This window comes from Pseudomonas sp. Pc102 (assembly GCF_018408275.1).
Classification (GTDB): domain Bacteria; phylum Pseudomonadota; class Gammaproteobacteria; order Pseudomonadales; family Pseudomonadaceae; genus Metapseudomonas; species Metapseudomonas tohonis.
The window spans coordinates 3,656,877-4,564,347 of the sequence record NZ_AP021905.1; the positions used below are offsets into that span (position 1 = coordinate 3,656,877).

The following is a 907,471-nucleotide window of genomic DNA, read 5'->3' on the forward strand; positions in this document are numbered from 1 at the left end:
TGAACACGCGGGACATACCCAATATCAAGGCCATCGGCTTTTCCATCTACACGCTCGAATTCCCCGGCAAGGCCCGCCCCTCACGCTCCAGCGAGGCCATCCAGGACTGGCTGACCGACTGCGGCATCGAGGTCACCGATGTGCGCCTGCTACGCCGCTCCGCAGGCCCCGGCCCGGAAGCGCCCTACAGCCAGCTGCTGCCGGGGCGCGACGGCACCTGAGCCAGCCCGCCCCGAGAGGCCGGGCAGCCGCACCCTTGCGGGAGCCCGCACACCCATCGCGCGCTCCCTTCCTGACCCGGATCAGCCTGCCGCGCGAAGGCGCTCGAAGCCGCGCGCCAGGTCGTTCTTCAGGTCGTCCATGTCCTCCAGGCCGACCTGCAGCCTCAGGGCGAAACCTTCCGCCTGCCAGTGCGTCGCGGTGCGGTAGGTGCGGCAATCGAAGGGGATCACCAGGCTCTCGTAGCCGCCCCAGGAGAAGCCCATGCTGAAGATCGACAGGTTGTCGAGCATCGCCGCCAGGCCGTCGCGGCTGTAGCCGGGGGCCAGCACGATGGAGAACAGCCCGGACGATCCCTTGAAATCACGCTTCCAGTGGGCGTGGCCCGGGCAGCTCTCGAAGGCCGGGTGCAGCACGCGGGAGACCTCGGGGCGCTCGCTCAGCCAGCGGGCCAGCTCCAGGCCGCGCCGCTCCGCCTCCTTGAGCCGCAGGAACAGCGTGCGCATGCCACGCAGCGCCTGCACGCAGTCCTCCGCACCGGGCAGCATCGACATGGCGTCGTAGGTGGCGCGCAACGCCGGCCAGCAGGCCTGGTTGGCCGTCACCAGGCCGAGCAGGATGTCGGAGTGGCCGCCCAGGTACTTGGTGCCGGCCTCCACGGTCAGGTCGATGCCGTGGTCGTGGCCACGGAAGAAGATCGGCGTGGCCCAGGTGTTGTCGAGGATGGTCTTCACGCCGTGACGGCGGGCGATTTCGACCATCGCCGGGATGTCCTGCACCTCGAAGGTCTGCGAACCCGGCGCCTCGAGGAACAGGGTGCTGGTGTCCGGCCCGATCAGGCGCTCGATGTCGGCGCCGATCATCGGGTCGTAGTAGGTGGTGGTCACGCCGTAGCGGGCCAGCATCTGGTTGCAGAAGTTGCGCGTCGGCCGGTAGACGCTGTCGGGCACCAGGATGTGGTCGCCCGCCTTGGTGGTGCTGAACAGCGCCAGGGCCACGGCGCCCAGGCCCGAGGACGACAGCACGGTGCCCTCGGCGCCGGTCAGCTGGGTCCAGGCGTCCTCCAGGTGGGCGATGGTCGGCGACCCCGCCGTGCCGTAGGAGAAGCGACTGCGCCGGGCCTCGATGTCGTCCAGCGTCTTGTAGATGATGGTCGAGCCCTTGTAGAGCGGCGCGTTGACGAAGCCGAACTGCTCCGCCGGGTCGCGGCCGAGCATGGTCAGCTGGGTGCTGATGTCGAATTTCGAAATATCGTCTTTGTTCATTGCGAGGCGGGCCAGGATCGTCGAAGCAGCCGATGCTACCTGAAGCCTGCCCGTGGTTCACGAAGGCGTCCCAACACCGACCGGCCTGGTAGCGCTAGGTTTGGCCGCTGCTCCAACCTCCTCGCCAGCCTCTTCATCGCCGTGCGCATCAGGCTCGGCGCGCAACGGCTCCCGTAGGGTGGCGTAGAGCGAAGCGAAACCCACGGGGCGGGGCGTTACAGGGCGTCATGAAGGCTCTGTCTGCGTTAAGTATTGCTAGAAGATTTCGAGCCCAGCTGCTTACTGAGCTCTGCTGATAGTTTTTGTTTCGCCCCCCCGGGCGAGTCTCTTTTGGCAGTCGCCCCAAAAGAAACCAAAAGGGCTTGCCCCATCATCCGGCCCGACTGCGTCGGGTGCCCTCACTCCGTCGTCGCTCTGGGGGCCGGCGCGAAGGGCCATCCATGGCCAGTCGCGCCTCTCGTGGCATCCATGCCACTCGTCCCCCGGCGCAACGACTGCGTTCGGCCTCCTGGAGGGGCGTTGGCGGCTGCTCCAACTTGCCCGCTCGAATCCTCACATTGACGTGCGCCCCCCAGCGTGCACGTGGCGGCCGCTTTCGTAGGATGGCGTAGAGCGAAGCGAAACCCATGCGGCACAGGTAACAGAAACCCTCGGACGCCCGGAAGGACCGTGCTTGAGCGCTTGCTTTGAATCCACAACAGCTGACGCAGACAGAGCCAATGAAAACGTCACAGGTCCGACATGAAACCGTCATCCAACCCCACGAAGATGGCCCTGCATCCAACGGCAGATGGATGCATGCAGAATGCTTCTGATTGGCAGGCCCGCCTGGGCATGGACCGACCTCTTGCAGGTCGGTTTTTTTTGCCTGGAACATCCTTCACCGCCAGCCAGGAGCGCTGCAACCTCAGCGCAACATTCCTCCCCTAGGCTGCGCACAGTTTTCCCCGAGGCCGAACCCGTGACACGCGTTGCAAGAGATCTGCGCAAGAACCTGGAAAGAGTCGCCATCCACAACGAGGACGCCGCCATCGCCGTGATGCGCGCCGCCGACCGAATCGGCGACGAGTCCCTGCGCCAGCAACTGTTCATCGTCATCCAGCGCATGAACCAGGACGCCCTGGACCTGCGCGCCATGCGCGACGCCGTCTGACGCGCGCCTGGCCGCCCCGACGGCTCAGGCCTCGCCGAGGCAGGCGATGGCCCGCAGCACGTCCCTGAACGCCTCGATCTGCTGTTCGCTGAAGCGCGAGAACACCCGTTCCTGCTGCTGCTCGGCGATCTCCCAGAGGGTTTCCGCCTGGTCCATGCCCACCGGGGTCAGGCTGCACCCGCTGGGATCGCCGCAGAGCATGCCCTTGCGGGTCAGCGTGTCCACCGCCGCCTCGATCTCCCGCGTCGGCATCGCCACCAGTTGCTGCAGCGCGGACATGTCCAGGCTGGCGTCCTTCTCCAGCACCATCAGCATGCGCGCCTCGCTGGTGCGCAGGCCGGTGGCGAGCTGCCGCGGCTGGTAGTCCTCCTGGTAGCTGCGCACCGCCTGGGTCATCAGGTAGTAGAGGTTGTGGCTGAGGCGCCCCTGGAAGGCGGTACGGGTGGCCGCCTCGTTCTTCTTCAGCAGGCGCGGATGGGGCAGCACCGCCGAATAGGCACCCTGGTGATAGAGCAGCGGCGCGCGACCGAAATCGTCGAAGGCGACGACCTTGCCGATCAGGATCCAGTGATCACCGCCGTCCAGCTCCTGATACTTCTCGCACTGAAAGCGCGCGGCGCACTCCTCCAGCAGCGGCACACCACCGGCCCCCTCCTCCACGCGCAGCCCGGCGAAGCGGTCCTCGCTGGGGCGGGCGAACTGGTTGGAAATGTCGATCTGGTCGGCGGCCAGCACGTTCACCGCGAAGTGCCCGGCGCGGGAAAACACCTCGTGGCTGGTGGCGCGCTTGTCGATGCTCCAGAGCACCAGCGGCGGGTCCAGCGACACCGAGTTGAAGCTGTTGGCGGTCATGCCCACGCGGCGCCCGTCGGCGGCGGCGGTCATGACGGTCACTCCGGTGGCGAAATTGCCCAGGGCACGGCGGAAGGCACGCGGGTCGAAGCCCGCTTCATTGTTCTGTTGGGTCATGGCGAATCCTCGCAACCGGGCAACGCCCGGCTGGCAGGTGGACGATCGGGGTGGAGGCGGAGCCGGTCAGACCATGCTCGGGTCGGGTTCGAGGCCCATCAGTTCGCGACCGAGGATCTGCGCGCACACGTCGTAGTCGGTGTAGGCGTGGGCGCCGGTCATGTGAGCGTCGCGGAACAGGCGCTGCATCTCGTTGGACTCGAACCAGGCGGTGCCGCCGGCGGCCTCGAACAGGCGGTCCACCGCCTGGATGCACATCTTCACCGCGTAGGCCTGGTTGGTGCGCCAGAAGGCCAGGGTCTGGCGGTCCGGGTACTGATGGCGCTCACCGTGCTCGGCGTGCTCCTGCCAGGTCTTCTCCAGGAAGGCACGGGCAGCGGCGACCTGGTGGGTGGACTCGGCCAGGCGCATCAGCGCCGGGGTGGCGGTGCCGACGCTGACGCCGGTGTAGGCGCGTACGCGGTTCTTGGTCTTCTCGGCGAAGGCCACCAGCATGCGCTCGGCGACGCCCAGGCTGATGGCCGCGAAGCCGCTGGCGAAGTACGGGCGATAGGGGGCGTAGAAGATCTTGCTGTCCGGGTACAGGCCGAAGCCGGCGGAGCGGCCTTCCATCATGTCCTTGGCCGCTTCGATACGGTGGTCGGGGATGAACACATCCTTGAGGATCAGGGTCTTGGTGCCACTGCTGCGCATGCCGGCGACGAACCAGTCGTCACGGATCTCGTAGTCGGCGCGGGGCACCACGCCGAAGCAGTAGACCGGCGGTTCGCCCTCGCCCGCCGGACGGCGGAAGCCGACGATGGCCCATTCGGCATGGTCGCAACCGCTGCTCCAGCCCAGCTCGCCGTTGAGGATGATGCCGCCCTCGACGTTCTCCGCCTTGCCGAACGGCGCGATGCTGCTGCTCGCGGTGGCGTCCGGGTTCTCGCCCCAGATCTCGTCCTGCAGGCGCTTGGAGAACATCGCCAGCTGGTGGCTGTGGGTGCACAGCAGGCTGAAGGCCCAGGCAGTGCCCCCGCAGGCGCCGGCCAGGGCGACCACGCAGTCGGCGAATTCCGGCAGGGAGACCTCCAGGCCGCCATAGGCCTTGGGCTGGAGGGCCCGGTGCATGCCGATGCCCTTGAGCAGGGCGATGTTCTCGGCGGGCACCATGCGCTCCTGCTCCGCGCGGGCGGCGTTGGCAGCGATGGCGGGCAGGATGGCACGGAGGTCGGCGAGCAGAGGATTTGGCTTTTTCATGCGGGATACCCAGTCTATTTATTGTTAGTCGCCACCGTTCGGGAGAAGCCCTGGCGCCCCTTGGTGAAAGGGCCCATGGCGGTGGCCTGGGGGTCATTATGAAGAGGTGGTGCCGGGCTAAAAATGCACGTTCCGGATACTCGATTGCACTTTTCATGGCCAATCGCCGGTTTCCGGCAACAGCGTCGCCCACGAACGCTTAATGTATTAACGATCCATCTTTTGCTTTAGCATTCACCGCCCAGAATCCAGCCCCCAAGCCCAGCCCGAACGCCCTCGATGATCCAGCTGCCCAACGCCCTGCGTGCCCTGCGCCATCGCAACTTCCGCCTCTATTTCACCGGTCATTGCATTTCCACCCTAGGCACCTGGATCCAGCAGGTGGCACTGGCCTGGCTGGTCTATCGCCTCACCGGCTCCGCCGCGCTGCTCGGCGTCACCACCTGCGCCGCCCTGCTGCCGCAGTTGCTGGTCGGTCCCTTCGCCGGTGCCTGGATCGACCGCCACGACAAGCGCCGCCTGCTGATCGTCGTCGAAGGCCTGCTCGGCCTGCAGGCCCTGAGCCTGGCGGCGCTCACCGCGAGCGGGATGATCGGCCCGACCCTGCTGGTGGCCATGGCCGCCCTGCTCGGCGTGCTCAACGCGGTGGACACGCCGCTGCGCCAGTCGCTGCTCAGCCAGTTCGTCGACGACCGTGCGGACCTGCCCAATGCCCTGGCCCTGAACGCCATGCTCTTCACCCTCTCGCGCTTCATCGGCCCGCCGCTGGCCGGGCTGCTGCTCGGCTTCGTCAGCGAGGCGGTGTGCTTCGCCCTCAACGCCGTGTCCTACCTCGCGTTGATGACCGGGCTGCTGTGGGTGCGCATGGCGCCGACGCCAAGGGCGGCGGGCTCGTTCCGCAACGTCTTCGGCGAGGGGCTGGAATACGCACGACGCGACCCGAAGATCCGCCTGATGATCCTCAGCGTGCTGGCCCTGAACCTCACCGCGTCGAGCTACGTGGTGCTGCTGCCGGTGTTCGCCAAGGACATCTTCGGCGGCGACGCCACCACCCTCGGCTGGCTCTGGGGCGCGGCCGGGGCCGGCTCGCTGCTGTCGAGCATAGTGCTCGCCAGCCACGCCGGCGGCAACGCCCTGTCGCGGCTGATCCTGCTCTCCTCCGCCGCCTGCGGGCTGGCCATGCTGGTCTTCGCCTGGAGCAGCCACCTGCCGCTGTCGCTGGCGGCCATGGCGGTGCTCGGCTTCGGCATCTCCTGCAGCAACGTCGGCACCAACATCATCCTGCAGAGCAGCGCCCCGGAAGCCTTGCGCGGCCGTGTCGTGGCGCTCTACACCTCCACCCGATTCGGCTTCGATGCCCTGGGCGGCCTCGCTGCCGGCCTGCTCGCCTCGCACCTCGGCGCCCCGCCGGTACTGGCCCTGGGGGGCACGCTGCTGCTCGGCTACTGCCTGTGGCTGGCCCGCCACTCGAGCAGGATCCCAACGTAGCCGGCTGGCTCAGCGCCGGGCGAAGGTCGCTGCAACCAGGCAACAGGCTCCACAGCCGCCCATCACCAGTGCCATCGGCAGCGGCGTACCGTCGTAGAAGCTGCCCACCAGCGCGCTGGCCGCCGTGCCCAGGCCAAACTGGGTGGCTACCGCCAATCCCGCCGCCGCACCGGCGCGCTGGGGGAACTCGGCGAGCAGCGACGCCAGGCAGTTGGCCCCGAGCATGCCGGTGACGCTGACATAGAGCACCACGCACGCCACGATCGCAGGCAAGCCGCCCCACCCCGCCCCCACCAGCAGCACCAGGGCAAGCCCCGCCGTCGCCGCCACCAGCGCGCCGAGGAAGAGCAACCGGCGCGGCCCCAGCCGCCCCACTAGCCGCGCATTGAGCGTGGTGACGAGGATGATGCCGGCGATGTTCAGCCCGAACAGCCAGCCGTAGCCCTGGGGCGAGACGCCGAAGTGGCCGATGTAGACGAAGGGCGAGGCCGTGATGAAGGCGAACATGCCGGCGAAGCAGCTGCCCATGCAGAAGATGTAGCCCAGCGCCCGTGGCCGCAGCGCAAGGTGCCCATAGGCGATGAAGGCCGCAGCCAGGGAATGGCTGCGCGCCTGCGGCGGGTGGGTCTCGGGAATCTTCAGCGCCACCGCCGCCAGGCACAGCCCGGCGAAGCCCATCAGCAGCAGGAACAGCGAACGCCAGCCGGCGAGCAGCATCAGGTAGCCGCCCAGCAGCGGCGCCACCAGGGTGGCGAACATGGTCACCAGGTGCATCAGCGACAGCACCCGCGCCGCATCGCTCACAGGGAACAGATCACGCACGATGGCCCGCGCCAGCACCGAAGCCGCAGCGCCACCCAGGGCCTGCAGCAGGCGCCAGGCCAGCAGGTGCTCGACCTCGCCCGCCAGCGCGCAGCCCAGGCTGGCCACCAGGTAGAGAGCGATGCCGCCCAGCAGCAGGCGCCGCCGGCCGAAACGGTCCGACAGCGGCCCATAGGCCAGCATCCCGAGGCACAGCCCGGCGAGGAACACGCCGATGGTCATCTGCACCCGCGCCTCCGGCGCCCCCAGGTCATGGGCGATCAGCGGCAGGCTGGGCAGGTACATGTCGATGGACAGCGGCCCGAAGGCCACCAGGGCGGCGAGCAGCAGGATCAGGCGCTTGGGGTTGGCGGTCATGGGGTTCCTGGGTGTCGTTCGGGTGGGTGAGGCGCCGGGCTGTTCAGTGGGTCCCCGCGTTCGCGGGGATGACAGGGTCGGGTACGGACGCTTTGCATGACCGTCACCCTCGCGAACGCGAGGGCCCACTCAGGAAGCCAGGTCGATCAGAGGCTCAGCAGCCACAGGCTCAGGCCCGGGAAGGCCACCAGCAGGACGATGCGCGCCAGGTCCGAGCAGAGGAACGGCACGATGCCCCTGGCGGTCTCGCCGTAGGGCACGTCGCCGGCGGCACGCTGGACGATGAACAGGTTCATGCCCAGGGGCGGATGGATCAGGCCGATCTCCACCACCATCAGCGCGAGGATGCCGAACCAGATGGACTTGTCGGACTCGCTCAGGCCGAAGAAATCCAGGCCCATGATCATCGGGTAGAAGATCGGGATGGTCAGCAGGATCATCGCCAGCGAATCCATCACGCAGCCCAGTGCCAGGTACAGGCCGAGGATGATCACCAGCACCAGCATCGGAGCCAGGCCGCTGCCGATCACCCAGGCCGCCAGCTCGCCCGGCATCTGGGTCAGCGCCAGGCCGGAGTTGAGCAGGTCCGCGCCCAGCAGCACGAGGAAGATCATCGCCGAGGTTTCCGCCGTGCCCAGCAGGCTGGCGCGCATGCCCTTCCAGCGCATGCCGCCCTGGGTGACGGCGAGGATGCCGCAGGCCGCCGCGCCGATGGAGGCCGCCTCGGTGGGGTTGGCCCAGCCGCCGTAGATGCCGACGATCACCACCAGGAACACGCCGATCACCGGCAGCACGTTGACCAGCGCGCGGCCGCGCTCGGCCAGCGATGCCCTGGGCGAGACGGTGGCCTGGGACTCGTCCCGCGCCACCATGATCCGCAGCACCAGCACGTAGCCGATGATGGCGATCACCCCCGGCACCACGGCGGCGACGAAGAGCTTGGCGATGGATTCCTGGGTCAGCACCGCATAGATGATCAGCGGCACCGACGGCGGGATGAGGATGCCCAGGGTGCCGCCGGCCGCCACGGTCGCGGTGGCCAGGCGCCCGGAATAGTTGTGCCGGCGCAGCTCGGGCAGCGCCACGTGGCTCATGGTCGCCGCGGTGGCCAGGGAGGAGCCGCAGATGGCGCCGAAGCCCGCACAGGCGCCGATGGCGGACATGCCCATGCCGCCCTTCCAGTGGCCGATGAAGGCCGAGGCGCAGCGGAAGATCGAGCGCGACAGGCCGCCGTGGGTGGCGAACTGGCCCATCATCACGAACAGCGGGATCACCGCCAGGTCGTAGTTGGACAGGCGCGAATAGGCCAGGTCGTTGAGGGTGAACAGCAGGCTCGACAGGTCGCCGTCGTTGACCGCCCAGAAGCACGCCGCGCCGCCGACCAGCATGGTCAGGCCGATGTGAACCCGCAGCAGCAACAGGGTCATGGTGATCGCCAGTGCGATCAGCCCCAGGGCCAGGCCGCTCATGCCTCACCTCCCGCACCGCCCAGCACCCGCGCCACCCGGGCCAGGGCACAGAGCCCCAGGAGCACCAGGCTCGGCACGATCAGCGCCAGCGGAATCCACAACGGGATCGACAGCAGCGTGGTGACGTCGCCGAACTCGCGGTTGTCGAGCATCTGCAGGCTGGTGCGCCAGGCCAGCAGCCAGGCCACCGCGCAGCACAGCAGGTGGGCGAAGGCGTCCAGCACCCGGCGTACCCCGGCGGGCAGCCAGTTGGTCAGCGCGTCCACGCGGATGTGCGTGCCGCGCAGCTCGCACAGCGGCAGGAAGGCGGCGATGGCCACCGCAGCCCCCACCTCCACCAGTTCCATGTCGCCACGGATGGGCGTGGAGAACAGCTTGCGGCCGACGATGGAGACCACCGACATGCAGACCAGGGCCAGGATGATGCCGCCGCCCGCCAGGGCGAAACCATGAGTGACGCGCAGCAGGGCCCGGCGTACCAGGCCCCCCTGATCGCGCGCGTCGAGATCGAAATGCAGCGATTCCTTCATGGCCTCAGTGCCCCGAGCCGGCCAGGGTGCGCACGGCTTCCACCAGCGCCTTGCCGTCCAGCCCCTTGGCATCCGCCTCGTCGATCCAGCCCTGCACCGCGCCCTCGGATGCCTTGCGCATCTCGCCGTAGGCGGCGTCGTCCAGCACCACCAGGCCGTCGGCCGGCGTCGCGTCGTGGGCCTTGGCGGTGGCCGCATCCCAGGCGGTGGCGAAACGCTCGGACAGCGCCTTGCCGCTGTTGCGCTCGATGATCGCCTGCAGGTCCGCCGGCAGGCTGTCGAAGCGGCGCTGGTTCATCAGCATGGTCAGCACCGTGTAGCCGAAGGCCGGTTGCCCGGCGGGCACGTCGCTGTGGAACTGGGTCACCTCGTCGAGCTTGGTCGCCGGCACCACTTCCCAGGCGGCGAGCGCGCCATCCACCACGCCCTTGGAGATGGCCTCGGTCATCTGTGCCGGCGGCATGCTCACCGGGGTCGCGCCCAGGCTCTCCACGGTCTTCGCCGCCGTACGGCTGGAGGCGCGCAGCTTGAGCCCGGCCAGGTCGGCCAGGGTGCGCACCGGCTTGCCCCGGGCGTGCAGGCTCATGCCGCCGTCACCGTGCACCACCAGCACCTTGTAGCCCTTGAAGTCGTCCCGGGCGTAGTGCTCGTAGAAGTCCCAGATGATCGCGTTGCCGGCCTTGCCGCCCATGGGCAGGACGAAGGGCAGCTCCAGCGCCTCGACCCGGGGGAACTTGCCGGCGGAATAGGCCGGCGCGGTCCAGACGATGTCCGCCACGCCGTTGCGCGCCATGTCCGCGAGCTTCGCCGGGGTGCCACCCAGCTGCATCGACGGGTAGAGCTGGCACTTCAGGCGGTCGCCCGACTCCTGGCGCAGTTGCTCGCACCAGGGCTCGATGATGTTGAGCTGGGCGTTGGAGGTGGATGGCAGGAAGTGGGCGACCTTGAGGGTGATGGTCTCGGCCTGGGCCGAACCGGCGCCGAGCAGCGCCGCGCACAGCGCGGGAATTGCGAGGGATTTCATGGCGATAGCTCCGTCTTGTTGTTGTAGCCAGTCACGTCGGCGCTGGCGGCTGGGAAGCGAATACCGTTAATACATTAATTTTTATCGCTTGCCTGTCAACAGAAAGAAGCGACCCTGGCGGGTATACGAAAGGCTAAAGTGATTTATCAGGAATATTAAATCCCTATTTTTCAGATATTTATAGAATATTTTAGATGTAGATTATCAAGTCTCTCTCTCGAAACGCCTTTCAAGGCATATTGTTAATATTTTAATTAATGACTAGATTGCGCGGGCCGACGCCACGGCTAGAGCGAGGCGTTCGGCCCCGACAGACCTTTCCTAGAGACAAGAACAATGACCAGGAAAATACGCACGACCCACGCCCTCACCTGCCTGCTGGCGACCCTCGCCGGCAGCGCCCACGCAGACCTCGTCAAGGACAGCAAGGCCAGCATCGAGGCTCGCAACATGTACATGAACCGCGACTTCCGCCAGGGCGGAGCGCCCCAGGCCAAGGCCGAGGAATGGGCCCAGGGCTTCACCGCGCGCTTCGAGTCCGGCTTCACCGAAGGCACCATCGGCGTCGGCCTCGACGCCATCGGCCAGGTGGCGATCAAGCTCGACTCCAGCCGCGACCGTCGCGGCACCGGCCTGCTGGCCTACGGCGCCCAGAGCCTGGAGCCCGAGGACAACTACAGCGAGCTGGGCCTGACCGCCAAGCTGCGCGCCTCCAGGAGCGTGCTGCGCATCGGCACCCTGCAGCCGCAGTTGCCGGTGGCGGCCTACAACGACGTGCGCCTGCTCTCCTCCACCTACGCCGGCGGCCTGCTCACCTCGCAGGAATTCGACGGCCTGACGCTCAACCTGGGGCGGCTGGAGAAGATCAACCTGCGGGATTCGTCGAGCAACGACGAGATGAACTACGGCGGCGTGGAAAGCGCGCACCTGGACCTGCTCGGCGGCAGCTACGCGCTCAGCCCGGCGCTGACGCTGAGCTACTACCACGCACAGATGCAGGACATCTATCGCCAGCACTACCTCGGCCTGGTGCACAACGCCACCCTCGGCGAGGGCATCACCCTGAAGACCGACCTGCGCTACTTCGACACGGGCGAGGACGGCGAGCACCGCTATCGCAGCGCCGCGCGGGTTGACGGCGGGCGCATCGACAACCGCTTCTTCAACGGCATGGTCACCCTCGGCATGGGCGCCCACAAGTTCGGCCTCGGCTACCAGAACCTCTCCGGCGACGGTGATTTCGCCTACCCGGGGCTGGACCCCTACTCGGTGAACCTGGTGACCTTCAACGTCTTCACCAAGGCCGAGACCGATGCCTGGCAGGCGCGCTACGACTTCGACTTCGTCGCCCTCGGCGTACCCGGCCTGAGCTTCATGACCCGCTACGTCAGCGGCAGGAACGTGCAGACCGCCACGGTGCAGGACGGCCGCGAGTGGGAGCGTGACACCGACCTCGTCTACACCTTCCAGGACGGATCGCTGAAGGGCCTCAACATCCGCCTGCGCAACGCCACCTTCCGCTCCGGCGACGGCCTGCGCACCGACGTCGACGAGAACCGCCTGATCATCGGCTACACCCTGCCGCTGTTCTGATTGTCGCGTGCGGTAAGCGGAGTCGCTGGCGAGCGATCCACCAGGAGAGCTTCGCGAGCAGAGCTCGCTCCTACAAACCCATGCCCGGTGCACGCTCCCTCCCGTGGGAGCGGATTCATCCGCGAAGCGATGTGCAAGGACTCCCCGGACTGAAGTCCGGGCTACGGTGCCCCTTGGACCCTGTAGCCTGGGCTTCAGCCCGGGAACGGAGCTGGCACGAACCTACCCCCCGTTACGCGCCCGGTACTCGCCGGGCGTGATGCCGGCATGGCGGGAGAAGAAGCGGCTGAAGTAGGCCGGGTCCTTGAAGCCCAGCTGGTAGCAGATCTCGTTCACCGAGCCGCCGGTGAACAGCAGCAGCCGGCGCGCCTCCTGCATCAGGCGCTCATGCACCAGGCGCTTGGAGGGCAGGCCCGCGACCCGGCGGCAGATGTCGTTGAGGCGCGCCTCGGTGACGCCGATCTGCCGCGCATAGTCGGCCAGCGACCAATGCTGCGGGTAGTGCTCCTCGATCAGCGCGTTGAAGCGGTGGAAGAACTGCAGGTCGTCCCGCCGCGCCGGCTGCGCCTTGAGCGAACGGGTGGAGAGGCGCAGCAGGCTGATGAAGATCAGCCGGGTCAGCGCCTCCAGACTTTCCGCGCGGCCGGAGTGCTGGCTGCGGAACTCATCGCCAAGGTAGTCGAACAGCTGGTCGAGGCGCCGCACCTCGGCGGCAAAGCTCTCGTCCAGCTCGTCGAAGGCCACGCAGACGGCACCGATCTGCGGCCCGGCGGCCAGGCCGCGCCCGGCATCCAGCAGCGGCCACACCAGTTGCTGGCGCACGGTCAGCACATGGCCGTCGGCGTCCGCCTCGGTGACGAAGGAATGGGGGATGGTCGGCGGGGTGAGGAAGAACAGCGGCCCCTGGCGGTGGTACTGCTGCTCGTCGAGGTAGACGCGCACCGAGCCGCTCTTCACGTAGTGCACCTGGAAGAAGCGGTCGTGACGGTGCACCGGCATGTTGCGGCCGAAGAAGTCGGCCAGCCGGCCCAGTTGCTCGTAGTGCACGTCGGCATCGGCGTAGCGCTGGTCGTAGACCTGGCCGATGTCGATATTGGGAATCGGGGAAGACGCCATGGTCCGCAGCCTCACCCGATCGCCATCAAGGTTTTATCTGCTTGAGCTCGTTCAGCAGCCCCAGCAGTTGCTGCAGCTTCTCTTCGCCGAACTGTTCCTGGATGCGCTGGTAGTTGCTCTCCATGCCGTCGCTCATGGACACGAAGCACTGCTGCCCCTGCTCGGTCAGGCCTACGTAGACGCGGCGCTGGTCCTGGGGGGACTTCCAGCGCCGGACGATGCCGTCGCGCTCCATGCGCACCAGCACGCCGGTCATGCTCGGCTTGAGGATGCAGGCCTGGTGCGCCAGCTGGTGGCTCTCCATCTCGCCGTTCTGCCGCAGGATGCGGATCACCCGCCATTGCTGCTCGGTCAGCCCGTGCTGGTTGAGCAGTGGGCGGAAGAACCCCATCGCCGCCTCGCGTGCCTGCAGGAGGGTCAGGGTCAGGGAAGGTCTGGGCGTTGCCATGTGTGCTCCGGATGAACGCGATGGCGGATTTAAGCAACAACCGGCGCCACGAAGCAAACCCCCGCGCGCCTTGTCACGCCCGGTCAAGGCCTTGGCAGGAATGGACAATCCGCGGGCTGCGGCGGGGTTTCTAATGGGCTCGTCGATCACATCGTCCTTTGGTAGGGCTTGATCATCGTTAATATATTAATTATAAAGTTAGCATGTTAACGAAATGACTTCGGGCGCCGCTCCTACACCGTCATGAGCGCGCCCTCTTTTCTTCCGGGGATGACCCCGTAGCTTCAGGAGTGAACCCATGCGTCGCGCAACCAGCGAAGCCGCTACCGGTACCCTGTTCGGCGTCGCGCTGAACTACAGGGGCCTGCTCGAAAGCCGCCTGGCCGAGTTCGACCAACCGCCTTACCAGAAGCCGCCGGTCAAGCCGGTGCTCTTCATCAAGACCCCGAACACCCGCAACCACGACGGCGGCGCCGTGCCCTTCCCGGCCGGCGAGCGCCTGCAGCCGGGCCCGGCCCTGGGCGTGGTGATCGGCCGCGACGCCAGCCGCGTCGGCGCCGAGGACGCCCTGGCCCACGTGGCCGGCTACGTCATCGTCAACGAGTTCAGCCTGCCGGAAACGAGCTACTACCGCCCGGCGGTGAAAGCCAAGTGCCGCGACGGCTTCTGCGCCCTCTCCGATGAGCTGGTGCCGGTCGAGGGCATCGGCAACCCGCACGCCCTGGGCATCCGCCTGCGGGTGAACGGCGAGCTGCGCCAGGAGAACATCACCGCCAACCTGGTGCGCAGCATCCCCCAGCTGATCGCCGAGATCAGCGAGTTCATGACCCTGCACGAAGGCGACGTGCTGATCACCGGCACCCCGGAAGGCCGTGTCGACGTGCAGCCCGGCGATGAGGTGGTGGTGGAGATCGACGGCCTCGGCCGCCTCGCCAACACCGTGGTTGCGGAATAAGGAGTCCCTGATGAAACACGCACGCATCCGATACCAGGGCGACATCCACGCCGTGACCGTCGAAGACGGCAACGCCGTCCGCCTCGCCGATGGCCGCCTGCTGGCCGAAGACCAGGTCGAGTGGCTGCCCCCGGCCACCGGCAGCATGTTCGCCCTCGGCCTGAACTACGCCGACCACGCCGCCGAACTGGCCTTCAAGGCGCCCACCGAGCCGCTGGCCTTCATCAAGTCCCCCGGCACCTACACCGGCCACAACCAGGTGACCTGGCGCCCGGACAACGTCGCCTACATGCACTACGAGTGCGAACTGGTGGCGGTGATCGGCAAGCCCGCGCGCAACGTCAAGCGCGAGGACGCCCTGCAGTACCTGGCCGGCTACACCGTCTGCAACGACTACGCCATCCGCGACTTCCTCGAGAACTACTACCGCCCCAACCTGCGGGTGAAGAACCGCGACTGCACCACCCCGGTCGGCCCCTGGATCGTCGACGCCGCCGACGTGCCGGACCCGTCGAAGCTCAGGCTGCGCACCTGGATCAACGGCGAGCTGAAGCAGGAAGGCACCACCGCCGACATGATCTTCGACATCCCCTACCTGATCGAATACTTCTCCAGCTTCATGACCCTGCAGCCGGGCGACATGATCGCCACCGGCACGCCGGAGGGCCTGGCCGACGTGGTGCCGGGCGATGAAGTGGTGGTGGAAGTGGAAGGCGTCGGCCGCCTGGTCAACCGAATCGTCAGCGAAGCCCAGTTCTTCGCCCGCAAACAAGAGGCATGAGCAGCATGATCAAGCACTGGATCAACGGCCAGGAAGTCGAAAGCAAAGAGACCTTCGTCAACTACAACCCGGCCACCATGGACGCCATCGGTGAAGTCGCCAGCGGCGGCGCCGAGGAGATCGCCGCGGCCGTCGCCGCCGCCAAGGACGCCTTCCCCAAGTGGGCCAACACCCCGGCCAAGGAGCGCGCCAGGCTGATGCGCAAGCTGGGTGAGCTGATCGATGCGAACGTGCCCAAGCTGGCCGAGCTGGAGACCCTGGACACCGGCCTGCCAATCCACCAGACGAAGAACGTGCTGATCCCCCGCGCCTCGCACAACTTCGAGTTCTTCGCCGAGGTCTGCACCCGCATGGACGGCCACAGCTACCCGGTGGACGACCAGATGCTCAACTACACCCTCTACCAGCCGGTGGGCGTGTGCGGCCTGGTCTCCCCGTGGAACGTGCCGTTCATGACCGCCACCTGGAAGACCGCACCCTGCCTGGCCCTGGGCAACACCGCCGTGCTGAAGATGAGCGAACTGTCGCCGCTGACCGCCAACGAACTGGGTCGCCTGGCGCTGGAAGCCGGCATCCCCAAGGGCGTGCTCAACGTGGTGCAGGGTTACGGCGCCACCGCCGGCGACGCCCTGGTCCGCCACCCGGACGTGCGCGCCATCTCCTTCACCGGCGGCACCGCCACCGGCCGCAAGATCATGCAGACCGCCGGCCTGAAGAAGTACTCCATGGAGCTGGGCGGCAAGTCCCCGGTGCTGATCTTCGATGACGCCGACCTCGACCGCGCCCTCGACGCCGCGCTGTTCACCATCTTCTCGCTCAACGGCGAGCGCTGCACCGCCGGCAGCCGCATCTTCATCCAGGAGACCGTCTACGACCGCTTCGTCGCCGAGTTCGCCGCCCGCGCCAAGCGCCTGATCGTCGGCGACCCGCAGGACCCGAAGACCCAGGTCGGCTCGATGATCACCCAGGCCCACTACGACAAGGTCACCGGCTACATCCGCATCGGCATCGAGGAAGGCGCCACCCTGCTGGCCGGCGGCCTGGAGCGCCCGGCCAACCTGCCCGCGCACCTGTCCAGGGGCCAGTTCATCCAGCCCACCGTCTTCGCCGACGTGGACAACCGCATGCGCATCGCCCAGGAAGAGATCTTCGGCCCGGTGGTGTGCCTGATGACGTTCAAGGACGAGGCCGAGGCCCTGCGCCTGGCCAACGACACCGAATACGGCCTGGCCTCCTACATCTGGACCCAGGACATCGGCAAGGCCCACCGCCTGGCCCGTGGCATCGAAGCCGGCATGGTGTTCATCAACAGCCAGAACGTGCGCGACCTGCGCCAGCCGTTCGGCGGTGTGAAGGGCTCCGGCACCGGCCGCGAAGGCGGCCAGTACAGCTTCGAAGTGTTCGCCGAGATCAAGAACGTGTGCATTTCCATGGGGAGCCACCACATTCCCCGCTGGGGGCTGTGAGGCGCCGCGCCCCTTCTCGCCTTCGAGGAAGGGGCGCAGGATAACGATTACCGAGCGTGCACCGACAATCACAATGAACCCTGAAGGCCCGGCGGCGGGCCTTCCACTCGGAGTAACGACCATGGGCAAACTCGCTCTGGCTGCCAAGATCACCCACGTACCCTCCATGTACATCAGCGAGCTCGAAGGCCCGCGCAAGGGCTTCCGCAAGGCGGCCATCGACGGCCATATCGAGATCGGCCGGCGCTGCCGCGAGCTGGGCGTGGACACCCTGGTGGTGTTCGACACCCACTGGCTGGTCAACGCCAACTACCACATCAACTGCGGCAAGCAGTTCCAGGGGCTGTACACCAGCAACGAGCTGCCGCACTTCATCGCCAACATGGAGTACGCCTTCCCCGGCAACCCCGAGCTGGGCCACCTGCTGGCGGCGGAATGCAACCGCCTCGGCGTGGAGACCATGGCCCACGACGCCACCACCCTGGCGCCCGAGTACGGCACCCTGGTGCCCATGCGCTACATGAACACCGACCAGCACTTCAAGGTGATCTCGGTCTCCGCCCTGTGCACCTCCCACTACCTCAACGACAGCGCCCGCCTCGGCTGGGCCATGCGCAAGGCCGTGGAAGAGCACTACGACGGCACCGTGGCCTTCCTCGCCAGCGGCTCGCTCTCCCACCGTTTCGCCCAGAACGGCCAGGCCCCGGAATTCGCCACGAAAATCTGGAGCCCCTTCCTCGAGACCCTCGACCAGCGCGTGATCCAGATGTGGGAAGCCGGCGAGTGGGAGGAGTTCTGCGGCATGCTCCCCGAGTACGCGGCCAAGGGCCACGGCGAAGGCTTCATGCACGACACCGCCATGCTGCTCGGCGCCCTGGGCTGGTCGAAGTACGACGGCCACGCCGAAGTCATCACCCCCTACTTCGCCGCCTCCGGCACCGGCCAGCTCAACGCCGTGTTCCCGGTCACGCCGCAGGACGGCTCGACCATCCCGCAAGCGCAAGCCTCCAACCCGGCCGGCGTCGCCTCCGCCAGCCGCCTTTAGCCCCCGTGGCGGCTGGCCCCGGCCCGCCGCCACGTACCCGAACGCCACGCCAGCCGGTGGCGGATGCGCAGCCGCCATCCGCACCAGAGGAGGTCCGCATGCCCCACTTCATCGCCGAATACACCCACAACATCGAAGCCGAGGCCGACCTGCCCGGCCTGTTCGAGAAGGTCCACGCCTGCCTGGGTGCCTCCGGGGTCTTCCCCCTCGGCGGCATCCGCAGCCGTGCCGTGCGCCTGGACACCTGGCGCATGGCCGACGGCCAGCACGACTACGCCTTCGTCCACATGACCCTCAAGGTGGGCGCCGGCCGCGACCTGGCCACCCGCCGCCAGGTGGCCGATGCGCTGTTCGAGGTGATCAGCGGCCACTTCGCCGCGCTCCAGGCCCGGCGCCTGCTGGCCCTCTCCTTCGAGATGACCGAGCTGGACGCCGAGCTCAACTACAAGCTCAACAACGTGCACGCCTTCCTCAAGGGCCAGGCCGGCTGACCCCCGGCCCACCGTCGGCGCGGGGTGGCAACGCCCCGCGCCGCGCACCACGACGCGACTCCCGACAAGAAGTACAAGACCATGAGCACCGCCCACACCGCCTGCCCCACCGGCGCTGACCACGCCACCCGCGACACCACCCACCGCACCGTCACCTGGCGGCTCATGCCGCTGCTGCTGGTGTGCTACCTGTTCGCCCACCTGGACCGCATCAACATCGGCTTCGCCAAGATGCAGATGAGCGCCGACCTGCAGTTCAGCGACACCGTCTACGGCTTCGGCGCCGGCCTGTTCTTCATCGCCTACGCCCTGTTCGGCGTGCCCAGCAACCTGGCCCTCGACCGCGTCGGCCCGCGCCGCTGGATCGCCACCCTGATGGTGGTCTGGGGCGTGCTCTCCACCAGCATGTTCCTGGTGCAGGGCGCCACCGGCTTCTACGTCCTGCGCTTTTTGCTGGGGGTCGCCGAGGCCGGCTTCTTCCCCGGCATCCTCGTCTACCTCAACCGCTGGTACCCGGCCCGCCGCCGCGCGCAGATCACCGCCCTGTTCGCCATCGCCGTGCCCATGGCCGGGGTCATCGGCGGGCCGCTGTCCGGCGCCATCCTCGAAGGCTTCCACGACGCCCTCGGCCTGCGCGGCTGGCAGTGGATGTTCCTCCTCGAAGGCGCCCCCGTGGTGCTGCTCGGCCTGCTGGTCTGGGCGCGCCTGCCGGAGCGCTTCGATGACGTCGCCTGGCTCGACGACGCCCAGAAGCGCCAGCTGCGCGAAGACATGGCCCAGGAGGAACAGCGCAAGCCGATCACCTCCTTCGCAGGCATCCTGCGCGACCGCCACGTCTGGCTGCTGGTGGCCATCTACTTCGCCGTGATGCTCGCGGTGAACACCCTGGCCTTCTGGATGCCCACCCTGATCCACGGCGCCGGCGTCGCCCGCGACAGCCAGGTCGGCCTGCTCAGCGCCGTGCCCTACCTCGCCGGGGTGTTCTTCATGCTCGCCTGCGGCCGCTCGTCGGACCGCCACCGCGAACGCCGCTGGCACCTCAGCGTGCCGCTGCTGATGTGCGCCGTGGGCATCGCCAGCAGCGGCCTCGCGCCCACCAGCGCGATCCCCGTGCTGGCCGGCCTGATCATCGCCGGCATGGGCGCCAGCGCCGCCCTGCCGATGTTCTGGCAGCTGCCGCCGGCCTTCCTCTCCGACAAGGCCCAGGCCGCCGGCATCGGCCTCATCAGCTCCTTCGGCAGCATCGCCTCGTTCCTCGCGCCCTACCTCATCGGCTGGATGCGCGACACCACCCAGAGCGCCAGCCTCGCGCTGTTCGTCCTGGCCTTCTTCATCGCCCTCGGCGCCGGACTGGTGCTGCGCACCCCGGCTGCCCTGGTCAACCCACGCTAAGAGAGACTCCACCATGCTCGACGCCACCCTGATCCAGCAGGCCGCCGCCCGACTCGACGCCGCCGAACGCTCGCGGCAGCAGATCCGCCAGTTCTCCCTGGACCACCCCGGCATCACCATCGAAGACGCCTACGCCATCCAGCGCGCCTGGGTGGCGCAGAAGATCAGCGACGGGCGCAAGCTGGTGGGCCATAAGATCGGCCTCACCTCCCGCGCCATGCAGGTGTCCTCCAACATCACCGAGCCGGACTACGGCGCGCTACTGGATGACATGTTCTTCGACGAAGGCACCGACATCCCCTTCGAGCGCTTCATCGTCCCCCGCGTGGAAGTGGAGCTGGCCTTCGTCCTCGGCAAGCCGCTGCGCGGGCCGAACGTCACCCTGTTCGACGTGCTCGACGCCACCGAGTGGGTCATCCCCGCCCTGGAGATCATCGACGCCCGCATCCAGCAGGTGGACCCGGAGACCCAGGCCACCCGCAAGGTCTTCGACACCATCTCCGACAACGCCGCCAACGCCGGCGTGGTGATGGGCGGACGCGCCGTGCGCCCCACCGAGATCGACCTGCGCCGCGTGCCCGCCGTGCTCTACCGCAACGGCGTGATCGAGGAATCCGGCGTCTCCGCCGCCGTGCTCAACCACCCGGCCAAGGGCGTCGCCTGGCTGGCCAACAAGCTGGCGCCGTACGACGTCACCCTGCAAGCCGGGCAGATCATCCTCGGCGGCTCCTTCACCCGCCCGGTGGCCGCCCGCCCCGGCGACACCTTCCATGTCGACTATGACCAGCTGGGCTCGATCGCCTGTCGGTTTGTCTGAAATCCAGCGGCAAGCTACAAGCGGCAAGTCGGTGCTCAACCTCTTGCGGCTTGCAGCTTGAAACTTGTAGCTCTCCGAAGGAGCCTCCCATGCCCCTCATCAACACCTTCAAACACCGCCTCCAGTCCGGTGACGCCCAGGTCGGCCTGTGGCTCGGCCTGGCCGACCCGTACTGCGCGGAGCTGGCCGCCAACGCCGGCTTCGACTGGCTGCTGATCGACGGCGAGCACGCCCCCAACGACCTGCGCAGCCTGCTCGGCCAGTTGCAGGCCGTGGCGCCCTACCCTGCCCAGCCGATCATCCGCCCGCCCATCGGCGACCCGGTGCTGATCAAGCAACTGCTCGACATCGGCGTGCAGACCCTGCTGGTGCCCATGGTGGACTCCGCCGCCCAGGCCGCCGAACTGGTGCGTGCCATGCGCTACCCGCCGTTCGGCATCCGGGGCGTCGGCAGCGCCCTGGCCCGTGCCTCGCGCTGGAACAGCATCCCCGGCTACCTGGACAAGGCCGACGAACAGATGTGCCTGCTGGTGCAGATCGAGAACCTCGACGGCCTGGCCAACCTCGACGCCATCGCCGCCGTGGAGGGCGTGGACGGCGTGTTCATCGGCCCGGCCGACCTCTCCGCCGCCATGGGCCATCGCGGCAACCCCGGCCACCCCGAGGTGCAGGCCGCCATCGAGGACGCCATCGCCCGCGTCCGCCGCGCCGGCAAGGCCGTCGGCATCCTCAGCGCCGACGAGGCCCTGGCCCGCCGCTACCTGGAGCTGGGCTGCAGCTTCGTCGCCGTCGGCGTCGACACCAGTCTGCTGATGAAGGCCCTGCAAGGCCTCGCCGGCCGCTTCAAGGGCACGCCCGCGCCGACGTCCAGCGCCGGCAGCGTGTACTGAACCCCACCTCATCCAAACCTCTTCTGCCCACCCGGCCCTGCTCACAGCGCCGGGCACGGGTGGGAACCGTCCTGAACAAGGCAGACCGATGAAACTCAACGACCTCAACCTGCTGCGCGAACAGGCCTACGTGAACGGCCAATGGATCGAAGCCGACGACGAAGGCCGCTTCGCCGTGACCAACCCCGCCAACGGCGAGCTGATCGCCGAAGTCGCCTCCCTCGGCCGGGTGGAAACCGCCCGCGCCATCGACGCCGCCCAGGCCGCCCTGCCCGCCTGGCGCGCCCGCACCGCCAAGGAGCGCAGCACGATCCTGCGTCGCTGGTACGAGCTGATCATGGCCAACCAGGAGGACCTGGCCCGCCTGCTCAGCTGGGAACAGGGCAAGCCCCTGGCCGAGAGCCGGGGCGAGATCGCCTACGGCGCCAGCTTCATCGAGTGGTTCGCCGAGGAAGCCAAGCGCGTCTACGGCGACGTCATCCCCCACGACAAACCCGGCCGCCGCCTGGTGGTGATCAAGCAGGCCATCGGCGTCGTCGCTGCTATCACCCCGTGGAACTTCCCCAACGCCATGATCACCCGCAAGGTCGGCCCGGCCCTGGCCGCCGGCTGCACCGTGGTGCTCAAGCCCGCCTCGGAGACGCCGCTGTCCGCCCTCGCCCTGGCCGCGCTCGGCGAGCGCGCCGGGATTCCCGCCGGGGTGCTGAACATCGTCCCCGGCACCCGCTCGCGGGAGATCGGCGCCGAACTGACCGGCAACCCACTGGTGCAGAAGCTCTCCTTCACCGGTTCCACCGGCATCGGCAAGCTGCTGATGGCCCAGTGCGCCGAGACCATCAAGAAGGTCAGTCTGGAACTGGGCGGCAACGCGCCCTTCATCGTCTTCGACGACGCCGACCTCGACGCCGCCGTGCAGGGCGCCCTCGGCTCCAAGTTCCGCAACACCGGGCAGACCTGCGTGTGCACCAACCGCCTGCTGGTGCAGCGCGGCGTCTACGACGAATTCGCCCGGCGCCTGGTGGCGGCGGTCAACGCCCTCAAGGTGGCCCCGGCCGACGACGACGGCGCCCAGCAGGGTCCGCTGATCAACACCAAGGCCGTGGCCAAGGTGGAGGAACACATCGCCGACGCCATCGCCAAGGGCGCCCGCGTCCTGGCCGGCGGCAAGCCCCACGCCCTGGGCGGCAACTTCTTCGAGCCCACCGTGCTCGGCGAGGTGACCCCGGAGATGCGGGTGGCCCGCGACGAGACCTTCGGCCCGCTGGCACCGATCTTCCGCTTCGACACCGAGGAGCAGGCCATCGCCATGGCCAACGACACCGAATTCGGCCTCGCCTCCTACCTCTACACCCGCGACCTCGGCCGCGCCTGGCGGGTCAGCGAAGCCCTCGAATACGGCATGGTCGGCGTCAACGAAGGCCTCATCTCCACCGAAGTCGCCCCCTTCGGCGGCATCAAGCAATCCGGCCTCGGCCGCGAAGGCTCCAAGTACGGCATCGACGACTACATCGAGCAGAAGTACATGTGCCTGGGCATCGGCTGATGCCGCCGTAGGTTGGCGCCAAGCGCAGCGCGGCCCAACGAGCAAGCCCAGGCCCCGCTGCACCACCCTGTGGGAGCGAATTCATTCGCGATGCTCTTCGCGGTTGAAACCGCTCCCACACCTCACCCACCCTCGGCCTGGCTGTAGGGGCGAATTCATTCGCCCAGCGGCGCCAAGCGCAGCACGGCCCAACGATGCAAGGCCAAGCCCCGCTGCACCACCCCGTGGGAGCGAATTCATTCGCGAGGCTCTTCGCGGTTGAAACCGCTCCCACAGATCAGTCCCAGCGGGCGACGAGTCGTGTAGGGGCGACTTCAGTCGCCAAGCGGTGCGCAACCCCGCCATGGGGCAAGAGATGCGAGGAGCCTCAGGGCCTGATGCCCTTCAGCTCCTGCAGCAGGCCCAGCAGCTCGTGCAGCTTCTCTTCACCCAGCTGCTGCTGGATGGACTGGTAGCCGCGCTCCATCTCCTGGCTCATGGACTGGAAGCAGGCCTCGCCCTGCTCGGTGAGGGCGAGGAGGATGCGGCGCTGGTCCTCGGCGACCTTGCGTCGGCGGACCATGCCGTCGCGCTCCAGGCGGGCGAGCACGCCGCTCATGCTGGGCTTGAGGATGCAGGCCAGGCGCGCCAGCTTGTGGCTTTCCATCTCGCCCTGCTGGCGGAGGATGCGGATCACCCGCCACTGCTGCTCGGTGAGGTCGTGGCGGTTGAGCTGGGGGCGGAAGAAGCGCATGGCCGCTTCGCGGGCCTGCAACAGGGTGAGGGTCAGGGAGGCGCGGGTATCGGGCATGGGTCGGGCAACGCTTGAAAATTAGTTCACAGTTTAACGAATCGAGCGCTACGCGTCATGGCGCGCGGCTCGCCTTGACCTTCGCCCAGAAGGCATCCAGCGCCGCCTTCTGCTCCACGGAAAGCCGTTCCAGCACATAGAGGCGCCGACGCTCGTCGCTCTTGAGCACCTGCATCGGCCGCTCCCTGGCCAGTTCCGCCAACTCCGGGCTGTCGGCCGCCAGCGGCGAGTAGAACTGGCTGGCGCGGGCATCGGCCAGGGCGTTGCGCGGCTCCAGCAGGTAGTCGATGAAGCGGTAGGCGAGGTCCGGCCGCTCGGCGTTGGACGGTATCGCCAGGCTGTCGATGAAGACCATCGCGCCCTCGTCGGGAATGCGGTAGCTGAGCGCCGGGTTGCGCGCGGAGGCAGTCAGCGCGTGGCCGATCCAGGCCATGGCCACGCACAGGCGGCCGTCGGCGAGGGCGTCGATATAGGCGTCGTTGTCCAGGTGGCGCACGGTGCGGGCGATGCCCAGCAGCGGCTGCAGGTTGCGCTCGATCTGCCGCGCGCCGTACAGCGACAGGCTGCGGCCCCGGTAGTTGAACCACAGCGAGGCGGTTTCCTCCGGGGCATCCAGCAGGCCCACGCCGCAAGCGGCCAGGCGCGAGGCCTGGCGCTCGTCGAACAGCAGGCTCCAGCTGTTGGGCAAGGGCCCGCCATAGGCGGCCTCGGCGAGGCCCGGGTTGACCACCAGCCCCACCGAGCCCCAGAGATAGGGCACCGCATAGCGGTTGGCCGAATCGATGCCGGCGAGCATCGCCAGCAGGCCGCTGTCGACGCTGCGGTAGTGGCTCAGCCGACCCGTATCCAGCGCTGCCAGCTGGCCTGCGCGGATCAGCCGCGACAGCTGGAAATGCGAAGGCACGACGATATCCAGGGGCTGCCCACGCCCCAGGGCGGCGTCCAGCTCCTCGGCTGCGGTCATGGTCTGGTACTCGACGCGGATGCCCGTCTGCTTCTGGAAGTCGGCCAGCACCTGTGGCTCGATGTAGTTCTTCCAGTTAAGGACCCGCAACACGTCCTCGGCCCGGGCTTCCAGGGCCAGCAACAGCATCACCAGACAGGCCAGCAGTCTCATCGCGCAACTCCTTGCAGGAAAGGGGGCCGGCAGCGCCGGATCGCCCATTAGGAGCGAGGTGAGAAGCCCGCGTCATGTTCCAGCCTGCCAGCCTCTTGCTTGCCCGTGCCGGATTGGCCTGCGCGTGACGGAGGCCACGCAATGGCGGCGGAAATATCGCCGTACAGGCCATTGCGGGCATTCATTAACCTGTTCATGATCGAGCGGGAATTCATCCCGCAAGGTGCCCCCATGAATGCCCTGCTACGCCAGCAGCCCCACCTCGGCCTCCGCCTCGCCATGCAGGCGCTTTCGGTCGCCCTGGCCGAGGCCGAACGCCACGGCGCCCGGGTCAGCATCGCAGTGGTCGACGCCGCCGGCCTGCCGATCCACAGCGCGCACATGGACGGCGCACCCGGCCCCAGCCGCGCGATTGCCCTGAACAAGGCCGTCACCGCCGCAGGCTTCGGGATCGCCACCAGCGCCTGGCAGGAGCGCCTGGAACACTGCTCCGCCGCCGTACGCCAGGGCCTGCCGCTGCAACCGGGGCTGGCCCTGTTCGGCGGCGGCGAACGCTTCCGCCACCAGGGCCAGGTGATCGGCGCCATCGGCATCTCCGGCGCTTCCGAGCAGCTCGACAGCCTCTGCGCCCGTGCCGCCGTGGAGCGCGTCGCAGAGCTGCTGGAGCCCGATGGCGGCGGCACCTGTCAGCCGTGATCAAGGTCGCGGGCAGTCAGGGACAAGACGCAAGGGCACCTCACGCCCCCTAATAGCGTCCAGCAGAACGCATTCCACTCACCGTTTCAGGCTGCAGTCATGATCAATATCGAGACACCCACCTACTACACGGCCACCAAGAAGTACGACCTCTCCTTCCCCTCCCTGGAAGCGGACCTGGAAGCGGATGTCGTCGTGATCGGCGGAGGGTTCTCCGGGATCAACACCGCGCTGGAACTGGCGGAGAAAGGCATCACCAACATCGTGGTGCTGGAGGCGCGCTACCTGGGCTTCGGCGGCACCGGGCGCAACGGCGGGCAGATCATGGCCGGCATCGGCCACGACCTGGAGAAGATCCGCAACGACGTGGGCGAGGACGGCCTGCGGCAGATCTTCGAGATCAGCGACCTGGGCGCCGACATCATCAAGGGCCGCATCGCCAAGTACGGCATCGACGCCGACTTCTGCCACGGCTACGGCTACATGGGCTTCAACGCCCGCCAGGAAAAGACCCTGCGCGCCTGGGAGAAGGAGTTCAAATCCCTCGGCTCGCCCCACGAGATCCGCTTCCTCGGCGGCTCCGAGGTCAAGCAGATCATCGGCTCCGACGCCTACAGCAGCGCCCTGCTGCACATGGGCGGCGGCCACGTGCACTCGCTCAACCTGCTGCTGGGCGAGGCCAAGGCCCTGGCCAGCCATGGCGTGAAGATCTTCGAATACAGCCCGGCGCTGGAGGTGAGCTACGGCGAGCGCATCACCGTGCGCACCGGCAAGGGCTCGGTCAAGGCCAGCAAGCTGCTCTGGGCCTGCGACAGCTTCCTCAACAAGCTGGAGCCCGAGCTGCACAAGACCACCATCAACACCTACGCCTTCCAGCTGATGACCGAGCCGCTGTCCGACGAGTTGATCCAGCGCATCAGCCCGATCCGCGGGGCCTACAGCGACATCCGCCCGGTCATCGACTACTACCGCGTGACCAACGAGAACCGCCTGCTGTTCGGCGCGGCCACCCCGTTCGTCGAGCACATCCCGGGCGACCTGAAGGCCTGGAACCGCAACCTGATGCTGAAGATCTTCCCCTACCTCAAGGACGTGAAGATCGACCTCGCCTGGGGTGGCCCCATGGCCTGCAGCGCCAACCTGTTCCCGCAGATCGGCACCCTGCCCGGCCGCCCCAACGCCTTCTTCGTGCAGGGCTACTCCGGCTTCGGCGTCACCCCCAGCCACATCATCTGCAAGGTGCTGGCCGAGGGCATGAGCGAAGGTTCGGCGCGCTACGACCTGATCAGCTCGGTGCGACGCATCGAGGTGGTCGGCAAGGACCATATCCGCCCGCTGCTGCTGACCGCCGGCAAGACCTGGCACCAGGTGTCCGGCTACTGGAACGGCCGCCGCTGACAGTGATCGACGCGGCTGCGCGTCGGCGGTACGGCGTTGGGATCGGCCCTGGAATGCTCATTCACAGATGTGAACTCCGCTTCCGCAGCCGCTCCCGCCTTGTACCGCTCTAGCTCGCTCGCGCCGGAAGCGGTGCAGCGGAAAAGCACATACCGTCATTCCCGCGAACGCGGGAACCCACTGAACAACCATCACTCGCAGGAGAACTGCCATGTCCCTCACCCCCATCAAGACCGGTATCACCCTCGCGGAACTGGATGCCTGGGGCACCGTCGCCGACCTGGGCTCGGAAATCCTCGAAGGCGAGGTCAAGGCCTTCGGCAAGATGACCGCCGGCGCCCCCACCGATCCGGTCAGCGCCGCCTACTTCGGCACCACCGGCGGCAAGTTCCGCATGGTCTATCCCTTCAACGAGCAGGCCACCGTGGTCAGCGGCGAGGTGATCCTCACCGACGAATCCACAGGCCAGACCACCCGCTTCAAGGCCGGCGACAGCTGGTATGTCGCCAAGGGCACCCCGGTGCTCTGGGAAGTGCCCGGCCAGAGCTTCGTCAAGCACTACTACGCCGTGGCCTGACCTTCCAGGCGCCTGCCCTGCGGGGCAGGCATCCGGCACTGGCACCCCCGGCGGCGATGGGCTGCAATACCCTCACCGCCCACGCGAGGGAATCCCCATGACGCCCACATCCGCCCCCGCCGAATTCGCCCGGCACTGCCTGCACACCTTCACCCACTTCGTGCCCGCCTCCCTCGGCGCCTTCTACCTGATCGACGACCAGTTGCAGGCCCGCGATTTCCAGCTGCTGGGCATGCACCCGCACATGCACGATGCCTACCTCGGCCACTACCGCCATGTCGATCCGCTGCAACCGCAACGCTGCCTGGCCACCGGCCTGCCGGTGATCCCGCTGAGCGCGGGCCAGGCGCGCCAGGACGAGGCCGGCAACCGCGAATACCAGAGTTTCCTGCGCGATCACCAGGTCATCGATGTGGTGGAGGTGATCGCCCAGGTCGACGCGCGCCCCGTGGCCGGGCTCTCCCTGCTGCGCTGCAGCGGCATGCAGGCGTTCAGCGACGGCGAGCTCGCCAGCCTGGACGCCCTCCAGGCGCTGATGCAGGCCGGCGCCCGCCACCTGGCTCCAGCAGCGCCGCTGCGCCTGGACGGCCTGACCCCGCGCGAACGGGAGATCGCCCTGCTGCTGCGCGAGGGCATCAGCAACAAGCAGCTCGCCCGCCACCTGGGCGTCGGCCTGCCGACTGTGAAGACCCACCTGCTCAACCTGTTCCGCAAGGTCGGCGCCAGCAGCCGCACCGAACTGGTGGCGATGCTGTTCCTCTGAAGCGTGACTCAGCGCGCCGGGTGCTGCGCCCGCGCATCGGGCGCGACGCCCGTCGGCAGCTCGCCCAGCTCGGTGCCCAGCAGGTGGTTGACGAAGAGGTGGAACAGCTCCGACTGGCTGGAGATGCCGAGCTTGCTGTAGAGGTGCTTGCGGTGGTTCTTCACCGTGCCCTCGGCGATCTCCAGGTGCAGCGAGATGGACAGGCTCGAATGCCCCCGCAGGATCAGCCCGACTATGGCCTGCTCGCGTGCGGTGAGACGGTCGGTGGCGAAGCCGGAGAAGGCCGCGGCCAGGTGCTCGGCGATGCTGCGCGCCGGCCGCGCGCCCATCGATGCCACCGCCACCCTGGCGTAATGGCGCTGCAGGAAGGCCTCCAGCGCCGGCTGGCACAGGCGCAGGGCGGCGATCTCCTCCCCGCGAACACCGGCGAGCCGTTGCAGCGCATCAGCGAGTAGGCAGCATAGGTGCCTCCCGGCAGCGGCGAGAGGAAGACGATCTCCTCGGCCAGGCTGCCCGAGGCCAGCGAGATGCACGGGTGCACATCCGGCGAGTTGAAGTATTCCCCTTCGAAGAAGGCGTCCGGCGCCAGCTCCCTCATGCGGTAGAGCCCGGCGGGCCGGCCATGGGCGCAGGCAGTGTAGACCGGGTCCAGCAGGTAGGTGCCGTTGACGTAGCGCTGCATCGCGCCGGGCTCGGGGATGCCATGCAGGTTGTCGTGCAGCAGCGCGGGGCTGCCGCCCGCCGGGTAGAGGAAGATGCAGCTCTGGTCGAAAGGTGCCAGGGCCTGCAACGCCGCGTCGACGCGGGGTGGGAAGGCCGGCGTCTCGAGGTCGGCGACCAGCGCGGGGAGGTGCGTATGCCAGGTTTCCAGGGCCTGCCAGCCCTGGGAATGGGAGAGTCCTGCGGGGTGCGCCATGCCTTCACCTTCTTGTCGTCGGCCGCCCCGCCCGGGTGCACGGAATGCTTGCGGGGCTGCGTTTCAGGGGTGTTTTCGAAGAAGCATTTTGCTTGCCACAACGGCCATCGCGCCAGGCCTTTCTGTTGCCTTGCAGAGCGAGCGTAGGGGCCACAGGCATCCCCCACCATCGCGTAAGTCTGCGTCAGAAAGGGCGTGTGAAAAGCGCCTTTCCCATTCATAACGTCAACGCCTAATCAAATGCGCTTGACGTTATGGATGACGCGTTTCAGCGGTGTGCCGACCAAGTCGCGGCGCCTGCTCAAGCATCGTGGAATGACGCTCGATCCGTTGGTTGTCCTGATGGATCGCCCGGCGGCTATCTGCTGCAGCAGCGCAACCCGCTGCCACAGCACGGGCGGGCTGAAGCCGGGCTGCGAGGCAGCCTCACTTAACCTCCAGCACCTTGCGCTCCAGCTCCGGGTCGGCCTCGATCTCGGCGTTGGTGAAGGGCAGCTTCTGCCATTGCTGGCGGGCGAAGAGTTCGGTCTGGTCGCTGTGGTGCGGCGAGCCGGCTTCGCTGGATTGGGAGAAGGCCAGCAGCCCGCGCGCCTGGGGCCCGTTGTCGTCGAAGGTCACCAGCTGCAGGTAGCTGGTGCCGCTGACCACTTCCAGGTGGTCGCCCTGCAACTCGCTCTGCATGGCGTTGTAGACGCCGAAGTGGCCGTCGCCGCCGGGTACGCCGATGGCGCCCGCGCGCTGGATGTCGCCCCAGCGGGCCTCTTCGGGGATACCGGCCCTGGCCACTTCCTCGCCAGCCGCGACCAGCGCCTGGATCACCTCGCCTCGCGCCGCCGGGTTCAGCCCGCGCGGGGTGACGGTCGGGCGCTGCGGATCGAAGGGCTCGCGCCAGCCATTGCCGATCCCGGCGAAGGCCTGCATGAAGTGCTGGAAATGCAGGAAGCCGATACCACTTTCGAGGTTGGCCTTGCCATCCCAGGCCGCCAGCGCCTTGCAGGGTGCGGCCAGCCCGGCGTTGCCCGCCTCGGCCTTGCACAACGCCAGCAGTTCGGGCAGCAGGCCGGTGGCCAGCCCCACTTCATTGTCGGTGACCAGCGCCTGGAGGACGTCGGCGCCGAGCAGTGCGTCGCCCTGCAGGCGGCCCAGGGCGAAGCGCGCACGCGGCGACAGCTCGCGGCCTTCACGGCTGACCAGCGGCGAGTAGCCGGCGAGCGGGCTGGCGGGGTTGCTCAGCCAGGCGCTGTCGTTGGAGTTCTGCACGAAGTCCTCGCGCTGCAGCACCGGCAGCTGCGCCGCCGGGGTGATGCCGGGCTGGGCGGCGCCGGCATCGGGGGTCCACTCGCAGGCACTGCGGTTGCCCTGCAAGGCGGGCAGGCCTTCGGCGGCCAGCTGCGGGATCACGCATTCGGCCAGTTGCCCGGGCAGCAGGTGCGGCACCACGGACTGGTTCATGTAGAGCGCCTTGCCGCTGGCGTCGGCGGCCAGGGTGTTGACCCAGGGGATGCCCTGGATCTTCGTCACCGCGGCGCGCAGAGCGTCGAGGTCACGGGCCTGGTTGATCGCGTACCACTGCTGCAGCACGCGGGTGTTGCCAAGGTTGGCGTCCTTCAGCGCCCAGGCTTCGCCGGCGGTCCACTCCAGCTTGCCCGGCCAGTCGAGCAACGGGCCGAAGCGCGATTCGTAGAGGTCGTGGCTGCGCACCGAGAGGGTGCCGTCGGCATTGCGCACCTGCACCTGCAGGCGGGTCTTGTTCAGCGTCTCGGTGCGGCCGTCGACGCGGTAACGGGTCGGGTCGCCGGGGTCGAGTTCCAGGCGGTAGAGGGTGAAGTGCGCGGAGGTGTCGACGGTGTGGGTCCAGGCCAGCTGCCGGCCGAAGCCGATGTTGACCACCGGCAGGCCGGGCAGCGCCGCCCCCATCACGTCGAGCTTGCCGGGAATGGTCAGGTGCAGCTGCCAGAAGCGCAGCGCGCCGCTCCAGGGAAAGTGCGGGTTGGCCAGCAGCATGCCGCGTCCGTTGGCACTGCGCTTGCCGCCCACGGCCACGGCATTGCTGCCACGCTCCAGGCGGAAACCCTCGGTGCGTGCGGCAGTGTAGCCGGCGTCCAGCCGCGCCTGGCGCACACCGGGCGGGGCAGCACCGATCAGCGCCTCGGCGAACTGCCCGGCGCCGCCTTCCACCAGTAGGCGCCGGGTCAGGCGCAGCAGGTCGTCGGCATCGATGGGGCGCAGCCAGCCCTCGCCCAGGCAAGGGGTGGTGCGTGCATCGGCTTCCTGCAGGTAGTGGTTGAAGCCGGCGGCGTAGCCGTCCAGCAGCTGGGCCACCTCACGCGTCTGCGCCTGGCGGAAGGCGGCGACGGAGGCCGGCTGGTTGAGCCAGGCGAAGAAGAAGTCGGACGGCAGGTTGTCGAGGTGGGCAGAGGACTGGCCCTGCTCGCCGAACCAGCGGGAGCGCTCGCCCCGGGCGGTGACGATCTCCTCGGCCAGCAGGCAGGCGTTGTCGCGGGCATAGGCGTAGCCGATGCCATAGCCGAGGCCGCGTTCGTCCGCCGCCTGGATGTGCGGGACGCCGTGGGCGGTCCAGCGGATGAGGGTGTCTCGCGGCGTGGCGGCCGGAGCAGCGGCCAGAACGGAAAAGGCCGGGCACAGCAACAACGCTGCGACACCGGCGGCAAGGCTGCGCATGGGCATCGGAAGTACTCGCAAGGGATGGGGAAGCGCGCCGGCGGGGCCGGCGCGGGCGAAGCGGTCAGCTGGCGGCGGCGAGGGCCTGCTGGAGGCCGCGCTCGACACGGGCGCCCGGCTCGATGTGGGCGTAGAGCGAGGCGGCGATCTCGTCGGCGCGGATCGGCAGCACCGACAGCAGGGTGTCGCTGAGCCCGTGGCTGGCCTGGCAGAAGCCCTGCATGTAGACGGCCGCCTGGCAACGCTCGTCGGTGCGGATGCGGTAGTCGCGGCCCACTTCGAAGTCGCCCATCCACTGCGCCAGGGGCTCCAGCAGGTGGCGATGGGCCTGGCGCTCGTAGCCGGTGGCGAGCACCACGGCGTCGTAGCGCTGCACGCTCTGCTCGCCGCTGGCGTTGTTGCGCAGCACCAGCTCGATGCCGTCGGCGCCGGCATTGGCGCGCTCCACGGTGCTGAGGATGTGGAAGGCGTGGCGGCGGATGCCGGAGACCTTCTGGCGGTAGAAGATGCCGTAGATGCGCTCGATCAGGTCGATGTCCACCACCGAGTAGTTGGTGTTGTGGTACTCGCGGATGAAGCGCTCACGCTCGGCACCGGTCTGGTTGAAGATCAGGTCGGTGAACTCGGGGGAGAACACTTCGTTGACGAAGGGGCTGTCGTCCGCAGGCTTGAGCGCCGAGCCGCGCAGGATCATGTCCACCTGCACCGAGGGGTAGCTGTCGTTGAGGTCGATGAAGGCCTCGGCCGCGCTCTGCCCGCCGCCGATGATGGCGATGCGCATGGGCTTGCCGCCGACGCAGGGCTGCCTGGCGATGCGCTCCAGGTACTGCGAGTGGTGGAAAACCCGGGCATCGTCCTTGAGATGGCGGAAGGCCTGGGGAATGCGCGCGGTCCCCCGGCGCTGACCACCACCGAACGCGTGGCGCGGACATGGGTCTCGCCGCCGGCATCGCGGGAGATCACCCGCAGCGCCTCGACGCGCTGGCCCTCCAGCACCGGCTCGATGGCCAGCACCTCCTCGCCGTAGCGGCTCTGCTCCTGGAACTGCCCGGCCACCCAGCGCAGGTAGTCGTTGAACTCCATGCGGCACGGGTAGAAGGTGCCGAGGTTGATGAAGTCCACCAGGCGGCCGTGCTGGTGCAGGTAGTTGACGAAGGAATAGGGGCTGGTGGGGTTGCGCAGGGACACCAGGTCCTTGAGGAAGGAAATCTGCAGCTCGCTCTGGGTCACCAGGGTGTTGCCGTGCCAGCGGTAGTCGGCCTGCTTGTCGAGGAACAGCGCATCCAGCGCACCCTGGTGGCGGGCACGCTCCTGCAGGGCGATGGCCAGGGCCAGGTTGGAGGGGCCGAAGCCGATGCCGATCAGGTCGTGGAGGGCGGTGTTCAGGGGCTGAGTCATGTCCAGTGTCCTCTGGAGGCGCCCCGGCGAGGGCGGCAGTCATTCGATGACGGCCCCACTGGCCGCCTGTTGACTAGGAACGAGGACAGGGAAATGAAATTTAGCCGGCGTGTCGACCGGCGTCAGGCGGACTCCCACTCGCGCATGCGCAGGCGACAGTGCTTCATGGCGTTGACGATGTGCTTCTCCACCAGCGACCGGGAGATTCCCAGGCGCGCGGCGATCTCGTCATGGGAAAGGCCCTCCAGCCTGCGCAGCAGGAAGGCGTCGCGGCACAACGCCGGCAACTCGTCGAGGGCGCGCTGCAGCAGGCCCAGCCGCTGCACCTGGGCCAGCAAGCGCAAGGGCGAAGGCGAGCGGTGCCGCGAGTCCTCTTCCTCGTCCAGCACCTCCAGCGGTTCGTTGCGCCGCACGGCGTTGCGGCGGTGTTCGTCGACCACCAGGTTCAGCGCCGTTCGGTAGAGAAACGCCCGTGGGGATTCGATCCGCTCTTGACTCGCGCGCTCCATCACCCGCAAATACGCGTCATGCGCCACATCCGCGGCCGCCTGCCGATCCCCGAGCCTGGCGCTGAGGAAACGCACCAGCTCCCGATAGTAGATTTCCAATTCGCTCCCCCGGCGCCGGCCGCAAGCGGCGCTTACACTTGAGCTGGATCAAACCTCACCCACAGGGTGATGCTGGCAGTCTGAAATTATTAAATTTATAATAATTCTCATCAAGATTCATATCTCAGTGCGCCGCGTCAACGTGTGAAGCAACCACTCGAATTCAGGCAGAACCGGTAATCCTGATGAACAACGCCTCCTCCAAACCCCAAGGCGACTCGCTGGTCGAAGTCGCCGCCCACTGGTGCATGCGCCTGCACGCGGAGGATTGCACGGACGAGGAGCGTGCCCAGTTCCAGGCCTGGATCGAAGCGGACCCGGCCCACGCCCTCGAATACGCCGAGATGCTGGAGATCTGGGACCTCAGCGAACACCTGCCGCCGACCCAGCCGTCCCCCCGCCTGCACGTACCCCGCCAGCTTCCCAAACCGCCGCCGAGCCTCGCCCAGTTGCCGCCCCGCCAGCGCCCGCGCGGCCTCCTGCGTCGCCATGCGCGCGCCCTGGCGCTGGCCCTGGTCGCCCTGCCGCTCGCCGGCTACAGCGGCTGGATCGCCGGCTGGCTGCCCGACAGCTACCAGCGCTTCGAAGCCGAGAACAGCATCCGCCGCATCACCCTGCCCGACGGCAGCGACGTGGAGCTGAACCTCGCCACGCGCCTGAGCTACGCCAACTTCATCGACCAGCGCCGCGTCAGCCTCGACAGCGGCGAAGCCTACTTCCACGTCAGCCACGACAGCGCCCACCCGTTCGTGGTGCAGGCCGGCCAGGGCTCGATCACCGTCACCGGCACCCGCTTCAACGTCTGGAAGTACCAGGACAACGTCGTGGTCACCGTCACCGAGGGCTCGGTCAAGGTGCGCAGCGAGCAGCGCGGCAACGACAGCAACCTCAGCCCCGGCATGCAAGCCAGCTTCGGTCCGGGCGACATGAAGCCGGCGGTCGGCGCCGTGGACACGCAGAAGGCCCTGGCCTGGCGCGACGGCAAGCTGATCCTCGACGACCTGACCCTCGCCGAGGCCGTGCCGCTGATCAACCGCTACCTCGACGCCCCGCTGGTACTGGGTGACCAGGCCAGTGCCGACCAGCGCATCGGCGGCATCTACAGCACCCGCGACATCCGCAGCCTGGTCAGCGCCCTGCCCCAGGTCCTGCCCGTCAGCCTCGCCCAGCAGGCCGATGGCAGCACCCTGATCAGCAACCGCAAGATGCGCCTGTGAAGCCGGGCGCCATGCCCGGAACGCCCCATCCGGTAAATTTGTCTCTGTCTGCGTTAAGTGTTGCTAGAAGGTTTCGAGCCCAGCTGATTGTCGAGCTTTGCTGATGTTTCTGGTTTCGCCCCCCGGCGAGTCTCTTTTTTCAATCGCCAAAAAAGAAACCAAAAACGCTTGCCGGTATGACTCACCCACATAGGTGACAAATCGGTTCAACCACATGGGTAACAGTTTTTAACCTGGCGGGGTTCCCTCAGGAGGGTGCCCCATGCCTTGGCGAGAGCTGAAACCTATGGACGAAAAAGTACTGTTCATTGCTGATTACCTCAGGCAGGTGAGCAGCTTTACTGGGCTTTGCGAGCACTTCGGCATTAGCCGCAAGACGGGTTACAAGTGGGTCGAGCGCTACAGACAAGCCGGGATGCAAGGGCTTGCCGAGCAGAGCCGGCAACGGCACCACCAGGAGCGAATTCCCTACGTCATCCGTCAGTACATCCTCGACTTACGTCGCCGCTCGACAGTTGAGCTAGGGCCCAAGAAGATCCAAGCACTGGTCGAAAGGCGATACCCGGGCCAGAGCCCCTCCAGAACCACGATCTACATGATCCTCAAGCAAGAGGGGCTCGTTACTCCACGCCGAGTCCGCCGCCGGGTACCGAGCTATCCAAAACCGCTGAAGACGACCCATGAGCCCAATGAGCTCTGGAGCGCGGATTACAAAGGCCAGTTTCTGACCCAGGACGGTAAGTGGTGCTACCCCCTGACGGTTATGGATCACGCCAGCCGATACCTCCTTGCCTGTGAAGGAATGGCAGGGACACGACTGGAGGAGACCAAGGCAGTCTTTGAGCGGCTGTTTCGTTGTCATGGGCTGCCGCTGCGACTGCGGACCGACAACGGAACACCGTTTGCCAGTACGGGCAGAACTGGTTTGACTCAGCTGTCGATCTGGTGGTTACGTCTGGGCATCATTCCGGAGCGCATTGCCCCAGGGCGGCCTGAGCAAAATGGGCGGCATGAGCGCATGCACCGGACCTTGAAACGAGCAGTCACCCAGCCTGTGGCGGCGCACATGGCAGAGCAACAACAGCGCTTCGATGAGTTCATTCAGGACTACAACCAGCAGAGACCTCATGAGGCCCTGAAGCAGCAGACACCCAGCCAGTGCTATCAGGAGTCGCCACGTGCTTATCCAGAACAGTTGCCGGAGCTGACGTATCCGGGCCATGTCGAAGTCTATCGGGCAGATTGCAACGGCATCCTCAATCGAAGGGGATTACGTATCTACGTAGGGCACCTCCTCAAGCACGAACAGATTGGATTGGAGCAGATTGGTGAAGAACTCTGGGCTGTGCATTTCGGCCCAGTTGTAATTGGCCGTCTGGATGAGCGAGAACAGCAGGAGGGTTATCTATCCTTGAAAGTGTCACCCATGTGACTGAACTCATTTGTTACCCATGTGGTTGATCCATACATGCCCCATCATCCGGCCCGACTGCGTCGGGTGCCCTCACTCCGTCGTCGCTCTGGGGGCCGGCGCGATGGGCCATCCATGGCCTGGCGCGCCTCTCGCGGCATCCATGCCGCTCGTCCCCCGACGCAACGACTGCGTTCGGCCTCCTGAAGGGGCGTTTCCGCTGCTCCAATGTCTTCGCCGGAATCTTCATCGATGTGCGCATCACGCTTTGGGGGCGGAGTGGTTTACGTAGGGTGGCGTAGAGCGAAGCGAAACCCACGCGGTGGGCGTGACAGGGAGTCATAAATGCTCAGAAAGCACCGGACTTGAGCCTTCGCACCAAGCTCACAACAGCTAACGCAGACAGAGCCGTAAATTTCCCCGCGCCGTGATCGTTCATCTGGCAGCGCCCCTTCGCCGTCGCAGTGTGCCGGCCAGGGCCCCTCCAGAGCCGGACACCCCATGAGCGCCCCACGACTTCCACGCCGCCTGATCCTCGCCCCGCTGCTGCTCGCCCCCCTCCTCGCGCTCGCCGCCTGGAAGGCCATGCCCGACGCCGTCCATGAAGGCGACACCGTGACCGTCGCCGTCGGCACCATCGAAAGCAGCGTCAGCGCCCTCGGCACCCTGCAGCCACGCCGCTACGTCGATGTCGGCGCCCAGGCCTCCGGGCAGATCCGCAAGCTGCACGTGGAGCCCGGCGACAGCGTCGAGGAAGGCCAGCTGCTGGTGGAGATCGACCCCTCCACCCAGCAGGCGCGGGTCGATGCCGGGCGCTCCTCCATCGACACCCTCGCGGCGCAGCGGGAAGAACAGCAGGCCCAGCACGCGCTGGCCCGCCAGCAGTACGCCCGCCAGCAGAAACTCGCCGCCAGCGGCGCCACCCGCGACGAGGACCTGCAGGTCGCCCACGCCCAGGTGCGCACCACCCGGGCGCGCATCGCCATGATCGAGGCACAGATCCGCCAGGCCCAGGCGACCCTGCGCAGCGACGAGGCCGAGCTCGGCTACACGCGCATCTACGCCCCCATCTCCGGCACCGTGGTAGCGGTCGACGCCCGTGTCGGCCAGACCCTCAACGCCCAGCAGCAGACTCCCCTGATCCTGCGTATCGCCAAGCTCTCGCCGATGACCGTCTGGGCCCAGGTCTCGGAAGCCGACATCGGCCGCGTGCGGCCCGGCATGCCCGCCTGGTTCACCACCCTCAGCGGCGAAGGCCGGCGCTGGGAAGCCCGCGTGCGCCAGGTGCTGCCGCTGCCGCCGCGCCCGCTCGACCAGCTCAGCCAGGGCGGTGGCAGCCCCACCGGCAGCGGCGGCCGCGTGGTGCTCTACACCGTGCTGCTGGACGTGGACAACCAGGACAACGCCCTGATGACCGAGATGACCGCCCAGGTCCACTTCGTCTCCGAGCGCGTAGAGAACGCCCTGGCCGTGCCCATCGCCGCGCTGCTGGACGACGACAGGGTGCGGGTGGTCGGCGCCCGGGGCGCCATCGAGGAGCGCCAGGTGCGCACCGGCGTGCGCGACCGCATGCAGGTCCAGGTGCTGTCCGGGCTCAGCGAGGGCGAACGCCTGCTGATCGGCGAACCCGGCGACGCCCGATGAAGGCCCTGCACGAACCCGCCCTGCTGGAACTGATCGACGTCCGCAAGCGCTACGGCGGCAACGGCACGCCGGAAGTCGAGGTGCTGCGCGGCGTCTCCCTGCGCATCGAGGCCGGCGAATTCGTCGCGATAGTCGGCGCCTCCGGCTCCGGCAAGTCGACCCTGATGAACATCCTCGGCTGCCTCGACCGCCCCAGCTCCGGCACCTACCGCTTCGCCGGCCGCGACGTCGCCGCGCTGGACGGCGACGAGCTGGCCTGGCTGCGCCGCGAGGCCTTCGGCTTCGTCTTCCAGGGCTACCACCTGATCCCCTCCGCCTCGGCCCGCGAGAACGTCGAGATGCCGGCCATCTATGCCGGCACCCCCGCACCCGAGCGCAGCGCCCGCGCCGCCGAACTGCTGCGCCGCCTGGGCCTGGAGAGCCGCGCCGGCAACCGCCCGCACCAGCTCTCCGGCGGGCAGCAGCAACGCGTCTCCATCGCCCGCGCGCTGATGAACGGCGGCCACGTGATCCTCGCCGACGAACCCACAGGCGCCCTCGACAGCCAGAGCGGCATCGAGGTGATGAAGCTGCTCGAGGAGCTGTCCGCCCAGGGCCACGCGGTGATCCTCATCACCCACGACCGCGAAGTCGCCGCCCGCGCCCAGCGCATCATCGAAGTGCGCGACGGCCATGTCCTCAGTGACAGCGCCGACGCCCGGACGCCCGGCGCCAACGCCGGCTCACTGCCGGCCAGCCGCCTGCGCGAACGCCTCGAAGAGCGCCGCGAACTGCCCCCCGGCGCCTGGCGGGGCGAACTGCTCGAAGCCCTGCGCGCCGCCTGGCGGGTGATGTGGGTGAACCGCTTCCGCACCGCCCTGACCCTGCTCGGCATCGTCATCGGCGTCGCCTCGGTGGTGGTCATGCTGGCCATCGGCGAAGGCAGCAAGCGCCAGGTCATGGCGCAGATGGGCGCCTTCGGCTCCAACATCATCTACCTCTCCGGCTACTCGCCGAACCCGCGCGTGCCCGAGGGCGTGGTCAGCCTCGCCGACATCGCCGCGCTGTCCGGGCTGCCCCAGGTCGAGCGGATCATGCCGGTCACCGGCGGCTACACCCTGGTGCGTCGCGGCAACCTCGACTTCCAGGCCTACACCCGTGGCAACGGCGTCGACTTCCCCAGCATCCTCAACTGGCCCGTCGTCGAAGGCGCCTTCTTCGACCAGGCCGACGAGGACAGCGCCGCCACCGTGGCGGTGATCGGCCAGAAGGTACGCGACAAGCTATTCGCCGGACGCGACCCCATCGGCCAGCACATCCTCATCGAGAACGTGCCCTTCCAGGTGATCGGCACCCTGGCGGCCAAGGGCGCCAGCTCCGGCGACGAGGACGCCGACTCGCAGATCGTCGTGCCCTACTCCACCGCCAGCATCCGCCTGTTCGGCAAGCCCGAGCCGGACTTCGTCGTGGTCGCCGCCGCCGACGCCGGGCGCGTGCAACAGGCCGAGGCCGCCATCGACCGCCTGCTGCTGCGCCTGCACCGCGGCATCCGCGACTTCGAGCTGACCAACAACGCCGCACTGATCCAGGCCGAGGCCAGCACGCGCAACAGCCTGTCGCTGATGCTCGGCGCCATCGCCGCCATCTCCCTGCTGGTGGGCGGCATCGGCGTCATGAACATCATGCTCATGACGGTGCGCGAGCGGACCCGTGAAATCGGCATCCGCATGGCCACCGGCGCCCGCCAGCGCGACATCCTCCGCCAGTTCCTCACCGAAGCCACGCTGCTCTCGGTCACCGGCGGCATCACCGGCATCGCCATCGCCCTGCTGGTGGGCGGCGCCCTGTTGCTGGCCGATGTCGCCATCGCCTTCTCCCTCACCGCCATGCTCGGCGCCTTCGCCTGCGCCCTGGCCACCGGCGTCGCCTTCGGCTTCATGCCGGCACGCAAGGCCGCGCGGCTCGATCCGGTAACCGCACTGACCAGCCCATGACCGCACTCGCCCCCCGCACCCTGCTGCCCCTGTGCCTGGCGCTCGGCGCCTGCACCGGCGCCGATACCACACCGACGGCGGCGATCACGCCGCCTCCCCACTGGCAGTCCCCTGCCCGCCAGGGCGCCGCGCAGATCAGCGCCGACTGGTGGCACGCCTTCGGCAGCCCTGAACTCAGCCGGCTGATCCAGCAGGCCCGCCAAGGCAGCTTCGACCTCGCCGCCGGCCGCGCACGGATACGCCAGGCCAGCGCCGCCGCCGTGATCGCCGGCGCCCCGCTGCTGCCGGACGTGAAGGCCGAGCTGAGCGGCAGCTACCAGCAACTGCTGGGTGACGAAGGCTTCAGCGCCCTGGATGCCGAGCGCGACAAGCCGCGTTTCGACACCTATGCCGCCGGCCTCAGCGCCAGCTACGAGCTGGATTTCTGGGGCGGCAGGCGCGCCGCCCGCGACAGCGCCCTGCACAGCCTGGAGGCCAGCCGCTTCGACCAGGCGACCCTGGAGCTGACCCTGCTCGCCGGCGTCGCCAGCAGCTACCTGCAGGTGCTGGCCCTGGGCGAACAGCTGCGCATCGCCGAAGGCAACCTCGACAACGCCCGCCAGGTGCTGCAACTGGTGGAGGCACGCCAGGCCGCCGGCGCCGCCACGCGCCTGGAACTGGCCCAGCAGCGCAGCCTGGTGGCCGGCCGCGAACGCGCCCTGGAACGCCTGCGCCAACAGGGCGGCGAAGCCCGTGTCGCCCTGGCCACGCTGCTCGGCCAACCGGTGCAGGCACTGGACCTGAAGGGCGGGAAACTGGCCGGCATCCAGTGGCCCGGCATCGGCGCCGGCGTGCCCAGCGAACTGCTCGGCCGTCGCCCCGACATCGCCGCCGCCGAAGCACGCCTGGCCGCCGCCGACGCCGACGTGCGCGTCGCCCGCGCCGCGATGCTGCCGAGCCTGACCCTGAGCGCCAGCCTCGGCACCGGCTCCGAGCAGTTCTCCGACATCCTGCGCAACCCTTACTACGGCGTCGCCGCCGGCCTCGCCGCGCCCATCTTCAACGCCGGCCGCCTCGACGCCGGCCATCGCCAGCGCCAGGCCCGCGAGGAGGAGCTGCTGGCCACCTACCGCGCCGCCATAGTCGCGGCCTTCGGCGACGTGGAGCGCGCCCTGCTGGCCATCGACGGCCTCGACCGCCAGCGCCAGTGGCAAGCCGAAGAACTCGCCCAGGCCCAGCGCGCCTTCGACCTGGCGGAAAACCGCTACCGCGCCGGCGCCGAGACCCTGCTCACCGTGCTGGAGACCCAGCGCAGCCTCTACCAGGCCGAAGACGACGCCGTACAACTGCACCTCGCCCGCCTGCAAGCCGCCGTCGGCCTGTACAAGGCCCTGGGCGGCGGCTGGACGCCGGACACCCGCCTGCAAGCCGACCGCTCCCCGGGCTGAAGCCCGAGCTACCCGATACGCACCAGGCAATACCTGCTCGCGAAAAAATGCCGTGCCATGCTCGGCTCCGCCCGGTGGAGGTAAAAAGCGACCTCCACCCTACGCACCGGGTACGCCCTGCCCGTGGGAACGAATTCATTTGTGACCGGCATTCAGGCACGCGCGCAGGCCGATTCCCGGGCTCCCCGATACGCACCGCCGCGAAGCATTCGTAGGATGGGTAGAGCTCCGCGAAACCCATCGATCCGGGGCCTCATACAAAACGCCGCGCCACGCCCGACACCGCACGGTGGAGGTAAAAAGCGACCTCCACCCTACGCACCGGGGTACGCCCTGCCCGTAGGGGCGAATTCATTCGCCCAGCTTGATCACACCTTGCCCGGCAGCTTCAGGTTGCGCGCATACCAGGGCCGGCGCGGGGTCCGGCGCAGCAGGTCGCCGATGTCTTCCTCGCCGCTGAAGGCGATGCGCAGGGCCAGTTTCATGGCTTCGACCTCCAGCTCCCCGGCACCGCCGCCGGCATCGGCGATGCCGCCGCAACCGTGGGTGCTGGGCCCGAGCCAGGGGTCGGCCACCTCCACCCAGCGCCCCGGCGCGAACCAGGGCACGCCGTTGACTTCGCGACGCTGCACCTCGCCGGGGTGGGCGCGCTCGTGGGCGCGGAACCAGTCCTCGATGCGGTCGTCGATCCAGCCGTGGAAGCGCCAGAACACCGGGTTGACGTGGGACGAGAAGGGGTCGCCCAGGTAGTCGTTCTCATCGCGGAACCAGCGCGCGGCATAGTCGGAGGGCTCGCGATCGCCCACCACCGGCATGCCGTTGGACGGGTCGCGGGTCACGGTCGCCCAGCGCATGTGCAGCCAGTCGTGGATGTTCAGCTCCACTTCCGAACCGAACTGCGCCAGGGTCAGGCGACTCAGGTAGTCCGGGTCCTGGTACTGCGACTCCCAGACCTGGAAGTTGCCGAAGAAGGTCTCGGCCGCCTTGATGCCGTGCAGCCACTGGCTCAGTTCCTCGTCGTCGGCGGCCACCCAGGCCGGGGGCACCGAGTCGCCGTCCCGGTTCTCCTGGTAGCGGATGAACCCCAGGCGGTCATGCTCGACATAGGGCGAGGGCAGCGGCAGGCGCGTCCAGTTCGGCAGGTCGGGCTGCAGGGCGCGGGCCTGGCCGAGCATGTGCCGGTGCATGAAGAAGAAATCCTCGCCCGAGCCGTTGAGGTGCTTGCGCCGCCCCCGTGCGCCGCGCTCGGCATCGCGCGGGCCGGGTTGCCAGCCGGCACCGCGCAGCGCATCGCGCCTGGCGTCGTCGAGGCGGTGCCACTTGTCCCGCGTGGCGTGCCAGAGCTGGTGGAACAGCCGGTGCCCGGGCGAGACCAGCCAGGCCAGCAGCGCCGGCGCCAGCGGGGTGACCCGCTGCGCCTCGGGGAAGGCTCGCTTGATGGCGACGAAGCGGCTGTCCGGCTCGGGCATATCCAGCGGCCGGTCGAGGCGGCGGATGCGGCCGCTGAGAGTGCCCGCACCGGCGTCCCCCCACCCGCCCCATACCTCGTCGAGGATCGCCTCCAGCTCGTGGCTGGGCGCCGATTCGCCGGCCGGCACCAGGCGCCAGCGCACCGTGCGCGCGTCCGCCGTGGCCAGTTCGCCCAGCACCCGGTAACGCGGCTCGCCACGGCCACGCAGGCGCGCGCCCATATCGATGAAGCCGCGCAGGGAACGGCCACCGGGGCCGACGTCCAGCAGCATCTCGACGCCCTGCAACGGCAGGTCGTCCAGGCCGATGTCCATGCCGCTGAAACGCATGTCCCAGATACCGCGCAGCGTGTCGGCGATGCGCACGCCCTCGCCGGCCGCGACCTCGACGCTGGCCTCGCCGGGCGTCTCCACCTGGCCCGGCTCCAGCGTGTCGTCGTGGTCCACCGGCTGGCGCGCGTACCACACCGCAGGCGCTGCCGCCCCGACCACCGCCAGCCCCGCCATGAACCCACGCCTGGAAAACCTCATCGTCACACCCGCATCCGTGTCAGCCACGCCTATCCAGCTAGAACGAGAGGCCCTGATACAAATTTACCGCCGCCGGGACGCTAAATTTCCCACCGCCACCCTCGTTCCTCCGTGACAGGCGAACCCCGCAGCGGCGGGCGTCGCACACGCATCGACCCTGGCAATCAACGGGATGGCAATGAACACGACCCGCTCCAGCAAGGCCCCCTACCTAGCCGCCCTGGCACTCCTCCTCGCCCTCGTCGCTGTGGCGGCCTGGTACGTCCTCGCGTACCGCCAGGCCGAGGGCTACCCGAAGGAGGTGGTCAAGCACGCCGCCGAGCTGCAGGACCGCATCCTCTCCTTCGACAGCCACATCACCGTGCCCACCGACTTCGGCACCGAAGGCAAGGAGGCCGACCGGGACGGCGACGGCCAGTTCGACCTGGTCAAGGCCGGGCGCGGGCGCCTCTCCGGTGCGGCGCTGACCATCTTCGGCTGGCCGGAGATCTGGAACGGCCCCAACGCGCCCCATCGCCCCACCGCCGCCTTCGTCGACGAGGCGCGCCACCAGCAGGAGCTGCGCTACAGGATCATCAGCGGCATGGTGCGCGACTTCCCCAACCAGGTCGGCATCGCCTACACCCCGGCCGATTTCCGCCGCCTGCACGGCGAAGGCAAGTTCGCCATCTTCATCAGCATGCTCAACGCCTATCCCCTGGGCGACGACCTCGGCGCCCTGGACACCTGGGCCGCGCGCGGCATGCGCATGTTCGGCTTCAGCTACGTGGGCAACAACGCCTGGGCCGACTCCTCGCGCCCGCTGCCCTTCTTCAACGACAGCGTCGACGCCCTCGGCGGCCTCTCGCCCCTGGGCGAGCAGGCGGTGGCACGGCTGAACGACCTGGGCGTGGTGATCGACGTGTCGCAGATGTCCACCCTGGCCCTGGAAGACGTCGCCCGCCTCAGCCGCGCGCCCATCGTCGCCTCGCACTCGGCGCCGCGCGCGCTGGTGGACATCCCGCGCAACCTCAGCGACCCGGAAATGCAGCGGATCAAGGCAAGCGGCGGGGTGATCCAGGTGGTGGGCTTCCCCGCCTACCTCAAGCCGCTGAGCCAGCCCACCCTGGACAAGCTCAACGCCCTGCGTGCGCGCTTCGGCCTGCAACCGCTCGACGGCCTGGCCAACGCCCTGATGCCGGGCGACCCGATCATCGCCATCTGGCCGGAGCAGCGCTTCGGCGAGTACGCCAGCGCGCTCTACGCCATCCTCGAGGAAGAGCCCCGCGCCAGCGTCAAGGAACTGGTGGACGCCATCGACTACACCGTGCGCAAGGTCGGCATCGACCATGTCGGCATCGCCAGCGACTTCAACGACGGCGGCGGCGTCGAGGGCTGGATGAACGTCGGCGAGTCGCGCAACCTCACCGCCGAGCTGATCCTGCGCGGCTACTCCGACGCCGATATCGCCAAGCTCTGGGGCGGCAACTTCCTCCGCGTCTGGGAGGAGGTGCAGCGCCGTGCCAAACCGGCCGCCGCCAGCGCCGCACAACCGCAAGCGGAGCGTGGCTGATGAGCGACCGTCGCACCTTCCTCAAGCACGCCGGCCTCATCGCCGCCGCCCTGCCCCTGGGCTCCGCCCTCGCCGGCGACGCCCGGGCCGCCACCCCGCCGGCCAGCCCCGCCCGGGACAAGTGGCAAGCCCTGCGCCAGCAGTTCGACCTGGACCCGGACTACCTGCACTTCTGCTCCTTCCTGCTCGCCTCCCACCCCCGCGTGGTGCGCGAGGCCATCGCCCACTTCCGTGCCCGGCTGGATGCCAACCCCGGCGAGGTGCTGGACTGGGACCGCGAGGAGCTCTGGGGCTACGAGAACGACGTGCGCGCCTGGGCCGGCCGCTACTTCGGCGTGCGCCCCGGCCAGGTCGCCTTAACCGGCAGCACCACCGACGGCCTGGCGATGGTCTATGGCGGCCTGCAGGTGGCGCCGGGCAAGGAGATCCTGGTCAGCGCCCACGAGCACTACTCCACCAACGCGCGCCTGGACTACCGCGAGCAGCTGATGGGCACCCGGGTGCGCCGCGTCGCGTTGTTCAAGGACCCGCACCTCGCCTCGGTGGACGAGATGCTCGGCAACGTCCGCCAGGCCATCCGCCCCGAGACCCGCGTGCTGGGCATGACCTGGGTGCAGTCCGGCAGCGGCGTGAAGCTGCCGGCCCGCGAGGTCGGCCAGCTGGTGAAGGAGATCAACCAGGGCCGCGACGAGGCGGACCGCCTCCTCTACGTGGTGGACGGCGTCCATGGCTTCGGCGTCGAGGACCTGGACTTCGCCGACTTCAACTGCGACTACTTCATCGCCGGCACCCACAAGTGGCTGTTCGGCCCCCGTGGCACAGGCGTGATCGTCGCCCGCGAGGAGACGCCGCAGCCCCATCTGGTGCCCAGCATCCCCACCTTCACCAAGGGCGAGACCTTCGGCACCCTGATGACCCCCGGCGGCTACCACGCCTTCGACCACCGCCTGGCAGTGGGCAAGGCCTTCGAGCTGCACCTGCAACTGGGCAAGGCCGACGTCCAGGCGCGCATCCACCAGCTCAACGACTACCTCAAGGCGCGCCTGGCCGAGCACGCCAGGGTGCAGCTGGTCACGCCGCGCAGCCGCGAGCTGTCCTCGGGCTTCACCTTCTTCCGCGTCGAGGGCCGCGACTGCGACGCCGTCGCCCGCTACCTGCTGGAGCGCAAGGTGATCAGCGACGCCGTGGACCGCGACGTCGGCCCCGTGGTGCGCCTGGCGCCCAGCCTGCTCAACGACGAAGCCGAGATCGACCGGGTGCTGGAGATCCTCGCCCCGCAGCTCGCCTGACCCTTTCGCCATTCGAGAGAACCGCCATGCACGCACTCAAGCCCCTGGCCCTGGTGGCCACCCTGCTCGCCACCACCCCCGCCATCGCTGCCAGGGCGAACGAACCCGGCACCCCGTTCAAGGACTGCAAGGACTGCCCCGAGATGGTCGTGCTGCCCGCCGGCAGCTTCACCATGGGCACGCCCGAGAACGAGCTCGGCCGCCAGCCCGACGAGGGCCCGCTGCACACCGTGACCTTCGCCAGGCCCTTCGCCATCAGCCGGTTCCAGGTGCTGGCCAGGGAGCTGCAGGCCTGGCAGCGCGAGGCCAAGGTCACCCTCCCCGATGGCGACGACCGCCCCGGCCGCCTGTGCAGCAACGGCAAGCCCAGCTACCCGCAGGGCCCCGAGCAACCCGCCGTGTGCATCAGCTACGACGAGGTGAAGGCCTATGTCGCCTGGCTGTCGAAGAAGACCGGCAAGCACTACCGCATGCTCAGCGAGGCCGAACGCGAGTACGCCGCCCGCGCCGGCAGCGAGGGCCCGTTCCCCTTCCCCCTCGACGAAGGCAAGGACTACAGCATCGCCCGGCACGCCAACACCTACGGCGCCGCCGACGGCTACAACTACACCTCCCCGGCGGGCAGCTTCCCGGCCAACGCCTTCGGCGTCCACGACATGCATGGCAACGTCTACGAATGGGTGGCCGACTGCCAGAACGACGACTACCAGGGCGCCCCCGTCGACGGCAGCCCGTGGCTGGCCGGCAACTGCGCATCCCGCATGATCCGCGGCAATGACTACTCCGAGGCGCCGATCTTCTCCCGCTCCGGCAACCGCAACGACCGCGACCCCGCCACCCGTGGCGACTGGCTGGGCTTTCGCGTCGCCCGCGAGCTCTGAGCCCGCCGCGCCGCCGCGCTAAATCCACCCCGCGACGACTCGTCTTCTCTCTACACAGCCCCAGGTTCACCGCCAGGGGCTGCCTCCCCATGCGGTGAACGAGGCCGATTCCATGACTTCATCCCCACGCAGCGCCACCCGAGAACTCCTGAGCCTGATCAAGCCCTACCGCTCGACCCTGTTCGTCTCGATCCTGTGCGGCATCCTCGGCGGCCTGAGCGTCACGGCGCTGCTGGCCACGGTCAACCAGGGCCTGCACAGCGAGGCCGGCATCGACCGCCAGGTCGTGCTGGCCTTCGTCGGCCTGTGCGCCGTCGCCCTGATGGCCAGCATCGCCGCCGACATCGGCAGCAACTCGGTGGGCCAGCGGGTCATCGCGCTGCTGCGCAAGGACCTGGGGGCCAAGGTGCTCGCCGCGCCGATCGAGCAGATCGAGCGCTATCGCACCCACCGGCTCATCCCGGTGCTGACCCACGACGTCGACACCATCAGCGACTTCGCCTTCGCCTTCGCCCCCCTGGCCATCTCCATGACCGTGGTGCTCGGCTGCCTGGGCTACCTGGCCACGCTGTCGCTGCCCATCTTCGCGCTCACGCTGCTGGCCATCGGCATCGGCTCGGCCGTGCAGTTCGTCGCGCAGAGCAAGGGCCTGCGGGGCTTCCACGCCGCCCGCGACGCCGAGGACAACCTGCAGAAGCACTACCAGGCGATCTCCGAGGGCGCCAAGGAACTGCGCATCCACCGCCCGCGCCGCCAGCGCATGCTCAAGGACAACATCCAGGGCACCGCCGACTTCATCTGCCAGACCCATATCCGCGCGATCAACATCTTCGTCATCGCCAAGAGCTTCGGCTCGATGCTGTTCTTCGTGGTGATCGGCCTGGCCCTGGCCATGCAGTCGATCTGGCCGAGCGCCAACCCGGAGGTGATGAGCGGGTTCGTCCTCGTCCTGCTCTACATGAAGGGGCCGCTGGAGAACCTGATCGGCAACCTGCCCATCGTCGGCCGCGCGCAAATCGCCTTCCGCCGCATCGCCGACCTGGCCGAGCGCTTCTCCTCGCCGGAGCCGCACCTGCTGCTGGACACGCCGCCCCGGCCCGCCCCCGCGCTGCACCGCCTGGAGCTGCGCAACGTGCAGTACGCCTTCCCGGCGGTGGACGGCAACGCCCCGTTCACGCTCGGCCCGATCGACCTGGATGTCGAGGCCGGCGAGATCCTCTTCATCGTCGGCGAGAACGGCTGCGGCAAGACCACCCTGATCAAGCTGCTGCTGGGCCTGTACAGCCCGCAGCAGGGCGAGATCCGGGTCGACGGCCAGGCCATCGACGCCAAGGGCCTGGACGAATACCGGCAGCTGTTCACCACGGTGTTCGCCGACTACTTCCTGTTCGAGGACGTGCTCGCGTCCGACCGGGCCATCCCCCAGGACGCCACCCAGTACCTGGAGCGCCTGGAGATCGCCCACAAGGTCAGCGTCAAGGATGGACGCTTCACCACCACCGACCTGTCCACCGGGCAACGCAAGCGCCTGGCGCTGGTCAACGCTTGGCTCGATGAGCGCCCGGTGCTGGTGTTCGACGAATGGGCCGCCGACCAGGACCCGACCTTCCGGCGCATCTTCTACACCGAGCTGCTGCCGGACCTGAAGCGCATGGGCAAGACGATCGTGGTGATCTCCCACGACGACCGCTATTTCGACATCGCCGACCAGCTGATCCGCCTGCAGACCGGCAGGATCACCCGCGACACCCCCGCCCTCGCCTGACCCCTTCGCGGCGGGCGCCCCGGCGTGCCCGCCCAGCTTCCCCGCCACCTCCGGCAAAGCGCCCCAGGCGCCTAAATCCCACTCGCCAGCCTTCGTCTTCATGACAACGTTTGTTTTCAGCCGACGGCCACGAGATCGACAATGAAGCAACTCCCCTCCCTGCCCGATGACGACCTGCTGGCCCTGCTGCTCGCCGACGAGGGCGAACCGAGCGACGCCATCCGCCGCCTTCCCGACCCGGGCCCCCGCCCGCTTTCATTCGCGCAGCAACGCCTCTGGCTGGCGCAGCAGATCGATCCCCAGGGCTCGGCCTACAACCTGCCGCGCGCCTTCACCATCCGTGGCCCGTTGCAGGCGGACCTGCTGGAGATCGCCATCGGCAAGGTCGTCGACCGACACGACATCCTGCGCAGCCGTTTCGAGGCCGCCGATGGCACGCCCAGGCAGTGCGTGGACGCCTCCGCCACCGTGCCCCTGGAGGTCCACGACCTTTCGACGCTGGCCGCAGCGGAGCGCGCAGAGCGGCTCGCCCGGCACATCCGGCGGGAGGCCGCGACACCCTTCGATCTCGCCCGGGCGCCGCTGCTGCGCTGCACGCTGCTGCGCATGGGCCGCGATGAGCACACTCTGCTGCTGACTCTGCACCACATCGTCTCGGATGCCTGGTCCAACCCCATCCTCATGCAGGACCTGACAAGGGGCTACCTGCAGGCGGCGAACGGCGACGACCGCCCGTTGCCGCGCCCCGCCATCCAGTACGCCGACTACGCCCACTGGCAGCGCGAGGTCTACCCGGGCAGCGCCGCCTTCGAGAACGCCCACCACTACTGGCGCACCTACCTGGGCGCGGACGTCCCGCCGCTCGCCCTGCCCCTCGACCGGGCGCCGCAACCCACCGCCCCGGCGACGGCCAGGCAGCTCGCGCACGACCTGCCGGGCGACCTGGTGCAGCGCCTCGGCGCACGCTGCCAGGCGCTTGGCGTGGCGCCCTTCGTCATGCTGCTGGGTGCCTGGCAGCTGCTGCTGGCGCACTACAGCGGCCAACGCGAATTCACCGTCGGCGTGCCCAACGCCGGGCGCAACCGCGCCGAAACCCAGGAGCTGGTGGGCTGCTTCGTCAACACCCAGGTCTACAAGGCCCGCATCGACGGCGCGCAGACCGGCCTGGCATTCCTCCAGGGGTTGCGCCAGCAGTCGCTGGCCGCCATGGAGCATGCCGACTACCCCATCGAATACCTGCTCGAACACCTCGACCTGCAGCGCAGCGCCGAGGGCAACCCGCTGTTCCAGACGCTCTTCAACTGGCGGGTCGCCGACGCGGGCACCGTCGCGCCGGCCATCGCCGGCCTGTCCATCGAGCCCCTGGAAGCGGGCGAGCAGGACGCCAAGTTCGACCTCTCGCTGGACGTCGAATCCTCGCCCCACGGCCTGCGCGCGACCCTGGAATACCGCGCCTGCGCATTCGACGAGGACACCGTGGCCCGCATCGCCCGCCACTGGCAGCACCTGCTGCAGGGGCTGGTGGAGCACCCCGAGCGGCCCCTCGGTGAGCTCGCCACCCACCCCGAGCAGGAACGCCAGGCACGCCTGGCGCAGAGCCGTGGCCCGGTCGTGGCGCCGGCCCTGCAACCCATCCACCTGGCCATCGCCGCCCAGGCAAGGGCGACCCCCGAGGCCCCGGCGGTGCGGTTCGAACAGCGCACCCTGAGCTACGCCGAACTGGAGCGCCAGGCCAACCGCCTGGCGCATCGCCTGCTGGCCGAGGGCGTGGGCCCGGACGTGCGAGTCGGCATCGCCCTGCCCCGCTGCCCGGAGCTGGTCATCGCCCTGCTCGCCGTGCTCAAGGCCGGCGGCGCCTACGTGCCGCTGGACCCCGGCTACCCGCGCGAGCGACTGGCGTACATGATCGAAGACAGCGCCATCGCCGTGCTGCTCACCCAGGCCGCGCTGGCAGGGCAGCTGCCCGTCCCCGATGCGCTGCCGACCCTGGAACTGGATGCGGCCCGGCCGATCTGGAGCGAGGGCCCGGCGCACGCTGTCGACGCTGCCGCCCACCCCGAACAGCTCGCCTACATGATCTACACCTCCGGCTCCACCGGCCGTCCCAAGGGCGTGCAGGTGCGCCATGGCGCGCTGAGCAACCACATGCAGTGGATGCAGGGCGCGATCCCCCTGTGCGCCGAGGACCGGGTGCTGCAGAAGACCGCCATCAGCTTCGATGCCTCGGTCTGGGAGTTCTGGCTGCCGCTGATGAGCGGCGCGCAACTGGTGCTGGGCTCCTCCGCACTGGCCGAGGACCTGTCGCTGCTGTGGCGGGAAGTCGCCGAACACCGCATCACCCACCTGCAGATGGCCCCCTCGCTGATGCGCGGCCTGCTGCCCCACGGCCAGGCCGGGCAACTGGATTCCCTGCGCCTGCTGGCACTCGGCGGCGAGGCCCTGGACAACGCGCTGCTGCTCCAGATCGGCCAGCACTGGGCCGGCCCGCTGGTGAACCTCTACGGCCCCACCGAAAGCACCATCGATGCCTGCTTCCAGCGCTTCGACCTCGCCGAGGCGCCCGGCGAGGCGATGCCGCCGATCGGCCGCGCCATCGACAACCTCGCCTGCTACGTCCTCGACGAGCACCTGCAGCCCTGCCCCATCGGCGTCAGCGGCGAGCTGTACATCGGTGGCGCCGGGCTCGCCCGGGGCTACCACGGCCAGCCCGCGCTGACCGCCGAGCGCTTCGTCGCCGACCCGTTCTCGGACGGTGGCCGCCTCTACCGCACCGGCGACCTGGCCCGCTATCGCCAGGACGGCCGCCTCGAATGCCTGGGGCGCACCGACCACCAGGTCAAGATCAGGGGCCTGCGCATCGAACTGGGCGAGATCGAAGCCGCCATCGCCCAGCTGCCCCTGGTTCACCAGGCCGCCGTGCTCGCCGTGGACATGACCGCCGGCCGCCAGCTGGTGGCCTACTGGAGCCCCCGCGAAGCCGCCCGGGGCGACGAGCAGGCGCTGCGTACGGAGCTGATGCAGGCCCTGGCACAACGGCTTCCCGAGCACATGGTGCCGGCGCACTGGGTGATGCTCGACCGCCTGCCGCTGACCGCCAACGGCAAGCTCGACCGCGCCGCGCTGCCCCACCCCGATGCCAGCGCCACCCAGCGCCCCTGGCAGGCGCCGCAGAACGAGCTGGAGCGGCGCATCGCGGCGATCTGGCAGGAGGTGCTCAAACGCGAGCGCATCGGCATCGACGAGAACTTCTTCGAGCTGGGCGGCGACTCCATCCTGTCGATCCAGGTCGTCAGCCGCGCCCGGCAGGACGGCCTGCGCTTCACCCCCAGGGACCTCTTCAACAACCAGACCATCCGTGGCCTGGCCACCGTCGCCCAGGTGCTGGAGCACGACGCGCCCGTGGCGGACCAGGGCCCGGTGACCGGTGCGGCACCGCTGCTGCCCGTGCAGCACGCCTTCTTCGAGCGTGAACTGCCCCAGCGCCACCACTGGAACCAGTCGGTGCTGCTGCGACCGGCCCAGCCCCTGCAGCCCGACCTGCTGACCCGCGCCCTGCACGCGCTGGTCAGCCACCACGACGCCCTGCGCATGGCCTTCCACCAGCGGGCCGATGGCTGGCACGCCGAGTACCGGGGCCTCCACGACGACCCGGAACTGCTCTGGCAGCGCCGCCTGGAGCGACTGGCGGACCTGGAGCCCCTCGCGCAGCAGGCCCAGCGCAGCCTGGACCTGGCCAAGGGCCCGCTGCTGCGGGCGCTGCTGGTGGACTGCGCCGACGAAGGCCAGCGCCTGCTGGTGGTGATCCACCACCTGGTGGTCGACGGCGTCTCCTGGCGCATCCTGCTGGACGACCTGCAGACGGCCTACCGCCAGCTCCAGGCCGGCGAGCCCCTGCAACTGCCGGCCAAGACCAGCGCCTTCAGGCAATGGGGCGAGCGGCTCCAGGCCTACGCGGCCACCCGGGCCGGGCATGCGCTGCACTGGGCCGAGGAGCCCGCGTGCGGCGACGCGCTGCCGGGCGCCCGGGCCGATGCCAGCCTCTCGTCCCGGCACGCCGAGACGGTCGACATCTGCCTCGACCCGGAGCGTACGGCGAAGCTGCTCAACAGCGCCCCCGCCGCCTACCGGACGCGGATCAACGACCTGCTGCTCACCGCCCTCGCCCGGGCCCTGTGCCGCTGGACCGGCGCCCCGTCGGCCCTGGTGGAGCTGGAAGGCCATGGCCGCGAAGACCTGTTCGACGAGCTCGACCTGACCCGCACCGTGGGCTGGTTCACCAGCCTGTACCCGGTACGCCTGGCCCCGCAGGGGGACATCGGCGCCTCGATCAAGGCGATCAAGGAACAGCTGCGCACGGTCCGCGACAACGGCATCGCCTTCGGGGCACTGCGCTACCTGGGTGATGAGGAAACCCGCCGGCGCCTGGCGGCGCTGCCCACTCCGCGCGTCACCTTCAACTACCTGGGCCAGTTCGACGGCAGCTTCGACGACGCCTCGGGCGCGTTCCTGGCCCCCTGCGCGGGCCCGAGCGGCGACGAGCGCGACGCCGCCGCGCCCCTGGGCAACTGGCTGACCATCAACGGCCAGGTGTACGACGGCCGCCTCGGCCTCAGCTGGACCTTCAGCCGCGAGATGTTCGACCGCGACGCCATCGCCGCCGTGGCCAACGACTGCCTGGCCGAGATCGAGCAGTTGGTGGAACACTGCTGCACCGGCCGCGCCCTGGGCGTGACGCCCTCGGACTTCCCCCTGGCCAGGCTCGACCAGGCGCAGCTGGACGCCCTGCCAGTCGCCGCCGAGGACATCGAGGACATCTTCCCGCTGTCGCCCATGCAGGAAGGCCTGCTGGTGCACACGCTGCTCGAACGGCATTCCGGCATCTACTTCATGCAGGAGTGCTACGTCATCCGCGAGGCACTCGACTATGCCGAGTTCCGCTCCGCCTGGCGCCAGGTGATCCAGCGCCACGAGGCGGTGCGCGCCTCCTTCGTGTGGAACACCGGTGGCGAGCTGCTGCAGGTGATCCGTCGCGCCCCCGAGGTCGATGTCGCGCTGCTGGACCTCAGCCTGCTGCCCGCCGACGAAGCCAAGGCCCGTATCGAGGCCATGCTCGAAGCGGAGCGCAAGGCCGGCTTCGACCTGGCCGATGCGCCGCCGATCCGCTTCCACCTCTTCCGCCTGCCCGACCAGACCCACCTGTTCGTCATGAGCAACCACCACATCCTGCTCGATGCCTGGTGCCGCTCGTTGCTGATGGCCGACTTCTTCGAGATCTACCGCGCACGCCTGGAGGGCCGCCAGGAACACCTGGAGACGCCCTACCGCTTCCGCCACTTCATCGAATGGCTGCAACGGCAGGCGCCCGAAGCCGCCGAGGCGTTCTGGCGCCAGCAGCTCGAAGGGTTCGAGCAGCCCACCGCCCTGCCGATGGACAGGCCGCCGGTAGGCGAGCAGGCGGCACCGTCCGCCATCGACGACAACTACACCTGGCTGGAGCTCGACGAGAGCCGCCTGCTGCAGGAGCGCGCCACCCAGTACCGCCTGACCCTGAACACCTTCGTCCAGGCGGCCTGGGCCCTCACCCTGCATCACCATTCGCGGGCCCGGGACCTGGTCTTCGGCGTGACCGTATCCGGCCGCCCGGCGCACATCCCGGAGATGCAGCGCACCGTGGGGCTGTTCATCAACAGCGTGCCCCTGCGCGTCGGCATTCCCGAACCGCACCTGGGCACCGGCGTGCTCGAATGGCTGCAGGGCATACTCGCGACCAACGTCGCGATGCGCGAGTACGACTACCTGCCGCTGGTGAAGATCCAGGCGTGCAGCGAGCTGCAACCGGGCCTCTCGCTGTTCGACACCCTGTTCGTGTACGAGAACGCGCCGCTCGACGATTCGGTCGGCGAGGACGCCAGGAACCTCGGCGTGGCCGCCGAGTCCTCGCGCACCCACACCAACTACCCGATCACCGCCGTCATCTACCCCGGCGAGCAGATGGGCCTGCACCTGTCCTACGACACGCGCTACTTCGACCGCGCGACCATGGACGCGATGCTCGCGCGCTTCCGCGGCTTCCTGGTCGCCCTCGCCCATGGGCTGGAAGGCCCGGTCGAGCCGTTGCTGGACGCCGGGGCGGACGACCCCGAGCAGGTCCTGCGCCATAACCGGACCCAGGTCGGGCACGACCTGTCGACCGGCTACGTGGCGCAGTTCGAGGCCCGCGTCGACCGCCACCCCGAGCGGATCGCCGCCTCCTGCGAGGCCCGCAGCTGGACCTACCGCGAGCTGGACGGCCACGCCAACCGCCTCGGCAACCGCCTCGTCGAGGCCGCGGTGGTGCCCGACCAGGCCGTGGCCCTGCTGGCGGACCGCGACCTCGAACTGCTCGGCATGATGATCGGCACCTTCAAGGCCGGGGCCGGCTACCTGCCCCTGGACCCCAGCCACCCGGACGAGCGCCTGAGCGACATCCTGCAACGCAGCCGCGCACCGGCGCTGGTCTGCACGGCGGCCCATCGCCAGCGCGCCCTGGCACTGATCGCCGGCGCCCAGCGGGAGATCGAGCTGATCGTCTGGGAGTCGTTGCCGCACGGCCCGCACCGCGAGGCGCGGCCCGGCATCCCGACCGGGCCGCGCCACCTGGCCTACGTGATCTTCACCTCCGGCTCCACCGGCCAGCCCAAGGGCGTGATGGTGGAGCAGGCCGGCATGCTCAACAACCAGTTGAGCAAGGTGCCCTACCTCGGGCTGGACGAGCACGACGTCATCGCCCAGACCGCCTCCCAGGCCTTCGACATCTCCGTCTGGCAGTTCCTCACCGCACCGCTGTATGGCGCCCAGGTACGGATCTTCCCCGACGCCGTCTCGCGCCACCCCGCCGCGCTGCTGGAGCAGACGCGTGCGCACCGCATCTCCGTGCTGGAGATCGTCCCGGCCCTGATCCAGGCGATGTTGGAGGAGCCGCCCCAGCCCCTGCCCGGGCTGCGCTGGCTGCTGCCCACCGGCGAGGCCCTGCCGGCGGAGACGGCCGCCGCCTGGCTGCGCCGCTACCCGGGCATCCCCATGGTCAACGCCTATGGCCCCGCCGAGTGCTCGGATGACGTGGCGTTCTGCACGCTGACCCCGGCCTCCGCCCAGCGCCCCGTCGTGCCCATCGGCCACCCCACCGACAACAACCGCCTGTACCTCCTGGACGACTACCTCGCCCTGGTTCCGGACGGCGCCACCGGCGAGATCGGCGTGGCCGGCGTCGGCGTCGGCCGCGGCTACTGCGCCGACCCGGTGCGCACCGCCCTGCAGTTCGTGCCCAACCCCTTCGCCCTGGTGCCCGGCGAACGCCTGTACCGCACCGGCGACCTGGCGCGCCGGCGCACGGACGACCACGCCCTCGAATACATCGGCCGTGTCGACCACCAGGTGAAGATCCACGGTTTCCGCATCGAGCCCGGCGAGATCGAGGCCCGCATCGCCCAGTACCCTGGCATCCGGGAAGCCGCCGTACTGGTCTGCGACAGCGGCCGGGGCAAGCAGCTGGTGGCCTTCCTCACCCTGCACGAAGGCGCCGAGGCGCTGGCCGAGGACCTCGAGCGGCTGCGCGCCTTCCTCAAGAGCCAGCTGCCCGCCTACATGGTGCCGCCGCTGTTCCAGGTGCTGGAACAGATGCCGCGCAACGCCAACGGCAAGCTCGACCGCAAGGTGCTGGCGACCCTGGAGCTGCGCACCGCCGCGCAGCTGCACCGCCCGCCGGAAGGCGCCCTGCAGGAAGGTGTCGCCGCCATCTGGCGCGCCGTGCTGGGCATCGAGCAGGTCGGCCAGGACGACAACTTCTTCGCCCTGGGCGGCAACTCGCTGCTGGCGACCCAGGTGATCTCGCGGGTCCATCTGGAGCTGAAGATCGAGGCGCCGCTGGCCAGCCTGTTCGAAAGCGCGACCTTCGAGGATTTCGCCGGCCGGCTCGCCGCCCACCAGACCCCCACCACCGATTCTGACCTGAGTGATCTGTTCGATCTGCTCGATGTGCTGGAGACGCACTGATGCAAAGCCACTCCCTGTCCGCCCTGGTCGAACGCTTCATCAAGCTCCCCGCCGAGCCGCGCAAGACGCTGTACCGGCAGATGAGCGACAAGGGCATCAGCCTGTCGCGCCTGCCCATCCCGGTCACCCGGGGCCAGTTCGAGCACCTGCCGCTGTCCTTCGCCCAGGAGCGCCAGTGGTTCCTCTGGGAGCTGGACCCCACCAGCACGGCCTACAACATGCCCCTGGCCCTGCGCCTGCGCGGCCCGCTGGACCGCGCCGCCCTGCAGCATGCGTTCGACGGCCTGGTGGCACGCCACGAGAGCCTGCGCACCCGCTTCTACGAGCACGACGCCCGCCGCTACCAGCGCGTCGAGGCAGCGGCGCCGCTGGCCATCGTCGACGAGACGCTGCCGCCGGGAACCGACCTGCACAGGCACCTGGAAGCGCTGATCGACGAGCCGTTCGACCTGCTCGCCGGTGACCTGCTGCGGGTGCGCCTGATCCCGCTCGGCGAGCAGGAACACATCCTGCTGCTGGTGCAGCACCACATCATCTCCGACGCCTGGTCCATGCAGGTGATGGCCCAGGAACTGGTGCAGCTCTACAGCGCCCGCCAGGCCGGCCAGCCGGACGCCCTGGAGCCGCTGCCCATCCAGTACGGCGACTACGCGCTCTGGCAGCGGCACTGGATGGAAGCCGGCGAACGCGACCGCCAGCTGGGCTGGTGGAAGGCCCAGCTGGGCGCCCACCACCCCGTGCTGGAACTGCCCACCGACCGCCCCCGCCCAGCCGTGCAGGGTAGCGGCGGTGCCAGCCTGGACGTACCGCTGCCCGCTGCGCTGGCGCGCCGCCTGCACGCGCTGGCCCAGCAGGAAAACGCCACGCCCTTCATGCTCCTGCTGGCCTCCTTCCAGGCCCTGCTGCACCGCTACAGCGGCCAGCAGGAAATCCGCGTCGGCGTGCCCGTGGCCAACCGCCAGCGCGCGGAAGTCCAGCGGCTGATCGGCTTCTTCGTCAACACCCAGGTGCTCAATGCGCGCTTCGAGGAGAACCCCGGCTTCCGGGCCCTCCTGCAACAGGTGCGGCAGCTGGCCCTGGGCGCGCAGACCCACCAGGACCTGCCCTTCGAGCAACTGGTGGAAGCCCTGCAACCCGAGCGCAGCCTCAGCCACACGCCGCTGTTCCAGGTGATGTACAACCACCTGCAGGCGGAGCGCGGCATGCCAGCCCAGGGCTCCGCCGCGCTGCAGGTCGAGCCGGTGCCGCGCGAGGTGCGCAGCGCCCAGTTCGACCTCAGCCTCACCACCTTCGAATCGACGGAGGGCCTCACCGCCACGCTGGTGTACGCCACCGACCTGTTCGAGGCGGCCACCATCGAGCGCATGGCCGGCCATTGGCTGGGCCTGCTGGAAGCCATGGTCACCCGGCCCGATGCGCCCATCGCCGAGCTGCCGCTGCTCTCGCCCGCCGAGCGCGAAACCCAGCTGCACGGCTGGAACGCCACGGCCACCGAGTACCCACTGAGCACGCCGGTGCACCAACTGATCGAAGCCCAGGTGCAGCGCACCCCGGACGCCCCGGCCCTGGCCTTCGGCGCTGAAACGCTCAGCTACGCCGCACTCAACCGCCGCGCCAACCGCCTGGCCCATGCGCTGATCGCCCGTGGCGTAGGGCCGGACAGCCTGGTGGGCATTGCCGTCGAGCGTTCGATAGAAATGGTCGTGGGCCTGCTGGCGATTCTCAAAGCCGGCGGCGCCTATGTGCCGCTGGACCCGGAATACCCGGCCGAGCGCCTGGCCTACATGCTCGACGACAGCGGCGTGAAGCTGCTGCTGAGCCAGTCGCACCTGGAGCTACCGCTGGCCGAAGGTGTGCAGCGCATCGATCTGGACATTGAGTCGCTGGCTGATTTCCCGGAAGCCAATCCGGGTGTCGTGCTGGATGCCGAAAACCTCGCCTATGTGATCTACACCTCCGGCTCCACCGGCAAGCCCAAGGGCGCCGGCAACCGTCATTCGGCGCTGACCAACCGCCTGTGCTGGATGCAACAGGCCTATGGCCTGGATGACCGCGACAGCGTGCTGCAAAAGACCCCGTTCAGCTTCGACGTGTCGGTCTGGGAATTCTTCTGGCCGCTGATGACGGGCGCCCGTCTGGTCGTTGCCGCTCCGGGCGATCACCGTGATCCGGCCAGGCTGGTGGCGCTGATCGAGCGCGAAAACATCACCACGCTGCACTTCGTCCCTTCCATGCTCCAGGCCTTCCTGCTGGACCCTCAGGTGGAGCGCTGTGTCAGCCTCAAGCGCATCGTCTGCAGCGGTGAAGCCCTGCCGGTGGATGCTCAACAGCAGGTGTTTGCGCGCCTGCCGCAAGCCGGGCTCTACAACCTCTACGGCCCCACCGAGGCGGCCATCGACGTCACCCACTGGACCTGCGTCGACGAAGGCAAGGATGCGGTGCCCATCGGCCAGCCCATCGCCAACCTGGGCTGCTACATCCTCGATGCCAACCTTGAGCCGGTCCCCATCGGAGTGCTGGGTGAGCTGTATCTGGCAGGTGCCGGCCTGGCTCGTGGTTATCACCGTCGCCCGGCTCTGACCGCCGAACGCTTCGTCGCCAATCCCTTCGTGGCCGGCGAGCGCATGTACCGCACCGGTGACCTGGCGCGCTATCGCCAGGACGGCGTGATCGAGTACGCCGGGCGTATCGACCACCAGGTGAAGATCCGTGGCCTGCGCATCGAGCTGGGCGAGATCGAAGCGCGGCTGATGGAGCTGGATGAGGTCCGGGAAGCCGTGGTGCTGGCCGTCGACCAGCGACTGGTGGGTTATGTGGTGCCCGCTCAACGCGATCTGGACACCGAACAGCTGGCCAGCCAGCTGCGCCAGGGGCTGCCGGACTACATGATCCCGGCCCAGTGGGTGCTGCTGGAGGCCATGCCCCTCAGCCCCAACGGCAAGCTGGAGCGCAAGGCGCTGCCGCAGCCGGATGCCGTGCAGTCGCGCAAGGAATACGTGGAGCCGCAAGCCGGCCTGGAACGCCAGCTGGCGGATATCTGGCAGGCCCTGCTCGGGGTCGAGCGGGTTGGCCGCCACGACGGCTTCTTCGAGCTGGGTGGGCATTCGCTGCTGGCCACCCAGGTGGTGTCGCGCGTACGCCAGCAACTGCAACGGGAGGTGTCGCTGCGCACGCTGTTCGAGCACCCGCAGCTGAGCGATTTCGCCCGGGCCATCGAGCGACCGCTGGCCCAGGCCGAGCCGCCGCTGCTGCCGGTTTCCCGCGAGCAGCCGCTGCCGTTGTCCTATGCCCAGGAGCGCCAGTGGTTCCTCTGGCAACTGGAGCCGGAAAGCGCCGCCTATCACATCCCTTCGGCGCTGCGCCTGAAGGGCGAGCTGGATATCGCCGCCCTGGAGCGGGCGTTCAGCGACCTGATCGCACGGCATGAATCGTTGCGCACGCACTTCGGCCAGCAACAGGACACCACCGTCCAGATCATCGCAGCGCCCTACCCGCTTTCCATCGACCTGGATCACCTGGCAGCCACGGCCACCGCCGAGAGCTGGCTGCAAGCGGAGATCAGCCGTCCGTTCGACCTGCGCCGGGGGCCCCTGCTGCGTGCCCGCCTGCTGCGCCTGGACGAGCGCGACCACATCCTGGCGGTCACCCTGCACCACATCGTCGCCGATGGCTGGTCCATGCAACTGATGGTCGAGGAGCTGGTCCGGCTCTACCACGGCCATGCGCAAGGGCTCGCCACCAGCTTGCCGGCGCTGCCGATCCAGTACGCCGACTACGCCGCCTGGCAACGCCAGTGGATGGACGCCGGCGAACGTGACCGGCAACTGGCCTACTGGACGGCGCAGCTCGGTGGCGAACAACCGGTGCTCGAACTGCCGCTGGACCACCCGCGCCCGGCCGTCAGCCGCCACCTGGGGGCGCGCCTGCACTTCGAGATCCCCGCGGAACTCACCGCCCGCCTCAAGCAACTGGCCCGCCAGCACGACATGACCCTGTTCACCCTGCTGCTGGCCTCCTTCCAGGCCCTGCTGCACCGCTACAGCGGCCAGGCGGACATTCGCATCGGCGTGCCCATCGCCAACCGCAACCGCCTGGAAACCGAGGGCCTGATCGGCTTCTTCGTCAACACCCTGGTGCTGCGCGCCGAACTCGACGGCCAGATGCCGCTGCCGGCCCTGCTGAAGCAGGCCAGGCAGGCCCTGCTCGCCGCCCAGGCGCACCAGGACCTGCCCTTCGAGCAGCTGGTGACCGCCCTCTCGCCCGAGCGCAGCCTGGCCCACAGCCCGCTGTTCCAGGTGATGTACAACCACCAGACCGCCAGCGGCAGCGAGCGCGCCCTGCCCGTGATCGCCGACCTCGAAGTCGACGCCATGGGCTGGAGCCACCACACCGCCCAGTTCGACCTGACCCTGGACACCTTCGAGCGCCAGGGCGACGACGGCACCCTGCAGGCGATCCTCACCTACGCCACCGACCTGTTCGAAGCGGCCACCGTAGAGCGCATGGCCTATCACTGGCGCAACCTGCTCGGCGCCATGGTCGCCAGCCCCAACCAGCGCCTGGCCGAGCTGCCGATGCTGTCCAGCGCCGAACAACAGGCCAACCTGCTGGCCTGGAACCCCGCGCCCACGCGCTTCCCGGTGGAGTCCTGCCTGCACTCGCTGTTCGAACAGCGCGCCGCCGAGGCGCCCGACTCCATCGCCCTCAGCTTCGAAGGCCAGACCCTGGCCTATGGCGAACTCAACCGCCGCGCCAACCGAATAGCCCATCGCCTGATCGCCGAAGGCGTGCGACCGGACACCCTGGTCGGTCTGGCCGCCGGGCGGGGCCTGGAGGTGATCGTCGGCCTGCTGGCGATCCTCAAGGCGGGCGGTGCGTACGTGCCGCTGGACCCGGCCTACCCGGAAGATCGCCTCGCCTACCTGATCGAAGACAGTGGCTTGCAACTGCTCCTGGCTGAAGACAGTGCCCGCGAGCGTCTGGCCATTCCCGCACAGGTCCGCGTACTGCCCCTGGAAGCCGATAGCGGTGAAGGCCGTGACGACAACCCCAACGTGGCCCTCAGCCCCGCCAACCTGGCCTATGTGATCTACACCTCCGGCTCCACCGGCCAGCCCAAGGGCGCTCTGCTCAGCCACGCCAACGCCCTGCGTCTGTTCACCGCCACCGACGCCTGGTTCGGCTTCGGCCCGCAGGATGTCTGGAGCCTGTTCCACTCTTTCGCTTTCGACTTCTCGGTGTGGGAGATCTTCGGCGCGCTGCTGTACGGCGGTCGCCTGGTGATCGTGCCGCAGTGGGTGACCCGCTCGCCCGATGAGTTCCACGGCTTGCTCTGCCGCGAAGGCGTCACCGTGCTCAACCAGACGCCGTCGGCCTTCAAGGCGCTGATGGGCGTGGCTTGCTCTGCCGGCAGCCAAGCCAACGCACTGCGCTATGTGGTGTTCGGTGGCGAAGCGCTGGAAGTGAAGGGCCTGGCGCCCTGGTTCGAGCGTTTCGGCGATACCCAGCCGCGCCTGGTGAATATGTACGGCATCACCGAAACCACGGTTCACGTGACTTGGCGTCCGCTGTCGAAGGCCGACCTGCACCAGGCCGCCAGCAGCCCCATTGGCGAGGCCATCCCCGACCTGACCTGGTACCTGCTCGATGGCGCCCTCAACCCCGTCGCCCAGGGCTGTACCGGCGAGCTGTATGTCGGCGGCCCGGGCCTGGCCCGTGGTTACCTCAAGCGTCCGGCATTGAGCGCCACACGCTTCGTGCCCAACCCCTTCTCCAAGGACGGCGAGCGGCTGTACCGCACCGGCGACCTGGCGCGCTACCGCAGTGATGGCGTGATCGAGTACATCGGCCGCCTGGACCAGCAGGTGAAGATCCGTGGCTTCCGCATCGAGCTGGGCGAGATCGAAGCGCAGCTGCTGGCGCACGCATCGATCCGCGAAGCGGCGGTGCTGGCCCAGGACGGCAATGGCGGCCCGCAGCTGGTGGCCTACCTGGTGCCTGGCGGCGACTTCGAAGAGGCCAGCCTGCGCGAGGCCCTGAAAGCCCACCTGCGCGAACACCTGCCGGACTACATGGTGCCGGCGCACCTGCTGTTCCTCGACCACCTGCCGCTGACCACCAACGGCAAGCTCGACCGCAAGGCGCTGCCGGCGCTGGATGCCAGCGTGGTGCAGGCCGCCTACGTGGCGCCGCGCAACGACCTCGAACGGGGTATCGCCGACATCTGGCAGGACATCCTCAAGGTCGCGCGCATCGGCGTGACCGACAACTTCTTCGAGCTGGGCGGGGATTCGATCATCTCCATCCAGGTGGTGAGCCGGGCGCGCCAGGCGGGCATCCTGTTCACCCCGAAGGACCTGTTCCTGCACCAGAGCGTGCAGGAGCTGGCCGCCGTCGCGCGCCTCGGCGAAGCCCAGGTCATCGACCAGGGGCCGGTGACCGGGCCGCTCGCCCTGCTGCCCATCCAGCAGACCTTCTTCGACACCGAAATCCCCCAGCGCCAGCACTGGAACCAGGCCGTCCTGTTGCGCCCGACTGCCCGGTTGCAACCGGTGCTGCTGGAACGGGCACTGGCGGCCCTGCTGGTCCACCACGACGCCTTGCGCCAACGCTTCGCCCAGCACAACGGTGCCTGGCAGGCCCAGGTGCTCGCACCCGACGCCCTGCGCCCGGTGCTCTGGCACCGCCAGTTGCCCACGGTTGCTGAGCTCCCGGCCCTCGCCGACCAGGCCCAGCGCAGCCTCGCCCTGGAATCGGCCGAGCTGGTCCGTGCCGTGCTGGTCGACCTGGCCGACGGCAGCCAGCGCCTGCTGCTGGCCATCCACCACCTGGCGGTGGACGGGGTTTCCTGGCGCATCCTCTTCGAGGACCTGCAAAGCCTCTACCGCCAGCTCGACGCCGGACACACACCGACGCTGCCCGCCAAGACCAGCTCCACCCAGGCCTGGGCCGAGCGCCTGCACGGCTATGCCGCGAGCACCGCCGGCCGCGCCGCCCTGCCCTACTGGCTGGCACAACTGGCCGACGCCCCGGTCGACCTGCCTTGCGACAACCCCCACGGCAGCCTGTGCAACAGCCAGGCCAGGACCCTCAGCAGCCACCTCGACCAGGCCGCCACCCGGCGCCTGCTGCATATCGCCCCGGCGGCCTACCGCACCCAGATCAACGACCTGCTGCTGACCGCCCTCGCCCGCGTCGTCGCCCGCTGGAGCGGCCACCCGGACGTGCTCGTGCAACTGGAAGGCCACGGCCGCGAGGACCTGTTCGACGACATCGACCTCACCCGCACCGTGGGCTGGTTCACCAGCCTGTTCCCGGTGAAGCTGAGCGTTGGCGACGACCTCGCCGGCTCGATCAAGGGCGTCAAGGAAACCCTGCGCGCCCTGCCCGACAAGGGCCTGTCGTTCGGTGCCCTGCGCCACCTGGGCGAGGCCGACACCCGCCAGCGCCTGGCCGCCCTGCCGACGCCGCGCATCACCTTCAACTACCTGGGCCAGTTCGATAACAGCTTCGACGATGCCGAAGGCGCGCTCTTCGTGCCGGCGCCGGAAGGCAGCGGCCAGGAACAGAGCGAGGAGGCCCCGCTGGGCAACTGGCTGACCCTCAATGGGCAGATCTATGGCGGCGAGCTGAACATCGGCTGGACCTTCAGCCAGGACATGTACGACGAGGCCACCATCGCGCGCCTGGCCGAGGCTTACAGCCGCGAGCTGCACGCGCTGATCGAGCATTGCTGCACCGCCGGCAGCCGGGGCGCGACGCCGTCGGACTTCCCCCTGGCCGGGCTGACCCAGGCGCAGCTCGACAGGCTGCCGCTGGACCTGGCGGCGATCGAGGACATCTACCCGCTGTCGCCCATGCAGCAAGGCATGCTGTTCCACACCCTGGAGGCCTCGGAAGCGGCCTACTACATCAACCAGATGGCGGTGGACGTCGACGGCCTGGATGCCGAGCGCTTCATCGCGGCCTGGGACGCGGTGATCGCCCGCCACGAGGTCCTGCGCACCGGATTCTGCAGCGAGAGCCACCTGGCCCAGCCCCTGCAGGTGGTCTACCGCAGCGCCCGCCTGCCGGCGACGCTGCTGGACTGGAGCCAGCGCGAGGTGACGCCCGAGGCCCTGCCGGCCCTGGCCGAGGACGAGGCCGCACGCGGCTTCGACCTGCTGCAAGCGCCGCTGATGCGCCTGACCCTGGTCACCCTGGGGAACGGCCGCGCGCACCTGGTGTGGACCAGCCACCACATCCTCATGGACGGCTGGAGCAACTCGCGCCTGCTGGGTGAAGTGCTGGAAACCTACAACGGCCTGGAGCCCGCGCCGCGCCGTGGCCGCTACCGCGACTACATCGCCTGGCTGCAGGCCCAGCCCGGCGAACCCCTGGAAGCCTTCTGGCGGCAGAAGCTGCAAGCCCTCGAAGGACCGACCCTGCTCGCCGACCACCTGGCGCCGCGCCCCGACGCCAATGGCGTCGGCCACCAGGCGCTGTACCTGCACTGGGACCGCGACGCCACGCAGCACCTGCGCGAGCAGGCCCAGCGCTTGCGCGTCACCCCCAACACCCTGATCCAGGCCGCCTGGCTGTTGCTGCTGCAGCGCTGCACGGGGCAGGCCACCGTCTGCTTCGGTGCCACCGTGGCCGGCCGCCCCACCAGCCTGCCCGGCGCCGACGAGATGCTCGGCCTGTTCATCAACACCCTGCCGATCATCCAGACGCCGCGCCCCGAGCACTCGGTGCGCCAGTGGCTGGAACAGCTGCAGGGCTACAACGTCGAGGTGCGCGAGCGCGAACACACCCCGCTGGCGGAGCTGCAACGCTGGTCCGGCCAGGGTGGCCAGGCGCTGTTCGACAGCATCATCGTGTTCGAGAACTACCCGGTGGACGAACGCCTGCAGGAGGCGGAGCAGGAGCACCTGCGCTTCGGCAAGGTCAACGGGCGCGACGTGACCAACTTCGCCATGGACCTGGCGGTGCACCTCGAAGACACCTTCAGCATCGAGTTCCTCTACCTGCGCAACGCCTTCACCGAAGAGGCCGTGCAGCTGATCCGCAGCAGCTTCGAAACCCTGCTGCGGGCGCTGCTGGCGCAGCCGGACGCGCGCATCGGCAGCCTGCCGATGCTGCCCCCGGCGGAGCTGGCGCTGCTCGAGGAGCAGAACCACTTCCTGCCCTCGCAGGCCCAGCCGCTGCTGGCGGAGCAGATCCGTCGGCACGCCCTGGTGCAGCCCGAGGCGATCGCCGCGGTGTGCGCCGGGCACAGCCTGAGCTACGCCGAGCTGGAGCAGCGCGCCACCCACCTGGCCGCCGAACTGAACCAGCGGGGCATCGGCCCGGAGAGCATCGTCGGCGTCGCCCTGGAACGCTCGGTGGACACCCTGGTGGCCTTCTACGCGGTGATGAAGACCGGCGCGGCCTACGTCCCGCTGGACATCGAGCACCCCGCCGAGCGCCTGCGCTGGGTGGTGGAGGACTCCGCCATGCGCCTGCTGATCAGCAGGCGCCCGCTGTGCGAGCGCTTCGACGGCTTCTGGGCAACGCCGCTGCTGCTGCTCGACGAGCCGCTGCCCGCACGTGCCGCCGACGAGCTGCCGGTGCACGCCGAAGGGGGCCACCTGGCCTACCTGATCTACACCTCCGGCTCCACCGGCAAGCCCAAGGGCGTGGCGGTGGCCCACGAGGCCATCCGCATGCACTGCCAGGCCATCGGCGAGCTGTACGAGATGACGGCGCAGACCCGCGAGCTGCTGTTCATGTCCTTCGCCTTCGACGGTGCCCAGGAGCGCTGGCTGACCACCCTGTCCCACGGGGGTTGCCTGGTGATCCGCGACAACCGCCTGTGGACCGCCGAGGAAACCTGGCAGGCCCTGCACGAACAGCGCATCGACATCGCCTGCTTCCCGCCCGCCTACCTGCAGCAACTGGCCGAATATGCCCAGGCCCGGGAGCAGTCGCCGCCGCCGGTGCGGGTCTACTGCTTCGGCGGCGACGCGGTGGCCGAGGCCAACTTCGAGCGGGTCAAGCGCGCGCTGAAGCCGGTCACCCTGACCAATGGCTACGGCCCCACCGAGACGGTGGTCACGCCGATGCTGTGGAAGACCGCCGCCAGCGGCACCTGCGGCGCCCGCTACGCGCCCATCGGCTCGCGGGTCGGCCAGCGCAGCCTCTACGTGCTGGACGGCCACCTCAACCCGGTACCCCGTGGCGTCGCCGGCGAGCTCTACATCGGTGGCGAAGGCCTCGCACGCGGCTATCACCAGCGCCCGGGGCTCACCGCCGAACGCTTCGTCGCCGACCCCTTCTCCATCGGCGGCCGCCTGTACCGCACCGGTGACTGGGTGCGCCAGCGCGCCGATGGCGTCATCGACTACCTCGGCCGCCTGGACAACCAGATCAAGATCCGTGGCTTCCGCATCGAGCCGGGCGAGATCGAGGCGCGCCTGCGGGCCCTGCCCGGCATCCAGGACGCCGTGGTGGTCGCCCGCGAGGTCAACGGCAGCCAGCAACTGATCGGCTACGTGTCCGGCGCCGCCGACCTGCAGGGCGACAGCCTGCGCGCGGCGCTGCAGGGCGAGCTGCCGGAGTACATGGTGCCTGTGCACATCGCCGTGCTGCCGGCCCTGCCGCTCAACGCCAACGGCAAGGTCGACCGCAACGCGCTGCCGGCGCCCGACCTCGGGCTGCGCACCTTCGTCGCACCGCGCAACGACACGGAACGCGCCCTGGCGGACATCTGGCAGGAGGTGCTGGAGATCGAGCGGGTCGGGGTCACCGACAACTTCTTCGAACTCGGTGGCGACTCGCTGCGCATCCTCAAGGTGCTGTCGAAGCTGCGCGCCCGCCCGGAACTCGGGCTGACCCTGAAGCTGCGCGACATGATCGGCAAGCCCACCATCGCCGAGCTGTCCGGCTACGACGAGCAGGTACGCGAACCCGATCCGCTGCTGGCGCTCAACACGCCCGGCCAGGCCGGCGCGGCGCTGTTCTGCCTGCACGCGGGCTTCGGCACGGTGTTCGACTACGAGCCCCTGGCCCGACGGCTCGAAGGGCGCTGCAGCGTCCATGGCATCCAGTGCCGCATGCTGCTGGACCGGGACTGGCAGGACCACTCCCTGGAGGCCATGGCCATCGACTACACCCGCTTCATCCGCCGGCAGCAGCCCGAGGGGCCGTACCGCCTGCTGGGCTGGTCGCTGGGCGGCGCGCTGGCGTTGCTGGTGGCCCAGGAGCTGGAGCGCCAGGGGCAGGAGGTCGAGCAGGTCGGTTTGGTGGACTGCTTCACCCCGGTCGGGTCGCACGAGGACGACGGCGAAGGCTGGGAGCGCGAGCTGAGCGCCTTCCTCGCCACCCTGCTGGGCGTGCCCGCTGATGCGCTGCCGCGCACGCCGCTGCCCCCGGGCAGCGATTCGCAGGCGGTGCGCCGCTGGATCACCGAGGCCCTGGAGGCTGCCGGCGCCCATGTCGCCCGCTCGGCCATCACGGCGGACGAGCTGGCCCAGACCTTCCTCGCGGCGATGAAGCTCAAGCACCTCTCGCTGGCCTGGCGGCACGTGCCCCGCATCGCGGCGCCGACGGCCTGCTGGTGGGCGACGCAGGGCCGGCCCGCCGGCGAGCAGCGCCTGTTGCAGGGTCACTTCCCCGCTGCCGGCTCGCACCAGGCCGTGGCCGCGGGGCACTACGACATCCTGCGCCACCCGGCCCTGCTCGACGACCTCCTCGAATGGGTGCTGGACAGCGAGCCGGTCGCAGGCTGACACCCGGCCCCCGGCCTGCCGGGGGCCCCTTTTTCCATCCGTACCGACGATAAGGAACACCTATGTCCCTGGACCCGAATCTCGAAGCCTTCCTGGAGCTGGCCGAGCTGGGACGCTTGAGCGGCAAGAGCCGCCCGATGCACGAGCTCAGCGTCGAGCAGGCGCGACGGGAGTTCTCCACGACCTCGCACGTCCTCGACCCCGACCCGCCGGGCTCGGTGGCGGTGACGCCGCTGGGCATCCCCGCCCGCGACGGCGCGGAGCTGGAGGCTCGCCTCTACCGGGCGGAACACCGGCAGGGCGAAGCGCTGCCGACCATTCTCTACTTCCACGGTGGCGGCTACGTGGTGGGCGACCTGGACTCGCACGACCCGGTGTGCCGCCGCCTGGCCGCCAGCGGGCGCTTCGCGGTGCTGGCCCCGGCCTACCGGCGCGCCCCCGAGGCACCCTTCCCGACCGCCGTCGATGACGCCAGCGACTGCGCCAACTGGCTGGTCGGGCACGCCCGGGAACTGGGCCTCGCCCAGCGCTTCGCCGTGGCCGGCGACAGCGTGGGCGCCACCCTGGCCACCGTCCTCGCCGCCGAAGCGGTGATCGCGCCGGAACGGCAGCACCTGAAGCCCTTCGCCCAGCTGCTGTTCTACCCGGTCACCGACATCAGCCGGCAACGGGAATCCCACCGCCGCTACGCCGAGGGCTACCTGCTGGAAAGCCTGACCCTGGAATGGTTCTACCAGCACTACTGCACCGCCGGGCAACGCCTGGACTGGCGCGCCTCGCCGCTGCTCGGGCCAGCCACCGCACCGCTGGCGCCGACCTACCTGTCGCTGGCCGAGTACGACCCGCTGGTGGACGAAGGCCACGCCTATGCCGACCACCTGCGCCAGGGCGGCACCGAGGTGACCCTGTCCCTGGAACGCGGCTTCACCCACGACTTCCTGCGCATGTCCGGCATCACCGACGAGGTGGCCTCGATCTACCGCAACGCGGAGCAATGGCTGCTCGCGCGCTGACCCGCTCGCCGGATCGTCACCGGCACCCCCTCCGTGCCACCCCGGGCTGAAGCCCGGGCTACGGTGCTGACATGGGCTCTTGTAGGGTGTGCCGCGCGGTGTTCCAGGCAAGGCAGTGGACGCCTGGAACGCCCACCGCATGGGTTTCGCTTCGCTCTACACCATCCTACAAAAGCACGTCCGTAGCCCGGACTTCAGTCCGGGCTGCGCAATTGCGCGCGCGGCGCCCCCTCCGTGCATCGGGGGGTGGAAATCGCCGCGCCGCAAGGCCGCGATCCCCCGCCATGAGCACCGACGCCCGAGGCGACATACGGGCCAAGCGCCGCTCCGTTTTGCCTGCTAGCGTCCTTGTTGCACATACGTGCCAAGGAGGCCGGCATGCTCGACTACGTCGCGCTGGGGATGCTCATTTTCGTGGGTATCGTGCTGTTCTACGGTGTCATCGCGATTCACGACATCCCCTACGAAATCGCGGTACACCGCAAGCATCCACAACAGGATGCCATCCATGTCGCAGGCTGGATCAGCCTGTTCACCCTCCACGCCATCTGGCCGTTCCTGTGGATCTGGGCAACGCTTTATCGCGAAGACCGCGGCTGGGGCTTCGCCACCACGAAAGCGGCGCCCATCGATGACAGGCGCCTACAGGAGCTGGAACATGAACTGGGCGAACTGAAGCTGCGCCTCGCAGCACTGGAAACGCCTCCTGCTCCGACACCCGACACACTCGTGGAACTGCCACGGCAGGAAGGCTGAGCCATGGACCTGTTGCTCATCCTCACCTACGCCGCGATCTGCGTGGCGATTTTCAAGCTGTTCCGTATCCCGCTGAACAAGTGGACCGTGCCGACGGCGGTGCTGGGCGGCATCGTCCTCATCGGTGCGCTGATCTTCCTGATGAACTACAACCACCCTTACTCCGAAGTCTCGCGCAGCTATTTCGTCAGCACCCCGATCGTGCCCGCCGTGAGCGGCCAGGTGATCGAGGTGCCGGTGCAGGGCAACCGCATCCTGGAGAAGGGCGACGTGCTGTTCCGCATCGACCCGACGCCCTTCGAGAACCGGGTCAGGTCGCTCAAGGCGCAGCTCGTCTCGGCCAAGGCCGACCAGTTCCGCGCCAGCGAACTGGCACGGCGCAACGTCGGCAACCTGCGCGACGTCGACACCACCCGGGCGCGCGTGGACGACCTGCAGGCCCAGCTCAACATCGCCCAGTTCGAACTGGACAACACCACCGTGCGCGCGCCGAGCAAGGGCTACGTCACCCAGGTGTCGCTTCGCCCGGGCATCTATGCGGTGAAGATGCCGCTGCGCCCGGCCATGGTCTTCGTCCCCCTGGAGGACCACGCCTACATAGCCTGGATGCGGCAGAACAGCCAGCTGCGCCTGAGCCTGGGCGACGAGGCGGAAATCGCCTTCGACGGCATCCCCGGCGAGGTGTTCGCAGCGCGCGTGAAGATGGTCATGCCGGTGATCGCCGAAGGCCAGGTGCAGCCCAGCGGCAACCTGATCGGCTTCACCGGCTCGCCCCCGGCGGGCCGCGTGCCGGTGGTGCTGGAGGTGACCGACCCCGACTTCGAGCAGTACCGCAGCCTGATGCCGGGGGGCGCCTACGGGCAGGCGGCGCTGTACTCCGAGCATTTCCACCACGTCGCCATCATGCGCAAGATCCTCCTGCGCATGGCCGCGTGGATGAACTACATCTTCCCCTTCCACTGATGGAGCACGGGACATGGCCAGGAAGAAACAGCAGGCTGCCGAGAAGCTGGAGCGCAAGGTCTACGAGAAGGAACTGAAGCGCCTGCACATCGAGCTGGTCAAGCTGCAGCAGTGGGTGGTGGCCAAGGGGCTGAAGGTCTGCGTGATCTTCGAGGGCCGTGATGGCGCCGGCAAGGGCGGCACCATCAAGGCGATCACCGAGCGGGTCAGCCCACGGGTGTTCCGCGTGGTGGCGCTGCCGGCACCCTCCGAGCGCGAGAAGACCCAGATGTACGGCCAGCGCTACCTGCACCACATGCCCGCGGCCGGTGAAGTGGTGATCTTCGACCGCAGCTGGTACAACCGCGCCGGCGTCGAGCGGGTCATGGGCTTCTGCACCGAGGAGCAGGCCGTCAAGTTCCTCTCCGTGGTGCCGCTGTTCGAGAGGATGATCGTCGAGTCCGGCATCCTCCTCATCAAGTACTGGCTGGAAGTCAGCGCCGAGGAGCAGCAACAGCGCCTGGAGGAGCGCATCCACGATGGCCGCAAGATCTGGAAGCTCTCGCCCATGGACATCAAGTCCTTCCGCCGCTGGGACGACTACACCCGCGCCCGCGACGAGATGTTCGCCGCCACCGACTCCTCCTGGGCGCCCTGGTACATGGCGCGCTCCGAAGACAAGCGGCGCGTGCGCCTGAACATCATCAGCCACCTGCTGGCGCAAGTGCCCTACCAGGACATCACCAGGGAGCAGAAGGTCGAGCTGCCCAAGCGCGGCAAGATCGGCCGCTACAAGCCCGTGCCCTACCCCTTCCGCATGGTGGACGAGCGCTTCTGATCCAGGGCGGGCCGGGGTCATTAATGAGCGGGACGTGCGCCATGAAAAGCGCCGCGCCTTCTTGTAGGAGCGAATTCAGTCGCGAAATGCCCTGCATGCAGTTGGACGGCGCTCCACCCGCCCTTCGCAGCCCGGCACGGCACCGCTGGTGGAGGTAAGAAGCGACCTCCACCCTACGCAGCGGCCATGCCCAACGGCCGCACGGCGCTTCGTGTAGGGGTGACTTCAGTCGCCAAGGGCAACGCAGTTGCCCCAGCCCCAACGAATTGGTCGCCACACGCCGCACGTGGTACCTCGGCTGCCATGCCGTAGCGGAGGGATGCGGTTTTCGGCGGAGCACCGTCGACCTCAACGCAACCAGGCGATCGATGCGATTGCACTCTTCACACGACTTCCTGAAACAGTATTAGCGTAGAGTTCACCCCCCCACTGCGCATTCAGCCCCGTATGGACAATCGGCTATCCGTGCACATCGCCTTGCCTGAAGCCAATGCCACGCAACCGAAGCACGGGCGGCGCGCGTGCGCGGCCGGGGCTGCACGAACCGTTCCCGATGACGATCACCTGCTGACAGCTGCCTGCACGTTCGCTCGGCTGCTGGCACCTGCAAAAAACGAGAGCGCCAATGGATGAGACCACCCTGCCACCGGCAGTACAGGATCTACCCCGCACCGAGCCCGTCAGCCTGCTCCAGGCCTTCCTGTTCTGGCTCAAGCTCGGTTTCATCAGCTTCGGTGGCCCCGCCGGGCAGATTTCGATCATGCACCAGGAGCTGGTGGAGCGCCGGCGGTGGATCTCCGAGGGCCGCTTCCTGCATGCCTTGAACTACTGCATGGTGCTGCCCGGCCCGGAAGCCCAGCAGTTGGCGACCTACATCGGCTGGCTGATGCACCGCACCTGGGGCGGTGTGATCGCGGGGTCGCTCTTCGTGCTGCCCTCGCTGTTCATCCTGATCGCGCTCTCGTGGGTCTACATCGCCTTCGGCGACGTTCCGGTGGTGGCCGGGCTGTTCTACGGGATCAAGCCCGCCGTCACCGCGATCGTGGTCCAGGCCGCTCACCGCATCGGCTCCCGCGCACTGAAGAACAACTGGCTGTGGGCGATAGCAGCCGCCTCGTTCGTGGCGATATTCGCCCTCAGCCTGCCGTTCCCGCTGATCGTGCTGGGGGCCGCCGTCATCGGCTACTTCGGTGGGCGCCTCGCCCCGGGGATCTTCAGCGTCGGCGGTGGCCACGGAGCGGCCCGGCAGTCCAGCGGGCCGGCGCTGATCGATGACGACACCCCCACGCCGCAGCATGCGCGCTTCCGCTGGTCACGCCTGGCCTCGCTGGCGGCGACAGGTGCGGCGCTGTGGGTGTTGCCCATGGGGCTGCTGACTGCGCTGTTCGGCTGGGACGGCACGCTGACGCAAATGGGCTGGTTCTTCACCAAGGCGGCGCTGCTGACCTTTGGCGGCGCCTATGCCGTGCTGCCCTATGTCTACCAGGGCGCGGTCGGCCATTACGGCTGGCTCACCCCCACGCAGATGATCGATGGCCTGGCCCTGGGTGAAACGACGCCAGGCCCCCTGATAATGGTGGTGGCGTTCGTCGGCTTCGTGGGGGGCTACGTGCAGCAGGTGTTCGGCGCCGAGCATGCCTTCCTCGCCGGTGCGGTCGCCGCCAGCCTGGTCACCTGGTTCACCTTCCTGCCCTCCTTCCTGTTCATTCTCGCGGGTGGGCCCCTGGTGGAATCGACTCACAACGAGCTGAAGTTCACGGCGCCCCTCACGGCCATCACGGCCGCCGTGGTCGGGGTGATCCTCAACCTGGCGCTGTTCTTCGGTTATCACGTGCTGTGGCCGCAGGGTTTCGCGGGGCATTTCGACTGGCCCTCGGCGCTGATCGCGCTGGCCGCCGCCGTCGCCCTGTTCCATTTCAAGCGCGGCGTCATCCAGGTGCTGCTGGCCTGTGCGCTGGTCGGATTGACGGTGTATCTGCTGCAAGGATCGCCAGCATCGGCCGCCTGACCGGCCCTGGCAGAGGCGAGGCGTAATCATGCGCATCCCGTGCCGCCGGGGCCGCACCGGTACGGTTTCGCCGCGCAATCCCTGCAACTTTCCGCCCCGCGCCGGTCTGTTGTTCATCCGTTACCGCATGGCGCCCCGGGCTGTCTTGCGCAGACTCCCCAGCATTTTCTCCGCGCTCACATAAACTGAAATGGCCTGGGCCGCGCCGTGCCGCGTGGCTCTCCAGCAGTGAGGACTTGATGACAGACGTAAACCCGCGCACGGACAGGCCATCACCCAACCGCTCCAGCGTGGCGTTGACGCGGGCGTCTCTCTTGAAGTTCTTCGGGCTGCTCACCAGCGCCTTCCTGCTCGCTGCCTATCTGCTCATCTACCTGGCGCATGACCTGGACAAGACCGAGGAGATAGAGAGCGCGTTCTACACCGAGAAGGCCATTCAATCGCTGGAGAAGTCGCTGCGTTCGACACTCCGGGACTACGCGTTCTGGGGGGATGCCTATCGCAACCTGCACCAGCAGGTGAACTCCGAATGGGCTTATGCCCGGCAGAACCTGGGGCCGACCCTGTACGACGACTTCGGGCTGCAAGGGGTGTTCGTCGTGGATGGCGCCGGTCACACCCTGTACTCCGTGATCAATGGCCGGCTGCAACACACGGACGCCTCGCTTTGGTTCAAGCGCTCCCTGGAGCCGCTCCTCGACCAGGCCCGCCTTGGAGCGGAGTCGGAAACCCCCGTCACGGCATTCGTGGATATCGACGGGCAGCCTGCCGTGGTCGCGGCGGCAGCCATCACGCCGGGATCGGACCCGTCCATACGGCCGGATACCGGGCCGTCCTCGGTATTGATCTTCGTCCGCATCCTGGACCCGGCGTCCCTGGAGCAACTGGGCAAGGAATACGGCGTCGAGGGGCTGCGCCGAGCGACTCCCGCTGACCTCAACGACAAGACGATTCTCGCCCTGGGCGAACAGGGGGCTGCCAGCAGCCTCCACTGGGAACCGGAAAAACCCGGCCGGCGCCTGCTGGCGCTGGGCTTCCCGCTGCTGGGCGTCATCGCGTTGCTGGTGTGCCTGATGGCCTGGGCGTTGTTGCGCCGGACCACGGTCGGCGCCATGGCGCTGGATGCGAGCTATGCCTCCCTGCAGCGCAGCCAGGACGCCCTGGCGATTAGCGAGGCGCGCTTTCGCGACATCGTGGAAACCAGCTCCGACTGGGTATGGGAAATCGACGGCCAGGGGCGCTTCACCTTCCTTTCCGAGCGCTTCGAGGCGGTCACCGGGCTGGACCGGGATGCCTGGATCGGCCAACCGATCGACGAGCTGCTGTCTCCCGAGAGCGGCACCCTGTCCCAGTGGCTGAGCCGCACCGGCCTCCCTGCCGACAACAGCATCCTCTGCCGCTTCATCGGCTGCGGCGGCCAGGAGCGGGTCACCCGCATTTCGGCACGAGCCATCGATGACCGGGGCTTTCGCGGCACCGCGACCGATGTGACCGGGGAGATCGAAGCGCGGCGCAGAATCGAGTTCCTGTCCCGCCATGACGCGCTCACGGGGCTCGCCAACCGTGCGCGGCTCAGGGAGTTCCTCGACGGCAAGCTGAAAGCCAGGCCGACGCGCGAGCAGCCGCTGGTGCTGCTTTTCGTCGGGCTGGACCGCTTCAAGTCGGTCAACGACCTGCTCGGCCACGCGGCGGGGGACCAGGTGCTCAACGAGATTTCGGATCGCCTGGCCGACTGCGTCCGGCACAAGGACCTGGTCGCCAGGATCGGGGGCGACGAATTCGTCCTGCTGCTCTCGCATATCGGTTCGCAGGCCAACGTCGAAGCCCTGTGCCAGCGCGTGCTCGACTCCATCAAGCGGCCCATCAGCATCAACCAGCAGCCCACCTACGTGAGCGCCAGCATCGGCATCGCCATGGCGCCCAACGATGCGGCCGAGGCCAGCGAGCTGCTGCGCTATGCGGACATCGCCCTGTACGAAGCCAAGGCGGCGGGCCGTGGCACCTGGCGGTTCTACTCGGGCGAGATGAACGCCAGGATCATCGAGCGCCGGCGCCTGGAAACCGACCTGCGCAACGCCATCACGCAGGGAGAGCTGAGGCTGCACTTCCAACCGCGCTACCGCCTCGCCGACGGGCAGATGAAGGGGGCGGAGGCTCTGGTCCGCTGGCAGCACCCCGAGCTCGGGCTGGTCCCGCCGAGCACCTTCATCCCCATTGCGGAGCAGACCGGGCTGATCATCGCCTTGAGTGACTGGGTGATCGCCACCGCCTGCCACCAGGCAGCGCAATGGCCGGCCCACCTGTTCCTGTCACTGAACCTCTCGCCCCTCGAATTCAAGGGCGACGGCCTCGCCGAACGGATCGGCAAGGCGCTCGCCGACTCGGGCATCGGCCCCTCCCGGCTCGAACTGGAAATCACCGAAAGCGTCATGCTCGACGATGCCGGAGGAGCGCTGGAGCTGATGCACAGGCTCAAGGGACTCGGCGTGCGCCTGGCGATGGACGACTTCGGAACGGGGTATTCGTCCCTGAGCTACCTGCGCAGCTTCCCCTTCGATGGCCTGAAGATCGACCGGAGCTTCCTCAACCGCACGCACGTCAGCGAGGAGGACAAGGCGATCATCCGGGCGATCGTGGAGCTGGGGCACGCCTTGTCGCTGACCGTGACCGCGGAGGGGATCGAGACCGCCGAGCATCTCGACATGCTCAAGGCGATGTCATGCGAGGAAGGCCAGGGCTATTTCCTCAGCAGGCCGCTGGACATCGATGGTTTCAATGCGTTGCTGGGCAAGGCGACCGCGAAGGAGTGAGCAACCCACGCTGCCTCTGGGAGGCGATCACCTGCGCACACGCCTCGGCCGGCTGAACATCCGCGCGCCCATCAGCTCGCGCACGAACAGCCCGAACAGCTCCGCCTGGGTGCCGATCTCCAGCTTGTCGTAGAGGTTGCGCCGGTGGACCTTCACCGTGCCCCGGGTGATGCGCAGCTGCTGGGCGATCTCGCTGCTGGAATAGCCCTGCAACAGCAGCTGCACCACCTTGCACTCGCGCGGCGTCAGCAGCTCCCGTGCAAACAGGCTGAACACCTCGCGCACATGGTCGCTGGGCTGCAGCGCATCCACCGGCGGCTGGCCCCGCGCCTCACAGGCTAGGCGCACCACCTCCTGCACCACCGGCGCCGCGATGCCCAGGAGCTCCAGCTCCTCCTCGCTGAACACCGCCCCGCCCTGCCCGCGCATCAACGACAACACCGCGCGGCAACCCGGCGCCGGCGTGGTGAAGAAGCCCAGCTCCTCGCTCAATGCCAGGCGGTGGTAGTAGAGCTGGAAGTAGTGGTTGTCCCGAAAGCTCCCCGGCGCCAGCGTGCGCATGCTGTAGAGGCCATCCGGCCGCTCGAAGGTGCAGGCGAGGAAGAACGGATCGAACAGGTACGCGCCGCCCCGGTAGTCGTCGATGAAGGTGGCCTGCAGCTCGGCGGGCAAGGTGTGGAACAGCGGCAAGGGCGCATCGCTGCCTTCGAAGAGGAACAGCGAGACGTGATCGACCGGGGCGGTGCGCTGCAGCCAGTCGGTCAGCGCCTGCAGCTGGGGTTGGCCCGGGGGTTGGGTGAGGATGGTGGTGATGTCCTGGGTCCATGTTTTCAGGTCGCTGTGCATTCCCGGCAGTCCTTTCTTCAAGACGTAATGGGTCATAAATACCGTGGCCCTATAGACATCCTAGCCAGCAGATTCTCGCCATGGCAAGAATCTCCGCAGATCACGATAAAGAAGGCAGTCTCCTGCGACTGGGCGAAGCCGTGCGCACTCGCAGGAAGACGCTCAACCTCTCACAAGAAGCGCTCGCCGATGCCGCCGGCATCGACCGCTCGCACATGGGCAAGATCGAACGTGGCGAACGCAACGTTACATTCCTGAACATCGTCCGAATCGCCGGTGCGATGGACTGCAATCCTTCCGACCTGCTCGTCGAGGCGGGTCTCTGAACAAGGCTGTACAGCAGGCATGGAACTCAAGCTCGCACTTGGGCAAGCCATCAGGAACCTGAGGGTCAGCAAGAAGCTTTCACAGGAAACGATAGGCGCTAGCCAGGCCTACATCAGCGATCTGGAGCGCGGTATCAAGAGCCCCTCGGTGATCAAGCTGGTTGAGTTTGCCGAGAACATGGGCGTGCATCCGCTGACGATCCTCGCCAAGAGCCATCTGCTGGCAAATCCCGAGCTGAGCATTGAAGAGTTGCTTGAGCGAGTGCGCAGGGAGCTTGAGGAAGGATGAAAGCCCGCCCCTGGCGAGCCTGGCAGCGATAAGGATCGTTATGCGGCACAGCCCCGAATCCACCCCACCACGCCGACAGCCCACGCACCGACTTGCCCATCGCCTGAAAATCCCGATCGCAGCGCTGCTGCTTCTCACCGCCCTTCCCGCCCTGTGCGGCCCGGAGCCCTCCTTCACCGGGCACTGGTACCTGGACCTGCGCACAGCGGAACAGAAAGAAGCAAAGGCCGAATGCGGCGGCACAGGCTTCGACCTGGTCCAACAGGGCAACGCCATAACCGGCACCCACTACTTCGCCACGGTCGACTGCGGTCGGGTCAATGAAGGTGGGGAAGTCAAAGGCGTGGCTGCGGGACCGGAAGCCATTCTTCATGTCACCAGCGGCAGGAATGGAGCGGTCACAAGAGGCAGGGCCGCCCTTAAAGACAGAGTCGTTTTCACTGCCCTGAACCTCCTCTTATGGCCGACTGTGGCCGACGAGCAGCAACAGTCGCCCCACAGCAATCAGTGGCATCTTTGAACGGCCAGCCCTTGCCATCAAAGCAGGTAGCCCGCTATCCCAGATCCAGCGATCAGACCTGGGCCATCCCGCCGTCGACAAAGAGCTCGATGCCGTTGATGAAACTCGCCGACTCGGAGGCGAGGAAGGCCACCGCCTTGCCGATCTCCCCGGGCTCGCCCAACCGGCCCAGCGGTACCTGGCTGGCCAGGGCATCGAACAGGCCTTGGCGCGCTTCATCGGGCACCAGTTCGCCAAGGCCGGGAGTACGGACCGGGCCGGGGCTGACGACGTTGACTCTGATGCCGCGGTCCTTCAGGTCCAGCGCCCAGGAGCGGGCGAAGTTGCGGACGGCGGCCTTGCTGGCGCTGTACACACTGAAATTGGCGGTGCCCTGGATCGAGGTGGTGGATGAGGTCAGGATCACCGACGCACCATCAGTCAGCAGCGGTAGCGCCTTCTGCACGGTAAATAGGACGCCGCGCACATTCGTGCCGAAGATGCGATCGAAGTGTTCCTCGGTGATGGCGCCCAACGGCAGCATGTCTCCGCCGCCGGCATTGGCGAAGAGGATGTCCAGTCGGCCAGCGGTTCTGGCGATCTGCGCATAGACCGCGTCCAGGTCGTCGAGCACCGAGGCGTCGGCGCGGATCGCCGTGGCGGACGGGCCGATGGCCTCGACAGCTGCGTCCAGTTCGGCCTGGCGGCGCCCGGTGATGAACACCCGTGCGCCTTGTGAGGCGAGTTCCTGTGCGGCGCCGAGGCCGATGCCGCTGCTGCCTCCGGTAACCAGGGCTACTTTTCCGGTAAATGGCTTGTTCATGGTTATCTCCGATCAAGGGTCGATTTCAGGTCTGGATGCACTGCCTCTGGCCCGCTACCGGCGCGGTATTCAGGCGAGGCATGGCGCTACTCTAGAGATCGTCGATTGATGGAAAAAGCGGATGCAATGGAATGACTATCCATAGCCATGGATAATCCATGCACCCCCATCGAGGATTTTTCATGGACCAGCTCCAGGCCATCCGTGCCTTTGCCCGCGTGGTAGAAGCCGGCAACTTCACCCGTGCCGCCGACTCGCTGAACATGCCCAACGCCACCCTGAGCAAACTGGTGCAGGAACTGGAAGCGCACCTGGGCGTGCGCCTGCTGCAGCGCACCACGCGGCGTGTCACGGTGACACCGGAGGGCCAGGATTACTACGGCAAGGCCACCCGTGTATTGCGAGACCTGGAAGACATCGACTCCTCCTTCAACATCGCCCGCAGCAAGCCACGTGGCCACCTTCGCATCGACGTCGGAGGCTCCACCGCACGGGACGTATTGGTGCCGCTGCTGCCTGACTTTCTGGCGCGCTATCCGGATATCCGCATCGACCTTGGAGTGTCCGATCGTTCGGTCGACCTGATTGGCGACAATGTCGACTGCGTGATCCGCGGCGGTGCGCTGGATTCCTCGTCGCTGGTGGCGCGCGGCCTTGGCCAGGCGACCATGGTCACCTGCGCTTCACCCGAGTACCTCCGCCATAACGGTGTCCCTGCCTACCCGGAGGAACTGCGCAATGGCCACCGGCTGGTGAGCTATTTGTCACCACAGAATGGTCGGGCGGTGCCCTTGCGCTTCGAACGCGACGGGGAACGTCACGAGCTGACACTCGAACACCGTATCGGCATCAACGAAAGCAACGCACACCTGGCCGCTTGCGTGACGGGCCTCGGCATCATTCAGACCTTCACCTACGCAGCGGGCGCCGCCCTTCGCGATGGCTCTCTGGTGGAGATTCTCGAAGACTGGCGCCCTGCCCCCTATCCATTCCACGTGGCGTACCCACAGAACCGCTACGTTACCCACCGTCTCCGGGTGTTCATCGATTGGCTCGTGGAGCGCATTCCGGAAAAGATCGCTGGCTGAGCGACTGAAAGTGTTCACCGCCCCATTGCTCCCGGCCGGCTGCAGCCCTTACCGGGCGGTGGTTGCCAGTCCGCTATCGGCCGATGCCTGCTTTCCACAGGCGCCCGCTACCGCTGCTCGCTCGAAATCGAACCTCACGCAACCTGAAGCGATGACTGCTGGCTGCGCTGCCAGCGCTTGGGGGAGATGCCGGTCAGCTTGCGAAATGTCCGGGTGAAATGGGACTGGTCGGAGAATCCGCACTCGAAGGCGACTTCGCACATGGACATCGAGCCTCCGGCGATCAGGAGCTGGGCACGTTCGATACGTGACTTGAGCGTCCACTCCTGCGGCGACATGCCGGTGGTTTTCTTGAAGGCGCGGGAAAAATGACTTCTGGACATGGAGCATTGCGAGGCGACTTCGGCGATGGACAGCTTGTCCTGGCACGTGGACGCCAGGATCCGCTTGGCCTTGCGCTCCTGCCAGGGCGCCAGCGCGACCCTGTCCCGACTGTCCGCCACGTGATCCTCGTAGCGGACGACCAGGTGCTGGCAAAGACGCATGCCCAGTTGGTGCAGGGACTGGGGTTCAGGCCGCGCACTGTCTTGCAGCGCTGCCTGGAACGCCATGGCGAGTTGGTAGGTTTCCTGATCGAGCACGGCCATGTTCATGCTATCTCCTGGTAACGCGCGCAGCCGTGCCCACCACCGAGAGGGTATCGGCTTGCGTCTGAATCATTCGGTTGGAAGGGTCGCCCCCGAGAACCGGGGGCGCCCAGGCTTAGAGGGGAGCGGCAACCGGGGCCAGGGTCGGACCGTGCGCAACGCGCTCAGGCGCCTTGTGGACCATGGTGTAGGCGTAGTCGACGCCCATGCCGTATGCGCCGGAGTGTTCCTTGACCAGGTTCATGACGGCGTCGTAGGTGTCGCGATTCTTCCAGTCGCGCTGCCATTCCAGCAGCACCTGCTGCCAGGTCATGGGCACCACGCCAGCCTGGATCATGCGCTGCATGGCGTAGTCGTGGGCTTCCTTAGTGGTGCCGCCGGAAGCGTCGGCGACCATGTAGATCTCGTAGTCGGCATCGTGCATGGCCGAGAGTGCGAAGGTGGTGTTGCACACCTCGGTCCAGAGGCCGGCGACGATGATTTTCTTGCGCCCGTTCTTCTTCAAGGCATCACGGACCTTCTGGTCGTCCCAGGAATTCATCGAGGTGCGCTCGAGCAGCGGCGCATCGGGAAACACCGCGAGCAGCTCGGGGTAGGTATGGCCGGAGAAGCTCTCGGTCTCCACCGTGGTGATGGTGGTGGGGACGTCGAAGATCTTCGCAGCCTTGGCCAGGGCCACCGTGTTGTTCTTCAGGGTTTGCCGGTCGATGCTCTGGACACCGAAGGCCATCTGGGGCTGGTGGTCGATGAAGATCAGTTGGCTGTTCTGGGGCGTCAGGACTTCGGTTTTCGGATTGTTCATTGTCGTTACCTGTCGATGGTGTGGAGGGTCTTGGTGAGGTTTTCGGCGGCTGCATTGGCGTCGTGATCACCTGGGGATCCAGGAGGCTTTCGGAGCGGCTGCGGCCTGAACACGAATCCAAGTTAGCCGATCGACCGGCACTTCGCTTGTGCATTTTTGCGCTTTTGCTGGCGCAAAAATGCGCCATCGAGTGCGCGTTGGCGCTGCTAGCATCCGCCCTCCACCCACCGAACCGACGCAATCCAGGCGTCCGATCCGAGCAAGGAGAATGCAATGGCAGCTTCACGACCCGATGGCCAGAAAACCGCGTACTGGGGTGTCCCCTGGGAAGAGGGATATGGCTACCCCCAGGCGCGGCAGGTGGGGAACGAGGTCTATGTATCCGGCCAGTTCAACCACGATGAAGACGGCAACCTGGTTGCCCCTGCACCGCTGGATAGCAAGGGCAAGCCCCGTGATTTCTCCGCGATGGGAGAACAGATGCGCACTGCCTATGCCAACATCGCCAAGCTGCTCGCCCTCTATGGCGCCACGCTTGAGGACGTAGTCGAAGAGACGCTGTACGTACTGGACATGGACGCGGCATTCGCCGTGGTGGGCAGTGTTCGCAAGGCTGCCTATGGCACCGAACGCCCGCAGTGCGCGAGCAATATCATTGGCGTGTCCCGGTTGGCGCAGCGCCCGCAACTGGTCGAAATCGCTTGCAAGGCCGTTATCGGCGCGCAGGCCGATCAAGCGAGATAACCGACCGGAACTACTCTGCCGGGTGAGCGAGTTGCCCCTCGATGAGGGGCTTCTGGTTCGCCACTGCGGCGGCGCAGAAGGTCATGAACGCCTTGACTCGCCAGGACTTCCGGATGTCCTGGTGGGTGAGCAGCCAGAGTTCGTCATTGAGCTCGGGCACCACGGGGCCGACGCGCCTCAACCCCGGCGTGATATCGCCCAGCATGCAGGGCAGGAACCCCAGGCCGAGCCCCGCCGCGATCGCCGCACTCGCTGCGGCGACGGAGTCGGTGCGGTAGGAGATGCAGTGCGCATCCACTCGGTTGTCGACGTAGCTGGTGGCCTTCAGGCCGCTAAGGCCACCGGAATACGACACCCATGACTGGCCTTCGGCGAAAAGCGCAGGGGCAGGCGCGTTTCTGAGGGTGCCGTACGGTGCCCAGGCGATCGTCGCGAGTTTGCGCCCCACCAGGCTTTCCGAGGGTTTCTTGGTCGCTCTCACTGCGATGTCCGACTCGTCCCGGGCCAGGCTCAGCGTTTGGTTACCCACTAGGACCTCGATCGTTATCCCTTCGTTGACCGCCCTGAAGTCCGCAATGATCGGGGTGAGGAAGTACAGGAGCAACGAGTCGCTGGTGGTGATCCGCAGCTTGCCCAGGAGCCCGTGCTCCGCGCGTGATATGCGCCGGGCGACGCTGACGATATCGAGCTCGACGCGTTCGGCCAGGGCTCGCAATTCGGCACCTTCCGTGGTGAGCATGTAACCCGAGCGGCGGTGATCGAACAGAGCAATCCCCAGTGTTTTCTCGAGCTGGGCCACCCGGCGTGAGACGGTGGATACGTTGATCCCGAGCTTCTTGGCGGTGACGGCGCGATTGCCGCATTCGCTGAGCGTCTTGATGATCCGAAGATCGTCCCACGAAAGCTGGTTTACAGCTTCGCTCAGGTCCCATTTGGCACTGCCCTGCGTACCCTGCCCCGATGAAACGCCTCTAGGTGATTTCACGCCAAACCTTCCAGATCTCGTGTGCGCGCATCATACGAAAAGGGTTATGGGAGAACCATCGTGAGGCTGCCGCGGTACCGCTGGCCGTCATAAGCGCCCTCTGCCCTAAACCGTTGCATCGAGGTCCCCCTGTTCGGTTCACGCCTTCGCGCTGAATGGCAGGCCTACGAGCATCGCGTCCAGGACATCGACCAGAGCCAGACACTTAACCAGGTGCTCCGAAATGCAGTACCTGACCATCCACAGGTATCAACAGCCGATGGGCAACACCGGCAGCGATCGCCGCACGCGTCAGCTCCCGGCGCGTAACGGGGCAATGGTTGATCGCTTCCAGATGGTTCGCGATGACAGTCCCCCTGCCAAGACGCGTGAAGTCGAGCACATCGTCCAGCCCCATGATGATGTCGCCACCCACGTCGAAGCGCGCCCCACCGGCAGGCACCACGCTCACCTGCGGCTGATGCCGCTGCACGAAGTCACGTACGCCAGGGGTCAGAATCGTATCGCCTGCCAGGTAAAGGCTGGGCTCGCCGGGCAGCTCAATCAGATAGCCGACGCCGTGCTCCATCAACCGTCCAACCAGGCCCTCACCATGCGTGCAGCGCACCGTGCGGATCACGCCTTCCAGGAAGGGCTTTGGCTCCTCATGGCCATCCGGCAGGGGCTGCACGTTCAAGCCCACCCTTGCCAGGTAGGCCGCATCATGCAATGTGCATATGACCGGGACCTGCCGCTCTCTCAACCAACGCGAGCCGGCCCTGTCCAGGTGATCGAAATGGCCCTTCTGGCAATGGGTGATCAGGCAATGAGTCACCGATTCCAGAACCTCCGAAGTCCCCTCCGGCAAATCGACAATCGGGTTCCTCTGCCGCCCCGCGAAAACGCGCAGGGAAGGCAGCGCGCCCTTAGGTGCCAGCATGGGATCGACCAGGACACGATAGTCGCCCAGTTCGAGAATGATCGTAGCGTTACGGATCTGTCTGATTTTCATCACGAACCCTCCTCAAGGTGTGGGCTCATGGTGCCGGGCTCATGCATCGCCCATAATGGCGGAACCTGACATAAACGATTCATTATCCGCCATGACCACTTTGCGAATCGGCCTCCTGCTCTTCCCCGGCTGTATGCCCGCTGGGCTTCTGGCCTTCGCCGACATGCTGCACGCCGCCAACCGGAGGATAGGACACGCGCTCTTCGAAACGCACTTGGTTGCCGAGCGAAGCGGACCGGTCGATTGCGCCCACGGCCTGCAGTTGACGGCCAGCTACGGTGTGTCAGAAATGGCACTGGACGCGGTCCTGATTCCTGGTTTCTGGGCGGAGTCGCCACAGCAGGTCGAGTCCAGCCTGGAGGGCAATGCCTCGCTGCTGGCTGGTCTGGCGAGACTTGGCAAGCGGTGCCGAGTTTGGAGCTACTGCACCGGAGTCTGCCTGGCGGCCGCCAGTGGACGCCTGGACGGGCAACCCGCCACGGCGACTTGGTGGCTGGCAGATGCGTTGCTGCAGCGCTACCCCAGGGTGCGGTGGCAGTACGAGCAGAACTGCGTCTTCACAGAACACACGGGTACCGCCAGTGGAGTCAACGGCTACTTGCCCCTGGCCCAGGCGCTGATCGAGCGACATGTCAATGCAACAGCCTTCGAGGACCTCAATCGGCTGATGGTGCTGCCGCGTCCAACCCGATCTCACGGTGCCTTCAAGACCCTGAGCCTCATCGAACAACCCAGCCAGCTGCTGCGCAGGCTGCATGCACTGGTGCAGGAGATGCCTGCCGAACGGATCACCATCCAGGCCCTGGCGCATGAGTTGGGAATGAGCGAGCGAACCCTGGCGCGCAAGGTCAGTGATGAAACAGGCACCGCAGTGGCCAGCCAAGCGCGCCGCATTAAGTTGAGCCAGGTAAGCGAGCGCCTGACACTGACCTCTGCCCTACTCAAGACCATCAGTGGCGAACTCGGCTTCAGCAGCGATTCGAATCTTCGAAGAATGTCCAAGGAGCTGACTGGCTTGACCCCAGCGCAATACCGGCAACGATTCGGTCGCGTCTAGCGCAGCAGGCGTCCAGGATGCGGCCCCCTAGCCTCGGGGTGCTCGTGAGGGTTGATGGTGCTCCGCATGGGTGACCCAATGGCAGCGGCCCCAAGACATCGGGCACGCCCCATGACCTGCCCCTATGGCAGCTCAACGCCTCAGAGATTCCCCGGAACCAGGAGCCCCTTGCATCGATACGCCCCGATATCGATGCCGAAGGCCCCGCTGCTATGCACTTCCCGCACTCGACAGGTCCTGCCGACAGCGACATCGGCGAGGTCCAGTATTCTTTCCTTGCACGGTTCTTTCTCAGCGTTGCGGACGATCAGAACCCTTGGCTTGAGCTTGTTGCCTGCGGCGCAGCCGATGATGATGCCAACCTCCCCGGTGCTTAGCTCGGCGATCTCCCCCGGGGGGTAGATGCCGACCATGCGTATGAAACACCCGACAATCGCTTCATCGAAGTGGCTGTTGGCCGCCTCGAGCAGGATGCGCAGTGTTTCCAGGCTGGATTTGCCCTTGCTGTAGACACGATCACTGTTGATGGCGTCGTAGCTGTCGGCCACCGCGACGATCTTGGCGAAGTAGGGAATCCTGGCGGCATCCAGTCCACGCGGGTAGCCTTTTCCGTCAATCCGCTCATGGTGCGAGTAGGCGACATCAACGGTCGCAGGGGTGATCTGCTGATTGCTCATCAGGAGCTTCCGTCCTTCGGACGCATGGCTCTGCATGATCCGCAGCTCTTCGGCAGTCAGCGCCCCGGGCTTGTTGAGTATTTCGTTCGGCACCTTCAACTTGCCCACGTCATGGAGCATGCCGCAAACACCGATCTGCTCCAGCTGGTAGGCCGGCATACCAAGTTCACGCCCCAATGCGATCGACAGGATGGAAACTCTCAGCGAATGCTCGGCCGTGTAATCGTCGCTGTTCTTGATACGCGCCAGCCACAGCATCGCTGCAGGATTTCGCAGAATACTTTCTACGCATTCCTTGATCACAGCCTTGACTGCGACGACATCCAACTCCGCCCCCAATTTCACTGCATTGAGGATACGTAACGACTCCTCACGCGCCGCATCCCAAACGGGCGACGCGCGCTCCAGTTCCTGGGAAAAGTCGACCTTGCCGATGGTGGGCAAGAGGGGAGTTGCAAGGTTCTCCGCGAGCTGCACATGTACACCCAGCGAACGCCGGGCGTCGACCCATACGTAATCGCAAACCTCCTGCAACAAGCGGATTTCCTGTTGCTGACGGATTCGAAACCCTTGAAATAGAAAATTGGTATCCGTCCAGGGGCGATCCAGCTCCGTCACATACATGCCAATAGCCAGCTGTGCGGCTTCGACTTTTATGCGGTCGTTCGTCGCGCTATCAGCCATGAGGGGCACTCCAAAGACTGCAATGAGCAATATCAATTAGCCATCAAACATGCCGCTCAGAGCCAATTATTTTTGGCTATGGCGCGACTTCACCAGATAAGTGTCAGCGAGGGGCACGGGACTTCATCGAGCCGAAAAAGCCCGAGACCCACGCAGAGGCACAGCAGGGAGCAGATGCTGGCGGCCAGCCAGGGCAGGCCATCCAGGACCGGATGCGAACCAGCAGCGGACCATGGCCAACCTGGACGACGCTAAGCGACGGGTAGCTTATGGGCCCACTGCAGCCACTCACAGGTTCCTCCGGCACTCATCGGCCCCCGACTGCCCGGGCTGCCTCCACGGCGCGAATTTCATCGCAGGCCTCACCCTTGATGGCCCTCGGACGATATTCTGCAAAGAATAGTCCTCCGCCCCTCAACCGCTGCATCGAGGTCCCCATGTTCGGTTCACACCTTCGCAATGAATTGCAGGCCTACAAGAATCGCTTCCAGAACATCGACCAGAAACTGGCGGCGATACGCAGCAGCATGGCGATGATCGATTTCACACCGGCCGGCGAGATCCTGGACGCGAACCAGGCGTTCCTGAACGTGGTGGGTTATCGCCTCGAGGAGGTGGTAGGCCAGCACCACCGGCTGTTCTGCCCCGCGAGCCTGGCGAACAGCCCGGAGTACCGGCAGTTCTGGAGCCGACTCTCGAAGGGCGAGAGCTTCAGCGACCGTTTCATGCGGCTGACCAAGGATGGCCGCGAGATCTGGCTCGAAGCCACCTATATGCCCGTCCACAACGGCGAGGGCCAGGTAGTGAGCGTCATCAAGATTGCAGCCGATATCACCCGGCAGATCCAGGCGGAGAACAAGCAGACCAGCATGCTCACCGCCCTCGACCGTTCGATGGCCGTGATCGAGTTCAACCTGAACGGGGAAGTGCTGGAAGCAAACGAAAACTTCCTGGCCACCATGGGTTATCGATCGGAAGAAATCCGTGGCAAGCACCACCGCATGTTTTGCGAGCCTGCCGAGGTCAACAGCGATGATTACCGCCGTTTCTGGCAGCGCTTGAATCAAGGCGAATACATCCACGAAGTCTTCAAGCGCGTCGCCAAGAATGGCCGTGTCGTATGGCTCAGAGCCACCTATAACCCGCTCTATGATGCGGCCGGCAAACTCTATGGGGTCGTCAAGTTCGCCAGCGACATCACCGCGCAGGTCGAGCGCCGGAACGCCGAGTCGGCCGCAGCGCAATTGGCCTATGAGATCGCCCAGAAAACCGACGGGAGCTCGGTGAAGGGCGCGGCCACGGTGGATGAGACCAGGCAGGTCGTTCGCGGCATTTCCGAGGAACTGGACCGGGTCTCCGAGCAGATCGGCGCACTCAACACCCAATCGGAGCGCATCGGCAGCATCGTCCAGGTCATCAGGGGCATCGCCGACCAGACCAACCTGCTCGCCCTCAATGCTGCGATCGAGGCTGCACGGGCAGGTGAACTCGGGCGAGGCTTTGCGGTGGTGGCGGACGAGGTTCGCAACCTGGCGTCGCGGACCAGCCAGGCGACCCTGGAAATCAACGAGGTCGTGCAGCTGAACCAGAACCTGACCCAGAGCGTCGTGGCGAGCATGCTGGGCAGCCAGGAAAAAGTGAGGAAAGGTGTCGCCCTCGCAGGAGAGGCCGGAGAGGTCATGCTGGAGATCCGCGCAGAGGCGCAACGGGTGGTGAGCGCGGTCGGCCAGCTACGAGAAACGGTTCAGAACTAGACCTGAGGCCCTGGCCCCGGACGACCGTCAGCTTGCGCTCGGCAGCGCCCCTCCTCCACCCAGATGCGCCCTCCCCCCGCAACTGCCCGCGCACGCAGCCCACGCCCTCATTTCACGTCGTGCGCCCTCGGCCCGCCGAACATCTCGTCGAGGATATTGAGGTTGAACTGGCGCTGCAGCGTGACGGCGTAGAACCGTTCGGCGATGTCGGGGACTTCGGCGTACAGCTCCAGCGCGCCGCTGCGCAGTTCGTCCTGCACCACCACGGCAGGCAGCAACGCGATATCGCCGGAGTCCCGCGCCAGCAGGCGCAGCATGGCCATGTCGTCGACCTCCGCGCAGATGTCCGGCTGCACGCCGTGGCTGTTGCAGTAGACCTCGAACTGGCTGCGCACATCGCTGCTGCGGCCGGGCACGATCAGGCGGGCCTGCTGCAGGTCGCGGCGCAGGTCGAAGGGGTGGGCATCCTCGCGCGGCGGGCCGATCAGGCATACGGCCTGGCGATCGAGCAGGCGGCACTGCCAGGTGCGCTGGCTATCGGCGCTGACCGCCTTGTTGGTCAGCACCACATCCAGCTTGTGCAGGGCCAGGCGCTCCAGCAGCTCATCCACGCTGCCTGACTCCAGCGTGATGCGCAGGCCTTCACGGCCGAGGAAGGGGCGCAGCAGGTTCTCCTGGAAGTTCCTCGACAAGGTGGCGACAGCGCCGATGCGCAGCGTCTGGCTGGCCTGCCGGGTGTTCTGCAGGGTGGTCTGCAGTTCGCTGCCGAGGGCGAAGATGGTGTCGGCATAGTCCAGCACCAGCTGCCCCGCCTCGGTGAGCCGCAGGCTGCGGCCGGAGCGAATGAACAGGACATGGCCGAGCTGGTCCTCCAGCACGCGGATCTGCGTGGACAGGGCTGATTGCGATACGTGCAGCGCGTCTGCGGCCCGGGTCAGGTTGCCTTCCTTGGCCACGGCCCAGAAGTAATGCAGGTGATGGAAATTCAGTCGGCGCATTTTTCGTTCTTCCAAAGTGAACGATCAGTTCTTATCAATCTATTTTTAATAGTTCAAGCACTCTCCGACACTGGCGCCATCCAGTGTTCGCGGAGCGTGCGCCATGCCCACCCTGTCTCTTTCCCTGGCCCAGCTGTTGCCCTGGGTCTACGCCCTGGCCCTGCTGCCGGCGGCCTGCATCGGCTCGCCACGCCGGCTCTGGTGGCCGGCCCGCACCGCCGGCTACCTGGGGCTGGCCGTCGTCGCTGCCGCCTGGCTGCAGGCCGCCCTGGACGGGCAGGACAACGACCGGCTCGGTCTTGCGATGGCCGGCCTGGTCGCCCTGCTGGCCATGGTGATCACCGACTACTCGCACCGCTACCTGGATGGCGAGCCGGGGCAGCGCCGTTATGTGCTGGCCTTGCTCGGCACCCTGGCCGCCGTGGCGACGGTGGTGACCAGCGCTGACCTGTTCCTGCTGGTCGGCGCCTGGATCCTGTCCAGCCTGTGCCTGCACCCCTTGCTCACCTTCTACCGCGACCGCCCCCAGGCCGTCGTGGTGGCCCACAAGAAATTCCTCGCCAGCCGGCTGGCCGATGTCTGCCTGCTGCTGGCCACGGTGCTGCTGGTGCGTGCGAGTGGTGACAGCCAGATCGCCGCCATCCTGGAAGTGGTCGACGCACGCCTGCAGGCCAGCGGCCAGCTCGGCTGGGATCTGCACCTCGCAGCCCTGCTGCTGGCCCTGGCGGTGATTCTCAAGTCCGCCCAGCTGCCGGTCCACGGCTGGCTGATCCAGGTGATGGAGGCGCCGACACCGGTCTCGGCGTTGCTGCATGCCGGGCTGGTCAACCTGGGGGGATTCCTGCTGCTGCGCTTCGCCCCGCTGCTGTCCGCTGCCACTCCGGCGCAAAGCCTCCTGGTGCTGGTCGGCGGTCTCACGGCGGTGATCGCCGCCCTGGTGATGATGACTCGCATCAGCATCAAGGTCCGCCTGGCCTGGTCGACCTGTGCGCAGATGGGGCTGATGCTCCTGGAATGCGGCCTTGGCCTGTACGAACTGGCCCTGGTGCACCTGCTGGCCCACTCGCTGTACAAGGCCCATGCCTTCCTGGCTGCCGGCGAGACCGTGGCCCAGGCCCGCCACCAGGCGCTGCACCCACAGGCGCCCGCGCCCGGGTTGGGCAGCCTGGTGCTCGCCCTGCTGCTGGCGGGCGCGGCGCTGGCCCTGCTGCACAGACTCTGGACGTGGGCGTTGCCCGGCTACGCGCTGCCGCTGGTGGCCCTGACGCTCCTGGCAATCGGCCTGGCGCCCTGGTGCCTGCGCCGAGGCCAGCTGGCATATGGATCGGCTATGTTCGCCCTGCTGCTGGGCGCGTACCTGGCCTGGCACCAGGCGGCCGGATGGATCCTCCACCAGCAGCTCGCCGAAGCGCCGGTGCCGCTGAGCGGGCTGGCCGTGCTGCTGTTCCTCGGCCTCTATCTACTGCAGGCCGTGATTCTCGCCCACCCCCACGGCGCCCTGGCGCGACGCCTCTACCCCCTGGCCTTCGCCGGCTTCTACCTGGACGAGCACTTCACCCGCCTGACCTTCCGCCTGTGGCCCGTGCGTCCGCCGCAGCACGCTCTTTCACCCCACGGAGACCGCCCATGACCGCGCTCGAACCCATCACCGGCCTCGAGCCGGACGCCCTGCACGAGGTCGCTCGCCAGGCCTGCAACCGGATCGCGCCAACCTGGCCACTGGATCGGATGATCGCCGTCAGCCCGCTATGGGAACGCCGCGACCAGGACTGGCAGACCGTCGCCAGGCAGCTCTGGCAGCGCGCCGGCATCCGCTTGACCCTTGGCGCCGCCGACTATCGCCAGGCGTGGCGGGACGGGGGGATCGCCACGCGCCATCTGCACCAGGCACTGGCCGAGCACGGCGCGGCGGGAACGACCGCACAGCTGCTGCAGGCACTGGACGCTGCCGAGGAGCCCAGTCCGGGATTGCCGCTTCTGGAGGACCTGACCGAGCCGGGCATCCCGCTGCCCGGCTGGCCCGTGCTGATCACCCAGCAGATCGGTCAATGCTGCGCCGCCTGGTTCGACCACGAGCAGGCGGACTGGCGTCCAGGCGAGGGCACCGGGCTCTACCAGGCCTGGCGCAGCAGCATGCTGGCAGATAAGGGCTTGAGCGTGCTAAGCGCGTGTCGCGACCTGCACCAGCGCATCGTCGAGCTGCCGGAACACCCCCAGGCAGCCCTGGAGATGGCGGTGCGGCGGCTCGGCTTGACGCCGGACGACTGGGCACCCTGGTTCGACTGCCTGCTGCTGCGTTCCCTGGGGTGGGCGTCCTGGTGCGCCTACCGCCGCTGGCAGGCCAATCTGCGGGGCGAAGACGACCAGACGATGCTCGAGCTGCTCGCCATCCGGGCGGCCTGGGAGTCGCTGGTGGATGACCGTCGGCGTGACGGTGACAGCCGCTGGCAGCGTTGGCGTTCGGCCTGGCAGGAGCACCTGCTGCAGCCGTCGTCGGCCACCTGGCAGGCGCTGCAGGTGTGGCAGCGGGCCGACGAGCTGGCGTGGCAGGAGCGACTGCAGCAGACACTGTGCCGCGCCACACCCGCCGAACGGCCGCAGCAATCGCTGGCCAAGCTGTTCTTCTGCATCGACGTACGCTCCGAACCGCTGCGACGCGCGCTCGAACACACCTGCCCGGAGCTGGAAACCGGCGGCTTCGCCGGCTTCTTCGGACTGCCGATCGCCTACACCCCGCTGGGTACCCAGGCCACGCGCCCGCAACTGCCAGGCCTGCTCGCCCCACAGCTGCAGGTCAGTGACGGCAGTGGCGACGCCATCCGGGACCGGCAACTGGCGCGGAAGCGCCGGGGTCGCCTGGCGCGCCAGGGACACTGGCGCCTGTTCGAGCGGCTGCCGGCATCAACCTTCACGCTGGTCGAGAGCCTGGGCCTGGGCTACGCCGGCGCGCTGCTGGGCCGGACCTACGGCCTGGCCGGCGGCGCAGCCCAGCCGGAGCGCAGCGCCTGGCGCCGCGTCGAATGGCAATGCCTGGAGCCACGCTTGCTGGAGGTGACGCTGCAACAGAAGGTCGAGCTGGCCGAGCGCATCCTCAAGGCCCTGGGCCTCGACGGTCCCGTGCCGCCGCTGCTGGTGCTGCTCGGCCACGGCAGCCAGAGCGCCAACAACCCCCAGGCGGCCGGGCTCGACTGCGGCGCATGCTGCGGCCAGAGCGGCGAGATCAACGCGCGCCTGCTGGCCACCCTGCTCAACGACACCGAGGTCCGGGAGGGCCTGCGCGAGCGCGGGCTCGACCTGCCGGCGCACTGCCATGTCCAGGCCGGTCTGCACAACACCACGACCGATGAGGTGCAGGTGTTCGGGGTCGAGACGCTTGCGCAGGCCCTGCAGCCCAGCTGGCTGCGCCTGCGCGCGGCGCTGGACAGCGCCGCCATGGAAGTACGCCGGCAACGGGCCATGAAACTGGGGCTGGCCCCGTTGCGCGAGCAGCCTGGCAAGCTGCTCGGACGGCTGCGCCGGCGCGCCCGCGACTGGGCGCAGACCCGCCCCGAGTGGGGCCTGGCCGGCAATGCCGCGTTCATCGCCGCACCCCGTTCGCGCACCCGTGGCGTGGACCTGCAGGGCCGCGCCTTCCTGCACGACTATGACTGGCGGCGGGACGAGGACGGCCGGATGCTGGAGCTGATCATGACCGCGCCCATGGTGGTGGCGCACTGGATCAACCTGCAGTACTTCACCTCGACCACCGACAACCTGCGACTGGGTAGCGGCAACAAGCTGCTGCACAACGTGGTCGGCGGGCAGATCGGCGTATTCGAGGGCAACGGCGGCGACCTGCGCATCGGCCTGGCCCGCCAGTCGCTGCACGATGGCCAGCGATGGATGCATCGTCCGCTGCGCCTGCACGTGGTGATCGAGGCGCCGCAGGGCATGATCGACCGGGTCATCGCGAACCATGCAGTGGTGCGCGACCTGGTGCAGCACGGCTGGCTGCACCTGCTGCGCATCGATGGCCAGCCCGCGTGCCTGGAGCGACGTACATCCGCAGGCTGGCAGGCGCTACCGATGGACTGAGCGACCCGCCACAGCCGCCGCCCGAACCTTCAGGCGGCGGCTGTGGCGATCGATCTAGTTCTCGGCATCCCGCGGAAAGACAGCCTGTGCCAGCCGTGCGATTACGGGCCGGGCGAAGAGGTAGCCTTGCATGAGCTCGATGCCGAGAGTGAGCAGCGCATCGCACTCCTCGCGCGTTTCGATGCCCTCGGCCACGACCACGATGTTCAGGCGTTTGGCGACCAACACGATGCCTTCGACTATCGCGGCCCTCACCGGGTCCCGGTCGATATTCCGGGTGAGCGCCATATCGATCTTCAGCACCTGCGGCTGGAACATCGCCAGTAGGTTCAACCCGGAGTAACCCGAGCCGAAATCGTCTATGGATGTGGTGAAGCCGCGGCGCTCATACTCCTCGAAAATCGACTTCAGGTGCAGCGGGTCGTCGACACGCTCACCTTCGGTCACTTCGAACATCAACCGCTCCGGCGGGAACTCGAACAGCCTGGCCGCCTCCAGGGTGGCTCGGATGCAGGTCTCGGCCCGGTACACGGCCTTTGGCAGGAAATTGATGCTGAGCTTGCAGTCCGGAATGCCCAGCAGCCCCAGCGCCGTCGCCCTCTCGATGGCCTTGACCCGGCAGGCCTGGTCAAAGCGGTACCGGTTGGCATCATCGACCCGGTCCAGGATGCTTGCCGCAGACTCGCCGTTCACGCCGCGAACCAGGGCTTCGTATGCGAAGGGCTTGCGGGTTCTGACGTTGACGATCGGCTGGAACGCCATCGTGAAGTCGAACCCCAGCCCTTCCAGATTCCGGCACTCTGCGCAGCCGATCGATTCGAATCGCGCGATATCCTGGGGCATGACTGATCCTCGAAATTTTCAACGAACGCCAAGTGCAACCGTAGCGCCTCGACAGATTGATAGAGCTGCATGGACGTTAGCAGTACGCCCAATGCGTATTTTGGAAAGTGCCCGATAGCGTCATGCTGCGCAGGCACATCCAGGATCGCAGCCAGTTCCGACACATCGGTGCCCCCGGAACGAGAGCATATTATTTCACCCCCTTCAAACCCCCGCATCTTGGCGATTGCATTGGCTTGCGACAGGCACCTGCCGGCCATCGAGGGTGTCGATGGAGCCTATCCTGCATCGACCCGTTTCGTTGACCGCAACGCTTCGAGCACGAGAGCGAAAGCAGGCGAAGGCTGCCTGCGGCTGGGATAGTAGAGGTGATAGCCGGAGAAGGGCTCGCACCAATCCTCCAGCACACGAATCAGCCGGCCCTCTTCAAGGTGCGGGGCGAACTCGTCTTCGGGTAGATAGGCGATTCCCAGGCCGCCGACGGCTGCATCCGCGATATGGGTAGTGGTATTGAACACCAGTTGCCCTTCGACCCTCACCCTCAGCTTCTTACCTTTGCGCTCGAACTCCCAGGCATCCACACCGCCATAGGTTGGAAAGCGGATATCGATGCAGCGATGGGCAGCCAGATCATTGGGGTGTGTGGGGATGGGGTGCTGGGCGAAATAGCGGGGGGCCGCCACTGCTGCCATGCGCAGCTCGCCACCGATGGGCACCGCGATCATGTCCTGAGCCACCGTCCCGCTGAAGCGCACGCCAGCATCCAAACGCTCGGCCACGATGTCACGGAAGCCGTAGTTGATATCGAATTCGAGCCTGATATCGGGATAGGACTCCAGGACGGGTATCAGCTTGGGCAGCAAGGTCGTCTTGATGATGTTGTCGCCACAGGTGATACGCACCGTGCCCGCCGGTTTGTCGCGCAGCTCGGTCAGGGCATCCAGCTCGGCCTCGATTTCATCGAAGCGGTGGCCGATAGCCTCCATCAACCGTTCACCAGCAGCCGTCAGCGAAACACTGCGGGTGGTGCGGGTGAGCAGGCGAATCTGCAACCGCGCCTCTAGCCCTGACACCACCTGACTGACGGCCGACTGGGTGACCCCCAGGTGCGCGGCTGCACGAGTGAAGCTGCCTTCGCGAGCCACTGTCACGAATGCCTGGAGGTCGTTGAAATTATGCCGAGGCATGTGCCCACCCTCTGATTAAGTAGCAGAGGTTATAGCGGCTTTAAGCATTCATAAGCTAATCAACGCCTATCTCTTTCACGACAATGCCGCTTGCCCCCCTTTCGCCTTCTCCTGCGAGCGGGGTCAGGCAATCGCCAGATCCCGCTGGGCGATTGATCTTCAATCCGTGAAGAGGACGCCCCATGAACAGACTTCTTGCAGCCCTGGGCCTTCTGCTCGGCTCATTCACAGCCTTAGGAGCCGACATGTCCAACGGTGCAGACAATTTCTACCAGAGCGACAAGGTGACCCATGAGAAGGTCAGGTTCAACAACCAGTACCAGATGGCGGTGGCAGGCAACCTGTTCATTCCCAAGCGCCTGGGTAAGTCCGCACGCAGCCCGGCTATCGTCGTGGGCCATCCGATGGGCGCGGTTAAGGAGCAGAGTTCCAACCTCTATGCGCAGAAACTGGCGGAGCAAGGCTTCGTTACCCTGGCGCTGGACCTGTCGTTCTGGGGCGAGAGCGAGGGCAGCCCGCGCAACGCCGTGCTCCCCGACCTGTACGCGGAAGGCTTCAGTGCGGCTGTGGATTATCTCGGCACCCAGGCGTTCGTGGATCGGCAGCGCATCGGTGTACTGGGCATCTGTGGCAGTGGTAGCTTCGTGATCAGTGCCGCCAAGATCGACCCGCGCATGAAGGCAATTGCAACGGTCAGCATGTACGACATGGGGGCGGCCAACCGCAACGGCCTCAAGCATTCGCAAACCCTGGAGCAGCGCAAGCAGGCAATCGCCGCAGCAGCCGAGCAGCGCTACCTGGAGTTCACCGGCGGCCAGACTCGGTACACCAGCGGCACCGTGCATGAGCTGGGGGACGATACCCACCCGGTCCAGCGTGAGTTCTTCGACTTCTACCGCACTGCACGAGGCGAGTTCACTCCGGCGGGCTCCAGTCCGGGGCTGACCACCCACCCGACGCTGACCAGCAGTATCAAGTTCATGAACTTCTATCCGTTCTCGGATATCGAGACGATTTCCCCGCGCCCGATGCTCTTTATCGCCGGCGAGAATGCTCACTCGCGCGAGTTCAGTGAAGAGGCCTTCCGCCTGGCGGGCCAACCCAAGGAGCTTTTCATCGTCCCCAACACCGGGCACGTCGACCTGTATGACCGAGTGAACCTGATTCCTTTCGACAAGCTCACCCGGTTCTTCCAGAGCGCCCTGAACTGATCGACCAGGCAGACACCATGATGAGCCAACCTACCGACCAGCCATGTGCCATCACCGCCGGCCAGCCGTCGTCCCGCTCCGGTCACTGGGGTGGGGTCCTGGCGATGACGCTCTGCGTCTTTGCTCTGATCGCCTCGGAGTTCATGCCCATCAGTCTGCTGACGCCACTGGCAACGGACCTCCATGTCAGCGAGGGCGCTGCGGGACAGGGAATAGCGATCTCCGGTGCGTTCGCCGTACTGACCAGCCTTTCGATCACCTGGCTGGCAGGCAGCATCGATCGCAAGGCGCCTCTGCTCGTCCTCACGGGCCTGATGGCGATCTCCGGCGCCGTGGTAGCGCTCGCGCCGAGCTTCACCCTCTATATGGTGGGTCGGGCGTTGCTCGGTGTGGTCATCGGTGACATCTGGTCGATGTCGGCGGCCACGGCCATGCGCCTGGTACCCGATGATCAGGTGCCCGAGGCGCTGGCCATGTTCAACGGTGGTAACGCCTTGGCAACGGTTATCGCGGCGCCGCTGGGCAGCTACCTGGACTCGGTAGTCGGTTGGCGGGGGACGTTCTTCTGCCTGGTGCCTTTGGCTGTCATCGCACTGGCCTGGCAGTGGCTCGCCCTGCCGAGCATGAAGGCCCCGGTGCGAAAGAGCCCTGCACCCAGTACTTTCGGGCTGCTCGGCACTCGCCCGGTGGCGTTCGGCATGGCGGCTTGCGGTGCCTTCTTCATGGGGCAGTTCGCTCTGTTCACCTACCTTCGCCCCTTCCTCGAAACGGTGACCCTGGTCGATGCCACAACCCTGTCATTGATCCTGCTGGTTATCGGTGCAGCCGGCTTGAGTGGAACCCTGTTGATCGGCGCACTGCTGAAAAAGGGCCTGTACCGCACCCTGATCACAATTGCAGTGTTGATGGCCATGATTGCCCTCGCGCTGATCCCTGTCGGCCGCTGGGTCGTTCCAGTGGGCATATTGCTGGGGCTGTGGGGGCTGATGGCCACGGCGGCACCTGTCGGCTGGTGGAACTGGATTGCCCAAGCGATGCCCAATGATGCCGAGGCAGGTGGTGGGCTGATGGTGGCAGTGGTGCAGTTGGCGATTGCCTCGGGCTCGGCCCTGGGCGGCTGGTTGTTCGACCGCAGCGGCTACCAGAGCACCATCACTGCAAGTGCAGCCATTCTGTTGCTTGGTGCGGCCCTCGCCGTTCTGGCCATGCGTGCGCAGCGGGGTCGGCCCGGTCGATGTGGGCGTCCTCAGGATGAATGAGCCCAGCCAGCTCCTCTGCCTTCCGGGCATCCGGCCATGCCTGCTGTTCTTGCTGAGTGGATGCGCATTCGCGGAGACAACTCTGAAGGAGGACCGTATGTGGATGACCGTTGGCGAACAGCGCTTCGCTATCACCCTGGTGGGCGATAGCGAGACCTCACGGGCACTCGAGCAGCTATTGCCACTTAGCCTGGACATGAGCGAACTCAATGCAAACGAGAAATACGCGAGCCTGCCGAGGCGGCTGCCAGTCCGCGCAGTAAGGCCCGGCACGATCCGCGCTGGCGATCTGATGCTGTACGGCGCGGATACGCTGGTGATTTTCTACCGGACGTTCGAGTCGACCTACTCCTACACCCGAGTTGGCCATGTCGATTGCCCCGAGTCGCTAGCCGAAGCGCTAGGTCGAGGTGATGTGACAATTCGCCTCTCGGTGGAGTAGGAGAAGCACGGAGCCTGATCGGTGAGCGTCCGCTTATGGCCGATTGCTGCCGGGGACGAGGGGCGGCAACCAGCCACTAGCCCTCCCCTGCAAACAGCGTCAGGCCATCCCTTCGCCAACGGCCAGACAGGCAATCTCCATCGTTCACCGTGGCACATAGACTCATGGAAGATTCCGCTCAGGAGGTTTCCATGAAAACGTCATCGCCCACCCCCTCGTCACTGTCGTCCGATTTAGCCCACGACGATCATTTGCGCTTCCATCGCCCCCACGATCACCTCACCCCGACCTTCGGCAGCGACCGGTTCGCCTTGAAGGCCGAAGCCTTCGCCCGCTTCTTCGGCACGCCACTGTTCCTGGGAGCGCAGACCCTGATCGTGATGACCTGGATCGGTACCAACGTAGCCGGTCTTTTTGATTTCGACACCTATCCGTTCATCCTGCTCAACCTGGCGTTCAGCCTCCAGGCGGCCTATGCGGCACCCCTGATCCTGCTGGCTCAGACCCGCCAGGCCGCGCGCGACAAGGCCAACGCGGAAGCGGACGCCAGGCACCGCGAAGCACTGGCTATCGCCAATGAGCGTCGGCAGGCCATTGCCGCACACAACAGTGCGCAACTCCTGGAGCTGCTGCAGCAGAACACGCAACTTACAGGGCTCACCAAAGTACTGACCGAGCGTATCGAGGCACTGACCGTCGAAGTGCACGCGCACCTGCTCAAGCCAGGCTAGGCCGCGCCGCGCCTAATCGATCGGACCCGTCACGCTGTTCATGTCGGTAGCGGGCATTACGGGCCTATAGTAGGCCTCTTGGCGAGGGGACCCCACTCCAAGGGGGCTACATGTCCGAAGCACCCATACCGCAACAGAACAATTTGCTGGCTGCACTCTCCGGTGACGTTCAGCAACGCCTGTTCAGCAATCTCGAGCGTGTGGCCCTGCCGCTCGGCAAGGTGCTCTACGAGTCTGGCGATACCATGCGCCATGTCTACTTCCCCACCGACTCGATCATCTCGTTGCTCTACGTGATGGAAAGCGGCGCCTCGGCGGAAATATCGGTGGTCGGCAACGAGGGGCTGGTCGGCATTGCTCTGTTCATGGGCGGAGAGAGCACGCCCAGCCGCGCCATTGTGCAGAGCGGCGGCCACGCGTATCGGCTCAGCGGGCAGCTAGTCAAGGATGAATTCAACCGCCATGGCGAGTTACTGGTGCTGGTGTTGCGTTATACCCAGGCGCTGATCACCCAAATGTCACAAACCGCCGTGTGCAACCGCCATCACTCGATCGACCAGCAACTCTGCCGCTGGCTGCTGTTATCGCTGGATCGCCTGCCAGGCAACCAGCTGACCATGACCCAGGAACTGATCGCCAACATGCTCGGCGTACGCCGCGAAGGGGTCACCGAAGCGGCCGGCAAGCTGCAGCGTCAAGGGGTGATCGAGTACAGCCGCGGGCATATCACCGTGCTCGACCGGAAAAAGCTCGAACAGTTGAGCTGTGAATGCTATGCGGTGGTGAAGAAGGAAACCGATCGCTTGCTGCCCTACCCTCCGATACACCAGGGCCACTGACCCCAAACGCGTAAATCTCTCCAGCGTGTCGTAGCGAACAGAGCGCCGGCACTGCGTCGAGCAGACTAGGCCGACGGGTCTGCCAAGCACCCTTCCCGCGCCCCCCCAGGCTTGATCCGTGCTGCAGGACATTTCCATGTCAGCCGCCACCACGCCACCTATCGTCAATCTGCTGCTCGACGACCTGACACGCAAGGAACGCAATCGCCTGAGCGCGAATTGTGAAACCGTGAAACTGGCATTCGGCACCATTCTCTGTGAACCCGAACAAGCCTTCCGGTACCTGTATTTCCCGCTCGACAGCTTCATTTCCATGGTCACGACCCTGGGCCAACATCGGCCCTTGGAGTTGGGCCTGATTGGCAACGAAGGCATGCTCGGCGCCACGATTGCCCTAGGCGTCGATGTCGCGCCCAGCCGTGCCGTGGTTCAGGGCAGCGGCAGCGCCCTGCGCATCAGGGTCTCGCACTTCCGCCAGGTATTGCGTGAGTGCCCGGGCCTGGTGCACATCCTCAAACGCTACCTCTATGTGATGCTCACGCAACTGACCCAGAACGCCGCCTGTGGCCACTTCCATGAAGTGGAGCCCCGTCTAGCACGGTGGTTACTGATGACCCATGACCGAGCACACTCGGATCGCTTCTACCTGACCCACAGCTACCTGGCCGATATGCTCGGGGTCAGGCGTAGCGGCGTCACCGTCGCCGCCGGTGCGCTGCAGTTGCGTCAGTTGATCCACTACAGCCGAGGGCAAATCACCATTGTTGATCGTGGCGGACTGGAAACTGCTGCCTGCGAGTGCTATGAAGCCCTTCGCGCGGGTTATGCCCGTCTACTGAAGGCCCCACCCTTACCCTGACCCGGCTGGTTCCTCGCAAGCACCTGGCACCAGGTACGGCTGGATCTTCAACATCGCGGCCAACTGGTTACCCAGCAGACCGGGACTGAATAGGTGGCCCTGCCCTTCATGGCACTGCCCACCGAGCAGGAAGGCCAGCTGGGCCTGGTTTTCCACCCCTTCGGCGACCACCTGGTAGTGAAGCTTGGCCCCCAAGGCAATCACCGCGTCGACGATGATGCCATTCCCTGAGCCGGCACTGATCGCATGCACAAAGGATTGATCAATCTTCAGCACATCGATGGGGAACCTCAGCAGGTAGCTGAGGCTGGAGTAGCCCGTACCGAAATCATCGACGGCCAGTTGCACACCGATGGCCTTGAGCTGATTGAGGATCTCGATACTGGCCTCGGCATCGTGCATCAGCACGCTTTCGGTAATTTCCAGTTGCAGGCAACGCGGTGGAAGCCCGGTATCGGCGAGTGCAGCGCGTACCCCGACAACGAAGTCAGCATGGCGAAACTCCGGTGAACTGATATTCACGGCTATCGAATCCAGCCCCAAGCCTTGCTGCCGCCACCGTAGTGCCTGGGAGCAGGCCTCGCGCAACACCCAGCGCCCCAAAGGCAAAATCAACCCGCACTCCTCGGCTACCGGCACGAAACGCTCTGGCAATGTGATACCCCATTGTGGGTGCTGCCAGCGCAAGAGCACCTCACAACCGGTGATGACACCGCTCTTCAGATTGACTTTCGGCTGGTAGTGGAGAACGAACTCCTGCCGCTCCAGAGCCTGCCACAGGCTGCTTTCTATGACCTGCCGCTGCACCGCGCGCACATTCATCTCGTGTTTGAAAAACTGGTAGTTGTTCCGCCCAACCGCCTTGGCGTGATACATCGCCGTATCCGCATTCTTCAGCAGTACCGGTGCGCTGTCGGCATCGGTGGGATACACGCTGATACCGATGCTGCAGGTCACGTGAAGTTCGTGCTGATCGACGATGTAGGGCATCGCCAGGGATGCGATGATTTTCTGCGCGGTGACGCTGGCATCCTGCATATCGCGGCCCTCCGCCAGCAGCACCACGAATTCGTCGCCACCATTGCGACTCACCGTGTCGGAGCTACGCACGCAAGCCGACAAGCGCCGTGCCACGGCCTGTAGCAACTGGTCGCCGACGGCATGACCGAGGGAGTCGTTGATGCACTTGAAGTGATCCAGGTCGAGAAACATCAGTGCGATGGCTTTGCCGCTGCGCTCCGCCAGGCTGATGGCCTGGGCTATGCGGTCGTCAAGCAGCACGCGATTGGGCAGATGGGTAAGGAAATCGTGCTGGGCCAGGTACGCCATGCGCATGGCCATGGCCCGTGACTCGGATACATCATGGAACACCACCACGACTCCAGTGATCTGGCCTCCACGGTCGACAATCGGCGCGGCGGAGTCCTCGATCGCCACATTGCTGCCGTCGCGGCGTACCAAGACGGTGCCCGCGGTCATCCCCATCGACTGGTTCTGCTGCAGCACCAGACCAACCGGATTGACCGCCACCGCGGCCGTTTCGCCGTCGATCAGCGGCATGACCTGGTCGATGGGCTGGCCACGGGCTTCATCTCGCTGCCAGCCGGTCATGTGTTCCGCCGCGAGATTCAGGTAGTCGACGTTGCCCTGCAGGTCGGTGCCTATCACTGCATCGCTGATCGAATTGAGGGTGATCTCGGCACGGGCACGCTCCAGGCCCAGATGCGCCTCCAATGCCCTGCACTGGATGATATGGCGCAGCGATTGGGCCACGAGATAGCTGGCGAGAGCCCCCTTCAACAGATAACCCTGGGCGCCGCACTCCTGTGCCTGCAAGGCCAGCGCCTCGTCCTCCGGCTGGCACAGGGTGATGATCGGCACCCAAGGAGCCACTGCGAACAGCCGCCTGAAAGTATCGATCCCCTGGCTGTCGGGTAGCGACAGCTCAAGCAGCACCGCATCGATGCCGCCACCTTGCATGCGCATCAGGGCGGCCGCCAGGGATCCGACCGGCTCACTGTCGAAAGGGCCACCCGGGGCCTCGCCGAGCATACTCTGCAGGCCGCTGCAGTCGTCGGCATCAGCGGTGACAATCAGTATTCGATGGGTCATCGCATCACCTGACGTGCACGAGGCACAACCCGTTTCAGTACTGAGCGTTGGATGTGGTGCGGATGATCACTTCCACCCGAGGGTCCGTCTGCCGGGCGCAAGCCGAGTCATTGCCGGCCACAGGTGACGCCTCCCCCTTGCCGGAGGCGCCCAACCGGCTGGCGGAGATAGCCTGCCCTTGCAGGTAGGACATCACCGAATCGGCCCTGCGCTGCGACGATCTCAGATTGGCCGACGTGCTTCCGACATCGCCGTCATGCCCTTCGATCAGCACATCGCGATCGGGGTGCGGCTGGAGAAACATCGCCAGCTTATCCGGTTTTTTGGCTGTATCAGTCCTGAGCTCGGAGCGGCCATTGGAGAACAGCAGGTCGCCAAGGGTCATCACCAGGCCAGGCTCGGTCTGCTTGGCATTCAGCTCATCGAGCTGCTGTTGCAACTGGAAGCTCTCACGTTGCACCTGAGCCGTGGCGATTTCCGCACTCAACACCACCACGCTACGGGCTTTCTGCTTGATCGGATTCATGCTGTGTTCCTCATGGGCAACATCGCTGCACTCGGCCTGGGCGACCTTGCGGGAAGTTTGTCGATGCCGCACTGCTCTACCGGCCTACGCATCCTGGTCCAGGAGTGAACCAGGGTGCGGGCAGCTCAGGGTTCAGAAACTGAGCCCCCTGGGCTGTTCACGTTGGCTGCCGGCCACTCCTGCGTGCAGTTCGGTGACGGGCAGACATTCCTCCATATGGCCCTCTCCGCGGGCCGTGCAACAGGAGGTCCGGCGGGTGTGCAGCAGCAGCACATTGTGCTGCTGCGCCAAGGCGTAGTTTTTCCAGACCTGGGTTTGCTGGCTAGCCTGCTCCATGCCCCGTGACAGGCTCAGTGCGATCACCAGATTGCACACCACCAGCATCGCCAAGGCGGTGCCGGATATGAGTAGCAACGAGCGGGAGAAGGATTTCATCTGGGCTCTCCAACTGAAATGAACGCAGTGGCGGTGCTCTGCACCCTGTAGAAACGCGGCGATAAAACTCAGCTCATCCAGCCGCGACTACAGCTTGCAGGCAGCCTGGCGCATGCCAGCGTTTGCAAGAGGAACTCATCCACCTGCTGGTCGGCCAACGCCTGAAGCGGGCCAGACAGGCGCTGGGCCTGGACTGGTCACGCAGCCGCCCGTTCGCCGTCAGCAGGCGGCACCGTTGTTGTGCTTCCAGAGCCCAGGGCATACGACCGGCCTCGAGAAGCTCATGCCTTGCCCGGCTGATCGGAGCCTTCGTCACTGAGCACGGCGCCCAGCGGACCGCCCTGCATGGGCCACCCGGGCGGCTTGCCAACCCCAGGTTGCACGCAGGTTGGCTGTTCATGGGGCGCGCCAGGCCGCGGCAGACGCTTGGAGCGAGTATCCGTGTGGTTGACGGCAGTAACCGGAGCAACGGGTTCGACAGGCGTGTTCATACGCACCTCCAGTGCACCCCATTCCGCGTAAATAGCGTGGTTCGGGAGAACGACAATGGCAGCTGCCCTGCAGCCTGTCCGTACGCTGCCGCGCATAAGCGATGAGATTCGCCGGAACGGTAACCAGCGTTCGCTGGCGCACAGACAGAGAAACCGTTGTCGCCCAGGGTAGGCACTCATCGCGTCAGCCGGCATCGCCAATCGGGCGGTCGGCCTTGCGCAACAGCCATACCCGGACAGGAGCCCACCATGCCCAACCCGACCTCCAAGGCGGAAAGCGCCATCAATGGCCAAGGAAGCGGAGCATCCGCGATAGCCAGAGCTGGGAACGTCGTCTCGTCATCGGCGATTTCTCGCGAATTCCATAACTTCCTCGGCGACATCGAGGAGCTGATCAAGGAAACCAGCTCGCTGACCGGCGACGAACTGGCCCAGGCCAAAATCAAACTCGATGCCCGGGTAGCCGCCGCCAGGAAATCCGCCGAGGAAATGGGCGAAAGCATCGCCGTGCGCGCCCGGCAAACCGCCAGTGTGACCAACGACTATGTCCACGGGCATCCCTGGAAGGTGCTCGGTGCCGCCACTGCGGTTGCCTTCCTGTTCGGACTCCTCATATCCCGACGCTAGTCCGCCCTGGATGACGCACACGCCCCCGCACGACCCGCCGCACGACGCAGGGGCATCCGCTACTGAAAAACCGCACGGAACCCGCCGACCTCGACCAGCCCGCCCTCCCTCGCCCGCTGCGTTCGGCGGGCCGGGCACAGGCCACTTGGGCGCAACAAAGGACCGTCTGCCCCGGGTACCGCTGATCACACCGCCCGGCTCTGCTGGCTGGGTCTGGCGGGGCGCTGGCGTCGAGCTCAGCCCCTCCTGCCGCATCCCGACGCTCCCACCCCTTCCGCATATCCACGGCCCGCCCTGCTCCGCTCGCCCGGCGCCGTCTGCGTGCCCGGCCCAAGGATGGCGTGGCCATGCGCACCCTGCTCCGACATCCAGCCGCGGCCACGCCCGTTCCATTGCCTGGGACCGCTCTAGTGCTCGTCGTGTCAGATTCGCCCGAGCACCAGCAAGATGACGATGACCAGCACGACCAGCCCCAACCCGCCACTGGGGAAATAACCCCAGTTGCGGCTGTGTGGCCATGCGGGAATGGCGCCGATCAGCAACAGGATCAGTACGATCAGCAAGATGGTGCCTAAGCTCATGATATTCCCCTTCGAACCTGCCCTGGATCTGTGATGCAGTGGCGCTGCTGCCGTGCCACGCAGCATCGGGCGAAGGCTGATCGGCGGCGCGCCATGTCTAGAAACCACGGTTGTGCGCCACTATCGTCTCGCCTGGCCTTGGCATCGCGAGATGCAGGGCGATGTCCTCTAGCTTGAATGGATGGGTGGGTTTAGCAGGCGCTGAATCGGTGCGCTACATGCCAGCAGCATGGGCGCAACCGCTACCGCTCATCTGTACGCCGTCGCACACAGGGCGCCTTGTTTCACCGCCCCACCACCCCAGCTCCCAGGAAACCGGACCTCCTCATGCACAGGCTCAAAGAGACCGCACGCTGGAGCGTGAAACGTCGCCATCGACGGTGCCCGGTCGCAAAGCAGCGTCACGCCATGGCGGTCGATGCACGGCAGGTGCGGAAGCTGCCCCGCTCATCCAGAACCATCGCGTGCTGCTGGATAGGCGGCAGTCACGGGTGCCCATCGGCCCGTTGCCGCCCCAAACCTACCCGCAGATACCCGGGCTCGTCGACGTCCGGCGCATGGTTGATCGCGAACGGCCAGGCATGGGACCAGGGCTGATCATGGCCAGGTCCGGGAAGAAGGTATTGATCGGTGCACCACTCTTGCAGCAACCCGACGTTGGCTTGGCCACGCTCGATCGACAGCGGCCCGTGTGGCGCCTCCGGGGCTGCACGCAGAGGGTCGTGAATCCGGGGCACCAAGGAGCGGCAGGACGCTGCATCCCGCCAGTGGGGCCCGGCAGAGCAGCGCGAGCAACAGCAGCAGCTGTCGACCAACAGGAGGGGACATGAAAACCCCTCCGGAAAAGGGAGGGGTAGGGAGTTAGAATCGGCCGGGCAATGGACAGCCAGCGACTGGCAGGAGCCTCACCGCAATGCGCCCTGATGGATCGCCACGCCGACGGCTCCGCCGGCGACGTGAAGATCCTGCAGCGGTCAGCGCTGGGTCAGAACACCAGTTCCTTGGCCTGCACGCTCTTGACCCCTCGAACGTTCTGCGCCAACTCGATGGCCAGGTCATGCTCGGCGCCGTTGTTGACCTTGCCACTGAGGCTGACCACCCCCTTGTTGGTGGTCACATCGATGGCCGTACCGGGCACATTGCTGGAGTAGAGCAGGGTCGACTTGACCTTGGTGGTGATCCAACTGTCGGAGATATCGGCGCTGGCCTCATCGCTCATGCTCTTGCCGCTTTCGGCAAGGGTGGGCTTGGAGGCACTGACCTTGATCTGGTTGTCCACGGCGGCCACGCCATGGGTATTCATCGCGATGCGCCCTGCCAGGTCACGCTCGGCAGCGCTATGAGCCGTGCCACGCAGCGTTACACGACCGTACTTGGTATCCACATGGGTGGACATGCCATCGGTGCTCTTGCCCCATATGAGTTTCGACTTGATCGTCGCGGTGATGCTGGCGTCATCGATGGCATCGCCAAAGCTGCGTTCGCTGCCCTGCTTGACCGGCTGGTAATCGGCATTGACGACGATCTGGTTGTCGACCGCGGTGATCCCTTTGACGCCCAAGGCGATCTCCTTGGCCAGGTCCTTGTTGACATCTTCGGCGACGATGCCGGTCAGGGTGGCCTTGCCATTGTCCACCGAGACCTTGAGGTCATTGGCACGCAGGTAGGGGCTCAGCGCGTAAGTGGTCCATATCTGGGTTTCCTGGCGGGCATCGGTGACATCCTGCTCGGCCGTAGCGGCAAAGACTCCAGCGCTAACGGTGGTGAGTGCGAGAGCGAAGACACGAGCGAGGTATAGGGTACAGGGTTGTTTGTTCATGGCATTTCTCCACTCGGGAAAAGACGTGATGCCTCAGAGGACAGTCAAGGGACCGTTCCCGATGAGGCCCGCAGCTGACCGCCTCGCTTCGGCGAAGCGGCGCCACGCTCGACATCAGCTTTTGCATTTCTTGATGAAGTCCTTGACCTGCTTGTCGGCCTCGCCACGCGTGATGGCGTATCGTTCCTGAACCAGCCCGGCAAGCTTTTCCTCACGACCTTCGGACTTGAGCAACTCGTCCTCGGTCAGTTTTCCCCAGGCGATCTTGGCGGCGCCGACCTGCTGCTTCCATTTGCCCTTGAGCTCGTCTGCGTTAGGAAGACTCATGATTTTTTCGGCCCCTGGCTCATCAAGTCATCGTCACCCCTGGCGGCACGCAGCTGAGGCTTGGCAGCACCCTTGGCAGGTTTCTGCGCGGCCTGGCGGACATCCTTGGCATGCCCCCCTGCGCCATCCTCCCTGGTGTCCGGGTTGGGTTTATGATCCGACTGGCTACTTCTACCACCGGGCTGCTGTTCACCCGTCTTGGTAGGGCTGCGGGGGTGACGCGGTTCGCTAGGCTTGCTCATGGTGACCTCTGTGAAATTCCCGTAACCCGCGGTATTGCGGGGTTCCAGGCAGAGGACAATGGCAGCCACGGCACGCCCCGTCGGTGCGCTAGCGAGCTTAGAGACGGCGACGATCACTCGGTGAGTGTCAGCAGAATGTCGGCATACCGGGTGCAGTTCAGGCCGAGTGCCTAATCCTGCTTACGATCACGGCTACCCAGATCGTGGCGGGCCGGATGCATTCCGAGCAGCACCCAGGGCAAGGCGCCCTGCGCAACCGCCTGCATCACCATCGATGCAGCACGGGTAACGCGATGGGCCCGCGCATCGGTAAGGAAGTGACCCGGCTCCTGGAAGCGCAAGCCGAAAGACGATGCCAGCACGGCGTGTCGCACCACAGGCACGCTGTGCAGGGCGTCGTGCCGACCTCGATCAACTCGGCAGGTTGATGCAGGTGTCGGGGATTGAACGCGTGATGAACCATCATCGCGGGCAACGCCGATCGCCGGATCTCGATCACCGCTACATCGACTTCCCCTCGGCGGCCCCTGCCCTGGCGCCAGAGGCTCAGGCCATTGCGGTACAAGGGGATGGAAATGGCGCTGGACGCCGCCACATTGCCTGCACAGCCTTCTTTGGTCGCTCGCCCCGGGGACGCCCTCACCCGACGGGAACCTGCTCCGAGGTGAATACGGCACCAAGGTGCGAGGCAGGTATCCAGCCCGGTTGGCTGGTCAGGCTGCCAACTGCCGGTTTGAGCGAGAAAACGTGGGCCGTCGAGGGCGATCAGCCAGTCGACGGCACTCGCATATCGGGGCGTATTTCAAGCGATGACGGGGTTCGCTCCGGCCTACGCCGTCGGCACCGTACCGCCATCGATCACGAACTCGGTGCCCGTGATCGACGCCGAACGTGGCGACGCCAGAAAGGCAATCAGCTCGGCCACCTCGACGGGCTTGGCCGGACGGCCCAGGGGGATGCCGCCCAATGAATCCATGATCAGTTGCTTGCCGCCTTCATAGTCGGTGCCGGCTTCCTGCGCCAGCCGTTCGGCCATTGCCACCGATGCCTCAGTCTCGACCCAGCCGGGCGACACCCGAACCACTCGCACGCCCTTGGGCGACACCTCCTTGGACAGGCTCTTGCTGTAGGTGGATAGCGCTGCCTTGGCCGCTGCATACGCCGTGGTGGCCTCGGGTAGCGGCAGACGGTTCTGGATGGACGTGACGTGGATGATCACGCCGGCATTGCGCTGCAGCATGTCCGGCAGCAACGCGCGGTCCAGCCGCACGGCCGGAAACAGATTCAGGTCCAGTTCGTTCCGCCACTCGTCCTCGCCCAACACGGCAAATCCGCCGACGGGAGCGGAGGAGCCGCCGAGCACATGGACGATGACATCGACGCCGCCCAGGCGCTCCCGGGTGGCCGCCACCAACGCGTCACACCCTTGTGTGGTCGTCAGGTCCGCCGCGAAAAACACTTCTCGTGGCGTGTCCTCCGCAGCCTGCCGCGCCGAAGTCAGCACCTTGGCGCCCTCCTCCAGCAGCAGTCTTACGACGGCGCTGCCTACGCCTTTGGTGCCGCCGGTGACCAGGATTCGTTTGCCGCTCAGGTCAAGGTTCATGGCCTGTGTCCTCTCGTTTGGAAGGTGGATGGAACGAGAGCCATCTTGCTGCGCCCTGGATTGTTTGCTCAACTGGGACAACGATTAACGAGTCATCCCATATTTCTGGACAATCATATGTCGGACCCCCGCATCGGCCTCCACGAACTGGAAGCGGTCATGGCCGTGGCACGCCGGGCATCGTTCCGCCAGGCGGCGGTCGATCTCGATATCTCGACCACCGCGCTCAGCCACACCATCGCCAAGCTGGAAGCGAGCCTGGAAACGCGGCTTTTCAACCGCACCACGCGCAGCGTGTCGCTGACCGAGGCCGGCGAGATGTTCCTCGAACAGGTGGGGCCGGCCTTGCAGGATGTGCGTTCGGGGCTGGACGCGGTGCGTTCGCACAACGCCGGGCCGGCGGGCGTGCTGCGCATCAACGCATTCGCCAGCGCCGCCCGCGCGGTGCTGCTGCCACTGGTGCTGGAGTTCTTGCAGCGCCATCCCCAGGTGCATGTCGATCTGGTGACGGAGGAGCGCCTGGTCGACATCGTTGCCGACGGGTTCGACCTCGGCGTGCGAGCGGCAAGCCTGGTGCCCAGCGACATGATCGTGATCCCCCTGGGCCAGCCGCAACGCTACGCCGTGGTGGGCACCCCCGCCTACCTTGCCGCGCACGGCCGGCCACTCAACCCGACGGACCTGGTCCGGCATGCCTGCTTGCGCATCCGTTTACCCAACGGGGCGATCTTCCCCTGGCAGTTCGAGCGCGATGGCGAAGTCATCCGCCTGGATGTGCACGGCCCGCTCACCCTGGACGAGCCCGGCGTGGCGAAGGCAGCGGTGCAGGCCGGCATCGTGCTCGGCTTCTTCATGGAGCAGGACGTCAGGGAGGAAATCGAATCGGGCCAGTTCGAACAGGTGCTGCACGCCTGGACGCCACCGCGCGACAAGTTGTGCCTGTACTACGCCAACAGGCGCAATCCGTCGGCGGCACTCAAGGCCTTCATCGCCCTGGCCCGCGCCGCCGTCTAGTCCAAGGCGGCCTTCAGGCGATCAACCCCAGCGTCAGCCCTTTCAGCGTCGCCGCCGCCCGGGTGGAGCATCCCAGCTTGCGGAAGATGCTTTCCATGTGCGTGCGCACGGTACTCGGGCTGATGGCCAGGTTGCGCGCCACCTCCTTGTTGCTGGCGCCCTGGCTGATCTCGAGAAGAATCCGGCATTCACGCGGAGTCAGCAGCGCGCCTCTAGGCTGGGTGAAAGTGCGTTCGCCACGGGCGGCGGCGATCACGGCATCGCAGACTTCCTCATCGAACAGGCCACGGCGGGCATCCTGCTTGAGCAGCCCGGCGGCATCGGCCTCGCCGTGCGCGGCGCGCCAGGGCCTGGTACCGCGCAATGCCACCCACGCGACGGCAGTGGCCAGCAGGCGGTTCTCGACGCACAGCGCTTCCGCCCGTGCCCCCCGGTAGTATCCGCTGCCGTCGAGGCGTTCGTAGGCATGGGCAGCGATCTCGCCCGGCGTGTTCAGTTCGCGGATGGACCGGGTCGCCTTTTGCGTCCAGTACGGCACCAGGTGCACACGCTCGGCAGCGCCGTAGGGCAACGGCCCGGTGGTATTCCAGACGTGGTTGGAAACGGCCGCTCGGCCCAGGCCATGGATAAGCGCGGCCTTGCCGATCTCCGCCCGCCCGGGCTCGGCCACCCCCCACAAGCGGGCGGCCTCCGTGGCGACATGCGCCACCTGCCGCGAATGCCCTGCCAGCCACGGCAGCTTGAGATCGATCACGTCGCCCACCAGGCTCAGGCACACGGGGCGTTCGCTGTCGGCATCACCCGGCTCATCGGCCGCGCCGTCCAGCCCGGCCAACCATTGCCTGGCATCCTTCACCAGCAACGTTGCGAGGTCGGCGGGGTAGCGTCGATCGGCCTGCTCGCCGATCCACGTCAGCGCCGCCTCCACGCCGTGGGCGCGGCTGAGAATATCCAGGTCCCCGGCGAGCACCACCAGGTAGGCCGCCTCCGGGATGTGTTCGTGGGTCAGCCCCATCGGCCTGCCGCTGCCATCGAAGGTTTCGAAGACCCGGCTCAGCGCGGTCTGCACGGCGGCGCCCAGCTCCAGCGTTCTGGCGATTTCGCTGGCCACTTCGCAATGCACCACGGCGAGCGGTGCCGCCTTGTGCACGGCGTTCATGTCGTCGGCGTTCAGCGTGCCGTCCAGCATCGCGCGGCGGCCGTCCACATCGTCACCCAGAAGGTGGGCAAACCCGTCGGCGTTGGCCGTGCAGCCCGACCAGCGCAGCAAGGCCACCTGCTCGACCACCTTCACCTGCCCGGGGTCGGCCCGCCTCGCCTGCGCCAGCTGCCCGGCCAGTCGCGCCACGCGCAGGGAGTGCCCAAGCGGCTGGCCCATGCTGAGGTCACCGACCTGGGCGATGGCCGCCAGTGCTGCGTTCAGGGAAACCTCGTATCGCGGCGCGCTATCCATGAAAAACTCCCCGGCTCGGATAAATGACCGATATCGGCCTTGCAGGCCCATCAGCAAACTGAAGCTCCCTACACAGGAGCCACCCCCATGAAAACAATCAACACTCGCATCGCCACCCTCGCCCTCGCCATGGCCACCACCCTGGGTACGAGCATCAGCCACGCCGAGAGTACCCCGCCTTCGGTGGTGATCGTACACGGCGCCTTCGCCGACGGTTCGGACTGGGCCAAGGTGGTTCCGCTGCTACAGGCCAAGGGCATCGCGGTGACGGTCGTGCAAAACCCCCTCACCTCCCTGGCCGATGACGTCGCCGCCACTCAACGCGCACTGCGCAACCAGCCGGGCAAGGTGGTACTGGTCGGCCATTCGTGGGGCGGTACCGTGATCAGCGAAGCGGGTGACCAGAACAATGTCGGGGCACTGGTGTACGTGGCCGCGTTCGCACCCGACGCCGGGCAGATCAGCGGCGAACAGGGCAAGGGCGCACCGACCCCGCCCGGCATCAGCCAGATCAAGCCCGATGCCAACGGCTTTCTCTACCTGACGCCGGAGGGCATGGCCAAGGACTTCGCCCAGGACCTGCCGGCTGAGCAGACGGCCGTGATGACCGCGACACAAGGGCCGATTCGCGCTTCCGCATTCGAGGAAAAGACCACGGTCGCGGCCTGGAAGACCAAGCCCTCCTGGTACGTACTGGCCAGCGAAGACCGCATGATCCACCCCGATGTACAGCGCTCGTCCGCCAAGCGCATCGGCGCCCGGCTGACCGAGCTGCACAGCAGCCATGTGCCGCAACAGTCGCAACCGGCCGATGTCGCCGCGGTCATTCTCAAGGCGGTGGACAGCGTCGCCAGCCAGTGATCGGCGCCGCCGGAACCTGGGCGCCAATACGGGCGAAGGGGGCCTATCGGGCTGCGGGAACGCAGCCCGGTTACCCGACCCGAATGCCTGGACACGGGGCCACCCCACTAGAATTCGGCGATGTAGAACGGCGCCTCCCCCATGTACGCGTTCAGGTCGATGCGCCCCCGCTCATTCCTGGCTTGGCGCCACATCGTGCCGAGCGGCTCGAGCAATGGCCCGGCGTCCAGCAGCTGCCGAATCTCGGCACAGTAGGCAGCACGCTCGGCGTCGACGCCTGACTCCGGATACCGCGCCACCAGAACCAGGAAGCAGTTCAAGTAGAACTGAATCGACTCCTGCTCCCGGATTTCGCCCATATGGGCTTCGTCCATGCTCATGAACCAGCGCGAACCCAAGTAGTTATAGAGGCTGTAGGTGTTGCTAGGCAGGGTGCCATCCAGCCATTTGCAACGGTCGTAGTAATAGATATGGCCGAAGTGGAAGCGAGGATCGAATAGTTTCTTGCCGTCGTAATGCAGGTGTTCAGTGCCGGGTGTTTGCCCGCTGAGGAAGTGATAGAGCTTCTTCTCAAGGCCGCCCATGAACCCCAGCGGCGGAACGACATCGGAACCGGCAAAGGGCTCGCTACCGTCGAAGTGGCTGGCCCCGGCCTTCTGGACCAGGATCTGATACGAGTCGGCAAGACTCCTCGCGATGATATGCCCGCCCAGATTGCCCCTGCTGGCTTCAGCCCAGGACTCGCCATCACCGGTCGGCTCGATGCTTACGTCGGTTCTCCAGGCGCTGGGGCCCGCGAGAAAGCGCTCGGTAATCCTCAACCATCCTTCAAGGCTTTGATCCTGAGCCAGCCAAAGGCGGTAGACCAGGGGCATCGGATCCTCTTCATAGGGGCGCAAGACCGGCTCTTTGCCCTTCATGAAATAGGCTTCGAAGGTTTTCAGAGGAACTCGGCACTGGGCGTACTGCAGGCGAAATTTTATGTCGGCCCAGGCGGCCTTGCGCTCTTCGAGTTGTTGGCGTTTCAGATCGTCCATGAAGGGTCCTTCGGGATTCGGTGGGATGAGCGGCGCGACGTAGTGTCGTGGGGCGCTTGATGCAAAGCAACCGGCGCCAGCGTCTACGCGAAATGGAATTTCCGAAGGGCAGTCGCTGCGAGGCTTTTCAGGGGCACCTCCTTGCCAAACCCATGCCCTTCACAGAACTCGAAGCGTCCTCGGCTCTTTCTGCAACGCGTCCCTGAACGGCGCTCCCGAGGCAGTGGGACCTCTTCGCGCTGTCGCAATCGAGCAGCCGAACAGGCATTGCACGAGAGCCCCCTGGGCGGCTCTCGTGCCGGAGGATCAGTTGGGAAGCATGTCCACCAGGAGTCGCAGGTAGGACGTCATGGTCTGGCCACCCAGGGTGCCCTTGTAGCCCTGGCTGTCGAACTGGGTGCTCTTGACCAGGTTGACGCGGTAGCGTGGGCTGGTTTCATAGGTGCGCCCCAGCGTGCTGGTCGAACGGCTGTTGAAGAGATCGGCGCTGACGGTGACGAACTCGCGCGGCTTGCGCCGGCCGTTGGCGCCACTGTTGTTGGGGCTGCTGAAGATGTCGCCGGTGGCCGTCATCGCGCTGCTGTACTGCTCGCGACCGCGCAGGCTGGTCTTGCCGCTGGCGATCACGTACTGGCCTGTCTGCGGGCGGTACTTGTCGCCGCTGGTCAGGTAGCTGGCCAGCACATCGTACAGGGCCCAGCTGCTGCCACCGCCGAGTTCGGCATTGCGCAGGTCGAAGACGAATACGCCCCCGGTCCCGATGACCTCCATCTCCACCTGGCCGAGGCTGGCGTTGTTCTGCACCAGCAGGCCGGTGTTCTCGTCGACGCCGAAGGCGAAGGGTACGCCGGTGTAGTCGGCCAGGCGCACGATGCGGCCCTGGCGGCCACGTTCGCTGAAATGGGTATCGAGCAGGCCGTAGTCGAAGAAGCCGAAGCCGCCGTCCGGGTCATAGGAGAGGTCATCGCCGGACGGGGTCGTATAGGGGCCGTAGCGCAGCGCTTCATAGCTCTCCCCGCCCGTGACCATCGGGCCGTCGACCATGATCGCCGTGCCGGCACTGGTGCCGGCCAGCACGGCACCGGCGGCATAGCGGCTGCGGATGGCCGCCAGTGCCGGCGAATCACCGCGACTGGCCGTCTGCAGGGTCTGGACCAGGCGCGACTGGTCGCCACCGCCGAAGAAGAAGCCGGTCATGCCGTTGATCTGGCTGATCACGGTCGGGTTGGCGTTGTTGGCGATAGTGTCCAGGTCGATGGGAATCCACTCCGCCTTCACGGCGCCATAGCTCTTCAGCAGATTGGCGTAGTAGAGGCCGTTCGCCTTGGCGTTGGCGGCATTCGCCGTCCCGGCATCCGGGTCCTGGCTTTCCGGGATGGAGGCGGCGGTGATGACGCCGATCCTGGCCTGGCCACTGCCGCCGGCCAGCTGGATGAAGCGTTGGTAGATGGCGCTGTTGTCGTCCTTGAGGCCTCCGCCGACCAGCAGCAGCGCGCCGGCCGCATGACCCAGCCCTGGAACCAGCGCGACCAGCAGGACGACGTGGCGACACAATTTACTCAGTCTCATCTTCAGTTCTCCGTGGCTGCAGTCAGCTGCAGCGTCGTTGTGGATGTTGTGCAACGGGTACTGCGAAAACGGCGGATCGATGGGCGCAGAAGCCTGGGAAGCGCGGGTGCCCGAGGCCGCATGCGGGCCCGACCGCAGGCAGGGCATTCCCATGAGCGACGCCCCGTGGAAAAAAAGGCGCCGGGCAGGCGCCCCAAGGCCAAAGGAGCAATCGAGCGGACCTTGCAATCGAAGCGGCCGGCATCCGTGCCCGAGGGACGGCGGCCTGCGCCCTGGAAACGGCCCGTGCGCGGGCCACAGCGTCAGAGGATGCTCAGCGGGTAGTCGACGATCACGCGGAACTCATGCAGATCCCCCTCGCCCTGGTCCTCGTTGGCGTAGTGGAAGGCCTGGCGCAGGCGCACCGAAAGATCCTTGGCCGGCCCGTCCTGGACGACGTACTTGATGTCGATGTCGGTCTCGCTGTGCTCGCCGTCCTCGCCGTAGAAGCCGGCGTAGCCGCCGTTCGCATCCGCATCGGTGCCGTCGATGTCGGTGCCCTTGACGTAGGTGACCTTGGTGGTCAGGCCGGGCACGCCGAGGCCGGCCCAGTCGTAGCCGTAGCCGATGCGCCAGGACCGCTCGTTGGGCGCGTTGAAATCGGAGAACTGCATGGAGTTGGAGAGGAAGATCGAATCGCCTCCCACATAGTCGAACGGGGTGTCGCCGTCGACGCGCTGGTAGGCCAGCAGGATGGAGTGCGAACCCAGCGCGTAGGTGGCCGCCAGGCTGTACGTGGTGTTGCTGATGTCGCCCTGCAGGGCATCGCCCGTATCGCCGGTGCGGTACAGGTTGAAATCGACGTTCAGGCTCTGCCCTTCGCTGAGGCCCAGGGTGTAGTTGAGGTTGCCGTAGTACTGGTTCCAGGTGTCTTCGAAGCGCGAGGCATACAGCCCCACGGACAGGTCATCGCTGACGGCGTAGGAGCCGCCGGCGAAGTCGATGGTCTTGCCGACCTCACCACTGCCGTAGTTGAGGTACAGCGCTTCGTCGCTGTTGGTCGAGTTGCGGTTGTTGTAGGCGGTGAAGTGACCGGCCTCCAGGGCCAGGCCCTCGATCTCGCCGCTGGCGATATGGAAACCCGTCGCGGTTTCCGGCAGCAGGCGGCTGTGCGCCGTGGCGAACACCGGCGCCTCGGTGCGCATCTGGCCGTATTTGAGGGTCGTCTTGGAGATCCGCAGCTTCGCCGCCCCGCCGGCCTCGCCGTACTCATCCTGCGCGCGCCCCTCGTCGCTGATCGGCAGCAGGCCCGTGCCGGCCCGACCACGGCCGCTGTCGAGCTTGATCCCCAGGTAGCCATAGGCATCGACCCCGAAGCCGACGGGGCCCTGGGTGAAGCCCGAGGCGAACTCGGCCATCACGCCATGGGCCCACTCCTCGCGGTAGCTCTGGCTACCGGGCTGGTTCTTGAAATCGCGGTTGAAGTAGTAGTTGCGATTGAGCAGCTTCAGCGCGCTGTCGTCGACGAAGCCCTTGGACTCGGCCTGGCCGGCAACGGCCAGCTGACTCCCGGCCGCAGCGACCGCCAGTGCGAGACAACTCAGTTTCACGAGGTTCATGCCTTACTCCGTTCTGGGTGTTGTTGGGGTGGCTGGGCCCTCGGGCCCTTTCTGGTTTTGCCCGGTCAGGCGAAGAGCTCCGCCGTCAGCACGTCCGGGCGCCGGCCCTGGCTGATCACCGCCTCCAGGCACAGGGTCGACTCGCCATCGGGCCAGCAGACGAAGTAACCCGCGGCCTTCCTCGGGCTCTTCAGCTTGAATTTCCACTCGCGTTCGGAGAGCTCGCCGACATCCCGCAGGCGTTGCTGCAGCTCGATCACCGCGAAGAAACCGTCACGGGTCTCGACACGCTCCAGCACGCGGGCCCCGGCGTCGTGGAGGACCTGGTCGGCGATCTCGTGGTCGTGCAGCAGCTTGTCCAGGGCGAAGAGCTCCAGGCTGTTCAATTGCATCGGTGCCTCTCGTTTGGGGTTTCGCGGGCAAAGGCTGCCCGTCCGCCCCGTCACGACGGGGCGAAGCAGGTTTCGGAACAGGGGGGTCAGGAGGGTGTGGCGAGCCCTATCAGGCGGGCCAGGGTGCGGGCAGCCTCTTCGCGGCTGACCGTCGCCTGCGGGCGGAACCGGCCGGACTCGGCGGCCATCCAGCCCTCGCCCACCAGCAGCTCGGCAGCCTCGGCGACGGCAGGATCGACTCCGCCCAGGTCCTTCAGCGGCGAGCGGCTTCGCAGGCGGGTCCCGGCGAAGCCCTCGACCAGCGCCTTGCAGGCCAGGGCCCACTCCGCGCGGGTCACCTCGCGTTCGCCCTCGAAGCGTTCCCCGGCCGGCAACCAGCCGTTGGACACCACCACCTCGATCTGCTCGCGAAGCGGATGGTTGCGCTTGACGTCGGCGAGCGTCGGCAGCCTGTCCGGGACGGGCTCGGCGGCCAGCGTCATCTGCAAGGCGTTGGCCAGCTCGAAGCGGGTCAGCGCGCGCTTGGGTTCGAAGTGATTCGTCGCATCGCTGGTCATCAGGCCGCGGAAGCTCACCGCGCGTACCGCATCCGGCCAACGGCTGGTGACGGCATCCTGCGGGCTGCTGCGCGCCGGGTCGCCGAGGAAGGCATCCACCGGGGCGATGTCCAGGCGCACGTTCTGCACCGTGTAGCGGGTCAGCGAATCCTGGAAGCCGCTGTGGGCCAGGAAGCCCGGGGCCTCGCTGAACTCGAAGCGATAGCCGTAGTGGTAGCCGTTGGCCGGGTTGTAGCGGGTCATCAACCCCACCTGGCGGGTGGCGGTGTTGTCGGCCAGGCCGTAGAGCACCGCTCGCGACATGGCGGAAACCGCGGAAAGGTCCGTGATCAGCTGGTTGCCCACCAGGTATTCGTTGCCCGCCACTATGGCTTCCTGGCCCTCGGCCGGCTGCACCTTGCCGGTCGCCAGGTCGTAGCGGTCGCCGTTGCCGAGCATGGCCAGCCGCACGTTCTGCAAGCGCGTGCCGTACAGGCCGAACTCCTTGCGCGCCTGGCTGGCGTCCATCACCGTGAGGTAGCCCTCGCCCAGCACCTGCAACTCGCCGCCGGGCTGCACCCAGATGGCGGTATTGGTATCCAGGCCGAACCCCCTGGCCGGCTGCTGGCCGACCAGGTAGCTGGCCATGCGCGCGGCGCGCCCGGTGCTGGTCTCTTCGATGCGGTCGAAGTGCTGGTCGATGATGCCGGCCTTGAACAGCCCTGCTCCCTTGAGCAGCGCGGTGCCGCGCTGGTCGGCCCTGGCTGCCACGCCGAAATCCAGCGTGTCCATGACCACACCGTAGGCGGTCGGCATGGTGCTGCCGAGAATGCTCGCCCCGGCGCTGGTGCCGGCCACCACGCCGCCCTTGTCGAACACGCCACGCACCGCCTTGAGCGTCAGCGACTCGCTGCCATCGGCGTTGTACAGCGCACGGGCGATACGCGCCTGATCACCACCGACGAACCAGACGGCGCTGGCTTCGCCCAGGGGCTCGAGCACCGCCGGGTCGTTCATGGTCCTCTGGTAGTTCTGCTTGTCGATACCCACGATGGTGACGCGTTCGGCCGGTACCCCGAGCGCCTGCAACTCGGCCTGGAAGCGTTTGCTGGAGCCCAGGCTGCCGCTGGCCGTGGGCATGATCGCTATGCGTGCCCGCTCGACACCGCCGGCCAGCTCGATGAGCTTCTGGTAAACCGCGGTGTTGCTGGCACGCAACATGCCGCCTACCGCCAGCAGGTGGCCTTCGGCACGGGTCGGCGCGCAATGGCCGGCGAGGATCAGGGCGGCAAGCAGCACGCCCGGCTTGGTCAGCATTCTCATTTCTTGTTGCTCTTCTGAGGATAGGTGCGGACCTTTCGGATGAATCAAACAAATTCACCGAAAGCAATTTGTGAAATGTTTTATATCAACAAATAGCCCGCCACAACCCCTCTCATCGCTCTCGATTCCGTCCAAAAGGCCAGCCTTAATGGCAGTAAAGCCCCTGGAAAGCGCCTTTCAGGGAAATTGCGCTGATGAAATTATTTTTTTCATCAAAATCACACATTGACACGGATAATTCTTCTAATTAGCTTTGCTGACACAAAACGTGTCACGCCTCGCAAGCACCACGCAGCGAGCTGGGCCACCTCGCCGAGGGGCGCCAGGTCCACCCCAGCCAGGGCCGGGCTCCGGCGCTCGTCGCACGCGAAGCCTCAATCCCGCCGCACTGGCGGGCCCCAACCATCCGCAACTGGAGTCATAAGATGAACAAGATCGCTCTGCTCGGCGCCCTGGCGCTCTCCGCCTGCGCAACCCTGGCGAACGCCCAGGACACCCTGCGCATCGGTATCGAGGCCGCCTACCCGCCTTTCGCCTTCAAGACACCGGACGGCCAGATCAGCGGATTCGACTACGACATCGGCAATGCCCTGTGTGCCGAAATGCAGGTCAAGTGCGAGTGGGTCGAGCAGGCCTTCGACGGCCTCATCCCTTCGCTCAAGGTGCGCAAGGTCGACGCCGTGCTGTCCTCCATGTCGATCACCCCGGACCGCCTGAAGGCCGTGGACTTCACCAAAAAGTACTACCACACCCCCGGCAAGCTGGTGATGAAGGCGGGCACCGAGGTCAAGGACCCGCTGGTGGACCTGAAGGGCAAGCGGGTCGGCGTGCAGCGCGCGTCGACCTACGATCGCTATGCGAGCGACAAATTCGCGGACGCGGGCATCGAAGTGGTGCGCTACGGCTCGCAGAACGAAGCCTTCCTCGACCTGGCCTCCGGTCGCATCGATGCCTCCCTGGCCGACGTGGTGAACATCGGCGAGGGCTTCCTCAAGACGCCGGAAGGCAAGGATTTCGCCCTGGTTGGCCCCGACTTCAACGATCCCAAGTATTTCGGCAACGGTGCCGGCATCGCCGTGCGCAAGGGCGATAAGGCCACGGCCGAGAAGTTCAGCAACGCCATCGCCGCCCTCCGCGAGAACGGCAAGTACAAAGAGGTCCAGGACAAGTACTTCGCCTACGACATCTACGGCCAGTAAGAGCCGGCTCCGCAGGGGTGTCCGGCACGACCGGGTGCCCCTTTTTTCTGCCCAGCCATCAGGTTTCCTATGCATCGGATCGAGCATTCACTTCCCTGGAGCACACCCGGAACGGAGCGCCGCCTGACCCTCTTCGCGTTCGGCCAGGGCCCGCGCAAGGCGTACATCCAGGCGGCGCTGCATGCCGACGAACTGCCCGGCATGCGGGTCGCGGCGGAGCTGCGCTGGCGCCTTGCCGAACTCGAAGAGGCCGGGCGACTGCTGGGCCGCGTGGAGCTGGTCCCCGTGGCCAACCCGATCGGGCTGGCCCAGGTCATACAGGGCACCCACCAGGGGCGCTTCGACTTCGCCAGCGGGCGCAACTTCAACCGCGACTTCCCCGACCTGGCTTCGCTCGTCATCCCCACCATCGAGCGGCACCTCGGCCAGGACGCCGACCACAATGCCCGGCTGCTGCGTGAAGCCATGGTCGATGCGCTCGTGCAGCTTCCACCGCCCGCGTCCCCCCTGGAGGGCCTGCAGCGCCTGCTGCTTCGCCACGCCTGCACGGCCGACCTGGTGCTCGACCTGCACTGCGACTTCGAGTCGGTGCTCCTGCTGTACGCCCTACCCCAGGTGTGGCCCGCGCTGCGCGGCCTGGCGGCGCACCTGCGCGCCCGGGTCGCGCTGCTAGCAGAAGACTCCGGCGGTTTCTCGTTCGACGAAGCGTGCGCCGGCCCCTGGCTGAAACTGGCGGCCGCCCTTCCCGGACACCCGATTCCCCAGGCGTGCGTTGCCGCGACACTGGAGCTGGGCGGCATGGCCGATACCGAGCCTGATCGCGCCAGGCACAGCGCCGAGGCCATCCTGGCCTTCCTGGCCCGGGAGGGCTTCATCGAGGGTGAATGGCCCGACGAGCCCGAGCTGGACTGCCCCGCCCTGCCCTTCGCCGGTGCCGAATACGCCTATGCCCCGCACACCGGCGTCGTCAGCTACCTGCAACCGCTGGGAGCACGGGTATCCCCGGGTGACCCGCTGTTCGAAGTCATCGACCCCCTTTCCGGCCAGCGAAGCGTGGTACGGGCGAGCACCACCGGCATCCTCTACGCGCGGGAACGCCTGCGCTTCGCCCAGCCCGGGCTCTGGCTGGCCAAGGTGGCCGGCTCGTCCCCCATCCGCAGCGGCCGCCTGCTGAGCGACTAGGGCTGCCTGGGATCCGCCGCCATCGGATACACTCGCCCACCCGCCCTCCAGACCGAATTCAGCGACCGCCATGACTCCAGCTCCGAACGATCTGACTGTCTACACCTCGCCGATGATGCGAAAACTGGCATCGGCCTCGCCGGACCTGCAGCCGTCGCTGCGCAAGGTGGCGGACTTCATCCTTCGCCACCCGCTCAAGGCGGCGACGCTGACCATCGAGGAGCTGGCGCAGGAAACCTCGACCTCGGCGGCGGCAGTCAATCGCCTGGCCCGCGCACTCAAGCTGCCCGGCTTCACCGCCCTGAAGGCCGCCCTGGTGAGCACGCTGCAGGACCTGGTTTCCCCCGTGGACAAGTTGCGCAACGAGCTGGCACAGCGCCCGGACGGCGCCTTCGGCCTGCATGAGCAGATCCAGGTCGCCAGCGGCAACCTGGGATCGGCGGCGAGCAGCAACAGCCCCAGCACCTTCGAGGCCTTCGTCGACTGCCTGACCCAGGCCCGTCGCATCTACATCCTCGGGTTCGGCAACAGCGCCTACATGGCCGGCCTGGCTGCGGCGAACCTGATGCCCTATTGCGCCGACGCGGTGGCCATCAGCATGGAAGGCGGCAACGAAAATGCGGCCTACCGCCTCGCGGCGATCACCGAGCACGACGTGCTGCTGGCCATCTCGCTGCCGCGCTATTCGCTGGACACCATCCACCTCGCGCGCTTCGCCAACGAGCGAGGAGCGCGGGTACTGGCCATCACCGACTCACCGGCCTCCCCCCTGGTACGACTGGCCGAGCAGGTGCTCTTCGCGCCCGCCGATCACCCGGTGCTGATCAGCTCCAACACCGTGGTGCTGGCCCTGATCGAAAGCCTCGTCGCCGCCGTCATGACCCGCAACAAGGAGGCGGTGAAACTCGCCGCCGAGCTCACCGAGAGCGTGCTGTCCTACCTGCACGTGCAGGCCGAGCAACCCCGCCCGCGCAGAGCCATCCGCAAGCGCAAGGAGTGATCGCGGCGCCCCGCGACCGGACGGCCATCGCAGGGTTCATCTGGCGCTCCCCATGGAACCGGGGTTTCCAATACATATGGATTTCCGTATATTCGAAAATCCATATGTAACAGGAAGCCGCCGTGCTCACCCCGCCCGAGCTGTTCAAGTGCCTGGCCGACGAAACCCGTGCGCGCGCCACATTGCTGATCGTCGAGCACGGAGAGCTGTGCGTCTGCGAGCTGATGTGCGCGCTGGAGGAAAGCCAGCCCAAGGTATCCCGTCACCTGGCCCTGCTGCGTAGCGCCGGCCTGCTGCTCGACCGCCGCCAGGGGCAATGGGTCTATTACCGGCTCAACCCGGAGCTGCCGACCTGGGCCGCCGAGGTACTCGAGACCACCCTGAAAGCCAATGCCGACTGGCTGGGCACCAACACCGCCCGCCTTTGCGACATGGATGGACGCCCTGTCCGCACCTGCTGCTGACCCCCGCCTGGAAGAGCCCGCCATGCTGATTGCCGCTGCCGTTTTCCTTCTCACCCTGGTCCTGGTCATCTGGCAACCCAGGGGCCTTGGCGTTGGCTGGAGCGCTGCGCTGGGCGCCCTCCTCGCGTTCGTCGTCGGGGCTGTGTCGCTGCAGGACATTCCCACCGTCTGGGCCATCGTCTGGAACGCCACCGCGACCTTCATCGCGGTCATCATCATCAGCCTGTTGCTCGACGAGGCCGGGTTCTTCGAGTGGGCCGCGCTGCACGTGGCCCGCCGGGCGGGAGGCAGCGGCCACCGCCTGTTCGCTTTCTGCGTATTGCTGGGCGCCGCCGTATCCGCGCTGTTCGCCAACGACGGGGCCGCGCTGATCCTCACCCCCATCGTCATATCGATGCTGCTGGCGCTGCGCTTCTCCGCCGCGACGACGCTGGCCTTCGTCATGGCGGCCGGGTTCATCGCCGATACCGCCAGCCTCCCACTGGTGGTGTCGAACCTGGTGAACATCGTCTCGGCGGACTACTTCGACCTGGGCTTCGCCGAGTACGCCTCGGTGATGGTGCCGGTCAACCTGGTCAGCGTCGCGGCGACACTGCTGGTCCTCTACCTGTTTTACCGCCGAGACATCCCGGAACGCTTCGCCACCGAGGCCCTGCGGGCACCCGTCGAGGCGATCCGCGACCGTCCGACCTTCCTCGTCGGCTGGTGGGTGCTGCTGTTGCTGCTGGTCGGCCTATTCGCCCTGGAGCCACTGGGCATCCCCATCAGCGTGGTAGCGGCCATCTGCGCGGCCATCCTCTTCGCCGTGGCGGCCAGGGGACATGTCATTTCCACGCGCCGGGTGCTGCGGGAAGCCCCCTGGCAGGTCGTGGTCTTCTCGCTGGGCATGTACCTGGTGGTCTACGGCCTGAAGAATGCCGGCCTGACCGACGCCCTCACCCAGGCCCTGAACCGCCTCGCCGAGCAGGGCCCATGGGCCGCGGCCCTGGGTACCGGGCTGCTGTCGGCGGCCCTGTCATCGGTCATGAACAACATGCCCAGCGTGCTGATCGGCGCCCTCTCCATCCAGGCCAGCGAAGCCAGCGGCATCGTGCGCGAAGCGATGATCTACGCGAACGTCATCGGCTGCGACCTGGGCCCGAAGATCACCCCCATCGGCAGCCTGGCCACCCTGCTCTGGCTGCACGTACTGGAGCGCAAGGGCATCCGCATCACCTGGGGGTACTACTTCAAGGTCGGCATCCTGCTGACCTTGCCGGTCCTGTTGATCACTCTCTCGGCCCTGGCACTGCGCCTGGCCATCTGACCGAACGGAGCACAGCATGCGAGTCCTCTTCATGTGCACGGCCAACAGCTGCCGCAGCATCCTTTCCGAAGCCCTGTTCAACCACCTGGCGCCCGAGGGTTTCGAAGCCGTCAGCGCCGGGAGCTTTCCCAAGGGCCAGGTGCTGCCACGCAGCCTCACGACCCTCCAGCAGGCCGGCATCGCCATCGACGGGCTGAGCAGCAAGGGCAACGATGCCTTCGAGAACGATCCGCCAGACATCGTCATCACCGTCTGCGACAAGGCGGCGGGTGAAGCCTGCCCGGTGTACTTCGGCCCGGCGCTGAAAACCCATTGGGGCCTGGAAGACCCCTCCGAGGTTCAAGGTGACGAAGAGCATGTGGAGGCGGCCTTCCACGCCACGCTGGCACGCATCGACGTGCGCTGCCGCGCCTTCTTCGCCTTGCCCTTCGGGCAACTGGGGCGCGAGGCGCTCAAGCGTGAACTGGACAGGATCGGCACCCTGTAAGCGAGCGCGAACGATGACAGACCCCCTACCGAATCTCGATCCGACCCTGTTCGACGCAACACCCGCAGCCCATGAAGCCAGCCAGCACAAGCCGCGCATCCTGCTGCTCTATGGCTCGACGAGGGAACGCTCCTTCAGCCGCCTGCTGACGGAAGAAGCGGCGCGACTGCTGGAACACTTCGGCGCGGAGACCCGCCTGTTCAATCCCTCCGGCCTGCCGCTACCGGACGATGCGCCGGTGGAGCACCCCAAGGTCCAGGAGCTGCGTGACCTGATCCTCTGGTCGGAGGGCCAGGTCTGGTGTTCGCCTGAGCGTCACGGCGCGGTATCGGCCGTGTTCAAGGCCCAGATCGACTGGGTTCCCCTGGCCCTGGGTGCCATTCGCCCCACACAGGGCAAGACGCTGGCGGTGATGCAGGTCTGCGGCGGCTCGCAGTCGTTCAATGCCGTCAACCAGCTGCGTATCCTGGGTCGCTGGATGCGCATGTTCACCATCCCCAACCAGTCCTCGGTGCCGAAGGCCTACATGGAGTTCGACGACGCAGGCCGCATGAAACCCTCCGCCTACTACGATCGGGTCGTCGATGTGATGGAGGAGCTGGTGCGGTTCACGCGGCTGCTGAGGGATCACCCCGAACTGGTGGATCGCTATTCGGAGCGCAAGGAGGCCGCACAAGCGCTATCCGAACGGGTCAACCTGGGTTCGATCTGATTCCGCTGCCGGCGGCTCGAACCACTCCACCCCCTCCATCCGGATCCCCCGCAGGCCCGCCGTCTGCAGATGCGACGCACGCAGCGCTTCGGCGTAGTAGGCGATGAGGATGGAGCGGCGGCGCGTGCCGAGCAGGTTCAGGCTGCCCGCATGCACCAGGTCGACATCGAACGCGAGGACGTCACCCGCCGAACCGGAAAGCTGCACGGCGCGGGACTCGTCGCTGAAGTCGAACGGCGGCTCGCCCGGCGCCGGCCGGTGGCTGGCGGGCACGATGCGGGTGGCGCCGTTGCCGGGGCCATAGTCGTCGAGGAAGACCAGGGCGTTGGCGATGTCGCCCGGGCGGTACGTTGAGAGGTCACGGTGCAACTGCTGGTGGCCGCCGCCCGCCAGCGGCTCACGGCCTTCCGCCTGGGCGAGGAAGAAGCGCTCGCCGATCAGCTCGCCCACCACCGCGAGCAGCGAGGGCAGGCGGCACACCGCCCGCACCCTCGGATCATGATCCAGCAGCGAGTGGCGCCAGTCCCTGCCACGCGGCACGGGCCACTGGTCCGAGGGCTTCACGCCGGCATCGAAGGTGGCGCGCAGCTCTTCCAGCCACTGGGCGGGGACCGCCTGGCGCAGCAGTGCATAGCCGTCGCGATGGAGTTGTTCCGGGTTGCTCATGGTGCTGTCGATTTCCTTATCGTGGGTCCATCCTGCAGCCCTGTGATCAGGCGCCCTGGGCGCGCGGGCGCAACTTGACGAAGACCAGCTCGGGGTCGCCTTCGTCCAGGTTGTCGATATGGCCGCTGGGAACGAAGCCCTGCCTGGCGAGCAGGCCGCGCATCGGCGCGTTGGAGCTGTTGGTGGAGGTGAACAGCTTGGCGCCGGTGCCCTGCCCCTCCAGCACGCCGATCAGGGCGGTGGCGATGCCGCGACGCCGCGCCGACTCCCTCACCACCAGCAGCGGGATGAAGTCCTGCTCGAAGAAGGCGTCGTTGATCACCCCGTAGCCGAGCAGCGCCGATGCATCGTCCGCCTCGGTAGCGACCCAGCACTGGCCGGCGGCCACGGCGCTGGCGATGAAGTGCCTGCGGCCCTGTTGCAGACGGGCGATGGGGTCCAGCGCGCAGAGGGCGTCGATGTCCCCATCCCGGGCAGGTCGTATGTGCGGTTGGGTAGCCATGTGTCGGGCGGGTACCGTGGTTGCGGAGCCGCCAGTGTAAGCGCCGGCTCGCTCTGTTCGCAGCAGTTGAATTCGTTTCTCCAGCAATGCCTGCCGTCATCACCTCGGCGCCGGTCTTCTTCGGACCATGTCAAACCGCACAGGGGGCCGGCGCGCAGCCGATTCCCCGGTCCACAACGCCGCACGCGTCTATGTTCGCTACCGAACAGACGGCACGGACGCCGTCCGATAGGCTCGTCAACCTTCAAAATTGCCCTCGGGCAACACGCCGCTTCATCGAGCCGTCTACCCAGGCTCACCGCCAACACCCCCGCCTGCGCTCGAGAGGCGGGCGTGTCGTGCAAGGGACCCATATGGACAGCATTCGTACCCGCGCCTGGCTGGCGCGCCTGCATTTTCGCTACGCACAGTGGCGTACCTCACGACGCAAATTCGAGTATGAGCCCATCCTGCGCGCGGAACTGTTCAACAGCGAGCAGATGGCCGCATACGGAGCCTGGCTGGCCCAGCACCATCATGTGGGCCGGCATCCGGTGCGCGATACGCTGCTGGCACGCCTGGCGCAGAATGAAACCACCCTGGCCAGCAGCTGCCTGGCCCTCAACAGCGCGCCCGGGCCCAACCATCACGTCACACCGGCAGCGGAATGGCTGCTGGACAACTTCTACCTGGTCGAGGAACACATCCGCACCGCCAAGAGCCATCTGCCGCGTGGCTATAGTCGTGAGCTGCCACGCCTGGACAGCGGCCCTTCGGCGGGCCTGCCCAGGGTCTACGACATCGCACTGGAAACCATTTCCCACGGGGATGGCAGGGTAGACGGCGAAAGCTTGAGCCGCTTTGTCGCGGCCTACCAGAGCGTCACGCCCCTGACCCTGGGTGAGCTGTGGGCGATTCCCATAATGTTGCGCCTGGCGCTGATCGAGAACCTGCGGCGCGTCGCGTCGCGGGTCATGGTCAACTGGGACGAACACAACCTGGCCAACGACTGGGCCGATCGCCTTATCGAGACCGCCGAGCGGGACGCCAAGAGCGTGGTGCTGACAGTCGCTGACATGGCGCGCTCCGCGCCTCCGCTCACTGCGTCCTTCGTCGCCGAACTGACACGACGCCTGCAGGGGCAGAGCGCGGCGCTGGTCCTGCCCATGACCTGGTTCGAGCAGGCACTCGCCGAAAAAGGCCTAAGCATCGAGCGCCTGGTGCGTCTCGACGCCCAGCAACAGGCAGCCGAGCAGGTCTCCATCGGCAACAGCATCGGCAGCCTGCGCCTGCTCTCGGCAACCGATTGGCGCGAATTCGTCGAAAACCTGAGCCAGGTCGAACAGGTGCTGCGCGCCGATCCGGCAGGCATCTACCCGCTCATGGACTTCGCCAGCCGAGATCGGTATCGACACGAGGTCGAGCGCCTGGCCAGGAACTGCGCCCGCAGCGAAGAGCAAGTCGCCGAGGCGGCTCGCCTGCTCAGCGTCGCCAACCCGGAAGCGGCCCCGGCAGGGCACGTGGGCTACTACCTGATCGACCATGGCCTCACGGAGCTGGAACGCAGCATCGGGGCGCGCATCCCCATGACTCAGCGCTGGCGGCGACTGCTGCGAAGCGCTCCCCTGGCGTTCTTCCTGACACCCGCCCTGCTGCTCACGCTGGCGCTTGCCTGGCCATTCATCGAGGCCTCGCGGCGCGACGGCACCCCTGTCTACCTGCTGATACCACTCGCCATCGGCGCGCTGCTGATGACCAGTCGACTGGCCATCGGCCTGGTGAACTGGCTGGTGACCCTGACCGTGGTACCCACTCCCTTGCCGCGCCTGGATTTCAGCAAGGGCATTCCAATGGATGCCTGCACCCTGGTTGCAGTCCCTACGCTGATCGCCAACGCCGACGACGTCGAGGAACTGGCCGAAAGCCTGGAAGTCCGCTATCTCGCGAACCGGGACAACAACCTGTACTTCGCGCTGCTCACCGACTTCCTGGACGCCCCAAGCGAGGTGACAGACGCGGATGCAGGCCTGCTGAGCCTGGCGCGTCGGCAGATCGAAGCACTCAACGCGAAGTACCCGGACAGCGAGGGAGATCGCTTCTTCCTCCTGCATCGGCCACGGCAGTGGAACCCGGCCGAGCGGACCTGGATGGGGTACGAGCGAAAGCGCGGCAAGCTCGCCGAACTCAATGCGCTGCTCCGCGAGCGCGGTCGGGAGCGCTTCGCGCTGATCGTAGGCGACATCGATGCGCTGCCTCCGATCCGCTATGTGATCACCCTGGATACCGATACCCAGTTGCCACGCGACGTCGCCCGCCAGCTCGTCGGCGCCATGGAGCATCCGCTCAACCGCGCGACCTTCGACCCGAGCCTGGGGCCGGTCGGCGGCGGCTACGCCATTCTCCAGCCCCGCATCGGCATCAGCCTGCCGAGCACGGCAAGATCCGCCTTTGCCCGCCTGTTCGGCAGCGATGCCGGCGTGGACCCCTATACGCGGGTCGTGTCGGACGTCTACCAGGACCTGTTCCGGCAGGGCTCCTTCATCGGCAAAGGCATCTACTCCATCGATGCGTTCGAGCAGGCCCTGGAAGGCTGCTTCCCGGAGAACCGCATCCTCAGCCACGACCTGATCGAAGGCTGCTACGCACGCTCAGGCCTGCTCAGCGACGTGCAGCTCTACGAAGAGCACCCCGCCCGCTACAGCGCCGACGTCAAGCGCCGACACCGCTGGATCCGCGGTGATTGGCAACTGCTGCCCTGGCTACTGCCCTGGACGCCCCGCCCCGATGGCGGCGCCGAACGCAACCGACTGAGTGCCCTCGCACGCTGGAAGATCCTCGACAACCTGCGGCGCAGCCTGGAGCCAGCGGCGTTGCTGGGCATGCTCGCCTGGGGCTGGCTGATGTCCTCACAGCCCTACCTCTGGACCTCCGCGCTGGTACTGGTGGTGCTCGTCCAACCGCTGCTGAACACGCTCCTGGAACTGCTGCGCAAGGCGCCCGAGATTCCGCTTCGCGAGCATGTGTCGGCAGCCCTTCGATCCTCCGGCATGCACTTCACCCGCGCGCTACTGAACCTGGCGTGGCTGCCCCACGAGGTGTTCTACAGTCTCGACGCGATCATCCGGACCCTGTGGCGCATGGCGGTCAGCAGGAGAAGCCTGCTGCAGTGGAATTCCTCCAGGGAGGTGGAGCGCACCACCGGCAACGACATCCTCGGCCTGTATCGCAGCCTGTGGATCGCGCCACTGCTGGCGCTGTCACTGCTGGCTCTGCTGCTGCCCGACCCCGACGTGCTGGCACTGGCCAGCCCTTTCCTGGCGACCTGGCTGGCCAGCCCCGCCCTGGCCTGGTGGCTCAGCCGCCCCGCGGCGATCGCCCATTTCTCCTGCTCCACCGACGACCTGCGCTTCCTGCATGTACTGGCACGCAAGACCTGGGCCTTCTTCGAACAATACGTCGGCCCGGAGGACAACTGGCTGCCACCGGACAACATCCAGGAGCAGCCACGTGCCGCCATCGCTCATCGGACCTCGCCCACCAACATGGGCATGGCGCTGCTATCCCACCTGGCCGCCCATGACTTCGGCTACCTGAGCGGTGGCCGCCTGCTGGACCGCCTGGAACGGATGCTCGCCAGCATGGCCGGCCTGGAGCGACATCGCCGCCACTTCTACAACTGGTACGACACCCGTACCCTCCAGCCCCTGCCCCCGCGCTACGTTTCCAGCGTCGACAGCGGCAACCTTGCCGGCGTGCTGCTGACCCTTTGCCCCGGCCTCATGGCACTGGCCGACGAGCGACTGCTGGATAGGCGCGTGGCCGCTGGCCTGATGGACGGCATCGACGCGGTGCGGGACGTGCTGCTCGCAACCGACCTCGACGCCCGGGAACTGGCCGACCTGCGCGCAGAAGCCGAGGCGATGAGCATGGAGAGCGAGCCTGCGGACATTCCCCGGATGATCGGACTGCTGCAGAGAACGGCGGACACCACCCGCCTCCTGTCGCCCGGGGACACTACGGACGCAGCATTCTGGCTCGACCAACTGTATGGCCAGTGCATGGACCTGCAGCTGGAGCTGCAACGCTTCCAGCTGCCGGAGCCCCTTCAGGCGGGCCACGCGGAACAGGCCACCTGGCGCCAGATGGCACAGCTGGATACCCGCCTCTGGGCCCCCGAACACCAGGACAGGGTGCAGGCGGTACGTGAGCTCGCCGCCGTGCGCGTGCAGGCGCTGGAGCGGCTGGTACAAATGGCGGTCACGCTGGCGGACATGGATTTCACCTTCCTCTACGACACCCGCCGAGACCTTTTCGTGATCGGCTACAACGTCGATGAGCGGCGACTCGACGCTGCCTTCTACGACCTGCTCGCTTCGGAGATGCGCCTGACCAACTTCGTGGTCATCGCCCAGGGCCAGTTGCCCCAGGAGGGTTGGTTCACCCTCGGCCGGCTGCTGACCAGCAATGGCGGAGTGCCGGTGCTTCTGTCCTGGTCCGGGTCTATGTTCGAGTACCTGATGCCGCTGCTGGTGATGCCCGGCTACGAAGGCACGCTGCTCGACCAGACGTGCCGCGCGGCGGTGGCCAGGCAGATCGAGCACGGCAACCAGAACGGCATTCCCTGGGGGGTTTCCGAATCGGGCTACAACACCCTAGACGCACAGTTCAACTACCAATACCGCGCCTTCGGCGTACCGGGGCTTGGTCTCAAGCGCGGCCTCGGCGCGGACAGGGTGGTGGCGCCCTACGCCAGCGTCCTGGCCCTGATGGTTGCCCCCGAAGCCGCCTGCAGAAATCTCCAGCGTCTCGCATCGCTGGGTCTCGCGGGCCGCTTCGGCCTCTATGAGGCGGTGGACTTCACGGAAGCGCGCCTGCCCCGTGGGCAGTCCTCTGCCATCGTCCGCTCCTTCATGGCCCACCATCAGGGCATGAGCCTGCTGGCACTCACCTGCCTGCTGCTGGACCGCCCGATGCAACGTCGTTTCGAATCCGTACCACAGTTCCAGGCCACCCTGCTCCTGCTGCAGGAACGTGTCCCCAAGACCGCGGCCCAGTACATCCACGCCACCAACGCGCCGGCCGACGAAGCCACGCGCCTCAACGACACCAAGCTGCGCGTCTACACCGATCCAGGCCGCAAGCGCCCCGCCGTGCAGTTGCTCTCCAATGGCCGCTACCACGTGATGCTGAGCAATGCCGGCGGCGGCTACAGCAGACGCCGGGATCTGGCGATCACCCGCTGGCAGGAAGACTTCACCCGTGATGGCCACGGCATGTTCTGCTACCTGAGGGACGTCGCCAGTGGCGCCTACTGGTCGGCCGCGCACCAGCCGACCCTGCGTCGCCCCGAATTCCATGAGGCCATCTTCACCGACGCCCGAGCCGAATTCCGCATTCGCGAATGCGACTTCGACAGCCACATGGAGATCGTCGTATCCCCGGAGGACGACATCGAACTGAGGCGCCTGCATCTCACCAACCGGGGCCGTACGCGGCGGAGCCTGGAGCTGACCAGCTATGCCGAAGTGGTGCTGGCTTCCGCCCTGAGCGACGCGATGCACCCGGCTTTCAGCAACCTCTTCGTGCAGACCGAGTTGCTGCGCCCGCTCCAGGCCATCGTCTGCACCCGCCGGCCCCGCGCCAGCGACGAGGCAGTGCCCTGGATGTGTCACCTCCTTGCGGCGCACGGCGTGGACATCGACAGCATCTCCTACGAGACGGACCGTGCCCGCTTCATCGGCAGGGGGCGCACCGTGGTCGCTCCAGCTGCACTGGCCGAAGGCATGGACCAGCTCTCCGGTACTGCCGGCCCGGTACTGGACCCCATCGTGGCCATCCGCTGCCGGATCACCCTGGACCCCAACCAGACTGCCACCATCGATCTCGCGACCGGTATCGCGGACAGCCGCGAAGACTGCCTGCACCTGATCGAGAAATACCGCGACCGCCATCTGGCCGACCGCGTCTTCGACCTCGCCTGGACCCACAGCCAGGTGCTGCTGCGCCAGCTCAACGCGACGATGGCAGATGCCCGCCTGTTCGAGCAGATGGCAGCCGGCATCCTCTATGCCAACGCCGCGCAGCGCACCGACCAGGCGACACTGATGGCCAACCGGCGCAACCAGTCAGGTCTATGGGGCCAGGGCATATCCGGCGACCTGCCCATCGTTCTGGTGCAGATCGCCGCTCCCGCCAGCATCGAACTGGTCAGGCAGATGGTGCAGGCCCATACCTACTGGCGGCAGAAGGGCCTGGAGGTGGACCTCGTGATCTGGAACGAGGACCTGGCCGGCTATCGCCAGCATCTTCAGGACCTGATCATGGGACTGGTCACCTCAGGCAGCGAAGCCAATCTGGTGGACCGCCCCGGCGGCATCTTCGTGCGCCCCGCGCAACAGCTTTCGGGCGAGGACCGAACCCTGATCCTCGCGGTGGCCCGCCTGGTGATCAACGACAGCAAGGGTAGCCTCGCCGAGCAGGTCCAGAGGCGCCGGGCCGAGCCTTCGCTGGGCCGATTCGAACCCTCCGTCGCGCCCCCACAGCCACGTGCGCTGCCGCAAGACCCGCCCCGCCCCCTGCAGCGGATGCTGACCAACGCCTATGGCGGCTTCAGTGCCGACGGCTGCGAGTACATCATCGAGGTGCAACGCGATCACCCCACCCCGGCGCCCTGGGTCAATGTGCTGGCCAACCCGCAGCTCGGCAGCGTCGTCTCCGAAAGCGGCAGCGCCTACACCTGGGGCGAGAACGCCCATGAGTACCGACTCACGCCCTGGCACAACGACCCGGTCAGCGACCCTAGCGGCGAGGCCCTCTACCTGCGCGACGAAGACAGCGGTCACTACTGGTCGCCCACGCCCCTGCCCTGCCCGGGTCGCGGTACGTATCGCATCCGCCATGGCTTCGGCTACAGCGTCTTCGAGCACGAGGAGAACGGAATCCATACCGAGCTATGGGTCTACGTGGCCCTGGAGGCGCCCATCAAGTTCTCCCGGCTCAGGGTGCGCAACAGCTCCGGCCGCCCCCGCCGGCTGAGCATCACCAGCTACGTGGAGTGGGTGCTCGGCGACCTGCGCAGCAGATCGGCCATGCACCTGGTCACCGAGGCCGACCCCTTCAGCGGTGCGCTGCTCGCGCGCAACGCCTACTCGATCGACTTTTCCAGCCGAGTGGCATTCCTCGATGCCGATACGGAGAACCCGGGATTCACCGGCGACCGCACCGAGTTCATCGGACGCAACGGCAACCTGGCATCTCCGGCCGCAATGGAGCGCGCACGCCTGTCCGGTCGCACCGGCGCGGGCATGGACCCTTGCGGCGCGCTCCAGGTACCGCTGGTGCTGGCCGAGGGTGAAAGCCGCGAAATCGTCTTTCGTCTGGGTTTCGAGAACGACGCCAAGGCCGCCAACCTTCTACTGCTCAAGCACCGAGGCACACTGGCCGCCATCAGCGAACTGGACAAGGTGCGCAAGCACTGGCGCGACACCCTGGGTGCCATCCGCATCGAGACACCCGACCCATCCATCGACTTCATGGCCAACGGCTGGCTGATGTACCAGGTCATCGCCAGCCGCTTCCTGGCGCGCAGCGGCTATTACCAGTCCGGCGGCGCCATCGGCTTCCGCGACCAGTTGCAGGACTGCATGGCGATGATCCATGCCGACCCTGTCTCCGTGCGCCGCCACCTGCTGCTCTGCGCCGCGCACCAGTTTCCCGAGGGCGACGTACAGCACTGGTGGCACCCCCCGCGGAACAGGGGCGTGCGCACGGGTTGTTCGGACGATTTCCTCTGGCTGCCGCTGGCCACGAGCCGCTACGTCCAGGTCACCGGGGACAGCGGCGTTCTGCATGAGAAGGTCGGCTATATCGATGGCCGTCGGCTCAACGCGGGCGAGGAGTCCTACTATGACCTGCCGGGCCACTCGCCTCTGGAGGAAAGCCTGTACCAGCACTGCGTGCGTGCCATCGAGAACAGCCTGCCGCGCGGTGAACGCGGTCTACCACTGATGGGTTGCGGTGACTGGAACGACGGCATGAACCGGGTGGGCGAACAGGGACGGGGAGAAAGCGTCTGGCTGGGCTTCTTCGGCCACGAGGTCCTGCTGCGATTTGCCGAGATGGCCCGACTGCTAGGCGACACCGCGTTCGCCCAGCGTTGCACCGAGCAGGCGCAACGGCTGGGCGCCAGCCTGGAAGAACACGGCTGGGACGGGGACTGGTATCGACGCGCCTACTTCGACGATGGCCAGGCGTTGGGGTCGTTCCGCAACGAAGAGTGCCGGATCGACTCCATCGCCCAGAGCTGGGCGGTATTGTCCGGCGTCGCGTCGGACGACCGCGCACGCCGCGCCATGGCCGCGCTGGATGAGCATCTGGTTCGCCGCGAAATCGGCGTCGTGCTGCTGCTGGACCCGCCCTTCGACCGCAGCTCGCTGGACCCAGGCTACATCAAGGGCTACGTGCCAGGTGTCAGGGAGAACGGCGGCCAGTACTCCCACGCCGCAGTCTGGGCAAGCATGGCGTTCGCCCGACTCGGCGACCGCGATCGGGCCTGGGAACTGCTGCACATGATCAACCCCGCCGGCCAACACGGTACGACGCGGATCGAAACCTACAAGGTGGAACCCTACGTGATGGCGGCGGACGTCTACGGCGCCGCGCCCCATGCAGGCCGTGGCGGCTGGAGCTGGTACACGGGTTCGGCCGGGTGGATGTACCGCTTGATCATCGAATCCTTGCTGGGCCTGCAGCGCAGTGGCACCAGGATGCGCGTCCAGCCGCTGCTGCCTGCGCATTGGCCGGGCTACACCCTGCACTACCGATTCGGAGAAACGCGCTATCGGATCGAGGTCCGCCCCGCCGTCAGCGGTGGCGGCTCGCTGAGCCTGAACGGACAGGTACAGGCCGACGCGACCCTGGAATTGCAGGACGACGGCGGGGAGCACCAGGTCCTGGTGCTGTACCACGCGCCCTCTACAAGCCTGGAGAGGGCCTGACGGGGCGCGCTCAGGGTGCGGGGGGCCCACGAAGGGCGCGGCGCCAGGCGCGGGCTGGGGATGCGGGGCGACTGCCGGCGGATCGCTTGGATCAGGGAAGGAATAGCGCTCGGAGCGCGAATAGATGGGCCGCTGCGGAGCCCGCCCCGTCGTGTTCTCAGGACGTGAGCAGTTGATATGGAGCGTGCTGTCGCTGTGGCATGACGTCTTCATGGTGCCCTCGAAGGCAGCCCGGCTCTGCTGGAATGTGACGCACCGGGACCTTGAGCTTAGCGAGACCCGCATGCGGCTTCGGTGCGTTGGCACGCTTAACGGGCAACCGGGTAGCGCAGACAGGCACTATCGAAATCTTCCAGGACACGGGAAGCGTGGATCAGGTCCATACCGGACGCGTACAACGTCGCATGGCGGCGCTGCCCCAGGCACGGGGCCAGCAGGTGAATGACGGTCGGGGTGTCCTCCGGGGCGTGCTCGCGCCGTATCAACCGGATCACATTGCCGCTTTCCCGGGCAATGACGAAGTAGAAGGAAGCCGCGTGCCCTGCCCCCCTCCGGCCGCTCATGGCTGTGGCCCCTGGTGTAGCGGCTCGCCGGCGGGCCCAGGGATATCCTTCTCGTCGGCTTCCAGGCTACGCCTGAGCAACAACTGCCCTGCGGTGACCTGAAGCGGGAAGCGCCTTGCCACAGGCTTGCCGGGCCGACGGACCAGATTTGGATCGGAATGTCTGTTCATCTCTACCTCACAAGGCTTCGCAGGTGCGACGCTCCTGGCGAGCATCGCAGATGCTGCCGCCGGCCTCGGTGCGTCAGGGCGCTTAGGGCCGATATAAGTGCTCCAACGCACCGACACCCCCGGGCGAAGTCTGCAATCGTACGGACGACCCTCAACCCAGACCCGAGAAGCACCATGACCGTTTCGATTGCAAGTGCCACGCCCCCACCGGGCCACATACCCGAAACCGCGCACGAACGAGCGATGCGTGAACGACGGACCCGCGAGCTAGAGCAGTTCCTGATCGCCGTCGACGCCATCATCAGAAAACGCAGCGAGCTTTCCCCGGAAGAACGCAGCAGCGCTGCGAGTGATCTGCAAGCCCGTTACGAAGCGGCACGCAACGCCATGGATGCGTTGCAGGCATCACTCGCCCGCCGCGCCATCCGTAGCCTGCAGCCGGAAGCCTGCCAGACGACCGGTGCCGAGCTCCTGAAGGCCTGCAGGCTGGAACGACGCTACGAGTAGAGTCCCACGCCCACGGTAATCACCTGCCTCGCGTCATCCGGATCGTTTCCCAGTCCAAATGAACGCTCCGCCACCACGGAGGACGGAGGGACTCATGCACAAGCCAGAGGAAGACCGCATGGACGCGCTCGAACCGAGCCCCGACGATCCGCCGGAACGGCGCAAATCGACACAGGACAAACGCCTGCTCCTTGAAGCACTGCGCGCCGAAATCGCCCTCTACGACAGGCAGCTGTCCTTGCCCCTGGACACTCCCGGCAAGCCCGACAGGCGCTAGCGTGTCGCCCCCTCATCGAGGCCTTGCCATGAAAGGTTTCTTGCTAAGGCGCAGCGGCATGCCGCTGTAAGTCGGCAACTCGCCGGACCAGTGGCCATCCCTAGCCAGCCAGAGCTCGCCCCCTTCCCTGAGCTTGAGTTCCAGCTGGATCTGCATGACCAGCGCGTGAAGCTGGTCAGGATCGGTCATTGCACCGGCGGCAACCACTCTCAGGCAGCGATTGCCCTCCCGCTCCAGGCACACCACCAGGCTACCGCCCGGTCGTGCGCTCAGGGTCACGCTGTAGTCGGGAAAAAGTCTGGCGATATAAGTAGTGAGAGGTTTCATGGTGGCCCCTGGGAGCGCCGGATCGGTCAGCTGTCCTGCAGGCTGCACGAGCCAGAACCTGGCGTCTGTACGGCAGCGCACCCAGGGAGAGCGGCAAGACTCCGTACGCAGAGCCACAGGAGGAGTAGTCTGAAGCGTCCGGGACCTTCACTTCCCCAAGGCGACCATCATGACGCTTTCACCCGAACCACAGCGCAACCACCTCCTGTCCGCATTGCCGGACGACGCGCGCAAGCGCCTGCAGCCCTACCTCGAGCTCGTCGAGTTCCCGCTGGGCAAGGTGCTCTACGAATCCGGCGGTGCCATGCGCCACGTGTATTTTCCCATCGACGCCATCGTTTCCCTGCTCTACGTCATGGAGAACGGCGCGTCGGCGGAAATCTCGGTGGTGGGCAACGAAGGAATGATCGGTATCGCGGTGTTCATGGGCGGCGAAAGCACGCCCAGCCGCGCCATCGTGCAGAGCGCAGGCTACGCCTATCGGTTACCGGGGCAGCGCTTGAAGGACGAGTTCAACCGCCATGGAGAGATGCTGCAATTGATGCTGCGCTACACCCAGGCGCTGATCACCCAGATGGCGCAGACCGCCGTCTGCAACCGCCACCACTCCATCGACCAGCAGTTGTGCCGCTGGCTGCTGCTGTCGCTGGACCGGCTGTCGGGGAACTCGCTGAACATGACCCAGGAACTGATCGCCAATATGCTCGGGGTCCGTCGTGAAGGCGTTACCGATGCCGCTGGAAATCTGCAACGCCAGGGCGTGATCGAGTACAGCCGGGGCCACATCCGGGTGCTGGACAGGGCCAGGCTCGAAGCATTGAGCTGCGAATGCTACGCGGTGGTGCGCAAAGAGACCGAGCGCCTCCTGCCCTACCTGCCGTCCCAGGCCACTGCCTGAACGGCAGTGATCCAGTCTCGCCCCCACCGCCTACCGGAGCCCCGGCTCGATCAGCAATGTGAGGCCCGTAACATCGATAGAGAGGGGGCGCAGGTTAATCTGCGCCATGCACAACCCGAGCGGTGCAACGCCCCGCTTTCCAGGCACCGCAGAACCGAACAGGGACGAAATGAGATTCTCCGATGAAGTCGCAGCCGCCTTTCCGGCCGCCAATCCGCTGCCCAGCCTGTTGCGCCAGGCCATCGAACTGATGGAAGCGCACGGCTGCGTCCGCACGCTCCCAAGCGGGGCCCGCTACATTACCCTGCACCCCGAGCCCGAGTTCAGCGACATCTCCACCACCTCCATCCACGTACCGGACCCAACCGACACCCGCGCCTGGACCAACAGCGAAGCCCCCGCGGTGAACGAGCGGCTGGTGATCTTCCTCAGGACCGGCGGTGACGGCTCCTGGGCGGGCCTCTGGCTGGACGACGCAGGCCAGCAGCGCGTCGTCCACCTGGGCTCGGGCTCCGGCTCGGTGATGCTCTGCGTGCTGACGCAGACCATCGAAGACCTGCTGCGCTTGCTCGCCATCGGCTACGACGAACTCTGCTGGCCGGAGCAGTTCGGTGTGACACCCCGGCAGATCAAGGACGCCGACTACGAAGACGCCGACTACCCGCCGCCCCCACGCCTGTTCCGCGAGCATGTCGAGCGCACGCTCGGGCTGAGCATCCCGCCGCGCGCGAAGGAAATCATCCACAGCACCGCGAGCATGGACGACGATGAGTCGAGCGATCCTTTCTGGAACTGGCTGAAGCGGGTTCGAGGGGATTGATGGTACCGGGCGCGCCGCTCTGATCCGCTCAGCGCGGCACACCCGCTTTGGGCTCTTGGAGGAGCGTTACCAGCCACCGCACACTCCGGATGTAGGGTGTGTTGCGCGCACCTGGGCTCACCGAAAGCACCGAGCGGAGGTGCGCACGGCACACCCCATGGCACGAGCCCTCGAGTACAGGACGACCGCTGAAACGCCCTGTCGATGGAGGCGCAGAAAGATGGCACGGCAGAAATCGCCCACGCGCCGCTGAGCTGCGAACACCATCTCGCTATCGTCACCCGAGTCTTTCTGCGGGATGGCCGATCAATCCGGGAACCAGGCCGGAGCGAATTTCAAAGTCCCGCCCTCCCCGACCTGGCCCGCCAACGCGGGCCAGGCCTCCCCCTCAGAAGGTCAACGATCCCAGCCCCATGCCCGGATCACTGAAGCCCGCGCGGCCGTCTTCCATGCGCCCGCTGAAGCGGCGCAGGAAGCCTTCCACGCCTTGCGCGCGGACGCTGAAGTCGTACCAGTTGCCGCTGCTGCGCAGCGAGAAGCGCACTTCCCTGCGCTGGCCCGGCGGGACGGTGAGGGTCTGGCTTTCGCCCCGGTAGTAGACGTTGTCCTTGAGGGTCAGCTTCAGCGGCTGGCGGCCACGGTTGATCAGTTGCACCTGCAGCCTGCCGAGCGTGGGCTGGTAGTCGACGCGCACTTCCGGCAGCGGCGCCTTTCGGTCCGAGGCGTCGCGCCGCAGGTTGCCGCGGAATACCCGCAGGAAGCCGTTCGGGCCGTGCACTTCCAGGTGGTAGTCGCCGCTGGCGTCGCCCGGGAAGCTGTCATGCAGGCGTCGGTGCGCGCCCACCGTGTAGCGCTTCGGCGCGCTGACGCTGTCCAGCAGGTTGAACACCTGGAACACCGCACCGGCCTTGCCGGTGTTGGCGAAGGTCAGGCTCAGCGCCGCCTCGCCACTGCGGTAGCGCGCGTGCACGCCCAGTTCATAGGGCAGCGCCCGGGCACGGCGGATGCCCATCTCCTGCACGGGCATGGCGGCCACCGCCGGCGGCCTGGGTTTCGGCAGCTTGATCTGGCTGGCGACGATGGCGTCGGCCTGGCTGGTGTCCGGCAGCCCCGGGAACGACCCGTTGGGATGGGCGAAGTCGAAGGCCGAGGTCAGGTCGCCACACACGGCGCGGCGCCAGGGGCTGATGTTGGGCTCCATGACGCCGAAGCGCTGTTCGAGCAGGCGAATCACCGAGGTGTGGTCGAACACCTGGGAGTTGACCCAGCCGCCCTTGCTCCACGGCGAGATCACGTACATGGGCACGCGGGGGCCGAGGCCGTAGGGCTGGTTGCGGTAGCGGGTGTCGCCCAGGGTGTGCCATTCGAGGGTAGCGTCGGCGGTGGTCTTGCCGTGCAGCGTGCCGTCGGCGTTCAGGCTCGGCGCGGCAGGGGGTGCCATGTGGTCGAAGAAGCCGTCGTTCTCGTCGAACATCACCAGCAGCGCGGTCTTGCTCCACACCTCGGGGTTGGCGGTCAGCGCATCCAGCACCCAGGCGGTGTACTCGGCGCCCCAGATCGGGCTCGACGGGCCGGGGTGCTCGGAGTACTTGGCCGGCGCCACGATCCAGGACACCTGCGGCAGCGTATTGGCCAGCACGTCGCGCTTCAGCGCGTCCAGCTTCCAGGTGCTCAGGCCATTGACGATCAGCGGCGAGTCCGGCCCGGCCGCGCGGTACTGGCGGAAGCCGATCAGCGGGTTGTCGGAGAAGTTGTCCGCCATGTCCTGGTACACGCGCCAGCTGATGCCGGCGGCCTGCAGCCGTTCCGGATAGGTGGTCCAGGTGTAGCCCTCTTCCACCGGGCCTTCGCTGTCGTGGTCGTTGGTGGTCACCGGGCCGCCGTGCTGGCCGAGCGGGTCGTTGGTGCCGGTCCAGAGGAACAGGCGGTTGGGGTTGGTGCCGCCCTGGAACGAGCAGTGGTACGCATCGCAGATGGTGAAGGCATTGGCCAGGGCGAACTGGAAGGCGATGTCCTGCTCCTTGTAGTAGCCCAGGGAGCGCTCGGTCTTGGCCGGCAGCCACTTGTCCATGCGCCCCCCGTTCCAGGCCTGCTGGGCGTCGGGCCAGGTGTGCGGGGTGCCATCCACGCGCTGGGCGCTGGTGGTACGGGTGTCGAAGTGGTACGGCAGGATCTCGCCCTTGCTGCCCTTCTGGTGCCATACGCGCTGGCCGTCGGGCAGCGGGATCGCCATGCGGTCGCCGAAGCCGCGCACGCCCTTGAGCGTGCCGAAGTAATGATCGAACGAACGGTTCTCCTGCATCAGGATCACCACGTGCTCGATGTCCTTGAGGTTGCCGTGGCGGCGGTGCGCGGGGATCGCCAGCGCCGCCTGGATGCTGGCCGGCAGCATGCTGCTGGCGACGGTGGCACCCACCGTGCCGGCCGCCAGGCGGATGAAGCTTCTTCTGCTTTTCGAAATCATCGGGGAACTCACCAGGTCGTATGAGTGGCAAAAGGCTGCTGAGCGCTTCCATGACGCTGGCAGCGAGATGTTCGAACACAGGCGACGCTAGTAATGGAAAAAGACGCTTTGGTTTCAACACGCCTTGCAACAGCGATTCATGCCAACCCGATCACGTTTACAGGCCATGTTTTTGGTCTAGGCCAGCTTTCGCTTGACAGGTTCGGCCGATTGGAAAAGCCCAGGATAGAGCGGTTCCTGACATCGCCGTGCCAGTACGCAGCGCCGATTCCGAGTGGTACAGACCAACCTCGGAAAAGCGCATGACAGCCGCTCGGTGTGGCGGCGGTTGCAGGGTGGATGACGCGCCGCCCATCCATCATCGGAGCGCCACCCGGCACAGAGGGGTGGAGGTAAAAAGCGACCTCCACCCTACGCAAGAACCAGCCTCGCGCATCACATGGCACCGTTGGGCCCCGGGTGCACCGTGCAACGCAAAACGGGACGCATGGCGTCCCGTTGGTTGGCTGCGCGCCTGGGCTCAGGCCAGTTCGCGGCGCAGTTGCCGTGCCGCCGCCACCATGTTGACCAGGGCCGCTTCGGTCTCCGGCCAGGCGCGGGTCTTGAGGCCGCAGTCCGGGTTGACCCAGAGCCGCTCGACCGGCACGCGCCGGGCGGCCTTGCGCAGCAGCTTGATGATTTCGTCCGTGGTGGGCACGCGCGGCGAGTGGATGTCGTAGACGCCCGGGCCGATCTCGTTCGGGTAAGCGAATGCCTCGAAGGCCTCCAGCAGTTCCATGTCCGAGCGCGAGGTCTCGATGGTGATCACGTCCGCGTCCATGGCGGCGATGGATTCGATCACGTCGTTGAACTCGCTGTAACACATGTGGGTGTGGATCTGCGTCTCGTCGCGCACGCCGCTGGCGGTGAGGCGGAAGGCCTCGGTCGCCCAGTCCAGGTAGGGCTGCCACTGCGCCTTGCGCAGCGGCAAGCCCTCGCGGAAAGCGGCTTCGTCGATCTGCACCACCTTGATGCCGGCGGCCTCCAGGTCGACCACCTCGTCGCGGATCGCCAGGGCCAGTTGGCGGGCCTGCACCTCGCGGCTCACGTCCTCGCGGGGGAAGGACCACATCAGCATGGTCACCGGGCCGGTCAGCATGCCCTTCATGACCTTCTGCGTCAGGCCCTGGGCGTAGCGGATCCACTCCACGGTCATGGGCTTCGGACGGCTGAGGTCACCGACTATCACCGCCGGCTTCACGCAGCGGGAACCGTAGCTCTGCACCCAGCCGAAGCGGGTGAAGGCGTAGCCGTCCAGCTGCTCGGCGAAGTACTCGACCATGTCGTTGCGCTCGGCCTCGCCGTGCACCAGCACGTCCAGCCCCAGCTTCTCCTGTACGTCTACCGCATGGCGGATCTCACTGTGCATGGCCTCCGTGTACTCGGCCAGCGACAGCTTGCCCTGCTTGTACGACTGGCGTGCCAGGCGGATAGCGGAGGTCTGCGGGAAGGAGCCGATGGTGGTGGTCGGGAACGCCGGCAGATCCAGCAGCGTGCGCTGCTGGGCGATGCGCTTGGCGAAGCGCGAGGCACGCCGGGCGTCTTCCGGACGCAGGGCGGCGACGCGGGCCTGTACGGCGGGCTTGTGGATACGCGGCGAGGCGGCGCGGCTGGCCTGCACGGTACGGCTGGCTTCGCGGGCGGCGAGCACCTCGGGGTCTTCCGGCTCATCCAGGGCACGGGCCAGCACGGCCACTTCGGCGCATTTCTGCACGGCGAAGGCCAGCCAGCTCTTCAGCTCGGCATCCAGCTTGTCCTCACGCTCCAGGTCCACCGGGCTGTGCAGCAGCGAGCAGGACGGCGCGACCCAGAGACGATCGCCCAGGCGCTCGTGGGCATGCTGCAGCACCTCCAGGGCCTTCTCCAGGTCGCAGCGCCAGACGTTGCGGCCGTTGACCACGCCCAGGGAGAGGATCTTGTACGCCGGCAGGCGGTCGAGGATGGTCGGGTACTGCTCGGGAGCACGCACCAGGTCGATGTGCAGGCCATCCACCGGCAGGCCGGCAGCCAGGCCGAGGTTGTCTTCCAGGCCGCCGAAATAGGTGGCGACCAGCTTTTTCAGCGGCTCGCGCTGCAGCAGGTTGTAGACGCGCTCGAAGGCGTTCTTCCAATCCTGGGGCAGGTCCAGCACCAGGATCGGCTCGTCGATCTGCACCCACTCCACGCCCTTGGCGGCAAGGCGCTGGAAGATCTGGCCGTACAGCGGCAGCAGGCGCTCGACCAGCTCCAGCTTGTCGAAATCACCGCCCTTGGCCTTGCCCAGCCACAGGTAGCTCAGCGGGCCGATCACCACGGGCTTGACCTCGTGGCCCAGCGCCCTGGCTTCGTCCACTTCCTCGAACAGCTGCTCCCAGCTCAGCTCGAACTGCTGGTCGGCGGTGAACTCGGGGACCAGGTAGTGGTAGTTGGTGTCGAACCACTTGGTCATCTCCTGCGCATGGGCGCCGCCGCAGCAGCTGTCGCTGTGGCCGGTCGCCACGGACCCACGCGCCATGGCGAACAGGGTCTGCAGGGTGGGCTTGGCGTTGCCGTGACGGAAACGCTCGGGGATGACGCCGAAGGTCAGCGAGTGGGTCAGCACCTGGTCATACCAGGCGAAGTCGCCCACCGGTAGCAGTGCGATGCCGGCGTCCTTCTGCAGCTGCCAGTGCGCCGCGCGCAGCTCGCGGCCAACGGCGCGCAGGCCGGCCTCATCCAGTTCGCCCTTCCAGAAGGCTTCCTGGGCTTTCTTCAGCTCGCGGTCACGACCGATCCGTGGGAAGCCAAGCGTGTGTGCCAAGGCCATGGGTGTTCCTCCATCGAAAATGTATGGGGAATTCTCGGCGCCCGGCCGACATGAGACAAACTCAATTAATTCTTCATCAACACAAGTTTCTCTCATGTTTGCGCGTATCGGAAAACCCTGCTCACCCAGGGAAACGAATGTGCGGGGCGTCGCAATGCCGGGCCGGCGCTGCATCGCCGTCCCTCGCAACGCGGTATGTTCGGGCCAGCCCAGACGGCACGGGAATGGAGAGGAAACCATGAAGGAACTGGAAAGCTGCCCACGGTGCTCGGCACTCTTCCCGGCGCGCAAGGCGCTGGTTTCCAGCGGTGTGGGCGTCAGCCAGAACGCATTCGCCTCGCGGATGCAGGTGCGCTGCCCCGAGTGCTGGCACATCTTCACGGCACGCACGCTGCGCCTGTTCGGGTTCCTGCCACCCAAGGGCCTGCGCTGGGTGGTGCTGGGCCTGCTGGTGGCGTGCGTGGTGCTGGCGAAGGTATTGCCTCGCTGAACGTTCAGCGATTGACGCGTTGGATCATCCGATTGGCGTGGTCGGTCATGTCGCCTCCCCTGTCCTTGGGCACACTCGGGGTCACGGATTCTCGCCTAGGCTGAATCACCCGACCCCGCAGGAGAGCACGATGTCCAGAGGCGCCCCCATTCCCCGCAACCCCGAGAACGACTACACCCGCGAGCAGGCCACGCTGCGTCGTGACTTCATCAAGGAGCAGACCGGCGCCGCGCTGGACACGGTCGGCCAGTACGCCATCGACCCGGCCGTCACCCGCGGCAATATCGAGAACTTCATCGGCGTGGTGCAGATGCCCCTGGGGCTGGCCGGCCCGCTGCGCATAGAAGGCGAGCACGCGCGCGGCGATTTCTACATCCCCATGGCCACCACCGAAGGCACGCTGCTGGCCAGCTACAGCCGGGGCATGCGCGCCATCAGTGCCTCCGGCGGGGTGAAGACCACGGTGGTCAAGCACTCCATGCAGCGGGCCCCGGTGTTCTTCTTCGAGGATGCGCTGCAGGCCCGCGAGTTCGGCGTCTGGCTGGTGCGCGAGTTCGAGGCGATCAAGGCGGCGAGCGAAACCACCACCCGCAGCGGCAAGCTGTTCGAGATCGAGCAGTACCCGGTGGCCAACATGCTCTACACCCGCTTCTGCTACACCACGGGCGATGCCGCCGGGCAGAACATGACCAGCAAGGCCACCTACGCGGCCTGCGAATGGATCAAGGCCAACCACCCGTTGCAGCCGCGCTACATCCTTTCCGGCGCCATCGACACCGACAAGAAGCACTCGGCCATGAACATGATCCAGACCCGCGGCAAGCGGGTGATCGCCGAGTTCACCCTCAAGCGCGAGGTGGCCCACGAGCTGCTGCGCGTCGACCCCGCCAACCTCTACCGCTACCGGCAGATCGCCGCCGTGGGCGCCTTCCAGGCCGGCTCCGCGTACAGCGGCGCGCACTCGGCCAACGGGCTGGCGGCGATGTACATCGCCACCGGGCAGGATGCGGCCAACGTGGCCGAATCCCATGGCGGCATCACCTACGGGCAACTGCTGGAGAACGGCGACTACTACTGGTCGGTGACCCTGCCCGCCGTGATCTGCGCCACCCATGGCGGCGGCACCAACCTGCCGACCCAGCGGGAATGCCTGGAGCTGCTGGGCTGCCATGGCGCAGGCAAGGCGGACAAGCTGGCGGAGATCATCGCGGCCGTGGTGCTGGCGGGGGACGTATCCCTGACCTCGGCGATCCTGGCCGGCGACTGGGTCAGCAGTCACGAGGCGCTGGGGCGCAACCGCTGAAGATGCAGGCCCGGCGGACCGGCCGGGCCCGTCTCTGCCACGGGCTCAGGGATAGGCCCGCTCGAAGGCGCCGAGATCGCAGTTGACCACACCGTCGCCATTGCCATCACGCTGCCGGTCGAGGCCACGCTGGTCATGGCTGGCGCAGTTGCCGACACCGGCGTCGATGGCGGCGCTGTTGCGCCTCAGCGGGTGCACCAGGGCGCCGTTGTTGTCCTGCAGCGGGAACAGGTGGCGGGTGAAGGTCGTCTCGTCGGCGATATAGGTTTGCGCGACGCAGTTGCCGCCGTCCGTACCAAGCAGCAGGCCACGCACCCGCAAGTCCACGGCGCCCGGCTGGTTGCGGCAGTTGCGTGCGTCCTCGAACTCGCTGGAGCGGTTGCCGGCGATCAGGCTGTTGCGCAGCAGCACATCGCCCCGGTTGGTCAGCCCCCAGCCGTCGTTGCCGGCGATGGTGACGTGGACCAGCTCGGCGCGTGACTGCGCGGACAGCTCCGTGAGCCAGGGGTGGCCATTCTCGAAGGCGCCACGCTCGATGCTGCGGTTGCCGGAGAGGGTGCTGTTGGCCAGGCGCATCCACCCGGCGTTGGCGATGGCCGAACCAAAGCCGCTGCGCAGCACCTGGTTGCCCTGGAAGCTGGTGCGGGCGATGTCCGCCGTGCCCTGGTTGTAGAGCGCGCCGCCCATGCCCATCTCGCTGTAGTCCGATGCCCAGTTGGCGCTGAACAGGCTGTCGCGCACGGTGATCGCGCCCTCGTTGTAGAGTGCTCCGCCCAGGCCCGCGCCCTGGGCCTCCTCGCCCGCGTTGCGGTTGTCGCGGAAGGTCGTGCGCTGCACCTCGAGCACGCCGAAGTTGGCGATGGCCCCGCCGTTGCCGGCCAGCGCAGCGGGATAGGGCATGTAGACGGCGACGCGGTTGCCGACCAGCTCCACCTGGTACAGGTGCAACTGGCCACGGTTGAGCACGGCGCCCCCGTCGTAGATCTGGCGGCCGCCGGTGAGGGTCAGCCCGCGCAACTGCACCTGCGCGCCGGCGTGCACATGGAACAGCCGGTCCAGGCCCTGCCCGTCGAGGCGGGTCACGCCCACGCCCTTGCCGATCAGGCTCACCCGGCCATGGACATCGAAGTCGCCGATGGCGTTGGCATCTTCCTCCACCGGCCAGTTCAGGCCCGGGTCGGGGTTGGCCTTCTGCAACAGGTAGTTGCCGGCCTCCAGGCGGATGACGCTCTCCCCCGGCGCGGCGTTGGCGGCCGAGACGGCCTCGCGCAGCGAGCAGTGGGCGGGCGTGCACTGGCCATCGTCCTCGTCGGCGAAGGTGCTGACCCGCAGGTCCAGCGCATCGGCGACCAGGGGCGAGGCCAGGGAAAAGGTGAGCAGCAGGGTTCGGTGGCAATGGCCTGGCATGGGAAATTCCTCGTTCAGGAATCAGCGCTCGACAGCCCGGCTGAGGCCAACATCACTGTGGATTCAGGAGTACTGCGGTGGGTGCCGCTAGCAACAGACCTGCCGAACCCACGGAAGATTCCTGAAGACTGTCCCGCGCCCGCCGAACGCCCTGCTCAATGCGCCTGCAATCGCTCCAGCAGGTTCTGCAGCTCCGCCTCCGCCGCCTTGAGGGAGGCGTCCATGGCGATCTCCCAGGGGCGGCGCAAGGGTTCGAGGTCGCGCTCGGCGTCGACCTTCAGGCACCACTGGAAGTGGTCGTGCCAATCTCCCAGGGCGCCTTGCACGGCCTTGAGAGAGGCCGCGGCCTTGGGCGAAATCGGCGACAGGCTCGGGTAGGCCTCGTGGGCGTAGCGCATCCGCTTGATGAGGATGCGCAGTGCGTGGCGGTCGTAGGCAGGGTCCTGCAGGGCGGCGACCAGCAGGTCGCGCTGCTTCTTCAGGCGCTTGCGGATGAAGTCGCGCAGGGCCCGCAACTCACCCGCCCGCTGGGCATCGCGGAACGACTCCGGCCAGTCGTCCAGGCAGGCCATCAACCGGCGCATAGTGGGGCTGTCCTCGACCATCCGGTAGCCCTGCTCCAGGCGCTGGCGACGTGGTTGCGCCAGGTCGGGCAGCCCCTGTCGCTGCAGCTCGATGATCATCACCTCCAGATCGCGGATCGGCGTGGTCAGCCGCCCCACTTCGGCTGCCGCGGCGTCCAGCTCGCGCACCGAATCCAGGTTGCGGATGGGCCGCAGCAGGCTGCGCAGCCGTCGCAGGCCGATGCGCATGTCATGCAGCGCCTCGTCATCCGTGCGACAGAGCAGGCGCACGCAGCTGTGGTGGATCCCCAGTTCTATTCGAAGCACTTGCTCAACGATCGAGTCGACGAAGGACATCGGGCACTCCAGGGTGAGTCGTCAGTGGCCGGGCGTGGAGCCGGGCCTAGCATAAGAGCGCTGGTGCTGCGCCAGGAACATGGGATCGTCACGGCATTTTTCATCCCGGCGCAGGCATGCTGCGCCCCCTGCATGACGGTCATGCCTTCACGTGCAATATCCTGGCACCGAGCAGCACCAGCGGCAGGTGCCCCAGCGGCTCATCGCGGCTTTTCTTCCCGCTGGACATCCGGGCCCATCACCGGTTCGATGCCCCAGTCGCCCTGCTCGTGCCAAAGCTCCCCGAAGGTCTCGACGGGGTGCATGGTGCGGTCGGCGCCATTGCCGCACGCCAGGTCGCTCGCCGCGCAGTAGCGGTCACACCCCCAGCAGATGCGCTCGGGGTGCCTGGGATTCACGGGAAAGGGCTTGGCCATGTGGACGCTCGGGCCTGGTCTGGGGATGCCTCACGTTACCGCGCACGCACCGCAGCGCCTTGATCGCGATCAACGTCCCCATCAAGCGAAAACAGGCAGCCCGAACAACCGCTCGAGGCAGGACCGCTGCGCAGGGTGGAGGTCGCTTTTCACCTCCACCAGCGGTGCCGCCTCGGGCTCCGAAGGGTGGACGGATGGAGCGTCGTCCACCCGTCCCACTCGCGACGATGCCCGCGCAAATCAGGCAGGCTGCGAGCGCCTCAGCGCGCAAGCATCCTCTGCAACCCCAGCGCCACCAGGGCCGCGCCGGCGCTGCCGTTGATGCCCCGCTCCATACGCAGGTAGGACGCACGCAAGGCTGCAGAACCGAACACCTGGGCAAGCCCGATGTGCCAGCCGAGCGACAGCGCGCCGATGAGCAGGACGGTGACCGGGTAGAACCAGAGCGGCGCGGCAACCGGGAAGATGGCCGCGAAAGCGCTGGTCCAGAAGGCCGCGCCCTTGGGGTTGGTCACGCAGGTGAAGAGGCCCGTGCGAAAGGCCGCCACACCCGAGCCGTCAGGTTCGGGCTGCCGTACGCTCACCCGCCGCTGCGAAGGCCGGATGGCCGACCACAGCAGGCGGCCGCCGTACCAGACCAGGTAGGCCGCGCCCAGCAGGCGCACGCCGGACTCCAGCCAGGGATGTCGCGACAGCAGCGTCGCCACTCCGGCGACGGACACCACCACCCAGAACACCGAGCCGGTGGCGATGCCATAGGCGACATGGCGAGCATCGCGGTGGCGCTGGCTCAGGGCCATCTGGCTGAGGATGAAGAAGTTCGGCCCGGGGCTGGCGAGCACCGCCAGGTAGATGCCGCTGATCAGCAACAGGGAATAGGCGTAGGTCATGGTCTGGCAGGGCTTCTGGGGGACAGGGCGTGCTCGAACACTACCAACGGCCCCCTCGGCCCGATAGATACAGACGGGCATGATTTGCGGGATACAGGGCCAGGTGGCCGCGTACAAACGGCGCCACCCGCGATCAGCCCGCCGCGTGCCGGTCGAGGAAGCACTCGAAGCCCTTCTTCCACACCTTGAAGCGCACCCGGATGCCCTCGTGCAGCCAATGCAGCGTGTAGACGTTGGGGTGATCGTCCCGGTAGGTCGCCGCCACATCGAGCCTGTTCAGGTGCTTGCGAGCGGCTTCGAGGTCGAGTTCCGCATCGCCCACGGTGTAGATCTCGAACGCCTCGCGGCTGCCGTCCGAGAGCGATACGTAGTGACCGAAGCCGTCGAAGGAATAGGCGTCGATGCCCTTGAGCAGCGCGAACAGCTCCGTCAGCTCCACATCCAGCAACGAGGTGGCGCTCAACCGTTGCACGAAGGCATCCGGCTTGCCCTCCAGATCCTGCAGGTAGCGGCTGACGAGCGGCGCGAACGGCCCCTCCATGAAAGCCTTGTTGCGACCACTGAACCTGACCTTGCGGGCCTTGGTCGGGGCGATGCTGCCGAGCTGGATCTTGCTCGGCCGGCGGGCGAAGGCCACCGTCTCGCCCTCGTACTCGCCCAGCTCGAAGGTGGCGGAGAAGGTGCAGGTCTTCTCGTGATCGTCGGCGGTCATCGCCGTCAGCCCGGACGCGCCCTTGTAGAGGAACAGGCGCCCGTCCTCGGCCTGCATGCGCATCACGCAGAATCGCTCGAACAGCGATTCCTTCCACTCGTGGCCGAGCAGCGTGGCCTTCACAGTCACCCGCCCCTCGGGCAGGAACAGCTCGGCGCCCGCCTTCAGGGGCGGCTTGGGCATGAGCGCGGCACTGGCCTCGAAAGCCTTCTGCGACACCTTCTTCGGCCCGATGAAGTAATGCCTCTGGCCGCCTTCGTCACGCGACTCGCTCAGCACCGTGCGGGTCGCGCCGAGGTGGACCAGGCCCGGGACCAGCCAGAGCGGCGGGTCGATGCGCCCGGCGTAGCCCGCCACGACCAGCGTCGAATCCTCGCGCCCAAGGCGTTCGATATCGATGCCCTGCTGCGGATCGTGGTCGCCGACGGGCGCCAGCGCAGCAAGGCTGGCGGCCAGCTCGTGGCCATGGGCTTCGGCGGCGTGACTGATGGCTTCAAGCACTTGTTGTGCCTGTGCCTCATCGCTGAACTGCACGCGCAGGTTGATGGTGGTTTCGGACATGAACGGCACTGCCTCCTTGCGACCCCGGGCGGAAGTTGCCCGCGAAGGCACCTACGATAGCGCCTCGCCCTATCGCCCGGCTCGCCCGCACTGGCACATTGCCAACCCCAGCACAGAAAACCCGGCCAACCCCACCACCCGCCGGTCCTTCAGGCCACCGCCTTCTCCGCCCGCCTCTCCTCCTCCAGCTCACGCACCAGCGGCAGCACGTGCTGGCCGAAATACTCCACCTCCTCCTGGAAGTGCAGGAAGCCGGAGAGGATCAGGTCCACGCCCACCGACTTGAGCGCGACGATGCGTTCGGCGATCTGCCGGGGCGTACCGATAAGGTTGGTCTTGAAGCCGTCGTTGTACTGCACCAGGTCCTCGAAGCTGGACTTGGCCCAGTTGCCCTCGCGCTCGGGGCTGGCGGCGCCGGCGTTCTTCACCTCCGCACCGAAGGCGTTGACCGCCTCGGGGTTGGCCTTGTCGATGATTTCCTGCAACACCGCGCGTGCTTCTTCCTCGGTGTCGCGGGCGATGATGAAGGCGTTCACGCCGACCTTCACCGAGTGCCCGTTGGCCGCGGCCTTGGCGCGGATGTCGTCGACCTGGGCCTTGATGCCCTCGACGCTGTTGCCATTGGTGAAGTACCAGTCCGACACGCGCGAGGCCATGTCGCGGGCGGCTCGCGAGCTGCCGCCCTGGAATATCTCCGGGTGCGGTTGCTGCAGGGGCTTGGGCTTGAGGCTGTAGTTGCGGAAACGGTAGAAGTCGCCGTTGAAGGTGAAGTCGTCCTGGGTCCAGATGCCCTTCAGGGCGCGGATGAACTCCTCCGAGCGGCGGTAGCGCTCGTCGTGGTCCAGCCAGGGCTCGCCGATGGCGTGGAACTCGCCACGGAACCAGCCCGACACCACGTTGATGGCGATGCGGCCGCCGGTGAGGTGGTCGATGGTAGCCAGCTGCTTGGCCGCCAGCACGGGGTTCCAGGGGCCGGGCAGGATGGCGGCGATCACCTTGAGCCGCTCGGTGGCGGCCAGCAATGCGTGGCTGATGGCCACCGACTCGTGCTGGAACTCGGCGCCATAGCCGGCGGTGAAGCGGATCTGCGACAGGGCGTAGTCGAAGCCCGAGCGCTCGGCGATCTGCGCCAGCTTGCGGTTGTAGTCCACGTCCCAGCTGGTGCGCTGCTCGATGTTGCTGACCACCAGGCCGCCACTGACGTTGGGCACCCAGTAGGCGAAGCGGATCGGTTGTTGGCTCATCTCGGTGACTCCTCGGGTCCAGGGATTCAGGCGGCGTGCGCCGCGGCGCCGCGGAAGAAGGCGACGACGGGGTCCAGCGCGCGCTCGATGCGTTCGAGCTGGGCAGGGTCGGCGAGGCGGTGTTCGGTGAAGGCATCGACCGTGGCGTAGAGGCCGTAGGGCAAGGTGTGTGCCTGGAAGAAGGCGAACAGCGGGCGCAGCTGGTGGTCGATCACCAGGGCGTGGCGCTCGCCGCCGCCGGTGGCGGCCAGCAGCACCGGAACGCCCTTTAGCGCCTGGTAGTCCACGAGGTCGAAGAGGTGCTTGAACAGGCCGGTGTAGGAGGCGCGATAGACCGGGCTGCCGGCGATGATCAGGTCGGCCGTCTCGATGGCCTGCAGGTGCGGCAGCAGCGCCGGCGAGGCGGTGTCGCGCTCCAGCGAACCGGCGAGGGAACCCGCCAGGTCGGCGATGCGGACCCAGTGCAGCTCGACGTCCAGGCGCGCCTGCAAGCGCTCCGCCAGCGCCTCCAGCAGCCCATGGGTGCGCGATGGATTGCGCAGGCTGCCCGACACCACCACCACTTTTATCGTCCGACTCATTCCGACCTCTCGCCACGGCGAAGTGCATGTACACAGGTCAGAGCAGCAGTCGTGCCAACACGGAAATCACACGGAGATCAATCAGATAGGAAAAAACACCAACAGCTGCGCTGTTGGGTGGCTGGCAGGGATGCTGAACAGCTGTTGCACGGGCAACAGTTGTCGAGCGGCAAAGAAGTATCCCGAGCGTAGGGTCGAGGTCACTTTTACCTCCACCAGCGGGGCCACGCCGGACTCCGCATGGTGGACGGATGAAGCGTCGTCCACCCTTGTATCTCGACTAAATACCTCCACAGGGGTAATAGTCCCCGACTGATCATCGGGGGAGGGGCTGGAAGTCGTGTCCACCCTTAGGCCTCGAGCCTGCAACGTAGATAGTGCTCCGCCCCTCCACACTCACTCGAAAAATCCGAACGGTATCCAGAGCCTCGAGCTCGCATCTACAAGGTTGGGTCGGGTGCAGTGATGATCGCGTCTGAACGGATCGGAAGGAGTACTCATGCCCAGCGTCATCGGCCTCGACATCGCCAAACACACCTTTGACCTCGCCACCCTGCAGCCCAACGGCAAGTACCGCACCAAGGCCAAGCTGGCCAACGACAAAGCGGGTTTCGCCGTCTTGCGCGACTGGCTGAACAAGCACAGCGAACCCGGTGCCTGGGTCGTGATGGAGGCCACCGGCATCTACCATGAAGCCCTGGCCGAATGGCTGTTGGAGCACGGCTATCGGGTCTGTGTCCTCAACCCGGCGCAGATCGCCCACTACGCCCGTAGCCAGTTGCAGCGGGTGAAGACCGACAAGGTCGACGCCAAGCTGATTGCCGAATACGGCGAGCGCCATCAGGACAGTCTGCGTCCCTGGCAACCCGAGCCCCGTGCCGTGCGGCGCTTGAAAGCCCTGGTACGGCGCCTGGAGGACCTGCGCGAAATCGAGCAGATGGAGCGCAACCGCCTGGAAGTGGCCGATGCCAGCGTCCAGGCCTCGATCCAGTCGGTGCTGGAACATGTCGGGCAGGAGATCGAAGAGACCCTCAAGGCGATCGACGACCACATCGACAACGACCCGGATCTGCGCGGCAAGCGCGACCTGCTGACCAGCATCGACGGGATCGCCGACAAGACCGCTGCCCTGCTCCTGGCGGAGCTGGGCGACCCACTGCGCTTCGCCAACAGCCGCGCCGTCACCGCCTTTGCCGGGCTCAATCCGCGGCTGCAGGAATCCGGGAACCACCGGGGACAAACGCGCATCTCCAAGACGGGCTCATCGCGCCTGCGGGCCGGCCTGTTCATGCCCGCGATCAGCGCCCTGACGTACAACGAGGCGATCAGGGCCCTGAGCGAACGGTTGAGGGCGAAGGGCAAGACCGGCAAGCAGATCGTCTGCGCAGCGATGCGCAAGCTGCTGAGCATCGCCTACGGCGTCTTGAAATCAGGCCGGCCATTTGACGCAAAACTGGCCCTTGCTCACTAGGAATCAAGACGGTATCTACCCGTCACCATCCGCACCGGCGCATCCGGAGGCGTAGGGTGGAGGTCGTTTTTCACCTCCACCAGCGGGGCCGCTCCGGGCCGTGAATGGTGGGTGGACGGTCATGCCGTGGGGCCGGCGTCTTCCACGCGACGATGCACCCAGCGGTACAGCGCCGGCAGCACCAGCAGGGTCAGCGCGGTGGACGAGAGGATGCCGCCGATCACCACCGTCGCCAGCGGGCGCTGCACCTCGGCACCGGTTCCGGTGGCCAGGGCCATGGGCACGAAGCCGAGGGAAGCCACCAGCGCGGTCATCAGTACCGGGCGCAGGCGCGTCAGCGCCCCTTCGATCACGGCGTCGTGCAGCGAGCGGCCTTCCTCGCGCAGGCTGCGGATGAAGGCGATCATCACCAGCCCGTTGAGCACCGCCACGCCGGACAGGGCGATGAAACCGACCCCCGCCGAGATCGACAGCGGGATGTCGCGCAGCCACAGCGCCAGCACGCCGCCAGTGAGCGCGAAGGGAATCCCGGTGAACACCAGCAGCCCGTCACGCAGGTTGTTGAACATCATGAACAGCAGGGCGAAGACCAGCAGCAGCGCCACCGGCACCACGATCTGCAAGCGCCTGGCCGCCGACTGCAGCTGCTCGAACTGGCCGCCCCAGGTGGTCCAGTAGCCGGCGGGCACCTTCACGTCCCGAGCCAGGCGCTCGGTGGCCTCCGCCACGAAGGAGCCGATATCGCGCCCTCGCACGTTGGCGCTGACCACCACCAGGCGCTTGCCGTTCTCGCGGCTGACCTGGTTGGGGCCGAGCACCAGTTCGAGGCGGGCGACGTCGGCCAGGGTGATGAAGGCGATGCGCTCCGAGGCGCCGCCCGGCAGTGGCGGCACGGGTATGAGCAGGCGCGAGAGCCCGTCGATATCGGTTCGCAACGAATCGGAAAGGCGCACCACCATGTCGAAGCGGCGGTCGCCCTCGAACACTGTCCCCGCCCGCTGGCCGCCCACCGCCACGGCGATGGTGTCCTGCACATCGCCAACGTTGAGGCCGTAGCGCGCGGCCTTGTCACGGTCGATGTCGATGGTCAGCACCGGCAGGCCCGAGGTCTGCTCCACCTTGACCTCGGAGGCGCCGTCGACGCCTTCCAGGGCCTCGGCTATCTCGCCGGCGGTGCGGTTGAGCACCGCCATGTCGTCGCCGAACACCTTCACCGCCACGTCGCTGCGCACCCCGGAGATCAGCTCGTTGAAGCGCAGCTGGATGGGCTGCGACAGCTCGTAGGCACTGCCCGGCACGGCCGCGCTGATGCGCTGCAGGTCGGCGATGAGCGCCTCGCGGCTCTTGCCCGGGTAGGGCCATTGCTCCTTCGGCTTGAGCATCACGTAGGCGTCGGAGATGTTCGGCGGCATCGGGTCGGAGGCGATCTCAGCCGTGCCGGTGCGGGCGAATACCCGCTCGACCTCCGGCATCTGCTCGACCAGCGCCTTCTCCAGGCGCGCCTGCATGTCCACCGACTGCGTCAGGCTGGTGCCCGGCACCCGCAGCGCCTGCAGGGCAAAGTCGCCCTCGCTGAGGCTGGGCACGAACTCGCTGCCCATGCGAGCAGCCAACAGGCCGGACATCAGCACCAGCACCAGGGCGCAGCCGAACACCAGCGCGCGATGACCCATGACCCAGCCCAGCACCGGCTCGTAACCCCGGCGCGCCAGGCGCATGACGAGGTTCTCCTCCTCCCTGACCTTGCCGGTGACGAACAGCGCGATGGCCGCCGGCACGAAGGTCACCGAGAGAATCATCGCCCCCAGCAGGGCGGTGACCACGGTAAAAGCCATGGGGTGGAACATTTTCCCCTCCACCCCGGTGAGGGCGAAGATCGGCAGGTACACGACCATGATGATCAGTTGCCCGAAGATCAGCGCCCGACGCGCCTCCCTGGACGCGGCGAACACCTCGTGCAGGCGTTCGGAGCGGGTGAGCATGCGCCCATGGTGCTGCTGGGCATGGGCCAGGCGGCGGATGGCGTTCTCGACGATCACCACGGCGCCGTCGACGATGATGCCGAAGTCCAGCGCGCCCAGGCTCATGAGGTTGGCACTGACCTTGTTGGTGAACATGCCGGTGAAGGTGAACAGCATCGACAGCGGGATCACCATCGCGGTGATCAGCGCCGCGCGGATGTTGCCGAGGAACAGGAAGAGGATGGTCACCACCAGGATGGCGCCCTCGATGAGGTTCTTCTTCACCGTGGCGATGGCCTTGTCCACCAGCTGGGTGCGGTCGTACACCGGCACCGCGACCACGCCCTCGGGGAGGGAGCGGTTGATCTCCTCCAGGCGCGCCGCCACTGCGCGGGCCACGCCGCGGCTGTTCTCGCCGATGAGCATGAACACGGTGCCCAGCACCACCTCGCGGCCGTTCTCGGTGGCCGCGCCGGTGCGCAGCTCGCGCCCGATGCCCACCTCGGCGACATGGCTGATGCGGATGGGCGTGCCGTCGACGTTGGCGATGACGATGTTGGCGATGTCGCGGGCATCGCCCACCTGCCCCGGCGCACGCACCAGCAACTGCTCGCCGTTGCGCTCGATGAAGCCGGCGCCGACGTTGGCGTTGTTGCGCTCCATGGCGGTGATCAGGTCCACCAGGGTCAGCCCATAGGCGGCCAGGCGCTTGGGGTCGGGCGCCACCTGGAACTCCTTGGCGTAGCCGCCGATGGTATTGATCTCCGCCACGCCGGGCACGTTGCGCAGCTGCGGCTTGATGATCCAGTCCTGGATCACCCGCAGGTCCGTCGGCGTGTAGGCCGTGCCGTCTTCCTTCAGCGCGCCGGCCTCGGCCTCCACCGTCCACAGGAAGATCTCGCCGAGGCCGGTGGAGATCGGCCCCATAACCGCTTCGGCGCCCTCGGGCAACTGCTCACGCGCCACCTGCAGGCGCTCGTTGACCAGTTGCCGGGCGAAGTACAGGTCGGTGCCGTCCGCGAAGATCACGGTGACCTGGGAAAAGCCCGAACGGGACAGCGAACGGGTCTGCTTCAGGTGCGGCAGGCCGGCCATGGCCGTCTCGATGGGAAAGGTGATGCGCTGCTCGGTCTCCAGCGGCGAGAAACCGGCGGCGCCAGTGTTGATCTGCACCTGCACGTTGGTGATGTCGGGCACCGCGTCTATGGGTAGTTTCTGGTAGCTGGCGACGCCGAGGCCGGCCATCGCCAGGACCATCAGCAGCACGATGATGCGCTGCTCGATGGCGAACTGGATGATGCGTTCGAACATGTCGTGGTCTCGTCGTGGTGGTCAGTGGGCGTGGTCGGCGGAGCCCTTGCCGAGCTCGGACTTGAGGATGAAGCTGCCCTCGGCGGCCACCGCGATACCGGCGGCCAGGCCCTGCGTCACCTCGACGACGCCGTCGCTGCTGGCGCCGAGGGTCACGGGTTGCGGGACGAAGCCTTCGTCGACCCGCACGAACACGGTGGGTTTGTCCTCGACGCTCTGCACCGCCTGCTGCGGGACGGTGACGGCCGCCTGGCGCGACTCGGTGGCCAGCTCCACGGTGACGAACAGCCCCGGTCGCCAGGCGCCCTCGGGGTTCTTCAACACGGCGCGCGCCGTGGCGGTGCGGGTCTGCTCGCCCAGCAGGTTGCCGATGTAGGAGACCTGGCCGAGCACCTCGCTGCCGAGCTCCGGCGAGATGACCTTCACCGCGCGTCCCACCCGCGCGTCCTTCAGGTCGCCAGCGGACAGGCTGAAGGTGGCCCACACCTGGGTGAGGTCCGACAGGGTGAAGGCGTTGCTCGCCTCGCTCACCACCTCGCCGGGCACCAGGTGCTTCTCCACCACCGTGCCGTCGAAATGTGCGCGCAGCTCATAGCGATTGCCCCGCGCCTGGCGTCCCGCCCCGCCCAGCGCCTCCAGCTTCTGCCGCGCGTTGCCCAGGGCGATCTCCGCCTCCTGCAGCGCCTGGCGCGCCTGGAGGAAATCCTGCTCGGCGGAGATGCCCTCCTTCCACAATTGCCGCTCGCGCTGGAGGGTAGTGCGGGCAAGCTCTTCGCGACGCTCGGCCGCCGCCAGTTCGCTGCGCTGCTCGGAGACCTGCGAACTGGCTATCACCGCCAGCAACTGGCCCTTCTTCACACGCTCGCCGAGGCTCACCGCCACGCGCTCAACCACCCCCGAGATGCGCGGCACCACGTGAGCGGTGCGGTCCTCGTCGAAGCGGATCTCGCCCGGCAGCTTGACCCGGTTTTCCAGGCTCCGCGCCTGCGCCGTGGCCAGGCGGATGCCGGCGGCCGCGACCTGCTCATCGCCCAGCTCCAGCACCCCCTCCTCCCTGGCATAGTCGACACGGGTCGTGCGGCCGTCGTGGCGGACCTGCAACGTAGCGGCGAAGTGATGCGGCTCGGCGATGCCCGAAGAGCTGACGAAGGCGCCGTCACGCGGGGTGAACATCAGGGTGTCTACCTCCCCCGACACCCGCCGCACCTCCAGGCTGGCCTGGATTCGCGAGTCGGCAGCGATGGGCCGTCCGGCTCGGGACAGGTAGAGGGACATCGGCACGCTGCCGTCCGCGCTTTCCGGCGCCACCAGTTCGACGTCGAGGTCGTCCAGGCTGAACAGCTGGCCGCCATTGGGGCCGCGCAGGGAGGGCCTCGACTCCGCGCGCCCCTCCTCGCCATGCCTTTCTCCTGCGTGGCCGACAGGCGCGTTGCCGGGCTCCTCGGCCTCGCTGCCGGGCATGAAGACGACTGCGCCGGCAGACACACCGATACCTGTGGCGAAGGCGATCGCCAGGGCCAATTTCCTGCTCATGGATACTCCCGAAATGAAGGGCTGGTGCCCGCGCTCAGCGGTACGGGCAAGGGATTGGTTGGGGGCGTGGGCGATCAGGTGCCCGGGCGGTCGATGCGCGAGACATCCCCGTAGATTCGTTCCAGGCTCACCCAGGCTGCGGTCGCCGACGCCAGTGCCTGCACGTAGCCGCTGCGTGCCTGGATCAGCGTGCGTTGCGCGTCGAGCACATCGAGGAAGGCGAACTTGCCCATCTCGAAGCCGCGCGCAGTGCTGTCCACCGCGCGGCTGGCCGCGGGCAGGAGGGCGCTCTGGAAGGCCTCGACCTCGGCGCTGGCGGCCTGCCACTGGCCCAGCGCCTGCTGCACCGCGCCACGCAGGCGCAGTTCGGCGGCGTTGCGCTGGTCACGCGCCTGGTCGGCCCGGCGCGCGGCCGCCAGTACATTGCCCTGATTGCGGTCGAACAGCGGGATGGGCATCGACAGCCCCACCACGTTCACCCGCTCGCGATCCTCCGCGCTGTACTGGCTGCCCAGGCTGATGTTCAGGTCGGGTATGCGCCGGCGCTTCTCCAGGCTGAAGGCGGCGTCCTGCTGATCGATCAACCGCTGCGCCAGACGCAGTTCGGCGCTGCCCGGCAGCGCGCCCATCAGGCCGGAGGCGTCCGGCATGCGCGGGAGCTCGGCGGCGTCCCCCACTGGCTTCAAGGCTGCGCTCGCATCGCCGCCAAGGGCCACCTGCAGTTGCACCTGGGCGCTGGCGCGCTCCTGGGTGGCACGGCGCAGTTCGAGGCCGACTTCGGCGAGTTGCACCTGGGCGCGGGTCAGTTCGATGGGCGACACCTTGCCAGCCCGCACCCGCCCCTCGGCGATGACCACGCCACGCTTGGCCAGGGCCTGCGATTGCTCGGCCAGAGAAACCCGCATATCCGCCTGCAAGGCGCCATAGAAGGCCTGGATGACCTCGGCGCGGAGTTCGTTGCGCGCGCGCTCGACTTCGACACCGGCGGCGTCGATGCCCCGCTCGGCCAGCGCGGTCCGGGCGCCGCGCTTGCCGCCTAGCTCGATGGGCTGGCTGATCTGCACGGTGGTGGTGCGAGTGTCACTGCGCGTGTCTTCCATCTCCCATGAGAGTTCCGGGTTGGGCAGCAGCGACGCCTGCTCGCGCTCGCCCCGGGCGATGTCGACCGACCACCCGGCGGCTGCCAGCGCAGGGTTGTTCGCCCGCGCCCGCTCCAATGCCTCGGCCAGGGTCAGCGCAGGGGGCGAGGCCAGCGCCTCCCCCAGGGAAAGGCCCAGTGTGATGACGAGAACCGTTGCGGATCGCCGGAGTCCGGCCAGTGGTTGATCGATGAATGACACGAGTCGCTCCCGCTAGTACGACATGAAATGACGCCAGCCTCATTCACCAGGAAATGAAGTCCGGACCGGCAATGAGCGGGAAATCTAGTGGGCCACCCTTATCGTCAAGGTGACTGCAGAATTACAAATATGTAATCAACGCACGCTTAGCGGTATACCTGAATTAACATGCCGCCGGCCCCAATAAGTAACCTTGAACTCGACAAGGTTCGTAACAAATGAAGTTGAAACTTTCCGAGCATCGCAGCCTGAAGATCCAGCGCAACTCCCTCGGCACCGCGACAGCTTGTCGCACCCATGCCGGCCGCACCAGGCGGGCATTGACCCTGTAGCCGCTACAGGCTTTAACCTCCGCGAAAAATTAATCGAGCCGGCGCATCGCCAGGCATCGGACTTCATACAAGCCACGTGCTTGAAACTATTCAATGCCTAACTTCCAGGTAACTTGACCATGCGAATCCTGATTATCGAGGACGAGCCGAAAACAGCCGAATATCTTCATCAGGGACTCAGTGAAAGTGGCTATGTAACGGATAAGGCCGCCACCGGTATCGATGGCCTGCACCTGGTCCGGCAACATGCCTACGACCTGGTGATACTGGATGTGAACCTGCCCGAAATCGACGGCTGGGGCGTGCTGGAAAACATCCGCCGCACCAGCAGCACCCGCGTCATGATGCTCACTGCCCGGGGCCGCCTGGCGGACAAGGTCCGGGGCCTCGACCTGGGCGCCGACGACTACCTGGTCAAGCCATTCGAGTTCCCCGAGCTGCTGGCCCGGGTCCGCTCGCTACTGCGCAGGGCGGAGCAGGTGCCGATCCCGGACACCCTCAGGGTTTCCGACCTGGAGCTGGACCCCGGCCGGCACCGCGCCTTCCGTGGCGATCAGCGCATCGACCTGACCACCAAGGAGTTCGCCCTTTTGCACCTGCTGATGCGCCGCTCGGGCGAGGTGCTGTCGCGCACACAGATCATCTCGCTGGTCTGGGACATGAACTTCGACTGCGACACCAATGTGGTGGAGGTGTCGATCCGCCGCCTGCGGGCGAAGATCGACGACCCCTTCGACAACAAGCTGATCCACACCCTGCGCGGCGTCGGCTATGTGCTCGAGGAGCGCCCATGAAGCCCGCCAGCCTGTCGCTGCGCCTGGGCATCTCGGTGGCGATCATGGGAGCCGCGCTGGTGATCCTGCTGGCGGCGCTGGCCTATTTCGCGCTGCTCCACGAACTGTCGTCCCTCGCCCGCGAGGGCCTGCGGGACAAGCTCCAGCAGATCGAGCATCGCCTCGACGAAGACGCCATCACCCCCACCGACCTGCTCGGCAAGCCCCACGGCCTGCTCGACCTGGTGCTCGGCCACGACAACCTGCAACTGGCCATCTACCAGGCCGGTAGCAACGGCCGCCTGCTGCTGGATATCAGCAGCCGCGCCCGGCCCATCGGCCCGCTGGACGCGATGCCGGAGCGCATCAGCTACCACGAGAGCCGCGACGACTTCGGCCACGACACCCTGACCGCAGCCACCCGGCTGCGCCTGGAAGACGGCACGCCGGCCATCGTCCAGCTGACCATGGACCGCACCGCCGACGCGGTGCTGCTCACCGCCTACCTGCGCTCGACACTCTATGCCCTGCCCTTGCTGCTGCTGGTGATCGGCATGGGCGCCTGGTGGATCGTCCAGCGCGGGCTGCGGCCGCTGCAGCAGTTCCGCAAGGTCGCCTCGCTGGTCTCGACCCAGGACCTTACCCACCGCATCCCCGTCGAGCGGCTGCCCCAGGAGCTGGCTGACCTCGCCCAGGGCATCAACTTCATGCTGCACCGCCTCGACGGCGGCGTGCAGCAGCTCTCGCAGTTCTCCGACGACCTCGCCCACGAGCTGCGCTCGCCCATCACCAACCTGATGGCCCGGGCCCAGGTGACCCTCTCGCGGGAGCGGCCGCCGGAGGAATACAAGGAGGTGCTGGAGTGCTGTACCGAGGAGCTCACCCGGGTCACGCGCATCGTCACCGACATGCTGTTCCTGGCCAACGTCAGCCACCCTGCCGCGCTGGTGCCCTTCGAGACCATCCACCTGGAGGACGAGGCGCGGCGCGTGGCCGACCTGTTCGCCCACACGGCGGAAGAGCGGCGCGTCGAGATCGTCGTGGCCGGCAGCGGCACCACAGCCGGCGATCGGCTGATGATCCAGCGCGCGATATCCAACCTGCTGTCAAACGCCATCCGCCACAGCCCGGCGGGCAGCCAGGTCTCGGTGGTCATCGAGCGGCACCCGGACAAGGTCTCGCTGGCGGTGGGCAACCCCGGCATCGGCATCCCCGCCCAGCACCTGCCGCACCTCTTCGAACGCTTCTACCGGGTGGACACCGGCCGCTCCCGCGCGGAAGGCGGCACCGGCCTCGGCCTGGCCATCGTGCGCTCGATCATGAGCCTGCACCACGGCAGCGTCGAAGCCAGCAGCCTGCCCGGCAGCTTCACATTGTTCCGCTTGGTGTTTCCCGCCTGAATCGATGGGCGCTCGAGGCCCGGCCCAACACTCCGCCGTTGGGCCTCTGCGCTCGGCACCAACCTGCGGCACAAGGTTTGTAGGATGGGTCGGACGGCGTTCCGCGAGCGGAGCGAAACCCATGCTGCCCGGTGCCACACCGCAACCCCGCATGGTGGAGGTAAAGAGCGACCTCCACCCTACACCCGGCCCATCTCCGTGCCCGCAATCCAGCACGGCACCGTAGGAGCGAGCTCTGCTCGCGAAGCTGTGGCTGGTGGCATCTGTGGGAGCGAATTCATTCGCGATGGAATACCCGGCCACTGGTAGCCATGTGCCGGCGGTGGGTCTTTCGCGGCTGGTGCCGCTCCCACAAGTAACATTCGGAGCGAGGCCGGACATCGCTGCGTTGGGCCTCGCTGCGCTCGGCGCCAACCTGCGGCGCCGCGCCAACAAAAGTCCCGTGCATAAAAAAGGCGCCCATCGGGGCGCCCAAGGATTCACCTCTTCCAAAGGAGCATCACTGCTTCAAAGGTGAATTGAGTGGAAGTATGCGAAAGCGAAAATGACGGGACCGTGGTCGGCGAATTACAAATCCGTCATCTTCGCCAAGACCGCTACAGCACGCTGAGCGGGTATTCGACGATGAGGCGGAACTCGTCCAGGTCCGACTCGAACTGGGTGGCGCGGGTGTTGGCCTGGCGGATGCGGAAGGACATGTCCTTGAGCGAGCCGCTCTGCACCACGTACTTCGCCTCGATATCACGCTCCCAGCGCTTCTGGTCAGTGAGCGGGTCACCGTTGGCGTCGCGGCGCATGTACACCGCGTTGGCGTTGGAATAATCGGCGTCGGTGCCCTTGCCGTAGCGGGTCATGAACGACAGCCCGGGGATGCCGTAGGCGGCCATGTCGAGGTCGTAGCGCACCATCCACGAACGCTCCTTCGGGGAGTTGAAGTCCGAGTACTGGATGGAGTTGTCGAGGTAGATGGAGTCCGACTGGCGCAGGTAGTCGAAGTCGTCGTTGCCGTTGTTGCGCTGGTGGGTCAGCGCGACGGTGTGGGCACCGAAACGCACGCCGACCTTGCCGCTCCAGATGGTGTTGTCGAACTCGCCGAGCTGCTTGCTGCCCTCGTCCACCGCCTTGTAGAGGTTCAAGCCGCCGATCAGCGCGAGCTCGTCGCTGAGCGGGTAGCTCAGCGAGGTGCCGACGTAGTACTGGTCCCAGACATCCTTGAGGCGGGCGCTGTAGGCGCTGAGGCTGACGTGGTCGTTGAGCACGTAGTCGCCGCCGAAGTAGCCGACCCAGGGCGAATCCACGCTACCGGCGTAGAAGGTGGCGAAGTTGTCGCGCATGTTGCTGGAGACCGGCTGGCTCATCGAATGCAGCCGGCCGCCCTGCAGGGTCAGGCCGTCGATGCTGGTGTTGGCGAGGGTGAAGCCACGGAAGGATTCCGGCAGCAGGCGCGAATCGCCGTACTGCACCACCGGCGTGACGGGGAAGACGTCACCCACCCTGACCACGGTGTCGAAGGCCTGGACCTTGGCCGCCCCGCCCACCTTGGTGTACTCGTCCCGCGCGTCACCGGCGCTGTCCACGGGCAGCACGTCGAAGGAGCTGCGCGCTCCGTTGCGGCCGCCACCGGTGTCCAGCTTCAGGCCGAGCATGGCGAAGGCGTCCACGCCGAAACCGACGGTGCCCCGGGTGAAACCGGACTCGAACCTGCCGATCACCGCGTGGGCCCAGGTTTCGGAGTAGCCCGCACCGCCGGCGCCATCCTCGCCGTTGCGGTTGTCGCGGTTGAAGTAGAAGTTGCGGTTGAGGACGCTGAGGCTGCTGCCCTCGATGAAGCCTTCCTTCTGCTCCTCGGCATGAGCGAGCGGGCTGACCCCGAGAACGGCGGAAACGACGGCAAGCGACAGCTTGGCTTTTCTGTTCATCTATTGCTCCTGGCCAATGGCAGTTCTTATTGATCTGGGCGGGCGCCTGGAATTGTTCGAATGAATGCGACCGCGCCATATCGTCACCGCCGGGAGCTAACGCCAGGATGATCGGAACATTACAATTCTGAAAGGCCGAGCCCCGCGCAGCCCTTCAAGACCGGGGCCTGCGCCGGGTGCCGCGAAGATTGCAGCAATGTAATTCGCGGCTCATGCCCCTGTTAGTTTCACCTCCGTAGCATCAGGCCCACTTCGCATCGCAACGCTCCCTCAACAGACATGCGAACCCAAAGAGGCCTGCCCATGAAGAAGACCCACTACGCACTCATCGCCCTGCTGGCATTCGGCAGCGCGCCCGCCTTCGCCAAGGGCGACGGGTACGACCGCTCCTACCAGTTCAACCAGAAGGTCCGCGAGGACCAGCAACGCCTCTGGGGCAAGAAGAACCCCGAGGTGGCGGACGCCGGCCAGCAACCGGCCAAGCGCAGCGAGCCGCCGGCAAGCGCCGACGAGAAGAAACGCAACGGCGGCTGATCCCTCTGCCCACAAAAAAGCGCCCCTCGGGGCACTTTTTCGTGGCGTGGCGGCCCTGCTCAGAAGCGCGAACCGGGCCGGCGCTTCGACAGCTCCTGGACCATCGCACTGGCGATCACCGCCGTGGGCAGCAGGGTCTGCGGGGCGCCGGGGCCCCTCAATCGATAGCCGCGAACCTCGGTGGAGCCGTCCTGCCGCACCGCGACCCACTGCACCACGCTGAACTCGCCCTTGGTGAAAACCGTTGCCCCTGAGTGTTCCATCATGCGTTCCGTTGCTGAAATCAGAACGGTCGAGCCTAGCCCCTGGAGCCCGCAGCGCAAGTCGGCGGTGATGGAACACCGGGTCGATGACGCTTGACCCTGGAGTCGCTACAGCCTTCATCCTCAGGCCCGAACACACCCCGAGGAACGATGATGGACCGTCTGGAAAAACGCATTCCCCCCGTGCTGGCCACCCTGGTCTGCGCCCTGCTCATGGCCCTGCTGGCGTACCTGCTGCCCCCGGTGGAGATTGCCTGGGCCTGGAGGCTCGGGGCCGCGCTGGCGTTGGCGGCGCTGGGCGCGGGCGTGTGCCTGGCCGGGGTGGCGTCCTTCCGGCGGGCCCATACCACGGTCAACCCACTGGTGCCGGAGCAGGCCTCGTCGCTGGTGCAGGCCGGCATCTACCGCCACACGCGCAACCCCATGTACCTGGGTTTAGCCACCCTGCTCGTCGCCTGGGCGGCACTGCTGGGCGCACCGCTGGCCCTGCTCGCGGTGGCGGGGTTCGTGCTGTACCTCGACCGTTTCCAGATCGTCCCCGAGGAACGGGCGCTGGCCGGGCTGTTCGGCGCCGACTACACCCGCTACCGGGAGCGGGTGCGGCGCTGGGTCTGAGCGGGGCTCAGGCCTTTTTCGTCGAAGGCAGGAGGATGGTGAGAATGCCAAGCAGCGGCAGGAAGGAGCAGAGAAGGAACACGTGCTCGATGCCGTGGATGTCCGCCAGGTGCCCCAGCAGCGCCCCGCCGATACCGCCGAAGCCGAACATCAGGCCGAAGAACACGCCGGCGATCATGCCCACGTTGCCGGGCACCAGCTCCTGGGCGAAGACCACGATGGCGGAGAAGGCCGAGGCGAGGATGAAGCCGATGACCATGCTCAGCACGCCGGTCCAGAACAGGTCGACGTGGGGCAGCGCCAGGGTGAAGGGCGCGACGCCGAGGATGGAGAACCAGATCACCTTCTTGCGCCCGATGCGGTCGCCGATGGGGCCACCGAAGAAGGTGCCGGCGGCGACGGAGCCGAGGAACAGGAAGAGGTAGACCTGCGAGGTGGCCACCGACAGGTCGAATTTCTCGATCAGGTAGAAGGTGAAGTAGCTGGTGAGGCTGGCCATGTAGAAGTACTTGGAGAACACCAGCAGCGCCAGGATCACCAGGGCGAAGGTCACCCGGCGCCTGGACAGGCCGTGGGTCGCGGCGCCGCCCTGCTTGAGGCGGAACAGGTTCAGGTGGTTGCGGTACCAGCGGCTGAGGCCGTAGAGCACCAGGATGGCGAAGGTGGCGAACAGCCCGAACCAGGCCACGTGGCCCTGCCCGTAGGGGATGACGATGGCCGCCGCGAGCAGCGGGCCGAACGCACTGCCGGCGTTGCCGCCGACCTGGAAGGTGGACTGCGCCAGGCCGTAGCGCCCGCCCGACGCCAGCCGGGCGATGCGCGAGGCTTCCGGGTGGAAGGTGGACGAGCCGATGCCCACCAGCGCCGAGGCCATGAGGATGGCCGGGAAGGAGCCGACGAAGGCCAGCAGCAGGATGCCCACCAGGGTGCACAGCGAGCCGGCCGGCAGCAGCCAGGGCTTGGGGTGGCGGTCGGTGTAGTAGCCGACCCAGGGCTGCAGCAGCGAGGCGGTGAGCTGGAAGGTCAGGGTGATCAGGCCGACCTGGGTGAAGCTCAGGCCGTAGTTGGCCTTGAGCATCGGGTAGATCGACGGCAGCACCGCCTGGATCAGGTCGTTGATCAGGTGGGCCAGCGCACAGGCACCGATCACGCGCATGACCAGCGGGCTGGCCGGGTTCGCCGCCGGAGTCGCGGCCAGGGGAGAAGCGGTGGTGCTGACGGACATGGTGGAACTTCCAGGCAGGAGCAGCGCACACCTCGGGCTGGACGACCGTGGCACGACGCTGCCGGAATTCAGGATCGGGCGCCATCCTATGCCGCGCCACCCTGGCTGTCTCACGCAATCCGGCCAACCACCATCGCAAAAGAGACATCCTGCGCCGCCACCCGGCTGCCGCTTTCGTAGGGTGGCGTAGAGCGCGGCGAAACCCACCGCCCGGCCGCTCGGCTCAGCAGCGCCAGTCCCCTTCCCCGCATTGCGCGCCAGCCTCCCGCCTCGGCAGGTCCAGCGGGAACAGCAGTTGCGACAGCAGGAAGCCGGCCTCGGTCTCCACGCACGCGGGCGTGCCGAGGCGGGATTGGGCGTCACGGTCGGGGGTGTCGTTCCAGCGGGGGATGCCGCTGGCCCAGGGGTTTTGCTGGATGGTCATGATGGCGAGCCTCCTCACAGGTCAAGCACCAGGGGTTGGGTGCCCTCTTCGCCCGCCGCCGGGACGGCGCAGCAGATCAGCACCATGTCGGCCTCGGGCATTTCCGCCGGCGGGTTGGGGTAATGCACCTCGCCGCTGATGCGGCGCGTGCGGCAGGTGCCGCAGGAGCCGCCCCGGCAGCTGAACTCGGGGGTCAGGCCGCGGCTTTCCGCCAGCTCCAGCAGGCTGCCGCTCTCCGGTGTCCAGCGCGCTTCCTTGGCCGAATGGGTGAAGTACACCGGCACCGGGCTCGTGGCCGCCGGTGGCTGGTCCCGCGCGGGCGCCTGCCCGTCGACCTGGCGCCGCAACGTCGAGGGGCCGAAGGCCTCGGCGTGGATACGCGAATCGGCGATGTTCAGCCCGCGCAGGCCGTCGTAGATCGACTGGGTGAAGGCCGCCGGCCCGCACAGGTAGAAGTCGTAGTCGTCGAACGGCAGGCTGGCCTGGATATGCGCCAGGTCGAGGCGGCCGTTCAGTTCGAAGTCATGCCCCAGCCGTGCCTCGGCTTCCGGGGCGCTCAGGGCGCGCACCCAGCGCAGCAGGCCACCCGATCGGCTCGACAGCGCCTGCAGTTCGGCCTGGAACGGCAGGTCGCGCAGCGCCCGCGCGCCCTGGAACAGATGGATGCGCCGGCCTTGCCGCTGCCGTTGGTTGAGCGCCACCAGCTCGCGGGCCATGGAGACCATCGGGGTGATGCCCACGCCCGCGCCGATCAGCACGACGGGGCGCTGGCTGTCGGTCTTCAGGGTGAAGCCGCCCAGGGGAGGGCGGGCTTCCAGCACATCGCCGACCCGCACCTGCTCGTGCAGGTGCCGCGAGCCCTTGCCCTGGGCCTTGACACTGATGCGCAGCTGACCGTCGCTCGGCGCGCTGGAGACGCTGTAGGTGCGCACCAGGGCTTCGCCATCGGCGGTGAGCAAGCGCAGGGGAATGTGCTGGCCGGGGGCGAAGTTCACCTCGCCACCCTCCTCGGGTGCCAGCACCAGCGAGCGGATGTCGCGGCTTTCCTGCTGCTGGCTCAGCACGCGCCAGCGCTGCCACTGGCGCCGCCGCTCGGTCTCGCGCAGGCGCTCGTCCGCCTCGGCCCAGGTGCCGGTGAGCAGGCTGGTGGGCGCGTATTCGTCGAAGTCCCAGCGCAGCGACACCGCGCTGGGGCGGAACACCACCTGCTCGATATCGAGGGTCCAGATGCGCTCGGCACCTTCGAAGGCGGCGATCAGCGGGCTGTCGAGGATCACCTCGGCACGGCCCTGTACCTGCAGCACGTTGCCCTGCTCGAAGTCGACGAACAGCAGGCCGGCGCGCGGGTTGCTCAGCAGGTTGCCCAGGGTGTTGAAGTGCAGGTTGCCGGCGTAGTCGGGATGGTCAGGCGGTTGCCTTCCACCCGCACGAAGCCTGCGCGCCCGCCACGGTGGGAGACGTCCACGGAGCGGCCGCCGCCCTCGTGGTCGACGTAGCTGGCGACGAAAAAGGTGTCGGCGGCGCGGATCATCGCGCGGGTGCGCTCGTCCAGCTCGGCGGCGTCCTCGCGGACCGTGCCGCGCGGCTCGGGGGAGCTGCTCCATTCCCGTCGCTGGATGTACTGCGGGCAGTTGCCGAAGGAGTGCTCGACCTGCACTACCAACTGCTGTGCCGAGGCCCGGTCGATCGCGCCATTGAGGCGGTTGCGACGCCGCGTGTGCAGTTCGATGCCGAGCAGGCCGAGGGCGGCGCCGGCACCGAGGCCTGGGGTGGCCGGGTCCAGCGGGTCCAGCGGGCGGGCGGCCAGGTCGAAGACCAGGTGCCTGGGGTCGGGCGAGGTGACGAAGCCTTCGGGGCCCTCGATCAGGGTCGCCCAGGGGCGGCCGTCGCCATCCACCGCACCGGCGATCAGGAAGGGCAGTTGATGGAAGAAGGCACGGTGCTGGTCGGGCATGTGGTCGCGGATGACTTTCTGCCCGTGGGCTTCCATCCGCTCGGCCACGCCGACCGTTTCCTGCAGTTGCCGTTCACCGGCATGCCAGGGCGAGGGGCGCTGGCTGGGAGTCTGTTCCATGGTCTGCCCTCCGGAAAGGGGCTGCCGGGGCTCGGCAGCCCGGGGTGGCTCAGGCGGCGTTGAGGCCGGCGGCGGTACGCTGCATGGGCACGAAGCCCGGCAGCGCCTCGATGCGGGCCAGCCACGCACGCACGTTGGGATAGGCCTCCAGCGACACGTTGCCCTCCGGCGCATGGGCGATGTAGCTGTAGTTGGCTACGTCGGCGATGGTCGGCGTGTCGCCGGCAAGGAAGAGGGAGGCGTCCAGCTCGCCTTCCATCACCGCCAGCAGCACATGGGCCCGGTGGATCACTTCCTCGGCATTGAAGGAGGCGCCGAAGACGGTGATCAGGCGCGCGGCGGCAGGACCGTAGGCGACCTGCCCGGCGGCCACCGACAGCCAGCGCTGGATGCGCGCGGCGGCGACGGCTTCCTCGGCCAGCCAGCGCCCCTCGCCGTAGCGCTTGGCCAGGTAGACGAGGATGGCGTTGGAGTCGTTGACCACGGTGCCGGCGTCATCGATCACCGGCACCTGGCCGAAGGCGTTGAGGGCAAGGAAGTCGGGCTGCTTGTGCGCGCCCTTGGCCAGGTCGACGAAGACCAGCTCGGTGGGCAGTTGCAGCAGCGAGAGCATGAGTTCGACGCGATGGGCATGGCCGGACAGCGGGTGGCGGTACAGCTTGATGGCGGGACGAGACATGACGGTGGCTCCTTATCGGTTCGGGGTGGTTCACCGTGAACCGCCCGGCTGGGCGTTCGCGACGATGGAGCCATGTTGAGCCCTTGCAGCGATGAGCAGAATCACCACGGATGACAATCCACTCTTTCAGTTTATGAAATTGATTGGATCTTGATGCGGGGGCGTGTGCCACACGCGGCTCCGCCCGGTGGAGGTAAAAAGCGACCTCCACCCTACACAGGGCTCATGCCCGCGCGCTGGCTCGGCCTGCTTTCTGTAGGGGCGACTTCAGTCGCCAAGCGGCGCGCAGCACCGCCCCGTCCGGTAGGAGCGAATTCATTCGCGATGGGGCGACCGATTCACCCCTCGAACGCGGGATGGGCTCGCAGCCGTGGCACGGCGAAGTCGAGGAAGCTGCGCACCCGCGCGGCGGCGCGGCGGCCTTCGCGGTAGACCAGGTGCACCGGCAGCGGCGCGGCGGCGAAGGGCTCCAGCACGGTTTCCAGCTGGCCGGCCTGCAGTTCCTGGTACACCTCGTGGCTCAGGCAACGGGTCAGCCCCAGCCCGGCGACGGCGGCGCGGATGGCGGCCTGCGGGGTGCTGCAGAGCAGCCGTGGCGTGACGTTCACCGCGCCGTCGGCGAAGCGCCACTCGCCGGCATGGCCGGTGGAGGTGGCGACTATGGTCGGCAGCCCGGGCAGCGCCTCGGGGCGGTCCGGCCGGCCGTGGCGCGCCAGGTAGCCGGGCGCCGCACAGACGAGGGGGCGGACCCGCCCCAGCGGCACGGCGAACCCCGAGGAGTCCGGCAGCGGGCCGGTCACCAGGGCGATGTCGATCCCCTCCTCCAGCAACCGTGGCAGCCCCTCGCAGGCCCGGATGTCCAGGGTCATCCCGGGGAAGGCGTTCAGGTAGTCGAGGGCGATGGGGGTGAACACCTGGTGCGCCATCAGCAGCGGCATCGCCAGGTGCAGTGCACCAACCGGCTCGGCGTGCAGGCCGGTGACGGAGCGCTCCGCCTCCTCCACCCGCCCGAGGATGCGCTCGCAGCTTTCGGCGAAGCGCTCGCCCTCCGGGCTCAGGCGGGCCCCGCGCGGGCCGCGCAGCAGCATGGCGCTGCCCAGCCGCGCCTCCAGGGCGGCGAGGGTGCGCATCACGGTGGCCTGGGACAGTTGCAGGCGGCGCGCGCCCCCCGCCAGGCTGCCCGCGCGGGCCACGGCCAGGAAGACCTGCATCTCGCGGTGGCGGCTCATCGCGCGACCGGCGCCCCCGCCGCGCGCAAGGCGGCATCGGCGCGGAAGCGCGTGGCGCAGTGGTCGACGAAGGTACGCACCTTGGCCGACTCGCGCCGGCCCCCCTGCTGGATGATGTACACCGGCAGCGCGGGCATGGCGAAGGCGTCGAGCACCGTCTCCAGTTCGCCCTTGGCAATGGCCTCGGCCACCTGGTACGACAGCACGCGGGTGAAGCCCCAGCCCAGGCGCGCGGCCTTGATCGCCGCCTGGTTGGAGCTGACCAGCAGGCGTGGCGTCGGCGTGAACCCGAACGGGCCGTCCGGCCCCATGAACTGCCAGTGGGTGAGCAGCCCGCTGGCGGACGACATGACCACCTGGGCGTTCTCCAGGTCCTCGGGGCGGCTCGGCCTGCCGATGCGGTCGAGCAGTGACGGCGCGGCGCAGACCACCGGGCGTATCTGCCCGACCTGCAGCGCCAGGTGCTCGCCTTCGCGGAGCGAGCCGATGCGCACTGCGACGTCCACGCCCTCCTCGACCATGTTCACCACGCGGTCGACCAGCAGGGCGTTGATTTCCACCTCCGGGTACAGGTCGAGGTATTCGGCGATCAGCGGGATGAGGAACAGCTCGCCGAACATCACCGGCGCCGTCACCGTCAGCCGCCCACGCGGGCGCACGTTGCTGCCGGCGGCCAGCTCCTCGGCCTCCTCCAATTCCAGCAGGATGCGCCGGCAGTCCTCCACATAGCGCCGCCCCGCCTCGGTGAGGCGCAGGCTGCGCGTGCTGCGCGCCAGCAGCAGGGTGCCGAGGCGTACCTCCAGCGCAGCGATGGCGCGCGTCACGCTGGGCGGCGAGAGGCCCATCAGCTTCGCGCCACCGGCGAAGCTCTCCGCCTCGGTCACCGCCAGCAGCACCTTCATTTCCTGGAACCTGTCCACCCTCACCGCCTGGCATCGCGCCCCTTTCCGAGAGGCCGACAGCTTAGCGCCCAGGCCGGGGCGAAGACGAGAGACGGTGCACCTCACCTTCTTGTGGGAGCGAATTCATTCGCGATTGGGCATCCGGCCAGTCGCAGCCCTGTGCCGGCGATGAGTCTTTCGCGGCTGAAGCCGCTCCCACAGGGGGTGTGTAGCGCGGCCAGGCGGTGCCCTACGAATCCCAATCCGAGGCACAAGCCGTAGGAGCGAGCTCTGCTCGCGAAGCTGTGGCTGGAGTCTGTGGGAGCGAATTCATTCGCGATGAAGCATCCGGCCATGCGCAGCCCGGTGCCGGCGGTGGGTCCTTCGCGGCTGAAGCCGCTCCCACGGGGGGTGTAGGTTGGGCTGAGGGACGAAGCCCAACCTCGCGTGGCCAGGCACCGTGCCTATGCCGGCCGTGCATGCACCCGGCCGCTGCTTTACCATGCCGCGCCGAACTGCCATCGAGGCCCCCATGAGCACGCCCACCTTCCGCAACGCCACCCTCTCCGACACCGACCGCTGCTACCAGATCGAGATCTCCGCCTATGAAGGCGACGAGGCCGCCACGCGGGAGAAGATCGCGACGCGCATCGGGCAGTACCCCGAGGGCTTCCTGATCCTGGAGCTGGACGGCGCAGTGGTCGGCTTCATCAACAGTGGCTGTGCCCACGAGGTGGTGATGTCCGACGAGGCGTTCAAGGAGCTGGTGGGCCACGACGCCGAGGCGCCGAACGTGGTGATCATGTCGGTGGTGATCGACCCGGCGTATCAAGGCAAGGGCCTGTCGTCGCTGCTGATGCGCACCTTCGTGCAACGCATGCGCGAGAAGGGCAAGGCGACCATCCACCTGATGTGCAAGGAGCGCCATGTCGAGTTGTACCGGCGCATGGGCTACCGCTATGTGCAGCCTTCCTCGTCCGACCACGGCGGTATGGCCTGGCACGAGATGGTGATGGACCTTCGCGTGGCGCCGTGACCGTTCGCGAGGCCTGCCCGCTGCGTCGCGGCGCTGACGCTCAAGGAGATCAGGCCGAGTGATCGCCCGGCCTCGGAATGGCCGGGCGCGTCATCAGCGGGTCAGCTCGTAGGCGCACATGTTGACCGTCGAGGCCAGGTTCAGCGATTCGATGGCACCGCTGCCGGGGATGGTGAAGGGCCGGGCGTCGAGTGCGGTGAGTTGCTCACGCGGCACACCGCGCGCCTCGTTACCGAACAGGTAGCAGTCGAAGGCCTTGAAGGCGGCGGACTGCACCGGCTCGCCGTGCATGTCCAGGCAGGCGATGCGCTCGAAGCGGCTTCCGAGGGACTCCAGCTCCACATCCAGCTCCATGGGCGCATGGAAGATGGCGCCCATGCTGGCGCGTACGACCTTGGGGTTGTACGGGTCGACACTGCCGGGGCTGAGCAGGCAGCGGAAGCCACCGAACCACGCCAGGGTGCGCAGGATGGTGCCGAGGTTGCCCGGGTCCTGGATCTCGTGCAGGTAGATGGCGCGCTCGCCGGCGACCGGCGCCGGCGCGGACGCAGCCGGCATCGGCACCAGCGCGATGATGCCCTGGGGCGTCTTGGTATCGGCCACCTGCGCCATCTGCCGGTCGCTGATCAGGTGGGTCTCGAACGGGCTCTGCCAGTGCTCGTAGGCGGCGGTCACGTACAGCTGGCTGCGCAGCAGCTGCGGGTTGTGCTCGGCGGCCTTCTGCAATTCCAGCAGCAGGTGCTCGCCCTCCACCAGGAAGTGACCGAACTCGGCCCGGTACTTCTTCTGGTGGAGCTTCTTGATGTCGTCGAGTTTCATCGATACGGCGCTCAGTGGCTGTGTGCGGACAGCAGCGACCTGGCCAGCGCCTCGGCCACCTTGATGCCGTCCACCCCCGCCGAGAGGATGCCGCCCGCATAGCCGGCGCCTTCACCGGCCGGGTACAGGCCCTTGAGGTTGAGGCTCTGCAGGGTCTCGTTGTCACGGGTGATGCGCACCGGGGACGAGGTGCGGGTCTCGATGCCGGTGAGCACCGCGTCGGCACGGTCGAAGCCACGGATCTGCTTGCCGAACGCCGGCAGCGCCTCGCGGATGGCCTCGATGGCGTAGTCCGGCAGCGAAGGCGCGAGATCGCCCAGGCGCACGCCGGGCTTGTAGGAAGGCTCCACCTCGCCGAACTCGGTGGAGGGCACGCCACGGATGAAGTCGCCCACCAACTGGCCGGGGGCGCAGTAGTCGCTGCCGCCCAGCTCGTAGGCACGGGATTCCAGGCGCTCCTGGAACTCCACGCCGGCCAGCGGGCCGCCGGGGAAATCCTGCTCCGGGTTGATGCCGACGACGATGCCCGAGTTGGCGTTGCGCTCGTTGCGCGAGTACTGGCTCATGCCGTTGGTGACCACGCGCCCCACCTCGGAGGTGGCCGCCACCACGGTGCCGCCCGGGCACATGCAGAAGCTGTAGACGGCGCGGCCGTTCCTGGCGTGGTGCACCACCTTGTAGTCGGCAGCGCCCAGCTCCGGGTGGCCGGCGTACTTGCCCAGGCGCGCCTCGTCGATCAGGCCCTGGGGGTGCTCGATGCGGAAGCCGATGGCGAAGGGCTTGGCCTCCAGGAACACGCCCTGGCGGTGCAGCATGCGGAAGGTGTCGCGGGAGCTGTGGCCCAGCGCCAGGACCACATGGCGGCTGTGCAGGGTCTCGCCATTGGCCAGTACCACGCCTTCGAGCTGGCCGTCGTCGATCAGCAGGTCGGTCACCTTGCTTTCGAAGCGCACCTCGCCGCCCAGGGCGATGATCTCCTCGCGCATGGTGGCGACCACGCCGGTGAGGCGGAAGGTGCCGATGTGCGGCTTGCTCACGTACATGATCTCTTCCGGCGCGCCGGCGCGGACGAACTCGTGCATCACCTTGCGGGCGTAGAACTTCGGGTCCTTGATCTGGCTGTAGAGCTTGCCGTCGGAGAACAGGCCGGCCCCACCCTCGCCGAACTGCACGTTGGACTCGGGGGTGAGGACCTTCTTGCGCCACAGTGCCCAGGTGTCCTTGGTGCGGCTGCGCACGTCCTTGCCGCGCTCCAGCACGATGGGCCTGAAGCCCATCTGCGCGAGCAGCAGCGCCGCGAACAGCCCGCAGGGGCCGAACCCCACCACCAGCGGACGCTCGGCCAGCCCGGCCGGTGCCTGGGCGACCGGGTAGTAGCGGGTGTCCGGGGCCGGGCGGATGTTGTGGTCGTCGGCGAAGCGCGCCAGGATCGCCGCCTCGTCGCGTGCCTCCAGGTCGATGATGTAGATGAACAGGATGACGCTGTTCTTCTTGCGGGCATCGTAGCTGCGCTTGAAGACGGTGAAGCCCAGCAGGTCGGCGTCGCCGATACCCAGGCGCTTGACGATGGCCTTGCGCAGTTCATCGGGGGAGTGGTCGAGGGGCAGGGACAGTTCGTTGATGCGAATCATGGCGGTAATCCTGGCCGGTCAACCCGGCAAAGGAAGCAACAGGGGAAGGGGTAAGGCGCGAATTGTACCCGCCGCCCCCGCCCCTGTCAGTGGTGGCCTGACGGTCGCGCAGCCGGGCACGGCACCCTCCCCGTCCGGCGAATTTAACCTGTGCGTCATTCTCGGCTTATAATCGCCGCCGCTTCGCACCCATGGCCTCCCCCTGCACCGCCCATGGGTTCGCTCCTCACCTTGATTTTCCGTGGTTGGCTCTAACATGAAACGATCCAAAAGCAGCCGCCGCTGGCTGGATGAACACGTCAACGACCCCTACGTGAAACGGGCCCAGAAGGATGGCTTGCGCTCGCGCTCCAGCTACAAGCTGATCGAGCTGAACGAGAAGGACAAGCTGATCCGCCCCGGCATGCTGGTCATGGACCTGGGCTCCGCCCCGGGCGGCTGGTCGCAGGTGGCCGGCAAGCTGGTGGGCGATACCGGGCGCGTCCTGGCCACCGACATCCTGCCGATGGACGGCCTGGACAACGTCGACTTCATCCAGGGCGACTTCACCGATGACGGCGTGTTCCAGCAGCTCCTCGACAAGCTCGACGGCCGCAAGCCCGACCTGATCGTCTCCGACATCGCCCCCAACATCAGTGGCGTCGCCGCCGCCGACCAGGCGTCCTCGATGTACCTGGTCGAACTCACCCTCGACATGGTCCGCCAGGTGCTCAAGCCCAACGGCAACTATGTGGTCAAGGTCTTCCAGGGCGAGGGCTCCGACGAGTTCCTCAAGGACGTGCGCACCTCGTTCGAAAAGGTCTTCATCCGCAAACCGGAAGCCTCGCGCCCGCGCTCGCGGGAGGTCTACCTGGTGGGCAAGGGCTTCAAGGGCTGAGCCCGCCTCTGCCCCCCTCGACGTTCGGCCAGCGCCCGGCCGGGCGTCACTGAGCGGCGGCAGGACGCGGATCGCAGCGCCCCACACCGCGCGCCCTCGCCAGGTCCCAGCCTGTAGAATCGCCGCCCCTTTCAAGATGAGTGGACCATGCGCATCACCAACGGACGCAGCGCGACGGCCTGCGGGCTGGCGGCGATCCTCCTGTGGAGCACCGCCTCCGGCCTGATCCGCAGTGTCAGCGGCTTCTTCGGCCCCATCGGCGGCGCCGCGCTGATCTACACCCTGGGCGCCCTCCTCCTGGTCGCCCTCCTCGGCCGCCCGCGCCTGCGCGCGGGTTCGCGTTTCTACCTGGTCACCGGCTCGGCGCTGTTCGTCGCCTACGAAGTCTGCCTGTCGCTCGCCCTCGGTTTCGCCACAGATGGCACCCAGGCCATCCAGCTCGGCGTGGTCAACTACCTGTGGCCGAGCCTCACCGTGCTGCTGGCCATCCTGATGAACCGCCAGCCGGCCCGCTGGCTGGTCCTGCCCGGCACGGCCATCGCGCTGTTCGGCATCCTCTGGGTGGTCAGCACCGACGGCCTGTCGTTGCCCAGCATCATCGCCAACGTGCAATCCAACCCGCTGAGCTACAGCCTCGCGGCGACCTGCGCCATCACCTTCGCGCTCTACTGCAACGTCACCCGGCGCTATGCCCGGGGCGAGAACCACGTGGCGTTCTTCTTCATCCTCACGGCGGTGGTGCTCTGGGTGAAATTCGCCTTCGTCAGCGAGCCGCTGCCCGCCTTCACCCTGCGCGGCACCCTCGAACTGCTCGCCGCCGGCATCGCCATGGCCGGCGGCTACGCCCTGTGGAACATCGGCATCCTGCGCGGCAACCTCACCCTCCTGGCCACCGTCTCCTACTTCGCCCCGGTGCTCTCTTCCGCCTTCGCCGCGGCCTGGCTCGGTGCCAGCCTGACGCTGCAGTTCTGGCAGGGCGCGGTGCTGGTCACCGCCGGCTCGCTGGTCTGCTGGCAGGCGACGCGGGCGCGCAGCAGCGCGGGCTGATCGCGCTTCCAGTGGCAGATGGTTCGGCCCTAAGATGGCGCTCCACAACGCGCCAGGAGGCCACGATGAGCACCCAGGGAAAAGACCGCAAGATCGACAACATCGAGTTCAACGTCAGCGACATCGCTCGCAGCAAGGCCTTCTACGGCGAGGCCTTCGGCTGGAGCTTCACCGACTACGGCCCCACCTACACCGAGTTCAGCGACGGTCGCCTCACCGGCGGCTTCACCACGGGCGAGGCGGTGCGCCCGGGCGGCCCGCTGGTGATCCTCTACGCCGACGACCTGGCACAGGCCCAGGCCAGGCTGGAGGCAGCCGGCGCCCGCATCAGCCGCGAGGTGTTCGCCTTCCCCGGCGGGCGCCGCTTCCACTTCATCGACCCGGACGGCTACGAGCTGGCGGTGTGGTCCGCCGCTTGAGCAGGGCGCCCGGGCCGATCACCGTGCGGCCGATCGAAACCGGAGAATGGCTTGCGCCCCGTCGGCGAGCCCGAGCCGCTGCATGACGACACCGCGCTGCTGGCCCAGCCCAGGGAACGGGAGCTCCCCGGCCTGGCGGGCCGAGCGCCAGGCCCAATGGAGGCTCACTTCGCCTTGAGCTTCAGGTAGCTCTGGTGCATGTCCTTCGCCCAGCCATCGATCACACCCGTGACATCCGCCGGCTTGAGCACCTGGGCGCTGTTCTCCAGCGGCGTGCCGGTGCCCTTGCGCACCACCTGGGCGATCACCTTGTTGCTGCCGCCGTCGAGGAACTGCGCCTCGGTGGCCAGCTCGGTCTCCTGGTCGCGGATGCCGCTGGCGGTGCTCACCGCCGCCGCCACCAGCGCCACGGGAACGATCTCGTAGGGCTTGAGCCCCTCGGTCTTGCTGCTCACCCCGGTGATCGCCGCACGCACGACGATGACGCCGGGCCCGGGCTTGGCGGCCAGCGACAGGCTGTTGCCGATTTCGCGCTTGAGCGCCATGTCGTAGTAGCGGGTGATGCCGTCCAGGGTGCTCTGCGGGATTTTCTCGGTGGCCTGGGGTCGCGGGTAGAACTGGGTGGGCTCGACGTAGACGGCGGTGTAGCGGCCGATGTCCACCTTGGGATCGATCCAGCGCATCACCTCCGCGCCGGAGGGCGTGGTCGCCTTCTGCAGGCTGCCGTAACTGGAGAGGAACCCGGAATACTCATCCGGCTGGGTAACCGTACTCGAGCAGCCGACCAGCGCGGTGGAAAGCGCCAGCGCCACGCCCAACGCCAATGCATGTTTCATCGAAGACTCCTTGTCCGAGCAAGTGTGGGAAGGCAGGAAGCGTCGGCGACGCCCTCACGTCATCGCCGCACGGGTACGCCACCGAAGGTCTCGCACGGATGTGAGGAGTCGGCCCCGGCGTCTCGCGCCGCCCCGCTCGAGCGCGAGCCCGAACGAAACGGCGGATGCTGGATTGACGCTAGCAGACTCCCGCCAACTGCCAAGGCGGAGGAGCGCCGCGCAACGATTGCGTAAGGTTCGCCAGCGCCCCGTAAAGCCTGCGTAACGACGCGAGACAGGGCCGCGGCTTGCTGCTTAATTGAGGCGCACCACCTCTCAAGCGGGCCCGTGAAGATGTCTTCGGTTCAAGCCAGTCTCAGCAGCATCCCCCCCGACTCCATCCAGGCCGTCGGCCTCGCGCAGGGCCTCCTGCCGCGTCGCAACGGCGGCCAGGTGCTGATCATCGTCGAGCGCAAGGAGGACTGGTCCTCCTACATCCCCAGCGAGGAGATGCTCACCGCGCGGGAGTACCTCGAGCAGTCGCGGGGCGGCGAGCTCGACAAGAAGGTCCAGGTCATCAACCTGTGCCGCCACTACAAGTACCTCGGCCATGGCTACTACTGCTCGCTGCTGGCCGAGGCGCGCGGGCACAAGGTCATTCCCTCGGTGCGTACCATCAGCGAGCTGGCGCGCAAGTCGCTCTACGGCCTGGCCCTGGACGACCTGGAGAAATCCCTGGAGGTCGCCCTCGCCCAGCACCCCTGCGCCAACACCGAAGGCTTCACCCTCAGCCTGTACTTCGGCCGCACCGACTTCGAACCGCTGCAGGAGATCGCCCGCCAGCTGTTCGAGGCCTTCCCCTGCCCCATCCTGCTGGTGGACTTCCGCAAGGGCGAGACCTGGCGCATCGCCGGCCTGCGCACGGGCTCCCTGCACAAGCTGCGCGAGGACCAGGAAGACCTCTTCGCCAGCGCCCTCGACGGCTTCAACCGCAAGGTCTGGCGCCTGCCGCGCTCACGCCAGGTGGCGCGCTACGACCTGGCCATCCTGCACAACCCGGACGAGCCGCTGCCGCCGTCCAACGCCCAGGCCCTGGAGAACTTCGTGCGGGTCGGCAAGCGCCTGGGCATCGAGGTCGACCTGATCGAGAAGAAGGACTATTCGCGCCTGGCCGAGTACGACGCACTGCTGATCCGCGAGACCACCAGCGTCGACGACCACACCTACCGCTTCGCCAAGAAGGCCGAGAGCGAGGGGCTGATCGTGATGGACGACCCGGCCTCGATCCTGCGCTGCACCAACAAGGTCTTCCTCACCGACCTCTTGCGCAGCCACGGCCTGAGCATGCCGGCCACGGAGATCCTCTACCGCGACAACCCCCAGGAGCTGGAGAAGGTCGGCGAGCGCCTGGGCTTCCCGCTGGTGCTGAAGATCCCCGACGGCTGCTTCTCGCGCGGGGTGATCAAGGTGGAGAACCTGCAGCAGCTGCGCGAGGCCAGCGCCGGGCTGTTCGAGCACTCGGTGCTGCTGCTCGCCCAGGAATTCCTCTTCACCGAATACGACTGGCGCATCGGCATCCTCAACCGCCGGCCGATCTTCGCCTGCCAGTACTTCATGTCCAAGGGGCACTGGCAGATCGTCAACCACAAGGCCCAGGGCGCCGAGGTCATCGGCGAGTGCCGCACCCTGCCGGTGGAGCGGGCACCGAAGGCGGTCGTGGAGCTGGCGCTCAAGACCGCCAACCTGATCGGCGACGGGCTCTATGGCGTCGACCTCAAGGAGGTGGACGGCAACGTCAAGGTCATCGAGGTGAACGACAACCCCAACCTCGACGCCGGCATCGAGGACGCCCACCTGCAGGACACCCTCTACAGCCTGGTGCTGGAGGACTTCGTCCGCCGCCTCGAACAAAAGCGCCGCGGCGGCGCCAACTGAAGGAGCACCGGCCCATGCGCCAGAGCTACAGGCTGATCGACGGCACCCTGCGCCCCTGCATGGACGAGGCGGCGCCGCTGCAACTGTGCATCGCCCCGGAGGCCGAGGAACTGGAATGGCTGCGCCAGCGCTACGGCCTCGATGCCCACGCCCTGGCCAGTGCCCTGGACCCGGACGAAGTCGCCCGCGTCGAGTTCCGCACGGGCTCGCTGTTCCTCATCTGGAAGCGCCCGGAGAACTACTCGGGCGACGAGCGCTTCGCCTTCGAGGTGTCCTCCTTCGGCATGCTGCTGGACGAGCGCCAGCTGGTGCTGATCTCCCACGCCGATTCGCTGCTCGAAGGCCTCGCCGGGCGCCACGACCTGCAGCAGCCGCTGGATGTGCTGCTGGCCATCCTGCTGGGCAACATCCACCACTACGAGGGCCACCTCAAGGTCATCAAGCTGGTCGCCCGCGAGCTGCAGCAGCGCTTCAACCAGAGCCTGCACAACCGCCACCTGCTGCAGATGTTCGGCCTCAGCGAGAGCCTGGTGTATTACCTCAACGCCATCCACGGCAACGGCGCGGTGCTGGCCCGCCTGCGCGGCCAGGGCGAGCGCCTGGGGTTCGCCCCGGCGAGCCTGGAGCTGCTCGACGACCTGATCATCGAGAACGAGCAGTGCATCAAGCAGGCGGAGATCTACTCCTCGGTGCTCGCCGGCCTGATGGAGGCGCGCGGCAACCTGATGAACAACACCATGAACGAGATGCTGCGCAAGCTCACCCTGATCAACGTGGTGTTCCTGCCGCTGAACCTGATCGCCGGCATCGGCGGCATGTCCGAGTTCAGCATGATGACCGCCGCCGTCCCCTGGTGGGTCGCCTACCCGCTGTTCGTCCTCGCCCTCGCCGTGCTGGCGGGCCTCATGCTGCTGGCCCTGCGCCGGCTGGTGGCCGCCCGCGCATCGCCTCCGGCCAGCTGACGCAACGACCACCCCACTCGCAACAGCCGCCGGGCATCCCGCCCGCTGGCCTCACTCATCCAAAGGAAGCCCCATGGAACCCCTGCACATCGCCCTCAGCGTCCTGGTCGCCATCGTCGCCCTGAGCATCGCCATCAACTACGTGGACAGCCGCATGAAGCCCGGCGACCTGGCGCGACAGGCACGCGACAAGGCGTCGCGACGGACACCCCGCCGCTGAGCCCCTCGCGCCGGGCGCAACCGTGCCCGGCCCCTTGCCTGAGCCAGGAAGCGCCATGAACTTCAGCTTTCGCGATGCCCGCCCCGACGACCTCGACGCCTTGCTCCACCTGGAGAACCAGTGCTTCGAACTCGATCGCCTGTCGCCGCGCAGCTTCCAGTGGATGATCAGCCGCGCCCACGCCAGCCTGGCGGTGGCCGAGGCCGCAGGCCAGGTCATGGGCTACGCGCTGCTGCTGTTCCACCGCGGCACCTCGCTGGCGCGCCTCTACTCCATCGCCATCGCCCCCGGCGCCCGTGGCCACGGGCTCGGCAAGGCACTGCTGGCGGAGGCGGAGCGCCGCGCCCGCGACCACGACTGCGCCTACCTGCGCCTGGAGGTGCGCCCGGACAACCACCCCGCCATCGGCCTCTACGAGCGGTTCGGCTATCGCCGCTTCGCCTGCATCGACGACTACTACGAGGACCACGCCCAGGCGCTGCGCTACGAGAAACGCATCGTCCAGCGCCCGCTCGACGCCGCGCGGGCGGTGCCCTACTACCAGCAGAGCACCGAGTTCACCTGCGGCCCCGCCTGCTTGTTGATGGCCATGGCCGGCCTGCAACCGGGCCGCCCGCTCACGCGGCGCGAGGAAGTGCAGCTGTGGCGCGAGGCGACCACGGTATTCATGACCTCCGGCCATGGCGGCTGCAGCCCCCAGGGGCTGGCCCTGGCCGCCTGGCGCCGCGGCTTTCGCGTGCGCCTGCAGGTCAGTGTCGAAGGCCCCTTGTTCCTCAGCGGCGTGCGCAGCGAAGGCAAGCGCGAGGTCATGCGCCTGGTGCACGAGGCCTTCTGCGACGAGCTGCGCGAAAGCGACGTGGAGCAGGTGCCCGCCAGCCGCCAGGGCCTGCCCGCGCAGCTCGCCGAAGGCGGCCTGCCGCTGGTGCTGATCAGCAGCTACCAGCTGACCCGCACCAAGGCTCCGCACTGGGTGCTGGTCACCGGCTGCGACGAGGACTTCGTCTACCTCCACGACCCGGACATCGACCACAGCCGCCACCGCCAGGCGCTGGACTGCCAGCACATGCCGGTCAGCCATGCGCGCTTCCAGCGCATGCGCCTGTTCGGCGGCAACAAGCTGCGTGCGTCCGTCGTCCTCTACCCGCCCGGCGACCCTCACGCCGCCAGGCGCAGCGACAGTTCCACGTCCTCGGCGAAGGGCACGGAGAGGTAGCCGCTGCCCGCCTCGCGCACCCGCGCCAGGTACTCGGGGCTGTGGTCGGCGTTGTCGGCGATCACCAGCGCGCCTGGGCGCAGGCGGCTTTCCACGAGGGCGAGGATCTCCGGGTAGAGCGCCTTGGCACCGTCGAGCAACAGCAGGTCGATGGATTCGGGCAGGTCCTGGGCCAGGGTGCGCAGCGCATCGCCCACGCGGAACTCCACCAGGTCCTCCAGCCCGCCGGCGGCGAGGTTGCCTCGGGCCCGCGCCACCTTGGTGGGCTCGAACTCGCTGGTGATCAGCCGGCCGCCGCCGTTGTCGCGCAGCGCGGCGGCCAGGTGCAGCGTGGAGATGCCGAAGGAGGTGCCGAACTCGACGATGGTCCGCGCACCGCTGCTGCGCGCCAGCATGTACAGCAGGCGGCCGGTCTCGCGGGAGACGGGCAGCGCCACGTCCTTGAGGCGGCCGTAGAACTCGCGGTATTCGGTCTTGCTCTGCATCAGCCGCGCCACTTCGCCCTCGGCGAGGTCGGAAAGGCTCGGCCCCAATGCCTGCCAGGCCGTGTCGGCCTCGGCGAACAGGCGGTCCAGCAAGGCGGTGAGAGCGGGTTGGGTCAGGGTGTTCATGCAAGGTCTCCAGGCGTCGTTGAGCGCATCGTTGGCGCCGGAATAGAATGCGATCAATCCATCACATTTCACTATTCGCATTGCCAGGCCCCGCCATGACCGAACGCCAGAACCCGCGTATTTCCTCGCGCAAGCAACCCCAGCAGGCCCGCTCCAACGAGCTGGTCGCCACCATCCTGCAGGCCGCTGTTCAGGTTCTGGCCAAGGAAGGCGCCCAGCGCTTCACCACCGCCCGGGTGGCCGAGCGAGCCGGCGTCAGCGTCGGCTCGCTGTACCAGTACTTCCCCAACAAGGCGGCCATCCTGTTCCGCCTGCAGAGCGACGAGTGGCGCCAGACCAGCGAGCTGCTGCGCCGCATCCTCGAAGACCTCGCCACCCCGCCGCTGCAACGCCTGCGCACCCTGGTCCACGCCTTCCTCCACTCCGAATGCGAGGAGGCCGACATGCGCATCGCCCTCGACGACGCCGCCCCCCTCTACCGCGACGCCCCCGAGGCACGGGAAGCCAAGGCCGCGGCCGGGCGCATCTTCGAAACCTTCATGGAAGAGGTCCTGCCCCACGCCTCCGAAGCCGCCCGCACCCTGGCCAGCGAGCTGATCACCACCACCCTAGGCACCGTGGGCAAGCAATTCTCCGAACGCCCGCGCACGAAGGAGGAGATCGAACGCTACGCCGACGCCATGGCCGACATGTTCGGCGCCTACCTGGAAGCGGCCGCTGCGCGGGGATAGAGGGAGCGGAACACCGCAGTGCAGGGCCGGACATCGCCGCGTTGGGCCTCGCCGCGCTCGGTGGGCTGAAGCCCACCCTACGAAAGCGCCGTGCCACCGCGCGGGCATGACCACCTGTAGGGTGGATGGCGCTCTTTTCATCCACCAATCGAGGTCGGATCGGGGCACATCGTCAGGTCCCAAGCCCCGCATCATTGGGTTTCGCGGCGCACCGTAGGTCGGGTGCAACCCGGCAATGTCGTGTATCCCGGGCGTTCATCGCGAATGAATTCGCTCCCACAGGGTGGCGGCGGATGAGCGGAGTCGGCCGGGGCACGCGTTTATGCCTGACGCGCCGCATCGATGGGTTTCCCGGGGCTCTACCCATCCTACGGGGATGTCGGCCCCATCGCGGCGGATGAACATGACCGGTGCGTAGGATGGATGGCGCTCTTTTCATCCACCAGGCGGGGTAGGTCCTGCACATCCGAATTAACCAATGAGCACCGGACGGTGGGCTGAAGTCCACTCTGCAAGAGCCGGACAGGCAACTTACGGCCGCCAACTGCCGCGCGCAGACATGCATCCGAAGTTGCCACTCTCGATGCGTTACTTGCTCAAATAACGTTGCCCCGACAACAACTTCCAGAGCGCCTATTCCATATCGATATGGCCTGCATCGTACTGTTGTATTGGTGGCGCAAGAGTTCGCTTGGATAGCATCGGCGCACTTTTCCTGCCGATGAGAACAATAAGGTGAATTTAGGAAAGATCATCAGCCGCAGCGCGCTGTACTGGCCCGACCACGAAGCGCTGATCGACAGCCGGCAACGCGTCACCTTCGCCCAGCTCGAACGCCGCACCAACCGCCTGGCCTCCGGCCTCCTGGCCCTCGGCCTGGCCGAGGGTGCGCACGTGGCGATCCTCGCGCTCAACCGCGTGGAGCTGGTGGAGGCCGAGGTGGCCTTCTACAAGGCCGGCATGGTCAAGGTGCCGATCAACGCCCGTCTCTCCCTGGACGAGATCATCCAGGTGCTCGACGACTCCCACAGCCAGGCGGTGATCGCCGACGAGCGCTTCGCCGCCGCGCTGCATGCCCGCCGTGGCGAGCTGCCGCGCCTGCGCCTGATCGTCTCGCTGGACGACGCCGCCGGCGACGCCGGCTACGCCAGCGTGCTGGAACGCGGCAGCGAGACCCCGGTGCACTGCGACCCGGCCGACGACGCCCTGGCGGTGCTGCACTACACCTCCGGCAGCTCCGGCGTGCTCAAGGCCGCGATGCTCTCCTTCGGCAACCGCAAGGCGCTGATCCGCAAGAGCATCGCCAGCCCCACCCGCCGCGCCGCGCCGGGCGACGTGATGGCCCACGTCGGCCCCATCACCCATGCCAGCGGCATGCAGATCATGCCGCTGCTGGCGGTGGGCGCCTGCAACCTGCTGCTGGAGCGCTACGACGACCAGTTGCTGCTGGAGACCATCCAGCGCGAGCGGGTGACACGCCTGTTCCTGGTGCCGGCGATGATCAACCGCCTGGTCAACGTCCCCGGCGTCGAGCGCTTCGACCTCTCCAGCCTGCGCCTGGTGATGTACGGCGCCGCGCCCATGGCTCCGGCCCTGGTCAAGCGCGCCATCGCCCTGTTCGGGCCGATCCTCGCCCAGGGCTACGGCGCCGGCGAGACCTGCTCGCTGGTCACGGTGCTGACCGAGCGCGACCACCTGATCGAGGGCGACGACCACAGCCGCCTGGCCTCCTGCGGGCGCTGCTACTTCGAGACCGACCTGCGCGTGGTCAACGAGGACTTCGAGGACGTGCGCCCCGGCGAGATCGGCGAAATCGTGGTCAAGGGCCCGGACATCATGCAGGGCTACTGGCAGGCGCCGGAGCTCACCGCCGAGGTGATGCGCGACGGCTACTACCTCACCGGCGATCTGGCCAGGGTGGATGAGCGCGGCTACGTCTTCATCGTCGACCGCAAGAAGGAAATGATCATTTCCGGCGGCTTCAACATCTACCCCACCGAAGTGGAGCAGGTGCTCTACACCCTGCCCCAGGTGTTCGAGGCGGCGGTGGTCGGCGTGCCCGACGAGCAATGGGGCGAGGCGGTGCGCGCGGTCATCGTGCTCAAGCCCGGCGAGAGCCTCAGCGCCGAGCAGGTCATCGAGCACTGCGGACGCTCCCTGGCCGGCTTCAAGAAGCCGCGCGCGGTGGACTTCGTCCGGGAACTGCCGAAGAACCCCAACGGCAAGGTCGTGCGCCGCCTGATCCGCGAAGCGTACTGGCAGAACAGCGAACGACGGATCTGACGGGAGACACGCACATGATCGAACCAAGCGAAAAGGCCGCGCGCATCATCGCCGGCATCCAGGCCTTCGTCCGTGACGAGCTGGCCCCGCTCGCCGAGCGCGAAGGCATCCTCTGGGGCGAGCCGGTGCCCCGGCCGCTGCTGCGCGACATCTGGCGCCGCTCCTGCGAACTGGGCTTCTACAACGTGATGCTGCCCGAAGCCCTGGGCGGTGCCGGGCTCAACGTCGCCGAGCTGTGCGCGGTGAAGGAAGCGGCGGTGCTCACCGGCTCGCCCCTGGCCCCGCACGTGCTGGGCGAGCTCTCCGGGCCGCCGCGCATCGGCCACCTGTTCCGCGTGGCCAGCGAGCACCAGGTCGAGGCCTTCCTGCGCCCGGTCTGCCGCGCCGAGAAGGCGGTGTGCTTCGCCCTCACCGAGGCCGAGGCCGGCTCCGACGCCACCGCCATCACCACCGAGGCGCGCCTGGAGGGCGATCACTACGTGCTGCGCGGCGCCAAGCGCTACATCTCCGGTGCCTCCTATGCCGACCTCGCCGTGCTACTCGCCGTCACCGGCCCCGGTCGCGGCCCGCAGGGCATCTCGGCGTTCTTCGTCGACCTCGCCGCGCCCGGTGTGCGCGTGGACTGCGACTATTCGGTGATGTCCGGCGGCGGCGCCCATGGCGACATCGTCCTGGAGGACGTGCGCGTGCCGGTGGCCAACCGCATCGGCGGCGAAGGCGAAGGCTTCAAGCTGGCCATGGGGCGCATCACCCTCAACCGCCTGCTGCATTGCCCCACCATGCTCGGCATGGCCGGCCTGGCCTTGCAGCTGTCGCTGGACCACGCCCGCACCCGCAAGCAGTTCGGCCAGCCCATCGCCATGTTCCAGGCGGTCAACCACATGCTCGCCGACATGGCCACCGAGCTCTATGCCGCGCGGGCCATGATGTACGCCACGGCGGCCAACAACGATGCCGGCGGCGACATCAAGGTGCAGGCGCCGATGTGCAAGCTGTACGCGTCGGAGACCGCCTTCCGCATCATCGACAAGGCCGTGCAGGTGCATGGCGGCGCGGGGCTGATCAAGGGGCATCCCGTCGAGTGGCTGTTCCGAGCGAGCCGTATGATGCGCATCCTCACCGGCACCAGCGAGATCCAGCGCAACACCATCGCCAAGGGCATCCTGATGCCGGGCTGAGCCCCGACGCGCACTCCCGGGGGCGCGCCGGCCACGAATCCGGCCGCCCCCGTGGGCTGCGCCCTTGCGCGTTTTCCGCCCTGCACGGCCCCGGGCCGTCGCAGCCCCGTCCGCCAGGGAAGCCGGACGGGCTTCCAGAACAAGAACAACGAGAGTCCCCATGACCCGAGAAGACACTGCCTTCCGCCCCGGCCCCGCCTGGACGATCGCCTTCCTGCTGGCCTTCATGATGCTGGTCAACTTCCTCGACAAGGTCGTCATCGGCCTGGTCGCCGTGCCCATGACCGAGGAACTGGGCCTGTCGCCCACCGAGTTCGGCCTGATCGGCGGCGCCCTGCACTGGCTGTTCGCCGCTTCCGCCGTGGTCGGCGGCTTCCTCGCGAACCGCCGCCCGACCCGCACCCTGCTCCTTGGCATGGGCCTGTTCTGGGCCCTGATCCAGCTGCCCATGCTGCTGGCCAGCTCGCTGTGGATGATCGTCGCCTGCCGCGTGCTGCTCGGCATCGGCGAGGGCCCCGCGTCCCCCGTGGCCACCCACGCGCTGTACAAATGGTTCCCCGATGATCGCCGCAGCCTACCGGTGGCCCTGCTGCACTCCGGCAGCGCCATGGGCCTCCTGGTGGCCGGCGCGATGATCCCCTGGGTCAGCCTGCACTACGGCTGGCGCACCAACTTCGCCGTGCTCGCCGTGATCGGCCTGGTGTGGTGCGGGCTGTGGCTGCTGCTGGGCCGCGAGGGCACGATCGATTCCCTGCGCCGCGGCCAGCTGGCGACGCCCGACGCCCACCGCCTGCCCTACCGCCGCCTGCTCGGCGACCCCAGCGTGCTGGGCAACTACCTCTGCCATTTCGCCGCCAACTGGTCGCTGGCCCTGACCCTGACCTGGGTGCCCAGCTACCTGCAGGTCGGCCTGGGCATGGACCCGCTGCGCACCGGGCACATGTTCGTGCTCTTCGTGGTGGTCACCACCCCGCTCAGCCTGTTCATGGCCTGGGTCTCCCAGCGCCTGCTGCGCCGCGGCCTGCCCTCGCGCCTGGCGCGTGGCGCCTTCGTCTCGCTCTGCCTGATCGCCGGCGGGCTGTTCTCCGCCTCGCTGATGCTGGAGCTGCCGGTCGCGGTGCGCATCGTCAACCTGACCCTCAGCGGCGGCCTGGCCCTGGTGATGTATTCGGTGGGGCCGGCGATGCTCGCCGAGTTTACTCCGGCCAGCCAGCGCGGCGGCATCCTCGCCATCGGCAACGCCGTGGCCTCGCTGGCGGGCCTCTCGGCGCCGGTGGTCACCGGCCTGCTGGTGAGCGGCGCCGGTGCCGCCCATCCGCAGGGCTACGCCCAGGGCTTCCTGGTCTGTGGCGCGGTGCTGGTGGTGGCGGGCCTGGTCGGCCTGGTGACCATGAACCCGCAGCGCTCGCGGGAGCGCCTGGCTCAGGAAGAGACGTCGGCCGCCTGCTCGCGGGCCTGATCGCCCTCGGCGCCGCGCTCGATCAGGGCGCCGCGCCAACGCCCGCTGTTCACCGCCTCCACCAGCAGCGATCGCACCAGGTCACGCATGCAGGAGGCCGCGAAGGACAGCGGCCGGTGCACCGAATGGGCGATGGACACGGTGCGGGTGATGCGCGGCTCGACGATCAGCCGCGCGGTGGTCGGCTGGAACAGCTCCAGCAGCGGCGGCCAGTTGCTGATGGTCGCCGCCAGCCCGCTGCGCACCAGGCTGGCGATGCCCGGCGTCGACTGTTGCTCGTAGGCCACGTTCAGCACCACCCCCGCCTCCATCGCCGCCTGCTCGATGCGCCGCCGCAGGTGCAGCGCACGCGGCGCCATCACCAGGCGCGTGGCGCCCGCCTCGGCGAGGCTGATGGGCGTCTCCTCCCCCTCGCCGTGCCCGACCCAGTAGAGGTCCTCGACGAAGATCGGCTCGGCGGCCACATGCTGCAGTTCCTCGGCATTGGGCAGCACGCCGAAATCCACCTTGCCCAGTTCGATGGCCTGGCCGCCCTCGCGGGTCAGCCCGTCGCACACCGTCAGGGCGATGCTGGGGAATTTCTCCGCCGCCCGGGAGATGATCTCCGGCAGCAGCAGCGCCGAGGCCGTCGCCGGGATGGAGATGGACACATGGCCCTTGGGATCGCCCCGCGTGGAGGTCAGTTCGTCCTTCACCGAATCCAGCTTCTGCACCACCGAACGCGCCACCTCGTAGAGCTGGCGCCCCGCGTCGGTGAGCGCCACGCCGTCGTGCTGGCGCTCCAGCAACTGCAGTTCCAGTTCGCTTTCCAGCAGGCCGATCTGGCGGCTCAGCGCCGGCTGGGCGATGTAGGCCCGGCGTGCGGCAGCGGAGAAGCTCCCGGCTTCGGCGATGGCGATCAGGTAGCGCAGCTGTTTGAGGGTCATGCGGTTCTCACTGGGTATGCCGAAGCGTTATGGCAACTATCCGAAGACACTATTTGTGGGCCTTTTCGAGGGCACCTAGTATCGCCGAAACACTAAAACGAAGGGAGTAGCCAACGCACTTGAATACCCGCGCATAACAATAAGAACCGTTGTTTCGACCCCTCTTCAAGTTCGAACAGCCCCACCGCCGAATATGATCGGTTCGTTATAGACGGGCCGGGGTCCTTATTGCCTGAACAACTTCGGAACTTATTGTCCCTGCGCGTGAAACCGACTGTTCACTCGACAACAAAGAGGATAATGAGTGATGAGATCCACGTTGCACGGCATCATCAAACCGCCTTACCTGCTGACCCTCCTGAGTTGCATGATCGGCAACGCCATGGCCGTCGATTTCCAGTTCGGCGACCTCGAAGGCCAGCTCGATTCCTCGCTGTCCATCGGCACCAGCCTCTCCACCGCCAACCCCGACCCGAAACAGCTGCAGAGCGCCACCGGCGATGACGGCCGGCGCAACTTCCGTTCCGGCGATGCCTTCTCCGGCATCTTCAAGGGCAGCCACGACCTGGAGCTGCGCCACGGCGACGCCGGCCTCTTCCTGCGCGGCAGCTACTGGTACGACACCGTGCTGCGCGACCAGGACCAGCGCTTCAAGAACGTCGAGGACGACAACCGCAAGCGCTCGGCGAAGACCGCCGGCGCCGAGCTGCTCGACGCCTTCCTCTACTACAACTACGCCATCGCCGAGCAGCCGGGTTCCGCACGGCTCGGCAAGCAGGTGGTGAACTGGGGCGAGAGCACCTTCATCCAGGGCGGCCTGAACGTGATCAACCCCTTCAACCTCTCGGCGCTGCGCCGTCCGGGTTCCGAGGTGAAGGAAGGCCTGGTGCCGGTGAACATGTTCTACGTCTCGCAGAACCTCACCGATTCCCTCTCCGGCGACTTCTTCTACCAGCTCGACTGGGAACAGACCCAGCTGGACAACTGCGGCACCTTCTTCTCCAGCAACGACTTCCTCGCCGACGGCTGCAACGGCCTCGACGTCGGCGCCAACCTCACCGGCAACGCGTCGGCGGTGGCCGGCCTGACGCCCTTCGGCGTGAACCTCACCGGGGAAGGCATCCGCATCCCCCGGGCCCAGGACCAGGACGCCCGCAACAGCGGCCAGTGGGGCCTGTCCCTGCGCTGGTTCGCCGCCGCCCTGGACACCGAGTTCGGCGCCTACCTCGCCAACTACCACAGCCGCCTGCCCTACATGGGCACCGTCAGCAGCGCCTACTTCACCAACACCGCCTTCGCGCCGCAGCTGTGCGCCAACCTCGGCGTGCCGCTGGCCAACTGCGCGGCCTTCCTCGCCGGCAATACCGGGCAGACGCTGGCCGGCGCGCTGCGCATGGGCACCTCGCACTACACCGCGCAATACCCGGAGGACATCCGCCTCTACGGCCTGTCGTTCTCCACCAACCTGGCCACCGGCACCGCGCTGCAGGGCGAGATCAGCTACCGGCCGAACATGCCGATCCAGCTCAACGGCACCGACATCATCCAGTCGCTGCTCAACAACGCCTCGCGCTCGCCACTGATCGCCGACGGCACCCGCGCGGCGCAGAACGGCGTGCTGTTCGACGGCTACCGGCGCAAGGAAGTGACCCAGGCCCAGGTCACCGCCACCCACTCCTTCGCCCAGGTAATGGGGGCGGACCAGCTGGTGCTGGTGGGCGAAGCCGGCGCTACCTGGGTCGGCGGCCTGGAAGGCACCTACGGCCCGCGCTACGGCCGCAGCGGCACCTTCGGCAGCGGCGTGCTGGCCAACAACGCCGTGTGCCTGTCGACCTCGCGCACGCCACAGCACTGCAACGACAAGGGCTTCCTCACGCGCTTCTCGTGGGGCTACCGGATGCGCGCGGCGCTGAGCTACCCCAACGCGGTGGCCGGCATCGACCTGCGCCCCAACCTGTCCTGGCAGCACGACGTGGACGGCAACGGCCCCGGCGAGGGCTCGGCCTTCAGCGAAGGTTCCAAGGCCATCAGCGTCGGCCTCGATGCCTCGCTGAACAACACCTACAACGCCAGCCTGGCGTACACCGACTACATCGACGGCGACTACGGCACACGCGGCGACCGCGACTACGTGTCCATCAGCGTCGGTGTCAACTTCTAAGCGGAGTCCAGCATGAAACCCACCCACTGCCTGACCCATGGCGGCGCCCTGCTCTGCGCCTTCCTCCTGGCCGGCCACACCGGCGCCGCCGTCACGGCCGAAGAAGCGGCCCGCCTGCAGGGCGAGCTCACCCCCATCGGCGCCGAACGCGGCGCCAGCGCCGACGGCCGCATCCCCGCGTGGGACGGCGCCACCGTCAACCCGCCGCTGGCGAGCAACGGCACGCCCAGCGACCCCTACGCCGGCGAGAAGCCGCTGTTCACCATCGATGCCGGCAACTACACCCAGTACCAGGACCAGCTCAGCCCCGGGCAGATCGCCCTGCTCAAGCATTTCCCCGAGAGCTTCCGCCTGCCGGTCTACCCCACCCACCGCTCGGTGCCGGTGAGCGATGCCGTGCGCGACGCCGCCGCGCGCAACGCCACCCACGCGCACCTGGTGAACAACGGCAACGGCATCGAGGATTTCGCCGGCGTGATCGCCTTCCCCCTCCCCAAGGACGGCCTGGAGGTCCTGTGGAACCACATCACGCGCAACCGCAACCGCAGCTTCAGCGTCGTCTCCGACAGCGCCGCCCCCCAGAAGGACGGTGCCTACACGGTGATGACCACCCAGCAGTACTTCACCCGGCGTGACGCGATCACGGGCCTCGCGCCGGACCAGGCGCGCAACATCCTCTACTACTACAGCCACAAGCTCACCGCGCCCTCGCGCATGGTCGGCGAGGTGGTGCTGGTGCACGAGACCCTCGACCAGGTGGCCGAGCCGCGCCTGTCCTGGGTCTACAGCGCCGGCCAGCGCCGCGTGCGCCGCGCGCCGAGCATCGCCTACGACACCGCCGGCCCCACCACCGCCGGCCTGCGCACCGCCGACAGCCGCGACATGTTCAACGGCGCGCCGGACCGCTACGACTGGAAGCTGGTGGGCAAGAAGACCCTCTACGTGCCGTACAACGCCTACCGCCTGGCCTCGCCCGAGGTGCCCTACGACACGCTGATCCGGCCGGGGCACGTCAACCCGGACGCCACCCGCTACGAACTGCACCGCGTGTGGGAGGTGGTCGCCACCCTCAAGCCGGGCCAGCGCCACATCTACAGCAAGCGCCACTACTTCATCGACGAGGACACCTGGGCCATCCTCGAGGCCGACCACTACGACAGCCGTGGCGAGCTGTGGCGGGTCGGCGAGGCCCACGGTTTCTACCACCCCAGCGGGCAGTCGGTGGTGGCCGCGATGGAGGTGACCTACGACCTCAACAACGGCCGCTACCTCGCCTCGGGGCTGACCGGCGAACAGCGCAAGCCGTTCGACTTCAGCTACCAGGCCAGCGCCTCCGACTACTCGCCGGGCGCGTTGCGCAGCAAGGGCCTGCGCTGATCCCACCCACGCCGCCGGCCCCCGGGCGCGGCGGCTCCACCGTGCAGGCCACCATGAACGAACCACGCTCCCGCCAGCCCCTGTCGCACGCACTACTGGGCGGCGACGAACCCGACCCGCGCTTCACCCTCGCCAACGAGCGCACCTTTCTCGCCTGGGTCCGCACCGCCCTCGCCCTGCTGGGCGGCGGCATCGCCGTGGAGACCTTCGCCGGGCACGCCTTCGAGCCCCGCCTGCGCCTGGTCATCACCCTCGGCCTGCTGTCGCTGAGCCTCCTCGTCAGCCTGGGCGCCTGCCTGCGCTGGCTGGCGGTGGAGCGCGCCCTGCGTCATCGCCGCGCCCTGCCCCTGCCGGCCCTGGTGCCGGCGCTGGCACTCGGCTGCTGCGTGGCGGCGCTGATCCTGGCCGGGCTGTTCTGGCCGCGCTGGCATGCGTGAAACCCAGGCCGAACGCACCGAACTCGCCTGGCGCCGCACCCAGCTCTCGCTGCTGGTGATCGCCTGCCTGGCCCTGCGCGGCGCAGAACCGACGCTGGCCCTGCTCGCCCTCGGCAGCGCCACCGCCCTCTGGCTCGGCCAGCGCCCGCGCTACCGCCACGGCCTCGCCATGCTCCGCGACGAACGCGGCCAACCCCGCACCACCGCCGTGTTCGGCACCGGCCTGGCGATGGTGGCGATGACGCTGCTGGCGATGGTGAAGGCCGCGATCACGGGCTGACCCGCATCCCCAGGCTGAAGCCCGGGCTACGCAGGCGGATGCGATGGCCAGTAACCGGACCGCGGAGCGTGCACCTGGAGCTCGCCGGAAGCAGCGTGCGGTGGTCTCGAGAACGGCGCTTTCAAGGCCATTCTGGATGCCTGGAACGCCCACCGCATGGGTTTCGCTTCGCTCTACGCCATCCTACGAAAGCCGCCAGCCCCAGCGTTCACCCGGTGGTGATGCGCACATCAACGTGAAGTATTGAGCATCGATGTTGGGGCGGCCGCCAGACGCCCCTTCAGGAGGCCGAGCGCAATCGTCGTTTCAGGGGTTGAGCGACATGGATGTCGCGAAAGGCGTACCGGGCCATGGATGGCCTGTTACGCCGGGCCCCTGAAACGATGATGGAGCGAGGGAACCCGACGTAGTCGGGCCGGATGCAGGGGCGGGCGCTTTTGGTTACTTTTCTGTGGTTCGGCATCCCGACGCTTGAGAAAAGTGACTCGCCCGGGGGGGGGGGGCGAAACAGAAACCATCAGCAAAACTCGCTAATCGGCTTGGCCATAAACCTTCCAGCAACACTTAGCGCAGACGACACCAAAGAATTCACTCCTGCGTGTTTCCCCAATGCGCAAACACCCTGCCCACCGGCCCGGCGGGCAGGGCGCGCGGTTCAGGGGGTGACGAGGTTGAACTGCGGGTTGGGCTCGTCCAGCCCGCCGAGCAGCCGCAGCAGCTTGATCCGTCCCTGGTCGATCTCGATGCCGCCGATCATCGACTCCTTGAGGAAGCCCGTCTCCTTGAGGGCGATGCGGTCGAGCAGCGCCTTGGTCATGCTCAGGCTGACGTCCGGCTTGGCGTGGCGCGCGCCGTTGCGGTGGGTGAGCACGCCGTTGCGCAGGGTCAGGGCGTAGTCCTCGCCCAGGTCGCTGAAGCGCCAGTTGATCAGCAGGTCCTCGTCGGCCGCCTTCATCGCGTCGATGCGCACCGCCAGGTAGTCGAAGAACAGGCTCGGGGTCAGCGCACGGATCATGTCCGGCGCGCTGTTGCGCGCCTTGGCCCGGGCCACGCCCTGGCGCAGTTCCAGCGCGCCGCTGAGGTAGACATTGCGCCAGGTGGCGTTCTCGCTCTGGTAGCCGAGCTGTTCCAGGGTGTCGGCCTGCAGCTCGCGCGCCGCCTGGTTGTCCGGTTCGGCGAAGACCAGGTGGTTGAGCAGTTGCGCCGCCCAGCGGTAGTCGCCGCCTTCGACCGCCTTGCGGGCGAAGGCCAGCACCGCGTCAGGGCCGCCCATGGCCTCGACGTAGCGCTTGCCCGCCTCTTCCGGCGGCAGCGGGTCGAGGTTGGCCGGGTTGCCGTCGTAGAAGCCCATGTAGCGCTGGTACACGGCGCGCACGTTGTGGCTGAGGGAGCCGTAGTAGTCGCGGCTGTACCACTTGCCGGCCAGGCGCGGCGGCAGGGTGGCGAGCTTTGCGGCGATCTCGGTGGGCGTCAGCCCCTGGTTGATCAGGCGCAGCGTCTGGCTGTCGAGGAAGGCGTACATGTCGCGCTGGTCGGCCAGGTACTCGCGGATGCGCGCGCCGCCCCAGGTCGGCCAGTGGTGCTGGGCGAACAGCACCTCGGCCTTGTCGCCGTAGCGCACCAGGGCATCGTCCAGGTACTGCGCCCAGACCTTGGCGTCGCGCACCAGGGCGCCGCGCAGGGTCAGCACGTTGTGCTGGGTGTGGGTGGCGTTCTCGGCCATGCACAGGGTCTTGAACTGCGGGAAGTACAGGTTCATCTCGGCCGGCGCCTCGGTGCCGGGGGTGAGCTGGAATTCGATCTCCACGCCGTCGACGGTGCGGGTCTCCAGCGCCTGGCCGATGACCTCGCTGGGGGCGATCAGGGTCACCGTGGCGTTGCTCGGCGTGCCCTTGCCCAGGCCCGCGTCCACCTGGCCCCGCTCGCCACGTGGCAGCAGCGAGCCGTACATGTACTGCGCCCGGCGCATCATCGCCGGGCCGGCCAGCACGTTCTCGCTGACCGCGTGCTCGAAGAAGCCGTCCGGGGCGATCACCCGCACCTTGCCGGCCTTCACGTCGGCCTCGTCTATCACCCCGCGCACGCCGCCGAAGTGGTCGACGTGAGCGTGGCTGTAGATCACCGCCACCACCGGCTTGCGCGGGCGGTGCCTGTAGTACAGCTCCAGGCCGGCGCGGGCGGTCTCGGCGCTGATCAGCGGGTCGATGAGGATCAGCCCGCTGTCGCCCTCGATGACGGTCATGTTCGACAGGTCCATCCCCCGCACCTGGTAGATGCGCTCGCCGACCTGGAACAGCCCGGCGATGTTGTTCAGCTGGGCGATGCGCCACAGGCTGGGGTTGACGCTGGCCGGCGCGGCGTTGCCATCGAGGAAGTCGTAGGCCTGGCGGTTCCAAACCTCGCGGCCCTCGGCGTTGGCGATGACGCCCTCGAAGGGCTCCAGCAGGCCGCGCCGGGCGTCGTCGAAATCGGCGGTGTCGGAGAACGGCAGGCGCTGCAGCCAGGCCTGGTTCAGCTCGGCGGTGATGGCCGTGGCGGGCTTGCCGGGGGCGACGGAGTCGGCGTGCACGGTGCCGCAGGACAGGAGCGCCAGGGCGATGGCGCTGAGACGGGAAATGGGCATGAAGGGGCTCTTTCTGGTCTTGTTGGAATGAGCGACCGCAACGGACGCCGCCCGACTGTAGGGAGCACGGCGCGCGCCGACCAATACCAGAGGCGCATGCCCCCCATGCCGCACCGCGATGGCCCGCAATGCACGACGCCTCCCGAAGGAGGCGCCGTGGTCAGGCCCTGGCGGATCAGCGCAGGTCGAAGCGGTCGAGGTTCATCACCTTGGTCCAGGCCGCGACGAAGTCCCTGACGAACTTGTCCCCGGCATCGGCGCTGGCATACACCTCGGCGATGGCGCGCAGCTGCGCGTGGGAGCCGAACACCAGGTCGACGCGGGTGCCGGTCCACTTCAGCTCGCCGGTCTTGCGGTCGCGCCCCTCGTAGCTGTTAGCCGAGGCCGGCTTCCACTCCACGCTCATGTCCAGCAGGTGGGTGAAGAAGTCGTTGGTCAGGGTTTCCGGCCGCTGGGTGAACACGCCGTGCCGGCTCTGCCCGGCGTTGGCGCCGAGCACGCGCAGGCCACCGACCAGCACGGTCATCTCCGGCGCGGTGAGGGTCAGCAGTTGCGCCTTGTCCACCAGCAGCTCCTCGGCGGAAACGCTGTAGCGCCCCTTGAGGTAGTTGCGGAAGCCATCGGCGATGGGCTCGAGGAAGCCGAAGGACTCGACGTCGGTCTGCTCCTGGGAGGCGTCCATGCGCCCCGGCGCGAACGGCACGGTGATGCTGTGCCCGGCGTTCTTTGCCGCCAGCTCGACGCCGGCGCCACCGGCCAGGACGATCAGGTCGGCCAGGGAGATCTTCTTGCCACCGGCCTGGGCGGCGTTGAACTCCGCCTGGATACTTTCGAGGACGGCCAGCACGTTCTTCAACTGCTCCGGCTGGTTGGCTTCCCACGAGCGCTGAGGCTCCAGGCGCAGGCGCCCGCCGTTGGCGCCGCCACGCTTGTCCGAACCGCGGAAGGAGGACGCGGCGGCCCAGGCGGTGGACACCAGTTGCGACACCGAGAGCCCCGAGCCGAGCACCTTGGCCTTGAGCGCGGCGACGTCGGCATCGTCCACCAGCGGGTGGTCGACGGCCGGGATCGGGTCCTGCCACAGCAGTTCCTCGGCGGGCAGCTCCGGGCCCAGGTAGCGGGCCATGGGGCCCATGTCGCGGTGGATCAGCTTGTACCAGGCGCGGGCGAAGGCATCGGCGAGCTGGTCCGGGTTGGCCAGGAAGCGCCGCGAGATCTGCTCGTAGGCCGGGTCGAAGCGCAACGCCAGGTCGGAGGTGAGCATCGAGGGCGCGCGGCGCTTGGCCGGGTCGTGGGCGTCGGGGATCTTGCCGTCGCCGGCGCCCCCCTTGGGCCGCCACTGGTGAGCACCGGCCGGGCTCCTGGTCAGCTCCCACTCGTAGCCGAAGAGGTTCTCCAGGTACTCGTTGCTCCAGCGCGTGGGCGTCGAGGTCCAGGTCACCTCCAGGCCGCTGGTGATGGTGTCGCCGCCCTTGCCGCTGCCGAAGGCGTTCCTCCAGCCCAGGCCCTGCTCCTCCAGGCCGGCCGCTTCGGGCTCGGGCCCGACGTTGTCGGCCGGGCCGGCGCCGTGGGTCTTGCCGAAGGCGTGGCCGCCGGCGATCAGCGCCACGGTCTCCTCGTCGTTCATCGCCATGCGGCCGAAGGTCTCGCGGATGTCCCGCGCAGAGGCCACCGGGTCCGGGTTGCCTTCGGGGCCTTCCGGGTTCACGTAGATCAGGCCCATCTGCACGGCGGCCAGGGGGTTCTCCAGGTTGCGCTGGCCCTGGGCGGTGCGGCTCTCTTCCTGGCCGTGCTTCCCGGGCTCGGCCACCAGGGTGCCGTCACCCGGCTCCTGCACCGCCTTGGTGTTGCCGTAGCGCTCGTCACCGCCCAGCCAGACGGTCTCGGTGCCCCAGTAGACGTCCTCGTCCGGCTCCCACACATCGGGGCGGCCACCGGAGAAGCCGAAGGTCTTGAAGCCCATGGACTCCAGCGCGACGTTGCCGGTGAGCACGATCAGGTCGGCCCAGGACAGGTTGCGCCCGTACTTCTGCTTGATCGGCCAGATGAGCCGGCGCGCCTTGTCCAGGCTGACGTTGTCCGGCCAGCTGTTGAGCGGGGCGAAGCGTTGCTGGCCGGTGCCCGCGCCGCCACGGCCATCACCGGTGCGGTAGGTGCCGGCGCTGTGCCAGGCCATGCGCACGAACAGCGGGCCGTAGTGGCCGAAGTCGGCGGGCCACCAGTCCTGGGAATCGGTCATCAGCGCGTGCAGGTCGCGCTTCACCGCCTGGAAGTCGAGGCTCTTGAAGGCCTTGGCGTAGTCGAAGTCCGGGTCCATCGGATCGGACAGGGAGGAATGCTGGTGGAGGATCTTCAGGTTCAGTTGCTTCGGCCACCAGTCACGGTTGCTGGTGCCGCCGCCAGCGGCATGGTTGAACGGGCATTTCGATTCGGTCGACATCTGGATCCACCTCGGGTCGCGTGTGCCCCTCTGCCCGGAGGGGTCGGAACGGGCGCGCCGGCCACCGCCTGCGGAGCGGCGGTCGACGGGTCGCCACGGCTCCACGGATGCACGGCACAGCGATGTTCCAACAGCGGGCAGCAGGGCTCTGTTGTTATCCCTTCATCAGGTTTGGCGCGGGACCGAGCCCAACGCTAGAGCAAGACTAGACCTCCATTGGAGGAGGTCTAATAGAGGCAGCGTTGGGGGTCGATAGTCTGGCTCTTTCAGCCGTCCCGCCCGTGAAGTCGGGCCTTGGGCCGGGCGCCGACGAACGGCCACCGGCATGCCGATGGTGGGCCGTCCCGGTGCCGGCAAATTGTACCGTTGTGCGGTTTTTCGCGACGCGCCCTTCAGGCCGCCCCGCTGCCCGCCCGTTGCGTGAGTCGCCCCCCCGCGCGCGCCTTCAGGGCCAGCGACAGATCCAGGAGCAGCGCCAGGACGATGGCGCCCAGGGCGACGGCGAACAGCGCCGGGTACTGGCCGCCGCTCGCCGAGAACAGCATCGAATAGCCATAGCCGGCCAGTGCCTGGAAGGTGGCGAAGGACACCGTCGCGCGGCTCCAGGTGGCGGTCTGCCGAGGGTGGTCGGCCACCAGCTGGTGCACCCGCGCCAGGGCCAGCGGCACGATGCCCGGCGGGAAGGAGCCGATCAGCAGCGCCGCCCCTGCCAGCACGCGCAGATCGCCGGACTCCAGCAGCACGCCGAGGGCGACGGCCTGCACCGCCAGCACCAGGCGGATGGCCCTGCGCGCGCCCAGGTGGTCGGCGAGGAAGCCGTACACCACCGGGCCGAGCGTCGCACCCAGGCCGTACAGCGTCCACAGCAGCGCCCCGGCGTGGTGGCCGGCCCCCAGGCTGCGGCTCACGTAGTCCACCAGGAACATCATCGGCGCCACCAGGCCGACCGCCATCAGCGCGTACTGCGCGAACAGCAGGTGGACACCGCCTGCGCCACCGGGTGCGGGCGACGGCGCCGCGTCGGCCAGGTGCACCCCCTCGCGCGGCCAGGCCCACCAGCTGGACAGCGTCAGCAACGCCGCCACCGCGCCGAGCCCGACCCAGGCCTGGCGCAGGCCGGAGGACAGCAGCAGCGGCACCAGGGTCCCGGAGCCGGCGATGCCCAGGCCCAGGCCGAGAAAGATCGCGCCCCCCGCCAGGCCCCGGCGCTGCGGCGGCACCCGCGGCAGGATGGTGCTGGCGGCCAGCACCATGATCACGCCACCGGAAATGCCGGAGAACAGCCGCCAGGCGAAGAACCAGCCCAGTGACAAGGGCACCGCGCAGGCGAAGAACGACAGGGTCACCAGCAGCATCATCGCGCGCAGCACGGCAGGGCTGGAGAAGCGCCGGGCCAGCGGCCGGCCGGCCAGGGCACCGACCAGATAGCCCGCGAGGTTCGCCGCGCCGAGGTAGAACACCGCCGAGGCGGAGAACCAGTGCGCCTCGATCAGCGAAGGCACCAGCGGTGTGTAGGCGAAGCGGGCGAGCCCGATGCCCACCAGGCTGGCGCACATGCCCGCCCAGATGGGCAACCAGGGCGAGCGGCGGGAGGATGCGTGAGACGGGGCGGAATCCATGATGACCTCTCAGGTGACGGAGTCGCGATGAGAGGAGGATAAGCGCGTGGAAAGATGAAATAATGCAGCGTTTTTAAACCGCTGCAATGCATTTTTGCATCACACAGGAGCCCCGGATGAACTGGGACGACGCCCGCATATTCCTCGCCCTGTGCCGCGAACAGACGTTGCGCGGCGCCGCCCGCGCGCTGGTGGTCGACCAGGCCACCGTCGGCCGCCGGCTCGCCTCGCTGGAACAGTCCCTGGGCGCCACGCTGTTCCTGCGCACCTCCGCAGGCTACGCCCTGACCGCCGCCGGTGAGGTGGCGATGGCCGCCGCCCTGGACATGGAAGCCTCGGCCGCCGACCTGCAGCGGCGCATCCTCGGCATGGACGACCGCCTGGCCGGCGTGGTGCGGGTCACCACCACCGAGTCCTTCGCCGCCGACTTCATCATTCCGGCCATGGCGCGCATGCGCCTGGAGCACCCGAACATCGAAGTGCAGCTGCAGGCCTCGACGCAGATGCTCAACCTGACCAAGCGCGAAGCGGACATCGCCGTGCGCAACCAGAAGCCGGACAACCCCGACCTGGTGGTGCGCCGGGTGGCACGCTGGAGCGCGGGCCTGTTCGCCACGGCGGGCTACCTGCAGGCACGCGGCACCCCCGAGCCGGGAGCGGCCTTCGCCGGCCACGACCTGGTGCTCTACCAGCCCTACCTGGACAGCGGCAAGGACGTGACCCTGGCGTCCGAGCCCATCAGCCACGGCCGCATCGCCATCACCTGCACCTCGGGCCTGATGGTGCGCCATGCCGTCGCCAGCGGCCTGGGGCTGGGCGAGATTCCCCTGCCGCTCGGCGCGCGCGATGGGTTGGTGCGGGTGTGGGAAGAGCGCGAGATCCGTCCCTACGACGTCTGGCTGGTGACGCACAAGGACGTGCGCCACACCGCGCGGGTGCGGGTGGTGATCGACGCCATCGCCGAGGCCTTCGCCACGGTGACGGCCTGAAGCCCAGAGGGCCGGCCACCCTTGCGGGCGGCCGGCGCCAGGGTCACTGCGCGAGGAACGCCAGCAGGTCCTCGTTCAACTGCTGCGCGTGGGTCACGGCGAAGCCATGGGGGGCGCCTGCGTAGACCTTGAGCACCGCGCCGGGGATCGACTCCGCCGCCAGTTTGCCGGTGGCCTCCAGCGGCACGATCTGGTCGTCGTCGCCGTGGATCACCAGGGTCGGCACGTCGACCTTGGCCAGGTCGCCGCGGAAGTCGGTGCCGGCGAAGGCGGTCACGCAATCGAGGGTGCCCTTGAGCGAGGCCAGCAGGGCGATGTTCAGGGTCTGGGTGAGCACGCCCTGGGAAACCTGCTGGCCGTGGTTGATGCCGTAGAACGGCGCGGCGAAGTCGGCGATGAACTGCGCGCGGTCCTTCAACAGGCCGTCCTTGATGCCGTCGAACACGGCCCGCTCGACACCCAGCGGATGGTCGGCGGTCTTGCCGAAGATCGGCGTCACCGCGCCCAGCAGCGCCAGCCTGGCGACCCGCCCGGTGCCGTGGCGGCCGATGTAGCGGCTGACGTCGCCGCCGCCCATGGAGAAGCCCACCAGGGTCACCTCGTGCAGGTCCAGGTGCTCGATCAGCTGGGCGATGTCGTCGGCGAAGGTGTCGTAGTCGTAGCCGTTCCACGGCTGGCTCGAACGACCGAAGCCACGGCGGTCGAAGGCGATGGTGCGGTAGCCGCGGCTGCTCAGGTACTGCATCTGGTATTCCCACATGTCGGCATCCAGCGGCCAACCGTGGCTGAACAGCACGGGCTTGCCGCTGCCCCAGTCCTTGTAATAGATCTCGGTGCCGTCACGGGTCACGAACGTTGTCATGCAAACCTCCAGTTGAGCGTGGGTTGGAATCGTCATCGATGGGTGTCGACGAGCCGCGCGCAGCCGTCGAGGCCACCACTATCCACCGCCATCGGACAGCGGGATTGCACGCTTGTGCTGCACTCGCCACGCCCCTGAGAAGCTGCCTTCCGGGCAGGCACCAACGGCGCTGCAACGCGCATTTCAGCGCGCAGTACAGCTCAGCACACCGGTGCAATATCGGCACCGGCGGCTTTGCCATAGTGGTTCGAGCTTCGCCGGTGTCCGCCGGCGATCATCGCCGTATCGCCATCCACGAGGAGACCTCCATGGCCACCGCTTCCGCCGTTCCGGGCAAGACCCTGCTCAACCCGCTGGACCACACCCTGATCCTCATCGACCACCAGTCGCAGATGTCCTTCGCCACCAAATCCATCGACGCGGTGACCCTGCGCAACAACGCCGCCCTGGTGTCCAAGGCCGCCCGGGAATTCGGCGTCGCCACCCTCCTCACCACCGTTGCCGAGAAGAGCTTCTCCGGCCCGATCTTCGACGAGATCAAATCCGTGTTCCCCGAGCACGAGGTGATCGACCGCACCACCATGAACACCTGGGAAGACCCGCGCATCGCCGTGGAAGTGAACCGCCTGGGCAAGGACAAGATCGTCCTCGCCGGCCTCTGGACCTCCGTCTGCATCGTCGGCCCGGCCCTCTCCGCGCTGGACCAGGGCTTCGAGGTCTACGTCATCGCCGACGCCTGCGGCGACGTCTCCGACGAAGCCCACGAGATGGCCCTGCAACGCATGATCCAGCTCGGCGCCCGCCCCATGACCTCGCTGCAGTACCTGCTCGAACTGCAACGCGACTGGGCCCGTGGCGAAACCTACGACCAGACCGTGAAGACCTCCATCGAACACGGCGGCGCCTACGGCCTCGGCCTGATCTACGCCAAGACCATGTTCAACGCCTCCGAAGGCCACTGACGCCCCCGGGGGGCGGCGCTGCCGCTCCCCGCCTCCGCCACGGAGGACACCAGGTGACATACCCCCACGAACCCTCACCGGCCTCCTGCTGCTGGCCGGCAGCCCCGTGCACGCCGACACCACGCCGCCGACGGGTCGCTGCTGGCACGCAACTACCGGCCGGACAACGAATTCCGCTCCACCTCGCCCTCCGGACAGGCCTACCGCCGCGAATGGGCACAGTGTGTGGTCGCCAGCTGGAGTCGTCCCTCACCGCCCCGCAACGCGGCGCCTACAACCTCTTCGAACCCGCCATCTGCCTCGCCCACGTCACCCAGCGCGCCAACGACGCCCAGGGCGGCGCCGACACCGACCGCCTCTACCTGATCATCGAATACACGCTGGGCGGCAGGTTCTGAACCGCAGCACACGAATCACCGCCACGAAGCCGCCGTGCCAGCTCATGGCCACGCCCGCTGTTGAGGATGAAGGGCGCTTTTTCCTCCACCAGCGGGGCTCGACATGACTCCGAACGGTGGACCGATGGAGCGTGGTCCACCCCCACATCCCGGGTCGCTACGGGGTGGCCGGTGGAGGCGCATCGCGATTGAATTCGCTCCTGCGGGGCAAGCCACTCAGCACTCCTGTACAAGGAGCCGCCCCGACACCTGTGATTGACTGCTCCATGGCCGCCCGAGCCGGGCCGGCCGGTCACACGAACCACACGCACAGGCATGAGCATGATCCGTCTAGGCAACGCATGGGTGTCGCTGGAGCGGCGCGAGGCCTTCCACGAGGATGCCCCGGTCCGCCTCGGCAGCCGCGCATTCGATGTCCTCGAGGCGCTGCTGGCGGCGCCCAACCGATTGGTCACCAAGGACGAGTTGATCCGCACCATCTGGCCGGACACCGTGGTCGAGGAGAACAACCTGCAAGTGCACGTCTCCACCCTGCGCAAGGTCCTGGGGCTGGACCGCCAGATGCTCGAGACCATCCCCGGGCGGGGCTACCGCCTGAACCTGGCGCAGATCACCCGCATACCGGTGGGCACCGAAGCCAACAGCGCCGATGCCTACGAGCGCGGCAGCGACCTGCCGCCGGTCCAGGTCCATGTAGTGGACGACGAACCCGCCGTGCGCGCGGCCCTGGTACGCCAGCTTCGTTCCGCCGGCATCAGCGCCGTCGGCCATGAGTCGGCCGAAGCCTTCCTCGGCCACTGCGACTTCGCCCTGCCGGGCTGCCTGCTGCTGGATGTGCGCCTGAGCCAGGGCAGTGGTTTCGACCTGCAGGCCGAGCTGATCCGTCGCGAGGCGCCGCTGCCCATCGTCTTCATGACCGGCTTCGGCACCATCGACATGTCGGTGCGGGCGATCAAGGCCGGCGCGGAGGGCTTCCTGACCAAGCCCTTCGATGAACGGCAGTTGCTCTGCAACGTGCACGAGGCGATGCGCCAGGCGGCCGCGCGGCACGCCGAAAGCCGTCGCCTGGCCGCCGTGCGCCAGCGCTACGCGGAGCTGACGCCCCGCGAGCAGGAGGTGTTCCTGCTGCTCCTGGAAGGGTGCATGAACAAGCAGATCGCGGTGCGACTGGGGCTTCAGGAAGTGACGGTCAAGGTGCACAAAAAGCACATCATGACAAAACTGGGCACACGCACGCTGGTGGACCTGCTGCTGGTGGGTAAGATGCTCGGCAGGCTTCCCGAGCCGCATCAACGCAGCGATCCGCAGGCTTGAAAGGGCCCGCTGACATGCTGTCGGTGGCCACCCCTTCCTCCCACCGTCCAAGGCCCAGCATGCGCGTCGTGTGTGTGATCGACGACGACCCTTCAGTCCGCAAGGGCGTCGCCAACCTCCTCAAATCCGAGGGTTACAGTCCGGTCTGCTTCCAGTCCGGCGAGAGCTTCCTCGCCTCCCCTTGGAAGGAGCAGGCCGACTGCGTGCTGCTCGACCTGTGCATGCCGGGCCTGCAGGGCCAGGACGTGCAGCGCAGCCTCAACGCCCGGGGCAGCAGGGTGCCGGTGATCTGCATGTCGGCCCGCGCCAGCGAACAGGCCATCAGCCTCGCGCGACAACAGGGCGCAGTGGGTTTCATCGCCAAGCCCTTCACCGCCGAGGTGCTCCTGGCGGCCATCGGCGATGCGCTGCAGGGGCGCCCGTGACGCCGCCACCGCGCGCCGCCATCGTCCGCCAGGGCAGAGCCGACGACCTGCTTGCCTTCGACGAGGAGCGGGTGGCCGGGGCGCGCTGGGAGCGTATCGACGAGCACGATTGCCTGACCCGCTGGCGCCTGCATGACGCCACCTCGCAGCGGCGCTGGCTGCTGGTCGGCGCCGGCCCTTCCGCCTGCGCCAGGGAGCAGGCCCGGCTGGACCGCGAATACGCCATGGCGCCCTGCCTGGACGCCGCCTGGGCCGTGCCGCCGCTGGCCCTGCTGACGACGCCGCGCGGCCCGGCGCTGCTGCTCGACGACCAGGACGGCCGCCCGCTGTCCGGCCTGATCATGGGGGCGCTCTCGGTGGAGCGCTTCCTGCGCCTGGCGGTCGCCGCCACCAGTGCCCTGGCCCAGGCGCACCGGCGCGGGCTCGTGCACCGCGACATCCGCCCGGAGAACCTCATCCTCGGCAGCAACGGTGAAATCCGCCTCACCGGCTTCGCCTTCGCCGTACTGGGCGAAGGCTGCCCGGACGCCACCCTGCACAGCGCCGACAGCGGCCTCGCCTACCTCGCCCCGGAGCAGGCCGGCCGCACCGACGCCCCCGCGTCCCAACGCAGCGACCTCTATGCCCTGGGCGTGACCTTCTACCGGTTGCTCACCGGCCACCTGCCCTTCAATGCCAGCGACCCCATGCAGTGGCTGCACCTGCACGTCGCCGTCCCCGCTCCCGCCATCGCCCGCTGGCGACCCGGGCTGCCCGCCGCCCTGGAAGACCTGGTGGCCTGGCTGCTGCACAAGCAACCGGAGAAACGCCCCGAATCGGCCCTGGCGCTGGAAGCCGAGCTGCGCCGCTTCCTCAACGAATGGCGCGAGCTGGGCAGCATCGGCCGCTCCGACGCACAGCGCGACAGCTCTCCCGGCCGCCGCCCGGGCACGCCCCTGGTGGGCCGCGAGTTTGAACTGGAGGCCCTGCGCGAAGCCGTGCAGCGCCTGCAGCGAGGCTGTGGCGGCGCGCTGCTGATCGAGGGCGAGCCCGGCATCGGCAAGACCACCCTGGTGCGCCACCTGTGGCGCAACCTGCCGGCTGACACCCTGCTGTTCGCCAACGGCAAGTGCGAGCAGGCCCGGCACAACCTGCCCTACGCGGTGCTCGCCTCGGCGCTGTCCTCGCTGTTCGCCCGACTGGTGGGCGAGTCACCGCAAGACGCTAAGCGCTGGGGCCAGCGCCTGCGCGATGCGGTGGGTGAGCAAGGCGACCTGGTCGCCCGCGTCGTGCCGGAGCTGGAATGGCTGACCGGCCCCCTCGGCAGTGCCGGCGCGCCACCGGTGAGCGAGGCGCGGCGTCACCTGCACGGCACCCTCCATCGCCTGCTGGGACTCATCGCCCGAGCCGAACACCCGCTGATCCTGTTCCTCGACGACGTGCAGTGGATCGACCAGGAGAGCCTGTCCTTCCTCGAAGAACTCGGTCCCACGCTTTTCAACCACCTGCTGCTGATCGCCGCCTACCGCGACGAGGCGCTCGGCGAAGGCTCCCGGCTGCCGGCCTTCGTCGAGCGTTGCCGCGCCCTCGGCGGCCGTACCCTGGAGATGCGCCTGCGCCCCCTGGCGGCCAACGAGATCGCCACCCTGCTCTCCAGCGAGCTGGACCTGCACCCCGCCGAGCGATCGTTGCTGGCCGGGCGTCTCAGTCAGCGCGGCAACGGCAACCCGCTATTCGTGGCACAGACCATCGCCGTGTTGCGCGAAAGCAGCGAACGGCCCGAAGCGCTGCCGGCGCTGTTCGACGATGTCGCCGCGATGATGCGCTCGCGCCTGGAGCGCCTGCCCGAACGCACCCGTCGCGCCCTCGGCCGCCTGGCGCTGCTCGGCAACCACACACCCCTGGCGGAACTGGCGCTGGTCAGCGGCACCGACGTGCCGCAGCTGCTCAACCTGCTGCGCCCGGCGTTCAAGGCAGGACTGGTGGGCGAATACCAGGACGGCCTCGCCTTCACCCACGACGCGGTCTGGGAGTCCGCCCGCGCGCAACTGCCCGAAGCCACCCGCCAGGCGATGCACCTGGCGTTCGCCCAGGCACTGCTCGATGCCCTGCCCGCCGACGCCCTGCCCGAGGCCGTGTTCCGCGTCGCCACCCAGGTGCTGGCCACCAGCGGCGAGACCCTGGACGCCTCCCGCCGCCTGGACTTCATCGAACTGCTGATGCACGCCGCTCGGCTGGCCAAGGCCTCCGCCGCCGCCTCCACCGCCCTCGCCTACCTGCATCACGCGGCGGCGCTGCTGCAGATGCAGGTGCCGCACCACGAATCCCTCGGCCGCGCCGTTGAGCTGCTCTATGCCCAGTGCCTGATCCTCAGCGCCGACTACCCGGCGGCGGAAACCTTCATCGGTGCACTGCTGGCCAGGACCGACAGCCATGCCGAGCGCTGCGAGCTGCACAAGCTCAAGTGCGAGATCAGCTCCCTGCGCGGCGACTACGCCGGCGCCGTGCTCACCGCCATCGACGGCCTCGCCTCCCTCGGCTTCGAGCTGCCCCGGGACCCCGGCGACGAGGAGACCGAGCAGGCCTGGCGACGCGTGGAGCGCGCATTGGCGGCGCACTCGCCGGAGGCCCTCGACCGCCTGCCCATAGTGCGCGCCCCCCAGCTGCTGGCAACCCTGGAACTGCTTGCCAGCATCGTCATTCCCGGCTCGTTCATCCACCCCAACCTGATGCTGCTGAGCACCTGCCGCGTGCTCGAACTCTGCCTGCAGCACGGCATGAGCGCCGCAGCGGTGCACGCCCTGGCCTGGCTCGGCGTGAGCATCGCCCAGCGCTACGAAGCCTACCGCGAAGGCTTCGAATTCACCGCCCTGGCTCGACGCCTGGCCGACCAGGAATGTTATGGCTCCGCGCGCATCTCGGCGCTGGTGGCCCTGGACCAGGTCAGCGCCTGGACCCGGCCCCTGCCCTTCGCCCTGGAATGCGCCGAGACCGCCTACCGCCGGAGCCTGGCCCAGGGCACCCCGAGCTTCGCCTGCTACGCCAACACCCACGTGGTGTCCGACCTGCTGGTGCTGGGCGCCCCCATCGAGCGCATGCTGCGGCAGATCGACTCCGGCCTGGAGCTGGCACGCAACCTGGAATTCGTCGACGCGCAGAACATCCTCTACACCCAGGCCCTGTACATCCGTCGCCTGGCCGGCGAGGTGGGTACGCCCATACCCATCCCCGCACCGCAGGCCATCGCCGAGCGCGTCGCCCAGAGCAGCATGGCGCCGCTGCATTTCTGGTGGCAGCTGTTCGAAGGCCTGTTCCACTTCCTCGAAGGCGCTTTCGAGCGGGCCGCCGGCCACCTGGACCAGGCATGGTCGCTGACCTGGGCGGCGCCGGTGCACATCCACCAGATCGACCTCGCGCTGTTCACCGTACTCAACCGCGCCGCGCTGCAGACACGTAGCGGCGTGGCCCAGGACTTCGAGCACCCCCTGGGCCGCCTGCGCCTGTGGGCCGGCAGCAACCCGCGCTATTTCGCCGACCGCCTGGCCCTGGCCGAAGCCGAGGTGTTGCGCATAGAGGGTCACGACATGGCCGCGCTGCAGCACTACGAAGACGCCATCGCCAAGGCCACCCAGTGCGGTGCCATCCATATCCGTGGCCTCGCCCACGAGCTTGAGGCTCGCCACCTCGCCGCCCTCGGCCTGGAGTTCGGCGCCCAGACCCACCTGCGCCTGGCGCGCGATGCCTGGCGCCGCTGGGGTGCGAAGAAGCTCGCCGACCAATTGGAGGCGCAACATGCCTTCCTCCGCGAGCAACCCGCCGCACCGCCGCAGGGCGTCGCGCTGCAGGCCATGCAGCATCTGGACATGGTCGCCATCACCCGCGCCTGCCAGGCGCTGTCGCGGGAGATCGAGCCGGACGCGCTGATCAAGACACTGCTGGCCAACACCGCCATGCACGCAGGCGCCACTTACACCGCCCTGCTGCTGGCCGATGACGGGGTGCTGAGGGTCGAGGCCAGCGGCCTGGCCGATGCCGGTGGCATCGACATACGCCTGCGGGCCAACCCCACCGCCACCGAAGCCGCGCCCCTGAGCCTGGTGGCCCACGTGATGCGCAATCACGAATCGCTGGTGCTCGACGGCACCGAGGCGCTGCGCCGCTTCGAGGACGACCCCTACCTGCTGCGCCTGGAATCCGCCTCGGTGGCCTGCGTGCCGCTGCTCAAGCAGAACGAGACCATCGGCGTGCTCTACCTCGAGAACACCCTGACGCCAGGCGCATTCGAACCGGCGCGGGTTGGCGTGCTGGAACTGCTCGCGGCGCAGGCGGCCATCTCCCTGAGCAATGCACGCCTGTACACCGACCTGCTGGCGGAAAACCGCAGGCGACGCCTCGGCGAGGACACCCTGCGCCGCACCCAGGCGCTGATGGCCATCGGTCAGGCGGTGAGCCGCTACAGCACCTTCGTCTGGCGTCCCGCCGAGGAGTGCTCGCCCTGGACGCGGCACCTGGTGGCGGAGCTGGGGCTGGCGCTGCCAGGCACCGGCGACCCGATGCACGACCCGAGCCTGCTGGTGCACCCTGACGACCGCCTGCGCTTCCATGCCACCCTCGCCGCCGCCGTCGCGCAGCACGAGGCCTTCCGCCTGGAGTTCCGCACCGTCGAGCTGGACGGCGGCCCGCGTTACCTGGAGCTGGCCGGCGAGCCCGACGACGGCGCCGAGACCTTCATCGGCGTCATTTCCGACATCACCGAGCGGCGCCGCACCGAGACCGACCTGCGAACCGCGCGCAGCGAACTGGAGCGCACCGCCCAAGCCACCGTGCTCGGCGAACTGGCCGCCTCCATCGCCCACGAGATCAACCAGCCGCTGGCCTCGATCCTGTCCAACGCCGGTGCCAGCATCCGCTGGCTGGAGCGCGCGCAACCGCAGATCGACGACGCCCTGGAAGGCATCCGCGACATCCTCGCCGAGGGCCAGCGCGCAGCGGGCATCGTCACCGCCATGCGCGCCCTCGCCCGCCAGGCACCGCCCGCTCGCGCCCCCGTGCGGGTGGACGAGGTGATCCGCTCCGTGCTCGCCATCACCCAGGCGGACATCCACGACAAGCACGTCAGCGTGACCCTGGCGCTGGCCCGCGACGCCTGCGCCCAAGGGGACGCGGTGCAGCTGCAGCAGGTCATGCACAACCTGATCACCAATGCCGTGGAAGCCATGCAGGCCCTGCCACCCGGCGAGCGGCGGCTGACCATCGCCTCGCAGGCGGTGGGCGGGGACATACTGGTGACGGTGGAGGACACCGGCCCCGGCATCGCCACCGAAGACCAGGCACGGGTCTTCCAGGCCTTCTACAGCACCAAGGCGAGCGGAATGGGCATGGGCCTGGCGATCTGCTCCTCCATCGTCGCCGCCCACGGCGGGACGCTGCGCGCCACCCAGGGGCGCCATGGAGAGAGCCTGTTCTTCTTCATCCTGCCCGCGCTCGGCCAGGCTGAAGAGCGCATTCAGGACGTTTAAGGCTCCCCAAAGGACTCGACGGCAGCGAAGCGGCACTCTGGTGCCACCTTGCACAGGAGAGACGCCATGACCGACCTCGCCGCACCGGTCGCCACCCTCGACCACCGGACCTACGAACTGCTGCTGTCGCTCAAGGACAGCCTCCAGGCACCCGAACCGGCAAGCGGGCAATCCGTGCAACAGGCCAGCCTGCAACTCTGCGAACACCTGCTGCAGCGCTACCGCGCGCCCCGGCCGGCCCGCTGCGAACGCGTCGCCCTGGCCCCCTGGCAGGAGCGCAAGGCCAAGGAGATCATGGCCGGCAGCCTGTCCTCGCGGCTGTTCATCGCCGAGGTGGCCGAGCAGTGCGCACTGTCGCGCAGCCACTTCTCCCGCGCGTTCAAGAAGGCCACCGGGCTGTCGCCCCAGGAATGGTCGCTGCACTACCGCATCCGCCGCGCCAAGGAACTGCTGCTGAACCCGGGCATGCCCATCTCGCGGATCAGCCAGGAATGCGGCTTCTCCGACCAGTCGCATTTCTGCCGCGTGTTCAACAAGCTCGAAGGCACCACCCCGAACAAGTGGCGGCGCTTCCACATGCCCGACATCCAGGCCGCCAGCGCCTGAGCCTTACCCCAAGGGGTAATACCTGAAGGGGTAGACCACCGTTACCGCTGGCTCGATCGCAGGAGCGGGTTCATTGGCCCTGTCTGCGTCAAGTGTTGCCAGGAGGTTTTGGCCAAGCCGATTGCCGAACCTTGCCGATGGTTTCTGTTTCGCCCCCGCTTCATCAACGCTCCAGGGGCCCGGCGGGGTGCTGCCCACTCGACGGGCCATCCCTGGCCCGGCAGCGCTCTCGCGTCTTCGCCGGAATCGTCATCGATGTGCGCATCACGCCCGGTGCGCAGTGGCTTTCGTAGGGTGGCGTAGAGCGAAGCGAAACCCACGCGGTGGGCGTGACAGGGAGCCATGAATGCCCAGGCTTGTGTCTTCGCACGAGCTCGCAACAGCCAACGCAGACGGAGCCAGTTCATTCGCGATGGAGCTTCCGGTCATTCGCAGCCGGCGCCGGCGAGAGGCCTTTCGCGGCTGAAGCCGCTCCTACGGGGGAGCTCCCGGCAGTCCCTGGCCCATTACCCGCGACCGCGCTGCCTGTACCCCGCCGGCGATTCGCCCAGGTGCTGGCGGAACACGCGGCTGAAGGACGCCTGGCTGGGGTAGCCGACTTCCAGGGCGATGGCGCCGATGCTCATCGCCGTGCCTTGCAGCAATTGCTGCGCGCGCTCCAGGCGCAGGCGCGTCACCAGGCTGGCAGGCGGGGTGCCGGCGAGCTGGGTGAAGGCGCGCATGAAGCTGGAGCGCGACATGTTCGCCTCGGCCGCCAGTGCCTCCACCGGCCAGTCGCGCGAGAGATCCGCCAGCAGCGCCAGCGCCGCCTTGCCCAGGCGCCGGTCGCGCAGCAGGGCGAAGATGCCCGGCAGGTCCTGGCGCTCACGCAGGTAGGCGCGCATCACCAGGGTGAAGAGGATCACCGAGAGCCCGTCGACCATCGCCTGGTTGGCCACCTCTTCGCCCTCGGCCTCCAGCCGCATCAGTTCCACCACCGCAGCCAGGCGGCCCTCCGAGGTGGCGCCGGCCTGCACCACCAGCACATCGGGCAAGGCCTCCAGCAGGGTCGCGCGCGGGTTGTAGTGGATGCGCCCGCAGAGCATCTCGAAGCCCTCCCCGCCCTCGCCGATGCGCAAGAGCGGAACGCGCCCGGGCTCTTCGTGCGGGGGCGTCGGGGTGGGCAGGCGGCCCGGCTGGCCGGCCTGCAACAGGTGGGAATCGCTGCGCGGCAGCAGCAGGATCTCCCCCGCGCGCAGGCGTAGGGGCGGCTGGCCGGCGAGCTCAAGGCGGCACTCGCCGCGCAGCAGGATGTGGTAGCTGGCCTGGCCGGCCGGCAGGCGCGGATGGTCCAGGGACCAATTGCCGTGCAGCTGGCAGCGCAGATCCAGCACGCCACGGAGGTTGGCCAGGTCGATCAGGTGGTCGAATGCGTGCATCGGGACGTTTCGGCAAAGGGATGGGCAGGAATGCAAAACGCCGGGAACGCGCCGGCGGGACACTCTCCTCACCGGCCGATGACCGGCCCCGTGCAAAGCTAGGAGAAGCCATCATGCTGTTCAACTGGTCCGACTACGTTCCCGCCGTGAAGAAAGCCTTCGGCAAGCTCGGCAAGTCCCACCCGAAGATGCTCGCCGCCTACCAGGCCCTGGGCGCCGCCGCCAGCGACGGCGACGCGCTCGACGCCAAGACCCGCGAACTGATCGCCATGGCCGTGGCCATCACCACCCGCTGCGACGGCTGCATCGGCGTGCATGCCGAAGCCGCGCGCAAGGCCGGCGCCACCGAGGCCGAACTGGCCCAGGCCCTGGCCACCGCCATCTCGCTGAACGCCGGCGCGGCCTACATCTACTCGCTGCGCGCCCTGGAGGCCTTCGAGCAGACGGCCTGAGGCCCGGCGCCTTACCCGCGCTAGAGCAGCACGCCCTTCACCGGCTGCGCCGGCTCGGGCGCGGGTTCGCCCAGCAGCTCCAGCACCGTGATCTCGATGTTGCGGCACATGGCGTTCAGCGGCAGGTCGTTGGGCTGGGTGTCGAAGGGGTCGGAAATCTGGTCGCCGAGGGCATCCAGGCCGAAGAAGGTGTACGCCAGCACGCAGACCGCGAAGGGCGTGAACCAGCCGATGGCGTCCACCAGGCAGAACGGCAGCAGGAAGCAGTACACGTGGACGATGCGGTGCAGCATGAGGATGTAGGGATAGGGGATGGGCGTGTTCTTGATGCGCTCGCATCCGCCCAGCACGTACGACAAGCGGGTCAGTTGCTCGTCGAGAGACGCCTGGACCCTCTCGCCCGCCCCCGCCTCGCGGCTCGCCGCCATCACGCGCTGGCCGATCAGCCCCAGCAGCGCGCTGGGCACGTTGCCCTTGCCCGCCAGCTGCGCGCGGGCCGGCGCGTCCAGCAGGCGCTGCACGTCGGCGCCATCGCCCGCGCCACGCAGGTGATCGCGCAACGCATGGCTGAAGGCGGCCAGCGCATCCACCAGCCGGCGGCGCTCGGCTGGCGGCATCGCCGGGGTCAGGCTCAGCAGTTGCCGGGTCAGGTTGCGGGTGACGATCAGCAGCTCGCCCCACAACGTGCGTGCCTCCCAGAAGCGCTGGTAGGCCACGGTGTTCCTGAAGCCGAGGAAGATCGCCAGCGTCAGCCCCCAGAGGGTGAAGGGCGTGGCCGTGAGGATCACCTTGTAGTGATAGAGCGTGCCGTGGGTGGCCACCACCACCGAGCTGATCAGCACGGTGAACAGCACCTTGCGCCAGATGGCCGGGATGATCGACCCCTTGAGGGAGAACAGCAGGACCGGGATCGAAGGATTCTGGGGACGGGTGATCATCGGCTAGGCTCGGCAGGCAGGACGGGGATGGGAGCAACTATAGAGCCTGGCGACCCCGTTTGGCCTGCGCCCCACAGCAAATACCAGCCCGCTCGCAACCCTGTGCCGGCGGCGGGTCCTTCGCAGCTGAAGCCGCTCCCACAAGGAGAGCCTCTGCGGTTGGGCCCAATATCGCTGCGTTGGGCCTCGCTGCGCTCGGCACCAACCTACGACGCCGTGCCCAACTCGAACCAGGGCGCCAACCGGTGTGGTGGATGACGCTCCTTTCATCCACCAAGCGACCTTGCAGCACACACGCATGCCTGCCTCAGAAGTCGTACCGCGCCGTCATCCCCAGCGTCCTCGGGGTGCCGAGCACGCCGGTGTAGGCGCCGTTCGGCGAGTTCCACAGGGTGGTGTAGTAGGTCTTGTCGAAGGCGTTCTTCAGCCACAGCGACACGTCCCACTGGCCGTCCCCGAGGTCGCCGCGCACGCCGGTGGCGAGGTTGACCAGGGCGTAGCTGGGCAACTGGGCGTAGCGCGAGTCGTCGATGGTGCCCACCGCGTGGGAGCGGAAGGCGTAGCTGGCGTTGAGGTACGGGCGCACCGTCTCCAGCTGCCATTCGTAGGTGCCGTTGCCGTTGAAGATCCACTTCGAGGCGCCGACCACGTTGTGCCCGCTGAGGTCGCACGAGGCCGGTGCGCCGGGGCGCAGGGCCACTTCCGCCGGGCAGGGGGCGTCCTCGTAGGCGAGGTAGCGCACGTCGTTGTACGAGCCGTTGGCGTTCAGGGTCAGCCCGCGAATGGGGCGCAGGGTCGCCTCGAACTCCGCGCCCCGGCTGCGCACGCTGCCGGCGTTGGTGAGGTAGCTGGTGAGGTTGACGTCGTCGTAGGCGTTGGCCTGATAGCCGTGGACCACCGTCCAGAACAGGTTCGCGTTGAGCTGCAGGCGGTTGTCCAGCAGCGTGCTCTTGATGCCCAGCTCGGCATCATTGGCGCGCTCGGTGCCGATCAGCAGCGAGTCCGCCCCCGCCACCGGGGCGCTGGCCACGCTGAGGTTCACCCCGCCGGACTTCTCGCCATGGGACAGCGAGGCATAGCCCAGCACCCGGTCGTCGAAGCGGTAGGCCAGGCTGAGCAGCGCCGAGGGGCTGAAGCTGTACTGCGCCAGGTCGCCCGAGTCGTAGGCGCCGACCCGCGCATTGCGTACCGAGGCCGCCGCACCGCTCACGGCGGCGCCGCCTACGGGGGCATTGCGCCCGACCCGCGCCTGCTTCTCCTCGTAGGTGCCGCGCACCCCGGCGGTGAAATCGAGGCGCTCGGTGAGGTGCCAGGTGCCCTGGGCGAACAGCGCGAAGCTGTCGGTGTCGATCCGGCCCTTGCCGATGCTGGTGACGTCGTTGAGCGCGCCGGCCGGCGTGCCGTTCCAGGTGTCGGCCAGGGGACCGTAGTACGTGAACACCTCGTTGCGCATTTCCTGGCGGAAGTAATAGGCGCCGAGCACGTAGTCGAAGGCGCCGCCGGTGGGCGATGCCAGGCGCAGTTCCTGGGAGTACTGCTTATCGCGGGCGGACTGGCCGACGTTGTCCATCACCCGCACATTCAGCTCATCGTCGTTGCGCGGGGTGAAGTCCCACCAGCGGTAGGCGCTGATGGAGGTCAGGGTGAAGTCGTTGGGCAGGGTCCAGTTGGCCTCCAGCGAAGTGCCGCCCTGGAACACCTTCACGCTCTGGTCCGCGTCCAGGTTGACGTGGCGCCCGCGCACCAGGCTCGCGCCCACGGCGGCGGCGCGCTGCTCGTAGCGGTTGACGCCGTTGATGGTCGGCCCGGTGCTGAACAGCGAGCGCGTCCCGGCGCTGGAATCCTCTTCGTTGTAGTCGGCGATCCAGCGCAGGTTGAAGGCCTCGTTCGGCTCGAACAGCAATTGCCCACGGAAGCCCTGGCGGGTGCCGCCGCCCAGGGTGTGGCCATCGTGCTCGTTCTCCACGTAGCCGTTCTCGCGGGTGCGGTAGGCCGACAGGCGCCCGGCCAGGGTCTCGCTCAGGGGGCCGGAGAAACTGCCCTGGTTCTGCACGTAGCCGTCCTCGCCGATGGAGCTGGAGACGCTGCCCTCGGCGGTGAAGCTCGGCTTGCGGGTGCCGATGTTGAGCACGCCGGCGGTGGTGTTCTTGCCGAACAGCGTGCCCTGCGGGCCGCGCAGCAATTCCAGCTGCTCGATGTCCAGCAGGTCGAATACCGCCATCCCCGGGCGCCCCAGGTAGACGTTGTCCAGGTAGATGCCGGCGCTGCCTTCCAGGCCATCGCTGGCCGGGTTGTTGCCCAGGCCACGGATGGACAGGCTCGACTGCCGCGCATGCATGAAGGCGACATTGAGGCTGGGCATCGCCTGCTGCAGGTCCTGCACGCGGTACAGGCGCTGCTCTTCCAGGGTCTGTGCCGAAAGCACGGTCATCGGTGTCGGCACCGACTGCGCCTCTTCGGTGCGGCGGCGGGCGTTGACCGTCACCGCTTGCAGGGTGGTGTCACCGGCCGTGGCGCCGGGTGTGCGCCCGGCCGCCGAGGCATGGCCCGGCGCGCAGGCCAGGGCGACGAGGGTGGGAACCAGCATCCGCAGGGCGGACGCGCAGGGGGGCCGGTTGAAGGGCGTGGTCATCATGGACTCCGGTCATGAGTGGACCCTCGCTGCGCGTGGTCTGCGTAAGCGTGATCGGGTGGTGGTCGTGGGTGGATGGGTGAAGCCGCGCGGTCAGCCGCGCAGCCAGGGGATGTCCCGCGCCGGGTAGCGGTGCGCGCGGAAGATGGCGTTGTTCTCGCCCGGCAGGTAGGCCCGCGAGGCGGCGTCCGGGTAGGCGGCAAAATGCGGGTTGATGTACTCCCACACCACGGCGCCCTCGCGGGTGACCTCGAACAGCCGGCCGAAGTTGGCCTCGGTGATCAGCGTGTTGCCGTTCTCCAGGCGCTGGGCACCGCCCATGAAGGGGGTGAAGAAGGCGTAGCCGGGGGTGTCGGCGTACTGCCATTCGATGCGCTGGGCGATGGGGTCGACCTCGATCACCCGCGAATGGGGCATGGAGATGTGCGGGCGCGAGATGCCGTTGTCGAACACCAGCACGCGGCCGTCCTCCAGCTCACTGGGGCAATGCTGCTGGGCGACGATGTCGTGGCCCAGGCGCCAGAGCACGCGGCCGCTGGCCCGCTCCACGGCGATCACCGAGGAGACGCTGCGCAGGCTGAGGATCACCTTGCCGTCGCGCCCAGGGCTCACCGCGTTGGTCATCGGCCAGTGGTAGCGCTCGAAGCAGTCGTGCAGCGGGTAGTCCTCCGGCGCCAGGTGCTCCCAGCTGCGCCATTCCCAGAGGGTGGCACCGGTGCGGTCGACCTCCTTGACCACGTCGCCATAGATCACCCCGCCCGGCGCCTCGCTGCCGGGGATGCCGCCCTGCACGCGCGCGGCGATGGGCTTGGGCAAGGGCTCGGCGGTGGTGTAGAGCAGGTTGCCGTTGGCCAGCCACTGGGCGTCGTGGTGGTGGGCGAGATCGGTGTGCTGCCAGACCACCTCGCCCTCCGGGGTCACCTCGGAGAAGGCGCCGCCGTGCCACACCGACCAGCCCGGGAACAGCTCGGGCGAGTCCGGGTGGTTGCCGTTGTAGCCGAGGTTGCCGTTGGCCAGCAGCACCGCATCGCGGCCGGGGCGCTGCGGCAGTTGCCAGCGGTGCACCTCGTTGCCGTCGATGTCGATGAGGAAGACCTTGCCGCCGGCGGTCTGCGGGGCGAACAGGGTATAGCCGCCGGCGGAGCGCTCGTGGTCGACGGCGATCAGGCCGGTGGCGTGGCGGCGCAGGGTGGTGGAATCGAGTGGGGGCATGGGGTTTCTCCGGGTGAGCGCCGCCCTGCCGGCGGGTGCGGCATGGCGGTCGGGCTGGGGGGTCAGTGGGCGCTGGGGAGCAGGCGGTTGTAACGGTCGTCGAAGGCCTCGCCCACCTGCAGCGGCCGGGGGATCAGCCGCGCCTCGGCGAAGGCGTCGGCCAGGCGCTGCTGCAGGGCGCTGACGCGGCCGTCCAGGGGCACGTAGCGCAGGCTCTGCTGCTGCAGCATCTCCTGCACCAGGGGCAGCGGCAGGCGGGTGACGCCGGCCAGGTGCTCCGCCCAGGGGCCGGGGTTGGCGGTGGCCCAGGCCTGGGCGCGGGCCAGGCGCTGGACGAAGTCGCCCAGCAGGTCGGCCTTCAGCGGGTCGTTCAGGGCGGCCAGGCTGGCGACGGTGAAGTTGAGGCCGGTCTCGGGCCAGGGGCTGCCATCCACAAGGCGCCGCGCGCCCCGTGAGGTGGCCTGGCCGACGAAGGGGTACCACACCGCCCAGGCGTCGAGGCGGCCGCTGGCGAAGGCGTTCTGAGCATCCACGGGGCTGGCGTAGAGCACCTGTATATCACCGATCTTCAGCCCCGCGCCGGCCAGCGCGGCCAGCAGCAGGTAGTGGCCGCTGGAGCCCTTGGCCACGGCGACGCGCTTGCCCTTGAGCTCGGCGACGCTGTGCAGGGGCGAATCCGCCGGTGCCAGCAGCGCGTTGTTGTTCTGCGCGCCTTCGGCGGCGGCGATGATGCGCACGTCGAAGCCACCGGCCTGGGCGAACACCGGCGGCGCGTTGCCCACCACGCCCACGTCCACGGCGGCGGCGTTGAGCGCCTCCATCAGCGCCGGCCCGGCGGTGAAGGGGTGCCAGTCGAGGCGGTACGGCAAGTCGCGGTCCTCACCCGCCGCCGCCAGCAGCGCCTGGACCAGGCCGCTCTGGTCGCCCACCTCCAGCTCGGCGCCGGCCAGCTCGGTGGCGGGCCGGGCCGCCAGGGGCGACGGCTCGGCGTGGGCCGGCCCGGCGCACAGCAGGGCGAGCAGTGGCAGGTGCTTGGCAGCGGAAAGGAATCGGCGCATCGTCGCGGGTCTCTGAATCAAGGCTGGCCCCAGTATGTCGACGCCCCGCGCTCGCCTCCATGTCAAACACCCCACCTTTTCTGCCATCGCGGCGCCCCGCTCCGTGCTGGTCCTGGCCTTCCCCGGCGCCCTGCTGCTGAATGCCGCCGGGCCCCTGGAGGTGTTCGCCGCCGCGCCCCGCGTGCTCGGTGGCGAGCTGGCCGAGCACCCGCCCTACCGCGTGGTGCTGGCCTCCCCCGAGGGCGGCGAAATCGAGACCATTTCCGGCATCCAGGTGTGCACCCGCTCGCTGGAGCAGGTGGCGCGCGAGGTGCCGGACATCGACACGCTGATCGTCATCGGCGGGCCGGGCGTGTCGCGGCTGGAGACCGATGCCGACGCCATCGCCTGGCTGCGTCGCCATGCCCCCAGCGCCCGCCGCCTGTGCTCGGTGGGCACAGGCGCCTTCGCCCTGGCCGCTGCAGGCCTGCTGGACGGGCGCCGCGTGGTGACCCACTGGAAGTTCGCCGAGGACCTGCAACAGGGCTACCCGGCGCTGCGCGTGGAACGCGACGCGCTGTACCTGCACGACGACAACCTGTGGACCTGCGGCGGCGCCTCGGCGGGCATCGACCTCGGCCTCGCCCTGCTGGAGCAGGACCTCGGCCCCCACGCCGCCCTGGCGCTGGCGCGCTACTTCACCCTGTTCATCCACCGTTCGGCCGAGCAGCCGCAGCTCAGCGCCTCGCTGAAGGCGCAGAGCGACGCCCTGCGCAGCGACCGTGACCTGCGCCTGGTGCGCCTGCACGCCTGGATGGCGGAGAACCTCGACGCCGATTTGCGCGTCGAGCGCCTGGCCGAACGCGTCGGCATGAGTCCGCGCCACTTCGCCCGTGCCTATGCCGCCGCCACCGGCGGCACCCCGGCCCAGGCCGTGGAGACACTGCGCCTGGAAGCCGCCTGCCGGCTGCTGGAAACCAGCGCCGAGCCCATCAAGCGCATCGCCGAGACCACCGGCTTCGGCAACGAGGAACGCATGCGCCGCAGCTTCCAGCGCCAGCTCGGCACCAGCCCCCTCGCCTACCGCGCCCAGGCCCGCGCCCCGCAACAGACCGACAGCCTCCCCGCCCAGGGCCAGACCGGCTACCGCCATGACAACCGCCTCGCCATCGCCCTGGAGCAGCTGGCGCAATAGGGGCCGGCGGCAAGTCTTTCGCGGCTGAAGCCGCTCCCACACGTAGGATGGGTAGAGCCGTGCGAAACCCATGCTGCACCGCCGCGCAGAGCTGACCCTGCGTAGATACCGTCTTGATTCCTAGTGAGCAAGGGCCAGTTTTGCGTCAAATGGCCGGCCTGATTTCAAGACGCCGTAGGCGATGCTCAGCAGCTTGCGCATCGCTGCGCAGACGATCTGCTTGCCGGTCTTGCCCTTCGCCCTCAACCGTTCGCTCAGGGCCCTGATCGCCTCGTTGTACGTCAGGGCGCTGATCGCGGGCATGAACAGGCCGGCCCGCAGGCGCGATGAGCCCGTCTTGGAGATGCGCGTTTGTCCCCGGTGGTTCCCGGATTCCTGCAGCCGCGGATTGAGCCCGGCAAAGGCAGTGACGGCGCGGCTGTTGGCGAAGCGCAGTGGGTCGCCCAGCTCCGCCAGGAGCAGGGCAGCGGTCTTGTCGGCGATCCCGTCGATGCTGGTCAGCAGGTCGCGCTTGCCGCGCAGATCCGGGTCGTTGTCGATGTGGTCGTCGATCGCCTTGAGGGTCTCTTCGATCTCCTGCCCGACATGTTCCAGCACCGACTGGATCGAGGCCTGGACGCTGGCATCGGCCACTTCCAGGCGGTTGCGCTCCATCTGCTCGATTTCGCGCAGGTCCTCCAGGCGCCGTACCAGGGCTTTCAAGCGCCGCACGGCACGGGGCTCGGGTTGCCAGGGACGCAGACTGTCCTGATGGCGCTCGCCGTATTCGGCGATCAGCTTGGCGTCGACCTTGTCGGTCTTCACCCGCTGCAACTGGCTACGGGCGTAGTGGGCGATCTGCGCCGGGTTGAGGACACAGACCCGATAGCCGTGCTCCAACAGCCATTCGGCCAGGGCTTCATGGTAGATGCCGGTGGCCTCCATCACGACCCAGGCACCGGGTTCGCTGTGTTTGTTCAGCCAGTCGCGCAAGACGGCGAAACCCGCTTTGTCGTTGGCCAGCTTGGCCTTGGTGCGGTACTTGCCGTTGGGCTGCAGGGTGGCGAGGTCAAAGGTGTGTTTGGCGATGTCGAGGCCGATGACGCTGGGCATGAGTACTCCTTCCGATCCGTTCAGACGCGATCATCACTGCACCCGACCCAACCTTGTAGATGCGAGCTCGAGGCTCTGGATACCGTTCGGATTTTTCGAGTGAGTGTGGAGGGGCGGAGCACTATCTACGTTGCAGGCTCGCGGCCTAAGGGTGGACACGACTTCCAGCCCCTCCCCGATGATCAGTCGGGGACTATTACCCCTGTGGAGGTATTTAGTCGAGATACAAGGGTGGATGACGCTCTTTTCATCCACCAGCGGGGTGGCCGGCGAGCACCCGCAGTGCCTCGGGGAACACCGTGGGAGGGCAGCCCTGCGGGCTGCTTGGCGACTGAAGTCGCCCCTACAGTCGCCCCGGCAGTCGCCGTACGATCGCCCCTACGCGGCACGTGGCGGTATCAGCGATACCGTTATGCGAAAACGATCTATCAATCTAATTTTTACATCCTTCAGGGAATTAAGGCGGCGCTCTATAGTGCGGGTCCCAGCCCTCCCCGCACGTCCGGAAGCGTGCTCGCACAAGGATTCCTGCATGTCCCCTCGCCTGTTGTTCCCCGCCCTCCTCCTGGCCCTGGCGGGATGCGCGGCGACGCCGCCCGCGTCGGTCCACACCACCAACCCCACCAGCTCCACCCTGCAGGGCGACGCCTCGCGGCCGGCGCAGGCGCATTGGCTGCGCACCGAGCTGTACTTCTCCGTGGGCCCGCTGGAGGGTGGCCCGGGCAGCGTCAGCCCGGCGCGCTGGCGCGAGTTCATCGACCAGGAGGTGACGGCGCGCTTCCCCGACGGCTTCACCGCCTATGACGCCTACGGCCAGTGGCGCGACAAGGGAGCCGCGCAACCCGAGCGCCTGAGCACCAAGGTCATCGTCATCCTCCACGAGGACACCCCGCGCCACGACGCCAATATCGAAGCCATCCGCCTGGCCTGGAAACGCATCACCGGCGACCTCTCGGTGCTGCGCCTGTCGCAACCGGCGGACGTGTCGTTCTGATGGCCGACTACCGGGAAACCCTCTACGAGGGCTACGGCCAGCAGCTGCGCATCGATGAGCTGCTGCATGAAGGCCATACCGACCAGCAGCACCTGGTGATCTTCCGCAACGCCCGCTTCGGCCGCGTCATGGCCCTGGACGGCGTGGTACAGACCACCGAGGCCGACGAATTCATCTACCACGAGACGCTGGCCCACGTGCCGATCCTCGCCCACGGCGCGGTACGCCGGGTGCTGGTGATCGGCGTCGGGGACGGCGGCATCCTGCGCGAGATCGTGCGCCATGCCGGCATCGAGGAAATCGTCGCGGTGGAGATCGACGCCGAGGTGATCGCGCTGTGCCGCGAGCACCTGCCGCAGCATTCGGCCGGCGCGCTGGACGACCCGCGCCTGCGCCTGGTGATCGGCGACGGTCTGGATTTCGTCGCCACCACCGAGGAGCGCTTCGATGTGATCATCAGCGACTCCACCGACCCGGGCGGCCCCGCCAGCAGCCTGTTCGGCGCCGACTTCTACCGCAACTGCCAGCGCTGCCTGAACGCCGACGGCGTGCTCGCCACCCAGAACGGCGTGCCCTTCCTGCAGCCGGACGAGCTGAGCGGCACCGCGCGCCACCTGGCGGCCACCTTCGCCGACTGGGGCTTCTTCCTCGCGGCGGTGCCCACCTACATCGGCGGCGCCATGAGCTTCGGCTGGGCCAGCAACAGCCACCGCGCCCGCGCCACCGACCTCGCCACCCTGCAGCAACGCTTCGCTGCCAGCGGCCTGCGCACCCGCTACTACAACGCCGAGGTGCACCAGGCCGCATTCGCCCTGCCGCAGTACATGCGCGAGTTGATCGAAGGGTGAATTTCCCCGCGCAGGCGCCAGGCCGGACGTAGGGTGGACCGCGCTTCATCGGTCCACCGTTCGTGCTCGCCGGTCACTCCGCCTGGTGGATGAAAAGAGCGTCATCCACCCTACGCAAGCCCATCATTCGTGCTCTGCCTTCAGGGCGCCAGCTGGCGGTTCTTCACGCGGTCGTCGGTCCAGTCGGGGTCGCTGGCGGTGACGGGGCTGGAGACCTTGAGCACCGCCATGCCATGCCGGGCGAGGAATACTGCGCCGATCTCGGCCAGGGCCTCGCGGTTGGCGGCGTTGTCGGCGTGGATCAGCAAGAGGATGCGCGAGGGCAGCTTCTCCGGCTTGCCGCTCGGCCCGCGCCACTGGCCGTTGACGTCGTACCAGCTGAGGCCGTCGGGGAAGCGCGGCGTCACCTCCTCGGCGAGGAAGCGCTCCCACGCTGCAGGCTCGATGGCGCCGAAGTAGAGCTCGGTGCGCAGCATGGCGTGCTCCCGTGGGTGGCCATCGCCGGCCAGCGGGCTGCGGCTTGCCAGCAGCAGTGCGGCACCGGCCAAGGATGCCACCAGGACCACCACCACCAGCCCGCGTAGCAATTTCCAGACAGTCATGAGAGCACCTCGCCTTCGCCGGTCGCCGAACCGCCGCGCCAGGCCAGCAGCCCCTGCAACAGCGCGCCCAGGGCGAGCACGGCGACGCCGACGAAGGCGCCGTAGCCGACATAGGCCAGGCTCGACCAGAGCATGTACAGGCACAGGGCGAAGAACAGCAGCGGCAGCAGCGGATAGAGCGGCACCCGCACCGGCCTCGGCACCTCGGGGTGGCGACGGCGGAGGATGATCAGCGCCAGGCTGCTGAGGGCCATGAACAGCCAGTAGACCGGGGTCATGTATTCCACCATGGCGTTGAAGCCGCTCTCGGCGAAGCTGCCGAAGGCCACCAGCAGCAGCGCCACGCCGCCTTCGGCGAGCAGTGCACGGCGCGGCACGCCGTGGCTGTCGTCCCAGTGGCCGAGGCGGTGCAGCGAGGGCACGTCGCGGGCAGCGGCGTAGGTGGTGCGGGCACCGACCATCAGCGTGGAGTTGATGCTGGCCACGGCGGAAACGCCCACCACCAGCAGGATCACGCCGACACCCGGTGCACCGAAGGCGCGGCCCAGCAGCTCCACCGCCGGTGCGCCGCTGGCCGCCAGGCCATCGAACCCCAGGCCCTGGATGAAGGCCCAGTTCAGCGCCAGGTAGATGCCCAGCAGGAGCAGCAGCGCGCCGAGCATGGCGATGAAGAGCCCGCGCCGGCCGTCACGGATCTCCGCCGACAGCGTGGCCGCGTCGCTCCAGCCACCGAAGGCGAGGAAGACGAAGATCATCGCCGCCGAGAAGCCCGCCACCCCGCCGCTTTCCGACGGCAGCGGATTGCTCGGCGGCGGCACTGCGACGCCCTGCCAGGCCAGCCAGGCGCCGCCCGAGACAATGGTCAGGAAGCCCAGGGTGAGCAGGCTCACCAGCAGCGTCTGGGTGAGGAAGCCGACCCGCACGCCGAGCAGGTTGACCAGCACCAGGGCGACGATCAGCGCCCCGGCGAACAGCCCTGCACCGTGGTGCCCGAGGGGCAGCACGGCGGTGAAGTAGTCGGCGAAGAGAAAGGCCGAGAGCGCGATCCAGCCGGTGTGCAGCACGGCGAAGCGCGACCAGGCGAAGAGGAAGCCCACCCGCTCGCCGTAGGCACGGTGGAGGAAGTGGTAGTCGCCGCCGGGGTGGGGAAAGGCCGTGGCCATTTCGGCGAAGCACAGCGCGCCGACCATGGACAGCAGGCCGCCAAGCACCCACACCAGGTAGAAATGCTCGGCGCCGACGTTGAGCGCCACGGTGGGCGCGGTCTTGAGGATATCGGTGGTGATCACCATGCCCAGGGTCACCAGCAGCGCCTGCAGCACGCCGAGGTGACGCCGTGGCCCGGCGCTTGGGGTGTCGCTCATGCCCGCCTCCGGCAGGGGCCTGGCCGCCCCGGGTGGGCGGCCGGCTCGGTCAGAAGCCGTAGGTGGCGCGGGCGTAGTAGTACGCGCCGTTGGAGCCGACCGGCGAGAGCACGTCGTACGGCAGGTTGCCGCCGTAGTTGATCTCCGAGCTGGAGCGCTCCGGGTACTGGTCGGTGAGGTTGTTGCCGCCCAGGGCGACGCTGAACTGCGGGGTGAACTTGTATTGCACCTCGGCATCGAGCTGCCACACGGCGTCGTAGGTCTGCTCCGGCTGCGAGGTGCCGAAGTCGAACACGCGGGTGGTCTCGCCCTGGCGGGTGAGGCGGCCCAGCAGGCTCCAGTTGGCGTTGCTCCAGGTGGTGGAGAGGACGAAGCGATCACGCGGTGCGGCGTCGGTGAGGGTGTTGCGCTCCTCCACGCCCACCAGCGCGTCGTTGCCGATGCCCAGGGCGGCGAGCTGCGACGGCGTGCCCTTGGTGGCGGTGACCTTGGTGTGGTTGTAGGTGTAGGCGGTGGTCACCCCCAGTTGGCCGTCGGCGAAGGGCTGGTGATAGTTGAGCACCAGCTCGGCCCCGTCGGTGCGGGTGTCGGCGGCGTTGGTGAAGAAGTTGACGTCGTGCACCCCGGCCACGCCGAAGTTGTCCAGCACGTACTGCTCCAGGGCGTCGCTGCCGATGCGCTGGGACAGGGTGATGCGGTCCTTCACGTCGATGCGGAACACGTCGAACGACAGGTCGAAGCGCTCGCTCAGCTGGGCGGTGAGGCCGATGCTGAAGTTCTTCGAGGTCTCCGGGTCCAGGTCCTCGGCACCCAGGGCGCGGGCGATGGGGTCGTTGACCGAGAGCACGCGGATGTCGGTGAGGGTGCCGCCGGTGCCGAAGTTGCTGGTGGTGTGCTGGAAGCCCACCTGGGCCAGGGACGGCGCGCGGAAGTTGTTGGACACGGCGCCGCGCAGGGCCACGGCGTCGGTCAGGCGGTAACGGCCGCTGAGCTTGCCGGTGAGCTTGCTGCCGGCGTCGTCGTAGCGCTCCCAGCGGGTGGCGGCATCGACGAACAGGCGGTCGGTGAGGTCCCCCGAGAGCTCGGCGTAGGTGCCGAACACGTTGCGGTCCAGGTCCACTTCCTCGCTGGGGCGCAGGCCGCTGGCACCGTCGGCGCCGGTGCCGACGTAGGAGGCCTCGTCGCCGGCGCGGGTCAGGTAGTTCTCGTAGCGGTACTCGCCGCCCAGGGCCAGGGCGAAGGATGTGCCCAGCAGGCTCAGCTCGCGGGTGAAGTCGAGGTTGCCTACAGTCTGGCGCAGCTCGTACTCGCCGGTGTCGAAGCGGGTCGGTGAGGCGGCGCCGAGGGAGGCGTTGAGGGTGCGCTTGGTGGCGGATTCGAACAGGTTGCGGCCGTGGGTGAGGCTGGCATCGTAGTCCCAGTCTTCGCCGATCAGGCCCTTGAAGCCGCCGGTGAGGGACAGGTCCTGGTTGGTGCCGAGGGACTGCGGCAGGAAGCCGTTGGGGTAGAACGCCGGCTGCTCGCTGGGGTAGCGGTAGAACTCGGCACCGGTGGTGGTGCGGTGGTTGTAGGTGCCGAAGGTGTAGGCCTCGATGTCGCCCAGGGCCAGCTTGCCGTTGAACCAGGTGTTGATGTCGCGGGCGTCGCCGTCGCCCATCACGTAGTTGCGCTGGCCGGGGGTGTCGGCGAAGCCGTCTAAGCCGGCGCGGTTGGTGGGGTTGCGGTCCTTGTATTCGGCGCCGCCGCGGATGAAACCGTCCTCACCCAGGCGCGTGCCGATCTTGGCCGTGGTGGCGCTGTTCTGGCCGTCGGTGGTGGTCTCGTGGATGGCGCTCTGGTGGGTGTGGTAGGCGCCATAGGTGGTGGAGACCTCGCCGCCTTCAGGGGCGTCGTCGAGGATGATGTTGATCACCCCGGCGATGGCATCGGAGCCGTACTGGGCGCCGGCGCCGTCACGCAGCACTTCGATGCGTTTCACCGCGCTGATGGGGATGGAGTTGAAGTCCACCGGGGCGGTACCACGGCCGATCTTCGAGGAATCGTTGACCAGCGCCGAGGTGTGGCGGCGCTTGCCGTTGACCAGCACCAGCACCTGGTCCGGGCTCATGCCGCGCAGCTGGGCGGCACGCACGTGGTCGGCGCCGCCGGAGTTGGACTGGCGCGGCAGGCTGAAGGACGGCAGCAGCGTCTGCAGGGCCTGGCCCAGTTCGCCGTTGACCGCGCCGGTGGACTTCAGGTCCTCGGCGGTGAGCACGTCCACCGGCACGGGCGAATCGAGCACGGTGCGGTTCTTGGCGCGGGTGCCGGTGACCAACACGGTGCCGAGGCGGGTCGAATCGTCGGCGCTGCTGGTGGCTTCCTGGGCGTGTGCGGGGGCTTGCGCCAATGCCGTGAGCACGGCGGCGCCCAACAAGGGGAAGGAACGGCGATGCATGCGAATTACTCCTTGGTCGCACTTTTGACGGGCAGTTGGCCAACCCCTGGAAGTTGCCGTCCCGACAGATGGATGCTGTTTTAAATGGTCTTCAAGTTGCCATCGCGAAGTTGAACGGAAGCGCCCGCTTAACAGCGGCGGCACGTTCTGATTCGTCGTGCAACGGGGGCAGTGCCGACCGGGTCCTGCCTCTTTGCGAGGTGGCCTGGTATCTCGTTTTAGAGCGGCATCCATGCCTGATGGGGTGTCCTGGAGGCCGATCCTAGACGAGCCCGCCGGACGGGCAAAATAACGAATAACACTTAGGTTATATCGCGCAGCCGGCTTATAAGCGGAATCAAGAAAGTTGCTGCTACAGCAGCAATAGATGTTGCTGGAGCAGCACTGGAAATACAGTTCAAGTTCAATTCCTGGTTATTGAACCTGGCAATTAATGGAACTTTGCTTGGCAAGTTTCGCGGGCGCGGAAGAGCACGTTCCAATAAGGGGTGCTGGAAGTTGAGCCCACCTTCGCTGGTGGAGGTAAAAAGCGACCTCCACCCTACGCCAGGCTCTGGCCCCGGAGCACAGCGTATTGCCGGGTGCAGGGTGGACCACGCTTCACCGGTCCACCCTGCGGGGGGCCTTACTCCGCTGGCCTGCGTCGTTCAGTCGTACGCCTTGCGCTGCCACTCGTCCTCGGGGATGTCCAGCGCCTCGCCGGAGAAGCGCTGTTCGAGGAAGGGGTCGGCGTGCAGGTGGAAGCCATTGCGCTCCCAGAAGCCCGGCGCCTCCTCGGTGGTGAACTCCAGGGCGCGCAGCCACTTGGCGCTCTTCCAGAAGTAGCGTCCGGCCACCAGCAGGCGCAGCGGCCAGCCGTGCTGGGGCGTCAGCGGCTGGTCGTTGTAGGCCAGCGCCAGCAGGCTGTCGGGATGCAGCAGGTCGGCCAGGGCGAGGTTGGTCTGGTAGTCCGTGTCGGCGTGGGCCATGACGAAGGCGCCCTGCGGCTCGATGCCGTGGGCCTGCAGCAGGTCGCCCAGGTGCACGCCGCGCCAGCGGGTGTCGAACTTCGACCAGCGGGTAACGCAGTGGATGTCGCAGCGCACCTCGCGCTGCGGCAGCTGCAACAGGTCGTCGAAGCGCAGCTCCAGGGGCCTGGACAGCGCGCCGTGCAGGCGCAGCGACCAGTCGGCCAGCCTGTACTGCGGCACCTCGCCCTCGTGAAGGATGGGGAAGCGCTCGGTGAGCACCTGCCCCGGTGGCAGGCGCGTGCCGTGGGCCGGGTCGTTCTTCACCGCCCTCGCCTTGCGCAACCGTGATGCCTTGTCGTGCATGTCGGTCGCCTCAGTCGGCCAGGGGAATCCACGGCGAGCGGGCGACGCTGGCCGCCTCGCCGAAGGCCGGCAGCTTCTGCGCCAGGTCGCGCACGTTCTTCACGTCCAGGTCCAGCAGCTGCTGGCGGGTGATCAGGGTGGCGGGCACCTGCACGCGGGGACCGGTCTCTTCCCCGGCGATGCGCTGGGCCAGGGTGCGCACGCTGATGGCGCCGGCCACTTCCGGGTTCACTGCGGCGGTGGCGGCCCAGGCGCTGCCCGGCTCCTTCATGATCTGGATGTCGGCGGTGGAGATGTCGGCGCTGTAGATCTTCACCTGCTCGCCCAGGCCGGCTTCGTCGACGGCGATCTTGGCGCCTTTGGCGAACTCGTCGAAGGGCGCGAAGATCACCTGCAGGCCGGGGTTGGCGCGCAGCACGGCGCTGGCCTGGTCCGCCACCGAGTTGGCGATGGGCGGGTTGAGGGTGCCGAAGCGGGCCTTCTCGACGATGCCGGGGTTGGCCGCCTTGACCTGGCGCCAGATCTCGTCGCGACGCTCCATGGGGGTGAAGCCGCCGATGAACACGTAGCCGGCCTGGAAGGCGTTGCCGTTGTCCTTCAGCGCCTGGTCCAGGGCCAGTTGCGCCAGGGCGTGGTGGTCCTGCTCGATCTGGGTCACGCCGGGGTTGCCCAGCTCGACGTCGAAGGCCACCACCTTGATGCCCTTGGCCACGGCCTTGTCGACGGTGTCCTTGAGGGTTTCCGCCAGGCCGAGCTGGACGATGATGCCGTCCACGCCCAGGTCGATGGCCTGCTCCAGCTGCTCGCGCTGGGTCGCTGCCTGCTGGCGGGCATCGAACAGGCGCAGGTCGACGCCCAGGGCCCTGGACTGCTTCTCCACGCCGCGCAGGTAGGCCTCGGGGAAGTCGCCGGAGAACAGGTAGCCGACCAGGGCGATGCGCACGCCGCCCTTGTCGAAGGGGGCCGGAGCACCCTCGATGCCGGCGCCGCTGGCGCCAGCGGCGAGGGACAGGGCCAGGGCGCCGGCTGCGAGGCGACGCAGGGCGCGAGTGATCAATGCAGGCATGTCGGGTTCCTTTTTCTGAAGAGGGTTCAGCGCGCGCGTTGGGCGAGGCCGAAGGTGAACATCAGCGCCAGCACCAGCACCGCGCCCTTGACGAAGTCCTGGGCGTAGTAAGGCGCGTTGAGCATGGTCAGGCCGTTGAGCAGGGTCGCCACCAGCAAGGCGCCTACCAGGGTGCCGAAGGCGTTGGGCTTGCGCGCGCCGAGCACGGCGAAGCCGATCAGCGCGGCGCCCAGGGCGTCGAGCACCAGGCCGTTGCCGGAGCTGACGTCGCCGCGCCCCAGGCGCGCCGCCAGCAGCAGCCCGCCGAGCGAGGCCAGCGAGGCGGAAAGCACGTAGGCCAGCAGCTTGTAGCGCTCCACCGGGGCACCGGCCAGGCGCGCCGCCCGCTCGTTGCCGCCGATGGCGTAGAACACCCGGCCGAAGCGCGTGCGTTCGAGGAAGGCCCACACCAGCAGTGCCACCACCAGCATCACCACCACGGGCACCGGCACCGTGTCCCACAGGCGCGCGCGGCCAAGGGCGAGGAAGGCAGCGCTGAAGCTGCCTGCGGCCTCATCGCCGTTGGGCAGGGTCATGCCGACGGCGATGGAGCGGCCGCCGGTGGGGATCAGTTGCAGGCCGATGACCAGGAACATGCTGCCGAGGGTGGCGAGGATGTCCGGCACCCCCAGGCGCACGATGAGAAAGCCGTTGAGCAGCCCCACCAGCGCGCCGCAGGCCAGGCTGATGGCCACCGCCGGCACCGGCCCCCAGCCGAGCACCACCATCACGTAGCTGGCGCACATCAGGCTCATGGCGGCCACCGCGCCGATGGACAGGTCCAGCCCGCCCACCGCCATGGTCAGGGTCACGCCCAAGGCCAGCAGCGCGACGATGGACACCGACTGCAGGATGATGAACAGGTTGCCCACCCGCAGGAACGCCGGTTCCAGCACGGCGAACAGCACCAGGATCAGCCCCAGCAGCAGCAACAGGCCGTAGTGGATGGCCAGGCGCAGCAGCGTCGCCCCCAGGGGCGGGGTGAAGGAGGAAGGCGAAGAGGATTCAGGCACGCGCGGCTCCTTGGCGATGCGGGTAGTCGGGAAGGGGGTGCGCGGGGACACCGGCCAGTTGCGCCACCAGGTCGGCGCGTTGCAGGCCGTCATTGGCGTGGCCACCGACCACGGCGCCATCGCGCACCACCAGGATGCGGTCGGCGATCTCCAGCGCCTCGTCGGGGTCGGTGCAGATCACCAGGGTGGCGCGGCCGGCGGCGCTGGCGCGGATGCGCGCACCGATCTCGCGGCGGGCGCGGATGTCTACGCCCTGGAAAGGCTCGTCGAGGATCAGCACGCGGCCCTCGCCGAGCAGCCAGCGGGCCAGCACCACCTTCTGCTGGTTGCCGCCGGAGAGCGTGTCCATGGGCACCTCGATGCCCGCGCACTTGATGCCCAGCGCCTGCACCTGGGCCTGCACCGCGTCGCGTTCGGCGCGGCTGTCGATGAACCCGGCGCGGCTGAAGCGCGCGAGAAACGGCAAGGTCAGGGTGCGCGCCAGGGAGAAGCCCGGCACCAGGGAACCGCGCGTGCGGTCCTCGGTGGCCATGAACACGCCACCGGCGATGGCCTGGCGTGGCGAGGCCGGCGCCCAGGGCCGGCCGTCGAGGGTGATGCGCCCGGCAGCCGCGAGGCGCAGGCCGAACAGCAGCTCGGCGATCTCGCTCTTGCCGGCACCGAGCAGGCCGGTGAGCGCCACCACCTCGCCCTCGTGGAGGCTGAGGTCGAAGGGCGCGCCGCGCGCATCGAGCCGGCATCCGCGCACCGCCAGCACCTCGCGGCCGGGGGCGTGGCGCTCCAGCGTGACCGCCGCCAGGGCCGAGCCGAGCATCGCCACCACGGCGGCGGCAAGGTCCAGCGGCGCGGCGAACTCGCCGGCCAGGCGCCCATCGCGCAGGACGATGGCGCGGTCGGCGATGCGCTGCAGGTCGGACAGGCGATGGGAGATGTAGAGGATCGCCACGCCGCGTTGGCGCAGGCGGTCGATCAATGCGAACAGGCGCTCGGCCTCGCTGGCCGACAGCGACGCGGTCGGCTCGTCGAGGATCAGCAGGCGCGGCTCCAGCGCCAGGGCGCGGGCCAGCACCACCAGTTGCCGCTCGGCGGTGCCCAGCGATTCGATGGGCGCATCCAGCGGCAGGTGCAGATCGAGCCCGGCGGCGATGTGCGCGGCGCGCTCACGCAACCGCCCCCGCCCGGCCCAGACACCGTTGCCGGGCTGGCAGAGTTCGTCCAGCACCAGGTTCTCCGCCACGCTGAGGCCCGGCACCACCGCGTCGTCCACGTGCTGGTGCACGGCGACGATCCCGGCACGGCGCGCCGCCTGGGGGGATGCGAAGCACACCGCCCTGCCCTGCACCCGCAACTCGCCGGCGTCGTGGCCATGGCTGCCGGCGAGCACCTTGACCAGGGTCGACTTGCCGGCACCGTTGGCCCCCAGCAGCGCCACCACTTCCCCGGGAAACAGGTCGAGGTCGATGCCGTGGAGCACGGGGCTGGCGCCGAACGACTTGCCCAGCGCCCGGGCACTGACCAGGGCACTGGCCAAGGCATCAGGGCGGGTGACTGGGGGAGCGGTCATGGAGATCTCGGCAGGCAACGGAAGGAATGCATCAGGGGCGGCGCTTTCAGCGGCACCGCCTCGTTGATCGCATATAGCCTAAATAACCAATTAGCCGAAAATAAATAACCGATTCGCATATGGATATAAGAGGCGCGCCGGTGGCCGTTGCATCGGCAGGAACCGGAGTAACCCGTAGGTTGGGTTGAGGTACGAAGCCCACCGCGAGACCGGGTTCTGTCGTTGGTCGCAGCCAAGCGAAGCCGCAGAAAAAGTCGACTAATCTGCATAATCGAAGACCGCGACATCACGGAGCTACTCACCGGGAAGGAGGTTGAGCAACAATTCTCGCCGTCATGCGCCAGTGAAGTTCAGCATGGAAAATCTACTGTCTCTTCTTTCTGAAACCGTTCCAGAAGCCAAGACGGTCGAGCAATTGACCCGTCCGTTGCTGACGCTCCTCAGCCGCGTCACCGGCATGGAATCGACCTACCTCACCACCATCGACCTCGACGCCGGCACCCAGCGTGTGGAGTTCGCCCGCAACACCGGGGAGATGGAGATACCCGAGGGGCTTTCAGTGCCCTGGGACGACACCCTCTGCAAACGAGCGCTGACCGAGAACCGCCTCTTCTCGAACGACGTGTCCGAGTGCTGGGGGGATTCGGACGCGGCCAGGGCGCTGGGCATCCGCACCTATGCCAGCGCGCCGCTGCGAGCGCGCGACGGCCGTCTCCTGGGGACCATCTGCGCCGCCAGCTCCAACCAGATCGAGCATGCGCCGGAGGTGCAGCCGACGCTGATGCTGCTGTCCGGGCTGCTGAGCATTTCCCTGGAGCGGGAAATGCTCGTCGAGCAGTTGCAGAGCAGCAACGCGGAGCTCGCCAGGCTGGCCCTGACCGACGCGCTGACCGGGCTGTGGAACCGCCGCGCCATCCTCGCCGAGATCCCGCGCCTGCTGGCGCTGGCCCAGCGCGAGGAGCGCTACCTGCTGGTGGGCGTGGTCGACCTCGACGGTTTCAAGGCGATCAACGACACCCACGGCCACCAGGCGGGGGACCTGTTCCTCGCCCAGGTGGCCAGGAAGCTGCAAGGCAGCCTGCGCACCAGCGACATGCTGGGCCGAACCGGGGGCGACGAGTTCATCGTCGTCGCCCTGGGCCCGCGTTCCGAGCAACTGGACCTGGCGAGCGAGATGCTCCGCGCCGCCGAGCACCTGCAGCAGCGCCTGGCCGGTGCGACCCTCGGCCACTACGACATGGGCGGCGGGCAGGGGCGGCTCGACTACGCCGGCGCCAGCGTGGGCGTGGTGGCGTTGCTGCCGCACGGCATCGACGCCGAGGAGGCCATACGCCGTGCGGACCGCGAGATGTACCGCATCAAGCAACAGCGCAAGCGCGACACCACGCTCACCCGCCACTAAAAGCGGGCTCCGCTCAGATCTTCGGGCCGATATGCCGGCGCAGCACCGCCAGTTCGATGAACTCCGGTGCCTGCACGGCATTGGCGCTCAACCCGGTGGCGGCCTCGCGCTTGGCCGCGCGGAGCAGTTGCTCGCGATCCAGCCCCGCCTCCAGGGCCGCGGCCAGCACGGCCTCCAGGGCCACCCACAGGGCATCGTTCACGGCGGTGTGGCGAATGTCTTCCATCGGTCTCGTCCTCGGCTGCAGAGTGAAAAGATTAGACCAGTCGAAATATCCCGCCCTCCCCCTTGTCGTCGACCTGAGGGCCTGCTTTCTTCTATCGGCGCGCGGCGGCAAGCCAGGTCAAGGGAACACCGGGCAGCTTTGCCGCTCATAGTTGTTGAACCGACCCAGCGCAGAACATGACCGAGACCATGCCATCGTTTGACGACACCGAACGCAACGCCTCCTCACCCGGAATCCTCGGTTTTCTGCACAACGGCGGCGACATCGGCGCCCGCCTGAAGAAGGGCGACTTCGATCCGGCCTTCCTCGGCCCGCCACCAGACTGGTCGCCCGCGCTGAAGACGCTGATGGCCATGGTGCTGCCTGCCCAGGCGCAGATCGTGCTGTTCTGGGGGCCCGAGTTCGTGGCGCTGTACAACGACGCCTATGCCCCGAGCATCGGCGCCAAGCACCCACGCGCCCTGGGGCGACCGGCGCGGGAAAACTGGAGCGAGCTGTGGGACGACCTCGGCCCCCTGCTGCGCGGCGTGCTGGAGACCGGCGAGACTTTCGCGGCCAAGGACCGCCCCTTCTACATCGAGCGCCACGGCCTGGGCGAGACGGTGTATTTCGACGTGTCCTACTCGGCGGTGCGCGAGGCCGACGGCTCGGTGGGCGGCGTGCTGTGCATCGTCAGCGAGACCACCGAGCGCGTGCGCTTCGAGCGGCGCCAGGCCTTTCTCCTCGAACTCGGCCAGACGCTGCCCTCCATCAGCGACCCGGAGCAGATCGCCGCCACCACGGCGCGCCGGCTCGGCGAAGAACTGGGCGCGGCCCGGGTGCTGTTCGGCGAGGACAACAGCGACGGCCAGACCTTCAGCGTGCGCCAGGAATACCTGAACGGCGCACGCTCCGCGGCCGGCCACCACCGCTACCGCAATTTCGGCGCCTCGCTGCTGGCCTCCCTGCAGGCGGGCGACAGCGTCGCGCGTGAGGACATCCGCCAGGAAACCGGCCTCGCGTCCGGCGAAACGGCGCTGGCCCTGGAGCTGGGCCTGGCCGCCACGCTGCATGTACCGGTGATGCGCCACGGCCAGCTGGAAGCCGTGCTGGCGATCCACCACGACCGCCCCCACGCCTTCTCGGAGCCCGAGCAACGGCTGGTCGAGGAAGCCGCCAAGCTGGCCTGGGTGCTGATCAACCACCTGCGCGCCGAACGCGCCCTGCATGCCAGTTCGGCACAGCTGTCGGCGATGTTCGACCAGGCCAGCGCGGGCATCGCCGTGTACGACCGCAACTGGAACTTCACCCGCGTCAACGACCGCTACTGCCAGATCGTCGGCCGGCCACGCGAGGCCCTGCTCGGCTTGCGCCAGCAGGACATCACCCACCCCAACGGCCCCTCGTCGATCCTCCACCAGCGCGCCCTGGAGGCCGGCTCGCCGGTCGAGCTGACCGAGCGTTACCGGCGCCCCGACGGCCGACCCGCTTGGGTGCACAGCCAGATCACCCCGCTGGTGGACGAGCACGGCCGCGTCAACGGCATGCTCTGCGTGTGCATGGACATCAGTTCGCGCGTGCATGCCGAAACCCAGTTGCGGGAACTGAACGAGGGCCTGGAGGCGCGTGTCGCCGCCATGGTCGCGCAGCGTGAAGCGGCGCTGGCGCAGCTGCACGAAGCCCGCAAGATGGAAACCATCGGCCAGCTCACTGGCGGCATCGCCCACGACTTCAACAACCTGCTGACGCCGATCATGGCCTCCCTGGAGCTGATCCGCCGGCGCCTGGACGACGACCGCAGCCGCAGCCTCATCGACGGCGCGCTGCAGGCGGCGGACCGCGCGCGCATCCTGGTCGGGCGGCTGCTGACCTTCGCCCGCCGGCAGACCCTCAAGCCCCAGGCGGTGGCCTTGCGCACCCTGGTGGAGGACATGCGCGACCTGCTGGAGCGCTCGCTGGGGCCGATGATCGACGTGGCGCTGGACATTCCCGAGCGGCTGCCGGCGGTGACGGTCGACCCGCACCAGCTCGAACTCGCCATCCTCAACCTCGCCGTCAACGCCCGCGACGCCATGAACGGCCGTGGCGGGCTGGTGATCAGCGCCACGCGGGACGACCTCGCCGAGGGCCAGGTGAGCGGCGTGCCCGCCGGGCAGTACGTGAGCCTGAGCGTGGAGGACAACGGCAGCGGCATGAGCGCGGACGTGCTCGGGCGCTGCCTGGAACCCTTCTTCTCCACCAAGGGCGTGGGCAAGGGCACGGGCCTCGGCCTGTCCATGGTCCAGGGCCTGGCGGCGCAGTCGGGTGGCGGCATCGGCATCGACTCGACGCTGGGCAACGGCACGCGGGTGACCATCTGGTTGCCGCTCAGCCACACCCGGGCGGAGGACGAGGAAGCCGCTCCCGTGGACGAACCCCAGGCGCCCCGGCCGACCCATGTGCTGCTGGTGGACGATGAGGAAATGGTCCGCCATACCACCGCCCTGCAGTTGCGCGACCTGGGCTACCGGGTCACCGAGGCCGACTCGGCCAGCACCGCGCTGCGCCTGCTGGACGACGGCCTGGAGCCGGACATCCTGGTCACCGACCACCTGATGCCGGGCCGTACCGGCGCACAGCTGGTGGACGACCTGCGCCAGCGTGCCCCCGCGCTGCCGGTGCTGGTCATCACCGGCTACTCGAACCTCACCCCTGCGCAGACGGAAGGCATCGAGGTACTGGCCAAGCCCTTCCGCCGCGCGGAACTGGCCGAGCGCGTGGCGCAACTGGTCGGAAAGGGTTGAGCCTGCCGCCAAACCAGGCCGGCGACAGGTGAGGAGAGCGAGGACCCGCCGCAACGGGCCCCCTCTGCCACGTCAGCTACGGCCTTGCTGTCCACCCTTGCGGCCCGTATCGGAAGCCTTCTGCCGATCACTGGCGGGAGCACCAGCGTTGCTCTGACCACCCTTGCGGCCCGCTTCGGATGCTTTCTCGCGGTCGTTGGCGAAGTTGCCGGGGTTCTTGTTGGAAGTCATGGAATGTCTCCTTCTGTGAACGGCCGGAATTGGCCTTCATGAGTTCTGATGGAGCCTGCCGCGAACAGTTCGCCCTGATTTCCGCTTCGCTAAGCCATTGATGGATAAACGGTAATTCTGATGGGAAGGCGATATCAGGCCAAAACTCCTGCCCGACGGTGGGTATTGGAAGGTGCATGCGTTTGACGGCAGACGTTTTGCAGGCATCCTCACGCGGGCGGTTTGAAGCGGCCTGTCATTTGGCAGACCGCGCGGGGAGACCTCAAGGTCTGCCGGTTCTCTGGGCCCGGTCTGTCAACCCCGCGCGGTTTGCCACCTTCGATTTCAGATGCTGGACAGGGTCACGAAGAAGGTGTATCCGCTGCCCGGCTTGCCCTCCTTCGCCCGGCTCCCTATGCTGCGCCGGTCGCGGTCAATCCCGCGGCCGGATTTGACGATCCGAACATACTGGCGCGAATGCGTAGCCAATACGCATGCGAAAAACAGCGAATGTTTTTTGCAGGCATCGGCACGCATGCAGTTTTTCAACTGCTCTGTTCAATGGCAGATCGCGCAGGGAGACCCTTGGGTCTGCCGGTTTCCAGTATGCCGGTTCGTCAACCCTGCGCGGTCTGCCACCCTATTGTTTGACGACATCGGTGGCAGTTCCTCAATTCATACTGGAGCTCCACCATGCACGACGCACGCATCCCCATCGTTTTCCAGCGGCACAACCACCAGTTGCGCACCCTGATGGTCGACAATCAGCCCTGGCTGGTCGCCCACGATTTCGCCCGGCTGATCGGCGCCCTGCGCCCTTATCGCATGGTCCGTCTGGTCGACCCGCATCAGCGCCGCGCCGTCGTGCTGCTCCACGCCAGCGGCAACAGCGAGGAGGTGCTGGCCATCAGTGAAGCCGGCGCCTACCGCCTGCTGTATCGCTTCAACCACCCCGAGCACCGCTGCATCAGCCGTTGGCTCAGCGAGGAGGTGTTGCCGACCCTGTACGACCGCCACCGCGACCCGGATGCCACCCCGCTACGCGCCCGCATGACCTGGACCAACCAGCAGGTGAACGTGCTCAAGTGGCAGGGCGACCTGTGGATCGCCCGGCGTGACCTGCCGGTGTTCCTCGCCGCCCACGATGACCCCGCGTTGAGCGACGAGCCGAGCTGGATGCGGATGCGCTGATTGCCAGCGCGGACGCCACCAAAAAAAATCCACCGCGGGCCAAGTGGAGTGCCCGGGGTGGATAAGGAGGTGAAGGTGACGCACCCGGCTCGGCTCATCGCCGAGCGGGTGGAATTCCGGCTACTTGCTGTGCTCCGGCGACGAGGGTCCGCTAACCACGCCGCGAGGCCCGGCGATGCCCCAGTAGACCAGGCCGAGTATGGGGAAGATCGAGATGCCCAGCGCCCACAGGGCCTTGGTGCCCACGGTCTTGTCGCTGCGGAAGACGCTGATGATGGCCCACAGGTCCAGCAGGATCAGGATCGCCGCCATGGCGATCCAGAAGTAGGAAAAGGGTTCTGACATGAGAGGGTCCTCCGTCGTGGATCGGTGAGCGGTCGGAGGCAACGCCGTGCCATCCACATACCCGGTTGGAAGGCCCATCCGCCTGCAGGTTCAGGAAATCGACCCATCCCGGGCGCCCGCGACATCCTCCGCACATCACCGCGCCATCGCCCAGCCATCAGAAAAACCGCTTGTCGATCAGTGAGTTAGCGAAGCGCGAAGCGAGTCGAACAATTTCCGGCGGCCCCGCTCAGAACTCAGGTAAGGCCAACCCCGGCCTGCCACCCAAGGAGTAGAACCATGAGCAACAAGAACCCTGGCAACTTCAGCAACGACCGTGAAAAAGCCTCCGAAGCCGGCCGCAAGGGCGGGCAGAACAGCGGCGGCAATTTCGCCAACGACCGCGAGCGCGCTTCCGAGGCGGGCCGCAAGGGCGGCCAGAAGAGCCACGGCGGTGGTCGTAGCTCGTAATCCGTAGTACGGGCCCAGGCTCCGCTCAGGCGGAGCCCGGGCCGCATTCAGCCCGCCCTCGTCTGTTGCAGCAACTCATCCACCAGGTCCACCAGCGCCTCGCGCTCGCCCCGCCCCTCGGCGCATCGCCGCGCCTGGAAGCCGAGCTGGAACTCCGCCCCACTGCCCGCCTCCGCCAGCCAGCGTGCCCGCTCCAGCGCCGCGCCATCACCGGCCGCCTGCGCCTCGGGGCCGATGAGCCCGAGCACCCGTTCCAGCCATTCACGCAGGCCGGTCGCGGCACGGGTGAGTGGATCGAGGAAGCGGCCGTGACGGCCATGGCGCATGGCCTGCCAATGGTTCTCGCGGGTGATCAGCCGGGTGAGCGGGTCGCGCACCCAGGCCGGTTCCTCGCCGCTGGAGGCGAAGGCCACCATGGCGCGGAACAGGCCGGCGATGCACAGCACGTCATCGAGCCTCGGGCAGGCATCGGCGATGCGCAGTTCCAGGGTCGGGTAGCGGGCCGAGGGCCGCAGCGTCCACCAGACGTCGGCCTCATCGCGAACCAGCCCGGCCTCCCGCAGCAGCCGCCGGTAGGCGGCGTAGGCGGCCTCGTCCTCGAAATGCTCGGGAATGCCCATGCGCGGCCATTCCCCGCAGGCCGCCTGGCGGTAGCTGAGCAGCCCGGAGGGACGCCCCTCCCAGAACGGCGAGGAGGCGCCGAGCACCAGCAGCAACGGCAGCCAGGGCGTCACGCGGTTCATCACGCGGATGCGGTCCAGCCCCTCGGCGATGCCCACGTGCACGTGCAGCCCCGACAGCAGGCTGCGCCTGGCCACCAGTTGGTAGTCCTCGAACAACTCCTGGTAGCGGGGCGAGGCGCTGCCCTGCTGCTGGCGCCAGCCACCCAGCGGATGGGTGCCGACCGCGAGGATGCCCAGCCCATGGGGGCGGCCCAGCGCATCGAGGGTGGCGCGTGCCCGGGCCAGGCAGCCGCGCGCCTCCTCCAGGCCGTGCAGCACCGGCGTGGCGATCTCGATCTGGGTGGTGAACATTTCCGTGGCCAGTTGCGCGCCGAGCGCCTGCCGGCAGGCCTCGACATAGGGCTGCAACGGGCCCCGGGCCAGCTCGCGCGTCTCCAGGTCGACGACGAAATACTCCTCTTCTATCCCGAAACCATTGGGCGGACCGTCAGTCATCGAGCCTTCTCCGTCAGCTATGCACCCCATGAGGACGCCCACAGCGCCCGCCCGGTTCCAGTCGTTTCGCCAGGCGAATTAAGTCGGAATCTTTTCCGCCGCACGCCCCTCACAACCAAGAGGTGCGCAAGCGCCCGCACGAGAGCAGCGATGCGCCCGCTTCGCGAAGTCATGCCCGTCCTGGAGATACTGCCGATGTCCGTCCTCAGCCCCGTCGATACCACGCAGGCCGATGTGCCCCTGCCGATGGCCCCGCTCGGCCCCGCCCAGCACCTGTACCAGGAGTTGCTGCAGCGGCCGGCGCAGAGCCTGGACGAGGCCCGTGCCTTCCTGCAGGAGCAACTGCGCCAGGCGGCCGCCCTGCCCTGCGACCTGCCGGCCTCGCCCGAGGACCTTTCGGCCTGGTCACGCCGCAACGCGGCCGAGGTCACCCACCTGTACGCCACCTACCTGGAGGAGCGCCGCCATGGCGCGGGCCGCCGCTACTTCGGCGACCGCTCCCACGCGCTGTATTTCCTTCGCGGCGTCGCCCCCACCAAGCTGGTGGACGGTGCCTGGCTCCACGGCACCCTGCGCCACTGGCGCGACACCCGCTTCACGCCGCTGGTGCGTACCTTCCTCGAAGAGCTGGGCGATGGCGTCGCCGCGCAGAACCACGTGCTGCTGTACCGCCGCCTGCTGGCCAGCCAGGGCTGCGACGACCTCGCCGGGCTGGACGACGAACACTACCTGCAGGGCACCACCCAGCTGGCGCTCGGGGCGCTGGCGGAGGAGTTCCTGCCGGAGGTGATCGGCTACAACCTCGGCTACGAACAGCTGCCGCTGCACCTGTTGATCAGCGCCTTCGAACTCGACGAGCTGGACATCGATCCCTATTACTTCCAGCTCCACGTCACCATCGACAACAGCGCCACGGGCCATGCGCACAAGGCCGTGCAGGCGGTGCTGGACAACCTCCCGCTGATAACCGATGCCGAGGACTTCTATCGCCGCGTCACCCTCGGTTATCGCCTCAACGAGCTGGGCAAGGGCTCCCGCGCGGTGATCGCCGACTTCGACCTGGAGCGCGAGCTGCTGGAGATGTTCGAACGCAAGCGCGGGGTCGCCGGGCAGGTGCACTCCGACTATTGCCGCATCGAAGGGCGCACGGTGAACCAATGGCTGGCCGCCGACGAGGGCATCGCCGGCTTCCTCGCCGCCCTGCAACGTCGCGGCTGGATACGCCGCCACCAGGACCCGGCCGAAAGCCGCTTCTGGCAACTGGTGCAGGGCGAGCGTGCCGCGATGTTCGGCGTGTTCTCCGCCTACGAGCAGCAATTGCTGCACGACTGGATCGCCGGCACCTGGGAGCGCCCCGGTACCGCGCCGCTGTCGCGCAACGGCGTGTTCCGCAGCCGCCACCGGCAGCCGCACATGCCCAGCCAGGAGCACCAGCGACCCTCGCTGCAACCCCTGGAGAACTCGGAACAGCGCCATCTGCTGGACGAGCTGCAGCAACTCGACGACGCCCGCCACGAAGCGCGGCTGATCGAACTGCTGGGCCCGGCCAGCCATTGGACCCCGGCCGGGCTGCTGGCCACCCGCCTGTTCTCCGCCATGACCCGCTGAGGAGCACGCCGTGCCTGCCCCCCTGGATCACCTCGACATCGCGGCCGACCACCCGCTGCTGCGCCTGGGCCACCTGCTGGCCGATCGCGGCTATCACTTCACCACCCTCACCCCGCTCTCCCACCAGCGGGTCAACGCGCGGCCGGGCAACGCCGAGGCACGCACTCTTGAGGACGTCTTCGGCTGGAGCCGCCCCTTCCGCCAGGAGGTGGTCGGCGAGGAGGTGTTCGCCCTGCTGCGCGAAGCCTGCGCAGTCGAAGCACGAGGCGAGCTGTGGTCGAGCCGCATCCGCTGGTCCAGCCTCGACGGCCAGCTCTTCGTGCATTCGCGCTACCCCACCGTGAACGCCGATGCGGTGTTCTTCGGCCCCGACACCTACCGCTTCGCCCAGGCGCTGCACCAGCACCTGGCCCGCGACGCACGCCCGCTGCGGCGCATCGCCGACATCGGCTGCGGCGCCGGCCCGGGCGCCGTGCTCGCGGCCCTCGCCAGGCCGCGGGCCCAGGTACTGGCCCTGGACATCAACGACCGCGCGCTGGCCTTCACCGCCGTCAACGCACGGCTCGCCGGCGCGGACAACCTGGTCGCACGCCACAGCAACCTGCTGCACCAGGTGGAGGGGCCGCTCGACCTGATCATCGCCAACCCGCCCTACATGCTCGACCCGGCCGGCCGCGCCTACCGCCACGGCGGCGGCGAGCACGGCGCCGGCCTGTCCCTGGCGATCATCGAGGCCGCACTGCAACGCCTCGCCCCCGGCGGCTCCCTGCTGCTCTACACCGGCGTGGCGATGTTCGGCGGTGCCGACCCCTTCCGCGATGCCTTCCAGCCGCTGCTCGATGGCCACGCCTGGACCTGGCGCTACCGGGAGATGGACCCGGACGTGTTCGGCGAGGAACTGGACAACCCGGCCTACGCCCGCGCCGACCGCATCGCCGCCGTGGTGCTGGAGGCGACGCGCCCAGCCCACGACTGAACCCTGACGAGAGGATTCCACCATGCACGACGATGACGACGACCTGATCAACGACCCCGGCAACGAAGACCCGGGTTCCGCCGTGGAGCGGCTACCCGAGGACGAGCCCGAGGTGCAGCCGGACGACCCGGACATCCAGGGCGACGACGGCTCGGGCGACCCCGAGTGAAGACGAAGGCCACCTGAAAGCCGGCGCCCCCCGGGACGCCCCTGCCCGACCATGGAGCCCAGACGATGCCGATGCCCTTGCCGACCCAACCCGCCCACGGATACGGGGAACCGACGCCGGAGCGACGGCCCTGCGCCGCCACCCATCGCCCCCTCCCCGCCTCCGGGGAACACGCGGGCTCGCCCACCGCGCTGCCCGAGCGGGCGGCGCCGGCCTTCGGCCCGGGTGCCCGGGGATGAACGAGCGCCAGCCCTTCACCGGTCCGCCGAACCCCCGAGAGGACTGCCAGATGCGCATCATCACGTGCGAGCAGGACCAGAAATTCCACATCGGCAGCGATGTGGTGATCACCGTCACCGAGATCCGCGGCTTCTCGGTGAAGCTGGCGATCTCCGCCCCGCGCGAGGTGCCGGTGCATCGCGAGGAGATCTACCGGCGCATCCAGGCCGGCCAGCGGCCTGGCGAGGAGGCCACCTGAGCGCAGCCGGCCTCCCGCCAGTCAGTCGGCGAGGCTGATCCACGCCGGCGCATGGTCGCTGGCGTGCTCCTCGCCGCGCACCCAGCGGTCCACGCCGCCGCCTTCCAGGCGCTCGACCAGGGCGGGGCTGAGCAGCAGGTGGTCGATGCGCAACCCCGAGTCCCGCTGCCAGTGCTGGCGGAAGTAGTCCCAGAAGGTGAAGGGGCTGCCTTCCGGGTAGAGGCGTTTCAGGGCGTCCGTCCAGCCCTGGTCGAGCAGGCGCTGGAAACAGGCGCGGCTCTCCGGCTGCAGCAGGGCGTCCTTGCGCCACGAGCGCGGGTTGTAGATGTCGGCGTCGGTGGGGACCACATTGAAATCGCCCGCGAGCACGACCGGGTGCCCGCTGTCGAGCAGGCCCCGGGCGTGGCGGATCAGGCGTTCGAACCAGGCCAGCTTGTAGTCGAACTTCGGCCCCGGCTGCGGGTTGCCGTTGGGCAGGTAGAGGCAGGCGACCACCACCCCCGGACCGCCGCCTCCAGGTAACGGCTCTGGCTGTCGGCCGGGTCCCCGGGGAGCTCACGGCGGATCTCCAGGGGCGTCATGCCCCTGGCCAGGATGGCGACGCCGTTCCAGGAGGGCTGGCCTTTCCAGATCGCGCCATAGCCGGCCTCGGCGAGCGCTTCGACGGGGAAATTGCGGTCGACGGCCTTGAGCTCCTGCAGGCAGACGATGTCGGGCGCCTCCCGTTGCAACCAGGCCAGCAGCGCGGGCAGGCGGGAGCGGATGCCGTTGATGTTGAAGGTGGCGATGCGCAGCATGATCGGGCCTCCGGGCTGAATGCGGGGGTGCCGCCATCATTCATGTAGAGGCGCAAGCGCCCCGGGATGTTCAGGTCCGATGCACGGCGCGAAGCCGAGCCACGGGCCGAGTTCGCTTCTTGTGCAACGAGCGTCCAGGGTCTTGATATCGGCGTCATACCAAAAAATACCGTTTATCTTTCAATCGCTTAGCGAAGCGCCAATCAGGTCGAACGATTCCCGCACGCCCGCCTTCTCAATTCAGCGGGGCCATTCCGGCCCCGAACAGGAAGGAGAACGACCATGAGCAACGACAACCCCGGCAACTTCGCCAACGATCGCGAGAAAGCTTCCGAAGCCGGCCGCAAGGGTGGCCAGAATAGTGGGGGCAATATCGCCAACGACCCGGAACGCGCAGCCGAAGCCGGGCACAAGGGTGGGCAGAACAGCGGCGGCAACTTCGCCAATGACCGCGAGAAAGCCTCCGAAGCCGGCCGCAAGGGCGGCCAGAACAGCGGCGGCAATTTTGCCAACGACCCCGAGAAGGCCTCCGAGGCCGGACGCAAGGGTGGGCAGAACAGCCAAGGCGGTCGTAGCTGACCCAGGCCGCAACGGGGGCCCGCCAACCGGCGGGCCCCGCTCCGATGCGAACCCGCCCGACACGCGCCGACCCTGGAGGCACGCCATGAGCGCCCCCCTTTTCCTCATCAGCTACCTGCTCCGGAACGAGCCGATGCACCACGAGGTGCGCTCCAGCGATACGCGCATGAGCGTGGAATCCGCCCGCGAGTACCTGCTGGCGCGGCACGGGGATTGCGACCCCGTCGATATCAGCGACGTGCAGGTCAGCAAGATCACCCGTGAGCACGAAGCGGGCACCACGCCCGGCCATTACCAGCAGCCCTGAACGCCCGCGTGTGTTCAGTGGCCCCCCGCGTTCGCGGGGGTGACGGGTCGGGTTGGAGGTTGTGCATCCACCGTCACCCCGTAGGTTGGCGCCAAGCGCAGCGAGGCCCAACACAGCGCTGCACGCCCTCTCCTCGGGCCCTGTGGGAGCGGCTTCAGCCGCGAAACATCCGCCGCAAGCACAAGGCTACGAGTGGCCTGATACCCCATCGCGAATGAATTCGCTCCCACGGATTGCCAATAGCCGCTGCGTTCAGTGGGCCCCCACGTTCGCGGGGGTGACGGGGCTGGATGGGATTTCCGCGCACCGTCACCGTAGGTTGGCGCCGAGCGCAGCGAGGCCCAACACGGCGCTGCACGCCCTCTCCCCGGGCCCTGTGGGAGCGGCTTCAGCCGTGAAACATCCGCCGCAAGCACAAGGCTACGAGTGGCCTGATACCCCATCGCGAGTGAATTCGCTCCCACGGGCACCCAATAGCCGCTGCGTTCAGTGGGCCCCCGCGTTCGCGGGGGTGATGGTGCTGGATGGGAGTTCCGCGTGCACCGTCACCCGTCGGTTGGCGCCGAGCGCAGCGAGGCCCAACGCAGCGCTACACGCCCTCTCCCCGGGCCCTGTGGGAGCGGCTTCAGCCGCGAAAGATCCGCCGCAAGCACAAGGTCACGAGTGACCAGACGCCCCATCGCGAATGAATTCGCTCCTACGGATTCCCCATGGCAGCTGCGTTCCCGATGACGGTGCCGTCGGCCAGCACGGAGCGCCCGCTGAGGCGGGCGAATTCCTGGGCGTCATGGCTGCAGAAGATGCGCAGGTCGGGCTGAGTCAGCGCCGCCTGGCGCAGACGCTGCTGGTTGGCGGCGCGCGCGTGGGCGTCCGCTTCCATCATCCACTGGTAGACGCGCAGCCCGGGGGTGCAATGGCGCTGCGAGTAACCGATCTCGCCACGGTAGAAATAGGCGTCACCGGCGTGTAGCAACCAGCCACCGGGGACGGCGACCGCGACCCCGGCGTGGCCCAGCGTATGGCCGCGCAGCGGCACCAGGTAGATGTCCTCCGCCTCGCAACCGATCAGTGCCTTGACCGCCGCGAAGCCCTTCCAGCTTTCGCCCTGCGCCGCGTAGGGCTGCCAGTGGCGGACGCCCTGCCAGTGGCGGTCGATGTAGCGGCGGCGATTGATGAAGCCGCCCCCGGGTGCCTCGGCATGGGCCTTTTCCTCGGCCGGCAGGTGCACCGTGGCTTCGGGGAAATCACCCAGGCCGCCGGCATGGTCGAAATCGAGGTGGGTGAGCACGATGTGACGCACATCCTCGGCGCGGTAGCCGAGCTGCTCGATCTGCGTCAGGGCGCTCAGGCGTTCGTCGAACCGGATGTTGTTCAGCGTGCGGAAAAACGGGCTGATGCGACTGGCGGAGCGCGACAGGTCGCGCCGGCCGAAGCCGGTGTCCACCAGCACGAGGCCCTCCCTGGCGGTCTCGATCAGCAGGCAGTGGCAGACCAGGCACGCCGTGGCGCCTTTGCTGAAACCGTCGAACAGGGCGCCCCCGAAAGGGCACATGCAGCCGCAGCTGAGGTGATGGACGAGCATGGTGGGCTCCTTGGAGTGGGGGTGGCAGGCCACCAGGATCAGGCCGCGCGCCCCTCAGCCCGACTCGATAGCGGTCGGGCAGATGAGCACCCGAGGCCGCCCGGTGATCCTCCAGGCCTGGCAAAACACCATCCGGCCCATGGCTATTCCCGCCGCCTGGGGCTTTCGACGGCGCGCATCAGGCTGCCGTGGCCGTAACCCCGGGCCGGCTGGGCGCCGCGTCGGCTCCACAGGCGCTCGTGGAAGTAGAAGGCCACGGTGTTGCAGGCCGGCTCGATCAGGGCGATGAGCCCGCCGGTCAGCAGGCTTCCGGTCAGCAGGTAGGCCACCGTGAAGGCGATGGAGAAGTGCAGCACCGCGAAGGTCAGGGTCTTCACCAGGGGCTGGTTGGCGGGCACTCCACAGCACCCGCCCGGTGCCGGCCTCACCGCTTGGCCTCGACACCCGGGGTTTCGGAGCGGTCGAGGAAGGCCTGGGTCAGTTCGGGCAGGTGCTCCTTCAGCCACTCGGCCATCGCCACTTCCTGCGGCAGGATCTTCTCGCAGGTCTTCTGCGTCTCGGTATCGCCGACCGCCTTGGCCGCCGCGATGAGCACGGTGTAGGTGGCGATCTCCAGGTTCTCGAACACGTAGCCGGCCATGGCGCCCTTGATCACCTCGTCGCTCACGGCCATGCCGCCCACCGCCTGCCCGAACGCCATCAGCTTGCCGCCGATGTCCTTGAGCGTGGAGGGTTCGGAGCCCAGGCGCTGCAGCGCCTCTTCCAGCAGGGTCTTCTGGCCCTGGGTTTCCTCGATGTGTTTCTCGATCCGGGTCCGCAGCTTGGGGTAGTTCTCCAGGCGGCCTTTCTGTGCGGTCAGCATCTGCTCCGCCTGTTGCTCCATCGCATGGGCGTCACGCAGCCAGCTCAGCAGGTTCTCGGTCTTGTCGGTCATGTCGTCTCTCCGGGTGGATCGATGGACGGGATATGCATTGGGAAGCCCGGCGAACGGCCACGGTTCAAGGTTTTTTGCGAGGAAAACAAGCGAAGCGGTTATTCCATACGAAACGGCTGACGCTTCGCTTGATAACCATTTGGAATTTTCAATGAACCCTCGATGCACCCGGCGGATCACCTCTGAAGGGGCGAGGAACGCCTTCCAGAACGCCGAGGGAACCGGCTCAACCGTGGAGGAATACGTGATGTTCGTGCACAACAAACGACTGCAATACACCGTGCGTGTGGGGGCGCCGAACCCGGGGCTCGCCAACCTGCTGCTCGAGCAGTTCGGCGGCCCGCAGGGCGAACTCGCCGCGGCGATGCGCTACTTCACCCAGGGCCTCAATGAGGACGATCCAGGCCGCAAGGACCTGTTGCTGGACATCGCGACGGAGGAGCTGAGCCACCTTGAGATCATCGGTTCGATCGTCGCCATGCTGAACAAGGGCGCCAAGGGTGACCTCGCCGAGGCCATCGAGGAGGAAGCCGCGCTCTACCGCTCGCTGACCGAAGGTGGCAACGACTCCCACATCACCTCGCTGCTCTACGGTGGCGGGCCGGCACTGACCAACTCCGCCGGCGTGCCCTGGACGGCCGCCTACGTCGACTCCATCGGCGAGCCGACCGCTGATTTCCGCTCCAACATCGCGGCGGAGGCACGGGCGAAGATCATCTACGAGCGGTTGATCAACGTCACCGACGATCCGGGCATCAAGGAGGCGCTGGGCTTCCTCATGACCCGCGAGCTGGCGCACCAGAAGTCGTTCGAGAAGGCCCTGCATGCCATCCAGCCGAACTTCCCGCAGGGCAAGCTGCCGGGGATCCCGGAGTTCACCAGCGTCTACTTCAACCTTTCCCAGGGCGAAGGCGACATGCGTGGCTCGTGGAACCAGGGCGACCAGTGGGCGTTCGTCGACGACCCGCAACCGGCGGTGGACGGGGGCAGCGGCCTGCCCGAGGTGAACCTGCCGAAGGCCAAGCGGGAGGTGGTCGAACAGATGAAGCTGCGCACCGCGTCCGACCCGGCCGCCGACCCGCTCACCGGGGCCGACCTCGGCTCGGGTGCCTACCAGAAGCCTTGAGGCCCTGCAGCCTGTGCGTCCAGCGATGGGCGCGCAGGCCGCCTGCCAGGGACCATTCGTCGATAAAACGCTACGCGCCATTGGCGGGCGCTCCCGCAGGCTTCCTGTCGATATCAGCCTCATATCAACCGACATTCGATACAGGGGCTGTACAGGGTTGCCCCTTGTCCGGCTTTCCTTTTTCGCCGATCCGACTTCTTGTACAGGCTCGCCGCAACGCCGCTTACGTACAGGCATGACGGGGCCGTTAGCCACCATTTACCGGTGTTTCACGGCGGCTACAGTAGCCGTATGCAAGCCTGAAAAAAGGAATCGCCTGAATGGCGTTGAACCACAGGGAGATCGAACGGCTGTTCGTCAAGCACATGCCTGCCTGCAGCTGCCAGGCGAAACAGTACGATCACGGCACGACCACCCTGCTCTTCACCCACCGCGACACGCACGACACCCTCACCCTGGATGCCATGCCGGACGGCCAGCTGCACAGCGAACGTTCCATCCAGCGGCTGTGCCTGACCCTGGAGGGCGAGTTCACCGCCCTGCTGGCGCGCCGCGACGCACCGGCGAGCCGACACGGATGACCACCTGGGACCAACCCGCGAGACGCTGGCTCGTCACCTACCGCATGGAGGGCGAAGTACGGCAGATGCTGATGCGCGCGCGCAACGTGCCCAACCTCAAGGCCGTGGCCTTCTCCATCTACCACCTCGAGTTCCCCGACCAGCCCTGCCCCTCCACCTCGCGGGACAATGTGGAGTCCTGGCTCGGTGCCCGTGGCATCACCCTGGAAGACGTGCAGCTGTATCAGCCGCCACGCCGTTGAGCCAGGGCGGGGAGCCATGCACGCGCCGTCGGGCTGCCCGACCGCTGGCCCGGTGACGTCTATGCTTGGATTTCCCAGCCAGCGGAGAGCGACATGACCAAGGACGAGATGAAGGCCCGCCTCAACGACGCGATCCAGGCCACCCTCGAATCCCAGCGCGGCGGCCCCTTCCCGGCTCGCCAGATCTCCTACTCAGTGGCCATCGGCATGGCGGCGGCCATGCAGCTGTGCGAGCTGGTGGAGGGCGAGGAGTACGGCCACATCATCCAGCGCATCACCGCCAGCATCGAGCACGATTTCGCCAAGGCGGCCGAGCCCAGATCCTGATCGTCGGGACAGCCGTTTTTTTTCTGCAACATTCTCCTGATCGTCCGCTCTATAGCGCAGTCCGCCCCCTTCCATGGGTTTCTGCACGTTGGATATCAGCAATCAGGAGGAGATATGGATTGGCTCATCAGCTATCTCGATGCTGAAGGTCAGGAGAAGTCCGTCACCGTTCGTTCGAACCACCTGCCCAACCACAAGACGGCCGCACGCTGCGTGGTGGAGCATGCCTATGGCGACGCACCGCCGAGGCCGCTCGGCAACCTGTCCGCCGTGGCCTGGCTCACTGCCTGCGGCCTGGAGATCCGCGACATCAGCCTGATCCGGGATGACCGCCCGGGCCCGCAACCCCTCACCTTCTCGCGCCCCAGACCCTACTTCCGCCAGAAGCCCCGCACCGAGCAGGAACAGCCGGAAGAACCCGCGTCATAGCGCCCCCGTGCCGGAGGTGCCGCCGCGCCTCCGGCCTGCCCGTCGATCGGCTCCAGCGAGGTGTCCCCTGGCCGTAAAAACCATCACCGCCCGCCAGCTCGGCCTGGACCAGGGGCTCGCCCGGGGCGAGGAAGGCGCGCTGTTCAAATGGCTGATCGCCGCCTTCCTGTTCGGCAAGCCCATCCAGCAGTCCGTCGCCGAGCGCGCCTACCGGGTGATAGTCGAGGCGAACGGGCGCGATACGCCGCGCACGCTCGGGGGCAGCAGCCACGCCGAGCTGGTGCGCATGCTCGGGCAGGCGCGCTACGTGCGTTACGACCGCTCCACGGCCGAGCGCCTGCGCACGCTGTGCGGCAGGCTCGACGACGAATACGGCGGCCGGGTCCGCGCCCTGCTGGAGCGCAGTGCCGACCAGGGCGAGTTCGAGCAGCGGTTGCTGGCGTTCGAGGGAATCGGCCCGAAGACCGTCGAGATATTCATGCGCGAAGCCGGCCCTGCGCTGTTCGGCGGGGCCGGCGACGCGGGCTGACTCAGGGCGAGATCGGGTCGCTCGCGGGGAAGGTCTCTTCCACGGCGTTGTCCACCTTGGCCTCCAGCTCGCGCTGGCTGCGCAGCGGGTGATCCTCGATGCGCGGCAACGCCGCACGCAGGGCCGCCACGCGCTGGCGCAGGTATTCGAGCTCGGTCTCCGGGTCTATCACCAGGCCCTTGACGCTGCAATGGCCGCTGACGCCGCGCAACAGCAAGGCGGCGCCACCGAGCGCCTTGATCACGCCCGGGGCGCCGCCCCGGTAGACGCCCGAGGCGATGGAAAGAACGCCGGCGGCGACCGAGAGGGCGCGTTCGACGCCGTGGACGTTATGGGTCTGAAGGTGCATGGGGTGGGTCTCCTGATGGTGGCGCGGCGTCAGCGCGAGGCGCGCCGCAGGTCTCTGGAAAGGTTGCCGTGGCCGTGGCCCTTCTGCGACGTCGCGCGCACGCCGAAGCGTTGCCAGACCCGCTCGTGGAAATAGAAGGCCACGGTGTTGCATGCCGGCTCGATGAGGGCGATGAGCCCGCCGGTCAGCACGCTGCCGGTCAGCAGGTAGGCCACGGTGAAGGCGATGGCGAAGTGCAGCACGGCGAAGCTCAGGGTCTTGGCCAGCGGCTGGTTGCCAGGGGGCGGCAGCGGCCGGCTGCGGGCCGAGTGCGTCGTGCGTTGGTTGCGTATCGCCATGGTGGTCTCCTGCTTGCGGGTGTCGCCATGGTTTGGAAGGGCGAAGGCCCCGGAGAGGTTCAGGAAATCGGTCGGGTGGCAGGCCGCGTGGCGCTCATCCAAAAAGTGCAACTTTCCGCCGGATCGCCGCTTCTACAACCCTGTAACCCTCAACCCCTGGAGATCGCCATGAGACTCAACCGCCTCGCTCTTCCCGCCCTGCTCTGCGCCACCCTCAGCACCCCGCTCCTCGCCGCCGACACGGTCGATGCCGATGACTTCGTCGACGAAGCCAGCGCGGGCGGCATCGCCGAGATCGAAAGCGGCAAGCTGGCGCTGGAGAAATCCACCACGCCCGGCGTCAAGACCTTCGCCCAGCAGATGATCGACGACCACAGCGCGGCGAACCGCGAACTGGCGGTGATCGCCCGCGAGAAGAAACTGGAAGTGGCGACCGAAGCCGAGCTGATGAACAAGGCCAAGGCCCTGATCCTGAAGCTGCGTGACGGCGAGGACTTCGACGAGGCCTACGCCAACAACCAGGTGGTGGCCCACGAGAAGACCGTGGAGCTGTTCAAGGAAGCCGCCGCCTCCGATGACAAGGAGATCGCCGCCTTCGCCAGCAAGACCCTGCCCAAGCTGGAGCACCACCTGCAGATGGCGCGCGACCTCGCCGCCACGCACAAGAAGCCCTGAGGCGATGGCCTGCTCCACGCTTGTCTTTAGTGGGTCCCCGCGTTCGCGGGGATGACGGGGCACGCGCGCAACGGGACCGGGCAAAGGGTGGACGACGCTTCACCTGTCCACCCCCGGAGCCCGATCCAGCACCTGATGCGCTCGCGTCTACGGGCGCAGGATCACCTTGCGGCAGTCGTCCTCGGCCTTGTCGAACAGGCGATAGCCCTCGGCTGCATCCGCCAGGTTGAGACGGTGGCTGATGATGATCTCGGGATTCAGGTCGCCCTTCTGGATGTGTTCGAGCAGGTCGGGGAGCAGCGGGTGGACGTGGGTCTGCCCCATCTTGAAGGTCAGCCCCTTGTCGAAGGCATCGCCGAAGAGGAAGCCATGGATGAAGCCGGCGTACACGCCCGGCACGCTGACGGTGCCACCGCGCCGCACGGCGGCGATGCACTGGCGCAGGGCGACGCCGCTGCTGGCTTCGAGCTTGAGGGCGGTGAGGATGGTTTCGGTGGTGCTGCCCTTGGCTTCGAAGCCCACGGCGTCGATGGCGGCGTCCACGCCGCGGTGGCCGGGCGTCTGTTCGATGATGGCCTCGGCCGGGTCGTCGATCTCGTCGAAGTTGATCGGGATCACCCCGTAGGTGCGCTGCGCGTAGGCCAGCCGATAGGCGTGCTGGTCGACCATGAAGATCTGCTCGGCGCCGAGCATGCGCGCGCACGCGGCCGCCATCAGCCCCACCGGGCCGGCGCCGTAGATGGCCACACGGCTGCCCTGCCCCACGCTCGCATTGATCACCGCCTGGTAGCCGGTGGGCAGGATGTCGGTGAGGAACAGCACCTGCTCGTCGTTCAGGGCATCGGGGATGCGGAAGGGGCCGGTGTTCGCCTTGGGCACCCGCACCCGTTCCGCCTGGCCACCGGGGAGGCCACCGTAGAGGTGGCTGTAGCCGAACAGCGCAGCCCCGGAAGGAATCTGCTTCTTGTTGAGGATGGCGCCACGCCCCGGGTTGGTGGTCTCGCAGGCGGCGTGCAGGTTCATCTCGCAGAAGAAGCAGCTGCCGCAGGCGATGACGAAGGGCACGATCACCCGGTCGCCCCGGCTCACGGCCGTGACCGCCGGGCCCACCTCCTCCACCACGCCCATGAATTCGTGGCCGAACACGTCGCCGTGTTTCACCTGGGGGATCTTGCCGCGATAGAGGTGCAGGTCCGAGCCGCAGATGGCGGTGGCGGTGACCCGCAGGATGATGTCGTCCGGCTCCTGGATGATGGGGTCGGGGACGTTGTCGACGCGAACGTCGTGGCTGCCGTGGTAGGTGAGAGCGCGCATGGTGGACCTCCGAAGCGTGTGGGCATTCATAGGTCCGAAAGGGGAATGGGTGGGGTGTTCAGGGTTTCGGGACGAACGGTGCAGGGGCGGGAAGGCGGGGCCGCTGCGCTGGCATGGCGCGCGCAGCCGGGCCCGGAGCAGGTCCGGGCCCGGCCCCGGGTCAGGCGGCCTTGCCTTGCAGGTCCTGCTTCATGGACTTCTTCAGGGCCTCCATCTCCGCGCCCAGTTCGGCGAGTTTCTGCTTGCCCAGCAGCTTGGCGGCCTGGGGAAACATCTCCTTCTCCTCTTCCTCGATGTGGTGTTCCAGCAGCTCCTTGAGCACCTTGGCGCGGCCGGCGAATTCCACGGAGGACGGCGAGGTCTGCTTGAGGTCCGGCAGCACCAGGGAGTCCACGGTGCGGTGTTCCTCCTTGGCCTCGGCCGACATCACGGCCTCGTCCTTGCCCCCGGCGGCCTTGTAGGCGGGGTAGAAGATCTGCTCTTCGATGGTGGTGTGGACCAGCAACTCGATCTCGATCTTCTGCAGCAGCTCGGTGCGGGTCTTGACCCCGCGCTCGGTGGTGCTGCCGAGGCGTTCGAGAAGGGCTTTAACGGTGACGTGGTCCTGCTTGAGCAGTTCGATTGCATTCATGGTCGTGTCCTCATCGGTTGCGGAGGCCGGTCCGTGCCGGCGCCTCTCCTAATGACTGACGCGCGTGCGACGAAGCGGTTCAAGCTCTTTTCGGGGCTGGGCGGGCTGCATGGCGACCGAAGTCGCCCCTGCAGGTGCGGTGCAGCCGGTCATGGGCCGGGTGCGACCCGACGGGCCCGTGCACGACGCGAATCAGGAATGGATCGACGAGCTCACCGCGTCCGCCGCCATGCCCAGGCAGTCGATCTCGTGGATCATCCCGGTGGCCAGCGCGGCTTCGGCATCGAGGATGCGCGGCGCGGCCCTGAGGTAGTCGAGGATATCCAGCGGCTCGGCCGCCATGGGCGTGCGCTCGGCGACGATGCGCGCATAGAGGTGCAGGTCGTAGTCCAGGCTCATGGCGTATTCCGACATCCGCGCGTGGTCCACCGAGCCGTTGAGGTTCCAGTGGAAGGGGTGGAAGAGGAACTTGCTGTGCTGGCACGCGCTGCGTCGCTCGCCGGCGAGGAAGATGATGTTGCCCATGGACTCCACCGTGCCCAGGTTGTGGGTGCGAACGGGGATGGGCAGCGAGATGAGGAAGTTGTACAGGGAGAATCCGTAGCTGCATTCGCCGCCCATGGTGGCGATCTTGATCACCAGCTCGTCGGCCCCCTGCTGCACGGCCTGGGTGCAGCGCTCGATGAGCTGGCCGGTGGTGGTGGAGTTGATCGGCGCGGTGAAATGCACGATGTGGCTGGCCATGGCTGCCCTCCTTTACTGGCGGTGGTCACGGGTCGGTCACGCGTGAGCGCTCAGCGTGGCGGGCTGTCCGGGGCGTCGGTGGTGGCCGGCCGGTCCTCGGTGGAGGGGGTGCGCGGTGCCTGCCAGTCCGGGTGCAGCTCGGCGGGTATGCCTTCGCGCTCGCGGGTGGGCGGTTCACGGTCGGCGGTCGGGCTCGATTCGACGCAGCGGTTGTCGGTGTTGCGGGGTAGGTCGCTCATGGTCGGCTCCTGTGGATGGGGGCTTCGGTGGATGACGTCGGTGGATCGTCGTCTTCGGTGGAGCCGCGACCGGCGCTGGTTGTTCCACCAATCCGTTGACCGGCGACGGCGGGCCGGACCGATCATCCCGTCGCCTGAACTCCCCCGGATCGGCCGCAGTCATTCCAGCATCACCCCTCGGAGGACCCCCACCATGCACACGCACTATGAAGGCCTGGCCACCCTCGTCTACGTCCCCGGCAACACGGGCTCGTCGAGCATGCCGACCGCCAGCAGCGCCGCCGTGGTGCTCGACGAAACCATCCCCGGCATCTTCAGCGTCACCTGCGACCTCGACCTGGGCGATGCCGACGAGCTGCGCATCACCCTGCCCAACGGACGCAGCGTCGGGGGCGTGATCACCTACAAGGATGGGCGCACGCTCAACATCGTGACCCGCAGTTGAGGACCGGCACATGAATCCAGCGCGCACCGCCGCCTTGCAGGAAGCCTTGTGGATCGCCCTGGAGGCCACCCTGGCGGCCGCCGAGGAAGCCGGGATGGAGCGCGAGCAACTGCTCGCCGCCGCCCGGGGCATCGCCGCCTCGGCATTGAAGGGCGGCTCCGGCAAGGCCGAGGCACTGATCGCCCAGGCCGCCTTGCGCCGGCACATCGGCCAGCGGGCCTGAGCGGCAGCCCCCGGGCGCCCTCCACAATTGACGCGGTGCCAATAAATTCCTTGAGCAGGGGGCGTGGATCGTGGTGTCTTGCGCCTGGAGCGGAGCGGTGGATGGCGCCCGGCTCGGGGATGGATGTGCACGGGCGGAGAACCGAAGCGTGGTAGCTGGATATCTTGGGCAACTCCTGGCGATCGCCAACGACCCCTCGCGCAGCTGGGCGAACCGGCTGGCGGCGATGCGCATGGCGCTCAGGAAGGCCACGCAGCAGCACGAGCAGCAGCAACGCGAACTGTGGAGCCGGCGCCGCAGGCTGCGCCAGCACCTGCCCTTCACCCGCACCCTCCTCAGGGAACTCGAAGCTGCGCAGCATGAGCAGCTGGCCACCTACCAGGCGCTGCTGCGCTCGACCGGCAGCCTGCTGGTCGCCAGCGAGGCGCAGGTGCTGGACGCCCTGGGCAGGCAGCGCCTGCTGGACCTGCTCGGGGTCAACCCGGTGCACCGGCGGCGCATCCCCGGCAACGTCGAGCGCCTGCTCTGCGCCGTGGTGCTGCAGGGCCTGGAGGACAGCGCCCGGCAGTTCAGCGGGCGGCGCATCCCTGGGCCCCGGAGCGGCCCCCTGGCCCGCGCCTTCAACGAGGTGATGGCCTGCGCCACCCTGCAGAAGCTGCGCAACAGCCGCGGCAAGGCCTGCCGCACGGCCAACGCCCCGTCGCAGCGGCATGCCGAATGCGCCACGCCGGTGCTGACGGTGCACAACGCTGACGGCAGCCGCCAGGTCTACCCGCTGCGCTGAGGCCCGTTCACGCCGCGCATACCTCCCTCACACAGGCCCGCAACCAGCGATGCGCCGGGTCGGCGTCCATCCTCGGGTGCCAGAGCATCGAGACCTGGATCGGCGCGACGTCCAGCGGCAAGGGGAAGCTGAACAACCCGGCCCGCAGGCTGCCGCTGTGGCGCTCAGGCACGGTGGCGATGAGATCGGACGCACGGGCCAGCGCCAGGGCCGCCGAGAAGCCACCCACCAGGGTGACGATGTCCCGCGCGAGGCCGGCGGCCTTTAGCGCCTCATCCACCGGGCCACGGTCCTTGCCGCGTCGCGACACCAGCACATGGCGTCCGCCGGCATAGCGCTCGGCAGTGATAGCGCCTCGGGTCAGCGGGTGGCCCTCGCGCACCACGCCGACGAAACGATCCTGGAACAGCGCTCGCGTGCGGATCTCGGGGCCGGCATCGGCGCCCACCACGCCAGTGTCGAGGTCGACGCTGCCGTCGCGCAGGGGCGCGCTGTCCTTGTCCGTCTTGGTCACGAAGCGCAGGCGCACGCCCGGTGCCTCCTCGCCGATGCGCCCGATCAGCGCCGGGCCGAAATTCTCCACGAAGCCGTCGCCGACCCGCAGGGTGAAGGTGCGCGCCAGGCGCTGCAGGTCGAGGTGCTCCACGGGGCGCAGCACGCTCTCGACGCCGAGCACCAGCTGGCTGACCTGCTCGCGCAGCTCCAGCGCCCGGGGCGTGGGCACCAGGCCACGGCCGGCGCGGACCAGCAGCGGGTCACCCAGGGTCTCCCGCAGCCGCGCCAGGGCCCGGCTCATGGCCGAGGGGCTGAGGTGCAGGCGCTTGGCCGCACGCGCGACGCTGCCCTCGGCGAGCAGCACGTCCAGGGTGATCAGCAGGTTGAAATCGGGATGGGTCATGGGCGGAAAAACTAGCACGCCGCCGCCGGGATAGGGCGCCCGATGCATGAATAAAGTGCAAATGCTGCGCCTTCCGCCATATCAGCGAGGCGAACACACTGCGGGCGACCTACTACAGGAAGAGCGCCATGCACTCCACCACGGCAACATCCGCCCCCTCCGAACGAACCACCGGCTCGAAATGGGCGCTGGCCAGCCTCGCCCTGGCCACCCTGCTCGCCTCGCTCGGCACCAGCATCGCCAACGTCGGCCTGCCGACCCTTGTCGACGCCTTCGGTGCCCGCTTCCAGGACGTGCAATGGGTGGTGCTCGCCTACCTGCTGGCCATCACCACGCTGAGCGTGGGCGCGGGCCGCCTGGGCGACCTGCTGGGGCGCCGCCGCCTGTTGCTGGCGGGCTTGCTGGTGTTCAGCGGCGCCTCGGCCTTGTGCGGCCTGGCCCCTTCCCTCGGTTGGCTGATCGGCGCCCGCGTGCTGCAGGGCCTGGGCGCCGCCACGATGATGACCCTGGCGATGGCGCTGATCGGCGAAACGGTGCCGCGCGAGAAAACCGGCAGTGCCATGGGCCTGCTCGGCACCCTCTCGGCCATCGGCACCGCGCTGGGGCCGTCACTCGGCGGATTGCTGCTGGCCGGACCCGGCTGGCGGGCGCTGTTCCTGGTCAACCTGCCCCTGGGCCTGCTGGCCTTCGCCCTCGCCTGGCGCCATCTGCCGCGCCAGCCCCGTAACGCCGATGCTGCCGCTCACTTCGACAGCCCCGGCACCCTGCTGCTGGCCCTGACGCTGACGGCCTATGCACTGGCCATGACCCTGGGCAGGGGGCATTTCGGCGCGCTCAACGGCGGCCTGCTGCTGGCCGCGTGCCTGGGCGGGTCGCTGTTCATCCAGTTCGAGAAACGTACCGCTTCACCGCTGCTGCGCCTGGCGATGTTCCGCGACCCGCTGCTGCGCACCGGGCTGGCCACCGGGGCGCTGGTGACCACGGTGCTGATGGCGACGCTGGTGGTCGGGCCCTTCTACCTCGCTGGCGCCTTGCAACTGACGCCGGCCCGGGTGGGGCTGGCCATGGCCTGCGGGCCGCTGGTGACGGCGCTGATGGGCGTGCCCGCCGGGCGCCTGGTAGACCGCCTGGGCGCGGCGTCCATGGTGCGCGTCGGGTTGATGGGCATGGCGCTGGCAATCACGGCCCTGCTGCTGATGCCGCTGAGCCTGGGCGTGCTGGGCTACATCCTGCCGCTGACGGGCCTCACCGCCGGCTATGCACTGTTCCAGGCGGCCAACAACACGGCGGTGATGGCCGGGGTGGAGGCCACGCAACGCGGCGTGGCCTCCGGCCTGCTCAACCTGTCGCGCAACCTGGGGCTGGTCACCGGTGCAGCGGCCCTGGGCGCGGTGTTCGCCTTCGCCACGGCGAGCGACGACATCAGCCGCGCCGCGCCGGAGGCCATCGCCGCCGGCATGCGCGGCACCTTCCTCGTCGCCCTGGGGTTGATCCTCCTCGCCCTGGTGATCGCGCTGGCCGGGCGCCGGCGCTGACCCCGGCCCCGGTCAGCGCGTGCTGCGCTGCACCAGGCCGATGAGGGTGGCGAAGAGTTCGTCCTCGGCCTGGGCTGGGGTGATCTCCTCGGCCGCGGCGGCATGGGACAGCGCCTCGGCCGCCCCGAGCATCGCGCGCAACCCGGCGGCGCCGATGGTGCCCTGGCCGATGAAGGGCGTGAGCACGGCGCGGCACTTGTCGAGGAAGATCACCTCGTACTCGCGCTTGATCCGCTCCAGCTCCGGCGAGCCGGCCAGGGCGGCGGCGACGCCGGGGATCTCGCGCCCCTGCTGCAGCACACAGGCGACGTAGGACGAGGCGATGACCCGGGCGATGCCCTCGAGCGTCGGCTCGGCGACGTCCAGCGCGGCATCCATGACTGCGGTCTGGCGCGCGTCGTAATCCTGGTAGAGCACCGCCAGCAGCCCCTGCCGGGTGCCGAAGTGGTCGTAGACCACGGGCTTGGTGACGCCCGCCAGTTCGGCCAGGCGACCCAGGGTCAGCGCATCGCTGCCCTCCTCCCGCACCAGGCGCCAGGCCACGTCCAGCAGCTGTTTCTGACGCTCCTCGCGGGACAGCCGGCGGCGCGGCTGCGCGGTGGAATCCTGTTCCTTCTCATCGCTTGACATGAATAACCTACCAAAAGTAACTTACCAATCGTAACTTACTGAAAGTATATAAGCGCTTTCAGCCACCCCGCAATCGAGCCCCGGGAGGTTCCGCCATGCAAGCCCTGATCGTCGTCGCCCACCATGACCCCGAATCCCTGACCCACGCCATCGCCGCCGAGGTCGCACGGGGCGTGGCCGAATCCGCGGCCGGCAACGGCAGCGAGATCGCCGACCTGTTCCGCGAGGGTTTCGACCCCCGCTTCAACCCCGCCGACCACGCCGTGCACCGCCACCAGGCGACGCCGCCGGCGGATGTGCTCGCCGAGCAGGCACGCATCGACGGCGCCGATGCCCTGGTGCTGGTCTACCCCGTCTACTGGTGGTCGATGCCCGGTTTGCTCAAGGGCTGGATCGACCGCGTGTTCAGCAACGGCTGGGCCTTCGACTTCGTCCTCGACCAGCGCTTCGATAAGAAGCTGCAGCACCTGAAGGTGCATCTGCTGGGCATCGGCGGTGCGGATGCCGGCACCTTCGAACGCCACGGCTACCGGGCGGCGATGAAGGCACAGATCGACCACGGCATCTTCGATTATTGCGGAGCGCAGGTGGTCAGCTCCGAGCTGCTGCTGGAATCGGAAAGCCGCGACCCGACCGAGTACCTGCGGGCAGCACGCCGCCTCGGCCAGTCGCTGTTCGCCCAGGCACCGGCGGCGCGCCCCGTGGAGGCCTGAGGCTCAAAGGCGGCCCCCACCTGCCGGGGGGACCTGTAGGGGCGACTTCAGTCGCCCAGCAGGCCGCAGGACTGCCCCAACTCCGGGCTTCCATATGGCTCCGCTGGTGGATGAAAAGAGCGTCATCCCCCCTACCCACCGGTGGGCACCATGGCCGCGTTGGGCGGGGTGCCATAGGTTGGCGCCGAGCGCAGCGAGGCCCGACACGCACTTCCGGTGGGAGCGGCTTCAGCCGCGAAGGACTCGCCGCCGGCACCTGGCTGCGAATCGTCGGATGTTCCATCGCGAATGGATTCGCTCCCCACGGCATGGGCGGCGGTGTGGAGACCCGGGCCGAGGCAACTGGCCCGGGCGCGTGAGTTTCCGTAGAATCCGCCGCCCTCCTCCTGTCCCGCCCTCCCCCGGTAGCCCATGAAACCAGCCCGCATCCGCGCCGACGTCCTGGCCGGCCTGACGACGTCCTTCGCCCTGGTGCCCGAGTGCATCGCCTTCGCCCTGGTGGCGCACCTCAACCCGCTGATGGGCCTGTATGGCGCGATCATCATCTGCACGCTGACGGCGCTGTTCGGCGGCCGGCCGGGCATGGTGTCCGGGGCCGCCGGCTCCATGGCCGTGGTGATCGTCGCGCTGGTGGTGCAGCACGGCGTGCAATACCTGCTGGCCACGGTGCTGCTGGGCGGGGTGATCATGATGGCCTTCGGGCTGCTGCGCCTGGGCAAGCTGGTGCGCATGGTGCCGCACCCGGTGATGCTCGGCTTCGTCAATGGCCTGGCGATCGTCATCGCGCTGGCCCAGCTGGAGCATTTCAAGACGGGCGATGCGTGGCTGTCGGGCAAGCCGCTGGCGACCATGCTCGGCCTGGTGGCGCTGACCATGGTCATCGTCTACCTGCTGCCGCGCCTGACCCGCGCCATACCGCCGGCCCTGGCGGCGATCCTCGGCATCGGCCTGCTGGCCCACTTCACGGGCCTGTCGACGCGCACCCTCGGCGACATGGCGCACATCGCCGGCGGCCTGCCGACGTTCTCGCTGCCCGGGGTGCCGTGGAGCCTGGAGACGCTGCGCATCGTCGCGCCCTATGCATTGCTGATGGCGATGGTCGGCCTGCTGGAGACCCTGCTGACCCTCAACCTCACCGACGAGATCACCGAGAGCCGCGGCTACCCGGACCGCGAGTGCGTGGCACTGGGCGCGGCCAACATGGCCTCGGGCCTGTTCGGCGGCATGGGTGGCTGCGCGATGATCGGCCAGACGGCGATCAACCTCGGCTCGGGCGGCCGTGGCCGGCTCTCCGGCGTGGTAGCCGGCGGCATGATCCTGCTCTTCGTCCTGTTCCTCTCGCCGCTGATCGAGCGCATCCCGCTGGCCGCGCTGGTGGGCGTGATGTTCGTGGTGTCGCAGCAGACCTTCGCCTGGGCCTCGCTGCGGGTGCTGCACAAGGTGCCGGTCAACGACATGCTGGTGATCATCGCGGTGACGGTGATCACCGTGCTCACCGACCTGGCCGCCGCCGTGATGCTGGGCATCGTCATCGCCGCCATCAACTTCGCCTGGCAGCACGCCCGCGAGCTTTACGCCGACAGCCACCTGGAGGCGGACGGCAGCAAGCGCTACCAGGTTCACGGCACGCTGTTCTTCGCCTCCACCACCCCCTTTCTCAATCAGTTCGACCCGGCGGGCGACCCGGCCCAGGTGACCCTGGACTGCCGCCACCTGAGCTTCGTCGATTACTCGGCCATCGCCGCGCTGATGACCCTGCGCGAGCGCTATGGCAAAGCCGGCAAGCACCTGCGCGTCGTGCACCTCTCCGAGCGCTGCAAGCAACTGCTCAAGCGGGCGGGTGTGCAGCACGGGTGAACCCTTCGCGAGCTCTGCTCGCGAAAGTGACCCAAAGCGAAATGAAAATGCCCGGCCACCGTTGATGCGATGGCCGGGCATTTTTCTGTGCCTGGGCCTTGCGGCTCAGGCTGGTGCGTCGGTCAACCCGCCTCGGACAGCGAGGCCATGTCGATCACGAAGCGGTAGCGCACATCGGATTTCTCCATGCGCTCGAAGGCTTCGTTGATCTGGTCCATGCGGATCATTTCGCAGTCCGGGAGGATGTTCTTGCGGGCGCAGAAGTCGAGCATCTCCTGGGTCTCGGCGATGCCGCCGATGGGCGAGCCGGCGAGGCGGCGGCGACCGAGGACGAAGGGGATGGTCAGCTGTTCGTCGATGGGGCCGATCTGCCCGACTATCACCAGGGTGCCGTCGATGTCCAGCAGCGCCATGTAGGGCGAGACGTCATGGCGCGAGGGCACGGTGTCGATGATCAGGTCGAAGCTGGACTGGGCGGCGCTCATGGCCTTCCTGTCGGTGGACACCAGCAGGCGGTCGGCGCCCAGGGCCCTGGCATCGTCGGCCTTGTCGGCGCTGCGGCTGAGCACGGTGACTTCGGCACCGAGGCCGACGGCGAGCTTGACCGCCATGTGGCCGAGACCGCCGAGGCCGATCACGCCCACGCGGCTGCCGGGGCCGACGTTCCAGGTGCGCAGCGGCGAGTAGCTGGTGATGCCGGCGCACAGCAACGGCGCCGCCTTGGCCAGGTCGAGGCCTTCCGGCACGCGCAGGACGAACTCCTCGCGCACCACCAGGTGCTTGGAGTAGCCGCCGAAGGTGACTTCCTTGGTGATGCGGTCACGGCTGTTGTAGGTCTGGGTGTTGCGCTCGCGGCACAGCTGCTCCTCGCCCTTGCGGCACTGGTCGCACTGCATGCAGGAATCCACCATGCAGCCCACCGCCACGTTGTCGCCGACCTTGTAGCGCGTCACCGCCGGGCCCACCTCGATCACCCGGCCGATGATCTCGTGGCCGGGGACGATGGGGTACAGGCTGAAGCCCCAGTCGTTGCGCGCCTGGTGCAGGTCGGAATGGCAGACGCCGCAGTAGAGGATTTCCATCGCCACGTCGTTGGGGCGCAGTTCGCGGCGCTCGAACTTGAAGGGTGCGAGCGGTGCAGCGGCGGTCTGCGCGGCATAACCGATTGTGAACATGAGCAGTACTCCAGGGGTTGAGGATCAGCCGACGCGTCGGCCTTCGATGGGATAGGCGGGATCGGAATAGCCGGGGGTCGAGGCGTGCCCGGTGGCCACCAGGCTTGAGACTTTGAGGGCGCTGCGCCCCAGGTTGTGGTAATCCATGGGAGTCTCCATCCGGACCAGGCTGGAAAGGGTAGATCAGCGGAGGGTGCGATCAATGCGATGGGGCCCGGAATCGGGCCAGGAGCGAAGATTAAGCGTCGTCGGGGCCTGTCCGGTAGTCGACTACTCCGGCGTGATTGCCCATTCCTGCTATTCGTCGAAAGCCCTGTAAGGTGCATTCCAGAGCGCTCCCCGCCTTGCCTGATACTGCTAGGGGCACCCTGGGCATTCGCCGTGTCGATGATGGGGCATCAGCCCGGCGGGGTATCCGCTGCAATCTGGCGCGACGCTGCCCCAGGCACCTAGGGTGGAGTCGATCCGCCCTGCCCCGCCAGGCAGCGAAAAACCTGGCCATGCGGTTAGCTTGTGCGGCGCCCTGCCGCATGCCGGAACGCCGATCCGCAATCGGGAATCCGCCGTTTATATGGGCCGTATACCGGACACTTATTGCGCGCCAAGAGGCACTTTTGCAATTGCCCGATACTGCGCTCTTTAAACTTCCAGACGCAGGCAATCACAGTTTGGACTGTATAAATCGCGAACAAAAAAAAGCCGCTTCAAGAGAAGCGGCAAATAAACCAAAGGATGATGAACTGGAGCAAGGCGCCACTCCGACAACCTGCTGGAGCTGCACCCTGGGGAATTCATCGGCGCCAGAATACTCGCCGCGTACAATCGCAAATTATTAATTTCATTGATAATAATCATCAGCTCCAACAGTTACGAATTGCTTGCGCGCGCGTGTTAACTGTCGCCCGACTACCTGTTCCGCGAACATTCGAATTCATAATGAGTTCGCACGGTCGTCAGCGGGAAACTACAGTTCCCGCACGGACGTCAATGGACCAAGTGGTTTCTTCCTGCCGACTCCAAGCACTCCAAAAAAACCAATATCTGGGAGCATCCATGCATAACCGAAACTATATAGCCGCCGCCTGCACGCTGCTGTCCCTGGGTATCGCCCAGGCCCATGCCAGCGAGCAATCCGACGCCAAGGGCTTCGTCGAGGACGCCAGCCTGAAGGTCCTGCTGCGCAACGCCTATTTCAACCGTGACTACAAGGACAAGACCAACGACGCCAAGGTCTGGGGCCAGGGCTTCATCGGTACCTTCGAGTCCGGCTTCACCCAGGGCACCGTCGGCTTCGGCGTGGACGCCTACGGCCTGCTGGGCATCAAGCTCGACAGCGGCCGTGGTCGCAACTACAGCGCCTTCTTCGACACCGACAGCGACGGCCACCCGGTGGACGACCTCTCCGAGGCCGGTGGCGTGATCAAGCTGCGCGTCTCCAACACCGTGCTCAAGTACGGCAACCAGTTCCCGTCCCTGCCCGTGCTCGCCTATGACGACAGCCGCCTCCTGCCGCAGGCCTTCACCGGCACCCTGGTGACCAGCAAGGAAATCGAAGGCCTGGAACTGAACGTCGGCCGCTTCACCGCCGACAGCCCCATGGGCGACCCGGCGCGCGACCCCAATCGCCTGAAGAGCATCGACGTGATCGGCGGCAGCTACGTGGTCAACGATGCGCTGTCGGTGGCCCTGTACCACTCCGATGTCGAAGACACCTTCAAGAAGTACTACGGCAACGTGAACTACACGATTCCGTTCAACGCGGAACAGGCCCTGAACGTCGACTTCAACATCTATCGCACCGACTACGACGACAACTCCGATGCCGCGCTGGACTTCGGCGGTGACGGCGACAACGACAAGAACACCCTGTGGAGCCTGGCCGCCAAGTACAGCGTCGGTGCCCACGCGTTCATCATCGCCCACCAGCGCAACACCGGTGATGCCGGCTATGCGTACGACTACGGCGACGGCGGCAGCACCATCTACGTGGCCAACTCCTACTACTCCGACTTCAACCTGAAGAACGAGCGCTCCTGGCAGGCGAGCTACGAGCTGGACTTCGCCACCTACGGCGTGCCCGGCCTGAGCTACAAGGTCGCCTACGTGCGTGGCAGCAACATCGAGGCCGGCGGCGAGAGCGACGGCACCGAGCGCGAGCTGTTCAACCAGTTCAAGTACGTGGTGCAGGACGGCCCGGCCAAGGACCTGTCGTTCAAGCTGCGCAACTCCATCTACCGTGCCGACAACAACGTGGGCCCGGACCTGAACGAAGTCCGCGCCTTCGTCGAGTACCCGATCAGCATCCTCTGATCGCCAGAACGCGCGCCGGGCAATCCGGCGCGCGCCCCTCGCCCAGGCATTCCCTGCAGGAGCGGCTTCAGCCGCGAAAGCCCCGCCGCCAGCACAAGGCTGCGAGTGGCCGGATATTTCCTTGCGAACGAATTCGCTCCCGCAGATTCCAGCAAGCGCTTCGCGAGCAGAGCTCGCTCCTACGGGGCGTGCGTTGGCGCCACGCCGTAGGTTGGCGCCGAGCGCAGCGAGGCCCAACACAACAATGTTCGGCCGTGGCAGGTGCTCCTTGTGGGAGCGGCTTCAGCCGCGACAGACCCGCCACCGGCACAAGGCTGCGAGTGGCCGGATATTCCATCGCGAATGAATTCGCTCCCACGAGATGGGCAGGGACCTGTAGGGGCGACTTCAGTCGCCAAGCAGGCCGCAGGACTGCCCCAGCTCCGAGTATCCATGCGACTCCGCTGGTGGATGAAAAGAGCGCCATCCACCCTACACACCGGTTGGTACCGTGGGTTCGAATTGGGCACGGCGCCGTAGGTTGGCGCCGAGCGCAGCGAGGCTTAACGCAGCGATGTAGCGACCGCCTGAGCCTCAGCAGAGCGTCATGGCCGCCAGGCAGGCACGGTTGCGGCCTTCCTGCTTGGCCCGGTAGAGCAACTGGTCGCAACGCGCGAGCAGGTCCTGCGCCTTGGCCAGGCCCGCGCCGCTGGAGAGCGAGGCGCCCAGGCTGATGGTGTGGTGGCGCACGCCATCCGGGCGGTTGAGGTGCTCCATGTCCAGCCCCGCCACCTGCACCCGCAGGCGCTCGGTGATGGTTTCCAGCTCGGCCTGGCTGCTGACCTGCAGCAGGACGACGAACTCCTCCCCGCCGTAGCGGAAGACCTTCGCCTGGCCGTCGCGCAGGGTGTGCACCAGGCTGTCGACGACCTCGCGCAGGCAGCGGTCGCCGGCCAGGTGGCCGTAGTGGTCGTTGTACGGCTTGAAGTAGTCGATGTCCGCCAGCAGCAGCGCGAAGGGCCGGCCGTGCAGGCTCATCTGCTGCCAGTACTCCTCCAGCACCTGGTCGAAGGCGCGGCGGTTGCCGACCCCGGTGAGCGCATCGGTGCTCGCCAGCTCGTGCAGGCGGCCATTGAGCGTGGCCAGTTCGGCGCGTTGGCGGCGCGCCTCCTCGTCGGCGAGAAAGGCCTGGCGCACGCCACGGATGGTGGTCCAGCTGATGAACAGGCTGAAGATCGCCACCGGCAGGTAGACCAGGGTGAAGATCAGCAGCGCCTTGGCGTCGCCCGGGTGGATCAGCGCGACGTTGTAGAGGATCACCCCGGAGATCACCAGCGAGCAGGCCAGGATGCCCTTGAACGAATAGCGCACCCCCAGGTTGCCCAGCACGATGAACACCACCGAGGCGTAGAGGAAGGTCGCGACGTCGGGCGAATCACTGCGCTTGAGCAGCTCGAACCAGGCGATGGTGGAAACGATGTCATGCAGTGGCATGAGCATGTCCATCAGCAGCACGCTGCGGCTGTAGCGGAACACCAGGAAGATGTTCAAGAGCCCCACCAGGCTCAGCAGGCCCCGGGTGACCAGCGACTCCATGGCCATGTCCGGGATCAGCAGCGCGTCGGCCAGCACGTAGGAGTCGTAGGCGATCATCGCGATGAAGTTGATCGCCAGCAGAAAGCCCCGGTAGTGCGTGAGCACAAAGGCCTTGTAGGCCGGCTCGAGCACGGCGGGGATGCGCCCGCGCAGGGGCCGGATCGGGACTGTCGGGGTCGCGGGAAGTGTCATGGGGCACTGAGCCTGGGCTGACGCCGGGACGGCGGTCATGGCAGTTGGCCAGTCTAGGGAGGCGCAGGACCGCCGTCTACTGGGGCGAGAATCGTTCCGCCCATGCCCGCACCCCGCCCCTTACTCCAGCAAGGACAGCACCACCCCGACCTGCGGCTCCAACTGGCCCCGCAAGGCCGCCAGGTAACGCTCGCGCACCACCGGGGCGCCGTGGCCATACTCGAAGATCAGCCACGAGCGGGCGAAGCCGTTGAAGGCCTGCCAGCGCTCGGCGAGCGTTCGGGCGAATGCCGCCGCCCCCCACAGCTGGTGCAGACGCTTGCCCTCGTTGGGGGCGAAGAAGAACACCGGCTTCGGCCCCGGCAGCCCACCCGGCAGCGCCTGGCGCTGGTCCCAGTGGGAGGCACCGACCTGGCAGCTGTAGCGCAGCCCCGCCTGCAGGTGAGTGTGCAGGCGAGCGAGCAACGGGCTGTTGCCCGCCAGGTCGATGACCATCGACGGCACCTCGCCGGGCAGCGACTCCACCTCGCCGTACTCCAGCACCCGGTCATAGCAGCCCAGCCCGGCGGCGAAGGCGCGGTTGGCCGTCGAGGACAGGCCGATCACCTCGTAGTCCTGGCCCCGCTCTCCACGCAGCCGGCTGAGCAGGTAGGCCAGGCTGATGGCGGTCTTCGACGAGGCGCTGGTGATGATCACCTGCTTCGCCCCGAAGGCCTGGTTGCCGGCGACGAACTCGTCGAGCAGGAAGGCCGTGGTGAACAACGGCCGCAGGAGCATCTGCGGGGCCTCGTTGTCGTCGCTGTAGAGCGGGTCGGTGGCGCAGTTCAGGTAATGGTTGTAGATGGCCGGCAGGCCCTGGCGATGGGCGATGACATCGGTGAAACCCTGGGCATCGACCCGCCCAGGCTCCATCACCACATGGCTGGCCATGGGGTAGTAGCCGTAGAAGCGCTCGCCCTGGGCGACGCCTTCGCAGCGCGATCGCAGCACCACCGCGAACCCCCAGACCGGGATCAGCCCCTGGCCTTCCACCGTGGGGAAGAAGCGCCAGTAACCCATGGCATCGCCCAGCGCCGCATAGCTGACGTTGTTGGCGGTGAAGGCGAAGCGCTCGACGCCCAGCAGCACCTGCCCCGCGTCCAGCTCGACGGCCAGTTCGCGGCGGTGGGACTGGCAATCATCCAGCTGCGTGCGGTTGATCCGCAGTTCCTGATAGGTGCTCATGGGCGGTTCCTCGTGGGGGTGGGCGACCAGCGGATGGCCAGTCTAGAAAGGCCCCCGGAGCGCGTCCAGCCGCTGCCCCGGATCAATCAGCCGCTGAATGACGTGCACGCGAGGCGGCCGCATGTCCCTGGAAAAACTCTGGTGGCGGCCACGACCAGCCTCTAGCATGGCTGCTTCATCCGCAGGAGCACTCCCATGAAGCTTTGCGCCGCACAACTCTCGTCGATCACGGGCGACATCGAAGGGAACATCGGCAGGCATGCCGCCTTCATCCGCCAGGCGGTGGCACAGGGCGCGGCGTTGATCGTGTTTCCCGAACTCTCGCTGACCGGCTACGCCCCGTCCCTGGCGCGGGAGCTGGCGACCACGCCGGACGATCCGCGCCTGGATGCTCTGCAATGGCTCAGCGACCAGCACGACCTGGTCATCTGCGCGGGGCTGCCGGTCACCGGGGCGCAACTGCCGCGCATCGGCATGGTGATCTTCCGGCCCCGGCAGGCGCGCAGCCTCTACTGCAAGCAGCGCCTGCACGCCGACGAGCTGCCCTGGTTCAGCCCCGGCGACGGCCAGGCGCTGATCCACCTGGGCGAGCACCGCCTGGCGCCGGCCATCTGCTACGAATCCATGCTCCCCGAGCACGCCGACGAGGCCGTCGCGGTGGGCGCCGACTGCTACCTGGTCAGCGTCGCCAAGTCCGCTGCCGGCATCGCCGCCGGGCAGCAGCACTACCCCGAAGTGGCTCGCCGCCACGCCATGCCGGTGCTGATGAGCAACTGCATCGGCACGGTGGAAGACTTCGTCACCGCCGGCCAATCCGCCGCCTGGAACCGCCAGGGCGAGTGCCTGGGCACCCTCGTCGATGGGCAGGAAGGCCTGGTGCTGCTGGAGCTGGAGCTGGAACGCGAACGCGTCGAGATCGTTACCGGCCTCTGATGCTCCCGCTGCGGAGCGTGCAACAACCCTCTTTCAAACAAGGGCATTCCCATGTTCATCAGGAAGCTGATGCTTCTCGTCGCCGTTTCACTGTCGCTGCCGCAAACCGCCGTGGCCGGGGAGGACACGCCCATCATCGAGCGCATCGACGCCGAGGTCCGCGCCAATGCGCAATGGTCCCAGGAGACCGAACAATGCCCGGCCGACCTGATGCCCGGGCACCGGGCACTGGAAATCGACGCCCGTGACTGCAATACCGCCGACCAGCTGGATGGCTGCCTCGCCCGCTGCACCGCCGGGGACGCCTACTCCTGCCTGCGCACGGCCGTAACCCTGCAGCAACTCGGCGGCGACCCCGCCGGCTTCGAACCCCTGTACCAGCGCGCCTGCAAGCTGGGCGCGCCCTCCGGCTGCACCAACCACGCCGCCGGGCTGTACCGCGCCGACATGCAGAACGAGCGCGTGCAAGCCTGTGCCGCCCGCAGCTTCACCAAAGCCTGCGACCAGGACGACCCCTGGGCCTGCACCATGCTCGGCATGTACCTGGCTCGCGGCATCGGCGTGGAGCAGGACCTGCCAAAGGCCCTGGAGGTGCTGAAGAAATCCTGCAAGTACGGCGAGGAAGACCCCGCCTGCAGCAACGCCCTGCAGCTCGGCGCGAGCATCAGGAAGACGCTGGATGAGGCCAAGACGACCGAATGACGCTGTCTTTCACCTGCCCACAACAGCATGGGTTTCGCTTCGCTCCACGCCATCCTGCGGGGGTGGCGCAGGGAGCTCGCACTCACTCGCTGGGCAGTTGCCGGCCGTGCTTGGCACCGAGCTTGGTGACGTAGTCCACATCCTCCTCGCACAGCTGGTAGCCGGCCATGTAGGCGTCCCGGTCGATGTCCGCGCCTTCGCCGGCGGCGTAGCGGGCCTCGTCATAGGCGGGCAGTTGGTAATGGGCGAGGAACTCGGTGATCAGCGCCTCGCGCCGGGCATCGCCAACGTCATAGCCGCCGTCGTAGAACAGCCGGTCGATGCAGGACGCGGCGCCCTGGTAGCGCGACTGGGCCGCGTCGAGGGTGGCCGCCGACACGAAGGCGGGCAGCAACAAGAGGCCGATCGACAGCAACGAGGAGCGCAGCGCCATGGGGGAGTCCTTTCAGTGAGGGTGATGAAGGCGGCACCCTAGCAGGCGCCGCAGGAACTCACCGTGAAACCGGTCCCCTTCCCTTCAGCGCCTCGGCGAACTTCCAGCAGGCGAACGCCGCCAGCAGCAGGCCGACCACGGCGAGCACCGCACCGGCATTGCCCACCTGGCGCAGGGCGATGTGCTGGCTGACCAGGCTGCCCAGCAGCGCGCCGCCGCCGATACCGACGTTGTACAGGCCGGAGAACAGCGCCATGGCCACGTCCGTGGCATCCGAGGCCAGGCGCAGCACGCTGGATTGCTGGGCCAGGCCGAAGCACATGATCGCCATGCCCCAGAGCAGGCTCATGCCCAGCAGCCAGCCATGGTGCTGGGCCAGCGGCAGGAGCAGCAGCAAGCTCGCCGCCAGGATGCCCACCGCCACGAGCAGCAGGCCCCGGGGGAAGCGGTCGCTGTAGCGGCTGAAGAGGATCGAGCCGAAGACACCCGCCCCGCCGGAGAGCAACAGCAGCACGGTGGTCATCTGCCCGCTCATGCCCGCCACGTCGCGGGAGAAGGGCTCGATGTAGCTGTAGGCGGTGAACTGTGCGGTGATCACCAGCACGGTGAGCACGTAGAGCGCCACCAGCGGCGGGCGCTTGAGCAGCATGGGCAGGCTGCGCAGGGAGCCGGAGTTCTGGCTCGGCAGCAGCGGCAGGGTGCGCGCCAGGCACAACGCCGTGAGCACCGCCAGGCCGGCGATGGCCAGGAAGGTGGTGCGCCAGCCCAGGGCCTCGCCCACCACGCGGCCGAGGGGGATGCCCAGGACCATCGCCATGATGGTGCCGGTGGCCAGCAACCCCAGCGCCTTGGCCTGCTTGCCCGGCGGCGCCACGCGCACCGCCAGCGAGGCGGTGATCGACCAGAACACCGCATGGGCGAAGGCGATGCCGATGCGGCTGAGCATCAGCACGCCGAAGCTCCAGGCCACGCTGGAGAGCAAGTGGCTGGCGATGAACAGCACGAAGACGAACACCAGCAGCTTGCGCCGCTCGATGTTGCGGGTCAGCAGCATCAGCGGCAGCGAGGCCAGGGTCACCACCCAGGCGTAGAGCGTCAGCATCAGGCCGACCTGGGCGGTGGGCATCTCGAAGCTGCGGCCGATGTCGCTGAGCAGCCCCACCGGGACGAACTCGGTGGTGTTGAAGATGAAGGCGGCCAGGGCCAGGGCGATCACGCTCAGCCAGCTGCCGGCGCGGGGTTCGGGGGATGGGTCGAGAGCGGGACGTTCAGGGCTCAAGGGCTGTTCCGGGGCTGTGGCTGGAGTCGGGACAGGGTCGATGCGCCTCCACCGCGCATGCCAGTGACCACCCGGGAAGCAAGGCAAGGGGCGGACGGCTGCGGCGGGGTTTGTTCTTGGAATGGGAGGGGGTACGGCCTGGAAGCGGCGATTCTACGCCTCCAGCGGCCCTGGCACCACGGCGGATGACCGATGGGTCGCCGGAGTGGACCGGCGAGTCGTGGGAGCGGTTTCAACCGCGATGCCTGGCACGGCATCTTTCGCGAATGAATTCGCTCACACGGTGAAGTCGCCTGCGGCACGGAGTGGCGAGCAGACCGCGCCATCGCACGGGCATGACCGCTGTGCAGGGTGGAGGTCGCTCTTTACCTCCACCAGGCGGAGTCGAACCCGGCACGCCGGTGTGCATGGGCGCGCGCTTCGATGGGTTTCGCTTGCGCGCGGAACACCGCCGACCGGCCCTGCGAAAGCCGATGACCACGGAGCAGATCGCATAAAACGCTTGTCAGAGCTCCTGGGTTCCCGCTATTACGCGAATCCACCTTTTTGCGGAGCGCCGGGTGGCCTTGCCGACGGTACGATCCCCGACGCGCCACACGACCGCCGGAGCCACGACGCGTTCAGCGCCCGGCGCTCATCACCCCGATGCGGGGGCCGAGCGGCCCGCCCGACATCGCTTTTCATGGAATAGAGAATGCCCCCGAGACACGTAGTCAACGCCGAAGTCAGCCCCAAGGGCAGCCTGGAAACCCTCTCACAGCGCGAAGTGCAGCAACTGAGCGAAGCCGGTTCCGGCAGCATCTACACGCTGTTCCGCCAGTGCGCCCTGGCCATCCTCAACACCGGCGCGCAGATCGACAACGCCAAGACCATCCTCGATGCCTACAAGGACTTCGAGGTGCGCATCCACCAGCAGGACCGCGGTGTGCGCCTGGAACTGCTCAACGCCCCGGCCGATGCCTTCGTCGACGGCGAGATGATCGCCAGCACCCGCGAGATGCTCTTCAGCGCCCTGCGCGACATCGTCTACGCGGCCAGCGAACTGGACAGCCTGCGCATCGACCTGGAGAGCTCCCAGGGCATCACCGACTACGTCTTCCACCTGCTGCGCAACGCGCGCACGCTGCGCCCAGGCGTGGAGCCGAAGATCGTCGTGTGCTGGGGCGGCCACTCCATCAGCACCGAGGAATACAAGTACACCAAGCGCGTCGGCCACGAGCTGGGCCTGCGCAGCCTCGACATCTGCACCGGCTGCGGCCCGGGCGTGATGAAGGGCCCGATGAAGGGCGCCACCATCAGCCACGCCAAGCAGCGCATCGTCGGCGGCCGCTACCTGGGCCTGACCGAGCCGGGGATCATCGCCGCCGAGGCGCCCAACCCCATCGTCAACGAACTGGTGATCCTGCCGGACATCGAGAAGCGCCTGGAGGCCTTCGTCCGCGTCGGCCACGGCATCATCATCTTCCCCGGCGGCGTGGGCACGGCGGAGGAGTTCCTCTACCTGCTGGGCATCCTCATGCACCCGGACAACCGCGAGCTGCCCTTCCCCGTCATCCTCACCGGCCCGCGCAGCGCCGAGCCCTACCTGCAGCAGCTGCACGCCTTCGTCGGCGCCACCCTGGGCGAGGATGCGCAGAAGCGCTACCAGATCATCATCAACGACCCGGCCGAAGTGGCGCGGCAGATGGCCCAGGGGCTGAAGGACGTGAAGCGTTTCCGCCGCGAGCGCAACGACGCCTTCCACTTCAACTGGCTGCTGAAGATCGACGAAGGCTTCCAGCGCCCCTTCGACCCGACCCACGAGAACATGGCCGCCCTGCAGCTCAGCCGCTCGCTGCCGCCCCACGAACTGGCCGCCAACCTGCGCCGCGCGTTTTCCGGCATCGTCGCCGGCAACGTCAAGGACAAGGGCATCCGCCTGATCGAGGAACACGGCCCCTACGAGATCCACGGCGATGCGCAAGTGATGCAGCCGCTGGACCGCCTGCTCCAGGCCTTCGTCGAACAGCACCGCATGAAGCTTCCCGGCGGCGCGGCCTACGTGCCCTGCTACCGGGTGGTGGAAAGCTCGCCCACGCGGACGAACGCGTAGCCCGTTCAGGGGTTCCCCGCGTTCGCGGGGATGACGGCTTGCCTGGGGCTTCCCCTCACCTCGTCACCCTCGCGAACGCGGGGGTCCACTTGGCGTCCGGAACGGGGCGGCGGCTCAGCCCTGGACGAACACCAGGGCCTTGAGCCCGCCTTCCGGGTCCACGTCCGCAAATTCCGGCGGATTGGCCAGGCGCTCGCGGAAGCGCAGAGCGGGCGCCTCCTCGGCCATGGTGCGGACGATGAAGTCGGCCCCGGTAGCCGGGTCGTTGACGCAGGCAAGCACCTGGCCGCCCTCGGCCAGCAGCTCAGGCAGGCGGCGGAGGATCTTGCGGTAGTCGCGGTCCAGTTCGAAGCTGCCCTTCTGGAAGGACGGCGGGTCGATGATCACCAGGTCGTACGGCCCGCACTTCTTGACCTTGCCCCAGGACTTGAACAGCTCGTGGCCGAGGAACATGACCCGGCTCGTGTCGTGGCCGTTCAGGCGGTGGTTGTCGCGGCCCCGGCTCAGGGCCGCGCGGGCCATGTCCAGGTTGACCACCGCCTCGGCACCGCCGGCGAGAGCCGCCACGGAAAAACCGCAGGTGTAGGCGAAGAGGTTCAGCACGCGCTTGCCGGCGGCCTGCTCGCGGACCCAGCGGCGCCCGTAACGCATGTCGAGGAACAGGCCGATGTTCTGGTTGCGCATCAGGTCCAGGCGGTAGGCCAGCCCGTCCTCGTGCATGGTCCACTGCTCCACCGCCTCGCCCCAGAGCAGCTCGGTGTCGCTGCCCGGCAGGTAGCGCAACTGCAACAGCAGGCTGCGCACCGGTGCGGCGCGCCAGGCTTCGCTGGCCACCAGTCCGGCGAGCATCGCCTTGAGGTTGTCCAGCGCCCCGGCTTCCGGCTCGCGGAACAGTGCCACCTGGACCACGCCCTCCAGCCAGTCCACCACCAGGTGCTCCAGCCCCGGCCAGCGGCGGCCTCGCCCATGGAACAGGCGGCGCGTCTCGGCGGGCAGATCGCCCAGGGCGGCGGTCAGCTGGAGGCGAAGGGTTTCGATGGCGTCGGGGGTCATGGCGGTGCGGGTCCTGGTTCCGGGGCGCGGCATTCTAACCGCAGCGCTGCTAGGCTGCCTGTGTCCCGACTCTGCGGAGGTTTTCTCGCGCCCATGGTCACAACCATGACGTTCCCGTGTCATCGTCGAGCCCGACAAGCATGAACAGGCCGCCTCCCGTGGACAGCAACCAGGGCCATATCCAGGCGCGGCGCCTGGCGTTCGGCTTCACCGCGCTGGTGATACTGGCGATCATCGCCATGGAGACCTGGCAGGTCTGGAAGGCCCACGAGCAGGAATACCGTCGCGCCGAAGTCAACGCCACCAACGTCACCAGCGCCGCCGCCCAGCATGCCCGCGATGCCGTGCGCCAGGCCGACGCGTTGCTGGTCGGGCTGATCGAACGGGTCGAGTGGGATGGCATCGACAAGCTGCAGGTGGATCGCATGCGCAGCCTGATGAAACGCCAGCAGCGCTTCCTGCCCCAGTTGCACGGCCTGTTCATCTACGACAAGGACGGCAACTGGCTGGTGACCGACAAGGACAGCATCCCCGCCGGCGCCAACAACGCCGACCGCGAGTACTTCATCCACCACCGCGAGCGAGCGGACAACGACCTGTACATCGGCAAGGCCATCTACAGCCGCTCGACCGGCGACCTGGTGATCCCCGTCTCGCGACGCATCGACAACCCCGACGGCAGCTTCGGCGGCGTCGCCCTGGCGACCCTGCGGGTGAGCTACTTCGTGCGGTTCTACGAGAGCTTCGATGTCGGCGACGCCGGCATCATCATCCTCGCCCTGCAGGACGGCACGCTGCTGGTACGACGCCCGTTCCTGCCCGACGCCATCGGCGCCAGCCTGGCCAAGGGCCTGGTGTTCAGCGAACTGCTACGCCAGGCCCCGGCCGGCACGGCGATCTTCCATGGCCAGGTGGACGGCATGGAGCGGCTGTTCAGCTACCGCCAGTTGGCCGACTACCCGCTGGTGGTGGAAACCGGCATCTCCACCCGCTCCATCACCGCGCCCTGGCTCGACCAGGTCGCGCGCTCGGCCATGGTGGTGGTGGCGATGATCGTTGGCCTGGTGCTGTTCGCCCAGGCCCTGATCCGCCGCATCGAATCCGGCGCCCTGGCCGAAGAGGAACTGCGCCTGGCCCACGATGCCCTGGAGCAACTGGCGATGGTCGACGGCCTCACCGGGCTGGCCAACCGCCGCCGCCTCGACGCCTTGCTGCCCATAGAGGCGAGCCGTGCCCGCCGCCAGGGCACGCCGCTGGGCATCGTCATGTTCGATATCGATCACTTCAAGCGCTACAACGACCGCTACGGCCACCCCGCCGGCGACCAGTGCATCAAGGCCGTGGCCCAGGTGGTGGCCGCCTTCGCCCGCCGCCCCGGCGACCTGGCGGCCCGCTACGGCGGCGAGGAAATGACCTTGTTGCTGCCCAACAGCAACGAGGCCAACACCCGCGCCATCGCCGAACAGGTGTGCCTCGCCGTGCGCGAACTCGGCATCCGCCACGAAGGCAGCGAGCTGGGCCTGGTGACCCTCAGTGCCGGCATCCATGCCTACGACCCCAGCCCCAACGACGGCACCCCGGACGGCCACCTGCTGCGCGCCGCCGACGAAGCCCTCTACAGCGCGAAGGCCGCCGGCCGCGACCGCGTGCACCCACCGGAAACCCGGCCCGCGGCCTGACCCCGGCCGAGACCGTCGGCCACGTACCATCGTCCAGGGGGCCGGATGCGACCGCCTCAAGGCGCCCCCTTCAGCTTTTCCCGCTCCCCGCCGATAATCATCCAGCCGCTACGCTTGATCCCATGAAGGGCGCGGTTGCCCACCTGGCACCCCAGAACGAACCATAACGAACCGGGAGTCGTCCCCATGCTTCTACGCCGCATGAAGATCGCGCCGCGCGCCATCCTCAGCTTCTCCCTCGTCACCCTGCTGGTGATCCTGCTCGGGCTCTTCGCCCTGCACCAGATGAAAGGCATCCGCGCCTCCACCGTGATGCTCAATGAAGACAGCATGCCCAGCTACGCGGCACTGGGCACGATCAACGAGAAGATGCTGCGCCTGCGCATCGTCTCCTTCCGCATCCTGGTGGACCGCGAGCCCGAGCTGCTGCGCGCCACCAGCCAACGCGAGGCAGAACTCACCAGCCAGCTGCACCAGGCCCAGGAGGTGTACGAGAAGCTGGTGGACGATGGCGAGGAAGCGGCCCAGTACGCCCGATTCAAACGGGTGCTGGCGGACTACTACCGGGTCAACGACAAGCTGATGCAGCTCTCCGAGGCCGGCCAGCTCGAGGAGCTGCGCGCGCTGCTGGGTGGCGAATACAAGAAGCTCTCCGACGAGCTGGGCGTGCAGCTGGAAACCCTGATGAAGATCAACCAGCGCAACGCCGCCGAGACGGAGCAGCACGCCATCGACCAGTACGACAACGCGGTGCTGGTAGTCAGCGCGGTGATGATCCTCGCCGCACTGCTCACCGGCATCCTCGCCCTGGTGCTCACCCGCAGCATCGTCACGCCGCTGGACGAGGCCATGAAGGCCGCCGAGACCGTCGCCACCGGCAACCTCACCGAACGCATCGAGGTCCACGGCAGCGACGAGCCGGCACTGTTGCTCGGATCCCTGCGCACCATGCAGCAGAGCCTGAAGAGCACCATCGAGCACATCGCCCGCTCCTCCGACCAGCTGGCCTCCGCCGCCGAGGAACTCAACGCGGTGACCGAGGACTCCAGCCGCGGCCTGCACCAGCAGAACCAGGAAATCGAGCAGGCCGCCACCGCCGTCAACGAGATGACCACCGCCGTGGACGAGGTCGCCCGCAACGCCGTAGCCACCTCCGAGGCCTCGCGCGACTCCGACCGCACCGCGCGCGGCGGCCAGGACCAGGTCAACCGCACCGTCGACTCCATCAGCGACCTGGCCCGCGATGTCGGCGAGACCTCCGGCCAGGTCGAGAAACTGGCCGGCAAGGTTCAGGGCATCAGCAAGGTGCTCGACGTGATCCGCGCCATCGCCGAGCAGACCAACCTGCTGGCGCTCAACGCCGCCATCGAGGCCGCCCGTGCCGGTGACGCCGGGCGCGGTTTCGCCGTGGTGGCCGACGAGGTGCGCGCCCTCGCCCACCGCACCCAGCAGTCGACCCAGGAAATCGAGCAGATGATCGGCGGCATCCAGCAGGGCACCAACCAGGCGGTCGACGCCATGCAGCACAGCAGCCAGCGCGCCCGCGCCACCCTGGAGATGGCCCGCGCCGCCGGCCAGGCGCTGGACACCATCACCGAAGCCATCAGCCACATCAGCGAACGCAACCTGGTGATCGCCAGCGCGTCCGAGGAACAGGCCCAGGTGGCCCGGGAAGTGGACCGTAACCTGGTCAACATCCGCGACCTGGCCCAGCAGACCGCCGCCGGCGCCCACCAGACCAGCGCCGCGAGCCAGGAACTCTCGCGCCTGGCCGTGGACCTCAATGGCCTGGTCTCGCGCTTTCGCGTATGACTCCCGGCGCCTGCGCGAGCCCATCGCGCAGGCGTTCCATTACCGCGCATGCGTACAAGCCGCCCGCCCGCCGACCTGCAAGGCTGGCGGGCCACAACTGCTCCCCCGCCGCTTCGATTGAGGAATTCCGTGCATGAACCGCAGCGAAATGCGCCGCGTGGACCTGAACATGCTGATCGTCTTCGAGACGCTGATGCACGAGCGCAACCTGACCCGCACCGCCGAGAAACTGTTCCTCGGCCAGCCGGCGATCAGCGCCGCCCTGTCGCGCCTGCGCGACTATTTCAATGACCCCCTGTTCGTGCGCAGTGGCCGAGCCATGGAGCCCACCACCCGCGCGGTGGAAATCCTCCAGCAGCTGCGCCCGGCGCTGGACGCCATGTCCAACGCCCTGAGCCATGCCCATGAATTCGACCCGGCCACCAGCAACATGGTGTTCCGCATCGGCCTTTCCGACGACGTCGAGTGCGGCCTGCTGCCGCCGCTGCTCAACCACCTGCGCGAGGTGGCGCCGAACATCGTGCTGGTGGTGCGCCGCGCCAACTTCCTGTTGATGCCGAGCCTGCTCGCCTCGGGCGAGATCTCCGTCGGCGTCAGCTACACCACCGAACTGCCGGCCAACGCCAAGTGCCGCACCCTGCGGCGCATCCAGACCATGGTGCTACGCGCCGACAAGCGCCCCGAGCCGCTGACCCTGGACGACTACTGCAGCCGCCCCCACGCGCTGATCTCCTTCTCGGGCGATCTGTGCGGCAACATCGACCAGGACCTGGCGCGCATCGGCCGCTCCCGTCGCGTGGTGCTCGCCGTGCCGCAGTTCAACGGCCTGCGTGCCCTGCTGGCCAACTCCGAGGTGATCGCCACCGTGCCCGACTACGCCGCCAGCGAACTGGTGGCCGGCGGCGGCCTGCGTGCCGAGCCGCCGCCCTTCGAGATCGTCCCCGCCAAACTGACCATGGCCTGGCGCGGTGCCCAGGACAACGACTCCGCCGAGCGCTGGCTGCGCACCCAGATCGTGCGCTTCATGAGCGAAGACGGGCTCTGAAGCGAATTAACAACGTTTAACTCGCCCACCGCCCTGGCCTCCCGAACAATCCGCTGACCTCCCGTGCCCATCCGGCCACGGGATCGAACGCGGATCGGGATGATCGCCATGGCCAGTACTCACCACGACAGCACCTGCGCATACGACCAGCCCGAGGCCGGCTCCGGCGCCTCGGGCGGCCTCGCCCCCTGGCGCGAGCGCCTGGCCAAGCAGATGATCCTCACCCACCTCGCCGAGGGCATCCCGGTCGCCCGCCTGGCCGAAGCCTGCGCCCTCTCCCGCAGCCACTTCGCCCGCGCCTTCAAATGCACCACCGGCATGACGCCCCAGGACTGGCTGCGCCGGCAACGCCTGGCCCGCGCCAAGGAACTGATCCGCAACTCCGACCTCAGCCTAACCCGCATCAGCCTCGAATGTGGCTTCTACGACCAGGCCCACTTCTCCCGCCTGTTCACCCGCGCCGAAGGCGTCAACCCGATGAGCTGGCGGCTGATCGGCGAGTGACGGGCTTTCACCGTGGGAGCGGCTTCAGCCGCGAGAGACCCGCAGCAGGCACCCGGCAGCGAGTGGCCAGATGATCTGTCGCGAATGAATTGGCTCTGTCTGCGTTAAGTGTTGCTAGAGGATTTGAGCCTGGCTGATTGCCGAGTTTTGCTGATAGTTCCTGTTTCGCCTTGCCGGGCGAGTTCCTTTTAACAATCGCCTTAAAAGGAACCAAAAGCGCTTGCCCCATCATCCGGCCCGACTGCGTCGGGTGCCCTCACTCCATCGCCGCTCCGGGGGCCGGCGCGAAGGGCCATCCATGGCCAGTCGCGCCTCTCGTGGCATCCATGCCACTCGTCCCCCTGCGCAACGACTCCGTTCGGCCTCCTGGAGGGGCGTTGGCGGCTGCTCCAACTTTCCTCCTCCAACGCATCACGACGTGGTGCGCACGGACTTTCGTAGGATGGGTCGGGCGGCGTTCCGCGAGCGAAGCGAAACCCATGCGGTGGCGGTGGCAGAAACCCTTGGACACCCGGAAAGCACCGCGTTTGAGCGCTTGCTTTAAAACCACAACAGCTAACGCCGACAGAGCCAATGAATTCGCCCCCGCGAGACCATGCAACGGTGCGAGGTTCAGCCCTGCTGCGTTGGGCTTCGTACCTCGTCCCAACCTACGGGCCATGAGTTCAATGGGGCATGCCTTGCACCGGCGCGCCGCGCCAGAGGCTCGGGAGGGGCATCGCCAGGCGCCACTCCAGGGCACGCTGGGGGTGCTCGCCGCCATTGCGCAGCTTGTCCAGCGCGTAGGCCCGGGTAGTTTCCAGCAAGCGGTAGCGCACCTGCCCGTACTCCGGCTCCGCCAGCAACAGGGACTTGGCCACCAGGTGGCTGATGGCCTCGTACAGCCGCGTATCGCTGATGCGCTCGCAGCCGATGACCCGCACGGCGCCGTCGAAGGTGAAGGCCTGCTTGAACAGGGCCAGGCGCTGCAGCACGACGCGCTCCAGCGCAGTCAGCAGGTCATGGCTCCAATCCAGGCTGGCACTCAGGCTCTGGTGCCGGGGCACCGCCGTACGCCGCGCATGGGCGAGCAACTGGAGGTGGATGGGGTTGTCCAGCAGCGCCCCAAGGCCGGCCAACCCCAGGCTGTCCACCTGGGCTGCGGCCAGTTCGATGGCCAGCGGCAGGCCGTCGAGGCGGCGGCAGATCTCGCTCACCAGCGGCACGTCACCCGGGCGCAGGCAGAAGCCATCCTGGCGGGCACGGGCTCGGCTGACGAACAGGCGGATGGCGGCGCAGCCCAGGGCTTCCTCCACGGAGCAGTCGGCCGGCGCGGGCGGCACCGGCAGGCCCGCCAGGCGCTGGACGAACTCGCCTTCGGCCAGCAGCGGCTCCCGGCTGGTGGCCAGGATCGACAGGCGAGGCGCACGGCGCAGCAGCCCTTCGGCCAGCAGCGCCGAGGCATCCAGGAGGTGCTCGCAATTGTCCAGCACCAGCAACGCATGACGGCCACGCAGTTGACGGCCGATGTCGGCGACAGGGTCCGATCCCGGGGGCGGGAGGCCGAGTACCGAGGCCAGGCGGCCGGCCACGCCGTTCGGCCCGCAATCGGCCAGGTCGATGAGGTGCACACCGTCCGCGTAGTGCTCCAGCAGCAACTCGGCGACGCGCAGCGCCACGGTGGTCTTGCCCACGCCCCCGGGGCCGGCCAGGGTGAAGAAGCGCCGCTGCGTCAACTCGCGCACCAGGCCCCCCACCAGCCCATCGCGCCCCTCGATGCGGGTCAGCCGCACCGGCAGGTTGTGCGCCGGCCATATACCCGGGGCCGCAGCCGGCGCCACGCCTTCGCAACTCACCTCGGCGACGAAGCTGTAGCCGCGCTGCGGCACATTGGCGATGAAGCGGCGTCCGTCACGCCCGTCGCCCAGGGCGCGACGCAGGGCGGCGATATGCACCCGCAGGTTGGTCTCCTCCACCACGGTGGAGGGCCAGACACGGGCGATGATGCAGTCCTTGCCGACCAGATGGCCGGCGTTCTCCAGCAACAGCTTGAGGATCTCAAGGGCACGGCTGCCCAGGCGCAACGGGCGGTCGCCCTCGAGCAGTAGGCGGCGCTGGACGTGGAAGCGGAACGTGCCGAAGCACAGCACGGAGTCTTCCGGAATGTTGGTGGCTCTGGTCATGTCGCTGTCGTGCCGGCGACCGAATGGACTCGCCCTGCGAACTGCCTGCAGGGCCCCGATCCGGGCCCGTGCACCCTCCTTACGAGAATGCTTCCCATCATCCCAGCCTGGTGTGAAGGAACAATCGCGGCGAGGGGAACGAGACGGCCAAGGCGGTGCCCAGGACGGACACGCGACGGACTGCTAGCTGAACTGCCGGCGGTACTGCGCGGGGCTGAGCCCGAGCTTCTCGGCGAACAGCACGCGCATGTGCCGCACGCTGCCGAAGCCGCTGCGGTAGGCCACGGTCTTCAAGGGCAGGTCACAGGTTTCCAGCAGGCTGCGGGCACGGTCCAGGCGCGCGCCCTGGAGAAACTCCATGGGCGTCATCTTCACCTCGCGGGCGAACACGCGGGAGAAATGCCGGGGGCTCATCGCCGCCAGGGTGGCCATGCGCTCGACGCTGAAGGGCTCCTCCAGATGCTCCAGCACATGGTTCTGCACCCGGGCGATCGGCGAGTCGTCGCCCACCACGCCGGCCGCCAGCGGGCTGAACTGCGCCTGCCCGCCCTGGCGCTGCATCACCACCAGCAGCACCTTGGCCACATCCAGCGCCAGCTTGCGGCCATGGTCCTCGGCGACCACGCCCAGAGCCAGGTCGATGCCGGCGGTGACGCCACCGGAGGTGAGCAGCTTGCCGTCGCGGATATAGATGTGGTCGGTCTCGATCGCCGCTCCCGGACAGCGCCGTGCCAGGCGCTCGATGTAGTGCCAGTGGGTGGTGACCCGACGGCCATCGAGCAGACCGGCCTCGGCGAGGATGAAGGCACCGGTGCAGATCGAGCCATAGCGCCGCGAAGCCTGCGCCGCGCGATTGAGCCAGGGCACCAGGGCACCGTGGCTGTCGTTGTAGGCACCGGGGCCGCCGGGCACCAGCAGCAGGTCGAATTCGGGCTCCACCTCCTCCACCAGCTGGTCGGCCTGCATCGCCAGGCCATTGGAAGCCCGCACGCTACGTTCTCCGCTGGCAAGGGTGACGATGCGGTAGGCCTGCTCCGGCGGCAGGTAGCGGTTGGCGATGGAAAAGACGTCCATGGGGCCTGCGACATCGAGCATCAGCAGGTCGGGGAACAGGAGGATGGCAACGGTCTTCATGCAGCGGCAGGGGGCGTCCGGCGTCTGGAAACGCGCAGTATGAACAGGCGCCGGGAGGCTGTCTGCGAACAATTTCCGGTGGCGCGAGTACGCAGCCGGAGGCTCCACCCTGCCGCCCGTCGGAAGCAACGACTGATGAACGCTGCCGTGGCCAAGCTGAAAAGACTTGTTGCTATTCCCACATCGCCGCCATTCATCCGAATCTCCAGAATGGCGCCTCCCTGAATCTTCGGATGACCGACGTGGATTATCTCCTGCAACTGGTATCGAGCCCCACCGCCTGGATCGCCCTGGCCACACTGGTGGTGATGGAAGTGGTGCTCGGTATCGACAACCTGATCTTCATCTCGATCCTCACCAACAAGCTGCCCGAGCACCAGCGTACCAAGGCCCGCCGCCTGGGCATCGGCATGGCGCTGATCCTGCGCCTGGGCCTGCTCGGCACGGTGGCCTGGATCGTCCAGCTGGTGCATCCGGTGTTCGAGGTGTTCGACCATGCGTTCTCCTGGAAGGACATGATCCTCATCGCCGGCGGCCTGTTCCTGTTGTGGAAGGCCACCACGGAGATCCGCCATTCCGTGGACCCGGCTCCCGAAGGCGACATGTTCGTCGGCAAGCAGGTCGCCGCCATCGGCTTCAGCTCGGCGATCGTGCAGATACTGCTGCTGGACCTGGTGTTCTCCGTCGACAGCATCATCACCGCCGTGGGCATGACCGAGCACGTGCCGATCATGGTCATCGCCGTGGTCGCCGCCGTCACCGTGATGCTGCTGGCCGCCGACCCGCTGGCGCGCTTCATCAACGACAACCCCACCGTGGTGATGCTGGCCCTGGGCTTTTTGATCATGATCGGCATGACGCTGATCGCCGAAGGCTTCGGCGCCCATGTGCCCAAGGGCTACATCTACGCCGCCATGGCCTTCTCCGCTGCCATCGAAGCGCTCAACATGCTCTCCCGCCGCGCCGCCCGCCGCAAGGCGCAGCGGCAGGCGTGACGCACCGTCCCTCTCTCGCGGGAGAGGGGCGCTGCCAGTTGCCTGCGTCCCCCTTCGCGAGGTCGGTATTCATCCTGTAGGCAAGGACTCATTGGCTCTGTCTGCGTTAAGTGTTGCTGGAAAGCTTCGAGTTGAGTTGATTGCCGAGCTTTGCTGATGTTTCTGGTTTCGCCCCCCCGGGCGAGTTTCTTTTGGCAGTCGTCGGGGTGCCGAACCACCCAAAAGAAACCAAAAGGGCTTGCCCCTCCATACGGGTCTGGCTGAAGCCAGACTTCCCTCGCTCCATCATCGTTCCAGGGGCACGCCTCGAAGGGCCATCCCTGGCCCATCGAGGCTCTCGCGACATCCATGTCGCTCAACCCCTGAAACGACGATTGCGCTCGGCCTCCTGAAAGGGGCGTTTGGCCGCTGCTCCAACGCCTTCGCTCAATACACATTGATATGCGCATCACCACCGGGTGGACGCCGCGGCTGGCGGCTTTCGTAGGATGGTGTAGAGCGAAGCGAAACCCATGCGGTGGGTGTGCCAGGAATCCAGAATCGTCCTGAAATCGCCGTTCTTGAGCTTTTTCGTTGAATCCAAAACAGCTAGCACCGGCACAGCCCATTCATTCGCGATTGCCCCTTTTCGCGGTTGAAACTGCTCCTACGTAACCCGCCCGGTACAAGGCACCCCGGGGATTGACCCCGGGCCGGACGAGGGCCGATGAAAAATCCGCGAACCTGACCTGAACCCTTCATATGAATATGAGATCAACATCGTATCGATGCGCCAGGTGGCGATCGAAGCGCCATATCGTTACGAAGGAGTCGAACTTCGATGAACATTTCCCCCGAACTGGCCCTCAGCCAAGCCCGTGAACGGCTGCAACACATGCGCAACGCCGCGGACGGGCGCACCCTCGCCTACCGTTTCGGCGTAGCCCAGGGCTACATCAACGCCCTGCGCGACTTCGCCGGGCTGGATGCGGAAACCTGGCGTCACCTGCTGGACGAAGCCGAGGCCGTGCGCCACGAGACCGATGCCGCGCTGCACCCGCTGGTTCCCCAGGCCTTCATCCTCGCCCAGGCCGGCCCGGCCAGCGAAGGCCAGCCCGCCCTGTCCTGAACGCCCCGCCCCAGCCTGCCCGGGCCCGTGCCGGCCCGGTTCAGCTGCGGGAGCGGTGCCACGCCTCCAACTGCTCCGGCGACATCGGCCGCGCCACGTAGTAGCCCTGCACCTCGTCGCAGCCCCACCACTGCATCAGGCGGTACAGCTCCTCGGTCTCCACGCCCTCGGCCACCACCCGGTAGCCGAGTTGCCGGGCGAGCTGGATCACCGCACCCACCACCCGCTGGTCGCGCACCTCGGTCTGCACGTTGCGCATGAAGGACTGATCCAGTTTCACTGCGCTTGCCGGCAGGTCGCGCAGGTAGGACCAGTTGCTGTAGCCGGTGCCGAAGTCGTCGATGGCAAGCTCCATGCCCTCCGCACGCAGGCGCAGCAGGTTGCGCCGTACCTCCTCGGGGTTCTTCATCAGCACGCTCTCGGTGAACTCCAGCTCCAGGCCCGCCGGGTCGATCCGGTGGCTGCGTACCAGGGCGATGATGCGGTCAACGAAATCGGCATCGTCCATGTCGCTGGCCGAGACGTTGATCGACACCTTCCAGTCCCAGCCCTGCCGCTGCCATTGGGAAGCCTGCACGATGGCCCGCTCGGCCACCCACAGGCTCAGCGGACGGATCAGCGCGGTGCGCTCGGCCAGGGGGATGAATTCCGCCGGGCTGATGCCGCCCAGTTGCGGATGGCGCCAGCGCAGCAGCCCCTCGACCCCGACCAGGCGCCCGCTGTTCAGCTCGACGCGGGGCTGGTACTCCAGGCGCAACTGGTCCTCGGCATGCACCGCCTTGGACAGCGACGACAACAGCAGGAAGGCACGCTGCTGGGCATGGTCCAGGGCGGCTTCGTAGTAGCGCCAGCGCACTCCGGTCTCGCGGGCGTTGTCGGCCGAGCTCACCAGCAGGCGCAGCCAGTCGCGGTTCTCCATTCCCGGATCAAGGTCGAGGATGCCGGCGCCGAAACGGATCTGCAGCGGGATACCCTCGCACTCGATAGGCGCCGAGAAGACGTCGGCGAGGCCGTGGGAGAGCCTCTCCACGGCATCGCGCCGGGCACCGTGGATGATGAAGCCGAAGCGCGTCGGGCTGATCTTGTACAACTGCTGCCCCTCCGGCAGCGCCTGCTGCAGGCGGGTCTTGATCAGCAGCATCAACGACGCCGAGAAGGGGTAGCCGAGCACCTTGACGATGTCGTTGAGAAAGGCCGGCGCGATCATGTCCGCCGCCACCACGGTGATGCGCTGGCCGGCGCGCAACGCCCCCTCCACGTCCTCTTCCAGGCGCAGGCGGTTGTACAGGCCGGTGGGCGGGTCGATGAAGGTGGCCTCGCGGATGTGGCGCAGGCGCAGCATCGCCAGCTGCGCGAGGGATTCCAGCATCGCCGCGTCGCGCGGCGACAACGGCGGGCGCGGCTCGCTGTCGATGATGCAGAAGCTCCCCAGGGCCAGGCCGTCCTCGGTGAGCAGCGGCATGCTGGCGTAGAAGCGGATGCCCGGCTCGCCGGTGACCAGCGGGTTGTCGCAGAAGCGTTCGTCCTGGCGTGCATCGCAGACCTGGAACAGCGCCTCGGACACTACCGCATGGGCGCAAAAGGCGTCACCCCGGGACGTTTCGCTCACGCCGAGGCCCACCTTGGCGCAGAACCACTGGCGGTTGTCATCGATGATCGAGACCAGCGCGACGGGCACCTCGAAATACGCGGTGGCCAGTTGCACCAGCCTCTCGAAGACCTCGTCCTCCGTGTGCTCCAGGGGCCGCAGCGCGAGGACCTGGCGCTGGCGTTCGGCTTCATTGGTGGGAAGAGGCGTTGCGTCCATATGTCCTCCCGGCAACTGGACATTTGCTCTGACATTCCTCGACGACCTTTGATTCAAGCAGCTCGATCGCCTTCGCGCCCCCCCGGTATCGACTTCGCCACCCCGTCCCCGCGTCGCCGCCCCCGCGCATTCACAAAGCCATTCTCGGACTCGTCCGATGGGACAGGAACCTCCCCGGAGGCATCCTGAATCCGCTCCAGATAGCGCCGCCAACCTGTCGCGGCGGGCCTGCTCGCAACAGGCGGCGGTATCGGAGCGCCCATTTTTCGACCCTCTCAGAAAGGTACTTCGATGAGCATTTCCAAGCGCTCCCTGCGCAAGCTGCCCCTGGCCCTCGCGGTCGGGCTCGCCACCCTGGCATCCCAGCAAGCCTTCTCCCACGGCTACATCGAGAGCCCGAAATCCCGCTCGCTGATGTGCAGCATGAGCGGCGGCAACCTCAACGCCAACTGCGGCTCCATCCAGTGGGAACCGCAGAGCGTGGAATACCGCCCCGACGCGCAGAACCACTTCGGTGGCAAGTGGTGCGGCGGCACCTTCCGTGAATGCGGCCCGGCCGATGGCACCATCGCCGCCGGCGGCCACAACTCCTACAGCCAGCTGAACGAGCAGACCGCCACCCGCTGGCACAAGACCACCATCAAGCCCGGCATGCAGGAATTCCGCTGGAAGTACACCGCCGGCCACGCCACCGCCTACTGGCAGTTCTACATCACCAAGAAGGACTGGAACCCCAACAAGCCGCTGACCCGCGCCTCCTTCGAAGCTGCCCCGCTGCTGCATGAGGACTTCGCCACCAGCGGTCATGCCAAGCCGGTGTCCCAGGGCTCCAGCACCCACCGCCTGAACATCCCCACTGACCGCAGCGGCTACCACGTGATCCTTGCCACCTGGCGCATCGGCGACACCGACGCCACCTTCTACCAGGCCGTCGACGTCAACATCGACAACGAGGGCGCCGGCAACGGTGGCACCACCCCGCCGGCACCGGAATGGAACCAGATCGGCGCCGTGCAGCCCGAGCCCCTGAGCGTCGGCGACACCGTGACCCTGCGTGCCTTCGCCAAGACCGGGCAGCTCAACAGCATTTCGCTGAAGATCGAAAACGCCAACCAGGCCCAGGCCAACAACTGGCCCTTCCTGCTGGCGCAGAAGGTCAACGCCGCCGACCTCGGCTACAAGCTGGGCGAGCTGAACACCACCGGCGACGTCGTGCCCAACTACGGCCGCAACGGCATCCATGTTAAGGCCGACAGCAAGGTGGTACGCGTCGAGGTGCAGAAGGACCAGCCGAGCATTCCGGGCTCCCTGGGCCTGACCGGCCTGCAGGACAGCTACCAGATCAAGGACGGCAAGGCCGACCTGCACTTCAACGCCATCGCCCAGGGCGGCGAGTACCAGGTCAAGGCCACGGTGCTCAACGCCAAGGGCGAGACCGTCGCCCACCAGGAAGCCGCACCGGGTAATACCCCGCACTTCCACATCCCGCTGCTGAAGGCCGAAGCCGGCAAGCATGACCTGGTGGTGGTGGCCACGCCGAAGAAGGGCGAGCTGCTGCAGCAGACCCACAGCTTCAGCCTGATCGCCGAGCCGGGTAACGGTGGCGAGAACCCGGGCGAAGGTGAGAACCCGGGCAATGCCAAGTACGACTTCGTCTTCCCGGACGGCCTGGCCGGCTACAAGGCCGGCACCACCGTGCTGGCCAAGGACGGCAACGTCTACCAGTGCAAGCCCTTCCCCGCCAGCGGCTACTGCAAGCAGTGGACCCCGGGTTCGAGCCAGTTCGAGCCGGGCAAGGGCTCCCACTCCAGCATGGCCTGGGACCGCAAGTAACCCGACCGGGGGCCGGGCCAAGGCCCGAGCCCCCTCCCCAACGAACCGGAACGCCCGACGGCCAGGAGCCGCCGGGCCGTTCCCGTCCCCGACGGAACCGCCGCCATGACGCTCGTCCCCACCCTGCCGCGCGCGCTGCCGCCCCGGGCCCTGCACGCCCTGGCCGCGCTGCTGCTGTGCGCCTGGCTGGCCTGGCTGGGCCTGGCCAGCGGTGACTACCGCCAGGCCCTGCGGACCCAGGCCCAGGCGCAGCCGACCAGGCCGCCGCTGCCGACGGCGCTGCCAGCGCCGACCCTGGATGCCACCGCCGTCGCCCTGATGTTCGGCGCCATGCCTCCGCAGCCGGACGCTCACGAGGAAGACCCCGGCATGCCCCTGACCCTGCTCGCCAGCCTGCGTGCCGAGCACCCCGACGACTCCCGCGCGCTGATCGCCTCCCCCGGCGGCAGCGCCTTCCACCGCCCCGGCGAACGCCTGCCCGGCGGCGCCCTGCTGCGCAGCGTGGAGACCGACCACGTACTCATCCTGCGCAATGGCCGCGAACAACGCCTGGGCTTCGCCCGCCCCGCCGAAACCCTGCTGGTGCCCATGGTCACGCCAGCGCACTCGCCCGAGACGACGCCATGAACCTCATCCGCACCACCCGCGCCCTGCTGATGCTCGGCACCCTGCTCTGCCCTCTCGTCGCCCAAGCCACCAAGGACGAGGAGCGCCAATGGACCCTCAACATGAAGGACGCCGACCTGCGCGACCTGGTCAGCGAAGTCGGTGCGATCACCGGCAAGACCATGGTCCTGGACCCACGCATGAGCGGCAAGGTCACCGTGCAATCGGCTGCCGCCCTCGATCAGGCCGGCATCTACGCCCTCTTCCTCAGCGTGCTGCGCAGCCAGGGCTTCGCCGCGCTGGAACAGGGCGACCGCGTGCTCATCGTCCCGGTCGCCGATGCCAAGACCCGCGCCAGCGAACACGACGGCAGCGGCGGCGAGGCGGTGGTGACCCAGGTACTGCCATTGCGCAACGCCAGCGCCGCCGAAGTGGCCGCCGTGGTCCGCCCGCTGGTGGCCACCGATGCCTACATCGCGCCCTCCACCACGGCCAACGCCCTGGTGGTGACCGACAGCGCCAGCAACGTCGAGCGCATACGCCAGGTGGTCGCCGAGCTGGACGCCTCCGGCCAGCGCGCCTTCAGCACCCTGCCCCTGCGCCACGCCTGGGCCAGCGACCTGGCCGCCACCCTCAGCGAAAGCGTCGGTCAGGCCGGTTCCGGCGCGCCCTCGGCCAAGGCCGTGGCGGACGCCCGCAGCAACCGCCTGATCCTCATCGGCCCGGAGCCCGCCCGGGCACAGATGGCGAGCCTGGCGCGGACCCTTGATGTGCCCGGCGACGCCAGCGACGGTACCCGCGTGCTGCGCCTGCACCACAGCGACGCCAAGCTCATGGCAGAGCTGCTCAGCGGCATCGGCAAGCGCCTCGAAGTCGGTCGCGGCGGCAAGGAAGGCCAGGCCGGCTCCATCCTCATCAGCGCCGACGAGAGCCAGAACGCCCTGGTGCTGATGGCCGAGCCCGCCCAACTGGCCATGCTCGACGGCATCATCGCCCAGCTCGACCGCCCACGCGCCCAGGTGCTGGTGGAGGCGGCGATCGTCGAAGTCAGCGGCGACATCAACCAGGCCCTTGGCGTGCAGTGGGCCGGGCGCGGCGGCGATATCGCCGGCGCCGTGCAGTTCGGCGGCAGCGGCCTGGCCATCGGTTCGGTGATCGCCGGGGCCGAGGGCGGCAAGCGCCCGGCCCTGCCCGACGGCACCCTGATCGGCATCGGCAGCCGCGACTTCGGCGCGCTGATCAACGCGCTCTCCAGCGACTCCAACAACAACCTGCTCTCCACCCCCAGCCTGCTGACCCTGGACAACGAGGCGGCGGAGATCCTCGTCGGCCAGAACGTGCCCTTCCAGACCGGCTCCTACACCACCGACAGCGCCGGCGCCTCCAACCCCTTCACCACGGTGGAGCGCCGCGACATCGGCATCACCCTCAAGGTCACCCCGCACATCAACGAGGGCGACACCCTGCGCCTGAAGGTGGAGCAGGAGAGCTCCGAGCTGGCCGCCGCGCCGGCGGGCATCGCCACCAGCGACGTGATCACCAACAAGCGCTCGGTGAAGAGCACCATCCTCGCCGACGACGGCCAGATCATCGTCATCGGTGGCCTGATCAAGGACAACGCCAGGGTCCAGGTCAGCAAGGTGCCGCTGCTGGGCGACATCCCGCTGCTGGGCGCGCTGTTCCGCTCCTCCAAGGAAGTGGTGGAGAAGACCAACCTGATGGTCTTCCTGCGCCCCACCCTGCTGCGCAACAGCGCCTCCGCCGAGGACCTGGGCCAGCGCCGCTACGACGGCCTGCGCCGGCTGCGCGCCAGCGACCCGGCCGCCAACCGGTTGCTGCTGCCCAGCGAGCCGCGCCAGCTGTTCGAGATCGACGCCGAGCCGGCGCTCGACCTGCGCCGGGGCGGCAGCCGATGAGCAGCGCGCGCCTGCCCTTCGCCTACGCCCGTCGCCACGGCGTGCTGCTGGACGCCGGGCAGTTGCTGTGCCGCGCCGATGCGGCACTGGCGATCGTCGCCGAAGTGCGTCGCCAGCATGGCGAGCCCACCCTTTGCCAGGTGCTGGACGCCGACGCCTTCGCCGAGCGCCTGGCGCTCTGCTACCAGGACGGCCAGGGCGATGCCCAGCAGGTGGCCGAGGGCCTGGACGAGCAGATGGCCGGGCACGACGACCTGGCCAGCCTCGCCGACCAGCTGCCGCAGACCACCGACCTGATGGAGCAGGAGGACGACGCCCCGATCATCCGCCTGATCAACGCCATCCTCGGCGAGGCGGTGAAGGCCCGCGCCTCGGACGTCCACCTGGAGACCTTCGAGCGGCACCTGTCCGTGCGCATGCGGGTGGACGGCCTGCTGCGCGAGATCCTCCGCCCGCGCCGCGAACTGGCGGGCCTGCTGGTGTCGCGGATCAAGGTCATGGCGCGCCTGGACATCGCCGAGAAACGCATCCCCCAGGACGGCCGCATCGCCCTGCGCCTCGCCGGACACGAGGTGGACGTGCGTGTCTCCACCCTGCCCTCCGCCCACGGCGAGCGCGTGGTGATGCGCCTGCTGGATAAGCAGGCCGGGCGCCTCGACCTCGCCCGCCTGGGCATGGACGACGACACCCGTACCCGCCTGGAAGGCGCCCTGGCCCGGCCCCACGGCATCCTCCTGGTCACCGGCCCCACCGGCTCGGGCAAGACCACCACGCTCTACGCCGGGCTCGCCAGCCTCGACAGCGCCAGCCGCAACGTCCTCACCATCGAGGACCCGGTGGAATACCACCTGCCCGGCATCGGCCAGACCCAGGTCAACACCAAGGTCGACATGACCTTCGCCCGGGGCCTGCGCGCCATCCTGCGCCAGGACCCGGACGTGGTGATGGTCGGCGAGATCCGCGACCGCGAGACCGCCGAGATCGCCGTGCAGGCCTCCCTCACCGGCCACCTGGTGCTCTCCACCCTGCACACCAACAGCGCGGTGGGCGCGGTCACGCGCCTGGTGGACATGGGCGTCGAGCCCTTCCTGCTCTGCACCTCGCTGGTCGGCGTGCTGGCCCAGCGCCTGGTGCGCGTGCTCTGCCCGCACTGCAAGGCGCAGCACCCGGCCGATGCCGCCGCCTGCACCCACCTGGGGCTGGACGCGGCCGCGCCGCCCCCGCTGTGGCACGCGGTGGGTTGCCCCGCCTGCCAGCACAGCGGCTACCGCGGCCGCCAGGGGCTCTACGAACTGGTGCTGCTGGACGAGGCGCTGCGCCAGCTGATCCACCAGGGCGCCGGCGAAGCCGAGCTGACCCGCCACGCCCGCCGCCATGGCCCGAGCTTGTTCATGGATGGTCGCGACAAGGTGCTGGCCGGCGTTACCAGCCTCGATGAGCTGCTGCGCGTGACCCGGGAGGACTGAGCATGGCCGCCTACGAATACCTCGCCATGGACGCCAGCGGCGCCCGCCAGCGCGGCGTGCAGGAAGCCGACAGCGAACGCCAGGCCCGCCAGCTGCTGCGCGACCGCCAGTTGGTGCCCTTGCGCCTGCGCGCAGCCCGGGGTGGCCGCGTACCCGGGACGCGGGCATCGGCCCGGGGGCTCAACGCCGCCGCCCTGGCCCTGCTCACCCGCCAACTGGCGACCCTGGTGCAGGCCGCGCTGCCCCTGGAAGAGGTGCTGGCCGCCGTCGCCGCACAGTCGGAAAAACGCAGCCAGCAGGCCATGGTCCTGGCCATCCGCGCGCGGGTGCTGGAGGGACACGGCCTGGCCCGCGCCATGGCCGACTTCCCCCGCGCCTTCCCGCCGCTGTACCGCGCCACCGTCGCCGCCGGCGAGCGTGCCGGGCACCTGGGCCAGGTGCTGCTGCAACTGGCCGACTACACCGAGTCGCGCCAGGCCGCGCGCCAGCAGGTGCAACTGGCGCTGCTCTACCCGAGCATCCTGCTGCTGGCGGCCTTCGGCATCGTCGGTTTCCTGCTCGGTTTCGTGGTGCCGGACGTGGTCAAGGTGTTCATCGACAGCGGCCAGGAACTGCCCGTCCTGACCCGCGGCCTGATAGCCACCAGCGAGGCGCTGCAGCGCCATGGCCTGGCGGGCCTGATCATCATCGCCGCCCTCGCCTTCGGTCTGCGCCTGGCCCTGCGCCTGCCGGGCGCGCGGCTCACCTGGCACCGCCTGCAACTGCGCCTGCCGCTGTTCGGCCGCCTGCTGCGGGCCAGCGACTGCACGCGCTTCACCAGCACCCTGGCGATCCTCGGGCGCAGCGGGGTGCCGCTGGTGGACGCGCTGGAGATCGCCGCGGAGGTGGTGGCCAACGGGCAGATTCGGACCGGTCTGAAAGACGTCGCCCGCGCCGTGCGCGAAGGTGGCGCCCTGACCCGGGCCCTGGAACGCAGTGCGCTGTTCCCGCCGATGATGCTCTACATGATCGCCAGCGGTGAACGCTCCGGCGAGCTGGACTCCATGCTCGACCGCGCCGCGCGCCAGCAGGAAACCCAGCTCGCCAACCGCATCGCCATGCTCGTCGGCCTGTTCGAGCCGGCGATGCTGGTGTTCATGGGCGCCAGCGTCCTGGTGATCGTGCTGGCGATCCTCATGCCCATCCTCAGCCTCAACCAACTCATCGCCTGAACGGCAGGAACCCCCATGCACAACCGACGCAGAGAGCAGGGCTTCACCCTCATCGAGATCATGGTCGTGGTCGTCATCCTCGGCGTGCTCGCCGCCCTCGTGGTGCCGCAGATCATGAGCCGCCCGGACCAGGCCAAGGTCACCGCCGCCCGCGCCGACATCAACGCCATCGCCATGGCGCTGGACATCTACAAGCTCGACAACCACGGCTACCCCAGCACCCAGCAAGGGCTCGACGCCCTGGTCACCCGGCCCGCCGGCAGCCCGCCCGCGCGCAACTGGAACCCCGATGGCTACCTCAAGCGCCTGCCCGTCGACCCCTGGGGCAACCCCTACCAGTTCATCGTCCCCGGCAGCCGCGGCGCCTATGACCTGTTCTCCTTCGGTGCCGACGGCCGCGCCGGCGGCGAGGGCCTCAACGCCGACATCGGCAACTGGGATCGCTGAGATGCCCCCGCGCAAGCACCCATTCCGCAGGCTGGGTGGAGCCCTGCGAAACCCATCACCTGGGCAGCATGGGTTTCGCTCAGCTCTACCCATCCTACGAAGCAAGCTGCCCCTCTGTGGGAGCGAATTCATTCGCGATGGAGTGTGGCCATGACCCGCGCGCGGGCACGGGGATTCACCCTGCTGGAGATCCTCGTGGTCATCCTCCTGGTGGGGCTGGTGGCGGGGCTCGCCGGGCTGGCCCAGGGTGACAACGGTGGCCAGCAGGCGCGACGCGAGGCCGAGCGGCTGGGTGCACTGATCGCGCTGCTGCGCGAGGACGCTGTGCTCGGCCACAGCCAGTTCGGCCTGCGCATCGACACCGATGGCTACAGCGTGCAACGCCTGGAGGCTGACGGCCGCTGGCGGCCCGCGCCCGGCTACCGCCCGCAGCAACTGGCGCCGTCGCTGCGCCTGCGGTTGCAGCGTGACGAGCATGCCCCGGTGGCCACGGCTGGCGGCCCGCAGTTGCTGGTGCTCTCCAGCGACGAGATCTCCCCCTTCACCCTGCTCCTGGAGCTGCGCGGCAAGCCGCAGCTGACCCTCGCCAGCGACGGCCTGGAGGAGGTGCGCATTGAGGCGCCCTGACGGCTTCACCCTGCTGGAGGTGATGGTGGCCCTGGCCATCTTCGCCACCCTGTCCGTTGCCCTGTACAGCGCCGCCGGGCATATCGCCGGCAACAGCGCCGGGCTCACCGAGCGCAGCCTCGCCCAGTGGCTGGCCGACAACCGCCTCAACGAGCTGCGCGCCGGCATGCGCGCGCCCGAGCCCGGCCTGCGCCAGGAGCGCATCGCCTTCGCCGGTCGCCAGTGGCTGCTGTTCAGCGAGGTCGGCCAGGCCACCAGCGCCGGGTTGCGCCGGGTCACCCTGGAAGTGGCCGAGCCGGGCACGCCGCCCCGGGTCCGCGCCCGCCTCAGCGGCCTGATCGAGGCGGCGCCATGACGCAGCGCGGCTTCACCCTGCTCGAAGTGCTCATCGCCATGGCCCTGTTCAGCCTGCTCGGCCTGGCCAGCTACCAGTTGCTGGAGCGCGTGCTGCACAGCGAGCGGCGCATCCAGCAGCACGAGCGCGAACTGCGCCAGCTGCAACGGGCGCTGGACGTGCTGCAACGCGACCTGTGGCAGGCCATGCCCCACCCGCTCGCCGACGACCCCAGCCGGCGCCAGGCGCTGATCGGCCACGGCCATGAGCTGCGCCTGGTGAGCGGCGGCTGGGCCAACCCGCTGCAGGAGCGCCGCAGCGAGGTGCTGCAGGCCGCCCACCGCTGGGACCAGGGTCGCTGGCTGCGCGACTACCAGGACCTGGACGGGGGCACCCTGCGCAGCCAGCGCCTGCTGGACGGCGTCACCCTGACCCGCCTGCGCTACATCGACGCCAGCGGCCAGGCGCGGGACGCCTGGCCCGCCGCCGATGGGGCGCTGGCCCTGCCGCGTGCGCTGGAGATCGAACTGGACGCCCCCGGTTTCCCGGACATCCGCAGGGTCATCCCGCTGCCCGGCAGCCCGGGGCAACGGCATGAATGAGCACGCCCGGCAACAGGGCGTGGCGCTGATCAGCGTGCTGCTGATCACCGCCCTGGTGACCCTGATCATCAGCGACATGCTCGCCCGCCAGCGCCTGAGCCTGGCCAGCAGCGCCAACCAGCTGCACCAGCAGCAGCTCTGGCAACTGGCCCTGAGCGGCGAGGCCATGGCACGCCAGCGCCTGCACGACGAGCTCGGCGAGCGCGAGGAGCCGCTGCGCGTGCACCTGGGCCAGGGCTGGGCACGCGACCAGGCGCTCGAGCTCGACGGCGGGCTCGTGCGCATCCGCGTGGAAGACCTCGCCGGGCGCTTCGATCTCGACACCCTGCGCAGCAGCGCCGGCCCGGCCCGCGCCCGCTACCAGCGCCTGCTGAAGCTGCTCGACCTGCCCCCCCACGACCCGGCGCGGCTGCCCTCGCGCCCGGGCCACGACGGCAAGCCCCAGCCCCTGGCCGACAGCAGCGAACTGCTGCGCCTGGAGCCCCTGGGCGGCGCCGACCTGCAACGCCTGCGCCCCTTCGTCGCCACCCTGGGCGGCAGCGCCCTCAACCTCAACACCGCCAGCGCCGAGCAACTGGCCGCCCTCGAAGGCCTCGACCCGGGCATCGCCCGCACCCTGGTGCAGGGCCGCCCCGCCCAGGGCTACGCCAGCGTGCAGGCCTTCGTCGAGCTGCCGCTGCTGCACGGCCGCGAATTGAACAGCCGTGGCCTGGCCGTGGACAGCCGCCACTTCCGCGTGCACCTCGCCGCCGAACTGGGCGAACGACGCCTGTATCTGGCCAGCGACCTGCGCCTGGAAGCGGACGGCACCCTCGCCGTGCTGCGCCGGCAGCTGCTGGCCCCCACCCAACCCTGAAGGATCGAACCCGTGCACGCCTGGCTCCACCTCGCTTCCCCCACTGACCCCGACACGGCCACCTGGTGGCTGGAGAACGGCGAGCCCGAACAGGGCGACCTGCACCAGGCCGCCACACGCCTCGCCGGCCTGCGCCTGACCCTGCTGCTGCCGGCCGAGGCGGCCAGCCTGCATCGGGTGCAGGTGCCCTTGCGCAGTGGCCGCTGGCTGCGCCAGGCGCTGGACTCCGCGCTGGAAGAGGTCCTGCTGGAGGAGCTCGACACCCTGCACCTGGCACGCGGCGCCCTGGTCGACCGCCAGTGCCGGGTGATCGCCGTCGACCGGCAATGGCTGCGCGAGCTGCTGGCCCGCCTGGCCGGGTTCGGGCTGGTGCCGGCACGCATCCATGTCGACGCCGACTGCCTGCCGCCGGAGGAGCCCTGCGCCCTGCCCTGCGCCGGCCGCTGGCTGCTCGGCGGCAACCCCGCCCTGTTCGGCGCGCTGCAGGAGGCCCGGCTGGGGGAACTCGCCGCGCTGCTGCCCGACGGCCTGCGGCGCCTGGAGCAGGCGCCCTGGCCGCTGCTGGCGGACGGCTCGCGCCGGGCCATCGACCTGCGCCAGGGCGAGTTCGCCAAGCGGGGCGGCCAGCGTCCCGGCTGGGCGCTGGCAGCGGGGCTGCTGGTGGTCGCCTGCGCCGCGCAAGGGGTCCAGGACCGCCTGCACCGCCACTGGCTGGAACGCGACACCGCAGAGCTCCAGCAGGCCAACCAGGCCGAATGGCGGCAGCGCTTTCCCGGCGAGCCGCTGGTCGATCTCGGCCGCCAATTGCAGGCCCGACAGGCCAGCTCCGGCCGCTCCGCGAAAGGTGTAGGGCAGGAGCTGCACGAACTGGCCGCCACCTGGAGCGCCAGCGGCGGCAGCCTGGCCCAGGTGCGCCAGCTCGACTACCGGGCCGACGAGGGCTGGACGCTGCGGGTGGAGGCCGGCTCCTTCGCCGATATCGAACGCCTGCGCGAAGGGCTGCTCGCCCAGGGGCTGAACGTCCAGGCCGACTCCAGCACGCGCAGCGGCGAAGGCGTCAGCACCCGCCTGCGGATCACCCGATGAAACCGGCCAGCCACGACAGGAGAGCCACCATGACCCCCTTTCCCGCCCTGCAATCACGCTGGCGCCAGTTGCCCGCTCGCGAGCGCCGCGCACTGCTCCTGCTCGCCCTGTTCCTCGGCCCGGTGCTGCTCTGGAGCGCACTGCTGCAGCCCCAGCGCGAGGCGCTGCACCATGCCGAGGAGGACTACCAACGGGCGCTGTTAGAGCAGGTCGGGCTGGCCGCGCTGCCACAGGCCACGCCCCGGCCGACGCTGGCCAGCGACGCCCTGCCCGGCCTGCTGGCGCGCACCAGCGCCGAGTCGCGGCTGGCCATCGAGCGCATGGATCACGAGGGCGGCGGACGCATCGACCTGGGCCTGGAAGGCGCCCTCGACGACCTGCTCGCCTGGCTGCAGGCGCTGGAGCGGGCGGGTGCCGAGGTGAACAGCCTGGCCCTGGAAGTCAGCCCCGAGGGCCGCGCACGCGTGCGCCTGCTGGTGGGGCCTTCCGCCTGACGCGGGCACCCCGGCCCGGGCAGCAGCCAGGGCCCTTGGGGAAGGCCCCTGCAACAGCCGGCGCAGCCAACGCCCCGGGGTCGTCCTGGCCGTGGTGGCACTCGCAGGCGACAGGGGGCAACTGCTAGGCTTCGGCAGTTCGTCGCCGACACCGCCGGCACCCGGAGCGCGTGAGGCGGTCCAACACGACAACCCCAGGTCCAGGAGCCACCCGATGACCGAAGCGGCCCCCACCACCATCAGCGTCACGCGGCGCTTCCGCCAGAGCGCCGAGCAGGTGTTCGACGCCTGGCTCGACCCGGCGATCGCCTCGCGCTTCCTGTTCGCCACGGCGGATGGCGAGATGCGCGTGGTGGACATCGACGCCCGGGTGGCGGGCAGCTACCGCATCATCGAGCGGCGTGGCGGGGAGGACGCCGAGCACCTGGGCGAGTACCTGGAGATCGAGCGGCCGACACGCCTGGTGTTCACCTTCGGCATCGACCGCAACGACCCTTCCCGCGACCGCATCAGCCTCGCCTTCACCCCGCTGGCCGAAGGCTGCGAACTGCTGCTGGAGCACGCGATGCGGCCCGCCTGGGCCCACTACGCCTCCGCCACCCGCGACGGCTGGAACATGATCCTCGGCCACCTGGCCCGCGCCCTCGACACCCCCTGACGCGGCGCCACCTCAGCCGGGGTAGATCACCTCCTCGGCCTCGGTGGGCAGCGGCACCTCCCACTTGAACAGCATCCGCGCGATGTCCTGGTTGCGCAGGCTGCTGTCGCGCCGGGTGTTGCGCCGGCGTATCTCCGCTTCGCTGGCCTCCAGGTACACCAGCTGCACGCGGGCGTCGTAGGCGTAGAGCAGGTCGAGGGTCTTCTTGCGCATCTGCGCCGACAGGTGCGTGGCGTTCCACACGAAGGGCCGGCGCTCGCGCAGCAGCGCCTTGGCCTGGTCGATGGCGAAGTGCGCGGCGGCGCCCTCGTTCTGCCCATGACGCAGGCCCAGCGCCTCGCGCGCGTCGTCGTAGGAGATCACCGGCAGGTCCGGCTTGTGTTTCGCCTGCCAGGAGTTCTTGCCGCTGGCCGGCAGCCCGGACAGGACGATCACCTCGGAGCCCTGGACCTCGCGGTGCAGGGGATAGTCCGGCAGCACCCGCGCCCCCCGGAAATAGCGCACCCGCGTGTGCGCGTCGACGAAAGCCCTGGGCCCGCGCAGGCAGCCCTCTTCCTCGGCCAGTTGCTCGACCAGTTCGATATCGTCCAGCAGCGCCTGCTTGCCGACATAGTCGCGGCCCTGCATGTCGGCCCGCGCCACGGCGCAGAGCATCCACACCGGCAGCTCCCAGGACAGCTTGTGCAGGATGAACTCCGCCGAGCGCCCGCTCTTGTCCCCTGCCAGGGCGAAGAACGGCAGCTGGTGCACGGCGATGATCCGGCAGATGCGCTCGCGCAGGGCGAAGGGCACGCCGGCGCGCCACAGCAGGATGCGCGCGTCGATGGCCCCGCGCCGCGAATGGCCGGGCTGGCCGATCTTGCCGGTGGCCTCGTCTATCACCGTGGTCGCCGGCTTGGCGATGTCGTGCAGCAGGGCGGCGAAGAACAGCACGAAGCGTTCGTCGGCGTCCGCCGTGGCGTAGGCGCCCTGCTCCAGCAGCGCCTCGACCACCATCCTGGTGTGGGTCCAGACATCGCCTTCGGCGTGGTAGACCGGGTCCTGCGGGGTGCAGGCCAACTCGCCCAGCGCCGGGATCAGCGCCAGGCAGGCGTCGAAGTCCGCCGCGCTGCCGGGGGCGGGCACCAGGGCCCGCAGTCGTTCCATGTTCATTCGTGTCGTCCTTGTGTGGCAGCCAGGTCGGCCCAGGTCACCACCGGCTCGGGGGCGTAGAGATCGACGCCCGGAGCCAGCAGGTTGGGGATGAACGGCTGCTGGGAATGGTGGATGCCGGAATCGAGGATGGCCTGGACGAAGTCCGGGCGTACCCACTTGACCCGGCCCAGGGTGTGTTCGGGGCTCTCGATCTTCAGGTACAGCCCTTCCATCAGCTCGGAGCGATCGCTGTTGGCCTGGGCGCGGGCCAGGTCCAGCCCCTCGCGCCGCACGGTGTCGACGAACGCGTCGCGCCAGCCGGCGGAGCGCGCCAGGGAAGGCCGCACCAGCTTCAGCAGGTCCGCCAGGCGAGGCGGCGGCGGGCCCTCGTGGAGCACCGGCACCGACAGCACCGGGCTGCCGGCCAGCAACGCGCGCCGCGCCCGGGTGGAGAGGAAGGCCCGCTGCTGGCGGTCCCAGATGTCGAACTCGAGGAACAGGTGCGGCAGCCGGTCGTAGAACACCGAATGCAGCTTGCTGCACACCTCGCCGAACAGCACGTAGCGGTCCTCCAGCCGCTCCAGCAGCCGGTGCTCGTGGGCCCGGGCCCACTGCTTGAACTGGCTGAACTGGCGCTCGCGGCCGCCGCCGATCAGGTAGTGGCCGCGGGACTGCAGCAGCAGCTCGCCGCCGGCCGAGAAGCTGATGGCGGCGTTGGCGCCGTCGAGCTTCTCTTCCACCACCAGGTGGCAGCCGGCGAGCTCGCGGTAGGCCAGTTGGTCGGCGTCGCTGTCACCGATCTGCAGGCGCGAGGATTCGAGGTGCGGGGTCCTCGGGTATTTGAACAGCTCGAGATTGTGCGCATGGGCGCAGGAATGATCCGTCATGGTCTTCTCCTGTGAAAAAGGGAAAACCGACGACGTGCATCGCGGGGAATCAGTGGAAGCCACCCAGGGGCGGCCAGCAACAGGGCTCGATGAACCGTCGTCGGTGTCAGGCGTGTTGGCTGGCGCGGGGCATTGGCTTCACCACTTGGATGGAGGGGTGGATCGGAAAGGCGCGCATTGAAAACCCGCCGTACGCGCGCTGTCAAGAAGGCCGTGCGAAGTGCGTCGCAGGGCGCTTGCCCGGCGCTTCGACAGCTGGCACTCTGCCGCCACCCCACTGCCCCAGGAATGCATGCCCATGGACCGGATCGAGGCCGCCCTCACCACCCTCAAATCCCTGCTGCTCGGCGACGAGACCATCATCCAGAGCTCGCACCAGCTGCGCCTGAAGGCCTTGAAGCACCGCCGGGAGATCGTGGTCGCCACCAACATGCGCCTGGTGATCTTCATCCGCCGCACGTTCGGCGGCTACCGCATGCACGACATCCGCTGGCAGGACCTGCAGGACGCCGCCATCGACGAGAACCTGCTGCCGGGCCTGTTCGGCGCCGTGCTGAGCCTGCGCCTGTACAACGGCACCCTGGTGCGCATCGACGGCCTGGAGCCGGTGAGCGCCCGCGCCCTGTACGTCTACTGCCAGCAGCAGGAACAGGAATGGCGGGAGAAGAACCGCGTCCGCGGCATGGAGGAGCGCTCGGGGCTCGGCTTCATCGGCCTTCCGGGTAGCACGGGCGGCCCGGCTGCCCCGGGGGCTGCGGCCATCCCGGGCGCCGCGATGCCGGGAACCCCGGCCTTCGACGCGCTCTTTTCCGCGGCCTTCTCCGGCGCGACGCCCGGCACGGTGAGCCGCACGACCGTAGGCTCACCGCGCACCACCGTCGAGACCACAGTGGATGAAGGCGACTCCTTCTCCTTCCAGGGCAAGGGGGATCTCGGCGCACTGGCCGGCATGGCCAAGCTGATGAATCCGGCGACCGCCTCCGCCAGCGCCGACAAGCTGGCCAAGGGCATGGCCGAGGCGAAGAAGCAGTTCGACGCGGGCAAGCTTTCTGCCGCCGAGTACGAAAGCGCGAAAGCCAAGGTCCTCAGCAGCCTGTAACCAACCGCCCCGCGCCGGCCGGCAAACAACCTGAACTCCCCGCCAACCCCGGCGCTCTCTTGATCAATGGCCAGGCCCACGGCCTGCAACAACAAGATCAAGGGAGCCTGCGATGAACTCGACCACCCTGCCCGCCGATGCCGCCCGGGAACGCGCGGCCACAGGCGATGACCCGCGCTGCTACGAGACCGACCTGCCCGCGCGCCTGGACCGCCTGCCCTGGGGCCGCTTCCACACGCTGCTGGTGATGGCGCTGGGCATCACCTGGCTGCTCGACGGCCTGGAGGTGACCCTCGCCGGCTCCGTGGCTGGCGCGCTCAAGGACAGCCCGGCGCTGCACCTGACCAATGCCGAGGTGGGCCTGGCCGGCGGCATGTACATCGCCGGCGCGGTGCTCGGCGCACTGTTCTTCGGCTGGCTCACCGACCGCATCGGCCGGCGCAAGATGTTCTTCCTCACCCTGGCCGTGTACATCAGCGCCACCGCCGCCACCGCCTTCGCCTGGAACATGTGGAGCTTCATGCTGTTCCGCTTCCTCACCGGGGCCGGCATCGGCGGCGAGTACTCGGCCATCAATTCGACCATCCAGGAGTTCACCCCGGCGCGCTTCCGGGGCTGGGTGGACCTGGGCATCAACGGCACCTTCTGGGTCGGCGCGGCCCTGGGCGCGGTGGGCTCGGTCATCCTGCTGGACCCGGACATCCTCGGCGGCGACATGGGCTGGCGGCTGTGCTTCGGCATCGGCGCGGCGCTGGGCCTGGTGATCCTGCTGATGCGCCTGTGGCTGCCGGAAAGCCCGCGCTGGCTGATGATCCACAACCGGCCGCAGGAGGCCCTGGCGATCATCGACGACATCGAGGCGCGCTTCCGCCGCGAGGGCCACGCGCTTTCCAGCGTCGATCACTTGCCGAAGATGCGCCTGCGCGGCCGCGACCACACGCCCCTGAGCGAGGTGTTCCATACGCTGTTCAACGTGCACCGGCGCCGCGCCATCGTGGGCCTGAGCCTGCTCACCAGCCAGGCGTTCTTCTACAACGCCATCTTCTTCACCTACGCCCTGGTGCTGACCGATTTCTACGACGTGCCCAGCGAGAACGTGGGCTGGTACATCCTGCCCTTCGCCCTCGGCAACTTCTGCGGGCCGCTGCTGCTCGGCCGGCTGTTCGACCACGTGGGGCGGCGGGTGATGATCAGCGGCACCTACGTCATCTCCGGCGTGCTGCTGACGCTCAGCGGCTACCTGTTCCAGCAGGAGATGCTCGACGCCACCCAGCAGACCATCGCCTGGATGGTGATCTTCTTCTTCGCCTCGGCGGCGGCAAGCTCGGCCTACCTGACGGTGGCGGAGACCTTCCCGCTGGAGATCCGCGCCCTGGCCATCGCCGTGTTCTATGCCTTCGGCACCGGCCTGGGCGGCATCATCGGCCCGCTGCTGTTCGGCCAGCTGATCGAGAGCGCGGAACGCAGCAACGTGTTCATCGGCTACCTGATCGGCGCCGCCCTGATGATCGGCGCCGGCCTGGTGCAGGCCTTCTGGGGCGTGGCGGCGGAACGCCAGCCGCTGGAAAGCGTGGCGGCGCCCCTGTCGCAGGTGGACGCCGAGCCGCGCACGGCCTGATCAGCGCTCCAGGCCCAGGCGCTGGTGCCACTGGGCGATGGATTCCTGCGGGTAGAGATCGAAGCGCTGGTCCCTGGCGCCGGCCTCAACCTCCACCCAGTCGGCTTTCGAGCCGAGCATCAGGTGGGTGTGCTCCGGCGGCAACGGCAAGGGCGTGTCGATGGCCGAGGCGAAGGGATGGATCAACTCCGGCCACTGTGGGCTGAACAGCCACAGCCCGGAGCCGCACAGCGTGCAGAAATGTCGCTCGGCGGTGCTGGCGTGAGCCCGTGCGTCGCCCTCTTCCTTGAGCCGCGCGTGATAGACGCCGATGTGCTTGCGCCCGGTGACCCTGAGGCTCTTCGCGTCAGCGGACAGGTTGATGGCATAGCCGCCCCCGCCCTGGGTCTTGCGGCAGATGGAGCAATAGCAGCGCTGGTAGGGATAGGGATGGGCGCTGTCGAGGCTGAAGGCCACGGCTTGGCAGTGGCAGGAACCTTCCAGGTGCATGACGACCTCCCGGGTCGAATGGGTTCAGGGCATCTGGACAGGCCTATCGCGGTTTTGCACGGGGCAGTTCGTCGGGTGAGCCGTCGGGTTGCACCCGACCTGCAGCGGCTACGTAGCCTGTAGGGGCGACTTCAGTCGCCAAGGAGCGCGCAGCGCTCCTGGCCAGGCACAACGCCGATCGTAGGAGCGAATTCATTCGCGAAATGGTGAAGCGTAGCGAGACCCACCCTCACAGCCCGGGCGCACCGCCATTGGTGGATGAAAGAAGCGCCATCCACCCTACGCCCCGGTTGGCGCGGTGGCTCGGGACTGGGCTCATGTGTAGGGTGGACCACGCTTCACCGGTCCACCTTGCGTGCTTCCCGGCAGCACCGCCTGGTGGATGAAAAGAGCGTCTTCCACCCTACGCCCGGCATGACTCCGTGCTGGGGCTATCGGGTTACACCCGACCTACAACAGCCACATTGCCAGCAGCAGGGCGAGTACGCAGACCAGCAGCCCGACGGCAGAGACCCAGGCGGATTCGGACATGTCATCCAGGAAGCGCCCCCGTGGGTAGCGGCCGAGCGTGAAGGCTTTCACGAAAGGCCAACCCATCCAGAACAGCACCCCCTCCACCAGCACTTCGAGGACTGCACGGAGAAGCCAGCCGATAACCCGTATCACCCCACCCAAAATCTCGTCCATGCCTTACTCGCACGCCCCGCGCTGGAAGAAGAAGTAGCCCATGTAGCGCAACACCATTTCCCGTTCGCCGATGGAGACGATGCTGTAGTTGCCCATGCCCTCGGTGCTGATGGTGTCGCCCTCTACGCGATAGGCACCGCTCTGGGTGAAGCCGCCCATGCTGTAGTCGAGGGTGCCCTCGCGTGTGAAGTCGTAGGTGGAGTTGTCGGGTTCGCGTTCGCCATCCTGGGTCGGGGCCAGGCCCTTGAGGCACCAGGGGCCGTAGAGGTCGTCGAGTCGGTAATCGGCGGCGCTGGCGTTGGCGGCGAGCAGCAGCGTGGCGAGCAGCAGGGCGAGCGATGCGGGCTTCATGGTCAATCCCCGGTTGGCAGGAGTGTGGGGAGTCCGGTGGCCTGCATGATCACGGGGAGCAGCGTCGGCCAGGCGAGCTTGAGCAGTTGCGGGAGGAGCACGATGAAGAAAGCCAGGCCGGCGAGCAGGCGCAGGCCCTGGCAATCGGCGTTGCGGTAGAAGGCCCTGGCCACGCGTGCCAGGTAATGCAGGGCGACCAGTATCGGCCCGTAGAACATCGCCAGCAGGCCCAACATGCGCAGGTCGAACGTCGGGTCCGGGTCGCCCTGGCGCAGGCTTTCCTGGCCCGGGTCGAGCAGCAGCCCGAACAACAGGGTGCGTATGCCGATCAGCAGCAGCGCGCAGGTGATCAGGTTGCCCGGCAGCGAGGCCCTGGCCGGCTCGATCACCAGCGCACGCACCAGGCCGGCGGTGCCGGCCCAGGCGCCCAGCAGCAGAAACGCCGAGAGCAGGTGCCCCTGCCAGGGCAACAGCAGGGAGAGCAGCGCCAGCGGCAGGGCCGTGAGCACCCCGAACACCAGGTAGCAGAACGTGCGCAACGCAACGAGGACGGAGCATCGGGAAGCACTCATGGCCGGCACCGACGGCTGGCCGGGAGGGGCGTGTGTGGCATGCGTACGTCCTTGTACCGGGCGGGGCTATTCGCCGATGTCTTCGTTCCAGAGTTCCGGGCGGGCCTCGATGAAGTCCTCCATCAGGGCGATACAGGTTTCGTCCTGCAGCACCTCGACCTCGACGCCGCGGGAGCGCAGCAGTTCTTCCTCGCCGAGGAAGGTGCGGTTCTCGCCGACGATGATGCGCGGGATGCCGTAGAGGAGGATCGCGCCGCTGCACATGGAGCACGGCGACAGCGTGGTGTAGAGCACCGACTCGCGGTAGACGCTGGCGGGTTGGCGGCCGGCGTTCTCGAAGGCGTCCATCTCGCCATGGCGGATGGCGCTGCCTTCCTGGACCCGGCGGTTGTGGCCGCGACCGATGATGCGGCCCTTGTGGACGATGACCGAACCGATGGGGATGCCGCCCTCGGCAAGCCCCTGGCGGGCTTCGTCGATGGCGGCCTGCATGAATGCGTCCATGGTGATGCTCCTTGCGCGATTGCGGCGATGGAGCGAACGCTACGAGATGGCCGGCGGGCTGTCCACTGGCGCGTGACGGGATGTGGCGAGGCCGGGTGCGCCGTGCCGGAATCGGCACGGCGTGCGGGCATCAGCGCTCGCGCAGGGCCTCGGCGCGGGCGCGGATGATGGGCTTGAGCAGGTAGCTGAGGATGCTCTTCTTGCCGGTCATGATGTCCACCGAGGCGACCATGCCGGGGATGATCAGCAACGGTTTATCGTCGCTGCCCAGGTGGCTTTTGCGGGTGCGCAGCTTGATCAGGTAGAAGCTGTTGCCGTCCTCGTCGGTGATGGTGTCCGCGCCGATCTGCTCCAGGTCGGCCTGCAGGCCGCCGTAGATGGTGTAGTCGTAGGCGGTGAACTTGACCATGGCCTTCTGCCCGGGGTGGAGGAAGGCGATGTCCTGGGGCCGGATGCGCGCCTCCACCAGCAGGGTGTCGTCCAGCGGCACGATTTCCACCAGGTCGCTGCCCGGCTGGATCACCCCGCCGATGGTGTTGACCAGCAGTTGCTTGACGATGCCGCGCACCGGGGAGGTGACCAGGGTGCGGTTGACCCGGTCCTCCAGTGCCTTGCCGGTGGCCTCGGCCTTGCTCAGGTCGGTGCGTGCCTCGTTGAGCTGGGTGAGCGCCTCGCTGCGGAAGCGCGAGCGGGTCTCGGCGATCTTCTGCTCCACTTCCTTGATCGCCGACTCGGCGCGGGGAATGGCCAGGTTGGTGGCTTCGAGCTGGCCACGGTTCTCCACCTCGGCGCGACGCAGGCGCAGCACTTCGACCTTGGAGATCGCGCCGTCGGCCACCAGGGGTTCGGAGATGGCGATCTCCTGGCGCAGCAGCTCCAGGCTGTTGCGGTACTGGCCCTGCTTGGAGGCGAACTCGCGCAGTTCCTGCTGCTTCTGTACCAGTTGTTCCTCGAGGCCGGCGACCTCGTCGCGCAGCTGTTGCTGGCGGCTGCGGAACAGCGCTTCCTCGCTCTGCGCCTGGCCGGGGGCCTTGGCGCGCAGGGTGTCGTCGATGGCCAGCTCGCGGCCCTCCACTTCGGCGCTCAGGCGCTCGACGCGCAGGGCCATGGCGACGCGGTCGGCATCGGTCTCGCCGACGTTGGACTGGAAGCGCGTGGCGTCCAGGCGCAACAGCGGGTCACCCACTTCGACCACCTGCCCTTCGTGCACGAACATCTCGGAGACGATGCCGCCTTCGAGGTTGGAGATCTTCTGCAGCTTGGACGAGGGAATGGCCTTGCCTTCGCCCCGGGTGACTTCGTCGATCTCGGCGAAGTGGGCCCAGAAGCCGAGGAACAGGGTGAAGCCGATCAGCGTCCAGATGGTCAGGCGCACCACGCGGGGCGCGTCTTCGACCAGCGCCTTGCTGACTTCCGGCAGGGGCTGGCCGGACAGGTCTTCGCGCCCCTTGAAATAGTCCAGCAGCGAGTGGAGCGGAGACTTACGCGACACTGATCTGCCCCTTCTTCAGCGCTTCCATCACGGCATCCTTCGGGCCGTCGGCGATGATCTGTCCCTTGTCGACGATCAGCAGGCGGTCCACCAGCGAAAGCATGGAGGCACGGTGGGTGACCAGCAGCACGGTCTTGTTGGCGATCACCGCGTTGAGGCGCTGCTTGAGGCGTTCCTCGCCGGTGTTGTCCATGGAGCTGGTGGGCTCGTCCAGCAACAGGATGGGCGGGTCGAGCAGCAGTGCGCGGGCCAGGGCGACGTTCTGCCGCTGGCCGCCGGACAGGTTCTGCCCGCGCTCGCCGACCTGCAGTTCGTAGCCCTGCGGGTGCAGGCGCACGAATTCGTGGACGCCGGACAGCTCGGCCGCCTGCAGCACCAGTTCGTCCTCGACGTAGCGGGCGCCGGAAACCAGGTTGTCGCGCAGGGTGCCGGCCAGCAGCTGGATGTCCTGGGGCACGTAGCCGATGTTGTGGCGCAGGTCGCTGACATCGAGCTGGCGCACGTCGACGCCGTCGATCAGCAGGCTGCCGGAATCGGGCTGGTAGAGGCCGACGATGAGCTTGGCCAGGGAGCTCTTGCCCGAGCCGCTGCGGCCGACGATGCCGATCTTCTCGCCGGGGCGGACGATCAGGTTGATGTTGCTGAGCGCCGGGGCCTGCTGGTTCGGGTAGGTGAATTCGAGCTGGCGCATCTCGATGGCGCCCTGCAGGGTCTGGCGCGTCAGCGGACGCTCGTCCTCGTGGCGTTCCTGCGGCAGTTCCATCATGTGGTTGACCGAGTGCATGGTCAGGCGCGCCTGCTGGTAGCGCGTGATCAGCCCGGAAAGCTGGGTCATCGGACCGAGGGCGCGGCCGTTGAGCATGTAGCAGGCGATCAGGCCGCCCATGCTGAGGTCGCCGGCGATGATCAGGTAGACGCCGGCGACGATCATCACCACACCGGCCAGCTGCTGGATCAGCAGGGTGATGTTGAGCGACAGGCTGGACAGCATCTTCACCCGCAACTCGAGGCGGCCGAGGGTGCCGATGGTCTGCTCCCAGAGGTACTGGCGTTCGCTTTCGGCGTTGTTGACCTTGACCGCGTCGAGGCCGGCCAGGGTCTCGATCAGGCTGGACTGGCGCTCGGCGGAGAGCGCCATGGTGCGGTCCATGGTCTCCACCAGGGGCTTCTGCAGCAGCCAGCCGATGGTCAGCGCGAGGGCGAAGGCGACCACGGGGATCCACACCAGGTGGCCGCCGAGGATGCCGATCACCAGGAGGATCAGCAGGGTGAACGGCAGGTCGATCACGCTGGTCATGGTCAGCGAGGCGAGGAAGTCCCGCAGCGACTGGAACTCGTGGATGTTCTGGGCAAAGCTGCCGACCCGCGCGGGACGGTGCTTCATGGCCATGCCGACGATGCGCTCGAACAGGGTGGCCGAGATGATCATGTCGGTCTTCTTGCCGGCGAGATCGAGGCACAGCCCGCGCATGGTCTTGAGCAGCAGGTCGAACAGGTAGGCACCGGAGATGCCGATGGCCAGCACCCAGAGGGTGGCGGCGGCCTGGTTGGGCACCACGCGGTCGTAGACGTTCATGACGAACAACGGCGCACCGAGGCCGATCAGGTTGATCAGCAGGCTGGCGGCCACGGCATCTATATAGAGCCAGCGCGAACGCTTGAGGGTGTCGCGGAACCAGTGGCGCGCCCGGGGTATCAGGCTGCCGTGGTTGATGTCGAACTTGTGCTGCGGCTGGGCGAAGAAGGACTGGCCGGCATAGTCCTGGGCCAGCAGCTCGCGCTTGACCCGCACTTCGCCGCCATCGCTTTCGCTGAGCAGCAGGCGCGCGTCGCCGTTCTCCTCCCAGGCCAGCAACAGGGCGCAGCGCCCTTCCTTGAGCAGCAGCAGCGCCGGCAGCGCGATCGCCGGGATCTGTTCCAGCTTGCGTTGCAGCAGGCGCCCCTGCAGGCCCGCCCGGGCCGCCGCACGGGGCAGCAACTCGGGGGTCAGGCGTTGGCCGGGCAGCGGCAGCCCGGCAGTGAGCATGGCCCGGCTGGCCGGCCGCTGGTGTTGCAGGCAGAGGGAAAGCAGGCTGTCCAGGAGTGGATCATCTAGCTGACCGCGTGGATCGTTGTTGAAGGGGGCTCGGCTGACTTCTGGATCCACGCTTGGACACTCTTTCTCTTCAGGGACGGGTGAAGTCTCAGTTCAGGCCCGGCAGGGTCGCCTCGGGCTTGAGTTCGGACTGGACGACGGAAGCCATCGGCGCGACGACGCCCTGGCTCTTGAGCAGCTCGCCAATGGTCGCCTTGATCCGGTACTGAGTAAACAGTTCGAGGTGGCGAATTTCCACCAGACGGCGGGAGGCGGTGAACAGTTCGTTCTCGCTGTCCAGCAGGTCCAGCAGGGTGCGTTCGCCGATGCTGAACTGCTTCTGGTAGGACTCGCGCACACGGGTACTGTAGTCGACGTATTGCTGGGCGATCGGGATTTGTTCACGGGCGTTGGCCAGGGCGTTCATGGACAGCCCGAGGTCTTCGTTGAGCACGCGCAGGGCGTTGTTACGGATGTCCAGGGCCTGGTTGATCTGGTAGGCCTTGGATTCCAGGTCGGCCTTGTTGCTGCCGCCGGCGAACAGGTTGTAGCGCATGCGCAGCATGGCCTGCCATTCGTTGACGTGGCCGTCCTGGCCGTCCAGGTCGTTGTCGGCGCCACGGGACAGCTCGGCGTCGAAACGCGGGTAGAAGAAGGACTTGGCCGCGTCGTACTGCTTCTCGGCAGCCGCCACGTCGGACTCGGCGGAACGCAGGATCGGGCTGTTGGCCAGCAGGGTCTGGCGGGCTTCGGCGATGTCGGCGGGGAGTTGGCCGGCGAGGCCAGCCGGCTCGCTCAGGTCGACCGGATCGATGCCGACTACGCTGTAGAAGTTGGTGCGGGCGTCGGCCAGGTTGGTCTGCTCGGTGATCAGGTTGTTGCGGGCCTGGGCCAGGCGCGCTTCGGCCTGGTCCTGGTCGGCCAGGCGACCGACGCCACGGCTGCTGCGCAGGCTGATCTGGTCATAGATGCGCTGGTGGCTCTTCAGGTTGGCTTCGGCGAGACGGACCATCTCCTCGCGCTGCAGCACATCGATGTAGACCTGCGCGACGTCCAGCGCGGTTCTTTCCGACGTACCGAGCAGCGAGTAGGCACGGGAATTGACTGTGGCTTGCTGGCGGGCGACCTCGTTGGAGGTGGCGAAGCCGTCGAAGACCATCTGTTGCAGGCGCAGCGACGATTCGCCACGGGTCATGGTCTTCCAGTGGTCGCCCTGGCCGCGGGTGGTGGTGTTGTCCGAGCCTTCACGACCATAGCCGCCCAGCAGGTCGACCCTGGGCAGGTAACCGCCCTTGGCGGCCTTCAACTGGTAGTCGGCGGACATGCGGCTGTTGATTCCGGCCTGGACTTCGGGATGGACATCCAATGCGCGCTGCATGGCTTCGGAAAGCGTCTGGGCATGAACAGGGAGACTTGCAGCAAGGGCGAAAGGCACGACACAAGCAAAACGCAGACGCATGGGTTGGCATCCTTATCAGAGTGTTGAAGACAGTATTTGGAAGGCCGAAATCACCGTCATGAAATTGGCATCAACCTCGCTCGGACGGAGCAGAAAACCGTGATCCAAGTCTCATTGAAAAAATCCGGACGGCCATCGAATATCAAAGTGACATTACGAAAACGATTGTTTAGGATGGATGCCAATTGGTCAATACATTGGCATAAACTTAATAGCAAAACGCGATAAGCCAAATAATTGACGACAAAAAAATACCACTTCTAAACAAGGGAATGCCTGCATCGAAACGGCTCTTCGTAGAGCACCGAAGCAGCACGCCGAAGCTAGAGCCAAACCAGGAGAGTCACCCCCATGAGCAGTGTCGTTGCAATCGTCAAGAGCGTTGTCGGCCAAGTTGTTGCAGTCTCCCCGGAGGGTGTGCAGCGCCAGCTCATAGAAGGTGATCGCATCTTCCAGGGCGAGCAGCTGGTCACCGGCGCGGCCGGCATGGTCACCCTGGAACTGCCTGACGGCAAGCTGGTCGACCTGGGTCGCGACACCCAGTGGAGCAGCGCCGACATCGCGCCCCAGGGCACCGACGAGAAGCCGGCCAGCCAGGCGCCCAGCGCCGACGAACTGCAAAAGGCCATCGCCGCCGGCGTCGACCCGACCCAAGCCTTCGAAGCCACCGCTGCCGGTGCCCCCGCCGCTGGCGGGGCGGCAGGTGGCGGTGCCGCCGGCGGCAGCCACAGCTTCGTCCTGCTCGATGCCACCGGTGAACGCGTCGACCCCAACGTCGGCTTCGAGACCCAGGGCCTGGCCTTCCAGGCCGCCGCCGATGGCGACACCCAGGACCCGCTGCAGAACGTCGCCCCCGAGTTCACCGACGGCTCCGGCGCGCCGATCACCACCTTCAACCTGGTCACCGACGAAGACATCCCGCTCAGCGGCACCTTCACCAGCCGTGACGCCAATGGCGACCTTGTGACCTTCTCCGTCACCCGTGGCCCGGCCAATGGCACCCTGGCGCTGAACCCGGACGGCACCTGGACCTACACCCCGAGCCAGGACTACAACGGCAGCGACAGCTTCGAAGTGACCGTGAGCGACAGCCGCGGCGCCTCCACCCCGCTGACTGTCAACGTCGGCATCAACCCGGTCAACGACGCCCCCGTCGCCAGCGGCACCTATGAGGCCAGCGTCGACGACACCGCCGCCGCCGACACCTTCGCCGACATCAAGGGCCAACTGGCCGCCACCGACGTCGACGACACCAACCTGACCTGGAACGGCAGCGCCAAGGGCGCCTACGGCGAACTGACCGTCAACGCCGACGGCAGCTACACCTATGTGGTCGACGCCGCCAAGGTGAATGGCCTGGCCCTGGGCGAGACCGCCAGCGAGAACTTCACCGTGACCGTGAAGGACCCCTCCGGCGCCAGCGACACCCGCGTCATCACCATCAACTTCACCGGCACCAACGACACGCCGATCGCCACCGCCACCACCGCGGCGGTCACCGAAGACCAGAGCATCACCGGCAACCTGGTGGCCACCGACGCCGACAAGGGCGCGACCCTGTCCTATGCGGTCGACGGCAAGGCCCCGGCCGGCTTCACCCTGAACACCGACGGCAGCTGGGCCTTCGACGCTGGCGACGCCGCCTACCAGTCCCTGGCCGAAGGCCAGACCACCACCGTCACCATCGCCTACATCGTCACCGACGAGCACGGCGCCCAGGCCACCAACACCCTGACCGTCACCGTCACCGGCGTGAACGACCCCGCCATCCTCGGCAGCGCCGACGTGCAGCTGACCGAGACCAACGATGCCCTGAGCACCGGCGGCACCCTGTCCATCAGCGATGTCGACAGCCCGGCCACCTTCGTCGCCCAGGCCAACGTCGCCGGCACCTACGGCACCTTCAACATCGACGCCGCCGGCAACTGGACCTATGTCGCCAACTCGGCCTTCAACGAGCTGAACGTCGGCCAGTCCTACAGCGAATCCTTCAAGGTCGTCTCCGCCGACGGCACCCAGACCAGCGTCACCGTGACCATCAACGGCACCAACGACGCCGCCGTCCTCAGCAGCGCCGACGTGCAGCTGACCGAGACCAACGCCCCGGCCACCGCCAATGGCGCCCTGACCATCAGCGATGTCGACAACCCCGCCACCTTCGTCGCCCAGAGCAACGTCGCCGGCACCTATGGCAGCTTCAGCATCGGCACCGATGGCAAGTGGACCTACACCGCCAGCTCCGCCTACAACGAGCTGAACGTCGGCGACAAGCTGACCGAGACCTTCGAGGTTTCCGCCGCCGACGGCACCAAGACCAGCGTCACCGTCACCATCAACGGCACCAACGATGCGCCGGTGGGCGTGGCCGACAAGATCACCCTGGCCGAAGACAGCGTCGCCACCGGCAACGTGCTGGCCAACGATACGGACGTCGACAACGGCAGCCTGACCGTCACCAAGTTCAGCCTGACCAGCCTGCCCTTCGTCAGCTTCAAGGCCGGCGAGACCGCCGACCTGGTCATCGGCAAGCTGACCATCAAGGCCAACGGCGACTTCACCTTCACCCCGGCCAAGGACTACAACGGCCCGGTGCCGTCCATCACCTACACCCTGAGCGACGGCAGCCTCACCAGCACCGCCACCCTCACCTTCGACATCACCCCGGTCAACGACGCCCCGGTCAACACCGTCCCCGGTGCCCAGTCCCTGAACGAAGACGGCAGCAAGACCTTCAGCCTGCTGAGCGGCAACAGCATCGCGGTGCGGGACGTGGACGGCGACCAACTGACCACCACCCTCTCCGTCGAACACGGCGCGCTGACCCTCGGCCCGCTGAGCGGCGGCGTGTCATTCAGTGGCAACGGCACCGGCAGCATCACCCTGGTGGGCAGCCAGGCGGCCATCAACGCCGCCCTGCAGGGCCTGAAGTACGTCCCGGCCAAGGACTACAACGGCCAGGACACCCTGACCATCAACACCACCGACGGCAAGCTGAGCGACAGCGACAGCGTCACCCTCAACATCAAGCCGGTGAACGACGCGCCGGTGGCCACCCCGACCAGCGAGGCCACCACCGAAGACGCGCCCGTGATCGGCGGCAAGCTGGCCGCCACCGACGTCGACGGCGACACCCTGACCTACAGCCCCAAGGGCGCCCTCCCCGGCGGCTTCACCCTGAATTCCGATGGCACCTGGAGCCTGGACCCGAGCCACGCCGACTACCAGCACCTGGCCGAAGGCGCATCCACCACCCTGACCATCAACTTCACCGCCACCGACGGCAAGCTCTCCAGCAGCAGCACGCTGACCATCACCGTCACCGGCGTGAACGACAAGCCGACCATCACCGCCGCCACTGCCGCCGCCAATGAAGGCGACGGCCAGATCAACGGCCAGATCGCCGCCGCCGACGTCGATGACGGCGCCGTCCTCGCCTTCAGCACCACCGCCAACGTCGCCGGCCTGACCCTGGGCAGCGACGGCAAGTGGACCTTCGACGCCAGCAACGCCGCCTATGATTACCTGAAAGGGGGCGAGCAACTGGTCATCACGGTACCGGTCACCGTCACCGACGAGCACGGCGCCACCGCCGACAGCACCCTGACCATCACCCTCACCGGCACCAACGACGCGCCGGTGGCCAATGCCGTCAGCGCCTCGGGCAACGAAGACCAGGCCGCGCGCATCCAGGTGAACCTGTCCGGCAGCGATGTCGATGGCACCGTCACCGGCTACACCATCGGCTCCGTACCCGCCAACGGCACCCTGTACGCCGGCGCCAACGGCGGTACCGCCCTGAAGGCCGGCGACAGCGTCACCGGCCCGGTGTACTTCGTCCCGGCCAAGGACTGGAACGGCACCACCACCTTCGAGTACAGCGCCGTCGACAACAACGGCGCCGTGTCCGCCAGCAAGGCCACCGCCACCATCACCGTCGCCCCGGTCAACGATGCCCCGGTCGGCGTCAACGACAGCGTCACCCTGAACGAAGACCAGACCGCCACCGGCAACGTCCTGGCCAACGACAAGGACGTTGACGGCGACGCCCTGGTCGTGACCAAGTTCAGCATCACCGGCCTCCCCTTCGTCAGTGCCAATGCGGGCGGGACCATCGACCTGCTGGGTACCGGCAAGCTGACCATCAAGGCCAACGGTGACTTCACCTTCGAGCCGGCCAAGGACTACAACGGCCCGGTCCCGAGCGTCACCTACACCCTGAGCGACGGCAGCCTCACCAGCACCGCCACCCTCAAGTTCGACATCACCCCGGTCAACGACGCCCCGGTCAACGCCACCCCCGGCGCCCAGACCCTGGCCGAGGACGGCAGCAAGGTCTTCAGCATCCTCGGCAACAACAGCGTCAGCGTGAGCGATGTGGACGGCGACAAGCTGACCACCACCCTCAGCGTCGAGCACGGCGTGCTGACCCTCGGCCCGATCCTCGCCAACGGCCTGACCTACAGCGGCAACGGCACCGGCAGCATCACCCTGTCCGGCTCCCAGGCGGCCATCAACGCCGCCCTGCAGGGCCTGAAGTACGTCCCGGCCGCCAACTACAACGGCCAGGACACCCTGACCATCAGCACCAGCGACGGCAAGCTGAGCGACACCGACAGCATCACCCTCAACATCACCCCGGTGAACGACGCCCCGGTGGCCACCCCCACCAGCGACAGCACCTTCGAGGACGCCCCGGCCATCGGCGGCAAGCTCGCCGCCACCGATGTCGACGGCGACACCCTCACCTTCACCCTGAACAACCCCGCCCCGGCCGGCTTCAGCCTGAACGCCGACGGCACCTGGACCTTCGACCCGAGCAACGTCGCCTACCAGGCCCTGGGCCAGGGCGAGCAGTTGGTCATCCAGATCCCCTTCACCGCCACCGACGGCAAGCTCTCCAGCGGCAGCACCCTGACCATCACCGTCACCGGCGTCAACGACGCCCCGGTGGTGAGCGGCGCCATCACCCACGGCACCAACGAGGATGCCGCCGGCCAGGTGATCGACCTCCTGGCCAAGGCCAGCGATGCCGACGCCAAGGACGTGCTCAGCGCCGTCAACGTCAGGGAAACCAGCGGCAACGACGCCAGCGGCGTGACCATCCAGGGCAACACCCTGGTGGTCGACCCGTCCCGGTACAACTACCTGGCCAAGGGCGAAAGCGTCGTGCTCACCTACGAGTACCAGGTCAGCGACGGCAAGGGCGGCCTGGTGACCACCAGCGCCACCGTCACCATCGACGGCGTCAACGACGCACCGGTGGTCAGCAGTGCCATCGCCGTGGACAGCAACGAGGACGCCGCCTCCTTCAGCGTCGACCTGCTGGACAAGGCCAGCGACGTCGACCTCAGCGACGTCCTGGGCATCAGCAACTTCAAGCAGGTCGGCAGTGGCGACACCTCGGGCGTGACCCTCAGCGGCAGCGGCCTGCAGGTCAACCCGAACGCCTACAACTACCTCGCCGCCGGCGAGAAGCTGGTGCTCACCTACAGCTACGACGTGGTCGACAACAACGGTGGCGTCACCCCCACCACCGCCACCCTCACCATCGAAGGCCGCAACGACGCGCCCGTGCTGGAAAGCACCGTGCAGAGCGGCGCCGTCACCGAGCGAGCCGACGGCGTGCCCGGCGAGAACGCCGGCAGCCTGACCGCCAGCGGCGACTTCGGCTTCAGCGACGCCGACCTGAGCAACACCCACAGCATCGGCACCGAGCTGGTCAGCGCGAAGGACGGCAACGGCCAGGCCGTCAACGTGCTGGGCAACCTTAGCGCCAGCATCAGCGATGCCGCCCAGGGCGACGGCCAGGGCTCCGTGCACTGGAACTACAGCGTCGCCGCCGGCGCGCTGGACTACCTGGGCGCCGGCGAGACCGTCACCCTGGTCTACCGCGTCACCGTCACCGACAGCAGCGGCGCCCCGGTCTCCCGTGACGTCACCATCACCCTCACCGGCAGCAACGACGCCCCGGTGGTGAGCGGTGTCGCCACCACCCTGACCCACGAAGACGCGTCCGCCTACAGCCTCGACCTGCTGCAGCACGCCTCCGACGAAGACGCCAACGACGTCCTCAGCGTCGGCAACGTCCAGCAGGTCGGCACCGGCGATGCGTCCGGCGTCACCTTCGATGTCGCCACCAACAGCCTGAAGATCGACCCGTCCAAGTACGACTACCTGGCCGTGGGCGAGAAGGTCGTCCTCAACTACAGCTACGAGGTCAGCGACGGCCATGGCGGCGTCACCAGCGCCAACGCCTCGGTCACCATCGAGGGCCGCAACGACGCCCCGGTGGTCACCGACACCAGCGTCACCGTCGACGAGGAAAGCATCGGCACCGCGCTGAACATCGCCGCCCCGACCGATGTCGACACCAGCAACGTCCTGACCATCACCGTCAGCGGCCTGCCCACTGTCGGCACCGTGACCCTGGCCAACGGCACCCCGGTGACCAACGGCCAGACCCTGACCAGCGCCGAGCTGCAGGGCCTGAAATACAACGCCCCGGCCGACTACAAGGCCGGCGACCCCGTCGGCGAGTTCAAGTACAGCGTCAACGACGGCACCACCACCGTCGAAGGCAAGGTCACCCTGGGCGTCAACCCGATCAACGACGCACCGGTGGCCAACGACGACTTCGGCGTCATCGCCGGCCTCAAGGGCAACTACTACGCCTACCGCGAAGGCACCGACGGCGGCAACCTGGAGAACCTCGCCGGCGTCACCGCCTTCATCGCCGGCCGCACTCCCAGCGCCACATTCACCGCCACCGAGCTCAACTACGGCAACGGCGTGTCCAGCAACCTGGGCGGCGACCAGCAGCTGCAGAAATTCCTCGGCGCCGATGCCGGCTCCCTGAACACCGACCCGGCGAACAGCTCGGACGCCATCATCCAGCTCACCGGCCAGATCAGCCTCGCCGCCGGCACCTACCAGTTCAGGGTGACCGCAGACGACGGCTTCAGCATCGTCATCGACGGCAAGGTGGTCGCCGAATACAACGGCAACCAGGGCCCGACCGCGCGCGAATCGGCCACCTTCACCATTGCCGAAAGCGGTGCCCACAACATCCAGATCGTCTATTGGGACCAGGGCGGCCAGGCCCAGCTCAAGGTCGAACTGCGTCCGGAAGGCGGCAGCTACACCGTGGTCGGCGGCAGCCAGCTGACCCAGGCCGGCAACGACGTACTGACCACCAACGAAGACCAGCCGCTGACCATCGAGCCCTCCACCCTGCTGGGCAACGACACCGACGTCGACGGCGACTCGCTGACCATCCTCAGCGTCCAGGGCGCCAAGAACGGCACCGTGGAACTGGTCAACGGCAAGGTGGTGTTCACCCCCGCACCGAACTTCAACGGCACCGGCTCCTTCACCTACACCGTGAGCGACGGCCACGGCGGCACCGATACCGCCACCGTCACCGTGGGCGTCAAGCCGGTGAACGATGCACCGGTGGTCGACAGCACCTCCCTCACCGTCGCCGAGGAAAGCGTCGGCACCAACCTGGGCCTGAAGGCCCCGACCGATGTCGATGGCAACCCGCTGACCATCAAGGTCACCGGCCTGCCGACGCTCGGCACCGTGACCCTGGCCGACGGCACCGCCGTGACCAATGGCCAGAGCCTGACCAGCGCCCAGCTGCAAGGCCTGAAGTACAACGCCCCGGCCGACTACACGGCCGGCCAGGCCGTGGGTTCCTTCACCTACAGCGTCAACGACGGCACCGCCACCGTCAGCGGCCAGGTCGCCCTGGGCGTCACCCCGGTGAACGACCTGCCGGTCGTGGACAGCGCCAGCCTCACCGTCAACGAAGAAAGTGTCGGCACCAGCCTGGGCCTGAAGGCACCGACCGACGTCGATGGCGACGCCCTGACCATCAAGGTGACCGGCCTGCCGACCCTCGGCACCGTGACCCTGGCCGACGGCACCGCCTTGACCAACGGCCAGACCCTGACCAGCGCCCAGCTGCAGGGCCTGAAGTACAACGCACCAGCCGACTACACCGCCGGCCAGGCCGTGGGCTCCTTCACCTACAGCGTCAACGATGGCACCGCCACCGTCAGCGGCCAGGTCGCCCTGGGCGTGAACCCGGTGAACGACCTGCCGGTCGTGGACAGCGCCAGCCTCACCGTCAACGAAGAGAGCGTCGGCACCGACCTTGGCCTCAAGGCCCCGACCGATGCCGATGGCGACGGCCTCACCATCACCGTGACCGGCCTGCCGATCCTGGGCAGCGTGACCCTGGCCGACGGCACCGCCCTCACCAACGGGCAGACCCTGACCAGCGCCCAGCTGCAGGGCCTGAAGTACAACGCACCGGCCGACTACGCCGCCGGCCAGGCCGTGGGCTCCTTCACCTACAGCGTCAACGATGGCACCGCCACCGTCAGCGGCCAGGTCGCCCTCGCGGTGAACCCGGTCAATGACCTGCCGGTGGTCAACGACACCACGGTGAGCCTGGACGAGGACACCACCCTCGACAGCCGACTCAATGCCACCGATGCCGATGGCGACACCCTCACCTACACCCTCAAATCCGGCACCAGCAACGGTACGCTGGTGCTCGACACCGCCACCGGTGAGTACAGCTACAAGCCCAACGCCAACTACAACGGCCCGGACTCCTTCACCGTCACCGTCAACGATGGCAAGGGCGGCATCGTCGACACCGTGGTGCGCATCACCGTCAACCCGGTCAACGACGTACCGACCGCCAGCCCGCTGAACCTGACCACGGTCGAGGACAACGCCGTCACCGCCAAGATCGATGCCCGCGACGTGGACGGTGACACCCTCACCTACACCATCGCCAACGGCAACGGCCCGCAGCACGGCACCGTCACGCTCAACCCCGACGGCACCTTCTCCTATATGCCGGGCAAGGACTACAACGGCACCGACGCCTTCACCGTCACCATCAGCGACGGCAAGGGCGGCGTGACCACCAGCCAGGTCAACATCGACATCGCACCGTTCAACGACGCGCCGGAAACCGCCAACCAGGCCAAGGAAACCGACGAAGACAAGAGCGTCAGCGGCCAGATCCTCGCCACCGATGTGGACGGCGACAAGCTGAGCTACGTGATCCAGTCCGGCGTGGCCCACGGCTCGATCCTGCTCAACACCGTCACCGGCGAATACACCTACACGCCGAACAAGAACTACAACGGCACCGACTCCTTCACCATCCGGGTCTACGATCCGAAGGGCGGCTATGCCGACTCCGTGGTGACCGTCAAGGTGAACCCGGTCAACGACGCACCGACCTCCGGCCCTCTGTTCCTGACCACGGTCGAAGACAACGCCGTCACCGCCAAGATCGATGCCCGCGACGTGGACGGTGACACCCTCACCTACACCATCGCCAACGGCAACGGTCCGCAGCACGGCACTGTCACGCTCAACCCCGACGGCACCTTCTCCTATATGCCGGGCAAGGACTACAACGGCACCGACGCCTTCACCGTCACCATCAGCGACGGCAAGGGCGGCGTGACCACCAGCCAGGTCAACATCGACATCGCACCGTTCAACGACGCGCCGGAAACCGCCAACCAGGCCAAGGAAACCGACGAAGACAAGAGCGTCAGCGGCCAGATCGTCGCCACCGACGTGGACGGCGACAAGCTGAGCTACGTGATCCAGTCCGGCGTCGCCCACGGCTCGATCCTGCTCAACACCGCCACCGGTGCGTACACCTACACGCCGAACAAGGACTTCAACGGCACCGACTCCTTCACCATCCGGGTCTACGATCCGAAGGGCGGCTATGCCGACTCCGTGGTGACCGTCAAGGTGAACCCGGTCAACGACGCACCGACCTCCGGCCCGCAGTTCCTGACCACCGACGAGGACACCCCGATCGACGGCCGCGTGACCGCCCGTGACGTGGACGGCGACACCCTCACCTACAGCGTCGCCAACGGCAACGGCCCGCAGCACGGCACCGTGGTGATGAACGCCGACGGCACCTACACCTACCAGCCGGCCAAGGACTTCAACGGCACCGACTCGTTCACCGTCACCATCAGCGACGGCCACGGCGGCACCACCACCAGCCTGGTCAGCGTCCTCATCAACCCGGTCAACGACGCCCCGAATGCCCCGAACAGCACCGCCAGCGTCGACGAGGACGGCACCCTCACCAGCCGCATCACCGCCACCGATGCGGAAGGCGACAGCCTCACCTACACCCTGAAGACCGGCACCGCCAACGGCACCCTGGTGCTCGACCCCAACACCGGCGAGTACACCTACAAGCCCAACGGCGACTACAACGGGCCGGACAGCTTCGTGGTCACCGTCAGCGACGGCAAGGGCGGTGTCACCGACACCGTGGTCAACATCACCGTCAACCCGGTCAACGATGCCCCGACCGCCGTCAACGACACCGCCGCCACCCTGGAAGACACCGCCGTCACCATCGACGTGCTGGCCAACGACCGCGACATCGACGGTGACAGCCTGACCCTGACCGGCGCCAACGCGCAGCACGGCAGCGTCAGCATCGTCGACGGCAAGCTCGTCTACACCCCCACCGGCAACTACAGCGGTGCAGACACCATCACCTACACCGTCACCGACGGTAAGGGCGGCAACAGCACCGCCACCGTCCAGGTCGGCATCCAGGCCGTGGCCGATGCCCCGAACCTCGGCGCCCAGGCCCCGAGCGGCAACCCCGCGGCCACCGGCCTGCTGCAACAGAGCTGGAACAACCTGGCCCTGGGCAGCGGCGGCAACGGTGCCAACCCGGCGACCCTCAAGAGCACCATCGACGCCGCCGGCACCCCCGCCAGCAGCGGCAACCTGGCCGATGCCCACATCGACAGCGTCAACGCCGGCGTGGCCAACAAGCTCTCCGGCCTGATCTACCTCGAAGCCGGCCAGACCTACACCTTCAGCGGCTCGGGCGACGACAGCGTGCTCGTCTCCGTGGGTGGCACCACCGTGGCCAACGCCACCTGGGGCGGCTCCAATGGCCAGTTCAGCGGCAGCTACACCGCCCAGCAGAGCGGCTACTACACCCTGGACATCTACCAGCACAACCAGAGCGGCCCGGGCACCCTGGACGTCAACGTCAAGGTCGGCAACGGCCCGGTGCAGGACCTGTCCAGCGCCAACGTGCAGCTCTACACCAAGCCCAGCGACCTAGCCGGCAACGGCCTGCACCTGTCGGACCTGCATGGCAGCGACGGCAAGGGCTACTACCAGCTCTACAACGTCAACGAAGGTGACGAGGACAGCAGCATCCCGCTGTCGCGCCTGACCGCCTCGCTGAAGGACACCGACGGCTCGGAGAGCCTCTCCGTGGGCATCTCGCAGATCCCCGAGGGCGCCACCCTGACCGACGGCGTGAACAGCTTCACCGCCACCAGCGGCAACACCAGCGCGAACGTCACCAACTGGAACCTGGGCAACCTGAGCATCACCCCGCCGGCCAACTACAACGGCACCTTCGACCTGAAGGTCACCGCCACCGCCACCGAAGGCGCCAACGGCGACAAGGCCAGCTCCAACCTGACCATGCCGGTGACCGTGCATGCCGTGAATGATGCGCCCACCAGCGCCGACAACACCGTCAGCACCGACGAAAACACTCCGCGCAGCTTCACCAGCGGCGAGTTCGCCTTCCACGATGTCGACACCGGCGACAGCCTCAAGGCCATCCGCATCAACAGCCTGCCGGCCAGCGGTAGCCTGAGCCTGGGCAACGAAGCCGTCACCGTAGGCATGATCATCACCGCGGCGCAGATCGCCTCCCTGGTCTACACCCCGGCGGCCAATGCCAGCGGCAACAGCAGCTTCAGCTTCTCGGTGCAGGACCAGAGCGGCGCCTTCTCCCCGCCCAACACCATGACCATCCAGGTCGCGGCGGTGGACAGTGCCCCCGGCCTGGCCAACAGCACCGTGAGCTTCGCCGAGAACATCGCCTCCGGCAGCACCATCGCCGACCTCAGCGACCGCTTCACCGGCACCGACCAGGACCGTGACGGCGAGCCGCTGTTCTACAGCATCACCGGTGGCAACAACGACGGCCTGTTCACCATCAACTCCAGCACCGGCGTGATCACCCTGGCCAGCGGCAAGACCCTGGACTACGAGACCGCCACCCAGCACCAGCTGCAGGTCACCGCCACCGACGGCAAGACCCCGGCGACCGCGACCGTCACCGTCAACGTCACCAACGTCAACGACAACGGCGTGGTCATCACCGACAGCAACGCAGCGACCAACACCGTTGCCGAGAACGCTGCCAACGGCTCCACCGTGGGTCTCACCGTACTGGGAACCGATGCCGACACCGGCGCCACCATCACCAAGTACGAGCTCACCGACAACGCCGGTGGCCGCTTCGCGATCAACGCCACCACCGGTGTGGTCACCGTGGCCGACGGCAGCAAGCTCGACTACGAGAGCGCCACCAGCCACAACATCACCGTAAAAGTGACCAGCTCCGATGGCAGCACCAACACCCAGGTGTTCACCATCAACCTGAGCAACGTCAACGACAACGGCGTGGTCATCACCGACAGCAACGCCGCCGCCAATACCGTGGCCGAGAACGCCGCCAACGGCTCCACCGTCGGCCTCACCGTACTGGGCACCGACGGCGACACCGGCGCCACCATCACCAAGTACGAGCTCACCGACAACGCCGGTGGCCGCTTCGCGATCAACGCCACCACCGGTGTGGTCACCGTGGCCGACGGCAGCAAGCTCGACTACGAGAGCGCCACCAGCCACAACATCACCGTAAAAGTGACCAGCTCCGATGGCAGCACCAACACCCAGGTGTTCACCATCAACCTGAGCAATGTGAACGACAACGGCGTGGTCATCACCGACAGCAACGCCGCCGCCAATACCGTGGCCGAGAACGCTGCCAACGGCTCCACCGTGGGTCTCACCGTACTGGGCACCGACGGCGACGCCGGGACGACCATCACCAAGTACGAGCTGACCGACAACGCCGGTGGCCGCTTCGCCATCAACGCCACCACCGGCGTGGTGACCGTCGCCGATGGCAGCAAGCTCGACTACGAGGCCGCCACCAGCCACAACATCACCGTCAAGGTCACCAGCTCCGATGGCAGCACCAACACCCAGGTGTTCACCATCAACCTGAGCAATGTGAACGACAACGGGGTGACCCTCACCGACGCCAACTCCGCAACCAACCAGGTCAACGAGAACGCCACCAATGGCACCACAGTCGGCCTGACGGCACTGGGCGTTGACGGCGATGCCGGCACCACTGTGACCTACTCGCTGACCGACAACGCCGGCGGCCGCTTCGCCATCAACGCCACCACCGGCGTGGTGACCGTCGCCGACGGCAGCAAGCTGAACTATGGGGCCGCCGCCAGCCACACCATCACCGTGCTGGCCACCAGCTCCGATGGCAGCACCAAGACCCAGGACTTCACCATTGCCGTCAACGACGTCAACGAAGCCCCGGTGGTGGTCGCAGGCGCTGCCGTCACCGGCGCCGAGGACACCAACTACGTCTTCAGCTGGAGCGACTTCAAGGTCAGCGACGTCGATGCCAACAGCAGCCTGTCGATCAAGGTCGAGAGCCTGCCGGGCGAAGGCAAGCTGCAGGTCAAGTCGGGCAACAGCTGGGTCGATGTCAGCGCCAACACCACCGTCACCAAGGCGGTGGTCGACGCCGGCGGCCTGCGCTTCGTACCGGACAGCAACGAATCCGGCCACGACAGCTTCGGCAGCGCGAACAGCGGTGTCGGCCTGAACAAGCAGACCTATGCCGAGTTCAAGTACAGCGGCAGCGACGGCACCCTCAGCACCGCCAGCAGCACCATGAGCATCGACATCGCGCCAGTGGCCGACGTCCCGACGCTCACCGTCAAGTCGGCGGCGACTGCCAACCTGTTCACCACCACCTGGGAAAGCGCGCCGAACAGCGACAGCACCTCCCAGGACGTCACCAGCGCCACCTTCGAGAACTGGAGCCTGGTCACCACCGGCGACAAGCTCTCCGGCGGCAAGAACGTGTTCGAGGTCTGGGCCAACGGCGACAGCATGCAGAACCAGGCCGGCAACATGGTCAACGTCAAGCTGCAGGGCACCGGCAACAACGACGCCCTGGAACTCAACGACGCCGGCGGCAGCATGTCGCAGACCCTGGGCGTGACCCGCAACGTCGCCACCGAGGTCGGCAAGGTCTACGAGTTGAACCTGGACTACGCCGGTCGCCTGGGCTTCGACACCAGCTTCACCAAGATCGCCGTCTACCTCGGCAGCACCCTGGTGGGCGAATACGCCTCCACCAGCAGCCAGACCAGCCTGAACTGGGAGAACATCCACTTCAGTTTCGTCGGCACCGGCAACACCGAGGCCCTGACCATCAAGCTGGCCGGCACCTCCACCGACTCCAGCGGTCGTGGCGCGCTGATCGACAACATCACCCTCACCTCGTCCCAGGGCGTGGTGGCCGGCGATGGCGGAGTCAGCGGCAAGACCAGCATCGCCCTGGCCAACTACATCGGCGGGTCGCTGACCGACACCGACGGTTCCGAGAGCCTGAGCTACCAGTTGAGCAACCTGTCCAACGGTTCGACCATCGTCATCGGCGGCACCACCCTCAGCGCGGTCAACGGCGTGTACACACTCACTGCTGCACAACTGGCCACCGCCAAGCTGCAGGTGTCCGGTGACGTGCGCGGCGACATCGGCCTGGACGTCAAGGCGGTCAGCACCGAACCCAACGGCAGCACTGCCAGCACGGCGTCCCAGCACCTGACGCTGAACATCGTCGATGGCGGCGTGGAGCACACCAGCTACACCACCAACACCATCACCATGGCCGACGCCACCGGCACCACCAGCCTGGGTGGCGGCTTGACCGGCGAGTACTGGGGCTACAGCGAGAACGGCACCAGCCGGCCGAACCTCACCACCCTGAGCCAGGTCGAGAACTACATCGAGGGCCGCTCCGGCAACAACAGCAGCCTGGTGGGTTCCAACACCAACGCGGCGAATGGCTCGGTCAACGCCACCTTCATCGCCAATGTCATCGACTACGGCCTGAAGAACGGCAACCCGGTGTTCAGCGACGACCTGGGTGACAACCGCACCGTCAACAGCGGCACCACCATCGGCACGTCCGGCAACAGCCAGAACAACCTGTACGACTTCCTCACGGCGGCCAGTACCGGCAACGTCTCCAGCCTCAAGGCCGGCGGGGCGAACCTGGGTGACACCAGTGACGCCATCATCCGCGCCCACGGCTTCATCGACGTCGGCAACGGCGGAACCTACGACATCCGCATCACGGCGGACGACGGTTACCGCCTGCTGATCGATGGCCAGGACGTCGCCAACGCCGACAAGATCCAGTCCACCACCACCGACACCTACAAGAACGTCAGCCTCACCGGCGGCTTGCAGGCACTGGAACTGCTGTACTGGGACCAGGGCGGCTCCGCCACCCTGAAGGTCGAGCTCAAGCCCAGCGGCAGCGATGACTCGGCGTACAAGACCCTCGGTACCGGCGACTACCAGCTGTTCCAGGCCACCACGCTGTCCAGCGGCCAGGAATTCGTGGAAACCAGCACCGGCTGGGCGGTTCACACCATCCAGACCACCAACGGCACCGAAGCCAGCGACCTGATCAACGGCAGCAAGTACTCCGACATCATCAATGGCGGCAACGGCCACGACGTGCTCTACGGCAACGGCGGCAACGACCTGCTCAATGGTGGCGACGGCAACGACCTGCTGATCGGCGGCATCGGCAACGACATCCTCACCGGTGGCGCGGGCGCCGACGTCTTCATGTGGAAGGCGGGCGATGTCGGCAATGACGTGATCAAGGACTTCAACGCCGCCCAGGGCGACCGCATCGACCTCAGCGACCTGCTGCCCGATGCCGCGCACTCCGGCAATCTCCTCGATTACCTCAAGGTCGACACCGCCACCAGCACCCTGCAGGTGAGCACCACCGGCAACGTCAACAACGGCGCCGACGTGACCATCAAGCTCGAAGGCGTGGACCTGACCCAGTACGGGTCCTCCTCCTCGCAGATCGTCAGCTCGCTGGTCGCAGGCTCCGATCCGCTGGTCAAGACCGAGCACCACTGATCCGCAACGCCCCTCCCCGCCGCCGCGAACCGGCGGCGGGGAGGCGGTCGGATCGCCACTGCCATTTTCCCCGCCTCCCTGCGCGTGTAGATTGCGCAGGTCTGCTCATGTCCTCAGGAAAGGGGGTTCCCCATGCTCTACGTTCAACAAGACGACCAGGGTCAACTGGTGCGTGTGGAAGCGGCCGAGTTCGAAGGCTCCACCGGCATGCTCCCCGCCGACGACCAGCTCGTGCTGGCCTGGTACTCCAACCAGACGGTCGAGGCCAGCCTGCTGCAGCTCAAGCAGAGCGACCAGGAAATGATCCGCGTACTGGAAGACCTCATCGGCCTGCTGATGACCAAGGGCGTGATCCGCATCACCGACCTGCCCCAGGCCGCACAATCCAAGCTGCTCAGCCGCAACCAGGCACGCGAGGCCCTGGGCGGCCTGAACCGCCTGATCAACGACGAGGAGTCCGGCGTCATCTGACCCGGCCCCTGCATCCCACTTTGCTGCCGCTGCGCCGGTCCCTAAACCGGCAACGGCACATCCGCTCCAACCAGCTCCTCCTCCCGTAATGCCCGCCAAAACGCCCGAGGCACCTCGGCGTGCAGTTGCGCCATGTACTGCGCCGGGCGTGCCGGCGTCGCGGTGCCGGGAATCACCGACAGCACCGCCGGGTGGGCCAGGCAGAACTGCAGCGCCGCCGCCCGCGAGTCGATGCCCCAGCGCGCGCACAACGCCATCAGCCGCTGCGCACGGTCCCTCACCTCATCGGGAATGTGGTCGTACTCGTAGTGGTCGCCCCCGGCCAGCACGCCGGAGTTGAACGGCCCGCCGACGACGATGCCGACGCCGCGCTCGAGGCAGGCCGGGAACAGTGTTTCCAGCGCCTCGCGATGATCCAGCAGGCTGTAGCGGCCGGCCAGCAGGAACAGGTCCGGGTCGGCCTGCTGCAGTGCCAGCCGGCAGGGTTCCACCCGGTTGACGCCCAGCCCCCAGCCCCGGATCAGCCCCTCCTCGCGCATCGCCGTCAGCTCCTTCGCGGCCCCCGCCATCGCCTCGGCGAAGTACTCGCGCCAGCGCGGGCCGTGCTGGTCCTCGGATACGTCATGGATGAACACCAGGTCGATGCGCTCCACCCCCATGCGCACCAGGCTGTCCTCCAAAGAGCGCCGGGTGCCGGCGGCGGAGTAATCGAGGATGCGTCGGTTGGGCAGCTCGTCGACGAAGGGCTTGGCGTTCTCCGGCGCGGCGGCAGGTTCCAGCACCCGGCCCACCTTGGTGCTGAGCAGGTACTCATCGCGCGGGCGGGTGCGCAGGAGCCGGCCGAAGCGCTCCTCGGCGAGGCCGGCGCCGTAGTGGGGGGACGTGTCGTAGTAGCGGAAACCGGCCTGCCAGGCCGCCGCCAGCGTGGCATCGGCCTGGTCTTCGGCGACCGGGTGGAACATGTTGCCGAGCGGCGCGCCGCCCAGCCCGATACGCGGCAGCTTGATACGCATGGGGCCTCCTGAAGTCCGTGATCCGGTGTACTTCAGGGGACCGGGTGGCCCGGCGGATGGTTCAAGGCAACGGCCGGAAGGCGGGTCCGTGGCTCATCCCGCCAGGATCATCGCCAGGGCGCCGGCACGCCGAACAGCTGGCCCTGTACGCCCTGGATGCCCATTTCCTGCAGCACCCGCAGCTCGCCTTCGGTCTCGACGCGCTCGGCGATCAGCGGCAGGTCGATGCTGTGGGCGGCGCGCTGCATCGCCTCGATGAACAGGCGCTTGTCGTTCTCCGCATCGATGGCGCGGATGTAGCTGCCGTCCACCTTCAGGTACGCCAGGCCCAGGCGCGCCAGGTTGCCGATCATGCTGAAACGGCCACCGAAGTGCTGCAGGCTGAGGGCGAAGCCCAGCTCGCGCAGGCGCCGGGTCAGGTCCTCCAGCACCGCCTGCTCGGGCAGCTGGTCTTCCTCCAGCTCCAGGGTCAGGCGCGGGCCCAGCTGCGGGTTCTGGCGCAGCAGGTCGAAGGCGCGGTCGAGGGCCTTCTGGTCACGCAAAAGCGCCCCGGACAGGTTCAGCGCCAGGGGCTGGTCATGGCCGGCCATCTGCGCCAGCACCAGCTCCAGCATCACCAGGTCGAGCCGCGCGGACCAGCCGAAACGCTCCAGCCAGGGCAGGAAGCGCCCGGCGGGAATGCTCGCGCCCTGCTCGTCCGGCAGGCGCGACAGCACCTTGTAGTGCAGCACCCGCGACGGCTCGCGGCTGGCCACCACCGGCTGGAAGAACAGCTGGAAGCGGCCCTGGGCCAGGGCCTTGTCCAGCAGCGCATGCCAGGCATGGCGATCGTCGCCGACGTTGCCGGCGCGGGTCTGCTCGATGCACGCCCAGGCGCGATCGGCCTGGCGCTCGGCCTGGGCCAGGGCCTCGTCGGCGAGCATCATCAGGTCCTGCTGCGCTTCGCCCGGGGCGAAGGGCACGAGGCCCATATGCGCCACCGGCTGGGTGTCGGTGGCGCCGGTGCTGGCCAGGCTGGCCAGCGCGCCATCGAGGCGGCTGGCCAGTTGCTCGGCCTCCTCGCGCACCAGGCCCGGCGCCAGCAGGATGAACTCGCCGCCACGGCTGCGCGCCAGCAACTGGCCGGCGCCCTGCCCCGCGCTGTTGCGCACCAGTTGCTCGGCCACCGCCTTGAGCAACTGGTCGGTGCGCTGGCCGCCCAGGCGCTGATTGAGGCCGGCCAGGTCGTTGACCCGCAGCAGCAGCAGGTAGCCACTGCTGGCCTGGTCCTCGGCGCTGAGGCGCGCGTGCAGCTGCATCTCGAAATAACGGCGGTTGCCAAGGCCCGTGAGGCTGTCCTGGTAGGCCTCGTCGCGCAGGCGTTCGCTGCGCTCGGCCTGCTCCTGGAACAGCGCCTTGAGCTTCTCCACCATCTGGTTCATCGCCTGCACCACACGGCGCAGCTCCGGCGTGCGCGGCAGCTGCGGCAGGCTGAGGAACTCGCGACGGGCGATGGCGTGGGACTGCTCCACCATGTAGTCCAACGGGCGCAGCTGCCGGCGCAGCAGCACGGCACCGAGGCCGGCGCTGACCAGGCCGCAGAGCAGCAGCCAGCCGAGGCTGCCCAGTGCGCTCTGCCACAGCTTGGCGATGGCGAACATCGGGTGGCTCTGCACCTCGACCCGTGCCGCCTGGGTCCAGCCACGACTGACGATGGCATCGCCGCCGGCCGACTCCAGGCCGATCAGCGAGACGAACCACTGCGGCACCTGGGCCGCCACCGCGTCGGGCACGCCGGTGCGCTCGACCATCACCTTGCCGGTGGCCATGTCGATCACGCGGATGCGCTCGAAATAGCCGCTGTCGAAGATCGAGCTGACCATCAGCTCGACCATCGCGGCATCGTCGATGTGCGGGGTCAGCGACAGGCCCAGCGCCGTCGCCGCGTCCTGCGCATGGGAACGCAGCTGGTTGACGTACTGCTCGCGCGAGCTTTCCAGGCTGACCATGAAGCTGCCGCTGAAGGCGACGACCAGGAACAGGCAGATAGCGATCAACAACTGTTTGAACAGGGACATCTCGACTCCGCTATTCGCTCGTGGGAAAGCCTTCGGCTTTCATCTTTTTCAACAGGTCCTGCCAGCGGGACAGACGCTTGGCGTCGCCCACCTTCTTGCCGCCACCCTGGTTGCTCAGCCACAGGCCCTCGCCGTTGAAGGCGTAGACCGGCAACAGGTCACTGCGCTGGGAGGCCGGCAGGATGCTGCCGATCAGGTTGTCCAGCACCAGGGGCACCGCATCGGGCTTCTCGTAATAGGTCAGCACCATGTGCGCCTGGTTCAGGCGCAGCGCCTTGACGTAGGTGATGCGCAGCTTTTCCGCCGGCACCCCGAGGTGACGCAGGCTGATGTACTTGGCGATGGCGTAGTCCTCGCAATCGCCCGCGCCCCGGCGCAACGCCTCCACCGGCGTGGCCCAGTAGTCCACCTGGTTCCACAGGGCGAGGTCGTCGGTGAAGCGCAGCTTGGCGTTGAAGAAGCGGTTGATCTCCTGCAACTGCTCCGCCTCGCTGGCCCCCACCTGGCTGGCCAGCAGGCGCTGCCAGTCATCGATGCGCTGCTTGCCATCGCCCAGGGGGCCATAGAGCGATTCGGCGCGGCGGCTGATCAGGGTGAAGTCCCAATCCGCCTGCAGGGCCCGGCCAGCAGGGCGAGCAGCAACAGCGAAACCGGGACCAGAACGCCCGGCGTACCGCCAATCCGCCATTTGCCGAAACTGCTGAGCAAAATCCGATTTCCTGCCGATGGCGCCGCCACGCGGCCGCCGATAACGAGGCGCGAATGGTGCGGGCTGGGAGCGGAAAAAACAATGGCACAGTGCCCCTATCGAATCGGTGCCGTGCTCACCGCCATAGGGGTTTCAATGTGGCCGGAAATCATGGAGGCCCGTAGGTTGGGCTGAGGTACGAAGCCCAACGCAGCAGGCTCGGGCAGGGCGATCGCCGGGAGAAAATGCCGGGCCGGGTACGCCGATTGGTGGAGGTAAAAAGCGACCTCCACCCTACGCCGCGCCCAGCACCGTGCCGGTGTCGATTGGGCAGGTGCCGCCGGGAGCGCCCAGAGGTAGCCCGGGCTTCAGCCCGGGACCACGGGGCGACGGATCAGCGCAACCCGCGCAGGTGCAGGAAGCCGAACAGCAGCACCTGGGTGCGGTCCAGCCAGGGGAAGGGACGGGCCTTGAGCTTGCGGTTGAACAGCGCGGCTTCGGCGACGTGGGCCACCAGCATCACACCGGCCACCAGCAGCAGCGGGCGATGCAGCGGCTCGCCGAAGGGGTAGATGACATTGAGGATCGCCACCAGCCAGAACATGGCCAGGGCGCCCTTGGCGAACGACAGGACGTGCATAAGGGGTCTCCATTGCAGGGTTGAGCCCAAGAGTGTGCCGACTCCGGCCGCGCCCGCCTTCCGCACTTTCGTTGGGAAGGCGGCGCTGCCGGGCGATCAGCCGCCCTGCGCCTGGATCGGCGGCATGTGCCAGCGCCCTTCGAGGATGTCGGCATTCGGCCAGTACAGTCGCCCGGTGACGCTGAACGCGCCCTGCTTCGGAATAGGCAGCCAGTTGCCCTGCAACGCGCCGTCGGGCGCATCGCTTTGCAGCAGGATGTCGAGGGAGCCGTCGGGGTTGAAGGCCAGCGCATCACGGTCGCCCAGGGCGAAGCGGTTCAGCGGGTTGGCCACCAGGAAGCCGTCGCCGTCGTAGACGGTCAGCGACCAGAAGGCCCGCACGGGCGGCAGCGCGTCGGCCGCGAAGTGCAGGCGGTAGCGCTTGCCGCCCTGCAACGCCTCGCCCCGGCCATCCTTCACCGCGTTGGGGTAGATGGCGTCCTCCGCCAGGTTGGCGCCGAAGCCGCCCATGGCCACCGCCGCGCGCAGGCCATGGTCCTCGCCGTAGCGACCGACCTGCATCGGCGGCACGCGCCAGCCGTCCTGCAACCGGGTCGGGTTGGCCAGGGCGTCGCGCACGCGGCGCTCGGCCAGCCAGATGCCCAGGTTCACCGCCTGGCGCCGCCACCAGGGCCACTCCGCCACCGGCTTGCCCGGCTCGACACCCAGTGCCTGCAACTGCCGGAGCATGGGTGCATCGGCAGCGGCCGGCGGGTTGTCGGCCATCAGCGCCGCCAGGCGCTGGAAGAAGGCGCGGCCATCCAGCGCGCGCATCTGGAACAGCGGCGGCGTCGACCTGTGCCCACCGGCGGCCGGCGCCAGCGAGGCCTGCACCTGTCCGGGGCGCCATTGCGCCAGCGGCGTGAGGCTGATGCCGGCCTGGATCGCGTGGACAGCCGGATAGTCCACCGCGCCGTTGGTCTGCACCCGGCCCAGCAGCCAGGCCATGCGCGTGGGCGCACGCAGCAGGCTGAAACCTTCCGGCACCTGGCCCTGCCAGCGCGGCCCCACCAGCAGGTAGCGGCCGGCGGCATTGCCGGTAGTGCGCGGCCCGAGGGAAGCGAAGACGTTGGTCCAGGCATCGAGGAACTGCATGACGTTGTAGCGCCCGGTGGCCGGCAGCTCGAACACCAGCGGCCCCTGGTCCAGGTCCAGCCAGGCCACCGAGTAGAGGGTGTCGACGTTGGGCCGGACGATCTCGCGGAACCCCGCATCGGGAAAGCGCGGCACGTGCATCAGGCGGTTGATCGGCGCCATGTCGGCGGTGAAGCTGTCGCGGGTGATCTCGGTGAGCACCAGCGGGTAGCCGTACAGGTAGCCCTGGGCGGCGTTGCGGATCAGCTCGCGCTGGCTGAACAGCAGCAGCGCGGGCAGGACGATGAGCAGGGCCAGCGCCAACAGCGCCCGGCGAAGCAGCGGAGAGGTCTTCATGGCGATCTCGTGGGCGGCGCCTGGCACGGCGCCGCCGGGTCGGGTGGGTCAGCGCACCGTCAGGGCGATGGGGGCGTCCTCGAAGTCGAAGCAGCCGAGGAAGGTCTTGATGTCCAGCAGGTTGCCGTCGACCTTCACATCGCCCAGCAAAGCGCCCTTGAGCAGGCCGTTCTCGCCGCTGATCACGGTGTCGAGGTAGGTCTTGTCGAAGGTCAGCTTCAGCGTGGTGCCCTCGGGGATGCCACGGTGCAGCTGGGCCACGCCACGGCGCACTTCCAGCGCCCACTCCTCGCCGATGTCGGGGAAGACGAAGCCCAGGGTGAGGTTCACGTCGCCGCTCTTCTCCGGGTCGATGCGGGTCACCCAGTTCTGCAGGAAGATGCGCGCCGGCAGGTTCTTCAGCATGTCCGGCGAGAGGAAGGCGTTGCGCAGCCCCTGGGACATCTGCAGCGCGGCGTCGCCGTCGAGCTTGCCCTCCAGCTCCATGGCGCTCATCAGGTACCAGTTGCGCCAGTTGATGTTCATGCTGGCGTAGCCCAGGCGGCGGAAGCTGCGGGCCTTGATGTCGCGGGCGAGCGTGTCGTCATGGTCGACGCGGATGGCGTAGCCGGCCAGCTCCGCCGCCCATTGCCAGTCCCCCTTCAGGTAGGCGTCGCCGGCGGCCAGCAGCAGCTTGTCGCGCCCGCCCATCAGGGCCATCAGGCGCTTGGCCTTCTCCGCCGGCGGGATCGGGTCGAGGTCCACCGGGTCGCCCTGGAACCAGCCCAGGTAGCCCTGGTAGATCTGCCGCACGCTGTGCTTCACCGTGCCGTAGTACTCGCGCAGGTAGGGCGTGTAGCCGGCCAGGTGCGGCGGCAGCTTGACCTTCTCCACCAGCTCGTCGGGGGTCAGGCCCTTGTTCATCCAGCGCACGGTCTGGTCATGGATGTAGGCGATGGCGTCGCGGGTCATGCGCAGCACCTCCTCCACCTTGTCGCGCCCGGACACCGGCTGGCCGTGCAGCGGCACCATGTAGTCGGCCTGGAAGGCACGCAGCTTGTCGAGGCTCTGCACCCACACCACCGGGTCGCGGAACTTGGTGCCGCGCAGGGTGTGGACGTTGGGCAGGGTCGGGCCCTGGGTCACCTCGGCGCTGATCAGCACGCGGTTGTCCGGCAGGTAGAGGACGATCTCGTCCGGCGCCTCGCTGGGCACGTGGAGGAACTGCACCTTCAGCCCGGCGATGGTGGTATCGAGGGACTCCTTGAAGGTGACGGTCGGCGCGATGAAGGTGGAGGCACCGGCGTGGGCCAGCGGGCCGAGGCCGGCGTTCATGTCCTTCTGGTCGCCGGGTGGCAGGGCCACGCCGAAGCTGTAGCCCGAGCGCATGCTGAGGATCGGGCCGACCAGCGCGCCCTGGGTCACCACGTTGTCCAGCAGGGTCTCCTGGGCGTAGATCTGCACCTCGCCGCGCCTGACCTGCTCCTCGCTGACGAAGCCCTTCACGCCGTTGATGTGGTCCGGGTGGAAGTGGGTGTAGACGATGGCCTTGATCGGCTTGGCGCTGATCTTGCGGAACTCCGCCAGCACCTTGCGCGACTGTTCGGCGGACTCGCCCGTGTCGACGATGATCAACCCTTCCGGCGCCTCGATCATCACGCTGTTGGCGAGGTTCCAGCCCACCGCCGACCAGACGTTGTCGGCGATCTTGTAGACCTTCTCGTCGAAGTGCCGGGTGTGCTCGGCGAGCTCGGCGTTGATGCTCGGCTCCAGGGTCTCGTCGGGCAGCGCGGCGTTGGCGGCCCATGGCAGGGTGGCGGCCAGCAGCAGGCCGCCGAAGCGGGTGGTGATGCGCATGGTGTCGGCTCGTTGTTGTTATGGGAGGCGACAGGCTGGCAGGCGCCGGTCAATAATTCCAATGCATTCCCCTACCGGTTTCGATGCGCAATACGCATGAACGACCTACGCCAGCTCCGCCACTTCGTCGCCCTCGCCGAACACGGCCACTTCGCCCGCGCGGCGGAGGCCGTCAACCTCAGCCAGCCGGCCCTGAGCCGCAGCATCCAGGCCCTGGAGAGCAGCCTCGGCTGCAGCCTGCTGGATCGCGGGCCGCGGCAGATCACCCTCACCGCCCACGGCCGCCTGGTGCTGGAGCACGCCCGGCGCCTGCTGGACGGCCGCCGCGCCCTGCACAGCGCCGTGGCGCAACTGGAGAACCTCGACAGCGGCGAGCTGCGCCTGGGTGCCGGCCCCTACCCCGCCGCGCGCCTGGTGCCGCGCGTGCTCGGCCGCTTCGCCGGGGCTCATCCGGGTGTGCAGGTGCAGTTGCGCATCGAGGACTGGCACGGCCTGCGCAACCAGTTGCTGGGGGACGCCATCGAGCTGTTCGTGGCGGATGTGCGCGAGTTCGAGGGCGACCCGCTGCTGGACATCACGACCCTGCGGCGCCATGCCGGCACCCTCTTCTGCCGGCCGGGCCACCCGCTGCTGCGGCGGCCACGGCTGCGGGTCGAAGACCTGGCGGCCTACCCGCTGGCCGGCACGCAGTTGCCCGCAGAGGTGGCACGGACCCTGGGCGCGCTGAACGACAAGGCGCAACCACTGGGCATCGAGTGCAACAATTTCATGGTGCTCAAGGCGCTGGTGGCCGATAGCGAAGTGATCAGCATGGCGCCCTGGGACGTGCTCGCCGAGGACGTCGCCGCCGGCCGCCTGGCGGTGCTGCTGCCGGTGGACAACCAGGCCGCACGCTCGGCCTATGGCATCGTCAGCCACGCCGGGCGCAGCCTGTCACCGGCTGCGCGGGCGATGGTGGAGTACCTGCTGGAAGAAGACGCCCAGCCCATTACCGGCTATTGAAACGGGCCGCGTTGCCAGCGCCTACGTTTCAGATATGTGCCCTAACGGCGGTTCTGCTGCGACCAGTCGCTGCGGTGCGGGCGGATGGGGTTTTCGTGGGGGCGCACCTGGTAGGCCGGCGGCACGGCGTAGTTCGGGCGGCCGCCGCCCTGGTTCCAGCCCTGCTGGGGCGGGCGGTTGCCGCCCCAGTTCTGCAGGCGCGGGGTGTAGTCGTGGCGGCGCTCGTTCCAGTCCTGCCCGGGTTGGTTGCGGTTGTCCCAGCGACGCGAGTCGTGGCGGTCGTCATGGCGGTCGTAGCGATGGTCGTTGCGGCCGTCGTAGCGGCGATCATGGCGCGGCGGCTGGTAGGGCTGCGGGCGCACCGGGTAGTAGCGCTGGGGCTGGTAGATGCGTTCGGTCCGGTAGTAATAGGACGGGTAGCCCTGGTAGTACCCCGGTTGCTGCACCACGTAGCCGCCACTGCCATAGCTGCGCGGATAGCCACGGTAATCGTCGTCGTAGTCGTAGACGGCACAACCGCCCAGGGACAGGCCCAGTACAGCGATCAACATCGTTCGATAGGACATGGCGGCCTCCTTCGACCGCTGGGACGGCGCCAACGAATGTCGGCACCCGGGATTTCTCCCACAATCTTCGACACCAGTTCCTACGACCGGTATGCATCCCTCCGTCGGCAAAATCCATTTCCAGTTATTACCACGCACCAGCATGAAGCGCCTTGCCCCAGAGGCGGGCATGCCGGGCGCGCTCACGTCACGCCGCCTCCCCCTCGGCTCCCGCCCAGGCCGCGTCGCGCCTGGGCCAGGCGGTTTTGGCACGGCCTTCGCTAAGTGACTGGCGTGCAGGAGCAACCCGGCGTGCCGGGGTCCGCGGCACCACAATTGGACAATGGCTGGCTAGGGTTCCGGCTCGCGAAAGCGAGTGGCTGGTCCGAGAGCCGGCGACCTCCTCCGAGGTTACACGGCGGGACAAAAGCCCGGGAGAACGCGCCCCTGCATGCAGGGAAGTGCCGCGCCGCTCCCGCTGTCCCTAACCGAACTGGAGGTCATCCATGCGCAAGCCCCGTCTGTTCGCCGTACTCGCTGCCGGCCTAGCCGCCGCCATCAGCTTCAACTCCCACGCAGAGCAGAAGGACAGCTTCAACGTCTGCTGGACGATCTACGCCGGCTGGATGCCATGGGAATACGGTGCCACCCAGGGCATCGTCGACAAATGGGCGAAGAAATACGGGATCGACATCAAGGTCACCCAGCTCAACGACTACGTCGAATCGATCAACCAGTACACCGCCGGCCAGTTCGACGGCTGCACCATGACCAACATGGACGCCCTGACCATCCCCGCCGCCGGTGGCGTGGACTCCACCGCACTGATCGTCGGTGACTTCTCCAACGGCAACGACGGCCTGGTGATCAAGGGCGAGGGCAAGACCCTGGCCGACCTCAAGGGCATGTCGATCAACCTGGTGGAACTCTCGGTCTCCCACTACTTCCTGGCCCGCGCCCTGGAGCGCGCCGACCTCAGCGAGAAGGACGTGAAGGTGGTCAACACCTCCGACGCCGACATCGCCGCCGCCTTCGACACCGACGACGTCCAGGCCGTCGCCACCTGGAACCCGATGCTCGCCGACATCAAGGCCAAGCCGGGCAGCACCGAGGTCTTCGACTCCAGCAAGATCCCCGGCGAGATCATGGACATGATGGTGGTCAACAGCGAGACGCTGAAGGACAACCCCGCCCTGGGCAAGGCCCTGACCGGCGCCTGGTTCGAGATCATGGCGCTGATGTCCAGCGACAGCGCCGAGGGCCGCGCCGCCCTGGAGCACATGGCCAAGGCCTCCGGCACCGATCTCGCCGGCTACCGCTCGCAGCTCGCCACCACCCGCCTCTTCTACACCCCCAAGGAAGCCCTGGAGTTCGCCACCAGCCCGAAACTGCCGGCGACCATGGACAAGGTGGCGAACTTCTCCTTCGCCCACGGCCTGCTGGGCGAAGGCGCCAAGGACGCCGAAGCGGTCGGCATGAGCTTCGCCAAGGGCGTGGTCACCGGCGACAAGGCCAACGTCAAGCTGCGCTTCGACCCGACCTACGTGCAGATGGCCGCCGAAGGGAAGCTCTGACCGTCGGCACGGTCCCGTAGGTTGGTGCCAAGCGCAGCGCGGCCCAACGTTGGGCCTCGTTCCTCGGCACCAACCTACCCGCCCCTATCACCGAGACCTCGCCATGCGCCTGATCAACCGCCACCCGGACCGTGCAGGAAGGCTGCTGCTGATCCTGCTGCCCTTCGCCCTGCTGCTGCTGGCCTATTTCACCGGCTCGGCATCGCGTCTGGCGGAGAACCCCAACGACAAGCTGCTGCCCAGCGCCACGCAGATGGTCGAGGCGGTGCAGCGCCTGGCCTTCACCGAGGACAAGCGCTCCGGCGACTACCTGTTCTGGCAGGACAGCGCCTCCAGCCTCAAGCGCCTGGCCACGGGCCTGGCCATCGCCGCGCTGCTGGGCCTGTGCCTGGGCATCGCCGCCGGCACCCTGCCGCTGTTCGGCGCGCCGCTGTCGCCGCTGCTCACGGTGCTGTCGATGGTGCCGCCGCTGGCGATCCTGCCGATCCTGTTCATCGTCTTCGGCCTAGGCGAGCTGTCCAAGGTGATGCTGATCGTCATCGGCATCGCCCCCTGCATCGCCCGCGACCTGGAGCAGCGCGCCCGGGAAATCCCCCGCGAGCTGCTGATCAAGGCGCAGACCCTGGGCGCCAACACCTGGACCCTGATCCTGCGCGTGGTGCTGCCGCAGCTGCTGCCGCGCCTGCTCATCTCCCTGCGCCTGGTGCTGGGCTCGGCCTGGCTGTTCCTCATCGCCGCCGAGGCCATCGCCTCCACCGACGGCCTCGGCTATCGCATCTTCCTGGTCCGCCGCTACCTGGCCATGGACGTGATCCTGCCATACGTGGTGTGGATCACCCTGCTCGCCTGGCTGATGGACCTGGGCCTGCGCCAGCTCACCCGCCTGGCCTTCCCCTGGTACGAAGGAGCCAAGGCATGAGCGCCTTCATCGAAGTGAAGAACCTGTGGCAGGCCTACGGCGACCAGGTGGTGCTGGAGAACCTCAACCTCAAGGTGAACGAAGGCGAGTTCTGCACCCTGGTCGGCGCCTCCGGCTGCGGCAAGTCCACCTTCCTGCGCATGCTGCTGGGCCAGGAGACACCCAGCCGGGGCCAGCTGCTGCTGGACGGCCAGCCCCTGGTGGCCGAGCCCGACGCCAGCCGCGGCGTGGTGTTCCAGCGCTACTCGGTGTTCCCCCACCTGACGGTGCTGGACAACGTCGCCCTCGGCCTGGAGCTGCCCCGCTCGCCCCTGCTCGGCCGCCTCTTCGGCAGCGCCCGGCGCGAGGCCCGCGAGCAGGCCGCCGCCATGCTGGCCAAGGTCGGCCTCGGCCACGCGCTCGGCAAGTACCCCGCGCAGCTCTCCGGCGGCATGCAGCAGCGCCTGGCCATCGCCCAGGCCCTGGTGATGAAGCCCCGCGTGCTGCTGCTCGACGAGCCCTTCGGCGCCCTCGACCCGGGCATCCGCAAGGACATGCACGACCTGCTGCTGGGCCTGTGGCAGGAAACCCGGCTGACCGTGTTCATGGTCACCCACGACCTCTCCGAAGGCTTCACCCTCGGCACCCGGCTGATGGTCTTCGACAAGGTCCGCCACGACCCGCACGCGCCCAACGCCTACGGCGCACGCATCACCTACGACATTCCCCTGAACAGCGACCGCCGCGCCGCGCGCGCCGCCGTCGAAGCCCTGCCGGAGCGGGTCACCCGCGCCCTGCAGACAGCCCCGGCCCACTGAAAGGAGCCTGCCCATGACCGCATCCCTGGCCCTGCGCCCCACCCTTTATGAAGAAACCGTCCCCGGCGGCGGCCACACCTCCTTCGTCCTCAAGCGCGGCCAGTTGCTGCGCATCAGCGACATCGAGGGCGGCGCCAACGTCAGCCTGCTGCTGTTCAACGCCGCCGAGAAGAGCGAGCGCCTGAACCTGCCGGACAGCCTCAAGTGCCAGCACACCGCCAAGCTCACCGCCGGCCACTGCCTGTACTCGGACATGGGCCGCGTGCTCGCCGCCATCACCGCCGACAGCTGCGGCTGGCACGACAGCTTCGGCGGCGTGCTCAACGCCGAGGAAGTGCGCGAGAAGTACGGCCAGGGCCGCTACCAGGAATTGCGCAACGGCTTCTTCCGCAACGGCGTCGACAACCTGCTGGTGGAAATGGGCAAGTGGGACCTGAACCTGCAGGACCTGCTCATGTGCCTGAACCTGTTCAGCAAGGTCACGGTGGACGCCGACGGCTGCTTCCACTTCGCGCCCGGCAACAGCCAGGCCGGCGACTGCATCGAGCTGTACGCGCCGATGGACACCCTGGTGGTGCTCACCGCCCTGCAGCACCCCATGGACCCCGACCCCGTCTACGCGCCCAAGCCCGTGCAGCTGGCCTGGCACAAGGTCGAGAGCGACGGCATCACCCTGCTCTGCCGCACCTCGCGCCCGGAAAACGGCCGTGGCTTCCACAACACCGAACGCCTGTACATCTGAGGGCCGCCCGATGAACCCGACTCCCAGCGACAAACACCCCGAAGCCGCCGTCTACACGGCCGTGATCGCCGCCGGCGAACCCTTCATGACCGAAGTGAAGGCCGGCCAGACCCTGCGCCTGCTCGACCTGGAGGGCAACCAGGCGGTGGACACCCTCTTCTACAGCGCGCGCAACCCGCGCGAGCGCTATGACGTGCAACGCACCCTGCGCAAGCAGAACCGCGTCTACCTCGGCCCCGGCAGCGTGCTCTGGTCCAACCTCGGCAACCCGATGCTGAGCATCGTCGCCGACACCTGCGGCCGCCACGACACCCTCGGCGGCGCCTGCGCCCAGGAAAGCAACACCGTGCGCTACGCCCTCGGCACCCGCTACATGCACAGCTGCCGCGACAACTTCCTGCGCGCCAGCCTGCACGACGGCCGCCTGGCCAAGCGCGACATCAGCGCCAACATCAACTTCTTCATGAACGTGCCGGTCACCCCCGAAGGCGACCTCACCTTCGAGGACGGCATCTCCGCCCCCGGCAAGTACGTCGAGCTGCTGGCCCACATGGACGTCATCGTCCTCATCTCCAACTGCCCGCAGCTGAACAACCCCTGCAACGGCTGGAACCCGACTCCGGCGCAGGTGTTGGTATGGGAGTGAAAAGGCAGCTGGAAGCGGCAAGCTGCAAGCTGCAAGGGGTGCGGCGTTGGCTGTTCCTCTTGTGCCAGAGCCGTTCAGGGCAATGCCTCGGCAAGAACCCCGGACCTCGACCGTAGGAGCGAGCTCTGCTCGCGAACGCTTCGCCAGCAGAGCGGGCTCCTACAGGTCACAGCACGCCAGCCACGGACGACCGTGGTGCAGACGAACACGGCGGGACGGCCCGTCATCCCTTTCGAGGGCTCCGCAATGTTTGAAAAACTCCTGATCGCCAACCGCGGCGCCATCGCCTGCCGCATCCTCCGCACCCTGCGCCAGCTCGACGTGCGCGGCGTCGCCGTGTACGCCGAAGCGGACATCGCCAGCCTGCACATCCAGCAGGCCGACGAGGCCCACAGCCTGGGCGACGGCCCGGCCGCCAGCACCTACCTGGTGGTGGACAAGATCCTCGCCGTGGCCCGTGAGAGCGGCGCCCAGGCGATCCACCCCGGCTACGGCTTCCTCTCCGAGAACGCCGCCTTCGCCGAAGCCTGCGAGGCGGCCGGCATCGCCTTCGTCGGGCCGACGCCTGCGCAGCTGCGCGTCTTCGGCCTCAAGCACACCGCCCGTGCCCTGGCCAAGGCCGAGGGCGTGCCCATGCTCGAAGGCACCGAACTGTTGGAAAGCCTCGACGCGGCGCTGGTGGCCGGCGAGCAGGTGGGCTACCCGGTGATGCTGAAAAGCACCGCCGGCGGTGGCGGCATCGGCATGCGCGTATGCCGCTCGGCCAGCGAGCTGAGCGAAGCCTTCGAGGCGGTGAAGCGCCTGGGGCAGAACAACTTCAGCGACGCCGGGGTGTTCATCGAGAAGTACATCCAGCGGGCCCGCCACCTGGAGGTGCAGGTGTTCGGCGATGGCCAGGGCGAGGTGATTGCCCTCGGCGTGCGCGACTGCTCGGTGCAGCGGCGCAACCAGAAGGTGCTGGAGGAAACCCCCGCGCCCAACCTCCCCGCCGGCATGGCCGAGGCGCTCTGCGCCGCCGCCATCCAGCTGGCCAGGGCGGTCAGCTACCGCAGCGCCGGCACCGTGGAGTTCGTCTACGACAGCGAGGCCGAGCGCTTCTACTTCCTCGAAGTGAACACCCGCCTGCAGGTGGAGCACGGCGTCACCGAACAGGTCTGGGGCGTCGACCTGGTGCGCTGGATGATCGAGCTGGCCGCCGGCACCCTGCCCCCGCTCGCCGAGCTGGCGAAGGGCCTGCGCCCCAGCGGCCACGCCATCCAGGCGCGGCTCTACGCCGAGGACCCGGGCCGCGACTTCCAGCCCAGCCCCGGGCTGCTCACCGCCGTGCGCTTCCCCGAGGCGGACGGCCGCGCCCTGCGCATCGACACCTGGGTGGAAGCGGGCTGCGAGATCCCGCCCTACTTCGACCCGATGATCGCCAAGCTGATCACCTGGGCAGCGAACCGCGATGAGGCCAGCGTCGCCCTCGACCGCGCCCTGGCCGACACGCAGCTCTACGGCGTGGAAAGCAACCGCGACTACCTGCGGCAGATCCTGGCCGACGCGCCCTTCGCCAGCCGCCAGCCCTGGACCCGCTGCCTGGAACACCTCGCCTACCGCGCCCACACCGTCGAGGTGCTCGGCGCCGGCACCCAGACCACGGTGCAGGACTACCCCGGCCGCCTCGGCTACTGGGCCGTGGGCGTGCCGCCATCCGGCCCCATGGACAGCCGCGCCCTGCGCCTGGGCAACCGCCTGCTGGGCAACGAGGAAGGCGCCGCCGCGCTGGAAATCACCATGAGCGGCCCCACCCTGCGCTTCAACACCGACGCGGTGGTGGCCGTCACCGGCGCACCCATCACGCTCAGCCTCGACGGCCAGCCGCAGCCATTGGGCACCGCGATCCTGGTGCCCGCCGGCGCCACCCTCGCCCTCGGCACCCTTGCCGGGGCCGGCGCGCGCAGCTACCTGTGCCTGCGCGGCGGCCTGCAGGTGCCGGACTACCTGGGCAGCAAGAGCACCTTCACCCTCGGCCAGTTCGGCGGCCACGGCGGCCGGGCCCTGCGGGCCGGCGACGTGCTGCACCTGGCGCCCTTGGCCGACCGCGCAGCCGGCGCCCGCCTGCCCGAAGCCCTGTACCCACCGCTGCCCGAGGTGCGCCGCCTCCGCGTGATCTACGGCCCCCACGGCGCACCGGAATACTTCACCCCGGCCTCTATCGAGACCTTCTTCGCCACCGCCTGGGAAGTGCACTTCAACTCCAGCCGCACCGGCGTGCGCCTGATCGGCCCGAAGCCGGAATGGGTGCGCGAGAGCGGCGGCGAGGCCGGCCTGCACCCCTCCAACATCCACGACAACCCCTACGCCATAGGCGCCGTTGACTTCACCGGCGACATGCCGGTGATCCTCGGCCCGGACGGCCCCAGCCTCGGCGGCTTCGTCTGCCCGGTGACGGTGATCGAGGCCGACCTCTGGCAGCTCGGCCAGCTCAAGGCCGGCGACAAGGTGCGCTTCGAGCCGGTGGAAATCGCCACGGCACGGGAGCTGGCCAAGGCAGGTGACCGCGAATGCACCACTCTTCGTGGGAGCGAATTCATTCGCGACACAGGCGTCCATGAAATCGCGGATGAATCCGCGCCTAGAGGTGCGGCCGAGCTTTCGAGCCCCGTCGTCCTCGACCTCGGCCAGGACGCCACACGCCTGGTGGCGCGCCTCTCCGGCGACACCCACCTGCTGCTGGAGATCGGCGCGGCGGAGCTGGACCTGGTGCTGCGCTTCCGGGGTCACGCGCTGATGCAGGCGCTGGAGGCCGAGGCACTGCAAGGCGTCATCGACCTCACCCCCGGCATCCGCTCGCTGCAGGTGCACTACCAGCCGGAGACCCTGCCCCTGGAACGCCTGCTGCAGGTGGTCGCGGGGCTCTGGGACGGCGTCTGCGCCGCTTGGGATCTCAAGGTTCCGTCGCGCATCGTCCACCTGCCGCTGTCCTGGGACGACCCGGCCTGCCAGTTGGCCATCGAGAAGTACATGACCACGGTGCGCAAGGACGCGCCCTGGTGCCCGAGCAACCTGGAGTTCATCCGCCGCATCAACGACCTGCCCAACCTCGACGAGGTGCAGCGCACCGTGTTCGACGCCCGCTACCTGGTGATGGGCCTGGGCGACGTCTACCTCGGCGCGCCGGTGGCCACGCCGCTGGACCCGCGCCACCGCCTGGTGACCACCAAGTACAACCCGGCACGCACCTGGACCGCCGAAAACTCGGTGGGCATCGGCGGCGCCTATATGTGCGTCTACGGCATGGAAGGCCCCGGCGGCTACCAGTTCGTCGGCCGCACCCTGCAGATGTGGAACCGCTACCGCGAGGTGGCCGCCTTCGACGGCAAGCCCTGGCTGCTGCGCTTCTTCGACCAGATCCGCTTCTACCCGGTGAGTGCCGACGAACTGCTGCGCATCCGCCGCGACTTCCCCCTGGGGCGCTTCCCGCTGCGCATCGAGCACAGCGAGCTGCGACTGGCGGACTACCAGGCCTTCCTCGCCGCCGAGGCCGAGGGCATCGCCGCCTTCCGCGCCCAGCAGCAGGCGGCGTTCAACGCCGAGCGCGAGCGCTGGATCGCCTCCGGCCAGGCGCATTTCGACAGCGAGGACCCTGCGCCGGAGCTGGGCGAGGACGCCCCGCTGGACGCCGGCCAGCACGCCATCGAAAGCCATATCGCCGGCAACCTCTGGCAGGTGCAGGTGGAGGCCGGCGCCAGCGTGAAGGCGGGCGATGTGCTAGTGATCCTGGAGTCGATGAAGATGGAGATCCCCCTCACCGCCCCGCGCGATGGCGTGGTCCGCGAAGTCCGCGTGCAACCCGGCTCGCCGGTCCGCGCCGGGCAGCGGGTGGTGGTGCTGGAGGAGGCGTAGGGCCAAGCACGGCACCTTATCCTGTAGGGGCGAATTCATTCGCCCAGCGCTGCGCAGCAGCGCCTCTCAGCGAGCAGAGCTCGCCCCTACAAAGCAGCGCCCAACAGGCCTCGCCTTGTAGGAGCGAATTCATTCGCGATGGATCATCCGGCCACTCGCAGCAAGGTGCCGGCGACGGGTCTTTCGCGGCTGAAGCCGCTCCTACAAGGCCGTGCCCGGTGCCATAAAGCGACCCCTGTCGCGCGCCCGCACGCTGCGCATTGCCCATCCACCTCGACGGTTCTAGAGTGCACGGCGGCAACGCACGCAAAAGGACCCGCCATGCAGCCGCAGAACCGCGACCAGGCACAACAACGCGCAGACGATATCCAGGCCTTCCAGCGTGAAGCCGCACGCCTGCGCCAGGAGCAGGCGCTGCCCCTGGACGACGCGCAGATGGCGCGCCTGGGCGAACACCACCGCCGGGTGCTGGCCGACTTCCACGGCCGCTTCGATATCGACCCCGACACGCAGGCCCGCCGCCTGTCCCTGAGCATGCGCATCGCCTCGCTGCTGGGGGCACTGGCCCTGGGCGCCAGCCTGCTGTTCTTCTTCTACCAGTTCTGGGGCCTGCTGCCGGAGACCGCACAGGTTGCGATCCTGGTCGCCGCCCCGCTGCTGGGCCTGGCGCTGACCTGGCAGGTGCGCCGCCGCGACCCGTCCGGCTACTTCAGCAAGCTGGCGGCGATGCTCACCTTCGTCGCCTTCGTGCTCGACCTGGTGATGCTCGGCCAGGTGTTCAACATCACGCCCTCCGACCGCGCCTTCCTCGCCTGGGGCGCCTTCGCCCTCCTGCTCGCCTATGGCTGCGACGCGCGCCTGCTGCTGGTGGCCGGGCTGGTCTGCCTGATGGGCTTCATCTCCGCCCGGGTCGGCAGCTGGGGCGGCTGCTACTGGCTGCAGGTCGGCGAGCGGCCGGAGAACTTCCTGCCCGCCGCCGTGGCGGTGTTCCTGGTGCCGCAATTCATCAGCCAGGCCGGATACGCCGGTTTCGCCGCCACCTACCGCCTGGTGGGGCTGATCACCCTGTTCCTCACCTTGCTGGTCCTCGCCAACTGGGGCAGCGCCAGCTACCTGCCCGGCAACCACGACCTGATCGAGGGTGGCTACCAGTTGGCGGGCTTCATGCTCTCCGCGCTGGGCATCTGGCTCGGTGTGCGCCGCGACTGGCCGGAAGTGGTCAACGGTGCCCTGACCTTCTTCATCATCTTCCTCTACACCAAGCTCTTCGACTGGTGGTGGGAACTGATGCCCAAGTACCTGTTCTTCCTGCTGCTCGGCCTGATCGCCGTGCTGATCCTGCTGGTCCTGGGACGCCTGCGCCGCAGCTGGCTGAAAGAGGAGGAACGCCCATGAGTGTCTTCGACCGCACGTACGCCCTGCCCGCCGCCCTGGCCCTGGTGCTGGCCACCAATGCCGTGGTGCTCGGCGGCGCCTGGTACAACCGCTCGGGCGAGCCCGAAAGCAGCCTGCGCCTGACCCAGCGGGAAGTGCACCGCGACTTCGACAGCTTCGGCTGGGGCCGGGACGAGAACAGCGGCCTGGCGCTAGACCTCGACTGGCGCGTGCTGCCCCTCGACGATGAGACCGGGCGCTACCGCGGCGACTGGCTGGAGGCCGACCGGCTCATCGAGCTCGGCTTCCCGCCCTACGAGGCGGGGGGTGGCGAAATCGACCTGAACACCCGCGAAGCCTTCCTGGTCCTGGAGTTCGACGGCCCCGCCCACCAGCAGGCCCTGCGCCGCGCCGAGGAGCAGCTGCGCGAGGCGGGCGATGCCCTGGCCCGCGACCCAGGCGACGAGGAACGCCGGGAACGCGAAGCGGACGCCCGCAAGGCCCTGGAGGAAGAGCGCGAGACCGCCAGCCGGCTGTTCGTGGTGGACGTCGGCCTCGATGCCGAGGCGCTGCGCGCGCGCCACCCCGATCGCCGGCGCTACGCCGTGGTGCGGGGCGAGATCTACGCCTGGCTGCGCACCGACGGCACCAGGACGCGCATGGTGGGCCAGGTCTCGCGGCTCGCGGTGCCGGCCGTGCAGGTGCCCCTGCGCTGGCGCGAGGCGCTGGACCGCCAGGTGCGCGACAGCGCCTACCTGCCGTCCAAGGGGCCGCTGGAGCTGCAGCTGAACTTCGGCAAGCGCCTGGAGCCGTGGATTAGCGAGGTGCTCGTGCCCGCAGGATGAAAGACCGGGCACGCCGCCCGTGACGCGGCCCCGGCGAGTGGATAGCATAGTGCCATTCGACCAGGGACCCCCTCGCCCGATGCCTTCCAGCCCCCACTCCAGAAAGAGCCAGCATCTGCTGGTGGTGCTGCTCGTGCTGCTGCTCGCCAGCGGCTTCCTCGTCACCTCGCTGGTGAGTTACTACGCCTCCCTGGAGTCGATCCGCGACAGCATCGTCAACACCGAGCTGCCGCTGACCTCGGACAACGTCTACTCGGAGATCCAGAAGGACCTGGTACGGCCCATCCTCATCTCCTCGATGATGAGCCGCGACACCTTCCTGCGCGACTGGGCCATGCAGGGCGAGCAGGACCCGGGGCAGATGACCCGCTACCTGCGCGAAGTGCAGGAGCACTACGGGGCCTTCACCAGCTTCTACATCTCCGAGCGCACCCAGACCTACTACCAGGCCAAGGGCGTGCTGAAGAAAGTGCGCGAGGACGAGCCACGCGACGTCTGGTACTACCGCGTGCGCGACATGAAGGAGCCCTACGAGATCAATGTCGACGTCGACATGGCCAACCAGGACCGCCTGACCATCTTCATCAACTACAAGGTGCTGGACTACGACGGCCGCTTCATCGGTGCCACCGGCGTGGGCCTGACGGTGGACGCGGTGGTCAAGCTGATCGACGCCTACCAGGAACGCTACGAGCGCTCCATCTACTTCGTCGACACCAGCGGCAAGCTGGTACTGACCAGCGCCCAGGGCGGGCCGATGGGGGCGCAGGTCGGGCAGAACCTGGCGGACATCGACGGCATGCGCGACCTGGTGGCCAAGTTGCCGCGCCCCCAGGGCGGCGACTTCACCTGGAGCGAACAGGGCGACAGCCATTACCTGAACGTGCGCTTCATTCCCGAGCTGGACTGGTACCTGTTCGTCGACAAGGCCGAGGAAGGGGCGCTGTCGCACATCCGCAACACGCTCTACCTCAACCTGTTCATCTGCCTGGCGGTCACCGCCGTGGTGCTGATCCTGCTCAACCTGCTGGTGCGCCGCTACCAGGTGCGCATCGCCGCGCTGGCCACCACCGACGTGCTCACCGGCCTGCCCAACCGCCGGGGCTTCGACATCCTCGCCGGCCAGGCACTGCAGGAGGCCCGGCGCGAGCAGCGCCCATTGACCGCCCTGCTGCTGGACCTCGATCACTTCAAGCAGCTCAACGACACCCACGGCCACCTGGCCGGCGACCAAGTGCTGCAGGGTTTCGCGCAGAACCTGAAAAGCGGCCTGCGCCAGTCGGACATCATCTGCCGTTGGGGTGGCGAGGAATTCATCCTGCTGCTCAAGGACACCGGCACCGCCACGGCCTTCGAGCTGGCGGAGAAGATCCGCGAGCAGGTGCAAGCGCAGCGCTACCGCTTCGAGGGCAAGGAACTGCAGGTGACGGTGAGCATCGGCCTGGCCGAGATGCACCAGGACGACAGCCTGCACAGCCTGATCGGCCACGCCGACCGCGCGCTCTATCGGGCCAAGCAGGCAGGACGCAACCGTGTGTGCAGCGAGCCGGGCGGCGGGGAGTGACGGGAGGCGGAACGGTTGGCGACGGTGAGCGCGGTGCGGCTCAGGCCATCACATCGATGGTGTTGCCGAGGTTCGGCGGGTTGCTCGAGACCGGCGACGGCACCGCCTCCAGCAGCGCCAGGGCGCTTTGCGACTGAATGTCCATCGACTGCTTGAGCACGGCGATCTGCACCTTCATGGCGAGCTGGGCGGCGCTGGCGTCGGAGATGGAAGCGGCGGATACGTCCACGCTTTTCGAGTCCCGGGGCGGTGTGTTCGGGGTGGATTCTGAGGCCCATCGGGCCCCCTGAAAAGCACCGTCAGTCGCCTGAAACCCGCGCCGTTGCGCTTGCGGCGGCATTCTGGGCCGCTCTTGTAGGGGCGACTTCAGTCGCCAAGCAGCCCGCAGGGCTGCCCTGTCGGCCACCGGGGCCACAGCGTTGCCCATGGGCGAATGAATTCGCCCCTACACCAACCGTCCGGTCAAACCGTGCCGATCCGCATGGGTTTCGCTTGGCTCTACCCATCCTGCGTGCTTGCATTGAGTTCACCTCGACGTCGGTTGCCCTGCCCGCTCAGAAATCCCGCTTGTAGAACAGGTCCAGGGAGCTGGCGAGGCCGCTGGCGGCTTCGATGTACAGGCGCTTGGTGAGTTCGTAGCGCAACGCGACGACGCTGGTGGGTTCGAGCACGCCGAGGCCGTAGCGGATGCTGAGGCGGTCGGTGAGCACGCCGGTGGCGCCGTCGTCGCCGATCTGGAAGTCCTTGAGGCCGAGCTTCTGCGCCAGCTCCGAGGTCAGCGGCGCGCTGCCGGACAAGCCCAGCGCCAGTGCCGCCTGGCCCAGCGCGTTGCCGTCGCTGCCGCGCTCCAGCGGACGGCCCAGCACCAGGTAGGACAGCGCCTGCTCCTGGCTCATGGCCGGGGTGGAGAAGACCTGCGTGGTGGGCTCGTCGGCGCGGCCGTTGAGGCGGATGCCGGCGGTGACGTCACCGATCTTGCGCACCGCCTCGACGTCCAGGTAGGGCTGGTCCAGCGGCCCGGCGAACAGCAGCCGTGCCCGGCGCAGGTCGAGGCGCTGGCCATAGGCGCGGTAGCGGCCGTTCTTCAGGTTGAGCTCGCCGCGCCCGGCGAGGTTGTCGCCCACCTTGAGGTGGCCGACGAGGTCGGCGGTGAGGCCGAAGCCGCTGAAGGACAGGCGCTCCTGGCCCACTTCGACGTCGACGTCCATGGCCAGTTGCAGTGGCGCCTGCTCGTCCTCCTGCTCACCCACCAGGTGCGCGTCCGGCGAGACCTTGACGGCCTGGGGCGGCAGCTCGCGGATCTTGATCTGCCCCCGGGGCACCCGCACCTTGCCGGTCAGTGCCAGGCGCTGGTCGGCCATGCGCACGCGCAGGTCGGGGTCCACGTCCAGATTGGCGTAGGGCTCGACCACCACCGGCAGCGCGTTGCCGCGCACCGCCAGGTCCATGTCCAGGCCCTGGCTCCAGGCCAGGGTGCCGGAAAGGGTGCCGCGGCCCTTCTCGCCGCTGCGCCAGGCGCCGCTCAACTCCAGGCTTTCCCCGGCGATGCGGGCATCCAGGGTCAGGTCCTCGATGCGGGTCGGCAGGTCGCCGCCGGCCAGTTTGCCGCCGTGCAGGCGCACCTGGCCCAGCACGTTGGGCGCGAGCAGGGTGCCGCCCAGGGTGCCGGCGCCGTCCAGCTGGCCTTCCAGTTCCTCGACGCCGGTGACGAAGGGGCGCAACACGGCGAGGTCCAGGCCCTCGAGGCGGAAGTCGCCGGACAGTGGCTTGCGCAGCGGGCGCGGGTCGATGCGCGCGTCGACCTGCAGGCGGCCGAGGCGCTCGCCCTGGAACAGCAGGCGGCTGTCGATGCCCTGGGGCCGCAGGGTGCTTTCCAGGCGCATGGCCTGGTAGGGGAAGTCGACCCATTTGCCGTCCCTGCCCTCCTCGCGCAGGCGCAGCACGCCGTTGCTGGCATCCAGTTGCACGCGCCCGCTGGGGCCACGGGCCGGGAGTTCGAGCTGCAGGTCGCCATCGAGGGTGCCGTGCCAGGCGAAGTCGTCCGGCAGCCATTCGGCCAGGCTGTCGAGGGGGAAGTCGCGCAGGCGGTAGTCGAGCTTCGGCTCGGGGAGCAGGCGCTGGTCGCCGCCACAGAGACTGGCGGGGCCGGAGCGCCAGCAATGGGCGCCCAGCTCCAGGCGTCCATCGGCCAGGCGCTGCAGCTTCGCAGGCTGTTCCAGGCGCCAGTCCTGGCCGCCGCTTTGCAGCTCGCCCCGGCTCAGCCGGCCGCGCCAATCGCCTTGGTCCAGCACGCCGTCGAGGGCCAGCTGCAGGTCGAGCAAGGGGCCTTGCAGGCGGGTATCCAGTTGCTGCCGTTGCCGGTCGCCCGAGGCCTTGAGGCTGAGGTCGCCCAGGGCCTTGTCGCCGGTCTGGAGCTGGCTGGCGTCCAGTTGCAGGGTGCCGTTCTGCCGAGCATCCAGCCGCGCCTGCAGGGTCAGCTGGCGCAGGCGCTGGTCACGCAGGCCGAGACGCTCGCCCTTGAGATCCAGTTGCCCCTGGGGCGCGTCGGCGCTGCCGGCTACCACCAGCTTGCCGGTGAGGCCGCCGAACAGGCCGGGCCAGAGCTGGCCGAGCCGGCCCAGGGCGATGTCCAGCTGGCCATCCAGGCGCTGGTCGAGGCGGCCCTTGCCGTCGATACGGTTGTCGCCCAGGCGGGCCTGCAGCTGGCCCAGCTCCCAGCGCTGGCCCGCACCCTCGGCCACGGCCTTGAGCAGCGCCGGCTGGCCGCGCAACTGGCCCTTGAGGTCGAGGTCGGCCTTGAGTTCGAGCTGCTGGCGATAGCGCCCCTGGCTCGCCAGGGTGCCGGCCAGGCGCCCCGGCAGCTCGGCCAGCCAGTAGGCCGGGTCGAGGTCGTCGAGGGCGAGAGCGGTGTCCCAGTCGAGGCCATCGGCGAAACCGAGTTGCAGGCGGCCCCGGGCCTTGCCCTGCCCGGCCTTCAGTTGCAGGTCGGGCAGCTCCACGCGGGCCAGGTCGCCCTGCAACGGGCTGGCCAGGCTGAAGTCGCCGGCCGGCCCCTTGAGCGCGGCGTCGATCTGGCCCTGGTAGCGGCCTTCGCTGAAGTGCACCTCGCCGTCCAGTCGTTGCAGGGCCACAGGCGGCTCCTGTTCCTGGGGGTAGAGGCGCGGCCAGGGGAAGTCGCGCCAGGCCAGTTGCGCGTCGATGGCCAGGGCCTGCTGCCAGTCGATGCGCCCCTGCAGTTGCACGCTCTGTTCGGCGGCGGCGCTGAGCAGCAGGCGCTGGACTTCGGCCCCGGCGGCGGTGACCTTGCCGGCGAGATCGAGGGCGACATCACCGCCCTGCCCCGGGAGGTTGGCGCGTCCCTGCACGGCGTAGCCCTGTTGCAGGTCACCCTTGGCGTCCAGCTCGATGCGCTGCAGGGTCAAGGTGTCCGGCAGCTCGGCCTGGGCCTTGAAGGCGGCGGCCCTGATGCGCGCGCTGGCGGGCAGGTGCGGCGCCAGGGGCTGCAGTTGGCCGTCGAGGGTGGCGGCCAGGTAGCCGCTGCTGGTCGCATGGGCCACGAGGGTGCCCTGCAGGTCGCCTTTCGCCTCCAGGGCCAGGGACCAGGGCTGGCCGTCGACGGCGGGCAATTGCAGGCTGCCGCTGGCCTCGAGCGGCCAGCCGTCGCGAGGCTGCAGGGTGCCCTCGAGCGCCAGGGCGAGATCACCGAGGCGCAGGCCGGCTTCCTCTATATGCAGGCCGTCGGCCAGCCACTGGGCACGCAGGTGCAGGCCGCTGAGCTGTTCGCTGCCGTCCAGCTCGAAGCGCTGCACGCGCACCTCGCCCAGGCGGATCGCCAGGGGCAGGTCCAGGGCCGGCAGTTGCAGTGGCTCGTCGGAAGGCTCGCCGCCCGGGGCCAGGCTCAGGGCCACGGCCTCGGCCGCAAGCGTGTCGATGCACAGGGTCAGCTGGAGCAGGCACCCAGGCGACCACTCCAGTACCGGGGCCGTGATCGACAGGCTGTCGCCGTCCTGCTGCCAGGCCAGGTGCTCGGCGCTCCAGCGCCCACCGAGCGTGCCGCTGAAGCCTTCCACGGTGAGGCCCGGCACCCGCGCCAGCAGCCAGCGGCCGCCGGCTTCGCTGAACAGCAGCGCAGCGACGCCCGCCAGCGACAAGGCGAGAGCGCCGGCCACCGCGAGCAGGCCGAGCCTGAGGCCGCGCCTCACAGTTCGGGGCCCATGGAGAAGTGGATGCGGAAGCCGCCGGGGTCGTCCAGCGCCTTGGCCAGGTCGAGGCGGATCGGCCCCACCGGCGATACCCAGCGCACGCCGATGCCGGCACCGGTCTTCATCGCAGCGTTGAGCGAGTCCATGGCGTTGCCCCGGTCGACGAAGGCGGCGATGCGCCAGCGCTCGGCCACCGGGTACTGGTACTCGGCGCTGCCCACCACCAGGTAGCGGCCGCCGACCTTGTTGCCCTGGCGGTCTTCGGGGGAGAGGGTCTGGTAGTCGTAGCCGCGCACGCTCTGGTCGCCGCCGGCGAAGAAGCGCAGCGAGGGCGGGATGGCGCCGAAGTCGGTGGTGGCGATGCCGCCGAGCTGCACCCGCGCCAGCACCCGGTGCCCGCCGGGCAGGGTGTAGAGCCCCTTGGCCAGGGCGCTGGCGTAGGTCATGTCGGCATCGGAAAGGATGCCTTCCTTGGCCGCGCGCAGGTCCGCCTGGAGGTGGTAGCCCTGGCTGGGGTCGAGGCGGTTGTCGCTGCGGGTGACGCTGTAGCCGATACCGGGAATGAGGAAGCTGCTGCGCCCATCCGGGCTGCCGTCGCCGAAGTCGTAGCTCTCCTGCTCCCAGCGCAGGGAGACGACGCGCTGCCAGTCGTCCGGCAGTTTCGATTGCCACTGGGTGCCGAGGGTGAAGCGGCGGCTCTCGACGTCCACCAGTTCCTCGCGCTGGAAGCCGCTGGTGAAACGCAGGCTGTCGGTCAGCGGCGGGTCGAGGGGGATTTCGTACCAGGCACCGACGTTCTGCCGCGCCGCGGACACTTCGGTCTCGGCGCCCAGGCGATGGCCCTGGGGGTTGACCCAGTGGCGCGTCCAGTTGGCCCGCGCGCGTGGCCCGACGTCGGTGGAGAAACCGACCCCGAGCCCCATGGTGCGCGGCTTGACCGCACCGAGCTGGACCTTGACCGGTATCCGCCGGCCCTCCTCCGGGTCGGGCAGCGCGTCCACCCGCACCTCGTCGAAATAGCCGCTGGCCTGCAGGTTCTGGCTGAGCTTGGCCACCAGGTCGGCGTCATAGGGCGTGTTGGGGGAAAAGGGCACGAGTCGCGCCAACAGCTCTTCGTCGAAAGGCGTGTCGCCCTGGAAGCTGACGCGGCCCAGGTCGTAGCGCGGGCCACTGGCGTACACCAGTTCGATATCGGCGACGCCGGCACGGGGATCGATATCGAGGCGCTGGGACGTGAAGGCGCCATCGAAGAAGCCATAGCGCAGGGCCTGGTTCTGGATGAGCTTCTTGGCGTCCTCGTAGGCGCCGTGGTTGAGCGGCTGGCCAGGCTTCAGCGCCTTGCTCCCGGGCACGCGGAAGGCCTTGAGGGCACTGGCTTCCCCGTCGACGCGCACGTTCACGTTGCGCAGGCGCACCGGCTCGCCGGGCACGACGTCCAGCTGCAGCCTGGGGTCGTCGCCCGGTAGTACGCGGCTGTCGATTTCCGCCTGGTAGTAACCCAGGGCCTGCACGGCCTGCCGTGCCTGCTCCTCGGCGGCACGGCGGTAGCGACGCAGGGCGATTTCGTCACGGTCACCGAGGCTGCCGATGAAGGCCTCGATATTGGCCTTCACCGCAGCATTGGCGGGGGTCACCTTGACGTCCAGCGAGGCCTTGGCCAGCGCGGTCGAACAGAGGCACGACAATCCGAGCGCGAGCAGCCCACGCAATCCTTGGCACACATTCATGCGCGGGATGCTAGCACGGCTTGCCGGGAGTCTTCCTAGGCGTTCGCCTGCAGCGCCGGCGTCGGGTTGGGATGGAAGAACACGTGCTCCCGCACCGGTCCGAGGGCCACTTCGCCGATCTCCTCGTAGCCCTGGCGCTTGTAGAAATCCAGGTAGCGCGCGTTGCCGGTATCGAGCACCACGCCCTGTGAGCCGGCGTCCTCGGCACACCAGTCGTGCAGCGCCTGCAGCAGCTTCTCGCCCAGGTGCTTGCCCTGGAACTGCGGGTGGATGCCCAGCAGCGGCAGCACGTGGTAGGGCCCGGGCGGCAGGCAGGCGAGCACGGCGTCGTGGTACTCCAGGTAGCGCTTGGTGCAGCGGAAGCCGGTGGTCATCAGCATGCGCAGCCGCCAGCCCCAGCTTTCGGTGATGTCCAGCCGGCGCTGCGGCGGCGCGATCAGGGCGATGCCCACCAGGCGGTCCTCGATCAGCAGGCCGATGGCCGGCAGGTCCTCGAGGAAATGCTGCTGCACCAGCTCGCGCACCGTGGCACGCACGCGCTGGTCATAGCCGGCGCGCTCGGCCTCGAAGAGGTAGGCGAAGGTGGGTTCGTGGCGGTAGGCGTGGTAGAGCAGCGAGCGGGCCTCGCGGGCATAGCCGCCGTCGAGCATGCGGACTTCGACCGGCGCGGTGGGAACGTATCCAGGCATTCACGGTGACCTCGTTTGTTATGTGGTTATCAGGCCCACAGGCAAGGTAGCACCGCCCCCAGGGCCTCGCCACACGGGTGGCAGGGCGTGCCGACGATGGGCTAGGATCGGCGTTTTTCCAGGGTGGCTCAGTCATGAAGATCGTTTCTTTCAATATCAACGGCCTGCGTGCGCGTCCTCACCAGCTCGAAGCGCTGATCGCCAAGCATCAGCCGGACGTGATCGGCCTGCAGGAAACCAAGGTCGCCGACGACCAGTTCCCCGAGGCGGACATCCGCAAGCTCGGCTACCACGTGCACTACCACGGCCAGAAGGGCCACTACGGCGTCGCCCTGCTCTCGCGCCAGGAGCCGCTGGCCCTGCACAAGGGCTTCCCCAACGACGGCGAGGATTCCCAGCGCCGCTTCATCTACGGCACCTTCGCCGATGCCCAGGGCAACCCGGTGACGGTGATGAACGGCTACTTCCCCCAGGGCGAGAGCCGCGACCATCCGATCAAGTTCCCCGCCAAGCAGCGCTTCTACGCCGACCTGCAGGAACTGCTGCTGGGCCGTTTCCAGCCGGACCAGCCGCTGGTGGTGATGGGCGACATCAACATCTCGCCGGAAGACTGCGACATCGGCATCGGCGAGGAGAACCGCAAGCGCTGGCTGAAGACCGGCAAGTGCAGCTTCCTCCCGGAGGAGCGCGAATGGCTGGCGACCCTCAAGAACTGGGGCCTGGTGGACAGCTTCCGCCACCTCCACCCCGAGGTGAACGACCGCTTCAGCTGGTTCGACTACCGCAGCCGCGGCTTCGAGGACGACCCCAAGCGCGGCCTGCGCATCGACGTGATCCTGGCCACCAGCCCGCTGCAGGCACGAATCAGGGACGCCGGCATCGACTACGAGCTGCGCGGCATGGAGAAACCCTCCGACCACGCGCCGATCTGGCTGGAGCTGAGCTGATGGCGCTCCGCTCGCCATCGATCCTTCCCTCCCACTCCCGCAATTGACACCCCCGCCCGAGCCCCTAACGTTGCCCCGCTGCCCACCCTGGGCAGCCGGGATTGGCGTCCCGACCAGACTTGAGAAGGCACTGAGCATGGCTCGGTGCCTGGCATGGTCGCACCCGTTTTATGGGTGGACCGTGCAGGGCATCTTCCGATGCGCCGGTTCTCTTGTCCCGGAACGCCAACCTGTACGGTCCACCCACCCTGATTGGCGTCAGGGCGCGGAATTCTGAAGAGACGGGAGTCAATCATGACCATCACCACCTCGATTCCGCCCCACCTGAAAGGCGATCTGAGCTACCTGTCCCACCATGAAGCGGCCTACGGTCGTCTGCGGGCACTGCTCGACATGCTCAGTTTCCTCGCGGCCATTCCTGATCACGGCACGCCTTCGACGAAGGTGTTGGCGGGCGCCTTCACCTGCCTGGAATACCTCGCCGAAGACGTCATCCGGCTCTAGGATGCCGACCTCGCCGCCCCTAGGCATGGGCGATAGCCCGGAAACGGAGGCAAAAAAAAGCCCATCTCGCGATGGGCTTTTTCAGTTGCGCCGCACTCAGACCAATTCGATCTTCGGCGTGGTGCCGAGGGTCATGATGTTCTCGATGGCCGCGTCCAGGGTCGGCTCGGAATCGTAGAGGTGGCTTTCGAGGATCACCTCGCGCCCGGCCTTGAGGCGGAAATAGTTCTTGCCACCGGTGGCCATGCGGCGCTCGTAGCGATCCTCGTTGGCGCAATGGTTGCGGAACAGCGCGATGGCGTTCTCGGCGCTGTCCCGGCAGGGGTAGCGGCCGCTCTGCAGCACGACCTGCGCCTCCCGGGTCTTCAGGCGGAAGCGATATTCACCATTGCCATACTTCTTCAGCTCGAACCAACTAGCCATTTCCAACTCCTTAGCTACGCGTGGATGCACCCCGAAAACGAGGCCTGGTGCCTGGCACGGGCGAGCGAGGGACGCTTGAGCTTCCTTGCCTGCCGCCCGGCCAGACAAAGTTGCAAACCATACCGACGTCCCCGCGAGCGGTATGCCGGCCGAGCGGGGCATCCGGCGTAGGCCCTGGTCCATGCGGGGGCCGGAAAGGGCCCAGGGCAGCGCGCCCTGTCATATCTTCGTCACCTCGCTGACTTAATCTCGCGGCATTTCCCAGCCACCCCTAGCGATAAGGCCCGCCGCACGATGCGCGACCTCTGTGAACGTGATATCTGGAGCCGGACCCTCAGCCTGCTGCTGCTCGGTTTCGTCTGCTACGCCCTGCCCTGGTCGGTGTTCGCCGCCCTGCCCCTGCCCGCCGACAAGAACCCGGTGCTGCGCATCCAGGGCTCCAACACCATCGGTGCCAAGCTCGGCCCGGCCCTGGTACGCGGCCTCATGGAGGAGGAAGGCCTGGGCGGCATCCGCCAGGAGCCCGGCACCCAGGAAAACGAAGTGCAACTGGTGGGCAGCGCGCCCAACGGCCGGGAAGTGCGGATCACCGTGGCCGCCCACGGCTCGGGCACCGGTTTCGTCGCCATCAAGGACGGCAGTGCCGATCTCGCCGCGTCCTCGCGCCCGATCAAGGACGCCGAGGCCGGCGACCTCTCGGTGTTCGGCGACCTGAAGAGCCGCTACGGCGAGCATGTGATCGCCATCGACGGGCTGGCCATCGTCGTCAACCCGGGCAACACCCTGACCAGCCTGAGCACCGAGGAGCTGGCACGCGTCTTCGCCGGCGAGGTGAAGACCTGGGAAGAGATCGGCGGCAAGGGCGGCGCCATCCACCTGTATGCCCGCGATGACAAGTCCGGCACCTTCGACACCTTCAAGGAACTGGTGCTGGCCGCCCACGGCAAGAGCCTCGCTGCCTCGGCCAAGCGCTTCGAATCCAACGACAAGCTCTCCGAAGCCGTCAGCGCCGATGCCGCCGGCATCGGCTTCGTCGGCCTGGCCTCCGTGGGCAAGTCCCGCGCCGCAGCCATCGCCGATGGCGAATCCCAGGCCATGGCGCCGTCGGTGACGCAGATCGCCACCGAGGACTACCCGCTCTCGCGCCGCCTGTTCTTCTATATGAAGCCCGGCGAGAAGAATCCCTGGGCCCAGGCCCTGGTGCGCTTCGCCCAGGGCCCGCGCGGCCAGGCGATCGTCGCCCAGACCGGCTTCGTCGCGCAGACGGTGCAGGCGGTGAAGGTCGCCGCCCAGCCCGACATGCCCAGGGACTACCAGCAGCTGGCCCGCGACGCCCAGCGCCTGTCGGTGAACTTCCGCTTCCAGGAGGGCAGCGCCAACCTCGACAACAAGGCCCTGCGCGATGTCGAGCGCGTGCTGGACTACCTGAAGGAAAACGGCAAGCTGAGCAACCAGGTGGCCCTGGTGGGCTTCGGCGACCCCAAGGCCGACCCGGGCCGCGCCGCCCTCCTGTCCAAGCTGCGCGCCATGGCCGTGCGCCGCGAGCTGGCCAAGGCCGGTGTGTCCTTCCGCGAGATCACCGGCCTGGGCGATGAACTGCCGGTGGCCGCCAACAGCGAGGAAGGCCGCATCAAGAATCGCCGTGTGGAAGTCTGGGTCTACTGATCGGATCGACATCCAGCGTCATCCTCGCCCCCGTCCGGATCGGTTCCGGACGGGGGCGATTTCTTTGGGCCAGAGGTTTGGGAATGGCGGCGCTGTGCGCCGCTTGGCGACTGAAGTCGCCCCTACAGTCGCCCCAACAGTCGCCCCTGTGAATGCCCCACGCCGGACATGACCGATGTGTAGGGTGGAGGTCGCTTTTTACCTCCACCAGACGGAGTCCTGCGCGGCACGTCACCGTGCCTGGAACGCCGCATCGATGAACCTCGTGGAAGGCCGGGCACCTCGTCCCGGAAAGCACGGCTGAACATTCCCTTCGCACTCCCCGCCCCTTCCGCAGTCGATAACCTTGACCGCGCGCAATGAAATGAAACGTTGCCGGTTTTCCTGATTCCATCGCTGCGCTAGCCTTCCCTCATGTGACGCCGGGCCCCTCTGACGGTTTGCACCCGCCATGTCGGAGTCACTGTTGAGCATTCAGCACGACAAGCAAGGAGGGGCTCATGTCAGCTCTGCACACGTTCCTGTTCGCGGATTTCCTGGGCACCGCCACCTGGCTGTGGCTGGTGTTCATGGCCATCGTCATCGGCCTGCTGGTGTTCGACCTCGGCGTCCTGCACCGCGACCAGCATGAAATCGAGATGCGCGAGAGCCTGCTGCTCTACAGCGGCTACTTCGCCGTGGGCGTCGCCTTCGGTGGCTGGGTCTGGTTCGAGCTGGGCGCCCAGGCGGCACTGGAGTTCTACACCGGCTTCCTGGTGGAGCAATCGCTGTCGATGGACAACGTGTTCGTCATGGCGATGATCTTCGGCTTCTTCGCCATCCCCCGCCGCTACCAGCACCGGGTGCTGTTCTGGGGCATCCTCGGGGTGATCGTGCTGCGTGCGCTGATGATCGGCCTGGGCACCGCGCTGGTGAAGGAGTTCGACTGGATCCTCTACATCTTCGGCGCCTTCCTGCTGTTCACCGGTGTGAAGATGCTGTTCAGCCGCGAAGAGGCCGAGCGCGACCTGTCGCAGAACCGCGTGCTGCAGTTCGTGCGCCGGCACATGCGGGTCACCGACGAGATACATGGCGCGCACTTCTTCGTGCGCCTGAAGGACGCCTCCGGCCACACCCTGCTCTGGGCCACCCCGCTGTTCCTCGCCCTGGTGCTGATCGAACTGGCCGACCTGGTGTTCGCCGTCGACAGCGTGCCGGCGATCTTCTCCATCACCCAGGACCCCTTCATCGTCTACACCTCGAACATCTTCGCCATCCTCGGCCTGCGCTCGCTGTACTTCGCCCTGGCCGCGCTGATGCACCGCTTCGTCTACCTCAAGTACGCCCTCGCCCTGGTGCTGATCTTCATCGGCGGCAAGATCTTCCTGCACGGATTCATCGGCAAGATTCCCGCACTGCTCTCCCTTGGCGTAACCTTTGGCCTGCTTGCCGGTGGCGTACTGCTGTCCCTGTTCAAGACCCGCGACCGCCCGCAGGCTTCATCAGCCGGAGACTGAGAATCGATGCGAGACGTGCAGATCGTAGTGCTCGAACAACGAGGTCGGGTGATCTGGCAGGTAAAGATGGGCCAACGCGGGGTGAGCTTCCACGAAGAACTCGCCGCGCGGACCTTCGCCGCCCAGTTGCACATGCGCCTGGAGTGGCTGCGCCAGCAGCGCGATGCTGCCAACGCCGTTTCCCAGGAACCCTCCCAGCCCCTTCAGGAATGACTCCAGATCGTGCTTGACCCTCACGCGACGTCAGGCCCGAGGATGCCGCCAGGCACGCGAGGAGAGACAAGGACATGCCTTTGAAAGTCGGTGAACTGGCCAAGCGCTGCGGGCTGACCGTGCGTACGCTGCACCATTACGACCAGATCGGCCTGCTCCGCCCTTCCGCGCGCTCGGGTTCCGGTTACCGCCTCTACGGCCGCACGGACATCGCCCGTCTCCACCAGATCCAGGTCCTGCGCAAGCTGGGACTGTCCCTGGGCGAGATCGGCGCGTGGCTGGACGAGGCGCCGGTGTCGCTTGCCCCGCTCATCGAGCAGCAGATCCGCCAGCTCGATAGGGAAATCGCCCACCGGCAGCTCCTGCGCGAACGCCTGGCCACCCTCGGTGGCCAGTTGCAGAGCGGCCAGGAGCCGGAGCTCTCCGAATGGCTCACCACTCTGGAATTGATGAACATGTACGACAGCTATTTTTCCCCCGGGGAACTCAAGGAATTGCGCCTGTACGCGGACGAGGCGCGGCGGCGCGAATGGGCCGCGCTCGTGGCACGGGTCCAGGCGCTGATCGCCAGGGGCGTGCCACCCCAGGCGGACGAGGCGCAGGCACTCTCGCGCACCTGGATGACCATGCTCGAAGCGGATACCGGCGCCAATCCGGTGCTGTTCGCCAAGCTCAACGCCATGCACGAGGCGGAGCCGGCGCTGCGGGAGCAGACCGGCATCACCCCACAGACCATGGCCTACGTGGTCCAGGCCTTCAGCGAGACCAAGCTGGCGATCTACCAGCGCTACCTGACGCCCGAGGAATTCGCCTTCCTCAAAGCCAACTACGGCACGCGCATGCACGAATGGCCGCCGCTGATCGCCGAGGTGCACCAGCAGATGGAATCCGGCGCTCCGGCTGACGACCCGGCCACCCTGGCCCTCGCCCGCCGCTGGCTGGAGCTGTTCCGCTCCTATGCCGGGGACGATCCGGCCACCCAGCAGAAGATCCGCCAGGCATTGGTGCAGGAGCCGGAACTGCGCCACGGCTCCTGGGCCAGCGACGCGCTGCTGGACTACCTGCGCCAGGCCATGGGGCACCTGATGGCCGCGCGCCGCTGAAGAGTTCCGCCACCTGAAACGAACGAGGCCCGCACGGTTTCCCGTGCGGGCCTCTTCGTTACTGCGCGGGCGATCAATGGCCGCTGCGCAGCATTTCCTTCGGTACGTACTTGCCGATCTCGAACTTGCCGATCGCCGCGCGGTGCACTTCGTCCGGGCCGTCGGCCAGGCGCAGGGTGCGCTGCATGGCGTACATGTAGGCCAGCGGGAAGTCGTTGGAGACACCGGCGCCGCCGTGGATCTGGATGGCGCGGTCGATCACCCGCAGGGCGACGTTGGGCGCCACGACCTTGATCTGGGCGATTTCGCTCTTGGCCACCTTGTTGCCCACGGTGTCCATCATGTAGGCCGCCTTCAGGGTCAGCAGGCGGGCCATGTCGATCTCCATCCGCGAGTCGGCGATCTTGTCGATGTTGCCACCCAGGCGGGCCAGCGGCTTGCCGAAGGCGGTGCGGCTGACGGCGCGCTTGCACATCAGTTCCAGCGCGCGCTCGGCCATGCCGATGGAGCGCATGCAGTGGTGGATACGGCCCGGGCCGAGGCGACCCTGGGCGATCTCGAAGCCACGGCCCTCGCCCAGCAGCACGTTCTCGTAGGGCACGCGCACGTCCTCGAACAGCACTTCAGCGTGGCCGTGCGGGGCGTCGTCGTAGCCGAACACCGGCAGCGGACGGAGGATCTTCACCCCGGGGGTGTCCACCGGCACGAGGATCATCGAGTGCTGCTGGTGGCGCGGCGCGTCCGGGTTGGACAGGCCCATGAACACGAGGATCTTGCAGCGCGGGTCGCAGGCGCCGGAGGTCCACCACTTGCGGCCGTTGATCACCCATTCGTCACCCTGGCGCACGGCGCGGGCTTCCATGTTGGTGGCATCGGAGGAGGCCACGCCCGGCTCGGTCATGGCGAAGGCGGAGCGGATCTCGCCGCGCAGCAGCGGCTCCAGCCATTGCTTCTTCTGTGCTTCGTTGGCATAGCGCACCAAGACTTCCATGTTGCCGGTATCCGGCGCGGAGCAGTTGAACGGCTCCGGGCCGAGCAGCGAGCGTCCCATGATCTCGGCCAGCGGCGCGTATTCCATGTTGGTCAGGCCGGCGCCGAGTTCGGACTCGGGCAGGAACAGGTTCCACAGGCCCTCGGCGCGGGCCTTGGCCTTGAGCTCTTCCATGATCGCGGTGGGCTGCCAGCGATCACCCTCTGCGACCTGTTGCTCGAATACCGGCTCGGCCGGATAGACGTAGGTGTCCATGAACGCGGTGACGCGTTCACGCAGTTCCTGAACCTTGGGGGAGTAGGCGAAATCCATGCGGAGCTACCTTCTGACGGATGTTTTCTGGGTACGGGTGAGGTGTGGAAATGATGCTAGAACAGCGATTAAGATTTATCTAACCTATTTTCGCCGTGTATAAACATTCATCACCGATATATGATCCGCCGATAAAAACAGCCTACGGAGTGCGCTCGAAAATGAATCTGAACAAGGTCGATCTCAACCTCTTCATCGTCTTCGACGCCATCTACACCGAGGCCAACCTGACCCGCGCCGGGCAGATCGTGGGCATCACCCAGCCCGCCGTTTCCAACGCCCTCGCCCGCCTGCGCGAGACCTTCAACGACCCGCTCTTCGTGCGTACCGCCCAAGGCATGGTGCCCACGCCCATGGCGCAGAACATCATCGGCCCGGTGCGCAACGCCCTGCAGCAGCTGCGCATCTCGGTCCAGGAAAGCCGCACCTTCAACCCCGGCCAGGCCAACAAGACCTACCGCATCAGCATGACCGACCTCACCGAGACGGTGATCCTGCCGCCGCTGTTCCAGCGCCTGCGCCGGCTCGCCCCCAACGTGCAGATCGAAAGCTTCCTGGCCAAGCGCCGCGAGACCACCAAGGAGCTGGCCGCCGGGCGCCTGGACTTCGCCGTCGATGCCCCGCTGAACACCGACCCGCAGGTGCGCCACGTCAAGCTGATGGAAGACCGCTACGTCTGCGCCATGCGCCGTGGCCACCCGCTGGCGAAGGAGAAGATCAGCCTCGACGAATACCTGTCGCTGACCCACATCCACATCTCCAGCCGCCGCAGCGGCCTCGGCTACATCGACCTGTCCCTCGGCAAGATGGGCATCCAGCGCAAGATCGCCCTGCGCTCCCAGCACTACCTGATGGCCTCCACCGTGATGCAGAACACCGACATGGCGATGACCGTGCCCGAGCGCTTCGCCCGCCGCCACGAGCTGCACTACGTCGAGCTGCCGGTGAACGACGTGCCCTCCCTGGAAACCCACCTCTATTGGCACGAGAGCACCGACCAGGACCCGGCCAACCGCTGGATGCGCGAGCAGATGATCGAGATCTGCCAGCAGGTCACCGCCCAGGAACAGCGCGCCGAAAAAGCCGAGAAGGCCTGACCCGCCACCCAGGGACGCCCCCATGCCGACTCATCGATCCGCCTGGGCGCTGTCCCTGGCGCTCGCCCCGCTGGCCCAGGCCGAAACGCTGCAGGTCGAGCCGCTGGTGATCACCGGCAGCCGCTACCCGGCCAGCGGCTTCGACCTGCCCTTCTCCGTCGACCGCATCGAGCGCGAGCAGGCCAGCCTCGGCCAGCCCGGGGTCAACCTCTCCGAGGCGCTCAACGCGGTGCCCGGCCTGGTGGTGCAGAACCGCCAGAACCAGGCCCAGGACCTGCAGGTCTCCTCGCGCGGTTTCGGCGCCCGCTCGGCCTTCGGCATCCGCGGCATCAAGCTGATCGCCGACGGCATCCCCGCCTCCAACCCGGACGGCCAGGGCCAGGCGGCCACCTTCGACCTCGACACCCTCGACCACATCGAAGTGCTGCGCGGCCCCTTCGCCAGCATCTACGGCAGCAACGCCGGCGGCGTGATCCAGGTATTCTCCCGCGACGGCCAGGGCGCGCCCAAGGTCTCCAGCGAAACCTCCCAGGCCGCCTGGGGCACCCGCCGCACCCGCATCACCGCCGAGGGCGGCAACGAGCAAGGCGGCTTCCTGGTCAACCAGTCCCACTACGAAAGCGACGGCTACCGCAAACACAGCGCCGCCACCCTGGACAAGACCTTCGCCAAACTCACCCTCTACCCCGACGACACCAGCAAGCTGGCCCTGACCTTCAGCCAGCTGAACCAGAACGACACCCAGGACCCGCTCGGCCTGACATGGGCCGGCTACCAGGCCGACCCGCGTGGTGTCGCCGACGCGGCGCTGAACTACGACACGCGCAAGACCATCGACCACCGCCAGGCCGGCCTCAACTACGAACACGCCTTCGACGCCGGCACCTGGCAAGCCACGTTCTATGGCGGCACGCGACGGGTGATCCAGTACCAGGCCATCCCCTCCTCCGCCCAGGCCAGCCCGCGCAGCGCAGGCGGCGTGATCGACTTCGAGCGCAGCTTCCACGGCGCCAGCACCCGCTGGCTGCAGGACTTCGACCCTGGCCTCGGCAACCTCACCCTCACCACCGGGGTGGACTACGACCACTCCAGCGACGACCGCCATGGCTACGAGAACTTCGTCGGTACCCAGCTGGGCGTGCGCGGCAACCTGCGCCGGGACGAGCGCGACGAGGTCAGCAGCATCGCCCCCTACCTGCAGCTCGGCTGGCGCCTGGGCGACTTCAACCTGCAGGGCGGCCTGCGCTACAACGAAGTGGCCTTCGATGTGGATGACCGCTACATCCGCCCCGGCAACGGCGACGACAGCGGCTCGGTCACCTACCGCGACTTGACCTCGACCCTGGGCGCCAGCTACGCGCTGACGCCCGATCTGAACCTCTACGCCAGCTGGGGCAAGGGCTTCGAGACGCCAACACTCAACGAGCTGTCCTACTCCGGCCCCGGCGACAGCTTCGGCTTCGACCTCGATGCCGCCAGCAGCCGGCAGTACGAAGTCGGCATCAAGAGCCTGCTGGGCGAGGCCACCCGCCTCAACCTCGCCCTGTTCCGCATCGACACCGAGGACGAACTGGTGGTCGAGGCCGCCAGCGGCGGCCGCACCCGCTACCAGAACGCCGCCCGCACCCGGCGCCAGGGCCTGGAGCTGTCCCTGGACAGCGCGCTCGGCGAAACCCTGCACACACGCATCGCCTACACCCGCCTCAGCGCCACCTACGACCAGGGCTTTCGCAGCGGCGGTCGCGACATCCCCGCCGGCCGCCACCTGCCCGGCGTCCCCGCCACCAGCCTCTGGGGCGAACTGGAATGGCGCCCGCGCGAAGGCATCGCCACTGCGCTGGAAGGCCTCTATCGCAGCAAGCTCTATGTCGAGGACAGCAACAGCGCCCGCCCGGCACCCGGCTACGCCCTGCTCAACTGGCGCGCCCGCTTCGAACAGAAACTCGAGCGCCTGACCTTCAGCCAGACCCTGCGCCTGGACAACCTGCTGGACCGCCGCTACATCGGCTCGGTCATCGTCGGCGACGGCAACCAGCGCTACTACGAACCCGGCCCGGGCCGTGCCTGGTATGTCGCGGCGGGTGTGGAATATGCGTTCGACTGAATGATCCGCGAACCCGTCGGGTTGCACCCGACCTACGGCCTGAAGGCCCGCACGGGCCTCATCGCGGATGAATCCGCTCCCACAACAGGAGCGGGCAAATGAATTCGCTCCTGCACCCTCCCCCCGTAGGAGCGAGCTCTGCTCGCGAACCCCGTGCCCCGTAGCCCGGGCTTCAGCCCGGGGTGCTCCCCCTCGGCTACGGCTCAGGGCATGAGCGCGTGCTGATCCCGACTCCGCCTGGTGGAGGTAAAAAGCGACCTCCACCCTACGCCCCTTGATAGTCGGTGCAACGGCAAGGGCGGGCGCATGCGTTCGCCCCTGAAGCCTGCCAGGCATCACGCCAGCGCCGGCTCCTCCAGGCGCATCGGCCGCCAGTGGCGCAGCTTGCGGTAGAGCGTCGGCACCACGAACAGGGTGAAGAAGGTGCCCACCAGCAGGCCGCCGACGATCACCATGCCGATCTGCTGGCGGCTCTCGGCGCCAGCGCCGGTGGCGATCGCCAGGGGCAGCGAGCCGAGGACCATGGCGCCGGTGGTCATGAGGATCGGCCGCAGGCGCTGCACCGAGGCTTCCATCACCGCCTCGTCCAGGCTGCGGCCTTCGCGCAGCAGCTGGTTGGCGAACTCGACGATGAGGATGCCGTGCTTGGTGATCAGCCCGATGAGCGTGACCATCCCCACCTGGGAATAGATGTTCAGGGTGCCGCCGAACAGCTCCAGGGCGAGCAAGGCGCCGGCGATGGAAAGCGGCACGCTGAAGAGGATGATCAGCGGGTCGACGAAGCTCTCGAACTGCGCCGCCAGCACCAGGTAGATGAACACCAGGGCCAGGGCGAAGGTCAGCGCCACCCCGGCGCTGGATTCCTTGAAATCGCGGGAGGTGCCGGTGTAGTCGAACTGGGTCTCCGGCGGCATCACCTCGCGGGCCACGCGCTCCAGGTGGGTCAGCGCCTCGCCCAGGGTGTAGCCGCTGCCGACGTTGGCGCTGAGGGTCACCGCGCGCAGCTGGTTGAAGTGGTTGAGCTCGCGCGGCGATACCGTCTCCTGCACCTCGATGAGGTTGGAGAGCTGCACCATGCTGTCGTCGCGGCCGCGCACGTACACGCGGTTGAGGTCGTCGGGGTTGCTGCGGTCGACGTTGGCCAGCTGCACCAGCACGTCGTACTGCTCGCCGTTCTGCTTGAAGCGGGTCACCTGGCGGCTGCCGAACAGGCTTTCCAGGCTGCGGCCGATGGTGGCGACATCGGTGCCCACGGCGGTGGCCTGCTCGCGGTTGACCGTGACCTTGAGCTGCGGGGTGTTGAGCTTGAGGTCGGTGTCGATGCTCTCCAGCCCCGGGTAGTCGCGGATGCGCGCCAGCAGTGTGTCCACGTACTGCTGCAGCTCGGCGTATTCCAGGGACGAGCGGATGACGAAGTTCACCGGCTGGTTGCGTGCGCTCTGCCCCAGCGGCGGTCGGTTGACCGGGAAGGCACGCACGCCGGGGATGTCCTGCAGCTTGGGCAGGAGCTCGTCGCGGATCTCGAACTGGCTGCGGCTGCGCTTGTCCCAATCCTCCAGCTTCATGAACGACAGGCCCTGGGCCACGGTGGGGAAGCCCACCACCACCATGTAGCGGTTGGTCTCGGGGATGGACTTGTAGGCGTCCTCGAGCATCTTCGCGTAGCGGCTGGTGTACTGCAGGGTGGCGCCGTCCGGGCCGTTGAGGGTGCCGACTATGGTGCCGGTGTCTTCGGTGGGCGCCAGCTCGCTGCGCAGGCCGGAGAACATCCAGGCGCACAGCAGCAACACGCCGACCAGGAACACGGCGATCAGCACCCAGGCGCGCAGCACCCGCTCCAGTAGGTGGCGGTAGCTGTAGGTGAGGCCGTCGAGGAAGCCTTCGACCAGGTTGTACAGGCGGCCATGGCGCTCCCCGGGCCGGTGCGCCTTGAGCAGTTGGCCGCACATCATCGGCGACAGCGTCAGGGCGACGAAGCCGGAGACCAGCACTGCGCCGGCCAGGGTCCATGAGAATTCGGTGAAGAGCTTGCCCGAGGTGCCCTGCATGAAACCGATGGGCGCGTAGACGGCCGCCAGCGTCAGGGTCATGGCGATCACCGCGAAGGCGATCTCGCGGCTGCCCTTGAACGCCGCCTGCACCGGCGACAGGCCCGCCTCGATGTGCCGGTGGATGTTCTCCAGCACCACGATGGCGTCGTCCACCACCAGGCCGATGGCCAGGACCATCGCCAGCAACGTGAGGGTGTTGATGGTGAAGCCCATCAGCGCCATCAGCGCACAGGCGCCGATCAGCGACACCGGGATGGTCACCAGCGGGATCAGCGTCGCCCGCAGCGAGCGCAGGAACAGGAAGATGATCAGCACCACCAGCACCACCGCCTCCCAGATGGTGGTGTAGACGTTGGAGATGGATTCGCGGATGAACAGCGAGTTGTCGTTGGCGATCGCCATCTGCATGCCTTCGGGCAGCAGCTCGCGCACCTCGGGCAACGCGGCATTGAGGCCGTCGGAAATCTCCAGCGGGTTGGCCGTGGCCTGGCGCACCAGGCCCAGGGACACCGCCGGGCGGCCGTTGAAGCGCACCAGCGAGCGCTCGTCGGCGGCGCCGATCTCGGCGTGGCCTACATCGGACAGGCGCAGCAGGTAGCCACGGCGGTCGTCGATGATCAGGTCGTTGAATTCCTCGGGGGTCTTCAGGTCGGTTTCCGACAGCACGCTGAACTCGCGCTGCACCGACTCGATGCGCCCGGCGGGGATCTCCACGTTCTGCCGGCGCAGGGCGTCCTCCACGTCCTGCACGGTGAGGTCGTGGGCGGCGAGCTTCTCCGGGTCCAGCCAGATGCGCATGGCGTAGGTGCGCGCACCGCGGATCTGCACCTCGGAGACGCCGGGAATCGTCTGCAGGCGATCCTGCACCACACGCTCCAGCACATCGGTGATCTCCATCGCCGAGTGCCGCTCGCTGTAGAAGGCGATCCACACCACCGGCTGGGCATCGGCCTCGACCTTCTGCACCACCGGCTCGTCGATCTCGGTGGGCAGCAGGCCGCGCACCCGGCCCAGGCGGTCACGCACGTCGTTGGCCGCCTCGTCGGCGTCGGTGCCGAGGCGGAACTGCGCAGTGATCTGGGTGTTCTCCGAGCGGCTGATGGAAGACACGAAGTCCAGCCCCTCGATGCCGGAGAGCACGTCCTCGATGGGCTGCGCCACCTGGGATTCCATGATCTCCGGGCTGGCGCCGGGGTAGATGACGTTGACGGTGACGATGGGTACGTCGATGTTCGGGTACTCGCGCACCGTCAGGCGCTGGTAGGCCATCAGCCCGAGCAGCACCACCACCAGGGAGAGGACGGTGGCGAATACCGGGCGGCGGATGCACAGGTCGGACAGGGTCATAGCTCACCCCGCGCGACGGTACGCACCTCCTGCCCGGGCCCGGCCTTCTGCCAGCCCGCGGTGATCACCTGCTCGTCGCCCTGCAGGCCCTCGCGCACCTCGGCCTTGCCGCGCTGGCGCTGGCCGATGCGGATCTGCCGGCGCTCCACCTTGCCGTCGACGACGATGGCGACGAACAGTTGCTGGCCGACCGGGATCACCGCCTCCTCGGGAATCAGCAGCGCGTCGGGACGCTCTTCGAGGATCACCGAGACCTTGACGAACTGGCCGGGCTTGAGGCGGTGGTCGGCGTTGCCGATCTGCGCGCGGATGGCCTGGCTGCGGCCGACTTCGTCCAGGCGCGGGTTGAGGGCGATGATGCGGCCACGGAAGCGCTCGCCCAGGTAGGCGTCGACGCTGATCTCCACGGCCTGGCCGAGGTGCACCTGGGACACGGCCTTCTGCGGCACGCGGAAATCCACCTTGAGCGGGTCGAGCACCTCCAGGTTGACGATGTCCTGGCCGGGGCTGAGGTAGTCGCCGGTGCTCACCTGGCGCAGGCCGAGGAAGCCGTCGTAGGGCGCGCGGATCTGGGTCTTGTCGAGGCGCGCCTGGGCCAGGGCCAGGCTGGCGCGGGCGGCCTGCTGCTGGGACTGCGCCTCGTCCTGGGCCTGGGCATTGCTGGCGCCGCGCTTGAAGAGCATCTGCGCGCGCTGGTAGCTCTTCTCCGCCAGCTCCAGGTTGGCGCGGGCCTGGTCCAGCTCGGCGCGGGCGATGGCGTCGTCGAGGCTGACCAGCAGATCACCACCTTTCACCGGCTGCCCTTCCTTGAAATGCAGGCTGGCCAGGCGCCCTTCGATCTCCGGGCGGATGGTCACCGACTCGTCGGAGCGCAGCGAGCCGAAGGTCACCAGCTCGTCCCGCACCAGCGTGCGCTGGGGCTCGGCCACCTCCACCAGCGGCGGGTTGGCGGCGAAGGCCGGACAGGTGAGCAATCCACACAGCAGCAACGGCCAGGCGCGGCGACGAGCGATCATCAACAGCCTCTTTTCGAGTCGTTCTTGTCGGAAATGAAAAAGTCTACCGGGAGTATCGGCGGACTTTTGTCAGGGGCACGTAAAGATAGAGGCAGTCTGTGACGCTTTGTATCGGAACGGATGCATTTCGCAGGCGGGCAAGGCGGCGTGGGAGCGGTTTCAACCTCGATGCCCCGCAAGGGGCCTTTTTCGCGAATGAATTCGCTCCCACGAAGATGGCGCCCGGTACCGCGTCGTGCCCAGCTCCGCCCGCGTGCCGGCGATCAGCCTTCGCGCGCGGAGCTCGCTCCTGCGAGGTGCGCCGTGCTTACTGGCGCATGCCGCGCCCGCTCACCAGCAGGCGGATGCAGGCGATGTAGAGGATCACCGTGGTCAGGGTCATCAGGCCGATGGCGATGCCGATGTTGATGTCGGAGACGCCGAGGATGCCGTAACGGAAGGCGTTGACCATGTGCAGGATGGGGTTGGCCAGGGACACCGTCTGCCAGAACGGCGGCAGCAGGCTGATGGAGTAGAACACCCCGCCCAGGTAGGTGAGCGGCGTCAGCACGAAGGTCGGGACGATGGAGATGTCGTCGAAGTTGCGTGCGTACACCGCGTTGATGAAGCCGCCCAGGGAGAAGGTGGTGGCGGTCAGCAGCACCACCAGCACGGTCACACCCAGGTGGTGCACCTGCAGCGTGGTGAAGAACAGCGACAGCAGGGTCACGATCACCCCCACCGCCAGGCCGCGCAGCACGCCGCCGATGGTGTAGCCGAGGAGGATGGTGTGCGGCGAGACCGGCGACACCAGCAGCTCTTCCACCGAACGCTGGAACTTGCTGCCGAAGAAGCTGGAGACCACGTTGCTGTACGAGTTGGTGATCACCGACATCATGATCAGCCCCGGCACGATGTACTCCATGTAGCTGAAGCCGCCCATGTCGCCGATCTGCCGGCCGATCAGGTTGCCGAAGATGACGAAGTACAGCGCCATGGTGATGCCCGGGGGCAGCAGGGTCTGCGGCCAGATGCGGGTGAAGCGACGGACTTCGCGGTAGACGATGGTGTTGAGGGCGACCAGGTTGGCGCGCAGTTCGGAACTCATACGGCCACCTTCGACAGGTTCTTCTCGACCAGGGACACGAACAGTTCCTCCAGGCGGTTGGTCTTGTTGCGCAGGCTGAGCACGTCGATGTGCAGCGCCGACAGCTGGCGGAACAGCTCGGTGATGCCCTGGCTCTTGTCCACCTGCACCTCCAGGGTGTGGTGGTCCACCAAGCGCGCCGGGTAGCCGTTGAGCTGGGGCACGCTGGCCAGCGAATCCTTGAGGTCGAGCAGGAAGGTCTCCACGTGCAGCTTCTTCAGCAGCGCCTTCATGCTGGTGTTCTCGACGATGGTGCCGTGGTCGATGATGCCGATGTTGCGGCACAGCTGCTCGGCTTCCTCGAGGTAGTGGGTGGTGAGGATGATGGTGATGCCCTTGGCGTTGAGCTCGGTGAGGAAGCTCCACATCGAGCGGCGCAGCTCGATGTCGACGCCGGCGGTGGGCTCGTCGAGGATCAGCAGGCGCGGCTCGTGGATCAGCGCACGGGCGATCATCAGGCGGCGCTTCATGCCGCCGGACAGCTCGCGGGAGGCGGAATCGCGCTTCTCCCACAGGCCCAGCTGGGTGAGGTACTGCTCGGCGCGCTCCTTGGCGACCTTCGCCGGGATGCCGTAGTAGCCGGCCTGGGTCACGACGATGTCGAAGACCTTCTCGAACTGGTTGAAGTTGAACTCCTGGGGCACCACGCCGAGGCAGCGCTTGAGCGCGTAGGGCGAGGTGTCCAGGTCGTTGCCGAACACGCTCACCGTGCCGCTGGTCTTGTTCACCAGGGTGGAGAGGATGCCGATGGTGGTGGACTTGCCGGCGCCGTTGGGGCCCAGCAGGGCGAAGAAGTCGCCTTCGGCCACTTCCAGGTCGATGCCCTTGAGGGCCTGGAAGCCGTTGCCGTAGGTCTTGGTCAGCTGCCGGATGGACAGAGCAGATGTCATGACGTGCCTTTCAGAAGAGATTGAAATTGGCCTTGATGGCTGCGAACGCAACCATCAAGCCGCTTGATGGGTTGAGCCTAGCATCAGGTCAGCGCGGTCATCACCGCATTGCGGTAGGCCGGGCGTTCCTTGAGCCGCGCGTACCAGGCCTCCAGGGCCGGCAGCTCGGGGCGCTCGATGGGCATCTCGAACCAGGCGTAGATGAAGCTGCCCAGGGGGATGTCGCCCATGGCGAAACGCTCGCCGGAGAGGAACGGCTGTGCGGCCAGCGCCCGTTCGGGCATCGCCAGCAGCTCGCTGCAACGGGCCAGGGCGGCGGCGATCCTGGCCGGGTCGCGCTCCGCCGGCGGCGTACGCAGGGTGCCCCAGAACAGGTCGCGGAAGACCGGGGCGAAGGCCGATGTGGTCCAGTCCATCCACTTGTCGCCCTGGGCGCGCAGCGCCGGGTCCTCGGGATAGAGATCGCCCGCAGCGTAGCGCGCGGCCAGGTAGCGGACGATGGCGTTGGACTCCCAGAGCACCAGATCGCCATCCTCCACCAGCGGCACCAGGCCATTGGGGTTCTTCGCGCGGTACTCGGGATCGTTGACCAGCCCGAAGGCGCCCCCGGCATCGATCGCCTCGAAGGCGACACCGGCCTCCCCGGCGGCCCAGAGCGCCTTTCTCACGTTGGACGAATTCTTGCGGCCCCAGATCTTCAGCATCTGTGATTGTCCTGTCGTTTCACGAGGCGTCGATTCTAGAGGCAATCCCCCCCTCCTTGGCCAAGGATTTGCGTTGATAACGCATATCGACCCGAGCGGGGTGGCGGATGGACGAAGGCGTGCTTGGGGTGAAGCCCGACGCGGCGGGACCGGGCCACGATGCGTTGGGCCTCGCTGCGCTCGGCGCCGACCTACGGTGTCTTTACGGCAGCCGCCTCGCTGTGCAGGTCACCGCTCATGAACGCCGCACCGGGCTCGAACAGGTGCGGGTAGACCTTCGCCAGGTGGCCGAAGAACAGCGCTTCCGGCAGGTCCTCGAACTGGTCGTGGTCGGCGAGGTATTCCATGTAGCGCTCGCCCTGGCGGTTGAAGGGGTGGAAGACGCTGTCGCTGGCGCCGTCGAACTCCAGCGGCGCGACGTCGAACAACCGGCACAGCTCCAGGTTGAAGGCCGGCGTCGCCTTGACCCAGCGCCCGTCCAGGTACAGCTCGGTGTAGCCATGCATGGCGAACACCTCGCTCCGGAGCAGCTGCAGCAGGCGCGGGGTGGCCAGGTGGTTGCGCACGTCCGCCAGGCCGATGCGCGCGGGGATCCCGCAATGCCGCGCGCAGGCCGCGAGGAGGATGGCCTTGGGCACGCAATAGGACTCACCCGCCGCCAGCGCGGTGCTCGCCTTGAGCGAGCCGGGGTCGCGGCTGAAGGCGTAGGGGTTGTAGCGGATGGCATCGCGCACGGCGTAGTACAGGCTGACCGCCTGGTCACGCGGCTGCGCGCTCGCGCCGCGGTTTTGCGAGGCGAACTCAACCACCAGGGGGTGGTCACTATCAACGAAGCGACCGGATCGCAGGTAGGGCTGCATGGCATCTCTCCAGGGTGAACCGCCCCAGTCTAGGGGCTGCCCCGGTGCCCGCCCAACGACGATCCGGCCAAGCTGACTGCCCATGTCGCCAGCTTTCACGGCGACGTCTACGCTCGTGACGGTCGCGCCTGTGCCGCACCGTCATCAAGGAGGATCACGCATGGTGTTCGTCTGGTTGCTCGTTCTGGTTCTCGGGGTCGCCTGGCTGGCGCACCGCCGCACCGCTCCCCTGCCCGCCCTGGGCGCGGTGGCCCTGTATCTCCTGGCCATGGGGGTGTTCAGCCACTCGCCGGGCTGGCTGCTGGCGATCCTCTGGGTGCTGTGGCTGGCGGTCGCCCTGCCCCTGGCCTTCCCTGAAATGCGCCGCAAGCTGATCACCGCCCCGCTGTTCTCCTGGTTCCAGCGCGTGCTGCCGCCCATGTCGGAAACCGAGCGCGACGCCATCGAGGCCGGCACCGTGTGGTGGGATGGCGAGCTGTTCAGCGGCCGCCCCGACTGGAACAAGCTGCTCGACTACCCGCGCCCGGCGCTCACCGCCGAGGAGCAGGCCTTCATCGACGGCCCCACCGAAGAGCTCTGCGCCATGGTCAGCGACTGGGACATCGGCCAGCGCATGGACCTGCCCCCCGAGGCCTGGGAACACATCAAGGCCAACGGCTTCTTCGCCCTGATCATTCCCAAGGAATACGGCGGCAAGGGCTTCTCTGCCTACGCCCACTCCCAGGTGGCCATGAAGCTGGCCACCCGCAGCGGCGACCTCGCCTCCACCGTGATGGTGCCCAACTCCCTCGGCCCGGCCGAGCTGCTGCTGCACTACGGCACCGACGAGCAGCGCCAGCACTACCTGCCGCGCCTGGCCCGTGGCGAGGACATCCCCTGCTTCGCCCTCACCGGCCCGCTGGCCGGCTCCGATGCCGGCGCCATGCCCGACGTCGGCATCGTCTGCAAGGGCCAGTGGCAGGGCGAGGAAGTCATCGGCCTGCGCCTGACCTGGGAGAAGCGCTACATCACCCTCGGCCCGGTGGCCACCCTGCTCGGCCTGGCCTTCAAGGCCTACGACCCCGAGCACCTGCTGGGTGACGAGGAAGACCTGGGCATCAGCCTGGCGCTGGTGCCCACCGACACACCCGGCGTCGAGATCGGCCGTCGCCACCTGCCCCTGGGCGCCGCCTTCATGAACGGCCCCAACTCCGGCAAGGACGTGTTCGTGCCGCTGGATTACCTGATCGGCGGCCAGCCCATGCTCGGCAAGGGCTGGATGATGCTGATGAACTGCCTCTCCGTCGGCCGCTCCATCTCCCTGCCGGCGGTGGGCACCGGCGCCGCCAAGTACACCAGCCTGGTCACCGGCCAGTACACCCGCGTGCGCGAGCAGTTCAACGTGCCGCTGTCGGCCTTCGAAGGCATCCAGGAAGCCATGGCGCGCATCGGCGGCAACGCCTGGCTGATGGATGCCGCGCGCATGCTCACCGCCAACGCGGTGGACCTGGGCGAGAAGCCCTCGGTGCTCTCGGCCATCCTCAAGTACCACCTGACCGAGCGCGGCCGCGAGTGCATCGGCCACGCCATGGACGTGCACGGCGGCAAGGGCATCATCATGGGCCCGAACAACTACCTGGGCCGCTCCTGGCAGGGCGCGCCGATCTTCATCACCGTGGAAGGCGCCAACATCCTCTCGCGCAACCTGATGATCTTCGGCCAGGGCGCCATCCGCTGCCATCCGTTCGTGCTCAAGGAGATGGCCCTGGCCGGCCGCGAGGACCACGACCGTGCCCTGGAAGAGTTCGACGACCTGCTGATGCAGCACATCGGCTTCGCCGTCAGCAATGCCGCCAGCACCCTGCTGCTGGGCCTGACCTTCGGCCACCTGGGCAGCGCCCCGGGCGATCGCCTGGCCCAGGGCTACTTCCGCAGCCTCAACCGCCTCTCGGCGGCCTTCGCCCTGCTCGCCGACTTCAGCATGATGCTGCTGGGCGGCGAGCTGAAACGCCGCGAGCGCCTCTCCGCGCGCCTGGGCGACGTGCTCAGCCACCTCTACCTGGCCTCCGCCGCGCTCAAGCGCTACCACGACCTGGACAGCCCCGAGCACCTGCGCCCGCTGCTGCGCTGGGCCCTGGAGGAAAGCCTGGGCAAGGCCGAGGACGCCCTCGCCGGCCTGCTGGCCAATTTCCCCAGCCGTGTCTTCGGTTGCCTGCTCGGCGTGCTGGTGTTCCCCTTCGGCCGTCGCCACAAGGGGCCCTCGGATGAACTGGACGCGGAGATCGCCGCCATCATCGGCCGCGACCGGGGCGACCCGGCGCTGGAGAACCTGCTCGCCGGCTGCTTCCGCCCGCAGGCAGAGGACGACCCGGTCGGCGCGCTGCAGCACGCCGTCGACGCCCTGGCCGCCGTGCAGCCGCTGCAGAAGAAGCTGCACAAGGCGGTCAAGGACGGCCAGGTGAAACCCGCTGCCGGCGAAAGCCTGATCGACGCCGCCCTGGCCGCCGGGGTCGTCGACGCCAGCGAGGCCCAGCGCCTGCGCGCCGCCGAGGCCGCACGGCGCAAGGTGATCGACGTCGACGACTACGCCAAGGAAGAGCTGCTGCCGACCGAGGGCCGGGTCCGCTAGGGCCACCACCCGGCCAGGCGGGCGGGACAGCGGGCGCGGAGGGACTTATACTCCGCGCCCGTTTCCATTCCGCCCCAGGACGCACGCCATGGCCAATCCCTACCTCGACCACCACCTCGCCCTGCTCGCCCACCTGCGCGGCATCCTGGTCGCCCTGGGCGAAGCCGAGCAGGTCCCCGAAGAGAACCATGCCCTGTTCGTCGAGCGCTTCGACGAGCTGATGAGCGAATTGCCGCGCGACCCGGAATCCAGCCTCTACCTGGGCCAGGACCTGATCGCCCAGGTCTTCCACCGCTACCCGCAGATCGCCCACCTGGTCCCCCGTGACCTGCTGTGGTTCTTCGGCGGCGATTGCCTGCACTTCATGCCCGACGAAGAGATCGCCCTGTTCCAGCGCCTCGACGAGCGCCGCTTCGAAGCCGAGGAAAACGACGAACCCTTCGACTGGAACCAGGAAAAGCAATTCCTCGCCCTGCCCGACGAAAGCGGCAAGCACTGATCCCTCGCGCCCATGGCCCGTGCCCGGCACGGGAATGGAGCCGCCGCCGTCCCGGACCGAAATCCGGGCCGCGCCCCACCGATATGCCCGCCGCCATGCAGGCACCGTCATCGCCCGAACGGCGTCCCACCGGGCCCGGCCTGCACCGCGACCCGCCTGCGTGCGGCGAGTGAATCCGTGGCTCGGGGCGCAACTTTCCCGCCGCCATGCTGCCGAAACGCTAGGCCCCATGGGCCCGCTCCCCAGCCGCCACCCCCGTGCTCCGGACCCGCCAGCCGATGACCGATGATGCCACCCGCCGTCCCGACGGCGCCCCGACCCCCTACTTCCTGCCCGGCAGCGGTGAGCTGGGCCGCCTGATCAATGCCCACGACTGGGCCGCCACGCCCCTGGGGCCCATCGAAGGCTGGCCGCAGAGCCTGAAGACCGTCACCGGCATGCTGCTGCTCTCGCCGGTGCCCATCGTCCTGCTCTGGGGCGAGGCCGGCACCATGATCTACAACGACGCCTACTCGGTGTTCGCCGGTGGCCGCCACCCGCAACTGCTGGGCTCGGAGGTGCGCAAGGGCTGGCCGGAGGTCGCCGACTTCAACGACAACGTCATGAAGGTCGGCCTGGCCGGCGGCACCCTCGCCTACAAGGACCAGGAGCTCACCCTGCACCGCAACGGCCGCCCCGAATCGGTGTGGATGAACCTCGACTACTCGCCCGTGCTGGACGAGAGCGGCCGCCCCGCCGGGGTGATCGCCATCGTCGTCGAGACCACCGAGCGGGTCCGCGCCGAACAGCACGTGCGCGCCGAACGCAGCCGCCTGCAGAGCCTGTTCGAACAGGCGCCGGGGCTGATGGCGCTGCTCGCCGGGCCGGACTACGTGTTCGAGCTGGCCAACCCTGTCTACCGCCGCCTGGTGGGCGACCGCGACCTGATCGGCCGCCCCCTGCGCGAGGCCCTGCCGGAGGTGGAGCGACAAGGCTTCATCGAGCTGCTCGACCAGGTCCGCACCAGCGGCAAGGCCTATGTCGGAACCGGCGTGCACGTCATGCTGCAACGCGAACCCGGCGGCGCCGAGGAAGAGCGCGTGCTCGACTTCGTCTACCAGCCGGTGGTGGATGGCCAGGGCCGGGTCACCGCCATCTTCGTCGAGGGCCAGGACACCACCGAGCGCGCCGCCGCCGAGGCCCGCGTGCGCAAGAGCGAGGAGCGCTTCCGCGCGCTGGTCAACGCCTCCTCCGACATGCTCTTTCGCATGGACCCGCACTGGACCGAGATGCGCCGCCTCGACGGCAAGGGCCTGATCGCCGACCTCCGCCGCCCCACCGCCAACTGGCTGCAGGACTACATCCCCGCCGAGGACCAGCCCCGGGTGCGCGCGGCCATCGACCAGGCCGTGCGCACCAAAGGCATCTTCCAGCTGGAGCACCGCGTGTACCTGCTCGATGGCTGCCTGGGCTGGACCTTCTCCCGTGCCGTGCCCTTGCTGGATGCCGACGGCGAGATCAGCGAATGGTTCGGTGCCGCCAGCGACATGACCGGGCGCCACCTGGCCGAGGACGCCCTGCGCGAGAACGAGGCGCGGCTGCTGTTCCTCGACGCCCTCGGCAAGGAAACCTCCCGCAGCGTCGATGCCGACCAGATCCTCGCCATCACCACCCGCATGCTCGGCGAGCACCTGGGCGTGGCCGTCTGCGCCTACGCCGACATGGACCCCGACGGCGACGGCTTCACCATCCGCGGCGACTGGGCCGCCCCGGGCAGCCAGAGCATCGTCGGCCACTATCACCTTTCCGATTTCGGCCAACTGGCGGTGCAACGCCTCGGCGCCGGGCTGCCGCTGGTCCTGGACGACAACCGCGGCCAGCTGCCCCCCGAGGAGGCCGCCACCTTCCTGGCCATCGGCCTGGCGGCGACCATCTGCCTGCCCCTGGTCAAGGGCGGCCGCCTCACCGCGCTGATGGCCATCCATGACAGCGTGCCGCGCAACTGGACGCACAAGGAACTGGCCCTGCTCACCGAGGTGACCGAGCGCTCCTGGGCGCACATCGAGCGGGTGCGCTCGGAGATGGAGGCCCGTGACGGCGAGCGCCGCTTCCGCGCGGAACTGGAAGCCAAGGTGGACGAGCGCACCGCCGCCCTGGCCCAGAGCGAGGCCAGCATCCGCACCATCTTCGAGACCTCGCACCTCTACCAGGGGCTGATCGCCGCCAGTGGCGAGGTGCTGCACTTCAACGCCACCGCCCTGGCCGGCATCGACGCCAGCCTGGAGGAAGTGGCCGGCCGGCCCTTCTGGGAAACCCCCTGGTTCACCGGCACCCCCGGCATGCCCGAAACCATCCGCGCGGCGGTGCAGCGGGTCGCCACCGGCGCCACCGCCAACCTCGGCATGGCCCTGGAGCTGCCCGGCGGCACCCGGCTGTTCGACTTTTCCCTGCGCCCGGTGCTCAGCGACACCGGCGAGGTGGTCGCCATGGTCCCCGAGGCGGTGGAGAAGACCGCGCGGGTCAAGGCCGAGCAGGCCCTGCAGCAGGTGCAGAAGATGGAGGCCATCGGCAACCTCACCGGCGGCATCGCCCATGACTTCAACAACCTGCTGATGGCGGTGCTCGGCAGCCTGGAACTGCTGCGCCGGCGCATGCCCCACGAGGCCCCGCTGCTGCGCCTGCTGGACAACGCCCGCGCCGCCGCCGAGCGCGGCGCCTCGCTGACCACCCGCATGCTCGCCTTCGCCCGGCGCCAGGAGCTGCGCCGCGAGCGCATCGACCTGCGCCAGCTGGTGGAGGACATGACCGACCTGCTGCAGAGCGCGCTGGGCTCCACCATCGCCGTGGAAACCCTGTTCCCGCTGCAACTGCCACCGGTGGAGACCGACCCCAACCAACTGGAATCCGCCCTGCTCAACCTCGCCGTGAACGCGCGCGATGCCATGGGCGGCCAGGGCCGCATCTCCATCGCCGCCCGCGAGGAGGCCGCGCCGCCGGGCGACGGCCTCACGCCCGGGCGCTACCTGTGCCTGGCCGTGACCGACAACGGCGAGGGCATGGACGAGGCCACCCTCAAGCGCGCCACCGAGCCCTTCTTCACCACCAAGGGCATCGGCAAGGGCACCGGCCTCGGCCTGTCCATGGTCCACGGCTTCGCCGAGCAGTCCGGCGGCTTCCTGCGCCTGCGCAGCACGCCCGGGCACGGCACCACGGCGGAAATCTGGCTGCCGGCGCAGGAGTGGCCGCACGAGCAGGCGTCGCGGCCGTCGCCCGAGGTCTGCGAAGCGCTCGATGACGCGCCTACCGCCGGCCTGTCGATCCTCGCCGTGGACGATGACGACCTGGTGCTGACCAATACCGCCGAGATGCTCGAGGACCTCGGCCACCGCGTGCTCACCGCCCACTCCGCTCAGGAGGCCCTGGAACTGCTGGAGCGCGAGGCCTTCGACCTGCTGGTGACCGACCACGCCATGCCCTACATGACCGGCGCACAACTGGCGCTGGAGGTGCGCTCGCGACGCCCCGGCCTGCCGGTGCTGATGGTCTCGGGCTACGCCGAACTGCCGGCCGGCGTGCGCCTGGACCTGCCGCGCCTGTCCAAGCCCTTCACCCAGCAGCAGCTCGCCGACGCCGTCGCCGGGCTGGCCACCCGCAACGCCCCCTGCGCCTGAGCCGACCCTTCGTCCAGGCGCCGGACGGCGCTACCACCCGGACGCGGCGGCGCCTTAACATGGCGACCCCGCCCGGCACAGGATGCCGGGCCCGACCGACCTGCCAGGACCGATAATGCTGTTCGTCGTGATGCTCGGGGGCAAACACCCCCGGGCCAAGATCGAAGTCCATGACGTGGTGTTCGCCTTCGCCGACACCATCGAAGCAACCCACCCGCAATTGCGCCAGGAATGGTTCGGCAGCCCCGCCGGCCTGCACATCGACTCCTGGATGGCCATCGAAGGCGTCGACGGCTACCGCGTCAGCCTGGGGGCCTGCGCTCCCGCCGCCGGTGCGCCGCGACTGTTCTTCATCAACCTCGGCGGCTACGAGCCCGGCGCCTTCGGCGAAGCCCACCGCTACCTCCTGGTGGTGGCGCGGGACAAGGCCGAAGCCAAGGAGAAGGGCAAGCGACGCATGCTGGCGAACTGGGACAAGCCCCACACCGACGCCCTGCTGGACGTCGACGACTGCATCCCCATCGACCAGGTGGACGGCCGCTACGTGCAGCTGGTCGAGGGCGAGCACCGGGGCATCACCCAGCGCAGCGACTACGTCATCCTGTCCTGACCGGCGCCCCCGCCGCCTCGCGCTGGCGGGCCGCCCACAGGCGCTGCTGGGTGATGCCACGCACCTGTGCCTTGCTCCGCTCCACGTGCTCGCGCAGTAGCTGCTGCGCCTGCGCACAACACCCGTCGAGCATGGCGGCGAGGATGTGCCCGTGCTCCTCGTAGGTCGCCGCCACCCGCTGCGCCTGGGTGAAATCCAGGCGCCGGACGATGCGGATGCGCTCGCTCAGCTCGCGGTGCACGCGGGCCATCTCGGCATTGCCGGCGGCGGCCACCAACTGGCAGTGGAAGGCCTCGTCGAGCTCCGCCACCGCACGGCCATCGACCAGGCGCTCGCCCTCCTCCACCTGCCAGGTGCGGCAGAGCCCGGACAACGGGCCCGGCCGCTCGCCGGCACGCCGGCACAGGCGCTCCACCGCTGCCAGCTCGAGGATGATGCGCAGATCGTAGAGCGCCTCGAAGCGCTCGAAGTCGAAGGGCCTGACCTGCCAGCCACTGCGGAAATGCACCTCCAGGTAGCCCTCGCGCTCGAGCCGGTACAGGGCCTGGCGCACCGGAGTACGGCTGGCCGCCATGCGCCCGGCCACCTCGCCTTCGCTGAAGCGGTCGCCGGGCAGCAGGCGGAATTCGGAGATGTCCTCCTTGAGCCGCTGGTAGATGCCGTCCACCAGGCTTTGCGGGCGACCGGCACGCCCTGGCGCAGCCTCCATGCGCCTCAGGCCGGCGCGCGGCTGGCGATGTAGGCGCGCCAGCCACCGAAGGCGGTGATGTCCTCGGCATCGGCCAGTGCCCAGGGCTCGCAGATGAAACCCTTGACCCAGCGCCCGTCCTCCAGCTGCAGGTTGCCGATGCCCAGCGGCGGCGGGATCTCGGCGACGAACTCGCCGAAGCGCGCCAGGGGGATGTCCCACAGCTCGACGATGATCGACGCGCCTTCGGCGGCGCGGGCCAGCCCCGGCTTGGGCGGCACCGAGCCGGGCAGCGCGTGGAGGCGGTAGGTCGGTGCGGTCAGGGTCTGCTCCACCAGCACCGCATCGCGGGTGGTGAGCTGGGCATTCAGCGGCATGCCGGTGAGGTGCGCGCCCACCACCGCCACGCGCACGCTGCCGGGCGCCTGGGTGGGCGCGGCGGCGGGTGCCAGGGGGCGGCCGGTGGCACCCAGGGGCAGGCCGAGGCTCGCCTGCCAGCGCTTGCCCAGGGACGCCAGGGCCCGGTCGTGCCAGGCCGGGGCGATCAGGGTGATGCCGGCCGGCAGGCCGTCGTCGCGGAACCCCGCCGGCAGCGCCAGCGCGCTGAGGTCGGCGAGGTTGGTGAAGTTGGTGTAGGTGCCGAACTGGCTGTTGTAGAGCACCGGTTCCGCCTCCATCTGCGCCAGGGTGCGCAGGGTCGGCGAGGTGGGCACCACCAGCGCGTCGAAGCCCTCCAGGGCCTGCTCGATGCGCCGCGCCAGTTCGGCGCGGCGGTATTCCGCGCGGTAGGCGTCGCAGGCGCTGTAGCCCAGGCCGTTGGCGACGATACCGCGCACCACCGGGTTGATCGCTTGCGGGGCGCGCTCCAGCATCCCCGCCAGCGCGACGGTGCGCTCGGCCACCCAGGCCCCCTGGTAGAGCTGCTCGGCCAGCTCGCGGAAGGGCGTGAAGTCGATGGGCACCAGCTCCGCCCCGAGCCCGGCCAGGTGCTCCAGGGCACGCTCGAACACCGCCTGGTTGGCGGTATCGCCGAAGAACTCCAGCGACTGCGGCACCGCCAGGCGCGGCCTGGCGCCGATGGCCACCGGGGCGCGCCCGGGGTTGCGCCGCGAATAGGCGTCCGCGGCATCGAAGCCGCCGGCGATCTCGGCGACGCATTCGGCGTCCGCCACCGTCAGGGCGAACACCGAGATGCAGTCCAGGGTGCGGCACGCCGGCACCAGCCCGTGGGTGGAGAGCCAGCCCTTGGTCGGCTTGAGGCCGACGATATTGTTGAAACCGGCCGGCACCCGGCCGGAACCGGCGGTGTCGGTACCGAGGGAGAACGCCACCAGGCCGCGCGCCACCACCGAGGCGGACCCGGAGCTGGACCCGCCGCTGACGTAATCGGCATCGAAGGCGTTGGGCACCGCGCCGAAGGGCGAGCGGGTGCCCACCAGGCCGGTGGCGAACTGGTCGAGGTTGGTCTTGCCCACCAGCACCGCGCCGGCCGCCTGCAGGCGCGCGACCACGGTGGCGTCCTCTTCGGCCAGGTAGGCGAACTCGGGGCAGGCCGCGCTGGTGCGCCAGCCGGCCGCATCGATGTTGTCCTTGATGGCGAAGGGCACCCCGTAAAGCGGCAGACGGCTGCGGACGCCGCCCACGGCCACCAGCTGCGCCTCCAGGGTCGCCAGGCGATCACCGAGCTGTGCATCGCTGGCCAGCACGATCCAGGCGGGATCGTCAGCGCGCAGGCCCTGCAGCCATTCGAAGAGGATCTGCGGGGTGATCCGCTCGCTGGCGTAGGCATCGCGCCAGTCATCGAGGGTCCAGCCTTGGGGTTGCCGGTCGGGGGTCTGCATCGGGCGCTCCATCTTGTATCCAAGTTGTGGCGGCAGCCCTGCAACCCGCGGACCAACTATGCTGAACCCCATGAAACCGGGCCGTTCGAACGAGACAGGGAAGGATCGAGCCATGCCCGCGCCATAATTCGGTGCAATCCTGCATGTTTTTGGTGCCCGTCACCGAACGTGCGACGGGGCTGCCCCGGCGGAGCCAAACCGCTAGACTGCCATCACTTAGCCAGTACCCGAGCCACGGAATGTCAGCAACGCCCTCCTACATCACGCCGGACCAGCTTTGCGTCGGCCTCTACATCCAGCTCGAACTGGGCTGGTGGGAGCACGATTTCACCTTCAGCAACTTCAAGATCAAGGATGAGGCGCAGATCAAGGCGCTTCGCGAGCTGGGCCTCAAGCGCCTGCGCTACGACCCGGCACGCAGCGATTGCCAGCCCCTGGACCTGGAGCCCGAAGCCCCGCCTGCCCCTCAGGAACCCGAAGCGCCCGCGCCCAGCCCCGAGGACATCGCCCGCCAGGAACGGGTGGTCAAGCTCAGCAAGCTGCGCAAGCGCCTGGCGGAGGTGGACCGCAAGTTCATCCACGCCAGCCAGCAGGTGAAGCAGCTCAACCAGACCCTGCGCAGCCAGCCCGAAGAGGCCTTGAAGCAGGCCGGCCAGGTGGTCGGCGACCTGGTGGCCTCGGTACTCGGCGAAGATGGCGCCGCCCTGCACAGCATCAACGGCAAGCCCGCCGAAGACGCCTACTTCCACTCGCTGAACGTCACCGTGCTGTCGGTGATGCTCGGCCGCCAGCTCGGCTACGACAGCGAGGCCTGCCACAGCCTCGGCCTCGGCGCCCTGCTCCACGACATCGGCAAGATGGACGTGCCCAGCAAGGTGCTGCTCAAGCCCGAGCCGCTGACCCGCCCCGAGCAGCAACTGCTGCAGATGCACACCGACTTCGGCCTGCGCCGCAGCCAGCAACTGATGCTCGACGACGAGGTGCAACGGATCATCCACGAGCACCACGAGCACTGCGACGGCAGCGGCTACCCCCGGCAGCTGCACGAAGCCGGCATCGGCCGCCTGAGCCGGGTGGTGTGCATCACCAACCACTTCGACAACCTGTGCAACCCGCTCAACCCGCGCGACGGCCTCAGCCCCCACGAGGCCCTGTCGCGCATGTACGGGCAGTACCGCCAGCGCTTCGACGAGGTGATGCTCAAGGCCTTCATCCGCTGCATGGGCGTCTACCCGCCGGGCAGCCTGGTGCAGCTGCAGGACGATCGCTACGGCCTGGTGCTGGGCATGCACCCGACGCTGCCGCTGAAGCCGACGCTGATCCTCTTCGACCCCAAGGTGCCGAAGGAGGAAGCGCTGATCGTCAATCTCGAGCACGAAGCGTCGATCGCCATCGCCCGCAGCGTCCGCCCCGCCCAGGTGCCGCCGGAGGCCCTGGAGTACCTCGACCCGCGCCAGCAGGTGACCTACTACGTGGACCCGCGCACCCGGGGCTGAACACCCCTGCGATCGCCGATCGTTCGTACGGCGCCCCGGGGGGGCCGGCCACGACCGGCCGGGCGAAATTCCGCCCGGATTCCCTCAGGCCAGCCCCTGTAATGGCGGACTCCCGCCACTACATGCCGCCGCCAGGCCGCCGGACCCGCGTGGCGCCTGGCCTGCAGCCACCGGGCACGCTCCTTGCTTTATCGGCCGCCCACGGTGGCGAACAGCTACCGGATGCAGGGCGCCGAGGCGCCTGACCGGGGCGCCGCACACGCCCCGGCCACGAAGAATGCAGGGCCGCCAGCCCAGGAAGACGTCACTCCCGCCACCCTGGCCGAGAACCGTCGATCCGCGTGCCCCCGGGGCGGCAGGCCATGCTCGAAATCTGGACGGTTGGTATATGAAGAAACTACTGCTGGCGCTCCTGTGCCTGAGCGTCATGGGCTGCTCCCAGCCCGACTCCTCCGAGAAACCCCTGGACGTGCTGCTGATCGGCGGCGGCATCATGAGCGCCAGCCTCGGCACCTACCTGCACGAGCTGGAGCCCGACTGGAAGATCGAGACCTTCGAGCGCCTGGACCAGGTCGCCGAGGAAAGCTCCAACGCCCTGAACAACGCCGGCACCGGCCACTCCGCCTTCTGCGAGCTGAACTACACCCCCGAGACCGCCGACGGCGGCATCGACATCAGCAAGGCCGTGGCGATCAACGAATCCTTCGAGATCTCCAAGCAGTTCTGGGCCTACCAGATCGACCAGGGCGTGCTGAAGAACCCCCGCGCCTTCATCAACACCGTGCCGCACATGAGCTTCGTCTGGGGCGACGACAACGTCGCCTACCTGAAGAAACGCCACGCGGCCCTGCAGCACAGCCCGCTGTTCCGCGGCATGCAGTACAGCGAGGACCACGCGCAGATCGCCCAGTGGGTGCCGCTGGTGATGGAGAACCGCGCCCAGGACCAGAAGATCGCCGCCACCCGCATGCCCATCGGCACCGACGTCAACTTCGGCGAGATCACCCGCCAGCTGTTCGGCTCGCTGTCCGAGTCGCCCAACTTCAAGCTCAACCTCGGCCATGAAGTGCGCGACATCGTGCGCAACGAAGACGGCACCTGGAAAGTGGTGGTCGCCGACCTGGCCAAGGGTGGCGAGGAGCGCGCGGTCAATGCCCGCTTCGTGTTCATCGGTGCCGGCGGCGGTGCCCTCAAGCTGCTGCAGAAATCCGGCATCCCCGAGGCCGACGGCTACGCCGGCTTCCCGGTGGGCGGCTCCTTCCTGATGACCCGCAACCAGGACATCGTCGCGCGCCACCACGCCAAGCTCTACGGCAAGGCCTCGGTCGGCTCGCCGCCCATGTCCGTGCCGCACCTGGACACCCGCGTGGTCGATGGCCAGGAGGTGCTGCTGTTCGGCCCCTTCGCCACCTTCTCCACCAAGTTCCTCAAGAACGGCTCGCACATGGACATGTTCAGCGCCATCACCACCGGCAACATCGGCCCGATGACCAACGCCGGCATCGACAACATGGACCTCAGCCAGTACCTGATCGGCCAGCTCATGCTCGACCAGGACGACCGCATGAACGCCCTGCGCGAGTACTTCCCCGATGCACAGGACGCCGACTGGGAGCTGATCCAGGCCGGCCAGCGCGTGCAGGTGATCAAGAAGGACGCCGAGAAAGGCGGCGTGCTGCAGTTCGGCACCGAAGTGGTGAGTGCCGCCGACGGCTCCATCGCCGCGCTGCTGGGCGCATCCCCGGGTGCTTCCACCGCCGCGCCGATCATGCTCAGCGTGCTGGAGAAGACCTTCCCCGAGAAGATGAAGAGCGACGCCTGGCAGGCCCGCCTGAAGGCGATCATCCCCTCCTACGGCCGCAAGCTGAACGATGACCTCGAGCTGACCAACGCCACCCGCGCCTGGAGCCATGAGCGCCTGCAGCTGGACTTCATCCCCGTCCAGCCGGAAGAAAGCGCCCCGGCCACCACCGCCGAGTGATGCAACCGCCCCACCCTCCCGGGTGGGGCGTCTCCCCCTGTGGCAGCCCATTCATTGGCTTTGTCTGCGTTAGCTGCTGTGAACTTGATGCGAAGCGTCAAGCCTGGTGCTTTCCGGGCATGTATGACTCCCTGTCACATCCACCGCGTGGGTTTCGCTTCGCTCTACGCCACCCTACGCAAGCCGTTGCACCACGAACGTGATGCGCACATCGATGAAGATTCTGGCGACGAGGTTGGAGCGGCGGCCAAACGCCCCTTCAGGAGGCCGAGCGCAATCGTCGTTTCAGGGGTTGAGCGACATGGATGTCGCGAAAGGCGTACCGGGCCCCTGAAACGATGATGGAGCGAGGGGAGTCTGGCGAAGCCAGACCCGTATGCAGGGGCAAGCGCTTTTGGTTACTTTTCTGTGGTTCGGCATCCCGACGATTGAGAAAAGTGACTCGCCCGGGGGGCGAAACCAGAAACATCAGCAAAGCTCGGCAACCGGCTTGGCCAAAAACCTTCTCGCAACACTTGACGCAGACAGAGCGACTTCATTCGCGATGCTTTTCGCGGTTGAAACCACTCCCACATCCAACGGAAAGCCCTCACCCCTTGAGCGGCAACTCCTTCCCGCCGACGCCTTCGCCGATCACCAGGTAATGCCCACCCGCCACATGGTGCAGGGTGCGCAGGTCGTCATGCCCCTCGAAATGCCAGCGGCCGTCGCTGAACACCCGCGAATCGGCCCAGGCGGCCACCACCTCGCCGAGGAACAGGTCATAGCGTTCCTGGATGTGCGGCTCTGGCAGCAGGCGGCATTCCAGCCAGGCCACGCAACCCTCCACCAGCGGCGCCGGCACCTGTGCACCGGGGAAGGTGGCGATGCCATAGGCGTCGAACTTGTCGCGCCCCGCCTCGTCGAGGGTCTGCCCGGAGCTGGAACCAACCGTCTGCACCAGGTCGACCTGGCAGCGCGCCGGCACGTTGAGCACGAAGCTGCCGGAGGCTTCCAGCAGGCGGCGGGTCCAGGTGGACTTGTCGAGCACCACGGAGACCTTGGGCGGCTCGAAGTCCAGGGCCATCGCCCAGGCGGCCGCCATGACGTTGCGCTTGCCGCCATGAGCGGCGCTGACCAGCACGGTGGGGCCGTGGTTGATCAGGCGATAGGCCTTGGCCAGCGGAACGGGACGGCGGTGATCGACGGACATGGCAGGGCTCCGGGAAGCTGCGAAAGGGGACGGCGCAGCCTGCACCAGGGCGAAGCCGGAGAGCAAGCCCGGCGGTGCCGGCTCACCAGCGCAGCAGGCGCGGCCCCAGCAGCCAGCCGGCGAGGGTCGGCAGCGCCATGCCCAGCACGTACCAGACGCCCCAGAACGGCACCGCCATCTCCGGGCAGTGCAGGCAGTAGACCAGCGTCGCCAGTGCCCCGGCGAGCAGGCCGCCGGCGGCCCCGGCGAGGCGCAGCCGGGTGGGTGCGAGGCCGCGCAGGGCCCAGTTCACCGCGATGAAGGCCGGCACCGAGAGCAGGGCGATGTTCAGCGGGCAGGTCCGCCACGTGCTGCCGAGCACGACCGCCAGCCTGTCCCCGGCGGGCAGCGCCGCCAGCAGCACCAGGCTCGCCCCCCAGACCAGCACCAGGGGCAACGCGATGGCGGCCCAGCGCGCGCCCACCGGCACGCCCGGCCGCGCCAGCCGGCCACTGGCCCAGAGCGCACCCAGCGCCAGCACCATGGGCAGCGCCACCTTGGCCCAGAACAGGGGAGTGGCGGCCACCTCGGCCAGGTCCTTGCGCACGCCGAAGAAACAGGCCATCAGCACCAGCGCCCCCACCAGGCCGCAGCCGAGCGCCAGGGCGAAACGCCGGGCCGAGCGGGCCAGGGGTACCTCCGGGTTGCCGCTGGCGAGCATCGCAATCAGGTCATCGGTCTTCATCGCTTACCTCGAATCATGTCCGCGAGCACCTTGAGCCCGCGGTGTATGCCGACCTTGACGGCAGAACTGGAAAGTCCGGTGAGCCGGGCGGTTTCCTCCACCGAGAGGCCCTCCAGCTTCACGTGGATGATCGGCAGGCGCTGCTTGTCGGGCAGCCGCTCCAGCAAGCGCCCCAGGTCACGACTGGCCTCGCCCGGCTCCGCGTCGGCCTCGTCGAACAGGCCTTCCTCGTCCAGCGGGTCGTGCAAGGCCTCGCGCCGGCCACGGGCGCGGAAATGGTCGGCCAGCTTGTAGCGTGCGATGGCCTGTACCCAGGCCGTCACCGGCTGGTCGGCACGGTAGGTGTGGCGGGCGTTGTGCACGGCCAGCAGCACCTCCTGCACCAGGTCCTCGCAATCGCTCGGCTGCCGTAGGCGACGCATCAGGAAGGCCCGCAGGTGGGCGCCGAGCTGGCCGAGGAAATCCCGGTACGCAGCCGCCTCGCCCGCAAGCCCCCTGAGCAGCAGCGCCTGCAGTCCGGCCTCCCGTGCTTCCAGTGCCTCTTGATCACTAGTTCGCTTCATCGACCGCCCTGGTTACACCCCGGATGAAATTCTCCCGCCGTCGGCATCCGCCGCGCTGCGGGCGACACACGTTAGGGCGCGGCGAAAAAAATCTCAAAAAAATTTCGGCGGGCTGTAACCGGAGGCGAGGTGCCGGCGAATTACCCCTCGAGCCACCGGTGAAAGGCCGGTCGCCACCCTCAATGGAAACTGGAGATACGACATGAACAACATCGCTCTCACCGCTGCCGCCCTGGCCCTCGCCACCCTCGCCGGCGGTGCCGTCGCCGCCGACGCCAAGCCCGGCGCCATGGAGAAGTGCTACGGCGTGGCCATGGCCGGGCAGAACGATTGCAAGGCCGGCGCCGGCACCAGCTGCGCGGGCACCTCGAAGAAGGACTACCAGGGCGACGCCTGGAAGAACGTCCCGGCCGGCACCTGCACCTCGATCAAGACGCCCAACGGCATGGGCTCGCTGACCCCGATCAAGTCCTGACCGCCGGCCGTCGACCATGCAACGCCATGCGCCGCTGGGCGCCGGACTGGGCCTCAAGCCCGAGCACTACGAACAGGCCCACGCCTGCACGGCAACGGGCTTGTGGTTCGAAGTGCATCCGGAGAACTACTGGGTCGACGGCGGCCCCCGCCTGGACTGGCTGCAGGCCATAGGCACACGCCACCCGCTCTCGCTGCACGGGGTGTCGTTGTCCCTGGCGGCGGATTGCCCGCCCGACCCGGCCCACCTGCGGCGCCTGCGCGCCCTGGCGGACCGGGTACGGCCGGCCCTGATATCCGAGCACCTCGCCTGGTCAACCTGGCGCGGTGCCTACAACCCGGACCTGCTGCCCTTCCCCCGTACCGAGGCGGCGCTGGTCCGCATCAGCGACAACATCGCCCGTACCCAGGACGTCCTGGGGCGGCGCATCGCCATCGAGAACCCCAGCCACTACCTGCGCATGGACGGCCACCCGTACCCGGAGATCGACTTCCTCGCCGAACTCAGCCGGCGCAGCGGCTGCGGGCTGCTGCTGGACCTGAACAACGTGCAGGTGAGCGCGCACAACCTGGATTTCGACCCGGCGGGCTACGTGGATGCCTTCCCCGCCGAGGCCATCCTCGAGCTGCACCTGGCCGGGCACAGCCACGACGGGGGCGGCAGCGGGCTGCTGGTGGACTCCCACGACGCGCCCATCGACGAGGCCGTGTGGGCCCTTTACCGGCGCCTGATCGAACGCATCGGCCCACGCCCGACCCTGATCGAGCGCGACGACCACATCCCCCCGTTCGCCGAGCTGCTGGCCGAGCGCGACATCGCCCAGGCCGTACTGGACGGCCACGGGGAACGGCCATGACGCTATCCCTCGGGGCCTTCCAGGACGCCTTCATCGCGGCAGCCCGTGGCACGCCCCTGGCCCCCGACAGCGCGGAAAGCCGACTGGTGGCCGACCTCGCCCGCCAGGCCGGTTTCGACCTCTACCGCAACACCCTGGCGAAGGGCTGCGTGGACGCCCTGCGGGCCAACTTCCCGGCTGTGGAACGCCTGGTGGGCGCCGACTGGTTCGGTGCCGCGGCGGCGCTGTACGCACGCCAATCGCCGCCGACCTCGGTGCAGTTGCTGGAGTACGGCCAGGGTTTCGCCGACTTCCTCGACGCCTTCGAGCCGGCCCGCGAGTTGCCCTACCTGGGTGCGGTGGCGCGGCTGGACCGCCTCTGGGTGGAGGTCTTCGCCGCAGCGGAGCGGCCATCGCTCGCGCTCGGCGACATCGCCGGCCTCGCCCCCGAGGCGCTGGGTGAGCTGTGCCTGCAGCCGAGACCGGCACTGCGCTGGTTCTGGTGCGCCGACATGCCGGCCTACAGCATCTGGCGGCACCAGCGCGAGGAGCGGCCCCTGCCCGACACCCTGGAGTGGCGCGGCGAAGGCGCCCTGCTCGGGCGCAGCGGCGGCCAGGTGACCTGGCAGGCACTGGGCCCGGGAGGCTGCGCCTTCCTCGACGCCTGCGCCCGGGGCCAGACGCTGGATGAGGCCAGTGGCCTGGCCCTGGCCGCCGAACCGGCTCTCGACTTCATCGACCTGCTCGGCCGCCTGCTGGCGGCCGGCGCCTTCACGCCCCTGCTCGCCACGTGCGACACCTGACCGGAGCCCCCTCATGGATACCCCGCACACCCAGCCGATCACGACCGGCCCCATCGCCCCGCGCAGCCTGGCTGCGTGCCTGCACGCCCTGCTCCCCGACGCGTTGCTGTTGCTGGTGGCGCGCCTGGGCATCGCCGGGGTGTTCTTCCTCTCCGGACGCACCAAGGTGGAGGGGGTGCTGAGCATCACCGACAGCACCTACGAGCTGTTCCGCAGCGAATACGCCCTGCCCCTGCTGCCGCCGGAGCTGGCCGCACACCTGGGCACCTATGCCGAACACCTGTTCCCGTCGCTGCTGGTGCTGGGCCTGTGCACCCGCCTCTCGGCACTGGCGCTGCTGGGCATGACGCTGGTGATCCAGGTGTTCGTCTACCCCGACGCCTGGTCCACCCACCTCAGCTGGGCCGGCCTCCTGCTGCTGCTCGTCGGGCGCGGCGCGGGCGCCTGGTCGCTGGACAGCCGCCTGGGCCTGCGTTGATCGGCCGCTAGGGCTGCAGCCTGCAGCAGTCGGAGACCACCGCCGCACCGGGCTCGAAGGGTGGTCGCAGGCCGCCGAGCAACTGCTCGCGCAGCTCCGGGTCCTGGGTGCGGGCATCCAGCCAGATGCCGAAGAAGGTCCGCGCGAACAGCGGGTCGCGAACCTCGTGGGGCGGACGCCCGTCGACGTAGAGGCGCCCACCGACACCGGGCAGGTAGACGCCGGTGATGCGCTGGCCGGGCTCGACATCGACGAAGGCGCGTTCCATCTCCGCCTGCCAGGCGCTCAGCCTGGCCGCATCCACCGCCTCGCCACCGAGCCGTTGCAGGTCATCGAGGCTGGCCTCCACCAGGGTCTCGCGGCTGATGGAGCGCCGGTAGGTCAGCTCCAGGGCGAAGGGACGGTCCTCGCCAAGCCCCGCCTCGGTGGCCCACAGCCTGGCGTCGTAGATGTGGAAGCCGTAGGCGCTGAAGGCGCCGCTGCCCACCAGCCGCGCGTCGGGCACGGCCTCGTGCCAGGTATCGGCGAGGGCCTGCGACAGGCCCAGCAGGCCGATGAGCGCGGCGACCAGAAGGCGGCATGGCGAGAAGAAGTAAGTGGTCACGGTTGGCTGCTCCTGGGACGTTGATTCGAGCAGTCTCCTGAAGCCAGGTTGCAATATTCCGTTCGCGGCCAACCTAGCGTCGCAGCAGCTCCAGCACCCCAGCGACCACATCCTCCGGTGCCTCCTGGGGGATGTTGTGGCCGACGCCGGGCAGCAGCCGGCGCTGGTAGGGACCGGTGAAATGCACGGTGTCCTCGTCCTGCTCCGGTGGCGGGCCGACGCCGTCGTCCAGGCCGCAGAGGGAGAGGCTCGGCACGCCGATGGCCGGCTGCGCCGCCAGCTGCCGCTCGATGGACTCCAGCACCGGGTCGCCCGGGGCGTAGCCATAGCGATGACGGTAGGAATGGATCACCACCTCGACGAAGTCCGGGTTGTCGAAGGCCTCCGCCGTCGCGGCGTAGGTCGTCTCGTCGAAGCGCCAGGTGGGTGACCACAGCTGCCAGAGCAGGCGGCACAGTGCACGGCGGTTCGCCTCCAGCCCCAGGTGCCCGCGCGGCGTGTGGAAGTAGAACTGGTACCAGTAGCGGAACTCCTGCTCGGGGGCCGCCGGCGTGCCGGAGGCGGCGATATCCTGGATGTTGTAGCCGTCCCCCGTCACCAGCGCCCTCACCCGCTGCGGCCAGAGCGCGGCGACGATGCACGCCGCACGCCCGCCCCAGTCGTAGCCCACCAGGGTCGCGCACGGGATCGCCAGCGCGTCCATGAAATCCAGCAGGTCACGTCCCAGGGCCGCCTGCTGGCCGGAGCGCGGGGTGTCGCCGCAGAGAAAACGGCTGGGGCCGTAGCCGCGCAGGTACGGCACCAACACCCGCATCCCCTGCGCGGCCAGGGCCGGGGCCACGGCGTCATAGGCCCGTACCGAGTAGGGGAAGCCGTGGAGCAGGATCACCACCTCGTCCCCGGCGCCATGCTCTTCATAGGCCAGCGCGAGGCTGGGCGTGTCGACCCTGTGGATCGTCCTCGTCGCCATGAAACCGCTCCTTGCATCGATGATGGGGACAGCTTAGCCAGCCAACGCCCGATCGCCGCTGGAACCAACCTGGCGGCTGCCACACCTAAGGACTATCGACCAGCTCGCGACGAGGTCACCCGCCATGCCCGGCACCGTCCAACGCAGGCTCTCAGTCCTGGCCTTCACCCTGATCGCCTGCAACGCCGGGGCGGCGGATGGGGATGCGCCCGACCCCGGCGCCCTCGACGCCCTGGTGAAGATGGGCGAACACCTGCGCGGCCTGCAGCAGTACGCCCTGGACGCGGAAAGCGACAGCGACCAGTTGCTGGAAAACGGCCAGGCGCTGGTGGTGCATGCCAGCACCCGGTTGCTGGTGAGCGCGCCGGACAAGCTGCGCGTGCAGGTGACTGGAACCGGGTACCAGCGCAGCCTGTTCTACGACGGCCAGCACTTCACCCTCTACGACAGCCGCCAGGGCTACTTCGGCCGGGAGGTGGCGCCCACCAGCCAGGAGGAATTGCTGGCCCTGCTCGGCGAGCGCTACGGCATCCAGCTGCCGCTGGCCGACCTCATCCAATGGCACCCGGATACCGCGCAGCGGGTCGGCCTCGACAGCGCCCTGCACGTCGGCACCGAACAGGTCGGCGACCAGACCTGCGAGCACTACGCCTACCGCCAGCCCGGCCTCGATTGGCAGCTATGGCTGCGCCAGGGCGACGAGCTCCTGCCCTGCAAGATGGTGCTGACCCGCCTCGACCAGCCCGAACGCCCGCGCCACAGCGTGACCTACCGCTGGGACACCCTGCCGATGGTCGGCCCCGGCGACTTCGTCTTCACCCCGCCGGAGGGCGCGAGGCCGGTGCCGTTGCTGGAGTTGCAGGCGGGGATGGACGGCACGCCGCGATAAGCACGACCCGCCATGGACAGCCCGCAGGCCAAACGGTAATTTCTGCCGCCCGACGCCCTCCCGCCGAGGCGTCCCGACAAGGAGCGTCCCATTGAAATACCTGATCGCCCTGCTGCTGACCCTCGGCCTGTCGGGCTGCCAGACCGACCAGAGCAGCCAGTTCCAGCCCCAGGACATCCCGGCCGCCGGCCCCTACCGGCACGACGGCACCGGTATCGTCTTCCCGACCACCTCCGGCATCTTCCTCCGTGCCCAGATCCTGCGCTTCGACGAGCAGGCCCGGCACATCATGGTCGCCTACAACTCCGAGCTGATCGCCCAGCCCGTCATCCTCAGCGCCTATGTCTACCCGGCGCCACAGGTCACCTCGTTCGGCTCGCCGGCGGACGTGATCGCCACCGCCAGACGCCAACTGGCACTCGATCACCAGAGGCAACAGAAGGCGGAAATCCTCGCCTTCCATGAGAACGGCAAGCTGGTGAGCGAACAGCCCGCGACCCTGGCCTACAGGGGCCGGACGATCACCGGCCTGCGCGCGGACTTCGCGTTCGTCGAACCCTTCGCCGGCGAGGTACAGCCCATCCGCTCCTCGCTCTACCTCTTCGAACTGGGCGAGAACATGCTCAAGTTCCGCGTCGCCGCGCCCGCATCGGTGGACAGCGAGGCGGCGGTCAAGGCGATGATCGAAGAGATTGCGGGCAGCTCGGCTGGGGAGCCGCTTTAAGGTTCGGCACTCCACAGGAGGGGTGGACTGAACCCACATCGCTGCGTTGGGCTTCGCACCTCAGCCCAACCGACCGCATCGCCTAGCCTCGCCCCGTAGCCCGGGCTTCAGCCCGGGACGCGCACCGCACCGACGCGCGGCCCGATCAGCACCGGGCGCTGAACCGGGCTGCCGCGCACTTCACAGCGTCGTCGCCCGCCCCTGGCTGTCCAGCTCGAACACCTTGTTGCGCATCAGCCGCTCGCGCAGCCAGCGCTGTGCCTGGCCGCGCCCGTGGCGGCGCTGCCAGAGCAGGTCGACGCCCACCAGCCAGTCGGTGAAGGGGTAGGCGGCGAGCTGCAGCTCCACCAGTTCGCCAGCGGCCAACTCGCGCTGCACCAGTTGGCGCGGCAGGGTCGCCCAGCCGAGGCCGGCCCGCACCATCTCCACCAGCGCCATGTAGCTTTCCGCCTGCCACAGGCGCGTGGCGCGCAGGTACTCGCTGCTGGGCAGCTTGCTGGCGTGGGCGCTGAAGGCCAGGCGGCGGTGGGCGTGCAGGTCGGCGAAACTGACCCCGTCGCGTTGGGCCAGTGGATGTCCGGGATGGGTGACGTGGACCATCACCAGCTTGCCCAGCTGCTGGAACTCCAGCTCACGCGGGTATTCCGGCTGGGAGAAGGCGATGCCCAGCTCCACCTCGCCGCGCTGGAGCATGCCGGCGACATCGCCGCTGTGCGGGTGGCGGACGATCAGGTCGACATGGGGAAAGGCCTGCTCGAACTCGCACAGCACCGGCATCACCGTGCTGTAGGGCACCTCGATGGCCAGGGTGAGATGGGGTTCGGTTTCCCCCGCCAGGCTGTCGGCATGGCCCTGCAACGCCAGGCAGCGCTCCAGCACGGCCTCGGCCTCCAGTTGCAGTTTATGGCCGGCAGCGGTGAGACCGGGAATGCGCGTGGAGCGGTCGAACAGCTCGACGCCCAGGTCGGCCTCCAGGTTGGCGATGGCGGCGCTGACGGTGGACTGGGTGCGCCCCAGGCGCCGCGCCGCCGCCGAGAAGGACCCGGCCTGCACCACGGCGACGAACACCTGCAGCTGATCGAGAGAAAACCGCATCGCACCACCCCTCCAACCATCGATGAAGACGATGGTTATTCATTTGAACCATCGCCATCAAGACCCTGAAGATGCGGGCGAGCCAGCACTGCCTCCTCGAAACGCTGGGCAACCCGAACCCCATAACAAGAAACGTTGCACCTTCAGGAGAACGCCCCCATGAGCCACCCCACGCCCCATCCCGTCGACCAGCTTCTGCCTGTGCGACAGCTCCTCACCTATGGCCTGCAACACGTGCTGGTGCTCTATGCCGGCGCCGTGGCGGTGCCGCTGATCCTCGGCAGCGCCCTGGGCCTGAGCCATGCGCAGATCGTCCTGCTGATCAACGCCAACCTGCTCACCTCCGGTATCGCCACGCTGGTCCAGACCCTGGGCTTCTGGAAATTCGGCGCGCGGCTGCCGCTGGTACAGGCCTGCTCGTTCATCGCCCTGGCGCCGATGATCATGATCGGCAAGGCGTTCGGCCTGCCCCAGGTGTTCGGCGCGGTGATCGCCGCCGGAGTCATCACCATCGCCCTGGCGCCGGTGTTCAGCCGCCTGCTGCGCTTCTTCCCACCGGTGGTGATCGGCAGCCTGATCACCATCATCGGCATCTCGCTGATGCCTGCCGCCGCCATCTGGCTCGGCGGCGGCAACCCCGGCGCGGCGGACTTCGGCGCCCCGGCCAACCTGCTGCTGGGCCTGGCCACGGTGGCCATCACCCTGGTGGTGTACGCGCGCTTTTCCGGCTTCATCGGCAACCTCGCGGTGCTCATCGGCCTGCTGCTGGGCAGCCTGCTGGCGGCGGCATGCGGCATGACCGACTTCAGCCGTGTCGGCGAGGCGGCCTGGTTCGAGCTCTCCGCCCCCATGGCCTTCGGCATGCCGCAGTTCTCGCTGACTCCGATCCTGATCATGACCCTGGCGATGCTGGTGATCATGGCCGAGACCACCGGCAACTGCCTCGCCATCGGCCAGCTCACCGGCAGGACGATCGATGCACGCACCCTGGGCAACGCCTTCCGTGCGGACGGCCTGTCGACGGTGATCGGCGGGCTGTTCAACAGCTTTCCCTACAACGCCTTCACCCAGAACACCGGGCTGATCGCCCTGTCGCAGGTCAAGAGCCGCTTCGTGGTGGCCGCGGCCGGCGGGATCATGGTGGCGATGGGGCTGTTCCCCAAGCTCGGTGCGCTGATCGCCGCAGTGCCGACGCCGGTGCTCGGCGGCGGCGCCATCGTGATGTTCGGCATGACCACCGTGGCGGGCATCCAGGAGCTGTCGCGGGTGCGCTTCGAAGGCACGCGCAACGCCATCGTGGTCGCCGTCTCGGTGAGCGTCGGCGTGCTGCCGATGTCCTTCCCCGCCCTCTTCGCCCATGCCCACGGCGCCCTGAAGCTGGTGCTGGAGAGCGGCATCTTCCTCGGCGCCATCACCGCCATCGTTCTCAACCTGCTGCTCAACGGTCGCGAGCGCAGCGAGCCGCACGCCCAGGGCGCGGCCGACCTCGCCGACTGATTTCCCGCGCCCTGCGCACCCACTGCCAAGGAGTCACCCATGACCTTCACCCACCTGGTCCCTGCCGGGGTCACCGAGCTCGATCTGGAGCTGCTGCGCGAGTCCATCCGCCTTTCCCGGGACTCGCGCCAGCGCGGCCGCCACCCCTTCGCCGCCCTGGTGGCCGACCGCGACGGCAGGGTGATCGCCCGTGCCGGCAACAACTCGATGCCGCCGGAAGGCGACCCGACCCAGCACGCCGAACTGGTGGCGGTGGCCGAGGCCGCACGCCTGCTGGGCCCGGAGGCCCTGGCCGGATGCACCCTCTACACCAGTGCCGAGCCCTGCTGCATGTGCGCCGGCGCGGTGTACTGGACCGGCGTCGGCCGGGTGGTCTACGCCCTCTCGGAACATGCGCTGCTGGGGCTGACCGGGGCCCACCCGGAGAACCCGACCTTCTCCCTGCCCTGCCGCGAGGTGTTCGCCCGTGGCCAGCGCCAGGTCACGGTGCTGGGGCCGATGCTGGAACATGAAGCGGCGGTCCCCCACGAGGGCTTCTGGACGTGAAGGGCCTTTCCATCCATGTCGTCGACGTCGCCCGTGGCTGCGTCGCCGAAGGGCTGGAGCTGCGGGTGGAGCGCCTGGAAGGCGAGCGTCGCGAGCTGATCCACGCCGGGCGCATCGGCGCGGACGGCCTGCTCGCCGGGCTGGCCGACGAAGCCGGGCGTTGCAGCGCGGGCGTCTACGAAGTCAGCCTGCGGGTGGCGGACTTCTACCGCGCCCAGGGCATGGTCCTACCCGAGCCGGCCTTCCTCGACCTGCTCGTCTACCGCTTCGGCATCGCCGATACGGGGCAGCACTACCACCTGCCCTTCAAGCTCACCGCCTGGGGCGTCTCCTGCTTCCGGGGCGGTGCCTGAGCCTTTCCGCCACATGCACCGACACCCGCCATGGATATGCCGGCGCACCCCTGCACGAGGGTGCGCTGCGCTAGCTGCTGGAGTTTGACGAGTCGTGCCGACGTCGCTGCCGGCTGGTTGAGGGTCGCATCCGGGGGCTAATGCCACGGACAGGCCCGGTAGGTTGCCGTCAGGGGGACGCAAAGGCCCAGGCCAGATGCGTTCGCGACCATCGGCAGGCTCGGAGCGACCATGACCATCCAGGATATTTCCCACGCCACCTCGTCCGTCGATCCGGCGACCTTGCGCAAGGTCATCGCCGCCTCGGCCATCGGCAACTTCGTCGAATGGTTCGACTTCGCCGTGTACGGTTTCCTCGCGGTGACCATCGCCAGCCTGTTCTTCCCACCGGGCAATGCCTCCCTCGCGTTGCTGCAGACCTTCGCCGTGTTTGCCGTGTCATTCGCCCTGCGCCCGCTGGGCGGGATCGTCTTCGGCATCCTCGGGGACAAGGTCGGGCGCAAGCGCATCCTGGCCATCACGGTGTTGCTGATGGCCGCGGCCACCACCCTGATCGGCCTCCTGCCGACCTATGCGTCCATCGGCCTGCTCGCCCCGCTGCTGCTGGCACTGGCCCGCTGCATCCAGGGCTTTTCCGCCGGCGGGGAGTACGCCGGCGCCTGCGCCTTCGTCATGGAGCACGCGCCTCCCGAGCAGAAGGCCCGCTATGGCAGCTTCGTCCCGGTGTCGACGTTCATGGCCTTTGCCGCCGCCGCCGGCATCGTGTTCGGCATGGGGCTGCTCCTGTCCGAGGCCCAGATGCAGGGCTGGGGCTGGCGCGTGCCCTTCCTGGTCGCCGCGCCCCTGGGGCTGATCGGCCTGTACATGCGCCTGCACCTGGACGAGTCGCCGGCGTTCCGTGCCCTGGCGGCGGCCCCGCAGGCCGCCCACTCGCCACTGAAGGAAACCCTGCAGGGGCACGGCCGCACGATCCTCTGCCTGTCGGCCTTCATTTCCGCCACCGCGCTGTCGTTCTATACGTTCACCACCTACCTCACCACCTACATGCAGGTGGTCGGCGGTGCCTCGCGACCGACCGCCCTGCTCGCCAGTCTGATGGCCCTGCTGTTCGCCGCCTTGCTGTGCCCGCTGGTGGGGCGCTATTCGGACCGGGTCGGGCGCCGGCGCACCATCGTCACGGGGTGCGCCTGCCTGATCATCGCGGTCTACCCCGCCTTCGTGCTGGCGGCGTCGGGCAGCCTGCTGGCCGCAGCGCTGGGGGCGATGCTGCTGGCGGTGGGTGCGGTGGTCTGTGGCGTGGTGACGGCCGTGCTGCTGTCCGAACAGTTCCCGACGCAGGTGCGCTACACCGCCTCGGCATTTACCTACAACCTGGCGTACACGGCCTTCGGGGGCACCGCACCGCTGGTGGCGACCTGGCTGATCGAGCAGACCGGCGACCGCCTGTCACCGGCCCTCTACCTGATCGCCATTGCCCTGCTGGCGCTGGCCGGTGGCCTGGCACTGCCGGAGTCGTCAAAACGCTCACTGGATTACCAGCCGGAGTGAAGGCCCGCTCGCCTGCCGTCATCCCAGGCTTCCGGCAACACCCAAGCCTGGGTCACGGCGACGGAACATCCGCCCCGCCAGGGGGCTCGAACGAACAGGCGCAACAGGCACATGGATTATTCGAACGTCGGACTTGCCGCAGCGTCAAAAATTACGCAGAGTGTAAATAGATTATGAAAACAACAGCGTCAGCGGTGAGCCTGCCGACCGACGCGCTGCCCTGCGAGTGCCTGCCATGGACCTGTACACCTACTACCGCTCCACATCGTCCTACCGCGTGCGCATCGCGCTCGCGCTGAAGGGGCTGGAGGTCCGGCACGTACCGGTCAACCTGATCCGCGACGGCGGCGAGCACCATCAGCCGGCCTACCGCGCGATCAACCCCCAGGGCCGCGTCCCCGCCCTGCGCACCGACTCCGGCGAGGTGCTGATCCAGTCACCCGCCATCATCGAATACCTCGAAGAGACCCACCCGCAGCCGCCCCTGCTGCCGGGCGATGCGCTGCAGCGCGCACGCCAGCGCCAGGTCGCCGCGCTGATCGGCTGCGACATCCACCCGCTGCACAACGTCGCGGTGCTCAACCGCCTGCGCAAGATGGGCACCGACGAGGACGGCGTGAACGCCTGGATCGGCCACTGGATCAGCGAAGGCCTGGCCGCCGTCGAAGCACTGATCGGCGACGACGGCTTCTGCTTCGGCGCCCAGCCGGGCCTGGCGGATGTCTATCTGCTGCCCCAGCTCTACGCCGCCCGACGCTTTGCCGTGGACCTGGCGAGCTACCCGCGTATTCTCAGGGTCGAGCGCCTGGCCCTTGAACATCCGGCCTTGCGCACCGCCCACCCGGACGCCCAGGCCGACAAGCCGGCCTGAGGAGCGCACATGCAGACCCTCGGTTTCAAAGTCACCATCGGCGATTATCTCGCCCGCAGCGTGCGCGGAGTCTCCTGCGCGCCGCCATCGCACGCCTGAATCGCCGCCGTACCGACTTTCATCCGATTCAGGCGCCGCCGCGCGCCACTGCAAGGAGCCAGAACATGGCCGACATCTTTGAAAACCCCATGGGCCTGATGGGCTTCGAATTCATCGAGCTGGCATCGCCCGTGCCGAACCTGCTGGAACCGATCTTCGCCAGCATGGGCTTCACCAAGGTGGCCACCCACCGCTCCAAGGACGTGCACCTGTATCGCCAGGGCGAGATCAACCTGATCCTCAACAACGAGCCCAAGAGCCTCGCGTCCTATTTCGCCGCCGAACACGGCCCGTCCGTATGCGGCATGGCCTTCCGCGTGAAGAATGCGCACCAGGCCTACGCCCGTGCCCTGGAGCTGGGCGCCCAGCCGATCGAGATCCCCACCGGCCCGATGGAATTGCGCCTGCCGGCGATCAAGGGCATCGGCGGCGCGCCGCTGTACCTGATCGACCGCTTCGGCGAGGGCTCGTCCATCTACGACATCGACTTCGAGTTCATCGAAGGCGTGGACCGCAACCCCAAGGGCGCGGGGCTGAAGATCATCGACCACCTGACCCACAACGTGTACCGCGGCCGCATGGCGTACTGGGCGGACTTCTACGAGAAGCTGTTCAACTTCCGCGAGATCCGCTACTTCGACATCAAGGGCGAGTACACCGGCCTGACCTCCAAGGCCATGACCGCGCCGGACGGCATGATCCGCATCCCGCTCAACGAGGAGTCTTCCAAGGGCGCCGGGCAGATCGAGGAGTTCCTCATGCAGTTCAACGGCGAGGGCATCCAGCACGTGGCCTTCCTCACCGACGACCTGGTCAAGACCTGGGACGCGCTCAAGGCCCTGGGCATGCGCTTCATGACCGCACCGCCGACCACCTACTACGAGATGCTCGAAGGGCGCATCCCCAACCACGGCGAGCCGGTGGAGCAGCTGCAGAGCCGCGGCATCCTGCTCGACGGCTCCGCCGATGCGAACGACCGCCGCCTGCTGCTGCAGATCTTCTCGGAGACCCTGATGGGCCCCGTGTTCTTCGAGTTCATCCAGCGCAAGGGCGACGATGGCTTCGGCGAAGGCAACTTCAAGGCGCTGTTCGAATCCATCGAACGCGACCAGATCCGCCGGGGCGTGCTCGCCACCGAGTGATTCACCGCCGCAACGAAAAAGCCCGCATCAGCGGGCTTTTTCCATGGGCATCACCCGCGACTCCAGAATGGGTAAGGCGGCATCCCGCGAGCTCTGCGAACTACCACCGCACAGCGCCAACCGCATGGGTTTCGCTTCGCTCTACCCATCCTACGGACCAGGCCACGGTCAGGCCGGACGAGCACCCGCCATGCGCGCGGTGATGGATTCGGCCGCCTGCTTCAGCAGCTGCGCCGCCCGGCCGCTGGCTTCGGCCTGGAAGCCACTGGCGGCACCGACCACGGTGATCACCCCGGCGATCTGCTCGCCCACGGCGAACACCGGCGCGGAGAGCGCGTTCACTCCCGGCATCAGCAGCCCATGCACGTGATGCAGGCCGCTGGCGCGGATCTCGGCGATCTGCTTGCGCAGCGCCTTGGCGTCGGGCACGCCGGGCAGGCCGGCCTCCTCCTCGCGCAGCGGCGCCGTCTCGGCGTCAGGCAGGTAGCTGGCGAACACCAGGCCGGTGGAGGAGCCCAGCAACGGCAGCACCGAACCCACGCGGGTGACCAGGGTCACCGCGCGCAGCGGTTGCTCGACATGCACCACGGTCGGCCCCTTGTTGCCCCAGACGGCCAGGAAGCAGGTTTCGTTGAGCGCATCGCGCAGCTCCGACAGCTGCGGCGTGGCGGCCCGCACCACATCCAGCCGGCCGATGGCGGCGAGGCCGACGAACAGCGCCTCACGCCCCAGGCCGTAGTGGTTGGTGGCGGCGTCCTGTTCGGCGAAGCCGCTGGCGATCAGCGCCTGCAGGTATCGGTGGACCTTGGCCGCCGGCATGCCGACATGCTCCGCCAGGCGTGACAGGGAAGTGGCCGGCGCCAGTTCGGCGAGCCCCTTGAGAATGTCGGTGCCGACTTCAGCCGCCTGCACCTTCTGCCGCTTGGGCGCCTCGGCATCGTCCCGTTGGATGGCCATCTACTACCTCGGTTGGCAATGGAGGCGCTGTTATAGCTTGACCCCCTCAGGCTTTCAAATTACGTTATCCGTAATTCAATTACAAAAAACACAGAGGTTCTCATGAGCTCCTCACTGCCCCTCGCCTACCAGTCCGGCTTCGACAACCAGTTCACCAGCGAAGCGCTGCCGGGCGCCCTGCCCGCCGGGCAGAACTCACCCCAGCGCGCGCCCTACGGGCTCTATGCCGAGCAGTTTTCCGGCACCGCCTTCACCGTGCCCCGCGCCGAGGCCCGCCGCACCTGGCTGTACCGCATCCGCCCATCCGCCGCGCACCCGCGCTTCCAGCGCCTGGAGCGGCAGATCCCCGGCCGCCAGCTGGGCCCGATCGACCCCAACCGCCTGCGCTGGGACGCCCACGACACCCCCGCCGAGCGCACCGATTTCATCGACGGCCTGCTGACCATCGCCGCCACCGCCGACCCCGAACAGGCGTCCGGCGTCAGCGTGCACATCTACCGCGCCAACACCTCGATGCAACGCGTGTTCTTCAACGCCGATGGCGAGTGGCTGATCGTCCCCGAACAGGGCCGCCTGCGCCTGGCCACCGAACTGGGCCTGCTGGACGTGGAGCCCCTGGAGATCGCGGTGATCCCGCGTGGCATGAAGTTTCGCGTCGAGCTCCTCGACGAGAGTGCCCGGGGCTACATCTGCGAGAACCATGGCGTCGCGCTGCGCATCCCCGACCTCGGGCCCATCGGCAGCAACGGCCTGGCCAACCCGCGTGACTTCCTCGCCCCGGTGGCGCATTTCGAGGATATCGACGCCCCGGTGACCCTGGTGCAGAAGTTCCTCGGCGAGCTCTGGGCCACCGAACTGGACCACTCGCCCCTGGACGTGGTCGCCTGGCATGGCAACAACGTGCCCTACAAGTACGACCTGCGCCTGTTCAACACCATCGGCACGGTCAGCTACGACCACCCGGACCCGTCGATCTTCACCGTGCTGACCTCGCCCAGCGACACCCCCGGCATGGCCAACGTCGACTTCGTGATCTTCCCGCCGCGCTGGATGGTGGCCGAGAAGACCTTCCGCCCGCCGTGGTTCCACCGCAACCTGATGAACGAGTTCATGGGCCTGATCCAGGGCGCCTACGACGCCAAGGCCGGCGGCTTCACCCCTGGCGGCGCCTCGCTGCACAACTGCATGAGCGCCCACGGCCCGGACAACGCCAGCACCACCGCCGCCATCAACGCGGAACTCAAGCCGCACAAGCTCGATCACACCATGGCGTTCATGTTCGAAACCGGCCGCGTGCTGCGCCCCACCCGCTACGCCCTGGAATGCCCGCAGCTGCAGAACGACTACGATGCCTGCTGGAACGGCATGGCCAAGACCTTCAATGGCAGGAACTGACCGATGACCCAGATAGACCAACGCCGCAGCTGGATAGCCTCCGCCAACGGCCACCCCGACTTCCCCCTGCAGAACCTGCCCCTGGGCATCTTCAGCCCGGTGGGCGGCACCCCGCGCGGTGGCGTGGCCATCGGCGAGCAGATCCTCGACCTCAAGGTCGCCACCACCACCGGCCTGTTCGAAGGTGAAGCGGCGGACGCCGCGCGCGTCGCCGCCGGGGAAGACCTCAACGCCTTCTTCGCCCTTGGCGCCAACGCCCGCCGCGCCCTGCGCCGCCAGCTGCAGGAGCTGCTCGCCGAAGGCAGCCCCGCCCAGGCGCGCCTCGAAGCCCTAGGTGCCGAACTGCTGCCGGCCGCCGTCGACTGCCAGCTGCACCTGCCGGCACGCATCGGCGACTACACCGACTTCTACGTGGGCATCCACCACGCCAACAACGTCGGCCGCCTGTTCCGCCCGGACAACCCGCTGCTGCCCAACTACAAGTACGTGCCCATCGGCTACCACGGCCGCGCGTCCACCGTGTGCGTCTCCGGCACCCCGGTGCACCGCCCCAATGGCCAGACCCTGCCGCCGGGCGCCGAAGTACCCAACTTTGGCCCGAGCAAGCGCCTGGACTACGAACTGGAGCTGGGCATCTGGATCGGCCGGGGCAACGCCATGGGCGAGGCCATCGCCATCGGCGAGGCGGAGCAGCACATCGCCGGCTACTGCCTGCTCAACGACTGGTCCGCACGCGACCTGCAGGCCTGGGAATACCAGCCGCTGGGCCCCTTCCTGGCGAAGAACTTCGCGACCACTGTCTCGCCCTGGGTGGTGACCGCCGAGGCGCTGGAACCCTTCCGTACCGCCCAGCCCGCGCGCCCGGAAGGCGACCCGCAACCGCTGCCCTACCTGCTGGACGCCAACGACCAGGCCCGTGGCGCCTTCGACATCAAGCTGGAGGTGCTGCTGCAGACCGCCGCCATGCGTGAACGCGGCCAGCAGCCGCAGCGCCTGGCCCTGAGCAACACCCAGCACATGTACTGGACCGTGGCCCAACTGGTGGCGCACCACGCGGTGGGCGGCTGCAAACTGCAGCCGGGCGACCTGTTCGGCTCCGGCACCCTGTCCGGCCCCGAGGCCGACGCCTTCGGCAGCCTGCTGGAGAGCACCTTCGGCGGCAAGCAGCCGTTGTCGCTGGCCAGCGGCGAGCAGCGCACCTTCCTGGAAAGCGGTGACGAGGTGATCCTGCGCGCCTGGTGCGAAGGCGAAGGCCGTGTGCGCATCGGCTTCGGCGAGTGCCGCGGCCGGGTGCTCTGACCCCTCCCGACGCGGGCCCATCCGGGCCCGCGCCTCTTCAGGCCAGCCCGCGCAGGGCCAGCGCCGTCATCACCAGCAACAACACCCCGCACAACCCGTGGCTGACCCGGTGCCAGGTCGGCGAGCTGTTGCGCCGCAGCCAGTCCACCAGCGCCGCGCAGAGGAAGCAGCAGGCCAGCGAGGCCGTCATGAAGCCGGCGAAGAACACGCCGGTCTGGGCCATGTCCGGCGCACCGCCGATCATTCCCGCCATCGCCGTGCCCAGGGCGCCCCAGTAGACGATGTTCTTCGGGTTGGTCAGCGAGATCGCCGCGCCGGTGAGCAGCGCTCCGCGCCCCTCGTGCTCGGTGGCGTCCCCCTCCTTCGGCAGCTGCCAGGCATCGCGCAGGCTGCGCAGCCCGAGCAAGGCCAGGTAGGCCGCGCAGGCCAGGGTCAGCGGCACGCGCACCTGCTCCTGGCCGAGCAACAGGGTCAGGCCCGCCAGGCCCAGCACCGCCCAGACCGCATCCCCCACCAGGGAACCGAACTGCACCAGCAGCGCCGGGCGGAAGCCGTGCAGCAGGCCGCGACGCAGGGTTTCGGCGAGCACGGCGCCGGGAGACAGGCAGAAGACCACGCCGAAGGCGAAGGCCGAACAGAACAGCAGGAGCATGGGAACCTCGAGCGATGAACGAGACGGATGGGCGCATTCTGCCCCCGCCCCCGCCGGCGGACTTGGACAGGATTGCACTCAGGCGTTGAAAAGACGCTTCAGCTCGCCGGGGGTGATGCCATAGGCGGCACGGAAGTGGCGGTTGAGGTGGCTCTGGTCGGCGAAGCCCAGGGCATGGGCCGTATCGGTGGCCGACCAGCCGGCACGCAGCAACCCGCGGGCGCGACGGGTGCGCAACTGCATGGCCCATTGCCGGGGGCTGAGTCCGGTGTGCTTCTGGAAGGCGCGCAACAGGTGGAACTTGCACAGGCCCAGCTCGGCGGCCAGCTCATCGAGACTCGGGCTGTCCTGCAGCCGCTCGGCCAGCAACTCCTGCACCCGCGTCACCGGCCCCATGCCTACCGCCGCTGTATCCGGCAGGGGCCCGGCGCTGCGCTGCACCAGTTGCCCGAGCCACAGCAGGAGGCGTTCCTCCGCACGCTCGCGCACCAGGGCGTCGCCGCCCAGCGCCCGCTCCACCGCGTCGGCCAGGCTGGCGGCCAGATCGGGCTGGTGGATGCAGGCGCGCTGGAACTCCACCCGCGCCAGGCCCAGGTCATCGGCCAGCTGCCCGGCGGTCACGTAGAGGCCGACATAGCGCCAGGGCTCGCCCTCCTTCACCCCGCCGCCCTGGATCTGCCCCGGGTTGTAGAGGGTGATGTCGCCCGCACCGGCACGGAAGCTGCGCCGATCCAGCCACACCTGCTCCTCGCCCACCCGATTCACGCCGATGACGCACTCGTCATGGCTGTGCTTGGCGAAGGCGTGGCCGGTGCCACTGTTGCTGGCGACTTCCAGGCGGCCGAGACAGGCCTGTCGGCTATGGAGCATGGAGGGAACTCGAGGGACGGGAGGCGCCGAGCATAACGCCCCGGCGATTCACCCGGCCAGAAGCATCAACCCGTGCAACAGCGAGTGCGCCCCCAGGGCCAGCAGGCCGAGGAAGAACAGCCGGCGGAACATGGCCTCGCTCAGGCGCCTGCGGATGCGCCGGCCGATTTCCAGGCCCAGCAGGGCCGGCAGCAGCATCAGCCAGGTGAGGCCGAGGTCCAGGCTCTGGCTGCCACCGTGGATGAACAGGCCCAGGCCCAACGCCAGGGTTGCGACGGTGAAGGACAGGCCGAGCGCTTGGATCAACACTTCGCGAGGCAGGCCCAACGCCTGCAGGTAAGGCACGGCGGGGACCACGAAGACGCCGGTAAGGCCCGTCACCAGCCCGGTGAGCAGCCCCACCAGCGCCGACCAGGCGCCCTCCCGCCGCTGCGGTGCCCGCGCGCGAAAGGACAACAGCCCGAGCCCGCCATAGACCAGCAGGCAGGCGCCGAGCGCAGCGGGAATCCAGGGGCTGGCCGATTCGACCAGCCAGCGCGTGGTCACCAGGGTGCCCAGGGCCAGCGTCAGCAGCAGCGGCCAGAGGCGACGCAGCAGCGGCAGCACCGCCGGCCTGCCGAACAGTTGCCAGAAGTTGGTCAGAAGCGAAGGCACGAGGAGCAATGCCGAAGCCTCGCCCGGCGTCATCACCACTGCCAGCAGGCCCATCGCCACAGTGGGCAGGCCCATGCCGAGCACACCCTTGACCAGGCCGGCGAGCAGGAAAACCAGAGAGGAGAAGAGCAGCAGCATGGCGGATACCGACAAGGAGGATGGCACCAGCTTGCGCGATGCCGCGCCAGGGCTGAATCTGTGATTCCCGAGCCCAGGCTACGCCCTGGACGAAGCCTGGAAGAGCACGATGCGCTACGACCTGATCGACCTGAAGCTGTTCCTCGACATCCTCGACGCCGGCAGCATCACCCGCGGCGCCGAACGCAGCCACCTCGCCCTGGCATCGGCCAGTGCGCGCCTCAAGGGGCTGGAGGAAAGCCTCGGCACAGCGCTATTCGAGCGCCAGCGCCATGGGGTCAGCCCCACGCCGGCCGGCCACGCCCTGGCCCACCACGCCCGTTCGGTGATGCACCAGCTGGAGCTGATGGCCGATGAGCTGGGCGATTTCGCCAGCGGCCTGCGCGCACGGGTCCGACTGCTGGGTAATACCGCAGCCCTGGCCGAGCACCTGCCCGGCGTGCTGGGTGACTTCCTGCTGGCGCACCCGCAGATCGACCTGGATATCGAGGAAAGGCCCAGCCACGCCATAGTCGAGGCGCTCAGCCGGGGCCAGGCGGACCTCGGGGTCCTGGCCAACAACACCGACCTGGCCGCCCTGGAAGCACGCCCCCTGCGCATCGACCGCCTGCTGCTGGTGACGCGCCTGGACGACGCGAGCCTCGATGACGGCCAGCCGCTGCACTTCGAGCAGTTGCTGGACCGCGCCTTCATCGGCCTGGGCCGGGACAACCCGCTGCAGCAGCACATCGCCGGCAAGGCCCTGGAAGCCGGTCGCCACCTCGACCTGCGCCTGCGGGTCAGCGATTTCGACGCGGTGCTGAACCTGGTGGCCCGTGGCGTGGGCATCGCCCTGGTGCCCGAGGCCACCCTGCACCGCTCCCGGGATCGCCATGCGCTGCGCGCCCTGCCCCTGGCCGATGCCTGGGCCACCCGCCAGCTGCACCTCTGCGCACGGCGCTTCGATGCCCTGACGCCGCCCGCCGCCCGCCTGGCCGAGGCCTTGCTCGGCAGCTGACAGGCAAAGAAAAGGCCGCCCGAAGGCGGCCGCAAGTGAATCAGGAGCACGATGTGTAGGCGCAAGACTAGGGCCCCATGACGACCGATTCATGTCGACGAGGTGACCGTTGCATGACGAAAGCCGCGCAGGCGCACAGGGCGCGGGCCGTCTAACCTTCGTTCCCGTAGCGGCGGGCGATGCGCCCCCCGCAAGCGATTGGAGAACCCCATGCGATCGATCAAGCACCTGCTGGGCGGCGCCCTGCTCGCCGGCGCGTTGCTGGCCCAGGGCGCAACGGCGGACCCGCGCGAGCCGATCCACTTCGGCGACCTGACGTGGGAAAGCGGCAGCCTGATCACCGAGATCCTCCGCCTGGTGGTCGAGAAGGGCTACGGCCACCCGACGGACACCCTGCCCGGCAGCACCGTCAGCCTGGAAACCGCACTGGCCCAGGACGACATCCAGGTCATAGGCGAGGAGTGGCCGGGGCGCAGCCCGGTGTGGGTCAAGGCCGAGCAGGAGGGCAAGGTGTTCGCCCTGGGCGACATCGTCAAGAACGCCGACGAAGGCTGGTGGGTACCGGCCTATGTGATTGAAGGTGACGCCGAGCGCGGCATCGAGGCGGCGGCGCCGGGGTTGCGCTCGGTGCAGGACCTGCCGCATTACAAGGCGGTGTTCCGCGACCCGGAAGCGCCGGACAAGGGACGCTTCCTCAACAGCCCCACCGGCTGGACCTCCGAGACGGTCAACAGCCAGAAGCTCAAGGCCTATGGGCTCGAGGGCAGCTACGTGAACTTCCGCACCGGCTCCGGAGCGGCCCTGGACGCAGAGATCACCTCGGCCATCCGCCGTGGCCAGCCGGTGCTGTTCTACTACTGGTCGCCGACGCCCCTGCTGGGTCGCTACAAGCTGATCAAGCTGGAAGAGCCACCCTTCGACGCCGAAGCCTGGAAGACCCTGGCCGACGCCAGCCACCCCAAACCGCGTGGCACCCGCTCACTGCCGGCGCGCCTGGCGATCGGCGTATCCGCATCCTTCCGCCAGCGCTACCCGCACCTGGTGGAGATGTTCGCCAAGGTGGACCTGCCCATCGACGGCCTGAACCAGGCGCTGGCGACCATGAGCGAAAAGCGCCAGCCGCCCCGCGATGCCGCGCGTGACTACCTGCGCGCCCATCCCGATGCCTGGAAGAACTGGCTGCCCGAAGAAGCCCGCGCCAAGGTGGCTGCCGGGCTCTGAGGGGCAAAAGACGCACAAACGAAAACGCCGCTCGAATGAGCGGCGTTTTCGTTTAACTGGAGCGGGAAACGAGACTCGAACTCGCGACCCCGACCTTGGCAAGGTCGTGCTCTACCAACTGAGCTATTCCCGCATGAAACTGGCGTCCCCTAGGGGACTCGAACCCCTGTTACCGCCGTGAAAGGGCGGTGTCCTAGGCCACTAGACGAAGGGGACAGGTAAAACCTGGCAAGCATCGCTTGTGAAACTGGAGCGGGAAACGAGACTCGAACTCGCGACCCCGACCTTGGCAAGGTCGTGCTCTACCAACTGAGCTATTCCCGCGTGAAACTGGCGTCCCCTAGGGGACTCGAACCCCTGTTACCGCCGTGAAAGGGCGGTGTCCTAGGCCACTAGACGAAGGGGACAAACAACACTTAACAAGCATTGCTTGAAAATCTGGAGCGGGAAACGAGACTCGAACTCGCGACCCCGACCTTGGCAAGGTCGTGCTCTACCAACTGAGCTATTCCCGCATTGCAACTACAACGTAACGCCATGAAGTGGCGTCCCCTAGGGGACTCGAACCCCTGTTACCGCCGTGAAAGGGCGGTGTCCTAGGCCACTAGACGAAGGGGACGCGGCCCGGAGCTTACAACAGCTTTTACGCTTTCTTCCGGCCTTCGTCGCTTTTACCCTCAGGCTTCGCGTCGAAGTGGCGCGCATTCTAGGGAGCGTTTTAGCACCCGTCAACCCTTCGGCAAAAAACTTTTAAAATCAAAGGGTTCAGGTCAAAAACTGACACGGAGCTATCAGCAGGGTGGCCAACCCTCTACACTCCCGCAGAAAACGCACACGGGAGCTGTATAAAGATGTCGCCACTCGTGATCACCCTGATGGTGATAGCCGGCCTGGTCGTACTGCTGATCATCGGCTACGCCAACCATATGGTGGAGAACAGCAAGCTGGAGAAAGCGCGCCTGCGCGCCGATCTCAACGACAGGCTGCGCCGTACCAGCGCCCTCTCCGACAGCCTGCCCGGCCAGTTCATGACCCCCGAACTGAAACTGCTGCTCACGCGTCTGCAACTGCTGTTCTGCGAGCGCTTGCTGCCGCTGGACAAGGGCAATGCCCAGCTCAAGGTCAAGGCCGAAGAATTGCGCGGCCTGGTGGCCCAGGGCGAGGCGATGCCGATCCGCAACGCGCCCCTGAAGATCGCCAACGAAGCCCAGGCCAAGGAAATCCGCTTCCAGCTGGAAACCCTGCACGGCCAGCTGACCCGCTCCGCCAAGGACGGGTTCATGCCGGTGAACGATGCCAAGCGCTGGGTCAACGAGATCCGCGGGATGCTGGTGCAGCTGCATATCGAGTTCTTCACCAACCTCGGCCTGCAGGCCCTGCAGGAAGGCCAGCCACGCCAGGCACGCCTGGCCTTCGAGCGCGGCGTACAGTACCTGCAGAAGCAGCCGGAACCCGCCCGCTACCAGAACCAGCTGCAGCAGTTGCAGAACCAGTTGGCCCGCGCCAATGCCCTGGCCCTGGACAAGCAGCCGGCCGCCGACGAACCCAGCGAGCTCGGCGAAGCGCTGAAATCCCTGGACGATGAAGACACCTGGAAGAAGAAGAACATCTACGACTGACAGGCTCCGCTCAGACAAGGACCCCCACGATGAGCATCACCCTCTACGGCGCCCCGCTCTCCCCCTTCGTGCGCAAGGTACGCCTCTTCCTCCTGGAAAAGGGGATCGACTACCAGCTCGAGATCATCACGCCCTTCGGCCAGCCCGCCTGGTACCGCGAGCTGAACCCGCTGGGACGCATCCCGGCGATGCGCGACGGTGACTTCACCCTCGCCGACTCCAGCGTCATCTGCCAGTACCTGGAGGACAAGCACGCCGACCTGCCGCCGCTCTATGGCCGCGACGCCGAGCAGCGCGCCCGGGTGCGCTGGCTGGAGAAGTACGCCGATTACGAGCTGGCACCGCTGACCACCTTCTGCGTGTTCCGCAACCGCGCGCTCAAGCCGACCATGGGCCAGCCCTGTGACGAGGCGGCCGTGCAGGCGGCGCTGCAGGACAAGCTGCCGCAGCATTTCGATTACCTGGAAAGGACGCTGGGCGACGCCGAGTTCTTCGTCGGCGCCCAGCTGACCCTGGCGGACCTGGCCCTGTGCTGCCAGCTGATCAACATGGAGCACGGCACCGAGCTGCTGGACAGCGGCCGCTGGCCGGCCCTGGCGGCGCACTACCAGCGCATCCGCGCGCGGGAGTCGGTGCAGACGGTTCTGCCCGGCGAGCAACGGACCCTGGCCAAGCTCAGCGGCGCGGCCTGACCGCCCTGCCCCGCAGAAACGAAAAAGCCCGGCACTTGCCGGGCTTTTTCATGGCGCAGCCGATCAGCAGTCGGTCAGGCGCAGGAAGATCGCCGCCAGGTGCTCGATGCCGGCCTGGTCCTGCTCCTTGAAGCGGCCGATGCGCGGGCTGTCGAGGTCGAGCACGCCGATCAGCCTGCCGTCCTTCACCAGGGGCACCACCAGCTCGCTGTTGGACGCGCTGTCGCAGGCGATGTGGCCGGGGAAGGCATGCACGTCCTCGACACGCTGGGTCTCGCGGGTGCGTGCCGCAGCGCCACAGACGCCCCGGGTGAAGGGGATGCGCACGCAGGCGACCTTGCCCTGGAAGGGGCCGAGTACCAGCTCTTCCTGCTTGTTGAGGTAGAAGCCGGCCCAGTTCAGTTCGGGCAGCTCGTTATAGAGGAAGGCGGAAAACTGCGAGGCATTGGCGATGAAGTCGCGCTCGTCGGCGAGCAGCGACTCCAGTTGGGCCGCCAGCAGGGCGTAGCCCTCCAGGCCGGCACCGGCTTGTTGCAGGTCGATCATGGGGAAGTCTCCAGCAGCGCCCGGCCAACCCATTGGCGGGCGAATTGATAGGCGCAACGGCCATTGCGGTTGCCGCGCCCGAGGGCCCAGCGGATGGCCGCCTTCTCCAGCTCCTCGTTCCACTCCCAGGCCAGCCCGGCGGGGGCCAGGGACTCGATCCAGTGGCGCACCACGGCGAGGAAGTGCTCCTGGGTGAAGGGATAGAAGGACAGCCAGAGGCCGAAGCGGTCGGACAGGGCGATCTTGTCTTCCACCGCCTCGTTGGGGTGCAGCTCGCCGTCGACCATCTGCCAGTGCTCGTTGTCGCTCTCCTTCTCCGGCACCAGGTGGCGGCGGTTGGAGGTGGCGTAGAGCAGCACGTTGTCCGGTGCGCGCTCGAGGGAGCCGTCGAGCACGCTCTTGAGTACGCGGTAATCACCCTCACCGGACTCGAAGGAGAGGTCGTCGCAGAACATCACGAAGCGCTGCGGCAGCTTGGCCACCAGCTCCACTATGCGCGGCAGGTCGGCGAGATGATCGCGCTCGATCTCGATCAGGCGCAGGCCGACGCCCGCGTGAGCGGCCAGCAGCGCGCGCACCAGGGATGACTTGCCGGTGCCCCGGGCGCCCCACAGCAACGCATGGTTGGCGGGCAGGCCGTCGACGAACTGGCGGGTATTGCGCGCCAGCTGCTCACGCTGTGCATCGACGCCGATCAGGTCGGTGAGGTTGAGGTCGAGGCTGACTTCCAGCGGCTGCAGGTAGCCGCCGCGCCCCTCGCGGTGCCAGCGCGCGGCGAGGCAGTCGCTCCAGTCGATCTCGGGGCGCAGGGCGGGCAGCAGGGGCTCCAGGCGCGCGAGCACGGCATCGGCGCGCTCGAGGAAGGCATTCAAACGGGAATCCACAATAAACTCCTTGATTCAGCTCGGAGAGCCGGGCTGTCGGCAGGTGGGATAGGCTATGCTTGGCAAGCCCACGGAACAAGGCCAAATCTTCTCGCCCATGGATATCCCGCTCACCCAACGCCTGTCGTTCAAGCAGGCCAGCATCACCGTGCTGGTGGCGTTCGTACTCGGGACACTCCTCAGCATCATCCAGGTCGGCATCGACTACGCCAGCGAGAACGCCTCGCTGGAACGCGAGATCAATGCCCTGCTGGAAATCAGCCACAACCCTGCCGCCCGCATCGCCTACAACATCGACGCCGAACTGGCCCAGGAGCTGGTGCTAGGGCTGCTACGTTCGCCGGCAGTGATCCGCGCCGAGATCATCGACAACAGCGGCGCCGTGCTCGCCAGCGTCAACCGACCACGCACCGAAAGCGACTACCGCATCTTCAGCGACTTCCTGTTCGGCGAGCGTCGCGACTTCCAGGACCCGCTGTACATCGCCCACGCCCCCTCGGAGACCCTCGGCCTGCTGCGCCTGGAAGTGGACACCTTCGCCTTCGGCAACCATTTCCTGCGCCGCTCCATGCTCACCCTGCTGTCGGGCTTCGTCCGCAGCCTGTTGCTGTCGCTGATCCTCCTGGTGCTCTTCTACGGCATGCTCACCAAGCCCCTGGTGGGCCTGATCCGCGCCCTCAGCGAAGGCGACTCGCGCAACCCGGTGGACAACCGCCTGCCCTGCCCTCCCGGCCATGAACAGGACGAGATCGGCGTGCTGGTGGATGTGATCAACCGCCAGTTGGCCAACCTCTTCGCCGAGATGGAACAGCGCCGCGATGCCGAGGATCGCCTGACCCAGTACCTCGCCGAACTGGAGAACATCGTCTCGGCGCGTACGGCCGAGCTGAAAGCCACCAACAGCCGCCTCAGCCAGTCCAACCAGGAACTGGACATGGCCCGCACCCACGCCATTGAAACCGCCCAGGCCCGTGCCGCCTTCCTGGCCAACATGAGCCACGAGATCCGCACCCCGCTCAACGGCCTGCTCGGCATGCTCTCGCTGACCCTGGACAGCCCCCTGAACCCCGAGCAGCGCCAGCAGCTGACCATCGCCCACGACTCGGGCAACGTGCTGGTCGAGCTGCTCAACGACATCCTCGACCTGTCCAAGTTCGAGGCCGGCCAGCTTGAGCTGGAGGCCATCCCCTTCGACCTCGGCGTGCTGGTGGAAGACACCGCCAGCCTGCTCTCGCAGAACGCCGCACCCGGCGTGGAACTGAGCTGCGTGATCGACCCGCGCATGCCTTCGCTGGTGGTCGGCGACCCGACGCGGGTCCGGCAGATCGTCAGCAACCTGCTGTCCAACGCCCTCAAGTTCACCCGCTTCGGCCGCGTCGACCTGCGCGTCACGCCCACGGCCGAGGGCGTGACCGTCAGCGTGCGCGACACCGGCATCGGCATCTCCAGCGAGGCCATGCCCAAGCTGTTCCAGCCCTTCGCCCAGGCTGGCGCCGGCATCACCCGCCAGTTCGGCGGCACCGGGCTCGGCCTCGCCCTCACCCGGCGCCTCTGCGAAGCCATGAACGGCAAGCTGCACGTGCGCTCGGAAGAAGGCATCGGCAGCCTGTTCAGTGCCGAGCTGCCGCTGGCCAGCCATGCCAATGCCACGACGGCACCGGCGTTGCAGGGGCGCGTCATCGCCCTGTGCGCCGCAGGCAGCGGCCTGGCCGAACTGCTGAAGACATGGCTGCCGGCCTGGGGCATCAACTACCAGCGACGCGACGTCGACACCAGCCTGGCGGGCCAGGTGTTCGACCAGGTCATCACCGACTCGCCGGAACACCTGCAGCGCCTGCGCGGCGAAAGCACGGCGCCGATCCTGCTGATCACCGGCTACGGCAACTTCATCCAGGGCGAACAGGCCGCCCCGCTCGCGCCCCTGCAGCAGCTGGCCCGACCGCTGGCCCGCTCGGCGCTCTACCAGGCGCTGCGCCGCAGCCTGCAGGCCCAGCCGGACGAACCCGCACCCACGCCGGCACCCAAGCAGCGCCTGGCGCGCTCGGCACGCGTGCTACTGGTGGAAGACAACGCGGTGAACCAGTTGGTGGCCAAGGGCATGCTCGGCAAGCTGGGTTGCGAGGTGCTGATCGCCGCCCATGGGGGCGAGGCCCTGCAGATGCTCGCCGAAGAACCCGTGGACCTGGTGCTGATGGACTGCAACATGCCGATCATGGACGGCTACGAGGCCACCCGGCGCATCCGCCAGAGCGGCAACTGGCCGGGCCTGCCCATCGTCGCGCTGACCGCCAACGCCCTGCCGGACGAACGCGAACGTTGCCGCGCCGCCGGCATGGACGACTACCTGGCCAAGCCCTTCCGCCGGGAAGAGCTGGTCGCCCTGCTGGACAACTGGCTGCCGGCTACCCAGCCAACCCAGTGAAGCGCCCGAGCAGTTCGGACAACCGGCTGCGCAGCTCCACCATCTCGTTGAGGTCCAGGCCGCTGCTGCAGATCAGCTCCGCGCGCAGCGCCGGCACCTGCTCGCGCAGCGCGACGCCGGACTCGCTCAACCCCAGGTGCACCTCGCGCTCGTCATGGGCCGCACGACGGCGCAGCACATGGCCGAGCTGCTCGAGGCGCTTGAGCAGCGGTGTCAGGGTGCCGGAGTCCAGCATCAGACGCTCGCCCAGGGCCTTCACCGTGGGCTGCTCGGGCGGCATGGCGTGCCACTCCCAGAGCACCAGCATGACCAGGTACTGCGGGTAGGTCAGGCCCAGCTGTTCGAGCAGGGGCCGGTAGCCACGGATCACGGCGCGCGAGGCGGCGTAGAGCTTGAAGCACAGCTGGTTGTCCAGCAGCAGGTCGGCGTCGGGCGATTCGGGCAGGGTCATTTCAGCAGCGCTTCGATCTCGGCGGTGAGCTCTTCCGGCTTGGTGGTCGGCGCGAAGCGCTTCACCTGGCGGCCTTCGCCGTCGATCAGGAACTTGGTGAAGTTCCACTTGATGCCCTTGCTGCCCAGGAGGCCGGGCGCGCGGTTCTTCAGCTCGACATAGAGCGGGTGGGCGTCGGCGCCGTTGACGTCGATCTTCTTGAACAGCGGGAAGCTGACGCCGAAGTTCAGCTCGCAGAATTCGGAGATGGCGCCCTCGTCACCCGGCTCCTGCTTGCCGAACTGGTTGCAGGGGAAGCCGAGCACCACCAGGCCCTTGTCCCTGTACTGCTGCCAGATGCTCTCCAGGCCCTTGTACTGCGGGGTGAAGCCGCACTTGCTCGCGGTATTGACCACCAGCACGGCCTTGCCGCCGAAATCGGCCAGCGTCTTCTGCTCGCCCTTGATGGTGGTGACGGGGATATCGAAAAGCTTCGCGCTCATATGGTGTACCTGCAGTTGGAAGGGGGATGACGGCGACAAAAATAGCTCGCAATTGAATTGCGTGCAATTTAAATACAGCGAAAAAAGGCCCGCTCATCGGGCGGGCCCCTTCGATCAGCCTTCGCGAGGAACCAGCTTCAGCGACACCGAATTGATGCAGTAGCGCAGGCCGGTCGGGCGCGGGCCATCCGGGAACACATGGCCCAGGTGCGCTTCGCAACGGGCGCAGCGAACCTCGATGCGGTGCATGCCGTGGCTGAAGTCCTCCTTCTCCTCGATCGCACTGCCGTCCACCGGCTGGAAATAGCTCGGCCAGCCGCTGCCGGAATCGTACTTGGCATCGGAGTCGAACAGCGCCGCGCCGCAGCAGGAGCAATGGTAGATGCCCGGCGTCTTGGTGCCGTTGTACTCACCGGTGAAGGGACGTTCGGTGCCCCCCAGGCGACAGACGTGGAACTGGGCTTCGCTCAGCTCTTCACGCCAGGATTCAAGGGGTTTGTCCAGCTTTTCCATGGGTCACCTCGGCTACGGAAAAAAGCCCGACCAGTACCTTTTCCGGTCATCGGGCCGCACGTATCATGCGTGGCTTTAGACGCCAGTCTGGCAGCGGCGTTACAGGCTGCCAAGGCGCAGTTTCCTCAGATCGGGACACGAACCACCATGCAGGTCAGCAAATCGAACAAGCTCGCCAACGTCTGCTACGACATCCGCGGGCCCGTGCTCAAGCACGCCAAACGCCTGGAAGAGGAAGGCCACCGCATCCTCAAGCTGAACATCGGCAACCCGGCGCCGTTCGGTTTCGAAGCCCCCGAGGAAATCCTCCAGGACGTGATCCGCAACCTGCCGACCGCCCAGGGCTACAGCGACTCCAAGGGGCTGTTCAGCGCGCGCAAGGCGGTGATGCAGTACTACCAGCAGAAGCAGGTGGAAGGCATCGGCATCGAGGACATCTACCTCGGCAACGGCGTGTCCGAGCTAATCGTCATGTGCATGCAGGCGCTGCTCAACAACGGTGACGAGGTGCTGATCCCGGCCCCCGACTACCCGCTGTGGACCGCCGCCGTGAGCCTGGCCGGCGGCAAGCCGGTGCACTACCTGTGCGACGAGCAGGCCGACTGGTTCCCCGACCTCGAAGACATCAAGGCCAAGATCACCCCCAACACCAAGGCCATGGTGATCATCAACCCGAACAACCCCACCGGCGCCGTGTACTCCAGGGAACTGCTGGAGGGGATGGTCGAGCTGGCCCGCCAGCACAACCTGGTGCTGTTCTCCGACGAGATCTACGACAAGATCCTCTACGACGAAGCCGTGCACATCTCCACCGCTTCCCTGGCACCGGACGTGCTCTGCCTGACCTTCAACGGCCTGTCCAAGTCCTACCGCGTGGCCGGCTTCCGCTCCGGCTGGGTCGCCATCTCCGGGCCCAAGCAGCGTGCGCAGAGCTACATCGAAGGCATCGACATCCTGGCCAACATGCGCCTGTGCGCCAATGTGCCGAGCCAGCATGCGATCCAGACCGCCCTGGGCGGCTACCAGAGCATCAACGACCTCGTGCTGCCCAACGGCCGCCTGCTGGAGCAGCGCAACCGTACCTGGGAACTGCTCAACGACATCCCGGGCGTCAGTTGCGTCAAGCCCATGGGCGCGCTCTACGCCTTCCCACGCATCGACCCGAAGGTCTGCCCCATCGTCAACGACGAGAAGTTCGTCCTCGACCTGCTGCTCTCCGAGAAGCTGCTGATCGTCCAGGGCACTGCCTTCAACTGGCCGTGGCCGGACCACTTCCGCGTGGTCACCCTGCCCCGCGTCGACGACCTGGAGCAGGCCATCGGCCGCATCGGCAACTTCCTCAAGTCCTATCGCCAGTAAGGAACGCCAGCATGGGCCAGGCCAGACGCTACCTGCTCACCGGTGCCAGCTCCGGCATCGGCATGGCCCTGGCCCGGCGCCTCGCCAGCCAGGGGCATGACCTCGCCCTCGCCGCACGCCGCGAGGAAACCCTGCAGCAGTTGGCCGAGGAACTGCGCAGCCAGTACGGCCGCACCATCGCCGTGCTGCCGCTGGACGTCACCGACTACGCCGCCTGCCAGGACGCCGTAGGCCTCGCCCGCAACGCCCTGGGAGGGCTCGACGGTTTGATCGCCAACGCCGGCATGGGCCTGGCGGGCAAGGCCGGCAGCGGCCGCTTCGAGCGCTACAGGCAGACCCTGGAAACCAACCTGCTCGGCGCCATCGCCTGCCTCGATGCCGCCACCGAACTGTTCCGCGAACAGGGCCACGGCCACCTCGTCGCCATCGCCTCGGTCGCCGGCAAGCGCGGCCTGCCCGCCACCGCCGGCTACTCGGCGAGCAAGGCCGGGCTGATCAGCTACATGGAATCCCTGGAGCTCGAACTGCACCGCAGCCCCATCGCCACCACCCTGATCCTGCCCGGCTACATCGATACGCCGATCAACCAGGACGCCGGCCCACGCCCGTTCCTCATCGACGTCGAACGCGGCGCCGAACTGATCGCCCGACACATCGAGAAACGCTCCCGCAGCGCCTATGTGCCCGGCTGGCCCTGGGCCCTGATCGGACGCCTGCTGCCCCTGCTGCCCACCTCGCTGATCGCCAGGGCTCTGTGACCATGGACCTGCAGATCGACGACTTCTACAAGGACTGCGCGGCTGGCATGCTGATGCTCTACCAGGCCTTTCCGCGCAAGGTCGCCCTCTATATCGAGGACCTGATCGGCCACGAGGAACCCGACGAGTTCGGCCTCCCCAGCAAACGCCACCAGGGCTGCCTGGGCGCCCTGATCTGGCTGGCCGAAGAGGGCTACATCCGCTACGAAAGCACCATCCGCTACGAGGCGCTGGACCAGGCCGTACTCAGCGAGAAAGGCTTCCTGCGCCTGTCCCGCACCCTGCCCCATGCCGTGCGCAGCGACGATGAACTGCCACCCAGCGTGCGCCGCGTCCACGCCACCCTCGCCCACCAGCTGCGCGAGGCCCTGGCCAGCCGCAACAGCGAACGCACCGCCCGCCTCACCCGGTTGCTCTTCGTCGGGACCGGCGGCACGACAGGCGACACAGTTTGAAATAGAGCCCAGGTTGAATAGGCATCTGGCGCACCTTATATAACCCCGCATTACACCGTCTTTCCCTGAGGAGACCGCTTTAACCATGATGCGCATCCTGTTGTTCGTGGCCACCAACCTCGCAGTCCTGGTGATCGCCAGCATCACCCTGAAGCTGCTGGGCGTAGACCGCTTCACTGGCCAGAATTACGGCAGCCTGCTGGTGTTCTGTGCCGTATTCGGCTTCGCCGGCTCCCTGGTCTCGCTGTTCATCTCCAAGTGGATGGCGAAGATGAGCACCGGCACCGAAATCATCACCCAGCCCCGCACCCGCCACGAACAGTGGCTGCTGCAGACCGTGGAGCAACTGTCCCGCGAAGCCGGTATCAAGATGCCGGAAGTGGGCATCTTCCCTGCCTACGAGGCCAACGCCTTCGCCACCGGCTGGAACCGCAACGACGCCCTGGTCGCCGTGAGCCAGGGCCTGCTGGAGCGTTTCTCGCCCGATGAGGTGAAGGCGGTGCTGGCGCACGAGATCGGCCACGTGGCCAACGGAGACATGGTCACCCTGGCGCTGATCCAGGGCGTGGTGAACACCTTCGTGATGTTCTTCGCGCGCATCTTCGGCAACTTCGTCGACAAGGTGATCCTGAAGAACGAGGAAGGCCACGGCATCGGATACTTCGTCGCGACCATCTTCGCCGAGCTGGTCCTGGGCATCCTCGCCAGCATCATCGTCATGTGGTTCTCGCGCAAACGCGAATACCGCGCCGACGAAGCCGGCGCCCAGTTGGCCGGCACCAACGCCATGATCGGCGCCCTGCAGCGCTTGCGCGCGGAACAGGGCGTGCCGGTGCAGATGCCCGACAGCCTCACCGCCTTCGGCATCAACGGCGGCCTGAAGAACGGCCTCGCCGGCCTGCTGATGAGCCACCCGCCACTGGAAGACCGCATCGAGGCCCTGCGCCGCCGCGGTTGATCCACGGCAAACGAAAAAGGCGGCCAACCGGCCGCCTTTTTCATGTCCGCGCGATACCCCTAGCGGCGCTGCAGGCGGAACACCGGCTCGAACAGCTCATCCAGCCCACGGGAGGCAAACTTCCAGTTCTTCTCCAGCACGTCCTGGCGCTCCAGCAGCTCCACGCGCCAATCCGCCCCGAAGCGCTGCCGCACCTCCGCCTCCGGCACCGAGAACGGCGGGCCGTCGAGGCGTTCCTGTCCATATTCCAGGGTCACCATCAGCCCTTCGCAGCGAGCCGGAAGAATCGAACCCAGATGCGCCGCATAGCGTTCGCGCATATCCGGCGGCAGGGCGATGAGCGCCGCGCGGTCATAGAGCCCGGTACAGTCCGCGACCTCCCGCGCATCCAGGGCGAAGAAATCACCCAGGAGAATCTCGACGGCGCCCGCGCTGTAGCGGATCAGGGCGCCCTCATCGCGGATCTCGGGCTGCAACCCCTGCTCGGCGAAGAACCCGGTCACCGCCTTCTCCGCCAGTTCCACCCCCAGCACCCGATACCCCTGTGCGGCCAGCCAGGCCAGGTCCAGGGTCTTGCCGCACAAGGGCACCAGCACCCGCGAGCCAGGCGCCAGGCCAAGCGCGGGCCAGTAGTGCCGCAAATAGGTGTTGACCTCATCCAGATGAAAACCGATCTGGTCGTTGGCCCATCTGTCCTGCCAGAAACGCTCGTGCACGATCCACCTGCCGATTCGATAGGAACACTCAAGAATTTATGCTGGATGCCGATACGTCCAGCCCCGAAGATGGCGCTCATCCTAACGGAGGAAGCGCCCGATGTTACCCAGTCTTTTCATTTCCCATGGCTCCCCGATGCTCGCACTGGAACCTGGCGCCAGTGGCCCCGCGCTTGCGCGGCTCGCCCGCGAGCTGCCACGCCCGGAAGCGATCCTGGTGGTCTCCGCCCACTGGGAAAGCGAGCGCCTGGCCATCAGCGGCGGCACGCAGCTGGAGACCTGGCACGACTTCTACGGCTTCCCGCCCGAACTCTACGCGGTGCGGTACCCAGCCCACGGCGCCCCGGCGCTGGCCGCCGATGTGCAGCGTCTGCTGAGCGAACACGACCTGGACGCCGCCATCGACCCACGGCGCCCTATGGACCATGGCGTCTGGGTGCCGCTGTCGCTGATGTACCCGGAGGCGGATGTCCCGGTGCTGCAACTGTCCCTCCCCAGCCGTCTCGGCCCCGCCTTCCAGACCCGCGTCGGCCGCGCCCTGGCTGCCCTGCGCGAACGCGGCGTGCTGCTGATCGGCTCCGGCAGCATCACCCACAACCTGGGCGAGCTGAACTGGCGCGCCGGGCCGGAAGTGATCACCCCCTGGGCCCTGGAATTCCGCGACTGGATGGTCGAGCGCCTGGAGGCTGGCGACGAGGAAGCCCTGCACGACTACCGCACGCTGGCACCCCACGCCCGCCGCAGCCATCCCAGCGATGAACACCTGCTGCCGCTGTATTTCTCCCGTGGCGCAGGCGGTGACTTCGGCGTGGCGCACAAGGGCTTCACCCTCGGCGCGCTGGGGATGGATATCTACAGGTTCGGTTGAGCGCGAGGAAGGGCAGCCCTGCAGCCTTGGGCGAATGAATTCGCCCCTACAGGAGTGCCCCCAAACCACCGCCCATAAAAAAGCCCCGCGAGTGCGGGGCTTTTTCGTCAGGCGTGGATCAGTCTTCGCGATAGCGGCGCAGCTTCAGGGACTTGCCCGCGACGCGGGTGTCCTTGAGCTTGCCCAGCAGGCGATCCAGGCCGTCTTCCGGCAACTCGATCAGGCTGAATGTCTCGCGGATCTGGATGCGACCGATGGCGTCACGTGCCAGGCCACCCTCGTTGAGGATGGCGCCGAGCAGGTTCTTCGCGGCGATGCCGTCGCGAGTCCCCAGCGCGGTGCGGCAACGCACGCGGCCTTCGGTCAGCGGCAGCGGAGCACGACGCTCGCGGTACTCGCTGCGCTCAGTGCTGCGCTCGCCATCACGCTCACGACGCTCGCGCGGCTGGGAGGCGCTCGGCACCAGCGGCTGCTCGCGCTCGACGTCGGCGAGGTTCAGCGCCTGACCGTTGGTGGCCTTGCGCAGCAGCGCTGCGGCCAGGGCACGCGGGCTGCAGCCGATGTCGGCGATCAGGCGATCCAGCAGCTCGCCATGGCTGGCCTCGGCATCGGCCACCAGGGGCGCGAGGCTGGCGGTCAGCTTCTTGATGCGCGCGTCCAGCACCTGCTGGGCGTTGGGCAGGCGGACTTCGGCGACCTTCTGGTTGGTCACGCGCTCGATCACCTGCAGCATGCGGCGCTCGCGCGGGGTGACCAGCAGCAGTGCACGACCATCGCGACCGGCACGGCCGGTACGGCCGATACGGTGCACGTAGGACTCGGGGTCGTACGGCATGTCCACGTTCACCACGTGGGTGATGCGCGGTACGTCGATACCACGGGCAGCGACGTCGGTGGCGACGACGATGTCCAGGCGGCCGTCCTTGAGGGACTCGATCACGCGCTCACGCTGGTTCTGGGCGATGTCGCCGTTCAGCGCAGCGGCCTTGTAGCCCTTGGCTTCCAGGGCGGAAGCCAGGTCCAGGGTGGCCTGCTTGGTACGTACGAAGGCGATCAGGGCGTCGAATTCCTCGACCTCCAGCAGGCGCAGCACGGCACCGACCTTCTGGTCGGCATGGACCATCAGGTGAGCCTGCTCGATGCGGGCCACGGTCTGGGTCTTGGCGGCGATCTTGACGTGCTGCGGCTCTTTCAGGTGACGCTCGGCGATCGAACGGATCGACGGCGGCAGGGTGGCGGAGAACAGCACGCTCTGACGGCTTTCCGGCAGGGCCTGGAAGATCACTTCCAGGTCGTCCATGAAGCCGAGCTTGAGCATTTCGTCCGCTTCGTCCAGGACCAGTTGCTGCACGGTGGCGAGCATCTGCTCGTCACGGCGCAGGTGGTCGCACAGGCGGCCGGGGGTGGCCACGATCACCTGGGCGCCCTGGCGCAGGGCCTTGAGCTGCGGGCCCATGGGCGCGCCGCCATAGACGGCGACCACGTTCAGGCCGGGCATCTGCTTGGCGTAGGTTTCGAAGGCGGTGGCGACTTGCAGTGCGAGCTCGCGGGTCGGTGCCAGGATCAGCGCCTGCGGCTCGCGTTTGGCCGGATCGATACGGGAGAGGATGGGCAGCGCGAAGGCTGCTGTCTTGCCGGTACCGGTCTGGGCCTGGCCAATCATGTCGTGGCCGGCGAGGATCACCGGAATCGACTGGGCCTGGATGGGAGATGGCTCTTCATAGCCGACAGCCGAGATGGCTGCGAGAACGTTGGGATGAAGTCCGAGCGCGGCGAATCCGCCGATATCCTGGGTCATGGGTCTGCCTCATGTGCATCCGCAAAGACCCAAATCCCAGAGCTGCATATGCCGAAAGACCTTGTGGGTCACCCTGGCAGCCTGGGAGAGAATTTGCGAGTTGCTTATTGATATGGATGTAACGTCAAGGGTAGTCCGCGAAGCGGACGGTGCAGCCGAAGGCGAATGCCTCGAAAAATGCAGTTCCTGAACGGGGCCGGTTAAGGCCGGCGCAAATCATACCGGAAAAAGCTGACCGTCGCGCGTGTTTTTCACATGTTCGTCATCAACGCCGCCGGACGGTCATTCCCCGTGGACAACGACCCACGCCCCGGCTATATCCTCCATGCCCCCGCCCCTTCCACGCCAAAGGACCCACCCATGACCCAAGCCACCCCTGGCCGCGTTAGCCGTGAGAAACGCGGCCACGTCCTGCTGCTCGGACTGGACCGTACCGCCAAGCGCAATGCCTTCGACCAGGCGATGCTCGATGACCTGGTCACTGCATTGGGCGAATACGAGCGCGATGACGACGCGCGCTGCGCGCTGGTCTTCGCCCATGGCGAGCACTTCACCGCGGGGCTGGACCTGGCCAATGTCGCCGAGACCTTCAGGAACGGCTGGCAGTTGCCGGAGGGCGCGGTCGACCCCTGGGGCACCTTCGGCGGCGAGCGCCTTTCCAAACCGCTGATCCTGGCCGTACAGGGCTACTGCTTCACCATCGGCATCGAGCTGATGCTGGCCGCCGACATCAACCTCTGCGCCAGCAACACCCGTTTCGCGCAGATGGAGGTACAGCGCGGCATCTTCCCGTTCGCCGGCGCCACCCTGCGCCTGCACCAGGCCGCCGGCTGGGGCAACGCCATGCGCTGGCTGCTCACCGGCGATGAGTTCGATGCCCACGAGGCCTACCGCCTCGGCCTGGTTCAGGAAGTGCTGGCCAGCGAGGAGCTGATGCCCCGTGCGTTGTGGCTGGCAGAACGGGTCGCCGCGCAGGCACCGCTGGGCATCAAGGCCACCCTCGCCTCGGCGCGCCAGACTGTGAGCGAAGGCGAGCAGGTCGCCGCTCGCAACCTGCCGGCGGTGGCCAAGCGCCTGCTGGGCTCCGAAGACGCCCAGGAAGGCGTACGCGCGATGCTCGAACGCCGTCCGGGCGAATTCAAGGGGCGCTGATCCTGGCGACAATCACCCTGGTGCTGCTGCCGGGCATGGATGGCAGCGGCGAGCTCTTCGCTCCATTGATCCAGGCACTGGGTAGCGACCTGCACACGCAGGTCGTGCGCTATCCGGCGCAGCAACCGCTCGGCTATGCGCCATTGATGGATCAAGTCAGGCAGCAACTGCCCCTTGGCCGGCCATTCATCCTGCTCGGCGAATCCTTCTCCGGCCCCATCGCCATCAGTCTCGCGGCCGATCGCCCCGCCGGGCTGCGGGGACTGGTGCTCTGCTGCACCTTCGTCCGCAACCCTCACCCCCGCCTCGCGTGGCTGAGCGGCCTGCTGCCGCTTCTGTCTCCGCGGCAGGCTCCCCGCGCCCTGCTGAGCCAGTTGCTGCTCGGCAGGTTCGCCACCCCGGCACTGAACCAGGCCCTGGTCGACGCACTGGCGCCGTTGTCATCGGCGACCCTGCAGGCCCGGCTGCGCGCGGTGCTGGATGTGGATGCCACCGGGCACCTGCAGCGGATCCAGGTGCCGCTGCTGTACCTGCAGGCGGCGGAGGATCGGCTGGTGCCAGCTGACGCTGCCCGGCTCATCGAACGCTATTCAGGGGACTTTCGATGCCTGCGACTGGAGGCCCCGCACTGCCTGCTGCAAGCCAGGCCGCACGAAGCCGCCCAGGCACTGGAAGGCTTCGCTAAGACGGTCGGGATCGATCAGGGCGATCAGGTCGCCGGGCGCAGCACGTCCAGCAGGGGTTGCAGCGAGTAGCCCAGGCGCGGCGCCAATGCCTCGCAGCGGGCGGCCAGGGCCTCGACGTCCAGTTGCTGCTCGAGATCGGCGGGGACGATGAGGATGACGTTGCCCTCCTTCACCGGGCACTCCCAGTAGTGGCGGTGGTAGAGACCGCGCAGCAGGGCGGCGCCCAGCGGACGACCGTCGTTGCCGGCCCACTGGTTGATCACCAGCCAGCCACCGGGGTTGAGGCGCTTCTGGCAGTTTTCCAGGAAGCGCCAGGCGAGGTGGCCGACGCCGGGGCCGGTGTCGGTGTAGAGATCGACGAAGATCAGGTCGGCGGTCTCGGCGCTGTCCAGCAAATCAAGGGCATCACCGATGCGCACCGTGAGGCGCGGGTCGTCGTCGAGGCCGAGGTATTGCATGGCCAGGCGCGGCACCTCGGGACGCAGCTCGACCACTTCCACATCGTCCAGCGGCAGGAATTTCATGCACGCCTGGGTCAGGGTGCCGGCTCCCAGGCCGAGGAACAGTGCGCTCTCCGGGTACTCGTGGCACAGCGCGCCCAGCAGCATCGCGCGGGTGTAGTCGTACTCCAGCCAGCAGGGATCGGCAGTGAAGACGCAGCTCTGCTCCACCGCCTCGCCGAACTCGAGAAACCGGTACTCGCCCACTTCCAGCACGCGGATGACACCGAACTCGTCATGCACCTCCGCCAGCAAACGCTCCTCGCGCATCGCCACTCCCCCGTCCGCCCCCCGTGACATTTCGCACCAGGGGCGCGCCACAAAGGCGCCGTTTGCCATTGAAGCGAGGTGCCCTCACCTCGCCATAATCCGGGCATGCCGCAGGCCCAGCCAGGCGCTGCCCGAAAAAACCCGAGAAGAATAACAGCCAAGAGGTGTATCCCACTCATGTACGCCATCATCGGCGCCGGCCCCATGGGCCTTTGCGCGGCCCGCCAGTTGCAGAAGCATGGAATCCCCTTCGTCGGCTTCGAATTGCACGAGGACGTGGGCGGGCTCTGGGACATCGACAACCCCCACAGCACCATGTACGAGTCCGCGCACCTGATCTCCTCCAAGCGCACCACCGAGTTCAGCGAATTCCCGATGGCCGACGACGTGGCGCCCTACCCGCACCACAGCGAGATGCGCCGCTACTTCCGCGACTACGCCGAGCATTTCGGCCTGCGCGAGCACTACCAGTTCGGCACCCGCGTCCAATCGCTGGAGCGCCAGGACAAGGGCTGGAGGCTCACCAGCGAGCGCAACGGCGAGCGCCGCGAATGGCAGGTGGATGGCGTGCTCATCGCCAGCGGCACCCTGCATGCGCCCAACCAGCCGGAACTGCCCGGCCGCTTCGACGGCGAGCTGCTGCATTCGGCCGACTACCGCTCCCCGGCGCTGTTCGAGGGCAAGCGCGTGCTGGTGATCGGCTGCGGCAACTCGGCCTGCGACATCGCCGTCGACGCCGTGCACCGCGCCCGCTCGGTCGATATCTCGGTACGCCGTGGCTACTACTTCCTGCCCAAGTTCCTCCTCGGCCGCCCAATCGACACCTTCGGCGGCGCGGTGAAGCTGCCACGCCCGCTCAAGCAACGCATCGACGGCGCCCTGATCCGCGCCCTCATCGGCAAGCCCTCCGACTACGGCCTGCCCGACCCGGACTACCGCCTCTACGAATCCCACCCGGTGGTGAACTCCCTGGTGCTGCACCACCTCGGCCACGGCGACATCAAGGCGCGGCCCGACCTGGCCAGCGTCGAAGGCCGCCAGGTGGTGTTCCGCGACGGCAGCCGGGCGGACTACGACCTCATCCTCCAGGCCACGGGCTACAAGCTGGACTACCCCTTCATCGCCCGCGAGGAGCTGAACTGGCCCGAGCGCGCCGGGGCCCCGCAGCTGTACCTGAACATCTTCCATCCGCAGTACGACGACCTGTTCATGATGGGCATGGTGGAAGCGTCGGGCCTCGGCTGGCAGGGCCGCGCCGAGCAGGCCGAGCTGGTGGCGCTGTTCATCCGCCAGTGCCGGGCCGGCAGCGCCTCGGCCGAGGGCTTCCGTCGCCTCAAGGCCGAGCGCGCCGGGCAGCGCCTGGATGGCGGCTACGCCTACCTGGAACTGGAGCGCATGGCCTACTACGTGCACAAGGACAGCTACCGCAGCAGCGTGAAACGGCATATCGACGAGCTGCGCCGCGACCTGCGCGAACAGCCCGCCGACGCCCCCGCGCTGGCCTGAGGTGGGCGACGATGCCTGGCTCTGGCTGGGCCTGTTCATCCTCTTCGCCTATGGCCTGGAAGCCGTCACCGGCTTCGGCAGCACGGTGGTCGCCCTGTCCCTTGGCGCCCTGCTGCTGCCGATCGACCGGTTGCTGCCGGTGCTGGTGCCGCTGAACCTGCTGATGAGCGGCTACCTGGCCTGGCGCTACCGGCACCTGGCGGACTGGCCGCTGCTGCTGGGCGGCATCCTGCCGGCCATGCTCGTCGGCACCCTGCTCGGCTACGCCCTGCTGCCCTGGCTCGATGGCGACGCGCTGAAACGGGGCTTCGGCGTGCTGATCCTCTGGTTCGCCCTGCGCGAGCTGTGGCGGCAGAGGCGCGAACGCCCCCGGGGCCGCACGCCCCTCTGGATGACCCGCCTGCAGATCGGCGCCGGCGGCCTCTGCCACGGCCTGTTCGCCTCGGGTGGCCCGTTGCTGGTCTACGCGCTGGCCGCGACGCCCCTGGGCAAGGCGCGCCTGCGGGCCACGCTCGCCTGTGTCTGGCTCGGCCTCAACGGCCTGCTCAGCCTGGCCTTCCTGGTGGACGGCCGCCTGGTTCCCGCCCTGCCCCACCTGGCGCTCTACCTGCCGCTGCTGGCCATCGGCGTGGGGGCGGGCGAGTGGCTGCACCACCGCGTGGCCGAACGGTACTTCCGCACCGCCATCCACCTGTTGCTGTGCCTCTGCGGCGCACTGCTCGCCTGGCGTGCCTGAAGCGCTGGCAGCGCGGGGCCTTTCGGTTACCATGCGCCATCCGCCACACAGCCCTGATCGAGACCCTGATGAGCAACTTGTCGCCCAGCGCAGACTGGAGCCCGGAAAGCTGGAGAACCAAGCCGATCCTGCAACAGCCGACCTACCCGGACGCCGCGCGCCTGGCCCAGGTCGAGCAGACCCTGGCCAGCTACCCGCCCCTGGTGTTCGCCGGCGAGGCGCGCGAACTGCGCCGCCAGTTCAGCGAAGTCACCGAGGGCCGCGCCTTCCTCCTCCAGGGAGGCGACTGCGCCGAGAGCTTCGCCGAGTTCTCCGCCGCGAAGATCCGCGACACCTTCAAGGTGCTGCTGCAGATGGCCATCGTCATGACCTTCGCCGCCGGCTGCCCGGTGGTGAAGGTGGGCCGCATGGCCGGCCAGTTCGCCAAGCCGCGCTCGGCCGATGACGAAACCATCGATGGCGTCACCCTGCCCGCCTACCGGGGCGACATCGTCAACGGCATCGGCTTCGACGCCGCCAGCCGCGCGCCGGACCCGGAGCGCCTGCTGCAGGCCTACCACCAGTCCACCGCCAGCCTCAACCTGCTGCGCGCCTTCGCCCAGGGCGGCTTCGCCGATGTGCACCAGGTGCACCAGTGGAACCTCGACTTCATCGCCAACTCGGCGCTGACGGAGAAGTACAGCCAGCTCGCCGACCGCATCGACGAGACCCTCGCCTTCATGCGCGCCTGCGGCCTGGACAGCGCCCCGCAGCTGCGCGAGGCGAGCTTCTTCACCGCCCACGAAGCGCTGCTGCTGAACTATGAGCAGGCCTTCGTGCGTCGCGACAGCCTCACCGGCGGCTGGTACGACTGCTCCGCCCACATGCTCTGGATCGGCGACCGCACCCGCCAGCTGGACGGCGCCCACGTCGAGTTCCTGCGCGGCGTCGGCAACCCCATCGGCGTCAAGGTGGGGCCGAGCATGCCGAGCGAAGACCTGATCCGCCTGATCGACATCCTCAACCCGGACAACGACCCGGGCCGCCTCAACCTCATCGTGCGCATGGGCGCCGAGAAGGTCGGCGAGCACCTGCCGCGGCTGATCCGCACCGTGCAGGCCGAGGGCCGCAAGGTGCTGTGGAGCTCGGACCCGATGCACGGCAACACCATCAAGGCCTCCAGCGGCTACAAGACCCGCGACTTCGCCATCATCCTTTCCGAGGTGAAGCAGTTCTTCCAGGTGCACCAGGCCGAGGGCAGCCATGCCGGTGGCATCCACATCGAGATGACCGGGCAGAACGTCACCGAGTGCATCGGCGGCGCCCGCCCGATCACCGAGGACGGCCTCTCCGACCGCTACCACACCCACTGCGACCCGCGCCTGAACGCGGACCAGTCGCTGGAGCTGGCCTTCCTCATCGCCGAGACGCTGAAACAGGTCCGCCGCTGACGACGCCACCCCGGAAACGACGAAGCCCCGCAATCGCGGGGCTTCGTGCTTTCAGCGGGCTCAGGCGGCGGCGAAGAGTTCGCCGATGCGCTGCTGGGCACCCTTGATCGCATTGCTGCGCGGGTCTTCGCCGTAGGCCAGGCCTTCGGCACGGACGATCTCGATGTCGGTGATGCCGAGGAAGTTCAGCACCTGCACCAGGTAGGCCTCATGGGCCTGGCCGCTGGGCTGGCCGGCGTGGATGCCACCGGCGGTGGAGACGATCACCACCTTCTTGCCACCGGCGAGGCCCTTGGGGCCGTTCTCGTCGTAGGCGAAGGTCTTGCCGGCGACGGCGATGCGGTCGATCCAGGCCTTGAGCTGGGTCGGCACGGTGAAGTTGTACATCGGGGCACCGATGACGATGGCGTCGGCGGCGAGGAACTCCTCGAGGGTTTCCTCGGCCAGCTTCACTTCGGCCTTCTGCGCGGCGTCGCGCAGTTCCGCCGGGGTGCCGCCAGCCACCAGGCTGGCAGCGGAAAGGTGGGCGTAGGCATCGGTGGCGAGGTCACGGTAGCTGAGCTGGACGCCGGCATTGGCGGCCTGCCAGGCCTGCACCACGGCGCGGCTCAGTTGGCGGGAGGCGGAGGCGTCGCCGAGGATGCTGGAATCGAGGTGCAGAAGTTTCATGGGTATCCCCTGATCTGGCGATCACCGGATGTGATCGAAGTGGGGAGAATCCTATCCACGAAGCGAAAGCCTTATTAGTCGGCAAAAATGCGATGCACCGTCCCACCCATGAGACGAAACGGCAGATCAGCGCGACGAGGTCTGCAGGTCGCTCAGGGTCTGGGTGAAGAAGCGCACCGCCTCGGCGTTCAGCTCGCGGTGGATGGCGACCCGGTCGACGCCCTCGGCGTCCTGGCACAGCCGCGGCAGCATGGCGTCCATCTCGGCCGAGCACGGGGCCATGAACACGAAGTGCCCCGCCCCCGGCAGCAGGCGGAAATCCGGGGGATTGGGCAACCTGCGCTGCAGGGCCCCGGCGTTCTGCTCCAGTTGCAGGGTGCGATCGTCGTCGCCGGAATAGAGCAGCACCGGAACCTGTACCGGCTCCAGTTCCTTGCGGCCGAACATCAGGCCCAGCGGCGCCATCAGCATCAGCGCGCTGACCCGTGAATCGGCGATGGCTTCCAGGTCATCGCGGTCGGAGATCAGTTCGCCGGCATGCCCGCAGGCGTCGCTGTCTTCGGGCCACTGCCGGCAGTAGGCGCGCAGGCGCTCGGGCTCGGGCTGCGCGCCAGCGAGGATCAGCGCCGTCTCGCCACCGGCCGAGTAGCCGATCACCCCGACCCGCTCGGTATCCAGGCTGCCGGCCAGCATCGCGTCCTGCTCGGCGGCGTCGATGGCGGCGGTCAGTTGCAGCGGGCGACCGTAGAGGTTGCTCAGGGTGCCGCTGCGGCTCTGGTCCTTGTAGTTGTCACCGGTGTGCAGCACCGCCAGCACCACAAACCCGCGTCGCGCCAGTGCGGTGGCCAGGTCATGGTGGGCCAGGGGCGAGCCGCCGTTGCCGTGCGACAGCAGCACCAGCGGGAAATGGCCGCCGGCGATGGGGGCGTCCAGGCCGGCGTCGACCTGATAGAGGCCGAGCTCGGTACGCGTGGGCTCGCCCGCTGCCGGGTAGAAGGCGACCGCGCTCATCTCGCGCTGCTCGTCCACCGGGTCGGTGAGGACCAGGCGATGCACGCCGACCGCCTGTGCGCCGAATGCGGGGAGCGCCACCAGCAGCGACGCCAGGGCCAGTACTGCAGAAAGACGAACCAACATGGTGCTCACCTTCCGTTCCAGGTTCAGGAATCGGGCGTGCCTGCCATCAATTGCGCCTTGCTTCGTTCCTTGAGCCGGCAACGCCGACGGACCACTCCGCCGGCGCTACTCGCGTTGCATGGATCGCGCCACAGGAGCGTGACGCGGGGCAGCCGTCAGATGCCGCCGAGGAAATCCATCTTGCCGATCTTCACGCCGTTGTGGCGCAGGATGTTGTAGGCGGTGGTGAGGTGGAAATAGAAATTCGGCAGGGAGAAATTGAGCAGGAAGTCCTGGCCGGTAAAGCTGACCTCGTTGCCGCGCATCTTCAACACCACGGTGCGCGCCGCACTGCCCTCCACTTGCTCCGGGCGGATCTCTCGGATGAAGCCCAGGGTGCGCGCGATGCGCTCCTGCAATTCCGGGAAGCTCGCCTCGGTATCGGCGAAGGACGGCACTTCCAGTTCCGCCAGGCGGGCCGCGCAGCCTTTCACGGAGTCGGTGGCGATCTGCACCTGGCGCGCCAGTGGGAACATGTCCGGCGCCAGGCGCGCGCAGATGAATACCCCCGGGTCGATGCCCTGCGCCTCGGCATGGGCCGCAGCCTTGTCGAGGATGACGGAGAGATTGCCGAGCATGCGGGTGAAGACCGGGATGGAAGCCTCGTACATGGACAAGGACATGAGTGCTGACTCCGTGATGGCAGGGGGATCGGCCGGGCGAAGTGCCGGCGACGCTCCACGATACACCCGCAGCGGGCGGTGTGTGCAGCGGCGCGCGATTGTCCCGCCGCTGAAATCCGTGGCGCGGAATTCCCCGCCGATGCCATAGTTCGTCCCTTCCACAGGACGACCTTCATGCAAGATCTCAACGACCTCTTCTACTTCGCCAAAGTCGTCGAGCACGGCGGCTTTGCCGCGGCCGGACGCCTGCTGGGCATCCCCAAGTCGCGCCTGTCCCGGCGCATCGCCGAGCTGGAAACGCGCCTCGGCGCCCGCCTGCTGCAGCGCACCACGCGCAAGCTGGCGCTGACCGATGTCGGCGAGCGCTACCTGCGCCACTGCCAGGCGATGCTGCTGGAGGCCGAGCAGGCCGACGAAGCCGTGGCGTCGCTGACCAGCGAACCGCGCGGGCGTATCCGCGTGTCCTGCCCCACCGAGGTGGCACGCATGCGCCTGCGCCATGTGTTCCCCAGCTTCCTCCAGCGCTACCCGCAGGTGCAGCTGGAAGTGGTGCTGAGCAACCGCCGCATCGACCTGGTCAACGAAGGCGTCGACGTGGCGCTGCGTGTGCGTGAACAGTACGACGAGGACCCCTCGCTGATCTGCCGCCAGCTGAGCCCCGCCCGCGCCATGCTGGTGTGTGCGCCGAGCCTGCTCGAGGGCGTGACCCTGAACGGCCCGGATGACCTGCACCGGTTGCCGGCGCTCGGCGCTCTGGAGACCGACCGCCGCCTGCACTACCTGCTGCGCGACAGCCGGGGCAATCGCCGTGACATCGTCCTGGAAGCACGCCTGAGCATCGAGGACTTCGAGATCCGCAAGCTCGCTGCGCTGCAAGGCCTGGGCATGACCATGCTGCCGCAGATGAACTGCCAGCAGGAGCTGGAGGCCGGCACCCTGGTGCGCCTGCTACCGGGCTGGGAGCTGCCGGGCGGCAACCTGCAGGCGGTCTACACCCATCGACGCGGCATGCTGCCGGCGGTGCGTGCCTGGATCGAGCACCTGACCGAGGCCTGCCAGGCGGAGGGGCTGCAACCCATCTGATGCCTGCATGGGAGAGAAGCCGGGATAGAGAGGGATGGGAGATAGTTAGCTCGCTTTCATCCGCGCCCCGGCTGCGCGATGATGGCGCCACCCAGCCCCACCCGGACACGCCCCATGAGTGCCGCCGAGCAGTCTGCGACCGCCACCACCTTGCAGATCGTCTCCATCGTCTTCTTCACCTTCATCAGCTTCCTCTGCATCGGCCTGCCGCTGGCCGTGCTCCCGGGCTACGTGCACAACGACCTCGGCTACGGCTCGCTGTTGGCGGGCATCGTCATCAGCACCCAGTACGCCTCCACCCTGCTCTCACGCCCCGTGTCCGGCGGCGTGGCCGATCGCCAGGGGCCCAAGCGCGCCGTGCTCTACGGACTCGTCGGTTGCGCACTGAGCGGCGTGCTGACCCTGGCCTCCACCTCGCTGCAGCAGTTCCCCACCCTGAGCATGGCGCTGCTGCTGGCCGGGCGCGTCGCCCTCGGCGTGGCCCAGGGCCTGGTGGGCACCGGCTCGATCAGTTGGGGCATCGGCCGGGTCGGCGCCGAGAACACAGCCCGGGTGATTTCCTGGAACGGCATCGCCTCCTATGGCGCGGTGGCCCTGGGCGCGCCACTTGGTGTGCTGATGGTCTCGCATCTCGGGCTGTGGAGCATGGGCGCGCTGATCACCCTGCTCGGGCTCGGCGCCCTGGCGCTGGCCTGGAACAAGGCCGCCGCCCCCATCGTCCAGGGCGTGCGCCTGCCATTTCGCAACGTCTTCATGCGCATCGCCCCCAACGGCACGGCGCTGGCACTGGGCTCCATCGGCTTCGGCACCCTGGCCACCTTCGTCACCCTGTACTACGCCAGCCGCGGCTGGGACGGCGCCGCCTGGTGCCTGACCGCCTTCGGCTGCGCCTTCATCGGTGCGCGCCTGCTGTTCGCCGGCGCCATCAACAGCCGTGGCGGCTACCGGGTGGCCATCGCCTGCCTGGGCATCGAAAGCCTCGGCCTGCTCCTGCTGTGGCTCGCCCCGCAACCCTGGCTGACCCTCTGCGGCGCGGCGCTGACCGGCTTCGGCCTGTCGCTGGTGTACCCGGCACTCGGTGTCGAGGCCATCTCGCGCATTCCCGCTTCCAGCCGCAGCTCGGCCCTGGGTGCATATGCGGTGTTCTTCGACCTCGCGCTGGGCATCGCCGGGCCGCTGATGGGCGCCATCGCCAGCGGTTTCGGCTTCGGCGCCATCTTCATGGTTGCCGCCGGCATGGCCCTGGCGGGTATGCTGCTCGGCCTCTACCTGCTGCGCGTCGACGAACGTGGCGCGCCGGATCGCCACCCCTGAAGGAACGCCCATGACTGCCGACGAAATAGCCGCCTTCTGCCTGCAACTGCCGGGCGCCCGGGAAGACCTCAAGTGGGGCAGCAACCGGGTGTTCTCGGTTGCCGGCAACAAGATGTTCGCGATCCTCGACTTCCTGGGCGACGGCCTGGCCTTCAAGGTCGATGCCGATCTCTTCCTCGGCCAGGTCGATCGCCCCGGCATCCGCCCGGCGCCCTATCTCGCCCGCGCCCACTGGATCACCCTGGTGATGCCGCCACCGATGGGCGACGAAGAGCTGCGCGCAGCGCTGACCCGCTCTCACCAACTGGTGGTCGCGAAACTGCCGAAGTACAAGCGCGCCGGCCTGCTGCTGGACTGATCCCCCGGCTGCGACAATCGGCCCGCTGCGCAGGCGACGCGGCCCCTCTATCGTCCGCGTTCAACTCATAACAAGGACGTCACCATGCTTGCGCGCCTGTCCGCTCTCCTCGCCCTGGTCGCCTTCGGCGGCTATACCCTCCATGTCATGTCCATCAGCGAACAACCGCTGCTGGAGTTCGGCGCCCAGTTGATGAGCCGCCCGGATACGGCACAGGTGGTGATCGATCTCTACCTCGCCTGCGGCCTGATCGGCATCTGGATGTACCAGGACAACCGCCGCCAGGGACGCGGGCTCCTCTACCTGCTGCCCTTCTACCTGGTGACGGCCGTGTTCGCGTCCATCGGCCCGCTGCTCTACCTGGTGCTGCGCCGCCCCACCGCCAAGGAGTGAAGGATGAAGGCCACCGCACTGTGGCAGCACATCTGGAACGACCAGGCCCCGGCCAGGGGGCTCGAACAGCTGCGCCTGGACGGCAGGCAGGCGGACGCCTCGATGCTGGCCTTCGATGAAGGGGGCGAGCCCTATCGCCTGGTCTACCGGATGGATTTCGACGAGCGCTGGCGACCCAGGTGCTGCCACATCCGCGTCGAAGGCGGGTTCGGCGTGCGCGAGCTGCACCTGCGCCGCAATCCCCGCAACGAATGGCGCGACGGGCCAGGCAATCGCCTGCGAACGCTGGACGGCTGCCAGGACCTCGACCTCTGGCCGACGCCGTTCACCAACAGCCCGGCCGCCTGGCGTCTCGGCCTGGCGCACGATCAGCGCGAAGAGATCGCCGTCGTCTTCATCGAGGCGCCCACGCTCGAAGTGCGCGTGATGCATCAGGCCTACACGCGCCTGGACGCACGCCACCTGCTGTACCAGAACCTCGACGGCAGCGGTTTCCATGCCGTGCTCAGGCTGGCCGCCGACGGCCTGGTGGAGGACTACCCCGGACTGTTCCAACGCCTGCGCAGAGCGCCTCCCTGCTGAGGCCGTTGCCACCGCGAAGGCTCTAGGGCGCCATTCGCGGGAAAAATTCCCGATCATGAACTGTAAAGTCTTAGATACACTTCACAGAAATTTTCGGCTCAACTTTAGTGCGTGCAGGCCGATACCCGCTCTAAGCCTTGCGGAAGAACAATATGAGAAACAATCAGCCAGTCACTCAACGCGAACGTACTTTCCCCGCCCAGCAACGCCTGATCTCGACCACGGACAGCAAGGGTGTGATCACCTATTGCAACGAAGCCTTCACCGATATCAGCGGCTACAGCCGTGACGAGCTGATCCGCTCGCCGCACAACCTGGTGCGCCACCCGGACGTCCCGCCCGCCGTCTTCGCACACATGTGGACCACCCTGAAGAAGGGCCGCCCGTGGATGGGCATCGTCAAGAACCGCTGCAAGAACGGTGATCACTACTGGGTCAATGCCTACGTGACGCCGATCTTCGAAGGCAGCCAGGTCGTCGGCTACGAGTCGGTGCGGGTCAAGCCCACCGCCGAGCAGATCCGCCGCGCCGAGGCGCTGTACCAGCGCATCAACACCGGCAAGTCGGCCATTCCCGGGCGCGACCGCTGGTTGCCCGTGGTGCAGGACTGGCTACCCTTCATCCTCATCAGCCAGATCGGCTTCATGATCGGCGCCTGGCTCAACTCGCACTGGGGCTTCCTTCTCGCCGCGCTGCTTTCCGTGCCTCTGGGCCTCACCGGGCTGGCCTGGCAGAACCGCGGCATCAAGCGCCTGCTGCACCTGGCCGAACAGACCACGTCCGACCCGCTGATCGCGCAGATGTACACCGACAGCCGCGGCGCCCAGGCACGCCTGGAGATGTCCATCCTCAGCCAGGAGGCGCGCCTGAAAACCTGCCTGACCCGCCTGCAGGACACCGCCGAGCACCTCACCGAGCAAGCCAGGGAAGCCGATGCGCTGGCCCACAACAGCTCCGAGGGGCTGGAACGCCAACGCGTTGAGACCGAGCAGGTGGCCACAGCAGTGAACCAGATGGCCTCGACCACCCAGGAAGTGGCCAGCAATGTGCAACGCACCGCCGATGCGACCCAGGAAGCCAACCGCCTCACCGGCCAGGGCCGCAGCATCACCGCCGAGACCCGCGAGGCCATCCAGCGCCTGTCGCGCGCGGTGGGCGAGACCGGCGAGACCGTCACCCGCCTGGCACAGGACAGTAACGAGATCGGCGGGGTGGTCGATGTGATCAAGGGCATCGCCGACCAGACCAACCTGCTGGCACTGAACGCCGCCATCGAAGCGGCGCGTGCCGGTGAGATGGGCCGGGGCTTCGCCGTGGTCGCCGACGAGGTGCGTCAGCTGGCGCAGCGCACCGCCGAATCCACCGGGCAGATCCACCAGCTCATCGCCCAGTTGCAGAAGACCGCCGAGGAGGCCGTGCGCACCATGGAGGCCGGTCGCCGCCAGGCCGACGAAGGCGTGGAGCGCGTTCTGCAAGCCGACCAGGCCCTGGTGGGCATCAGCGAGGCGGTGGCCAACATCACCCAGATGACCGACCAGATCGCCGCCGCCACCGAGGAGCAGAGCGCCGTGGCCGAGCAGATCAACCAGAGCATCAGCAGCATCGCCCAGCTCGCCGACCAGACCTCCGGGGAGGCCCAGCGCACCGTGCTGCTCAGCGAAGAGCTGACCACCACCGCGCAAGGCCAGTACTCGCTGGTCGACCGCTTCAACCGCTGAGTCAACGGGTATGAAAAAGGGCGCCAGGGGCGCCCTTTTCCTTTGCCTGCCGGTTCACTCCATGATCAGGTTCATCACCAGGTGGACCATCAGCTCCTTCTGTCGCGGATCGCTCTGGGCCACCAACAGGGCGATGGCCGCGAGGGCGTTGTCGTTGATCTTCAGTTCGCCGTCCGTCTTCAGGTGGTGTCGGTTTCGCCTCAGGAACCAGATGAACAGAAAGGCTCCGATGCGCTTGTTGCCATCGGTGAAGGGATGGTTCTTGATCACCATGTACAGCAGGTTGGCCGCCTGTTCCTCGATGCTCGGGTAAAGGAACTGCCCGCCGAAGGACTGCACGATATTGCCCAGCAGCCCCTCGAAGCTGTCGTCCTTCGGCTGGCCGAACAGCTCGCTGGCCTCCCCCCTGAGCATCAGGTCGGCCTTCAGCGCGGCGATGCACTCGGCGGCCTCGCCCGGCTCGATCACATAGCGGATGTCCTCGGTGAAACCATCGCGGGCAAGGCGTTCGCCGTCGAACTGGTTGAGCAGCACGAAGGTACGCGCATAGCCGGCGATGACGCTCACCAAACCACGCGCCTCGGTCAGGCTGGCCCGATCCACCAGGCCGTCACGGAACAGCGTCAGGGTCTTCTGCAACTGCCCGATACGCGCCTGCTGCGCCTCCAGCCTTCGCCGGTTGAGGCTGTAGCCCTGGAGCAGGTGCTCCTTGAGCACGCCGTTGGCCCAGATGCGGAAACGCGTGCCCTGGGCCGACTTGACGCGATAGCCGACCGAGATGATGACGTCGAGGCTGTAGTGCGACGTGTCATAGAACTTGCCGTCCGCGGCAGTTATCCGGAAATCCCGGATAGCTGCCGACTCGCTCAGCTCTCCCTCACGGAAGATATTGCGGATGTGCTCGCTTATGGTTCGTACGTTCTTGTCGAACAGCTCCGCCATCTGCCGCTGGGTCAGCCAGACGGTCTCCCCCTCCATGCGTACCTCGGTAACGCTTTCCCCTTCCCGCTGGTAGATCAGAATCGGCAGGGATTCCTGCAAGGCATTCATGTCGTCGCCCTTCCTTGTGGTGATGGACTCCGCAGTCTGCTTGCACCCTGCCGGGTGATTGGCTCGCCGGCCTGTCAGGAACGTCCCTGTTCTGGCGTCCTGGCTCCGACGCCACTCAGTTGGACAGGGAGGTCGCCCGCTTCCGCGCCGATTGCCGGTGCAGCCCTGCGCAGGACCAACAGGTAGCGATGGAGAGCAGCGCGAGGAATGGCACGCCGAATACCAGGGTCATGCGGAACGCCGGCACGAAGGCGGTGGTGACCAGGATGGCCAGCATCAGGACCAGGCCCAGCAGCGTGCCATAGGGGAAGCCCCACATGCGGAAGGCCAACGGTTCGCTGCCCAGGCGCTGGTGATGGCGACGGAAGCGGTAGTGGGTGAGGAAGATCATCATCCAGGCGAAGAGCGCACCAAAGATGGAGATGGCCATCATCAGCATGAAGGACTGCTCCGGGAACGCCAGGTTGACCAGGGTCGCCAGGGCGATGCCGGTGCAGGAGAGCGCCAGGGCATTGAGCGGCACTCCGGCCTCGCTCAGCCGCCCCATCGCCTTGGGCGCGTGGCCGGCGCGGGACAGGCTGAACATCATCCGCGTGGTGGTGTAGAGCTGGCTGTTCATCGCCGAGAGTGCCGCCACCAGGATCACGAAGTTGATCAAGCCCGTGGCCCCCGGAATCCCCACCTGCGCCATGACGCTGACGAAGGGGCTCCGGGCACCCTGCCCCGACTGGTCCCAGGGCACCATGGCGAGGATCAACGCGAGGGTGAGCAGGTAGAACACCACCAGCCGCACCATGGTCACCTTGAAGGCCTTCTTCACCGCCAGTTCGGGCTGTTCCGCCTCGCCGGCAGCCACGGCGATCATCTCGATGCTGAGGTAGCTGAAGATGGCGATGATCACCGCGATCCATACCCCCGAAAGACCGTTGGGCATGAAGCCACCGTGCTCGAGGTAGTGATGGAAGCCGTAGTCCGGGTTCTGTCCTCCGAATACCAGCCAGGCACCCAGCAGGATGAAGGCGAGGATGGCGCTGATCTTGATGGCGGAGAACCAGTACTCGAAATGCCCGAACGCCTTGACGCTGATGGCATTGGTGAAGATCAGCACCGAGGAGAACAGCAGGATCCACACCCACCCGGCCACGTCGGGGAACCAGTGCTTCATGTACAGGGCGATGGCGGTGACCTCGGTCCCCACCGCCAGGACGATGGCCGCCCAGTAGGCGTAGCGCACCAGGAACCCGGCCAGCGGGCTGATGTAGAACTCGGCGTAGGCGCCGAAGGAGCCGGAGGTGGGATGGGCCACGGTCATCTCCGCCAGGCAGCCCATGAGCAGCAGCGCGATCAAGGCGCCGAGGGCATAGCTGACGAGCACCCCGGGGCCGGCGAAACCGATGGCGAAGCTGCTCCCCATGAACAGCCCGGTGCCGATCGCGCCCCCGATGGCGATCATGCTCATCTGCGCCGAAGTGAGCTGGCGCTTGAGCCCCTGCTCGCGAGCCGCGATGGCGGCGAATCCAGTCTTGGTGGTCATTTCGTGCCTCGTCCTTATTGTCGTTGTGCAGGCGTCAGAGAAGTTGCAGCGGGTATTCGATGATCACCCGCAGTTCGTTGTTGTCCGCGGTATCGGCACGGGCCACCTGCTCGGTTGAGCGGATGCTGGCCTGGCGCAGGCGCACGGACAGGTCCTTGGCCGAGCCGGACTGCACGACGTAGCGCAGCTCGATGTCCCGCTCCCAGCGTTTGCCGGCCTCGCCGTAGCGCTGGTAGGAGCCCGGCCCCCTGTGATGGCTGTCGTCGATGTGGTCACCGCGGATGTAGCGGGTCATGAAGCCCAATCCGGGTACGCCGAAGGGGGCCAGGTCGAGGTCGTAGCGCAACTGCCAGGAGCGCTCGTTCGGGGCGTTGAAGTCGAGCACCTGCACCGAGTTGGCGAGGTAGATCGATGTGCCGGGCTGGCGACCGAAGCCCAGGTAGTCGAATGGCTCGTCGCCTCGTACCCGCTGATGCGCCAGGGTCAGGGCGTGGGCGCCCTGGCTGTAGCGTGCGGAAGCGGACCAGGCGGTGGTGTCGATCTCACCCGCCAGTCGCCGACCCTGGTCACGGGTGCGATAGAGGTTGAAACCGAACGTCAGGGCACGCGCTTCATCCAGCCCGATACGGTGGCTGGCTCCCAGGTAGTGCTGGCGCCAGACGTCATCGAACCGCGAGGTGTAGGCGGACAGCCCGGTACCTTCCGCCGGGGTCCAGTCGAAGCCGGCGTAGTCGACCCGACGCGTCTCCACCTGGGCGAACAGGGCCTTGAGTGCGCCGTCGCCATTGGTGGAGTTGCCATCGTTGCCTGCGGTGAAATGACCGGCTTCCAGCAACAGGTCGTCGCGTTCGCGACTGGCCAGCGAAAAGCCGATGGCCATCGGCGTGAACAGCCGGGCGTTGCCGGTGCCGAACACGGGGTTCATCGGCGCCTGGCTGCCGTACTTCAGCTCGCTGCGCGAGATACGCAGCTTCAGCGCCGCGCCGGCCTCCGTGTAGTCGTCTTCGGGCCGCCCGGCCGAGTCGACGGGCAGCAGGTCGGTGCCGGTACGGGCGCGATTGCTGTCGAGCTTGAGCCCGAGGCTGGCGTACGCATCGACACCGACGCCCACCGTTCCCCGGGTATAGCCGGAGCTGTAGTCCAGCAGCATGCCGTGGGCCCACTCCTCCCGGTAGTTCTGCCCACCGGGGTTGTTGAGCATGTTGCGGTGGAAGTAGAAGTTGCGCTGGGTCAGCACCAGCCGGCTGCCCTCTAGGAAGCCTTCGGCCGGCTCCCCGGCCATCGCCTGGGGGCTGAGGGAAGCGCAGAGCAAGGCACACGCCATCGGAAAACGGGACTTCATCATCATCGACCTCTTCTTGTGGTTATGGGCTTGAGACTGGGCGCCCTTCCCGGAGCGCCCGGGCCGGGTCAGGTCACCTGCTTGCGGGCCATGAAGCGCTCTGCGCGCCAGGCATCGCTGTCGAGCACCTCACCGAGCGCCTCGGCGGCATCCCAGACATCGGTGAAACCGGTGTAGAGCGGGGTGAAGCCGAAGCGCATGATCCGCGGCTCGCGGTAGTCGCCGATGACGCCACGGTCGATGAGCGCCTGGATCACGGCATAGCCCTCGGGGTGCTCGAAGCTCACGTGGCTGCCTCGGCGGGCGTGCTCCAGCGGCGTCACCAGGGTCAGCGGGTGCTCGCCACAACGGGCACGGACGCGCTCGATGAAGAGGTCGGTCAGTGCCAGGGACTTCTCCCGCAGGGCCTGCATGTCGGTCTTCTCGAAGGCCTCCAGGCCGCACTCCACCATGGCAAGGGAGGTGATCGGCTGGGTGCCGCAGAGGTAGCGGCCGATCCCCGGGGCGGGCTCGTAGCGGGCCTCCATGCCGAACTGGCGGGCATGGCCCCACCAGCCCGTGAGCGGCTGCCAGACCAGCTCCCGCAGGTGCGGGGCGACCCAGACGAAGGCCGGCGAGCCCGGGCCGCCGTTGAGGTACTTGTAGGTGCAACCGATGGCGTAGTCGGCGCCGGAACCCTTGAGGTCGACCGGCACCGCGCCGGCCGAATGGCAAAGGTCCCAGATGGCCAGCGCACCGCACTCGTGTGCCAGCGCCGTGAGCGCGGCCATGTCGTGGAGGTGGCCGGTCTTGTAGTTCACCTGGGTGATCAGCGCGACAGCGGTGTCGGTGCCGATGGCCGCGGGCAACTCCTCCGGCGCATCCACCAGGCGCAGGCTGTAGCCCTGCTGGAGCATGTCGGCCAGGCCCTCTGCCATGTAGATGTCGGTGGGGAAGTTACTGCGCTCGGTGACGATCACCTTGCGCGACGGGTCCCGCTCGGCCTGCACACGAAGCGCTGCAACCAGCACCTTGAAGAGGTTGATGGATGTGGTGTCGGTGATCACCACTTCGTCCTCGCCCGCGCCGATCAGGCGAGCCAGCCGGTTGCCCAGGCGCTCCGGCAACGCGCGCCAGCCGGCGCTGTTCCAGCTGCCGATCAGGCCTTCGCCCCACTCCTTCTCCACCACGTCACGGGCCCTCTGCAGTGCGGACCTCGGCCGGGCGCCGAGGGAGTTGCCGTCGAGGTAGATAACCCCTTCGGGCAGGACGAATTCCTCGCGCAAGGGGCCGAGGGGGTCGCGGGCATCGAGGGCCAGGCAGTCTTCTCTTGTAGTCATGTTGATTCCTAGGCAGGCAGGCGACGCAGCACGGCGCGAACCGGGCTGGCATCGAGATGGGTGAACTTGAGCGGGAGGGCGATCAGCTCGTAGTCGCCCGCAGCGACGTCATCGAGCAACAGGCCTTCGAGGATCGCCATGCGCCAACGGCGAACGGCCTGGTGCGCTTCGAGCGTCTTGCTGTGCTGGGGGTCCAGCGACGGCGTGTCGATGCCCACCAGGCGCACGCCGTGGCGGGCCAGCAATTCGACGGCCAGCGGATCGATGGCCGCGAAGGCCTCGGGCCAGCTGTCGAGAGGCGCTTGCCGCCAGGTGCGGATCAGGGCCCGGGGCGGCAGATCATGCAGATACGGCTCCAGGTGCGCGGGCCGTACCAGGCCGCCGGCATCCAGGCAGTGGATGACCCGGCAAGGGCCGAGGTAGGGCGCCAGGTCGACCGCGCCGATCGCCGCACCGGACGCGTCGTAGTGCAGCGGCGCATCGGCATGGGCGCCCGTGTGGGGCGACAGGGTGATGCGCCCGACATTGACCGGGCAGTGCTCGTCGATGTGCCAGCAGCGCTCTTCCTGGAAGGGCGTATCGCCCGGCCAGGTTGGCGTGCTGGCGTCCAGCGGTGGACTGATGTCCCAGAGGGACTGGCCGTCTTGCATGATCGGGCTCCCGTGAAAGGAGGATGATCATGAGTCAGGGGCCGAAGAATGTTCGTGCTATCTTCGTCTCGAAAGCGGCACTTATTCGAAGATAATTTCGTCAGATAACAATTTACTGAAAGAATATTCAATGATCCTGGATACTACCGATCTGCGCCTCCTCCTCTGCCTGCAGCAGAACGGACGCATCAGCAACCAGGAACTGGCGGAGAAGGTCGCGCTCTCGCCCTCCGCCTGCCTGCGTCGGCTACGCAACCTCGAAGACGGAGGGGTGATCCGCGGCTATCGACCGCTGCTGGATGCCGAGCGCATGGGAATCGAGCTGGACGCCCTGGTGCACATCTCCATGCGCCAGGACGAGGATGGCTGGCACGAGCGCTTCGTGGAGCAGGTGCAGAGCTGGCCCGAGGTGGTGAGCGCCTTCATCGTCACCGGCCACAGCAACTATGTGCTGCGGGTCCAGGCGCGCAACCTGAAACAGTTCTCCGATTTCATCGTCAATCGCCTGAATCGCGCCCGGGGCGTCACCGACATCCGCTCCGAGATCATCCTGCAGCAGATCAAGGATGGCGGCGGCGTGCTCGACCTGCTCGCCGCGCGAAAGTAGCGCGCACTCAACTCGCCAGGAAGGCCGCCACGGCATCCGCCGCTCCGTCCATGTGCTGCTCGTGGGTCAGTCCCGATGCCTTGAGCGGCTTGAGGTCATGATCGCCTGCGGCCAGCCAGTGCAGATGGATCGACGGGGATAACGCGTAGCCGGTGACGGCAGGGCGGTCGCCAAGGGCATCGCGCTCGCCCTGGACGACCAGGGTCGGGGTCTTCAGGTCGGCCAGGTGGGCGACCCGGGGCTTCTCCGGTTTACCGGCCGCATAGAAGGGATACCCCAGGCAGACCAGCGCATCCGCGCCCAGCTCGTCGGCCACCAGGCTGGCCATGCGACCGCCCATGGACTTGCCACCGATGGCCAATCGCCCCGTGACTTGCTGTCGCACCTCGGCATGCACGGCCCGCCAGTGATCGAGCAATTGCCCCTGCGGATTGGGCGGACGCCTGCGCCCGTCGTCGCGCCGTGCCGCCATGTAGGGGAACTCGAAGCGCACCACCGCCACGCCCCGCGTGGCGAGCTTCTGCGCCATTCCCTCCATGAACGCGCTGTCCATCGGCGCCCCGGCACCGTGGGCCAGTATCAGGGTGTTCTTCACAAGGCCTGAAGGCCTGGTCCACAGCAGCATCGGGAAATCTCCGGTGGGCGGCGTCTGTTGATCCAAATCAATAGCGCCAGTAAGGGCTTTCACCATGCTTCGCACGCAATTCCAAGAAACCGTGTACGGAAGCCCACAAACATGAACACAGCAGTCAGTACCGCCTACAACTACAAGGTGGTCCGCCAGTTCGCCATTATGACGGTGGTCTGGGGAATCGTCGGGATGGGGCTCGGCGTTCTCATAGCTGCCCAGCTAGCCTGGCCGGAGCTCAACTTCAACCTGCCCTGGACCAGCTTTGGCCGCTTGCGACCCTTGCACACCAACGCGGTGATCTTCGCGTTCGGTGGTTGCGCATTGTTCGCCACCTCCTACTACGCCGTCCAACGCACCTGCCAGACCCGCCTGGTCTCGGACAAGCTCGCCGCCTTCACCTTCTGGGGTTGGCAGCTGGTGATCGTCCTGGCCGCCGTGAGCCTGCCGCTGGGCTTCACCAGCTCCAAGGAATACGCCGAGCTGGAATGGCCGATCGACATCCTCATCACCATCGTCTGGGTCTGCTACGCCGCCGTGTTCTTCGGCACGGTGATGAAGCGCAAGACCAAGCACATCTACGTGGGCAACTGGTTCTTCGGTGGCTTCATCCTCACCGTGGCCATCCTCCATGTGATCAACAACCTGGAGATCCCGGTCACCCTGACCAAGTCCTACTCGCTCTACTCGGGCGCGACCGACGCGATGGTCCAGTGGTGGTACGGCCACAACGCCGTGGGCTTCTTCCTGACCGCCGGCTTCCTCGGGATGATGTACTACTTCGTGCCGAAGCAGGCCGGTCGCCCGGTCTACTCGTACCGCCTCTCCATCGTCCACTTCTGGGCGCTGATCGCGGTCTACATCTGGGCCGGCCCGCACCACCTGCACTACACCGCGCTGCCGGACTGGGCCCAGTCCCTGGGCATGGTGATGTCCCTGATCCTGCTGGCTCCGAGCTGGGGCGGCATGATCAACGGAATGATGACCCTGTCGGGTGCCTGGCATAAGCTGCGCGACGATCCGATCCTGCGCTTCCTGGTGGTCTCCCTCGCCTTCTACGGCATGTCCACCTTCGAAGGCCCGATGATGGCCATCAAGACGGTCAACGCCCTCTCCCACTACACCGACTGGACCATCGGCCACGTACACGCCGGGGCCCTCGGCTGGGTCGCCATGGTGTCCATCGGCTCGCTGTACCACCTGATCCCGAAAGTGTTCGGCCGCGAGCAGATGCACAGCGTCGGCCTGATCAACGCCCACTTCTGGCTGGCCACCATCGGCACCGTGCTCTACATCGCCTCGATGTGGGTCAACGGCATCGCCCAGGGCCTGATGTGGCGTGCGGTGAACGAGGACGGCACCCTGACCTACTCCTTCGTCGAGGCACTGGAAGCCAGCCACCCCGGCTTCGTGGTGCGCATGATCGGCGGCGCGATCTTCCTCAGCGGCATGCTCCTCATGGCCTACAACACCTGGCGCACCGTGAAGGCTGCCAAGCCGGCCGAATACGACGCCATCGCCCAGATCGCCTGAGGAATCGATAGATGAAAAAGCATGAAGTCATCGAGAAGAACGTCGGCCTGATGGCGTTGTTCATGATCCTGGCAGTCAGCATCGGCGGTCTGGTACAGATCGTCCCGCTGTTCTTCCAGGACGTGACCAACACCCCGGTCGAAGGCATGAAGCCCTACACCGCGCTGCAACTGGAAGGTCGCGACATCTACATCCGCGAAGGCTGCGTCGGCTGCCACTCGCAGATGATCCGTCCGTTCCGCGCCGAGACCGAGCGCTACGGCCACTACTCCGTAGCCGGGGAAAGCGTCTGGGACCACCCCTTCCTGTGGGGCTCCAAGCGTACCGGCCCGGACCTGGCCCGGGTTGGCGCCCGCTACTCGGACGACTGGCACCGCGCGCACCTCTACAACCCGCGCAACGTGGTACCGGAATCGAAGATGCCGGCCTACCCGTGGCTGGTGGAGAACAAGCTCGACGGCAAGGACACCGCCGCCAAGCTCAGCGCCATGAAGACCCTGGGCGTGCCCTACACCGATGAGGACATCGCCGGTGCCTCCGAGGCGGTCAAGGACAAGACCGAGATGGACGCCCTGGTCGCCTACCTGCAGGTGCTCGGCACCAGCCTGAAGAGCAAGAGGTAAGGCGCCATGGACGTTGGAATACTGCGCGGCCTCGGCACCTTGCTGGTGCTGGTCGCGATGATCGGGGTGTTCTGCTGGGCCTACAGCGGCCGGCGCAAGGCTGACTTCGAGCAAGCCTCGCTGCTGCCCTTCGGCGACGACGCCAAGCCCAGCCTGCAAGACCGGAACGTTTCTAGGAGCACACACGAATGACCACTTTCTGGAGCTGGTACATAACCCTGCTCACCCTCTTCACCCTGGTGGCGCTGCTCTGGCTGGTGTTCGCCACCCGCAAGGGCGAGGCCAAGGGCACGGTCGACAAGACCATGGGCCATGCCTTCGACGGTATCGAGGAGTACGACAACCCGCTGCCCAAATGGTGGTTCATGCTGTTCGTGGGCACCATCGTATTCGCCATCGGCTACATGGTGCTCTACCCCGGCCTGGGCAACTGGACCGGCCTGTTCCCCGGCTATGAAGGCGGCTGGACCCAGGAGAAACAGTGGCAGCGCGAGGTCGACAAGGCCAACGCCCAATACGGCCCGATCTTCGCCAAGTACTCCGCCATGCCGCTGGAGGCCGTGGCCCAGGATCCGCAAGCCCTGAAGATGGGCGGCCGCCTGTTCGCCACCTACTGCTCCATCTGCCACGGTTCGGACGCCAAGGGCGCGGTCGGCTTCCCCAACCTGGCCGACAGCAGCTGGCGCTGGGGCGGCGACGCCGAAACCATCAAGGCCACCATCCTTCACGGTCGCATGGCTGCCATGCCGGCCTGGGGTGAAGTGCTGGGTGACGAAGGCGTGAAGAACGTCGCCGCCTACGTCCGCCAGGACCTGGCCGGCCTCAAGCTGCCGGAAGATGCGAAGGTCGATGTGGAAGCAGGCAAAGCCCTGTTCGCCACCACCTGCACCGCCTGCCACGGCCAGGAAGGCCACGGCACCGCAGCCATGGGCGCCCCGGACCTGACCCAGCCGGCCGCCTGGATCTACGGCTCCAGCCTTGCCCAGCTGCAACAGACCATCCGCTACGGCCGCAACGGCCAGATGCCTGCCCAGGAGCAATACCTTGGCCAGGACAAGGTGCACATCCTCGCCGCCTACGTGTACAGCCTGTCCCGCAAGGACGGGGAGAAAGTAGCCAGCGAGTGATCCGAACCGGCGACGCAAGGAGGCGTCGCCACACCGGCCGGACCGAAAGGAACCGGCCGGAGCCGCGCAAAGGCAGCCCAACGCAAGAAGGGCAACACGGGCACAAGGATGTGTCCACCCCTCAAGCCCCCTCCCCTCTCCCTCCTTATATATAGTGCGACCCAATGTCGCACCCGTCCCGACCAGTAGCCTTCCCCCCGAAAGCCCATCGACTAAGCTGCTCGATAATCCTCACCCGTCATGAGGGCAAGGCGATTCCCCCTCCCGCCCCCGGCTCGAAGCACTGTCTCGGCCACCGGACGAACCGGCTGGAATCCTTGTCCAGAGGGCCCTGAAAGGGTGTTTGTGTCGGCATGTGTCGTTGCAATGACTACCCTCTTTCTCCATACTTGCGCCGCTTTTTTGTCCCCGAAAAACTCCATTAACCGTGGAACCCCTAGCATGAGCACAGCAATCAGTCAGACTGCTTATAACTATAAGGTGGTCCGCCAGTTCGCCGTTATGACGGTGATCTGGGGGGTCATTGGGATGGGTCTAGGCGTGTTCATCGCCGCACAACTCGTGTGGCCGGAACTCAACCTGAACCTTCCGTGGACCAGCTTCGGCCGTCTGCGCCCCCTGCATACCAACGCGGTGATCTTCGCCTTCGGTGGTTGCGCCCTGTTCGCCACGTCCTACTACGTGGTGCAACGTACCTGCCAGGCTCGCCTGATTTCCGATGGGCTGGCAGCCTTCACGTTCTGGGGCTGGCAAGCCGTGATCGTGCTGGCAGTGATCACACTGCCTCTGGGTTACACCTCCTCCAAGGAATACGCCGAACTCGAGTGGCCGATCGACATCCTCCTGGCGATCGTCTGGATCACTTACGCAATCGTATTCTTCGGTACCATCGTCAAGCGCAAGACCAAGCACATTTATGTGGGCAACTGGTTCTTCGGCGCCTTCATCCTGGTGACCGCACTGCTGCACATCGTCAACAGCATGGAAATCCCGGTCTACGCCTTCAAGTCGTACTCCGTGTACTCCGGCGCGACCGACGCGATGATCCAGTGGTGGTACGGCCACAACGCCGTGGGCTTCTTCCTGACCACCGGCTTCCTCGGGATGATGTACTACTTCGTGCCGAAACAGGCCGAACGCCCCATCTATTCCTATCGCCTGTCCATCGTGCACTTCTGGGCGCTGATCACCCTGTACATCTGGGCCGGCCCGCACCACCTGCACTACACCGCGCTGCCGGACTGGGCCCAGTCCCTGGGCATGGCGATGTCGCTGATCCTGCTGGCTCCGAGCTGGGGCGGCATGATCAACGGCATGATGAGCCTGTCGGGCGCCTGGCATAAGCTGCGCAGCGACCCGATCCTGCGCTTCCTGGTGGTCTCCCTCGCCTTCTACGGCATGTCCACCTTCGAAGGCCCGATGATGGCCATCAAGACGGTCAACGCCCTCTCCCACTACACCGACTGGACCATCGGCCACGTACACGCCGGCGCCCTCGGCTGGGTAGCGATGATTTCCATCGGCTCGCTGTACCACCTGATCCCGAAAGTGTTCGGCCGCGAGCAGATGCACAGCGTCGGCCTGATCAACGCCCACTTCTGGCTGGCCACCGTCGGCACCGTTCTCTACATCGCCTCGATGTGGGTCAACGGCATCACCCAGGGCCTGATGTGGCGAGCTGTGAACGAAGACGGCACCCTGACCTACTCTTTCGTCGAAGCACTGGAAGCCAGCCACCCCGGCTTCATGGTCCGCGCACTCGGCGGCGCCTTCTTCGTGACCGGCATGCTGCTGATGGCCTATAACACCTGGCGCACCGTGCGTGCCGCCAAGCCGTCCGAATACGAAGCCGCCGCGCAGATCCCGCAAGGAGCTCACTAATAATGAAGTCGCATGAATTAGTTGAGAAGAACGTAGGTCTGCTGGCGCTGTTCATGGTCATCGCCGTGAGCATCGGTGGCCTGGTGCAGATCGTTCCGCTGTTCTTCCAGGACGTCACCAACACGCCGGTCGAAGGCATGAAGCCGCGCTCCGCGCTGGAACTGGAAGGCCGTGACATCTACATCCGCGAAGGCTGCGTCGGCTGCCACTCGCAGATGGTCCGCCCGTTCCGCGCCGAGACCGAGCGCTATGGCCACTACTCCGTTGCTGGCGAAAGCGTCTGGGACCACCCCTTCCTGTGGGGCTCCAAGCGTACCGGCCCGGACCTGGCCCGCGTAGGCGGCCGCTACTCCGATGACTGGCACCGCGCGCACCTCTACAACCCGCGCAACGTGGTGCCGGAATCGAAGATGCCGGCCTACCCGTGGCTGGTGGAGAACAAGCTCGATGGCAAGCACACCGCGGCCAAGATGGAAGCTCTCCGTACCGTAGGCGTGCCCTACACCGACGATGACATCGCCGGCGCCAAAGACGCAGTCAAGGGCAAGACCGAGATGGACGCACTGGTGGCGTTCCTTCAAGGCCTGGGCACTTCGATCAAGAACAAACGGTAAGCACGATGGATATCCAGACTGTCCGCGGACTGGGAACCATCCTGGTGTTCGTCGCCTTCATCGGCGTCGTGCTCTGGGCGTACAGCAGCAAGCGCAAGGGCAGCTTCGACGAAGCTGCCAACCTGCCCTTCGCCGACGACAAGCCAGCGAACACCAAGAGCGATGAAGAAGCTTCGAGGAGTAAGAGCGAATGACCACGTTCTGGAGTTGGTACGTAACCCTACTCACCAGCGCCACACTGATGGCGCTGACCGTGCTGATCTTTGCCACCCGCAAAGGCCAGCGCCAGGAAAGCACCGAAGAAACCGTCGGCCACGCCTTCGACGGTATCGAGGAATATGACAACCCGCTGCCCAAGTGGTGGTTCATGCTGTTCGTCGGCACCCTGATCTTCGCCGTCGGCTACCTGGTCCTGTACCCGGGCATGGGCAACTGGAAAGGCATCTTCCCCGGCTACGGCGAAGTCACCGAGGGCAAGGCCTTCGCTGACGGCCAGCCCGGCTGGACCGGTGTCCACCAGTGGGAAAAGGAAATGGACAAGGCCGACAAGCAATACGGCCCGCTGTTCCAGAAGTACGCTGCCATGCCGATCGAGGAAGTGGCCAAGGACGAGAAAGCCCTGAAAATGGGTGGTCGCCTGTTCGCCTCCAACTGCTCGGTCTGCCACGGCTCCGACGCCAAGGGCTCCTACGGTTTCCCCAACCTGACCGACGCCGACTGGCGCTGGGGTGGCGAGCCCGAGACCATCAAGACCACCATCCTCGGCGGCCGCCACGGCATCATGCCCGCCTGGGGCGAAGTCATCGGCGAGCAAGGCGTACGTGACGTCGCCGCGTTCGTCCGCGTGACCCTGGATGGTCGTGACCTGCCGAAGGACGCCAACGCGAATCCGGAAGCCGGCAAGGCGATCTTCGCTGCCAACTGCGTGGCGTGCCACGGTCCGGAAGGCAAGGGCACCCCGGCGATGGGCGCTCCGAACCTGACCCACCCGGGCGCGTTCATCTACGGCAGCACCTTCGCCCAGCTGCAGCAGACCATCCGTTACGGCCGCCAGGGCACCATGCCGGCTCAGGAAGAACACCTGGGCAACGACAAGGTCCACCTGCTCGCCGCTTACGTCTACAGTCTGTCGCACAAGAACGCCGCAGAAACCGAAAGCAAGTAACGCAAAGCCTGCCATGCGCGACGCACTGTCGCACATGGCAGGCCGCCATCGGGCGTACCATATGCGGCAGGCAACAAGATCCCGTTCGGCAAGCATCGATCGGGGCAAGCCCCAACCGCCGTGGTATGAGTAGATGAGCGAACAGATCCCCGTCCAGAACATTACCCCTCCCCCGACCAAGAGCGGTGCAAGCGCCGACCTCTACGCCAGCCGTGAAAAGATCTACACCCGCGCCTTCACCGGCATCTTCCGCAACCTGCGCATGGCAGGCGGCGCGCTGCTCTTCCTGCTTTATTTCGGCACCGTCTGGCTGAGCTGGAACGATCGCCAGGCCGTCTGGTGGAACCTTCCCGAGCGCAAGTTCTACATCTTCGGCGCCACCTTCTGGCCCCAGGACTTCGTCCTCCTGTCCTGGCTGCTGATCATCTGCGCCTTCGGCCTGTTCCTCATCACCGTCTTCGCCGGTCGCGTCTGGTGCGGCTACACCTGCCCACAGAGCGTCTGGACCTGGATCTTCATGTGGTGCGAAAAGGTCACCGAGGGCGACCGCAACCAGCGCATGAAGCTGGACAAGGCCCCCATGAGCGGCTCCAAGCTCATGCGCAAGTCGGCCAAGCACAGCCTCTGGCTGCTGATCGGCTTCGTCACCGGCGTCACCTTCGTCGGCTACTTCACCCCCATCCGTGAACTGGTATTCGACCTCTTCACCGGCAATGCCGATGGCTGGGCCTATTTCTGGGTCGGCTTCTTCACCCTCGCCACCTACGGCAACGCCGGCTGGCTGCGCGAGCAGGTGTGCATCTACATGTGCCCATACGCTCGCTTCCAGAGCGTGATGTTCGACAAGGACACCCTGATCGTCTCCTACGATCCGCGTCGCGGCGAGTCCCGTGGCCCGCGCAAGAAGAACGTCGACTACAAGGCCCAGGGCCTCGGCGACTGCATCGACTGCACCATGTGCGTCCAGGTTTGCCCGACCGGCATCGACATCCGCGACGGCCTGCAGATCGAGTGCATCGGCTGCGCCGCCTGTATCGACGCCTGCGACAGCATCATGGAGAAGATGAACTATCCCAAGGGCCTGATCAGCTACACGACTGAACACAACCTGAACGGGCAGCAGACCACCCTCCTGCGCCCGCGGCTGATCGGGTACGCTGCCGCCCTCGTCGCGATGATCGGCCTGTTCGGCTACGCCGTGGCCGCCCGCTCGCTGGTGGAACTGGACGTGATCAAGGATCGCGTGCTGTATCGCGAGAACGAGCAGGGCCGCATCGAGAACGTCTACACCCTGAAGGTCATGAACAAGTCCCAGAAGGACCAGGTCTTCGTGATCGAAGCCGATGGCCTCGACGGCCTCGTCTACGAGGGCAAGAGCCAGGTCATGACGGAAGCTGGTGAGGTGCTGTCGGTACCGGTGGAGCTGTCCATCGACCCCGAGAAGCTGCCCTCCAGCACCAATACCATCGTCTTCCGGGTCCGCTCGGCCGACGATCCCGGCATCACCACCGACGCTGACAGCCGCTTCATCGGCCCCAGCGTCCGCTGAAAAACGAGATCCCCATGCAGTCCGAATCTCCCGCAAGCCCCTGGTACAAGCAACCCTGGCCCTGGTTCATCCTCGGCCTCCTCGGCACCTCCGTTGTGCTGGGCACCTCGATGCTGGTGATCGCCATCAAGAACCCGCCGAGCCTGGTGGTCGACAACTACTACGACGTCGGCAAGGGCATCAACACCTCGCTCGAGCGCGAGGAACTGGCCAAGCGCCTGGGCATGAAGGCCCAGGTGCGCCTGGATGACCAGAGCGGCGTGGTCCAGGTCACCCTGACCGGCAACAGCCACCCGCAGCAACTGGTGCTCAGCCTGCTCTCCCCCACCCAGCAGGAAAAGGACCGCCGCGTCGTCCTGCAGCCACAATCCGGCGACCTCTACAGCGGCCACCTGGAAGACTCGGTCAGCGGCCGCCGATTCGTCGAACTCATCGGCCAGGAAGATGGCCAGGACTGGCGCCTGTTCGAGGAGGAAACCCTCGAGAACGGCAGCGTGACCCTGCTGGGCGAATAAGCACGCCCCATGTCCGCCCCCCTCTCCTGCTACCACTGCGGCCTGCCGGTGCCTGCCGGCAGCCCTTACGAGGCCCGCGTTCTCGGTGAGACGCGGGCCATGTGCTGTCCGGGTTGCCAGGCGGTGGCCGAGGCCATCGTCGCCGGCGGCCTGGAAAGCTACTACCGCCACCGCAGCGAGACCGCCGCCAACCCCGATGCCCTGCCCAGCGTGCTTCCCGATGAACTGGCCCTGTTCGATCGTGAAGACGTGCAGCGCCCCTTCGTCCAGCACCAGGGCGAACTCAGCGAAACCAGCCTGCTGATCGAAGGCATCAGCTGCGCCGCCTGCGGCTGGCTGATCGAGAAGCACCTGCGCACCCTGCCCGGGGTGGACGAAGCGCGCCTCAACCTGTCCAACCATCGCCTGCAGGTGCGCTGGTCCGATAGCCAGTTGCCCCTCAGCGAGCTGCTCAGGGAACTGCGCCGCATCGGCTACGCCGGCCACCCCTACAAGGCCGATGACGCCGCCGAGCGCCTCGCTGCCGAGAACAAGCGTGCCATGCGCCAGCTCGGCGTCGCCGGCCTGCTGTGGATGCAGGTGATGATGGCCGCCATGGCCACCTGGCCCGAATTCAACATCGACCTGAGCCCGGAACTGGACAAGATCCTGCGCTGGGTCAGCCTGTTCCTCACCACCCCCATCGTCTTCTACTGCTGCGGCCAGTTCTTCCGAGGGGCCCTGCGTGACCTGCGCACCCGCCACCTGAGCATGGACGTCTCGGTATCCCTGGCCATCGGCGGTGCCTACGTCGCGGGCATCTGGTCCACCGTCACCGGCATCGGCGAACTGTATTTCGACGCCGTCGGCATGTTCGCGTTGTTCCTCCTCGCCGGCCGATACCTGGAGCGGCGCGCCCGCGAACGCACCGCAGCGGCCACCGCGCAACTGGTCAACCTGCTTCCCGCGTCCTGCCTGCGCCTGGACGACAGCGGCCAAAGCCTGCGCATCCTCCTCGGCGAGCTGGCCGTGGGCGACCGCGTCCTGGTGCCGCCGGGCGCCCTGATGCCCGCCGATGGCCTGATCCTCGAAGGCCAGTCCAGCGTCGACGAGTCCCTGCTCACCGGCGAATACCTGCCCCTGCCTCGCGGCCGTGGCGACACCGTCACCGCCGGCACGCTCAACGTCGAAGGCCCCCTGACACTGGAAGTCCAGGCGCTCGGCGACCAGACCCGTCTCTCCGCCATCGTGCGATTGCTGGAACGCGCCCAGGCGGACAAGCCCCGCCTCGCCGAACTGGCCGACAAGGTCGCGCAATGGTTCCTGATCATCGTCCTGCTGGCGGCCGCCATCGTCGGCATCGCCTGGTGGCAGATCGACCCGTCTCGGGCCTTCTGGATCGTCCTCTCGCTGCTGGTCGCCACCTGCCCCTGCGCGCTCGCGCTGGCGACGCCCACCGCACTGACCACCGCCACCGGCAGCCTGCACAAGCTGGGCCTGCTGCTGACCCGCGGCCATGTGCTGGAAGGGCTGAACCAGATCGACACGGTGATCTTCGACAAGACCGGCACCCTCACCGAGGGGCGCCTCACCCTCAGCGCCATCCACCCCCTGGGCGCGCTCGACAACGACACCTGCCTGGCCCTAGCTGCGGCCCTGGAGAACCGCTCGGAGCACCCCATCGCCCGCGCCTTCGGTCGTGCCCCTCGCCCTGCCGAGCAGGTGGAGAATGTCCCCGGCAAGGGGCTCGAAGGTCGGGTGGACGGGCGTCGTTTGCGCATCGGCCAGGCCGACTTCGTCGCCGAGCTGGGTGACTGGCCGGCGCCGCAGATTCCCGGCACCAACGGCCAATGGCTGCTGCTCGGCGACGAGCACGGCCCGCTCGCCTGGCTGGTACTGGACGACCGCCTGCGCGAAGACGCACCGCTGCTGCTCGACGCCTGCCGTGCCCGTGGCTGGCAGGTGATGCTGCTGTCCGGCGACAGCTCGCCGATGGTCGGCGAGATCGCCTGCCGCCTCGGCATAGACGACGCCCGTGGCGGCCTCAGCCCCGACGCCAAGCTCGACGTGTTGCGCGAGCTGCACCAACAGGGCCGCCGCGTGCTGATGCTGGGCGACGGCGTCAACGACGTTCCCGTGCTCGCGGGCGCCGACATCAGCGTCGCCATGGGCAGCGCCACCGACCTGGCCAAGACCAGCGCCGATGCGGTGCTCCTCTCCAACCGCCTGGAGAGCCTGGTCCAGGCCCTCACGGTGGCCAGCCGCACGCGCCGCATCATCATCCAGAACCTGGCCTGGGCGACCCTGTACAATGGCCTGGTCCTGCCCTTCGCGGCGCTGGGCTGGGTCACCCCGGTCTGGGCCGCATTCGGCATGTCGGTCAGCTCGCTGCTGGTGGTGGTCAACGCCCTGCGACTGGCCAGAAGCTAGAGACCGGCGGGGGAGCTCCCCCACCGGCCTTCCGCCAGGTTCCCAAACGAGATTTCCCCGATGCCCGCGCTATACATCCTGATCCCCGTCGCCATCGGCCTGGTCGGCTTCGCCATCTGGCTATTCTTCTGGGCCGTGGACAGCGGCCAGTACGACGACCTCGACGGTCCGGCCCACAGCATCCTCTTCGACGACGAGGACCCGGGCCACACGGGCGGGATCGCCGAAGCCGACAAGGTCGATGGGGATGGCGAGCGAGCAGACGAACCCGAGGACAAGCGCGGTGCTTGAACTGGCGCCCCTGCTGGTCTCGGCGATGATCCTCGGCCTGCTCGGCGGTGGTCACTGCATCGGCATGTGCGGCGGCCTGATGGGCGCCCTGACCCTGGCCATCCCGCCCGAGCAGCGCGCCCGACGCTTCCGCCTGCTGCTGGCCTACAACCTCGGCCGCATCCTCAGCTACACCGCTGCCGGCCTGCTCATCGGCCTGGCCGGCTGGGCCGTGGCCAGCAGTCCGGCCGCCATGGTCCTGCGGGTGATCGCCGCGCTGCTATTGATCACCATGGGCCTCTACCTCGCCGGCTGGTGGAGCGGCCTGACCCGCATCGAAGCCTTGGGGCGCGGCCTCTGGCGCCATATCCAGCCGGTGGCGGGCAAGCTGCTGCCGGTCTCCAGCCTGCCCCGTGCGTTGCTTCTCGGCGCCCTCTGGGGCTGGCTTCCCTGCGGCCTGGTCTACAGCACCCTGCTGTGGGCCGCCAGCCAGGGCTCGGCCAGCGAAAGCGCCTTGCTGATGCTGGCGTTCGGTCTCGGCACCTGGCCGGTGCTGCTGGCCACCGGGCTCGCCGCCGAACGCCTCACCGCCCTGCTGCGCAAGCGCGGCATACGCATCGCCGGCGGCGTGCTGGTGATCCTCTTCGGCATCTGGACGCTGCCCGGCCCGCACCAGCACTGGCTGATGGGGCACTGACAACGCAGCCAGCTGGAAGCTGGAAAGCCTCTGGCGACGCATGGCGGGACTCAAGCATCGAACGCCGGGGCCGGGCGCTGCGACAGCATGACCCAGGTCAAGAAGCACGGATCAGGCGCCACCTAGACTGCCGGGCACTGACTGCTGAACCTGGAATACCCCCATGCTCGACGATATTCGCTGGGACGCTGGCCTGATCCGCCGTTACGACGCGGCAGGCCCTCGCTACACCTCCTACCCGACCGCCGTGCAGTTCAACGAACGCATCGGCTCGTTCGACCTGCTCCACGCGCTGCGGGAAAGCCGCAAGGCCCTGAGGCCCCTGTCGCTCTACGTGCACGTGCCGTTCTGCGCGAACATCTGCTACTACTGCGCCTGCAACAAGGTCATCACCAAGGACCGTGGCCGCGCCCTGCCCTACCTGGAGAAACTCGAGCGCGAGATCGAACTCATCGCCTGCCATCTCGATCCGCAGCAGCGCGTCGAGCAACTGCACTTCGGCGGCGGCACCCCGACCTTCCTCAGCCACGACGAACTGCGCCGCCTGATGGCCCATCTGCGCCAGCACTTCAGCCTGCTGGACGACGACTCCGGGGACTACGGCATCGAGATCGACCCGCGTGAAGCGGACTGGTCGACCATGGGGCTGCTGCGCGAACTGGGCTTCAACCGCGTCAGCCTGGGCGTGCAGGACCTCGACCCGGCGGTGCAGCGCGCGGTCAATCGCCTGCAGAGCCTCGAGGAGACCCGCGCCATCGTCGAGGCGGCGCGTACCCTGCAGTTCCGCTCGGTGAACATCGACCTGATCTACGGCCTGCCCCGCCAGACCCCCGAGAGCTTCGCACGCACCGTGGCCGAAGTGATCGCCCTGCAGCCGGACCGGCTCTCGGTATTCAACTACGCCCACCTGCCGGAGCGCTTCATGCCCCAGCGGCGCATCAAGGCCGAAGAGCTGCCGAGCCCCGGGCACAAGCTGGAGATGCTCCAGCGCAGCATCGAGCAACTGACCCAGGCCGGCTACCGCTACATCGGCATGGACCACTTCGCCCTGCCGGACGACGAACTGGCCATCGCCCAGGAAGACGGCCGCCTGCAGCGCAACTTCCAGGGCTACACCACCCACGGGCATTGCGACCTGATCGGCCTCGGCGTCTCGGCCATCAGCCAGATCGGCGACCTCTACTGCCAGAACGACGCCAACATAACCACCTACCAGGAGAAGCTGCAGAACGGCCTGCTCGCCACCCGTCGCGGCCTCGCCTGCGCCGAGGACGACCGCATCCGTCGCGCGGTGATCCAGCAATTGATCTGCGAATTCGAACTGGACTTCCAGTCCATCGAAGCGCTGTTCAATATCGAGTTCAGGGGGTATTTCGCGGATATCTGGCCACAGCTGGAGCAGATGGCAGCCGATGGGCTGATAGCCCTCAGCGATCGCGGCATCGACATCCTGCCCACCGGGCGCCTGCTGGTGCGCTCGGTCTGCATGCTCTTCGACCACTACCTCACGCCAGAGACCACCCAGCGTTTCTCCCGGGTGATCTGAAGCGCGTCATTTCATCAGCAACTGGGCGGCCTCGAGCATCTGGTCGCCGCTCAGGCCCGCTTCGCGCATGGCCTTCATGAGGCTGGCCGTGGCCTGACTGATGGCACCGTTGAGGCTGGCCACCTCGCTCTGCAGGCCTTCCATGCGCTGCATGCGCGTCTCGTCATCCAGCCCCTGGTCGGTGGCGACCGACTGGAGCTCGGCCATCTTCTCGCGCAGGTCCTCCTTCAGCTTGCGGATCATCTTGAGGATCTGCTTGATGCTGTCCGGAAGGCTGCTTTCGTCGATGTCCTGGTTCTTCTTCGCCTCCTCGCTCGCCTGGGCCTTGCCGGCCTCGGACAGGCTCACGCGGATGCCGACATGACCGATGCGCTCATCCAGCCCGCCGTCTTCCACGCGTTCGTCGCCCTGCCCCGCGTCCCTGGCCTCGCTGCTGCGCGCAGCGGCATAACGCTGGCCGATCTGCGGCCAGCCGGAGATATCCACCCTCATGATCACTCGCTCCATTGGGATCAATACCGGCATATCGGCAGCACACTGTTGAACTTGAACGTCATTGAAAAGGCCTTTTCCTAGCCCTCGGCGCGCCCCTGCGTTACCCTTACGCCCATTGTGTGTTTGCTTTTGCAAGGGATCCGTGGATGTCCGAGATCATCAAGGTACGCAACCTGCCTCAGGCACATTGCAAGGACTGCAGCCTCGCCGCCCTCTGCCTGCCCCTGTCGCTGAATATGGAAGACATGGACTCGCTGGACGAGATCGTCAAGCGTGGCCGCCCGCTGAAGAAGGGGGACTACCTGTTCCGCCAGGGCGACACCTTCGAGTCCGTATTCGCCGTCCGCTCCGGCGCGCTGAAGACGTTCGGTGTCACCGACTCCGGCGAGGAACAGATCACCGGCTTCCACCTGCCCAGCGAGCTGGTCGGGCTCTCCGGCATGGACACCGAGCTCTACCCGGTATCCGCCCAGGCGCTGGAAACCACCTCGGTGTGCGAAATCCCCTTCGAGCGCCTCGATGAGCTCTCCGTGCAGCTGCCGCAGCTGCGCCGCCAGCTGATGCGCGTCATGAGCCGCGAGATCCGCGATGACCAGCAGATGATGCTGCTGCTCTCCAAGAAGACCGCCGACGAGCGCATCGCCACCTTCCTGGTCAACCTCTCCGCGCGCTTCCGCGCCCGCGGCTTCTCGGCCAACCAGTTCCGCCTGGCCATGTCGCGCAACGAGATCGGCAACTACCTGGGCCTGGCGGTGGAGACCGTCTCCCGCGTGTTCACCCGCTTCCAGCAGGGCAACCTGATCGCCGCCGAAGGCAAGGAAGTGCACATCCTCGATCCCATCGAGCTCTGCGCCCTCGCCGGCGGCAGCATCGAAGACTGACCCCCGCGCCGGCCGCTCGGCCGGCGTTCCTCCCCTCTCCAGGTTCCGCACCATGATTTTCGACGAATTCGATATCAAGACCCTGATCCGCCCGGTGGTGGACTTCCCCAAGCCCGGCGTGGTCTTCCGCGATATCACCCCGCTGTTCCAATCGCCCCGCGCCCTGCGCCTGGTGGTGGACAGCTTCATCCAGCGCTACGTCGAAGCCGAGTTCAGCCACATCGCCGCCATGGACGCCCGAGGTTTCCTGATCGGCTCCATCGTCGCCTACGAACTGAACAAGCCGCTGGTCCTGTTCCGCAAGCAGGGCAAGCTGCCCGCCGATGTCCTCGCCCAGGGCTACCAGACCGAATACGGCGAAGCCTTCCTCGAAGTGCACAGCGACAGCCTGTGCGACGGCGACAAGGTGCTGATCTTCGATGACCTGATCGCCACCGGCGGCACCCTGCTGGCCGCCACCGCACTGGTGCGCCGCATGGGCGCCAGCGTGTACGAGGCCGCCGCCATCATCGACCTGCCGGAACTGGGCGGGTCCCAGCGCCTGCAGGACATCGGCATCCCCACCTTCTCGCTCACCGCCTTCGCCCTCGACGAGAAGTGATCCCCAGGGCCCGCACGCCGGGCCCCATCCCTCCAAAGTCTGAACCCATGGCATTTGCGCCAGGCTTGCGGCCACCCGCGCGAAAGCGCCGGGCGCCCCTGGCCGGGCCAGCGAGTGCGGGCAATGATGGCGACTCCTGCGCATGACAAGAGGTCGCCATGAACCCTCGCAGCAAGCTCTCCGACTGCTTCAGCCGTGAAGAAATCCAGCGCCTGAGCCAGCGCTCCGACGCCGCCGGCTGGTGGGCCATCGGCTCCACCTGGGCGATCATCGCCGCCGCCCTCGCCATGCTCGCCATCTGGCCGAACCCGGTGACCCTCGTACTCGCCCTGGTCATCCTCGGCGGGCGCCAGCTGGCCCTGGCCATCCTCATGCACGAGGCCGCCCATGGCACCCTGTTCCGCACCCGCTGGCTCAATGACCGCCTCACCGACTGGCTCTGTGCCCGGATCATCTGGGTCGACGTCGCCCGCTACCGCAAGCACCACATCCGCCACCACGCCCACACCGGCACCGACCAGGACCCGGACTGGAGCCTCTCGCGCCCCTTCCCCACCCACCGCGCCTCGCTGCTGCGCAAGTTCGCCCGCGACCTCTCCGGCCTCAGCGGCCTGCGCCGCCTGTTCGGCCAACTGCTGATGGACCTGGGCGTGCTGGAGTACACCGTCGCCGCCAACGTCAAGCGGCGCACGCGCGACGGCCGCACCTGGCGCGACTACGCCCGCGAAGGCCTGCGCAACATGACCCCGATGCTGCTGGCCAACGCCCTGCTGGCCGGCATGCTCGCCGCCTGTGGCGAATTCTGGCTGTTCGGCGTCTGGTGGCTGGCCAACCTCACCACCTACAGCCTGTTCATGCGCATCCGCTCGCTGGCCGAGCACGCCTGCACCGAGCGTGGCCGCGACATGCTGCGCAACACCCGCACCACTCGTGCCGGCTGGCTGGCCCGTTCGACCGTGGCGCCGCTGCGGGTGAACTACCACATCGAGCATCACCTCATGGCCGCGCTGCCCTGGTTCCGCCTCCCGGAAGCGCACCGGCTGCTGCGCCAGCGCGGCCTGGTGGCGGCGCCCCCCGGCTACCTGGATGTGCTGCGCCGGGTCAGCGAGCCGGCCACGGAATCGTCATAACCCGCCGAAAGTTGGTCCGCGCAGCCAGGCGAAACCTGCGTTAATCCTCAACAGTTACATCGTTCGATGACACGGTTATCCGTGCCAGCAAGAGCCAGACAACAACAAGGGACGGCTCCCAACCACGAGGATTGCCCAATGACCGCCAGCGCCGCCGCCAACCTGCCCAAGGCCCACTTCCCCGTCCGCCGCATGGACTTCAGCTTCGATGCCACCCAAAAATACTGGTGGAGCGGCGATCCCTTCATGAGCCACTTCATGAACAACCTGTCGTCGCTCTTCCCTTATGGCGAGAAGTTCTTCGTCGACAGCGTGCGTGGCGTGCGCGACCAGATCGACGACCCGCAGCTGCAGAAGGACATCAGCGCCTTCATCGGCCAGGAAGCCATGCACTCCAAGGAACACGCCACCTACAACGACTATGCCGCCCAGCACGGCATCGATCTGGAACGCCTGGAGCTGCGCATCAAGGTGCTGCTCGAATGGGTCACCCGCTTCACCACCAAGAAGCAGCGCCTGGCTGCCACCTGCGCCCTCGAGCACTTCACCGCGACCATGGCCGAGCAACTGCTGCGCCGCGAAGACCTCAGCACGCAGATGGACGACCAGAAGATGTACCAGCTGTGGATGTGGCACGCGATCGAGGAAAACGAGCACAAGGCGGTCTGCTACGACGCCTACATGGCGGTCGGCGGCGGCTACTTCGAGCGCACCATCACAATGGCCCTGACCACCGTGATGTTCATTGGCGTGATCGGCGCCTTCCAGCTGCACCTGCTGCGCAAGGACGGCCAGCTGTTCAACCTGCGCAGTTGGGGCCGCGGCCTGAAGACCCTGTTCAGCCTGCGCACCGGCTACTTCCCGCGCATGATCAAGCCCTACCTGGACTACTACCGCCCGGGCTTCCACCCTTTCGACCATGACACCAAGGCGCTGGAAAAGCGCTGGAAGGAGCGTCTCGGCTTCAACGGCTGAGCACTATCGCGCCCAACGAAAAAGCCCGGCAATCGCCGGGCTTTCTGCTTGAGCGTTCGCAGGATGGCGTAGAGCGCAGCGAAACCCATGCTCTGTGCCTCTAGACCAATGGGTTCTACGCTGTGCCGGTCCTATCGCGCGCCGCCACCGACCGCCCCCATCGCCTCCAGGCCCTGCAACACGCTGGCGCCGGTGAAAAGGAACAGCACCTGCTCCTCGGCCTCCAGGCGGATCTCGGCGCGACGCGCAGGCTCGCCGATGAAATCCAGGGACATCTGGAACAGGTTGCGGCTGATCAGGCTGGAAACGCGCCGCACCACGGCCTCCGGCACCAGCGCCGGCAGCAGCTTGAACTCGACGATGTCCTCGGCCATGTCGTCGGCGAACTCGTCCATCACCTCGCGCAGCGCCTCGCGCATGGCAGGTGATGCGCCATGCAGCTCGCGCACGCCGATGATGAAGGCCTCGGCGTTATCGGCGACGAAGTCGAAGAACAGGTTCACCGTCTCATGGCACACGCGCTTGCCGCGCCCCATGTCGATGCCCATCAGCTTGGGCATCGACGCGTGATCGCCCTGTACCGCACGCGCCGCCGCCTCGCGACGCAGGTCACGCAACGGCTGGCGCAGCTGGGTGGAGATGTTGCGGATCATCGCCAGGCCCAGGTCGTCCACGTCCTTGAAATGGCGATAGAAGGTGTTCGGGTTGAGCCCCGCCTCCCGCGCCAGTTCACGCAGGCCCAGGCTGCTCAGGCTGCGGCTCTGGGAGGACAGGCGCAGGGCCGCCTCCATCAAGAGGCGCTTGCCCGGCGCCTCGACCGCCCGCTCCTTCGACTGCTGCCCGTCGTCCGGCAATGAACTCATGGCTGACCCCTACCTTAGGTTGGTTGTACCGCAATGGCTTGCTGGCGAGTATACATCTGTCTACATTGGTATACAGCTGTATACGCCACAAAATAAGCATAACAGGAGCTTGGCCATGAACGCGCCCGTATCACCCCCCACCCCTGCCCGCCACTGCAAGGTCGCCATCATCGGCTCCGGCTTCTCCGGCCTGGGCATGGCGATCCGCCTGAAGCAGAAAGGCGAGAACGATTTCCTCCTGTTCGAGAAGGAAGCCGGTGTCGGCGGCACCTGGCGCGTCAACAACTACCCGGGCTGCGGCTGCGACGTGCAATCGCACCTCTACTCCTTCTCCTTCGAGCCGAACCCCAACTGGACGCGGATGTTCGCCAAGCAGGGCGAGATCAAGAGCTACCTCGAAGGCTGCTGGGAGAAATACCGCCTTCAGGACAAGACCCTGCTCGGCACCGAGATCACCCGAGTGGCCTGGAGCGACAGCGAAGAGCTGTGGCACATCGACGACGCGGCCGGCAACCACTACACCGCGCAGTTCGTGGTGTCCGGCATGGGAGCCCTGTCCACCCCCTCCATCCCCCACCTCGACGGCCTGGAGAACTTCGCCGGCAAGCGCTTCCATTCCCAGCAGTGGGACCACGACTATGACCTGGCGGGCAAGCGCATCGCCGTGATCGGCACCGGCGCCTCGGCCATCCAGTTCGTCCCGCAGATCCAGAAAGTGGTCGGCCAGCTCGACCTCTACCAGCGCACCGCGCCCTGGGTCATGCCCAAGCCCGACCGCGCCATCAGCGAGAACGAGCGCTCGCGCTTCAAGCGCTTCCCCATCCTGCAGAAGCTCTGGCGCGGCGGCATCTACGCCGTCCTCGAAAGCCGCGTGATCGGCTTCGCCCTGACGCCCAAGGTGATGAAGCTCGCCCAGCTGGTCGCCAAGGGCTACATCAAGCGCAAGATCAAGGACCCGGCGCTGCGCGCCAAGGTCACGCCCGACTACACCATGGGCTGCAAGCGCGTGCTGATCTCCAACGACTACTACCCCTCGCTGACCCAGCCCAACGTCGACGTGATCACCGACGGCATCAAGGAAATCCGCGCCAACAGCATCGTCAGCCGTGACGGCCAGGAACGCCCGGTGGACGCCATCATCTTCGGCACCGGCTTCACCCCCAGCGACCCGCTGCCGCGCGGCGTGGTCTTCGGCCGCAACGGCGTCGACCTGCTCGACACCTGGCCGGAAGGCCCCGAGGCCTACAAGGGCACCATGACCGCCGGCTTCCCTAACCTGTTCTTCCTCATGGGCCCGAATACCGGCCTCGGCCACAATTCGATGGTCTACATGATCGAATCGCAGATCCACTACGTGCTCGGCGCCCTCGACCTGCTCGACCAGCGCAAGCTGCAGAGCCTGGAGGTCAAGCGCGAGGTGCAGGACAAATTCAACGGCAAGATCCAGGGCAGCCTGGGCAATACCGTGTGGAACGCCGGCGGCTGCAAGAGTTGGTACATCCACCCGGTCAGCGGCCGCAACTGCACCGTATGGCCCGGCTTCACCTGGCGCTTCCGCCTGCTGACCCGCAACTTCGACCCGGCCGCCTACCACTTCAGCCGCATCCAGCCCGTGCATGCCGCCCAGGGCCCGCTGACCTTCGCCGCCCCCGCCGAAACCGCAGAAGGAGTACCGGCATGAAGTCCTTCGAGAACAAGGTCGCCGCGATCACCGGCGCCGGCTCCGGCATCGGCCGCGCCCTCGCCTACGGCCTGGCCCGCCAGGGCTGCCACCTGGCGCTCTCCGACGTCAACGCCGAGGGCCTGGCGGAAACCGCCGCCCAGGCCCGCAAGCTCGGCGTGCAGGTCACCGACACCCTGGTCAACGTCGCCGACCGCGACGCCGTGCATGCCTGGGCCGACCAGGTCGTGCTCGACCACGGCCGTGTCAACCTGATCTTCAACAACGCCGGCGTCGCCCATGCCGGCACCGTCGAAGGCAGCGACTACGCCGAATACGAGTGGATCATGAACATCAACTTCTGGGGCGTGATGCACGGCACCAAGGCCTTCCTGCCGCACATCAAGGCCACCGGCGACGGCCATGTGGTCAACGTCTCCAGCGTGTTCGGGCTGTTCTCCCAGCCAGGCATGAGCGCCTACAACGCCACCAAGTTCGCCGTGCGCGGCTTCACCGAAGCCCTGCGCCAGGAACTGGACATCGAAGGCAACGGCGTCTCCGCCAGCTGCGTGCACCCCGGCGGCATCAAGACCAACATCGCCAAGACCGCGCGGATGAACGACAGCCTCGCCCGGGTCGTGGGCCAGGAAGCAGACCAGGCACGCAAGCAGTTCAATGACCAGCTGCTGCGCACCACCCCGGACAAGGCCGCCTCGGTGATCCTGCGCGGCGTGCTCAAGGACAACCGGCGCATCCTCATCGGCGCCGACGCCTGGGCCCTGGACGGCATGCAGCGCCTGATGCCGACCTTCTACCAGCGCCTGGTCACCACCTCCATGCGCCTGGCCGCACGCTTCGCCCCCAAGCCCCGACGGGAGCGGGAAGCGCAGAACCTGGCGGACTGACCCAACCCGCGTAGCCCGCGCCCGACCCGGCGGCTCCCCGCCCCGGGCTGAAGCCCGGGCTACGCGGTGGTCGTATAGCCCTTATCGTCGGGTTGCACCCGACCTACCTGCACACCCCACGTAGGAGCGAGCTCTGCTCGCGAAGCCCTGCTCTTCCCTGTCACCCCTTCCCTCCTTCACTCCCGTCACGCCCCCATTCCCGCAAAATCCGTTCGGATATCCGAACGATAAAACCCACCAAAGCCGGAACCCCGAACACCCCGCCTCCAAGCCCCTCCAGCCATTAAAAATAAAACCTTATAAATCAATAAATTACAGACAAATCAGTACGACCATACAGATGGCACGCATCCTGCCATTACAGATCCCGACGGCGCCTTACCGCTGGCGTCGATAAGAACAAACAAAGTCGAGGACTGAAACACATGCGTATCCTTCCGAAGGTTCTGGCCGCCGCCATCGCAGCGACCCTGATTTCCGCTCCCGCAATCGCCGAAGAACTGACCGGCACCCTGAAGAAGATCAAGGACAGCGGCACCATCGTCCTCGGTCACCGCGACGCCTCCATCCCCTTCTCCTACCTCGGCACCGAGCCGGGCAAACCGGTCGGCTACTCCCACGACATCCAGCTCAAGGTCGTCGAGGCGATCAAGAAGGAACTGGCCCTGCCGGACCTGAAGGTGCGCTACAACCTGGTGACCTCGCAGACCCGCATCCCGCTGGTGCAGAACGGCACCGTCGACATCGAGTGCGGCTCCACCACCAACAACCTCGAGCGCCAGAAGCAGGTCGGCTTCTCCGTCGGCATCTTCGAAGTCGGCACCCGCCTGCTGTCGAAGAAGACCGCCGGCATCAACGACTTCGCCGACCTCAAGGGCAAGAACGTGGTGACCACCGCCGGCACCACCTCCGAGCGCCTGCTCAAGGCCATGAACGCCGACAAGCAGATGGGCATGAACATCATCTCGGCCAAGGACCACGGCGAATCCTTCCTGATGCTGGAATCCGGCCGCGCGGTCGCCTTCATGATGGACGACGCCCTGCTCTACGGTGAGATGGCCAAGGCCAAGAAGCCGGACGACTGGGTCGTGACCGGCGAGCCGCAGTCCTATGAGATCTACGGCTGCATGGTTCGCAAGGGCGACGAAGCCTTCAAGAAAGTGGTCGACAAGGCCATCGCCGATACCTTCGCCTCGGGCGAGATCAACGGCATCTACGACAAGTGGTTCACCCAGCCCATCCCGCCGAAGAACCTGAACCTCAACTTCCCCATGAGCGATGAGCTGAAGAAGCTGGTCGCCAACCCCACCGACAAGTCGGCCGAAGAAATCTGACGCCACCGCGCCTCCCCCTCTCCCATCGGAGAGGGGCCGGGAGTGACGGGAGCCGGTGCAGGTCGGAAATCCGGACGGCGCAGCTCCCCACCCCTCTTCCGCCAGGGAGAGGGGGTCGCCGGGCATCCGGCAGCCACTCCCCATCCACTGCCTTCAACCGCAGAAAGACAAGAACCCTGAGGGGAAAACCCTGATGAACTACAACTGGGACTGGGGCGTATTCTTCAAGTCCACCGGCATCGGCAGCGAGATCTACCTGGACTGGTTCGTCACCGGCCTGGGCTGGACCATCGCCATCGCCCTCGCCGGCTGGATCGTCGCGCTCCTGCTGGGCTCGCTGCTCGGCGTGATGCGTACCGTGCCCAACCGCTGGGTGTCCGGCATCGCCACCACCTACGTGGAAATCTTCCGCAACGTACCGCTGCTGGTGCAGCTGTTCCTCTGGTACTTCCTGGTGCCGGACCTGTTGCCCGAGCCGCTGGAAATCTGGTTCAAGCAGGACCTCAACCCGGCCACCTCCGCCTACCTCAGCGTGGTCGTGTGCCTCGGCCTGTTCACCGCCGCACGCGTCTGCGAGCAGGTCCGCACCGGCATCCAGGCCCTGCCCAAGGGCCAGCTCGGCGCCGCCCGCGCCATGGGCTTCCGCCTGCCGGCGATCTACCGCTACGTGCTGCTGCCGCAGGCCTTCCGCATCATCATCCCGCCGCTGACCAGCGAGTTCCTCAACATCTTCAAGAACTCCTCGGTGGCCTCGCTCATCGGCCTGATGGAGCTGCTCGCGCAGACCAAGCAGACGGCCGAGTTCTCCGCCAACCTGTTCGAGGCCTTCACCCTGGCCACGCTGATCTACTTCACCCTGAACATGAGCCTGATGCTGCTCATGCGCCTGGTGGAGCGCAAGGTCGCGGTCCCGGGCCTGATCTCCGTAGGAGGCAAATGATGGACTTCAGCGCAATCATCCCCGCCCTGCCCGGGCTGGTCGACGGCATGCTGATGACCCTGCAGCTGATGGTGCTGGGCATCATCGGCGGCGTGGTCCTGGGCACCCTGCTGGCGCTCATGCGCCTGTCGCACAACCCGCTGCTGTCGAAACTCGGCGGCCTGTACGTCAACTACTTCCGCTCCATCCCGCTGCTGCTGGTGATCACCTGGTTCTACTTCGCGGTGCCCTTCGTGCTGCGCTGGATCACCGGCGAGGACACCCCCGTCGGCGCGTTCACCTCGTGCCTGATCGCCTTCATGATGTTCGAGGCGGCGTACTTCTGCGAAATCGTCCGCGCCGGCATCCAGGCCATCCCCCGCGGGCAGATGGGCGCGGCACAGGCCCTGGGCATGACCTACGGCCAGACAATGCGCCTGATCATCCTGCCCCAGGCGTTCCGCAAGATGACCCCGCTGCTCCTGCAGCAGAGCATCATCCTGTTCCAGGACACCTCGCTCGTTTACACCGTGGGCCTGATGGATTTCCTCAACGCCGCCCGCTCCCGTGGCGACATCATCGGCCAGCCGCACGAGTTCCTCATCTTCGCCGGCCTGGTGTACTTCACCGTCAGCTTCGCCGCCTCGCAGCTGGTCAAGCTCCTGCAAAAAAGGTTAGCCGTATGATTTCGATCAAGAACGTCAACAAGTGGTACGGGGAATTCCAGGTGCTGACCGACTGCAGCACCGAAGTCCAGAAGGGTGAAGTGGTGGTCGTCTGCGGGCCGTCCGGCTCCGGCAAATCCACCCTGATCAAGTGCGTCAACGCGCTGGAGCCCTTCCAGAAGGGCGACATCGTCGTCGACGGCACCTCCATCGCCGACAAGAAGACCGACCTGCCCAAGCTGCGCTCGCGCGTCGGCATGGTGTTCCAGCACTTCGAGCTGTTCCCGCACCTGACCATCACCGAGAACCTCACCATCGCGCAGATCAAGGTGCTCGGCCGCAGCAAGGAGGAAGCCACCGCCAAAGGCCTCAAGCTGCTGGATCGCGTCGGCCTCTCCGCCCACGCCCACAAGCACCCCGGCCAGCTTTCCGGCGGCCAGCAGCAGCGCGTCGCCATCGCCCGTGCCCTGGCCATGGACCCGGTGGTGATGCTGTTCGACGAACCCACCTCGGCGCTGGACCCGGAAATGGTCAACGAAGTGCTCGACGTGATGGTGCAGCTGGCCAACGAAGGCATGACCATGATGTGCGTGACCCACGAGATGGGCTTCGCCCGCAAGGTCGCCGACCGGGTGATCTTCATGGACGCCGGCCAGATCGTCGAAGACTGCCCCAAGGAGGAGTTCTTCGGCGATGTCGGCCAGCGCTCCGAGCGCGCCCAGCAGTTCCTCGCCAAGATCCTGCAACACTGATGCGCCGCGCCCCTCTCCCTTCGCGGAGAGGGGCCGCCGCTGCCACCCGCCGCTCGGCGCCGCGCGCCGACTGGCAAGGCCCGGACCACTTATGATGCAATGCCCACCCGCCAGCCTCCGCGCCGTGCCGCCCGCATTGATCGTGAAACCGCGCCTGCTCCGCCACCTCTCGCTGACCCTGCTGCTGATCCTGGCCATGCTCGGGGCCGGCTGGATCGCCTACCACCTCAGCGAACTCTCCGGCATCCGCGCCCTGCGCGAGAACGGCGAGCGCCAGCTGGAACTCCACGCCCGCGCGGTGGAGAGCGAGATCAACCGCTACACCTACCTGCCCAGCCTGCTGGAGCTGGAGTCCAGCGTCAGCCACCTGCTGCTCAACCCCACGCCCTACCGGCGCAACCTGGTCAACGACTACCTCGAAGGACTCAACCGCCGCAGCGGCAACCGCGCCATCTTCCTCCTCGACACCAACGGCCGCGTGCTGGCCACCAGCAACTGGCGCGACGCCGACAGCTTCCTCGGCGAGGACCTGGCCTTCCGCGCCTATTTCCAGCAGGCGGTGAAGGGCGAACCCGGGCGCTTCTACGGCATCGGCAGCACCACCGGCGAGGCCGGCTACTACCTCGCCCATGGCCTGCGCTACCAGGGCCGGATCATCGGCGTCGCCGTGGTCAAGGTGAAGCTCGAAGCCCTGCAGGAGCGCTGGGAAAAGGCCCGCCTGCAAGCCTTCGTCAGCGACGAGAACGGCATCATCATCCTCTCCAGCGACCCCATGCTGCGCATGAAGGCCGTGCGCCCCCTCTCCGCCGAAGACAAGGAGCGCCTGGCCCGCAGCCTGCAATACCACTGGTGGGCGCTCAACGAATGGCAGCCGCGCCACCGCGAGGAGCTCGGCGACGGCCTGGAAGCCATCAGCTTCGCCTCGCCCCTGCCGGGCGGTGGCGAACAGGAAACCGTCTACCTGGCGCAGAGCCGCCCGCTCAGCGATACACCCTGGCACTTCACCCTGCTCTCGCCCCTGGCCGACCTGCGCCGCGAAGCCATCATCCACGGCCTGCTCGCCGCCGCCGGGCTGGCCCTGCTGGCCTTCCTCGGCATCGCCTGGAACGAGCGGCGCAAGGTGCTCGCCACCCGTCTCGCCGCCCGCGAGGCGCTGCTGCAGGCCAACAACGAACTGGAGCGCAAGATCGCCGAACGCACCCAGGACCTGCGCGCCAGCAACCAGCGCCTGATGGGCGAGATCCGCGAGCGGCGGCAGACCGAGGAAAACCTGCGCAAGGCCCAGGACGGCCTGGTCCAGGCCGGCAAGCTGGCGGTGATCGGCCAGATGTCCACCAGCATCGCCCACGAACTCAACCAGCCCCTGGCCGCCCTGCGCACCCTCTCGGGCAACACCGTGCGCTTCCTCCAGCGCGGTGCCCTCGACGTGGCCAGCACCAACCTCACCGCCATCAACGAACTGGTCGATCGCATGGGCCGCATCACCGCCAGCCTGCGCGCCTTCGCCCGGCGTGCCGACGACCATGGCCAGGCCAGCCTGGGCAAGGCCGTGGATGCCGCGCTGTTCATCCTCCACACACGGCTGGAACACACCCCGCTGACCCTGCACCGCACCTTCGCCGATGCCCGGCTGGCCATCGACCAGACCCGCCTGGAGCAGATCCTCGTCAACCTCATCGCCAACGCCCTTGACGCCATGAGCGGCCAGGCCGATTGCCAGCTCTGGCTCGACGGCCACGACGAGGGCGCCACCTACGTCCTGCGCGTGCGTGACAACGGCCCCGGCATCTCCCCGGCCGTGCGCGAGCACCTGTTCGAACCCTTCTTCACCACCAAGCCCGGCGAACACGGCCTGGGCCTTGGCCTCACCCTCTCCGCCAGCCTCGCCACCGCGGCGGGCGGCAGCCTCGGCGTGCAGCACCCGGAAGACGGTGGCACGGCGTTCGAGCTGCGCCTGCCCCAGGTCGCCCGCGCCACTCCCGAAGCGAGCCCCAGCCCATGACCGAGCCGCTCAGCGTCCTCATCGTCGAAGACGACCCCCACGTCCTGCTTGGCTGCCAGCAGGCCCTGGCCCTGGAAGACATCACCAGCATCGGTGTCGGCAGTGCCGAGGAAGCCCTCGAACGGGTGAGCGCCGACTTCGCCGGCATCGTCATCAGCGACATCCGCCTGCCCGGCATCGACGGCCTGGAGCTGCTCGCCCGCCTCAAGGCCCGCGACCGCAGCCTGCCGGTGGTACTGATCACCGGCCATGGCGACATCAGCATGGCGGTGGGCGCCATGCGCGACGGCGCCTACGACTTCATGGAGAAGCCCTTCTCCCCCGAACGCCTGGTGGACGTCGCCCGCCGCGCCCTGGAGCAACGCGGCCTCGCCCGCGAAGTATCCGCACTGCGCCGCCAACTGGCCGGCCGGCAATCCCTGGAGCAGCGCATCATCGGCCGCTCGCCGGCCATGCAGGCGCTGCGCGAGCTGATCGCCAACGTGGCCGACACCGCCGCCAACGTGCTGATCGAAGGCGAGACCGGCACCGGCAAGGAACTGGTCGCCCGCTGCCTGCACGACTACAGCCGGCGCCAGTCCAACCAGTTCGTCGCGCTCAACTGCGGCGGCCTGCCGGAGAACCTGTTCGACAGCGAGATCTTCGGCCACGAGGCCCACGCCTTCACCGGCGCCGGCAAGCGCCGCATCGGAAAGATCGAGCACGCCCACAACGGCACGCTGTTCCTCGACGAGATCGAGAGCATGCCCATGAACCTGCAGATCAAGTTCCTCCGCGTGCTGCAGGAGCAGACCCTGGAGCGCCTCGGCTCCAACCAGCCGATCCCCGTGGACTGCCGCGTGGTCGCCGCCACCAAGGCCGACCTCGACGAACAGGGCAAGGCCGGCCAGTTCCGCAGCGACCTCTACTACCGCCTCAACGTGGTGACCCTGGAACTGCCGCCGCTGCGCGACCGCCGCGAGGACATCCTGCTGCTGTTCGATCACTTCCTGCAGCTGGCCTCGCTGCGCTTCGACCGCGCCGTACCGGAGCTGGACCGCGCCACCGTTTCCAGCCTCATGGCCCACGACTGGCCCGGCAACGTGCGCGAACTGCGCAACGTCGCCGAACGCTACGCCCTCGGCCTGCCCGTGTTCAAGAAGACCGGCCTGGCCCTGGACGGCAACGAACCCAGCTTCGCCGAAGCCGTGGAAGCCTTCGAACGCAACCTCCTGGGCGATGCCCTCGAACGCCACGGCGGCAACCTCAGCCAGGCCGCCATCGCCCTCGGCATGGCCAAGACCACGCTGTTCGACAAGGTCAAGAAATACGGCCTGTGACCGGCTCCTGTGGGAGCGAATTCATTCGCGATGCTCTTCGCGAGCAGAGCTCGCTCCTACCTTCCAAGATCAGCTGGTCTACCCCACAAACGAAAACGCCGGCCCAATGGCCGGCGTTTCCCTTGCACCCGAAGCGTCAGGCCGAGAACCCCCCATCGATGGTCAGGTTGGCACCGGTGATGTAGCCCGCTTCCGGGCCGGCCAGGTAGGCCACGAAGCTGGCGATCTCCTCGGCCTGGCCGTAGCGCGGCAGGGCCATCAGTTGCTTGAGGGAGTCGGCGAAGTCGCCCTCGGCCGGGTTCATGTCGGTGTCCACCGGGCCGGGTTGCACGTTGTTCACGGTGATGCCGCGCGGCCCCAGGTCGCGGGCCAGGCCCTTGGTGAAGCCGGCCACCGCCGCCTTGCTCAGGGCATAGACCGAGCCACCGGCAAAGGGCATGCGTTCGGCGTTGGTGCTGCCGATGGTGATGATGCGACCGCCCTCGCCCATCAGCCGGGCAGCTTCCTGGCTGGCGATCACCACGCTGCGCACGTTCACCGACAGGGTGCGGTCGAGGTCTTCGATGGCGAACTCCTCGATGGGCGCCACCGCCAGCACGCCGGCGTTGTTCACCAGGATGTCGAGGCGCCCGAAGGTATCGACGGTATAGCGGATGGCGCCGCGCAGGGCCTGCTCGTCGCTGCTGTCGGCCTTGACCGCCAGGGCGCGGCCACCCGCCGCTTCGATGGCTTTCACCACCTCTTCGGCGGCCTGGCCGGAGGCGGCGTAGGTCAGTGCGACGGCGGCGCCTTCGCGGGCCAGGCGCTTGGCGATGGCGGCGCCGATGCCGCGGGAGCCGCCCTGGATGAATGCAACCTTGCCGCTGAGCGTTTGAGTCGAGGTCATGATGGTTCTCCAATCGTCTGTAGTGGGATTCGGCTTGGCCGGTTGGCCGCTGCTCGATGACGTGGCCAGTATCAGCGCCGGATTGCCAACCGATAAGCCGGCAATCCGTCTATTCTTTCGATCCAAACGGTTTACGGTGACGCCATGGAAACCCTCAACAGCATCGAATGCTTCGTCCGCAGTGCGGAGGCCGGCAGCTTTGCCGAGGCCGCACGGCGCCTGGGCCTGACGCCAGCGGCGGTCGGCAAGAACGTGGCGAAACTGGAAACCGGGCTGGGGGTACGACTGTTCCAGCGTAGTACGCGCAGCCTGAAACTGACCGAAGCCGGCGAGCGCTTCCTCGCCGAGGTCAGCGGCGGCCTCGCCACCATCCAGGGCGCAGTGGCCAACCTCTCCAGTGCCGGCGGCCAGCCGGCAGGCAACCTCAAGGTGAGCATGGGGCTGATGTTCGGTCGCGAATACATCGTGCCGCTGCTGGCCGACTTCCTCGCCCGCTACCCCGCCATCGTCCCCGACTGGCATTTCGACAACCGCCAGGTGGACCTCATCGGCGAAGGCTTCGACGTCGGCATCGGTGGTGGCTTCGAGCTGCCCCAGGGGGTGATCGCCCGGCAGATCGGCCCTGGGCATCGCGTACTGCTGGCCGCCCCCGGTTACTTCGACGATCGGCCACGTCCGCAGGTGCCGGCAGACCTCGCCCAGCACGACGGCATCCTCCTGCGCTCGCCGCAGACCGGTCGCGTGCGCAACTGGGTATTGCTCAACGAGGCCGGCGACCAGGCGCCCATCGACCTGCGTCCCCGCGCGCTGATGAGCGACCCGGAAGCCGCCTGCCACGCCGCGCGCATGGGCCTGGGCATCACTCTGGTGAGTACCGTCCACGCCGTGCACTTCATCGAGCGCGGCGAACTGCAGCGCGTACTGCCCGACTGGCACGTGCAGACCGACCCGCTGTGCATCTACTTCAGCGCACAGAAGCTGCTGCCGGCCAAGACCCGTGTATTCATCGACCATGTGGTCCAGGCCTTTCGCGAGCAGGGGCTGCCCGAACGCTTCTCCGCACCGAGCGCGGCCTGTGGCGGCCGGGGCCACCAGGCACCGTTGCCATCCAGGCAATAGTCATTATCGAAGTGGGTGATTTTTCCGCCCCAGGGGCCGCGGATAACCTTTGTTCATCAAAGGACAACGCCACCCCAGGGGGCCCGAAATGAATCGCCTGCTCGCCATCGCACTCGCTGCAACCACCCTCATCCTCGCCGGCTGCGCCAGCCAACCGGAGCCGCGCCCGTACACAGATGCCGAGGTCAGGCAGTTCTCCCTGGAGATGCTCAACCGCGCCGGCCTGCCCTACGAGGATTACGAGAAGGTCCGCTCGGCACTGATGAACCCCAAGGTCTCCAGCGCCAGCCGCGACTACGAGGGCGCCTTCATCCGCCGCAACGAGGGCTGATCGCGGGGCTATGCTTGCCGCTCCCCGACCGAGCGAAGGCCCGCCCCATGAGCAGCAGCGCATCCCCGACCGCCCACCGCGAATGCACCACCTCGCGGCTGATCGACGCACCGCCGGCCCGCGTATTCCGCGCCATCGCCGGGCCCGAGCACCTCGCCCGCTGGTGGGGACCCAACGGTTTCAGCAGCACCTTCGAGCTCTTCGAATTCCGCCCCGACGGCCACTGGCGCTTCACCCTGCACGGCCCGGACGGCACCGACTACCCCAATCACAACGTCTTCCGCGAGATCACGCCCGGCCGTGTGCTGATCGAACACCTCTCCGACGACAACCACCACTTCGTCCTCACCATCACCCTCGCCTCCGAGGGCAAGGGCACGCGCGTGGGCTGGCAGCAGGTGTTCGACACCGCGGAACACCGCGAACAGATCGCCGCCTTCGTGCTGCCGGCCAACGAACAGAACCTCGACCGGCTCACCGCCGAAGTGCACCGCGTCGACTGGCCCGAAGCCTGACCCGTTATCTGCTATCTGCTCTTCGTAGGATGGCGTAGAGCGCAGCGAAACCCATCGACAGGGCGCCCACTAGCCCTCCAGATCCTCATGGTGATCCGAGAAGCCTTGCCGCCAGTAGGCCGCGACGCGCATCGCCTCCTTCGGCTGGCCCTTCTCCACCAGCAGGGCGCGGGTGCGGGTCATCATCCCGTGCTCGCCGGCACCCCAGGCGTAGCCTTCGCCTTCGGGCAGCTGCAGGGCGCGCACGGCGGCGACCAGCTCGTCCGGCGTCTCCACCCAGCGCAGGTCGAGGTTGGCAGCACTGCGCATGACGCGGCGATCGGCCTCGGCCAGTTGCACGATGGCGGTGACGCGAGCACCGCCCGGCAGCTCTTCCAGGCGGCGGTGGATCGCCGGCAGCGCGCTGGAATCGCCCACCAGCAGGTGCCAGTCGTAGTCCAGGGGGATGATCATCGAGCCACGCGGGCCGCCGATCAGCGCGGAGTCGCCCGGCTGCACGCGCTCGGCCCATTCGCAGGCGCCGCCCTCGCCGTGCAGGGCGAACTCGAGGGTCAGCTCGCGGCGCTCGCGGTCGAAGCGGCGCGGGGTGTAGTCGCGGCGGATGAGTTCGCCCTGCTCGTCCACGAACATGAACTTGATGTGGTCGTCGAAGGAGGCGGAAACGAAGTCCACCAGTTCGTCACCGCCGAAGGTGACGCTCATGAAATGGGGGCTGATGCGCTCCACGCGGAGCACGTCCAGCTCGCGGCGGCGCAGTTCGTGGCGTATGCGCTGCACGCGGCGGGTCTGTACGGTTTGGTCCATGGGCTGTTGCTCGCAGGATATGGTTGATAACATCAACGATCATAAAAACCACTAGTTGATATTGTCAACCATATGAGTACCGATACTGCCGAGGACGTCTTCGAGTCCATCCACTCCGTCATGCACCTCTACCGCGCCCGCCAGTACCGCACGCTGCGCGACGGTGACCACGACCTCACCCACATGGAATTCAAGGCGCTGAATTTCTACGCCCGCCACCCGGGGGCGACCCAGAGCGAGCTGGTGAACCATTCCGGGCGCGACAAGGCGCAGATCGCCCGGCTGATCCAGGCACTGCGCGGCAAGGCGTTGCTGGAAGGCAAGGCCGACGAAGCCGACAAGCGCAGCATCCGCCTCTACCCCACCGCAGCGGGCACGGCCCTCCACCAGGAGGTGCGCCAGCAGGGCCGACGCCTGAACAAGGTCGCGGTGGAGGGCTTCAGCGCAGAGGAATGCCAGCAACTGCTCGACCTGTTGGCCCGGGTGCAGGCCAACCTCGACGCAGAGCCCTGATTCGGAGCCCGGGAAGCTGCGGTTGCATCCGCCCTGTCTAGTCCGCGCAGCCCTGCTCCGGCAGCTCCCGCAATGCACGCTCCAGCAGCGCCGTGGCGCGGCGGCTGTGGAGGATGCCGGTGTGGCTCTCGTCGACCAGGTACAGCCGCCCCGCCTCATCCTGGGCGGCGCTGCGCAGCTCGCTGGCCAACGGCACCACGCCATCGTTCGGCTCCGGCAGCAGGCGTCGGTTGCCACCGTAGCTGACCAGCATCCACTGGCGGATGTGCGCCGGCAGCGGCCTGGCGAACAGCGCCCGCAGGTAGGGGCTGCCCGGCGCCATGTCGCGCCACACCGGCACCTCGAACGGCACCCGCTGCACGCCGGTGGCCGCCGAGGGATGCCCGTCCCAGGGCGTCGAAAGGGTGGCGAACAGGCACAGGCGCCGCGCCTCGTTCTCGTCGAGGAATTGCAGCGCCCGCCGCGCCACCAGGCCCCCCATGCTGTGGGCGAACAGGTGCATCCGCCGGGGTGCCAGGCGCAGCAGCATGTCGCGCATGGCGATGCTGAGCATGTAGGCGCTGTTGCGCAGGGGCAGCCCGCTGGGATAGTGGAACAGCACCAGCTGGAAGCGCGTCAGGTCGAGGCTCGCGGCCAGCGCCTGCCAGTCACGGGGCGAGGCATTGATGCCGTGCACCAGGATGATCGGCTCCTTGGCCGGGTCCCAGGGCGCCAGCAGGTACAGGCCGTAGCCCACCTCGCGCATGAAGCTGAGCGGTTGCCAGGCGCCCAGCTGGATGTGCCGGTCGTCGAAGCGCGGGTCGGTGAACGCCACCACCTGCAGGTAGTTGCGCTGCAGGCGCGGCTGCTCGCGGTAGAGCACCTCCAGGCGCAGGTCGAGCCTGGGCGGGTCGGCGTCGACGGCCACCTGGAGATCCAGCGTGTTGAGCCGCGCCAGGCGCTCGCGCTCGGCCAGGTCCGGCTGCACGGTGAGCGGCGCATGGCGGGCCTGGGGCAGCCAGTGGCGGGGCTCGTCTCGATCCAGGGCGAAATTGCCGTTGCGGTCGTCGAAGGCCAGCAACTGGTAGTCGCCCGGCGCCTGGGTGAAGTAGAAGGCCTCGCCCGGCGCGACGATGCGGTAGGCGACGAAGCCGCCCTTGCCATCCAGCAACGCCACCAGCGCGCTGCGCCCGGAATCCGTGGCCAGCAGCCGCCCCGCCACCACCACCAGCTCCTGGCGGGCCTGTTGCATTTCCCTGTCCACCTCCAGCAGGCTGCAACCGCCGCAGGCGACCGCCACCAGCATCAGGACCATCCGCAGAACGGCCATCCGCTTCGCCTCATCCTCGTCCTGCAAGCAAGCCTAGTCGGATCGGCCCGGGCCACCGCAGAATAGGCGCCGCGAAATTCCCCAGCGGTCAGGGACGACAGATGCACGAAAACGACGAAATCCAGGCGATCCGCCACCGGTTGGCCCGCCCCGCCACGCGCTTTGGCGCCGGCGGCTTCCGCCCCACCCAGGCCGACGACGAAAGCTGGCTGGGCCGCGTCTTCCTGTTCCGCCCCGACGAAGGCATCCCGCTCGACGCCGCAGGGGACGCGATGCTGCCGCTCGCCCAGTTCCACCTGCCCAACCTGCCCACCAGCAGCCCGCTGCTGGCGGACGTACGGGTGCTGACCCTGTTCATCTCCGCCGAGTTCGGCGAGCCGCTGGAGCCCATGGGCGCCCACTGGCTCATCCGCGAATACGGTCACCACGAAACGCTGCAGCGCAAGGAACTGGCCAATCCCGCCTCCTTCATCAAGCCCTTCCCGCTCAAGGCCGAACGCCTGGACGAGGACTACCCGCTGTGGGACGGCGGCGGCGTGCCCGGGGACCTGGAAGAGCGCATCCTCGAACTGGAACGCAGCGGCGTGATCGACAGCTACTACGACATCGTCAGCCACTGCTACGACCACAAGATCGGCGGCTACCCCTCCTTCTGCCAATCGGGCATCGAGCCGGGGGACGGTTTCGAATTCGTCTTCCAGATCTCCTCCGACGCGAAGATCAACCTCAACGTCGTGGACAGCGGCAGCCTGATGTTCTGGAAGCACCGCAGCAGCGGCGAGTGGGCGCTCTACTACGACTTCTACTGAGCAGCGCACCCAACACCCGTAGGATGGCGTAGAGCGCAGCGAAACCCATCACCCCAGCCCCCTCAACGCAGGACCCCATGCAGGCCATCCCACAAAAACAGATCAGGGCCCATTACGACGCCGACACCATCCGCGTCTACCAGGCCTATTCCGATGCCATCGCCGACAGCGCGCTGGCCCACGGCACCTTCGTCTCGCCGCCGTTCAAGCTGGAGCGCATGACCTGGATAAAGCCCTCCTTCCTCTGGATGATGTACCGCGCCGGCTGGGGCCTGAAGGACGCCGGGCAGAACCGCATCCTCGCCATCGACATCAGCCATGAAGGTTTCGCCTGGGCCCTGGCCAACAGTTGCCCCAGCCATCCGGAGCCGGGCCAGGGCAAGGAAGAGTGGGAGCGCATCAAGAGTGCCTCCCCCGTGCGCATCCAGTGGGACCCGGAACGCGACCTGCACCTCGAGCCCCAGCCCCACCGCGCCATCCAGGTCGGCCTGGGCCCGGAGGCTTCACGGCGTTACGTCGGCCAATGGATCCGGCGCATCACCGAGGTCACCGGCCTGGCCCATGACATCCACGCCCTGGTGCAGGCCGGGGAGCTGCAAGAAGCGCAGCGCAGGCTGCCCGCGGAGCGCGAGTACATCCCTTGAAACACCTGCGCCTCCAACCCGGCCGGCAGCCTGCGGCAAAGGCATAGCGCCTTCGTGAAACCCGTCTACGCTGACCCTCGACCTGCCCGCCATCCACTTCAGGAGGACACCCCCATGGCATTGCGCATCAACGATCTGGTCCCCGATTTCAAGGCCGAAACCGACCAGGGCGCCATCAGCTTCCACGACTGGATAGGCTCCGACTGGGCCATCCTCTTCTCCCACCCCAAGGACTTCACCCCGGTGTGCACCACCGAGTTCGGCGCCGTGGCGCAGCTCGCCGCCGAATGGGCCAAGCGCGGCACCAAGGTGATCGGCGTCTCGGTGGACGGGGTCCAGGCGCACCAGAAATGGAAAGGCGACATCGAGGCCTTCTGTGGCGCCGACGCCAGCTTCCCGATCATCGCCGACGAGTCCCTGGCCGTGTCCAAGGCCTTCGACATGCTGCCCGCCGAAGCCTACCTGCCCGATGGCCGCACCGCCGCCGACACCGCCACCGTGCGCTCTGTGTTCATCATCGGCCCGGACAAGAAGCTCAAGCTGTCCATGACCTACCCGATGTCGGTGGGCCGCAACTTCGCCGAAGTGCTGCGCGCCCTCGACGCCCTGCAACTGACCTACAACGTGCCCTTGGCCACCCCGGCCAACTGGACCACGGGCCAGGACGTGATCGTCGCCCTCGCTTTGAACGACGACCAGGCCCGCGAGAAGTACGGCGCCATCGACATCAAGCTGCCCTACCTGCGCACCACCGCCGCACCCAAGTAAGCCCGCCATACGGTGGGCCGCACCCGTCGGCCCACCCGTAGCCCGGGCTTCAGCCCGGGGCCACCGCCTCGCTCCTGCGCCACACACTCGCTACCCAGGGCTGCTGCTCCCGCGGCAGGCCCGCCGGGCGGTAGTAGTGCTCCAGCTCCACGAAACCCGCCGCCTCCACCAGGGCCTTCCAGGCCGGGAAGTCGTGCCAGGCGCCATAGCGGTTGCCGCTCCAGCCTTCCTGGTTGTCCCCGCGCGGGTTGGAGCTGAACAGCACCCCGCCCGGCTTCAGCGTCGCATGCAGCTGGCGCAGCACCCGTGGCAGCTCCTGCCCCGGCACGTGGAACAGCGTGGCATTGGCGAACACGCCATCGAAGCGCCCAGCCGGCAGTTGCAGGTCGAGGAACGACTGCTGCCACACCTCGCACCCGGAATCCGCCCGCGCCATCGCGACGAAGCGCTCGGCACCGTCCAGCCCCACCGGCTCGTGGCCCAGGGTGCGGAAGGTGCGCAGATCGCGCCCCGGCCCGCAGCCGAAATCGAGGATGGCCAATGGCGCGGCCCCCTGGATATGGCGCAGGAACGCCTCGATGTTCTGGCTCACATCGTGGTCGCGGGTGTTCTCGCGAAAGCCTTCGGCGTTCTGGTTGTAATCGTCCAGCGTGGTGGCGCTGAGGCTGGCGAGTTCGTCGGGCTGCAGGGGCATCGGGGCGTCTCGTGGAAAGGACCGGGGATTCTACCCGTCCCGGCCCGGAGCCTCACGGCCCTTTTAAATTACGAACGACATCTATGCGAACAATAATATTACAAATATCATCTAAACCATCGAAGGCATCCCCGAGAGTGCAGGACCATGAACCGACACGCGCAGAACCTCCGCCCCCTGGCCCTGCTGGCAGCGCTGCTGGCCGTCGCCGGCTGCAACAGCCAGGCCGACACCCGGGCCGCCGCCAGCGGCCCGCAGCCTCGTCCGGTCCTGGCCGCGCAGGTGGAAAGCACCAGCCGCCACGAGGCCGCCTACACCGGCGTGGTGGCGGCGCGCACCGAAAGCGACCTGGGCTTTCGCGTCGGCGGCAAGGTGATCGAACGCCGCGTCGACCCCGGTGCCCGCGTGGCCAAGGGCGACACCCTGCTGGTGCTGGATATCGAGGACTTCGACCTGGCCCTGCGCGCCGCCAACAACCGCGTCAGCGCCGCCCGTGCGCAACTGCGCCAGGCCCGTGACGACGAAAGCCGCTACCGCCGCCTGTCCACCACCGGTGCCGTGTCGCGCCAGGTGTTCGACCAGGCCGCCACCAACCTGCGCGTGGCCGAGGCCGAACTGGCCGCCGCCAGCTCCGAAGCCAGCCAGGTGCAGAACCGCCGCAGCTACTCGACCCTCAAGGCCGACGGCGACGGCATCATCACCGACGTGCGCGCCGAGCGCGGCCAGGTCGTCGCCGAAGGGCAGATCGTCGCCCGCCTGGCCCACGACGGCGCCCGCGAAGCGGTGATCGACCTGCCGGAAACCCAGCGCGCCCTGGCCGGCAACAGCGCCCTCGCCTACCCCTTCGACGCGCGCGAGCAGGCGGTCAAGGCCACCCTGCGCGAGCTCTCCGCCTCCGCCGACCCGGTCACCCGTACCTACCGCGCCCGCTACATCCTCGACGGCACGGCCGAGCGCTTCAGCATCGGCTCGACCATCACCGTGCGCCTGCAGAGCGAGCAGGCCGAGTTGCTGCGCGTGCCCATCGGCGCCCTGCACAACCCGGGTGTCGGCAGCGGCGTCTGGGTCATAGGCGAGGACGACAGCGTGCACTTCGCCCCGGTGAAGGTCGCCCGCCTCGGCCAGGAATACGCCCTGCTGGAAGGCGGCGTGAGCAGCGGCCAGCGCATCGTCGCCCTAGGCGCGCACCTGCTGCACGAAGGCGACAAGGTGCGCCTGCTGCCCGGCCAGGCCCTGGCGCTGGCCCGCCAGAACGACGAGGTGCGCTGAGATGCGCGGCCTCAACCTCTCCGAGATCGCCGTACGCAACCCGGCAGTGACCCTGTTCCTGATCATCGCGGTGATCCTTTCCGGGGTCTTCGCCTTCGGCAAGCTCGGCCGCGCCGAAGACCCCTCCTTCACCGTCAAGACCATGACCGTCACCGCCGCCTGGCCCGGCGCCACCGCGCGGGAGATGCAGGAACAGGTCGCCGACCGCCTGGAGAAGCGCCTGCAGGAGCTGGATTTCTACGACCGCGTGGAAACCATCGCCCAGCCCGGCTTCGTCTCGATGAAGGTGCAGTTCCTCGAATCCACCCGTCCCGGCGACATCCAGGAGCTGTTCTACCAGACCCGCAAGAAGCTCAGCGACGAGGCCGCCCGCCTGCCACGCGGCGTGCAGGGCCCGTTCTTCAATGACGAGTATTCCGATGTCTACTTCGCCCTCTACGCCCTGGAAGCCAAGGACCTGCCCCACCGCGAGCTGGTGAAGATGGCCGAGGACCTGCGCCAGGGCTTCCTGCGACTGCCGGGGGTGAAGAAGGTCAACATCCTCGGCGAGCAGGCCCAGCGCGTGTTCGTCGAATTTTCCTACCAGCGCCTGGCCACCCTCGGCATCAAGCCGGAACAGATCTTCGCCGCCCTGGCCGCGCAGAACGGCGTCTCCCCCGCCGGCTTCGTCGAAACCGCCGGGCCGCGTGCCTACATCCGCATCGACGGCGCCTTCGACACCCTCGCGCTGATCGAGAACGTGCCCATCGCCGCCGGCGGCAAGGTGCTGCGCATCGCCGACGTGGCCACCGTCAGCCGCGGCTACGAAGACCCGGCCAGCTACCGCATCCGCCACCAGGGCGACCCGGCGCTGATGCTCGGCGTGATCATGGAGCCGCACTTCAACGGCCTCGACCTGGACCGCACGCTGCAGGCCGAGGAAGACCGCATCCACGCCGACCTGCCCCTGGGCGTGAGCGTCGACAAGGTCTCCGATCAGGCGAAGAACATCCGCCTGGCGGTGGACGAGTTCATGCTCAAGTTCTTCGTCGCCCTGGCCGTGGTGATGCTCATCAGCCTGCTCGCCCTGGGCTTCCGCGTCGGCCTGGTGGTGGCCGCGGCGGTACCGCTGACGCTGTCCATCGTCTTCGTGATCATGCTCATGACCGGCCGCGAGTTCGACCGCATCACCCTCGGTGCGCTGATCCTCTCCCTCGGCCTGCTGGTGGACGACGCCATCATCGCCATCGAGATGATGGTGGTGAAACTGGAGGAAGGCTTCGACCGCATGAAGGCCGCGACCTTCGCCTGGAGCTCCACCGCCGCGCCCATGCTCACCGGCACCCTGGTGACCATCATCGGCTTCCTGCCGGTGGGCTTCGCCCGCTCCGGCGCCGGGGAATACGCCGGCAACATCTTCTGGATCGTCGGCTTCGCGCTCATCGCCTCCTGGCTGGTGGCCGTGGTCTTCACGCCCTACCTGGGAGTGAAGATGCTGCCGCGCATCGCCCCGGTTGCCGGCGGCCACGACGCCCTCTACGCCGGCCCCTGGTACGCGCGCCTGCGCCGCCTGGTCAGCGCCTGCGTCGAACACCGCTGGCGGGTCACCGTCCTGGTGCTCGGCGCCTTCGTCCTCTGCGTGCTGGGCATGGGCGCGGTGAAGAAGCAGTTCTTCCCCAACTCCGACCGCTCCGAGCTGATCCTCGAGGTGTACATGCCGCCGGGCAGTGCCTTCAAGGCCACCGAGGCGGTGGTCGCCCAGGTTGAAAAGGCCCTGCTGGAAGAGCCGCAGACGAAGATGGTCGACGCCTATGTCGGCGGCGGCGCACCGCGCTTCTTCCTCTCGCTGAACCCGGAGCTGCCGGACCCGGCCTTCGCCAAGCTGATCGTGCAGACCGCCAGCGCCCACGACCGCGACGCCCTCAAGGCGCGCATGCGCGAGCGCATCGCCGCCGGTGAATTCCCCTCGGCGCGGGTACGCGTCACCCAACTGCTGTTCGGCCCGCCGGTGCCCTTCCCCGTGGTGTTCCGCGTGGCCGGGCCGGATGCCGACGTGCTGCGCGGCATCGCCGAAGACGTGCGCCAGGTGGTGGCCGCCAACGCCCTGACGCGCGACAGCTTCCTCGACTGGGGCGAGCGCACCAGCGCCTACCGCCTGGTGCTGGACCAGGACCGCCTGCGCCTGCTCGGCTTCACCCCTGACCAGGTGCGCAGCCAGGTCAACGCCCTGCTCACCGGCAACAACGTCACCGAAGTGCGCGAAGGCACCCGCAACGTGCTGGTCATCGCCCGGGCGCTGGACGACCAGCGCGAGAACCTCGGCAACCTCGCCGACCTGACCCTGACCAACGCCGCCGGCCAGTCCGTGGCACTGGAACAGGTCGGGCGCTTCCAGGCGGTGATGGAGGACCCGGTGCTCAAGCGCCGCGACCGCGACATCACCTTCGAAGTGCGCGCCGACATCGTCGACGGCACCCAGCCGCCGGACGTGGAAATGGCCGTGTGGCGCGACCTGCAGCCGCTGCTGGCGCAACTGCCCGCAGGCTACCGGGTGGAGATCGCAGGCCCGGTGGAGGAAAGCGCCAAGGCCAACAAGGCCCTGGCCGCGCTGTTCCCGATCATGATCCTGCTGACCCTGGTGGTGATCATGTTCCAGGTGCGCTCCTTCGGCGTGATGTTCATGGTCTTCGCCACCGCACCGCTGGGCCTGATCGGCGCCGTGCCCACACTGCTGCTGTTCGACCAGCCCTTCGGCTTCAACGCCATCCTCGGGCTGATCGGCATCGGCGGCATCCTCATGCGCAACACGCTGATCTTCACCGACCAGATCCGCCAGAACCGCGAGGCCGGCCAGGAAGTGCGCGAGGCCATCATCGAAGCCACGGTGCGCCGCGCCCGCCCGGTGGTGCTCACCGCCCTGGCGGCGGCGCTGGCCTTCATCCCGCTGACGCTCTCGGTGTTCTGGTCGTCCCTGGCCTTCGTGCTGATCGGCGGCGTGCTGGTCGGCACCCTGCTCACCCTGCTGTTCCTGCCCGCGCTGTGCACCCTGGTGCTCTCGCGCAAGCCCCGTCGCCCCCAGGAGGACGCCCCCATGGACGCCACCCGACGCTCCGGCCTGTTGCTGACCCTGCTCATCGTCCTCTGCGGCCTGGGCGAGATTTCCACCCAGATGCTGCTGCCCAGCCTCGCCGCCATCGAGCACACCCTGGCGGCCGGCCCCGGTTCGTCCCTGGTGGCGCTTTCGGTATTCGTCGGTACCTTCGGCGTCGGCCAGCTGTTCTTCGGCCCGCTGTCGGACCGCATCGGCCGCAAGCCGGTGCTGCTCGCGGGGGTCGCCACCTACGTGCTGGCCTCGCTGTGGATGGCCTTCGCCCACTCCATGCCGGAGTTCATCGCCGGGCGCGCCCTGCAGGGCCTCGGCGCCTGCGCCGCGCTGGTGGTGGCACGGGCCATCGTGCGCGACGTCTGGCGCGAGAAGGCCGGCCCGGTCATGGCCCTCACCGTGATCGGCATGCTCTGCACCATCATGCTGTCGCCGGTCATCGGCGGGCTGATCGCCACCCGGTTCGGCTCATGGCGCGCCGTCGTGGTGGCCACGGTGATCATCGGCATCCTCGCCCTGCTCGCCTGCGCCCTGCTCTACCGGGAGAGCAACCAGGCCCGCGACCCGCTCGCCGGCCGCATCGCCACCCTCGCCGGCAACTACCGCGCCCTGCTCAAGGGCGCCGAAGTGCGCGCCTTCTCCTTCGCCATCGCCGGCACCTATGGCGCCATGTTCTGCGTGATCGCCGGCTCCTCGCGGGTGTTCGTCGGCCAGCTCGGCCTGAGCCCCACCCAGTACGGGCTGGTCTTCGGCGGCATCGTCTCCGGGCTGATCGCCGGGGCCATCCTCAGCAACCGCCTCATCCTGAAATGGGGCCCGGCGCGCCTGGTGGGCGTGGGCACCGCGCTGGTGGCCACCGGCGCCGTGCTCACCCTCGCCATCCTGCTCGCCACCGGCCCCTCGGTGCCGGGGCTGCTGCTGCCGCAGGTGCTGCTCACCCTCGGCGCCGGCATGGTGCTGCCCGGCTCGGTGGCCGGTGCGGTGATCCCCAACCCGACCCGCGCGGGGCTCGCCGCCGGCTTCATCGGCTTCGCCCAGATGGCCGGCGCCACGCTCTCGGGCCTGCTGCTCAGCGCCCTGCAGAACGACAGCGCGCTGCCGATGATCGGCCTCAACGTCACCTTCGCCCTCGCCGCCTTCGGCCTGTTCCGCCTGGCCCGTGCGCACCAGGCGCGCGCCGTGGCACTGGCGACGGACTGAGGGCGATTCGCGAGCAGAGCTCGCTCCTGCGGGAAGCATCAAGACCGTGGGAGCGAATTCATTCGCGATCGGACATCGCCGGATTGCACTCGACCTACCAGGGTTACGGGCTTCCATGTGACTCCGCTGGTGGATGATGGAGCGCCATCCACCCTACGCAGCGGTGAGCCAAGGCACTCGGGTTGAGGCCGCGCCGTAGGTTGGCGCCGAGCGCAGCGAGGCCCAACGCGGCGGTATCAGGCCGGTACCGTCGCCTTCATCGACTCGCGCTCGGAGAAGGCGGCGAAGAAGCGCTCCAGCCCCGGATGGCCCTGGCGCCAGCCAAGGTGGGAGAGGCGGAAGTCGAGGTAGCCGAGTGCACACCCCACGGCGATCTGGGCGATGTCCAGCGGGCCGTGGAGCTGGTCGGCGACGGCTTCCAGGGCATCCAGCGCGCGGTGGATCTTGCCCAGCTGGCCGTCCTTCCAGTCCTGCCACTGCAGCGCCTCGGGGCGGATGGCGCCCTCGTAGCGCACCAGCAGCGCGGCATCCATCAGGCCGTCGGCCAGGGCCGCGCGGGTCAGGCAGGTCCAGCGCTCGGCGCCGTGGGGGAAGAAGGCGTCGCCGCTCTGCAGGGCATCGAGGTATTCGCAGATGACGCGGCTGTCGAACAGCGCCTCGCCCTCGGCGGTGATCAGCACCGGGATCTTGCCCAGCGGGTTGGCGCGGTTGACCTCGGCGTTCTCCTTGATCGGCAACACGGCGGTGTCGAGCATCTCGATGCCTGCCGCCAGGCCGGCTTCCAGCGCCAGCACCCGGACCTTGCGAGCGAAGGGGGACGCCCCTGCGTAGATCAGTTTCATGTCTTCAATGCTCCTGTTCGCGGGCCGGCCCAATGCCGGCGCCCGCTGTTCCTGCAACTGGACCCCCACCGGCGGCGCCGGTAGCATCCCCGCCCATCGCGCCCGGGAGCTGCCCATGGTCATCGACAGGAAAATCAAACTGGACTCCGCCGACATCAGACGCCTGGACGACCTGGATGTCGCGCTGGAGTTGCTGCACTTCGGCTTCCGCGGTCTCACCGTGGACGCCGACGCCTACCTGGAAACCCTCGGCCTGTCGCGCGTCCACCACCGCATCCTCTACGCCATCCGCCGCGTCGAAGGCATCAACGTCGGCGAACTGGCCGCCCTCCTCGGCGTCAGCAAGCAGGCGCTGCACCGCCCGCTGACCCACCTCCTGGAACGCGCCCTGGTGACCCAGCAGCGCGACCCGGAACAGCACCGCTACAAGCGCCTCTTGCTCAGCACGGCAGGCCATGACGTGGAACACCGCGCCACCGACCTGGAGCGCCGGGTCATCCGCGCCGCGCTGGACACCACCGACGCCGATGGCCGGGTCGCCTGGCACTCGGTCATGCAGTCCCTGGCCGCCCGCCTCGACTGATCAACCCGCCGTGGTGATGCGTTCGCGCACCACGATGCACTTGGCCAGCGGCCGGATCAATGCCTCGGTGGCCTCTTCCCAGGGCACCACGCTGGGGCTCACCAGCATCGGGTCGCAATGCCCCTGCTCCACCAGTTCCAGCACCCTGGGGATGTGCGGGCGCACGCTGCAGGCGCCGACCGACAGGGTGACGTCGCGCATGTACATGCCGAACAGCGGGATGGCCGGGTCCTCGAAGATGATGCCGATGCACGAGCAATGCCCGCCCGGCGCCAGCGCCAGCAGGCCGGTACGCAGCGCCTGCGGGTCGCGGGTGGCGGACACCACCAGGTCGTAGCGCTCGTTCAGCGCGCCATCGGCGCCGTTGCGCAGGGTCGCGCCGCTGCGCACGGCCAGCTCGTCGCGGTAACCGTCGCCATCCAGGTAATCCACCTCGGCCGCACCGGCGGCGCGGGCCATCTGCACCGCGAGGATGCCGAGGCTCTCGGTGCCGCCCACCACCAGCACCTTCGCCTCCTCCCGTGTCGCCAGCGGGCGGCTGGCGGCCACCCAGGCATCGGTGAGGTTGTCGCTGGCGCTGGCCACGGCCACCGGGTCCAGCCCCGGGGGCAGCGGCACCAGCATGGCGTCGGCGAAAGGCACCCGCACCACCTCGGAGAACAGCCCGCCCCAGTGCCCGCCCGCCGGCACGCCATAGGCCGCATGCCGGGCGACACCGGTGCAGGCCGTGCTGCGCCCCGCCAGGCACTGGCGGCAGATGCCACAGGCGATCTTCCAGGGCACCGAGACCAGGTCGCCACGCTTGACCGTGCCCACCTGTGCGCCCACTTCCAGCACCTCCGCCACGCACTCGTGGCCCAGGGCGAAGGGCGGCTTGAACGGCGTGAGGCCGGCGATCAGGCGCCGGTCGAGGTCGCAGGAGGCCGAGGCGATGGGCCGCACCAGCGCCGCCAGCGGCGAATCCAGCACGGGCGACGGCGCGTCCTCCCAGGCGAGGCGTCCCGCCCCTTTGACGATGAGTTCGCGCATGGCTCAGTCCCTCACGCTGAAGGTAGTAGTGGCACGGGCGCAGAGCTTGCCGCTGGCGTCGACCACGTGCGCATCGCAGATCGCCAGGCTGCGGGTGCGCTCCACCACCCAACCCTCGACGCGGTAGAGCTCGCCAGCCTTGAGCGGGCGCAGGTACTTCACCCCAAGGTCCACCGTCGCGTACTGCGCATCGCCCGGCAGGGTGGAGAACAGCGCGAGGCCGGCGGCACCGTCCAGGCAGGTGGCGGTGAAGCCGCCATGCACTGTCCTGGCCGGGTTGAGGTGGCGCACATCGGGCCGCGCCTCGATGAAGATGCGCCCGGGCTCCACGTCCACCGCCATCATCCCCATGGTCTCGCCGATGGCAGGTGCGGGCAGCCTGCCGGCGATCACCGCCTGGAGGATCTGCAGGCCGGAGGGAGGGGTTCTGTTGGGGGTATCGGTCATCTCGGGGCTCCTGGCTCTGCCGGGGTCGGCGAGCGGTTTCGGGGGGATGGCAGGCAGCCCCCACCGGGCCAGCGCGAGGGAATCGCCCTGCAGCCCGTGGACGGACGATACGTGAGCGCAGAATCTCAAATCAACAATGTTGATATGACAAACAAGAAGGCATTCCGGCAACACCGCTACGGCTCTGGAATGGGGGTTTGCGCCATCCCGCGCACCATTTCGGCGTTGACGCCCGGGCGCGCGGATGGTCATATGCCCGCCGTTCCAGGTGTCCCACGCCGTCGTGCGTGGGGTGAAACGGGAAGCCGGTGCGTCCATCAGGACCAGTCCGGCGCTGCCCCCGCAACGGTAAGCGAGCGCTGCATTCGATACGCCACTGTGCCCACGGCATGGGAAGGCGGATGCGGCGTGATCCTCGCAAGCCCGGAGACCGGCCTGGAGCATCGATAGGCAAACCCGCGGTGGGCGGGCACGGGCCGGTTTCTCGCACGGGTGCATGCATGCGCCCGCGCGCGCCTTTGCATTCCCTCCGGGCTCCATTCATTCCTGACGTGATAGGAACGACATGTCCCGTACCTTCAGCTCCAACGCTCCGGCGAGCGCCGCCCTCGGCCTGCTCGCGCTGTCCATTTCCTTCTCCCTGCACGCCGAAGACGGCCCCCTGGCGCTACCTGCCACCGCCGTCACCGGCCAGGCGGACGACACCGCCATCCGCCTCGACACGCCCGTGCCCGCCGGCTCGCGCCTGGGCCTCTCCGCCCTGGAAACCCCGGCCAGCACCAGCGCCGTCAGCGGCGAAGAGGTGCGCGCACGCAACAACGCCACCGTGCAGGACGCCGTGACCCGTAGCCCCGGCATCACCCACATCGGCACTCCCGGCAACGGCGGCACCGCCCTCTCGGCCCGGGGCTTCACCGGCCACGCCTCGGTGATGCAGCTGTACGACGGCACGCGCTTCTACACCGGCATGGGCACCACCACCTTCCCCACCGACCCGTGGATGGTCGAGCGCATCGACGTGATCCGTGGCCCGGCCTCGGTGCTCTACGGCGAAGGCGCCACCGGCGCGGTGATCAACGTGGTGCCGAAGAAGCCCTTCGACGGCGAGATCCGCAACCGCCTGCGCCTGGGCTATGGCTCCGACGACCGCCAGCAGATGGCCCTGGACAGCGGCGGCTCGCTCACCGACACCCTCAGCTACCGCCTCAACCTCAACCGCGAGACCAGCCACGGCTGGATCGACCGGGGCGACTCGAAGAACCTTGGCCTCAGCGCCGCCCTGCGCTGGCAGGCCAGCGATGCCCTGGCCTTCACCCTGGCCCACGACCAGGGCGACCTGCAGCCGATGAACTATTTCGGCACTCCGCTGATCGACGGCCACCTGCAAGGCAGCCTGAAAGACAAGAACTACAACCTGCACAACGCCGAGTTGCACTACAACGACCAGTGGACCCGGCTCATCACCGACTGGATGCCCAGCGAAGGCTTCAGCGCCAGCAACCAGCTCTACCACATCAAGAGCCGCCGCTACTGGCGCAACGCCGAGGCCTACACCTGGGACGCCGGCCGGGGCCAGCTGGAGCGTGCCGAGCAGCTGCGCATCAAGCATGAGCAGGAGCAGATCGGCGACCGCCAGACCTTCACCTTCGACCACTCGTTGTTCGGCCTCGACAGCCGCACCCTGGTGGGCGGCGAGTTCAACCGCATCCGCTTCGACCTGCTGAACAACTCGCCCTACACCGACATCGGCGGCGACTATGTCGACCCGTGGAACCCGGCCCCCGGCTACTACCAGAGCGCCTCGGCCTACCGCCCGCACTCGCGCAGCGAAACCCGCACCGCCGCGCTGTTCGCCGAGAACCGCACCCAGCTCGGCGAGCGCTGGTCCGTGGTCACCGGCCTGCGCCGCGACCAGAACCACATCGACCGCACCGACCTGCGTGCCAACAGCCGCAGCGACCGCAGCATCCAGGGCGGCAACTGGCGCGCCGGCCTGGTGTTCGCCGCCACCCCGCAGCTGTCCTTCTACGGCCAGTACTCCACCAGCGAGGACGGCGTCAGCAACCTCATCACCCTCAGCCCCACCCAGCAGCAGATGGACCTGACCGAGTCGAAGCAGACCGAGTTCGGCCTCAAGCAGCAGTTCTGGGACGGGCGCGGCGAATGGACCCTGGCCGCCTACCACATCGTCAAGAAGAAGCTGCTCTCCCGTGAATCGGTGACCCGCCCCACCCAGCAGATCGGCCAGCAGTCCTCCGACGGCCTGGAAGCGACCCTGGAACTGGCCCTGGAACAGGGCTGGCACGTCTCGGCCAACGCCTCGCTGCTGCGCGCGGAATACGACGACTTCAACGAATCCGTCGGCGGCCAGCTCGTCTCCCGGTCCGGCAACCGCCCCACCGACGTGCCACGGCGCACCGCCAACCTCTGGGTCAGCAAGGCGCTCGGCCATGACCTGGACGCCGGCCTCGGCGCGCGCTACGTCGACGCCCGTTACGCCGACGCCGCCAACACCGTGAAGGTGCCCGGCTACACCGTGCTCGACGCCAACCTCGGCTGTCAGGTGCTGCCCGATACACGCCTGGGGCTGGAGCTGAACAACCTGCTGGACCGCCGCTACGCCGTCACCCAGCAGAACGGCGGCCAGCAGTGGCTGCTGGGCCAGCCGCGTTCGTTCTTCGTCACCGCCGACTACAGCTTCTGACCCGGCGAAAGGAGTGCCCGGCATGCCCTCACTGAACATCAGCGACCTCGCCTGGGCACCCGATGTCCGCTCGCACTGGCGCCTGCAGGGCATCGACCTGCAGGTGCGCGAGGGCGAGTTCGTCGGCCTCATCGGACCCAACGGCAGCGGCAAGACCAGCCTGCTGCGCTGCGCCTACCGCGCCGAACGCCCGGCCTCCGGCTGGGTGGCGCTGGACGGCGAGGACCTCTGGCAGCGCAGCCCGCGCTGGAGCGCACAACGCATCGCCGTGGTGCTGCAGGAATTCCCCCAGGACTTCGGCCTCGCCGTGGCCGAGGTGGTCGCAATGGGCCGTTCGCCGCACAAGGGCCTGTTCGACGGCGATGACGCCGAGGATGCCGCGATGGTCGCCCAGGCGCTGGCCAGCGTTGGCATGGGCGACTTCCACGCGCACCCCTTCGCCCGCCTCTCCGGCGGCGAGAAGCAGCGCGTGCTCCTGGCCCGCGCCCTGGCACAGCGACCCGGCCTGCTGCTGCTCGACGAACCCACCAACCACCTCGACCCGCGCTACCAGCTGGAGCTGCTGCACCAGCTGCGGCGCCTGCGCCTGAGCACCCTGGCCAGCTTCCACGACCTCAACCTGGCGGCGGCCTTCTGCGACCGCCTCTACGTCCTCGACCAAGGCCGCGTGGTGGCCAGCGGCACGCCCACCGACGTGCTCACCGCCGACCTGCTGCAGCAGGTGTTCGGCGTGCACGCGCTGGTGGACCGCCACCCCCTCGCCGACCACCCGCGCATCACCTGGATCAGCCCATGAAGCCTTCATCGATCGCCCTGCTCCCCCTCCTCCTGGCGCCCATCGCCCAGGCCACCGACTACCCGCTGCGCGTCACCAGCTGCGACCGCCAGGTGGTGTTCGAGCGCGCGCCGCAGCGGGCGGTGAGCCAGGACATCAACCTCACCGGCATGATGGTCGCCCTCGGCCTGCAATCGCGCATGGTCGGCTACAGCGGCATCAGCGGCTGGAAGACCCCGGATGCCCGGTTGATGGCCGCCCTGGGCGACCTGCCGGAGCTGGCGCGCAAATACCCCTCCATCGAAACGCTGCTCGACGTCGACGCCGACTTCTTCTTCGCCGGCTGGAACTACGGCATGCGCGTGGGTGGCGAGGTCACCCCGGCCACCCTCGCGCCCCTGGGCATCCCGGTGTACGAGCTGAGCGAATCCTGCGCCCACGTGATGCCCCGCGAGGCGGCGAGCCTGGAAGACCTCTACCGCGACCTCGACAACCTCGGTCGCATCTTCGACGTCGAAGCCCTCGCCAGCGCCCTGGTAACCGACCTGCGCACGCGCCAGGCCGAGGTGGCCAGGCGCCTGGAGGACGGTGGCGAGGCACCCCGGGTATTTCTCTACGACAGCGGCGAGGACCGCCCCTTCACATCGGGCCGCCTGGGCATGCCGCAAGCGATCATCAACGCCGCCGGCGGGCGCAACCTGATGGACGACCTGGCCGCCAGCTGGACCCAGGTCAACTGGGAAACCGTGGTCGAGCGCGACCCGCAGGTGATCCTCATCGTCGACTACGGCGAGCGCAGCTGGCAGCAGAAGCGCGACTTCCTCCTCGCCCACCCGGCCCTGCAATCGGTCGAGGCGATCCGCGAGCAGCGCTTCGTGGTCCTGCCCTACCTCGCCGTCACCCCTTCGGTGGAGAACATCGAGGCCATCGAGACCCTGGCCGCGGGCCTGCACCCCGAACGCTTCACCGGGACGGCGCCATGAGCCCGCTGCGCACGCCCGGCGCCTACCGCCTGCTGCTGCTCGGCCTGGGCGCGGCGCTGCTGGTCTCCTGCATCGCCGCCCTGGGCTTCGGCCCCGCCTCGGTGCCCCAGGGCGCAGTCTGGGGCATCCTCGCCGAGCGCCTGGGCCTGGGCGGCGTGGGCGAGTGGAGCCGTGGCCAGGAACACATTGTCTGGCTGATCCGCGCGCCCCGGGTGCTGCTCGGTGCGCTGGTCGGTGCCGGCCTGGCCCTGGTGGGTGGCGCACTGCAGGCGGCCACGCGCAACCCGCTGGCCGACCCGCACCTGCTCGGGGTCAGCTCCGGCGCGGCCCTGGGCGCGGTGCTGGTGCTGCTCTACCTGGGCGAATTCATCGGTGTGCTCAGCCTGCCCCTGGCCGCCTTCGTCGGCGCCCTGGGCAGCATGCTGCTGGTGCTGGCCATCGCCAGTCGCCACGGCCGCCTGGAAAGCGATCGCCTGCTGCTGGCGGGGGTCGCCGTGTCCTTCGTGTGCATGGCGCTGGTCAACCTGCTGCTGTTCCTCGGCGACCACCACGCCGCCAGCTCGGTGGTGTTCTGGATGCTCGGCGGGCTCGGTGCCGCACGCTGGGAGCTGCTCTGGCCGCCGGCGTTGTGCCTGGTGCTGGGCCTGGTCGCCCTGCTCGCCCAGGCGCGGGGGCTGAACGCGCTGATGGCCGGCGAGCAGACCGCCATCAGCCTGGGCTTCAGCGCCCGCCGGGTACGCCTGCAGGTGTTCCTCTGCGCCTCGCTGCTCACCGGCGTGCTGGTGGCCCTGAGCGGTGCCATCGGCTTCGTCGGCCTGATGCTGCCGCACCTGGCGCGCCGCCTGGTGGGCGCCGAACACCGCCGCCTGCTGCCGGTGGCCGCCCTGCTCGGCGCGCTGTTCCTGGTCTGGGTCGACGTCGCCGCACGCACCCTGGTCGCCCCCGAGGACCTGCCCATCGGCATCGCCACCGCCGCCATCGGCGGACTGTTCTTCGTCGGCCTGCTGCGGCGGCGTTGAAGAGGATTCACCGGAAAGGTCCCACGATGGGTTTCGCTTCGCTCTACGCCATCCTACGAGGTGCCGCCTGACGTACCGAAAAGCTGAGGCGCGCCTCGTCCCTGTAGGGGCGAATTCATTCGCCCAGCATCCCGCCAGGCTGCCGCCCACCTCCCCCGCAAAAATTATTTTCTCCCTCACGTCACAACCCCACAGGCTGATCCGTCGAGTCATCAAAGGGGCCACTCCGGCCCCATGACGGAGACCGAAAGATGAGCGATACCCGCGCCGTGCGTTACGAACAGGAAATCCCCCAGGTACTGGCCGTGCTGGGCAGCGTCCATGCCGAGCTGGACAAGCTCGGCCTGCCGCGTGCCCTGGTGCACCTGGTCCACCTGCGCGCCTCGCAGCTCAACGGCTGCGCCTTCTGCGTGCGCATGCACACCCGCGAGGCCCGCGAAGGCGGCGAGACCAGCGAGCGCCTGGACCGCCTGGTGGTGTGGCGCCATTCGGGGGACTTCAGTGCCGCCGAGAAGGCCGCCCTGGCCTGGACCGAGGCGCTGACCCGCATCGACGACGAGCGCGACTACGCCGACCTGCGCCAGGCATTGCGCGACCACTTCGACGAAACGCAGATCAGCGCGTTGACCACCCAGGTGGCGATGATCAACCTGTGGAACCGTATCCAGGTATCGAAGCATTGATGCAGACCCGAGCCCGCCTCGAACTCTTCCAGCAGAACCGCCCGCGCCTGCTCGGGCTGGCCTATCGCATCCTCGGATCGCGTGCCGACGCCGAGGATGCGTTGCAGGACTGCTGGCTGAAGTGGCAGGAGGCCGACCTCGCCGGCCTCGACAACCCGGCCGCCTGGCTGACCACCCTGTGCACGCGCCGCTGCATCGACCTGCTGCGCTCGGCCCGGCGCACACGGGTGGAGTACGTCGGCTCCTGGCTGCCGGAGCCCATCCACGGCCTGGCGGAAGACGGCCCCGACGAGGGCATGATCCTGGCCGCCTCGCTGCAGACTGCCTTCCTGCTGGTGCTGGAGCGCCTCGCTCCGAAGGAGCGTGCCGCCTACCTGTTGCACGACATCTTCGAGCGCCCCTATTCCGAGATCGCCGACATCCTGGCGATGCAGGAGTCCGCCTGTCGCAAGCTGGTGTCGCGGGCGCGCAGCAACGTCGAGGACGCGCGGGTACGCCACGTCACCCCGGTGGCTCGCCAGGAGCAACTGCTCACCGCCTTTCGCGATGCCATCGAGGGCGGCGACAGCCGCGCCCTGGCCGGCCTGCTGGGCGCCGAGGTGGAGCTGCGCGCCGATGGCGGCGGCAAGGTGCCCACCCTGCGCGAGACCCTGCATGGGCGCGAGGCGGTGCTGGGCTTCATCGAGCAGTCGCTGCGCAACTACTGGAGCGGCTTCAGCTGGCACGCCACCGAGATCAACGGCACCCGTGGCTTCCTCCTCGGCCAGGGCGACACCCCGGTCGCGGGCATTTCCTTCGGCTATGACGAGGAAGGCGCCTTGCGGCACATCTTCATCGTGCGCAACCCGGACAAGCTGGCCGGGCTCGCGCTCGGCTGATGCACCGTGGGAGCGAATTCATTCGCGATGCTCCACGGCCTGGAGCTCCCCGCCCCTGTAGGGGCGACTTCAGTCGCCCAGCGGTGCGTAGCGCCGCCCGGCATGGAGTTCGCGAGCAGAGCTCGCTCCTGCGGTCCCCGTGCCGGGTCATCGCGGTTGAAACCGCTCCCACGAAAAAGCGGCGTGCCCGACCCGCTCCGCTGATCGAAATCCCCTTGGGCCGCCACATCGATAGCTGTATAAATAGCCAGCCATTCGCCCAAGCCGTTCCGCCATGCCCAGCGCCCTCGACGATCCCTTCTACTACCTGAACAACTTCCAGGCCGTGCTCGACTGGATCGGCGCGCGCTATGACGACCTGCTGGACAATGAGGAGCGGGGCTTCATCGCGGCCTTCGCCGGCCTGCCCAAGGCCTCCCGCGCGCTGCTGGTGCGCATGGTGATGCGCAAGGGCACGCTGTTTCGCGAAAGCAAGCTGGCTTACGCCGAGATCGGCCCCACCCGCGAGGCCCTGCAGCCACTGGTGGCGCTGGGCTGGGTGGACCCGGCACCGCAGCTGACGCTTGCGCAACTCTTCGCCCTGCTGCGCAAGCCGGAGATCGCCGCCTGCTTCGGCGCCCAGCTCGGCCGGGCCGGTGCGCGCAAGGCCGACCAGCTCGCCCTGCTGCAACCCCTGCACCCCGAGGCGCAGCCGCTGGACGCCTGGTGCCCGGGGCTGGAGGAGCGCGTCCATGCCTTGCAGCTCATGGCCCTGTGCGACCGGCTGCGGCTGATGTTCTTCGGCAACCTGGCCCAGGACTGGTCCGAGTTCGTCCTCGCGGACCTGGGCATCTACCAGTACGAGAAGGTGGAGCTGGATGCCGCCTCCCGGGGCTTCCGCCACCGCGCCGATATCGAGCTGTACCTGCACCTCTACCAGTGCCGCGAGCGCTTCGAAGCCGGCGAGGAACCCGCAGAGGTGCTGGCGAGCATTCCGCCGGCCAACGACAACCCCTGGCTGCAAGGGCGCCGCGCGCGCCTGCTGTTCCAGCTCGGCCAGCATTGCGAGCGCCACGGCGAAATGGACCTGGCGCTGGAGATCTATGCCGGCTGCAGCGACCCCGGCGCGCGTATCCGCCGCATCCGCGTGCTGGAGAAGATCGCCGCCTTCGAAGACGCCCATCGCCTCGCCCTGGAACTGGCGGCCGGCGTGCACAGTGACGAGGAGCAGCAGCACCTCACGCGCATCCTGCCGCGCCTGCGACGCAGGCTGGGCCTGCCCAAGCCAGCGCCGCGCGCACCCACGCCGGTGACGCGCCTGGACCTGCGCCTGCCCAGGGGCGACGACTTCGTCTCGGTGGAGCACAGCGTCGCCCGGCACCTGGCGGATGAACCGGGCCCGGTGCACTACGTCGAGAACACCCTGGTCAACTCGCTGTTCGGCCTGCTCTGCTGGGAAGCGATCTTCCTGCCGGTGCCGGGCGCCTTCTTCCACCCCTTCCACGCCGCCCCGGCGGACCTGCTCGCCGCCGACTTCCAGGCGCGCCGCAGCGAGGCCTTCGCCGCCTGCCTGGCGCAGCTGGACAGCGATGCCTGGCAGGCCACCATCCGCCGCAACCACGCCGCCAAGTACGGCCTGCAGTCGCCCTTCGTCTACTGGGGCGTGCTCGACGAGGCGCTGCTGGAGCAGGCGCTGGCGTGCCTGCCCGCCGCGCACCTGAAGCTGTGGTTCCAGCGCCTGCTGGCCGACATCAAGACCAACCGTGCCGGGCTGCCGGACCTGATCCGCTTCTGGCCCCGGGAACGGCGCTACCAGATGATCGAGGTGAAGGGCCCCGGCGACCGCCTGCAGGACAACCAGCTGCGCTGGCTGGACTTCTGCGCCGCGCACGGCATGCCGGTGACCGTCTGCTACGTGCAATGGGCCGAAACCGAGGTCGCCCTCGCGTGAGCTACCAGGTGGCCGTGCGCGCGCTCTGCGAATTCACCGCCAAGTGCGGCGACCTGGACCTGCGCTTCACCCCCGCCCCCACCGCCCTGGAGGGCATGGCCGGCCACGCCCTGGTGGCCGCGCGCCGGGGCGAGGGCTACCAGAGCGAGGTGGCGCTGGCGGGCGAGTTCCGCACCCTCAGGGTGCGCGGCCGCGCCGACGGCTACGACCCCGCGCGCAACCGCCTGGAAGAGGTGAAGACCCACCGCGGCGACCTGGCCCGCCAGCCGGCCAACCACCGCCAGCTGCACTGGGCCCAGGTGCGCGTCTACGGCTGGCTGCTGTGCCAGGAGCGGGGCCTGGACGAGGTGGAACTGGCCCTGGTGTATTTCGATGTCGGCAGCCAGAAGGAAACCCTGTTCACCGAGCGCGCCAGCGCCGCCGAGCTGCAGCTGTTCTTCGAGGCGCAGTGCCTGGCCTTCATCGCCTGGGCCGAGGCGGAGCTGGCCCACCAGGGCGTGCGCAACACGGCGCTGCAGGCGTTGCGCTTCCCCCACGCCACCTTCCGCAGCGGCCAGCGTGAACTGGCCGAGGCGGTGTACAAGGCCGCCAGCACCGGCTGCTGCCTGCTGGCCCAGGCCCCCACCGGCATCGGCAAGACCCTGGCCACCCTGTTCCCCCAGCTCAAGGCCCTGGGCGGCGAGCGCCTGGAGCGCATCTTCTTCCTCGCCGCCAAGACTCCGGGGCGCCAGCTGGCCCTGCACAGCCTGGCGACCCTGCGCGACAGCGTCGACGAGCTGCCCCTGCGGGTGCTCGAGCTCACCGCCCGCGACAAGGCCTGCGAGCACCCCGGCAGCGCCTGCCATGGCGAAGCCTGCCCGTTGGCGCGGGGCTTCTACGATCGCCTGCCGGCCGCGCGCCAAGCCGCTGCCGAACGCCGATGGCTGGACCGCGCCGCCCTGCGCGAAGTGGCCCTGGCGCACGGGGTCTGCCCCTACTACCTGGGCCAGGAGATGGCGCGCTGGAGCGACCTGGTGGTGGGCGACTACAACTACTACTTCGACCTCGGCGCCCTGCTCTTCGGCCTCACCCAGGCCAACCAGTGGCGCGTCGGCGTATTGGTGGACGAGGCCCACAACCTGGTGGAGCGGGCGCGCGCCATGTACTCCGCCGAACTGCGCCAGGGCGCGCTGAAGGCCCTGTGCAAGAGCGTGCCGCCGGCGTTGAAGAAGCCGCTGGAGCGTGTGCAGCGCAGCTGGAGCGAACTGAACAAGGCCCAGCGGGTGGATTACCAGGCCTACGACGAGCCGCCGCAGAAACTGCTCGGAGCGCTGCAGAACGCGGTCACCGCCATCACCGACCACCTCGCCGAGCAGCCCGGCGCACCGCTGGACCCGGAGCTGATGGCGTTCTATTTCGATGCCATGCATTTCGCCCGCATGGCCGAGCTGTTCGACCGCCATTCGCTGTTCGACCTGAACAAGTACCAGGCCGGCAAGAGCAGCCGCTCCACCCTGTGCCTGCGCAACCTGGTGCCGGCGCCCTTCCTCGGCCCGCGCCTGGCCGGCAGCCGTTCCACCGTGCTGTTCTCCGCCACCCTCAACCCGCGCCGCTACTACGCCGACCTGCTGGGGGTGCCGGCCAGCACGCCCTGGCTGGAGGTGCAGTCGCCCTTCGCCGCCGAGCAATTGCAGGTGCGCGTGGCACGGCACCTCTCCACCCGCTACCAGCACCGCACGCAATCCCTGGAACCCATCGTCGAGCTGATGGCCGACCAGTACCACGAGCGCCCGGGCAACTACCTGGCCTTCTTCAGCAGCTACCAGTACCTGGAGCAGGTGGCGGCGCTGTTCGCCGAACGCCACCCCTTCATCCCCGCCTGGAGCCAGTCGCGGAGCATGGACGAAGGCGCGCGCACGGCCTTCCTCGAACGCTTCGCCGAGGGCGGCCGCGGCATCGGCTTCGCGGTGCTCGGCGGCGCCTTCGGCGAAGGCATCGACCTGCCGGGCGAGCGCCTGATCGGTGCGTTCATCGCCACCCTCGGCCTGCCCCAGGTGAACCCGGTGAACGAGCAGTTGAAGCAGCGCATGGCCGCGATCTTCCAGGCCGGCTACGACTACACCTACCTCTACCCCGGGCTGCAGAAGGTGGTGCAGGCCGCCGGGCGGGTGATCCGCACCCAGGGCGACCGCGGCGTGGTGCACCTGATGGACGACCGCTTCGCCCAACCCGAGATCCGCCGCCTGCTGCCTGCCTGGTGGCAGGTGGAAATGGACTGAACAGGGTTGCCCCTGCCCCGGGTCGCCCCCCGCGACGTGCCGGGCAGCGGCAAAAACGACCTGCACCCCATGCGCCTCCGTCCTGCCGCTGCGCCTGGGAAAACCGCCTTCTATAATCCTTCCCAGCCTGCAGGGATCGCCGCGTGGAACGGACGGCCCGGCTGAACACGGGCGCACGGGAACCCCGAATGAATTCGACATCTCGCTTGTGGAAGCGCGTAAGGCAGCTGTGGCATGCCGCCGACCTGGTGTCGGTGGCCCAGCGCCGCGAGCGGCGCATGCGCCTGCTGGCGAGCAGCGTGATGCTGGTGCTGGGCCTGATCTGGGCGGTTGTCTTCAGCCTGCGTGGCCTCTGGGCCATCGTCGCGATGGATGCAGTGCTGATCACCTCGGGCCTGGCGGTCTTCCACCTCACGGTGTGCAACAAGGCGCGCAGCGCCAACCTCCTGCTCTTCAGCGTGCTGATCGTCACCATCGCCGGCACCGCCATCGTGCTCGACGCGCCCAACGCGGCGGCGCCCCGCGCCACCCACCTCTACCTGCTGCCGCTCACCCTGGCCGCGCTGATGGCCTTCCGCGACGAAGGCCTGTGGCTGCGCTATGGCGTCGCGCTGCTGTGCCTGGTGACCTTCACCTGCCTGGCCTCCAGCAACTGGACACCGCTCCCCGGCCACAACCTGCCGGACGAGGTGCGCACGCCCGGCTCCTGGGCCCAGGCCGGCGCGGCGATGGCGATGTTCTTCGCCCTGCTCCACGTCCTGCAGACCGACGCCGCCGAGCGCTCGGTGCTGGAGCGCGAGCTGCAGGCGGCCCTGCGCGAGCGGCAGTTCGAGCTGCACTACCAGCCGCAGCTCGATGTCACCGGGCGGGTGATCGGTGCCGAGGTGCTGATCCGCTGGCGCCACCCGCAGCGCGGCCTGCTGCCGCCCGGTGAGTTCATCGACCACGCCGAGCGCAGCGGGCTGATCATCCCCATCGGCAAGTGGGTGCTGGAGCAGGCCTGCGCACAACTGCGCAGCTGGGCGGACGACCCCCTCCGCAAGGACCTGTGCCTGGCGGTCAACATCAGCCAGAAGCAGTTCCGCCAGGCCAGCTTCGTGCCCGAGGTGCTGGAGATGCTCAGGCGCCACGGCATGGACGCCAGCCGCCTGGAGCTGGAGCTGACCGAGACCATGCTGGTCCAGGACCTGGAGGACCTGACGCGCAAGATGTCGCAGCTGGTGGAGCATGGCGTGTCCTTCTCGCTCGACGACTTCGGCACCGGCTTCTCGTCCCTCAGCCACCTCAAGCGCCTGCCGCTGGGCAAGCTGAAGATCGACCGCTCCTTCATCTGCGACCTGCTCACCGACGCCAACAGCGAGGCCATCGTCTGCAGCGTAATCGCCCTGGGCCAGAGCATGGGCCTGACGGTGATCGCCGAGGGCGTCGAGACCGAGGCGCAGATGCAGTGCCTGCTGGAGCGGGGTTGCCAGCAGTTCCAGGGCTACCTGCTGAGCAAGCCGCTGCCGCTCGCCGCGTTCATGGCCTTCACCCAGCAGAGCGTCGAACGCCAGGAGCGGGTGATCGGCAACGCCTTCGACGGGGCGGGAGTCGCCGCCACCAGGGAATGATCCAGCGCAGCCGCAGTCTATGCCTCGTGCGGGGCGAGCCAGGCGCGCCCCGCTGGCAGCCGCCCGGCCCGGGGCGGTCCCGGAAGCTCGGCGTTGGCGAGGTCGATCATGCGCTGGATATCAGGAATGCTTTGCGTGGCCGCGCTGCTCGTCGGCGGGCCCTCCCAGGCCGGGGAAACCCGGGAGAAGGCCCGGGCGGCGGAAGACAAGGCCGAAGTGCTGGAAGAGAAGGCCGCCAGCCAGGCGCCGGTGCCAGCCGACACCCCGCCGATCACCCGTAGCGAAGCCCGTGCCGTGGACCCGGACGGCGAGGCGCCGCTGGACGACCCCATCACTTGCCTCGCCCGCTCCATCTACTGGGAAGCCAAGGGCGCCCCGGCGCAGGACATGGAGTCGGTGGCCAACGTGGTGATGAACCGCCTGGGCGACGGGGCCTTCCCCAAGACCGTCTGCGCGGTGGTCAAGCAAGGCTCGGAAAGCCGCAGCTGCCAGTTCTCCTGGTGGTGCGATGGTCGCCCCGACGAAGCCGTGGAGGACGACCGCTTCACCCTCGCCCGGGAGATCGCCCGCAAGGCGCTGAACGGCCAGCTGCGGGACCGCACCGACGGCGCGCTGTACTTCCACGACCGCAATGTCTCGCCGTCCTGGGCGAAGAAATTCACCCGTACGGCACAGACCCAACGCCTGCTGTTCTACAAGCCGCGACTGGAACAGCCGTTGGCCGGCGCCCAGGACAGCGCGCCCTAGCGCGGCGTCAGGCCGTCTCCCGGCGCGCGGGCTCGGTGGCGTGCACGAACACCGTGTAGGTGTCCGCCGGGTGCGCCACGCCGGCCAGGTCCAGGGCGTGGGCGATGTTGCCGCGGTGGTAGGTGCCGTGGTTCAGCACATGGAAGAACATCTCCTCGCGGCTCAGCCGGCCCGTGCGCCCATCGGTGAAGCGGAAGCCGATCTCCTGCGCCGCATCGTCAGCGGCCAGCCGGGCGACCGCCTCGGCGTACCACTGGCCGGACGCGAGCAGGCGGCGCTTGAGCGTCGGGTAGTCGGGCACCGCATCGCTGTTGGTGGCCGCGTGGGGCTCCGCCGCCCCGGTCAGGCGCGCGCGGAACAGGTCCTCGACAATCACCATGTGGTTGAGCTGCTGCAGGGTGAAGGCCAGCGACTCGGGAAACCGCGCGGCATCGATCAGCCCGATGGCCTCCAGGGCACGTCGGTCCGCCCAGCATTTGTATTGAAAGGCCTTGGTCAGCATGGCGGGTCCTCGGGAGTCAGCGGTGTCGGCGGGCCTAGTGCACGGCGCCTTCGGCCAGCAGCCAGCGGGTGAATGTGGCGAGAGCAGGCGGCGACTCCGCCGCCGGACGCGTCACCAGCACGTAGCGTTCGCGAAACTGCGGCAGCATCGGCCAGGGTGCGCTCAGGCGGCCTTCGCTGAGTGCGAGTTCCTGCGCAGCCCTCGCGAAACTCGGGTGGCGCGCGGCAGCTTCCAGGGCGAGCAAGGCGGAGATGCTGGGCAAGCGCGTGGTCATCGGTGGCCATCCGTAGATCGACGGGGCGACAGGATGACGCATGCGCAAGCTGCCTTGCAAAAAATTCGGTAACCACCGGCCAGAGCTCGCCCTAGCACGGGCGCCATTGCGCAAGGGCGCGATCAACCATCCATAACGACGGGGAGTGTTGTGCCGTGAAGACCATAGACCGGGCGCTACTGGTAATGGGCATGCTGATTCCGCTCTGGCTGTTCGCCGGTGTCACTCTCACCGCGCTCGCCTACCCCGGCTACAGCCACCTCGACCAGGCGATGAGCCAACTGGGCGCCGAGGGCGCTCCTACCCGGCGCTTCTCCGCCTGGGTCAACAACCTGCCGCTGGGGGTGTTGTTCGTGCTCTTCGCCGCCGGCCTGGCGAAGCGATTCGGAACGTCGCGCCTGGCATTGGCAAGTGCTGCGCTGATCCTCCTCCACGGCCTGGCGAGCTTCGCGACCGGCTACTTCGCCTGTGACCAGGGCTGCGCCCCGGCCCAACCGTCCGCCTCGCAACAGGTCCATAACCTGGCGGGAATGGTGATGTTCGTGACGCTGACGCTGGCCACCGCACTGTGGGTGCTGCTTGCCAAAGGCGCCTTGCGCTCGCCCGGGTTCGGGTTGTTTTCCGCACTTTGCGTGATGCTGGCCCTGGTCACGCTGGGGTTGATGGGCAAGGCCTTCGCCGATGGTCATCTGTTCGGCCTGTACCAGCGGCTCAATTACGGAGTGTCGGTCATCTGGGTCGCTACCCTGGCGCTTTTGGCCTTGCGCCGCGCCTAGTGCGGACCTCATCCCGGCGTCGCTTGCGGGCCCCCTCTCGGATCGACCGACACTCGTCCCCGCTATCTCACGATGCCAAGCGAGCGCAAGAGGGGTGCCCCTGCGCAGTCAGGAAAACCCGGTGACAGCACTTGCCAAGCTCGGCATGGAAGGCATTTCCAGGCAGACTGCGCTGGCCACCGAACCTGCCGGGGAGCGGGTAGAACCGGGCAGCGCCGTCTATTCTCCCGCCTGTTCTGGCTCTGCACGCCCCCCGCCCGGTCCCGGCAGGCCCTTTTTTCGCCGCAAACCCTCGATTGAGCATCCCAGGCAATGCACTCGGGAACGAGTGACCATGAAAACCCAAGGATTGATACCTGAAATGAAAATGCTTCCGGCAGCCGCATCCGCCGCCTTGCTTCTGCTGATATCACGCACTTCCTCAGCGGATTTCATTGATGATGAATGGAAATGGATGATCCAAAGGGACTTCAAAGAAGGCTGCGTTACCCAGCTTCATCAATATCTGGTGACTTCGGGATTCAACGGGAGCCGCAGCGGGGCCTGGCTCGTCGAGTCCTGTGAGGGGCTCTTTGAATATGGATCGAGCTATCACACCGACGCAGCCCTGCCCGCAAGCGAGCGCCTCAGCGTCAAACGGCTTCGAAAACTCCCCCCGATGCCCCCCGAGCAAATAAAGAAAATCTACTTCTAATCGGGCGACCAATAACCGGCGTTTGAAGAGCGAGAGGCTTCCTACTTGCGGCGTTTGATCTTGAGCGACAAGAAACTGCGTGGCGTCCATCGCCGCCTTCGAGCCCTGGAGCGATGGGCGGCGGGCTTCCAGGGCCAGTTCCATCCGCGCGGCCAGGACATGGCGCGCTACCTGAACTGGAAGATCCCGGTGCCGAACACCCTGGTCCAGGGGCCGCAGGCACGCATCGAACACCAGGCCTTCTGCGCCCAGCAGATGCTGGAGGCCGCCGCCCATCTATCCCGCGCAGCGGATCGCAGCCAGGGCTATTACCGGGTCGCCTGCATCCTGGTCTGGCCCTGGTTGCACCAGAGCGAAGTGACGGTGTTCCACGATCGCGACTACTACCTCGGCTTTCTCGGGCAGGGGAACGGGCTCGCACCCGAGCGCCTGAGCGACAGGCTCGCGCTGAGGGTGCCCGCCCATTTCATCGAGCATGGGCATGACGCGACCCAGGCCGATGACGACCTGGCCGTCCAGTGGTGGTGCATCGGCGAGCCCGCGTAGACGCCACTCGCCCGGCGCATCACTGCGCGGCCATCACCTCGTCGCGGCAGGCGGAGGGGCTCTGCCCGGTCCAGCGCTTGAAGGCCCGGCGGAAGCCGCGCACATCGCTGTAGCCGAGCTCTTCGGCGATGCGCTCGATGGGCAGGTCCGGGTTGCCCAGCAGGCTCATGGCGCGCGCCCGGCGCACCTGCTCCTGCAAGGCGTCGAAGGTGATGCCGTGCTCGGTGAGGCGACGGCGCAGGGTGCGGCTGCTCATGTTGAGATCGCGGGCGACCTTGTCGATCTGGCTGCCATGGGCGAGGTCGCGGCTGATGGCGCGCTCCACCGTCTGCAGCAGGTCCATCTTCTGCTGCACCTGCGCGCATTCGAGCTCCAGCAGGTTGAGCGCCTGGCGCAAGGCGACGGGCTGGTGGCTGGGCAACTGCATGTCCAGCCAGTGGCTGGCGATGACCATGCGGTTATGCAGGCAGCCGAAATGCAGGTTGGGGCCCAGCAGGCGCTGGTATTCGGCGACGTAGCTGGGCGCGGCATGGGTGAACTCGAAGCGCAGGGGCTGGAATTCGGCATCGACCAATGCGCGGTTGTAGACCATCAGGCTGGCGAAGAACTCCTCCACCGCGAACACCTGGACGTCGGCATGGGGCAGCCGGCATTCCACCTCGACGACGCTTTCCTTCGCCCCCTCGTGCAGGGTGTAGACGGCCATGCCGCCGGTGGTGTGCTGGAAGCGTCGCCCGACATCGAAGGCATCGCGCAGGGTCTTGCACAACGACAGCACGTGGCCCAGCAGGCCGAGGGTGCCGAGCACGTTGCGGTGCCCGACCCACAGCCCCAGGCCACCGTCCGGGAAAGCCGCGAGGGCGCGCTGGATCAGGGTCACCGCCTGGCGGTAGGAGATGCGCTGGGCGGGGTCCTGCAACTCGTCCGGGGTGAAGCCGAGGCCGCGGCACAGGCGCTCGCTGCTGACGCCCTTGTCGTTCGCCACCTCCGTGAGGGTCTGCAGGAGGAAGGGCGAAACCAGGGCGAGGTCGAGCTGGGGATCGAGGGTGGCGATAGGCATGGCAGGCAGTTCCCGAACCGAGGCGCCTGAGGTTCTTGTTCTGCGGCCAGGACGCGCGGCGGCGCCATCATAACGCGTTGGCGGGTTCACCAAGAGCGGGTGTAACAGAATATTGCTAGCTGTCCCCGAAAAGCCCCCTGCCTGTCCGGCAATGCCCTGCATCGCGCGGCCTTGAGCGCTTATTTCTATGGGCCGGCGCGGAACCCGGTTCCGCGACCGTCCGCCAACAATAAGAAACGAGCTCAATCATGAACCCGATCCGCGTTCCCCAGCTGCCCTCGCTGGCAGCCTCACTCGTCGTCGCGACGTCCCTCGCCCTGCCCGCCCAGGCCACCGAGAACGGTGTCGACAACATCGGCCCCGGCACCGATGGCTTCTTCGTCCTGCCGCTGGACGTGAACAGCCTTCCGGACCACATGTTCGCCTTCAACCTCTACTACAACCACTACGAGTCGAAGAAGCTGGACATCAGCTCCCTGGGCGGCAAGGTGCCGGAGGTGAAGATCACCTCCGATGCGATCATCCCGCGCCTGGACTACCTCAGCCCGCTGCGGCTGCTGGGCGGCCGGGTCGGCGGCTACGTGGCGCAGCCCTACATGCGCCAGCAGGTGGCGCTGTTCGGCCAAGAGAGCCGCCGCGAAGCCCAGGGCGACACCACCATCGCGCCGCTGATCCTCTGGGACATGGGCAAGGACCTGACCCTGGGCGCCGCCCTGGAGATCACCCTGCCCACCGGCAGCTACGACGCCGCGCGGCCGGCCAACACCGGCAACAACTTCGTCACCTACAAGCCGCTGCTCTCGGCCACCTGGCAGCCCAGCGAACGCACCGAGCTGTCGGTCAAGGCCACCTACAGCTTCAACAAGGAGAACCCGGACACCGACTACCAGTCCGGCCAGCTGTTCCACTTCGACTACTCCACCAGCTACCGGGTGACCGATAACCTGCGCCTGGGCCTGAACGGCTACTACGTGAAGCAGACCACCGACGACAAGCAGTTCGGCCGCACGGTGACCTTCATGGGCGAGGACGTGGACGACGGCGTGCGCGGGCAGGTCTTCGCCATCGGCCCGGCGGTGCACCTGACCTTCCTCAAGTACGCCAGCGTGGAGATGCGCTGGGCCAAGGAGTTCGCCGTGGAGAACCGCCCGGAAGGCGAGATGTTCTGGGCCAAGCTGAACCTGCCGTTCAGCCTCTGAACCTTTCGGTCTCTGAACCTTCCCGAAACGCAGAACCCCAGGCAAGGGCCTGGGGTTCTCTCGGCAAGGTGGCACCAACCGCAGGAGCGAGCGCTGCTCGCGAAGCGCCTCACCCAGGGTTGGCTGACCCCGCGCTCAGCTGTACACCGGCCACTGCTCGACGATGCGCCCGTCACGCACCGCCAGCAGGTCGCCGAACTGCAGGAGGATGGATTCGGAGTGGGTCGGCCGCAGGAACACCTGGTCATCCACGGACAGGCCGACGGCGTGGGAGCCGTTGATCATTTCCTGGTTGGAGCTACGCCCGTAGAGGCCGTTGAACTGCAGGCCCTTGGGCGACTCCGGTTCGGCCATCCAGTTGCCGCCGTAGATGAAGAAGGTCTCGCGCTGGTTCGGGTCCCACCAGGAGAACAGCGCCGACTTGCCGTCCAGCGCCGGGATGCGCACCGCGCCGGTGCTCTTGAGTACCGGGGTGGCGATGTAGGCCGCCGGCTGGTGCTCCTCCAGGGACGCCAGGTCGTAGTGGGTGGGCTTGAGCAGCGCAGAGCCCACCGAGACCTCGCTGCTGGTGCGCTCGCGCTCGTGCATGCGGTAGCTGGGGCTGCCGGCGGTGTTCAGGGTCAGGTCCGGGCGCCACAGCGTTGGGTGCCGGGTGCGGGCGTAGTCGACGAAGCCGTCGTACAGCGTCATCACCTTGGCGAAGAGCGCCTCGGGTGAGCCGAGGATGCCGGGCACGCCCATGCCGACGAAGGGGTCGTAGCCCATGAAGCCGGCGAACTCCAGGTGCTGCGGGTTGGCGCCGATCAGCTCGAGCATCCGCCCGAGGCCGGCCGTGTCCTGCACGCCGCCTCGGTGTAGCCCCACGTCCAGTTCGATGTTGATGCGCATGCGGATGTTCAGGGCCTTGGCCAGCGCCAGGTACTGCGCCAGTCGCTCGGGGGTGTCGAGCAGCCACTGCAGCTGCCGGGCCGGCTCGAACGGGCCGCGATGGGCCTCGTAGAACAGCTGCGCGGAACGCACCGGCAGGGGCTTGCCGAGCAGGATGTCCGACCCGGGGAAGCGCTCGGCGTCGTGGTTGAGGAAGGGCTGGTGGAACGACATCAGCCGCTGGGTGCCGGCGCGCTTGGCGATGTAGTCCAGCAGTTGTGGCGACGGCAGGGACTTCTCCACCAGGCGGAGCGACTTGCCGGCACGGCGCACCGACTGCATCACCACGTCGATGTTGTGGTCCAGCCGGTCGAGGTCGATCAGCATCACCGGGCGCATCGGCCCCTGGGCCTTCAGCTCGCGGTTCAGTCGGGCGAAGTAATCGCTGTACGGGGCGCCCTTGTCGGCCGGCCGCAGCCAGGCGCCGACACCGGCGAGCAGTACGCCGGCACCGGCCGTGCCGACGAGGAATTTGCGACGGTTCATGGCTTCTCCTTGTTATCCGGCCACGCCGAGGATCGAGGACAGGTGCGCATTGAGGAACTTGCCGCTCGGGTCCAGCGCCTGGCGCACCTCGGTGAATTCCTTCCAGCGCGGGTAGAGCGCCTGCAGGGTGCGCGCGTTGAGCGTGTGCAGCTTGCCCCAGTGCGGCCGGCCGGCGTACTTCCAGAAGATCGGTTCGATGGCGGCGAAGAAGTTGTGGTGGTCCATGCTGTAGTGCTGGTGAACGGAGATGCAGCAGCTGTCGCGGCCCTCGAACATGCTCAGGGGGATGTCGTCGGCCTTCACGTAGCGGTACTCGATGGGGAACCAGGTGCGCAGGTCCTTGTCGCGGATCAGCGCGAGGATCTCCCGCAGGCAGGCCGGGCCATGCTCGGCGGGCACCGAGTACTCCATCTCGTTGAAGCGCACGTTGCGCACGTTGGCGTAGATCTCGTGGGAGTCGCCGACCCGGTCGTCGAAGCTGGCGATGTGGCGCAGGCTGTTGAGCAGCGCGCGGCGTGCGGCGGGGAAGTCGCTGCCGTACTTGTCGAGGTTCTCGATGATCTTCACGAAGCCGTTGCCGCCCTCCTCCTCCGGGTCCAGCGGTGGCGTCGCCGGGTCGGTGGTCTCGTTGAGGGCGACGGACAGCGCGTAGTCGGAATGGGTGATCACCAGCATCTCCCAGTGCTGGTTGTCGCGGGTGAGGTTGCCCACGTCCTCCAGCAGTTCTTCGGTGCTGGCGATCCACTGCTTCTCGCGCAGGCGATAGGCCTCGCGGTTCTGCAGGCGCACCCGCGTCGCCACGCCCAGGGCGCCCAGGGACACCCGCGCGGCGTTGAACACTTCGGGGTGGCGCTGGGCGTCGCAGTCCAGCACCTCGCCGTTGGCGGTCACCAGTTGCAGGCCGGTGACCTGTGAGGAATAGGAGCCGAAGCCGACGCCGGTGCCGTGGGTCGAGGTGGCGATCGCCCCGGCCAGGGTCTGGTAGTCGATGTCGGCCATGTTCGGCAGCGCCTGGCCGACCGCCTGCAGCGCCGGCCCCATGAGGGACATCGGTGTGCCGGCGGCGAACTCCGCCTGCAGGGTGGCCGGGTCGTGGGCGAGCAGGCCGTTGAAGTAGGCCAGCGACACCAGGGTACCGTCGGTGGGCACAAGGGCGCTGAAGGAGTGGGCCGAGCCCACCGGGCGGACCTTGCCTTCGGCCTGACGGATGAGCTGGACCAGCTCGTCCAGGCTCTGCGGGGCGAGGCGTGCCTGGGGCAGGCAGCTCTGCCCGCCGGACCAGTTGCGCCAGGGGATCAGCCGGGGCGCGCGGGCCAGTTCCGCCAGCGCCGGGGTGCAGGCCAGCGCGGTGAAGGCGCCGGCGACGCCGGCCCGCTGCAGCAGCTGGCGTCGGGTGAGGTTCATAGCCATGTAAGACGCCTTATTCGAGGTGCTGACCGGACATGAAGGAAATCAGCGCGAGGAACTGTTCTTCCGAGCACTGCATGCACATGCCCATCGGCGGCATGCCCTTGAAGCCATTGATGCTGTGGTCCAGCAGGCTATCGGTGCCCTGGGCGACACGCGGCGCCCAGGCGGCGGTGTCACCGCTCTGCGGCGCCCCGGAGGCGGGGTTGGCGTGGCACAGCTTGCAGCTGGCGTCGTAGACCTTGGCCAGGGCCGGATCGGCCGGCGCCAGGGTGGCGGCATTCTGCGGCGCGGCCGGCTTGGCCTCCTCGCCACAGCCGCCGAGCAGCCCGGCCAGGGCCAGCAGGACGGCGGGAATCAGCAGGTTCGCGGGTTTCGGCATCGCACTCCCCTCTTCTACCGTGCCAGGCGGCACGGCGCTTGTCGTGGTGGGTAGAGGGCAACGTTAAGCCAGGCGCCCCTGCGCGCCCGAGGGCAATGGCGGACAGCCAGGGGGCTTTAACGGGACATCACGCGATGTGAAAACAGAACACCACGGCTCAGCCGATAGCCTTGGCCATCTCGCTGGTGGCGGCCCAGCCCAGCGCCTCGTACACCGGCCTGCCGACCTGGGTGGCATGCAGCACGGCGAAGCCCAGGCCGCGACGGATGAACTCGGCCTCCGCCAGCTTCATCAGCGCCGACGCCAGGCCCCGGCGCCGGTAGTTAGGCTCGACGAACACGTTCAGCACATAGCCGCGCTGGCCCACCTCCGGATGGGACGGATGCGGCGGCCATTCGATGCTCATCAGGCCGATGGCCGCGGCGATGCGCGCCTCGTCCATCAGCGCGAAACCGTAGTAGCGCCCATCGGCCAGGCGCTCGCGCAGCCAGGGGCGGAAGTGCCCGGTCATCGTCCGCAGCCGCGCCGGGTCGCCCCCCGCCTCGAGGAACATCGCCTCGCGGTGCATGCAGATCGTCTCCAGGTCGCCGGGCGCCAACCGCCGCACCTGCAGGCCTGAAAACTCGATACCGCCAGGAATGTCGTCCATCGCACCGCCCTCATCACCGATGGCCGATGCTAGGGCGCAACGCGCGGCGGCCGATAGGCACAGATCGATGGGAAAAACGGCATACAGCGCGGGGTAGTCGCCATGGATTATCCGGCCATTCGCAACCGGTGCCTGCTGAAGGTCCTCGCGGCTGAAGCCGCTCCCACAAGGGGTGCCTGCACCTCACGGGTTTCACCCGCCACAGGAGCTTGAAGCCCGCACCGCTGCCCGCCTCGTGGGAGCGAATTCATTCGCGATGCACTGTTCCAGGAGCCTTCGCGGTTGATGCGCCAAAACATGGGGTGGCAGACCGCGCGGGGTTGGCGAACCGGCTAACGGGAACCGGCAGACCCGAGGGTCTCCCCGCACGGCCGCTGGCGATGCTACCTCATCAAGCAAGCACAACCTGTAGGGGCGACTTCAGTCGCCAAGCGGTGCGCAGCACCGCCCAAGGCTTCGCGAGCAGAGCTCGCTCCTACAAGGAAGCACGTGCCTCTCCAGCTCGGCTGGAGAGGCCACCTCCCTCACTTGCACAGCTTCAGGTTCACCGCCCCCACGAAGCGGTTGCCGTGGCCCATGGCGCAGGCGACGCGCTGGTTGCGGTTCCGCTCCCAGGCTTCCACCGGGTACTGCTTGTTCCAGGCGGTGTAGAGCTGGCGGTCCTGCCTGGACAGGCGCAGGCCGTAGCGTTCGCTCATGTAGAAATAGGTGCGCGCGATCATCCCGCGCACCTGCTGGCGCGGCATGGCCTTGCGCGCCTTGAAGTCCACCACCATCTGGCAGGCACCGTACTGGCGGGGCTTCTGCGGCAGCCAGCCGAAGCCGTAGTTGCTGCGATCGCCATTCACCTCGCCGATGCTCGGCACGAGGTTGTGCAGGTCGGCCTCGGCGCGACGGAAAGCGGCGTCGTTCCTCGCGCAGTTCTCGCGCCCGCCCTTCTGCCAGCACTGGCGCTGGTGGCCGATGACCCAGGCAGGGACGATGTGCTCCCACTCGATGCGCTTGGCGCGCTGGGCGTTGGTGCGGGGTACGTAGCCGCAGCTCTTGAGGTCGACCTTGTTGCCGCTGTAGCGGCAGCCGCAATAGAACTCGACGGGGTGGGAGGCGTAGAGCTTCCAGGCGACTTTCTTGGCTTCCTGGAAAGTGCGGGGGGCGGAGGCATGGGCGGTGCCGGCCAATAGAAGGCTCAGCAGCAGGACGAAACGGATCATTACTTCTGGGGTTCCCGGTACGGCTGTTTTCAAGGCTCTCACTGACAACGTTTGTTCATCGGAGTTTTGTTGCAAACGAAGCGGCGAAGCTGATAGATGTATAAATATACAGTATTTCAGGGAAGCGTCCTATGAACCTTTCAGCTCCGTTGGCCTTGCCAAAACCACTGTCACAAATCCCTGGGATCATCGTTTCCCAGGTCACCGGTCTCGGCTTTCCACCCCGCTCGCCGAAGCGGCCGGACACCCGCCCCCTGCGCCAGCCGGCTGGAAGCCGCATCAAGGCGCATGGCCCGCATTGAGGAGGAGAACAGGGATGGTCGACGTACTGCAGCTGAAATACACGGTCAACCGGATGGCCGTGGACACGGTGAGCGAAGCGGTCGCGGAACTGCGCCTGGAAGGGCTGGTGACCGACGGCAAGACGCCGTTCACACGGGTGCACTTCAACACCTGCCTGGCGGAGATCGAGGCGCTGTTCCAGCGCGCCGGCTACCACAAGCAGCTCGATGTGGTGGGTTACCAGGGGCTGGCCTATGCCCTCTTCGACCCGGCCCGCTGGGAGCCGGTGGAGGTGCTGCGCTGGCTCAAGGAGTACGTCGACAACGCCCAGGCCAGCCACACGCTGGCACGCAGCGTCGACGACTTCAGCGCCGCTGCGCGTAGGCCGTGAACAGGCCGCTGCCGACGATCACCAGGATGCCGACCAGGCCGATGGCATCCGGCGCGTGGCCGAACAGCACGAAGCCGAGCAGCCCGGCGAAGACGATCTGTCCATAGCTGAACGGCGCCAGCAGGGCCGGTGACGCGTACCGGAAGGCCTGGGTGAGCAGCACGTGCCCGCCCATTCCGCAGGCTCCCAGCGCCAGCAGGAGCAGGCCGTGGGCCAGCGTGGTCGGTGCTTCCCAGAAGAACGGCACCAGGGTGCTCATGATCAGGGTGTTGGTGATGCCGGTGATGAAGTTGCTGGTGCCGGGGCTGTCGGTCTGGCTCAGGCGCCGGGTGAGCAGCTGGTAGAAGCCGAAACACAGCGCCGAGGCCAGCGGCAGGAGGATCGCCGGGGTGAACAGCGAGCTGCCCGGCCGCACGATCAGCATAACCCCGCCCAGGCCCAGCAGCACCGCCAGCCACTGCCCGCGGGTGACACGCTCGCCGAGCAAGGGCACCGACAGCGCCGTCACCAGGAGCGGCGCCAGGAAGTTCACCGCCGTGGCTTCCGCCAGGGGGATGTAGCGCAAGCCGGTGGTGAAGAACAGGCTGGTGCCGATCAGGCACAGCGCCCGGCCCAGCTGCAGCAGCGGACGCTGGGTGCGCAGCACGCGCAACCCTTCGCGGGGCAGCAGGAAGCCGGCCATCAGCAACGTATGCACCAGGTAGCGCACCCACACCACCATGACGATCGGGTAGAACGCCGACAGGTACTTGGAGATCGCGTCGTGGCTGGAGAACAGGAAAATCGCCACGCAGACGAGCAGGATGCCCTTTAGGGGCTCCTCTCGGCGCAGCGAAGGTATCTGGGTGCTCATGGGGATTCCGGGGCGCCCGCCCCCTTTTGGGTAGCAGACTAATGATTAGGCGGCTCAAAAATATCGGCTTCGTGACGCGCACTCAAGTGACAGCCGGCGGATAGCGGGTATTCTTGCCGACCTCTTCTTCCCGGCCGGTACGAGACCGATGAACCCCGAAGACCTGCTGCTCCTAGTGACCCGTGAAATGCCCTACGGCAAGTACAAGGGCCGCCTGCTGGCCGACCTGCCCGGCCATTACCTCAACTGGTTCGCCCGTGAAGGCTTCCCGAAAGGTGAGATCGGCAGACTGCTCGCCCTGATGCAGGAGATCGACCACAACGGCCTCAAGCCCCTCCTCGACCCGCTCCGTCGTTCCGCCGGGCACCGCAGAAATCCCGATTGATCCACAGGTGCAACCAGAAACGGTCTAGGCTAACGACTGGGCGACGCAACCGCCCTCGAAACACCGGGTTGCACCTTTGCAGGGAAAGCCGCCAGCCCACTGGCACCAAGGCGGTGCGAGTGATGGCCGGGGCGGAAACAGGTGATCGGAAATACCGGAAAACTTAGGTTGCACCTGGTTGCACCTCGCTTCACGCGCGGATACTCTTGGCGCCGCTAAGCCGTCGCGACCACGGCAGGAATGAGGATAAGAAATGGCAACCACCACCACCCTTGGCGTGAAACTCGATGAAGCGACCCGTGAGCGCCTCAAGGAAGCCGCACGCCAGATCGACCGCACGCCGCACTGGCTGATCAAGCAGGCCATCTACAGCTACCTGGAGACCCTGGAAAGCGGCAAGACCCTTCCCGAGCTCCAGGGCATCGCCGCGCGCCTGGCCGAGGGTGACCTGGAAGCGGTGGACGCCCTGATCGACCCGATCCACCAGCCGTTCCTCGATTTCGCCGAAAGCATCCTGCCGCAGTCCGTGCTGCGTGCCGCCATCACCGGGGCCTACCGCCGCCCCGAGGAAGAAGTGGTGCCCATGCTGCTGGAGCAGGCACGCCTGCCCGCCGACATGGCCGACGCCACCTACAAGCTCGCCTATGGCATCGCCGAGAAGCTGCGCAACCAGAAGAGCGCCAGCGGCCGCGCCGGCATCGTCCAGGGCCTGCTGCAGGAGTTCTCCCTCTCTTCCCAGGAAGGCGTGGCGCTGATGTGCCTGGCCGAAGCCCTGCTGCGCATCCCCGACAAGGGCACCCGCGATGCCCTGATCCGCGACAAGATCAGCAACGGCAACTGGCAGCAGCACCTGGGCCAGAGCCCCTCGATGTTCGTCAACGCCGCCTCCTGGGGCCTGCTGATCACCGGCAAGCTGGTGTCGACCCACAACGAGGCCGGCCTCTCCAGCTCCCTGAACCGCATCATCGGCAAGTCCGGCGAGCCGCTGATCCGCAAGGGCGTGGACATGGCCATGCGCCTGATGGGCGAGCAGTTCGTCACCGGCGAGACCATCGCCGAGGCCCTGGCCAACGCCAGCACCTTCGAGACCAAGGGCTTCCGCTACTCCTACGACATGCTCGGTGAAGCCGCGCTGACCGAGGAAGACGCCCAGCGCTACCTGGCGTCCTACGAGCAGGCCATCCACTCCATCGGCAAGGCCTCCCACGGCCGCGGCATCTACGAGGGCCCGGGCATCTCCATCAAGCTCTCCGCCCTGCACCCGCGCTACAGCCGCGCCCAGTACGAGCGGATGATGGACGAGCTGTACCCGCGCCTGCTGTCGCTGACCCTGCTGGCCAAGCAGTACGACATTGGCCTGAACATCGATGCCGAGGAAGCGGACCGCCTGGAAATCTCCCTCGACATGCTCGAGCGCCTCTGCTTCGAGCCGCAGCTCAAGGGCTGGAACGGCGTCGGCTTCGTCATCCAGGCCTACCAGAAACGCTGCCCGTACGTGATCGACTACGTCATCGACCTGGCCCGTCGCAGCCGTCACCGCCTGATGATCCGCCTGGTCAAGGGCGCCTACTGGGACAGCGAGATCAAGCGCGCCCAGGTCGACGGCCTGGAAGGCTTCCCGGTCTACACCCGCAAGGTCTACACCGATGTTTCCTACATCGCCTGCGCGCGCAAGCTGCTGGCGGTGCCGGATGCCATCTATCCGCAGTTCGCTACCCACAACGCCCACACCCTCTCGGCCATCTACCACATCGCCGGGCAGAACTATTACCCGGGCCAGTACGAGTTCCAGTGCCTGCACGGCATGGGCGAGCCGCTGTACGAGCAGGTGGTGGGCAAGATCGCCGACGGCAAGCTGAACCGCCCGTGCCGCATCTACGCACCGGTGGGCACTCACGAGACGCTGCTGGCCTACCTGGTCCGCCGCCTCTTGGAAAACGGCGCCAACACCAGCTTCGTCAACCGCATCGCCGACCAGACCATCTCCATCAAGCAACTGGTGGAAGACCCGGTCGTCAGCATCGAAGCCATCGCCGCCGCCGAAGGCGCCCTGGGCAAGCCGCACCCGCGCATCCCCCAGCCACGTGACCTGTATGGCGCCGCCCGCGCCAACTCCAGCGGCATCGACATGTCCAACGAGCACCGCCTGGGCTCCCTATCCAGCGCCCTGCTCAGCAGCGGCCACGCCGACTGGCGCGCCCGCCCGATGCTGGGCTGCCCGGTCTCCGAGGGCGAGAGCCTGCCGGTGACCAACCCGGCCGACCGCCGCGACATCGTCGGCCACGTGCAGAACGCCAGCCTGGAAGACGTCGGCAACGCCGTGCTCGCCTCGCTGACCGCCGCGCCGATCTGGCAGGCCACCCCGCCGGTGGAGCGCGCTGCCGCCCTGGATCGCGCCGCCGACCTGATGGAGGCCGAGATCCAGCCGCTGATGGGCCTGCTGTGCCGCGAAGCCGGCAAGACCTTCGCCAACGCCATCGCCGAAGTGCGCGAGGCCGTCGACTTCCTGCGCTACTACGCCGCCCAGGCGCGCCACGACTTCGCCAACGACAGCCACCGCCCCCTGGGCCCGGTGGTCTGCATCAGCCCATGGAACTTCCCCCTGGCAATCTTCAGCGGCCAGGTGGCCGCCGCCCTGGCCGCCGGCAACACCGTGCTGGCCAAGCCTGCAGAGCAGACCCCGCTGATCGCCGCCCAGGCCGTGCGCATCCTGCTCCAGGCCGGCATCCCCGAAGGCGCCGTGCAGTTGCTGCCGGGTGAAGGCCATACCGTCGGCGCCGCACTGGTCAGCGATGAGCGCGTCAAGGGCGTGATGTTCACCGGCTCCACCGAAGTCGCCGGCATCCTCGCCCGCAACGTCGCCGGCCGCCTGGACTCCCAGGGCCGCCCGATCCCGCTGATCGCCGAGACCGGCGGGCAGAACGCGATGATCGTCGACTCCTCCGCGCTGGTTGAGCAGGTGGTGACCGACGTCGTCGCCTCGGCCTTCGACAGCGCCGGCCAGCGTTGCTCGGCCCTGCGCGTGCTGTGCATCCAGGAAGACGTCGCCGACCGCGCGCTGGAGATGCTCAAGGGCGCCATGTCCGAATGCCGCCTGGGCAACCCGGACAACTTCGCCATCGACATCGGCCCGGTGATCGACGCCGAAGCCAAGGCCGGCATCGACAAGCACATCGAGACGATGCGCAGGAAGGGCCGCCACGTGTTCCAGGTCGCCCGTACCGAAGGCGACGTGATGAGCCGCGGCACCTACGTGATGCCGACCCTGATCGAGCTGGAAAGCCTGGACGAGCTGGAGCGCGAAGTGTTCGGCCCGGTACTGCACGTGCTGCGCTACAAGCGCCAGGACCTGGACGAGTTGCTGGACCAGATCAACGCCACCGGCTATGGCCTGACCCTCGGCGTGCACACCCGCATCGACGAGACCATCGCCAAGGTGGTGGACAAGGCCCATGCCGGCAACCTCTACGTCAACCGCAACATGGTCGGCGCCGTGGTCGGCGTGCAGCCCTTCGGTGGCGAAGGCCTCTCCGGCACCGGCCCGAAAGCCGGCGGCCCGCTGTACATGTACCGCCTGCTGGCCACCCGCCCGGTGGACGCCGTGAGCCGCACCTTCAAGCGCATGGACGAACAGGCGGCCGACGCTCACCTGCGCAACAGCCTGGAGCAACGCCTGGGCAAGCCGCTGGATGCGCTGAAGGAATGGGCGGGCAAGGAAGGCAAGGCCGAGCTGGCCAGCCTCTGCGACAGCTTCGCCGAACTCTCGCAGAGCGGCCTGACCCGCACCCTCCCCGGCCCGACCGGCGAGCGCAACACCTACATGCTGCTGCCCCGCGCCAACGTGCTGGGCCTGGCCGACGACGAAGGCGACCTGCTGACCCAGCTGACCGCTGCCCTCGCGGTCGGCAGCGCGGTGGTCTGGCAGGACGGCGACCTCACCAAGGCCTTGCGCGGCAAGCTGCCCAAGGCGGTGCAGGCGCGCATCCGGCTGGTCGCCGACTGGAAAGCCGAAGGCGTGGAATTCGACGCCGTGCTGCACCACGGTGACTCGGACCAGCTGCGCGGCATCTGCCAACAGGTGGCGGCGCGCAAAGGCCCGATCATCGGCGTCCAGGGCCTGTCCCAGGGCGAGACCGCGGTGCCGCTGGAACGCCTGCTGATCGAGCGCGCGCTGAGCGTCAACACCGCAGCGGCCGGCGGCAACGCCAGCCTCATGACCATCGGCTGATGGCCGGCAGGCCAGGCGAACGCCTGGCCCGCCACCCGTTCCAACCAGGGGCTCCGGCCCCTGGCGCCCACCGCCTCAAGAGGGATGTGGGCACCCAAGGTTCCCGGTGATCCGCCTGGCGCCTTTTCCAACAGGCGGCTCGTCCCGCCATCCAAGGCCTTCGGGCAAAGGAGCAGCGCCACAAGCGCCGCTCCTTTTTCATTTCTGCCGTACGGAAAATCCGCGGATAGCGTCTTTCGCAGGGTCGGTGACGCTCTTTTCATCCACCGGGGAACACAGCACCCCGTAGATTGGGCTGAGGCACGAAGCCCAACGCAACAGACCCGAACCACACGATGTTGGGCCTCGCTGCGCTCGGCGCCAACCTACGGGCACGCTGGCAGGCTCGGAACGAATTCCATCGCGGATGAATCCGCTCCCACAGGGAAGAGCGGGCGAATGAATTCGCCCCTACAACAGATGGATCAATGCCGCGCGGACAGGCGCTCCACCGCTTGCGCCGCGCCCATCTGCCGGGCGGCGGACAGGGCGGTGGCACCACCCGCATCGGTGGCGTCGATGCGTGCACCGTGGGCCAGCAGGCTGTCGATGATTTCGCCGCGGTTGAACATGGCCGCCATCATCAGCACCGTCTTGCCATCGGGTGTCGGGCCTTCCACGTCGGCGCCGTGGGCCAGCAGCAACTCGACCATGGCCAGGTCGCCCTTGAAGGCGGCACCGGCGAGTGGCGTCTGTCCGATGTTGTTGCGCAGGTCCGGGTCGGCGCCGTGCTCCAGCAACACCCGCACAGCCTCCCGGTGGCCGTGGTAGCTGGCCAGCATCAGCAGGCTGTCGCCCTTGTGGTTGCGAAGGTCCACCGGCAGGCCCTGCTCGAGCAGCGCGGCCAGGCCCTGCGCATCGCCGTTACGGGCCAGGTCGAACACTTTGTTGGCAAATTCCAGGGTCGCGTCATCCAGGACGACCGCCGCGTTCTGCTCGCTCATTCAGGCTCTCCTCGAAGTGGCAGCTCGGCTGCGAAAATCAGTGGGGCCGATGATAGGGAAGCAGCCGGGGCGCGGCTCTTAGGGATTCTCTATGGGTGTGAAAGCCGCTGCGGATCGAGCGGGTACGCATGCGCCATTGCAGCGCCGCCGCTGTCGCTAGGCGTGGTCGGTGAAATAGCGGGCTTCGAGCACCAGCGTCCCCTGCAGCACATCGGCCAGGCACTGCCCGCAGGTGCCATCGCAGTAGTGCTCCAGCGCCGCCTGGTTGGCCCAGCAGCCCTGCAGCAGCCACAGGTCGGGGTCGTCGGGGGCGCGCAGCACCTCGTGGCTGATGCAGCCCTCAATGCGACGCGCCGGCTCGACCAGCGCCAGCAGGCGCTCGCCCAGCTCCTCCGAGCGACCGTTGCGGGCGCGGATGGATGCGAGGCTGGTAAAGGTTGGGGACAGGGTCATGGTCTGCTCTCCTCTTGCACGTGGCCCAGGACACAGGCCTCGATCAGCGGCATGGCGAGGAACAGGGACGTCAGCACCAGCAGCCACAAGACCGTCGGCAATGCTGCACGATCGGCCTTGCGTGGGTTGCTTCTCTGCGGCTCTCGCATCGCCTTCGACCTCGGCATGCGGCGCCCGTAATGGGCGCCGATACAGGGAGAGACTACGGACGCAAAGGCTTTTCCGGTTAGACGATTCCTGCGCGATGCTTGCCTGATCCTGCGAATCTCACGCAGTCAGCATCCGGATGAAGGAGCGCGACAGCGGCGAGCGCTCGTCACTGCGGCGCACCAACCACACCGCCGTGGTCGCCGACGGGTCGAGCAGCGTGCGATAGACCACGCCATCGAACTGCATGCGGGTGAAGGAGGCCGGCAGCACCGAAACGCCGAGCCCCGCCGCCACCAGGCCGATGATGGTCAGCGCGCTGTGGGACTCCTGGGTGATGCGCGGGCTGAAGCCCATCTCGTGGGTCAGGGCGATCAACTGGTCGTAGAGCCCGGTGCCGGCGGTACGCGGGAAGTACACGAAGGGTTCGTCTGCCAGCGCCTGCAGATGCAGGCCGGCGTCGAAGGCCGGGTCCGTCGCCAACGGGTGGTCGGCGTGCAGCACCGCCACCAGCGGTTCGCGGAACAGCTCCACCGCCACCAGGGACTCCGGCAACGGCAGCGGGCGGATCAGCCCCACCTGCAGGCGCCCGTTGAGCAGGGCCTCGACCACATCGCGGCTGACCATCTCGTGCACCTCCAGTTGCACATCGGGGTAGGTGCGACGAAAGCGGAAGATGGCCTGGGGAATGATCGAGGTGAAGGGCGCCGACGAGGTGAAACCGACCTTCAGCTCGCCCAGTTCGCCGCGCTGGGCCCTGCGCGCCACATCGGTCGCCTGCCCCACCTGGGCCAGCACCTGGCGCGCCTCGACGAGAAACAGCCGCCCCGCCTCGGTCAGCGCCACGCGGCGGTTGGTGCGCTCGAACAGGCGCGCGCCCAGCTCCTCCTCCAGCGCCTGGATCTGCTGGCTCAGGGGTGGCTGGGAGATGCCCAGCAGCTCGGCGGCGCGGCCGAAATGCAGCTCTTCGGCGACGGCGATGAAGTAGCGCAGATGACGGAGTTCCATGACTGATTGATATGTCCTGCCTATCAAAGATGCCGAACAATATATTGGAAAGTATCAGTCCCGGCCGATAGGCTTTTCCCATATCCCGAACGAACCAGCCACTCCACCCCTCCAGCGGGTGCGACGGCACACGCCTGCGCGACAGGCGCCGGGGCCCTGATATCGCCTGCCGAGGTGCATGATGAAAGCGTCCGCCCAGGACACCGCGCTGCCCAGCCATATCGCCAAAGGCACACCCGCCTTCCTGCGCACCAGCCTCGCGCTGTTCTGCGGCGGCTTCGCCACCTTCGCCCTGCTCTACTGCGTGCAACCGATGATGCCGGTGCTGGCCCGGGCCTTCGCCATCAGCGCCACGCAGAGCAGCATGGTCCTGTCGGTTTCCACCCTCGCCCTGGCCTGCGGCCTGCTGCTGACCGGCTCGCTCTCCGACGCCCTCGGGCGCAAGCCGGTGATGGTGGTCTCGCTGCTCTGCGCCGGGCTCTTCACCCTCGCCAGCGCGGCCATGCAGAGCTGGGAAATGGTGCTGGCCATGCGCGTGCTGGTGGGGCTGTCGCTGAGCGGGCTGACCGCCGTGGCCATGACCTACCTGAGCGAGGAGATCGACCCGCGCCATACCGGCCTCGCGGTCGGGCTGTACATCGGTGGCAACGCCATCGGCGGCATGAGCGGGCGACTGGTGGCGGGGGTGATGGTCGACTACGTCTCCTGGCACTGGACGCTCGCCACCATCGGCGCGCTGGCGCTGATCGCCGCCCTGGTGTTCTGGCGCGTGCTGCCCGAGTCGCGGCACTTCCAGGCGCGCCCCATCACCGCGAAGAACCTCTTCGGCGGCTTCGCCCTGCATTTTCGCGATGCGCGCCTGCCGCTGCTGTTCCTCGAAGCCTTCCTGCTGATGGGCAGCCTGGTGACCTTCTTCAACTACATCGGCTTCCACCTGCTGGATGCGCCCTACCACCTCAGCCAGGCGGCGGTGGGCATGCTCTCCATCGTCTACCTGTCGGGCACCTACAGCTCGGCGATGGTCGGCTCGCTGGCGGATCGCGTCGGCCGGCAGAAGGTGCTCTGGGTGGTGATCCTGCTGATGCTGGCCGGCTTCGGCCTCACCCTGCTCGAGCCGCTGGCGCTGATCCTGCTGGGCATGCTGCTGTTCACCTTCGGCTTCTTCGGCGCCCACTCGGTGGCCAGCAGCTGGGTCGGGCGCCGCGCCGTGCAGGCCAAGGGCCAGGCGGCCTCGCTGTACCAGACCTTCTACTACGCGGGCTCGGGGATAGCCGGCACCCTCGGCGGGTTGTTCTGGCACCGCGCCGGCTGGAGCGGTATCGGCCTGTTCATCGGCGGCCTGCTGGGCCTGGCGCTGCTGATCGCCCTGCACCTGGCCCGGCAACCCCAGGGCGCGGCCTGTGCGAGCAAGCCATAGCGCATTCTTCGTGACGCCCGCGACCGTGAGGTCCGACTGAACAGGTCCACGCCGGAGGCCTGGAACGAACCCTTGCCATGATGGCAATCGGCCCGACTCCTGCTTTACTTGGCGGACTTCGACGAGCGATGACGACCAGGGAGCGGCGCGATGGAAGACCAGTACAAGGCGGAACGGGATCGGATCACCTGGCGCCGCAAGGCCCTGGGCCTCGATGGCGGCAACGAGACGCCAAGACGCCCCTGGGCCCTGGCCCTCTCCGGTGGCGGCATCCGCAGCGCCACCTTCTGCTTCGGCGTGCTCCAGGCCCTGGCCCGCGCGCCCGTCGACCCTGGGGCGAACCGCCCCCCGAAGAACGGCGAAGACGATCCCCACACCCACCTGCTGCCGCGCTTCGACTACCTCTCCACCGTCAGCGGCGGCGGCTACATGGGCTCGTTCTTCTCCAGCCTGTTCCAGCCCGAGCGTCTGCGACCGGTCAATGGCGACGAGCAGGAAAAGGCCCGCCAGGCCGCCCTCGAGGCCTACCGGGTGATGCGCTACCAGCCGCCGGGGCGCATCCACTCCTCCGACAACTACCGGGCCGCCCCGGTGGGCGCCGGCCCTACCGCCTGGCTGCGCGAGAACGGCCGCTACCTGACGCCCACCGGCGCCGGCGACCTGATCTATGCCCTGGCGATGACCTGGCGCAACTGGCTCTCGGTGCAGTACGTGATCGGCATGCCGATGCTGCTGGTGCTGGCCCTGATCGCCCTCGCCCAGGGAGTCGCCTGCCACCTCTGGCCGACCGGCCCGCTCTGCGCCAGCCTGCTGCTGGTGCCCGGCGGCGTGGCGCTGCTCAGCGTGGCACCGCTGATGCTCGCCTACTGGCTGATCTACTCGCGCAAGAGCCAGGACGAGCCCCCGGCCCTGGCCAACTGGGCGACCCTGTGCGCCGTGGTGATCGTCGTCGCCATGGCCATCCCCGCCATCTACCTGCAACTGCACACGCCCGACACCACCAACCCGGTGGAAATCCTGCTGTGGCTGACCATCATCGTCACCGTGCTCGGGCTGCTCTGGTGCGCGGCGCTGGTCTTCACCCAGGACCACGGCTCGACCCCCGATGACGCCGGCCTCGACGCCAACAACGTGCGCAACTACCGGTTGCGGGTCACCCGTGCGCTGAGCCAGGCGATCACCGTCACCGGCGCACTGCTGGCCCTGGCGCTGCTCCACCAACTGGCCCAGGAGCTCTACGTGGTGCTCGCCCGGGGCTACTGGCAGGCCTCCGCCCCCGCCGCGCTGCTGCCGGCGCTGGCCTGGATCGCCCGCCACCTGGCCCGCGCCAGCGACGACAAGCCGCTGCCCAGCTGGCTCAGCAGGCTGCCGCTGGACGTCATCGCCCTGGTCGCCGGCATCGTCATGCTGGTCTGCATCGCCCTGCTCTGGGGCCTGCTGGTGCAATGGGTGGCCTGGAACGGCCAGGTGCCCGGCCCGGACGCCATGCCGCCCTTCGCCCTGCAGCGCCTCACCGGGCTCGCCGTCGTGGCGGCGCTGCTGGCCTGGGTCTCCGGGCAGTTCATCGGCTTCATCAACCTTTCCACCCTGCAGGCCTTCTACGCCGCACGCCTGACCCGTGCCTACCTAGGCGCCTCCAACGGCCAGCGCTTCGACGTGCCCAGCCGGCAGAGCCGCAAGCGCATGAGCGTGGCGCAGACCCTGTCCCACGACGACATCGCCCTGGACAGCTACTACCGCACCCGCACCGCCGGCCCGCTGCACCTGATCAACGTCACCATGAACCTCACGGTCGACCCCTCAGAGCAACTGGTGCAGCGCGACCGCAAGGGCAAGCCGCTGTGCGTGGCGCCCTACTGGTACGCCCCAGGCAACACGGATGCCGAGGCGGTGAGCTTCATCCTCGACGGCGAGCGCAAGGTGCGCATCGCGCCCAGCGGCAAGGGCGAGATCAACCAGCCGCTGTCCCTCGGCCAGTGGGTGGCCACCTCCGGCGCCGCCTTCAGCACCGGCCTGGGCCGCGCCACCAGCCTGGGCACCTCCCTGGCCCTGGGCCTGGCCAACGTGCGCCTGGGCACCTGGTGGCAGAGCAACTTCCCGCCGCGCCAGGCCGGCCCGTCGAAGAACTCCGAGCGCCTGTCGCGCTGGCTGCCGGCGCAGACCTACCTGTTCTACGAACTCACCGCGCACTTCCACGGGCACCGCCGCGACAAGCTCTACCTCACCGACGGCGGCCACTTCGAGAACACCGCCACCTACGAACTGGTACGCCCGGAGCGCGACATCGAGCTGATCGTCATGTGCGACTGCGGCTGCGACCCGGAGTACCGCTTCGACGACCTGGCCAACCTCATCCGCCTGTCGCGCATCGACCACGCCCTGGAGATCGAGGAAGACAACGACGTGCTCGACCACCCGCTGCTGTCCCGGGTGTTCGCCAGCCTCGAGGGCTTCCGCCAGCCGCCTAAGCCCACCGATCGCCACTGCGCCATGCTGCTCAACGTGTTCAGCAGCGGCGAACGCGACGATGCCGACGCCCCGCGCGTTCTCACCAGCCGCATCCTCCTGCTCAAGCCACGGCTGATCGAGTCGCTGCCGGTGGACGTGCTCAACTACGCCCGCGCCAACCCGGTGTTCCCCAACCAGAGCACCGCCGACCAGTTCTTCGACGAAGCCCAGTTCGAGAGCTACCGCCAGCTCGGCCTGTGCATCGGCCAGCAACTGTTCGGCGACGGCCTCAACCAAAACGCCATCGCCAATGCCCTGTGGAGCTACCTGGCCAAGCCGCCGCGCGGCGTGCGCCTGAATCGCAAGGCTGATGATCGAGGGTAAGCGGAGCCGTCAGGCTGGCGGGAAGGCGATGACCGTCAGCTTCACCGAGCCATCGAAAGAGCCCGGTTGCTGGGCGCTGTGCATCTGCCAGTGGTTGGCATCGTTCTGCGACTGGGTGATCACGCCGACGAAGGGCGCGGTCGAGGTCGAGGGATTGCGGCTACCGACGAAGTCACCCCCCAACCGGCTCGGCCGCATGGTCTGGAAGTCGAAATAGCGGAGCGTTCCCCCGGCCAGTATCGCGTTCAGCCAATGGCACTTGTTCTCACTGTCATGAGGAACGAAACCCGACGCCAGCACCGCGAAAACGGTCTTCTCCGGCTGGCCTCGCATCCACGCCTCGGCATCGGTGCGATCGAGGGAATCACCCGAGTGAATGGCCTTTCGGCCGGCGTTGACGGCGACGTAGTCGGCGATCGCAATGGCCTGGGCCTTGGTATCGGGCCCCATGGTCGTCTGGCAATCCCCGGTGTTGCGGGCCTGGGCGACATGGGAGGAAGAAATGCTCGAGTGCCCAAGCGTCAGGTTGACGGCCCCGGCAGCGGTACAGGCTGCGCAATTGCGGACCGACTCGCCCCGGTAGGGCTGCCAGCGCAACCCGGATACCGCATTCACATGATCGACCATGATGACCTCCCTGCTCTATCGTCAGCGCCCGATCGAGGTCGCTGAAAACATTCAGAAGCGCTCCAGCTGCGGCAGCCACACGCGGATCAGCGAGAACAGGCGCTCCAGGTCGATGGGCTTGGCCAGGTAATCGCTGGCGCCGGCCTTCATGCACAGCTCCTGGTCGTCCTTCATCGCCTTGGCGGTGACGGCGATGATCGGCAGCCTGGCCCAGCGCGGCTCCTCGCGGATGCGCCGGGTGGCCTCGTAGCCATCCATCACCGGCATCATCACGTCCATCAGCACCAGGTCGATGTCGGGGTTCTCGTCGAGCTTGTCGATGGCCTCCTGGCCGTTGCGCGCGGTCACCACCTGGGCGCCCTTCTCGTCCAGCGCGCTGATGAGGGCGAAGATGTTGCGCACGTCGTCGTCCACCACCAGCACTTTGCGCTTCTCGAACACCTTGTCGCGGTTGCGCGCGGTTTGCAGCATCCGTTGGCGTTCGCTGGAAAGCGATGATTCGACCTTGTGCAGGAACAGCGTGACCTCGTCCAGCAGGCGCTCGGGCGAGCGCGCGCCCTTGATGATGATCGAGCGCGAATGCCTGAGCAGGTCCTCTTCCTCGTCACGGGTGAGGTTGCGCGAGCTGTAGACGATCACCGGCGGGAAGGTGCCGAGGTCTTCGGCGGCCATGCGCTTGAGCAGCTCGTTGCCGTGCATGTCGGGCAGCTTGAGGTCGATGATCATGCAGTCGAACTGGGTGTCGCGCAGTTGCTCCAGGGCCTCCTCGCCCCGTTCGGCGGCGACCACCTGGATGTCCTCGTCGCCCACCAGGCGGGCGATGCTGTCGCGCTGCGAGGCGTCGCCCTCGACCACCAGCACGCGCTTGACCTTCTGCGTGAGCTTGGCCTCCAGGCGCGAGAAGACGTCCACCAGCAGCTCGCGGGTGGTGGGCTTCTGCGCATAGCCGATGGCGCCCAGGTGCAGCGCGGGCTCGGTGCGGTCGTCGGTGGAGACGATGTGCACCGGTATGTGCCGGGTGTGCGGATCGTCCTTGAGCCGTTGCAGCACCGAGAGGCCGGAATCATCCGGCAGGCGCATGTCGAGGAGGATGGCATCCGGCCCGTGTGCGCCCGCCAGGCGCAGGCCCTCCCCGGCGCTCTGGGCCACCAGGCAACGGTAGCCGAGCTCATGGGCCAGGTCGTAGAGGATCTGCGCGAACTTGGGCTCGTCCTCGATCACCAGCACGCAGCGCCCGCCCTGGTCGGCCAGGCCGCGGTCGTCGGGGAAGGCCGGCACCTCCGGCTGCTCCTCGTCCGGGGCCGGCGTCGGCTCGGGCAAGGGGGCGGGTTCGACGGGCTCGGGGGCCGTCTCCTCGGCCTGGTAGCTCTCCGGCAACCAGAGGGTGAACAGGCTGCCCTGCCCCGGCTCGCTGCGCAGCACGATGCTGCCACCGAGCATCTGCGCCAGGTTGCGCGAGATCGACAGGCCCAGGCCGGTGCCGCCGAAGCGCCGGTTGGTGGTGCCGTCGGCCTGGCGGAAGGCCTCGAAGATGAAGTTCTGCTGTTCCTGGCTGATGCCGATGCCGGTGTCGGCGACATCGAAGGCGATGCCGCCCTCCGCCGGGCGCACGCGCAGGCGCACGCTGCCCTCGTGGGTGAACTTGAAGGCGTTGGAGAGCAGGTTCTTGAGGATCTGCTCCACCCGCTGGCTGTCGCTGAAGAACTGCCGGGGCGCGGCGGCATCCACCTGCACCTGGAACTCCAGCTGCTTCTCCGTCGCCTGCGGCCGGAAGAGGCTCTCCAGGTTCTCCACCATGCGCGCCAGCTCGGTCTGTTCCGGGCGTATCTCCAGGCGCCCGGCCTCGACCTTGGCGATGTCGAGGATGTCGTTGATCAGCTTCAGCAGGTCGGTGCCGGAGGAGTAGATCAGCTCGGCGTATTTCACCTGCTGCCCGTCGAGGTTGCCCTTGCGGTTCTCCGCCAGCAGCTTGGAGAGGATCAGCGAGCTGTTCAGCGGCGTGCGCAACTCGTGGGACATGTTGGCGAGGAACTCCGACTTGTAGCGGCTGGCCCGCTGCAGTTCATCGGCCCGTTTCTCCAGCTCCCTGCGGGCCTGGTCGAGGGCGTGGTTGCGCTCATCCAGCGCGTCGCGCTGCTCCACCAGGCGCAGGGTCTTCTCGTTGAGCTGCTCGTTGGTCTGTTCCAGCTCGGCCTGCTGCGTCTCCAGGCTGGCCTGGGATTCGCGGATCAGCCGCGACTGGTCCTCCAGCTCCTCGTTGGCGGTACGCAGCTCCTCCTGCTGCACCTGCAGCTCCTCGTTGAGTTGCTGCGTCTCGGTGAGCACATCGTGCAGGCGCTGGCGATAGCGCGCGGCCTCGAGGGAAGCCCCGAGGCTGCCGCCAATGGCGTCGAGAAAAGCCTGGTCACGCTCATCCAGCGGCCGCAGAAAACCCAGCTCGACGATGCCGTTGACGCTGCCCTCGGTGGCCGTGGGCGCGAGCATCACCGAGAGCGGAGCGTCGTTGCCCAGCCCGGAATTGACCTTGAGGTAGCTCGGCGCCAGCCCCTCCAGCACCCGGGAACGGCGCTCCACAGCCACCTGCCCGACCAGCCCGGCGCCATCGGCGAAGGCCTGCTCACGGGCCTGCTCCTCGGGTGAAAAGCCATAGTCCGCCACGCGGCGCAGCTCGCCATTCTCCTGGCGCACGTAGAGCGCCCCCACCACCATGCCCAGGTACTGGGCGAGAAAATCCAGCACCGCACGCCCGATGCTGCCGGCCGACTGCTGGCCGATGATGCTCTCGGCCAAGCGCGATTGTCCTTCGCGCAGCCAGGCCTGCTGCTGCAGTTTCTGGTTGTCGGCGAGCTGGCGTTCCAGCGTGGCGCCGTAGGTGCTCGAAAGGCCCAGCAGCTCGCGTCGACCGACGAACGCCAGCAAGCCGCTGAAACCGAAGCTGAACAGCAGATAGGCGACGACGGTGAAGAGGGCGGTGTTGCTCGCCCGCTCATTGCGCTCATGGCGCAGTTGCTGCTCGGCGGCAATGAAATCGGCGAAGGTCCGGCGGATGCCATCCACCAACTGCTTGCCGCGCTTCTCGCGCACGGCGGTGGTGATGTCCTGGTTGGCACGGCGGCGCTCGATCATCTCCTGGGCGAAGGTGCCCCAGCGCTCCTGCATGGCCTGGATGCGGCGCAACTTTTCCAGCTGGACGGAATTGTCCCTGACCAGCTCGGCCAGCTCCGACATCCGCGACTCCAGGCGCGGCGTGGCCTCTTCGAAGGGGTCGAGGAACTCGTCCTCCCCGGCGATCAGGTAACCGCGCAGGCTCGACTCACGATCCAGCGTGTAGCGAAAGCCCTCGTTGGCCTTGCCCATGACCATATCGGTGTGCTCGACCCAGCTCAGCACGTACAGCAGGTAGCCGATCAGGGCGATGAACAGCGCGGCGCCGAGCACGCCGATGCCGATCGGCAGGGCCACATTGCGGGAGAGGATGCGGCGGAAACTTCTTTCGTCGATGCTGGCGGTGGCGTTCATCGGCTGTCCCTGGAATGGATGCGCAAGACCCGTAGACGGGCACCCAACGCATCGCCGATTCCCTGGTGACCGCTGGGCTGTGGTGCGCAGCGCCAAGCGCTGCCTGAGGAAAATGTAGCTAGTTGTGCCCGTTTCGCCCGGGAAAGATGGCATGACGCCGCCATCCGCGCGGTCAAACCCGGGCCTCTCGGACTTTCGCCACGCAGAATGAGAACCGCTCATCAACTGCCTGCTTTGCGGCTTGGCCGCGCATTGGCAGAATGACGCGCGCATTACATGGCGCTATGCCACCACCAAGGACGGACTCCCGATGCAGGACAGCAACCCTCACGAGCCAGGGCAAGGGCTCGACGCGGGCCTCGCGTGCCTGGTCATGCTCGCGCGTTTCCATAACGTCGCCGCCTCCCCCGAACAACTCGCCCACGAATTCGCCGAAGACGGCCGCCCCTTCGGCAAGGCCGAGCTGCTGCTCGCCGCCAAGAAGCTCGGCCTCAAGGCCCGCCCGGCACGCAGCACCATCGCCCGGCTGGAGCGCACGCCGCTGCCGGCCATCGCCTGTGACCGCGACGGCAGCTTCTTCATCATCGCGCGGCTGGACGACGGCAAGGCGCTGATCCACGACCCGCGTGCGCAACGCCCGGAAGTGCTGGAGTTCGAAGGCCTGGCCGAGCGCTGGAGCGGCGAGCTGATCCTGATCCGCTCCGAGGCGTCCCTGGCCGGCGAGCTGGCGAAGTTCGACTTCACCTGGTTCATCCCCGCCATCGTCAAGTACCGCAAGCTGCTGGGCGAAGTGCTGCTGGTGTCCTTCGTGCTGCAGATCTTCGCGTTGCTGACGCCGCTGTTCTTCCAGGTGGTGATGGACAAGGTGCTGGTGCACCGAGGCCTTTCCACGCTGGATGTGATCGCCATCGGCCTGCTCGGCATCATGCTCTTCGAGACGGCGCTGTCGGGCCTGCGCAGCTATGTGTTCGCCCACACCGCCAGCCGCATAGACGTGGAGCTGGGCTCGCGCCTGTTCCGCCACCTGGTGACGCTGCCGCTGGCCTACTTCCAGGCGCGCCGGGTGGGCGACTCGGTGGCGCGGGTGCGCGAGCTGGAGAACATCCGCAGCTTCCTCACCGGCAACGCCATCACCCTGATCCTCGACGTGCTGTTCTCGGTGGTGTTCATCGCCGTGATGTTCTTCTACAGCGGCTGGCTGACGCTAGTGGTGCTGCTGTCGCTGCCGCTGTATTTCCTCATCTCGCTGATCATCACGCCGATGCTGCGCGCGCGGATCAACGAGAGCTTCGCCCGCGGTGCGGAGAACCAGGCCTTCCTGGTGGAGACGGTCAATGGCATCGACACGCTCAAGGCGATGGCGGTGGAACCGCAGATCAACCGCAAGTGGGACAACCAGCTGGCCGGCTACGTGGCGGCCAGCTTCAAGACCCAGACGCTGTCGACCATCGCCAACGAGGGCGTGGGGCTGGTGGGCAAGCTGGTGACCGTGGCGACCCTGTGGCTGGGTGCACGGCTGGTGATCGACGGCGACCTCAGCGTCGGCCAGTTGATCGCCTTCAACATGCTGGCCGGGCGGGTGTCGCAGCCGATCATGCGCCTGGCTCAGCTGTGGACCAACTTCCAGCAGACCGGTGTCTCGGTGCAGCGCCTTGGGGACATCCTCAACACCCGCACCGAGCTGTCCCAGGCAGCACGCAGCGCGCTGCCGCCGATCCGTGGCAACGTCGAGTTCGACCAGGTGCACTTCCGCTACCGCCCGGACGGTTCCGAGGTACTGCGCGGGGTGAGCCTGAGCATCCAGGCCGGCGAGGTGATAGGCGTGGTCGGCCGCTCCGGCTCCGGCAAGAGCACCCTCACCCGCCTGCTGCAACGCCTCTACACGCCCGAGCGCGGGCGGGTGCTGGTGGACGGCATGGACCTGGCGCTGGCGGACGTGTCCTCGCTGCGCCGGCAGATAGGCGTGGTGCTGCAGGACAACATGCTGTTCGCCCGCAGCATCCGCGAGAACATCGCCCTCACCGACCCGGGTGCGCCCATCGAGGTGGTGATGCAGGCGGCCAAGCTGGCCGGCGCCCACGAGTTCATCCTCGAACTGCCCGAGGGCTACGACACGGTGGTGGGCGAGCACGGCGCCTCGCTCTCCGGCGGCCAACGCCAGCGCGTGGCCATCGCCCGGGCGCTGATCGGCAACCCGCGCATCCTCATCTTCGACGAGGCCACCAGTGCGCTGGACTACGAGTCCGAACGCATCATCCAGCAGAACATGAAGGACATCTGCCGGGGCCGCACGGTGATCATCATCGCCCACCGCCTCTCTGCCGTTCGCGATGCCAACCGCATCGTGGTGATGGACCGCGGGCAGATCGTCGAGCAGGGCACCCACGCCGAACTGCTCACCCACCAGGCCGGGCATTACTCGCGCCTGCACCGACTGCAGCAGGGGTAAGCCATGGGCGCCAAACGCGAACTGATCAACCGTTACCGCACCGCCTGGCGTCACGCCTGGCGCCACCGCAAGGCCATGGACGCACCGCAGCGCCTGAGCCACGAGGTGCAATTCCTCCCCGCCGCCCTGGCCCTGCAGGAGCAGCCGCCGCACCCGGCGCCGCGCTACATCCAGTGGGCGATCATCGCCTTCGCCGCGCTCGCGCTGGTCTGGGCCTGCGTCGGCGAGATCGACGTGGTGGCCACCGCCACCGGCAAGATCGTGCCCAGCGGCAAGACCAAGATCATCCAGCCCAGCGAGGTGGCGGTGGTCAAGGCGATCCACGTCTACGACGGGCAGAAGGTCAAGGCCGGCGACCTGCTGGTGGACCTCGACGCGCAGATCACCGGCGCCGACGTCGACCGCCTGAAGAGCGACCTGCTCGCCGCCCAGGTGGACAGCGCCCGCGCCCGTGCCCTGCTCGACGCCATCCAGGACGGCGGCGAACCCACCTCCCTCGCCGCACTGATCCCCGAAGCCAGCCCCGAGCAGCAACTGGCCGCCCAGCGCTGGCTGCAGGGCCAGTACCTGGAACTGCGCAGCACCCTCGACCAGGCCGACGCCGAGATCGACCAGCGCGTCGCCGAGATCCAGGCGGCCAAGGCCTGGGTGGCCAAGCTGGAGGAATCCCTGCCCATCACCCGCCAGCTCTCCGCCGACTACAAGCGCCTGCTGGACAAGGCCTACGTGGCCAAGCACGCCTACCTGGAGAAGGAACAGGCACGCCTCGACCAGGAGCGCGAACTTGCCATCCAGCAGGCCCGCGTCATCGAACTCACCGCCGCCCGCAGCGCCGCCGAACGCCAGCGCAACACCGTGCTGGCGCAAACCCGCCGCGCCATGCTCGACCTGCAGCACGAATCCGAACAGCGCGCGGCCTCCCTCGCCCAGGAACTGAAGAAAGCCGAACAGCGCGACCGCCTGATGCGCCTCACCGCCCCGGTGGACGGCACCGTGCAGCAACTGGCCATCCACACCAACGGCGGCGTGGTCACCGAAGCCCAGCCGCTGATGGTCATCGTGCCCAGCGACCAGCCGGTGGAAGTGGAAGCCATGCTGGAGAACAAGGACATCGGCTTCGTCCACCCCGGCCAGGAGGTGGAAATCAAGGTCGAGACCTTCACCTTCACCAAATACGGCGTGGTGCACGGCACCGTGCAAAGCATCTCCAACGACGCCATCGACGACGAAAAACGCGGCCTGGTCTACAGCACCCGCATCCTGCTCAAGGAAAACAGCATCCAGGTCGGCGACAACCGCATCGAACTCTCCCCCGGCATGGCCGTGCGGGCGGAAGTGAAGACGGACAAGCGAAAGGTGATCGATTATTTCCTGAGTCCGTTGAAGGAATATCAGGATGAGAGTTTGGGGGAGCGGTGACACCACTCTTCCACTTCAAAATTCAATACTCAATAAAGACAAGGAACGTACGATGTCTAATGAAGAACAACCCCGCGACCACGTAGTTATCAGCACCGATGGCCTGCGTGTTTATGATACGGGCGGGTATGAGGCTGAAATAGGACTGGATGGATCCGTTGTATTCAAAGACAAATACGGAAACATCTTCGAACCGAGCTTCGACGGTTCATCAGTTACCTATGTCTCTGGAAATTCCACCATAAAGGTAGAGACGGACGGAACTGTAACGCTTCATACAGAACGAGGACCAGGCGAGACAACTATCGTCTCCAAAATAGGGGCTGACGGGAAAACCAGCATAGAGAGAGCCACCATCTCTGGGACTCCACTGTCTCTTGGCAAGAAAGTCATGGTTGTAAGCGTTGGCGTGAAGCTGGAGTGGACACCACAAGATGGTTGGTCACTCGACGGGGAACTCCAGATATTTGGCATGACACTGCCTGAGATCGCTGACACTGCTTACGCTGCGGTAGAGAGCTCCGGTGTTGGCCAACTGATGGGCAGCCGCGACGAGTGGATGCAGGCTGTAGAAAATGGTGAAACCACCGATTCCCATCTCGTCTGGCTGCGCAAGAGAAATCAGGCCCAAGTCAAAGCGGAAACCAACCAACACTTCAACGAAGCCAACGCCTTCGTCGAACGCTTCTATGACCCCCTCAGTCTCGATCTGGACGGCGATGGCATTGAAACCGCCAGCGCCAGTGCTGGCATCACCTTCGACTTCGATGGCGATGGCCTGAAGACCGGCACCGGCTGGGTCAAGGGCGACGACGGCTTCCTCGTGCTGGACCGCAATGGCAACGGCCAGATCGACAATGGCGGCGAGCTGTTCGGCGTCGACACCGTCAAGGCCAACGGCCAGAAAGCCAGCAATGGCTTCGACGCGCTCAAGGACTTCGACAGCAATGGCGATGGCGTCTTCGATGCCCGGGACACCCAGTTCGCCAATGTGAAGATCTGGCAGGACGCCAACCAGGACGGTATCGCCCAGGCGGGCGAACTCAAGACCCTGGCCGAGCACAATATCGTCGCCATCAACCTGGACTCAGCGGCGAGCAACCACAACTCCAACGGCAACCTGATCAGCGCCGTCGGCAGCTTCATTCGTCGCGATGGCAGCGAAGGCACGGTCAACGCCAACCAGAGCCTGGCCGCCAACCTGGACCTGGCCAGCAATCCCTTCTATCGCGAGTTCACTGACCACATCGCCCTGGATGACACGGCCAAGGCCCTGCCGGACATGAAAGGTTCCGGCGCGGTGCGTGACCTGCGCGAAGCCTCGATGCTCAACGCCGAACTCAAGACCCTGCTGGCCACTTACTCCCAGGCGCAGACCCGCGAAGAGCAGATGGGGCTGCTGGATCAATTGATCGCCGAATGGGCGAAGAGCGCCGATTACCAGACCTTCGATGAACGCATCGACGCGCTGGATGAAGGCACCACCGATGTGCGCTTCCAGTACTCCTGGGAAGCCAGCGGCACACAACCGACCGAAGCGCAGCAGAGCGCTCAGAAGCTTCTTGAGCGTGTGAAAGCGCTGGAAGTATTCAATGCGCAGAACATCCTAGAGTTCGGCAAGGTGGGAGCTGAGGCAAACAGCCTGACGTTGTCAATTGGTATTGGTGCTGGCAGCAGCAATAGCACTTACAACACTGCCCAAGGCAACGCAGTAATCAACGAAAATCACCTATCTATGAATGCTGGGCAAGCCAGCTTATTGAATCAGGCTTACGAAAGCCTCAAGCAGTCTATCTATGACGGTCTGGCACTGCAGACTCGTTTGAAACCATATGCAGACACGATTGATCTGAAACTCACGACCAATGGGATTGAGCTTGACTACGATCGGATGCACGCACTGTTCGCAGCTAAGGCGAATGACAGTCCATTCATAGCCATTAGCGACGCATTGGATTTCTCCCGAGTCTGGAAAGACAAGAAATCCACAGACTTACTTAAAGCGTCGTTCATTCCTGCATTAGTAGAGCAGCTGCCCGCAGAAGAGCTCAATAGACTCCGCGACCAAATGCTCCACTTCAACTCTCAGCATATTCAGCTGGGTAATGCTTCCAATGACTCACTGATAGGTACGTCAAGAAACGACTACATACTTGGATTGGGTGGTAACGACTATATCCTCGGCGGCTACGGCAATGACACCCTCGTTGGTGGCAAGGGCAACGACACCCTCGACGGCCATAACGGCAGTGACACCTACGTCTTCAGCCTCGGTGATGGCCAGGACACCTTGGCCGAGATCTACAGCAGCGACTCTCTCGCCACCGACATCATTCGCTTCACCGAAGGTATCGATGTCGCCGGCATGCGCATGAGCCGCGAAGGCAAAAGCCTCACCCTGCACTACAGCGCCACCGACAGCATCACGCTCGCCGACTGGTACAGCACTCCGTCCGTCCGGGTTGAAAAGGTCGAGTTCGCCGATGGCAGCAGCCGCACCATCAACAGCCTGGAAATGGAGCTCGGGGTTACCGGCACAGCCGGTAACGATGGCTTCGCGCCCTATGGCAACGATGGCGCGCACTTCAAGGGCCTGGCAGGCAACGACCTGCTGAACGGCTCCACCGGTAACGACATCCTCGATGGCGGTGACGGCGACGACAGCCTCAATGGCGGCTACGGTAATGACACCCTGCTCGGTGGAGCGGGTGACGACGCCATCCTCGGCGGCTACGGCGATGACATTCTCATCGGTGGCAAGGGCAACGACACCCTCGACGGCCATGACGGCAGTGACACCTACGTCTTCAGCCTCGGTGATGGCCAGGACACCTTGGCCGAGTTCTACAGCAGCGACTCTCTCGCCACCGACATCATTCGCTTCACCGAAGGTATCGATGTCACCGGCATGCGCATGAGCCGCGAAGGCAAAAGCCTCACCCTGCACTACAGCGCCACCGACAGCATCACGCTCGCCGACTGGTACAGCACTCCGTCCGTCCGGGTTGAAAAGGTCGAGTTCGCCGATGGCAGCAGCCGCACCATCAACAGCCTGGAAATGGAGCTCGGGGTTACCGGCACAGCCGGTGACGATGGCTTCGCGCCCTATGGCAACGATGGCGCGCACTTCAAGGGCCTGGCAGGCAACGACCTGCTGAACGGCTCCACCGGTAACGACATCCTCGATGGCGGTGACGGCGACGACAGCCTCAATGGCGGCTACGGTAATGACACCCTGCTCGGTGGAGCGGGTGACGACGCCATCCTCGGCGGCTACGGCGATGACATTCTCATCGGTGGCAAGGGCAACGACACCCTCGACGGCCATGACGGCAGTGACACCTACGTCTTCAGCCTCGGTGATGGCCAGGACACCTTGGCCGAGTTCTACAGCAGCGACTCTCTCGCCACCGACATCATTCGCTTCACCGAAGGTATCGATGTCACCGGCATGCGCATGAGCCGCGAAGGCAAAAGCCTCACCCTGCACTACAGCGCCACCGACAGCATTACGCTCGCCGACTGGTACAGCACTCCGTCCGTCCGGGTTGAAAAGGTCGAGTTCGCCGATGGCAGCAGCCGCACCATCAACAGCCTGGAAATGGAGCTCGGGGTTACCGGCACAGCCGGTAACGATGGCTTCGCGCCCTATGGCAACGATGGCGCGCACTTCAAGGGCCTGGCAGGCAACGACGTACTGAATGGCGCTTCCGGTAACGACATCCTCGATGGCGGTGACGGCGACGACAGCCTCAATGGCGGCTACGGTAATGACACCCTGCTCGGTGGAGCGGGTGACGACGCCATCCTCGGCGGCTACGGCGATGACATTCTCATCGGTGGCAAGGGCAACGACACCCTCGACGGCCATGACGGCAGTGACACCTACGTCTTCAGCCTCGGTGATGGCCAGGACACCTTGGCCGAGTTCTACAGCAGCGACTCTCTCGCCACCGACATCATTCGCTTCACCGAAGGTATCGATGTCGCCGGCATGCGCATGAGCCGCGAAGGCAAAAACCTCACCCTGCACTACAGCGCCACCGACAGCATCACGCTTGCCAACTGGTACAGCACTCCGTCCGTCCGGGTTGAAAAGGTCGAGTTCGCCGATGGCAGCAGCCGCACCATCAACAGCCTGGAAATGGAGCTCGGGGTTACCGGCACAGCCGGTAACGATGGCTTCGCGCCCTATGGCAACGATGGCGCGCACTTCAAGGGCCTGGCAGGCAACGACGTACTGAACGGCGCTTCCGGTAACGACATCCTCGATGGCGGTGACGGCGACGACAGCCTCAATGGCGGCTACGGTAATGACACCCTGCTCGGGGAGCGGGTGACGACGCCATCCTCGGCGGCTACGGCGATGACATCCTCATCGGCGGCAAGGGCAACGACACCCTCGACGGCCATGACGGCAGTGACACCTACGTCTTCAGCCTCGGTGATGGCCAGGACACCTTGGCCGAGTTCTACAGCAGCGACTCTCTCGCCACCGACATCATTCGCTTCACCGAAGGTATCGATGTCGCCGGCATGCGCATGAGCCGCGAAGGCAAAAACCTCACCCTGCACTACAGCGCCACCGACAGCATCACGCTTGCCAACTGGTACAGCACTCCGTCCGTCCGGGTTGAAAAGGTCGAGTTCGCCGATGGCAGCAGCCGCACCATCAACAGCCTGGAAATGGAGCTCGGGGTTACCGGCACAGCCGGTGACGATGGCTTCGCGCCCTATGGCAACGATGGCGCGCACTTCAAGGGCCTGGCAGGCAACGACGTACTGAACGGCGCTTCCGGTAACGACATCCTCGATGGCGGTGACGGCGACGACAGCCTCAATGGCGGCTATGGCAATGACACCTACTTGTTTGCCAAAGGGGATGGCCAGGACCTGGTAGCCGATGCAGATGGCAACGACACCCTTCTCTTCGGTGAAGGCATCTCCGCCAACGACATCTGGCTCCAACGCAACGGCAGCAACCTGGAGCTGACCCTGCGCGACTCCACCGACAAGGTCACCATCAGCAACTGGTACTCCAGCACCTCGAACCACATCGAGACCATCAAGTCCGGTGACGGCAAGACCCTTCTCGACAGCCAGGTGCAGAACCTGGTCAACGCCATGGCGGCCTTCGCGCCGCCTGCAGGCGGCAGCTCCAACCTGACGCCTGAACAGAAGGCACAACTGGAGGTGGTGATCGCCGCGAACTGGCAGTAACCGCTGAGTAGATGAACAAGGCCCCTCACGGGGCCTTGTTCATTTCCGGGGTTTGGAATTGTTCAGCGCGCCATCCACCCATCCCCTCACCTGCTCGGCACTGGGCGCTTCGGGGGCGAAGAGGATGCGGTAGATCATCGGGGCGACCACGGCGTCGATCAGTTGTTCGGCGCTGGGGGCGGGGTCGTGGCGCTGGGCGGCGCGGTCGAGGATGAGTTGCAGCTGGCAGCGGACGAGATCGGCGCATTGGCCGGGGTAGTCGCCGGCAAGATCTGAGACGACGTCGCGGATGAGGGTGCGGCCGAGTTCGGAGCTCATCTCGTCGAGGTATTGCTCGGCCCAGGCGTGCAGGTCGCCGGCGAGGGTGCCGGTGTCCTGGGGCTCGCCGGGGAGCATGCGCTCCAGGGCGACGTCGGCCAGCAGGGCGGAGAGATCGCCCCAGCGGCGGTAGATGGTGGAGGGCGTGACGCCCGCGCGGGCGGCGATCTGCGGGACGGTGAGGTCGGCGCGGTCGCGCTCCTCGAGCAGTGCGCGCACTGCCGCGTGGATGGACTCCTGCACCCGGGCGCTGCGCCCGCCGGTGCGGCGGTTTTCTTTGATGGCCATGGCGGCGGACCTTATCACAAAGAATTTGCGTTAAGGAATTGCCGGGCGCAGACTGCGCAAACGCAATTACTTAGCTTTAGCGAGACGACCATGGCCCAGTCCGCCGACACCTGCCTCGACCAACGCCACGCCCGCAGCGGCATTGCCTTGCTGGCCGCCACCCTGCTGAGCTTCCTGGCCGCCTCCAGTGCGCCCACGCCGCTGTATCCGGTCTATCAGGCGCAGTGGAGCTTCAGCCCGGCGATGCTGACACTGGTGTTCGCCATCTATGCCTTCAGCCTGCTGGCCGCGCTGCTCACCCTGGGCAAGCTGTCGGACTACCTGGGCCGGCGGCCGGTGATCCTCGCCGCGCTGTTGCTGGAGATGCTGGCGATGGCGCTGTTCATCGAGGCCGATGGCGTCGCCTGGCTGCTGGCGGCGCGGGTGATGCAGGGGCTCGCCACGGGGATGGCGACCAGCGTGCTGGGGGCGGCGCTGCTGGATCGCAACCCCGAGCGCGGGCCGCTGTTCAACAGCGTGGCGCCGCAGCTGGGCATGGCGTGCGGCGCGCTGGGTTGCGGAATGCTGGTGGAGTGGGCGCCCTGGCCGTTGCACCTGGTCTACCTGGTCCTGCTGCTGGTGTTCGCCGCCCAGGCATTGCTGGCGTGGTGGCTGCCGGAATCCATCTCGCGCCGCCCGGGTGCCATCGCCTCGCTGCGTCCGACCCTGAAGGTACCGCCCCAGGCCCGTGGGGCGCTGTGGCGCATGCTGCCGGTGAACGTCGCGGTCTGGTCCCTGGGCGGCTTCTACCTGTCGCTCGCGCCCTCGCTGATCCGCGCGGCCACCGGCTCCAACTCGGCGCTGGTGGGCGGGCTGGCGGTGACGGCTCTGACCTTGAGCGGCGCGCTGTCGATCCTGTGGTTGCGCCAGCACACGGCGCAGCAGGTGCTGCGCATCGCCACCGCCCTGCTGCTGGCGGGTGTGGGCGCCATGCTGGTGGCGGTGCAGGCCGGCTGGCTGTGGCTGTTCCTGGTGGCCTCGCTGGTTGCCGGCGGCGGCTTCGGTTCGGGCTTCCTCGGGGCACTGCGCAGCGTGATGCCGTTGGCTCATGCCCATGAGCGCGCCGGGCTGATGGCCACCTACTACGTGATCAGTTACCTGGCGTTCTGCGTACCGGCGCTGCTGGCGGGGGTATCGGCGCGCCACTTCGGATTGGTGGCGACCGCCACGGGGTTCGCGCTGGTCCTGATCGGCCTGATCCTCGTCGCATTGCGGGGCGTGTGGCGGGCCGAGCGCGCCTGAAGCAAGGGCCCCGTCCAGCCGACGATTGGATTACACCCGTAATATACAAGCGTTTGAATTACGCATATCATCCTAAGCATGCGCCTCGTCGGATCGCTCGTACCCCGGCGCTCCCGCCGGCTCCGCCCGGCCCAACCTGCAAGGACCCGAGATATGCAATCCATCGTCATCGCCGGTTTCGCCCGTTCGCCCTTCCACTTCGCCAAGAAGGGCGGGCTGATCAACATCCGCCCGGACGACCTCGCCGGCCAGGTCGTCAAGGGCCTGGTGGACCGCCTGGACATCGACCCCAGCGAGATCGAGGACCTGATCCTCGGTTGCGCCTACCCCGAGGCCGAACAGGGCATGAACCTGGCGCGCATCGTCGGCTTCCTCTCCGGCCTGCCGCAGAGCGTGGCCGGGGCGACGGTGAACCGCTTCTGCGGCTCGTCGATGACCGCCATCCACTTCGCCGCCGGGCAGATCCAGCTCGGTGCCGGCGAGGCCTTCATCTGCGGCGGCGTGGAATCCATGACCCGCGTGCCGATGGGCGGCTTCAACATCTCGCCCAACCCGCGCCTGGCCAGCGGCGAGATCCAGGCCTATATCCCCATGGGCCACACTGCCGAGATCGTCGCCGAGCGCTACGCCATCAGCCGCGCGGACCAGGAGGCGATGGCCGTGCAATCCCACGGGAAGGCGGCCGACGCGCGCCTGCGCGGCCTGCTGCAGGACGAGATCATCACCATCGAGACACCGGACGGCCCGGTCACCGAGGACGGCTGCATCCGCCCCGGCACCAGCGCCGAGGCCCTGGCCCAGTTGAAGCCGGCCTTCGGCGGCAGCGTGACCGCCGGCACCGCCTCACCGCTGACCGACGGCGCGGCGGCGGTGTTCGTCTGCACCGAGGCATTCGCCCGGCGCTGGAAGCTGGACATCCTCGCCCGCATCAAGGCGGTCGCGGTGGTCGGCTGCGCGCCGGAAGTGATGGGCATGGGCCCCCTGCACGCCACCCGCAAGCTGCTGCAACGCAGCGGCCTGTCGTTGAACGACATCGACCTGTTCGAGATCAACGAAGCCTTCGCCAGCCAGGCGCTGGCCTGCATCCGCGAGCTGGACATCGACATCGCCAAGGTCAACCTGGACGGCGGCGGCATGGCCATCGGGCACCCGCTGGGCGCCACCGGCGCGCGCATCACCGGCAAGGCGGCCTCGCTGCTCAAGCGCACGGGGGGCCGCTATGCCGTCGCCACCCAGTGCATCGGTGGCGGCCAGGGCGTGGCCACCCTGCTGGAAAGCGTCGAGTGAGGCGCCGGGGGAGGTGCGAGCGCGCCTCCCCTTTCGTCGGCCATCGGCATCGCTGGGACGGCAACTGCATACAGGCGGTGAATATGGAATTACAATCGCCATACTAACGTCCGGAATTTGAGGCCACTGCCATGCGCTACTCGGAAGACCACAAGGCCGAAACCCACAAACGCATCATCGCCGAAGCGTCCCGCCGCTTCCGTGCGGACGGCATCGATGCCACCGGCCTGCAGCCGCTGATGAAGGCATTGGGCCTGACCCACGGCGGCTTCTACGCCCACTTCAAGTCCAAGGATGCGCTGGTGCAGGAAGCCCTGCGCGCGGCGGCCAACGACGCCAGCGGCCAGTGGGCCAAGGTGCTCGCCAAGCCGGAGCCGCTCAAGACCCTGTTCAAGCGCTACCTCTCGCCGGAACACCGCGACAACCCGGACGCCGGCTGCCCGCTGCCGACCATGTCCTCGGAGCTGGGCCAGCGCGGCCAGGCCAGCCCCATCAGCGACGAGGTGGTGGGCAACCTGCTGAGGATGATCGAGAAGGAAACGGGCGACCCGCAGGAAGCGATGGCGATGGTCGCCACCATGGTCGGCGCGCTGAGCCTGTCCCGCAGCGTGGCGGACGAGGCCCTGTCCAAGCGCATCCTCGAGGATGCCTGCAGCAACCTGACCGCACGCCTGGAGGAGAAGAAAGGCGGCAAGGCCTGAGCCCGCCGCCACGATCCCCATGAGCGGCCGCAAGGGCCGCTCCATTCAGCCCATCCAGCGCCGGAACAGCGCGCTGGCATTCACCCCGCCGAAACCGAAGCCGTTCGACAGCGCGTAGTTGATGGTCATCGGCCGCGCCGCGCCATGGACGATGTCCACGCCGGCGGCGTCTTCGTCCGGTTGTTCGAGGTTCAGGGTGGGCGGCGCCACCTGGTCGCGGATGGCCAGTACGGTGAAGATCGCCTCCAGCCCGCCGGCGGCGCCAAGCAGGTGCCCGGTGGCGGACTTGGTGGCGGAAACCGCGATCCCACCCTCCTCGCCGAACACCGCCTTGATCGCCGCCAGCTCGCCTTTGTCGCCCACCGGCGTGGAAGTGGCATGGGCGTTGAGGTGCTGGATCTGCCGCGGCTCGATGCCGGCCTGGGCGATGGCGGTGCGCATGGCACGCTGGGCGCCGCTGCCGTCCTCCGGACCTGCCGTGAGGTGGTAGGCGTCGGCACTGGTGCCATAGCCCACCAGCTCGGCGATGGGCGTGGCGCCGCGTGCCAGGGCATGGTCGAGCGATTCGATCACCAGCATGCCGGCGCCCTCCCCCATGACGAAGCCATCGCGACGGCTGTCGAAGGGCCGGGAGGCCTGTTCCGGGTGATCGTTGAAATCGGTGGACAGCGCCCGGGCCGCCGCGAAGCCGGCCAGCGCCACGCGGTCGATCGAAGCCTCGGCGCCGCCGCACAGGGCGATGTCCACCTCACCGGAGCGGATCATCCGCGCCGCATCGCCGATGGCCTGCACGCTCGCGGCGCAGGCGGTCACCGGGGCGCCGATGGGGCCCTGGAAACCATGGCGGATGCTGACGTGCCCGGCGGCCAGGTTGACCAGGAAGGAGGGAATGGTGAAAGGCGACAGGCGTCGCGGGCCCCGGCTATCGGTGGTGCGCACGGCGTCGGCGATGGCACCGAAGCCGCCGATGCCGGAGCCGATCACCGTGGCGGTACGGGCCTTCTTCTCGTCGCTGTCGGCGACCCAACCGGCTTGCTGCAGGGCTTCATCGGCGGCGGCCAGGGCGAAGAGGATGAAGCGGTCCATCTTCTTCTGCTCCTTCGGCGGCGCCGCACTGTCGGGATCGAAGCCACCCTCGGGGTCTTCTTCCCGCGTCGGTACGCTGCCGCCGACCTTGGTCGCAAGATCCCGCACGGTGTCTTCGGGCAGGGCACGCAGGCCCGAGCGGCCCGCCAGCAGGCGCTGCCAGGCGGTTTCCACGCCGCAGCCCAGGGGCGAGACGAGCCCCATGCCGGTGACGACGATTCGTTGCGAGTTCATCATTTCCCTCCAAGTATCAAGCAGGTCGTGGAGCCGGTGGCGTAGAGCTTCCCGTCCACGTCATAGATGCGGCCCTCGGCCAGCGCGGTCGAGCGGCCCACGTGGATGATGCGCCCTTCCGCCCTCACCGGCCCGGTGTCCATGGTCATGGCCCGCACGTAGCTGATGCGCAGGTCGGTGGTGGTGTAGCCCTGCCCCGGCTTGACGTGCATGTGGATGGCGCAGCCCATGCAGGAGTCCAGCAGGGTCGCGGCATAGCCGCCATGCACGGTGCCCAGGGGATTGTAGTGACGGGCATCCGGAACGCCCTGGAACACGAAGCGCTCCTCTGACCATTCGATGGGCACGAAGCCCATCAGTTCACCTATCGGGGGCGAGGGCAGGTCACCCCGGCCGATGCCGTCGAAGAATTCGCGCGGGCTCAGTTGCACCACCTCGGACATGCTCAGGGTGCCGGGCTTCAGTCGCTCCAACATGGCACGCTCGGCTTCCAGCCAGGCCTGCAGCTTTTCTTCACGGCTCGATTCGCTCATGGCACTTCCCCTCTCGCTTGGCCCGGGGGCCTGACTTGGATTTCAACCATCATATAACGATGCGCCGGGCCGTGCGCAAGGCCACCCGATTGGCGCCTCGCGCAGGGGGTTAGAGCCCCATCTGCTTGCTGATGATCTCGTTCATGATCTCCCGCGAGCCGCCGCCGATGGAGAGAATGCGGTTGTCACGGTACAGGCGCTCCACCAGGCTCTCGCGCATGTAGCCCATGCCGCCGAGCATCTGCACGGCGTCGTAGGTGAGGCGATCGGCGATGTCGGTGGCGAAGTTCTTGGCCATGGAGATTTCCTTGATCACGCTCTTGCCGGCGGCCATCTTCGCCGCCTGGCGGTAGGTGAACTCGCGGGACACCTCCACTTGTGTAGCCATCTCGGCCAGGCGGTGCTTGAGCACCTGGAACTTGCCGATGGGCTTGCCGAAGGCCTCGCGCTCCCGCGCCCAGGCCAGGGACTCCTCCAGCGCCAGTTGCGCCGTCATGTTGGCCATGATGGCCAGGGCGAGGCGCTCGGATTGGAAGTTGGCCATGATACAGGCGAAGCCCATGTTCTCGACACCGATCAGGTTGGCCGACGGCACCCGGCAATCCTCGAAGAACAGTTCGGCGGTGTCGGAGGCCCACCAGCCCATCTTCTTCAGCTTGCGGCCCACGCTGAAGCCGGGGGTGCCCTTCTCGATCAGCAGCAGGCTGACGCCGCCGAAGCCATCGCCGCCGGTGCGTACCGCCACGGTGTAGTAGTCGGCGCGCACGCCGCTGGTGATGAAGGTCTTGCTGCCGTTGACCCGGTAGAAATCCCCCTCGCGCACGGCACGGGTCTTGAGGTTGGCCACGTCGGAGCCGCCGGACGGCTCGGTGATGGCCAGGGCCATGATCTTCTCGCCGGCCAGCACCTGGGGCGCGATGCGCTCGCGCAGTTCCGGGTGGCCCCACTTGATCAGCGGGGGCAGGCCTATATCCAGGGAGCCCAGCCCGGCCACCAGGCCGCCGGAACCGCTGCGCATCAGCTCTTCGCTGGCCGCCACCTTGGCGAATAGGTCACCCTCGTGGCTGCCGCCGTACTGCTCGGGATAGCCGATGCCGAGGATGCCGGCAGCGCCGGCCTTGAGGTAGAGCTCGCGGGGGAATTCCTCGGCCTCCTCCCAGTCGCCGATGTGCGGGAGGATCTCCCGCTCGACGAAGCGGCGCACCGAGTCGCGCACCAGTTGATGGGATGGATCGAAGTATTCCTGGCAAGCGGACATGGCGTGGCTCCCTGTTTGAGTCAGAGAAACTTACCGAGCGCTTGCTTGGTTTTCAAGGCGTGACATGCGCCATCGATCAGGACGTATGCGCCGCTCCGAAGCGCTCCCGATAGGCCGAAGGCGGGAGCCCGACGGCGTTGCGAAAGGCCACGCGAAAGCTCTCCACCGAACGGAAGCCGCACAGCTCGGCAATGCGCTCGCTGCCGTCGACACCGCCCTCCAGCAGCTCGCGGGCACGGGCCAGGCGTTCGTGCTGCAACCAGGCCTTGGGTGTCATGCCGGTGGCCTCGCTGAAGCGGCGCAGGAAGGTGCGCTCGCTCATGGCCACGCGGCGAGCCAGTTGGCTCACTTCCAAGGGCTCGTGCAGGTGCTGCCGGGCCCACTGCATCAGCGCCGAAAGATCGTTACGCGGAGCACGGGCCACCGGGGCGGGAATGAATTGCGCCTGCCCGCCGGCACGCTGGGGCGACATCACCAGGCGTCGCGCCACGGTGTTGGCCACCTGGGTGCCGAAATCCCGCGCCACCAGGTGCAGGCAGGCGTCGATGCCGGCGGCGCTGCCCGCCGAGCTGATCAGTTGGCCGGCATCGACGTAGAGCACCTCGGGGTCCACCTCGATGGCGGGAAAGCGCCGCGCCAGCTCCTCGGCATAGCGCCAGTGGGTGGTGGCGCGCTGGCCGTCCAGCAGGCCGCTGGCGGCGAGGACGAAGACGCCGGAGCAGATGGACACCAGCCTCGCCCCGCGTGCGTGGGCGTCGCGCAGTGCATTCAACAGCCGCTCGGGCGGGGCCTCGGCACGATCGCGCCAACCGGGGATGACGAGGGTACGGGCCTCGGCCATGCGCTCCAGTCCAGCGTCGGCCAGCACCTGGATGCCGCCCATGGCGCGCATGGGGCCGTCGTCCAGGCCGACAATGCAGTGGCGGTACCAGGGAAAATCGAACTCGGGCCGGGGCAGGCCGAAGACCTCCACGGCGATGCCGAATTCGAAGGTGCAGAGGCCGTCGTAGGCGAGGATGGCCACCAGGCCGGGGTCGTCGTTCATTTGGCGGATACTTACCAGTCGCTGTCCTGCCCGCCACTGTAGAGCAGCAAGCGCGCTGGATACAGTGGCGCCATCAAACCAACCGATGGAGAGCCACCATGCCCAGCCTCATCAGCCAGTTCCCCGCCGCCGCTCCCGATGCGGCCCTGGCCCACTTCACCCAGCGCCTGGCCTTCGAGACCGACTGCTCGGACGTGAATGCCAGCCAGCAGGCGGGCGAGATCGACTACGTGCTGGTCGATGTGCGTGGCGAAGCAGCCTACGCCGCCGGCCATGTGCCGGGCGCGATCAACATCCCCCATCGGCTGATGAGCGCCGAGTTCATGGCCGCCTACCCGCGCGACACGTTGTTCGTCGTCTACTGCGCGGGCCCACACTGCAATGGTGTCCACCGCGCCGCCGTGCGCCTGGCCGGGCTGGGTTTCGCGGTGAAGGAAATGCTCGGCGGCGTCACCGGCTGGCTGGACGAGGGGCTGAGCCTCACCGGTGCGCAAAGCCCGCAGGAAGCCCGCCCGGCGATCGCCTGCGCATGCTGAGCCCCGTGGTACGGGAGGCGCGGGCCGAGGACGCGCCCGCCCTCCTCCCGCTGATGCGCGAGCTGGCCCGTTTCGAGGATTACCTGGAGGACTTCGCCGTGGACGAGGCGCAGTTGCTGGCCCGGGCGTTCGGCCCGGAGCCCCAGTGTCGGGTGTTCGTGGCCGAGGCCGCAGGCACGTTGCTCGGCTACGCGGTGGCGCTGGAGATCGCCTTCACCTATGACCTGCGCCCCAGCGTGCTGCTCAAGGAGCTGTTCGTGGCAGCGCCGGCACGATCGCTCGGCATCGGCGAACGCCTGCTCGCGGCCGTCGCGCGATTTGCGTTGGCGCGCGGGGCGGGGCGAATGAAGTGGGATGTACTGGCGGGCAACGATGATGCCGAGCGCTTCTACCAGCGCCTGGGCGGGCGGCCGGACGGCAAATGGATCGCCTATGGGATGGGTGCGGAGGCGCTGGCGGCCTTGGCGGATGAATCCGTGCCCGAGTCGGCCGCGGCCCCGGGCTGAAGCCGGGGCTACGTGCTGCCCCGATCAGAGGCCGATGGGGCGGCGACCGGCCAGGGCGTGGGTCAGGGTGCCGCCGTCCACCAGCTCCAGCTCGCCACCCAGCGGTACGCCGTGGGCGATGCGCGAGGCGATCAGGCCCTTGGGCGCCAGCAACTGGGCGATGTAATGGGCAGTGGCCTCGCCTTCGACCGTGGGGTTGGTGGCGAGGATCACTTCGCTGAAGGCGCCGGCGTCGACCCGCGCCATCAGCTCGGGAATGCCGATGGCTTCCGGGCCCAGGCCATCGAGGGGCGAGAGGTGCCCCTTGAGCACGAAGAAACGCCCCCGGTAGCCGGTCTGTTCGACGGCGAACACGTCCAACGGCCCTTCCACCACGCACAGCAGCGAATCGTCGCGACGCGGGTCGGCGCACTGCGGACAGAGGTCGTCCTCGCTGAGGGTGCGGCACTGCTTGCAATGCCCCACGCCTTCCATCGCCGAAGTCAGCGCCTGGGCCAGGCGCAGGCCACCGCTGCGATCACGCTCGAGCATCTGCAGCGCCATGCGCTGGGCAGTCTTCTGCCCTACACCGGGCAGGATGCGCAGGGCGTCGATCAGTTGGCGGATCAGCGGGCTGAAGCTCATCGGAAAGTCTCAAAGAAGAAAGCTGGAAGCTGCAAAGAATCGGGGAAATCGTGCCAGGCCACCCGCTTCTGCTTGAAGCTTGCGGCTTGGCACTTGGAGCTATTTGATCAGAAAGGCATCTTGAAACCGGGCGGCAATTGCATGCCAGCCGTCATGCCGGACATCTTTTCCTGGCTGTTCTGCTCGATCTTGCGCACGGCGTCGTTGACGGCAGCGGCGATCAGGTCTTCGAGGATTTCCTTGTCTTCCTGCATCAGGCTGTCGTCGAGGGTGACGCGCTTGACGTCATGGCGACCGGTCATCACCACGCTCACCAGGCCGGCACCGGACTGGCCGGTGACCTCGGCATTGGCCAGCTCTTCCTGCATCTTCTGCATCTTTTCCTGCATCTGTTGGGCCTGTTTCATCAGGCCTGCCATGCCACCCTTCATCATGATGGTTGTCCTCAGCGGTCAAGGGGTTCAATGGTGTCCGGGCGAACGCTCGCGCCGAACTGTTCGATCATCTTCTGTACCAGCGGGTCGAGCGCGATGGATTCCTCGGCGTCACGCTGGCGCGCGGCGCGCTTGCGGGCGGCGGCCTGGGCGGGGGTTTCCTGCTCCGGCCTGCGCACCTCCACTTCCAGCACCAGGGTGCGCCCGTGGTACTGGTTCAGCGCATCGTTGATACGACGCTGCTGGTTGGCGTTGAACAGGGCACTCTGCGCCGGGTCGAGGTGCAGGCGCCAGACATCGCCCTCCACGGAGACCAGGGAGCAGTTGGCCGCGATGTTGCCGGTGAGGCCGCTGATGCCCAGGCGCGGGAACAGGTCCAGCCATTCGGCGGCGAGACCGGTGGCGGGTTGCGCGGCGGGTACGACCTCCGGCACGGCGACAGGCTCGGGTTCGGCGACCGGCAGCTCGTCCATGTAGGCGATGGAGTCGACATCGGCCTCGTAGTAATCGTCATAGTCGCCGGGCGGCGGCTCGTCGTCGTCCGCATCGTCGATGGCGACGGGCTCGGGAAGCGCCTGGGCGGCAACGGGCTGCGCCACGGCAAGCGGTTCGGCGGCGGGCTGCGCGGGGGGAGCGGCAATCTCCACTGCCGGAGCGGACGGCTCGATGGGCTGCTCGACCGGTGCAGGCTCGACGATCGCAGTCGCGGCCTGCGCAGGTTCGGCAGGACGCTCTTCCCACGGCAGGTCGATCACTTCGGCGGGCTGAGCGGCCTGGACCGGCTCGGCCTCTGGCTGCGGTTGCGGTTGCGGTTGCGGTTGCGGTTGCGGTTGCGGCGCAGTCTCTGCAACGGGAGTCGCCTCGGCCACAACGGGCGCAACCGGTGTTTCGACGACGGGAGCCGCAGCCACCGGCTCCGGCGCGACCGGGGTCGGCACGACGGCAGGAGGCGCAACCACGGGCTCGGCAACCGGCTGGGGAGCCGCTACCGTCGCGACGGGGGATACGGGAGCAACCGGCGCCGCGATGCTGGCGCCGGCCACTGGTGTGTTCGAGGAATCAGCCGTGGCCTTGCTGATTCCCGGGTCCTTTAGCGTGACCCTCGGGGCGCCGTCCACATCCGCTGGACGGAACGCCAGCATGCGCAGCAGCACCATCTCGAAGCCGCCGCGCGGGTCCGGCGCCAAGGGCAGGTCACGACGGCCGATCAGGCCCATCTGGTAATAGAACTGCACGTCTTCGGCAGGCAATGCCTCGGCCAGGGCCAGTACGCGATCACGGTCGCCCTGGCCGTTGTCCACTGCGTCCGGCAAGGCCTGGGCGATGGCGACACGGTGCAGCACGTTGAGGATCTCGGCGAGCACGCCGCTCCAGTCAGGGCCCTGCTCGGCCAGGTGGCGGATGGCTTCGAGCACGCCACGGGCGTCACCCTGCAGCAGCGCATGGAGCACGCCATAGACCTGGCCATGGTCGAGCGTGCCGAGCATGGCGCGCACGTCGGCAGCCAGGACCTTGCCCTCGCCGAAGGCGATGGCCTGGTCGGTGAGGCTCATGGCGTCGCGCATCGAGCCGTCGGCGGCACGACCCAGGAGCCACAGGGCATCGGGCTCGAACGGCACGTTCTCGGCACCCAGGACGTGGGTCAGGTGCTCTACCACACGCTCCGGCGGCATGTTCTTCAGGGAGAACTGCAGGCAGCGCGAAAGGATGGTGACGGGCAGCTTCTGCGGGTCGGTGGTGGCCAGCAGGAACTTCACATGGGGCGGGGGCTCTTCGAGGGTCTTGAGCAGCGCGTTGAACGAGTGCGTGGAGAGCATGTGCACTTCGTCGATGAGGTAGACCTTGTAGCGACCACGGCTCGGCGCGTACTGCACGTTGTCCAGCAGTTCGCGGGTGTCCTCGACCTTGGTGCGGCTCGCGGCGTCCACCTCGATCAGGTCGACGAAACGGCCTTCGTCGATCTCGCGGCACACCGAGCACTGGCCACAGGGCGTGGAGCTGATGCCGGTCTCGCAGTTCAGGCACTTGGCCAGGATGCGCGCGATGGTGGTCTTGCCCACGCCACGGGTACCGGTGAACAGGTAGGCATGGTGCAGGCGCTGGTTATCCAGGGCGTTGATCAGGGCCTTCAGCACATGGGTCTGGCCGACCATTTCGCGGAACGAGCGCGGACGCCATTTACGTGCAAGAACCTGATAACTCATTGAAAACCGTCGCAGCTGGGAAATCGGAAGGGGCTAATGCTAGCGGAGCAAACCGCAAATTGCATCCGATGCGAAGTGCTCTATTTTCATCGGATCAGACAAGGGGCATTGTGAACGCTCCTCCACGCCCCTACGAGGGAGCCCGATGCGCCCATTGCTGCTCTTCCCGCTGCTGGCCGCCAGCGCGCTGGCCTTGGCCGAGCCGGCACCCTTGCGTTTTTCCGCGGTGGACAGCTGGGCCATGCCGGTGGCGCAAATCGAGGGCAACGAGCTGACCGGCGGCATCCTCTTCGACATCATCCAGGGGCTGAGCCAGCATCTCGACCGCCCCCTGGAAGTCGAGGTGCTGCCGCGCACACGCGTCCAGTTGGCGCTGGAGCACGGCGACATCGACGTGCGCTGCTACGTGAGCCCCAACTGGATGGGGGACCTGGGCGTGAATTACCTGTGGAGCGAGCCGATCCTGGTGCAGCGCGACCTGCTGGTGAGCGCTCCCGACAACGCGCTTCCCGTCGACCCGCAGCGCTTGCCGGCGCAGAACATCGGCACCGTGCTGGGCTACGCCTACCCGAGCCTGCAGCAGCGCTTCGACAACGGCACCCTTCAACGGGACGACGCACGTAACCAGGGCCTGGTGCTGCAGAAGCTCGGCGCGGGCCGCTACCACTATGCGGTGAGCAGCGAGCTGGCACTGAAATGGTTCAACCGCGGCATGCCGGCAAGCGAGCGCCTGGCTGCGGTGGCGGTACTGGAGGAGGAACCCGTGGCCTGCCTGGTGCGCAATGCGCCCGAGATACCGGCGAACGAGATCGTGCGTGCACTGGCGCGCATGCGCGCATCGGGGGAGATAGAGAGAATCGTTTCGCGCTACCGGTGAATCGCAGCGCTGGGAGGTGGGGGTGACCCTACCAGCCACACCCCGGCACACAATGTTCCCGCTGTGGCTGCTTCCTTCCGGATCTGACCAGGTTCACGGGTAATCGTTGCGGGGGGACCGGCAGGGCCACCATAACGCAGCTCGCCAGATCGGCGAGCCGCGCCATTGTACCGGCTCTTCGCCAACTTACAACTGCTAAAAACATTTCCGTTACAAGCACTTGCGGCTCATACCCGGAAGCGCCCGACCAGCTTCGCGAGGCCACTGGAAAGCTCGGACAGGTGCCGGCTCGCCTGGGTGCTCTGCTCGGAGGTCTGCGCGGCTTCGTTGGACAGGTCTCGGATGTCGCTGATGTTGCGGGCGATCTCTTCGGTCACGCTGCTCTGCTCCTCGCAGGCGGTGGCGATCTGCGCGGCCATGTCGTTGATCCGCTGCACCGAGTCGCCGGTGTCCGAGAGCGCCTGGTCGACACCCGCGGCACGCTCGACGCTGTCACGGGCCTGGACGCTGCCCGAGTGCATGGCCTTCACCGCGTTCTGTACGCCGACCTGCAGGCGCTCGATCATCTGCTGGATATCCTTGGTGGAGTCCTGGGTCCTTGCGGCCAGGGCGCGGACCTCATCGGCCACGACGGCGAAGCCCCTGCCCTGCTCGCCCGCCCGCGCCGCCTCGATGGCCGCGTTGAGCGCCAACAGGTTGGTCTGGTCGGCGATGCCCTTGATCACGGCCAGCACGGCGCCGATGTTGGCGGTTTCCTGCTCCAGCGTGCCGATGGTGGTGGAGGCGCTTTCCACTTCCTGAGCGAGCTGGCGGATCGCCTTGATCGTCGCCCCCACTACCTGTGCTCCCTCGCGGGACTGGTTCTCGGCGAAGCGCGCGGCATCGGCGGCATTCTGCGCGTTGCGCGCCACCTCATGGACGGCTGCGCTCATCTCGGTGGCGGCGGTGCTGACCTGGTCGACCGCAGCGTGCTCGCTGCTGATCAGCCGATCATTGGCGGCCGCGAGCCCGGCCAGGCTCTGCGCCGAGTCGGCTACCTCGCCGGTCACCCGGCCGACCTCCCTGATCAGCGGCTGCAGCTTGTCGAGGAAGCGGTTGAAGGCATGGCTGAGCTTGCCCAGCTCGTCACGCGAGGTGACGTCGAGCCGCACCCGCAGGTCGCCGTCGCCATCGGCGATCTGTTCGATGCGCTCGAGCAGGCGGAGCAGCGGCCGGGTCACCAGGGTTGGGAAGCCGATCACAAGCACCATGCAGATGCCCAGGCCGATGACGATGATCACGCCCTGCTGCCAGCTGCGCGCCTCACCGATGGCGATCGACTGCAGCCCTTCGGCATTGGCCGCGCTGTCTTCGAGCTCGCCCAGCTTGTCGATTGCATCGCGCATGTTCTGGAACTGGCTTTCACTGTCGCCGAAGCTCAGGGCGCTGGCGGCATCCGGGTCGGACGCGGCGAGTTGGACCACCTTGAGAGAGGTGATCTTCCACTTCTCGAAGCCGCTGTCGAACTGGGCGATCAGCTGGCGCGAGTCGGCACCGGTGCTCATTTCGGCGTACTTGTGCACGCGGTCATAGGCTTGCTGCAGGTTTTCCGCATGGTCGGCCTTGAGCTGGTCGATGTGCGCCCCGGCGCTTTCATCCAGCAGGCTGCGCTCGGCGGTGAAGGCCTGATAGAGGTCACGGTCGGCATTGAGCAACAGGCTGATGGCCGGCAGGTAGCGGTTGGTCAGCTGCTTGCTGGAGTCCGCGACCTGGGACACCCCCTGCATGCCCAGGCCGCCCATCAGCACCAGGAGGACCACCAGGAGCAGGATCGGCAGGGCGATCTTCCAGCGAAACCCCAGATCGGCAAAGGCACGTAGCATGGTGGATCTCCGCGATGTCATGGCGATGTAACAGCAAGCGTAGACGGCCCGGAACGGCCTGTCGGCCCCGTCGCCCCACACCCTGGCGATGAGCGGAAACACTTCGTCGCCGGCCCGACACGGCTTTTGTGCTAGCGTGCCGCCGGCTTCGCCACCGGGCCCGCTACCATTGCACTTTCAGCGCAGGCGCGGGTCTCAATCCGCGCCGGCGATCCCGGCGCGGCAGCGAGCCGAACCCACCCCCACTGGAGCTACACCATGGCAATCACCAAAGACCAACTGATCGCAGATATCGCGGAAGCCACCGACACCACCAAGGCCGCCGTGCGCGCCGTGCTGGAACAGCTGAGCGAGATCGTCAGCGATACGCTGGAGAACAGTGATGAAATCACCCTGCCGGGCATCGGCAAGCTGAAGACCACCGAGCGCCCGGCGCGTACCGGCCGCAACCCGCAGACCGGCAAGAGCATCGAGATCGCGGCCAAGAAGGTCGTCAAGTTCGTGCCGGCCAAGGGCCTCAGCGACGCCGTGAACAAGTAAGGGATCGGCAATGAAAAGGCCGGGCGGATGCCCGGCCTTTTCATTTGCGCTTTCGGTGCGCCCTGCGCTCGCGGGAGCGCCGGCGGATCAGACCGAGACGCCCAGCCCCTTCAGCTCGGCCAGGAACGCCTCCTCGTCCAGCACGCGTACGCCCAGCTCGGTGGCCTTGGCCAGCTTCGAACCGGCGCCGGGGCCAGCCACCACGCAATGGGTACGGGCCGAGACCGAGCCAGCCACCTTGGCACCCAGGGCCTCCAGCTTCTCCTTGGCCACATCGCGGCTCATCACCTCCAGGGTGCCGGTCAGCACCCAGGTCTGCCCGGCCAGCGGCAGGCCTTCCACGACCTTCTTCTCACTCTGCCAGTGCATGCCGAAATCACGCAGCTGCGCCTCGATCCGCGCGGCGCGCTCGGCATTGGCAGGCTGGTCGAAGAAGTCGCGCAGGGATTTGGCCGCCTTCTCGTTGAGGCGCTCCACCTGGCGCAGGTCCAGCCAGTCGGCCTTGATCACGCCTTCCAGGCTGCCGAACCTGGTCGCCAGTTTCTCTGCGCCGGTGGCGGCGATGAAGGGGATGTTGAGCTTGTCGAGGAAGCCCGGGAGAGTGGCGCAGGCGGCGAACTCGGGGCTGAGGTCGCCTTCCTCCTGCAGCACGACACCACGGGCCAGCAGGTCGTCGATGACCTTGAGGTTATGGGCGTCGCTGAAGAAGTTGTGGATCTCGAAGGCGACCTCCAGGCCCACGTCAGGCAGGTAGGTGAGCACCTCCGGCAGCGCCTGGCGGATGCGCGCCAGGGAGCCGAGGGCGCGGGCCAGCAGCTTGGCAGTCTCCTCACCCACATCGGGAATGCCCAGGGCGTAGATGAAGCGCGCCAGGGTCGGCCTGGCGCTGTCCCGGATCGCCGCCAGCAGGTTTCGGGTCGACAGGTCGGCGAAGCCTTCCAGCGCCACCACCTGGTCGTAGGTCAGAGTGAACAGGTCCGCTGGCGATGCGACCAGCCCGGTATCCACCAGTTGCTCGACGATCTTGTCGCCCAGGCCTTCGATATCCAGCGCACGGCGGGAAGCGAAGTGGATGATCGCCTGCTTCAACTGGGCGCCACAGGCCAGGCGGCCAACGCAGCGGTAGACCGAGCCCTCGCTGGTGGTTTCCTTGCCCTTGGCACGCTTGACCAGTTGCGTGCGCTCCACGGCGGAGCCACACACCGGGCACCGCTCGGGCACATGCACCTCGCGGGCGTTCTCGGGGCGGCGCTCGAGCACGACCTGCATCACCTGGGGGATCACGTCACCCGCACGGCGGATGATCACGGTGTCGCCGATCTTCAGGCCCAGGCGCGCGACCTCGTCCATGTTGTGCAGGGTGGCATTGGCCACGGTGACGCCGGCCACCTTGACCGGCTTCAGCCGTGCCACCGGGGTGACGGCACCGGTACGGCCGACCTGGAACTCCACGTCCAGCAGCTCGGTGAGCTCCTCCTGGGCGGGGAACTTGTGGGCCAGCGCCCAGTGCGGGGTGCGGGCGCGGAAGCCCAGCTGCTGCTGGTCCTCGATGTTGTTGACCTTGAACACCACGCCGTCGATGTCGTAGGCCAGGCCCATGCGGCGTTCGCCGATGTCGTGGTAGTAGGCCAGGCAGGCTTCAACCCCCTTGGCCAGCTTCAGCTCGCGGCTGATGGGTACGCCCCAGGCCTTGAGCTGCTCAAGCATGCCGACCTGGGTAGCCGGCAGCTCGCCGCTGACCTGGCCGATGCCGTAGCAGCAGAACTCCAGCGGGCGGCTGGCGGTGATGCGCGGGTCCAGCTGGCGCAGGCTGCCGGCCGCGGCGTTGCGCGGGTTGGCGAAGGTCTTGCCGCCGCTTTCCGCCTGGCGCGCGTTGAGCTCCTCGAATCCGGCCTTGGGCATGTACACCTCGCCGCGCACTTCGAGCACGGCGGGCCAGCCCTCGCCCTTGAGCCTGAGCGGTACGTTGCGGATGGTGCGCACGTTGGCGCTGATGTCCTCACCGGTGCTGCCATCGCCCCGGGTGGCGCCGCGCACCAGCTGGCCGTCGCGATACAGCAGGCTGACCGCCAGGCCGTCGAGCTTGGGCTCGCAGCTGTATTCCACCTCGGCGCCACCGCCGAACAGGTCGCCGGAGGAAAGCCCCAGGCCGCTCTGCACGCTGCGGTCGAAGGCGCGCAGGTCTTCTTCCTCGAAGGCGTTGCCCAGGCTGAGCATGGGCACCTCGTGGCGCACCTCGCCGAAGGCGCTGAGGGCTTCGCCGCCCACGCGCTGGGTGGGCGACTCCGGCGTCACCAGCTCGGGATGCTCGGCCTCCAGGGCCTGCAGCTCGCGGAACAGGCGGTCGTATTCGGCATCGGGCACGCTGGGTTCGTCCAGCACGTAGTAGCGGTAGTTGTGCTCATCCAGTTCGGCACGCAATTGGTGGATGCGCTGGGCGGCAGTCTGGGCGTCGGTCATGGTTCGTGCTCTTTTCTATGCAAACGAAAAGAGCAGCCTGAGCTGCTCTTTCGATGGATCCTGTGGTTCAGCGCTTGTGAGTCAGGCTGCGGCGCTCGAACTCGACGATGCGCTGGCGGTAATGCTCGATCGTCTGCGCGGTCATCACGCTGCGCTGGTCGTCCTTCAACTCGCCGTTCAGTTCCTGGGACAGCTTGCGGGCCGCAGCGACCATCACGTCGAAGGCCTGCTTCGGATGACGCGGGCCGGGCAGGCCGAGGAAGAAGCTGACCGCACGGGTGCTGAAATGGTCGATGTCGTCCAGGTCGAAGGTGCCGGGCTTGACGCCGTTGGCCATGGAGAACAGCACCTCGCCGTTGCCGGCCATGCTCTCGTGGCGATGGAAGATGTCCATCTCGCCGAAGCGCAGGCCGCTTTCGAGAATGTTCTGCAGCAGGGCCGGGCCCTTGAAGCCGTCCCCGTCGCGGGCCACCACGTTGATCACCAGCACTTCCTCCACCGGAGGCAGTTCCTGGGCGGGGGCGTGGGCCTTGCCGTTCTTGGCGCCCTTGGCTGGAGCAACCTCGTCGACCGGATTGAGCAGGGTCGGCACCGGCTCGTCGAGGTTGAGGTCACCCTGGTGAGGCTCGCTGCCACGGCGCTTATTCAGCTCCTTGGCACTCATGGGCGGCAGGTCTTCCTCGTCCAGCGAGGGCTCCTGATGGCGTTCCTTGACGCGTACCGGACCGACCAGGGCGGGGTCCTCCTCGTCGTCCGGGAGGTTGGAGAAACTACGATCGAGCTTGAACTTGAGTTTTCCCTTGCCGCCGCTCATGCGGCGCCAGCCATCGAACAAAATGCCGGCGATTACGATGATGCCGATGACGATCAGCCACTCGCGCAGACCGATATCCATTAATCCTGTGTCCCCTGGTCAAAAAATATTCTGATGATGGTGAAGAAAGGACATCCGGTCCTCTGAAAACGTGGCGCCCAACTCCATGTTCTGAATGGCGTTTTCCACGTGCGACAAAATTGGGCATTAAGCTAGCACGGCCAGCCCAGCAGAGAAACCTCTGATAGAGGCTTCACGGCCCTCCGGGCGAAAAGGTTGCACCCCCGCCCGATCAGGCCTCTACGAGGGAAAGAGCCTCCTCGACGTCCACCGCGACCAGGCGCGAGCATCCCGGCTCATGCATGGTCACGCCCATCAGCTGATCGGCCATTTCCATGGCGATCTTGTTGTGGGTGATATAGATGAACTGGACCTTCTCCGACATCTCCTTCACCAACCTTGCGTAACGTCCGACGTTGGCATCGTCGAGTGGCGCGTCCACTTCGTCGAGCATGCAGAACGGCGCGGGGTTGAGCTGGAAGATGGCGAATACCAGGGCCAGCGCGGTGAGCGCCTTCTCGCCACCGGAAAGCAGGTGGATGGTGCTGTTCTTCTTGCCCGGCGGCCGCGCCATGATGGCGACGCCGGTATCCAGCAGGTCTTCCCCGGTCAGTTCCAGGTAGGCGTGGCCGCCCCCGAAGACCTTGGGGAACAGCGCCTGCAGGCCGGAGTTGATCTGGTCGAAGGTCTCCTTGAAGCGGTTGCGCGTCTCCTTGTCGATCTTGCGGATGACGTTCTCCAGGGTCTCCAGCGCCTCCACCAGGTCGTCGTTCTGGGCATCCAGGTAGCGCTTGCGCTCGGATTGCTGCTGGTACTCGTCGATGGCCGCGAGGTTGATCGGCCCGAGGCGCTGGATGCGCGCCGCGAGGCGTTCGAGTTCTTCTTCCCAGGCCGCTTCGCTGGCCCCTCCGGGGAGCGTCGCGAGCACGCCGTGGAGGTCGTAGCCGTCCTCGTGGAGCTGGTCCTGCAGCGTCTTGCGACGCACGCTCAGGGCCTGCCACTCCATGCGCTGCTGCTCCAGCTGGCCACGCAGCAGCTGCGACTGCTGCTCGGCCTGGGTGCGACGCTTCTCGGCATCGCGCAATTCACGGTCGGCATCTTCCAGGGCCAGGCGGGCGAGCTTGAGCTCTTCCTCCACGCCCATGCGCCGGTCGAGCAGTTCCTCGAGTTTCATGCGCAGCTCTTCCAGCGGAGCGGTGCCCTCCTCCAGGTTCAGGCTGAGCTGTTCGCGACGCTCCTCGAGGCGCTCGAACTGCAGGCTCAGGCGCTCCAGCGCCTGGCGCGTGGAGTCGTGCTGGGCGCGCAGCGAGCCGACGCGCACAGCCAGTTGGTGAGCGTGGTCCTTGTGCTGACGGGCCTCCTGGCGGATTCGGTCGAGGCGCTCGCGCAGGTTGTCGCGCTCGGCGAGCAGCTTCTCGCGCTGCTCGGTGTCGGTTTCCATCGCATCCAGGGCGTCCTGCAGGGTCAGGCGCGATTCGCCGAGCTGCTCGTGCTCGATGGCGCGCTGCTCGTCCAGTTCGGCCAGCTCGGCCTCCAGGCGGCGGCGACGCAGGGTGAGCTGCTCGACCTTGGCCTGCTGGGCGGACAATTGCGCTTTGAGCTCACCGAGACGACGGGATTCGTCCTGCGCGCGGCGACGCTGCTGCTCGCGGCTTTCCTCCTGCTGGCGCTGGTGGTCGCGCAGCTGTTGCAGGCGCTCCTCAAGGGCTTCCAGGGCAGCCTGCTGCTCGTCGCGCTCGCCGTGCAGGCGCTCCAGTTCCTGGCCGCGGGCCAGCACGCCGCTCTCGGCTTCGCTGGCACGGCGCACCCGCAGGAAATTGCGCCCGACCCAGTAGCCGTCACGGCTGATCAGGCTCTCGTCGGCAGCCAGCGTCGCGCGGGCGGCCAGGGCCTGGTCGAGGCTGTCCACGGGTCGCACCCGCGCCAGCCAGGGCGTCAGGTCGACGGCGGATTCGACCTTGTCCAGCAGGCTTCCGGGTACTCGGGCACCGCCGTTGCCGGCGCTCGCCAGGCGCAGGTCGCCCTGGGTGAAGCCACTCAGGTCGAGGGTGTCGAAATCATCCAGCAGCACGGCTTGCAGGTCGGCGCCGAGCACGGTCTCCACCGCCAGCTCCCAGCCCGCTTCCACGCGCAAACCCTCGGCCAGGCGCGGGCGCTGGTCGAGCCGCTGGTCGCGCAACCATTCGGCGGTGCCGGTGCCGGGGTCGAGCGCGGCCTGCTGCAGGGCCTCGAGTGAGGCGATACGGCCGTTCAAGCGCTGCAACTCGCCCTGGGCGCGCTGCTGGGCCTGGGTCGCCTGCTGCAGCTCCTCCCGCAGTTGCTCCAGGCGCTCGACCTGGGCCTCTTCGGCGGCCTGCAGCTCTTCCAGTTGCAGCTCGCCGGTGGCGAGCTGTTCGCTCAGTTCGAGAATGGCAGCGTCTTCCGGATCAGCCGCGAGCTGGGCGCGCTCGTCGTTGAGGCGACGCTCGCGCTCCAATAGGCGTTCCAGGCTCTGTTCCAGCTGCTGGATGCGTGCCTGCTGCACTTCGGCCTGGCGGCGCGGCTCGGCGCTGCGCTGGTTGAAGCCGTCCCATTGCTCCTGCCAGGCGTGCATGCCGGTCTCGGCTTCCTCCAGCTGGGCGGCGGCCTCTTCGGCGGCGGCGGCGCTGACTTCCTGCTCGGGCGCGAGCATCTCCAGCTCCTCGCCGAGGGTCGCCAGCAGGGTGCGATCGTGGCCGAGGTGGGATTCGGTTTCCTGGCGGGCACGTTCGGCGTCACGCAGGTCGTCCTGCAACTGGCGCAGGCGCTGCTGGCCGTGCTGGATGCTCTGCTCGACCCGGGCGATATCGCCCCCCACCGAGTAGAAGCGACCCTGGACCAGGTTGAAGCGCTCGGACAGCTCGTGGTGGCCGTCGCGCAGGCGCTCGATACTGGCGTCGGCGCTGCGCTGCTCGGCTACCAGCGCTTCGAAGCTGACTTCCTGGCTGCCGATCACCGCTTCGCGCTGGCCCACCTGCTCGTTCAGCGCCTGCCACTTGAGGGCGGCGAGCTGGGCGCGCAGCTGGCGCTCCTCGGCCTTGTATTCCTGGTACTTCTCGGCGGCCTGGGCCTGGCGGTGCAGGCGTTCGAGCTGGCGCTCCAGCTCTTCGCGCAGGTCGGTGAGGCGCGCGAGGTTCTCGTGGGTGCGGCGGATGCGGCTCTCGGTCTCGCGGCGGCGCTCCTTGTACTTGGAGATGCCGGCGGCTTCCTCGATGAAGTTGCGCAGGTCCTCGGGCTTGGCCTCGATCAGCTTGGAGATCATCCCCTGCTCGATGATCGAGTAGCTGCGCGGGCCGAGGCCGGTGCCGAGGAAGATGTCGGTGATGTCGCGGCGCCGGCACTTGGTGCCGTTGAGGAAGTAGGTGTTCTGCCCGTCGCGGCTAACCCGGCGGCGGATGGAGATCTCGGCGAAGGCCGCGTACTCGCCCACCAGGGTGTTGTCGGAGTTGTCGAAGATCAGCTCGATGCTGGCCTGGGCCACCGGCTTGCGGGTGTTGGAGCCGTTGAAGATGACGTCGGTCATCGACTCGCCGCGCAGGTTCTTCGCCGAGCTTTCGCCCATCACCCAGCGCACGGCGTCGATGATGTTGGATTTGCCGCAGCCGTTGGGGCCGACGACCGCGGCCATGTTGCTGGGGAAGCTGACCGTGGTCGGGTCGACGAAGGATTTGAACCCCGCCAGTTTGATGCACTTGAGCCGCATCCCTGCCTCCCTCGGTCAGTGAACCGTCAGCGCCCGGCCAGCGCGGCGAGCACCAGCTGGCAGTTGTGCTGGCCGTAGGCGAGCAGTACGTCGCGGATACGCGCCGGCTCGCGGGCGATCACCGCCTGCAGCAGGTCGGCGAAGGCGAGCATGAACTGGGCCATCTCGCCTTTGCGCTGCTCCAGCGCCAGGTGATAGGTGCGGCTGATGGCCGGCAGCAGGTTCTCCACCGTCTCTTCCAGGTAGGGGTTGTCGGCGAAGGGATAGGCGGCACGCATGATGTCGAAGCTGGCGTCGACGAAGTTGCCGATGTCGTGCTCCTTCAGGCACTCCTCCAGGCGCAGCTGGATGGCGCGGAAGGGCGCGAGGTCGTCATCGGTCCGCCAGCGCTGGGCCACGGCATTGGCCAGCAGGATGTACATCTCCATCATCAACGCATAGAGGCTCTGCACGTGATGAGGGGTGAGCTCGGACACCTGCGCCCCGCGGCGCGGGAGGATATTGATCAGGTGGCGACGCTCGAGGATCAGCAATGCCTCGCGCACCGAGCCGCGGCTGACGTTGAGGGACTGGGTGACCTTCTGTTCCTGAATCCGTTCGCGGGCCTTCATCTCGCCGCGGATGATGCGCTCGGCGAGGTGGTGGGCGATCTGTTCGGCGAGGCTGTCCGGTGCCTTGAACGTCATGGTTTTCCTTCGGTCATGGAGGCTGGGGATGTCCGTAAGGCGCCCTCGGCGATAGCTCCGGCGTTGGCGAAAGCCCGGGAACGCAGCAGCTACAAGGGTTTGCGGCCCGCAGCGGAACGCTGCAGGGGGCGAAGTGTAACACAGGGTGTTACCCCGCAAAGGTGACATCAAGCGGGCATTCAGACCTAAAGGTCGGTCGCCGGGCGGGGCTGGGAGGCGCACGATTGTCTGACAATCTTACAAGAACCCATCCACCTCGACGCGGAGACCACCCATGTTCGAACGCCTGCCTTCCAACTGGATGCTCGCCCTGAAAAAGGTCGGCTACTGGATCTGGCTGATCCCGGTAGCCGGGATCCCCATGAGCTTCTATTGGTCGCTGGACAGCAGCCATCCCAATGCGTGGCCCTGGCTGGTGATCACCGTGGTCTTCGGGGTGATCCCGATCCTCGACGCCATCGTCGGCCGCGATCCGGCCAACCCCGACGAGGCCGAGCAGGTGCCGGAGATGGAGCGCCAGGACTACTACCAGGTGCTCAGCCTGGCCACCGTGCCGCTGCTGCTGGGCATGCTGGCCTGGAGCGGCTGGGTCTTCATCCACCACGAGGACTGGAACTGGGTCGGCCGCCTCGGCTGGCTGCTCTCGGTGGGCACCGTGATGGGCGCCATCGGCATCACCGTCTCCCACGAACTGATCCACAAGGACCCGAAGATCGAGCAGAACGCCGGCGGCCTGCTGCTGGCGGCGGTGTGCTACGCGGGGTTCAAGGTCGAGCATGTGCGGGGCCACCACGTTCATGTGTCGACGCCCGAGGACGCCTCCTCCTCCCGCTATGGCCAGAGCCTCTACGCCTTCCTGCCCCACGCCTACAAGCACAACTTCCTCAATGCCTGGCAGCTGGAGGCCGAGCGCCTCAAGCGCAAGGGCCTGCCTGCACTGCATTGGCGCAACGAGCTGATCTGGTGGTACGCCATCAGTGCAGCCTTCACCGCAGGGTTCGGCCTGGCGTTCGGCTGGCTCGGCGTGCTGTTCTTCCTCGGGCAGTCGGCCATGGCCTTCACCCTGCTGGAGATCGTCAACTACGTGGAGCACTACGGCCTGCACCGGCGCAAGCTGGAGAACGGCCGCTACGAGCGGACCAGCCCGGCACACTCCTGGAACAGCAACTTCCTGCTCACCAACCTGTTCCTCTTCCACCTGCAGCGCCACTCGGACCACCACGCCTACGCCAAGCGCCGCTACCAGGTGCTGCGCCACTTCGACGACAGCCCGCAGCTGCCCAACGGCTACGCGGGGATGATCGTCCTGGCACTGATCCCGCCGCTCTGGCGCGCGGTGATGGACCCCCGCGTCCGTGCCTACTATGCAGGCGAGGAGCACCAGCTGACGGAGTCGCAACAGGCCGCCTGACCCCTTCCCCGCCCGACCTTTCGACCGACGCCCCCGCATGGGGGCGTCGGCGTTTCTACACTTGCAGATGACTGGCACGGATTAAGCAACTTTGCCGTGCCAGAGCGGGCGCGCCGGCCTCATGGCCCATTGGCGTGAAGATTTTCTGACTTTTGAGTCAAATATTTATTGACCAGAAAGTCAGGGGATTCTAAATTCGCCGCCATACGAGCCCTCGTAAAAACAATAAAGTGCCTGGAGGTCGTCCTTGATCCAGTTTTTAGTCAATCGGGAGCTGCGCACCGAGCGCGATCTCGATCCCAACGTCACCGTGCTCAACTACTTGCGTGAACACCTGGCCAAACCCGGAACCAAAGAGGGCTGTGCCTCGGGCGACTGCGGCGCCTGCACGGTCGTCGTCGGCGAGCTGCAGGGGGATCGCATCCGCTATCGCACCCTCAACTCCTGCCTGACATTCGTTTCGTCCCTGCACGGCAAGCAGTTGATCACCGTGGAAGACCTCAAGCACAAGGGCCAGTTGCATTCCGTGCAACAGGCCATGGTCGACTGCCATGGCTCCCAGTGCGGCTTCTGCACCCCCGGCTTCGTCATGTCGCTGTTCGCCCTGCAGAAGAACAGCGATGGCTACGACAAGGCCCAGACCCTGGAAGCCCTGGCCGGCAACCTGTGCCGCTGCACCGGCTACCGCCCCATCATCGACGCCGCCGAGCAGGCCTGCTGCCAGAAGCAGCCGGACCAGTTCGACGCCTTCGAGGCCCAGACCGTGGCCCAGCTCCAGGCCATCGCCCCGCGCGAGACCGCCGAGCTCAACAGCGGTGACAAGCGCTGCCTGGTGCCGCTGACCGTCGCCGACCTGGCCGACTTCTACACCGCCAACCCGCAGGCGCGCCTGCTGGCCGGCGGCACCGACCTGGCCCTGGAGGTCACCCAGTTCCACCGCGAGCTGCCGGTGATGATCTACGTCGGCCACATCGAGGCCATGAAGCGCGTGGAGATCGGTCCCGACTTCATCGAGATCGGTGCCGCCACCGCGCTTTCCGACTGCTACGACGCACTGGCCCGCGAATACCCGGACTTCGGCGAACTGCTGCACCGCTTCGCCTCGTTGCAGATCCGCAACCAGGGCACCCTGGGCGGCAACATCGGCAACGCCTCGCCCATCGGCGACGCCCCGCCGCTGCTGATCGCCCTCGGCGCGAAGATCGTCCTGCGCAAGGGCAACCAGACCCGTACCCTGCCCCTGGACGAGTACTTCCTCGACTACAAGGTCACCGTGCGACAGGAAGCCGAGTTCATCGAGAAGATCCTCGTGCCGCGCGCCCGCAGCAACCAGGCGTTCCGCGCCTACAAGGTGTCCAAGCGCCTGGACGACGACATCTCCGCCGTGTGCGCCGCCTTCAACCTGGTGATCGAAGACGGCGTGGTGCGTGAAGCCCGCATCGCCTTCGGCGGCATGGCCGGCATTCCCAAGCGCGCCGCCGCCTGCGAAGCCGCCCTGGTGGGCGCCGCCTGGTACCCCGGCGTGATCGAACGTGCCTGCGAGGCCCTGGCCCAGGACTTCACCCCGCTGACCGACTTCCGCGCCAGCAAGGAATACCGCCTGCTGACCGCACAGAACCTGTTGCGCAAATTCTTCCTCGAACTGCAGGCCCCCGAAGTCGAAACCCGGGTGACCGCCTATGTGTGATCTCAAGCATGTCGCGCACCAAGCGCCGCACCCGGCAGTTGCTGGCCAGGAAGCGCAGCACCGCAGGCTTAATCTGCACGTCGCGCCCGTCACCCTTCACGCGGGCGCAGCAGTCGTTGGAGGCACAGAGCATGTCTAACCACCACAAGATCAAATCCCAGGAAGAACTGGCCGCGCTGTTCCGCGCCGACATCACCACCGGCGTCGGCAAGAGCGTCAAGCACGAGAGCGCGCCCAAGCACGTCTCCGGCGAAGCCGTGTACGTCGACGACCGCCTGGAGTTCCCCAACCAGCTGCACGTCTACGCCCGCATGAGCGACCGCGCCCATGCCCGCATCCTGCGCATCGATACCACCCCCTGCTACGCCTTCCCGGGCGTGGCCATCGCCATCACCGCCGAGGACGTGCCCGGCCAGCTGGACATCGGCCCGGTCGTGGCCGGCGACCCGCTGCTGGCGGACGGCAAGGTCGAATACGTCGGCCAGGTCGTCCTCGCGGTCGGCGCCGACAGCCTGGAGACCGCCCGCAAGGCCGCCATGGCGGCGATCATCGAGTACGAGGACCTGGAGCCGGTGCTCGACGTGGTCGATGCGCTGCGCAAGAAACACTTCGTCCTCGACAGCCACCAGCACAAGCGCGGTGACTCCGCCACCGCCCTGGCCACTTCGAAGCACCGTCTGCAGGGCCACCTGCACATCGGCGGGCAGGAGCACTTCTACCTGGAGACCCAGATCTCCTCGGTGATGCCCACCGAGGACGGCGGCATGATCGTCTACACCTCCACGCAGAACGCCACCGAAGTGCAGAAGCTGGTCGCCGAGGTGCTGGGCGTGCACATGCACAAGATCGTCATCGACATGCGCCGCATGGGTGGAGGCTTCGGTGGCAAGGAAACCCAGGCCGCGGGCCCCGCCTGCCTCTGCGCGGTGATCGCGCACCTCACCGGCCGGCCGACCAAGATGCGCCTGCCGCGCATGGAAGACATGACCATCACCGGCAAGCGCCACCCGTTCTACGCCGAGTACGACATCGGCTTCGACGACAACGGCCTGCTCACCGGCATCGAACTGGAGCTGGCGGGCAACTGCGGCTATTCGCCGGACCTCTCCGGCTCCATCGTCGACCGCGCGATGTTCCACTCGGACAACGCCTACTTCCTCGAACACGCCACCATCAACGGCCACCGCTGCAAGACCAACACCGCCTCGAACACCGCCTACCGCGGCTTCGGCGGCCCGCAGGGCATGGTGGTGATCGAGGAGATCATGGACGTCATCGCGCGCCACCTGGGCAAGGACCCGCTGGAGGTGCGCAAGACCAACTACTACGGCAAGGACGAGCGCAACGTCACCCACTACTACCAGCCCGTCGAGCACAACATCCTCGACGAGATGACCGCCGAGCTGGAGGCCAGCAGCGAGTACGCCAGGCGCCGTGAAGAGATCCGCGCCTTCAACGCCAGGAGCCCGGTGCTGAAGAAGGGCCTGGCGCTGACCCCGGTCAAGTTCGGCATCAGCTTCACCGCCACCTTCCTCAACCAGGCCGGCGCGCTGGTGCACATCTACACCGACGGTTCGATCCACCTGAACCACGGCGGCACCGAGATGGGCCAGGGCCTGAACACCAAGGTCGCCCAGGTGGTGGCCGAGGTCTTCCAGGTGGACATCGGCCGCATCCAGATCACCGCGACCAACACCGACAAGGTGCCCAACACCTCGCCGACCGCTGCCTCCAGCGGCACCGACCTGAACGGCAAGGCCGCCCAGAACGCCGCCGAGACCATCAAGAAGCGCCTGGTGGACTTCCTCGCCAGCCACTTCAAGGTGACCGACGAGGACATCGAGTTCCGCAACGAGCAGGTGCGCGTGCGCGATCACTTCCTCTCCTTCGAGGAGATGATCCAGCTCGCCTACTTCAACCAGATCTCGCTCTCCAGCACCGGTTTCTACCGCACGCCGAAGATCTTCTACGACCGCGAGAAGGCCGCCGGCCGCCCCTTCTACTACTTCGCCTACGGCGCCGCCTGTGCGGAAGTGCTGGTGGACACCCTGACCGGCGAATACAGGATGCTGCGCACCGACATCCTGCATGACGTCGGCGCCTCGCTGAACCCGGCCATCGACATCGGCCAGGTGGAGGGTGCGTTCGTCCAGGGCATGGGCTGGCTGACCATGGAGGAGCTGGTGTGGAACGCCAAGGGCAAGCTGATGACCAGCGGCCCGGCGAGCTACAAGATCCCCGCCATCGCCGACATGCCGCTGGACCTGCGGGTCAAGCTGGTGGAGAACCGCAAGAACCCCGAGCAGACCGTGTTCCACTCCAAGGCCGTGGGCGAGCCGCCGTTCATGCTCGGCATCGCCGTGTGGTGTGCGCTCAAGGACGCCGTGGCCAGCCTGGCGGACTACAAGGCGCAACCGAACATCGATGCACCGGCCACTCCGGAGCGCGTGCTCTGGGGCGTGGAACAGATGAAGAAGCTGCAGCAGGCGGCCAACAAGCCCGCTGCCAGCCAGGTGGAGCCCGCCTGACGGCGGGCCGGGAGCCGAGATGAACAGCCAACCCGCCTTCAGTCGCGAAAACCCGGAACAGCAGGCCGCACCGGCCCAGCCGACCGACGCCTTGCGCCGTCCGGAGCAGGATGTCTGGCGCCTCTCGCGCTCCGCCAAGCCCCTGCGTACCTGGAGGTTGAGCAAATGAGCTGGATCAGCGCCCTGGCCGAACTCCAGCAACGCGGGGACGCCTGCGTGCTGGTGACCATCATCGAAGAGCGCGGGTCCACCCCGCGCAATTCCGGCTCGAAGATGGTGGTCAGCGATGACCGCATCTACGAGACCATCGGTGGCGGCCACCTGGAATTCAAGGCGATGGAGATCGCCCGCGAAATGCTGCGGACCCGCTCCCAGGACACCCGCCTGGAGCGCTTCAGCCTGGGCGCCAGCCTCGGCCAGTGCTGCGGCGGTGCCACGGTGCTGCTGTTCGAGCCCATGGGCCAGCCCCAGGCGCATATCGCCCTGTTCGGCGCGGGCCACGTGGGCCGCGCCCTGGCTCCGCTGCTCGCCAGCCTGCCGTGCAAGGTGCGCTGGATCGACTCACGGGAGAACGAGTTCCCGGCGTCCATTCCCGCCGGCGTCGAGAAGGTGGTCAATGACGAGGTGGTCGATGAGGTCGAGCGCATGCCCTCCGGCAGCTACTTCATCGTCATGACCCACAACCACCAGCTCGACCTGGAACTCACCGCCGCCATCCTCAAGCGAAACGACTTCGCCTACTACGGCCTGATCGGCTCGAAGACCAAGCGGGTGAAGTTCGAACACCGCCTGCGCGACCGCGGCTTCGCCCCGGAAACCGTGCAACGCATGCGCTGCCCCATGGGCATCGCCGAGGTGAAGGGCAAGCTGCCTGCGGAGATCGCCATCTCCATCGCCGGCGAGATCATCGCCACCTACAACGCCACCTTCGGTCAGAAGGAGGAAGGCCAGGACGTGAAGAAAAGGGAAACAGTCGCCAAACTGGTGCCCTCTTCCCGCCGCGAACAGGCCTGACCCCGAGATTCATGCAGGAGGACACCGGGCCGCCTCGGCTCGGCGCTCGCCTGCGCGGAGCCCCGCCATGGGGCATCAAGATCACGAAAGAACGAGATTCAACATGACCAGCCCCGTAAAAGCCTATCGCGCCGCCATCCTGCACAGCATCGCCGACCCCGCCGACGTGGGCGTCGAGCAGTCCTACGAGTACTTCGAGGACGGCGTGCTGGTGATCGAGGACGGCAAGGTCGCCCGCGTCGGCCATGCCGCCGACCTGCTGCCCAGCCTCAAGGGCGTGGAGGTGCGCGAATACCGCGACGCCCTGATCACCCCCGGCTTCATCGACACCCACATCCACTACCCGCAGACCGGCATGATCGCCTCCTACGGCGAACAGCTGCTGGACTGGCTGAACACCTACACCTTCCCCACCGAGAAGGCCTTCGCCGACAAGGCCCACGCAGCCGACGTGGCGGCCATCTTCCTCAAGGAACTGCTACGCAGCGGCACCACCACCGCGCTGGTGTTCGGCACCGTGCACAAGCAGTCGGTCGACGCCTTCTTCGAGGCCGCCGAAGCCCTGGACCTGCGCATGATCGCCGGCAAGGTGCTGATGGATCGCAACGCCCCCGACTACCTGACCGACACCCCGGAAAGCGGCTACGCCGACAGCCGGGAGCTGATCGAGCGCTGGCACGGCAAGGGCCGCCTGCACTACGCGGTGACCCCGCGCTTCGCGCCGACCAGCACCCCGGAGCAACTGACCCTGGCCGGCCAGCTGTTCGGCGAGTTCCCGGGCCTGTACATGCACACCCACCTGTCCGAGAACAAGGCGGAGATCGAATGGGTGAAGGCGCTGTTCCCGGAGCGCAAGGGCTACCTGGACGTGTACGACCACTACAAGCTGATCGGCCCGCGCGCGGTCTTCGCCCACGGCGTCCACGTCTGCGACGACGAGTGCCAGCGCCTGGCGGAAACCGGCTCGGCCGTGGCCTTCTGCCCCACCTCCAACCTCTTCCTGGGCAGCGGCCTGTTCGACCTGCAGAAACTGGAAGAGCACGGCGTGCGCGTGGGCCTGGGCACCGACGTCGGCGCCGGCACCAGCTTCTCCCAGCTGCAGTCGCTGAACGAGGCCTACAAGGTCATGCAGCTGCAGGGCAAGAAGCTCGACCCGTTCAAGTCCCTGTACCTGGCCACCCTGGGCGGCGCCCGCGCGCTGTACCTGGACGACAAGATCGGCAACTTCGCCAGCGGCAAGGACGCAGACTTCGTGGTCCTCGACTACCAGGCCACCCCGCTGATCGCCTACCGCATGCAGCAGGCCAGGACCATCGAGGAAAAGCTCTTCGCACTGACCATCCTCGGCGACGACCGCACCGTGAAGGAAACCTTCGCCGCCGGCCGCTCCGTGCACCGCCGCGACTGATCCAACGCCGCACCCGAAAGCCCCGCCCATGCGGGGCTTTTTCATTTCCCCACGCGCGCGCCCTGTAGGGGCGAATTCATTCGCCCAAAAGCGCCCCGGCGCTCCGTGGCAGCGAATCCATTCGCGATCCCGCCCCCGGTTACACCCGACGACCCGCCCCACCCAAAACCACACACCCACAAAAAAGCCCCGCATTCGCGGGGCTTCTTCATCACACCCTGCTCAGGCGCTGCGCGAGGAAGCGCGGGTGCTTTTCTTCTTGCTCTGCAGCAGGTGCGAGAACACCGCGTGCAGGTCGTCGGAGGCGGTTTCGCCTTCGAGGTTGAGCTTGGCGTCGACGCTGTCCATGTGGCGCATCATCAGGTCGACCGCGACCTCGACGTTGTGCGACTCGATGGCGTCGATGACCTTGTCGTGTTCCTCGTCCGAGCAATGGGTGCGGCTGTTGCTCTCGTACAGGGCGATGATCAGCGAGGTCTGCGAAATCAGGCTGCGCAGGAAGCCCAGCAGGGTGAAGTTGCCAGCGGCCTCGGCCAGCTTCAGGTGGAACTCGCCGGACAGGCGGATGCCCATGCCGCGGTCACCACGGGCGAAGCACTCGCGCTCCTCAATGACCATCTGGCGCAGGCCGGCGATCTGTTCGGGAGTGGCGTTGACGCAAGCCAGTTCGGTGATGGCGCGCTCGATCATGCGACGTGCGTAGAAGATCTGCCGCGCTTCCTCGGCCCCCGGGCTGGCCACGACGGCACCACGGTTGGGACGCAGCAGCACCACGCCCTCGTGGGCAAGGCGCGACAGGGCGCGGCGGATGATGGTGCGGCTGACACCGAAGATCTCGCCCAGGGCCTCTTCGCTCAACTTGGTGGCCGGAGCCAGGCGCTGTTCGAGGATGGCTTCGAAGATATGTGCGTAGACGACTTCATCCTGGGTGCCATTGCGCGTGCCTTTGGCGGCACGCGGCGGCTTCTTCAAACTGTGTTCAACGTCGTTCATGGGGGCCCACGTAGAAGGATTCGAAAGCGGGAATAGGGCTGACACTACGCTGAGTCGGCATCGTATTGCCAGCGTCCAGCGGGGAAAGCCTCGGAAAAATGTGCGCATTGTACACAATCCGACCGGACAAAGGCACTGCCACCCCGCCCAGAATCCCGCCTACAGGGCCCTGGAGCCCTCCGGCAGCTCCAGGCGCAACCCCATCCGGCGACCTTCGGCGACCAGGTGGTCACGCATCAGCGAGGAGGCCAGCAGGCTGTCGCGCCGACGGATGGCCTGCACCAGGGCCTCGTGCTCGCGCACCCGCTCCTGCAACTCGTCACCGCGCTGGCGCAGCAGTGCGTCACTGCGGGCCAACGCAGCCCCCGCCTGCGTGACCAGGGACTGGAAGATGGGATTGGTCGTCAGCGAGCCCAGCAACTGATGGAAGCCTATATAGGCCTCGACGAAGGCATCCATGTCGTCGTCCTCCGCGGCGTCGCGCAGGTCCATCAGGCGCAGGCGCAGGCGGTCGAGGTCGCTTGATGCGATGGATTGCGCCACCAGGCCGACGATGAAGGGCTCCAGGGCATAACGCAGCTGGATCACATCCTCGATGCTGTGGTCGCGGGGCGCCGTGATGGCGAGTTCCGCAGCCTCGCGCCCCATCACCTGGACGCCCTTGCCGGGCAGCGAGCGGACCATGCCGAGGGTTTCCAGCACCGTCACCGCCTCGCGCAGGCAGGGCCGGCTGATGCCCAGTTGCTCGGCCAGTTCGCGCTGGCCCGGGAGCATCTCCCCGACGGCCCAGCGCCCCTGCTCGATGGACTCGCGCAGTGACTGGACGATGGACCCCACCAGGGTCGATGAGCTGTTCACTGTTCCTTCCTCCTTGTGAAGCCGGACCAGGCAGGCCGGGCCGCAGCATCATGCAGCCCGGCGACGCCCTTCTCAATCCGCCGTCGGCTTGGCACCGAGGCGGTCCTTGAACGCAAAGCCCTGCTCGCCCGCCAGCACGCTGCGGGCGCGGCCCAGGTCGATGTCCTTTTCCCAACGGGCGATGGCCACGGTGGCGATGCAGTTGCCGATCAGGTTGGTCAGCGCGCGGCCGATGCCCATGAACCAGTCCACGGAGAGCACCAGCACCAGGCCCACGACGGGTATGGCCGGCACGGCCGCGAGCGTGGCGGCGAGGATCACCAGGGCCGAGCCGGGAATGCCGTGGGCGCCCTTGGAGGTGACCAGCGACACCAGCAGGATGGTGACCAGGTCGTTCATCGCCAGCGGCGTGCCGGTGGCATGGGCGATGAAGACGATGGCCAGGGTCAGGTAGATGGAGAAGCCGTCCAGGTTGAACGAGTAGCCCGTGGGGATGACCAGGCCGACCGTGGAACTGCGGATGCCCAGGTGCTCCAGCTTGCGCATGATCTGCGGCAGCACGGCGTCCGAGGAGGCGGTGCCGAGGACGATCAGCAGCTCCTCGCGCAGGTAGCCGAGGAACGGCCACAGGCGCAGCCCGGAAACCCGTAGCACGGTCCCCAGTACCAGCAGCACGAACACCGCGCAGGTGGCGTAGAACACCACCACCAGGCCGCCCAGGTGGCGCAGCGAATCGACCCCATACTTGCTGGTGGTGAACGCGATGGCGCCGAACACGCCGATGGGCGCCAGGCGCACGATCATGCCCATGATGCGGAAGATCACATGGCTCATCTCGTTGATCAGCCGAGCCACGCCCGACGCCGCCTCGCCCACCTGGTTCAGCGCGCAGCCGAACAGCACCGAGAACAGCAGCACCTGGAGGATGTCGTTGCTGGCGAAAGCACCGATCACGGACGCCGGGATCAGCCCCATGACGAAGTCCACCGGCCCGTGCAGGTCACCGGTGCGCGAGGTGTAGAGCGCGGCATCGCCGGCCGGCAACTGGCCGAGGTCGATGTTGGCGCCCACCCCCAGCCCGCCGCCATAGGCCACCAGCAGGCCGATCAGCAGCGCCACCGTGGTCAGCACCTCGAAATACACCACCGCCTTGAAGCCGATGCGACCGACCTTCTTCAGGTCCCCCGCGCCGGAAATGCCGCTGACCACCACGCAGAACACGATCAGCGCGATGAGCATCTTGATCAGCTTGATGAAACCGTCGCCCAGGGGCTTGAGCTGCGCCGAGAACTCGGGGAAGCCGATACCGCAGAGGATACCGATGACCAGGCCGATGACGACCTGCAGGAATATCGAGCGCGAGCACCACTTGAGCATGGGGGGAATCTCCGTTGCGGTGCCCCCGGAGCGCTGGCGCGGCTACGCCCTTGTGCGAGATCCGGAGGCTTTGTTGTTGTGGTCTTACCGGTCAGTCCAGCACGCGCAGTCTATGCCCCCGAAAAGCTGCACACAAGCCGACAAACATTAATTGACTTTTTTGTACACAAACACATAATCCGACTGCGTACTTTTGACCCAAAAGTCAGAAAATTCGTACCGCCCCGTGAGGCACCAAACCTCAGGCTTTTCGCTGCGCAAGGGACCCAGGTAACCAGCCGGCCGAACAGCTAAAAACAACTAAATGAGAGGTACCTGCTGTGGAAAGCACCAAACAACAAGAACAAGGAACGTACGCTGCTAGCCCCCCCGCCAAAGGCCTGCTTGAACGCCTCTTCAAGCTGACCGAACACCGCACCACCGTGAGAACCGAACTGGCCGCCGGCCTCACCACCTTCATCACCATGGCCTACATCATCTTCGTCAACCCCAACATCATGGCGGATGCCGGCATCGATCACGGTGCGGCCTTCGTGGCCACCTGCCTGGCCGCCGCCTTCGGCTGCTTCCTGATGGGCCTGTACGCCAACTGGCCGGTGGGCCTGGCACCGGGCATGGGCCTCAACGCCTTCTTCACCTACACCGTGGTCAACACCATGGGCTACAGCTGGCAGATCGCCCTCGGCGCGGTGTTCCTGTCCGGTGTGCTGTTCATGATCCTGACCTTCTCGCGCATCCGCGAATGGCTGCTCAACAGCATCCCAAGCAGCCTTCGATTCGCCATGGGTGCGGGGGTCGGATTGTTCCTCGGGCTCATCGGCCTGAAGACCGCCGGCATCGTGGTACCGAACTCCAGCACCCTGGTGCACATCGGTGACCTCACCTCCCCCGCCCCGCTGCTGGCCGCGATCTGCTTCCTGATGATCGCCGTGCTGGAATACCGTCGCGTGTTCGGCGGCATCCTCATCAGCATCCTCACCGTCACCCTGATCGGCGTCGGCCTGGGCATCGTCAAGTTCGGGGGTGTCTTCTCCATGCCGCCGAGCCTGGCCCCGACCTTGATGGCCATGGACATCACCGGCGCGTTCGACGTGACCATGATCAGCGTGATCCTGGCCTTCCTATTCGTGCACATGTTCGACACCGCCGGCACCCTGATGGGCGTGGCCCAGCGCGCGAACCTGGTGAAGGAAGACGGCCGCATCGAGAACCTGTCGAAGGCCATGAAGGCCGATAGCGCCTCCAGCGTGTTCGGCGGCGTGCTCGGCGTACCGCCGGTCACCAGCTACGTGGAAAGCGCCGCGGGCGTCGCCGCCGGTGGCCGCACTGGTCTGACCGCCGTCACCGTCGGCATCCTCTTCGTCGCCGCGATGTTCTTCGCCCCGCTGGCCGGCATGATCCCCGCCTACGCCACCTCCGGCGCGCTGATCTACGTCGCCATGCTGATGATGGGCGGCATGGCGCACATCGACTGGGACGAGCACACCGAAACCATCCCCGCGATCGTCACCGTCATCATGATGCCGCTGACCTTCTCGGTCGCCGACGGTATCGCCCTGGGCTTCGTGACCTACGTGGTGATGAAGGCCTGCACCGGCAAATACCGCGAGGTATCGCCCAGCCTGTATGCACTTTGCGCCATCTTCGTCGCCAAGTTCATTTTCCTGTAAGCTCGCTCCGCAACACCCAAGGGCCCTGGCGCTGAAACGCCGGGGCCCTTTTCATTGTCCGGAGACAAGCGAATGAGCCTGGAAACCTGGCTGCTGTACAGCAGCGCCGCGCTGGTGGTGATCCTCATCCCCGGCCCGCTGTCGCTGCTGATGGTCAGCAACAGCCTCAACTACGGCATCCGCCGCTCGCTGCCCGCCTTCCTCGGCGGTGTCAGCGCCGCCACCGGCCTGCTCGCTGCCTCCGCACTCGGCCTCGGCGCCTTGCTGCTGGCCTCCGAACAACTGTTCAGCGCACTCAAGCTCGTCGGCGCGCTCTACCTCTTCTACCTCGCCTGGCAGAGCTGGAAGCAATCGCGCAACGCCGGCAAACCGGTGGCGGCCGAGGAGCAACCGACCAACCCGGGCTTCCGCGCCTTCTACTGGAAAGCCTTCGGCCTCGCCGCCAGCAACCCCAAGGACATCCTCTTCTTCGCCGCCTTCCTGCCCCAGTTCATCAGCGCCGACCGCCCGCTGCTGGGCCAGCTCTCGGTGATGATCGCCACCTGGGCCGTGCTGGACCTCGCCTGCAAGCTCTTCTACGGCCTCAGCGCCCACGCCGCCGCCCGCTACCTGCGCTCCGGCGAAGGCCAGACCTGGTTCAACCGCATCAGCGCCGGGCTGTTCGGCGCGGCGGGCACGGCGGCGTTGATATCCCGCTGAAACGTCCCTCCTGAAATGACGAAACCCGGCGGATGCCGGGCTTTTTCATGGTGAAGCGAAAGGCTTAAAAGAAATACATCCATGTATGTCCATCAGCACGGACGTAGGGGCCAGATAGGTTCTGAAGTATCAGACATTCTTTCCTGGCCCCACTCCAGACAAGCGCTGACCAAGTAGCGACTCAACCGGCAATCAAGGCATTCCGCTTGCGAACGACATAGGCCAGCGCGCCGCAATAAAGCAATACCACCACCCCATATCCGGCGGCAAAGATCAGCATCGAGTAATCGAAAGCAGTCGAGAAGTCAGCTTTCTCAGTTTCCATCACATGCCCTACTACACCCCAAGAGGCCCCGGTGATCAGGCTGATCACCAGCGCCGGTAGGTAGGTCCAGAACACCACGGCATGGGAACGCCCGTGCTCCTTGCGGGCCAGCAACCACGACGCCAGGTAGAGCGCCGATACAGCCAGTGCACTAAGCCATATCCCCATATTCAGTGACCAATGTGAAAGCGGGCGCTCTCCCAGCGTCGGCACAGTTATCAGCACCAGGGCACCGGACAGGAGCAGAAAAAAAGCGATGAGGATGAGGGAGAAGGTACGCATGACTTTCCTTTTTTGGGCTGGCTATTCAACTGCGCCCGTAAACACCATGACCAAGGTGGCACAGGGATTATTCGATCAGGCACTCAGGCTTGCCGCAATCGCTACCACTTGAAGCGGAGGATGAAACGTTCTCGGATTGCTCATAGGCCAACTTGTCGAAAGGCGGGTCGGCGAGCACTTGGGCGACGAAGGTATCGACGATCACCCGCACGTTCGCTCCTCGAGCGTCCCCGGTTGGGATCAGGCCTATCCTGTGCTCGGTGTGATTGGCAATCTCGTAGCTGCGGAGCGGCTTCTCACCTTTGCTGACCAGGAAGCCGATACGGCTATCCCAGTACGTCGGGGCGGGCACGAGGAAGAAGGTGAACGCACTCAGGAACATCCTGGGAATGTTGTGCCACCGCCAGTAATTGCTCTGGGAAATGACCACCAGGTTGTAACCGTCCCGATCATAGCCCTCGGTCACCTGCTCGAACGCCCCGGTACCTCGCAGATAGTTGCGAATGAGAGGCGCCGGTACATCTCCACTCATCACGACGTTGATGGGAGGCAACGGCTCGCCGAGCACGATGTTGGGCTCCTTGAGCGTGTGATGGATCTGGCAGCCTGTCAGGAGCAGTAATGCTGCAAGCAATAGCATGCACTTCTTCATTGCAGCTCTCCGGACATCAGTGCCCTGTAGACAGAGGCCTTGGGCCCGTTCTGGTCGATAATCGTCGGATAAGCACCATCGAGGTACTTGAGGTCGAGTTCCTCAATGGAAGGCAACTCAGGGTGCGCTGCTCTTGCGAGCGCTAAATCCCGCTCCGGATGGCGGCTATGGAAATAGGTACAGGCATTCCCGACGATGATGCAGGCGCTGCGGAAATCACCGATGTAGTAGGCCTTGCCAGCCTCCAGATTCAGCGGAATCGAGAAATCCTCCCGACTCCAGGAGCGAGTACGTCCAGTATCGAACCAGACATTGAAGAGCTCGTAGCGACCTGGCTTCAGCGGCATAACGAAAAGCGAGCCGATTCCTCTCGATCGATCATGAACATCCCGTGGCGTCCGGACGAACCAACCATTGAGCGACTGTGCAGAGGCGAACTCATGTCCGCCGCGCTGGCGCAGTAGCAGTTTCTGCTCCTCGGCAGCGATATAGGCATCCGGCCAGATACCCACGACACCGATCAGATAACTGGTGCCAGAAGTGGCGGTAGGTTCGTAGGAGGCAGGTACCGATGTGGTGGGCATGCTGTAGCAGCCCCCCAGACTGACAAGGGCAAGAGCGATAAAGAACTTCTGGAGCATTAGGCGACCGATAACGAAGAAAGAGATGGCTGCCCCGACCGGATAATGGCCGGAAGCACAATATCTGAGGAGAGTGACGCCGGCACCGTGACCTGTGCCGGCACTATCGACTTGAAGTCAGTCCTTTGCTTTCAGCAAGACATACGCCTCACCGCCACTCCGGTCATGAGCGAGGATGAAAACCTGGCCACCGAGCGTGACCATGGAAGGAGCGGTTTGCGCAACCGGAGTGCCGGATAGACCACGAGCAGAGTCCAGCAATTGCCGGGTAAGGCTCTCGTCCCGCTGCGAAGGCGTTGTCACAGCACACTCCTTCCCTGCCTGGATCTGGACACTCATGCTCTTGTCAGCGTTGAAGCCCGCCATCATGAAGCCCATATCGGTAACTTCGACACCAAGTGTCTTGGCGACCACTGCGGCCTGAGAGAAGTCGGGCGCAGTCTTCAGGCAGATATCACGGAAGGCCTGTATAGCAGCAGAAGGTGCTTCATTAGAAGCAACTGGAAGAGTTGCCGGGTCTTTATTGGAGCATGCAGCCATAAGAGCCACGATCGCGATAAGACAAGTATGCTTCATATTTTCCTTAACACCCTTTCATTGCAGCTTGGTCAGATCAAAAACCTATTAGACACCCAAAAAATCTTAATAATTCAAATACCTATCTGCTTTGACCCGCACCACAATGAAGCCAAACAGAGCAATGACGCAATTATTTATTTAAGCAGCAACATAGCTGCCTGTATAAATCTTCCTTTTAGCGCCAAGAAACATATCCACCCATTTTAGAAAATCACATTTCACCACACCCCAACACAACGAAACAGAACAAGAGCCACTTTATTCAAAATAAAAATGCTCTTCATCATCATCACATACCCTTCTAACAGACACCACTCCATTAACCCCCACATAAACCCAACCCTCACCAACGGGATCTGGAATATAACACTCGACCCCCAGAATAGAAGATGAAGAAATTATTTTTCCTTTTAATTCTGCGGCACTCATCTCACATCTAAACAGCTGCAGCAACATAGCAGCCTCTCCATGGACATACGAAAAAACACATAAACATCTGCAACTGGATAAATCCAATGCGCCCGCCTTCTCATAAAATTCAGCATCCTGACAAACAACGACCTCATCAACAGACACTCCCACAACCAGAGCGATGAAAGTCCTTAGCTCTTGGATAGAAATGCGATATCTCAACAAAAAATCAATCATTATTTATAGCCCTCCAAACCTTTAAAGCCTCAGCCCTTGCTTGGTCGTCGATCTTCATACTCTTCAAGATCTCGTCTGCTCTGGGTGAGTTGCCAAATTTATTCAGAACGCCCAGAGCCTTATACCCCCCCTATCCAACAAATAAAGACCAGGCCCAGAAATCGGGTAAAGAGTTCCGTCATGTGCGCCATATATCCTGTCATTAATAATGTAATTATCTCCGACTTTCTGAGCCTGCCCTGCACGAATCGCAGTGACATCTGCATTTAGATCAACCACAGATCTATCTACCACCGTATTCTTATCCTTAGCAAGCGACCCCTGTGTCACTTTGTCAGCATAATGGCGTGTGTTAGGGGCTTTTAGAGAGACCAATTCCTTTATTACTGCCCCATCGGGATTTACCGCGCAATTTCCTCCCTTGCAAGCAGGCTCTTTACATGGACCTGAATTATGCACCCATGCCTTAAGGCCACCCACATAAAACGTATGACCTATATCCACCGTCAGGTTATATGTAGTTCCCTGAGGCTTGACCAACTCGATGGACTCAACTGCAATAGTGGCATTATTGCTTCCACCATCACTCAAGGACTGTAGCTGATCGCCAGGGCTAAGTTTGATCAGGGGGACAAAGTCATGCCGTGCCGGAACGTAGAATGGGTGGCTATCTGTTACCAGTAGAGTATCGGTGAGCGCCCCATCAATAGACTTCAGCTTTAAACGATAGATCGCCTGATCAGTTCGTACATGGGTGGCAGTAACGGCAGCGGCAAATGGTTCGCCACCTTTTTCAGGCTTACTCCAGACAATATCCCCAATCTTGAGGGCCTCAATGGCTTTATCGCCTTTAGGAGTCGAAACCATTGTGCCTGCGGCAAAGCAGCAAGGCCCTGGCTTTTCAGTTTGATGCCCAGCAACATCTTTAGAGCCAGGCTGTATAGGACCACTTCCGTCCTTAGTCGGATGAGGCGATGAGCCTTTAGTCACACTAATTTTTTTCAGAGAGCCCGGACCTATTCCACCCAAGGCAATATCAATCAGGAATTCAGCACCTATAACATAGGTATTCCCGTCAAGCTCCGACTTCCCTTGCTGATAGTCCTGTTTCGCTTGGTCATGGCTACCCTTGAGCTCACTATCAGTCGGCCTAACCAGAGGGTCGGCAGCACCGATAGCAAGCTCTTCTTTGACTTCAGCGATTTTGTCTCCAAAGAACCAATTAACCGCCACGCTGCTGGCTACCCCCAACGCAGCTTTGACTGGCCCCATGAGAGCCTGGATTGCAAGCATCGCAGCTTGAGCTTCAGCTACAGGTAATTTATCCAACTGCTGCTTCAAGAAAGTTGCATGATCAAGAAGCAACTCTCCTTTTGTTTGCACATCGAACGAATCACCCTCGTCTAAAGTCAAGACTCCAGCGCTGCTTACCTTGCATGATCCAGCAGCCTCGCATTTTGCGACGACCAAATCGAAATCATTACTCCGCACCAAGAACAGTTTCAGCGACTCGACGACATCACTATTCGGCAGCTTGATCTCTTCGACAGAAACACCATTCCTGACAGCATTCTTCGCAATCAAGAGAGCCTGCTCATCACCAAAGGTCTCACGGAGACTCGCAGGAACCTGATCCATCCCTACTCGTTGCGCCTGAATCTCTCGTCGTATGTCCTCAACAGCGTTCAAGGAACCCTTGTAGAGGCGCTCGGCCATCTCCCGGTTCCCGCCGAGCTTATCTTTATAGGCCGTCAGCTCATCCTTCCAGTTACTGAGCGTATTGACATCGGAAACAGCATCGATTGATGACTTACTTGCGTAGATATCTGTCCTGTCTTCCTTGTCCCTCGTGATCTCATATGCACGATCAACGTCTCTATTCAAGCCAGCAGTTGAATCACCACCAGTCGAAGAGTCACTTCTAACCTTAAGCTCACCCTCTCCAACTGTGGCCCTAACGATTTGCTCACGGTCTTTCCGATAGTCATAACCACTGACGCTCCAGTTGTTATCACCCGATTTATCACCCTGGCTTTTGTCCACCACTGCGGAAGTTGCTGCTTCTTTGCCATCTGCGGAGGCAGGCTTACTGGCTTCATTGGTAGACCAACTGTAGGAGCCGCCGCCGTTGATGTACCAAGCGTGCTCCTTGTCACTACCCTTGATATCCCGGAAGCCAAGCGTGTCGGTATCGAGCTTTAGCTTTCCGGTATCCGACGCAATCAAAGCGCCGTCGAGCTGGGTGTGCTTCTCGGTTCGTATATCCAGTTGATCACGAGCGACGATGCTGGTCTGGTCCTGTACCCAGTTGGTGGAGCCACTGGTCTTCCCAACACCGAGAGAGCCGCTGACGCTGAAGGTCTGATAGCCAACGCTTACCGTGAGACTGGCATCCAGCTCCTTGCCGCTCACCTTGCCGGTATCCGGTAAGGATGAAACGGTCAAATCCCGCCCTACCTTCCCTTTTACGTTTTCGCCATCCAGATGTGCGCCGGCCACAGTAGTATCGCGGCCGCTTTCGAAATTCAGGTTCTTACCCGCGTAGAAATAAGCGTCCTGCTGTTTTTGAGCATCCCGATCAAGCCGTCCCTTGCCGATATCCACACTGCCGTACAGAGAGATGAAATCGCTTCCACCAAGCGCAACACCAATCTCACCACCACCGCTCTTGCGCCGGGTTTCCTGGTCGGATGCGTTTTGCGCAGCCCTAATCTCAAGATCATTCCCAGCCTTTAGATTGATGTCGCGCTCAGCCTGAACATGCGTACCAATCGCCTTCAGGTCGTTACGGGCCTCGAGATTGATATCGCGCTCAGCAGAGAGACTCGCTGGCAAGGATGTACCATCGATACCAGTTTCCTTATTAGTCCCATGACTGGCACCCGCCCCCATACGAGCGCTGTTGAAGGTCGTCCCGCCGTTCAGACCAGATTGGCTAATGTAAGACTCACTGCTACCGCCTTGAGCGCCACGAGCCACATCCAAGGTGACATCATCACCTTTGATGTTGATGTCCCGGCCTGCCCCTATTTGAGTTCCACGGGCAGTAACGTTGTTCTCTGCCGAGAGGTTCACATCTCGGCCAGCACTCAACGTCGATGGACGATTGGAGACGCTCTCCTCGAATGTGGTGCTTCTGGTGCCTGCATTCCCGACATGCACGCCCCCTGAGGGTCCAGACACGAACTGGGTGATGGCATCAGCGGTTTTAAGCACGCTGGAACCTTGGCTGATCGCGTTATCGCCTTTACCAGTTCCGTTGATTGCGTCCAGGGTATTGCCGTAGTTATGACTGACATTGACCGTCAGCCCGCTGCGGTCCTTGCTCTCAATTTCCTCGCGGGTGTAGCGCTCCTGACTGGCGTCCAGATTGATATCGCGTCCAGCCTTCAGGTTGATATCGCGCTCCGCGCCAATATCGGAACCCTGCTGGTTAATATCCCTTCCGGCTCTTACATCTACGTCATTTCCAGCCTGGACAACGCTAGCCGACGCAGTCTGTTGCGAGGTCCTCGTGACCTCTTTCAGCGTCTCTTTGCCGATGAATCCCGAGAAACCGTTTCGATCACTGTCAATCGCAATACCGCTTCTACGCTCACGCTCCCAGGATTTACTGGCTGCGACGCTCTGACCGGCCACCACGTTTACGTCACGGCCAGCATCGAGCAACACGTTTCGACCTGCTGCTACGCCGCTGCCAACGATATTGATGTCCTGCTTGGCCTGCAGCGTCGCATCCCGGTCCGCATACACCTGGCTGCCGACACTGGTACTGCTCTGCGCCTCGCGACCGGCCTCCTTGGCCGAGGAGAAAGACAGGAAGCCACCCGACGTGGAGAGACCGACCTTCTTCTTGTATTCCTTGGTGAGGCTATATGCCGTGTCGTTGGCGGAAACGAGGTTGATGTCGCCGGTGTCCTTCACCAGGCCGGCACGCAACTCCACGTCATTACCCGCGCTGGCTTCACTGGCGCGCAGGCGGATGTCGTTACCCGCCGCGATCACGACATCGTTGCCAGCCTCCAGCTCGCTGGCCACCTGGGTCGCGCTGGTCTTGAGCTGGCTCTTGCCGCTCTTCGACATGCCGAGAAAGCCGGACTTGGTCTTCTTGCTGTAGGAGCCGTGCTCCTCGACTCCGGACAGGACTGCGACATCGCCGGTCGCGCCTACCAGCAGGTCATTACCGGCATGCAGTTCGCTGCCGATCACGGTGACGTTGCGCCCACCGTCGATGTTCAGGCTGCCATTGGCCGCCGTGCTGGTATTGAGGGTGAGATCACCACCCGCCTCGACCACGGACGCGATATTGGTGCTGTCGTAGCTCTCCCGCTGCTCAGTCTTCTTGCGCCCGAAGGAGCCCTTGCTCTTCTTGAAGTAGAAGCTGGCGTCCTCGTCCTTGGCGGAAAGCAGGTTCGTGTCCCGCTCGGCATCCAGGGCCACATCCTTCGCGCCCTTGATCTGGCTGGCGACCAGGGTCAGATCCTGACCTGCCTCGATAGAGATATCGCCACCGGCCTGCACAACGGACGCCTGCTGACGAATCTGGTCGTTGCTGCTCTGGACCTTCTTGCTCCGAGAAGCGCGATGGCTCTCGTTGGCGGCCGACTCGATGCTGACATCGCGCCCTGCGACCAGCGCCAGCTCCTGGCCGGCAGTCAACTTGCTCGCGACTATTCCCAGGTCCTGTCCCGCCTCTGCTCGGAGGGCGCCACCGACCTGCACATCACTCCCATGCTGGGTGGTGCTGGTGGTGCTCCAGAAATGGCGCTTGTCCTGGCGCATGCTGCCGTTCTCTTCGGCAGCGGAGGCGATGACCAGGTCGTTGCCGGCCTTCAGAGTGGCGTTGCCGCCGGCCTTGAGGCTGCCGCCGATGTTCTGGATGTCCTTCCCGGCGGTGAGGCTCAGGCTGTTGCCGGCCTCGAAGCCGGCCGCCTTGTCCACCACGCTGGTGAGCTGGCTGAAGTTCCTGCCGCTGCGGGCGTCCTGGCTGATGGTGCGCTCGTTGGTGATGTCGCCGGTGAGGGCGATGGCGCTGACGTCCTTGCCGTTGATGAGGCCACCACGTGCATTGCGGATGCTGTCGGTGGCGAGCAGGGACAGGCGCTCGCCGGCCTGCATCAGGCCGCTGTTGCTGACGTTGAGGGCCGAGGCCTGGAGGTTGTTGCTGGCCCGCAGGGTGCCGCTGTTGGTGAGGGTGGTGCCGCTGATCAGCGCCACGTCGCGGCCCTGGATCAGCGCGCCGCTCGGGGCCAGGCGGTCCTTGGCCTGGGCCAGGTAGAGCACCGGCACCAGGACCTTCTCGCCATTCACCTCCTGCTCCTGCATCCACACGATGTCGTGGGTCAGCGCGGCGACCTGCTCGGCGCTCAGGCCCACGCCCGGGGCGAGGTTGAGGGCTTCCTTGCTGGCGATGGCGTTGTCCATCAGGTACTTGAACTGGGCCTCGTCCGAGGCCAGCCCATCGATGAAGCGCTTGCCAGTGCGAGCAACAATTGCTTCGCGGATCAGGCGCTGCTCGTACAGGCCATCACCCAGGCGCTTCTGCGCCTGGTCGGCGTCGAAGCCGAGGCGGCTCAGCATGTAGTCGGAGCTGAGGAAGCTCTTGAGGTTGGCGAACTCGGCGCGGGTCTCGACCAGGTAGCGATGGCCGGGGCCGTCATTGACATGGAACAGGCCGTTCTGCCCCTGGGGCAGGCCGAAGCCCGGCAGCGTCACTGGGTTGACCGCCTGCTGGTTGGCGTCCGGCGCCAGCTGTGCGTTGAGCTGCACCACCAGCGGTTGGCTGGTGAGGCCCACCTGGCTGTCCAGGCTCTGGGCGTTGCCGCCCTGGGGCGCCTGGTTGGCCAGGACCGAGTCGTTGGTGATGGGCTGGGTGGCCTGGATGCTGACGTTGCCGCCGGCCTGGATGATGGCCGGCGAGCCGACACCGGTGGGCGTGCGGGTCTCGATATCGCTGGTCAGCGCCCAGCTGTAGAGCGCGCTGGGCACTTCCTTGGGCATCGGCTGGGCGTTGTAGGGGTTGATGTAGTTGTCGCGGAAACGCTCGTCGGTGCCGTCGGTGACGCGGCCGGTGTTGAAGCGGCGTACACGTTCGATGATGCCGCTGGCGGCACCGGTGTTTTCCAGGCTGGTGCCCTGGATGCCGATGTTGCCGGTGGCGCTCAGGCTGCTGTAGCGGTTGGCGATGACGCCGCCCTGGATATCGAGGCTGCCGCCGCTGTGGATGCGCGAGGCGGCGGAGTCTTCCAGCACCGAGCTTTCGAAGCGCTCGGTGGCGACGTAGTCGACGTTGTGGTGGTCGCCGCTACAGTCGTAGCAGACCACGCTGATGGAGCCGGCAACCAGCGTCTTACCGGGAGTGAACAGCTCCTTGCGGTTGGTCAGGGTGGCGGCGCGCAGGGTCATGTCGCCGCTGGACTCGATGCCGCCGGAGCGGTTCTCCAGCAACGCCATCTGCCCACTCGCATCGTCCTTCGCCGCGCTCAGCGCGCCCAGGCTGTAGAGGTCGCCCTTGAGGTTGGTGAGGCTGTTGGCGCGCAGGGCCATGTCGGCGCCGCTGAACACCAGGCCCTGGTTGAGCAGGGTCGGGGCCTCGATGCGCAGCTTCTGCGCCGCGCCGAGGGTGCCGCGGTTGTCGAGGCTGGCGACGATCAGCAGGGCGTCGCCCACGGTGCTGATAGTGCCGGCGTTGACCAGGCTGCCGCCGAGGCGGAACTCGCCCTTGCCGCCGCTGCGCAGCTGGGCGCCCTGGCCGAGTTCGGCGCTGGCGGCGCTGAGGGTCATGTCACCCAGGCTCTTCAGGCTGCCGTTGCCCTGGTAGTGGCCGCTGAGGGCCAGTTGCAGCCTGCCTTCGGTTTCGATGGCGCCGTCGTTGCTCCAGTCGCCACCGCTGGCGGTGATGTCATCGATGGACACCAGCTTGCCGCTGGCGGTCTGGGTGAAGGTGCCGACCTTGAGGTCCAGGCGCTGGGCCTGCAGCAGGCTGCTGTTGGTCCAGTCGGCGACGTCGAGGCTGAGTACGCCGTTGGTGATGAAGCTGCCGCCGGCCTGCCCGGCATCGGCCAGGCTCAGGGCGAAGCCCTGGGTGCCGACGTGGCGCAGGGTGCCTTGCTGGTTGCTGAGGCTGGCACTGGTGAGGCTGAACCCGGCGTTGCCGATTTCCACCAGGCCGCCGTCGTTGTCGAAACGGCCGCCGATGGCGAAGGTGCTGCTGCCGGTGCTGCCGAGGGCGCGCAGCTTGCCGCCGGCGTTGCTGGCGGAGCCGAGGTCGAGGGCCAGGGTCTTGCCGGCTTCGATCAGGCCGCCGTCGTTGGCCAGTTTGCCGCTCAGCGTGAGGCTGGCGCTGTCGCCGCCGAGGGTGCCGCCCTGGTTGCGCAGGCTGTCGGCGTCGACCTTGACCGCCTGCTTGGCCAGCAGCTGGCCGCCGTCGTTGATGACTTCGCCGCGCTTGATCTCCAGGTCGCCCTGGGTGGCGACGATCTGGCCCTGGCCGTTGTCCAGGCGGGTGCTGCTGGTGAGGTCGACGCTGTCGCCCTGGATGCGGCCCTGGCCGTTGCCGAGGCTGTCGGTGGTGGCCTTGAGGGCGCCGCCCTGGGCGTTGAGGCGGCCCTGCTGGTTGTGCAGTTCGCCGGCTGCGAGGGTCAGCGTGCCGTCGCCGGTGAGGACCTTGCCGCTGCGGTTGTCCAGGCGGGTGCTGGCAGTGGCCTTGAGCTCGCCGCTGTCGGCCTGGAGGGTGCCGCCCTGGTTGTCCAGCACGGCGGTGGTGAGGGTCAGGCCCTCGGCCTTGGAGAGGATCAGGCCGTCGCCGAGGTTCTTCACCTCGTCGGTGACGGTGACGGTCAGCGCCTGGTTGGCGGCCAGGGTGCCGCCGCTGTTGTCCAGCTGCCTGCCGTCGACCGTCAGGTCCTGCCGGCCGATGAGCTGGCCGCCCTGGTTTTCGAGGGTCTCGGCCTTCACCTGGGTGGAGCCGGCGGCGACCAGCTGCGCCCCCTGGTTGTCGAGCGTCGTGAGGTCGGTGGTCAGGCTGCCCTGGGCCAGCACCTGGCCACGGTTGGCCAGGGTGCCGCCCTGGATGTCGAGGACGCTGGCGGTGTTGGCGCTGCCGTCGGCGCGCACGCCGGCTTCCAGGTGGCCCTGGTTGTCGATGCGCGTGGCGTTCAGGTTCAGGTCGCCGGCGGCGGCCAGGCTTTCCTTCACCTCGACGGTGCCGGCGCTGGTGACGCGGGCCTTGCCGCCGGCGTAGGCACCGCGGGTCAGGTCGACGTCGGTGGCCTTGAGGGCGATATCGCCGCTGGCGGCGGTGCGCGCGAGGGTCAGCTTGCCGTTGGCGTCGATCTGGATGTCGCCGCCGCTGGCGGCCATGTCGCCGGCCAGCTTCACGCCCACGCCCTGCTCGGTGCCCACCAGGCGGATCGCGCCGGCGTACATGCCGCCCAGGGCGGAGCTGTCGATGGCCAGTTGCGGCTGGGCGCTGCCGTCGGCGGCCTTGGCGGTGGCGGCCAGGGTGGTGGCGTCCACCTCGTTGCGGCCGGTGACCAGGGCCAGTTGCCTGGCGTGCAACTCGGCGTTGATCTGCGCACTGCGGGTGATCAGCTCGAACTGGTCGACGTTGCCGGCGTTGAGGCCGGCGCCCTCGATGGCGATGGCGCCGCCGTCCACGTCGTAGCGGTCGAGGCGGCCGTTCTCCACCACCGGCTTGCCGGTGCTCAGGGTGACCTTGGGCGTGTTGATGAAGCCGCAACCGTCACAGGTGATGCCGTGGGGGTTGGCAACGATGACGTGGGCGCCCTGCCCGGCCACCTCGGTGTAGCCCTTGAGCTGGCTGGGGCTGCCGCCGCTGACCTCGTTGAGGATGAGGCCGGCGGCGCGGCCGTTGAGGTTGGCGTTGCCGATGATGTAGCCGCCGAGCTGGGTGTTCTGCAGCTTGTCGGTGGCGTTGTTGAGGATCAGCCCCTGCTGGCCGACGTTGTAGTCGGTGAAGCGGTTGTGGGACAAACCGTTGGCGTTGGGCGTGGCGATGTTGACCACCGGCACGCCGTTGCCGGCGCTGCCGATGCTGGTGTTGCCACCGGCAGCCGCGTCCACTGCCAGGTCAGCGGCGGTGGAGACGATGGGGTTGAGGAACATCACGCCGACGAGGACGGTGGCGATGTTCTGGAAGAAGGGGCTGCGAACGTCCATGTACTGGAACTCCGGGCGAAGCTGAAATCAGAAGAAGAGGTCGAAGCGGAAATACACCGGGTGCTCCTGGCGCGTGATGGCGTCAGGGCGTTCCAGGGACCGCGCGAAGGTGACCGAGGCGGCCAGGTGCTGGCCCCGGGCACTGAATTCGAAGGCGTTGCCGCTGAGGCGGCCGCTCTGGCCGGGGTTGTAGCGATCGCCGTGGATCACCCCCAGGTCATAGGCGAACGCGGCGCCGTATTCCTGCACGAAGGGCTGCAGCGCCGCCCAGGTCACCGGCCGCCGCCAGCGCAGCTGGTTGCGCCAGTAGGCGCCGGTGTCGCCGGAGAGGGATTGCTCCTTGAAGCCGCGCACCGAGCTGAGGCCGCCGACGCTGATGCGCTGCGGGCTGTAGAGCACGTCCTCGCTGTGCTGGCCGTTGACCAGGCTGTCGACGCTGAAGGATTCGCCCAGCAGCTGGAACGACTGCAGGTAGCTGGCGGTGAGGCTGTACTTGTTGTAGCGGGCCTCGGGCGAGTGGTGGAACGGTGTGCGGTCGTGCTGGGCGTCGAAGGCGCCGATGCCGCGCTGCCAGCCGACATCGACGTTGACGAAGGCGTTGCCGATGCGCCGGCCGTGGTTGAAGCCCAGCTGGGATTCGGTCAGGCGCGGGCTTGAGTTGCCGAGCAGGCTGTTTTCCACGTAGTTGCGCGTTTCCAGGTGGGCGATGCCGAGGCTGGCGGCGGTCTTGCTGACGCTGTCGCGGTGCAGCACGCGCTCGGCGCGCAGTTGGTGGTTCTTGCTCTCGCCGTCGGTGCCGAAGGCGAAGCCGTCGCCCTGGTTACGGGTGCGGTAGTAGCTCTGGCTGTAGGCGTAGCTGAAGTTCCACCAGCCGTAGGGCAGGTTGTAGAGGACGCTCTGGTTGGCCGAGTGCTTCCAGTGGTCGCTGTCCAGGTCGCCGCCGCCGCGCAGGCTGAGCTGGTCGGCCAGGCCGAAGGGGCTGTCCCAGTCGAGACTGGCGCCCCACTGCTGCTCGCCGGTGCTGCGCTGGCCGTCGTTGTGGCGGTTCAGGCCCACGCGCCAGGGTTTGCTCGGCTCGCCCTTGAGCTGCACGCGGCTGCCACCCACGTCCGCGCCGGGCACCAGCTCCAGTTGCGCGGGGCGCGACGGCAGGCGGTTGATCTGGTCCACCAGCTGTTCCATTTCGCGCAAATCGAGCACCTCGCCGTTGCGCGCGGGCGAGGCCATGGCCAGTTCGCGGTCGCTGGCGATGGCGGAGCTGTCGAGGCCTTCGAGGCTGCCCTCGACCACGATGACGTCCAGCTCGCCGTCGGCCAGGTCCTGCTGCGGCAGGTAGGCGCGGGAAGTGACGTAGCCCTTGTCGATGTAGTGCTGGGTGATGGCCTTGAGCAGCTCGTTGAGACGGCCGCTGTCCAGGCACTGGTTTTCGAACGGCTTGAGCAGCTCGCGCTGGCGCGGCGCAGCAATCAGGCTGGCACCCTGCAGGCGGATGCTGCGGATGTCGAAGCACGGCCCCTGGCTGGCGGGGGCGCTGGGCCGGACGGAGGCCTCGCGGCCGGGCAGTTGCTGCAGGTCCTGCAGGCGCTTGCGCTGCTCCTCGAGGATGCGGTCCTGGCGCTCGCGGATCAGGTCGCGATCGCCAGCGAAGGGCGCACCAGGGCTATCAGCCGCGAAAACGGAAAAAGCAGGAAAAAGCAGGCAGAAACCCGCAGCGAAAGACTGCAGACGCATTGCGACCGTCCTTGGAGTAGTGGCATATCGACATCGGGGCGGCATTTTTATGGCGCCGGGAACTTCGCTCAAGCCCTTTCCCGACCAAATGCGAACCACTCGTCAGATGACTTGCAAAATGCCATCACTCTGGCACGGCAGTGCCAGAGCCTGCGGTCCAGACGGGACTTTCCTGTCCAGCTTCCTGCCGGGAGGCCCGAATCGCGGGCAAAAAAAGAGCCCGCAGTGTGGACGGGCCGGGAAAAGGACTCGCTGATGAGTCAGGGGTAAGACGGTTACTAGCTGCCGCGATAGGTGGAGTAGCTGTAGGGGGAGATCAGCAGCGGCACGTGGTAATGGTCCTGCTCGGCGCTGATGCCGAAGCGCAGCACGACCACATCGAGGAAGGCCTGCTCGGGCAGCTTCACGCCGCGCTTGCGGTAGTAGTCGCCAGCGTGGAAATGCAGCTGGTAGACGCCGGTGGCGTAGTCATCGCCCTGCAGCAGGGGCGCGTCACAGCGGCCGTCGTCGTTGGTGGTGGTGCGGGTGATCAGCTCCAGGCCGCCATTCTCGACGCGGTAGAGCTCGATGCTGATGTCGCTGCCAGGGCAACCGTGGGCGGCATCCAGTACGTGGGTGGTCAATCGTCCCATTGTTTTCCGGGCTCCCGCTGCGGTCATCGACCGGCGACAGCCACACCTCCTCTTCTCGTTGAAATCGGTGCATCAGGAGTGCCCAAGCCCTGAAAAGGGGCGGCCCGGGAACTGCGATGGACCAAATATAAGACATTATCCGGCAGAATTGTACACAATTATTCGAGAATTTTTAGCGCCTCGACGGCGGCTGGATTCGCTAGCACCATTTTGATGCAGACCGGCACAGAGCAAGGGTTGTATTGCAAAGAACTGACCAATCAGGCAAGTTTTTTGCAAACCTGCAGGACGTCGATCGGGGCAAATATTTCATTTACAAAACCAGATGACGTTTGTATACAATCACTCATCGCGTTCGCGCAGCCCGGCTCCGCGAACCCTCCACAGACAAGAAGGAATCCAGTAGTGAGCCTCGACTACCCCCGCGACCTGATCGGCTACGGCAGCAATCCCCCGCATCCGCACTGGCCGGGCGAGGCACGCATCGCCCTCTCCTTCGTCCTCAACTACGAGGAAGGCGGCGAGCGCAACATCCTCCACGGCGACAAGGAATCCGAGGCCTTCCTCTCGGAGATGGTCGCGGCGCAGCCCCTGCAGGGCGCCCGCAACATGAGCATGGAATCCCTCTACGAGTACGGTAGCCGAGCCGGCGTCTGGCGCCTGCTCAACCTGTTCAAGAAGCACGACATCCCGCTGACCATCTTCGCCGTCGCCATGGCCGCACAGCGCCACCCGGACGCCATCCGCGCCATGGTCGAGGCCGGCCACGAGATCTGCAGCCACGGCTACCGCTGGATCGACTACCAGTACATGAGCGAGGAGCAGGAGCGCGAGCACATGCTCGAGGCCATCCGCATCCTCACCGAGCTGACCGGCGAACGCCCGCTGGGCTGGTACACCGGCCGCACCGGCCCGAACACCCGTCGCCTGGTGATGGAGGAAGGCGGCTTCCTCTACGACTCCGACACCTACGACGACGACCTGCCCTACTGGGACCCGGCCAGCACCGTGGAGAAACCGCACCTGGTGATCCCCTACACCCTCGACACCAACGACATGCGCTTCACCCAGGTGCAGGGCTTCAACAAGGGCGACGACTTCTACGAATACCTGAAGGATGCCTTCGACGTGCTCTACGCCGAAGGTGCCGCCGGCGCGCCGAAGATGCTCTCCATCGGCATGCACTGCCGCCTGCTGGGCCGCCCCGCGCGCCTCGCCGCCCTGGCCCGCTTCATCGAATACGTGAAGAGCCACGACAAGGTCTGGTTCGCCCGCCGCGTGGACATCGCCCGCCACTGGCACACCACCCACCCTTTCCAAGGCAACGCCCAATGAGCAGCTTCCAGAAGATCACCCCGTCCAGCCTGTCCCGCGAGGCCTTCGTCAGCGCCTTCGCCGACATCTACGAGCATTCGCCCTGGGTCGCCGAAAAGGCCTACGACCTCGGCCTGGATGCCAGCGTCGACCAGATCGACGGCCTGCACCAGCGCATGTCCGACATCCTTCTCAGCGCCAGCCACGACGCCCAGCTGGCCCTGATCAACGCTCACCCGGACCTGGCAGGCAAGGCCGCCGTCCGAGGCGAGTTGACCGAAGCCAGCACCAGCGAACAGGCCGGTGCAGGCATCCACGAATGCACGGCTGAAGAGTTCGCACGCTTCACCGAGCTGAACGACGCCTACAAGGTCAAGTTCGGGTTCCCTTTCATCATGGCGGTGAAGGGCAGCAACCGGCACCAGATCCTGGCGGCCTTCGAGGAGCGCATCCACAACACCCCCGAAGCCGAGTTCAGCCGGGCCCTGGCCGAGATCAACCGGATCGCGCTGTTCCGCCTGCAGCAGATGTGACCCCGGCTGCACCCACGCCGGACACGCCGATGCTCCCGTTCCAAGGCAGACCGCAATGAAGAGCTACGCAGTACCCTTCGAGAAGTACATCAACCTCGCCGACGCCCGTCTCGGGACCCGAGCCCTCTCGGTCACCGACGACTGGTTCGCCGACGTCAACCGCCTGTTCCAGCCGTCCGCGGCCGTGTGGAAGGAAGGCGTGTTCGACGACAACGGCAAGTGGATGGACGGCTGGGAATCCCGCCGCAAGCGTTTCGAAGGCCATGACCACGCCGTGATCCGCCTGGGTGTAGCGGGCTCGATCAAGGGCGTGGACATCGACACCAGTTTCTTCACCGGCAACTACCCGCCGTCCGCGTCCCTGGAAGGCTGCTTCGTGGCCAACGGCGACCCGGACGAGCACACCGCCTGGAGCGAAGTGCTCGGCGCCGTCGAGCTCAAGGGCGATAGCCACCACTATCACGCGATCGACAACGACCAGGCCTTCACCCACCTGCGCTTCAACATCTATCCCGACGGTGGCGTGGCACGCCTGCGCGTATACGGCATCCCCCATCGCGACTGGAGCACGGTGGGCGACTTCGAGCAGGTCGACCTCGCCGCAGCCCTCAATGGCGGTCGCGCGCTGGCCTGCTCCGACGAGCATTTCGGCCGCATGGGCAACATCCTCAACCCGGGCCGTGGCATCAACATGGGCGACGGCTGGGAAACCGCCCGCCGCCGCACCCCGGGCAACGACTGGGTGATAGTCGCCCTCGGCCACCCCGGCGAGATCGAGCGAATCGTGGTCGATACCCTGCACTTCAAGGGTAACTACCCCGACAGCTGCTCGATCCAGGCGGCCTTCGTCAAGGGCGGCACCGACAGCCAGATCGAGACCCAGAGCCTGTTCTGGCGCGAGCTGCTGCCGAGCCAGAAGCTCTCGATGCACGCCGAGCACGAATACACCGAACAGATCCGGGCCCTCGGCCCCGTCACCCACGTACGCCTGAACATATTCCCGGACGGAGGCGTCAGTCGCCTGCGCCTGTTCGGCAAGGTGGCCAGATAACGCCGGGCCAACCCCGGCAACCCCGCCACCGTGGCGGGGCGACAGCAAGGACAAGAAGAACAGCATGCGCACTCTCAAGATCGAGCCCCTGACCAAAGAAGCATTCGCCCCGTTCGGTGACGTCATCGAAACCGAAGGCAGCGAGTTCTTCATGATCAACAACGGCTCAACCCGCCGTTACCACAAGCTGGCCACCGTCGAGACGGCCCAGCCGGACGACAAGGCAATCATCAGCATCTTCAGCGCCGAGTCCCTGGAGATGCCCCTTCCCATCCGCATGCTTGAACGACATCCGCAGGGCAGCCAGGCCTTCATACCGCTGCTCGGCAACCCCTTTCTGGTCGTGGTCGCGCCGGTTGGCGATGCACCTGTACCGGGTCTGGTCCGTGCCTTCCTCACCAATGGCAGGCAGGGCGTTAATTACCATCGCGGCGTCTGGCACCACCCGGTGCTGACGATCGAAAAGCGGGATGACTTCCTGGTGGTTGATCGCAGCGGTTCCGGCAACAACTGCGACGAGCATTACTTCACCGAGGACGAGCAACTGCTCCTCGACCCCCACCACTAATAAGAGAAGCCCAGCGATCGCCGTGCCGATCGTCCGGGAAAGAGGTACGTACTGTGGAAGCACATCTGACCGAATGGCTGAACCTGAGCATCCGCTGGGTTCACATGATCACCGGCATCGCCTGGATCGGCGCATCCTTCTATTTCGTCTGGCTGGAGAACAACCTCAACCGCAAGGCCCCGCGCGAGGGGTTGGCCGGTGACCTGTGGGCGATCCACGGTGGCGGCATCTACCACCTGGAGAAATACAAGCTCGCCCCGCCGAAAATGCCGGACAACCTGCACTGGTTCAAATGGGAGGCCTATTTCACCTGGCTGTCTGGCGTCGCCCTGCTGACCGTGGTGTTCTACCTGAACCCGACCCTGTACCTGATCGCCCCCGGCCTGGACCTCGCCCCGGCTGCGGCCATCGCCATCGGCGTCGGTTCCCTGATCGCCGGCTGGTTCATCTACGACCTGCTGTGCGACTCGCCCCTGGGCAAGCAGCCCGCCCTGCTCGGCCTGATCCTCTTCGTGCTGGTGATCGGCGCGGCCTGGGGCTTCACCCAGGTGTTCAGCGGCCGTGGCGCCTACATCCATGTCGGCGCGCTGATCGGCACCATCATGGTCGGCAACGTGTTCCGCATCATCATGCCGGCACAGCGTGCACTGGTTAAGGCCATCGAAGAGAACCGCACCCCGGACCCGGCGCTGCCGGCCAAGGGCCTGCTGCGCTCGCGCCACAACAACTACTTCACCCTGCCGGTGCTGTTCATCATGATCAGCAACCACTTCCCGAGCACCTACGGCAGCCAGTACAACTGGCTGATCCTGGCCGGGATCGCGGTAATCGCCGTTCTCGTGCGCCACTACTTCAACACCCGCCACGACAGCAACAAGTTCGCCTGGACCCTCCCGGCCGGCGCACTGGGCATGATCTGCCTGGCCTTCGTCACCTCGCCGAACTACAAGGCCGCCACCGCGCCCATCGCCAACGTCGCCCCGGTCACCGCACCGGCCAAGACCGAGGCCGCAGCGCCGGCAGCCACCAGTGAAGGCAGCAAGCCAGCCGAGCAGGCCCAGGCTCCGGCCCAGCCCGCCAACGCCCAGGCCAACGCCGGCGGCGCGGACTTCGACAAGGTCCACAGCGTGATCCAGGAACGTTGCTCCGTCTGCCATTCCGCCAAGCCCACCAGCCCGATGTTCACCGCGGCACCGGGTGGCGTGATGTTCGACACCCCGCAGCAGATCCAGGCCATGGCGCCGAAGATCCAGGCACAGGCCGTCGCCACCCAGATCATGCCGCTGGGCAACATCACCCAGATGACCCAGGCCGAACGCGACCTGATCGGTTCCTGGATCGCCGAAGGCGCCAAGACCAACTGATCTCGACCACGACGGGCCGCATCCCCAAGCTGCGGCCCGTGTTTCAAGCCTGCCCCAGGCAGGCTTTTTTATCCTCTTCCGGCACGGCGTTCCGGTGCATGTCCCGCACCAGGCCCTGCCCTTTGTTCCGCGTGCCCCATCCACCGCCCACAGCTGGGCCTGGATGGCAGAAACATGAATACCAGGATCGCCGCCGGTCTTTGCCGGCTGCGGCCTAGACGGCTCAACAAAAACAAAAGCGCCAGAGGTGTTGCATGACCAAGCTGACCGAGCCCGAGCTCGCCATTCCGCCCGCCGATCAACGCCTGCCTTTGTTGCAACTCCTGCTCGTGGGCATCCAGCACGTGCTGCTGATGTACGGCGGCGCCGTGGCCGTGCCGCTGATCGTCGGCCAGGCGGCCGGCCTGTCCCGCGAGGAAATCGCCTTCCTGATCAACGCGGACCTGCTGGTGGCCGGTATCGCCACCCTGGTGCAATCGATTGGCATCGGCCCGGTGGGTATCCGCATGCCGGTGATGATGGGCGCGAGCTTCGCCGCCGTCGGCAGCATGGTGGTGATGGCCGGCATGCCTGGCGTGGGCCTGCAAGGCATCTTCGGCGCCACCATCGCCGCCGGCTTCTTCGGCCTGCTGCTGGCCCCCTTCATGGCGCGCATCGTGCGGTTCTTCCCGCCGCTGGTCACCGGCACGGTGATCACTTCCATCGGCCTCACCCTGTTCCCCGTGGCGGTCAACTGGGCCGGCGGTGGCAGCAAGGCGGTGCAGTTCGGCGCCCTGGAATACCTCGCCGTGGCCGCCCTGGTGCTGGGCATCATCCTGTTGGTCAACCGCTTCATGCGCGGCTTCTGGGTCAATGTCTCGGTGCTGATCGGCATGGCGGTCGGCTACGTCGTCGCAGGCGGCATGGGCATGGTCGACCTCACCGGCCTGGAGCAGGCGCCCTGGTTCCAGGTGGTAACCCCGCTGCATTTCGGCATGCCCAGGTTCGAGCTGGCGCCGGTGCTGTCGATGTGCCTGGTGGTGGTGATCATCTTCGTCGAGTCCACCGGCATGTTCCTCGCCCTGGGCAAGATCACCGGTCGCGAGGTCTGCCCCAAGGCCCTGCGCCGCGGCCTGCTGTGCGACGCCGGCGCCTCCTTCTTCGCCGGCTTCTTCAACACCTTCACCCACTCCTCCTTCGCCCAGAACATCGGCCTGGTGCAGATGACCGGCGCGCGCAGCCGCTACGTCACCGCCGTGGCCGGCCTGTTCCTGATCACCCTCAGCCTGCTGCCCAAGGCCGCCTTCCTGGTCGCCTCCATCCCGCCCGCCGTACTCGGTGGCGCAGGGCTGGCGATGTTCGGCATGGTCGCCGCCACGGGCATCAAGATCCTCCACGAAGCCGACATCACCGACCGCCGCAACCAGTTGCTGGTCGCCGTGAGCATGGGGATGGGCATGGCGCCGGTGGTGCGCCCCGAGTTCTTCGCCCACCTGCCCCACTGGATGGAGCCCATCACCCACAGCGGCATCGCCATGGCCACCGTCAGCGCGCTGGTGCTCAACATCCTGTTCAACATCCTGGGCGAGAAGGAGCGCAGCCGACACTGCGCCGCCCACTGAGCCTTGCTCCCACCTGGATGCACCGACCCGGTGAGGACAGGACTTCCCGCCCGCCTACAAGGCGGGCTTTTTTATGGGCATCCGCTTCCAAACGAGATGGCAAGGCACGTAACCGTCGGTTGGGCCGAGGCACGAAGCCCAACGTAGCCGGGCTCGATTCCGCTCCGTTGGGCCTCGCTGCGCTCGGCGCCAACCTACGGCTTCGTCCAGGGATTACGGGCTTTACAGGTCATCAGGGTAATCGCGTGGCGAGTCGATGGGTCGCAGCCAAAACGCACGATTTTCTGTACACAATTCTGATTTATTTTGTTACTCAGCCTGTAAACAGAATGCTATAGTCGCAAAACCTGACCCGCAGTTCAGTTTCCGAACGCGAGGCGGCCAGCGGGACGGCAGTCACCCGCAAGCCCACGACCTACAAAAACAACAGGCAGGCTTTGAACGATGAACACATCCGCACAGACCGGAACCTACGGCGCCGTCCGCAGCCCGGCGCACCTAATCCCCACTGCCCTGCCCGCCCCGCTCACGACACTCTCCACCGAGGCCTGCCCCCACGCGGCCCGGCGCACATCGCACGACGCAGCCGAACAGCCCAGCGCTGAAGATCGCCCGTCGCCGCCCCGGAATCCGAAGACCGACCGCGTCGTCATGACGAGCTGACGCCAGGACGGCCAACCCGGAATCCCTCCATGCATCCAGCAAGACCGCCCCGCTCCGCCGGGCGGCTCCCTGCCGGCTGCGTAGAGGCCAACCTGAAGCCCTGAAAATAAGGAAAACCGCATGAACCTGAAGCATCTGCCTCACTGCATCGCCCTTACCGCCGGCCTCCTGGCGGGAGGGCAGGCCCTGGCCGACGGCCCGCTGCTGTGGCAGAACAACAGCATCACCTACCTCTACGGCCAGGATTTCAAGGTCAACCCGGAAATCCAGCAGACCTTCACCTTCGAGCACGCCAGTGGCTGGACCTGGGGCGACCTGTTCATCTTCGCCGACCAGATCAACTACAACGGCAAGGCCGATGCCAACGCGGGCAACAACACCTACTACGGCGAGATCCAGCCGCGCCTGTCCTTCGGCAAGCTGCTCGACCAGAAGATCGCCTTCGGCCCGGTGACCGACGTGCTGCTGGCCGCCACCTACGAGCGTGGCGAGAACCGCACCCAGAACTACCTGCTCGGCCCGGGCTTCGACCTGGCCATCCCCGGCTTCGACTACTTCCAGCTGAACTTCTACTACCGCAAGCCCGACGGCATCACCAACAACCCGGCTGGCCAGTGGCAGGTCACCCCGGTGTGGTCGTACACCATCCCGGTGGGCAACTCCGACATCCTCATCGACGGCTTCATGGACTGGGTGTGGAACAACAAGGACGGCACCAGCAGCCGTCCGAACGACCTGCACGCCAACCTGCACTTCAACCCGCAGATCAAGTACGACCTGGGCAAGGCCCTTAACCTGGGCGCCAAGCAGCTCTACGTCGGTGTCGAGTACGACTACTGGAGCAACAAGTACGGTATCGACGACGACAGCTTCCTCGGCGACGAGATCCTCGGCGGCACCGACCAGAACACCGCCAGCCTGCTGGTCAAGGTGCACTTCTGATCGCACCTGCTGCATGAAAAAAGGGATGGCGCGAAACGCCATCCCTTTTTCGTTGGCGGCAATGCCGCCGATACCCGCCGTCAGCTGGCGCGGGCCAGGTTGCGCAGGGCCTTGATCTGGTCATGGTTGCGCTGCACGCCGAGCAGTTGTTTCTCGACGATGGAGCGAGCCGGCGGCGGCAGCTCCTTGCCCAGCGCATCCTTGTAGGCCTTCAGCGCGACATCTTCACCGCGCTCGCATTCGTTGAGGATGGCGGCATCGTCCTTGCCGGTCACCAGGGCCTTGAGGTCAACCCAGCGACGGTGCAGGGCGCCGGCCACGCTGGAGGAGGTCTCCGGGTCACCGCCCATGGAACGCACCACCTGCTGCAGCTCGGCAGCGGCGCGGGCGCACTCCTGGGCGCGCTGGGTGAAGGTGGCTTTCAGCTGGGGGTTCTTCACATCCTCGGCGCATTCGAGAAACCCCTTTTCGCCATCCTTGCTGGTTTCGATCAGGTCGTTGAGAACGGAAATAGCCTTGTGGTTATCCATCGTGCTTTCCTCTTTTCCGGTAGGGATTCCAGCCGAGTTCTTCCTCAGCCACTCAGAGAAATGGACCGGGGCGGTTTTCCGATGGTTCAAGGTTTCGGCCACGAGCAATGCCGGAGCGACACCTGCGCGATGCGGTGAAGCGCGAAGAGCGGGCCTCGCAGACAGGAAGGCCCGCTCATCGACCAGATGACGTACAGCAGGGGTCAGGGTCTGCCGGACTCACCTTTGCGCTTCTGCCGCTCCAGGTAGTCCACCTTCCACTGCTCCAGCCCCATGTACTCGGTATCGAGGTTGGCCTCGACGCGATAGCGCGCCTTGAGCGCGTCCACTTCGGCCTTGTGCGACACCAGGAAGCGGTCGAAGCGCTGCACCAGCTCCGGGTGCCGGGAGCTGGAGAGGTGGAAAGTGCCACGGGTGTGCGGCAGCGACGGGTCGAACACCAGCGCACCGGGGCGGGCGCGGATGTTGTCCAGGTAATAGGTGGCGACCACCACGTTGAAGTAGGCGCCGTCAGCCTGCTTCTTCAGGGCCTGGCGGATCATCTGCCGCAGGTCGCTGCCCTGCACCGGCTGTACCTTGCCCTCGTCGATCCGCGACTGGTAGCCACGGGGCGTCCAGCCCTGCACCAGGGCCAGGCGCCGCAGGCCGTCGATGCCCTGCCCGACCCGCTTCGGGTCCACCAGCACGCCATCCACGTAGCCCACCACCGGCGCGCTGTAGGCCATGGGCTTGCCGGCCTTGACCTCATCCGCCCATTCGGGGCTATCCGGGTATTTCAGGTCCACCTCGCCCTTGACCAGGCGCCCGGCCAGCTCGGTGACCGGCAGCGCGCGGTAGCTCAGTTCGATGTGCTCGGCCTGCGCGAACAGGTCCAGCACCTCGCGGGCGAAGCCGCGGTATTCACCCTGTTCGTCGACCCAGTAATGCGGCTGGAAGGACAGGCGCTCGACGCCCACGACATAGCTTTCCCCATGGGCCGCGCCCAGGGGCAGCAGGCCGGCCAGCAGCCAGCCCAGATAGCTCGCTCTCAAAGGACTCTCCTCGTCTTCGGGTAGGTGCCGGCCGCGACACGAGCCGCGGCCGGCGCGCCATCACTCGCCCAGCACCAACTGATGAGCGAGGCGGTTGTGGCGCTCGATCACGCGTGGCAGGTCGACGGTCATCAACTGGCCATCCTTCACCACCAGGCGACCGTTGATCACGCTGTGGGAGACCTGGGCCGGGGCGCAGAACACCAGGGCCGCCAGCGGATCGTGGAGGGCGCCGGCGAAGGCGATCTGGTTCAGGTCGAAGGCGACGAAGTCCGCCGCCATGCCCGGGGCCAGGGCACCGATGTCGTCACGGTTGAGCACCTTGGCGCCGCCCAGGGTGGCGATCTCCAGCGCCTCCCGCGCGGTCATGGCATCGGGGCCGAAACCGACGCGCTGCAGCAGCAGGGCCTGGCGCACCTCGCCGATCATGGTGGCGCCATCGTTGGAGGCCGAGCCGTCGACACCCAGGCCGACCGGGACGCCGGCATCGCGCATGCGGCGGATCGGCGCGATGCCCGAGGCCAGGCGCATGTTCGAGCAGGGGCAGTGGGCGACACCGGTGCCGGTGCGGGCGAACAGGTCGATGCCGTGCTGGTCGAGCTGGACGCAGTGGGCATGCCACACGTCATGGCCGACCCAGCCCAGGTCTTCGGCGTATTCGGCGGGGGTCATGCCGAACTTCTCGCGGCTGTAGGCGATGTCGTTGACGTTCTCCGCCAGGTGGGTGTGCAGCGACACGCCATACTGGCGCGCGAGCACCGCCGCCTCGCGCATCAGGTCCTGGCTCACCGAGAAGGGTGAGCACGGCGCCACCACCACCCGCAGCATCGAGCCATGGGACGCGTCGTGGTAGTCCTCGATCAGCCGCTGGGACTCCTTGAGGATGTCCGCCTCCTTCTCCACCACCGAGTCCGGCGGCAGGCCGCCCTGGCTGCGGCCGACGCTCATGCTGCCGCGCGCGGCGTGGAAGCGCATGCCGATCTCACCGGCGGCGTGGATGCTGTCGTCCAGCTTGCAGCCGTTGGGGTAGATGTAGAGGTGGTCGCTGGAGGTGGTGCAGCCGGAAAGGATCAGCTCGGCCATCGCCGTCTGGGTGGAGACCTGGATCAGCTCGGGGGTCAGGCGCGCCCAGATCGGGTAGAGGTTGGTCAGCCAGTTGAACAGCTCGCCGTCCTGGGCGGCCGGCACCACGCGGGTGAGGCTCTGGTACATGTGGTGATGGGTGTTGACCAGGCCTGGGATGACGATGTGGCCCTTGAGGTCCAGCACCTCGTCCGCGCTCTGCGGCAGCTCGGCGCTCGGCCCCACCTGGCGGATGACGTTGTCCTCGATGAACAGGCCGCCCTGCCTGATCTCGCGGCGCTCACCATCCATCGTGACCAGCAGGTCAGCGTTCTTCACCAGCAATGTCTTGCCCATGCGTATTCTCCTCAGCCCTTCAGGGCGCTTTTGTTCTTGAAAAGGAATGCAGCAACGGATCGGGTTGCTGGGAGACGGACCGGCAAGGCGCGCCCTCGAAGACAGTACGGTTCGTACGGCAAGAGGGCGCAACGCAGCCGGGCCTAAGCCCAGCAGCCCGATCAGCCGCCGGTGGTGCTCATGAAGCGGACTACCTGTACCTGGGAATCCGCATCGAAATGGTGCCGCTCCGGCTTCAGCCTCAGGGCATCCACCAGGGCCGCGCGCAGCCGCTCGCCGTCACCGGGGTGACGACGGATCAGTGCCTTGAGGTCCAGTGCACCTTCATGGCCGAGGCACAGCACCAGCTTGCCTTCGGCGGTGACGCGCACACGGTTGCAGTCGCCGCAGAAGTTGCGGCTGTGGGGGGAAATGAAGCCGACCTGGGTGTCGCTGCCGATCACCTGCCAGTAGCGCGACGGACCACCGGTGCGATGGCTGCTGGGCAGGAGCTGGAAGCGTCGCCCGACCCGCTCGCGCACCTCTTCGGAGGTGCAGAGGGTGACCTTGCGTTCGTGGCTGGAGATGCTGCCCAGGGGCATCTCCTCGATGAAGCTGATGTCCAGGCCATGCTCGACGGCGAACGCCACCAAGTCCTCGACCTCATCGTCGTTACGGCCTTTCTGCACCACGGTATTGAGCTTGATGCGCTGGAACCCGGCGTCGCGCGCGGCGTCGATGCCGGCCAGCACCTGGTCGAGGCAATCACGACGGGTGAAGGCGGCGAAGCGCTCGCGCTGCAGGGAATCGAGGCTGATGTTGAGACGGGTGACGCCGGCGGCGCGCAGGTCGCGCGCCATGTGGGCGAGCTGCGAACCGTTGCTGGTGATGGCCAGGTCTTCCAGCTCGCGGCGGGCACCGAGCCGCGCCAGCAGGCCGGTGAGGCCCTTGCGCACCAGCGGCTCGCCACCGGTCACGCGGATGCGCCTGACCCCGAGCCCGATGAAGGCATCGGCCACGGCATAGAGCTCTTCGAGGCTGAGTATCTGCGCCCGCGGGGCGAAGACCATGTCTTCGCTCATGCAGTAGGTGCAACGGAAGTCGCAACGGTCCGTGACCGAGAGACGCAGGTAGGTGATCCGGCGACCGAAGGGGTCGCGCAATGTGCTGTCTTGCATGGTGCAGCCTGCCGCAACACGCGCCGGTCGGGACCCCGGCGGCATGGACGGATGCGGAATAAAAACAGAAATCCAAAATCTTGTATACAGAAACCTGTCGGACCGTCCCCTAGCCACCCCTCCCCCGCTTGCTTGAGAGGCCCGGGAGGCCGGTGCTACCATGCCCGACCGCTCGCCAGCCGACCCGTGACGGCCACATGGCGAGTGAACAGAGGAGCAGATGTGAGCAGCATTCGCGAGCGCAATAAAGAGCTGATCCTGCGGGCAGCCAGTGAAGAGTTCGCCGACAAGGGTTTCGCCGCCACCAAGACCAGCGACATCGCAGCCAAGGCCGGCCTGCCAAAGCCCAACGTCTACTACTACTTCAAGTCCAAGGAGAACCTCTACCGCGAGGTGCTCGAAAGCATCGTCGAGCCGCTGCTGGCAGCCTCCCACCCCTTCAATGCGGGCGGACACCCGGGCGATGTGCTCAAGGCCTACATCCGCTCGAAGATCCGCATCTCCCGCGAGCTGCCCCACGCCTCGAAGGTGTTCGCCAGCGAGATCATGCACGGTGCGCCGCACCTGTCCGCCGAGCAGACCGCCCACCTCAACGAGCAGGCCCGCCACAACATCGCCTGCATCCAGGGCTGGATCGACCAGGGGCTGATGGCCAGGATCGACCCCAGCCACCTGCTGTTCAGCATCTGGGCCGCGACCCAGACCTACGCCGACTTCGACTGGCAGATCTCCGTCGTCACCGGCAAGGCCTCGCTCAGCGACGCCGACTACGAAGCCGCCGCCGACACCATCATCCGCCTCGTGCTCAAAGGCTGCGAAGTGCAGGAAGCCCCCCAGGCGCAGAGCGCCTGAGGGAACCCCTTCAGGCCTTGAAGGTGAGCACCGGGCTGAACCGGGCAATCACCGCCACCGTCTCCTCCTCCACCTGCGAGCGCACCACCTCGCCGATCTCCTTGTAGGCGCCGGGCGCCTCCTCGATCATCCGCTCCTCGCGCGTGGTGATGCACTGCACCCGCTCCAGGCCGAGGATGCCCGGGTCCTTGCGCCCCTTGAAGAGGATCTCGCTGCGCGACATGGAGCGCCCCGCCCCATGGCTGGCGGAGCTCAGCCAGCGCGGGTTGCCGAGCCCGGTGAGCAGGTAGGAGTCGTGCCCCATGCTCCCGGGGATCAGCAGGTCCTGCCCCGCATAGGCCGGCGTCGCCCCCTTGCGGTGGACGTTGCCCTGCGGCTCCTGCAGCACGATGTTGTGCGGCACATCCACCAGCAGCGGTGCCTCGGTGTCGGGGCCGAACAGTTCGCGGGTCCGCTGGCGCACCATCTCGGCGATCAGCGCCCGGTTGGCGTCGGCGTAGTGAGCCGCGCTGTGCATGGCCAGCAGGTAGTGCCCGGCCATCTCGCCCACCATGGCGAAGACCTTCGACTCGGGATGCTTCATGCCCTTGGGCCAGAGCTCCCGGGCCTTGTCCATCCAGCGCCGGCCGACATGGAAGCCCACGTCCCGGGAGCCAGTGTGGATCATCACAACCACCTGCCCCACGGTCAGCCCGCGCTCGAAACAGGCGCGCCGATCGACCAGCTCGGTGACGACCTGCACCTCGACGAAGTGGTTGCCGCCACCGATGGTGCCCAGCCCCGGATCCCGCAGCACGGCACGACCCGTGTTCTGCAACGCCTCCGGGGCGTAGGCCGCCGAGCCACGGACGAAGGACGAGGGGTGCAGCTCCGCCAGTTCGCGCGTGACCTGCTCCAGATCGAGCCGCGCCAGGAGACCGTCGCGAGCGGAGCGACGTCCCACGGCACCCCAGAAATCACCGAGCCCGCCTTCGAACAGCGCCGTCATCTCGCCTGGCGCCGTGGGGATGTTGCGGGTGCCGCCCAGCAGGTCGCCCCGCACGCGCTCCACCCACTCGGCCTTGCGTGCAAGGAAAGCATCGTAGTGGATGCCCAGCCGATGCAGGCGCATGCCGCAGTTGATATCGGTGCCGATGCTCTGGGGAATCACCATCTCGGGGCTGGTGACGATGACCGCGCCCACCGGGATGCCGGAGCCGGCGTGGAAGTCCGGCGTCGCGCAGGCGCAACGCACCTCGCCGCCGTCGGGGTGGGAGACACCGGCGAAATCCAGCAACTGCAACACCGCCTTCTCCTCGATGGGAAAGGATTCGGGCAGCAGGATGCTGGCGCCCAGGCCGGCGCGGTTGAGCGAGGAAACGGACAGGGTATTGCCGTTGACGCGGCTGATGGACACGCCGGCTCGGGCCAGCTTCTGCTGGACCCGCTTGAAGGGAGTCTTCTTCATGGAATGCTGCTTTTTCGACAGACGAAAAAAGACATCGCCGCAATGGCGATGTGGTTGTCCGTCAGCAGCAGAAAGGGACGGCGCGGATGTTAGCGGCATCGCCAGGGCGATTCAACACCTGCGCCAGGGTGCCTCCCGGGGGGCGGGAGGCACGGGAGGGTCAGGCCGCCGCGATGCCGGCGTCGGCCTTGAGGCCCACCGATTCCACGCCGCTGATGGCGCACTGCTCGTCGATATCGGAGGTGTCGCCGCTGATGCCGATGGCGCCGATCACCTCCCCCGCCTGATTGCGGATCAGCACGCCACCCGGCGCAGGCACGAGGTTGCCGTCGGCCAGGTTGTTCACCGCGCCGATGAAGGCCGGGCGCTGCTGCGCGTCGGCGGCGATCAGGCGCGAGCCCTTGCCGAGGGCGACGGCGCCCCAGGCCTTGCCGATGGCGATCTGCGGGCGAAGCATGCTGGCGCCATCTTCACGCTGCAGGGTGATCAGGTGGCCGCCGGCATCCAGCACGGCAATGGTCAGGGGCGCGGTTCGAAGTTCGCGGCCGATGGCCAGGGCGCGGTTGGAGATGCTGACAGCGGTTTCCAGGGACAGGGTGCTCATCGTGAGGCTTCCTCGGGTAGTGGTTGAAGCGGACGCACGTCGCCGGGTTGCTGTGGCCATCACGGAGCCGGTTGCACGAATGGCGGCGCTTTTCTCAACTATCTCACCGAACACAAAAAAATCAATATTGATATACAATTAATTTCTTCTTTGTATACATTTATTCGCCATCCGCTCCAGATAGGCGCTGAAAGCCGCGTCAAACGGGCGTTTTAAAGAAACCCTGACCTGCGACATTTCGCCCGACAAATCTCCTTGACCCTTCAGTCGGCACCTGAATAGAATCCGCCACAAGCACCTTGTATACAATTTTCACAAGAAAAGAGGCACAAAACATGGCCAAAATGAGAGCAATCGAGGCCGCCGTCCTGGTGATGCGCCGCGAAGGCATCGACACCGCGTTCGGCATCCCCGGCGCCGCCATCAACCCGCTGTACGCCGCACTGAACAAGATCGGCGGCATTGACCATGTCCTGGCCCGTCACGTCGAGGGCGCCTCGCACATGGCCGAGGGCTATACCCGCACCAACCCGGGCAACATCGGCCTGTGCATCGGTACGTCCGGCCCTGCCGGCACCGACATGGTCACCGGCCTGTACTCGGCCTCCGCCGACTCCGTCCCGATCCTCTGCATCACCGGCCAGGCCCCTCGTGCCCGCCTGCACAAGGAAGACTTCCAGGCCGTCGACATCACCAGCATCGTCAAACCGGTGACCAAGTGGGCGACCACCGTCCTCGAGCCGGGCCAGGTGCCCTACGCCTTCCAGAAGGCCTTCTTCGAAATGCGCAGCGGCCGTCCCGGCCCGGTGCTGATCGACCTGCCCTTCGACGTGCAGATGGCCGAGATCGAATTCGACATCGACGCCTACGAGCCGCTGTCGGTGAACAAACCGTCCGCCACCCGCATCCAGGCCGAGAAGGCCCTGGCCATGCTCAATGAGGCCGAGCGCCCGCTGATCGTTTCCGGCGGCGGCGTGATCAACGCCAACGCCTCCGACAAGCTGGTCGCATTCGCCGAGCTGACCGGCGTACCGGTGATCCCGACCCTGATGGGCTGGGGCACCATCCCCGACGACCACGCCCTGATGGCCGGCATGTGCGGCCTGCAGACCTCGCACCGCTACGGCAACGCCACGCTGCTGGAATCGGACCTGGTGTTCGGCATCGGCAACCGCTGGGCCAACCGCCACACCGGCTCCGTCGACGTCTACACCCAGGGCCGCCGCTTCATCCACGTGGACATCGAGCCCACCCAGATCGGCCGCGTGTTCACCCCGGACCTGGGCATCGTCTCCGACGCCGGCTCCGCGCTGGACGCCTTCCTCGAAGTCGCCCGCGAGTGGAAAGCCGCCGGCAAGCTGAAGGACCGCAGTGCCTGGGTCGAATCCTGCCGCGAGCGCAAGCGCACCCTGCAGCGCAAGACCCACTTCGACAACGTGCCGGTCAAGCCGCAGCGCGTGTACGAGGAAATGAACGAGTTCTTCGGCAAGGACACCTGCTACGTCAGCACCATCGGCCTGTCGCAGATCGCCGGCGCCCAGTTCCTGCACGTGTACAAGCCCCGCCACTGGATCAACTGCGGCCAGGCCGGCCCGCTGGGCTGGACCGTTCCCGCCGCCCTCGGCGTGGTCAAGGCCGATCCGAGCCGGCCGGTGGTGGCGCTCTCGGGTGACTACGACTTCCAGTTCATGATCGAGGAGCTGGCCGTGGGCGCGCAGTTCAACCTGCCCTACATCCACGTGCTGGTGAACAACTCCTACCTGGGCCTGATCCGCCAGGCGCAGCGCGGCTTCGAGATCGACTACTGCGTGCAGCTGTCCTTCGACAACGTCAACGCACCGGAGCTCAACGGCTACGGCGTGGACCACGTCGCGGTGGTCGAGGGCCTGGGCTGCAAGGCCATCCGCGTGTTCGACGCCAACGAACTGCAAGGCGCCTTCGCCAAGGCCCGCAAGCTGATGGAAGAGTTCCGCGTACCGGTCGTGGTCGAGGTCATCCTGGAGCGTGTCACCAACATCTCCATGGGCACCGAGATCAACGCGATCAATGAGTTCGAAGAGCTGGCCCAGCGCGGCGCCGACGCCCCGACCGCCATCTCGCTGCTGGACTGACGAGCAACGCCCCCTCTCCCGTTCGTGGCGGGAGAGGGAGGTCTACCGAGGAGAATCTTCATGCCCCGTTTTGCCGCCAACCTGTCCATGCTGTTCACCGAAGTGGACTTCCTGGACCGTTTCGCCGCCGCTGCCGACGCCGGTTTCACCGGTGTCGAGTACCTCTTCCCCTACGACTTCCCGGCCGAGGAGATCAAGGCCCGCCTGGACGCCAACAAGCTGGAACAGGTGCTGTTCAACCTGCCCGCCGGCGACTGGGGCAAGGGTGAGCGCGGCATCGCCTGCCACCCGGACCGCGTCGAGGAATTCCGCGCCGGCGTCGACAAGGCCATCGCCTACGCCAAGGTGCTCGGCAACCAGCAGGTCAACTGCCTGGCCGGCATCCGCCCCCAGGGCCCGGACTGCGCCACCGTCGAGAAGACCTTCGTCGACAACCTGAAGTACGCCGCCGAGAAGCTGCAAGCCGCAGGCATCCGCCTGGTCATGGAAATGATCAACACCCGCGACATCCCCGGCTTCTACCTGAACACCACCCGGCAGGCCCTGGCCATCCGCGAGAAGGTCGGCAGCGCCAACCTGTTCCTGCAGTACGACATCTATCACATGCAGATCATGGAAGGTGACCTGGCGCGCACCGTGGAAGGCAACCTCGCCGTGATCAACCACGTGCAGCTGGCCGACAACCCGGGCCGCAACGAGCCGGGCACCGGCGAGATCAACTACCGCTTCCTCTTCGAGCACCTGGACCGCATCGGCTACCAGGGCTGGGTCGGCTGCGAGTACAAGCCCGCCACCACCACCGCCGCCGGCCTTGGCTGGCTGAAAACCCATAACGCCATCTAAGAAAGAGGTAATCCACATGGCCAAGATCGGATTCATCGGCACCGGCATCATGGGCAAGCCCATGGCTCAGAACCTGCAGAAAGCCGGCCACACCCTGTTCTTCTCCGAGCACTTCGACAAGGCGCCCGCCGACCTGCTCGGCGACAACGGCATCGCCCTGGCCAACCCGCGCGAAGTGGCCCAGGAAGCCGAGTTCATCATCATCATGGTTCCGGACACCCCCCAGGTCGACGACGTGCTGTTCCGCAAGGACGGCGTGGTCGAGGGCGTCGGCGCCGGCAAGGTGGTGATCGACATGAGCTCCATCTCCCCTTCCGCCACCAAGGTCTTCGCCGAGAAGGTCAAGGCCACCGGCGCCTCCTACCTGGACGCCCCGGTGTCCGGCGGGGAAGTCGGCGCCAAGGCCGCGACCCTGAGCATCATGGTCGGTGGCTGCCCGAACGCCTTCGAACGCGCCCTGCCGCTGTTCCAGGCCATGGGCAAGAACATCACCCGCGTGGGTGGCAACGGTGACGGCCAGACCGCCAAGGTCGCCAACCAGATCATCGTCGCCCTGAACATCCAGGCCGTCGCCGAAGCCCTGCTGTTCGCCGCCAAGAACGGCGCCGACCCGGCCAAGGTGCGTGAAGCGCTGATGGGCGGCTTCGCCGGCTCGAAGATCCTCGAAGTGCACGGCGAGCGCATGATCAAGGGCACCTTCGACCCGGGCTTCCGCATCAGCCTGCACCAGAAGGACCTCAACCTGGCCCTGTCCGGCGCCCGCGAGCTGGGCCTGAACCTGCCCAACACCGCCAACGCCCAGCAGGTCTTCAGCACCTGCGCCGCCATCGGCGGCAGCAACTGGGACCACTCCGCGCTGGTGAAGGGCCTGGAGCACATGGCCAACTTCTCCATCCGCAAAGAGTAAGCCGCTTTCGCCGGGCACCCGCCCGGCACCCCTTTCGACCTTCCTGGCCGGCGGAGTCACGGCCCAATGGCCAGGTGGGTCGATTCCAGTCCTGAAGGGTCGTGTACGACCCTTCAGGACTGCAATCGGCCTAGAAAGCCCCTCAGAACAAGAATTCAGCGCCCCTCCGGAGTCTGTCATGTCATTCGATCCGCAAAGCCTGCTGCGCGACCTCTTCGCTACCGCCATCGCCGCCGCCCACCCGCGCCAGGTGCTGGCCGACCACCTGCCCGCCGACCGCAGCGGCCGCCTCATCGTCATCGGTGCCGGCAAGGCCGCAGCCGCCATGGCCGAGGTGATCGAGCAGGAATGGCAGGGCGAGATCACAGGCCTGGTGGTGACCCGCTACGGGCACGGCGCCAATTGCCGCCGCATCGAGGTGGTGGAAGCGGCGCACCCGGTACCGGATGCCGCCGGCCTGGAGACCGCCCGGCGCGTGCTGCAGCTGGTGAGCGGCCTGAGCGAAAGCGACCGGGTGATCTTCCTTCTCTCCGGCGGCGGCTCCTCGCTGCTGGCACTCCCCGCCGAGGGCATCAGCCTCAAGGACAAGCAGGCGATCAACAAGGCGCTGCTGAAATCCGGCGCCGCCATCTCCGAGATGAACTGCGTGCGCAAGCACCTCTCCGCGATCAAGGGCGGTCGCCTGGCCAAGGCCTGCTGGCCGGCCAGCGTCTACACCTACGCCATCTCCGACGTGCCCGGCGACGAAGCCACGGTCATCGCCTCCGGCCCCACCGTCGCCGACCCGACCACCTCGGCGGAGGCCCTGGCGATCCTCGCGCGCTACCAGATCGAGGTGCCGGCCAACGTCCGCGCCTGGCTGCAGGACCCGCGCTCGGAGACCGTGAAGCCCGGTGACCCGGTGCTCTCGCGCAGCCACTTCCAATTGATCGCCACGCCCCAGCAATCCCTCGATGCCGCTGCCGAGAAGGCCCGCGCCGCCGGCTTCACCCCGCTGATCCTCGGCGACCTGGAAGGCGAGTCCCGCGAGGTGGCCAAGGTCCACGCCGGCATCGCCCGGCAGATCGTCCTCCATGGCCAGCCGATCAAGCCGCCCTGCGTGATCCTCTCCGGCGGCGAGACCACCGTCACCGTGCGCGGCAACGGCCGTGGCGGGCGCAACGCCGAGTTCCTGCTGAGCCTCACCCACACCCTCAAGGGCCTGCCCGGCGTCTACGCCCTGGCCGGCGACACCGACGGCATCGACGGCTCCGAGGACAACGCCGGCGCCATCATGACCCCGACCAGCCACGCCCGCGCCGCGGAGCTCGGGTTGTCCGCCAGCGACGAGCTCGACAACAACAATGGCTACGGCTACTTCGCCGCCCTCGACAGCCTGATCGTAACCGAGCCGACCCGTACCAACGTCAACGACTTCCGCGCCATCCTGATTCTCGAGAGCCCCGCACAATGACCTCCGACAAGAAAGTCAAAATCCTCGCCACCCTCGGCCCGGCCATCAAGGGCGTCGACGACATCCGCCAGCTGGTGGAGGCCGGGGTCAACCTGTTCCGCCTGAACTTCAGCCACGGCGAGCATGCCGACCACGCCCAGCGCTACCAATGGGTGCGCGAGGTCGAGCGCCAGCTGGCCCGCCCGATCGGCATCCTCATGGACCTCCAGGGGCCCAAGCTGCGGGTCGGCCGTTTCGCCGAAGGCAAGGTCCACCTGGAGCGCGGCCAGGCCCTGCGCCTGGACCTGGACACGACCCCGGGCGACGCCAGCCGGGTCAACCTGCCCCACCCCGAGATCATCGAAGCCCTGCAGCCGGGCATGAACCTGCTGCTGGACGACGGCCGCCTGCGCCTGCAGGTGACCGCCAAGCACGCCGATGCCATCGACACGCGGGTGATCGCCGGCGGTGAGCTGTCCGACCGCAAGGGCGTCAATGTCCCCGAGGCCGTGCTGCAGCTGTCCCCGCTGACCGCCAAGGACCGCCGCGACCTCGATTTCGGCCTCGAGCTGGGCGTCGACTGGGTCGCCCTCTCCTTCGTCCAGCGCCCCGAGGACATAGTCGAGGCCCGGGGCCTGATCCAGGGCCGCGCCGCGCTGATGGCCAAGATCGAGAAGCCCTCCGCCGTGCAACACCTGGAAGAGATCGCCCGCCTCTGCGACGCCATCATGGTCGCCCGTGGCGACCTGGGCGTCGAAGTGCCGGCCGAGAACGTGCCGCGCATCCAGAAGGACATCATCCGCACCTGCCGCCAGCTCGGCCGCCCGGTGGTGGTCGCCACCCAGATGCTGGAATCCATGCGCTTCTCCCCGGCGCCGACCCGCGCCGAGGTGACCGATGTCGCCAATGCCGTGGCCGAAGGCACCGACGCCGTGATGCTCTCGGCCGAGACCGCCTCCGGTGACTACCCGCTGGAAACCGTGCAGATGATGAGCAAGATCATCCGCCAGGTGGAACAGGGCCCGGACTTCCAGTCCCAGCTCGACGTCAGCCGCCCGCAGGCCGAAGCCACCGCCTCGGACGCCATCAGCTGCGCCATCCGCCGCATCAGCAGCATCCTCCCGGTGGCGACCCTGGTGAACTACACCGAGTCCGGCAGCTCCAGCCTGCGCGCCTCCCGCGAGCGCCCCAAGGCACCGATCCTCAGCCTCACCCCGAGCCTGGAGACCGCCCGCCGCCTGACCGTGGCCTGGGGCGTCTACTCGGTGGTCAACCAGCGCCTGGACAAGGTCGAGGACGTCACCGGCACCGCGCTGGAGATCGCCCGCGCCCAGGGCATGGCCCGCACCGGCGACACCCTGGTGATCACCGCCGGCGTGCCCCTGGGCCAGCCCGGCTCCACCAACATGCTGCGTATCGCCCACCTGGACTGATCCAGCCGCGGCCACGGCGCGCGCAGACGCACCGGGCCGCCCTGCTCCGGCAGGTCGAATGCCATCCGCAGGCGCCACGTCCCAGGGACGGGCGCCTTTTCCCTTTCAACCGGCCACACCATGCGACACCTTCCTCTGCCTTGCGATGCCCGTTCCTGGGCCAGTGCCCAGCTCAACGGTTTCAGCCAGATCTTCCTGCAGCGCCACCCCGGCTGCGGCGCCCTGCTGCTCTGCGCCATCCTCGTCGGCGCGCCGCAGTTGCTCGGCGGTGCCCTGCTCGGCGGTTTCGCCAGCTGGCTCACCGCCCTGCGCCGGGGCTACCCGCGCGAGGATGTGGAAGCCGGCCTCTACTGCTACAACGGCGTGCTTCTGGGCATGTTGCTGGGTGCGCGCTTCGAGTGGACGCTGCACCTGCCGCTGCTGATCGTCTGTTGCGCCGGCCTTTCCACCCTGCTGCTGCACCGCCTGTTGCGCAACGCGCGGGAGCGCGAGTGGCTGCCCGCCTTCACCAGCCCCTTCGTCGGCTTCGGCTGGGTGCTGCTGTGGCTGGCCCATGGGCTGCAGCTGACCGCTCCAGCGGCGGCGCCGGCGGTCGTTCTCGACGCCGATAGCATCGGCCTGCTCCTCGCCCTGCTGCGCGGCTTCGGCCAGGTGATCTTCCTCGCCGACCCGCTGGCCGGGGCCTGCGTGCTCCTCGCCCTGCTCCTGGCCTCCTGGCGGGTGGCGCTCTGGGCGGCGTTCGGCAGCGCCCTGGCGCTGGCACTGGGCCTCTGCCTGAAGCTGCCCACCGACACGCTGCTGGCCGGCCTGTTCAGCCTCAACGGCGTGCTCATCGGCATCGCCCTGGGCAAGCGCCTGGCCAGCCTGCCGGTGGTCGTCATCGGCGTCGCCCTCGGCGTGCTGCTGCAACCCGGCTTCGCCACCTTCGGGCTGCCCGCCATGACCGCGCCATTCATCCTCGCCTGCTGGCTGGTGATCGCCGGCGGCCGCGTGCTGCGCCAGAACGGCACGCGGCCACGCCCCACCCACCTGCGCCACTGAAAGGGCGGCTCTGCTAAGGTTCGTTTCCTGAGGAGGACTCCATGGCCGAGGCACACAGCAGGCGCGAGCGTCTGTACAGCATCATCTTCCAGGCCGACACCCCGGCCGGGCGGCGCTTCGACACCTGGCTCATCTGGCTGATCCTGGCCAGCCTGGCCATCGTGCTGCTGGACAGCGTCGAGCACATCCACCGTCGCCACGCCGGCCTGCTGTCCGGGCTCGAGTGGGCGATCACCGCGCTGTTCATCGCGGAATACCTGCTGCGCCTGTACAGCGCGCCGAAGCCGCTGCGCTACGTCTTCAGCTTCTTCGGCCTGGTGGACCTGATGGCGATCATCCCCGGGGTGGTCGCGCTCTTCTACCCGGATGCCCAGTACCTGTTGATCGTCCGCGCCCTGCGCCTGGTGCGGGTGTTCCGCATCTTCAAGCTGCGCCACTACCTGGTGCAGGCGAACTTCCTGCTCAGCGCGCTGCGCGGCAGCCGGCAGAAGATCGCGGTGTTCCTGCTCAGCGTCTCGACATTGGTGGTGGTGTTCGGCGCGTTGATGTACGTGATCGAAGGCCCGGAGAACGGTTTCACCAGCATTCCCACCAGCATCTATTGGGCGGTGGTGACCCTGACCACCGTCGGCTTCGGCGACATCACCCCGAAAACGCCACTGGGCCAGGCAGTGGCCAGCCTGGTGATGATCACCGGCTACTCGATCATCGCCGTACCCACCGGTATCTTCAGCGCCGAGCTGGCCAACGCCATGCGCCAGGACGGACAGCAGGACCGGGAGTGCGCCACCTGCCGCAAGCGCACACACGAATCCGCCGCGAGCTTCTGCAGCCGCTGCGGCAACCCGCTTTTCCCGCGAGGAGGCGAACATGAAACACCTTGATCAGGCACGTTGGGACGCCCTCTGGCTGCGCCTGGGCGCGCCCGCACCCGAAGGCAGCTTCGATCAGCTGCGTGAGGCCTACGGTGCGCCCCAGCGCCAGTACCACAGCACCGCCCACATCAGCGCCTGCCTGGGCCACTTCGACGAATGGAGCCACTTGGCGGACCACCCCGACCGGGTCGAACTGGCGCTCTGGACCCACGACCTGGTGTACGACCCGCAGCGCCAGGACAACGAGGCCGCCAGTGCCGAACAGACGGTCGCCTGGCTGCTCCAGGCCGGGCTTGGCGAGCACGGCGAGGCGCTGCGCGGACTGATCCTCGCCACCCGCCACATGGAACCGCCGCGTGCCGGTGATGCCGAGCTGGTGGTGGACCTGGACCTGTCGATCCTGGCAGCACCGCCCTCGCTCTACGAGGCTTACGAAAAGGCCGTGCGCGCCGAGTACGAATGGGTGCCGGAACCGCTGTTCCGAGCCGGGCGCAGCAAGCTGCTGAAGCAGTTGCTGGACATGCCCCGCCTCTACCACAAGGCACCGCTGGCGCAGCGCTGGGAGCAGCCCGCGCGCAAGAATCTGCTTGGCGCCCTGCAGGCCTTGGCCTGAGAATAAGCAAATTCGTTTTCAGTATTTAAAAGAATATATGGCACACCGCTATATTCCCTTGCTCTCACCCCCTAGAAGGAACGATCCGTGAAACGTCTGTTCTCCGCTTCGCTGCTGGCAGCGGGCCTGGCACTGGCCAGCGCGGCCCAGGCCGCCCCTACCCTGCTCAACGTCTCCTATGACGTGATGCGCGACTTCTACAAGGACTACAACGCCGCCTTCCAGAAGCACTGGCAGCAGGAGAAAGGCGAGAACATCACCCTGCAGATGTCCCACGGCGGCTCCAGCAAGCAGGCCCGTGCCGTGATCGACGGGCTGCCCGCCGACGTCATCACCATGAACCAGGCCACCGACATCAACGCCCTGGCCGACAACGGCGGCCTGGTGCCGCAGAACTGGGCCGAGCGCCTGCCGAACAACAGCGCCCCCTTCACCTCCGCCACCGTGTTCATCGTGCGCAAGGGCAACCCCAAGGGTCTGAAGGACTGGCCGGACCTGCTCAAGGACGACGTTCAGGTGGTGGTGCCCAACCCCAAGACCTCCGGCAACGGTCGCTACACCTACCTCTCCGCCTGGGGCTACGTGCTGAAGAACGGTGGTGACGAGAACAAGGCCAAGGAGTTCGTCGGCAAGCTGTTCAAGCAGGCGCCGGTGCTCGATACCGGTGGCCGCGCCGCCACCACCACCTTCATCCAGAACCAGATCGGCGACGTACTGGTGACCTTCGAGAACGAAGCCGAGATGATCGCCCGCGAATTCGGCCGTGGCGGCTTCGAGGTGGTCTACCCGAGCGTCTCCGCCGAAGCCGAGCCGCCGGTGGCCGTGGTCGACAAGGTGGTCGACAAGAAAGGCACCCGTGAGGCCGCCGAGGCGTACCTGAAGTACCTGTGGAGCGACGAGGGCCAGACCATCGCCGCCAACAACTACCTGCGCCCGCGCAACCCGGAGATCCTCGCCAAGTTCGCCGACCGCTTCCCCAAGGTCGAATTCCTCTCCGTGGAGAAGACCTTCGGCGACTGGCGTGACGTGCAGAAGACCCACTTCAACGACGGTGGCGTCTTCGACCAGGTCTACACCGGCCAGTAAGCCGGGCGGCAGACACGAAAACGGCGACCCTCGGGTCGCCGTTCTTCTTTGTGGATCAGGCCGGAACCGCCAGCCTCACTGCCCGAAGGTGCTGGCCCATTCGCCGAACTTCATGCACAGGCCGAAGCTCATCACGTCATCGGTATCGGCCAGGCAGTTGACCGCCAGGCGCGCCGTGCCCCCCTTGGCGTAGTCGCTCGCGCAGGCCTTCTCGTTGCGTTTCATCTCCTTGTAGGCCGTGTCCATCTTGTACATCGCGTCGTCCAGCTGCGCCTGGGTCGCGCGCTTCTGGCGCACGGCCTCGCGACCGATCTTCTGCGTCTCGGTGATCAGCGACGGCATGCGGCGGATGGCGGCGGCACATTGCACCATGCCTTTCTGGTGCAGTTGCCCGGGGTTCAGCTCTTCCTCGTCGTCCTCGAACAGGGTGCTGCGCGAGGAGGTGCGCTGGAGCTCGGAGTCGTCCAGGCCCTGGATGGTGTTCACCTGAAGCTTCTGCTCGGTGACATTGCGGCTTTCCGGTGGCGGGGTATCGGTGAAATGCACCTTCCCCTGTTCGTCGCGCCACTGGTAGACCTGGGCGAGAACCGGCTGGGCGATGAGCATGGCCAGAAAGGCCAGGGCGATGCGAGCGAACATCCTTGTGCTCCAAATGGCAGAACGCCAGCACAGTACACAAGGGCTGCCAGGCTGTCCACGCGCCGTGGTGACGGTGGTCGGAACGGCATGACCGCGCGTCAGGACGCGCGACCGGGCTCAGGGATGGCGGCGCCCGAGGCCGGCGGGCACGCCGCTGGAATCGGTGGGCTGCCAGGGGCCGTTGGGGCTGTTGGACCAGTGCCAGCCCTGGTCCCAGTGGTAGTAGGTGCGCTCGCGGTAGTAGAGGTCCTGCTCGCCCTCGAGTACGTACACCTCGAGCGCGGTGTCCCAGTAGCAGGCAACACCGGGCGGCGGCGCGTAGCGCGGGTGGCTCTTCATGCGCGTGACCTTGGGCGGCAGCGGCTGGGACGGCGTCACTGGCGGGCGGTTCTGCTGGCCGGGCGGCGGCAGCTGTTGCGGCGCGGCAGGCCCGCCGCCGTGCTCGGGCGCCGGCGGCTGCAAGGAGCAGCCGGCGAGACCGAGGAGCAGGCAGGCAAGGGAAAGTCGAAGGGTCGAATTCATGGCTGCGTGCTCTCGGGTCGATGGATCAGGGCTGGTCCGGGCTGTCGATGGTCAGGCGCTGCTGCTCCTGCACAGCACTAGACAACGCCGGGCTGCGTCCGATCCATTCGCCTGCCTTGGCATTGCCCTCGCGGGAGATGCGCGCCACCAGCTGCACCTGGGCGAAGTTGGAGATCTTCAGCTGCGGCATCATCGCATCGGCGTCGCTGAGCACCACCTCGGCCGGCAGGTCCTTCACCGTCAGGCGCTTGACGGCCAGCGGCATGGGCGGGCCTTCGGCGGCGCGGGCGAAGATGAACACCGCATCCCCCGGCTGCACCTTGTCCTTGAGCGCGGCGGCCAGGTCGACACGGACCTTCAGCTGCGGCATGGACTTGGTGACGGTATCGCGCTCCGGCAGCGTTTCACCGCTCTCGGCGAGCTTCTCGCGGGCACGCTCGATGCCGCCCTGCAGGGCGCCGCGGGACGGATCGTCCTGCGGCAACACCGCGATCAGGCGCTCCCAGTAGCCGATGGCGTCCTTGAAGCGGCCTTCCTCGAAGCCGGCGATGCCCAGCAGGCCAAGGCTGGTGACTTCGTTGGCATCGGCCTTCAAGGCCTCTTCGGTCAGCGCCTGCACCTCGGGGGTGAAGCGCTTCTGGCTGGCGAAATACAACGCCTGGGCCCACTGCCCCAGCAGCTCGGGCTGGCGGCCGGCGACCTGCACGGCGCGCTCGTAGGCCCTGGCGGCATCGCCGGCACGCTCCTGGGCCATGTAGGCACGGCCGAGGAAATACCAGCCTTCGGCGGAATCCGGCTGCGCCTGCACGACCTTCTCCAGGCGCGCGGTCATCTCTTCGATGGTGCGCGGCTGCTCGCGCATCTCACGGGCCAGCTCGACCTTGTCGCTGGCGCCCCAATGCAGGTACAGGCCGATGCCCAGCAGCGGCACGGCCAGCGCGGCCGCGAGCGGCAAGGCCTTGCCCAGGCGCGAGCTGCGACCGGTGTCGGCGCCCTCGGTGTCGGCCAGCAGCTCACGCGCGGCTTCGGCACGGCCGGCCTCGAGCTGCTCCTCGGTGAGGGTGCCGGCGGAGCGCTGGCCCTGGAGTTCGGCCAGGCGCTCCTGGTACAGGGCGACGTTGAGAGCGGTGCGATCCTCTTCGGCCTGGGCCTTGCGGCCACGCAACACGGGGATCAGCAGGAATGCGAGGGCGACCAGCAGGAGCAGGCCGGCGGCGAGCCAGAAATCGATCATCAGTGGTTCTTGTCCTGAGTCTCTTGGTTGAGCAGCGCATCCAGGCGGGCGCGCTCATCGCTGGAAAGCAGTGCGTCGCCGGGGGCGTTCTCGACACGACGGCGGCGCAGCACGATCACCCCGAGCACCAGCAGGCCGCCCACCAGCAGGCCCGCCGGGCCGTACCAGAGCAGCAGGGTGCGGCCGTTGACCGGCGGCTTGTAGCGCACGAAGTCGCCGTAGCGGGCGACCAGGTAGTCGACGATCTCGTCGTCGCCCTTGCCCTCTTCCAGCATGCGGAAGATCTCGCGGCGCAGGTCGGTGGCGATGGGGGCGTTGGAGTCGGCGATGTTCTGGTTCTGGCACTTGGGGCAGCGCAGTTCCTCGGTGAGCACGCGGAAACGCTCGCGCTCGGCCTCGTCCTTGAACTCGTAGGTGTCGATGGCCGCGCGGGCGACGCCGGTGAGGGCGAGGCCGAGAGCCAGGGTGGCGAGCAGGCGCTTCATTGCCCGGCCTCGTCGACCAGGGCCTGGTACAGCGGCGCCAGCTGCTCGCGCCAGACGACTTCGTCGATCACGCCGACGAACTTGTGGCGGATGATGCCGTCCTTGTCGATCAGGAAGGTCTCGGGGGCACCGTAGACGCCCAGGTCCAGCCCGAGGCTGCCCTGCTCGTCACGGATGTCCAGCTGGTAGGGGTTGTGGAACTCCTTCAGCCATTTCAGCGCGGCGGCGTTGTCGTCCTTGTAGTTGACGCCGTGGATGACCACGCCCATCTGCGACAGCTTGTTCAGCACCGGGTGCTCGACCCGGCAGGAGATGCACCAGGTGCCCCAGACGTTGACCAGCGCCGGCTTGCCCTTGAGGTCGGCCTCGCTGAGGGGGCGCGAGCCGTCCACGGACGGCAGGGAGAAGGCCGGGAAGGGCTTGCCGATCAGCGCCGAAGGCAGCTCGGCCGGGTCGAGGAACAGGCCGCGATAGAGGAATACCGCCACACCCAGGAAGATCACCAGGGGCAGCAACAGGATCAGGCGCTTCATGCTTGCGCTCCAGCCATGCCCAGTGCGTCACGCACGCGGGTCTTCACCTTGACCCGGTAGCGCGGGTCGAACGCTGCCAGCACGCCCCCCAGCCCCATCAGCAGGCCGCCGAGCCAGATCCAGCGGACGAAGGGCTTGACGTGCACGCGCACGGCCCAGGCGCCGTCGCCCAGGGGTTCGCCCAGGGCCACGTAGAGGTCGCGGGTCAGGCCTGCATCGATGCCCGCCTCGGTCATCATCGATTGCTGCACGGTGTACAGGCGCTTCTCCGGGTGCAGAACGGAAATCTCGCGGTCGCCGTCGAGCACGCGCACGGTGCCCTTGTCGGAGGTGAAGTTGGGGCCCTCGTGGTGGGCGGCGCCCTCGAACACGAAGCGATAACCACCCAGTTCCGCGGACTCGCCCGGAGCGAGGCGCAGGTCGCGCTCGGCGCTGTACTGGCTGGAAAGCACCACGCCCAGGGCGCACACGGCGATACCGGCGTGGGCCAGTTGCATGCCCCAGTAGCTGCGGGTCAGGCTGCGGGCGCCCTTGATCAGGCCCTTGTGGCGGGTCTTGTCGAGCAGGTCGCGCACGCCGGCCAATACCACCCAGGCGGCCAGGGCGAACACCGCCAGCACCGCCCAGTGGAAGTCGCCATAGATGAACGCGCCGAGCATGCCGAGCACCAGGCTGCCGATCAGCACCGGCCCGAGCATGCCCAGCAGCCACTTCATCGGGGTGTCTTTCCAGCGCACCAGCACGCCGACCGCCATGACCACCATCAGCAGCGCCATCAGCGGCACGAACAGGGCGTTGAAGTACGGCGGGCCCACCGACAGCTTGGCGCCGGAGATGGCGTCCAGCACCAGGGGGTAGAGGGTGCCGAGGAGGATCATCGAGGCGGCCACCACCAGCACCAGGTTGTTCACCAGCAGCAGGGTTTCGCGGGACCACAGGGCGAAGCCCACCTGGCTCTTGACCACCGGCGCGCGGACGGCGAACAGGGCCAGCGAGCCGCCCACCACCATCAGCAGGAAGATCAGGATGAACACGCCGCGCTCCGGGTCCGAGGCGAAGGCGTGCACGGAGGTCAGCACGCCGGAACGGACCAGGAAGGTACCCAGCAGGCTGAGGGAGAAGGCCGCGATGGCCAGCAGCACCGTCCAGCTCTTGAACACGCCGCGCTTCTCGGTCACCGCGAGGGAGTGGATCAGCGCGGTGCCCACCAGCCAGGGCATGAAGGAGGCGTTTTCCACCGGGTCCCAGAACCACCAGCCGCCCCAGCCGAGCTCGTAGTAGGCCCACCAGGAGCCGAGCACGATACCGACGCTGAGGAAGGCCCAGGCGATGATGGTCCACGGGCGCGACCAGCGCGCCCAGGCGGCGTCGAGGCGGCCGCCGAGCAGTGCGGCGATGGCGAAGGCGAAGGCGACCGAGAAGCCCACGTAGCCCATGTAGAGCATCGGCGGGTGGACGATCAGGCCGAAGTCCTGCAGCAGCGGGTTGAGGTCGTTGCCGTCGGCCGGCATGTTCGGCAGCAGGCGGTTGAAGGGGTTGGAGGTGATGATCAGGAACGACAGGAAGCCGATGCTGATCATGCCCATCACCGCGAGCACGCGGGCCAGCATCACCTCCGGCAACTGCCGGGAGAACACCGACACGGCGAAGGTCCAGCCGCCGAGGATCAGCGCCCAGAGCAGCAGCGAGCCCTCGTGGGCGCCCCACACGGCACTGAACTTGTAGTACCAGGGCAGCGCGCTGTTGGAGTTGCTGGCGACGTAGGAGACGGAGAAGTCGTCGACCATGAAGGCGTAGGTGAGGCAGCCGAAGGCGAACGCCAGGAAGGCGAACTGCCCCCAGGCGGCGGGCTGGGCCAGGCTCATCCACTGGCGATCACCGCGCCAGGCGCCGATCAGCGGCAGGGTCGCCTGCACGGCGGCCATGCACAGGGCGAGGATCAGGGCCAGGTGGCCGAGTTCGGGAATCATGGAATCAGCCCTCTTTCTTCGCAGGGGCCATCTGGCCGCTTTCTTTCAACGCCTTGGTCACTTCCGGCGGCATGTACTTCTCGTCGTGCTTGGCCAGCACTTCATCGGCCACCAGCACGCCATCGGCGTCGAGCTTGCCCAGGGCGACGATGCCCTGCCCTTCGCGGAACAGGTCGGGGAGGATGCCGTGGTAGCGGATGGTCACGTCCTTGGCGAAGTCGGTGACCACGAACTGCACCTCGAGCGAATCCTGCGAGCGCCGCACCGAGCCATCACGCACCATGCCGCCCGCGCGGATGCGGGTGTCCTTCGGCGCTTCGCCGTTGGCGATCTGCGTGGGGGTGTAGAACAGGTTGATGTTCTGTTGCAACGCCGACAACGCCAGCGCCACGGCGATTCCCACACCGGCCAGGATGGCCAGGATGATGAACAGGCGCTTCTTGCGGACCGGATTCACTTCGACTCCTCCCGGCGCAAACGGCGCGCCTCGTCTTGCAGGTAGCGACGGCGCGCCATCAGCGGCAGCGCGACGTTGAGGATCAGGATCGCCAGGCTGATGCCGTAGGCGGTCCAGACATAGAGGCCGTGATGGCCCATGGCGAGGAACTCGCCGAACGTTGCGAAATTCACGATGCCTTCTCCACCAGCGCCTTCACTTCGGCCTTGACCCAGCTGGCCCGCGCCTCGCGGCGCAACACGTCCAGGCGCATGCGCACCATCAGCACGGCGGCGAAGAAGCAGTAGAAGCCCAGCACCATGATCAGCAGCGGCACCCACATCTCGGCAGGCATGGCCGGTTTCTCGGTGACGGTGAAGGTGGCCGGCTGGTGCAGGGTGTTCCACCACTCCACCGAGTACTTGATGATCGGGATGTTGATCACGCCGACGATGGCCAGCACCGCGCAGGCCTTGGCGGCGCTGTCACGATTGCTGATCGCCTGGCCCAGGGCAATGACACCGAAGTAGAGGAAAAGGAGGATGAGCATCGACGTCAGTCGGGCATCCCACACCCACCATGCGCCCCATGTCGGGCGGCCCCAGATGGCCCCGGTGAGCAGCGCGATGGCGGTCATCCAGGCGCCGATGGGCGCGGCGGCCTGCAGGGCGACGTCGGCGAGCTTCATCTTCCACACCAGGCCGACCACGCCGCACACCGCCAGCATCACGTAGCAGGACTGCGCCAGGAAGGCGGCCGGCACGTGGATGTAGATGATGCGGAAGCTGTTGCCCTGCTGGTAGTCCGGCGGCGCGAAGGCCAGGCCCCAGACCAGGCCGACGAGGATCAGGATGCCCGCAGCCCAGGCGAACCAGGGCAGCCAGCGACCGCTGATCTCGTAGAACCATTTGGGCGAGCCCAGCTTGTGGAACCAGGTCCAGTTCATGAAGGCTGCCTCAAAACTACTGCGCTTGCCGTTACTGCGTTGAAAGCAGGCTCGGGCTGCTCATTCAGGGCGACTAAGCTCAGCGCCCTCGCCTGCTTTCGCCTTGTCTCGGCTGCGCTCGCTAGGTTTTTCAACAGCTTTCTCATGGTCAGGCAACTCTGTTTCTTATTCGCCGACGCTGATGGTCAGGCCGGCGGCTATGGCAAAGGGAGTCAGGGTCACCGCCAGGGCGGTGAGGCAGGCCAGCCACAACAGGTGGCCCACCGCCGGCAGTCCTTGCAGGGCCGCCTGTAGCGCCCCGCTGCCAAGGATCAGCACCGGGATGTACAGGGGCAGGATCAACAGCGCCAGCAACAGCCCGCCGCGCTTGAGACCAACGGTCAGGGCAGCGCCGACCGCGCCGAGCAGGCTCAGCACCGGCGTACCCAACAGCAACGAACCGAGCAGCACCGGCAAACAGCGCGCAGGCAGGCCCAGCATCAGCGCCAGCAAGGGCGCCAGCAGCACCAGTGCCAGCCCGGAAAAAAGCCAGTGTGCCAGTACCTTGGCCAAAACCAGAAGCGGCAGGGGGTGCGGCGAAACGACCCACTGTTCCAGCGATCCATCCTCGAAATCACTGCGGAAAAGCCCGTCCAGCGAGAGCAGGACGGCCAACAGGGCCGCCACCCAGACCAGCCCCGGAGAAAGGCTTTGCAACAATTGCGTCTCCGGTCCGACGGCCAGGGGGAACAAGGCGATGACGATAGCGAAGAACACCAGGGGGTTGGCCAGCTCCGCCGGTCGGCGGAACAGCAGGCGCGCTTCGCGGGCGACCACCAGGCCGAATACACGGATCATGCGGCGCGCCGTCCGAGGTCGAGTTCGCGGTAGCCGGCGGGGACACGGGCCATGCTGTGGTGGGTGGTGAAGACCACCAGGCCGCCCGCATCGCAATGCTGGGCCAGGTGTTCCTCAAGTTGCGCCACGCCCTGCTTGTCGAGGGCGGTGAAGGGTTCGTCGAGGATCCACAGCGGTGGCGCGTCGAGGTACAGGCGCGCCAGGGCCACGCGGCGCTGCTGGCCGGCGGACAGGGTATGGCAGGGAACGTCTTCGAAGCCGCGCAGGCCCACCGCCTCCAGCGCCTGCCAGATGGCATCGCGACTGGCCGGCTGGTGCAGGGCGCAGAGCCAGGCGAGGTTCTCCTCGGGGCTGAGCAGGCCCTTGATGCCGGCGGCGTGGCCGATCCACAGCAGTTCGCGGGCGAGTTCGCCGCGCTGCCCGGCGAGGGCCACGCCTTTCAGGCGCACCTCGCCGGCGGTCGGCTGCATGAGCCCGCAGAGCAGGCGCAACAGGCTGGTCTTGCCACTGCCGTTGGGGCCGGCGACCTGCAGCATCTCGCCGTGGCCCAGGCGCAGGTCGAGCCGCTCGAACAGCATCCGCCAGTCGCGCTCGCAGGCGAGGTCGTGGGTCTCGAGATAAGGACTGGTCACGGCAACGGATACCCTGGGGGAACTCAAGTCATTGAGGTGTCGGCCGCTATACTCAGGTGCGCGAGTTCGGCGCCCGGCCCGGACGGGGCGGCATTATACATGTCCACCACGGCCCCCGAAGGGGGCTTTTCAACAGGTTGTTACCCTTGATGACCGAGATCAGTTCCTCGCGCCCCATCAGTGCCACCCCGGCGGCCAGCCGCCCCGTGCAGACGATTGCGGAAGCCGCCGTGAAGCTGCTGCAGCCGATCGGCGGGCTGCTCGCAGCGGGTGACAGCGCGGACGCCGAAGTGGTCAGCGTCAAGGAAAACGCACAGAACAGTTTCCAGGTGCTGCTCAAGCTCACCCTGAACGGTGGCCAGCAGGCCACGGTGGAAGCCAGCAGCAACCGCCCCCTGGCCCAGGGCAGCCTGCTCAACGTCACCGCCGTCTCGGAAACCCGACTGATGGTGGCCCTACAGCCCGGCGGCACCGCCGTACTGGACAGCATCGATCTGGACCAGTTGCCGGTGGGCACCCTGGTACAGGGCAAGGTGGTCTCCAGCGAGCAACTGGCCGAGGCCCGCAGCACCGTCTACCGCTCCCTGATCAACCTGATCAACACACCGCTGGCCGGTCGCCAGATGGCGGTGGAAGGCCCGCTGCCGCTGCCCCTCGGCAGCCTGCTCAGCGCCCAGGTGCAGAGCAGCCAGTCCCTGCAGTTCCTGCCCCTGTCCGCCCAGCTCGACCAGCTCGCCCTCACCCAGCAGCTCGCGACCCAGCAGAGCCGCCAGGGTTCGCTGGAGGGCCTGGTGCAGGCACTCAAGGGCATGGGCGACGAGCTCCCGACCAACCTGCGCGGCACCGTCGACCGCCTGCTGGCGAGCCTGCCCGACGTCTCCCAGCTCAGTGACGCCAAGCTGCTGGCCAAGGCCATGGAGAACAGCGGCGCCCTGCTGGAGGCGCGCCTGCTGGCCGGCCATGGGGCAGCCCTGGGCCAGGACATCAAGGGCAACCTGCTGCGCCTGATCGCCCAACTGCTGCCCAATCTGCCCAACGGCCCGGCCGCGCTGCCCACCGCCGGCGCCAGCAACGCCATGGCCCAGGCCCTGCCGGCCTTCATCCGCAGCGCCCTGGGCTCCCTGGGCCAGGCCAGCGCCCGGCAACAGGCCCTGAGCTTCCCCCTGCCCTCGCGCCTGGCGCAGCAGGCCGAGGGCGAAGGCGACCTTGAGCTGCTGCTGAAAATGGCGGCGGCCGCAGTCTCGCGCCTGCAGACCCACCAGTTGTCGAGCCTCGCCCAGTCGCAGATGACCCCCGAGGGCAACCTGCTCACCACCTGGCAGCTGGAACTGCCCATGCGCAACAACCAGGACATCGTGCCCCTGCAGGTGAAGGTGCAGCAGGAGCAGACCCCGCAGAAGCGCAAGGAAGAACAGAAGGAGACCCTGTGGCGCATCGAGCTGGCCTTCGACATGGAGCCCCTGGGGCCGCTGCAGGTGCAGGCGCAACTGATACGCGGCGCCATCTCCAGCCAGCTCTGGGCCGAGCGTGCGCGCACCGCGAGCCTGATCGATGGTGAATTGCCCAACCTGCGTGAGCGCCTGGTGTCCGCCGGCCTCGAAGTCAGCGAACTGGCCTGCCGCCAGGGCATACCGCCGCAAGGCCCGCGCACCAACCTGCAACAGCGCTGGGTGGACGAGACCGCATGAACGCCCTGCCCTTCCCGCGCAGCCGGAGCACACCGCAATGACCCAGGCCAAGCAGCCACGCCAGGCCATCGCCCTCTCCTACGACGGCGCCACCGCCCCCAGCCTGACCGCCAAGGGCGACGACGAACTGGCGGAAGCGATCCTTGCCATCGCGCGAGAGTACGAAGTGCCGATCTACGAGAACGCCGAGCTGGTGCGCCTCTTGGCGCGCATGGAGTTGGGCGAGGCCATCCCCGAGGCGCTCTATCGCACCATCGCCGAGATCATCGCCTTCGCCTGGTACCTCAAGGGCAAGTGCCCGGCAGGCTTCGTCGCCGATGGCGAGCGCGACGTCACCCCAGCGGTGCCGTTGCTGGGCGGCCCTAAGGGCTGAAGGCCAGCACCTCGCCCTCGACGCCCTTGCCCAGCGGGAAGTCGAGCAACTGCCAGGCGAAGTAGCCATCACGGAAATAGAACACCTGCTTGTAGCCCCAGCTCACGGCGAGCTGCGCCGCCAAGGCGCCTCTGGGGCAGACGTCGCTGTCGCAATAGATCACCAGCGGCACATGCCGGGGCCAGTGGGGCATCGCCAGGCCGGCGAAGCGATCGGCCAGGTCCAGGTGCACGGCGCCATGCACATGGCCCCAGCTCCATTCCGCCAAAGGCCGCACATCGATGAACAGGGCGCCGTAGTCGTACAGCCGCTTGGCCTGGAGCACATTCACCGTGGTCGCCCCCTTGACGCTCAGGGGCGCTTCCTCGGCCAAGGCCAACGGCAGGACGCACAACAGCAGGAGCGGCAGAAGTCGCATGGCGGACCTCGCGGAATCGGTACCCGAGCCTTGAGCTTAGGCAGCGACCGGAGCAGGCCTTGGAACTATTGGTTCAGAGGGGATGGGGTGGTTAGAGCGGGAGGGAGTTAGCGGGGCTCAGCCCTGCTTCTGCTTGCGGGCGAGTTGCAGCTTGCTGACCAGCTCGGCCTCGGCCTGGGTAAGGCCGCAGGAATGGGTGAGGTCGTCGACGCTGGCGCCCATGCCGGCAAGCCGCGCGGCCTGGGTGAAGGACAGGCTGCTGGGATCGCGCTGCTCGATCTGGCTGACCTTGTCGGGCAGCGGTGCCACCACCCGACGCAGCTCGTGCAACTCCTCCCCCATGCGGATGCTGCCGCTGAGGTAGGCGTCGAGCCGCCGGGCGAGCTCCTTGATCCGCTGATCGCGCACGGCGTCCCGCCTGGCCTGCTCCTCGACGGCCAGGCGCTGCCCTTTCTGCAGCCGCACGCAGGTGACTGCGAGGGCTGCACAGGCGACCGCCAGGACCGCCAGCGCGATCTCGATCAGCACGTCAGATGCTCTCCAGCTCCGACCACTCTTCTTCGCTCATCATCTTGTCCAGCTCGACCAGGATCAGCAGTTCGCCGTTCTTGTTGCAGACGCCCTGGATGAACTTGGCCGATTCCTCGTTGCCCACGTTGGGCGCGGTCTCGACCTCGGACTGACGCAGGTAGACCACTTCGGCGACGCTGTCGACGAGGATGCCCACCACCTGCTTGTCCGCCTCGATGATGACGATGCGGGTGTTGTCGGTGACCGAGGCCGAATCCAGGCCGAAGCGCTGGCGGGTGTCAATCACGGTGACGACGTTACCGCGCAGGTTGATGATGCCCAGCACGTAGCTCGGGGCACCCGGGACCGGCGCGATCTCGGTGTAGCGCAGCACTTCCTGGACCTGCATCACGTTGATGCCGTAGGTCTCGTTGTCCAGGCGGAAAGTCACCCATTGCAGGATGGGATCTTCGGAACCTTGCCCTGACGATTTCTTCATGTTCCCTAGCCTCTTCTAGAACCGCCCGGGGCGGCGTTCGCGGGTTCTGCCCGCTTTTTTACAAACCTGGGCGCCACGCTCGTGCGAGGCGCCGGCATTCAGTTGAGCGACATCTTCTTGACGGCGCCGCTGGCGATGAGTTCGGCCAGCGCGGAGACGTCCAGCAGCGCGCACATGTGTTCGATCACGGTACCGGCGAGCCAGGGACGCTGGGTGCGCTGGGTGCGCCACTTGATCTCGCTCGGGTCCAGGCGGATGGAGCGGCTCACCTGGTGCACGGCCAGGCCCCATTCGTAGCCCTGGACGGAGATAACGTACTGCAAGCCTTCGCGGAAATCATCGCGGTACCGGTCCGGCATGACCCAGCGCGCGGTGTCGAGTACCTTCAGGTTGCCGGCCTGGCTCGGCAGGATGCCGAGGAACCAGTCGGGCTGGCCGAACAGCGGGGTCAGCTCCTGGCCGGCCAGGGGGTAGATGGAGCCCAGGCAGACCAACGGGACCGCGAGCGTGAGGCCGGCCACGTCGAACAGCAGGCACTCGAACGGCTCTTCGGCCCAGCTCGGACGCTCGTCGAAGGACATCGGCTCGCTGTCGAGCAGCGGCGCGTTGACAGCCTTGAGCTCGGCAACCGGCTCGACCAGGCTGGGGCGGGCAACGGGAGCGACGGGAGCGGCCGGCGCCACGGGGGCGGCGGGCACGGCCTCGGTACGCAGCTCGGTTGGCGCGGCGACCAGCGTACGCAACGGCGCGGCCTCGATCACCGGCCTGGCAACGGGTGCCGGCGCCGCGACCGCAGCGGCGACCACCGAAGGAGCCGCCACGGGCGCAGGCGATGGCACAGCCGCGATCACCGGCTTGGCGGTCATCAGGCGGGCATCGCGGACCTGCTCTTCCAGCACCGCTGCCTCGAACTCGTCCAGGGTGATGCTGTCGGCGAATTCGATCGTCGCTTCCTGCAACAGGGAATCGAGGTAGGACTGCAAGGCCAGCTGCGGCCTTGTGGCGGTGGCGACGGTACGGCTCATTGATGGGACCTGCAGGAGTGGACTCCAGAGTCTATCGGCAGCAAGGCCGCGCGACTTGAGGGATGCAATTCAGCATAGACGCTCATTTCAGGCTACCTGGGCGGCCAGTTGCTGGCTGAGCAGATGCTTGAGCAGCGCACGGTAGGCGATCACCCCACGGCTGTTGGAATCGTACTGCGAAGGCGTGACCCCGGCGCGGCTGGCATCGCGCAGGCGGGTGTCCACCGGGATATAGGCCGGCCACAGGTGCTCGGGATAGGAGTTGCGCAGCACCCGCAGGGTATTCAGGGAGGCCTGGGTGCGGCGGTCGAACAGGGTCGGGACGATGGTGTACGGCAGCGCCTGCTTGCGCGAGCGGTTGATCATGGCCAGCGTGCTGACCATGCGCTCCAGGCCTTTCACCGCGAGGAACTCGGTCTGCACCGGGATCACCAGTTGCTGGCTGGCAGCCAGGGCGTTGACCATCAGCACGCCCAGCAGCGGCGGGCTGTCGATGATGGCGTGGTCGAACTCCTGCCACAGCTGCGCCAGGCTCTTGGCGACCACCAGGCCCAGGCCGTTCTGCCCCGGGGACTGGCGCTCCAGGGTCGCCAGCGCGGTACTGGAAGGCAGCAGGGAAATGCGCTCGTGGCTGGTCTGCAGCAACAATTGGCGCGGCAGGCCATCCGGCACGTTGCCCTGGTGCAGGAACAGGTCGAAGCAGCTGTGCTCCAGGGTATCCGGGTCATGCCCGAAGTAACTGGTCATCGAACCGTGGGGGTCGAGGTCGACCACGACCACGCGCTTGCCGGCGTCGGCCAGCAGGCCCGCCAGTGCGATCGACGAGGTGGTCTTGCCTACACCACCCTTTTGATTGGCTACCGCCCAAACTCTCATCTTCTTCATCCTCCCGGCAGAAACGCCGCCTTGCCGAGAATCATTGTCCGCCTGCGGGGGCCGGCGACGGGGAATTGACGCCCCCCTCTGCAGAGGGGCTCGCTGCTGGCGACGGTGCAGGTTGCGTGCCAGCACGCTGCAAGGCGCCATCAGGTTTCGCATTGGCACTGCCGACGCCGCTCACCGCGCGGCGCACGTCCAGATTGCGGGAGATCACCAATACCACGCGGCGGTTACGCCCGCGCCCTTCCGCCGTCGCGTTGTCGGCTACCGGCTGGAACTCGCCATAGCCGACCGCCGCCAGCCGCGCCGGGTTCACACCGTCCATCGACAACATCCGCACGATGCTCGCAGCCCGCGCCGTAGACAACTCCCAGTTGGAAGGATAGTTCGCCGTGCTGATCGGCAGGTTATCGGTGAAACCTTCCACGTGCACCGGGTTTTCGTAGGGGGCGAGGATCTTCGCGACCTTTTCGATGATGGTGAAGGCTTCGTTGGCCGGAATGGCGTCGCCGCTGGGGAACAGCAGGCTGGAGTTCAACTCGATCTCCACCCACAGCTCGTTGCCGCGAACCGTCATCTGCTCGTCCTTGATAAGGTCGCCGAACGCATCGCTGATGTTGCGGGTGATTTCCCGCAACGGATCGCTGGCGTCGCCGTCGCTGCTGCCGGAGTCCTGGGTCATGGACTTGTCGGACTCGGTGGTGCGCGGGCGCTCCTCGCCCACGGGTATCGGCTTGATCGAACGGTCCGGCTGGTTGAAGACCCCGGTCAGGCTCTCCGAGAGGATCTTGTACTTGCCTTCGTTGATCGAGGAGATGGAATACATCACCACGAAGAAGGCGAACAACAGGGTGATGAAGTCGGCGTAGGAGACCAGCCAACGCTCGTGATTCTCGTGTTCTTCCTGATGACGTCTGCGGGCCATGTCGCCTCCATCAGTCCATAAAGCCTTGCAGCTTCAACTCGATGGAGCGCGGGTTCTCGCCCTCGCCGATGGAAAGGATGCCTTCGAGCAGCATTTCCCGGTAGCGCGACTGGCGCATGGCAATGGACTTGAGCTTGTTGCCGATGGGCAGCAGCAGCAGGTTGGCGAAGCCGACGCCGTAGATGGTGGCGACGAAGGCCACCGCGATACCGCCGCCCAGCTGGCTGGGATCGGCCAGGTTGCCCATCACGTGGATCAGGCCCATCACCGCGCCGATGATGCCGATGGTCGGAGCGTAGCCGCCCATGCTCTCGAACACCTTGGCGGCCTGGAAGTCGCGGGCTTCCTGGGTGTAGAGGTCCACTTCGAGGATGCTGCGGATGGCCTCCGGCTCGGCGCCGTCCACCAGTAGCTGGAGGCCCTTGCGGGCATAGGCGTCGGGCTCGGAATCGGCGATGGGCTCCAGTCCCAGGAGGCCTTCCTTGCGCGCCGCCATGCTCCAGCCGACCACGCGGTTGATGCCGCCGGCGAGGTCGATCTGCGGCGGGAAGATGATCCAGCGGATGACGACCAGGGAGCGCTTGAACACGCTCATGGGGGTCTGCAGGAACGCCGCGCCGAGGGTACCGCCGATGACGATCAGTGCCGCAGGGCCGTTGAGCAAGGCCCCGGCGTGCCCACCTTCCAGGTAGTTGCCACCGATGATCGCGACGAGCGCGAGAATGACCCCGACGAGACTCAGTACATCCATTGAAGCGTGCTCTCCATTACAGGCACGCCTCGGCGATGTGCCTGCCGATATCGTCGAGCCCGTAAACGGCATCGGCCAGGTTGGCCTTCACTATGGCCATGGGCATGCCGTAGATCACGCAGCTGGCCTCATCCTGCGCCCACACCTGGCTGCCGCCCTGCTTGAGCAGGCGCGCGCCCTCACGGCCATCGGCGCCCATGCCGGTCAGTACCACCGCCAGGACCTTGTCGTTATAGGCCTTGGCCGCGGAACCGAAGGTGATGTCCACGCAGGGTTTGTAGTTCAGGCGTTCATCGCCGGGGAGGATGCGCACGGTGCCGCGCGCGTCCACCATCATCTGCTTGCCACCGGGCGCCAGCAGCGCCAGGCCGGGGCGCAGCACGTCACCGTCCTCGGCCTCCTTGACGGATATCCGGCAGAGCTTGTCGAGGCGCTCGGCAAAGGCCTTGGTGAAGGCGGCCGGCATGTGCTGGATCAGGACGATGGGCGCCGGAAAGTTGCCGGGCAGCTGGGTCAGCACCCGCTGCAGGGCCACCGGGCCGCCAGTCGAGGTACCGATGGCCACCAGCTTGTAGGACTTGCGCTTGGGGCTCGGGCTGGAGGAGCCGCCAGCGCTTGAGGCCGGTGCAGGCGCAGCGCCGGCACTGGGGCGCGAGGGGGCCGGAGCGGGCGCGGCGTGGCTCGGCGACGGCGTCGGGGCCGCCGGAGCCGGGCTGTAGCTGCTGTAGCGACGGTTGCTGCGTGCGATGCTGTGGACCTTCTCGCAGAGCAACTGCTTGACCTTGTCGGGGTTGCGCGAGATGTCCTCGAAATTCTTCGGCAGGAAATCCACCGCACCCGCGTCCAGGGCGTCCAGGGTCACCCGGGCGCCTTCGTGGGTCAGGGAGGAGAACATCAGCACGGGGGTCGGGCAGCGCTGCATGATGTGCCGCACTGCAGTGATGCCGTCCATCATCGGCATCTCGTAGTCCATGGTGATCACGTCCGGCTTGAGCGCCAGCGCCTGGTCGATGGCCTCGCGACCATTGGTGGCGGTACCGATCACCTGGATATTGGGGTCGGCGGACAGAATCTCCGAAACGCGACGGCGGAAGAACCCGGAGTCATCAACCACCAGAACCTTGACTGCCATAAACACTCCTAACAGGCGGCCCGAGGGGCCGCCTAATCGATCAACCGCGGCGCGCGTAGCGCTTGAGCATGCTCGGCACGTCGAGAATCAGGGCGATGCGCCCATCACCGGTGATGGTCGCGCCGGACATGCCGGGCGTGCCCTGGAGCATTTTGCCCAGGGGCTTGATCACCACCTCTTCCTGGCCGACCAGTTGGTCCACCACGAAGCCGATGCGCTGGGTGCCCACGGAGAGGATCACCACATGGCCTTCGCCCTGTTCCTCGTGGGCGGCATCGCGAACCAGCCAGCGCTTGAGGTAGAACAGCGGCAGTGCCTTGTCGCGGACTATCACCACCTCCTGGCCGTCCACCACGTTGGTGCGCGACAGGTCGAGGTGGAATATCTCGTTGACGTTGACCAGCGGGAAGGCGAAGGCCTGGTTGGCCAGCATAACCATCAGGGTCGGCATGATCGCCAGGGTCAGCGGCACCTTGATGACGATCTTCGAGCCCTGCCCCTTCTGCGAGAACACGTTGACCGTGCCGTTGAGCTGGGAAATCTTGGTCTTCACCACGTCCATGCCGACACCACGGCCGGAGACATCGGAGATCTCGGTCTTGGTCGAGAAGCCCGGGGCGAAGATCAGGTTGTAGCACTCCAGGTCGGTCAGGCGGTCGGCGGCGTCCTTGTCCAGCAACCCCTTCTCCACCGCCTTGGCGCGGAGGATGTTGGCATCCATGCCCTTGCCGTCGTCGGTGATCATCAGGAGGATGTGGTCGCCTTCCTGCTCGGCGGAGAGCACCACGCGGCCTGTGCGCGGCTTGCCGGCGGCCTCGCGCTCCTCGGGCGTCTCGACGCCGTGGTCGACGGCGTTGCGCACCAGGTGGACCAGCGGGTCGGCCAGGGCTTCGACCAGGTTCTTGTCGAGGTCGGTCTCCTCGCCCACCAGCTCGAGGTTGATCTCTTTCTTCAGGTTGCGCGCCAGGTCGCGGACCAGGCGCGGGAAGCGGCCGAAGACCTTCTTGATCGGCTGCATGCGCGTCTTCATGACGGCGGTCTGCAGGTCGGCGGTGACCACGTCGAGGTTGGACACGGCCTTGGCCATGGACTCGTCGCCGCTGTTCAGGCCGAGGCGCACCAGGCGGTTACGCACCAGCACCAGCTCGCCGACCATGTTCATGATCTCGTCCAGGCGCGCAGTGTCCACGCGCACCGTGGTCTCGGCTTCGCTGGCGGGGGACGCGGCCTTGTCGGCCGCCGCCGGTGCAGGCGCCGCAGCGGGTTTGGCAGCAGGCTTGGGCGGCTCGGCGGCCTTCGGAGCCGCGAGCTTCGCGGCGGCAGCAGGCTTGGCGGCCGGTGCGGCAGCAGGCTTGGCCGGTGCCGCGGGTTTGGCGGGCGCGACCTCGGCAGCCTCGGCAACGAACTTGCCCTTGCCGTGCAGTTGGTCGAGCAGCGCTTCGAATTCGTCGTCGGTGATGTTGTCGCCGGCGCCGGGTGCAGCCGCCTGCGGGGCGGGTGCGGCAGAAGCCGGTGCGGCGGCTTCCGTCGCAGCGAACTTGCCCTTGCCATGCAACTGGTCGAGCAGCGCTTCGAACTCGTCGTCACTGATCTCGTCGCCCCCACCGGCAGCCGGTGCGGCAGGCGCGGGTGCGGCTGCGGCCGGCTTCGCCGATGCGGCGGCCTCGGTCGGCTCGGCAACGAACTTGCCCTTGCCATGCAACTGGTCGAGCAAGGCTTCGAATTCGTCGTCGCTGATCTCGTCGCTGCCGGCAGCGACTGCAGCAGGGGACGCCGGACTTTCGGCAGCAGGCGCGTCGAGCACGTTCAGCAGTTGCTCGAACTCGCTGTCGGTGATGTCGCCGGATGCGGCGGGAGCGGCCTCGGCGACCGGTTCAGGCTCGGGCTCGTACTCCGGCTCGGCGGCGGGCGCTTCCTCGTCGTCGCCACCCGGCTCGGCCAGCCGCGCCAGGGCGGCGAGCAGCTCGGGAGTGGCCGGCGTAGGCTCGGCACGCTCACGCACCTGGCTGAACATCTCGTTGACCGTATCCAGCGCCTGCAGGACCACGTCCATGAGCTCCGCCGTCACGCGGCGTTCGCCCTTGCGCAAGATGTCGAACACGTTCTCGGCGATGTGGCAGCACTCCACCAGCGCATTCAGCTGGAGGAAACCGGCACCACCCTTGACCGTGTGGAAGCCGCGGAAAATGGCATTGAGCAGATCCATATCGTCCGGACGGCTCTCGAGCTCGACCAGCTGTTCGGACAATTGCTCCAATATTTCGCCGGCCTCAACCAGGAAGTCCTGGAGGATTTCTTCATCGGCGTCGAAGCTCATTCGGTTGCTCCCTAGAATCCAAGGCTGGATAACAGATCATCGACATCGACCTGACCGGACACGACATCATCACGCTTATCGGCATTGATCTGCGGACCTTCACCCCTGGAAGGCTCTTTTTGTTTTTCTTTTTCAGCCACGAGCTCCGCACGGTCGTGCTGGATGCCGGCGAAACGATCAACGTCGCTGGCCATCAGTACCAGTTTCACCAGATTGCTCTCGACTTCGGTGACCAGCTGGGTAACGCGCTTGATCACCTGGCCGGTCAGGTCCTGGTAGTCCTGAGCGAGAAGGATGTCGTTCATTCTGGACGAAAGCTGCTCGGTGTCGCGTTGACTGCGAGCAAGGAAGGTCTCGATACGCTTGGCCAGGTCGCGGAACGCATCCGCGCCAATTTCCCGACGCATAAAGCGGCCCCACTCCTCACCCAGGCTCTGGGCTTCGTCGCCCAGCCCGTTGAGCAGCGGCGCGCTCTCTTCCACCAGGTCCATGGTCCGGTTGGCGGCCTTCTCCGTCATCTTCACTACGTAGGAGAGACGATCGGTGGCATCGGCGATCTGCGAGACCTCGGTGGCGTGAGGCAGGTGCGGGTCGATCTGGAAGTTGACGATCGCAGTGTGCAGCTCGCGCGTCAGCTTGCCGACTTCCTGGTAGAGCCCACGGTCACGGACCTTGTTGAGTTCATGGATGAGTTGCACGGCATCGCCGAAATTGCCTTTTTCAAGGGTCTCGACCAGCTCGCGCGCATGGTTTTTCAGGGTCGACTCTAGGTCTCCCGATTGGGAATCTTTCTGGTCCATGGCGTCCTCGCGACTGGCATCAGCCGTTGACCCGTTCGAAGATCTTCTCGATCTTCTCTTTGAGCACCTGGGCGGTGAAAGGCTTGACCACATAGCCATTCACACCGGCCTGGGCCGCTTCGATGATCTGGTCACGCTTGGCCTCGGCCGTCACCATCAGCACCGGCAGGTGCTTGAGGCGCTCGTCGGCACGCACGGCGCGCAACAGATCGATTCCGGTCATGCCGGGCATGTTCCAGTCGGTGACCAGGAAATCGAAATTGCCACTGTGCAGCATGGGTAGAGCGGTGGTGCCATCATCGGCCTCTGCGGTATTGGTGAAACCCAAGTCACGCAGGAGGTTCTTGATGATGCGTCTCATCGTCGAGAAATCGTCCACGATGAGGATTTTCATGTTCTTGTCCAAATCGACCTCCGTACAGTCCTAAACGCCCCCGAATAACGGGGGCGTCGATCAATCGAAAAACCGGCGTGCCGATCAGTGTGCTCGCCACTCGCCCAGCCGCGACCGTAAACGCGCGGCACATTGGCTGTGCAACTGGCTCACACGCGATTCACTGACCCCCAGCACTTCGCCGATTTCCTTCAAATTCAGCTCTTCGTCGTAATACAGCGCCAGTACCAGGCGCTCTCGTTCCGGCAGATTGGCGATGGCGTCAGCCAGCGCCGCCTGGAAGCGCTCGTCTTCCAGATCATTCGAAGGTTCGAGATGGGTGACTCCGGTATCTTCGTGCGTCGCGCCATGCTCACCGTCCTGCAACAGGTCGTCGAAGCTGAACAGGCGACTGCCCAAAGTGTCGCTCAGGATGCCGTAGTAATCTTCGAGACTCAATCCAAGTTCGGCCGCAACTTCCTGATCTTTAGCGTCTCGCCCGGTTCTCGCCTCAATTTTCCGGATGGCATCGCTCACCATCCGGGTGTTGCGGTGGACCGAACGTGGTGCCCAGTCCCCCTTCCTCACTTCGTCGAGCATGGCACCGCGGATGCGGATGCCGGCGTAGGTCTCGAAACTGGCGCCCTTGCTGGAATCGTATTTCTTCGAGGCTTCGAGCAGGCCGATCATGCCGGCCTGCATCAGGTCCTCCACCTGCACGTTGGCCGGCAGGCGGCCCAGCAGGTGGTAGGCGATACGTTTGACCAGCGGCGCGTAGCGCTCGATCAGCTGGTGCTGGGAATCCCTAGCCTGTGCCTTGTTGTACATACGAAGTCCACTAGCGGGTGTCATATGGCCGAATCCGCGATCGGTTGCTGCACCAGGCGCTCGACGAAGAACTCCAGATGACCGCGTGGGTTCGCCGGCAGGGGCCAGCTATCCACCTTCTGGGCAATCGCCTTGAACGCCAGGGCGCACTTCGAGCGCGGGAAGGCTTCGTAAACCGCGCGCTGCTTCTGCACGGCCTTGCGTACGGATTCGTCATAGGGCACCGCACCGACGTACTGCAAGGCCACATCCAGGAAGCGATCAGTCACTTTTGTCAGCTTAGCAAAGAGGTTGCGACCCTCCTGTGGACTGTGTGCCATGTTGGCCAATACGCGGAAACGGCTCATGCCGTAGTCGCGGTTGAGGAGCTTGATCAAAGCATAGGCGTCGGTGATGGAGGTGGGTTCGTCACAGACGACCACTATCACTTCCTGTGCCGCACGCACGAAGCTGACCACCGCATCGCCGATACCGGCGGCGGTGTCGATCACCAGCACATCGAGGTTGTCGCTGATCTCGCTGAAGGCCTGGATCAGGCCGGCGTGCTGCATGGGCGAGAGCTGCACCATGCTCTGGGTACCGGACGCTGCAGGAACGATGCGCACACCCCCGGGCCCTTGCAGCAGCACGTCTCGCAGGTCGCACTCGCCGGCGATAACGTCGGCCAGGGTGCGCTTGGCGGTGAGGCCGAGCAACACGTCGACGTTGGCCAGGCCGAGGTCGGCGTCCAGCAGCATGACCCGGCGACCGAGATCGGCGAGGGCCAGCGAGAGGTTCACCGACACGTTGGTCTTGCCGACGCCACCCTTGCCGCCGGTCACAGCAATCACCTGTACGGGATGCAAACTACCCATTTATCACACCTTGTCTCACGTCGACTGGGCCACTTGGCGGGCTCGGGCCACTCATCCGGAGTGGCTTGGGGTTCTAACCGACTCGGCGGGCCGGATTCTGGTACAGGCCGGCGAAGAGGTCGGCCATGGCTTCTTCGCTGGGGTCTTCCGGGGTCTGCAGGCTGACCGCACGACTCACCAGCTGGTGGCTGCGGGGCACCTGCAGGTCATCCGGAATCCTAGGCCCATCAGCGAGATAGGCTACCGGGAGATGCTGGCCGATAGCCAGTCCTAAAACCTCTCCCAGGCTCGCCGCTTCGTCGAGCTTGGTCAGGATGCAGCCGGAAAGACCGCAGCGCTTGTAACTATGGTAGGCCGCCTTTAGCACTTGGCTCTGACTGGTTGCGGCCAGCACCAGATAATTCCTGGCTTTGACTCCTCTGCTGGCCAACGTTTCCAACTGCATTTTAAGCGCAGGATCGGCTGCCGGCAGGCCCGCCGTATCGATCAGCACCACGCGCTTGCGCGCCAGGGGCGCCAGGGCCTGGGTCAGGGACTGGCCCGGGTCGACGTGGGTCACGGAGACGTTGAGGATGCGCCCGAGGGTCTTGAGTTGCTCCTGGGCGCCGATGCGATAGCTGTCCATGCTCACCAGGGCGATCTGCTGGGCGCCGTACTTGAGCACGTAGCGCGCAGCCAGCTTGGCCAGGGTGGTGGTCTTGCCCATGCCGGCAGGGCCGACCAGGGCGATCACTCCACCCTCCTCCAGCGGCTCCTGCTGCGGGGTGCGGATGGCATGGGCCAGGTGGGCCAGGACCATGCGCCAGGCCTGGCGCGGGTCCTTGACCGAAGCGACGCGCTCCATCAGCGCCCGCGAAAGTTCAGCAGACAGGCCCATGCGCTGCAGGCGACGCCAGAGGCCGGCCTGCTGCGGGCGGCGGCTCTGCATCTGGCCCCAGGCGATGGAGCCGAGTTGTACTTCGATCAGCTCACGCAGGCCGTTGAGCTCGAAACGCATGGCGTCCAGGCTGCGCTGGTCGGCGGCGGCCGGCGCGGCGGGCCTGGCCGGAGCGGCGGCGGGAGACGGGGCCACCGGCGCGGCGGACGGGCGCTCCAGGCGCGACGAACGCATGGCGGCGGCGAGGCTTTCCGGGGACAGCTCCGAGCGGTCGGCGATCAGCTGGCGGTTCTTGCCGGCATCGGCCTGGCCACCGCGGTTGCTCAGCTCCGCGTGGGCCTCGGCGATGCGGGCCTGGGTGCGGCGCAGCTCGGCTTCGAGGGCCGGGTTGGGCTTGCTCGGCGCGGGAGCCGGCATGGGATAGTCGAGCGCGGCGGTGATCTCCACGCCACCTGCGACCCGACGGGTGCCGATGATGGAGGCATCCGCGCCCAGTTCGTCCCGCACCAGTTTCATGGCCTGGCGCATATCCGCAGCGAAGAAGCGTTTGACCTGCATGGCCTGTGACCTCGGTTAGTTCTGCCCCACAGTCGCGACTATGGTGACCTGCTTGTTGTCCGGTATTTCCTGGTAGGCCAGCACGTGCATGGTTGGCACGGCGAGCCTTGCGAAGCGCGACAGCATCGCCCGGATCGGCCCGGCCACCAGCAGGATGGCCTGCTTGCCGAGCATCTCCTGGCGCTGCGCCGCTTCCACCAGGGAACGTTGCAGCTTCTCGGCCATGCCAGGCTCCAGGAGGATGCCATCCTCGGAGCCTTGCCCGGCCTTCTGCATGCTACTGAGCAATATCTGTTCCAACCTGGGCTCCAGGGTGATCACAGGCAGCTCCGGCTCTAGTCCCACAATGCTTTGCACGATTGCGCGGGCGAGCGCCACGCGAACCGCTGCCACCATAGCGGCGGGATCTTGACTCTTCGGGGCGACGTTGGCGATCGCCTCGGCGATGGTGCGGATGTCGCGCACCGGTACCTGCTCCTGCAGCAGCGCTTGCAGCACCTTGAGCAGGGTCGAGAGCGACACCAGGCCCGGCACCAGTTCCTCGGCCAGCTTCGGCGAGCTCTTGGCCAGCAATTGCATGAGCTGCTGCACCTCCTCGTGCCCGAGCAACTCGTGGGCGTGCTTGTGCAGGATCTGGTTGAGGTGGGTGGCGACCACGGTGCTGGCGTCCACCACCGTGTAGCCGAGGGACTGCGCCTGGTCGCGCTGGCTGCCATCGATCCATACGGCTTCCAGGCCGAACGCCGGATCCTTGGCGGCGATGCCATTGAGGGTGCCGAATACCTGGCCCGGGTTGATCGCCAGCTCGCGATCCGGGTAGACCTCCGCCTCGGCCACGCTGACGCCCATCAGGGTCAGGCGATAGGCGTTGGGCAGCAGGTCGAGGTTGTCGCGGATGTGCACCGAGGGCATGAGGAAGCCCATTTCCTGGGACAGCTTCTTGCGCACGCCCTTGATCCGGGTGAGCAGTTGCCCCCCCTGGTTGCGGTCCACCAGGGGGATCAGCCGGTAGCCGACCTCGAGGCCGACCATGTCCACCGGGGTGACGTCGTCCCAGCCCAGCTCCTTGGTCTCCGGGGCGCGCTGGGCGGGTAGCAGTTCCTGCTGGCGCTGCGCTTCCTGGACGGCCACCTCCTTCTCCTTCTGGCCCTTGCGCCAGATCCACCAGGCACCGCCGGCGGCGATCAGGCCGAGGCCGAGGAAGGACACGTGGGGCATGCCCGGGACCAGGCCCATGGCGATGAGGATGGCGGCGGAAACGGCCAGGGCCTTGGGCGAGGCGAACATCTGGCGGTTGACCTGCTGGCCCATGTCCTCGGAGCTGGAGACGCGGGTCACCATGATCGCGGCGGCGGTGGACAGCAGCAGAGAGGGGATCTGCGCCACCAGGCCATCACCGATGGTCAGCAGGGAGTAGATGCGCCCGGCGTCGCCGAAGGTCAGGCCGTGCTGGATGATGCCGATGGCCATGCCGCCGATCAGGTTGATGAACAGGATCAGCAGGCCGGCGATGGCGTCACCGCGGACGAACTTGCTGGCACCGTCCATGGAACCGTAGAAGTCGGCTTCCTGGGAGACTTCGGCGCGGCGCTTCTTGGCCTCGACCTGATCGATGATGCCGGCGTTGAGGTCGGCGTCGATCGCCATCTGCTTGCCGGGCATGGCGTCCAGGGTGAAACGCGCGCTCACCTCGGAGATACGCCCGGCACCCTTGGTGACCACGACGAAGTTGATGATCATCAAGATCGCGAAGATCACCGCACCGACCACGTAGTTGCCGCCGATGACCACCTCACCGAAGGCCTGGATCACCTTGCCCGCGGCATCGTGGCCGTCCTGGCCGTGGAGCAGCACCACGCGGCTGGACGCCACGTTCAGTGCCAGGCGCAGCAGGGTCGAGACCAGCAGGATGGTGGGGAAGACCGCGAAGTCCAGCGGGCGCAGGGCGTAGACGCTGACCAGCAGGACCACGATGGAGAGGGCGATGTTGAAGGTGAAGAACACGTCCAGAAGGAACGGCGGCACCGGCAACGTCATCATGCCGAGCATGATCAGCACCAGCAGCGGCACCCCCAGGTTGCCCCTGGAAAGGCTGGCGAAGTTGCCGCGCACGTTGCCGATCAGTTGCGAACGATCCAAATCTCTACCCTCACGCAATGGCGAAACACAGCCCTCGCCCATTCAATCTTTTGACGCGCGGATGCGCGCTGGAGGGCTTGTGCAAGAAGCTCACCAACTTCGCCGGAATCGGCTTTTCAGAGGGGTTGCAGGGGCAGTGGCCGACCGCCCGCGGGTCAGTCGTCGCGGCGCAGGTCGGCAGGGATCGGCGGCTCCGCCAGGGGCGCGGGGCGCTTGCCCTTGCCGGCGCGGAACTGCTTGAGCTGGTAGACGTAGGCCAGCACCTGGGCGACCGCCAGGTACAGGCCGGCGGGGATTTCCTGGTCCAGTTCGGTGGAGTAGAACACCGCCCGCGCCAGGGCCGGGGACTCCAGCACGGTGATCTTGTGCTCCTGGGCGATCTCGCGAATCTTCAGGGCGGTGAAGTCGTTGCCCTTGGCCAGCAGCAACGGCGCCGTGCCCTTGGCCGGGTCGTACTTCAGGGCCACGGCGAAGTGGGTCGGGTTGGTGATCACCACGTCGGCCTGGGGCACGGCGGACATCATGCGGCGCTCAGCCATCTCGCGCTGCATGCGCCGGATGCGCGACTTGACCTCGGGCTTGCCCTCGCTGTCCTTGTACTCGTCGCGCACTTCCTGCTTGGTCATCATCAGCTTCTGCTTGTTGTCCCAGAGCTGGTAGGGCACGTCGATGGCGGCGATCAGGATCAGGCCGCAGGCCAGCCAGACCGCACTCCAGCCCACCACCTGGACACTGTGCAGGATGGCCTGCTCCAGCGGCTCGTGGGCGATGGCCAGGAGATCGTCGGCATCCGAGGACAGCACCATCAGCGCCACCATCAGGATCAGCCCGAACTTACCCAGCGCCTTGAGCAGCTCCACCACCGCGTGCATGGAGAACATGCGCTTGAGGCCGGACAGCGGGTTCATGCGGCTGAACTTGGGTGCCAGCGCCTCGAAGGAGAACAGCCAGCCACCCAGGGAGATGGGCGCCACCAGGGAGACGATGAGCAGGGTCACCAGCAGCGGCGTGATGGCCGAGAGCGCCATCTGACCAGACTGCAACAACCACAACGCCATGCTGCGCTCATCCATCAGCACCTCGCGCGGCAGGGTGAAGTTGGACTGCATCATGCGCATCATCATGTCCGCCAGGCCGCCGCCGGAGGCCAGCACGCCCCCTGCGCCGCCCAGGGTGATGGCGAGGGTGTTGAGCTCCCTGGAACGGGCGATCTGCCCTTTCTCGCGCGCCTCCTGCTGGCGTTTCGCCGTGGGTTCTTCGCTCTTGTCCGCCCCGCTCTCACTCTCCGCCATGGCGCACCTCGGCAGCAGGCCCGGCTAACCGGCCGGGACGGGCAATGGGCTGCGCACAGCCAAGCTGGACGATCATCAGCGCGCCCTCGCCAGCTCGCGCAGGAGCTGCAAGGCGTCGGAGGCGAGGATCTGGTACTGGGCGAGGATGTCGGCCATGCCGATCCAGATGATCACCAGGCCCAGGGCCACCGTCAGCGGGAAGCCGATGGAGAAGATGTTCAGTTGCGGCGCCGCGCGGGTCATCACGCCGAAGGCGATGTTGACCACCAGCAGCGCGGTGATCGCCGGCAGCGCCAGCAGCAGGCCGGCGCCGAGCACCCAGCCGAGCTTGGTGGCCAGCTCCCAGTAATGCGCGGCCATCAGGCCGCCTCCCACCGGCAGGGTGACGAAGCTCTCGGCGAGCACCTCGAACACCACCAGGTGGCCGTTCATGGCCAGGAACAGCAGGGTCACCAGCATGGTGAAGAACTGCCCGATCACCGGCACCGAGACGCCGTTGGTGGGGTCGACCATCGAGGCGAAACCCAGGCCCATCTGCACCGCGAGGATCTGCCCGGCGACGACAAAGGCGTGGAAGAACAGTTGCAGGGCGAAGCCCATCACCGCGCCGACCAGGATCTGTTCGGCGATCAGCAGGAAGGATTGCAGGCTGATGGCATCCACCACCGGCATCGGCGGCAGCGAAGGCGCCAGCACCGTGGTGATGCCGAGGGCCAGGTACAGCCGCACCCGGGTCGGCACCAGCTGGGTGCCGATCAGCGGCATGGTCATCAGCAGGGAGGCGATGCGGAACAGCGGCAACAGGTAGCCGCCGAGCATCCCGCCGATCTGCGCCGCACTCAGCTCGAACATGTCAGCCGATCAGCATGGGGATGTTGTGGTAGAGGTTGGTCATGTACTCCATCAGCTCGCGGGTCAGCCAGGGCCCGGCCCACATGAGCGAGATCAGCATCACCAACAGGCGCGGCAGGAAGCTCAGGGTCTGCTCGTTGATCTGCGTGGCGGCCTGGAACATGGCGACGATGAGGCCCACCACCAGGCTGGGCACCACGAGGATGCCGACGATCACGCAGGTCAGCCACAGCGCTTCGCGGAACAGGTCGACAGCGACTTCGGGCGTCATGGCTAAACCCCTCCAAAGCTTCCGGCGAGCGTGCCGATGATCAGCGCCCAGCCATCCACGAGCACGAACAGCATGATCTTGAACGGCAGCGAGATGATCAGCGGCGACAGCATCATCATGCCCATCGCCATCAGCACGCTGGCCACCACCAGGTCGATGATCAGGAACGGGATGAAGATCATGAAGCCGATCTGGAATGCGGTCTTCAGCTCGGACGTGATGAAGGCCGGGATCAGGATGGTCAGCGGCGCGGCGTCGGGCGACTGGATGTCGGTGCGCTTGGACAGGCGCACGAACAGCTCCAGGTCGCTGGAGCGGGTCTGCGCCAGCATGAAGTTCTTCACCGGCACCTCGGCGCGCTTGATCGCCTCCTGCGCCGGCAACTGCTCGTTGAGGTAGGGCTGCAGGGCGTCGCGGTTCACCTGGTCGAACACCGGCCCCATGATGAACATCGTCAGGAACAGCGCCATGCCGGTGAGGATCTGGTTCGATGGCGTCTGCTGCAGGCCCAGCGCCTGGCGCAGGATGGAGAAGACGATGATGATCCGGGTGAAGCTGGTCATCAGCATGACGAACGCCGGGATGAAGCTCAGCGCCGTCATGATCAGCAGGATCTGCAGGCTGACCGAGTATTCCTGCTGGCCTTCGGCGTTGGTCGACAGCGTGATGGCGGAGATCGACAGCGGGTCGTCGGCGCCCAGCGCCAGAGGTGCCGCCAGTGCCAGCAGCAGGGCGATCAGGATGCGCCAGTAACCCATCAGCTCTTGTCCTTGTCCTTGCCCAGCAACTCCATCAGGCGCTGGGCGAATTCCGGGGTTGCGGGCTCGGCGTCGGGCATGTGCACCGGCTCCTTGAGCACATGCAGCGGGGTGATGCGCCCGGCGGTCAGGCCGAGGAGTATCTGTTCGCCACCCACCTGCACCAGCACCAGCCGATCACGCGGCCCCAGCGCCTGGCTTGCGATCAGCTTGATCACCTGGCCGCCTCGGGGGCTCATCTGCTGGACCCGGCGCAGCAGCCAGGCGAGCAGGAAGATCACGCCCACCACCAGCAGCAGGCCGATAGTGAGCTGCCCGAGCTGTGCGGCAACACCGCCGCCGGCATTGACCACCGGAGCCGCTGCAGCGGGGGCCGCCATCGTCATCGGGGTGGCAGAGGCCGCCGGTGCGACCGGCTCGGCGGCGAAGGCCACCAGGGGCAGGCAGAGCAATGCGAACAGGAGTCGGCGCATGGTGTCAGCGCAGCTTCTTGATGCGTTCGCTGGGGCTGATCACGTCGGTCAGGCGGATGCCGAACTTCTCGTTGACCACAACGACCTCGCCATGGGCGATCAGGGTGCCGTTGACCAGCACGTCCAGCGGCTCGCCAGCCAGGCGGTCCAGCTCGATCACCGACCCCTGGTTCAACTGCAGCAGGTTGCGGATGGTGATGTCGGTGTTGCCCACTTCCATGGAGATCGACACCGGGATGTCGAGGATCACGTCGAGGTTGGGACCATCCAGGCTCACCGGCGCGTTGGAGCGCGGCATGCTGCCGAACTCTTCCATCGGCGCACGCGGATTGGACGGTGCCGCAGCGGCAGCCCCTTGGTTCATCAGCGCGTCGATATCGTCCTGGCTGGCCTCGTCGCCGGCCTCGGCCAGGGCCGCCGCCCACTCGTCGGCGAGCGCCTGTTCCTCGGGGGTGGTGTTTTCTTCGTCTGCCATCGGTTGACCTCGGCTGGCTCAAATGGGGTGTGGAGCGACCGTCAACGCTGGCGGTCGATCGGATCGAGAATCTGCAGGGCCAGGTTGCCCTTGTGGGCCCCCAGCTTGGCCTTGAAGGCCGGCACGCCGTTGGCGCGCATGATCATGTGCTCGGGCATCTCCACCGGGATCACGTCGCCCGGCTGCATGTGCAGGATGTCGCGCAGGCGTAGCTGGCGGCGGACCACGGTGGCGCCGACCGGCACGCTGACGTCGAGGATGTCCTCGCGCAGGGCCTTGATCCAGCGCTCGTCCTGGTCATCGACATCGGACTGGAAGCCGGCGTCGAGCATCTCGCGGATCGGCTCGATCATCGAGTAGGGCATGGTGATGTGCAGGTCGCCGCCGCCGCCATCGAGCTCGATGTGGAAGGTGGAGACCACGATCACCTCGCTGGGGCTGACGATGTTGGCCAGTGCCGGGTTCACTTCGGAGTTGATGTACTCGAAGTTCACGTCCATCACCGCGTGCCAGGCTTCCTTCAGGTCGACGAAGGCCTGGTCCAGCACCATGCGCACCACGCGCAGCTCGGTGGGGGTGAATTCCCGGCCCTCGATCTTGGCGTGACGGCCGTCACCGCCGAAGAAGTTGTCCACCAGCTTGAACACCAGCTTGGCGTCTAGGATGAACAGGCCGGTGCCGCGCAGCGGCTTCATCTTCACCAGGTTGAGGCTGGTGGGCACGTACAGCGAATGCACGTATTCACCGAACTTCATCACCTGCACGCCGCCCACCGCCACGTCCGCCGAGCGGCGCAGCAGGTTGAACATGCTGATGCGGGTGTAACGGGCAAAGCGCTCGTTGATCATCTCCAGGGTCGGCATGCGTCCGCGGACGATGCGATCCTGGCTGGTCAGGTCGTAGCTCTTGACGCTCCCGGGTTCCGCGTCGTTCTCGGTCTCGACCAGGCCGTCGTCGACGCCGTGGAGCAGCGCGTCGATCTCGTCCTGGGAAAGCAGGTCTTGGACTGCCATCGGTCTCCCCTGCTACTGCAATACGAAATTGGTGAACAGCACTTGTTCGATCGCCACCTTGCCGGTCTGCGCCTTGGCCACTTCCTGGATGGTCGCTGTCGCCTGCTGGCGCAGCATCTCCTTGCCAACCGGCGTGACCAGAGTGTCAAAGGTCTGGCTGGAAAAGAGCATCACCAGCTTGTTGCGCACCACCGGCATATGCACCTTCAGCGCGTCCATCTCGGCCTTGTCGCGGCCCATCAGCGCGACGGTCACCTGCATGTAGCGCTGATGGCCGTTCTGGTTGAAGTTGACCACAAAGGCCGGGGCCAGGGGTTCGTACAAGGCGATCTGCTTGACCGGAGCGGCATGCTCGGCAGCTGCCTCGGCGTCCTTGGCATCATCTTTCTTGGCATCGCCACGACCGAGCAGGAACCAGGTCGCTCCGACCGAGGCGCCCACCACCAGCAGCAGCACGACGACGAGCAGGATGATCAGTTTGAGCTTGCTCTTGCCAGCCGGCTTCTCGTCGCTGCCCGCGTCTGCCTTCGCTTCTTTCTTCGCCATGCCAAAATTCCGTCGCTGATTCGGGTTCACACCCGCATTCAATGGGTTGAGAGCAAGTGTTATGCCAGCTTCTCAACAAAACGCCGCAGCGGATATACCAGTGTCCTCGGCGCCTGTCACCCACGAAAAAGGCGCCCGGTGGCTTTTCGTTCAGCCACCGGGCGCCTTCAGTCTAGAACATGGCGATTGCCGGGATACGGATCAGGCGTAGTAGTCCACCAGGCCGCGCCCACTGCTTGCCGTGGGGCTGCGGATCTCGCTGATGCCGACGGCGATCTCCTCATCGCCGCCCCCACCCAGGTGCGAGGTGCCGCCATTGCCCCGGCCGCCGCCACCGTCGTTGCTCTGCTGGCCCTGCCAGCCACGGTTCAGCGACTGGTCGGAGACGTTGACATCCAACTGGTTCATGCCCTGCTGCGAGAACATGTCGCGCAGCCGGTGCATCTGCCCTTCCAGTGCGTCGCGCACCCCGGCGTTGGGGCTGGCGAAGGTCACCTGGGTCTGGTCCTGGTTCATGTGGATGCGCACTTCCAGGCGCCCCAGTTCCTGCGGGTCAAGCTGGATCTCCGCCGACTTGAGGTTCTGGCTGGACAGCCACATGACCCGGTCGACCACCGCCTCGCTCCACCCCCCTGGTTCATCGCCACCGGCTGGCCGGGGACCAGCGCGGGTGTGCGCTGGGCCATGGCCGACTGCTGGCTGATGGCCTGGCCGAGGGCGTTGAGGCGGCTGTCGAGGACTTCACTGCGGATTTCCGACTTGCTCTCGCCCAGGCCCTGGGTCAGTTGCTCGGAGAGTTCGGCCACCGGCAGCTCGACATCCACCGGGGCCTCGGTCGTCTCCGCCGGCTTGTCGGAGAACGCGGCCATGGCGCTGGCGAAACTCTGCCCGGCACTGGCCGAGTTCTGCGTGGTGACGGTGGTGGTGGTGGCGACCTGGACCTGGTCGCCCTCGCCGGTGGCCTGCAGGCCGACCTGCATGCCGGCGAAGCCCTGCAGCGGGTCCGCCTGCGCGTCGACCTCCAGGGTGGAGGTGCCGGGGGTGGTCGCGGCGACGCCGGGCAGCCCGGTGGGCAGCGTGATTTCCGGCGCCGGTGGCTCGACCACCGGCGGTGCGATCTGGCCGCTCATGGCCATCAGCAGCAGCGGGTCGATCACCGGGTCCTCGGGCTGGGTGCCGTCGCTGGCGGTGACGGTGTCGTCGCCGGCATCGCTCCCCCCCCCGCTTCCCTTTCCGCTGTCGCGGTCGGCCGGCAAGTCGTTGCCGCTATCGGCAACCGTCGACGGCTTGCCGGTGCTGTCGTTGGCCGGCCGATCCGCCGAATCGTCCGCCTTGCGGGTGTCATCGGGCTTGTCGCGGGCGGGCTTGGCCGCCGGCTCGTTTCGTTCTACAGGCTTGGCCTGCTGCTCCTTCGCATACACCTGGGCAAAGCTGGGAGCCGCATTCCTGCTGGGCTCCGGGGCTTTCACCTGGGCTTTTGCCGCCTGCACTTTCGGCTTCACATCAGGGCTGGCCTGCAGAAGCATATCGGTGGCAACGGGCATGGGCACTCTCCGCTGAGGGGTTGGTTCGTGCCAGGGGTTTTGCAAGGGGCGGGCCAAGTTCCAGCCGCGCAGGGAAACGGTGCTTCAGAAGCTGTGGCGCTGGCGCTCGGAGCGGAACAGGATGCGCACGATGGCGAACTCGCGCTCGATGCGCTCGACCAGGTCCGGCGCATCTTCCAGGCGCTCGCGGCGAGCGCTCTCCTCCAGCTGCTTGCACAGGCTCGCCAGCAACGGCGCGCCCATGTTGCTGCAACTGCCCTTGAAACTGTGCGCGGCAAGGCGCAAGGCCTGTGCGTCCTGCTGGTCGCAGGCCTGGTGGAGCAGGCGCACGCGCTCTTCCGAGTCGACCAGGAAGGTGTCCAGCAACACCGGGTACTCGTCTTCCATGACTTCCTGCAAAGCGGCCAGTACGCCATTGTCGATATGCAGATCGGACAACCGGATCACTCCTTGAACGACACGATGGGAATCAGGATGGGCGCGGCCAGACGAACTCCACGCGGATGCCCTTGCCATCCTCCGGCAAGTCGCAGCGCGCGGCAAGCTGTCTGACCAGGGTCAGGCCACGGCCGCTGAGGCGGGAAGTATCCGCTGTGCGCGCCAACACCGCACGCGCATCGAAGCCCTTGCCGCTGTCCTCGACCCGCATCGATAGGCGGCCACCCTCCTCGCCCTCGGGAAGCAGTTCGAGGTGGACGCGCACATGGCCGTCCTCCAGGCATGCAAGGCGCAAGGCACGCTCGCGATAGTACTCGGCGAACCCGCGCGCATCGCGCTTGAGCGATGAGTCCAGGCCCAGCACGCCGTGCTCCAGTGCGTTGGAGTAGAGCTCGGCGAGCACAGTGTAGAGCGCCCCGCCCTGGTCGCGCAGGCCCTGCACCTCCAGCAGCAGTTGCAGGAGTAGCGGCAGGGGGTTGAAGCGCTTGAGGGTCTGGGCGCGGAACTCGAAGCAGGCGGACCAGTCCAGCGGGCTCAGTTGGCCGCTGTCGGTGAAGGCCAGTTGCGGACGCTGCTGGAGGTCCTCGACGAGCGACACCTCGATCATGCTGACGTCGTCCTGCGCCTCGCCACGGAATGCGGCCAGGGTGCGCTGGATCTCGTCGAACAGCTGCTCGGGGCGGGTGTTGCCGGCGAACACCTGCTGCAGGCGTTCGTCACCGAACAGCTCGCCGGCTTCGTTGCGGGTCTCCAGCACGCCGTCGGACCAGAGGAACACGCGATCACCGACTTCTATCGGGTAGACCTCGTACTTGGCATCGAACACCGCGGGGTCGAGCACCCCGAGCGGCAGGTGCCGCGACACCAGCGGTACCACCGGGCTGCCGTCGGCACAGCGCAGGTAACCGTCGGGCAGGCCACCGTTCCACACCTCCAGCACGCGGCGCTGGAAGCTGAGGTTGAGCAGGGTCGCACAGCAAAACACTCCCACCGGCAGGATGCGCTTCAGCTTGGCGTTCATCTCTCGGAGGATGTCGGCCATGGCGTAGCCCTTGGCAGTCATCCCATAGAACACCTCGGCCAGCGGCATTGCGCCGATGGCAGCCGGCAAGCCATGGCCGGTGAAGTCGCCAAGCAGCACGTGCATGCCGCCTGAGGGCTTGAACGCAGCCAGCAGGAGGTCGCCGTTGAACAGCGCGTAGGGCGATTGCAGGTAGCGGATGTTGGAGGCGTTGAGGCAGCCGGAGTGGGCCACCTTGTCGAACACCGCCTTGGCCACACGCTGCTCGGTGAGCAAGTGCTCGTTGTGCTTGGCGATCAGGTCGCGCTGGTGCAGGACCGTCTCCTGCAGGCGGCGCAGGCGATCCATGGCCTTGATCTTGGCTTCGAGGATGACGCGGTTGTAGGGCTTGGCGAGAAAATCGTCACCACCGGCTTCCAGGCAGCGCACGAGGGCTTCGTTCTCGGTCAGCGAGGTGAGGAAGATGATCGGCACCAGCTCCTCGCCAGCCAGTTGCTTGATCCGGCGCGCGGCCTCGAAGCCGTCCATGACCGGCATCAGGGCATCCATCAGGACCATGTCCGGCCGCTCCTGCTCGAACAGCGCCACCGCTTCCAGGCCATTGGCCGCCGTCAGGGCACGGTGGCCCTGGCGGTTGACGATGGTGGAGAGCAGCATGCGGTCGGCTGCGTTGTCCTCGGCGATGAGGATCGACAGGCGGGCCGACATGGCGGTTTCAGGCAATCTGGAACAGCTGTTCGAAGTTGGAGATGGCGAGGATCTTGCGGACGTCGGGGTTGCAGTTGACCAGGCGGATCTGCGCGCTGTCGCCGCCTGCGTGGTCACGCAGCAGGAGCAGCATGCCCAGGGCCGAGCTGTCGAGGTAGGTGGTGCCCTTGAGGTCCACCACGTAGCGCGTGGGGTGGATGCTCACGCGCTCGTAGGCGTCGCGAAATTCCTGGTGGGCCCCGAAATCGAAACGTCCCTGGATGACGATGGTCAACTCTTGCCCGTCGCTCGAAGGCAGCGAGGTGATGGCCATGCAAGACTCCTTGATCAGATGAAAACGCGTGCTGAAGATTTAGCACCCGCCTGGAGCCTCGGCAACCGCGATTTAGCGTTCCTCACGCCCGATGAGGCGTTGCGAGAGCTCGTCGAGCAGCTTCTGCTCGCGCTTGTCCTGGATCGCCCGCGCTTCGTCGATGTAGCGCTGCACCAGTTTCTTCAGGCCTTCCAGGCGTGCGTAGCGCTGCTGCCAGGCCTCACGCGCCTTCACCAGGTTCTCGCGGTGCCAGGCCACGCTCTGGGTCTGCTGGGCGACGGCCGTTTCCAATTGCGAGAGAAAGCGCTGGTAGTTGGTCAGCCACTGGCCGGAGACGCCCTTGCTGCCCTGGGTGATCCACTGCTGCTGGTAGTCGGACCGAAAACGCTCGAGATCGCCGAGCTTGCCTTCGGCCTGGCCGAGCAGGCCCTGGCAGTGGCCGACCTGGCGGGCGGCGTCGCGTTCGGCTTTCTGCGCCATTTCCACGACGGGGGCCAGGCGCGCGGCGCGGTCACGGGCCATGGATCATCAGCCCGCGTTGCCGGTGTTCAATACCGCTGCCAGGCGCTCGACACTCTGCGCCAGCGGCTCGCTTTCGTTGAGCCCCTGGTGGAGGTAGCGGGCCATGGCCGGTTGCCGGGCGATGGCCAGGTCGGTGTCGGCGTCTCCACCGGCGACATAGGCCCCGACGCTGATCAGGTCGCGGCTCTGCTGGTAGCGCGACCAAAGTTGCTTGAAGCGCTGGGCCAGCTTCATGTGCTCCGGGCTGACCACCTGGGGCATGACCCGGCTGATCGACGCCTCGATATCGATGGCGGGATAGTGCCCCTCCTCCGCCAGGCGTCGTGACAGCACGAAGTGACCATCGAGCACGCCACGTGCAGCGTCGGCGATGGGGTCCTGCTGGTCGTCGCCCTCGGAAAGCACGGTGTAGAAGGCGGTGATGGAACCCCCGCCCTTCTCGCCATTGCCGGCACGCTCCACCAACTTGGGCAGCTTGGCGAACACCGATGGCGGGTAGCCCTTGGTCGCCGGGGGCTCGCCGATGGCCAGGGCGATCTCGCGCTGGGCCTGGGCGAAGCGGGTCAGCGAATCCATCAGCAGCAGGACGTTCTTGCCCTTGTCGCGGAAGTACTCGGCGATGCGCGTGCAGTACATGGCGGCGCGCATGCGCATCAGCGGGGCGTCGTCCGCAGGTGATGCGACCACCACGGAGCGCTTGATGCCCTCCTCGCCGAGGATGTGCTCGATGAATTCCTTGACCTCGCGGCCCCGCTCGCCGATCAGGCCGACCACGATGATCTCCGCCTCGGTGAAGCGGGTCATCATGCCCAGCAGCACCGACTTGCCGACACCGGTGCCGGCGAACAGGCCGAGGCGCTGGCCCCGGCCCACGGTGAGCAGGCCGTTGATGGAGCGGATGCCGACGTCCAGCGGCACGGAAATGGGGTCGCGGTTGAGCGGGTTGATCACCGGGCCGTCCATCGCCACCCAGTCCTCGGCCTTCATCCCGCCCTTGCCGTCCAGGGCGCGACCGGCGCCATCGAGCACGCGACCGAGCATGGACATGCCCATGGGCAGGCGGCCGGTATCGGGCAGCGGCACCACGCGCGCGCCAGGGGCGATGCCGGCGAGGCTGCCCACGGGCATCAGGTAGATCTTGTTGCCGGAAAAGCCCATCACCTCGCCTTCGACCTGCACCGGGTGGTAGCTGTCGTCGTTGATCACCAGGCAGCGGCTGCCGATCGCGGCGCGCAGGCCCTCGGCCTCGAGGGTGAGGCCGACCATGCGCAGCAGGCGCCCTTCCACCACCGGCTGGGTGGGCAGCCGTACGGCATCGGCGTAGCCGCCGAGGCGCTTGGCGAAGCTGGTGCGTTCAAGACGCATGGGGCGGTTCCGGGGAACTCAGGTCGATGGCGATGTCGGCAGCCGGCGGGTGGACCTTCTGCTCGCGCTGCTGGTCGAAGAGCTGCTTGAGCGCCTGGCTCATGCGCGTCTCGATACTGGCGTCGACGCGGCTGTGCTCGGTCTCGATGCGGCAGCCACCGGGCAGCAGCGTCTCGTCCTCGAGGATGCGCCAGGTCTCTTCGTGGCGCTCGCGCAGTGCCTTGACCAGCTCGAAGTCCTGCGGGTTTATGTGGATGCGCAAGTTGCTGGCGCCCATGGGCAACAGTTTCAGGGCCTCACGCAGGATCTGGCGGATCTGGCTGGAGTCCATCGCCAGCTCGCGCTGGATGATCTGCCGGGTCATCTGACCGATCAGGTGCACCATGGCCTCTTCCAGTTGCTGGTCCTGTTCGGCGATGGGTGCCATGAGCTGGCCCATGAGGCTTTCCAGGGACTCCAGGCGCGCGTTGGTGGCCACCTCGGCCTCCTGCCGCGCCTTGATCTGGCCGGCGTGGAAACCGTCCTTCTCGCCGGTGGCGAAACCCTCGTTGTAGGCATCCTGGCGGATCGCCTCCAGCTCATCGAGCGTCAGCGGCTTGACGGCCTCGGGCTCGACCTCCTCGATCGCCTGGGGCGCTTCCATCGTCGGGAGGGATTCGGCAGCGGCCGGTTCGTCCGGCTGCCGGACGGGCTCGACCGGCTCCTCGGCCACATCGGCGGGCCCCTCGGGGTCGAAGCTGGGCAGGGACCAGCGGTCGAAGGCGCTCACGTCCTTGGCGCGGATCAGCTCGCTCTGCGCTTCCTTGGTAGCCATCGGGCGGGCCTCAGATCATTTCTTCGCCGCCCTTGCCGCCGAGCACGATTTCTCCGGCTTCGGCCATGCGACGGGCGATGGTGAGGATTTCCTTCTGCGCGGTCTCGACGTCGCTGACGCGGACCGGGCCCTTGGCCTCGAGGTCGTCGCGCAGCAGCTCGGCCGCTCGCTTGGACATGTTCTTGAAGACCTTCTCCTTGATCGCCTCGTCCGACCCCTTGAGGGCCAGCACCAGCACATCGGAGGACACCTCGCGCATCAGCGCCTGGATGCCGCGGTCGTCGACGTCGGCCAGGTTGTCGAAGACGAACATCAGATCCTCGATCTGGCTGGACAGGTCCTCGTCCACCTCGCGGATGGAGTCCATGAGCTGGCCCTCAACCGAGCTGTCGAGGAAGTTCATGATGTCCGCCGCGCGCTTCACGCCACCCATGGTGGTGCGGGTGGAACTGGCGTTGCCGGCGAACTGCTTCTCGAGGATCAGGTTGAGTTCCTTGAGCGCGGAAGGCTGCACGGTGTTCAGCGAGGAGACGCGCAGGATGATGTCCAGGCGCACCTTGTGGTCGAAATGGCTGAGCACCTCGCCGGCCTGGTCCGGATCGAGGTAGGCGACCACGATGGCCTGGATCTGCGGGTGCTCATAGCGGATGACGTCGGCCACGGCGCGCGGCTCCATCCACTTCAGGCTATCCAGGCCACTGGTGCTGCCGCCCAGGAGGATGCGGTCGATCAGGTTGTTGGCCTTGTCCTCGCCCAGGGCCTGGGTGAGCATCTTGCGGATGTAGCCGTCGGCGCCGACGCCCAGGCTGGTCTGGTCGCCGACGATCTCGACGAACTCGCCCATCACCTGCTCGACCTGCTCGCGATGCACGTTGCGCATCTGCGCCATCGCCACGCCGACCTTCTGCACTTCCTTCGGGCCCATGTGGCGCAGCACCTGCGCGGCATCGGTCTCGCCGAGGGAAAGGAGCAGAATGGCGGCCTTGTCCACCTTGGTCAGCTTGACCGGGGCGCGGTTATCACTCATCGGCGTTGATCCACTCTTTGACTACCAGGGCCACGCGACCCGGGTCTTCGGCTACCAGGCTCTTGATCGCGTTCAGTTGTGCATCATACCCCTCGCTCGGGCTCGGCAGCAGGATGCTTTGCGGCCCGCCGAGGCTCACCCGATCATCGGACAGCTCGCCGGACAGCCCACCCATTTCGCCCAGCTCGACGTCGCCGTCGCGACCGCCGCCGACCAGGTCCTTGCCCTTGCCGCCGCCGGAGATGTTGTTGAGCACCGGACGCAGCACGAACCACACCAGGATCAGGATCAGCAGCGCCGGGAACAGCTGCTTCAGGCCCGAGGTCAGCATCTGGAACCAGACCTGCTCGTACCACGGCAGTTCGATCACCTCGTCGCCACCGCCGACGAACGGGGTGTTGATCACGCTGACGCTGTCGCCACGGCTGGCATCGAAGCCCACGGCATCCTGCACCAGGCGGGTGAAGCGGGCGATCTCGTCGGCCGTCCAGGGCACATGGGTGGTCTCGCCCTGGGCGTTGACCTTGATCTGGTCGTCGAGCACCACGGCGACGGAAAGCCGGCGCAGGCGACCCTGCTGCTGCTTGGTATAGCTGATGGAACGGTCCAGCTCGAAGTTGCGCGTGGTCTGGTCGCGCTTGTCGGTCGGGTACGGCGCCAGCATCGGCTTGCCGGTGGCCTGGTCGATGATCTGCTGGCCGTTGTCGTCGAGGATCGGCTGGCCGGGCGCCACGGCCGGTGCGGCAGCGGCCGGAGCCGCCTGCTGCGGGGCAGTGGCCGGGCCCGGGGGCTGGTTGGACAGCGCGCCGGGAACGCCCTGCGGACCGGAGGCGGCCTGGCGCTCCTCGTTGAGCTTCTGCTCGCTGCGCAGCGCGGGCTGGTCCGGGTTGAACATTTCGGCGGTTGACTCCACCGCGCTGAAGTCGACGTCCGCGGAGACCTCGGCCTTGTAGCGGCCATTGCCCAGCACCGGCTGCAGGATGCTGTGCACACGCTGGGTGAACAGGCCTTCCATGCGGCGCGTGTAGTCGTACTGCTTGCCTGCCATGGACAGCTCGGAAAGCTCCTGCTGGTCGGACAGCAGCGTGCCCTTCTGGTCCACGACCGTGACCTGGCCCTTGTCCAGTTCCGGCACGCTGGTGGCGACCAGGTTGACGATCGCCATCACCTGGCTCGGCTCCAGGGAACGACCCGGGTACAGCTCGACCAGCACCGAGGCGCTGGGCTTGCGCTCGTCGCGTACGAACACCGAGCTCTTGGGAATGGCCAGGTGCACGCGAGCGCCCTTGACGTTGTTCAGGCTGGAGATGGTGCGTGCGAGCTCGCCTTCCAGGCCGCGACGGTAGCGGGTCGCTTCCATGAACTGGCTAGTGCCGAGACCCTGCTCCTGGTCGAGGATCTCGTAGCCGACGTTGCCATCGTTCGGCGCGATGCCGGCACCGGCGAGCTTGATGCGAGCACGGGCGACGTCGTCGGCCTTGACCAGCAGGGCGCCGGAATTGGGTTCGATCTTGTAGGGGATGTCGGCGCCGTTCAGGGCCTCCATCACCTGGTTGGCGTCCATGCCGCTGAGGCTGCCGTACAGCGGGCGGTAGTCCGGCTGTTGCGACCAGAGCACCACGGCGAAACCGATCGCCACGCTGGCGGCGAGACCGACCAGCAGGCCGATCTGGCGCAGCATGCTCATCTGCGACAGGTTTTCCAGGAATGCCAGCCCGAACAGGGGCTTCTTCTCGCCTTGCTCGCCCGCCTGGGCCGGGACGTTAGCGGTTGCCGCGTCTGCCATTTCTCAACCCTGCCCTTAAACCGGCATCTGCATGATGTCTTGATACGCCTGGACCAGCTTGTTGCGGACCTGGGTCATGGCCTGGAAGGACACGCTGGCCTTTTGCGAGGCGATCATCACGTCGGTGATGTCGACGCCGCTCTGCCCCATCTCGAAAGCGGTGGCGAGCTGGCTGGACGCCTGCTGGGTTTCGTTCACCTTGTTGACGGCCTGGCCGAGCATGTCGGAAAAGCTCGGCGCGTTGACCTCGGGCGTAGCGCTGGCCACGGGCTTGGTACGGGCCATGGCCTCCATCTGCATGGAGCGCATTTCCAACATCAGGCGATTGAATTCGACACCCTGGCTCATCACATTCCTCCGCGACCGCAATTTTTTGACACTGGAGCGGTCTTTGCGGGGGAGGTTGCAACAAGGGTGCCAAGGTGAGAGGAAGAAGCTTCAAGCGACAAGCGGCAAGCTTCAAGTAGTAGGCACGGGCAGGCCTACCCAGGCTGGGTAGGCCGGATTTCTTGCGGCTTGCGGCTTGCGGCTTATAGCTCAAGCGCTAGCGCGCGCTCCAGCGTCAGCTGGCATACAGATACGCCTCCACATCCATGCCCGCATCGCGCATCTGCGCGAGCTTGTAGCGCAGGGTGCGCGGGCTGATGCCCAGGCGTTCGGCGGCTTCCTTGCGGCGGCCGCGCTCGGAACGCAGGGTGTCGATGATCATCTGGAATTCGTGTCGACGCAGGTCCTCGCCCAACGCGCCCGCGGCGTCCGCAGAGGGCGCGGCAGGGCTGGCGGGCAGGCCGACCGGCGCCGGGACGACGGCCGCAACCGGGCTCAGGGGTACCGATACCGGTGCGACGGCCATGCCGATGGGCGCGGTGAGGCACAGGTCATGGGGCTGGATCAGGCCGCCCTGCTGCAGGATGAGCGCACGCTGGATGGCGTTGTCCAGCTCGCGGACGTTACCCGGCCAGGGGTGGCTGACCAGCGCCTGGCGCGCCTCGGCGGAGAAGCGCACCGGGGCGTGGTTCATTTTCTTGACGTGCTTGCCCAGCAGGCGCTCGGCCAGGGGCAGGATGTCCGCCGGACGCTCGCGCAACGCGCGCCAGGCCAGGGGGAAGACCGAGAGCCGGTAGTAGAGATCCTCGCGGAAGCGCCCCGCCGCCACTTCGCCGGCAAGGTCGCGGTTGGTGGTGGCGAGCACGCGGATGTCCAGTTCGATGGGCTTGCGCGCACCGACCCGCTCCACCTCACGCTCCTGCAGTACGCGCAGCAGCTTGGCCTGCAGGCCCAGGGGCATCTCGGAAATCTCGTCGAGGAGGATGGTGCCGCCATCGGCCAGTTCGAACTTGCCGGGCTGGGCGGCGATGGCGCCGGTGAAGGCCCCCTTCTCGTGGCCGAACAGGGTCGCCTCGAGCATGTTGTCGGGGATCGCCGCGCAGTTGATCGCGATGAAGGGCTTGCTGGCACGCGGCGACTGCTGGTGGATGTAGCGGGCGAGCACTTCCTTGCCGGTGCCGGACTCACCGGAGATCAGCACGGTGGAGTCGCTACGGGCCACGCGGGCGGCCAGTTCCAGCAGCTGCAGGCTGGCCGGTTCCTGGGCCACGGGGCCCTCCCCTTCGCCGGCGCCGGCACGCCCCAGGGCATGGCGCTCGACCAATTCCAGCAGTGCGCGCGGCTCGAAGGGCTTGACCAGGTAATCGGCGGCGCCCTGGCGGATCGCATCGACCGCGCGCTCGACGGCGCCATAGGCGGTCATCAGCAGCACCGGCAGTTGCGGGTAGCGGGTACGCACCAGCGCGAGCAGCTGGTGGCCATCCATGCCGGGCATGTTGACGTCGCTGATCATCATGCCGAAAGGCTCCTCGCCAAGCGCCACCAGGGCGGCCTCGGCGCAATCCGCTTCGCGGAAGTCGTAGCCGCCGAGCATCAGGGTGTCGGCAAGCGCTTCGCGCAGGGCACGGTCGTCTTCGACCAACAGAACTTTGACGGTCATGGGGTTACTCCTGAATTACCGGCTGTGCCGTGCCAAGCAGCGGCAGGACCAGGGTGGCGCAGGTGCCACGACCCGGGCGGGAGCTGAGCAGCAACTCACCCTGGTGCGCACGCGCCACCGCCTTGACCACCGCGAGGCCGAGGCCCGTTCCGGTGGTCTTGGTGGTGAAGAAGGGTTCGCCCAGGCGAGCCAGGGTGGCGGCGTCCATGCCCGGGCCGTTGTCACTGATGCACAGGCGCAGCGTGCCGCTCCGGCTGTACAGGTGGATCTTCAGGCGCACATCGCGGCCGGCGGCCTGGATGGCGTTTTCGATGAGGTTGAGCAGCGAGCCCACCAGGGTGTCGCGGTTGCACAGCAGTTCGCCGCCGCTGGCGTCGCACTGCCAGCGTACGGAGAGGCCACTGACATGGGATTCGGCGGCCGAGCGCAACGCGGCGAAGAGCATCACCGGCTTCAGGCGATCCGGCAGCGGCAGGTCGCCTCGGGCGAAGATCAGCATGTCGCGCACCTGGTGCTCCAGCTCGTGCAGCCGCTCCTTCAGGCGCCCGGCGAAACGCTGCTGCTGCTCCACCGGCAGTACCTGCTCGGTGAGATGGCTGGCATAGAGCAGCGCGGCGGAAAGCGGCGTACGGATCTGGTGGGCCAGGGAGGCGACCATGCGCCCCAGCGCGGAGAGGCGCTCGTGACGGGCCAGCTGGTCCTGCAGACGACGGGTTTCGGTGAGGTCGGCGAGCAACACCAGTTGCCCGGGCTCGCCGTTCAATGAACGGGTGGCGATGGACAGGCGGCGCCCGTCCTTCATGGATATCTCGTGGCCGTCGTCCTTGCGGGGGGCGAAGTTGCGGGCGATGACCTCGCGCCACAGCATCCCCACCAGCGGCTTGCCGAGCAGGCTGCGCGCCACGGGGTTGGCTTCCCGGACCACGCCCTGGCCGTCGATGACGATGACACCGCCGGGCAGCAGGTCGAGCAGGCTCTGCAGGCGCAGGGCCAGGCGTTCCTTCTCGGCGAGTTCCTGCATGCGCTGGGCGCTGACCAGGGCCAGCTGCCCCTTGAGCTCCGTCACCCGAGCTTCCAACAGGCTGTACGACTCGCTCAGCTGGTTGGACATCTGGTTGAACATGGCGAACGCCTGTTCGAGGCTGGCTCGGCCGGCCTCCTCCACGGGCGCCGCACTGGCGGACTCAGGTTTCTGCGATGGGCTGGCACTGGCGGTCATGATTCTCTCTCGCTCGGCAAACCGTCAGGAGACGGTCAGTCGAGAGAGACATAGCAATACCCGTGCCTAAAAAAATATCCTTTTAAAACAAAGAATTACGAAATCAGCGTCAATCTTCTGCCATTTCGTCGTCGCGACGGCTCATGCCGTACTTGCGCATCTTCTCCACCAGGGTGGTGCGGCGGATGCGCAGGCGCTCGGCGGCGCGGGCCACCACGCCAGCGGCGTCGTCCAGGGCCTGCTGGATCAGCCCCTGCTCGAGGTTGCCCAGGTAGTCCTTGAGGTCCAGGCCCTCGGGCGGCAGCATCGCCGGGCTGCTGACGCCAGGCAGGCCGGCACCGATGGCGGAGCGCTCCTCGAGCTCCTCGCGCAGGCTGGCGGCCAACTGCTCGTCCTCGTCATCCACGTGGCGGAATTTCTTCGGCAGTTCGGTCACGCCGATGACGCCGTAGGGATGCATGATCGCCATGCGCTCCACCAGGTTGGCCAGCTCGCGGACGTTGCCGGGCCAGTCGTGGTTGCACAGCGACATGATGGCGGCGGAGTTGAAACGGATGGAGCCACGCTTCTCGTGCTCCATGCGCGAGATCAGCTCGTTCATCAGCAGCGGGATGTCCTCGACGCGCTCGCGCAGCGGGGCCATCTCGATAGGGAACACGTTGAGGCGGTAGTAGAGGTCTTCGCGGAAGCCACCGGTCTCGATCATCTGCTCGAGGTTCTTGTGGGTGGCGGCGATGATGCGCACATCGACGTTCTGGGTCTTGTTGCTGCCCACGCGCTCGAAGGTGCGCTCCTGCAGCACGCGCAGCAGCTTGACCTGCATCGGCAGCGGCATGTCGCCGATCTCGTCGAGGAACAGGGTGCCGCCGTTGGCCAGTTCGAAACGCCCGGCTCGGCTGGTGATGGCGCCGGTGAAGGCGCCCTTCTCATGGCCGAACAGTTCGCTTTCCAGCAGCTCGGCAGGGATGGCGCCGCAGTTGACCGGAACGAAGGGCGCGTCGCGACGCTTGGAGTGGTAGTGCAGGTTGCGCGCCACCACTTCTTTGCCGGTGCCCGACTCACCCAGGATCAGCACGCTGGCGTCGGTGTCGGCCACCTGCTGCATCATCTGGCGCACCTGCTGGATGGCACGGCTGGTGCCCACCAGGCTGCGGAACAGATTCGGCTCGCGCTGGCGGCCGCGCTCGCGGGCCTGGTCGTACATCTCGCGGTAGACCTGGGCTCGGTGCAGGGAATCCAGCAGCTTGTTGTAGCTGGGTGGCATCTCGAGGCTGGCCAGCACGCGGCGGCGCACCTCGTCGGACCAGTCGGCCGGGACCACCTGGTCGATCAGCAGCACGGGCAGGAACTCGTCCCAGGTCGCCACCTGCTTGAGCAGCTCGGTGGTACCGCCCTTGGACTCGACATCCCCGAGCAGGACGCAGAGCACATCGCGCGTGGCGTTCAGCGCGCCGACGGCTTCACGCCAGTCGCGGCTGGCGCAGGCCAGGTGCTCTTCGCCGAGAAAGTTCAGAATGACCGCCAGATCACGGCGGCGATCGCTGTTGTCGTCAATCAGCAGAATCTTGGTTTCACGCCACATGCTTGTTCTGTTCTTTGCTCGAGGGCTGATGCCGCCTCTGCAGCGGCACAAGGGCAACCGGTGCCATCAGATTCCCGATGAGCGCCAGCAATTGGCCACTAGTAAAGTCAAAAAAGTGCCAAGAGTCAAATTTATGGCGTGCTTTTTTTGCGTCTGGCGACAGATAGCCTAAGAGGCTGAGGGTGCAGCGCCGATCACCTGTCGACGCCGCATCGGGAGGCTATCAACCGAACAGTTGATAGACCTTGGCGCCCTGGTTGGAACGGACGAGATTGCGGAGTTCGTCGGCGACCTGGTCGCGCTGCTGGGCACAGGCTTCGGTGAGACGACGGTAGACATCGATCAGCGCTTCCAGCTGGGCACGCAGGCCCTCTTCCATGTCGGCGCAATCGAGCATGGCGACATTCACCTGGTCGCGGCACTGGCGGTCGAGCTGGCTCACGATTTCCCAGTCCTGGCTCTCGAAGGCGGAGACCAGGGCCAGGCGGGTTTCTTCGATCTGCTGGAGCATGGCTTGGCTCATTTTCTTCTCCTAACTCAGGGCGCTATGGCATCCCAGCCGGACTTCACTTCACGCAGCAGGCCGGCAACCTCGGTGAGAACCGCAGGGTCGTTGGCTTTGTTGGCGTGGATGAGGCGCGCGATCATGTATTCGTACAGGCGATCGAGATTGGCCGCGACTTCGCCACCGCGAGTCGGGTCCAGTGCTTCGCGGAGGCCGCCGATGATACCGATGGATTTGCTGATCAGCTCGCCTTTCAGTGAGCCCTGGTCGCGCATCATCGCGCCCTGGGCCTGAGCCATGCGTTCAAGCCCACCTTCCATCAGCATCTGGATCAGGCGATGAGGGCTTGCATCAGAGACCTGAGCCTGAACATTCACCTGCTGATACTGCTTCATGGCCAACATCGCTCTCATCTCGCAACTCCTCGTGAACCAGTGTTTCTTCGATGTCCATAATATCGGCTGGTTTCACGGGAGCTTTAAGCCTCCTGCTGAGCTTTTTTCGTCATTAAGACGCGAGCTGACCAAACCTCGGGTTCGGTCAGTTCTTCTTGGTCAGGCCAGGCAGTGCGTCGAGCTGAGAGGTCAGGCTGTCGCTGGTGCCCTGCATCTGCGCCAGCAGGGAGTCGAGGGTGGTGAACTGCTTGTACAGGCGGGTCTGCAGTGCGGTCATGCGCAGGTCGAGGGCCTCCTGCTGCTTGTCGACCCCCTTGATGGTGTCGCGAAGCACCTTGCTGCGCTGCTCGATGACGCCGGTGGAGTCGGTGTAGGGCTTGGCCTGCTTGGTCATGCGGCTGGCCAGGCCGTTGTCACCGGTGAAGAAATCGGAGATGCCCTGGTAATCGGCGGCGATGGCCTTGTCCAGCTTGGTGGCGTCCAGGTCCAGGGTACCGTCCTGCTTGGTGGTGATACCCAGGCTGGCCAGGGCCTTGACGGAGCCTTCGCCACTGGGGGTGACCAGCTCGCTGCGCATCGAGGCGAGCAGGGAGCGTGCGGTGGAGTCGCCGGCCAGCGCCGCCACCACGGGGTTGCTGCCTTCCACGGTGGTCACCTTGGTCAGCGAACTGATGGTGCTCACCATCTTGTTGTACGCGGTGACGAAGTTCTGGACGTTGGTCTTAACCGCGCTGCTGTTCTGCGAGACGGTCAGGGTCAGCGGCTTGTTGGCCTCGGTCTCGGCGGTCAGGTTCAGGGTGACGCCATCGATGGCGGTGGTGACGGCGTTGGAGTCGCTCACCACGTTGAGGCCGTCCACCGTCAGCTTCGCACTCTGGGCGGTCGACAGGGTCTTGCCGGCCTTGGCCACGGCCGCGTCGTACTCGGCGGTGCTCGGGAAATCCGTCGGATTCAGGGTCGGACCGGGGAAGGTCAGCTTGCTCAGGTCGGTGTTGCTGCCCGAGGTGCTGGTGCCGGTCATGGTGATGTCTTTGCCATCGCCCATCTTGCTGCTGCTCAACACCAGGCGCGAACCCTGGTTGTCGGTGACGATGGTGGCGGTGATGCCCTTCGCCGCGCCCTGCTTGTTGATCGCATCACGGATGCCGGAAAGGGTGTTGTTGGTGCTGTCGACGGCAACGGTCAGCGCATCGTCGCCACCGATCTTGATGTCCAGCGAGCCTTCGTTGAACTTGGTGGTCGCGCCGGTACTGAATGCGGCGGACGCGATCTTGCTGCCGGCGGCCAGTTGGGTGACGTTGATCTTGTAGGTCCCGCCGATGGCGCTCTGGCTGGCCGTGGCGTTGAGCGCTGCGGTGTTGCTCGAGGTCGCGGTGCGCGACAGGAAGCTGGTGGGGCTGTTGAGCAGCGACATCGCCGTCTGGAAATCACTGACGGCGCTCCGAAGCGAGCCGAGGGCGGTGAGCTTGGTCGTGGACTTCGACTCGAGGGTATCGAGCTGGTTCTGCTTCGGCGCCCGGGCGTTGGCCACCAGCGCTTTCACAGTGGCATCGATATCGATGAGTCCAGATCCAACAGTACCGATGGTGGTAGCCATCTCACACCTCCGTCAAAAAAACGTCCCGAGTTCCCTTCGGGGAACGATCATGAGTTTGGCACTCAAGAAACGTACCAACTCAAGCCTTGGCCTCGAACATCAGACTGCGGATGTCTTCCAGGCGTTCAGCGAGCTTCAGCAATTCCTCGGAGGGGATCTGCCGGATCAGCTTGCCGGAATCGGTATCGATGACCTTGACCACCACTTCCCCGCTGGAGTCATCGACATTGAAGTCCAGGCCACGTTTCACCGTCTGGACGAAGGACTGGATATCGGCGACTGCCGATTCCAGGTCACCACCTTGGGCCTGGGAACGGGCATCCGCCTCGGCGGGGCTTGCCGCATTGCTGGCGGGCGCCACCGTCCTGGCAGCCTCCTGGCCGGGCGTTACGCTGGCAACGGGGTCCTTGGCCAACCTGGGCAGGGCACCGACCGACGTAATGTTCGAGATATCCATTTTACATACCTCACAATGGCCAAATGGGAGGAAGGGTTATCCCCTTCCCCCCATCGTTGCTGGGCGCTCTTCCTGCGTTATTGCAGCAGGCTGAGGACCGACTGCGGCAGCTGGTTCGCCTGGGCCAGGATCGCGGTACCGGCCTGTTGCAGAACCTGGTTCTTGGACAGGGTCGCAGTTTCAGCTGCGAAGTCGGTGTCCTTGATCCGGCTGCGAGCAGCGTCGGCGTTCTCGGAGATGTTCTGCAGGTTGGCTACGGTGTTATCGAAGCGGTTCTGCACAGCACCGAGGTCGGCACGTTGGGAGTCGATCGCGGCCAGGGCGCTATCGACCACTGCCAGGGCGCGCTGGGCACCATCGGCGGTGGAGATGTCGACGTTGGCAACGGTGTTCAGCGTCGAGGAGCTGCCGTTGAACACACCACCGGTCGCACCGGTCACCGCGAAGGATACCGGGGAATCCAGCTGTACGTAACCGAAGGCCTTGCCCCCACCCGCTTTCACGTCCGCGGCTGCACCGTAGGTACCGTCGCTGCCCTGTACGGCCACGTCGATGGTGCCTGCGGAGGTACCGGTGGCAGTGCCGAACTGGATCGTCTCACCGGTGGACGAGGTGATGGTGATCTTGTCGTTCTGCGTGTCGTAGTTGGCGGTCAGGCCAAGCTTGCCGGCGTTGGAGTTGATCTGGTTGGCCAGGTCTTCGTTGGAGGTCACACCCACCATCTGAACGGTGTTGGAACCTACGGTCATGTTGAAGGTGGCAGCACCGGAGGTGAAGTTCACATCGGCCTGGATCACGGTACGGGCGCTGGCGGAGAGGCCGGCGATCGAGCCGTCGAACTTCTGCGCGATGCTCTTCGCGCTGTCGGTCGAAGTGATGTTCACGTCCTTGGTCTGGCCATTGCCGACCACGGTCATGGTGCCGGAGGCGAAGGCGCCACCGCTACCTGCGATCATGGTGCCTGCGACGGTGGAGACCGAGGCGGCCGAAGCACCGGCGGAGTTGGTGGAAGCACCGCCACCGACCTGGTAGGAGCCCAGCTTGGCGGAGGACGCGTCCTTGAGGGTCACGTCGATGGTTTCGTAGGCGTTGGAACCGACCTGGAAGCTGGTGGTACCGAAGGTGCCGTCCAGCAGCTTGCGACCACCGAAGGTGGTGGTTTCGGCGATACGGGACAGTTCGGCCTGCTGCGCGGTCACTTCTTTCTGCAGGGCGGCGCGGTCGGCGTCGCTGTTCGAGCCGCTGGCTGCCTGGATGGACAGGTCGCGGATACGCTGCAGGATGTTGGTGGACTGCTGCAGGGCACCTTCAGCGGTCTGCGCCAGGGAGATGCCGTCGTTGGCGTTGCGGGTCGCCTGGTTCAGGCCGCTGATCTGGTTGGTCAGACGGTTGGAGATCTGCAGGCCGGCGGCGTCGTCCTTGGCACTGTTGATACGGTTGCCGGTGGAGAGACGCTGCAGCGAGGTGTTCAGCGAGTTGGACGATGCGTTCAGGTTGCGCTGAGTGTTGAGCGAAGCGATGTTGGTGTTGACTGTAAGTGCCATTTGGCGTCTCCCGAAGTACCTAGTATTTACCTGAGCTTTGCGACCTTCAGGACCTGCTGCTCAGGTGCCCCTAGAATTCGCATTCGAACTGTTTATCGGCGCTTGCTGGTGGAGCTTTAGGGGAAATTTGAAATTTATTTCGCCTTGGGCTTGCCGGGCAGGCTCGAACAGTGTTCGTACCAGGGTTATCGGCAGGCGTAGCGAAGGTTTAGCCTTTCGCCACGCCGTTCGTCGGCGACCTCCGGTCAGTCCGGCAGCCAGGCGGAGCGCCAGCGCGCGAGGTTGTCCCCCTCCAGCATCCAGTTGCCCAGCACCTGCTCCCGCAGGGCGTCGCCGGCGGCGGCCGTGGCGTCCAGGTCGGCCAGGTGCATGCGGATGGCGTCCACCCAGTCGCGGAAGCGGTTCTTCACCCGAGTGGCGGTGAGATCGCCGCGGTAGCAGAGCACGTCGCTGCAGATCACCGGGAAGCCGCAGGCCCCGTACTCCAGCAGGCGCAGGTTGCTCTTGCACTCGTTGAACAGGTTCTGCTCCAGCGGGGCCAGGGCCAGGTCGAGGTCCAGGCTGGCCAGCTTGGCCGGGTACTGGTCGATGGGCAGGCCGATGTGGAACTCGTGGACGAACGGCCGCAGCTTCTCCGGGCACATGCCGAAGAACACCCACTCCACCTCCCCCGCCAGCTCGCGCACCACGTCGGCGATCAGCTCAAGGTCGCCCTGGTGGCTGCTGCCGCCGGCCCAGCCCACGCGGGGCTTGCGGCCACGACGGCGCTGGCTGCGCAGGTTGCCCCACCAGTGGGTGGGCAGGGTGTTGGGCACCACGCGGATGTCCGTGTGCAGGTCGGCGAAGGCTTCCGCCAGGGGCTGCGTCGAGACCACGAAGCGGTCGGTCAGGGAAACCGCCTGGCGCAGGGACTTGAGCACGTCCCGGGGCATGCTCTCGCGGTGCATGCTCTTGAGCGGCAGGTTGGGCAGGTAGTCGTCCAGCTCGTAGACCTTGAAGGCGCCGGAGAGCGCCTTCACCTCGCGCATGCCCGCGATCTGCGGCTCCATGATCTGCCGCTGGAACACCACGCTGCGGGCACCGAAGCGCTCCAGCTCCACCGGCGCCAGGTGCACGGCGCTGATCAGGCCGTCGATCAGGCCCTCCTCGCGCAACGCGGCGAACGGCTGGCGCACGCGGTAGTGGCCGCAGCCGGTGGCGTCCGCCGGGTAGCAGAGCACCTGGGGCAGCAGCGGATGGTGCACCCGCCGCGTGCCGTACTCGAAGCCGAAGCCATTGCCGGCCAGGGACAGGTTGGCGTTGTAGGCCGGATCACGGGCCAGGGTCGGCAGCCAGCGCTGCAACATCTCCTCCCGCGCCGCCTTGAGCGCGGCCTGGCGCTGCAGGGCGCCATCGATGGCCAGCACGGGCAGCTCGATGCCGTCGCGCAGCACCGTGCAATGGGGCGTCCAGACGTTCAGCAGGCCCGCGCTGCGAATGCGCAGGCACAGGTCGATGTCGCCATAGAAGGCGCTCAGCTGCGCCTCGTCCATGCCGCCGACCTCGATGAAGGCGCTGCGTCGCACCATCAGGCAGGCCGAGCCGACCGCGCTGTAGTTCTGCGTCACCTGCAAGCGATTCATGTAACCGGGGGCGTCGCCCTCTTCGCCGACGAAGGCGCGCCCGGCGACATCGTGCAACCCCAGCACCACGCCGGCCTGCTCGATGCACCCCATCGAATCGAGCACCTTGGCGCCCACCACCCCCACTTCCGGGCGCTGGGCGTGATTGAGCAACTGCTCCAGCCAATCCTCCTGCACCACCTGCACGTCGTGGCTCAGCAGCAGCAGGTAGTCGGACTCCACCGCCATCGCCACGGCGTTGACCGTCGCCGAGAAGTTGAACGCCCCGGCGAAGCGCCAGACCTTGACCTGCTCGCTCTGCAGCGCCTCGACGCCGTCAAGCCATTGGCGGGTCGCCGGCTCCCGGCTCTCGCAGTCGACCAGGAGCAACTCGTAGCGGGCATAGCGGGTCTTCTCCAGCACGCTCTCCACGCAGCGCTGGAGCAGCGGCAGGTGGTCACGCACCGCGACCACGATGGACACCCGCGGCTGGTCCGCGTGGCCGTAGTCGATGTGATAGCGCCCCGGCATGAACGCCTGCACCGTGGCCGAGTAGCCACGGGCCTCCAGGTGGCGCTCCAGCGCGACCTGCTCGGCCGGGTTGAAGGCCAGGCTGGGAACATCCGCCACCAGCAGCACCTCGGGCAGGTGCAGCAGGCCGCTGCCGCCGGAGCCCTGGACCAGGCGCAGGACGAGGTCCAGCCGGCAGGCATCGCCGAACACCGGATCGAAGCCGCCCAGCTCGACGAAGCTGCGCTGGCGCAGCGCCCAGTGACGGCCGTGCATGGCCGGGAAGCTCAGCAGCAGATCGAGGTTGAAGTCCGGCTTGAACAGCGCCCCCAGGGCACCGGAGGGCGAACGCTGTAGCTCGTCGGCATAGAAGGCGTGGATGATCTCGCCGGTCTCCGCCTCGTGGGCCAGGGCCTCGGCGAGCTCCAGGCAGAACAGCAAGGGCCCGGCCTGGGTGAACTCGGTGCCCGCGTCCACCAGCAGCACCCAGTCGAAGGCGGCGGCGGCGACGAACCCGTTGATTGCCTCAACGGGGGCGTCGGGCGAGACCTGGACGAAACCGGCGCGCGTGCCCACGGCCGCTGCGCTGGCGCCGAAGACGGTGACCTCCACCGGCGCCGGCAGCGCGCGCTCCAGGCTCGCCAGGGTGCGCTCCAGCGCCCGCGCATCGTTGCGCTCGAGCACCAACACCCCGAGCACGGGGCCTTCGCCCTTGCACAGCGCCAGGCGCTCGTCGATCAGCGCGCGCTCGGCCGCCACCGGCAGGCGCGAATCGAGCCAGGCGAGCAGCTTGGGCACCAGGCCCACGGCCATCTCGCCCATCAGCTCGGCGACACGGGCCGAGGCCAGGCCGTCGATGCCAAGGTTGAAATAGGGACGCGCCCGTGCCGCCAGCGCCTGCTGCCGCTCGCGGAACGCCGTATCCACCAGCAATTGGCGGATGGCCTCGGCGAGCTCACCGGGCTCGACGTCCAGCACGCCCGCCTGGGCGTCGTAGCACGGCCCGAACAGGGTGTTGGCCGGGTGCTGCAGGTTGATCGCCGGAGTGCCGCAGAGCATCGCCTCGACGCAGTAGTTGGAGTCCACCGCCACCAGCACGTCGGCGCTGGCGGCCCAGAGCGGGCCATCCTCGACCAGGTAGAAATAGCGCTCGGGGTCCGCGCCGCGCTCGGCCAGCAGCTCCTTGAAGCGGCGCTCGCCGAAGTGATAGTTCGGCGGCCGGTCCTTGATGATCGGGTTGAAGTGCAGGCCGGCACGGAACAGGGTTTCGCAGGCGTCGATGAAGGCGCCCACCGTCTGCCCGAAGATGCCTTCGTCGCCATGGGCGGTCAGGCTGCTGGTCCAGGTGGTGCCGAACACCACGACGGGCTCGCCCTCGCGCAAGGCGTGCCGGCGCCGCAGCTCGCCCTCGTGGACCAGCCGTTCGCCGGCCAGCTTGAGGAACTTGTCCCAGGCCGGGTTGCCGGTGACGCGCAGGCGCTCGGCCGGCACGCCGTAGTCCAGGTACCCCTCCAGCCCGCGCTGCCCATAGACCGCATGGATGTCCGCCACCAGTTGCGCGTGCACGGTGTGCGGGTCGTTCAGGGCCAGGGCGTGGGACAGGTGCAACGAAGGGATGCCCTGGGTCCGCGCCCAGTGCATCGCCACCTTGGACACCGGCAGCACGTCCTCGCTGCCGATCATCAGGCACAACTGGTAGTGCCGCTGGGCCAGTTCCAGGCCATGCAGCACGGTCATCAGCAGCGGCAGCTCGGCATCCAGGCGCGCGCCGATCACTCGTGCCAGCGCCCCGCCTTCCTCGGCCGCCAGCAGCGCCGGCAGCGCCTGCTCCAGGTGCTGGCCGTACAGCTCGCGCAGCGGTTCCCACTCGGCACGTATGCCCTGGGCGCCCATGTCACCGAGCTCCTGGTCCATGGCATAGAGCTTGCCGCCGGCCTCGTCGACGATATCGATCAGCGCCTGGGAGATGTACGGGGTCAGGGTGACCACGGTGAGCGGGCCGTGGCGCTTGAAGAATTCCTTCAGCACGCCCACCTGGGGCTCCCAGAGGAAACTGACGATGGCGGGGGTTTTCACGAGCTGACTCCGCTGTGGGTCTTGAAGTAATCGCGCAGCAGCGCGGTCGCCAGGTGGTACTCGAGGCCGGAGACCAGGTCCACGCCTTGCCGCTGCCGCAGCTTCGGCTCCACCACCCAGCCCCGGGCGATGGCCATGTTGCGGCTGTCGATGGCCTGGGCCCGCTGCCAGCGACGCAGCTGCTCGGCGACCTCGGGCGCCAGCCAGGGCTCCAGGTCGAAGTCGGGGCGATGGAAAGCCAGGGCCTGTTGCAGGAGGAACAGCACGTGCCGGGTCCGCAAGCTGCCGAGCGGCCCGGCCGTCTGCGCGGCAAAGGCTTCGGGGCCCTGCTCCAGCAGGGCCTCGATACCGGCCAGCGACGGCGCCGCGAGCACCGCCTCGCGGGCGGCCAGGCGTTCGGCCCAGGCGGCGTTGCCGGCCGGGTCGCGACGCTTCTCCAGGGCCACCAGGTAGCGCCCGCTGGCCGAGGTACCGAGCCTGGCGAGCACCTTCTGCTCCAGTTGCAGCGCCAGGCCGAAAAGCGCCTCGTCGCTGTCGAGCCAGGACAGCAGCCGCAGCCATTTGAAGCGCCGCTCCAGGCGCAGGTAGAGCAAGGCGTTGTCCCACAGGCCCGCGTAGGGCTCCAGCGCCACCAGGCTCAGGCCCCGGGCATCGGCCGCCGCCAGCAACGCGGCAGGCGAGCAGAGCGCCACCGCCGGGTCGTCACGGCCACGCTCGGGCCAGGCCGCCGGCGACTCGCCGAAGGCCGCCTGCCAATGGGCGGGCGAGCGCAGGTCGAGGACCACCCGCCCCTCCGGCCGCAGGCCTTCGGTGCAGCGATCCAGCAGTTGCGCCAGGTCGCCCGGTGCCGGCAGCGCGGCGAAGGCGCGAACGCCGTCCCAGGCCTCGCGGGCCCCGGCGGTCGGTTCGACGACCACGCGCCCGGCCAGGTGGCGGGCGGCGAAGTCGTCCTCCACGGCACGGCGCAGGCGGGCGATGCCGGGGTTGTCGAAGAGCTGCGGCCCTTCGGACAGCGCCAGGTGGTTGGCGCTCCAGTCTTTCTCGTCAAGCGGCTGCGGATTCATGTGCGGTTCCAGGGGCAAGGCCCCATCAGTGTCTGTTCAGGTGGCGGCCGAGCACGAAGGCCTCGGCGGCCTCCATGCCCACGCAGGCGCCGCGCCAGCGGGCCAGGTGCTCGACGGCCTTGAGCGAGCGCGGATGCGGCCATTCGCGCATCTCCATCGCGTAGGCATCGAGGGCGCGCAGCTTGGTGTCGAGGGTCGAGCCGATGTCGTTGAACCAGCCCGGCCAGAAGGCCGGCGCGCTGTGGGGCACCTGCCATTCGGTGGACGAGGGGATTTCGAAGAACAGCAGCGTGTGCACCGGGTGGCCCGGCTGCGGGCGGCAGGCGGTGACCACCGCCTCGTGCAGGCGCCGGTGGTCGATGTTCACGTCGCCGCTCCAGTGGGCGTAGACGATGCCCGGGCGGTGACGGGCGACCAGCGCCTCGACGGGCTTGACCAGGTCCAGCAGGTCGAGGCCGTCCAGGCGGTTATCCGGCAGGTCGAAGCACTCCAGGCCCTGCACGCCGAGGATGCGGTTGGCCTCGGCGCAGGCATCGCGCAGCGCCTGCTGCTCGGCCTCCTCCGGGGTGCCACGGCTGAACAGGCCCTGGGCCATGATCGCCACCTGCACCTCGTCGCCGTCGGCGACATGACGGGCGATGCTGCCGCCGCAACCCAGCACCTCGTCGTCGGGGTGGGCGGCGATCACCAGTACGCGTTCCTTGCTCATCGGGGGTCTCCGGGGGTGGCGGGTGCGCCGAAGCGGCGTTCCAGCTGGGCGGCGGTATCCAGCAGGACATCGGTGGTGAAGAAGGCATCCGAGGCGTTGCGGCCGCAGAGCACCAGCGCCGGGGCATGCTCCAGCACGCGCTCGCGCAGCTCGCGGTTGGCGGCGTCCTGGGCCAGGGTGACCTCCGGGAAGCCGTTGGCGATGGACTGCTCCAGCACCAGCCGGGCCTCGCAACCGGGCGCCAGCACCGCGGCATCGCGCAGCTCGCGCAGCACCGCCGCAGCCTGCTGGGCGGTGGTCTCGCCCGGCGCATCGAGGGCCTCCACCGTCAGGCGCCAGGGCGCCTCGTTCCGTTCCAGGACGTTGTCGTAGAGGGTGATGCGGAAGGCGCGCGCCGCCGGGTCGTTCAGGTACAGGTAATGGCAGTCGCAGGCCGCCGGCCGGTCCAGCAGGAAATGGAACAGGCGCAGGGGCAGGAAGCGCGGCGGCGCGGAGGCGACCGGCAGCCCCAGCGCCCTGGCCAGCAGCGCCAGCGGCGCGGTCCAGACCAGTTGCTCGAAGCCCAGCCGCTCGCCGTCGGCCAGGTTCAGCACCTGCGCCGCGTGATCGACGCCCTGGACCTGGGCGCCGGTTAGGATGCGCCCGCCGCCGGCCCGCAGGCGCTCGCAGAGGGCGTCGACCCAACTGCCGACACCACCGTTGCGGGGGTAGCGATGGCGCACCGCGCTGCGCCCTTCCAGGTAGTCGCGGAACGCCACCTTGGCGTCGTAGACCGCCGAACGCTTGAGCTCCCGGCATACCTCGGCGCTGCCGGCGATGACACGGCCATAGCCGAGGAAACGGTGGCTGCTCGCGCTGAGCTGGTCGAAGGGCGCCACGTAGAAACGCCTGAGCAGCGGGAAGAACACCTCGCGCGCCAGCGGCTCGCCGAAGTGCGCGAGCAGCGCCGCCTCCAGGCTCGGGGCGTCGCGGTCGGTGGTCAGGCTGTTCAGCAGCCCGGTGAAGCAGGCCTGGTAGAGGCTGGGCGCCAGGCCGCTGATGTCGATGAACTGGCTGCGCTCGTTGAGCACGCCGGCGAAGACGTTGCCCACCCGCAACACGGGCACCTCCTGCCAGTCGAGGCCGGCCTCGTCGAACAGCAGGCGGTCGACCCGCGCATCGCCGGTCATCGCCGGGACGTGGGTGCCCTGGTCGAACGCATTGCCGTCCTCGTCGCGGTAGGAGCGCAGCAGCCCGCCGCACGCGTCGGCGCGCTCGATCAGCACCACGGGCAGGCCGCAGGCCTGTACCCAGTTCGCCGCCAACAGCCCGGCGATGCCGCCCCCACCACCACGACCGGGCGCACGGCGTTCATGCCCGCACCGCCGGCTTGCGCGCCACCAGCATCCAGGAGGCGAAGCGATGGCCATCCGCCGGCTCGTAGCGCACCGACTGTTTCTCCTCCAGGTGCAGCAGCTCGAAGTCGGCGAACAGCGCGCGCAGGTGCGCCTCGTCGGAGAAATGCACGCGGCCGGTGCCGGCGAAGGAGCCATCGGTGAAGCCGCTGCGGGTGTGCGGGTCGGCATCGGGCTGGCCACGGCGGGCGTCCGAATGGTTCACCGAGTACCAGTCGACGCCGATGAAGAACCCTCCGGGCACCAGGGCTTCGTGCACCTGGCGCAGGCAGCGGCGGATGGCCTCCTCGCCGTTGCAGGTGAGGGAGGCGCGGTCCAGCACCAGGTCGAAGCCCGGGGCGAAGGGCCAGGGCTGGGTGAAGTCGCCGGTGGCGATGGTCGCGGCCAGCTCGGGCAGGCGCTCGCGCAACTGGGCGGCGATGGTCGGGCTGCCTTCCACGGCGTGGTAGTCCACGCCCAGGGACTGGAAGAACGGGATGTTGGCGCCCGCGCCACAGCCCAGCTCCAGCACGCGCCCGCCGGGGCCGAGCTCGCGGCAGTGGCGCTTGGTCAGGCTGACCACGTCGGACCAGGGCCAGATGGAAAGGTGGGTGCTGGCGGCGTAGCGCTGTTCCCACTCGATGGAAAAACTCATGTCAGCTCCCTGAATTCGCTGCGGCTGTCGCCGCTGTTCATCCACCAGTCCAGCACGCCGAGGCCAGGCACGAACGCGCCCCACAGCTGAGGATAGGTGGGCGGGGTGAAGGCCTGGTAACGCACCTCGATGCCCCGTGCGGCGAAGGCGGCCTCGTCGAGGTAGTCACGCCCCAGGGCGCCGGACAGGTAGCTGTCCGCACCCAGGGCCAGGCAGATATCGAGCACCAGCTGCGACTTGCGGCTGTCGACGTCCAGCTCGCTGGCACGCACCAGGGGCGTCTCGATGCCGAGTTCGTCCAGCCAGAAGCCCAGTTGGCGCCAGCAGAGCTCTGCCAGGTTGTCCTGGCGCTCGGCGTACAGCTGCTCCAGCTGCGCGTAGCGTTCGGCGAAGCGCGGTGCCCGGCGGTAGTTCATGGCCACGGCCTTGAGGTGGTCGCGGCGCCAGTCGCGGCTCTCGTCGATGCGGGTCTCGCGCAGGGTGCCGGCCAGGTGGCCCCGGCCGAGCACCGGCACCGTCAACCACTGGGCGCCCTGGGGCGTCTTGATGCGATTGCGGTTGATGAAGCTGTTCTTCTCGAACTGCACGGTGTCGAGGAAGACGAAGCGGTCGACCCGGGCGATGCGGTCGAAGTAGCCCAGCCACGGCAGGTAGGCGGGCTGGTGGATGGCGACCTGGCGCGCGTCACTCATCGAAGAGCTCCGCCAGGAGCGGCCCGCGCAGGCGTCGCCAGTCCTCGGCGAAGAGCGCCAGGACCTCGACGTCGAAGACCCCATCCGGGCGGTGGATGTGCCGGCGCAGGCGCCCCTCCGGCACGAAGCCCAGGCGCTGGTGGACCCGCAGGCTGGCCGCATTGAAGTCGAGCACTTCCGAGCAGATCTTCTCCAGCTGCAGCCCCTCGAACACCTGCTCGGCGAGCAGCGCCAGCATGCGCAGGCCAGTGCCCCTGGGCTGCGGCGAGTCACCGAGGTTGAAGCCCCAGGTGCAGCGCCGGTGCCGCTCGCTGATGTCCGCGAGGCTGGCGTAGCCCACAGGCGTGCCGTTACGCTCCAGCAGCAGGTGGCGCGAGGCCGGGTTGGCCAGTTCGCGCTGCAACCACCTCTGGTGCTCGGGCAGGGCGATCTCGGCGGTGTTGTACATGCACTGGCGCACCGGCTCGGCGTTGCGCCAGCGCAGCAGCAACGCGGCGTCGTCCAGGGTCGCCGGACGCAGCTGGAAGGTCGATGCCGGCACCGCGCTCATGGCGCGTCCACCGAGGCGAAATCCCCCAGGCGGAGCAGCTCGCCGCTGCCGATGGCCCGTGTCGCGACGCTGCCCAGCGCCTGCTCGTAAAGGGCGGGCGGCAAGCCGTTGCCGGGGCGGCGCAGCCCCAGGTTGTGCTCGTCCAGGCGTTCGCCCACGGCGATATCGCGCAGCGCCATGAGGCTGCGCCGGGCGAGTACGCGCATGTCCCCTTCGGCGCGCGTCGGGCGCAGGTAGGGCGAACCGATGATGGCGTCGGCCCGGTGGATATGGGCGATCCATTCGGCCAGGCCCTGGGGGTTCTCGGAGAACCAGTGATCCGGCCCCGGCAGGTCGTGGTCGAGGGTGAAGTGCTTCTCGAACAGCCGCGCCCCGCGCGCCACCGCCAGGGAGGCCGCCAGGGGCCCCTGGGTGTGGTCGGAGAACCCGGTCAGCAACCCGGGGAAGGCCTGCTGCAGGGTGCCCAGCTTGGCCAGGTTGACGTCCGCGTCGGGGGTCGGGTACTGCGAGGTGCACAGCAGCAGCGCGACCTGGGCCCCCTCGAACCAGCCCACCGTCTCCAGCGCCTGGTGCACGTCGGCCAGGTCGCTCATGCCGCAGGACAGGATCAGCGGCAGCCCGGCGCCGGCGTAGTGGCGCAGCAGCGGCAGGTTGCTGAAATCGTCCGAGCCGACCTTGATCGCCGGCACGCCGATGCGTTGCAGCAACGCGAGATCGCTGCGGTTCTGCGGCGAGGAGAAGAAGGTGATGCCGACCTTGGCGCAATGGGCCTTGACCGCCCGCCACTGCGCCTCGTCGAACTCGTAGCGCTTGAACATCGCCAGCATGGACTCGGTGACGCTGCGCCCCTGGGACTGGTAGGTGAACATCTGCTGCGGGTCGCCGCAGAACTCCTCGGCCTTGAAGGTCTGGAACTTCACCGCGTCGGCGCCCGACTCGCGGGCGACGTCGATCATCTTCAGGGCCAGGTCGAGATCACCGTTGTGGTTGATGCCCACCTCGGCGATGCAATAGGGCTTCTCGTCGGGCCCGATGGGGCGTCCGGCTATTTCGAAGCGGCGTGTCGACATGCTGATGGTTCCTCTGCGGACGGCTCAGGAGCCGACCGACGCATCCAGGAGGGCGCGGCAGACCCGGACGGCGCCGAAGCCGTCGACCAGGTCCCAGGCGCGTTGGGAAAGCCCGCGCAGCCGCTCGGCATCGAGGCCGTCCAGCGCGCGCCGGTAGTCCGTGGGGGTGACACGGGCGTGCTCGCCCAGGTCGATGGCCAGGCCGAGTTCGTGCAACCCCCTGGCCAGCTCGCGCTGGTTCTCGGCCAGCACCACCACCAGCGCCGGCAGGCCGAGGGCGCAACGCTCCCAGGACGACGAGCCGGCGGCGCCGATGGCCAGGTCGGCCTCGGCCATCAGCCGGGCCATGTAGTCGATCTGGCAATGCAGGCGCCAGCCGTGGGCGGCGCAGAGGGCGTCCAGCGCCTGCCGGTCCGCGTGCCCCTGGCCAATGACCACGTCCACCTGCAGTGACGGCCGCCAGCCGGCCAGCGCCTGCAGGGCCTTGAGCGTCTCGCCCTGGTCGTCGCCGCCGGTGAAGAACACCAGCACGCGTTCCAGCTCACCGGTACGCGGGGCGACCTGCTCGCGGGCCAGCAGGAACTCGTCGCGCAACAGCGCATGGGTGGGGCCGAACAGGCGGGTCGCCGCGTCCGCCAGGCGGCCGGCATAGCGTACGTCCGGCTCGGCGTGCAGGCCCTGGTCCAGCAGCAGGTCGCAGTCCAGCGGGCGGTTGGCCAGGTCGTCCAGCACCATGACCCGCCGCGCATGGCGACGAGCCAGGCCGTGCCACTCGGCGTCCAGGCCGTAGTGGTCGACGATGCACCAGTCGAAATGGCGTTCGCCCAGCAGCGCATGCAACGCCTCGGCGTCGGCGAGGTTGTCGATCCGTGCCTCGGCGGTGCCGGCCGCCCGCTCGCCGGCATAGCGTGCCGGCAGCTCGAGCAGTTCGTATTCGGCCGGCACCAGCGACAGGGGCGCGCCTTCCAGGCCGCGACAGGCGAAGCTCAGGTGGGCGCCCTGCTCGTGCAGTTCGCGGGCCAGCGTCAGGCAGCGCATCAGGTGGCCGCTGCCGATGACGGGCGACGCATCCACGCGAAACAGCACGCGCATCTCAGATGTCCCCCTCCAGCAGCAGGGTCGCGTACATCAGTTCGGCACGGTGCCAGTCCTCGGGGCTGTCGATGTCCTGCACCAGGTAGCGCGGCAGGATCAGCGGCAGCGAATGCGCGGCGTGGATCGCCTTGCCCTCGTTCCAGGCGGCGCTGCGCCCCCAGTAGAACTGGCCGGCGTCGTGGTAGGCGCGCTCCAGGTCCTGGGAGCGGGTCTCGTAGAACTCGGGGTAGAGCGACTCGACGCCGCCGTCGGCATTCACCCGCAGGGCGCGCTGCACCGGCGAGGCGAAGTCGGTGACGGTGAAGGCGAAATCCTTGTCCGGGCGCGCGGCCAGAAGCTCGAAGCCTTCGACGAGCTTCTCCGGCAGCACCAGGGGCGCGGTGGCGTAGAGGCAGCAGGTGTAGTCGGGCTGGTAACCGGCGGCGGCCAGCTCGCGCAGGGCGTGCTGGATCACCTCGACGGTGCCGGCATGATCGTCGGCCAGCGACGCCGGACGCACGAAGGGCACCTCGGCGCCATGGGCCAGGGCGATGTCGGCGATCTCGGTATCGTCGGTGCTGACCACCACCCGCTCGAACAGCCCGCAGGCCAGGGCGGCGCGGATCGAGTAGGTGATCATCGGCTGCCCCTGGAAGAGCTTCACGTTCTTGCGCGGAATCCGCTTGCTGCCTCCGCGGGCAGGAATGATGGCGACCTTGCTCATGGGCGTTTTTCCAGAAGGAACCAGTTGATGTCGTCGGTCGGGAAATTGACGTCGCGCCGATAGACGAAGCCGTAGTCGACCAGCTGCAGGTCGGGGTACAGGTCGAGCATCTCGCCGGCGAAGTCCCGCTTGAACAGCTTGCCCGCATGGCCCCGGTAGCTGATCTCCACCGGCGCGGGGCTGTAGTACTCGGCGATCAGCACGTGACGGCGGCTGGCCTCATGGAGTTTGGCATAGGCCTGGGGCAGCAGCTCCGGCGGCAGATGGATGAGTACGCCCCGGGTGAAGGCCAGGTCCACGGGCTGTTGCACCGGGTAGTCGAACAGCGAGCCCTGCCAGATATCGGCGATGCCCAGGGCCTGGGCGATGTCGCGGGCCTTGGCGTTGAGCTCGACGCCCAGCAGCGTCGCCTCGGGGAACAGGCGGTTCAGCGCGCGCAGGTTGAGGCCGCGGTTGGTGCCCAGCTCCAGCACGCTGTCGATGCGCCCGGCGCGGCGCAGGGCCTGGGCGAAGAAGGCGGTGACGTTGGCGACGTGGACCTCGCCGTCGTTGCGGTCGACGTACTGGTCGCCGAACTCGCCTTGCCAGAATCGTTCTTGCTCGGTCAGCTCACGCACGGGTTTCTCCAGTCACTGCAGGACGCTGGCGAGGGTGCTCGCCACCTGGTCCTGCTGCTCGTCGGTCAGGTCGGGGAACAGCGGCAGGCTCAGGGCCTCGGCGTAGTAGCGCTCGGCCTCGGGGAAATCGCCCGGGGCAAAGCCCAGCTGCTGGTAATAGGGCTGCAGGTGCACGGGGATGTAATGCAGGTTGACGCCGATGCCGGCACCGCGCAGGGCTTCGAAGATCGCCCGGTGGCCGTGCTGCAGGCGCTCCAGGCGCAGGCGCACCGGGTACAGGTGCCAGGCCGGATCGGCACCCGCCTGCACCTGCGGCAGTTCCAGCGGCAGGTCGGCGAGCCGCTCGCCATAGCGGGCCACCAGCTGCCGGCGACGGGCGACGAAGGCATCCAGGCGTTGCAGCTGGGACAGGCCGAGGGCAGCCTGCAGGTCGGTCATGCGGTAGTTGAAGCCCAGTTCCAGCTGCTGGTAGTACCAGGGGCCTTCGCTCGGGCCCGTCATCGCCGCCGGGTCACGGGTGATGCCGTGGCTGCGCAGGCGGCGCAGGCGCTCGGCCAGCCGCGGGTCGTTGGTGGTGAGCAGGCCGCCCTCCCCCGTGGTGATGATCTTCACCGGGTGGAAGCTGAACACGGTGATGTCGGCATGCTCGCAACAGCCCACCGGGCGACCGCCGTAGCTGGCGCCGATGGCATGGGAGGCGTCCTCGATCACGCGGAAGCCGTAGCGTCGCGCCAGTTCAGCGATGCGTGCCATGTCGCAGCTCTGTCCGGCGAAGGCGACGGGAACCACCACCTTGGGCAGGGTGCCGTCGCGTTCGGCGCGCTGAAGGCGGGCGTCGAGCTGGGCGACATCGAGGTTGAGGGTCGCCGGGTCGATGTCGACGAAATCCACCTGGGCGCCGCAGTACAGGCCGCAATTGGCGCTGGCGACGAAGGTATTGGGGCTGGTCCAGAGGCGGTCGCCCGGCCCCAGGTCGAGGGCCAGGCAGGCGATGTGCAGGGCTGCGGTGGCGTTGCTCACGGCGATGCCGTGGGCGGCCTGGCAACGCTGGGCGACGGCCTGCTCGAAGCGTTCGATGGCCGGGCCCTGGGTCAGCCAGTCGGAACGCAGGGTGTCGACCACCGCATCGATGTCGGCCTGGCTGATGTTCTGGCGACCGTAGGGAATCATGGTCAGGCCCAGGCGTCGGCCAGCTGTCGCAGCTCGGGCACGCTCAGGTAGTGGGGATTGCTGTCGGAGACGTACTCGAAGCCCTCCTCCACCGCCACACCGACGCCACCCAGGCCATCGCGGGCATAGTCGTACTGGGTGTTGAAGGTGATCGACGGGGCGATGACGAAGTGCCGGTCGAATTCGAAGGTGTGGGTGCTGTCATCGCGGGAGATCATCATTTCGTGCAGCTTCTCGCCCGGGCGGATACCCACCTGCTTGTGCGGCATGCCGGGCGCCAGCGCCTCGGCCAGGTCGGTGATGCGCGCAGAGGGGATCTTGGGCACGAACAGTTCCCCGCCGTGCATGCGCTCGAAGCTGCGCATGACGAAGTCGACGCCCTCGTCGAGGGTGATCCAGAAGCGGGTCATGCGCGGGTCGGTGATCGGCAGCTCGCGGGCGCCTTCGGCGATCAGCTTGCGGAAGAACGGCAGGACCGAACCCCGGGAGCCGACCACATTGCCGTAGCGCACCACGGCGAAACGGGTCTGGTGGTCACCGGTGATGTTGTTGGCGGCGACGAACAGCTTGTCGCTGAGCAGCTTGGTGGCGCCGTAGAGGTTGACCGGGCTGGAGGCCTTGTCGGTGGACAGCGCCACGACCTTCTGCACGCCATTGGCCAAGGCCGCGTTGATGATGTTCTCGGCGCCGCTGACATTGGTGCGGATGCATTCGGTGGGGTTGTATTCGGCGGCCGGCACCTGCTTCAGCGCAGCGGCGTGGACTACCAGGTCGATGCCGCGCATGGCCTGCTGCAGGCGTTCGGCATCGCGCACGTCACCCAGGAAATAGCGCATGCAGGGGGCGTTGAACTCCTGCTGCATCTCGTACTGCTTGAGTTCGTCGCGGGAGAACACCACAACCCGCTTGGGCTGGTGGCGCGCCAGCAGGGTACGGATGAACGCGCGACCGAACGAGCCGGTGCCCCCGGAAACGAATACGGACTTGCCATCGAACATGCTGCTCTCCCCTGCCCATGTCAGCCGGCCCTGCGCCGGATGAACGCGCTGCCTTTATCGCTGACAGTTTTATGGCGCTCGCTTTTGATGTCGAGACCCAAAGCAAGCATGGTGCCAACCCGTTGAAATGCAAGGAGGCCCGGCAAGGAGACGGAGGGATTGGCGCCGCGCGCGACGGGCGCGGCGGACGAGTCAGTTGAGGAAGTTGAACAGACTCAGGCCGCTGATCTTCACGTAGCTCTGCTGCGCGGCCTGGAGGATGGTGGACTGCATGGTCAGGCGCGACAGGGCCTCGGCATAGTCGAGGTCCTCCAGCGACGACTGCACGGACTTGTTCACCAGGCTGACATCGTCGACGAAGCCTTCGGTCGAATCCAGTGTGTTCAGGCGTGCCCCTACCGAGCCCTGCACCGCCAGCACCTTGGTGTTGACGGCGTCGAGGTTGGAGGTGGCGATTGCCACGGCGTCGCGGATCTGCCGGTTGCCTGCCGGGGTATCGGAGGACGACTGCAGGGCCTTGCGCAGGTCGGAGACGACGTTGAGCAGGCTGCGTTTCTCGGCGTCCGGCTTGCGGTTGACGGCAAAGTCGTCACCGGCCGCCGGCGCACCGTCGATCTGGACCTTGACACCACCGTAGGTGATGAAATCGGAGGTCTGCGAGTTGGTGTCCAGGGCACCGGTGGCCAGTTGCCCGGCCGGCGGGGTCGCCGGGTTGTAGGTGGTCCAGTCATAGCCGACCGGCAGGGTGGCCGGGTCGTAGACCACATAGCGCTGGGCATCGAGGAAGTGGATGCCGATGGCGTCGGTGGCCGCCGGCGGGTTGCTGGAGGGGAAGACCGTGTCGTAGTCCGTCTTGTCGACGACCAGGCCCTGGGAAATGGTCGCGGTGCTGCCGGTCCCCGTGGCGCTCTTGGAGGTGGTCACGCGGTTGGCGTTGAAGACGTTCTCGAACAGGTCCTTGCCGTTGTCGCCCAGGGCCAGGAAGTTGCTGCTGGCCACCTGGACCTCGCGCCGGCCTTCGTCGCCCTGGTAGCTGTAGGTGCCATCGGCATTACGCACGAAGGGCTGGGTGTCGGCCTGGGACCCGGAAAACAGGTACTTGCCGCTGGCGTCCTTGCTGTTGAGCAGGCTCATCAGTTCGTCTTCGCGCTGCTGCAACTCGGTGGCCAGGGAGGCCTTGTCGGTGGAGTCCAGGGCACCGTCGCCCGCTTCGACGGCGATCTCGCGGATGCGCTGCATCACGTTGCCGACGGAGGTGAGGATGCTCTCTTCGGAGTTCAGGCTGTTCTTCGCGGCGGTGATGTTGGACTTGTACTGGGCGTTGAGCGCCTCTTCCTGGCTCAACTGCAGCAGGCGCACGGAGGCCACGGGATCGTCGGCGGGCGTGAGGATGCGCTTGCCGGTGCTGATCTGCTCCTGGGTCCGGGTCACGTTCGCGTAGTTCTTCTGCAGGCCCGCGACCTGGTTGTTGAAAGCCTGGATAGTCGAGATTCTCATTTCACATCAGCCTCAATTGAAGGCGCCTATGAGTGTATCGAACAGCGCGCGCGCAACTTGAATGACCTGGGCGTTGGCGTTGTAGTACTGCTGGAACTGGATCAGGTTCGCCGCCTCCTCGTCCAGGTTCACGCCCGAGAGCGAGTCGCGGTTCTCCTGCGCCTGGCTCAGCACCGCCTCGCTGGCATCGGAGTTGACCCGCACCTGCGCGGTCAGCGAACCGACCCGCTCCACCAGTCCGCTATAGGCATCGGTATAGGTGGCGCCGGTGCTGCCGTTGCCGACCACCGGCTTGGTCTGCAGGCCGACCAGGGCCAGGGCGTTGCGGTTGTCACCGGTACCCTTGTTGTTGAAGGCCAGGCTGAAGCTGTCGCCGCTCTGCGGGGTGCCGCCCATGGTGAATTCGTAGGTGTAGCTGTTGTTGGTCGACGGGTCGGTGTAGTTCAGCCGCAGGGTGTTGGTCTGCCCCGGGGTCAGCGCCGTGGTGGACGGCGACACATAGCTCAGGGTGGCACCGGCCGGCAGGGTGCCGTTTAGGGTGTTGGTGGCCGCGTCGAAGGTCAGCGCGATGCCGCTGGCGCCGAACAGGTCCTGCAGGTCGGTGACGTCGATCGGCGAGGGCCCGCTGGTCAGGGCCGGCTGGCTGATGGTGCCGGTGCCTCGGTTGTTGGTGGTCGCCTCGGCACGCGCCGAGCCGGAGAAGGCCAGTTGGTCGGAGGTCTTGAGCACGCTCTCGAAATCAGTGGCGCCACGCCGGGTCGGCTGCAGGGTGAAGCGATCATTGGCCGCCGGCAGCGAGTCCAGCTGCACCTGGAAGCCCTGGTCGTTGCCCGCCGCGTCGGCGAAGCTCAGGGTGTAGGGGCCGGTGCCGGTGACGGTGACCGTCATCGGCGCGTTGTCCGACAGGCGCGTGGCGGTGTAGTTGGTGCCGTCGAAATCCAGGCGGTAGTCGCTTGTGCCGAGCCTGCTGGTGTTGGTGATGTTCAGCGTGGCGTTGGCGGTGCCGGTGTTGTTGACGTTCGGCAGCACCCGCAGCGACGCCGACTGCGGGTCGTTGATGTTGCCGAACAGCGGGCTGCCGGCGCGACCGGCGGAGTCCAGGCCCTGCCCCAGTTGCTTGTTGATGGTGTCGGAAATCGTGATCGCCAGCTGGCCCAGGGCGTTGTACGACTGGTCCAGCGCGGTGTCGCGGTAGGCCAGCAGGCCACCCATCTCGCCACCGGAGATCTGCGTGGTGATGGTCTGCGAGACGCCGCCGGTGACCAGGTCGATCTGGTAGCGCGACGGGTCGTCGACGCCGGGCTTGGCACGCAGGGTGGAGGCGGTGTTGCCCACCACCAGCGGCTGCCCGGTGCCGACGAAGAGGCTGACGCTGCCGTCGCTCTGCTCCAGGGTCTTGACCCCGATCATCTCGGAAATCTGGCGGATGGCCTCGTCACGGGCGTCCAGCAGGTCGTTGGGCTCGGCGCCGCTGGCGCGGGCCTTGGCGATGGCGTCGTTGTAGTTGGCGACGTTGGCGGCCAGGGAGTTGACCTGGGTGGTCAGCGCGCCGAGCTGGTCGTTGATCTGGCTGTTCTGCTTGTCGAGCTGGTCGTAGAGGGTATTGAAGGTGTCCGCCAGGCCCTTGGCCTGGGACAGCACCGCCTCGCGCGCGGCCACCGAGGACGGGTCCTGGGAGGCGGTCTGCAGCGAGGTGAAGAAGCTCTTCAGCGCCGGGCTGATGCCGGTGGTGGTGTTGGACAGCAGGCCGTCGAGCTGTTCGATCTGGCTCTTGAAGGTCTGCAGCTCGCTGTTCTGGCTGGTGGCGGTGCGCAGCTGCGAGGTGAGGAATTCGCTGGCCAGGCGACGCACGTCGACCACCTGGCTGCCGGAGCCGATGTAGCCGCCGCCGGTGAACTGCGGGATGTTCGATTGCTGCACGGCCTGCTGGCGCGAATAGCCCGGCGTGTTCACGTTGCTGATGTTGTGTCCGGTCACCGTCAGGGAGGTCTGCGAAGTGCGCAGCCCGGACAGCCCGATGGATAACAGGTCAGCCATGTCTCATCCTCATGAGCGGGGCACCGTCGACTCGCCGGCCGCTACAGCCTGGTAGGTCTGCATCTGCCGGGCGATCTGGGCGACCTTGCGCGCATACTGCGGGTCGGTCGCGTAGCCGGCCTGCTGCAGTTCGCGTACGAAACGCTCAGGCTTGTCGGTTACTTCCAGTGCCTCTTGATATCGATCGTTCCCCTGCAGAAAGTTCACGTAATCGTGGAAGCTCTGCTGATAGGAATCGTATGCGCGGAACGATGCCGCTTCCTTGACGGCCTGGCCGTCCTTGTATTCGGTGGTCAGGGCACGGGCCGACTGGCCGTCCCAGCCGTGGGACTTGATGCCGAACAGGTTGTGGCTGCTACTGCCGTCCTGCTGGCGGATGATCGACTTGCCCCAACCGGTCTCAAGGGCCGCCTGGGCCACCAGGTAGCGCGGATCGACGCCGATGCTCTTCGCCGCTTCCTGGGCCATGGGCAGCATGGTGTCGATGAACTCCTGCGGCGAGTTGAACGCGGACTTGCCCGGCGCCAGCGGCGGCTGGGCGATGCGCCGGCCGATCACGGCGTCGTTGCCGGCCATGCGGTTGGCACTGGTCTCGGGCGCACCATAGGACTTGGCCGGCAGCCAGTCGGAGCCGGCCAGGGCCTGGCTCTGCGCCGGCGCCTGGGCAGCGCCGTCGGCAGCGCTGGCGGAGGGCACGATGCCGGCCAGCAGGCGGTCGGTGAGCTTGCTCGGCAGGCTGATGCGACGCATCGCCAGCAGCTTGGAGTCGTCGCGGCCATCGGCCGGTGCCTCGATCCTACTGCCCTTCTGCGGCCAACTGATGCCATTGGTCTCGGCCACCTGGGCGAAGGGATTCGGGCCGGTGGACTTGGAGACGCCCTTGTTCTTGGTCAACTGGCGAGTGAGCACGTCGGACAGGCCGATGCCCTGCCCCTTGGAGATGGTCACGGCCAGCTGCTGGTCGTACATGTCCTGGTAGGTCTTGCTCTCGTTGCTGTTGAGGAAGTTGCCCTCGGCGAAGACATTGTTGGCCGAGCGCATGGCCTTCATCATCTCGTTCAAAAACAGCGACTCGAATTCCTGGGCGACCTTCTTGATGTTCGCGTCGCTGTCCCGATCCTTGCCCACCTTGAACTGGGCCATGCGGTTGAGGTCGGTGTACGCGCCGGTATCGACGGGGCTGCCTGCGCCTATACCTGCCGAGAGTCTGGAGTCCATGGCCGCCTCCTCAGATCACGATCAGGTCGGCCTGGAGGGCGCCGGCTTGCTTGAGCGCCTCGAGGATGGCCATCAGGTCGGAAGGAGCGGCGCCCACCTGGTTCACCGCGCGGACGATCTCGTCCAGGGTGGTGCCGGGGCCGAACTTGAACATCGGCTTGGCTTCCTGGTCGGCATTGACCTTGGAGCGCGGCACCACGGCGGTCTGCCCGCCGGACAGGGCGCCGGGCTGGCTGACGATGGGGTCTTCGGTGATGGTCACGGTGAGGCTGCCGTGGGTGACGGCGGCCGGCTGCACCTTGACGTTCTGGCCGATGACGATGGTGCCGGTGCGCGAGTTGATGATGACCTTGGCCACCGCCTGGCCGGCTTCCACTTCGAGGTTCTCCAGCACCGACATGTAGTCGACGCGCTGGCTCGGGTCCATCGGCGCGGTGACGCGCACCGAGCCGCCGTCCAGCGCCTGGGCGACGCCCGGGCCGAGCAGCTCGTTGAGCTTGTCGACGATGTTCTTGGCGGTGGTGAAGTCCGGGCGATTGAGGTTCAGGGTCAGGGTGTTGCCCTGGTCGAACCCGCTCGGCACCGGACGCTCGACGGTGGCGCCCGCGGGGATGCGGCCGGACGACGGAACGTTGACGGTGATCTTCGAGCCGTCGCTGCCTTCGGCGTCGAAGCCGCCGACCACCAGGTTGCCCTGGGCGATGGCGTAGACGTTGCCGTCGATGCCCTTCAGCGGCGCCATCAGCAGGCTGCCGCCGCGCAGGCTCTTGGCGTTGCCGATGGACGAGATGGTGACGTCGATGGCCTGGCCGGGCTTGGCGAAGGGCGGCAGGTCGGCGTGGATGGACACGGCCGCGACGTTCTTCAGCTGCACGTTGCCGGAGCCGGCCGGCACCTTGATGCCGAACTGCGCCAGCATGTTGTTGAAGGTCTGCAGGGTGAAGGGCGTCTGGGTGGTCTGGTCGCCGGTGCCGTTGAGGCCCACGACCAGGCCGTAGCCGATCAGCTGGTTGTTACGCACGCCCTGGATACTCGCAAGGTCCTTCAGCCGTTCGGCATGGACGGCTGTGGCGGCGAGCAACAGGCAGAGGGCAGCGGTCAGTCGTTTCATCTTCGCGATCACCTGCTCAGAACGGCCACAGCGGGCTCATGAAGAAGCGGTCGAACCATCCTGGCTGGCTGGCATCGGCGAAGGCGCCGGTACCGGAATAGGTGATGCGCGCATCGGCGATGCGGTTGGAGGAGACGCTGTTGTCGGTGCCGATGTCGTCGGCACGGACCAGGCCGGCGATGCGCACCAGTTCGTCGCCGGTGTTCAGGGTCATCCACTTCTCGCCGCGCACGGCGAGGATGCCGTTGGGCAGCACTTCGGAGACGGTGACGGTGATCGAGCCGCTGAGGCTGTTGCTCTGCCCCGCCTGGGAGTTGCCGCTGGTGTCGCGGGTGCCGCTGTAGCCGACGTCCATGGACAGGTTCTCCGCCTTGAGCGGATTGAGGCCGGTGCTGGGGTTGTCGACCCGCACGCCGCCGCCGAACAGCGAGGTCAGCCCGAGGTTGGCGGTACTGTCCTTCTTGATCTGCGAGGTGGCGTTCTTGCTGGCCTGGGTACGCTCGTTGAGGGTGATGGTGATGATGTCACCCACACGATACGCCTTGCGGTCGTCGTAGAGATTGGTTTCGAAGCCGGCCTGATAGATGGAGCCGTTGTTCTGCGCGGCGGGCATGGGCGTGCGCGGCAGGACAGGGGCGTAATAGGGATCGTTCGGCTTGGCGGCCGGCGCGACGCACCCGGTGAGCAGGTGGGCGGCGAGCAGCGAGACGGGAAGGATCAGCCGGTTCATGACAACTTACCTCGAGGGTATTACAGGTTCTGCGAGAGGAATCCGAGCATCGAGTCGGCCGTGGAGATGACCTTGGAGTTCATCTCGTAGGCGCGCTGGGTGGTGATCATGTTCACCAGTTCCTCGACCACGCTGACGTTGGAGTTCTCCAGGGTGTTCTGCAGCACGTTGCCCAGGCCGGTCAGGCCGGGGGTGCCGACCTGCGGAGCACCGCTGGAGGCGGTCTCCAGGAACAGGTTGTTGCCGATGGCCTGCAGGCCGCCGTAGTTGACGAAGTCGGCGGTCTGGATGTTGCCGATCACCTGCGGCGTCGGGTTGCCGAAGGTGGTGACGGATGCGGTGCCGTCCTCGCCCACGGTGAAGGTCTGCACCTCGGCCGGCAGCACGATCGCCGGCTCCAGGGGGTAGCCCTGGGAAGTGACGACCTGGCCGTCGGAGTTCAGGTGGAAGCTGCCATCACGGGTGTAGGCGACGGTGCCGTCCGGCATCAGGATCTGGAAGAAGCCACGGCCGTTCACCGCCAGGTCGAGCGGCTGCTCGGTGGTCTGCAGGCTGCCCTGGGTGAAGATCTTCTGGGTGCCGGCGATGCGCACACCGGTACCCAGTTGCAGGCCGCTGGGCAGCTCGCTGTCCTGGGTGCTCTGCGCGCCGGGCTGGCGGCGGATCTGGTACAGCAGGTCCTCGAACTCGGCGCGATCACGTTTGAAACCCGTGGTCGATACGTTCGCCAGGTTGTTGGAAATGGTGGTCAGGTTCATGTCCTGAGCCGCGAGGCCCGTCTTGCTGACCCAGAGTGCCGGAAGCATCTTCGTTCTCCTCGGGCGCCGGTTTCATGGCGCCGCGTACTGGTAATTAGCTGAGTTGCATGACCCGTGCCATCGCCGAAGCATCGTCTTCGGCGGTGCGCATCATCTTCACGTGCAGTTCGAACTGGCGGGACAGCGAGAGGATCGCGGTCATCTCTTCCACCGCGTTGACGTTGCTGCCCTCGAGGAAGCCCGAGGTCACCTGGACGGCGCCATCCACCGGCGCGGGCTGGCCGCTCTTGAGGCGCATCAGGCCGTCGGTGCCTTTTTCCAGCTGCTTGAGATCGGGATTGACCAGCTTGATGCGGTCGACCTGGGCCATCACGTTCGGGGCCTCGCCCAGGGAACGGATGCTGATGGTGCCGTCGGCGCCGATCTCCACCTTCTGTTCCGGCGGGATGGCGATGGGGCCGGAATTGCCGATCACCGGCAAACCGTCGCCGGTACGCAGCTGGCCGAGGGCGTCGACCTGCAGGCTGGCGGTGCGCACATAGGCTTCGCTGCCGTTGCCCGACTGCACGGCGATCCAGCCCTGGCCACCGATGGCGATGTCCAGGTCGCGACCGGTTTCCTGCATTGAGCCCGGGGTGAAGTCGGTGCCGGGGCGCTCGCTCATGGCGTAGACGCGCGCTGGAAAGGTGTCGCCGAACACGGGCATGGAACGGGCCTGCTCGTAGTCGCGACGAAAGCCCGTGGTGGAAATGTTCGCCAGGTTGTTGGCGTGGGCGCGCTGGGCCAGGGTGTTCTGGCTGGCGCCTGACATGGAGACGTACAGCATCTTGTCCATGGGGTTCTCCGAGTGGGCTTTTGACGCCCGCTGACTCTTTGCAGGCTATTCAGCAATTGCTGTGCCAGAAACGGAAAAACCAGTACAAGCCACTGATACAGAAGGAAAAACACAAAAGAAAAAGGCCCAAGCAAGGGGCCTTCGAATGCCGTGGCGGCGAAGGGCTGCCGCCAGCGGCAAGGTCCTTGCCGCCCGATGACCCGGGCGGCAAGCACCACTCAACGCAGGTTGATGATGGTCTGGGTGACCGCGTTCTCGGTTTCGATGGTCTTGGCGTTGGCCTGGTAGTTGCGCTGCGCCACGATCAGGTCGACCAGCTCGGTGGAGATGTCGACGTTGGAGGCCTCCAGCGCTCCGGACTGCAGGGCGCCCAGGGTGCCGGAACGCGGGGTGCCGATGACCGGCTCGCCGGATTCGGAGGACTGCACCCAGGAGGTCTTGCCCACCGGGGTCAGGCCCTGGACGTTGGCGAAGTTGGCCAGCACCACCTGGCCCTGGATCTTCGACTGGCCGTTGGTGTAGCGGGCGAAGATGTTGCCCTCGTCGTCGATCTCCAGGCCCGACAGCTGGCCGGTGGTGTAGCCGTCCTGGGCGACCTTGGTCACCGCGAAGGCGCTGGAGAACTGGGTCGAGCCGCGGATATCGAAGCTGATGGTCGGCGCGGCGGCGGCGCCGTTGGCGCTCCATACCGGCGGAGTGGCGCCGTTGGACTGCGCCGGCACCCAGCCGGTGATGCCCAGGGTGCCGTCGGCGTTGACGGTGAAGCCGCCCGTGCCGGTGAAGGTGCTGGTGTCGAGCTGGCCGGAGCTGGTGAAGCCCACCGTGGTGCTGATCGGCGCGGTGCTGGCCGGGTTGGTCGGGTTGCGACCGTCGATCAGCACGTTCATGGTCCAGGAGTTGGCCGGGGTGGCCGACTTGACGAAGTACTGGGTCATGACGTGGGCGTTGCCCTGGGCGTCATAGATGTTCACCGAGGTCGACGAGTTGTAGGTGGTCGGGTCGGCCGGGTCGAACGGCGTCTTGGTCGGCACCGTGTTGGTGGAGTTGAGGTTGAACGGCTGGGTGATGGTGGTGGTGGCCTTGGGCTGCTGGTTGTTGGTCTGGATCACCAGGTCGCCGACCACGCCACTCTGCAGCGCACCATTGGCATCCACCGAGTAGCCCTGCAGGCGATAGCCGTTGTTGTCGACGATGTAGCCGTTCTTGTCGGTGCCGAAGTAGCCGGCGCGGGTGTAGCTGATGGCGCCGTTGTTGCTGGTGATGAAGAAGCCGTTGCCGTTCACCGCCAGGTCGAGGGCGTTCTCGGTGTAGTCGATGGTGCCCTGGTTGTAGAGCTGGGCGACGTTGCCCAGCAGCACGCCGCTGCCGATGGTCTTGCTGCCGGAACCGAGCACGGAGGCCGAGTACAGGTCCTGGAACTCGCCACGGGATTGCTTGAAGCCGACGGTGCCGGCGTTGGCGATGTTGTTGCCAGTGATATTGAGGTCACTGGAGGCGGCACGGATGCCGCTGAGTCCGATATTGAACGACATGGGATGCTCCTGTAACGCCGGCGCCGCCGACGATTATTGACCGATGACCTTGACCTTGGAGAGTGCGACGCTGCCCAGCCCGGCGAGGTTGAGCGTCATCTCGGCGCCATTCAGGCCGAGGGTGACGCTGTCCACGTTCGCCGGCAGGTTGGTGGACATCGCCACCGTCTTGCCGTCGATGGCCGCCTCGGCCTGGAAGGTGTAGGTACCGTTCGGCGCGACGTTGCCGCTCGAATCCTTGCCGTCCCACATGAAGCTGACCTGGCCGGCATTCTGGGCGCCCAGGTTGATGCGGTTGACGGTGTTGCCCTTGCTGTCCAGCACGTTGACGTAGACGTTGGTGCTGGCGCCGGTAAGGTTGATGCTGCCCTTCATGGTCTCGCTGGTGTCCACCACCGCCTTGTTGGTGGTGACGATGACCTTGCGGCCGACCAGGGAGGACGCCTGCAGCGCCTGCGAGGACTGGGTGCTGGAGAGGATGCTCTCGACGCTGGTATTCAGGTTGTCGAGGCCTTCCACGGTACTGAACTGGGCCAGCTGCGCCACGAACTCGCTGTTGGTCTGCGGGTCCAGCGGGTTCTGGTTGTTCATCTGGGCCACCAGCAGCTGCAGGAACTGGTCCTTGCCCAGCGAGCTGTCCTTGGTCTTGTCGTTGTCCTTGAGCTTGTACTGGTCGAGGACCGAGCTGCTCGAAGTTCCGCTTACGCTGTCAACGCTCATCTTGTTCCCTCACTCGCGCCTTATTGACCCAGGGTCAGCACGCGCTGCATCATCTGCTTGGCGGTGTTCATCATTTCGACGTTGGTCTGGAAGGCGCGGCTGGCGGAAATCATGTCGGCCATCTCTTCCACCACGTTGACGTTGGGGTAGTACACGTAGCCATCGGCGTTGGCAGCCGGGTGGTTCGGCTCGTAGCGCGGGGTCAGGGCGCTCTGGTCTTCGATCACACCGAGCACCTGCACGCCACGACCGGATTCGTCCTCGCCGGCGAACAGCGAGCCGCTGCTGCCGCTCTCGCTGTTGAGCTGGCTCTGGAACATGGTCGAGAAGACCGGGTGACGGGCACGGTAGGTCTGGTTGATGCTGGAAGACACCGTCTCGGCGTTGGCGATGTTGCTGGAGATGGTGTTCAGGCGAGTGCTCTGGGCGCTCATGCCGGTGCCGGCAATGTTGAAGACGCTGGACAGTGACATGGTGGTGATCTCCGTTATTCGCCGCGCAGGGCGCTGACCAGCCCTTTGAACTTGCTGTTGAGCAGGGTGAAGCTGGCCTGGAACTGCATGGAGTTCTCGGTGTAGGTCGATTGTTCCTGCTGCAGGTCGACGGTGTTCTGGTCGATCGAGGGCTGGAACGGAATCCGGTACTTGAGGCTTTCGTCGAACAGGCTGGCGCCTTCGGCGGCGATGTGGCGCTCGTTGGTCAGGTTGGCATGGAAGGTGCCCTTGCTGTTCTCCACCTGCTGCTGGAGCACGGCCTTGAAGTCCAGGTCACGCGCCTTGTAGTTGGGCGTGTCGGCGTTGGCGATGTTGTTGGCCAGCACTTCGGCACGCTGGGTGCGGAAGCTGAGGGCCTTTTCATGGATGCCAAGGGCGCTTTCGAAGCTGATGCTCATGTCTCTGACCTTTGCCGAGTGGCAGTTCGGTTTGTCTGCCTGACATTCAGCAAAGGCTGTGCCAACTTTTAAAACCCTTTATTTTCAATGACTTGAGATAAACCCGAGCGGCAATCGAAGCGGCAACGGCAAGGCATTACCGCTTTTGCCGGTGCCGACGGCAACGCGGATGGGCGATCTTGCCGCTGGGCGGCAATGGCCGCCAGCGGCGATCGCCGCCCTGCCCTCTCCTTTTGCCCACGTGGTCTAGGCTTTGGTTTCCGCTTGGCGGCAGCCGCTGCGCAACGCCGCCATCGCCCCTTGATCGACGAACCCGAGGAGATCGAAATGCCCATCGAAAAAACCCTGTACCGCGCCTACGCCGAAGCCTACGGCGGCCGTGAAGGCCGTGCCGTTTCGTCCGATGGCGTACTGGATGTGAAGCTGACCACGCCCAAGGAACTGGGCGGGCCGGGAGGTGAAGGAACCAACCCCGAGCAGTTGTTCGCGGCCGGCTATTCGGCGTGCTTCCTCGGTGCCATCAAGTTCGTGGCCGGCAAGGAGAAGGTCGCCCTGCCGGACGACGCGTCCATCGAAGGCATCGTCGGCATCGGCACGCTGCCCACCGGTTTCGGCATCGAGGTGGAGCTGCGCATCTCCCTGCCGGGCGTCGACAAGGCCGTGGCCAAGGACCTGATCGACAAGGCGCACGTGGTGTGTCCCTACTCCAACGCGACCCAGGGCAACATCAATGTGACCCGCACGCTGGTTTGAGGGCACGCGCCACCGCCGCGACACAAATGAAAAGGGAGGCTTTCGCCTCCCTTCCTCATTTCATCCGCGGGTCACTTGACCTTGTAGATGATCCCCGGGCTGCACTGCACCATCTGGTACAGGTCCGGCAGGCCGTTGAGCGCCTCGGACGCACCGAGGAACAGGTAGCCACCGGGTTTCAGCGTGGCGTGGATGCGCGTGAGGATGTCCTTCTTCACCTCGGCGGAGAAGTAGATCAGCACGTTGCGGCAGAAGACGATGTCGAACTTGCCCAGTGCCGCGTAGCTGTCCAGCAGGTTCAGCGGGCGGAACTCGACACGGTTGCGGATCGCCGGCTTGACCACCCAGCGCCCCGGCCCTTTGGGGTCGAAGTAACGGGTCAGGCGCTCCTGGGAGAGCCCGCGCCCCATCGCCAGGCTGTCGTACTCGCCGGCCTTGCAGGCGGCGAGCATGGCGCTGGACAGGTCGGTGGCGACGATGCGCACGCCGGCCTTGAGCTGGCCGAGGTTGGTCTTCTCGAATTCGTCGATCGCCATGGACAGGGAGAACGGCTCCTGCCCGGACGAACTGGCTGCCGACCAGATGCGCAGCGGCTGGTTGGGCGAGGCCTTGATCATCTCCGGCAGCACCCGGCTCTTCAGTACCTCGAAGGGATAGGTGTCGCGAAACCACAGGGTCTCGTTGGTGGTCATGGCATCGACGACCTGCTCGCGCAGGCCGCCACGGGGGGAACCCTGGATCTTCTGGATCAGCTCCCCCAGGGTCTTGATGCCGTTCTGCTCCATCAGCTTGTTAAGGCGGCTGGATACCAGGTACTGCTTGTTGCTTCCCAGCAGGATGCCGCAGGTTTTTTCCAGGAAGGTCCGGAACTGCTCGAAATCCAAGTTACCTGAAGACACTAGGCCCGCCTCATTCATATCTGTTTCCTGGGGGAGTCATCCCTCAGCCGCCATCAGCGATTCTGATCCGCTCGATCACCCGCGCCGCCAGGTCGTCGGGTCGGAACTTGGCGAGGAAATCATCCGCGCCGACCTTCTTCACCATCGCCTGGTTGAACACGCCGGAGAGCGAAGTATGCAGGAGGATGTGCAGTTTCTGCATTCTCGCATCGCCTCGGATCTCCGCCGTCAGCGTGTAGCCGTCCATTTCCGGCATCTCGATGTCGGAAATGATCATCAGCAACTCCTTCTCCGGCGCCTTGCCCTGCTCGACCATGTCGTGCAGGTAGTTGTACGCCTGGCGGCCGTCGTTGAGCGCCGTGACTTCGACGCCCACCGTCTCCAGGCAGCGGATCAGCTGCTTGCGGGCCACCGACGAGTCGTCGACGATCAGCACCCGCTTGGTGACGGCACTGGCCTGGGTGTTCTGGTCGATCACGCCCTCGGAAATGACTTCGGAAGTCGGTGCGACCTCGGCGAGGATCTTCTCCACGTCGATGATCTCCACCAGGTTCTTGTCGACCCGGGTAACCGCGGTCAGGTAGTGCTCACGACCGGTCCCCTTGGGTGGCGGATGGATCTCCTCCCAGTTCATGTTGACGATGCGCTCCACCGAGCGCACCAGGAAACCCTGAACCTTGGTGTTGTATTCCGTGATGATGACGAAGCTGTTCTTCAGGTCATCCAGCCCACGTCGACCGGTGGCCATGGCCAGGTCGAGGATGGGAATGGTACCCCCGCGGATGTTGGCCACGCCGCGGACCACAGGGCTCGACTTGGGCATGATGGTGAGCTTGGGGCATTGCAGCACCTCCTTCACCTTGAACACGTTGATCCCGTAGAGCTGGGTCCCATCCAGCCGGAACAGCAGCAACTCCAGCCGGTTCTGACCGACCAGTTGCGTACGCTGGTTAACCGAATCCAATACACCGGCCATGCCAGGACTCTCCCGTTATTAGCTTCAGCACGCTTCGCCTTAGAGTAGCAGGCGGCACGGGCCTTGCTTTTGTTCTTGATATGAACGCTATGACGACGATTTTCCGACACACGATGGCACAACGCCGCCATCTTTTTAAGGCTCTTTTACTTGTTTTGCTCGGCCTCGGCCATAACGGCGCCTCGGCTGAGGAACTCACTTCGCCCGAAGTCCTTATCGGCTCCACCCAAGGCTTTCTTGAGTTCACGGTGGAGGATTATCTGCAGACCAACAATATCCAGGGTCGTTACGACATTCAGATCAACCGTCTCGACCCGCGCCTGCGTCTGGCCGCCTGCGACAGGGAATTGACGGTCGCACTGGAAAGCCCGGCACAACCCATCGGCCGGGTCACCGTCAGCGTGCGCTGCGAAGGCAGCACGCCGTGGAGCATCTACGTCTCCGCGCAGGTGCGGCTGTTCCGGGAAGTAATAGTAGTAGCCCGTCCGTTGCGCAGGGGGCGGTCGTCACCTCGGATGACTACAACCTGGTGGAACGCGAGGTGGGCCTGCTCAACCAGGGCTACCTCACCGACCCCGCACAGGCCGAGGGCTTCAAGCTGACCCGCGCCGTGGTCGCCGACCAGGTGCTGGCGCCGGTGCACCTGGAGACCGCCGAGGTGATCCGCAAGGGCGACCAGGTGGTGATCACCGCCAGGAGCAGCAGCATCAGCGTGCGCATGCCCGGCGAGGCCTTGACCGATGGCTCGCCGGGGCAGCAGATAAGAGTGCGCAACCTGCAGTCCAAGCGCGTTGTCAAAGCTCGGGTGGTAGGCCCGGGCCAGGTCGAAGTCGCAATGTAGGCACGGGTTTTGTATGTACATACGTCATGTCGTGTAAAGTGCCGTTCCGACGTCACTTCCAGGCCCGGAAAAAAAGTCCGGAAATTTGCCTAAAGTTTCATTGGGCATGGCCGATAGCGTCGGTAAGCGTCCAAACACCCAGAGGTTCCGCATCATGGTCATCGACTTCAACCGGCTGAATAACGCCGCTACGCCGCCCGGTACGGGCCGTACGAGCAACGCCCAGGCCGGCGGCAAGAACGAAGCCGTCTCCAGCTCGACGACTCCGTCGCAAGCTGCCACCACCGACGCGGCCAAGATCGCCAAGACCGGTGAGAACGTGCAGCTCAGCAGCGATGCGCAGAACCTGCAGAAAGCCACCGACAAACTGCGTGACCTGCCCACCGTGGACAAGGAGCGCGTCGAAAAAATCAAACAGGCCATTGCCGACGGCTCCTATCAGGTAGACAGTCAGCGCGTGGCCAGCAAACTGCTCGACTTCGAATCCCAGCGCTAGTCCCATGGCAGCGCTGGGGACATTGGACGCCCAATCCCCAGAGCCCGCGATGCAAGACACTATCCTGCTCGACCTGTTCACCAACGATATCGGCCACGCCCAGCGTCTGCTTGAGCTGATCGATACCGAATTCAAGGCCCTCACCGAGCGTGACCTGGGCCATCTCGAAAAGATCCTCGCCGACAAGCAGCCCTTGCTCGCCCTGCTCGATGCCCATGGCAAAGAGCGCACCGAAGCCCTCCTCGCGCTGGACCTGACCGCCGACCGTTCCGGCCTGCACAGGCTCGCCGAAACCTCGCCGCTGGGGGCCGACCTGATCGCCCGCAGCGAGGAATTGAGCGCCGTGCTCGAGCAGTGCCAGACCGCCAACCAGCGCAATGGCCGGCTGATTCGAGCGAATCAGGCCTCCGTTGGCAGCACCTTGGCGATTCTGCGTGGTCAGGATGCTCCCAGCCTCTATGACAGCCGTGGTGGTGCCGCTAAAATCCCGCGACAGCGCCCGCTCAGCCAGGCCTGATAACAATAAGGGTACGACGACATTACCGGCACGATGCCAGTATGCTAGTGCCGGAAGTCATTCGTGCTTGGAGAGTCCTGGACCGTGTCCAATGCGTTTATCGAAGAAGATGGCCCCCAACCACCCAAGGTGCTCAAGGCGCCGGTGGAGATCCTTGCCAATCTTCGTCTGCTGCAGCAAAACCACGACCCGCTGATCATCACCTTCAACGAGCGCAGCCAGCGCTTCCAGACCTACCTCGTCGAGATCGACAAGGACAAGAAGATGCTGGCCCTCGACGAGATGATCCCAAACGACGGTGAACGATTCCTGCGCAACGGCGAGAGCTTCCGCCTGGAAGGTTTCCGCGACGGCGTGCGCATCGCCTGGGAATGCCCACAGCCCGTGCGTGTCGGGGAGTTCGAAGGTGACGCCTGCTACTGGTGCCCGCTCCCCGATGAGGTGATCTACCACCAGCGTCGCAACGCCTTCCGCGCTCCGCTGATGCTCAGCCAGCTGGCGGTGGTGGAACTGGCCGGCGACAAGCTGCCCAAGGGCCTGCCCGGGCACATGCTGGATATCTCCGCCACCGGCTGCAAGCTGCGCTTCCCGGGCGACCTCACCAGCCGTTTGCAACCCGGCCAGGTCTACGAACGCTTCAGCGCCCAGCTGCCGGTCGGCACCCTTGTCGCCGCCGTCGAACTGCGCCACGCCAGCTACGACGAAAAGCTCGACATGACCTTCGTCGGCATGCGCTTCTACCGCTCAAGCGGCCAGGAACAGCGCCTGATCGAACGCTTCGTCTACCAGCTGCAGCGCGAAGCCCGGCGCTTCGACAAGGACGACCTGTTCTAGCCAGTCGCACCGCTCGCCTCGCGAGCGGTGCACTTCCCTCACGGCACGCGCACCTCTATCCCGAGCTCCGCCAGGCGCGGCAGGTGCTCCGGCCGGTCCAGCGCCCACATCACCGGCAACAGGCCATGGCTCCATTCCAGCTCCTGCAGGCGTTCGCAGGTGAGCGCCAGCAGCCGATCGCTGCCCCAGGGCATCGCCTCGAACAGCCGTGGATCGACCCGGCGCAGGCCCAGCAGCACGTAGCCACCTTCCTCCGTCGGCCCGAGCACCGCCTGATGTTGCTGCAAGGCCTCGCAGGCCGCTGCCAGGTAATCCGCATCCAGTGCCGGGCTGTCATGACCGAACAGCACCACCGCATCGCTCTCCGCCAGGCCCAGCGCGGCGATGCGGCGCATGCGCTCGCCCAGGTCGCCCGCCGGCTGGCCGACCACGGTCCAGCCCAGCTCGCCGGCAAGACCCGAAAGCGCCTCGTCGGGACCATCGTCCAGCCACAGGAAGCGCTCGCCGAACCCCGCCACCGGCAGGCCCAGCGTCCGCTCGACCAACTGCCGCTGCAGGAGACTCGCGCCCTCCTCGCCCAGCACCGGCACCAACCGGTTCCTGACGCTGCCGGGCTGCGGCGCCCGGGCCAGCAGGTGCAGGGAAATGCTCAAGCTCATGGTCAGCCCTCCTCGGTCCGGTAGCGGGCGCGCAGCAGCGAGCGCCCGGGCGAGTAGTTCCGACAGCGGCGAGCGGCATTGATTCGGCGCCGATGGAGGACGCCCGTCGCCATCAGCTGGGACGGGGCTCCTCGGGGGGCGGCGGCGTGAAGCTGTCGCCGCCCATCTGCTCGTGCACCACCTGCTCGTCCACGCGCGGGTCGAGGGCGGCCACCAGGGGCGAGCTGACCTCCGGGGTCGCCACGTGATGCAACGGCGCCTCGTCGACGCGGTGCAGCCCGGTCACCTTGTCGGGCCGCACGCGCAGCACCAGCACCAGCGCGCAGAGGCTGGCGAAGGCATAGAACATGTTCGGCCCCACCTGCTTCATCAGCGCACCGGTGACCAGCGGACCGACGCTCGCGCCGACGCCGAAGGTGATCAGCAGCATGGCGGTCAGCGAGACCCGCCGCTCCGCCTCGATATGGTCGTTGGAAAACGCCACCGCCAGCGGATAGAGGGTGAACTGCAGCATGCAGACCAGGAAGCCCATGGGGAACAGCAGCTCCATCGGCACCTGCGGCATCAGCGCCAGCGGCAGGGCCGCCAGCACCAGCAGCGCGGCGACGGTGCGGATCAGCATCGCCCGGTCATGGCGGTCCGACAGCCAGCCCAGCGGCCACTGCACCAGCAGGCCGGCGAGGATGCAGCAACCCATGAACAGACCGATCTGCTCCGTGGACAACCCCTGCCGCGTGGCATAGAGCGGCGCCAGGCCATAGAAGGAGCCGAGCATCAGCCCGGAGATCAGCACCGTGGTCATCGACTGCGGCACGCGCTTGATGAAGAAGCGTGGCTCCAGGGGCGCCGGATGCAACGGCGCCGGGTGGATCTTGCGGGTCACCGCCACCGGCACCAGGCACAGCGCGAAGCACATCGCCACCAGCATCAGCAGCTCCGGGCCCAGGTTCGGGTGCAGTACCAGCACCAGTTGGCCCAGCACCAGGCCCAGGTAGGACGCCACCATGTAGCCGGCGAACACCTGGCCACGCTGGCCGGCGTCCGCCTGCTCGGTGAGCCAGCTCTCGATGACCATGTACTGGCACATCATCCCCAGGCCCACCAGCATGCGCATGAACAGCCACGCCGGCAGCCAATCGATCAGGCCATGCCCCAGCACCGCCGCCGTCACCGCACCGGCACAGGCCACGTAGGCACGGATATGCCCCACCCGCGCGATCAACCGGTGCCCCAGCTTGCCGCCGAGGATCAGGCCCAGGTAGTTGGCCGCCATCAGCGCACCGACCCACAGACCGTCCACCTTGTCGGCGGCCAGGCGCAGGCCCAGGTAGGTACTGAGCAGGCCGGAACCGATGAGCATCAGCAGCGTGGCGAAGTAAAGGGCACGAAAGGACTTCAAGACACGACCCATTGGCTTTCCATGCGCTCCTTGAACAAGAGCGGGCCGCCATATGCGGCCCGCAAGGGGGGATGCTACGCCTGGGCGGCCAGTACGCGCCGCTCCCAGGGGGTGATCTGATCGAAGAAGCTGGTCAGCTCCATCGTCTTGGTGGCGATGTAGCCTTCGATGAACTCCTCCCCGAACAGTTCCCGGGCCAGATCACTGCGCTTCAGACGCTCCAGAGCGGCATGCAGGGTACAGGGCAGGACCAGGGATTCGGGAATATCGAACTCGCCCTGCATGGGCGCGCTCGGCGCGATCCGCTGCTCCATGCCGTGCAGCCCCGCCGCCAGGCTGGCCGCAATGGCCAGGTACGGGTTGGCGTCGGCCCCCGGCAAACGGTTCTCCACCCGCCTCGCCACCGGCGCGCTGGCCGGAATGCGCAGCCCAGCGGCGCGATTGTCGTGGGACCAGCAGGCATTGTTCGGCGACGCATAGGGGTGGCAGAGGCGCTGGTAGGAATTCACGTTCGGCGCGAACAGCCCGGTGAAATCCGCCATCGCCGCCTGCTGCCCGCCAATGAAATGGTAGAAGGCATCGGTCGCCTCGCCCGCCCCGTCGCTGAAAATATTCCGCCCCTCGCCGATCGTCACCACGCTCTGGTGAATGTGCATCGAGCTGCCCGGCGTGTGCGCCAGCGGCTTGGCCATGCACACCACCGTCACCCCGTGCTTGAGCGCCACCTCCTTGAGCATGTGCTTGAACAGGAACGTCTGGTCCGCCAGCAGCATCGCATCGCCATGCAGCAGGTTGATCTCGAACTGGCTCACGCCCATCTCGTGCATGAAGGTGTCGCGGGGCATGCCCAGCAGCTCCATGCACGCATAGACCTCCTCGAAGAACGGGCGCAGGCCGTTGTTGGAGGTCACGCTGAACGCCGAGCAACCATCCTCGCGGCGCCCGTCCAGGCCCAGCGGCGGCTGGAAGCTCTGGTGCGGGTCGGGGTTCGGCGCAAAGACGAAGAACTCCAGTTCGGTGGCCACCACCGGGGCCCAGCCGTGGGCGGCGTAGCGCTCCAGCACGCGGCGCAGCAGGCCGCGGGTCGACAGGCCGGACGGCCGCCCATCCAGCTCCTGGGCGTCGCAGATGGCCAGGGCGCGCGGGTTGGCGCTCCAGGGCAGGCGGTGCACCTGGCTCGGCTCGGCCACCAGCGCCAGGTCACCGTCGTCGCTGCCGTAATACTTCGCCGCCGGGTAGCCACCCATGATGCATTGCAGCAACACGCCCCGTGCCAGCTGCAAACGGCGGCCGGAGAGGAAGCCCTCGCCGGTCATCACCTTGCCTCGCATCACCCCGTTGAGGTCAGGGGTGACGCACTCGATCTCGTCGATGCCGGCCAGTCGTTCTGCGAGGGAACCTGGGACGTCGGTAGTCATGCTTGTTGTCCTTGTGGGTACTGCGATCACGCCGAATTGGCGGCGTGCACAAAATACGCACCGACTGTTCGATATATCAAGCACCTGTGTTCCAGCACGACCCCATGCCGGCAGTCGTGGGGTGGGTAGAGCCACACGAAACCCATCATGCCCGCCACAACACGTCCCCGAACCCATGAAAAAGGGGCCCAACCAGCGGTTGGGCCCCTCTCGTCACTCCATCCGTAGCCCGGGCCTCAGCCCGGGAACCCGCCCGGCACTCAGGCGATACGCGCGCCCCTCGGGCTCACCTCCAGCTCGCCGATCTTCTCCAGCCGCGCCCGCACGATATTGCGGCTGATGCCCAGCAGGCGCCCGGTCTGCAACTGGTTGCCGTGGCAGAAACGGTAGGCGGTGCGGAACACCGTCTCCTCGATGTGCTCGTACAGGTCCGGGCGGTTCTGCTCGAACAGCGCCGTCAGCGCCGCCTCCAGGTCCACCGGCGCGGCCGGGCCGGCCAGCACGCCCTGCGGCTGGTCGTGGCGCACACCCGACGGGCGCATGTCCACCAGGTGCAGGTCACCCGGCTGCACCTGCTGGTTGCGGCACACCAGCAGCGCATGGTGGATGGCGTTCTCCAGCTCGCGGATGTTGCCCGGCCAGCTGTGGGTCAGCAGCTTGCGCTCGGCCTCCACGCTCAGGGATGCGCGGTTGTAGCCCAGGCGCTGGCAATGCTCCTCCAGGAAGAACTCGGCCAGCGGCAGGATGTCCCCCGGCCGCTCGCGCAGCGGGGGCAGGCGGATGGTCGCCACGTGCAGGCGGTAGAACAGGTCCTCGCGGAAATGCCCCGCCACCACCGCGTCGGCCAGGTTGACGTTGGTCGCTGCCACCAGGCGCACATTGATCGGGATCGGCGTGCGCGAGCCCAGGCGCACCACCTCGCGCTCCTGCAGCACGCGCAACAGCTTCACCTGCATGTTCAGCGGCAGGTCGCCGATCTCGTCGAGGAACAGCGTCCCGCCGTTGGCCGCCTCGAACCAGCCGGCCTTGCTGTTGGTCGCCCCGGTGAAGGCACCCTTCTCGTGGCCGAACAGCTCGCTCTCCACCAGCGACTCGGGGAAGGCGCCGCAGTTGACCGCCACGAAAGGCTCCTTGCCGCGACGGCTGAGGTGATGGATGTGCCGCGCCACCAGCTCCTTGCCGGTGCCGGTCTCACCGATGATCAGGGCATTGGCCTCGCTCGGCGCCAGACGCTCGATACGGTTGAGCAGCTCCTGCGAACGCGGGTCCTTGAAGACCAGGACCGTGGCACGCACGGACTTGGTCAGTTCGCGGGCATTGGGGTGGGTGAGCAGCGACATGATGCATTCCTGGCAGAGATGGGCGCGCCGCCATAGTGCATCAATCCAAATAGACTAAAAAATTATTAATTAGCATTTATATATTCCATAAAAGATATAAGCGACGCGACTGCTGCCCCAGCAGCAACGCGCCAGCAATCCCTTGTGCCGGCACCAGCACTGCAGCGGCAGCCCCGCAGCATGCCCCACACGAGCAAACCCGCGCCAACACTGGCCCCGGCGGCCAGCGCCCGTGCCATGGCATGCATCCTGCTCCCACCGCAGCATCAGCCGGGCTCACCGGCACGCCTTGCAAGGAGTGGAACCATGAACAGAATCTGGCGCAGCAGCCTGGCGGCCCTCGCCGCCCTGGCCTTCGCTTTCGGCGCCCAGGCCGCCGAAGCCCCCGCCTCGGTGAAGATCGCCATCGTCGCCTACACCCAGGGCGGCAAGCCGGTGTTCGGCGGCATCCCCGGCCGGGTGATCGAAGAAGGCTGGCTGGCCTCGGAGCTGGACAAGCGCGGCATCAAACTCGACTGGATCGCCCTGCCCCACGCCGGCGCCGGCCCGCAGATCAACGAAGGCTTCTCCAACAACAGCATCGACTTCGCCGTGCGCGGCGACCTGCCCTCGGTGATCGGCGCCGCTGGCGGCGTGCCCGGCAAGCTGGTCGTGCCCGGCGGCAACGGCAACAACGTGTACCTGGTGGTGCCGGCCAACTCCCCGGCCAAAAGCATCGACGACCTCAAGGGCAAGCGCATCGCCCTGCACCGCGGCCGCCCCTGGGAGTTCGCCTTCAGCAACTTCCTCGCCAGCAAGGGCCTGGCCCTGACCGACTTCAAGATCGCCAACCTCAACCCCCAGGTCGGCGCCGCCGCCGTCTCCGCCGGCAAGGTCGACGCCGCCGTGCTGCTCAACGAGTCCTACCTGCTCGAAGACAAGGGCGTGGGCCGCATCATCTGGTCCACCAAGCAAGGCTCCAACGACTGGCGCCTGGTCTCCGACCTCTGGGGCACCGACGACTTCATCCAGCGCCATCCCGACGTCACCCAGCTGCTCGCCACCGCCTGGGTCAAGGCCGCCTGGTGGATCTCCCAGGAGCAGAACCAGGATGCCTACTACCAGCTCTCCTCCCGCGCCGGCACCCCGGAGAGCGTCCTGCGCCGCGACGACCAGGGCGACCCGGTCGCCTGGAAGGACCGCTGGGCGCCCAAGAGCGACCAGCAGCTCAAGGCCCACTACCAGGCCCTCACCCGCTACGCCCTGGACAACCGCCTGATCCGCGAGGACGTCGACATCGGCCAATCCCTCGCCACCCGCTTCACCAACCAGGCGCTGATCGACCTGCACCTGGAAGACTACTGGCCCAGCCTCAAGGGCCAGCTCAGCGCCCGCTGAGCACGCCACAACCGCATGGGTGGAGGTAAAAACGACCTCCACCCTACGCCCCTCCCGACCTAACCCGCCCCTGCTTCCCCACTGCTTCCCACGCAACAACCCCCTGCTTCCCCGCCAGCACCGCCCCGCGTGAAAAACCTCCAGGCCCAGGCCCCGCGCGGCCTTCGCCGTTCTGGCGCGAAACCTGCTCCGTCCCCTGCATGGCGTGGGCACGTCCATCGCCCCGCCCCATCCAAGGAGGATCTCCATGAGCATCGAATTCTTCACCCGCCTGCCCCTGCACGGCGAAACCCAGTACCTGCCCGGCGACCCGCGCAACCGGGGCGACTGGCACCGGGGCGGCCCCAGCACCGGTGCGGTGTCCGGCTTCGCCGTCGGCGACCACTTCACCTACATCGACTACCTCGGCCAGATCGCCCGCGCCGCCGAGATCAACGGCTTCGGCGGTGCGCTGATGGTCAACGCCCCCACCGGCGAAGAGCCCTGGACCGTCTGCTCGCTGCTCGCCCGCGAGACCCGCACGCTGAAGTTCGTCACCGCCTTCCAGCCCTACCACTACACGCCCTGGGTCGCCGTGCAGCAGGCCGCCACCTACCAGCGCGCCACCGGCAACCGCCTGGTGTGGAACATCATCAACGGCGGCTCCGACGCCATCCAGCGCCAGGTCGGCGACTACAGCGGCCACGACGACCGCTACGCCCGCGCCACCGAGTTCATGGACGTGGTGCGCGGCTACTGGCACAACGAGAACTTCCACTACGACGGCACCTACTACAAGGCCGACGGCGGCGGCCTGCGCGGCCCGCTGAAAAAGGCCGAGCTGCCGCTGATCTGCACCGCCGGCTCGTCCATACCCGCCCGCGAATTCGCCGCCAAGCACGCCGACTACTACCTGATGCGCGCCGAGCACCCGGACGAAGTCCGCGCGCTGATCGCCGACGTGCGCGAGCGCGCCCTCAAGTACGGCCGCCACGACATCCGCTTCGGCCTGTCCATCGACGTCATCACCCGCGAGACCGAGGACGAGGCCCGCGCCGAGGCCAAGCGCTTCTTCGACGAAGGCGTCGCCCGCGGCGCGGTCAAGGCGGTGGCCGCCCACGCCGGCCTGCGCACCGCGCGCAAGCTCAGCTACGAGCATGGCTACCAGGAGAAGGCCGAGAACCCGGGCTACGAAGACTTCTTCATCCACCCCAACGTCTGGGCCGGCTTCGGCTACATCGGCATCCCCCCGGGCTGCGCCCTGGTCGGCAGCTACGCCAACGTCGTGGCACGCATCCGCGAGTACAACGAACTGGGCATCGACCTGTTCTTCCTGGCCGGCTACCCGCACCTGGAAGAGGCCTACCGCCTGGGCGAGCACGTGCTCCCGCACTTCCGTGGCGAGCGCGACGGCCTGGTGAAGAGCACCTACGCCCCCATCGAACTGCGCGCCGTCAACGGCGGCCCCGCCGGAGCCTGACGCCATGGCCGAGCAGCGCTTCCTGATCGACGCCAGCCTCGCCCTGGTGCTGCTGTTCTCCTGGCTGCCGCTGCTGGGCGCCGCCTGAAACCGAACCGGATCGAAGGAAAGAGTCGATGCACGATGAACTGACCCGCCGCCGCTTCCTCGGCGGCAGCCTGGCCCTCGGTGGCGGGCTGCTGCTGGGGGGCGGCCTGCTCGCCGGCTGCGACCAGCAGGCCCCCGGCACCCAAGCCGCCAACCCGCTCGTCCCGAGCCCTGGCGGGCGCCTGCGCCTGGGCATCATCGACGGCAACCAGAGCGGCAACCTCGACGCCCACAAGCCCATCGGCAGCGGCATCGTCCGGGGCTTCGCCCTCTACGCCAAGCTGTGGGAGTGGGACGAGCAGATGCAGCCGCGCCTGGCCCTGGCCGAAGAGGCCGAGGTCAGCCCCGATGCCCGCACCTGGACCCTGCGCCTGCGCCAGGGCCTGGAGTTCCACCACGGCAAGACCATCGACGCCGACGACCTGATCTTCTCCGTGCGCCGCCTCACCGACCCGGAACTCGCCTCGCCCTACGCCGCGCTGCTGCACTGGGTGGACCGCGACAACCTGGTCAAGCTCGACGAGCGCACCATCCGCCTCAGTTTCAAGGAAGGCCGCGGCTTCTTCCCCCTGGCGGAAACCTGGGTCAACTTCGGCGGCATCGTCCCGGTGGACTACCACCCCGTCACCAACCCCGTCGGCGCCGGGCCCTACAAGCTGAAGAGCTTCACCCCCGGCCGGCGCTCGCTGTTCACCCGCTTCGACAACTACTACAAGAGCGGCAAGCCCTACGCCGACGAGCTGGAGATCATCGACTTCAAGGACCAGGTCTCGCGCCTCGCCGCCCTGCGCGCCGGGCAGATCGACATGGCCAACGGCATGCCGAGCGAACAGCTCGACCTGCTGCGCAACGACCCGCGCATCAAGCTGGTGACCTCGGTCACCGGCAACTGGCTGTCCTTCGACATGAACACCGCCAAGGCGCCCTTCGACGACCCGCGCGTGCGCCAGGCCTTCCGCCTGCTGGCCGACCGCGAGGAGCTGGTGCGACGCGCCCTCAACGGCCAGGGCCGCGTCGCCAACGACCTCTACGCGCCCTTCGACCCCACCTTCAACCACGCCCTGGCGCCGCGCCCGCACGACCCGCAGCGTGCCCGCGAACTGCTGCGCGAAGCCGGGCACGAGAACCTCGAAGTGGAACTGGTCACCACCGTCGGCCCCGGCCTCGCCTCGGCCCTGGTGCTGGCCGAACAGGCCAAGCGCATCGGCGTCACCCTCAAGGTGCGCCAGGTCGACCTCGCCACCTTCCAGGGGCCGCAGCGCACCGAATGGGCATTGAGCACCGGCGGCAGCATCGGCGCGCCCTTCCTCGCCAGCGGCATGCACAGCGACGCCCCCTTCGCCGTGGCCAACAAGACCAACTTCAACGACGCCGAGTTCTCCGAGCTGTTCCTCCAGGCCATGGCCCAGCCCGACCTGGAGAAGCGCAAGGCCCTGGTCCATCGCGCCCAGCAGGTCCAGTACGAACGCGGCGGCCTGCTCATCTGGGGCTACGCCGACCTGCTCGACGGCTTCTCCACCCGTGTCGGTGGCGCCCGGGAAGAACAGACCCTGTTCAGCACCTGGCGCTTCGAGAGCCTCTGGTTGAACGGCACCGCCTGAGCCCGTCCGGAGTGCTGCGAGATCAGCACTCCGGCAACAACCGGCTGCGTATCCCCCAGCAACTTTCCTGCGGTATCCGGCGCCACGCGAGCACCCTGTTCGCGGGCCTTTTATCGCCTGTCGAAACTTCACCGACCCACTAAATAAATTCTTTATTTATCAATCGGATAGATCAATTCCGGATTAATTCCGAACACCTGCACCCGGCTGGCACGGGCCGTGCTGTATCCACCTCGACACATTCAATTATTAGAACCACCCGAACCCGCGACGGCGGCTTTCGACAGCAATTACCGGACCTGCGCGTCCGGGCTTTTCAGCCCCTGCCTGAAACCCATCAGCCCACTGGCACGTGCGCATGGCATCCCCATGCGCGCTGGAAAGTCACAGCCCGGAGAATCGCCCAGCATGTTCAGCCTCGCCCACCGCCTGCCGTCGCCCTGCGCCGCAACACCCTGTCCCTGGCCATCCTGGCCCTGCTCTCCGCCACCGCCCTGGCCGAGGAAAAGCCCGCCGATCCCGAGGCCGAATCCACCCGGGAACAGGCGCAGCAGAAAAAGACCGACGCGCCCGTGCTCGACGTCGTGCAGGTACAGGGCAAGCGCCTCGATGCCGCCACCTCGGTGGTGCCCGTACGCCCGCCCAGCTCGGTGTACGGCGGCACCGCCGCCAGCGTGCTCGACACCCCGCGCTCGGTCACCCAGGTCAACGCCGAACAGCTCGCCAACGACCCCATCCGCAGCTCCGACGACCTGGTCAAGTACGCCCCCGGCATCACCCGTGGCGGCGGCCAGAACGCCGGCATCGCCCCGCAGTTCCGCGCGCAGAACTCCGAAGTGTTCCAGGACGGCCAGCGCGCCTACGCCGTGCGCCACCCGGCCAACTTCAACGCCATCGAAGGCGCCGACATCGTCGCCGGCCCCTCCTCGGTGGTGTACGGCTCGGTCAGCGGCAGCGGCGGCTACGTCAACTACCTCAGCAAGAAGCCCGACTTCGACCAGTTCCGCACCCGCCTCAGCGGCCAGCTCGGCACCTGGGTGCCCGACGGCGAATCGCGCGACTCCACCCGCTTCACCGTCGACAACACCGGCCCCATCAGCGACGACCTCGCCTACCGCGTCAGCATCACCCGCCAGCGCCAGGAGGATTACTACGACAACGTCGAGAACAACTTCGACGCCTTCTATGGCGCCTTCGCCTGGCGCGGCGACGGCATCCGCGTGGACTGGAACGCCGCCTACGACGACTACTTCGACTGGAACATCGCCCACGGCTGGAACCGCGCCACCCAGCAACTGGCCGACAGCGGCAAGTACCATGCCGGCCGTGCCACACCGATCATCCAGAACGGCGGCACCCTGTGGTCGCCGGTATTCGAATCCGGCGCCGCCGATTCCGCCGTGCTCGGCTGGGTGCGCCGCCAGCGCAACGCCCAGGGCCAGTACGCGGTGGTCAACAACAGCTTCCAGGCCGCCTCCCCCAACACCCAGGCCAGCCCCGGCACCCTGCGCGGCTGGGTCTACGACCCCAGCCTGGCCGGCAACGGGCTGGTCTCCCTCGACCCGCAGAAAGGCCACCGCGCCGAAGACAAGAGCACCTCCACCCGCTTCACCACCCAGCTGCGCGCCGAACTCGACCTCAGCCCCGGCATCACCCTGGCCAACAGCGCCTTCTACCAGCGCTCCGAAGACACGGTCGACGCGGTCGGCGCCTTCCAGGTGCAATCGAAAGACAACATCTTCGACAACCGCTTCGAATTCCGCTCGCGCAACGAAACCAGCCTGTTCGGCCAGGTGCTGCGCGACGAGAGCAACAGCGGGCTGATCTACCGCCGCGAGAGCAACCAGTCGATCGCCGCCAACAACAGCTTCGGCTCCACCATCAACGCCTACGACCTGACCCAGGACCCGTCCACCAAGAACCCCGGCGACCTGCTCGGCTTGACCGGCGCCAACCCGGCCGGCGGCAACGGCGCCTGGATAGGCCAGCCCGGCGTGCCGCAGTTCTCCAGCTACTACGGCTGGCTCAACCTCGCCGCCATGTACCCGGCCGGGCATGGCCTGTACGCCGAATCCCTGGCGCCCTACACCGCCGAAAGCGTGTGGACCACCAAGACCCTCTTCACCCAGCACAACCTGCGCTTCGCCGAGCGCTACGGCCTCAACATCGGCGCCAGCCGCAGCTGGATCGACGCGCGCATCGAGAACCCCTTCGTCCTGCGCGCCGGCACCGAGCGCCAGGACAGCGACAGCTACCGCCTGTTCTCCGTGCAGGTCAGCCCCTACATCAAGCCCACCGAAAACAGCACCCTCTACTACACCTTCGACCGCTCCCTGGCGGTCAACACCGGCTTCTTCTCCAACGGCATCGGCTGGGGCAGCGGTACCGGCGCCAACCTGCTCAACCCGCTGTCGTTCGAAAGCCTCAGCGTGCTCCACGAAGTGGGCCTCAAGGTCGACGCCATCCCCGACCGCCTGTTCCTCTCCCTCGCCGCCTTCAAGCAGGAACGCGACCAGTCGCCGGACAGCAACAACAACATCGCCCGCCTGATCATCAAGGGCGTCGAGGCCACCGCGCGCTACCAGCCCGACGAACACCTGCGCAGCGGGCTCAACCTCACCCGCCTCACCGCCTACAACGAATTCACCACCCAGACCGGTTTCGCCTCCGCCGGCTTCATCGCCGACAACGGCACCGTCTTCGGCGACAACAACGCCCTCAACCAGCGGCCCTCCGGGCGCTACGACGCCGTGCAGATCCCCGAGTACAGCGTCAGCGGCTTCCTCGACTACAGCTTCGACTCCGGCTTCGGCGCCGAGCTCTCCGGCTGGTGGACCAGCAGCTGGTACCTGAACCTCAGCAAGACGGTGAAGGTGCCCGACGAATACAACCTCGACCTCGCCCTCTACTACCGCCAGCCGCAGTGGAGCGCCACGGTGCGCGTGCTCAACCTCACCGACGAGCTGAACTTCGTCAGCGGCCTCGCCGGCTCCACCAACACCTTCCTGCAGCCCATGCCCGGCCGCAGCCTCATGGCCCAGGTGGACTACCAGTTCTGAACCCGCGCGGGCCTGGCCCGCGCAACCCTCAACCCGCAACGCAATCAAGGAGTGGACGATGTCCATCGAATTCGTCGGCATGATCTTCCCCCGCCAGTGGTCCGAAACACGCGGCCCGCGCACCGGGGATTTCGACCTGGAGTTTCTCCGCAACCACGCCCGCGCCCATGAGCACGCCGGCTTCGACCGGGTGCTCATCGCCAGCGGCCCGGGTAGCGCCGACAGCCTGCAGATCGCCGCCTACGCCGCCGCGCAGACCGAGCGCCTGGGCTTCATGATCGCCCACCGCCCGGCCCTCACCGCGCCCACCGTCGCCGCCCGCGCCTTCGCCACCCTCGACCACACCACCGGTGGCGGGCGCATCCGCCTGCACGCCATCACCGGCATCACCGCCGAGCCCCAGGAAGGCGACACCCTGCTGGACAAGACCGAACGCTACAAACGCACCGACGAATACCTGGAGATCGTCCGCCGCACCTGGACGGCCGAAGAACCCTTCGACTTCGACGGCCAGTACTTCCAGATCAAGGGCGCCTTCAGCCCGGTCAAGCCGCTGCAGCAGCCGCACATCCCCATCTCCTTCGGCGGCTCCTCCGACATCGCCTACCAGATCGCCGTCAAGCACGCCGACCTCTACGCCCTCTGGGGCGAGCCCCTCGGCGGCGTCGCCGAGCAGATCGCCAAGCTCAAGGCCGCCGCCAGGGCCGCTGGCGTCGCCGCGCCCCGGGTCAGCCTCTCGGTGCGGCTGATCCTCGGCGCCACCGAAGAACTGGCCTGGCAGCGTGCCGAACAGATCCTCGCGCAGATCAAGGCCAACCCGCAGTTCGCCGAAGGCAGCCCCTGGCAGAAGCGCATCAAGGGCACCGGCTCCGAACGCCTGCTCGCCGCAGCCGCCGCCGGCGACCGCCACGACCGCGCCCTGTGGATGCCCACCGCCACCGCCGTCGGCGCCTACGGCGACACCACCGCCCTGGTCGGCACACCGGAAACCGTCGCCCAGGCCCTGCTCGACTACGTCGACCTCGGCATCAGCACCTTCCTCAACCGCGGCTACGACCCCTACTTCGACACCGTCGACTACGGCCGCTGGATCATCCCCGCCGTCCGCGAAGAAGCCCGCCGCCGCGAACTGCAACGCCAGGCGGCGAGCGCATAACAAGGGAACAGAAAGGGTTGCAGGGCGACCTCGGTCTCGCCCGAAATGTAGGGTGGACCACGCTCCATCGGTCCCCCCTTCGGAGTCATGCCGAACACCGCTGGTGGATGAAAAAAGCGCCATCCACCCTACCGCCCGTGCCACCGCGAACCCCGGCGATGATGGCTGCCCCGTGGGAGCGAATTCATTCGCGATGCTTTATCACCAGCCACCTCGGACTCACCCGAAATGTAGGGTGGACCCCGCTCCACCGGTCCCCCCTTCGGAGTCATGCCGAGCACCGCTGGTGGATGAAAAAAGCGCCATCCACCCGACCGTGCCACCGCAAACCCCGGCACCGGGAATGGTTGTAGGGGCGAATTCATTCGCCCGCTTTTACCGTCAGCCCGGAAATACCCCCGGGGCATGGCAGCCTTGCGGGCTGCTTGGCGATTGAAATCGCCCCTACATATATCCCGGCAACACCCCGCCACCGACAGCTCTGTGCGCCAGGGTGAGTGGATGACGCTCTTCTCATCCACCCTGGGCGCCGAGCCAGACGCCGTCGCCCCCATCGCGGATGAATCCGTTCCTACAGTGTGTAGCCCGGGCTTCAGCCCGGGGTGCGGTACATCCACAATTCCGGGAGCACGGCCTGGGTGACCCAGCGTCGCAGGTTGCGATTCTCCGGGTGGTAGCAGTAGGTGAAGAGCAGCGCATGCAGGCCGGATTCGCTGACCACCGTTTCCTCCTCGAAGCCGCCGTTGGCGGTGCGCAGGTGCACGCGCTGGCGCTGGTCGTCGCAGAGGTTGGCGAGCAGGCGTTCGTGGAGGTCGGTGTTGAGCAGGCGGCGCAGGTCGCGGGTGGAGAACCAGGCCTCGTGGCCGATGAGGAAGGCGCGCAGCTGGCGGCGGTAGCGCAGGAAGTGGCGCGGCGTGATCTGGGGAAGCGTCATGGCAATGCTCCGTCCTTAGGGCTGGGGAGCCGCCACCGAATCCGTGAAGGGTGGCGGACCGTGCGAGTGTGGAAGTACCGGGATGTTCCCAAGACCGGTCGGGCCGAAACCCGCTCGCACGGTCCGCCATAGACCGCCGACGCATACACGTCGCTATGGCGGGGGAACATCATCTGTTCGGGCTTCCACACCCGGTTATGCCCCGAGGGGCACAACGGCGGGAACCCTAGCCAAGCCCCTTGTAGGCCGGCAATGCAGTTGCCACGTAGGAATTTTCAGGCTCGCCCGAGATGTGGGTGGACCGCGCTCCATCGGTCCACCATCCGAGGTCATGCCGAGCCCCGCCGGTGGATGGAAAAAGCACCATCCCCCCTACAAAGGCGCCACCGAAAGACACCGAGGATAGGGATGGTGTAGGGGCGAATTCATTCGCCTGCTCTACCCACCGCCCCTCCAACACCCCAGGCCTCAATCCCGCGACAACAGGCTCGGCGAATGCGCCACGAGGTCGCGGGTGTACGCGGTGCGCGGCTGGTCGAGCACCGCGTCCACCGCGCCCTCCTCGATCACCCGCCCCCGGTGCAACACCACCACGCGGTCGGCGATGGCGCGGACCACCCCCAGGTCATGGGTGACGAACAGCAGCGTCAGCCCCTCGGCCTGCAGCTCGCGCAGCAAGGCGAGGATCGAGGCCTGCACCGACACGTCCAGTGCCGAGGTGATCTCGTCGCAGATCAGCAGCTCCGGCTGGCACACCAGCGCACGGGCGATGGCCACGCGCTGGCGCTCGCCACCGGACAGGCTGTGGGGATACAGGTCGGCCACCGAAGCCGGCAGCGACGCCCGCGCCAGCACCGCCTCGATGCGCGCACGGCAGGCCTCGCCGCGCAGGCCGAAGAAATGCTCCAGGGGCGCGGCCAGGCTCTGGGCCACGGTGTGCCGAGGGTTCAGCGCGCGGTAAGGGTTCTGGAAGATGTACTGCACCTGGTGGCGCAGCGCCTTGGAGCGGTTGTGCGCGCGCAGGTCCAGCGGCTCGCCGGCATAGCGCACCTCGCCCTGGGCGTTCTCGCCGAGGCCGGCCAGGGCGCGGGCCAGGCTGGTCTTGCCGGAGCCGGATTCGCCCACCAGCGCCAGGCACTCGCCCCGCGCCAGTTGCAGCGACACATCGAACAGCACCTGGCGGTCATAGGCCACGTTCAGCTCGCGCACCGCCAGCAGCAACGGTTGCGCATCCAGCGCACCTGCGGCCAACGGCGCCTCGGCGACCAGCGCCAGGGGCTCGCGGTGGGGCTCCAGGCAGGCCACCCGCTGTTGCCCATCAAGGCTGCGCAACGGCGGTTCGGCCAGCTCACAGCCGCTTTGCCGGCGCGGGCAGCGCCCGGCGAAGGCACAACCCTGGGGTCGCTGCCCCGGTGCCGGCGCGTGGCCCGGGATGGCCCGCAGCGCCAGGCGCCGGGCGACATCCGGGATCGCCGCCAGCAGCCCCAGGCTGTAGGGGTGCGCCGGCCGCTCGAACAGCCGCCCGCGGGGCGCCGCCTCGATGATGCGCCCGGCGTACATCACCACCACGCGGTCCACCAGGTCCTTGATCACCGCCAGGTCGTGGGAGACGTACACCGCCGCCACGCCCTGGCGTTTGCACAGGCGTCGCAGGGTGTCGAGGATGTGCGCCTGGGTGGCCACGTCCAGCGCCGTGGTCGGCTCGTCGAGCACCACCAGCTTCGGCCGCAGCACGAAGGCCAGCGCCAGCAACACCCGCTGCTGCTGGCCACCGGAGAGTTGATGGGGGAAGCGCCGGAGGAACTCCGCATCATCCGGCAGGCCCACGTCGCGCAGCGTCTCGACCAGCCGCTGGCGCTGCGCATCCGCCGGCAAGCGCTCGTGGGCGGCCAGGGTCTCGCCCAGCAGCGCGCCGATGCGCAGCGCCGGGTTCAGCGCCGTGGCCGGGTCCTGGGGCACGTAGCCGATCAGCCCGCCACGGGCGCGGCGCAGGTCCTCGCCACGCAGCTCCAGCAGCGAGCGCCCGTCCACCTCCACCCGCCCGGACGCGATGCGCGCCCCCCGCCGGGCATGGCCCAGCAGCGCGGTGGCCAGGGTGGTCTTGCCGGAGCCGGACTCGCCCACCAGGCCGAGGATCTCCCCCGGCGCCAGGCTGAAGGAAATGCCATCCACCACATCGGCACCGCCGGCCAGCTCCACCCGCAGCTCGCTGACCCGCAGCGCCGGCGCCAGCGGTGCCCCCTGGGGCAGCAGCGCGTCCACCTGCAGTTCGGCCAGGGCGCTCATGGCTGCTTCTCGCCGATCTGCGCACTGCTGCGGCCGATGCCCTCGGCGAGGATGTTGGTGCCATAGGCGAACACCGCGATCAGCAGCGCCGGCACCAGCACTGCCCAGGGCTGGATCAGCAGGCCCGCCTGGTTCTCGTTGATCATCAGCCCCCAGTCGGCGGCCGGTGGCGCCACGCCGTAGCCGAGGAAGCTGAGGCCGGAAAGGATGCCCACGCCCCAGGTCAGCATGTTGCCGAAGTGCACCAGCAGCGGCGTGAGGATGTTCGGCAGGATCTCGCGGAAGAGGATGCGCGAGCGCGGGTAGCCCATCATCTCCGCCGCCTCGACGAACTCCTGCCCCGCCACTGCCACCGTGCTGCCCCGGGCCAGGCGCACCACGCTGGGAATGAAGGCGATGGCCACGGTGATCACGATCAGCCAGCTCTGGCGGCCGAGCATGGAGACGATCAGCAGCACCAGGATCAGGTCCGGGAAGGCCAGCGCCACATCGGTGGCCCACATGATCGCCTGGTCCAGCCGGCGCCGGGAAAAGCCCGCCAGCAGCCCCAGCGCGCTGCCCACCGCCAGGGCCAGGAAGGCCGCCGCGAGGGACATCCACAGCACCGAGAGACCGCCGGCCAGCAGGCGCGAGAGCACGTCATGGCCGAGGAAGTCATGGCCCAGCGGCGCGGCGGCACTGGGCGCGCCGTACACCGGGCCGACCATGTCGGTGGGCGCATGGGGCGCCAGCAGCGGGCCGAGCAGCGCCAGGACGAACACCAGCGCCGTCACCACCGCGCCCTTGCGGGTCTGGGGTTCGCGCAGCAGCCGGCGCCAGGAAGAAGAAGTCGCGGTCATGTAAGGGTCCTCAGGGCGCCTTGGCCGGTTGCCGCCGCCACCAGGGCAGGAGGCCGCGGCGGTTGCGCTGGATCATCCGCACACGGCGTGCGGTACGGAGCTTCGGGGTGAGCAGGACGGTGAGCAGGTCGGCCAGCAGGTTGATCAGCACCACGCCCAGGGTGGTGACCAGGACGATGGCCTGGATCAGCGGCAGGTCGCGCATCTGGATCGCCGAGTTGAGCGTGGTGCCGATGCCGGGGTAACTGAAGATCACCTCCGCCAGCAGCGCGCCGCCCACCAGCACGCGCAGGGTCAGGGCCACGCCCTGGATCGCCGGCACCAGCGCATTGGGCAGCGTGTGGCGCCAGACGATGCGCCGCTCGGGGATGCCGCGCAGGCGCGCGGCGATCACGTAGTCGGACTCCAGCGCCTCGATCATCGAGGCACGCACCATGCGCGCCAGGTACGGCAGGGCCGACAGGCCCAGGGCGAACACCGGCAGCACCAGGTACTCCAGCTGCGCCAGCAGCGGCCGCTCCGGGTCGAGGATCGACACCGCCGGCAGCAGGTCCACCTGGGGCATGGAGAACAGCAGCACCAGGCCGATGGCGAGGAGGAAGCCCGGCGTCGCCTTGAGCAGGATCAGCGCCGACAGGCCCCAGCGGTCCAGCCGGCTGTCGCGGCGCAGCGCCAGGGTCACGCCCAGCAGCAAGGCCAGCGGCACCACCCAGGCGAAAACCCCGGCGATCAGCGCCAGGGTATTGCCGAAGCGCGCCCCGAGGATTTCGCTCACCGGCGCGCTGGAGTCCAGCGAGCGGCCCAGGTCGCCTTGCAGGGCATTGCCCAGCCAGCGCAGGTACTGCTCCAGGATCGGCCGGTCCAGCCCCAGCTGGCGCTGCAGGGTGAGGATGCTCTCCAGCGGCGCGTCGGGGCCGAGGATCACCCGTGCCGGGTCCGACGGCAGCGCCTGGGTGGCGATGAACACCACCAGGGTGATCACCCAGGCGGTGAGCAGGCCGGCACCGAGGCGGCCGACGAACCACGACAGCCAGGCCGGCGCGCGACGGCGCTGCTGGCGCGGGGGGCAAGGAGTACGGGGCTCAGACATCGGCGAGCCACAGGTTGTCGAAGCGCCAGGAGGCGAAGGTGGTCTGCTCCGGCACCAGGCCGCCGACGCGCACCGAAGCGGCGTCGAGCACATCGCTGAAACCCCAGATCAACAGGCCGCCGCGCTCGTGCTGGATGGCCTGGGCCTCGTGCACCAGCGCCTTGCGCTTTTCCAGGTCCGGCTGCGCCAGGGCCTGCAGGAACAGCTCGCTGAAGCGTGGGTCGCGGAAGTTGCTGCGGTTGTAGATGGCCGTCGGCGCGTCGTTGTGCAACGCCGAGGCGAGAAAGCCACGGGCCGGCGTCGAACCCGGCGACAGCTGCCAGTTCTCCCGCTGCGGGCCGTTGAACACCGAGCCGTCGACCTGGGTCACCTTGACCTCCACCCCGGCCTTGCGCGCCTGCTGGGCGAACACCAGCGCGGCGCTGGCCCCGGCGCCCGGGGTGGTGGTCAGCTCCACCTGGAGGTTCTCGTGGCCGGCCTGGCGCAGCAGCGAGCGCGCCAGGTCGGGGTCGTGGGGGCGCTGGGGGATGCCGTGGTTGTAGGTCGGGTCGTGGGGCGAATAGAGGTCGTTGGCCACCCGGCCGAAACCGTTCAGCGCGCGCGCCACCAGTTCCTCGCGGTCGGCCAGCAGGCGCAACGCCTGGCGCACCCGGACATCGTCGAACGGAGCCTTGGCGACATTGATGTTGAAGCCGGTGAAGGCCGTGCTCGGCGAGGCGACCAGCTGCAGGCGCGGGTCGGCCTTGAGCAGCGCGCTGTGCTCGGCCTGCACGCCGCTGGCGAGGTCGATCTGGCCGGCACGCAGGGCCGCCGCGCGGGACACCTGGTCCTTGAACTCGATGATCTCCAGCTCGTCGGCATAGGGCTGGCCGGGCTTGTAGTAGTTCTCGAAGCGCGTGTAGAGCGAGCGCTGCCCGGGCACGAAGGACTTCAGCCTGTAGGGGCCGGCGCCCACCGGGTTGGTCACCGGGTCGTAGTCGGTGGGGACGATGCCGCCGAAGCTGATCAGCGTCTCGTCCAGGGGGAAGAAGCTCTGGCCTTCCTTGAAGCGGATCTCGATGGTGCGAGCGTCCAGCTTGCGCACCGCGTTGCGGTCGATGGCACCGACCAGCCCGGCGAAGGGCGAGGCCAGCGCCGGGTCGGTGAGGCGCAGGATGGAGAAGACCATGTCATCCGCGCCAATGGTCTTGCCGTGGTGGAACTCCAGGCCCGGCTGGATGCGGATGGTCCAGGCGCTGGCGTCGGCGTTGGGCTCGGCGAACTCGGCCAGGGCCAGGCGCGTGCTGACGTCGGGGTTCCATTCCCAGAACTTGGCGTACAGCGCCCAGCCCCGGATGATCCCGCCGCCCACCGGCTTGTGCGCATCGAGGTTGCCGGCCTGGTCGCCATCGATGATGCCGACCCGCAGGCGCCCGCCATGCACCGGCTTGCCGGGCACCACCCGAGCCGCCGAGGTGGCCGGCGCCCCGCCATCGCAGCCGGCGAGCAACCCGCCCCCCAGCAGCAGGCCGCCGCCCAGGGCCGCACTGCCGCCCAGGAAATGCCGACGGGACAGTTCACGCTTGATCCAGGATTCCATTGCTCGTTGCACTCCGCTTGTCGCTTGCTACCCGTTGCCGGTTCAGCGGCCCACGCGTTGTGCGGGGCCGCCAGGTTCCATCAGGCCAAGGCCGCCTTCGGCGCCCGTGCGGTCACCCCCAGCTGCGGCACCTCGAAGCCGTGGTCCAGGTCCAGCAGCGGGAACAGCAGGTCGGCGACGCGCTGGGCCTCGTCGATCAGCGGGAAGCCCGAGAGGATGAAGGCCGAGGTGCCGTGGCGCTCGTACTCGCGGATGCGCTCGGCCACCTGCTCGGCGCTGCCCACCAGGTAGGTGCCGGCGGCCGGGCCGAGGATGTTGAAACCGAACAGGCTCGGGCCCACCCACACGTTGGGGTAGATCTCCAGGTCGCGGGCCTTGGGCAGGCGCCCGGCGCGGATGGCCTCCAGGTTGCGCTGGATCTGCGGGTCGTCGCTGACGAAGCTCTCAAGGGTCTCGCCCGGTGGCAACTGGCGCTGGATGGCGTTGCGCGCGGTCTCGATGGAGGTGCGCTGCAACAGCTTCTCGGCGTGGGCCCAGGCTTCTTCCTCGGTCTCGCGGACGATCACCTGCAGGCGCGTGCCGAAGGTCAGCTCGCGGCCGATCTTCGCCGCCTCGGCCGCCACCTTGGCGAACTTCTCGCCCAGCTTGGGCGGGGTGTTGGCGAAGCTCAGGTAGACATCCAGCAACTGCACCGAATGGGCCACGCCCGGGCCCGAGGTGCCGGCGCCCCACAGCGGGATGCCCGGCTTCTGCTTCGGCGGGTGCCAGCCGCCCAGCGGGTGGCTCGCGGCCGCCGCCTGGCGCGGTGCGAGCTTGACGTAGCGGCCGTCGTAGCCGCCGGTCTCGCCGGCGTAGATGCTCTGGAAGGCGCGCCAGTACTCCAGGCTGAAGTCGTAGCGCTCGTCATGCCCGTAGTGGATGCCGTAGGTGGCCAGGCTGGCGTCGTTGCCGTTGACCACGTTGAACAGCAGGCGGCCGTTGGAGAACTGGTCGAAGGTCAGCGCCCACTTCGCCAGCACCGCCGGCGACAGCTCGCCCGGGTGCTGGGCAACGAGGAAGCGCAGGCGCTCGGTGGCGTCGATCAGCGCGGCGGAAACCGCCAGGCTCTCGTTGGGGCTGGAGCCCAGCAGGGAGCCGTAGTAGCCCAGGCGGTCGGCGGTCACGGCGATCTGCTTGAGGTGTTGGAAGTCGGTCTTCCAGCGGCCTTCCGCCTCCCAGGGATAGGGGCCGTCGGGGGTGGTGAGGTACCAGAGAATCTTCACAGCCATGTTCGGTGTCCTTGATCGGATGAGGGTGTCGCACGCGTCGGCAGGCGCTTGAACGGGCTCTCTGACGGAGCCCTGGAACGGCTCAGCGGCGGTCGATGGCGGGCACCAGGCCCAGTTCGGTGGCCTTCTCGTACAGGCCGCTCATCTTCCATTGCTGGGTCAGCACGCCCGGCCCGTAGGCACGGGAGCCGCCGATGGCTTCGGCGAGCAGCTGCAGCTGCGCGCCCTCCTCCAGCAGCAGGATGAATTCGGCGGTGGCGCGCAGGCCCTGCTTGCCCCACACGGTGGAGCCGCCGTTGGCTTCCAGGATCGCCGGGGTGTAGGGGTTCTCGGCGATGCGCTCGAGGATGAAGTCCACTTCCTGCTGGCGGCGGTCGATGTACACCGGCAGCTCGCGGGCCAGCTGGTAGCGCTGCACCGGCACGTAGTGGAACGGCAGGCTGCGCTGGGTCTGCGCCCAGGCGCCGAGGTAGGGCGAATGCACGTGGGACACGGTGGTGATGTCGGCGTGCTGCTGGAACAGCTTGGTGTAGCGCCCGGCACCACCACGACCGTGGCCGTAGACGACATTGCCGGCGAAATCGGTGACCACCGCCTGCAGGGGCTTGCGGTGATTCCAGGGGCCCGGGTAGTTCACCGAGACCAGCAGCTCCTGCCCCGGCACCCGCTCGATGAAGCCGACGGTGCCGTTGGCGGTGATGGTGCCGGTCTCGCGGTAAACGGCGAAGGCTTCGCCGGCTTCGAGGATGACGTTGTCGACGAAGGCGCGCAGTTCGTCGCTGATGTGCTGTTCGTTGACGAGGATGGTCATGTTCGTGTCTCCGGTTCAGGCGCGGCGCTGGGCCAGCAGGTCATGGGCGGCTTGCAGCGGGCGGGCATCGACCCAGTCGGCGATGTCGAAGTCCCGCTCGAGGAAGCCATGCAGGTTGAGGAAGGTCTTCTGCACGCCGAGGAATTCCAGGCGCTGGGCGGACAGGTCCGGCGCCAGGGTGGTGTGGAAGTCACCGCGATAGGCCTCGGCCACGCCCTCGCGGCCGGCACGGGTCTCCACCTCGAGGATGGCGTGCAGGTCGTCGCGGTTCTCCGCGGCCCACTCGGCGGCGCGCAGGGTCTGGGCGAGGAAGCGCACCACCAGGTCGAAGTGATCGTCGAGCAGGTCCTGGTGAACGGTGATGGGACGGGGCGTGCCGTTGTTGACGCGATGGCGCGGGTCCACCAGGTCCAGGTCCACCCCCACCACCAGGCCCAGGCGGCGGGCGGCGTCGGCAGCGGCGGCGCCCTTCACGTAGACGGCGTCCAGCTCGCCACGGGCCAGGGGTTCGAGCCCCGACCAGAGGCGCTGCAGGCCCTCCTCCGGGGTGCGCGCGGCGGCCTGGTCCAGCAGCGGCACCTCCACCAGCTGCACGTCGTCGAAGCCCAGCCCGGCCAGCGCCAGGGCGCCCTTGTAGCCGTGCAGGCTCATGGCCCGGGCGATGCTGCCGGGGCGGCTGTCACCCCAGGCCGGCAGGGCCAGGCGCTTGCCCTTGAGGTCGGCCGGGCTGCGGATGCCGGAGTCCGGGCGCACGAGGATGGTCTGCCATTCCTCGATCCAGGTCAGGCCGATCAGCCGGCTCGGCGCACCGGCGGCGCGGGCGGCCAGGGCCGGCACGTTGCCGCCTTCGCGAAAGAGCCCGGGCAGCTCGTGGTCGTAGTGATGGCGGCCGAGCTGGCGGGCCTCCTGCAGGGTGGAAACCGGCAGGCCGTCGGCGGCGAACTCCTCGGCCAGCCAGCCGAGCTTGTAGGCGATGCCGGAGGCGGTGGGCACCGGGCAACGGGTGAACCAGATCTGATCCAGCGGGGCCTTTTCGGCGGAGATCGACGGGGCGGTGGCGGCTAGGGTCATGGGGCGCTCCATTGAGAGAGTCAGGGCGGCCTACACGGGCCGTTTGCCCGGCTATCGCAATGCCCGTGCCAATGCGCAGAGCCCGCTCTCCACGGGGCCTGCAGCGGATCGACCGGAAAAACCAGGGCCCGACCTGCTGGCCAGCCAACAGGGTTGCGCGGCGATTGCTGCCTGCCGAGCAACCGCCTCGCGGCGCTGCTTCCCCAGCAGCAACGCGGCCCCGGGCCGTGCTCGCCGGGCCACCCCGCGAGCCGCGCCACGCAAGGCCTCGACAGCCTTCGCCGGGCCTCTGGCATAGAACCTGCTCAAGCCCCGCCAAGCACCCGGCACAGGCCCGGGACGGAACCGATCGAATCGACAGAGGTGCAAGCATGAGTACGGCCGAACGCAATTTCGCCACGGAGCAGCCCCACGTGGCGGCGAACATCCTGCGCAGCGAGGCGGACGCCATCGCGGTGGCGAAGGAAGTGGCCAGGGAGATCGCCGAGATCGCCGCCGACAGTTCGCAGAACCGCGAGCTGCCGCGTCGCCAGGCGCAACTGTTGTCCGACAGCGGCCTCACCGCCATCGGCGTGCCCAAGGCCTTCGGTGGCCTGGGCGCCTCGGTGGAGACCATCGTCGAGACGGTGCGCATCATCTCCGTGGCCGACGGCGGCGTCGGCCAGCTGCTGCAGATCCACAACGTGATGCTGCGCGGCATCTTCACCGGCTACCCGGACGAGGTCCGTGACCGCCTGGTGGCCGACGTGCTGGCCGGCAAGCGCTTCGGCAACGCCCTGGCCGAGGTCGGCGGCAAGAACAAGTTCGCCCTCAAGACCCGCGTCGAGCGTCGCGCCGACGGCAAGCTGATCCTCAACGGCAGCAAGTTCTACTCCACCGGCTCCTACCTGGCCGAGTGGATCTCCCTCACCGCCGGCTCCGACGATGGCGGCGTCGGCGTGCTGCTCAACCGCGACACCCCCGGCCTGACCCTGGTGGACGACTGGGACGCCTTCGGCCAGAACAACTCGGTCAGCGGCACGGTGATCTTCGACAACATCGAGCTGGACGAGCGCTTCGTCTCGCGCCGCCAGGGCCCGATGAAGCGCACCGGGCTGACCTTCCCGCAGATCCTCCACGCCGCCATCGACACCGGCATCGCCGCCGGCGCGCTGCAGGCCGGCGTGCACTACCTCAACCACAACGCGCGGCCCTGGGTGGAAAGCGGCGTCGAGCGCGCCAACGAGGAGCCGCACATCATCCGCCAGATCGGCGAGTACGCCGTGGCCCTGCGCGCCGCCGAGTCCCTGCTGCGCGACGCTGCGCGGGTGTTCGACCAGCACGAGCAGGACCCGGACAACAAGGAACTGCAGGACGAGCTGATCCTCTCGGTGGCCACCGCCCGCGCCCACTCCGACGGCGCCTCGCTGAAGATCTCCAGCGACATCTTCTCGCTGCTCGGTGCCAGTGCCTCGCTGACCCGGTGGAACCTCGACCGCTTCTGGCGCAACGCGCGGGTGCACACCACCCACGACCCGATCCGCTGGCGCCTGCACCACGTCGGCAACTACTACCTCAACGGCATCGACCCGGGCGAATACACCGCCATCCTCAACGCCAAGCAGACCGAAGGCGCCACCACGCGCTGAGCCTTCCCACCCCCGCGTTCCAGTTCCCGGCGCCCTGTTCATGCCAGGGCGTACGGGCTTTTTACGGATCAGGAAAATGACCCCCTCACTCGCTCGCGTCATCCGCCAGGGCAACCGCCTGGCCCTCGCTTCCGGCACCGCGCTGCTGCTCGGCGCCGCCCCCTTCGCCCTCGCCGCCGAGGCCCCCAAGGCCGCCGCGCCCGCCCAGCCGCCGCAGCTCGTCGCGCTCAAGGCCGCACGGCTGATCGACGTCACCAGCGGCAAGGTGGTCAAGGACCCGGTGGTGCTGATCGAAGGCGAGAAGATCAAGGCCGTCGGCCCCGACGTCGTGATCCCCAGCGACGCCCGCGTCGTCGACCTCGGCGCCAGCACCCTGCTGCCCGGGCTGATCGACTCCCACGTGCACCTCGGCGGCTTCGGCCCGCGCTTCGGCACCGCCCGTGGCGCCCTGGCCGGCGCCAAGCAGGCGCTGGATACCCTCAAGGCCGGCTTCACCACCCTGCGCAACATGGGCGGCCGCGCCTTCACCGGTATCGCCCTGCGCGACGCCATCAACGAAGGCGACATCCCCGGCCCGCGCATCTACGACGCCGGCACCCTGCTCACCACCACCGGCGGCCACTGCTCCGGCCAGCCCACCACCCCCGAGGACGACAAGGACGGCGCCGGCGTGGCCAATGGCGCGGACGCCTTCGAGCGCAAGGTGCGCCAGCAGTTCAAGTACGGCGCCGACTTCATCAAGGTGTGCATCACCGGCGGCTTCATGAGCGGCACCGACCCGCGTGTCACCCAGTTCAGCGAAGAGGAGCTGAAGTCGGTGATCGACACCGCCCACCGCTATCGCAAGAAGGTCGCGGTGCACGCCCACGGCGCCGATGGCATCCGCCTCGCCGCACGGCTGGGCGCCGACACCATCGAGCACGCCTCACTGGTGGACGACGAAGGCCTGAAGCTGCTCAAGCAGAAGAACATCCCCATCGTGCCCACCCTGGCCATCGGCGGCCTGGCCCTGGACCATGCCATCGAGGCCGGCGCCAGCCCCTACACCCTGGCGATCCTCAAGCAGACCGGCACCATCCACCGGCAGAACATCGCCAAGGCCATCAAGGCCGGCATCCCGATCATCTACGGCACCGATGCGCCCATCACCCCGCACGGCACCAACGCGGTGGAGTTCCACTTCCTGGTGGAAGCCGGCCTCACGCCCCTGCAGGCCATCCAGGCCGCCACCATCACCCCGGCCAAGTGGCTGGAGGCCAGCGACAGCATCGGCAGCATCGAGGCCGGCCGCTACGCCGACATCATCGCCGTGAAGGACGACCCCCTCGCCGACATCAAGGTGCTGGAGAAGGTGCAGTGGGTGATGAAAGGTGGGGTGATCTACAAGGACGAGCTGTAAGCCCGCCCGTACCCCTGGGGGGCGGGTGCAACCCGCCCTCGCCCGCCCCGCCGAGCACCACGCCCACCTCCCACCACGAGCCTCGCCGATGCCCCACCGCCACCCCCTGCTCCGCTGCCTGGCCATCTACCGCGAGATGCCCTGGCGCTTCGCCCTCACCGCGTCCCTGTTCATCGCCGTCAACCTGGGCCTGGCCTGGCAGCAATGGCTGGTGGGGCACGCGGTCAACGATGTCAGCGCCGGCCGCGCCGTGGTACGCCAGGCCGACGGCAGCCTCGACGCTTCGCTCGGCTGGTACTGGGTCGCCCTGATCGTCGGCGTCGCCCTGGGCCGGGGCGTGCTGCAGTACGCCGCCGGCGTACTCTCGCTGATCCTCAGCCAGGAACTGCTGACGCGCCTGCGCGAGCGCATCCTCGGCCAGGTCCAGGGCCTGCACCTGGGCTACCACTGGCAGCACGGCATGGGCGAGATGGTCACCCGCACCACCCGCGACGCCGACAAGGTGCGCGACGCGCTCATCAGCTTCTGGCGCCAGCTGGTGGAAACCCCGCTGGTGGTGCTCGCCGCCGTCGGCCTGCTGGGCTGGTACCACCCGCTGCTGGGCCTGGTGCCGCTGCTGCTCACCGCACTGGGGCTGGCCATCTTCGTGGTGCAGACCGAACGCCTGGTGAGCCTCGACCGCGCCGTGGGCGCGGCCTACGACCGCGTCGCCCAGGACCTCGCCGAAGGCATCGGCGGCGTGCGCGTGATCAAGTCCTTCGCCCTGGAGGCCAGCCGCATCCAGGGCTTCGCCAGCCAGGTCGGCCTGTTCGCCGAGCATGCCCGCACCGCCCTCGCCTACGCCGCCTCGCGCATCCCCCTGCCCCAGGCGGTGGTCGCCCTCGGCCACGTGTGGATCCTGGTCTACGGCGCGCACCTGGTGGCCGACGGGCGCATCGGCATCGGCGAGCTGGTCACCTCGCTGCTGATCGCCACCACCCTGGTGTTCCGCATCGAAGGCATCGGCCGGGTCATGCAGACCTTCGCCGACGCCCGCTCCTCCGCCGAGCGCATCTGGCAGTTGCTCGACGAGCAGCCGGCCATCCGCAGCGGCACCGCGCCCCTGCCCGCAGGCCCGCTGGGGCTCAGGCTGGAGGCGGTCGGCGTCAGCGCCCCCGACGGCGGCCGCGAGATCCTCCGCGCCTGCTCGCTGCGCATCGAACCGGGCGAGGTCGTCGCCCTGGTCGGCGCCACCGGCACCGGCAAGAGCCTGCTGGCCAGCCTGTTGCCGCGCCTGGTGGACGTCAGCGCCGGGCGCCTGCTGCTGGGCTCCGATATCGCCGGCTGGCAGGACGTGCGCCAGCTCGACCTGGCCCAGCTGCGCCGCCGCGTGCACGTGGTGCCCCAGGAAAGCTTCCTGTTCTCCGACACCCTGGCGGCCAACCTGCGCCTGGCCGCGCCCGGGGCCAGCGACGCCGAGCTGCTCCAGGCCCTGCACCTGGCCGCCGCCGACGATGTGCTGGAGCGCCTGCCCCGGGGGCTGGACACCGCCCTGGGCGATCGCGGGGTGACCCTCTCCGGCGGCCAGCGCCAGCGCCTCAACCTGGCCCGCGCGCTGCTCGGCCAGCCGGACATCCTCTGCCTCGACGACGCCACCAGCGCCCTCGATGCCATCAGCGAGCGCCGCGTGCTGGGCAACATCCGCGACCTGCGCGGCACCACGCTGCTGGTCATCTCCAGCCGGCTCTCCACCATCCTCCTGGCCGACCGCGTGCTGCTGCTCGACCAGGGCGCCATCGCCGACGCCGGCACCCACGCCGAGCTGCTGCAACGCAACCCCGTCTACCGCGACCTGCTGGGGATCGACCATGGCTAACCCACTACCGGGCAAGGCGCTCTCGGACATCGAGATCGAGGAAATGCTCGCCCGCCAGGCACTGGATCGCGGCATGCTGCACCGCCTGCTGCCGCTGCTGCGGCCGATACGCGGCGCCATCCTCACGGTCATCGCGCTGGAGGTGCTGCTGGTGTTCACCGTGTTCCTGCGGCCGCTGTTCGTGCGCGAACTGCTCGACCACGGGCTGGTGCCACAGGGCGACCACTGGCTGCTGGACGAGCGCCTGGTGGCCCTGCTCGGCCTGGGCCTGGCGGCCAGCTGGCTGGGGCGCTTCCTGCTCGCCGGGCTGTCGCAGTTTATCGCCGGCAGCGCCGCCATCCGCGTGCTCAACGACCTGCGCGTGCGCGTGTTCGCCCATGTCCAGGCGCTGAGCGTCGGCTATTTCGACCGGACCAAGGCCGGGCGCATCATCTCCCGCGCCGACCGCGACGTGGACAGCCTCGAACCGCTGCTGATCCAGGGCCCGCCGGAGCTGCTCGGCGCCCTGCTGCGCTGTGGCGTGGCCGGCGTGCTGCTGTGGCTGATCTCGCCGCTGTTCTTCCTCGCCCTGGTGGGCACCGTGCCCCTGCTGTTCGCCGCCACCTGGGCGTTCAAGCGCATCTCCCAGCGCAACTGGGCGCGGGTGGCGGAGAACCGCAGCCGCTTCACCGCGCACCTGGTGGAGAGCGTCAGCGGCGCGCGGATGATCCAGCAATGCGTGCAGGAGGCGCCCAACCGCGCGCGCTACCGGCGCCTGCTGCTGGACTTCAACCAGGCGCTGATCCGCGGCAGCCTGCGCTCCGGCTGGTTCGCCCCCTTCACCGCGCTGCTCGCGGCCGCCGGCATGGCCGCGCTGCTGCTGGTGGGCGGCCACGGCCTGGCCAACGGCACGGTGAGCGTCGGCCAGGTGGCGGAAAGCCTGTTCTACGTGATGATGTTCCTCGGCCCGCTGCAGGAGCTGTCGGACCTCTTCGAGCGCTACGCCACCGGCTCCGCCTCGGCGCAGCGCATCTTCCTGCTGCTCGACACGGCGCCGGAGATCACCGACCGCCACGCGCCGCAGACCCTGCCCGACGCCCGTGGCGAGGTGCGCTTCGAGGCCGTGCGCTTCGCCTACGACCCCAGGGCCGCGCACCCGGTGATCCGCGACCTGGACCTGCACATCCAGGCCGGCGAGGTGCTGGCCATCGTCGGCCCCTCGGGCCACGGCAAGAGCACCCTGGTGCAACTGCTCACGCGCTTCTACGACGTGCAGGGCGGTGCCGTGCGCATCGACGGCGTGGACGTGCGCGACGTCGCCCAGCACGCCTTGCGCCGCCGCGTCGCCGTGGTGCTGCAGGACAACGTGCTGTTCAGCGGCAGCATCCTCGACAACCTGCGCCTGGCCGCCCCCGCCGCCAGCGACGCCGAACTGATCGCCGCCGCCCGCGAGCTGGGCGCCGACGAGGTGCTCGAGCGCCTGCCGCACCGGTACCACAGCGAAGTCGGCCCCCTCGGTGCCCACCTCAGCCACGGCCAGCGCCAGCTGGTGTGCCTGGTCCGCGCCTACCTCGCCGACCCGGCGGTGCTGGTCCTCGACGAAGCCACCTCGGCGGTGGACGTGCACACCGAGCGGCGCATCCAGCGCGCCCTGCGCCGCCTCTGCGAAGGCCGCACGGCGATCATCATCGCCCACCGCCTGGCCACCATCCGCGACGCCGACCGCATCGCCGTGATCCGCAACGGCCAGCTCGTCGAACTCGGCCCCCATGCGCAGCTGATCGAGCGCAACGGCGCCTACGCCGCCCTCTACCAGACCTACCTGCGCAGCGCCGAGACCGGCGCCTCCATCGACACCATCCTGGAAAAGGCCGGCGCGGAGGGGTGAATCACACCGCGCACGACACGGCCCGTGGGAGCGGTTTCAACCGCGAAGAGATTCGCGAATGAATTCGCTCCCACAGCCCTATTCCCATGGCCTCGGCGGCACGTTTTGTAGGGTGGATGACGCTCTTTTCATCCACCAGCCCAGTGGCCGGCAGGCACGAAAGGTGGACCGATGGAGCGGGTTCCACCCTACGCCGCACGCACCCCGTTGAAGGCCTCACAAACGGATTCGCCCCCACGTAGCGACATCAGGCTCTGCGCATACGCTCACCAGCTGCTTCGAAAATCCCCACAACCCTTTTGCCTTGCAGCCCTACAAGCTCCAGCGGTAACCCATCGTATTGGCCTAGAGGGAAGCGGGTGCACCGCTAGCCTTCCGGAAAAATATATCCAAATCAGTATATTTTCGATAATGAAACCACTACGCTTCCTGGGCGATGCCCTGAAATGCCTGCGCGGCTTTCCCAGTAGCGCCAAGCAGGACGCAGGCTACCAACTGGACCTATTGCAACGCGGCTGCATGCCAACGGATTTCAAGCCAATGCCGAGCATCGGAACCGGCGTGGAAGAGATTCGGATCAGGGACGAATCCGGGGCCTATCGGGTGATCTACACCACCCGGGTAGCCGACGCCATCTGGGTTCTGCACGCCTTCCAAAAGAAAACCCAGGCCACATCCAGGCGCGACATCGAACTGGCCAAGGCCCGTTACCAGGAACTCATGCGAGGTTTGAAATGAGCGAAATCGAAAGCTTCGACAGCGTGTGGGATGCCATCGCCGACACCCCCGAGCAGGCCGCCAACCTGCGTGCACGTGCAGAGTTGATGCAGCAGATCACCGCCATCATCGAAGACAGCGGCTGGAAGCAGGCAGAAGCGGCTGCCCGTTGCGGCGTCACGCAGCCACGGATCAACGACCTGCTACGCGGGCGTATCTCGCGCTTCTCGCTGGACGCCCTGGTGAACATCGCCACCGCGCTGGGACGGCGGGTGAGCGTGACCCTGAGCGTGGCCTGAACCAGGCGAACAACGCATTGCGAATGAATTCGCTCCCACAGCCCCAATCTCCAAAACCTTGCGATGGCACGCCCGTAGGATGGGAAGAGCGAAGCGAAACCCATGCTGCCAGGTGCTCGACATAACACCGAACGGTGGACCGATAAAGCGGGGTCCACCCCACGCTGCGGGCACCTCCGTGAGTCGCCGCCGTAAGCCTCGGATTACGCGGCGCCGAGCGGTAGTCGACAAGGTTATCGCGCCGATGTATCAACGGAGGGTTAAGGCCTCGAGTCATTCGCCATGTTGCGTAAAACCTGCCTCGCCCTGCTGGCCCTCGTGCCGCTGTATGCCCTCGCCGATGACGTCAAGGTGCGCAACCTCGCCCTCACCCGTTCCGGGCACGACAGCTACATCAACGGCACCGCAGCCAACACCACCGAGAAGTCGTTCTCCACCGTCACCCTGGTGTTCGACATCTACGAGGGCGGCAAGCTGGTGGACACCGAGACCTTCCGCGCCAAGGGCATCGAGGGTGGCCAGGCGTGGCGCTTCTCGGTGCCGGTGAAGGCACGCAAGTTCGACAGCTACAAGGTGCGCACGGTGCTCATCGACACCGAGTTCAGCGAATCCATCGGCGCGGCGACGCTGCCGCCCGCCGCGCCAGCGTCACCCGCCCCTTAGCGGGCGCCGCTTCAGGCCACTTCGCCCAGCAGCTTCTGCCCTTCGGCCCAGAGGCCGGTCATCTTCCATTGCTGCTCCAGCACGCCGGGGCCGAACTCCCTGGAGCCGCCGAGGTTTTCCGCCAGCGCCTGGAAGTAGGCGCCCTCTTCCACCAGCAGGACCAGCTTGGCCACCTGGAGGATGCCGGTGCCCCAGAAGGTCGCCCCGCCGTTGGCCTCCAGCAGCCCCGGCGTGTGCGGGTTGGCCTCGATGGTCTCGACGATGAACGCCGGCTCCGGCTGGCGACGGTCGATGTACACCGGCAGCTCGCGCGCCAGGGTCACCCGTTGCGAGGCGGCGTAGCGCAGCGGCAGCACGCGGTGCGTACCGGCCCAGCCACCCAGGTAGGGCGTGTGCACGTGGATCACCACGTTCACCTCGGCGCGCTCGCGCAGCACCTGGGCGTAGCGCTTGCCGCTGCCGGCCTCGCGGCTCTCGCTCAGGGTCTGGGCGCCGCCCAGGGTCTCGTCGAGGTGGACGACGCCGTCGTAGCTCACCACCGAGGCGCGGATGGCCGGCTCGTCGTCCCAGGGCGACGGTGCGCGCAGGGCGATCACCAGGTCCGTCCCGGGGACGCGCAGGTAGGCCTGCAGGGTGTTGGTGGCGGTCAGGGTGCGGGTGTCCTGGAGTACGCGGAAGGCCTTGGCGAAATCGCGCTTGGCCTGCTCGACCTGGTCAAGGATGGCGCTGCCGAGGGTGCTGCTGGTCTGGGTCATGGGATCGTCCTTCAAGGGGGTTCACGCAACGAAGCTCCGTTGCCGCCGCGATGCGCGGTCGGAGCGGTGCAGAGCAGGACTTGTGCCGACTCCTTCAACCCCTTGAAACACAAGGCCTGGCGGCAGCGGCCAGGCCGTCCGCCGGCCCACTGCGGGCGATTCTGTTGCGCCCCCAGCAGCCGGCTGCTGGCAGGGTGTTGCTGGAGACGCACCCCGCCCGCCCGGCCTCTCGCGCCCTCTCCTCGCAGGCCTTGCCCCACCTGGCCCGCAGCCATGCCGGCGGGCCGTGGCATGGCCGTTGCACTCGCACCTGGCAGCGTGGCTCGCCGGCCCTGGCGGGAACCACGGCCACCTCATCAGGAGCGAATATGAGCACTGAATTCTTCTGGCGCCTGCCGCTGGGCACCGACGGACCGCAGCTGTCCACCGACAAGCACAACCGTGGCAGCCACGCGCACCGCCCGGGCAACATCGCCCCCGGCCGCCTGCCCAACGGCGAGCCCGATGGTTTCGGCTACATCGACTACATCGCCCAGGTGGCCAAGGCCGCCGAGCTGGCCGGCTTCGAGGGCGCGCTGCTGCCCACCGGCCCCGAGCCGTGGGTGGTGGCCTCGGCCCTGGCGCGGGAGACCCGCCGCATCAAGTTCCTCATCGCCTTCCAGGCCACCTGGACCCTGCCCGCCTACGCCGCCCAGCAGGCCGCCATCCTGCAGAACCTCAGCCGTGGCCGCCTGGAGTGGAACATCATCACCGGCGGCAACCCGGCCAGCCAGCGGGCCAATGGCGACTTCCTCGAACACGACCTGCGCTACAAGCGCACCGGCGAGTTCCTCGACATCATCAAGGGCCTCTGGGAGAACGAGCGCTTCTCCTACGACGGCGACATCTACCAGCTGGAGAACGGCGCGCTGCCGCCCGGCCTGCATGACGAGCGCAAGCCCGGGGTGTACTTCTCCGGCTTCTCCGACGCCGCGCTGGAGGTGGCCGCGCGCCACGCCGACGTCTACCTCAACTGGGCCGAGCCGGTGGACAAGCTCAAGCCGCACATCGACCGCGTGCGCGAGCTGGCCGACAAGCAGGGCCGCAGCGTGCGCTTCGGCCTGCGCGTCGACCTCTTCGCCCGCGAGACCGAGGAAGCCGCCTGGCGCGACCTGCGCGCCCAGTTCGACCGCCTCGAAGGCAAGCCCAGTTCCCTGGTTAAGAACTTCACCAGCGGCTCGGACTCCGTGGGTGGCGCGCGCCAGACCGCCTACCACCAGAACATCGACCGCTTCGACGACCTGATCCTCGGCCCCAATCTCTGGGCCGGCTTCGCCAAGGCCAAGCCCGGCCCGACCGTGGGCCTGGTGGGCAGCCACGAGAACATCGCCGAGCGCCTGGTGGAGTACCGCGACGCCGGCTTCTCCACCTTCATCCTCGCCGGCAACCCGCACCTGGAAGAAGCCCTGCGCATCGGCCAGGAAGTGCTGCCCCTGGTGCACCAGCGCTCGGCGGCGAGCCCGGCCGCCGCTCTCAAGCAAAGCGCCTGAGGAGACCGACCATGAGCCAACTCGAAACCCTCTGGTACACCCGCTGTCCGGTCCCCACCGGGCTCGGCATCGCCGTGCAGAAAGGCTGGCTGGAACAGACCCTGGCCAGCCAGGGCACGCGCATCCAGTCGCTGCGCGAATCCAGCGAGCAGGCGGTGCGCGAATCGCACTTCGACCACAGCCTGCAGAACTCGGTGCGTCACGGCGGCAACATCCCCGCCATCTGGGCCCGCTCCCAGGGCCGTGACACCCGCGTCATCGGCCTGTCCTGGGCGGACGAGGTGCAGCTGATCCTCACCCGTCCGGACAGCGGCATCAAAAGCGTCAGGGACCTCAAGGGCCGCCGCTTCGGCCTGCCGGACTGGCACGGCGCGCAGATCGATTTCACCCGCGCCCAGGCCCTGCGCGGCCTGGAGAACGCCCTGCGCCTGGACGGCCTGGAAGTGGCCGACGTGGAGCGCGTGGACTACCGCTACGGCGGCACCTTCAGCGACGAGCCGGTACAGGCCGTGGCCGGCACCCCGGTGAGCTCGCGCCGCGCCGAGGGGCGCAACGCCGAGCTGGTCGGCCTGCTGCGCGGCGAGGTGGATGCCATCTTCCTCAAGGGCGCCAGCGCCGCCCAGCTGGCCCATGACTTCGGCCTGCGCACGGTGATCGACACCGGCTCGCACCCCGAGCCGCTGGTGCGCTCGAACAACGGCACGCCGCGCACCCTCACGGTCGACGCCCACCTGCTGGAACAGCACCCGCAAGCCGCCGCCGGCATCCTCGACGCGGTGCTGCGCGCCGAGCAATGGGCCCACGCCCACCCCGACGACACCCGCCGCTACCTCGCCCGCGAGACCAACAGCAGCGAGTACTGGGTGACGGTGGCCTACGGCGAGGATGCCCACCGCCGCCTGCGCACCGAGCTGGACGAGCAGGCCATCGCCGCGCTGCAGGACTTCACCGCGTTCCTGCACCGCTGGGGCTTCATCCCGCGGCTGTTCGACGTGCGTGACTGGATCGATACCCGACCGCTGGACTCCCTGCGCGCAGCCACTGCGCTGGCAGGCTGATCGGCCGGGCTCTACTGACTTCAACCGAGCCACTTATGAGCAAGCCACTCGATACCCTCTGGTACACCCACAGCCCGGTTCCCACCGGGCTCGGCATCGCGGTGCAGTCCGGCCGCCTGGCCGAAGCCTTCCGCCCCTACGGCACCAGCATCCAGTCGCTGCGTGAATCCAGCGAACGCGGGGTACGCGAAGCCCACTACGACCACCACCTGCGCAACTCGGTACGCCACGGCGGCAACATCCCGGCCATCTGGGCCTACGCCAGCGGCGTGGAGACCCGCGTGCTGGGGCTGTCGTGGAGCGACGAGGTGCAGTTGATCCTCACCACCCCGGAATCCGGCGTGAGAAGCGTGCGCGACCTGAAGAACCGCCGCTTCGGCCTGCCCAAGTGGGCCAACGTGCAGATCGACTTCACCCGCGCCCAGGCCCTGCGCGGCCTGGAGAACGCCCTGCGCCTGGAAGGGCTCTCCGTGCGCGACGTCGAGCTGGTGGACTACCCCTACGGCGGCACCTACAGCGACGAGCAGAAGCACCACCTGTACGGCGCCGAAGTGAGCCTCGGGGTGGACCGCATCCGGCGCCGCAACAACGAGCTGATCGGCCTGTTGCGCGGTGACATCGATGCCATCTTCCTCAAGGGTGCCCACGCCGCCCACCTGGCCAACGAGTTCGGCCTGCAGGTGGTGGTCGACACCGGCTCGCACCCCGACCCGCTGATCCGCTCCAACAACGGCACGCCGCGGACCCTGACGGTGGACACCCACCTGCTGCACGAGCATTTCGATGCCTCGGTGCGCATCGTCGACACCGTGCTGCGCACCGAGCAATGGGCCTGGGCCAACCCGGACGAGACCCGGCGCTTCCTCGCCCGCGAGCTCAACACCAGCGAGTACTGGGTCGCCACCGCCTACGGCGAGGATGCCCACCGCCGCCTGCGCACCACCCTCGACGAACGCTCGATCGCGGCCCTGCAGGACTTCACCGACTTCCTCCATCGCTGGGACTTCATCCCCCGGCGTTTCGACGTGCGCGACTGGATCGATTTCAGCGTGCTGGAGAAGGTCATCGGCTCCACCTCCCGGGTCGCCGTCTGAGCCCTGTTGCCCGGGCAGCAATGCCCGGGCGACTGCTTCCCCAGCAGCAACTTCCCAGCAACTTCCTGCTGCCAATTACGCACACGCGAATGCCCCTCTACCGGCCTTGCATCCGGCCAACTCCCGCGCGCCCTTAGTTGTTGCAATAACGCGCCTCGGTTATTAATAAATTCCTTTTAAATCATATATTTGCGAATTTAAGAAAATATCCGACAAGCCCATCGAAAGGCTGGCACGACTCCTGCTCTTCCCCTTTTGCTTATTCATGGCACGCCTTGCGAACGCCCACTTGGCGACCCGTGCCTTACTTATAAAAGGGGAGAGAACATGCACACACCCAATCCGATTACCCGGGGCATATGGCTGGCCCTGTTGCTGACCGCCAGCGGTGCCCTGGTCGCCGCCGAGCGGACCGATGCGAAGAAGGCCGAAGACGCCGCCAAGGCGCAGCCCACCACCGCGCTGAAGACGGTCACCGTCACCGCCCAGCACCGCGAGGAAACCCTGCAGGAAACGCCCACCACCGTCTCGGCGGTGAACGGCACCAACATCACCGCCGACGGCGTGCGCGCCATCGGCGACATCACCACCTTCGTGCCCAACGCCGCCGCCAAGAACCCCGACGGCGACGGTCGTCCGCGCTGGTACATCCGCGGCCTGGGCACCGGCGACACCGGCGCCGCCACCGTATTCCCGGTCGGCATCTATGCCGACGACGTCTACCTCAACGCGCCCATCGCCGGTGGCGGCCCGCTCTACGACCTGGAGCGCATCGAGATCCTGCGCGGCCCACAGGGCACCCTGTACGGCAAGAACACCACCGCCGGCGCCGTGAACATCATCTCGAAGAAGCCCGATTTCGACACCGACGGCTACGGCACCATCGGCTTCGGCAGCAAGAACGAACGCATCCTCAACGGCGCCATCGGCGGCGCCCTGGTGGACGAGCGCCTGGCCGCGCGAGTGGCGGTCTACTCCGAGGAGCGCGACGGCTTCACCAAGAACCTCACCAACGACCACACCTACGGCGACGTGAACAAGAAGGCCGTGCGCCTGCAGTTCCTCGCCCAGCTGACCCCGGACCTGGAAGCCCTGTGGAAGATCCACAGCCGCGAGCACAAGGGCGACGGCAGCAACGGCTCGCTGCCGGTGGGCCGCTACTACAACGTCGGCTACGTGCGCCCCCATGGCAGCAAGATCCAGCTCAACGTCGACGAGGACTACAAGCTCGACCACGACGGCACCTCGCTGACCCTGAACTGGGACCTGGGCGGCTACAAGCTGACCTCCATCAGCGCCTACGACAGCATTCGCAACCAGGCCCTCACCGACGCCGACTACACCCCCTACGAGGTCAACGGCGTCAGCGACGTCGACAACGAGTACAACCAGTACAGCCAGGAATTCCGCCTCGCCTCGCCCCAGGAAGATGCCCTGCGCTGGCTGGCCGGCGCCCACTACTTCCACGAGAAGCTCGACAGCGACGCCCTGCGCTACGTGCGCCCGGGGACCACCCCGAACGGCACCGGCAGCAACCAGACCGGCACCGTGTACCGCGACCTGGCCTACACCCACAAGACCGACAGCGTCGCGCTGTTCGGCAACGTCACCTACGACTTCACCGAGAAGTTCAGCGTGACCGGCGGCCTGCGCTGGACCCAGGAGAAGAAGGACATCGACCTGACCCTCACCCAGCGCCAGGCCAGCGGTGCCCCCATCGCCGGCGCCGACAACAACGGCACCAGCGAGAAGGACAAGACCTGGGACGCCTGGACCTACGACCTGACCCCGGAATACCGCATCAACGACAACCTGCGGGTGTTCTTCCGCTACGCCCACGGCTTCCGTTCCGGCGGCTTCAACACCGGCCTGTCCGGCGGCCTCTCCGGCCTGACCACGGTGGACCCGGAAGAACTGGATGCCTACGAACTGGGGCTGAAATCGGAGTGGCTGGACGGCCGCCTCACCGCCAATGCCAACGTCTTCTACTACGACTACAGCGACATCCAGGTGAACCTGCTCACCGTCAACAACGGCATCCTCACCACCGCCTTGACCAACGGCGCCGCCGGCGAGGTCAAGGGCGCGGAACTGGAACTGGAAGCCCAGCCCACCGAGTTCCTGCACCTGCGTGCCGCCCTCTCGCACCTGGACACCGAGTACACCGACTTCAAGAACGTCAACCCCAACACCGGTGTCGTCACCGCCGACTACAGCGGCAACCGCTTCGTGCGTTCGCCCGAGCAGGTCATCTCCCTGGGCGCCGACTACACCTTCCCGCTGGAAGTCGGCGGCAAGCTGGTGGCCGGCGGCGACGTCAGCTACCGCGGCAAGGAATACTTCCTGGCCGACCGCCAGAGCAGCGTCGACAGCACCCTCAGCCAGCCCCACTACACCCTGGCCAACGCCCGCCTGACCTGGTTCAACCATGACGAGAAGATCAGCGTCACCGGCTTCGTCAACAACCTCACCGACCGCCGCTACCAGGTCCACGGCCGCCCCAACGGCGCCGTCGGCAGCGGCCAGTACGTGATCACCTACGGCGACCCGCGCACCGTCGGCGTCAGCCTCACCACCCGCTTCTGATTCCAGGCGCGGGACCCACGCGGGAGCCCGAGCGATCGGCCTCCCGCGTTTTCATTCCCGCCACGCCCCGCCCCCTTCCGTGTCCGGCCGCGCGCGCCTCGTAGGAGGGTGTAGAGCGCAGCGAAACCCATGCTGCCAATGCCGCTCCGAACCCCTGTCGATCACCGCCCATACCTCGCCCATTGCTGCCCCGTTGCGGGCCCGCTGCTGCCCCTCCAGCAACCCCGGCACAAGGGCCGTAAACCCGCTCCAACAACTCCAATAACCCATTGATTTACATCGGCTTTAAATAATCGAAAAACCGCAAAGCCCCTGGCACAACCGTTGCTCTGGAGGAAGGCGAAAGAGGCGCAGGAAGGGAAAACCCATAAGCGCCCGGGACACGAAAAACCATGCCTTCACTTCCTTCCTACAGGGGTAAACCAGATGTACCGTCCTTCCCTCCTGGCCAGCGCCATCGCCCTGGCCACCAGCAGCCTTGCGTTCCCCGGCCTCGCCGCAGAATCCCCGAGCAAACCCACCGCCAACGGCGAACGCCTCGGCACGGTGGTGGTGGTCGGCACCCGCCGCAGCGACCTCACCGCGCTGGAAAGCGCAGCCCCGGTCGACGTGCTCAGCGGCGAACAGCTGCAGGAAACCGGCGCCCAGGACCTCTCCGGCGCCCTCACCGCGCTCTCGCCCTCCTTCAGCTTCCCGCAATCGCCCCAGGGCGCCTTCTCCGGCTCCATCGCCCAGGGCGCCTCGCTGCGCGGGCTGGCCTCCGACCAGGTACTGGTGCTGGTCAACGGCAAGCGTCGCCACACCAGCGCCAACGTCACCCGCCAGGGCCTGGTCAACGGCCGGGGCGCGGCGGCGGTGGACCTCAGCCTGATCCCCCTGGCGGCCATCCAGCGCGTGGAAATCCTCCGCGACGGCGCCGCCGCCCAGTACGGCTCGGACGCCATCGCCGGGGTGATCAACATCGTGCTCAAGGAAAAGGACGACGGCGGCAACATCGGCTACCGCTTCGGCGGCTACGACAAGGGCGACGGCCTGCAACGCAAGCTCAGCGGCTGGAAGGGCTTCGCCCTGCCCAACGACGGCTTCGTCACCCTCGCCTTCGATGCCGGCAGCCAGGACCCGGCCAGCGACACCAACCCGGACAACCGCATCTTCTACCCCGGCTCCACCAGCACCAACACGCCACGGGAACAGAACAACCCCAACCGCACCTGGCGCTGGGGCTCGGGCAACGTCTCCGACCAGTACAACTTCACCGCCAACGGCGAGGTCGGCCTGGCCGACGGCCTGACCGCCTACGCCTTCGCCACCTACGCCCACAAGAACAGCGACGCCGAAAGCTTCTTCGACCCGCCCACCGCCCTGCGCAACAACTACGGCAGCGTGGCCCTGGCGCGCTTCCCCGACGGCCGCGTGCCGATCACCCGCTACACCCTGGAGGACTATGCGCTGACCAGCGGCCTGCGCTACGAGGACGAAGCCCTGGGCAGGTTCGACCTGGCCCTCAACCACGGCGACAACTCGGTGAAGTCCACCGACCGCAACGCCATCAACCCCAGCTGGGGCGCCAGCAGCCCGGAGAAGATCTACACCGGCGAACGCGAGGCCGACCAGACCAACCTGACCCTGGACTGGACTCGCGACTTCCCCACCGACCTGCTGTACAAGCCGCTGACCCTCTCCGCCGGCCTCGCCTGGCGCAAGGAGAACTACGAGCTGAGCGCGGGCGAGGCGGCCGGCTGGCAGAACGGGCCGCTGTTCAACACCCTCGACCCGGTCACCGGGCGGCGCATCCCCGGCTACTACTCGGGCATCACCAACGTCGACGCCGTGTCGCTGGATCGCAAGGTCTGGGGCGCCTATGTCGATGTCGAAGGCCAGGTCACGGAGAAATTCCAGGCCGGCGTCGCTGCACGCACCGAGCACTACTCGGACTTCGGCGACACCACCAACGGCAAGCTCTCGCTGCGCTACGACTTCACCCGCCAGGTGGCCGCGCGCGCCACCGCCAGCACCGGCTACCGCGCGCCCTCGCTGGTGCAGAGCGGCCTGTCGTCGTTCAGCGTGCAGGTGGTCGAGCAGCCCACGGGCAGCGGCAACTGGGTGGAAGTGCAGCAGCGCACCCTGCGCGCCGACAGCCCCGAGGCCGCGTTGCTGGGCGGCAAGGCACTGAAGCCGGAGGAGTCCACCAACTACTCCCTGGGCCTGGTCTGGCGCCCGCTGGACAACGCCTCCTTCACCGTCGACGCCTACCGCATCGACATCGAGAACCGCATCACCCTGTCCGACCAACTGCCCGCCACCGTGGTCGGGCCGATCTTCGCCGGCACGCCCTACGCCAACATCCAGAGCGCGGCCTTCTACACCAACGTCGCCGACACCCGCACCCGCGGCATCGAGTTCACCGGCAACTACCAGTGGGACCTGGAGCGCGCCGGCCGCCTCAACCTCAGCGCCGGCTACAGCCGCAACCGCACCGAGATCACCAAGCTGCGCGATGTCGGCCGCATCCGCGGCTCGCAGATCGTCGGGCGCAACACCCAGGGCCTGATCGAGGAAGGCACCCCGGACGACAAGCTCACCCTCAGCGCCAGCTGGCTCTACGAGGGCTGGGGCCTGACCCTGGCGCAGCGCCGCTATGGCGAATGGAAGTCGCTCAACGCCAGCAACCCGGCCCTGGACCAGACCTTCAGCGCGCAATGGGTGACCGACCTGGACCTCAGCTACAGCTTCCAGCAGGGGCTCAAGGTCTCGGTGGGGGCGATCAACCTGTTCGACTGCCACCCCGACAAGCTCGAAGGCGCGCAGCTCTATGGCGTGCCCAAGTACAGCATCACATCGCCCGAAGGCGCGCAGGGGGCGTTCTACTACACCAGCGTCAGCTACGACTTCTGACCCAACGCCAGGGCCCCGAACGGGGCCCTTCCTGTAGGGGCGAATTCACTCGCCCAAACCCAACCACCCAACCCACAAGGAGCCCCCCGCAGGATGGGTAGAGCGCAGCGAAACCCATGCCGCCTAAGTCCACCCCAACCCCGCATGGTGGAGGTAAAAAGCGACCTCCACCCTACACAGCCCCCCGTATGGGCGAATTCATTCGCCCAAACCCAACCAACCAACCCACAAGGAGCACCCGTAGGATGGGTAGAGCGCAGCGAAACCCATGCCGCCGTCGCCCACCCCAACCCCGCAGCCGCCCCTGTGGGAGCGAATTCATTCGCGATGGCCGCAACCCCGCAAACTGTTTCCCCAGCAACACCCGATCAGCAGAAGTGTTGCCCACCTGGCAGGTTTTCCTGGCGCAACCCCGCCCAACTGCCCTGTTTCCGCACACTTGGGCTGTTGGTACGGCCCTTGCTCTGTCCCTCTGTACATAGCGCAACATCACAAGGGACAACCCCATGAGCAACGCCATCAACGTGGTCGCCGTCTCCGGCGGCACCTTCCGCCCCTCGCGCACCCTGGTGCTGACCCAGGCCCTGGTGGCCGAGCTGGGCAAGCACCTGCCGGTCAACGTGCGCATCATCGAGCTCGGCGATATCGCCCGCCCCGTCGGCGGCGCGCTGTCGCGCAAGGAGCTGCCGGAAACCGTCGAGCACGAGCTGCGCGCCATCGAGACGGCCGACCTGCTGGTGGTGGCCGCCCCGGTCTACCGCGGCTCCTACCCGGGCCAGTTCAAGCACCTGTTCGACCTGATCGACATGAACGCCCTGATCGACACCCCGGTGCTGCTCGCCGCCACCGGTGGCAGCGAGCGCCACGCGCTGGTCATCGACCACCAGCTGCGCCCGCTGTTCAGCTTCTTCCAGGCCCTCACGCTGCCCATCGGCGTCTACGCCTCCGAGGCCGATTTCGTCGACTACCAGGTCACCAGCGAGCCGCTGAAAGCCCGCATCGCGCTGGCCGCCGACCGCGCCGCCAGCCTCTTCGGCAGCCGCACTGACGCCCTCAAGAAGATCGCCTGAAGGACAGCCCCATGAATGTGTTCTGGTTCCTCCCCACCCACGGCGACGGCCACTTCCTCGGCACCAGCCAGGGCGCCCGCCCGGTGTCGCTGCCCTACCTCAAGCAGGTGGCCCAGGCCGCCGACAGCCTCGGCTACTACGGCGTGCTGATCCCCACCGGTCGCTCCTGCGAGGACTCCTGGGTGGTCGCATCGGCCCTGGCGCCGCTGACCGAGCGCCTGCGCTACCTGGTGGCGATCCGCCCCGGGATCATCTCGCCCACCGTTTCCGCGCGCATGGCCGCGACCCTCGACCGCCTCTCCGGCGGCCGCCTGCTGATCAACGTGGTGACCGGCGGCGACCCGGACGAGAACCGTGGCGACGGCATCCACCTGAGCCACGCCGAACGCTACGAAGTGACCGACGAATTCCTGCGCATCTGGCGCCGCGTGCTGCAGGGCGAGTCGGTGGACTTCGAGGGCAAGCACCTGCAGGTGCAGAACGCCAAGGCGCTCTATCCGCCGATCCAGAAACCCTACCCGCCGCTGTACTTCGGTGGCTCCTCCGACGCCGCCCACGACCTGGCCGGCGAGCAGGTGGACGTCTACCTGACCTGGGGCGAACCGCCGGCCGCCGTGGCCGAGAAGATCGCCGACGTGCGCGAGCGCGCCGCCCGCCATGGCCGCAGCGTGAAGTTCGGCATCCGCCTGCACGTGATCGTCCGCGAGACCGCCGACCAAGCCTGGCAGGCCGCGAGCAAGCTGATCGAGCACATCAGCGACGAAACCATCGAGGCGGCACAGAAATCCTTCTCGCGCTTCGACTCCGAGGGCCAGCGACGCATGGCCGCGCTGCACAACGGCCGCCGCGACAACCTGGAGATCGCCCCCAACCTCTGGGCCGGCGTCGGCCTGGTGCGCGGCGGTGCCGGCACCGCGCTGGTGGGCGACCCGCAACAGGTGGCCGAGCGCATCAAGGAATACGCGGACCTGGGCATCGAGAGCTTCATCTTCTCCGGCTACCCGCACCTGGAGGAGGCCTACCGCTTCGCCGAACTGGTTTTCCCGCTGCTGCCCGAGCCCTACGCCAGCCTCGCCGGTCGCGGCGTCACCAACCTCACCGGGCCCTTCGGCGAAATGATCGCCAACGACGTGCTGCCCACCAAGGTCGCCGCCCACTGACCGCACCGCCCCTGCCCCTGCGCAGGGGCGCCACGACAAGAACCCACCTGAAGAGGACCCGAGCGTGAATGCCCCTCAGCATCTCGCCACCCCCACGCCGCTGCAGATCGCCCGCGAGCTGGCCACAGGCTTCGCCCTCAGCGCCGCCGAACGCGACGCACACGGCGGCACCCCCAAGGCCGAGCGCGACGCCATCCGCCAGAGCGGCCTGCTGTCGCTGGTGATCCCCGGCGAATACGGCGGCCTCGGCGCCGACTGGCAGACCACCCTCGCCGTGGTCCGCGAATTCGCCCGCGTCGACAGCTCCCTCGCCCACGTCTTCGCCTTCCAGCACCTGATGCTGGCCACCGTGCGCCTGTTCTCCCGCCCCGAGCAGTGGCAACCCTGGTTCGAGCTCACCGCGCGCAACCGCTGGTTCTGGGGCAACGCCCTCAACCCGCTGGACACCCGCACCACGGTGCGGCGCTTCAACGGCTACCGCGAGTTCTCCGGCAAGAAGAGCTTCTGCTCCGGCGCCCTGGACTCGCAGATGCTGATCGCCTCCGGCCTGGACGAGGAAAGCGGCAAGCTGCTGATCGCCGCCATCCCCACCGCGCGCAGCGGCATCAGCCTGGCCGAGGACTGGGACAACATGGGCCAGCGCCAGACCGACAGCGGCAGCGCCACCTTCGAACGGGTGCGGGTGGAGGAGAACGAACTGCTGCTGGAGCCCGGCCCGCTGAGCACGCCCTTCGCCTGCCTGCGCCCGCTGATCGCCCAGCTGATCTTCAGCAACATCTTCCTCGGCATCGCCGAAGGCGCCTTCGAGGAAGCCCGCGCCTACACCCTGCGCGAAGCCCGCCCGTGGTTCCGTTCCGGTGTCGAGAGCGCCGGCGAAGACCCCTACGTGCTGGCCCGCTACGGTGACTTCTGGGTCGGCCTGGAAAGCGCCCGAGTCCTGGTCCAGCGCGCCAACCAGCTGCTGGATGCGGCCTGGAACCAGGGCACCGCCCTGGGCGAGGCGCAGCGCGGCGAACTGGCCCTGGCCATCGCCACGGCCAAGGTCGCCACCACGCGCAACGGCCTGGAACTGTGCAACCGCATGTTCGAGGTCACCGGAGCCCGCTCCACCCACGCCGCCCTGCGCCTGGACCGCTACTGGCGCAACCTGCGCACCCAGACCCTGCACGACCCGGTGGACTACAAGGTCCGCGAGCTGGGCGACTGGGCGCTCAACCAGAACCTGCCACAGCCGACCTTCTACTCATGAAAGCACCCCGTCCCAGCGGCTCCGGCCTGCTCACCCTGCCCCCCTCCCCGGCCCTGGCGACCTCGGTTCGCGCCACCGCCCAGGTGTTCGAGGACCCGAAATCCCAGGCCCTGCTGGAACACCTGCAGCAGGTGGCGCCGAGCGAGGCCAGCGTGCTGGTGATCGGCGAGACCGGCACCGGCAAGGAGCTGGTGGCCCGCCACATCCACAACCTCAGCGCCCGCCGAGACGGCCCCTTCGTGGCGGTCAACTGCGGGGCCTTTTCCGAGTCACTGGTGGAGGCCGAGCTGTTCGGCCACGAGAAAGGCGCCTTCACCGGCGCCCTGGCGGCCAAGGCCGGCTGGTTCGAGGCGGCCAACGGCGGGACGCTGTTCCTCGACGAGATCGGCGACCTGCCGATGCCCATCCAGGTGAAGCTGCTGCGGGTGCTGCAGGAGCGCGAAGTGGTGCGCCTGGGCTCGCGCACGCCGATCCCCATCGACGTGCGCGTACTCGCCGCCACCAACGTGCAGCTGGAGAAGGCGATCAACGCCGGGCACTTTCGCGAGGACCTCTACTACCGCCTCAACGTCGTCAGCCTGGAACTCGTGCCGCTGCGCGAGCGCCCCGGCGACATCCTGCCGCTCACCCGCCACTTCATCGGCGAGTACAGCCGCCGCCTGGGCTACGGCCAGAGCGAACTCAGCCCCGAAGCCGCGCACAAGCTGCGCACCTACTCCTGGCCCGGCAACATCCGCGAGCTGGAGAACGTCATCCACCACACCCTGCTGATCTGCCGCGACGGCGTGATCCAGGCCGACGACCTGCATCTCTCCAACCTGCGCATCGACCGCCCGGAAGAACCGCGCGGCCACGACGGCTCGGCCGAAGCGCAGATGCTCCACGCCTTCCAGCGCCTGTTCGAGGAACAGGGCGGCAACCTGCACCAGAAGGTCGAGGACGCACTCCTGCGCGCCGCCTACCGCCATTGCCACTGCAACCAGGTGCACACCGCCAACCTCCTCGGCCTCAGCCGCAACGTCACCCGCAGCCGCCTGATCGCCATCGGCGAACTGGTGGTCAACCGCCGCGGTGCCGACGCCCGCATCGATGGGGAGCGGGTGGTGCAGTTGACGGTTTGACGGCAAGACAACGCCCCGGATCGTGCATCCGGTGCGTTCTCCTGTTTCGGGAGGGTCCGATCGCGAATGAATTCGCTCCCACAGGAGAAATCCCATGCCCGCCAGCGAGCCCGTTCGGTGGATGGAAAGAGCGCCATCCACCCTGCATCCACCCCTCAGATCCTCTGTGCGGGTGGCGGCGCTGCGCGACGCTGGGCGAATGAATTCGCCCCTACACAGAAACCCGTGCGTGCTGTCGTGGGAGCGGATTCATCCGCGATCGTGGGTGGGCTGAAGCGGGTGGACACGAGGAATGACCTGTAGGGGCGACTTCAGTCGCCAAGCAGCCCGAAGGGCTGCCAAGCCCGGCCCCTTCCTCAGATCACATGCGCCAGGTGCAGCTCGGTCAGCGCCTCGGCCTTGAGCCGCGCGAGCTCGGGGTCGCGTCGGTCGCGCGGGCGTGGCAGGGGCACGGCGAGTTCCTGGCGCACAGTGCCCGGGCGGGCGCCCATCACCAGCACGCGGTCGCCCAGGTACAGGGCTTCGTCGATGTCATGGGTGACCAGCAGCAGCGCGATGGCATGGCGCTCGGCCAGTTGCAGCAGCAGGTCCTGCAGCTTCATGCGGGTGAAGGCGTCCACGGCGCTGAAGGGCTCGTCCAGCAGCAGCACGCGGGGTTGCGAGTAGAGCCCGCGGGCGATGGCCACGCGCTGCGCCATGCCGCCGGAAAGCTGCTTGGGCAGCGCCTCGGCGAAGCCCTCCAGGCCCACCTCGCGGATCAGTCGCGCCACGCGCTCGCGGTCATAGCCGTTGTCGTCGGCGAAGCCGATGTTCTGCGCCACGGTGAGCCAGGGCATCAGCCTCGGCTCCTGGAACACGAAGGCCACCTCGCCCTCGCCGCGCAGGGTGCGGCCGACGTAGTCGCGCTCCAGCCCGGCGACGATGCGCAACAGGGTGCTCTTGCCGCAGCCACTGGGGCCGAGCAGGCTCACCACCTCGCGCTCGCGCAGCGTCAGGTGCACGTTCTGCAGCACGGTATGGCCGGCGAACTGCTTGCGCTCGACCTGGATGTCCAGCAATGCGTCATTCATGTTCACCCCTCCCCGCCCTGGCCGGCGAAGGCGTCGCGCCAGGCCAGCAGCCGTGTTTCCAGCGCCGCCAGCAGGCCGTCGCTGAGCTTGCCCAGCAGCGCCAGGACGATGATCGAGGCCAGCACCAGGTCGGGCCGCGAGGTTTCGCGGCCGTCGGTGAGCAGGTAGCCCAGGCCCTTGGTGGCGGCGATCAGTTCGGCAGCGACGAGGAACATCCACGCCAGGCTGAGACCGCTGCGCAGGCCGGTGAACAGCCCCGGCAGCGCCGCCGGCAGGAGGATGCGTCGCGCCAGGCGCGCCGGGCCGAAGCCGTACATCTGCCCCACCTCCACCAGCTTGCGGTCGATGTTGCGGATGGCCGCGACCCCGTTGAGGTAGACCGGGAAGAAGGCGCCGATGGCGATCAGCACCACCTTGGAACTCTCGTCGATGCCCAGCCAGAGCAGCAGCAAGGGCACCCAGGCCAGGCTGGGAATGGCGCGCAGGGCGGCGAAGGTAGGTTCGAGGTAAGCCTCGGCCTCGCGGCTCAGGCCGACCCAGGCGGCGACACCCAGCGCCAGCACGGCGCCGATGGCGAAGCCCGCCGCCACCCGCGCCAGGCTGACGCCGATATGGGTCCAGAGGGAACCGCCGGCGAGGTCGCGCAGGGTGAGGAAGATCTCGCTGGGCGCGGGCATCTGGTAGGACGGCACCCAGCCGATGCGCACCAGCACTTCCAGCAGGGCGAGGGCCAGCAGCGGGATCGCCAGGCCCTTGAGGCGGCGCCGCAGCGCAACGCCGGAGAAGGTCGGTTTCCAGGTGCCGACGGGGTTCGCCGGCAGGGTCTTGCTCTTGCTGTTCATGTCTCTGCTCCCGGCGCCGGGGTGGTCCCGCGTGCGCCAATGCCGGGGTCGCTTGCGCGAGCCCCGGCGGACCTGCGAATCACTGCCTGGCGATGGCCTGGGCGCTGAAGGCCGGGTCGATCAGCTGGTCCACCACCTGCTCGACCTGCACGCCACGGCGCACCAGCTCCTCGGTCACCAGGATCGGCGCGGCGGCCTTGAGCGCGGCGATGTGCTCCGGGCCCGGCTGGGCATTGGAGAAATCGGTGCGCGACAGTTGCAGGCGCGCCACCTCCAGCGGCAGGCCGGATTCCCTGGCCAGCAGCTGGGCCAGCTCCTCGGGGTTCTCGCGGGCCCACTTGCGCGCCTTCTCGTAGGCACCCAGCACGGTGGCGATGGCCTGCGGGTGTTCCTTGGCGAAGCGCTCGGTGACGCTGAGCACGCCATAGCTGTTGAAGGCGACGTTGCGGTAGAGGATGCGCGAGCCGGCCTGGACCTGGCTGGCGGCCAGGTGCGGGTCGAGGCCCGCCCAGGCGTCGACGTCGCCCTTCTCCAGGGCCACGCGGCCATCCGGGTGCTGCAGGTGCACCAACTCGACGTCGTCCTTGCTCAACCCGGCCTGTTCCAGGCTGCGCAGGGTGAAGAGGTAGGGGTCGGTGCCCTTGGTGGCGGCGATCTTCTTGCCCTTGAGGTCGGCGACGCTCTGGATGGGCGAGTCCTTGCGCACGGCCAGCGCGGTCCATTCCGGGCGGCTGGCGATGTACACCGTCTTGATCGGGCTGCCGTTGGCGCGGCTGAGCACGGCGGCGAGGCCGGCGGTGGAGGCGAAGTCGATGCTGCCGCCGTTGAGGTACTCCAGCGAACGGTTGCTGCCCTGGCTCAGCACCCAGCTGACCTTTGTGCCGGCCCCCACTTCCTGCTCCAGCCAGCCAAAGTGCTTGAGCACCAGGCTGGTGGGCGAGTAGTAGGCGTAGTCGAGGCGCAGCTCCTTGGGCAGCGCTTCGGCCTGGGCGGCGGATGGGCCGAACGCGAGGACCGCCGAGGCGCCGAGCAGGCCGAACAAGCGGGCCAGTTTGCCGGGCGTGCGGGCCCGCGAGGTGAAGGTGTGCATGGTGTCGCTCCTTGCCGCTGGATGGGTGGGCCTGGCGCGCCGTGCTTATTCTTTCGAGTAAGGTCCGGCTGCGCTTTCGCTTTCTGCAAGGAATATTGCAGCACTCGTGCCAGCAGGCCGGGCGCCCGCCCCACAGGGCTTTGCGCCCTCCTCCCCGGCATTCCACTGTCGCTGCAGCGACAGCCTGCTGATCAAGTGTTCACCCAGCAACAGTTGCCCATTTTACTTATGCGCCCTGGTTATCAGGGCATTGCCATTCATTCCTTTATCCAGGGGTCGGGGCCATGTTTAGCTGACCCGGCAGCAACAGCGACGGCCGCAGAGCGAAAAATCACGTCCAGGCGACGATTGCCCGTTCCTCCACAGGCCCTGCAACTGGTACAACAAGGGCGCGGCCTCGCCAGTGCCGCGCATCACCGAGAGATACGCGTCATCCATGTCAGGCCAGCACGATAGCCACCCGCCCTACCCGCCCCAGCTGGATCAGCCGGTGCGGCTGACCCCCGGCGAATTGCTGGCGTCCCTCGAAGCGACGATGAAGGACCACCGGGGTGGGCCGGTCTGGCTGTTCGCCTACGGTTCGCTGATCTGGCGGCCGGAATGCCCGACAGTGGAAACCCGGCGTGCGCGCATCCACGGCTACCACCGCGGGCTCTACCTCTGGTCGCAGATCCACCGCGGCACCCCGGAATCCCCGGGCCTGGTGCTGGGCCTGGATCGCGGCGGCTCCTGCGCGGGCTTCGCTTACCGCCTGCCCGACGAGCAGTTGCACGAACACCTCTTCGCCCTCTGGCAACGCGAGATGCCCGACGCCGGCTACGAGCCGCGCTGGCTCAGCTGCCACCTGGCCGATGGGCAGCGCGTGCAGGCGCTGGGCTTCGTGCTGCGGCGCAACCTTCCCTGCTACGCCGGCGCCCTGCCGGACCACGTGCTCACCCAGGTATTCGCCGGGGCCTGCGGGCACTACGGCACCACCCGTGACTACGTGGAAAAGACCGTCAACAGCCTGCGGGCCCATGCGATGCCGGACCGCAAGCTGGAGGCGGCGTTGATGAGGTGCTGCAAGCAGGGCAGCCTGAGCCTGGGGTGATTCACCGTGGGATGGGTCCGCAAAGCCCATCCATGCGAGGCCCCGGCATCAGCGTGTGGCGATCCCGACTCCGCCTGGTGGATGAAAAAAGCGCCACCCACCCGACACAGCGGGACGGTGGGTGCCATGCATGGCACCCACCGTTTCGCGATCAGGCGAAGACGAAGTACTTGCGCACCGTCTCCACCACTTCCCAGGTGCCCTTCATGCCCGGCTCGATGACGAACACGTCGCCGCCGCGCAGGTGCACCGGCGCCTCGCCTTCGGGGGTGATGATGCAGTAGCCCTCGAGGAAGTGGCAGAACTCCCACTTCTCGTAGTTCACCTCGAACGTGCCGGGGGTGCAGATCCAGGTGCCCATGATCTTGCTGCCGTCGGCCGAGAGGTAGGCGTTGAGGTTGACCGTGTGCGGGTCGCCGCCGATGCGTTTCCACTTGGTGGCGTCGACCACGGGGACGGGGCAGGTTTCACGCAGGACGGTGATGAAATCGGACATGTGAGCTCCAGGCTTGGCGGAATCGAGCGGCCACCATAGGCAGGCCGGCGGGCCGGGACTTGCCTGGAACCGCCGCCCGGGTGTCCAGAAGCGCAGCCGCTGTTTTCTCCTGTCTCCCCGATCGCGAATGAATTGGCTCTGTCGGCGTTAAGTGTTGCTAGAGGATTTGGAGCCCAGTTGATTGCCGAGTCTTGCTGATGGCTTCTGTTTCGCCTTGCCGGGCGAGTTTCTTTTGGCAGTCGTCGGGGTGCCGAACCACCCAAAAGAAACCAAAAGGGCTTGCCCCTCCATACGGGTCTGGCTGAAGCCAGACTTCCCTCGCTCCATCATCGTTTCAGGGGCACGCCGCGAAGGGCCATCCCTGGCCCATCGCGGCTCTCGCGACATCCATGTCGCTCAACCCCTGAAACGATGATTGCGCTCGGCCTCCTGAAAGGGGCGTTTGGCGGCTGCTCCAGCTCTGACGCTCGATACTTCACATTGATATGCGCATCACCACCCGGTGGACGCCGTGGCTGGCGGCTTTCGTAGGATGGTGTAGAGCGAAGCGAAACCCATGCGGTGGGTGTGCCAGGAATCCAGAGTCGTCCTGTTGAATCCACACAGCTAACGCAGTCAGAGCCAATTCATTCGCCCACTGTCTATCGCCAACCCGTGGGAGCGAATTCATTCGCGAAAGGGCCGCACAGCGGCCCCATTGCCAGCACGGTTGGCGGCTTTCGTAGGAGGGTGTAGAGCGAAGCGAAACCCATGCGGTGGGTGTGCCAGGAATCCAGAATCCCCCTGAAAGAGCCGCTGAGCCTTTTCTTGAATCCACAACAGCAAACGCAGACAGAGCCAATGAAGTCGCGCCCACCAGGCGTCACGCATGCAGGCCGGGTGCGACCCGACGCCGCCGCGCATCGGGTCACGCGGGTTCCACCCGCCCTGGGGGCGATCAGAGGAACATGCCGCCCGAGGCTTCGATGCGCTGGCCGGTGATCCAGCGGCCACCGTCGGAAAGGAGCATGGCGATGGCGCCGCCGATGTCATCCGGCAGGCCGACGCGGCCCAGGGCGGTGTTGCCGGCGATGAAGTCGTTGACCTGGCTGTTGTCGCGCACCACGCCGCCGCCGAAGTCGGTCTCGATGGCGCCGGGTGCCAGCACGTTGACGGTGATGCCGCGCGGGCCCAGCTCCCTGGCCAGGTAGCGGGTCCACACCTCGATGCCGCCCTTCATCGCCGCGTAGGCGCCGTAGCCCGGCAGGGAGAAGCGCGCCAGCCCGGTGGAGACGTTGAGGATGCGCCCGCCGTCGGCCAGCACCGGCAGCAGCTTCTGGGTGAGGAAGAACGGCCCCTTGAGCTGGATGTTCACCAGGGTGTCGAACTGCTCCTCGGTGGTCTCGGCGCAGCTGGCGTGGATGCCGATGCCGGCGTTGTTCACCAAAAAATCGAAGGTCTCGCGGCCGAAGTCCCGCTGCAGGGTCTCGCCCACCTGCGCGGCGAAGGCGCCGAAGCCCGAGCTGTCGCTCACGTCCAGGCGCAGCATGCGGGCGCGGCCGCCGAGGCGTTCCACTTCGCGGGCCACCGCCTGGGCCTCGTCCGCCTGGCTGTGGTAGGTGCCGATGATGTCGACGCCCTGGGCCGCCAGGTGCAGCGCCGCGTTCTTGCCAAGGCCACGGCTGGCGCCGGTGATGAGTGCGATCTTGCGAGTCATGGGGGTGCTCCTGGATGGGTGGGAAGTGGAGCCAGCTTATTGTCCGACCGAATACTGATAAACGCCGTGAAATCGGAAATACTGATCGCTCCAACCGAACAAATGGAGGCGCGCCATGAACAAGCTCGAGCTGTTGCGCACCTTCGCCCGGGTCACCGAGCTGTCCAGCTTCACCCAGGCCGGGGAAAGCCTCGGCCTGCCTCGCTCCAGCGTCTCCGAACAGGTGCAGGCGCTGGAGCAGTTGCTGGGCGCGCGCCTGCTGCAACGCACCACGCGCAAGGTGCAGGCGACCCAGGACGGCCTGGCGCTGTATGAACGCAGCAAGGCGCTGCTGGCGCAGATGGACGAGCTGGAAGGCATGTTCCGCCAGGACGGCGAAGTGCTCGCCGGGCGCCTGCGGGTGGACATGCCCAGCCGCATCGCGCGGCAGGTGGTGATGCCGCACCTGGGCGAATTCCTCGACGCCCACCCGGGCCTGGAGCTGGAGCTGAGCGGCACCGACCGCCGCGTCGACCTGGTGCGCGAAGGCTTCGACTGCGTGCTGCGCGCCGGCAACCTGCTGGACGAGACCCTGGTGGCGCGCGCCCTCGGCGCCATGCCCATGGTCAACTGCGCGAGCCCCGAGTACCTGGCCCGCCACGGCACGCCACGCACGCTCGACGACCTCGCCCGGCATCGCCTGGTGCACTACCTGCCGGTGCTCGGCGCACGCCCCGACGGCTTCGAGTACCTGATGGGCGGCAAGGTCCACCGGCTGACCATGGCCGGCAACCTCACGGTGAACAACGCCGATGCCTACGAGGGCGCCTGCCTCGGCGGCCTGGGGCTGATCCAGGCGCCCCGCATGGGCCTGCGCGAGCACCTGGCCAGCGGCGCCCTGGTGGAGCTGCTGCCGGGCTACCCGGCCCCGCCGCTCGCGCTCAACCTCCTCTATGCCCACCGCCACCTGCCCCGTCGCGTGCGGGTGTTCATCGATTGGCTGGAAGGCCTGCTGGAACGGGAGCGCAACCGCTGATGCGCGTCCTCAAATGGCGGATCGCCCGCCGCCGGCAATTTAGGTTGTCCGTTCTAGACCGCAGCGCGGATGCTTCCCCGGCCGATACGCACAACAACAAGGCGCATGCACTGCACCCCAACCCCTGCCTGGTTGAACGGGGCGAGCCCCGGGAGGTTACATGCGACTCCATTGTTTTCTGTTCGGATGCAGCTGGACCGAAGGACACGAAACCGACGTGGGCGCCGAGCCCATGCTCTGCCAGCGCTGCACACGCTGCGGCGCCCATCGCTACGTGAAGCGCGATGCCCCCGAGGAGGAGGCATCGACGGGCTAGCGCTTGTTGAGCAGCCGCGCCAGGCGATCACCACCGAACTGGATCAGGGTCACCAGCACCACCAGCAGGATGATCACCGTGAGCATGATCTGCGTGTCGAAGCGCTGGTAGCCGTAGCGATACGCCAGGTCGCCCAGGCCGCCCGCGCCGATGGCACCGGCCATGGCGGAGGAGTTGATCATGGTCACCAGGGTGATGGTGAAGCCGCCGACGATGCCCGGCCGCGCCTCCGGCAGCAGCACGTTCCAGATGATGTGGCGACGCTGGCAGCCCATGGCCTGGGCTGCTTCCACCAGGCCGAAGTCCACCTCGCGCAGGCTCACCTCGGCGATGCGCGCGAAGAACGGCGTGGCGGCGATGGTCAGCGGCACCACGGCGGCCCAGACGCCGTAGCTGGTGCCGACGATCAGCCGGGTGAAGGGGATCAGCGCCACCATCAGGATCAGGAACGGGATCGAGCGCAGCACGTTGACCACGCTGCCCAGCGAGCGATTGACCAGGCGCGCCTCGAAGATCCCGCCCGGCCCCGTGGTGACCAGCACCAGTGCCAGGGGAATGCCCACCAGGAACACGATCAGCGACGAGGCGCCGATCATCAGCAAAGTGTCGAGGATGCCCTGCAGCAGGCGGTCAAGCATGGGCGACATAGCCGAGCACCTCCGCCTTGTCCGCCAGGTGATGGGCCTGTTCGAGCACCCAGGCACTGCCCTGCCCCACATCGCTGATGCGCACCAGCAGATGCCCCTGGGCGCGGCCCTGGATGCGGTCGATGCCGCCATGCAGCAGGCTCACCCGCGTGCCCAGGGCCTGGGTGATGGCCAGCAGGTCCGGCTCGCGGCCGCTGGCCCCGGTGAAGTGCAGGTCCAGCAGCAGGTCGCCGCCGGCCACCGGCTCGTTGGCCAGGCGGCCTTGCAGGTCGTCCGGCAACTCGTGGCGCAGGGTGCCCAGCAGGGTGCGGGTGACCTCATGTTGCGGGTCGCCGAACACCTGCCAGACCTCGCCCTGCTCCACCACCCGGCCGCGCTCCAGCACCACCACGCGGTCGCAGATCTCGCGGATCACACCCATCTCGTGGGTGATCAGCACGATGGTCAGGCCCAGGCGCTTGTTGATGTCGCGTAGCAGCGCCAGGATCGACTGGGTGCTTTCCGGGTCCAGCGCCGAGGTGGCCTCGTCGCAGAGCAGGATCTGCGGCTGGTGCACCAGCGCACGGGCGATGCCGACGCGCTGCTTCTGCCCGCCGGACAGTTGCGCCGGGTAGGCGTCGCGCTTCTCCGACAGGCCCACCAGGGCCAGCAGCTCGGCGACCTTGCGCTCGATATCGGCCTTGGCCACGCCTGCCACCTTCAGCGGCAGGGCGACGTTCTGCCAGACGGTCTTGGCCGACATCAGGTTGAAGTGCTGGAAGATCATGCCGACGCGGCGGCGCAGCAGCACCAGCTGCTTCTCGTCGAAGGTGCCGATGTCTTCTTCGTCGATCACCACCTGGCCCACCGAGGGCCTCTCCAGGCGGTTTAGGGTGCGGATCAGCGACGACTTGCCGGCGCCGCTGCGACCGATGATGCCGAACACCTCGCCCCGGCGAATTTCCAGGTCGATGCCCTGCAACGCCTGCACCGGCCCCTGGTTGCCCTGGTAGGCCTTGCCCAGCCCCTGCAGGCGGATGTGCGGCAGGTCCAGGCTGATGTTGCGGTTGAAACTGACCATAAGGGCCTCTCTGATTCAAATTGCCGAGTGACGCAAACCTGTAGGGGCGAATGAATTCGCCCCTACAAGGATCAACAGCGTCAGGGCGACCGTCTTCATCCTGTGGGAGCGGATTCATCCGCGATGCAGGCCTCAGGGCTGTCCTGCCGGGGTCACCCTGGGAGCGCTGCGCGCTCCTTTCGCGAATGAATTCGCTCCCACGCCTATCCCTGGGGCGTCACTGCCAGCCGGGCTGGTAGAGCGAGCCATGGGCCTTGTCCAGGGCCGCACGCACCTGCGGCGAGTGCTGGTACAGGTCCACGAACTTGGCCAGGCGGCCGTCGTCCTGGTAATCGCCACGAGTGACGAACTGGATGACGTATTCCTTGTTCTCGATGCCGTCGAAGAGCAGCGCGCTGTTGGGGTCGATCGTGCCGGCCAGGCGGATGTAGTGCGGGTAGCCCTGGGCCAGGTCGACGTCGTCCAGGGCGCGCACCAGCTGCACGGCCTCCAGTTCGATGATGTCGACGTGCCTGGGGTTGTCGACGATGTCGTCCAGGGTCGCCTTGTAGCCCACGCCCTCCTTGAGCTTGAGCAGGCCGGCCTTCTGCAGCAGCTGCAGGCCGCGACCGCCGTTGATGGGGTCGTTGGCGATGGCCACCTTGGCGCCCTCGGGCAGGTCGGCGATGGCCTTGTACTTCTTCGAATACAGGCCGACGTTGTTGATGATCCCGGGGGCGAAGGCTTTCAGCTTGAAACCGCCCTCCTTGTTGGCGTTCTCCAGGAAGGGCGTGTGCTGGAAGTAGTTGGCGTCGATGTCGCCGTTGGCCAGGGTGATGTTCGGCGTGTTCCAGTCGGTGAACTCCACCAGCTCGACCTTGAGGCCCTGCTTGGCGGCCTCTTCCACCGCCACTTCCAGGGGCGGGGCGAAGGCGGCGGTGGTGCCGAGCTTGAGGGGCTGGTCGGCGGCCTGGGCGATGCCGCCGGCCAGCAGCAGGCCGAGAGCCAGGGTCTTGAGGGTGTGCTTGGGCATGGTTTCTATCCTTGGGTAATGGGTTCAGGTCGTGGGAGCGAATTCATTCGCGATGGAAGGCGCAGCCTTCCCCTGGGAGTCCGGGGTCGCCCCTTCGGGCCGATTCGCGAATGAATTCGCTCCCACACGGGCTCCCCGATGGTCCACCGGCAGGTGATCCCCCGCGCCGAACAGCTTGTGGCGCAGGGTGCCTTCGGCGTAGGCGGTCTTGTAGGCGCCACGGGCCTGGAGTTCGGGGATCACCAGGTCGATGAAGTCGGCGTAGCTTTCCGGGGTGACGATGCGGGTGAGGTTGAAGCCGTCCAGCCCGGTCTCGTCGACCCAGGCCAGCAGTTCGTCGGCCACCTGGGTCGGCGAGCCCACCAGCAGGATGTAGCGGCCACCCAGGGCGTGCTGCTCCAGGAGCTGGCGACGGGTCAGGCTGTTTTCGCGCAGCTTGTTGGTGGCCGACTCGATGGCGTTGGTCTTCACCGGGCGGATGGGCTCGTCCAGGCCGTACTCGGCGAAGTCGATGCCCGTGGAGCTGGCGAAGTGGGCGACGCCCGCCTCGGCGCTGGCATGGGCCAGGTACTCGGCGTGCTTGGCGCGGGCCTCGGCCTCGGTGGGCGCGACGATCACGCTGATGCCCATGAACACCTTCACCGCCTGAGGATCACGGCCGGCGGCCACGGCTGCGGCGCGCACCTTGTCCACCTGGGCACGGGTCGCGGCCTTGTTGTTGCCGCTGATGAACACGCACTCGGCGTGCTCGCCGGCAAAACGCAGGCCGCGCGCCGAGGAGCCGGCCTGGAACAGCACCGGCGTGCGCTGCGGCGAGGGTTCGCAGAGGTGGTAGCCCTCGACGTCGTAGAACTCGCCGTGGTGGTGGACCTTGTGCACCTTGTCCGGCTGGGCGTAGATGCGCCGCTGTCGGTCGCCGAGCACCGCGCCCTCCTCCCAGCTGCCCTGCCAGAGCTTGTAGAGCACCTCCAGGTACTCGTCGGCCTGGTCGTAGCGGCGGTCGTGCTCCACCTGCCGGGTCAGGCCCATGGCCCGCGCCGCGCTTTCCAGGTAGCCGGTGACGATGTTCCAGCCCACGCGGCCGTCGCTCAGGTGGTCCAGCGTGCTCATGCGCCGGGCGAACAGGTAGGGCGCGTCGTAGCTGAGGTTGGCGGTGAGACCGAAGCCCAGGTGGCGGGTCGCCCCGGCCATGGCGGAGACCAGCAGCAGCGGGTCGTTGACCGGCAGCTGGATGCTCTCCTTGAGGGTCAGGTCGACGTTGCCCTGGTAGACGTCGTAGACGCCGACGATGTCCGCCAGGAACAGCCCGTCGAACAGCCCGCGCTCCAGCAGCTGCGCCAGCTCCGTCCAGTAGGAGAGCCTGCGGTAGTCCGTGGAGCGGTCGCGCGGGTGGGTCCACAGGCCGTGGTTGATGTGCCCCACGCAGTTCATGTTGAAGGCGTTGAGGAGGATCTGCTTGCGCGCCATCAGATCGTCCCCCGGCGCGGTGGCAGCACGTCGTTGAGGTAGTAGTTGCCCACCGCGTGGTACTTCCAGCGCACCGGGTCGTGCAGGGTGTGCACCCGGGCGTTGCGCCAGTGACGGTCGAGGTTGTGCTCGGCGAGGCTGGCGCGGGTGCCGGCCAGTTCGAACAGCTTGCTGCCGGCACTGAGCGAGACCTCGGTGGTCAGCGCGCGAGCCTCGGCGACGGCGATGGAGGCGGCGGCCACGCTCTCGGCCGTCGGCTCGGCCGTGGCGGCGTCGAGGATGCGCCCGGCGCGGTCGAGGATGGCCTCGGCGGCGTGCAGGCGGATGGCCAGGCGGCCGAACTCGTGGATCGTCAGCGGGTCCTCGCTGGCCTTGTCCACCCCCGAGTCGATCCACGGCCGCGAGCGGGTGCGCACGAACGCCAGGGCGTCCTCGTAGGCTTCGCGGGCGATGCCGGCATCGATGGCGGCGTGGAGGATCTGGGCGAAGGGGCCGACCGTGGTCGGGCGCTCGAAGGCGGCCTGGAACGAGACCACGTCCTCGGCGGCCACCGGCACGTTGTCGAAGATCGCGGTGCCGCTGCCGGTGGTGCGCTGGCCGAAGCCGGACCAGTCGTCGACGATCGAAAGCCCCGGCGCGTCGCGTTCGACGAAGGCGAAATGCTGGTGGCCGTCCTCGCCCACCGCCAGGGTCGGCACGCGCTGGGCGTAGAGCGCGCCGGTGCAGTAGAACTTGCGGCCCTGGATGCGGAAGTCATCGCCATCCGCGACCAGTTTGGTGATGCGGTCGTTGGAGGTGCGCGTGCCGATCTCCGCCAGGGCGTTGCCGAAGCGCTCGCCGGCCAGGGCGGCACCGAACAGGCGGCGCTGCTGGGCCTCGCTGCCGTTCACCCGCAGCACTTCGAGGGCGTAGAAGTGGTTCTGCGGGATCTGCCCGATGGAGCTGTCGGCGGCGCAGATGATCGCCAGCACGCGGGCCAGGGTGACGCGGGACACGCCGGCGCCGCCGAACGCGCGCGGCACGGTGATGCCCCACAGGCCGGAGCGGCTGAAGGTGTCGAGCTCGGCATGGGGCAGGCGCCGTTCGCGGTCGCGCTCGGCGGCGCCGCTGCGGAATTGCCCGGCCAGTTGGCGGGCCACGGCCAGGGCCTCGGCGTCGTCGCGGATGATGGCCACCGCGGGGCCCTGTTGCGGTTGCAGGAGGGTCATGGGCGCTGCCTCATATCCAGGAATGACGCGCCGGGAAGGCGCCATTGAGGTGGTAGTTGCCGACGGCGTGGACCTTCCAGCGCACCGGGTCGTGCAGGGTGTGCACGCGGGCATTGCGCCAGTGGCGGTCGAGGTTGAACTCGGCGAGGGTCGCGCGGCTGCCGGCCAGCTCGAACAGCTTCTCGCTGGCCAGCAGCGCGACCTCGGTGGTGAGCACCTTGGCTTCGGCCACGGCGATGGAGGCCCGCGCAGCCGCTGCGGCGTCGATGGGCGCGGCGGCGACTTCGTCGAGCACCTGGCCGGCGCGCTCCAGCAGCGCGTTGGCGGCGTTCAGCTCGACCTTCAGGCGGCCGATCTCGGCAATGGTGTAGAGCTCCTCGCTGGCCCGCTCGACGCCGGCGTCGACCCAGGGCCGCGAGCGCTCGCGGATGAAAGCGATGGCGTCGTCGATGGCGGCCTCGGCGATGCCGGCGTCGATGGCCGCCTGGATCAGCTGCGACAGCGCGCCCTGGATGCTCGGCACCTCGGCCAGGCGGCCGTTGTGGAACACCAGGTCGTCGGCCACGGGGGCGCGGTCCAGCAGCACGGTGCCGCTGGCGGTGGTGCGCTGGCCGAAGCCGGACCAGTCGTCGACGATGGCAAGCCCCGGCACGCCGCGCTCCACCAGGGAGAGCACGCCGACGCCGCTGTCGTCGATGGCCTTGACCGCCACCCAGTGGGCGAACAGCGCGCCGGTGGAATAGAACTTCTCGCCGCTGACCTCCAGGCCGGTATCGCCCCGGGTGATGCGCGCCTTGATCTCCAGGGTGTGCCGGGTGTTGCGCTCGGGCCCGGCGTTGGCCAGGCGGCGCCCTTCGAGGATGCCGGCGAAGACCTTGCGCTTCTGCGCCTCGCTGCCGACGTACTCGATGACGCTGAGCAGGCCGAACTGGTTCTGCGGGATCTGCCCCAGCGCCGGGTCGGCGGCGCAGAGGATGCGGAACACCTCGGCGAGGGTGACGAAGGACACCTCGGCGCCACCGTAGGCGCGCGGGATGCGGATGCCACCCAGGCCGAGCCGGGTGAACAGTTCCAGCTCGCGCCAGGGCAGCAGGCGTTCGCGGTCACGGTGTGCAGCCCCTTCCTTGGCCAGCTTCGCCACTTCGTGGGCGGCGAGCAGGGCCTGGGCATCGTTCTCGATCAGCGCCGCCGGGTGTAGCGGCGGTGCTTCATCACGAAGAACCTTGGGTTCGGTTTCGTTGGTCATGGTGTGGCCTTGGGTTGCGGATTACGCCCCGCGCCGTTCACCCCGGAGGGCGGCCGGCACGGGGCCGGTGAGTCAGAACGCCGGGGCGATCTGGCCCTTGTAGCGGGAGAGGATGAACTGGCGGACCTCCGGCGAATTCAGCGCCTTGGCCAGCTTCTGCACGCCCGGGTCCTCGCGGTTGTCGGGGCGGGCGACGAGGAACTCGGCGTAGAGGTCCTTGCCCTTCTCGACGATCAGCGCGCTGTTGGTGTCGATGCCGGCTTCCAGGGCGTAGTTGGCGAAGACGAAGGCGAGGTCCACCTGGCTCACCGAGCGGGCCAGCAGCGCGCCTTCGAGTTCGCGGATCTTCAGCTTCTTCGGGTTCTCGGCGATGTCGCGCTGGGTGGCCAGGGTGTTGCTCGGGTCCTTCAGCTTGATCAGCCCGGCCTCGTGCAGCAGCACCAGGGCGCGACCGGTGTTGACCGGGTCGTTGGGGATGGCCACCGAGGCGCCGTCCTTCAGCTCGTCCAGCGACTTGATCTTGGTGGAGTAGGCGCCGAAGGGCTCGATGTGGATGCCCACCACCGGCACCAGGTCGGTGTGGCGGCTCTTGTTGAACTCATCGAGGAACGGGCGGTACTGGTAGTAGTTGGCGTCGAGGTTCTTCTCCGCCAGCTGCACGTTGGGCTGGATGAAGTCGGTGAACACCTTGATGTCCAGGTCGACCCCTTCCTTGGCCAGGGCAGGTTTGACGAATTCGAGGATTTCCGCGTGGGGCACGGGGGTGGCGCCCACCACCAGTTTCTCGCCCGCCTGGGCGGTGAAAGCGACGACGGCGGCCAGTACGGCGATAGCCTTTTTCATGGGTGTTGCTCCTGGGGCAGTGTTGGGTTGGCCGTCGTGGGGCGGACGTGGGGCCGTGTTCGGCAGCGGGACCCGGCTGCCGCGCGGGATAGGGATTCAGCGGCGGCTGTAGCGCACCACCAGGCGGTCGCCGCTCATCTGCAGGGCCTGTACCAGCACCACCAGCAGGGCCACGGTGACCACCATCACGTCGGTCTGGAAACGCTGGTAGCCGAAGCGGATGGCCAGGTCGCCGAGCCCGCCGCCGCCGATCACGCCGGCCATGGCGGTGTAGTCCACCAGCACGATGGCGGTGACGGTGACGGCGGCGATCAGCCCGGTGCGCGCCTCGGGCAGCAGGGTGTGCCAGATGATCTGCCAGGTGCTGGCGCCCATGGACTGGGTGGCCTCCACCAGGCCGCGGTCGACCTCGCGCAGGGCGGTTTCCACCAGGCGGCCGAAGAACGGCGTGCAGCCGGCCACCAGCGGCGGGATGGCCCCGGCAACGCCCAGGGAGGTGCCGGTGAGCAGCGTGGTCAGCGGGATCATCACGATCAGCAGGATGATGAAGGGCAGCGAACGCAGCATGTTCACCAGGGCCGAGGCCAGCCGGTAGAAGCCGGGTTTCTCGTGCAGCTGCTTCTTGCCGGTGAGGTACAGCAGCACGCCCAGCGGCAGGCCCAGCAGCACGGTGAAGCCGAGGGCCAGGGCGAGCATGGTCAGGGTGTCGATGCAGGCCTGGCCGATCTCCACCCAGTCGAGGTTGGCGAGCAGCGCGTTCATGCCTCGCCCCTTCTGCGCAGTCGCGCCGCCGGGTGCGGCTCGGCGAGGCGGTCGCCCTGGCCGAACAGCTTGTGGCGCAGGCTGCCGGCTTCGTAGTCGCGCTTGAACAGCCCGCGCGCCTGCAGCTCCGGCACCAGCAGGTCGACGATGTCGACGAAGGTTTCCGGCGCCACGATGCTGGACAGGTTGAAGCCGTCGACGTCGGTCTCCTCGACCCACGCCTGCAGTTCGTCGGCGACGCTCTGCGGCGAGCCCACCAGCAGCGGGCCGTCGCCACCCAGGGCGCAGTAGTCGGCGATCTCGGCGGTGGTCCAGGTGCGGCTCGGGTCGGCGGCGGTGAAGGCGTCCACTGCCGACTGGATGGCGTTGCTCTCGACCTGGCGCAGCACCTGGTCCGGTGCGTACTGGCCGAAGTCGATGCCGGTCCAGCCGGACATCAGGGTCAGCGCGCCGTCCTGGCTGGCGTACTCGCGGTACTCGCGCAGCCGGGCCTGGGCCTCGGCGTCGGTGGGCGCGACGATCACCGTGAGCTGGTTGAACACCAGCAGGTCGCGGCCCTTGCGGCCATGGGCCTCGGCCTGGCGGCGCAGGTCGGCGACCTGGTTGCGCAGGATGTGGCGGGTGGGCGCGGCGACGAACACGCACTCGGCGTTGCCGGCGGCGAAGGCCTTGCCCCGGCTGGAGGCGCCGGCCTGGTAGAGCACCGGGGTGCGCTGCGGCGAGGGCTCGCTGAGGTGGAAGCCGGGCACCTCGAAGTGCGCGCCCTTGTGGGCGATGGGGTGCACCTTGGCCGGGTCGGCGTAGACGCCGCGCTCGGCATCGGCGACCACGGCGTCATCCTCCCAGCTGGCTTCCCAGAGCTTGTAGCAGACCTCCAGGTACTCGGCGGCCAGGGCGTAGCGCTGCTCGTGGTTGAGCTGCTGCTTGAGGCCGATGTTGCGCGCGCCGCTTTCCAGGTAGGAGGTGACGATGTTCCAGCCGGCGCGGCCACGGGTCAGGTGGTCCAGGGTGCTCATGCGCCGGGCGAAGGGGTACGGGTGCTCGAAGGAAACCGAGGCGGTGACGCCGAAGCCCAGGTGTTCGGTGGCCGCGGCCATGGCCGGCACCAGTTGCAGCGGGTCGTTGGCCGGCACCTGGGCGGCGTGCTGCAGGGCGTGCTCGGGGCCGCCGTGGTAGACGTCGTAGACGCCCAGCACGTCGGCGATGAACAGGCCGTCGATCTTGCCGCGCTCCAGGGTGCGCGCCAGCTCGATCCAGTAGTGGATGTCGGTGTAGCGCCGCGCCTGGTCGCGCGGGTGGCGCCAGAGGCCCGGGGACAGGTGGCCGACGGTGTTCATGGCGAAGGCGTTGAGGCGGATCTGCTTGCTCATGGGGCGCCTCAGGACCAGTCGTGGCGCGGCGGCTTGACGCCGTTGAGCAGCCAGTTGCCGACGATGTGGTACTTCCAGCGCACCGGGTCGTGCAGGGTGTGCACGCGGGCGTTGCGCCAGTGGCGGTCATGGTTGTGCTGCTGCAGCGTCGAGCGGGTACCGCCCAGTTCGAACAGGCGGTTGGCGGCCTCGATGGCGATCTCGGTGGTCAGCACCTTGGCCTTGGCCACGGCGATGGAGGCCAGGGCGACGTTGTCGGCATCCGGCGCCGGGCGCGCCGCGTCCATCACCTTGCCGGCGCGCTCCAGCAGGGCTTCGGCGGCCTCCAGGCGGATGCCCAGGTTGCCGATCTGGATCAGGGTCAGCGGGTCTTCGCTGGCCTTCTCCACCCCGGCGTCGATCCAGGGGCGGGCGTGCTCTCGGACGAAGGCCAGGGTGTCGCGCAGCGCGGCGCGGGCGATGCCGGCGTCGATGGCGGCGGTGGTGATCTGGGCGAAGGGCCCGGCCAGGGTCGGGCTCTCGTAGGAGCGGTAGGTGGGGAACAGGTGTTCGGCCGGCACCCGCAGGTCCCTGGCCAGCACCGTGCCGCTGGAGGTGTTGCGCTGGCCGATGCTGGACCAGTCGTCGACCACCACCAGCCCCTCGCTGCCCCGCTGGACGAAGGCCAGCTGGCCCTTGTCGTCCTCGTCCACGGCCAGCACCGCCAGCCAGTGGGCGTAGAGCGAGCCGGTGCAGTAGCCCTTGCGGCCGTTGATCACATGGGCGTCGCCATCGCGGCGGATGCGCGTCTGGATGTCCTGCACGTTCTTGCCGCCGGTTTCCGACAGGGCGTTGGCGAAGCGGTTGCCCTTGAGCGCCAGGCCGAAGAACACGCGCTTCTGCTCGTAGGTGCCCTGCAGGCGGATGTCTTCCAGCAGGCAGTAGTGGTTCTGCGGGATCTGCCCGAGGGAGGCGTCGGCGGCGGAGATGATGGCGATCACCTCGGCCAGGGTGGCGTAGCTCACCTCCGCGCCACCGAACACCTTGGGCACGGTGATGCCCCAGAGGCCGCTGTTGGAGAAGACGTCCACCACCTCCGGCGGCACCTCGCGGGTACGGTCGCGCTCGGCGTCGCCCTCCAGCAGGAAGGCCGCCACGCGGTGGGCGACCTCGATGGCCTCGGCATCGCTGCGGATGATGTGGGCGTCCGGAATGCCCAGGGCATAGGGGGCGGAAATGACGTCTTGGGACATGGCTCTCTGCTCGTGCTGTTGGATCGCGAACACCCGCGACCTTGCTTGCAAAGAGACAAAGCACAAGCCGTGCCTGATTTTTATTTCCTTATAAATCAATGATTTGAATATTCTTCCCAACAGTTTGCGGCTGCCGGAGCAGGCAATCTGTTGGTCAGGTGTTGCTGGAGCAACAGTTGATGAGCGAGAACCTCACCCGTAGGAGCGAGCTCTGCTCGCGAAGCTTTTGTGCGGGGCTGGTGGGCTGAAGCCCACCCTACGACGATGCCACCCGTCTCCAGAGTGTTGCGGAGGCACGCCCGTAGGGTGGATGGCGCTTTTTCCATCCACCAGCGGCGTCCGGCATGACCCCGATTGGTGGACCGATGGAACGGGGTCCACCCTACATTTCGGGCGAGTCCGAGGGTGGCTGGTGGCACCGCATCGCGAATGAATTCGCTCCCACACAGCCCCGACAAACACACCCTGTCGCCCCACTGCTGCCCCAGCAACACCTTGCAAGCAGCGGGCTGCTGGCCTTGCAGCACGACAGCCGCAGTCGCGCCGAAACGCCCCATAAAATCCTTTTAATTCAATGAGTTGATCGAACACCAAAAAGCGGCACGCATGCTGCTATGTCTCCTGGCCCATGCGGTCGATGCGCCCAGCGCTACCGATTGCCAGCTGTTCGACCAGGATCCAGCCGATGCTCCCGACCTCCGCTCCACCTTCGCCCGTCACGGCACCGCTCCCGCAATACGGGGCGCGACCATGAGCCAGCGGCCCTCCGCCTTCCTCTTCAACTTCCTGCTGCTGGCCGCCTTCAGTGGCGCCACCATCGGCATGGCGAAGATCGTCACCACCCTCTATGCGCTGGAGCTGGGCGCCAACTCGATGCAGATCGGCGTGATCGCCGCCATGGAGTCCCTGGGGATGATCTTCGTCACCCTGCCAGCCGGCTTCGTCATCGCCCGCTTCGGCGCACGGCGGGTGTACTTCCTCGCCAGCCTCGGGCCGATGCTGCTGAACCTGCTGATCCCCGTGTTCGCCAGCTGGCTGTGGCTGGCGGTGGCGCGGTTGCTGATCGGCCTGTGCATCCCCTTCCGCATCGTCTCGATGAACAGCGCCTTCCTCCGCCAGCTGCGCCACATCGGCCACGCCAAGGCCGGCTGGTACCGCGGCGCCCTGACCCTGGGCATGGGCCTGATCGGCCCGCTGCTGGGCAACGCCCTGAGCGGCACCGGCAGCTTCACCCTGGGCTTCGTGGTGATCGGCCTGTGCTTCGGCGCGATGGCCGCCTACAGCCTGGGCTTCTGGGAAGAGGACGCCGGCGACGAGGCCGTGGCCGGCGTGCCGGGCAGCGGCCTGCTCGACGAGGTGCGCACCATGCTGGGCAACCCGGCGATCAGCGAGAGCTGCCTGATCGAGGCGGTCAGCGCGTCCACCGGCTCGCTCTACGGCACCTTCATCCTGCTGCTGGCCATGCAGGTGGCCGGGCTGACCCAGGGCCAGGCGGTGAGCCTGGTGATGATCCAGGGGCTGGCCTCGGTGCTCGCCCTGTTCGGCCTGGGCCGCCTGGTGCAGCTCGGCGGGCGCGCCTTCGCCTACGGCTCCAGCCTGCTGGCGGCGGTGGCGGCCCTGGCCCTGCTGGGCCTGGCCCATGACTACTGGCTGCTGGCTTTGGGCGCGGTGCTGCTGAGCATCGCCGCGGCGCAGGTGCACCTGGTGAACATGGCGCAACTGGCCAGCCACGCCATGGACAAGAGCAAGATCTCCGGCCTGTTCAACCTCGCCACCATGCTCGGCGGCTTCGGCGGCGCCATGCTCGGCGGGCTGGTCAGCCACCTGGCCGGGCTCGGCAACCTGTTCCTCTGCTGGATTCCCCTGGTGCTGGCCACCGCCCTTGCCTGCTGGCTGCGCGCCCGGCGACGGACCCCGGCACCCGCCCCTTCGCTGTTGAACGAGGCCTGACATGACCGCGACCCTGAAACGCCTGCCGGGTGCGCTCACCTGGCTGATCTCGCCCCTGGCGCTGCTCGCGCTGTGGGCCGTGGTGGCCGACGCCGGCCTGTTCCCCCGCCAGTTGCTGATCCCGCCGCTGCACGTGCTGCAGGCCTTCGAGGAGCTGCTGCAGAGCGGCGAGCTGCAGGAGCACCTGGGCGGCAGCCTGTCGCGCCTGGGCCTGGGCTTCTGCTTCGGCGCCGTCGGCGGCCTGGCCTTCGGCGTGCTGATGGCGCTGTCGAAGCAGGTGGAGGCCTATTGCGGCCCGCTGTTCCATTGCCTGCGGCAGATTCCCAGCATCGCCCTGATCCCGATGTTCGTGCTGTTCTTCGGCATCGAGGAGACCTTCAAGATCGTCATCGTCGCCAAGGCGGCGTTCTTCCCGGTGGCCCTGGCCGCCAGCGAGGGGGTGAAGGCCATCCCGCGCAGCTACTTCGAGGTGGCCGACGTGTACCGCCTGAGCTGGCCGACCCTGGTGCGCGAGGTGGCCTTCCCCGCCGCCGCGCCACCGATCATCACCGGCCTGCGCATCAGCCTGACCCGCGCCTGGGTGGTGCTGGTGGCCGCCGAGCTGCTGGCCGCCGACAGCGGCCTGGGGCAGATGATCGAGATGGGCCGGCAGATGCTGCGCATCGATGTGGTGATGGTCGGCGTGCTGGTCACCGGGGTGATCGGCTTCGGCCTCGATTTCATTTTCCGCCTGCTGGAACGTCGCCTGTTCCGCTGGCAGTCGCGCTAGGAGATGCCCATGTCCCGAATCCTTTCATGGCTGCCGCGCCTGCGCGGCCTGGTGCTGCCGCTGGCCCTGCTGGCCGGCTGGGAAGCCCTGTCGCGCCAGGACGCCGCCAACGCCTATGCCTTCGTCCCGCTGAGCAGCATCGGCCGGGCGGCGGTCGAGCTGCTGGGCAACGGCGAGCTGCTGGTCAACCTCTTCGCCAGCCTGGCGCGCACCAGCGGCGGGCTGCTGTTCGGCGTGATCGCAGGCCTCGCCCTGGGCGTGCTGATGGCGCTGTCGAAGGTGGCCGACCGGCTCATCGGCCCGCTGTTCCATGCCATCCGCCAGGTGCCGATGCTGGGCTGGATCCCGCTGATCGCCATGTGGTTCGGCAATGGCGAATTCTCCAAGGTGCTGATCGTCTCCCTGGCCGCCTTCTACCCGATGGTGCTCAACACCTACGAGGGCTTCACCCAGGTGGAGAAGCGCTACCGCGAGGTGGGCCGGGTCTTCGAGCTGCGCCCCTTGCAGCAGTTCCGCCATGTGCTGCTGCCGGCCGCGCTGCCGAGTATCGCCACCGGCCTGCTGCACGCCCTGGCCTTCGCCTGGGTGACGGCGGTGGGCAGCGAGCTGTTCCTCTCCTCCGGGGCGGGCCTGGGCAACCTGATGATGAGCGCCGAGGCCGGCTCGCGCATGGAGGTGATCGTCCTCGCGGTGCTCTGCATCGGCCTGCTCGGCTACCTGATGAACCTCACCTTTTCCCGCCTGGCGCGCCATCTGCTGCGCTGGCGCAACACCCGTTGAACACAGGTTGATGACCATGACAGCACTCCCACAGAAGGCCCCGCTGGGGCAGCCCCACACGCTGACCGGTGCCCTGGAGATCCGCGGCCTGAGCAAGCAGTACCGCATCGAAGGCCGCACCCTGCCGGTGCTCGAAGGCATCGACCTGAAGGTCGCCCCCGGCGAGTTCGTCAGCATCGTCGGCGCCAGCGGCTGCGGCAAATCCACGCTGCTGCGGCTGATCGTCGGCCTGGAGAACGACTACGAGGGCGAGATCCTCCTCGACGGCCGGCGCATCGCCGCCACCAGCCTGGAGCGCGGCATCGTGTTCCAGGACCACCGCCTGTTCCCCTGGATGACGGTGCGCGAGAACATCGCCCTGGCCCTGAAGAACCACCGCCTCAGCGCCGCCGAGAAGGAGCGGCTGGTGGCCGAGCACATCGCCCTGGTCAACCTGCAGGGCTTCGAGAATGCCTGGCCGCACCAGCTTTCCGGCGGCATGGCGCAACGCGCGGCCATCGCCCGGGCGCTGGTGAACAAGCCCAAGGTGCTGCTGCTCGACGAGCCCCTGGGCGCCCTCGACGCCCTCACCCGCGTGCATCTGCAGCGCGAGCTGCAACGCATCTGGATCCAGCAGCGCAGCACCATGATCATGGTCACCCATGACGTCGAGGAGGCGCTCTACCTGGGCGACCGGGTGATCGTCCTCGACTCGCACCCGGGGCGCATCAAGCACGAGATCCGGGTCAACCTGCCGCACCCACGCGACCGCGCCTCGCCGCTGCTGCAGAAGCTCAAGGAAGAACTGCTCACCGAGCTGACCGGCCACGACACCCCCGCCACCGGCCAGGCGGCCTGAGGAGCGCAGCATGCGGATCGTCACCCTCGCCGGCAGCCCCGGCCTGCGCTCGCGCTCCGGCGTGATCCTCGCCCACGGCCAGCGCTGGCTCGTCGCGCACGGCGCGACCGTGCGCCACTTCGGCATCCACGACTTCAAGGCCGAGGACCTGCTCCACGCGCGCTTCGACAGCCCGGACGTGCAGGCGCTGATCGAGGCGGTGGCCGGCGCCGATGCGCTGGTGATCGCCACGCCGGTGTACAAGGCGTCCTTCTCCGGGGCGCTGAAGACCCTGCTCGACCTGCTGCCGGAGCGCGCCCTGTGCGACAAGCCGGTGCTGCCCATCGCCAGCGGCGGCAGCCTGGCCCACATGCTCGCGGTGGATTACGCGCTCAAGCCGGTGCTCTCCGCCCTCAAGGCGCAAGAGGTGCTGCACGGCATCTTCGCCATCGACGCCCAGGTCAGCTACGACGACCAGGGTGGCACCCTGGCCGACGACCTGCACCAGCGCCTGGAGGACGGCCTGCAGCAGTTGCTGGAAATCCTCCGGCGCCGCCCCGCACGGCTGCATCCACACCAGTTGGGCGAGAGCCTGAAGGCGGCGCGCTGGGGCATCTGATGCAGCGCCCTCCTCTTCGCCGCGAAAAACCGGCGGCTGGTTAGATCGATTATTCACTTCAGTTCTTTGCATAGCGCTGAAGTGAATATCCATAGCGTCGATCCGGCCTTCCCCACGCCCTGCTCGATCGCTCCAGCAGACGAATGGACGCTCCTGCCTCGAAACTCCCTGCCATACCGTCATTAGCGCTGCCGATGCGGGCTCGACCGCTGCTTCCTGAGCATCTTGTTGGCCCCGCCGCGCTGCCTAGAATCGGCCCCACGAAACCTTTCGACCCATCCGAACAATTCTGGCTTCAGGGAGTTTGAACATGATGAACGCGATGCAGATGCCGATGAACGCCGGCATGAACATGAACGGCATGATGATGCCCATGGGCATGCCGATGATGATGGCCACCATGTCCTGCAAGATGATGGACGATTGCATGGAATGCACCATGATGCCGGCCGCCGGCATGGACATGGCCATGTTCCGCAACAGCTGCGAAATGATGTCGATGATGATGGATTGCGGCATGCCGATGATGATGCACTGCGGCAACATGTCGATGATGTGCATGTCCCAGGCCGGCATGGCGATGATGCCCATGATGGGCATGCCGCAGATGACCATGATGCCGATGATGATGGGCATGCCCATGCCGTCGATGAAGTGCATGATGACCTGCTCCATGCAGGGCAACGGCATGATGTGCAAGATGATGCCGATGCAGGGCATGAACATGGACATGTTCAAGAACTGCTGCGCACTGATGATGAAGATGATGGAGTGCGGCATGCCGATGATGATGAGCTGCAACGGCATGCCGGTGATGTGCTGCACCTGCTGACACACCGCCCGTGAAAAAGCCCGGCCAGGGAAACCTGGGCCGGGCTTTTTTTCATCCCGTCATGGGCGACGCCCACCGTGAACGATGGGACGGCCCGGATGGCATGAGCGGTGGGCTGAAGCCCACCCTACGGAGCGTCACGAATGGATTACCGCTGGACCGTGGCTCGTAGGATGGGTAGAGCGGAGCGAAACCCATGCGGTGGTAGCTGTGGGTACGCTCGATGTCACTGTTCACGCGGGATGTGTTCGAGCATACCTGCAACCGCGCATTGATGGGTTTCGTACCTCTACCCATCCTACGAAACCGTACCGCGAAAGACCCGCCGCAGGCATAGGGCTGCGGATGGCCGGATAGTCCATCGCGAATGAATTCGCTCCCACAAGGCGACGCATGACAGTGCCGCGATTGGTGCGGATCTAGTCCAGGCTTTCCGGGTAGGTCATGACCAGGTAGATGATCGCTTCGCTGTTGGCCGGGTTGCGATAGCTGTGGGGCTGGTCGGCATAGAAGAGGATCGAATCCCCGGTGGAGAGCAGGTAGCGCTCGTCGTTGACGCTGACTTCCAGCACGCCCTGGGCGACCACCAGGTTCTCCTGGGTGCCCGGCGCGTGGGGCTGGGCTTCCTCGGTGGCGAGGCCGGCCAGGCGCACTTCGTAGAACTCGGCCTGGCGCTTCACCTCGAAGGGAAACAGCGCGCGGCTGACGAAGCCCTCCCCGGCGCTGACCAGGCGCTTGCTCTGCGCCGCCGGCAATACCGCGACGCCAGAGAAGGCGCGGTCGTCGAGGAAGGCGGCGACCGAGACCTTGAGCCCCTGGGCGACCTTGCACAGCACCTTGATGGAGGGGACGCTGCGCCCCGACTCGATCTGCGCCAGCATCGCCCGGCTGACGCCGGAGAGCCGCGCCAGGGCGTCGAGCGACAGTTGCCGCTTGCTGCGCAGGCGCAACAGGTTATGGGCGACCCGCTGGCTGATCAGGTCGTCGTCACGGTTGCCGGCGTTGGGTTGGGCGAGTTCGAGGGCGGGGCTATCCGGGGCGAGGAATGAGCTGGGGGCGCTCATGCCTCAGGCCTCCCGCGAGCGATCCAGCGACCCGCTCTGGACGAGCTGGTGGGCCGCGTAGCCGGAACGCAGGGCGTACATGCTCCACATCAGCTCGGCCATGCGGCGCGCCTGGCGGCGTACACGGTAGCTGTTGAGGTCGATGACGTCTGCGGTGCGGCTCATGGATGTCTCCTCGGGAGCGCTGGAGTGACTCGATGGGGAGGAGACTATCACCGCACTTTTTATATCCATAAATAATAAATTTTCATTTATTAATTACCTATGGAGCTAAGTGAGCACACCCCTTTCAAGGTTCCAGGTGGATGCTGCGGCCCAGCTCGTCGAACAGCGTCACCACCGAGCGCAAGGCGCGGCAATCGGGACGGGTCAGCAGCCACAGGGCGGTGTCGCACGGGCTCAGGTCGGCCTCCAGCGGTTGCAGTCCGTCCTCGATGAGAAAACGCGGCAAGGCCGCGACGCCAAGGCCGGCCCGGGCCATCTGGGCGACCGCGAGCATGCTGTTGCAGCGATAGGCCGGCACCAGCGCCGGGAAGCGCTGGCGGCGCCAGACCACGCTGGGGTGGTTGGGCAGGAATTCGTCAGGGGCGATCCAGGCCATGGCCGCCAGGTCCGCCGGGTCGCGCCCGTGCAGGTAGGCGGGGCTGGCGCAGAGGGCGTAGGGCACGGCACCGAGGCAGCGCCCCACCAGATGCTGCGGGGGCGCGGTGGTCAGGCGCAGGGCGATGTCGGCGTCGCGGCGGCTGAGGTTGGCGAAGTCGTTGGAGGTAGCCAGTTCCAGGTGCAGGGCCGGGTAGCTGGGCATGAAGCGCGCCAGCGCCGGCAGCAGCAGGCCATGCAGCACCGAGTCGGTACAGGTCAGGCGCACGGTGCCGGCGAGCACCTCGCGCCCCTGCTCCAGCGCGACCCGGGCGGCCTCCAGGGCGTGCTCGGCCTGTTCCGCCTGCTGCGCCAGGAGCAGCGCGGTACTGCCGGGCAGGTAGCCGGCGCGGCTTTTCTCGAACAGCTCCTCGCCCAGGGCCTTCTCCAGCCTGCGCACCGCGCGGAACACGGTGGAGACGTCCACCTGCAGCAACTCGGCGGCCCGCGCCAGGCTGCCGCCACGGACCAGGGCGAGCACTAGGGCGAGGTCGCCGTGCTCCAGGCGATAGTGCGCAGCTGCAATGATCAATTGTGTTTTCGCCAATATTGAGTGCCGATGCGCAACTATATAGTCCGCCTGCCACCGCGCATATCGCGCCGCAGACAAGGAACGGACATGGCCCGCCCTCGCACTTCCCGCATCCGCCTCGCCCTGATCGGCGACCAGGACCTTTCGATCACCGCCCACCAGGCCATTCCCGAGGCGCTGTCGCTGGCCGCATCGGCGCTGGATATCGGCCTGGGCCACCAGTGGCTGGCCACCGACGGCATCGACGCGGGCGCCCTCGCCGGCTTCGACGGCATCTGGTGCGTGCCGGGCAGCCCCTACCGCGATACCGAGGGCGCGCTGCGTGCCATCGAACATGCCCGGGGCCACGGCGTGCCCTTCCTCGGCACCTGCGGCGGCTTCCAGCACGCGTTGCTGGAATACGCGCGCAACGTGCTCGGCTGGGTCGACGCCGAACACGGCGAGACGGCACCGGACGCGGGTCGCCAGGTGATCGCGCCACTGGCCTGCTCCCTGGTGGAAGCCATCGACGCGGTGCACCTGGCGGCCGGGTCGCGCATCGCCCGGGCCTATGGCGCACAGCTCGCCTTCGAGGGCTACCGCTGCCGCTACGGGCTCAACCCGCAGTTCGAGGCGGCGTTGCTGGGCGGGCCGTTGCATGTCGGCGCGCGGGACGCCAGCGGCGAGGTGCGCGCGGTGGAGCTGGAGGGCCATCCCTTCTTCGTCGCCACGCTGTTCCAGCCGGAACGCGCAGCCTTGGCCGGGCGCCTGCCGCCGCTGGTGGCGGCCTTCGTCGAGGCCTGCGCGCAATGAGCGGCGGCGGGCAGGGGTTCGCCCGGACACCGGCAGCGCCTTACTACGCGGTGATCTTCACTTCGCGGCGCACCGCCCTCGACGACGGCTACGGCGACACGGCCGAGCGCATGGTCGAGCTGGCACGCCAGCAGCCGGGCTTCCTCGGCGTGGAGTCGGCGCGTGGGGCGGATGGGCTGGGCATCACGGTGTCCTACTGGGAGAGCGAGGCGGCGATCCTCGCCTGGAAACGCCAGGCCGACCACAGCCTGGCGCGGGCACGGGGCCGGGCGGACTGGTACGACGCCTTCGAGGTGCGCATCGCCCGGGTGGAGCGCGCCTACGGCTTCTCCCGCGAGGGGGAGTCGGGCTGAGGCCGGCCGTGATTGCGCTGGAAGGTCTCCTCGCCCATGGCGGCGATCTGGCCGTCGATCAGCGCTTCGAAGGGCTTGAGCAGGGCATCGAAACGGGCCGGGGCCTCGAGCAGGTCCAGCGCCTGGGCGATGGCTTCGATGGTCGAAAGGGCCCCCGGCGCCGGGGCCTTGCGCAGGCGGTAGCGGGAGATGCCCCCGGCCGGCAGTGTCACCCGGGGCAAGGCCGCAAGGGCGGGGTTGCTATGCAGCAGCTTGCGCGCCTTGCGCCAGGTGCCGTCGGGCACCACCACCAGCAACGGGCGTCCGGCGCTGCCGGCCACCTCCGCCAGCGACACGGCCTCGTCCCCCGGGAACAGCAGGCGCGCGTCATGGCGCGGGTCGGCCAGCTCGGCGGCCAGTCCGGGGAACTGCTCGCCCACCCGCAGCTCGGCATTCTCCAGCCCCAGCGCCGCCAGCCGCGCGGTGTTCAACGCATGCCCCACCTCGCTCGGGTGCTGCAGGACGAGCACGCGCGTACGGCTGGGCAGGCTGGGGATCAGCGGGCACAGGCAATGGCTGGCGGGGCGTTGGCAGCGGGGGCATTGGGGGCGGGACATGGGCGGGGATTCTGCCATGATGCCGAGCACGGCGTGGGCCATTTTCGCGAATGAATTCGCTCCCACGGGAGGGACGGCGCTGTGCGCCGTTGGGCGAATGAATTCGCCCCTACAGAGGCAAGGAGATGACCGCTGCGTAGGGTGGAGGTCGCTTTTTACCTCCACCGGGCGGAGTCGAGCGCGGCACGTTGTGATGCCTGGAACTCAGCATCGATGGGTTTCGCGGAGCTCGCGGAACGCCGCCCGACCCATCCTACGGATACGGGGGCGGGGTTCGGGAAAGTGGGGCATCCCTGCCCCGGGAGCCGCGCCCTCCTGCGTGGCTCCGCCGCCCATGCCCGGTCGCTATCGGTTGAACCGCTCCGCCAGGCTGTGCAGGTACTCGGCCATGTGTTCGAGGTCCTGGCTGATCTGCGCGCCCTCCTGGGCCTGCCCGGCGCTGTGGTCGGAGAGCTGGGCGATCCGCGTGATCTGCCGGCTGATGTCGTCGGCCACGTGGCTCTGCTGTTCGGACGCGGCGGCCATCTGCTGGCTCATGCCGGTGATGCGCGTCACCGCCTGGCTGATGCCTTCCAGCGCCTTGCCCACGGCCTCGACGCTGCCGACGCTGTCACGGGAGATTTCCTCGCCCCGGCTGGCGGTGGCCACCGCGCGATCGGCGCCGGAGCGCAAGGAGGCGATGATCTGGTGGATCTGCTCGGTGGACTGGCGAGTGCGCGAGGCCAGCGAGCGCACCTCGTCGGCCACCACCGCGAACCCCCTGCCCTGTTCGCCGGCCCGCGCCGCCTCGATGGCGGCATTGAGCGCCAGCAGGTTGGTCTGCTCGGCGATGGAGGTGATGACATCGGCCACGCTGCCGATGGACTGGGTGGAATTGGCCAGCTCGTTCACCGCCTGGCCGATCTCGCTCACCGCGCCGGCCATGTGCTGCATCGCGCTCAGGCTTTCCCCGGCCAGGCCGCGTCCCTGCTGTGCCAGGCGGTCGGCCTCCTCGGCCGCGTGGGCGGTGTTCTGCACGTTGTGCGAGACCTCCTGGATGGTCGCCGCCATCTGGTTGATGGCGGTGGCGGACTGGTCGGTCTCGGAACGCTGCTGCTCAAGCAGCTCGGCGCTGGAACGCGACAGCCGGGAGGAGTCCGAGGCGCGTTGCTTGACGTTGATGCCCGCGTCCTCCAGCCGCGTGAGCGCCGTCTGCAGGCGCGCCTCCTCGCTGATCATGGCCATGTCGAGCAGCGCCTGCGCCCCCTTGTTGGTGGAGTAGGTCAGCGACACCAGGCCGCTGGTGAAGGCCTTGGGGTGCTCGGCCAGGGTGCGGCGGATGGTCTGCCGCTTGCTGTAGAGCTGGTAGGAACCGAGGGCGAACATGGTCACCACCATCAGGGCGATGAGCGCCGGGCCGCCGATGAGCAAATGACCGGCGAGGATGACCAGGGTGGCGAGGATCACCGGCCAGGAACGGACCAGGTCGTAGGTCCAGTACTCGATCCAGGGCACTGGCGGCTTGCCGGCACGCAGCCGCGCATAAAGGGCATCGGCGCGCTGCACCTGCTCGCGGGTGGGTAGCGAGCGTACGGACTCGTAGCCGGACATCTGGCCGTTCTCGTACACCGGGGTGACATAGGCGCTGACCCAGTAGAAGTCACCATTCTTGGAACGGTTCTTCACCAGGCCCATCCAGGGCTTGCCCTGCTTGAGGGTGTCCCACATGTGGCCGAAGACCGCGGGCGGCATGTCGGGGTGGCGCACCAGATTGTGCGGCTGGCCGATCAGTTCCTCGCGGGAGAAACCACTGATCTCGACGAAAGCGTCGTTGCAGTAGGTGATCTTGCTGCTGAGATCGGTGGTCGAGATCAGGCGTTCGGTGGCCGGGAAGGTTCTTTCACGCTGGGTGACGGGTAGATTCTGGCGCATGCGCAAATCCCTGTGATTGGTACGTGTGTACGTCCTGGCCCACAGAAATTAGGTCTAGCACAGGCTTGCAGCGCCGCCAGAGGCACCAGCCATTATTTTGGCATCAACGCGCAGGAAGCCCCGCAAGCGTCAGGGAAACGCCAGCGAAGCGGCAGTCAGCGCAGGTTCAACTGGGCCCGCAGCAGGTCGCGGAAGGTGACGATCAGGGGCTCGCGGGCACGGCCCCGGCGCAGGATCATCGAGAACGGCGCCTGGTAGCCGAAGGTGGCCGGCAGCAGGCCGCGCAGGCGCTGCTGGTCGACCCAGCTCTGGGCGTAGTGCTCCGGCAGGTAGCCGATGTAGGCACCGGAGAGCACCAGGATCAGTTGCGCCTCCATCGATTCCACCGTCGCCGCGCTGTGCTTGAAGCCATGGCGCGCCAGCTCCGCCTGGCTCCAGTAACCGCGCCCGACCATGCGCTGCTGGGTGATGACCTCGGCGGGGATGCGCCGCTCGGCGAACAGCGGGTGGCGGTCGCTGCAGTAGAGCCAGTGCTGCTCGCGGTACAGGGGCTGGTAGACCAGGCCGTTCATGCGCGTGGAGAAGGCGCCGATGGCCAGGTCCAGGCGGTTCTCCAGCACGCCGAGCTGCAGGTCGTAGGGGCTCATCACCGAGAGGTGCAGGTGCACGGCGGCGTGTTCCCGGCTGTAGGCGCCGATGACCTCGGCCAGCGGAAGGGCCGGGTCGCTGACGGTGGAGTCGAGCACCCCCAGGTTGAGGGTGCCGCGCAGCTCGCCCTTGAGGGAGGCGGAGTAGCGCTCGAAGCCTTCCAGCTCGCCGAGCAGGCGCAGGGTCTCCTGGTAGAACAGCTCGCCCTTGCTGGTCAGGCTGAAGCCGCCCCGGCCGCGATGGCAGAGGGTCAGGCCCAGGTGCCCTTCGAGCTGGCTCATGTAGGTGCTGATGGCCGAGGTGGAGAGGTTCAGCTCCTGCTGCGCGGCGGCAAAACCCTGGTTGCGCACCACGGTGGCGAAGATGCGCAGCAGCTTGAGGTCGGGAAGGGTGTTGGACATAGGGCTCCGGCAAAACTATCGACGACAGGGCTCCGTGGGAGCGAATTCATTCGCGATGCGGGCCACAGGCCCTCCAATCCGCCGCCAGGCGCCGCTTCGCGGCGTTTCGCGGATGAATCCGCTCCCACCACAACGGTGCTACTGCGACAGATCGGCGCAGTCTACCTGCTGCGGATAGTTTAGAAATACCTGAAGTGATTATTTGCCCGTGGGGATTCTTCCCGCATCGCCAGGTCACCAGAATCGCCCCACGACAACCACAACAAACGTGAGGCCACCCCGTGGACAAGAAACTCCACCAGCCCCTGGGCGGCAATGAAATGCCCCGTTTCGGCGGCATCGCCACCATGCTTCGCCTTCCCCACATCCAGACCCCCGCCGGGCTCGACGCCCTGGACGCCGCCTTCGTCGGCGTGCCCCTGGACATCGGCACCTCGCTGCGCTCCGGCACCCGCTTCGGCCCCCGCGAGATGCGCGCCGAGTCGGTGATGATCCGCCCCTACAACATGGCCACCGGCGCCGCCCCCTTCGATTCGCTGAACGTGGCCGACATCGGCGACGTCGCCATCAACACCTTCAACCTGCTCGACGCCGTGCGCATCATCGAGGAGGAATACGACCGCATCCTCGGCCACGGCATCCTGCCGCTGACCCTGGGCGGCGACCACACCATCACCCTGCCGATCCTGCGGGCCATCAAGAAGAAGCACGGCAAGGTCGGCCTGGTGCACATCGACGCCCATGCCGACGTCAACGACCACATGTTCGGCGAGAAGATCGCCCACGGCACCACCTTCCGCCGCGCGGTGGAAGAGGACCTGCTCGATTGCGACCGCGTGGTGCAGATCGGCCTGCGCGCCCAGGGCTACACCGCCGAGGACTTCAACTGGAGCCGCAAGCAGGGCTTCCGCGTGGTCCAGGCCGAGGAGTGCTGGCACAAGTCGCTGGCCCCGCTGATGGCCGAGGTGCGCGAGAAGGTCGGCGGCGGCCCGGTGTACCTGTCCTTCGACATCGACGGCATCGACCCGGCCTGGGCGCCCGGCACCGGCACCCCGGAGATCGGCGGCCTGACCACCATCCAGGCGATGGAGATCATCCGTGGCTGCCAGGGCCTGGACATCATCGGCTGCGACCTGGTCGAGGTCTCCCCGCCCTACGACACCACCGGCAACACCTCCCTGCTGGGCGCCAACCTCTTGTACGAAATGCTCTGCATCCTGCCCGGCGTGGAGCGTCGCTGAGCATGGACCGCCACGCACAGGTCATGGAGGCCGCCAGGGAACTGGTGGCCGCCTTCGCCCGCAACGACACCGAGGCCTATTTCGCCGCCTTCAGCGAGGACGCCAGCTTCCTGTTCCACACCACCCCCGGTGTGCTGCAGGGCCGCGCGGCCTACCGCGAACTCTGGGATGCCTGGCAGCGCGAGGGTTTCCGCGTGCTGGGCTGCGAATCGCGCAATCCGCTGCTGAGCCTGCAGGGCGACGTGGCGATCTTCATGCACGAAGTGGTCACCCGCCTGCGTGTGGGCGGTGAGGCGATCACGAGCCTGGAGCGGGAGACCATCGTCTTCCGCCAACAACAAGAACAGGGCCGTTGGCTGGCCTGTCACGAGCACTTGTCGGCCATGCCGGAGCACCTGCCCCAAACCTGATGAGGCTCCCCCGGGAGAACAACGATGCATAACAACAATAACGAGCAAAGCCTGACCCGAATCGAGACGTTCGGTGTCGAGCAGATCCCCGACCACGAGCGCAACGCCAAGCCCGTCGACCTGTTCCGCATGATCTTCGGCGGCGCCAACACCTTCGCCACCGCCGTGCTCGGCAGCTTCCCGGTGCTCTTCGGCCTGTCCTTCGAGGCGGGCATGTGGGCAATCCTGCTGGGCGTGGTGGTGGGCTCGCTGATCCTCGCGCCGATGGGCCTGTTCGGCCCGCTCAACGGCACCAACAACGCGGTCTCCTCCGGCGCCCACTTCGGCGTGCACGGGCGAATCGTCGGCTCGTTCCTCTCGCTGCTCACCGCCATCGCCTTCTTCTCCCTTTCGGTGTGGAGCTCGGGCGATGCCCTCATCGGCGGCGCCAAGCGCCTGATGGGCCTGCCGGAAACCGACCTGACCCTGGGCCTGGCCTACGGCCTGTTCGCGGTGCTGGTGCTGACGGTGTGCATCTACGGCTTCCGCTTCCTGCTGTGGGTCAACAAGGTCGCGGTGTGGAGCGCCAGCGCGCTGTTCCTGCTGGGCGTGTTCGCCTTCGCCGGCCCCTTCGACGCGAGCTACGCAGGCTCGGTGCAGGTGGGCAGCGAGGGCTTCTGGGCCGCCTTCATCGGCGCCGCCCTGCTGGCCATGAGCAACCCGGTGTCCTTCGGCGCCTTCCTCGGCGACTGGGCGCGCTACATCCCCCGCGAGGCGAGCAAGGGCCGCATCATGGCGGCGGTGATCGGCGCCCAGCTGGCCACGCTGATCCCGTTCTTCTTCGGCCTGGTCACCGCCACCATCGTCGCCGTCCAGGCGCCGGACTACATCGCCCAGAACAACTACGTCGGCGGCCTGCTGGCCGTCTCGCCGACCTGGTTCTTCCTGCCGGTGTGCCTGATCGCGGTGATCGGCGGCATGTCCACCGGCACCACCTCGCTGTACGGCACCGGCCTGGACATGTCCTCGGTGTTCCCGCGCCTGCTCAACCGCGTGCAGGCCACGGTGATGATCGGGCTGATGTCCATCGCCTTCATCTTCATCGGCCGCTTCGCCTTCAACCTGGTGCAGAGCGTGTCCACCTTCGCCGTGCTGATCATCACCTGCACCAGCCCCTGGATGGTGATCATGATCCTCGGCCTGGTGATCCGCCGCGGCTTCTACTGCCCGGACGACCTGCAGGTCTTCACCCGTGGCGAGACCGGCGGCCGCTACTGGTTCCACAACGGCTGGAACTGGCGCGGCATGGGTGCCTGGATCCCCAGCGCGCTGGTGGGCCTGTGCTTCGTCAACCTGCCGGGGCAGTTCGTCGGCCCGCTGGGCGAACTGGCCGGCGGCATCGACGTCAGCCTGCCGGTCACCCTCGGCATGGCCGCCCTGCTCTACCTGGCGCTGCTCAACCTGTTCCCCGAGCCGGCCGAGGTGTACGGTCCGCGCGGCCCGCGCTGGGTGCGCCTGAAACGCAGCGTCGCGCCCCTGCGGGCCGAGGCCGCCTGACCCTGAACCCACCGGGGCCCGGACGGCCCCGATCCTTGCGATGAATGGACCGGCCACGCGGCAGCGCCGCGCGGCTACGCACGTCCCCGGATGCCCGTCCGGACTACAACAATGAGAAAGAGAGAGCTGATCTTATGGCCCTGGATATCTTCGTCGTACTGCTCTACGCCGCCGGCATGCTGGCCCTCGGCTGGTATGGCATGCGTCGCGCCAAGACCCGTGACGACTACCTGGTCGCCGGGCGCAACCTCGGCCCGGGTTTCTACCTCGGCACCATGGCTGCCACCGTCCTCGGCGGCGCCTCCACCATCGGCACCGTGCGCCTGGGCTACGTCCACGGCATCTCCGGCTTCTGGCTCTGCGGCGCCATCGGCCTGGGCATCGTCGGGCTCAGCCTGTTCCTCGCCAAACCGCTGCTGAAGCTGAAGATCTACACCGTCACCCAGGTACTGGAGCGCCGCTACAACCCGGCTGCCCGCCAGTCCAGCGCGGTGATCATGCTGGTGTACGCGCTGATGATCGGCGCCACCTCCACCATCGCCATCGGCACCGTCATGCAGGTGCTGTTCGGCCTGCCGTTCTGGGTCGCCATCCTCGTCGGCGGCGGGGTGGTGGTGCTCTACTCCACCATCGGCGGCATGTGGTCGCTGACCCTCACAGACATCGTGCAGTTCCTGATCATGACCGTCGGCCTGGTGTTCCTGCTGATGCCCATGTCCATCGCCGACGCCGGCGGCTGGAACGCCCTGGTGGAGAAGCTGCCGGCGCGCTACTTCGATTTCACCGCCATCGGCTGGGACACCATCGTCACCTACTTCCTGATCTACTTCTTCGGCATCTTCATCGGCCAGGACATCTGGCAGCGCGTGTTCACCGCCCGCAGCGAGGGCGTGGCCAAGGTGGCCGGCACCGCCGCCGGCCTCTACTGCATCCTCTACGGCCTGGCCGGAGCGCTCATCGGCATGGCCGCCAAGGTGCTGCTGCCCGACCTGGACAACGTCAACAACGCCTTCGCCAGCGTGGTCGAGCACAGCCTGCCCAACGGCATCCGCGGCCTGGTCATCGCCGCCGCCCTGGCCGCGCTGATGTCCACCGCCAGCGCCGGCCTGCTGGCCGCCTCCACCACCATCACCCAGGACCTGCTGCCGCTGCTGCGCGGTGGCCGCACCAGCGGCAACGGCGACGTGCATGAAAACCGCATCGCCACCCTGCTGCTGGGCGTGGTCATGCTCGGCATCGCCCTGGTGGTGAGCGACGTGATCAGCGCCCTGACCGTGGCCTACAACCTGCTGGTGGGCGGCATGCTGGTTCCGCTGATCGGTGCCATCTACTGGAAGCGCGCCACCACCGCCGGCGCCATCGCCAGCATGACCCTGGGCTTCCTCACCGTCCTGGGCTTCATGTTCAAGGACGGCCTGGACGCCAACACCCCGATCTACTACAGCCTTGCGGTCGGTCTGTTGAGCTTCGTGGTCATCAGCCTGGTGACCCGTCGCCCGGCCAGCCACGCCAGCCTGGCCTGATCTTCCCGACTGGTCGCGGTCCACTCCCGTGACCCTTCTGAGCCCGGCCGGCAACCCTGCCGGGCTCGTTTTACACCCAGCCCAACAAGGAACCTGCCATGACCACCTGCGGTGAATTCCTCGTCAAGCAACTGGAAGCCTGGGGCGTCGACACCGTGTTCGGCATCCCCGGCGTGCACACCGTCGAGCTCTACCGTGGCCTGCCCGGCAGTCGCATCCGCCACGTCACCCCGCGCCACGAACAGGGCGCCGGCTTCATGGCCGACGGCTACGCCCGCGTCACCGGCAAGCCCGGCGTGTGCTTCATCATCACCGGCCCGGGCATGACCAACATCCTCACCGCCATGGGCCAGGCCTACGCCGACTCCATCCCCATGCTGGTGATCTCCAGCGTCAACGAGCGCCATCGCCTCGGCCTCGGCAACGGCTACCTGCACGAACTGCCGGACCAGCGCGGCCTGGTGGCCGGCGTCGCCGCCTTCAGCCACACCCTCATGAGCGTCGACGAACTGCCCGCCGTGCTGGCCCGCGCCTTCGCCGTGTTCGACGGCCAGCGTCCGCGCCCGGTGCACATCGAGCTGCCGCTGGACATCATCACCGCCCCCGCCGACCACCTGGAGCTGCGCCCCCGCGTGCGCCTGCCGCGTCCTGCCGCGCCCCTGGCGCAGCTGCGCGAGGTCGCCCAGCGCCTGCGCGCCGCCCAACGCCCGCTCCTGCTGCTGGGCGGCGGTTGCGTCGAAGCCCAGGTGGAGGCCCGCGCCCTGGCCACCGCCCTCGACGCCCCCACCGCGCAGACCATCAACGCCAAGGGCCTGCTCCCCGGCGACCACCCGCTGCTGCTGGGCAGCAACCAGTCCCTGGTACCGGTGCGCCAGCTGGCCGCCGACGCCGACCTGGTGCTGGCCATCGGCACCGAGCTGGGCGAGACCGACTACGACGTGGTGTTCGACGGCGGCTTCCGCATCGGCGGCGAGCTGATCCGCATCGACATCGACGCCCAGCAACTGGTGCGCAACCACGCCCCGACCCTGGCCATCCACTGCGATGCCCGCCAGGCCATGCGCGTGCTGCTGGCCGAGCTGCCGCCGCGCCAGGCCGACGCCAACAGCCCTGGCGCCCGTCGCGCCGCCGAAGCCCGCGCACAACTGGCCGAAGGCTTCGCCGGCTGGGAGCACTACCGCCGGTTGTTCGACTGCATCCTCGAGGTGCTGCCCGACGCGCGCTTCGTCGGTGACTCGACGCAGACCGTCTACAGCGGCAACCACCTGGTGGAACTGGACGGCCCGCGCCGCTGGTTCAACGCCTCCACCGGCTACGGCACCCTGGGCTACGGCCTGCCGGCGGCCATCGGCGCCAAGCTGGCCGAACCGGGCCGCCCGGTGATCAGCCTGATGGGCGACGGCGGCATCCAGTTCACCCTGCCGGAACTGGCCAGCGCCGTGGAAGCGCGGGTCGGGGTCATCGTCCTGCTGTGGAACAACCAGGGCTACGGCGAGATCAAGCGCTACATGGAGCGACGCGACATCACCCCGCTGGGCGTGGACATCTACACGCCGGACTTCATCGCCATCGCCCGCGGCTTCGGCTGCCAGGCGGAGAAGGCCCGCGACCACACCCACCTGCAGGAACTGCTGCGCAACGCCCCGGCCGACCGCCCGCTGATCATCGAAGTGGCCGAAGCCCCGCCCTTTGCGCCTTGAAGTCGAGTGACTTGAGCAGAGCCCCGGGCTGAAGCCCGGGCTACGGCTCTGCGTGCCGGGGCGTTTTCGCGAATGAATTCGCTCCCACGGTCGTCGGGTGGAGGTCGCTTTTCACCTCCACCAGGCGGAGTCGGGCAAGGCACGCGCCCATGCCGGAAACACCCCCTCCATGGCCCGCACCGGACAGGTATGCTGCCCGCACAACCACAACAAAGGAGCCCCCGATGAAGATCGTCAGCCGCGACCGCTGGTTCGAAGTCGAGCATCTCTACGACGGCGTCAGCCTGATCAGCGAGCCCTATGTGCGCCCCTTCTACCGCTGCAACCTGTGGCATGTGCAGGGCCGCGACCGCGACGTGCTGGTGGATTCGGGCTCGGGCCTGGTCAGCCTGCGCGAGCAGCTGCCCTGGCTCACCGAACGCCCGCTGCTGGCGGTGGCCAGCCACACCCATTTCGACCATATCGCCGGCCATCACGAGTTCGACGAACGCCTGGTGCACCCCGCCGAGGCGGACATCCTCGCCACCCCGGACGGCGACAACACCCTGGCCCGCGCCTTCGTCGGCGACGAGATGTTCGAGGCGCACCCCGACTGCCCGCTGTGCTACGCCGAGTACCGCGTCAAGGCGGCGCCGGCCACGCGGCTGATCGAGGAAGGCGATGTGCTGGACCTGGGGGACAGGACGTTGCAGGTGCTGCACACCCCCGGGCATTCACCCGGTGGCATCAGCCTGTGGGAAGAGCGGACCGGCACGCTGTTCAGCGGCGATATCGTCTACGACGGGCCGCTGATCGAGGACGCCTACCACTCGGACCTGGATGACTACGCGAAAAGCCTCGCACGGCTGCGCGAACTTCCGGTTCGCACCGTGCATGGCGGGCATTTCCCGAGCTTCTCCGGGGAACGTCTGCGCGAACTGATCGGTGCCTGGTTCAAGGCGCACGACTGACCGCGCAGGCGACCCGCGCAAGGCGCCCTAGCGGCGCCGACGTTGCTCCGCCAGACGACGTTGCTCGTCGCTGCGTACGGGGATGGGTTGCAGACGCGGGCGCTCACTCAGCCCAAGGGTCACGGACAACTGCCAGGCGATATGGCTCAGCCAAGCTTTCATGGGCCCCTCCAGTCGATCAAAAGGTTGGTCGGGCGGCCCGAATCAAGTTGGCCGCCCTCGGCGAACGGAACGATTCCGCTGCCAGGTACAGAGTAGTCCTGCCGCGCCAAAGCGAAAATGCCCTGGATCAAATTTCCCCTCAGGGTTCGACACGAACCTGCCACAAGCTGTTGCCGGCATCATCCGCCACCAGCAGCGCGCCGCTGGGCAGCACGGCGATGCCCGCCGGGCGACCGAAGACCTCGGCCTTGTCCGCATCCTTGACGAAGCCGGTGAGGAAATCCTCCGGCGCACCGCTCGGTTCACCGTTCTCGAACGGCACGAAAACCACCTTGTAGCCGGAGAGCGCGCTGCGGTTCCACGAGCCGTGCTGGCCGACGAACGCACCGTCGCGGTAGCGCTCGGGGAAGGCCTGCTGGGTGTAGAAGGCCAGGCCGAGCGATGCGGTATGCGCGCCCAGGGAGAGATCCGGCTTGCGCGCCCTGGCCACCAGGTCCGGGCGCTTGCCGGCCAGGCGGGGGTCCTCGTGGGGGCCAAAGTAGGCGTAGGGCCAACCGTAGAAGGCGCCCGCCTCCACCTTGGCCAGGTAGTCCGGGACCAGGTCCTCGCCGAGGTTGTCGCGCTCGTTGACCACCGTCCACAGGTCCTGCGTGCCCGGTGCCCAGCCCATGCCCACCGGGTTGCGCAGGCCGCTGGCGAAGATGCGCTCGCCGCTGCCGTCGGGGTTGATCTCGAGGATGTTGGCGCGGCGCTCCTCCTCCTGCATGCCGTGGTCACCCAGGTTGCTGGCCGAACCCACCGAGATGTAGAGCTTGGAGTTGTCGGCGTTGGCGAGGATGTTGCGCGTCCAGTGGTTGTTGTAGCCGCCAGCCGGCAGGTCGAGGATCTTCTCGCCCTCGCCGTGGATCTTCAGGTCACCCGGCTGGTAGGGGTAGCGCCACAGCGCATCGGTGTTGGCCACGTAGAACCAGTCGCCCACCACCTGCATGCCCAGCGGCTGCCTGAGGCCATCGAGGAAGGTCACCCGCTGCTCGGCCACGCCGTCGCCATCGGTATCGCGCAGCAAGGTGATGCGGTCGGCGCTCCTGCCGTAGTTCTGCGATTGCAGCTTGCCGTCCCTGCGCGCCTTTTCCCTGGCCTTGTCGTCCTTCAGCTCGGGGTTGGCCTCGGCCACCAGCACGTCGCCGTTGGGCGTCACGTACAGCCAGCGCGGGTTGTTCAGCTCGCCGGCGTAGCGGTTGACGCGAAAGCCCCTGGGGGCGACGGGCGTCTGCCCATCGGCCCAGCCCTGGACCTTGCTGTAGTTCTTCACCTTGTGAGTCGGGTCGGGGGGCGGCAAGGCGTCATCGGCACGGGCGAAGCCGGCCAGGACGATCACCAGGAACAGCCCGGCGGCAAGGCTGAAGACGACATTGAGGGGATTGGGCTCGCCCATGGCTCGGTCCTTTTCGTGTGAGGGGCACACTGCATCGACCGGGCCCTGCCAGCAGGGTTCAGGGAATATTTCTGCAACGCCGGCAGGCCCGTCCCAGAGCGCCGGGACGGGCCTGCCGCTGCGTCAGCCGCGGGCCTTCACCGCGCGCTGGTTGGAGAGGTAGAGGTTGTCCGGCTGCAGCGCCTCACCGGTGGCGACGGTGGCGAGCCATTGCCCGGTGCTGGCCACGGCGGCGAAACCGGTGTGGGAGACCAGGGTGAACACGCGGTGGATTTCCTCGGCACTGGCCGAGCCGAGGTCGTTGGCGAAGGGCACCGAGCCGGTGGCGTCGTGCAGCAGCTCGACGTTCCAGCCTTCGTGGCGGGCCTGGCGCGCGGTGGACTCGTCGCAGTGCTGGGTCATGTAGCCGACGATGGTCAGGGTGTCGATGCCGCGCTCGCGCAGCCAGGGGCCGAGGTCGGTGCCGGTCAGGGCGCTGGGCAGTGCCTTCTGCACCCAATGGTCATGGGCACGATCGGCCACCACGGGGTGCAATTCGGCACCACGGCTGCCACGGGCGAAGATCGGCGAATCCTCAGGCGCCAGGTGTTGCACCAGCACCACGGGGATGCCGGCGGCGGTGGCGGCGTCCATCGCCCGGCCGATATTGGCCAGGGACTGGTCCACGGGCGGGTACTCGATCAGCAGGTCGCCGCTGACGTATTCGTTCTGCACATCGATGACGATCAGCGCACGCTTCGGCTGGGCCATGGTGGAGCTCCTTGTGGTGATTGGACTGGACCGCATTCTTCGCCTTGGCGATCTCGACGGGTGAGTGGCCCGACTGCCAACTTCCGCTAATATCGGGCCAACCCAAGGAGCCTTCCCCATGCAGGAACACGTGATAGTCGTGGTCGCGTTCGACCGCATCATCCCCTTCCACCTTTCCGTGCCCTGCCTGGTGTTCGGCGAGACCTGCCCGGAGATGGCGCCCTTCGACCTGCGCGTCTGCGCCGCCGAAGCGGGCCCCTTGCGCACCACCGCCGGCTTCACCATCGCCGTCGAGCTTGGCCTGGACGCCATCGCCAGCGCCGACACCGTGATCGTGCCGAGCTGGCGCCACCCCGACGAACGCCCGCCGCAGGCCCTGCTGGACGCCCTGGTCGCCGCCCACGCGCGCGGCGCGAAGATGGTCGGCCTGTGCCTGGGCGCCTATGTGCTGGCCGAAGCCGGCCTGCTCGATGGCCGCCGCGCCACCACCCACTGGGCCTGGGCCCGCGACTTCGCCGAGCGCTACCCGCAGGTACAACTGGACCCGGACGTGCTCTACCTCGAAGACGGCGAACTGCTCACCTCGGCCGGCACCGCCGCCGGCATCGATTGCTGCCTGCACCTGCTGCGCCAGCATTGCGGCGCCGAGACCGCCAACCGCGTGGCCCGGCGCCTGGTGGTGCCACCTCATCGCCAGGGCGGCCAGGCGCAGTTCATCGAACAACCCCTGCCCACCAGCCCGCGCGACGACCGCCTCACCTGCGTGCTGGATTGGGTGCGCAGCAACCTGGAGCAGGAGCACAGCCTCGACAGCCTGGCCCAGCGCGTGCTGATGAGCCGGCGCACCTTCAGCCGCCACTTCCGCCAGCTCACCGGCAGCACCCTCGGCGAGTGGCTGCTGGCCGAGCGCCTGGCCCTGACCCAGCGCCTGCTGGAAGGCACCGACCAGAGCGTGGAAAAGATCGCCACCCTCGCCGGCTTCGGCTCGCCCGTCTCCCTGCGCCACCACTTCGGCCGCGCCTTCGGCGTCTCGCCCTCGGCGTGGCGGCAGAGCTTCCAGGGGGGCGTGGCGTAGTCCGCAATCAGCTCACCGTAGGTTGGCGCCGAGCACAGCGAGGCCCAACGGCGGGCGTTGGACCTCGTGCAAGGGTCGAGTCCTATCGCGGATGAATCCGCTCCCACGATCTGGCGGCGCTTGCGAATGAATTGGCGCTGTCTGCGTCAAGTGTTGCTAGGGGATTTGAGCCCAGCTGATTGCCGAGTTTTGCTGATGATTCCTGTTTCGCCTTGCCGGGCGAGTCCCTTTTAAAAATCGCCTTAAAAGGAACCAAAAGCGCTTGCCCCATCATCCGGCCCGACTGCGTCGGGTGCCCTCACTCCGTCGTCGCTCCGGGGGCCGGCGCGAAGGGCCATCCATGGCCAGTCGCGCCTCTCGTGGCATCCATGCCACTCGTCCCCCTGCGCAACGACTGCGTTCGGCCTCCTGGAGGGGCGTTGGCGGTGCTCCAACTTCTTCCTCCAACGCATCACGACGTGGTGCGCACGGACTTTCGGATGGGTCGGGCGGCGTTCCGCGAGCGAAGCGAAACCCATGCTGCCGCACACACCCTTCGCGGATGAATCCGCTCCCGCGATCCGGCGGCGCCGGGCGAATGAATTCGCCCCTACAGGGCAATCGCGTCATGCGGCTTGCGCCGCCTCCGCTTCGATCACCTCGATCCACGCCTTGAGGTTGGCGCCGAGCATGCCCTTGCGCCACATCAGCCAGGTGGTGGTGTGGTCGAAGGGTTCGGCCAGGTGGTGCACCGCCACCGCTTCGCGGCCGGGCAGGGTCTCGAGCATGGACAGTGGCATCAACGCCACGCCGCCACCGGCGACCACGCAGGCGAGCATGCTGTGGTAGGACTCGATCTCCATGATCTGCCCCATGGGCACCCGCGCGGCAGCGAACCAGCTTTCGATGCGTTTGCGGTAGGAACAGCGCGGGCGGAAGCTGTAGACCGACTCGCCCTGCACGTCCGCCGCCGTGGCCACCGGGGCGTGGCCGAGGCTGGTGATCAGCACCAGCGTCTCCTCGAACAGCGGCAGGCCGTCCAGCTCGGCGTAGTCCATGGGGCCGTCCACCAGTGCCGCGTCCAGCCTGCCGCTCACCAGCCCCTCGATCAGCTCGCCGCTGGGCAGGGTCTGCACCTGGAGGTTGACCGCCGGCCAGCGGCGGTGGAAGCGCGCCAGCATCCCCGGGAGGTGGATGGCCGCCGTGCTGTACATGGAGCCGATGACGAATTCGCCCGCCGGCTCACCGCCCTTGAGCGCCGCCTCCGCCTCGGCCTGCAGCCTGAACATGCGCTCGGCGTAGCCCAGCAGCACCTTGCCCTCGGCGGACAGCTGCAGGCGCTGGCGCTCGCGCAGGAACAGGTCCACGCCCAGGGCCTCCTCCAGCTGGCGCAGGCGGGTGGAGAGGTTCGACGGCACGCGGTTCATGCGCACCGCGGCCTTGGCGATGGAGCCTTCTTCGGCGACCGCCTGGAAGATGCGCAGCTGACTGAGTTCCATGGCAACCATTCTCTTTGGATGAACAAGTTGTTCTTTATTATTCGTTTTAACTGAACAAGTCAAAAACCTAGCATGGCCTCCATCGCCACTCCGGAGGCCGCCATGTCGCCCATCATCCGCATCGTCGCCAGCACCCTCGCCCTGTTCGTCGCCATGGGCGTGGGGCGCTTTTCCCTCACGCCCCAATTGCCGCACCTGATCGCCGAAGGCCAGGTGGACCTCACCGGCGCCGGCCTGATCGCCGCCGCCAACTACCTCGGCTACCTGGTGGGCGCCCTCGACGCGCTGCGTGCCACGGCGCCGGCCCAGGCCCATCGCCGCCTGTTCGGCGGCCTCTGGGCGGGCGTCGCCATCACCCTCGCCTCCAGCTGGGCGTTCGGCTTCTGGCCCCATGTGGCGCTGCGTTTCGCCGCCGGTGTCTCCAGCGCCTGGGTGCTGGTGGTGCTCACGGCCCTCGCCGCCCAGGTCGCGGTGCAGGCCGGCCGGCCGCGCCTGGCCGGGCTGATCTTCACCGGGCCGAGCCTGGGCGTGCTGGCCACCGGGCTGATGGCCCTGGCACTGAACCTGCTGGGCCAGGGCTCGTCCAGCGCCTGGCTGCTGTACGGCGTGACCGCGCTGGTGCTGACCCTGGCCATCCACCCGCTGCTGCCCCGTCCGCAGGAGCGCGCCGATGTCGCGCTGCAGCCGGCGGGCCCGCGCCCCAGGGCCTTCTATCCCTTGCTGGTGGCGTACTCGCTGGTGGGCATCGGCTACATCATCCCCGCCACCTTCCTTTCGCAGATGGCCGCCGCGCAGTTCCGTGGCCAGTGGCTGGCCGACCTGTTCTGGCCCGCCTTCGGCCTGATCGCCACCCTGGGCGTGCTGCTGGTCAGCCTGCGCCGCCCGGGCACAGGCAGTACCGGCCGCTGGCTGGTGGGCGCGCTGTGGCTGCAGGCATTCGGTGTGCTGGCCTGCCTGTTCCCGGGGATGACCGGCCTCGCGCTGGGCGTGATCTTCTGCGGCGGCCCCTTCCTCGCCAGCATGCTGCTGGTGATGCAGCGGGCCCGGGAGATCGACCCGCAGGGCCATGCGCGCAACGTCGGCCTGCTCACCGCCGGCTTCGCCCTGGGCCAGCTCGGCGGGCCGCTGCTCGCGGCCCTCAGCAGCCACTTCAGCGGCGGCCTGCGCCCCGCCCTGCTGCTCGCCGCCGGTGCCCTGTTGCTGGCGGGCGGGCTGATGCTCAAGGCGCGGGAAGAGGTGAAGGTGGAAGCCGTGGTGTGCAGGGGGTGAGCGAGCGATAACCGGCTGATCCGCATCGATGGGTTTCGTGCCTCTACCCATCCTACAAAGGCGCAGACGCACACCCGTAGGATGGCGTAGAGCGAAGCGAAACCCATGCGGTGGCGCGCCCACAAGGTACCGACCAACCCCGCACCGTTGGGCCTCGCTGCGCCCGGCGCCAACCTACGGCACCGAGCGGTGGCAACGCGGGTTTCACCCGCCCTACCAGGCCTGCTGCTCGGCACATTCCCGGGCTGAAGCCCGGGCTACAGGTTGCCGGCTACGGCATCGCCGGGAAGGCGTCGCGCTCTTCCTCACGCAGGGTGAGCACGCGAAAGCCGCTCTCGGTGACGAGGACGGTGTGCTCGAACTGCGCCGAGAGGCTGCCGTCGCGGGTGATGACGGTCCAGCCATCGGCCAGGGTACGAACGCTGCGGCGGCCCTGGTTGATCATCGGCTCGATGGTGAAGGTCATGCCCGGCTGCAGGCGCAGGCCCGTGCCGGGATGGCCGACGTGGAGCACCTGGGGGCTTTCGTGCATCTGCCGGCCGATGCCATGGCCGCAGTACTCCACCACCACCGAGTAGCCCGCCTCCTCGGCACGGCTCTGGATGGCGTGGCCGACATCGCCCAGGGTCGCGCCCGGGCGCACCAGGCGGATGGCGTCGTAGAGGCACTGCCGGGTCGTTTGCACCAGGCGCCGGGCGTCGTCGCTGACGGCGCCGAGGCAGTACATCTTGCTGGTGTCGCCGTAGAAGCCGTCCTTGATCACCGTGACGTCGACATTGACGATGTCGCCCTCCTGCAGCACCTCTTCCGCCGAGGGCCAGCCATGGCAGACCACCTGGTTGACCGAGGTGTTGACGGTGAAGGGATAGCCGTACTGGCCCTTGCTGCCGGGGATCGCCTGCAGGGTGTCGAGGATGTAGCGCTCGGCGAAGGCGTCGATCTCTGCGGTGGTGACGCCGGGGACGATGAAGTCATCCAGCGCTTCCAGCACCCGCGCGGCCAGGCGGCCGGCGACGACCATGCGCTCGATCTCGGCGGCGTTCTTGATCGTGACCTTGCTCACTCCACCGCCTCCACCGGCGGCGTGGCGGAGAGCTCCAGTTCGCGGGCCTCTTCCATCAGGCGCTTGACGATGTCGGCGTAGGTCAGCTCCGGCTGGGCCTCGGCGAGCATGCCGATGCGCATCCAGTGCTCGGCCTGGGCGTTGATGGAGCGGGACATGGCGCGGCAGGCGATGCGCGCCTCTTCGTGCAGAACATCGGAGATCTTGACGATACCCATGGCGAATGATCCATATACGAAATGCTACATAACATAGCACTTCAATTTTAAAGCACAAATGGAAAAGGGCCGCAGTGCGGCCCTTCCCTGGTGCCCTCATCACCTGGGGCAGCGATGGGTTTCGCTTCGCTCTACGCCATCCTACGGGCGCGAGCGCTGTCGGTTCAGGTGCCGGTCTTGATCTTGGTCCAGGTGCGGGTACGGATGCGTTCCAGCTTGGGCGGCAGCATCTCCACCGAGAACAGCTTCGCCTGCACCTCCGCCGGCGGGTAGACGTTGGGGTTGTCGCGCAGGGTGGGCGAGATCAACCCGTCCGCCGCCTGGTTGGGGTTGGCGTAGGCCACGTGGTCGGAGATGGGCGCGACCACCTCCGGGCGCAGCAGGTAGTTGAGGAAGGCGTGGGCCTGCTCGACGTTCTGCGCGTCCCTGGGGATGGCCAGTACGTCGAACCAGGCGGCCGTGCCTTCCTTGGGAATGCGGTACACGACCTTCATCCCGTTGCCCGCCTCCTCGGCGCGGGCGGCGGCCTGCATGGCGCCGCCGGACCAGGCCAGGGCGACGCAGATCTCGCCGTTGGCCAGGTCGCTGACGAACTTCGAGGAGCTGAAGTAGGTGATGTGCGGGCGCAGGCGGGTGAGCAGTTCCTCGGCCTTGGCGTAGTCCTCGGGGTTGCGGCTGTTGGGCGGCAGGCCCAGGTAGTGCAGCACCTCGGGGATCACCTCGGTGGGCGAGTCGAGGAAGGCCACGCCGCACTGCTTGAGCCTGGCCAGGTTGTCGGGGTTGAAGATCAGCTCCCAGGAATCCACCGGCGCGTTCTCGCCGAGCACCGCGCGCACCTTGTCGACGTTGTAGGCGATGCCGTTGGTGCCCCACATGTAGGGCATCACGTACTGGTTGCCCGGGTCCTTGGCGGCCAGCACCTTGAGCAGCGCCGGGTTGAGGTTCTTCCAGTTGGGCAGCTTGCTCTTGTCCAGGGACTGGAACACGCCGGCCTTCATGTAGTTGGGCAGGAAGCCGTCGCTGGGCACCACCAGGTCGTAGCCGGAGTGGCCGGAGAGCAGCTTGGCCTCCAGCACCTCGTTGCTGTCGTAGACGTCGTACTTGGGGGTGATGCCGCTGTCCTTGCGGAAGTTCTCCAGGGTGTCCGGGGCGATGTAGTCGAACCAGTTGTAGATGCGCACCACCGGCTCGGCGGCGGCTTGGAGGGAGGCGCCCAGCAGCGCCAGGGCAACGAGATGGCGCGCGCTCATCGGGCCACCTCTTCATAGCCCTGCAGCACGTTGACGGCGTTCACCCCGATGGCGTCCACCGCGTAGCCGCCTTCCATGATGAACAGCGTCGGCAGGCCGAGCGCGGCGATGCGCCGGCCCATGGCCAGGTAATCGGGCGAGTCCAGCTTGAACTGGGAGATGGGGTCGTCCTTGTAGGTGTCGACACCGAGGGAGATCACCAGCGCATCCGGCGCGTAGGCGGCGATCTTGCCGCAGGCGTCCTCCAGCGCGGCGGCCCAGCCGTCCCAGCCGGTGCCGTGGGGCAGCGGGTAGTTGTGGTTGCAGAGCGCGCCCGCGCCTTCGCCGCGCTCGTCGGCGTGGCCCAGGTAATAGGGGTATTCCACCAGCGGGTCGCCGTGGATCGAGGCGAAGAGCACGTCGCCGCGGCTGTAGAACAGCTCCTGGGTGCCGTTGCCGTGGTGGTAGTCGACGTCGAGGATGGCCACGCGGCGCGCGCCCTGGTCGAGGAAGGCCTGGGTGACGATGGCGGCGTTGTTGAAGAAGCAATAGCCGCCCATGAAGTCGCTGCCGGCGTGGTGGCCCGGCGGGCGGCACAGGGCGAAGGCGGTGTTGGCGCCGTTGCGCATGTGGTCCTGGGCGGTGAGCGCGACCTGCGCCGAGCTGTACACGGCCTGCCAGGTGCCGGCGGTGATCGGCGCCTCGGTGTCGAAGCAGTAGTGGCCGAGCTGGCCGTGCAGCGCGGTGGGGATGGGGCCATCACGGCGCAGGCGGCGCGCGGGGAAGGTGCTCGGCAGCATGTCGCAGCTGTGGCCTTCGGCGGCCCAGCGCGCCCAGGCGCCCTTGAGGAAATCCACGTAGGCGGCGTCGTGCACCCGCAGGATGGGTTCCAGGCCGAAGTCGCGGGGCTCGATCACCTCGCCCAGCGCCTGGTGGCGCACCCGCGCCAGCACGGTGTCCGCACGGCTGGGCATCTCGAAGCAGGGCTGGAGCTTGCCGTCCACCAGTTCGGACTGGCCGAAGTGGAGACGATGGTCGTCGCTGTACACGGTCAGCATGCCGGGAACCTCATCTTGTTATGGGTGGATGGATTCTGTGGCCGATCATGGCCCCTTGCGCAGGGGGACGGGCGGCCAATAGGGGATCGAAATGGCCAACCTGACTGGCCACAGGGTTGCTCCCGGCCAGGCTCCGACAGTTCTGACACGACAACTGCATTGCCGTCCTACAAGGGGCTTGGGCAGCATCCCGCTCCGTTGCGACCTCGGTTGCGACCTGGGCTTAGAACCCCAGCCAATACAGATGAGGCACGCCATAAGCAGGATCGACAGGAAACCCTTCCTGTCGTTCCTGGCTGTCTATGGCGGACTGTGCAAGGGGGGCTCACGCCCGCTCGGTTATCTGCCTTGTCTGTTACCGGGGGTTCTAAACCTTGCACGGTCCGCCACCCCAACACCCGGATGGCCTGGGTGGCGGCTCCAATGGATTCGACAGGGAGCTGCATCATGACCAACCGCTACTTCGACACCCTCCGCTTCTTCCGCTACCGCCGCCTGCTGCGCGCCACCTCATCCAGCACGAACCCCGGTTCGCCGCCCGCGACCTCGCCCGCCTGATGGGCATCCACTTCGGCGACAAGGTCCAGGCGCGCCTCGACCCCGACCAATGGCGCCTCGGCCTCATCGCCGCCGGCGACGGTACGGTGGGCGAGGAAATGATGGTCAGCGAATCCGGCGCCTACGCCCTCCTCCAGCGCCACTTCCCCCACCCCGAGAACCGCAACCTGCGCCAATGGCTCACCCAGGAAGTGGTCCCGGCGCTGCGCCAGGCACGGGCGATCGCCTGACTCCTCGCATGGGCCATCCCGGGCTGAAGCCCGGGCTACCCGGTGCGCAGGGCCGCCGGAAAGCCGGTGGCCGGAGGCAACGCCCCACCTTCACTGGATCCCCGCATTCGCGAGGATGACGGGGTTACGCGAACCTCCCCGCCCATACGTCACCCCCGCGAAAGCGGGGGCCCACTGAACACAACGTGGACGCAAGCAATGTGGGGGGCGGGAAACGGCAGCAGTGGGCTGAAGCGGAGCACCGCCCGGCCCACCCCACGCGTCACGTGTGGGTTCAACGCGATTGGGGGCTCCGCTTGGTGGATGGGAGAAGCGCCATCCACCCTGCCCCCCGGGTTGGCCTGTGCCGGGGCTCAGCCGCGGAACTGGCTGGGGGGCTGGCCGCTCCAGCGCTGGAAGGCGTGGCGCAGGCTGGCGGTTTCGCTGAAGCCGAGTTCTTCGGCGATGCGGTAGATGGGCAGCTCGCCCTGCTGCAGCAGTTCCTTGGCGCGGGCGAAGCGCAGGTCGTCGAGCAGTTGCTGGTAGCTGGTCTGCTGCTGGGCCAGGTGGCGGCGCAGGCTGCGGGCGGAGCAGTTCATGGCGCGGGCCAGTTCCTCCAGCCCCGGCGGCGAGGCCAGGCGCTGGGCCAGTTGCTCGCGCACACGCTCCAGCCAGGCGCGGCGGGTGGCGAACTCGGCATTCTGCCGGCGGCACTGTTCGAGCATTTCACGGTGGGTCACCGGGTCGGCCAGGGGCAGCGGGCGCTCCAGCCATTGGCGGGGGAAGCCGAAGCCGCTGCGCGCGCGACCGAAGCGCGGGGCGCGGTCGAAGGCCTGGCGGTATAGCGGCGCCGCGCCGGGGGGCTCGGGGTAGTCCAGCTCCAGCGCCGCCACCGGCAGCGGCTGGCCGAGCAGGTCGGCGCAGATCACCCGCAGCGAGCCCAGGCAGAGTTCGGTGTTGAAGGGTTTCAGCGCTTCGCGCTCGCCGTAGCCGCTGGCCAGCAGCCAGGCCAGATCGCCCTCCTCCACCAGGCGCAGGTGGAAGTAGGTGCCCAGCAGCACCGGGTAGCCGAGGCCGATGCGCAGGGCCTCGCCCAGGGTGGGCGCCGAGAGCAGCGCGTAGCCCAGCAGGCCGTAGGCGGAGATGCGCGTGCGCTGGCCCAGTTCGAGCCCCAGCGCGGGGGTGTCGGCGAGGCGCAGGGCGTTGGCGAACACCTGCTGCTCCTGCCCGGGGTTGATCAGCCGTTGCAGGGCGCGCAGGTCGTCCTCGGTGATGCCGCTGCCTTCCAGCAGGCTGGCGGCGTCGATGCCGCGCTCACCGAGGCAGGCCACGGTGAGCGTCGACATGTGCAGCGAGTTGAGCCAGGTGGCCCTGGAGAACAGCGGGTCGCCCATGGCCTTCAGGCCGTCACTGGATGGCGTCCGGGCGTTCCTTGCGCCGGTAGGGGAAGACGTCGATCACCTTGCCGGCGCGGATGGCGTCCTGGAGGCTCTTCCAGTAGTCGGCGTCGTAGAGGTCGCCGTGCAGCTGGTTGAACAGCTTGCGCTGGCCGATATCGGCGAACAGGAAGCGCGGGAACTCCTCGGGGAACACGTCGTGCGGGGCCACCGAGTACCAGGGCTCGGAGGACATCTCGTCCTCGGGGTAGCGCGGCGGCGGGATGAAGCGGAAGTTGACCTCGGTGAGGTAGCTGATCTCGTCGTAGTCGTAGAACACCACGCGGCCGTGACGGGTGACGCCGAAGTTCTTCAGCAGCATGTCGCCGGGGAAGATGTTGGCGGCGGCCAGCTGCTTGATGGCCAGGCCGTAGTCGTCCAGCGCCTCGCGCACCTGGGGCTCGCTGGCGCTTTCCAGGTAGATGTTCAGCGGGGTCATGCGGCGCTCGGTCCAGCAGTGGCGGATGAGCACGGTATCGCCTTCCAGCTCGACGGTGGACGGCGCCACCTCCAGCAGCTCGGCCAGGCACTCGGGCTCGAACTTGGCCTTGGGGAAGCGGAAGTCGGCGAACTCCTGGGTATCGGCCATGCGCCCGACGCGGTCGACGCTCTTCACCAGGCGGTACTTCTCGATGACGGTGTTGCGGTCGACGTTCTTCGACGGCGAGAAGCGGTCCTTGATGATCTTGAACACGGTGTTGAAGCCCGGCAGCGTGAACACGCTCATGACCATGCCGCGCACGCCGGGCGCCATGATGAAGCGGTCGTCGGTGTTGGCCAGGTGGTTGATCAGGGCTCGGTAGAACTCGGACTTGCCGTGCTTGTAGAAGCCGATGGAGGTGTACAGCTCGGCGATGTGCTTGCCCGGCAGGATGCGCTTGAGGAAGCCGACGAACTCCGCCGGCACCGGCACGTCCACCATGAAGTAGGAGCGGGTGAAGGAGAAGATGATCGAGACGTCGGCTTCGTCGGTGATCAGCGCGTCCACCTGGATGCCCTTGCCCTCGCGGTGCAGCAGCGGGATGACCAGCGGCCACTGCTCGTCGCGGGTGTAGATGCGGCCCACCAGGTAGGCGCCCTTGTTGCGGTAGAGGGTGGATGAGAACAGCTCGACGCACAGTTCCGGGTCCTTGATCACCCAGTCCGGCAGGCTGTCGCGCAGCTGGGCGACCAGGCGATCGAGGTCGCGCTCCAGGTCGTCGAAGGGCACGGCGAAGCGGTAGTCGTCGAGGATCTGCAGCAGCGCCGCCTTGAGGTCGCCGCGCGGGTGGTAGCTGCGGGTCTGCGGCGCGCGCTCGTGGGGGCGCAGGGACGGCCGCGTGGTGTGGATGAACATGCAGCCGTCGCTGATCAGGTCATGGCTGAACAGGCCGCAGAAGATCGAGTTGAACCAGGTTTCCGAGAGTTCGTCGTCGAAGCGCAGGTCGATCAGCTTGATGTAGGCGCTCTTGACCAGCGGCCACAGCTGCACGTCCAGCAGCACCTCCTCGTCGAAGGCGGCGCGCAGGCGCTCGCCCACTTCGCTTACCTTCTCCTCGTAGAGGGCGATCCGCGCGGCGGCCGCCTGCTGGATCTCCTGCCACTGCGCCTGCTCGAAGCGGGCGCGGGCGCCGTCGGTGATCTGACGGAAATGCTCACGGTAGTCGTCGAAACCATCGAGGATCAGTCGCGCGATATCTGCGGCCGGCCATTGCTGCGCCATGGGGAACACTCAGCTGGGAATTCGGAAGACGGAGCTTAGCCACAGCCCGGCCCGAAAAAAAGCTCCCCCTGCATCAGCCCCGGCCGGACCACTCGCGACCGATGGGTCACGGCGCTCAGGCCAGCCCCCGCGCCTCGAGGAAGGCGGCCAGGTAGTCGATGAACGCCAGCACCTTGCCGGTGGCCCGGCGATGGCTGGGGTAGACGGCGAGGATCTGGTCGCCGAAGGCGTCCGGGTCGATCTCGTGGTCGGCCAGCAGGCGCACCAGGCGGCCATCGGCGATATAGGGCGCGGCGCTCCACAGGGGAGTGTGCAGCACGCCGACCCCGGCCAGGGCGTTGGCCAGCAGCAGGTCGTAGTTGTCGCTCTCCAGGCGCGGGGCGGCAGGCTGGGCCAGGCGCGTGCGCTGGCCGTCGCATTCCACCCACCAGTACTGCCGGCTCAGCGCCGGGTGGCGGTAGGCGAGCCAGTCGTGGCGGTCGAGATCGGCGAGGGTCGGCACGCCCTTGCGTGCCAGGTAGGCGGGGCTGGCGCACAGGGCCAGGCGGTTGCGCCCGACCACCCGGGCGATCAGCCCCGGCAGGTCGCTCTGCCCCTCGCGCAGGGCCAGGTCGTAGCCCGCCTCCACCAGGTCGACGAAGGCGTCGCACAGATCGACCCGCAGGCTGATCTGCGGGTAGGCGGCGAGAAAGCCCGCGCACACCTCATCGAGGAAGGCGCGGCTGAAGGCCAGCGGCGCGGTCATCCGCAGGCTGCCCTGCAGGCCGTGCTGCAGCTGGCCGATCTCCTCGCCCACATCGTGCAGGCGCTGCAGCAGCTGGCGCGCGGTCTCCAGGTAGAGGCGCCCCGCTTCGGTGAGGACGATGCGCCGGGTGCTGCGCTCGAACAGGCGCGCACCCAGCTCGGCCTCCAGGTGGCTGACGGCCTTGGTCAGCGCCGAGGGGGTCTTGCCCAGTTGCTCGGCGGCACGGCTGAAACTGCCCTGTTCGGCGGTGGCGACGAACATGGCGATGGCACCGAGCTTGTCCATGGTTTTTCCATTCCGGCAAAAGGGTTTTGCACGCTGCCGGCGTTCTGCCAGCCCCGGGGAGCCGCTAGTCTCGCTGGCAGACCGACAAAAACAAAGGGGGAGCCCGTGAAAAACTTCGTTCCACGACTACTGGCGGCTGCGGTGGCTTTTTCATCGATGGAAGCCATGGCCGGCGCCGACATGGTGCTGTTCAACGGCAAGGTGTTCACCGCCGACAAGGCCCGCCCCATGGTGCAGGCCATCGCCGTGGAGAACGGCAAGGTGCTGGCGGTGGGCAGCGATGCCGAGATCAAGGCCCTCGCGGACGCCTCCACCCAGCGCATCGACCTCGGCGGCAAGGCGCTGATGCCGGGCCTGATCGACACCCACTCCCACGCCATCTTCGGCGGCCTGGAGATGTCCACCGCCAACATGGGTGACGAGCAGGTGAGCCTGGATGAGTTGGAAAAACGCCTGCGCACCTGGCGCGACGACGGCACCGCGCGCCACGGCGACACCCTCTACGTCGGGGGCATGACCTCCGCCTACTGGGCCCAGGCCGAGGCCATGGGCCAGCGCTTCGACCAGGGCGAGTGGGCCGGGGTGCCCATCGTCTTCGTCGGCAGCGACCACCACACCGCCTGGGCCAACGCGGCCATGCGCAAGCGCGCCGGCATCGACGCCAAGCTGGTCGAGTCCCTCCCCGAGGCCGAGCGCGGCACCATCGGCCTGGGCAAGGACGGCGCGCCCAACGGCTTCCTGGTGGACGCCGGCTGGGACCGCGTCGCCGCCGTGCTGCCGCCCATGGACCCGGCCCTGCTGCTGCGCGCCGGCGAGAACGCGGTGCGCACCAACAACAGCCTGGGCATCACGGCGTGGATGGACCCGGCCGCCAACGGCGCCCCCGGCGAGCCCCTGTTCGCCCTCAAGCCCACGGAGAAGTCCGTCGGCGTGCTGCCGGTGTACAAGGCGCTGGCCGAGAAAGGCGAGCTGACCGCCCACGTCGCCGCGCTCTTGGTGGCCCACCCGAAGAGCCGCCCCGCCGACCTGGACACCCTGGAAAAGGTGCGCCGGCAGTTCCAGGGCATCGACAACCTGAGCCTGCCGGGGATCAAGATCTTCGCCGACGGCGTGCTGGAGTACCCGGCGCAGAGCGCGGCGCTGATCGACCCGTACAGCAACAGCCACAAGCAGGGCGAGCTGCTGATCGACCCGGCGCAGTTCGGCGAGCTGGTCAGCGCGGCGGATGCGCGCGGCTGGCTGGTGCACATCCACGCCATCGGCGACCGTGCGGTGCGCGAGGCGCTCAACGGCATCGAGCAGGCCCGCCGCGACCGGCAGAGCGGCATCACCCACTCGATCACCCACCTGCAACTGGTGAACCCCAAGGAGTTCGCGCGCTTCAAGCCGCTCGACGTGATCGCCTCCATGCAGCTGCTCTGGGCCGCCGGCGACGACTACACGCTGGACATGGTCAAGCCCTACGTCAGCGCCTTCGCCTTCCGCTACCAGTACCCGGCGCACTCGCTGCTGCAGCAGGGCGCGACCATCGCCGGCGCCAGCGACTGGCCGGTGTCCTCGCCCAACCCCTGGGCGGCCATGGCCCAGGCGGTGACCCGCGAAGGCGAGAAAGGCGTGCTCAACGCCGAGGAACGCCTGGACCGCGACACCATGTTCTACGCCTACACCCTCAACGCCGCGCGGACCATCGGCCAGGAGCAGCACATCGGCTCGCTGGCCGCCGGCAAGCAGGCCGACTTCATCCTCCTCGACCGCGACGTGTTCACCGTGGACGCCAAGGCCCTGGCCGAAACCCAGGTGCTCAAGACCTGGTTCGGCGGCCGCGAGGTCTACACCGCCGCCCGATAACAAGACCGCACCACGCTGCTGCCTGGCCCCCGCTGCATGGGGGTCGGGCTAAGCCTTGCCCTTCATCTGCCCATAACAACCACAAGATCGGGAATCCACCATGAAGCGTTCCACCACCCTCCTCCTCGCCGGCCTCGCCCTGGCCCCGCTGTGCAGCCAGGCCGCGCTGCCGATCACCGACGACTTCGCCGTCGCGGTCGACCTCAACCTGGCCAGCGACTACCGCACCCGCGGCATCTCGCAGACCCAGGGCGACCCCGCCATCCAGGCCGGCGCCACGCTGCTGCATGCCAGCGGCCTCTACGCCGGCGCCTGGACCTCCAACGTCGACTTCGGCTTCGGCCTCAAGACCCGCCAGGAGGTGGACTACTACGCCGGCTGGTTCTGGCAGGCCACGGACGCGGTGAGCCTCGACCTGGGCGTGATCAAGTACGCCTACCCGAAGGAAAGCCAGTTCAACCAGAGCGAGGTGTACGCCATCCTCAGCGCGTACGGCTTCAAGGCCGCCGCCTATTACTCGGACGATGCGCCGAACATCATCGGCGAGGACCAGGACACCCTCTACACCTGGGTTGGCTACGAGACCCAGCTGCCCCTGGAGGTGGGCCTGGAGCTGCGCTACGGGCGCATGGACTTCAAGGACCCGCTGTTCTGGTCGCGCAACGGCACCGGCAGCGAGTCGTACCGCGAGTGGGAAGCCAAGCTGACCCGCGACTTCCTCGGCGTCACCTGGGGCCTCGCCTACGTCGACACCGACCTCTCGGAAAGCCAGTGCGCCAGCAACTACGGCTTCACCGACACCTGCAGCGCGACGGTGGTGGCGAGCGTCAGCAAGTCGTTCTGACAGGCCCTGTAGGGGCGAATTCATTCGCCCAAGGCGCGCGCAGCGGGCCCGACGACAGCATGGGTTTCGCTGCGCTCTGGCTCTTCTGTGGGAGCGAATTCATTCGCGAAATGGGTCAGCGCCGTTGCGTTGGGCCTCGCTACGCTCGGCACCAACCTACGGGCTCGGGAAGGGTGGACCGCGCTTAATCGGTCCACCGTCGGGACCATCCGTAACTTCCAAAGCCAGGACCCTGTAGGGGCGAATTCATTCGCCAAGGCACGCGCAGCGGGCCCAACGACAGCATGGGTTTCGCTGCGCTCTACCCATCCTACGGGTGGGAGCGAATTCATTCGCGATGGCCCGGCCATCAAGCGATCCCCTGCTCCTGCATATACGCCTCCAGCATCTCGATGAACGCCCGGACCTTGCGGGTACGGCGGCGGTGGGAGAGGTAGAGCACATGCACCCAGGGGCCGAAGACATCGGGCTCCAGCAGGTACTCGGGCATCACCCGCACCAGTTGGCCGCTGGCCAGGTACGGCTTGGCGCTCCAGCGTGGGAGCGGCTGCAGGCCGTGGCCGCGCAGCAGGCAGGCGAGCAGGAAGTCGTAGTTGTCGCTGGCCAGGTGCGCCACCGGATGGGCCAGGCGGATGCGCTCCTCGCCCAGGCGCAGCCACCAGAAGTGCCGGTTGAGCATGGGGTGCTGGAAGATCAGCCAGTCATGCTGCTGGAAGTTCTCCAGGGTCACCCCCATGCCCTTGCGTTCCAGGTATCCCGGGGTGCAGCACAGGTAGACGCGGTTATCGGCCAGGGGCCTGGCGATCAGCCCCGGCAGGTCGGTGGGGCCGTCGCGCAGGGCCAGGTCGTAGCCGCCATCGATCAGGTCGACGAAGGCGTCGTTGAGGTCCACTTCCAGGCGCACCTGGGGATGGGCGTCCATGTAGCGGCAGCAGACCTCGTTGAGGAAGGCCGGGCCGAAGGACGGCGGCGCGGTGAGGCGCAGGGTGCCACGCAGCTCGTGCTGCAGCTGGTCCACTTCCTCACCGGCCAGTTGCAGTTGCATCAGTGCCTGGCGCGCGCCTTCCAGGTAGATGTGCCCGGCCTCGGTCAGCGCCATGCGCCGGGTGGTGCGCTCGAACAGGCGCACTCCCAGTTCGGATTCCAGATGGCCCACCGCCTTGGTCAGCGCCGAAGGCGTCTTGCCCAGGTGCTCGGCCGCGCGGCTGAAGCTGCCGTGCTCGGCGGTGGCGATGAACATCGAGAGGGCACTGAGCTTGTCCATCGACCTGTTCCGATTCGGCATAGAAGTTGTGCGCGAACATAGCATTCTGCCGCCGCGCCGGCTTGGTTAGGCTCAGCGCCAGACCAACAAGAACCGGAACCCAGCCGATGAAACGCCTCGCCCCCACCCTCCTGGCCACCGCCCTGATCTGTGCCTCCATGGAAAGCATGGCGGCGGTGGACCTGATCCTGCACAACGCCAAGGTCTATACCGCCGAACCCGGCCAACCCCTGCAGCAGGCCGTGGCCGTGGAGGACGGCAAGATCCGTGCGGTGGGCAGCGATGCCGACATGCTGCGCCTCAGGGAGGCCGGCACCCGCGTCGTCGACCTGGGCGGCAAGGTGCTGATGCCCGGCTTCGTCGACTCCCACTCCCATGCGGTCATGGGGGGCCTGGAACTGGCGGCGGCCAACATCGACACCCAGCTCCTGCCCATGGACGAGTTGGAGCGCCGCCTGCGCCAGTGGCGCGACGACGGCAAGGCACGCCAGGGCGACATCCTCAGCGTCGGCGGCCTGCCCTCGGCCTACTGGAGCCAGGTGGCGGAGTTCGAGCGACGCTTCAACCAGGGCGAATGGAAGGACGTGCCCATCGCCTTCATCGGCTGGGACCAGCACACCGGCTGGGTCAACCAGGCCATGCTGAAACGCGCCGGCATCGATGCCGACACGGTGAAAGCCCTCAAGGGCGAACAGCTGGCCACCGTCGGCCACCACGAAGACATGCGCCCCAACGGCTTCCTCGCCGACGCCGGCCTCGACCCGGTGCTGGCGCAATACCCGACGGCGACACCCGAGCAGTTGCTGGAAGCCGGTCGCGCGGCCCTGCGCTACAACCTCAGCCTGGGCATCACCGCCTGGATGGACCCGGCCGCCAACGCCGCCCCCGGCGAGCCGTTGTTCGACTTCAAGCCCACCGCCCAGACCCTCGGCATCCTGCCGGTGTACAAGGCCATGGCCGAAAAGGGTGAACTGACCGCCCACGTCGCCGCCTTGCTGGTGGCCCACCCGAAGAGCCGCCCGGCCGACCTGGACACCCTCGAGCAGGTGCGCCGGCAGTTCCAGGGCGTGCCCAACCTGAGCCTGCCGGGGATCAAGATCTTCGCCGACGGCGTGCCCGAATACCCGGCGCAGACCGCCGCCCTGCTGGAGCCCTACAAGAATTCCAAAAAGTACGGCGAGCTGCTGATCGACCCGGCGCACTTCGGCGAACTGGTCAGCGCGGTCGATGCCCGTGGCTGGCTGGTGCACGTGCACGCCATCGGTGACCGCGCGGTGCGCGAATCCCTCAACGGCATCGAGCAGGCACGCCGCGACCGGCACAGCGGCATCCCCCACTCCATCACCCACCTGCAGATGGTCAACCCCAAGGAGTTCGCCCGCTTCAAGCCGCTCGACGTGATCGCCTCCATGCAGCTCTACTGGGCCAGCGCCGACGACGCCACCCTCGACCTGGTGCAGCCCTACATCAGCGCCATGGCCTTCCAGTACCAGTACCCGGCCCGCTCGCTGCTGAAGAACGGCGCCACCCTCGCCGGCGCCAGCGACTGGCCGGTGACCACGCCGCAACCCTGGAAGGCGATCTACCAGGCCGTCAGCCGCAAGGGGCCCAAGGGCGTGCTCAACCCGAGCGAGGAAATCGACCGGGAGACCATGTTCCAGGCCTACACCCTCAACGCCGCGCGCACCATCGGCCAGGACAAGCTGATCGGCTCGCTGGCCCCCGGCAAGCAGGCGGACCTGATCCTGCTGGACCGCGACGTGTTCCAGGTGGAGCCCGAGGCCCTGCGCGACACCCAGGTGCTGAAGACCTGGTTCGCCGGCCGCGAAGTCTTCGAAGCCGCCCTGTAACGGCCCCGCCCCGGCGCCCTTGTGGGAGCGGATTCATCCGCGATGCCCCGCCCCACAACGCCGGGTTTCACCAGGATGAACGCGTGCCGTAGGGTGTGCCGTGCGCACCTCCGCTCGGTGCTTCCGGCGGGCTCCAGGTGCGCGCAGCACACCCTACATCCGGAATGAGCGGCTGCTGCATGCGCCGAGGTCTGATAGTGGGACCCAAAAGCAAAGCCACGCACCACGAACATGGATGTTTACTCGCCCGGCGAACCACCCGCCCCCACAACGCCCAGCCCAGACGCCTCGCCGAACTGTGCCGTCGATTTGAGCGCAAGGTGTCGATTGCGCCGCTGCCGGGGCGGCGTAAGCTGTGCCGCTCCTGCCTCGGAGCCCCTTCATGAAACCCGCTGATCTCGTCCGCCTGTTGAGCCTCGCCGCCATCTGGGGCGCCAGTTTCCTGTTCATGCGCGTGCTGGTGCCGGTGATCGGCGCGTTGCCGACGGCGTTCTTCCGCGTGGCCATTTCGGCCATCGGCCTGGTGGCGATCCTGGCGCTGCTGCGGGTGACCTGGGACTTCCGCGGCAAGCTGGGCAAGATCCTGCTGATTGGCGTGGTCAGCTCGGGCATTCCCGCCGCCATGTACGCGCTCGCCGCCGAGGTGCTGCCGGCGGGCTACTCGGCCATCTTCAACGCCACCACGCCATTGATGGGCGTGCTGATCGGCGGGTTGTTCTTCGGCGAGAAGCTGACCCTGCCCAAGGCCGCCGGCGTGCTGCTGGGCCTGGCCGGCGTGGCGGTGCTGACCGGCGCCGGGCCGGTGGCCTTCGACGCCGACCTGCTGCGCGGTGCCCTGGCCTGCCTGATGGCGACCACCTGCTACGGCTTCGCCGGGTTCTTCACCAAGCGCTGGATCAACGATGCCGGTGGGCTGGACAGCGGCCTCTCGGCCTTCGGCGCCCAGGCCGGCGCGACGCTGTGCCTGCTGCCGATCTTCCTCGCCAGCAGCCACGCCATGCCCCTGGCGCCCCTGGCCGAGCCGGGCATCTGGCTCGCGCTGGCCGGGCTGGGGCTGCTGTGCACCTCGTTCGCCTACGTCATCTACTTCCGCCTGATCGCCAACGTCGGCCCGGTGAAGACCATGACGGTGACCTTCCTCATCCCGCTGTTCGGGGTGTTCTGGGGCGCGCTGCTGCTGGACGAGTCGCTGTCCTGGGCGCACCTGCAGGGCGGCGTGCTGATCGCCCTGGCGCTGTGGCTGGTGCTGCGCCCGACGGTGGCGGCGGTCGAGGTGGAGCGGGCGTCGTAGGGGTTGCCGGCTGGTCGGTTGGGCGAATGAATTCGCCCCTACGGGGGTTGCCCCGCCCTGCGCATGGCCACAGCTGGCGGTCGGGTGAAACCGGTTTTGCGGTGCAGCCCGATCGCGGATGAATCCGCTCCCACAAGGAATGCCTCGGCGAACCTCGCAGGTCGGTTGATACGTGGCGTTGCGGTGCAACCCGATCGCGAACGAATTCGCTCCCACAAGAAAAACGCCCCGGCAAGCCGGGGCGTTGGTGTTTCAGCGCGGGGTCATTTGCCGGTCTTGACGGTGTTCCAGGTGCGGGTGCGCACGCGGTCGATCTTCAGCGGCATGGATTCCAGGGCGAACAGCTTGGCCATGACGTCGGCCGGCGGGTAGATCGCCGGGTCGGCCTTGATCTCGGCTTCCACCAGCGGTTCGGCGGCGTTGTTGCCGTTGGCGTAGTGCACGTAGTTGCTGACGCCGGCGATCACCTCGGGACGCAGCAGGTAGTTCATGAAGGCGTAGCCGGCCTTCTCGTCGGGCGCGTCCACCGGCATGGCGACCATGTCGAACCACATCGGCGAGCCTTCCTTGGGCGTGGAGTACTTGATCTCGACGCCGTTGCCGGCCTCCTTGGCGCGGGTGGCGGCCTGGAGGATGTCGCCGGAGAAGCCGACGGCCACGCAGATCTCGCCGTTGGCCAGGTCACCCACGTACTTGGATGAGTGGAAGTAGCGCACGAAGGGGCGGACCTTGAGCAGCGCGGCCTCGGCGGTCTTGTAGTCCTCCGGCTTCTTGCTGTGGTGCGGCAGGCCCAGGTAGTTGAGGGTGATGGGCAGCAGCTCGGGGCCGTTGTCGAGGATGGCGACGCCGCACTTGGCGAGCTTCTCCATGTTCTCGGGCTTGAAGATCAGGTCCCAGGAATCCAGCGGCGCGTTGTCGCCGAGCACTTCCTTGACCTTGGCCGGGTTGTAGCCGATGCCGGTGCTGCCCCAGAGGTAGGGGAAGCCGTGTTCGTTGCCCGGGTCGTTGACTTCCAGGGCCTTGAGCAGCGCCGGGTTGAGGTTCTTCCAGTTGGGCAGCTGGCTCTTGTCGAGCTTCTTCAGCGCACCGGCCTGGATCTGCTTGGCCATGTAGTGGTTGGACGGGACGACGATGTCGTAGCCGGATTTGCCGGTCATCAGCTTGCCGTCGAGGGTCTCGTTGCTGTCGTAGACGTCGTAGGTGGCCTGGATTCCGGTCTCCTTGCTGAACGTGGCGACGGTATCCGGCGCGATGTAGTCGGTCCAGTTGTAGATCTTCACCGTGTCGGCGGCCTGTGCAGCTCCGGACACGGCGAGGGTCAGGAGCAGAGGCGCGAAGGAACTTCTCATTGTCTTTGTTTCCTGGCTGCGAGTTGGGAATCGGGGCACGGCAAGCGTAGTCGATACCGGCGTTGCGCCAGCTTTACCGCGGTGGCCGGGCGAGACAATCACACCAAAGTCCCAGCGGACCCGCGAGGAAGAACGCCACTGGCGAAAACCGCCGATCCGGCCTTTGCCCGCCGGGGTGGTGTCTACACTTGCGCGGTAACCAGGGACCGGCGCCCATGGCCCGGTCCGGCCTCGCAAGGAACCCCGCATGCTCCAGTCCGTATCGCCGAAGAACGACCTGCCGCGCACACCCGAATCCGAGGAGCCCCCCAAGAGCGGCCTGTTCAGCCCCTTCACCATCACCGCGTTCCGCATCATCTGGATCGCCAACCTGTTCGCCAACCTGGGCACCTGGGCGCAGTCGGTGGCCGCCGCCTGGGTGGTGACCGAGGCCCACGCCAGCCCGCCGACGGTGGCGATGATCCAGGTCGCCGCCGCGTTGCCGCTGGTGCTGCTGTCGATCATGTCCGGGGTGCTGGCCGACAACCACGACCGCCGCAAGATCATGATGGCGGGCCTGGCCTTCGAGATGAGCGGCGCGACCTTCCTCACCGCCATGGCCTTCTTCGGCTACCTGGACCCGCTGCTGCTGATCGTCTCGATCCTGTGGATCTCCATCGGCGGCTCCATCACCATCCCGGCCTGGCAGGCGGCGGTGAACGAGCAGGTGCCGGCGAAGATGGTGGGCGATGCGGTGCTGCTCAACAGCGTCAACTACAACGTCGCGCGCGCCGCCGGCCCGGCCATCGGCGGGCTGATGCTCAGCGCGGTGGGGCCGGCCTGGGTCTTTCTGTTCAACTGCCTGTGCTACCTGGGGCTGATCTGGGCCATCTGGCGCTGGCGCCGGGAACTGCCGGTGCGCAGCCTGCCGCCGGAGCGGCTGATGGAGGGCGTGGTCGCCGCGCTGCGCTTCACCCAGTACTCCAGCGTCACCCGCCTGGTGATGCTGCGCTCGTTCTCCTTCGGCATCTCCGCCTCCGCCGTATGGGCGCTGCTGCCGCTGCTGGCGCACCGCAACCCGGACGGCGACGCGGCGGTGTACGGCTACATGCTCGGCGCCCTGGGCGTGGGGGCGATCCTCGGCAGCCTGGGGGTGAACCTGGCGCGACGCGGCGTCGGCACCAGCCGCCTGATCAGCTTCGCCGGCCTGCTGCTGGGCCTGGTGCTGCTGGCGCTGGGCTCGCTGGACAGCCTCTGGGTGATCTTCCCGGCGCTGGTGCTGGGCGGCGCCTGCTGGATCGCGGCGGTGGCCAGCTACAACTCGGCGGTGCAGATCCTGGTGCCGGACTGGGTCAAGGCGCGCGCCCTGGCGCTGTACCAGACGGCGCTCTACGGCGGCCTGGCGCTGGGCTCGTTCCTCTGGGGCCACCTGGCGGAAACCATGGGGGTGAAGGGCGCGCTGTTCGCCGCAGGCTGCCTGATGATCGCCTGCGCCTTCCTGCTCTATCAGTCGCGCCTGCCGGAGCTGGACGCCACCAGCATCGCCCACGCGGTGACCACCCTGCCCGGCCAGCCCACCTTCGTCTTCAACCCCGGCCGTGGCTCGGTGCTGGTGACCATCGAATACCGCATCCCGGTGGAGCGCACCCGCGACTTCGTCCGCGCCATGCAGATCCTCCGCCGCCTGCGCCTGCGCAACGGCGCCGACCGCTGGGCGCTGTACCGCGACACCAGCGACCAGGAGAACTGGCAGGAAATCCTGCTGGTGGACAACTGGCTGCAGCACCTGCGCATGCTCGACCGCCTGACCATCGCCGACAAGGCGATCATCGACAACGTGACCATGCTCCACGAAGGCGAGGAGCCGCCACGGGTGAGGCACGGGGTCAGCTATGAGTCGGGGAGTTATGAAGCAAAGGCAGCTGGAAGCTAGAAGCGGGAAGCGGGAAGCGGGAAGCGGGAAGCGGGAAGCGGGAAGCGGCTTTGTAGGATGGCGTAGAGCGGAGCGAAACCCATGCTGCCAGGGACCGCCTCGCGCTCCCGGGCGAATGAATTCGCCCCTACAAGGGAAAACCGTCGGATAGGTGCCAGCCCCATCGCGAATGAATTCGCTCCCACTAAGGAGGGCTTGTGCCGGGTGGGATGCGGGGGTGCACCGGTGGCCTGGCTGGGCGAATGAATTCGCCCCTACAAGGGAAACCCGGCGGATAGGTGCCAGCCCCATCGCGAATGAATTCGCTCCCACTAAGGAGGGCTTGTGCCGGGTGGGATGCGGGGGTGCACCGGTGGCCTGGCTGGGCGAATGAATTCGCCCCTACGCGGGTTGCACCCGCCCTGCCGGTTCGGCGTTAAACCCGGCACATCGGCGCCGGGATTTCGCGAATGAATTCGCTCCCACAAGTGCGCATGCCCCCAGCGAGCCGGGGGCATGCTGGCAGGCCTTACTGCTGCAGTTCCTGCTCGGTGAACAGGCCGTCGAAGAGCATGGTGGAGAGGTAGCGCTCGCCGGAGTCGGGGAGGATGACGACGAGGGTCTTGCCCTGCATCTCCGGCTTCTCCGCCAGGCGCACGGCGACGGCCATGGCGGCGCCGCCGGAGATGCCGCAGAGGATGCCTTCCTCGCGCATCAGGCGCAGGGCCATCGCCTTGGACTCGTCGTCGGTGATCTGCTCGACGCGGTCGACGATGGACAGGTCGAGGTTCTTCGGCACGAAGCCCGCGCCTATGCCCTGGATCTTGTGCGGGCTGGGCTTGACCTCTTCGCCGGCCAGGGTCTGGCTGATCACCGGCGAGGTGACCGGCTCGACCGCCACCGAGAGGATCGGCTTGTTGCACTGCTGCTTGATGTAGCGCGACACGCCGGTGATGGTGCCGCCGGTACCGACGCCCGCCACCAGCACGTCCACCGCGCCGTCGGTGTCGTTCCAGATCTCAGGGCCGGTGGTCTTCTCGTGGATGGCCGGGTTGGCCGGGTTCTCGAACTGTTGCAGCAGCAGGTACTGCTCGGGGTTGCCGGCGGCGATCTCGGCGGCCTTCTCGATGGCCCCTTTCATGCCCTTGGCCGGCTCGGTGAGCACCAGCTCGGCGCCGAGCGCCTTGAGCACCTTGCGACGCTCCAGGCTCATGGAGGACGGCATGGTGAGGATCAGCTTGTAGCCACGGGCGGCGGCGACGAAGGCCAGGCCGATGCCGGTGTTGCCGGAGGTGGGCTCCACCAGGGTCATGCCGGGGCGCAGGCGCCCATGCTCCTCGGCGTCCCAGATCATGTTCGCGCCGATGCGGCACTTCACCGAATAGGCGGGGTTGCGCCCCTCGACCTTGGCGAGGATGGTCACGCCCTTCGGGCCGAGCCGGTTGACCATCACCAGGGGCGTATTGCCGATGGCTTTGGAGTTGTCTGCATAGATACGGGTCATGGGCCTGTCCTTAGAGGTGGCGGGCGGTTGGAAGGCGACCAGCCTATGCCCGCGCGCCAGTGCAGTCCAGCCGAACTCATTGCAGTGGGCGGCAGTCCATGAAAGAGAATCGCCCCCGGCGGATGCCCCCATGAAAAGACGCTACAGCCTGCCCCTCGGGGCGCTCTTCACCCTCGTCCTGCTGCTGGTGGTGGCGCACTTCGCGCTGCCCTGGCTGATCCGCGACTACCTCAACGGCAAGCTCGCCGACATGGGCGAGTACCGCGGCCATATCGCCGATGTCGACCTGGCCTGGTGGCGCGGCGCCTATCGCATCAACGGCCTGTCCATCGTCAAGGCCGACGGCGCGATCCCGGTGCCGCTGCTGGAGGCCCCGGGCATCGACCTGGCGGTGAGCTGGCACTCGCTCTGGTACGACCACAGCGTGGTGGCGCGGGTGATCTTCGAGGCGCCGGAGGTGAACTTCGTCGACGGCGGCAAGAACAAGCAGGACTCGCAGACCGGTGCCGGCACCGACTGGCGCGACCAGTTGAACAAGCTGCTGCCCATCACCCTCGACGAGGTGCGCGTGGTCAACGGCCGCATCGCCTTCCACAACTTCAGCTCGACGCCCAAGGTGGACATCGACGCCAGCGAGGTGAACGCCAGCCTCTACAACCTGACCAACGTCGCCGACGACAGCGGCGAGCGCGTGGCGCGCTTCGAGGGCCGGGCGCAACTGCTCGGCCACGCGCCGCTGGAGGTGGAGGCGCGCTTCGACCCGTTCAAGAACTTCGAGGATTTCGAGCTGCGCCTGCGCGCCCGCGACGTCGACCTGCCCCGGCTCAACGACTTCTCCCGCGCCTACGGCAAGTTCGACTTCAAGGCCGGCAGCGGCGACCTGGTGATCGAGGCCCGTGCCGATAACGCCCAGCTCAGCGGCTACATCAAGCCGCTGCTGCGCAACGTCGATGTCTTCGACTGGGAGCAGGACGTGGAGAACGACGACAAGGGCTTCCTCCGTTCCTTGTGGGAGGCCCTGGTGGGCGGCGGCGAGACGGTGCTGAAGAACCAGCAGCGCGACCAGTTCGCCACCCGCGTGGAACTCAGCGGCAACGTGCATCGCCAGGACATCAGCGCCTTCCAGGCCTTCCTGTCGATCCTGCGCAACGCCTTCATCGAAGCCTTCACCACCCGCTTCGAACGCCCGCCGCCGGAGAAGAACGACTGACGGCCGGCCCCCTCGCCGATGAATCCGCTCCCAGAGGGCAGGCCAGCCTGTTGCCGAAGGTGACAGCCGCCCGCCTGCCAGGCCCGTGCTTGAGCCACCGCCCATCGCAGGTCGGGGTACGCGCCGGGCCGGGAGTGTCTAGGCTGGAAGGAGAGTGACCGCCCATTCAGTGACTGAATGCCCCGTCTGCGTTCACAGTGCGCCGGGCCGCGCGTTATAGTCGGCCTTTCCGTAAATACCGAAGGCCCCGGCCGAGCCGGGCGTTACCGTTCGAGGATTCCCTGATGAAGTTCGAAGGCACCCAGTCCTACGTCGCCACCGACGACCTCAAGCTTGCGGTCAACGCCGCCATCACCCTGCAACGCCCGCTGCTGGTCAAGGGCGAGCCGGGCACCGGCAAGACCATGCTCGCCGAGCAACTGGCCGAATCCTTCGGTGCCCGCCTGATCACCTGGCACATCAAGTCCACCACCAAGGCGCACCAGGGCCTGTACGAGTACGACGCGGTCAGCCGCCTGCGCGACTCGCAGCTGAATTCCGAGAAGGTCCACGACGTTCGCAACTACATCAAGAAGGGCAAGCTGTGGGAGGCGTTCGAGTCCGAAGAGCGCGTGATCCTGCTGATCGACGAGATCGACAAGGCCGACATCGAGTTCCCCAACGACCTGTTGCAGGAACTCGACAAGATGGAGTTCTACGTCTACGAGACCAACGAGACGATCAAGGCCAAGCAGCGCCCGATCATCATCATCACCTCCAACAACGAGAAGGAACTGCCGGACGCCTTCCTGCGCCGCTGCTTCTTCCACTACATCGCCTTCCCGGATCGCGAGACCCTGCAGAAGATCGTCGATGTGCACTACCCCAACATCAAGAAGGACCTGGTCGCCGAGGCGCTGGACGTGTTCTTCGACGTGCGCAAGGTGCCGGGCCTGAAGAAGAAGCCCTCCACCAGCGAGCTGGTCGACTGGCTGAAGCTGCTGATGGCCGACAACATCGGCGAAGCCGTGCTGCGCGAGCGCGACCCCACCAAGGCCATCCCGCCCCTGGCCGGCGCCCTGGTGAAGAACGAGCAGGACGTGCAGCTGCTCGAACGCCTGGCGTTCATGAGCCGCCGCGCCAGCCGCTGAAGCTGCGATGGACCTCGAGCGGATCAGACGCAAGCGCCAGAAGAACGTTCAGGAGCAGGCCCTGCTCCGGCGTGAAGGGCTGCGACTGACCGCCGAGTACTACCGCAACCAACCAGACGAATTGCCTCGCGTGCTCCTGCACCACCCGCAGGCACTGGGGATCGACTGGAGCAGCACCATCATGGTCGACCTGCATATAGAGCATTACGGCGGTCATTCAGTCAGAGGCCTGCTGCTGACCCAAGACTGCCGGTTCATTGAGTTCGACCTCGATACCAACGAGGACTACTCCGAGCTGGATGCCAAAGGCCGCAACCTTTGGCATGACGTGACAGAGCAGACCTCGACCTCCCGCCATAACCGCGGGACGGGTGTCAGCGACGGTGCCTGGGCCCTGGAAGTCCAACGCCAGCTCAACGGAGAGGCCAGCGAGAATGCATAACGGCAGCTGCCTGTGCGGCGCGGTGAAGTACCAGATCGACGCGCCCATCGAATCCGCCACCCATTGCCATTGCAGCCAGTGCCGCAAGGGCCATGGCGCCGCGTTCGCCACCTACGGCAACGTGCGCTGGAGCAGCTTCCGCTGGACCGCGGGCGAGGACCTGGTGACCCGTTATCACTCCAGCCCCGGCGTCACCCGCAGCTTCTGCCGGCAGTGCGGCGCCACCCTGCAGTGGTACAGCGACAACGCCCACCCCAACTGGGTGTCGATCGCCCTGGGCACGCTGGATTCGCCCCTGGGCGAGATCCCGCAGAAACACATCTACCCCGAATCCAAGGCCGACTGGTACGCAATAGCCGACGGCCTGCCCCGGGAACCCCGTTCCTGAGGCCAACCAGCAAGAGGGCGCAGCCATGCTGCTCAACCTGTTCAACGAAATGCGCGCGGCCAAGGTGCCGGTCTCCGTCCGCGAGCTGCTGGACCTGATCAACGCGCTGAAGCACAACGTGGTGTTCGCCGACATGGACGAGTTCTACTTCCTGTCGCGCACCATCCTGGTCAAGGACGAGCGCCATTTCGACAAGTTCGACCGGGCCTTCGGCGCCTACTTCAAGGGCCTGGAAAACCTCAACCAGCACATCGAGGCGCTGATCCCCGAGGAATGGCTGCGCAAGGAGTTCGAGCGCATGCTGACCGACGAGGAGCGCGCGCAGATCCAGTCCCTCGGTGGCCTGGACAAGCTCATCGAAGAGTTCAAGAAGCGCCTGGAAGAACAGAAGGAACGCCACGCCGGCGGCAACAAGTGGATCGGCACCGGCGGCACCAGCCCCTTCGGCTCCGGCGGCTTCAACCCCGAGGGCATCCGCGTCGGCGACGCCGGCAAGCGCCAGGGCAAGGCCGCCAAGGTGTGGGACCAGCGCGAGTACAAGAACCTCGACGACCAGGTGGAACTGGGCACCCGCAACATCAAGGTCGCCCTGCGCCGCCTGCGCAAGTTCGCCCGCCAGGGCGCCCAGGACGAACTCGACCTGGACGGCACCATCGACCACACCGCCCGCGACGCCGGCCTGCTCAACATCCAGATGCGCCCCGAACGCCGCAACAGCGTGAAGCTCCTGCTGCTGCTGGACATCGGCGGCTCCATGGACGCCCACGTGAAGGTCTGCGAAGAACTCTTCTCCGCCTGCAAGACCGAGTTCAAGCACCTCGAGTACTTCTACTTCCACAACTGCGTGTACGAATCGGTGTGGAAGAACAACCTGCGCCGCACCTCCGAACGCACCTCCACCCTGGACCTGCTGCACAAGTACGGCCCGGACTACAAGGTGGTGTTCGTCGGCGACGCCGCCATGGCCCCCTACGAAATCACCCAGGCCGGCGGCAGCGTCGAGCACTGGAACGAGGAGCCGGGCTATGTGTGGATCAAGCGCTTCATGGAGAAGTACAAGAAGCTCATCTGGATCAACCCCTACCCCAAGGACACTTGGAACTACACTGCCTCGACCAACATCGTGCGCGAGCTGATCGAGGACCAGATGTACCCGCTGACGCTGAGCGGGCTGGAGGAGGGGATGAAGTTCCTGTCGAAGTGAAACGAAAACGGGCCCGGAAGGGCCCTTTTCCTTGACTGCTCTCGTGCTTTCAGAGGCCTGACAGAGCGCTACTGATTCACCTTTTTCGCCTTGCGCGGCGAAACCATAAATAGCAAAAGAGCGCGATCCAGGGGCCGTACTCACTGCGGACGGAGCTTCTATTGATCCACCGCCGGCGGTATGGACTGTGCGTTATGTTTCCGCAGGAAAGCCAATATTCGTGGCCGACTGTCGAAATACCGGTCGCTGTCGAACAGAAGTGAACCTTGCTCAGATATCGAGGCGTTCACATCAGCACCGCGCTCGATCAGCAACTCCAGCAGTTCCAGATGGCCGGCAGCACGCTCCATGAAGTCTTCGTCCTGCCAGAGCAAAGCCGCGCCCGTGGGCGTCAAATCCAGCAAAGAGCGCAAGATTGAGGCTCGCTGCTTACCACCATAGATAACAATCAGTCGCGCGAACTCGCATAACTCAACCAGGCATGGGGATAGATCAATCCCTCGTGCCAACGCGGCCTTGATCGACTTCTCCAGCCCGTATTCCAGAAGTTTAAGAATCAGCGGCTGGCCATCTACCTCTATATCCAGACTGGCACCTGCCTTGATACGCGTAGCCAAACGTACATCTTCACTATCAAGAACCAGGCTTTGAATTTCCTCGCGCTCAGACATTTGAACTGCGGGAAATTGCCTTCTGGAAATGGGTTCCCCGGCACGGTAGAAAAGCTCGCTCACATCGTCTGTTTGTCCGTGATAAATGCGAACCCGCACATACTTCGCTCCCCTGGCGTGCAATGCAGCGGCATGCCAAGACTCGAACATGCTTCCCGAGGAACCCTGAACCAGCAGATGCAGTGAGTTTCCTCTCCACTGGACATCGTTAACCCATGCGGGAGACCAATCGTCAGCCAGGCGCTGTAGATCACTCGGCCACTCTTCGGTTTCGCACGCATGACGAAATACGTGGTGAAGAGGAACCAAAGACTCCTGTTCATCAGCCAGACACGTAATAGTGAAGTCGTTGCTAGACATGCAGCCTCCTTGCTTAAAAAGAGTTGTTATCAGTGATCAGCCCTTCCATTTTTCCGCATCAGCTCCACAAGCTCTTCGAGGCTCTTGGCAATGCGCTCATTGGCCTCGGCAGTTCGCTGAGCCAGGTTACGCGTTCGCTACATGGCGATCCGCGGCATACAAACCAACATGAGCATCAGGGGGCCAAATGTGAAAAACAAACTGACCCATGGCGAGCCCCCGAGGCTCTCCCGGCGGTATCTTCCGACAACGAAAGTCCTGCCAGAAAAACGACCATGGAAACTTGCTTGAAAAGGGCTGACATAACGACTTCTTGCTTGTACTGGATCAGCCAATCAACGGCTGACGTAACGGATAACGGAGCGTCGTACCATTTCAGGCATAACGCGGCGGGCGATTCTATACAGCACCGCTGCGGATTGGCAGAACGCATTTCTGGGCCTGAGTAATCGCCACCAGACGAATACGACAGGTCCCACCACTCGCCAGGGTGCTCGGGACACGCGCCTCTGCCAATTGCGAGGCAGACTCCATGTCGGCAGACCGTGCGAGGAGGCCTAGCAGCCTGCCGGCTACCTGTACCGGTCTGTCAATCTCGCGCGGTCTGCCTCCTGACTCCATCAAAGTCAGACGCTACAGCCGCTTCGTCACGGCGGATCGCATGGGGAGACCTTCGGGTCTGCCGGCCCCTACTAGCCGGCTCGCCAACCTCATGTGATCCGCCACCATCACCGTCGGCACGGAAACCCCGGCCCAGGGCATTGGTCGTGCCCCTTGCCCTCCCTAGTCCACCTCCCTATCCTCCCTGCGTCGCGGTAAATCCCGCGACCGGGTTTGACAGCCCGCTTGCTCGGCGCGAATGCGCCAGAAGGTGCATGCGAAAAACGGCGGACGTTTTTTGCAGGCATCGGCACGCATGCAGCTTTCTTGGCTGCTCTGCTCTATGGCAGATCGCGCGGGGAGACCCTAGCGGGTCTGCCGGTCCGAGCCCGGTCTGTCAACCCCGTGCGGTCTGCCACCCTTCGAATGACAGCGAAGCGTGGCAGTTCCTCCATGTAGCTCGGGAGCAACACCATGCACGACGCATACACCCCCATCGTTTTCCAACGCCACAACCTTTTCCTGCGCACCGTGATGATCGACAACCAGCCCTGGCTGGTCGCGATCGATTTCGCCCGCCTCATCGGCGCGCTGCGCCCTAACCGGATGCCACGCCTGGTGGACCCGCACCAGCGCCGCGCCGTCGTGCTGCGGCATGCGAGCGGCGGCAGCGAAGAGGTGATTGCCATCAGCGAGGCCGGTGCGTACCGGCTGCTGTATCGCTTCGCCCATCCGGAACACCGCTGTATCAGCCGCTGGCTCAGCGAGGAAGTCGTACCAGCGCTGTACGACCGCCACCGCGACGACGAGGCGACGCCCCGGAGGGCCCATATGAGCTGGGCCAATCAGCGGATCGGCATTCTGAAATGGCAGGGGGATATCTGGATCGCCCGGCAGGATCTGCCGGTCTTCCTCGCCAGCCGGGACGAACCGGCACTCAGCGATGAGCCGAGCTGGAGGCGGATGCCCTTCACCGACTGGTAGTACAGGCTAAATACCTGTAGGGGCGAATTCATTCGCCCAGGGAGCGCGGAGCGATCCCCCATTGCAGCTTGGGTTTCGCTTCGCTCTACCCATCCCATGAGCGGTGGGAGTGGATTGGCCCGACCACCGGCTCGCACAAACGCGCACTGGTTTCACAATGCCTTCGAGGCATTCGGCTAAGGTGCCGCCATCCGCCCCACGGGGCTTAGCCAACAGATCGGACGACAGCATGGACACCCTCCGCGACGGCATCGATGCCTATAACCAGACCTACCTCGAGATCAACGGGGAAGAGGACGAGCTCTACACCGAAGGCCCCGCGTCGGAGGAGGATATCGAACAGCTGGCCGCCCTCACCGGCCCGCTGCCGGCGGAGCTGCAAGGCTTCTACCGCACCCTCGGCGCGCTGAAGAACCAGACCGAATCCGAGTCCCACTGTTTCTGGATTCCCGCCCCCGCCGAACTGGCGGACTGGCTGCGTGAGCAAGGCGGCTCGGCCGGGATCATCGACGTGATACGCGCCCATTGGGGCGGTGATCGCCCAGAGTTCGACGCGGGGCGCCACTTCGGCGCGGAGGAGATCGCGGCGCTGAATGAGCGCTTCATCGGCTACGGTTGGTACAGGGTGGCGGACATCCTCGAAGGCGCCCACTTCCTGTTCTTCGACCGCGACGGCCGCTTCGGCAGCCTGTATTACCACCAGGACGATTTCGCCAGTGCCAGTCAGGCGCTCAAGGCCATGCTGCGCGACGGCATCCCGGGCCAGCCGCTGGAGCAACTGCTGGGCAATGCCCTGGAAGAGGTGCGCGCCAGCATGGAGGAGTTCGGCTGACGCCGGCTCCCCTCCCCGCTTCAGTCCCAGGTGGGCGTTGATGGGCCAGGCGGCGCTCCGCTTCAGCCCACAGCTCCCACCCCGCCCCCCCCCTTAGGCCATATCGCTGCCGGCGAACTCTTCGCCGAGGAAGTCGATCAACGAGCGCACCGAGGGCAACAGCCCGCGCCGCGACGGGAAGATGGCGTGGACGATGCCGCACTTGGGCGAGAAGCCCGGCAGCATCTCCACCAGCGTGCCGTTGGCCAGGTCTTCACGCACCGCTACCCGTGGCAGGTGGGCGATGCCGACCCCGCCCAGCACGCCGTTGCGCAGCGCCAGCAGGTCATCGGTGACCATGCGCGGGCGATGCGGGATGGTCAGCCGCGCCCCGTCCGGGCCGAACAGTTCCCACTGGTAGTCCCGCTGCGCGCCGCCCCAGTGCAGGCTCGGCAGGCGGCCCAGTTCCTCCGGCGCGAAGCCTGCCGGCAACCGGGTGAGGAAGTCCGGCCGGCCCACCAGGCACTGGGTGCTGTCGGCCAGCACCTTCATCACCATGTCGGTGTTTTCCAGCGGCGGGAAGCGCACCCGCAGGGCGATGTCGAAGCCCTCGTGGAGCAGGTCCACCCGGCGGTTGGTGCTCTCGATGAACAGCTCCACCAGCGGGTACTTGAGCATGTAGCGGGTGAGCATCGGCCCGACCCAGGAGTTGAGCAGCGTGGTCGGGCAGGCGATGCGCACCAGGCCGCGCGGCTCGCAACGGTTGCGCTCGATCACCTCAGCCGCCCCTTCTGCCTCCACGCGCATGGCCACGCAGCGCTGGTAGTACTCCTGGCCGATTTCGGTGAGCGAGCAGTGCCGGCTGGTGCGGTGGATGAGGCGCACGCCGAGGCGCTCCTCGAGCTGCGCGATGCGCCGGCTGAGCTTGGACTTGGGCATGTCCAGCGCGCGGCCGGCGGGGGCGAAGCCGCCGTGCTCCACCACCTGGGTGAAGTAGTAGAGGGTGTTCAGGTCTTCCACGCTCGTTCTCCATATAGAACGCTAGAGGCAATTTTCGCAGTCTAGCGGATCAAGGGTGCCAAATTTAATCTTTCCTCCATGCAGTCAGCCACTGCAACGAAGCAGAGAACACCCACGCCAAACCGGCACCCCTTATCGAAAAGCGAGGAACGCACCATGACCCACTTCACCTACAACCGTCTCGATAAAGACAATGCCGTCGTCCTGCTGGTCGACCACCAGGCTGGCCTGCTGTCCCTGGTCCGCGACATCGAGCCGGACAAGTTCAAGAACAACGTCCTGGCCCTGGCCGACCTCGCCAAGTTCTTCAAGCTGCCGACCATCCTCACCACCAGCTTCGAAACCGGCCCCAACGGCCCGCTGGTACCGGAACTGAAAGCGCTGTTCCCGGACGCGCCCTACATCGCCCGCCCGGGCCAGATCAACGCCTGGGACAACGAGGACTTCGTCAAGGCGATCAAGGCAACCGGGAAGAAGCAGCTGATCATCGCCGGCGTGGTGACCGAGGTCTGCGTGGCCTTCCCGGCCCTCTCCGCCCTGGAGGAAGGCTTCGAAGTGTTCGTGGTGACCGACGCCTCCGGCACCTTCAACGAAATCACCCGCGACGCGGCGTGGAACCGCATGAGCCAGGCCGGCGCGCAACTGATGAACTGGTTCGGCGTCGCCTGCGAGCTGCACCGCGACTGGCGCAACGACGTGGAAGGCCTGGCCGCCCTGTGCTCCAACCACATCCCGGACTACCGCAATCTGATGACCAGCTACGCGGCGCTGACCGGCAACAAGTGATGGGCTGAAGCGGGGCCTGGAATGAAAAGCGGGAGCCTGGGCTCCCGCTTTTTTCTTCGACGGCCTCTTTCGTGAACGCGGTCATGCCTGTTCATCCAGCGAACGCTACGCTTTCCGGCGGGGTCATAAACACCATGGGCGGCAACGGGCCGGCATGCACGAGGACGCCGGTCAACGGGGGTAGCTTGAGGTCGATACCGTTCATCTTCTGGCTCTGCTGCTGCACGACGCTGCAGGCCGAACAGAGGGAAATCCTGCTCTACAGCTACCAGCAGAAACCGCCCTACGTGGTGGACGCCGGGCGCCGCCAGGGCCTGTATTTCGACCTGGCCGAGCGCCTCGAAGCGCAGATGCCCGACTACCGTTTCACGGTGCAGGAAATCCCGCGTCGGCGCCTGGACCTGTTGCTGAAGCAGGGCCAGCTCGACGGGCTGGTGGTGGGCGTGAGCCCGGACTGGTTCGCCGACGCCAGCCGCTACCGCTGGAGCCACGCCTTCATCGACGACGGCAACCTGCTGGTATCACGCCGCGAAGGAGCGGCCAGCCGATTGGGTATCGACGACCTCGCAGGCAAGCGCCTGGGGCTGGTGGGTGGGCACGCCTACCCGGAGCTGCAAGCGGTGCTGGCCAGCGGAAAGACTGAGCGGCAGAACGCCAACAGCGAGCTGGCCAACCTGGAGCGGCTGCTGCGTGGCTGGATCGACGCCACGGTGGTGGGCATGCGCACCCTGGACTACCAGGAGCACCAGCAGCCCGGGCTGCGCGAACGAATCCATGTCGCCGAGCCGGTGCTGTACCGCTACCGGCGCCAGCTGCTGGTGCCGGCCCGGTACGAGAAGGTGCTGCCGGCGCTGGACAAGGCCATCGATGCCCTGCCCAGCGACCCGGTATGGCTGAAGCGACAGAAACACTACTTCCCCTAGGCGCACGGCACGGCGCTCTGGGTAGAATGCCGCGCCCTCTCCCATCACGAATGCCCGACCATGAACGACGTCACCCTCGAACTGCTGCAGACCGGCCCCGAGCAGGCCGAGCTGATCCGCAACCTGTACCAGTTCTACGCCTACGAGTCCTCGGATTGGGAGGAGGAGGACGTGGAGGCGGACGGGCGTTTCTACATCCACGAGGAGCACCTGGCGCGTTACTGGCAGGAGCCGCAATGGAGCGCCAACCTGATCCTGGTGGATGGCTTCATCGCCGGCTTCCTGTTGATCGAACGCAGCGAGTTGCCAAGCATCGACGCCCTGGAGCTGGCGGACCTGTTCATCCTCAAGCGCTACCGCAGGCAGGGCATCGGCCGCCTGCTGGCGACCCAGGTGCTGATGGAGGGCGACCACAACTGGCTGGTGCGCTTCTACCGCGAGGACCAACCCGCCCAGGCCTTCTGGAGCGCAGTGCTGGACGGCTTGCCGAAGCCGGTGCGCACCATCGAGCCGGGTGACGACCCGCAGCTGCTGACCTACCTGGTGACCCGGGCGCTGCATTGAGGCCTGCGCTCCCGGGCTGAAGCCCGGGCTACGGTGGCTCCCTGGGTTGGCAACGCGGCCCGGCATCGCGGGTGGATGAAAAGAACGTCATCCACGCCCAGATAATCGCTGTGCTGCGAAATGATGGGTTTCGCTCCGCTCTACCCATCCTACGAATGCCGCCCCGTAGGATGGGTAGAGCTTTGCGAAACCCATGCTGTGCAGCTGCACGGAGTGCCCGGTAGAGCGTGGTCCACCCTTGTATCTCGACCCACTACCCGGCATGCCACCTCTTTACAGCTCGACCACCCGTCTCGCTTGCGGGGCCATGAGTGAACTAGGCGGGGTCGCGAATGGTCAGTTCGCTGTCGGCCCGAACCGGGTGGATGGCGTGGCCATTCGCCACCCGGGAAGCGGAAGCAGCGCAGGCTTCACCCACGATGAACGCGATGCTCGCCTGGCCGGCGCTTATCACGCCCGCACTTCGGGTTCCGTTCCATTGCCATGTGAAGATTGCCCCATGCCCCTGACCCGTCATCTGCTCGCCCGTGTTTCCTCGCTCTCCCCCCGCGCCCTCGGTGCCGGCCTGTTCAGTGGCCTGCTGTTGCTCGGCTCGCCCGCGCAGGCCGAGGAGAAGGCCGACACCACGCGCTGGGTCAGCGACAGCCTGAGCACTTACGTGCGCAGCGGCCCGACCGATGGCTACCGCATCGTCGGCACCCTCGTCTCCGGGCAGAAAGTCGAGCTGCTGAGCACCCAGGGCGACTACAGCCAGGTGCGCGGCGAGAACGGCAGCGCGGTGTGGATTCCCACCCGCGACCTGCAGCAGGTTCCTGGCCAGGCCGAGCGCCTGCCGCAACTGGAACAGAAGGTGAGCGAGCTGAGCGCGGAGCTGGAAGGCATCGACCAGACCTGGAAGACCCGCGTGCAAGGCATGCAGGAAACCATGGACTCGCGCAAGGCGCTGATCGACGAAGCCCAGGCCGCCCGCGCGACACTGGACAGCGAACTGAACCAGGCCCGCTCCGAGCTGCGCGAAGTGCAGGCGCAACTGGGCGACGAGAACAAGCAGGTGCTGATGCGCTACATGGTCTATGGCGGCAGCATCGCCGGTGCCGGCCTGCTCCTGGGCCTGATCCTGCCGACCATGCTGCGGGTCAAGCGCAAGCGCAGCGACCAGTGGGTGTGAGGGCCAGCGCCACCCTGCCCGCCTGCACCGTGTTCCCTGTTTCCAGTGATTCCCCGCGTTCGCGGGGATGACGGTGGGGAGATGGGAATACTGCGTTTTCCTGGCACCCCCGCGAGTGCCGGGCAATCGTGGGGTGGGTGGAGCCCACGCCGGTTCGCGACGAGGGTGACGCTCATGCCCAGCACGCCCCACGTCTCGTCACCCCCACGAACGCGGGGGCCCACCAAAAGAACGTCACCTAGGCGAAACGCAAGGTCACGCGACGGTTGTGGCGGCTCTTCTTCTCGATCTTGTCGCACACCACCTGGCCGATCTCCTGGGTATTGCGCACATGGGTGCCGCCACAGGGCTGGATGTCCACGCCGGGGATATCGACCACGCGCACCATGCCCTGCAGCACCGGCGGTGCCACGGCCTGGGTGCGGGTGATCTCCAGCACGGTGTTGTACTCGTTGGCCGGCAGCATGTGGGTGCGCACGTCGAGGGCGCCTTCGATCAGTTCGTTCAGCGCGTGGGTCAGGCGCTCCTTGTCCAGGGTCGACTCCGGCAGGTCGAAGTCCAGGCGGCCCTTGTCGGCGGCGATGCTGCAACCGGTGACCGGCGCATCGATGATCGAGCACAGGAGGTGCAGGCAGGTGTGCATCTTCATGTGCTGGTAGCGGCGCTCCCAGTCCAGGCATCCCTGCAGCTCGACACCGGCAGTGACTGGGCCGGCCCCTTCTTCCAGCTGGTGCCAGATCATCGAACGCAGCAGGGGGTCGCGCTGGGTGCCGACCACAGCCACCACCGAGCCATCGGGCAGCAGGAAGTGACCCTGGTCACCCGGCTGACCACCGCCGGTGGGATAGAACAGCGTCTGGTCCAGTGCCACGCCCTGGTCACTCACCGCGAGAACGCGGGCGGTGAAGGTGCGTTGGTAGGGCGCCTCGTCGAACAGGGCGCGGGTGTGCATGGCGAATACGGACATTTCAGCCTCCGATGCTCAGGAAGTAGGGTTGCAGCTGGGAACGCACCAGGGCGCTGAGCCCGGGCGGGTCGATCAGGGTGATGTCGTGGTCGGGGCCGATGATCCGCAGGTGCAGCGGGTAGCGCGGGGCCGGCAGGGCCAGGCCGATGCTGCGCAACCGGTACTGGCGGTGGTTGCGCTCCTGCACCGTGCACTCCAGGGCCATGCAGCCGAAGCGCCTGTGTTCGGCGTCCAGCACCAGCACCTCGCCGCTCTCGGGCAGCTCGCCCACCAGGTGCACGCGCTCGTTGAGGGCGAAGGCACCGAGGTAGCCGCAGTTGGACGACATCGACGCGCGCTGCATCTGCAGTTGGTTGACGATGCTCACCTTGGTGTTGGCCGGCACGTCGCGGGTGATCACGCACGCCGGACTGATGAACACGTTGTCGCCGATGCTGATGGGCCCGAGCAGGCGCGCCCCGGCGCCCACCTCCACCTGGTTGCCCAGGCGGGGATGGCGTTTGCCACCCGGGTTGTCGGCGATGCCCGAGGCGCCGAGGGTGACGCCGCTGAGCAGGTAGCAGTCGTCGCCGATCTCGCAGGTCTCGCCGATCACCGTGCCGAAGCCGTGGTCGAGCACGAAGCGCTTGCCGATGCGGGCAGCCGGGTGGATCTCGGCACCGGAGAGCAGCTTGCCGGTGCTGGCCAGCTTGTGCGCCATGGCCTCGCGCCCTTCCACCGCGCCACGCATCCATACCTGGTGCGCCAGGCGATGGAACAGCACCGCCTTGAAGGAGGCGTAGGAGCCGAGCACGAGGTCGATGCGACCGGCCGTGGCGGGGTCGCGCCGGGCATAGGCCTGGAGGTCTTCGGCCACCTGCTGCACGGCCTCGTCCATGATGCCGTCCAGGTGCGGCATGAGCAGGTCCAGGTCCGCCGGCTTGAGTGCATGCACCAACTGATCGAGCAGCTCGTCATAGAGCCGCAACCTGTCGAGATATCCCCACATCCTGTCGCCCTCCACAGGCTCGTTATTCGAAATGCGGCAGGTAGCCGTCCACACCGTCGTAGATCAGGGTCAGCACCCGGCTGCCGCGCGGCAGCTCGCCGGCCAGGCTGGCGATGGCCACCAGGTTGGCCGCCGAGGACAGCCCCAGGCTCACCGCGTCGCTGCGCATGGTGCGGCGCACGCGCTCCAGGCAATCCGCCTTGCCCACCTTGAGCATGCCGTCGAGCACCTCGAGGTTGAGGATGCTCGGCACCAGGCCGATGGACAGGCCCTGGATCTCGTGCGGCGCATGGCGATCGGCGAGCAGGTCGCACTGCTCCGGCTCGACGCCGAACACCCGCAGCGAAGGCCAGCGGGCCTTGAGCATCTCGCCCAGGCCGGTGATGTGGCCGCCGGTGCCGATGCCCGCCACCAGGCAATCGAGGGGGCGATCGGCGAAGTCGCGGAGGATCTCCAGCGCGGTGCTGCGCCGGTGGGTCTCGGGGTTGGCGGCGTTGCGCTGCTGGTTGAGCATCACGTAGCCGGGGTTTTCCAGTTGCAGCTCCATGGCTTTCTCGCCATGGGAGTTGTTGCCGAGGCGGCTGTCGGAGAGCACCACCTCGGCGCCGTAGAGGCGCAGCACCTTCTGTTTCTCGGGGCTGTAGTTGTCGGGGATCACCAGGACCACGCGGTAGCCGAGGATGTTGCCGGCGATGGCCAGGCCGATACCGGTGTTGCCACCGCTGGGCTCGATGATGGTCTGGCCGCTGCCGGGCACGAGAATGCCCCGGGCCTCGGCGTCGCGGACCATGCCCAGGGCGATGCGCGCCTTGTGGCTGCCGCCGGGGTTGAGCGACTCCAGCTTGGCGTACACCTCCAGCCCGGTTTCGGCGCTGAAGGCGGCCAGGCGCACAACGGGGGTCTCGCCGATGGCCTGGAGCAGGGATTCGTGGATCATCTCGCGCCTCCTCAGTACAGGGGCATGTCGGTGTCGACATCCCGTGCCCAGGCCTTGATGCCGCCCTGCAACACCTGGAGTTCGTTGAAGCCGGCGCCGAGCAGCAACTGGGCCGCGCGCTCGGCGCGGGTGCCGCCGTAGCAGACGATGCACAGGGGGCGCTGGCGATCCAGCTCGTCGAGGCGGGCGTCCAGCTCGCCCAGCGGCAGGTTCAGGCTGCCCGGCAGGCGGCACACTTCCAGCTCGTTGGCTTCACGCACGTCCAGCAGTTGCAGGTCGGCGCCACGGGCGAGCAGTTGCTGCAGCTCCAGCGCGGTGATGCGGAAGTCGGCCGGCAACGAGCTGGACGCGGGAATGCTGGATGTGCATGCCGAAACCTCCTCCTGCAGCGGCTGCATGCAGGTGCGCCCGGGCGAGCAGGAGGGGCAGTCGGCACGGCGCTTGAAGCGCACCTCGTTGAACTTCATGGCCAGGGCGTCGAAACGCATCAGCCGGCCCACCAGGGGCTCGCCGATGCCGAGGATCAGCTTCACCGCCTCGGTGGCCTGGAGCAGCCCGACCACGCCGGGCAGCACGCCGATCACGCCGCCCGCGCTGCAGTTGGGCGCGAGTTCGGCCGGCGGGCTCTTGGGAAACAGGCAGCGGTAGCACGGGCCTTGCTGGTGGTTGAACACGCTGATCTGCCCGTCGAAGCGGTGCAGCGCGCCGTACACCAACGGCCGGCCCAGCAGCACGCAGGCGTCGTTGACCAGGTAGCGGGTGGCGAAGTTGTCGGTGCCGTCCACCACCAGGTCGTAGTCGCCTACCAGCTTGAGGGCGTTGTCGGGGGTCAGGGCGCAGTCATGGGCGTCGATGCGGATGTCGGGGTTGAGGTCCAGCAGGCGGCGGCGCGCCGACTCGACCTTGGGCAGGCCCAGGGTGCTGGTGCCGTGCACCACCTGGCGCTGCAGGTTGCTGGCCTCGACGCGGTCGAAGTCCACCAGCCCGAGGGTGCCGATACCGGCGGCGGCGAGGTACAGGCTCACCGGGGAGCCCAGGCCGCCGGTGCCGATGATCAGCACCCGTGACTTCTTCAGGCGCAACTGGCCCTGGCGACCGACGTCGGGCAGGGTGATGTGGCGCACGTAGCGACGCACCTCGTCGTTGCTCAGCTCATCGCTGTCCAGGCCGCCGGAGGTGGCCAGCATGATGTCCAGCTCGACGCCCGCCTCCAGCGGGCTGTCGCCATCCACCAGCTCGCCGTTGGCGCTGAGCAGGAAGTGCTCCTTGAACTGGTCGTTTCCATAGAACAGGTGGTCACGCAGGCCCGCATGGCGGCTGCATATATCCTCGACCAGCTCGCGTACCGTGGTGCCCTGCCCTTGCAGGCGGGCATCCGGCAATTTGGCGACGCGTGCCAGTACATCCGGGAAGATCACCGTATTCATAGCCAACTCCTTTTATGCAGGTCGTTATGGGGTGCCGGGGTATTCCCGGCTGCAGACGAAGGATTCCCCGCTCCATTCGAACAACTTGGCGCCATGGGCCTGGCCGGCACGCACATCCACCACCAGATGGGCGACGGGATGGATGGGCTGGCCCATGAACAGCGCCTTGTCCTCGTCCTCGCGGCTGAAGTAGGCGCCTACGTCGGGGTGCGAGTGGTAGATCACCCGCACCGGGTTGTCGCTGCGCAGGCTGCGGTTGAGCAGCAGGGTGTCGGCCACCGCGAAGGTGAAGCCGGTGCTGGCGTCACGCCGGAACACCTCGGGGCTGCGCTGGTTGAGCAGGTTCTGGATGTTGCTGCCCAGGTGTACCCGGCCATCGGCGAAAACGAAGCCACAGCACTCCTCGGGGTAGGTCTCGCAGGCGTGCCGGTAGATGGGCTGCAGGGTGTCGCGATCGATCACGTCCATGTGGTCCTCGTTGTCAGGGCTTGCGCGTGAGGAATTTTTCAACGGGCAGCTTGGTGATGGCGAAGCCGGCGAGCAGGATCGCCGAGTACAGCGCCAGGTCGCGGGAGATGGCCTGCCCCTCGTACCAGGAGCCGATGACCACGGCGAACACCGGGAAGATGATGAAGACGAAGGAGAGGATCACCGGGCTCAGGCGCTTGAGCAGGAAGAAATAGACGATGAAGCCGCCGACCGATGCGCACAGCCCGAGGTAGGTCAGCGCCAGCCAGGAACGGGTGGTGACCTGGGCGAAGTCCGGCTGCTCCACCACCAGCCCGGCGAGGAACAGCATCGCCCCGGCGATCCCGATGGGCAGCGTGTTGTAGGTGATGACGCTGATGCCCTCGCCCTTCTGCTTGGTGATCACGTAGCACAGCGCGTGCATCACCGCGGCGGCGAGGATCGCCAGCACGCCGAGGAACTCCGCGTGGTCCAGGCGCAGGCCCTGGCTGCGCAGGATCATGAACAGGCTGCCGAAGCCGATGGCGATGCCCACCACCTGGGACAGGTAGATGCGCTCACGCAAGAACAGCGACGAGAAGATCAGGATGAACACCGGCATGCAGCTGAACAGCAGCGCCGTCAGCCCCGAGGAGACGTGCATCTCGCCGTAGTTCAGCAGGTAGTACGGAATGCCGAAGTAGCTCAGGGTGACGAAGGCGAAGAAACCCAGCCGCTCGCGGGGGAAGAGGATCGAGTCGCCGCGGATCAGGGCGAAGCAGATGAACAGCGGGAAGGCGATGAGGAAGCGCAGGCCGGAGGAGGTCAGGGGCGGCACGCTCTCCACGGCGATCTTGATGCCCAGCCAGGTGGTCCCCCAGCTCAGGCAGACCACGAGGAACAGCAGGCTGGTGATGAATCCGGCCAACCAGTGCTTTTGCGATTTTCCGGTGTTTTCAATTACGGCGGACATTGGCATGATGGCAATTCATCCTTGCTGCTAAATTGACCTCTAAAACCTGGGTATCAATCACTGATTGACACAGCTCAATCAGGCTATTAGGACGAAAAATGGCTGTCAAACCAATTATTGACACGGTGTCAATTCTGAAATCAGCGCTGGATTCCGGCCAGGGCGCGAAATACAAGCGCCTCGCCGGAGCCATGGAAATCAGGATTCTCGAGGGCACTCTGGAAGGCGGCGCCAAGCTGCCGCCGCATCGCAACCTGGCCGACCGCCTGGGGGTGACCATCGGCACCGTCAGCCGCGCCTACGCCGAACTCGAACGCATGGGCCTGGTGATAGCCCGCGTCGGCGACGGCACCTTCGTCCGCCGGCGGGGGCTGGAGCGCAAGCGTGACGAGGGCTTCCGCAACTTCATCGAAGAGGCGCCGGAGCTCTACGACATGAGCCGCAACATGCATATCCCGGGGCATGAGACGGCCTTCCTGGCGCAGAGCCTGCTGGACCTGGCCAACGACCCGCAGACCCTGCAGGACCTGACCCGCTACACGCCGGACACCGGCCTGCCCCGCTACCGCCAGGTGGGTGCGAACTGGCTCGCCCACGGCGACTTCCTGCCCCAGGCCGACCAGGTGCTATGCGTCAACGGCGGCCAGCACGGGCTGCTCTGCACCCTGATGGGCCTGCTGCGCGCCGGGGACATCCTGGTCACCGAGCAGCTCACCTACCCGGGGCTGATCACCCTCGCGCGGATGCTCGGCATCAAGCTGCTCGGCGCCGACATGGACGAGGAAGGCCTGGTCCCCAGCTCCCTCGACGAGATCTGCCGCAACAACCGGGTGACCGCGCTCTACTGCACCCCGACCATCCAGAACCCGACCACCGGCGTGCTCTCGCACCAGCGCCGCGACGCCATCGCGCGCCTGTGCCGCGAGCACAACCTGCTGATCATCGAGGACGAGGCCCATGCGGTGCTGGTGGAGGATCGCCCGCCACCCCTCAGCCACTACGCGCCGGAACGCACCATCCTCATCAGCAGCCTGAGCAAGGCGGTGGCCGCCGGCCTGCGGGTGGGCTACCTGCACGCGCCGACGGCGCTGGTCAGCCGCATCGCCGCCGCGCTGCGCGCCACCTGCTGGATGGCCACGCCGCTGGCGCTGGAGCTGTCGACGCTATGGATCGAGAACGGCACGGCACAAAAGCTGCTGAGCCAGCAGATCAACGAGATCGGCCGGCGCAAGGCGCTGGTGGAGCGGCTGCTGGACGGGCTGAACTACCGCACCCATCCACAGAGCCCGCACTTCTGGATCGAAGTGCCGGAAGCCTGGCGCGCCGCCGATATCGAAGCCGACCTGAAGCTGAAGAACTACCTGATCACCGCCGCCGAGGCCTTCGCCGTGGGCCGCGCCACGGTGCCGCAGTTCGTCCGCGCCAGCGTCAGCAACGCTTCCAGCAACGACCAGTTGCTCTACGAGGGCTTCCTCACCCTGGCCAGTACCTTGCGCGAGGAGGCCAATCGCTTCGGGCTGTGAGCCGTTGCCTGAGGGGGCCCGACCTACGCGCTGTATCTGGGCTTTCAAGTGGATCCCCGCGTTCGCGGGGATGACGGTGTGTGCTGAAAGCGCCCCGCCCCCTCGTCACCCTGGCGAACGCGGGGCTCCTGGCCTGCCGGGGGGGCGAGACGCGACCGGAGCAGTCGGGTTGCACCCGACCTGCGCCAATGCGCAGCGCCGCAAGCGCTCGGTGAAACCCGCGTTCGCGGGATGACGGTGCGTGCTGGAAGCTCCCCGCCCTCTCGTCACCCCCGCGAACGCGGGGGCCCACCGGCCAGCAGGGTGGGCTTCAGCCCGCCAGGGGGGTTCAGCGCCAGTGCCGCTGCTGCACGCGCTTGCCGTTGCCGCCGGCGAGCAGGGCGAGACCGAGGAGCAGGCTCTCCACCACCCAGGCCAGCAGCAGCGCGCAGACGATGCCCCAGGCCATCGCCTCGGGCACCAGCAGCACCTGGTAGCTGTAGGCGTTGGCGGTTTCCAGCAGCAGGTCGTGATCGGCCCCCGTCGCCACGTGCCAGGTGCGGGCGTACCAGGGGCCCTGCATGGCTTGCCACTCGCGCTGCAGCAAGGCGTCACGGTTGACCAGGGTGGCCACGCTGTCGGCGTCGCTGCGCATCACCGGGTCGTTGCTCGCGCGGTAATGCGCCACCAGTGCCGCAAGGTCGCCGTCGAAGAATTTCTGGGCGGTCTCGCGGAAGCCCTTGAGTCCGTTCTCCGCCTCCAGGCGATGGGCTTCGACGCGCTTGGCATAGTCGTCGACGAACCCGGGCACCTGCACGCCGATCAGCAGGCCCAGGGCGAACAGCGCCAGTCGCAGGTAGCTACGCAGCATCGATAATCCCCTTCTCGTCAGGTCTGCCCGGACGCCAGGCACTCGCCACGTCGCCACAGGCTCCAGGCGCCGGGCTGGTAGAGCGTCCAGGTCTCGTTGTCGGTCAGTGGCTCGGTGGCGATCACCGTGACCACGTCGTTGGGTGTGGTTTCGGACTGGAAGTCCACGGTCAGGTCCGCGTCCTTCAGCCGCGCCGGGCCGAAGGGTGCACGCCGGGTGATCTGCGCCAGTTTGGTGGTGCAGAAGCAGAACAGCCAGTCGCCGTCGCTGAGCAGGCAGTTGAACACGCCGCGGCTGCGGTATTCGGAGCAGGCCTGCACCAGCACCGGCAGCAGCACTTCAACCGGCACCGGCTCGGGAAAGCCCTGGCGCACCCGGTTGAGCAGGTCGCAGAAGGCCGCCTCGCTGTCGGTGTCGCCCACCGGCCGATAGAAGCTGGCGGCCGGATGGAAGTCGGCGAGCTGGCCGTTGTGGGCGAAGCACCAGTTGCGCCCCCACAGCTCACGGACGAAGGGATGGGTGTTGGCCAGGCTGACCTTGCCGACGTTGGCCTGGCGGATATGGCCGATGACCGTCTCGCTCTTGATCGGGTAGCGCTGCACCAGGCGCGCCACCTCGGAGTCGACGCTGGCGGAAGGGTCCTGGAACAGGCGCAGGCCACGGCCCTCGTAGAAGCCGATGCCCCAGCCGTCACGGTGCGGGCCGGTGCCTCCGCCGCGCTGCATCAGGCCGGTGAAGCTGAAAACGATATCGGTGGGCACGTTGGCGCTCATGCCGAGCAATTCGCACATGGTTCAGGGCTCTCGTTTCAATGCCTGTCGCAGTTGTTCGGCCTCCCGCGCCAGCCGGGCCTTGATGCGGGCGCGGCCGAAGGGCAGGAAGCGGGTGAGGATACGCCAGAGCAGCGCAGCCAGGTCGCCCCGTTGCCGGGGAATCAGGTGCAGGTGCAGATGGGGCACGTGCTGGTTGGAGTCGGGGCCGTCGTTGATCAGCAGGTTGATGCCCTGGCGACCATAGCCCGCCCTGCGCAACGCCTCGCCCATATGTAGGGCCTGGTCCACCAGGCGCTGGCGCGCCGGGGTGCCGAGGTCGGCGAGGTACGGCGCGTGCTCGCGGGCCACCACCAGTACGTGGGCGGGCCGCAGGGGGAAGATGTCCAGCAGCACCAGGAAGTGCTCGTCCTCGTGCAACAGGTGGGCCGGCAGCTTGCCGGCGGCGATGGCGCAGAACACACAATCCATGGGCATTCCTCGTGAGCGCTCGGCGCGCCGCCGGTATCAGAGACGCGGTTCGATGCGCAGGCGACGGTCGCCCCGGTCGTCGAGGCGGGTATCCACGCGCTCGTTCGAGTCACGCTCCATCAGCTGGCGCAGGGTCGGCTCGTCTTCCTCCTCGTCCACCGCGGCCGGCTTCTCGCGCTCGGCGCGACGGGCACGGATGGCGCGCTCGATGGGCCAGCGGATGGCGACGAAGATGAGGTAGAGCACCAGGCCGATCATGCCGTACATGGCCAGGTCGGAAACCGCCTTCCAGGCGTTGTTGCCCACCTTGAACACGATGTCCAGCGCGGTGACCGCCACCGCCGGCGCGTAGAGGTCGCGACCGGGGTCGACGGGAGTCGGGGTCAGCAGCAGTACGGCGACTATCAGGCGCAGGGGCTCGCGCAGCCAGCGCCACATCCAGCCGGTGGCGCGGAAGCTCACCAGCAGGCAGCCCAGGGCCGCGACGCCATAGGCGCCCCAGGCGAGGAGATAGTCGTGTTCGTTCATGGGCTTCCATGGCAAGGCGGGCAAAGGGGCGCTTATGATAGCGACTTTTCCGAAGCCCGGCGTCCCCGCCGTCGCCCGGCCCGCAACGCCTAGCCGTGAGAACCGCCATGTCCGAAGCCCCCATCGCCCGCATCCAGGCCGGAGCCGATCCCTACCGCTGGCTGGAGGAACGCGACGCCCCCGAGGTGCTCGATTACCTGAAGGCGGAGAACGCCTGGCTCGACGAGCGCCTGGCCGACGAAGCGCCGCTGCGAGACGCGCTGTTCGAGGAGATCCGTGGGCGCATACGCGAGACCGACCTCTCCCTCCCCACGCCCTGGGGCCCCTACCTCTATTACCAGCGCACCACCGCCGGCGACGAATACCCGCGCCACTACCGCTGTGCGCGCCCGGCCGAAGGCTTCGAGGTGGACGAGGCCAGCGAACAGCTGCTGCTCGACCCCAACGCCCTGGCCGATGGCGGCTTCCTCTCCCTCGGCGCCTTCAGCGTCAGCCCGGACCACCGCCTGCTGGCCTACAGCCTGGACACCAGCGGCGACGAGATCTACCGCCTCTACGTCAAGGACCTGGTCGAGGGCAGCCTCACCGCCCTGCCCTTCGACGACTGCGACGGCAGCATGACCTGGGCCAACGACAGCCGCACCCTGTTCTTCGGCGAGCTGGACGACACCCACCGCCCGCACCGCCTCTACCGCCACCGCCTGGGCGAGGCCGACGCCGAACTGGTGTTCGAGGAGGCCGACGGTCGCTTCTTCCTCGGCTGCCACCGCGCCAGCTCCGAGCGCCAGCTGGTGCTGATGCTGGGCAGCAAGACCACCAGCGAGAGCTGGGTGCTGGACGCCGACACCCCCGACGGCGACTTCCGCTGCCTGGCCCCGCGCGAGGAAGGCCACGAGTACTACGCCGACCACGGCCAGGTGGACGGCCAGTGGTGCTGGCTGATCCGCAGCAACCAGACCGGCATCAACTTCGCCCTCTACCAGGCCCCCGAGGCGACACCCGAGCGCGCCCATTGGCGCGAGCTGATCGCCCACGACCCCGACTGCATGCTCGACGGCGTGGGCATGAACGCCGGCGCCTTCACCCTCAGCCTGCGCGAGGGTGGCCTGCCGATCATCCAGGTGCACCCACGCGGCGCCGCGCCGTACCGCGTGCAGCTGCCGGACGCGGCCTACAGCCTCTATGTGCAGGACGGCATGGAGTTCGACAGCCCGGTGATCCGCCTGCGCTACGAGGCACTCAACCGCCCCGCCCAGGTCCGCGAGCTGCGCCTGGCCGACGGCGAGCAACGGGTGCTCAAGCAGACCCCGGTGGAGGGCCCCTTCGACGCCGACGCCTACGTCAGCCAGCGCCTCTGGGCCACCGCCGCCGACGGCACCCGCGTGCCCATCAGCCTGGTCGCCCGCCGCGACGTGCTGGGCCAGCCCGCGCCGCTCTACCTCTACGGCTACGGCGCCTATGGCGAGAGCCTCGACCCCTGGTTCTCCCACGCCCGCCTGAGCCTGCTGGAGCGCGGCTTCGTCTTCGCCATCGCCCATGTGCGCGGCGGCGGCGAACTGGGGGAAGCCTGGTACCGCGCCGGCAAGCTGGAGCACAAGACCAACAGCTTCGATGACTTCATCGCCTGTGCCGAGCACCTGATCGGCGCAGGCCTGACGACCCGCGAGCAACTGGTGATCAGCGGCGGCAGCGCCGGTGGCCTGCTGATGGGCGCCGTGCTCAACCAGCGCCCGGACCTGTTCGCCGCCGCCATCGCCGAAGTGCCCTTCGTCGACGTGCTCAACACCATGCAGAACCCCGACCTGCCGCTGACCGTGACCGAATACGACGAGTGGGGCGACCCGAACGAGCCCGAGGTGTTCGAGCGCATCCGCAGCTACGCGCCCTACGAGAACGTGCGCGCCCTGGCCTACCCGGCGCTGCTGGTGGTGGCCGGCTACAACGACTCCCGCGTGCAGTACTGGGAAGCCGCCAAATGGGTGGCCAGGCTGCGTGCCACACGCACCGACGACAACCTGCTGCTGCTCAAGACCGACCTCGGCGCCGGCCATGGCGGCATGAGCGGGCGCTACCAGGCGCTGCGCGACGTCGCCCTGGAATACGCCTTCCTGCTCAAGGTGCTGGGGCTGACCGGCCAATGAAGGTACGCGGATGAAGGTGCAGCGCCTGCTGTTCATCTGTGGGCAGAACCGCCTGCGCAGCCCCACCGCGGAGCAACTGTTCGCCAGTTGGCCGGGGATCGAGACCGACTCCGCCGGCCTCAAGGCCGAGGCCGAAACCCCGGTGACGCCCGAGGCCCTGGCCTGGGCCGACCTGATCCTGGTGATGGAGGGCAGCCACCGACGCAAGCTCGCCGCCCGCTTCCCCGCCGCCCTCAAGGGCAAGCGCGTGGTCAGCCTGGATATCCCCGACGACTACGAGTACATGGACCCGGCCCTGGTGGAGCTGCTCGAGGCCCGGGTGCCGCCGCTGCTGCGCTAGGGCGCCGGCTTTTTCTCACTGCCTCCCAATCCCTTGCTGTTGCGATCCAGCTGCTCCTGCAGCACCGGAATGCGCTCGTCGCGCGGGTCCGCCTGGCGCGTGGTCGGCGGGTTGACCAAGAGCGGCGGGCTGCCCGAACGCGGCGCAGCCGCAGGAAGGCTCGGCGGGCTCGCCTGGGGATAGGGTTGCGGCGTGGCCGTACCGGGCGAGCCCGGTGCCGGCGTGCCGGGCGAGCGCAGCAACGGCGGCTGTTGCGCCTGGATGCCACAACTGACCGCGACCAGCGCCGCGAATGCGAGCACAATGGCGCCCTTCATATGGACCTCCCGCCTATCGGCGTCGAAGTCCTCAGTCTAGTTGCCGGCACCCTGCCGGCCTCCCATCCCGACGGAACACCCCATGACCAACAACGATGTACTGCGCAGCCTGCGCTACCTGCTGGATATCAGCGACGCCCGGGTGGTGGAGATCATCGGCCTGGCCGACCAGGAAGTGAGCCAACAGGAGGTCGCGTCCTGGCTGGTCCGTGAGGACGAAGAGGGCTACCACTCCTGCAGCGACAAGCGCCTGGCCGGCTTCCTCGATGGCCTGGTGTACGCCATGCGTGGCAAGGACGAAAGCCGCCCGCCCCTGCCCCTGGAACTGCCGATGAGCAACAACCAGGTGCTGAAGAAGCTGCGGGTGGCTTTCGAGCTGCGCGAGGACGACATCCTCGACATCCTCCAGGAGGCCGACCTGCCCATGACCCGGTCCGAGATCGGCGCCCTGTTCCGCAAGAAGGACCACAAGAACTACCGCCCCTGTGGCGACCAGATCCTGCGCAACTTCCTTCGCGGCCTCACCGCGCGCAGGCGCCCGCAGCCGGACTGAGGACAGGTTCCCAGGCGCGTCTAGAATTCATCGGCCAACCGCCGGAACCTTGCCGGAGGAGCGCCAGTCACACCCTCGATAATCTCAAGGAGTTGCCGATGAAAATCCTCATGGTGCTGACCTCGCACGACCGTCTGGGCGATACCGGCAAGCCGACCGGCTTCTGGCTCGAAGAGTTCGCCGCCCCCTACTTCGCCTTCCGCGACGCCGGGGCCGAAGTGGTCCTCGCCTCGCCCCGGGGCGGCCAGCCACCGCTCGACCCGAAGAGCGACGAGCCCGACGCACAAACCGAAGCGACCCACCGTTTCCGTGGCGACCTTCAGGCGCAGCAGGCCCTGGCCAACACCCTGCCGCTGTCCGGGCTGGTCTCGACCGACTACGACGCACTGTTCTACCCCGGCGGCCACGGCCCGCTCTGGGACCTGGTGGACGACACCTTCTCCATCCGCCTGATCGAGGACCTGCACCACGCCGGCAAACCGGTGGCCGCCGTCTGCCACGCCCCCGGCGTGCTGCGCAACGCCCGCGCCGCCGACGGCAGCCCGCTGGTGCAAGGCTGCGCGGTGACCGGCTTCTCCAACAGCGAGGAAGAAGCAGTCGGCCTCACCCAGGTGGTGCCCTTCCTGGTGGAAGACGTGCTGCGCGAGCAGGGCGGCCAGTATTCCAAGGTCGCCGACTGGCAGCCCCACGTGGTCACTGACGGCAAGCTGATCACCGGCCAGAACCCCGCCTCCTCCGAACCCACCGCCGCCGCACTGCTGCAGATGCTGGGCGGCTGAGCGTGACCGTCATTCGAGGGTTTCACCCGCCCTGCGTCTGCGTGGGATGTAGGCCGGGTGCAGCCCGACTCCCCGGCAAGAGGCAAGCATCCCCACGAAGGTGGGGATGCAATGGGGCGGTGCCTAGAAGAACTGCGAGACGCTGAACTTGATGTTGCGGCCGACGCCAGAGACGGCCTCGCCGAGGTAGGGGTAGTACTCGCGGTTGAACAGGTTATCCACGGCCAGTCGCGCCTCGAATCCCTTGATGTACTTCGGCTGCCAGGTGGCGAACAGCCCATGGAGGGCGTAGCCCTGGGTTTCAGGCAGGCTCCAGCCCGAAGCGAGCGGATCGTCATCCACAGGTGAGCGGTCCTGCTTGCGCACAAAATTGCCGGTCCAGCCCATGGCCATATCGATCTCCGGCACTTTCACGCCCAGGGTCGCCACCGCCTTGCGCGGTGGGATGTCCGAAAGCCAGGTTTCGTGGCCCCAGGGGTTGCGCGGCGAGGCATCGCGCTTGCCGCGGATGTAGGACACCGACAGGCTGCCGAAGATGCGCGAGCTGTCGTAGAAGGATTCGACTTCCACCCCCTCGATGGTGTAGCCGGGCAGGTTGCGGTTATTGGCCAACGGCCCCGGGCATGCACTGTTGCCGCCGGTCACGCTGGCGAGGCAATAGACGCCGGTGCGCTTGAAGATCTCGTCCTTGCCACGGTTGCGGAATAGCGTGGTGCGGATCTGCAGGTTGTCACTGTCCACCAGCAGCTTGTCGAAATTGAAGATGCTGCCCAGGCGCACCCCGGTGATGCGCTCCGGGTCCAGGTTGCGACTGGTGGCGGGCACACTGCTCGCCGCGCTCTGCACCTCGTACAGTTCGTCGATCAAAGGGGCGCGCCAGGTCTTGCTGTAGTCGGCGAAGAACGCCAGGTTGTCGGTGGCGGTCCAGAACAGCCCCAGGCGCGGCGACCAGCCACTGTAGGTCACGCTGCTGTAGTCGTGCCCCACGGCCGGGTCCGGGCTGTTGTAGCGCGGTGCCAGGCTGGGCTCGCCTCGGCTGTACACATGGTCGTAACGCAGTGCCGGGGTGATGGTCACGGAGCCGATGGTGATGGCGTCCTGCAGATAGCCACTGCGGGTTTCCTGCTCGCCGGACGGCATGTAGTAGGGCTGGTAGAGGCCGTAGTTGTAGGTCCTGTCGGTCAACTTGCTGAGGTCCTTCATCAGCGTGTCGCGATCATGCCCGTGCCATTGCACCCCCACGGTGGCGACGTGGGACAGCAGCCCCGTATCGAAGCGGCTTTCGTTCTTCAGCTCCGCCAGCCGGTCGGTGTAGTTGACCCAGCTCTCGTTGCCCAGCGAGGACGCGAAACCCGCAGACGCATTGGCCGGCCGCTTGTCGTGCTGGTCGGTCTTGGAATAGGCATAACTGGCGGTGACATTCACCAACGGGTTGTCCAGCGGCGTGTAGTTCCATTTCAGCGAGTAGTTCTCGTCGTCCTGGTCACGGTTCACCAGCTTGCGTTTCCAGGCACCGTCCAACCCATAGCGGGCGATCTCCGCCGCGGTAGGGGCGGCCATCTCATCGCGCTTGGCGGCGAAGGGCTCCCAGGCCTCGCTGCCGGACTGCATGGCAGAAAGGGTGAAGACATGCTCGTCGTTGGGGCGGAAGTTGCTCTTGAACAGGAAGGCGTCGAGGCTGTTTTCGGAGTAGACGAAGCGCGTGCCGTCAGGGCGCTTGATATTGTCGCCGTCACGCCCGGTGAGGAACAGCAGGCCATCGAACATCTTGTCGGTGGTCTGCCCGTACACCGCGCCGCTGTAGATTTCCTGGCGGTCGTTGGTGTGGTAGCCGTACTTGAGGAAGGCGCCGACGTTCTCGCCCTCCTTCAGCAGGTCGGCGGGGTCCTTGGTGTCCACCTTGATCACGCCACCGAAACCGCCGTTGCCGTACAGGGTGCTGTGGGGGCCCTTGTCCACTTCGACGTTCTTGATCAGTTCCGGCTCGATGAACACCGAACCCTGGCGGTACTTCTCGAAGCCCTTGGGCGCGCCGTCGAGGATTACCTTGACGTCTTCCACATCGCCCATGCCCCAGATGTTCAGGGTCTGGCCCCCTGGACGGGGCGAGCCGCTGGAGCTGACGCCCGGCAGGGTGTCGAGCAGTTCTGCGATGTTGTCCGCCTGCTTGCGGTTGATGTCTTCCTGGGTCAGGACCGAACGCCCCACCGAGCTGGAATCGATGGCGCTGCCCATGATGTTGGTGCTACCCAGTTCCAGCACGTTGTCATCGGCGGCGGCCTGGCCGGCACTGGCAACACGACGGATCACGAACCCATCCCCCGCCTCCACCAGCTCCAGCCCGGAGCCGGCCAGCAGCCGTTGCAGCGCGGCGCGGGCGCTGTAGCGGCCGGCCAGGGCCGGGGCGCGCAGGTCACGCAACTGCGACTCGTCGAAGAGAATCTGCAGCTGGCTCTGCTGGGCCAGGGCGGTCAGGGCGCTGGCCATGGATTGGGCCGGCAGGTTGAAGTCGTGGTCCTGCGCCAGGGCGCTGCCGCTGAGCAGGAAGGTGGCCAGGGCGCCGCCGGCAACGAGACGGCGCAGCGCGAAACGGGTGCTACGGGTGTTCATCCAAATCTCCCCAAGTACTGCAAAACCGCCCTTGCATGAGGCGGACATCAGGAAGACGCAGCGCTCGGCAAAACCCGCATATGCAAATGAAAAATATTTTCACTTGCATCGAAACATCCACGCGATTGGACTCCGGAGGTGCTCCGGAGGGTCAGCGCGGGTGGATCAGGGCCGTTCCGTTGGCCAGGTATTCGACGCGCACCGGCAACAGTTGCGGCAACGCGGCGAGGAAGGCATCCGGCTTGCCGATGTTGAGGCTGCCGGAGACACGGCGCTCGGCGAGGCTGGCATCGGCCAGGCCCACGGGCGCGCTTCGGTAGTGGGACAACTCGTCCACCAGTTGGGCCAGCGGGCGATCACGGAAGATCAGTTGGCCACGCCGCCAGCTGGCGATCTCCTCGGGGCTGCGGTGGCCAAGCTCCAGGTGACGCGTGCGGTAATCGAAGTCGGCACTGTCACCGGCACCCAGTTCGGCACGTTGGCTGCCGCCGGCCTCCGGGCTCACCGCGACCTTGCCGCTCTCCACCGCCACGTCGAGGCGCTCGCCGCCCCGGCGGACGCTGAAGCGGGTGCCGAGCACGCGCACGCTGCCCTCCCCGGCCATCACCACGAATGGGCGCTGCTCGTCACGGGCGACGGCGAAGAAGGCCTCGCCCTGGAGCAGCTCCACTTCGCGGTGGTCGTCGTAGAGGCGCACGTGCAGGCGGGTGTCGACATTGAGGTCGATGCGCGAGCCGTCGGCCAGCTCCACCTGGCGCTGCTCGCCCCGGGCGCTGCTCAGTTGCAGGTCGACGTCGGGCGCGCGGGCGAACCAGTTCTGCGAGGTGGCCAGGGCGGCGCAGAGCAGCACGAACGAGGCCGCCATGGCGCGCGGCAACGTGCGGCGGCCGCGGGGCTCGAGCCGGACCACCGGGGTGGCGAGGACGGGGCGCGGCACGCGATCGAAGTCGGCCCAGATCAGTTGCATGTCGGCGAAGGCCCGGGCATGCGCCGGGCTGGCGGCGAGCCAGGCCTGCAGCTCGGCTTCCTGCTCCGCGCTGAACTGCCCGCTGCTGCGGCGGGCGTACCAGGTGGCGGCCTGTTCGTCGATCGAGGGTCGGGAATCCATCCGGGGGCTCGTGTTCATTGTCCGTCCGCCTGGACGTCGCCCTGCACGCGTTGCTTGCAATGCAGCAGGGCACAGGCGATGTGCTTTTCCACCATGCTCAGGGAAATCCCCATGCGCGCGGCCACTTCCGCCTGGGACAGGCCGTCGAACTTGTGCAGGACGAAGGCCTCGCGCCGGCGCGGCGACAGATCATCCAGTGCCGAGGCCAGGAGGCGCAAGCGCTGGTGGTGCTCGACCTGCTCCATCGGGCTCGCTCCCTGTTCATCGACCAGGGTCTCCAGCGCCTGTTCAACTTCTCCGTCGAGCGCACCGCGCACCTGCTGGCGGCGCCAGTGGTCACGCAGCAGGTTGCGGGCGATCTGGAAAAGGAAGGCGCGAGGCTGGTGGACCTGTCCGCGCTCGCGCCAGTCCAGCCATTGGGTGAAGGCGTCCTGGGCCAGGTCGGCGGCGTCGGCGGGGCTGCCCAGGCGCTTGCCGAGGAACTTCAGCAGCTCGGCATGGAAGGCTCGGTAGGCGCCGGAGATGGAGCCCCGGAACTGCTCATCCACGGGGCTGCCTCCCGTCCGCTCGACTCGCTCGCTGCACGCATGCCCCCGACGACAGGTGGCCAGGCGACGCCGCCGGATGCGGCGTGCCAGGGACACCAAATGAGAATGCATATCATTAGATAGCAAGCAGCGCGAAGCGGTCAAGACGCCCGGCAGCGGGATCGCCGGGAACCGGGCGACCCGGGCCTCAGAGGCCGGACTTCAACTTGCTGAAGGCACGGGTCAGCGCGCGATTGAAGGCCTTGGTGTTGTCGTTCTTGGTGTAGAGCGTGGCGCGCACCGCCGCCGGCGGGTAGGTGCCCGGGTCGGCGAGGATGGCGGGGTCGACGCTGGGCGCCGCCGCCGGCACCGCGTTGGCGTAGTGGATGCTGTTGGTGATGGCGCCGATGGTCTCGGGAGTCATCAGGTGGTCCATCAGCGCCAGGGCGGCGTCCGGGTGCGGTGCGTCCCTGGGGATGACCATGGCGTCGAACCAGATCAGCGTGCCCTCCCGGGGGATGCGGTAGCGCAGCTTGAACGGCTTCTGCGCCTGCTCGGCCTGGGCGGCGGCGATGGCCACGTTGCCGTTCCAGGACATCGCCAGGCAGGTGTTGCCGTTGGCCAGGTCGTTGATGTTGCGGTCGTTGTCGAAGTAGCGGATCGACGGGCGGATCTTCGCCAGGTGCGCCTCGGCGAGCTTGAGGTCGTCGAGGCTCTGGCGGTTGATGTCCAGCCCCAGGTAGCGGAAGGCGGCGGCGAACACCTCGTTGGGGTCGTTGAGCAAGCTCACCCCGCAGTCGGCGAAGCGCGCGACCACCGCCGGGTCCATCAGCATCGCCCAGCTGTCGGTAGGGGCCTCGGCCATGCGCGCGCGGATCGCCTCCTCCTGGTAGCCGAAGCCGGTGGTGCCCCAGACGTAGAGCCCGGCGTAGCGGTTGCCGGGGTCGAAGCTGGCCATGTGCGCGGTGAACTCCGGGTCCAGGCCCTGGTAGTGCGGCAGCCTGGCCTTGTCCAGCGGCTGCAGCGCGCCGCTGGCGATGGCCCGTTGCAGGTGCTGGCCCGCGGTCAGCACCAGGTCGTAGCCGCTGCGGCCGGTGAGCAGCTTGGTCTCCACCGTTTCCAGGGAGTCGAAGTGGTCGGCCACCACCTTGATGCCGGTCCTCGCCTCGAAGCGTGAGAGCGTGTCCGGCGCCAGGTACTCGCTCCAGATGTACAGGTTGACCCTGGGCGGCTCGCTCGCCGCCTGGGCCGTGCAGGTGCCCAGGGCCAGGCCCAGGGCGATCGCCAGTGTGCGCAGTTGCATCGAAGGCTCCTAGCCAGCCCGGCTGGCGGCGTATTGCGGCATGGTGATGCAGGCGACGTTGCCGCCCCCGAGGAGGATTTCGCGAGAGTTCTCGATGCCGACGATGCGGTGCCTGGGGAACAGCTCGGCGAGCACCGCGCCGGCCGCCTGGTCGTGGGCGTCGCCGAACAGCGGCAGGACGATCGCGGAGTTGCCCGCGTAGTAGTTGATGTAGGACGCGCAGATGCGCGTGCCCTCCTCGCGCAGGTGGGTGCCGTCCACCTGGTCCAGGCCCGCGGCCTCCTCCGCCGTCCAGGTGAGCACGCGGGGCTGCGGCAGCTTGTGCACCTCCAGCGCGCGGCCACGGGCGTCACGGGTGCTGCGCAGGATGTCGTAGGCCTCCTGGTAGATCTCCCACTGCGGGTCGTCGCGGTCGTCGGTCCACTGCATCACCACCACGCCGGGACGGACGAAGCAGGCCAGGTCGTCGATGTGGCCATCGGTCTCGTCGAACTTGCAGCCGCGCGGCAGCCAGATCACCTGCTCGGCGCCGAGGTAGTCGGACAGCCGCCGGGTCATCTCGTCCTTGCCCAGGTGGGCGTTGCGGTTGCGGTTGAGCAGACACTGCTCGGTGGTCAGCAGGGTGCGCTGGCCGTCGGTCTGGATGCCGCCCATCTCGGCGATGAAGGGCGCGCGGTAGCGGTCGAGCTTCTCGATCTCGAGGATCTTCTGGGCGATCTGGTCGTCCTTGTCCCAGGGGTAGTAGAGGCCGCCATCGAGGCCGCCGTAGGCGTTGAACTCGAAGTCCACGCCGCGCACCTCGCCGCTCTGGTCATTGACCAGGAAGGCCGGGCCGCTGTCGCGGAACCAGGTGTCGTTGCAGGTCATCTCCACCACCCGCACCTGGGGCGGCAGCATGCGCCGGGCGTTGGCGTACTGGGTGGCGGAGGCGCAGACGGTGACCGGCTCGCTGCTGGCGATGGCGCTGACGATCTCGACCCAGACCTTCTGCGCGGGCTTGGCGCCATTGCGCCAGACATCGGTGCGCTCGGGCCAGCCGAGCCAGCAGCCGGCCTTGGGCTCGAATTCGCCGGGCAGGCGGAAGCCGTCGGCCTTGGGGAGGGAAGTCAGGGAACGCGCCATGGGAAACCTCGGGATGGGGTGGGAAGTGCCCTGACGTTAAGCGCGGCGGTGCCCCGGCGACCAATGATGAATATCGCGGAACCCTTGAATTGGATTCAGCTATCGGCCAGCTGATCGCTGAACCATTCGACGAACTGGGCCACCGCCGGCTTGTCCAGGCGCAGCCGTTCGCAGACCAGCGCGTACTGCCCCAGCGACGCCACGCTGGCCGCGAAGGGGCGCACCAGGCGGCCGCTGGCCAGGTCCTCGGCGCTGGTGAGGTTGTCGCCCATCGCCACGCCCTGCCCTTGCGCGGCGGCCTCCAGGGTCAGCCCGGCGTGGCCGAGGTAGAGGTGCCGCAGGGGTTGCAGGTCGCGGGCGTGGACGCTGAGCCAGGCGCTCCAGGTCTTGCCGTCCTGGTCGTCATGCAGCAGGCAGTGGCGGGCCAGGTCACGCGGGTGCTTGAGCGGAATCTGGTTGAACAGGCCGGGGCTGCACACCGGGAAGAACTGCAGGGCCGGCAGCGGCCGCACGAAGTAGGCACTGGCATCCCCCGGGCCGGTGCCGTAGGTGATGGCGAGGTCGATCTCCTCGCCCGGCAGCGCCGACTCCAGCGGCTGCTCGTAGAGATGCAGGGTGATGTGCGGGTGGCGCTCGCCGAAGTCCGCCAGCCGGCCCACCAGCCACTTCTGCGCCAGCTCGGCGGTGACGGCGATGCGCAGCTGGGCCTGGGAGCCGGGGTCGCGCAGTTCGTCGCAGGCATCGAGGATCAGTTCGAAGGCCTGTTGCAGGCTGTGCAGCAGGCGCCGTGCCTGGGGCGTCGGGCGCACCTGGCGGCCGGCACGGACGAACAGCTCGGTGCCGAGCTGCTCTTCCAATTGGCGGATCTGGTGGCTCACCGCGCTGTCGGTGACGCACAACTCGGCGGCGGCGCGGCCGAAATGGGCATGGCGGGCGGCTGATTCGAAGGTGCGCAGGGCGGTGAGGGACGGCAGGCGGCGCATGGGCGGGCTTCCGGGCAAAGCCGGCATCGTTGCGCAGGTGGGGCGATGGCGTCCAGCGTGACGTAGCCCGGGCTTCAGCCCGGGACTGCGCGGGGACTCAGGAAGCCTTGGGGGCCTTCAGCAGGGGCGTGTCGAGCACATCGGACTGGCCGCCGAGGACGTTCTCGGCGATCTCGACGAAATCGCGGGTGCTGACCTTGTCCAGGCGCATCAGGCCACGGGCGACGTCGTCGAGGGAGCGCTCGCCCTTGCTGGCCTTGCGGATCTCCTCGTCGAGGTCCTGCAGCAGCAGCACCGCGCGTGCCGTGACCGGGCCGGTGGACTGCTCGCCACGCAGGCTCTCGACCTTGCGGCTCCAGCGCTGCAGCTTGGCGCGGACCTTGTGGTAGCGGTCTTCGCTGAGGCCGCCGGCGCGGCGCATCAGTTCGATGGCATAGAACTCGGCGATGCCCTCGCTGATCCAGTCGCTCTGGTCGGTGTCCTTGATGCGGCTGAACACGTGCACCAGTTCGTGCACCAGGGAGCTGGTGCCGTTCTCGCTGACCAGGGGACGGTCGGCGTGCATGAAGAAGGAGTTGGGCGCGGAGAGGCCGCCGCGCCACATCGGGTCGCCGGCACCGACGATCAGCAGCTTGCCGGGGTCGCGCGGGAACACCGCCTGGGCGTGAGGCCAGACGAAGGTCAGCAGGGTGAGGATGTCCATGCGGCGCATGCCCTCGCCCATCGGCGCGGCGACCGTGACGTCGGTGTTGCCGAGTTCCGCGCGGCGGCTGCCCAGCTTGCCGGCGATGATCCAGCCGGTGGGGCGATCGAACAGGCGCTCGGGGTTGTCGATGCGGAAGCGGTTCTTGCCCACGCGGGACCAGCCGGTCTCCACAGTGCTCCAGCCCTTGGGCAGCTCGAACTGGACGCGCGACACCAGTTCGGTGCCGTCCACCAGGTCGATGCGCGCAGGCGGCACCAGGTCGTCACCGCGCAGCAACGTCCAGTCCGGCGTCATCCGCGCATCGAACTTGCCGTCGCCACGGGGGTGGGTGATGCGCACCTTGTAGCTGAGGGTCGCCTTGCCTTCCGCCGGGGTCCAGGTGCCGCGCTCGGCGCTGGCCTGCTGCCATTGGCCGTCGACCTTGAAGTCGCTGTAGTAGCCCTTGTCGCCCAGGTCGAACGCGAGGCTGCGGACCTTCTCGCCGTTTTCCAGCACCAGGCGCACCTCGGCCTGGTCGCTGTCCGGCAGGAAGCGCACCAGGTAGTCGACATCGGTGCGCTTGGCGGCGAGCAGGGGTGCGCAGAACAGAAGGGTGGCGGCGGACAGCAGCAGGGTGGCGCGGTTGGACATGTCGGGCTTCCTCGGAGCGATTTCCCTATGACTCGGCAAGCGGTCGTTCGATCCGTCTAGCCCGCACGAAAGATCATGTAGTCCTCCCAGTCGTCCTCGGCCACCTGGGTCTCGCTGACCATGCGCCCGGACTGGGAGATGCCGGCGTTGTGCACCGCCTCGGTGTCGCCACAGACCAGCGGGTGCCAGGGCGGCAGGTCCTTGCCCTCGGCCACCAGGCGATAGCCGCAGGTGGGCGGCAGCCAGCGGAACTCATCGGCCTGGGCCGGGGTGAGCTGGATGCAGTCGGGCACGAAGTCACGGCGCTTGGGGTAGTTGGTGCAGCGGCAGGTCTTCAGGTCGAGCAGCTTGCAGGCGATGCGCGTGTAGTACACGGCGCCGTCGTCCTCGTCCTCCAGCTTCTGCAGGCAGCACAGGCCGCAGCCGTCGCAGAGGGATTCCCACTCCTCCTGATCGAGCTGTGCGAGGGTCTTGCGCTTCCAGAAGGGTTCGACTTTGGCGGCCATGGTGCTCTGACTGGGTAACGGGGCGCGGTAGTCTAGTCGCGCCAACCGCGCCGGCCAAGCGCCGGCGACGACGGGACGACCGGCAGCGCCGTGTAAGGAAAATCATTCGCAGAACGGCTGTTCAGTGGGCTCTCACACCACCGGCGCACGGAAATTATCCAGCCGCAGTGATGCCGGAGAGTGCGAATGGTGGACCGGTGAAGCGTGGTCCACCCTACGAAAGCCATCTGTGCCGGGATCGGTTCGGTGCCAAGCAAAAGCAGCCATCTGAAACCTGAGATGCCGTCGGGCGCAGGGTGGATGGCGCTATTTTTCATCCACCAAGGGGTTGCCGGGAGCACGAAAGCCGGCACCGTGCAGGGCCCACCGAATCGGGCTCAATAGCCGCGCTGGAAGTCCACCTCGCCCCGCAGCGGCTGGCCCGCCTGGAAGCGCGCGAGGTTGTCGACGAACAGCTGCACCAGCAGTTCCGGCAGGGTGGGCGCGGAGCTGTGGCCGGTGAGCAGCAGGCGCTGCGCGGTCCAGAAGGGGTGCGCGGGCGGCAGCGGCTCTTCGCGGCAGACGTCGATCACCGCTCCCCCCAGGTGCCCGGCCTGCAGGCTGGCGACCAGGTCGGCGTCCACCACCGCGACACCGCGCCCGGTGTTGATGAACAGCGCCTCGGGGCGCATGCGGGCGAACAGCGCGGCGTCGTAGACGTCGCGGGTGGCCGGCGTGTCCGGCAGCAGGTTGATCAGGTAGTCGGCCCAGGCCGCCTGCTCCGCCAGGGCGTCCATCCCCAGCACCTCGGCGAAGGGCGCAAGCGCACGGGGTTCGCGGGCGATGCCACGCAACTCCACACCGAACGGCGCGAGGAAGCGCGCGACGCTCTGGCCGATATCGCCGGCGCCGACGATCAGCACCCGGCGCCCGGCCAGGCTGCTGGGCATGCGCGCATCCCACCGCCGCTCCACCTGGCTGGCCAGGCGCGAGAGCAACTGCCGCTCGTGGGCGAGGACGTAGGTCAGCACGTACTCGGCCATCACCTGGCCGAAGATGCCGACGGCGCGGGTGAGGCGGTAGCCACGCGCAAGGTCCTCCGCCAGCAACGGGGTGATGCCGGCCCAGCTGGATTGCAGCCACTGCGGCCGCAGGCCCGCCCGCAGCAACGGGACCACGCGATCCGGGCTGCCCAGCCAGACGGGACAATCGCCTGCGAGGCCGTGGAGTTCATCCGCATCGTCGCTGCCCACCGCCTCCAGCGAGGGGGCCAGGGCGCGCAGCAGCTCGGCATGGCGACGGTGTTTCTCGTCGGCGAGGAGGACCTTCATCAGATGGGGTCGTTCATGCGCAGCAGTTCTTCGGGCAGGTGCTCGATGTATTCCTCTTCAGCCGGCGGCATCTGCAGGTGGTAGCCCTGCTTCTCGAGGTTCTCCAGCACCTTGCCGATGTCCTCGCGGGCCAGCTGGCGCTCGGGGCTGAGCACCAGGTCGAAGGCGTGCTGCGGTGTGCCGAAAGCGGCCAGCAGGGCTTCGGGGACGCGGGTCAGGGCATCGCGCTTCTCGACGTAGAGGTACATCTCGTTCTTGCGCGGGCTCTTGTAGATGGAGCAGATGCGTTTCATGGGGCGTTGTCTCCGGCCAGCGCATCGAGCAGCGCCTGGCCCATCAGTTCACGGCGCCAGCCCTTGAAGCCCTCGGGCAGGCTGTAGGGGCCGTCGGGGTAGCCCGTCTTGAGCAGGGCCTCCAGGTGCTTCTTGCGCAGCATGAGCTCGGGTGCCATGCCCAGGCGCTCGGCTTCGGCCTGGCCGATCGCGCGCAGCTTCTTCAGCAGCGCGGTGGCTTCGGACGGCAGCGGCTCGGGCAGCGGCTCGGGCCACTCGGCGGGGGGCAGCTCGGCCGCCTCGCGGATCATCTTCAGCAGGGTGTTGCCGTCCTGGCGCACGGTGCGCGGGTGCATGTCCTCGATGCGCGCCAGGGCGACGAGGTTGTCCGGCTGGAACTTGGCCAGCGGCCAGAGGGCGTGCTCGCGGATGATGCGGTTGCGCGGCTGGTCGCGGCGGCGTGCCTCGATGTCGCGCCAGGCGTAGAGCTCGCGCAGCACGGCGAGTTGTTGGCGGGATAGCTTCCAGCCCAGCTTGGCGTCGCGGTAGAGGTCGTCCGGGTCCACTTCACGGCGCAGGTTGGCCACCAGCTCGGCGCCGTCCTCCAGCACCCAGGCACGCTTGGTGGCGTCCAGGCGCTCGTCGATGATGCGGTAGATCTCGGCGAGGTGGATGGCGTCCTCGGCGGCGTAGCGCTCCTGCATCTCGGTGAGCGGGCGCTGCAGCCAGTCGGAGCGGGTCTCGTCCTTGGGCAGGTCGATGCCGAGCACCGCCTGCACCAGGCGCGAATAGCCCATGGAGTAGCCGATGCCCAGGTAGCCGGCGGCGAGCTGGGTATCCAGCAGCGGCAGCGGCAGGCTGCCGGTGAGGCGCAGGAAGACTTCGAGGTCCTCGCTGCAGGCGTGCAGCACCTTGGTCACCGCCGGGTCTTCGAGCAGCTCGGCGAAGGGGCGCCAGTCCTTGATCAGCAGGGGGTCGATGAGCCAGGCGCTGTCGCCGTCACCCACCTGCACCAGGCCGGCCTTCGGGTAGAAGGTGTCGACCCGCATGAACTCGGTGTCCAGGGCCACGAAGCTGAGGGTGCGCCAGCGGGCGCAATGGGAGGCCAGTTCGGCGTCGTCGCGAATCCAGTGAAAATCGATGGCCACAAGGCTCTCCTCGGTTCAGAGGCGCGAAGTATATATCGCAACCCCATTTCCGCCCCACCCGGTCGTGCCGTGCGGGGCGGCTGCGGCTCAGGCCAGCTCGCTGCGCAGGCGCTGCAGCAAGGCCGGCGAGCTGGGTTGCATGGGTGCGCGCAGCTCGTCGCGGATCAGCCCGCGCATGGCCAGCAGGCTCTTCACCGGCGCCGGGTTGGGCTCGGCGAAGGCCAGGCGGATCAGCGGCTGCAGCTCGCCGAAGATCGCCCGGGCGCCCTCGAGGTCGGACGCCGCGACCCGCTCGGCCATGGCCACGAAACGCTCGGGATGGATGTGCGCGGAAGCCGCGATGGCGCCGCTGCCGCCGTGGCAGAGCGTGGCGAAGATCTGCGCGTCCTCCCCCGCCAGCACGTCGAGCTGGCCGTCGGCGATCAGCGCCTGGGTCTTGTCGATCTCGCCGCCGCAATCCTTGATCGCAACGATGCGCGGGTGCCGGGCCAGCTGGCGCAAGGTCTCCAGCTCCAGGCGCACGCCGGTGCGGTAGGGGATGTCGTAGAGGATCACCGGCACCTCGACACCGTCGGCGATGGCACCGAACCAGGCCAGCAGCCCGGACTGCGAGGGCCGTATGTAGTAGGGCGCGGGCACCAGCAGGCCGGCCACCGGGCGCTTCTGCACCTCGCGCTGCAGGGCCAGGAGGTCCGCCAGGTTGTTGCCGGCCAGGCCCATCACCAGGCGTTCGCCGGGGACGGTTTCGAGCAGGGCGTCGAGCACCGCGAGCTGCTCCGCCTTGCTCAGCGCCGCTGCTTCACCGGTGGTGCCGCACACCACCAGGCCGGCGACGCCCGCCTCCAGCAGGTGCGCGGAGAGCCGGCGCAAGGCGGGGAAGTCGATGGCGCCATCGGCGAAGGGGGTTACCAGGGCGACCCAGATTCCAGAAAACACAGGCATTGCAAAGCTCCTTCAGGCTGACCGTCAGAGTCACCGTCGGAGGGGATGCGGGGAGTGTTCGTGCGGATGAGGTTTCGACCTTCGCGCCCACTGTCCTGTCAGCCCATCTGACGGGACAGCGCGCCCCGGTCAAATGAGCGACTGTTTCTTCGATTTACCCGCGACAACGCCAAACGCCAGCACCGGCAGGGCCGGAACGGAAGCGAGAGAGGCGAAGGTGGCGGGCATGCTGTAGCTCGGTGCAGGAATGCGAGAAATGGATACTGCGAAAATCCCTACAAGGCTGTCAACTGCGACAATGCCGCATGCCCGCCATTCAGCCGGAGGGGGGTTCTGGCATTGCCGGGCCATGGCTGCTAAAAAGCCCTTCCAACAATAACCAGGCCCATGACGGGCCCTCCTCCAGGGAAATCGGACATGAAGAAACTCCTGGGCCTGCTGGTCCTGCTCATCGCCGCTGCGGGCATCTACCTCGGCATCACCAAGAGCCCCATCGATCCCGTCGCCTGGGACGCCCCCAAGGCGCCGCCCATGACCGGCGTGATGGAGCCCAACGACACCCTGATGAAGGCCGAGCTGCTGGCCAAGGGGCAGATCCACGGCCCCGAGGACACCGCCGTGGACGCCCAGGGCCGCGTCTATGCCGGCCTGCACGATGGCCGCGTGGTGCGCATCGACGCCGACGGCAAGGTCGAGACCTTCGCCACCACCGGTGGTCGCCCGCTGGGCATGGACTTCGACGCCCAGGGCAACCTGATCGTCGGCGACGCCTACAAGGGCCTGCTGAGCATCGACCCCAAGGGCCAGATCAAGGTGCTCGCCACCGAGGCCGAAGGCGGCCCCTTCCGCTTCACCGACGACCTGGACATCGCGAGCGACGGGCGCATCTACTTCACCGACGCCTCCGCCAAGTTCGAGCAACCCGACTACCTGCTGGACCTGCTCGAAGCCCGCCCCCACGGCCGGCTGATGCGCTACGACCCGGCCACCGGCAAGGTCGAGGTGCTGCTCAAGGACCTGTACTTCGGCAACGGCGTGGCGCTCTCGGCCAAGGAAGACTTCGTGCTGGTCAACGAGACCTACCGCTACCGCATCACCCGCTACTGGCTGAGCGGCGAGAAGGCCGGCACCCACGATGTGTTCATCGACAACCTGCCGGGCCTGCCGGACAACCTCCAGGGTGACCGCAAGGGCACCTTCTGGGTCGCCCTGCCCTCCCCGCGCAAGGCCGACGCCGACTTCCTCCACACCCAGCCCTGGCTCAAGGCGCAGATCGCCAAGCTGCCCCGCGCGCTGTGGCCCAAGGCGGAGAAGTACGGCCTGGTGATCGCCCTCGACGAGAACGGCCAGATCATCCGCAGCCTGCACGACACCAGCGGCACCCACCTGCGCATGATCACCTCGGTGAAACCGGTAGGCGACTACCTGTACTTCGGCAGCCTCGACAACGACCGGATCGGCAAGCTGAAGATCCACTGAGGGCCGGGCGACTGGCCCATTCCCGGAGACGAGAAGCCCGCCAATTGGCGGGCTTCTTCATTTCCAGGAGCGCGATACCTGCTGCTCAAGCCGGCGCAGTCTCGTGCACGCTCGGAACCACTCGGGCCGGCTGCGGGTGCAACAGCGCCTGCATCTGCCCGTGGGTCCGCGCCATCAGCTCGTCCAGGTGCTCGAGGTCGAACTGCGCGGCATCAATGGGTGTCCCCACGTGCAGCGACACCGGCAGGCCGAGGTTGAAGCGCCAGGTGCGCGCCGGCAGCACCTGGTGGATACCGCGGATGGCCACCGGGACGATCACAGCGTCGGTGTCCAGCGCCAGGTGGAAGCAGCCCTTCTTGAAACGCTGCAACTGGCCATCCTTCGAGCGCGTGCCTTCCGGCGCCGCCCACAGCACGATGCCGCTCTCCATCATCTGCCGCGCCCGCTGCAGGTCGGCCAGGGCCCGGTGGCGGTTGTGCCGGTCGACGAAGGGGAACTCCGCCGCCTTCATCGCTGCCCCGAGGAACGGCAGGCGCGACAGTTCCTGCTTCGCCAGCATGCGGATCGAGCCCGGCAGGGCCACGAAGCTGGCGGGGATGTCGTAATGGCTGGAATGGTTGCAGAGGATCAGGTAGCGACGGCCGTCGTTGAAATCAGGCAGCTGCCCATGCACCGACAGGCGCACCCGCACCAGGCGCAGCAGGCCGCGGGACCAGGCGCGGGTGTAGGCGTCCACGCGCGCGCGGTCGAGACGCCCGCAGGCGGCACGCCCCAGTACCAGCAGGCAATAGAACAGTGTCAGCAGCAACGACCCGAGCACCACGCCGATGCGGCGGGCGAGGTTGGCGCTCTCGGCGAAGGATTGCAGGCTTGGCATGGACGGCTCTCCCCATCACTCATCGATCCGCGCGACGCGACGCGCGGCTGTCCTTATGATGCCCACTGTCATCGATTGGACACAGGAGACCGCCATGCCCCTCGCGCAACTGATCAGCCCCCGGCAACTGGAAGCCCGCCTGGGAGAACCGGGCCTGATCGTGCTGGATTGCCGCTTCGCCCTCGACGATCCCGCCTACGGGCAGCGCAGCTACGCCGAAGGGCATATCCCCGGCGCGCGCTTCGCCGACCTGGAGCACGACCTCTCCGGCGTGGTGCAAAAGGGCGTCACCGGGCGCCACCCGCTGCCTGCCCCGGAACGCCTGGTGGAGCGCCTGCGCGGCTGGGGCGTCGACAATGACAGCACCCTGGTGCTCCACGACGACGGCCCCGGTGCCTTCGCCGCGCGCGCCTGGTGGCTGCTGGCCTGGCTGGGCAAGCGTGAAGGCGTGTACCTGCTGGACGGCGGGCTCAAGGCCTGGCGCGACGAAGGCCTGCCGCTGGAGGTCGCCGTGCCCCAAGTGCCCCGTGGCCGCTTCAGCGGCGAAGCCGACCCCAGCCTGCTGCGCAGCGCCGACGAACTGCAGGGTCGCCTGGGCGCGGACGACCTGACACTGCTCGATGCCCGCGCCCTGCCCCGCTTCAGGGGCGAGGTGGAGCCCATCGACCCGGTGGCCGGCCATATCCCCGGCGCCCAGTGCGCGGTGTTCACCGACAACCTCGGCGCCGACGGCCGCTTCCTCCCCGCCGAGGCCCTGCGCCAGCGCTTCGCCGCCTTCCTCGGCCAGCGGCCAGTGGAGGGCCTGGTCGCCTATTGCGGCTCCGGCGTCACCGCCTGCCACAACCTGTTCGCCCTCAGCCTCGCCGGCTACCCGCTGGCGCCGCTCTACGCCGGCTCCTGGAGCGAATGGATCACCGACCCGGCACGCCCGCAGGCCAAGGGCGACTGAGCCACCCAGGCCGTGCCGGCCCGTCATCCGCGATGCTGGGCCGGTTGCGAGCGATCATTTTTTAATCACCCTCGGATATATGCGCCAGCCAACGCTGGCTCAAACAGTTTAAAAACAGGCCTTTACAACGTTTTCATCGCACTACACTTCAAAACGAGCGGCTAACCCCGCTTCCGGCGGGGCCCTTTCCGAGAACGAGAAGCTGCCAGACGCCCCCGGTCCCGCCGGCACCTTTCTCGCGAGGGCACCATGGGAATAGCCGCCAGCGACCTCTGTGAACACGTCATCCGCCCCACCCTGCTCTACCTGCAGCGCCCCTCGCCCATGGCCGAATCCCTGCTGCTGGGTGCCGCGGCCTGCCAGTCGGCACTCGGCAGCGCCCTGGGCGACCAGGCGGGCTACGGCCTCTATCACATCAGCGAGGAGCACCACCGCTGCCTCTGGGACCTGCACCTGGCGCGCGACCCGGAACTCGCCAGCCTGGTGCGCGGCCTGGCCAGCCAGCACGCCTTCCTCGCCGCGCCGCACTTGGAGCTGACGGTAAACCTGCGCTACGCCACCGCCATCGCCTGGCTGCTGATCGAGACCGAGGTGCTGGTGATGCCCGCCGCCGACGACTGGATCGGCATGGCCGCCATCTGGCGCCAGGTGTTCAACCCGCAGGGCACGCCTCGCCAATACCTGGATGCCTGGCAGCGCTGGGTGGGCCCTTCGGCAAGGGTGGCGTAGGCCCGATCCGCTCACTGACCGACCAGTCAGGAACGAGCGTCCCAGGCAATATGCACGATCAGCGAAATTGCAGGCATTTTGATGCCATACAGCCCGATAAAACGCTCTATTACGGGAACTCCCGGAAGCTGGCAGGGGTCTGGAAATCCTGATAGTTTCCGCCACCTGTCTGAAAGTCCCCAGGAGTCACCCGTGATCAAAAGAGTCTTCAAGACCAGCCTCGCAATTGCCATCAGCGCTGCATCCAGCTACAGCCTCGCCGGTGGCTTCGCCATCAACGAACAGAGCGTCAGCGGCATGGGCACCGCCTTTGCAGGTCGCTCCTCGTCCGCCGACGACGCCACCACCGTCTTCGGCAACCCGGCCGGCATGTCGCGCCTCAAGCGCGAGCAGGTCAGTGGTGGCATCGCCCTGCTGGACGCCAAGACCGATATCGACGACCACAGTGGCACCTTCGGCGGCAGCAACGACGGCGACATGGTCCCCTTCATGGGCGTGCCCATGGGCTACTACGTCAAGCCGATCGACGACAAATGGACCTTCGGCCTCGGCATGTACGTGCCCTTCGGCCTGATCACCGACTACGAGTCCGGCTTCCAGGGCCGCTACTACGGCGACCGCAGCGAAGTCCGCGTGATCACCCTGCAGCCGACCATCAGCTACAAGATCACCGACCAGCTCTCCGTCGGCTTCGGCCCGACTATCAACCGCATCGACGGCGAACTGACCTCCGCCCTGCGCAACCCGGTGGCCGCCGCCGGGGATGGCAAGGTGAAGGTCAAGGGCGACGACACCGCACTGGGCTACAACGTCGGCGTGCTGTTCGAGGCAACCCCAGCACCCGCCTGGGCCTGACCTACCACTCCAAGGTGGAATACAAGCTGCGCGGCGACACCACCGTCTCCGGCGGCGGCCCGGTGATCGGCAGCTCCGCCGGCAAGTACGACGCCTCCCTCGACCTGGAGACCCCGGAGTCTGTGGACTTCTCGGTCACCCACGACCTGAACGCCGACTGGACCCTCTACGCCGGCAGCACCTGGACCCGCTGGAGCCGCCTGAAAGACATCACCGTGGAGAACAAGGGCGTCGGCGGCCTGCTCGCCGGCAACCTCGGCACCATCACCGAGGAACAGGACTGGCGTGACGTGTGGTCCTACGCCGTGGGCGCCTCCTACAAGCTGAACCCGCAGTGGACCCTGCGCGCCGGCCTGGCCTACGACCAGACCCCGACCCGCAACGAGCACCGCTCGCCGCGCATCCCCACCGACGACCGCAAGATCCTCAGCCTGGGCGCCGCCTGGAGCCCGAGCGACGACTGGACCGTCGACGTCGCCTACTCCTACCTGAAGGAAGACGATGCCGAAGTGAACCAGACCAGCGCCACCAAGGGCCGCTACACCTCCACCTACAAGAACAGCGCCCACGGCCTGGGCGCGCAGGTGACCTACCGCTTCTGATCCCTGGTTGCGGCAAGCGAAAAGCCCGGACCTGGTCCGGGCTTTTTTCGTATCCGCCATCCGTAGCCCGCAGCTGTAGCTCGGGCTTCAGCCCGGGAAGCCGTCCGGCAGGCGCCCTCCCTGAAAGCCACCCAATAAAAAGCCCGGACAGGTCCGGGCTTGTTTCACTCACTGGATGTCATTCACTCGACGATCTTGGGCTTGTCGTCCTTGTTCATGTCCATCACCGTTCCCGCCGGCTCGCTCACCACCACGGGCTGCGGCTCGGGGGTCGGCTGGGGCTGGGCCTCGGCGGGCGCTTCCTTCTTCTTGCCGCGGATGCGGTTGATGATCCAGGCGCCGATGGCCAGGGGCACGAAGAAGAACTTCTTCAGCAGCACCAGCAGCATGGCGAACAGGCCGGCCTTGGCGGCGACCTTGCCGGCGATCAGTGCGCCCAGGCCATAGGCCGCGACCTTGTCCAGCTCGGGGTTGAAGTCGGCGTAGCGGTTGCCCGGGTTGAACTCGGTCATGGCCAGCACCGCCGGCAGGTTCTGCTCGATGGTCGGCAGCTGGTCCATGTTGGCGATGAAGTTCAGCACCAGCACGCCCTTACGGCCCAGCACGCGGATGTTGTAGTTCAGGGTGTGGGTCTCGGCGTCGCCGAACTTCAGCTCCTTGGCCCAGTGCAGCTTGCGGCCGTCGGCGTCATAGCGCGGCTGGGCGGCCCAGCCGATCAGCTCGACGGGCTCGTAGCCGTTCTCGGCGCGCCACTTGTTATCGGCCTTCGCCTCTTCCTTCATGTCGTCGAGCATTTCGGCGTAGTCGATGTCGGCGGCGTCTTCGTCGGAGACATAGCCGTTCTCCTCGTACTCCACCGTCACTGCCCAGGACTCATCGGCCAGCGGCGAGATGCCCTTGGGCAGGATCATGCCCAGCGGCAGGACCTCATCCGGCGGGTTGCCCCAGGCGTCGGTCAGCACGCGCTCGGCGTCCTCGCCAGCGAGGAAGACGAACTGCTCGGGAATATCGAGGGTGGCGAGGTTGTCGCCGATCACCACCTTGCCCTGCTGGAAGTTCAGGCTGGCGAGGAACTCTTCCTCGGACATCGACTCGCCGTTTTCCTCGATGGTGGCCTCGCCGTCCTCTTCCACCTGGGTGGCGGCAGCGGTGTCTTCGACGGGGGCTTCGGGTTTCGCGGCGAATGCGCAAGGAATGGCAGCGGCGATGAGGCCGGCCAGGATCAGTTCCTTGATCGACATGGGTAACTCCATGGTTGGGCAAAAAGTGAGGCGCGGGAAGGTACCACGAGCCAGGCCGGGAAACCGGAACCAGCCGAAATATTCGGAAATATTTATCCGGCGCCATGGAACTTTCGCGCTCCCCGGGTGCCGCGAACAGCCTCACCGGAGCAGGCAGTCCCTCACAGCGGCTCGCTGGCCAGGGCCTGCTCCACCGCTTTCACCAGGTCCTCGTCGTCCGGCTTGGTGAGGCTGGAGAAATGGGCGATCACCTTGCCCTGGCGATCCACCACGTACTTGTAGAAGTTCCATCGCGGGCTCTGCCCGGACTGCGCGATCAGGTCGCGGTACAGCGGCGTCGCCTCGTCCCCGGTGACGTGTTGCGGCTGGGTCATGGCGAAGGTCACGCCGTAGTTCACGTAGCAGACCTTGGCCGTCTCGGCGCTGTCATCGGCCTCCTGCTTGAAGTCGTCGGAAGGCACGCCGAGCACTTCCAGGCCATCGTCCTTGTAGCGCTGGTAGAGCGCCTCCAGGCCCTTGAACTGAGGGGTGAAACCGCAGTGGCTGGCGGTGTTGACCACCACCAGCGGTTTGCCGGCGAAGCGCTGGCAGAGGTCGATGTTCTCCTTCGAGCGCAGCTGTTGCATCGAATGCTGGAGCAACGGCGGGCACTCGGCGGCCAGAACGGGAGCGGCGACCAGCGCCAGGAAAGGCAATAGAGGGAGGGATTTCATCGAGCGCTCCGCGAGGCAGGGGCAATGGCGAAAGGCTACGCCCGCAGGGCCTTCGCGGCAATCAGCAGAGGCTCATGTTCAGTTGCAGCAGCGCCAGGCCGCCGCGCTGCCAGCCCCACCAGGCCAGCGCCAGCAACAGCGCCGCCCCGGCACCGAAGGCCAACCCAAGGCGCAGGCTCATGCCAGCGCCTGCAGCCGCGCCACCGGCTGCTCGCGCACCGGCCAGTTCAGGGCCGCCGCCACCAGGCTGAGGAGGATGGAAATCTGCCAGACCATTTCGTAGCTGCCCGTGTGGTCATAGAGGTAGCCGCCCAGCCAGCCGCCGAGGAAGGCGCCGAGCTGGTGGAAGAGGAAGACGATACCACCGAGCATCGACAGGTTGCGCACGCCGAACAGGGTGGCCACGGTGCCGTTGGTCAGCGGGACCGTGGAGAGCCACAGCAGCCCCATGGCGACGCCGAAGGCGTAGGCGCTCCAGATGCTCAACGGCGAGTAGACGAAGGCGACTATCACCACCGCCCGCAACAGGTAGAGCGCGGTGAGCAGGCGCGGCTTGGACAGGCGCCCACCGAGCCAGCCGGCGATGTAGGTGCCGAACACGTTGAACAGCCCCACCAGCGCCAGCACCGTGGTGCCCACCTGGGCCGGCAGGTGCTGGTCCACCAGGTAGGCCGGCAGGTGCACGCCGATGAAAACCACCTGGAAGCCGCAGACGAAGAAACCCAGCGCCAGCAGCCAGAACCCGGAGTGGCCGGACGCCTCGCGCAGCGCCTCGCCCAGGGTCTGCTCATGGGCGGCCACCGGCAGCGGATTGTCCTTGAGCATTCCCGCCAGCGGCACGATCAGCGCCACCAGCAACCCCAGCGCCAGCAGCGCCGAGGACCAGCCCAGCCAGCCGATCAGCCCGAGGGTGCCCGGCAGCATGGCGAACTGACCGAAGGAGCCGGCCGCCGCGGCGATGCCCATGGCCATGCTGCGCTTCTGGGCCGGCACCGCGCGGCCGACCACGCCGAGGATGACCGAGAAGGAGGTGCCCGACAGGCCGATGCCGATCAGCAGCCCCGCGCTCAGCGACAGCCCCAGCGGCGAGTGGGAGTAGCCCATCAGCACCAGTCCCACGGCGTAGAGCACACCGCCGATGATCACCGTCTTCATCGCCCCGAAGCGGTCGGCGATGGCGCCGGTCACCGGCTGTGCCAGGCCCCAGATCAGGTTCTGCAGGGCGATGGCGAAGGCGAACACCTCGCGCCCCCAGCCGAACTCGGCACTCATCGGGGCCAGGAACAGGCCGAAGCCGTGGCGGATGCCCAGGGACAGGGCGAGGATCAGCGACGCCCCCAGGAGAATCCAGCCACTCGTGCGCCATACGGAAGTCATAGAATGTCCTCTGCGGGTATATACCCGCGTTATCGCGAAAAAATCAGTCCAGGGATTCCAGTTCGCCCAGCAGCGCCATCAGCGCGTCGCGTCGCTCATCGCCCAGGCGCTCGGTCATCCGCGCCTGCACGCCTTCCCAGGCCTGCAACGCCGCCGCGACGCAGGCCGTGCCATCGGTGGTCAGGGCCACCAGGCGGTTGCGCTGGTCCTCGCCCTCGTCCATGCGCACCAGGCCCTTGCCCTCCAGCACCCGCAGGTTGCGCCCGAGGGTGCTGCGATCCAGCCCCAGCGCCTCGGCCAGCTCGGTGATGCTCGGCTGGTCGAGGCGCTGCAGGTTGTTCAGCAGCGAATACTGGGCGACGTTGATCCCGACGCTCTCCAGGGCGTCGTCGTAGATGCGGGTCAGGTTGCGGCTGGCGCGACGCAGTCGCGTGCACAGGCATCGGGTCGTGATCATGGATGCGTGTATATACCCGCATCAATCCGGCGTCAATGGCAATCGCGCATCGGCGCGGCATTGTCCGAACTGCCAGAGGCCTCCGTTATCGCTGCCAAGGCCGTGCCGGCAAGGGCGCCGTATAAATCGGCGGGTCTGCCACCTGCGTTCCGAGGTTCACCGATGCCCAGCTACAAGGCGCCCCTGCGCGACACCCGCTTCCTGCTCAACGAGGTCTTCGACTTCCCCGCCCACTACCAGGCCCTGGCCAATGGCGGCGAGGCCACGCCGGACATGGTCGAGGCCATCCTCGGCGAGTGCGCGAAGCTCTGCGAGGAAGTGATCGCCCCGCTCTACCACTCAGGCGACGAGGAGGGTTGCCACCTGGAGAACGGCGAAGTGCGCACGCCCAAGGGCTACAAGGAAGCCTACGACGCCTACGTGGCAGGTGGCTGGCAAGGCCTCTCGCACCCGGTGGAATACGGCGGCCAGGGCCTGCCCATGAGCCTCGGCGCCCTCAAGCAGGAAATGCTCGGCACCGCCAACTGGCCCTTCTCCATGTACCCGGGCCTGTCCCTCGGCGCCATGAACACCCTCATGCAGCACGGCACCGAGGAGCAGAAACGCACCTACCTCACCCCGCTCACCGAAGGCCGCTGGGCCGGCACCATGTGCCTCACCGAGCCCCAGTGCGGCACCGACCTGGGCCAGGTGAAGACCCGCGCCGAAGCCAACGCCGACGGCAGCTACGCCCTCACCGGCACCAAGATCTTCATCTCCTCCGGGGACCACGACCTCACCGAGAACATCATCCACATCGTCCTCGCCCGCCTGCCCGACGCGCCCAAGGGCACCCGGGGCATCTCCCTGTTCATCGTGCCCAAGTTCCTCCCGGGCGATGACGGCGGCCTCGGCCCGCGCAACGGCGTCAGTTGCGGCGCGCTGGAGAAGAAGATGGGCATCAAGGCCTCGGCCACCTGCGTAATGAACTTCGACGGCGCCACCGGCTACCTCATCGGCCCGCCGAACAAGGGCCTGGAATGCATGTTCACCTTCATGAACAGCGCCCGCATCGGCACCGCCATCCAGGGCGTCGCCACCGCCGAACTGGCCTACCAGGGCGCCCTCGCCTACGCCCGCGAGCGCCGCTCCATGCGCGCCCTTTCCGGCACCAAGGAGCCGGGCGAGGTGGCCGACGTACTGATGCACCACGGCGACGTGCGCCGCATGCTGCTGACCCAGAAGGCGGTGGCCGAAGGCGGCCGCGCGCTGGTCTACCTCGCCACCCAGTACGCCGACCGCATGATCGAAGGCATCCTGCAGAGCGACACCGGCAAGTACGAACACTGGGACGACAAGCTCGGCTTCCTCACCCCCATCCTCAAGGGCTGCCTGACCGAACTGGGCCTGGAGAGCGCCAACCTCGGCATGCAGGTATTCGGCGGCCACGGCTACATCCGCGAGCACGGCATGGAGCAGATCGTCCGCGACGCCCGCATCGCCACCCTCTACGAAGGCACCACCGGCATCCAGGCCCTCGACCTGCTGGGCCGCAAGGTGCTGCTGATGACCCAGGGCAAGGCCGTGCGCGACTTCAGCGGCCAGGTGGGGCGCCTGGCCCTCGACCTGCTGAAGACCGAGCCGGCCATGCGCGGCCGCGCGCTGACCCTGCTCAAGCTCGCCGGCCAGTGGAACGTCCTGACCCTGCGCATCGCCCTGCGCGCCCGCAAGGACCGTGACCTGGTGGGCACCGCCAGCCATGACTTCCTCATGTACTCCGGCTACGCCGCCCTCGCCTACGCCTGGGCCCTGCAGGAAGCCGCCGCACGCCGCCGCCTGCGCGAAGGCGGCGCCGAGTCCGAGGACTTCTACCGCGCCAAGCTGGCCACCAGCGCCTTCTACTTCGACCGCCTCCTGCCCCGCGCCAAGGGCCACGCCAGCGCCATGCTCAAGCCGACGAAGTCGGTGATGGGGCTGCAGGACGAGCACTTCCTCTTCGAGTGATCCACCCGCTGGAACGGGCCTCCCCCACGGCGGCCCGCCATGACACACCGTTGTAAAACAGCTGAGGTTTTCTACAAGGACATCAAGGACAGCAGTAGCCGGTCCGCCATCGGGTGGTGGCCTCTCACCGCCCTCCGCATCCACTCATCTCGGACATGCAGATGACAACGACCACGCGCATCAACTGGACGATGCTCAGCCTTCTCGCCCTGCTCACCGCCCCCCAGGCCCCGGCCGCCCCCGCCCCCCGGCCTGACGCCTTCGACCTGCTGACCCACAACGCCTTCTTCCTCACGCCGCTGCCGTTCAAGTTCAGCTGGAACAACCAGGAGCGCGCGCGCCTGATGACCCGGGCCGACTATGTGGAAGGACGCGATCTGATCATCTTCAACGAGCTGTTCGACAACACAGCCTCGGACATCCTGCTCAACGGGCTGAAGGACCGTTACCCGCACCAGACCCCGGTGCTGGGCCGCGCCACCAGCGGCTGGGACGAGAGCACCGGCAACCCCGCCGCCAAGCCCGAGGACGGCGGCGTCGCCATCGTCAGCCGCTGGCCCATCGTGCGCCGGGTGCAGTACCTCTACCGCGATGCCTGCGGGGCAGACGCCCTGGCCAACAAGGGCTTCGTGTACGTCAAGGTGATGCGCGGCGAGCGCCCGTTCCACGTCATCGCCACTCACACCCAGGCTGCCGACGCGGCCTGCCCAGATGGCGGCCAGGCTGTGCGTGAAAGCCAGTTCAGGGAAATGCGCGCCTTCATCGACCGGCAGAACATCCCCGCGAACGAAGTGCTGTTCGTCGGCGGCGACCTCAACGTCGTGCGCGGCAGCGCCGAGTACCCACGCGTGCTGGCCCAGCTGGACCTGCGCGAACCGGACAGCTACGCCGGCGCCCCCGCCACCTGGGACACCCGGCGCAACGGCGTGACCGGCTACCAGTACCCCTACAAGGACAACGGCCCCGGCAAGGCGCCGTCCAACCCGCCGGAGTACCTCGACTACATCCTGGTCTCCAACCGCCACGGCCAGGTTTCGTACTGGCACAACCAGGCGCTGGACACCCCCTCCCCGCGCTGGAGCGCCAGCGACGGCGTCAACACCTGGCACTACCAGGACTACTCCGACCACTACCCGGTGGCCGCCTTCACCTATGCCGATCCGCAGCGCACGCCTCAGCGGGCCTTCAAGCCCACCGACAACCGCTACGCCCGCGTGGTGCTGCGCAGCCTCGAAAACGGCAACGCCCTGCGCAGCGGGGCAAAGGCGACCAACTGGGTCACCGTCACCGGCAACGGCCGCGACGACGCCAGCACCTTCAGCCTCAACGACTGGGACCACTTCGCCAGCTTCTGCGTGCGCAACGGCGACTACGTGACCCTGGAATCCCGCGCCTACCCGGGCCATTTCCTCACCTGGTACGAACACGGCGCCGGCAAGTACGGCTACTACCCCGCCGCCGGGAAACCCTCGCGCCACCTGCGCGTGCAGATCGACAACGACCAGGGGCAATGCCTGAAGGATGGCGACCAGGTGGCGTTGATCGACTACAGCGGCCAGCGCCCCCTGCCCGGGCGCGACTACTACCTGAAGATCTGGCCCGACGGCGCCTGGAAGGACCACCTGTTCCTCTGGGGCGAGGCCCGGGACGCCAGCCGCTTCCGCGTCGAAGTGGCGCCGACCGCGGTCTACGAGAACTGGTACGACAGGTTGCGTTTCTGAACCACCGCGCCGGGGCGTTGCGCCCTGGCGTTTTCACCCCAGCAGCGCCAGCGCCACCAGCACGGCCACCTCGGCCAGTTCCACCAGCGCCCCGGCAGTGTCGCCGGTGGTGCCGCCGAGTCGCCGCAGCAAGCCACGGCGCCACCCGGCGAACAGCGCCAGCGCCGCCACCAGCGCGACCAGCGCCACCCAGCCGAACACCAGCCCCAGCAGCGCATGGGCGCCCAGCACCCAGGGCAGCTCCCGGCGCGGCAAGTGCTCGGCCAGCGCCTGCCCCAGCCCACCGGGGCGCACATAGGGCGTGGTCATGAACAGCAGTGGCAGCAGCGCCCGCGCCAGCCAGGGTGCCAGCAGCAGCGCGGCGATCGGCCCCTGCTCCAGCAGCGCCACCAGCGCGGCGAACTTCAGCAGCAGGACCAGCACCAATACGACCACGGCGATGGGGCCGCTGCGCGGGTCCTTCATGATCGCCAGGGTGCGTTCGCGGTCACCGTAGCCGCCCACCCAGGCGTCCGCCGTATCGGCCAGGCCATCCAGGTGCAGGCCACCGCTCAGCGCCACCCAGGCGGCCAGCAGCAGCGCGGCCTCGAGCAGCGTCGAGGTATCGCCCAGCACCCACTCCAGCGCCAGCAGCGTCAGGCCCAGCAGCAATCCCACCAGCGGGTAGAACAGCAATGAGCGACCGATCTGCTGCGGCTCGGGCATGCCCGGCAGGCGCACCGGCAGGCGGGTGAGGAACTGCAAGGCGATCAGCAGCGGGGTCATGGCAAAACGATCCGGTGCAAGGTCGCGTGGGGCACCTCCACCTGCATCAGCTGGGCCCGTGGCAGGCCCCGTGCGCGGGCCAGCAGCAGGCGGATCACCCCGCCGTGGCTGACCACCAGCAGGCGCTGGCCGGCGAAGCCTTCCTGCAAACGCGCCGCCGCCGCGTGAACGCGGGCCTCGAAGTCGAGCAGCGTCTCGCCGTCGGGCGGGGTGAAGCTGTAGGGGTCGTTCCAGAACAGGCCCAGGCCGGCCTCATCGGTAGCCATCAGTTGGGTGGCGGTGCGGCCTTCCCAGGCGCCGAAATGCAGCTCGCGCAGGTCGGCGTCGAAACCCAGCGGCAGGTCCAGGCGCCCGGCCAGCTCCTCGGCGAAGCGCGCGCAACGCTGCAACGGCGAGCTGACGATGCCGTCCCAGGGGCCGGCCCCCTTCACCGCACCACGCATCTGCGCCCAGCCGGTTTCGGTCAGGGCATCGTCCAGGCTGCCGCGAAAGCCCGCGCCCAGCTCGGTTTCGCCGTGGCGCAGCAGGTCGATGACCAGGCTCATGCCGGGCGATCCGAGACGGCGGCCTCGGCGAAGGTGGCCATGCCGTTGTGCAGGTCGCAGGCCAGGCGCAGCAGCGGCAAGGCGATGGCGGCGCCACTGCCCTCACCCAGGCGCAGGCCGAGGTCGAGCAGGGTTTGCGCCTGCAGCTCCGCCAGCACGGCCTGGTGGCCCGGCTCGGCGGAACGGTGGGAGAACAGCAGCCAGTCGCGGCAGGCGGGGTTCATGCGCACGGCGCAGAGCGCGGCGACGCTGCAGATGAAGCCGTCCACCAGCACCGGGATGCCGCGCTGGGCGCAGCCGAGGTAGGCGCCAGCCAGGGCCGCGACCTCGAAGCCACCGAGGCGGCGCAGGCTTTCCAGCGGGCCATGGCAATGGGGCCTGTGCAGGGCCAGGGCGCGTTCGATCACCTCGGCCTTGTGCTGCACGCCCTTGTCGTCCAGCCCGGTGCCGGGGCCGACCAGTTGTGCCGCCAGGGTGCCCAGCAGCGCGCAGGCCAGGGCGCTGGCGGCGGTGGTATTGCCGATGCCCATCTCGCCGCCGAGGTAGATGTCGGCCCCCGAGTCCACCGCACGCTCGGCACTGGCGCGGCCAGCCTCCAGCGCGGCCAGGCACTGGGCATCGCTCATCGCCGGTTCGCGGGCGAAGTTGGCGGTGCCGGCGCCCAGGCCCAGGTGCAGCACGCCAGGCAAGCGCTCCAGCGGCACGGCGGTGCCCAGGTCGACCAACTCCAGGGTCGCCCCCAGGCGGTGGGCCAGCACGTTGATGGCCGCGCCGCCACGCACGAAGTTGCGCAGCATCTCGCCGGTCACCGCCTGCGGGTAGGCGGAAACGCCCTCCTCCACCACGCCGTGGTCGCCGGCGAACACGGCGAACCAGGGCCGCGCGACCTCGGGGCGATCACTGCCCTGCATCGAAGCGAGGGTGATCGCCAGGCCTTCCAGCTGGCCCAGGGCGCCTCGCGGCTTGGTCAGCTGGTCCTGGCGGGCCTGGGCCCGGGTGCGGGCGACATGGTCCTGGGGCTGGCACTCGGCCAACCACCACGCGAGTGGGGTCATAGGGGCTCTCCCTTCAACAGCATGGGCAGGCCGGCGACGGTGAAGGTCACGCGGGTGCAGCGCTCGGCCAGGGCCTGGTGCAGCCAACCGGCTTCATCGACGTAGCGGCGGGTCAGTTCGCCCAGGGGCACGACCCCGAGGCCGGTTTCATTGCTCACCAGCAGCACCCGCCCCGGCAGCTCGCCGATGCAGGCCAGCAGGGCGTCGCGCTCGGCGACGAGGCGCGCCTCGTCCTCCAGCATCAGCAAGTTGGTCAGCCACAGGGTCAGGCAGTCCACCAGCAGGCAGGTGCCGGGGGCCGCGTGCTCGCGCAGCACCCGAGCCAGTTCGGTGGGTTCCTCCACCAGGCCCCAATGGTCGGGGCGCCGGGCACGGTGGCTGGCCACGCGGGCACTCATCTCGCCGTCCAGCGGCTGGCTGGTGGCGATGTAGGTGACGGCCAGGCCCGACTCGCCGGCGAGGCGTTCGGCCAGGCGGCTTTTGCCCGAACGGGCGCCACCGAGGATGAGTTCAGCCATGGGCGGGCTCCAGGCCGCAGAGGCGGCGCAGCAGGTCGGTATCCAGGTGGCGCTCGACCTGATCGGCCAGGCGCTCGATGTCGCGCTCGCGCAGCGCCGGGTAGTCCACGGCCTGCACCTCGGCGAGGCCGGCCCAGCGCAGCAGCGCGTCACGGGCCTCGGCAGCCTCGAACAGGCCATGCAGGTAGGTGCCGAGCACCTGGCCGTCCTCGCTCACGGCGCCGTCGCAGCGGCCGTCGTCCAGTTGCGCGGCGGGCCGCTCCAGGGCGGCGCCACGGCTGACCCCGGCGTGGATTTCGTAGCCGGTCACCGCGGCACCTTCCAGGCCCAGGCGGCCACGCACGTTGCGCAGCTGCTTCTCCGGCTCCAGCACCGTGTCGAAGGCGAGCAGGCCGAGGCCGGCGCTGCTGCCGGCGGGCCCTTCCAGGCCGTGGGGGTCGTCGATGCGCTCGCCGAGCATCTGCAGGCCGCCGCAGATGCCCAGCAGCTTGCCGCCGTAGCGCAGGTGGCGGGCGATGGCCGTGTCCCAACCCTGCGCGCGGAGGAAGGCCAGGTCGGCACGCACGCTCTTGGAGCCGGGCAGGATGATCAGGTCCGCCGGTGGCAGCGCCTGCCCCGGGCCGACCAGGGTCAGCTGCACCTGGGGGTGCAGGCGCAGCGGGTCGAAATCGGTGTGGTTGCTGATGCGCGGCAGCACCGGCACCACCACCTTCAACGCCTCGCGGGGCTTGGCGTCCTGGCGGCGGTCGATGGCGTCCTCGGCCTCCAGGTGGAAGTCGGTGATGTAGGGCAGCACCCCGAGCACCGGCTTGCCGGTACGCGCCTCCAGCCAGTCGAGGCCGGGTTGCAGCAAGGCGATGTCGCCCCGGAAGCGGTTGATCACGAAACCCTTCACCCGTGCCTGCTCGCTCTCCGAGAGCAGCGCCAGGGTGCCCACCAGATGGGCGAAGACGCCGCCCCGGTCGATGTCGGCGATGAGGATCACCGGGCAGTCCACCGCCTCGGCGAAGCCCATGTTGGCGATGTCGTTGGCGCGCAGGTTGATCTCCGCCGGGGAGCCGGCGCCCTCCACCATCACCACCCGGTAGCCGGCCTCCAGGCGCTGGTGGGAGGCCAGCACCGCCTGCATGGCGACCTTCTTGTAGTCGTGGTAGGCGACGGCGTTCATCGAGGTGACGGCGCGGCCATGGATGATCACCTGGGCACCGGTGTCGGTGTTGGGCTTGAGCAGCACCGGGTTCATGTCGGTGTGCGGCGCCAGCCCGCAGGCCTGGGCCTGCACCGCCTGGGCGCGGCCGATCTCGCCGCCGTCGGCGGTCACCGCGCTGTTGAGCGCCATGTTCTGCGGCTTGAACGGCACCACTGCCACACCCTGGCGCTTGAGCCAGCGGCACAGCGCGGTCACCAGGGTGCTCTTGCCGGCGTCGGAGGTGGTGCCCTGCACCATCAGCGTGGTCATGCGAGCTCCCGGGCGAAGCCGCTCAGCACGGTGTCCAGGCGCTGCCAGCCGGCCTCGTCGGGCGGCAGGCCGAAACGCAGGCTCGACGGCGTGAGGAACAACCGGGTGAGGATGCCGTGGGCGGCGAGGTATTCGTGCACCACCCCGGCGTGGGGCATGGCGACCCACTGGAACAGCGAGCAGCCGCCGGTGGGTTGCAGGCCACGGCTGCCGAGCAGGCGGGCCAGGCGCTGGCCGTCCCGCAGCAGGCGCTCGCGCTGCCGGGCCTGGCCGTCGACATCCTGCAGCAGGCCCTTGGCGATGGCCCGCGCCGGGCCGCTGACCGCCCAGGGGCCGAGCAGTTCCTCCATCTCGTCGAGCAGCTCGGGAGCGGCGCAGGCGAAGCCCAGGCGCAACCCGGCGAGGCCGAAGAACTTGCCGAAGGAGCGCAGCACGATGAGCCCGGGCAGGTGGCTGACCCGCGCCAGGCTCTGGTCGCCGGTGCAGTCCATGAAGGCTTCGTCCACCACCAGCCAGCCGCCACGCTCGGCCAGGCGCGCATGCCAGTCCAGCAGCAGCTCCGGGGAGTAACGCTGGCCGGTGGGGTTGTTGGGGTTGACCACCACCAGCACGTCGAGACGGTCGATGGCACGGCGCGCGCCGGCCTCGCTGATCTCTTCCAGGCGATGGCCGACCCGGCGCCAGGCGGCACTGTGCTCGGCGTAGCAAGGCGAGAGGATGCCCACCTGGGACGTGCGACGCAGGCGTGGCAGCGCCTGGATGGCGGCCTGGGAGCCGGCCACCGGCAGCAAAGACGGGGCGCGGTAGTACTGGCGCGCGGCCTCTTCCAGGCCGTCGTCGCGCTCGGGCAGGCGCGCCCAGGCCGCGGCGGGCACCTCGGGCAGGGTCCAGCCGTAGGGGGCGATGCCGGTGGAGAGGTCGAGCCAGTCCGCCTCGGGAATGCGATAACGCTGCGCGGCGGCGCGCAGCCTGCCTCCATGCTCAAGCAACGAGCCATCCTCCGATGATCAGAACGCCCACCCAGAGCATCACGCCCTGGCGCACCAGGTCCATGCCACGGCCGATGTCCTCGGCGCGCGCGGGCTCGCCCTGCCCCAGGCACGGGCGCTCGTGCAGCTCGCCGTGGTACACGGCCGGCCCGCCCAGTTGCACGCCCAGCGCACCGGCGCCGGCGGCCATCACCGGGCCGGCGTTGGGGCTGTCCCAGAGCGGCGCCTGCTTGCGCCAGCAATGCAGCGCCAGCGCCGTCTTGCCGAGCAGCGCATAGGTCAGTGCGACCAGGCGCGCGGGAATGAAATTGAGGACGTCGTCGATGCGCGCGGCGGCCCAGCCGAAACGCTCGAAGCGCTCGTTGCGATAGCCCCACATGGCGTCGAGGGTATTGCTCAGGCGGTACAGCACCACGCCCGGCGCGCCGGCCACGGCGAACCAGAACAGCGCGGCGAACACCGCGTCGCTGCCGTTCTCCAGCACCGATTCGGTGGCGGCGCGGGCCACGGCGCTCTCGTCCAGCTCGCGGGTCTCGCGGCTGACCATGTAGCCGACGCGACGGCGCGCCTCGTCCAGGTCGCCGCCCTGCAACGCCACGGCCACGGGCTCGGCGTGTTCGTTGAGGCTGCGCAGGCCGATGGCGGCATAGAGCGCGACCACGCCCACCAGGGTGCCGACCCAGGGCAGCTCGGCCAGCCACCAGGCCGCCAGGGTCAGCGGCAGCACGGCGATCACCCAGGCGCTGACGCCATGGCTGCGCCAGCCACGGCCGCCAGGGTTGAAGCGCTGCTCCAGGCGCTTGGCCCAGTCACCGAAGGCCACCAGCGGGTGCCAGCGGCGCGGCTCGCCGAAGACGGCGTCCAGCACCACGGCGGCCAATGTCAGCATGCCCAGGCTCATTCCTTGTTTCCCCACTGGTTCTCGAACAGCAGTTCGGACAACGGACGCGGTTGCGCCCAGCCTTCCAGCGCCAGCATCGGCGCCGGGTAGAAGGCCTCGACCGGGCCCAGGCAGAGCACCGCCAGGGGCTTGCTTCCGGGCGGCATGCGGAGCAGGTCGGCCAGGGCTTGCGGGTCGAACAGCGAGACCCAGCCCAGGCCCAGGCCTTCGGCACGGGCGGCGAGCCAGAGATTCTGAATCGCGCAGGCCAGCGACGCCATATCCATTTCCGGCAGCGTGCGTCGCCCGAAGACATGCGCCTCGCGCCCATCCATCAGCGCGGCGACCAGCAGCTCGGTGCAGTCGCGGATGCCTTCGACCTTCAGCCGCATGAATTCGTCGGAGCGCTCGCCCAGGGCCTCGGCGGTGCGCACCCGCTCCGCTTCCACCAGGCCGTGGATGTCTTCGCGCAGCGCCGGCTCGGTGACGCGGATGAAGCGCCAGGGCTGCATCAGGCCGACGCTGGGCGCCTGGTGCGCCGCCTCCAGCAGGCGCGCGAGCAGCTCGGGGGCCACCTCGCCGCCGCTGAAGTGGCGCATGTCGCGGCGCTCGGCGATGGCGCGGTAGACGGCGGCGCGCTCCTCGGGGCTGAAGGCGTTGTCGGTCATGGGCGCAGGAGCTCCGCCGCCGCAGCGGGGTTGGACGGCAGGTAGAAGTGGATGTAGGACGCGGTGAGGCGGCCGGTGCGGAACACCGCCTCGGCCACCGGCTTGTCGTTCGGGCAGGTGCCGCGCGCCAGGGGCTGCAGCGGCGAGTCGAGGCGCGAATGGTGGTAGGTGTGGCCACGCAACGCACCGCCGGGCAGCTCGACCTCCTGCAGGGCCAGGGCCACCAGGCGCTTCTGCATCACCGCGCTGCCGGGCAGCAGGCCGACCAGTTCGGCGCGCGCGCCCTCGGCGTCGGTCAGTGCATCGAGCAGGTAGAGCATGCCGCCGCACTCGGCGAGGATCGGCTTGCCGGCCTGATGGTGGGCACGGACCGCCTCGGCCATGGCGCGGTTTTCCGCCAGCGGCGCCAGGTGCAGCTCGGGGTAGCCGCCGGGCAGGTAGAGGCTGTCCACCTCGGGCAGGGCGGTGTCGGTCAGTGGCGAGAAGAACCGCAGCTCCGCACCGAGGGTGCGCAGCAGGTCGAGGTTGGCCTGGTAGGTGAAGGCGAAGGAGGTGTCGCGGGCGACGCCGATGCGCACGCCTTCCAGGGTCGGTCGCAGCGCCTGGGCGGGCGGCGCCTCGAAGGCCACGGCCGGCGGCAGCTCCACCGAGGCGCTGGCGGCCAGGGCATCGGCGGCGGCGTCCAGGCGTGCGTCCAGGTCGGCCAGCTCCTCGGCCTGCACCAGCCCCAGGTGGCGACTGGGCAGCTCGACCTCGGCGCTGCGCGGCAGGGAGCCGTACCAGCGGATCCAGCCCGGCAGGCTGTCGCGGATGAGGTCGCTGTGACGCTGGCTGCCGACCCGGTTGCCGAGCACGCCGGAGAACGGCAGGCCCGGCTGGTAGGTGGCGAGGCCCACGGCCAGGGCACCGAAGGTCTGGGCCATGGCGGCACCGTTGATCACCGCCATCACCGGCACGCCGAAGCAGCGGGCGAGATCGGCGGCCGAGGGCGAGCCGTCGAACAGCCCCATCACGCCCTCGATGAGGATCAGGTCGGCCTCGGCGGCGGCTTCCCAGAGCAGGCGGCGGCTCTCCGCCTCGCCGATCATCCACAGGTCCAGCTGGTAGACCGGTGCGCCGGAGGCGCGGGCGAGGATCATCGGGTCGAGGAAATCCGGCCCGCACTTGAACACCCGCACGCGCTTGCCCTGGCGGGCGTGCAGGCGCGCCAGGGCGGCGGTGACGGTGGTCTTGCCCTGGCCGGACGCCGGCGCGGCGATCAGCAGGGCCGGGCAATGGCGCGTGGAGGTGCTCAGAATTCCACCCCTTTCTGCGCCTTCACCCCGGATTTGAACGCGTGCTTGACCAGGCTCATCTCGGTGACGGTGTCGGCGGCGTCGATCAGGCCCTGGGGCGCACCACGACCGGTGGCGACCACGTGCTGCAGCTCGGGGCGCGATTCGATGTCGCGGAGCACGGTCTCCAGGTCCAGGTAGCCGTGCTTGAGGGCGATGTTCAGCTCGTCCAGCACCACCAGGCCGACCTGCGGGTCGTTGAGCAGCTGCGCCGCGACGGCCCAGGCCTGCTGCGCCTTCTCGATGTCGCGCTGGCGGTCCTGGGTGTCCCAGGTGTAGCCCTCGCCCATCACGTGGTAGGCGACCTCGTCCGGGAAGCGGCGGAAGAAGGCTTCCTCGCCGGTGGACATGCCGCCCTTGATGAACTGCACCACCCCCACCTTCACCCCGTGCCCGAGGGCGCGGGCGACCATGCCGAAGGCCGAGCTGCTCTTGCCCTTGCCGTTGCCGGTGTGCACTAGCAACAGGCCGTATTCGTCCTGGGCCTGGGCGATCTTCTCGTCGATCAGGGCTTTCTTGCGCTGCATGCGCGCCTTGTGGCGGGCATCGCGTTCGATGGATTCGGTCATGGGGGCTCCTGTCAGAGGGCTTGGTAGCGGACGCTGAAGAACACTGCCTGCCCGGGCTGGTTGTAGTCCAGCGCGGTTTCGTAGTCGGCATCCAGCAGGTTGGTGACCTTGGCCTGCAGGCGCCATTCCTCGGTCAGCCAGTACTCGCCGCGCAGGTCGAGGGTGGCGTAGCCGGCCACCTGGTTGCGGTTGGCCAAATCGTCGTAGCTGCGGCCTTCGGCGTGCAACGTGGCGCCCAGGCCGAAGCGGCCGATGCGCCGGTCGAGGTCGAGGTTGAAGCTCTGCTGCGGGCGACGCGGCAGCTCGTTGCCGGCGTTGCTGCCGTGGTCGCGGTTCTCGGCGTCGATGAAGGTGGCGTTGGCGTTCCAGTCCCAGCCCAGCAATTGGCTGCCGAGCACCAGTTCGAGGCCGTCGATGCGGGCCTTGCCGATGTTGTTGGGGCCGCCGTACGGGCCGAGAGTGGAGTCGTAGGCGATCAGGTCGTCGACATGGGTGCGGTAGGCGTTGATCGACCAGTTGCCCCAGTCATGCTGCCCGGTGAGCGCAGCCTCGAAGCTCTCGGAGGTTTCCGCATCCAGGCCCGGGTTGCCGTAGCCGGGGTAGTACAGCTCGTTGAAGCTGGGCGCCTTGAAGGCGGTGCCGTAGCCGAGGCTGAAGCGCAACGCGTCGCTGAGCGCATAGCCCCAGGCGGCGCTGCCGGTGTCGTGGGTGCCGAACTGTTCGTTGTCGTCACGGCGCAGCGACAGCTGCCAGTCCTGCTGGCCGGCCTGCCCCAGGTACTGGGCGAACCAGCCCTGGTTGCGGCGCGAGTCCTGCTCGAAGGCGGTGGAGCTGCTGACCTGGTCGCGCTGCCAGTCGTAGCCCAGGGTCAGCACATGGCCTTCGGCGAGGGTCAGGTCGTTGAGCCAGGAAGCGCTGTCGCGCTTGGAGTCGAAGCGGGCGTCGAACAGGCCATCGGTGTGGCTGGTGGACTTGTCTTCGCTGCGACCGGCCCGGAGGGTGATGTTCCAGATGTCCTGGGGGCTGAAGCGGGCGCGGCCGCCGATCACTTCCTGGCGGTTGTCGGCGTTGGCGCCGTGGCCGCCGAGGGGATGCAGGTAACCACCGTTGTCGATGTCGTCGTAGTCGTTATGGGCCTTGGCGCGCATCAGCGTACCGTCCAGCGCCAGCCCACCGAGTTGCACACCGGCGTTCAGGGTGCCGGACAGGTTGCGGTAGCCGTCGGCGTCGGGCTCGTAGTAGTTGCTGCCCTGGCGGCGGGAGTTGATGCCGTCGGTGTCCTGGCTGCTGACGCCGAGGTTGTACCAGGCCTGCTCGTCGCCACCGGCCACACCGGCGCTGCCCTGATAGGTGTCATGGGTGCCGTAGCCGGCGGAGAACCAGGGCTTGGCCGCGCCGTCGCCATGCCCCTTGCGGGTGAATATCTGGATCACCCCGCCGATGGCTTCGGAGCCGTAGAGGCTGGAGCGCGGGCCACGGACCACTTCGATGCGCTCGATCAGCTCCACCGGCAGGTCCTGGAAGGCCGCGAGCCCGGCGCTGACGGAGCCGACCTTGACGCCATCGACCAGCACCAGCACGTGGTCGGATTCGCTGCCACGCATGAACAGCGTGGTGTTCTTGCCCGGGCCGCCATTGTTGCCGAGGGTGACGCCCGGCACCTTGCGCAGCAGTTCCGGCAGCGAGCTGGCCTGGCTGCGCTCGATGGCCTCGCGGTCGATCACGGTGGTGGCGGCCAGGCTGGCGCGCACGGGCTGCTCGCTGCGGGTGGCGGTGACCACCTGCTCGTCGAGTTCGAGGGGCGCTGCGGCCAGCGGGGCAATGCACGAGATGCCGAGAACAGCCAGCAGCGCCGGCCTCGGGGAAGCGTTTCGGTTCAAGATTCGGTCTCCGTCGCGCCACCCGCGCGACCTCCTGGGGTGATGCATGGGGCGATCCCATGCGCAGTCACACCAGGCCGGTCTCCGGGCTTGCGAGTGGAACCGTCGGTTCCCCGACCGCGCCTTCCCATGCCGGGGCACAGTGGCTGGATGCGGTGGATGACTCGCCTACCGTTGCGGGGGCAGCGCCGGATTCTTCGGGAGAATGGACCGGCTTCCCTGTTTCACCCCGGCGGCATGGCCGCGGGGCACCTGGTGCAAGGCGCGCAGCTTAGTGGCCGCTGTGGTCAGGGTCAATCGACGGGCGGCAGGCGGAAAAAAGGGTCGAACCGATGGCCGCGGGCCTGCGTCCACTCAACAGGACCCACTCCATGAGGAGACTTCCGATGATCCGCGAACGCTATGCCTCCTGCATCCAGGCCTGCAACGCCTGCGCCATCGCCTGCGAACACTGCGCCGCCTCCTGCCTGCGCGAGGAAGACGCCGCGCACATGGCGCTGTGCATCCGCACCGACCGCGACTGCGCCGACCTGTGCCGCCTCGCCGCCCTGCTGATGGCCCGCGACAGCCCGCTGGCCGACGAGATCTGCCGCCTCTGCGCCATCGCCTGCCAGGCCTGCGCCGAGGAATGCGCCAAGCACGACCACGACCACTGCCAGGAATGCGCGCAGGCCTGCCAGCGCTGCGTGGAGGAGTGCGAGGCGATGGCGAAGGCGGCTTGACGCCGCTCAATGCCTCGGCTCGAACCCCGCCGGCTTGCCCGCCAGCCAGTCGACGAAGGTGCGCAGGCGCTCGTCGGCCATCAGCGCCTCGCGGCTGTTGTAGGTCAGCGCCAGTTCCTTTTCGCTGAACAGGCGGTGGATCTGGTTGTGGCAGGGACGGCAGACCCAGAGGGTGGCGGTGATGCGCTCGCTGCGGGCGAAGCGCTTCTGCACGTAGGTCTTGCCGTGCAGGGCCTTGGGGATCAGGTGGTGGCGGGTCAGGGGCGCAGCGCGCCGGCAGAGCTCGCAGGCGTCCGGCTGGGGCGGCAGGCGGATGGGCTCGGCCATGGGCTCAGCGCTTGCGGCAGAGGGTCAGCCCGTCGCCGATGGGGAGCAGCGAGAGGTCGATGCGGGCATCGGTCTTGAGCGCGCGGTTCAGGGCCTGGATGGCGCGGGTGTCGGCGCTGTCGGGGTTGGCCTCCAGCACGCGGCCGCTCCACAGCACGTTGTCGAACAGCACCAGGCCGCCGCTGCGCACCAGGGCCAGGGCGTGTTCCAGGTAGGCGGGGTAGTTGGCCTTGTCGGCGTCGATGAAGATCAGGTCGAAGCTGCCGGCCTGCCCGTCCCGCTCCAGGCGGCCGAGGGTTTCTAGGGCCGGGGCCAGGTGCAGGTCGATGCAGTCCTCGACGCCCGCCTCCTGCCAGTAGCGCCGGGCGACGGCGTTGTAGTCGCCGGGCAGGTCGCAGCAGAGGATGCGGCCGTCCGCCGGCATCGCTTCGGCCATCACCAGGGCGCTGTAGCCGGTGAAGGTGCCGACTTCCAGGATGCGTCGCGCTCCGGTGAGCCGCACCAGCATGGCCATGAACTGGCCCTGCTCGGGGGCGATCTGCCAGCGCGCGGTGGGCAGCAGCGCTGTTTCCTCGCGCAGGCGCGCGAGCAATGGCGTCTCGCGCAGGGAAACGTCGATCAGGTAGCGGTAGAGGTCGTCGTCGAGGTTGAGCGTCCGGGTGGTCATGCAGCCTCTCAGGGCGTGCTCGCCAGGTGCGAATCGAGCAGCACGCGCTTGGCGTTCAGGTAGCTTTTCTGCCAGTAGCTGTTGGACAGGCTGTCGAGGCGCACCGTTCCGCCGCTGGAGGGCGCGTGGACGAAGCGCCCCTCGCCCACGTAGATGCCGGCGTGGCTGACCTGGCCGCCGCCGTTGGTGGCGAAGAACACCAGGTCGCCGCTCTGCAGGGCGTTCATGCCGATGGTCGGCACGCGCATGGCGATGAGCTCGCGGGTGGAACGCGGCAGGCTGATGCCGGCGGCGTCGCGGTAGACGTAGCCGATCAGGCCGCTGCAGTCGAAGCCGCTGTCCGGGGTGTTGCCACCGTAGCGATAGGGGGTGCCCACCAGGCCGAGTGCACGGAACAGCACGTCATCGGCCGCTGGCGAGGACGGCGCCTGGACCACGGGCGGGGTGTAGACGGGAGCGGGAGCCGGCGCATGGCTGGAGCAGGCACCGAGGAGGGCGAGCAGCGCGATGAGGGCGAGACGGTGCAATGCGGGCATGGCAAGTCAGTCCTGACTTGAGGTTTGCTCGCTAATTTGCTGATACCGCTCGAATAATGCAAGCAAAAAGCCATCGCCGCTGCGCTTGGGCGGCAACCCGGACCTATATAGAAGAAGGCGGAAACGAATCGGCCCGGAACAGGGTCCGGGCCGATGGGTGGATCAGGATCGCTATCAGCGGTGCATCGAGCCTTGCGCCGAGGCGTTCATCGACGGGGAAACCTGCGCCAGGACGCGCTTGGCTTCCATGTAGCTCGCGCTCCAGTAGCGGTCATCCAGGCTGTCGACCCGCACACCGCCGCTGCGATGGCTGGAGGAGTGGATGAACTGGTCGTCGCCGATGTAGATGCCGGCGTGGCTGACGCGGCCACGGCCACGGTTGTTGAAGAAGACGATATCGCCCGGCTTCAGCTCGCTGCGCGCGATGACCGGTGCATCGAGGTTGATCATCTCGCGGGTGGAGCGCGGCAGCTGGATGCCCGCCTCCTCCTTGAACAGGTAGCCGACGAAGCCGCTGCAATCGAAGCCGGTCTTCAGGGAACGGCCACCGAAGCGGTAGGGGGTGCCCACCAGTTCGAAGCCACGCTCGAGAACGTTGTCGGCGAGGGACGGCAGCTGGTAGGGCTCGTCGTCCATCATGTCCGCCATGTCCTGGACGCTCGGCTCTTCGATGGCGGCCTGGGGCTCCGGAGTGGCGGCTACTTGCGGCTTCGGCGAGACGCCGGCGCAAGCGGTGAGAAACAGTGCAAACGTGATAGGCACGAGGGGTGCGAAGCGACTGAGCATGGGCACGACCGTGTCGAAAATTATAAGAAGGCGCGAATATGCCCTCTATCGATCTAATTTGCAAATTTAATCGATCGAAATGTGACTCAGTAGTTCCTGCAAAACATCTAAGGCCTTTCCCTTCAGATGTACGTCGACCGAGCGGGCGAGATCAGTGCTGGCGGGGTTGATTTCCGCCGTGAAGCCGCCTTGCTGGCGGGTGCGCATCACCGGTTCGATGATGTAGGGGAAGCTCGCCGTGGTGCCGACCGCAAGCACCGCATCGAAGCCCTTGCGCAGTTGTGCGTAGAGGGTGTCGATGGCCTTTTCGGGGAGCATTTCCTCGAACAGGACGACGGGAGGCCGGAGAATACCACCGCAAACCGTGCATTTGGGAGGCAAAGGCCGTTCCAGGTGCTGCGACAGTTGGTCGCTCTCGGCGCCGCACGACTGGCAGAACAGGGGCGCCAGTTCGCCATGGATCTCGATCAGCCGCTTCACGGGCGACCCCGCCTGGCGGTGATAGCCGTCGATGTTCTGTGTCAGCACCCAGCATTCCGGCTTGAGCCGCTGCAGTTCGGCGATGGCTGCGTGCCCGGCATTGGGGCGTGCGCCGAGGCAGGCGCGCCCGAGCTGGGCGAGGTACTTCCAGCACAGGGCGGGGTCCCGCCGCAGCATGGGGCCGGAGATGGCCTCCTCGATCGGGATGCCCTCCTCCGTCATGCCGTTGTAGAGGCCACCGAGCCCGCGGTAGGTGGGCAGGCCGGAATCCGCGGAAAGGCCTGCCCCCGTGATGATGAGGATGCGTTCGGCCCGCTTCAGCTCAGCGGCGACCCGGGCGATATCCGACGAATGGTCCATGGAAGCCTCCTGCCTCGCGAAACGGGATCAGTGGTTGACGGTATGGGCCAGCATCACCGAGAGCTGGCACAGCGGCCTGCCGCTTTCCTCGTGCCACCGGTTGAACGCGGCCTGCACCAGGGCGAGATCGCGCAGGCTGGTGGGCGCCTTGTCGATGATCTCCTGGGCCTTGAGCGCGGCGACCATGTCGTCGGTGGGGATGAAGGTGTCCTTGCCGACCATGCGCAAAAAGCGCGGCGCCGACAGCCCGCCCAGCTGGTTGCCGTGCTTGGCCAGGTACTTCCACAGGCCGACGATGTCGGTCACCGGCCAATCGGCGATCAGCGCACCGAAGCTGCCCTTCTCGCGGCGCACGTCGAGGATGAACTGGGCGTTGCGCGGCACGCTCTTGAGCTTGCCCAGGTGGCGGATCAACCGCGCATCCTGCATCAGCCGCTCCAGGTGCTCGGCGCCCATCAGCACCACCTTCTCCGGGTCGAAGCCGAAGAACACCTCCTCGAAGGCCGGCCACTTGGCGTCCACCAGGCTGTGCTTGAGCCCGGCGCGGAACACCCGCAAGGCCAGCAGCGACAGGTAGCGATCATCGGCCAGCCCGCGCAGCTCGGCGTCGCTGCGCGGTCGGGGCAGGCGCGCCTCCAGGGCCTCGGCCGAGCCGAAGCGGTTCAGGCAATACTCGTGGAGCCAGCGGTAATCACGCATAGATAAGAGCCTTGGCTGTAGCTCGAAGCTTGAAGCTTGAAGCTTGAAGCTTGAAGCTCACATTCAGATATTGACGACGTCCAGGGTGCGCGGCGCGGCGCTTTCGTCGATGCGCAGGTTGGTGAAGTCGAACAGGTTGCGGTCGGCCAGCTGCGAGGGCACCACGTTCTGCAGGGCGCGGAACATGATCTCGGTACGGCCCGGCGACTTGCGCTCCCATTCCTGGAGCATCTCCTTGACCACCTGGCGCTGCAGGTTCTCCTGCGAGCCGCAGAGGTTGCACGGGATGATCGGGAACTCCTTGAGCTGCGAGTAGGCCTCGATATCGGCCTCGTTGCAGTACGCCAGCGGACGGATCACCACGTTGCGGCCGTCGTCGGCACGCAGCTTCGGCGGCATGGCCTTGAGGGTGCCGCCATAGAACATGTTGAGGAAGAAGGTTTCCAGGATGTCGTCGCGGTGGTGACCGAGGGCCATCTTGGTCGCGCCGATCTCGTCGGCGAAGGTGTAGAGCGTGCCCCGGCGCAGGCGCGAGCACAGCGAGCAGGTGGTCTTGCCTTCCGGGATCTTCTCCTTGACCACCGAATAGGTGTCCTTCTCGACGATGTGGTACTCGACGCCGATGGACTCCAGGTAGGCCGGCAGCACGTGCTCGGGGAAGCCCGGCTGCTTCTGGTCCATGTTCACGGCGACGATCTCGAACTTGATCGGCGCGACCTTCTGCAGGTACAGCAGGACGTCGAGCATGGTGTAGCTGTCCTTGCCGCCGGACAGGCAGACCATGACCTTGTCGCCGTCCTCGATCATGTTGAAGTCGGCGATGGCTTCGCCGGCGAGGCGACGGATGCGTTTCTGCAGTTTGTTCTGGTTGACCGAAAGGGTGCCCATGGTGCTCTGGAATCCGGGGAGGGGTGCGAAAAGCTGGCTATTTTACGCACAAAGCGCGCGCCACCCCAGCCCTCAGTTTCGCTGTGCTAGCCTGCGCCCGATGAACAACGAACTAGACCCCTCCCTCGACCTCGTCGACCAACTGCTGGTGCTCCTGCGCCAGGCGCCGGACGGCATCGGCGAATTCGAGCTGATCCAGCGCCTCAAGGCCGGCCACTCCACCCACATCCCCAACCTGGGCCTGGCCGACCGCCTGGTGCTGTTCCGCACCCACTTCCTGCTGTTCAACGCCCTCTATCTATTACGCGACCGCCTCTGGGCCGAAGGCAGCGCCTTCCTCGCCATCAGCCCGCTGAGCATCCGCCTGCTGCCCTACACAGCGGGCAGCGATGCGCTCACCGAGCACGACCCGCTGCGCACCTACTACCTGGACCTGCGTCACCTGCGCGACACCACCGAGCGGGATGTCGAGAAACTGCTCGCCAGCTTCTGGACGCGCATGCAGGGCGGGGACGAAAAGCTCGCCGCCCTGGAGCTGTTCGAGCTGGTGGAGGGCGACGAAGCGCTCGACCTCGGGGTGATCAAGCACCGCTACCGCCAACTGGTGGGCCAGCATCACCCCGATCGCGGCGGCAGCACCGAGCGCATCCAGTCGATCAACAAGGCGATGGAAATACTTCAGCGCTATTACCGCTGAGGCTTAAGTCTGATTTGCTCTAAAGCCACGGCAGGCGCGGGCTCCAGCCTGGACCTATACTGCGACACAAGGTCGCATGTGTCGGCCGAGCACCGGATGACGCTGGCTACGCGTACCCGGCGCTTCGCTGGGGGGCGACCTCATAATAATGAGGAGGTGTTCAGAATGATCCACCACGTTTGGGGGCTCTTCACCCATCCCGATCAGGAATGGCAGGAAATCCGTGGCGAGGAAGAAAGCATCAGCCACATGTACCTGACCCATATCCTGGTACTCGCTGCCATTCCCGTAGTCTCCGCCTATATAGGAACCACCCAGGTCGGCTGGGCCATCGGCAAGGGGGACCCGGTCATGCTCACGCAGTCCAGCGCGATGCAGATGACCATCCTCTCCTACCTCGCCATGCTCGCCGGTGTCGCCGTGATGGGCGCCTTCATCCACTGGATGGCGCGCACCTACGACGCCTCGCCGAGCTTCACCGAATGCGTCGTGTTCGCCGCGTACTGCGCCACCCCGCTGTTCATCGGCGGCCTCGCGGCGCTCTACCCGCACCTCTGGCTCGGCATGATCATCGGCACGGCGGCCATCTGCTACACGGTCTACCTGCTCTACGTGGGCATACCGACCTTCATGAACATCCCCACGGACGAAGGCTTCCTGTTCTCCAGCTCGGTGCTGGCAGTGGGCCTGGTGGTGCTGGTGGCGATGATCGCCGCCTCGGTCATCCTCTGGGGCATGGGCGTGGGGCCGGTGTACATCCGCTGATCCCTTCAACCGCAGGACGGAGGCCGCCCCAGGGGCGGCCTCTTCGTTTGCCGGCCGGCCAAAAAGTTGAAACCCTCCCCTCCCCGGCCCTCTAACTCCTTGAGCCCCCTGCGACAGCGCCCGTGCGCCCCAAGGAGAACAGCCATGGCCCCGCATCTATTGACCCTCTTCACCCAGCCGGAACGCGCCTGGCAGGAGATCCGCCAGGACGAGACGCGCAACAGCCTGCATTACCTGGTGCACCTCCTGCTGCTATCGATCATCCCGGCGCTCAGTCTCTACATGGGCACCACCGTGGTCGGCTGGAGCCTGGCCGAGGACGAGGTGGTGCGGCTCGCCTCGGGCAGCGCCCTGCAACTGAGCCTCGCCCTGTACGTCGCCACCGTGCTCGGCGTGCTGCTGATGGGCGGCTTCGTGCGCTGGATGGCGCGCGTCTTCGACACCCGCCCCAGCTTCAACGAATGTGTGGGCTTCATCGCCTATACCGCCACCCCGCTGTTCATCGCCGGGATCGCCGGCCTCTACCCCAGCCGCTGGCTGGCGGTGGCCGTGCTGCTGCTCGCCGGTGCCTACTCGACCTTCCTGCTGTTCGTCGGAGTCCCGGTGTTCATGCGCCTGAAACAGGAACAGAGCTTCCTCTACGCCTCGTCCATCTGGGCCGTGGGGCTGCTGGTGATGGTCAATGTGCTGGTTTCCGTGATCCTGCACTGGCACCTGTACCTGACGCCGGAATACGTCTAGGGCGGCGAGTCACGACCGCTCGGCAGGAGAACGATTCGGCCGGTAGCGGCTTTGCGGCATAATCGCGGGCCCTGGAGTGCCCTCTATGCCCGAGCTGCTACACGCGCGCGTCGAAGCCTGCTACCAGCAGGCGGAAGCTTTTTTCCAACGCCGGTTCCCCCGCCCAGAAGTCAGTTTCAAGCTGCGTGGCCAGAAGGCCGGCGTCGCCCACCTGGATGAGAACAAGCTGCGTTTCAACCCGCAGCTGTATCGCGAGAACCAGGAAGATTTCCTCAAGCAGACCGTTGCCCACGAAGTGGCGCACCTGGTCGCCCACCAGTTGTTCGGCCACCGTATCCAGCCCCACGGCGAGGAGTGGCAGCTGATCATGCGCGGCGTCTACGAGCTGCCGCCCAACCGCTGCCACAGCTATGACGTGAAGCGGCGCAAGGTCACCCGCTACCTCTACCGCTGCGCCTGCCCGGACGGCGACTACCCCTTCTCCTCCCAGCGCCACGCCCTGGTGGCACGCGGGCGCCGCTACTACTGCCGGCGCTGCAAGGTGACCCTGGTGTTCAGCGGGGAACAGCGGCAGGAATAAACCAAAGCCCGCAGGGCGGGTGCAATCAGCGGATGTGCAGGTCGGCCCGAAGCTTGAAGCTTGAAGCTTGAAGCTTGAAGCTTGAAGCTTGAAGCAACGAGTGTGGGAGCGAATTCATTCGCGAAGCTGGGGCCCGATTGGTGGGCTGAAGCCCACCCTACGCCCCCCCTGTCTCTATCCACATCCGCCGAACGCGCGCCTACCCGGTCACCTTCCCCGCTTTCAGCGAGGCGATCTGCTCGGCGGTATAGCCCAGTTCCGCCAGCACCTCGGCGGTGTGGGCGCCCACGGCGACGCCCACATGGCGCGGTGCCGGCAGGCCGGTGGAGAACTTGATCGGGCAGGCGATCTGCCGTTGCGCCGGCAGCCCCTCGCGGGGCACCTCGGTGACCAGGCCCCGGGCCTCGATCTGCGGGTGCCGCACCGCCTCGGAAAGCGGCAGCATCGGCTCGACGCAGGCATCCAGCGCGGCGAACAGCTCGCTCCATTGGGCGAAGTCGCGTTTCTCGAACTCGATCTCGATGGCGCGCTTGAGCTCGCGCTGGTCCTCCGGCTTGGGCGACAGCCCGCGGGCAGCCAGCTCCGGCCGGCCGATGGCGGCGCAGAACTGTTGCATGAACTGCGGCTCCAGGCTGCCCACCGAGAACCAGCGGCCATCGCGCGTGCGGTAGTAGTCATAGAAGCTGCCGCCGTTGAGCGCCTGGTTCTCCATGACCGGCTCCACGCCCGCACCGAGGTAACCGGCGCCGGCCATGCCGTGCAGGCTGAAGGCGCAGTCGGTCATGCTCACGTCCACGTGCTGCCCCTCCCCCGTCGCCTGGCGCTGGATCACCGCCGCCAGCAGGCCCATCACCCCGTGCAGCGAGCCGCCGGCGATATCCGCCAGCTGCACGCCCAGGGGCAGCGGGCCGCTCTCCTGGCGCCCGGTGTAGCTGGCGATGCCTGCCAGGGCCAGGTAATTGATGTCGTGACCGGCCCGGTCGCGATAGGGCCCGGTCTGGCCGTAGCCGGTGATGGAGACGTAGATCAGCCTGGGGTTGATCGCCTTCAGCGCCTCGTAGCCCACGCCGAGCTTGCCCATCACCCCGGGGCGGAACTGCTCCAGCACGATGTCGTACTCGGCCACCAGCTGGCGCACCACCTCCACCGCCTCGGGGCGCTTGAGGTCGAGGGCGATGCTGCGCTTGTTGCGGTTCAGGTAGGCGTGGCTGGTGGAGGTGCCGCCGTCATGGGGCGGCAGCACGCGCACCAGGTCCATGCGGCCGGGGGACTCGACACGCAGCACCTCGGCGCCCATGTCGGCCAGCAGCAACGAGGCGAAGGGCCCCGGCAGCAGGGTGGAGAAATCGAGGATCTTCAGCGAAGCGAGCGGGCCTTTCATGGCAACTCCATAGCGGTTCGGGTCATTCCCAATGCAGCGGCTGGCGTGCGTCCAGGCACGCGGCGACTGCGGCGAAACGTTGTTCAAGCACGTTGCGGCGGATCTTCATGGTCGGCGTCATGCAACCGTTATCCACCGTCCAGCTCTCGCGCACCAGCACGAAATGGCTGATGCGCTCATGGGGCAGCAGCTGGGCATTGAGCACCTGCAGGCTCGCCGCCAGCTCGGCCTCCACCTTGCTGCGCGGCTCGGCGCGGGCCGCCGGGCTGAGCTCGATCAGCGCCAGCGGCTGGTCCAGGCCGTTGCCCATCAGGCACACCTGCTCGACCCAGAGGTTCTTGGCGATCTCGCCCTCGATGGGTGCCGGCGCCACGTACTTGCCCTTGCTGGTCTTGAAGATGTCCTTCACCCGCCCGGTGATGCGCAGGTAGCCATCGGCATCGATCTCGCCCTTGTCGCCGGTGTGCAGCCAGCCGGCCTGCAGCGTGTCGGCGGTCTTCTCCGGCTCCAGGTAATAGCCGGCCATCAGCGCCTGGCTGCGGTAGAGGATCTCGCCGTTCTCGGCGATGCGCACCTCGTTGTCCGGCATCGCCCGGCCGACGCTGCCGAAGCGCACCTGGCCGGGGCGGTTGAAGTTGCCGTAGGCGAAGTTCTCGGTCATGCCGTAGCCCTCGCAGATGGTCAGGCCGATGCGCCGGTACCACTCCAGCAGCGCCACCGGGATCGGCGCCGCGCCGCTGACCAGCACCCGCGCGCGGTCCAGCCCCAGCCCCTGGCGCACCTTGCGCGCCACCAACGTGCCGAGCAGCGGGATGCGCAGCAGGCGTTCGAGCCTGGCCTGGGGCAGCTTCTCCAGCACCCCCTGCTGGAAGCGCGTCCACAGGCGCGGCACGGAGAAGAACACCGTCGGCCGCACCCGCCTGAGGTCATCGGCAAAGGTGTCCAGGGATTCGACGAAGGCGATGGCGCCGCCGCAATACAGGCTGTTGGTTTCCACAAGGAAGCGCTCGGCGGCATGGGACAGCGGCAGGTAGGAGAAGAACTGCTCGTGCTCGTCCAGGCCCATCTCCGCCACCGAGCGGCTGGAGGCGAAGGCGAAGGCCCCGGCGCGCTGCATCACGCCCTTGGGCTGGCCCGTGGTGCCGGAGGTATAGAGGATGCTGAGCAAATCGTCCGGGCGCTGCACATGCCCGTCGCGCAACGGCTCGTGGGCGGCCAGCAGTTCGTGCCATTGGTGCTGCGCGCCCAGGGTCGGGTACGGCATGGCGATGCGGACGACCTCGGCGGGAATGCCGGCCTCGATCTTCCCGGCCTCGTCGAGCTTGCCGAGGATGATCGCCTTGCACGCCGAGTGGCGCAGCACGTAGTCGATGCTCTCCACCGATTGCAGCGGGTACAGCGGCACGCTGACCAGGCCCGCGAGCATGATCGCCAGGTCGCTGATGATCCACTCGGCGCAGTTCTTCGCCAGGATCGCCACCCGGTCGCCGGGTTCGCAGCCCAACGCCCGCAGGGCGCTGGCCAGGCGCCGGGCCTGGTCGTCGGCCTGGCGCCAGGACAGGTCATGCCACTGGCGCTCCACCGGCTGGCTGAGCCAGACGCGGTCCGGCGCGGTGGCCACCCAATGGGCGAGCCGCTGCAACGGCAGTTGGTCGGTCATCTTTCAACCCTCCTTGTTGTTCTTGTAATGGTCGGAGCTTGTCACGTTATTCGCCGCCTATCTGCCCTCCTCCAGGGCACGGCGGCTCGCCGGATAGCCTCACAGCCGGAACACCTGGCGCGCATTGCCATGGAGGAACTTCGCCTCGATCTCCGCCGGCAGCGCCAGCTCCTTCACCTGGGTCATGCAGCGCTCCAGGGACAGCTGCGGGAAGTTGCTGCCGAACAGCACCTTGTCCTGGCCGTAGCTGCGCATGAACTGCAGCAGCGCCTGGGGGTAGTAGCGTGGCAGGTAGGCGGAGGTGTCGATGTAGATGTTGTCGTGCTTCCAGGCCAGGCCGATCATCTCCTCGGTCCAGGGATGGCCGATGTGCCCGGCGACGATGCGCAGCTCGGGGAAATCCAGCGCCACCTCGTCCAGGTAAGGCACCGGGCGGCCGGTCTCCGAGGGCATCAGCGGGCCGGTGTGGCCCACCTGGGTGCAGAAGGGAATGTCCAGCTCGATGCACTTCACATAGAGCGGGTAATAGAGCCGGTGGTTGGGCGGTAGCTTCCACAGCCAGGGCACCACGCGCAGCGCCTTGCAGCCCAGGTCCAGCACCGCCCGCTCCAGCTCGCGCACCGCCGCCAGGGGTTTGCCGAGATCCACCGTGGCGACCCCGACGAAGCGGTCGGGGAAGGCCCGGGTGTACTCGGCCACCAGGTCGTTGTCGAACACCCAGCGCTCCGGCCGGCACCAGGCGGCGAGCATGAGCTTGTCCACGCCCGCGCGGTCCATCTCCGCCACCGTCTGCTGTGGCGTCAGCGGTTGGTCGAGCAAGTGTGCGGAACCGGATTTCTCGAACAGCCGGACCACCTCCGGCAACAGCTCGCGGGCGCGGCCGTTGGCAGGTTGGGCCCAGGCGTCGATGGCGCCCAGCGGTGCATTCATGGCAGTGACCTCCTGGTGTCCATACAGTGGCTGAACTCTAGCCCGGCCCGGGGCGCCGGGCCGGGGTTCAGAGCTTCATGCCGCGGCTGATGATCTCCTTCATGATCTCCGAGGTGCCGGCGAAGATGCGCTGGATGCGTGCGTTCGCGTACATCTTGCAGATCGGGTACTCCCACATGTAGCCCCAGCCGCCGTGCAGCTGCACGCCCTCGTCCACCACCTTGCACAGCAGCTCGGTGGTGAACAGCTTGGCCTCGGCGGCCACTTCGGGGGTGAGTTTCTTCTGGTTGTGGTCCATCACGCAGCGGTCGGTGAAGACCTGGGCGACGTCGATCTGGGTGCGCATCTCGGCCAGCTTGAAGCGGGTGTTCTGGAAGTGCGAGACGGGCCGGTCGAAGGCCTTGCGCTCCTTCACGTAGTCGATGGTTGCCTGCAACGCCGCCTCGGCACCGGCCACCGCGCCACAGGCGTTGGTCAGGCGCTCCTGGGCGAGCATGTTCATCAGGTAGAAGAAGCCGCCCTTGGCATCGCCCAGCAGGTTGGCCTTGGGCACCTTGACGTTGTTGAAGAACAGCTCGGCGGTGTCCTGGCTCTTCATGCCCAGCTTCTTCAGGTTGCGCCCGCGCTCGAAGCCGATCATGTCGCGCTCCACCAGGAACAGGCCCATGGCGTGCTTGTTGGCCGGGTCGGTCTTGGCCGCGACGATTACCAGGTCCGCCAGCAGGCCGTTGGAGATGAACACCTTGGAGCCGTTCAGCTCGTAGTGGTCACCCTTGTCCACGGCGGTGGTGCGCATGCCGGCGAGGTCGGAGCCGGCGGAAGGCTCGGTCATGGCCACCGCGAGGATGATTTCGCCGCTGATGATCCCCGGCAGGAAGCGCGCCTTCTGCTCGGCGTTGCCGTACTCGGCGATGTAGGGGCCGCACAGCGCCGAGTGCAGCGGGATCATGAAGCCCGGCTCGTTGATGTGGGCCAGCTCCTCGCACATGATCTGCTCGTAGCGGAAGTCCTTCAGCCCGGCGCCGCCGTACTCCTCATCCGCCCAGGGCAACAGGAAGCCCATCTCGCCAGCCTTGCGCCACACGGCGCGATCCACCACGCCCGCCTCCTCCCAGGCCTCCTGGTGCGGCACCACTTCCTTCTGCAGGAAGGCGCGGAACGCGTCGCGGAACATGTTGTGTTCGGTTTCGAAATGGATGCGCTGCATGCGAGGGGTCTCCCTGGAAAAAAACGTTCCGCAGGGTAGGCGGCGCCCGCACGCACGCTCAATGACGCAAGCGCTCAGGGTCGATTGACCCATGTGCTCAGCACAGCTTCAGGGGGCTCCCGCATGCGCGGGAGTGATGGGAATGCAAAACGCTCGTGGTACCTCGTCATCCCCGCGAACGCGGGGACCCACTAAAAGCCGCCCATAAAAAAGCCCGTCACGAGACGGGCCTGGAAAATCTCCTCCCCGTGGGGAGGGAGGAGAGAATTACAGGGTTCAGACGCGCTGGGCTTCTACCTGCGGCGCGGCATTGCCGGCCAGTTCGCGGTCCAGGGTGTCGGTGTCCAGCTGCTTGCACCACTTGGCGACGACCAGGGTCGCCACGCCGTTGCCCACCAGGTTGGTCAGGGCGCGGGCTTCGGACATGAAGCGGTCGATGCCGAGGATCAGCGCCAGGCCCGCGACCGGCAGGTGGCCGACGGCGGAGAGGGTGGCGGCCAGGACGATGAAGCCGCTGCCGGTGACGCCGGCGGCACCCTTGGAGGCGATCAGCAGTACCAGCAGCAGGGTGATCTGGTGGGTGATGTCCATCGGCGTGTCGGTGGCCTGGGCGATGAACACCGCGGCCATGGTCAGGTAGATGGAGGTGCCGTCGAGGTTGAAGGAATAACCGGTGGGGATCACCAGGCCGACGACCGACTTGTTGGCACCGAGCTTTTCCATCTTGGCGATCATGCGCGGCAGGGCGGACTCGGAGGACGAGGTGCCCAGCACGATCAGCAATTCCTCGCGGATGTACTTGATGAACTTGAGGATGCTGAAGCCATGGGCGCGGGCGATGCCACCCAGCACGATCAGCACGAACAGCAGGCAGGTGATGTAGAAGCACAGCATCAGCTGGCCGAGCTGCACCAGCGAGCCCACGCCGTAGGCGCCGATGGTGAAGGCCATGGCACCGAAGGCACCGATGGGCGCGACCTTCATGATCACGTTGATGATGTTGAACATCACCTGGGAGATGCGCTCGATGAACTCGAACACCGGGCGGCCGTAGTCACCCATGCGGTGCAGCGCGTAGCCGAACAGCACGGAGAAGAACAGCACCTGGAGGATGTCGCCGTTGGCGAAGGCGCCGACCACGGTCCCCGGGATGACGTTCATCAGGAAGTCGATGGTGGACTGCTTCTCGCCAGCCGCCGCGTAGGCCGCGATGCCCTTGGTGTCCAGGGTGGTGGGGTCGACGTGCATGCCGACGCCGGGCTGCACCACGTTGACCACGACCAGGCCGATCAGCAGCGCGAGGGTAGAGACGATCTCGAAATACAGCAGCGCGTAGCCACCGGTCTTGCCGACGGCCTTCATGCTCTGCATGCCGGCGATGCCGGTGACCACGGTGCAGAAGATGATCGGCGCGATGGCCATCTTGATCAGCTTGACGAAGCTGTCACCCAGCGGCTTCAGGGCGACGCCGGTCTGCGGGTAGAAGTGGCCGACCAGGATGCCGATGGCGATGGCCACCAGAACCTGGAAATAAAGGCTTTTGTAGAGGGGTTGACGGGTCATGGCAGGTCCTCTCGGGTGGTGCGGGGCCTGATTCCGTACAGGGGCGCACCACCGGTCTCTATCACCTCCCTTGCTGGGAGACTTTGTTGTTCTGCGATCCAAACCAATGGATGGCGAGACTCCTATCGCAAGGGCTGTGCCAACCCGAACGGATCGCGCAACACCTAGTGCGCCGTGGCCTACAGAAAACAACAGGGGGCTGTAGGACAATTCTTCAGGCGGATTCCCGCCAAGGCGCCCGGGGGATTCCCGCCACGACCACCCCTTGTCGCCCCCTCGCGCCCCGCCCTACCATCGGCCACCCCGAACCAGGAAGCCGCCCCATGCGCGAGCGCACCATCGCCAGTCATTTCGTCCGTGCCGCCTTGCGCGGTCCCGAGCGCCATGGCCTGGATTGCGCCGCCATCCTGCGCCACGCGGGCATCCAGGCGGCACTGCTGGAAGAGCCCCGCGCCCGGGTCGCCCCGGAGCAGTTCAGCCGGTTGATGCAGTTGCTGTGGGAGGCGCTGGACGACGAGTACATGGGCTTCGGCCGCCAGCGCAGCAAGCGCGGCACCTTCGCCATGATGTGCCACGCGATCATCCACTGCCGCAGCCTGGAGAAGGCCCTGGGGCGAGGGGCGATGTTCTACGGCCTGTTCCCCGAGGCGCCGCGCATCCTCCTAGAGCGCGAGGGCGAGTCGGTGCGCCTGACGGTGGACGACGCCACCCTCTGGGACCCGGACCACTTCCTCGTGGAAAGCCTGCTGGTGATCTGGCACCGCCTCGGCAGCTGGCTGATCGGCCAGCGCATCCGCCTGGAGGAAGCCACCTTCGCCTATGCCGAGCCCGAGCACGTCGGCGAATACGAACTGCTGTTCCCCACCCAGCGCCGCTTCGATGCGCCCAGCACCAGCCTGCTGTTCAACGCCCGCTACCTGGCCATGCCGCTGCTGCAGGACGAACGCACCCTCAAGCACTTCCTCGAGCACTCCCCCGCCGACCTGCTGGCCCGCCCCGATGGCGGCGACAGCCTCACCAGCCAGATCCGCCGCCTGCTGGGCCGCGACTGCCGCACCTGGCCGGACCTGGAAGCAGTGGCCCAGCAGCTGCACATCAGCCCGCAGACCCTGCGTCGCCACCTGCGCGAGGAAGGCTCCAGCTTCCAGGAACTCAAGGATCACCTGCGCCGCGACCTGGCGATCTACCACCTGGGCCGCGACGAGCTGTCCATCCAGGACATCGCCGAGCAGCTCGGCTTCTCCGAACCCTCGGCCTTCCACCGCGCCTTCAAGAAATGGACCGGCCTCACCCCCGGCGCCTACCGCGCCCAGGAAGCCTGACCGCCCAAACCCGACTCGCGTAGCCAGGACGTAGCCCGGGGGCTTTTCGCGCCAGCCTCAACCCTTCACCATCGCCGCCGCGCTGAGCATCTCGATCTCGCGGATCTCGAAATCCCGCACCAGGAACTCCATGCGCCGCTCGTGGAAGGCCTGCATGTGCGGCAGGGAGGAATGGGCCTCCAGGTCCGCCCGCGAGCGCCACACCTCGAAGAAGATGAACAGCGTCGGGTCGCGGGCATCGCGCAGCATGTGGTACTCGATGCAACCCGCCTCCGCGCGGCTGGGCTCGACGTAGGCGCGGAACAGCGCCTCGAACTCGTCGGCTTTCTCCGGGCGCAGATGGGCATGGAGGATAAAGGCGCAGGTATCGCTCATGGGCAGACGCTCCGGTTGCTGGAATGCGGCGCAGCCTATCGCAAGAGTCGATTGGCGATTCGTGCTTTTCACGCAAAGGCGATTTGCCCCGGAAGCGGTTTTTCCCGCGCACGGCCCTGGGTAACCTGCCGGTCATCGAGAACCTCACGAGGCCACCCAGCCATGAAAAAGATCCTCCTGCTCAACGGCGGCAAGCAGTTCGCCCATTCCGACGGCCGCTACAACCGCACCCTGCACGAAGCCGCCCTGGCCTACCTCGACCGCTCGGGCTTCGACGTGAAGGAAACCTTCATCGATGGCGGCTACGACACCGCCGAAGAAGTGCAGAAATTCCTCTGGGCCGACGTCATCGTCTGGCAGATGCCCGGCTGGTGGATGGGCGCGCCCTGGACCGTGAAGCAGTACATCGACGAAGTCTTCACCGCCGGCCACGGCAGCCTCTACGCCAACGACGGCCGCACCCGTTCCGACGCCTCGCAGAAATACGGCAGCGGCGGCCTGCTGCACGGCAAGCAGTACATGATCTCCGCCACCTGGAACGCCCCACAGCAGGCCTTCGACGACCCCACCGACTTCTTCGAGGCCAAGGGCGTGGACGCCGTCTACTTCCCCTTCCACAAGGCCAACCAGTTCCTCGGCATGACCGCCCTGCCCACCTTCCTTGCCGTCGACGTGATGAAGCGCCCCGATATCGAAGGCGACATCGCCCGCTACGAAGCGCACCTGGCCAAGGTGTTCGGCGCTAGCGCCTGATGCCGTTAAGTGGGCCCCCACCCTGCCATCAAGGCATCCGCACAGGTTCCTGCTCACGGGGCTGCAACGCCATGGAAGAGGCGGGAGCTCGCGAATGACGCCCGAGGCGACGAAGCGTCAGGCCAGCAACGCCACCGACTTGATCTGCGCCCACAGCTGCTGCCCCGGGTGCAGCCCGAGCTGGTCCCGCGAATAACGGGTGATGCGCGCCAGCAGCGGGTTGCCGTCCACCTCCAGGCGCACCAGCACGTGGGCGGCGTTGTCCGCCGGGATCTCGGCGCACACCGTCGCCGGCAACAGGTTGAGGATGCTGCTGTCCGCCTGGCGTTGCAGGCCCAGGCTGACGTCGCGGGCCTGCACCTTGAAGCGCACCCGCCGCCCGGCCTCTGCCGGGGCGTGGGCCACGCGCATGCTCAGCCCGCTGCCCGGCAGCCCGAGGGTGAGCAACTGGTACTCGGCGTCATGCCCGATCACCCGTCCCTCGATCACCACCCCCGCGTCATCGCCCAGCGCCGTGGGCAGGTCCAGCCGCGCCAGGGTCTCGCCCAGCGGCCCGCTGCCCAGCACGCGGCCCTCGTCCATCAGCACCAGGTGATCGGCCAGCCGTGCCACCTCCTCCGTGGAATGGCTGACATAGAGCACCGGGATATCCAGCTCGTCGTGCAAGCGTTCCAGGTAGGGCAGGATCTCCGCCTTGCGCTTGCCGTCCAGGGCCGCCAGCGGCTCGTCCATCAACAGCAGGCGCGGGCTGGTCAGCAGCGCCCGGGCCATGCCCACGCGCTGCCGCTCGCCACCGGACAGGCGCGCCGGCATGCGCTCCAGCAGGTGGCCAATGCCCAGCAGCTCCACCGCCTGCGCGAACTTCACGCGGCGCTCGGTGGCCGGGATGCGCTTCTCGCCGTACTCCAGGTTGCGCCGCACCGACAGGTGCTCGAACAGGCTCGCCTCCTGGAACACATAGCCCAGGGCACGCTTGTGGGTGGGCAAGAAGAGGCCGCGCTCGCTGTCCTGCCAGGTCTGGCCATTGACCTCCAGGCGGCCACGGGCGCTGCGCTCGAGGCCGGCGATGCAGCGCAGCAGGCTGGTCTTGCCCGAGCCGGAATGGCCGAACAGCGCCGTCACCCCGCGCCCAGGCAGGGCGAGATCGACGTCCAGCTCGAAGCCGGGCCAGGCCAGGTACAGGCGCGCACGTATGTCGTCACTCATGCCGCGGGGGTCCTCGGGGTCAGGTCCAGCCCGGCTTCATGCGCCGGCTGGAATACAGGGCCAGCAGTATGAGGAAGGAGAACACCACCATGCCACCGGCCAGCCAGTGGGCCTGGGCGTACTCCATGGCCTCGACGTGATCGAAGATCTGCACCGAGACCACCCGGGTCTTCTCCGGGATGTTGCCACCGATCATCAGCACCACGCCGAACTCCCCCACCGTGTGGGCGAAGCCGAGGATGGAAGCGGTGACGAAGCCCGGCCGGGCCAGCGGCAGCACCACGGTGACGAAGCTGTCCCAGGGGCTGGCGCGCAAGGTGGCCGCGACCTCCAGCGGACGCGGCCCCATGGCCTCGAAGGCGTTCTGCAGGGGCTGCACCACGAAGGGCAGCGAATAGAGGACCGAACCCACCACCAGCCCGGCGAAGGTGAAGGGCAAGGTGCCCAGGCCGATGGACTGGGTGAACTGGCCGATGAAACCATTGGGCCCCATGCTCACCAGCAGGTAGAAGCCGATCACCGTGGGCGGCAGCACCAGCGGCAGCGCCACCACCGCCCCCACGGGCCCCTTCAGCCAGGACCCGGTGCGGGCCAGCCACCAGGCGATGGGCGTTCCCACCAGCAGCAACAGGGCCGTGGTCAGGCTCGCCAGTTCCAGGGTCAGCCGGATCGCCGCCCAGTCGTCACCGCTCAGTGGCATCGCACCGTTTCCTCAGTCAGTCAAAGCTCGTAGCCGTAGGACTTGATCACCGCCGCGGCCTTGTCGCCCTTCAGGTAGTCGACCAGCGCCCTGGCGGCGGCGTTGTCCTTGCCCTTGGCGAGGATCACCGCGTCCTGCCTGATCGGGTCGTGCAGCTCGGCCGGCACGATCCAGGCGGAGCCGCCGGTCACCTTGCCATCCTTGTAGACCTGCGACAACGCGACGAAGCCCAGCTCGGCGTTGCCACTGGAAACGAACTGCTGCGCCTGGGTGATGTTCTGGCCCTCCACCAGCTTGCCCTTGACCTGGGCGGTCAGGCCCAGCTTCTCCAGCACCTGGGTGGCGGCCAGGCCATAGGGCGCGGCTTTCGGGTTGGCGATGGACAGGTGCTTGTACTCATTGTTCTTCAGCACCTCGCCCTCGGCGTCGACGTAGCCGTCCTTGGCCGACCACAGGGCCAGCGTGCCGACGGCGTAGGTGAAGCGGGTGCCGGCAACGGTGTCGCCTTCCTTCTCCAGCTTGGCCGGGGTGGTGTCGTCGGCGGCGAGGAAGACCTCGAACGGCGCGCCGTTCTTGATCTGCGCGTAGAACTGGCCGGTGGCACCGGTGGCGATCACCAGCCTGTGGCCGGTGTCCTTCTCGAAGTCCTTGGCGATGGCCTGGATCGGTGCGCTGAAGTTGGCGGCGACCGCGACCTGGACATCCTGGGCCAGGGCCAGGCTGGCGGTTGAGCAGGCGGCAAGCGTGACGAGCAGGCGAGACAGATGGCCCATGGGAACACTCCTTGGTTGTTGTGCGAGGTCGGAGGATGTGGAACGGAAGCCGACTCTAGCGCCTCGCTATGTATAAAACTATATAGCGATGAAAATTTTCTTCGGCGATCGTCACAGGCGTGCAATACAGACCGGTGAAACTGACTGCGGCTGAGGGACCAGCCCCCATCTGATGCCGCCGACGGCTCACTTGGCCACGACGGAAAAGTCCGGCGCTCCCGCCGCGCCGATATCGCCTCCGCCTCCCCCGCTGCGGAAACCTCATGGCCGCCTCCTGCGGCCATTTTCGTTCCCACCTCCCGCCCCCGTTCATCCGGCGGCACGCCCCATTCCTGACCGGGTTCTCAAGTTCGCCCAGGGACCGCAGACGGCGCTTTGCCATCATGCTAAAAGGCGCCCGCCAACCCAGGGCCCCAGGCCTGACTACACTTCCCGGGCGCCTGCCTGAAACCGAGCCACCATGTCGCCGACCCCGTTCATCGCCTGTGCCCTCACCTGCCTCCTCACCTTCCAGGTCCAGGCGGCCGAGCCCGGAAAGCTGGTGTTCTGCTACGAGGACCAGGACTCCTGGCCCTGGGTGATGCTCGACGACAAGGGCCTCAACCAGGTGCTGTTCGATCGTGTGCAACAGGCGCTGAAGCTGAAGATCCAACGCCAGCCGATGCCCTGGAAGCGCTGCCTCGATGGCCTCGCCCGGGGCCAGTACGATGGCGCCTTCGCCGCCGCCTTCAAGACCGAGCGCCAGGTCATGGGCCACTACCCGTACCGCGCCGATGGCTCGCTGGACACCGGCAAGCGCCTGCACAGCGCCTCCTACTCCCTCTACCGCCTGCGAGGCAGCCAGGCCGACTGGGACGGCAAGGCCTTCAGCGGCATCCGTGGCCGCGTCGCCTCGCTCAGCGGGTTTTCCATCATCGATTTACTCAAGGCCCACGGCCTGGAAGTCGAGGAAACCAGCCGCGACCCGCTGGCACTGCTGCGCATGCTCCACGGCCACCGTTTCGAGACCGCCGCCATGCAGACCCTGCGCGCCGACCAGCTCCTGGCCAGCCACCCGGACATCGGCCAGGACATCGAGAAGCGCCCGGTGCCACTGGAGCAGAAGGACTATTACCTCATGCTGTCGAACCGCCTGGTGGACGAGCGGCCCGCCGTCGCCCAGGCCATCTGGGACGAGATCGCCCGCCAGCGCGAATCCGCCGACTACCAGGCCCGGCTCAGGCAGGTGCTGGCCGACACCCCGCACGGCAACTGACCGGCCGGGGCCAATCGGGATCAGAGCAGCAACTGGCTCAGCACCGCGCGCAGCTTGCCGGGCTTGACCGGCTTGTTCAGCAACGGCGCGCCGAGGGCCTGGAGGTTGCGCCGGCACTCGTCGCTGCGGTCGGCGGTGATCATCACCGCCGGGATCGCCCGGCCGAACTGCCCGCGCAGCGCCTGCACCACCTCGCAACCGGTCACGCCGTGATCGAGGTGGTAGTCCGCCAGGATCGCCTCCGGCGCGACGCCGCCCAGGTTGCCCAGGGCGCTCTCCAGGTCGGGCGCGGTCACCACCTCGCAGCCCCACTGCCCCAGCAGCGCGGCCATGCTGTGGAGGATGCTCGCCTCGTTGTCCAGCACCAGCAGGCGCCGACCCGGCAGCGGGTCGCCGGTGACCGGGCGCGGCGGCCGCTCCTCGCGGCGTGCGGGCAGCACCTCCGCCAGCGGCACCTCGATGGAAAACACCGAACCGCGCCCCGGTTGCGAGCGCACGCCGATGGGGCAGCCGAGGATGCCGGCGATGCGGTCGACGATGGCCAGCCCCAGGCCCACGCCCTTGCGCTCGGCTGCACGGCCCCGGTCCAGCTGGTTGAATTCGAGGAAGATCGCCTGCAACTGGTCCGCCGGAATGCCCCGCCCGCTGTCCCACACCTCAAGCCGCACCTTGTTGCCCTGGCGCCGGCAGCCGAGCAGCACGCGGCCACGCTCGGTGTAGCGGCAGGCGTTGCTGAGGAAGTTGCGCAGGATGCGCGTCAGCAGGCGGATATCGGTGCTCACCGCGAGCCCCCGGGAATGCGCGCGCGCAGTTGCAGCCCGGCGGACTGGGCGACGCTCTGGAACTCCGAGGCCAGCGGCGCCAGCAGCTCGTCCAGGCGATAGGCGTCGATGTCCGGACGGATCGCGCTCTGGTCCAGCTTGGAGATTTCCAGCAGGTCGGTGAGCAGGTCCTCGGCGCCTTCCAGGGCCAGGTGGGTGCGCTCCACCAGCAGTTGCTCGGCACCCGGCAGATGGCGCTCGCGCAGGGTCGAGACCAGCAGCCGCGCCGCGTTCAGCGGTTGCAGCAGGTCGTGGCTGGCGGCGGCCAGGTACTTGTCCTTGCTCTGGTTGGCGGCCTCGGCGGCGTCGCGCGCCTCGCGCAGCTGGCCATTGAGGGTCTGCAGCTCCAGGGTGCGCGCCGCCACCCGCTGCTCCAGTTCGTCGTTCAAGGTCTGCAGCCGCTGCTGGGCGAGGATGCGTTCGGTGATGTCGGCGACGAAGCCTTCGAACAGCCCCTCCTCGTCCGGCTTCAGCAGCAGGTTCATCAGCACGTCGACATGGCTGCCGTCCTGGCGACGCAGGCGCGTCTCGTAGCCGAACAGCCCCTGCTGGCGCTGCAGCTCGGCGCGGATGTGCACCAGCTCCGCCTCGCCACCGACGAACAGGTGGCTGGCGAGATCGGTCAGCGCCCACAACAACTGCTCCGGCGAGTCGTAGCCGAGCATCCGCGCCAGGGCCGGGTTGGCCGCACGCAGGCCCTCCTGCAGGCTGGCCTGGAAGATGCCGTGCACGGCGTGCTCGAACAGCCACTTGTAGCGATTGCGCTCGGTCTCCAGCTCCTCCAGCCGGCTCAGCAGCTCGGGATAGTGGCTCTTGCGCGCCGAATGGCTGCCCAGCCCGAGCAGCGCCTGGCGCTGCTCCTCAGAGGGCCTCGGCATACACCACCTCGACATCCCGCTGGCTCGACTCGCGCGGGTTGGTGAGGATGCAGGGGTCCTCCATCGCATGGCGCGACAGGAAGGGGATGTCGGAGGTGGAAACGCCGTGCAGCTTCAGCGTCTCGTGGAAGCCCACCGACTGCTTGAAGGCGATCAGGTGCTCCACCAGGCGCTGGCGGATCTGGTTGTGGTTGAGCCCGCGCCCGTCGATGCCCAGGGTCTCGGCCACCACGCGGAAACGCTCCGGCGCGGCGCTGTAGTTGAAGGCCACCACATGCTCCACCAGCGCCGCGTTGCACATGCCGTGGGGCAGGTCGAGGAAGCCGCCGAGGCTGTGGGACATGGCGTGCACCGCGCCGAGGATGGCGTTGGAGAAGGCCAGCCCCGCCTGCATGCTGCCGAGCATGATCTTCTCGCGCAGGGCGATGTCGTCGGGCGTTGCGATCATCTGCACCAGGTTGCCGTTGATCAGGCGCATGGCCTCCAGCGCGTGGGTATCGGTGAGCGGCCCGCTGCCGGTGGACACGAACGCCTCGATGGCGTGCACCAGCGCATCGATGCCGGTACAGGCGGAGAGGAAGGGGTCCATGCTCAGCGTGGTTTCCGGGTCGATCAGCGACACGTCCGGCACCACCGCCTTGCTGACGATGGAGAACTTCATCCGCTCGGCCTGGTTGGAGATGATCACGAACTGCGACACGTCCGCCGAGGTGCCGGCGGTGGTGGGGATGAGGATCAGCGGCGGGCTCGGCACGCGGATGGTGTCCACGCCCTCGAACTCGAGGATGCAGCGGTTGTGGGCGACCATGATGCCGATGCCCTTGGCGCAATCCATCGGGCTGCCGCCGCCCACGGCGACTATCACGTTGCAGCCCTCGCTGCGGTAGAAGTCCGCCCCCAGCCGCACCTCCTCCACGCGCGGGTTGGGCGAGACCTGGGTGAACAGGCAGTAGTCGATGCCCTGGGCCTGCAGGCTGGCCTCCACATCGGCGACCCAGCCGGCGGCGAGCACACCGGGGTCGGACACCACCAGCACCTTGCGCGCACCAAAGGTGCTCGCGTAGTTGCCGACGTTATGCCGGCAGCCGGCGCCGAAGATGATTTCGGGGGACACGAATTTACGCAGTTGGCTGATGTCGTGGCGCATGATCCGCCTGATCGTTCTTGTTATGGGATGGGAAGCAGACTACTGGAATCAGGGACGTTTTCAATCCGACCAATGGGTGCCAGCCGATTGCGAGTCGCCCGCTTCAGTGCTTGAGAGCATCCCACCCGATCGCCATGCGATCAGAGCAACCGCCGGTAGAACCCGTACTCCGCCTCCAGCGCATGGGCGAGGTTGGCAGCCTGGCGGAAGCCGTGGCCTTCGTCGGGATAGAGGTGCACCTCCACCTCGCGGCCCAACTGGCGCAGGGCGTCGACCATGGCGTGGGTCTGCGCGGGGACGACCACGGCGTCGCGGCCACCCTGGAAGAAGATCAGCGGCGCCTCGATGTCCGCCAGGCGCTGCAACGGCGTGCGCTGGCGGTAGCGGTCGGCGTCGAGGTCGGGGTCGCCGATCAGCCAGTCGAGGTAGTCGGCCTCGAACTTGTGGGTGACCCGGCGCAGCGCCAGCGGGTCGCTGACCCCGTAGAGGCTGGCGCCGCCACGGAAGGTGCCGCCCTCGGCCAGGGCCAGCAAGGCGCTGTAGCCGCCGGCACTGCCGCCACGGATGAAGGCCCGCGCGCCGTCGATGCGCCCGGCGGCGGCCAGGTGGGCGACCGCCGCGCAGGCGTCCTCCACCTCGATGCGCCCCCACTCCCCGCGCAGGCGCTGGCGGTAGGCCCGGCCATAGCCGCTGCTGCCCCGGTAATTGAGGTCGAGCACGGCGAAACCGCGCTGGGTCCAGAACGGGATGCGCGGGTCGAACTGCGGGTAGCAGGCCGAGGTCGGCCCGCCATGCATGAACACCAGCAACGGTGGGCGCTCATCCACCGGCCCCTGCACCTCGGCATTGCGCGGCGGGTAGAAGAAGCCGTGAGCGCGCTCGCCCTGGCCGGTATCGAAATCCACGGGCTCCGGGCGTGACAGCTGGGCGTCGGGCAGCGGTTGCTCGCCACCGGCCAGCACCACGACGCGCCCCTCGCTGCGGTCGATGGCGATCACCGCCGGCAGCCGGTCCGGTGCCGAGGCGATGGCATAGAAGTACAACGCATCGAATGCCAGGGCACGGAAGCGGCTGAAGGCCTGCGCCAGGCGTCGCTCACCCGCCCCGCCCTGCTCCACCAGCACGCCGAAGCCCTGCTCGAAACGGCTCGCCAGCAGCCCATCCGCCTCCAGCGGCAGCCAGGTGCAGGCACCCAGTTGCCAGGGCGCGGCGGCGTGATCGGCCTCCACACTGCCCGATACCGGGCGCCAGCCAGCAGCGGATTCCTCCCAGGGCTGCCACCAACCGTGGCGGTCGCTCAGGCACAGCAGACGGCCATCGGCGCTGAAGCGTGGCTGTTGCAGGGACTCCTCGCCCTCGTGGCCCGCCACCTGCCGCGGGTCCTGCCAGGCGCCGTCGTCGTCACGCCGGGCGACGCACAGGCGGGTCGCGGTCCAGGGCTGCTCGGGGCGGTTCCATTCGATCCAGGCCAGGCGGCGACCGGAAGCGTCCAGGGTCGGCGCGGCATAGAAGTCAGCGCCCTCGGCCACCACCCTGCGCGTGCCGTCGCCCAGGGCGATGCTCACCAGGCGATTGCGCACGGCATCACCGCTATGGCACTCCTCCACCGCCAGCAGCGCCTGGCCACGGGCATCGAACTGCAGGTCGCCGTAGCGGCTGCAAAGGCGTCGGGTCAGGGGTCGGGGTTCGCCGTCCACGCTCTGCAGATAGAGCTGCTGGTCCACCTCGTTGACGAAGGCCACGCCCTCGGGGGTCGCACAGAAGGCACCGCCACCGTACTCGTGCACCCGGCTACGCAGGGAAATGCCTGCCGGCGTCAGGCAGCGCGCCTGGCCTTCGCGCCACAGCCAGAGCGTGGTGCGTGCGTCCTGCGGGTCGAAAAGGGTCCATAACAGGCCGTGCGCGCAGCGCTTCAGCTCGGCGAAGTCACGGCTGGCGCCTGCCGCGTCGAGCGCGCTGAAGGTGCTGGGCCAGGTGCCGTAGGGGACGGTGGCGTGGGGCATGGCGATTTCCGGACAGGTCCTCTTGGGTGGGCCCCCGCGTTCGCGAGGGTGACGGTGCAAGGTGCAACCCCGCAGGGCTCCGGCCAGCCCCCGCGAACCCGGGGCCCCACCGAACAGCTCTCACGCCTTGGCGATCAGCTGCGCATTGCCCGGGTTGCGGAATACCAGCTCACCCACGCCCCGTGGCGCCTCCTCGGCCTGGCGGCGGGCGTCGAGGATGATGCCGTGGTGCGCCGACTTGCTGCACACCGGGTCGGCGTTGGCGGCGTCCCCGGTGAGCATGAAGGCCTGGCAGCGGCAGCCGCCGAAGTCGCGGTCCTTCTCGTCGCAGGAGCGGCACGGCTCGGGCATCCAGGCATCGCCCCGGAAGCGGTTGAAGCCGAAGGAGTCCTGCCAGATGTGGCGGATGCTGTGCTCGCGCACGTTGGGGAACTGCACCGGCAGCTGCCGCGCGCTGTGGCAGGGCAGCGCGGTGCCGTCGGGGGTGATGTCGAGGAACAGGTTGCCCCAGCCATTCATGCAGGCCTTGGGTCGCTCCTCGTAATAGTCGGGGGTGACGAAGATCAGCTTGCAGGGGTGGTTCTCGGCCGCCAGCTTGTCGCGGTAGGCATTGGTGATGGCCTCGGCGCGCTCCAGTTGCTCGCGGGTCGGCAGCAGGCCGGCACGGTTGAGCTCGGCCCAGCCGTAGAACTGGCAGGTGGCGAGCTCGACGAAGTCCGCCTCCAGCTCCAGGCACAGCTCGATGATGCGTTCGATGTTGTCGATGTTGTGCCGGTGGGTGACGAAGTTGAGCACCATCGGGTAGCCCGCCGCCTTCACCGCCCGGGCCATGGCCAGCTTCTGGGCGAAGGCCTTGCGCGAGCCGGCCAGCAGGTTGTTCACCGCCTCGTCGGCGGCCTGGAAGCTGATCTGGATATGGTCCAGCCCCGCCTCGGCGAACTCGGCGATGCGCGCCTCGGTGAGGCCGATGCCGGAGGTGATCAGGTTGGTGTAGTAGCCCATGCCGCGCGCCGCGCGGATCAGCTCGGCCAGGTCCTGGCGCACCAGCGGCTCGCCACCGGAGAAGCCCAGCTGCGCCGCCCCCAGCTCACGGGCCTGGCGGAACACCTCGATCCACTCGGCGGTGGACAGCTCCGCGCCCTGGCGGTCGAAGTCCAGGGGGTTGGAGCAGTACGGGCACTGCAACGGGCAGCGGTAGGTCAGCTCTGCCAGCAGCCAAAGCGGCGGGCCGGGCTGGCTGGCCGTGCGGAGCGGTTCAACGCAGCTCGATCCAGAACTGTGCACTGGCCACCTCCATGAACGCGAGGATGTCCTCGTCCACCCCCGGCACATCGGGGAAGCGCCCGGTGAGGTCGTCGATGATGGCGGCGACGCTGCGCTGGCCGTCGATCAGCTTGAGGATTTCGCTGGCGCTCTCGTTGAGCTTGATCATGCCTTCCGGGTAGAGCAGCACGTGGCAGCCCTGGGCCGGCTCGAACTGGAAACGGAAGCCCCGGCGCAGTTGCGGGGTCTTCGATTGCAGCACCTCGCTCATTGCCCCAGCCCCCTGTGCCAGACCCGCTCGCGGGTCACCG

The 907,471-nt window shown here is 67.4% G+C and carries 784 protein-coding genes, 6 tRNA genes, 1 other RNA gene, 10 pseudogenes and 3 riboswitches (2 of these 804 only partly in view); of the genes and pseudogenes, 383 read left to right on the forward strand and 418 right to left on the reverse strand.

All coding sequences use genetic code 11. From position 1 onward, the window contains the following. Positions 1 to 221: the 3' portion of a hypothetical protein gene (locus PHLH3_RS16820; RefSeq protein ID WP_213625021.1), read on the forward strand. 52 nt of this gene lie to the left of the window's left edge; only the last 221 of its 273 coding nucleotides appear in the window; its start codon lies beyond the left edge, outside the window; its stop codon occupies positions 219 to 221. Between the two features lie 81 nt (positions 222 to 302). Here PHLH3_RS16820 and metC read toward each other — a convergent pair whose 3' ends face one another. After that, positions 303 to 1,484: a cystathionine beta-lyase gene (gene metC, locus PHLH3_RS16825; RefSeq protein ID WP_213625022.1), complete on the reverse strand. Its 1,182-nt coding sequence runs from the start codon at positions 1,482 to 1,484 to the stop codon at positions 303 to 305. Positions 1,485 to 2,445: 961 nt separating this feature from the next. On the opposite strand from metC, the gene PHLH3_RS16830 reads away from it, so the two are divergent. Next, positions 2,446 to 2,637 carry a hypothetical protein gene (locus tag PHLH3_RS16830; RefSeq protein WP_173175874.1) on the forward strand — a complete coding sequence of 64 codons (192 nt, stop codon included), beginning with the start codon at positions 2,446 to 2,448 and terminating at the stop codon, positions 2,635 to 2,637. Positions 2,638 to 2,661: 24 nt separating this feature from the next. On the opposite strand, the gene PHLH3_RS16835 is transcribed toward PHLH3_RS16830, so the two are convergent. Then, on the reverse strand, positions 2,662 to 3,606 hold the full coding sequence (locus PHLH3_RS16835; protein ID WP_213625023.1) for a p-hydroxyphenylacetate 3-hydroxylase reductase component: 945 nt from the start codon (positions 3,604 to 3,606) through the stop codon (positions 2,662 to 2,664). Positions 3,607 to 3,672: 66 nt separating this feature from the next. After that, the gene (locus PHLH3_RS16840) at positions 3,673 to 4,845 is read right to left on the reverse strand and encodes a p-hydroxyphenylacetate 3-hydroxylase oxygenase component (protein ID WP_213625024.1); all 1,173 of its coding nucleotides are present in this window, start codon (positions 4,843 to 4,845) and stop codon (positions 3,673 to 3,675) included. 279 nt (positions 4,846 to 5,124) lie between these two features. Between PHLH3_RS16840 and PHLH3_RS16845 the strand changes: the two genes are divergently transcribed. Beyond that, positions 5,125 to 6,333 carry an MFS transporter gene (locus PHLH3_RS16845; RefSeq protein ID WP_213625025.1) on the forward strand — a complete coding sequence of 403 codons (1,209 nt, stop codon included), beginning with the start codon at positions 5,125 to 5,127 and terminating at the stop codon, positions 6,331 to 6,333. 9 nt (positions 6,334 to 6,342) lie between these two features. On the opposite strand, the gene PHLH3_RS16850 is transcribed toward PHLH3_RS16845, so the two are convergent. The 4 genes from PHLH3_RS16850 to PHLH3_RS16865 form a co-directional block, all read right to left on the reverse strand. Beyond that, positions 6,343 to 7,512 carry a Bcr/CflA family multidrug efflux MFS transporter gene (locus tag PHLH3_RS16850; protein ID WP_213625027.1) on the reverse strand — a complete coding sequence of 390 codons (1,170 nt, stop codon included), beginning with the start codon at positions 7,510 to 7,512 and terminating at the stop codon, positions 6,343 to 6,345. 146 nt (positions 7,513 to 7,658) lie between these two features. Next, positions 7,659 to 8,981 (reverse strand): TRAP transporter large permease, encoded by a 1,323-nt coding sequence (locus PHLH3_RS16855; protein WP_213625028.1) that lies wholly within the window; start codon positions 8,979 to 8,981, stop codon positions 7,659 to 7,661. Then, positions 8,978 to 9,511, reverse strand: a complete 534-nt coding sequence (locus PHLH3_RS16860; protein WP_213625029.1) for a TRAP transporter small permease — start codon at positions 9,509 to 9,511, stop codon at positions 8,978 to 8,980. Before PHLH3_RS16860 ends, PHLH3_RS16855 begins: the two co-directional genes overlap by 4 nt. A 4-nt stretch (positions 9,512 to 9,515) precedes the next feature. Beyond that, the gene (locus tag PHLH3_RS16865) at positions 9,516 to 10,535 is read right to left on the reverse strand and encodes a TRAP transporter substrate-binding protein (RefSeq protein ID WP_213625030.1); all 1,020 of its coding nucleotides are present in this window, start codon (positions 10,533 to 10,535) and stop codon (positions 9,516 to 9,518) included. 336 nt (positions 10,536 to 10,871) lie between these two features. Here PHLH3_RS16865 and PHLH3_RS16870 point away from each other — a divergent pair, with 336 nt between their 5' ends. Next, on the forward strand, positions 10,872 to 12,128 hold the full coding sequence (locus tag PHLH3_RS16870; protein ID WP_173175858.1) for an OprD family porin: 1,257 nt from the start codon (positions 10,872 to 10,874) through the stop codon (positions 12,126 to 12,128). A 222-nt stretch (positions 12,129 to 12,350) separates the two neighbouring features. Here the strand turns inward: PHLH3_RS16870 and hpaA are convergent, their stop codons facing one another. Further along, positions 12,351 to 13,244: a 4-hydroxyphenylacetate catabolism regulatory protein HpaA gene (hpaA, locus tag PHLH3_RS16875; RefSeq protein ID WP_173175856.1), complete on the reverse strand. Its 894-nt coding sequence runs from the start codon at positions 13,242 to 13,244 to the stop codon at positions 12,351 to 12,353. A gap of 25 nt (positions 13,245 to 13,269) precedes the next feature. Beyond that, positions 13,270 to 13,692 (reverse strand): homoprotocatechuate degradation operon regulator HpaR, encoded by a 423-nt coding sequence (hpaR, locus tag PHLH3_RS16880; protein WP_111264628.1) that lies wholly within the window; start codon positions 13,690 to 13,692, stop codon positions 13,270 to 13,272. A 298-nt stretch (positions 13,693 to 13,990) separates the two neighbouring features. On the opposite strand from hpaR (PHLH3_RS16880), the gene PHLH3_RS16885 reads away from it, so the two are divergent. The 9 genes from PHLH3_RS16885 to PHLH3_RS16925 all read left to right on the forward strand — a co-directional run bounded on the left by PHLH3_RS16885 (position 13,991) and on the right by PHLH3_RS16925 (position 23,072). Continuing rightward, a complete protein-coding gene (locus tag PHLH3_RS16885; protein WP_213625031.1) occupies positions 13,991 to 14,647 on the forward strand; it encodes a fumarylacetoacetate hydrolase family protein in 657 nt (218 codons plus the stop codon). A 10-nt stretch (positions 14,648 to 14,657) separates the two neighbouring features. Next, positions 14,658 to 15,428 carry a fumarylacetoacetate hydrolase family protein gene (locus tag PHLH3_RS16890; protein WP_173175844.1) on the forward strand — a complete coding sequence of 257 codons (771 nt, stop codon included), beginning with the start codon at positions 14,658 to 14,660 and terminating at the stop codon, positions 15,426 to 15,428. A 5-nt stretch (positions 15,429 to 15,433) separates the two neighbouring features. Beyond that, positions 15,434 to 16,894, forward strand: coding sequence for a 5-carboxymethyl-2-hydroxymuconate semialdehyde dehydrogenase (gene hpaE, locus PHLH3_RS16895; protein WP_213630590.1), 1,461 nt, complete (start codon positions 15,434 to 15,436; stop codon positions 16,892 to 16,894). A 121-nt stretch (positions 16,895 to 17,015) separates the two neighbouring features. After that, a complete protein-coding gene (gene hpaD / locus PHLH3_RS16900) occupies positions 17,016 to 17,939 on the forward strand; it encodes a 3,4-dihydroxyphenylacetate 2,3-dioxygenase (RefSeq protein ID WP_213625032.1) in 924 nt (307 codons plus the stop codon). Positions 17,940 to 18,037: 98 nt separating this feature from the next. Continuing rightward, positions 18,038 to 18,430, forward strand: a complete 393-nt coding sequence (locus tag PHLH3_RS16905; RefSeq protein WP_044405200.1) for a 5-carboxymethyl-2-hydroxymuconate Delta-isomerase — start codon at positions 18,038 to 18,040, stop codon at positions 18,428 to 18,430. 81 nt (positions 18,431 to 18,511) lie between these two features. Further along, a complete protein-coding gene (locus PHLH3_RS16910) occupies positions 18,512 to 19,822 on the forward strand; it encodes an MFS transporter (protein ID WP_044405203.1) in 1,311 nt (436 codons plus the stop codon). Positions 19,823 to 19,835: 13 nt separating this feature from the next. Further along, a complete protein-coding gene (gene hpaH / locus PHLH3_RS16915; RefSeq protein WP_213625033.1) occupies positions 19,836 to 20,639 on the forward strand; it encodes a 2-oxo-hept-4-ene-1,7-dioate hydratase in 804 nt (267 codons plus the stop codon). An 89-nt stretch (positions 20,640 to 20,728) separates the two neighbouring features. Continuing rightward, positions 20,729 to 21,529, forward strand: a complete 801-nt coding sequence (gene hpaI, locus PHLH3_RS16920) for a 4-hydroxy-2-oxoheptanedioate aldolase (protein WP_213625034.1) — start codon at positions 20,729 to 20,731, stop codon at positions 21,527 to 21,529. Between the two features lie 88 nt (positions 21,530 to 21,617). Continuing rightward, positions 21,618 to 23,072 (forward strand): NAD-dependent succinate-semialdehyde dehydrogenase, encoded by a 1,455-nt coding sequence (locus tag PHLH3_RS16925; RefSeq protein WP_213625035.1) that lies wholly within the window; start codon positions 21,618 to 21,620, stop codon positions 23,070 to 23,072. A gap of 367 nt (positions 23,073 to 23,439) precedes the next feature. Here PHLH3_RS16925 and hpaR (PHLH3_RS16930) read toward each other — a convergent pair whose 3' ends face one another. Both hpaR (PHLH3_RS16930) and PHLH3_RS16935 read right to left on the reverse strand, forming a co-directional pair. Beyond that, on the reverse strand, positions 23,440 to 23,862 hold the full coding sequence (gene hpaR / locus PHLH3_RS16930; protein ID WP_213625036.1) for a homoprotocatechuate degradation operon regulator HpaR: 423 nt from the start codon (positions 23,860 to 23,862) through the stop codon (positions 23,440 to 23,442). A gap of 55 nt (positions 23,863 to 23,917) precedes the next feature. Continuing rightward, complete coding sequence (locus tag PHLH3_RS16935) at positions 23,918 to 24,979, reverse strand: extracellular solute-binding protein (protein ID WP_213625037.1); 1,062 nt, start codon at positions 24,977 to 24,979, stop codon at positions 23,918 to 23,920. 231 nt (positions 24,980 to 25,210) lie between these two features. Between PHLH3_RS16935 and PHLH3_RS16940 the strand changes: the two genes are divergently transcribed. The 4 genes from PHLH3_RS16940 (at position 25,211) to PHLH3_RS16955 (ending at position 28,413) form a co-directional block, all read left to right on the forward strand. Next, complete coding sequence (locus PHLH3_RS16940) at positions 25,211 to 25,675, forward strand: heme-binding protein (protein WP_213625038.1); 465 nt, start codon at positions 25,211 to 25,213, stop codon at positions 25,673 to 25,675. A gap of 99 nt (positions 25,676 to 25,774) precedes the next feature. Beyond that, positions 25,775 to 27,073, forward strand: a complete 1,299-nt coding sequence (locus PHLH3_RS16945; protein ID WP_213625039.1) for an FAD-binding oxidoreductase — start codon at positions 25,775 to 25,777, stop codon at positions 27,071 to 27,073. Positions 27,074 to 27,284: 211 nt separating this feature from the next. Continuing rightward, complete coding sequence (locus PHLH3_RS16950) at positions 27,285 to 27,650, forward strand: cupin domain-containing protein (protein ID WP_213625040.1); 366 nt, start codon at positions 27,285 to 27,287, stop codon at positions 27,648 to 27,650. Between the two features lie 97 nt (positions 27,651 to 27,747). Continuing rightward, positions 27,748 to 28,413 (forward strand): helix-turn-helix transcriptional regulator, encoded by a 666-nt coding sequence (locus PHLH3_RS16955; protein WP_213625041.1) that lies wholly within the window; start codon positions 27,748 to 27,750, stop codon positions 28,411 to 28,413. 8 nt (positions 28,414 to 28,421) lie between these two features. Here the strand turns inward: PHLH3_RS16955 and PHLH3_RS30450 are convergent, their stop codons facing one another. The 5 genes and pseudogenes from PHLH3_RS30450 to PHLH3_RS16975 all read right to left on the reverse strand — a co-directional run bounded on the left by PHLH3_RS30450 (position 28,422) and on the right by PHLH3_RS16975 (position 34,017). Continuing rightward, complete coding sequence (locus tag PHLH3_RS30450) at positions 28,422 to 28,742, reverse strand: helix-turn-helix transcriptional regulator (protein WP_244862894.1); 321 nt, start codon at positions 28,740 to 28,742, stop codon at positions 28,422 to 28,424. Continuing rightward, positions 28,646 to 29,329 (reverse strand): hypothetical protein, encoded by a 684-nt coding sequence (locus PHLH3_RS16960; protein WP_244862895.1) that lies wholly within the window; start codon positions 29,327 to 29,329, stop codon positions 28,646 to 28,648. Before PHLH3_RS16960 ends, PHLH3_RS30450 begins: the two co-directional genes overlap by 97 nt. A 426-nt stretch (positions 29,330 to 29,755) precedes the next feature. Next, positions 29,756 to 32,011 (reverse strand): acylase, encoded by a 2,256-nt coding sequence (locus PHLH3_RS16965; protein WP_280527460.1) that lies wholly within the window; start codon positions 32,009 to 32,011, stop codon positions 29,756 to 29,758. A 64-nt stretch (positions 32,012 to 32,075) separates the two neighbouring features. Continuing rightward, a pseudogene (locus PHLH3_RS16970) lies at positions 32,076 to 33,409 on the reverse strand (SidA/IucD/PvdA family monooxygenase). A 122-nt stretch (positions 33,410 to 33,531) separates the two neighbouring features. Continuing rightward, positions 33,532 to 34,017, reverse strand: coding sequence for a sigma-70 family RNA polymerase sigma factor (locus PHLH3_RS16975; protein WP_213625043.1), 486 nt, complete (start codon positions 34,015 to 34,017; stop codon positions 33,532 to 33,534). 185 nt (positions 34,018 to 34,202) lie between these two features. On the opposite strand from PHLH3_RS16975, the gene PHLH3_RS16980 reads away from it, so the two are divergent. From PHLH3_RS16980 to PHLH3_RS17000, 5 genes are all read left to right on the forward strand, one after another. After that, the gene (locus PHLH3_RS16980; protein ID WP_244862896.1) at positions 34,203 to 35,234 is read left to right on the forward strand and encodes a FecR family protein; all 1,032 of its coding nucleotides are present in this window, start codon (positions 34,203 to 34,205) and stop codon (positions 35,232 to 35,234) included. Positions 35,235 to 35,496: 262 nt separating this feature from the next. Continuing rightward, a complete protein-coding gene (locus tag PHLH3_RS16985) occupies positions 35,497 to 36,666 on the forward strand; it encodes an integrase core domain-containing protein (protein WP_213625044.1) in 1,170 nt (389 codons plus the stop codon). 480 nt (positions 36,667 to 37,146) lie between these two features. Beyond that, positions 37,147 to 38,289 carry an efflux RND transporter periplasmic adaptor subunit gene (locus PHLH3_RS16990; RefSeq protein WP_213625045.1) on the forward strand — a complete coding sequence of 381 codons (1,143 nt, stop codon included), beginning with the start codon at positions 37,147 to 37,149 and terminating at the stop codon, positions 38,287 to 38,289. Beyond that, the gene (locus PHLH3_RS16995) at positions 38,286 to 40,262 is read left to right on the forward strand and encodes a MacB family efflux pump subunit (protein ID WP_213625046.1); all 1,977 of its coding nucleotides are present in this window, start codon (positions 38,286 to 38,288) and stop codon (positions 40,260 to 40,262) included. The genes PHLH3_RS16990 and PHLH3_RS16995 overlap by 4 nt, the downstream gene beginning before the upstream one ends. Further along, on the forward strand, positions 40,259 to 41,689 hold the full coding sequence (locus tag PHLH3_RS17000) for an efflux transporter outer membrane subunit (RefSeq protein ID WP_213625047.1): 1,431 nt from the start codon (positions 40,259 to 40,261) through the stop codon (positions 41,687 to 41,689). The genes PHLH3_RS16995 and PHLH3_RS17000 overlap by 4 nt, the downstream gene beginning before the upstream one ends. A gap of 368 nt (positions 41,690 to 42,057) precedes the next feature. Here the strand turns inward: PHLH3_RS17000 and PHLH3_RS17005 are convergent, their stop codons facing one another. Then, positions 42,058 to 43,689, reverse strand: coding sequence for a PvdJ/PvdD/PvdP-like protein (locus PHLH3_RS17005; protein ID WP_213625048.1), 1,632 nt, complete (start codon positions 43,687 to 43,689; stop codon positions 42,058 to 42,060). Positions 43,690 to 43,867: 178 nt separating this feature from the next. On the opposite strand from PHLH3_RS17005, the gene pvdM reads away from it, so the two are divergent. The 12 genes from pvdM (at position 43,868) to PHLH3_RS17065 (ending at position 77,321) form a co-directional block, all read left to right on the forward strand. Next, positions 43,868 to 45,241 (forward strand): pyoverdine-tailoring dipeptidase-like protein PvdM, encoded by a 1,374-nt coding sequence (gene pvdM, locus PHLH3_RS17010; RefSeq protein WP_213625049.1) that lies wholly within the window; start codon positions 43,868 to 43,870, stop codon positions 45,239 to 45,241. Further along, complete coding sequence (pvdN, locus tag PHLH3_RS17015; RefSeq protein ID WP_213625050.1) at positions 45,241 to 46,530, forward strand: pyoverdine-tailoring periplasmic protein PvdN; 1,290 nt, start codon at positions 45,241 to 45,243, stop codon at positions 46,528 to 46,530. Before pvdM ends, pvdN begins: the two co-directional genes overlap by 1 nt. A 26-nt stretch (positions 46,531 to 46,556) precedes the next feature. Then, a complete protein-coding gene (locus PHLH3_RS17020) occupies positions 46,557 to 47,411 on the forward strand; it encodes a formylglycine-generating enzyme family protein (RefSeq protein ID WP_213625051.1) in 855 nt (284 codons plus the stop codon). Positions 47,412 to 47,523: 112 nt separating this feature from the next. Beyond that, a complete protein-coding gene (locus PHLH3_RS17025; RefSeq protein ID WP_213625052.1) occupies positions 47,524 to 49,176 on the forward strand; it encodes a cyclic peptide export ABC transporter in 1,653 nt (550 codons plus the stop codon). Positions 49,177 to 49,317: 141 nt separating this feature from the next. Beyond that, positions 49,318 to 57,207 carry a non-ribosomal peptide synthetase gene (locus PHLH3_RS17030; protein ID WP_213625053.1) on the forward strand — a complete coding sequence of 2,630 codons (7,890 nt, stop codon included), beginning with the start codon at positions 49,318 to 49,320 and terminating at the stop codon, positions 57,205 to 57,207. After that, positions 57,207 to 68,954: a non-ribosomal peptide synthetase gene (locus PHLH3_RS17035; protein WP_244862897.1), complete on the forward strand. Its 11,748-nt coding sequence runs from the start codon at positions 57,207 to 57,209 to the stop codon at positions 68,952 to 68,954. The genes PHLH3_RS17030 and PHLH3_RS17035 overlap by 1 nt, the downstream gene beginning before the upstream one ends. A gap of 62 nt (positions 68,955 to 69,016) precedes the next feature. After that, a complete protein-coding gene (locus tag PHLH3_RS17040; RefSeq protein ID WP_213625054.1) occupies positions 69,017 to 69,967 on the forward strand; it encodes an alpha/beta hydrolase in 951 nt (316 codons plus the stop codon). Positions 69,968 to 70,345: 378 nt separating this feature from the next. Then, positions 70,346 to 70,723 carry a DUF3302 domain-containing protein gene (locus PHLH3_RS17045; protein WP_213625055.1) on the forward strand — a complete coding sequence of 126 codons (378 nt, stop codon included), beginning with the start codon at positions 70,346 to 70,348 and terminating at the stop codon, positions 70,721 to 70,723. Positions 70,724 to 70,726: 3 nt separating this feature from the next. Further along, positions 70,727 to 71,686 carry a biotin/lipoyl-binding protein gene (locus tag PHLH3_RS17050; RefSeq protein WP_213625056.1) on the forward strand — a complete coding sequence of 320 codons (960 nt, stop codon included), beginning with the start codon at positions 70,727 to 70,729 and terminating at the stop codon, positions 71,684 to 71,686. A 13-nt stretch (positions 71,687 to 71,699) separates the two neighbouring features. Continuing rightward, positions 71,700 to 72,503 (forward strand): polyphosphate kinase 2, encoded by an 804-nt coding sequence (ppk2, locus tag PHLH3_RS17055; RefSeq protein ID WP_213625057.1) that lies wholly within the window; start codon positions 71,700 to 71,702, stop codon positions 72,501 to 72,503. A gap of 625 nt (positions 72,504 to 73,128) precedes the next feature. Next, on the forward strand, positions 73,129 to 74,511 hold the full coding sequence (gene chrA / locus PHLH3_RS17060; RefSeq protein ID WP_213625058.1) for a chromate efflux transporter: 1,383 nt from the start codon (positions 73,129 to 73,131) through the stop codon (positions 74,509 to 74,511). Between the two features lie 239 nt (positions 74,512 to 74,750). Beyond that, on the forward strand, positions 74,751 to 77,321 hold the full coding sequence (locus PHLH3_RS17065; protein ID WP_213625059.1) for an EAL domain-containing protein: 2,571 nt from the start codon (positions 74,751 to 74,753) through the stop codon (positions 77,319 to 77,321). A 27-nt stretch (positions 77,322 to 77,348) separates the two neighbouring features. Here the strand turns inward: PHLH3_RS17065 and PHLH3_RS17070 are convergent, their stop codons facing one another. Beyond that, entirely contained in the window at positions 77,349 to 78,167 is an 819-nt protein-coding gene (locus tag PHLH3_RS17070) for a helix-turn-helix transcriptional regulator (protein ID WP_213625060.1), read from the reverse strand. 80 nt (positions 78,168 to 78,247) lie between these two features. Here PHLH3_RS17070 and PHLH3_RS17075 point away from each other — a divergent pair, with 80 nt between their 5' ends. From PHLH3_RS17075 to PHLH3_RS17085, 3 genes are read left to right on the forward strand one after another with little or no spacing between them, the layout of a single operon-like run. After that, positions 78,248 to 78,493: a helix-turn-helix transcriptional regulator gene (locus PHLH3_RS17075; protein ID WP_213625061.1), complete on the forward strand. Its 246-nt coding sequence runs from the start codon at positions 78,248 to 78,250 to the stop codon at positions 78,491 to 78,493. Between the two features lie 19 nt (positions 78,494 to 78,512). Beyond that, positions 78,513 to 78,782, forward strand: coding sequence for a helix-turn-helix transcriptional regulator (locus PHLH3_RS17080; RefSeq protein WP_213625062.1), 270 nt, complete (start codon positions 78,513 to 78,515; stop codon positions 78,780 to 78,782). 40 nt (positions 78,783 to 78,822) lie between these two features. Further along, on the forward strand, positions 78,823 to 79,302 hold the full coding sequence (locus PHLH3_RS17085; protein WP_213625063.1) for a hypothetical protein: 480 nt from the start codon (positions 78,823 to 78,825) through the stop codon (positions 79,300 to 79,302). Between the two features lie 52 nt (positions 79,303 to 79,354). Here PHLH3_RS17085 and PHLH3_RS17090 read toward each other — a convergent pair whose 3' ends face one another. Further along, positions 79,355 to 80,104 carry a glucose 1-dehydrogenase gene (locus tag PHLH3_RS17090; RefSeq protein ID WP_213625064.1) on the reverse strand — a complete coding sequence of 250 codons (750 nt, stop codon included), beginning with the start codon at positions 80,102 to 80,104 and terminating at the stop codon, positions 79,355 to 79,357. Between the two features lie 182 nt (positions 80,105 to 80,286). Between PHLH3_RS17090 and PHLH3_RS17095 the strand changes: the two genes are divergently transcribed. Then, a complete protein-coding gene (locus tag PHLH3_RS17095; protein WP_213625065.1) occupies positions 80,287 to 81,192 on the forward strand; it encodes a LysR family transcriptional regulator in 906 nt (301 codons plus the stop codon). 134 nt (positions 81,193 to 81,326) lie between these two features. Here PHLH3_RS17095 and PHLH3_RS17100 read toward each other — a convergent pair whose 3' ends face one another. After that, positions 81,327 to 81,845, reverse strand: a complete 519-nt coding sequence (locus PHLH3_RS17100; RefSeq protein ID WP_213625066.1) for a helix-turn-helix transcriptional regulator — start codon at positions 81,843 to 81,845, stop codon at positions 81,327 to 81,329. Between the two features lie 109 nt (positions 81,846 to 81,954). Next, a complete protein-coding gene (locus PHLH3_RS17105) occupies positions 81,955 to 82,641 on the reverse strand; it encodes a hydrolase (protein WP_111260280.1) in 687 nt (228 codons plus the stop codon). Positions 82,642 to 82,914: 273 nt separating this feature from the next. Here PHLH3_RS17105 and PHLH3_RS17110 point away from each other — a divergent pair, with 273 nt between their 5' ends. Beyond that, positions 82,915 to 83,385, forward strand: a complete 471-nt coding sequence (locus PHLH3_RS17110; RefSeq protein ID WP_213625067.1) for a Rid family hydrolase — start codon at positions 82,915 to 82,917, stop codon at positions 83,383 to 83,385. Positions 83,386 to 83,395: 10 nt separating this feature from the next. On the opposite strand, the gene PHLH3_RS17115 is transcribed toward PHLH3_RS17110, so the two are convergent. Together PHLH3_RS17115 and PHLH3_RS17120 are read right to left on the reverse strand one after the other, a co-directional pair. Beyond that, entirely contained in the window at positions 83,396 to 84,370 is a 975-nt protein-coding gene (locus PHLH3_RS17115; RefSeq protein WP_244862898.1) for a LysR family transcriptional regulator, read from the reverse strand. Between the two features lie 205 nt (positions 84,371 to 84,575). Then, positions 84,576 to 85,361 carry an MBL fold metallo-hydrolase gene (locus PHLH3_RS17120; protein WP_213625068.1) on the reverse strand — a complete coding sequence of 262 codons (786 nt, stop codon included), beginning with the start codon at positions 85,359 to 85,361 and terminating at the stop codon, positions 84,576 to 84,578. Positions 85,362 to 85,452: 91 nt separating this feature from the next. Between PHLH3_RS17120 and PHLH3_RS17125 the strand changes: the two genes are divergently transcribed. Further along, the gene (locus PHLH3_RS17125) at positions 85,453 to 86,418 is read left to right on the forward strand and encodes a helix-turn-helix domain-containing protein (RefSeq protein ID WP_244862899.1); all 966 of its coding nucleotides are present in this window, start codon (positions 85,453 to 85,455) and stop codon (positions 86,416 to 86,418) included. Positions 86,419 to 86,558: 140 nt separating this feature from the next. On the opposite strand, the gene PHLH3_RS17130 is transcribed toward PHLH3_RS17125, so the two are convergent. Further along, positions 86,559 to 87,779, reverse strand: coding sequence for an HD-GYP domain-containing protein (locus PHLH3_RS17130; RefSeq protein WP_213625069.1), 1,221 nt, complete (start codon positions 87,777 to 87,779; stop codon positions 86,559 to 86,561). Between the two features lie 437 nt (positions 87,780 to 88,216). Between PHLH3_RS17130 and PHLH3_RS17135 the strand changes: the two genes are divergently transcribed. Continuing rightward, positions 88,217 to 89,533: a PAS domain-containing methyl-accepting chemotaxis protein gene (locus tag PHLH3_RS17135; protein ID WP_213625070.1), complete on the forward strand. Its 1,317-nt coding sequence runs from the start codon at positions 88,217 to 88,219 to the stop codon at positions 89,531 to 89,533. Between the two features lie 107 nt (positions 89,534 to 89,640). On the opposite strand, the gene PHLH3_RS17140 is transcribed toward PHLH3_RS17135, so the two are convergent. Beyond that, entirely contained in the window at positions 89,641 to 90,531 is an 891-nt protein-coding gene (locus PHLH3_RS17140) for a LysR family transcriptional regulator (protein WP_213625071.1), read from the reverse strand. 103 nt (positions 90,532 to 90,634) lie between these two features. Here PHLH3_RS17140 and PHLH3_RS17145 point away from each other — a divergent pair, with 103 nt between their 5' ends. Both PHLH3_RS17145 and PHLH3_RS17150 read left to right on the forward strand, forming a co-directional pair. After that, a complete protein-coding gene (locus PHLH3_RS17145) occupies positions 90,635 to 92,161 on the forward strand; it encodes an NADH-quinone oxidoreductase subunit L (RefSeq protein WP_213625072.1) in 1,527 nt (508 codons plus the stop codon). Further along, entirely contained in the window at positions 92,158 to 94,605 is a 2,448-nt protein-coding gene (locus tag PHLH3_RS17150; protein ID WP_213625073.1) for a DUF2309 domain-containing protein, read from the forward strand. The genes PHLH3_RS17145 and PHLH3_RS17150 overlap by 4 nt, the downstream gene beginning before the upstream one ends. A gap of 54 nt (positions 94,606 to 94,659) precedes the next feature. On the opposite strand, the gene PHLH3_RS17155 is transcribed toward PHLH3_RS17150, so the two are convergent. Continuing rightward, positions 94,660 to 95,448: an EAL domain-containing protein gene (locus PHLH3_RS17155; protein WP_213625074.1), complete on the reverse strand. Its 789-nt coding sequence runs from the start codon at positions 95,446 to 95,448 to the stop codon at positions 94,660 to 94,662. Positions 95,449 to 95,726: 278 nt separating this feature from the next. Then, positions 95,727 to 96,635, reverse strand: a complete 909-nt coding sequence (locus PHLH3_RS17160) for a LysR family transcriptional regulator (RefSeq protein WP_213625075.1) — start codon at positions 96,633 to 96,635, stop codon at positions 95,727 to 95,729. Positions 96,636 to 96,817: 182 nt separating this feature from the next. On the opposite strand from PHLH3_RS17160, the gene PHLH3_RS17165 reads away from it, so the two are divergent. The 6 genes from PHLH3_RS17165 to PHLH3_RS17190 all read left to right on the forward strand — a co-directional run bounded on the left by PHLH3_RS17165 (position 96,818) and on the right by PHLH3_RS17190 (position 101,976). After that, complete coding sequence (locus PHLH3_RS17165; protein WP_213625076.1) at positions 96,818 to 97,846, forward strand: alpha/beta hydrolase; 1,029 nt, start codon at positions 96,818 to 96,820, stop codon at positions 97,844 to 97,846. A 104-nt stretch (positions 97,847 to 97,950) separates the two neighbouring features. Further along, positions 97,951 to 99,105, forward strand: a complete 1,155-nt coding sequence (locus tag PHLH3_RS17170) for an MFS transporter (RefSeq protein ID WP_244863076.1) — start codon at positions 97,951 to 97,953, stop codon at positions 99,103 to 99,105. A 97-nt stretch (positions 99,106 to 99,202) separates the two neighbouring features. Continuing rightward, on the forward strand, positions 99,203 to 99,547 hold the full coding sequence (locus PHLH3_RS17175) for a cyclophilin-like fold protein (protein ID WP_244862900.1): 345 nt from the start codon (positions 99,203 to 99,205) through the stop codon (positions 99,545 to 99,547). Positions 99,548 to 99,738: 191 nt separating this feature from the next. Next, positions 99,739 to 100,278 carry a DUF1003 domain-containing protein gene (locus tag PHLH3_RS17180; RefSeq protein WP_213625078.1) on the forward strand — a complete coding sequence of 180 codons (540 nt, stop codon included), beginning with the start codon at positions 99,739 to 99,741 and terminating at the stop codon, positions 100,276 to 100,278. Positions 100,279 to 100,388: 110 nt separating this feature from the next. Then, a complete protein-coding gene (locus tag PHLH3_RS17185) occupies positions 100,389 to 101,117 on the forward strand; it encodes a Crp/Fnr family transcriptional regulator (protein ID WP_213625079.1) in 729 nt (242 codons plus the stop codon). Between the two features lie 136 nt (positions 101,118 to 101,253). Further along, entirely contained in the window at positions 101,254 to 101,976 is a 723-nt protein-coding gene (locus tag PHLH3_RS17190) for a Crp/Fnr family transcriptional regulator (protein ID WP_213625080.1), read from the forward strand. Here the strand turns inward: PHLH3_RS17190 and PHLH3_RS17195 are convergent. The 3 genes from PHLH3_RS17195 to PHLH3_RS17205 form a co-directional block, all read right to left on the reverse strand. Next, positions 101,968 to 104,088: an EAL domain-containing protein gene (locus PHLH3_RS17195; protein WP_213625081.1), complete on the reverse strand. Its 2,121-nt coding sequence runs from the start codon at positions 104,086 to 104,088 to the stop codon at positions 101,968 to 101,970. The genes PHLH3_RS17190 and PHLH3_RS17195 overlap by 9 nt on opposite strands. A 34-nt stretch (positions 104,089 to 104,122) precedes the next feature. Then, positions 104,123 to 104,614 (reverse strand): OmpA family protein, encoded by a 492-nt coding sequence (locus PHLH3_RS17200; protein ID WP_213625082.1) that lies wholly within the window; start codon positions 104,612 to 104,614, stop codon positions 104,123 to 104,125. 132 nt (positions 104,615 to 104,746) lie between these two features. Beyond that, the gene (locus PHLH3_RS17205) at positions 104,747 to 105,049 is read right to left on the reverse strand and encodes a hypothetical protein (protein WP_213625083.1); all 303 of its coding nucleotides are present in this window, start codon (positions 105,047 to 105,049) and stop codon (positions 104,747 to 104,749) included. A gap of 740 nt (positions 105,050 to 105,789) precedes the next feature. On the opposite strand from PHLH3_RS17205, the gene PHLH3_RS17210 reads away from it, so the two are divergent. After that, positions 105,790 to 106,167: a DUF883 family protein gene (locus PHLH3_RS17210; protein WP_213625084.1), complete on the forward strand. Its 378-nt coding sequence runs from the start codon at positions 105,790 to 105,792 to the stop codon at positions 106,165 to 106,167. A 422-nt stretch (positions 106,168 to 106,589) separates the two neighbouring features. On the opposite strand, the gene PHLH3_RS17215 is transcribed toward PHLH3_RS17210, so the two are convergent. From PHLH3_RS17215 to PHLH3_RS17230, 4 genes are all read right to left on the reverse strand, one after another. Continuing rightward, positions 106,590 to 106,748 carry a DUF3309 family protein gene (locus PHLH3_RS17215; protein ID WP_213625085.1) on the reverse strand — a complete coding sequence of 53 codons (159 nt, stop codon included), beginning with the start codon at positions 106,746 to 106,748 and terminating at the stop codon, positions 106,590 to 106,592. 985 nt (positions 106,749 to 107,733) lie between these two features. Beyond that, positions 107,734 to 108,567, reverse strand: coding sequence for a BON domain-containing protein (locus PHLH3_RS17220; protein ID WP_213625086.1), 834 nt, complete (start codon positions 108,565 to 108,567; stop codon positions 107,734 to 107,736). A 114-nt stretch (positions 108,568 to 108,681) separates the two neighbouring features. After that, positions 108,682 to 108,894 carry a CsbD family protein gene (locus tag PHLH3_RS17225; protein ID WP_213625087.1) on the reverse strand — a complete coding sequence of 71 codons (213 nt, stop codon included), beginning with the start codon at positions 108,892 to 108,894 and terminating at the stop codon, positions 108,682 to 108,684. Positions 108,895 to 109,965: 1,071 nt separating this feature from the next. After that, on the reverse strand, positions 109,966 to 110,739 hold the full coding sequence (locus PHLH3_RS17230) for an SDR family oxidoreductase (RefSeq protein WP_213625088.1): 774 nt from the start codon (positions 110,737 to 110,739) through the stop codon (positions 109,966 to 109,968). 117 nt (positions 110,740 to 110,856) lie between these two features. On the opposite strand from PHLH3_RS17230, the gene PHLH3_RS17235 reads away from it, so the two are divergent. Beyond that, positions 110,857 to 111,753, forward strand: a complete 897-nt coding sequence (locus PHLH3_RS17235) for a LysR substrate-binding domain-containing protein (RefSeq protein ID WP_213625089.1) — start codon at positions 110,857 to 110,859, stop codon at positions 111,751 to 111,753. A 13-nt stretch (positions 111,754 to 111,766) separates the two neighbouring features. Here PHLH3_RS17235 and PHLH3_RS17240 read toward each other — a convergent pair whose 3' ends face one another. Beyond that, on the reverse strand, positions 111,767 to 113,206 hold the full coding sequence (locus tag PHLH3_RS17240; protein ID WP_213625090.1) for an HD domain-containing phosphohydrolase: 1,440 nt from the start codon (positions 113,204 to 113,206) through the stop codon (positions 111,767 to 111,769). 87 nt (positions 113,207 to 113,293) lie between these two features. Here PHLH3_RS17240 and PHLH3_RS17245 point away from each other — a divergent pair, with 87 nt between their 5' ends. Next, positions 113,294 to 114,067, forward strand: a complete 774-nt coding sequence (locus PHLH3_RS17245; RefSeq protein ID WP_213625091.1) for an alpha/beta hydrolase — start codon at positions 113,294 to 113,296, stop codon at positions 114,065 to 114,067. 107 nt (positions 114,068 to 114,174) lie between these two features. Here PHLH3_RS17245 and PHLH3_RS17250 read toward each other — a convergent pair whose 3' ends face one another. From PHLH3_RS17250 to PHLH3_RS17270, 5 genes are all read right to left on the reverse strand, one after another. Beyond that, positions 114,175 to 115,104 carry a hypothetical protein gene (locus tag PHLH3_RS17250; RefSeq protein ID WP_213625092.1) on the reverse strand — a complete coding sequence of 310 codons (930 nt, stop codon included), beginning with the start codon at positions 115,102 to 115,104 and terminating at the stop codon, positions 114,175 to 114,177. A 306-nt stretch (positions 115,105 to 115,410) separates the two neighbouring features. Beyond that, complete coding sequence (locus tag PHLH3_RS17255; protein WP_213625093.1) at positions 115,411 to 116,673, reverse strand: cyanophycinase; 1,263 nt, start codon at positions 116,671 to 116,673, stop codon at positions 115,411 to 115,413. Positions 116,674 to 116,975: 302 nt separating this feature from the next. Beyond that, a complete protein-coding gene (locus PHLH3_RS17260; RefSeq protein WP_213625094.1) occupies positions 116,976 to 118,271 on the reverse strand; it encodes an OprD family porin in 1,296 nt (431 codons plus the stop codon). A gap of 65 nt (positions 118,272 to 118,336) precedes the next feature. Then, positions 118,337 to 118,663, reverse strand: a complete 327-nt coding sequence (locus PHLH3_RS17265; protein WP_213625095.1) for a hypothetical protein — start codon at positions 118,661 to 118,663, stop codon at positions 118,337 to 118,339. 86 nt (positions 118,664 to 118,749) lie between these two features. Then, positions 118,750 to 120,522, reverse strand: a complete 1,773-nt coding sequence (locus PHLH3_RS17270) for a cyanophycinase (RefSeq protein WP_213625096.1) — start codon at positions 120,520 to 120,522, stop codon at positions 118,750 to 118,752. Positions 120,523 to 120,947: 425 nt separating this feature from the next. Here PHLH3_RS17270 and PHLH3_RS17275 point away from each other — a divergent pair, with 425 nt between their 5' ends. The 7 genes from PHLH3_RS17275 to arsH all read left to right on the forward strand — a co-directional run bounded on the left by PHLH3_RS17275 (position 120,948) and on the right by arsH (position 126,872). Then, positions 120,948 to 121,721, forward strand: coding sequence for an ABC transporter substrate-binding protein (locus PHLH3_RS17275; protein ID WP_213625097.1), 774 nt, complete (start codon positions 120,948 to 120,950; stop codon positions 121,719 to 121,721). Between the two features lie 69 nt (positions 121,722 to 121,790). Further along, complete coding sequence (locus PHLH3_RS17280) at positions 121,791 to 122,903, forward strand: succinylglutamate desuccinylase/aspartoacylase family protein (protein WP_213625098.1); 1,113 nt, start codon at positions 121,791 to 121,793, stop codon at positions 122,901 to 122,903. Positions 122,904 to 122,973: 70 nt separating this feature from the next. Then, positions 122,974 to 123,903 carry a MurR/RpiR family transcriptional regulator gene (locus PHLH3_RS17285; protein WP_111260261.1) on the forward strand — a complete coding sequence of 310 codons (930 nt, stop codon included), beginning with the start codon at positions 122,974 to 122,976 and terminating at the stop codon, positions 123,901 to 123,903. Positions 123,904 to 124,025: 122 nt separating this feature from the next. Next, a complete protein-coding gene (locus tag PHLH3_RS17290; RefSeq protein WP_213625099.1) occupies positions 124,026 to 124,367 on the forward strand; it encodes a metalloregulator ArsR/SmtB family transcription factor in 342 nt (113 codons plus the stop codon). Positions 124,368 to 124,389: 22 nt separating this feature from the next. After that, positions 124,390 to 125,673 carry an arsenic transporter gene (locus PHLH3_RS17295; protein ID WP_213625100.1) on the forward strand — a complete coding sequence of 428 codons (1,284 nt, stop codon included), beginning with the start codon at positions 124,390 to 124,392 and terminating at the stop codon, positions 125,671 to 125,673. A 16-nt stretch (positions 125,674 to 125,689) separates the two neighbouring features. Then, on the forward strand, positions 125,690 to 126,160 hold the full coding sequence (locus PHLH3_RS17300; RefSeq protein WP_213625101.1) for an arsenate reductase ArsC: 471 nt from the start codon (positions 125,690 to 125,692) through the stop codon (positions 126,158 to 126,160). Between the two features lie 13 nt (positions 126,161 to 126,173). Continuing rightward, on the forward strand, positions 126,174 to 126,872 hold the full coding sequence (gene arsH, locus PHLH3_RS17305) for an arsenical resistance protein ArsH (RefSeq protein ID WP_213625102.1): 699 nt from the start codon (positions 126,174 to 126,176) through the stop codon (positions 126,870 to 126,872). Here arsH and PHLH3_RS17310 read toward each other — a convergent pair. Together PHLH3_RS17310 and PHLH3_RS17315 are read right to left on the reverse strand one after the other, a co-directional pair. Next, the gene (locus tag PHLH3_RS17310; RefSeq protein WP_213625103.1) at positions 126,840 to 127,538 is read right to left on the reverse strand and encodes a phytanoyl-CoA dioxygenase family protein; all 699 of its coding nucleotides are present in this window, start codon (positions 127,536 to 127,538) and stop codon (positions 126,840 to 126,842) included. The two genes, arsH and PHLH3_RS17310, sit on opposite strands and share 33 nt — an antisense overlap. A 46-nt stretch (positions 127,539 to 127,584) precedes the next feature. Next, complete coding sequence (locus tag PHLH3_RS17315) at positions 127,585 to 128,040, reverse strand: GNAT family N-acetyltransferase (RefSeq protein ID WP_213625104.1); 456 nt, start codon at positions 128,038 to 128,040, stop codon at positions 127,585 to 127,587. A 353-nt stretch (positions 128,041 to 128,393) separates the two neighbouring features. Here PHLH3_RS17315 and PHLH3_RS17320 point away from each other — a divergent pair, with 353 nt between their 5' ends. The 3 genes from PHLH3_RS17320 (at position 128,394) to PHLH3_RS17330 (ending at position 138,532) form a co-directional block, all read left to right on the forward strand. Continuing rightward, on the forward strand, positions 128,394 to 137,015 hold the full coding sequence (locus tag PHLH3_RS17320; protein ID WP_213625105.1) for a glycoside hydrolase family 94 protein: 8,622 nt from the start codon (positions 128,394 to 128,396) through the stop codon (positions 137,013 to 137,015). 907 nt (positions 137,016 to 137,922) lie between these two features. Then, the gene (locus PHLH3_RS17325) at positions 137,923 to 138,255 is read left to right on the forward strand and encodes a hypothetical protein (protein ID WP_213625106.1); all 333 of its coding nucleotides are present in this window, start codon (positions 137,923 to 137,925) and stop codon (positions 138,253 to 138,255) included. A gap of 94 nt (positions 138,256 to 138,349) precedes the next feature. Beyond that, positions 138,350 to 138,532, forward strand: a complete 183-nt coding sequence (locus tag PHLH3_RS17330; protein WP_213625107.1) for a hypothetical protein — start codon at positions 138,350 to 138,352, stop codon at positions 138,530 to 138,532. A 12-nt stretch (positions 138,533 to 138,544) separates the two neighbouring features. Here the strand turns inward: PHLH3_RS17330 and PHLH3_RS17335 are convergent, their stop codons facing one another. After that, a complete protein-coding gene (locus PHLH3_RS17335) occupies positions 138,545 to 138,859 on the reverse strand; it encodes a DUF3509 domain-containing protein (protein ID WP_213625108.1) in 315 nt (104 codons plus the stop codon). A 169-nt stretch (positions 138,860 to 139,028) separates the two neighbouring features. Between PHLH3_RS17335 and PHLH3_RS17340 the strand changes: the two genes are divergently transcribed. Both PHLH3_RS17340 and PHLH3_RS17345 read left to right on the forward strand, forming a co-directional pair. Beyond that, the gene (locus PHLH3_RS17340; RefSeq protein ID WP_213625109.1) at positions 139,029 to 139,757 is read left to right on the forward strand and encodes a Crp/Fnr family transcriptional regulator; all 729 of its coding nucleotides are present in this window, start codon (positions 139,029 to 139,031) and stop codon (positions 139,755 to 139,757) included. A 169-nt stretch (positions 139,758 to 139,926) separates the two neighbouring features. Next, entirely contained in the window at positions 139,927 to 140,577 is a 651-nt protein-coding gene (locus PHLH3_RS17345) for a hypothetical protein (protein ID WP_213625110.1), read from the forward strand. Between the two features lie 388 nt (positions 140,578 to 140,965). Here the strand turns inward: PHLH3_RS17345 and PHLH3_RS17350 are convergent, their stop codons facing one another. Both PHLH3_RS17350 and metE read right to left on the reverse strand, forming a co-directional pair. After that, the gene (locus tag PHLH3_RS17350) at positions 140,966 to 143,041 is read right to left on the reverse strand and encodes a phospholipase C, phosphocholine-specific (protein ID WP_213625111.1); all 2,076 of its coding nucleotides are present in this window, start codon (positions 143,039 to 143,041) and stop codon (positions 140,966 to 140,968) included. Between the two features lie 520 nt (positions 143,042 to 143,561). Further along, a complete protein-coding gene (metE, locus tag PHLH3_RS17355; RefSeq protein ID WP_213625112.1) occupies positions 143,562 to 145,865 on the reverse strand; it encodes a 5-methyltetrahydropteroyltriglutamate--homocysteine S-methyltransferase in 2,304 nt (767 codons plus the stop codon). A 238-nt stretch (positions 145,866 to 146,103) separates the two neighbouring features. Between metE and PHLH3_RS17360 the strand changes: the two genes are divergently transcribed. Further along, complete coding sequence (locus PHLH3_RS17360; protein WP_213625113.1) at positions 146,104 to 146,355, forward strand: hypothetical protein; 252 nt, start codon at positions 146,104 to 146,106, stop codon at positions 146,353 to 146,355. A 130-nt stretch (positions 146,356 to 146,485) separates the two neighbouring features. Continuing rightward, entirely contained in the window at positions 146,486 to 147,658 is a 1,173-nt protein-coding gene (locus tag PHLH3_RS17365) for a hydroxymethylglutaryl-CoA reductase (RefSeq protein ID WP_213625114.1), read from the forward strand. 45 nt (positions 147,659 to 147,703) lie between these two features. On the opposite strand, the gene PHLH3_RS17370 is transcribed toward PHLH3_RS17365, so the two are convergent. From PHLH3_RS17370 to msuE (PHLH3_RS17400), 7 genes are all read right to left on the reverse strand, one after another. After that, a complete protein-coding gene (locus PHLH3_RS17370; protein WP_213625115.1) occupies positions 147,704 to 149,065 on the reverse strand; it encodes a CSLREA domain-containing protein in 1,362 nt (453 codons plus the stop codon). Positions 149,066 to 149,220: 155 nt separating this feature from the next. Continuing rightward, a complete protein-coding gene (locus PHLH3_RS17375; protein ID WP_213625116.1) occupies positions 149,221 to 149,985 on the reverse strand; it encodes a CHAD domain-containing protein in 765 nt (254 codons plus the stop codon). Between the two features lie 200 nt (positions 149,986 to 150,185). Beyond that, positions 150,186 to 150,401, reverse strand: coding sequence for a DUF3079 domain-containing protein (locus PHLH3_RS17380; RefSeq protein ID WP_213625117.1), 216 nt, complete (start codon positions 150,399 to 150,401; stop codon positions 150,186 to 150,188). A 260-nt stretch (positions 150,402 to 150,661) separates the two neighbouring features. After that, positions 150,662 to 151,291: a LysE family transporter gene (locus tag PHLH3_RS17385; protein ID WP_213625118.1), complete on the reverse strand. Its 630-nt coding sequence runs from the start codon at positions 151,289 to 151,291 to the stop codon at positions 150,662 to 150,664. Between the two features lie 133 nt (positions 151,292 to 151,424). Beyond that, positions 151,425 to 152,564, reverse strand: coding sequence for a hypothetical protein (locus PHLH3_RS17390; RefSeq protein ID WP_213625119.1), 1,140 nt, complete (start codon positions 152,562 to 152,564; stop codon positions 151,425 to 151,427). Between the two features lie 149 nt (positions 152,565 to 152,713). Continuing rightward, entirely contained in the window at positions 152,714 to 153,808 is a 1,095-nt protein-coding gene (gene sfnG, locus PHLH3_RS17395) for a dimethylsulfone monooxygenase SfnG (RefSeq protein ID WP_213625120.1), read from the reverse strand. Between the two features lie 26 nt (positions 153,809 to 153,834). Further along, a complete protein-coding gene (gene msuE / locus PHLH3_RS17400) occupies positions 153,835 to 154,389 on the reverse strand; it encodes an FMN reductase (protein WP_213625121.1) in 555 nt (184 codons plus the stop codon). Between the two features lie 499 nt (positions 154,390 to 154,888). Here msuE (PHLH3_RS17400) and PHLH3_RS17405 point away from each other — a divergent pair, with 499 nt between their 5' ends. Next, positions 154,889 to 155,860, forward strand: a complete 972-nt coding sequence (locus PHLH3_RS17405) for an IS110 family transposase (RefSeq protein ID WP_213624885.1) — start codon at positions 154,889 to 154,891, stop codon at positions 155,858 to 155,860. Between the two features lie 119 nt (positions 155,861 to 155,979). On the opposite strand, the gene PHLH3_RS17410 is transcribed toward PHLH3_RS17405, so the two are convergent. From PHLH3_RS17410 to PHLH3_RS17420, 3 genes are all read right to left on the reverse strand, one after another. Then, positions 155,980 to 159,132 (reverse strand): CusA/CzcA family heavy metal efflux RND transporter, encoded by a 3,153-nt coding sequence (locus PHLH3_RS17410; RefSeq protein WP_213625122.1) that lies wholly within the window; start codon positions 159,130 to 159,132, stop codon positions 155,980 to 155,982. Positions 159,133 to 159,153: 21 nt separating this feature from the next. Next, the gene (locus PHLH3_RS17415) at positions 159,154 to 160,407 is read right to left on the reverse strand and encodes an efflux RND transporter periplasmic adaptor subunit (protein WP_213630600.1); all 1,254 of its coding nucleotides are present in this window, start codon (positions 160,405 to 160,407) and stop codon (positions 159,154 to 159,156) included. Positions 160,408 to 160,739: 332 nt separating this feature from the next. Further along, on the reverse strand, positions 160,740 to 161,948 hold the full coding sequence (locus PHLH3_RS17420) for a TolC family protein (RefSeq protein ID WP_244863077.1): 1,209 nt from the start codon (positions 161,946 to 161,948) through the stop codon (positions 160,740 to 160,742). Positions 161,949 to 162,456: 508 nt separating this feature from the next. On the opposite strand from PHLH3_RS17420, the gene PHLH3_RS17425 reads away from it, so the two are divergent. Both PHLH3_RS17425 and PHLH3_RS17430 read left to right on the forward strand, forming a co-directional pair. Next, on the forward strand, positions 162,457 to 163,131 hold the full coding sequence (locus PHLH3_RS17425; protein WP_213625124.1) for a heavy metal response regulator transcription factor: 675 nt from the start codon (positions 162,457 to 162,459) through the stop codon (positions 163,129 to 163,131). Next, the gene (locus tag PHLH3_RS17430) at positions 163,128 to 164,510 is read left to right on the forward strand and encodes a heavy metal sensor histidine kinase (RefSeq protein ID WP_213625125.1); all 1,383 of its coding nucleotides are present in this window, start codon (positions 163,128 to 163,130) and stop codon (positions 164,508 to 164,510) included. Before PHLH3_RS17425 ends, PHLH3_RS17430 begins: the two co-directional genes overlap by 4 nt. A 596-nt stretch (positions 164,511 to 165,106) precedes the next feature. On the opposite strand, the gene PHLH3_RS17435 is transcribed toward PHLH3_RS17430, so the two are convergent. Next, entirely contained in the window at positions 165,107 to 166,429 is a 1,323-nt protein-coding gene (locus PHLH3_RS17435) for an OprD family porin (protein ID WP_213625126.1), read from the reverse strand. Between the two features lie 303 nt (positions 166,430 to 166,732). Between PHLH3_RS17435 and PHLH3_RS17440 the strand changes: the two genes are divergently transcribed. Then, entirely contained in the window at positions 166,733 to 166,963 is a 231-nt protein-coding gene (locus tag PHLH3_RS17440; RefSeq protein ID WP_213625127.1) for a hypothetical protein, read from the forward strand. Between the two features lie 59 nt (positions 166,964 to 167,022). Here the strand turns inward: PHLH3_RS17440 and PHLH3_RS17445 are convergent, their stop codons facing one another. Then, complete coding sequence (locus PHLH3_RS17445; protein WP_173180306.1) at positions 167,023 to 167,229, reverse strand: hypothetical protein; 207 nt, start codon at positions 167,227 to 167,229, stop codon at positions 167,023 to 167,025. Positions 167,230 to 167,379: 150 nt separating this feature from the next. On the opposite strand from PHLH3_RS17445, the gene PHLH3_RS17450 reads away from it, so the two are divergent. After that, positions 167,380 to 167,841, forward strand: coding sequence for an isoprenylcysteine carboxylmethyltransferase family protein (locus tag PHLH3_RS17450; protein WP_213625128.1), 462 nt, complete (start codon positions 167,380 to 167,382; stop codon positions 167,839 to 167,841). A gap of 7 nt (positions 167,842 to 167,848) precedes the next feature. Here the strand turns inward: PHLH3_RS17450 and PHLH3_RS17455 are convergent, their stop codons facing one another. The 6 genes and pseudogenes from PHLH3_RS17455 to PHLH3_RS17480 form a co-directional block, all read right to left on the reverse strand. Beyond that, positions 167,849 to 169,066, reverse strand: a complete 1,218-nt coding sequence (locus PHLH3_RS17455; RefSeq protein ID WP_213625129.1) for an MFS transporter — start codon at positions 169,064 to 169,066, stop codon at positions 167,849 to 167,851. A gap of 223 nt (positions 169,067 to 169,289) precedes the next feature. Continuing rightward, positions 169,290 to 169,490: a hypothetical protein gene (locus tag PHLH3_RS17460; protein ID WP_213625130.1), complete on the reverse strand. Its 201-nt coding sequence runs from the start codon at positions 169,488 to 169,490 to the stop codon at positions 169,290 to 169,292. Positions 169,491 to 169,504: 14 nt separating this feature from the next. Further along, positions 169,505 to 171,564 (reverse strand): annotated as a pseudogene (locus PHLH3_RS17465) (pyridoxamine 5'-phosphate oxidase family protein). A 49-nt stretch (positions 171,565 to 171,613) separates the two neighbouring features. Continuing rightward, positions 171,614 to 172,243, reverse strand: coding sequence for a glutathione S-transferase (locus tag PHLH3_RS17470; RefSeq protein ID WP_173180301.1), 630 nt, complete (start codon positions 172,241 to 172,243; stop codon positions 171,614 to 171,616). Between the two features lie 338 nt (positions 172,244 to 172,581). After that, positions 172,582 to 173,472: a LysR family transcriptional regulator gene (locus PHLH3_RS17475; protein WP_213625131.1), complete on the reverse strand. Its 891-nt coding sequence runs from the start codon at positions 173,470 to 173,472 to the stop codon at positions 172,582 to 172,584. Further along, entirely contained in the window at positions 173,469 to 174,392 is a 924-nt protein-coding gene (locus PHLH3_RS17480; RefSeq protein WP_213625132.1) for a LysR family transcriptional regulator, read from the reverse strand. The genes PHLH3_RS17475 and PHLH3_RS17480 overlap by 4 nt, the downstream gene beginning before the upstream one ends. Before the next feature lie 493 nt (positions 174,393 to 174,885). On the opposite strand from PHLH3_RS17480, the gene PHLH3_RS17485 reads away from it, so the two are divergent. Continuing rightward, positions 174,886 to 175,389, forward strand: coding sequence for a GNAT family N-acetyltransferase (locus tag PHLH3_RS17485; RefSeq protein WP_213625133.1), 504 nt, complete (start codon positions 174,886 to 174,888; stop codon positions 175,387 to 175,389). A 93-nt stretch (positions 175,390 to 175,482) separates the two neighbouring features. On the opposite strand, the gene PHLH3_RS17490 is transcribed toward PHLH3_RS17485, so the two are convergent. Both PHLH3_RS17490 and PHLH3_RS17495 read right to left on the reverse strand, forming a co-directional pair. After that, positions 175,483 to 176,208, reverse strand: a complete 726-nt coding sequence (locus tag PHLH3_RS17490) for an RNA methyltransferase (protein WP_213625134.1) — start codon at positions 176,206 to 176,208, stop codon at positions 175,483 to 175,485. Positions 176,209 to 176,219: 11 nt separating this feature from the next. Further along, a complete protein-coding gene (locus PHLH3_RS17495; RefSeq protein ID WP_213625135.1) occupies positions 176,220 to 177,839 on the reverse strand; it encodes an NAD(P)/FAD-dependent oxidoreductase in 1,620 nt (539 codons plus the stop codon). 256 nt (positions 177,840 to 178,095) lie between these two features. Here PHLH3_RS17495 and rlmE point away from each other — a divergent pair, with 256 nt between their 5' ends. The 3 genes from rlmE (at position 178,096) to PHLH3_RS17510 (ending at position 180,182) form a co-directional block, all read left to right on the forward strand. Further along, positions 178,096 to 178,716, forward strand: a complete 621-nt coding sequence (rlmE, locus tag PHLH3_RS17500; protein WP_173180294.1) for a 23S rRNA (uridine(2552)-2'-O)-methyltransferase RlmE — start codon at positions 178,096 to 178,098, stop codon at positions 178,714 to 178,716. Positions 178,717 to 178,863: 147 nt separating this feature from the next. Further along, complete coding sequence (gene yddG / locus PHLH3_RS17505; RefSeq protein WP_213625136.1) at positions 178,864 to 179,763, forward strand: aromatic amino acid DMT transporter YddG; 900 nt, start codon at positions 178,864 to 178,866, stop codon at positions 179,761 to 179,763. A 65-nt stretch (positions 179,764 to 179,828) separates the two neighbouring features. Next, the gene (locus tag PHLH3_RS17510; RefSeq protein ID WP_213625137.1) at positions 179,829 to 180,182 is read left to right on the forward strand and encodes a VOC family protein; all 354 of its coding nucleotides are present in this window, start codon (positions 179,829 to 179,831) and stop codon (positions 180,180 to 180,182) included. A gap of 164 nt (positions 180,183 to 180,346) precedes the next feature. On the opposite strand, the gene PHLH3_RS17515 is transcribed toward PHLH3_RS17510, so the two are convergent. Next, positions 180,347 to 181,018 carry a DUF3313 domain-containing protein gene (locus PHLH3_RS17515; protein WP_213625138.1) on the reverse strand — a complete coding sequence of 224 codons (672 nt, stop codon included), beginning with the start codon at positions 181,016 to 181,018 and terminating at the stop codon, positions 180,347 to 180,349. Positions 181,019 to 181,351: 333 nt separating this feature from the next. On the opposite strand from PHLH3_RS17515, the gene PHLH3_RS17520 reads away from it, so the two are divergent. From PHLH3_RS17520 to rimI, 4 genes are all read left to right on the forward strand, one after another. Continuing rightward, the gene (locus tag PHLH3_RS17520; RefSeq protein ID WP_213625139.1) at positions 181,352 to 182,932 is read left to right on the forward strand and encodes a RimK family protein; all 1,581 of its coding nucleotides are present in this window, start codon (positions 181,352 to 181,354) and stop codon (positions 182,930 to 182,932) included. 14 nt (positions 182,933 to 182,946) lie between these two features. After that, positions 182,947 to 183,894, forward strand: coding sequence for a magnesium transporter CorA family protein (locus PHLH3_RS17525; protein WP_213625140.1), 948 nt, complete (start codon positions 182,947 to 182,949; stop codon positions 183,892 to 183,894). A 73-nt stretch (positions 183,895 to 183,967) separates the two neighbouring features. Then, positions 183,968 to 184,114, forward strand: coding sequence for a hypothetical protein (locus tag PHLH3_RS17530; RefSeq protein WP_021220067.1), 147 nt, complete (start codon positions 183,968 to 183,970; stop codon positions 184,112 to 184,114). A gap of 55 nt (positions 184,115 to 184,169) precedes the next feature. Beyond that, positions 184,170 to 185,327, forward strand: coding sequence for a ribosomal protein S18-alanine N-acetyltransferase (gene rimI / locus PHLH3_RS17535; RefSeq protein ID WP_213625141.1), 1,158 nt, complete (start codon positions 184,170 to 184,172; stop codon positions 185,325 to 185,327). Here the strand turns inward: rimI and PHLH3_RS17540 are convergent. Further along, positions 185,270 to 185,938, reverse strand: a complete 669-nt coding sequence (locus PHLH3_RS17540; protein ID WP_213625142.1) for an O-methyltransferase — start codon at positions 185,936 to 185,938, stop codon at positions 185,270 to 185,272. The genes rimI and PHLH3_RS17540 overlap by 58 nt on opposite strands. Before the next feature lie 95 nt (positions 185,939 to 186,033). On the opposite strand from PHLH3_RS17540, the gene PHLH3_RS17545 reads away from it, so the two are divergent. From PHLH3_RS17545 to PHLH3_RS17560, 4 genes are all read left to right on the forward strand, one after another. Beyond that, on the forward strand, positions 186,034 to 186,669 hold the full coding sequence (locus tag PHLH3_RS17545; RefSeq protein WP_213625143.1) for a TetR family transcriptional regulator: 636 nt from the start codon (positions 186,034 to 186,036) through the stop codon (positions 186,667 to 186,669). A gap of 735 nt (positions 186,670 to 187,404) precedes the next feature. After that, on the forward strand, positions 187,405 to 188,952 hold the full coding sequence (locus PHLH3_RS17550; RefSeq protein ID WP_213625144.1) for an AMP-binding protein: 1,548 nt from the start codon (positions 187,405 to 187,407) through the stop codon (positions 188,950 to 188,952). 14 nt (positions 188,953 to 188,966) lie between these two features. Continuing rightward, positions 188,967 to 190,130: an acyl-CoA dehydrogenase family protein gene (locus PHLH3_RS17555; RefSeq protein ID WP_213625145.1), complete on the forward strand. Its 1,164-nt coding sequence runs from the start codon at positions 188,967 to 188,969 to the stop codon at positions 190,128 to 190,130. Between the two features lie 160 nt (positions 190,131 to 190,290). After that, positions 190,291 to 191,589, forward strand: a complete 1,299-nt coding sequence (locus PHLH3_RS17560) for an MFS transporter (RefSeq protein ID WP_213625146.1) — start codon at positions 190,291 to 190,293, stop codon at positions 191,587 to 191,589. On the opposite strand, the gene PHLH3_RS17565 is transcribed toward PHLH3_RS17560, so the two are convergent. After that, on the reverse strand, positions 191,553 to 192,515 hold the full coding sequence (locus PHLH3_RS17565; protein WP_213625147.1) for a LysR substrate-binding domain-containing protein: 963 nt from the start codon (positions 192,513 to 192,515) through the stop codon (positions 191,553 to 191,555). The two genes, PHLH3_RS17560 and PHLH3_RS17565, sit on opposite strands and share 37 nt — an antisense overlap. A 307-nt stretch (positions 192,516 to 192,822) precedes the next feature. Between PHLH3_RS17565 and PHLH3_RS17570 the strand changes: the two genes are divergently transcribed. The 4 genes from PHLH3_RS17570 to PHLH3_RS17585 are packed head-to-tail and all read left to right on the forward strand — an operon-like array spanning position 192,823 to position 196,770. Beyond that, positions 192,823 to 194,676: a DUF1302 domain-containing protein gene (locus tag PHLH3_RS17570; RefSeq protein WP_213625148.1), complete on the forward strand. Its 1,854-nt coding sequence runs from the start codon at positions 192,823 to 192,825 to the stop codon at positions 194,674 to 194,676. A gap of 12 nt (positions 194,677 to 194,688) precedes the next feature. Beyond that, the gene (locus tag PHLH3_RS17575) at positions 194,689 to 196,053 is read left to right on the forward strand and encodes a DUF1329 domain-containing protein (RefSeq protein WP_213625149.1); all 1,365 of its coding nucleotides are present in this window, start codon (positions 194,689 to 194,691) and stop codon (positions 196,051 to 196,053) included. 53 nt (positions 196,054 to 196,106) lie between these two features. Next, positions 196,107 to 196,490, forward strand: a complete 384-nt coding sequence (locus PHLH3_RS17580) for a DUF202 domain-containing protein (RefSeq protein ID WP_213625150.1) — start codon at positions 196,107 to 196,109, stop codon at positions 196,488 to 196,490. Next, positions 196,483 to 196,770 (forward strand): DUF202 domain-containing protein, encoded by a 288-nt coding sequence (locus PHLH3_RS17585; protein ID WP_213625151.1) that lies wholly within the window; start codon positions 196,483 to 196,485, stop codon positions 196,768 to 196,770. The genes PHLH3_RS17580 and PHLH3_RS17585 overlap by 8 nt, the downstream gene beginning before the upstream one ends. A 655-nt stretch (positions 196,771 to 197,425) precedes the next feature. On the opposite strand, the gene PHLH3_RS17590 is transcribed toward PHLH3_RS17585, so the two are convergent. The 3 genes from PHLH3_RS17590 to PHLH3_RS17600 form a co-directional block, all read right to left on the reverse strand. Further along, the gene (locus PHLH3_RS17590) at positions 197,426 to 199,393 is read right to left on the reverse strand and encodes an alkyl sulfatase dimerization domain-containing protein (protein ID WP_213625152.1); all 1,968 of its coding nucleotides are present in this window, start codon (positions 199,391 to 199,393) and stop codon (positions 197,426 to 197,428) included. Positions 199,394 to 199,568: 175 nt separating this feature from the next. Beyond that, positions 199,569 to 201,833 (reverse strand): catalase/peroxidase HPI, encoded by a 2,265-nt coding sequence (gene katG, locus PHLH3_RS17595; RefSeq protein ID WP_213625153.1) that lies wholly within the window; start codon positions 201,831 to 201,833, stop codon positions 199,569 to 199,571. A gap of 392 nt (positions 201,834 to 202,225) precedes the next feature. Beyond that, complete coding sequence (locus tag PHLH3_RS17600; RefSeq protein ID WP_213625154.1) at positions 202,226 to 203,452, reverse strand: YbfB/YjiJ family MFS transporter; 1,227 nt, start codon at positions 203,450 to 203,452, stop codon at positions 202,226 to 202,228. 116 nt (positions 203,453 to 203,568) lie between these two features. Between PHLH3_RS17600 and PHLH3_RS17605 the strand changes: the two genes are divergently transcribed. Continuing rightward, complete coding sequence (locus tag PHLH3_RS17605; protein WP_213625155.1) at positions 203,569 to 204,441, forward strand: LysR family transcriptional regulator; 873 nt, start codon at positions 203,569 to 203,571, stop codon at positions 204,439 to 204,441. A 43-nt stretch (positions 204,442 to 204,484) separates the two neighbouring features. Here PHLH3_RS17605 and PHLH3_RS17610 read toward each other — a convergent pair whose 3' ends face one another. Then, positions 204,485 to 205,303, reverse strand: coding sequence for an alpha/beta hydrolase (locus PHLH3_RS17610; protein ID WP_213625156.1), 819 nt, complete (start codon positions 205,301 to 205,303; stop codon positions 204,485 to 204,487). Between the two features lie 308 nt (positions 205,304 to 205,611). Here PHLH3_RS17610 and PHLH3_RS17615 point away from each other — a divergent pair, with 308 nt between their 5' ends. From PHLH3_RS17615 to PHLH3_RS30455, 6 genes are all read left to right on the forward strand, one after another. Next, positions 205,612 to 206,265, forward strand: a complete 654-nt coding sequence (locus PHLH3_RS17615) for a hydrolase (protein WP_213625157.1) — start codon at positions 205,612 to 205,614, stop codon at positions 206,263 to 206,265. 212 nt (positions 206,266 to 206,477) lie between these two features. Then, on the forward strand, positions 206,478 to 206,663 hold the full coding sequence (locus PHLH3_RS17620) for a hypothetical protein (protein WP_213625158.1): 186 nt from the start codon (positions 206,478 to 206,480) through the stop codon (positions 206,661 to 206,663). A gap of 321 nt (positions 206,664 to 206,984) precedes the next feature. Then, positions 206,985 to 207,977: a response regulator gene (locus PHLH3_RS17625; RefSeq protein WP_213625159.1), complete on the forward strand. Its 993-nt coding sequence runs from the start codon at positions 206,985 to 206,987 to the stop codon at positions 207,975 to 207,977. Between the two features lie 59 nt (positions 207,978 to 208,036). Continuing rightward, positions 208,037 to 208,402 carry a response regulator gene (locus PHLH3_RS17630; protein ID WP_337057969.1) on the forward strand — a complete coding sequence of 122 codons (366 nt, stop codon included), beginning with the start codon at positions 208,037 to 208,039 and terminating at the stop codon, positions 208,400 to 208,402. Continuing rightward, the gene (locus tag PHLH3_RS17635; protein WP_213625160.1) at positions 208,399 to 213,900 is read left to right on the forward strand and encodes an ATP-binding sensor histidine kinase; all 5,502 of its coding nucleotides are present in this window, start codon (positions 208,399 to 208,401) and stop codon (positions 213,898 to 213,900) included. The genes PHLH3_RS17630 and PHLH3_RS17635 overlap by 4 nt, the downstream gene beginning before the upstream one ends. Positions 213,901 to 213,966: 66 nt before the next feature. Next, positions 213,967 to 214,506, forward strand: coding sequence for an AraC family transcriptional regulator (locus PHLH3_RS30455; RefSeq protein WP_244862901.1), 540 nt, complete (start codon positions 213,967 to 213,969; stop codon positions 214,504 to 214,506). Between the two features lie 506 nt (positions 214,507 to 215,012). Here the strand turns inward: PHLH3_RS30455 and PHLH3_RS17645 are convergent. Further along, complete coding sequence (locus PHLH3_RS17645; protein WP_213625161.1) at positions 215,013 to 215,924, reverse strand: cupin domain-containing protein; 912 nt, start codon at positions 215,922 to 215,924, stop codon at positions 215,013 to 215,015. Between the two features lie 113 nt (positions 215,925 to 216,037). On the opposite strand from PHLH3_RS17645, the gene PHLH3_RS17650 reads away from it, so the two are divergent. Further along, on the forward strand, positions 216,038 to 216,376 hold the full coding sequence (locus PHLH3_RS17650; protein WP_021220047.1) for a carboxymuconolactone decarboxylase family protein: 339 nt from the start codon (positions 216,038 to 216,040) through the stop codon (positions 216,374 to 216,376). Between the two features lie 20 nt (positions 216,377 to 216,396). On the opposite strand, the gene PHLH3_RS17655 is transcribed toward PHLH3_RS17650, so the two are convergent. From PHLH3_RS17655 to PHLH3_RS17670, 4 genes are all read right to left on the reverse strand, one after another. Then, positions 216,397 to 217,314, reverse strand: coding sequence for a bestrophin family protein (locus PHLH3_RS17655; RefSeq protein WP_213625162.1), 918 nt, complete (start codon positions 217,312 to 217,314; stop codon positions 216,397 to 216,399). Positions 217,315 to 217,621: 307 nt separating this feature from the next. Continuing rightward, positions 217,622 to 219,946, reverse strand: a complete 2,325-nt coding sequence (locus PHLH3_RS17660; RefSeq protein ID WP_244862902.1) for a TonB-dependent receptor — start codon at positions 219,944 to 219,946, stop codon at positions 217,622 to 217,624. A gap of 93 nt (positions 219,947 to 220,039) precedes the next feature. After that, on the reverse strand, positions 220,040 to 221,158 hold the full coding sequence (locus PHLH3_RS17665; protein ID WP_213625164.1) for an aryl-sulfate sulfotransferase: 1,119 nt from the start codon (positions 221,156 to 221,158) through the stop codon (positions 220,040 to 220,042). Positions 221,159 to 221,220: 62 nt separating this feature from the next. Beyond that, complete coding sequence (locus PHLH3_RS17670) at positions 221,221 to 222,216, reverse strand: ABC transporter substrate-binding protein (protein ID WP_213625165.1); 996 nt, start codon at positions 222,214 to 222,216, stop codon at positions 221,221 to 221,223. Positions 222,217 to 222,319: 103 nt separating this feature from the next. Here PHLH3_RS17670 and PHLH3_RS17675 point away from each other — a divergent pair, with 103 nt between their 5' ends. Then, on the forward strand, positions 222,320 to 223,390 hold the full coding sequence (locus PHLH3_RS17675; protein WP_333781760.1) for a helix-turn-helix domain-containing protein: 1,071 nt from the start codon (positions 222,320 to 222,322) through the stop codon (positions 223,388 to 223,390). Between the two features lie 120 nt (positions 223,391 to 223,510). Here PHLH3_RS17675 and PHLH3_RS17680 read toward each other — a convergent pair whose 3' ends face one another. Next, entirely contained in the window at positions 223,511 to 224,482 is a 972-nt protein-coding gene (locus tag PHLH3_RS17680; protein WP_213624885.1) for an IS110 family transposase, read from the reverse strand. 532 nt (positions 224,483 to 225,014) lie between these two features. Between PHLH3_RS17680 and PHLH3_RS17685 the strand changes: the two genes are divergently transcribed. After that, the gene (locus PHLH3_RS17685) at positions 225,015 to 225,476 is read left to right on the forward strand and encodes a DUF3574 domain-containing protein (RefSeq protein WP_213625167.1); all 462 of its coding nucleotides are present in this window, start codon (positions 225,015 to 225,017) and stop codon (positions 225,474 to 225,476) included. Then, the gene (gene speE / locus PHLH3_RS17690) at positions 225,476 to 226,324 is read left to right on the forward strand and encodes a polyamine aminopropyltransferase (RefSeq protein WP_213625168.1); all 849 of its coding nucleotides are present in this window, start codon (positions 225,476 to 225,478) and stop codon (positions 226,322 to 226,324) included. The genes PHLH3_RS17685 and speE overlap by 1 nt, the downstream gene beginning before the upstream one ends. A gap of 140 nt (positions 226,325 to 226,464) precedes the next feature. On the opposite strand, the gene PHLH3_RS17695 is transcribed toward speE, so the two are convergent. The 7 genes from PHLH3_RS17695 to PHLH3_RS17725 all read right to left on the reverse strand — a co-directional run bounded on the left by PHLH3_RS17695 (position 226,465) and on the right by PHLH3_RS17725 (position 235,719). After that, complete coding sequence (locus PHLH3_RS17695; RefSeq protein ID WP_244862903.1) at positions 226,465 to 226,926, reverse strand: DUF3574 domain-containing protein; 462 nt, start codon at positions 226,924 to 226,926, stop codon at positions 226,465 to 226,467. Continuing rightward, complete coding sequence (locus PHLH3_RS17700) at positions 226,923 to 228,290, reverse strand: APC family permease (protein WP_213625169.1); 1,368 nt, start codon at positions 228,288 to 228,290, stop codon at positions 226,923 to 226,925. Before PHLH3_RS17700 ends, PHLH3_RS17695 begins: the two co-directional genes overlap by 4 nt. Positions 228,291 to 228,339: 49 nt before the next feature. After that, positions 228,340 to 230,724 (reverse strand): TonB-dependent receptor, encoded by a 2,385-nt coding sequence (locus PHLH3_RS17705; RefSeq protein WP_213625170.1) that lies wholly within the window; start codon positions 230,722 to 230,724, stop codon positions 228,340 to 228,342. Between the two features lie 647 nt (positions 230,725 to 231,371). Continuing rightward, the gene (locus PHLH3_RS17710; protein ID WP_213625171.1) at positions 231,372 to 232,037 is read right to left on the reverse strand and encodes a sulfite oxidase-like oxidoreductase; all 666 of its coding nucleotides are present in this window, start codon (positions 232,035 to 232,037) and stop codon (positions 231,372 to 231,374) included. A gap of 10 nt (positions 232,038 to 232,047) precedes the next feature. After that, positions 232,048 to 233,103: a substrate-binding domain-containing protein gene (locus tag PHLH3_RS17715; protein WP_213625172.1), complete on the reverse strand. Its 1,056-nt coding sequence runs from the start codon at positions 233,101 to 233,103 to the stop codon at positions 232,048 to 232,050. A gap of 26 nt (positions 233,104 to 233,129) precedes the next feature. Beyond that, entirely contained in the window at positions 233,130 to 234,116 is a 987-nt protein-coding gene (locus PHLH3_RS17720) for an ABC transporter permease (protein ID WP_244863080.1), read from the reverse strand. 31 nt (positions 234,117 to 234,147) lie between these two features. Beyond that, the gene (locus PHLH3_RS17725; protein WP_213625174.1) at positions 234,148 to 235,719 is read right to left on the reverse strand and encodes a sugar ABC transporter ATP-binding protein; all 1,572 of its coding nucleotides are present in this window, start codon (positions 235,717 to 235,719) and stop codon (positions 234,148 to 234,150) included. Between the two features lie 355 nt (positions 235,720 to 236,074). Between PHLH3_RS17725 and PHLH3_RS17730 the strand changes: the two genes are divergently transcribed. Next, on the forward strand, positions 236,075 to 237,121 hold the full coding sequence (locus PHLH3_RS17730; RefSeq protein WP_213625175.1) for a sensor domain-containing diguanylate cyclase: 1,047 nt from the start codon (positions 236,075 to 236,077) through the stop codon (positions 237,119 to 237,121). Positions 237,122 to 237,134: 13 nt separating this feature from the next. Here PHLH3_RS17730 and PHLH3_RS17735 read toward each other — a convergent pair whose 3' ends face one another. Next, positions 237,135 to 237,347 carry a hypothetical protein gene (locus PHLH3_RS17735; protein WP_213625176.1) on the reverse strand — a complete coding sequence of 71 codons (213 nt, stop codon included), beginning with the start codon at positions 237,345 to 237,347 and terminating at the stop codon, positions 237,135 to 237,137. 188 nt (positions 237,348 to 237,535) lie between these two features. On the opposite strand from PHLH3_RS17735, the gene PHLH3_RS17740 reads away from it, so the two are divergent. Then, a complete protein-coding gene (locus PHLH3_RS17740; protein WP_213625177.1) occupies positions 237,536 to 240,109 on the forward strand; it encodes a PAS domain-containing protein in 2,574 nt (857 codons plus the stop codon). Between the two features lie 72 nt (positions 240,110 to 240,181). On the opposite strand, the gene PHLH3_RS17745 is transcribed toward PHLH3_RS17740, so the two are convergent. Both PHLH3_RS17745 and PHLH3_RS17750 read right to left on the reverse strand, forming a co-directional pair. Beyond that, positions 240,182 to 240,340 carry a general stress protein gene (locus PHLH3_RS17745; RefSeq protein ID WP_213625178.1) on the reverse strand — a complete coding sequence of 53 codons (159 nt, stop codon included), beginning with the start codon at positions 240,338 to 240,340 and terminating at the stop codon, positions 240,182 to 240,184. 324 nt (positions 240,341 to 240,664) lie between these two features. Further along, entirely contained in the window at positions 240,665 to 240,856 is a 192-nt protein-coding gene (locus PHLH3_RS17750; RefSeq protein ID WP_213625179.1) for a hypothetical protein, read from the reverse strand. A gap of 156 nt (positions 240,857 to 241,012) precedes the next feature. Here PHLH3_RS17750 and PHLH3_RS17755 point away from each other — a divergent pair, with 156 nt between their 5' ends. Then, positions 241,013 to 241,510, forward strand: coding sequence for a BRO family protein (locus PHLH3_RS17755; RefSeq protein WP_213625180.1), 498 nt, complete (start codon positions 241,013 to 241,015; stop codon positions 241,508 to 241,510). Between the two features lie 120 nt (positions 241,511 to 241,630). Here PHLH3_RS17755 and PHLH3_RS17760 read toward each other — a convergent pair whose 3' ends face one another. Then, a complete protein-coding gene (locus PHLH3_RS17760) occupies positions 241,631 to 241,855 on the reverse strand; it encodes a PLD nuclease N-terminal domain-containing protein (protein ID WP_173177274.1) in 225 nt (74 codons plus the stop codon). Positions 241,856 to 242,143: 288 nt separating this feature from the next. On the opposite strand from PHLH3_RS17760, the pseudogene PHLH3_RS17765 reads away from it, so the two are divergent. Next, positions 242,144 to 242,305 (forward strand): annotated as a pseudogene (locus PHLH3_RS17765) (general stress protein); the annotation flags it as partial. Positions 242,306 to 242,352: 47 nt separating this feature from the next. On the opposite strand, the gene PHLH3_RS17770 reads toward PHLH3_RS17765, so the two are convergent. Next, a complete protein-coding gene (locus PHLH3_RS17770; RefSeq protein WP_213625181.1) occupies positions 242,353 to 243,483 on the reverse strand; it encodes a carboxylate-amine ligase in 1,131 nt (376 codons plus the stop codon). Positions 243,484 to 243,678: 195 nt separating this feature from the next. Between PHLH3_RS17770 and PHLH3_RS17775 the strand changes: the two genes are divergently transcribed. The 4 genes from PHLH3_RS17775 (at position 243,679) to PHLH3_RS17790 (ending at position 246,714) form a co-directional block, all read left to right on the forward strand. Continuing rightward, positions 243,679 to 245,091, forward strand: coding sequence for an iron-containing redox enzyme family protein (locus PHLH3_RS17775; protein WP_213625182.1), 1,413 nt, complete (start codon positions 243,679 to 243,681; stop codon positions 245,089 to 245,091). Between the two features lie 10 nt (positions 245,092 to 245,101). Continuing rightward, positions 245,102 to 246,067 (forward strand): class I SAM-dependent methyltransferase, encoded by a 966-nt coding sequence (locus PHLH3_RS17780; protein ID WP_244862904.1) that lies wholly within the window; start codon positions 245,102 to 245,104, stop codon positions 246,065 to 246,067. Between the two features lie 22 nt (positions 246,068 to 246,089). Beyond that, positions 246,090 to 246,236: a hypothetical protein gene (locus PHLH3_RS17785; protein ID WP_173177279.1), complete on the forward strand. Its 147-nt coding sequence runs from the start codon at positions 246,090 to 246,092 to the stop codon at positions 246,234 to 246,236. A gap of 289 nt (positions 246,237 to 246,525) precedes the next feature. After that, positions 246,526 to 246,714 (forward strand): carbon storage regulator, encoded by a 189-nt coding sequence (locus PHLH3_RS17790; protein ID WP_213625183.1) that lies wholly within the window; start codon positions 246,526 to 246,528, stop codon positions 246,712 to 246,714. Positions 246,715 to 246,735: 21 nt separating this feature from the next. Here the strand turns inward: PHLH3_RS17790 and PHLH3_RS17795 are convergent. Then, positions 246,736 to 247,511: pseudogene (locus tag PHLH3_RS17795) on the reverse strand (exodeoxyribonuclease III). A gap of 282 nt (positions 247,512 to 247,793) precedes the next feature. Between PHLH3_RS17795 and PHLH3_RS17800 the strand changes: the two are divergent. Both PHLH3_RS17800 and PHLH3_RS17805 read left to right on the forward strand, forming a co-directional pair. Next, the gene (locus tag PHLH3_RS17800) at positions 247,794 to 248,090 is read left to right on the forward strand and encodes a general stress protein (protein WP_213625184.1); all 297 of its coding nucleotides are present in this window, start codon (positions 247,794 to 247,796) and stop codon (positions 248,088 to 248,090) included. An 85-nt stretch (positions 248,091 to 248,175) separates the two neighbouring features. Then, positions 248,176 to 248,397 (forward strand): hypothetical protein, encoded by a 222-nt coding sequence (locus PHLH3_RS17805; RefSeq protein ID WP_213625185.1) that lies wholly within the window; start codon positions 248,176 to 248,178, stop codon positions 248,395 to 248,397. Between the two features lie 697 nt (positions 248,398 to 249,094). On the opposite strand, the gene PHLH3_RS17810 is transcribed toward PHLH3_RS17805, so the two are convergent. The 3 genes from PHLH3_RS17810 to PHLH3_RS17820 form a co-directional block, all read right to left on the reverse strand. Then, positions 249,095 to 249,979: an MBL fold metallo-hydrolase gene (locus PHLH3_RS17810; RefSeq protein WP_213625186.1), complete on the reverse strand. Its 885-nt coding sequence runs from the start codon at positions 249,977 to 249,979 to the stop codon at positions 249,095 to 249,097. Between the two features lie 143 nt (positions 249,980 to 250,122). Next, a complete protein-coding gene (locus tag PHLH3_RS17815; protein WP_244862905.1) occupies positions 250,123 to 250,377 on the reverse strand; it encodes a DUF2061 domain-containing protein in 255 nt (84 codons plus the stop codon). 26 nt (positions 250,378 to 250,403) lie between these two features. Then, positions 250,404 to 250,913, reverse strand: a complete 510-nt coding sequence (locus PHLH3_RS17820; protein ID WP_213625188.1) for a ferritin-like domain-containing protein — start codon at positions 250,911 to 250,913, stop codon at positions 250,404 to 250,406. 247 nt (positions 250,914 to 251,160) lie between these two features. On the opposite strand from PHLH3_RS17820, the gene PHLH3_RS17825 reads away from it, so the two are divergent. The 6 genes from PHLH3_RS17825 to PHLH3_RS17850 all read left to right on the forward strand — a co-directional run bounded on the left by PHLH3_RS17825 (position 251,161) and on the right by PHLH3_RS17850 (position 254,147). Beyond that, entirely contained in the window at positions 251,161 to 252,039 is an 879-nt protein-coding gene (locus PHLH3_RS17825) for a manganese catalase family protein (protein WP_213625189.1), read from the forward strand. Positions 252,040 to 252,359: 320 nt separating this feature from the next. Next, positions 252,360 to 252,620, forward strand: coding sequence for a hypothetical protein (locus PHLH3_RS17830; RefSeq protein WP_213625190.1), 261 nt, complete (start codon positions 252,360 to 252,362; stop codon positions 252,618 to 252,620). Next, the gene (locus tag PHLH3_RS17835; protein WP_213625191.1) at positions 252,617 to 252,862 is read left to right on the forward strand and encodes a hypothetical protein; all 246 of its coding nucleotides are present in this window, start codon (positions 252,617 to 252,619) and stop codon (positions 252,860 to 252,862) included. Before PHLH3_RS17830 ends, PHLH3_RS17835 begins: the two co-directional genes overlap by 4 nt. A gap of 93 nt (positions 252,863 to 252,955) precedes the next feature. Further along, positions 252,956 to 253,189 carry a hypothetical protein gene (locus PHLH3_RS17840; RefSeq protein WP_173177314.1) on the forward strand — a complete coding sequence of 78 codons (234 nt, stop codon included), beginning with the start codon at positions 252,956 to 252,958 and terminating at the stop codon, positions 253,187 to 253,189. Positions 253,190 to 253,303: 114 nt separating this feature from the next. After that, entirely contained in the window at positions 253,304 to 253,618 is a 315-nt protein-coding gene (locus tag PHLH3_RS17845) for a hypothetical protein (protein ID WP_213625192.1), read from the forward strand. Between the two features lie 67 nt (positions 253,619 to 253,685). Continuing rightward, positions 253,686 to 254,147, forward strand: a complete 462-nt coding sequence (locus PHLH3_RS17850; protein WP_213630608.1) for a DNA methylase — start codon at positions 253,686 to 253,688, stop codon at positions 254,145 to 254,147. A 1-nt stretch (position 254,148) separates the two neighbouring features. Here PHLH3_RS17850 and PHLH3_RS17855 read toward each other — a convergent pair whose 3' ends face one another. Continuing rightward, complete coding sequence (locus tag PHLH3_RS17855) at positions 254,149 to 254,496, reverse strand: DUF2892 domain-containing protein (RefSeq protein ID WP_173177318.1); 348 nt, start codon at positions 254,494 to 254,496, stop codon at positions 254,149 to 254,151. Positions 254,497 to 254,525: 29 nt separating this feature from the next. Next, positions 254,526 to 254,834, reverse strand: a complete 309-nt coding sequence (locus PHLH3_RS17860) for a DUF2061 domain-containing protein (RefSeq protein WP_213625193.1) — start codon at positions 254,832 to 254,834, stop codon at positions 254,526 to 254,528. Positions 254,835 to 255,002: 168 nt separating this feature from the next. On the opposite strand from PHLH3_RS17860, the gene PHLH3_RS17865 reads away from it, so the two are divergent. Further along, positions 255,003 to 255,509, forward strand: coding sequence for a DUF4142 domain-containing protein (locus PHLH3_RS17865; protein WP_213625194.1), 507 nt, complete (start codon positions 255,003 to 255,005; stop codon positions 255,507 to 255,509). A 147-nt stretch (positions 255,510 to 255,656) separates the two neighbouring features. On the opposite strand, the gene PHLH3_RS17870 is transcribed toward PHLH3_RS17865, so the two are convergent. The 4 genes from PHLH3_RS17870 to PHLH3_RS17885 form a co-directional block, all read right to left on the reverse strand. Beyond that, the gene (locus PHLH3_RS17870) at positions 255,657 to 256,823 is read right to left on the reverse strand and encodes a zinc-dependent alcohol dehydrogenase (protein ID WP_213625195.1); all 1,167 of its coding nucleotides are present in this window, start codon (positions 256,821 to 256,823) and stop codon (positions 255,657 to 255,659) included. Positions 256,824 to 256,983: 160 nt separating this feature from the next. Continuing rightward, entirely contained in the window at positions 256,984 to 257,454 is a 471-nt protein-coding gene (locus tag PHLH3_RS17875) for a hemerythrin domain-containing protein (RefSeq protein ID WP_111262545.1), read from the reverse strand. A 192-nt stretch (positions 257,455 to 257,646) separates the two neighbouring features. Further along, entirely contained in the window at positions 257,647 to 258,198 is a 552-nt protein-coding gene (locus PHLH3_RS17880; protein ID WP_213625196.1) for an ATP-dependent Clp protease proteolytic subunit, read from the reverse strand. Positions 258,199 to 258,248: 50 nt separating this feature from the next. Next, positions 258,249 to 258,437, reverse strand: a complete 189-nt coding sequence (locus tag PHLH3_RS17885; protein WP_173177329.1) for a hypothetical protein — start codon at positions 258,435 to 258,437, stop codon at positions 258,249 to 258,251. Positions 258,438 to 258,630: 193 nt separating this feature from the next. Between PHLH3_RS17885 and PHLH3_RS17890 the strand changes: the two genes are divergently transcribed. From PHLH3_RS17890 to PHLH3_RS17900, 3 genes are all read left to right on the forward strand, one after another. Next, the gene (locus PHLH3_RS17890; protein WP_213625197.1) at positions 258,631 to 258,882 is read left to right on the forward strand and encodes a hypothetical protein; all 252 of its coding nucleotides are present in this window, start codon (positions 258,631 to 258,633) and stop codon (positions 258,880 to 258,882) included. 10 nt (positions 258,883 to 258,892) lie between these two features. Next, the gene (locus PHLH3_RS17895; RefSeq protein ID WP_213625198.1) at positions 258,893 to 259,105 is read left to right on the forward strand and encodes a hypothetical protein; all 213 of its coding nucleotides are present in this window, start codon (positions 258,893 to 258,895) and stop codon (positions 259,103 to 259,105) included. A gap of 148 nt (positions 259,106 to 259,253) precedes the next feature. Continuing rightward, positions 259,254 to 259,889, forward strand: a complete 636-nt coding sequence (locus PHLH3_RS17900; RefSeq protein ID WP_213625199.1) for a hypothetical protein — start codon at positions 259,254 to 259,256, stop codon at positions 259,887 to 259,889. A gap of 7 nt (positions 259,890 to 259,896) precedes the next feature. Here the strand turns inward: PHLH3_RS17900 and PHLH3_RS17905 are convergent, their stop codons facing one another. After that, positions 259,897 to 260,787 (reverse strand): LysR family transcriptional regulator, encoded by an 891-nt coding sequence (locus PHLH3_RS17905; protein ID WP_213625200.1) that lies wholly within the window; start codon positions 260,785 to 260,787, stop codon positions 259,897 to 259,899. 128 nt (positions 260,788 to 260,915) lie between these two features. Here PHLH3_RS17905 and PHLH3_RS17910 point away from each other — a divergent pair, with 128 nt between their 5' ends. Continuing rightward, positions 260,916 to 262,322 (forward strand): MFS transporter, encoded by a 1,407-nt coding sequence (locus PHLH3_RS17910; protein WP_213625201.1) that lies wholly within the window; start codon positions 260,916 to 260,918, stop codon positions 262,320 to 262,322. 12 nt (positions 262,323 to 262,334) lie between these two features. On the opposite strand, the gene PHLH3_RS17915 is transcribed toward PHLH3_RS17910, so the two are convergent. After that, on the reverse strand, positions 262,335 to 262,952 hold the full coding sequence (locus PHLH3_RS17915; protein ID WP_213625202.1) for a TetR/AcrR family transcriptional regulator: 618 nt from the start codon (positions 262,950 to 262,952) through the stop codon (positions 262,335 to 262,337). A 95-nt stretch (positions 262,953 to 263,047) separates the two neighbouring features. Between PHLH3_RS17915 and PHLH3_RS17920 the strand changes: the two genes are divergently transcribed. Further along, entirely contained in the window at positions 263,048 to 263,665 is a 618-nt protein-coding gene (locus PHLH3_RS17920) for an NAD(P)H-dependent oxidoreductase (RefSeq protein WP_213625203.1), read from the forward strand. A gap of 411 nt (positions 263,666 to 264,076) precedes the next feature. Continuing rightward, on the forward strand, positions 264,077 to 265,522 hold the full coding sequence (locus PHLH3_RS17925) for a SulP family inorganic anion transporter (protein ID WP_213625204.1): 1,446 nt from the start codon (positions 264,077 to 264,079) through the stop codon (positions 265,520 to 265,522). A gap of 122 nt (positions 265,523 to 265,644) precedes the next feature. Here the strand turns inward: PHLH3_RS17925 and PHLH3_RS17930 are convergent, their stop codons facing one another. Together PHLH3_RS17930 and PHLH3_RS30685 are read right to left on the reverse strand one after the other, a co-directional pair. After that, on the reverse strand, positions 265,645 to 266,697 hold the full coding sequence (locus tag PHLH3_RS17930) for an NAD(P)-dependent alcohol dehydrogenase (protein WP_173177348.1): 1,053 nt from the start codon (positions 266,695 to 266,697) through the stop codon (positions 265,645 to 265,647). 24 nt (positions 266,698 to 266,721) lie between these two features. Beyond that, positions 266,722 to 266,844, reverse strand: a complete 123-nt coding sequence (locus tag PHLH3_RS30685) for a hypothetical protein (RefSeq protein ID WP_280527433.1) — start codon at positions 266,842 to 266,844, stop codon at positions 266,722 to 266,724. A 906-nt stretch (positions 266,845 to 267,750) separates the two neighbouring features. Between PHLH3_RS30685 and PHLH3_RS17935 the strand changes: the two genes are divergently transcribed. Then, on the forward strand, positions 267,751 to 269,007 hold the full coding sequence (locus PHLH3_RS17935; RefSeq protein ID WP_213625205.1) for an OprD family porin: 1,257 nt from the start codon (positions 267,751 to 267,753) through the stop codon (positions 269,005 to 269,007). 573 nt (positions 269,008 to 269,580) lie between these two features. Here PHLH3_RS17935 and PHLH3_RS17940 read toward each other — a convergent pair. Next, positions 269,581 to 270,774, reverse strand: a complete 1,194-nt coding sequence (locus PHLH3_RS17940) for a GGDEF domain-containing protein (protein ID WP_213625206.1) — start codon at positions 270,772 to 270,774, stop codon at positions 269,581 to 269,583. 120 nt (positions 270,775 to 270,894) lie between these two features. Next, entirely contained in the window at positions 270,895 to 271,998 is a 1,104-nt protein-coding gene (locus PHLH3_RS17945) for a DUF2855 family protein (protein ID WP_213625207.1), read from the reverse strand. A gap of 195 nt (positions 271,999 to 272,193) precedes the next feature. Between PHLH3_RS17945 and PHLH3_RS17950 the strand changes: the two genes are divergently transcribed. After that, positions 272,194 to 272,931 carry a carbon-nitrogen hydrolase family protein gene (locus tag PHLH3_RS17950; protein ID WP_213625208.1) on the forward strand — a complete coding sequence of 246 codons (738 nt, stop codon included), beginning with the start codon at positions 272,194 to 272,196 and terminating at the stop codon, positions 272,929 to 272,931. Between the two features lie 51 nt (positions 272,932 to 272,982). Beyond that, positions 272,983 to 273,633: a sel1 repeat family protein gene (locus tag PHLH3_RS17955; protein WP_213625209.1), complete on the forward strand. Its 651-nt coding sequence runs from the start codon at positions 272,983 to 272,985 to the stop codon at positions 273,631 to 273,633. Positions 273,634 to 273,715: 82 nt separating this feature from the next. Here the strand turns inward: PHLH3_RS17955 and PHLH3_RS17960 are convergent, their stop codons facing one another. Continuing rightward, positions 273,716 to 274,066, reverse strand: a complete 351-nt coding sequence (locus PHLH3_RS17960) for a hypothetical protein (RefSeq protein ID WP_213625210.1) — start codon at positions 274,064 to 274,066, stop codon at positions 273,716 to 273,718. Positions 274,067 to 274,124: 58 nt separating this feature from the next. Further along, positions 274,125 to 275,345, reverse strand: a complete 1,221-nt coding sequence (locus PHLH3_RS17965) for a sugar transporter (RefSeq protein ID WP_213625211.1) — start codon at positions 275,343 to 275,345, stop codon at positions 274,125 to 274,127. A gap of 694 nt (positions 275,346 to 276,039) precedes the next feature. Here PHLH3_RS17965 and ppnN point away from each other — a divergent pair. Next, entirely contained in the window at positions 276,040 to 277,437 is a 1,398-nt protein-coding gene (gene ppnN / locus PHLH3_RS17970; protein ID WP_213625212.1) for a nucleotide 5'-monophosphate nucleosidase PpnN, read from the forward strand. A 114-nt stretch (positions 277,438 to 277,551) separates the two neighbouring features. Here ppnN and PHLH3_RS17975 read toward each other — a convergent pair whose 3' ends face one another. After that, positions 277,552 to 278,490 (reverse strand): class I SAM-dependent methyltransferase, encoded by a 939-nt coding sequence (locus PHLH3_RS17975; protein ID WP_213625213.1) that lies wholly within the window; start codon positions 278,488 to 278,490, stop codon positions 277,552 to 277,554. A gap of 140 nt (positions 278,491 to 278,630) precedes the next feature. On the opposite strand from PHLH3_RS17975, the gene PHLH3_RS17980 reads away from it, so the two are divergent. The 4 genes from PHLH3_RS17980 to PHLH3_RS17995 all read left to right on the forward strand — a co-directional run bounded on the left by PHLH3_RS17980 (position 278,631) and on the right by PHLH3_RS17995 (position 283,530). Further along, on the forward strand, positions 278,631 to 280,169 hold the full coding sequence (locus tag PHLH3_RS17980; protein ID WP_213625214.1) for a sensor domain-containing diguanylate cyclase: 1,539 nt from the start codon (positions 278,631 to 278,633) through the stop codon (positions 280,167 to 280,169). A gap of 186 nt (positions 280,170 to 280,355) precedes the next feature. Then, positions 280,356 to 281,981 (forward strand): methyl-accepting chemotaxis protein, encoded by a 1,626-nt coding sequence (locus PHLH3_RS17985; RefSeq protein WP_213625215.1) that lies wholly within the window; start codon positions 280,356 to 280,358, stop codon positions 281,979 to 281,981. A gap of 133 nt (positions 281,982 to 282,114) precedes the next feature. Next, the gene (locus tag PHLH3_RS17990) at positions 282,115 to 283,026 is read left to right on the forward strand and encodes a LysR family transcriptional regulator (RefSeq protein WP_213625216.1); all 912 of its coding nucleotides are present in this window, start codon (positions 282,115 to 282,117) and stop codon (positions 283,024 to 283,026) included. A gap of 108 nt (positions 283,027 to 283,134) precedes the next feature. After that, positions 283,135 to 283,530, forward strand: a complete 396-nt coding sequence (locus PHLH3_RS17995; RefSeq protein ID WP_213625217.1) for an AraC family transcriptional regulator — start codon at positions 283,135 to 283,137, stop codon at positions 283,528 to 283,530. 665 nt (positions 283,531 to 284,195) lie between these two features. Here the strand turns inward: PHLH3_RS17995 and PHLH3_RS18000 are convergent. Both PHLH3_RS18000 and PHLH3_RS18005 read right to left on the reverse strand, forming a co-directional pair. Next, a complete protein-coding gene (locus tag PHLH3_RS18000; RefSeq protein ID WP_213625218.1) occupies positions 284,196 to 285,692 on the reverse strand; it encodes a winged helix-turn-helix domain-containing protein in 1,497 nt (498 codons plus the stop codon). Between the two features lie 183 nt (positions 285,693 to 285,875). Further along, positions 285,876 to 286,826: a GlxA family transcriptional regulator gene (locus tag PHLH3_RS18005; RefSeq protein ID WP_213625219.1), complete on the reverse strand. Its 951-nt coding sequence runs from the start codon at positions 286,824 to 286,826 to the stop codon at positions 285,876 to 285,878. A 242-nt stretch (positions 286,827 to 287,068) separates the two neighbouring features. On the opposite strand from PHLH3_RS18005, the gene PHLH3_RS18010 reads away from it, so the two are divergent. After that, a complete protein-coding gene (locus PHLH3_RS18010) occupies positions 287,069 to 287,821 on the forward strand; it encodes a TerC family protein (RefSeq protein WP_213630610.1) in 753 nt (250 codons plus the stop codon). Between the two features lie 820 nt (positions 287,822 to 288,641). After that, entirely contained in the window at positions 288,642 to 288,929 is a 288-nt protein-coding gene (locus PHLH3_RS18015; RefSeq protein WP_173177385.1) for a hypothetical protein, read from the forward strand. A 40-nt stretch (positions 288,930 to 288,969) separates the two neighbouring features. Here PHLH3_RS18015 and PHLH3_RS18020 read toward each other — a convergent pair whose 3' ends face one another. Next, a complete protein-coding gene (locus tag PHLH3_RS18020; protein ID WP_213625220.1) occupies positions 288,970 to 290,736 on the reverse strand; it encodes a GGDEF and EAL domain-containing protein in 1,767 nt (588 codons plus the stop codon). Between the two features lie 291 nt (positions 290,737 to 291,027). Between PHLH3_RS18020 and gbpA the strand changes: the two genes are divergently transcribed. The 13 genes from gbpA to PHLH3_RS18085 all read left to right on the forward strand — a co-directional run bounded on the left by gbpA (position 291,028) and on the right by PHLH3_RS18085 (position 302,872). Next, positions 291,028 to 292,569 carry an N-acetylglucosamine-binding protein GbpA gene (gbpA, locus tag PHLH3_RS18025; RefSeq protein WP_213625221.1) on the forward strand — a complete coding sequence of 514 codons (1,542 nt, stop codon included), beginning with the start codon at positions 291,028 to 291,030 and terminating at the stop codon, positions 292,567 to 292,569. A 105-nt stretch (positions 292,570 to 292,674) separates the two neighbouring features. Further along, entirely contained in the window at positions 292,675 to 293,196 is a 522-nt protein-coding gene (locus tag PHLH3_RS18030) for a type II secretion system protein N (protein ID WP_213625222.1), read from the forward strand. After that, positions 293,193 to 295,091 carry a type II secretion system secretin GspD gene (gene gspD / locus PHLH3_RS18035; protein ID WP_213625223.1) on the forward strand — a complete coding sequence of 633 codons (1,899 nt, stop codon included), beginning with the start codon at positions 293,193 to 293,195 and terminating at the stop codon, positions 295,089 to 295,091. The genes PHLH3_RS18030 and gspD overlap by 4 nt, the downstream gene beginning before the upstream one ends. Next, positions 295,088 to 296,557 carry a type II secretion system ATPase GspE gene (gene gspE, locus PHLH3_RS18040; RefSeq protein ID WP_213625224.1) on the forward strand — a complete coding sequence of 490 codons (1,470 nt, stop codon included), beginning with the start codon at positions 295,088 to 295,090 and terminating at the stop codon, positions 296,555 to 296,557. Before gspD ends, gspE begins: the two co-directional genes overlap by 4 nt. 2 nt (positions 296,558 to 296,559) lie before the next feature. Continuing rightward, positions 296,560 to 297,768 (forward strand): type II secretion system inner membrane protein GspF, encoded by a 1,209-nt coding sequence (gene gspF, locus PHLH3_RS18045; protein ID WP_213625225.1) that lies wholly within the window; start codon positions 296,560 to 296,562, stop codon positions 297,766 to 297,768. Positions 297,769 to 297,783: 15 nt separating this feature from the next. Then, positions 297,784 to 298,215, forward strand: a complete 432-nt coding sequence (gspG, locus tag PHLH3_RS18050) for a type II secretion system major pseudopilin GspG (RefSeq protein ID WP_111261278.1) — start codon at positions 297,784 to 297,786, stop codon at positions 298,213 to 298,215. 150 nt (positions 298,216 to 298,365) lie between these two features. Next, positions 298,366 to 298,842, forward strand: a complete 477-nt coding sequence (gene gspH / locus PHLH3_RS18055; protein WP_213625226.1) for a type II secretion system minor pseudopilin GspH — start codon at positions 298,366 to 298,368, stop codon at positions 298,840 to 298,842. Further along, positions 298,829 to 299,197 carry a type II secretion system minor pseudopilin GspI gene (gene gspI, locus PHLH3_RS18060; protein WP_173177401.1) on the forward strand — a complete coding sequence of 123 codons (369 nt, stop codon included), beginning with the start codon at positions 298,829 to 298,831 and terminating at the stop codon, positions 299,195 to 299,197. Before gspH ends, gspI begins: the two co-directional genes overlap by 14 nt. Continuing rightward, a complete protein-coding gene (gspJ, locus tag PHLH3_RS18065; protein WP_213625227.1) occupies positions 299,194 to 299,778 on the forward strand; it encodes a type II secretion system minor pseudopilin GspJ in 585 nt (194 codons plus the stop codon). Before gspI ends, gspJ begins: the two co-directional genes overlap by 4 nt. Then, the gene (gene gspK, locus PHLH3_RS18070) at positions 299,771 to 300,634 is read left to right on the forward strand and encodes a type II secretion system minor pseudopilin GspK (RefSeq protein ID WP_213625228.1); all 864 of its coding nucleotides are present in this window, start codon (positions 299,771 to 299,773) and stop codon (positions 300,632 to 300,634) included. The genes gspJ and gspK overlap by 8 nt, the downstream gene beginning before the upstream one ends. 12 nt (positions 300,635 to 300,646) lie before the next feature. Then, a complete protein-coding gene (gspL, locus tag PHLH3_RS18075) occupies positions 300,647 to 301,720 on the forward strand; it encodes a type II secretion system protein GspL (protein WP_213625229.1) in 1,074 nt (357 codons plus the stop codon). A 29-nt stretch (positions 301,721 to 301,749) separates the two neighbouring features. Then, entirely contained in the window at positions 301,750 to 302,214 is a 465-nt protein-coding gene (gene gspM, locus PHLH3_RS18080; protein ID WP_213625230.1) for a type II secretion system protein GspM, read from the forward strand. 214 nt (positions 302,215 to 302,428) lie between these two features. Further along, on the forward strand, positions 302,429 to 302,872 hold the full coding sequence (locus PHLH3_RS18085) for an SRPBCC domain-containing protein (protein ID WP_213625231.1): 444 nt from the start codon (positions 302,429 to 302,431) through the stop codon (positions 302,870 to 302,872). Between the two features lie 12 nt (positions 302,873 to 302,884). Here PHLH3_RS18085 and PHLH3_RS18090 read toward each other — a convergent pair whose 3' ends face one another. Next, complete coding sequence (locus PHLH3_RS18090) at positions 302,885 to 304,024, reverse strand: AAA family ATPase (RefSeq protein WP_213625232.1); 1,140 nt, start codon at positions 304,022 to 304,024, stop codon at positions 302,885 to 302,887. Continuing rightward, complete coding sequence (locus PHLH3_RS18095; RefSeq protein WP_213625233.1) at positions 304,021 to 304,893, reverse strand: RNA ligase family protein; 873 nt, start codon at positions 304,891 to 304,893, stop codon at positions 304,021 to 304,023. Before PHLH3_RS18095 ends, PHLH3_RS18090 begins: the two co-directional genes overlap by 4 nt. A gap of 298 nt (positions 304,894 to 305,191) precedes the next feature. On the opposite strand from PHLH3_RS18095, the gene PHLH3_RS18100 reads away from it, so the two are divergent. Continuing rightward, the gene (locus PHLH3_RS18100) at positions 305,192 to 305,992 is read left to right on the forward strand and encodes a PH domain-containing protein (protein WP_213625234.1); all 801 of its coding nucleotides are present in this window, start codon (positions 305,192 to 305,194) and stop codon (positions 305,990 to 305,992) included. 112 nt (positions 305,993 to 306,104) lie between these two features. Further along, positions 306,105 to 307,610 carry an MFS transporter gene (locus tag PHLH3_RS18105; RefSeq protein WP_173177429.1) on the forward strand — a complete coding sequence of 502 codons (1,506 nt, stop codon included), beginning with the start codon at positions 306,105 to 306,107 and terminating at the stop codon, positions 307,608 to 307,610. Here PHLH3_RS18105 and PHLH3_RS18110 read toward each other — a convergent pair whose 3' ends face one another. The 8 genes from PHLH3_RS18110 to PHLH3_RS18145 form a co-directional block, all read right to left on the reverse strand. Then, positions 307,611 to 308,099, reverse strand: a complete 489-nt coding sequence (locus PHLH3_RS18110; RefSeq protein ID WP_213625235.1) for a GFA family protein — start codon at positions 308,097 to 308,099, stop codon at positions 307,611 to 307,613. A gap of 450 nt (positions 308,100 to 308,549) precedes the next feature. Next, the gene (locus PHLH3_RS18115) at positions 308,550 to 308,786 is read right to left on the reverse strand and encodes a hypothetical protein (protein WP_213625236.1); all 237 of its coding nucleotides are present in this window, start codon (positions 308,784 to 308,786) and stop codon (positions 308,550 to 308,552) included. 3 nt (positions 308,787 to 308,789) lie between these two features. Then, positions 308,790 to 309,137: a hypothetical protein gene (locus PHLH3_RS18120; RefSeq protein WP_213625237.1), complete on the reverse strand. Its 348-nt coding sequence runs from the start codon at positions 309,135 to 309,137 to the stop codon at positions 308,790 to 308,792. Between the two features lie 2 nt (positions 309,138 to 309,139). Continuing rightward, positions 309,140 to 309,709, reverse strand: a complete 570-nt coding sequence (locus tag PHLH3_RS18125) for a hypothetical protein (RefSeq protein ID WP_213625238.1) — start codon at positions 309,707 to 309,709, stop codon at positions 309,140 to 309,142. Positions 309,710 to 309,775: 66 nt separating this feature from the next. Continuing rightward, positions 309,776 to 310,213, reverse strand: coding sequence for a nucleoside deaminase (locus tag PHLH3_RS18130; RefSeq protein WP_213625239.1), 438 nt, complete (start codon positions 310,211 to 310,213; stop codon positions 309,776 to 309,778). 130 nt (positions 310,214 to 310,343) lie between these two features. Then, positions 310,344 to 311,705 (reverse strand): HlyD family type I secretion periplasmic adaptor subunit, encoded by a 1,362-nt coding sequence (locus PHLH3_RS18135; RefSeq protein WP_173177440.1) that lies wholly within the window; start codon positions 311,703 to 311,705, stop codon positions 310,344 to 310,346. Continuing rightward, complete coding sequence (locus PHLH3_RS18140) at positions 311,695 to 313,851, reverse strand: type I secretion system permease/ATPase (RefSeq protein ID WP_173177442.1); 2,157 nt, start codon at positions 313,849 to 313,851, stop codon at positions 311,695 to 311,697. Before PHLH3_RS18140 ends, PHLH3_RS18135 begins: the two co-directional genes overlap by 11 nt. 37 nt (positions 313,852 to 313,888) lie before the next feature. Continuing rightward, positions 313,889 to 315,238 (reverse strand): TolC family outer membrane protein, encoded by a 1,350-nt coding sequence (locus tag PHLH3_RS18145; RefSeq protein ID WP_213625240.1) that lies wholly within the window; start codon positions 315,236 to 315,238, stop codon positions 313,889 to 313,891. A gap of 351 nt (positions 315,239 to 315,589) precedes the next feature. On the opposite strand from PHLH3_RS18145, the gene PHLH3_RS18150 reads away from it, so the two are divergent. Together PHLH3_RS18150 and PHLH3_RS18155 are read left to right on the forward strand one after the other, a co-directional pair. Beyond that, a complete protein-coding gene (locus PHLH3_RS18150) occupies positions 315,590 to 331,339 on the forward strand; it encodes a retention module-containing protein (protein ID WP_213625241.1) in 15,750 nt (5,249 codons plus the stop codon). A gap of 132 nt (positions 331,340 to 331,471) precedes the next feature. Further along, positions 331,472 to 331,810, forward strand: coding sequence for a tryptophan synthase subunit beta (locus PHLH3_RS18155; RefSeq protein ID WP_213625242.1), 339 nt, complete (start codon positions 331,472 to 331,474; stop codon positions 331,808 to 331,810). A 41-nt stretch (positions 331,811 to 331,851) separates the two neighbouring features. On the opposite strand, the gene PHLH3_RS18160 is transcribed toward PHLH3_RS18155, so the two are convergent. From PHLH3_RS18160 to PHLH3_RS18185, 6 genes are all read right to left on the reverse strand, one after another. After that, positions 331,852 to 332,823 carry an aldo/keto reductase gene (locus PHLH3_RS18160; protein ID WP_213625243.1) on the reverse strand — a complete coding sequence of 324 codons (972 nt, stop codon included), beginning with the start codon at positions 332,821 to 332,823 and terminating at the stop codon, positions 331,852 to 331,854. Positions 332,824 to 332,930: 107 nt separating this feature from the next. After that, complete coding sequence (lapD, locus tag PHLH3_RS18165; protein ID WP_213625244.1) at positions 332,931 to 334,880, reverse strand: cyclic di-GMP receptor LapD; 1,950 nt, start codon at positions 334,878 to 334,880, stop codon at positions 332,931 to 332,933. A 10-nt stretch (positions 334,881 to 334,890) separates the two neighbouring features. Beyond that, entirely contained in the window at positions 334,891 to 335,568 is a 678-nt protein-coding gene (gene lapG / locus PHLH3_RS18170) for a cysteine protease LapG (RefSeq protein WP_213625245.1), read from the reverse strand. 394 nt (positions 335,569 to 335,962) lie between these two features. Continuing rightward, a complete protein-coding gene (locus tag PHLH3_RS18175; protein WP_111261253.1) occupies positions 335,963 to 336,208 on the reverse strand; it encodes a DUF1145 domain-containing protein in 246 nt (81 codons plus the stop codon). A gap of 96 nt (positions 336,209 to 336,304) precedes the next feature. Then, positions 336,305 to 337,678, reverse strand: coding sequence for a DUF1254 domain-containing protein (locus PHLH3_RS18180; RefSeq protein WP_213625246.1), 1,374 nt, complete (start codon positions 337,676 to 337,678; stop codon positions 336,305 to 336,307). 48 nt (positions 337,679 to 337,726) lie between these two features. After that, the gene (locus PHLH3_RS18185; protein WP_213625247.1) at positions 337,727 to 339,514 is read right to left on the reverse strand and encodes an alkyl sulfatase dimerization domain-containing protein; all 1,788 of its coding nucleotides are present in this window, start codon (positions 339,512 to 339,514) and stop codon (positions 337,727 to 337,729) included. 96 nt (positions 339,515 to 339,610) lie between these two features. Here PHLH3_RS18185 and PHLH3_RS18190 point away from each other — a divergent pair, with 96 nt between their 5' ends. Then, complete coding sequence (locus PHLH3_RS18190) at positions 339,611 to 340,516, forward strand: LysR family transcriptional regulator (RefSeq protein ID WP_213625248.1); 906 nt, start codon at positions 339,611 to 339,613, stop codon at positions 340,514 to 340,516. A 41-nt stretch (positions 340,517 to 340,557) separates the two neighbouring features. Here PHLH3_RS18190 and PHLH3_RS18195 read toward each other — a convergent pair whose 3' ends face one another. Continuing rightward, a complete protein-coding gene (locus tag PHLH3_RS18195) occupies positions 340,558 to 341,082 on the reverse strand; it encodes a hypothetical protein (protein ID WP_213625249.1) in 525 nt (174 codons plus the stop codon). 319 nt (positions 341,083 to 341,401) lie between these two features. After that, a riboswitch (guanidine-I (ykkC/yxkD leader) is annotated at positions 341,402 to 341,501 on the forward strand. Positions 341,502 to 341,567: 66 nt separating this feature from the next. On the opposite strand from PHLH3_RS18195, the gene PHLH3_RS18200 reads away from it, so the two are divergent. From PHLH3_RS18200 to PHLH3_RS18240, 9 genes are all read left to right on the forward strand, one after another. Further along, the gene (locus tag PHLH3_RS18200; RefSeq protein ID WP_213625250.1) at positions 341,568 to 342,635 is read left to right on the forward strand and encodes a putative urea ABC transporter substrate-binding protein; all 1,068 of its coding nucleotides are present in this window, start codon (positions 341,568 to 341,570) and stop codon (positions 342,633 to 342,635) included. A 103-nt stretch (positions 342,636 to 342,738) separates the two neighbouring features. Further along, on the forward strand, positions 342,739 to 343,554 hold the full coding sequence (locus PHLH3_RS18205) for an ABC transporter permease (protein ID WP_213625251.1): 816 nt from the start codon (positions 342,739 to 342,741) through the stop codon (positions 343,552 to 343,554). Next, positions 343,551 to 344,351 (forward strand): ABC transporter ATP-binding protein, encoded by an 801-nt coding sequence (locus PHLH3_RS18210; protein WP_213625252.1) that lies wholly within the window; start codon positions 343,551 to 343,553, stop codon positions 344,349 to 344,351. The genes PHLH3_RS18205 and PHLH3_RS18210 overlap by 4 nt, the downstream gene beginning before the upstream one ends. Positions 344,352 to 344,364: 13 nt before the next feature. Beyond that, positions 344,365 to 345,093, forward strand: a complete 729-nt coding sequence (locus PHLH3_RS18215; protein WP_160481654.1) for an urea amidolyase associated protein UAAP1 — start codon at positions 344,365 to 344,367, stop codon at positions 345,091 to 345,093. A gap of 10 nt (positions 345,094 to 345,103) precedes the next feature. Next, the gene (locus PHLH3_RS18220; RefSeq protein WP_213625253.1) at positions 345,104 to 345,739 is read left to right on the forward strand and encodes an urea amidolyase associated protein UAAP2; all 636 of its coding nucleotides are present in this window, start codon (positions 345,104 to 345,106) and stop codon (positions 345,737 to 345,739) included. 246 nt (positions 345,740 to 345,985) lie between these two features. Continuing rightward, complete coding sequence (uca, locus tag PHLH3_RS18225; RefSeq protein WP_213625254.1) at positions 345,986 to 349,627, forward strand: urea carboxylase; 3,642 nt, start codon at positions 345,986 to 345,988, stop codon at positions 349,625 to 349,627. A 321-nt stretch (positions 349,628 to 349,948) separates the two neighbouring features. After that, a complete protein-coding gene (locus tag PHLH3_RS18230; RefSeq protein WP_213625255.1) occupies positions 349,949 to 351,022 on the forward strand; it encodes a DUF2157 domain-containing protein in 1,074 nt (357 codons plus the stop codon). Continuing rightward, positions 351,019 to 351,846: a DUF4824 family protein gene (locus PHLH3_RS18235; protein WP_213625256.1), complete on the forward strand. Its 828-nt coding sequence runs from the start codon at positions 351,019 to 351,021 to the stop codon at positions 351,844 to 351,846. The genes PHLH3_RS18230 and PHLH3_RS18235 overlap by 4 nt, the downstream gene beginning before the upstream one ends. Positions 351,847 to 351,925: 79 nt before the next feature. Then, a complete protein-coding gene (locus PHLH3_RS18240) occupies positions 351,926 to 353,410 on the forward strand; it encodes a sensor domain-containing diguanylate cyclase (protein ID WP_213625257.1) in 1,485 nt (494 codons plus the stop codon). 40 nt (positions 353,411 to 353,450) lie between these two features. Here PHLH3_RS18240 and PHLH3_RS18245 read toward each other — a convergent pair whose 3' ends face one another. The 4 genes from PHLH3_RS18245 to PHLH3_RS18260 all read right to left on the reverse strand — a co-directional run bounded on the left by PHLH3_RS18245 (position 353,451) and on the right by PHLH3_RS18260 (position 360,028). Next, complete coding sequence (locus PHLH3_RS18245; protein ID WP_111261238.1) at positions 353,451 to 353,639, reverse strand: YjfB family protein; 189 nt, start codon at positions 353,637 to 353,639, stop codon at positions 353,451 to 353,453. A 325-nt stretch (positions 353,640 to 353,964) separates the two neighbouring features. Continuing rightward, positions 353,965 to 357,612, reverse strand: coding sequence for a translocation/assembly module TamB domain-containing protein (locus PHLH3_RS18250; RefSeq protein ID WP_213625258.1), 3,648 nt, complete (start codon positions 357,610 to 357,612; stop codon positions 353,965 to 353,967). Further along, on the reverse strand, positions 357,609 to 359,339 hold the full coding sequence (locus tag PHLH3_RS18255) for an autotransporter assembly complex family protein (protein WP_213625259.1): 1,731 nt from the start codon (positions 359,337 to 359,339) through the stop codon (positions 357,609 to 357,611). The genes PHLH3_RS18250 and PHLH3_RS18255 overlap by 4 nt, the downstream gene beginning before the upstream one ends. Before the next feature lie 35 nt (positions 359,340 to 359,374). Further along, on the reverse strand, positions 359,375 to 360,028 hold the full coding sequence (locus PHLH3_RS18260; protein WP_111261235.1) for a GNAT family N-acetyltransferase: 654 nt from the start codon (positions 360,026 to 360,028) through the stop codon (positions 359,375 to 359,377). A gap of 134 nt (positions 360,029 to 360,162) precedes the next feature. On the opposite strand from PHLH3_RS18260, the gene xthA reads away from it, so the two are divergent. Continuing rightward, entirely contained in the window at positions 360,163 to 360,975 is an 813-nt protein-coding gene (gene xthA, locus PHLH3_RS18265; RefSeq protein WP_213625260.1) for an exodeoxyribonuclease III, read from the forward strand. A 294-nt stretch (positions 360,976 to 361,269) separates the two neighbouring features. After that, positions 361,270 to 361,479, forward strand: a complete 210-nt coding sequence (locus PHLH3_RS18270) for a hypothetical protein (protein ID WP_213625261.1) — start codon at positions 361,270 to 361,272, stop codon at positions 361,477 to 361,479. 96 nt (positions 361,480 to 361,575) lie between these two features. On the opposite strand, the gene PHLH3_RS18275 is transcribed toward PHLH3_RS18270, so the two are convergent. Further along, positions 361,576 to 361,902 carry a YegP family protein gene (locus PHLH3_RS18275; RefSeq protein ID WP_173179111.1) on the reverse strand — a complete coding sequence of 109 codons (327 nt, stop codon included), beginning with the start codon at positions 361,900 to 361,902 and terminating at the stop codon, positions 361,576 to 361,578. A 294-nt stretch (positions 361,903 to 362,196) separates the two neighbouring features. On the opposite strand from PHLH3_RS18275, the gene PHLH3_RS18280 reads away from it, so the two are divergent. From PHLH3_RS18280 to PHLH3_RS18295, 4 genes are all read left to right on the forward strand, one after another. After that, complete coding sequence (locus PHLH3_RS18280; RefSeq protein ID WP_213625262.1) at positions 362,197 to 363,567, forward strand: phosphate ABC transporter substrate-binding/OmpA family protein; 1,371 nt, start codon at positions 362,197 to 362,199, stop codon at positions 363,565 to 363,567. Between the two features lie 500 nt (positions 363,568 to 364,067). Continuing rightward, positions 364,068 to 365,063, forward strand: coding sequence for a TerC family protein (locus PHLH3_RS18285; protein WP_213625263.1), 996 nt, complete (start codon positions 364,068 to 364,070; stop codon positions 365,061 to 365,063). Between the two features lie 6 nt (positions 365,064 to 365,069). After that, on the forward strand, positions 365,070 to 365,276 hold the full coding sequence (locus PHLH3_RS18290) for a hypothetical protein (protein WP_213625264.1): 207 nt from the start codon (positions 365,070 to 365,072) through the stop codon (positions 365,274 to 365,276). 74 nt (positions 365,277 to 365,350) lie between these two features. Next, on the forward strand, positions 365,351 to 366,379 hold the full coding sequence (locus tag PHLH3_RS18295) for a MerR family transcriptional regulator (RefSeq protein WP_213625265.1): 1,029 nt from the start codon (positions 365,351 to 365,353) through the stop codon (positions 366,377 to 366,379). Between the two features lie 73 nt (positions 366,380 to 366,452). Here PHLH3_RS18295 and PHLH3_RS18300 read toward each other — a convergent pair whose 3' ends face one another. Beyond that, positions 366,453 to 367,682, reverse strand: coding sequence for an acyl-CoA dehydrogenase (locus tag PHLH3_RS18300; RefSeq protein ID WP_173179121.1), 1,230 nt, complete (start codon positions 367,680 to 367,682; stop codon positions 366,453 to 366,455). A gap of 161 nt (positions 367,683 to 367,843) precedes the next feature. Here PHLH3_RS18300 and PHLH3_RS18305 point away from each other — a divergent pair, with 161 nt between their 5' ends. Further along, positions 367,844 to 368,779 carry a LysR family transcriptional regulator gene (locus PHLH3_RS18305; protein WP_111261227.1) on the forward strand — a complete coding sequence of 312 codons (936 nt, stop codon included), beginning with the start codon at positions 367,844 to 367,846 and terminating at the stop codon, positions 368,777 to 368,779. A 22-nt stretch (positions 368,780 to 368,801) separates the two neighbouring features. After that, positions 368,802 to 370,883, forward strand: coding sequence for a TonB-dependent receptor (locus PHLH3_RS18310; protein WP_213625266.1), 2,082 nt, complete (start codon positions 368,802 to 368,804; stop codon positions 370,881 to 370,883). 335 nt (positions 370,884 to 371,218) lie between these two features. Here the strand turns inward: PHLH3_RS18310 and PHLH3_RS18315 are convergent, their stop codons facing one another. The 6 genes from PHLH3_RS18315 to PHLH3_RS18340 form a co-directional block, all read right to left on the reverse strand. Next, positions 371,219 to 374,281: an efflux RND transporter permease subunit gene (locus PHLH3_RS18315; protein WP_213625267.1), complete on the reverse strand. Its 3,063-nt coding sequence runs from the start codon at positions 374,279 to 374,281 to the stop codon at positions 371,219 to 371,221. Further along, positions 374,278 to 375,297 (reverse strand): efflux RND transporter periplasmic adaptor subunit, encoded by a 1,020-nt coding sequence (locus tag PHLH3_RS18320; RefSeq protein WP_213625268.1) that lies wholly within the window; start codon positions 375,295 to 375,297, stop codon positions 374,278 to 374,280. Before PHLH3_RS18320 ends, PHLH3_RS18315 begins: the two co-directional genes overlap by 4 nt. A 307-nt stretch (positions 375,298 to 375,604) precedes the next feature. Then, positions 375,605 to 376,384, reverse strand: a complete 780-nt coding sequence (locus PHLH3_RS18325) for an ABC transporter permease (RefSeq protein WP_213625269.1) — start codon at positions 376,382 to 376,384, stop codon at positions 375,605 to 375,607. After that, positions 376,381 to 377,313, reverse strand: coding sequence for an ABC transporter ATP-binding protein (locus tag PHLH3_RS18330; protein WP_213625270.1), 933 nt, complete (start codon positions 377,311 to 377,313; stop codon positions 376,381 to 376,383). Before PHLH3_RS18330 ends, PHLH3_RS18325 begins: the two co-directional genes overlap by 4 nt. Before the next feature lie 83 nt (positions 377,314 to 377,396). Then, positions 377,397 to 378,017 (reverse strand): glutathione S-transferase, encoded by a 621-nt coding sequence (locus PHLH3_RS18335; protein ID WP_213625271.1) that lies wholly within the window; start codon positions 378,015 to 378,017, stop codon positions 377,397 to 377,399. Between the two features lie 191 nt (positions 378,018 to 378,208). Further along, positions 378,209 to 378,877 carry a transglutaminase family protein gene (locus tag PHLH3_RS18340; RefSeq protein WP_213625272.1) on the reverse strand — a complete coding sequence of 223 codons (669 nt, stop codon included), beginning with the start codon at positions 378,875 to 378,877 and terminating at the stop codon, positions 378,209 to 378,211. Positions 378,878 to 379,037: 160 nt separating this feature from the next. On the opposite strand from PHLH3_RS18340, the gene PHLH3_RS18345 reads away from it, so the two are divergent. The 4 genes from PHLH3_RS18345 (at position 379,038) to PHLH3_RS18360 (ending at position 386,244) form a co-directional block, all read left to right on the forward strand. Next, positions 379,038 to 381,485 carry an acyl-CoA dehydrogenase gene (locus tag PHLH3_RS18345; RefSeq protein ID WP_213625273.1) on the forward strand — a complete coding sequence of 816 codons (2,448 nt, stop codon included), beginning with the start codon at positions 379,038 to 379,040 and terminating at the stop codon, positions 381,483 to 381,485. A gap of 88 nt (positions 381,486 to 381,573) precedes the next feature. Next, on the forward strand, positions 381,574 to 381,984 hold the full coding sequence (locus PHLH3_RS18350) for a PA2817 family protein (protein ID WP_213625274.1): 411 nt from the start codon (positions 381,574 to 381,576) through the stop codon (positions 381,982 to 381,984). A 278-nt stretch (positions 381,985 to 382,262) separates the two neighbouring features. Beyond that, the gene (locus tag PHLH3_RS18355; protein WP_244862906.1) at positions 382,263 to 385,634 is read left to right on the forward strand and encodes a PAS domain-containing protein; all 3,372 of its coding nucleotides are present in this window, start codon (positions 382,263 to 382,265) and stop codon (positions 385,632 to 385,634) included. A 115-nt stretch (positions 385,635 to 385,749) separates the two neighbouring features. Continuing rightward, positions 385,750 to 386,244, forward strand: coding sequence for a DUF1543 domain-containing protein (locus PHLH3_RS18360; RefSeq protein WP_213625275.1), 495 nt, complete (start codon positions 385,750 to 385,752; stop codon positions 386,242 to 386,244). Here the strand turns inward: PHLH3_RS18360 and PHLH3_RS18365 are convergent. Both PHLH3_RS18365 and atzF read right to left on the reverse strand, forming a co-directional pair. Beyond that, entirely contained in the window at positions 386,231 to 386,953 is a 723-nt protein-coding gene (locus PHLH3_RS18365; RefSeq protein ID WP_213625276.1) for a GntR family transcriptional regulator, read from the reverse strand. The genes PHLH3_RS18360 and PHLH3_RS18365 overlap by 14 nt on opposite strands. 5 nt (positions 386,954 to 386,958) lie before the next feature. Beyond that, entirely contained in the window at positions 386,959 to 388,773 is a 1,815-nt protein-coding gene (atzF, locus tag PHLH3_RS18370) for an allophanate hydrolase (RefSeq protein ID WP_213625277.1), read from the reverse strand. A 239-nt stretch (positions 388,774 to 389,012) separates the two neighbouring features. Here atzF and PHLH3_RS18375 point away from each other — a divergent pair, with 239 nt between their 5' ends. Further along, a complete protein-coding gene (locus tag PHLH3_RS18375; protein ID WP_213625278.1) occupies positions 389,013 to 390,269 on the forward strand; it encodes an HD-GYP domain-containing protein in 1,257 nt (418 codons plus the stop codon). Between the two features lie 388 nt (positions 390,270 to 390,657). After that, the gene (locus tag PHLH3_RS18380; protein WP_213625279.1) at positions 390,658 to 392,250 is read left to right on the forward strand and encodes a malate:quinone oxidoreductase; all 1,593 of its coding nucleotides are present in this window, start codon (positions 390,658 to 390,660) and stop codon (positions 392,248 to 392,250) included. Between the two features lie 589 nt (positions 392,251 to 392,839). Here the strand turns inward: PHLH3_RS18380 and PHLH3_RS18385 are convergent. The 3 genes from PHLH3_RS18385 to PHLH3_RS18395 form a co-directional block, all read right to left on the reverse strand. Next, positions 392,840 to 393,442, reverse strand: a complete 603-nt coding sequence (locus PHLH3_RS18385; protein WP_213625280.1) for a flavin reductase family protein — start codon at positions 393,440 to 393,442, stop codon at positions 392,840 to 392,842. A gap of 82 nt (positions 393,443 to 393,524) precedes the next feature. After that, on the reverse strand, positions 393,525 to 394,166 hold the full coding sequence (locus tag PHLH3_RS18390) for a DUF1109 domain-containing protein (protein WP_213625281.1): 642 nt from the start codon (positions 394,164 to 394,166) through the stop codon (positions 393,525 to 393,527). Beyond that, positions 394,163 to 394,729 (reverse strand): sigma-70 family RNA polymerase sigma factor, encoded by a 567-nt coding sequence (locus PHLH3_RS18395; protein WP_213625282.1) that lies wholly within the window; start codon positions 394,727 to 394,729, stop codon positions 394,163 to 394,165. Before PHLH3_RS18395 ends, PHLH3_RS18390 begins: the two co-directional genes overlap by 4 nt. Before the next feature lie 202 nt (positions 394,730 to 394,931). Between PHLH3_RS18395 and PHLH3_RS18400 the strand changes: the two genes are divergently transcribed. Genes PHLH3_RS18400 through PHLH3_RS18415 form a run of 4 tightly spaced genes read left to right on the forward strand, consistent with a single transcriptional unit; the run spans position 394,932 to position 397,320 of the window. Next, positions 394,932 to 395,204: a DUF2282 domain-containing protein gene (locus tag PHLH3_RS18400; protein ID WP_021217973.1), complete on the forward strand. Its 273-nt coding sequence runs from the start codon at positions 394,932 to 394,934 to the stop codon at positions 395,202 to 395,204. Between the two features lie 16 nt (positions 395,205 to 395,220). Continuing rightward, entirely contained in the window at positions 395,221 to 396,060 is an 840-nt protein-coding gene (locus PHLH3_RS18405) for a DUF692 domain-containing protein (RefSeq protein ID WP_213625283.1), read from the forward strand. Then, entirely contained in the window at positions 396,057 to 396,842 is a 786-nt protein-coding gene (locus tag PHLH3_RS18410; protein WP_213625284.1) for a DNA-binding domain-containing protein, read from the forward strand. The genes PHLH3_RS18405 and PHLH3_RS18410 overlap by 4 nt, the downstream gene beginning before the upstream one ends. A 13-nt stretch (positions 396,843 to 396,855) precedes the next feature. Next, positions 396,856 to 397,320 (forward strand): DoxX family protein, encoded by a 465-nt coding sequence (locus tag PHLH3_RS18415; protein ID WP_213625285.1) that lies wholly within the window; start codon positions 396,856 to 396,858, stop codon positions 397,318 to 397,320. Between the two features lie 7 nt (positions 397,321 to 397,327). Here the strand turns inward: PHLH3_RS18415 and PHLH3_RS18420 are convergent, their stop codons facing one another. Both PHLH3_RS18420 and PHLH3_RS18425 read right to left on the reverse strand, forming a co-directional pair. After that, positions 397,328 to 397,924, reverse strand: a complete 597-nt coding sequence (locus PHLH3_RS18420) for a chalcone isomerase family protein (protein ID WP_244862907.1) — start codon at positions 397,922 to 397,924, stop codon at positions 397,328 to 397,330. Positions 397,925 to 397,997: 73 nt separating this feature from the next. Beyond that, positions 397,998 to 398,894: an alpha/beta hydrolase gene (locus PHLH3_RS18425; RefSeq protein ID WP_213625287.1), complete on the reverse strand. Its 897-nt coding sequence runs from the start codon at positions 398,892 to 398,894 to the stop codon at positions 397,998 to 398,000. A gap of 124 nt (positions 398,895 to 399,018) precedes the next feature. Here PHLH3_RS18425 and PHLH3_RS18430 point away from each other — a divergent pair, with 124 nt between their 5' ends. Further along, positions 399,019 to 399,783, forward strand: coding sequence for a DUF2092 domain-containing protein (locus PHLH3_RS18430; protein WP_213625288.1), 765 nt, complete (start codon positions 399,019 to 399,021; stop codon positions 399,781 to 399,783). A 91-nt stretch (positions 399,784 to 399,874) separates the two neighbouring features. Then, on the forward strand, positions 399,875 to 400,507 hold the full coding sequence (locus PHLH3_RS18435) for a hypothetical protein (RefSeq protein ID WP_213625289.1): 633 nt from the start codon (positions 399,875 to 399,877) through the stop codon (positions 400,505 to 400,507). Positions 400,508 to 400,687: 180 nt separating this feature from the next. Here the strand turns inward: PHLH3_RS18435 and PHLH3_RS18440 are convergent, their stop codons facing one another. Continuing rightward, a complete protein-coding gene (locus PHLH3_RS18440; protein ID WP_213625290.1) occupies positions 400,688 to 401,602 on the reverse strand; it encodes a LysR family transcriptional regulator in 915 nt (304 codons plus the stop codon). Between the two features lie 159 nt (positions 401,603 to 401,761). Here PHLH3_RS18440 and PHLH3_RS18445 point away from each other — a divergent pair, with 159 nt between their 5' ends. The 6 genes from PHLH3_RS18445 to hppD all read left to right on the forward strand — a co-directional run bounded on the left by PHLH3_RS18445 (position 401,762) and on the right by hppD (position 407,658). Further along, positions 401,762 to 403,099 (forward strand): nucleobase:cation symporter-2 family protein, encoded by a 1,338-nt coding sequence (locus PHLH3_RS18445; RefSeq protein ID WP_213625291.1) that lies wholly within the window; start codon positions 401,762 to 401,764, stop codon positions 403,097 to 403,099. A 39-nt stretch (positions 403,100 to 403,138) separates the two neighbouring features. Further along, a complete protein-coding gene (locus PHLH3_RS18450) occupies positions 403,139 to 403,645 on the forward strand; it encodes a nucleoside deaminase (RefSeq protein WP_213625292.1) in 507 nt (168 codons plus the stop codon). Continuing rightward, complete coding sequence (locus PHLH3_RS18455) at positions 403,642 to 403,998, forward strand: hydroxyisourate hydrolase (RefSeq protein WP_213625293.1); 357 nt, start codon at positions 403,642 to 403,644, stop codon at positions 403,996 to 403,998. Before PHLH3_RS18450 ends, PHLH3_RS18455 begins: the two co-directional genes overlap by 4 nt. A gap of 231 nt (positions 403,999 to 404,229) precedes the next feature. Further along, a complete protein-coding gene (locus PHLH3_RS18460) occupies positions 404,230 to 405,546 on the forward strand; it encodes an MFS transporter (RefSeq protein ID WP_213625294.1) in 1,317 nt (438 codons plus the stop codon). 235 nt (positions 405,547 to 405,781) lie between these two features. After that, positions 405,782 to 406,417: a maleylacetoacetate isomerase gene (gene maiA, locus PHLH3_RS18465; RefSeq protein ID WP_213625295.1), complete on the forward strand. Its 636-nt coding sequence runs from the start codon at positions 405,782 to 405,784 to the stop codon at positions 406,415 to 406,417. A gap of 164 nt (positions 406,418 to 406,581) precedes the next feature. Beyond that, complete coding sequence (gene hppD, locus PHLH3_RS18470; RefSeq protein WP_213625296.1) at positions 406,582 to 407,658, forward strand: 4-hydroxyphenylpyruvate dioxygenase; 1,077 nt, start codon at positions 406,582 to 406,584, stop codon at positions 407,656 to 407,658. Between the two features lie 168 nt (positions 407,659 to 407,826). Here the strand turns inward: hppD and PHLH3_RS18475 are convergent, their stop codons facing one another. Next, a complete protein-coding gene (locus PHLH3_RS18475; protein ID WP_213625297.1) occupies positions 407,827 to 408,615 on the reverse strand; it encodes an IclR family transcriptional regulator in 789 nt (262 codons plus the stop codon). A gap of 102 nt (positions 408,616 to 408,717) precedes the next feature. On the opposite strand from PHLH3_RS18475, the gene hmgA reads away from it, so the two are divergent. Beyond that, positions 408,718 to 410,010, forward strand: a complete 1,293-nt coding sequence (hmgA, locus tag PHLH3_RS18480) for a homogentisate 1,2-dioxygenase (protein WP_213625298.1) — start codon at positions 408,718 to 408,720, stop codon at positions 410,008 to 410,010. 3 nt (positions 410,011 to 410,013) lie between these two features. Beyond that, complete coding sequence (gene fahA, locus PHLH3_RS18485; protein WP_213625299.1) at positions 410,014 to 411,309, forward strand: fumarylacetoacetase; 1,296 nt, start codon at positions 410,014 to 410,016, stop codon at positions 411,307 to 411,309. A gap of 37 nt (positions 411,310 to 411,346) precedes the next feature. On the opposite strand, the gene PHLH3_RS18490 is transcribed toward fahA, so the two are convergent. The 3 genes from PHLH3_RS18490 to PHLH3_RS18500 form a co-directional block, all read right to left on the reverse strand. Beyond that, positions 411,347 to 411,961, reverse strand: a complete 615-nt coding sequence (locus PHLH3_RS18490; protein ID WP_213625300.1) for a LysE family transporter — start codon at positions 411,959 to 411,961, stop codon at positions 411,347 to 411,349. A gap of 78 nt (positions 411,962 to 412,039) precedes the next feature. Continuing rightward, positions 412,040 to 412,831 (reverse strand): AraC family transcriptional regulator, encoded by a 792-nt coding sequence (locus PHLH3_RS18495; protein WP_213625301.1) that lies wholly within the window; start codon positions 412,829 to 412,831, stop codon positions 412,040 to 412,042. 48 nt (positions 412,832 to 412,879) lie between these two features. Further along, positions 412,880 to 413,623 (reverse strand): sulfite exporter TauE/SafE family protein, encoded by a 744-nt coding sequence (locus PHLH3_RS18500; protein WP_213625302.1) that lies wholly within the window; start codon positions 413,621 to 413,623, stop codon positions 412,880 to 412,882. Positions 413,624 to 413,732: 109 nt separating this feature from the next. Between PHLH3_RS18500 and PHLH3_RS18505 the strand changes: the two genes are divergently transcribed. Further along, positions 413,733 to 414,620, forward strand: a complete 888-nt coding sequence (locus PHLH3_RS18505) for a LysR substrate-binding domain-containing protein (protein ID WP_213625303.1) — start codon at positions 413,733 to 413,735, stop codon at positions 414,618 to 414,620. 210 nt (positions 414,621 to 414,830) lie between these two features. Then, positions 414,831 to 415,841 (forward strand): ABC transporter substrate-binding protein, encoded by a 1,011-nt coding sequence (locus tag PHLH3_RS18510; RefSeq protein ID WP_213625304.1) that lies wholly within the window; start codon positions 414,831 to 414,833, stop codon positions 415,839 to 415,841. Positions 415,842 to 415,898: 57 nt separating this feature from the next. Here the strand turns inward: PHLH3_RS18510 and PHLH3_RS18515 are convergent. The 6 genes from PHLH3_RS18515 to PHLH3_RS18540 form a co-directional block, all read right to left on the reverse strand. Further along, a tRNA-Gly gene (locus PHLH3_RS18515) sits at positions 415,899 to 415,974 on the reverse strand. Positions 415,975 to 415,981: 7 nt separating this feature from the next. Further along, positions 415,982 to 416,057 (reverse strand) — tRNA-Glu (locus PHLH3_RS18520). A gap of 32 nt (positions 416,058 to 416,089) precedes the next feature. Then, positions 416,090 to 416,165 (reverse strand) — tRNA-Gly (locus PHLH3_RS18525). A gap of 7 nt (positions 416,166 to 416,172) precedes the next feature. Beyond that, positions 416,173 to 416,248 (reverse strand) — tRNA-Glu (locus PHLH3_RS18530). 32 nt (positions 416,249 to 416,280) lie between these two features. Next, a tRNA-Gly gene (locus PHLH3_RS18535) sits at positions 416,281 to 416,356 on the reverse strand. 28 nt (positions 416,357 to 416,384) lie between these two features. Further along, a tRNA-Glu gene (locus PHLH3_RS18540) sits at positions 416,385 to 416,460 on the reverse strand. A 232-nt stretch (positions 416,461 to 416,692) separates the two neighbouring features. On the opposite strand from PHLH3_RS18540, the gene PHLH3_RS18545 reads away from it, so the two are divergent. Further along, entirely contained in the window at positions 416,693 to 417,460 is a 768-nt protein-coding gene (locus PHLH3_RS18545; protein ID WP_213625305.1) for a hypothetical protein, read from the forward strand. A gap of 29 nt (positions 417,461 to 417,489) precedes the next feature. After that, positions 417,490 to 418,152 (forward strand): glutathione S-transferase family protein, encoded by a 663-nt coding sequence (locus PHLH3_RS18550; RefSeq protein ID WP_213625306.1) that lies wholly within the window; start codon positions 417,490 to 417,492, stop codon positions 418,150 to 418,152. Positions 418,153 to 418,215: 63 nt separating this feature from the next. On the opposite strand, the gene PHLH3_RS18555 is transcribed toward PHLH3_RS18550, so the two are convergent. Both PHLH3_RS18555 and PHLH3_RS18560 read right to left on the reverse strand, forming a co-directional pair. Further along, a complete protein-coding gene (locus tag PHLH3_RS18555) occupies positions 418,216 to 418,698 on the reverse strand; it encodes a GAF domain-containing protein (protein ID WP_213625307.1) in 483 nt (160 codons plus the stop codon). Next, on the reverse strand, positions 418,695 to 419,582 hold the full coding sequence (locus PHLH3_RS18560; RefSeq protein ID WP_173178225.1) for an ATP-binding protein: 888 nt from the start codon (positions 419,580 to 419,582) through the stop codon (positions 418,695 to 418,697). Before PHLH3_RS18560 ends, PHLH3_RS18555 begins: the two co-directional genes overlap by 4 nt. A 97-nt stretch (positions 419,583 to 419,679) precedes the next feature. Between PHLH3_RS18560 and PHLH3_RS18565 the strand changes: the two genes are divergently transcribed. Further along, complete coding sequence (locus PHLH3_RS18565; RefSeq protein WP_213625308.1) at positions 419,680 to 422,004, forward strand: ATP-binding protein; 2,325 nt, start codon at positions 419,680 to 419,682, stop codon at positions 422,002 to 422,004. Here PHLH3_RS18565 and PHLH3_RS18570 read toward each other — a convergent pair. The 3 genes from PHLH3_RS18570 to msrB form a co-directional block, all read right to left on the reverse strand. Next, positions 421,985 to 422,455 carry a MarR family transcriptional regulator gene (locus tag PHLH3_RS18570; RefSeq protein WP_213625309.1) on the reverse strand — a complete coding sequence of 157 codons (471 nt, stop codon included), beginning with the start codon at positions 422,453 to 422,455 and terminating at the stop codon, positions 421,985 to 421,987. The genes PHLH3_RS18565 and PHLH3_RS18570 overlap by 20 nt on opposite strands. After that, positions 422,452 to 422,937: a glutathione peroxidase gene (locus PHLH3_RS18575; RefSeq protein ID WP_173178228.1), complete on the reverse strand. Its 486-nt coding sequence runs from the start codon at positions 422,935 to 422,937 to the stop codon at positions 422,452 to 422,454. The genes PHLH3_RS18570 and PHLH3_RS18575 overlap by 4 nt, the downstream gene beginning before the upstream one ends. Before the next feature lie 114 nt (positions 422,938 to 423,051). Continuing rightward, complete coding sequence (gene msrB / locus PHLH3_RS18580) at positions 423,052 to 423,450, reverse strand: peptide-methionine (R)-S-oxide reductase MsrB (protein ID WP_173178229.1); 399 nt, start codon at positions 423,448 to 423,450, stop codon at positions 423,052 to 423,054. A gap of 147 nt (positions 423,451 to 423,597) precedes the next feature. Between msrB and PHLH3_RS18585 the strand changes: the two genes are divergently transcribed. The 4 genes from PHLH3_RS18585 (at position 423,598) to htpX (ending at position 426,980) form a co-directional block, all read left to right on the forward strand. After that, the gene (locus tag PHLH3_RS18585) at positions 423,598 to 424,809 is read left to right on the forward strand and encodes a pyridoxal phosphate-dependent aminotransferase (protein WP_173178230.1); all 1,212 of its coding nucleotides are present in this window, start codon (positions 423,598 to 423,600) and stop codon (positions 424,807 to 424,809) included. 11 nt (positions 424,810 to 424,820) lie between these two features. Beyond that, a complete protein-coding gene (locus PHLH3_RS18590; protein WP_213625310.1) occupies positions 424,821 to 425,567 on the forward strand; it encodes an SDR family NAD(P)-dependent oxidoreductase in 747 nt (248 codons plus the stop codon). A gap of 2 nt (positions 425,568 to 425,569) precedes the next feature. Next, the gene (locus tag PHLH3_RS18595; RefSeq protein ID WP_173178232.1) at positions 425,570 to 426,022 is read left to right on the forward strand and encodes a hypothetical protein; all 453 of its coding nucleotides are present in this window, start codon (positions 425,570 to 425,572) and stop codon (positions 426,020 to 426,022) included. An 85-nt stretch (positions 426,023 to 426,107) separates the two neighbouring features. Next, positions 426,108 to 426,980 carry a protease HtpX gene (gene htpX / locus PHLH3_RS18600; RefSeq protein WP_213625311.1) on the forward strand — a complete coding sequence of 291 codons (873 nt, stop codon included), beginning with the start codon at positions 426,108 to 426,110 and terminating at the stop codon, positions 426,978 to 426,980. A gap of 59 nt (positions 426,981 to 427,039) precedes the next feature. On the opposite strand, the gene PHLH3_RS18605 is transcribed toward htpX, so the two are convergent. Continuing rightward, the gene (locus PHLH3_RS18605; protein WP_213625312.1) at positions 427,040 to 427,696 is read right to left on the reverse strand and encodes a thiopurine S-methyltransferase; all 657 of its coding nucleotides are present in this window, start codon (positions 427,694 to 427,696) and stop codon (positions 427,040 to 427,042) included. Positions 427,697 to 427,796: 100 nt separating this feature from the next. Here PHLH3_RS18605 and PHLH3_RS18610 point away from each other — a divergent pair, with 100 nt between their 5' ends. Next, complete coding sequence (locus PHLH3_RS18610) at positions 427,797 to 428,564, forward strand: class III extradiol ring-cleavage dioxygenase (RefSeq protein WP_213625313.1); 768 nt, start codon at positions 427,797 to 427,799, stop codon at positions 428,562 to 428,564. A 118-nt stretch (positions 428,565 to 428,682) separates the two neighbouring features. Here PHLH3_RS18610 and PHLH3_RS18615 read toward each other — a convergent pair whose 3' ends face one another. Continuing rightward, positions 428,683 to 430,362 carry a DEAD/DEAH box helicase gene (locus tag PHLH3_RS18615; protein WP_173178235.1) on the reverse strand — a complete coding sequence of 560 codons (1,680 nt, stop codon included), beginning with the start codon at positions 430,360 to 430,362 and terminating at the stop codon, positions 428,683 to 428,685. A gap of 360 nt (positions 430,363 to 430,722) precedes the next feature. Here PHLH3_RS18615 and PHLH3_RS18620 point away from each other — a divergent pair, with 360 nt between their 5' ends. Further along, on the forward strand, positions 430,723 to 431,514 hold the full coding sequence (locus PHLH3_RS18620; RefSeq protein ID WP_213625314.1) for a crotonase/enoyl-CoA hydratase family protein: 792 nt from the start codon (positions 430,723 to 430,725) through the stop codon (positions 431,512 to 431,514). Between the two features lie 20 nt (positions 431,515 to 431,534). Beyond that, a complete protein-coding gene (locus PHLH3_RS18625; RefSeq protein WP_244862909.1) occupies positions 431,535 to 432,269 on the forward strand; it encodes an alpha/beta fold hydrolase in 735 nt (244 codons plus the stop codon). Here PHLH3_RS18625 and PHLH3_RS18630 read toward each other — a convergent pair. Further along, on the reverse strand, positions 432,224 to 432,970 hold the full coding sequence (locus PHLH3_RS18630; RefSeq protein WP_173178238.1) for a spermidine synthase: 747 nt from the start codon (positions 432,968 to 432,970) through the stop codon (positions 432,224 to 432,226). The two genes, PHLH3_RS18625 and PHLH3_RS18630, sit on opposite strands and share 46 nt — an antisense overlap. Positions 432,971 to 433,147: 177 nt before the next feature. On the opposite strand from PHLH3_RS18630, the gene PHLH3_RS18635 reads away from it, so the two are divergent. The 3 genes from PHLH3_RS18635 (at position 433,148) to PHLH3_RS18645 (ending at position 436,642) form a co-directional block, all read left to right on the forward strand. Continuing rightward, a complete protein-coding gene (locus PHLH3_RS18635) occupies positions 433,148 to 434,476 on the forward strand; it encodes an NAD(P)-binding domain-containing protein (RefSeq protein ID WP_213625315.1) in 1,329 nt (442 codons plus the stop codon). A 1-nt stretch (position 434,477) separates the two neighbouring features. Further along, positions 434,478 to 435,212 carry a sulfite exporter TauE/SafE family protein gene (locus PHLH3_RS18640; RefSeq protein WP_213625316.1) on the forward strand — a complete coding sequence of 245 codons (735 nt, stop codon included), beginning with the start codon at positions 434,478 to 434,480 and terminating at the stop codon, positions 435,210 to 435,212. 68 nt (positions 435,213 to 435,280) lie between these two features. After that, positions 435,281 to 436,642, forward strand: a complete 1,362-nt coding sequence (locus PHLH3_RS18645; protein WP_213625317.1) for a 3-deoxy-7-phosphoheptulonate synthase class II — start codon at positions 435,281 to 435,283, stop codon at positions 436,640 to 436,642. Between the two features lie 60 nt (positions 436,643 to 436,702). On the opposite strand, the gene PHLH3_RS18650 is transcribed toward PHLH3_RS18645, so the two are convergent. From PHLH3_RS18650 to PHLH3_RS18660, 3 genes are all read right to left on the reverse strand, one after another. Then, positions 436,703 to 437,311, reverse strand: a complete 609-nt coding sequence (locus PHLH3_RS18650) for an FMN-dependent NADH-azoreductase (protein ID WP_173178241.1) — start codon at positions 437,309 to 437,311, stop codon at positions 436,703 to 436,705. Between the two features lie 126 nt (positions 437,312 to 437,437). Next, a complete protein-coding gene (locus PHLH3_RS18655; protein WP_213630615.1) occupies positions 437,438 to 438,445 on the reverse strand; it encodes a dienelactone hydrolase family protein in 1,008 nt (335 codons plus the stop codon). Positions 438,446 to 438,603: 158 nt separating this feature from the next. After that, positions 438,604 to 439,110, reverse strand: a complete 507-nt coding sequence (locus PHLH3_RS18660; RefSeq protein ID WP_213625318.1) for a DUF1993 domain-containing protein — start codon at positions 439,108 to 439,110, stop codon at positions 438,604 to 438,606. A gap of 174 nt (positions 439,111 to 439,284) precedes the next feature. Here PHLH3_RS18660 and PHLH3_RS18665 point away from each other — a divergent pair, with 174 nt between their 5' ends. The 6 genes from PHLH3_RS18665 to PHLH3_RS18690 all read left to right on the forward strand — a co-directional run bounded on the left by PHLH3_RS18665 (position 439,285) and on the right by PHLH3_RS18690 (position 444,558). Further along, positions 439,285 to 440,193, forward strand: coding sequence for a LysR substrate-binding domain-containing protein (locus PHLH3_RS18665; RefSeq protein ID WP_213625319.1), 909 nt, complete (start codon positions 439,285 to 439,287; stop codon positions 440,191 to 440,193). A gap of 114 nt (positions 440,194 to 440,307) precedes the next feature. Next, complete coding sequence (locus PHLH3_RS18670; protein WP_213625320.1) at positions 440,308 to 441,507, forward strand: MFS transporter; 1,200 nt, start codon at positions 440,308 to 440,310, stop codon at positions 441,505 to 441,507. A 10-nt stretch (positions 441,508 to 441,517) separates the two neighbouring features. Next, entirely contained in the window at positions 441,518 to 441,865 is a 348-nt protein-coding gene (locus PHLH3_RS18675) for an MmcQ/YjbR family DNA-binding protein (RefSeq protein ID WP_173178245.1), read from the forward strand. A gap of 84 nt (positions 441,866 to 441,949) precedes the next feature. Next, positions 441,950 to 442,258: a DUF2834 domain-containing protein gene (locus PHLH3_RS18680; RefSeq protein ID WP_111260384.1), complete on the forward strand. Its 309-nt coding sequence runs from the start codon at positions 441,950 to 441,952 to the stop codon at positions 442,256 to 442,258. 3 nt (positions 442,259 to 442,261) lie between these two features. Beyond that, on the forward strand, positions 442,262 to 442,840 hold the full coding sequence (locus PHLH3_RS18685) for a putative glycolipid-binding domain-containing protein (protein WP_213625321.1): 579 nt from the start codon (positions 442,262 to 442,264) through the stop codon (positions 442,838 to 442,840). A gap of 152 nt (positions 442,841 to 442,992) precedes the next feature. Continuing rightward, entirely contained in the window at positions 442,993 to 444,558 is a 1,566-nt protein-coding gene (locus PHLH3_RS18690) for a PAS domain-containing methyl-accepting chemotaxis protein (RefSeq protein ID WP_173178247.1), read from the forward strand. A gap of 54 nt (positions 444,559 to 444,612) precedes the next feature. On the opposite strand, the gene PHLH3_RS18695 is transcribed toward PHLH3_RS18690, so the two are convergent. From PHLH3_RS18695 to kynB, 5 genes are all read right to left on the reverse strand, one after another. Next, positions 444,613 to 445,608, reverse strand: a complete 996-nt coding sequence (locus PHLH3_RS18695; protein WP_213625322.1) for a virulence protein RhuM/Fic/DOC family protein — start codon at positions 445,606 to 445,608, stop codon at positions 444,613 to 444,615. A 115-nt stretch (positions 445,609 to 445,723) separates the two neighbouring features. Further along, entirely contained in the window at positions 445,724 to 447,142 is a 1,419-nt protein-coding gene (locus PHLH3_RS18700; RefSeq protein WP_213625323.1) for an amino acid permease, read from the reverse strand. Between the two features lie 34 nt (positions 447,143 to 447,176). Beyond that, on the reverse strand, positions 447,177 to 448,424 hold the full coding sequence (locus tag PHLH3_RS18705) for an OprD family porin (RefSeq protein ID WP_244863083.1): 1,248 nt from the start codon (positions 448,422 to 448,424) through the stop codon (positions 447,177 to 447,179). A gap of 128 nt (positions 448,425 to 448,552) precedes the next feature. Next, positions 448,553 to 449,803 carry a kynureninase gene (gene kynU, locus PHLH3_RS18710; protein WP_213625325.1) on the reverse strand — a complete coding sequence of 417 codons (1,251 nt, stop codon included), beginning with the start codon at positions 449,801 to 449,803 and terminating at the stop codon, positions 448,553 to 448,555. A gap of 8 nt (positions 449,804 to 449,811) precedes the next feature. After that, positions 449,812 to 450,453 (reverse strand): arylformamidase, encoded by a 642-nt coding sequence (kynB, locus tag PHLH3_RS18715; protein WP_213625326.1) that lies wholly within the window; start codon positions 450,451 to 450,453, stop codon positions 449,812 to 449,814. A 130-nt stretch (positions 450,454 to 450,583) separates the two neighbouring features. Here kynB and PHLH3_RS18720 point away from each other — a divergent pair, with 130 nt between their 5' ends. Continuing rightward, on the forward strand, positions 450,584 to 451,060 hold the full coding sequence (locus PHLH3_RS18720; protein ID WP_213625327.1) for an Lrp/AsnC family transcriptional regulator: 477 nt from the start codon (positions 450,584 to 450,586) through the stop codon (positions 451,058 to 451,060). Positions 451,061 to 451,067: 7 nt separating this feature from the next. Here PHLH3_RS18720 and PHLH3_RS18725 read toward each other — a convergent pair whose 3' ends face one another. Beyond that, entirely contained in the window at positions 451,068 to 451,685 is a 618-nt protein-coding gene (locus PHLH3_RS18725) for an alpha/beta family hydrolase (RefSeq protein ID WP_213625328.1), read from the reverse strand. 111 nt (positions 451,686 to 451,796) lie between these two features. Here PHLH3_RS18725 and ccoN (PHLH3_RS18730) point away from each other — a divergent pair, with 111 nt between their 5' ends. The 14 genes from ccoN (PHLH3_RS18730) to hemN all read left to right on the forward strand — a co-directional run bounded on the left by ccoN (PHLH3_RS18730) (position 451,797) and on the right by hemN (position 465,617). Next, the gene (gene ccoN / locus PHLH3_RS18730; protein ID WP_111260392.1) at positions 451,797 to 453,221 is read left to right on the forward strand and encodes a cytochrome-c oxidase, cbb3-type subunit I; all 1,425 of its coding nucleotides are present in this window, start codon (positions 451,797 to 451,799) and stop codon (positions 453,219 to 453,221) included. 11 nt (positions 453,222 to 453,232) lie between these two features. Continuing rightward, positions 453,233 to 453,844, forward strand: a complete 612-nt coding sequence (gene ccoO, locus PHLH3_RS18735; RefSeq protein WP_173178255.1) for a cytochrome-c oxidase, cbb3-type subunit II — start codon at positions 453,233 to 453,235, stop codon at positions 453,842 to 453,844. Positions 453,845 to 453,850: 6 nt separating this feature from the next. Beyond that, positions 453,851 to 454,036, forward strand: coding sequence for a cbb3-type cytochrome c oxidase subunit 3 (locus PHLH3_RS18740; protein WP_111260393.1), 186 nt, complete (start codon positions 453,851 to 453,853; stop codon positions 454,034 to 454,036). Then, complete coding sequence (ccoP, locus tag PHLH3_RS18745) at positions 454,033 to 454,971, forward strand: cytochrome-c oxidase, cbb3-type subunit III (protein WP_213625329.1); 939 nt, start codon at positions 454,033 to 454,035, stop codon at positions 454,969 to 454,971. The genes PHLH3_RS18740 and ccoP (PHLH3_RS18745) overlap by 4 nt, the downstream gene beginning before the upstream one ends. A gap of 441 nt (positions 454,972 to 455,412) precedes the next feature. After that, entirely contained in the window at positions 455,413 to 456,852 is a 1,440-nt protein-coding gene (gene ccoN, locus PHLH3_RS18750; protein ID WP_213625330.1) for a cytochrome-c oxidase, cbb3-type subunit I, read from the forward strand. Positions 456,853 to 456,854: 2 nt separating this feature from the next. Continuing rightward, the gene (gene ccoO, locus PHLH3_RS18755; protein WP_111260396.1) at positions 456,855 to 457,466 is read left to right on the forward strand and encodes a cytochrome-c oxidase, cbb3-type subunit II; all 612 of its coding nucleotides are present in this window, start codon (positions 456,855 to 456,857) and stop codon (positions 457,464 to 457,466) included. 5 nt (positions 457,467 to 457,471) lie between these two features. Beyond that, positions 457,472 to 457,660: a cbb3-type cytochrome c oxidase subunit 3 gene (locus PHLH3_RS18760; protein ID WP_111260397.1), complete on the forward strand. Its 189-nt coding sequence runs from the start codon at positions 457,472 to 457,474 to the stop codon at positions 457,658 to 457,660. Next, positions 457,657 to 458,631, forward strand: a complete 975-nt coding sequence (gene ccoP, locus PHLH3_RS18765; RefSeq protein ID WP_213625331.1) for a cytochrome-c oxidase, cbb3-type subunit III — start codon at positions 457,657 to 457,659, stop codon at positions 458,629 to 458,631. The genes PHLH3_RS18760 and ccoP (PHLH3_RS18765) overlap by 4 nt, the downstream gene beginning before the upstream one ends. Positions 458,632 to 458,764: 133 nt before the next feature. Beyond that, positions 458,765 to 460,180, forward strand: a complete 1,416-nt coding sequence (gene ccoG, locus PHLH3_RS18770) for a cytochrome c oxidase accessory protein CcoG (RefSeq protein WP_213625332.1) — start codon at positions 458,765 to 458,767, stop codon at positions 460,178 to 460,180. Positions 460,181 to 460,194: 14 nt separating this feature from the next. Further along, positions 460,195 to 460,695 carry a FixH family protein gene (locus PHLH3_RS18775; protein ID WP_173178260.1) on the forward strand — a complete coding sequence of 167 codons (501 nt, stop codon included), beginning with the start codon at positions 460,195 to 460,197 and terminating at the stop codon, positions 460,693 to 460,695. Positions 460,696 to 460,704: 9 nt separating this feature from the next. Beyond that, a complete protein-coding gene (locus PHLH3_RS18780) occupies positions 460,705 to 463,104 on the forward strand; it encodes a heavy metal translocating P-type ATPase (protein WP_213625333.1) in 2,400 nt (799 codons plus the stop codon). A 60-nt stretch (positions 463,105 to 463,164) separates the two neighbouring features. Next, positions 463,165 to 463,395: a cbb3-type cytochrome oxidase assembly protein CcoS gene (ccoS, locus tag PHLH3_RS18785; protein ID WP_173178262.1), complete on the forward strand. Its 231-nt coding sequence runs from the start codon at positions 463,165 to 463,167 to the stop codon at positions 463,393 to 463,395. Further along, on the forward strand, positions 463,388 to 464,071 hold the full coding sequence (locus PHLH3_RS18790) for a sulfite exporter TauE/SafE family protein (RefSeq protein WP_213625334.1): 684 nt from the start codon (positions 463,388 to 463,390) through the stop codon (positions 464,069 to 464,071). Before ccoS ends, PHLH3_RS18790 begins: the two co-directional genes overlap by 8 nt. Positions 464,072 to 464,234: 163 nt before the next feature. Beyond that, entirely contained in the window at positions 464,235 to 465,617 is a 1,383-nt protein-coding gene (hemN, locus tag PHLH3_RS18795) for an oxygen-independent coproporphyrinogen III oxidase (RefSeq protein ID WP_213625335.1), read from the forward strand. A 6-nt stretch (positions 465,618 to 465,623) separates the two neighbouring features. On the opposite strand, the gene PHLH3_RS18800 is transcribed toward hemN, so the two are convergent. Then, a complete protein-coding gene (locus PHLH3_RS18800; RefSeq protein ID WP_244862910.1) occupies positions 465,624 to 466,109 on the reverse strand; it encodes a hypothetical protein in 486 nt (161 codons plus the stop codon). Positions 466,110 to 466,258: 149 nt separating this feature from the next. Between PHLH3_RS18800 and fnr the strand changes: the two genes are divergently transcribed. The 4 genes from fnr (at position 466,259) to PHLH3_RS18820 (ending at position 469,699) form a co-directional block, all read left to right on the forward strand. After that, the gene (fnr, locus tag PHLH3_RS18805) at positions 466,259 to 466,993 is read left to right on the forward strand and encodes a fumarate/nitrate reduction transcriptional regulator Fnr (protein WP_111260405.1); all 735 of its coding nucleotides are present in this window, start codon (positions 466,259 to 466,261) and stop codon (positions 466,991 to 466,993) included. Between the two features lie 52 nt (positions 466,994 to 467,045). After that, a complete protein-coding gene (locus PHLH3_RS18810) occupies positions 467,046 to 467,594 on the forward strand; it encodes an adenine phosphoribosyltransferase (RefSeq protein ID WP_173178266.1) in 549 nt (182 codons plus the stop codon). Positions 467,595 to 467,752: 158 nt separating this feature from the next. Beyond that, complete coding sequence (locus PHLH3_RS18815; protein WP_213625336.1) at positions 467,753 to 468,724, forward strand: fatty acid desaturase family protein; 972 nt, start codon at positions 467,753 to 467,755, stop codon at positions 468,722 to 468,724. A 138-nt stretch (positions 468,725 to 468,862) separates the two neighbouring features. Then, positions 468,863 to 469,699, forward strand: coding sequence for a metal-dependent hydrolase (locus PHLH3_RS18820; RefSeq protein WP_173178268.1), 837 nt, complete (start codon positions 468,863 to 468,865; stop codon positions 469,697 to 469,699). A gap of 131 nt (positions 469,700 to 469,830) precedes the next feature. Here PHLH3_RS18820 and PHLH3_RS18825 read toward each other — a convergent pair whose 3' ends face one another. Further along, entirely contained in the window at positions 469,831 to 470,562 is a 732-nt protein-coding gene (locus PHLH3_RS18825; RefSeq protein WP_213625337.1) for a TetR family transcriptional regulator, read from the reverse strand. Positions 470,563 to 470,677: 115 nt separating this feature from the next. Here PHLH3_RS18825 and PHLH3_RS18830 point away from each other — a divergent pair, with 115 nt between their 5' ends. The 8 genes from PHLH3_RS18830 (at position 470,678) to PHLH3_RS18865 (ending at position 480,118) form a co-directional block, all read left to right on the forward strand. Beyond that, entirely contained in the window at positions 470,678 to 472,243 is a 1,566-nt protein-coding gene (locus PHLH3_RS18830; protein ID WP_213625338.1) for an NAD(P)/FAD-dependent oxidoreductase, read from the forward strand. Then, complete coding sequence (locus PHLH3_RS18835; RefSeq protein ID WP_173178271.1) at positions 472,240 to 473,127, forward strand: SDR family NAD(P)-dependent oxidoreductase; 888 nt, start codon at positions 472,240 to 472,242, stop codon at positions 473,125 to 473,127. Before PHLH3_RS18830 ends, PHLH3_RS18835 begins: the two co-directional genes overlap by 4 nt. A 425-nt stretch (positions 473,128 to 473,552) precedes the next feature. After that, complete coding sequence (locus PHLH3_RS18840; protein WP_213625339.1) at positions 473,553 to 474,461, forward strand: glutamate/aspartate ABC transporter substrate-binding protein; 909 nt, start codon at positions 473,553 to 473,555, stop codon at positions 474,459 to 474,461. A 193-nt stretch (positions 474,462 to 474,654) separates the two neighbouring features. After that, the gene (locus tag PHLH3_RS18845; RefSeq protein ID WP_213625340.1) at positions 474,655 to 475,401 is read left to right on the forward strand and encodes an amino acid ABC transporter permease; all 747 of its coding nucleotides are present in this window, start codon (positions 474,655 to 474,657) and stop codon (positions 475,399 to 475,401) included. Beyond that, positions 475,398 to 476,066 (forward strand): amino acid ABC transporter permease, encoded by a 669-nt coding sequence (locus PHLH3_RS18850; RefSeq protein WP_173178273.1) that lies wholly within the window; start codon positions 475,398 to 475,400, stop codon positions 476,064 to 476,066. The genes PHLH3_RS18845 and PHLH3_RS18850 overlap by 4 nt, the downstream gene beginning before the upstream one ends. Next, the gene (locus tag PHLH3_RS18855) at positions 476,063 to 476,797 is read left to right on the forward strand and encodes an amino acid ABC transporter ATP-binding protein (RefSeq protein WP_213625341.1); all 735 of its coding nucleotides are present in this window, start codon (positions 476,063 to 476,065) and stop codon (positions 476,795 to 476,797) included. The genes PHLH3_RS18850 and PHLH3_RS18855 overlap by 4 nt, the downstream gene beginning before the upstream one ends. A 94-nt stretch (positions 476,798 to 476,891) precedes the next feature. After that, on the forward strand, positions 476,892 to 478,799 hold the full coding sequence (locus PHLH3_RS18860; RefSeq protein ID WP_213625342.1) for an ATP-binding protein: 1,908 nt from the start codon (positions 476,892 to 476,894) through the stop codon (positions 478,797 to 478,799). Continuing rightward, the gene (locus tag PHLH3_RS18865; RefSeq protein ID WP_213625343.1) at positions 478,796 to 480,118 is read left to right on the forward strand and encodes a sigma-54 dependent transcriptional regulator; all 1,323 of its coding nucleotides are present in this window, start codon (positions 478,796 to 478,798) and stop codon (positions 480,116 to 480,118) included. The genes PHLH3_RS18860 and PHLH3_RS18865 overlap by 4 nt, the downstream gene beginning before the upstream one ends. 136 nt (positions 480,119 to 480,254) lie before the next feature. Here the strand turns inward: PHLH3_RS18865 and PHLH3_RS18870 are convergent, their stop codons facing one another. Then, entirely contained in the window at positions 480,255 to 481,004 is a 750-nt protein-coding gene (locus tag PHLH3_RS18870) for a 3-oxoacyl-ACP reductase family protein (protein ID WP_213625344.1), read from the reverse strand. Between the two features lie 144 nt (positions 481,005 to 481,148). Between PHLH3_RS18870 and PHLH3_RS18875 the strand changes: the two genes are divergently transcribed. The 3 genes from PHLH3_RS18875 to PHLH3_RS18885 all read left to right on the forward strand — a co-directional run bounded on the left by PHLH3_RS18875 (position 481,149) and on the right by PHLH3_RS18885 (position 482,969). Then, positions 481,149 to 482,123 carry a LysR family transcriptional regulator gene (locus PHLH3_RS18875; RefSeq protein ID WP_213625345.1) on the forward strand — a complete coding sequence of 325 codons (975 nt, stop codon included), beginning with the start codon at positions 481,149 to 481,151 and terminating at the stop codon, positions 482,121 to 482,123. Between the two features lie 88 nt (positions 482,124 to 482,211). Continuing rightward, positions 482,212 to 482,454, forward strand: a complete 243-nt coding sequence (locus PHLH3_RS18880) for a hypothetical protein (protein WP_213625346.1) — start codon at positions 482,212 to 482,214, stop codon at positions 482,452 to 482,454. A 47-nt stretch (positions 482,455 to 482,501) separates the two neighbouring features. After that, positions 482,502 to 482,969, forward strand: a complete 468-nt coding sequence (locus tag PHLH3_RS18885) for an SRPBCC family protein (protein WP_213625347.1) — start codon at positions 482,502 to 482,504, stop codon at positions 482,967 to 482,969. Positions 482,970 to 483,038: 69 nt separating this feature from the next. Here PHLH3_RS18885 and PHLH3_RS18890 read toward each other — a convergent pair whose 3' ends face one another. Then, positions 483,039 to 483,773, reverse strand: coding sequence for a siderophore-interacting protein (locus PHLH3_RS18890; protein ID WP_213625348.1), 735 nt, complete (start codon positions 483,771 to 483,773; stop codon positions 483,039 to 483,041). A gap of 72 nt (positions 483,774 to 483,845) precedes the next feature. On the opposite strand from PHLH3_RS18890, the gene PHLH3_RS18895 reads away from it, so the two are divergent. Next, positions 483,846 to 484,286 carry a MarR family transcriptional regulator gene (locus PHLH3_RS18895; protein ID WP_213625349.1) on the forward strand — a complete coding sequence of 147 codons (441 nt, stop codon included), beginning with the start codon at positions 483,846 to 483,848 and terminating at the stop codon, positions 484,284 to 484,286. A gap of 37 nt (positions 484,287 to 484,323) precedes the next feature. On the opposite strand, the gene PHLH3_RS18900 is transcribed toward PHLH3_RS18895, so the two are convergent. Beyond that, the gene (locus PHLH3_RS18900; RefSeq protein WP_213625350.1) at positions 484,324 to 485,595 is read right to left on the reverse strand and encodes an alpha/beta fold hydrolase; all 1,272 of its coding nucleotides are present in this window, start codon (positions 485,593 to 485,595) and stop codon (positions 484,324 to 484,326) included. 101 nt (positions 485,596 to 485,696) lie between these two features. Between PHLH3_RS18900 and PHLH3_RS18905 the strand changes: the two genes are divergently transcribed. The 3 genes from PHLH3_RS18905 (at position 485,697) to PHLH3_RS18915 (ending at position 487,816) form a co-directional block, all read left to right on the forward strand. Continuing rightward, complete coding sequence (locus tag PHLH3_RS18905; RefSeq protein ID WP_213625351.1) at positions 485,697 to 486,404, forward strand: DUF1963 domain-containing protein; 708 nt, start codon at positions 485,697 to 485,699, stop codon at positions 486,402 to 486,404. Positions 486,405 to 486,481: 77 nt separating this feature from the next. Then, positions 486,482 to 487,048: a DUF4291 domain-containing protein gene (locus PHLH3_RS18910; RefSeq protein WP_213625352.1), complete on the forward strand. Its 567-nt coding sequence runs from the start codon at positions 486,482 to 486,484 to the stop codon at positions 487,046 to 487,048. A gap of 114 nt (positions 487,049 to 487,162) precedes the next feature. Continuing rightward, the gene (locus PHLH3_RS18915; protein WP_213625353.1) at positions 487,163 to 487,816 is read left to right on the forward strand and encodes a peroxiredoxin; all 654 of its coding nucleotides are present in this window, start codon (positions 487,163 to 487,165) and stop codon (positions 487,814 to 487,816) included. 49 nt (positions 487,817 to 487,865) lie between these two features. Here PHLH3_RS18915 and PHLH3_RS18920 read toward each other — a convergent pair whose 3' ends face one another. Continuing rightward, entirely contained in the window at positions 487,866 to 488,510 is a 645-nt protein-coding gene (locus tag PHLH3_RS18920; protein ID WP_213625354.1) for a class I SAM-dependent methyltransferase, read from the reverse strand. 147 nt (positions 488,511 to 488,657) lie between these two features. Between PHLH3_RS18920 and PHLH3_RS18925 the strand changes: the two genes are divergently transcribed. From PHLH3_RS18925 to PHLH3_RS30465, 3 genes and pseudogenes are all read left to right on the forward strand, one after another. After that, the gene (locus tag PHLH3_RS18925) at positions 488,658 to 489,779 is read left to right on the forward strand and encodes an efflux RND transporter periplasmic adaptor subunit (RefSeq protein WP_213625355.1); all 1,122 of its coding nucleotides are present in this window, start codon (positions 488,658 to 488,660) and stop codon (positions 489,777 to 489,779) included. 1 nt (position 489,780) lies between these two features. After that, positions 489,781 to 492,822: pseudogene (locus PHLH3_RS18930) on the forward strand (efflux RND transporter permease subunit); the annotation flags it as partial. 27 nt (positions 492,823 to 492,849) lie between these two features. After that, positions 492,850 to 494,061, forward strand: coding sequence for a Bcr/CflA family efflux MFS transporter (locus tag PHLH3_RS30465; RefSeq protein ID WP_280527461.1), 1,212 nt, complete (start codon positions 492,850 to 492,852; stop codon positions 494,059 to 494,061). 236 nt (positions 494,062 to 494,297) lie between these two features. Here PHLH3_RS30465 and PHLH3_RS18935 read toward each other — a convergent pair whose 3' ends face one another. Then, on the reverse strand, positions 494,298 to 494,903 hold the full coding sequence (locus PHLH3_RS18935; RefSeq protein ID WP_213625357.1) for a glutathione S-transferase: 606 nt from the start codon (positions 494,901 to 494,903) through the stop codon (positions 494,298 to 494,300). On the opposite strand from PHLH3_RS18935, the gene PHLH3_RS18940 reads away from it, so the two are divergent. Beyond that, positions 494,902 to 495,486, forward strand: a complete 585-nt coding sequence (locus tag PHLH3_RS18940) for a helix-turn-helix domain-containing protein (RefSeq protein ID WP_244862911.1) — start codon at positions 494,902 to 494,904, stop codon at positions 495,484 to 495,486. The two genes, PHLH3_RS18935 and PHLH3_RS18940, sit on opposite strands and share 2 nt — an antisense overlap. Here PHLH3_RS18940 and PHLH3_RS18945 read toward each other — a convergent pair whose 3' ends face one another. Both PHLH3_RS18945 and PHLH3_RS18950 read right to left on the reverse strand, forming a co-directional pair. Beyond that, a complete protein-coding gene (locus tag PHLH3_RS18945) occupies positions 495,487 to 496,515 on the reverse strand; it encodes an alcohol dehydrogenase catalytic domain-containing protein (RefSeq protein ID WP_213625358.1) in 1,029 nt (342 codons plus the stop codon). Positions 496,516 to 496,518: 3 nt separating this feature from the next. Beyond that, positions 496,519 to 496,962, reverse strand: coding sequence for a PaaI family thioesterase (locus tag PHLH3_RS18950; RefSeq protein WP_213625359.1), 444 nt, complete (start codon positions 496,960 to 496,962; stop codon positions 496,519 to 496,521). A 249-nt stretch (positions 496,963 to 497,211) separates the two neighbouring features. Then, positions 497,212 to 497,416, forward strand: a riboswitch (cobalamin riboswitch). 111 nt (positions 497,417 to 497,527) lie between these two features. Between PHLH3_RS18950 and PHLH3_RS18955 the strand changes: the two genes are divergently transcribed. The 10 genes from PHLH3_RS18955 (at position 497,528) to PHLH3_RS19000 (ending at position 510,549) form a co-directional block, all read left to right on the forward strand. Continuing rightward, positions 497,528 to 499,666: a TonB-dependent receptor gene (locus PHLH3_RS18955; protein ID WP_213625360.1), complete on the forward strand. Its 2,139-nt coding sequence runs from the start codon at positions 497,528 to 497,530 to the stop codon at positions 499,664 to 499,666. Positions 499,667 to 499,688: 22 nt separating this feature from the next. Beyond that, positions 499,689 to 500,462 (forward strand): ABC transporter ATP-binding protein, encoded by a 774-nt coding sequence (locus PHLH3_RS18960; protein ID WP_213625361.1) that lies wholly within the window; start codon positions 499,689 to 499,691, stop codon positions 500,460 to 500,462. Continuing rightward, a complete protein-coding gene (locus PHLH3_RS18965; protein WP_213625362.1) occupies positions 500,459 to 501,424 on the forward strand; it encodes an ABC transporter substrate-binding protein in 966 nt (321 codons plus the stop codon). The genes PHLH3_RS18960 and PHLH3_RS18965 overlap by 4 nt, the downstream gene beginning before the upstream one ends. Next, positions 501,421 to 502,443, forward strand: a complete 1,023-nt coding sequence (locus tag PHLH3_RS18970; protein ID WP_213625363.1) for an iron ABC transporter permease — start codon at positions 501,421 to 501,423, stop codon at positions 502,441 to 502,443. Before PHLH3_RS18965 ends, PHLH3_RS18970 begins: the two co-directional genes overlap by 4 nt. A gap of 251 nt (positions 502,444 to 502,694) precedes the next feature. Beyond that, entirely contained in the window at positions 502,695 to 503,126 is a 432-nt protein-coding gene (locus PHLH3_RS18975; protein ID WP_213625364.1) for a carboxymuconolactone decarboxylase family protein, read from the forward strand. After that, the gene (gene sigJ, locus PHLH3_RS18980; protein ID WP_213625365.1) at positions 503,126 to 504,004 is read left to right on the forward strand and encodes an RNA polymerase sigma factor SigJ; all 879 of its coding nucleotides are present in this window, start codon (positions 503,126 to 503,128) and stop codon (positions 504,002 to 504,004) included. The genes PHLH3_RS18975 and sigJ overlap by 1 nt, the downstream gene beginning before the upstream one ends. 274 nt (positions 504,005 to 504,278) lie before the next feature. Next, entirely contained in the window at positions 504,279 to 505,934 is a 1,656-nt protein-coding gene (locus PHLH3_RS18985) for a VRR-NUC domain-containing protein (protein WP_213625366.1), read from the forward strand. Continuing rightward, positions 505,904 to 508,192: an ATP-dependent DNA helicase gene (locus PHLH3_RS18990; RefSeq protein WP_213625367.1), complete on the forward strand. Its 2,289-nt coding sequence runs from the start codon at positions 505,904 to 505,906 to the stop codon at positions 508,190 to 508,192. The genes PHLH3_RS18985 and PHLH3_RS18990 overlap by 31 nt, the downstream gene beginning before the upstream one ends. Before the next feature lie 188 nt (positions 508,193 to 508,380). Then, entirely contained in the window at positions 508,381 to 509,802 is a 1,422-nt protein-coding gene (locus PHLH3_RS18995; protein WP_213625368.1) for an EAL domain-containing protein, read from the forward strand. 108 nt (positions 509,803 to 509,910) lie between these two features. Then, the gene (locus tag PHLH3_RS19000) at positions 509,911 to 510,549 is read left to right on the forward strand and encodes a cell wall hydrolase (protein ID WP_213625369.1); all 639 of its coding nucleotides are present in this window, start codon (positions 509,911 to 509,913) and stop codon (positions 510,547 to 510,549) included. 7 nt (positions 510,550 to 510,556) lie between these two features. On the opposite strand, the gene PHLH3_RS19005 is transcribed toward PHLH3_RS19000, so the two are convergent. Beyond that, positions 510,557 to 511,051 (reverse strand): DinB family protein, encoded by a 495-nt coding sequence (locus PHLH3_RS19005; protein WP_213625370.1) that lies wholly within the window; start codon positions 511,049 to 511,051, stop codon positions 510,557 to 510,559. A gap of 34 nt (positions 511,052 to 511,085) precedes the next feature. After that, positions 511,086 to 511,325 (reverse strand): hypothetical protein, encoded by a 240-nt coding sequence (locus tag PHLH3_RS19010; protein WP_213625371.1) that lies wholly within the window; start codon positions 511,323 to 511,325, stop codon positions 511,086 to 511,088. Between the two features lie 155 nt (positions 511,326 to 511,480). Between PHLH3_RS19010 and PHLH3_RS19015 the strand changes: the two genes are divergently transcribed. The 3 genes from PHLH3_RS19015 (at position 511,481) to PHLH3_RS19025 (ending at position 513,341) form a co-directional block, all read left to right on the forward strand. Beyond that, positions 511,481 to 512,101, forward strand: a complete 621-nt coding sequence (locus tag PHLH3_RS19015) for a DUF998 domain-containing protein (RefSeq protein WP_213625372.1) — start codon at positions 511,481 to 511,483, stop codon at positions 512,099 to 512,101. Between the two features lie 121 nt (positions 512,102 to 512,222). Next, positions 512,223 to 512,795: a hypothetical protein gene (locus tag PHLH3_RS19020; RefSeq protein WP_213625373.1), complete on the forward strand. Its 573-nt coding sequence runs from the start codon at positions 512,223 to 512,225 to the stop codon at positions 512,793 to 512,795. A gap of 60 nt (positions 512,796 to 512,855) precedes the next feature. Further along, positions 512,856 to 513,341, forward strand: coding sequence for a DUF3916 domain-containing protein (locus tag PHLH3_RS19025; RefSeq protein ID WP_244862912.1), 486 nt, complete (start codon positions 512,856 to 512,858; stop codon positions 513,339 to 513,341). A gap of 19 nt (positions 513,342 to 513,360) precedes the next feature. On the opposite strand, the gene PHLH3_RS19030 is transcribed toward PHLH3_RS19025, so the two are convergent. After that, positions 513,361 to 514,401, reverse strand: coding sequence for an AraC family transcriptional regulator (locus PHLH3_RS19030; RefSeq protein ID WP_213625375.1), 1,041 nt, complete (start codon positions 514,399 to 514,401; stop codon positions 513,361 to 513,363). 248 nt (positions 514,402 to 514,649) lie between these two features. Between PHLH3_RS19030 and PHLH3_RS19035 the strand changes: the two genes are divergently transcribed. Then, a complete protein-coding gene (locus tag PHLH3_RS19035; RefSeq protein WP_213625376.1) occupies positions 514,650 to 515,600 on the forward strand; it encodes a transporter in 951 nt (316 codons plus the stop codon). Positions 515,601 to 515,735: 135 nt separating this feature from the next. On the opposite strand, the gene PHLH3_RS19040 is transcribed toward PHLH3_RS19035, so the two are convergent. From PHLH3_RS19040 to PHLH3_RS19060, 5 genes are all read right to left on the reverse strand, one after another. Continuing rightward, positions 515,736 to 516,944: a DSD1 family PLP-dependent enzyme gene (locus PHLH3_RS19040; protein ID WP_213630621.1), complete on the reverse strand. Its 1,209-nt coding sequence runs from the start codon at positions 516,942 to 516,944 to the stop codon at positions 515,736 to 515,738. 81 nt (positions 516,945 to 517,025) lie between these two features. Next, complete coding sequence (locus PHLH3_RS19045) at positions 517,026 to 518,357, reverse strand: D-arabinono-1,4-lactone oxidase (protein ID WP_213630623.1); 1,332 nt, start codon at positions 518,355 to 518,357, stop codon at positions 517,026 to 517,028. A 76-nt stretch (positions 518,358 to 518,433) separates the two neighbouring features. Continuing rightward, positions 518,434 to 518,802: a c-type cytochrome gene (locus PHLH3_RS19050; protein ID WP_213625377.1), complete on the reverse strand. Its 369-nt coding sequence runs from the start codon at positions 518,800 to 518,802 to the stop codon at positions 518,434 to 518,436. Between the two features lie 157 nt (positions 518,803 to 518,959). Next, complete coding sequence (locus PHLH3_RS19055) at positions 518,960 to 519,451, reverse strand: GNAT family N-acetyltransferase (protein WP_213625378.1); 492 nt, start codon at positions 519,449 to 519,451, stop codon at positions 518,960 to 518,962. Positions 519,452 to 519,975: 524 nt separating this feature from the next. After that, positions 519,976 to 520,662, reverse strand: a complete 687-nt coding sequence (locus tag PHLH3_RS19060; protein WP_213625379.1) for an endonuclease I family protein — start codon at positions 520,660 to 520,662, stop codon at positions 519,976 to 519,978. A 316-nt stretch (positions 520,663 to 520,978) separates the two neighbouring features. Here PHLH3_RS19060 and PHLH3_RS19065 point away from each other — a divergent pair, with 316 nt between their 5' ends. After that, positions 520,979 to 521,335 (forward strand): transcriptional regulator, encoded by a 357-nt coding sequence (locus PHLH3_RS19065; RefSeq protein WP_111263116.1) that lies wholly within the window; start codon positions 520,979 to 520,981, stop codon positions 521,333 to 521,335. Here PHLH3_RS19065 and PHLH3_RS19070 read toward each other — a convergent pair. Next, complete coding sequence (locus PHLH3_RS19070; RefSeq protein ID WP_173178310.1) at positions 521,310 to 522,188, reverse strand: DMT family transporter; 879 nt, start codon at positions 522,186 to 522,188, stop codon at positions 521,310 to 521,312. The two genes, PHLH3_RS19065 and PHLH3_RS19070, sit on opposite strands and share 26 nt — an antisense overlap. 148 nt (positions 522,189 to 522,336) lie before the next feature. Here PHLH3_RS19070 and PHLH3_RS19075 point away from each other — a divergent pair, with 148 nt between their 5' ends. Both PHLH3_RS19075 and putA read left to right on the forward strand, forming a co-directional pair. Beyond that, positions 522,337 to 522,573 (forward strand): DUF3820 family protein, encoded by a 237-nt coding sequence (locus PHLH3_RS19075; protein WP_213625380.1) that lies wholly within the window; start codon positions 522,337 to 522,339, stop codon positions 522,571 to 522,573. 253 nt (positions 522,574 to 522,826) lie between these two features. Beyond that, positions 522,827 to 526,801 (forward strand): trifunctional transcriptional regulator/proline dehydrogenase/L-glutamate gamma-semialdehyde dehydrogenase, encoded by a 3,975-nt coding sequence (gene putA, locus PHLH3_RS19080; protein WP_213625381.1) that lies wholly within the window; start codon positions 522,827 to 522,829, stop codon positions 526,799 to 526,801. Positions 526,802 to 527,265: 464 nt separating this feature from the next. Here the strand turns inward: putA and PHLH3_RS19085 are convergent, their stop codons facing one another. The 3 genes from PHLH3_RS19085 to PHLH3_RS19095 form a co-directional block, all read right to left on the reverse strand. Further along, complete coding sequence (locus tag PHLH3_RS19085) at positions 527,266 to 527,784, reverse strand: ankyrin repeat domain-containing protein (protein WP_213625382.1); 519 nt, start codon at positions 527,782 to 527,784, stop codon at positions 527,266 to 527,268. 156 nt (positions 527,785 to 527,940) lie between these two features. After that, a complete protein-coding gene (locus PHLH3_RS19090; RefSeq protein ID WP_173179385.1) occupies positions 527,941 to 528,237 on the reverse strand; it encodes an antibiotic biosynthesis monooxygenase family protein in 297 nt (98 codons plus the stop codon). Positions 528,238 to 528,504: 267 nt separating this feature from the next. Continuing rightward, positions 528,505 to 529,392 carry a LysR family transcriptional regulator gene (locus PHLH3_RS19095; RefSeq protein ID WP_173179383.1) on the reverse strand — a complete coding sequence of 296 codons (888 nt, stop codon included), beginning with the start codon at positions 529,390 to 529,392 and terminating at the stop codon, positions 528,505 to 528,507. Positions 529,393 to 529,573: 181 nt separating this feature from the next. Between PHLH3_RS19095 and PHLH3_RS19100 the strand changes: the two genes are divergently transcribed. Together PHLH3_RS19100 and PHLH3_RS19105 are read left to right on the forward strand one after the other, a co-directional pair. After that, on the forward strand, positions 529,574 to 530,809 hold the full coding sequence (locus PHLH3_RS19100; protein ID WP_244862913.1) for an MFS transporter: 1,236 nt from the start codon (positions 529,574 to 529,576) through the stop codon (positions 530,807 to 530,809). Between the two features lie 150 nt (positions 530,810 to 530,959). Next, complete coding sequence (locus PHLH3_RS19105) at positions 530,960 to 533,641, forward strand: hypothetical protein (RefSeq protein WP_213625384.1); 2,682 nt, start codon at positions 530,960 to 530,962, stop codon at positions 533,639 to 533,641. Positions 533,642 to 533,650: 9 nt separating this feature from the next. Here PHLH3_RS19105 and PHLH3_RS19110 read toward each other — a convergent pair whose 3' ends face one another. Then, positions 533,651 to 534,268, reverse strand: a complete 618-nt coding sequence (locus tag PHLH3_RS19110; RefSeq protein WP_213625385.1) for a hypothetical protein — start codon at positions 534,266 to 534,268, stop codon at positions 533,651 to 533,653. Between the two features lie 51 nt (positions 534,269 to 534,319). Further along, entirely contained in the window at positions 534,320 to 537,787 is a 3,468-nt protein-coding gene (locus tag PHLH3_RS19115) for a response regulator (RefSeq protein WP_213625386.1), read from the reverse strand. 310 nt (positions 537,788 to 538,097) lie between these two features. On the opposite strand from PHLH3_RS19115, the gene PHLH3_RS19120 reads away from it, so the two are divergent. The 4 genes from PHLH3_RS19120 to PHLH3_RS19135 are packed head-to-tail and all read left to right on the forward strand — an operon-like array spanning position 538,098 to position 546,875. Beyond that, positions 538,098 to 540,236 carry a type I secretion system permease/ATPase gene (locus PHLH3_RS19120; RefSeq protein ID WP_213625387.1) on the forward strand — a complete coding sequence of 713 codons (2,139 nt, stop codon included), beginning with the start codon at positions 538,098 to 538,100 and terminating at the stop codon, positions 540,234 to 540,236. A gap of 3 nt (positions 540,237 to 540,239) precedes the next feature. Continuing rightward, positions 540,240 to 541,655: an HlyD family type I secretion periplasmic adaptor subunit gene (locus PHLH3_RS19125; RefSeq protein WP_111263128.1), complete on the forward strand. Its 1,416-nt coding sequence runs from the start codon at positions 540,240 to 540,242 to the stop codon at positions 541,653 to 541,655. Positions 541,656 to 541,707: 52 nt separating this feature from the next. Then, positions 541,708 to 546,201, forward strand: coding sequence for a calcium-binding protein (locus PHLH3_RS30690; RefSeq protein ID WP_213625388.1), 4,494 nt, complete (start codon positions 541,708 to 541,710; stop codon positions 546,199 to 546,201). Beyond that, a complete protein-coding gene (locus PHLH3_RS19135) occupies positions 546,117 to 546,875 on the forward strand; it encodes a calcium-binding protein (RefSeq protein ID WP_213625389.1) in 759 nt (252 codons plus the stop codon). The genes PHLH3_RS30690 and PHLH3_RS19135 overlap by 85 nt, the downstream gene beginning before the upstream one ends. A gap of 39 nt (positions 546,876 to 546,914) precedes the next feature. Here PHLH3_RS19135 and PHLH3_RS19140 read toward each other — a convergent pair whose 3' ends face one another. Further along, complete coding sequence (locus PHLH3_RS19140; protein ID WP_213625390.1) at positions 546,915 to 547,481, reverse strand: TetR/AcrR family transcriptional regulator; 567 nt, start codon at positions 547,479 to 547,481, stop codon at positions 546,915 to 546,917. A gap of 90 nt (positions 547,482 to 547,571) precedes the next feature. Here PHLH3_RS19140 and PHLH3_RS19145 point away from each other — a divergent pair, with 90 nt between their 5' ends. The 3 genes from PHLH3_RS19145 (at position 547,572) to PHLH3_RS19155 (ending at position 550,750) form a co-directional block, all read left to right on the forward strand. After that, positions 547,572 to 548,762, forward strand: a complete 1,191-nt coding sequence (locus PHLH3_RS19145) for an MFS transporter (protein ID WP_213625391.1) — start codon at positions 547,572 to 547,574, stop codon at positions 548,760 to 548,762. Positions 548,763 to 548,915: 153 nt separating this feature from the next. Continuing rightward, complete coding sequence (locus tag PHLH3_RS19150; protein ID WP_213625392.1) at positions 548,916 to 550,049, forward strand: thiolase family protein; 1,134 nt, start codon at positions 548,916 to 548,918, stop codon at positions 550,047 to 550,049. A gap of 131 nt (positions 550,050 to 550,180) precedes the next feature. Next, a complete protein-coding gene (locus PHLH3_RS19155; RefSeq protein ID WP_173179366.1) occupies positions 550,181 to 550,750 on the forward strand; it encodes a TetR/AcrR family transcriptional regulator in 570 nt (189 codons plus the stop codon). Between the two features lie 45 nt (positions 550,751 to 550,795). On the opposite strand, the gene fabF is transcribed toward PHLH3_RS19155, so the two are convergent. The 4 genes from fabF to ftrA all read right to left on the reverse strand — a co-directional run bounded on the left by fabF (position 550,796) and on the right by ftrA (position 554,906). Then, positions 550,796 to 552,070, reverse strand: a complete 1,275-nt coding sequence (gene fabF / locus PHLH3_RS19160) for a beta-ketoacyl-ACP synthase II (protein WP_213625393.1) — start codon at positions 552,068 to 552,070, stop codon at positions 550,796 to 550,798. Continuing rightward, on the reverse strand, positions 552,070 to 552,603 hold the full coding sequence (locus PHLH3_RS19165) for a PaaI family thioesterase (protein WP_213625394.1): 534 nt from the start codon (positions 552,601 to 552,603) through the stop codon (positions 552,070 to 552,072). Before PHLH3_RS19165 ends, fabF begins: the two co-directional genes overlap by 1 nt. A 109-nt stretch (positions 552,604 to 552,712) precedes the next feature. Continuing rightward, positions 552,713 to 553,861 (reverse strand): acyl-CoA dehydrogenase family protein, encoded by a 1,149-nt coding sequence (locus PHLH3_RS19170; protein ID WP_213625395.1) that lies wholly within the window; start codon positions 553,859 to 553,861, stop codon positions 552,713 to 552,715. Positions 553,862 to 553,937: 76 nt separating this feature from the next. Continuing rightward, positions 553,938 to 554,906 carry a transcriptional regulator FtrA gene (gene ftrA, locus PHLH3_RS19175; protein WP_213625396.1) on the reverse strand — a complete coding sequence of 323 codons (969 nt, stop codon included), beginning with the start codon at positions 554,904 to 554,906 and terminating at the stop codon, positions 553,938 to 553,940. A gap of 98 nt (positions 554,907 to 555,004) precedes the next feature. Here ftrA and PHLH3_RS19180 point away from each other — a divergent pair, with 98 nt between their 5' ends. After that, positions 555,005 to 555,442 (forward strand): rhodanese-like domain-containing protein, encoded by a 438-nt coding sequence (locus PHLH3_RS19180; protein ID WP_213625397.1) that lies wholly within the window; start codon positions 555,005 to 555,007, stop codon positions 555,440 to 555,442. Then, on the forward strand, positions 555,436 to 555,948 hold the full coding sequence (locus PHLH3_RS19185) for a GNAT family N-acetyltransferase (protein ID WP_213625398.1): 513 nt from the start codon (positions 555,436 to 555,438) through the stop codon (positions 555,946 to 555,948). Before PHLH3_RS19180 ends, PHLH3_RS19185 begins: the two co-directional genes overlap by 7 nt. Before the next feature lie 24 nt (positions 555,949 to 555,972). On the opposite strand, the gene recR is transcribed toward PHLH3_RS19185, so the two are convergent. The 3 genes from recR to dnaX all read right to left on the reverse strand — a co-directional run bounded on the left by recR (position 555,973) and on the right by dnaX (position 559,210). After that, on the reverse strand, positions 555,973 to 556,572 hold the full coding sequence (gene recR / locus PHLH3_RS19190) for a recombination mediator RecR (protein WP_111263429.1): 600 nt from the start codon (positions 556,570 to 556,572) through the stop codon (positions 555,973 to 555,975). 107 nt (positions 556,573 to 556,679) lie between these two features. Then, a complete protein-coding gene (locus PHLH3_RS19195) occupies positions 556,680 to 557,006 on the reverse strand; it encodes a YbaB/EbfC family nucleoid-associated protein (protein WP_111263428.1) in 327 nt (108 codons plus the stop codon). A gap of 11 nt (positions 557,007 to 557,017) precedes the next feature. After that, positions 557,018 to 559,210: a DNA polymerase III subunit gamma/tau gene (gene dnaX / locus PHLH3_RS19200; RefSeq protein WP_213625399.1), complete on the reverse strand. Its 2,193-nt coding sequence runs from the start codon at positions 559,208 to 559,210 to the stop codon at positions 557,018 to 557,020. A 145-nt stretch (positions 559,211 to 559,355) separates the two neighbouring features. Here dnaX and PHLH3_RS19205 point away from each other — a divergent pair, with 145 nt between their 5' ends. Further along, on the forward strand, positions 559,356 to 560,087 hold the full coding sequence (locus PHLH3_RS19205) for a transporter substrate-binding domain-containing protein (protein ID WP_213625400.1): 732 nt from the start codon (positions 559,356 to 559,358) through the stop codon (positions 560,085 to 560,087). A gap of 26 nt (positions 560,088 to 560,113) precedes the next feature. On the opposite strand, the gene ffs is transcribed toward PHLH3_RS19205, so the two are convergent. Together ffs and PHLH3_RS19215 are read right to left on the reverse strand one after the other, a co-directional pair. Further along, an RNA gene (ffs, locus tag PHLH3_RS19210) (signal recognition particle sRNA small type) lies at positions 560,114 to 560,210 on the reverse strand. Positions 560,211 to 560,314: 104 nt separating this feature from the next. Continuing rightward, a complete protein-coding gene (locus PHLH3_RS19215; protein WP_213625401.1) occupies positions 560,315 to 561,949 on the reverse strand; it encodes a methyl-accepting chemotaxis protein in 1,635 nt (544 codons plus the stop codon). A 198-nt stretch (positions 561,950 to 562,147) separates the two neighbouring features. Between PHLH3_RS19215 and PHLH3_RS19220 the strand changes: the two genes are divergently transcribed. Continuing rightward, positions 562,148 to 562,489 (forward strand): HU family DNA-binding protein, encoded by a 342-nt coding sequence (locus tag PHLH3_RS19220; protein ID WP_280527462.1) that lies wholly within the window; start codon positions 562,148 to 562,150, stop codon positions 562,487 to 562,489. An 87-nt stretch (positions 562,490 to 562,576) separates the two neighbouring features. Here the strand turns inward: PHLH3_RS19220 and ligA are convergent, their stop codons facing one another. The 4 genes from ligA to PHLH3_RS19240 form a co-directional block, all read right to left on the reverse strand. Then, positions 562,577 to 564,949: an NAD-dependent DNA ligase LigA gene (gene ligA, locus PHLH3_RS19225; RefSeq protein WP_213625403.1), complete on the reverse strand. Its 2,373-nt coding sequence runs from the start codon at positions 564,947 to 564,949 to the stop codon at positions 562,577 to 562,579. Between the two features lie 67 nt (positions 564,950 to 565,016). After that, positions 565,017 to 565,844 carry a cell division protein ZipA gene (gene zipA / locus PHLH3_RS19230; protein ID WP_213625404.1) on the reverse strand — a complete coding sequence of 276 codons (828 nt, stop codon included), beginning with the start codon at positions 565,842 to 565,844 and terminating at the stop codon, positions 565,017 to 565,019. 211 nt (positions 565,845 to 566,055) lie between these two features. Further along, positions 566,056 to 569,544 carry a chromosome segregation protein SMC gene (gene smc, locus PHLH3_RS19235; protein ID WP_213625405.1) on the reverse strand — a complete coding sequence of 1,163 codons (3,489 nt, stop codon included), beginning with the start codon at positions 569,542 to 569,544 and terminating at the stop codon, positions 566,056 to 566,058. Between the two features lie 26 nt (positions 569,545 to 569,570). After that, the gene (locus PHLH3_RS19240) at positions 569,571 to 570,230 is read right to left on the reverse strand and encodes a GntR family transcriptional regulator (RefSeq protein ID WP_173179342.1); all 660 of its coding nucleotides are present in this window, start codon (positions 570,228 to 570,230) and stop codon (positions 569,571 to 569,573) included. A gap of 274 nt (positions 570,231 to 570,504) precedes the next feature. Between PHLH3_RS19240 and PHLH3_RS19245 the strand changes: the two genes are divergently transcribed. The 6 genes from PHLH3_RS19245 to guaD all read left to right on the forward strand — a co-directional run bounded on the left by PHLH3_RS19245 (position 570,505) and on the right by guaD (position 578,278). After that, a complete protein-coding gene (locus tag PHLH3_RS19245) occupies positions 570,505 to 571,641 on the forward strand; it encodes an alkane 1-monooxygenase (RefSeq protein WP_213625406.1) in 1,137 nt (378 codons plus the stop codon). A gap of 247 nt (positions 571,642 to 571,888) precedes the next feature. Then, on the forward strand, positions 571,889 to 573,328 hold the full coding sequence (xdhA, locus tag PHLH3_RS19250; RefSeq protein WP_213625407.1) for a xanthine dehydrogenase small subunit: 1,440 nt from the start codon (positions 571,889 to 571,891) through the stop codon (positions 573,326 to 573,328). A gap of 131 nt (positions 573,329 to 573,459) precedes the next feature. Then, a complete protein-coding gene (gene xdhB / locus PHLH3_RS19255; protein WP_213625408.1) occupies positions 573,460 to 575,856 on the forward strand; it encodes a xanthine dehydrogenase molybdopterin binding subunit in 2,397 nt (798 codons plus the stop codon). 19 nt (positions 575,857 to 575,875) lie between these two features. Next, positions 575,876 to 576,025 carry a hypothetical protein gene (locus PHLH3_RS19260; protein ID WP_173179334.1) on the forward strand — a complete coding sequence of 50 codons (150 nt, stop codon included), beginning with the start codon at positions 575,876 to 575,878 and terminating at the stop codon, positions 576,023 to 576,025. Then, a complete protein-coding gene (gene xdhC, locus PHLH3_RS19265; protein WP_213625409.1) occupies positions 576,022 to 576,870 on the forward strand; it encodes a xanthine dehydrogenase accessory protein XdhC in 849 nt (282 codons plus the stop codon). The genes PHLH3_RS19260 and xdhC overlap by 4 nt, the downstream gene beginning before the upstream one ends. A 103-nt stretch (positions 576,871 to 576,973) precedes the next feature. Further along, positions 576,974 to 578,278, forward strand: a complete 1,305-nt coding sequence (gene guaD, locus PHLH3_RS19270; protein WP_213625410.1) for a guanine deaminase — start codon at positions 576,974 to 576,976, stop codon at positions 578,276 to 578,278. 222 nt (positions 578,279 to 578,500) lie between these two features. On the opposite strand, the gene PHLH3_RS19275 is transcribed toward guaD, so the two are convergent. The 3 genes from PHLH3_RS19275 to PHLH3_RS19285 all read right to left on the reverse strand — a co-directional run bounded on the left by PHLH3_RS19275 (position 578,501) and on the right by PHLH3_RS19285 (position 581,506). Next, positions 578,501 to 579,271 (reverse strand): GntR family transcriptional regulator, encoded by a 771-nt coding sequence (locus PHLH3_RS19275; protein WP_111263414.1) that lies wholly within the window; start codon positions 579,269 to 579,271, stop codon positions 578,501 to 578,503. 159 nt (positions 579,272 to 579,430) lie between these two features. Further along, positions 579,431 to 580,129, reverse strand: a complete 699-nt coding sequence (locus PHLH3_RS19280; protein ID WP_111263413.1) for an FCD domain-containing protein — start codon at positions 580,127 to 580,129, stop codon at positions 579,431 to 579,433. 72 nt (positions 580,130 to 580,201) lie between these two features. Beyond that, the gene (locus PHLH3_RS19285; protein WP_213625411.1) at positions 580,202 to 581,506 is read right to left on the reverse strand and encodes a C4-dicarboxylate transporter DctA; all 1,305 of its coding nucleotides are present in this window, start codon (positions 581,504 to 581,506) and stop codon (positions 580,202 to 580,204) included. 320 nt (positions 581,507 to 581,826) lie between these two features. Here PHLH3_RS19285 and PHLH3_RS19290 point away from each other — a divergent pair, with 320 nt between their 5' ends. Beyond that, positions 581,827 to 583,176, forward strand: a complete 1,350-nt coding sequence (locus tag PHLH3_RS19290; protein WP_213625412.1) for an NCS2 family permease — start codon at positions 581,827 to 581,829, stop codon at positions 583,174 to 583,176. Positions 583,177 to 583,248: 72 nt separating this feature from the next. Further along, entirely contained in the window at positions 583,249 to 583,875 is a 627-nt protein-coding gene (locus PHLH3_RS19295) for a LysE family translocator (RefSeq protein WP_213625413.1), read from the forward strand. 181 nt (positions 583,876 to 584,056) lie between these two features. Here PHLH3_RS19295 and PHLH3_RS19300 read toward each other — a convergent pair whose 3' ends face one another. The 8 genes from PHLH3_RS19300 to uraH form a co-directional block, all read right to left on the reverse strand. Next, entirely contained in the window at positions 584,057 to 584,482 is a 426-nt protein-coding gene (locus PHLH3_RS19300; RefSeq protein ID WP_213625414.1) for a hypothetical protein, read from the reverse strand. Positions 584,483 to 584,549: 67 nt separating this feature from the next. Then, a complete protein-coding gene (locus PHLH3_RS19305) occupies positions 584,550 to 585,134 on the reverse strand; it encodes a hypothetical protein (RefSeq protein ID WP_213625415.1) in 585 nt (194 codons plus the stop codon). Further along, positions 585,131 to 585,775: a hypothetical protein gene (locus tag PHLH3_RS19310; RefSeq protein WP_213625416.1), complete on the reverse strand. Its 645-nt coding sequence runs from the start codon at positions 585,773 to 585,775 to the stop codon at positions 585,131 to 585,133. The genes PHLH3_RS19305 and PHLH3_RS19310 overlap by 4 nt, the downstream gene beginning before the upstream one ends. 117 nt (positions 585,776 to 585,892) lie before the next feature. After that, on the reverse strand, positions 585,893 to 586,351 hold the full coding sequence (locus PHLH3_RS19315; RefSeq protein WP_213625417.1) for a hypothetical protein: 459 nt from the start codon (positions 586,349 to 586,351) through the stop codon (positions 585,893 to 585,895). 261 nt (positions 586,352 to 586,612) lie between these two features. Beyond that, positions 586,613 to 587,002 (reverse strand): hypothetical protein, encoded by a 390-nt coding sequence (locus tag PHLH3_RS19320; protein WP_213625418.1) that lies wholly within the window; start codon positions 587,000 to 587,002, stop codon positions 586,613 to 586,615. Positions 587,003 to 587,104: 102 nt separating this feature from the next. Continuing rightward, the gene (locus PHLH3_RS19325) at positions 587,105 to 596,182 is read right to left on the reverse strand and encodes a hemagglutinin repeat-containing protein (RefSeq protein ID WP_213625419.1); all 9,078 of its coding nucleotides are present in this window, start codon (positions 596,180 to 596,182) and stop codon (positions 587,105 to 587,107) included. Positions 596,183 to 596,209: 27 nt separating this feature from the next. Beyond that, positions 596,210 to 597,913 (reverse strand): ShlB/FhaC/HecB family hemolysin secretion/activation protein, encoded by a 1,704-nt coding sequence (locus tag PHLH3_RS19330; RefSeq protein WP_213625420.1) that lies wholly within the window; start codon positions 597,911 to 597,913, stop codon positions 596,210 to 596,212. A 278-nt stretch (positions 597,914 to 598,191) separates the two neighbouring features. Continuing rightward, positions 598,192 to 598,545, reverse strand: a complete 354-nt coding sequence (uraH, locus tag PHLH3_RS19335) for a hydroxyisourate hydrolase (protein ID WP_111260831.1) — start codon at positions 598,543 to 598,545, stop codon at positions 598,192 to 598,194. A 405-nt stretch (positions 598,546 to 598,950) separates the two neighbouring features. Here uraH and puuE point away from each other — a divergent pair, with 405 nt between their 5' ends. From puuE to PHLH3_RS19370, 7 genes are all read left to right on the forward strand, one after another. Next, positions 598,951 to 599,880, forward strand: a complete 930-nt coding sequence (gene puuE, locus PHLH3_RS19340) for an allantoinase PuuE (RefSeq protein WP_213625421.1) — start codon at positions 598,951 to 598,953, stop codon at positions 599,878 to 599,880. Next, positions 599,877 to 600,392, forward strand: coding sequence for a 2-oxo-4-hydroxy-4-carboxy-5-ureidoimidazoline decarboxylase (gene uraD / locus PHLH3_RS19345; RefSeq protein WP_213625422.1), 516 nt, complete (start codon positions 599,877 to 599,879; stop codon positions 600,390 to 600,392). Before puuE ends, uraD begins: the two co-directional genes overlap by 4 nt. A gap of 55 nt (positions 600,393 to 600,447) precedes the next feature. Beyond that, entirely contained in the window at positions 600,448 to 601,443 is a 996-nt protein-coding gene (gene alc, locus PHLH3_RS19350) for an allantoicase (RefSeq protein ID WP_213625423.1), read from the forward strand. A 64-nt stretch (positions 601,444 to 601,507) separates the two neighbouring features. Further along, entirely contained in the window at positions 601,508 to 602,011 is a 504-nt protein-coding gene (locus tag PHLH3_RS19355) for an ureidoglycolate lyase (protein ID WP_173177884.1), read from the forward strand. A 53-nt stretch (positions 602,012 to 602,064) separates the two neighbouring features. Further along, the gene (locus PHLH3_RS19360; RefSeq protein ID WP_213625424.1) at positions 602,065 to 603,375 is read left to right on the forward strand and encodes a urate hydroxylase PuuD; all 1,311 of its coding nucleotides are present in this window, start codon (positions 602,065 to 602,067) and stop codon (positions 603,373 to 603,375) included. 254 nt (positions 603,376 to 603,629) lie between these two features. Beyond that, positions 603,630 to 604,976 (forward strand): nucleobase:cation symporter-2 family protein, encoded by a 1,347-nt coding sequence (locus PHLH3_RS19365; protein ID WP_213625425.1) that lies wholly within the window; start codon positions 603,630 to 603,632, stop codon positions 604,974 to 604,976. A gap of 783 nt (positions 604,977 to 605,759) precedes the next feature. After that, positions 605,760 to 606,581, forward strand: a complete 822-nt coding sequence (locus tag PHLH3_RS19370) for an outer membrane protein OmpK (RefSeq protein ID WP_213625426.1) — start codon at positions 605,760 to 605,762, stop codon at positions 606,579 to 606,581. Positions 606,582 to 606,661: 80 nt separating this feature from the next. Here the strand turns inward: PHLH3_RS19370 and PHLH3_RS19375 are convergent, their stop codons facing one another. The 4 genes from PHLH3_RS19375 to moaA form a co-directional block, all read right to left on the reverse strand. Continuing rightward, positions 606,662 to 607,111 carry a PA2169 family four-helix-bundle protein gene (locus tag PHLH3_RS19375; RefSeq protein ID WP_213625427.1) on the reverse strand — a complete coding sequence of 150 codons (450 nt, stop codon included), beginning with the start codon at positions 607,109 to 607,111 and terminating at the stop codon, positions 606,662 to 606,664. A gap of 203 nt (positions 607,112 to 607,314) precedes the next feature. Then, a complete protein-coding gene (locus PHLH3_RS19380; protein ID WP_213630625.1) occupies positions 607,315 to 608,127 on the reverse strand; it encodes a transporter substrate-binding domain-containing protein in 813 nt (270 codons plus the stop codon). A 75-nt stretch (positions 608,128 to 608,202) separates the two neighbouring features. After that, positions 608,203 to 609,561, reverse strand: coding sequence for an 8-oxoguanine deaminase (locus PHLH3_RS19385; RefSeq protein WP_213625428.1), 1,359 nt, complete (start codon positions 609,559 to 609,561; stop codon positions 608,203 to 608,205). A gap of 161 nt (positions 609,562 to 609,722) precedes the next feature. Next, positions 609,723 to 610,718: a GTP 3',8-cyclase MoaA gene (moaA, locus tag PHLH3_RS19390; RefSeq protein ID WP_213625429.1), complete on the reverse strand. Its 996-nt coding sequence runs from the start codon at positions 610,716 to 610,718 to the stop codon at positions 609,723 to 609,725. A 222-nt stretch (positions 610,719 to 610,940) separates the two neighbouring features. On the opposite strand from moaA, the gene PHLH3_RS19395 reads away from it, so the two are divergent. Beyond that, entirely contained in the window at positions 610,941 to 611,570 is a 630-nt protein-coding gene (locus PHLH3_RS19395; RefSeq protein ID WP_111260842.1) for a TetR/AcrR family transcriptional regulator, read from the forward strand. A gap of 10 nt (positions 611,571 to 611,580) precedes the next feature. On the opposite strand, the gene PHLH3_RS19400 is transcribed toward PHLH3_RS19395, so the two are convergent. Next, entirely contained in the window at positions 611,581 to 613,017 is a 1,437-nt protein-coding gene (locus tag PHLH3_RS19400; protein WP_213625430.1) for an RtcB family protein, read from the reverse strand. Positions 613,018 to 613,177: 160 nt separating this feature from the next. Then, positions 613,178 to 613,621 carry a heme-binding protein gene (locus PHLH3_RS19405; RefSeq protein WP_021220542.1) on the reverse strand — a complete coding sequence of 148 codons (444 nt, stop codon included), beginning with the start codon at positions 613,619 to 613,621 and terminating at the stop codon, positions 613,178 to 613,180. A 335-nt stretch (positions 613,622 to 613,956) separates the two neighbouring features. Between PHLH3_RS19405 and gcl the strand changes: the two genes are divergently transcribed. The 9 genes from gcl (at position 613,957) to PHLH3_RS19450 (ending at position 623,962) form a co-directional block, all read left to right on the forward strand. Then, a complete protein-coding gene (gene gcl, locus PHLH3_RS19410) occupies positions 613,957 to 615,732 on the forward strand; it encodes a glyoxylate carboligase (RefSeq protein ID WP_213625431.1) in 1,776 nt (591 codons plus the stop codon). 60 nt (positions 615,733 to 615,792) lie between these two features. Next, on the forward strand, positions 615,793 to 616,575 hold the full coding sequence (gene hyi, locus PHLH3_RS19415; protein WP_173177864.1) for a hydroxypyruvate isomerase: 783 nt from the start codon (positions 615,793 to 615,795) through the stop codon (positions 616,573 to 616,575). Between the two features lie 16 nt (positions 616,576 to 616,591). Next, positions 616,592 to 617,482, forward strand: a complete 891-nt coding sequence (locus PHLH3_RS19420) for a 2-hydroxy-3-oxopropionate reductase (RefSeq protein WP_111260846.1) — start codon at positions 616,592 to 616,594, stop codon at positions 617,480 to 617,482. A 178-nt stretch (positions 617,483 to 617,660) separates the two neighbouring features. Continuing rightward, entirely contained in the window at positions 617,661 to 618,935 is a 1,275-nt protein-coding gene (locus PHLH3_RS19425; protein WP_213625432.1) for a glycerate kinase, read from the forward strand. Next, on the forward strand, positions 618,932 to 620,347 hold the full coding sequence (gene pyk / locus PHLH3_RS19430; protein ID WP_213625433.1) for a pyruvate kinase: 1,416 nt from the start codon (positions 618,932 to 618,934) through the stop codon (positions 620,345 to 620,347). Before PHLH3_RS19425 ends, pyk begins: the two co-directional genes overlap by 4 nt. Before the next feature lie 120 nt (positions 620,348 to 620,467). Continuing rightward, positions 620,468 to 621,388: an urea transporter gene (locus tag PHLH3_RS19435; RefSeq protein WP_213625434.1), complete on the forward strand. Its 921-nt coding sequence runs from the start codon at positions 620,468 to 620,470 to the stop codon at positions 621,386 to 621,388. Positions 621,389 to 621,429: 41 nt separating this feature from the next. Beyond that, positions 621,430 to 622,272: an ion transporter gene (locus PHLH3_RS19440; protein ID WP_213625435.1), complete on the forward strand. Its 843-nt coding sequence runs from the start codon at positions 621,430 to 621,432 to the stop codon at positions 622,270 to 622,272. Further along, a complete protein-coding gene (locus tag PHLH3_RS19445) occupies positions 622,259 to 622,876 on the forward strand; it encodes a hypothetical protein (protein ID WP_213625436.1) in 618 nt (205 codons plus the stop codon). Before PHLH3_RS19440 ends, PHLH3_RS19445 begins: the two co-directional genes overlap by 14 nt. Before the next feature lie 87 nt (positions 622,877 to 622,963). Then, positions 622,964 to 623,962 (forward strand): sulfate ABC transporter substrate-binding protein, encoded by a 999-nt coding sequence (locus PHLH3_RS19450; protein ID WP_213625437.1) that lies wholly within the window; start codon positions 622,964 to 622,966, stop codon positions 623,960 to 623,962. A 75-nt stretch (positions 623,963 to 624,037) separates the two neighbouring features. Here PHLH3_RS19450 and PHLH3_RS19455 read toward each other — a convergent pair whose 3' ends face one another. From PHLH3_RS19455 to ccmA, 11 genes are all read right to left on the reverse strand, one after another. Beyond that, entirely contained in the window at positions 624,038 to 624,601 is a 564-nt protein-coding gene (locus PHLH3_RS19455) for a DUF4124 domain-containing protein (RefSeq protein WP_213625438.1), read from the reverse strand. A 117-nt stretch (positions 624,602 to 624,718) separates the two neighbouring features. Next, on the reverse strand, positions 624,719 to 625,123 hold the full coding sequence (locus PHLH3_RS19460; RefSeq protein WP_213625439.1) for a hypothetical protein: 405 nt from the start codon (positions 625,121 to 625,123) through the stop codon (positions 624,719 to 624,721). Positions 625,124 to 625,148: 25 nt separating this feature from the next. After that, a complete protein-coding gene (gene ccmI / locus PHLH3_RS19465; protein WP_213625440.1) occupies positions 625,149 to 626,357 on the reverse strand; it encodes a c-type cytochrome biogenesis protein CcmI in 1,209 nt (402 codons plus the stop codon). Continuing rightward, positions 626,357 to 626,842: a cytochrome c-type biogenesis protein gene (locus PHLH3_RS19470; protein WP_111260856.1), complete on the reverse strand. Its 486-nt coding sequence runs from the start codon at positions 626,840 to 626,842 to the stop codon at positions 626,357 to 626,359. The genes ccmI and PHLH3_RS19470 overlap by 1 nt, the downstream gene beginning before the upstream one ends. Then, entirely contained in the window at positions 626,839 to 627,375 is a 537-nt protein-coding gene (locus tag PHLH3_RS19475; RefSeq protein ID WP_213625441.1) for a DsbE family thiol:disulfide interchange protein, read from the reverse strand. Before PHLH3_RS19475 ends, PHLH3_RS19470 begins: the two co-directional genes overlap by 4 nt. Further along, positions 627,372 to 629,345 carry a heme lyase CcmF/NrfE family subunit gene (locus PHLH3_RS19480; protein ID WP_213625442.1) on the reverse strand — a complete coding sequence of 658 codons (1,974 nt, stop codon included), beginning with the start codon at positions 629,343 to 629,345 and terminating at the stop codon, positions 627,372 to 627,374. Before PHLH3_RS19480 ends, PHLH3_RS19475 begins: the two co-directional genes overlap by 4 nt. Before the next feature lie 4 nt (positions 629,346 to 629,349). After that, positions 629,350 to 629,802, reverse strand: a complete 453-nt coding sequence (gene ccmE / locus PHLH3_RS19485; RefSeq protein WP_213625443.1) for a cytochrome c maturation protein CcmE — start codon at positions 629,800 to 629,802, stop codon at positions 629,350 to 629,352. Further along, positions 629,799 to 629,975: a heme exporter protein CcmD gene (ccmD, locus tag PHLH3_RS19490; protein ID WP_111260860.1), complete on the reverse strand. Its 177-nt coding sequence runs from the start codon at positions 629,973 to 629,975 to the stop codon at positions 629,799 to 629,801. Before ccmD ends, ccmE begins: the two co-directional genes overlap by 4 nt. Then, positions 629,972 to 630,727: a heme ABC transporter permease gene (locus PHLH3_RS19495; protein WP_173177828.1), complete on the reverse strand. Its 756-nt coding sequence runs from the start codon at positions 630,725 to 630,727 to the stop codon at positions 629,972 to 629,974. The genes ccmD and PHLH3_RS19495 overlap by 4 nt, the downstream gene beginning before the upstream one ends. A 165-nt stretch (positions 630,728 to 630,892) precedes the next feature. After that, entirely contained in the window at positions 630,893 to 631,564 is a 672-nt protein-coding gene (gene ccmB, locus PHLH3_RS19500) for a heme exporter protein CcmB (protein WP_173177826.1), read from the reverse strand. Beyond that, positions 631,561 to 632,196, reverse strand: a complete 636-nt coding sequence (ccmA, locus tag PHLH3_RS19505) for a cytochrome c biogenesis heme-transporting ATPase CcmA (RefSeq protein ID WP_213625444.1) — start codon at positions 632,194 to 632,196, stop codon at positions 631,561 to 631,563. Before ccmA ends, ccmB begins: the two co-directional genes overlap by 4 nt. Positions 632,197 to 632,345: 149 nt before the next feature. Here ccmA and PHLH3_RS19510 point away from each other — a divergent pair, with 149 nt between their 5' ends. Both PHLH3_RS19510 and PHLH3_RS19515 read left to right on the forward strand, forming a co-directional pair. Further along, the gene (locus PHLH3_RS19510; protein WP_213625445.1) at positions 632,346 to 633,884 is read left to right on the forward strand and encodes a flagellar hook-length control protein FliK; all 1,539 of its coding nucleotides are present in this window, start codon (positions 632,346 to 632,348) and stop codon (positions 633,882 to 633,884) included. Positions 633,885 to 633,921: 37 nt separating this feature from the next. After that, positions 633,922 to 634,257, forward strand: coding sequence for an EscU/YscU/HrcU family type III secretion system export apparatus switch protein (locus PHLH3_RS19515; protein ID WP_213625446.1), 336 nt, complete (start codon positions 633,922 to 633,924; stop codon positions 634,255 to 634,257). Here the strand turns inward: PHLH3_RS19515 and PHLH3_RS19520 are convergent. From PHLH3_RS19520 to flgB, 65 genes and pseudogenes are all read right to left on the reverse strand, one after another. Further along, positions 634,247 to 634,675, reverse strand: coding sequence for a rhodanese-like domain-containing protein (locus tag PHLH3_RS19520; protein WP_213625447.1), 429 nt, complete (start codon positions 634,673 to 634,675; stop codon positions 634,247 to 634,249). The two genes, PHLH3_RS19515 and PHLH3_RS19520, sit on opposite strands and share 11 nt — an antisense overlap. Before the next feature lie 117 nt (positions 634,676 to 634,792). Next, positions 634,793 to 635,200 (reverse strand): DUF2802 domain-containing protein, encoded by a 408-nt coding sequence (locus PHLH3_RS19525; RefSeq protein ID WP_213630627.1) that lies wholly within the window; start codon positions 635,198 to 635,200, stop codon positions 634,793 to 634,795. Positions 635,201 to 635,204: 4 nt separating this feature from the next. Further along, positions 635,205 to 635,684 carry a chemotaxis protein CheW gene (locus PHLH3_RS19530; RefSeq protein ID WP_021220567.1) on the reverse strand — a complete coding sequence of 160 codons (480 nt, stop codon included), beginning with the start codon at positions 635,682 to 635,684 and terminating at the stop codon, positions 635,205 to 635,207. A gap of 98 nt (positions 635,685 to 635,782) precedes the next feature. Continuing rightward, positions 635,783 to 636,709 (reverse strand): CheW domain-containing protein, encoded by a 927-nt coding sequence (locus tag PHLH3_RS19535; protein ID WP_213625448.1) that lies wholly within the window; start codon positions 636,707 to 636,709, stop codon positions 635,783 to 635,785. A gap of 87 nt (positions 636,710 to 636,796) precedes the next feature. Next, positions 636,797 to 637,585: a ParA family protein gene (locus PHLH3_RS19540; protein WP_111260938.1), complete on the reverse strand. Its 789-nt coding sequence runs from the start codon at positions 637,583 to 637,585 to the stop codon at positions 636,797 to 636,799. Positions 637,586 to 637,625: 40 nt separating this feature from the next. Further along, positions 637,626 to 638,513 carry a flagellar motor protein MotD gene (gene motD, locus PHLH3_RS19545; RefSeq protein WP_111260868.1) on the reverse strand — a complete coding sequence of 296 codons (888 nt, stop codon included), beginning with the start codon at positions 638,511 to 638,513 and terminating at the stop codon, positions 637,626 to 637,628. Positions 638,514 to 638,523: 10 nt separating this feature from the next. After that, positions 638,524 to 639,264, reverse strand: coding sequence for a flagellar motor protein (locus tag PHLH3_RS19550; protein ID WP_111260869.1), 741 nt, complete (start codon positions 639,262 to 639,264; stop codon positions 638,524 to 638,526). A 16-nt stretch (positions 639,265 to 639,280) separates the two neighbouring features. Beyond that, positions 639,281 to 640,396 carry a chemotaxis response regulator protein-glutamate methylesterase gene (locus PHLH3_RS19555; protein WP_173177814.1) on the reverse strand — a complete coding sequence of 372 codons (1,116 nt, stop codon included), beginning with the start codon at positions 640,394 to 640,396 and terminating at the stop codon, positions 639,281 to 639,283. 40 nt (positions 640,397 to 640,436) lie between these two features. Continuing rightward, positions 640,437 to 642,713, reverse strand: a complete 2,277-nt coding sequence (locus tag PHLH3_RS19560; RefSeq protein ID WP_213625449.1) for a chemotaxis protein CheA — start codon at positions 642,711 to 642,713, stop codon at positions 640,437 to 640,439. Between the two features lie 11 nt (positions 642,714 to 642,724). Further along, the gene (locus PHLH3_RS19565) at positions 642,725 to 643,513 is read right to left on the reverse strand and encodes a protein phosphatase CheZ (RefSeq protein ID WP_111260872.1); all 789 of its coding nucleotides are present in this window, start codon (positions 643,511 to 643,513) and stop codon (positions 642,725 to 642,727) included. Between the two features lie 19 nt (positions 643,514 to 643,532). Next, a complete protein-coding gene (locus tag PHLH3_RS19570) occupies positions 643,533 to 643,907 on the reverse strand; it encodes a chemotaxis response regulator CheY (RefSeq protein ID WP_003083073.1) in 375 nt (124 codons plus the stop codon). 84 nt (positions 643,908 to 643,991) lie between these two features. Further along, positions 643,992 to 644,738 (reverse strand): RNA polymerase sigma factor FliA, encoded by a 747-nt coding sequence (fliA, locus tag PHLH3_RS19575; protein ID WP_031288164.1) that lies wholly within the window; start codon positions 644,736 to 644,738, stop codon positions 643,992 to 643,994. Beyond that, positions 644,735 to 645,568 (reverse strand): flagellar synthesis regulator FleN, encoded by an 834-nt coding sequence (gene fleN / locus PHLH3_RS19580; RefSeq protein ID WP_021220576.1) that lies wholly within the window; start codon positions 645,566 to 645,568, stop codon positions 644,735 to 644,737. The genes fliA and fleN overlap by 4 nt, the downstream gene beginning before the upstream one ends. A 73-nt stretch (positions 645,569 to 645,641) precedes the next feature. Beyond that, positions 645,642 to 647,003 (reverse strand): flagellar biosynthesis protein FlhF, encoded by a 1,362-nt coding sequence (gene flhF, locus PHLH3_RS19585; protein ID WP_173177808.1) that lies wholly within the window; start codon positions 647,001 to 647,003, stop codon positions 645,642 to 645,644. A gap of 15 nt (positions 647,004 to 647,018) precedes the next feature. Then, positions 647,019 to 649,142: a flagellar biosynthesis protein FlhA gene (gene flhA, locus PHLH3_RS19590; protein ID WP_111260874.1), complete on the reverse strand. Its 2,124-nt coding sequence runs from the start codon at positions 649,140 to 649,142 to the stop codon at positions 647,019 to 647,021. A gap of 155 nt (positions 649,143 to 649,297) precedes the next feature. Further along, positions 649,298 to 650,434, reverse strand: a complete 1,137-nt coding sequence (flhB, locus tag PHLH3_RS19595; protein ID WP_213625450.1) for a flagellar biosynthesis protein FlhB — start codon at positions 650,432 to 650,434, stop codon at positions 649,298 to 649,300. A gap of 75 nt (positions 650,435 to 650,509) precedes the next feature. Further along, entirely contained in the window at positions 650,510 to 651,286 is a 777-nt protein-coding gene (gene fliR, locus PHLH3_RS19600) for a flagellar biosynthetic protein FliR (RefSeq protein WP_213625451.1), read from the reverse strand. Between the two features lies 1 nt (position 651,287). Continuing rightward, complete coding sequence (gene fliQ, locus PHLH3_RS19605; protein WP_021220581.1) at positions 651,288 to 651,557, reverse strand: flagellar biosynthesis protein FliQ; 270 nt, start codon at positions 651,555 to 651,557, stop codon at positions 651,288 to 651,290. 2 nt (positions 651,558 to 651,559) lie between these two features. Beyond that, positions 651,560 to 652,315, reverse strand: a complete 756-nt coding sequence (gene fliP / locus PHLH3_RS19610; RefSeq protein ID WP_173177800.1) for a flagellar type III secretion system pore protein FliP — start codon at positions 652,313 to 652,315, stop codon at positions 651,560 to 651,562. Further along, positions 652,315 to 652,788 (reverse strand): flagellar biosynthetic protein FliO, encoded by a 474-nt coding sequence (gene fliO, locus PHLH3_RS19615; RefSeq protein ID WP_213625452.1) that lies wholly within the window; start codon positions 652,786 to 652,788, stop codon positions 652,315 to 652,317. The genes fliP and fliO overlap by 1 nt, the downstream gene beginning before the upstream one ends. A 4-nt stretch (positions 652,789 to 652,792) precedes the next feature. After that, the gene (fliN, locus tag PHLH3_RS19620; protein WP_173177796.1) at positions 652,793 to 653,263 is read right to left on the reverse strand and encodes a flagellar motor switch protein FliN; all 471 of its coding nucleotides are present in this window, start codon (positions 653,261 to 653,263) and stop codon (positions 652,793 to 652,795) included. 41 nt (positions 653,264 to 653,304) lie between these two features. After that, positions 653,305 to 654,276: a flagellar motor switch protein FliM gene (gene fliM / locus PHLH3_RS19625; RefSeq protein ID WP_111260880.1), complete on the reverse strand. Its 972-nt coding sequence runs from the start codon at positions 654,274 to 654,276 to the stop codon at positions 653,305 to 653,307. Between the two features lie 12 nt (positions 654,277 to 654,288). Beyond that, entirely contained in the window at positions 654,289 to 654,822 is a 534-nt protein-coding gene (gene fliL, locus PHLH3_RS19630) for a flagellar basal body-associated protein FliL (protein ID WP_213625453.1), read from the reverse strand. Positions 654,823 to 655,023: 201 nt separating this feature from the next. Further along, positions 655,024 to 656,366 (reverse strand): annotated as a pseudogene (locus tag PHLH3_RS19635) (flagellar hook-length control protein FliK). 84 nt (positions 656,367 to 656,450) lie between these two features. Next, complete coding sequence (locus PHLH3_RS19640; protein WP_111260883.1) at positions 656,451 to 656,804, reverse strand: Hpt domain-containing protein; 354 nt, start codon at positions 656,802 to 656,804, stop codon at positions 656,451 to 656,453. Between the two features lie 31 nt (positions 656,805 to 656,835). Then, positions 656,836 to 658,533 carry a fused response regulator/phosphatase gene (locus tag PHLH3_RS19645; RefSeq protein WP_213625454.1) on the reverse strand — a complete coding sequence of 566 codons (1,698 nt, stop codon included), beginning with the start codon at positions 658,531 to 658,533 and terminating at the stop codon, positions 656,836 to 656,838. A gap of 7 nt (positions 658,534 to 658,540) precedes the next feature. Beyond that, positions 658,541 to 658,846, reverse strand: a complete 306-nt coding sequence (locus tag PHLH3_RS19650) for an STAS domain-containing protein (protein WP_111260885.1) — start codon at positions 658,844 to 658,846, stop codon at positions 658,541 to 658,543. Between the two features lie 72 nt (positions 658,847 to 658,918). After that, positions 658,919 to 659,368 (reverse strand): flagellar export protein FliJ, encoded by a 450-nt coding sequence (gene fliJ / locus PHLH3_RS19655; protein WP_213625455.1) that lies wholly within the window; start codon positions 659,366 to 659,368, stop codon positions 658,919 to 658,921. 6 nt (positions 659,369 to 659,374) lie between these two features. Beyond that, entirely contained in the window at positions 659,375 to 660,733 is a 1,359-nt protein-coding gene (fliI, locus tag PHLH3_RS19660; protein ID WP_213625456.1) for a flagellar protein export ATPase FliI, read from the reverse strand. Next, a complete protein-coding gene (gene fliH, locus PHLH3_RS19665; RefSeq protein WP_213625457.1) occupies positions 660,723 to 661,547 on the reverse strand; it encodes a flagellar assembly protein FliH in 825 nt (274 codons plus the stop codon). The genes fliI and fliH overlap by 11 nt, the downstream gene beginning before the upstream one ends. 10 nt (positions 661,548 to 661,557) lie before the next feature. Then, positions 661,558 to 662,574, reverse strand: a complete 1,017-nt coding sequence (gene fliG / locus PHLH3_RS19670) for a flagellar motor switch protein FliG (RefSeq protein WP_111260889.1) — start codon at positions 662,572 to 662,574, stop codon at positions 661,558 to 661,560. After that, positions 662,567 to 664,360, reverse strand: a complete 1,794-nt coding sequence (gene fliF / locus PHLH3_RS19675; RefSeq protein WP_173177782.1) for a flagellar basal-body MS-ring/collar protein FliF — start codon at positions 664,358 to 664,360, stop codon at positions 662,567 to 662,569. Before fliF ends, fliG begins: the two co-directional genes overlap by 8 nt. 15 nt (positions 664,361 to 664,375) lie before the next feature. Next, entirely contained in the window at positions 664,376 to 664,708 is a 333-nt protein-coding gene (gene fliE / locus PHLH3_RS19680) for a flagellar hook-basal body complex protein FliE (RefSeq protein WP_173177780.1), read from the reverse strand. A gap of 214 nt (positions 664,709 to 664,922) precedes the next feature. Then, the gene (gene fleR, locus PHLH3_RS19685; protein WP_213625458.1) at positions 664,923 to 666,347 is read right to left on the reverse strand and encodes a sigma-54-dependent response regulator transcription factor FleR; all 1,425 of its coding nucleotides are present in this window, start codon (positions 666,345 to 666,347) and stop codon (positions 664,923 to 664,925) included. A 4-nt stretch (positions 666,348 to 666,351) separates the two neighbouring features. Beyond that, a complete protein-coding gene (locus PHLH3_RS19690; RefSeq protein ID WP_213625459.1) occupies positions 666,352 to 667,566 on the reverse strand; it encodes an ATP-binding protein in 1,215 nt (404 codons plus the stop codon). Between the two features lie 109 nt (positions 667,567 to 667,675). After that, positions 667,676 to 669,148 carry a sigma-54 dependent transcriptional regulator gene (locus PHLH3_RS19695; protein ID WP_111260895.1) on the reverse strand — a complete coding sequence of 491 codons (1,473 nt, stop codon included), beginning with the start codon at positions 669,146 to 669,148 and terminating at the stop codon, positions 667,676 to 667,678. 223 nt (positions 669,149 to 669,371) lie between these two features. Beyond that, the gene (locus PHLH3_RS19700) at positions 669,372 to 669,671 is read right to left on the reverse strand and encodes a flagellar protein FliT (protein ID WP_111260896.1); all 300 of its coding nucleotides are present in this window, start codon (positions 669,669 to 669,671) and stop codon (positions 669,372 to 669,374) included. A gap of 14 nt (positions 669,672 to 669,685) precedes the next feature. Further along, positions 669,686 to 670,066 (reverse strand): flagellar export chaperone FliS, encoded by a 381-nt coding sequence (fliS, locus tag PHLH3_RS19705; RefSeq protein ID WP_173177772.1) that lies wholly within the window; start codon positions 670,064 to 670,066, stop codon positions 669,686 to 669,688. 127 nt (positions 670,067 to 670,193) lie between these two features. After that, the gene (gene fliD, locus PHLH3_RS19710; protein WP_213625460.1) at positions 670,194 to 671,645 is read right to left on the reverse strand and encodes a flagellar filament capping protein FliD; all 1,452 of its coding nucleotides are present in this window, start codon (positions 671,643 to 671,645) and stop codon (positions 670,194 to 670,196) included. A 79-nt stretch (positions 671,646 to 671,724) separates the two neighbouring features. Beyond that, positions 671,725 to 672,102: a flagellar protein FlaG gene (locus tag PHLH3_RS19715; RefSeq protein WP_213625461.1), complete on the reverse strand. Its 378-nt coding sequence runs from the start codon at positions 672,100 to 672,102 to the stop codon at positions 671,725 to 671,727. 77 nt (positions 672,103 to 672,179) lie between these two features. Then, on the reverse strand, positions 672,180 to 673,646 hold the full coding sequence (locus PHLH3_RS19720) for a flagellin (protein WP_213625462.1): 1,467 nt from the start codon (positions 673,644 to 673,646) through the stop codon (positions 672,180 to 672,182). A gap of 245 nt (positions 673,647 to 673,891) precedes the next feature. Further along, on the reverse strand, positions 673,892 to 677,833 hold the full coding sequence (locus PHLH3_RS19725) for a glycosyltransferase (RefSeq protein WP_213625463.1): 3,942 nt from the start codon (positions 677,831 to 677,833) through the stop codon (positions 673,892 to 673,894). Next, entirely contained in the window at positions 677,830 to 678,897 is a 1,068-nt protein-coding gene (locus PHLH3_RS19730) for a hypothetical protein (protein WP_213625464.1), read from the reverse strand. Before PHLH3_RS19730 ends, PHLH3_RS19725 begins: the two co-directional genes overlap by 4 nt. Positions 678,898 to 678,922: 25 nt before the next feature. Beyond that, positions 678,923 to 679,606 carry a PIG-L deacetylase family protein gene (locus tag PHLH3_RS19735; protein ID WP_111260903.1) on the reverse strand — a complete coding sequence of 228 codons (684 nt, stop codon included), beginning with the start codon at positions 679,604 to 679,606 and terminating at the stop codon, positions 678,923 to 678,925. Then, positions 679,603 to 681,015 carry an FAD-dependent oxidoreductase gene (locus tag PHLH3_RS19740; protein WP_280527436.1) on the reverse strand — a complete coding sequence of 471 codons (1,413 nt, stop codon included), beginning with the start codon at positions 681,013 to 681,015 and terminating at the stop codon, positions 679,603 to 679,605. The genes PHLH3_RS19735 and PHLH3_RS19740 overlap by 4 nt, the downstream gene beginning before the upstream one ends. Beyond that, positions 680,957 to 681,634 (reverse strand): class I SAM-dependent methyltransferase, encoded by a 678-nt coding sequence (locus PHLH3_RS19745; protein ID WP_213625466.1) that lies wholly within the window; start codon positions 681,632 to 681,634, stop codon positions 680,957 to 680,959. Before PHLH3_RS19745 ends, PHLH3_RS19740 begins: the two co-directional genes overlap by 59 nt. Continuing rightward, positions 681,631 to 682,326 (reverse strand): WbqC family protein, encoded by a 696-nt coding sequence (locus PHLH3_RS19750; RefSeq protein WP_213625467.1) that lies wholly within the window; start codon positions 682,324 to 682,326, stop codon positions 681,631 to 681,633. Before PHLH3_RS19750 ends, PHLH3_RS19745 begins: the two co-directional genes overlap by 4 nt. Then, positions 682,319 to 682,876, reverse strand: coding sequence for a UDP-4-amino-4,6-dideoxy-N-acetyl-beta-L-altrosamine N-acetyltransferase (gene pseH, locus PHLH3_RS19755; RefSeq protein ID WP_213625468.1), 558 nt, complete (start codon positions 682,874 to 682,876; stop codon positions 682,319 to 682,321). Before pseH ends, PHLH3_RS19750 begins: the two co-directional genes overlap by 8 nt. Beyond that, positions 682,873 to 683,946, reverse strand: a complete 1,074-nt coding sequence (locus PHLH3_RS19760; RefSeq protein ID WP_213625469.1) for an N-acetylneuraminate synthase family protein — start codon at positions 683,944 to 683,946, stop codon at positions 682,873 to 682,875. Before PHLH3_RS19760 ends, pseH begins: the two co-directional genes overlap by 4 nt. Positions 683,947 to 683,970: 24 nt before the next feature. Further along, positions 683,971 to 685,038: a UDP-2,4-diacetamido-2,4,6-trideoxy-beta-L-altropyranose hydrolase gene (pseG, locus tag PHLH3_RS19765; RefSeq protein ID WP_213625470.1), complete on the reverse strand. Its 1,068-nt coding sequence runs from the start codon at positions 685,036 to 685,038 to the stop codon at positions 683,971 to 683,973. 1 nt (position 685,039) lies between these two features. Then, positions 685,040 to 685,744, reverse strand: coding sequence for a pseudaminic acid cytidylyltransferase (pseF, locus tag PHLH3_RS19770; RefSeq protein WP_213625471.1), 705 nt, complete (start codon positions 685,742 to 685,744; stop codon positions 685,040 to 685,042). Next, the gene (locus PHLH3_RS19775) at positions 685,741 to 686,361 is read right to left on the reverse strand and encodes a pseudaminic acid biosynthesis-associated methylase (RefSeq protein WP_213625472.1); all 621 of its coding nucleotides are present in this window, start codon (positions 686,359 to 686,361) and stop codon (positions 685,741 to 685,743) included. The genes pseF and PHLH3_RS19775 overlap by 4 nt, the downstream gene beginning before the upstream one ends. Before the next feature lie 12 nt (positions 686,362 to 686,373). After that, positions 686,374 to 687,531 carry a UDP-4-amino-4,6-dideoxy-N-acetyl-beta-L-altrosamine transaminase gene (gene pseC, locus PHLH3_RS19780; RefSeq protein ID WP_213625473.1) on the reverse strand — a complete coding sequence of 386 codons (1,158 nt, stop codon included), beginning with the start codon at positions 687,529 to 687,531 and terminating at the stop codon, positions 686,374 to 686,376. A gap of 2 nt (positions 687,532 to 687,533) precedes the next feature. Next, positions 687,534 to 688,529, reverse strand: a complete 996-nt coding sequence (pseB, locus tag PHLH3_RS19785; protein ID WP_213625474.1) for a UDP-N-acetylglucosamine 4,6-dehydratase (inverting) — start codon at positions 688,527 to 688,529, stop codon at positions 687,534 to 687,536. A 192-nt stretch (positions 688,530 to 688,721) separates the two neighbouring features. After that, on the reverse strand, positions 688,722 to 690,026 hold the full coding sequence (flgL, locus tag PHLH3_RS19790; RefSeq protein WP_213625475.1) for a flagellar hook-associated protein FlgL: 1,305 nt from the start codon (positions 690,024 to 690,026) through the stop codon (positions 688,722 to 688,724). A 12-nt stretch (positions 690,027 to 690,038) separates the two neighbouring features. Beyond that, on the reverse strand, positions 690,039 to 692,063 hold the full coding sequence (gene flgK, locus PHLH3_RS19795) for a flagellar hook-associated protein FlgK (RefSeq protein ID WP_213625476.1): 2,025 nt from the start codon (positions 692,061 to 692,063) through the stop codon (positions 690,039 to 690,041). Between the two features lie 9 nt (positions 692,064 to 692,072). After that, the gene (gene flgJ / locus PHLH3_RS19800; protein WP_213625477.1) at positions 692,073 to 693,281 is read right to left on the reverse strand and encodes a flagellar assembly peptidoglycan hydrolase FlgJ; all 1,209 of its coding nucleotides are present in this window, start codon (positions 693,279 to 693,281) and stop codon (positions 692,073 to 692,075) included. A gap of 10 nt (positions 693,282 to 693,291) precedes the next feature. Beyond that, positions 693,292 to 694,392 carry a flagellar basal body P-ring protein FlgI gene (locus tag PHLH3_RS19805; RefSeq protein ID WP_213625478.1) on the reverse strand — a complete coding sequence of 367 codons (1,101 nt, stop codon included), beginning with the start codon at positions 694,390 to 694,392 and terminating at the stop codon, positions 693,292 to 693,294. A gap of 16 nt (positions 694,393 to 694,408) precedes the next feature. Next, entirely contained in the window at positions 694,409 to 695,122 is a 714-nt protein-coding gene (gene flgH, locus PHLH3_RS19810) for a flagellar basal body L-ring protein FlgH (protein ID WP_021220622.1), read from the reverse strand. 20 nt (positions 695,123 to 695,142) lie between these two features. Further along, a complete protein-coding gene (gene flgG / locus PHLH3_RS19815; RefSeq protein ID WP_111260919.1) occupies positions 695,143 to 695,928 on the reverse strand; it encodes a flagellar basal-body rod protein FlgG in 786 nt (261 codons plus the stop codon). Between the two features lie 46 nt (positions 695,929 to 695,974). Beyond that, positions 695,975 to 696,715 carry a flagellar basal body rod protein FlgF gene (locus PHLH3_RS19820; protein WP_173177718.1) on the reverse strand — a complete coding sequence of 247 codons (741 nt, stop codon included), beginning with the start codon at positions 696,713 to 696,715 and terminating at the stop codon, positions 695,975 to 695,977. A 218-nt stretch (positions 696,716 to 696,933) separates the two neighbouring features. Then, on the reverse strand, positions 696,934 to 698,247 hold the full coding sequence (gene flgE, locus PHLH3_RS19825; protein WP_173177716.1) for a flagellar hook protein FlgE: 1,314 nt from the start codon (positions 698,245 to 698,247) through the stop codon (positions 696,934 to 696,936). Between the two features lie 33 nt (positions 698,248 to 698,280). After that, the gene (gene flgD, locus PHLH3_RS19830; RefSeq protein ID WP_213625479.1) at positions 698,281 to 698,967 is read right to left on the reverse strand and encodes a flagellar hook assembly protein FlgD; all 687 of its coding nucleotides are present in this window, start codon (positions 698,965 to 698,967) and stop codon (positions 698,281 to 698,283) included. A 20-nt stretch (positions 698,968 to 698,987) separates the two neighbouring features. Continuing rightward, a complete protein-coding gene (gene flgC / locus PHLH3_RS19835) occupies positions 698,988 to 699,440 on the reverse strand; it encodes a flagellar basal body rod protein FlgC (RefSeq protein ID WP_213625480.1) in 453 nt (150 codons plus the stop codon). Between the two features lie 14 nt (positions 699,441 to 699,454). Beyond that, on the reverse strand, positions 699,455 to 699,859 hold the full coding sequence (flgB, locus tag PHLH3_RS19840; protein WP_213625481.1) for a flagellar basal body rod protein FlgB: 405 nt from the start codon (positions 699,857 to 699,859) through the stop codon (positions 699,455 to 699,457). A gap of 327 nt (positions 699,860 to 700,186) precedes the next feature. Here flgB and PHLH3_RS19845 point away from each other — a divergent pair, with 327 nt between their 5' ends. Next, positions 700,187 to 700,612 carry an organic hydroperoxide resistance protein gene (locus tag PHLH3_RS19845; protein WP_213625482.1) on the forward strand — a complete coding sequence of 142 codons (426 nt, stop codon included), beginning with the start codon at positions 700,187 to 700,189 and terminating at the stop codon, positions 700,610 to 700,612. 71 nt (positions 700,613 to 700,683) lie between these two features. Here PHLH3_RS19845 and cheR read toward each other — a convergent pair whose 3' ends face one another. Together cheR and PHLH3_RS19855 are read right to left on the reverse strand one after the other, a co-directional pair. Further along, positions 700,684 to 701,511 (reverse strand): protein-glutamate O-methyltransferase CheR, encoded by an 828-nt coding sequence (gene cheR, locus PHLH3_RS19850; RefSeq protein ID WP_173177708.1) that lies wholly within the window; start codon positions 701,509 to 701,511, stop codon positions 700,684 to 700,686. A 43-nt stretch (positions 701,512 to 701,554) separates the two neighbouring features. Continuing rightward, positions 701,555 to 702,487: a chemotaxis protein CheV gene (locus tag PHLH3_RS19855; RefSeq protein ID WP_111260926.1), complete on the reverse strand. Its 933-nt coding sequence runs from the start codon at positions 702,485 to 702,487 to the stop codon at positions 701,555 to 701,557. Positions 702,488 to 702,600: 113 nt separating this feature from the next. Between PHLH3_RS19855 and flgA the strand changes: the two are divergent. The 4 genes and pseudogenes from flgA (at position 702,601) to PHLH3_RS19875 (ending at position 705,175) form a co-directional block, all read left to right on the forward strand. Continuing rightward, positions 702,601 to 703,328, forward strand: a pseudogene (gene flgA, locus PHLH3_RS19860) (flagellar basal body P-ring formation chaperone FlgA). 154 nt (positions 703,329 to 703,482) lie between these two features. After that, complete coding sequence (flgM, locus tag PHLH3_RS19865) at positions 703,483 to 703,824, forward strand: flagellar biosynthesis anti-sigma factor FlgM (RefSeq protein WP_213625483.1); 342 nt, start codon at positions 703,483 to 703,485, stop codon at positions 703,822 to 703,824. A 49-nt stretch (positions 703,825 to 703,873) separates the two neighbouring features. Beyond that, positions 703,874 to 704,341, forward strand: coding sequence for a flagellar export chaperone FlgN (flgN, locus tag PHLH3_RS19870; RefSeq protein WP_213625484.1), 468 nt, complete (start codon positions 703,874 to 703,876; stop codon positions 704,339 to 704,341). Positions 704,342 to 704,425: 84 nt separating this feature from the next. Further along, positions 704,426 to 705,175: a flagellar brake protein gene (locus PHLH3_RS19875; protein WP_213625485.1), complete on the forward strand. Its 750-nt coding sequence runs from the start codon at positions 704,426 to 704,428 to the stop codon at positions 705,173 to 705,175. Between the two features lie 38 nt (positions 705,176 to 705,213). Here the strand turns inward: PHLH3_RS19875 and PHLH3_RS19880 are convergent, their stop codons facing one another. The 4 genes from PHLH3_RS19880 to PHLH3_RS19895 all read right to left on the reverse strand — a co-directional run bounded on the left by PHLH3_RS19880 (position 705,214) and on the right by PHLH3_RS19895 (position 709,991). Then, positions 705,214 to 705,834, reverse strand: coding sequence for a TIGR04282 family arsenosugar biosynthesis glycosyltransferase (locus tag PHLH3_RS19880; protein WP_213625486.1), 621 nt, complete (start codon positions 705,832 to 705,834; stop codon positions 705,214 to 705,216). A gap of 112 nt (positions 705,835 to 705,946) precedes the next feature. Beyond that, positions 705,947 to 707,245 carry an MFS transporter gene (locus PHLH3_RS19885; RefSeq protein WP_213625487.1) on the reverse strand — a complete coding sequence of 433 codons (1,299 nt, stop codon included), beginning with the start codon at positions 707,243 to 707,245 and terminating at the stop codon, positions 705,947 to 705,949. Positions 707,246 to 707,307: 62 nt separating this feature from the next. Then, complete coding sequence (locus tag PHLH3_RS19890; RefSeq protein WP_173177901.1) at positions 707,308 to 708,549, reverse strand: glutamine synthetase family protein; 1,242 nt, start codon at positions 708,547 to 708,549, stop codon at positions 707,308 to 707,310. Positions 708,550 to 708,911: 362 nt separating this feature from the next. Continuing rightward, positions 708,912 to 709,991 carry a sigma-54 dependent transcriptional regulator gene (locus PHLH3_RS19895; RefSeq protein ID WP_173177680.1) on the reverse strand — a complete coding sequence of 360 codons (1,080 nt, stop codon included), beginning with the start codon at positions 709,989 to 709,991 and terminating at the stop codon, positions 708,912 to 708,914. Between the two features lie 306 nt (positions 709,992 to 710,297). Here PHLH3_RS19895 and PHLH3_RS19900 point away from each other — a divergent pair, with 306 nt between their 5' ends. The 5 genes from PHLH3_RS19900 (at position 710,298) to PHLH3_RS19920 (ending at position 718,730) form a co-directional block, all read left to right on the forward strand. Continuing rightward, positions 710,298 to 711,368: an ABC transporter substrate-binding protein gene (locus tag PHLH3_RS19900; RefSeq protein WP_213625488.1), complete on the forward strand. Its 1,071-nt coding sequence runs from the start codon at positions 710,298 to 710,300 to the stop codon at positions 711,366 to 711,368. A gap of 247 nt (positions 711,369 to 711,615) precedes the next feature. Further along, positions 711,616 to 712,827, forward strand: a complete 1,212-nt coding sequence (locus PHLH3_RS19905; protein WP_213625489.1) for an LLM class flavin-dependent oxidoreductase — start codon at positions 711,616 to 711,618, stop codon at positions 712,825 to 712,827. 116 nt (positions 712,828 to 712,943) lie between these two features. Then, positions 712,944 to 714,515, forward strand: a complete 1,572-nt coding sequence (locus PHLH3_RS19910) for an ABC transporter substrate-binding protein (RefSeq protein ID WP_213625490.1) — start codon at positions 712,944 to 712,946, stop codon at positions 714,513 to 714,515. 584 nt (positions 714,516 to 715,099) lie between these two features. Further along, the gene (locus PHLH3_RS19915) at positions 715,100 to 717,574 is read left to right on the forward strand and encodes a TonB-dependent receptor plug domain-containing protein (RefSeq protein ID WP_348529848.1); all 2,475 of its coding nucleotides are present in this window, start codon (positions 715,100 to 715,102) and stop codon (positions 717,572 to 717,574) included. Between the two features lie 58 nt (positions 717,575 to 717,632). After that, on the forward strand, positions 717,633 to 718,730 hold the full coding sequence (locus PHLH3_RS19920) for an LLM class flavin-dependent oxidoreductase (RefSeq protein ID WP_213625491.1): 1,098 nt from the start codon (positions 717,633 to 717,635) through the stop codon (positions 718,728 to 718,730). Between the two features lie 592 nt (positions 718,731 to 719,322). Here PHLH3_RS19920 and PHLH3_RS19925 read toward each other — a convergent pair. The 8 genes from PHLH3_RS19925 to PHLH3_RS19960 form a co-directional block, all read right to left on the reverse strand. Further along, positions 719,323 to 719,664, reverse strand: a complete 342-nt coding sequence (locus PHLH3_RS19925; RefSeq protein WP_173177670.1) for a BRO family protein — start codon at positions 719,662 to 719,664, stop codon at positions 719,323 to 719,325. 468 nt (positions 719,665 to 720,132) lie between these two features. Further along, entirely contained in the window at positions 720,133 to 721,950 is a 1,818-nt protein-coding gene (locus PHLH3_RS19930; protein WP_213625492.1) for an ABC transporter ATP-binding protein, read from the reverse strand. After that, positions 721,947 to 722,789 carry an ABC transporter permease gene (locus PHLH3_RS19935; RefSeq protein ID WP_213625493.1) on the reverse strand — a complete coding sequence of 281 codons (843 nt, stop codon included), beginning with the start codon at positions 722,787 to 722,789 and terminating at the stop codon, positions 721,947 to 721,949. Before PHLH3_RS19935 ends, PHLH3_RS19930 begins: the two co-directional genes overlap by 4 nt. Before the next feature lie 10 nt (positions 722,790 to 722,799). Further along, positions 722,800 to 723,879: an ABC transporter permease gene (locus PHLH3_RS19940; protein WP_213625494.1), complete on the reverse strand. Its 1,080-nt coding sequence runs from the start codon at positions 723,877 to 723,879 to the stop codon at positions 722,800 to 722,802. After that, positions 723,872 to 725,458 (reverse strand): ABC transporter substrate-binding protein, encoded by a 1,587-nt coding sequence (locus PHLH3_RS19945; protein ID WP_213625495.1) that lies wholly within the window; start codon positions 725,456 to 725,458, stop codon positions 723,872 to 723,874. Before PHLH3_RS19945 ends, PHLH3_RS19940 begins: the two co-directional genes overlap by 8 nt. A gap of 80 nt (positions 725,459 to 725,538) precedes the next feature. Further along, positions 725,539 to 726,726, reverse strand: a complete 1,188-nt coding sequence (locus PHLH3_RS19950) for an LLM class flavin-dependent oxidoreductase (protein WP_213625496.1) — start codon at positions 726,724 to 726,726, stop codon at positions 725,539 to 725,541. Positions 726,727 to 726,808: 82 nt separating this feature from the next. Further along, a complete protein-coding gene (locus PHLH3_RS19955; protein ID WP_173180007.1) occupies positions 726,809 to 727,537 on the reverse strand; it encodes a class II aldolase/adducin family protein in 729 nt (242 codons plus the stop codon). Positions 727,538 to 727,552: 15 nt separating this feature from the next. Then, positions 727,553 to 728,608: an ABC transporter substrate-binding protein gene (locus PHLH3_RS19960; protein WP_213625497.1), complete on the reverse strand. Its 1,056-nt coding sequence runs from the start codon at positions 728,606 to 728,608 to the stop codon at positions 727,553 to 727,555. A 371-nt stretch (positions 728,609 to 728,979) separates the two neighbouring features. Here PHLH3_RS19960 and PHLH3_RS19965 point away from each other — a divergent pair, with 371 nt between their 5' ends. From PHLH3_RS19965 to PHLH3_RS19995, 7 genes are all read left to right on the forward strand, one after another. Beyond that, entirely contained in the window at positions 728,980 to 730,236 is a 1,257-nt protein-coding gene (locus tag PHLH3_RS19965; protein WP_213625498.1) for an acyl-CoA dehydrogenase family protein, read from the forward strand. Positions 730,237 to 730,312: 76 nt separating this feature from the next. Continuing rightward, a complete protein-coding gene (locus tag PHLH3_RS19970) occupies positions 730,313 to 731,635 on the forward strand; it encodes an amidohydrolase family protein (protein WP_213625499.1) in 1,323 nt (440 codons plus the stop codon). An 88-nt stretch (positions 731,636 to 731,723) separates the two neighbouring features. Further along, a complete protein-coding gene (locus tag PHLH3_RS19975) occupies positions 731,724 to 733,490 on the forward strand; it encodes an ABC transporter ATP-binding protein (protein WP_213625500.1) in 1,767 nt (588 codons plus the stop codon). After that, on the forward strand, positions 733,483 to 735,357 hold the full coding sequence (locus PHLH3_RS19980) for an ABC transporter ATP-binding protein (RefSeq protein ID WP_213625501.1): 1,875 nt from the start codon (positions 733,483 to 733,485) through the stop codon (positions 735,355 to 735,357). The genes PHLH3_RS19975 and PHLH3_RS19980 overlap by 8 nt, the downstream gene beginning before the upstream one ends. A 411-nt stretch (positions 735,358 to 735,768) precedes the next feature. Continuing rightward, entirely contained in the window at positions 735,769 to 736,095 is a 327-nt protein-coding gene (locus PHLH3_RS19985) for a type II toxin-antitoxin system RelE/ParE family toxin (protein ID WP_213625502.1), read from the forward strand. Next, complete coding sequence (locus PHLH3_RS19990) at positions 736,092 to 736,373, forward strand: XRE family transcriptional regulator (RefSeq protein WP_213625503.1); 282 nt, start codon at positions 736,092 to 736,094, stop codon at positions 736,371 to 736,373. The genes PHLH3_RS19985 and PHLH3_RS19990 overlap by 4 nt, the downstream gene beginning before the upstream one ends. Before the next feature lie 282 nt (positions 736,374 to 736,655). Next, positions 736,656 to 737,036: an FxLYD domain-containing protein gene (locus PHLH3_RS19995; protein WP_213625504.1), complete on the forward strand. Its 381-nt coding sequence runs from the start codon at positions 736,656 to 736,658 to the stop codon at positions 737,034 to 737,036. Between the two features lie 11 nt (positions 737,037 to 737,047). On the opposite strand, the gene PHLH3_RS20000 is transcribed toward PHLH3_RS19995, so the two are convergent. After that, the gene (locus tag PHLH3_RS20000) at positions 737,048 to 737,791 is read right to left on the reverse strand and encodes a class II aldolase/adducin family protein (RefSeq protein ID WP_111264345.1); all 744 of its coding nucleotides are present in this window, start codon (positions 737,789 to 737,791) and stop codon (positions 737,048 to 737,050) included. A 368-nt stretch (positions 737,792 to 738,159) separates the two neighbouring features. On the opposite strand from PHLH3_RS20000, the gene PHLH3_RS20005 reads away from it, so the two are divergent. The 9 genes from PHLH3_RS20005 (at position 738,160) to PHLH3_RS20045 (ending at position 751,553) form a co-directional block, all read left to right on the forward strand. Beyond that, positions 738,160 to 739,320, forward strand: a complete 1,161-nt coding sequence (locus PHLH3_RS20005; RefSeq protein WP_213625505.1) for an LLM class flavin-dependent oxidoreductase — start codon at positions 738,160 to 738,162, stop codon at positions 739,318 to 739,320. An 11-nt stretch (positions 739,321 to 739,331) separates the two neighbouring features. Next, entirely contained in the window at positions 739,332 to 740,378 is a 1,047-nt protein-coding gene (locus tag PHLH3_RS20010) for an ABC transporter substrate-binding protein (RefSeq protein ID WP_213625506.1), read from the forward strand. Between the two features lie 35 nt (positions 740,379 to 740,413). After that, entirely contained in the window at positions 740,414 to 741,472 is a 1,059-nt protein-coding gene (locus PHLH3_RS20015; RefSeq protein ID WP_213625507.1) for an ABC transporter substrate-binding protein, read from the forward strand. 327 nt (positions 741,473 to 741,799) lie between these two features. Beyond that, a complete protein-coding gene (locus PHLH3_RS20020; RefSeq protein WP_213625508.1) occupies positions 741,800 to 744,058 on the forward strand; it encodes a TonB-dependent receptor in 2,259 nt (752 codons plus the stop codon). Between the two features lie 426 nt (positions 744,059 to 744,484). Then, entirely contained in the window at positions 744,485 to 746,953 is a 2,469-nt protein-coding gene (locus PHLH3_RS20025) for a TonB-dependent receptor (protein ID WP_213625509.1), read from the forward strand. Between the two features lie 506 nt (positions 746,954 to 747,459). Further along, positions 747,460 to 748,023, forward strand: a complete 564-nt coding sequence (msuE, locus tag PHLH3_RS20030) for an FMN reductase (RefSeq protein WP_213625510.1) — start codon at positions 747,460 to 747,462, stop codon at positions 748,021 to 748,023. A gap of 11 nt (positions 748,024 to 748,034) precedes the next feature. Beyond that, complete coding sequence (ssuD, locus tag PHLH3_RS20035; protein ID WP_213625511.1) at positions 748,035 to 749,183, forward strand: FMNH2-dependent alkanesulfonate monooxygenase; 1,149 nt, start codon at positions 748,035 to 748,037, stop codon at positions 749,181 to 749,183. A gap of 64 nt (positions 749,184 to 749,247) precedes the next feature. Continuing rightward, the gene (locus tag PHLH3_RS20040; RefSeq protein WP_213625512.1) at positions 749,248 to 750,432 is read left to right on the forward strand and encodes an acyl-CoA dehydrogenase family protein; all 1,185 of its coding nucleotides are present in this window, start codon (positions 749,248 to 749,250) and stop codon (positions 750,430 to 750,432) included. Then, entirely contained in the window at positions 750,429 to 751,553 is a 1,125-nt protein-coding gene (locus PHLH3_RS20045; RefSeq protein WP_213625513.1) for a sigma-54 dependent transcriptional regulator, read from the forward strand. The genes PHLH3_RS20040 and PHLH3_RS20045 overlap by 4 nt, the downstream gene beginning before the upstream one ends. 356 nt (positions 751,554 to 751,909) lie before the next feature. Here the strand turns inward: PHLH3_RS20045 and PHLH3_RS20050 are convergent, their stop codons facing one another. From PHLH3_RS20050 to PHLH3_RS20060, 3 genes are all read right to left on the reverse strand, one after another. Then, entirely contained in the window at positions 751,910 to 752,623 is a 714-nt protein-coding gene (locus tag PHLH3_RS20050; protein ID WP_213625514.1) for an ABC transporter ATP-binding protein, read from the reverse strand. 2 nt (positions 752,624 to 752,625) lie between these two features. After that, the gene (locus PHLH3_RS20055) at positions 752,626 to 753,465 is read right to left on the reverse strand and encodes an ABC transporter permease (protein ID WP_213625515.1); all 840 of its coding nucleotides are present in this window, start codon (positions 753,463 to 753,465) and stop codon (positions 752,626 to 752,628) included. Between the two features lie 79 nt (positions 753,466 to 753,544). Beyond that, entirely contained in the window at positions 753,545 to 754,555 is a 1,011-nt protein-coding gene (locus PHLH3_RS20060) for an aliphatic sulfonate ABC transporter substrate-binding protein (RefSeq protein ID WP_213625516.1), read from the reverse strand. 436 nt (positions 754,556 to 754,991) lie between these two features. Here PHLH3_RS20060 and PHLH3_RS20065 point away from each other — a divergent pair, with 436 nt between their 5' ends. Further along, a complete protein-coding gene (locus PHLH3_RS20065) occupies positions 754,992 to 755,645 on the forward strand; it encodes a gamma-glutamylcyclotransferase (RefSeq protein WP_213625517.1) in 654 nt (217 codons plus the stop codon). A gap of 151 nt (positions 755,646 to 755,796) precedes the next feature. On the opposite strand, the gene PHLH3_RS20070 is transcribed toward PHLH3_RS20065, so the two are convergent. Both PHLH3_RS20070 and PHLH3_RS20075 read right to left on the reverse strand, forming a co-directional pair. Continuing rightward, the gene (locus tag PHLH3_RS20070; RefSeq protein ID WP_111264387.1) at positions 755,797 to 756,141 is read right to left on the reverse strand and encodes a cupin domain-containing protein; all 345 of its coding nucleotides are present in this window, start codon (positions 756,139 to 756,141) and stop codon (positions 755,797 to 755,799) included. A gap of 937 nt (positions 756,142 to 757,078) precedes the next feature. After that, entirely contained in the window at positions 757,079 to 757,837 is a 759-nt protein-coding gene (locus PHLH3_RS20075) for an SDR family oxidoreductase (protein WP_213625518.1), read from the reverse strand. A gap of 115 nt (positions 757,838 to 757,952) precedes the next feature. On the opposite strand from PHLH3_RS20075, the gene PHLH3_RS20080 reads away from it, so the two are divergent. Both PHLH3_RS20080 and PHLH3_RS30695 read left to right on the forward strand, forming a co-directional pair. Further along, the gene (locus tag PHLH3_RS20080; RefSeq protein WP_213625519.1) at positions 757,953 to 758,852 is read left to right on the forward strand and encodes a LysR family transcriptional regulator; all 900 of its coding nucleotides are present in this window, start codon (positions 757,953 to 757,955) and stop codon (positions 758,850 to 758,852) included. A 160-nt stretch (positions 758,853 to 759,012) separates the two neighbouring features. Continuing rightward, on the forward strand, positions 759,013 to 759,168 hold the full coding sequence (locus PHLH3_RS30695) for a PSPA7_2676 family Cys-rich small protein (protein ID WP_280527437.1): 156 nt from the start codon (positions 759,013 to 759,015) through the stop codon (positions 759,166 to 759,168). Here the strand turns inward: PHLH3_RS30695 and PHLH3_RS20085 are convergent. The 10 genes from PHLH3_RS20085 to PHLH3_RS20130 all read right to left on the reverse strand — a co-directional run bounded on the left by PHLH3_RS20085 (position 759,165) and on the right by PHLH3_RS20130 (position 770,015). Then, positions 759,165 to 759,815 carry a methionine ABC transporter permease gene (locus tag PHLH3_RS20085; RefSeq protein WP_111264390.1) on the reverse strand — a complete coding sequence of 217 codons (651 nt, stop codon included), beginning with the start codon at positions 759,813 to 759,815 and terminating at the stop codon, positions 759,165 to 759,167. The genes PHLH3_RS30695 and PHLH3_RS20085 overlap by 4 nt on opposite strands. Further along, entirely contained in the window at positions 759,799 to 760,875 is a 1,077-nt protein-coding gene (locus PHLH3_RS20090) for an ATP-binding cassette domain-containing protein (protein ID WP_213625520.1), read from the reverse strand. Before PHLH3_RS20090 ends, PHLH3_RS20085 begins: the two co-directional genes overlap by 17 nt. Positions 760,876 to 761,092: 217 nt before the next feature. Then, the gene (locus tag PHLH3_RS20095; RefSeq protein ID WP_213625521.1) at positions 761,093 to 761,887 is read right to left on the reverse strand and encodes a MetQ/NlpA family ABC transporter substrate-binding protein; all 795 of its coding nucleotides are present in this window, start codon (positions 761,885 to 761,887) and stop codon (positions 761,093 to 761,095) included. Between the two features lie 24 nt (positions 761,888 to 761,911). Next, a complete protein-coding gene (locus PHLH3_RS20100) occupies positions 761,912 to 763,354 on the reverse strand; it encodes an LLM class flavin-dependent oxidoreductase (RefSeq protein WP_213625522.1) in 1,443 nt (480 codons plus the stop codon). Continuing rightward, on the reverse strand, positions 763,354 to 764,562 hold the full coding sequence (locus PHLH3_RS20105; RefSeq protein WP_213625523.1) for an SfnB family sulfur acquisition oxidoreductase: 1,209 nt from the start codon (positions 764,560 to 764,562) through the stop codon (positions 763,354 to 763,356). Before PHLH3_RS20105 ends, PHLH3_RS20100 begins: the two co-directional genes overlap by 1 nt. 10 nt (positions 764,563 to 764,572) lie before the next feature. Further along, positions 764,573 to 765,808, reverse strand: a complete 1,236-nt coding sequence (locus PHLH3_RS20110; protein WP_213625524.1) for an SfnB family sulfur acquisition oxidoreductase — start codon at positions 765,806 to 765,808, stop codon at positions 764,573 to 764,575. 72 nt (positions 765,809 to 765,880) lie between these two features. Further along, positions 765,881 to 766,651 carry a MetQ/NlpA family ABC transporter substrate-binding protein gene (locus tag PHLH3_RS20115; RefSeq protein WP_111264396.1) on the reverse strand — a complete coding sequence of 257 codons (771 nt, stop codon included), beginning with the start codon at positions 766,649 to 766,651 and terminating at the stop codon, positions 765,881 to 765,883. 96 nt (positions 766,652 to 766,747) lie between these two features. After that, complete coding sequence (locus tag PHLH3_RS20120) at positions 766,748 to 767,413, reverse strand: methionine ABC transporter permease (protein ID WP_173178937.1); 666 nt, start codon at positions 767,411 to 767,413, stop codon at positions 766,748 to 766,750. Next, positions 767,410 to 768,783: an LLM class flavin-dependent oxidoreductase gene (locus tag PHLH3_RS20125; RefSeq protein WP_213625525.1), complete on the reverse strand. Its 1,374-nt coding sequence runs from the start codon at positions 768,781 to 768,783 to the stop codon at positions 767,410 to 767,412. The genes PHLH3_RS20120 and PHLH3_RS20125 overlap by 4 nt, the downstream gene beginning before the upstream one ends. Before the next feature lie 8 nt (positions 768,784 to 768,791). Continuing rightward, entirely contained in the window at positions 768,792 to 770,015 is a 1,224-nt protein-coding gene (locus tag PHLH3_RS20130) for an SfnB family sulfur acquisition oxidoreductase (RefSeq protein ID WP_213625526.1), read from the reverse strand. A gap of 750 nt (positions 770,016 to 770,765) precedes the next feature. Here PHLH3_RS20130 and PHLH3_RS20135 point away from each other — a divergent pair. The 6 genes from PHLH3_RS20135 to PHLH3_RS20160 all read left to right on the forward strand — a co-directional run bounded on the left by PHLH3_RS20135 (position 770,766) and on the right by PHLH3_RS20160 (position 775,782). Continuing rightward, complete coding sequence (locus tag PHLH3_RS20135) at positions 770,766 to 771,965, forward strand: MFS transporter (protein WP_213625527.1); 1,200 nt, start codon at positions 770,766 to 770,768, stop codon at positions 771,963 to 771,965. 1 nt (position 771,966) lies between these two features. Then, positions 771,967 to 772,734, forward strand: a complete 768-nt coding sequence (locus PHLH3_RS20140) for an ABC transporter permease (RefSeq protein ID WP_213625528.1) — start codon at positions 771,967 to 771,969, stop codon at positions 772,732 to 772,734. Between the two features lie 9 nt (positions 772,735 to 772,743). Then, positions 772,744 to 773,514, forward strand: coding sequence for an ABC transporter permease (locus tag PHLH3_RS20145; protein WP_213625529.1), 771 nt, complete (start codon positions 772,744 to 772,746; stop codon positions 773,512 to 773,514). Between the two features lie 16 nt (positions 773,515 to 773,530). Then, positions 773,531 to 774,352 (forward strand): ABC transporter ATP-binding protein, encoded by an 822-nt coding sequence (locus PHLH3_RS20150; protein ID WP_213625530.1) that lies wholly within the window; start codon positions 773,531 to 773,533, stop codon positions 774,350 to 774,352. A gap of 10 nt (positions 774,353 to 774,362) precedes the next feature. Beyond that, positions 774,363 to 774,950: an NADPH-dependent FMN reductase gene (ssuE, locus tag PHLH3_RS20155; RefSeq protein ID WP_213625531.1), complete on the forward strand. Its 588-nt coding sequence runs from the start codon at positions 774,363 to 774,365 to the stop codon at positions 774,948 to 774,950. Positions 774,951 to 775,260: 310 nt separating this feature from the next. Further along, positions 775,261 to 775,782 (forward strand): hypothetical protein, encoded by a 522-nt coding sequence (locus PHLH3_RS20160; protein ID WP_213625532.1) that lies wholly within the window; start codon positions 775,261 to 775,263, stop codon positions 775,780 to 775,782. Positions 775,783 to 776,201: 419 nt separating this feature from the next. Here PHLH3_RS20160 and PHLH3_RS20165 read toward each other — a convergent pair whose 3' ends face one another. The 3 genes from PHLH3_RS20165 to PHLH3_RS20175 form a co-directional block, all read right to left on the reverse strand. Beyond that, the gene (locus PHLH3_RS20165; protein ID WP_213625533.1) at positions 776,202 to 776,846 is read right to left on the reverse strand and encodes an XRE family transcriptional regulator; all 645 of its coding nucleotides are present in this window, start codon (positions 776,844 to 776,846) and stop codon (positions 776,202 to 776,204) included. A 3-nt stretch (positions 776,847 to 776,849) separates the two neighbouring features. Continuing rightward, positions 776,850 to 777,011 carry a hypothetical protein gene (locus PHLH3_RS20170; protein WP_173178928.1) on the reverse strand — a complete coding sequence of 54 codons (162 nt, stop codon included), beginning with the start codon at positions 777,009 to 777,011 and terminating at the stop codon, positions 776,850 to 776,852. 124 nt (positions 777,012 to 777,135) lie between these two features. Beyond that, complete coding sequence (locus tag PHLH3_RS20175) at positions 777,136 to 778,017, reverse strand: LysR substrate-binding domain-containing protein (protein ID WP_244862915.1); 882 nt, start codon at positions 778,015 to 778,017, stop codon at positions 777,136 to 777,138. An 87-nt stretch (positions 778,018 to 778,104) separates the two neighbouring features. Here PHLH3_RS20175 and PHLH3_RS20180 point away from each other — a divergent pair, with 87 nt between their 5' ends. After that, on the forward strand, positions 778,105 to 778,809 hold the full coding sequence (locus PHLH3_RS20180; RefSeq protein ID WP_213625535.1) for a CTP synthase: 705 nt from the start codon (positions 778,105 to 778,107) through the stop codon (positions 778,807 to 778,809). Then, positions 778,806 to 779,162 carry an antibiotic biosynthesis monooxygenase gene (locus PHLH3_RS20185; protein ID WP_213625536.1) on the forward strand — a complete coding sequence of 119 codons (357 nt, stop codon included), beginning with the start codon at positions 778,806 to 778,808 and terminating at the stop codon, positions 779,160 to 779,162. Before PHLH3_RS20180 ends, PHLH3_RS20185 begins: the two co-directional genes overlap by 4 nt. Here PHLH3_RS20185 and PHLH3_RS20190 read toward each other — a convergent pair. The 3 genes from PHLH3_RS20190 to PHLH3_RS20200 form a co-directional block, all read right to left on the reverse strand. Continuing rightward, on the reverse strand, positions 779,129 to 779,758 hold the full coding sequence (locus PHLH3_RS20190) for a DTW domain-containing protein (protein ID WP_213625537.1): 630 nt from the start codon (positions 779,756 to 779,758) through the stop codon (positions 779,129 to 779,131). The genes PHLH3_RS20185 and PHLH3_RS20190 overlap by 34 nt on opposite strands. A 345-nt stretch (positions 779,759 to 780,103) precedes the next feature. Then, positions 780,104 to 781,669, reverse strand: coding sequence for a methyl-accepting chemotaxis protein (locus PHLH3_RS20195; protein ID WP_213625538.1), 1,566 nt, complete (start codon positions 781,667 to 781,669; stop codon positions 780,104 to 780,106). A 155-nt stretch (positions 781,670 to 781,824) separates the two neighbouring features. Further along, positions 781,825 to 782,718 (reverse strand): LysR family transcriptional regulator, encoded by an 894-nt coding sequence (locus PHLH3_RS20200; protein WP_213625539.1) that lies wholly within the window; start codon positions 782,716 to 782,718, stop codon positions 781,825 to 781,827. Positions 782,719 to 782,999: 281 nt separating this feature from the next. On the opposite strand from PHLH3_RS20200, the gene speB reads away from it, so the two are divergent. The 6 genes from speB to PHLH3_RS20230 all read left to right on the forward strand — a co-directional run bounded on the left by speB (position 783,000) and on the right by PHLH3_RS20230 (position 790,078). Next, the gene (speB, locus tag PHLH3_RS20205) at positions 783,000 to 783,959 is read left to right on the forward strand and encodes an agmatinase (RefSeq protein ID WP_213625540.1); all 960 of its coding nucleotides are present in this window, start codon (positions 783,000 to 783,002) and stop codon (positions 783,957 to 783,959) included. Continuing rightward, on the forward strand, positions 783,956 to 784,369 hold the full coding sequence (locus tag PHLH3_RS20210) for a nuclear transport factor 2 family protein (RefSeq protein WP_228723635.1): 414 nt from the start codon (positions 783,956 to 783,958) through the stop codon (positions 784,367 to 784,369). Before speB ends, PHLH3_RS20210 begins: the two co-directional genes overlap by 4 nt. Before the next feature lie 24 nt (positions 784,370 to 784,393). Continuing rightward, entirely contained in the window at positions 784,394 to 785,905 is a 1,512-nt protein-coding gene (locus PHLH3_RS20215) for a cytosine permease (RefSeq protein ID WP_213625541.1), read from the forward strand. Positions 785,906 to 786,039: 134 nt separating this feature from the next. After that, positions 786,040 to 787,428: a sodium:solute symporter gene (locus PHLH3_RS20220; RefSeq protein ID WP_213625542.1), complete on the forward strand. Its 1,389-nt coding sequence runs from the start codon at positions 786,040 to 786,042 to the stop codon at positions 787,426 to 787,428. 98 nt (positions 787,429 to 787,526) lie between these two features. Continuing rightward, entirely contained in the window at positions 787,527 to 789,128 is a 1,602-nt protein-coding gene (locus PHLH3_RS20225; protein ID WP_213625543.1) for a 5-guanidino-2-oxopentanoate decarboxylase, read from the forward strand. Positions 789,129 to 789,352: 224 nt separating this feature from the next. Next, positions 789,353 to 790,078 (forward strand): MBL fold metallo-hydrolase, encoded by a 726-nt coding sequence (locus PHLH3_RS20230; RefSeq protein WP_173178916.1) that lies wholly within the window; start codon positions 789,353 to 789,355, stop codon positions 790,076 to 790,078. Between the two features lie 27 nt (positions 790,079 to 790,105). Here PHLH3_RS20230 and PHLH3_RS30700 read toward each other — a convergent pair whose 3' ends face one another. The 3 genes from PHLH3_RS30700 to PHLH3_RS20240 all read right to left on the reverse strand — a co-directional run bounded on the left by PHLH3_RS30700 (position 790,106) and on the right by PHLH3_RS20240 (position 792,425). Then, positions 790,106 to 790,240, reverse strand: coding sequence for a PA1414 family protein (locus PHLH3_RS30700; RefSeq protein ID WP_256604856.1), 135 nt, complete (start codon positions 790,238 to 790,240; stop codon positions 790,106 to 790,108). 139 nt (positions 790,241 to 790,379) lie between these two features. Beyond that, entirely contained in the window at positions 790,380 to 791,675 is a 1,296-nt protein-coding gene (locus PHLH3_RS20235; protein ID WP_213625544.1) for a sorbosone dehydrogenase family protein, read from the reverse strand. A 123-nt stretch (positions 791,676 to 791,798) separates the two neighbouring features. After that, positions 791,799 to 792,425 (reverse strand): cysteine hydrolase family protein, encoded by a 627-nt coding sequence (locus PHLH3_RS20240; protein WP_213625545.1) that lies wholly within the window; start codon positions 792,423 to 792,425, stop codon positions 791,799 to 791,801. A 118-nt stretch (positions 792,426 to 792,543) separates the two neighbouring features. On the opposite strand from PHLH3_RS20240, the gene PHLH3_RS20245 reads away from it, so the two are divergent. Continuing rightward, positions 792,544 to 793,500, forward strand: coding sequence for a helix-turn-helix domain-containing protein (locus tag PHLH3_RS20245; RefSeq protein ID WP_213625546.1), 957 nt, complete (start codon positions 792,544 to 792,546; stop codon positions 793,498 to 793,500). Positions 793,501 to 794,105: 605 nt separating this feature from the next. Here the strand turns inward: PHLH3_RS20245 and PHLH3_RS20250 are convergent. Further along, a complete protein-coding gene (locus PHLH3_RS20250) occupies positions 794,106 to 794,978 on the reverse strand; it encodes a LysR family transcriptional regulator (protein ID WP_213625547.1) in 873 nt (290 codons plus the stop codon). A gap of 102 nt (positions 794,979 to 795,080) precedes the next feature. Here PHLH3_RS20250 and PHLH3_RS20255 point away from each other — a divergent pair, with 102 nt between their 5' ends. Continuing rightward, the gene (locus PHLH3_RS20255) at positions 795,081 to 796,247 is read left to right on the forward strand and encodes a YbfB/YjiJ family MFS transporter (RefSeq protein ID WP_213625548.1); all 1,167 of its coding nucleotides are present in this window, start codon (positions 795,081 to 795,083) and stop codon (positions 796,245 to 796,247) included. Between the two features lie 271 nt (positions 796,248 to 796,518). On the opposite strand, the gene map is transcribed toward PHLH3_RS20255, so the two are convergent. The 4 genes from map to PHLH3_RS20275 form a co-directional block, all read right to left on the reverse strand. Then, the gene (gene map, locus PHLH3_RS20260; RefSeq protein WP_213625549.1) at positions 796,519 to 797,310 is read right to left on the reverse strand and encodes a type I methionyl aminopeptidase; all 792 of its coding nucleotides are present in this window, start codon (positions 797,308 to 797,310) and stop codon (positions 796,519 to 796,521) included. Further along, positions 797,307 to 797,528 (reverse strand): ParD-like family protein, encoded by a 222-nt coding sequence (locus PHLH3_RS20265; RefSeq protein WP_173178909.1) that lies wholly within the window; start codon positions 797,526 to 797,528, stop codon positions 797,307 to 797,309. Before PHLH3_RS20265 ends, map begins: the two co-directional genes overlap by 4 nt. 164 nt (positions 797,529 to 797,692) lie before the next feature. Continuing rightward, on the reverse strand, positions 797,693 to 798,778 hold the full coding sequence (locus PHLH3_RS20270; RefSeq protein ID WP_213625550.1) for an extracellular solute-binding protein: 1,086 nt from the start codon (positions 798,776 to 798,778) through the stop codon (positions 797,693 to 797,695). Then, the gene (locus tag PHLH3_RS20275; protein WP_213625551.1) at positions 798,775 to 799,815 is read right to left on the reverse strand and encodes a histone deacetylase family protein; all 1,041 of its coding nucleotides are present in this window, start codon (positions 799,813 to 799,815) and stop codon (positions 798,775 to 798,777) included. Before PHLH3_RS20275 ends, PHLH3_RS20270 begins: the two co-directional genes overlap by 4 nt. A 557-nt stretch (positions 799,816 to 800,372) precedes the next feature. Here PHLH3_RS20275 and PHLH3_RS20280 point away from each other — a divergent pair. Continuing rightward, positions 800,373 to 800,603, forward strand: a complete 231-nt coding sequence (locus tag PHLH3_RS20280; RefSeq protein ID WP_244862916.1) for a hypothetical protein — start codon at positions 800,373 to 800,375, stop codon at positions 800,601 to 800,603. Positions 800,604 to 800,956: 353 nt separating this feature from the next. Here the strand turns inward: PHLH3_RS20280 and PHLH3_RS20285 are convergent, their stop codons facing one another. The 3 genes from PHLH3_RS20285 to PHLH3_RS20295 all read right to left on the reverse strand — a co-directional run bounded on the left by PHLH3_RS20285 (position 800,957) and on the right by PHLH3_RS20295 (position 804,750). Next, positions 800,957 to 801,976, reverse strand: coding sequence for an AraC family transcriptional regulator (locus PHLH3_RS20285; RefSeq protein ID WP_213625552.1), 1,020 nt, complete (start codon positions 801,974 to 801,976; stop codon positions 800,957 to 800,959). 13 nt (positions 801,977 to 801,989) lie between these two features. Continuing rightward, on the reverse strand, positions 801,990 to 803,720 hold the full coding sequence (gene aceK / locus PHLH3_RS20290) for a bifunctional isocitrate dehydrogenase kinase/phosphatase (protein ID WP_173178904.1): 1,731 nt from the start codon (positions 803,718 to 803,720) through the stop codon (positions 801,990 to 801,992). Positions 803,721 to 803,835: 115 nt separating this feature from the next. Next, positions 803,836 to 804,750 carry a LysR family transcriptional regulator gene (locus tag PHLH3_RS20295; protein ID WP_173178903.1) on the reverse strand — a complete coding sequence of 305 codons (915 nt, stop codon included), beginning with the start codon at positions 804,748 to 804,750 and terminating at the stop codon, positions 803,836 to 803,838. Positions 804,751 to 804,855: 105 nt separating this feature from the next. Between PHLH3_RS20295 and PHLH3_RS20300 the strand changes: the two genes are divergently transcribed. Both PHLH3_RS20300 and PHLH3_RS20305 read left to right on the forward strand, forming a co-directional pair. Beyond that, entirely contained in the window at positions 804,856 to 806,598 is a 1,743-nt protein-coding gene (locus PHLH3_RS20300) for an amidohydrolase (RefSeq protein WP_213625553.1), read from the forward strand. Positions 806,599 to 806,698: 100 nt separating this feature from the next. Beyond that, positions 806,699 to 807,442 carry a TorF family putative porin gene (locus PHLH3_RS20305; RefSeq protein ID WP_213625554.1) on the forward strand — a complete coding sequence of 248 codons (744 nt, stop codon included), beginning with the start codon at positions 806,699 to 806,701 and terminating at the stop codon, positions 807,440 to 807,442. Positions 807,443 to 807,791: 349 nt separating this feature from the next. Here PHLH3_RS20305 and PHLH3_RS20310 read toward each other — a convergent pair whose 3' ends face one another. Next, positions 807,792 to 808,706 carry a LysR family transcriptional regulator gene (locus tag PHLH3_RS20310; protein ID WP_213625555.1) on the reverse strand — a complete coding sequence of 305 codons (915 nt, stop codon included), beginning with the start codon at positions 808,704 to 808,706 and terminating at the stop codon, positions 807,792 to 807,794. 107 nt (positions 808,707 to 808,813) lie between these two features. Here PHLH3_RS20310 and PHLH3_RS20315 point away from each other — a divergent pair, with 107 nt between their 5' ends. Beyond that, positions 808,814 to 810,556, forward strand: coding sequence for an amidohydrolase (locus tag PHLH3_RS20315; protein ID WP_213625556.1), 1,743 nt, complete (start codon positions 808,814 to 808,816; stop codon positions 810,554 to 810,556). A 382-nt stretch (positions 810,557 to 810,938) separates the two neighbouring features. Beyond that, complete coding sequence (locus PHLH3_RS20320; protein WP_213625557.1) at positions 810,939 to 811,847, forward strand: DMT family transporter; 909 nt, start codon at positions 810,939 to 810,941, stop codon at positions 811,845 to 811,847. 263 nt (positions 811,848 to 812,110) lie between these two features. Here PHLH3_RS20320 and PHLH3_RS20325 read toward each other — a convergent pair whose 3' ends face one another. Beyond that, positions 812,111 to 813,196, reverse strand: coding sequence for a polyamine ABC transporter substrate-binding protein (locus PHLH3_RS20325; protein ID WP_213625558.1), 1,086 nt, complete (start codon positions 813,194 to 813,196; stop codon positions 812,111 to 812,113). 247 nt (positions 813,197 to 813,443) lie between these two features. Between PHLH3_RS20325 and PHLH3_RS20330 the strand changes: the two genes are divergently transcribed. After that, positions 813,444 to 815,108: an MFS transporter gene (locus PHLH3_RS20330; RefSeq protein WP_173178896.1), complete on the forward strand. Its 1,665-nt coding sequence runs from the start codon at positions 813,444 to 813,446 to the stop codon at positions 815,106 to 815,108. 508 nt (positions 815,109 to 815,616) lie between these two features. On the opposite strand, the gene cysK is transcribed toward PHLH3_RS20330, so the two are convergent. After that, a complete protein-coding gene (cysK, locus tag PHLH3_RS20335) occupies positions 815,617 to 816,591 on the reverse strand; it encodes a cysteine synthase A (RefSeq protein ID WP_173178895.1) in 975 nt (324 codons plus the stop codon). 130 nt (positions 816,592 to 816,721) lie between these two features. Here cysK and PHLH3_RS20340 point away from each other — a divergent pair, with 130 nt between their 5' ends. The 5 genes from PHLH3_RS20340 to PHLH3_RS20360 all read left to right on the forward strand — a co-directional run bounded on the left by PHLH3_RS20340 (position 816,722) and on the right by PHLH3_RS20360 (position 820,965). Beyond that, complete coding sequence (locus PHLH3_RS20340; protein ID WP_213625559.1) at positions 816,722 to 817,801, forward strand: DUF748 domain-containing protein; 1,080 nt, start codon at positions 816,722 to 816,724, stop codon at positions 817,799 to 817,801. 284 nt (positions 817,802 to 818,085) lie between these two features. Then, positions 818,086 to 818,931, forward strand: a complete 846-nt coding sequence (locus PHLH3_RS20345) for a MoxR family ATPase (RefSeq protein WP_173178893.1) — start codon at positions 818,086 to 818,088, stop codon at positions 818,929 to 818,931. Between the two features lie 7 nt (positions 818,932 to 818,938). Beyond that, the gene (locus PHLH3_RS20350) at positions 818,939 to 819,373 is read left to right on the forward strand and encodes a hypothetical protein (RefSeq protein ID WP_213625560.1); all 435 of its coding nucleotides are present in this window, start codon (positions 818,939 to 818,941) and stop codon (positions 819,371 to 819,373) included. Beyond that, positions 819,366 to 819,761, forward strand: coding sequence for a GFA family protein (locus PHLH3_RS20355; RefSeq protein ID WP_213625561.1), 396 nt, complete (start codon positions 819,366 to 819,368; stop codon positions 819,759 to 819,761). Before PHLH3_RS20350 ends, PHLH3_RS20355 begins: the two co-directional genes overlap by 8 nt. A gap of 25 nt (positions 819,762 to 819,786) precedes the next feature. Further along, positions 819,787 to 820,965 carry a VWA domain-containing protein gene (locus PHLH3_RS20360; protein ID WP_213625562.1) on the forward strand — a complete coding sequence of 393 codons (1,179 nt, stop codon included), beginning with the start codon at positions 819,787 to 819,789 and terminating at the stop codon, positions 820,963 to 820,965. 158 nt (positions 820,966 to 821,123) lie between these two features. Here PHLH3_RS20360 and PHLH3_RS20365 read toward each other — a convergent pair whose 3' ends face one another. Continuing rightward, complete coding sequence (locus PHLH3_RS20365; protein WP_213625563.1) at positions 821,124 to 821,996, reverse strand: hypothetical protein; 873 nt, start codon at positions 821,994 to 821,996, stop codon at positions 821,124 to 821,126. 1,074 nt (positions 821,997 to 823,070) lie between these two features. On the opposite strand from PHLH3_RS20365, the gene PHLH3_RS20370 reads away from it, so the two are divergent. Both PHLH3_RS20370 and PHLH3_RS20375 read left to right on the forward strand, forming a co-directional pair. After that, positions 823,071 to 823,580, forward strand: a complete 510-nt coding sequence (locus tag PHLH3_RS20370) for a BRO family protein (protein ID WP_213625564.1) — start codon at positions 823,071 to 823,073, stop codon at positions 823,578 to 823,580. A 229-nt stretch (positions 823,581 to 823,809) separates the two neighbouring features. Further along, positions 823,810 to 824,412 carry a hypothetical protein gene (locus tag PHLH3_RS20375; protein ID WP_213625565.1) on the forward strand — a complete coding sequence of 201 codons (603 nt, stop codon included), beginning with the start codon at positions 823,810 to 823,812 and terminating at the stop codon, positions 824,410 to 824,412. A 93-nt stretch (positions 824,413 to 824,505) separates the two neighbouring features. Here the strand turns inward: PHLH3_RS20375 and PHLH3_RS20380 are convergent, their stop codons facing one another. After that, positions 824,506 to 825,411, reverse strand: coding sequence for a LysR substrate-binding domain-containing protein (locus PHLH3_RS20380; protein WP_213625566.1), 906 nt, complete (start codon positions 825,409 to 825,411; stop codon positions 824,506 to 824,508). A 156-nt stretch (positions 825,412 to 825,567) separates the two neighbouring features. On the opposite strand from PHLH3_RS20380, the gene ycaC reads away from it, so the two are divergent. From ycaC to PHLH3_RS20400, 4 genes are all read left to right on the forward strand, one after another. Then, the gene (gene ycaC, locus PHLH3_RS20385; protein ID WP_175384284.1) at positions 825,568 to 826,197 is read left to right on the forward strand and encodes an isochorismate family cysteine hydrolase YcaC; all 630 of its coding nucleotides are present in this window, start codon (positions 825,568 to 825,570) and stop codon (positions 826,195 to 826,197) included. A 185-nt stretch (positions 826,198 to 826,382) separates the two neighbouring features. Continuing rightward, positions 826,383 to 827,120, forward strand: coding sequence for a transporter substrate-binding domain-containing protein (locus tag PHLH3_RS20390; RefSeq protein WP_213625567.1), 738 nt, complete (start codon positions 826,383 to 826,385; stop codon positions 827,118 to 827,120). Positions 827,121 to 827,180: 60 nt separating this feature from the next. Beyond that, positions 827,181 to 827,684 (forward strand): GNAT family N-acetyltransferase, encoded by a 504-nt coding sequence (locus tag PHLH3_RS20395; RefSeq protein WP_213625568.1) that lies wholly within the window; start codon positions 827,181 to 827,183, stop codon positions 827,682 to 827,684. Between the two features lie 499 nt (positions 827,685 to 828,183). After that, the gene (locus tag PHLH3_RS20400) at positions 828,184 to 828,852 is read left to right on the forward strand and encodes a TIGR04211 family SH3 domain-containing protein (RefSeq protein WP_173178036.1); all 669 of its coding nucleotides are present in this window, start codon (positions 828,184 to 828,186) and stop codon (positions 828,850 to 828,852) included. Positions 828,853 to 829,090: 238 nt separating this feature from the next. Here the strand turns inward: PHLH3_RS20400 and PHLH3_RS20405 are convergent, their stop codons facing one another. The 5 genes and pseudogenes from PHLH3_RS20405 to PHLH3_RS20425 all read right to left on the reverse strand — a co-directional run bounded on the left by PHLH3_RS20405 (position 829,091) and on the right by PHLH3_RS20425 (position 834,546). Further along, positions 829,091 to 829,819: an alanyl-tRNA editing protein gene (locus PHLH3_RS20405; protein ID WP_213625569.1), complete on the reverse strand. Its 729-nt coding sequence runs from the start codon at positions 829,817 to 829,819 to the stop codon at positions 829,091 to 829,093. A 1-nt stretch (position 829,820) separates the two neighbouring features. Further along, entirely contained in the window at positions 829,821 to 830,807 is a 987-nt protein-coding gene (locus PHLH3_RS20410) for a serine O-acetyltransferase (RefSeq protein WP_213625570.1), read from the reverse strand. A gap of 22 nt (positions 830,808 to 830,829) precedes the next feature. Further along, positions 830,830 to 831,744, reverse strand: a complete 915-nt coding sequence (locus tag PHLH3_RS20415) for a PLP-dependent cysteine synthase family protein (protein ID WP_213625571.1) — start codon at positions 831,742 to 831,744, stop codon at positions 830,830 to 830,832. Between the two features lie 11 nt (positions 831,745 to 831,755). After that, positions 831,756 to 833,639, reverse strand: a pseudogene (gene moeB, locus PHLH3_RS20420) (molybdopterin-synthase adenylyltransferase MoeB). Positions 833,640 to 833,652: 13 nt separating this feature from the next. Continuing rightward, the gene (locus PHLH3_RS20425; RefSeq protein ID WP_173178033.1) at positions 833,653 to 834,546 is read right to left on the reverse strand and encodes an EamA family transporter; all 894 of its coding nucleotides are present in this window, start codon (positions 834,544 to 834,546) and stop codon (positions 833,653 to 833,655) included. A gap of 143 nt (positions 834,547 to 834,689) precedes the next feature. Between PHLH3_RS20425 and PHLH3_RS20430 the strand changes: the two genes are divergently transcribed. Beyond that, complete coding sequence (locus PHLH3_RS20430) at positions 834,690 to 836,114, forward strand: PLP-dependent aminotransferase family protein (protein WP_173178032.1); 1,425 nt, start codon at positions 834,690 to 834,692, stop codon at positions 836,112 to 836,114. Between the two features lie 328 nt (positions 836,115 to 836,442). Here the strand turns inward: PHLH3_RS20430 and PHLH3_RS20435 are convergent, their stop codons facing one another. From PHLH3_RS20435 to PHLH3_RS20450, 4 genes are read right to left on the reverse strand one after another with little or no spacing between them, the layout of a single operon-like run. After that, positions 836,443 to 836,964, reverse strand: a complete 522-nt coding sequence (locus PHLH3_RS20435; RefSeq protein WP_213625572.1) for a DUF2937 family protein — start codon at positions 836,962 to 836,964, stop codon at positions 836,443 to 836,445. 17 nt (positions 836,965 to 836,981) lie between these two features. Further along, positions 836,982 to 837,755, reverse strand: a complete 774-nt coding sequence (locus PHLH3_RS20440) for a class II glutamine amidotransferase (protein ID WP_173178030.1) — start codon at positions 837,753 to 837,755, stop codon at positions 836,982 to 836,984. A gap of 3 nt (positions 837,756 to 837,758) precedes the next feature. Beyond that, complete coding sequence (locus PHLH3_RS20445; RefSeq protein ID WP_213625573.1) at positions 837,759 to 838,205, reverse strand: HIT family protein; 447 nt, start codon at positions 838,203 to 838,205, stop codon at positions 837,759 to 837,761. Between the two features lie 36 nt (positions 838,206 to 838,241). Then, positions 838,242 to 838,733, reverse strand: a complete 492-nt coding sequence (locus PHLH3_RS20450) for an MFS transporter (RefSeq protein WP_173178028.1) — start codon at positions 838,731 to 838,733, stop codon at positions 838,242 to 838,244. A 107-nt stretch (positions 838,734 to 838,840) separates the two neighbouring features. On the opposite strand from PHLH3_RS20450, the gene PHLH3_RS20455 reads away from it, so the two are divergent. Both PHLH3_RS20455 and PHLH3_RS20460 read left to right on the forward strand, forming a co-directional pair. Next, on the forward strand, positions 838,841 to 840,874 hold the full coding sequence (locus PHLH3_RS20455; protein WP_213625574.1) for a S9 family peptidase: 2,034 nt from the start codon (positions 838,841 to 838,843) through the stop codon (positions 840,872 to 840,874). Between the two features lie 16 nt (positions 840,875 to 840,890). Next, a complete protein-coding gene (locus PHLH3_RS20460) occupies positions 840,891 to 841,214 on the forward strand; it encodes a low molecular weight protein tyrosine phosphatase family protein (RefSeq protein ID WP_173178042.1) in 324 nt (107 codons plus the stop codon). On the opposite strand, the gene PHLH3_RS20465 is transcribed toward PHLH3_RS20460, so the two are convergent. Beyond that, complete coding sequence (locus tag PHLH3_RS20465; RefSeq protein ID WP_213625575.1) at positions 841,211 to 841,531, reverse strand: hypothetical protein; 321 nt, start codon at positions 841,529 to 841,531, stop codon at positions 841,211 to 841,213. The two genes, PHLH3_RS20460 and PHLH3_RS20465, sit on opposite strands and share 4 nt — an antisense overlap. A gap of 82 nt (positions 841,532 to 841,613) precedes the next feature. On the opposite strand from PHLH3_RS20465, the gene PHLH3_RS20470 reads away from it, so the two are divergent. After that, entirely contained in the window at positions 841,614 to 842,084 is a 471-nt protein-coding gene (locus tag PHLH3_RS20470; RefSeq protein ID WP_213625576.1) for a DUF1456 family protein, read from the forward strand. A gap of 98 nt (positions 842,085 to 842,182) precedes the next feature. Next, positions 842,183 to 842,863, forward strand: a complete 681-nt coding sequence (locus PHLH3_RS20475; RefSeq protein WP_213625577.1) for a type 1 glutamine amidotransferase domain-containing protein — start codon at positions 842,183 to 842,185, stop codon at positions 842,861 to 842,863. 123 nt (positions 842,864 to 842,986) lie between these two features. On the opposite strand, the gene PHLH3_RS20480 is transcribed toward PHLH3_RS20475, so the two are convergent. The 12 genes from PHLH3_RS20480 to dapA all read right to left on the reverse strand — a co-directional run bounded on the left by PHLH3_RS20480 (position 842,987) and on the right by dapA (position 856,030). Then, positions 842,987 to 845,473 (reverse strand): TonB-dependent receptor, encoded by a 2,487-nt coding sequence (locus tag PHLH3_RS20480; protein WP_213625578.1) that lies wholly within the window; start codon positions 845,471 to 845,473, stop codon positions 842,987 to 842,989. A 151-nt stretch (positions 845,474 to 845,624) separates the two neighbouring features. Beyond that, complete coding sequence (locus tag PHLH3_RS20485; protein ID WP_213625579.1) at positions 845,625 to 846,581, reverse strand: FecR family protein; 957 nt, start codon at positions 846,579 to 846,581, stop codon at positions 845,625 to 845,627. 14 nt (positions 846,582 to 846,595) lie between these two features. Beyond that, positions 846,596 to 847,129 (reverse strand): sigma-70 family RNA polymerase sigma factor, encoded by a 534-nt coding sequence (locus PHLH3_RS20490; protein WP_244862917.1) that lies wholly within the window; start codon positions 847,127 to 847,129, stop codon positions 846,596 to 846,598. A gap of 187 nt (positions 847,130 to 847,316) precedes the next feature. Further along, positions 847,317 to 848,411, reverse strand: a complete 1,095-nt coding sequence (locus PHLH3_RS20495) for an extracellular solute-binding protein (RefSeq protein WP_213625581.1) — start codon at positions 848,409 to 848,411, stop codon at positions 847,317 to 847,319. Positions 848,412 to 848,420: 9 nt separating this feature from the next. Further along, a complete protein-coding gene (aguA, locus tag PHLH3_RS20500; protein ID WP_173178019.1) occupies positions 848,421 to 849,533 on the reverse strand; it encodes an agmatine deiminase in 1,113 nt (370 codons plus the stop codon). Between the two features lie 95 nt (positions 849,534 to 849,628). Further along, complete coding sequence (locus PHLH3_RS20505; protein WP_213625582.1) at positions 849,629 to 850,516, reverse strand: LysR substrate-binding domain-containing protein; 888 nt, start codon at positions 850,514 to 850,516, stop codon at positions 849,629 to 849,631. A gap of 97 nt (positions 850,517 to 850,613) precedes the next feature. Continuing rightward, positions 850,614 to 851,852 (reverse strand): hypothetical protein, encoded by a 1,239-nt coding sequence (locus PHLH3_RS20510; protein WP_244862918.1) that lies wholly within the window; start codon positions 851,850 to 851,852, stop codon positions 850,614 to 850,616. 56 nt (positions 851,853 to 851,908) lie between these two features. Beyond that, positions 851,909 to 852,358 carry a YcgN family cysteine cluster protein gene (locus tag PHLH3_RS20515; RefSeq protein WP_111262080.1) on the reverse strand — a complete coding sequence of 150 codons (450 nt, stop codon included), beginning with the start codon at positions 852,356 to 852,358 and terminating at the stop codon, positions 851,909 to 851,911. Positions 852,359 to 852,735: 377 nt separating this feature from the next. Next, complete coding sequence (locus tag PHLH3_RS20520) at positions 852,736 to 853,668, reverse strand: D-2-hydroxyacid dehydrogenase (protein WP_213625583.1); 933 nt, start codon at positions 853,666 to 853,668, stop codon at positions 852,736 to 852,738. After that, positions 853,668 to 853,961, reverse strand: coding sequence for a YcgL domain-containing protein (locus PHLH3_RS20525; protein ID WP_173178016.1), 294 nt, complete (start codon positions 853,959 to 853,961; stop codon positions 853,668 to 853,670). The genes PHLH3_RS20520 and PHLH3_RS20525 overlap by 1 nt, the downstream gene beginning before the upstream one ends. Beyond that, positions 853,958 to 855,088: a ribonuclease D gene (gene rnd, locus PHLH3_RS20530; RefSeq protein ID WP_213625584.1), complete on the reverse strand. Its 1,131-nt coding sequence runs from the start codon at positions 855,086 to 855,088 to the stop codon at positions 853,958 to 853,960. The genes PHLH3_RS20525 and rnd overlap by 4 nt, the downstream gene beginning before the upstream one ends. An 87-nt stretch (positions 855,089 to 855,175) precedes the next feature. Then, complete coding sequence (gene dapA, locus PHLH3_RS20535; RefSeq protein WP_213625585.1) at positions 855,176 to 856,030, reverse strand: 4-hydroxy-tetrahydrodipicolinate synthase; 855 nt, start codon at positions 856,028 to 856,030, stop codon at positions 855,176 to 855,178. A 417-nt stretch (positions 856,031 to 856,447) separates the two neighbouring features. Between dapA and PHLH3_RS20540 the strand changes: the two genes are divergently transcribed. Then, complete coding sequence (locus tag PHLH3_RS20540) at positions 856,448 to 857,509, forward strand: SMP-30/gluconolactonase/LRE family protein (protein ID WP_173178012.1); 1,062 nt, start codon at positions 856,448 to 856,450, stop codon at positions 857,507 to 857,509. A gap of 85 nt (positions 857,510 to 857,594) precedes the next feature. Here the strand turns inward: PHLH3_RS20540 and PHLH3_RS20545 are convergent, their stop codons facing one another. Next, complete coding sequence (locus PHLH3_RS20545) at positions 857,595 to 858,386, reverse strand: lysophospholipid acyltransferase family protein (RefSeq protein WP_213625586.1); 792 nt, start codon at positions 858,384 to 858,386, stop codon at positions 857,595 to 857,597. A gap of 94 nt (positions 858,387 to 858,480) precedes the next feature. On the opposite strand from PHLH3_RS20545, the gene PHLH3_RS20550 reads away from it, so the two are divergent. The 3 genes and pseudogenes from PHLH3_RS20550 to PHLH3_RS20560 all read left to right on the forward strand — a co-directional run bounded on the left by PHLH3_RS20550 (position 858,481) and on the right by PHLH3_RS20560 (position 861,521). Next, positions 858,481 to 859,335 (forward strand): sulfurtransferase, encoded by an 855-nt coding sequence (locus tag PHLH3_RS20550; RefSeq protein ID WP_213625587.1) that lies wholly within the window; start codon positions 858,481 to 858,483, stop codon positions 859,333 to 859,335. Positions 859,336 to 859,584: 249 nt separating this feature from the next. Further along, positions 859,585 to 860,064, forward strand: coding sequence for a hypothetical protein (locus PHLH3_RS20555; protein WP_173178009.1), 480 nt, complete (start codon positions 859,585 to 859,587; stop codon positions 860,062 to 860,064). Between the two features lie 192 nt (positions 860,065 to 860,256). Further along, positions 860,257 to 861,521: pseudogene (locus PHLH3_RS20560) on the forward strand (TonB-dependent receptor). Positions 861,522 to 861,703: 182 nt separating this feature from the next. Here the strand turns inward: PHLH3_RS20560 and PHLH3_RS20565 are convergent. The 4 genes from PHLH3_RS20565 to PHLH3_RS20580 form a co-directional block, all read right to left on the reverse strand. Continuing rightward, positions 861,704 to 862,762 (reverse strand): DUF2167 domain-containing protein, encoded by a 1,059-nt coding sequence (locus tag PHLH3_RS20565; protein WP_173178007.1) that lies wholly within the window; start codon positions 862,760 to 862,762, stop codon positions 861,704 to 861,706. Between the two features lie 161 nt (positions 862,763 to 862,923). Beyond that, the gene (locus PHLH3_RS20570; protein ID WP_173178006.1) at positions 862,924 to 863,475 is read right to left on the reverse strand and encodes a glutathione peroxidase; all 552 of its coding nucleotides are present in this window, start codon (positions 863,473 to 863,475) and stop codon (positions 862,924 to 862,926) included. 177 nt (positions 863,476 to 863,652) lie between these two features. Further along, on the reverse strand, positions 863,653 to 864,852 hold the full coding sequence (locus PHLH3_RS20575; protein ID WP_213625588.1) for an MFS transporter: 1,200 nt from the start codon (positions 864,850 to 864,852) through the stop codon (positions 863,653 to 863,655). A 43-nt stretch (positions 864,853 to 864,895) separates the two neighbouring features. After that, positions 864,896 to 865,309, reverse strand: a complete 414-nt coding sequence (locus tag PHLH3_RS20580; RefSeq protein WP_173178004.1) for a MarR family winged helix-turn-helix transcriptional regulator — start codon at positions 865,307 to 865,309, stop codon at positions 864,896 to 864,898. 162 nt (positions 865,310 to 865,471) lie between these two features. Between PHLH3_RS20580 and PHLH3_RS20585 the strand changes: the two genes are divergently transcribed. Then, positions 865,472 to 867,292: an acyl-CoA dehydrogenase C-terminal domain-containing protein gene (locus PHLH3_RS20585; protein ID WP_213625589.1), complete on the forward strand. Its 1,821-nt coding sequence runs from the start codon at positions 865,472 to 865,474 to the stop codon at positions 867,290 to 867,292. Positions 867,293 to 867,453: 161 nt separating this feature from the next. Further along, a complete protein-coding gene (gene sph / locus PHLH3_RS20590) occupies positions 867,454 to 869,013 on the forward strand; it encodes a sphingomyelin phosphodiesterase (protein ID WP_213625590.1) in 1,560 nt (519 codons plus the stop codon). Positions 869,014 to 869,046: 33 nt separating this feature from the next. Here the strand turns inward: sph and PHLH3_RS20595 are convergent, their stop codons facing one another. Genes PHLH3_RS20595 through btuB form a run of 11 tightly spaced genes read right to left on the reverse strand, consistent with a single transcriptional unit; the run spans position 869,047 to position 879,642 of the window. Continuing rightward, complete coding sequence (locus PHLH3_RS20595) at positions 869,047 to 869,778, reverse strand: adenosylcobinamide-GDP ribazoletransferase (RefSeq protein WP_213625591.1); 732 nt, start codon at positions 869,776 to 869,778, stop codon at positions 869,047 to 869,049. Next, positions 869,775 to 870,323: an alpha-ribazole phosphatase family protein gene (cobC, locus tag PHLH3_RS20600; RefSeq protein WP_213625592.1), complete on the reverse strand. Its 549-nt coding sequence runs from the start codon at positions 870,321 to 870,323 to the stop codon at positions 869,775 to 869,777. Before cobC ends, PHLH3_RS20595 begins: the two co-directional genes overlap by 4 nt. Next, positions 870,320 to 871,378: a nicotinate-nucleotide--dimethylbenzimidazole phosphoribosyltransferase gene (cobT, locus tag PHLH3_RS20605; protein WP_213625593.1), complete on the reverse strand. Its 1,059-nt coding sequence runs from the start codon at positions 871,376 to 871,378 to the stop codon at positions 870,320 to 870,322. Before cobT ends, cobC begins: the two co-directional genes overlap by 4 nt. Further along, positions 871,375 to 871,896 carry a bifunctional adenosylcobinamide kinase/adenosylcobinamide-phosphate guanylyltransferase gene (cobU, locus tag PHLH3_RS20610; RefSeq protein ID WP_213625594.1) on the reverse strand — a complete coding sequence of 174 codons (522 nt, stop codon included), beginning with the start codon at positions 871,894 to 871,896 and terminating at the stop codon, positions 871,375 to 871,377. The genes cobT and cobU overlap by 4 nt, the downstream gene beginning before the upstream one ends. Beyond that, on the reverse strand, positions 871,889 to 873,355 hold the full coding sequence (locus PHLH3_RS20615; RefSeq protein ID WP_213625595.1) for a cobyric acid synthase: 1,467 nt from the start codon (positions 873,353 to 873,355) through the stop codon (positions 871,889 to 871,891). Before PHLH3_RS20615 ends, cobU begins: the two co-directional genes overlap by 8 nt. After that, positions 873,352 to 874,344, reverse strand: coding sequence for a threonine-phosphate decarboxylase CobD (cobD, locus tag PHLH3_RS20620; protein WP_213625596.1), 993 nt, complete (start codon positions 874,342 to 874,344; stop codon positions 873,352 to 873,354). Before cobD ends, PHLH3_RS20615 begins: the two co-directional genes overlap by 4 nt. Beyond that, positions 874,337 to 875,245, reverse strand: a complete 909-nt coding sequence (gene cbiB, locus PHLH3_RS20625; RefSeq protein WP_213625597.1) for an adenosylcobinamide-phosphate synthase CbiB — start codon at positions 875,243 to 875,245, stop codon at positions 874,337 to 874,339. Before cbiB ends, cobD begins: the two co-directional genes overlap by 8 nt. Further along, a complete protein-coding gene (gene bluB, locus PHLH3_RS20630) occupies positions 875,242 to 875,892 on the reverse strand; it encodes a 5,6-dimethylbenzimidazole synthase (protein ID WP_213625598.1) in 651 nt (216 codons plus the stop codon). Before bluB ends, cbiB begins: the two co-directional genes overlap by 4 nt. Next, on the reverse strand, positions 875,889 to 877,187 hold the full coding sequence (locus PHLH3_RS20635) for a cobyrinate a,c-diamide synthase (protein WP_213630633.1): 1,299 nt from the start codon (positions 877,185 to 877,187) through the stop codon (positions 875,889 to 875,891). Before PHLH3_RS20635 ends, bluB begins: the two co-directional genes overlap by 4 nt. Continuing rightward, positions 877,184 to 877,795, reverse strand: a complete 612-nt coding sequence (gene cobO, locus PHLH3_RS20640) for a cob(I)yrinic acid a,c-diamide adenosyltransferase (RefSeq protein WP_173177993.1) — start codon at positions 877,793 to 877,795, stop codon at positions 877,184 to 877,186. The genes PHLH3_RS20635 and cobO overlap by 4 nt, the downstream gene beginning before the upstream one ends. A gap of 11 nt (positions 877,796 to 877,806) precedes the next feature. Next, positions 877,807 to 879,642 (reverse strand): TonB-dependent vitamin B12 receptor, encoded by a 1,836-nt coding sequence (gene btuB / locus PHLH3_RS20645; RefSeq protein WP_244863088.1) that lies wholly within the window; start codon positions 879,640 to 879,642, stop codon positions 877,807 to 877,809. A gap of 90 nt (positions 879,643 to 879,732) precedes the next feature. Then, positions 879,733 to 879,946, reverse strand: a riboswitch (cobalamin riboswitch). A 115-nt stretch (positions 879,947 to 880,061) separates the two neighbouring features. Here btuB and PHLH3_RS20650 point away from each other — a divergent pair. Continuing rightward, on the forward strand, positions 880,062 to 880,397 hold the full coding sequence (locus PHLH3_RS20650; RefSeq protein WP_213625600.1) for a four-helix bundle copper-binding protein: 336 nt from the start codon (positions 880,062 to 880,064) through the stop codon (positions 880,395 to 880,397). 6 nt (positions 880,398 to 880,403) lie between these two features. On the opposite strand, the gene PHLH3_RS20655 is transcribed toward PHLH3_RS20650, so the two are convergent. From PHLH3_RS20655 to ttcA, 7 genes are all read right to left on the reverse strand, one after another. Then, entirely contained in the window at positions 880,404 to 880,724 is a 321-nt protein-coding gene (locus PHLH3_RS20655; RefSeq protein WP_213625601.1) for a hypothetical protein, read from the reverse strand. A gap of 4 nt (positions 880,725 to 880,728) precedes the next feature. Beyond that, positions 880,729 to 881,391: a class I SAM-dependent methyltransferase gene (locus PHLH3_RS20660; protein ID WP_213625602.1), complete on the reverse strand. Its 663-nt coding sequence runs from the start codon at positions 881,389 to 881,391 to the stop codon at positions 880,729 to 880,731. A gap of 8 nt (positions 881,392 to 881,399) precedes the next feature. Beyond that, entirely contained in the window at positions 881,400 to 881,927 is a 528-nt protein-coding gene (locus tag PHLH3_RS20665) for a C40 family peptidase (protein ID WP_111262051.1), read from the reverse strand. A 174-nt stretch (positions 881,928 to 882,101) separates the two neighbouring features. After that, positions 882,102 to 882,713: a C40 family peptidase gene (locus PHLH3_RS20670; protein ID WP_111262050.1), complete on the reverse strand. Its 612-nt coding sequence runs from the start codon at positions 882,711 to 882,713 to the stop codon at positions 882,102 to 882,104. Positions 882,714 to 882,779: 66 nt separating this feature from the next. Beyond that, positions 882,780 to 883,553 carry an NAD-dependent deacylase gene (locus PHLH3_RS20675; RefSeq protein WP_213625603.1) on the reverse strand — a complete coding sequence of 258 codons (774 nt, stop codon included), beginning with the start codon at positions 883,551 to 883,553 and terminating at the stop codon, positions 882,780 to 882,782. 27 nt (positions 883,554 to 883,580) lie between these two features. Then, positions 883,581 to 884,252, reverse strand: coding sequence for a DNA-3-methyladenine glycosylase I (locus tag PHLH3_RS20680; RefSeq protein ID WP_213625604.1), 672 nt, complete (start codon positions 884,250 to 884,252; stop codon positions 883,581 to 883,583). A 63-nt stretch (positions 884,253 to 884,315) separates the two neighbouring features. After that, complete coding sequence (ttcA, locus tag PHLH3_RS20685) at positions 884,316 to 885,140, reverse strand: tRNA 2-thiocytidine(32) synthetase TtcA (RefSeq protein ID WP_213625605.1); 825 nt, start codon at positions 885,138 to 885,140, stop codon at positions 884,316 to 884,318. Between the two features lie 100 nt (positions 885,141 to 885,240). Between ttcA and PHLH3_RS20690 the strand changes: the two genes are divergently transcribed. The 4 genes from PHLH3_RS20690 to PHLH3_RS20705 all read left to right on the forward strand — a co-directional run bounded on the left by PHLH3_RS20690 (position 885,241) and on the right by PHLH3_RS20705 (position 887,923). Beyond that, positions 885,241 to 885,837 (forward strand): DNA-J related domain-containing protein, encoded by a 597-nt coding sequence (locus PHLH3_RS20690; RefSeq protein WP_213625606.1) that lies wholly within the window; start codon positions 885,241 to 885,243, stop codon positions 885,835 to 885,837. A 165-nt stretch (positions 885,838 to 886,002) separates the two neighbouring features. Further along, the gene (locus PHLH3_RS20695; RefSeq protein WP_111262045.1) at positions 886,003 to 886,602 is read left to right on the forward strand and encodes a Yip1 family protein; all 600 of its coding nucleotides are present in this window, start codon (positions 886,003 to 886,005) and stop codon (positions 886,600 to 886,602) included. Positions 886,603 to 886,746: 144 nt separating this feature from the next. Then, complete coding sequence (locus PHLH3_RS20700; protein ID WP_213625607.1) at positions 886,747 to 887,343, forward strand: Yip1 family protein; 597 nt, start codon at positions 886,747 to 886,749, stop codon at positions 887,341 to 887,343. Positions 887,344 to 887,428: 85 nt separating this feature from the next. Then, entirely contained in the window at positions 887,429 to 887,923 is a 495-nt protein-coding gene (locus PHLH3_RS20705; RefSeq protein WP_111262043.1) for a SprT family zinc-dependent metalloprotease, read from the forward strand. A 199-nt stretch (positions 887,924 to 888,122) separates the two neighbouring features. Here the strand turns inward: PHLH3_RS20705 and PHLH3_RS20710 are convergent, their stop codons facing one another. The 5 genes from PHLH3_RS20710 to PHLH3_RS20730 all read right to left on the reverse strand — a co-directional run bounded on the left by PHLH3_RS20710 (position 888,123) and on the right by PHLH3_RS20730 (position 894,664). Beyond that, on the reverse strand, positions 888,123 to 889,304 hold the full coding sequence (locus PHLH3_RS20710; RefSeq protein ID WP_213625608.1) for a CaiB/BaiF CoA-transferase family protein: 1,182 nt from the start codon (positions 889,302 to 889,304) through the stop codon (positions 888,123 to 888,125). Positions 889,305 to 889,326: 22 nt separating this feature from the next. After that, complete coding sequence (locus tag PHLH3_RS20715) at positions 889,327 to 890,964, reverse strand: AMP-binding protein (RefSeq protein ID WP_213625609.1); 1,638 nt, start codon at positions 890,962 to 890,964, stop codon at positions 889,327 to 889,329. A gap of 99 nt (positions 890,965 to 891,063) precedes the next feature. Continuing rightward, a complete protein-coding gene (locus tag PHLH3_RS20720) occupies positions 891,064 to 891,894 on the reverse strand; it encodes an amidohydrolase family protein (RefSeq protein WP_213625610.1) in 831 nt (276 codons plus the stop codon). A gap of 67 nt (positions 891,895 to 891,961) precedes the next feature. Continuing rightward, positions 891,962 to 893,101, reverse strand: a complete 1,140-nt coding sequence (locus tag PHLH3_RS20725; protein WP_173177966.1) for an acyl-CoA dehydrogenase family protein — start codon at positions 893,099 to 893,101, stop codon at positions 891,962 to 891,964. 276 nt (positions 893,102 to 893,377) lie between these two features. Continuing rightward, positions 893,378 to 894,664, reverse strand: a complete 1,287-nt coding sequence (locus PHLH3_RS20730) for a dicarboxylate/amino acid:cation symporter (protein WP_111262038.1) — start codon at positions 894,662 to 894,664, stop codon at positions 893,378 to 893,380. Between the two features lie 323 nt (positions 894,665 to 894,987). Here PHLH3_RS20730 and PHLH3_RS20735 point away from each other — a divergent pair, with 323 nt between their 5' ends. After that, entirely contained in the window at positions 894,988 to 895,986 is a 999-nt protein-coding gene (locus PHLH3_RS20735) for an AraC family transcriptional regulator (RefSeq protein ID WP_173177960.1), read from the forward strand. Positions 895,987 to 896,043: 57 nt separating this feature from the next. Here the strand turns inward: PHLH3_RS20735 and PHLH3_RS20740 are convergent, their stop codons facing one another. Beyond that, on the reverse strand, positions 896,044 to 896,361 hold the full coding sequence (locus PHLH3_RS20740) for a putative quinol monooxygenase (protein ID WP_213625611.1): 318 nt from the start codon (positions 896,359 to 896,361) through the stop codon (positions 896,044 to 896,046). A gap of 162 nt (positions 896,362 to 896,523) precedes the next feature. On the opposite strand from PHLH3_RS20740, the gene PHLH3_RS20745 reads away from it, so the two are divergent. Then, positions 896,524 to 897,114 carry an NAD(P)H-dependent oxidoreductase gene (locus tag PHLH3_RS20745; RefSeq protein ID WP_213625612.1) on the forward strand — a complete coding sequence of 197 codons (591 nt, stop codon included), beginning with the start codon at positions 896,524 to 896,526 and terminating at the stop codon, positions 897,112 to 897,114. 117 nt (positions 897,115 to 897,231) lie between these two features. Here the strand turns inward: PHLH3_RS20745 and modC are convergent, their stop codons facing one another. Genes modC through modA form a run of 3 tightly spaced genes read right to left on the reverse strand, consistent with a single transcriptional unit; the run spans position 897,232 to position 899,793 of the window. Next, positions 897,232 to 898,320 (reverse strand): molybdenum ABC transporter ATP-binding protein, encoded by a 1,089-nt coding sequence (gene modC, locus PHLH3_RS20750; RefSeq protein ID WP_213625613.1) that lies wholly within the window; start codon positions 898,318 to 898,320, stop codon positions 897,232 to 897,234. 19 nt (positions 898,321 to 898,339) lie between these two features. Further along, the gene (gene modB, locus PHLH3_RS20755; RefSeq protein ID WP_213625614.1) at positions 898,340 to 899,020 is read right to left on the reverse strand and encodes a molybdate ABC transporter permease subunit; all 681 of its coding nucleotides are present in this window, start codon (positions 899,018 to 899,020) and stop codon (positions 898,340 to 898,342) included. Between the two features lie 20 nt (positions 899,021 to 899,040). Then, positions 899,041 to 899,793 (reverse strand): molybdate ABC transporter substrate-binding protein, encoded by a 753-nt coding sequence (modA, locus tag PHLH3_RS20760; RefSeq protein WP_213625615.1) that lies wholly within the window; start codon positions 899,791 to 899,793, stop codon positions 899,041 to 899,043. Between the two features lie 460 nt (positions 899,794 to 900,253). Between modA and PHLH3_RS20765 the strand changes: the two genes are divergently transcribed. After that, positions 900,254 to 901,048: a transporter substrate-binding domain-containing protein gene (locus PHLH3_RS20765; protein WP_213625616.1), complete on the forward strand. Its 795-nt coding sequence runs from the start codon at positions 900,254 to 900,256 to the stop codon at positions 901,046 to 901,048. Between the two features lie 20 nt (positions 901,049 to 901,068). Here PHLH3_RS20765 and PHLH3_RS20770 read toward each other — a convergent pair. The 6 genes and pseudogenes from PHLH3_RS20770 to pqqC all read right to left on the reverse strand — a co-directional run. Continuing rightward, a pseudogene (locus tag PHLH3_RS20770) lies at positions 901,069 to 902,747 on the reverse strand (NahK/ErcS family hybrid sensor histidine kinase/response regulator). Then, positions 902,731 to 903,894 (reverse strand): alcohol dehydrogenase-like regulatory protein ErcA, encoded by a 1,164-nt coding sequence (ercA, locus tag PHLH3_RS20775; RefSeq protein WP_173177920.1) that lies wholly within the window; start codon positions 903,892 to 903,894, stop codon positions 902,731 to 902,733. The pseudogene PHLH3_RS20770 and the gene ercA overlap by 17 nt, the downstream one beginning before the upstream one ends. Before the next feature lie 140 nt (positions 903,895 to 904,034). Next, entirely contained in the window at positions 904,035 to 905,897 is a 1,863-nt protein-coding gene (locus PHLH3_RS20780; protein WP_213625617.1) for a S9 family peptidase, read from the reverse strand. Positions 905,898 to 906,017: 120 nt separating this feature from the next. Then, positions 906,018 to 907,181 carry a pyrroloquinoline quinone biosynthesis protein PqqE gene (gene pqqE / locus PHLH3_RS20785; RefSeq protein ID WP_213625618.1) on the reverse strand — a complete coding sequence of 388 codons (1,164 nt, stop codon included), beginning with the start codon at positions 907,179 to 907,181 and terminating at the stop codon, positions 906,018 to 906,020. Next, the gene (gene pqqD / locus PHLH3_RS20790) at positions 907,153 to 907,431 is read right to left on the reverse strand and encodes a pyrroloquinoline quinone biosynthesis peptide chaperone PqqD (RefSeq protein ID WP_043241947.1); all 279 of its coding nucleotides are present in this window, start codon (positions 907,429 to 907,431) and stop codon (positions 907,153 to 907,155) included. The genes pqqE and pqqD overlap by 29 nt, the downstream gene beginning before the upstream one ends. After that, positions 907,428 to 907,471, reverse strand: the final stretch of a protein-coding gene (gene pqqC / locus PHLH3_RS20795) for a pyrroloquinoline-quinone synthase PqqC (RefSeq protein WP_021222616.1). Its footprint extends 709 nt past the window's final position; 44 of the gene's 753 nt are visible here — the last part of the coding sequence; the start codon falls outside the window, past its right edge; its stop codon occupies positions 907,428 to 907,430. Before pqqC ends, pqqD begins: the two co-directional genes overlap by 4 nt.

Bases quoted from the DNA above. Each gene is read 5' to 3' on its own strand.
- metC (WP_213625022.1), bottom strand. From the start codon at position 1,484: ATGAACAAAGACGATATTTCGAAATTCGACATCAGCACCCAGCTGACC.
- PHLH3_RS16835 (WP_213625023.1), bottom strand. From the start codon at position 3,606: ATGACCCAACAGAACAATGAAGCGGGCTTCGACCCGCGTGCCTTCCGC.
- PHLH3_RS16840 (WP_213625024.1), bottom strand. From the start codon at position 4,845: ATGAAAAAGCCAAATCCTCTGCTCGCCGACCTCCGTGCCATCCTGCCC.
- PHLH3_RS16845 (WP_213625025.1), top strand. From the start codon at position 5,125: ATGATCCAGCTGCCCAACGCCCTGCGTGCCCTGCGCCATCGCAACTTC.
- PHLH3_RS16850 (WP_213625027.1), bottom strand. From the start codon at position 7,512: ATGACCGCCAACCCCAAGCGCCTGATCCTGCTGCTCGCCGCCCTGGTG.
- PHLH3_RS16855 (WP_213625028.1), bottom strand. From the start codon at position 8,981: ATGAGCGGCCTGGCCCTGGGGCTGATCGCACTGGCGATCACCATGACC.
- PHLH3_RS16860 (WP_213625029.1), bottom strand. From the start codon at position 9,511: ATGAAGGAATCGCTGCATTTCGATCTCGACGCGCGCGATCAGGGGGGC.
- PHLH3_RS16865 (WP_213625030.1), bottom strand. From the start codon at position 10,535: ATGAAATCCCTCGCAATTCCCGCGCTGTGCGCGGCGCTGCTCGGCGCC.
- PHLH3_RS16870 (WP_173175858.1), top strand. From the start codon at position 10,872: ATGACCAGGAAAATACGCACGACCCACGCCCTCACCTGCCTGCTGGCG.
- hpaA (WP_173175856.1), bottom strand. From the start codon at position 13,244: ATGGCGTCTTCCCCGATTCCCAATATCGACATCGGCCAGGTCTACGAC.
- hpaR (WP_111264628.1), bottom strand. From the start codon at position 13,692: ATGGCAACGCCCAGACCTTCCCTGACCCTGACCCTCCTGCAGGCACGC.
- PHLH3_RS16885 (WP_213625031.1), top strand. From the start codon at position 13,991: ATGCGTCGCGCAACCAGCGAAGCCGCTACCGGTACCCTGTTCGGCGTC.
- PHLH3_RS16890 (WP_173175844.1), top strand. From the start codon at position 14,658: ATGAAACACGCACGCATCCGATACCAGGGCGACATCCACGCCGTGACC.
- hpaE (WP_213630590.1), top strand. From the start codon at position 15,434: ATGATCAAGCACTGGATCAACGGCCAGGAAGTCGAAAGCAAAGAGACC.
- hpaD (WP_213625032.1), top strand. From the start codon at position 17,016: ATGGGCAAACTCGCTCTGGCTGCCAAGATCACCCACGTACCCTCCATG.
- PHLH3_RS16905 (WP_044405200.1), top strand. From the start codon at position 18,038: ATGCCCCACTTCATCGCCGAATACACCCACAACATCGAAGCCGAGGCC.
- PHLH3_RS16910 (WP_044405203.1), top strand. From the start codon at position 18,512: ATGAGCACCGCCCACACCGCCTGCCCCACCGGCGCTGACCACGCCACC.
- hpaH (WP_213625033.1), top strand. From the start codon at position 19,836: ATGCTCGACGCCACCCTGATCCAGCAGGCCGCCGCCCGACTCGACGCC.
- hpaI (WP_213625034.1), top strand. From the start codon at position 20,729: ATGCCCCTCATCAACACCTTCAAACACCGCCTCCAGTCCGGTGACGCC.
- PHLH3_RS16925 (WP_213625035.1), top strand. From the start codon at position 21,618: ATGAAACTCAACGACCTCAACCTGCTGCGCGAACAGGCCTACGTGAAC.
- hpaR (WP_213625036.1), bottom strand. From the start codon at position 23,862: ATGCCCGATACCCGCGCCTCCCTGACCCTCACCCTGTTGCAGGCCCGC.
- PHLH3_RS16935 (WP_213625037.1), bottom strand. From the start codon at position 24,979: ATGAGACTGCTGGCCTGTCTGGTGATGCTGTTGCTGGCCCTGGAAGCC.
- PHLH3_RS16940 (WP_213625038.1), top strand. From the start codon at position 25,211: ATGAATGCCCTGCTACGCCAGCAGCCCCACCTCGGCCTCCGCCTCGCC.
- PHLH3_RS16945 (WP_213625039.1), top strand. From the start codon at position 25,775: ATGATCAATATCGAGACACCCACCTACTACACGGCCACCAAGAAGTAC.
- PHLH3_RS16950 (WP_213625040.1), top strand. From the start codon at position 27,285: ATGTCCCTCACCCCCATCAAGACCGGTATCACCCTCGCGGAACTGGAT.
- PHLH3_RS16955 (WP_213625041.1), top strand. From the start codon at position 27,748: ATGACGCCCACATCCGCCCCCGCCGAATTCGCCCGGCACTGCCTGCAC.
- PHLH3_RS30450 (WP_244862894.1), bottom strand. From the start codon at position 28,742: ATGGGCGCGCGGCCGGCGCGCAGCATCGCCGAGCACCTGGCCGCGGCC.
- PHLH3_RS16960 (WP_244862895.1), bottom strand. From the start codon at position 29,329: ATGGCGCACCCCGCAGGACTCTCCCATTCCCAGGGCTGGCAGGCCCTG.
- PHLH3_RS16965 (WP_280527460.1), bottom strand. From the start codon at position 32,011: ATGCGCAGCCTTGCCGCCGGTGTCGCAGCGTTGTTGCTGTGCCCGGCC.
- PHLH3_RS16980 (WP_244862896.1), top strand. From the start codon at position 34,203: ATGAACAACGCCTCCTCCAAACCCCAAGGCGACTCGCTGGTCGAAGTC.
- PHLH3_RS16985 (WP_213625044.1), top strand. From the start codon at position 35,497: ATGCCTTGGCGAGAGCTGAAACCTATGGACGAAAAAGTACTGTTCATT.
- PHLH3_RS16990 (WP_213625045.1), top strand. From the start codon at position 37,147: ATGAGCGCCCCACGACTTCCACGCCGCCTGATCCTCGCCCCGCTGCTG.
- PHLH3_RS16995 (WP_213625046.1), top strand. From the start codon at position 38,286: ATGAAGGCCCTGCACGAACCCGCCCTGCTGGAACTGATCGACGTCCGC.
- PHLH3_RS17000 (WP_213625047.1), top strand. From the start codon at position 40,259: ATGACCGCACTCGCCCCCCGCACCCTGCTGCCCCTGTGCCTGGCGCTC.
- PHLH3_RS17005 (WP_213625048.1), bottom strand. From the start codon at position 43,689: ATGAGGTTTTCCAGGCGTGGGTTCATGGCGGGGCTGGCGGTGGTCGGG.
- pvdM (WP_213625049.1), top strand. From the start codon at position 43,868: ATGAACACGACCCGCTCCAGCAAGGCCCCCTACCTAGCCGCCCTGGCA.
- pvdN (WP_213625050.1), top strand. From the start codon at position 45,241: ATGAGCGACCGTCGCACCTTCCTCAAGCACGCCGGCCTCATCGCCGCC.
- PHLH3_RS17020 (WP_213625051.1), top strand. From the start codon at position 46,557: ATGCACGCACTCAAGCCCCTGGCCCTGGTGGCCACCCTGCTCGCCACC.
- PHLH3_RS17025 (WP_213625052.1), top strand. From the start codon at position 47,524: ATGACTTCATCCCCACGCAGCGCCACCCGAGAACTCCTGAGCCTGATC.
- PHLH3_RS17030 (WP_213625053.1), top strand. From the start codon at position 49,318: ATGAAGCAACTCCCCTCCCTGCCCGATGACGACCTGCTGGCCCTGCTG.
- PHLH3_RS17035 (WP_244862897.1), top strand. From the start codon at position 57,207: ATGCAAAGCCACTCCCTGTCCGCCCTGGTCGAACGCTTCATCAAGCTC.
- PHLH3_RS17040 (WP_213625054.1), top strand. From the start codon at position 69,017: ATGTCCCTGGACCCGAATCTCGAAGCCTTCCTGGAGCTGGCCGAGCTG.
- PHLH3_RS17045 (WP_213625055.1), top strand. From the start codon at position 70,346: ATGCTCGACTACGTCGCGCTGGGGATGCTCATTTTCGTGGGTATCGTG.
- PHLH3_RS17050 (WP_213625056.1), top strand. From the start codon at position 70,727: ATGGACCTGTTGCTCATCCTCACCTACGCCGCGATCTGCGTGGCGATT.
- ppk2 (WP_213625057.1), top strand. From the start codon at position 71,700: ATGGCCAGGAAGAAACAGCAGGCTGCCGAGAAGCTGGAGCGCAAGGTC.
- chrA (WP_213625058.1), top strand. From the start codon at position 73,129: ATGGATGAGACCACCCTGCCACCGGCAGTACAGGATCTACCCCGCACC.
- PHLH3_RS17065 (WP_213625059.1), top strand. From the start codon at position 74,751: ATGACAGACGTAAACCCGCGCACGGACAGGCCATCACCCAACCGCTCC.
- PHLH3_RS17070 (WP_213625060.1), bottom strand. From the start codon at position 78,167: ATGCACAGCGACCTGAAAACATGGACCCAGGACATCACCACCATCCTC.
- PHLH3_RS17075 (WP_213625061.1), top strand. From the start codon at position 78,248: ATGGCAAGAATCTCCGCAGATCACGATAAAGAAGGCAGTCTCCTGCGA.
- PHLH3_RS17080 (WP_213625062.1), top strand. From the start codon at position 78,513: ATGGAACTCAAGCTCGCACTTGGGCAAGCCATCAGGAACCTGAGGGTC.
- PHLH3_RS17085 (WP_213625063.1), top strand. From the start codon at position 78,823: ATGCGGCACAGCCCCGAATCCACCCCACCACGCCGACAGCCCACGCAC.
- PHLH3_RS17090 (WP_213625064.1), bottom strand. From the start codon at position 80,104: ATGAACAAGCCATTTACCGGAAAAGTAGCCCTGGTTACCGGAGGCAGC.
- PHLH3_RS17095 (WP_213625065.1), top strand. From the start codon at position 80,287: ATGGACCAGCTCCAGGCCATCCGTGCCTTTGCCCGCGTGGTAGAAGCC.
- PHLH3_RS17100 (WP_213625066.1), bottom strand. From the start codon at position 81,845: ATGAACATGGCCGTGCTCGATCAGGAAACCTACCAACTCGCCATGGCG.
- PHLH3_RS17105 (WP_111260280.1), bottom strand. From the start codon at position 82,641: ATGAACAATCCGAAAACCGAAGTCCTGACGCCCCAGAACAGCCAACTG.
- PHLH3_RS17110 (WP_213625067.1), top strand. From the start codon at position 82,915: ATGGCAGCTTCACGACCCGATGGCCAGAAAACCGCGTACTGGGGTGTC.
- PHLH3_RS17120 (WP_213625068.1), bottom strand. From the start codon at position 85,361: ATGAAAATCAGACAGATCCGTAACGCTACGATCATTCTCGAACTGGGC.
- PHLH3_RS17125 (WP_244862899.1), top strand. From the start codon at position 85,453: ATGACCACTTTGCGAATCGGCCTCCTGCTCTTCCCCGGCTGTATGCCC.
- PHLH3_RS17130 (WP_213625069.1), bottom strand. From the start codon at position 87,779: ATGGCTGATAGCGCGACGAACGACCGCATAAAAGTCGAAGCCGCACAG.
- PHLH3_RS17135 (WP_213625070.1), top strand. From the start codon at position 88,217: ATGTTCGGTTCACACCTTCGCAATGAATTGCAGGCCTACAAGAATCGC.
- PHLH3_RS17140 (WP_213625071.1), bottom strand. From the start codon at position 90,531: ATGCGCCGACTGAATTTCCATCACCTGCATTACTTCTGGGCCGTGGCC.
- PHLH3_RS17145 (WP_213625072.1), top strand. From the start codon at position 90,635: ATGCCCACCCTGTCTCTTTCCCTGGCCCAGCTGTTGCCCTGGGTCTAC.
- PHLH3_RS17150 (WP_213625073.1), top strand. From the start codon at position 92,158: ATGACCGCGCTCGAACCCATCACCGGCCTCGAGCCGGACGCCCTGCAC.
- PHLH3_RS17155 (WP_213625074.1), bottom strand. From the start codon at position 95,448: ATGCCCCAGGATATCGCGCGATTCGAATCGATCGGCTGCGCAGAGTGC.
- PHLH3_RS17160 (WP_213625075.1), bottom strand. From the start codon at position 96,635: ATGCCTCGGCATAATTTCAACGACCTCCAGGCATTCGTGACAGTGGCT.
- PHLH3_RS17165 (WP_213625076.1), top strand. From the start codon at position 96,818: ATGAACAGACTTCTTGCAGCCCTGGGCCTTCTGCTCGGCTCATTCACA.
- PHLH3_RS17170 (WP_244863076.1), top strand. From the start codon at position 97,951: ATGACGCTCTGCGTCTTTGCTCTGATCGCCTCGGAGTTCATGCCCATC.
- PHLH3_RS17175 (WP_244862900.1), top strand. From the start codon at position 99,203: ATGTGGATGACCGTTGGCGAACAGCGCTTCGCTATCACCCTGGTGGGC.
- PHLH3_RS17180 (WP_213625078.1), top strand. From the start codon at position 99,739: ATGAAAACGTCATCGCCCACCCCCTCGTCACTGTCGTCCGATTTAGCC.
- PHLH3_RS17185 (WP_213625079.1), top strand. From the start codon at position 100,389: ATGTCCGAAGCACCCATACCGCAACAGAACAATTTGCTGGCTGCACTC.
- PHLH3_RS17190 (WP_213625080.1), top strand. From the start codon at position 101,254: ATGTCAGCCGCCACCACGCCACCTATCGTCAATCTGCTGCTCGACGAC.
- PHLH3_RS17195 (WP_213625081.1), bottom strand. From the start codon at position 104,088: ATGACCCATCGAATACTGATTGTCACCGCTGATGCCGACGACTGCAGC.
- PHLH3_RS17200 (WP_213625082.1), bottom strand. From the start codon at position 104,614: ATGAATCCGATCAAGCAGAAAGCCCGTAGCGTGGTGGTGTTGAGTGCG.
- PHLH3_RS17205 (WP_213625083.1), bottom strand. From the start codon at position 105,049: ATGAAATCCTTCTCCCGCTCGTTGCTACTCATATCCGGCACCGCCTTG.
- PHLH3_RS17210 (WP_213625084.1), top strand. From the start codon at position 105,790: ATGCCCAACCCGACCTCCAAGGCGGAAAGCGCCATCAATGGCCAAGGA.
- PHLH3_RS17215 (WP_213625085.1), bottom strand. From the start codon at position 106,748: ATGAGCTTAGGCACCATCTTGCTGATCGTACTGATCCTGTTGCTGATC.
- PHLH3_RS17220 (WP_213625086.1), bottom strand. From the start codon at position 108,567: ATGAACAAACAACCCTGTACCCTATACCTCGCTCGTGTCTTCGCTCTC.
- PHLH3_RS17225 (WP_213625087.1), bottom strand. From the start codon at position 108,894: ATGAGTCTTCCTAACGCAGACGAGCTCAAGGGCAAATGGAAGCAGCAG.
- PHLH3_RS17230 (WP_213625088.1), bottom strand. From the start codon at position 110,739: ATGAACCTTGACCTGAGCGGCAAACGAATCCTGGTCACCGGCGGCACC.
- PHLH3_RS17235 (WP_213625089.1), top strand. From the start codon at position 110,857: ATGTCGGACCCCCGCATCGGCCTCCACGAACTGGAAGCGGTCATGGCC.
- PHLH3_RS17240 (WP_213625090.1), bottom strand. From the start codon at position 113,206: ATGGATAGCGCGCCGCGATACGAGGTTTCCCTGAACGCAGCACTGGCG.
- PHLH3_RS17245 (WP_213625091.1), top strand. From the start codon at position 113,294: ATGAAAACAATCAACACTCGCATCGCCACCCTCGCCCTCGCCATGGCC.
- PHLH3_RS17250 (WP_213625092.1), bottom strand. From the start codon at position 115,104: ATGGACGATCTGAAACGCCAACAACTCGAAGAGCGCAAGGCCGCCTGG.
- PHLH3_RS17255 (WP_213625093.1), bottom strand. From the start codon at position 116,673: ATGAGACTGAGTAAATTGTGTCGCCACGTCGTCCTGCTGGTCGCGCTG.
- PHLH3_RS17260 (WP_213625094.1), bottom strand. From the start codon at position 118,271: ATGAACCTCGTGAAACTGAGTTGTCTCGCACTGGCGGTCGCTGCGGCC.
- PHLH3_RS17265 (WP_213625095.1), bottom strand. From the start codon at position 118,663: ATGCAATTGAACAGCCTGGAGCTCTTCGCCCTGGACAAGCTGCTGCAC.
- PHLH3_RS17270 (WP_213625096.1), bottom strand. From the start codon at position 120,522: ATGAGAATGCTGACCAAGCCGGGCGTGCTGCTTGCCGCCCTGATCCTC.
- PHLH3_RS17275 (WP_213625097.1), top strand. From the start codon at position 120,948: ATGAACAAGATCGCTCTGCTCGGCGCCCTGGCGCTCTCCGCCTGCGCA.
- PHLH3_RS17280 (WP_213625098.1), top strand. From the start codon at position 121,791: ATGCATCGGATCGAGCATTCACTTCCCTGGAGCACACCCGGAACGGAG.
- PHLH3_RS17285 (WP_111260261.1), top strand. From the start codon at position 122,974: ATGACTCCAGCTCCGAACGATCTGACTGTCTACACCTCGCCGATGATG.
- PHLH3_RS17295 (WP_213625100.1), top strand. From the start codon at position 124,390: ATGCTGATTGCCGCTGCCGTTTTCCTTCTCACCCTGGTCCTGGTCATC.
- PHLH3_RS17300 (WP_213625101.1), top strand. From the start codon at position 125,690: ATGCGAGTCCTCTTCATGTGCACGGCCAACAGCTGCCGCAGCATCCTT.
- arsH (WP_213625102.1), top strand. From the start codon at position 126,174: ATGACAGACCCCCTACCGAATCTCGATCCGACCCTGTTCGACGCAACA.
- PHLH3_RS17310 (WP_213625103.1), bottom strand. From the start codon at position 127,538: ATGAGCAACCCGGAACAACTCCATCGCGACGGCTATGCACTGCTGCGC.
- PHLH3_RS17315 (WP_213625104.1), bottom strand. From the start codon at position 128,040: ATGGCTACCCAACCGCACATACGACCTGCCCGGGATGGGGACATCGAC.
- PHLH3_RS17320 (WP_213625105.1), top strand. From the start codon at position 128,394: ATGGACAGCATTCGTACCCGCGCCTGGCTGGCGCGCCTGCATTTTCGC.
- PHLH3_RS17325 (WP_213625106.1), top strand. From the start codon at position 137,923: ATGACCGTTTCGATTGCAAGTGCCACGCCCCCACCGGGCCACATACCC.
- PHLH3_RS17330 (WP_213625107.1), top strand. From the start codon at position 138,350: ATGCACAAGCCAGAGGAAGACCGCATGGACGCGCTCGAACCGAGCCCC.
- PHLH3_RS17335 (WP_213625108.1), bottom strand. From the start codon at position 138,859: ATGAAACCTCTCACTACTTATATCGCCAGACTTTTTCCCGACTACAGC.
- PHLH3_RS17340 (WP_213625109.1), top strand. From the start codon at position 139,029: ATGACGCTTTCACCCGAACCACAGCGCAACCACCTCCTGTCCGCATTG.
- PHLH3_RS17345 (WP_213625110.1), top strand. From the start codon at position 139,927: ATGAGATTCTCCGATGAAGTCGCAGCCGCCTTTCCGGCCGCCAATCCG.
- PHLH3_RS17350 (WP_213625111.1), bottom strand. From the start codon at position 143,041: ATGATTTCGAAAAGCAGAAGAAGCTTCATCCGCCTGGCGGCCGGCACG.
- metE (WP_213625112.1), bottom strand. From the start codon at position 145,865: ATGGCCTTGGCACACACGCTTGGCTTCCCACGGATCGGTCGTGACCGC.
- PHLH3_RS17360 (WP_213625113.1), top strand. From the start codon at position 146,104: ATGAAGGAACTGGAAAGCTGCCCACGGTGCTCGGCACTCTTCCCGGCG.
- PHLH3_RS17365 (WP_213625114.1), top strand. From the start codon at position 146,486: ATGTCCAGAGGCGCCCCCATTCCCCGCAACCCCGAGAACGACTACACC.
- PHLH3_RS17370 (WP_213625115.1), bottom strand. From the start codon at position 149,065: ATGCCAGGCCATTGCCACCGAACCCTGCTGCTCACCTTTTCCCTGGCC.
- PHLH3_RS17375 (WP_213625116.1), bottom strand. From the start codon at position 149,985: ATGTCCTTCGTCGACTCGATCGTTGAGCAAGTGCTTCGAATAGAACTG.
- PHLH3_RS17380 (WP_213625117.1), bottom strand. From the start codon at position 150,401: ATGGCCAAGCCCTTTCCCGTGAATCCCAGGCACCCCGAGCGCATCTGC.
- PHLH3_RS17385 (WP_213625118.1), bottom strand. From the start codon at position 151,291: ATGACCTACGCCTATTCCCTGTTGCTGATCAGCGGCATCTACCTGGCG.
- PHLH3_RS17390 (WP_213625119.1), bottom strand. From the start codon at position 152,564: ATGTCCGAAACCACCATCAACCTGCGCGTGCAGTTCAGCGATGAGGCA.
- sfnG (WP_213625120.1), bottom strand. From the start codon at position 153,808: ATGAGCCAACAACCGATCCGCTTCGCCTACTGGGTGCCCAACGTCAGT.
- msuE (WP_213625121.1), bottom strand. From the start codon at position 154,389: ATGAGTCGGACGATAAAAGTGGTGGTGGTGTCGGGCAGCCTGCGCAAT.
- PHLH3_RS17405 (WP_213624885.1), top strand. From the start codon at position 154,889: ATGCCCAGCGTCATCGGCCTCGACATCGCCAAACACACCTTTGACCTC.
- PHLH3_RS17410 (WP_213625122.1), bottom strand. From the start codon at position 159,132: ATGTTCGAACGCATCATCCAGTTCGCCATCGAGCAGCGCATCATCGTG.
- PHLH3_RS17415 (WP_213630600.1), bottom strand. From the start codon at position 160,407: ATGTCCCTCTACCTGTCCCGAGCCGGACGGCCCATCGCTGCCGACTCG.
- PHLH3_RS17425 (WP_213625124.1), top strand. From the start codon at position 162,457: ATGCGAATCCTGATTATCGAGGACGAGCCGAAAACAGCCGAATATCTT.
- PHLH3_RS17430 (WP_213625125.1), top strand. From the start codon at position 163,128: ATGAAGCCCGCCAGCCTGTCGCTGCGCCTGGGCATCTCGGTGGCGATC.
- PHLH3_RS17435 (WP_213625126.1), bottom strand. From the start codon at position 166,429: ATGAACAGAAAAGCCAAGCTGTCGCTTGCCGTCGTTTCCGCCGTTCTC.
- PHLH3_RS17440 (WP_213625127.1), top strand. From the start codon at position 166,733: ATGAAGAAGACCCACTACGCACTCATCGCCCTGCTGGCATTCGGCAGC.
- PHLH3_RS17445 (WP_173180306.1), bottom strand. From the start codon at position 167,229: ATGATGGAACACTCAGGGGCAACGGTTTTCACCAAGGGCGAGTTCAGC.
- PHLH3_RS17450 (WP_213625128.1), top strand. From the start codon at position 167,380: ATGGACCGTCTGGAAAAACGCATTCCCCCCGTGCTGGCCACCCTGGTC.
- PHLH3_RS17455 (WP_213625129.1), bottom strand. From the start codon at position 169,066: ATGTCCGTCAGCACCACCGCTTCTCCCCTGGCCGCGACTCCGGCGGCG.
- PHLH3_RS17460 (WP_213625130.1), bottom strand. From the start codon at position 169,490: ATGACCATCCAGCAAAACCCCTGGGCCAGCGGCATCCCCCGCTGGAAC.
- PHLH3_RS17470 (WP_173180301.1), bottom strand. From the start codon at position 172,243: ATGTCTCGTCCCGCCATCAAGCTGTACCGCCACCCGCTGTCCGGCCAT.
- PHLH3_RS17475 (WP_213625131.1), bottom strand. From the start codon at position 173,472: ATGAGCCGCCACCGCGAGATGCAGGTCTTCCTGGCCGTGGCCCGCGCG.
- PHLH3_RS17485 (WP_213625133.1), top strand. From the start codon at position 174,886: ATGAGCACGCCCACCTTCCGCAACGCCACCCTCTCCGACACCGACCGC.
- PHLH3_RS17490 (WP_213625134.1), bottom strand. From the start codon at position 176,208: ATGAAACTCGACGACATCAAGAAGCTCCACCAGAAGAAGTACCGGGCC.
- PHLH3_RS17495 (WP_213625135.1), bottom strand. From the start codon at position 177,839: ATGATTCGCATCAACGAACTGTCCCTGCCCCTCGACCACTCCCCCGAT.
- rlmE (WP_173180294.1), top strand. From the start codon at position 178,096: ATGAAACGATCCAAAAGCAGCCGCCGCTGGCTGGATGAACACGTCAAC.
- yddG (WP_213625136.1), top strand. From the start codon at position 178,864: ATGCGCATCACCAACGGACGCAGCGCGACGGCCTGCGGGCTGGCGGCG.
- PHLH3_RS17510 (WP_213625137.1), top strand. From the start codon at position 179,829: ATGAGCACCCAGGGAAAAGACCGCAAGATCGACAACATCGAGTTCAAC.
- PHLH3_RS17515 (WP_213625138.1), bottom strand. From the start codon at position 181,018: ATGAAACATGCATTGGCGTTGGGCGTGGCGCTGGCGCTTTCCACCGCG.
- PHLH3_RS17520 (WP_213625139.1), top strand. From the start codon at position 181,352: ATGTCTTCGGTTCAAGCCAGTCTCAGCAGCATCCCCCCCGACTCCATC.
- PHLH3_RS17525 (WP_213625140.1), top strand. From the start codon at position 182,947: ATGCGCCAGAGCTACAGGCTGATCGACGGCACCCTGCGCCCCTGCATG.
- PHLH3_RS17530 (WP_021220067.1), top strand. From the start codon at position 183,968: ATGGAACCCCTGCACATCGCCCTCAGCGTCCTGGTCGCCATCGTCGCC.
- rimI (WP_213625141.1), top strand. From the start codon at position 184,170: ATGAACTTCAGCTTTCGCGATGCCCGCCCCGACGACCTCGACGCCTTG.
- PHLH3_RS17540 (WP_213625142.1), bottom strand. From the start codon at position 185,938: ATGAACACCCTGACCCAACCCGCTCTCACCGCCTTGCTGGACCGCCTG.
- PHLH3_RS17545 (WP_213625143.1), top strand. From the start codon at position 186,034: ATGACCGAACGCCAGAACCCGCGTATTTCCTCGCGCAAGCAACCCCAG.
- PHLH3_RS17555 (WP_213625145.1), top strand. From the start codon at position 188,967: ATGATCGAACCAAGCGAAAAGGCCGCGCGCATCATCGCCGGCATCCAG.
- PHLH3_RS17560 (WP_213625146.1), top strand. From the start codon at position 190,291: ATGACCCGAGAAGACACTGCCTTCCGCCCCGGCCCCGCCTGGACGATC.
- PHLH3_RS17565 (WP_213625147.1), bottom strand. From the start codon at position 192,515: ATGACCCTCAAACAGCTGCGCTACCTGATCGCCATCGCCGAAGCCGGG.
- PHLH3_RS17570 (WP_213625148.1), top strand. From the start codon at position 192,823: ATGAGATCCACGTTGCACGGCATCATCAAACCGCCTTACCTGCTGACC.
- PHLH3_RS17575 (WP_213625149.1), top strand. From the start codon at position 194,689: ATGAAACCCACCCACTGCCTGACCCATGGCGGCGCCCTGCTCTGCGCC.
- PHLH3_RS17580 (WP_213625150.1), top strand. From the start codon at position 196,107: ATGAACGAACCACGCTCCCGCCAGCCCCTGTCGCACGCACTACTGGGC.
- PHLH3_RS17585 (WP_213625151.1), top strand. From the start codon at position 196,483: ATGCGTGAAACCCAGGCCGAACGCACCGAACTCGCCTGGCGCCGCACC.
- PHLH3_RS17590 (WP_213625152.1), bottom strand. From the start codon at position 199,393: ATGCCCATTTCCCGTCTCAGCGCCATCGCCCTGGCGCTCCTGTCCTGC.
- katG (WP_213625153.1), bottom strand. From the start codon at position 201,833: ATGTCGACCGAATCGAAATGCCCGTTCAACCATGCCGCTGGCGGCGGC.
- PHLH3_RS17600 (WP_213625154.1), bottom strand. From the start codon at position 203,452: ATGGATTCCGCCCCGTCTCACGCATCCTCCCGCCGCTCGCCCTGGTTG.
- PHLH3_RS17605 (WP_213625155.1), top strand. From the start codon at position 203,569: ATGAACTGGGACGACGCCCGCATATTCCTCGCCCTGTGCCGCGAACAG.
- PHLH3_RS17610 (WP_213625156.1), bottom strand. From the start codon at position 205,303: ATGACAACGTTCGTGACCCGTGACGGCACCGAGATCTATTACAAGGAC.
- PHLH3_RS17615 (WP_213625157.1), top strand. From the start codon at position 205,612: ATGGCCACCGCTTCCGCCGTTCCGGGCAAGACCCTGCTCAACCCGCTG.
- PHLH3_RS17620 (WP_213625158.1), top strand. From the start codon at position 206,478: ATGGGCACAGTGTGTGGTCGCCAGCTGGAGTCGTCCCTCACCGCCCCG.
- PHLH3_RS17625 (WP_213625159.1), top strand. From the start codon at position 206,985: ATGATCCGTCTAGGCAACGCATGGGTGTCGCTGGAGCGGCGCGAGGCC.
- PHLH3_RS17630 (WP_337057969.1), top strand. From the start codon at position 208,037: ATGCGCGTCGTGTGTGTGATCGACGACGACCCTTCAGTCCGCAAGGGC.
- PHLH3_RS30455 (WP_244862901.1), top strand. From the start codon at position 213,967: ATGACCGACCTCGCCGCACCGGTCGCCACCCTCGACCACCGGACCTAC.
- PHLH3_RS17645 (WP_213625161.1), bottom strand. From the start codon at position 215,924: ATGCACGCATTCGACCACCTGATCGACCTGGCCAACCTCCGTGGCGTG.
- PHLH3_RS17650 (WP_021220047.1), top strand. From the start codon at position 216,038: ATGCTGTTCAACTGGTCCGACTACGTTCCCGCCGTGAAGAAAGCCTTC.
- PHLH3_RS17655 (WP_213625162.1), bottom strand. From the start codon at position 217,314: ATGATCACCCGTCCCCAGAATCCTTCGATCCCGGTCCTGCTGTTCTCC.
- PHLH3_RS17660 (WP_244862902.1), bottom strand. From the start codon at position 219,946: ATGACCACGCCCTTCAACCGGCCCCCCTGCGCGTCCGCCCTGCGGATG.
- PHLH3_RS17665 (WP_213625164.1), bottom strand. From the start codon at position 221,158: ATGCCCCCACTCGATTCCACCACCCTGCGCCGCCACGCCACCGGCCTG.
- PHLH3_RS17670 (WP_213625165.1), bottom strand. From the start codon at position 222,216: ATGCGCCGATTCCTTTCCGCTGCCAAGCACCTGCCACTGCTCGCCCTG.
- PHLH3_RS17680 (WP_213624885.1), bottom strand. From the start codon at position 224,482: ATGCCCAGCGTCATCGGCCTCGACATCGCCAAACACACCTTTGACCTC.
- PHLH3_RS17685 (WP_213625167.1), top strand. From the start codon at position 225,015: ATGTCCCCTCGCCTGTTGTTCCCCGCCCTCCTCCTGGCCCTGGCGGGA.
- speE (WP_213625168.1), top strand. From the start codon at position 225,476: ATGGCCGACTACCGGGAAACCCTCTACGAGGGCTACGGCCAGCAGCTG.
- PHLH3_RS17695 (WP_244862903.1), bottom strand. From the start codon at position 226,926: ATGACTGTCTGGAAATTGCTACGCGGGCTGGTGGTGGTGGTCCTGGTG.
- PHLH3_RS17700 (WP_213625169.1), bottom strand. From the start codon at position 228,290: ATGAGCGACACCCCAAGCGCCGGGCCACGGCGTCACCTCGGCGTGCTG.
- PHLH3_RS17705 (WP_213625170.1), bottom strand. From the start codon at position 230,724: ATGCATCGCCGTTCCTTCCCCTTGTTGGGCGCCGCCGTGCTCACGGCA.
- PHLH3_RS17710 (WP_213625171.1), bottom strand. From the start codon at position 232,037: ATGCACGACAAGGCATCACGGTTGCGCAAGGCGAGGGCGGTGAAGAAC.
- PHLH3_RS17715 (WP_213625172.1), bottom strand. From the start codon at position 233,103: ATGCCTGCATTGATCACTCGCGCCCTGCGTCGCCTCGCAGCCGGCGCC.
- PHLH3_RS17725 (WP_213625174.1), bottom strand. From the start codon at position 235,719: ATGACCGCTCCCCCAGTCACCCGCCCTGATGCCTTGGCCAGTGCCCTG.
- PHLH3_RS17730 (WP_213625175.1), top strand. From the start codon at position 236,075: ATGGAAAATCTACTGTCTCTTCTTTCTGAAACCGTTCCAGAAGCCAAG.
- PHLH3_RS17735 (WP_213625176.1), bottom strand. From the start codon at position 237,347: ATGGAAGACATTCGCCACACCGCCGTGAACGATGCCCTGTGGGTGGCC.
- PHLH3_RS17740 (WP_213625177.1), top strand. From the start codon at position 237,536: ATGCCATCGTTTGACGACACCGAACGCAACGCCTCCTCACCCGGAATC.
- PHLH3_RS17745 (WP_213625178.1), bottom strand. From the start codon at position 240,340: ATGACTTCCAACAAGAACCCCGGCAACTTCGCCAACGACCGCGAGAAA.
- PHLH3_RS17750 (WP_213625179.1), bottom strand. From the start codon at position 240,856: ATGCGTGCCGATGCCTGCAAAAAACATTCGCTGTTTTTCGCATGCGTA.
- PHLH3_RS17755 (WP_213625180.1), top strand. From the start codon at position 241,013: ATGCACGACGCACGCATCCCCATCGTTTTCCAGCGGCACAACCACCAG.
- PHLH3_RS17760 (WP_173177274.1), bottom strand. From the start codon at position 241,855: ATGTCAGAACCCTTTTCCTACTTCTGGATCGCCATGGCGGCGATCCTG.
- PHLH3_RS17770 (WP_213625181.1), bottom strand. From the start codon at position 243,483: ATGACTGACGGTCCGCCCAATGGTTTCGGGATAGAAGAGGAGTATTTC.
- PHLH3_RS17775 (WP_213625182.1), top strand. From the start codon at position 243,679: ATGTCCGTCCTCAGCCCCGTCGATACCACGCAGGCCGATGTGCCCCTG.
- PHLH3_RS17785 (WP_173177279.1), top strand. From the start codon at position 246,090: ATGCACGACGATGACGACGACCTGATCAACGACCCCGGCAACGAAGAC.
- PHLH3_RS17790 (WP_213625183.1), top strand. From the start codon at position 246,526: ATGCGCATCATCACGTGCGAGCAGGACCAGAAATTCCACATCGGCAGC.
- PHLH3_RS17800 (WP_213625184.1), top strand. From the start codon at position 247,794: ATGAGCAACGACAACCCCGGCAACTTCGCCAACGATCGCGAGAAAGCT.
- PHLH3_RS17805 (WP_213625185.1), top strand. From the start codon at position 248,176: ATGAGCGCCCCCCTTTTCCTCATCAGCTACCTGCTCCGGAACGAGCCG.
- PHLH3_RS17810 (WP_213625186.1), bottom strand. From the start codon at position 249,979: ATGCTCGTCCATCACCTCAGCTGCGGCTGCATGTGCCCTTTCGGGGGC.
- PHLH3_RS17820 (WP_213625188.1), bottom strand. From the start codon at position 250,913: ATGACCGACAAGACCGAGAACCTGCTGAGCTGGCTGCGTGACGCCCAT.
- PHLH3_RS17825 (WP_213625189.1), top strand. From the start codon at position 251,161: ATGTTCGTGCACAACAAACGACTGCAATACACCGTGCGTGTGGGGGCG.
- PHLH3_RS17830 (WP_213625190.1), top strand. From the start codon at position 252,360: ATGGCGTTGAACCACAGGGAGATCGAACGGCTGTTCGTCAAGCACATG.
- PHLH3_RS17835 (WP_213625191.1), top strand. From the start codon at position 252,617: ATGACCACCTGGGACCAACCCGCGAGACGCTGGCTCGTCACCTACCGC.
- PHLH3_RS17840 (WP_173177314.1), top strand. From the start codon at position 252,956: ATGACCAAGGACGAGATGAAGGCCCGCCTCAACGACGCGATCCAGGCC.
- PHLH3_RS17845 (WP_213625192.1), top strand. From the start codon at position 253,304: ATGGATTGGCTCATCAGCTATCTCGATGCTGAAGGTCAGGAGAAGTCC.
- PHLH3_RS17855 (WP_173177318.1), bottom strand. From the start codon at position 254,496: ATGCACCTTCAGACCCATAACGTCCACGGCGTCGAACGCGCCCTCTCG.
- PHLH3_RS17860 (WP_213625193.1), bottom strand. From the start codon at position 254,834: ATGGCGATACGCAACCAACGCACGACGCACTCGGCCCGCAGCCGGCCG.
- PHLH3_RS17865 (WP_213625194.1), top strand. From the start codon at position 255,003: ATGAGACTCAACCGCCTCGCTCTTCCCGCCCTGCTCTGCGCCACCCTC.
- PHLH3_RS17870 (WP_213625195.1), bottom strand. From the start codon at position 256,823: ATGCGCGCTCTCACCTACCACGGCAGCCACGACGTTCGCGTCGACAAC.
- PHLH3_RS17875 (WP_111262545.1), bottom strand. From the start codon at position 257,454: ATGAATGCAATCGAACTGCTCAAGCAGGACCACGTCACCGTTAAAGCC.
- PHLH3_RS17880 (WP_213625196.1), bottom strand. From the start codon at position 258,198: ATGGCCAGCCACATCGTGCATTTCACCGCGCCGATCAACTCCACCACC.
- PHLH3_RS17885 (WP_173177329.1), bottom strand. From the start codon at position 258,437: ATGAGCGACCTACCCCGCAACACCGACAACCGCTGCGTCGAATCGAGC.
- PHLH3_RS17890 (WP_213625197.1), top strand. From the start codon at position 258,631: ATGCACACGCACTATGAAGGCCTGGCCACCCTCGTCTACGTCCCCGGC.
- PHLH3_RS17895 (WP_213625198.1), top strand. From the start codon at position 258,893: ATGAATCCAGCGCGCACCGCCGCCTTGCAGGAAGCCTTGTGGATCGCC.
- PHLH3_RS17905 (WP_213625200.1), bottom strand. From the start codon at position 260,787: ATGACCCATCCCGATTTCAACCTGCTGATCACCCTGGACGTGCTGCTC.
- PHLH3_RS17910 (WP_213625201.1), top strand. From the start codon at position 260,916: ATGCACTCCACCACGGCAACATCCGCCCCCTCCGAACGAACCACCGGC.
- PHLH3_RS17915 (WP_213625202.1), bottom strand. From the start codon at position 262,952: ATGTCAAGCGATGAGAAGGAACAGGATTCCACCGCGCAGCCGCGCCGC.
- PHLH3_RS17920 (WP_213625203.1), top strand. From the start codon at position 263,048: ATGCAAGCCCTGATCGTCGTCGCCCACCATGACCCCGAATCCCTGACC.
- PHLH3_RS17925 (WP_213625204.1), top strand. From the start codon at position 264,077: ATGAAACCAGCCCGCATCCGCGCCGACGTCCTGGCCGGCCTGACGACG.
- PHLH3_RS17930 (WP_173177348.1), bottom strand. From the start codon at position 266,697: ATGTTCACAATCGGTTATGCCGCGCAGACCGCCGCTGCACCGCTCGCA.
- PHLH3_RS30685 (WP_280527433.1), bottom strand. From the start codon at position 266,844: ATGGATTACCACAACCTGGGGCGCAGCGCCCTCAAAGTCTCAAGCCTG.
- PHLH3_RS17935 (WP_213625205.1), top strand. From the start codon at position 267,751: ATGCATAACCGAAACTATATAGCCGCCGCCTGCACGCTGCTGTCCCTG.
- PHLH3_RS17940 (WP_213625206.1), bottom strand. From the start codon at position 270,774: ATGACACTTCCCGCGACCCCGACAGTCCCGATCCGGCCCCTGCGCGGG.
- PHLH3_RS17945 (WP_213625207.1), bottom strand. From the start codon at position 271,998: ATGAGCACCTATCAGGAACTGCGGATCAACCGCACGCAGCTGGATGAT.
- PHLH3_RS17950 (WP_213625208.1), top strand. From the start codon at position 272,194: ATGAAGCTTTGCGCCGCACAACTCTCGTCGATCACGGGCGACATCGAA.
- PHLH3_RS17955 (WP_213625209.1), top strand. From the start codon at position 272,983: ATGTTCATCAGGAAGCTGATGCTTCTCGTCGCCGTTTCACTGTCGCTG.
- PHLH3_RS17960 (WP_213625210.1), bottom strand. From the start codon at position 274,066: ATGGCGCTGCGCTCCTCGTTGCTGTCGATCGGCCTCTTGTTGCTGCCC.
- ppnN (WP_213625212.1), top strand. From the start codon at position 276,040: ATGCCCCCGAGACACGTAGTCAACGCCGAAGTCAGCCCCAAGGGCAGC.
- PHLH3_RS17975 (WP_213625213.1), bottom strand. From the start codon at position 278,490: ATGACCCCCGACGCCATCGAAACCCTTCGCCTCCAGCTGACCGCCGCC.
- PHLH3_RS17980 (WP_213625214.1), top strand. From the start codon at position 278,631: ATGAACAGGCCGCCTCCCGTGGACAGCAACCAGGGCCATATCCAGGCG.
- PHLH3_RS17985 (WP_213625215.1), top strand. From the start codon at position 280,356: ATGCTTCTACGCCGCATGAAGATCGCGCCGCGCGCCATCCTCAGCTTC.
- PHLH3_RS17990 (WP_213625216.1), top strand. From the start codon at position 282,115: ATGAACCGCAGCGAAATGCGCCGCGTGGACCTGAACATGCTGATCGTC.
- PHLH3_RS17995 (WP_213625217.1), top strand. From the start codon at position 283,135: ATGGCCAGTACTCACCACGACAGCACCTGCGCATACGACCAGCCCGAG.
- PHLH3_RS18000 (WP_213625218.1), bottom strand. From the start codon at position 285,692: ATGACCAGAGCCACCAACATTCCGGAAGACTCCGTGCTGTGCTTCGGC.
- PHLH3_RS18005 (WP_213625219.1), bottom strand. From the start codon at position 286,826: ATGAAGACCGTTGCCATCCTCCTGTTCCCCGACCTGCTGATGCTCGAT.
- PHLH3_RS18015 (WP_173177385.1), top strand. From the start codon at position 288,642: ATGAACATTTCCCCCGAACTGGCCCTCAGCCAAGCCCGTGAACGGCTG.
- PHLH3_RS18020 (WP_213625220.1), bottom strand. From the start codon at position 290,736: ATGGACGCAACGCCTCTTCCCACCAATGAAGCCGAACGCCAGCGCCAG.
- gbpA (WP_213625221.1), top strand. From the start codon at position 291,028: ATGAGCATTTCCAAGCGCTCCCTGCGCAAGCTGCCCCTGGCCCTCGCG.
- PHLH3_RS18030 (WP_213625222.1), top strand. From the start codon at position 292,675: ATGACGCTCGTCCCCACCCTGCCGCGCGCGCTGCCGCCCCGGGCCCTG.
- gspD (WP_213625223.1), top strand. From the start codon at position 293,193: ATGAACCTCATCCGCACCACCCGCGCCCTGCTGATGCTCGGCACCCTG.
- gspE (WP_213625224.1), top strand. From the start codon at position 295,088: ATGAGCAGCGCGCGCCTGCCCTTCGCCTACGCCCGTCGCCACGGCGTG.
- gspF (WP_213625225.1), top strand. From the start codon at position 296,560: ATGGCCGCCTACGAATACCTCGCCATGGACGCCAGCGGCGCCCGCCAG.
- gspG (WP_111261278.1), top strand. From the start codon at position 297,784: ATGCACAACCGACGCAGAGAGCAGGGCTTCACCCTCATCGAGATCATG.
- gspH (WP_213625226.1), top strand. From the start codon at position 298,366: ATGACCCGCGCGCGGGCACGGGGATTCACCCTGCTGGAGATCCTCGTG.
- gspJ (WP_213625227.1), top strand. From the start codon at position 299,194: ATGACGCAGCGCGGCTTCACCCTGCTCGAAGTGCTCATCGCCATGGCC.
- gspK (WP_213625228.1), top strand. From the start codon at position 299,771: ATGAATGAGCACGCCCGGCAACAGGGCGTGGCGCTGATCAGCGTGCTG.
- gspM (WP_213625230.1), top strand. From the start codon at position 301,750: ATGACCCCCTTTCCCGCCCTGCAATCACGCTGGCGCCAGTTGCCCGCT.
- PHLH3_RS18085 (WP_213625231.1), top strand. From the start codon at position 302,429: ATGACCGAAGCGGCCCCCACCACCATCAGCGTCACGCGGCGCTTCCGC.
- PHLH3_RS18090 (WP_213625232.1), bottom strand. From the start codon at position 304,024: ATGAACATGGAACGACTGCGGGCCCTGGTGCCCGCCCCCGGCAGCGCG.
- PHLH3_RS18095 (WP_213625233.1), bottom strand. From the start codon at position 304,893: ATGACGGATCATTCCTGCGCCCATGCGCACAATCTCGAGCTGTTCAAA.
- PHLH3_RS18100 (WP_213625234.1), top strand. From the start codon at position 305,192: ATGGACCGGATCGAGGCCGCCCTCACCACCCTCAAATCCCTGCTGCTC.
- PHLH3_RS18105 (WP_173177429.1), top strand. From the start codon at position 306,105: ATGAACTCGACCACCCTGCCCGCCGATGCCGCCCGGGAACGCGCGGCC.
- PHLH3_RS18110 (WP_213625235.1), bottom strand. From the start codon at position 308,099: ATGCACCTGGAAGGTTCCTGCCACTGCCAAGCCGTGGCCTTCAGCCTC.
- PHLH3_RS18115 (WP_213625236.1), bottom strand. From the start codon at position 308,786: ATGGACGAGATTTTGGGTGGGGTGATACGGGTTATCGGCTGGCTTCTC.
- PHLH3_RS18120 (WP_213625237.1), bottom strand. From the start codon at position 309,137: ATGAAGCCCGCATCGCTCGCCCTGCTGCTCGCCACGCTGCTGCTCGCC.
- PHLH3_RS18125 (WP_213625238.1), bottom strand. From the start codon at position 309,709: ATGAGTGCTTCCCGATGCTCCGTCCTCGTTGCGTTGCGCACGTTCTGC.
- PHLH3_RS18130 (WP_213625239.1), bottom strand. From the start codon at position 310,213: ATGGACGCATTCATGCAGGCCGCCATCGACGAAGCCCGCCAGGGGCTT.
- PHLH3_RS18145 (WP_213625240.1), bottom strand. From the start codon at position 315,238: ATGCGTCTGCGTTTTGCTTGTGTCGTGCCTTTCGCCCTTGCTGCAAGT.
- PHLH3_RS18150 (WP_213625241.1), top strand. From the start codon at position 315,590: ATGAGCAGTGTCGTTGCAATCGTCAAGAGCGTTGTCGGCCAAGTTGTT.
- PHLH3_RS18155 (WP_213625242.1), top strand. From the start codon at position 331,472: ATGCTCTACGTTCAACAAGACGACCAGGGTCAACTGGTGCGTGTGGAA.
- PHLH3_RS18160 (WP_213625243.1), bottom strand. From the start codon at position 332,823: ATGCGTATCAAGCTGCCGCGTATCGGGCTGGGCGGCGCGCCGCTCGGC.
- lapD (WP_213625244.1), bottom strand. From the start codon at position 334,880: ATGTCCCTGTTCAAACAGTTGTTGATCGCTATCTGCCTGTTCCTGGTC.
- lapG (WP_213625245.1), bottom strand. From the start codon at position 335,568: ATGGCGGATTGGCGGTACGCCGGGCGTTCTGGTCCCGGTTTCGCTGTT.
- PHLH3_RS18175 (WP_111261253.1), bottom strand. From the start codon at position 336,208: ATGCACGTCCTGTCGTTCGCCAAGGGCGCCCTGGCCATGTTCTGGCTG.
- PHLH3_RS18180 (WP_213625246.1), bottom strand. From the start codon at position 337,678: ATGAAGACCTCTCCGCTGCTTCGCCGGGCGCTGTTGGCGCTGGCCCTG.
- PHLH3_RS18185 (WP_213625247.1), bottom strand. From the start codon at position 339,514: ATGCGCATCACCACCCGCTTCGGCGGCCTGCTGCTGGCCGCCACCCTG.
- PHLH3_RS18190 (WP_213625248.1), top strand. From the start codon at position 339,611: ATGAACGACCTACGCCAGCTCCGCCACTTCGTCGCCCTCGCCGAACAC.
- PHLH3_RS18195 (WP_213625249.1), bottom strand. From the start codon at position 341,082: ATGTCCTATCGAACGATGTTGATCGCTGTACTGGGCCTGTCCCTGGGC.
- PHLH3_RS18200 (WP_213625250.1), top strand. From the start codon at position 341,568: ATGCGCAAGCCCCGTCTGTTCGCCGTACTCGCTGCCGGCCTAGCCGCC.
- PHLH3_RS18205 (WP_213625251.1), top strand. From the start codon at position 342,739: ATGCGCCTGATCAACCGCCACCCGGACCGTGCAGGAAGGCTGCTGCTG.
- PHLH3_RS18210 (WP_213625252.1), top strand. From the start codon at position 343,551: ATGAGCGCCTTCATCGAAGTGAAGAACCTGTGGCAGGCCTACGGCGAC.
- PHLH3_RS18215 (WP_160481654.1), top strand. From the start codon at position 344,365: ATGACCGCATCCCTGGCCCTGCGCCCCACCCTTTATGAAGAAACCGTC.
- PHLH3_RS18220 (WP_213625253.1), top strand. From the start codon at position 345,104: ATGAACCCGACTCCCAGCGACAAACACCCCGAAGCCGCCGTCTACACG.
- uca (WP_213625254.1), top strand. From the start codon at position 345,986: ATGTTTGAAAAACTCCTGATCGCCAACCGCGGCGCCATCGCCTGCCGC.
- PHLH3_RS18230 (WP_213625255.1), top strand. From the start codon at position 349,949: ATGCAGCCGCAGAACCGCGACCAGGCACAACAACGCGCAGACGATATC.
- PHLH3_RS18235 (WP_213625256.1), top strand. From the start codon at position 351,019: ATGAGTGTCTTCGACCGCACGTACGCCCTGCCCGCCGCCCTGGCCCTG.
- PHLH3_RS18240 (WP_213625257.1), top strand. From the start codon at position 351,926: ATGCCTTCCAGCCCCCACTCCAGAAAGAGCCAGCATCTGCTGGTGGTG.
- PHLH3_RS18255 (WP_213625259.1), bottom strand. From the start codon at position 359,339: ATGAATGTGTGCCAAGGATTGCGTGGGCTGCTCGCGCTCGGATTGTCG.
- PHLH3_RS18260 (WP_111261235.1), bottom strand. From the start codon at position 360,028: ATGCCTGGATACGTTCCCACCGCGCCGGTCGAAGTCCGCATGCTCGAC.
- xthA (WP_213625260.1), top strand. From the start codon at position 360,163: ATGAAGATCGTTTCTTTCAATATCAACGGCCTGCGTGCGCGTCCTCAC.
- PHLH3_RS18270 (WP_213625261.1), top strand. From the start codon at position 361,270: ATGACCATCACCACCTCGATTCCGCCCCACCTGAAAGGCGATCTGAGC.
- PHLH3_RS18275 (WP_173179111.1), bottom strand. From the start codon at position 361,902: ATGGCTAGTTGGTTCGAGCTGAAGAAGTATGGCAATGGTGAATATCGC.
- PHLH3_RS18280 (WP_213625262.1), top strand. From the start codon at position 362,197: ATGCGCGACCTCTGTGAACGTGATATCTGGAGCCGGACCCTCAGCCTG.
- PHLH3_RS18285 (WP_213625263.1), top strand. From the start codon at position 364,068: ATGTCAGCTCTGCACACGTTCCTGTTCGCGGATTTCCTGGGCACCGCC.
- PHLH3_RS18290 (WP_213625264.1), top strand. From the start codon at position 365,070: ATGCGAGACGTGCAGATCGTAGTGCTCGAACAACGAGGTCGGGTGATC.
- PHLH3_RS18295 (WP_213625265.1), top strand. From the start codon at position 365,351: ATGCCTTTGAAAGTCGGTGAACTGGCCAAGCGCTGCGGGCTGACCGTG.
- PHLH3_RS18300 (WP_173179121.1), bottom strand. From the start codon at position 367,682: ATGGATTTCGCCTACTCCCCCAAGGTTCAGGAACTGCGTGAACGCGTC.
- PHLH3_RS18305 (WP_111261227.1), top strand. From the start codon at position 367,844: ATGAATCTGAACAAGGTCGATCTCAACCTCTTCATCGTCTTCGACGCC.
- PHLH3_RS18310 (WP_213625266.1), top strand. From the start codon at position 368,802: ATGCCGACTCATCGATCCGCCTGGGCGCTGTCCCTGGCGCTCGCCCCG.
- PHLH3_RS18315 (WP_213625267.1), bottom strand. From the start codon at position 374,281: ATGACCCTGTCCGACCTGTGCATCCGCCGCCCGGTATTCGCCACCGTC.
- PHLH3_RS18320 (WP_213625268.1), bottom strand. From the start codon at position 375,297: ATGATCGCTCGTCGCCGCGCCTGGCCGTTGCTGCTGTGTGGATTGCTC.
- PHLH3_RS18325 (WP_213625269.1), bottom strand. From the start codon at position 376,384: ATGAGTTCCGAACTGCGCGCCAACCTGGTCGCCCTCAACACCATCGTC.
- PHLH3_RS18330 (WP_213625270.1), bottom strand. From the start codon at position 377,313: ATGACATCTGCTCTGTCCATCCGGCAGCTGACCAAGACCTACGGCAAC.
- PHLH3_RS18335 (WP_213625271.1), bottom strand. From the start codon at position 378,017: ATGCTGAAGATCTGGGGCCGCAAGAATTCGTCCAACGTGAGAAAGGCG.
- PHLH3_RS18340 (WP_213625272.1), bottom strand. From the start codon at position 378,877: ATGCAGCCCTACCTGCGATCCGGTCGCTTCGTTGATAGTGACCACCCC.
- PHLH3_RS18345 (WP_213625273.1), top strand. From the start codon at position 379,038: ATGGTGTTCGTCTGGTTGCTCGTTCTGGTTCTCGGGGTCGCCTGGCTG.
- PHLH3_RS18350 (WP_213625274.1), top strand. From the start codon at position 381,574: ATGGCCAATCCCTACCTCGACCACCACCTCGCCCTGCTCGCCCACCTG.
- PHLH3_RS18355 (WP_244862906.1), top strand. From the start codon at position 382,263: ATGACCGATGATGCCACCCGCCGTCCCGACGGCGCCCCGACCCCCTAC.
- PHLH3_RS18360 (WP_213625275.1), top strand. From the start codon at position 385,750: ATGCTGTTCGTCGTGATGCTCGGGGGCAAACACCCCCGGGCCAAGATC.
- PHLH3_RS18365 (WP_213625276.1), bottom strand. From the start codon at position 386,953: ATGGAGGCTGCGCCAGGGCGTGCCGGTCGCCCGCAAAGCCTGGTGGAC.
- atzF (WP_213625277.1), bottom strand. From the start codon at position 388,773: ATGCAGACCCCCGACCGGCAACCCCAAGGCTGGACCCTCGATGACTGG.
- PHLH3_RS18375 (WP_213625278.1), top strand. From the start codon at position 389,013: ATGTCAGCAACGCCCTCCTACATCACGCCGGACCAGCTTTGCGTCGGC.
- PHLH3_RS18380 (WP_213625279.1), top strand. From the start codon at position 390,658: ATGAAGAAACTACTGCTGGCGCTCCTGTGCCTGAGCGTCATGGGCTGC.
- PHLH3_RS18385 (WP_213625280.1), bottom strand. From the start codon at position 393,442: ATGTCCGTCGATCACCGCCGTCCCGTTCCGCTGGCCAAGGCCTATCGC.
- PHLH3_RS18390 (WP_213625281.1), bottom strand. From the start codon at position 394,166: ATGAAGACCGATGACCTGATTGCGATGCTCGCCAGCGGCAACCCGGAG.
- PHLH3_RS18395 (WP_213625282.1), bottom strand. From the start codon at position 394,729: ATGAAGCGAACTAGTGATCAAGAGGCACTGGAAGCACGGGAGGCCGGA.
- PHLH3_RS18400 (WP_021217973.1), top strand. From the start codon at position 394,932: ATGAACAACATCGCTCTCACCGCTGCCGCCCTGGCCCTCGCCACCCTC.
- PHLH3_RS18405 (WP_213625283.1), top strand. From the start codon at position 395,221: ATGCAACGCCATGCGCCGCTGGGCGCCGGACTGGGCCTCAAGCCCGAG.
- PHLH3_RS18410 (WP_213625284.1), top strand. From the start codon at position 396,057: ATGACGCTATCCCTCGGGGCCTTCCAGGACGCCTTCATCGCGGCAGCC.
- PHLH3_RS18415 (WP_213625285.1), top strand. From the start codon at position 396,856: ATGGATACCCCGCACACCCAGCCGATCACGACCGGCCCCATCGCCCCG.
- PHLH3_RS18425 (WP_213625287.1), bottom strand. From the start codon at position 398,894: ATGGCGACGAGGACGATCCACAGGGTCGACACGCCCAGCCTCGCGCTG.
- PHLH3_RS18430 (WP_213625288.1), top strand. From the start codon at position 399,019: ATGCCCGGCACCGTCCAACGCAGGCTCTCAGTCCTGGCCTTCACCCTG.
- PHLH3_RS18440 (WP_213625290.1), bottom strand. From the start codon at position 401,602: ATGCGGTTTTCTCTCGATCAGCTGCAGGTGTTCGTCGCCGTGGTGCAG.
- PHLH3_RS18445 (WP_213625291.1), top strand. From the start codon at position 401,762: ATGAGCCACCCCACGCCCCATCCCGTCGACCAGCTTCTGCCTGTGCGA.
- PHLH3_RS18450 (WP_213625292.1), top strand. From the start codon at position 403,139: ATGACCTTCACCCACCTGGTCCCTGCCGGGGTCACCGAGCTCGATCTG.
- PHLH3_RS18460 (WP_213625294.1), top strand. From the start codon at position 404,230: ATGACCATCCAGGATATTTCCCACGCCACCTCGTCCGTCGATCCGGCG.
- maiA (WP_213625295.1), top strand. From the start codon at position 405,782: ATGGACCTGTACACCTACTACCGCTCCACATCGTCCTACCGCGTGCGC.
- hppD (WP_213625296.1), top strand. From the start codon at position 406,582: ATGGCCGACATCTTTGAAAACCCCATGGGCCTGATGGGCTTCGAATTC.
- PHLH3_RS18475 (WP_213625297.1), bottom strand. From the start codon at position 408,615: ATGGCCATCCAACGGGACGATGCCGAGGCGCCCAAGCGGCAGAAGGTG.
- hmgA (WP_213625298.1), top strand. From the start codon at position 408,718: ATGAGCTCCTCACTGCCCCTCGCCTACCAGTCCGGCTTCGACAACCAG.
- fahA (WP_213625299.1), top strand. From the start codon at position 410,014: ATGACCCAGATAGACCAACGCCGCAGCTGGATAGCCTCCGCCAACGGC.
- PHLH3_RS18490 (WP_213625300.1), bottom strand. From the start codon at position 411,961: ATGCTCCTGCTGTTCTGTTCGGCCTTCGCCTTCGGCGTGGTCTTCTGC.
- PHLH3_RS18495 (WP_213625301.1), bottom strand. From the start codon at position 412,831: ATGCTCCATAGCCGACAGGCCTGTCTCGGCCGCCTGGAAGTCGCCAGC.
- PHLH3_RS18500 (WP_213625302.1), bottom strand. From the start codon at position 413,623: ATGCTGCTGCTCTTCTCCTCTCTGGTTTTCCTGCTCGCCGGCCTGGTC.
- PHLH3_RS18505 (WP_213625303.1), top strand. From the start codon at position 413,733: ATGCGCTACGACCTGATCGACCTGAAGCTGTTCCTCGACATCCTCGAC.
- PHLH3_RS18510 (WP_213625304.1), top strand. From the start codon at position 414,831: ATGCGATCGATCAAGCACCTGCTGGGCGGCGCCCTGCTCGCCGGCGCG.
- PHLH3_RS18545 (WP_213625305.1), top strand. From the start codon at position 416,693: ATGTCGCCACTCGTGATCACCCTGATGGTGATAGCCGGCCTGGTCGTA.
- PHLH3_RS18550 (WP_213625306.1), top strand. From the start codon at position 417,490: ATGAGCATCACCCTCTACGGCGCCCCGCTCTCCCCCTTCGTGCGCAAG.
- PHLH3_RS18555 (WP_213625307.1), bottom strand. From the start codon at position 418,698: ATGATCGACCTGCAACAAGCCGGTGCCGGCCTGGAGGGCTACGCCCTG.
- PHLH3_RS18565 (WP_213625308.1), top strand. From the start codon at position 419,680: ATGGATATCCCGCTCACCCAACGCCTGTCGTTCAAGCAGGCCAGCATC.
- PHLH3_RS18570 (WP_213625309.1), bottom strand. From the start codon at position 422,455: ATGACCCTGCCCGAATCGCCCGACGCCGACCTGCTGCTGGACAACCAG.
- PHLH3_RS18575 (WP_173178228.1), bottom strand. From the start codon at position 422,937: ATGAGCGCGAAGCTTTTCGATATCCCCGTCACCACCATCAAGGGCGAG.
- msrB (WP_173178229.1), bottom strand. From the start codon at position 423,450: ATGGAAAAGCTGGACAAACCCCTTGAATCCTGGCGTGAAGAGCTGAGC.
- PHLH3_RS18585 (WP_173178230.1), top strand. From the start codon at position 423,598: ATGCAGGTCAGCAAATCGAACAAGCTCGCCAACGTCTGCTACGACATC.
- PHLH3_RS18590 (WP_213625310.1), top strand. From the start codon at position 424,821: ATGGGCCAGGCCAGACGCTACCTGCTCACCGGTGCCAGCTCCGGCATC.
- PHLH3_RS18595 (WP_173178232.1), top strand. From the start codon at position 425,570: ATGGACCTGCAGATCGACGACTTCTACAAGGACTGCGCGGCTGGCATG.
- htpX (WP_213625311.1), top strand. From the start codon at position 426,108: ATGATGCGCATCCTGTTGTTCGTGGCCACCAACCTCGCAGTCCTGGTG.
- PHLH3_RS18610 (WP_213625313.1), top strand. From the start codon at position 427,797: ATGTTACCCAGTCTTTTCATTTCCCATGGCTCCCCGATGCTCGCACTG.
- PHLH3_RS18615 (WP_173178235.1), bottom strand. From the start codon at position 430,362: ATGACCCAGGATATCGGCGGATTCGCCGCGCTCGGACTTCATCCCAAC.
- PHLH3_RS18620 (WP_213625314.1), top strand. From the start codon at position 430,723: ATGACCCAAGCCACCCCTGGCCGCGTTAGCCGTGAGAAACGCGGCCAC.
- PHLH3_RS18630 (WP_173178238.1), bottom strand. From the start codon at position 432,970: ATGCGCGAGGAGCGTTTGCTGGCGGAGGTGCATGACGAGTTCGGTGTC.
- PHLH3_RS18635 (WP_213625315.1), top strand. From the start codon at position 433,148: ATGTACGCCATCATCGGCGCCGGCCCCATGGGCCTTTGCGCGGCCCGC.
- PHLH3_RS18645 (WP_213625317.1), top strand. From the start codon at position 435,281: ATGAGCAACTTGTCGCCCAGCGCAGACTGGAGCCCGGAAAGCTGGAGA.
- PHLH3_RS18650 (WP_173178241.1), bottom strand. From the start codon at position 437,311: ATGAAACTTCTGCACCTCGATTCCAGCATCCTCGGCGACGCCTCCGCC.
- PHLH3_RS18660 (WP_213625318.1), bottom strand. From the start codon at position 439,110: ATGTCCTTGTCCATGTACGAGGCTTCCATCCCGGTCTTCACCCGCATG.
- PHLH3_RS18665 (WP_213625319.1), top strand. From the start codon at position 439,285: ATGCAAGATCTCAACGACCTCTTCTACTTCGCCAAAGTCGTCGAGCAC.
- PHLH3_RS18670 (WP_213625320.1), top strand. From the start codon at position 440,308: ATGAGTGCCGCCGAGCAGTCTGCGACCGCCACCACCTTGCAGATCGTC.
- PHLH3_RS18675 (WP_173178245.1), top strand. From the start codon at position 441,518: ATGACTGCCGACGAAATAGCCGCCTTCTGCCTGCAACTGCCGGGCGCC.
- PHLH3_RS18680 (WP_111260384.1), top strand. From the start codon at position 441,950: ATGCTTGCGCGCCTGTCCGCTCTCCTCGCCCTGGTCGCCTTCGGCGGC.
- PHLH3_RS18685 (WP_213625321.1), top strand. From the start codon at position 442,262: ATGAAGGCCACCGCACTGTGGCAGCACATCTGGAACGACCAGGCCCCG.
- PHLH3_RS18690 (WP_173178247.1), top strand. From the start codon at position 442,993: ATGAGAAACAATCAGCCAGTCACTCAACGCGAACGTACTTTCCCCGCC.
- PHLH3_RS18695 (WP_213625322.1), bottom strand. From the start codon at position 445,608: ATGAATGCCTTGCAGGAATCCCTGCCGATTCTGATCTACCAGCGGGAA.
- PHLH3_RS18700 (WP_213625323.1), bottom strand. From the start codon at position 447,142: ATGACCACCAAGACTGGATTCGCCGCCATCGCGGCTCGCGAGCAGGGG.
- PHLH3_RS18705 (WP_244863083.1), bottom strand. From the start codon at position 448,424: ATGGCCGGGGAGCCGGCCGAAGGCTTCCTAGAGGGCAGCCGGCTGGTG.
- kynU (WP_213625325.1), bottom strand. From the start codon at position 449,803: ATGACTACAAGAGAAGACTGCCTGGCCCTCGATGCCCGCGACCCCCTC.
- kynB (WP_213625326.1), bottom strand. From the start codon at position 450,453: ATGCAAGACGGCCAGTCCCTCTGGGACATCAGTCCACCGCTGGACGCC.
- PHLH3_RS18720 (WP_213625327.1), top strand. From the start codon at position 450,584: ATGATCCTGGATACTACCGATCTGCGCCTCCTCCTCTGCCTGCAGCAG.
- PHLH3_RS18725 (WP_213625328.1), bottom strand. From the start codon at position 451,685: ATGCTGCTGTGGACCAGGCCTTCAGGCCTTGTGAAGAACACCCTGATA.
- ccoN (WP_111260392.1), top strand. From the start codon at position 451,797: ATGAACACAGCAGTCAGTACCGCCTACAACTACAAGGTGGTCCGCCAG.
- ccoO (WP_173178255.1), top strand. From the start codon at position 453,233: ATGAAAAAGCATGAAGTCATCGAGAAGAACGTCGGCCTGATGGCGTTG.
- PHLH3_RS18740 (WP_111260393.1), top strand. From the start codon at position 453,851: ATGGACGTTGGAATACTGCGCGGCCTCGGCACCTTGCTGGTGCTGGTC.
- ccoP (WP_213625329.1), top strand. From the start codon at position 454,033: ATGACCACTTTCTGGAGCTGGTACATAACCCTGCTCACCCTCTTCACC.
- ccoN (WP_213625330.1), top strand. From the start codon at position 455,413: ATGAGCACAGCAATCAGTCAGACTGCTTATAACTATAAGGTGGTCCGC.
- ccoO (WP_111260396.1), top strand. From the start codon at position 456,855: ATGAAGTCGCATGAATTAGTTGAGAAGAACGTAGGTCTGCTGGCGCTG.
- PHLH3_RS18760 (WP_111260397.1), top strand. From the start codon at position 457,472: ATGGATATCCAGACTGTCCGCGGACTGGGAACCATCCTGGTGTTCGTC.
- ccoP (WP_213625331.1), top strand. From the start codon at position 457,657: ATGACCACGTTCTGGAGTTGGTACGTAACCCTACTCACCAGCGCCACA.
- ccoG (WP_213625332.1), top strand. From the start codon at position 458,765: ATGAGCGAACAGATCCCCGTCCAGAACATTACCCCTCCCCCGACCAAG.
- PHLH3_RS18775 (WP_173178260.1), top strand. From the start codon at position 460,195: ATGCAGTCCGAATCTCCCGCAAGCCCCTGGTACAAGCAACCCTGGCCC.
- PHLH3_RS18780 (WP_213625333.1), top strand. From the start codon at position 460,705: ATGTCCGCCCCCCTCTCCTGCTACCACTGCGGCCTGCCGGTGCCTGCC.
- ccoS (WP_173178262.1), top strand. From the start codon at position 463,165: ATGCCCGCGCTATACATCCTGATCCCCGTCGCCATCGGCCTGGTCGGC.
- hemN (WP_213625335.1), top strand. From the start codon at position 464,235: ATGCTCGACGATATTCGCTGGGACGCTGGCCTGATCCGCCGTTACGAC.
- PHLH3_RS18800 (WP_244862910.1), bottom strand. From the start codon at position 466,109: ATGAGGGTGGATATCTCCGGCTGGCCGCAGATCGGCCAGCGTTATGCC.
- fnr (WP_111260405.1), top strand. From the start codon at position 466,259: ATGTCCGAGATCATCAAGGTACGCAACCTGCCTCAGGCACATTGCAAG.
- PHLH3_RS18810 (WP_173178266.1), top strand. From the start codon at position 467,046: ATGATTTTCGACGAATTCGATATCAAGACCCTGATCCGCCCGGTGGTG.
- PHLH3_RS18815 (WP_213625336.1), top strand. From the start codon at position 467,753: ATGAACCCTCGCAGCAAGCTCTCCGACTGCTTCAGCCGTGAAGAAATC.
- PHLH3_RS18820 (WP_173178268.1), top strand. From the start codon at position 468,863: ATGACCGCCAGCGCCGCCGCCAACCTGCCCAAGGCCCACTTCCCCGTC.
- PHLH3_RS18825 (WP_213625337.1), bottom strand. From the start codon at position 470,562: ATGAGTTCATTGCCGGACGACGGGCAGCAGTCGAAGGAGCGGGCGGTC.
- PHLH3_RS18830 (WP_213625338.1), top strand. From the start codon at position 470,678: ATGAACGCGCCCGTATCACCCCCCACCCCTGCCCGCCACTGCAAGGTC.
- PHLH3_RS18835 (WP_173178271.1), top strand. From the start codon at position 472,240: ATGAAGTCCTTCGAGAACAAGGTCGCCGCGATCACCGGCGCCGGCTCC.
- PHLH3_RS18840 (WP_213625339.1), top strand. From the start codon at position 473,553: ATGCGTATCCTTCCGAAGGTTCTGGCCGCCGCCATCGCAGCGACCCTG.
- PHLH3_RS18845 (WP_213625340.1), top strand. From the start codon at position 474,655: ATGAACTACAACTGGGACTGGGGCGTATTCTTCAAGTCCACCGGCATC.
- PHLH3_RS18850 (WP_173178273.1), top strand. From the start codon at position 475,398: ATGATGGACTTCAGCGCAATCATCCCCGCCCTGCCCGGGCTGGTCGAC.
- PHLH3_RS18855 (WP_213625341.1), top strand. From the start codon at position 476,063: ATGATTTCGATCAAGAACGTCAACAAGTGGTACGGGGAATTCCAGGTG.
- PHLH3_RS18860 (WP_213625342.1), top strand. From the start codon at position 476,892: ATGCAATGCCCACCCGCCAGCCTCCGCGCCGTGCCGCCCGCATTGATC.
- PHLH3_RS18865 (WP_213625343.1), top strand. From the start codon at position 478,796: ATGACCGAGCCGCTCAGCGTCCTCATCGTCGAAGACGACCCCCACGTC.
- PHLH3_RS18870 (WP_213625344.1), bottom strand. From the start codon at position 481,004: ATGACCTCGACTCAAACGCTCAGCGGCAAGGTTGCATTCATCCAGGGC.
- PHLH3_RS18875 (WP_213625345.1), top strand. From the start codon at position 481,149: ATGGAAACCCTCAACAGCATCGAATGCTTCGTCCGCAGTGCGGAGGCC.
- PHLH3_RS18880 (WP_213625346.1), top strand. From the start codon at position 482,212: ATGAATCGCCTGCTCGCCATCGCACTCGCTGCAACCACCCTCATCCTC.
- PHLH3_RS18885 (WP_213625347.1), top strand. From the start codon at position 482,502: ATGAGCAGCAGCGCATCCCCGACCGCCCACCGCGAATGCACCACCTCG.
- PHLH3_RS18890 (WP_213625348.1), bottom strand. From the start codon at position 483,773: ATGGACCAAACCGTACAGACCCGCCGCGTGCAGCGCATACGCCACGAA.
- PHLH3_RS18895 (WP_213625349.1), top strand. From the start codon at position 483,846: ATGAGTACCGATACTGCCGAGGACGTCTTCGAGTCCATCCACTCCGTC.
- PHLH3_RS18900 (WP_213625350.1), bottom strand. From the start codon at position 485,595: ATGGCCGTTCTGCGGATGGTCCTGATGCTGGTGGCGGTCGCCTGCGGC.
- PHLH3_RS18905 (WP_213625351.1), top strand. From the start codon at position 485,697: ATGCACGAAAACGACGAAATCCAGGCGATCCGCCACCGGTTGGCCCGC.
- PHLH3_RS18910 (WP_213625352.1), top strand. From the start codon at position 486,482: ATGCAGGCCATCCCACAAAAACAGATCAGGGCCCATTACGACGCCGAC.
- PHLH3_RS18915 (WP_213625353.1), top strand. From the start codon at position 487,163: ATGGCATTGCGCATCAACGATCTGGTCCCCGATTTCAAGGCCGAAACC.
- PHLH3_RS18920 (WP_213625354.1), bottom strand. From the start codon at position 488,510: ATGCCCCTGCAGCCCGACGAACTCGCCAGCCTCAGCGCCACCACGCTG.
- PHLH3_RS18925 (WP_213625355.1), top strand. From the start codon at position 488,658: ATGAACCGACACGCGCAGAACCTCCGCCCCCTGGCCCTGCTGGCAGCG.
- PHLH3_RS30465 (WP_280527461.1), top strand. From the start codon at position 492,850: ATGGACGCCACCCGACGCTCCGGCCTGTTGCTGACCCTGCTCATCGTC.
- PHLH3_RS18940 (WP_244862911.1), top strand. From the start codon at position 494,902: ATGTCTTCAATGCTCCTGTTCGCGGGCCGGCCCAATGCCGGCGCCCGC.
- PHLH3_RS18935 (WP_213625357.1), bottom strand. From the start codon at position 494,903: ATGAAACTGATCTACGCAGGGGCGTCCCCCTTCGCTCGCAAGGTCCGG.
- PHLH3_RS18945 (WP_213625358.1), bottom strand. From the start codon at position 496,515: ATGCGCGAACTCATCGTCAAAGGGGCGGGACGCCTCGCCTGGGAGGAC.
- PHLH3_RS18950 (WP_213625359.1), bottom strand. From the start codon at position 496,962: ATGACCGATACCCCCAACAGAACCCCTCCCTCCGGCCTGCAGATCCTC.
- PHLH3_RS18955 (WP_213625360.1), top strand. From the start codon at position 497,528: ATGTCCCGTACCTTCAGCTCCAACGCTCCGGCGAGCGCCGCCCTCGGC.
- PHLH3_RS18960 (WP_213625361.1), top strand. From the start codon at position 499,689: ATGCCCTCACTGAACATCAGCGACCTCGCCTGGGCACCCGATGTCCGC.
- PHLH3_RS18965 (WP_213625362.1), top strand. From the start codon at position 500,459: ATGAAGCCTTCATCGATCGCCCTGCTCCCCCTCCTCCTGGCGCCCATC.
- PHLH3_RS18970 (WP_213625363.1), top strand. From the start codon at position 501,421: ATGAGCCCGCTGCGCACGCCCGGCGCCTACCGCCTGCTGCTGCTCGGC.
- PHLH3_RS18975 (WP_213625364.1), top strand. From the start codon at position 502,695: ATGAGCGATACCCGCGCCGTGCGTTACGAACAGGAAATCCCCCAGGTA.
- sigJ (WP_213625365.1), top strand. From the start codon at position 503,126: ATGCAGACCCGAGCCCGCCTCGAACTCTTCCAGCAGAACCGCCCGCGC.
- PHLH3_RS18985 (WP_213625366.1), top strand. From the start codon at position 504,279: ATGCCCAGCGCCCTCGACGATCCCTTCTACTACCTGAACAACTTCCAG.
- PHLH3_RS18990 (WP_213625367.1), top strand. From the start codon at position 505,904: ATGGGCCGAAACCGAGGTCGCCCTCGCGTGAGCTACCAGGTGGCCGTG.
- PHLH3_RS18995 (WP_213625368.1), top strand. From the start codon at position 508,381: ATGAATTCGACATCTCGCTTGTGGAAGCGCGTAAGGCAGCTGTGGCAT.
- PHLH3_RS19000 (WP_213625369.1), top strand. From the start codon at position 509,911: ATGCGCTGGATATCAGGAATGCTTTGCGTGGCCGCGCTGCTCGTCGGC.
- PHLH3_RS19005 (WP_213625370.1), bottom strand. From the start codon at position 511,051: ATGCTGACCAAGGCCTTTCAATACAAATGCTGGGCGGACCGACGTGCC.
- PHLH3_RS19010 (WP_213625371.1), bottom strand. From the start codon at position 511,325: ATGACCACGCGCTTGCCCAGCATCTCCGCCTTGCTCGCCCTGGAAGCT.
- PHLH3_RS19030 (WP_213625375.1), bottom strand. From the start codon at position 514,401: ATGCCTATCGCCACCCTCGATCCCCAGCTCGACCTCGCCCTGGTTTCG.
- PHLH3_RS19035 (WP_213625376.1), top strand. From the start codon at position 514,650: ATGAACCCGATCCGCGTTCCCCAGCTGCCCTCGCTGGCAGCCTCACTC.
- PHLH3_RS19050 (WP_213625377.1), bottom strand. From the start codon at position 518,802: ATGCCGAAACCCGCGAACCTGCTGATTCCCGCCGTCCTGCTGGCCCTG.
- PHLH3_RS19055 (WP_213625378.1), bottom strand. From the start codon at position 519,451: ATGGACGACATTCCTGGCGGTATCGAGTTTTCAGGCCTGCAGGTGCGG.
- PHLH3_RS19060 (WP_213625379.1), bottom strand. From the start codon at position 520,662: ATGATCCGTTTCGTCCTGCTGCTGAGCCTTCTATTGGCCGGCACCGCC.
- PHLH3_RS19065 (WP_111263116.1), top strand. From the start codon at position 520,979: ATGGTCGACGTACTGCAGCTGAAATACACGGTCAACCGGATGGCCGTG.
- PHLH3_RS19070 (WP_173178310.1), bottom strand. From the start codon at position 522,188: ATGAGCACCCAGATACCTTCGCTGCGCCGAGAGGAGCCCCTAAAGGGC.
- PHLH3_RS19075 (WP_213625380.1), top strand. From the start codon at position 522,337: ATGAACCCCGAAGACCTGCTGCTCCTAGTGACCCGTGAAATGCCCTAC.
- putA (WP_213625381.1), top strand. From the start codon at position 522,827: ATGGCAACCACCACCACCCTTGGCGTGAAACTCGATGAAGCGACCCGT.
- PHLH3_RS19085 (WP_213625382.1), bottom strand. From the start codon at position 527,784: ATGAGCGAGCAGAACGCGGCGGTCGTCCTGGATGACGCGACCCTGGAA.
- PHLH3_RS19090 (WP_173179385.1), bottom strand. From the start codon at position 528,237: ATGACCCTGTCCCCAACCTTTACCAGCCTCGCATCCATCCGCGCCCGC.
- PHLH3_RS19095 (WP_173179383.1), bottom strand. From the start codon at position 529,392: ATGGAACTCCGTCATCTGCGCTACTTCATCGCCGTCGCCGAAGAGCTG.
- PHLH3_RS19100 (WP_244862913.1), top strand. From the start codon at position 529,574: ATGAAAGCGTCCGCCCAGGACACCGCGCTGCCCAGCCATATCGCCAAA.
- PHLH3_RS19105 (WP_213625384.1), top strand. From the start codon at position 530,960: ATGGAAGACCAGTACAAGGCGGAACGGGATCGGATCACCTGGCGCCGC.
- PHLH3_RS19110 (WP_213625385.1), bottom strand. From the start codon at position 534,268: ATGGTCGATCATGTGAATGCGGTATCCGGGTTGCGCTGGCAGCCCTAC.
- PHLH3_RS19115 (WP_213625386.1), bottom strand. From the start codon at position 537,787: ATGAACGCCACCGCCAGCATCGACGAAAGAAGTTTCCGCCGCATCCTC.
- PHLH3_RS19120 (WP_213625387.1), top strand. From the start codon at position 538,098: ATGCAGGACAGCAACCCTCACGAGCCAGGGCAAGGGCTCGACGCGGGC.
- PHLH3_RS19125 (WP_111263128.1), top strand. From the start codon at position 540,240: ATGGGCGCCAAACGCGAACTGATCAACCGTTACCGCACCGCCTGGCGT.
- PHLH3_RS30690 (WP_213625388.1), top strand. From the start codon at position 541,708: ATGTCTAATGAAGAACAACCCCGCGACCACGTAGTTATCAGCACCGAT.
- PHLH3_RS19140 (WP_213625390.1), bottom strand. From the start codon at position 547,481: ATGGCCATCAAAGAAAACCGCCGCACCGGCGGGCGCAGCGCCCGGGTG.
- PHLH3_RS19145 (WP_213625391.1), top strand. From the start codon at position 547,572: ATGGCCCAGTCCGCCGACACCTGCCTCGACCAACGCCACGCCCGCAGC.
- PHLH3_RS19150 (WP_213625392.1), top strand. From the start codon at position 548,916: ATGCAATCCATCGTCATCGCCGGTTTCGCCCGTTCGCCCTTCCACTTC.
- PHLH3_RS19155 (WP_173179366.1), top strand. From the start codon at position 550,181: ATGCGCTACTCGGAAGACCACAAGGCCGAAACCCACAAACGCATCATC.
- fabF (WP_213625393.1), bottom strand. From the start codon at position 552,070: ATGAACTCGCAACGAATCGTCGTCACCGGCATGGGGCTCGTCTCGCCC.
- PHLH3_RS19165 (WP_213625394.1), bottom strand. From the start codon at position 552,603: ATGAGCGAATCGAGCCGTGAAGAAAAGCTGCAGGCCTGGCTGGAAGCC.
- PHLH3_RS19170 (WP_213625395.1), bottom strand. From the start codon at position 553,861: ATGTCCGCTTGCCAGGAATACTTCGATCCATCCCATCAACTGGTGCGC.
- ftrA (WP_213625396.1), bottom strand. From the start codon at position 554,906: ATGAACGACGACCCCGGCCTGGTGGCCATCCTCGCCTACGACGGCCTC.
- PHLH3_RS19180 (WP_213625397.1), top strand. From the start codon at position 555,005: ATGCCCAGCCTCATCAGCCAGTTCCCCGCCGCCGCTCCCGATGCGGCC.
- PHLH3_RS19185 (WP_213625398.1), top strand. From the start codon at position 555,436: ATGCTGAGCCCCGTGGTACGGGAGGCGCGGGCCGAGGACGCGCCCGCC.
- recR (WP_111263429.1), bottom strand. From the start codon at position 556,572: ATGAGCTTCAGCCCGCTGATCCGCCAACTGATCGACGCCCTGCGCATC.
- PHLH3_RS19195 (WP_111263428.1), bottom strand. From the start codon at position 557,006: ATGATGAAGGGTGGCATGGCAGGCCTGATGAAACAGGCCCAACAGATG.
- dnaX (WP_213625399.1), bottom strand. From the start codon at position 559,210: ATGAGTTATCAGGTTCTTGCACGTAAATGGCGTCCGCGCTCGTTCCGC.
- PHLH3_RS19205 (WP_213625400.1), top strand. From the start codon at position 559,356: ATGCGCCCATTGCTGCTCTTCCCGCTGCTGGCCGCCAGCGCGCTGGCC.
- PHLH3_RS19215 (WP_213625401.1), bottom strand. From the start codon at position 561,949: ATGCTACGTGCCTTTGCCGATCTGGGGTTTCGCTGGAAGATCGCCCTG.
- ligA (WP_213625403.1), bottom strand. From the start codon at position 564,949: ATGACCGACGCCCAGACTGCCGCCCAGCGCATCCACCAATTGCGTGCC.
- zipA (WP_213625404.1), bottom strand. From the start codon at position 565,844: ATGGATATCGGTCTGCGCGAGTGGCTGATCGTCATCGGCATCATCGTA.
- smc (WP_213625405.1), bottom strand. From the start codon at position 569,544: ATGCGGCTCAAGTGCATCAAACTGGCGGGGTTCAAATCCTTCGTCGAC.
- PHLH3_RS19240 (WP_173179342.1), bottom strand. From the start codon at position 570,230: ATGACGTTCAAGGCACCGGACAGCCTCGCCGAACAGATCGCCCACCAC.
- PHLH3_RS19245 (WP_213625406.1), top strand. From the start codon at position 570,505: ATGTTCGAACGCCTGCCTTCCAACTGGATGCTCGCCCTGAAAAAGGTC.
- xdhB (WP_213625408.1), top strand. From the start codon at position 573,460: ATGTCTAACCACCACAAGATCAAATCCCAGGAAGAACTGGCCGCGCTG.
- PHLH3_RS19260 (WP_173179334.1), top strand. From the start codon at position 575,876: ATGAACAGCCAACCCGCCTTCAGTCGCGAAAACCCGGAACAGCAGGCC.
- xdhC (WP_213625409.1), top strand. From the start codon at position 576,022: ATGAGCTGGATCAGCGCCCTGGCCGAACTCCAGCAACGCGGGGACGCC.
- guaD (WP_213625410.1), top strand. From the start codon at position 576,974: ATGACCAGCCCCGTAAAAGCCTATCGCGCCGCCATCCTGCACAGCATC.
- PHLH3_RS19275 (WP_111263414.1), bottom strand. From the start codon at position 579,271: ATGAACGACGTTGAACACAGTTTGAAGAAGCCGCCGCGTGCCGCCAAA.
- PHLH3_RS19285 (WP_213625411.1), bottom strand. From the start codon at position 581,506: ATGCTCAAGTGGTGCTCGCGCTCGATATTCCTGCAGGTCGTCATCGGC.
- PHLH3_RS19295 (WP_213625413.1), top strand. From the start codon at position 583,249: ATGAGCCTGGAAACCTGGCTGCTGTACAGCAGCGCCGCGCTGGTGGTG.
- PHLH3_RS19300 (WP_213625414.1), bottom strand. From the start codon at position 584,482: ATGCGTACCTTCTCCCTCATCCTCATCGCTTTTTTTCTGCTCCTGTCC.
- PHLH3_RS19305 (WP_213625415.1), bottom strand. From the start codon at position 585,134: ATGAAGAAGTGCATGCTATTGCTTGCAGCATTACTGCTCCTGACAGGC.
- PHLH3_RS19310 (WP_213625416.1), bottom strand. From the start codon at position 585,775: ATGCTCCAGAAGTTCTTTATCGCTCTTGCCCTTGTCAGTCTGGGGGGC.
- PHLH3_RS19315 (WP_213625417.1), bottom strand. From the start codon at position 586,351: ATGAAGCATACTTGTCTTATCGCGATCGTGGCTCTTATGGCTGCATGC.
- PHLH3_RS19320 (WP_213625418.1), bottom strand. From the start codon at position 587,002: ATGATTGATTTTTTGTTGAGATATCGCATTTCTATCCAAGAGCTAAGG.
- PHLH3_RS19325 (WP_213625419.1), bottom strand. From the start codon at position 596,182: ATGGACGTTCGCAGCCCCTTCTTCCAGAACATCGCCACCGTCCTCGTC.
- PHLH3_RS19330 (WP_213625420.1), bottom strand. From the start codon at position 597,913: ATGCGTCTGCAGTCTTTCGCTGCGGGTTTCTGCCTGCTTTTTCCTGCT.
- uraH (WP_111260831.1), bottom strand. From the start codon at position 598,545: ATGGGACGATTGACCACCCACGTACTGGATGCCGCCCACGGTTGCCCT.
- uraD (WP_213625422.1), top strand. From the start codon at position 599,877: ATGAGCAGCTTCCAGAAGATCACCCCGTCCAGCCTGTCCCGCGAGGCC.
- alc (WP_213625423.1), top strand. From the start codon at position 600,448: ATGAAGAGCTACGCAGTACCCTTCGAGAAGTACATCAACCTCGCCGAC.
- PHLH3_RS19355 (WP_173177884.1), top strand. From the start codon at position 601,508: ATGCGCACTCTCAAGATCGAGCCCCTGACCAAAGAAGCATTCGCCCCG.
- PHLH3_RS19365 (WP_213625425.1), top strand. From the start codon at position 603,630: ATGACCAAGCTGACCGAGCCCGAGCTCGCCATTCCGCCCGCCGATCAA.
- PHLH3_RS19370 (WP_213625426.1), top strand. From the start codon at position 605,760: ATGAACCTGAAGCATCTGCCTCACTGCATCGCCCTTACCGCCGGCCTC.
- PHLH3_RS19375 (WP_213625427.1), bottom strand. From the start codon at position 607,111: ATGGATAACCACAAGGCTATTTCCGTTCTCAACGACCTGATCGAAACC.
- PHLH3_RS19385 (WP_213625428.1), bottom strand. From the start codon at position 609,561: ATGGGCAAGACATTGCTGGTGAAGAACGCTGACCTGCTGGTCACGATG.
- moaA (WP_213625429.1), bottom strand. From the start codon at position 610,718: ATGCAAGACAGCACATTGCGCGACCCCTTCGGTCGCCGGATCACCTAC.
- PHLH3_RS19400 (WP_213625430.1), bottom strand. From the start codon at position 613,017: ATGAAGAAGACTCCCTTCAAGCGGGTCCAGCAGAAGCTGGCCCGAGCC.
- PHLH3_RS19405 (WP_021220542.1), bottom strand. From the start codon at position 613,621: ATGAGCACCCTGTCCCTGGAAACCGCTGTCAGCATCTCCAACCGCGCC.
- gcl (WP_213625431.1), top strand. From the start codon at position 613,957: ATGGCCAAAATGAGAGCAATCGAGGCCGCCGTCCTGGTGATGCGCCGC.
- hyi (WP_173177864.1), top strand. From the start codon at position 615,793: ATGCCCCGTTTTGCCGCCAACCTGTCCATGCTGTTCACCGAAGTGGAC.
- PHLH3_RS19420 (WP_111260846.1), top strand. From the start codon at position 616,592: ATGGCCAAGATCGGATTCATCGGCACCGGCATCATGGGCAAGCCCATG.
- PHLH3_RS19425 (WP_213625432.1), top strand. From the start codon at position 617,661: ATGTCATTCGATCCGCAAAGCCTGCTGCGCGACCTCTTCGCTACCGCC.
- pyk (WP_213625433.1), top strand. From the start codon at position 618,932: ATGACCTCCGACAAGAAAGTCAAAATCCTCGCCACCCTCGGCCCGGCC.
- PHLH3_RS19435 (WP_213625434.1), top strand. From the start codon at position 620,468: ATGCGACACCTTCCTCTGCCTTGCGATGCCCGTTCCTGGGCCAGTGCC.
- PHLH3_RS19440 (WP_213625435.1), top strand. From the start codon at position 621,430: ATGGCCGAGGCACACAGCAGGCGCGAGCGTCTGTACAGCATCATCTTC.
- PHLH3_RS19445 (WP_213625436.1), top strand. From the start codon at position 622,259: ATGAAACACCTTGATCAGGCACGTTGGGACGCCCTCTGGCTGCGCCTG.
- PHLH3_RS19455 (WP_213625438.1), bottom strand. From the start codon at position 624,601: ATGTTCGCTCGCATCGCCCTGGCCTTTCTGGCCATGCTCATCGCCCAG.
- PHLH3_RS19460 (WP_213625439.1), bottom strand. From the start codon at position 625,123: ATGAATTCGACCCTTCGACTTTCCCTTGCCTGCCTGCTCCTCGGTCTC.
- ccmI (WP_213625440.1), bottom strand. From the start codon at position 626,357: ATGATCGATTTCTGGCTCGCCGCCGGCCTGCTCCTGCTGGTCGCCCTC.
- PHLH3_RS19470 (WP_111260856.1), bottom strand. From the start codon at position 626,842: ATGAAGCGCCTGCTCGCCACCCTGGCTCTCGGCCTCGCCCTCACCGGC.
- PHLH3_RS19475 (WP_213625441.1), bottom strand. From the start codon at position 627,375: ATGAAGCGCCTGATCCTGTTGCTGCCCCTGGTGATCTTCCTGGGTGTG.
- PHLH3_RS19480 (WP_213625442.1), bottom strand. From the start codon at position 629,345: ATGATTCCCGAACTCGGCCACCTGGCCCTGATCCTCGCCCTGTGCATG.
- PHLH3_RS19495 (WP_173177828.1), bottom strand. From the start codon at position 630,727: ATGAACTGGACCTGGTTCCACAAGCTGGGCTCGCCCAAATGGTTCTAC.
- ccmB (WP_173177826.1), bottom strand. From the start codon at position 631,564: ATGATCCGTGTATTCGGCCTGGTGGTCGCCCGCGAAGCGCGCCTGCTG.
- PHLH3_RS19510 (WP_213625445.1), top strand. From the start codon at position 632,346: ATGACCGAGATCAGTTCCTCGCGCCCCATCAGTGCCACCCCGGCGGCC.
- PHLH3_RS19515 (WP_213625446.1), top strand. From the start codon at position 633,922: ATGACCCAGGCCAAGCAGCCACGCCAGGCCATCGCCCTCTCCTACGAC.
- PHLH3_RS19520 (WP_213625447.1), bottom strand. From the start codon at position 634,675: ATGCGACTTCTGCCGCTCCTGCTGTTGTGCGTCCTGCCGTTGGCCTTG.
- PHLH3_RS19530 (WP_021220567.1), bottom strand. From the start codon at position 635,684: ATGAAGAAATCGTCAGGGCAAGGTTCCGAAGATCCCATCCTGCAATGG.
- PHLH3_RS19535 (WP_213625448.1), bottom strand. From the start codon at position 636,709: ATGAGCCGTACCGTCGCCACCGCCACAAGGCCGCAGCTGGCCTTGCAG.
- PHLH3_RS19540 (WP_111260938.1), bottom strand. From the start codon at position 637,585: ATGAGAGTTTGGGCGGTAGCCAATCAAAAGGGTGGTGTAGGCAAGACC.
- motD (WP_111260868.1), bottom strand. From the start codon at position 638,513: ATGGCCCGCAGACGTCATCAGGAAGAACACGAGAATCACGAGCGTTGG.
- PHLH3_RS19550 (WP_111260869.1), bottom strand. From the start codon at position 639,264: ATGGATGTACTGAGTCTCGTCGGGGTCATTCTCGCGCTCGTCGCGATC.
- PHLH3_RS19555 (WP_173177814.1), bottom strand. From the start codon at position 640,396: ATGGCAGTCAAGGTTCTGGTGGTTGATGACTCCGGGTTCTTCCGCCGT.
- PHLH3_RS19560 (WP_213625449.1), bottom strand. From the start codon at position 642,713: ATGAGCTTCGACGCCGATGAAGAAATCCTCCAGGACTTCCTGGTTGAG.
- PHLH3_RS19565 (WP_111260872.1), bottom strand. From the start codon at position 643,513: ATGGACCAGAAAGATTCCCAATCGGGAGACCTAGAGTCGACCCTGAAA.
- PHLH3_RS19570 (WP_003083073.1), bottom strand. From the start codon at position 643,907: ATGAAAATCCTCATCGTGGACGATTTCTCGACGATGAGACGCATCATC.
- fliA (WP_031288164.1), bottom strand. From the start codon at position 644,738: ATGACACCCGCTAGTGGACTTCGTATGTACAACAAGGCACAGGCTAGG.
- fleN (WP_021220576.1), bottom strand. From the start codon at position 645,568: ATGGGTAGTTTGCATCCCGTACAGGTGATTGCTGTGACCGGCGGCAAG.
- flhF (WP_173177808.1), bottom strand. From the start codon at position 647,003: ATGCAGGTCAAACGCTTCTTCGCTGCGGATATGCGCCAGGCCATGAAA.
- flhB (WP_213625450.1), bottom strand. From the start codon at position 650,434: ATGGCGGAGAGTGAGAGCGGGGCGGACAAGAGCGAAGAACCCACGGCG.
- fliR (WP_213625451.1), bottom strand. From the start codon at position 651,286: ATGTTCGAGCTGAGTGCGGCGCAGATCGGCGGGATGCTCGGCGGCTAC.
- fliQ (WP_021220581.1), bottom strand. From the start codon at position 651,557: ATGACGCCCGAAGTCGCTGTCGACCTGTTCCGCGAAGCGCTGTGGCTG.
- fliP (WP_173177800.1), bottom strand. From the start codon at position 652,315: ATGGGTTACTGGCGCATCCTGATCGCCCTGCTGCTGGCACTGGCGGCA.
- fliO (WP_213625452.1), bottom strand. From the start codon at position 652,788: ATGCGCCGACTCCTGTTCGCATTGCTCTGCCTGCCCCTGGTGGCCTTC.
- fliN (WP_173177796.1), bottom strand. From the start codon at position 653,263: ATGGCAGACGAAGAAAACACCACCCCCGAGGAACAGGCGCTCGCCGAC.
- fliM (WP_111260880.1), bottom strand. From the start codon at position 654,276: ATGGCAGTCCAAGACCTGCTTTCCCAGGACGAGATCGACGCGCTGCTC.
- fliL (WP_213625453.1), bottom strand. From the start codon at position 654,822: ATGGCGAAGAAAGAAGCGAAGGCAGACGCGGGCAGCGACGAGAAGCCG.
- PHLH3_RS19645 (WP_213625454.1), bottom strand. From the start codon at position 658,533: ATGTCGGCCCGCCTGTCGATCCTCATCGCCGAGGACAACGCAGCCGAC.
- PHLH3_RS19650 (WP_111260885.1), bottom strand. From the start codon at position 658,846: ATGGCCATCACCTCGCTGCCTTCGAGCGACGGGCAAGAGTTGACCATC.
- fliJ (WP_213625455.1), bottom strand. From the start codon at position 659,368: ATGGCCCGTGACCGCGCCGCGCGCCTGGCCCCCGTCGTGGAAATGGCG.
- fliI (WP_213625456.1), bottom strand. From the start codon at position 660,733: ATGCGTCTTGAACGCACCAGCTTCGCCAAGCGCCTCGGCGGCTACGCC.
- fliH (WP_213625457.1), bottom strand. From the start codon at position 661,547: ATGGCTACCAAGGAAGCGCAGAGCGAGCTGATCCGCGCCAAGGACGTG.
- fliG (WP_111260889.1), bottom strand. From the start codon at position 662,574: ATGAGTGATAACCGCGCCCCGGTCAAGCTGACCAAGGTGGACAAGGCC.
- fliF (WP_173177782.1), bottom strand. From the start codon at position 664,360: ATGGCAGACGCGGCAACCGCTAACGTCCCGGCCCAGGCGGGCGAGCAA.
- fliE (WP_173177780.1), bottom strand. From the start codon at position 664,708: ATGAGCCAGGGTGTCGAATTCAATCGCCTGATGTTGGAAATGCGCTCC.
- fleR (WP_213625458.1), bottom strand. From the start codon at position 666,347: ATGACCGTCAAAGTTCTGTTGGTCGAAGACGACCGTGCCCTGCGCGAA.
- PHLH3_RS19690 (WP_213625459.1), bottom strand. From the start codon at position 667,566: ATGACCGCCAGTGCCAGCCCATCGCAGAAACCTGAGTCCGCCAGTGCG.
- PHLH3_RS19695 (WP_111260895.1), bottom strand. From the start codon at position 669,148: ATGTGGCGTGAAACCAAGATTCTGCTGATTGACGACAACAGCGATCGC.
- PHLH3_RS19700 (WP_111260896.1), bottom strand. From the start codon at position 669,671: ATGAGCCAAGCCATGCTCCAGCAGATCGAAGAAACCCGCCTGGCCCTG.
- fliS (WP_173177772.1), bottom strand. From the start codon at position 670,066: ATGAGAGCGATGTTGGCCATGAAGCAGTATCAGCAGGTGAATGTTCAG.
- fliD (WP_213625460.1), bottom strand. From the start codon at position 671,645: ATGGCTACCACCATCGGTACTGTTGGATCTGGACTCATCGATATCGAT.
- PHLH3_RS19715 (WP_213625461.1), bottom strand. From the start codon at position 672,102: ATGGATATCTCGAACATTACGTCGGTCGGTGCCCTGCCCAGGTTGGCC.
- PHLH3_RS19720 (WP_213625462.1), bottom strand. From the start codon at position 673,646: ATGGCACTTACAGTCAACACCAACATCGCTTCGCTCAACACTCAGCGC.
- PHLH3_RS19730 (WP_213625464.1), bottom strand. From the start codon at position 678,897: ATGAATCCGCAGCCGCTTGACGAGAAAGACTGGAGCGCCAACCACCTG.
- PHLH3_RS19735 (WP_111260903.1), bottom strand. From the start codon at position 679,606: ATGAGCAAGGAACGCGTACTGGTGATCGCCGCCCACCCCGACGACGAG.
- PHLH3_RS19740 (WP_280527436.1), bottom strand. From the start codon at position 681,015: ATGGCCATCGCTTCGCCTCCTGGATGCTGGTGGCGCGCAAGCCGGCGG.
- PHLH3_RS19745 (WP_213625466.1), bottom strand. From the start codon at position 681,634: ATGAGTTTTTCCATCGAGTGGGAACAGCGCTACGCCGCCAGCACCCAC.
- PHLH3_RS19750 (WP_213625467.1), bottom strand. From the start codon at position 682,326: ATGAGTGACGCGCGCCAGGTCGCCATCCACCAGCCCGCCTACCTGCCG.
- pseH (WP_213625468.1), bottom strand. From the start codon at position 682,876: ATGAGCGCGGTGCCGGCATCGACCTTCCAGCTGCGTCCGGCGACCCTG.
- PHLH3_RS19760 (WP_213625469.1), bottom strand. From the start codon at position 683,946: ATGTCGACACGCCGCTTCGAAATAGCCGGACGCCCCATCGGGCCCGAC.
- pseG (WP_213625470.1), bottom strand. From the start codon at position 685,038: ATGCGCGTGCTGTTTCGCGTGGATGCGTCGCCCGTCATCGGCAGCGGC.
- pseF (WP_213625471.1), bottom strand. From the start codon at position 685,744: ATGAGCAAGGTCGCCATCATTCCTGCCCGCGGAGGCAGCAAGCGGATT.
- pseC (WP_213625473.1), bottom strand. From the start codon at position 687,531: ATGATTCCCTACGGTCGCCAGAACATCAGCCAGGCCGACATCGATGCG.
- pseB (WP_213625474.1), bottom strand. From the start codon at position 688,529: ATGTTCGATGGCAAGTCCGTATTCGTTTCCGGGGGCACCGGCTCGTTC.
- flgL (WP_213625475.1), bottom strand. From the start codon at position 690,026: ATGAGAATCTCGACTATCCAGGCTTTCAACAACCAGGTCGCGGGCCTG.
- flgK (WP_213625476.1), bottom strand. From the start codon at position 692,063: ATGGCTGACCTGTTATCCATCGGGCTGTCCGGGCTGCGCACTTCGCAG.
- flgJ (WP_213625477.1), bottom strand. From the start codon at position 693,281: ATGGACTCCAGACTCTCGGCAGGTATAGGCGCAGGCAGCCCCGTCGAT.
- PHLH3_RS19805 (WP_213625478.1), bottom strand. From the start codon at position 694,392: ATGAAACGACTGACCGCTGCCCTCTGCCTGTTGCTCGCCGCCACAGCC.
- flgH (WP_021220622.1), bottom strand. From the start codon at position 695,122: ATGAACCGGCTGATCCTTCCCGTCTCGCTGCTCGCCGCCCACCTGCTC.
- flgG (WP_111260919.1), bottom strand. From the start codon at position 695,928: ATGCTTCCGGCACTCTGGGTCAGCAAGACGGGCCTCGCGGCTCAGGAC.
- PHLH3_RS19820 (WP_173177718.1), bottom strand. From the start codon at position 696,715: ATGGACAAGATGCTGTACGTCTCCATGTCAGGCGCCAGCCAGAACACC.
- flgE (WP_173177716.1), bottom strand. From the start codon at position 698,247: ATGTCGTTCAATATCGGACTCAGCGGCATCCGTGCCGCCTCCAGTGAC.
- flgD (WP_213625479.1), bottom strand. From the start codon at position 698,967: ATGAGCGTTGACAGCGTAAGCGGAACTTCGAGCAGCTCGGTCCTCGAC.
- flgC (WP_213625480.1), bottom strand. From the start codon at position 699,440: ATGTCACTGTCCAGCGTCTTCAACATTGCCGGCACCGGCATGAGCGCC.
- flgB (WP_213625481.1), bottom strand. From the start codon at position 699,859: ATGAGCATCAGCTTCGAAAGCGCCCTTGGCATCCATGAAAAGGCCCTC.
- PHLH3_RS19845 (WP_213625482.1), top strand. From the start codon at position 700,187: ATGCCCATCGAAAAAACCCTGTACCGCGCCTACGCCGAAGCCTACGGC.
- PHLH3_RS19855 (WP_111260926.1), bottom strand. From the start codon at position 702,487: ATGGCCGGTGTATTGGATTCGGTTAACCAGCGTACGCAACTGGTCGGT.
- flgM (WP_213625483.1), top strand. From the start codon at position 703,483: ATGGTCATCGACTTCAACCGGCTGAATAACGCCGCTACGCCGCCCGGT.
- flgN (WP_213625484.1), top strand. From the start codon at position 703,874: ATGCAAGACACTATCCTGCTCGACCTGTTCACCAACGATATCGGCCAC.
- PHLH3_RS19880 (WP_213625486.1), bottom strand. From the start codon at position 705,834: ATGAGCTTGAGCATTTCCCTGCACCTGCTGGCCCGGGCGCCGCAGCCC.
- PHLH3_RS19885 (WP_213625487.1), bottom strand. From the start codon at position 707,245: ATGGGTCGTGTCTTGAAGTCCTTTCGTGCCCTTTACTTCGCCACGCTG.
- PHLH3_RS19890 (WP_173177901.1), bottom strand. From the start codon at position 708,549: ATGACCGGCGAGGGCTTCCTCTCCGGCCGCCGTTTGCAGCTGGCACGG.
- PHLH3_RS19895 (WP_173177680.1), bottom strand. From the start codon at position 709,991: ATGTCGCTGCTCACCCACCCCAATGCCCGCGAACTGACCAAGTCCGTG.
- PHLH3_RS19900 (WP_213625488.1), top strand. From the start codon at position 710,298: ATGAACAGAATCTGGCGCAGCAGCCTGGCGGCCCTCGCCGCCCTGGCC.
- PHLH3_RS19905 (WP_213625489.1), top strand. From the start codon at position 711,616: ATGAGCATCGAATTCTTCACCCGCCTGCCCCTGCACGGCGAAACCCAG.
- PHLH3_RS19910 (WP_213625490.1), top strand. From the start codon at position 712,944: ATGCACGATGAACTGACCCGCCGCCGCTTCCTCGGCGGCAGCCTGGCC.
- PHLH3_RS19920 (WP_213625491.1), top strand. From the start codon at position 717,633: ATGTCCATCGAATTCGTCGGCATGATCTTCCCCCGCCAGTGGTCCGAA.
- PHLH3_RS19925 (WP_173177670.1), bottom strand. From the start codon at position 719,664: ATGACGCTTCCCCAGATCACGCCGCGCCACTTCCTGCGCTACCGCCGC.
- PHLH3_RS19930 (WP_213625492.1), bottom strand. From the start codon at position 721,950: ATGAGCGCCCTGGCCGAACTGCAGGTGGACGCGCTGCTGCCCCAGGGG.
- PHLH3_RS19935 (WP_213625493.1), bottom strand. From the start codon at position 722,789: ATGACCGCGACTTCTTCTTCCTGGCGCCGGCTGCTGCGCGAACCCCAG.
- PHLH3_RS19940 (WP_213625494.1), bottom strand. From the start codon at position 723,879: ATGTCTGAGCCCCGTACTCCTTGCCCCCCGCGCCAGCAGCGCCGTCGC.
- PHLH3_RS19945 (WP_213625495.1), bottom strand. From the start codon at position 725,458: ATGGAATCCTGGATCAAGCGTGAACTGTCCCGTCGGCATTTCCTGGGC.
- PHLH3_RS19950 (WP_213625496.1), bottom strand. From the start codon at position 726,726: ATGGCTGTGAAGATTCTCTGGTACCTCACCACCCCCGACGGCCCCTAT.
- PHLH3_RS19955 (WP_173180007.1), bottom strand. From the start codon at position 727,537: ATGACCATCCTCGTCAACGAACAGCACATCAGCGACGAACTGCGCGCC.
- PHLH3_RS19960 (WP_213625497.1), bottom strand. From the start codon at position 728,608: ATGACCCTAGCCGCCACCGCCCCGTCGATCTCCGCCGAAAAGGCCCCG.
- PHLH3_RS19965 (WP_213625498.1), top strand. From the start codon at position 728,980: ATGAGTACGGCCGAACGCAATTTCGCCACGGAGCAGCCCCACGTGGCG.
- PHLH3_RS19970 (WP_213625499.1), top strand. From the start codon at position 730,313: ATGACCCCCTCACTCGCTCGCGTCATCCGCCAGGGCAACCGCCTGGCC.
- PHLH3_RS19975 (WP_213625500.1), top strand. From the start codon at position 731,724: ATGCCCCACCGCCACCCCCTGCTCCGCTGCCTGGCCATCTACCGCGAG.
- PHLH3_RS19980 (WP_213625501.1), top strand. From the start codon at position 733,483: ATGGCTAACCCACTACCGGGCAAGGCGCTCTCGGACATCGAGATCGAG.
- PHLH3_RS19985 (WP_213625502.1), top strand. From the start codon at position 735,769: ATGAAACCACTACGCTTCCTGGGCGATGCCCTGAAATGCCTGCGCGGC.
- PHLH3_RS19990 (WP_213625503.1), top strand. From the start codon at position 736,092: ATGAGCGAAATCGAAAGCTTCGACAGCGTGTGGGATGCCATCGCCGAC.
- PHLH3_RS19995 (WP_213625504.1), top strand. From the start codon at position 736,656: ATGTTGCGTAAAACCTGCCTCGCCCTGCTGGCCCTCGTGCCGCTGTAT.
- PHLH3_RS20000 (WP_111264345.1), bottom strand. From the start codon at position 737,791: ATGACCCAGACCAGCAGCACCCTCGGCAGCGCCATCCTTGACCAGGTC.
- PHLH3_RS20005 (WP_213625505.1), top strand. From the start codon at position 738,160: ATGAGCACTGAATTCTTCTGGCGCCTGCCGCTGGGCACCGACGGACCG.
- PHLH3_RS20010 (WP_213625506.1), top strand. From the start codon at position 739,332: ATGAGCCAACTCGAAACCCTCTGGTACACCCGCTGTCCGGTCCCCACC.
- PHLH3_RS20015 (WP_213625507.1), top strand. From the start codon at position 740,414: ATGAGCAAGCCACTCGATACCCTCTGGTACACCCACAGCCCGGTTCCC.
- PHLH3_RS20020 (WP_213625508.1), top strand. From the start codon at position 741,800: ATGCACACACCCAATCCGATTACCCGGGGCATATGGCTGGCCCTGTTG.
- PHLH3_RS20025 (WP_213625509.1), top strand. From the start codon at position 744,485: ATGTACCGTCCTTCCCTCCTGGCCAGCGCCATCGCCCTGGCCACCAGC.
- msuE (WP_213625510.1), top strand. From the start codon at position 747,460: ATGAGCAACGCCATCAACGTGGTCGCCGTCTCCGGCGGCACCTTCCGC.
- ssuD (WP_213625511.1), top strand. From the start codon at position 748,035: ATGAATGTGTTCTGGTTCCTCCCCACCCACGGCGACGGCCACTTCCTC.
- PHLH3_RS20045 (WP_213625513.1), top strand. From the start codon at position 750,429: ATGAAAGCACCCCGTCCCAGCGGCTCCGGCCTGCTCACCCTGCCCCCC.
- PHLH3_RS20050 (WP_213625514.1), bottom strand. From the start codon at position 752,623: ATGAATGACGCATTGCTGGACATCCAGGTCGAGCGCAAGCAGTTCGCC.
- PHLH3_RS20055 (WP_213625515.1), bottom strand. From the start codon at position 753,465: ATGAACAGCAAGAGCAAGACCCTGCCGGCGAACCCCGTCGGCACCTGG.
- PHLH3_RS20060 (WP_213625516.1), bottom strand. From the start codon at position 754,555: ATGCACACCTTCACCTCGCGGGCCCGCACGCCCGGCAAACTGGCCCGC.
- PHLH3_RS20065 (WP_213625517.1), top strand. From the start codon at position 754,992: ATGTCAGGCCAGCACGATAGCCACCCGCCCTACCCGCCCCAGCTGGAT.
- PHLH3_RS20070 (WP_111264387.1), bottom strand. From the start codon at position 756,141: ATGTCCGATTTCATCACCGTCCTGCGTGAAACCTGCCCCGTCCCCGTG.
- PHLH3_RS20075 (WP_213625518.1), bottom strand. From the start codon at position 757,837: ATGACTCGCAAGATCGCACTCATCACCGGCGCCAGCCGTGGCCTTGGC.
- PHLH3_RS20080 (WP_213625519.1), top strand. From the start codon at position 757,953: ATGAACAAGCTCGAGCTGTTGCGCACCTTCGCCCGGGTCACCGAGCTG.
- PHLH3_RS30695 (WP_280527437.1), top strand. From the start codon at position 759,013: ATGCGACTCCATTGTTTTCTGTTCGGATGCAGCTGGACCGAAGGACAC.
- PHLH3_RS20085 (WP_111264390.1), bottom strand. From the start codon at position 759,815: ATGTCGCCCATGCTTGACCGCCTGCTGCAGGGCATCCTCGACACTTTG.
- PHLH3_RS20090 (WP_213625520.1), bottom strand. From the start codon at position 760,875: ATGGTCAGTTTCAACCGCAACATCAGCCTGGACCTGCCGCACATCCGC.
- PHLH3_RS20095 (WP_213625521.1), bottom strand. From the start codon at position 761,887: ATGCCCAAGCACACCCTCAAGACCCTGGCTCTCGGCCTGCTGCTGGCC.
- PHLH3_RS20100 (WP_213625522.1), bottom strand. From the start codon at position 763,354: ATGGCGCGCAAGCAGATCCTCCTCAACGCCTTCAACATGAACTGCGTG.
- PHLH3_RS20105 (WP_213625523.1), bottom strand. From the start codon at position 764,562: ATGACCCTCCTGCAACCGCAACAGGGCCCCGCGGTGGCCATCATCCGC.
- PHLH3_RS20110 (WP_213625524.1), bottom strand. From the start codon at position 765,808: ATGACCAACGAAACCGAACCCAAGGTTCTTCGTGATGAAGCACCGCCG.
- PHLH3_RS20115 (WP_111264396.1), bottom strand. From the start codon at position 766,651: ATGAAAAAGGCTATCGCCGTACTGGCCGCCGTCGTCGCTTTCACCGCC.
- PHLH3_RS20120 (WP_173178937.1), bottom strand. From the start codon at position 767,413: ATGAACGCGCTGCTCGCCAACCTCGACTGGGTGGAGATCGGCCAGGCC.
- PHLH3_RS20125 (WP_213625525.1), bottom strand. From the start codon at position 768,783: ATGAGCAAGCAGATCCGCCTCAACGCCTTCGCCATGAACACCGTCGGC.
- PHLH3_RS20130 (WP_213625526.1), bottom strand. From the start codon at position 770,015: ATGTCCCAAGACGTCATTTCCGCCCCCTATGCCCTGGGCATTCCGGAC.
- PHLH3_RS20135 (WP_213625527.1), top strand. From the start codon at position 770,766: ATGAGCCAGCGGCCCTCCGCCTTCCTCTTCAACTTCCTGCTGCTGGCC.
- PHLH3_RS20140 (WP_213625528.1), top strand. From the start codon at position 771,967: ATGACCGCGACCCTGAAACGCCTGCCGGGTGCGCTCACCTGGCTGATC.
- PHLH3_RS20145 (WP_213625529.1), top strand. From the start codon at position 772,744: ATGTCCCGAATCCTTTCATGGCTGCCGCGCCTGCGCGGCCTGGTGCTG.
- PHLH3_RS20150 (WP_213625530.1), top strand. From the start codon at position 773,531: ATGACAGCACTCCCACAGAAGGCCCCGCTGGGGCAGCCCCACACGCTG.
- ssuE (WP_213625531.1), top strand. From the start codon at position 774,363: ATGCGGATCGTCACCCTCGCCGGCAGCCCCGGCCTGCGCTCGCGCTCC.
- PHLH3_RS20160 (WP_213625532.1), top strand. From the start codon at position 775,261: ATGATGAACGCGATGCAGATGCCGATGAACGCCGGCATGAACATGAAC.
- PHLH3_RS20165 (WP_213625533.1), bottom strand. From the start codon at position 776,846: ATGAGCGCCCCCAGCTCATTCCTCGCCCCGGATAGCCCCGCCCTCGAA.
- PHLH3_RS20170 (WP_173178928.1), bottom strand. From the start codon at position 777,011: ATGAGCCGCACCGCAGACGTCATCGACCTCAACAGCTACCGTGTACGC.
- PHLH3_RS20180 (WP_213625535.1), top strand. From the start codon at position 778,105: ATGGCCCGCCCTCGCACTTCCCGCATCCGCCTCGCCCTGATCGGCGAC.
- PHLH3_RS20185 (WP_213625536.1), top strand. From the start codon at position 778,806: ATGAGCGGCGGCGGGCAGGGGTTCGCCCGGACACCGGCAGCGCCTTAC.
- PHLH3_RS20190 (WP_213625537.1), bottom strand. From the start codon at position 779,758: ATGTCCCGCCCCCAATGCCCCCGCTGCCAACGCCCCGCCAGCCATTGC.
- PHLH3_RS20195 (WP_213625538.1), bottom strand. From the start codon at position 781,669: ATGCGCCAGAATCTACCCGTCACCCAGCGTGAAAGAACCTTCCCGGCC.
- PHLH3_RS20200 (WP_213625539.1), bottom strand. From the start codon at position 782,718: ATGTCCAACACCCTTCCCGACCTCAAGCTGCTGCGCATCTTCGCCACC.
- PHLH3_RS20215 (WP_213625541.1), top strand. From the start codon at position 784,394: ATGCATAACAACAATAACGAGCAAAGCCTGACCCGAATCGAGACGTTC.
- PHLH3_RS20220 (WP_213625542.1), top strand. From the start codon at position 786,040: ATGGCCCTGGATATCTTCGTCGTACTGCTCTACGCCGCCGGCATGCTG.
- PHLH3_RS20225 (WP_213625543.1), top strand. From the start codon at position 787,527: ATGACCACCTGCGGTGAATTCCTCGTCAAGCAACTGGAAGCCTGGGGC.
- PHLH3_RS20230 (WP_173178916.1), top strand. From the start codon at position 789,353: ATGAAGATCGTCAGCCGCGACCGCTGGTTCGAAGTCGAGCATCTCTAC.
- PHLH3_RS30700 (WP_256604856.1), bottom strand. From the start codon at position 790,240: ATGAAAGCTTGGCTGAGCCATATCGCCTGGCAGTTGTCCGTGACCCTT.
- PHLH3_RS20235 (WP_213625544.1), bottom strand. From the start codon at position 791,675: ATGGGCGAGCCCAATCCCCTCAATGTCGTCTTCAGCCTTGCCGCCGGG.
- PHLH3_RS20240 (WP_213625545.1), bottom strand. From the start codon at position 792,425: ATGGCCCAGCCGAAGCGTGCGCTGATCGTCATCGATGTGCAGAACGAA.
- PHLH3_RS20245 (WP_213625546.1), top strand. From the start codon at position 792,544: ATGCAGGAACACGTGATAGTCGTGGTCGCGTTCGACCGCATCATCCCC.
- PHLH3_RS20250 (WP_213625547.1), bottom strand. From the start codon at position 794,978: ATGGAACTCAGTCAGCTGCGCATCTTCCAGGCGGTCGCCGAAGAAGGC.
- PHLH3_RS20255 (WP_213625548.1), top strand. From the start codon at position 795,081: ATGTCGCCCATCATCCGCATCGTCGCCAGCACCCTCGCCCTGTTCGTC.
- PHLH3_RS20265 (WP_173178909.1), bottom strand. From the start codon at position 797,528: ATGGGTATCGTCAAGATCTCCGATGTTCTGCACGAAGAGGCGCGCATC.
- PHLH3_RS20270 (WP_213625550.1), bottom strand. From the start codon at position 798,778: ATGAGCGCGCGCCATCTCGTTGCCCTGGCGCTGCTGGGCGCCTCCCTC.
- PHLH3_RS20275 (WP_213625551.1), bottom strand. From the start codon at position 799,815: ATGCTGACCGTGTACAGCGACGACCATCGTCTCCACTTCGGCCAGTCC.
- PHLH3_RS20280 (WP_244862916.1), top strand. From the start codon at position 800,373: ATGGGCATCCACTTCGGCGACAAGGTCCAGGCGCGCCTCGACCCCGAC.
- PHLH3_RS20285 (WP_213625552.1), bottom strand. From the start codon at position 801,976: ATGGGCGACCCGCTGTTCTCCAGGGCCACCTGGCTCAACTCGCTGCAC.
- aceK (WP_173178904.1), bottom strand. From the start codon at position 803,720: ATGGCGCAGCAATGGCCGGCCGCAGATATCGCGCGACTGATCCTCGAT.
- PHLH3_RS20295 (WP_173178903.1), bottom strand. From the start codon at position 804,750: ATGGACAAGCTCGGTGCCATCGCCATGTTCGTCGCCACCGCCGAACAG.
- PHLH3_RS20305 (WP_213625554.1), top strand. From the start codon at position 806,699: ATGAAGCGTTCCACCACCCTCCTCCTCGCCGGCCTCGCCCTGGCCCCG.
- PHLH3_RS20310 (WP_213625555.1), bottom strand. From the start codon at position 808,706: ATGGACAAGCTCAGTGCCCTCTCGATGTTCATCGCCACCGCCGAGCAC.
- PHLH3_RS20315 (WP_213625556.1), top strand. From the start codon at position 808,814: ATGAAACGCCTCGCCCCCACCCTCCTGGCCACCGCCCTGATCTGTGCC.
- PHLH3_RS20320 (WP_213625557.1), top strand. From the start codon at position 810,939: ATGAAACCCGCTGATCTCGTCCGCCTGTTGAGCCTCGCCGCCATCTGG.
- PHLH3_RS20325 (WP_213625558.1), bottom strand. From the start codon at position 813,196: ATGAGAAGTTCCTTCGCGCCTCTGCTCCTGACCCTCGCCGTGTCCGGA.
- PHLH3_RS20330 (WP_173178896.1), top strand. From the start codon at position 813,444: ATGCTCCAGTCCGTATCGCCGAAGAACGACCTGCCGCGCACACCCGAA.
- cysK (WP_173178895.1), bottom strand. From the start codon at position 816,591: ATGACCCGTATCTATGCAGACAACTCCAAAGCCATCGGCAATACGCCC.
- PHLH3_RS20340 (WP_213625559.1), top strand. From the start codon at position 816,722: ATGAAAAGACGCTACAGCCTGCCCCTCGGGGCGCTCTTCACCCTCGTC.
- PHLH3_RS20345 (WP_173178893.1), top strand. From the start codon at position 818,086: ATGAAGTTCGAAGGCACCCAGTCCTACGTCGCCACCGACGACCTCAAG.
- PHLH3_RS20350 (WP_213625560.1), top strand. From the start codon at position 818,939: ATGGACCTCGAGCGGATCAGACGCAAGCGCCAGAAGAACGTTCAGGAG.
- PHLH3_RS20355 (WP_213625561.1), top strand. From the start codon at position 819,366: ATGCATAACGGCAGCTGCCTGTGCGGCGCGGTGAAGTACCAGATCGAC.
- PHLH3_RS20360 (WP_213625562.1), top strand. From the start codon at position 819,787: ATGCTGCTCAACCTGTTCAACGAAATGCGCGCGGCCAAGGTGCCGGTC.
- PHLH3_RS20365 (WP_213625563.1), bottom strand. From the start codon at position 821,996: ATGTCTAGCAACGACTTCACTATTACGTGTCTGGCTGATGAACAGGAG.
- PHLH3_RS20370 (WP_213625564.1), top strand. From the start codon at position 823,071: ATGCACGACGCATACACCCCCATCGTTTTCCAACGCCACAACCTTTTC.
- PHLH3_RS20375 (WP_213625565.1), top strand. From the start codon at position 823,810: ATGGACACCCTCCGCGACGGCATCGATGCCTATAACCAGACCTACCTC.
- ycaC (WP_175384284.1), top strand. From the start codon at position 825,568: ATGACCCACTTCACCTACAACCGTCTCGATAAAGACAATGCCGTCGTC.
- PHLH3_RS20395 (WP_213625568.1), top strand. From the start codon at position 827,181: ATGAACGACGTCACCCTCGAACTGCTGCAGACCGGCCCCGAGCAGGCC.
- PHLH3_RS20400 (WP_173178036.1), top strand. From the start codon at position 828,184: ATGCCCCTGACCCGTCATCTGCTCGCCCGTGTTTCCTCGCTCTCCCCC.
- PHLH3_RS20405 (WP_213625569.1), bottom strand. From the start codon at position 829,819: ATGTCCGTATTCGCCATGCACACCCGCGCCCTGTTCGACGAGGCGCCC.
- PHLH3_RS20410 (WP_213625570.1), bottom strand. From the start codon at position 830,807: ATGTGGGGATATCTCGACAGGTTGCGGCTCTATGACGAGCTGCTCGAT.
- PHLH3_RS20415 (WP_213625571.1), bottom strand. From the start codon at position 831,744: ATGATCCACGAATCCCTGCTCCAGGCCATCGGCGAGACCCCCGTTGTG.
- PHLH3_RS20430 (WP_173178032.1), top strand. From the start codon at position 834,690: ATGGCTGTCAAACCAATTATTGACACGGTGTCAATTCTGAAATCAGCG.
- PHLH3_RS20435 (WP_213625572.1), bottom strand. From the start codon at position 836,964: ATGCTGCGTAGCTACCTGCGACTGGCGCTGTTCGCCCTGGGCCTGCTG.
- PHLH3_RS20440 (WP_173178030.1), bottom strand. From the start codon at position 837,755: ATGTGCGAATTGCTCGGCATGAGCGCCAACGTGCCCACCGATATCGTT.
- PHLH3_RS20445 (WP_213625573.1), bottom strand. From the start codon at position 838,205: ATGGATTGTGTGTTCTGCGCCATCGCCGCCGGCAAGCTGCCGGCCCAC.
- PHLH3_RS20450 (WP_173178028.1), bottom strand. From the start codon at position 838,733: ATGAACGAACACGACTATCTCCTCGCCTGGGGCGCCTATGGCGTCGCG.
- PHLH3_RS20455 (WP_213625574.1), top strand. From the start codon at position 838,841: ATGTCCGAAGCCCCCATCGCCCGCATCCAGGCCGGAGCCGATCCCTAC.
- PHLH3_RS20465 (WP_213625575.1), bottom strand. From the start codon at position 841,531: ATGAAGGGCGCCATTGTGCTCGCATTCGCGGCGCTGGTCGCGGTCAGT.
- PHLH3_RS20470 (WP_213625576.1), top strand. From the start codon at position 841,614: ATGACCAACAACGATGTACTGCGCAGCCTGCGCTACCTGCTGGATATC.
- PHLH3_RS20475 (WP_213625577.1), top strand. From the start codon at position 842,183: ATGAAAATCCTCATGGTGCTGACCTCGCACGACCGTCTGGGCGATACC.
- PHLH3_RS20480 (WP_213625578.1), bottom strand. From the start codon at position 845,473: ATGAACACCCGTAGCACCCGTTTCGCGCTGCGCCGTCTCGTTGCCGGC.
- PHLH3_RS20485 (WP_213625579.1), bottom strand. From the start codon at position 846,581: ATGGATTCCCGACCCTCGATCGACGAACAGGCCGCCACCTGGTACGCC.
- PHLH3_RS20495 (WP_213625581.1), bottom strand. From the start codon at position 848,411: ATGCAACTGCGCACACTGGCGATCGCCCTGGGCCTGGCCCTGGGCACC.
- aguA (WP_173178019.1), bottom strand. From the start codon at position 849,533: ATGGCGCGTTCCCTGACTTCCCTCCCCAAGGCCGACGGCTTCCGCCTG.
- PHLH3_RS20505 (WP_213625582.1), bottom strand. From the start codon at position 850,516: ATGCGCCGCCTGCCGTCCCTCACCGCCCTGCGCACCTTCGAATCAGCC.
- PHLH3_RS20510 (WP_244862918.1), bottom strand. From the start codon at position 851,852: ATGTCCAACCGCGCCACCCTGCTGCTGTCCGCCGCCACCCTTCTGTTC.
- PHLH3_RS20515 (WP_111262080.1), bottom strand. From the start codon at position 852,358: ATGGCCGCCAAAGTCGAACCCTTCTGGAAGCGCAAGACCCTCGCACAG.
- PHLH3_RS20520 (WP_213625583.1), bottom strand. From the start codon at position 853,668: ATGAAGGTCCTCCTCGCCGACGAGAAACACCGTCGCCATGCCGAGCTG.
- PHLH3_RS20525 (WP_173178016.1), bottom strand. From the start codon at position 853,961: ATGAAACGCATCTGCTCCATCTACAAGAGCCCGCGCAAGAACGAGATG.
- dapA (WP_213625585.1), bottom strand. From the start codon at position 856,030: ATGCCTGTGTTTTCTGGAATCTGGGTCGCCCTGGTAACCCCCTTCGCC.
- PHLH3_RS20540 (WP_173178012.1), top strand. From the start codon at position 856,448: ATGAAGAAACTCCTGGGCCTGCTGGTCCTGCTCATCGCCGCTGCGGGC.
- PHLH3_RS20545 (WP_213625586.1), bottom strand. From the start codon at position 858,386: ATGCCAAGCCTGCAATCCTTCGCCGAGAGCGCCAACCTCGCCCGCCGC.
- PHLH3_RS20550 (WP_213625587.1), top strand. From the start codon at position 858,481: ATGCCCCTCGCGCAACTGATCAGCCCCCGGCAACTGGAAGCCCGCCTG.
- PHLH3_RS20555 (WP_173178009.1), top strand. From the start codon at position 859,585: ATGGGAATAGCCGCCAGCGACCTCTGTGAACACGTCATCCGCCCCACC.
- PHLH3_RS20565 (WP_173178007.1), bottom strand. From the start codon at position 862,762: ATGTCGATCAAGGAACTGATCCTGGCCGGCCTCATCGCCGCTGCCATT.
- PHLH3_RS20570 (WP_173178006.1), bottom strand. From the start codon at position 863,475: ATGAAATCCCTCCCTCTATTGCCTTTCCTGGCGCTGGTCGCCGCTCCC.
- PHLH3_RS20575 (WP_213625588.1), bottom strand. From the start codon at position 864,852: ATGACTTCCGTATGGCGCACGAGTGGCTGGATTCTCCTGGGGGCGTCG.
- PHLH3_RS20580 (WP_173178004.1), bottom strand. From the start codon at position 865,309: ATGATCACGACCCGATGCCTGTGCACGCGACTGCGTCGCGCCAGCCGC.
- PHLH3_RS20585 (WP_213625589.1), top strand. From the start codon at position 865,472: ATGCCCAGCTACAAGGCGCCCCTGCGCGACACCCGCTTCCTGCTCAAC.
- sph (WP_213625590.1), top strand. From the start codon at position 867,454: ATGACAACGACCACGCGCATCAACTGGACGATGCTCAGCCTTCTCGCC.
- PHLH3_RS20595 (WP_213625591.1), bottom strand. From the start codon at position 869,778: ATGACCCCGCTGCTGATCGCCTTGCAGTTCCTCACCCGCCTGCCGGTG.
- cobC (WP_213625592.1), bottom strand. From the start codon at position 870,323: ATGAGCCTGGTCATCGACCTGCTGCGCCACGGCGAAACCGAGCTGGGC.
- cobT (WP_213625593.1), bottom strand. From the start codon at position 871,378: ATGACCCCACTCGCGTGGTGGTTGGCCGAGTGCCAGCCCCAGGACCAT.
- cobU (WP_213625594.1), bottom strand. From the start codon at position 871,896: ATGGCTGAACTCATCCTCGGTGGCGCCCGTTCGGGCAAAAGCCGCCTG.
- PHLH3_RS20615 (WP_213625595.1), bottom strand. From the start codon at position 873,355: ATGACCACGCTGATGGTGCAGGGCACCACCTCCGACGCCGGCAAGAGC.
- cbiB (WP_213625597.1), bottom strand. From the start codon at position 875,245: ATGAGCCTGGGCATGCTGACATTGGCCGCCGTGGTGCTGGACGCCGTC.
- bluB (WP_213625598.1), bottom strand. From the start codon at position 875,892: ATGACCGACAACGCCTTCAGCCCCGAGGAGCGCGCCGCCGTCTACCGC.
- cobO (WP_173177993.1), bottom strand. From the start codon at position 877,795: ATGACCGAATCCATCGAACGCGATGCCCGCCACAAGGCGCGCATGCAG.
- PHLH3_RS20650 (WP_213625600.1), top strand. From the start codon at position 880,062: ATGATCCGCGAACGCTATGCCTCCTGCATCCAGGCCTGCAACGCCTGC.
- PHLH3_RS20655 (WP_213625601.1), bottom strand. From the start codon at position 880,724: ATGGCCGAGCCCATCCGCCTGCCGCCCCAGCCGGACGCCTGCGAGCTC.
- PHLH3_RS20660 (WP_213625602.1), bottom strand. From the start codon at position 881,391: ATGACCACCCGGACGCTCAACCTCGACGACGACCTCTACCGCTACCTG.
- PHLH3_RS20665 (WP_111262051.1), bottom strand. From the start codon at position 881,927: ATGCCCGCATTGCACCGTCTCGCCCTCATCGCGCTGCTCGCCCTCCTC.
- PHLH3_RS20670 (WP_111262050.1), bottom strand. From the start codon at position 882,713: ATGCTCAGTCGCTTCGCACCCCTCGTGCCTATCACGTTTGCACTGTTT.
- PHLH3_RS20675 (WP_213625603.1), bottom strand. From the start codon at position 883,553: ATGGACCATTCGTCGGATATCGCCCGGGTCGCCGCTGAGCTGAAGCGG.
- PHLH3_RS20680 (WP_213625604.1), bottom strand. From the start codon at position 884,252: ATGCGTGATTACCGCTGGCTCCACGAGTATTGCCTGAACCGCTTCGGC.
- ttcA (WP_213625605.1), bottom strand. From the start codon at position 885,140: ATGGGCACCCTTTCGGTCAACCAGAACAAACTGCAGAAACGCATCCGT.
- PHLH3_RS20690 (WP_213625606.1), top strand. From the start codon at position 885,241: ATGAACAACGAACTAGACCCCTCCCTCGACCTCGTCGACCAACTGCTG.
- PHLH3_RS20695 (WP_111262045.1), top strand. From the start codon at position 886,003: ATGATCCACCACGTTTGGGGGCTCTTCACCCATCCCGATCAGGAATGG.
- PHLH3_RS20700 (WP_213625607.1), top strand. From the start codon at position 886,747: ATGGCCCCGCATCTATTGACCCTCTTCACCCAGCCGGAACGCGCCTGG.
- PHLH3_RS20705 (WP_111262043.1), top strand. From the start codon at position 887,429: ATGCCCGAGCTGCTACACGCGCGCGTCGAAGCCTGCTACCAGCAGGCG.
- PHLH3_RS20710 (WP_213625608.1), bottom strand. From the start codon at position 889,304: ATGAAAGGCCCGCTCGCTTCGCTGAAGATCCTCGATTTCTCCACCCTG.
- PHLH3_RS20715 (WP_213625609.1), bottom strand. From the start codon at position 890,964: ATGACCGACCAACTGCCGTTGCAGCGGCTCGCCCATTGGGTGGCCACC.
- PHLH3_RS20720 (WP_213625610.1), bottom strand. From the start codon at position 891,894: ATGAATGCACCGCTGGGCGCCATCGACGCCTGGGCCCAACCTGCCAAC.
- PHLH3_RS20725 (WP_173177966.1), bottom strand. From the start codon at position 893,101: ATGCAGCGCATCCATTTCGAAACCGAACACAACATGTTCCGCGACGCG.
- PHLH3_RS20730 (WP_111262038.1), bottom strand. From the start codon at position 894,664: ATGACCCGTCAACCCCTCTACAAAAGCCTTTATTTCCAGGTTCTGGTG.
- PHLH3_RS20735 (WP_173177960.1), top strand. From the start codon at position 894,988: ATGCGCGAGCGCACCATCGCCAGTCATTTCGTCCGTGCCGCCTTGCGC.
- PHLH3_RS20740 (WP_213625611.1), bottom strand. From the start codon at position 896,361: ATGAGCGATACCTGCGCCTTTATCCTCCATGCCCATCTGCGCCCGGAG.
- PHLH3_RS20745 (WP_213625612.1), top strand. From the start codon at position 896,524: ATGAAAAAGATCCTCCTGCTCAACGGCGGCAAGCAGTTCGCCCATTCC.
- modC (WP_213625613.1), bottom strand. From the start codon at position 898,320: ATGAGTGACGACATACGTGCGCGCCTGTACCTGGCCTGGCCCGGCTTC.
- modB (WP_213625614.1), bottom strand. From the start codon at position 899,020: ATGCCACTGAGCGGTGACGACTGGGCGGCGATCCGGCTGACCCTGGAA.
- modA (WP_213625615.1), bottom strand. From the start codon at position 899,793: ATGGGCCATCTGTCTCGCCTGCTCGTCACGCTTGCCGCCTGCTCAACC.
- PHLH3_RS20765 (WP_213625616.1), top strand. From the start codon at position 900,254: ATGTCGCCGACCCCGTTCATCGCCTGTGCCCTCACCTGCCTCCTCACC.
- ercA (WP_173177920.1), bottom strand. From the start codon at position 903,894: ATGCGCCACGACATCAGCCAACTGCGTAAATTCGTGTCCCCCGAAATC.
- PHLH3_RS20780 (WP_213625617.1), bottom strand. From the start codon at position 905,897: ATGCCCCACGCCACCGTCCCCTACGGCACCTGGCCCAGCACCTTCAGC.
- pqqD (WP_043241947.1), bottom strand. From the start codon at position 907,431: ATGAGCGAGGTGCTGCAATCGAAGACCCCGCAACTGCGCCGGGGCTTC.